Annotated in this window: 843 protein-coding genes, 14 tRNA genes, 8 pseudogenes and 1 riboswitch (2 of these 866 only partly in view); of the genes and pseudogenes, 525 read left to right on the top strand and 340 right to left on the bottom strand. The window is 63.1% G+C overall.

Annotated features, from left to right (window positions below):
• On the top strand, positions 1–623 hold the 3' portion of the coding sequence (locus ACT2BZ_RS15530) for a hypothetical protein (protein ID WP_457936037.1). It extends 235 nt beyond the left edge of the window; 623 of the gene's 858 nt are visible here — the last part of the coding sequence; its start codon lies off the left edge, out of view; the stop codon is at positions 621–623.
• Positions 624–828: 205 nt separating this feature from the next.
• Complete coding sequence (locus ACT2BZ_RS15535; RefSeq protein WP_457936038.1) at positions 829–2,952, top strand: molybdopterin-containing oxidoreductase family protein; 2,124 nt, start codon at positions 829–831, stop codon at positions 2,950–2,952.
• Positions 2,953–2,967: 15 nt separating this feature from the next.
• Here the strand turns inward: ACT2BZ_RS15535 and ACT2BZ_RS15540 are convergent, their stop codons facing one another.
• From ACT2BZ_RS15540 to purM, 3 genes are read right to left on the bottom strand one after another with little or no spacing between them, the layout of a single operon-like run.
• Positions 2,968–3,492 (bottom strand): SixA phosphatase family protein, encoded by a 525-nt coding sequence (locus ACT2BZ_RS15540; protein WP_457936039.1) that lies wholly within the window; start codon positions 3,490–3,492, stop codon positions 2,968–2,970.
• A 22-nt stretch (positions 3,493–3,514) separates the two neighbouring features.
• Complete coding sequence (gene purN / locus ACT2BZ_RS15545; RefSeq protein WP_457936040.1) at positions 3,515–4,228, bottom strand: phosphoribosylglycinamide formyltransferase; 714 nt, start codon at positions 4,226–4,228, stop codon at positions 3,515–3,517.
• Complete coding sequence (purM, locus tag ACT2BZ_RS15550; protein ID WP_457936041.1) at positions 4,225–5,289, bottom strand: phosphoribosylformylglycinamidine cyclo-ligase; 1,065 nt, start codon at positions 5,287–5,289, stop codon at positions 4,225–4,227. Before purM ends, purN begins: the two co-directional genes overlap by 4 nt.
• Positions 5,290–5,478: 189 nt before the next feature.
• On the opposite strand from purM, the gene ACT2BZ_RS15555 reads away from it, so the two are divergent.
• The 8 genes from ACT2BZ_RS15555 (at position 5,479) to ACT2BZ_RS15590 (ending at position 10,643) form a co-directional block, all read left to right on the top strand.
• The gene (locus ACT2BZ_RS15555; protein ID WP_457936042.1) at positions 5,479–6,036 is read left to right on the top strand and encodes a CDP-alcohol phosphatidyltransferase family protein; all 558 of its coding nucleotides are present in this window, start codon (positions 5,479–5,481) and stop codon (positions 6,034–6,036) included.
• Positions 6,008–7,210, top strand: a complete 1,203-nt coding sequence (locus tag ACT2BZ_RS15560; protein ID WP_457936043.1) for an AI-2E family transporter — start codon at positions 6,008–6,010, stop codon at positions 7,208–7,210. Before ACT2BZ_RS15555 ends, ACT2BZ_RS15560 begins: the two co-directional genes overlap by 29 nt.
• An 8-nt stretch (positions 7,211–7,218) precedes the next feature.
• Positions 7,219–7,917 (top strand): DnaA regulatory inactivator HdaA, encoded by a 699-nt coding sequence (hdaA, locus tag ACT2BZ_RS15565; RefSeq protein WP_457941338.1) that lies wholly within the window; start codon positions 7,219–7,221, stop codon positions 7,915–7,917.
• A gap of 122 nt (positions 7,918–8,039) precedes the next feature.
• A tRNA-Pro gene (locus ACT2BZ_RS15570) sits at positions 8,040–8,116 on the top strand.
• A gap of 105 nt (positions 8,117–8,221) precedes the next feature.
• A complete protein-coding gene (locus ACT2BZ_RS15575) occupies positions 8,222–8,527 on the top strand; it encodes an ETC complex I subunit (RefSeq protein WP_457936044.1) in 306 nt (101 codons plus the stop codon).
• A 55-nt stretch (positions 8,528–8,582) separates the two neighbouring features.
• Positions 8,583–8,659: transfer RNA gene (locus tag ACT2BZ_RS15580), tRNA-Arg, on the top strand.
• Between the two features lie 184 nt (positions 8,660–8,843).
• A complete protein-coding gene (locus ACT2BZ_RS15585) occupies positions 8,844–9,317 on the top strand; it encodes a hypothetical protein (RefSeq protein WP_457936045.1) in 474 nt (157 codons plus the stop codon).
• Positions 9,318–9,584: 267 nt separating this feature from the next.
• Complete coding sequence (locus tag ACT2BZ_RS15590) at positions 9,585–10,643, top strand: alpha/beta fold hydrolase (RefSeq protein WP_457936046.1); 1,059 nt, start codon at positions 9,585–9,587, stop codon at positions 10,641–10,643.
• 537 nt (positions 10,644–11,180) lie between these two features.
• Here ACT2BZ_RS15590 and ACT2BZ_RS15595 read toward each other — a convergent pair.
• Entirely contained in the window at positions 11,181–11,987 is an 807-nt protein-coding gene (locus ACT2BZ_RS15595) for a Stf0 family sulfotransferase (RefSeq protein WP_457936047.1), read from the bottom strand.
• A 5-nt stretch (positions 11,988–11,992) separates the two neighbouring features.
• Complete coding sequence (locus ACT2BZ_RS15600; RefSeq protein ID WP_457936048.1) at positions 11,993–13,207, bottom strand: glycosyltransferase; 1,215 nt, start codon at positions 13,205–13,207, stop codon at positions 11,993–11,995.
• 180 nt (positions 13,208–13,387) lie between these two features.
• Here ACT2BZ_RS15600 and ACT2BZ_RS15605 point away from each other — a divergent pair, with 180 nt between their 5' ends.
• From ACT2BZ_RS15605 to ACT2BZ_RS15635, 7 genes are all read left to right on the top strand, one after another.
• Positions 13,388–14,059, top strand: a complete 672-nt coding sequence (locus tag ACT2BZ_RS15605) for a glycosyltransferase family 25 protein (protein ID WP_457941339.1) — start codon at positions 13,388–13,390, stop codon at positions 14,057–14,059.
• Between the two features lie 165 nt (positions 14,060–14,224).
• Positions 14,225–15,076, top strand: coding sequence for a glycosyltransferase family 2 protein (locus tag ACT2BZ_RS15610; protein ID WP_457936049.1), 852 nt, complete (start codon positions 14,225–14,227; stop codon positions 15,074–15,076).
• Positions 15,077–15,083: 7 nt separating this feature from the next.
• Complete coding sequence (locus ACT2BZ_RS15615) at positions 15,084–16,664, top strand: hypothetical protein (RefSeq protein ID WP_457936050.1); 1,581 nt, start codon at positions 15,084–15,086, stop codon at positions 16,662–16,664.
• A gap of 355 nt (positions 16,665–17,019) precedes the next feature.
• A complete protein-coding gene (locus ACT2BZ_RS15620; protein WP_457936051.1) occupies positions 17,020–17,418 on the top strand; it encodes an SxtJ family membrane protein in 399 nt (132 codons plus the stop codon).
• 8 nt (positions 17,419–17,426) lie between these two features.
• Positions 17,427–17,579, top strand: a complete 153-nt coding sequence (locus ACT2BZ_RS15625) for a DUF5989 family protein (protein ID WP_457936052.1) — start codon at positions 17,427–17,429, stop codon at positions 17,577–17,579.
• A gap of 1 nt (position 17,580) precedes the next feature.
• The gene (locus ACT2BZ_RS15630; protein WP_457936053.1) at positions 17,581–19,416 is read left to right on the top strand and encodes a carbamoyltransferase family protein; all 1,836 of its coding nucleotides are present in this window, start codon (positions 17,581–17,583) and stop codon (positions 19,414–19,416) included.
• Positions 19,417–19,521: 105 nt separating this feature from the next.
• Positions 19,522–20,661 (top strand): hypothetical protein, encoded by a 1,140-nt coding sequence (locus ACT2BZ_RS15635; protein WP_457936054.1) that lies wholly within the window; start codon positions 19,522–19,524, stop codon positions 20,659–20,661.
• 275 nt (positions 20,662–20,936) lie between these two features.
• Here the strand turns inward: ACT2BZ_RS15635 and ACT2BZ_RS15640 are convergent, their stop codons facing one another.
• From ACT2BZ_RS15640 to ACT2BZ_RS15650, 3 genes are all read right to left on the bottom strand, one after another.
• Positions 20,937–22,127 (bottom strand): hypothetical protein, encoded by a 1,191-nt coding sequence (locus ACT2BZ_RS15640; RefSeq protein ID WP_457936055.1) that lies wholly within the window; start codon positions 22,125–22,127, stop codon positions 20,937–20,939.
• Between the two features lie 195 nt (positions 22,128–22,322).
• Positions 22,323–23,402: a hypothetical protein gene (locus tag ACT2BZ_RS15645; protein ID WP_457936056.1), complete on the bottom strand. Its 1,080-nt coding sequence runs from the start codon at positions 23,400–23,402 to the stop codon at positions 22,323–22,325.
• Positions 23,392–24,456, bottom strand: coding sequence for a polysaccharide pyruvyl transferase family protein (locus ACT2BZ_RS15650; RefSeq protein ID WP_457936057.1), 1,065 nt, complete (start codon positions 24,454–24,456; stop codon positions 23,392–23,394). The genes ACT2BZ_RS15645 and ACT2BZ_RS15650 overlap by 11 nt, the downstream gene beginning before the upstream one ends.
• A gap of 279 nt (positions 24,457–24,735) precedes the next feature.
• On the opposite strand from ACT2BZ_RS15650, the gene ACT2BZ_RS15655 reads away from it, so the two are divergent.
• Positions 24,736–25,422 (top strand): formyltransferase family protein, encoded by a 687-nt coding sequence (locus ACT2BZ_RS15655; RefSeq protein WP_457936058.1) that lies wholly within the window; start codon positions 24,736–24,738, stop codon positions 25,420–25,422.
• Here ACT2BZ_RS15655 and ACT2BZ_RS15660 read toward each other — a convergent pair.
• Positions 25,381–26,652 (bottom strand): Mur ligase family protein, encoded by a 1,272-nt coding sequence (locus tag ACT2BZ_RS15660; RefSeq protein ID WP_457936059.1) that lies wholly within the window; start codon positions 26,650–26,652, stop codon positions 25,381–25,383. The two genes, ACT2BZ_RS15655 and ACT2BZ_RS15660, sit on opposite strands and share 42 nt — an antisense overlap.
• Positions 26,653–26,959: 307 nt before the next feature.
• On the opposite strand from ACT2BZ_RS15660, the gene ACT2BZ_RS15665 reads away from it, so the two are divergent.
• Positions 26,960–28,117 carry a hypothetical protein gene (locus tag ACT2BZ_RS15665; RefSeq protein WP_457936060.1) on the top strand — a complete coding sequence of 386 codons (1,158 nt, stop codon included), beginning with the start codon at positions 26,960–26,962 and terminating at the stop codon, positions 28,115–28,117.
• On the opposite strand, the gene ACT2BZ_RS15670 is transcribed toward ACT2BZ_RS15665, so the two are convergent.
• Together ACT2BZ_RS15670 and ACT2BZ_RS15675 are read right to left on the bottom strand one after the other, a co-directional pair.
• On the bottom strand, positions 28,107–29,180 hold the full coding sequence (locus ACT2BZ_RS15670) for a GNAT family N-acetyltransferase (RefSeq protein WP_457936061.1): 1,074 nt from the start codon (positions 29,178–29,180) through the stop codon (positions 28,107–28,109). The genes ACT2BZ_RS15665 and ACT2BZ_RS15670 overlap by 11 nt on opposite strands.
• A gap of 81 nt (positions 29,181–29,261) precedes the next feature.
• Positions 29,262–30,407, bottom strand: coding sequence for a hypothetical protein (locus tag ACT2BZ_RS15675; protein WP_457936062.1), 1,146 nt, complete (start codon positions 30,405–30,407; stop codon positions 29,262–29,264).
• Between the two features lie 217 nt (positions 30,408–30,624).
• Here ACT2BZ_RS15675 and ACT2BZ_RS15680 point away from each other — a divergent pair, with 217 nt between their 5' ends.
• The gene (locus tag ACT2BZ_RS15680; protein ID WP_457941454.1) at positions 30,625–30,942 is read left to right on the top strand and encodes a hypothetical protein; all 318 of its coding nucleotides are present in this window, start codon (positions 30,625–30,627) and stop codon (positions 30,940–30,942) included.
• A 30-nt stretch (positions 30,943–30,972) separates the two neighbouring features.
• Here ACT2BZ_RS15680 and ACT2BZ_RS15685 read toward each other — a convergent pair.
• Positions 30,973–31,452 (bottom strand): annotated as a pseudogene (locus ACT2BZ_RS15685) (glycosyltransferase family 25 protein); the annotation flags it as partial.
• A 171-nt stretch (positions 31,453–31,623) separates the two neighbouring features.
• A complete protein-coding gene (locus tag ACT2BZ_RS15690) occupies positions 31,624–32,940 on the bottom strand; it encodes a Mur ligase family protein (RefSeq protein ID WP_457936063.1) in 1,317 nt (438 codons plus the stop codon).
• 468 nt (positions 32,941–33,408) lie between these two features.
• On the opposite strand from ACT2BZ_RS15690, the gene ACT2BZ_RS15695 reads away from it, so the two are divergent.
• Positions 33,409–34,398, top strand: coding sequence for a sugar-transfer associated ATP-grasp domain-containing protein (locus ACT2BZ_RS15695; protein WP_457936064.1), 990 nt, complete (start codon positions 33,409–33,411; stop codon positions 34,396–34,398).
• Positions 34,399–34,945: 547 nt separating this feature from the next.
• On the opposite strand, the gene ACT2BZ_RS15700 is transcribed toward ACT2BZ_RS15695, so the two are convergent.
• On the bottom strand, positions 34,946–36,484 hold the full coding sequence (locus ACT2BZ_RS15700) for a recombinase family protein (RefSeq protein ID WP_457936065.1): 1,539 nt from the start codon (positions 36,482–36,484) through the stop codon (positions 34,946–34,948).
• A gap of 471 nt (positions 36,485–36,955) precedes the next feature.
• Between ACT2BZ_RS15700 and ACT2BZ_RS15705 the strand changes: the two genes are divergently transcribed.
• Both ACT2BZ_RS15705 and ACT2BZ_RS15710 read left to right on the top strand, forming a co-directional pair.
• Positions 36,956–37,300, top strand: a complete 345-nt coding sequence (locus ACT2BZ_RS15705; RefSeq protein WP_457936066.1) for a helix-turn-helix transcriptional regulator — start codon at positions 36,956–36,958, stop codon at positions 37,298–37,300.
• Positions 37,301–37,370: 70 nt separating this feature from the next.
• Entirely contained in the window at positions 37,371–37,754 is a 384-nt protein-coding gene (locus ACT2BZ_RS15710) for a hypothetical protein (RefSeq protein WP_457936067.1), read from the top strand.
• A 50-nt stretch (positions 37,755–37,804) separates the two neighbouring features.
• On the opposite strand, the gene ACT2BZ_RS15715 is transcribed toward ACT2BZ_RS15710, so the two are convergent.
• The 3 genes from ACT2BZ_RS15715 to ACT2BZ_RS15725 are packed head-to-tail and all read right to left on the bottom strand — an operon-like array spanning position 37,805 to position 39,080.
• The gene (locus tag ACT2BZ_RS15715; RefSeq protein WP_457936068.1) at positions 37,805–37,945 is read right to left on the bottom strand and encodes a hypothetical protein; all 141 of its coding nucleotides are present in this window, start codon (positions 37,943–37,945) and stop codon (positions 37,805–37,807) included.
• A gap of 44 nt (positions 37,946–37,989) precedes the next feature.
• Positions 37,990–38,724, bottom strand: coding sequence for a DUF932 domain-containing protein (locus tag ACT2BZ_RS15720; RefSeq protein WP_457936069.1), 735 nt, complete (start codon positions 38,722–38,724; stop codon positions 37,990–37,992).
• A gap of 11 nt (positions 38,725–38,735) precedes the next feature.
• On the bottom strand, positions 38,736–39,080 hold the full coding sequence (locus tag ACT2BZ_RS15725; protein WP_457936070.1) for a DUF3768 domain-containing protein: 345 nt from the start codon (positions 39,078–39,080) through the stop codon (positions 38,736–38,738).
• A 170-nt stretch (positions 39,081–39,250) separates the two neighbouring features.
• Here ACT2BZ_RS15725 and ACT2BZ_RS15730 point away from each other — a divergent pair, with 170 nt between their 5' ends.
• Positions 39,251–40,462 (top strand): type IV secretory system conjugative DNA transfer family protein, encoded by a 1,212-nt coding sequence (locus ACT2BZ_RS15730; protein ID WP_457936071.1) that lies wholly within the window; start codon positions 39,251–39,253, stop codon positions 40,460–40,462.
• A 59-nt stretch (positions 40,463–40,521) separates the two neighbouring features.
• Here ACT2BZ_RS15730 and ACT2BZ_RS15735 read toward each other — a convergent pair whose 3' ends face one another.
• From ACT2BZ_RS15735 to nusG (ACT2BZ_RS15745), 3 genes are all read right to left on the bottom strand, one after another.
• Positions 40,522–41,892, bottom strand: a complete 1,371-nt coding sequence (locus ACT2BZ_RS15735) for a sensor histidine kinase (RefSeq protein WP_457936072.1) — start codon at positions 41,890–41,892, stop codon at positions 40,522–40,524.
• A 165-nt stretch (positions 41,893–42,057) separates the two neighbouring features.
• Entirely contained in the window at positions 42,058–43,170 is a 1,113-nt protein-coding gene (locus ACT2BZ_RS15740; protein WP_457936073.1) for a sensor histidine kinase, read from the bottom strand.
• A gap of 283 nt (positions 43,171–43,453) precedes the next feature.
• Positions 43,454–43,966 carry a transcription termination/antitermination protein NusG gene (gene nusG, locus ACT2BZ_RS15745; protein WP_457936074.1) on the bottom strand — a complete coding sequence of 171 codons (513 nt, stop codon included), beginning with the start codon at positions 43,964–43,966 and terminating at the stop codon, positions 43,454–43,456.
• Positions 43,967–44,559: 593 nt separating this feature from the next.
• On the opposite strand from nusG (ACT2BZ_RS15745), the gene ACT2BZ_RS15750 reads away from it, so the two are divergent.
• Positions 44,560–45,555, top strand: a complete 996-nt coding sequence (locus tag ACT2BZ_RS15750; RefSeq protein ID WP_457936075.1) for a flagellin N-terminal helical domain-containing protein — start codon at positions 44,560–44,562, stop codon at positions 45,553–45,555.
• A 121-nt stretch (positions 45,556–45,676) separates the two neighbouring features.
• On the opposite strand, the gene ACT2BZ_RS15755 is transcribed toward ACT2BZ_RS15750, so the two are convergent.
• Positions 45,677–46,843: a helix-turn-helix transcriptional regulator gene (locus ACT2BZ_RS15755; RefSeq protein ID WP_457936076.1), complete on the bottom strand. Its 1,167-nt coding sequence runs from the start codon at positions 46,841–46,843 to the stop codon at positions 45,677–45,679.
• Positions 46,844–47,189: 346 nt separating this feature from the next.
• Between ACT2BZ_RS15755 and ACT2BZ_RS15760 the strand changes: the two genes are divergently transcribed.
• The 24 genes from ACT2BZ_RS15760 to ACT2BZ_RS15875 all read left to right on the top strand — a co-directional run bounded on the left by ACT2BZ_RS15760 (position 47,190) and on the right by ACT2BZ_RS15875 (position 72,113).
• Positions 47,190–47,915, top strand: coding sequence for a hypothetical protein (locus ACT2BZ_RS15760; RefSeq protein WP_457936077.1), 726 nt, complete (start codon positions 47,190–47,192; stop codon positions 47,913–47,915).
• A 150-nt stretch (positions 47,916–48,065) separates the two neighbouring features.
• Complete coding sequence (locus ACT2BZ_RS15765) at positions 48,066–48,242, top strand: hypothetical protein (RefSeq protein ID WP_457936078.1); 177 nt, start codon at positions 48,066–48,068, stop codon at positions 48,240–48,242.
• An 82-nt stretch (positions 48,243–48,324) separates the two neighbouring features.
• Positions 48,325–49,596, top strand: a complete 1,272-nt coding sequence (locus ACT2BZ_RS15770; RefSeq protein ID WP_457941341.1) for a sugar transferase — start codon at positions 48,325–48,327, stop codon at positions 49,594–49,596.
• A 145-nt stretch (positions 49,597–49,741) separates the two neighbouring features.
• Positions 49,742–50,119: a hypothetical protein gene (locus ACT2BZ_RS15775; RefSeq protein ID WP_457936079.1), complete on the top strand. Its 378-nt coding sequence runs from the start codon at positions 49,742–49,744 to the stop codon at positions 50,117–50,119.
• Positions 50,120–50,374: 255 nt separating this feature from the next.
• Entirely contained in the window at positions 50,375–51,853 is a 1,479-nt protein-coding gene (locus ACT2BZ_RS15780) for a phosphomannomutase (RefSeq protein WP_457936080.1), read from the top strand.
• A gap of 28 nt (positions 51,854–51,881) precedes the next feature.
• A complete protein-coding gene (locus ACT2BZ_RS15785) occupies positions 51,882–53,288 on the top strand; it encodes a mannose-1-phosphate guanylyltransferase/mannose-6-phosphate isomerase (RefSeq protein WP_457941343.1) in 1,407 nt (468 codons plus the stop codon).
• On the top strand, positions 53,285–54,379 hold the full coding sequence (gene gmd / locus ACT2BZ_RS15790) for a GDP-mannose 4,6-dehydratase (protein ID WP_457936081.1): 1,095 nt from the start codon (positions 53,285–53,287) through the stop codon (positions 54,377–54,379). Before ACT2BZ_RS15785 ends, gmd begins: the two co-directional genes overlap by 4 nt.
• 11 nt (positions 54,380–54,390) lie before the next feature.
• Positions 54,391–55,149 (top strand): glycosyltransferase family 2 protein, encoded by a 759-nt coding sequence (locus ACT2BZ_RS15795; RefSeq protein WP_457936082.1) that lies wholly within the window; start codon positions 54,391–54,393, stop codon positions 55,147–55,149.
• A gap of 36 nt (positions 55,150–55,185) precedes the next feature.
• Positions 55,186–56,154, top strand: a complete 969-nt coding sequence (fcl, locus tag ACT2BZ_RS15800; RefSeq protein WP_457941344.1) for a GDP-L-fucose synthase — start codon at positions 55,186–55,188, stop codon at positions 56,152–56,154.
• A 311-nt stretch (positions 56,155–56,465) separates the two neighbouring features.
• Complete coding sequence (locus tag ACT2BZ_RS15805; RefSeq protein ID WP_457936083.1) at positions 56,466–57,260, top strand: FkbM family methyltransferase; 795 nt, start codon at positions 56,466–56,468, stop codon at positions 57,258–57,260.
• A complete protein-coding gene (locus ACT2BZ_RS15810; RefSeq protein WP_457936084.1) occupies positions 57,257–58,366 on the top strand; it encodes a hypothetical protein in 1,110 nt (369 codons plus the stop codon). Before ACT2BZ_RS15805 ends, ACT2BZ_RS15810 begins: the two co-directional genes overlap by 4 nt.
• 7 nt (positions 58,367–58,373) lie before the next feature.
• Complete coding sequence (locus ACT2BZ_RS15815; protein WP_457936085.1) at positions 58,374–59,621, top strand: lipopolysaccharide biosynthesis protein; 1,248 nt, start codon at positions 58,374–58,376, stop codon at positions 59,619–59,621.
• 129 nt (positions 59,622–59,750) lie between these two features.
• Positions 59,751–61,097: a hypothetical protein gene (locus ACT2BZ_RS15820; RefSeq protein ID WP_457936086.1), complete on the top strand. Its 1,347-nt coding sequence runs from the start codon at positions 59,751–59,753 to the stop codon at positions 61,095–61,097.
• Positions 61,094–62,350 (top strand): glycosyltransferase, encoded by a 1,257-nt coding sequence (locus tag ACT2BZ_RS15825; protein ID WP_457936087.1) that lies wholly within the window; start codon positions 61,094–61,096, stop codon positions 62,348–62,350. The genes ACT2BZ_RS15820 and ACT2BZ_RS15825 overlap by 4 nt, the downstream gene beginning before the upstream one ends.
• Positions 62,351–62,358: 8 nt before the next feature.
• Positions 62,359–63,213 (top strand): hypothetical protein, encoded by an 855-nt coding sequence (locus ACT2BZ_RS15830; protein ID WP_457936088.1) that lies wholly within the window; start codon positions 62,359–62,361, stop codon positions 63,211–63,213.
• A 19-nt stretch (positions 63,214–63,232) separates the two neighbouring features.
• Positions 63,233–63,952 (top strand): sulfotransferase domain-containing protein, encoded by a 720-nt coding sequence (locus ACT2BZ_RS15835; protein ID WP_457941346.1) that lies wholly within the window; start codon positions 63,233–63,235, stop codon positions 63,950–63,952.
• Between the two features lie 132 nt (positions 63,953–64,084).
• Complete coding sequence (locus ACT2BZ_RS15840; protein ID WP_457936089.1) at positions 64,085–65,089, top strand: glycosyltransferase; 1,005 nt, start codon at positions 64,085–64,087, stop codon at positions 65,087–65,089.
• Between the two features lie 157 nt (positions 65,090–65,246).
• Positions 65,247–66,086 carry an FkbM family methyltransferase gene (locus ACT2BZ_RS15845; protein ID WP_457936090.1) on the top strand — a complete coding sequence of 280 codons (840 nt, stop codon included), beginning with the start codon at positions 65,247–65,249 and terminating at the stop codon, positions 66,084–66,086.
• 451 nt (positions 66,087–66,537) lie between these two features.
• On the top strand, positions 66,538–66,720 hold the full coding sequence (locus ACT2BZ_RS15850) for an acyltransferase (RefSeq protein ID WP_457936091.1): 183 nt from the start codon (positions 66,538–66,540) through the stop codon (positions 66,718–66,720).
• Between the two features lie 190 nt (positions 66,721–66,910).
• Complete coding sequence (locus ACT2BZ_RS15855) at positions 66,911–67,753, top strand: glycosyltransferase family 2 protein (RefSeq protein WP_457936092.1); 843 nt, start codon at positions 66,911–66,913, stop codon at positions 67,751–67,753.
• Between the two features lie 98 nt (positions 67,754–67,851).
• The gene (gene cysD / locus ACT2BZ_RS15860) at positions 67,852–68,760 is read left to right on the top strand and encodes a sulfate adenylyltransferase subunit CysD (protein ID WP_457936093.1); all 909 of its coding nucleotides are present in this window, start codon (positions 67,852–67,854) and stop codon (positions 68,758–68,760) included.
• A gap of 1 nt (position 68,761) precedes the next feature.
• Positions 68,762–70,699, top strand: coding sequence for a sulfate adenylyltransferase subunit CysN (cysN, locus tag ACT2BZ_RS15865; protein ID WP_457936094.1), 1,938 nt, complete (start codon positions 68,762–68,764; stop codon positions 70,697–70,699).
• Complete coding sequence (locus tag ACT2BZ_RS15870) at positions 70,677–70,802, top strand: hypothetical protein (protein ID WP_457936095.1); 126 nt, start codon at positions 70,677–70,679, stop codon at positions 70,800–70,802. The genes cysN and ACT2BZ_RS15870 overlap by 23 nt, the downstream gene beginning before the upstream one ends.
• A gap of 264 nt (positions 70,803–71,066) precedes the next feature.
• Entirely contained in the window at positions 71,067–72,113 is a 1,047-nt protein-coding gene (locus tag ACT2BZ_RS15875; protein WP_457936096.1) for a UDP-glucuronic acid decarboxylase family protein, read from the top strand.
• 2 nt (positions 72,114–72,115) lie between these two features.
• Here the strand turns inward: ACT2BZ_RS15875 and ACT2BZ_RS15880 are convergent, their stop codons facing one another.
• From ACT2BZ_RS15880 to ACT2BZ_RS15915, 8 genes and pseudogenes are all read right to left on the bottom strand, one after another.
• Positions 72,116–73,066: a site-specific integrase gene (locus ACT2BZ_RS15880; RefSeq protein ID WP_457936097.1), complete on the bottom strand. Its 951-nt coding sequence runs from the start codon at positions 73,064–73,066 to the stop codon at positions 72,116–72,118.
• A 722-nt stretch (positions 73,067–73,788) separates the two neighbouring features.
• Positions 73,789–74,499: pseudogene (locus ACT2BZ_RS15885) on the bottom strand (IS5 family transposase).
• Between the two features lie 194 nt (positions 74,500–74,693).
• Positions 74,694–76,235, bottom strand: a complete 1,542-nt coding sequence (locus ACT2BZ_RS15890; protein ID WP_457936098.1) for a sulfatase family protein — start codon at positions 76,233–76,235, stop codon at positions 74,694–74,696.
• A 35-nt stretch (positions 76,236–76,270) separates the two neighbouring features.
• Positions 76,271–77,359 carry an ABC transporter ATP-binding protein gene (locus ACT2BZ_RS15895; RefSeq protein WP_457941348.1) on the bottom strand — a complete coding sequence of 363 codons (1,089 nt, stop codon included), beginning with the start codon at positions 77,357–77,359 and terminating at the stop codon, positions 76,271–76,273.
• A 5-nt stretch (positions 77,360–77,364) separates the two neighbouring features.
• Positions 77,365–78,276, bottom strand: a complete 912-nt coding sequence (locus tag ACT2BZ_RS15900) for a carbohydrate ABC transporter permease (RefSeq protein ID WP_457936099.1) — start codon at positions 78,274–78,276, stop codon at positions 77,365–77,367.
• A complete protein-coding gene (locus ACT2BZ_RS15905) occupies positions 78,273–79,148 on the bottom strand; it encodes a carbohydrate ABC transporter permease (RefSeq protein ID WP_457936100.1) in 876 nt (291 codons plus the stop codon). Before ACT2BZ_RS15905 ends, ACT2BZ_RS15900 begins: the two co-directional genes overlap by 4 nt.
• Before the next feature lie 48 nt (positions 79,149–79,196).
• Positions 79,197–80,309: an ABC transporter substrate-binding protein gene (locus ACT2BZ_RS15910; protein ID WP_457936101.1), complete on the bottom strand. Its 1,113-nt coding sequence runs from the start codon at positions 80,307–80,309 to the stop codon at positions 79,197–79,199.
• A 280-nt stretch (positions 80,310–80,589) separates the two neighbouring features.
• Positions 80,590–81,633: an AraC family transcriptional regulator gene (locus ACT2BZ_RS15915; RefSeq protein WP_457936102.1), complete on the bottom strand. Its 1,044-nt coding sequence runs from the start codon at positions 81,631–81,633 to the stop codon at positions 80,590–80,592.
• A gap of 140 nt (positions 81,634–81,773) precedes the next feature.
• On the opposite strand from ACT2BZ_RS15915, the gene ACT2BZ_RS15920 reads away from it, so the two are divergent.
• Complete coding sequence (locus ACT2BZ_RS15920) at positions 81,774–84,131, top strand: beta-glucosidase (protein ID WP_457936103.1); 2,358 nt, start codon at positions 81,774–81,776, stop codon at positions 84,129–84,131.
• Positions 84,132–84,140: 9 nt separating this feature from the next.
• Here ACT2BZ_RS15920 and ACT2BZ_RS15925 read toward each other — a convergent pair.
• Positions 84,141–84,227 (bottom strand): annotated as a pseudogene (locus ACT2BZ_RS15925) (IS5/IS1182 family transposase); the annotation flags it as partial.
• 391 nt (positions 84,228–84,618) lie between these two features.
• On the opposite strand from ACT2BZ_RS15925, the gene ACT2BZ_RS15930 reads away from it, so the two are divergent.
• Complete coding sequence (locus ACT2BZ_RS15930; protein ID WP_457936104.1) at positions 84,619–85,350, top strand: hypothetical protein; 732 nt, start codon at positions 84,619–84,621, stop codon at positions 85,348–85,350.
• Positions 85,334–85,744, top strand: coding sequence for a hypothetical protein (locus ACT2BZ_RS15935; protein ID WP_457936105.1), 411 nt, complete (start codon positions 85,334–85,336; stop codon positions 85,742–85,744). Before ACT2BZ_RS15930 ends, ACT2BZ_RS15935 begins: the two co-directional genes overlap by 17 nt.
• A gap of 219 nt (positions 85,745–85,963) precedes the next feature.
• Here ACT2BZ_RS15935 and ACT2BZ_RS15940 read toward each other — a convergent pair.
• Together ACT2BZ_RS15940 and ACT2BZ_RS15945 are read right to left on the bottom strand one after the other, a co-directional pair.
• Positions 85,964–86,082 (bottom strand): annotated as a pseudogene (locus tag ACT2BZ_RS15940) (transposase); the annotation flags it as partial.
• A 237-nt stretch (positions 86,083–86,319) separates the two neighbouring features.
• Positions 86,320–86,544 carry a hypothetical protein gene (locus tag ACT2BZ_RS15945; protein WP_457936106.1) on the bottom strand — a complete coding sequence of 75 codons (225 nt, stop codon included), beginning with the start codon at positions 86,542–86,544 and terminating at the stop codon, positions 86,320–86,322.
• A 304-nt stretch (positions 86,545–86,848) separates the two neighbouring features.
• Between ACT2BZ_RS15945 and ACT2BZ_RS15950 the strand changes: the two genes are divergently transcribed.
• From ACT2BZ_RS15950 to ACT2BZ_RS15990, 9 genes are all read left to right on the top strand, one after another.
• Positions 86,849–87,946, top strand: coding sequence for a glycosyltransferase family 4 protein (locus ACT2BZ_RS15950; RefSeq protein ID WP_457936107.1), 1,098 nt, complete (start codon positions 86,849–86,851; stop codon positions 87,944–87,946).
• Positions 87,943–89,121, top strand: a complete 1,179-nt coding sequence (locus tag ACT2BZ_RS15955; RefSeq protein ID WP_457936108.1) for a nucleotidyltransferase family protein — start codon at positions 87,943–87,945, stop codon at positions 89,119–89,121. Before ACT2BZ_RS15950 ends, ACT2BZ_RS15955 begins: the two co-directional genes overlap by 4 nt.
• A gap of 1 nt (position 89,122) precedes the next feature.
• Positions 89,123–90,259: a glycosyltransferase family 4 protein gene (locus ACT2BZ_RS15960; protein ID WP_457936109.1), complete on the top strand. Its 1,137-nt coding sequence runs from the start codon at positions 89,123–89,125 to the stop codon at positions 90,257–90,259.
• 48 nt (positions 90,260–90,307) lie between these two features.
• Positions 90,308–90,790, top strand: coding sequence for a PqqD family protein (locus tag ACT2BZ_RS15965; RefSeq protein WP_457936110.1), 483 nt, complete (start codon positions 90,308–90,310; stop codon positions 90,788–90,790).
• A 380-nt stretch (positions 90,791–91,170) separates the two neighbouring features.
• Complete coding sequence (locus ACT2BZ_RS15970; protein WP_457936111.1) at positions 91,171–91,905, top strand: hypothetical protein; 735 nt, start codon at positions 91,171–91,173, stop codon at positions 91,903–91,905.
• Positions 91,898–92,596 (top strand): glycosyltransferase family 2 protein, encoded by a 699-nt coding sequence (locus ACT2BZ_RS15975; RefSeq protein WP_457936112.1) that lies wholly within the window; start codon positions 91,898–91,900, stop codon positions 92,594–92,596. Before ACT2BZ_RS15970 ends, ACT2BZ_RS15975 begins: the two co-directional genes overlap by 8 nt.
• Before the next feature lie 97 nt (positions 92,597–92,693).
• A complete protein-coding gene (locus ACT2BZ_RS15980) occupies positions 92,694–93,551 on the top strand; it encodes a hypothetical protein (RefSeq protein WP_457936113.1) in 858 nt (285 codons plus the stop codon).
• The gene (locus tag ACT2BZ_RS15985; protein ID WP_457936114.1) at positions 93,548–95,011 is read left to right on the top strand and encodes a nucleotidyltransferase family protein; all 1,464 of its coding nucleotides are present in this window, start codon (positions 93,548–93,550) and stop codon (positions 95,009–95,011) included. Before ACT2BZ_RS15980 ends, ACT2BZ_RS15985 begins: the two co-directional genes overlap by 4 nt.
• A 34-nt stretch (positions 95,012–95,045) precedes the next feature.
• Positions 95,046–95,900: a hypothetical protein gene (locus ACT2BZ_RS15990; protein WP_457936115.1), complete on the top strand. Its 855-nt coding sequence runs from the start codon at positions 95,046–95,048 to the stop codon at positions 95,898–95,900.
• A 254-nt stretch (positions 95,901–96,154) separates the two neighbouring features.
• Here ACT2BZ_RS15990 and ACT2BZ_RS15995 read toward each other — a convergent pair whose 3' ends face one another.
• Positions 96,155–97,318 (bottom strand): helix-turn-helix transcriptional regulator, encoded by a 1,164-nt coding sequence (locus ACT2BZ_RS15995; protein WP_457936116.1) that lies wholly within the window; start codon positions 97,316–97,318, stop codon positions 96,155–96,157.
• A 674-nt stretch (positions 97,319–97,992) separates the two neighbouring features.
• Here ACT2BZ_RS15995 and ACT2BZ_RS16000 point away from each other — a divergent pair.
• A complete protein-coding gene (locus ACT2BZ_RS16000) occupies positions 97,993–98,946 on the top strand; it encodes a hypothetical protein (protein WP_457936117.1) in 954 nt (317 codons plus the stop codon).
• 34 nt (positions 98,947–98,980) lie between these two features.
• Here ACT2BZ_RS16000 and ACT2BZ_RS16005 read toward each other — a convergent pair.
• Positions 98,981–100,332, bottom strand: a protein-coding gene (locus ACT2BZ_RS16005; RefSeq protein WP_457936118.1) for an IS3 family transposase whose coding sequence is annotated in 2 segments (ribosomal slippage) — positions 98,981–99,996 and positions 99,996–100,332 — 1,353 coding nt in all. Because the reading frame shifts where the segments join, the coding sequence is not laid out codon by codon here.
• Between the two features lie 253 nt (positions 100,333–100,585).
• Between ACT2BZ_RS16005 and ACT2BZ_RS16010 the strand changes: the two genes are divergently transcribed.
• From ACT2BZ_RS16010 to ACT2BZ_RS16025, 4 genes are all read left to right on the top strand, one after another.
• The gene (locus tag ACT2BZ_RS16010) at positions 100,586–101,557 is read left to right on the top strand and encodes an ATP-binding cassette domain-containing protein (protein ID WP_457936119.1); all 972 of its coding nucleotides are present in this window, start codon (positions 100,586–100,588) and stop codon (positions 101,555–101,557) included.
• Positions 101,554–102,933, top strand: a complete 1,380-nt coding sequence (locus ACT2BZ_RS16015) for an HlyD family type I secretion periplasmic adaptor subunit (protein WP_457936120.1) — start codon at positions 101,554–101,556, stop codon at positions 102,931–102,933. Before ACT2BZ_RS16010 ends, ACT2BZ_RS16015 begins: the two co-directional genes overlap by 4 nt.
• Before the next feature lie 847 nt (positions 102,934–103,780).
• Entirely contained in the window at positions 103,781–110,719 is a 6,939-nt protein-coding gene (locus tag ACT2BZ_RS16020) for a hypothetical protein (protein WP_457936121.1), read from the top strand.
• Positions 110,720–110,777: 58 nt separating this feature from the next.
• Complete coding sequence (locus ACT2BZ_RS16025) at positions 110,778–111,293, top strand: invasion associated locus B family protein (protein ID WP_457936122.1); 516 nt, start codon at positions 110,778–110,780, stop codon at positions 111,291–111,293.
• A gap of 223 nt (positions 111,294–111,516) precedes the next feature.
• On the opposite strand, the gene ACT2BZ_RS16030 is transcribed toward ACT2BZ_RS16025, so the two are convergent.
• Entirely contained in the window at positions 111,517–112,197 is a 681-nt protein-coding gene (locus ACT2BZ_RS16030; protein ID WP_457936123.1) for a hypothetical protein, read from the bottom strand.
• A 302-nt stretch (positions 112,198–112,499) separates the two neighbouring features.
• Between ACT2BZ_RS16030 and ACT2BZ_RS16035 the strand changes: the two genes are divergently transcribed.
• The 5 genes from ACT2BZ_RS16035 (at position 112,500) to ACT2BZ_RS16055 (ending at position 119,858) form a co-directional block, all read left to right on the top strand.
• The gene (locus ACT2BZ_RS16035) at positions 112,500–114,080 is read left to right on the top strand and encodes a sensor histidine kinase (protein ID WP_457936124.1); all 1,581 of its coding nucleotides are present in this window, start codon (positions 112,500–112,502) and stop codon (positions 114,078–114,080) included.
• Positions 114,077–114,736, top strand: coding sequence for a LuxR C-terminal-related transcriptional regulator (locus tag ACT2BZ_RS16040; protein WP_457936125.1), 660 nt, complete (start codon positions 114,077–114,079; stop codon positions 114,734–114,736). Before ACT2BZ_RS16035 ends, ACT2BZ_RS16040 begins: the two co-directional genes overlap by 4 nt.
• Positions 114,737–115,180: 444 nt before the next feature.
• Complete coding sequence (locus tag ACT2BZ_RS16045) at positions 115,181–117,073, top strand: YadA-like family protein (protein ID WP_457936126.1); 1,893 nt, start codon at positions 115,181–115,183, stop codon at positions 117,071–117,073.
• A gap of 1 nt (position 117,074) precedes the next feature.
• The gene (locus ACT2BZ_RS16050; RefSeq protein ID WP_457936127.1) at positions 117,075–117,635 is read left to right on the top strand and encodes an invasion associated locus B family protein; all 561 of its coding nucleotides are present in this window, start codon (positions 117,075–117,077) and stop codon (positions 117,633–117,635) included.
• Positions 117,636–119,672: 2,037 nt separating this feature from the next.
• A complete protein-coding gene (locus ACT2BZ_RS16055; RefSeq protein WP_457936128.1) occupies positions 119,673–119,858 on the top strand; it encodes a hypothetical protein in 186 nt (61 codons plus the stop codon).
• Between the two features lie 336 nt (positions 119,859–120,194).
• On the opposite strand, the gene ACT2BZ_RS16060 is transcribed toward ACT2BZ_RS16055, so the two are convergent.
• Positions 120,195–121,661 carry a pilus assembly protein TadG-related protein gene (locus ACT2BZ_RS16060; RefSeq protein ID WP_457936129.1) on the bottom strand — a complete coding sequence of 489 codons (1,467 nt, stop codon included), beginning with the start codon at positions 121,659–121,661 and terminating at the stop codon, positions 120,195–120,197.
• 942 nt (positions 121,662–122,603) lie between these two features.
• A pseudogene (locus tag ACT2BZ_RS16065) lies at positions 122,604–122,721 on the bottom strand (IS5/IS1182 family transposase); the annotation flags it as partial.
• 414 nt (positions 122,722–123,135) lie between these two features.
• Here ACT2BZ_RS16065 and ACT2BZ_RS16070 point away from each other — a divergent pair.
• On the top strand, positions 123,136–124,122 hold the full coding sequence (locus tag ACT2BZ_RS16070) for an Lpg1974 family pore-forming outer membrane protein (RefSeq protein ID WP_457936130.1): 987 nt from the start codon (positions 123,136–123,138) through the stop codon (positions 124,120–124,122).
• A 982-nt stretch (positions 124,123–125,104) separates the two neighbouring features.
• Positions 125,105–126,382 carry an adenylate/guanylate cyclase domain-containing protein gene (locus ACT2BZ_RS16075; RefSeq protein ID WP_457936131.1) on the top strand — a complete coding sequence of 426 codons (1,278 nt, stop codon included), beginning with the start codon at positions 125,105–125,107 and terminating at the stop codon, positions 126,380–126,382.
• A gap of 239 nt (positions 126,383–126,621) precedes the next feature.
• Here ACT2BZ_RS16075 and ACT2BZ_RS16080 read toward each other — a convergent pair whose 3' ends face one another.
• Positions 126,622–127,782: a helix-turn-helix transcriptional regulator gene (locus ACT2BZ_RS16080; RefSeq protein WP_457936132.1), complete on the bottom strand. Its 1,161-nt coding sequence runs from the start codon at positions 127,780–127,782 to the stop codon at positions 126,622–126,624.
• A 200-nt stretch (positions 127,783–127,982) separates the two neighbouring features.
• Between ACT2BZ_RS16080 and ACT2BZ_RS16085 the strand changes: the two genes are divergently transcribed.
• From ACT2BZ_RS16085 to ACT2BZ_RS16115, 7 genes are all read left to right on the top strand, one after another.
• Positions 127,983–128,438 carry a hypothetical protein gene (locus ACT2BZ_RS16085; protein WP_457936133.1) on the top strand — a complete coding sequence of 152 codons (456 nt, stop codon included), beginning with the start codon at positions 127,983–127,985 and terminating at the stop codon, positions 128,436–128,438.
• A 163-nt stretch (positions 128,439–128,601) separates the two neighbouring features.
• Positions 128,602–129,096 (top strand): hypothetical protein, encoded by a 495-nt coding sequence (locus ACT2BZ_RS16090; protein ID WP_457936134.1) that lies wholly within the window; start codon positions 128,602–128,604, stop codon positions 129,094–129,096.
• Between the two features lie 234 nt (positions 129,097–129,330).
• The gene (locus tag ACT2BZ_RS16095) at positions 129,331–130,128 is read left to right on the top strand and encodes a tyrosine-protein phosphatase (RefSeq protein WP_457936135.1); all 798 of its coding nucleotides are present in this window, start codon (positions 129,331–129,333) and stop codon (positions 130,126–130,128) included.
• 4 nt (positions 130,129–130,132) lie between these two features.
• Positions 130,133–130,891: a polysaccharide biosynthesis/export family protein gene (locus ACT2BZ_RS16100; protein WP_457936136.1), complete on the top strand. Its 759-nt coding sequence runs from the start codon at positions 130,133–130,135 to the stop codon at positions 130,889–130,891.
• Positions 130,892–130,922: 31 nt separating this feature from the next.
• Entirely contained in the window at positions 130,923–133,301 is a 2,379-nt protein-coding gene (locus ACT2BZ_RS16105) for a GumC family protein (protein WP_457936137.1), read from the top strand.
• A 55-nt stretch (positions 133,302–133,356) separates the two neighbouring features.
• Positions 133,357–134,436 carry a tetratricopeptide repeat protein gene (locus ACT2BZ_RS16110; protein WP_457936138.1) on the top strand — a complete coding sequence of 360 codons (1,080 nt, stop codon included), beginning with the start codon at positions 133,357–133,359 and terminating at the stop codon, positions 134,434–134,436.
• Positions 134,433–135,755 (top strand): O-antigen ligase family protein, encoded by a 1,323-nt coding sequence (locus ACT2BZ_RS16115; RefSeq protein ID WP_457936139.1) that lies wholly within the window; start codon positions 134,433–134,435, stop codon positions 135,753–135,755. Before ACT2BZ_RS16110 ends, ACT2BZ_RS16115 begins: the two co-directional genes overlap by 4 nt.
• A gap of 107 nt (positions 135,756–135,862) precedes the next feature.
• Here the strand turns inward: ACT2BZ_RS16115 and ACT2BZ_RS16120 are convergent, their stop codons facing one another.
• The 5 genes from ACT2BZ_RS16120 to ACT2BZ_RS16140 form a co-directional block, all read right to left on the bottom strand.
• Positions 135,863–136,777, bottom strand: coding sequence for a replication-relaxation family protein (locus tag ACT2BZ_RS16120; RefSeq protein ID WP_457936140.1), 915 nt, complete (start codon positions 136,775–136,777; stop codon positions 135,863–135,865).
• 96 nt (positions 136,778–136,873) lie between these two features.
• The gene (locus ACT2BZ_RS16125; RefSeq protein ID WP_457936141.1) at positions 136,874–139,003 is read right to left on the bottom strand and encodes a type IV secretory system conjugative DNA transfer family protein; all 2,130 of its coding nucleotides are present in this window, start codon (positions 139,001–139,003) and stop codon (positions 136,874–136,876) included.
• Position 139,004: 1 nt separating this feature from the next.
• Positions 139,005–139,553 (bottom strand): hypothetical protein, encoded by a 549-nt coding sequence (locus ACT2BZ_RS16130; protein WP_457936142.1) that lies wholly within the window; start codon positions 139,551–139,553, stop codon positions 139,005–139,007.
• 232 nt (positions 139,554–139,785) lie between these two features.
• The gene (locus tag ACT2BZ_RS16135) at positions 139,786–139,986 is read right to left on the bottom strand and encodes a helix-turn-helix transcriptional regulator (protein WP_457936143.1); all 201 of its coding nucleotides are present in this window, start codon (positions 139,984–139,986) and stop codon (positions 139,786–139,788) included.
• 66 nt (positions 139,987–140,052) lie between these two features.
• Positions 140,053–141,192, bottom strand: coding sequence for a tyrosine-type recombinase/integrase (locus ACT2BZ_RS16140; RefSeq protein WP_457936144.1), 1,140 nt, complete (start codon positions 141,190–141,192; stop codon positions 140,053–140,055).
• A gap of 402 nt (positions 141,193–141,594) precedes the next feature.
• Between ACT2BZ_RS16140 and ACT2BZ_RS16145 the strand changes: the two genes are divergently transcribed.
• Positions 141,595–141,834 carry a hypothetical protein gene (locus ACT2BZ_RS16145; RefSeq protein WP_457936145.1) on the top strand — a complete coding sequence of 80 codons (240 nt, stop codon included), beginning with the start codon at positions 141,595–141,597 and terminating at the stop codon, positions 141,832–141,834.
• Positions 141,835–141,850: 16 nt separating this feature from the next.
• On the opposite strand, the gene ACT2BZ_RS16150 is transcribed toward ACT2BZ_RS16145, so the two are convergent.
• Positions 141,851–143,023, bottom strand: a complete 1,173-nt coding sequence (locus ACT2BZ_RS16150; protein ID WP_457936146.1) for a cystathionine beta-lyase — start codon at positions 143,021–143,023, stop codon at positions 141,851–141,853.
• Between the two features lie 444 nt (positions 143,024–143,467).
• Between ACT2BZ_RS16150 and ACT2BZ_RS16155 the strand changes: the two genes are divergently transcribed.
• The 5 genes from ACT2BZ_RS16155 (at position 143,468) to ACT2BZ_RS16175 (ending at position 148,538) form a co-directional block, all read left to right on the top strand.
• Positions 143,468–144,496 (top strand): amino acid ABC transporter substrate-binding protein, encoded by a 1,029-nt coding sequence (locus ACT2BZ_RS16155; RefSeq protein WP_457936147.1) that lies wholly within the window; start codon positions 143,468–143,470, stop codon positions 144,494–144,496.
• A 63-nt stretch (positions 144,497–144,559) separates the two neighbouring features.
• On the top strand, positions 144,560–145,780 hold the full coding sequence (locus tag ACT2BZ_RS16160; protein WP_457936148.1) for an amino acid ABC transporter permease: 1,221 nt from the start codon (positions 144,560–144,562) through the stop codon (positions 145,778–145,780).
• 1 nt (position 145,781) lies between these two features.
• Entirely contained in the window at positions 145,782–146,939 is a 1,158-nt protein-coding gene (locus tag ACT2BZ_RS16165; RefSeq protein ID WP_457936149.1) for an amino acid ABC transporter permease, read from the top strand.
• 24 nt (positions 146,940–146,963) lie between these two features.
• Positions 146,964–147,767 (top strand): amino acid ABC transporter ATP-binding protein, encoded by an 804-nt coding sequence (locus ACT2BZ_RS16170; RefSeq protein ID WP_457936150.1) that lies wholly within the window; start codon positions 146,964–146,966, stop codon positions 147,765–147,767.
• A gap of 102 nt (positions 147,768–147,869) precedes the next feature.
• The gene (locus ACT2BZ_RS16175; protein WP_457936151.1) at positions 147,870–148,538 is read left to right on the top strand and encodes a TIGR02117 family protein; all 669 of its coding nucleotides are present in this window, start codon (positions 147,870–147,872) and stop codon (positions 148,536–148,538) included.
• Positions 148,539–148,545: 7 nt separating this feature from the next.
• Here the strand turns inward: ACT2BZ_RS16175 and ACT2BZ_RS16180 are convergent, their stop codons facing one another.
• Positions 148,546–149,769, bottom strand: coding sequence for an FAD-dependent monooxygenase (locus ACT2BZ_RS16180; protein WP_457936152.1), 1,224 nt, complete (start codon positions 149,767–149,769; stop codon positions 148,546–148,548).
• Between the two features lie 21 nt (positions 149,770–149,790).
• Positions 149,791–150,036 (bottom strand): zinc-finger domain-containing protein, encoded by a 246-nt coding sequence (locus ACT2BZ_RS16185; RefSeq protein ID WP_457936153.1) that lies wholly within the window; start codon positions 150,034–150,036, stop codon positions 149,791–149,793.
• Between the two features lie 162 nt (positions 150,037–150,198).
• Between ACT2BZ_RS16185 and ACT2BZ_RS16190 the strand changes: the two genes are divergently transcribed.
• Positions 150,199–152,409 (top strand): RNA degradosome polyphosphate kinase, encoded by a 2,211-nt coding sequence (locus ACT2BZ_RS16190; protein ID WP_457941350.1) that lies wholly within the window; start codon positions 150,199–150,201, stop codon positions 152,407–152,409.
• Complete coding sequence (gene ppx / locus ACT2BZ_RS16195) at positions 152,406–153,923, top strand: exopolyphosphatase (RefSeq protein ID WP_457936154.1); 1,518 nt, start codon at positions 152,406–152,408, stop codon at positions 153,921–153,923. The genes ACT2BZ_RS16190 and ppx overlap by 4 nt, the downstream gene beginning before the upstream one ends.
• Before the next feature lie 62 nt (positions 153,924–153,985).
• Here the strand turns inward: ppx and ACT2BZ_RS16200 are convergent, their stop codons facing one another.
• Positions 153,986–154,405 (bottom strand): DoxX family protein, encoded by a 420-nt coding sequence (locus ACT2BZ_RS16200; protein ID WP_457936155.1) that lies wholly within the window; start codon positions 154,403–154,405, stop codon positions 153,986–153,988.
• 99 nt (positions 154,406–154,504) lie between these two features.
• Positions 154,505–155,908 carry a class II fumarate hydratase gene (fumC, locus tag ACT2BZ_RS16205; protein WP_457936156.1) on the bottom strand — a complete coding sequence of 468 codons (1,404 nt, stop codon included), beginning with the start codon at positions 155,906–155,908 and terminating at the stop codon, positions 154,505–154,507.
• 273 nt (positions 155,909–156,181) lie between these two features.
• Between fumC and ACT2BZ_RS16210 the strand changes: the two genes are divergently transcribed.
• Positions 156,182–157,633 (top strand): patatin-like phospholipase family protein, encoded by a 1,452-nt coding sequence (locus tag ACT2BZ_RS16210; RefSeq protein WP_457936157.1) that lies wholly within the window; start codon positions 156,182–156,184, stop codon positions 157,631–157,633.
• Positions 157,634–157,665: 32 nt separating this feature from the next.
• On the opposite strand, the gene ACT2BZ_RS16215 is transcribed toward ACT2BZ_RS16210, so the two are convergent.
• The 3 genes from ACT2BZ_RS16215 to groES form a co-directional block, all read right to left on the bottom strand.
• Positions 157,666–158,442: a sulfite exporter TauE/SafE family protein gene (locus ACT2BZ_RS16215; protein ID WP_457936158.1), complete on the bottom strand. Its 777-nt coding sequence runs from the start codon at positions 158,440–158,442 to the stop codon at positions 157,666–157,668.
• A 227-nt stretch (positions 158,443–158,669) separates the two neighbouring features.
• Positions 158,670–160,325, bottom strand: a complete 1,656-nt coding sequence (groL, locus tag ACT2BZ_RS16220) for a chaperonin GroEL (protein ID WP_457936159.1) — start codon at positions 160,323–160,325, stop codon at positions 158,670–158,672.
• Positions 160,326–160,399: 74 nt separating this feature from the next.
• Entirely contained in the window at positions 160,400–160,696 is a 297-nt protein-coding gene (gene groES, locus ACT2BZ_RS16225; protein ID WP_457936160.1) for a co-chaperone GroES, read from the bottom strand.
• A 269-nt stretch (positions 160,697–160,965) separates the two neighbouring features.
• Here groES and ACT2BZ_RS16230 point away from each other — a divergent pair, with 269 nt between their 5' ends.
• From ACT2BZ_RS16230 to ACT2BZ_RS16240, 3 genes are read left to right on the top strand one after another with little or no spacing between them, the layout of a single operon-like run.
• On the top strand, positions 160,966–161,445 hold the full coding sequence (locus tag ACT2BZ_RS16230) for a MarR family winged helix-turn-helix transcriptional regulator (RefSeq protein ID WP_457941351.1): 480 nt from the start codon (positions 160,966–160,968) through the stop codon (positions 161,443–161,445).
• Positions 161,442–162,605: an HlyD family efflux transporter periplasmic adaptor subunit gene (locus ACT2BZ_RS16235; RefSeq protein ID WP_457936161.1), complete on the top strand. Its 1,164-nt coding sequence runs from the start codon at positions 161,442–161,444 to the stop codon at positions 162,603–162,605. Before ACT2BZ_RS16230 ends, ACT2BZ_RS16235 begins: the two co-directional genes overlap by 4 nt.
• A gap of 28 nt (positions 162,606–162,633) precedes the next feature.
• Positions 162,634–164,169 carry a DHA2 family efflux MFS transporter permease subunit gene (locus ACT2BZ_RS16240; RefSeq protein WP_457936162.1) on the top strand — a complete coding sequence of 512 codons (1,536 nt, stop codon included), beginning with the start codon at positions 162,634–162,636 and terminating at the stop codon, positions 164,167–164,169.
• Positions 164,170–164,193: 24 nt separating this feature from the next.
• Here ACT2BZ_RS16240 and ACT2BZ_RS16245 read toward each other — a convergent pair whose 3' ends face one another.
• The 4 genes from ACT2BZ_RS16245 to ACT2BZ_RS16260 form a co-directional block, all read right to left on the bottom strand.
• Positions 164,194–165,786, bottom strand: coding sequence for an ABC-F family ATP-binding cassette domain-containing protein (locus ACT2BZ_RS16245; protein ID WP_457936163.1), 1,593 nt, complete (start codon positions 165,784–165,786; stop codon positions 164,194–164,196).
• Between the two features lie 194 nt (positions 165,787–165,980).
• Positions 165,981–167,951 carry a pilus assembly protein TadG-related protein gene (locus tag ACT2BZ_RS16250; protein ID WP_457936164.1) on the bottom strand — a complete coding sequence of 657 codons (1,971 nt, stop codon included), beginning with the start codon at positions 167,949–167,951 and terminating at the stop codon, positions 165,981–165,983.
• Positions 167,952–168,147: 196 nt separating this feature from the next.
• Positions 168,148–170,094, bottom strand: a complete 1,947-nt coding sequence (locus ACT2BZ_RS16255; RefSeq protein WP_457936165.1) for a hypothetical protein — start codon at positions 170,092–170,094, stop codon at positions 168,148–168,150.
• 144 nt (positions 170,095–170,238) lie between these two features.
• Positions 170,239–171,429 carry an EAL domain-containing protein gene (locus ACT2BZ_RS16260; RefSeq protein ID WP_457936166.1) on the bottom strand — a complete coding sequence of 397 codons (1,191 nt, stop codon included), beginning with the start codon at positions 171,427–171,429 and terminating at the stop codon, positions 170,239–170,241.
• Between the two features lie 188 nt (positions 171,430–171,617).
• On the opposite strand from ACT2BZ_RS16260, the gene ACT2BZ_RS16265 reads away from it, so the two are divergent.
• The 5 genes from ACT2BZ_RS16265 (at position 171,618) to ACT2BZ_RS16285 (ending at position 178,482) form a co-directional block, all read left to right on the top strand.
• Entirely contained in the window at positions 171,618–172,478 is an 861-nt protein-coding gene (locus tag ACT2BZ_RS16265; protein WP_457936167.1) for a TIGR01459 family HAD-type hydrolase, read from the top strand.
• Positions 172,479–172,486: 8 nt separating this feature from the next.
• Positions 172,487–173,479 carry a bifunctional riboflavin kinase/FAD synthetase gene (locus ACT2BZ_RS16270; protein ID WP_457936168.1) on the top strand — a complete coding sequence of 331 codons (993 nt, stop codon included), beginning with the start codon at positions 172,487–172,489 and terminating at the stop codon, positions 173,477–173,479.
• An 83-nt stretch (positions 173,480–173,562) separates the two neighbouring features.
• Positions 173,563–174,381 carry a MipA/OmpV family protein gene (locus tag ACT2BZ_RS16275; RefSeq protein ID WP_457941353.1) on the top strand — a complete coding sequence of 273 codons (819 nt, stop codon included), beginning with the start codon at positions 173,563–173,565 and terminating at the stop codon, positions 174,379–174,381.
• A gap of 273 nt (positions 174,382–174,654) precedes the next feature.
• On the top strand, positions 174,655–177,624 hold the full coding sequence (gene ileS, locus ACT2BZ_RS16280) for an isoleucine--tRNA ligase (protein ID WP_457936169.1): 2,970 nt from the start codon (positions 174,655–174,657) through the stop codon (positions 177,622–177,624).
• Between the two features lie 186 nt (positions 177,625–177,810).
• Entirely contained in the window at positions 177,811–178,482 is a 672-nt protein-coding gene (locus ACT2BZ_RS16285; RefSeq protein ID WP_457936170.1) for a hypothetical protein, read from the top strand.
• A 1-nt stretch (position 178,483) separates the two neighbouring features.
• Here the strand turns inward: ACT2BZ_RS16285 and ACT2BZ_RS16290 are convergent, their stop codons facing one another.
• Complete coding sequence (locus ACT2BZ_RS16290) at positions 178,484–178,930, bottom strand: nucleoside deaminase (RefSeq protein ID WP_457936171.1); 447 nt, start codon at positions 178,928–178,930, stop codon at positions 178,484–178,486.
• A gap of 96 nt (positions 178,931–179,026) precedes the next feature.
• Here ACT2BZ_RS16290 and ACT2BZ_RS16295 point away from each other — a divergent pair, with 96 nt between their 5' ends.
• The 11 genes from ACT2BZ_RS16295 (at position 179,027) to lpxK (ending at position 190,872) form a co-directional block, all read left to right on the top strand.
• A complete protein-coding gene (locus ACT2BZ_RS16295) occupies positions 179,027–180,865 on the top strand; it encodes a pseudouridine synthase (RefSeq protein ID WP_457936172.1) in 1,839 nt (612 codons plus the stop codon).
• Positions 180,846–181,400: a 16S rRNA (guanine(966)-N(2))-methyltransferase RsmD gene (gene rsmD / locus ACT2BZ_RS16300; RefSeq protein WP_457936173.1), complete on the top strand. Its 555-nt coding sequence runs from the start codon at positions 180,846–180,848 to the stop codon at positions 181,398–181,400. Before ACT2BZ_RS16295 ends, rsmD begins: the two co-directional genes overlap by 20 nt.
• Positions 181,401–181,500: 100 nt before the next feature.
• On the top strand, positions 181,501–182,874 hold the full coding sequence (locus ACT2BZ_RS16305; protein ID WP_457936174.1) for a M16 family metallopeptidase: 1,374 nt from the start codon (positions 181,501–181,503) through the stop codon (positions 182,872–182,874).
• A 49-nt stretch (positions 182,875–182,923) separates the two neighbouring features.
• Entirely contained in the window at positions 182,924–184,234 is a 1,311-nt protein-coding gene (locus ACT2BZ_RS16310; RefSeq protein WP_457936175.1) for a M16 family metallopeptidase, read from the top strand.
• Positions 184,231–185,079: a patatin-like phospholipase family protein gene (locus tag ACT2BZ_RS16315; RefSeq protein WP_457936176.1), complete on the top strand. Its 849-nt coding sequence runs from the start codon at positions 184,231–184,233 to the stop codon at positions 185,077–185,079. The genes ACT2BZ_RS16310 and ACT2BZ_RS16315 overlap by 4 nt, the downstream gene beginning before the upstream one ends.
• A gap of 202 nt (positions 185,080–185,281) precedes the next feature.
• Entirely contained in the window at positions 185,282–186,625 is a 1,344-nt protein-coding gene (locus ACT2BZ_RS16320) for a TldD/PmbA family protein (protein WP_457936177.1), read from the top strand.
• Complete coding sequence (locus ACT2BZ_RS16325) at positions 186,612–187,418, top strand: 3'(2'),5'-bisphosphate nucleotidase CysQ (RefSeq protein WP_457936178.1); 807 nt, start codon at positions 186,612–186,614, stop codon at positions 187,416–187,418. Before ACT2BZ_RS16320 ends, ACT2BZ_RS16325 begins: the two co-directional genes overlap by 14 nt.
• 76 nt (positions 187,419–187,494) lie before the next feature.
• Positions 187,495–187,746, top strand: a complete 252-nt coding sequence (locus tag ACT2BZ_RS16330) for a DUF4170 domain-containing protein (RefSeq protein ID WP_457936179.1) — start codon at positions 187,495–187,497, stop codon at positions 187,744–187,746.
• Entirely contained in the window at positions 187,746–188,531 is a 786-nt protein-coding gene (locus ACT2BZ_RS16335; RefSeq protein WP_457936180.1) for a lysophospholipid acyltransferase family protein, read from the top strand. Before ACT2BZ_RS16330 ends, ACT2BZ_RS16335 begins: the two co-directional genes overlap by 1 nt.
• Entirely contained in the window at positions 188,528–189,844 is a 1,317-nt protein-coding gene (waaA, locus tag ACT2BZ_RS16340; protein ID WP_457936181.1) for a lipid IV(A) 3-deoxy-D-manno-octulosonic acid transferase, read from the top strand. The genes ACT2BZ_RS16335 and waaA overlap by 4 nt, the downstream gene beginning before the upstream one ends.
• Before the next feature lie 2 nt (positions 189,845–189,846).
• Complete coding sequence (gene lpxK / locus ACT2BZ_RS16345) at positions 189,847–190,872, top strand: tetraacyldisaccharide 4'-kinase (RefSeq protein WP_457936182.1); 1,026 nt, start codon at positions 189,847–189,849, stop codon at positions 190,870–190,872.
• A gap of 48 nt (positions 190,873–190,920) precedes the next feature.
• On the opposite strand, the gene ACT2BZ_RS16350 is transcribed toward lpxK, so the two are convergent.
• From ACT2BZ_RS16350 to ACT2BZ_RS16360, 3 genes are all read right to left on the bottom strand, one after another.
• Complete coding sequence (locus ACT2BZ_RS16350; protein ID WP_457936183.1) at positions 190,921–191,151, bottom strand: DUF2093 domain-containing protein; 231 nt, start codon at positions 191,149–191,151, stop codon at positions 190,921–190,923.
• Positions 191,152–191,235: 84 nt separating this feature from the next.
• On the bottom strand, positions 191,236–193,080 hold the full coding sequence (gene mutL, locus ACT2BZ_RS16355) for a DNA mismatch repair endonuclease MutL (protein WP_457936184.1): 1,845 nt from the start codon (positions 193,078–193,080) through the stop codon (positions 191,236–191,238).
• A gap of 41 nt (positions 193,081–193,121) precedes the next feature.
• Positions 193,122–194,021 carry a LysR substrate-binding domain-containing protein gene (locus ACT2BZ_RS16360; RefSeq protein WP_457936185.1) on the bottom strand — a complete coding sequence of 300 codons (900 nt, stop codon included), beginning with the start codon at positions 194,019–194,021 and terminating at the stop codon, positions 193,122–193,124.
• Positions 194,022–194,113: 92 nt separating this feature from the next.
• Between ACT2BZ_RS16360 and ACT2BZ_RS16365 the strand changes: the two genes are divergently transcribed.
• The 4 genes from ACT2BZ_RS16365 (at position 194,114) to ACT2BZ_RS16380 (ending at position 199,469) form a co-directional block, all read left to right on the top strand.
• The gene (locus ACT2BZ_RS16365; protein WP_457936186.1) at positions 194,114–195,682 is read left to right on the top strand and encodes a trimethylamine methyltransferase family protein; all 1,569 of its coding nucleotides are present in this window, start codon (positions 194,114–194,116) and stop codon (positions 195,680–195,682) included.
• 10 nt (positions 195,683–195,692) lie between these two features.
• On the top strand, positions 195,693–196,877 hold the full coding sequence (locus ACT2BZ_RS16370; protein ID WP_457936187.1) for a mandelate racemase/muconate lactonizing enzyme family protein: 1,185 nt from the start codon (positions 195,693–195,695) through the stop codon (positions 196,875–196,877).
• Positions 196,878–197,019: 142 nt separating this feature from the next.
• Entirely contained in the window at positions 197,020–197,382 is a 363-nt protein-coding gene (locus ACT2BZ_RS16375) for a hypothetical protein (protein ID WP_457936188.1), read from the top strand.
• A 41-nt stretch (positions 197,383–197,423) separates the two neighbouring features.
• A complete protein-coding gene (locus ACT2BZ_RS16380) occupies positions 197,424–199,469 on the top strand; it encodes an oxidoreductase (RefSeq protein WP_457936189.1) in 2,046 nt (681 codons plus the stop codon).
• A 35-nt stretch (positions 199,470–199,504) separates the two neighbouring features.
• Here ACT2BZ_RS16380 and ACT2BZ_RS16385 read toward each other — a convergent pair whose 3' ends face one another.
• The gene (locus tag ACT2BZ_RS16385) at positions 199,505–200,227 is read right to left on the bottom strand and encodes a DUF2270 domain-containing protein (protein ID WP_457936190.1); all 723 of its coding nucleotides are present in this window, start codon (positions 200,225–200,227) and stop codon (positions 199,505–199,507) included.
• Between the two features lie 228 nt (positions 200,228–200,455).
• Between ACT2BZ_RS16385 and ACT2BZ_RS16390 the strand changes: the two genes are divergently transcribed.
• Genes ACT2BZ_RS16390 through ACT2BZ_RS16400 form a run of 3 tightly spaced genes read left to right on the top strand, consistent with a single transcriptional unit; the run spans position 200,456 to position 203,148 of the window.
• Positions 200,456–201,196 (top strand): hypothetical protein, encoded by a 741-nt coding sequence (locus ACT2BZ_RS16390; RefSeq protein WP_457936191.1) that lies wholly within the window; start codon positions 200,456–200,458, stop codon positions 201,194–201,196.
• A 26-nt stretch (positions 201,197–201,222) separates the two neighbouring features.
• Positions 201,223–202,179 carry a glycosyltransferase family 2 protein gene (locus ACT2BZ_RS16395; RefSeq protein ID WP_457936192.1) on the top strand — a complete coding sequence of 319 codons (957 nt, stop codon included), beginning with the start codon at positions 201,223–201,225 and terminating at the stop codon, positions 202,177–202,179.
• Positions 202,180–203,148 (top strand): glycosyltransferase family 2 protein, encoded by a 969-nt coding sequence (locus ACT2BZ_RS16400; protein WP_457936193.1) that lies wholly within the window; start codon positions 202,180–202,182, stop codon positions 203,146–203,148.
• Here ACT2BZ_RS16400 and ACT2BZ_RS16405 read toward each other — a convergent pair.
• Together ACT2BZ_RS16405 and ACT2BZ_RS16410 are read right to left on the bottom strand one after the other, a co-directional pair.
• Positions 203,125–203,631 (bottom strand): GNAT family N-acetyltransferase, encoded by a 507-nt coding sequence (locus ACT2BZ_RS16405; RefSeq protein ID WP_457936194.1) that lies wholly within the window; start codon positions 203,629–203,631, stop codon positions 203,125–203,127. The genes ACT2BZ_RS16400 and ACT2BZ_RS16405 overlap by 24 nt on opposite strands.
• A 113-nt stretch (positions 203,632–203,744) precedes the next feature.
• Positions 203,745–205,829, bottom strand: a complete 2,085-nt coding sequence (locus tag ACT2BZ_RS16410; RefSeq protein ID WP_457936195.1) for a putative bifunctional diguanylate cyclase/phosphodiesterase — start codon at positions 205,827–205,829, stop codon at positions 203,745–203,747.
• A 254-nt stretch (positions 205,830–206,083) separates the two neighbouring features.
• On the opposite strand from ACT2BZ_RS16410, the gene ACT2BZ_RS16415 reads away from it, so the two are divergent.
• The 7 genes from ACT2BZ_RS16415 (at position 206,084) to ACT2BZ_RS16445 (ending at position 212,585) form a co-directional block, all read left to right on the top strand.
• Positions 206,084–207,295, top strand: a complete 1,212-nt coding sequence (locus ACT2BZ_RS16415) for an acyl-CoA dehydrogenase (protein ID WP_457936196.1) — start codon at positions 206,084–206,086, stop codon at positions 207,293–207,295.
• A 207-nt stretch (positions 207,296–207,502) separates the two neighbouring features.
• Positions 207,503–207,985, top strand: coding sequence for a cupin domain-containing protein (locus ACT2BZ_RS16420; RefSeq protein ID WP_457936197.1), 483 nt, complete (start codon positions 207,503–207,505; stop codon positions 207,983–207,985).
• Positions 207,986–208,061: 76 nt separating this feature from the next.
• A complete protein-coding gene (locus ACT2BZ_RS16425) occupies positions 208,062–209,249 on the top strand; it encodes a glycine C-acetyltransferase (RefSeq protein ID WP_457936198.1) in 1,188 nt (395 codons plus the stop codon).
• A 50-nt stretch (positions 209,250–209,299) separates the two neighbouring features.
• Positions 209,300–210,334, top strand: a complete 1,035-nt coding sequence (tdh, locus tag ACT2BZ_RS16430; RefSeq protein WP_457936199.1) for an L-threonine 3-dehydrogenase — start codon at positions 209,300–209,302, stop codon at positions 210,332–210,334.
• A gap of 34 nt (positions 210,335–210,368) precedes the next feature.
• Positions 210,369–211,238: an MBL fold metallo-hydrolase gene (locus tag ACT2BZ_RS16435; protein WP_457936200.1), complete on the top strand. Its 870-nt coding sequence runs from the start codon at positions 210,369–210,371 to the stop codon at positions 211,236–211,238.
• 12 nt (positions 211,239–211,250) lie between these two features.
• Positions 211,251–212,264, top strand: coding sequence for a fumarylacetoacetate hydrolase family protein (locus ACT2BZ_RS16440; protein ID WP_457936201.1), 1,014 nt, complete (start codon positions 211,251–211,253; stop codon positions 212,262–212,264).
• A 9-nt stretch (positions 212,265–212,273) separates the two neighbouring features.
• A complete protein-coding gene (locus ACT2BZ_RS16445; protein WP_457936202.1) occupies positions 212,274–212,585 on the top strand; it encodes a hypothetical protein in 312 nt (103 codons plus the stop codon).
• A gap of 167 nt (positions 212,586–212,752) precedes the next feature.
• Here the strand turns inward: ACT2BZ_RS16445 and ACT2BZ_RS16450 are convergent, their stop codons facing one another.
• A complete protein-coding gene (locus ACT2BZ_RS16450) occupies positions 212,753–214,015 on the bottom strand; it encodes an adenylate/guanylate cyclase domain-containing protein (protein WP_457936203.1) in 1,263 nt (420 codons plus the stop codon).
• Between the two features lie 151 nt (positions 214,016–214,166).
• Between ACT2BZ_RS16450 and ACT2BZ_RS16455 the strand changes: the two genes are divergently transcribed.
• The 9 genes from ACT2BZ_RS16455 (at position 214,167) to ACT2BZ_RS16495 (ending at position 227,044) form a co-directional block, all read left to right on the top strand.
• A complete protein-coding gene (locus ACT2BZ_RS16455; protein WP_457936204.1) occupies positions 214,167–215,345 on the top strand; it encodes a DUF3095 family protein in 1,179 nt (392 codons plus the stop codon).
• Positions 215,346–215,456: 111 nt separating this feature from the next.
• Positions 215,457–217,343, top strand: a complete 1,887-nt coding sequence (locus tag ACT2BZ_RS16460; protein ID WP_457941355.1) for an ABC transporter ATP-binding protein — start codon at positions 215,457–215,459, stop codon at positions 217,341–217,343.
• The gene (locus tag ACT2BZ_RS16465; protein WP_457936205.1) at positions 217,340–219,238 is read left to right on the top strand and encodes an ABC transporter substrate-binding protein; all 1,899 of its coding nucleotides are present in this window, start codon (positions 217,340–217,342) and stop codon (positions 219,236–219,238) included. The genes ACT2BZ_RS16460 and ACT2BZ_RS16465 overlap by 4 nt, the downstream gene beginning before the upstream one ends.
• A gap of 88 nt (positions 219,239–219,326) precedes the next feature.
• On the top strand, positions 219,327–220,325 hold the full coding sequence (locus ACT2BZ_RS16470) for an ABC transporter permease (RefSeq protein WP_457936206.1): 999 nt from the start codon (positions 219,327–219,329) through the stop codon (positions 220,323–220,325).
• Entirely contained in the window at positions 220,322–221,491 is a 1,170-nt protein-coding gene (locus tag ACT2BZ_RS16475) for an ABC transporter permease (protein WP_457936207.1), read from the top strand. Before ACT2BZ_RS16470 ends, ACT2BZ_RS16475 begins: the two co-directional genes overlap by 4 nt.
• A 91-nt stretch (positions 221,492–221,582) precedes the next feature.
• Entirely contained in the window at positions 221,583–224,261 is a 2,679-nt protein-coding gene (locus ACT2BZ_RS16480; RefSeq protein WP_457936208.1) for an ABC transporter transmembrane domain-containing protein, read from the top strand.
• Between the two features lie 94 nt (positions 224,262–224,355).
• On the top strand, positions 224,356–224,808 hold the full coding sequence (locus ACT2BZ_RS16485) for a cyclic nucleotide-binding domain-containing protein (RefSeq protein ID WP_457936209.1): 453 nt from the start codon (positions 224,356–224,358) through the stop codon (positions 224,806–224,808).
• A 5-nt stretch (positions 224,809–224,813) separates the two neighbouring features.
• The gene (locus ACT2BZ_RS16490) at positions 224,814–225,665 is read left to right on the top strand and encodes an MBL fold metallo-hydrolase (RefSeq protein ID WP_457936210.1); all 852 of its coding nucleotides are present in this window, start codon (positions 224,814–224,816) and stop codon (positions 225,663–225,665) included.
• Positions 225,662–227,044, top strand: a complete 1,383-nt coding sequence (locus ACT2BZ_RS16495) for an adenylate/guanylate cyclase domain-containing protein (RefSeq protein WP_457936211.1) — start codon at positions 225,662–225,664, stop codon at positions 227,042–227,044. Before ACT2BZ_RS16490 ends, ACT2BZ_RS16495 begins: the two co-directional genes overlap by 4 nt.
• A 30-nt stretch (positions 227,045–227,074) precedes the next feature.
• Here ACT2BZ_RS16495 and ACT2BZ_RS16500 read toward each other — a convergent pair whose 3' ends face one another.
• From ACT2BZ_RS16500 to ACT2BZ_RS16525, 6 genes are read right to left on the bottom strand one after another with little or no spacing between them, the layout of a single operon-like run.
• Positions 227,075–227,788: a polysaccharide deacetylase family protein gene (locus ACT2BZ_RS16500; RefSeq protein WP_457936212.1), complete on the bottom strand. Its 714-nt coding sequence runs from the start codon at positions 227,786–227,788 to the stop codon at positions 227,075–227,077.
• A 53-nt stretch (positions 227,789–227,841) separates the two neighbouring features.
• Positions 227,842–228,987 (bottom strand): glycosyltransferase family protein, encoded by a 1,146-nt coding sequence (locus ACT2BZ_RS16505; RefSeq protein ID WP_457936213.1) that lies wholly within the window; start codon positions 228,985–228,987, stop codon positions 227,842–227,844.
• Positions 228,984–229,556 carry a histidine phosphatase family protein gene (locus ACT2BZ_RS16510; RefSeq protein WP_457936214.1) on the bottom strand — a complete coding sequence of 191 codons (573 nt, stop codon included), beginning with the start codon at positions 229,554–229,556 and terminating at the stop codon, positions 228,984–228,986. The genes ACT2BZ_RS16505 and ACT2BZ_RS16510 overlap by 4 nt, the downstream gene beginning before the upstream one ends.
• A 20-nt stretch (positions 229,557–229,576) precedes the next feature.
• The gene (locus ACT2BZ_RS16515; RefSeq protein ID WP_457936215.1) at positions 229,577–230,668 is read right to left on the bottom strand and encodes a glycosyltransferase family 4 protein; all 1,092 of its coding nucleotides are present in this window, start codon (positions 230,666–230,668) and stop codon (positions 229,577–229,579) included.
• Between the two features lie 12 nt (positions 230,669–230,680).
• Positions 230,681–231,922, bottom strand: coding sequence for a glycosyltransferase (locus ACT2BZ_RS16520; RefSeq protein ID WP_457936216.1), 1,242 nt, complete (start codon positions 231,920–231,922; stop codon positions 230,681–230,683).
• Positions 231,919–233,124 carry a glycosyltransferase family protein gene (locus ACT2BZ_RS16525; protein ID WP_457936217.1) on the bottom strand — a complete coding sequence of 402 codons (1,206 nt, stop codon included), beginning with the start codon at positions 233,122–233,124 and terminating at the stop codon, positions 231,919–231,921. Before ACT2BZ_RS16525 ends, ACT2BZ_RS16520 begins: the two co-directional genes overlap by 4 nt.
• A gap of 228 nt (positions 233,125–233,352) precedes the next feature.
• On the opposite strand from ACT2BZ_RS16525, the gene ACT2BZ_RS16530 reads away from it, so the two are divergent.
• The 4 genes from ACT2BZ_RS16530 to ACT2BZ_RS16545 all read left to right on the top strand — a co-directional run bounded on the left by ACT2BZ_RS16530 (position 233,353) and on the right by ACT2BZ_RS16545 (position 237,741).
• Positions 233,353–234,168: a polysaccharide lyase gene (locus ACT2BZ_RS16530; RefSeq protein WP_457936218.1), complete on the top strand. Its 816-nt coding sequence runs from the start codon at positions 233,353–233,355 to the stop codon at positions 234,166–234,168.
• A 92-nt stretch (positions 234,169–234,260) separates the two neighbouring features.
• The gene (locus ACT2BZ_RS16535; RefSeq protein ID WP_457936219.1) at positions 234,261–235,439 is read left to right on the top strand and encodes an FkbM family methyltransferase; all 1,179 of its coding nucleotides are present in this window, start codon (positions 234,261–234,263) and stop codon (positions 235,437–235,439) included.
• Entirely contained in the window at positions 235,439–236,467 is a 1,029-nt protein-coding gene (locus ACT2BZ_RS16540) for an NAD-dependent epimerase/dehydratase family protein (RefSeq protein ID WP_457936220.1), read from the top strand. Before ACT2BZ_RS16535 ends, ACT2BZ_RS16540 begins: the two co-directional genes overlap by 1 nt.
• A complete protein-coding gene (locus ACT2BZ_RS16545; protein WP_457936221.1) occupies positions 236,464–237,741 on the top strand; it encodes a nucleotide sugar dehydrogenase in 1,278 nt (425 codons plus the stop codon). Before ACT2BZ_RS16540 ends, ACT2BZ_RS16545 begins: the two co-directional genes overlap by 4 nt.
• A 48-nt stretch (positions 237,742–237,789) precedes the next feature.
• Here ACT2BZ_RS16545 and ACT2BZ_RS16550 read toward each other — a convergent pair whose 3' ends face one another.
• The 8 genes from ACT2BZ_RS16550 to ACT2BZ_RS16585 all read right to left on the bottom strand — a co-directional run bounded on the left by ACT2BZ_RS16550 (position 237,790) and on the right by ACT2BZ_RS16585 (position 246,011).
• Complete coding sequence (locus ACT2BZ_RS16550; protein ID WP_457936222.1) at positions 237,790–239,328, bottom strand: UxaA family hydrolase; 1,539 nt, start codon at positions 239,326–239,328, stop codon at positions 237,790–237,792.
• Between the two features lie 88 nt (positions 239,329–239,416).
• The gene (locus ACT2BZ_RS16555) at positions 239,417–240,439 is read right to left on the bottom strand and encodes an aldo/keto reductase (protein WP_457936223.1); all 1,023 of its coding nucleotides are present in this window, start codon (positions 240,437–240,439) and stop codon (positions 239,417–239,419) included.
• A 119-nt stretch (positions 240,440–240,558) separates the two neighbouring features.
• Entirely contained in the window at positions 240,559–241,179 is a 621-nt protein-coding gene (locus tag ACT2BZ_RS16560) for a GNAT family N-acetyltransferase (protein ID WP_457936224.1), read from the bottom strand.
• Entirely contained in the window at positions 241,179–241,946 is a 768-nt protein-coding gene (locus ACT2BZ_RS16565) for an SDR family oxidoreductase (RefSeq protein WP_457936225.1), read from the bottom strand. The genes ACT2BZ_RS16560 and ACT2BZ_RS16565 overlap by 1 nt, the downstream gene beginning before the upstream one ends.
• Entirely contained in the window at positions 241,943–242,938 is a 996-nt protein-coding gene (locus ACT2BZ_RS16570; protein WP_457936226.1) for an ABC transporter permease, read from the bottom strand. The genes ACT2BZ_RS16565 and ACT2BZ_RS16570 overlap by 4 nt, the downstream gene beginning before the upstream one ends.
• Positions 242,939–243,001: 63 nt before the next feature.
• Entirely contained in the window at positions 243,002–244,042 is a 1,041-nt protein-coding gene (locus ACT2BZ_RS16575) for a sugar ABC transporter substrate-binding protein (RefSeq protein ID WP_457936227.1), read from the bottom strand.
• A 38-nt stretch (positions 244,043–244,080) separates the two neighbouring features.
• Complete coding sequence (locus tag ACT2BZ_RS16580; RefSeq protein WP_457936228.1) at positions 244,081–244,845, bottom strand: ATP-binding cassette domain-containing protein; 765 nt, start codon at positions 244,843–244,845, stop codon at positions 244,081–244,083.
• Positions 244,842–246,011, bottom strand: coding sequence for an ROK family transcriptional regulator (locus tag ACT2BZ_RS16585; protein ID WP_457936229.1), 1,170 nt, complete (start codon positions 246,009–246,011; stop codon positions 244,842–244,844). Before ACT2BZ_RS16585 ends, ACT2BZ_RS16580 begins: the two co-directional genes overlap by 4 nt.
• Positions 246,012–246,156: 145 nt before the next feature.
• On the opposite strand from ACT2BZ_RS16585, the gene ACT2BZ_RS16590 reads away from it, so the two are divergent.
• A complete protein-coding gene (locus ACT2BZ_RS16590; protein ID WP_457936230.1) occupies positions 246,157–246,624 on the top strand; it encodes a RidA family protein in 468 nt (155 codons plus the stop codon).
• Between the two features lie 2 nt (positions 246,625–246,626).
• Positions 246,627–247,721, top strand: a complete 1,095-nt coding sequence (locus tag ACT2BZ_RS16595; protein WP_457941356.1) for a D-TA family PLP-dependent enzyme — start codon at positions 246,627–246,629, stop codon at positions 247,719–247,721.
• Between the two features lie 61 nt (positions 247,722–247,782).
• On the opposite strand, the gene ACT2BZ_RS16600 is transcribed toward ACT2BZ_RS16595, so the two are convergent.
• From ACT2BZ_RS16600 to pcaC, 4 genes are read right to left on the bottom strand one after another with little or no spacing between them, the layout of a single operon-like run.
• Positions 247,783–248,844, bottom strand: a complete 1,062-nt coding sequence (locus tag ACT2BZ_RS16600) for a 3-carboxy-cis,cis-muconate cycloisomerase (RefSeq protein WP_457936231.1) — start codon at positions 248,842–248,844, stop codon at positions 247,783–247,785.
• Complete coding sequence (gene pcaG / locus ACT2BZ_RS16605; protein WP_457936232.1) at positions 248,844–249,458, bottom strand: protocatechuate 3,4-dioxygenase subunit alpha; 615 nt, start codon at positions 249,456–249,458, stop codon at positions 248,844–248,846. Before pcaG ends, ACT2BZ_RS16600 begins: the two co-directional genes overlap by 1 nt.
• Positions 249,458–250,210 (bottom strand): protocatechuate 3,4-dioxygenase subunit beta, encoded by a 753-nt coding sequence (gene pcaH / locus ACT2BZ_RS16610; RefSeq protein ID WP_457936233.1) that lies wholly within the window; start codon positions 250,208–250,210, stop codon positions 249,458–249,460. Before pcaH ends, pcaG begins: the two co-directional genes overlap by 1 nt.
• The gene (pcaC, locus tag ACT2BZ_RS16615; protein WP_457936234.1) at positions 250,210–250,602 is read right to left on the bottom strand and encodes a 4-carboxymuconolactone decarboxylase; all 393 of its coding nucleotides are present in this window, start codon (positions 250,600–250,602) and stop codon (positions 250,210–250,212) included. Before pcaC ends, pcaH begins: the two co-directional genes overlap by 1 nt.
• A 204-nt stretch (positions 250,603–250,806) precedes the next feature.
• Here pcaC and pobA point away from each other — a divergent pair, with 204 nt between their 5' ends.
• The 6 genes from pobA to ACT2BZ_RS16645 all read left to right on the top strand — a co-directional run bounded on the left by pobA (position 250,807) and on the right by ACT2BZ_RS16645 (position 257,428).
• On the top strand, positions 250,807–251,979 hold the full coding sequence (pobA, locus tag ACT2BZ_RS16620) for a 4-hydroxybenzoate 3-monooxygenase (RefSeq protein WP_457936235.1): 1,173 nt from the start codon (positions 250,807–250,809) through the stop codon (positions 251,977–251,979).
• 48 nt (positions 251,980–252,027) lie between these two features.
• Positions 252,028–252,567, top strand: a complete 540-nt coding sequence (locus ACT2BZ_RS16625; protein WP_457936236.1) for a MarR family winged helix-turn-helix transcriptional regulator — start codon at positions 252,028–252,030, stop codon at positions 252,565–252,567.
• Between the two features lie 170 nt (positions 252,568–252,737).
• Positions 252,738–253,781, top strand: a complete 1,044-nt coding sequence (locus ACT2BZ_RS16630) for a TRAP transporter substrate-binding protein (protein WP_457936237.1) — start codon at positions 252,738–252,740, stop codon at positions 253,779–253,781.
• Entirely contained in the window at positions 253,778–254,365 is a 588-nt protein-coding gene (locus ACT2BZ_RS16635) for a TRAP transporter small permease (protein ID WP_457936238.1), read from the top strand. The genes ACT2BZ_RS16630 and ACT2BZ_RS16635 overlap by 4 nt, the downstream gene beginning before the upstream one ends.
• A 4-nt stretch (positions 254,366–254,369) precedes the next feature.
• Positions 254,370–255,695 (top strand): TRAP transporter large permease, encoded by a 1,326-nt coding sequence (locus ACT2BZ_RS16640; RefSeq protein ID WP_457936239.1) that lies wholly within the window; start codon positions 254,370–254,372, stop codon positions 255,693–255,695.
• Positions 255,692–257,428 (top strand): thiamine pyrophosphate-requiring protein, encoded by a 1,737-nt coding sequence (locus tag ACT2BZ_RS16645; protein ID WP_457936240.1) that lies wholly within the window; start codon positions 255,692–255,694, stop codon positions 257,426–257,428. The genes ACT2BZ_RS16640 and ACT2BZ_RS16645 overlap by 4 nt, the downstream gene beginning before the upstream one ends.
• Before the next feature lie 42 nt (positions 257,429–257,470).
• Here the strand turns inward: ACT2BZ_RS16645 and ACT2BZ_RS16650 are convergent, their stop codons facing one another.
• Positions 257,471–258,265 carry an IclR family transcriptional regulator domain-containing protein gene (locus ACT2BZ_RS16650; RefSeq protein ID WP_457936241.1) on the bottom strand — a complete coding sequence of 265 codons (795 nt, stop codon included), beginning with the start codon at positions 258,263–258,265 and terminating at the stop codon, positions 257,471–257,473.
• Between the two features lie 84 nt (positions 258,266–258,349).
• Between ACT2BZ_RS16650 and ACT2BZ_RS16655 the strand changes: the two genes are divergently transcribed.
• Genes ACT2BZ_RS16655 through pcaF form a run of 3 tightly spaced genes read left to right on the top strand, consistent with a single transcriptional unit; the run spans position 258,350 to position 261,220 of the window.
• Positions 258,350–259,207, top strand: coding sequence for a CoA transferase subunit A (locus ACT2BZ_RS16655; protein ID WP_457936242.1), 858 nt, complete (start codon positions 258,350–258,352; stop codon positions 259,205–259,207).
• Positions 259,204–259,995: a CoA-transferase subunit beta gene (locus tag ACT2BZ_RS16660; protein WP_457936243.1), complete on the top strand. Its 792-nt coding sequence runs from the start codon at positions 259,204–259,206 to the stop codon at positions 259,993–259,995. Before ACT2BZ_RS16655 ends, ACT2BZ_RS16660 begins: the two co-directional genes overlap by 4 nt.
• A 19-nt stretch (positions 259,996–260,014) precedes the next feature.
• Positions 260,015–261,220: a 3-oxoadipyl-CoA thiolase gene (gene pcaF / locus ACT2BZ_RS16665; RefSeq protein WP_457936244.1), complete on the top strand. Its 1,206-nt coding sequence runs from the start codon at positions 260,015–260,017 to the stop codon at positions 261,218–261,220.
• 102 nt (positions 261,221–261,322) lie between these two features.
• On the opposite strand, the gene ACT2BZ_RS16670 is transcribed toward pcaF, so the two are convergent.
• From ACT2BZ_RS16670 to ACT2BZ_RS16685, 4 genes are all read right to left on the bottom strand, one after another.
• Positions 261,323–262,471, bottom strand: a complete 1,149-nt coding sequence (locus ACT2BZ_RS16670) for a mandelate racemase/muconate lactonizing enzyme family protein (RefSeq protein ID WP_457936245.1) — start codon at positions 262,469–262,471, stop codon at positions 261,323–261,325.
• A gap of 103 nt (positions 262,472–262,574) precedes the next feature.
• A complete protein-coding gene (locus ACT2BZ_RS16675) occupies positions 262,575–263,087 on the bottom strand; it encodes a superoxide dismutase family protein (RefSeq protein WP_457936246.1) in 513 nt (170 codons plus the stop codon).
• Between the two features lie 110 nt (positions 263,088–263,197).
• Positions 263,198–263,377: a hypothetical protein gene (locus ACT2BZ_RS16680; RefSeq protein WP_457936247.1), complete on the bottom strand. Its 180-nt coding sequence runs from the start codon at positions 263,375–263,377 to the stop codon at positions 263,198–263,200.
• A 97-nt stretch (positions 263,378–263,474) separates the two neighbouring features.
• The gene (locus tag ACT2BZ_RS16685; RefSeq protein ID WP_457936248.1) at positions 263,475–264,203 is read right to left on the bottom strand and encodes a Crp/Fnr family transcriptional regulator; all 729 of its coding nucleotides are present in this window, start codon (positions 264,201–264,203) and stop codon (positions 263,475–263,477) included.
• Between the two features lie 94 nt (positions 264,204–264,297).
• On the opposite strand from ACT2BZ_RS16685, the gene ACT2BZ_RS16690 reads away from it, so the two are divergent.
• The gene (locus ACT2BZ_RS16690) at positions 264,298–264,549 is read left to right on the top strand and encodes a DUF6894 family protein (protein WP_457936249.1); all 252 of its coding nucleotides are present in this window, start codon (positions 264,298–264,300) and stop codon (positions 264,547–264,549) included.
• Here ACT2BZ_RS16690 and ACT2BZ_RS16695 read toward each other — a convergent pair.
• The 5 genes from ACT2BZ_RS16695 to ACT2BZ_RS16715 all read right to left on the bottom strand — a co-directional run bounded on the left by ACT2BZ_RS16695 (position 264,524) and on the right by ACT2BZ_RS16715 (position 267,629).
• Positions 264,524–264,772, bottom strand: coding sequence for a hypothetical protein (locus ACT2BZ_RS16695; RefSeq protein ID WP_457936250.1), 249 nt, complete (start codon positions 264,770–264,772; stop codon positions 264,524–264,526). The two genes, ACT2BZ_RS16690 and ACT2BZ_RS16695, sit on opposite strands and share 26 nt — an antisense overlap.
• A gap of 112 nt (positions 264,773–264,884) precedes the next feature.
• A complete protein-coding gene (locus ACT2BZ_RS16700) occupies positions 264,885–265,058 on the bottom strand; it encodes a hypothetical protein (protein ID WP_457936251.1) in 174 nt (57 codons plus the stop codon).
• A 9-nt stretch (positions 265,059–265,067) separates the two neighbouring features.
• The gene (gene ku / locus ACT2BZ_RS16705; RefSeq protein ID WP_457936252.1) at positions 265,068–265,895 is read right to left on the bottom strand and encodes a non-homologous end joining protein Ku; all 828 of its coding nucleotides are present in this window, start codon (positions 265,893–265,895) and stop codon (positions 265,068–265,070) included.
• 123 nt (positions 265,896–266,018) lie between these two features.
• Complete coding sequence (locus ACT2BZ_RS16710; RefSeq protein ID WP_457936253.1) at positions 266,019–266,819, bottom strand: class I fructose-bisphosphate aldolase; 801 nt, start codon at positions 266,817–266,819, stop codon at positions 266,019–266,021.
• Between the two features lie 27 nt (positions 266,820–266,846).
• Positions 266,847–267,629, bottom strand: a complete 783-nt coding sequence (locus tag ACT2BZ_RS16715) for a DeoR/GlpR family DNA-binding transcription regulator (RefSeq protein WP_457936254.1) — start codon at positions 267,627–267,629, stop codon at positions 266,847–266,849.
• Between the two features lie 364 nt (positions 267,630–267,993).
• On the opposite strand from ACT2BZ_RS16715, the gene ACT2BZ_RS16720 reads away from it, so the two are divergent.
• The 10 genes from ACT2BZ_RS16720 (at position 267,994) to ACT2BZ_RS16765 (ending at position 277,082) form a co-directional block, all read left to right on the top strand.
• On the top strand, positions 267,994–269,403 hold the full coding sequence (locus ACT2BZ_RS16720; RefSeq protein ID WP_457936255.1) for an ABC transporter substrate-binding protein: 1,410 nt from the start codon (positions 267,994–267,996) through the stop codon (positions 269,401–269,403).
• Between the two features lie 91 nt (positions 269,404–269,494).
• A complete protein-coding gene (locus ACT2BZ_RS16725; RefSeq protein ID WP_457936256.1) occupies positions 269,495–270,367 on the top strand; it encodes a carbohydrate ABC transporter permease in 873 nt (290 codons plus the stop codon).
• A gap of 3 nt (positions 270,368–270,370) precedes the next feature.
• A complete protein-coding gene (locus tag ACT2BZ_RS16730) occupies positions 270,371–271,321 on the top strand; it encodes a carbohydrate ABC transporter permease (RefSeq protein WP_457936257.1) in 951 nt (316 codons plus the stop codon).
• Positions 271,321–272,409 carry an ABC transporter ATP-binding protein gene (locus tag ACT2BZ_RS16735; RefSeq protein WP_457936258.1) on the top strand — a complete coding sequence of 363 codons (1,089 nt, stop codon included), beginning with the start codon at positions 271,321–271,323 and terminating at the stop codon, positions 272,407–272,409. The genes ACT2BZ_RS16730 and ACT2BZ_RS16735 overlap by 1 nt, the downstream gene beginning before the upstream one ends.
• The gene (locus tag ACT2BZ_RS16740; RefSeq protein WP_457936259.1) at positions 272,406–273,512 is read left to right on the top strand and encodes an ABC transporter ATP-binding protein; all 1,107 of its coding nucleotides are present in this window, start codon (positions 272,406–272,408) and stop codon (positions 273,510–273,512) included. The genes ACT2BZ_RS16735 and ACT2BZ_RS16740 overlap by 4 nt, the downstream gene beginning before the upstream one ends.
• Positions 273,512–273,715: a hypothetical protein gene (locus ACT2BZ_RS16745; protein WP_457936260.1), complete on the top strand. Its 204-nt coding sequence runs from the start codon at positions 273,512–273,514 to the stop codon at positions 273,713–273,715. The genes ACT2BZ_RS16740 and ACT2BZ_RS16745 overlap by 1 nt, the downstream gene beginning before the upstream one ends.
• Before the next feature lie 43 nt (positions 273,716–273,758).
• Complete coding sequence (locus ACT2BZ_RS16750) at positions 273,759–274,712, top strand: dihydroxyacetone kinase subunit DhaK (protein ID WP_457941358.1); 954 nt, start codon at positions 273,759–273,761, stop codon at positions 274,710–274,712.
• Positions 274,713–274,719: 7 nt separating this feature from the next.
• Positions 274,720–275,355 (top strand): dihydroxyacetone kinase subunit DhaL, encoded by a 636-nt coding sequence (dhaL, locus tag ACT2BZ_RS16755; protein ID WP_457936261.1) that lies wholly within the window; start codon positions 274,720–274,722, stop codon positions 275,353–275,355.
• Between the two features lie 36 nt (positions 275,356–275,391).
• Positions 275,392–276,279, top strand: a complete 888-nt coding sequence (gene lsrF / locus ACT2BZ_RS16760; protein WP_457936262.1) for a 3-hydroxy-5-phosphonooxypentane-2,4-dione thiolase — start codon at positions 275,392–275,394, stop codon at positions 276,277–276,279.
• A gap of 2 nt (positions 276,280–276,281) precedes the next feature.
• Positions 276,282–277,082, top strand: coding sequence for an SDR family oxidoreductase (locus tag ACT2BZ_RS16765; protein WP_457936263.1), 801 nt, complete (start codon positions 276,282–276,284; stop codon positions 277,080–277,082).
• Positions 277,083–277,186: 104 nt separating this feature from the next.
• On the opposite strand, the gene ACT2BZ_RS16770 is transcribed toward ACT2BZ_RS16765, so the two are convergent.
• Positions 277,187–277,846: a hypothetical protein gene (locus ACT2BZ_RS16770; RefSeq protein WP_457936264.1), complete on the bottom strand. Its 660-nt coding sequence runs from the start codon at positions 277,844–277,846 to the stop codon at positions 277,187–277,189.
• A gap of 270 nt (positions 277,847–278,116) precedes the next feature.
• On the opposite strand from ACT2BZ_RS16770, the gene ACT2BZ_RS16775 reads away from it, so the two are divergent.
• Both ACT2BZ_RS16775 and ACT2BZ_RS16780 read left to right on the top strand, forming a co-directional pair.
• The gene (locus tag ACT2BZ_RS16775; protein WP_457941360.1) at positions 278,117–279,619 is read left to right on the top strand and encodes a UxaA family hydrolase; all 1,503 of its coding nucleotides are present in this window, start codon (positions 278,117–278,119) and stop codon (positions 279,617–279,619) included.
• A gap of 73 nt (positions 279,620–279,692) precedes the next feature.
• Entirely contained in the window at positions 279,693–279,893 is a 201-nt protein-coding gene (locus ACT2BZ_RS16780; protein WP_457936265.1) for a 4-oxalocrotonate tautomerase, read from the top strand.
• 59 nt (positions 279,894–279,952) lie between these two features.
• On the opposite strand, the gene ACT2BZ_RS16785 is transcribed toward ACT2BZ_RS16780, so the two are convergent.
• The 3 genes from ACT2BZ_RS16785 to ACT2BZ_RS16795 are packed head-to-tail and all read right to left on the bottom strand — an operon-like array spanning position 279,953 to position 282,695.
• On the bottom strand, positions 279,953–280,858 hold the full coding sequence (locus ACT2BZ_RS16785) for a dihydrodipicolinate synthase family protein (protein WP_457936266.1): 906 nt from the start codon (positions 280,856–280,858) through the stop codon (positions 279,953–279,955).
• Between the two features lie 47 nt (positions 280,859–280,905).
• Positions 280,906–281,667 carry an aldolase gene (locus ACT2BZ_RS16790; RefSeq protein WP_457936267.1) on the bottom strand — a complete coding sequence of 254 codons (762 nt, stop codon included), beginning with the start codon at positions 281,665–281,667 and terminating at the stop codon, positions 280,906–280,908.
• A gap of 35 nt (positions 281,668–281,702) precedes the next feature.
• Positions 281,703–282,695 (bottom strand): dihydrodipicolinate synthase family protein, encoded by a 993-nt coding sequence (locus ACT2BZ_RS16795; RefSeq protein ID WP_457936268.1) that lies wholly within the window; start codon positions 282,693–282,695, stop codon positions 281,703–281,705.
• A 240-nt stretch (positions 282,696–282,935) separates the two neighbouring features.
• Here ACT2BZ_RS16795 and aldA point away from each other — a divergent pair, with 240 nt between their 5' ends.
• Positions 282,936–284,396, top strand: coding sequence for an aldehyde dehydrogenase (aldA, locus tag ACT2BZ_RS16800; RefSeq protein WP_457941362.1), 1,461 nt, complete (start codon positions 282,936–282,938; stop codon positions 284,394–284,396).
• A 42-nt stretch (positions 284,397–284,438) separates the two neighbouring features.
• Here aldA and ACT2BZ_RS16805 read toward each other — a convergent pair whose 3' ends face one another.
• Genes ACT2BZ_RS16805 through ACT2BZ_RS16815 form a run of 3 tightly spaced genes read right to left on the bottom strand, consistent with a single transcriptional unit; the run spans position 284,439 to position 289,079 of the window.
• The gene (locus tag ACT2BZ_RS16805) at positions 284,439–285,224 is read right to left on the bottom strand and encodes an SDR family NAD(P)-dependent oxidoreductase (RefSeq protein ID WP_457936269.1); all 786 of its coding nucleotides are present in this window, start codon (positions 285,222–285,224) and stop codon (positions 284,439–284,441) included.
• Positions 285,225–285,226: 2 nt separating this feature from the next.
• A complete protein-coding gene (locus ACT2BZ_RS16810) occupies positions 285,227–287,005 on the bottom strand; it encodes a hydantoinase B/oxoprolinase family protein (RefSeq protein ID WP_457936270.1) in 1,779 nt (592 codons plus the stop codon).
• Positions 286,998–289,079 carry a hydantoinase/oxoprolinase family protein gene (locus ACT2BZ_RS16815; protein WP_457936271.1) on the bottom strand — a complete coding sequence of 694 codons (2,082 nt, stop codon included), beginning with the start codon at positions 289,077–289,079 and terminating at the stop codon, positions 286,998–287,000. The genes ACT2BZ_RS16810 and ACT2BZ_RS16815 overlap by 8 nt, the downstream gene beginning before the upstream one ends.
• Positions 289,080–289,409: 330 nt before the next feature.
• On the opposite strand from ACT2BZ_RS16815, the gene ACT2BZ_RS16820 reads away from it, so the two are divergent.
• The 4 genes from ACT2BZ_RS16820 (at position 289,410) to ACT2BZ_RS16835 (ending at position 293,000) form a co-directional block, all read left to right on the top strand.
• Positions 289,410–290,111, top strand: coding sequence for a GntR family transcriptional regulator (locus ACT2BZ_RS16820; protein ID WP_457936272.1), 702 nt, complete (start codon positions 289,410–289,412; stop codon positions 290,109–290,111).
• 21 nt (positions 290,112–290,132) lie between these two features.
• Positions 290,133–291,155 (top strand): TRAP transporter substrate-binding protein DctP, encoded by a 1,023-nt coding sequence (gene dctP / locus ACT2BZ_RS16825; RefSeq protein ID WP_457936273.1) that lies wholly within the window; start codon positions 290,133–290,135, stop codon positions 291,153–291,155.
• 74 nt (positions 291,156–291,229) lie between these two features.
• A complete protein-coding gene (locus ACT2BZ_RS16830; RefSeq protein ID WP_457936274.1) occupies positions 291,230–291,712 on the top strand; it encodes a TRAP transporter small permease in 483 nt (160 codons plus the stop codon).
• A 1-nt stretch (position 291,713) separates the two neighbouring features.
• Positions 291,714–293,000 (top strand): TRAP transporter large permease, encoded by a 1,287-nt coding sequence (locus ACT2BZ_RS16835; RefSeq protein ID WP_457936275.1) that lies wholly within the window; start codon positions 291,714–291,716, stop codon positions 292,998–293,000.
• A 16-nt stretch (positions 293,001–293,016) separates the two neighbouring features.
• Here ACT2BZ_RS16835 and recQ read toward each other — a convergent pair whose 3' ends face one another.
• From recQ to ACT2BZ_RS16875, 8 genes are all read right to left on the bottom strand, one after another.
• Entirely contained in the window at positions 293,017–294,816 is a 1,800-nt protein-coding gene (recQ, locus tag ACT2BZ_RS16840) for a DNA helicase RecQ (protein WP_457941363.1), read from the bottom strand.
• 33 nt (positions 294,817–294,849) lie between these two features.
• Positions 294,850–295,056 carry a beta-galactosidase gene (locus ACT2BZ_RS16845; protein WP_457936276.1) on the bottom strand — a complete coding sequence of 69 codons (207 nt, stop codon included), beginning with the start codon at positions 295,054–295,056 and terminating at the stop codon, positions 294,850–294,852.
• The gene (locus ACT2BZ_RS16850; RefSeq protein WP_457936277.1) at positions 294,968–295,273 is read right to left on the bottom strand and encodes a beta-galactosidase; all 306 of its coding nucleotides are present in this window, start codon (positions 295,271–295,273) and stop codon (positions 294,968–294,970) included. The genes ACT2BZ_RS16845 and ACT2BZ_RS16850 overlap by 89 nt, the downstream gene beginning before the upstream one ends.
• Positions 295,274–295,358: 85 nt before the next feature.
• The gene (locus ACT2BZ_RS16855; protein WP_457936278.1) at positions 295,359–296,006 is read right to left on the bottom strand and encodes a 2-dehydro-3-deoxy-6-phosphogalactonate aldolase; all 648 of its coding nucleotides are present in this window, start codon (positions 296,004–296,006) and stop codon (positions 295,359–295,361) included.
• A gap of 30 nt (positions 296,007–296,036) precedes the next feature.
• On the bottom strand, positions 296,037–296,975 hold the full coding sequence (locus ACT2BZ_RS16860) for a 2-dehydro-3-deoxygalactonokinase (RefSeq protein WP_457936279.1): 939 nt from the start codon (positions 296,973–296,975) through the stop codon (positions 296,037–296,039).
• Positions 296,972–297,730, bottom strand: coding sequence for an SDR family NAD(P)-dependent oxidoreductase (locus ACT2BZ_RS16865; protein ID WP_457936280.1), 759 nt, complete (start codon positions 297,728–297,730; stop codon positions 296,972–296,974). The genes ACT2BZ_RS16860 and ACT2BZ_RS16865 overlap by 4 nt, the downstream gene beginning before the upstream one ends.
• Positions 297,731–297,736: 6 nt before the next feature.
• Positions 297,737–297,883 carry a hypothetical protein gene (locus ACT2BZ_RS16870; protein WP_457936281.1) on the bottom strand — a complete coding sequence of 49 codons (147 nt, stop codon included), beginning with the start codon at positions 297,881–297,883 and terminating at the stop codon, positions 297,737–297,739.
• Positions 297,884–298,024: 141 nt separating this feature from the next.
• Positions 298,025–298,909, bottom strand: a complete 885-nt coding sequence (locus ACT2BZ_RS16875) for a hypothetical protein (protein ID WP_457941364.1) — start codon at positions 298,907–298,909, stop codon at positions 298,025–298,027.
• Between the two features lie 17 nt (positions 298,910–298,926).
• On the opposite strand from ACT2BZ_RS16875, the pseudogene ACT2BZ_RS16880 reads away from it, so the two are divergent.
• The 6 genes and pseudogenes from ACT2BZ_RS16880 to ACT2BZ_RS16905 all read left to right on the top strand — a co-directional run.
• Positions 298,927–300,306, top strand: a pseudogene (locus ACT2BZ_RS16880) (sugar ABC transporter ATP-binding protein); the annotation flags it as partial.
• A gap of 56 nt (positions 300,307–300,362) precedes the next feature.
• Positions 300,363–300,773, top strand: a complete 411-nt coding sequence (locus ACT2BZ_RS16885; protein WP_457936282.1) for a carboxymuconolactone decarboxylase family protein — start codon at positions 300,363–300,365, stop codon at positions 300,771–300,773.
• 214 nt (positions 300,774–300,987) lie between these two features.
• On the top strand, positions 300,988–301,848 hold the full coding sequence (locus ACT2BZ_RS16890; protein WP_457936283.1) for an FAD binding domain-containing protein: 861 nt from the start codon (positions 300,988–300,990) through the stop codon (positions 301,846–301,848).
• The gene (locus ACT2BZ_RS16895) at positions 301,848–302,324 is read left to right on the top strand and encodes a (2Fe-2S)-binding protein (RefSeq protein ID WP_457936284.1); all 477 of its coding nucleotides are present in this window, start codon (positions 301,848–301,850) and stop codon (positions 302,322–302,324) included. The genes ACT2BZ_RS16890 and ACT2BZ_RS16895 overlap by 1 nt, the downstream gene beginning before the upstream one ends.
• Before the next feature lie 2 nt (positions 302,325–302,326).
• The gene (locus ACT2BZ_RS16900; protein ID WP_457941365.1) at positions 302,327–304,591 is read left to right on the top strand and encodes a xanthine dehydrogenase family protein molybdopterin-binding subunit; all 2,265 of its coding nucleotides are present in this window, start codon (positions 302,327–302,329) and stop codon (positions 304,589–304,591) included.
• Complete coding sequence (locus ACT2BZ_RS16905; RefSeq protein WP_457936285.1) at positions 304,591–304,836, top strand: MoaD/ThiS family protein; 246 nt, start codon at positions 304,591–304,593, stop codon at positions 304,834–304,836. Before ACT2BZ_RS16900 ends, ACT2BZ_RS16905 begins: the two co-directional genes overlap by 1 nt.
• A 69-nt stretch (positions 304,837–304,905) precedes the next feature.
• On the opposite strand, the gene ACT2BZ_RS16910 is transcribed toward ACT2BZ_RS16905, so the two are convergent.
• On the bottom strand, positions 304,906–305,559 hold the full coding sequence (locus ACT2BZ_RS16910; RefSeq protein ID WP_457936286.1) for a TetR/AcrR family transcriptional regulator: 654 nt from the start codon (positions 305,557–305,559) through the stop codon (positions 304,906–304,908).
• 140 nt (positions 305,560–305,699) lie between these two features.
• A complete protein-coding gene (locus ACT2BZ_RS16915) occupies positions 305,700–306,644 on the bottom strand; it encodes a nucleoside hydrolase (RefSeq protein ID WP_457936287.1) in 945 nt (314 codons plus the stop codon).
• 100 nt (positions 306,645–306,744) lie between these two features.
• On the opposite strand from ACT2BZ_RS16915, the gene ACT2BZ_RS16920 reads away from it, so the two are divergent.
• The 5 genes from ACT2BZ_RS16920 to ACT2BZ_RS16940 all read left to right on the top strand — a co-directional run bounded on the left by ACT2BZ_RS16920 (position 306,745) and on the right by ACT2BZ_RS16940 (position 311,888).
• The gene (locus ACT2BZ_RS16920; RefSeq protein ID WP_457936288.1) at positions 306,745–307,758 is read left to right on the top strand and encodes an isopenicillin N synthase family dioxygenase; all 1,014 of its coding nucleotides are present in this window, start codon (positions 306,745–306,747) and stop codon (positions 307,756–307,758) included.
• A 63-nt stretch (positions 307,759–307,821) separates the two neighbouring features.
• Positions 307,822–309,093 (top strand): NAD(P)/FAD-dependent oxidoreductase, encoded by a 1,272-nt coding sequence (locus tag ACT2BZ_RS16925; protein ID WP_457936289.1) that lies wholly within the window; start codon positions 307,822–307,824, stop codon positions 309,091–309,093.
• Positions 309,094–309,236: 143 nt separating this feature from the next.
• Entirely contained in the window at positions 309,237–310,088 is an 852-nt protein-coding gene (locus tag ACT2BZ_RS16930) for an ABC transporter substrate-binding protein (protein WP_457936290.1), read from the top strand.
• A 61-nt stretch (positions 310,089–310,149) separates the two neighbouring features.
• Positions 310,150–311,085: an amino acid ABC transporter permease gene (locus tag ACT2BZ_RS16935; RefSeq protein WP_457936291.1), complete on the top strand. Its 936-nt coding sequence runs from the start codon at positions 310,150–310,152 to the stop codon at positions 311,083–311,085.
• Positions 311,086–311,135: 50 nt separating this feature from the next.
• Complete coding sequence (locus tag ACT2BZ_RS16940; protein WP_457941366.1) at positions 311,136–311,888, top strand: amino acid ABC transporter ATP-binding protein; 753 nt, start codon at positions 311,136–311,138, stop codon at positions 311,886–311,888.
• Positions 311,889–311,919: 31 nt separating this feature from the next.
• Here the strand turns inward: ACT2BZ_RS16940 and ACT2BZ_RS16945 are convergent.
• Positions 311,920–312,276, bottom strand: a pseudogene (locus ACT2BZ_RS16945) (GMC oxidoreductase); the annotation flags it as partial.
• Positions 312,277–312,591: 315 nt separating this feature from the next.
• On the opposite strand from ACT2BZ_RS16945, the gene ACT2BZ_RS16950 reads away from it, so the two are divergent.
• Both ACT2BZ_RS16950 and ACT2BZ_RS16955 read left to right on the top strand, forming a co-directional pair.
• Positions 312,592–314,211 (top strand): CHAT domain-containing protein, encoded by a 1,620-nt coding sequence (locus ACT2BZ_RS16950; protein ID WP_457936292.1) that lies wholly within the window; start codon positions 312,592–312,594, stop codon positions 314,209–314,211.
• Positions 314,208–315,710: a hypothetical protein gene (locus ACT2BZ_RS16955; protein WP_457936293.1), complete on the top strand. Its 1,503-nt coding sequence runs from the start codon at positions 314,208–314,210 to the stop codon at positions 315,708–315,710. Before ACT2BZ_RS16950 ends, ACT2BZ_RS16955 begins: the two co-directional genes overlap by 4 nt.
• A gap of 87 nt (positions 315,711–315,797) precedes the next feature.
• Here ACT2BZ_RS16955 and ACT2BZ_RS16960 read toward each other — a convergent pair whose 3' ends face one another.
• Genes ACT2BZ_RS16960 through ACT2BZ_RS16975 form a run of 4 tightly spaced genes read right to left on the bottom strand, consistent with a single transcriptional unit; the run spans position 315,798 to position 320,983 of the window.
• Positions 315,798–317,426, bottom strand: coding sequence for an ABC transporter ATP-binding protein (locus ACT2BZ_RS16960; protein ID WP_457936294.1), 1,629 nt, complete (start codon positions 317,424–317,426; stop codon positions 315,798–315,800).
• The gene (gene ggt / locus ACT2BZ_RS16965) at positions 317,426–319,015 is read right to left on the bottom strand and encodes a gamma-glutamyltransferase (RefSeq protein ID WP_457936295.1); all 1,590 of its coding nucleotides are present in this window, start codon (positions 319,013–319,015) and stop codon (positions 317,426–317,428) included. Before ggt ends, ACT2BZ_RS16960 begins: the two co-directional genes overlap by 1 nt.
• The gene (locus ACT2BZ_RS16970; RefSeq protein ID WP_457936296.1) at positions 319,008–319,781 is read right to left on the bottom strand and encodes a glucosamine-6-phosphate deaminase; all 774 of its coding nucleotides are present in this window, start codon (positions 319,779–319,781) and stop codon (positions 319,008–319,010) included. Before ACT2BZ_RS16970 ends, ggt begins: the two co-directional genes overlap by 8 nt.
• Complete coding sequence (locus ACT2BZ_RS16975; protein ID WP_457936297.1) at positions 319,778–320,983, bottom strand: ROK family protein; 1,206 nt, start codon at positions 320,981–320,983, stop codon at positions 319,778–319,780. Before ACT2BZ_RS16975 ends, ACT2BZ_RS16970 begins: the two co-directional genes overlap by 4 nt.
• Before the next feature lie 237 nt (positions 320,984–321,220).
• Here ACT2BZ_RS16975 and ACT2BZ_RS16980 point away from each other — a divergent pair, with 237 nt between their 5' ends.
• The 3 genes from ACT2BZ_RS16980 to ACT2BZ_RS16990 all read left to right on the top strand — a co-directional run bounded on the left by ACT2BZ_RS16980 (position 321,221) and on the right by ACT2BZ_RS16990 (position 324,610).
• On the top strand, positions 321,221–322,726 hold the full coding sequence (locus tag ACT2BZ_RS16980) for an ABC transporter substrate-binding protein (protein ID WP_457936298.1): 1,506 nt from the start codon (positions 321,221–321,223) through the stop codon (positions 322,724–322,726).
• A gap of 67 nt (positions 322,727–322,793) precedes the next feature.
• Positions 322,794–323,735: an ABC transporter permease gene (locus ACT2BZ_RS16985; protein ID WP_457936299.1), complete on the top strand. Its 942-nt coding sequence runs from the start codon at positions 322,794–322,796 to the stop codon at positions 323,733–323,735.
• Positions 323,732–324,610: an ABC transporter permease gene (locus ACT2BZ_RS16990; RefSeq protein ID WP_457936300.1), complete on the top strand. Its 879-nt coding sequence runs from the start codon at positions 323,732–323,734 to the stop codon at positions 324,608–324,610. Before ACT2BZ_RS16985 ends, ACT2BZ_RS16990 begins: the two co-directional genes overlap by 4 nt.
• Before the next feature lie 275 nt (positions 324,611–324,885).
• Here ACT2BZ_RS16990 and ftsH read toward each other — a convergent pair.
• Both ftsH and ACT2BZ_RS17000 read right to left on the bottom strand, forming a co-directional pair.
• Positions 324,886–326,759, bottom strand: a pseudogene (gene ftsH, locus ACT2BZ_RS16995) (ATP-dependent zinc metalloprotease FtsH).
• A gap of 302 nt (positions 326,760–327,061) precedes the next feature.
• Positions 327,062–328,435, bottom strand: coding sequence for a multicopper oxidase family protein (locus ACT2BZ_RS17000; RefSeq protein WP_457936301.1), 1,374 nt, complete (start codon positions 328,433–328,435; stop codon positions 327,062–327,064).
• A gap of 741 nt (positions 328,436–329,176) precedes the next feature.
• Here ACT2BZ_RS17000 and ACT2BZ_RS17005 point away from each other — a divergent pair.
• The 7 genes from ACT2BZ_RS17005 to ACT2BZ_RS17035 all read left to right on the top strand — a co-directional run bounded on the left by ACT2BZ_RS17005 (position 329,177) and on the right by ACT2BZ_RS17035 (position 334,148).
• Entirely contained in the window at positions 329,177–329,542 is a 366-nt protein-coding gene (locus ACT2BZ_RS17005) for a hypothetical protein (protein WP_457936302.1), read from the top strand.
• 83 nt (positions 329,543–329,625) lie between these two features.
• A complete protein-coding gene (locus ACT2BZ_RS17010) occupies positions 329,626–329,862 on the top strand; it encodes a hypothetical protein (protein ID WP_457936303.1) in 237 nt (78 codons plus the stop codon).
• Entirely contained in the window at positions 329,859–331,313 is a 1,455-nt protein-coding gene (locus tag ACT2BZ_RS17015; RefSeq protein ID WP_457936304.1) for a TolC family protein, read from the top strand. Before ACT2BZ_RS17010 ends, ACT2BZ_RS17015 begins: the two co-directional genes overlap by 4 nt.
• A 15-nt stretch (positions 331,314–331,328) precedes the next feature.
• The gene (locus tag ACT2BZ_RS17020) at positions 331,329–332,687 is read left to right on the top strand and encodes a multicopper oxidase family protein (RefSeq protein WP_457936305.1); all 1,359 of its coding nucleotides are present in this window, start codon (positions 331,329–331,331) and stop codon (positions 332,685–332,687) included.
• 32 nt (positions 332,688–332,719) lie between these two features.
• Positions 332,720–333,199, top strand: a complete 480-nt coding sequence (locus ACT2BZ_RS17025; RefSeq protein WP_457936306.1) for a cupredoxin domain-containing protein — start codon at positions 332,720–332,722, stop codon at positions 333,197–333,199.
• 21 nt (positions 333,200–333,220) lie between these two features.
• The gene (locus ACT2BZ_RS17030; RefSeq protein WP_457936307.1) at positions 333,221–333,505 is read left to right on the top strand and encodes a copper-binding protein; all 285 of its coding nucleotides are present in this window, start codon (positions 333,221–333,223) and stop codon (positions 333,503–333,505) included.
• Positions 333,506–333,689: 184 nt separating this feature from the next.
• Positions 333,690–334,148 carry a DUF411 domain-containing protein gene (locus tag ACT2BZ_RS17035; protein ID WP_457936308.1) on the top strand — a complete coding sequence of 153 codons (459 nt, stop codon included), beginning with the start codon at positions 333,690–333,692 and terminating at the stop codon, positions 334,146–334,148.
• Positions 334,149–334,231: 83 nt separating this feature from the next.
• Here the strand turns inward: ACT2BZ_RS17035 and ACT2BZ_RS17040 are convergent, their stop codons facing one another.
• Complete coding sequence (locus ACT2BZ_RS17040; protein WP_457936309.1) at positions 334,232–334,930, bottom strand: cyclic nucleotide-binding domain-containing protein; 699 nt, start codon at positions 334,928–334,930, stop codon at positions 334,232–334,234.
• A gap of 245 nt (positions 334,931–335,175) precedes the next feature.
• Between ACT2BZ_RS17040 and ACT2BZ_RS17045 the strand changes: the two genes are divergently transcribed.
• From ACT2BZ_RS17045 to ACT2BZ_RS17080, 8 genes are all read left to right on the top strand, one after another.
• Positions 335,176–337,860 (top strand): nitrate/nitrite transporter, encoded by a 2,685-nt coding sequence (locus ACT2BZ_RS17045; RefSeq protein ID WP_457936310.1) that lies wholly within the window; start codon positions 335,176–335,178, stop codon positions 337,858–337,860.
• A 26-nt stretch (positions 337,861–337,886) separates the two neighbouring features.
• Complete coding sequence (locus tag ACT2BZ_RS17050) at positions 337,887–341,639, top strand: nitrate reductase subunit alpha (RefSeq protein ID WP_457936311.1); 3,753 nt, start codon at positions 337,887–337,889, stop codon at positions 341,637–341,639.
• Entirely contained in the window at positions 341,636–343,174 is a 1,539-nt protein-coding gene (gene narH, locus ACT2BZ_RS17055) for a nitrate reductase subunit beta (protein WP_457936312.1), read from the top strand. Before ACT2BZ_RS17050 ends, narH begins: the two co-directional genes overlap by 4 nt.
• On the top strand, positions 343,174–343,884 hold the full coding sequence (gene narJ / locus ACT2BZ_RS17060) for a nitrate reductase molybdenum cofactor assembly chaperone (RefSeq protein WP_457936313.1): 711 nt from the start codon (positions 343,174–343,176) through the stop codon (positions 343,882–343,884). The genes narH and narJ overlap by 1 nt, the downstream gene beginning before the upstream one ends.
• A gap of 12 nt (positions 343,885–343,896) precedes the next feature.
• The gene (gene narI / locus ACT2BZ_RS17065) at positions 343,897–344,616 is read left to right on the top strand and encodes a respiratory nitrate reductase subunit gamma (protein WP_457936314.1); all 720 of its coding nucleotides are present in this window, start codon (positions 343,897–343,899) and stop codon (positions 344,614–344,616) included.
• Between the two features lie 5 nt (positions 344,617–344,621).
• Positions 344,622–345,539 carry a peptidylprolyl isomerase gene (locus ACT2BZ_RS17070; RefSeq protein WP_457936315.1) on the top strand — a complete coding sequence of 306 codons (918 nt, stop codon included), beginning with the start codon at positions 344,622–344,624 and terminating at the stop codon, positions 345,537–345,539.
• Between the two features lie 78 nt (positions 345,540–345,617).
• Positions 345,618–346,520, top strand: coding sequence for a molybdopterin molybdotransferase MoeA (locus ACT2BZ_RS17075; protein WP_457936316.1), 903 nt, complete (start codon positions 345,618–345,620; stop codon positions 346,518–346,520).
• Between the two features lie 3 nt (positions 346,521–346,523).
• Positions 346,524–346,895 (top strand): hypothetical protein, encoded by a 372-nt coding sequence (locus tag ACT2BZ_RS17080; protein ID WP_457936317.1) that lies wholly within the window; start codon positions 346,524–346,526, stop codon positions 346,893–346,895.
• Positions 346,896–347,255: 360 nt separating this feature from the next.
• Here ACT2BZ_RS17080 and ACT2BZ_RS17085 read toward each other — a convergent pair whose 3' ends face one another.
• The 3 genes from ACT2BZ_RS17085 to ACT2BZ_RS17095 are packed head-to-tail and all read right to left on the bottom strand — an operon-like array spanning position 347,256 to position 350,373.
• Positions 347,256–347,981: an SDR family oxidoreductase gene (locus tag ACT2BZ_RS17085; protein WP_457936318.1), complete on the bottom strand. Its 726-nt coding sequence runs from the start codon at positions 347,979–347,981 to the stop codon at positions 347,256–347,258.
• 44 nt (positions 347,982–348,025) lie between these two features.
• A complete protein-coding gene (locus ACT2BZ_RS17090) occupies positions 348,026–349,642 on the bottom strand; it encodes a GMC family oxidoreductase (RefSeq protein WP_457936319.1) in 1,617 nt (538 codons plus the stop codon).
• Positions 349,642–350,373 carry an FCD domain-containing protein gene (locus tag ACT2BZ_RS17095; RefSeq protein WP_457936320.1) on the bottom strand — a complete coding sequence of 244 codons (732 nt, stop codon included), beginning with the start codon at positions 350,371–350,373 and terminating at the stop codon, positions 349,642–349,644. The genes ACT2BZ_RS17090 and ACT2BZ_RS17095 overlap by 1 nt, the downstream gene beginning before the upstream one ends.
• Positions 350,374–350,561: 188 nt before the next feature.
• Here ACT2BZ_RS17095 and ACT2BZ_RS17100 point away from each other — a divergent pair, with 188 nt between their 5' ends.
• The 8 genes from ACT2BZ_RS17100 to ACT2BZ_RS17135 all read left to right on the top strand — a co-directional run bounded on the left by ACT2BZ_RS17100 (position 350,562) and on the right by ACT2BZ_RS17135 (position 359,530).
• Entirely contained in the window at positions 350,562–352,031 is a 1,470-nt protein-coding gene (locus ACT2BZ_RS17100) for an aldehyde dehydrogenase family protein (RefSeq protein WP_457936321.1), read from the top strand.
• Positions 352,032–352,084: 53 nt separating this feature from the next.
• Positions 352,085–353,059 carry an ABC transporter substrate-binding protein gene (locus ACT2BZ_RS17105; protein WP_457941367.1) on the top strand — a complete coding sequence of 325 codons (975 nt, stop codon included), beginning with the start codon at positions 352,085–352,087 and terminating at the stop codon, positions 353,057–353,059.
• A gap of 69 nt (positions 353,060–353,128) precedes the next feature.
• Entirely contained in the window at positions 353,129–354,649 is a 1,521-nt protein-coding gene (locus ACT2BZ_RS17110; protein ID WP_457936322.1) for a sugar ABC transporter ATP-binding protein, read from the top strand.
• Positions 354,646–355,623 carry an ABC transporter permease gene (locus ACT2BZ_RS17115; protein WP_457936323.1) on the top strand — a complete coding sequence of 326 codons (978 nt, stop codon included), beginning with the start codon at positions 354,646–354,648 and terminating at the stop codon, positions 355,621–355,623. The genes ACT2BZ_RS17110 and ACT2BZ_RS17115 overlap by 4 nt, the downstream gene beginning before the upstream one ends.
• 2 nt (positions 355,624–355,625) lie before the next feature.
• A complete protein-coding gene (locus ACT2BZ_RS17120) occupies positions 355,626–356,624 on the top strand; it encodes an ABC transporter permease (RefSeq protein WP_457936324.1) in 999 nt (332 codons plus the stop codon).
• Positions 356,621–357,718 carry a mandelate racemase/muconate lactonizing enzyme family protein gene (locus tag ACT2BZ_RS17125; protein ID WP_457936325.1) on the top strand — a complete coding sequence of 366 codons (1,098 nt, stop codon included), beginning with the start codon at positions 356,621–356,623 and terminating at the stop codon, positions 357,716–357,718. The genes ACT2BZ_RS17120 and ACT2BZ_RS17125 overlap by 4 nt, the downstream gene beginning before the upstream one ends.
• Positions 357,719–357,728: 10 nt before the next feature.
• On the top strand, positions 357,729–358,763 hold the full coding sequence (locus ACT2BZ_RS17130) for a zinc-dependent alcohol dehydrogenase (protein WP_457936326.1): 1,035 nt from the start codon (positions 357,729–357,731) through the stop codon (positions 358,761–358,763).
• Positions 358,760–359,530, top strand: a complete 771-nt coding sequence (locus ACT2BZ_RS17135; RefSeq protein WP_457936327.1) for an SDR family NAD(P)-dependent oxidoreductase — start codon at positions 358,760–358,762, stop codon at positions 359,528–359,530. Before ACT2BZ_RS17130 ends, ACT2BZ_RS17135 begins: the two co-directional genes overlap by 4 nt.
• Positions 359,531–360,039: 509 nt before the next feature.
• Here ACT2BZ_RS17135 and ACT2BZ_RS17140 read toward each other — a convergent pair.
• From ACT2BZ_RS17140 to ACT2BZ_RS17150, 3 genes are read right to left on the bottom strand one after another with little or no spacing between them, the layout of a single operon-like run.
• Positions 360,040–360,645, bottom strand: a complete 606-nt coding sequence (locus ACT2BZ_RS17140) for a sulfite oxidase heme-binding subunit YedZ (RefSeq protein ID WP_457936328.1) — start codon at positions 360,643–360,645, stop codon at positions 360,040–360,042.
• Between the two features lie 55 nt (positions 360,646–360,700).
• Complete coding sequence (locus ACT2BZ_RS17145) at positions 360,701–361,252, bottom strand: hypothetical protein (RefSeq protein ID WP_457936329.1); 552 nt, start codon at positions 361,250–361,252, stop codon at positions 360,701–360,703.
• A gap of 28 nt (positions 361,253–361,280) precedes the next feature.
• Complete coding sequence (locus ACT2BZ_RS17150; protein WP_457936330.1) at positions 361,281–361,574, bottom strand: DUF2218 domain-containing protein; 294 nt, start codon at positions 361,572–361,574, stop codon at positions 361,281–361,283.
• A 94-nt stretch (positions 361,575–361,668) separates the two neighbouring features.
• Between ACT2BZ_RS17150 and ACT2BZ_RS17155 the strand changes: the two genes are divergently transcribed.
• A complete protein-coding gene (locus ACT2BZ_RS17155) occupies positions 361,669–362,562 on the top strand; it encodes a LysR family transcriptional regulator (protein ID WP_457936331.1) in 894 nt (297 codons plus the stop codon).
• 301 nt (positions 362,563–362,863) lie between these two features.
• On the opposite strand, the gene ACT2BZ_RS17160 is transcribed toward ACT2BZ_RS17155, so the two are convergent.
• Both ACT2BZ_RS17160 and ACT2BZ_RS17165 read right to left on the bottom strand, forming a co-directional pair.
• Positions 362,864–362,937: transfer RNA gene (locus ACT2BZ_RS17160), tRNA-Gln, on the bottom strand.
• Between the two features lie 143 nt (positions 362,938–363,080).
• The gene (locus ACT2BZ_RS17165) at positions 363,081–364,007 is read right to left on the bottom strand and encodes a lysylphosphatidylglycerol synthase domain-containing protein (RefSeq protein ID WP_457936332.1); all 927 of its coding nucleotides are present in this window, start codon (positions 364,005–364,007) and stop codon (positions 363,081–363,083) included.
• A gap of 229 nt (positions 364,008–364,236) precedes the next feature.
• Between ACT2BZ_RS17165 and ACT2BZ_RS17170 the strand changes: the two genes are divergently transcribed.
• Positions 364,237–365,592: a Ppx/GppA phosphatase family protein gene (locus tag ACT2BZ_RS17170; protein WP_457936333.1), complete on the top strand. Its 1,356-nt coding sequence runs from the start codon at positions 364,237–364,239 to the stop codon at positions 365,590–365,592.
• A complete protein-coding gene (locus tag ACT2BZ_RS17175) occupies positions 365,589–366,302 on the top strand; it encodes an RlmE family RNA methyltransferase (protein WP_457936334.1) in 714 nt (237 codons plus the stop codon). Before ACT2BZ_RS17170 ends, ACT2BZ_RS17175 begins: the two co-directional genes overlap by 4 nt.
• Before the next feature lie 3 nt (positions 366,303–366,305).
• On the opposite strand, the gene ACT2BZ_RS17180 is transcribed toward ACT2BZ_RS17175, so the two are convergent.
• Positions 366,306–367,715, bottom strand: coding sequence for an MFS transporter (locus tag ACT2BZ_RS17180; protein WP_457936335.1), 1,410 nt, complete (start codon positions 367,713–367,715; stop codon positions 366,306–366,308).
• Positions 367,716–367,977: 262 nt separating this feature from the next.
• On the opposite strand from ACT2BZ_RS17180, the gene guaB reads away from it, so the two are divergent.
• From guaB to ACT2BZ_RS17205, 5 genes are all read left to right on the top strand, one after another.
• Positions 367,978–369,480 carry an IMP dehydrogenase gene (guaB, locus tag ACT2BZ_RS17185; RefSeq protein WP_457936336.1) on the top strand — a complete coding sequence of 501 codons (1,503 nt, stop codon included), beginning with the start codon at positions 367,978–367,980 and terminating at the stop codon, positions 369,478–369,480.
• 106 nt (positions 369,481–369,586) lie between these two features.
• On the top strand, positions 369,587–370,738 hold the full coding sequence (locus ACT2BZ_RS17190; protein WP_457936337.1) for an efflux RND transporter periplasmic adaptor subunit: 1,152 nt from the start codon (positions 369,587–369,589) through the stop codon (positions 370,736–370,738).
• Positions 370,735–373,866, top strand: coding sequence for an efflux RND transporter permease subunit (locus tag ACT2BZ_RS17195; RefSeq protein WP_457936338.1), 3,132 nt, complete (start codon positions 370,735–370,737; stop codon positions 373,864–373,866). Before ACT2BZ_RS17190 ends, ACT2BZ_RS17195 begins: the two co-directional genes overlap by 4 nt.
• Positions 373,867–374,026: 160 nt before the next feature.
• Positions 374,027–374,578, top strand: coding sequence for a hypothetical protein (locus ACT2BZ_RS17200; protein WP_457936339.1), 552 nt, complete (start codon positions 374,027–374,029; stop codon positions 374,576–374,578).
• A gap of 145 nt (positions 374,579–374,723) precedes the next feature.
• Positions 374,724–375,143: an MAPEG family protein gene (locus ACT2BZ_RS17205; protein WP_457936340.1), complete on the top strand. Its 420-nt coding sequence runs from the start codon at positions 374,724–374,726 to the stop codon at positions 375,141–375,143.
• 8 nt (positions 375,144–375,151) lie between these two features.
• Here ACT2BZ_RS17205 and rnd read toward each other — a convergent pair whose 3' ends face one another.
• Together rnd and ACT2BZ_RS17215 are read right to left on the bottom strand one after the other, a co-directional pair.
• Positions 375,152–376,309 carry a ribonuclease D gene (rnd, locus tag ACT2BZ_RS17210; RefSeq protein WP_457936341.1) on the bottom strand — a complete coding sequence of 386 codons (1,158 nt, stop codon included), beginning with the start codon at positions 376,307–376,309 and terminating at the stop codon, positions 375,152–375,154.
• 75 nt (positions 376,310–376,384) lie between these two features.
• Complete coding sequence (locus ACT2BZ_RS17215) at positions 376,385–377,632, bottom strand: MFS transporter (RefSeq protein WP_457936342.1); 1,248 nt, start codon at positions 377,630–377,632, stop codon at positions 376,385–376,387.
• Positions 377,633–377,831: 199 nt separating this feature from the next.
• Between ACT2BZ_RS17215 and aspS the strand changes: the two genes are divergently transcribed.
• The gene (gene aspS, locus ACT2BZ_RS17220; protein ID WP_457941368.1) at positions 377,832–379,622 is read left to right on the top strand and encodes an aspartate--tRNA ligase; all 1,791 of its coding nucleotides are present in this window, start codon (positions 377,832–377,834) and stop codon (positions 379,620–379,622) included.
• A 97-nt stretch (positions 379,623–379,719) separates the two neighbouring features.
• Here aspS and ACT2BZ_RS17225 read toward each other — a convergent pair whose 3' ends face one another.
• Positions 379,720–380,934, bottom strand: a complete 1,215-nt coding sequence (locus tag ACT2BZ_RS17225) for a hypothetical protein (RefSeq protein ID WP_457936343.1) — start codon at positions 380,932–380,934, stop codon at positions 379,720–379,722.
• Between the two features lie 270 nt (positions 380,935–381,204).
• Between ACT2BZ_RS17225 and ACT2BZ_RS17230 the strand changes: the two genes are divergently transcribed.
• From ACT2BZ_RS17230 to ACT2BZ_RS17250, 5 genes are all read left to right on the top strand, one after another.
• Entirely contained in the window at positions 381,205–383,523 is a 2,319-nt protein-coding gene (locus ACT2BZ_RS17230; protein ID WP_457936344.1) for a DNA topoisomerase IV subunit A, read from the top strand.
• Positions 383,524–383,810: 287 nt separating this feature from the next.
• Complete coding sequence (locus tag ACT2BZ_RS17235) at positions 383,811–384,482, top strand: TetR/AcrR family transcriptional regulator (RefSeq protein ID WP_457936345.1); 672 nt, start codon at positions 383,811–383,813, stop codon at positions 384,480–384,482.
• A gap of 31 nt (positions 384,483–384,513) precedes the next feature.
• Complete coding sequence (locus ACT2BZ_RS17240) at positions 384,514–385,719, top strand: efflux RND transporter periplasmic adaptor subunit (RefSeq protein WP_457936346.1); 1,206 nt, start codon at positions 384,514–384,516, stop codon at positions 385,717–385,719.
• The gene (locus tag ACT2BZ_RS17245; RefSeq protein ID WP_457936347.1) at positions 385,716–388,856 is read left to right on the top strand and encodes an efflux RND transporter permease subunit; all 3,141 of its coding nucleotides are present in this window, start codon (positions 385,716–385,718) and stop codon (positions 388,854–388,856) included. Before ACT2BZ_RS17240 ends, ACT2BZ_RS17245 begins: the two co-directional genes overlap by 4 nt.
• Before the next feature lie 626 nt (positions 388,857–389,482).
• Positions 389,483–389,971 (top strand): CAP domain-containing protein, encoded by a 489-nt coding sequence (locus tag ACT2BZ_RS17250; RefSeq protein WP_457936348.1) that lies wholly within the window; start codon positions 389,483–389,485, stop codon positions 389,969–389,971.
• 33 nt (positions 389,972–390,004) lie between these two features.
• On the opposite strand, the gene ACT2BZ_RS17255 is transcribed toward ACT2BZ_RS17250, so the two are convergent.
• The 3 genes from ACT2BZ_RS17255 to ACT2BZ_RS17265 all read right to left on the bottom strand — a co-directional run bounded on the left by ACT2BZ_RS17255 (position 390,005) and on the right by ACT2BZ_RS17265 (position 392,302).
• The gene (locus ACT2BZ_RS17255; protein ID WP_457936349.1) at positions 390,005–390,904 is read right to left on the bottom strand and encodes a DMT family transporter; all 900 of its coding nucleotides are present in this window, start codon (positions 390,902–390,904) and stop codon (positions 390,005–390,007) included.
• 47 nt (positions 390,905–390,951) lie between these two features.
• Complete coding sequence (locus ACT2BZ_RS17260; RefSeq protein WP_457936350.1) at positions 390,952–391,707, bottom strand: arginyltransferase; 756 nt, start codon at positions 391,705–391,707, stop codon at positions 390,952–390,954.
• Between the two features lie 124 nt (positions 391,708–391,831).
• Complete coding sequence (locus tag ACT2BZ_RS17265; RefSeq protein ID WP_457936351.1) at positions 391,832–392,302, bottom strand: RDD family protein; 471 nt, start codon at positions 392,300–392,302, stop codon at positions 391,832–391,834.
• A 194-nt stretch (positions 392,303–392,496) separates the two neighbouring features.
• Here ACT2BZ_RS17265 and sthA point away from each other — a divergent pair, with 194 nt between their 5' ends.
• The 3 genes from sthA (at position 392,497) to ACT2BZ_RS17280 (ending at position 394,918) form a co-directional block, all read left to right on the top strand.
• On the top strand, positions 392,497–393,888 hold the full coding sequence (sthA, locus tag ACT2BZ_RS17270) for a Si-specific NAD(P)(+) transhydrogenase (RefSeq protein WP_457936352.1): 1,392 nt from the start codon (positions 392,497–392,499) through the stop codon (positions 393,886–393,888).
• A 98-nt stretch (positions 393,889–393,986) separates the two neighbouring features.
• Positions 393,987–394,409 (top strand): VOC family protein, encoded by a 423-nt coding sequence (locus tag ACT2BZ_RS17275; RefSeq protein ID WP_457936353.1) that lies wholly within the window; start codon positions 393,987–393,989, stop codon positions 394,407–394,409.
• A 23-nt stretch (positions 394,410–394,432) separates the two neighbouring features.
• The gene (locus tag ACT2BZ_RS17280) at positions 394,433–394,918 is read left to right on the top strand and encodes a VOC family protein (protein WP_457936354.1); all 486 of its coding nucleotides are present in this window, start codon (positions 394,433–394,435) and stop codon (positions 394,916–394,918) included.
• On the opposite strand, the gene ACT2BZ_RS17285 is transcribed toward ACT2BZ_RS17280, so the two are convergent.
• Positions 394,915–395,274, bottom strand: coding sequence for a DUF423 domain-containing protein (locus ACT2BZ_RS17285; RefSeq protein WP_457936355.1), 360 nt, complete (start codon positions 395,272–395,274; stop codon positions 394,915–394,917). The genes ACT2BZ_RS17280 and ACT2BZ_RS17285 overlap by 4 nt on opposite strands.
• Before the next feature lie 373 nt (positions 395,275–395,647).
• On the opposite strand from ACT2BZ_RS17285, the gene ACT2BZ_RS17290 reads away from it, so the two are divergent.
• On the top strand, positions 395,648–396,838 hold the full coding sequence (locus ACT2BZ_RS17290; RefSeq protein ID WP_457936356.1) for a cytochrome P450: 1,191 nt from the start codon (positions 395,648–395,650) through the stop codon (positions 396,836–396,838).
• 7 nt (positions 396,839–396,845) lie between these two features.
• On the opposite strand, the gene hemB is transcribed toward ACT2BZ_RS17290, so the two are convergent.
• Positions 396,846–397,880, bottom strand: a complete 1,035-nt coding sequence (gene hemB, locus ACT2BZ_RS17295; protein ID WP_457936357.1) for a porphobilinogen synthase — start codon at positions 397,878–397,880, stop codon at positions 396,846–396,848.
• Between the two features lie 178 nt (positions 397,881–398,058).
• Between hemB and ACT2BZ_RS17300 the strand changes: the two genes are divergently transcribed.
• The 14 genes from ACT2BZ_RS17300 to ACT2BZ_RS17365 all read left to right on the top strand — a co-directional run bounded on the left by ACT2BZ_RS17300 (position 398,059) and on the right by ACT2BZ_RS17365 (position 411,295).
• The gene (locus ACT2BZ_RS17300) at positions 398,059–398,604 is read left to right on the top strand and encodes a dTDP-4-dehydrorhamnose 3,5-epimerase family protein (protein ID WP_457936358.1); all 546 of its coding nucleotides are present in this window, start codon (positions 398,059–398,061) and stop codon (positions 398,602–398,604) included.
• Positions 398,605–398,634: 30 nt separating this feature from the next.
• Positions 398,635–398,997, top strand: a complete 363-nt coding sequence (locus ACT2BZ_RS17305; protein ID WP_457936359.1) for a VOC family protein — start codon at positions 398,635–398,637, stop codon at positions 398,995–398,997.
• 78 nt (positions 398,998–399,075) lie between these two features.
• A complete protein-coding gene (locus ACT2BZ_RS17310; protein ID WP_457936360.1) occupies positions 399,076–400,119 on the top strand; it encodes an enoyl-CoA hydratase/isomerase family protein in 1,044 nt (347 codons plus the stop codon).
• Positions 400,116–400,544 carry a DUF6163 family protein gene (locus ACT2BZ_RS17315; RefSeq protein WP_457936361.1) on the top strand — a complete coding sequence of 143 codons (429 nt, stop codon included), beginning with the start codon at positions 400,116–400,118 and terminating at the stop codon, positions 400,542–400,544. Before ACT2BZ_RS17310 ends, ACT2BZ_RS17315 begins: the two co-directional genes overlap by 4 nt.
• A gap of 165 nt (positions 400,545–400,709) precedes the next feature.
• Positions 400,710–401,228: a transcriptional regulator LdtR gene (ldtR, locus tag ACT2BZ_RS17320; protein WP_457936362.1), complete on the top strand. Its 519-nt coding sequence runs from the start codon at positions 400,710–400,712 to the stop codon at positions 401,226–401,228.
• A 321-nt stretch (positions 401,229–401,549) separates the two neighbouring features.
• Complete coding sequence (locus ACT2BZ_RS17325) at positions 401,550–402,809, top strand: L,D-transpeptidase family protein (RefSeq protein WP_457936363.1); 1,260 nt, start codon at positions 401,550–401,552, stop codon at positions 402,807–402,809.
• Between the two features lie 177 nt (positions 402,810–402,986).
• On the top strand, positions 402,987–404,294 hold the full coding sequence (gene glyA, locus ACT2BZ_RS17330) for a serine hydroxymethyltransferase (RefSeq protein WP_457936364.1): 1,308 nt from the start codon (positions 402,987–402,989) through the stop codon (positions 404,292–404,294).
• Between the two features lie 100 nt (positions 404,295–404,394).
• Positions 404,395–404,859: a transcriptional regulator NrdR gene (gene nrdR, locus ACT2BZ_RS17335; RefSeq protein ID WP_457936365.1), complete on the top strand. Its 465-nt coding sequence runs from the start codon at positions 404,395–404,397 to the stop codon at positions 404,857–404,859.
• Between the two features lie 3 nt (positions 404,860–404,862).
• Positions 404,863–405,990 (top strand): bifunctional diaminohydroxyphosphoribosylaminopyrimidine deaminase/5-amino-6-(5-phosphoribosylamino)uracil reductase RibD, encoded by a 1,128-nt coding sequence (gene ribD / locus ACT2BZ_RS17340; RefSeq protein ID WP_457936366.1) that lies wholly within the window; start codon positions 404,863–404,865, stop codon positions 405,988–405,990.
• The gene (locus tag ACT2BZ_RS17345; protein ID WP_457936367.1) at positions 405,990–406,607 is read left to right on the top strand and encodes a riboflavin synthase; all 618 of its coding nucleotides are present in this window, start codon (positions 405,990–405,992) and stop codon (positions 406,605–406,607) included. The genes ribD and ACT2BZ_RS17345 overlap by 1 nt, the downstream gene beginning before the upstream one ends.
• A 116-nt stretch (positions 406,608–406,723) precedes the next feature.
• Positions 406,724–407,212, top strand: coding sequence for a 6,7-dimethyl-8-ribityllumazine synthase (gene ribH, locus ACT2BZ_RS17350; protein ID WP_457936368.1), 489 nt, complete (start codon positions 406,724–406,726; stop codon positions 407,210–407,212).
• Positions 407,213–407,303: 91 nt separating this feature from the next.
• The gene (gene nusB / locus ACT2BZ_RS17355; protein ID WP_457941369.1) at positions 407,304–407,711 is read left to right on the top strand and encodes a transcription antitermination factor NusB; all 408 of its coding nucleotides are present in this window, start codon (positions 407,304–407,306) and stop codon (positions 407,709–407,711) included.
• A complete protein-coding gene (locus ACT2BZ_RS17360) occupies positions 407,708–408,925 on the top strand; it encodes an MFS transporter (RefSeq protein ID WP_457936369.1) in 1,218 nt (405 codons plus the stop codon). Before nusB ends, ACT2BZ_RS17360 begins: the two co-directional genes overlap by 4 nt.
• Before the next feature lie 228 nt (positions 408,926–409,153).
• Positions 409,154–411,295 (top strand): sodium-translocating pyrophosphatase, encoded by a 2,142-nt coding sequence (locus tag ACT2BZ_RS17365; protein ID WP_457936370.1) that lies wholly within the window; start codon positions 409,154–409,156, stop codon positions 411,293–411,295.
• 169 nt (positions 411,296–411,464) lie between these two features.
• Here ACT2BZ_RS17365 and ACT2BZ_RS17370 read toward each other — a convergent pair whose 3' ends face one another.
• On the bottom strand, positions 411,465–411,989 hold the full coding sequence (locus tag ACT2BZ_RS17370) for an outer membrane protein assembly factor BamE (RefSeq protein WP_457936372.1): 525 nt from the start codon (positions 411,987–411,989) through the stop codon (positions 411,465–411,467).
• A 125-nt stretch (positions 411,990–412,114) separates the two neighbouring features.
• Here ACT2BZ_RS17370 and ACT2BZ_RS17375 point away from each other — a divergent pair, with 125 nt between their 5' ends.
• The 6 genes from ACT2BZ_RS17375 (at position 412,115) to ACT2BZ_RS17400 (ending at position 416,523) form a co-directional block, all read left to right on the top strand.
• A complete protein-coding gene (locus tag ACT2BZ_RS17375; protein ID WP_457936373.1) occupies positions 412,115–412,663 on the top strand; it encodes a ubiquinol-cytochrome C chaperone family protein in 549 nt (182 codons plus the stop codon).
• Positions 412,663–413,220, top strand: coding sequence for a YceD family protein (locus ACT2BZ_RS17380; protein ID WP_457936375.1), 558 nt, complete (start codon positions 412,663–412,665; stop codon positions 413,218–413,220). Before ACT2BZ_RS17375 ends, ACT2BZ_RS17380 begins: the two co-directional genes overlap by 1 nt.
• A 108-nt stretch (positions 413,221–413,328) precedes the next feature.
• Complete coding sequence (gene plsX, locus ACT2BZ_RS17385; RefSeq protein WP_457936377.1) at positions 413,329–414,396, top strand: phosphate acyltransferase PlsX; 1,068 nt, start codon at positions 413,329–413,331, stop codon at positions 414,394–414,396.
• A 4-nt stretch (positions 414,397–414,400) separates the two neighbouring features.
• Complete coding sequence (locus tag ACT2BZ_RS17390; RefSeq protein ID WP_457936379.1) at positions 414,401–415,372, top strand: beta-ketoacyl-ACP synthase III; 972 nt, start codon at positions 414,401–414,403, stop codon at positions 415,370–415,372.
• Positions 415,373–415,530: 158 nt separating this feature from the next.
• Complete coding sequence (locus ACT2BZ_RS17395) at positions 415,531–415,854, top strand: integration host factor subunit alpha (protein WP_457936381.1); 324 nt, start codon at positions 415,531–415,533, stop codon at positions 415,852–415,854.
• A 129-nt stretch (positions 415,855–415,983) separates the two neighbouring features.
• The gene (locus ACT2BZ_RS17400) at positions 415,984–416,523 is read left to right on the top strand and encodes a MerR family transcriptional regulator (RefSeq protein WP_457936383.1); all 540 of its coding nucleotides are present in this window, start codon (positions 415,984–415,986) and stop codon (positions 416,521–416,523) included.
• Between the two features lie 33 nt (positions 416,524–416,556).
• Here the strand turns inward: ACT2BZ_RS17400 and ACT2BZ_RS17405 are convergent, their stop codons facing one another.
• From ACT2BZ_RS17405 to ACT2BZ_RS17425, 5 genes are read right to left on the bottom strand one after another with little or no spacing between them, the layout of a single operon-like run.
• Positions 416,557–417,345, bottom strand: a complete 789-nt coding sequence (locus tag ACT2BZ_RS17405; protein ID WP_457936385.1) for an ATP-binding cassette domain-containing protein — start codon at positions 417,343–417,345, stop codon at positions 416,557–416,559.
• Complete coding sequence (locus ACT2BZ_RS17410) at positions 417,342–418,136, bottom strand: ATP-binding cassette domain-containing protein (protein ID WP_457936387.1); 795 nt, start codon at positions 418,134–418,136, stop codon at positions 417,342–417,344. Before ACT2BZ_RS17410 ends, ACT2BZ_RS17405 begins: the two co-directional genes overlap by 4 nt.
• Positions 418,133–418,963 carry an ABC transporter permease gene (locus tag ACT2BZ_RS17415; RefSeq protein WP_457936389.1) on the bottom strand — a complete coding sequence of 277 codons (831 nt, stop codon included), beginning with the start codon at positions 418,961–418,963 and terminating at the stop codon, positions 418,133–418,135. Before ACT2BZ_RS17415 ends, ACT2BZ_RS17410 begins: the two co-directional genes overlap by 4 nt.
• On the bottom strand, positions 418,960–419,949 hold the full coding sequence (locus ACT2BZ_RS17420; protein WP_457936391.1) for an ABC transporter permease: 990 nt from the start codon (positions 419,947–419,949) through the stop codon (positions 418,960–418,962). Before ACT2BZ_RS17420 ends, ACT2BZ_RS17415 begins: the two co-directional genes overlap by 4 nt.
• A gap of 37 nt (positions 419,950–419,986) precedes the next feature.
• Entirely contained in the window at positions 419,987–421,591 is a 1,605-nt protein-coding gene (locus tag ACT2BZ_RS17425) for an ABC transporter substrate-binding protein (protein ID WP_457936393.1), read from the bottom strand.
• Positions 421,592–421,903: 312 nt separating this feature from the next.
• Here ACT2BZ_RS17425 and ACT2BZ_RS17430 point away from each other — a divergent pair, with 312 nt between their 5' ends.
• Positions 421,904–422,152: a hypothetical protein gene (locus ACT2BZ_RS17430; RefSeq protein ID WP_457936395.1), complete on the top strand. Its 249-nt coding sequence runs from the start codon at positions 421,904–421,906 to the stop codon at positions 422,150–422,152.
• Between the two features lie 52 nt (positions 422,153–422,204).
• Here the strand turns inward: ACT2BZ_RS17430 and ACT2BZ_RS17435 are convergent, their stop codons facing one another.
• The gene (locus tag ACT2BZ_RS17435; RefSeq protein WP_457936397.1) at positions 422,205–423,140 is read right to left on the bottom strand and encodes a glycosyl transferase family 90; all 936 of its coding nucleotides are present in this window, start codon (positions 423,138–423,140) and stop codon (positions 422,205–422,207) included.
• Positions 423,141–423,378: 238 nt separating this feature from the next.
• Here ACT2BZ_RS17435 and ACT2BZ_RS17440 point away from each other — a divergent pair, with 238 nt between their 5' ends.
• Positions 423,379–423,645 (top strand): hypothetical protein, encoded by a 267-nt coding sequence (locus tag ACT2BZ_RS17440; RefSeq protein ID WP_457936398.1) that lies wholly within the window; start codon positions 423,379–423,381, stop codon positions 423,643–423,645.
• Between the two features lie 89 nt (positions 423,646–423,734).
• Positions 423,735–424,679, top strand: coding sequence for a substrate-binding domain-containing protein (locus ACT2BZ_RS17445; protein WP_457936399.1), 945 nt, complete (start codon positions 423,735–423,737; stop codon positions 424,677–424,679).
• A 7-nt stretch (positions 424,680–424,686) separates the two neighbouring features.
• On the opposite strand, the gene ACT2BZ_RS17450 is transcribed toward ACT2BZ_RS17445, so the two are convergent.
• The 3 genes from ACT2BZ_RS17450 to ACT2BZ_RS17460 are packed head-to-tail and all read right to left on the bottom strand — an operon-like array spanning position 424,687 to position 427,038.
• The gene (locus ACT2BZ_RS17450) at positions 424,687–425,526 is read right to left on the bottom strand and encodes a substrate-binding domain-containing protein (protein ID WP_457936400.1); all 840 of its coding nucleotides are present in this window, start codon (positions 425,524–425,526) and stop codon (positions 424,687–424,689) included.
• Between the two features lie 29 nt (positions 425,527–425,555).
• A complete protein-coding gene (locus ACT2BZ_RS17455; RefSeq protein WP_457936401.1) occupies positions 425,556–426,338 on the bottom strand; it encodes an ATP-binding cassette domain-containing protein in 783 nt (260 codons plus the stop codon).
• Complete coding sequence (locus tag ACT2BZ_RS17460; RefSeq protein ID WP_457936402.1) at positions 426,331–427,038, bottom strand: ABC transporter permease; 708 nt, start codon at positions 427,036–427,038, stop codon at positions 426,331–426,333. Before ACT2BZ_RS17460 ends, ACT2BZ_RS17455 begins: the two co-directional genes overlap by 8 nt.
• A 180-nt stretch (positions 427,039–427,218) precedes the next feature.
• Between ACT2BZ_RS17460 and ACT2BZ_RS17465 the strand changes: the two genes are divergently transcribed.
• The 11 genes from ACT2BZ_RS17465 (at position 427,219) to ACT2BZ_RS17515 (ending at position 437,034) form a co-directional block, all read left to right on the top strand.
• Positions 427,219–427,824 carry a TorD/DmsD family molecular chaperone gene (locus ACT2BZ_RS17465; protein WP_457936404.1) on the top strand — a complete coding sequence of 202 codons (606 nt, stop codon included), beginning with the start codon at positions 427,219–427,221 and terminating at the stop codon, positions 427,822–427,824.
• Positions 427,825–427,902: 78 nt separating this feature from the next.
• Complete coding sequence (locus ACT2BZ_RS17470) at positions 427,903–428,100, top strand: twin-arginine translocation signal domain-containing protein (protein ID WP_457936406.1); 198 nt, start codon at positions 427,903–427,905, stop codon at positions 428,098–428,100.
• A 61-nt stretch (positions 428,101–428,161) separates the two neighbouring features.
• Positions 428,162–431,146, top strand: coding sequence for a formate dehydrogenase subunit alpha (locus ACT2BZ_RS17475; RefSeq protein WP_457936408.1), 2,985 nt, complete (start codon positions 428,162–428,164; stop codon positions 431,144–431,146).
• Between the two features lie 15 nt (positions 431,147–431,161).
• Positions 431,162–431,758, top strand: coding sequence for a formate dehydrogenase FDH3 subunit beta (fdh3B, locus tag ACT2BZ_RS17480; RefSeq protein WP_457936409.1), 597 nt, complete (start codon positions 431,162–431,164; stop codon positions 431,756–431,758).
• Positions 431,759–431,906: 148 nt separating this feature from the next.
• On the top strand, positions 431,907–433,097 hold the full coding sequence (locus tag ACT2BZ_RS17485; RefSeq protein ID WP_457936410.1) for a formate dehydrogenase subunit gamma: 1,191 nt from the start codon (positions 431,907–431,909) through the stop codon (positions 433,095–433,097).
• Positions 433,098–433,117: 20 nt separating this feature from the next.
• Positions 433,118–434,497: a c-type cytochrome gene (locus ACT2BZ_RS17490; RefSeq protein ID WP_457936411.1), complete on the top strand. Its 1,380-nt coding sequence runs from the start codon at positions 433,118–433,120 to the stop codon at positions 434,495–434,497.
• Positions 434,498–434,513: 16 nt separating this feature from the next.
• Positions 434,514–434,639, top strand: a complete 126-nt coding sequence (locus ACT2BZ_RS17495) for a hypothetical protein (protein ID WP_457936412.1) — start codon at positions 434,514–434,516, stop codon at positions 434,637–434,639.
• Between the two features lie 94 nt (positions 434,640–434,733).
• Positions 434,734–434,925 carry a DUF6494 family protein gene (locus tag ACT2BZ_RS17500; RefSeq protein WP_457936413.1) on the top strand — a complete coding sequence of 64 codons (192 nt, stop codon included), beginning with the start codon at positions 434,734–434,736 and terminating at the stop codon, positions 434,923–434,925.
• A complete protein-coding gene (locus ACT2BZ_RS17505) occupies positions 434,922–435,671 on the top strand; it encodes a biotin/lipoate--protein ligase family protein (RefSeq protein ID WP_457936415.1) in 750 nt (249 codons plus the stop codon). The genes ACT2BZ_RS17500 and ACT2BZ_RS17505 overlap by 4 nt, the downstream gene beginning before the upstream one ends.
• Positions 435,671–436,717, top strand: coding sequence for a DUF6352 family protein (locus ACT2BZ_RS17510; RefSeq protein ID WP_457936417.1), 1,047 nt, complete (start codon positions 435,671–435,673; stop codon positions 436,715–436,717). The genes ACT2BZ_RS17505 and ACT2BZ_RS17510 overlap by 1 nt, the downstream gene beginning before the upstream one ends.
• An 11-nt stretch (positions 436,718–436,728) precedes the next feature.
• On the top strand, positions 436,729–437,034 hold the full coding sequence (locus ACT2BZ_RS17515) for a hypothetical protein (RefSeq protein WP_457936419.1): 306 nt from the start codon (positions 436,729–436,731) through the stop codon (positions 437,032–437,034).
• On the opposite strand, the gene ACT2BZ_RS17520 is transcribed toward ACT2BZ_RS17515, so the two are convergent.
• On the bottom strand, positions 437,031–439,061 hold the full coding sequence (locus tag ACT2BZ_RS17520) for a 4Fe-4S dicluster domain-containing protein (RefSeq protein ID WP_457936420.1): 2,031 nt from the start codon (positions 439,059–439,061) through the stop codon (positions 437,031–437,033). The genes ACT2BZ_RS17515 and ACT2BZ_RS17520 overlap by 4 nt on opposite strands.
• A 99-nt stretch (positions 439,062–439,160) precedes the next feature.
• On the opposite strand from ACT2BZ_RS17520, the gene ACT2BZ_RS17525 reads away from it, so the two are divergent.
• Positions 439,161–439,706, top strand: a complete 546-nt coding sequence (locus ACT2BZ_RS17525; protein WP_457936422.1) for a DUF3305 domain-containing protein — start codon at positions 439,161–439,163, stop codon at positions 439,704–439,706.
• Positions 439,699–440,403 carry a DUF3306 domain-containing protein gene (locus ACT2BZ_RS17530; RefSeq protein WP_457936424.1) on the top strand — a complete coding sequence of 235 codons (705 nt, stop codon included), beginning with the start codon at positions 439,699–439,701 and terminating at the stop codon, positions 440,401–440,403. The genes ACT2BZ_RS17525 and ACT2BZ_RS17530 overlap by 8 nt, the downstream gene beginning before the upstream one ends.
• 6 nt (positions 440,404–440,409) lie before the next feature.
• Here the strand turns inward: ACT2BZ_RS17530 and ACT2BZ_RS17535 are convergent, their stop codons facing one another.
• On the bottom strand, positions 440,410–440,700 hold the full coding sequence (locus tag ACT2BZ_RS17535; protein WP_457936425.1) for a DUF3144 domain-containing protein: 291 nt from the start codon (positions 440,698–440,700) through the stop codon (positions 440,410–440,412).
• A 112-nt stretch (positions 440,701–440,812) separates the two neighbouring features.
• On the opposite strand from ACT2BZ_RS17535, the gene ACT2BZ_RS17540 reads away from it, so the two are divergent.
• A complete protein-coding gene (locus ACT2BZ_RS17540) occupies positions 440,813–441,982 on the top strand; it encodes an Mrp/NBP35 family ATP-binding protein (protein WP_457936426.1) in 1,170 nt (389 codons plus the stop codon).
• Positions 441,983–442,036: 54 nt separating this feature from the next.
• On the opposite strand, the gene fdhF is transcribed toward ACT2BZ_RS17540, so the two are convergent.
• The 4 genes from fdhF to moeA form a co-directional block, all read right to left on the bottom strand.
• Positions 442,037–444,835, bottom strand: a complete 2,799-nt coding sequence (fdhF, locus tag ACT2BZ_RS17545) for a formate dehydrogenase subunit alpha (protein WP_457936428.1) — start codon at positions 444,833–444,835, stop codon at positions 442,037–442,039.
• A 1-nt stretch (position 444,836) separates the two neighbouring features.
• Positions 444,837–446,510 carry an NAD(P)H-dependent oxidoreductase subunit E gene (locus ACT2BZ_RS17550; protein ID WP_457941370.1) on the bottom strand — a complete coding sequence of 558 codons (1,674 nt, stop codon included), beginning with the start codon at positions 446,508–446,510 and terminating at the stop codon, positions 444,837–444,839.
• A gap of 209 nt (positions 446,511–446,719) precedes the next feature.
• Entirely contained in the window at positions 446,720–446,962 is a 243-nt protein-coding gene (locus ACT2BZ_RS17555) for a sulfurtransferase TusA family protein (protein WP_457936430.1), read from the bottom strand.
• A gap of 81 nt (positions 446,963–447,043) precedes the next feature.
• Complete coding sequence (gene moeA / locus ACT2BZ_RS17560) at positions 447,044–448,303, bottom strand: molybdopterin molybdotransferase MoeA (RefSeq protein WP_457936432.1); 1,260 nt, start codon at positions 448,301–448,303, stop codon at positions 447,044–447,046.
• A 148-nt stretch (positions 448,304–448,451) separates the two neighbouring features.
• Between moeA and ACT2BZ_RS17565 the strand changes: the two genes are divergently transcribed.
• Both ACT2BZ_RS17565 and mobA read left to right on the top strand, forming a co-directional pair.
• Positions 448,452–449,345, top strand: coding sequence for a formate dehydrogenase accessory sulfurtransferase FdhD (locus ACT2BZ_RS17565; RefSeq protein ID WP_457936434.1), 894 nt, complete (start codon positions 448,452–448,454; stop codon positions 449,343–449,345).
• Complete coding sequence (gene mobA / locus ACT2BZ_RS17570; protein WP_457936436.1) at positions 449,338–449,961, top strand: molybdenum cofactor guanylyltransferase MobA; 624 nt, start codon at positions 449,338–449,340, stop codon at positions 449,959–449,961. The genes ACT2BZ_RS17565 and mobA overlap by 8 nt, the downstream gene beginning before the upstream one ends.
• A 7-nt stretch (positions 449,962–449,968) precedes the next feature.
• Here mobA and ACT2BZ_RS17575 read toward each other — a convergent pair whose 3' ends face one another.
• The 8 genes from ACT2BZ_RS17575 to ACT2BZ_RS17610 form a co-directional block, all read right to left on the bottom strand.
• On the bottom strand, positions 449,969–451,936 hold the full coding sequence (locus tag ACT2BZ_RS17575) for a molybdopterin biosynthesis protein (RefSeq protein ID WP_457936438.1): 1,968 nt from the start codon (positions 451,934–451,936) through the stop codon (positions 449,969–449,971).
• On the bottom strand, positions 451,933–453,063 hold the full coding sequence (locus tag ACT2BZ_RS17580) for a molybdopterin-binding protein (protein ID WP_457936440.1): 1,131 nt from the start codon (positions 453,061–453,063) through the stop codon (positions 451,933–451,935). Before ACT2BZ_RS17580 ends, ACT2BZ_RS17575 begins: the two co-directional genes overlap by 4 nt.
• A gap of 107 nt (positions 453,064–453,170) precedes the next feature.
• A tRNA-Pro gene (locus ACT2BZ_RS17585) sits at positions 453,171–453,247 on the bottom strand.
• Between the two features lie 190 nt (positions 453,248–453,437).
• Positions 453,438–454,157: a carbonic anhydrase gene (locus ACT2BZ_RS17590; protein WP_457936442.1), complete on the bottom strand. Its 720-nt coding sequence runs from the start codon at positions 454,155–454,157 to the stop codon at positions 453,438–453,440.
• Positions 454,158–454,248: 91 nt separating this feature from the next.
• The gene (locus ACT2BZ_RS17595; RefSeq protein WP_457936444.1) at positions 454,249–455,493 is read right to left on the bottom strand and encodes an O-antigen ligase family protein; all 1,245 of its coding nucleotides are present in this window, start codon (positions 455,491–455,493) and stop codon (positions 454,249–454,251) included.
• The gene (locus tag ACT2BZ_RS17600) at positions 455,490–457,022 is read right to left on the bottom strand and encodes an undecaprenyl-phosphate glucose phosphotransferase (protein ID WP_457936446.1); all 1,533 of its coding nucleotides are present in this window, start codon (positions 457,020–457,022) and stop codon (positions 455,490–455,492) included. The genes ACT2BZ_RS17595 and ACT2BZ_RS17600 overlap by 4 nt, the downstream gene beginning before the upstream one ends.
• An 81-nt stretch (positions 457,023–457,103) precedes the next feature.
• The gene (locus ACT2BZ_RS17605; protein ID WP_457936448.1) at positions 457,104–458,264 is read right to left on the bottom strand and encodes a glycosyltransferase family 4 protein; all 1,161 of its coding nucleotides are present in this window, start codon (positions 458,262–458,264) and stop codon (positions 457,104–457,106) included.
• 75 nt (positions 458,265–458,339) lie between these two features.
• On the bottom strand, positions 458,340–458,903 hold the full coding sequence (locus ACT2BZ_RS17610; protein ID WP_457936450.1) for a polysaccharide biosynthesis/export family protein: 564 nt from the start codon (positions 458,901–458,903) through the stop codon (positions 458,340–458,342).
• A gap of 247 nt (positions 458,904–459,150) precedes the next feature.
• Between ACT2BZ_RS17610 and ACT2BZ_RS17615 the strand changes: the two genes are divergently transcribed.
• Positions 459,151–461,724, top strand: coding sequence for an exopolysaccharide transport family protein (locus ACT2BZ_RS17615; protein ID WP_457936452.1), 2,574 nt, complete (start codon positions 459,151–459,153; stop codon positions 461,722–461,724).
• Between the two features lie 6 nt (positions 461,725–461,730).
• On the opposite strand, the gene ACT2BZ_RS17620 is transcribed toward ACT2BZ_RS17615, so the two are convergent.
• Positions 461,731–462,936 (bottom strand): GNAT family N-acetyltransferase, encoded by a 1,206-nt coding sequence (locus ACT2BZ_RS17620; RefSeq protein ID WP_457936454.1) that lies wholly within the window; start codon positions 462,934–462,936, stop codon positions 461,731–461,733.
• Between the two features lie 115 nt (positions 462,937–463,051).
• On the opposite strand from ACT2BZ_RS17620, the gene ACT2BZ_RS17625 reads away from it, so the two are divergent.
• On the top strand, positions 463,052–464,074 hold the full coding sequence (locus ACT2BZ_RS17625) for a polysaccharide deacetylase family protein (protein WP_457936456.1): 1,023 nt from the start codon (positions 463,052–463,054) through the stop codon (positions 464,072–464,074).
• Here ACT2BZ_RS17625 and ACT2BZ_RS17630 read toward each other — a convergent pair.
• Positions 464,064–464,300, bottom strand: a complete 237-nt coding sequence (locus ACT2BZ_RS17630) for a DUF2842 domain-containing protein (RefSeq protein ID WP_457936457.1) — start codon at positions 464,298–464,300, stop codon at positions 464,064–464,066. The genes ACT2BZ_RS17625 and ACT2BZ_RS17630 overlap by 11 nt on opposite strands.
• Before the next feature lie 154 nt (positions 464,301–464,454).
• Here ACT2BZ_RS17630 and ACT2BZ_RS17635 point away from each other — a divergent pair, with 154 nt between their 5' ends.
• Positions 464,455–465,552, top strand: coding sequence for a COX15/CtaA family protein (locus ACT2BZ_RS17635; RefSeq protein WP_457936459.1), 1,098 nt, complete (start codon positions 464,455–464,457; stop codon positions 465,550–465,552).
• Between the two features lie 7 nt (positions 465,553–465,559).
• On the opposite strand, the gene ACT2BZ_RS17640 is transcribed toward ACT2BZ_RS17635, so the two are convergent.
• From ACT2BZ_RS17640 to ACT2BZ_RS17665, 6 genes are all read right to left on the bottom strand, one after another.
• Positions 465,560–465,976, bottom strand: a complete 417-nt coding sequence (locus ACT2BZ_RS17640; protein ID WP_457936461.1) for an OsmC family protein — start codon at positions 465,974–465,976, stop codon at positions 465,560–465,562.
• A 98-nt stretch (positions 465,977–466,074) separates the two neighbouring features.
• A complete protein-coding gene (argC, locus tag ACT2BZ_RS17645) occupies positions 466,075–467,001 on the bottom strand; it encodes an N-acetyl-gamma-glutamyl-phosphate reductase (protein WP_457936463.1) in 927 nt (308 codons plus the stop codon).
• Between the two features lie 37 nt (positions 467,002–467,038).
• Positions 467,039–468,037, bottom strand: a complete 999-nt coding sequence (gene speB, locus ACT2BZ_RS17650) for an agmatinase (protein WP_457936465.1) — start codon at positions 468,035–468,037, stop codon at positions 467,039–467,041.
• Between the two features lie 111 nt (positions 468,038–468,148).
• Positions 468,149–468,625 carry a 30S ribosomal protein S9 gene (gene rpsI, locus ACT2BZ_RS17655; protein ID WP_457936467.1) on the bottom strand — a complete coding sequence of 159 codons (477 nt, stop codon included), beginning with the start codon at positions 468,623–468,625 and terminating at the stop codon, positions 468,149–468,151.
• Position 468,626: 1 nt separating this feature from the next.
• Positions 468,627–469,091 (bottom strand): 50S ribosomal protein L13, encoded by a 465-nt coding sequence (gene rplM, locus ACT2BZ_RS17660; RefSeq protein ID WP_457936468.1) that lies wholly within the window; start codon positions 469,089–469,091, stop codon positions 468,627–468,629.
• A gap of 214 nt (positions 469,092–469,305) precedes the next feature.
• Positions 469,306–469,770: a PaaI family thioesterase gene (locus tag ACT2BZ_RS17665; protein WP_457936469.1), complete on the bottom strand. Its 465-nt coding sequence runs from the start codon at positions 469,768–469,770 to the stop codon at positions 469,306–469,308.
• A 188-nt stretch (positions 469,771–469,958) separates the two neighbouring features.
• On the opposite strand from ACT2BZ_RS17665, the gene ACT2BZ_RS17670 reads away from it, so the two are divergent.
• The 5 genes from ACT2BZ_RS17670 (at position 469,959) to ACT2BZ_RS17690 (ending at position 473,467) form a co-directional block, all read left to right on the top strand.
• Positions 469,959–470,780 (top strand): enoyl-CoA hydratase, encoded by an 822-nt coding sequence (locus ACT2BZ_RS17670; protein ID WP_457941371.1) that lies wholly within the window; start codon positions 469,959–469,961, stop codon positions 470,778–470,780.
• A 2-nt stretch (positions 470,781–470,782) separates the two neighbouring features.
• Positions 470,783–471,016 carry a methionyl-tRNA formyltransferase gene (locus ACT2BZ_RS17675; RefSeq protein WP_457936471.1) on the top strand — a complete coding sequence of 78 codons (234 nt, stop codon included), beginning with the start codon at positions 470,783–470,785 and terminating at the stop codon, positions 471,014–471,016.
• A gap of 1 nt (position 471,017) precedes the next feature.
• A complete protein-coding gene (locus ACT2BZ_RS17680; RefSeq protein WP_457936473.1) occupies positions 471,018–471,440 on the top strand; it encodes a VOC family protein in 423 nt (140 codons plus the stop codon).
• A 74-nt stretch (positions 471,441–471,514) separates the two neighbouring features.
• A complete protein-coding gene (locus ACT2BZ_RS17685; protein WP_457941372.1) occupies positions 471,515–472,036 on the top strand; it encodes a CoA-binding protein in 522 nt (173 codons plus the stop codon).
• A 147-nt stretch (positions 472,037–472,183) separates the two neighbouring features.
• Complete coding sequence (locus ACT2BZ_RS17690) at positions 472,184–473,467, top strand: O-acetylhomoserine aminocarboxypropyltransferase (RefSeq protein ID WP_457936474.1); 1,284 nt, start codon at positions 472,184–472,186, stop codon at positions 473,465–473,467.
• A gap of 57 nt (positions 473,468–473,524) precedes the next feature.
• Here the strand turns inward: ACT2BZ_RS17690 and ACT2BZ_RS17695 are convergent, their stop codons facing one another.
• Positions 473,525–473,998, bottom strand: a complete 474-nt coding sequence (locus ACT2BZ_RS17695; RefSeq protein WP_457936475.1) for a DUF6653 family protein — start codon at positions 473,996–473,998, stop codon at positions 473,525–473,527.
• Positions 473,999–474,066: 68 nt separating this feature from the next.
• Between ACT2BZ_RS17695 and ACT2BZ_RS17700 the strand changes: the two genes are divergently transcribed.
• Positions 474,067–474,414: a cupin domain-containing protein gene (locus ACT2BZ_RS17700; RefSeq protein ID WP_457936476.1), complete on the top strand. Its 348-nt coding sequence runs from the start codon at positions 474,067–474,069 to the stop codon at positions 474,412–474,414.
• 65 nt (positions 474,415–474,479) lie between these two features.
• Here the strand turns inward: ACT2BZ_RS17700 and ACT2BZ_RS17705 are convergent, their stop codons facing one another.
• Positions 474,480–474,956, bottom strand: a complete 477-nt coding sequence (locus ACT2BZ_RS17705) for a MarR family winged helix-turn-helix transcriptional regulator (protein WP_457936478.1) — start codon at positions 474,954–474,956, stop codon at positions 474,480–474,482.
• A 140-nt stretch (positions 474,957–475,096) separates the two neighbouring features.
• On the opposite strand from ACT2BZ_RS17705, the gene ACT2BZ_RS17710 reads away from it, so the two are divergent.
• The gene (locus tag ACT2BZ_RS17710; protein ID WP_457936480.1) at positions 475,097–475,900 is read left to right on the top strand and encodes an SDR family NAD(P)-dependent oxidoreductase; all 804 of its coding nucleotides are present in this window, start codon (positions 475,097–475,099) and stop codon (positions 475,898–475,900) included.
• 28 nt (positions 475,901–475,928) lie between these two features.
• Here the strand turns inward: ACT2BZ_RS17710 and ACT2BZ_RS17715 are convergent, their stop codons facing one another.
• The 3 genes from ACT2BZ_RS17715 to ACT2BZ_RS17725 form a co-directional block, all read right to left on the bottom strand.
• Positions 475,929–477,185 (bottom strand): cytochrome P450, encoded by a 1,257-nt coding sequence (locus tag ACT2BZ_RS17715; RefSeq protein ID WP_457936482.1) that lies wholly within the window; start codon positions 477,183–477,185, stop codon positions 475,929–475,931.
• A 152-nt stretch (positions 477,186–477,337) separates the two neighbouring features.
• Entirely contained in the window at positions 477,338–478,741 is a 1,404-nt protein-coding gene (locus tag ACT2BZ_RS17720; protein WP_457936484.1) for a cation:proton antiporter domain-containing protein, read from the bottom strand.
• A gap of 198 nt (positions 478,742–478,939) precedes the next feature.
• Positions 478,940–480,169 (bottom strand): APC family permease, encoded by a 1,230-nt coding sequence (locus ACT2BZ_RS17725; protein ID WP_457936486.1) that lies wholly within the window; start codon positions 480,167–480,169, stop codon positions 478,940–478,942.
• Between the two features lie 241 nt (positions 480,170–480,410).
• On the opposite strand from ACT2BZ_RS17725, the gene ACT2BZ_RS17730 reads away from it, so the two are divergent.
• From ACT2BZ_RS17730 to ACT2BZ_RS17745, 4 genes are all read left to right on the top strand, one after another.
• Positions 480,411–481,415 carry a sodium:calcium antiporter gene (locus ACT2BZ_RS17730; protein ID WP_457936487.1) on the top strand — a complete coding sequence of 335 codons (1,005 nt, stop codon included), beginning with the start codon at positions 480,411–480,413 and terminating at the stop codon, positions 481,413–481,415.
• Between the two features lie 160 nt (positions 481,416–481,575).
• Complete coding sequence (locus tag ACT2BZ_RS17735) at positions 481,576–482,208, top strand: ATP-dependent Clp protease proteolytic subunit (protein WP_457936489.1); 633 nt, start codon at positions 481,576–481,578, stop codon at positions 482,206–482,208.
• A 297-nt stretch (positions 482,209–482,505) separates the two neighbouring features.
• Complete coding sequence (gene clpX / locus ACT2BZ_RS17740) at positions 482,506–483,792, top strand: ATP-dependent Clp protease ATP-binding subunit ClpX (protein WP_457936490.1); 1,287 nt, start codon at positions 482,506–482,508, stop codon at positions 483,790–483,792.
• Positions 483,793–483,845: 53 nt separating this feature from the next.
• Positions 483,846–484,622, top strand: coding sequence for a hypothetical protein (locus tag ACT2BZ_RS17745; protein WP_457936492.1), 777 nt, complete (start codon positions 483,846–483,848; stop codon positions 484,620–484,622).
• A gap of 11 nt (positions 484,623–484,633) precedes the next feature.
• Here the strand turns inward: ACT2BZ_RS17745 and ACT2BZ_RS17750 are convergent, their stop codons facing one another.
• Positions 484,634–485,932, bottom strand: a complete 1,299-nt coding sequence (locus ACT2BZ_RS17750) for a DUF1513 domain-containing protein (protein WP_457936494.1) — start codon at positions 485,930–485,932, stop codon at positions 484,634–484,636.
• A 317-nt stretch (positions 485,933–486,249) separates the two neighbouring features.
• On the opposite strand from ACT2BZ_RS17750, the gene lon reads away from it, so the two are divergent.
• From lon to ACT2BZ_RS17765, 3 genes are all read left to right on the top strand, one after another.
• Positions 486,250–488,664: an endopeptidase La gene (lon, locus tag ACT2BZ_RS17755; protein ID WP_457936496.1), complete on the top strand. Its 2,415-nt coding sequence runs from the start codon at positions 486,250–486,252 to the stop codon at positions 488,662–488,664.
• 199 nt (positions 488,665–488,863) lie between these two features.
• A complete protein-coding gene (locus ACT2BZ_RS17760; protein WP_457936498.1) occupies positions 488,864–489,136 on the top strand; it encodes an HU family DNA-binding protein in 273 nt (90 codons plus the stop codon).
• Positions 489,137–489,326: 190 nt separating this feature from the next.
• Entirely contained in the window at positions 489,327–489,959 is a 633-nt protein-coding gene (locus ACT2BZ_RS17765; RefSeq protein WP_457936499.1) for a sulfotransferase family 2 domain-containing protein, read from the top strand.
• 169 nt (positions 489,960–490,128) lie between these two features.
• Here the strand turns inward: ACT2BZ_RS17765 and ACT2BZ_RS17770 are convergent, their stop codons facing one another.
• Complete coding sequence (locus ACT2BZ_RS17770) at positions 490,129–493,071, bottom strand: Rne/Rng family ribonuclease (RefSeq protein WP_457936501.1); 2,943 nt, start codon at positions 493,069–493,071, stop codon at positions 490,129–490,131.
• A 633-nt stretch (positions 493,072–493,704) separates the two neighbouring features.
• Here ACT2BZ_RS17770 and ACT2BZ_RS17775 point away from each other — a divergent pair.
• From ACT2BZ_RS17775 to prfB, 4 genes are all read left to right on the top strand, one after another.
• Complete coding sequence (locus tag ACT2BZ_RS17775; protein WP_457936503.1) at positions 493,705–494,943, top strand: N-acetylmuramoyl-L-alanine amidase; 1,239 nt, start codon at positions 493,705–493,707, stop codon at positions 494,941–494,943.
• On the top strand, positions 494,930–495,163 hold the full coding sequence (locus ACT2BZ_RS17780; protein ID WP_457936505.1) for a hypothetical protein: 234 nt from the start codon (positions 494,930–494,932) through the stop codon (positions 495,161–495,163). Before ACT2BZ_RS17775 ends, ACT2BZ_RS17780 begins: the two co-directional genes overlap by 14 nt.
• Positions 495,160–497,601 carry a penicillin-binding protein 1A gene (locus ACT2BZ_RS17785; protein WP_457936506.1) on the top strand — a complete coding sequence of 814 codons (2,442 nt, stop codon included), beginning with the start codon at positions 495,160–495,162 and terminating at the stop codon, positions 497,599–497,601. Before ACT2BZ_RS17780 ends, ACT2BZ_RS17785 begins: the two co-directional genes overlap by 4 nt.
• A gap of 133 nt (positions 497,602–497,734) precedes the next feature.
• Positions 497,735–498,866, top strand: a protein-coding gene (gene prfB / locus ACT2BZ_RS17790; protein ID WP_457936507.1) for a peptide chain release factor 2 whose coding sequence is annotated in 2 segments (ribosomal slippage) — positions 497,735–497,800 and positions 497,802–498,866 — 1,131 coding nt in all. Because the reading frame shifts where the segments join, the coding sequence is not laid out codon by codon here.
• 59 nt (positions 498,867–498,925) lie between these two features.
• On the opposite strand, the gene ACT2BZ_RS17795 is transcribed toward prfB, so the two are convergent.
• Positions 498,926–499,393, bottom strand: coding sequence for a hypothetical protein (locus ACT2BZ_RS17795; protein WP_457936509.1), 468 nt, complete (start codon positions 499,391–499,393; stop codon positions 498,926–498,928).
• A 189-nt stretch (positions 499,394–499,582) separates the two neighbouring features.
• Between ACT2BZ_RS17795 and ACT2BZ_RS17800 the strand changes: the two genes are divergently transcribed.
• From ACT2BZ_RS17800 to ACT2BZ_RS17810, 3 genes are all read left to right on the top strand, one after another.
• On the top strand, positions 499,583–499,939 hold the full coding sequence (locus ACT2BZ_RS17800) for a hypothetical protein (RefSeq protein WP_457936510.1): 357 nt from the start codon (positions 499,583–499,585) through the stop codon (positions 499,937–499,939).
• A 299-nt stretch (positions 499,940–500,238) separates the two neighbouring features.
• Positions 500,239–500,577 (top strand): hypothetical protein, encoded by a 339-nt coding sequence (locus ACT2BZ_RS17805; RefSeq protein ID WP_457941373.1) that lies wholly within the window; start codon positions 500,239–500,241, stop codon positions 500,575–500,577.
• Between the two features lie 143 nt (positions 500,578–500,720).
• Positions 500,721–501,380 carry an OmpA family protein gene (locus ACT2BZ_RS17810; RefSeq protein ID WP_457936511.1) on the top strand — a complete coding sequence of 220 codons (660 nt, stop codon included), beginning with the start codon at positions 500,721–500,723 and terminating at the stop codon, positions 501,378–501,380.
• Between the two features lie 80 nt (positions 501,381–501,460).
• Here ACT2BZ_RS17810 and ACT2BZ_RS17815 read toward each other — a convergent pair whose 3' ends face one another.
• Positions 501,461–503,026, bottom strand: a complete 1,566-nt coding sequence (locus ACT2BZ_RS17815; protein ID WP_457936513.1) for a DEAD/DEAH box helicase — start codon at positions 503,024–503,026, stop codon at positions 501,461–501,463.
• A 193-nt stretch (positions 503,027–503,219) separates the two neighbouring features.
• A complete protein-coding gene (locus ACT2BZ_RS17820; RefSeq protein ID WP_457936515.1) occupies positions 503,220–503,993 on the bottom strand; it encodes an NAD kinase in 774 nt (257 codons plus the stop codon).
• A 390-nt stretch (positions 503,994–504,383) separates the two neighbouring features.
• Between ACT2BZ_RS17820 and ACT2BZ_RS17825 the strand changes: the two genes are divergently transcribed.
• Together ACT2BZ_RS17825 and ACT2BZ_RS17830 are read left to right on the top strand one after the other, a co-directional pair.
• Positions 504,384–504,530: a hypothetical protein gene (locus tag ACT2BZ_RS17825; RefSeq protein ID WP_457936516.1), complete on the top strand. Its 147-nt coding sequence runs from the start codon at positions 504,384–504,386 to the stop codon at positions 504,528–504,530.
• Positions 504,527–504,730: a hypothetical protein gene (locus ACT2BZ_RS17830; protein ID WP_457936517.1), complete on the top strand. Its 204-nt coding sequence runs from the start codon at positions 504,527–504,529 to the stop codon at positions 504,728–504,730. The genes ACT2BZ_RS17825 and ACT2BZ_RS17830 overlap by 4 nt, the downstream gene beginning before the upstream one ends.
• A 47-nt stretch (positions 504,731–504,777) precedes the next feature.
• Here ACT2BZ_RS17830 and ACT2BZ_RS17835 read toward each other — a convergent pair whose 3' ends face one another.
• The 3 genes from ACT2BZ_RS17835 to ACT2BZ_RS17845 form a co-directional block, all read right to left on the bottom strand.
• On the bottom strand, positions 504,778–505,038 hold the full coding sequence (locus ACT2BZ_RS17835; RefSeq protein ID WP_457936519.1) for a DUF982 domain-containing protein: 261 nt from the start codon (positions 505,036–505,038) through the stop codon (positions 504,778–504,780).
• Between the two features lie 69 nt (positions 505,039–505,107).
• Entirely contained in the window at positions 505,108–505,476 is a 369-nt protein-coding gene (locus tag ACT2BZ_RS17840; protein ID WP_457936521.1) for a hypothetical protein, read from the bottom strand.
• Positions 505,477–505,587: 111 nt separating this feature from the next.
• Positions 505,588–505,663, bottom strand: a tRNA-Thr gene (locus ACT2BZ_RS17845).
• A gap of 142 nt (positions 505,664–505,805) precedes the next feature.
• On the opposite strand from ACT2BZ_RS17845, the gene ACT2BZ_RS17850 reads away from it, so the two are divergent.
• Together ACT2BZ_RS17850 and ACT2BZ_RS17855 are read left to right on the top strand one after the other, a co-directional pair.
• Complete coding sequence (locus tag ACT2BZ_RS17850) at positions 505,806–505,973, top strand: hypothetical protein (RefSeq protein ID WP_457936523.1); 168 nt, start codon at positions 505,806–505,808, stop codon at positions 505,971–505,973.
• 176 nt (positions 505,974–506,149) lie between these two features.
• Positions 506,150–506,461: a BA14K family protein gene (locus ACT2BZ_RS17855; protein WP_457936524.1), complete on the top strand. Its 312-nt coding sequence runs from the start codon at positions 506,150–506,152 to the stop codon at positions 506,459–506,461.
• 78 nt (positions 506,462–506,539) lie between these two features.
• On the opposite strand, the gene bhcR is transcribed toward ACT2BZ_RS17855, so the two are convergent.
• On the bottom strand, positions 506,540–507,367 hold the full coding sequence (gene bhcR / locus ACT2BZ_RS17860; RefSeq protein WP_457936526.1) for an HTH-type transcriptional regulator BhcR: 828 nt from the start codon (positions 507,365–507,367) through the stop codon (positions 506,540–506,542).
• Between the two features lie 203 nt (positions 507,368–507,570).
• On the opposite strand from bhcR, the gene gcl reads away from it, so the two are divergent.
• Genes gcl through ACT2BZ_RS17875 form a run of 3 tightly spaced genes read left to right on the top strand, consistent with a single transcriptional unit; the run spans position 507,571 to position 511,082 of the window.
• Positions 507,571–509,352, top strand: a complete 1,782-nt coding sequence (gene gcl, locus ACT2BZ_RS17865) for a glyoxylate carboligase (protein WP_457936527.1) — start codon at positions 507,571–507,573, stop codon at positions 509,350–509,352.
• Positions 509,353–509,397: 45 nt separating this feature from the next.
• Positions 509,398–510,195, top strand: coding sequence for a hydroxypyruvate isomerase (gene hyi, locus ACT2BZ_RS17870; RefSeq protein ID WP_457936528.1), 798 nt, complete (start codon positions 509,398–509,400; stop codon positions 510,193–510,195).
• A gap of 2 nt (positions 510,196–510,197) precedes the next feature.
• On the top strand, positions 510,198–511,082 hold the full coding sequence (locus tag ACT2BZ_RS17875) for a 2-hydroxy-3-oxopropionate reductase (RefSeq protein ID WP_457941374.1): 885 nt from the start codon (positions 510,198–510,200) through the stop codon (positions 511,080–511,082).
• 1 nt (position 511,083) lies between these two features.
• Here the strand turns inward: ACT2BZ_RS17875 and ACT2BZ_RS17880 are convergent, their stop codons facing one another.
• Both ACT2BZ_RS17880 and ACT2BZ_RS17885 read right to left on the bottom strand, forming a co-directional pair.
• Positions 511,084–511,560 carry a hypothetical protein gene (locus ACT2BZ_RS17880; RefSeq protein ID WP_457936530.1) on the bottom strand — a complete coding sequence of 159 codons (477 nt, stop codon included), beginning with the start codon at positions 511,558–511,560 and terminating at the stop codon, positions 511,084–511,086.
• A complete protein-coding gene (locus tag ACT2BZ_RS17885) occupies positions 511,536–512,399 on the bottom strand; it encodes a TrmH family RNA methyltransferase (protein WP_457936532.1) in 864 nt (287 codons plus the stop codon). Before ACT2BZ_RS17885 ends, ACT2BZ_RS17880 begins: the two co-directional genes overlap by 25 nt.
• Before the next feature lie 190 nt (positions 512,400–512,589).
• Between ACT2BZ_RS17885 and ACT2BZ_RS17890 the strand changes: the two genes are divergently transcribed.
• The 12 genes from ACT2BZ_RS17890 to rpoC all read left to right on the top strand — a co-directional run bounded on the left by ACT2BZ_RS17890 (position 512,590) and on the right by rpoC (position 526,851).
• Positions 512,590–512,674, top strand: a tRNA-Tyr gene (locus ACT2BZ_RS17890).
• Between the two features lie 66 nt (positions 512,675–512,740).
• Positions 512,741–512,814 (top strand) — tRNA-Gly (locus ACT2BZ_RS17895).
• A gap of 253 nt (positions 512,815–513,067) precedes the next feature.
• Positions 513,068–514,243: an elongation factor Tu gene (gene tuf, locus ACT2BZ_RS17900; protein ID WP_457936534.1), complete on the top strand. Its 1,176-nt coding sequence runs from the start codon at positions 513,068–513,070 to the stop codon at positions 514,241–514,243.
• A 123-nt stretch (positions 514,244–514,366) separates the two neighbouring features.
• Positions 514,367–514,442: transfer RNA gene (locus ACT2BZ_RS17905), tRNA-Trp, on the top strand.
• Between the two features lie 308 nt (positions 514,443–514,750).
• Positions 514,751–514,954 carry a preprotein translocase subunit SecE gene (gene secE / locus ACT2BZ_RS17910; protein WP_457936536.1) on the top strand — a complete coding sequence of 68 codons (204 nt, stop codon included), beginning with the start codon at positions 514,751–514,753 and terminating at the stop codon, positions 514,952–514,954.
• 26 nt (positions 514,955–514,980) lie between these two features.
• On the top strand, positions 514,981–515,508 hold the full coding sequence (nusG, locus tag ACT2BZ_RS17915) for a transcription termination/antitermination protein NusG (protein ID WP_457936538.1): 528 nt from the start codon (positions 514,981–514,983) through the stop codon (positions 515,506–515,508).
• 160 nt (positions 515,509–515,668) lie between these two features.
• Positions 515,669–516,097: a 50S ribosomal protein L11 gene (gene rplK / locus ACT2BZ_RS17920; RefSeq protein WP_457936540.1), complete on the top strand. Its 429-nt coding sequence runs from the start codon at positions 515,669–515,671 to the stop codon at positions 516,095–516,097.
• A gap of 4 nt (positions 516,098–516,101) precedes the next feature.
• The gene (rplA, locus tag ACT2BZ_RS17925) at positions 516,102–516,803 is read left to right on the top strand and encodes a 50S ribosomal protein L1 (RefSeq protein WP_457936542.1); all 702 of its coding nucleotides are present in this window, start codon (positions 516,102–516,104) and stop codon (positions 516,801–516,803) included.
• A 364-nt stretch (positions 516,804–517,167) separates the two neighbouring features.
• Positions 517,168–517,686, top strand: a complete 519-nt coding sequence (rplJ, locus tag ACT2BZ_RS17930; protein ID WP_457936544.1) for a 50S ribosomal protein L10 — start codon at positions 517,168–517,170, stop codon at positions 517,684–517,686.
• A gap of 54 nt (positions 517,687–517,740) precedes the next feature.
• Positions 517,741–518,118, top strand: a complete 378-nt coding sequence (rplL, locus tag ACT2BZ_RS17935; protein ID WP_457936546.1) for a 50S ribosomal protein L7/L12 — start codon at positions 517,741–517,743, stop codon at positions 518,116–518,118.
• A 221-nt stretch (positions 518,119–518,339) separates the two neighbouring features.
• The gene (rpoB, locus tag ACT2BZ_RS17940) at positions 518,340–522,476 is read left to right on the top strand and encodes a DNA-directed RNA polymerase subunit beta (RefSeq protein WP_457936548.1); all 4,137 of its coding nucleotides are present in this window, start codon (positions 518,340–518,342) and stop codon (positions 522,474–522,476) included.
• A 178-nt stretch (positions 522,477–522,654) separates the two neighbouring features.
• Positions 522,655–526,851 carry a DNA-directed RNA polymerase subunit beta' gene (gene rpoC / locus ACT2BZ_RS17945; RefSeq protein WP_457936550.1) on the top strand — a complete coding sequence of 1,399 codons (4,197 nt, stop codon included), beginning with the start codon at positions 522,655–522,657 and terminating at the stop codon, positions 526,849–526,851.
• Positions 526,852–526,947: 96 nt separating this feature from the next.
• Here the strand turns inward: rpoC and ACT2BZ_RS17950 are convergent, their stop codons facing one another.
• The gene (locus tag ACT2BZ_RS17950; RefSeq protein ID WP_457936552.1) at positions 526,948–527,883 is read right to left on the bottom strand and encodes a Gfo/Idh/MocA family protein; all 936 of its coding nucleotides are present in this window, start codon (positions 527,881–527,883) and stop codon (positions 526,948–526,950) included.
• Positions 527,884–528,026: 143 nt separating this feature from the next.
• On the bottom strand, positions 528,027–528,311 hold the full coding sequence (locus ACT2BZ_RS17955) for a transcriptional regulator (RefSeq protein WP_457936553.1): 285 nt from the start codon (positions 528,309–528,311) through the stop codon (positions 528,027–528,029).
• 461 nt (positions 528,312–528,772) lie between these two features.
• Between ACT2BZ_RS17955 and rpsL the strand changes: the two genes are divergently transcribed.
• The 31 genes from rpsL to rplQ all read left to right on the top strand — a co-directional run bounded on the left by rpsL (position 528,773) and on the right by rplQ (position 547,548).
• Complete coding sequence (gene rpsL / locus ACT2BZ_RS17960) at positions 528,773–529,144, top strand: 30S ribosomal protein S12 (RefSeq protein WP_006333356.1); 372 nt, start codon at positions 528,773–528,775, stop codon at positions 529,142–529,144.
• A gap of 62 nt (positions 529,145–529,206) precedes the next feature.
• Entirely contained in the window at positions 529,207–529,677 is a 471-nt protein-coding gene (gene rpsG / locus ACT2BZ_RS17965) for a 30S ribosomal protein S7 (RefSeq protein WP_457936561.1), read from the top strand.
• Positions 529,678–529,706: 29 nt separating this feature from the next.
• Positions 529,707–531,797, top strand: a complete 2,091-nt coding sequence (gene fusA / locus ACT2BZ_RS17970; protein WP_457936563.1) for an elongation factor G — start codon at positions 529,707–529,709, stop codon at positions 531,795–531,797.
• Between the two features lie 61 nt (positions 531,798–531,858).
• Complete coding sequence (gene tuf, locus ACT2BZ_RS17975) at positions 531,859–533,034, top strand: elongation factor Tu (protein ID WP_457936534.1); 1,176 nt, start codon at positions 531,859–531,861, stop codon at positions 533,032–533,034.
• 68 nt (positions 533,035–533,102) lie between these two features.
• Entirely contained in the window at positions 533,103–533,411 is a 309-nt protein-coding gene (gene rpsJ, locus ACT2BZ_RS17980; protein ID WP_006205468.1) for a 30S ribosomal protein S10, read from the top strand.
• A gap of 19 nt (positions 533,412–533,430) precedes the next feature.
• Complete coding sequence (gene rplC, locus ACT2BZ_RS17985) at positions 533,431–534,147, top strand: 50S ribosomal protein L3 (RefSeq protein ID WP_457936568.1); 717 nt, start codon at positions 533,431–533,433, stop codon at positions 534,145–534,147.
• Positions 534,148–534,768 (top strand): 50S ribosomal protein L4, encoded by a 621-nt coding sequence (gene rplD / locus ACT2BZ_RS17990; protein ID WP_457936569.1) that lies wholly within the window; start codon positions 534,148–534,150, stop codon positions 534,766–534,768.
• Positions 534,765–535,058 carry a 50S ribosomal protein L23 gene (locus tag ACT2BZ_RS17995; RefSeq protein ID WP_457936571.1) on the top strand — a complete coding sequence of 98 codons (294 nt, stop codon included), beginning with the start codon at positions 534,765–534,767 and terminating at the stop codon, positions 535,056–535,058. Before rplD ends, ACT2BZ_RS17995 begins: the two co-directional genes overlap by 4 nt.
• Before the next feature lie 22 nt (positions 535,059–535,080).
• On the top strand, positions 535,081–535,914 hold the full coding sequence (gene rplB / locus ACT2BZ_RS18000) for a 50S ribosomal protein L2 (RefSeq protein ID WP_457936573.1): 834 nt from the start codon (positions 535,081–535,083) through the stop codon (positions 535,912–535,914).
• A 17-nt stretch (positions 535,915–535,931) separates the two neighbouring features.
• Complete coding sequence (gene rpsS / locus ACT2BZ_RS18005) at positions 535,932–536,210, top strand: 30S ribosomal protein S19 (RefSeq protein WP_457936574.1); 279 nt, start codon at positions 535,932–535,934, stop codon at positions 536,208–536,210.
• Positions 536,211–536,212: 2 nt separating this feature from the next.
• Positions 536,213–536,602 (top strand): 50S ribosomal protein L22, encoded by a 390-nt coding sequence (rplV, locus tag ACT2BZ_RS18010; RefSeq protein WP_457936576.1) that lies wholly within the window; start codon positions 536,213–536,215, stop codon positions 536,600–536,602.
• Positions 536,602–537,324 (top strand): 30S ribosomal protein S3, encoded by a 723-nt coding sequence (gene rpsC / locus ACT2BZ_RS18015; RefSeq protein WP_457936578.1) that lies wholly within the window; start codon positions 536,602–536,604, stop codon positions 537,322–537,324. The genes rplV and rpsC overlap by 1 nt, the downstream gene beginning before the upstream one ends.
• A 27-nt stretch (positions 537,325–537,351) precedes the next feature.
• A complete protein-coding gene (rplP, locus tag ACT2BZ_RS18020; protein WP_457936579.1) occupies positions 537,352–537,765 on the top strand; it encodes a 50S ribosomal protein L16 in 414 nt (137 codons plus the stop codon).
• A 12-nt stretch (positions 537,766–537,777) separates the two neighbouring features.
• Positions 537,778–537,978 carry a 50S ribosomal protein L29 gene (rpmC, locus tag ACT2BZ_RS18025; RefSeq protein ID WP_457936581.1) on the top strand — a complete coding sequence of 67 codons (201 nt, stop codon included), beginning with the start codon at positions 537,778–537,780 and terminating at the stop codon, positions 537,976–537,978.
• A 10-nt stretch (positions 537,979–537,988) separates the two neighbouring features.
• Positions 537,989–538,231: a 30S ribosomal protein S17 gene (gene rpsQ, locus ACT2BZ_RS18030; RefSeq protein ID WP_457936582.1), complete on the top strand. Its 243-nt coding sequence runs from the start codon at positions 537,989–537,991 to the stop codon at positions 538,229–538,231.
• A 66-nt stretch (positions 538,232–538,297) separates the two neighbouring features.
• A complete protein-coding gene (rplN, locus tag ACT2BZ_RS18035) occupies positions 538,298–538,666 on the top strand; it encodes a 50S ribosomal protein L14 (protein WP_457936584.1) in 369 nt (122 codons plus the stop codon).
• Positions 538,667–538,676: 10 nt separating this feature from the next.
• Positions 538,677–538,991 carry a 50S ribosomal protein L24 gene (rplX, locus tag ACT2BZ_RS18040; RefSeq protein ID WP_457936585.1) on the top strand — a complete coding sequence of 105 codons (315 nt, stop codon included), beginning with the start codon at positions 538,677–538,679 and terminating at the stop codon, positions 538,989–538,991.
• The gene (gene rplE, locus ACT2BZ_RS18045; RefSeq protein ID WP_457936586.1) at positions 538,984–539,541 is read left to right on the top strand and encodes a 50S ribosomal protein L5; all 558 of its coding nucleotides are present in this window, start codon (positions 538,984–538,986) and stop codon (positions 539,539–539,541) included. Before rplX ends, rplE begins: the two co-directional genes overlap by 8 nt.
• A 27-nt stretch (positions 539,542–539,568) precedes the next feature.
• The gene (gene rpsN, locus ACT2BZ_RS18050; RefSeq protein WP_457936587.1) at positions 539,569–539,874 is read left to right on the top strand and encodes a 30S ribosomal protein S14; all 306 of its coding nucleotides are present in this window, start codon (positions 539,569–539,571) and stop codon (positions 539,872–539,874) included.
• Positions 539,875–539,886: 12 nt separating this feature from the next.
• The gene (gene rpsH, locus ACT2BZ_RS18055; protein ID WP_457936588.1) at positions 539,887–540,285 is read left to right on the top strand and encodes a 30S ribosomal protein S8; all 399 of its coding nucleotides are present in this window, start codon (positions 539,887–539,889) and stop codon (positions 540,283–540,285) included.
• Positions 540,286–540,326: 41 nt separating this feature from the next.
• Positions 540,327–540,860: a 50S ribosomal protein L6 gene (gene rplF, locus ACT2BZ_RS18060; protein ID WP_457936589.1), complete on the top strand. Its 534-nt coding sequence runs from the start codon at positions 540,327–540,329 to the stop codon at positions 540,858–540,860.
• 179 nt (positions 540,861–541,039) lie between these two features.
• Positions 541,040–541,399, top strand: coding sequence for a 50S ribosomal protein L18 (rplR, locus tag ACT2BZ_RS18065; protein WP_457936590.1), 360 nt, complete (start codon positions 541,040–541,042; stop codon positions 541,397–541,399).
• 78 nt (positions 541,400–541,477) lie between these two features.
• Positions 541,478–542,041, top strand: a complete 564-nt coding sequence (gene rpsE, locus ACT2BZ_RS18070) for a 30S ribosomal protein S5 (RefSeq protein WP_457936591.1) — start codon at positions 541,478–541,480, stop codon at positions 542,039–542,041.
• Positions 542,042–542,064: 23 nt separating this feature from the next.
• Positions 542,065–542,262, top strand: coding sequence for a 50S ribosomal protein L30 (gene rpmD / locus ACT2BZ_RS18075; protein ID WP_457936592.1), 198 nt, complete (start codon positions 542,065–542,067; stop codon positions 542,260–542,262).
• Between the two features lie 22 nt (positions 542,263–542,284).
• Complete coding sequence (gene rplO, locus ACT2BZ_RS18080) at positions 542,285–542,761, top strand: 50S ribosomal protein L15 (protein ID WP_457936594.1); 477 nt, start codon at positions 542,285–542,287, stop codon at positions 542,759–542,761.
• Positions 542,762–542,893: 132 nt separating this feature from the next.
• Entirely contained in the window at positions 542,894–544,240 is a 1,347-nt protein-coding gene (gene secY, locus ACT2BZ_RS18085; protein ID WP_457936596.1) for a preprotein translocase subunit SecY, read from the top strand.
• A complete protein-coding gene (locus ACT2BZ_RS18090) occupies positions 544,237–544,833 on the top strand; it encodes an adenylate kinase (RefSeq protein WP_457936598.1) in 597 nt (198 codons plus the stop codon). The genes secY and ACT2BZ_RS18090 overlap by 4 nt, the downstream gene beginning before the upstream one ends.
• 179 nt (positions 544,834–545,012) lie before the next feature.
• Positions 545,013–545,381: a 30S ribosomal protein S13 gene (gene rpsM, locus ACT2BZ_RS18095; protein ID WP_457936599.1), complete on the top strand. Its 369-nt coding sequence runs from the start codon at positions 545,013–545,015 to the stop codon at positions 545,379–545,381.
• 123 nt (positions 545,382–545,504) lie between these two features.
• Positions 545,505–545,894 carry a 30S ribosomal protein S11 gene (gene rpsK, locus ACT2BZ_RS18100; protein ID WP_457936600.1) on the top strand — a complete coding sequence of 130 codons (390 nt, stop codon included), beginning with the start codon at positions 545,505–545,507 and terminating at the stop codon, positions 545,892–545,894.
• Positions 545,895–545,998: 104 nt separating this feature from the next.
• Entirely contained in the window at positions 545,999–547,009 is a 1,011-nt protein-coding gene (locus tag ACT2BZ_RS18105; RefSeq protein WP_457936602.1) for a DNA-directed RNA polymerase subunit alpha, read from the top strand.
• A 107-nt stretch (positions 547,010–547,116) separates the two neighbouring features.
• On the top strand, positions 547,117–547,548 hold the full coding sequence (gene rplQ / locus ACT2BZ_RS18110; RefSeq protein WP_457936604.1) for a 50S ribosomal protein L17: 432 nt from the start codon (positions 547,117–547,119) through the stop codon (positions 547,546–547,548).
• A gap of 168 nt (positions 547,549–547,716) precedes the next feature.
• On the opposite strand, the gene ACT2BZ_RS18115 is transcribed toward rplQ, so the two are convergent.
• A complete protein-coding gene (locus tag ACT2BZ_RS18115; RefSeq protein WP_457936606.1) occupies positions 547,717–548,886 on the bottom strand; it encodes an acyltransferase family protein in 1,170 nt (389 codons plus the stop codon).
• A gap of 185 nt (positions 548,887–549,071) precedes the next feature.
• On the opposite strand from ACT2BZ_RS18115, the gene ACT2BZ_RS18120 reads away from it, so the two are divergent.
• The 6 genes from ACT2BZ_RS18120 to ACT2BZ_RS18145 all read left to right on the top strand — a co-directional run bounded on the left by ACT2BZ_RS18120 (position 549,072) and on the right by ACT2BZ_RS18145 (position 555,362).
• The gene (locus tag ACT2BZ_RS18120; protein ID WP_457936608.1) at positions 549,072–550,538 is read left to right on the top strand and encodes a DegQ family serine endoprotease; all 1,467 of its coding nucleotides are present in this window, start codon (positions 549,072–549,074) and stop codon (positions 550,536–550,538) included.
• A gap of 52 nt (positions 550,539–550,590) precedes the next feature.
• Entirely contained in the window at positions 550,591–551,922 is a 1,332-nt protein-coding gene (locus tag ACT2BZ_RS18125) for a replication-associated recombination protein A (RefSeq protein ID WP_457936610.1), read from the top strand.
• 131 nt (positions 551,923–552,053) lie between these two features.
• A complete protein-coding gene (locus tag ACT2BZ_RS18130; RefSeq protein ID WP_457936612.1) occupies positions 552,054–552,506 on the top strand; it encodes a hypothetical protein in 453 nt (150 codons plus the stop codon).
• A 161-nt stretch (positions 552,507–552,667) separates the two neighbouring features.
• Entirely contained in the window at positions 552,668–553,654 is a 987-nt protein-coding gene (locus ACT2BZ_RS18135; RefSeq protein WP_457936614.1) for an RluA family pseudouridine synthase, read from the top strand.
• A complete protein-coding gene (locus ACT2BZ_RS18140) occupies positions 553,651–554,574 on the top strand; it encodes a DMT family transporter (protein ID WP_457936616.1) in 924 nt (307 codons plus the stop codon). Before ACT2BZ_RS18135 ends, ACT2BZ_RS18140 begins: the two co-directional genes overlap by 4 nt.
• On the top strand, positions 554,574–555,362 hold the full coding sequence (locus ACT2BZ_RS18145; protein WP_457936618.1) for an ATP12 family chaperone protein: 789 nt from the start codon (positions 554,574–554,576) through the stop codon (positions 555,360–555,362). The genes ACT2BZ_RS18140 and ACT2BZ_RS18145 overlap by 1 nt, the downstream gene beginning before the upstream one ends.
• A 111-nt stretch (positions 555,363–555,473) precedes the next feature.
• Here ACT2BZ_RS18145 and ACT2BZ_RS18150 read toward each other — a convergent pair whose 3' ends face one another.
• Complete coding sequence (locus ACT2BZ_RS18150) at positions 555,474–555,671, bottom strand: DUF2735 domain-containing protein (RefSeq protein ID WP_457936619.1); 198 nt, start codon at positions 555,669–555,671, stop codon at positions 555,474–555,476.
• Here ACT2BZ_RS18150 and ACT2BZ_RS18155 point away from each other — a divergent pair.
• Positions 555,583–555,867: a hypothetical protein gene (locus ACT2BZ_RS18155; RefSeq protein ID WP_457941455.1), complete on the top strand. Its 285-nt coding sequence runs from the start codon at positions 555,583–555,585 to the stop codon at positions 555,865–555,867. The two genes, ACT2BZ_RS18150 and ACT2BZ_RS18155, sit on opposite strands and share 89 nt — an antisense overlap.
• Positions 555,868–556,077: 210 nt before the next feature.
• Positions 556,078–557,124: a glutamine synthetase beta-grasp domain-containing protein gene (locus ACT2BZ_RS18160; RefSeq protein WP_457936621.1), complete on the top strand. Its 1,047-nt coding sequence runs from the start codon at positions 556,078–556,080 to the stop codon at positions 557,122–557,124.
• Between the two features lie 106 nt (positions 557,125–557,230).
• On the opposite strand, the gene ACT2BZ_RS18165 is transcribed toward ACT2BZ_RS18160, so the two are convergent.
• The 3 genes from ACT2BZ_RS18165 to ACT2BZ_RS18175 all read right to left on the bottom strand — a co-directional run bounded on the left by ACT2BZ_RS18165 (position 557,231) and on the right by ACT2BZ_RS18175 (position 559,735).
• Positions 557,231–557,581 carry a hypothetical protein gene (locus tag ACT2BZ_RS18165; protein WP_457936623.1) on the bottom strand — a complete coding sequence of 117 codons (351 nt, stop codon included), beginning with the start codon at positions 557,579–557,581 and terminating at the stop codon, positions 557,231–557,233.
• 64 nt (positions 557,582–557,645) lie between these two features.
• Complete coding sequence (locus ACT2BZ_RS18170) at positions 557,646–559,463, bottom strand: sodium:solute symporter family protein (RefSeq protein WP_457936625.1); 1,818 nt, start codon at positions 559,461–559,463, stop codon at positions 557,646–557,648.
• 11 nt (positions 559,464–559,474) lie between these two features.
• Positions 559,475–559,735, bottom strand: coding sequence for a DUF4212 domain-containing protein (locus tag ACT2BZ_RS18175; RefSeq protein WP_457936627.1), 261 nt, complete (start codon positions 559,733–559,735; stop codon positions 559,475–559,477).
• A 165-nt stretch (positions 559,736–559,900) separates the two neighbouring features.
• Here ACT2BZ_RS18175 and ACT2BZ_RS18180 point away from each other — a divergent pair, with 165 nt between their 5' ends.
• Positions 559,901–560,572, top strand: coding sequence for a hypothetical protein (locus tag ACT2BZ_RS18180; protein WP_457941375.1), 672 nt, complete (start codon positions 559,901–559,903; stop codon positions 560,570–560,572).
• A 57-nt stretch (positions 560,573–560,629) separates the two neighbouring features.
• Here ACT2BZ_RS18180 and ACT2BZ_RS18185 read toward each other — a convergent pair whose 3' ends face one another.
• Positions 560,630–561,328, bottom strand: a complete 699-nt coding sequence (locus ACT2BZ_RS18185; protein ID WP_457936629.1) for a TetR/AcrR family transcriptional regulator — start codon at positions 561,326–561,328, stop codon at positions 560,630–560,632.
• Positions 561,329–561,403: 75 nt separating this feature from the next.
• On the opposite strand from ACT2BZ_RS18185, the gene ACT2BZ_RS18190 reads away from it, so the two are divergent.
• Positions 561,404–562,135: an SDR family oxidoreductase gene (locus ACT2BZ_RS18190; protein WP_457936631.1), complete on the top strand. Its 732-nt coding sequence runs from the start codon at positions 561,404–561,406 to the stop codon at positions 562,133–562,135.
• 109 nt (positions 562,136–562,244) lie between these two features.
• Here ACT2BZ_RS18190 and glnA read toward each other — a convergent pair whose 3' ends face one another.
• Positions 562,245–563,654, bottom strand: coding sequence for a type I glutamate--ammonia ligase (gene glnA / locus ACT2BZ_RS18195; RefSeq protein ID WP_457936632.1), 1,410 nt, complete (start codon positions 563,652–563,654; stop codon positions 562,245–562,247).
• 52 nt (positions 563,655–563,706) lie between these two features.
• On the bottom strand, positions 563,707–564,045 hold the full coding sequence (locus tag ACT2BZ_RS18200; RefSeq protein ID WP_457936633.1) for a P-II family nitrogen regulator: 339 nt from the start codon (positions 564,043–564,045) through the stop codon (positions 563,707–563,709).
• Positions 564,046–564,364: 319 nt separating this feature from the next.
• Between ACT2BZ_RS18200 and ACT2BZ_RS18205 the strand changes: the two genes are divergently transcribed.
• Together ACT2BZ_RS18205 and ACT2BZ_RS18210 are read left to right on the top strand one after the other, a co-directional pair.
• Positions 564,365–565,891 carry an NAD(P)H-hydrate dehydratase gene (locus ACT2BZ_RS18205; RefSeq protein ID WP_457936634.1) on the top strand — a complete coding sequence of 509 codons (1,527 nt, stop codon included), beginning with the start codon at positions 564,365–564,367 and terminating at the stop codon, positions 565,889–565,891.
• Positions 565,892–565,996: 105 nt separating this feature from the next.
• A complete protein-coding gene (locus tag ACT2BZ_RS18210) occupies positions 565,997–566,185 on the top strand; it encodes a hypothetical protein (RefSeq protein ID WP_457936635.1) in 189 nt (62 codons plus the stop codon).
• An 86-nt stretch (positions 566,186–566,271) separates the two neighbouring features.
• Here ACT2BZ_RS18210 and ACT2BZ_RS18215 read toward each other — a convergent pair whose 3' ends face one another.
• Positions 566,272–566,640, bottom strand: a complete 369-nt coding sequence (locus tag ACT2BZ_RS18215) for a hypothetical protein (RefSeq protein ID WP_457936636.1) — start codon at positions 566,638–566,640, stop codon at positions 566,272–566,274.
• A gap of 233 nt (positions 566,641–566,873) precedes the next feature.
• Here ACT2BZ_RS18215 and ACT2BZ_RS18220 point away from each other — a divergent pair, with 233 nt between their 5' ends.
• Positions 566,874–567,839, top strand: coding sequence for a glycoside hydrolase family 25 protein (locus ACT2BZ_RS18220; protein WP_457936637.1), 966 nt, complete (start codon positions 566,874–566,876; stop codon positions 567,837–567,839).
• Positions 567,840–568,029: 190 nt separating this feature from the next.
• On the top strand, positions 568,030–569,010 hold the full coding sequence (locus ACT2BZ_RS18225; protein WP_457936638.1) for a TerC family protein: 981 nt from the start codon (positions 568,030–568,032) through the stop codon (positions 569,008–569,010).
• A 50-nt stretch (positions 569,011–569,060) separates the two neighbouring features.
• On the opposite strand, the gene ACT2BZ_RS18230 is transcribed toward ACT2BZ_RS18225, so the two are convergent.
• From ACT2BZ_RS18230 to ACT2BZ_RS18250, 5 genes are all read right to left on the bottom strand, one after another.
• Complete coding sequence (locus tag ACT2BZ_RS18230) at positions 569,061–569,243, bottom strand: DUF1508 domain-containing protein (protein WP_457936639.1); 183 nt, start codon at positions 569,241–569,243, stop codon at positions 569,061–569,063.
• A 183-nt stretch (positions 569,244–569,426) separates the two neighbouring features.
• A complete protein-coding gene (locus tag ACT2BZ_RS18235) occupies positions 569,427–569,987 on the bottom strand; it encodes a type 1 glutamine amidotransferase domain-containing protein (RefSeq protein WP_457936640.1) in 561 nt (186 codons plus the stop codon).
• A gap of 113 nt (positions 569,988–570,100) precedes the next feature.
• Positions 570,101–570,340, bottom strand: coding sequence for an acylphosphatase (locus ACT2BZ_RS18240; protein ID WP_457936641.1), 240 nt, complete (start codon positions 570,338–570,340; stop codon positions 570,101–570,103).
• A gap of 54 nt (positions 570,341–570,394) precedes the next feature.
• The gene (locus ACT2BZ_RS18245) at positions 570,395–571,372 is read right to left on the bottom strand and encodes a PGN_0703 family putative restriction endonuclease (RefSeq protein ID WP_457936642.1); all 978 of its coding nucleotides are present in this window, start codon (positions 571,370–571,372) and stop codon (positions 570,395–570,397) included.
• A gap of 306 nt (positions 571,373–571,678) precedes the next feature.
• Positions 571,679–575,485, bottom strand: a complete 3,807-nt coding sequence (locus ACT2BZ_RS18250; protein WP_457936643.1) for a vitamin B12-dependent ribonucleotide reductase — start codon at positions 575,483–575,485, stop codon at positions 571,679–571,681.
• Between the two features lie 698 nt (positions 575,486–576,183).
• Between ACT2BZ_RS18250 and ACT2BZ_RS18255 the strand changes: the two genes are divergently transcribed.
• The 5 genes from ACT2BZ_RS18255 (at position 576,184) to ACT2BZ_RS18275 (ending at position 580,050) form a co-directional block, all read left to right on the top strand.
• Positions 576,184–576,459 (top strand): hypothetical protein, encoded by a 276-nt coding sequence (locus tag ACT2BZ_RS18255; RefSeq protein ID WP_457936645.1) that lies wholly within the window; start codon positions 576,184–576,186, stop codon positions 576,457–576,459.
• Entirely contained in the window at positions 576,453–577,709 is a 1,257-nt protein-coding gene (locus ACT2BZ_RS18260; RefSeq protein ID WP_457936646.1) for a hypothetical protein, read from the top strand. The genes ACT2BZ_RS18255 and ACT2BZ_RS18260 overlap by 7 nt, the downstream gene beginning before the upstream one ends.
• A gap of 150 nt (positions 577,710–577,859) precedes the next feature.
• Positions 577,860–578,468: a sulfite oxidase-like oxidoreductase gene (locus ACT2BZ_RS18265; protein WP_457941376.1), complete on the top strand. Its 609-nt coding sequence runs from the start codon at positions 577,860–577,862 to the stop codon at positions 578,466–578,468.
• Between the two features lie 4 nt (positions 578,469–578,472).
• On the top strand, positions 578,473–579,195 hold the full coding sequence (locus ACT2BZ_RS18270) for a ferredoxin reductase (RefSeq protein WP_457936647.1): 723 nt from the start codon (positions 578,473–578,475) through the stop codon (positions 579,193–579,195).
• 108 nt (positions 579,196–579,303) lie between these two features.
• On the top strand, positions 579,304–580,050 hold the full coding sequence (locus ACT2BZ_RS18275; protein WP_457936649.1) for a GGDEF domain-containing protein: 747 nt from the start codon (positions 579,304–579,306) through the stop codon (positions 580,048–580,050).
• Between the two features lie 61 nt (positions 580,051–580,111).
• On the opposite strand, the gene ACT2BZ_RS18280 is transcribed toward ACT2BZ_RS18275, so the two are convergent.
• From ACT2BZ_RS18280 to ACT2BZ_RS18295, 4 genes are all read right to left on the bottom strand, one after another.
• Positions 580,112–580,597, bottom strand: coding sequence for an NUDIX hydrolase (locus ACT2BZ_RS18280; RefSeq protein ID WP_457936650.1), 486 nt, complete (start codon positions 580,595–580,597; stop codon positions 580,112–580,114).
• 211 nt (positions 580,598–580,808) lie between these two features.
• Positions 580,809–581,309 (bottom strand): xanthine phosphoribosyltransferase, encoded by a 501-nt coding sequence (gpt, locus tag ACT2BZ_RS18285; RefSeq protein WP_457936652.1) that lies wholly within the window; start codon positions 581,307–581,309, stop codon positions 580,809–580,811.
• Between the two features lie 86 nt (positions 581,310–581,395).
• Positions 581,396–582,220 carry a universal stress protein gene (locus tag ACT2BZ_RS18290; RefSeq protein WP_457936654.1) on the bottom strand — a complete coding sequence of 275 codons (825 nt, stop codon included), beginning with the start codon at positions 582,218–582,220 and terminating at the stop codon, positions 581,396–581,398.
• A 75-nt stretch (positions 582,221–582,295) separates the two neighbouring features.
• Positions 582,296–583,054 (bottom strand): competence/damage-inducible protein A, encoded by a 759-nt coding sequence (locus ACT2BZ_RS18295; RefSeq protein WP_457936655.1) that lies wholly within the window; start codon positions 583,052–583,054, stop codon positions 582,296–582,298.
• A gap of 187 nt (positions 583,055–583,241) precedes the next feature.
• Here ACT2BZ_RS18295 and wrbA point away from each other — a divergent pair, with 187 nt between their 5' ends.
• Both wrbA and ACT2BZ_RS18305 read left to right on the top strand, forming a co-directional pair.
• Positions 583,242–583,841, top strand: a complete 600-nt coding sequence (gene wrbA, locus ACT2BZ_RS18300) for an NAD(P)H:quinone oxidoreductase (RefSeq protein WP_457936656.1) — start codon at positions 583,242–583,244, stop codon at positions 583,839–583,841.
• 135 nt (positions 583,842–583,976) lie between these two features.
• The gene (locus ACT2BZ_RS18305; protein WP_457936657.1) at positions 583,977–584,966 is read left to right on the top strand and encodes an alpha/beta fold hydrolase; all 990 of its coding nucleotides are present in this window, start codon (positions 583,977–583,979) and stop codon (positions 584,964–584,966) included.
• A gap of 120 nt (positions 584,967–585,086) precedes the next feature.
• Here the strand turns inward: ACT2BZ_RS18305 and ACT2BZ_RS18310 are convergent.
• Positions 585,087–585,172, bottom strand: a tRNA-Leu gene (locus tag ACT2BZ_RS18310).
• Positions 585,173–585,541: 369 nt separating this feature from the next.
• Between ACT2BZ_RS18310 and ade the strand changes: the two genes are divergently transcribed.
• Both ade and ACT2BZ_RS18320 read left to right on the top strand, forming a co-directional pair.
• Positions 585,542–587,353, top strand: a complete 1,812-nt coding sequence (gene ade / locus ACT2BZ_RS18315) for an adenine deaminase (RefSeq protein WP_457936658.1) — start codon at positions 585,542–585,544, stop codon at positions 587,351–587,353.
• A 113-nt stretch (positions 587,354–587,466) separates the two neighbouring features.
• Positions 587,467–587,883: a L,D-transpeptidase gene (locus ACT2BZ_RS18320; protein WP_457941377.1), complete on the top strand. Its 417-nt coding sequence runs from the start codon at positions 587,467–587,469 to the stop codon at positions 587,881–587,883.
• Positions 587,884–587,915: 32 nt separating this feature from the next.
• Here ACT2BZ_RS18320 and ACT2BZ_RS18325 read toward each other — a convergent pair whose 3' ends face one another.
• From ACT2BZ_RS18325 to ACT2BZ_RS18335, 3 genes are all read right to left on the bottom strand, one after another.
• Positions 587,916–589,073, bottom strand: a complete 1,158-nt coding sequence (locus ACT2BZ_RS18325; protein WP_457936659.1) for an alpha/beta hydrolase — start codon at positions 589,071–589,073, stop codon at positions 587,916–587,918.
• 97 nt (positions 589,074–589,170) lie between these two features.
• Positions 589,171–590,175, bottom strand: coding sequence for an alpha/beta hydrolase (locus ACT2BZ_RS18330; protein ID WP_457941378.1), 1,005 nt, complete (start codon positions 590,173–590,175; stop codon positions 589,171–589,173).
• 174 nt (positions 590,176–590,349) lie between these two features.
• Positions 590,350–591,750, bottom strand: a complete 1,401-nt coding sequence (locus tag ACT2BZ_RS18335; protein ID WP_457936661.1) for an aminopeptidase P family N-terminal domain-containing protein — start codon at positions 591,748–591,750, stop codon at positions 590,350–590,352.
• Between the two features lie 112 nt (positions 591,751–591,862).
• On the opposite strand from ACT2BZ_RS18335, the gene ilvA reads away from it, so the two are divergent.
• Both ilvA and ACT2BZ_RS18345 read left to right on the top strand, forming a co-directional pair.
• Positions 591,863–593,119, top strand: coding sequence for a threonine ammonia-lyase IlvA (gene ilvA, locus ACT2BZ_RS18340; RefSeq protein ID WP_457936662.1), 1,257 nt, complete (start codon positions 591,863–591,865; stop codon positions 593,117–593,119).
• On the top strand, positions 593,116–593,652 hold the full coding sequence (locus ACT2BZ_RS18345) for a DUF1697 domain-containing protein (RefSeq protein WP_457936664.1): 537 nt from the start codon (positions 593,116–593,118) through the stop codon (positions 593,650–593,652). Before ilvA ends, ACT2BZ_RS18345 begins: the two co-directional genes overlap by 4 nt.
• Before the next feature lie 15 nt (positions 593,653–593,667).
• On the opposite strand, the gene ACT2BZ_RS18350 is transcribed toward ACT2BZ_RS18345, so the two are convergent.
• Positions 593,668–594,108, bottom strand: coding sequence for a VOC family protein (locus tag ACT2BZ_RS18350; protein WP_457936666.1), 441 nt, complete (start codon positions 594,106–594,108; stop codon positions 593,668–593,670).
• Positions 594,109–594,329: 221 nt separating this feature from the next.
• Between ACT2BZ_RS18350 and ACT2BZ_RS18355 the strand changes: the two genes are divergently transcribed.
• The 10 genes from ACT2BZ_RS18355 to ACT2BZ_RS18400 all read left to right on the top strand — a co-directional run bounded on the left by ACT2BZ_RS18355 (position 594,330) and on the right by ACT2BZ_RS18400 (position 606,345).
• Complete coding sequence (locus ACT2BZ_RS18355; RefSeq protein ID WP_457936668.1) at positions 594,330–594,926, top strand: cold-shock protein; 597 nt, start codon at positions 594,330–594,332, stop codon at positions 594,924–594,926.
• Between the two features lie 25 nt (positions 594,927–594,951).
• Positions 594,952–595,461 (top strand): DUF192 domain-containing protein, encoded by a 510-nt coding sequence (locus tag ACT2BZ_RS18360; RefSeq protein WP_457936670.1) that lies wholly within the window; start codon positions 594,952–594,954, stop codon positions 595,459–595,461.
• Between the two features lie 35 nt (positions 595,462–595,496).
• Positions 595,497–596,270 carry an alpha/beta fold hydrolase gene (locus ACT2BZ_RS18365; protein WP_457936671.1) on the top strand — a complete coding sequence of 258 codons (774 nt, stop codon included), beginning with the start codon at positions 595,497–595,499 and terminating at the stop codon, positions 596,268–596,270.
• 151 nt (positions 596,271–596,421) lie between these two features.
• Positions 596,422–596,495, top strand: a tRNA-Cys gene (locus ACT2BZ_RS18370).
• A gap of 480 nt (positions 596,496–596,975) precedes the next feature.
• A complete protein-coding gene (locus tag ACT2BZ_RS18375) occupies positions 596,976–597,647 on the top strand; it encodes a protein-L-isoaspartate O-methyltransferase family protein (RefSeq protein ID WP_457941379.1) in 672 nt (223 codons plus the stop codon).
• A gap of 210 nt (positions 597,648–597,857) precedes the next feature.
• Positions 597,858–599,213, top strand: coding sequence for a TolC family outer membrane protein (locus ACT2BZ_RS18380; protein WP_457936672.1), 1,356 nt, complete (start codon positions 597,858–597,860; stop codon positions 599,211–599,213).
• A gap of 198 nt (positions 599,214–599,411) precedes the next feature.
• The gene (locus ACT2BZ_RS18385; RefSeq protein WP_457936673.1) at positions 599,412–600,185 is read left to right on the top strand and encodes a PopZ family protein; all 774 of its coding nucleotides are present in this window, start codon (positions 599,412–599,414) and stop codon (positions 600,183–600,185) included.
• 144 nt (positions 600,186–600,329) lie between these two features.
• Entirely contained in the window at positions 600,330–603,233 is a 2,904-nt protein-coding gene (locus ACT2BZ_RS18390) for a valine--tRNA ligase (protein ID WP_457936674.1), read from the top strand.
• A 360-nt stretch (positions 603,234–603,593) separates the two neighbouring features.
• The gene (locus ACT2BZ_RS18395; protein WP_457936676.1) at positions 603,594–604,856 is read left to right on the top strand and encodes an OmpP1/FadL family transporter; all 1,263 of its coding nucleotides are present in this window, start codon (positions 603,594–603,596) and stop codon (positions 604,854–604,856) included.
• 670 nt (positions 604,857–605,526) lie between these two features.
• Positions 605,527–606,345 (top strand): tetratricopeptide repeat protein, encoded by an 819-nt coding sequence (locus ACT2BZ_RS18400; protein ID WP_457936678.1) that lies wholly within the window; start codon positions 605,527–605,529, stop codon positions 606,343–606,345.
• 62 nt (positions 606,346–606,407) lie between these two features.
• Here ACT2BZ_RS18400 and ACT2BZ_RS18405 read toward each other — a convergent pair whose 3' ends face one another.
• Positions 606,408–607,286 (bottom strand): ATP-binding protein, encoded by an 879-nt coding sequence (locus ACT2BZ_RS18405; protein ID WP_457936680.1) that lies wholly within the window; start codon positions 607,284–607,286, stop codon positions 606,408–606,410.
• Between the two features lie 169 nt (positions 607,287–607,455).
• Here ACT2BZ_RS18405 and yajC point away from each other — a divergent pair, with 169 nt between their 5' ends.
• From yajC to ACT2BZ_RS18425, 4 genes are all read left to right on the top strand, one after another.
• Positions 607,456–607,791 carry a preprotein translocase subunit YajC gene (gene yajC, locus ACT2BZ_RS18410; protein WP_457936682.1) on the top strand — a complete coding sequence of 112 codons (336 nt, stop codon included), beginning with the start codon at positions 607,456–607,458 and terminating at the stop codon, positions 607,789–607,791.
• Positions 607,792–607,866: 75 nt separating this feature from the next.
• The gene (gene secDF, locus ACT2BZ_RS18415) at positions 607,867–610,422 is read left to right on the top strand and encodes a protein translocase subunit SecDF (protein ID WP_457936683.1); all 2,556 of its coding nucleotides are present in this window, start codon (positions 607,867–607,869) and stop codon (positions 610,420–610,422) included.
• A 10-nt stretch (positions 610,423–610,432) separates the two neighbouring features.
• Positions 610,433–610,822 (top strand): Mth938-like domain-containing protein, encoded by a 390-nt coding sequence (locus tag ACT2BZ_RS18420; protein WP_457936685.1) that lies wholly within the window; start codon positions 610,433–610,435, stop codon positions 610,820–610,822.
• A 4-nt stretch (positions 610,823–610,826) separates the two neighbouring features.
• Positions 610,827–611,654: a phytoene/squalene synthase family protein gene (locus ACT2BZ_RS18425; protein ID WP_457936687.1), complete on the top strand. Its 828-nt coding sequence runs from the start codon at positions 610,827–610,829 to the stop codon at positions 611,652–611,654.
• A 6-nt stretch (positions 611,655–611,660) separates the two neighbouring features.
• Here the strand turns inward: ACT2BZ_RS18425 and trmFO are convergent, their stop codons facing one another.
• Positions 611,661–613,070, bottom strand: coding sequence for a methylenetetrahydrofolate--tRNA-(uracil(54)-C(5))-methyltransferase (FADH(2)-oxidizing) TrmFO (trmFO, locus tag ACT2BZ_RS18430; RefSeq protein WP_457936689.1), 1,410 nt, complete (start codon positions 613,068–613,070; stop codon positions 611,661–611,663).
• A 115-nt stretch (positions 613,071–613,185) separates the two neighbouring features.
• Between trmFO and ACT2BZ_RS18435 the strand changes: the two genes are divergently transcribed.
• Entirely contained in the window at positions 613,186–613,803 is a 618-nt protein-coding gene (locus tag ACT2BZ_RS18435; RefSeq protein WP_457936691.1) for a hypothetical protein, read from the top strand.
• 320 nt (positions 613,804–614,123) lie between these two features.
• Here the strand turns inward: ACT2BZ_RS18435 and ACT2BZ_RS18440 are convergent, their stop codons facing one another.
• Positions 614,124–614,264 (bottom strand): DUF1127 domain-containing protein, encoded by a 141-nt coding sequence (locus tag ACT2BZ_RS18440; protein WP_457936693.1) that lies wholly within the window; start codon positions 614,262–614,264, stop codon positions 614,124–614,126.
• A gap of 48 nt (positions 614,265–614,312) precedes the next feature.
• Positions 614,313–614,453: a DUF1127 domain-containing protein gene (locus ACT2BZ_RS18445; RefSeq protein ID WP_457936695.1), complete on the bottom strand. Its 141-nt coding sequence runs from the start codon at positions 614,451–614,453 to the stop codon at positions 614,313–614,315.
• Positions 614,454–614,679: 226 nt separating this feature from the next.
• Here ACT2BZ_RS18445 and ACT2BZ_RS18450 point away from each other — a divergent pair, with 226 nt between their 5' ends.
• Together ACT2BZ_RS18450 and ACT2BZ_RS18455 are read left to right on the top strand one after the other, a co-directional pair.
• The gene (locus ACT2BZ_RS18450; protein ID WP_457936697.1) at positions 614,680–615,801 is read left to right on the top strand and encodes a DUF2157 domain-containing protein; all 1,122 of its coding nucleotides are present in this window, start codon (positions 614,680–614,682) and stop codon (positions 615,799–615,801) included.
• Complete coding sequence (locus ACT2BZ_RS18455; protein ID WP_457936698.1) at positions 615,798–616,379, top strand: GDYXXLXY domain-containing protein; 582 nt, start codon at positions 615,798–615,800, stop codon at positions 616,377–616,379. Before ACT2BZ_RS18450 ends, ACT2BZ_RS18455 begins: the two co-directional genes overlap by 4 nt.
• A 274-nt stretch (positions 616,380–616,653) precedes the next feature.
• Here the strand turns inward: ACT2BZ_RS18455 and ACT2BZ_RS18460 are convergent, their stop codons facing one another.
• Both ACT2BZ_RS18460 and ACT2BZ_RS18465 read right to left on the bottom strand, forming a co-directional pair.
• Positions 616,654–617,379, bottom strand: a complete 726-nt coding sequence (locus ACT2BZ_RS18460) for a glycosyltransferase family 25 protein (protein WP_457936700.1) — start codon at positions 617,377–617,379, stop codon at positions 616,654–616,656.
• Positions 617,380–617,541: 162 nt separating this feature from the next.
• Positions 617,542–617,624, bottom strand: a tRNA-Leu gene (locus tag ACT2BZ_RS18465).
• Between the two features lie 359 nt (positions 617,625–617,983).
• Here ACT2BZ_RS18465 and tig point away from each other — a divergent pair.
• Positions 617,984–619,459 (top strand): trigger factor, encoded by a 1,476-nt coding sequence (gene tig / locus ACT2BZ_RS18470; RefSeq protein ID WP_457936701.1) that lies wholly within the window; start codon positions 617,984–617,986, stop codon positions 619,457–619,459.
• 62 nt (positions 619,460–619,521) lie between these two features.
• On the opposite strand, the gene radC is transcribed toward tig, so the two are convergent.
• The 3 genes from radC to ACT2BZ_RS18485 form a co-directional block, all read right to left on the bottom strand.
• Entirely contained in the window at positions 619,522–620,280 is a 759-nt protein-coding gene (gene radC, locus ACT2BZ_RS18475) for a RadC family protein (RefSeq protein ID WP_457936703.1), read from the bottom strand.
• 56 nt (positions 620,281–620,336) lie between these two features.
• The gene (gene map / locus ACT2BZ_RS18480) at positions 620,337–621,164 is read right to left on the bottom strand and encodes a type I methionyl aminopeptidase (protein WP_457936705.1); all 828 of its coding nucleotides are present in this window, start codon (positions 621,162–621,164) and stop codon (positions 620,337–620,339) included.
• Between the two features lie 154 nt (positions 621,165–621,318).
• Entirely contained in the window at positions 621,319–621,483 is a 165-nt protein-coding gene (locus tag ACT2BZ_RS18485; protein WP_457936707.1) for a hypothetical protein, read from the bottom strand.
• A 130-nt stretch (positions 621,484–621,613) separates the two neighbouring features.
• On the opposite strand from ACT2BZ_RS18485, the gene ACT2BZ_RS18490 reads away from it, so the two are divergent.
• Positions 621,614–623,353, top strand: coding sequence for a cation:proton antiporter domain-containing protein (locus ACT2BZ_RS18490; RefSeq protein ID WP_457936709.1), 1,740 nt, complete (start codon positions 621,614–621,616; stop codon positions 623,351–623,353).
• A gap of 117 nt (positions 623,354–623,470) precedes the next feature.
• Here ACT2BZ_RS18490 and ACT2BZ_RS18495 read toward each other — a convergent pair.
• The 3 genes from ACT2BZ_RS18495 to ACT2BZ_RS18505 form a co-directional block, all read right to left on the bottom strand.
• Positions 623,471–623,545, bottom strand: a tRNA-Glu gene (locus ACT2BZ_RS18495).
• A gap of 133 nt (positions 623,546–623,678) precedes the next feature.
• Positions 623,679–624,704, bottom strand: coding sequence for a D-Ala-D-Ala carboxypeptidase family metallohydrolase (locus ACT2BZ_RS18500; protein WP_457936711.1), 1,026 nt, complete (start codon positions 624,702–624,704; stop codon positions 623,679–623,681).
• A 277-nt stretch (positions 624,705–624,981) separates the two neighbouring features.
• Positions 624,982–626,814 carry a PHA/PHB synthase family protein gene (locus ACT2BZ_RS18505; protein ID WP_457936712.1) on the bottom strand — a complete coding sequence of 611 codons (1,833 nt, stop codon included), beginning with the start codon at positions 626,812–626,814 and terminating at the stop codon, positions 624,982–624,984.
• A 148-nt stretch (positions 626,815–626,962) separates the two neighbouring features.
• Here ACT2BZ_RS18505 and ACT2BZ_RS18510 point away from each other — a divergent pair, with 148 nt between their 5' ends.
• The 5 genes from ACT2BZ_RS18510 (at position 626,963) to recJ (ending at position 631,972) form a co-directional block, all read left to right on the top strand.
• Entirely contained in the window at positions 626,963–627,256 is a 294-nt protein-coding gene (locus tag ACT2BZ_RS18510) for a hypothetical protein (RefSeq protein WP_457936713.1), read from the top strand.
• Between the two features lie 71 nt (positions 627,257–627,327).
• Positions 627,328–628,545: an LL-diaminopimelate aminotransferase gene (locus ACT2BZ_RS18515; RefSeq protein ID WP_457936714.1), complete on the top strand. Its 1,218-nt coding sequence runs from the start codon at positions 627,328–627,330 to the stop codon at positions 628,543–628,545.
• Between the two features lie 45 nt (positions 628,546–628,590).
• Positions 628,591–629,904 (top strand): homoserine dehydrogenase, encoded by a 1,314-nt coding sequence (locus ACT2BZ_RS18520; RefSeq protein ID WP_457936715.1) that lies wholly within the window; start codon positions 628,591–628,593, stop codon positions 629,902–629,904.
• The gene (locus ACT2BZ_RS18525; protein ID WP_457936717.1) at positions 629,904–630,125 is read left to right on the top strand and encodes a DUF6434 domain-containing protein; all 222 of its coding nucleotides are present in this window, start codon (positions 629,904–629,906) and stop codon (positions 630,123–630,125) included. Before ACT2BZ_RS18520 ends, ACT2BZ_RS18525 begins: the two co-directional genes overlap by 1 nt.
• 59 nt (positions 630,126–630,184) lie before the next feature.
• Positions 630,185–631,972 carry a single-stranded-DNA-specific exonuclease RecJ gene (gene recJ / locus ACT2BZ_RS18530; RefSeq protein WP_457936719.1) on the top strand — a complete coding sequence of 596 codons (1,788 nt, stop codon included), beginning with the start codon at positions 630,185–630,187 and terminating at the stop codon, positions 631,970–631,972.
• Between the two features lie 6 nt (positions 631,973–631,978).
• Here the strand turns inward: recJ and ACT2BZ_RS18535 are convergent, their stop codons facing one another.
• The 3 genes from ACT2BZ_RS18535 to folE form a co-directional block, all read right to left on the bottom strand.
• On the bottom strand, positions 631,979–632,950 hold the full coding sequence (locus tag ACT2BZ_RS18535; RefSeq protein WP_457936721.1) for a patatin family protein: 972 nt from the start codon (positions 632,948–632,950) through the stop codon (positions 631,979–631,981).
• A gap of 84 nt (positions 632,951–633,034) precedes the next feature.
• Positions 633,035–633,487, bottom strand: a complete 453-nt coding sequence (gene hisI / locus ACT2BZ_RS18540; RefSeq protein ID WP_457936723.1) for a phosphoribosyl-AMP cyclohydrolase — start codon at positions 633,485–633,487, stop codon at positions 633,035–633,037.
• Positions 633,488–633,538: 51 nt separating this feature from the next.
• The gene (folE, locus tag ACT2BZ_RS18545; protein ID WP_457936724.1) at positions 633,539–634,171 is read right to left on the bottom strand and encodes a GTP cyclohydrolase I FolE; all 633 of its coding nucleotides are present in this window, start codon (positions 634,169–634,171) and stop codon (positions 633,539–633,541) included.
• A gap of 239 nt (positions 634,172–634,410) precedes the next feature.
• Between folE and ACT2BZ_RS18550 the strand changes: the two genes are divergently transcribed.
• The 4 genes from ACT2BZ_RS18550 to ACT2BZ_RS18565 all read left to right on the top strand — a co-directional run bounded on the left by ACT2BZ_RS18550 (position 634,411) and on the right by ACT2BZ_RS18565 (position 638,371).
• Positions 634,411–634,857 carry an iron-sulfur cluster assembly scaffold protein gene (locus ACT2BZ_RS18550; protein WP_457936725.1) on the top strand — a complete coding sequence of 149 codons (447 nt, stop codon included), beginning with the start codon at positions 634,411–634,413 and terminating at the stop codon, positions 634,855–634,857.
• Positions 634,858–635,232 carry a membrane protein insertion efficiency factor YidD gene (yidD, locus tag ACT2BZ_RS18555; RefSeq protein WP_457941380.1) on the top strand — a complete coding sequence of 125 codons (375 nt, stop codon included), beginning with the start codon at positions 634,858–634,860 and terminating at the stop codon, positions 635,230–635,232.
• A 113-nt stretch (positions 635,233–635,345) separates the two neighbouring features.
• The gene (thrS, locus tag ACT2BZ_RS18560; RefSeq protein WP_457936727.1) at positions 635,346–637,322 is read left to right on the top strand and encodes a threonine--tRNA ligase; all 1,977 of its coding nucleotides are present in this window, start codon (positions 635,346–635,348) and stop codon (positions 637,320–637,322) included.
• Between the two features lie 95 nt (positions 637,323–637,417).
• Positions 637,418–638,371, top strand: a complete 954-nt coding sequence (locus tag ACT2BZ_RS18565; RefSeq protein ID WP_457936729.1) for a 1-acyl-sn-glycerol-3-phosphate acyltransferase — start codon at positions 637,418–637,420, stop codon at positions 638,369–638,371.
• 7 nt (positions 638,372–638,378) lie between these two features.
• On the opposite strand, the gene ACT2BZ_RS18570 is transcribed toward ACT2BZ_RS18565, so the two are convergent.
• Positions 638,379–639,344, bottom strand: a complete 966-nt coding sequence (locus ACT2BZ_RS18570) for a hypothetical protein (RefSeq protein ID WP_457936730.1) — start codon at positions 639,342–639,344, stop codon at positions 638,379–638,381.
• Between the two features lie 122 nt (positions 639,345–639,466).
• Between ACT2BZ_RS18570 and ACT2BZ_RS18575 the strand changes: the two genes are divergently transcribed.
• Together ACT2BZ_RS18575 and ACT2BZ_RS18580 are read left to right on the top strand one after the other, a co-directional pair.
• On the top strand, positions 639,467–640,051 hold the full coding sequence (locus ACT2BZ_RS18575; RefSeq protein WP_457936731.1) for a nitroreductase family protein: 585 nt from the start codon (positions 639,467–639,469) through the stop codon (positions 640,049–640,051).
• A gap of 4 nt (positions 640,052–640,055) precedes the next feature.
• Positions 640,056–640,664 (top strand): flavin reductase family protein, encoded by a 609-nt coding sequence (locus ACT2BZ_RS18580; RefSeq protein WP_457936732.1) that lies wholly within the window; start codon positions 640,056–640,058, stop codon positions 640,662–640,664.
• Here ACT2BZ_RS18580 and ACT2BZ_RS18585 read toward each other — a convergent pair.
• Both ACT2BZ_RS18585 and ACT2BZ_RS18590 read right to left on the bottom strand, forming a co-directional pair.
• Positions 640,661–641,539: an HpcH/HpaI aldolase/citrate lyase family protein gene (locus ACT2BZ_RS18585; protein ID WP_457936734.1), complete on the bottom strand. Its 879-nt coding sequence runs from the start codon at positions 641,537–641,539 to the stop codon at positions 640,661–640,663. The genes ACT2BZ_RS18580 and ACT2BZ_RS18585 overlap by 4 nt on opposite strands.
• A complete protein-coding gene (locus tag ACT2BZ_RS18590; protein ID WP_457936735.1) occupies positions 641,539–641,997 on the bottom strand; it encodes a MaoC family dehydratase in 459 nt (152 codons plus the stop codon). The genes ACT2BZ_RS18585 and ACT2BZ_RS18590 overlap by 1 nt, the downstream gene beginning before the upstream one ends.
• A gap of 150 nt (positions 641,998–642,147) precedes the next feature.
• Between ACT2BZ_RS18590 and ACT2BZ_RS18595 the strand changes: the two genes are divergently transcribed.
• Both ACT2BZ_RS18595 and ACT2BZ_RS18600 read left to right on the top strand, forming a co-directional pair.
• Entirely contained in the window at positions 642,148–643,269 is a 1,122-nt protein-coding gene (locus tag ACT2BZ_RS18595) for a DUF2336 domain-containing protein (protein ID WP_457936736.1), read from the top strand.
• A gap of 62 nt (positions 643,270–643,331) precedes the next feature.
• Positions 643,332–644,369, top strand: a complete 1,038-nt coding sequence (locus tag ACT2BZ_RS18600) for a hypothetical protein (RefSeq protein ID WP_457936737.1) — start codon at positions 643,332–643,334, stop codon at positions 644,367–644,369.
• 35 nt (positions 644,370–644,404) lie between these two features.
• Here the strand turns inward: ACT2BZ_RS18600 and parE are convergent, their stop codons facing one another.
• A complete protein-coding gene (gene parE / locus ACT2BZ_RS18605; protein WP_457936738.1) occupies positions 644,405–646,468 on the bottom strand; it encodes a DNA topoisomerase IV subunit B in 2,064 nt (687 codons plus the stop codon).
• Between the two features lie 246 nt (positions 646,469–646,714).
• Between parE and cpaB the strand changes: the two genes are divergently transcribed.
• The 8 genes from cpaB to ACT2BZ_RS18645 all read left to right on the top strand — a co-directional run bounded on the left by cpaB (position 646,715) and on the right by ACT2BZ_RS18645 (position 654,571).
• The gene (gene cpaB, locus ACT2BZ_RS18610; RefSeq protein ID WP_457936739.1) at positions 646,715–647,656 is read left to right on the top strand and encodes a Flp pilus assembly protein CpaB; all 942 of its coding nucleotides are present in this window, start codon (positions 646,715–646,717) and stop codon (positions 647,654–647,656) included.
• A 41-nt stretch (positions 647,657–647,697) separates the two neighbouring features.
• Positions 647,698–649,131: a type II and III secretion system protein family protein gene (locus ACT2BZ_RS18615; RefSeq protein ID WP_457936740.1), complete on the top strand. Its 1,434-nt coding sequence runs from the start codon at positions 647,698–647,700 to the stop codon at positions 649,129–649,131.
• A gap of 11 nt (positions 649,132–649,142) precedes the next feature.
• Complete coding sequence (locus ACT2BZ_RS18620; RefSeq protein ID WP_457936742.1) at positions 649,143–649,400, top strand: hypothetical protein; 258 nt, start codon at positions 649,143–649,145, stop codon at positions 649,398–649,400.
• Positions 649,401–649,424: 24 nt separating this feature from the next.
• The gene (locus tag ACT2BZ_RS18625; protein ID WP_457936744.1) at positions 649,425–650,636 is read left to right on the top strand and encodes an AAA family ATPase; all 1,212 of its coding nucleotides are present in this window, start codon (positions 649,425–649,427) and stop codon (positions 650,634–650,636) included.
• The gene (locus ACT2BZ_RS18630; RefSeq protein WP_457936746.1) at positions 650,633–652,051 is read left to right on the top strand and encodes a CpaF family protein; all 1,419 of its coding nucleotides are present in this window, start codon (positions 650,633–650,635) and stop codon (positions 652,049–652,051) included. The genes ACT2BZ_RS18625 and ACT2BZ_RS18630 overlap by 4 nt, the downstream gene beginning before the upstream one ends.
• Positions 652,052–652,053: 2 nt before the next feature.
• Positions 652,054–653,007 (top strand): type II secretion system F family protein, encoded by a 954-nt coding sequence (locus ACT2BZ_RS18635; protein WP_457936748.1) that lies wholly within the window; start codon positions 652,054–652,056, stop codon positions 653,005–653,007.
• Position 653,008: 1 nt separating this feature from the next.
• Entirely contained in the window at positions 653,009–653,965 is a 957-nt protein-coding gene (locus ACT2BZ_RS18640) for a type II secretion system F family protein (RefSeq protein WP_457936749.1), read from the top strand.
• A gap of 135 nt (positions 653,966–654,100) precedes the next feature.
• Entirely contained in the window at positions 654,101–654,571 is a 471-nt protein-coding gene (locus ACT2BZ_RS18645; protein ID WP_457936751.1) for a tetratricopeptide repeat protein, read from the top strand.
• Positions 654,572–654,629: 58 nt separating this feature from the next.
• Here ACT2BZ_RS18645 and gcvP read toward each other — a convergent pair whose 3' ends face one another.
• From gcvP to gcvT, 3 genes are read right to left on the bottom strand one after another with little or no spacing between them, the layout of a single operon-like run.
• Entirely contained in the window at positions 654,630–657,440 is a 2,811-nt protein-coding gene (gene gcvP, locus ACT2BZ_RS18650; RefSeq protein WP_457936753.1) for an aminomethyl-transferring glycine dehydrogenase, read from the bottom strand.
• Positions 657,441–657,457: 17 nt separating this feature from the next.
• On the bottom strand, positions 657,458–657,826 hold the full coding sequence (gene gcvH / locus ACT2BZ_RS18655; RefSeq protein ID WP_457936754.1) for a glycine cleavage system protein GcvH: 369 nt from the start codon (positions 657,824–657,826) through the stop codon (positions 657,458–657,460).
• 6 nt (positions 657,827–657,832) lie between these two features.
• Positions 657,833–658,933: a glycine cleavage system aminomethyltransferase GcvT gene (gene gcvT / locus ACT2BZ_RS18660; RefSeq protein ID WP_457936756.1), complete on the bottom strand. Its 1,101-nt coding sequence runs from the start codon at positions 658,931–658,933 to the stop codon at positions 657,833–657,835.
• 147 nt (positions 658,934–659,080) lie between these two features.
• Positions 659,081–659,168, bottom strand: a riboswitch (glycine riboswitch).
• Between the two features lie 185 nt (positions 659,169–659,353).
• Between gcvT and ACT2BZ_RS18665 the strand changes: the two genes are divergently transcribed.
• Entirely contained in the window at positions 659,354–660,355 is a 1,002-nt protein-coding gene (locus ACT2BZ_RS18665; protein ID WP_457936757.1) for a hypothetical protein, read from the top strand.
• 12 nt (positions 660,356–660,367) lie between these two features.
• Here ACT2BZ_RS18665 and ACT2BZ_RS18670 read toward each other — a convergent pair whose 3' ends face one another.
• Positions 660,368–661,003 carry a helix-turn-helix domain-containing protein gene (locus ACT2BZ_RS18670; RefSeq protein WP_457936759.1) on the bottom strand — a complete coding sequence of 212 codons (636 nt, stop codon included), beginning with the start codon at positions 661,001–661,003 and terminating at the stop codon, positions 660,368–660,370.
• 68 nt (positions 661,004–661,071) lie between these two features.
• Here ACT2BZ_RS18670 and ACT2BZ_RS18675 point away from each other — a divergent pair, with 68 nt between their 5' ends.
• Positions 661,072–662,265 carry an adenylate/guanylate cyclase domain-containing protein gene (locus tag ACT2BZ_RS18675; RefSeq protein WP_457936760.1) on the top strand — a complete coding sequence of 398 codons (1,194 nt, stop codon included), beginning with the start codon at positions 661,072–661,074 and terminating at the stop codon, positions 662,263–662,265.
• Positions 662,266–662,283: 18 nt separating this feature from the next.
• On the opposite strand, the gene ACT2BZ_RS18680 is transcribed toward ACT2BZ_RS18675, so the two are convergent.
• From ACT2BZ_RS18680 to ACT2BZ_RS18700, 5 genes are read right to left on the bottom strand one after another with little or no spacing between them, the layout of a single operon-like run.
• A complete protein-coding gene (locus ACT2BZ_RS18680; protein WP_457936762.1) occupies positions 662,284–662,943 on the bottom strand; it encodes a DUF1345 domain-containing protein in 660 nt (219 codons plus the stop codon).
• A gap of 56 nt (positions 662,944–662,999) precedes the next feature.
• Positions 663,000–663,470 carry a YaiI/YqxD family protein gene (locus ACT2BZ_RS18685; protein ID WP_457936764.1) on the bottom strand — a complete coding sequence of 157 codons (471 nt, stop codon included), beginning with the start codon at positions 663,468–663,470 and terminating at the stop codon, positions 663,000–663,002.
• Positions 663,471–663,498: 28 nt separating this feature from the next.
• On the bottom strand, positions 663,499–664,521 hold the full coding sequence (locus ACT2BZ_RS18690; protein WP_457936766.1) for a methionine synthase: 1,023 nt from the start codon (positions 664,519–664,521) through the stop codon (positions 663,499–663,501).
• Positions 664,522–664,524: 3 nt separating this feature from the next.
• The gene (locus ACT2BZ_RS18695; protein WP_457936768.1) at positions 664,525–665,007 is read right to left on the bottom strand and encodes a GFA family protein; all 483 of its coding nucleotides are present in this window, start codon (positions 665,005–665,007) and stop codon (positions 664,525–664,527) included.
• A 1-nt stretch (position 665,008) separates the two neighbouring features.
• Positions 665,009–666,136 carry an S-(hydroxymethyl)glutathione dehydrogenase/class III alcohol dehydrogenase gene (locus ACT2BZ_RS18700; protein WP_457936770.1) on the bottom strand — a complete coding sequence of 376 codons (1,128 nt, stop codon included), beginning with the start codon at positions 666,134–666,136 and terminating at the stop codon, positions 665,009–665,011.
• Positions 666,137–666,254: 118 nt separating this feature from the next.
• Between ACT2BZ_RS18700 and ACT2BZ_RS18705 the strand changes: the two genes are divergently transcribed.
• The 4 genes from ACT2BZ_RS18705 to dnaE all read left to right on the top strand — a co-directional run bounded on the left by ACT2BZ_RS18705 (position 666,255) and on the right by dnaE (position 673,091).
• On the top strand, positions 666,255–666,686 hold the full coding sequence (locus ACT2BZ_RS18705; RefSeq protein WP_457936772.1) for a potassium channel family protein: 432 nt from the start codon (positions 666,255–666,257) through the stop codon (positions 666,684–666,686).
• A gap of 74 nt (positions 666,687–666,760) precedes the next feature.
• Complete coding sequence (locus tag ACT2BZ_RS18710; RefSeq protein WP_457936773.1) at positions 666,761–668,773, top strand: acetyl-CoA carboxylase biotin carboxylase subunit; 2,013 nt, start codon at positions 666,761–666,763, stop codon at positions 668,771–668,773.
• On the top strand, positions 668,770–669,450 hold the full coding sequence (locus tag ACT2BZ_RS18715) for an HAD hydrolase-like protein (protein WP_457936774.1): 681 nt from the start codon (positions 668,770–668,772) through the stop codon (positions 669,448–669,450). The genes ACT2BZ_RS18710 and ACT2BZ_RS18715 overlap by 4 nt, the downstream gene beginning before the upstream one ends.
• A gap of 155 nt (positions 669,451–669,605) precedes the next feature.
• A complete protein-coding gene (dnaE, locus tag ACT2BZ_RS18720; protein ID WP_457936775.1) occupies positions 669,606–673,091 on the top strand; it encodes a DNA polymerase III subunit alpha in 3,486 nt (1,161 codons plus the stop codon).
• 24 nt (positions 673,092–673,115) lie between these two features.
• Here dnaE and ACT2BZ_RS18725 read toward each other — a convergent pair whose 3' ends face one another.
• Positions 673,116–673,997 carry a DMT family transporter gene (locus ACT2BZ_RS18725; protein ID WP_457936776.1) on the bottom strand — a complete coding sequence of 294 codons (882 nt, stop codon included), beginning with the start codon at positions 673,995–673,997 and terminating at the stop codon, positions 673,116–673,118.
• A gap of 217 nt (positions 673,998–674,214) precedes the next feature.
• On the opposite strand from ACT2BZ_RS18725, the gene ACT2BZ_RS18730 reads away from it, so the two are divergent.
• Positions 674,215–674,727, top strand: coding sequence for a hypothetical protein (locus ACT2BZ_RS18730; RefSeq protein ID WP_457936777.1), 513 nt, complete (start codon positions 674,215–674,217; stop codon positions 674,725–674,727).
• 31 nt (positions 674,728–674,758) lie between these two features.
• Here ACT2BZ_RS18730 and ACT2BZ_RS18735 read toward each other — a convergent pair whose 3' ends face one another.
• Entirely contained in the window at positions 674,759–676,087 is a 1,329-nt protein-coding gene (locus ACT2BZ_RS18735) for a DNA polymerase IV (protein WP_457936778.1), read from the bottom strand.
• 68 nt (positions 676,088–676,155) lie between these two features.
• On the opposite strand from ACT2BZ_RS18735, the gene ACT2BZ_RS18740 reads away from it, so the two are divergent.
• Positions 676,156–676,731, top strand: a complete 576-nt coding sequence (locus ACT2BZ_RS18740; RefSeq protein ID WP_457936779.1) for an N-acetyltransferase family protein — start codon at positions 676,156–676,158, stop codon at positions 676,729–676,731.
• Here ACT2BZ_RS18740 and ACT2BZ_RS18745 read toward each other — a convergent pair.
• Complete coding sequence (locus ACT2BZ_RS18745) at positions 676,719–677,384, bottom strand: hypothetical protein (protein ID WP_457936780.1); 666 nt, start codon at positions 677,382–677,384, stop codon at positions 676,719–676,721. The genes ACT2BZ_RS18740 and ACT2BZ_RS18745 overlap by 13 nt on opposite strands.
• Positions 677,381–677,680 carry a DUF3572 domain-containing protein gene (locus ACT2BZ_RS18750; RefSeq protein ID WP_457936782.1) on the bottom strand — a complete coding sequence of 100 codons (300 nt, stop codon included), beginning with the start codon at positions 677,678–677,680 and terminating at the stop codon, positions 677,381–677,383. Before ACT2BZ_RS18750 ends, ACT2BZ_RS18745 begins: the two co-directional genes overlap by 4 nt.
• Positions 677,681–677,919: 239 nt before the next feature.
• Between ACT2BZ_RS18750 and ACT2BZ_RS18755 the strand changes: the two genes are divergently transcribed.
• Both ACT2BZ_RS18755 and ACT2BZ_RS18760 read left to right on the top strand, forming a co-directional pair.
• Entirely contained in the window at positions 677,920–678,291 is a 372-nt protein-coding gene (locus ACT2BZ_RS18755; protein ID WP_457936783.1) for a response regulator, read from the top strand.
• Between the two features lie 37 nt (positions 678,292–678,328).
• Positions 678,329–679,696, top strand: coding sequence for a PleD family two-component system response regulator (locus ACT2BZ_RS18760; protein ID WP_457936784.1), 1,368 nt, complete (start codon positions 678,329–678,331; stop codon positions 679,694–679,696).
• 274 nt (positions 679,697–679,970) lie between these two features.
• On the opposite strand, the gene ACT2BZ_RS18765 is transcribed toward ACT2BZ_RS18760, so the two are convergent.
• Positions 679,971–680,210, bottom strand: a complete 240-nt coding sequence (locus ACT2BZ_RS18765) for a hypothetical protein (protein ID WP_457936785.1) — start codon at positions 680,208–680,210, stop codon at positions 679,971–679,973.
• Between the two features lie 18 nt (positions 680,211–680,228).
• Positions 680,229–680,396 (bottom strand): 50S ribosomal protein L33, encoded by a 168-nt coding sequence (gene rpmG, locus ACT2BZ_RS18770; protein WP_457936787.1) that lies wholly within the window; start codon positions 680,394–680,396, stop codon positions 680,229–680,231.
• A gap of 278 nt (positions 680,397–680,674) precedes the next feature.
• On the opposite strand from rpmG, the gene ACT2BZ_RS18775 reads away from it, so the two are divergent.
• A complete protein-coding gene (locus ACT2BZ_RS18775) occupies positions 680,675–681,595 on the top strand; it encodes a class I SAM-dependent methyltransferase (protein ID WP_457936788.1) in 921 nt (306 codons plus the stop codon).
• On the opposite strand, the gene ACT2BZ_RS18780 is transcribed toward ACT2BZ_RS18775, so the two are convergent.
• The 3 genes from ACT2BZ_RS18780 to ACT2BZ_RS18790 all read right to left on the bottom strand — a co-directional run bounded on the left by ACT2BZ_RS18780 (position 681,564) and on the right by ACT2BZ_RS18790 (position 685,910).
• Positions 681,564–683,468 (bottom strand): tripartite tricarboxylate transporter permease, encoded by a 1,905-nt coding sequence (locus ACT2BZ_RS18780; RefSeq protein ID WP_457936789.1) that lies wholly within the window; start codon positions 683,466–683,468, stop codon positions 681,564–681,566. The two genes, ACT2BZ_RS18775 and ACT2BZ_RS18780, sit on opposite strands and share 32 nt — an antisense overlap.
• A gap of 48 nt (positions 683,469–683,516) precedes the next feature.
• Entirely contained in the window at positions 683,517–684,575 is a 1,059-nt protein-coding gene (locus ACT2BZ_RS18785; RefSeq protein WP_457936790.1) for a hypothetical protein, read from the bottom strand.
• Positions 684,576–684,734: 159 nt separating this feature from the next.
• Positions 684,735–685,910: an MFS transporter gene (locus tag ACT2BZ_RS18790; RefSeq protein WP_457936791.1), complete on the bottom strand. Its 1,176-nt coding sequence runs from the start codon at positions 685,908–685,910 to the stop codon at positions 684,735–684,737.
• 250 nt (positions 685,911–686,160) lie between these two features.
• On the opposite strand from ACT2BZ_RS18790, the gene ACT2BZ_RS18795 reads away from it, so the two are divergent.
• The gene (locus tag ACT2BZ_RS18795; RefSeq protein ID WP_457936792.1) at positions 686,161–686,835 is read left to right on the top strand and encodes a hypothetical protein; all 675 of its coding nucleotides are present in this window, start codon (positions 686,161–686,163) and stop codon (positions 686,833–686,835) included.
• Between the two features lie 3 nt (positions 686,836–686,838).
• Here ACT2BZ_RS18795 and ACT2BZ_RS18800 read toward each other — a convergent pair whose 3' ends face one another.
• Positions 686,839–687,573: an NUDIX hydrolase gene (locus tag ACT2BZ_RS18800; protein ID WP_457936793.1), complete on the bottom strand. Its 735-nt coding sequence runs from the start codon at positions 687,571–687,573 to the stop codon at positions 686,839–686,841.
• Between the two features lie 234 nt (positions 687,574–687,807).
• On the opposite strand from ACT2BZ_RS18800, the gene ACT2BZ_RS18805 reads away from it, so the two are divergent.
• A complete protein-coding gene (locus tag ACT2BZ_RS18805; protein ID WP_457936794.1) occupies positions 687,808–688,479 on the top strand; it encodes an SDR family oxidoreductase in 672 nt (223 codons plus the stop codon).
• A 26-nt stretch (positions 688,480–688,505) separates the two neighbouring features.
• Here ACT2BZ_RS18805 and ACT2BZ_RS18810 read toward each other — a convergent pair whose 3' ends face one another.
• The 4 genes from ACT2BZ_RS18810 to ACT2BZ_RS18825 all read right to left on the bottom strand — a co-directional run bounded on the left by ACT2BZ_RS18810 (position 688,506) and on the right by ACT2BZ_RS18825 (position 694,160).
• Positions 688,506–688,943, bottom strand: coding sequence for a DUF983 domain-containing protein (locus ACT2BZ_RS18810; RefSeq protein WP_457936795.1), 438 nt, complete (start codon positions 688,941–688,943; stop codon positions 688,506–688,508).
• 2 nt (positions 688,944–688,945) lie between these two features.
• Positions 688,946–691,249, bottom strand: coding sequence for a ribonuclease R (gene rnr, locus ACT2BZ_RS18815; protein ID WP_457936797.1), 2,304 nt, complete (start codon positions 691,247–691,249; stop codon positions 688,946–688,948).
• 6 nt (positions 691,250–691,255) lie between these two features.
• Positions 691,256–693,883 (bottom strand): type I DNA topoisomerase, encoded by a 2,628-nt coding sequence (gene topA / locus ACT2BZ_RS18820; protein ID WP_457936798.1) that lies wholly within the window; start codon positions 693,881–693,883, stop codon positions 691,256–691,258.
• Positions 693,884–693,950: 67 nt separating this feature from the next.
• Positions 693,951–694,160 carry a hypothetical protein gene (locus tag ACT2BZ_RS18825; RefSeq protein ID WP_457936800.1) on the bottom strand — a complete coding sequence of 70 codons (210 nt, stop codon included), beginning with the start codon at positions 694,158–694,160 and terminating at the stop codon, positions 693,951–693,953.
• Positions 694,161–694,173: 13 nt separating this feature from the next.
• Between ACT2BZ_RS18825 and ACT2BZ_RS18830 the strand changes: the two genes are divergently transcribed.
• Positions 694,174–694,371 (top strand): hypothetical protein, encoded by a 198-nt coding sequence (locus ACT2BZ_RS18830; protein ID WP_457936802.1) that lies wholly within the window; start codon positions 694,174–694,176, stop codon positions 694,369–694,371.
• Positions 694,372–694,390: 19 nt separating this feature from the next.
• Here the strand turns inward: ACT2BZ_RS18830 and dprA are convergent, their stop codons facing one another.
• The 4 genes from dprA to ACT2BZ_RS18850 are packed head-to-tail and all read right to left on the bottom strand — an operon-like array spanning position 694,391 to position 698,388.
• Positions 694,391–695,524, bottom strand: a complete 1,134-nt coding sequence (gene dprA, locus ACT2BZ_RS18835; protein WP_457936804.1) for a DNA-processing protein DprA — start codon at positions 695,522–695,524, stop codon at positions 694,391–694,393.
• Positions 695,521–696,108, bottom strand: coding sequence for a glycerol-3-phosphate 1-O-acyltransferase PlsY (gene plsY / locus ACT2BZ_RS18840; protein WP_457936806.1), 588 nt, complete (start codon positions 696,106–696,108; stop codon positions 695,521–695,523). Before plsY ends, dprA begins: the two co-directional genes overlap by 4 nt.
• 31 nt (positions 696,109–696,139) lie before the next feature.
• Positions 696,140–697,426 (bottom strand): dihydroorotase, encoded by a 1,287-nt coding sequence (locus tag ACT2BZ_RS18845; RefSeq protein ID WP_457936807.1) that lies wholly within the window; start codon positions 697,424–697,426, stop codon positions 696,140–696,142.
• Complete coding sequence (locus tag ACT2BZ_RS18850; RefSeq protein WP_457936809.1) at positions 697,423–698,388, bottom strand: aspartate carbamoyltransferase catalytic subunit; 966 nt, start codon at positions 698,386–698,388, stop codon at positions 697,423–697,425. The genes ACT2BZ_RS18845 and ACT2BZ_RS18850 overlap by 4 nt, the downstream gene beginning before the upstream one ends.
• 142 nt (positions 698,389–698,530) lie before the next feature.
• On the opposite strand from ACT2BZ_RS18850, the gene ACT2BZ_RS18855 reads away from it, so the two are divergent.
• Positions 698,531–700,180: a DNA alkylation response protein gene (locus ACT2BZ_RS18855; RefSeq protein ID WP_457936810.1), complete on the top strand. Its 1,650-nt coding sequence runs from the start codon at positions 698,531–698,533 to the stop codon at positions 700,178–700,180.
• Here ACT2BZ_RS18855 and ACT2BZ_RS18860 read toward each other — a convergent pair.
• Positions 700,162–701,097: an AEC family transporter gene (locus ACT2BZ_RS18860; protein ID WP_457936811.1), complete on the bottom strand. Its 936-nt coding sequence runs from the start codon at positions 701,095–701,097 to the stop codon at positions 700,162–700,164. The two genes, ACT2BZ_RS18855 and ACT2BZ_RS18860, sit on opposite strands and share 19 nt — an antisense overlap.
• Positions 701,098–701,353: 256 nt before the next feature.
• Between ACT2BZ_RS18860 and ACT2BZ_RS18865 the strand changes: the two genes are divergently transcribed.
• Positions 701,354–701,665 (top strand): DUF6105 family protein, encoded by a 312-nt coding sequence (locus ACT2BZ_RS18865; protein WP_457936812.1) that lies wholly within the window; start codon positions 701,354–701,356, stop codon positions 701,663–701,665.
• Here ACT2BZ_RS18865 and ruvX read toward each other — a convergent pair.
• Positions 701,632–702,117, bottom strand: a complete 486-nt coding sequence (gene ruvX, locus ACT2BZ_RS18870; protein ID WP_457936813.1) for a Holliday junction resolvase RuvX — start codon at positions 702,115–702,117, stop codon at positions 701,632–701,634. The genes ACT2BZ_RS18865 and ruvX overlap by 34 nt on opposite strands.
• A 73-nt stretch (positions 702,118–702,190) precedes the next feature.
• On the opposite strand from ruvX, the gene ACT2BZ_RS18875 reads away from it, so the two are divergent.
• The gene (locus ACT2BZ_RS18875) at positions 702,191–702,898 is read left to right on the top strand and encodes a metal-dependent hydrolase (protein ID WP_457936814.1); all 708 of its coding nucleotides are present in this window, start codon (positions 702,191–702,193) and stop codon (positions 702,896–702,898) included.
• 1 nt (position 702,899) lies between these two features.
• Here ACT2BZ_RS18875 and ACT2BZ_RS18880 read toward each other — a convergent pair whose 3' ends face one another.
• Positions 702,900–704,021 carry a GNAT family N-acetyltransferase gene (locus tag ACT2BZ_RS18880; protein ID WP_457936816.1) on the bottom strand — a complete coding sequence of 374 codons (1,122 nt, stop codon included), beginning with the start codon at positions 704,019–704,021 and terminating at the stop codon, positions 702,900–702,902.
• A 31-nt stretch (positions 704,022–704,052) separates the two neighbouring features.
• A complete protein-coding gene (locus ACT2BZ_RS18885; protein WP_457936817.1) occupies positions 704,053–704,988 on the bottom strand; it encodes a hypothetical protein in 936 nt (311 codons plus the stop codon).
• A gap of 388 nt (positions 704,989–705,376) precedes the next feature.
• On the opposite strand from ACT2BZ_RS18885, the gene ACT2BZ_RS18890 reads away from it, so the two are divergent.
• The 4 genes from ACT2BZ_RS18890 to ACT2BZ_RS18905 all read left to right on the top strand — a co-directional run bounded on the left by ACT2BZ_RS18890 (position 705,377) and on the right by ACT2BZ_RS18905 (position 708,950).
• Positions 705,377–706,522: an acyltransferase family protein gene (locus ACT2BZ_RS18890; RefSeq protein ID WP_457936818.1), complete on the top strand. Its 1,146-nt coding sequence runs from the start codon at positions 705,377–705,379 to the stop codon at positions 706,520–706,522.
• Between the two features lie 98 nt (positions 706,523–706,620).
• On the top strand, positions 706,621–706,908 hold the full coding sequence (gene gatC / locus ACT2BZ_RS18895) for an Asp-tRNA(Asn)/Glu-tRNA(Gln) amidotransferase subunit GatC (protein ID WP_457936819.1): 288 nt from the start codon (positions 706,621–706,623) through the stop codon (positions 706,906–706,908).
• 6 nt (positions 706,909–706,914) lie between these two features.
• The gene (locus ACT2BZ_RS18900) at positions 706,915–707,382 is read left to right on the top strand and encodes a GNAT family N-acetyltransferase (protein ID WP_457936820.1); all 468 of its coding nucleotides are present in this window, start codon (positions 706,915–706,917) and stop codon (positions 707,380–707,382) included.
• A complete protein-coding gene (locus ACT2BZ_RS18905; protein WP_457936821.1) occupies positions 707,382–708,950 on the top strand; it encodes an amidase family protein in 1,569 nt (522 codons plus the stop codon). Before ACT2BZ_RS18900 ends, ACT2BZ_RS18905 begins: the two co-directional genes overlap by 1 nt.
• Here the strand turns inward: ACT2BZ_RS18905 and ACT2BZ_RS18910 are convergent, their stop codons facing one another.
• Positions 708,951–709,982, bottom strand: coding sequence for a glycosyl transferase family 90 (locus tag ACT2BZ_RS18910; protein ID WP_457936822.1), 1,032 nt, complete (start codon positions 709,980–709,982; stop codon positions 708,951–708,953).
• Positions 709,983–710,092: 110 nt separating this feature from the next.
• Between ACT2BZ_RS18910 and ACT2BZ_RS18915 the strand changes: the two genes are divergently transcribed.
• Together ACT2BZ_RS18915 and ACT2BZ_RS18920 are read left to right on the top strand one after the other, a co-directional pair.
• On the top strand, positions 710,093–711,067 hold the full coding sequence (locus ACT2BZ_RS18915; RefSeq protein WP_457936823.1) for a UDP-glucuronic acid decarboxylase family protein: 975 nt from the start codon (positions 710,093–710,095) through the stop codon (positions 711,065–711,067).
• A gap of 98 nt (positions 711,068–711,165) precedes the next feature.
• The gene (locus ACT2BZ_RS18920; protein ID WP_457936824.1) at positions 711,166–711,963 is read left to right on the top strand and encodes a YdcF family protein; all 798 of its coding nucleotides are present in this window, start codon (positions 711,166–711,168) and stop codon (positions 711,961–711,963) included.
• Here ACT2BZ_RS18920 and ACT2BZ_RS18925 read toward each other — a convergent pair whose 3' ends face one another.
• Positions 711,964–712,671 carry a DUF599 domain-containing protein gene (locus tag ACT2BZ_RS18925; RefSeq protein ID WP_457936825.1) on the bottom strand — a complete coding sequence of 236 codons (708 nt, stop codon included), beginning with the start codon at positions 712,669–712,671 and terminating at the stop codon, positions 711,964–711,966.
• Positions 712,672–712,883: 212 nt separating this feature from the next.
• On the opposite strand from ACT2BZ_RS18925, the gene ACT2BZ_RS18930 reads away from it, so the two are divergent.
• The gene (locus tag ACT2BZ_RS18930; protein WP_457936826.1) at positions 712,884–714,284 is read left to right on the top strand and encodes an L-serine ammonia-lyase; all 1,401 of its coding nucleotides are present in this window, start codon (positions 712,884–712,886) and stop codon (positions 714,282–714,284) included.
• Between the two features lie 2 nt (positions 714,285–714,286).
• Here ACT2BZ_RS18930 and ACT2BZ_RS18935 read toward each other — a convergent pair whose 3' ends face one another.
• Positions 714,287–716,482, bottom strand: coding sequence for a SulP family inorganic anion transporter (locus tag ACT2BZ_RS18935; RefSeq protein WP_457936828.1), 2,196 nt, complete (start codon positions 716,480–716,482; stop codon positions 714,287–714,289).
• 145 nt (positions 716,483–716,627) lie between these two features.
• Between ACT2BZ_RS18935 and ACT2BZ_RS18940 the strand changes: the two genes are divergently transcribed.
• From ACT2BZ_RS18940 to ACT2BZ_RS18955, 4 genes are all read left to right on the top strand, one after another.
• The gene (locus ACT2BZ_RS18940; RefSeq protein WP_457936830.1) at positions 716,628–717,065 is read left to right on the top strand and encodes a DUF1489 family protein; all 438 of its coding nucleotides are present in this window, start codon (positions 716,628–716,630) and stop codon (positions 717,063–717,065) included.
• A 73-nt stretch (positions 717,066–717,138) separates the two neighbouring features.
• The gene (locus tag ACT2BZ_RS18945) at positions 717,139–717,624 is read left to right on the top strand and encodes a hypothetical protein (RefSeq protein ID WP_457936832.1); all 486 of its coding nucleotides are present in this window, start codon (positions 717,139–717,141) and stop codon (positions 717,622–717,624) included.
• 91 nt (positions 717,625–717,715) lie between these two features.
• The gene (locus ACT2BZ_RS18950; RefSeq protein ID WP_457941381.1) at positions 717,716–718,447 is read left to right on the top strand and encodes a VWA domain-containing protein; all 732 of its coding nucleotides are present in this window, start codon (positions 717,716–717,718) and stop codon (positions 718,445–718,447) included.
• Positions 718,444–719,139: a DnaJ domain-containing protein gene (locus ACT2BZ_RS18955; RefSeq protein WP_457936834.1), complete on the top strand. Its 696-nt coding sequence runs from the start codon at positions 718,444–718,446 to the stop codon at positions 719,137–719,139. Before ACT2BZ_RS18950 ends, ACT2BZ_RS18955 begins: the two co-directional genes overlap by 4 nt.
• A gap of 54 nt (positions 719,140–719,193) precedes the next feature.
• Here the strand turns inward: ACT2BZ_RS18955 and ACT2BZ_RS18960 are convergent, their stop codons facing one another.
• Complete coding sequence (locus ACT2BZ_RS18960; RefSeq protein ID WP_457936835.1) at positions 719,194–720,534, bottom strand: D-alanyl-D-alanine carboxypeptidase; 1,341 nt, start codon at positions 720,532–720,534, stop codon at positions 719,194–719,196.
• 71 nt (positions 720,535–720,605) lie between these two features.
• Between ACT2BZ_RS18960 and ACT2BZ_RS18965 the strand changes: the two genes are divergently transcribed.
• The 6 genes from ACT2BZ_RS18965 to ACT2BZ_RS18990 all read left to right on the top strand — a co-directional run bounded on the left by ACT2BZ_RS18965 (position 720,606) and on the right by ACT2BZ_RS18990 (position 725,430).
• On the top strand, positions 720,606–720,770 hold the full coding sequence (locus tag ACT2BZ_RS18965; RefSeq protein WP_457936836.1) for a hypothetical protein: 165 nt from the start codon (positions 720,606–720,608) through the stop codon (positions 720,768–720,770).
• A gap of 78 nt (positions 720,771–720,848) precedes the next feature.
• Positions 720,849–721,178, top strand: coding sequence for a phasin family protein (locus tag ACT2BZ_RS18970; RefSeq protein WP_457936837.1), 330 nt, complete (start codon positions 720,849–720,851; stop codon positions 721,176–721,178).
• Between the two features lie 263 nt (positions 721,179–721,441).
• Positions 721,442–721,771 (top strand): ATP-dependent Clp protease adapter ClpS, encoded by a 330-nt coding sequence (gene clpS, locus ACT2BZ_RS18975; RefSeq protein ID WP_457941382.1) that lies wholly within the window; start codon positions 721,442–721,444, stop codon positions 721,769–721,771.
• Between the two features lie 8 nt (positions 721,772–721,779).
• Positions 721,780–724,242, top strand: coding sequence for an ATP-dependent Clp protease ATP-binding subunit ClpA (gene clpA / locus ACT2BZ_RS18980; RefSeq protein WP_457936838.1), 2,463 nt, complete (start codon positions 721,780–721,782; stop codon positions 724,240–724,242).
• Between the two features lie 97 nt (positions 724,243–724,339).
• Positions 724,340–725,083, top strand: a complete 744-nt coding sequence (locus ACT2BZ_RS18985) for an AzlC family ABC transporter permease (RefSeq protein ID WP_457936839.1) — start codon at positions 724,340–724,342, stop codon at positions 725,081–725,083.
• Positions 725,080–725,430 (top strand): AzlD domain-containing protein, encoded by a 351-nt coding sequence (locus tag ACT2BZ_RS18990; RefSeq protein WP_457936841.1) that lies wholly within the window; start codon positions 725,080–725,082, stop codon positions 725,428–725,430. The genes ACT2BZ_RS18985 and ACT2BZ_RS18990 overlap by 4 nt, the downstream gene beginning before the upstream one ends.
• A gap of 21 nt (positions 725,431–725,451) precedes the next feature.
• Here ACT2BZ_RS18990 and ACT2BZ_RS18995 read toward each other — a convergent pair whose 3' ends face one another.
• Positions 725,452–726,294 (bottom strand): adenylate/guanylate cyclase domain-containing protein, encoded by an 843-nt coding sequence (locus ACT2BZ_RS18995; RefSeq protein ID WP_457936843.1) that lies wholly within the window; start codon positions 726,292–726,294, stop codon positions 725,452–725,454.
• Positions 726,295–726,437: 143 nt separating this feature from the next.
• On the opposite strand from ACT2BZ_RS18995, the gene kdsA reads away from it, so the two are divergent.
• The 17 genes from kdsA (at position 726,438) to ACT2BZ_RS19080 (ending at position 740,090) form a co-directional block, all read left to right on the top strand.
• Positions 726,438–727,271 carry a 3-deoxy-8-phosphooctulonate synthase gene (gene kdsA / locus ACT2BZ_RS19000; protein ID WP_457936844.1) on the top strand — a complete coding sequence of 278 codons (834 nt, stop codon included), beginning with the start codon at positions 726,438–726,440 and terminating at the stop codon, positions 727,269–727,271.
• A gap of 73 nt (positions 727,272–727,344) precedes the next feature.
• The gene (locus ACT2BZ_RS19005; RefSeq protein ID WP_457936846.1) at positions 727,345–727,707 is read left to right on the top strand and encodes a PRC-barrel domain-containing protein; all 363 of its coding nucleotides are present in this window, start codon (positions 727,345–727,347) and stop codon (positions 727,705–727,707) included.
• A gap of 403 nt (positions 727,708–728,110) precedes the next feature.
• On the top strand, positions 728,111–729,385 hold the full coding sequence (gene eno, locus ACT2BZ_RS19010; RefSeq protein ID WP_457936848.1) for a phosphopyruvate hydratase: 1,275 nt from the start codon (positions 728,111–728,113) through the stop codon (positions 729,383–729,385).
• A gap of 122 nt (positions 729,386–729,507) precedes the next feature.
• Positions 729,508–729,822: an FtsB family cell division protein gene (locus tag ACT2BZ_RS19015; protein WP_457936850.1), complete on the top strand. Its 315-nt coding sequence runs from the start codon at positions 729,508–729,510 to the stop codon at positions 729,820–729,822.
• A gap of 185 nt (positions 729,823–730,007) precedes the next feature.
• Positions 730,008–731,051, top strand: coding sequence for a pyruvate dehydrogenase (acetyl-transferring) E1 component subunit alpha (pdhA, locus tag ACT2BZ_RS19020; RefSeq protein ID WP_457936852.1), 1,044 nt, complete (start codon positions 730,008–730,010; stop codon positions 731,049–731,051).
• Positions 731,052–731,063: 12 nt separating this feature from the next.
• The gene (locus ACT2BZ_RS19025; RefSeq protein ID WP_457936854.1) at positions 731,064–732,449 is read left to right on the top strand and encodes a pyruvate dehydrogenase complex E1 component subunit beta; all 1,386 of its coding nucleotides are present in this window, start codon (positions 731,064–731,066) and stop codon (positions 732,447–732,449) included.
• An 11-nt stretch (positions 732,450–732,460) separates the two neighbouring features.
• Positions 732,461–732,748, top strand: a complete 288-nt coding sequence (locus tag ACT2BZ_RS19030) for a hypothetical protein (RefSeq protein WP_457936856.1) — start codon at positions 732,461–732,463, stop codon at positions 732,746–732,748.
• A gap of 3 nt (positions 732,749–732,751) precedes the next feature.
• Complete coding sequence (locus ACT2BZ_RS19035) at positions 732,752–734,116, top strand: pyruvate dehydrogenase complex dihydrolipoamide acetyltransferase (protein ID WP_457936857.1); 1,365 nt, start codon at positions 732,752–732,754, stop codon at positions 734,114–734,116.
• A 46-nt stretch (positions 734,117–734,162) separates the two neighbouring features.
• On the top strand, positions 734,163–734,594 hold the full coding sequence (locus ACT2BZ_RS19040; protein WP_457936858.1) for a hypothetical protein: 432 nt from the start codon (positions 734,163–734,165) through the stop codon (positions 734,592–734,594).
• 107 nt (positions 734,595–734,701) lie between these two features.
• Positions 734,702–735,064: a hypothetical protein gene (locus ACT2BZ_RS19045; protein WP_457936859.1), complete on the top strand. Its 363-nt coding sequence runs from the start codon at positions 734,702–734,704 to the stop codon at positions 735,062–735,064.
• Between the two features lie 110 nt (positions 735,065–735,174).
• Positions 735,175–735,720: an HdeD family acid-resistance protein gene (locus ACT2BZ_RS19050; protein WP_457941383.1), complete on the top strand. Its 546-nt coding sequence runs from the start codon at positions 735,175–735,177 to the stop codon at positions 735,718–735,720.
• A 12-nt stretch (positions 735,721–735,732) separates the two neighbouring features.
• Positions 735,733–736,371 carry an SGNH/GDSL hydrolase family protein gene (locus tag ACT2BZ_RS19055; protein ID WP_457936861.1) on the top strand — a complete coding sequence of 213 codons (639 nt, stop codon included), beginning with the start codon at positions 735,733–735,735 and terminating at the stop codon, positions 736,369–736,371.
• Between the two features lie 16 nt (positions 736,372–736,387).
• Positions 736,388–737,851 carry a dihydrolipoyl dehydrogenase gene (gene lpdA, locus ACT2BZ_RS19060; RefSeq protein ID WP_457936862.1) on the top strand — a complete coding sequence of 488 codons (1,464 nt, stop codon included), beginning with the start codon at positions 736,388–736,390 and terminating at the stop codon, positions 737,849–737,851.
• 78 nt (positions 737,852–737,929) lie between these two features.
• Positions 737,930–738,214 (top strand): GlsB/YeaQ/YmgE family stress response membrane protein, encoded by a 285-nt coding sequence (locus ACT2BZ_RS19065; RefSeq protein ID WP_457936863.1) that lies wholly within the window; start codon positions 737,930–737,932, stop codon positions 738,212–738,214.
• Between the two features lie 5 nt (positions 738,215–738,219).
• Positions 738,220–739,185 (top strand): lipoyl synthase, encoded by a 966-nt coding sequence (gene lipA / locus ACT2BZ_RS19070; RefSeq protein ID WP_457936864.1) that lies wholly within the window; start codon positions 738,220–738,222, stop codon positions 739,183–739,185.
• Positions 739,186–739,195: 10 nt separating this feature from the next.
• Complete coding sequence (locus ACT2BZ_RS19075) at positions 739,196–739,669, top strand: type II toxin-antitoxin system RatA family toxin (protein ID WP_457936866.1); 474 nt, start codon at positions 739,196–739,198, stop codon at positions 739,667–739,669.
• Positions 739,662–740,090, top strand: coding sequence for a GNAT family N-acetyltransferase (locus ACT2BZ_RS19080; protein ID WP_457936868.1), 429 nt, complete (start codon positions 739,662–739,664; stop codon positions 740,088–740,090). The genes ACT2BZ_RS19075 and ACT2BZ_RS19080 overlap by 8 nt, the downstream gene beginning before the upstream one ends.
• A gap of 10 nt (positions 740,091–740,100) precedes the next feature.
• Here ACT2BZ_RS19080 and ACT2BZ_RS19085 read toward each other — a convergent pair whose 3' ends face one another.
• On the bottom strand, positions 740,101–740,586 hold the full coding sequence (locus ACT2BZ_RS19085) for a CinA family protein (RefSeq protein WP_457936870.1): 486 nt from the start codon (positions 740,584–740,586) through the stop codon (positions 740,101–740,103).
• Complete coding sequence (locus tag ACT2BZ_RS19090; protein WP_457936872.1) at positions 740,583–741,797, bottom strand: bifunctional 2-C-methyl-D-erythritol 4-phosphate cytidylyltransferase/2-C-methyl-D-erythritol 2,4-cyclodiphosphate synthase; 1,215 nt, start codon at positions 741,795–741,797, stop codon at positions 740,583–740,585. Before ACT2BZ_RS19090 ends, ACT2BZ_RS19085 begins: the two co-directional genes overlap by 4 nt.
• Before the next feature lie 140 nt (positions 741,798–741,937).
• Between ACT2BZ_RS19090 and dusB the strand changes: the two genes are divergently transcribed.
• The 8 genes from dusB to hflX all read left to right on the top strand — a co-directional run bounded on the left by dusB (position 741,938) and on the right by hflX (position 752,049).
• Positions 741,938–742,966 (top strand): tRNA dihydrouridine synthase DusB, encoded by a 1,029-nt coding sequence (dusB, locus tag ACT2BZ_RS19095; RefSeq protein WP_457936874.1) that lies wholly within the window; start codon positions 741,938–741,940, stop codon positions 742,964–742,966.
• A complete protein-coding gene (locus ACT2BZ_RS19100) occupies positions 742,963–744,105 on the top strand; it encodes a two-component system sensor histidine kinase NtrB (RefSeq protein ID WP_457936876.1) in 1,143 nt (380 codons plus the stop codon). Before dusB ends, ACT2BZ_RS19100 begins: the two co-directional genes overlap by 4 nt.
• Positions 744,102–745,559, top strand: a complete 1,458-nt coding sequence (gene ntrC, locus ACT2BZ_RS19105) for a nitrogen regulation protein NR(I) (RefSeq protein ID WP_457936877.1) — start codon at positions 744,102–744,104, stop codon at positions 745,557–745,559. Before ACT2BZ_RS19100 ends, ntrC begins: the two co-directional genes overlap by 4 nt.
• Before the next feature lie 152 nt (positions 745,560–745,711).
• Positions 745,712–747,994, top strand: coding sequence for an ATP-binding protein (locus tag ACT2BZ_RS19110; RefSeq protein ID WP_457936878.1), 2,283 nt, complete (start codon positions 745,712–745,714; stop codon positions 747,992–747,994).
• Positions 747,984–749,345 carry a nitrogen assimilation response regulator NtrX gene (gene ntrX / locus ACT2BZ_RS19115; RefSeq protein WP_457936879.1) on the top strand — a complete coding sequence of 454 codons (1,362 nt, stop codon included), beginning with the start codon at positions 747,984–747,986 and terminating at the stop codon, positions 749,343–749,345. The genes ACT2BZ_RS19110 and ntrX overlap by 11 nt, the downstream gene beginning before the upstream one ends.
• Positions 749,346–749,403: 58 nt before the next feature.
• On the top strand, positions 749,404–750,264 hold the full coding sequence (locus ACT2BZ_RS19120; protein ID WP_457936880.1) for a D-amino-acid transaminase: 861 nt from the start codon (positions 749,404–749,406) through the stop codon (positions 750,262–750,264).
• A gap of 138 nt (positions 750,265–750,402) precedes the next feature.
• Positions 750,403–750,651, top strand: coding sequence for an RNA chaperone Hfq (gene hfq / locus ACT2BZ_RS19125; RefSeq protein ID WP_457936881.1), 249 nt, complete (start codon positions 750,403–750,405; stop codon positions 750,649–750,651).
• Between the two features lie 93 nt (positions 750,652–750,744).
• Positions 750,745–752,049, top strand: coding sequence for a GTPase HflX (hflX, locus tag ACT2BZ_RS19130; RefSeq protein WP_457941384.1), 1,305 nt, complete (start codon positions 750,745–750,747; stop codon positions 752,047–752,049).
• 6 nt (positions 752,050–752,055) lie between these two features.
• Here hflX and mazG read toward each other — a convergent pair whose 3' ends face one another.
• Entirely contained in the window at positions 752,056–752,880 is an 825-nt protein-coding gene (gene mazG, locus ACT2BZ_RS19135; protein WP_457936883.1) for a nucleoside triphosphate pyrophosphohydrolase, read from the bottom strand.
• A 135-nt stretch (positions 752,881–753,015) separates the two neighbouring features.
• Here mazG and ACT2BZ_RS19140 point away from each other — a divergent pair, with 135 nt between their 5' ends.
• The 7 genes from ACT2BZ_RS19140 (at position 753,016) to urtE (ending at position 759,465) form a co-directional block, all read left to right on the top strand.
• Positions 753,016–753,342: a hypothetical protein gene (locus tag ACT2BZ_RS19140; RefSeq protein ID WP_457936885.1), complete on the top strand. Its 327-nt coding sequence runs from the start codon at positions 753,016–753,018 to the stop codon at positions 753,340–753,342.
• A gap of 274 nt (positions 753,343–753,616) precedes the next feature.
• Entirely contained in the window at positions 753,617–754,909 is a 1,293-nt protein-coding gene (gene urtA, locus ACT2BZ_RS19145) for an urea ABC transporter substrate-binding protein (RefSeq protein WP_457936887.1), read from the top strand.
• Positions 754,910–754,996: 87 nt separating this feature from the next.
• Entirely contained in the window at positions 754,997–756,613 is a 1,617-nt protein-coding gene (gene urtB, locus ACT2BZ_RS19150) for an urea ABC transporter permease subunit UrtB (protein ID WP_457936889.1), read from the top strand.
• Positions 756,610–757,824 (top strand): urea ABC transporter permease subunit UrtC, encoded by a 1,215-nt coding sequence (gene urtC, locus ACT2BZ_RS19155; protein ID WP_457936890.1) that lies wholly within the window; start codon positions 756,610–756,612, stop codon positions 757,822–757,824. The genes urtB and urtC overlap by 4 nt, the downstream gene beginning before the upstream one ends.
• Positions 757,825–757,827: 3 nt before the next feature.
• Positions 757,828–758,574 carry an urea ABC transporter ATP-binding protein UrtD gene (urtD, locus tag ACT2BZ_RS19160; protein ID WP_457936891.1) on the top strand — a complete coding sequence of 249 codons (747 nt, stop codon included), beginning with the start codon at positions 757,828–757,830 and terminating at the stop codon, positions 758,572–758,574.
• 2 nt (positions 758,575–758,576) lie between these two features.
• Complete coding sequence (locus tag ACT2BZ_RS19165) at positions 758,577–758,777, top strand: hypothetical protein (protein ID WP_457936892.1); 201 nt, start codon at positions 758,577–758,579, stop codon at positions 758,775–758,777.
• Entirely contained in the window at positions 758,770–759,465 is a 696-nt protein-coding gene (gene urtE, locus ACT2BZ_RS19170; RefSeq protein ID WP_457936894.1) for an urea ABC transporter ATP-binding subunit UrtE, read from the top strand. The genes ACT2BZ_RS19165 and urtE overlap by 8 nt, the downstream gene beginning before the upstream one ends.
• Here the strand turns inward: urtE and ACT2BZ_RS19175 are convergent.
• Positions 759,462–760,187 (bottom strand): FecR family protein, encoded by a 726-nt coding sequence (locus tag ACT2BZ_RS19175; RefSeq protein ID WP_457936896.1) that lies wholly within the window; start codon positions 760,185–760,187, stop codon positions 759,462–759,464. The two genes, urtE and ACT2BZ_RS19175, sit on opposite strands and share 4 nt — an antisense overlap.
• A 389-nt stretch (positions 760,188–760,576) precedes the next feature.
• On the opposite strand from ACT2BZ_RS19175, the gene ACT2BZ_RS19180 reads away from it, so the two are divergent.
• The 13 genes from ACT2BZ_RS19180 to ACT2BZ_RS19240 all read left to right on the top strand — a co-directional run bounded on the left by ACT2BZ_RS19180 (position 760,577) and on the right by ACT2BZ_RS19240 (position 774,732).
• Positions 760,577–761,308, top strand: a complete 732-nt coding sequence (locus ACT2BZ_RS19180) for a glycosyltransferase family 25 protein (protein ID WP_457936897.1) — start codon at positions 760,577–760,579, stop codon at positions 761,306–761,308.
• A 234-nt stretch (positions 761,309–761,542) separates the two neighbouring features.
• Positions 761,543–762,448 (top strand): CBS domain-containing protein, encoded by a 906-nt coding sequence (locus ACT2BZ_RS19185; protein WP_457936898.1) that lies wholly within the window; start codon positions 761,543–761,545, stop codon positions 762,446–762,448.
• A gap of 174 nt (positions 762,449–762,622) precedes the next feature.
• Entirely contained in the window at positions 762,623–763,789 is a 1,167-nt protein-coding gene (locus tag ACT2BZ_RS19190; protein WP_457936900.1) for a tyrosine-type recombinase/integrase, read from the top strand.
• A gap of 14 nt (positions 763,790–763,803) precedes the next feature.
• Positions 763,804–764,529 (top strand): hypothetical protein, encoded by a 726-nt coding sequence (locus tag ACT2BZ_RS19195; RefSeq protein ID WP_457936901.1) that lies wholly within the window; start codon positions 763,804–763,806, stop codon positions 764,527–764,529.
• Positions 764,530–764,655: 126 nt separating this feature from the next.
• Positions 764,656–764,856 (top strand): helix-turn-helix transcriptional regulator, encoded by a 201-nt coding sequence (locus ACT2BZ_RS19200; protein ID WP_457936902.1) that lies wholly within the window; start codon positions 764,656–764,658, stop codon positions 764,854–764,856.
• A gap of 234 nt (positions 764,857–765,090) precedes the next feature.
• The gene (locus ACT2BZ_RS19205) at positions 765,091–765,783 is read left to right on the top strand and encodes a helix-turn-helix domain-containing protein (protein ID WP_457936904.1); all 693 of its coding nucleotides are present in this window, start codon (positions 765,091–765,093) and stop codon (positions 765,781–765,783) included.
• A gap of 870 nt (positions 765,784–766,653) precedes the next feature.
• On the top strand, positions 766,654–767,631 hold the full coding sequence (locus tag ACT2BZ_RS19210; RefSeq protein ID WP_457936906.1) for an SMEK domain-containing protein: 978 nt from the start codon (positions 766,654–766,656) through the stop codon (positions 767,629–767,631).
• A gap of 256 nt (positions 767,632–767,887) precedes the next feature.
• Positions 767,888–770,863 carry a TrlF family AAA-like ATPase gene (locus ACT2BZ_RS19215; protein ID WP_457936908.1) on the top strand — a complete coding sequence of 992 codons (2,976 nt, stop codon included), beginning with the start codon at positions 767,888–767,890 and terminating at the stop codon, positions 770,861–770,863.
• 9 nt (positions 770,864–770,872) lie between these two features.
• A complete protein-coding gene (locus ACT2BZ_RS19220; RefSeq protein WP_457936909.1) occupies positions 770,873–771,559 on the top strand; it encodes a TauD/TfdA family dioxygenase in 687 nt (228 codons plus the stop codon).
• The gene (locus tag ACT2BZ_RS19225; protein ID WP_457936911.1) at positions 771,552–772,490 is read left to right on the top strand and encodes a hypothetical protein; all 939 of its coding nucleotides are present in this window, start codon (positions 771,552–771,554) and stop codon (positions 772,488–772,490) included. The genes ACT2BZ_RS19220 and ACT2BZ_RS19225 overlap by 8 nt, the downstream gene beginning before the upstream one ends.
• A 35-nt stretch (positions 772,491–772,525) precedes the next feature.
• Positions 772,526–773,032, top strand: a complete 507-nt coding sequence (locus ACT2BZ_RS19230; protein ID WP_457936913.1) for a GIY-YIG nuclease family protein — start codon at positions 772,526–772,528, stop codon at positions 773,030–773,032.
• 34 nt (positions 773,033–773,066) lie between these two features.
• Positions 773,067–773,567, top strand: coding sequence for a hypothetical protein (locus ACT2BZ_RS19235; RefSeq protein ID WP_457936914.1), 501 nt, complete (start codon positions 773,067–773,069; stop codon positions 773,565–773,567).
• A gap of 406 nt (positions 773,568–773,973) precedes the next feature.
• Complete coding sequence (locus ACT2BZ_RS19240; protein WP_457936915.1) at positions 773,974–774,732, top strand: SDR family NAD(P)-dependent oxidoreductase; 759 nt, start codon at positions 773,974–773,976, stop codon at positions 774,730–774,732.
• Positions 774,733–774,745: 13 nt separating this feature from the next.
• On the opposite strand, the gene ACT2BZ_RS19245 is transcribed toward ACT2BZ_RS19240, so the two are convergent.
• The 3 genes from ACT2BZ_RS19245 to ACT2BZ_RS19255 all read right to left on the bottom strand — a co-directional run bounded on the left by ACT2BZ_RS19245 (position 774,746) and on the right by ACT2BZ_RS19255 (position 777,700).
• Positions 774,746–775,492: an N-acyl homoserine lactonase family protein gene (locus ACT2BZ_RS19245; protein WP_457936916.1), complete on the bottom strand. Its 747-nt coding sequence runs from the start codon at positions 775,490–775,492 to the stop codon at positions 774,746–774,748.
• Positions 775,493–775,747: 255 nt separating this feature from the next.
• A complete protein-coding gene (locus ACT2BZ_RS19250) occupies positions 775,748–776,761 on the bottom strand; it encodes an ornithine cyclodeaminase family protein (RefSeq protein ID WP_457936917.1) in 1,014 nt (337 codons plus the stop codon).
• 54 nt (positions 776,762–776,815) lie between these two features.
• Complete coding sequence (locus ACT2BZ_RS19255) at positions 776,816–777,700, bottom strand: LysR family transcriptional regulator (protein ID WP_457936919.1); 885 nt, start codon at positions 777,698–777,700, stop codon at positions 776,816–776,818.
• A 297-nt stretch (positions 777,701–777,997) separates the two neighbouring features.
• Here ACT2BZ_RS19255 and ACT2BZ_RS19260 point away from each other — a divergent pair, with 297 nt between their 5' ends.
• The 11 genes from ACT2BZ_RS19260 to hydA all read left to right on the top strand — a co-directional run bounded on the left by ACT2BZ_RS19260 (position 777,998) and on the right by hydA (position 791,761).
• Positions 777,998–780,091 (top strand): hydantoinase/oxoprolinase family protein, encoded by a 2,094-nt coding sequence (locus ACT2BZ_RS19260; RefSeq protein WP_457936920.1) that lies wholly within the window; start codon positions 777,998–778,000, stop codon positions 780,089–780,091.
• A 5-nt stretch (positions 780,092–780,096) separates the two neighbouring features.
• Positions 780,097–781,869: a hydantoinase B/oxoprolinase family protein gene (locus ACT2BZ_RS19265; protein WP_457936922.1), complete on the top strand. Its 1,773-nt coding sequence runs from the start codon at positions 780,097–780,099 to the stop codon at positions 781,867–781,869.
• A 198-nt stretch (positions 781,870–782,067) separates the two neighbouring features.
• Entirely contained in the window at positions 782,068–783,354 is a 1,287-nt protein-coding gene (locus tag ACT2BZ_RS19270; protein ID WP_457936924.1) for an ABC transporter substrate-binding protein, read from the top strand.
• 109 nt (positions 783,355–783,463) lie between these two features.
• Positions 783,464–784,312 (top strand): ABC transporter permease, encoded by an 849-nt coding sequence (locus tag ACT2BZ_RS19275; RefSeq protein WP_457936926.1) that lies wholly within the window; start codon positions 783,464–783,466, stop codon positions 784,310–784,312.
• Positions 784,313–784,316: 4 nt separating this feature from the next.
• Positions 784,317–785,153: an ABC transporter permease gene (locus tag ACT2BZ_RS19280; RefSeq protein ID WP_457936927.1), complete on the top strand. Its 837-nt coding sequence runs from the start codon at positions 784,317–784,319 to the stop codon at positions 785,151–785,153.
• A gap of 5 nt (positions 785,154–785,158) precedes the next feature.
• Positions 785,159–786,334: an ABC transporter ATP-binding protein gene (locus ACT2BZ_RS19285; protein ID WP_457936928.1), complete on the top strand. Its 1,176-nt coding sequence runs from the start codon at positions 785,159–785,161 to the stop codon at positions 786,332–786,334.
• Between the two features lie 275 nt (positions 786,335–786,609).
• Positions 786,610–787,989: an amidase family protein gene (locus ACT2BZ_RS19290; protein ID WP_457936930.1), complete on the top strand. Its 1,380-nt coding sequence runs from the start codon at positions 786,610–786,612 to the stop codon at positions 787,987–787,989.
• A gap of 8 nt (positions 787,990–787,997) precedes the next feature.
• Positions 787,998–788,390, top strand: a complete 393-nt coding sequence (locus tag ACT2BZ_RS19295) for a carboxymuconolactone decarboxylase family protein (RefSeq protein ID WP_457936932.1) — start codon at positions 787,998–788,000, stop codon at positions 788,388–788,390.
• A 52-nt stretch (positions 788,391–788,442) separates the two neighbouring features.
• Complete coding sequence (locus ACT2BZ_RS19300; protein ID WP_457941385.1) at positions 788,443–789,306, top strand: NAD(P)-dependent oxidoreductase; 864 nt, start codon at positions 788,443–788,445, stop codon at positions 789,304–789,306.
• On the top strand, positions 789,303–790,244 hold the full coding sequence (locus ACT2BZ_RS19305; RefSeq protein WP_457936934.1) for an N-carbamoyl-D-amino-acid hydrolase: 942 nt from the start codon (positions 789,303–789,305) through the stop codon (positions 790,242–790,244). Before ACT2BZ_RS19300 ends, ACT2BZ_RS19305 begins: the two co-directional genes overlap by 4 nt.
• Before the next feature lie 59 nt (positions 790,245–790,303).
• Positions 790,304–791,761, top strand: coding sequence for a dihydropyrimidinase (gene hydA / locus ACT2BZ_RS19310; RefSeq protein ID WP_457936936.1), 1,458 nt, complete (start codon positions 790,304–790,306; stop codon positions 791,759–791,761).
• 92 nt (positions 791,762–791,853) lie between these two features.
• Here hydA and ACT2BZ_RS19315 read toward each other — a convergent pair whose 3' ends face one another.
• From ACT2BZ_RS19315 to ACT2BZ_RS19335, 5 genes are read right to left on the bottom strand one after another with little or no spacing between them, the layout of a single operon-like run.
• On the bottom strand, positions 791,854–793,245 hold the full coding sequence (locus tag ACT2BZ_RS19315) for an MmgE/PrpD family protein (RefSeq protein ID WP_457936938.1): 1,392 nt from the start codon (positions 793,243–793,245) through the stop codon (positions 791,854–791,856).
• Positions 793,246–793,253: 8 nt separating this feature from the next.
• Positions 793,254–794,414, bottom strand: a complete 1,161-nt coding sequence (locus ACT2BZ_RS19320; RefSeq protein ID WP_457936940.1) for an acyl-CoA dehydrogenase family protein — start codon at positions 794,412–794,414, stop codon at positions 793,254–793,256.
• Complete coding sequence (locus tag ACT2BZ_RS19325) at positions 794,411–795,574, bottom strand: CaiB/BaiF CoA transferase family protein (RefSeq protein ID WP_457936942.1); 1,164 nt, start codon at positions 795,572–795,574, stop codon at positions 794,411–794,413. The genes ACT2BZ_RS19320 and ACT2BZ_RS19325 overlap by 4 nt, the downstream gene beginning before the upstream one ends.
• Complete coding sequence (locus tag ACT2BZ_RS19330) at positions 795,571–796,431, bottom strand: FAS1-like dehydratase domain-containing protein (protein ID WP_457936944.1); 861 nt, start codon at positions 796,429–796,431, stop codon at positions 795,571–795,573. Before ACT2BZ_RS19330 ends, ACT2BZ_RS19325 begins: the two co-directional genes overlap by 4 nt.
• Before the next feature lie 4 nt (positions 796,432–796,435).
• Positions 796,436–796,819, bottom strand: a complete 384-nt coding sequence (locus tag ACT2BZ_RS19335) for a DUF3830 family protein (RefSeq protein WP_457941386.1) — start codon at positions 796,817–796,819, stop codon at positions 796,436–796,438.
• A gap of 240 nt (positions 796,820–797,059) precedes the next feature.
• On the opposite strand from ACT2BZ_RS19335, the gene ACT2BZ_RS19340 reads away from it, so the two are divergent.
• The 4 genes from ACT2BZ_RS19340 to ACT2BZ_RS19355 all read left to right on the top strand — a co-directional run bounded on the left by ACT2BZ_RS19340 (position 797,060) and on the right by ACT2BZ_RS19355 (position 799,991).
• The gene (locus ACT2BZ_RS19340; RefSeq protein WP_457936946.1) at positions 797,060–797,965 is read left to right on the top strand and encodes a polysaccharide deacetylase family protein; all 906 of its coding nucleotides are present in this window, start codon (positions 797,060–797,062) and stop codon (positions 797,963–797,965) included.
• Between the two features lie 70 nt (positions 797,966–798,035).
• Entirely contained in the window at positions 798,036–798,332 is a 297-nt protein-coding gene (locus tag ACT2BZ_RS19345; RefSeq protein ID WP_457936947.1) for a hypothetical protein, read from the top strand.
• 5 nt (positions 798,333–798,337) lie between these two features.
• Positions 798,338–799,354 (top strand): CobW family GTP-binding protein, encoded by a 1,017-nt coding sequence (locus ACT2BZ_RS19350; protein ID WP_457936949.1) that lies wholly within the window; start codon positions 798,338–798,340, stop codon positions 799,352–799,354.
• Entirely contained in the window at positions 799,347–799,991 is a 645-nt protein-coding gene (locus tag ACT2BZ_RS19355) for an isochorismatase family protein (protein ID WP_457936951.1), read from the top strand. The genes ACT2BZ_RS19350 and ACT2BZ_RS19355 overlap by 8 nt, the downstream gene beginning before the upstream one ends.
• Before the next feature lie 141 nt (positions 799,992–800,132).
• Here ACT2BZ_RS19355 and ACT2BZ_RS19360 read toward each other — a convergent pair.
• Positions 800,133–800,222, bottom strand: a tRNA-Ser gene (locus ACT2BZ_RS19360).
• 685 nt (positions 800,223–800,907) lie between these two features.
• Between ACT2BZ_RS19360 and ACT2BZ_RS19365 the strand changes: the two genes are divergently transcribed.
• The 9 genes from ACT2BZ_RS19365 (at position 800,908) to ACT2BZ_RS19405 (ending at position 809,792) form a co-directional block, all read left to right on the top strand.
• Positions 800,908–802,095 carry a septal ring lytic transglycosylase RlpA family protein gene (locus tag ACT2BZ_RS19365; RefSeq protein ID WP_457936952.1) on the top strand — a complete coding sequence of 396 codons (1,188 nt, stop codon included), beginning with the start codon at positions 800,908–800,910 and terminating at the stop codon, positions 802,093–802,095.
• Positions 802,096–802,208: 113 nt separating this feature from the next.
• Entirely contained in the window at positions 802,209–803,375 is a 1,167-nt protein-coding gene (locus ACT2BZ_RS19370) for a D-alanyl-D-alanine carboxypeptidase family protein (RefSeq protein ID WP_457936954.1), read from the top strand.
• A 106-nt stretch (positions 803,376–803,481) separates the two neighbouring features.
• Positions 803,482–804,153 carry a dTMP kinase gene (gene tmk, locus ACT2BZ_RS19375; protein ID WP_457936956.1) on the top strand — a complete coding sequence of 224 codons (672 nt, stop codon included), beginning with the start codon at positions 803,482–803,484 and terminating at the stop codon, positions 804,151–804,153.
• Positions 804,150–805,205, top strand: coding sequence for a DNA polymerase III subunit delta' (locus ACT2BZ_RS19380; RefSeq protein ID WP_457941387.1), 1,056 nt, complete (start codon positions 804,150–804,152; stop codon positions 805,203–805,205). Before tmk ends, ACT2BZ_RS19380 begins: the two co-directional genes overlap by 4 nt.
• An 85-nt stretch (positions 805,206–805,290) precedes the next feature.
• Positions 805,291–806,844, top strand: a complete 1,554-nt coding sequence (metG, locus tag ACT2BZ_RS19385; protein ID WP_457936958.1) for a methionine--tRNA ligase — start codon at positions 805,291–805,293, stop codon at positions 806,842–806,844.
• A gap of 12 nt (positions 806,845–806,856) precedes the next feature.
• Positions 806,857–807,651: a TatD family hydrolase gene (locus ACT2BZ_RS19390; protein ID WP_457936960.1), complete on the top strand. Its 795-nt coding sequence runs from the start codon at positions 806,857–806,859 to the stop codon at positions 807,649–807,651.
• Positions 807,652–807,654: 3 nt separating this feature from the next.
• On the top strand, positions 807,655–808,461 hold the full coding sequence (locus ACT2BZ_RS19395) for an MBL fold metallo-hydrolase (RefSeq protein ID WP_457936961.1): 807 nt from the start codon (positions 807,655–807,657) through the stop codon (positions 808,459–808,461).
• A 25-nt stretch (positions 808,462–808,486) separates the two neighbouring features.
• Positions 808,487–808,957, top strand: coding sequence for a YbaK/EbsC family protein (locus ACT2BZ_RS19400; RefSeq protein WP_457936963.1), 471 nt, complete (start codon positions 808,487–808,489; stop codon positions 808,955–808,957).
• Between the two features lie 172 nt (positions 808,958–809,129).
• Entirely contained in the window at positions 809,130–809,792 is a 663-nt protein-coding gene (locus ACT2BZ_RS19405) for a TerC family protein (RefSeq protein WP_457936964.1), read from the top strand.
• 235 nt (positions 809,793–810,027) lie between these two features.
• On the opposite strand, the gene ACT2BZ_RS19410 is transcribed toward ACT2BZ_RS19405, so the two are convergent.
• The 8 genes from ACT2BZ_RS19410 to ACT2BZ_RS19445 form a co-directional block, all read right to left on the bottom strand.
• Positions 810,028–811,104, bottom strand: coding sequence for a BMP family ABC transporter substrate-binding protein (locus tag ACT2BZ_RS19410; RefSeq protein ID WP_457936965.1), 1,077 nt, complete (start codon positions 811,102–811,104; stop codon positions 810,028–810,030).
• Positions 811,105–811,155: 51 nt separating this feature from the next.
• Positions 811,156–812,070, bottom strand: a complete 915-nt coding sequence (locus ACT2BZ_RS19415; protein WP_457936966.1) for an ABC transporter permease — start codon at positions 812,068–812,070, stop codon at positions 811,156–811,158.
• The gene (locus ACT2BZ_RS19420; protein WP_457936967.1) at positions 812,063–813,178 is read right to left on the bottom strand and encodes an ABC transporter permease; all 1,116 of its coding nucleotides are present in this window, start codon (positions 813,176–813,178) and stop codon (positions 812,063–812,065) included. Before ACT2BZ_RS19420 ends, ACT2BZ_RS19415 begins: the two co-directional genes overlap by 8 nt.
• Positions 813,178–814,788 (bottom strand): ABC transporter ATP-binding protein, encoded by a 1,611-nt coding sequence (locus ACT2BZ_RS19425; RefSeq protein WP_457936969.1) that lies wholly within the window; start codon positions 814,786–814,788, stop codon positions 813,178–813,180. Before ACT2BZ_RS19425 ends, ACT2BZ_RS19420 begins: the two co-directional genes overlap by 1 nt.
• 84 nt (positions 814,789–814,872) lie before the next feature.
• Entirely contained in the window at positions 814,873–815,850 is a 978-nt protein-coding gene (locus ACT2BZ_RS19430; protein WP_457936971.1) for a quinone oxidoreductase family protein, read from the bottom strand.
• Between the two features lie 2 nt (positions 815,851–815,852).
• On the bottom strand, positions 815,853–816,638 hold the full coding sequence (gene pcsA, locus ACT2BZ_RS19435) for a phosphatidylcholine synthase (protein ID WP_457941388.1): 786 nt from the start codon (positions 816,636–816,638) through the stop codon (positions 815,853–815,855).
• Positions 816,611–817,225, bottom strand: coding sequence for a DUF1326 domain-containing protein (locus tag ACT2BZ_RS19440; RefSeq protein WP_457936972.1), 615 nt, complete (start codon positions 817,223–817,225; stop codon positions 816,611–816,613). Before ACT2BZ_RS19440 ends, pcsA begins: the two co-directional genes overlap by 28 nt.
• 17 nt (positions 817,226–817,242) lie before the next feature.
• The gene (locus ACT2BZ_RS19445) at positions 817,243–818,136 is read right to left on the bottom strand and encodes a DUF2182 domain-containing protein (RefSeq protein WP_457936974.1); all 894 of its coding nucleotides are present in this window, start codon (positions 818,134–818,136) and stop codon (positions 817,243–817,245) included.
• 82 nt (positions 818,137–818,218) lie between these two features.
• Between ACT2BZ_RS19445 and ACT2BZ_RS19450 the strand changes: the two genes are divergently transcribed.
• Positions 818,219–819,430, top strand: coding sequence for a UbiH/UbiF family hydroxylase (locus ACT2BZ_RS19450; RefSeq protein ID WP_457941389.1), 1,212 nt, complete (start codon positions 818,219–818,221; stop codon positions 819,428–819,430).
• On the opposite strand, the gene ACT2BZ_RS19455 is transcribed toward ACT2BZ_RS19450, so the two are convergent.
• On the bottom strand, positions 819,407–820,369 hold the full coding sequence (locus ACT2BZ_RS19455; protein WP_457936976.1) for an AEC family transporter: 963 nt from the start codon (positions 820,367–820,369) through the stop codon (positions 819,407–819,409). The two genes, ACT2BZ_RS19450 and ACT2BZ_RS19455, sit on opposite strands and share 24 nt — an antisense overlap.
• 128 nt (positions 820,370–820,497) lie before the next feature.
• Between ACT2BZ_RS19455 and hspQ the strand changes: the two genes are divergently transcribed.
• On the top strand, positions 820,498–820,821 hold the full coding sequence (hspQ, locus tag ACT2BZ_RS19460) for a heat shock protein HspQ (RefSeq protein WP_457936978.1): 324 nt from the start codon (positions 820,498–820,500) through the stop codon (positions 820,819–820,821).
• A gap of 66 nt (positions 820,822–820,887) precedes the next feature.
• On the opposite strand, the gene ACT2BZ_RS19465 is transcribed toward hspQ, so the two are convergent.
• On the bottom strand, positions 820,888–821,517 hold the full coding sequence (locus ACT2BZ_RS19465) for an invasion associated locus B family protein (protein WP_457936979.1): 630 nt from the start codon (positions 821,515–821,517) through the stop codon (positions 820,888–820,890).
• Positions 821,518–821,754: 237 nt separating this feature from the next.
• On the opposite strand from ACT2BZ_RS19465, the gene ACT2BZ_RS19470 reads away from it, so the two are divergent.
• Entirely contained in the window at positions 821,755–823,560 is a 1,806-nt protein-coding gene (locus ACT2BZ_RS19470) for an extracellular solute-binding protein (RefSeq protein WP_457936981.1), read from the top strand.
• A 20-nt stretch (positions 823,561–823,580) separates the two neighbouring features.
• Positions 823,581–824,255: a DsbA family oxidoreductase gene (locus ACT2BZ_RS19475; protein ID WP_457936983.1), complete on the top strand. Its 675-nt coding sequence runs from the start codon at positions 823,581–823,583 to the stop codon at positions 824,253–824,255.
• A 9-nt stretch (positions 824,256–824,264) separates the two neighbouring features.
• Here the strand turns inward: ACT2BZ_RS19475 and ACT2BZ_RS19480 are convergent, their stop codons facing one another.
• The 4 genes from ACT2BZ_RS19480 to tpiA all read right to left on the bottom strand — a co-directional run bounded on the left by ACT2BZ_RS19480 (position 824,265) and on the right by tpiA (position 828,898).
• Positions 824,265–825,893: a CTP synthase gene (locus ACT2BZ_RS19480; RefSeq protein ID WP_457936985.1), complete on the bottom strand. Its 1,629-nt coding sequence runs from the start codon at positions 825,891–825,893 to the stop codon at positions 824,265–824,267.
• Between the two features lie 147 nt (positions 825,894–826,040).
• Entirely contained in the window at positions 826,041–827,321 is a 1,281-nt protein-coding gene (locus tag ACT2BZ_RS19485; RefSeq protein WP_457936986.1) for a L,D-transpeptidase family protein, read from the bottom strand.
• 216 nt (positions 827,322–827,537) lie between these two features.
• Positions 827,538–827,942 (bottom strand): preprotein translocase subunit SecG, encoded by a 405-nt coding sequence (gene secG, locus ACT2BZ_RS19490; protein WP_457936988.1) that lies wholly within the window; start codon positions 827,940–827,942, stop codon positions 827,538–827,540.
• Between the two features lie 191 nt (positions 827,943–828,133).
• Complete coding sequence (gene tpiA / locus ACT2BZ_RS19495; protein ID WP_457936990.1) at positions 828,134–828,898, bottom strand: triose-phosphate isomerase; 765 nt, start codon at positions 828,896–828,898, stop codon at positions 828,134–828,136.
• A gap of 188 nt (positions 828,899–829,086) precedes the next feature.
• Between tpiA and ACT2BZ_RS19500 the strand changes: the two genes are divergently transcribed.
• From ACT2BZ_RS19500 to lexA, 6 genes are all read left to right on the top strand, one after another.
• Positions 829,087–830,976: a peptidyl-prolyl cis-trans isomerase gene (locus ACT2BZ_RS19500; RefSeq protein ID WP_457936992.1), complete on the top strand. Its 1,890-nt coding sequence runs from the start codon at positions 829,087–829,089 to the stop codon at positions 830,974–830,976.
• A 3-nt stretch (positions 830,977–830,979) separates the two neighbouring features.
• Entirely contained in the window at positions 830,980–831,990 is a 1,011-nt protein-coding gene (trpD, locus tag ACT2BZ_RS19505) for an anthranilate phosphoribosyltransferase (protein WP_457936993.1), read from the top strand.
• Positions 831,991–831,994: 4 nt separating this feature from the next.
• A complete protein-coding gene (gene trpC / locus ACT2BZ_RS19510) occupies positions 831,995–832,807 on the top strand; it encodes an indole-3-glycerol phosphate synthase TrpC (RefSeq protein WP_457936995.1) in 813 nt (270 codons plus the stop codon).
• Between the two features lie 4 nt (positions 832,808–832,811).
• On the top strand, positions 832,812–833,294 hold the full coding sequence (gene moaC / locus ACT2BZ_RS19515) for a cyclic pyranopterin monophosphate synthase MoaC (protein ID WP_457936997.1): 483 nt from the start codon (positions 832,812–832,814) through the stop codon (positions 833,292–833,294).
• Between the two features lie 2 nt (positions 833,295–833,296).
• A complete protein-coding gene (locus ACT2BZ_RS19520) occupies positions 833,297–834,502 on the top strand; it encodes a molybdopterin molybdotransferase MoeA (protein WP_457936998.1) in 1,206 nt (401 codons plus the stop codon).
• Positions 834,503–834,610: 108 nt separating this feature from the next.
• Positions 834,611–835,327, top strand: coding sequence for a transcriptional repressor LexA (gene lexA, locus ACT2BZ_RS19525; protein ID WP_457936999.1), 717 nt, complete (start codon positions 834,611–834,613; stop codon positions 835,325–835,327).
• Here lexA and ACT2BZ_RS19530 read toward each other — a convergent pair.
• Entirely contained in the window at positions 835,321–837,612 is a 2,292-nt protein-coding gene (locus ACT2BZ_RS19530) for a ComEC/Rec2 family competence protein (RefSeq protein WP_457937000.1), read from the bottom strand. The genes lexA and ACT2BZ_RS19530 overlap by 7 nt on opposite strands.
• Before the next feature lie 347 nt (positions 837,613–837,959).
• On the opposite strand from ACT2BZ_RS19530, the gene gltX reads away from it, so the two are divergent.
• Complete coding sequence (gene gltX, locus ACT2BZ_RS19535) at positions 837,960–839,384, top strand: glutamate--tRNA ligase (RefSeq protein WP_457937002.1); 1,425 nt, start codon at positions 837,960–837,962, stop codon at positions 839,382–839,384.
• A 156-nt stretch (positions 839,385–839,540) separates the two neighbouring features.
• Positions 839,541–840,824 carry a citrate synthase gene (gene gltA, locus ACT2BZ_RS19540; RefSeq protein ID WP_457937004.1) on the top strand — a complete coding sequence of 428 codons (1,284 nt, stop codon included), beginning with the start codon at positions 839,541–839,543 and terminating at the stop codon, positions 840,822–840,824.
• A 62-nt stretch (positions 840,825–840,886) separates the two neighbouring features.
• Here the strand turns inward: gltA and lpxB are convergent, their stop codons facing one another.
• The 17 genes from lpxB to ACT2BZ_RS19625 form a co-directional block, all read right to left on the bottom strand.
• A complete protein-coding gene (gene lpxB, locus ACT2BZ_RS19545) occupies positions 840,887–842,053 on the bottom strand; it encodes a lipid-A-disaccharide synthase (RefSeq protein ID WP_457937006.1) in 1,167 nt (388 codons plus the stop codon).
• Positions 842,050–842,934 (bottom strand): LpxI family protein, encoded by an 885-nt coding sequence (locus ACT2BZ_RS19550; protein ID WP_457937008.1) that lies wholly within the window; start codon positions 842,932–842,934, stop codon positions 842,050–842,052. Before ACT2BZ_RS19550 ends, lpxB begins: the two co-directional genes overlap by 4 nt.
• The gene (gene lpxA / locus ACT2BZ_RS19555) at positions 842,921–843,751 is read right to left on the bottom strand and encodes an acyl-ACP--UDP-N-acetylglucosamine O-acyltransferase (RefSeq protein WP_457937010.1); all 831 of its coding nucleotides are present in this window, start codon (positions 843,749–843,751) and stop codon (positions 842,921–842,923) included. Before lpxA ends, ACT2BZ_RS19550 begins: the two co-directional genes overlap by 14 nt.
• Before the next feature lie 2 nt (positions 843,752–843,753).
• Entirely contained in the window at positions 843,754–844,227 is a 474-nt protein-coding gene (gene fabZ, locus ACT2BZ_RS19560) for a 3-hydroxyacyl-ACP dehydratase FabZ (RefSeq protein WP_457937011.1), read from the bottom strand.
• Complete coding sequence (gene lpxD, locus ACT2BZ_RS19565) at positions 844,220–845,272, bottom strand: UDP-3-O-(3-hydroxymyristoyl)glucosamine N-acyltransferase (protein WP_457937012.1); 1,053 nt, start codon at positions 845,270–845,272, stop codon at positions 844,220–844,222. The genes fabZ and lpxD overlap by 8 nt, the downstream gene beginning before the upstream one ends.
• A 64-nt stretch (positions 845,273–845,336) precedes the next feature.
• Entirely contained in the window at positions 845,337–847,700 is a 2,364-nt protein-coding gene (gene bamA, locus ACT2BZ_RS19570) for an outer membrane protein assembly factor BamA (protein ID WP_457937013.1), read from the bottom strand.
• 216 nt (positions 847,701–847,916) lie between these two features.
• Entirely contained in the window at positions 847,917–849,035 is a 1,119-nt protein-coding gene (gene rseP / locus ACT2BZ_RS19575; protein ID WP_457941390.1) for an RIP metalloprotease RseP, read from the bottom strand.
• 166 nt (positions 849,036–849,201) lie between these two features.
• Positions 849,202–850,020: a phosphatidate cytidylyltransferase gene (locus ACT2BZ_RS19580; RefSeq protein WP_457937015.1), complete on the bottom strand. Its 819-nt coding sequence runs from the start codon at positions 850,018–850,020 to the stop codon at positions 849,202–849,204.
• A 28-nt stretch (positions 850,021–850,048) separates the two neighbouring features.
• The gene (locus tag ACT2BZ_RS19585) at positions 850,049–850,768 is read right to left on the bottom strand and encodes an isoprenyl transferase (protein WP_457937017.1); all 720 of its coding nucleotides are present in this window, start codon (positions 850,766–850,768) and stop codon (positions 850,049–850,051) included.
• A 37-nt stretch (positions 850,769–850,805) separates the two neighbouring features.
• On the bottom strand, positions 850,806–851,363 hold the full coding sequence (gene frr, locus ACT2BZ_RS19590) for a ribosome recycling factor (protein WP_457937019.1): 558 nt from the start codon (positions 851,361–851,363) through the stop codon (positions 850,806–850,808).
• 36 nt (positions 851,364–851,399) lie between these two features.
• Positions 851,400–852,122 (bottom strand): UMP kinase, encoded by a 723-nt coding sequence (pyrH, locus tag ACT2BZ_RS19595; RefSeq protein WP_457937021.1) that lies wholly within the window; start codon positions 852,120–852,122, stop codon positions 851,400–851,402.
• Positions 852,123–852,271: 149 nt separating this feature from the next.
• Positions 852,272–853,195 carry a translation elongation factor Ts gene (gene tsf, locus ACT2BZ_RS19600; protein ID WP_457937023.1) on the bottom strand — a complete coding sequence of 308 codons (924 nt, stop codon included), beginning with the start codon at positions 853,193–853,195 and terminating at the stop codon, positions 852,272–852,274.
• A gap of 108 nt (positions 853,196–853,303) precedes the next feature.
• Positions 853,304–854,140 carry a 30S ribosomal protein S2 gene (rpsB, locus tag ACT2BZ_RS19605; RefSeq protein WP_457937025.1) on the bottom strand — a complete coding sequence of 279 codons (837 nt, stop codon included), beginning with the start codon at positions 854,138–854,140 and terminating at the stop codon, positions 853,304–853,306.
• A gap of 203 nt (positions 854,141–854,343) precedes the next feature.
• Positions 854,344–855,339, bottom strand: a complete 996-nt coding sequence (locus tag ACT2BZ_RS19610) for a glycosyltransferase family 8 protein (RefSeq protein WP_457937027.1) — start codon at positions 855,337–855,339, stop codon at positions 854,344–854,346.
• Between the two features lie 62 nt (positions 855,340–855,401).
• A complete protein-coding gene (locus tag ACT2BZ_RS19615) occupies positions 855,402–856,418 on the bottom strand; it encodes a hypothetical protein (RefSeq protein WP_457937029.1) in 1,017 nt (338 codons plus the stop codon).
• A 227-nt stretch (positions 856,419–856,645) separates the two neighbouring features.
• Positions 856,646–856,963, bottom strand: a complete 318-nt coding sequence (locus ACT2BZ_RS19620; RefSeq protein WP_457937031.1) for a DUF4031 domain-containing protein — start codon at positions 856,961–856,963, stop codon at positions 856,646–856,648.
• A gap of 8 nt (positions 856,964–856,971) precedes the next feature.
• Positions 856,972–857,799, bottom strand: coding sequence for a cell envelope integrity EipB family protein (locus tag ACT2BZ_RS19625; RefSeq protein ID WP_457937033.1), 828 nt, complete (start codon positions 857,797–857,799; stop codon positions 856,972–856,974).
• A gap of 139 nt (positions 857,800–857,938) precedes the next feature.
• On the opposite strand from ACT2BZ_RS19625, the gene ACT2BZ_RS19630 reads away from it, so the two are divergent.
• From ACT2BZ_RS19630 to ACT2BZ_RS19640, 3 genes are read left to right on the top strand one after another with little or no spacing between them, the layout of a single operon-like run.
• Entirely contained in the window at positions 857,939–858,403 is a 465-nt protein-coding gene (locus ACT2BZ_RS19630; protein WP_457937035.1) for a RidA family protein, read from the top strand.
• A gap of 13 nt (positions 858,404–858,416) precedes the next feature.
• Complete coding sequence (locus ACT2BZ_RS19635) at positions 858,417–859,145, top strand: glycerophosphodiester phosphodiesterase (protein ID WP_457937036.1); 729 nt, start codon at positions 858,417–858,419, stop codon at positions 859,143–859,145.
• A 43-nt stretch (positions 859,146–859,188) separates the two neighbouring features.
• The gene (locus ACT2BZ_RS19640) at positions 859,189–860,433 is read left to right on the top strand and encodes a GNAT family N-acetyltransferase (RefSeq protein ID WP_457937038.1); all 1,245 of its coding nucleotides are present in this window, start codon (positions 859,189–859,191) and stop codon (positions 860,431–860,433) included.
• On the opposite strand, the gene ACT2BZ_RS19645 is transcribed toward ACT2BZ_RS19640, so the two are convergent.
• A complete protein-coding gene (locus tag ACT2BZ_RS19645; RefSeq protein ID WP_457937040.1) occupies positions 860,402–860,737 on the bottom strand; it encodes a DMT family transporter in 336 nt (111 codons plus the stop codon). The two genes, ACT2BZ_RS19640 and ACT2BZ_RS19645, sit on opposite strands and share 32 nt — an antisense overlap.
• A gap of 70 nt (positions 860,738–860,807) precedes the next feature.
• On the opposite strand from ACT2BZ_RS19645, the gene ACT2BZ_RS19650 reads away from it, so the two are divergent.
• Positions 860,808–861,233, top strand: coding sequence for an HIT family protein (locus tag ACT2BZ_RS19650; protein ID WP_457937042.1), 426 nt, complete (start codon positions 860,808–860,810; stop codon positions 861,231–861,233).
• Positions 861,234–861,241: 8 nt separating this feature from the next.
• Here the strand turns inward: ACT2BZ_RS19650 and mfd are convergent, their stop codons facing one another.
• Positions 861,242–864,739 (bottom strand): transcription-repair coupling factor, encoded by a 3,498-nt coding sequence (gene mfd / locus ACT2BZ_RS19655; RefSeq protein ID WP_457937044.1) that lies wholly within the window; start codon positions 864,737–864,739, stop codon positions 861,242–861,244.
• An 11-nt stretch (positions 864,740–864,750) separates the two neighbouring features.
• Positions 864,751–865,104 (bottom strand): FAD assembly factor SdhE, encoded by a 354-nt coding sequence (locus ACT2BZ_RS19660; RefSeq protein ID WP_457937046.1) that lies wholly within the window; start codon positions 865,102–865,104, stop codon positions 864,751–864,753.
• 26 nt (positions 865,105–865,130) lie between these two features.
• On the opposite strand from ACT2BZ_RS19660, the gene recG reads away from it, so the two are divergent.
• Positions 865,131–867,239, top strand: coding sequence for an ATP-dependent DNA helicase RecG (recG, locus tag ACT2BZ_RS19665; protein WP_457937047.1), 2,109 nt, complete (start codon positions 865,131–865,133; stop codon positions 867,237–867,239).
• A 9-nt stretch (positions 867,240–867,248) separates the two neighbouring features.
• Here the strand turns inward: recG and ACT2BZ_RS19670 are convergent, their stop codons facing one another.
• The 3 genes from ACT2BZ_RS19670 to glmU form a co-directional block, all read right to left on the bottom strand.
• A complete protein-coding gene (locus tag ACT2BZ_RS19670) occupies positions 867,249–867,938 on the bottom strand; it encodes a DUF502 domain-containing protein (protein WP_457937049.1) in 690 nt (229 codons plus the stop codon).
• Between the two features lie 108 nt (positions 867,939–868,046).
• Positions 868,047–869,870: a glutamine--fructose-6-phosphate transaminase (isomerizing) gene (glmS, locus tag ACT2BZ_RS19675; protein ID WP_457937050.1), complete on the bottom strand. Its 1,824-nt coding sequence runs from the start codon at positions 869,868–869,870 to the stop codon at positions 868,047–868,049.
• Positions 869,871–870,013: 143 nt separating this feature from the next.
• On the bottom strand, positions 870,014–871,366 hold the full coding sequence (gene glmU / locus ACT2BZ_RS19680; protein ID WP_457937052.1) for a bifunctional UDP-N-acetylglucosamine diphosphorylase/glucosamine-1-phosphate N-acetyltransferase GlmU: 1,353 nt from the start codon (positions 871,364–871,366) through the stop codon (positions 870,014–870,016).
• A 169-nt stretch (positions 871,367–871,535) separates the two neighbouring features.
• Between glmU and ACT2BZ_RS19685 the strand changes: the two genes are divergently transcribed.
• Positions 871,536–871,727: a hypothetical protein gene (locus tag ACT2BZ_RS19685; RefSeq protein WP_457937054.1), complete on the top strand. Its 192-nt coding sequence runs from the start codon at positions 871,536–871,538 to the stop codon at positions 871,725–871,727.
• Between the two features lie 9 nt (positions 871,728–871,736).
• Here the strand turns inward: ACT2BZ_RS19685 and ACT2BZ_RS19690 are convergent, their stop codons facing one another.
• From ACT2BZ_RS19690 to chvE, 5 genes are all read right to left on the bottom strand, one after another.
• Positions 871,737–872,483: a cytochrome c biogenesis CcdA family protein gene (locus ACT2BZ_RS19690; RefSeq protein ID WP_457937056.1), complete on the bottom strand. Its 747-nt coding sequence runs from the start codon at positions 872,481–872,483 to the stop codon at positions 871,737–871,739.
• Between the two features lie 107 nt (positions 872,484–872,590).
• Positions 872,591–873,583, bottom strand: coding sequence for an AraD1 family protein (araD1, locus tag ACT2BZ_RS19695; RefSeq protein WP_457937057.1), 993 nt, complete (start codon positions 873,581–873,583; stop codon positions 872,591–872,593).
• A gap of 98 nt (positions 873,584–873,681) precedes the next feature.
• Complete coding sequence (gene mmsB, locus ACT2BZ_RS19700) at positions 873,682–874,896, bottom strand: multiple monosaccharide ABC transporter permease (protein WP_457937058.1); 1,215 nt, start codon at positions 874,894–874,896, stop codon at positions 873,682–873,684.
• Positions 874,893–876,458, bottom strand: coding sequence for a multiple monosaccharide ABC transporter ATP-binding protein (gene mmsA / locus ACT2BZ_RS19705; protein WP_457937060.1), 1,566 nt, complete (start codon positions 876,456–876,458; stop codon positions 874,893–874,895). The genes mmsB and mmsA overlap by 4 nt, the downstream gene beginning before the upstream one ends.
• Positions 876,459–876,550: 92 nt before the next feature.
• Positions 876,551–877,621, bottom strand: coding sequence for a multiple monosaccharide ABC transporter substrate-binding protein (gene chvE, locus ACT2BZ_RS19710; protein ID WP_457937061.1), 1,071 nt, complete (start codon positions 877,619–877,621; stop codon positions 876,551–876,553).
• 283 nt (positions 877,622–877,904) lie between these two features.
• Here chvE and ACT2BZ_RS19715 point away from each other — a divergent pair, with 283 nt between their 5' ends.
• The gene (locus ACT2BZ_RS19715) at positions 877,905–878,882 is read left to right on the top strand and encodes a LysR family transcriptional regulator (protein WP_457937062.1); all 978 of its coding nucleotides are present in this window, start codon (positions 877,905–877,907) and stop codon (positions 878,880–878,882) included.
• 38 nt (positions 878,883–878,920) lie between these two features.
• Here ACT2BZ_RS19715 and ACT2BZ_RS19720 read toward each other — a convergent pair whose 3' ends face one another.
• Complete coding sequence (locus ACT2BZ_RS19720) at positions 878,921–879,589, bottom strand: PAN domain-containing protein (RefSeq protein WP_457937063.1); 669 nt, start codon at positions 879,587–879,589, stop codon at positions 878,921–878,923.
• Between ACT2BZ_RS19720 and ACT2BZ_RS19725 the strand changes: the two genes are divergently transcribed.
• Both ACT2BZ_RS19725 and ACT2BZ_RS19730 read left to right on the top strand, forming a co-directional pair.
• Complete coding sequence (locus ACT2BZ_RS19725) at positions 879,589–880,176, top strand: hypothetical protein (RefSeq protein WP_457937064.1); 588 nt, start codon at positions 879,589–879,591, stop codon at positions 880,174–880,176. The genes ACT2BZ_RS19720 and ACT2BZ_RS19725 overlap by 1 nt on opposite strands.
• A 70-nt stretch (positions 880,177–880,246) precedes the next feature.
• Entirely contained in the window at positions 880,247–880,804 is a 558-nt protein-coding gene (locus tag ACT2BZ_RS19730) for a DNA-3-methyladenine glycosylase (RefSeq protein WP_457941391.1), read from the top strand.
• Positions 880,805–880,830: 26 nt separating this feature from the next.
• Here the strand turns inward: ACT2BZ_RS19730 and ACT2BZ_RS19735 are convergent, their stop codons facing one another.
• The 8 genes from ACT2BZ_RS19735 to ACT2BZ_RS19770 form a co-directional block, all read right to left on the bottom strand.
• A complete protein-coding gene (locus ACT2BZ_RS19735; protein WP_457937066.1) occupies positions 880,831–881,709 on the bottom strand; it encodes an SMP-30/gluconolactonase/LRE family protein in 879 nt (292 codons plus the stop codon).
• A gap of 23 nt (positions 881,710–881,732) precedes the next feature.
• Positions 881,733–882,605: an SMP-30/gluconolactonase/LRE family protein gene (locus ACT2BZ_RS19740; protein ID WP_457937068.1), complete on the bottom strand. Its 873-nt coding sequence runs from the start codon at positions 882,603–882,605 to the stop codon at positions 881,733–881,735.
• A 19-nt stretch (positions 882,606–882,624) separates the two neighbouring features.
• On the bottom strand, positions 882,625–883,587 hold the full coding sequence (locus ACT2BZ_RS19745; RefSeq protein WP_457937070.1) for a 3-keto-5-aminohexanoate cleavage protein: 963 nt from the start codon (positions 883,585–883,587) through the stop codon (positions 882,625–882,627).
• Complete coding sequence (locus ACT2BZ_RS19750; protein WP_457937072.1) at positions 883,584–884,531, bottom strand: 3-hydroxyacyl-CoA dehydrogenase; 948 nt, start codon at positions 884,529–884,531, stop codon at positions 883,584–883,586. The genes ACT2BZ_RS19745 and ACT2BZ_RS19750 overlap by 4 nt, the downstream gene beginning before the upstream one ends.
• 10 nt (positions 884,532–884,541) lie before the next feature.
• Positions 884,542–885,348 carry an SDR family oxidoreductase gene (locus ACT2BZ_RS19755; RefSeq protein ID WP_457937074.1) on the bottom strand — a complete coding sequence of 269 codons (807 nt, stop codon included), beginning with the start codon at positions 885,346–885,348 and terminating at the stop codon, positions 884,542–884,544.
• A gap of 13 nt (positions 885,349–885,361) precedes the next feature.
• The gene (locus tag ACT2BZ_RS19760) at positions 885,362–887,443 is read right to left on the bottom strand and encodes an ABC transporter permease subunit (protein ID WP_457937075.1); all 2,082 of its coding nucleotides are present in this window, start codon (positions 887,441–887,443) and stop codon (positions 885,362–885,364) included.
• Entirely contained in the window at positions 887,440–888,981 is a 1,542-nt protein-coding gene (locus ACT2BZ_RS19765; RefSeq protein WP_457937076.1) for a sugar ABC transporter ATP-binding protein, read from the bottom strand. Before ACT2BZ_RS19765 ends, ACT2BZ_RS19760 begins: the two co-directional genes overlap by 4 nt.
• Positions 888,982–889,060: 79 nt before the next feature.
• A complete protein-coding gene (locus ACT2BZ_RS19770) occupies positions 889,061–890,191 on the bottom strand; it encodes a sugar ABC transporter substrate-binding protein (RefSeq protein WP_457937078.1) in 1,131 nt (376 codons plus the stop codon).
• Between the two features lie 210 nt (positions 890,192–890,401).
• Here ACT2BZ_RS19770 and ACT2BZ_RS19775 point away from each other — a divergent pair, with 210 nt between their 5' ends.
• Entirely contained in the window at positions 890,402–891,064 is a 663-nt protein-coding gene (locus tag ACT2BZ_RS19775; protein ID WP_457937080.1) for a GntR family transcriptional regulator, read from the top strand.
• Positions 891,065–891,356: 292 nt separating this feature from the next.
• Here the strand turns inward: ACT2BZ_RS19775 and ACT2BZ_RS19780 are convergent.
• Positions 891,357–891,432: transfer RNA gene (locus ACT2BZ_RS19780), tRNA-Lys, on the bottom strand.
• Between the two features lie 254 nt (positions 891,433–891,686).
• On the opposite strand from ACT2BZ_RS19780, the gene ACT2BZ_RS19785 reads away from it, so the two are divergent.
• Complete coding sequence (locus tag ACT2BZ_RS19785; protein ID WP_457937082.1) at positions 891,687–892,130, top strand: BA14K family protein; 444 nt, start codon at positions 891,687–891,689, stop codon at positions 892,128–892,130.
• Between the two features lie 58 nt (positions 892,131–892,188).
• Here the strand turns inward: ACT2BZ_RS19785 and glpK are convergent, their stop codons facing one another.
• From glpK to ACT2BZ_RS19850, 13 genes are all read right to left on the bottom strand, one after another.
• Positions 892,189–893,682 carry a glycerol kinase GlpK gene (gene glpK, locus ACT2BZ_RS19790; protein WP_457937084.1) on the bottom strand — a complete coding sequence of 498 codons (1,494 nt, stop codon included), beginning with the start codon at positions 893,680–893,682 and terminating at the stop codon, positions 892,189–892,191.
• Positions 893,683–893,776: 94 nt separating this feature from the next.
• Positions 893,777–895,498 carry an ABC transporter substrate-binding protein gene (locus ACT2BZ_RS19795; RefSeq protein WP_457937085.1) on the bottom strand — a complete coding sequence of 574 codons (1,722 nt, stop codon included), beginning with the start codon at positions 895,496–895,498 and terminating at the stop codon, positions 893,777–893,779.
• 71 nt (positions 895,499–895,569) lie between these two features.
• The gene (locus ACT2BZ_RS19800; RefSeq protein WP_457937086.1) at positions 895,570–895,851 is read right to left on the bottom strand and encodes a DUF2160 domain-containing protein; all 282 of its coding nucleotides are present in this window, start codon (positions 895,849–895,851) and stop codon (positions 895,570–895,572) included.
• 2 nt (positions 895,852–895,853) lie between these two features.
• The gene (locus tag ACT2BZ_RS19805) at positions 895,854–896,672 is read right to left on the bottom strand and encodes a carbohydrate ABC transporter permease (protein WP_457941392.1); all 819 of its coding nucleotides are present in this window, start codon (positions 896,670–896,672) and stop codon (positions 895,854–895,856) included.
• Between the two features lie 106 nt (positions 896,673–896,778).
• Positions 896,779–897,645: a carbohydrate ABC transporter permease gene (locus ACT2BZ_RS19810; protein WP_457937087.1), complete on the bottom strand. Its 867-nt coding sequence runs from the start codon at positions 897,643–897,645 to the stop codon at positions 896,779–896,781.
• A 3-nt stretch (positions 897,646–897,648) separates the two neighbouring features.
• Complete coding sequence (locus tag ACT2BZ_RS19815) at positions 897,649–898,713, bottom strand: ABC transporter ATP-binding protein (RefSeq protein ID WP_457937089.1); 1,065 nt, start codon at positions 898,711–898,713, stop codon at positions 897,649–897,651.
• Positions 898,714–898,717: 4 nt separating this feature from the next.
• On the bottom strand, positions 898,718–899,800 hold the full coding sequence (locus ACT2BZ_RS19820; RefSeq protein ID WP_457937090.1) for an ABC transporter ATP-binding protein: 1,083 nt from the start codon (positions 899,798–899,800) through the stop codon (positions 898,718–898,720).
• Positions 899,801–899,831: 31 nt separating this feature from the next.
• Entirely contained in the window at positions 899,832–901,361 is a 1,530-nt protein-coding gene (glpD, locus tag ACT2BZ_RS19825; protein WP_457937092.1) for a glycerol-3-phosphate dehydrogenase, read from the bottom strand.
• A 115-nt stretch (positions 901,362–901,476) separates the two neighbouring features.
• Positions 901,477–902,247: a DeoR/GlpR family DNA-binding transcription regulator gene (locus ACT2BZ_RS19830; RefSeq protein ID WP_457937094.1), complete on the bottom strand. Its 771-nt coding sequence runs from the start codon at positions 902,245–902,247 to the stop codon at positions 901,477–901,479.
• A 108-nt stretch (positions 902,248–902,355) separates the two neighbouring features.
• A complete protein-coding gene (locus ACT2BZ_RS19835; protein ID WP_457937096.1) occupies positions 902,356–903,765 on the bottom strand; it encodes a pyridoxal phosphate-dependent decarboxylase family protein in 1,410 nt (469 codons plus the stop codon).
• Between the two features lie 58 nt (positions 903,766–903,823).
• Entirely contained in the window at positions 903,824–904,555 is a 732-nt protein-coding gene (locus tag ACT2BZ_RS19840) for a peptidase (protein WP_457937098.1), read from the bottom strand.
• 30 nt (positions 904,556–904,585) lie between these two features.
• Positions 904,586–905,380: a transglutaminase family protein gene (locus ACT2BZ_RS19845; RefSeq protein WP_457937100.1), complete on the bottom strand. Its 795-nt coding sequence runs from the start codon at positions 905,378–905,380 to the stop codon at positions 904,586–904,588.
• A 24-nt stretch (positions 905,381–905,404) separates the two neighbouring features.
• Positions 905,405–905,540, bottom strand: partial view of an alpha-E domain-containing protein gene (locus tag ACT2BZ_RS19850; RefSeq protein ID WP_457937102.1) — the 3' end only. Its footprint extends 806 nt past the window's final position; 136 of the gene's 942 nt are visible here — the last part of the coding sequence; its start codon lies beyond the right edge, outside the window; it ends in the stop codon at positions 905,405–905,407.

The raw sequence follows: 905,540 nt of genomic DNA on the forward strand, positions 1-905,540 counted from the left end.
TTTCCCCGACGCTGCCGCGCCATCTCCACCGCGCCATCCTGCGCCTGCTGCGCGCGGCCGAATCCGCCGTGCGGCGGCTGGTCATCGTCATGGCGCGCGGCGTGACGCTTCAGCCGCCGCGCCGGCGCGCGGCAAGACCGCGCCCGGCGATGCTGCGCGACCGCTTCGGCACCGGCATTCTTGTGCCGCCCGGCGCGCGGCCCGCCCTGCGGCCGCGACCCGGCACGCTGTCGCTGCCGCTGCTCGATCCGCTCCGGCCCTTCCGCGCCCGCCGGCCGGTCGCGACAGGCATTCCCCGCATCTCGTTTCCGGGCGTCACCGCGCCGTCCCCGATCACGCTGCGGCGTCCGCCAGCCCCCGACGACCCGCTTGACGCAACCCGTCTTGCACTCAGGCTTAGGGCGCTCGGCGCCGCCCTCGACGATCTGCCCGGACAGGCGAGACGTTTTGCGCGCTGGCGGGCCTTGAAGAAGGCGGGGCGCACCCGCCGCGCCTGGCCGCTGCGTCCGGGCCGTGCGCCCGGCCAGCGTCCCGCCGGGCGGCGCAGGCACGCCGTTTTCGACATCCTCAACGATCTCCAGGGCCTTGCGCTCGAAGCGCTGGCGCATCCCGACACGTCGTGACGCGGTCCGCCGCACCATCCGCAATCCCGCCCGTGGCCCTTACGGCCGCGAACCCTTTCGCGCGTCCACGACCCATCGCTTGAGGGTTTGGAGAACAGGCAACTCCGGTGGGCTGCCCCGAAAGCCGAAGTCGAGCCTCGAAGGACCCACCCCGCCGCCATTTCTGGCACTACACGCGGCCGCCGTTTCCGGCTAGAAACGCGGCATGAACCAGCATGCCAGCATTCTCAAAGCCAAGATCAAGGTCGGCCATTCGGCCTGCCCGCACGACTGCCCCTCGACCTGTGCGCTCGACGTCGAGCTGCTGGGCGACAACCGTATCGGCCGCGTGCACGGCGCCAGGGACAACAGCTATACGGCCGGCGTCGTCTGCGCCAAGGTGGCCCGCTATGCCGACCGGGTGCACCATCCCGACCGGCTGCTGAAGCCCCTGGTGCGCGGCGGCGCGAAGGGCGAGGGCATCTGGCGCGAGGCGAGCTGGGAGGCGGCGCTCGACCTGGTGGCCGAAAAATTCATCGCCGCCGAGCAGAAGCTCGGCAGCGAGACGGTCTGGCCCTATTTCTATGCCGGCACGATGGGGCTGGTGCAGCGCGACAGCATCGAGCGGCTGCGCCACGCGAAGAAATATTCCGGCTTCTTCGGCTCGATCTGCACCAACCTTGCCTGGACCGGCTACGTGATGGGCACCGGCGCGCTGCGCGGCCCCGATCCGCGCGAGATGGCGAAGTCGGATTGCGTGGTCATCTGGGGCACCAATGCGGTCGCCACCCAGGTCAACGTGATGACCCACGCCGTGCGCGCCCGCAAGGAGCGCGGCGCCAGGATCGTCGTCATCGACGTCTACGACAATGCGACGATGAAGCAGGCCGACATGGCGCTGCTGCTGAAGCCGGGCACGGACGGCGCGCTCGCCTGCGCGGTGATGCACGTGCTGTTCCGCGACGGCCTGGCCGACCGCGCCTATCTCGAAAAATACAGCGACGACCCGCAGGGCCTCGAGGCGCATCTCGCCGACCGCACGCCGCAATGGGCCTCGGCGATCACCGGCCTGCCGGTCGAGGAGATCGAGGCCTTCGCGCGGCTCGTCGGCACGACGCCGAAAACCTTCTTCCGGCTGGGCTACGGCTTTGCCCGCCAGCGCAACGGCGCCGTCAACATGCATGCGGCACTCTCGGTCGCCACGGTGGCCGGCAGCTGGCAGCACGAGGGCGGCGGCGCCTTCCACTCCAATTCCGGCATCTTCGGGCTCGACAAATCCTTGCTCGAGGGCGCCAGCCTGCGCGATCCGTCGATCCGCTATCTCGACCATTCGCGCATCGGCCCGGTGCTGACCGGGGCGCCCGACGCGCTCTATGGCGGCCCGCCGGTCACCGCCATGCTGATCCAGAACACCAACCCGGTGAATGTCGCGCCGGAGCAGCGCCTGGTGAAACAGGGCTTTCTGCGCGACGACCTGTTCACCTGCGTGCACGAGCAGTTCATGACCGACACGGCGAAGCTCGCCGACGTCGTGCTGCCGGCCACCATGTTCCTCGAGCACGACGACCTCTACCGCGGCGGCGGCAACCAGCACGTCAATCTGGGGCCGAAGCTCATCGACCCTCCGGAGGGCCCGCGCACCAACCTTTTCGTCATCGAGGAACTCGCGAAGCGGCTGGGCGTCTCGCACCATCCGGGCTTCGGCATGAGCGAAGAGGAGCATATCGACGTCATCCTCGGGCGGCGGGGGCTCGGCTCCTTCGCGACGCTGAAGGACCAGAAGTGGATCGACATGCAGCCGGACTTCGAGACGTCGCATTTTCTCGGCGGATTCGGCCATGCGGACGGAAAGTTCCGCTTCAGGCCCGACTGGACGGGCCAGGTGGCGCCCAACCGCCCGCCCGAGAGCATGGGCCTTCTCGGACCTCACCAGTCGCTGCCTGTCTTCCCCGACCATGTCGAGCTCATCGAGGTGGCCGACGCGGAACACCCGTTCCGCCTGGCGACCTCGCCGGCCCGCAACTTTTTGAATTCGAGCTTCGCCGAGACGCCGGTGTCGCGGACGCGCGAGGGCCGGCCGCAGCTGCTGATCCATCCCATGGACGCGGCGCTGGCCGGCCTGTCGGACGGGGATCGCGTCGAGATCGGCAATGGCCGCGGCGAGATCGTGCTGCATGCGAAATTGTTCGACGGGGTCCGGCGCGGCGTCGTCATCGCCGAGGGCATCTGGCCGAACGATGCGCATGAGCGCGGCGAGGGCATCAACGTGCTGACCGGCGCCGACGCGCCGGCGCCCTATGGCGGTGCGGCGTTCCACGACAACAAGGTCTGGCTGCGCGCCGCCGGCTGACACCGGCCGGGACGGCTACTTCTCGTCGCCGAGATCTTTCGGCCGCAGGACATGGGTCAGGCGGGCGGTGCGGGGGCCAAGCGCTTCCCATGCGCCGTCGAAACTCAGGCGCGCGAGCGCTGCGGTCGGAAACTTACTGGAGGCACTGTCGATTGCAGCGGGCGCGGAATCCGCGCCGGCGAGGCTGAGCACCAGGTCGGCCATGCCCGGATTGTGGCCGACGAGGATCAGCGTCCCGATCCTGTCGGGGGTCTGCCGGATTTCCGCCAGCAGCGCTTCGGCAGCGGCTTCGTAGAGGGTCGGGCTGAACGAGGTTTCCGGTTCCGGGCCGAGCTCCGTGCAGGCCAGCTCCCACGTGGCGCTGGTGCGCGCAGAACTCGATACCAGGGCCCTGTCGGGCAGCCAGCCGCGCCGGGCGATCTCACGACCCATGCGGGAGGCAGCGGCGATGCCGCGCGGCGCCAGCGGCCGGTCGATGTCGGCCAGCGACGCATCGTCCCAGCTCGATTTTCCATGCCTCAGAAGCAGCAGCGTCTTCATGCCGTCTCTCGGAGCGTATCGGTCAGGGCGTCGAGCGCGCCAGGGATTCGAGGTCGATGTCCTCGCTCCATGACGACGGCGAGAAGAGCCGCGCCAGCCCGTTCTTCTCGTCCTCGTGCAGGTTCACATAGACCGAACGCCCGTCAGCCATCTGCACCTTGTCCTCGGCGAGCAGCTGCAGCGCCAGCGGGTAGAGCTGGTGCTCGGCCTTGAGCACGCGGGAGGAAAGCGTCTCTTCGGTGTCCGTCACCAGCACCGGGACGGCTGCCTGCGCGATGATCGGGCCGTCGTCCATCTCTGGCGTGACGAAGTGGACCGTGCAGCCATGCACCCTGACGCCGGCTTCCAAGGCGCGGCGATGGGTGTCGAGGCCCTTGAACGACGGCAGGAGGGCAGGGTGGATGTTGATCATCCGGCCGGTCCACTTCTCGACGAAGCGGGCCGTCAGCATGCGCATGTAGCCGGCCAGGCAGACGATATCCGTGTCGAGCGATTCCAGCGCCTCGTGAATGGCGCCGTCATGCGCCTCGCGGCTGGCATAGTCGGCGCGGGGCAGGGCGCGCGCCTCGATGCCGCGGCTGGCGGCAAACAGCAGGCCCGGGGCCTCGGCGGTATCCGAGATGACGCCCGCGATCTCGACCGGGTAGGACGGATCTGCCGCCGCCTCGATGAGCCGGGACATGTTGGTCCCGCGGCCGGAAATAAGGATGGAGACCCGCTTGGTCACGCCGCTCATAGCGCGATCGCTCCTCTGTAGATGACGCCCGCATCGCGGCGCGGCACGATGCGGCCGATCGACGTGACGGTTTCGCCGGCCTCCTGCAGGACTGCCGCGACTTGCGCAGCCTGGCCCGAGGCGACGACGAGCACCATGCCGATGCCGCAATTGAACGTGCGCATCATTTCGGTCTCGGCGACGCCGCCGGTCGCGGCCAACCAGGAGAATACCGGTGGCACGTCGATGGCGCCAAGCTCGAGTTCGGCCGAAAAATCCTTCGGCAGGACCCGCGGAATGTTTTCCGGGAAGCCGCCGCCGGTGATATGGGCGAGCGCCTTGATGCCGTGCGTGCCGCGGATCGCCGCGAGCATCGACTTGACATAGATGCGCGTCGGCTCAAGCAGCGCCTCGGCAAGCGTCGGGCCGTCTGCGAATGGTGCGGTGTCGCTCCAGGCGAGGCCCGATTGCTCGACGATGCGTCGCACCAGCGAAAAGCCGTTGGAATGCAGGCCGGAAGAGGCGAGGCCGAGCAACACGTCGCCCTCGACGATGTCGTCGGTCGGCAGCATCTGGCCGCGTTCGGCAGCGCCCACCGCGAAGCCGGCAAGGTCGAAGTCCTTGCCGTGATACATGCCGGGCATTTCGGCGGTCTCGCCGCCGATCAGCGCGCAGCCGGCCTGACGGCAGCCTTCGGCGATGCCGCCGACGATCGAGGCGCCTTCGTCCGGGTCGAGCTTGCCGGTGGCGAAGTAGTCGAGAAAGAAGAGCGGCTCGGCGCCCTGAACGACGATGTCGTTGACGCACATGGCGACGAGGTCGATGCCGATCGTATCGAGCTTGCCGGCGTCAATGGCGATCTTCAGCTTGGTTCCGACGCCGTCATTGGCTGCGACCAGGACCGGGTCCGAAAAGCCTGCTGCCTTGAGGTCGAACAGCCCGCCGAAACCGCCGATCTCGCCGTCGGCACCGGGCCGCCTTGTCGAGCGCACGAGCGGCTTGATCTTCTCGACCAGCAGATTGCCGGCGTCGATGTCGACGCCCGCCTCGGCATAGGTGAGACCATTGTTGGGCTTGCTCATGCTCGGTCCTGGATTGCCTCGGGTTCAGCGGCTATTCGCATGGAAGGGCACGGCCTGCAAGAACCGGCAGCCGCCGCCGGGCCGATCTTCCCACAAACCGGTGGACGGCGCACACATCTTCGCCTGCCTTGCCTTCGCCGCTTCGCCGTTCCATCTATCAGCCGTGAGTTGCGAGGGAGGACAGGGCACGTGACCGTGGCCAACATGATCACGATCCTGCGTTTTCTGCTGGTGCCGGCGGTGGTCTACTGGCTGCTCGGCGGACAATGGGAACTGGCCTTCGCCGGCTTTGTGGTGGCAGGCATTTCCGACGGCGTCGACGGTTTCGTCGCGCGCCACTTCAACCAGCGCTCGGAGCTTGGCGCCTACCTCGATCCGATGGCCGACAAGCTGCTCCTGGTCAGCGTCTTCGTCGTGCTTGGCCTGATGAGCGAACTGCCGCTCTGGCTGGTCATCGTCGCCGTCAGCCGCGATGCCCTGATCATAGGGGCGGTGCTTCTTTCTACCGTGATGGGCAATCCGGTGGAGATGAAACCGCTGATGGTCTCCAAGGCAAATACCGCGACGCAGATCGTGCTGGCCGGCGTCGTGCTCGCCGAACTGGCCTTCGGCGTTGAGTTCGGGCCTCTGCGGGCGGTCCTCATTGTGGCCTCCGGGCTCTTGACCGTGGCTTCCGCCGCAGCCTATCTCGTAGCCTGGCTGAGGCACATGGGCAAAGATGGCGAAGGTGAAACTCCCGGCGGATGAGGAGGTCAAGGTGGTGGTCACTACCAGCAACTTCCACCGAAACGTCCGCTTCTGGTTGCTCGGCGCCGCGCTGTTCGTGCTGTTCCTCTATGTCTTCAGCAGCATCCTGCTTCCGTTCGTCGCCGGCATGGTGCTGGCCTATTTCCTCGATCCCGTAGCCGACAGGCTCGAGCGGCTTGGCCTTTCGCGCACGGCGGCAACGCTGCTGATCCTGGTCGGATTCGTCATCGTGCTGACCGTGGCGCTGATCATACTGGTGCCGGTGCTGGCCTCCCAGCTTGCGGATTTCCTCGAAAAACTGCCCGAATACCTGACGCGCCTGCAGACGCTGATCACCAATTTCGATCCGCAATGGATGGAGCAGAAATTCGGCATCGACGCCGGCAGCCTGCGCGACGGCCTCAATTCGCTGCTCACCTCCGGGGTCGGCTTCTTCACCACCGTGTTTCAGTCGATCTGGAGCTCCGGCGTTGCGCTGTTCAGCATTGCCGGCCTCTTCGTGGTGACACCCGTGGTGGCTTTCTACATGCTGCTCGACTGGGACCGCATGATTGCCGCGATCGACAACTGGGTGCCGCGCGATCACGTCGACACCGTCCGTTCGCTTGCCACGCAGATCAACGCCGCGACGGCAGGCTTCGTGCGCGGTCAGGGCACGCTGTGCCTGCTTCTCGGCGTCATGTACGCCATTGGCCTGACGGCGACGGGGCTGAATTTCGGCATCCTGATCGGCCTGTTCGCCGGCCTGATAAGCTTTATCCCCTATGTCGGTTCGATGGTCGGCCTTGTGCTGTCGGTCGGCGTCGCCTTCGTTCAGTTCTGGCCGGACTGGATGATGGTCGTGGCAGTCGCTGCCGTGTTCTTCGTCGGCCAGTTCATCGAGGGCAACATCCTGCAGCCCCGCCTCGTGGGCAAGAGCGTCGGCCTGCACCCCGTCTGGCTGATGTTCTCGCTGTTTGCCTTCGGTGCGCTGTTCGGTTTCGTCGGACTGCTGATTGCAGTGCCGGCTGCCGCGGCGGTTGCGGTCCTGGTTCGGTTCGCGATTGCGCGCTACCTGGAATCGCCGCTTTACCGCGGCGAGGCGCATCAAACCGTCGATATGGCGACCGAGGCCGCGCCGAAGGCACGGCCCAAGCCAGCGCGCAGGACGAGGCGCGCCGGGACGCAAGGTTGAGCGGTCCTATGGCGAGCCCACGGAAACCGCAGCAATTGCCGCTCGACCTCGGCCATTCGATCGGTCATTCGCGCGACGAACTGGTTGTGTCCGACGCCAACCGGGAGGCAGTCTCGCTGATCGACCGATGGCCTGACTGGCCGGCCCCGGTGGTCGTGCTCGCCGGACCGGCGGGTTCCGGAAAGTCCCATCTCGCCTCGATCTGGGCCGAGACGACCGGCGCTTCTGTCTTGTCAGCCGGCTCCATCGAGCAATGCATCGAAGGCCTCGACTTGTCCCGCCCCGTGCTGATCGACGAGGCCGACAGGATGCTCGACGAGCAGGGCCTCTTCCATCTGATCAACGCCATGCGCGGCGCCGGGATGCAGATCCTTCTGACCTCCCGCCGCTTTCCCTCCGCATGGGGCGTCACGCTGCCCGACCTTGCGTCGCGGCTGAAGGCTGCGGCGACAGTCGAGATTCTCGAGCCCGACGATCTGCTGCTCGCCGCGGTGATTACAAAGCTTTTCGCCGACCGGCAGGTCGAGGTCGAGCAGCATGTCGTGCAATTCCTCGTCAGGCGGATCGAGCGCTCGCTTTCGACCGCGCTCGACGTCGTCGAGCGACTCGACCGGGCGGCGCTGGAGCAGAATTCCCGGATAACGCGCGCGCTTGCCGCCGAGACCGTTAGCGCGATGGACCAGGGTCAGGTCGAGTTCGACATCTAGGCGAAATGGGCCCGCGGCCGCCGGGATTGTGATGCGGCCGGATCGAATCGGACGCCGGCGTGTTTTCTGGGGTTGCGCTGCGACCGCGAAAACTCTAGGCACAGCGGCGCCGGAAACGGTCACGGAGCGTAGCGCAGTCTGGTAGCGCATCTGGTTTGGGACCAGAGGGTCGCAGGTTCGAATCCTGCCGCTCCGACCACTCACCCTTGCACAGACTGTTGCCGGCCGGACCCATAAATGGGTTGACGAGGCAAACAGGTTGGGAGAAGGCTGCACCCGAAGTTGCAGTCAGGAAGCAGCAGGCATGTCAGCGCGTATTTTCAGCCCCGCAAAAACCGCAATGCAATCAGGCAAAGCCAAGACGGGGCTCTGGGTTCTCGAGTTCGATCCGGAGATGCCGCGCAAGATTGACCCGTTGATGGGCTACACGACCTCCGGCGACATGAAGAGCCAGATCCGCCTCGCCTTCGAGACGAAGGAAGAGGCGATTTCCTATGCCGAGAAGAACGGCCTGGCCTACCGGGTACAGGAGCCCAAGGAGGCCAAGCGCCGCCAGATTTCCTATGCGGAGAACTTCAAATATGACCGCAAGATTCCGTGGACCCATTGAACGGCGGACCGTTTTGCCGCAAGGAGCACCGGCCGGGGCGCGCGCTTCGGCTCGCGGTCCCGTAGCTCAGCCGGATAGAGCACCGGCCTTCTAAGCCGATGGTCGCAGGTTCGAATCCTGCCGGGATCGCCAACTATTTCAATAACTTAGGGAATTCTCCGATCGCTCTAGGCTCTCTATAGGCTCTTCTTCTGTGCCTGCTGAATTGGGTGCTTATCTTGCCTCGACGTCAAATCCGAGAACCATTCCGCCGTTCGGCACGCCTTCGAGCTGAGCGCGTGCCATCAGACGATCATGCTGCTGACCGCCGGTGATCATGATGTGGAGCAGCAACCCGGTTCGCATCGACCAGGGCGTGGATTTTGGTCGTCAGTCCTCCACGCGAACGTCCAAAGCCTCGGCGAGCGTCATTCTGGGTGCAACTCGCGTGCTGATGGGCTCGGATTATCGTGCTATCGATCATCATCACCTCGGCATGGTCCCGATGCGAGACGGCGGTCAGAACACGATGCCCAGCGTGACGCCATCGACCAAACCTTTTGTAGCAGATGGTAATGAGGACCGTAGCTCTCCGGCAGATCACGCCACGGCGCTCCCGACCGCAAAACCCAGAGGGGCCGTTGAGGACACGTCTGTCATCCAGACGCGGGCCACCTCGCGGCTTGAAAGGAAGGATTGGGCAAGTCAGCCGCCATTCGGCGTCGGAGACGGCATGTCTCGTGTTCAAGGCTCCTTTTCGGAGCTTGAATCACACCAGCATGCCAGACTTCAATATCTGGGTTGCCCCTAGACACTGCGGCCCGTTCTGTTAGGTCGACCGGCCGCTTAGAGCCCTTTGAAATGGCTGATCGTACCGGCACTTCCGGTCCAAAGCAGACATCTAAGAGCTATCCATTCAATGGCCGCTTCGCGCCCTCGATCCAGACATTCGGGCCTGTTCCATCATCGCTTGAAAGCCTGCGTCTTCGGTCGGCCGCGGTCGATTTGCTGGGACTCGCGTGCAACGCGGAAACGAAGCTGTTAGATTCCCACAGCCGATTGCCTGAGGATCCACGACATGCCGGGCCAAAAGGTACGCTACTTCGAGAGCTTCGACGGTGCCCAGATTGCCTATGCGGTCTCGGGGAGCGGCCCGCCAGTGGTGCTGATGCCGAGTTGGCTGACACATCTCGAATACCAGGATCGCAGCGTGGCATGGCGGCCTTGGCTCGAAGTGCTTGAATCGCGGTACACGCTCGTCAGATACGACCCAAGAGGGTGCGGCATGTCGGAACGTGATGTGTCGGATCTTTCCTTCGAAACCTGGGTCCGTGACTTCGAGGGACTCGTCGAGAAGCTGGGATTGGAGCAATTCGCTACGATCGGCATCTGCCAGGGTGGCGCCGTCGCAATCAATTACGCCGAAAGGAACCCCGGGCGGATCAGTCATCTCATCCTCTACGGCGCCTACGCAAGGGGCAGAAACAGGCGGTCATCACCTCCCCTTGAACCCGAAAAGGCCAGGGTAATGATTGAGATGATCGAATTGGGATGGAGAGACTCGGACAGCGCCTTCATGCGTTCCTTCGCAACACAGTTCCAGCCCGAAGGCTCGATGGAGCACTTGAGTTCTTGGTGCGAACTGCAACGGCGCGCGACCTGTGCGCGAAACGCCGTGGAATTGACGCGCATCATGTTTGAGATCGACATCAGCCGGGCCGCAGAACGCATAACCTGCCCTACGCTGGTTGCCCATGGCGACCGCGATGCAGTTGCCCCTGTCGAGGAGGGTAGATTCCTTGCGCAGACTATCCCGAACGCGACTTTCCTGGAGCTCGATACTCCAAACCATCTAATGCTTCGCGGCGAGCCAGCATGGCGCGTGTTCACCGAGGCGATGCACGAATTCCTGCCAACCGCGACGGCGGACAAAGCCGAGTTCTCGGCACTTACCGCGCGTGAGAGCGAAGTCCTGCATCTGGTTGCACGCGGCCTCGACAATCATGCAATCGGCGCGCGCTTGTCGATCACTGAAAAAACCGTTCGAAACCACCTCTCGGCCATACTCGACAAGCTTGGATCAGCGACACGCGTGGAGGCGGTTGTCCGAGCTCGCGAAGCAGGCTACGGCATCTAGGGTCGCCCGGGACCCCGGACCCACCTATTCTCTCACCACCGTCACGATTCTTCGCCGCTCCGGGACATCGGCCTCATGCGAGCGACCATAGCGCGGTCTATGATTCCTCGCTCAGGCCGGCACTGCCGCAGGCCTTCTGGAGGAAATGATGTCCGCACATCTCGTGCCACATATCCCCCGCGTCGCCCCGCTCGGCGCGGCGATCATGTTCGTCTTTGGAGTGCATCAATCCGCTGGCGCCGACGACCAATCCTGCATCAGTTCAATGTCAATCGATGAATTGAAAAGCGTTTACCTCGGGTGCGAGCAAGCCGCCACAACCAGCAGGCTGAACGGAGGGGACGCCATGTACTGTTCGATGGTGTACGAGGAGCTTAAGGATAAAGCTTTCGGGGGAGAATTTAGGCGCATCACATCCTGGTTGGACCGGAACTGCCTGCGGTGCAGTCCAGCGTCGGAGAAACGTTGACGCTCACTGGACGAACAGTCCGTCTCGACGTAATCCAAAGGCGGACATCATCGGAAAGAAAGATACGACTAACCCTCCATGAATTCCGGCGGTTGACATTTGGAAACCAATTTTCTCCCTACAATGAAATTTGTAAGATTTCGCATGTTCCTAGCGTACCTGCCACTGATCTCCGGAGTGTGCTTAAACGCAGGGCTTTTAGCTTCGGATTGGAACCTTTCCCGCCACTGTCTCGATATGTCGTCCCGCTGCACCTGAAGGTTCGTGGTAACTACTTGCGGATCAACAATCACTTGCATCTCACTGGCGACGCGACACACATAATCGCGAGGGTCGTGGATAATGTGTTCATAATAAACCGGCATATAAGGAATACATCTGACAGTCAGATAATTTCTCCAGAACGCCATGCTCTTGCCGATGTAACTAATATTTTCCAGAATTGCTTCTCGATCGTATATAGATTTGTCCTCGCCGCCGTACACATTGAACTCTGCGCCTATGGGGTGGGACCATCTGCCGGTACTGAAGGCGCGGGCGGCGGAGATCGCCGCACCTAGGCGGTCAATCCTTTCAAGAAGCACTACAAAAACTGAGTGCTCAGCGATACACCTTTCGATAAAGTCATATCCATACTTTTCGCGATGGCGATAGAGATGATAAGGGAATATTTTTACCGCAAAGACTCCATTGTCTGTGGAGGCTCTTTTTAATATAGATCTATGTTTATTTTTTGCATCAGATATCTGATCCTCATCGATTGCTCCAGGCCTTAACCATTCACCGGCGTTTCCGAGTAGCCGGGTACTATTAGTCAACGAACCAAGCCAGCTTGATCCATTTCTCATCTCTGACAGGATTAACAGCGTTTTCACAACCCTTACGTCCTTCGAACGTTATGCAACTCAACCTGGTGACGCATGTCTGTAAGATGCGCCAAGCGGCTCACAATCTTGTTCGCAAGTTGGTACGTGCCGAACTCTCCCAATACAAATTTCCTTGCCCTATCGGCTAAAGCAACAGCATAGTCCGGATTTTCCCGGCATCTTTGCAACTTAATAATAAAGTCTGCCGACCGTTCAGCTTGCAGGTAGTGGATATCGGGCAAGGCTCCTAGCCCCTCGATTGCCTTCGCGGTCGCGATGACGATGGTGCCAGCCGCCATTGCTTCAAGAACTTTGATTCGAGTGCCGCCACCCTGCCGGATTGGCATAAGTGCAAAGCCACACTGTTGATAGATGGCACTAAGATCGACGGGATCGCCGATGACTTTAACTCCCTCCGCCGTACCCAGATTGAGCACGCCATCTGTTGGCGTACGGCCGCACACGGAAAGAGACGCCTCTGGCTCATGCAGCCGTATTAACGGCCAAATCGTCCTCACCAGTTCCCGTGCAGCCCGGACATTTGGCGGGTAAGCTAAATGTCCAACAAAAACTGCTCGAGTTGAAGCGTAGCGCTTTGGATGGAGCGAAAAATTTGTGAACCCCTGGTCTGGGATTGGATTTGGCACAACAATCGAGCTAGCGCCTCCTATTCGCAAAAGGTTTCGCCGATCATTCTTTGAAGTCACCCAAGTTTCTGTGGCCGTCAAACTCGCATTGCGATCAAACTGACGCGATTCGTTCCACCGTCTCGACCCGAATGCTAGGTCCTTTAGGTATCGACCTAAGGAGCTCGTACGCCTGATTGACCGATACAGATCTGATTCGATGTTGTGCATGTCGAGGATGACCGGGATGCCAAGGGCTTGGAAGAGCGGCAAAGCCGCACCGACCGCTACCCCTTCTAGAATGGCAATTTGCGGTGCAAAGCCTAGAATTTCCTCCTCTAGGAATGCGAGATCCTCTGAGTTGAGCTGAATGACCGTACGTAAGCGTGGATAATGTCTATGCCATGGTACTGAATCGGCAAAACTGGGAATATGGTTGGTTGAGATATCGACTGCTTTACCGACTTGGTTTGAGTGACCAAAGCTGACGACGTGAACAGGCCCGGCAGACCTAGCTGATTGCGCGACAAATGCGTTCCGAATATCTCCGCCGCTAGTGGAGGGCCAAGGACTATCGACTGTGAGCTGAAAGGTACGGATCATGACACTCATCTTACGATCGGTTTGCAGCAGTCAGGAAGGCGAGGCGTGAACCCGTTTCCCAAAAGCTACGTTCTAGTCGCGCCACACGGAGACCCTCTGAGGGTGCGGAGCGCCACGTCGCAGTTGGCTGCGGCCAACGTGGAGCACATCATAGTGCCGGGATTTACTCCAACTGATCCTATGGTGACAACAGAGTATAGCTCACTTCGGAATGCATTGTTCATGAAGCGCTCACTCACACCAGGAGAAATTGCAGTTTATCTCGGACACAGAAAAATTTGGCAAAAAATTGTGGAGAATGGAGATCATTACGCTATTGTTTTTGAGGATGATTTTCTTTTATTAGACACTTTAAATTTCAGACAAACTATATCGAAACTTACAAACGTATGCAATAACTTCGATATGGTAAAATTTTTTGACTTCAATAAAAGAACTCCTGCACATACGATGCATTGCGACGGTTTAAATGTCGCTATATACAGCCGACCGAACTCTGGATTGGTTGGGTATATGTTGAGTAGATATTGCTGTCAGAAGCTACTTAGCCGGCGCTATATTTTTCGCCCTGTTGATGAAGAGCTTCGGTTCTGGTTCGAATTTGGGATTCGAGTAGCGTCGTTAGAGCCGAATATCGTTATTGACAATGGGGTTTCTTTGAGGGGATCTTTGCTTGATGCCGATCGTGAACGCATGCGAGCAAGAAAGAGTCTTCTTCGATCCATTTATGCAAATTGCCTGACAGCGTACGTCAATTTGCGTTCCCATTATTGGGCTAAACGGGTCGTCCAGTCTGTCATCTCGCGAGGGCCTGTCCAGCCTATCGGTAAGTGCCAGTCGAGATTCACCTAAAAATGATTGGTCGCTGCGACATCGAGCGAGTCAAGTGCGAGTGTAGGAGCGACACATCGCGAAAGCTTGGAGTCTGTGAAGCTAGTGCGTTCATCCAATGTAAGTATCTCATTCGTCGTAGCGACGCATAACAGATGCCAGCAATTGGTCCGACTATTGGAGTCAATGGCCCGGATGACGGTGCCCCCCGGTTGCCGCTTCACGGTGATAGTTGTAACCAGCGGTTGTTCCGATCCAAGTGCTGATGGCGCACGTGATTTCAAAGATCGACTGCCAATTACGGTGCTGGAGGAACGCCACCCAGGGTTGTCACGCGCACGCAACCGGGGGCTATCTGAGATCAATTCTGATGCGGTCGTCTTCATAGACGACGACGCGACCGTTCACTGCAACCTCTTATCCGTGTATTGTCTTGCCCTAGAACAGTATCCTGCCTTTGACTTTTTTGCGGGCGCTGTGCTCGCTCGCCTTGAGGGCAAGCCAAGACCAATCATTGAGGACGTCGCGCGCATACTGCCTACTACGTTCTCGCAGTTGTGGTTGGGCCCAGATCCGCGGCCGCTCGATCCATCCGCGTTTGAAACTCCCTTCGGCGCGAACTTTGCCATCCGGCGCAAGGCGATTTGCGGCCAGCGATTTGATGAGAACTTCGGGCGTAGGGGCAATGGGAATCTCGATGGGGGAGAAGAGGTTCGGTTCTTCAGTTTGATGTCCCTAGCTGGGAGCAGGGGATTGTGGCTACCGGACGCACGGGTTGATCATTGGATCGATACGGGTCGCCAGAATATGGACTATGTACGGAAATACTGGATCAGTGCAGGCGCTTTGCAGATGCAGTTGGAGCACTATTCCAAAAAGGACGCTCAATTTCCATTCGCTAAACGTGCGAAAATGCGTCTCCGATACTGGTTCTACCGGGGAATGAGGCGCAGAACAGTTTGGCTCGTGCTATTCCGCGAATTGATGCTGGAACGTGGGCGGCTTTCCGCAACGTCTATCGATCGTTCAAATGATTAGGCCTAGAATGAAAAAAGTGATTGCAATCGGCCTGGACGGTTTTGAACCGAGCATTGCTCAAGACATGATGGGAGAGGGGCTGCTCCCATTCTTTTCCCAAATTTCCGAACAGGCTGCCTGCTTCGATCTTGACCATGGGGATGCGCGCTACACGGGACTTGCCTGGGAACACTTTAGCACCGGACGTGCACCAGATAATTATCAGCGCTGGAGTTCTGTGAGTTTCGACCGCGACACCTATTCCATTGCACAACAAGCGACTCGCCAAGCACCGTTCACTGCAGCGTTAGACACGCGCGTCCTCGCGTTTGACGTGCCGTATCACGAGTTAGCCAGCGATAACGTTGTTGGCATCGCGAACTGGGGAGCACATGACCCGGGCATTTTTGCGCACAGTTGCCCCCATGATCTAGAGGCTGAAATTGCGAGGAAATTCGGACCGTATCCCGCTAAGGATTTTATTTATGGCTTTGTTTGGCCGAGCAAGGAACGTACCGCGGAAATGGCGTCACGTTTGGTTGAGGCTGCACGGTTGCGCGGAAAGATTGCTGAATGGCTGACCACAAAGCGGCTACCGGATTGGGAATTGGCGCTGATCGTCTTTAGCGAGTTCCATTCGGGTCTTGAAGCCTTATGGCACGGCTGGGATAGCAGCCATCCACTTCACAATGCGCCTTCGGCCGAACCAGCGAGGCAAGGCATCAGAGATCTTTACATTGAGGTCGATAGTACGCTTGCGCGCTTGGCAGGAAGGTTTCCAGACGCCATTTTTTCGCTGTTTTCACCGCACGGAATGGGCCCGAATAAAGGCGACCTCGCCTCAATGGCGCTTTTGCCGGAACTATTGTATCGCCACAACTTTTTGAGATCGCATCTTCGTCCCATACCAAAAGCTGGCGGGAACAATAGTCTGAACCTCTTAGCCCCCAACGACTGGTCACAAAGCGTTCTCCCTTTTGTAGGCCCCCCGCCCTCAAAGGGGCTGCGCAGCAAAATTGCAAAGATCAGGCGGATCTGGGAGAGCAGGCCATCCGCAACCAGTATTGCAGATATAGAGATGCCGTTGGACTGGATGCCCGCTACTCGTTATCAGCGGTTCTGGCCGAGGATGGCTGCATTCGCATTACCTTCTTTTTATGACGGTAGGGTCCGAATTAATTTGGCTGGTCGCGAAAGAAACGGGATGGTGACACTCAGTGGCTACGAGCGCGAACTCGATAGAATGGAGATCTTGCTCCGAGAACTAAGAGACTTGGCGACTGGAGACCCTGTGGTTTCTGATATATCGCGTCCTGTCGCTGACGACCCACACAATGCGCACGACAGCCAATGTGACATCAGAATAGAATGGCGCGGAATTTGTACCGGTTTTCGACATCCGGATATCGGCGAGATTGGGCCCATTCCCTATCGTCGAACCGGAGGACATACCGGCGGGTATGGATTTGCTGCTTTCCACCGGTCTTCACTTCCTGCTGGCCATTACGGAGTACGTAGCACCTTTGATTTCGTGCCGACACTGGTAGAAATGTTGGGCTATCAGAACAGTCGCGACCTTGCCTTGTCGGGGTCCAGTCTGCTCTCATGAACGACGCGCGAGGCAGGCGCGCTAATGGGGCCGATTGAGCTCGCAAGTCCCGTGTAGCGAGCGACTCATGTCTGAGGGCTTTGGAAAACGCGATTGCGGGCACAGCAAGCGTCTTGCCAACTAGACTTTGGAGTCCTCGGCGCTTCGCGAGCTCACGGGTTTACGAGCGATTGACAGGCGTCGCTTTCACTGGCTACCTCAGGTCGCTAGCTCGCCGCTTGACAATGCTTCGAGTGTGCTTTGTCAGCGTAGGTTATGAGGTGCATCGGTTTCAGCTTGGCGCATCATTGTCTATTGATTTGCAGGACATTGGTGCAGAATCTGCTGTATCGAAGCTCCGGTTCGGACCGCGAAGTTGAAAACAACGGCTCTGCCATCCAACCGTAAGTTCGGCGCCCTGATTGGTGGCGTCCTGGCCCTAGTCGCATTGCGTGGTCATTTTCTGGAATGGTCTGTGGCGACGATCGCGCCGGTGTCGCTCCTTGCTTTCGTCTTCGTTGGAATTGCGATCATTGCTCCTAACAGCCTGTCACCGCTAACGGCGGCCTGGATGAAGTTCGGGCTGCTGCTCGGCAAGATCGTTGGACCGATTGTGCTAGGCTCTCTGTTCTTTCTGGTAATCACGCCGGTCGCAGTCGTAACCAGGCTCTTTGGTCGGGACGAACTGCGCCTCAGGCGCCCCGGCGCGAACTCCTACTGGATTGTCAGAGAGCCGCCGGGCCCTGCGGGCGATACATTCAAGAACCAGTTCTGAGGATCATTGTGATCGACTTCATCAAAGAAATGGGCCGGTTTCTTTCCCATCGCAAGAAGCTTTGGCTTGTTCCGATCATCACGGTGATGGTGCTGCTTGGATCTCTCCTAATTCTTGCGCAGAACTCCGTCATCGCGCCGTTCATTTATGCGCTCTTCTGAGATGCGTATTCTGGGCATCTCGGCTCTATACCACGACTCGGCCGCTTGCCTGGTGGTTGACGGTGCGGTCATCGCTGCCGCACAGGAAGAGCGGTTTACGCGCATCAAGAACGACGCCACCTTTCCGGCGAATGCGATCCGTTACTGTCTCGCCGAAGGCGGGGTTACTGCCGGTGAGATCGACTATTTCGTTTTCTATGACAAGCCGTTCCAGAAGTTCGAGCGCATTCTCGAAACCTATCTCGCCTTTGCACCCCGGGGCTTCAAGAGTTTCACTGCATCGCTGCCGATATGGGTCAAGGACAAGCTGTTTCAGAAAAAGCTAATTCAGGACCATCTGTCGGAGACATTCGACGGGCTCAATGTGGATCCTGCGAAGTTGCTGTTTTCGGAACATCACGTCAGCCATGCGGCATCCGCCTTTTATCCCTCTCCATTCGACAGTGCGGCCGTCCTGACTATGGATGGGGTTGGCGAGTGGGCCACGACAACACTTGGTTTGGGTGACGGCAACAAGCTGGCTCTTCACAAGGAGATCCATTTTCCCCATTCGCTCGGTCTGCTTTATTCCGCCATGACCTACTACACCGGATTCAAGGTCAATTCTGGCGAGTATAAGGTTATGGGCCTAGCGCCCTATGGCGAGCCGAAATATCTCAAGCTGATCCGTGATGAGCTGATTGACGTCAAAGACGACGGTTCATTCCACCTCAACATGGATTATTTCGACTATTGCACCGGTCTGACCATGACCAACTCCCGCTTCGATACGCTCTTTGGCGGACCGCCCCGCAAGTCCGAGGCGCTGCTGACGCAAAAGGAAATGGACCTTGCCGCATCCGTCCAGGCCGTGTGCGAGGATGTCATACTGAGTCTCGGACGAGCCATTGCCAAGGAGACCGGTGGGAGGCGACTTTGCATGGCTGGGGGCGTGGCCCTCAATTGCGTCGCCAACGGCAAGCTTTTGCGCGATGGGTGCTTCGAGGAAATCTGGATCCAGCCCGCCGCCGGCGACGCTGGCGGGGCGCTTGGCGCGGCGCTCGGTGCTTGGCACATGATGCTCGACGGGCCGAGAAATCCTACCAGCGGCGATGCGATGAATGGTGCGTATCTCGGACCTTCTTTCGCGCAGGCCGATATTGAGGCGAGGCTTTCAGCAACGGGCGCGGTGTTTGAGACGGTTTCCGATGACGAAGTCATCGAGATCACGGCCCGCGCTCTCGAGCAGGGATCTGCAATCGGCTGGTTTCAGGGGCGGATGGAATTCGGGCCGCGCGCGCTGGGCAATCGCTCGATCATCGCCGATCCGCGTTCAGCGACAGTGCAGAAGCAACTTAATCTCAAGGTCAAATACCGGGAATCGTTCCGGCCCTTTGCCCCGAGCGTTCTGCGTGAAGATCTTTCTGATTGGTTCGAAATTGACGTAGATAGCCCCTACATGCTTCTGGTCGCCGACGTCGTTTCCGACAAGCGAATTGCTATGGACGAGAATTATGACGGGCTGTTCGGACTCGATAAGCTCAATGTGCCGCGGTCCGAAATCCCCGCCGTTACTCATGTGGACTTTTCCGCCCGCATACAGACCGTGCACGAAGAAACCAATCCCCGCTATTACGCGCTGATCAATCGGTTCAAAGCACTGACCGGTTGCCCGGTAGTGGTCAATACATCGTTCAATGTCCGCGGCGAACCGATCGTTTGCACGCCGGAGGATGCCTACCGCTGTCTGATGGGAACTGAAATTGAAATGCTCGTCGTCGGTAATTCGATAGTGAGGAAGGATCGGCAGAATGCGGATTTCGCGACAGACTACAAGGCAGCCTATGAGCTGGACTAGGCCGCAGGATCGCCGTACGTCGTCGTTGTTCGGTTCTCATTCGCATCAGGGGGCAAACGGCCGATGAAAATCGGGACGAGGCTCCTCACGAAGGCGAGTTTGAGGGTGGTCTGGATCAATACTGCGATCATTTTCCTGAACACGCTTGTTTTATTAACGATATGCAATACCGTATTTATTCTATATTCAAAAGAAATACTACAGAGCGGGAGTTTTCCACGAAGTTTTGTTCGTCACTTGGATAAATGCTATCAGACATTTTACTCGGATAACTCGGAAAATGATGGCGAGGTTATTTATGTTGCCGGCGATTCATACGGTGCCGGCCTGGGGGACGAATTTCTTGAAGATGACGAAGATTACGGAATCGTAAGAAAGCTGGCCAGGTTGACTGACGCGAGATTCGTCAATTTTGCTCGCGGTGGCTACGGTACAATTAACGGTGTCAACGAGGTTCGTTTCTGCCATCGAATGTTTGCGCAATCGCCTTTGTTCCCATCGATCGATCAGCCTTTGCAAGTGCTATTGTTCTTCTACGAGGGAAACGACATCGACAACAATCTCCGTCACATGGCCAATAGCCAACGTGATGTGACACTCGAACAATTCGTGGCAGCAGAGACATCGGGCATTGACCCATGGCGGGTGTTCAGAGCGCATATCCCGGTCTTTGATCTGCTGAAGGGGGCCTACAAAGAGGCAATTGGGGATTTGTTCCCGTCGCACCGAGTAAATCGGCATGGGTCCGAACATGGCTACAACGTTATAGTTCTTTCCGATGGATCGAGGTTTTCATTTCCTGTAAATCCTCAGGCGGCTGCGGCAGCTCACTCTAGAGAAGCGATTAATCTAGGCTTGAGATTGACCGTTCAAAGTTTGAACGTACTACGTTCGTCATTCCCGCAAGCCAAGCTCACTGTTGTTTATCTTCCTTCCATCGTCACGAGTTATGGCTGGACCGGGCCTATCAGACCGCAGCGCACTGTTTACGGGGAAGGTCCACCCATGGATGAGCACAAGAATACGTCGAACAGTAAATTTATCCGTGAGCGACTAGAATCAATGTTGGATTCGGAAGGATTCGAGTTCGTGGACACGACCGACCCGGTAAGGGAACTCGGTTCAACAAAGATCATCCATGGCCCGCGAGACTGGGTGCATTTCAACAAACTTGGCTACAAACAGGTCGCCAGAACTGTGGCAGCGGCCATTCGAAATCCGGTAACGAGGGCGTTAGGGGATTGAGGAGCGGAACAATTGCTCCGAAAACACTTCTCACCTTTGCGGCACCGGCTTAAATCGGCGCGGCGACCCTTTCGGCTTTATCCTCAGCACGGAGAGTCCCACTGTCAGTGGCCGACATAGTCTCTGCGCGACACGGGTCTACTATCGACTAAACTCTGGATGAGGCGCGTTATCGCATTCATCACCTCGGATCTTGCACCAATAGCAGTCGTCCTCGACTCTGCTGTTGGCAGTTCGGGTGTCTCGTTTCAGCAGCCATCTTGACTAAAGAAGGCCTATCGGCCTGACCGAGAGATGCTGGCACTCGCTCTCCGCCAAAAACGGCGGCTTAGTTTGTTGAGCAGCTTGGGGAGTGGTGCGTTGAGGCGGGCGTCACTCAAACTTGTGAACTCGGCGCCCATGCGACGCAACTTCTTCTCGAGCGTTTCGATCTCCAATCGGTCCCCACCAAGTATCATCACCAGCATACGAGAATCCTCGCCAGAAATGTTTCCGAACTCCGGATCATATGTTGCTACCGGCAAGAGCCAACCCGCTTCGAAGCCTGGGCGACAGAACGAAAGGAATTTGTCGAGCCTCTGCGGCATTGCACAGTTCACAAAGCGTGCGCATCTCATCCCCCTCGAAACCAGTAGGCTTTGGCAGTGAAACAGAAACGGGGTGCTCCACGTAGGCCGAAAATTCGGGTCAACCAAGAAAGCCTCCTCAGCCCGGGTCACCAAAATATCGAACCCGCAGATGCCGCGGTAGCCCGCCTTCGCACCAGCCTCCGCAGCCGCTCTCGCTACTGCTAGAGCGCGTGACGGCACCTTCTTGGCCATATCGAAAAGGTTCCCCGCATAAATACCGCTTCTCGACGTGATCTGCAGTGTGCCGCCTTCGATCTCAACGCTCCCGTCTGGCATGATGGCACATTGAACGGCCCAGTTTTCCTGGGCATCCACATAGTCTTCCAGGACGAGATAAGGAGTTCCGCTGAACCGCGATGCAGCCCGCTTGATATGCCGTTCATTTTCACAGACTAGAACTTGCTGACCAGCGCCATTTGGCTCATCGGTCGCAGCCTTGACGACGATCGGGAAGGGTAAGTTCGCAATTTCATCCTCACTCGGATTTTCAACAATACGGCGCGACGGCATCATTGAGGGATCGATATGTCGTGCGAAAGCTCCCTTGTTGTTGAGCTCCCGCAATATTTTGTCGTCAACCAACGGGCTCAAATCAGAGAGTATGCCTGGTGGATTGGGATAGTAGTGTGCCGGCGTTTCACCTGTTGCAGCACGCCTTCGGACGGCTGCAGCATAGCTGGCCTCGTCGCCGTATTCTTCGACATTTGGGGCGATGACCAATCCAGCATCCTGCATGGCCGCCATCCCGCACGGTGACAAAACAGACTGATGAGCCAGCAAAGGCATTCTGCCCGCACAGGTGAGCAGCGCTCCGGCAGCAAACTCGGAGGCGGCCAAACGCTCCCGAAGTGGATGACCTGTCGGATAATATCTCCTCGAAGTCAGAAACGTACCGGTGCCGTAAATCTCTCCGAGTGTCTTCAATTCGGTCCACCCGCAATTTGTGCATTCTCTTGCTAATGCAGTCATCGCTATGTGATGCCTGCCGGTGCGATCAGACCGAGCCTCTTACGCCAAGGATTGACGACTTGATTACGACGTCAACTCGGCACCAAGACAAGACCTTCGACGATTTGCAACCAAGGTTCTATTCCGCAACCGAAGTGCCACCTCGTGGGCGGGTTGGGAGATAACCTCGGGCGGCAACTCGTTGGGCCATGGAGCTGTGTGGATATTGATGGAGCGCAAGCGATCCATGGCGGACTGCGCTACAATTTCATTGTCGCAGGAAAGCCCAACCCAACACGACACCAGTCCGTCCGTGGTTGGAATTGCTGCTGTTCCCAGTTCCAAGTACCCGCGTACCAGCATTTCAAAATTGCGAAGTTCTTCCGCGATCAAATTGCTGATCCCCGATCGGACAGCATACGCAATACGTTGACGCGCGTAGCGGCTCATGTGGAAGCCTGGGTCCAAGGGCGTCGAGGGGAGCACTGTCCTGATGCGTCTAGGCGTAACCGCCTGCGCCTTAGGCCTTCGTCTCAAAATGTGCCGCTTGAAAAGACGTTCCATTGTTTTCAATTGATTTCGGAGCAGATCATTTTCTGGTGACCCCTTTGATGCGAATTCTTTGGCGATCCGCGTGCCTTCCTGCCCATTACGGCAAATGAGTATCCCTGCTCGTTGGACGTCAAAAAACTTGCGTGGGCTGTAAAGTACAAAGTCGCTCCTTAGCCCGACCTCATGCGCAGGAAAGAATACATGGGTTGCGTCCTCGACGAGCCTGGCTCTGAAACGCTCACAAAAATGCTTCGCCGCTTCGACTTCACCATATTGTCCGAAGAAATGGACAATGACGAAAAAGTCCGGTGGCATCCGCCGGCTCAGACTCTCGCACGAAGCCCAATCAGGATTGAACTGTTGCGTGATGGGATAGAAAACCAGTTCCGCACCAGTATCCCTCAAGGATTGCAGAGCATCATTGCAAAAGTAGTCCGGAAACCAGAATACCGGGCGTCGTCTTTCGTGCTGCGCTGAACTAGCGATAAGGGCAAAAGCATGACTTGCCTGAGACAGGCCGATCAACTCGCCCTGCTCTCGCAGCCACATCAAACGAAACTCTCTATCGATGTCGATCTCTTTGCCTTCTCTCTTGGTGCGGTCAGGTTTCATCTGCCTGTCGGAGGGCGTCATCGAGATTGGAAGCGATTGACACGCCATTGAGCAGATTGTCCCAAGTCCGCTTGTAAGCCAAAACTTTTCCGGTAGCGTTGTCGAGCGCCAAGACTCTCCGACCGATTGACTGTGACAGGATCACGCCGTGGAGGCGGTCCGTAATCAAAGTTCTGTATTTTGACAGCCGCGCCAACGCTGCTGAAACCTTGGCTTCTGCCACATAATCCTGGATAGCTGACCGACCAAATCCGTTTGGAATTGTCACTGGGAGTTTTCCCAACTTGTTCCAGACCCGCAACATCGCGATGTCGTCCCAATCCCAGGATCTGCGCGTCGTTTCAAGCGCAGCGTTGGCAAATATCCTTACCTCGGGATCGCGCCTCAGGAGAAGTCCAGTATCCGTCCCGATCTTGGCTGAGTTGAAGCGAAGCACGTGACACAGATCCGGACACAAAGGGACAGATCGACCGATACGTTCCTCGATCGCTTTTTTGCTAAATGTATCGCGAGCGAATATTACCGTATGGGGACTATGTCGAAGGAAGCCTAACGTGCCCGTTTCATAATCAGAGGGGTGGTCTGCAAGGCTTTGCGGCAGGATGATGGTTCTCTGATCCGCAAGCGAAGCCAAGATTTTTGAGCGCATCACGTCATGTTTGGAATAGATCGCCCCAATGTTCCCGCCGCCCTTGAAGTACACAGTACCGTTCCTGACCTGTTTCAGACACTGATCCCTATTGAAGTTGCGCAAGCTGGATACGTAAGCGGGCGGGGCTCCATGCGCTTCTTCCAGAAACTTTCGGGTCCCGAGCCATATCGCACAGTCGCCAGGATTGAGGTAGTTGGGGTAATCTATGAGCGCATAGGGTTCCGGTCTTAGGTAGGGCCCGATTGCGTAACTGATTATTTGGGAGAATGTGTCCAATAGTCTGATCCGTCTCGGGAGCTGCCCGCGAAACATAGCGGAGTGATTTACACCCATTGTCTCGGTCTGCCGCGCCGCTGACAGCCATCCTACGCAAACAGGTCGATGCTTAACAAATCTCAACATAACGCGCTTGTGCTGACGTCGTCCTCCCTGGTCTCAGACCACGTCGTGGATGCCTGGCTCAGGGCTGGACACCGCATAGTCGCTGTATGGACCCAGGACCCCGACCAACTACGGACACGTACGGAAAGTCTCCTATGCGCCTATGCCGCGGGTGTCCGGCCAATTGGTCTGAATATTCGACGAAACCGGATTCCTGTATCACCCATCAACAGTTTGAGAGCAATGCCGGGCCTCATAGATTGCGTACGGGAGACTGGTGCCGACACGCTGATAACAGCGATGACGGGTCTGATCGTCCCAAAGGATGTTCTGGCTCATTTTGGCGGGCGCGCCATTAATGTCCACCCCACGATGTTGCCTCACTACAAAGGGCCGGTCGCCCGTTCTGCGATGATGCTGGATGGAAAGGCGGAGGAATATGGTGGGGTTACCATTCACGCGCTTTCAGAAGGAATCGACGAGGGACCTATCATCTCTCAAAGACGGCTGTCTTGGTCGGACAGCGGCGGTTACGTCGAATGGGACTATGCGGCGGCTCGCGCGGCAGGTGCTATGATACAGGCTGACGTAATGCGCTATCTCGATGGAGAGCTTGAAGCTGCAGCACAGGATCCGGCCGCAGGCAATTATCGCCGCGCCGCCAGGAACGAATTTTCTTTGAGTGTCGACAAGCCGCTTTCGACCGTGAAGTCGATGTTTGCCCGTGCGCCAGGTTTTGTTTTCCCTTTCCGCCCCGACTATCCGGGACTTAGAGATGTCTACTTCGTTACCCAGCTGGGCGCGGTGCTCGGCAAACCGAGCGGAGAATCACCAATCGTTGGACGATTCAGTATCGAGACGGATATACTGGATGCCCGGATAAGGCTGGTCAGGAAAGGGATTTATCACCGTACCGTTGGACATCCGGCGCTGAAAATCCTCGCCTCAAGACTGACTAATCTCCTTCCGAAGGCCTCGGTCGAATAATGGTATTCGACCGGGGTAGAGCGATCTGCACTTCTCGCAACGTTTCACCTTCGTGCAATCGTCACGTTTACAGATTTCCTGCCGATAGCGACCGAGCAGAACCCGCTCAAGATAGTCGGCGTCCGACGACTTGGCATAGACTAAGTCGCCCTCACGAAGGTTCACACGCAAGAAATGGTCCAATTTCGAGTAATTTGAAAAAAACTGAAGTCGCTCTCCATATTCAGGCTTCAGTTTAGCAGGGCGTTCGCATTGTCGCCCATAGAAAATCACGATGTCAGCAATTGCCAGTGCTCTCCGTGCGGCGTCGCGATATTTCGAACCGGCGGATCCTCGGTAATCCGAGATTGTCCCGAAGATCATGATCTTGCGCGGGTAATTTGCCTTTCGGACAATATCCAGACTGCCCGGAATGGTCCAATATGGGCTCTTGGCAGTGTCGAGAACGATCGTCACTCCGTCCTTCTCGTGGATGGAATCCTTGTAGGTTTCCGGCTTGGCGCCCTTAAGGGCGTCGGCGCATTGCTCCAGCGAGAATCCCATCGCCTTGCCAACAGCTATGGCAGCAAGAAAATTTGGCACCCATCTCGAGCCGATATAGCCGGTCTCGACAACTGACTGCGTATGGCCGTCAGTGACCCGAAATGTAAGTCGCTTGGGCAGTCCATCAGTGTGTTCCAGAACCCTTATGTCGGCGGATTCTGATTTGCCGAAGGTGGTTACTCGACCATGGCATTGCGTCGCCATAGCCATGACGCGTGGATCGTCTGCATTGAGGATTGCAGTGCCACTCTCGGACAGTGCCTCGACCAGCTGGCCCTTGGACTTAGAGGTGACGTCGAGACTTCGGTGTTCCGAAATATGGTCGAACTGTACATTCGTGACGACCGCAATATCTGGACGGATAAAATCTACAGATTTCTTGAGGTCCTTAGCCGAATGCCCACTCACTTCTTGTACCCAATACCGTGCGTGGACCTTCGACTTAGCCAACCCTCGTACCGTAGAGTCGAATGTGTTGAGGCCCCAACGCACATGAACCGTCGCGCGCGTTTGCAGTATTTCTCCGATCAAACGGGTCGTGCATGATTTGCCAGCGCTTCCGGTAACAGCGACGACGTTGTCGAAGCGTGCTATGCGTCGTCGCAGCCGGCCAAGTGGGAGCTGCCAGTTTCGGCGAAGGAAGCGAGCTGTCGTCGAGATCACCTGGAACGGGGGATAATCGACCATCAATTCAAATCCCGTCAAAGTTGGCTTTGCTGACCACCCGGTCTGAACCCGCCGGACTAGCATCTCCACTCCAGCCCGCGCGGATCGCTGACCGCGACCTGATGGCTACTATACGACAATAATGACAGTGGCACGCCCTCGCTCAAGAACCTATAGCTGCATTGTGGCGATGTTGCGCATCGCATGCCGCCAGTTGGCCATTCTTTGCTGCGATACGCGTGTCCCTCGATAGAGAAGCAATGCGTTGCGTAGCATTTAGCTGAAAACCGAAGGGCCGATTTCCGACGCTGCGCGGCGGACGTGAATTGTGATTTGGACACCACTTATTTTCACCGAACGTACTGAAAATCCGATGAGTACAAACCACGCTGTAAAGTACTTTGATATCGACGTGATCGAACGACTTCGGCTCACGGCTCAAGAAGAATTTGTGACCTTTTATCGGCGCACCGAGTTGGTCACTGGGCGTAAGCGCCAGATAACCGAAGGCGATATACGCGAACTAATCGTCCTCGCTGGAGCTTTCGCAACGGTGGCAACCCTGCCCCCCCAAGTTTGGATCCGATACTCCAGACTTGTATCCTCGCTCCGCCAGGGCCACTACGAGAAAAAGAACTTTGGCAGGTTTAGCTCGGGCGCCCGGGCTGTACTTGGGGCGATTTCTCCCAGTGATGTCGAAACAATTTTTCGGACCTATCGCGACCACTCGATACGACGCAGGATCGGCATGGCTCGCGAATTCATCCCATATCGAAAGGCACCAGTTTTCCAGGTCTACGGGGCTGACGCGCTACGCGAGGCCGCGGCAGCCGGTCAGGGTGTAATCGTCTGGTCTAACCCATTTGTCTATCACACGCTCACTGGCCAGGCGCTCGCCGCTGCTGGCTTATCCTCGTGTCGCGTCAGTGCGAGCGTCCACGGCTACTCGGTTTCCGAGTTCGGCAGGACAACCTTCAACAAGTTGGCTGTTTGGGCAGAGAACCGTTACTTGCGCGACAGGCTTGTATTCGAAAGGGATCAGGGCAAGTCGGTAACCCGAAGAATCGCCTCGAAACTCGAGTCCGGTGCGATCATCTCGATGACCAACAACGCCTTTGCCGGATCCGTTTTCATCGAATTGCCTCTTGGGCAGACAGGGGTAGTCAGCATGGCGACGACGCCGCTATCATTCGCGGTAAAACGCCGGGTTCCACTATTCTGCGCATCAGTTATCGAGACTGAGCCCTTTGAGGCATATGAGATGCATTTGGTTGCGATTCCACCAGATGTCATTGCAGGCAACGAGCGCGCAAAAAGTTTGAAGGACTACCGAGCGATGGCCCAGATGGCACTGCATGTGAGGGATTGCTTGGCACAGCACCTTAAGCTATGGCCCGAGCAATATGGCCAATGGAACGGACTAGAGCATTCTGTCGTGACAGCAGCCACCTCAGTGAAGCCGATAGATCGACAAGCTAAATCTTGAGCCCCAGCAAAGGAAGCCGCAATCGATACTTGTGCACTTTAACAAACTCGTCCGCTAGTCGGTCCTTCCATTCTTCGGCTCCGGTCATAAGGTCCAGCTTGTCGGCTCCGAGGGACATGGCCAACCGAGTTGCTTCGATGGTCAGCAGCCAACCTGGCGAGAATTTCTTCCAGTTGGGGTCGTAAGCCATCTTGGATAGATAGACGGTGTTTTTTCCTTTGTATCCAAGCATAGCCGATATGCAGGTGTCGCCGCATGATAGTCGGGCTACAAATGCATTGCCGGTAGACGACAAATCCGCTGCGGTCGCCTGAAAATAGGCCTCGGTTGCCCTAGCGCTTAGCCAGTTTGGCTTCCCGTAGCGTGCCAAGACCCAGGCACGCTTTCTCTCAAAAATCCAACCGATTGCAGACTCCAGCTCCATGGAATCCGTGATGTGTTCAAAGCTTACAGGACCCTGTTCCTCGAGCCGTCTCATCAGACGCCGATACGCCTGTCTTGTGTTGGAAGACCTTTTTGAAAAGTATTCTTGCCAATCGCGGAACCCGGCAAGCGAAGCAATCGCGATTGTCGCATATTGTTGCCGGTCACCTCCGAAGGAGGACAAAAGGCGGTGTGCCGGGGTGTCGTATGGTATCAGGTCGACCTTGAGCTTCCTTACAAGTCGCACACTGTCGAGATAGTTCCTAAATTGCTCTTCGATGATCGCGAAATCAATTCCGGGATCGATTAGAATGCCATCATAGAGCGGTGTTCCGGAATCTAACCACTTCAAAACGGATGTGCCGAACCAATCCCGTTGCCGAATTAGCGGCACTGCCGCTACTAGGGTGTTGCCTTGCCGCATCGTGACAATATTTAGGCGAAGTCCTCGCTCCGTGCGACGGCGGATCCAGGATTGCATAACGAACGGATAGCTACTGAAAAAGGCCGCATCATCACATTTTGCGACGAGGCCGTCCCATTCAAGTCTCAAGGCTTGCAATCTGGCATCGTTGGAGACGACTTCCAGAGTTATGGCGTTGTCATCCTTGCCAGGCCTGTGCGACGCGTCAGGTTGCATGCTCAAGTCTATTGAGTTTCGTAATAGCCTGTCTCTCGGGCCGTACTGAAGATAGAAACAGAGGCTGCTGACGCATAAGGCTCATGATGTCGCTGCCCGTCGGAATCGCCATTGGCGCTTGAGACGTTTGAACTTGCGGTGCCACTCGGACGAGGGAAAGATCCCCTGAATGCTTTGTCGGATGGCGTATGTCCGCAATGCTCTGTCGATCGCAGCGGCTGTCAGCCCATGTGGGTCGCAAATCTGGACTGCACGACGCGCTTCGACAAGGTAGTCGTTGTCATCATCTATCGCGACTAACCTGGAAGCTCCCAGCATTTCCCTAGGAAAGGTGGGGGCGGCGTCGAAAGCATTGAGCGCGTCAAGCCCATGCAGCATGAAGGTGCACTTCTTGCAGATGCCACAGTTCGGGTCTGAGCGGGGGCAAACCCGCAAGTGCTCCATCAGGTGAGGGATACGGGAAATCTTCGACAGTTTCGAGAAACGATCCAGGAGAACATGGTGCTCGACCCTAGCTCCTTGCGTACCATAAAGCGGATCAAGCAACGGTTGCGATCCCCAGGGTATCGTTCGAGCCGTTTCGGAGCCGGACGAGGCAATATACTGCGTGTCTAATCGATCTGCGAGCATGTGACGAACGGCCGCCAGAAAGGCACCGTGATATTGAACCCATCCGACCAACCGGTCTGAAACCCGACGAGTGTCTGTGGTTACGATGATTGCTTCAAGCCCGTAATGTGTCGAGACGGCCTTGGCAGATGCGGTCATGCGAGCAACTCGATCGAACTCAGAGGGGTCGACATCGGCTCCAACCACGGTGACGATTGCATCCAGCTTGGCGCTGAGTTCGTTCAGCGCATAAGACGAATCGACCCCTCCGGAATAGAAAAGCCCTGAGCCCCGATTGTCAGGATATGCTTGTTCAACGGGATCGGCGTAGATGTTAATCTTGCGGTATCCGGGATACCACCTGCATAGGATTGACTGGATCGAATTGGTATTATCGAGCAATTCGCTGCTAACCCCACCCCGAACAACTAGATCGGTTCCCAATTCCATTGCTGGCGCAAGACCAAGACACAGCAATGCATCTCCGGTTTTCCGCAATGCTGGACCGTTGGAATCGAAGTAGACCCGTTCATGCCTTTCGGACCCGAAACCGAAGGTGACTACGGCTCTCGCCGCGTCATCGATGTTCGGATCGAAGGCCATAACGAGCGGTGGCATGCTTCTCGTGGTCTGTATCCAGTTAGATGTGGTCAACGAACAAGGCCTGCCTGGAATGATTTGGGTATTGGTGATGCCATATCTTGGAAAGCGGGTATAGGTCTTGGAACCTTGAGCGACCCTAGTGTCAGGCTTCTCCCAAACGACCAGTGAAGCCGGGGCTCTAAGATTGAGACCGCACGCAGTTGTTGATCAGCAGCGCGGGTGGAATATCGAAATGAGCACGCAGGTGACGTCAGAGGTCAAAATGATGAACCCACGCGTCCTCTACGGATCAATAAAACTGCCGTTTGACTGGCTGATCTCTTCGGTGAATAAACAGGAGTGCATTGTATGCGAGCTGATATCGCAGGTTGAGTATGAACCTCCAAAAACCATTCTGCTGGCGCAGCAATTGGCGATCCTGTTCGATACTGCTCGTAGAGACGGAATCTTGCCTCGGTGCGCAAATCGCAGGCGCGACGACCCGCGTACAGAGACCATTTTTCCACCAAAGCTTGAGATCCATGTCAATTGGCCGACTGATGATCGATGAAGTCGCAAGCAAGTGTCGCGCCGCAGGTTTTGTCAGCGCATAACCGATAGTCATTGCCGGCGGCTTGCTCGGGACTCCGGTTAGGAATCCGCTTGCAATGGGCTCCTTGTGGCGAAGACGTCTGGACCGTCCAGAGTGCAAGCGCAATATATCCCAGTTTGGCTCTTGTTGCGAGATCATGCCCATTAAATGACCGGCCCCAGGAACCAGTTGGACGTCATCCTCGAATACGAAGGCAGCGGCAGCAGCACCCTCGCAGATTTGTTCCCATACCTTCCGATGAGAAAGGTAGCATGCGGTTTCGGAGGGCCCGATCTTTCGCTTGAAGATCGGGCCCTTGGCGTTCGCCTGTTCAGTTGCGAGCTTCCGATCGGACAACGATTGTCCGTCGATTGCACGGACCCGACAGAAAGACATGTTCTCTCTAGCGAATTCTTCCCGTGCGCATCGCAGACGCTCCGGGGAACGGTCGAGGTTGATAAGATATAATGGCCAGTTTAGCTCGTTCAAATGATTTCCAACTTACCAGATGGACCGTTCGTGGATCGCCGGACTGCAATACTCTTGCTTCCAGCCTATCGGAAGGCGGGTGTACCTACCTTCTCCAATCCACCACGGACGACGGAAACTTCTTCAATCGCCACCACCCGGTTCTAAGCGGACCGTGGATTTTTCGTCAACTCACCGCCGCTTATGCGCGGTCCTCTGTCTAGGTCGAATGCCCTCGTGCTCAGAGAATGGTTTTTCAAACAAGCCGCAGGATAGACAGTCCCCGATGTAACCGCAATTATCGGACCAACATCGAACGTCTCTGTCCCACGCGATCGCAATGCGTTCGAGATGAAGTCCAGGCGAGCTCTTGAGGAGAATGATTTCGTTCTCTACGGCGGTCTTGCGGACATAGTTCCATGCATCCACCACCCGCGTTTTTTCGACGAACCGCCCGCTTGCCCTGTCCTCCTTGCTCGCTTTCGACCGGTGTGCATGCTCTCCGACAAAGATGACCTGATCGCACACATCCCGGGCTTTGCGGTAGGCGTCGCGGTACTTGCGGTTTGAGTCCGACATGTCGGAAATATGCCCCAGAACGATGCGCTTTCGTGGCGCTGAAGTTGCCTCCAAGACATTCAGCGCGAGGGATAGGCTGTGCCAAGGTGCCTTTGCGGTGTCGACGATGAATAAAGGCCCCCCGACAGTAGCGACCGGTTCGCAGCGGTATGGCAACGGCCTTTGCTCGGCAATGCGCCGGACGATCGTATCGATGTCGACCTTCAGTTCCACCGCGGTGGCGAACGCGGCCGCCACGGACACCCAGAAATGCTCGCCAATCAACGGTACGGAGACATCTGTCGAATTCCCTTTCCAAACTATCCGCATTCGCAGCGGCTCGGGATATCGCGAGCTGACGCACGTGACCCGATAGTCCGCACCCGGCTTCCGTCCAAACGTAACTACCCGCTCTCCCGTGCGCTTGGCCATTGCCATGACGTGCTCGTCGTCCGCATTGAGGACAGCGAAGCCACCAGGGCGAAGTGCCTGCACCAGCTTTCCTTTTTCATAAGAGACGGCCTGCTTGGTTTTGAAGGCCGAATAATGCTCAAGCGCTATGAGCGTCATTATTGCGACATCAGGCTGGACGATCTTGGCGATCCCATCCATGTCACCCTTTGCGCTGATCCCCGCCTCGACAACGCAAAACTTGGCTAACGGGCTGATATCGCGAATTCTACGGGAGATTGATTTCTCGGTGTTGTTGTAGATCTGCGTCTCGATCGCTCCTTGCGTCTCCAAGATGCGCGACAACAGCGCAGTGGTTGTGGACTTTCCAGAACTTCCGGAAATGCCAATGAAGCGCGCATTGCTTGTCAGCCGGGCTGGGTGCGCTCGCAATCTTTGAATGTAAAGTCCGAGCCATCGTCGCAATGGCCTTGTGCGGGTTCGCAACGACCCGCCCTTGCCGAGCGAGAAGTAGCCACGAAAATTTCGATTGATTATCATCTCTGGACAGGCGTTCTTCGTTTACATGACGAGCAGTCTAGTACTCCGTTTCGGATTGGCCTAGCTCGCCGCTTGACCGATCGAACCATACGAATGCAATCATTGACCGGAGACGTGTGTGTGTCGGCGATTGAGAGAAATAGAGCCAGCCAGCTTGGTTTCGCTTCGGGCTCAAAACTCCTGGATATGCCAAGAAGCGGAAGTCCCTGCCTTATCCGCGACTACAGGGCTCTGGAGCCGGCGCCGATCAATTCGATCATGGGCATGTATGCCGAGCTATACCGTCAGGCCTACGGACTGAACGGCTCGCTCGGGGTCATTTGGTCCATCCTGCGCGGAGCATTGAGCCTTCCCCGGCGCCAGATGCTCGCCATGCGACGTCATGGCGGCGCGGCCCGACGATCCTGCGGACGTCCGCTTCTCGGACAAGTCACCGACATTTGCAGATGCTGGTGGACATGCAGCCTCATGCCTGAAGACTATTATGATGGGCAACTCGCCAGATATGAGGGTGGACCTGGCATCTTTGCCTTCCTGCCGTGGCCGGTCGTCGCCAACACCGTCGTCGAACTCCAGCATGACGCATTCGGCCTCTTGCCGTTTGCCCTCAATGACAAGGCGGCAGTTGCTACCTGGTGCCGCGACAACGGTTTCTTATGTGCGGATTGGGTTGCCAGCGATCGCAGTCAACCGCCGCTGACTTTCGACAGGATCTCGCACCTTGGCGACAAGCTTTTTGTGAAGGCGCGATCGGAAATGGCTGGATTAAGAACCGAACAGTGGGAAAGAGCGCCTTCGGGCGGATGGCTGTGGAGGGATCGACAACTTTCAGAGCAGGAGTTGGTCGAATGGCTCGCGCGACGCGCATCCACCGACACGAACGGCATCATCATCCAGGAAGTCCTGGCCAACCATACCGAGATGGGAAGTTGCGGCTCAGCGCTGTCGACTTGCCGAATTATAACGATCTTGAATGAAGATGACGAGCCAGAGGTCGTGGAGGGCCGCTGGCGAATGGCGCGCGACCCATCAGCTATAGTCGACAATATCTACGCGGGCGGCGTTCTATGGAGTTGCAAGGACTATGAAACCGGTGAGATCGCCCTCGGGATGACAAAAGATTCCGCAACTGAGCAGAAAGTCGCGATCGCCCATCACGACGACGGTAGGCATATTGTTGGAACTCGGATCCCCTTCTGGCCGGAGCTTTCCACGCTCGCGATCGAAGCGCACAAGACGTTGAACGGAATCCTGTATGTCGGTTGGGATGTTGCGATGACCAACAGAGGTCCCGTCATTGTGGAAATGAACTTTCCCTCCGGCATGAACCCGAGAAACCAGATGGTTTGGGGTGGGATTGGGAATTCTCGCCTGGGGGAAATACTTGGTTGGCGGGCCCGTCGCTGGCTTCGACGCAACCGCGTGAAAGATGCAAGTAGGCGACCAGGCGACGGCTAGTGCAGCCTGGCTTCGGGCGCTCGACGCCTCCTGCCATTAGCTCTGGCGTATGAGGACTGTGGGACACAGCGGCACGCAGACGCTGGTCAAAGGGCGCGCGTTTACGCCTTGTGAGACGTCAGCGTTATCGCACATTTTGCAGATACTGCGAGAGTGAGTGCGGCATATGCATACCAACGATGCGTAGGTCATCGACCCTGTGGGATTGCTCAAAACACAAAGCCCGCTATCTGCGACTGCGCGCCATATTTCTCTCCTTGCCGACGCCTTGCGCAATTGCGGCCGAACCGTATGGGGCGGGAGCCTTGCGAGGTGTGCAAGAGCGTCAGAATAGGTCCGCTTTCCGCCCGTTCGACCAAGACCCGCGATTCAGCGAAGGTCTGAAATGGTCCGCATTGCTGACCTGCGCGGTCGATTGATCGGCTTCGGAGTTTCCGCCGAAAGCGGTCATCGGCATTTGTCCATTTATGAGTACACGCCCTAGCAACGATGACCTGACATAGAAATTCGGGCGTCCTTGTGCCGATTGTTGGCGCAGCCAAAATGTTTACGCAGCAGCTCGATCATCCGGTCGCTGATGCTGCAAATTGTATCGCCACTGAGGAATTTCAGGCTTGTTGTCGTTGGCCGGCTGGGCCGAAAGTTCGATAAGTGTGTCGACGTGGGTCACCAGAAGAGACAGGTCGGCAAATTGCCGATCTGCAAGCCAACCATGCGGCTTTAATTCAACGGATTGTCCGGATACGCTGCGGTTCGAAAACACATTTCGGATCAACGAGCGCTTTTCATCGTCGACGAGCAGTTCGTAAAGCTCTGGAAGGCTTTTCATCAGTTCGAGAAATTTTTCGAGCTCGTCAGGCAACAGGTCCTCTTTGTGAGCTGTGTTAATTTCTTCCTGCAGCGCGATACGTTCCAAGGTCAGCCGGCTCTTTTTTTCTTCGAACAGGTGTTTATCGAGGTCACCATCAACCAGGAGATCGGTAAGCCGGTCTAAACGGTCAGCAGCTTTCGCAAGGCGCAACTCGAGAGACGTGATATCCGCCACACGTCCTTGGCCACCAAACCATTCCATGAACCGCGCCCGCAATTGCTGCTCGGCCTCGGGGAGGAACCTAAGCGCTTCAAGTCGGTAGCGAACCGCGTGGTCGAGCAATTCCTGCCGCACAGTCTTTGTGTCGCATTGCCGCGCATGGCACCGGTAATAGATGTGACCTTTCTGGCGTTCTGGCGTCATCGGCCGGTCACACAAGCCGCAACGAAATAGGCCCTGGTAGAGATGATTGTGACGGGTCACCTTCTTGCCGGCGCGACCGCTGCGGACGTCCTGGACGCGCTTGAAGGTTCGAGCATCGACCAGAGGCTCATGGATACCCTGGTAGGTCACGCCGGTCCGGCGGATTGCGATCAGGCCCAGATAAAAGGGATTTCCGAGCATGGTTTCGATGCCGTGCAAACTGAGCGGTTTTCCCGTGTGTCCGGCCAAACCGCGCCTGGCCATTTCCTGTTGCAGGGCGCGCAGGGAGCATTCGCCACTGGCGTAGAGGTCGAAGGCCTGGCGCACCAACGGACCTTTTTCCAGGCAGACGGTTTTTGGTTTTCCGCGGCCGTTGTCGCGATAGCCGATCGGCGCCCTGAAGGGGTAGAGACCCTGCTTCAGTCGACCGGTCAGACCCTTGATCGTTTCCTCCCGGAGATTGCGGATGTAGTCGGCAGCGATCACCGCCTGGATGTCGGCTGTCAGGCGTCCGCCGCGCGAACGGAAGTCGTAGGGTTCGGTAGCAATATGAACGTCGACGCCGATGTCGGGCAGTTCGCTGATGATCGCCCAGTCTCGCAAATTTCGGGCGGAGCGGTCGATCTTGTGCATGATCAGGCCGCGCGCCTTGCCCCGTTTCAGGTCGCGTAGCATGCGATTGAAGATGGGGCGCCCGCTTTTGGCGGCGGTTTCTTTCTCCTCGAACCATTCGGTCACGGCGAAACCATGGGCCTCGGCGAAGACGAGGATGGCGTCCTTCTGAGCGTCGAGCGATACGCCTTCACCCTGTTTTTGAGTGGAGACGCGGATGTAGCCAAAGCATGGTTTCATAAATCTAACGGTTACATTCTGACTCTATCAAAACCTCCGATTCTGTCGAATCGTCTTCCCCCACCCATGGCCAGGAGTTTTCTCGGCGCATGCGCTCGTAGATGCGTTTGCAGAGCTCGACATGCTCGTTGATATGATCGTCACGGATCTTGGTGTCGTCGTTCATCGATTGATCGTACATGCGTAGACCAAGCAACCAAGCCTCCCGGAGTTGCTCGTGGTGCAACCGGGACAGCCTTCGCGAGGGCAGAAGAAGTGATACACTAGAGTTGCCAGACGTAGGTGTATTTCTCTCTTCATGTGGTCGAAGCGGCTGACCTCAAGGTCAGCGACAAGGGCGCAACGAACGCGAAGGCTCATCAGGCGAGGAACGAAGGTTGCGCCGACTTGCTAAAATCGAAAGTGCGGTAGTCTGTTGCGCACGTCTTGGGCGGGTAGGATGGGGACCTTACCAGCTTAATTTCAAGTTCTATGACTTATAATTTCGGGCTCGACCTCCGGGTCGCGCGACGAAAGGCGGCGCTGACCCAGCAGGATTGCGCGCACCTGCTCGGCGTCACCTATACACGCATCTCAAAGCTAGAATCCGGGCAGGTGCTGCCCACGGTCACCGAGTTGTCGATACTCTGCGTCGTGTTCGACACGGAGGTGACACGACTCAATCTGGGCATCGTCGCAGCGGAGGCCAAGGCGCTGGATCAGCGGCTCGCGTCTATGCCCGACTGCCCCAAGAACTGGCCAAGCCGGCGCAACCGACTCAATACGTTGAACGCTCTGGCTGAGAAATTAACAGCGCTAACGCCGCCTTATGACTAGTCCCAGGACTGTGCTTGGAGTGGCGGCGAGTTTTGACGCTCTGTCTTTCGTATATTTCAGGAAAGGTGACTTGGGGGATTGGGGGAATTCGCGCAAGGCTGCCGAGAGCATCGACGCGGCGTTCGCGGCGACGCAACTGTGGCTCAGTCGCTACCGGCCCCAGTTGGTGATCGTGCCTGCCTATGGCGCGCACAGCCGCAAGGGACGCCGTTCTCGCGCCTTGATCGAAGCGGTGGCTGCGACGGCAGCGGAGACCAAGATACCCTGCATCAGGGTCGAACGGCCGCGGACGTTTCCAAGCAAATATAAGGAGGCGGCGGCGCTCGCCAATGTCTTTCCACAAGTTGCGCCATTGCTGCCGCGACCGCGCCGGGCCTGGGAGATCGAGCCGCGCAACATGTTGATGTTCGAGGCGCTCGCTATCACGTACTCCTATTTAAGGAAGGACCATTGATACTTCGGGACCGATAGAGAAAATGCCCCGCAGTCTGCGGGGCATATTTTTCAGTCTGAGGCGTGGGACGCATAGCGGCGCTCCACCTCCTTGCAGATCTGTCTGGCGTCATGAATGCCACCGAAGCGATCGAGGTAGAGGTCCAAGATTGCTGCGCGACGCACCGAACTGCCGACCGGAATACCAGCCATCCTGCCTCCGCTCGACCGTGGAGTCAGCGAGGGCGTAGCGACGGTTAGGCTGCATCTGCCACCATCCCTGGCTCGCATAGACCATCAATGATCTTGTGCAGCCTCGGCGTCAGGTCGGAGTTCTCCACCACCTTACCGGCGAGGGCGCAGGTGGTGGCGTTGAATAGCCTCCAGGCAGTTCGGTCGCCCCATTCGGGATAGGCCGGATGCTCCCAATGCTCGATCACGTCGGCGATCCGCTGAACGTTGATCACGCCTTGCCGGAACATGGTCATGATGGCGTGGTTGGCCAGCGCCTCCGAAAGCAGCGTGTTCTGGTAACGTAGAAAGGCTCGATGCTGCCGCTCGCGCTGAACCGCAAGGGGCTCTACGAGCTCACCGACGAGTCCGGGAAGGTCACGTCTGGCATGCGCCGTGTGTTTGCGGCGGATGATGTGGTCGGCGATGAACGAAAGGTTGTCACAACAGAACACCCGTCCTCCAAAGCCGATGCCGACCGGGAACTTCTTGTCGTGCGAATTGCGCACGGCAACGGTGTCCTCGTAACCGCCATAGGTGGAGCGCAGCGACAGGAGGCCGAAAAAGCGCATCCCATCCTCGGTCACCCCAAAATGCTCGGCGGTCACGTCATGGCCATAGAAGGTCAGCGTGTGCCTGAGCATGTCGACCACGCGAAAATGCGGGATCGGCACATGGGTCGCGGTCGGCATCGGCGTGTCGAGCGCACGTAGCGTGTCGTAGTCGGCGTCTCTGGCGCCGGCGTGAAGCAGAAGCGTCATTTGAACCTCCTTTAGAATTCGTCGGCGAGCATGACGGTGAGCACCCGGCGGGTGACTTTTGTGTCGGCCGGGTTCTCGGAGCCAAAGATCAGGCTCGGATCGAAATAGTCGATCTTCCAGAACAGCTTGCGGCCCTCGATGGTGAGGCTGCCGAAGTCGTGCTCACCATAGGGATCGTTGTCGTTGTCGAAGGTCGAAAATACCCGCACGGCGAGAAGCACCGCCTTGACGAAGTCCTCGCCGAGCGATTGCAACCCCGGCGTCACGTAGATGCTGCCGCCGAGGAAAGTGGTGCGAAACGCGTCGTTGAGTGCGGCGATCCGCTTGGTGGCGTCGGATGATGTGGAAAGAACCATTGTCGGTCTCCGTGGCACATGCCAGCGCTGACCATTCAGCGCCGGCTCGCGCCACCGAGCCGCTGGAGTCGATGATAACGGCTGTCACGGGGGGCGGTAGCGTACCCGACTTTCTGATCTAGCAAGTGGAACAGTCTGGGTGCGGAACAGTCAGGGGCGACAATGTGCGGATGCCCAACACCAGCATTTCGTATTTTGCACGTACCAACGCGCGCAAGCCGCATCGCATCTTCGGCATCAAACAAGCAGACCGGCTTTCCCATATGTACGTCATCGGCAAGACCGGCACCGGCAAGTCGACACTCTTGGAGACGCTGATCCGGCAGGACATTGTAGCGGGGCGCGGCGCTGCTTTCATCGATCCGCACGGCGATCTCGTCGAGCGCATCGCGGGGTCGATCCCCGAGCGGCGAAACTCCGACACGATCTATCTCGACGTTGCGAGCCCGAAGCTGTCATTCGGATACAATCCGTTCGTCCGCGTGAGCCCCGGCCTTCGGCCGCTTGTGGCCTCCGGCCTCATGGATGTGTTCAAGAAGCTGTGGAGCGATTCCTGGGGGCCGCGCATGGAGCACATTTTGCGCAATGCGCTGCTTGCCCTGCTCGATCAGCCGGAAGCAGCGATGCCGGACATCCTTTCGCTGCTTACCGACAAAAGCTTCAGGTACCGAGCTGTCACGAGGATCAACAATGCCCAAGTGCGCGCCTTCTGGCGGGACGAGTTTCCAAAATACTCCTTGCGGATAAAGTCGGACGGAATATCGCCGATCCAGAACAAGGTGGGCGCTTTCCTGGCTGATCCGAAGCTCAGGCGCATCCTGACGCGTGGCGACGGCGCGATCCGGCTTCGGAAAATCATGGATGAGGGCAAGGTTCTTCTTATTAATCTTTCGCACGGCAAGATTGGCGCTGATAGCGCCGGTTTGCTTGGCGGCCTTATGGTCACGTCGTTGGGTTCGGCAGCTTTCAGCAGGGCCTTTATACCCGAGGCAAAGCGCCGACCGTTCTTCCTATATGTCGATGAGTTCCAGAGCTTCACCACGCTTTCCTTCGCCAACATGCTCGCTGAATTGCGCAAATTCGGCGTGGGTGCAGTGCTGTCGCATCAGTATCGACAGCAACTCGAGCCCGATATTCGACACGCCGTGCTTGGCAATGCCGGAACATTGATTTCCTTCCGGCTGGGTTCACATGACGCCTCCCTGATCGCAGATGAGTTCGCGCCGATCTTCAGTCGACGCGATCTTCTGACGCTGCCCAACCACGACATCTATGTTAAGCTGATGATAGATGGAGCGCCGTCGAAACCGTTCAGCGCCACGACGCTGCGTCCCCCTAATATGGTGGTCTCAAAGCGCGTTCCCTTGCACAAGCTCAGCTAGGGAGTTCTTCGTGCCCGAACGGGGTCGAAATGCAGGATCAAGAACAAGCCAGAAAATTCTTAGATCACTATGTTCATCTGACACTCAAGTCCCTCTGACCGTGGAATGAGACAGACTTTTCCAATCTCGACGGGAAGTACCTCAGAAAGCAATTTAAGACCGAATTTCTTTGTCAGCCGGTCGGTCAGTTTCGGCCCACCACTCTCTGCCCAGCGAAGGTGAATTTCAGAGCCTAACACCTCCCACTCTATTCGAACTGTGCCAGTCGATACAGACAAGGAGCCGAACTTTGCAGCATTCGTGCACAGTTCTCCAAAAACTAGAGCGAGAGGCACATTTAGGCGGGCAGGTAAATCTATCTCCTCTCCTGCGACCGAAAAAGTTTCGCAGTTATAATCATACGGCGCCGTGATCTCCTGAATCAACTTTCGTAAACTGAATGATTTCCATTCCCGATCTACGAGAGCATCATTTGCCTTGGCCAGCGCAACAAGGCGGTTGCGAAAATCCTGGACGATGGTCGGATCCACTTTTTCTCGACTGAACGTTTGGCTCGCGATTGATTGAATGACACTGATACTGTTTTTAACCCGATGGTTTAACTCGCGCATCAAAAGTATCTTCTGGTCATCACTTCGCTTCATTCGGTCAATGTCTAACAAGACACCAATCGCGCGCTCCAGATTGCCATCCGATCCCAAAATTAACTCAGCTCTCAGTAGCAGCCAACACGTTGCACCATCTGGCCTTCGGCAACGGAACTCCGCCTCCATTTGGTTTCTTCCTTGAGAAATGGCCTCAGCGGCGATTTCTTGAAGTCTTTCGCGCTCCCCTGGAGCATACATGGCACGCAGGTCATCGATTGAGGGAGTAGCGTCTGGAGGAAGGCCAAACATCCTGTTTAACTCGGGGGACATCGTTACTCGGTCCGTCGACGCCTCATATTCCCAGACAGCCATTCCGGCGGCTTCCAGCGCGAGTCGCTGTCTCAACTCGCTATTCGCGAGTGCGAGTTCTGTTGATTTGCGTGCGGTGATGTCCTCTATCGTACCGATGTAACGGACAGCCTTCGGAACTCCATTGACTTGTGAGAATATGGCCTCGCCGTGCGCAAGCACCCATCGTTCCTCACCATTGTCCGACCGGCGTATCCGAAATTCGTAAGGCTCCTTATGCCGGATTGACGGATCGAGTGCCATTCGGGATGTGGCCGACGTCCTCGGGAGATCATCCGGATGTGTAGCGTCGCGGACTTTGTCCAATGTAACGATTTCATTTCCGGTGAAACCGAAAATTCGCCGGGCCCGAGGTGAGTACTCCATTTGACCAGTATCTATCGCCCAATCCCAGATCCCTATGTGGGCGGCTCGAAGCGCAAGTCGCAACTTGAGTTCGGTATCATCCAGCCTAGCTTCAATTGATCTTTCCATCACATCCGAACCACGCCCGTCCACACTCACCTTTCAACTCAGCAAAACAAATCGACGCAACGACTCCCGCGGCACCTGTTGGCAATCCAGTCGTTGCCTCTTGTCGGTGGAAGTGACCGCTTTATTCGCTCGCTCGGAATAGGCCGCCTCGTCTGAAGATTCCGGTTATTGGTTGGGAACTGAGTGAGCCGGGAACTTCACTACAACGCACGTCCCGCGCCTGCCGGGTATGTTGCCAGCGGTAACGTGGCCACCTAGCTGAAGTGAGAGCGTTCGAACCAGTTTGCTACCGAGGCCTTCATGCTCCTGAGAGTGATGTCCCACCGGGCGTCCGGAGCCTTCATCGCAAACACTGATCTCGTGGGCGCAATCCGAGCTTCGATAAGAGACCTCGATTTTACCTTGTCCGTGCTTCGCCGCATTTGTCACGAGCTCATTCACGATCAGTCCGATGGACTGGATTTGCGACCTTGGCACCTTGTCGCTATCGCCGCTCACGCTGATTTGCTTGCCGAGAATATCTTCGAGGTCAGCGCAGAGTCTCTCCAGGAACTCGGTGCAGGAGGCCGTCTCGCCTGGCTCATCGGTGTAGAAATGCCGGTGCACCCGCGCAACCGCAGAAACCCTGCTTGCGGCCATCTTCAACTCCGAGGCCGGATCAGTCAGGTTAGGAATGCGGCTCTGCATCTTAAGCATGCTTGCTACGAATTGCAGGCTATTCATGACCCGATGATCAATTTCCCGGGCTAGGATCTCGGCTCTGGAAATGGCTTGCCGAGCAGCCAAACGCAACTCAAGCTGATCAACGACCAATGAAGCCAAATCTCTTAGGTCGTCGATTTCTTGCGCATTTACTTCCCGGGGTGCTTTGTCAATCACGCACAATGTGCCGAGTCCGAAGCCGTCACTCGTCTGCAGCGGGATCCCAGCATAGAAACGCAGCCCAAATTCGCCTGCCACCAGCGGATTTGCAAGAGAACGGGGGTCCAATTTGGCGTCTGGCAAGACATGGGGCTCTAGCGAAAGGATCGCCGAAGCGCAGAGCCCAGCCTCACGGTCGATCTGGTTGACCTGTGGCAGACCATGGTGAGATTTGAACCAAATCCGATCTTCATCCACGACACTGATGATCGATATTGGAACGTCGAAGCGGCGAGCCGCCATAGCCGTTATCCGATCGAACGCCCCGTCGGGGGGCGTGTCGAGGATGTCGTACCGCCGGATAGCGGCAAGACGCGCCTCTTCGTCAATCGGGATTATGTTTTGGATCTGGTTCATATCCTGGAAATTGGGTCCTATTTATATCATGAGTTAGGTCACGGTGCGGTCGGAGTCAAAGTGAAGATGAGCTGCCGTTTGCCATAAGCCTAGCGCCATCGGCCGGGTTCAAGCACTCCCGGTATCTGCCAATGCGCTAACGTCCGTAGCAGGTGGGTTTCGGTTGATCATTTCTGGTTCGGCATGGGAGCACTGAACCATCAGCACAGTCAGTGCCAATCGATGTCATCCGGCGGGTCGATCCGCAATGCCGCCTGACGTAGGGTGGAATCTGAGAGCGTTGCTAGGTCATGCAGGTGGTCAGGTTTGCGCTGCTCATCGTAACGGCAGTTTCGTCCGCAAGAACGTTCAGCAGCACGCGTGCCCTGCCGCCGCTGTCCAGCCTTTGCAGCGTTCCGATCAGCTCGGCGAATGGACCTGACATAACCCGGACGTAGTCTCCTTCCTGCAATCGTGTCGTCAGATCGAGAAGACCTTCCGAATCGGTCAGTTCCAGAAGCTGCTCGACCATGCCCCGAGGACAGGACGCCGGCAGCCCACCACGCATGATCAAGGAACGCACGCCAATGGTGCTGTTGATTGCGCGCCAGCGATCCTTGTCCAGATCAAGAGGAATGAAGACATAGCCCGGGAAATAGGCAGAGTGTTTCACGATCAGTTTGCGGGCATGACGGACGCTTTTTTTGCAGCGTGGCGTGAAGGGTTCGAAGCCCTGTCGACGCAAATGCCACTCCGCACGACTCTCCTGACCGGATATGACGCCGGCTACGTACCACTGGCGCTGGCTGACGATCATGGGTCCTGCGTCCAGATCATTCTCGCCTGGAGACTTGGTTGGTCGTCCGGAGGCGGACCGTCGCTCCTGACCGCCCATATCAGATTGCCGCACTTCCATTGTTGCTTCTCCGACCCGAGTTGGCGCTCTCGTCAAGCCAGCGACGATGATAGGATTCATAGATGAACATTACCCGAATGCGGGCCCACAAGGAGCAGGGGATGCGTCCATCACGAGGATGTTTGTCCTCGACAATTGCGGCGCTTCGATGGATCAGTTTGATGCGTGGAAACCGTGAACAGCGCCGCGCAGAGCCTGTTGTGGCTGGTCCCATGGCGCTACGGTAGAACAACAGCGCGGGGTGCTTATCTTAACTAAGGGGCCTACTGCATCTAGTGAGGGTCACTTCTATTCAGAAAGCGCATATTTGCTAATTGACTGAAATGGCGCGAAGTAACGTCAATTTACCATTAGCGAATTGTTAGCAATCTTGGTTAATATTGCTGAACATGGCGGTCTGATCGAGAGCAATTCGTTCACTGGCATGATGCCGTACCGTCATACCGGCCGATCCGGTATGCAAGGAGTTTTGTAGTGTAAGGGGTACGAGTACCATGGCAAGCATCATGACCAACGCTTCGGCGTTGACGGCTCTTCAGAGCCTGAATTCCACCAACAAGAACCTTGAAGTCACCCAGTCGCGCATTTCCACCGGCTACCGCGTCGCCGAAGCAAGCGACAACGCCGCCTACTGGTCGATCGCCACCACCATGCGCTCGGATCAAAAAGCGATGTCGACGGTGCAGGATTCGCTCGGTCTTGGCGCTTCGAAGGTCGACACGGCCTACACCGGCATGAACAAGGCGATCGAGACCGTCAACGAGATCAAGGTCAAGCTGGTTGCCGCCAACGGTGCTTCGGCAGCCGACAAGGAAAAGTACGACATCGAAATCAAGGCGCTGCAGGGCCAGCTGAAGAGCTACGCAGACGCTGCGACCTTCTCGGGCGCCAACTGGCTGTCGACCGACACCACCGGCCACACGACTGCAGGCACGTTCACCGACGTCAAGATCGTTGCTTCGTTCAACCGCAACGCTGCCGGTTCCGTTTCGCTCGGCACCATCGACGTGAAAGTTCAGGACATTAAGCTCTATGACGCTTACGCTTTGGCGACCGGCCTCAATGACGGTATCCTTGACGCCACGCGCATCGGTGCAACGGGCGCCCGTTCGGGTGCTGCTCCACAGGATCCGACCGCCGGTGCCGCGCCTGTAGCGGGTGACACCTATACAGTTGCCACCCTTAGCGTAGCAGCACATAGCGATGCGCAGATTACGCAGCAGCTGACCGTTGTCGAAGCCGCTCTCAAGGAAATGACGACGGCTGCGACCAACCTTGGCGCCGCCAAGAGCCGCATCGACCTGCAGAAGACCTTCACCAGCAGCCTGATGGACTCCGTCGAGCGCGGCGTCGGCCAGCTCGTCGATGCAGACATGAACAAGGAATCGACCCGTCTGCAGGCCCTGCAGGTTCAGCAGCAGCTTGGTATCCAGGCGCTGTCGATCGCCAACGGCAACTCGCAGTCGATCCTGTCGCTGTTCAGGGGCTAGCAGGTTCGCATCCACTGATCGAAGCGGGCCGCGCTTGTTCGCGGCCCGCTTCTCGTTTCATGCGGAAAGGCCCGGTCGAGCATGATCGACTACACCTGGTCTTGCGCGAGCATGCCCGAATTCACTTGAAGCGATGCAGCAAAAGGATCAGTTCACTCTGACGCGACGTGTTGGTCTTGTGCAGGACCATTTTCAGTCGGTTGCGTGCCGTACCCACGGTAACCCCGAGTTCATCTGCGGCCTGGCTGACTGTCTTGCCTGCAAACAGGGCGTCACACAGTGCGACCTCGGAAGAGGTGAGCCCGAACAGGGGCGAGAGAGCGTCAAGGCTGGTCCTTTCGTGGGACGGGCTTGGTGCAATCTGGTTGACAAGCAGCAGGAACAATCGGCGCGGCCGCAACATGTGCAGGAGCTGTGGGCCATTCTCGCGCTCGGTCGGAATTGGGGTCACTGTGACATGCCACAAGGCATCGAAGGTTCTGACCAGCAAGCGACCGTCCTGGGAAGACAACCCTCGATCCAACTGCTCTAGAACGCCATCAAATCGGGTGTCTGCATCACCAGAGCTCAGGTAAAAACGCCCAGATCTGCTGCCAATCGGCTCCCCGATTGCAAACATCATCTGGGCCTGGGCATTGGCATTCAAGATGGTACGGTCGGCAGCCATCACGATCGCTGCTTTCGTGCTCCGCTCGATGAGGCCCGAAACCGATGCCGAGTGCTCGAGGCTGCTGCGCAGCATCTGACCGACTTCAACCGCTCTCGCCAGGCTTCCGGCTGCGCCTTGCAGGACGGCCTCGACTGCACGGCCGTATTTTCCAGCCATTGCCGCGGGGTAGCGGATCGTCAGGTTCAGGCTTTCCCCACGGTCGCCATCGATTTTGACCCCTCCCGAGCCTTCCATGTCGCCCTGGGGCCTCAGCCAATCATTGTAGAACTCGGTGTCCCTCAAAGTACTCCATGGAAGTACGTCATCCGACAAAAACGCAACGCCACTGGGTGCTGTTGCCCAGAAACCGTTCATCGGATTGATGAAGGCGAAGTGCTTCTGATAGCTCTGCAGGTATGCCACATCAAGGTTTGCGGCGGTCGCGAAGTTGAGCTGGTTCTTGCCGTAGGATATCGCTTGAGCGCCCGCCCAGGATCCCGGAAACGCGTCGGACAGCTTTCTGGCAACCGTCTGCCAGTCACCCGTGCCAAGACTTGCAGCATCGATCGCCGTGCGTAGATCGTGCGCGATCTGTTCGACCGCTGCGAGGTCATAGTTTGTGTGGATCAATGGCTTCATTCAAGATCTTGAGCGAGCTCCTCCTGCTTCCGACGCAACGTCCGGTCAATAGACCCGTTCCCGGAGCGAGCGCTGCCCGATCGCTCCACCACGGGTAGAGCGAACGCGCATCGACATCTTGAACGCCACAACAATTTGCTGATCATGAAAGCACAGCATTTCTGGGCGCCTGCAAGAAAACCGATGAGCGTCCGAATCGACCGATACTTCCTCTCTATCCCTGTCATCAATGGATAGCCATCACACGTCCCATTTGGGATGTGCCAAGCGATCCAAGTACAGCTAATATCCACAATGATTTCTGCACGTTGACGAGAATCGTTAAAAAAGATTGGCTTTGAATCGAATGTCTGATGGCGAAGTGGGTGCGAACAGCGCAGGGCAATTGGTCGATGAATGGCGTTTTGCACCTGTGCGTTTCGATGGATCGGATGGGGAAACGTCGAGCTGTTTCGGAAGATTGACTTTCGAGCGCGACAAGCTTGCCGCGGCCTCTCATTATTCTGCAATTGCTTTGCGTCTCCTGGATGGCAATGCGCGCATCGGAGCACGTCGTGCGGCTGGTCGATCGTCAGCTGTCGCCTTGATGTCGCTTGGCTCGGTCGCCGGCATTCTCCTGGCTTCGGCCGTTGCGCTGGGCAGCTTATCGGTCCCGGCAAGGGCCCAGGATGCAAGTTGCGCCTGTGTTGCTCCTGCCGGTTCCAACGCCAGGATCAGCGAGGCAGGTGGCAGGGTGCTGGCAACGCAGACGGCTGGTCTGCTGCCCGCGGGCGCTGGAACGATGCTTGCCCCGGGGTCGCGGGTCATTGTCGGGCAGCAGTCTTTTGCAACCGTAGAGCTTCCACCTGAATGCTCCGTGCGGCTTGGTTCTAACGCTGAAGTTGAGGTCTCGAAGCTGTCGGATGGCCAGGTTTGCCTCTTGGTAACCGCCGAGCCGCAGCCGAAAATCGTCGAGACCGAGCCTGCAGGCAACGGTTCGGGACTTGCAGGAGCTCTGCTGGCAGTGGCCGGCATTGGCGGAATAATTGGCGTCGTCGTGTCGATTGGAGATGACGATCCCGTCAGCGACTAGATGCATTCTGGAATTCCGGCCCCGCCAGATCCTTTCATGGCCAGGCCAACTTTATAGGACCCGTTGGGCGGGGAGCATTTCTTGAACTGATTACTCGCGGGGCGTTCACCCGGGAGTGCGGTAGCCGTGTAACTGAGTACGGAGAGTGTGATGGTTCATCTGAATATCAGACTGCCCGGTGGCACACTGAAGCTGAAGTCCTACGCCTACCTGCGCAGCAAGGAACGCGACCGGCGCGTGCCGGTCATGAAACTCGGTCAAGTTTATCTCTGCTGGTGGAAATCCGGCACCCATAAACGCTCCGAAGCTGCCAACAGCGATCACTGACCGCCAGCCATCAGCATTTCACAAGGGATGCTGATGGCAAGCAGCAAGATTGCGTCATGCACAGGAAGTTTCTGACGTGAACATGTCGGCACAGACCATTGGCGTTCGTCTGCACCCCCTGGTGCGGATACGCTATCAGCTGCTTGGCGGCCTGACGGTCGCGATCTTCCTGCCTGCCATGATCCGCATGTCTGTCGATCCTCGCGTCATCCTGTCATGGAACATGCAGGTCACCATGATGGCAGCCATGATCGCGCACGTCACCGGCTACTTTGTCTATCGTCGCATCGGCAATTTTCCAGGCATAGCCTCAGCTGGGCACATCCTGCCGACCTTTGCCCTTACCTACGGTACGGTGTTCCTGATCATCTTCTTCTTTCGACTGGACTACAGTCGTTTCCAGGCTGCGGGCAGTTTTGCAGCATCGACCATGTGGTACTTTGCTCTCAGCGTCGCCACCCGCCGTCTGCACTCCTACAGCCTTGCTGTCGTTCCAGGCGGCGATGTCGATCGTCTGAGCCAGATCGGCGGCGTCGTCTGGCAGCATCTGGCCAGGCCAGGCTCGGTTGTGAACAGGGTCAATGGCGTCGTTGCCGATCTGAGGTCCGATCTTTCGCAGGAATGGCAGGGCTTTATTGCAGACAGCGCGCTTAACGGGATCCCGGTCTATCACGTCAAGCAGATCACCGAGTCGCTGACCGGTCGTGTCGAGATCGAGCATCTTTCGGAAAACATGCTTGGTTCCCTCAATCCCAACCACGCCTTCCTGAAGATCAAGCAGGTGGTCGACTGGGTCTCGGCACTCCTGGCCCTTGTCCTCCTGTTGCCCGTATGGGCGCTGGTTGCGCTGGCCATAAAGCTCGATACGCCTGGGCCTGTCTTGTTCTGCCAGGAACGCATGGGCTACCGAGGCCGGGTTTTCAGCGTCTGCAAGTTCCGCACCATGTTCTGGCAGGAGGGTTTCTGCAGCTCGCGTGAAGATGCCATGACGAGGCCACATGACAGTCGCATTACTAGGGTCGGGCGCTTCTTGCGTCGCACACGCCTCGACGAACTGCCACAGATCATCAACATCCTGCGTGGCGAGATGAGCTGGATCGGGCCTCGCCCGGAAGCAGCCGTCCTGTCGAGATGGTACGAGGCAGAACTGCCCTTTTATCGCTACCGGCATATCGTCAGGCCGGGCATTTCCGGATGGGCGCAGGTCAACCAGGGACATGTCTTCGAGAAGGATGAGGTGTTGGGCAAGCTGCATTTCGACTTCTACTACATCAAGAATTTCTCGCCCTGGCTCGACGTGGTCATCGTCCTGCGCACGATCCGTACCGTGCTGACCGGATTTGGCGCACGTTGATCCTTCTGCCGATGCACGTGAGGGGCTCTGCTTCGATCGCAGCCGATCCTTCTTGCCTAGCCGTCCCTTGCGGCCGGTTGCGCGGCAGAAGGACAGTTTTTTGATCCTGCGCGCGCGGCCGATGCCTGTGCTACCGGGAGTGTTGTTGAAGATCGCCTTTGCGACGGCAAGTCTTGCAGCACTCTGGTTCGCCCTTGTGGCTGAGGCACAGATCGAACAGTTGATGTTGCTTCACCTGCGCGGTGACCATTTCGCTCACGCCTTGACCTTTGCCTACCTGACGGTGCTGGGGATGCTCTTGTGGACGCCGGCATGGCTGGTGGTCTGCATCATGGTTGTTGCTGGCGGCATGCTTGAACTCTTGCAGGTGCCCGTTGGCCGAGATGGCGAATTCTCCGACTGGATCGCAAGTTCGGCAGGTGTCGGGATTGGTGCTCTGCTCTTCCTCGGCCTCTGGTTCTGTTGCTCTCGCTGGAGCGTAGCGGACGGTGCTGGCCCTAAGGGCAATGGTTGGGGTTCTTGACGTGCGCCACGCCGAGCAGGTCCCTCAGCCTCGATCGAGGGCAGGGCGCAGCTGCGCTGTTTGCCGGCGCCCCGCCCGCGAAACAGGCCTGGGCGCGGAAGAATTTGCCTCGGTGCGTTATCGCACATTTGGCCAAGCTCACACCGCAGAAAACAGATGAATAAACATCGAGCATTCGCCCCGGAGAGCTATGGAATTCAGCTGCCTGCTGCTAACAATGACAATGCTGGTTGTCGGAAATTTCGGAAGCAGCTCATGACGGTTTCAAACTTCCAGGGCAGCAGCCTGAGGTTCGGCACAAGCGGGCTGAGAGGACTGGTCTCGGACCTGACCGACGAAACCGTTCGCCTCTATGCTCGAGCCTTCCTCACATACATCAATGGCAAGAACGAGATCCTCAACGGCAGGGGCGGTATCGGTCAATTCTCAAAAGTGCTGGTCGGTCGCGATCTGAGGTCAAGCAGTCCCAGCATCGTTGAAAGCTGCCTTGCAGGCGTTCAGGACATGGGTCTTGATGCCATATGCTGCGGAGCCCTGCCGACACCAGCACTGGCGCTCCATGCCATGTCCGAAAAATGCCCAGCCATCATGGTGACGGGAAGCCACATTCCAGACGACCGCAATGGCCTAAAATTCTATTCTGCAGATGGCGAGATCGACAAGAATGACGAAAAGGGCATTGCAGCAGCTCTCGTGAGGATCAGGCGTTTTGAGGGCAATCCTCCACTCGCCAATGTGAAGGACTCGCAAGCAGCACTGCGAAACTACGTCAATCGCTATACGGCACTTTCACCATCACTCTCTCTCAACGGCATGAGGATCGGCATCTACCAGCACAGTTCCGTGTCGCGCGACATTCTGGTCGAAATTCTTCAGAAACTCGGCGCAGAAACGGTCACCCGAGGACGCAGTGACGTTTTTGTGCCGGTCGATACCGAGGCTCTCGATGAACGCGACATCAAGCTCGCAAAAGACTGGTCAAAACAGTTCGGTCTCGACGCCATGGTCTCGACAGATGGTGACGGCGACAGGCCTCTCATTGCAGACGAGCACGGAGATTTTCTGCGAGGCGACATCGTCGGTCTCCTGACGGCAAAGTTTTTGGAAGCAGACATCGTGGTCACGCCATTGACGTCGACATCCAGCGTCGAGAAATCGTGCTGGTTCGAAAAGGTCGTAAGGAGCAGGGTCGGTTCTCCATACGTGCTTGAACACATGTACGACTGTTCCGCGGATGCAGGAAAAGTCGTGGTCGGCTTCGAGGCCAATGGCGGCGTCATGCTTGGAACAGATGTCGATCTTGACGGCATCACGATGAAGGCACTGCCTACGCGCGATGCCCTCCTGCCGATCATTGCCGTTTTATCCCTTGCCCACATCCGCAAGAAGAACTCGTTGGCGAGACTGGTAGGCGACCTTCCTTCCCGTTTTACGGCGAGCGGTCGCCTGGAAAATATTCCACCCTCTCCAAGCATGGCCCTTCTCGAACTCATCAAGGATGATGAGCTTGCAAGTCTCTATGTCGCAGAGCTCGGCAGCCTGGAGGAGATCGATGACACGGACGGCGTGCAGCTGAAACTCACGTCGGGAGAGCGCATCCATTACCGCGCATCGGGCAATGCTCCTGAAATGCGTTGCTACGTCGAAGCAGCTTCTCCGGAACGAGCATCGGAGCTTTTGCGCTGGGGTTTGGACAAGGCTCACCAGAAATTCCAGGACGGCGGCTATCTCTGATCGAGAGAAAAATCCCTTGATCATTCCAATGATCCTGAGTGGTGGTTCAGGCACCAGGCTATGGCCGCTCTCTCGCGCTTCCAAGCCAAAACAGTTCCTGTCGTTCGGAAGCAGTCGTTCTCTGTTCCAGAACACGCTTCGTCGCTGCCAGGGCGAGGGTTTTGACCCAAGGCCGATCGTGGTCGGTGCATACAACCATCGCTTTCTGCTGGCAGAAGATCTTCTCCATGCAGGAGTTGCAGCAGACATTTTGCTTGAACCGCTTCCACGAAATTCATGCGCTGCAATTGCAGCTGGATGCCTGCATGCGATCAAGCGTTCGACGGATGCGATGGTTCTGGTCCTTGCTGCAGATCACCACATTCCCGACGCAAGAGCCTTTGGCGAGGCAGTGGCCGATGCTGCAGGAGATGCCAAAAATGGCTACCTGGTGACATTCGGCGTCAGGCCAAGCTTTGCTGCGACCGGATATGGATATGTGCAGCCCGGCGACCCACTCAAATGTGCATTTCGTGTAAAGCGCTTTGTCGAAAAACCGAAGCGCGCAGACGCAGAAAACTATGTTGCTCGTGGCTACCTCTGGAACAGCGGTAACTTTTTGTTCCGAGCAGACGCATTCCTGGCGCAGCTGTCCGAGCTTCAGCCTGACATTCTTGGTGCCGTGAATGCTGCCATGGTTGGTGCGAAATCGGATCTCGATTTCCTGCGCCTCGATGCAACTGCCTTTGCGGAAGCGCCATCAATCTCTGTCGATTACGCCATCATGGAAAAGACCGACAAGGCAGCTGTCCTGCCTGTCGAATACGCATGGTCCGACATTGGCAGCTGGGATGCCGTCGCAGATGTCGTGGATCAGGATGTCATGGGCAACGCCGTCATCGGCGAAGCGGAAATCATCGACAGCCATGACAGTATCGTCCACTCCGAGACAAAACTGACCACCCTGATTGGTGTCGACGGCATGGTTGTGGTCGCTACGCGCGACGCCGTCCTGGTGGCGCCAAAAACCAGGGCAGAGGAGGTCAAGGCTCTTGTCGAGCAAATGCATCGACATGGCCGCAAGGAGGCTACTGAAGCGTTAAAAATGTTCAGGCCCTGGGGCAATTACGAAAGGCTGGATATCGGCGACGGCTACCAGGTGAAGCGCATCGTCGTGAAACCAGGTGGCGTGCTGTCGCTGCAAAAACATCGTCATCGCTCTGAGCACTGGGTGGTCGTGCAGGGCATTGCAGAGGTGACGATCGGCAGTTCGGTCATGCGGCTCGAACCAAACCATTCGGTATATGTGCCTCTCGGTTCCGTCCACAGGCTGGCCAACAGAGGGAACGAACCTGTCGTGCTGATCGAGGTTCAGACGGGCAGCTATCTGGGTGAGGACGACATCATCCGGCTGGAAGACAATTACAACAGAACGAAAAGTGGAGAAACGTCGTGAACCAGAAGCGTGCATTGATCACGGGCATCACGGGCCAGGACGGTTCATACCTTGCAGAGCTGCTGCTGAGCAAAGGATATGACGTGCATGGCATAAAGCGGCGTTCTTCGTCCTTCAATACGGGCCGTATCGACCACCTCTACCAGGACCCGCATGAGAAGGGCGTCAAGCTGACCCTGCACTATGGCGACATGACCGATGCGACGAATCTCATTCGCGTCGTACAGGATGTGCAGCCTGACGAAATCTACAATCTCGCAGCACAGTCGCACGTACAGGTGAGCTTTGAAACGGCCGAATACACTGCGAACGCAGATGCGCTCGGCACGATGCGGCTTCTCGAAGCCATTCGCATCCTGAAGCTGACAGACAAGACGCGCTTCTACCAGGCATCCACATCCGAGCTCTATGGCAAGGTGAGGGAAGTCCCTCAGTCCGAGACGACGCCCTTCTATCCGAGGTCGCCCTATGCTGCAGCGAAGATCTACGGCTACTGGATCACCGTGAACTACCGTGAGGCCTATGGCATCCACGCCTCGAACGGCATCCTGTTCAATCATGAAAGCCCGCTTCGCGGCGAAACGTTTGTCACCAGAAAGATCACGCGAGCGGTGGCGTCGATCAAGCTCGGCCTCCAGGACAGGCTCTATCTCGGGAATTTGAACGCAGAACGCGACTGGGGTCATGCCAAGGATTACGTCGAGGGCATGTGGCGCATTGTCCAGCAGGAACAGCCTGACGATTACGTGCTGGCGACCGGACGGAAAACATCAGTACGTGCCTTTGTCGAAGCAGCCTTCAAGGAGGTTGGCACAACGATCGAATGGCAGGGCGAGGGAACTGAAGAGATCGGTCGCGATGCTTCTTCCGGCAAGACGCTTGTCAGCGTCGATCCGCGGTACTTTCGACCGACGGAAGTCGAACTTCTGCTTGGCGATCCCTCCAAGGCAAAGCGCGTCCTTGGTTGGGAGGCGACGACGTCGCTGTCGGACATGGTCTCTGAAATGGTGCGTTCAGATCTCCAGATCATCAAGCGTGAGAACGAATACCGGCGTCTCGACGAAGAACGAGAGCTTCGGGCGGCGGAATAGTCCGATCTTCCATGAAAATCTCGGCAATTACCGTCTGCTGGAACTCGGAAGCAACGATCAGGCATACGATCGACAGCTTCCTCAGCCAGGATCACTCTGACAAGGAAATGGTCCTGATCGATGGAGCTTCGAAGGATCACACCGTCGAGATTGCCCGATCTTACGATAGCGATCAGATCACGATCATCTCGGAACCGGACAGGGGCATGTATGACGCTCTCAACAAGGGTTTGAAACTCTTTACGGGAGATGCTTTCGGCGTCCTGAATTCCGACGATACCTATCATGATCGATCAGTGCTCGGCCGCGTTGCCGAGGCCCTTGAAAAGGCCGATGTCGTCCATGGCCATCTCGATTTTGTGAACAACCACATTTCCAAGAATGTGGTTCGTCGCTGGCGTTCAGAACCGAGACCAGAAAAGGGTTTCCGAACAGGATGGATGCCCGCTCATCCGACCTTCTATGCAAGACGTGAGGTTGCCGAGAGGGTAGGGGAGTTCGACCTGTCACTGAAAACGGCATCAGATTATGACTGGATGCTGCGTGCAGTTGAACTGTCCGGTTTTCGTATTGCCGAGGTCAACCACGTCATGATCGATATGCAGCGTGGTGGCAAAAGCACGTCTGGCCTGAAATCGCATATTGCCCATAATCTCGAGGCCTTGCGGGCACGACAGAAGTGGCTCAATGCGGGTTGGTTCGATCTGGCCCTGGTCGCCAAACCAGCACGAAAGCTTGGCCAGTTCGTCCGATTTGGTTCGGGCAGCTAGTCGGATGGGAACCCAATTGAAACGAAATCGATGAGCATGCCCGACAATAAGTTTGATCTGACAGGAAAGCGCGTCTTCGTTGCCGGCCATCGCGGCATGGTGGGATCGGCCTTGATGCGCCGTCTGATGCGTGAGGACGTCGATTGCCTGACAGTCGGTCGGTCAGAAGTCGATCTGCGCGATCAGGGACGTGTGAACGAATGGATGGCAGACAACAAGCCCGAGGTGGTGTTCCTGGCTGCAGCGAAGGTTGGCGGCATCCTGGCCAACGACCGGTATCCTGCAGAGTTCCTCTACGACAATTTGATGATCCAGTCGAACGTCATCCACGCTGCCTACGAGGTAGGGGTCCAGAAACTGGTTCTTCTGGGGTCGACCTGCATCTATCCGAAAATGGCGCCGCAACCGATCAAGGAGGAGGCGCTTCTTACCGGTCCGCTGGAACCGACCAATGAATGGTATGCGATCGCCAAGATTGCAGGCATCAAGCTCTGCCAGGCCTATCGAAAACAGTATGGCTGCAATTTCATCGCTGCTCAGCCGACCAATCTGTATGGTCCAGGTGACAATTACGACCTTGAGACCAGCCACGTTCTTCCGGCGTTGATGCGAAAGGCCCATGAGGCAAAGCTGTTGGGCGAGCTTTCCATGACAGTATGGGGATCAGGTAAACCGTTGCGCGAATTCATGCATATCGATGATCTGGCGGATGCGCTTGTGTTCCTGAGCCGACACTACAATGGCGAGGTTCCAATCAACTGCGGAACTGGCGACGAAGTTTCAATTCGCGAGTTGGCGGAGAAAATCAGAACAGTGGTCGGGTACAACGGCGAGCTAGTGTTTGATGCGTCTAAGCCAGATGGAACGCCGCGTAAGCTTTCTGACGTGTCGCGTTTGCAGCAAATTGGATGGCGCCATTCGATTGGCTTAGACGAAGGGCTAGCCAACACATACCACTGGTATCGGGACAATGCGTGCCACGAGTTGCGAGTCGTTAGAAGGTAATAGCCGTGCAACCGTTGAGAGATCAAAATTCAATCTTCTCTCATGAGCCAGAAGTGCGTTCTTCAGTCTACTCCAAACGACAGGTGAGTGATTTCAGTCGTTCTTCTGTCGGATGAGGAGAGATGCCACGGAAACGGTTGAAAGCGGACTCTGATCCCGCTCTGGATGTCGGCACCTTTCCTCACCGGACGGCCGCGCAAGCCGAACTTGAGCGAACTCGTGAGTGCGCCGTTCTCGATGGCCTCATAAGGCGGAATGTGGCGGCTTCGCCGAAAAATTGATCGGTTGGCCACTGATGGACACCAGCAGAGATGAAATCATTGATTAGAAGACCATTGCAGCTTGACGTCATCAAAGATCGGCTTCGCCGTTATAAGAAGACACTTGTACATCTAAGAATGATCGACACATCGCGTTTGCATGAGTTGTCTGAACGCCAAGTAATTAGGCGTATTTTCCAGACACTAGATGTAAATGGAACGCTTGATGTCGGATCCAACGAGGGGATGTTTGCAAAGCATGTCCTGCAAGCTTCAGACAAAGACGCGCTCGTAGTTTGTGTGGAGCCGAATGAGTCTGTGATTGAGCCCTTCCGTTCTGCTCATTTGAAGCAGGAGAATGTAGTTGTGCTTACTTCCGCTGTTTCCGTGAAAGATGGAGCGCAGAATTTCTATGTCACGGCAAACAACGAATTCAGTAGTTTAAAAAAACCAGAGACTATTGTTGATGCTTTAAATAAAAAAATGCGTATCGATCGCACAATCGAAGTGGATACTATAAGTCTTGATACGTTGATAAATCGATATTTTGGCGAAGACGGAGTGCCGAATATTTTAATCAAACTCGATACCCAAGGTATGGATTATGAGATCCTATTTGCTAGCAAGCTCGTCAAGAATCGGGCTTGTTGTGTTATCAGTGAGATCGAGTTCTCTAGCCTTTACAGATCCAAGCAGACTTGGATCGAGCATATCGAGATGATGGGCGAGAAGGGGTTCAAGTTGTCGGCACTCTACATGTCAAACTCGGGTCATTTTCCCGACCTGCACGACATGAATGCCGTTTTTGTCAACCGGGATGCCCCCCATAGAGGGAGGCTTTCGTGACGAAAATTCTGGTGGTCTCGCCAGACCGAGCGACGGTTGCAGGCGGATCTCAACTGCGTTCAGGTCAAATCTTAGAGGCAGCAGAACGAATTGCGGGGGGAGGCGTCAAACGCTTGGCCTTTCCCGGTCTGCGGCATCTCCCTGGGGTGGGTGCTGCAGCGGCAGTGTCCGGCCTTTTCTCTGCACCACGATCAATACTCGGGGCGTGGCAATTTGGCATCACGGCACCGGCGCGGCTTGCAATGCTGGCGACATTTCTTGAGCGTTCAGGCCCTAGCTGCGACCCCGATTTGGTCTTTTGGGAGCCACACACACTGCCTCTTGCCTTCGCAGGCCAGCTGCTTCGCCGGCTCTGGCCGCGAGCACGACTGATTGCTTTCCCTCACAATATCGAATCCGTCGTTCCACGGACGTCGTCGACCGAAAATACGCCGCGACAAAAGTGTGCACGTTTCCAGACCGAGCTCACTACTCTTCGAAAAGCTGATTTAGTGGCGGGCATCTCGCGGCTTGATACTCAGATCATGTCTGTTTTCGGGCTGAATGCGATCTATTTTCCCTACCGTCCCACACTCACGCGAATGGACTGGCTTGAACAGATTCGGATGCGTCGTCGTCCTGGTCCGCGGCGCATTTTCCTCATTCTGGGGTCAGCACAGAACCTGCCAACACGACTCGGAATGGAGGCGCAACTGAGGATGGTGGATCTAGTTCGTCAGATTGCACCAGAACTCGAGATCGTCCTTGCCGGGCGCAAAGTGTCTGCTTTGTACAAAGTATCAGACGAGAAGGTTCGCGTCGTGGAAAGCCCTTCTGACGATGTACTCGCCGATCTCATCGTGGAATCCAGGGCCCTTTGGGTTCAACAAGCACCGACTACTGGCGCGCTGATACGCGTCGCCGAAGCGCTCTGCGCCGGCTTGCCGGTGATCGGCAATTCCTTCGCCATGGGCGAGTATTTATCATCTATCGGTGCTTTTACACATGACGAGACTCCCGCGGGGTTCACCAGCGCACTGTTGTCGCTCCTTGCTGCACCTCAGAGCTTGACTTCTCTTCAGCCCGCGCCTTCCGATCTAGAGACTTTCCTAGGCGCAACCGGATAGCGCGGTAATGAGCTTTCGCCGAATGGGACTTTTGGGTAGCGCGCATATCTTTCAGTTGGTTTGTTCGCTGATAGGAACAATTTTCGTGTTCCGTCGTCTGGAGCCAGCCGACGTTGGCACCGTTGTCTCCATCGTCTCGTTGAACACAGTGCTCGTTCTACCAATCGCCAACGCCTTCGCCAAAGTTTACTCGACAGTGCTTGCGCGTGGCGCTGTTGATCACAACGACCGCGCTCTCGTGGATTTCTCACGACATTTTACCGTGCTAGCGAGCGTAGCGTTCGCGCTTCTCTGCGCGGCCCTGTTTGAAGGCACCCCCTTTGTTGTCTTTGCTCTACTACTAGGCACACTCACTGGATATCAGCTGAACCTCAGACGAGCCGAACATGACGGGGACTTCAAGCGGATAGCGCAGACTCGCGTCTTCGCGGGGATCACGGTCCTCACCGTCAAATTGGCAGCTTCTTTTTTTGTAGAACCGTATCTTTTTGCCCTAGGTTTCTTAGTCGAACTCCTCATATACCGATTGGCCTTGCCCATTCCTGCCTGTGGGAAACGTTCCGATTGGGGTAGCTTCTACAATAGCAATCGTCGCCAACTTCTCACGCCAGTGGTTAGACTTATGCCAACGGAGATGGCTGCCAGTTTGGCATTGCGCTACCCAATGGTGCTGTTTAGCTTTCTCGCACTGCCTGAAGCTGCTGCGCTTTATAACGCAGCAACGAGACTGCCCGAGGCATTCAATGGGTTGACTGCGGCGCTCTTTGTATCCGCGCGACCTGCAGCTTACCGTGAAGCAGCATCGTCTGAGCCGGCACGCTTCCCTGTCACATCCGTAAAGCCATTCTTTAGGCTAATGTTCTGGCTCACTCTGATAGCCGCTTTGACCGTTCCATTCATGCTGCCGCTTCTTTTCGGAGAGGCTTATCGACCCGCACGAACTGGAGCCATGATATATTTCTTAGCTAGCATTGCGATCATGCTCGGTTACATTCAGGAAGTCTGGCTAGTTACTGGCAGGCTGTTCCGGATTTCTGCCTATCGTGTCCTGCTCGGGGGGGCTGTCTCCATGATCACCGTTACTCCTTTGTTTATTTTCTTCGGGATTGAGGGGGCAGTGTCGGGTGTCGTGATCGGTGCATTCACTTCGGTTGTTTTTTCTAATTTGATGTTCGCACAAACACGTCGAGTGCTGCTGCTTCAACTTGACCTCTTTCGCTATGCTATTTGGCCATTTCCACTGCGCCACAGGTGAATTGAACAGCACTAATTGGAATAAAGTCCGCTATGGTGTGTCTTACAATCGCAGGTCGGTTTCGGTAACATATTGGTTCAGTAAATGAGCTAGAAGAATCGTATTTTATGAAAAAAAACAGGGTAAGAAATGATAAACATCGTTTGGATATTGGTGGTGTTTGTCGCGACGGCATTCTTGTATAAATGGAGGTCGCCACTTCTACTATTGGTTCCGAATATGTTTATTGCGGCGATTGTTTCCCCATTTTCCGAAGAAGACGCAGAAGTACTAAATCTGATCATGATAAACTGGTTATTTGTGATCATGTTAGCAGCAATATTCATGAGAAGTCGGAATGTAGGCCTTGATACGATCAATGAAGTCTCTGCGAACTATGCTAGATTGACAGCGCGCGCGTTCTTTCAACTTAGCTTGGCAGCGGGTCTATTGGTCGCCGTCCTTTTAGTGTGGATGGGGCAAGCTGGCATCTCGGACTTCACAAGCGCCAAGCGTGCTCGCGAGGCCGGACCACTTTTCAATATCTTGAATGCGGTACTAAATCTGTACTCTCTTCATGCCATCGTAGTTTTAGCCCTTTTGCGTATAAGGCGAACAAATCCACATGTTTTGATGGCATGTGCTACTATGATAGCTCTGGTCGTCGTTGGTTATCTTTCAAGCCGCAGAGGCGTCTTTGTTGTTCCGATTATGACAATTTTTTTGATCCGTTTCGCCCGCATGCAGTTAGGACGTACTAGGCGCAATGTGATACTTGCTGGCGCGGTTAGTGGATTTGCCGGGATCAGTCTAATGGCAATAATCGCGGCGGAGCGAAGCGGAGCGAGTGGTATAAACGCTGGACTTGCGCTTCTCAACGCCCAAGTTGTCAACTCTGAAACTGGGTACGGTCTCTCGCCCGTCAAGGACAGAACTGTATGGCAGTACAGCGAGTATAGGCAGGTTCCAAGTGTAGGGGTCGTTTTGCTCGGCGGCTTTTACGGAATGGTCCCGAGGATAATTTGGCCGGGGAAGCCTGAGTTCGCCGCCACCGGGCAAATTGCTGGAACTTTTGTGTTCCGGGACGACAGATATATTAGAAACAAAGGGGCCGGAATCCCAATTTCATTTCCGTCGGAACTGGCGCTAGCATTCGGGAGCGCGTGGTTTGTTCCTGGACAACTCGCGGTCGTCGTCGCAATGGGTTTGGCGGCCGAACTAGCGCGCCGCTACCCGCCTTTGATGTTTCCCTTGTTTACTTTCTGCGCCGGCTTGGTCTCGCACGGCCTCCCTAAGAGTCAGTTAGGTTTTGTATTGGGTTCAGTCAGTATGCTCATACTTGGTCTTATCTGCGGGATCAAAATTGTGCGGTGCCGTTCTATCAGTATCAATGGCTCAGGCCGTCACCGAAGCCTAAGATGGCAAATGCCAGGCGACGGCAAACCACCTCGACGACCGGCGGGGTATATGCGCCAAAGACCGGACCGATCGGCGTGAACAACAGCGACTATACGAAGATGCGTATATTGTTTGTCGGTTATGAGCTCACACAAAGTCGGGCGCCCCATCAAGCTATGGCTGCAATATGGTTAGCCGCGAACGGACACCGTGTCACGTACTTCGCGGTTGGATCAGAAGCATGCCAGAACTGGACGGATCGGCTCCAAGGCCTGACCTATCTGGCTTTCCCTGGGCCGCGCCGACTCGCGGGGCTCGCGTTGATTCGTGCACTCTTCTTGCGCCTTTATGAAGGCAACGTTGATTGCCTTTATGTGCAGGGTGCTCAGCAGAGTGTCCTTTGCGCCTGGGTTCCTTTGGTGTTCCCTAACTTAAGGATCATTTATCATACGCAGGATTTTAAGCCGCTTATCACGAGGTCATATTCTCGGGCTGAACGCTTTCTCGCGCGCCGAAGCCACATGGTTATCTGCAACGAAATAAATCGCGCGAAAGTGATGGAGTTGGTGCACGAGTTGCGGTGCACGCCTGAGGTAATTCGTACGGCCCTGCCAGCAAACTGGCCGGTGCCGGGGCGCAGTATCGAGGTTCGCAAGGCTGTGTTGAGCCGTTTGCCCGAGCGCCTCCACAGTGACGAAGCCGTTCTCTTGGCGACGGGCGGACCATATATGCCGCGCCGAAAGTCGTACGAGCTGGTTCAGTCACTCGCTCATCTAGAGCGCTCGTACTGCCTCGTTTTCACCGGGATGTTACCGGGTTCACCGGAAGCTGAGGCCTGCTTGAAGACAGCAGAGTTGGCGGGGGTGCGGAGCCGCATCGTCCTTCTGCCACGCCTCGACTACCAGCAGCTATTGACGGTTTATGCTGCCTGCGAAATCGGGATACTTCTTTACTGCGATACGGATCTAGCAAACTTCTATCAAGCTCCGGGACGATTAACCGAGTATCTTCGGGCCGGCATACCCTACGTCGCATCGAATTTCCCTGGCCTTGAACTTACGGCGTTGAAGTATGGTACCGGTGAAGTGGCCGACCCTAATGATCCTGCGGACATAGCCCGTGCAATTCGGACGCTCAGACCAATTGACAACAAAACCCGGCTTGGCGTCGCCAAGCAGATGCAGCGGATCGCCTGTTCGCCGCTTGCTTATGAACTAGATGCAAACCGCGTTCTCGGGAGACTTTTTGCTTCAGATCCCATGTATTCGCAGCATCCTTGGTGGACCGAATTGGAGCAAGTCTCGCTACAAGATATCGCGGCGCGCACATTCCTTTCAGAGAATGCGGTGTGAAAGACCCAATGATCCCGGAACGAGTCTTCTGCTTTGGAATGCCGAAGTGTGGCACCACGACCTTGGCGAATCTCCTGGGGGCTCATCCAGCGATTTGTTTGCATAGCCAAAAAGAGCCGCGTGATTTCTTACCGGGCGGGCGGGGCAATGAACTCTCAGGATATGCCATCACGTCCGCCACACGCTATTTGCTCGATTTCACGACAACTTATGGAATGGCTGGCAATCGTGACAGCTTTTTCGCTCAGTTGAGAGGCGCTAGCCTGCGACCAGAACAGATGCGATATATTCTCTGTATCCGGGAGCCTTCAGATCTAGCGAGAAGCTACCTCTTGCATATCGCGAGGCGGCGGGGTGTCGATGTACATAGAGAAATTGAACAAGTGCGCGCCGAGATTCTCGATGCATGCGACATGACCGGTGCCGTTACCTATCTAGCGAACGTAGCCGGGTTGCAAAGTGGTTTCCTCGTCCATTTTTCTGATCTTGTGACCAGCGAAGGCCAGCAGCGGTTAGCAGGTAATATATTTCGCTGGTTAGGTCTTCCACCTGCGGACATCGGCAGGCCGGTCTGGTCAAACGCTGCCGCATCCGCCACTCGGTATCCCTCGTATTTCGCCGCATTTGCTGCATTGCTCCGCCGGACGAACATGGTGCGCAACTTGCCACCTGGCTTTCGTGCAACTCTGCGAATACTAGTATCCAGCCCAGTACAGGAAACTCTGATTGACCCGCCATTAATTGAGGAAGTGCTTTCGTGGCTGCAAGCCCAGGACGCTGTCATCGCCTCTAATTTCTTGCTGCACACCACCACCTCAGGGCCTCTCGAGGAGGTTATCAGTGAGAACGACGTAAGGGTCTGAACTTGGTTCTATGGATTTGATGCGTCCCTCTATCAAACGTGCTCGCTCTCGGCTGGCGTCAGTGCTCTTGCGGAGCTATCTTCGAGCCGAAGCCCGACGTGGCACTTGTTTTGTGGTGTGCGGCTATCCTAAGAGCGGAACCACTTGGGTAACTCAACTAATTGGACAGGTTTCGGGACTCACCTATCACCAGAACAATGTTCGCTTCCGTACGTGCGGCGTAGTTCTGCATACGCACAGCACATTGTTTGAAGGCAGAGCCCGCGTTCTCTATGTCGTGCGGGATCCTAGGGAAACAATCTGTTCTGCAGCTCGTGCAATGAGAGCGGCAGGGAGAAGTGACGTCTTCAGCTCCAATGGTCGCATTGACGACGAATTCGTCAGGTTCGCCATTACAAGATTGCCTGGCGCCAGGCATAGCCTACGCAACCATCTACAGCGGTGTATCACCGCGGGTTGGTATTACGTTCGATTTGAGGATCTGAAAGCGGACACGACGGGTTGCGTGTCGCGAATCGTTGATCACTATGGCTTCGGGGCTACCGAAGACAGCATACGCTCTGCGGTGGAGCGCTTTGACTTTAGCTCACTCAAACGGCGGAACATTTCCAGTCCCTTTCTCGCGCAGAGCTCAGTCTCATCTTGGACTGGCCTGTTAACGAAAAATGCCCTCGACATATTGCGGAGTCATTGTGCTGATCAAGCTGAGGCTTTTGGATATACAATTGAGTCTGATTAGATCGGATATTTTCGTTCCAAGAAAGTCCGGGTGACGATGCGCGTTTTGATAATGTGTGGATCATTGTCGCGACGTGCAGGTGGGCTATTCTGGTCGGTTAGACGGTTATCCCAGACGCTATCAGGCCTTGGATTGGATATTCATGTCCTGGGACTCCGCGATCCGGATACTGATCGAGACCTAGCGCTGTGGGAACCGCTTTCACCGGTGGTGGTTAGACCACTCGGCCTTACCAGCGTGGGATATGCCCCGGCGATCCAACGCGAGATCGATCGTATCGGCCCCGATATCGTGCATCAACATGGGATATGGCAGTATTTCTCACGTCAGACGTCGAGTTGGGCTGCGGCGGGCGGTAGGGTAATGATTTCACCCAGGGGAATGCTGGACCCTTGGGCGATCGGCAACAGCCGTCTGAGAAAAAGGCTCGCTTGGGTCTCATATGAACACACCAACCTGCGCCGTGCCGCATGTCTACATGCATTGAATAAATCAGAGGCAGAAGCGATTCGGGCTGTTCTGCCAAAAGCGAATATTGCAATTATACCCAACGGGGTTGATGGATGTCTACTGTCGCGCCTTCCTAAGTTTGCTAGTCAGCAACCGCGACTACTTTTTCTGGGGCGGATACATCCGAAAAAGGGAATTCTTGAATTCCTTGATAACTGGAATGAAATTTGCCGATCACTCACTCGTCCGTGGATACTGCGGATTGCGGGACCAGATGAGTGCGGACACCGAGAGGTTCTCCACCGAAAGGTCGAAAAGTTGGGACTTGGCGACCGGGTAGAATTTGTAGGTCCGGTTTATGGCGCGGAGAAGCAGCGTGAACTGCGCGAGGCCACAGCGTTTGTGTTGCCATCAAAATCTGAAGGATTACCGATGGCGATCTTGGAGGCATGGGCGGCGGGACTGCCTGTCCTTATGACACGGGCGTGCAATCTGCCTGAGGGCTTCGAAGCAGGTGCTGCAGTTGAAATCGACGACAATGCGGCACATCTTCGCGCCACGCTCGAGCGCAGCGATTTGGCGGAGATGGGGATACGCGGGAATAGGCTTGTAGCGAGCCGATTTGGCTGGCCAATCATCGCACGGGATCACATATCGGTCTACGAAAGTATGCTCGCCAACTCCTGAACACACGTACGCCCTGTGACACAATTTATTTGATTCATGGTCTCCACGCGAACGGACTTGTCGTGCTTCGAACTGACGTACGAGTGAGTTGAAACCCAAACTGTCGAGGTCTTGGATGAGACGCGCATTCTATAAAACTGCAGAAGCGATAACTCGAATGCTCGACAAAAGTCCAAGATTTCGCAAGATTTACTTCGATAGTCAAGCGCCCGGATCAATATTGCTTGCGCGAACGAACGAAGGCCTTTTCCTAGTTAACACTTCAGACAAAGCGATTGGGAGAAATAGCTACATCAATCGACGGGCCTTTGATTTCGATAAGTTCGAGAAACTGATGAGTATACTCCCTATGGAAACCCGACGTACGACGCTGGTCGACGTCGGGGCAAACTTAGGTAGCATCTCTATTTCCGCTCTTAATAGAGGTTATTTTCGAAACGCCATAGCGATCGAACCAGAGCCCGAGAACTTCCGATTGTTGTCGTCAAATGTTGCAATTAATGAGCTGAGCGACCGTTTCACGTTATTTAATCTCGCGGCTGGGGAAACTGACGATGAGCACCTTGCCTTCGAAGTGAGCGACAGAAACTTTGGTGATCATAGGGTGAGGACGTCCACTAGTGCCGGGAGGTTCGACGAGGACCAAAGGAAGGTGATAAAGGTCCGGTCGGCTCGTCTTGATAAAATACTTGATGGCGTTGATTCTTCTGAAGTCTTCTTGTGGATTGACACGCAGGGGTTCGAGGGCGCAGTGCTGGCTGGTGCCGAGAGGCTGTTGTTGGCCAAAGTGCCAGTATGTCTCGAGTTTTGGCCTTATGGTTTGCGACGATCCGGAGGGTTGCCTAAGCTTCTGGCGGCGCTGAAGCATGCGCACTATTCAACAATGATAAATTTAGACCAACCAAATATAGAGGAGGAATTTAACGTAGATAAGATAGACGAGCTTTTTATGAAATTGGTCGACGGCACTAAGTTCGTGGATATAGTGCTGGTCTGACCGGGGTACGACATGCAGTTGTTTCAACTGAAGATCACAAGCTACAGCGTCTTCAAAGCCGCGCTTGGACATCTGACTCAATGGCGGCCGAAGAATGATTGATGTCATTACTAACCGGACAAGCCGAAATTGGAGTCGAAGTGAACAGTTTGGCAGAGTCCTTTGGGCAATCGCGCGTCCGCTATTTGCATTGAGCCCGCGCCCGCTATGGGTTTGGCGGCGGTTCCTATTGCGTCTGTTCGGGGCGACCATTGGGCAGGGCGTCCATATTCATCCGACAGCTCGGATTTCCATCCCGTGGAACTTGACCCTCGGGAGCTATTGCGCGGTGGGGGACCGGGTAATTCTTTATGCACTGGGACCAATCAAGATTGGGGTCCGAGCGACGGTCTCGCAAGGAGCGCATTTATGCGCCGGAACGCACAATTGGCGAAACGTTGAGATGCCTCTCATGAAACTGCCGATTGAAATCGGTGATGAAGCTTGGATTTGCGCTGACGCGTTTATCGGTCCGGCAGTAATAGTCGGAAGCGGAGCAATTGTGGGAGCTCGGGCTGTCGTGATGAAGAATGTCCAATCCGGAGTAATCGTTGCAGGGAATCCGGCGAAGCAGATTGGCAAGAGATGGACATGAAGGACCAAGGGTCGCTTACCGGCGGCCTTAGCCGCCGCACAACAGACCTTGGAGAATTGAATGTGAGAGGCATCGATTTCTCATTAAAGAATGTGTCAATGTAATGGGTCCCCATCCTAGCCAGTTGACTGTTTCCCAGGCGCTCACGCTAGTTAAGCGTCCACGTTCCCGGAGATAGTGTTGATAGAAAATGCACAATAAAGAATCTCTCTTGGCGGTAACAGTTGCGATACCGGTGAAGAACGAGGAGGTAAATCTCGATCTTTGTCTGCGACGCTTGTCCCGATTCGCTGAGGTCGTTGTTATTGACAGTGCATCAACGGATAGGACGCGTGAAATTGCCCAAAAGTTCGGTGTGCGTATTGTTGATTTTGTTTGGGACGGGAAGTTCCCAAAAAAGAGAAACTGGTTTCTTCTCAATGAAATGCCAACTCAACCTTGGGTGCTTTTTTTGGATGCTGATGAATTTGTCGACGACAGGTTCTGTGATGCGCTGGCAGATTCTCTGAGCGGTGGGCGAGCTGACGCCTACTGGCTGAACTATTCTAATTGGTTTCTTGGCCGCAAGTTGAACCACGGCGTACCACAGCAAAAGCTGGCGCTGTTTCGCGTGGGTGCCGGCCTGTATGAGCGAATCGATGAGGATCGATGGAGTTGCCTCGATATGGAGGTCCACGAACATCCGATTATCCGCGGTAATACCGGAATCATTGGCGTCCCCATCGAACATCGTGACTACAAAGGGCTCGCACAATTTCTTGATAAGCACCGCAGTTACGCAATGTGGGAAGCCCGTCGCTACGCACTTCTCGCCCGGTCACCAGAAGACTGGAATCATCTCACGCGTCGTCAGAAGTTAAAATACCGTAATATAGATAAGGCCTGGTACCCCTGGTTCTATTTTATTTTTTCCTACTTTTTTAGGGCGGGATTTCTCGACGGATCCGCGGGATTTAACTATGCGATTTATAAGGCGTGGTACTTTCAAACCGTTCGGCTAATAATACAGGAGCGGGAGAAAGTGTCTGAGTAAGGAGAGGATCTTTTCTGTCCGCCAGTTTTCGGCCTGTGACTTGGGTGACCTAGAATTATTGGCCTCTCACGAACGTCTTCTGAGCGAGTAGCTAGACCATGGGCTCGGCAAGACTGACTCATCTCGACCGTCTTGAAGCCGAGGCGATCCATATCTTTCGCGAGGTGGCGGCGACTTTTTCCAAGCCGGTCATGCTCTACTCGGTCGGCAAGGATTCCTCGGTGCTGATGCACCTGGCGATGAAGGCTTTCTATCCCGCGAAGCCGCCGTTTCCCTTCCTGCATGTCGACACGACGTGGAAGTTCCGCGAGATGATCGAGTTTCGCGATGCGATGGCCGAGAAGCTCGGCTTCGACCTCTTGGTCCACATCAACGAGGACGGCGTGCGTGACGGCATTGGCCCGTTCACGCATGGGTCGAACACCCATACTCACGTGATGAAAACGGTCGGCCTGCGCCAGGCTCTCGACAAACACGGCTTCGACGCGGCCTTTGGCGGCGCCCGGCGCGACGAGGAGAAGTCGCGCGCCAAGGAGCGCATCTTCTCGTTCCGCGACGCGCAGCATGTCTGGGACCCGAAGAACCAGCGGCCGGAAATGTGGAAGATCTACAACACCCGGGTCGCCAAGGGTGAATCGATCCGCGTCTTCCCGCTCTCCAACTGGACCGAGCTCGATATCTGGCAGTACATCCTGCAGGAGGACATCCCGATCGTGCCGCTCTACTTCGCCAAGGAGCGGCCGGTGGTAGAGCGCGACGGCATGCTGATCATGCGCGACGACGAGCGCATGGAGCTGAAGCCGGGTGAGACATTGCAGAACCGCATGGTCCGCTTCAGGACGCTCGGCTGCTATCCGCTGACCGGCGCGATAGATTCTGACGCCGATACGCTGGAAGGCATTGTCAGCGAAATGCTGACCGCCCGCACCTCCGAGCGACAGGGACGCATGATCGATCGCGATGAGTCCGGCTCCATGGAAAAGAAGAAGCGCGAAGGGTATTTCTGACATGCGCCACAGCACGGCCAAGAGCATCGAGGCGGTCGAGAGCGTCCGCGAATACCTAGCCGGGCAGGAGCGCAAGTCGCTGCTGCGGTTTCTGACCTGCGGCTCTGTCGACGACGGCAAGTCGACCCTGATCGGCAGGCTGCTTTCGGACACCAAGCAGATATTCGAGGATCAGCTGGCGACGCTGGAGCGCGATTCCAAGAAGCACGGCACGACCGGCGAGGATGTCGATTTCGCATTGCTGGTCGACGGGCTTGAGGCGGAGCGCGAGCAGGGCATCACCATTGACGTGGCCTACCGCTTCTTTGCCACGCCGAAGCGCAAGTTCATCGTCGCCGACACGCCGGGGCACGAGCAGTACACGCGCAACATGGCAACCGGCGCCTCGACGGCCGATCTCGCCATCGTGCTGGTCGACGCCAGGCAGGGCGTGCTGGCGCAGACCAGGCGCCATTCGATCATCGCCTCGCTGCTCGGCATCCGCCATATCGTGCTGGCGATCAACAAGATCGACCTCGTCGATTTCGATCAGGCGGTGTTCGATCGGATCGTCGCCGACTATGCCGGCTTCGCCAAGGATCTCGGCTTCGCGTCCATCGCGCCGATCCCGATGTCGGCGCGCTATGGCGACAATGTCGCGCGCCGCTCGGAGCGGATCGGCTGGTATTCGGGGCCGACACTGGTCGATCATCTAGAGACAGTGGTGGTCGACGACATCGCAGTGGAAGGACCGTTCCGCTTTCCGGTGCAATATGTGAATCGTCCCAATCTCGATTTTCGCGGTTTTGCCGGCACCATCGCCTCGGGCTCGGTCTCCCAAGGCGACGAGGTGGTCGTGGCGAAGTCCGGCAAAGGCTCGCGTATCAAGCGCATCGTCGCGCAGGGCGGCGACCTGGCGAGCGCCGTCGCCGGCCAGGCGGTGACGCTGGTGCTGGCCGACGAGGTCGAGATCTCGCGCGGCAACATGCTAGTGGCGCCGAATGCCCGGCCGCATGTCGCCGACCAGTTCGCGGCCAACCTCGTCTGGTTCAACGAGCACGCGCTGCTGCCCGGCCGCTCCTACATTCTGCGCACCGAGACCGACCAGGCGAGCGCTACGGTGACGGAGCTGAAGTGCCGCATCAACGTCAACAATTTCGCCCGCGAGGCCGCCAAGTCGCTGGAGATGAACGAGGTCGGCATCTGCAACATCTCGGTGCAGTCGCCAATCGCCTTCGACAGCTTTGCCGACAACCGGGCGACCGGCGCCTTCATCCTGATCGACCGGATCAGCAATGCAACGGTTGGCGCCGGCATGATCCTGCATCCGCTGCGGCGCGCCGACAATATCCACTGGCAGTCGCTCGACGTCGACAAGAAGGAGCGCGCGCTGGCCAAGAACCAGCGGCCGGCGGTGTTCTGGTTCACCGGCCTGTCGGGCTCGGGCAAGTCGACCATCGCCAACCTTCTGGAGAAGAAGCTGCACGCGTCTGGCCGCCACACCTACATACTGGACGGCGACAATGTCCGGCACGGTCTGAACCGCGATCTCGGCTTCACCGACGAGGACCGCGTCGAAAACATCCGCCGTGTTGCCGAGGTGGCGAAGTTGATGGCCGATGCCGGCCTGATCGTCATCGTCTCCTTCATCTCGCCCTTCCGGGCAGAGCGGCGAATGGCGCGCGACCTGTTGCCGAAGGCCGAATTCGTCGAGGTATTCGTCGATACGCCCTTCGAGGAATGCGCCAAGCGCGACCCCAAGGGTCTCTATGCGCAGGCACTGGCCGGCAAGCTGAAAAACTTCACGGGTGTGGATTCTCCGTACGAAGCGCCGGAAGCACCGGAAATCCATCTCGAAACGCTCGGCAAGTCGCCCGAAATGATGGTAGAACTCCTCGACGAGTGGCTGATCGAACGCGACCGTATGGAACAGCAGTATGAAGAAGGCGGCGGCATCTGACGACGCGGCGATCCTCGGGGTCTTCGAAGACCTGGCGCTGAACGCCGGCCGAAAGGTCATGGAAGTCTTCCATGCCGGCTGCGCGGTCGATCGAATCGGGTAGAGTTACAATCAACCAGTGAACGTCAGTGTCCTCAACGTAATTTGCAGTAGCGCTTGTCGATCAAATAAACCTCATCATAAGTAGTCGTCAGAATTCGATCCCGCGTGTTTAAGTGCTGCACCTGCAGGCATCGTGAAGGTCTCATATAAAGAATCTGCGATAGTGAATCCTGCGGTTTGCCAGCGATCCACCGTCAATCGTGCGATTCTCAAAATCAGCCGTGCAAGCTATCGGGAACATGTGATCCCGCCGGAGTCTAACACCATGCCGCCTATTTCAGACAGCCGTAAGCGCATTCTCGTGACAGGCGGAGCCGGCTTCCTCGGCTCGCACCTGATCGACCGCCTGCTCGACCAGGGCCACGAGGTGATCTGCGTCGACAACCTGTTTTCCTCGACCAAGCGCAACATCGACCATCTGCACGCCAATCCGCGCTTCGAGTTCATGCGCCATGACGTCTGCTTCCCGCTCTACGTCGAGGTTGACGAGATCTACAATCTCGCCTGTCCGGCCTCGCCCATCCACTACCAGCACGACCCCATCCAGACGCTGAAGACGTCGGTGCACGGCGCCATCAACATGCTCGGTCTCGCCAAGCGGCTGAAGTGCCCGATCCTGCAGGCCTCGACCAGCGAGGTCTATGGCGACCCGGTGATCCACCCGCAGACGGAGGACTATTGGGGCAACGTCAACCCGATCGGCCCGCGCTCCTGCTATGACGAGGGCAAGCGCGCCGCCGAGACGCTGTTCTTCGACTATCACCGCCAGCATGCCCTGCCGGTCAAGGTGGCGCGAATCTTCAACACCTACGGCCCGCGCATGCACCGCCAGGACGGCCGCGTCGTGTCGAACTTCATCGTCCAGGCGCTGCTGGGCCAGCCGATCACCATCTATGGCGACGGCAGCCAGACGCGCTCCTTCTGCTATGTCGACGACCTGCTCGACGGACTGATGCGGCTGATGGTGAGCCCGCCCGACGTGACCGGACCGATCAATATCGGCAACACGCGCGAATACACGATCCTGCAACTGGCCGAGATGATCGTCGAGATCACCGGCTCCAGGTCCGAGATCGTGCGCCTGCCGATCCCGCAGGACGACCCGCGCCAGCGCCAGCCCGACATCACCAAGGCGCGCGAAGTGCTCGGCTGGGAGCCGACCGTGCCGGCGCAACAGGGTCTCGAGCGCACGGTTGCCTACTTCCGCACGTTGTTAGGGGTCGATCTGGGATTTAGGGTGGCATCGCTTCGATATTGCAAAGTACATGCGCTGCGAACACAGTCAGGTACAGATCCTCACGCTAGAGAGTGACGTCAGTCCCAAATGTGTAGATCAGCATTTTCAACGTATCGAGCGACCACGTTGATCGACTTCCAGCCTCCAGCACGCATAATTGTCAGCATCCCGAAGCCATTGGACATGAGATCCTGTGCTGCACCGACGCGCATGGAATGACCCGACAATTGCCGTACCGCGTCGCTGTCCAAGCCTGCCTTCTTAGCCATCGACTTCAGGACACGCGCGACCGTGTATGGATTAAGTGACCTGGGAACTACCGATCCATGATAGATCGGACGGAACAATGGACCTTCGTGGATTTCTGCGGCGTTCAGCCATCGGCGGAGCGCCTGCAGTCCGGCCGTTGATAGAGATGCGGTTCTACCCGATCCGAATGGGTCGTTTTTAGCTCGTCTAACAAGCATGATCGGCTTGCCGCGTGCACTTTCCTGCATGTCTTCAACGCGCAAGGCTACAAGTTCGGAGCGCCGACAAAGCGTGTCATAGGCGACCGCGATCATTGCTCGATTGCGAAGGCCAACAAGATCGGTGTCACTTGCTTGTAGGACAATCTCGCGGAGGTCTTCAGTCAGGCCAAGCGCCTGCTTCGGCCGCGACAGTTTGCTCCTTCGAACGCGTCGTACAGCGATCGAGACATCCTCCGTATCTATCGGATTATCCAGCCTGCACAGGCGGTGGATTTTGCGGATACCGCAAAGCTTTCGTTTGATAGTGGACGTAGCGTAGCCGGGGGCAATCGAAGCGATGTACGCTGCAACTATCTCTGGCGTCGCAGGAAGAAAGCCGTGGCCATTGTTCTCGCACCACCGTTCAAAAGTTTCGAAGTCGGACCGATATGATCGTAGCGTATGAGGCGAGTATGCGCCTTCAAGCCGAGATATTTGGACACGCCAGTCACGCTCGAATGGTTGCGCTTCTTGTCCACCGAGAGCATTATGATCAAGACAGGTACCGAAGGTATCCATAATGGTACAAGTAGTACCGAATCAGTGTGAAGTCAATGATTACTGCACAACAAATACGGGCAGCCCGCGCGGCGCTTAGATGGTCAGCTGCTGAGTTGTCAGAGGCAGCCAATGTAGGCATTCAAACTATCAAGCGGTTCGAAAAGGTCGATGGCATCCCCGCAAGCAGGTCATCGACACTTAACGATGTCCAGCGGGCACTTGAAGCTGCGGGTATCGAATTCGTCGGTACGCCAGACGACGGTCCCGGGATCAGGCTTCGTCGCCCTTAGACGATCGGGTGTTTGATACTGCTTGGTCTCTTTGCGATCGTGACCGGCAGCGGTTTCGGATTGGTACGCGGTCCGGGTCCCCAGTGGTGTCGACGCCGATCCACCATCAAAGCAGAATCAGCCTTCATCCCCCTATTCAGTCCGATCCTAGACGCCTGCTCAGAACCCAAGACTCTCACGCGCGCCAAAGGCGAGAGGGGCAATGGAAGGCAATGTCGGACGACTTTAGCCAGGTTCTCGACCAGTTCACGCCGACAGGCTGTTCAAACCCCTTCAAAGCGGCAGGCATCATCAGACTAGGTAGGAAGCGCACTAGACGGCCGAAAGAATGACGGCCGCGTGGTCAGATGTCGCCTGCCCATCCGTTTGGGGGCCATTGGCCATTATTGAGGTCAACCTCCGCGTAGTCGAAGGATCTGGAACATAAATGCTACAGCTCGGGGTTCGGACTCATAACCAGTAGCTGACGGTTGCGGCGATACAGACTGCTGCGAGGAAGTTCGATGCGAGCCGGTTGTATCGGGTGGCGATGCGTCGGAAGTCCTTGAGCCTGCAGAACATGCGTTTGATGGCGTTTCGATCGCGCTATAGGTAGGGGGAGAAGCCGTTCTTCCACCTCCTGTTTGCCTTCGGCGGAATGTTGGCGAACGCACCGCGCTGCCAGACTTGGCGACGAATGGCATCGCTGTGGTAGCCCTTGTCCGCATTCAGAAGCGATGTTGATGGCCTCCGGTCAATAGGAAGGCGACGGGCCTGCACAGCCCGTCGGTCAGGGCGTGGATCTTGGTGGTGCGTCCACCGCGCGATCTGCCGATGGCCTGGTTGAGTTCCCCCTTTTCCCCCGGCCGCACTGCGATGGGCACGGACTGCCGAGGAGTCGATGAGCAGCTGCGCCGGTGGTCCGCCAGCATTGGCCAAGGCATCGAATATGCCGCTCCAGATGCCTTTGGCGGCCCAGCACTCGAAGCGGTTGTAGAGCGTCTTCCTCGGGCGGTAGAGGGTAGGGTCGTCGACCCAGCGTCCACCGCTCTTGATGACATGGATGATGCCGCTGATCACGCGCCGGTCATCCACGCGCGGCCTACCGCGAGTGTCGGTCGGAAGATGCGGTCTAAGCTTCGCGAACTGCACGTCTGTCAGCCAGAGATGGTCTCGATTCATCACACTCCTCCTTTCGGAGAAGGTGAATCACATCAGGCCAATTCTGGGAATCCCTTTATGGGTCTGGACCCTCACCTTGGCCCCAGGATGGCCAAATCGAAAGCAGCGAGCAGAGGTAGCGTTTCATGCCCCTAGATCGTCAATAGGACGTGCTCTGACCCTCGGAAGCCGTAATCCGATTGCCGATCAAAATGTCACAATAAGGGATTCCAGGCAGTACCTTTGTCAGATTTGTCTCTGAACTGCTCGACAGTAAGCTTTGCGTCCTCAGGGTGGCGCTTCAGCAAAACCTGAGCGTGTTCTTCTCTACCAGTTTCCTTTAGTCTTGCTAGATAGCGCCCCAGCTCCCCGCGACAGTGGAACGGCCCTCCTTCGCGAAGAACGGTCATCAGCGGATCAACATCTGTGTCACTCGTGAGCATCATTTGTAGTTGCCAGTCGCAAAGAAAGCGCGCGGCTTGTGCGACCAGATCTGGCCTTGAGGTAGACAGATCCTGTCTTTCGTAGGGATCTTGCGTGAGGTCAAACAGGAGCCAAGGAGCGAAATCCTTGTATCCATCGTGATAAGTGATCAGACAGAGATATCGCGTACCTTGGGCGTTGAACCTAATACCTCGCTGACAGGCCCATGCACCTTGACTTGTCACAAGGAAGTCTCTTCCCGTCTTACTTCCATTACGCCAGTCTTCCGCGAACGAACGTCCATCCCATCCAACGGGAACCTGACCACCGGATAGCTCGATCAAGGTTGCTGCCAAGTCAATTTGGTAGTGCAATCCGTGATCTACCGCGTTTGGTTTGCTTTGACCGGGCATCCTTACAACCATCGGCACATGGCAGGTAGGGTGATCGGCAGTATGGTGGTCTGCCCAAACACCCAACTCGCCAAGGTTCTCACCATGGTCCGCACCAATCATGACGATTGTTTTATCGTAGAGGTTGCTGCTCTTCAGTTTATCAATCAGCTTCCCAATCCAAAAGTCAGCGAAGAATATTCCAGTATCATATCCGTCGATCCAGGCCTTAGCTTCGACTAGAGACGAGATCGGCACCGGCGCGCGGGGATACTGTCCCTCAAAATTGAAGCCGTCGAAACCGTTGGGTTCTTGAATAGAGTGAGGACCGTAGCCGCGAGAAGCGGCCTCAAACCAGTTCTGGTCGAGCCACTCCGGTCCGGGTTCATTAGCGAAGGGATCGCCAAATTCCTCCGGCACGCGATAGGGAGTGTGCGGATCCCAGAGATTGACGTGAAGAAACCAGCTCTCTCTTGAGCTGCTACGGCGGTCGATCCAGTCAATTGCCGTTCTGACAACCGTGTCAGCGCTTTCCATCCCGCCGAGACCAGGGTTCATCACTTCATTAAATCCGGCATACCAATGCCAGGCCGAATGACGTTCTCCAAACGAGGAAACGGTTGCAGTGTGAAAGCCCAAATCACGGAATGCCCGCATCCAACCTTCATTGAGGAAAGCATCATAGAAACCTCGGTTGGTGCCTTGATTGAAGGGGGCCGCAGCCGTTCCGCCGTGGCCGACGACTCCAGTTCGGAAGCCAAAACGCCCCGACCACAGTGCCGTGCGCGACGGGAGGCAGGGTGCATCCGAGATGTATACGTTGGAGAAGACAGTCCCTTCTTTGGCAAGAGCGTCTATATTAGGCGACGTGTTGCGCGCGTACCCGTAGCAACCAAGATGATCTGCACGCAGGCTGTCTATATCAATATAAATGATATTCATCGGGACCTATTTCCGCGAGTGCGATTTAGAATGCATCAGTTCAATCGGACTCCGGTTTCCTTGTCGAAAAGAGATGCGCGCATTGCGTCGAAACCCATTTCGAAGACGTCAGGCATTCCGGTGGACTTCGACGTCGGAATTCGCATCGACCAGCGCTTCCCATAGACTTCGACCCAAATCAGCGTATCAGGACCCATGGACTCACTCATTATGGTCTTTGCCGGTAAACTGCGGCCTTGCGGATCAATATTGTCGATCGGGTACAGTTCTTCCGGTCGTACGCCCAGTACGACAGAGTCGTTTTCCGTGAAGTCCGCGGAACCGCCGTCTGGGAAAAGTGATATCGGTCTGGAAGCACCAGTGGCCAGAAAGCGACCTTCGATATCCAGTTTTCCTTCGATGAAGTTCATCGAAGGGGATCCCACGAACCCCGCAACGAAGAGCGTAGCAGGGCTGTCATATATGGTCTGTGGCTTGTCGTATTGCTCAATGCGACCGGCGTGCATAACCGCTACTCGGTCAGCCATCGTTAGCGCCTCGATCTGGTCGTGAGTGACATAAATTATGGTCGGGCGCATATCGATGTGCAGTTTCTTCAGCTCCACGCGAGTCTCGGCACGCAGCTTTGCATCAAGGTTCGAAAGCGGCTCGTCGAAGAGCCATACATCCGAGCGGCGCACAAGCGCTCGGCCGATAGCAATACGCTGCCTCTGTCCTCCTGAGAGTTCTGAGGGCTTCCGATCTAGGAGTGCTTCGATCTGGAGGAGTTGAGCCACACTGGCGATCCTCTTTTCTATTTCATCCCTTGGCGTCTTTTGCACCTTGAGACCGAAAGACAAATTGCCTCTCACGGTCATTGTGGGAAATAGGGCATAAGATTGGAAGACCATCGCCAGACCGCGGTCGGCTGGCTCCAGATCGGTTACGTCCTTACCCCCGATAAACACTGCGCCGCTCTCAAGATTTTCGAGCCCAGCGATAATATTTAGCAATGTAGATTTTCCACAACCCGATGGCCCGAGGAGAACGACGAACTCACCTTTCGTCACCTTGAGATATATTTCCTTCAGTACCGTCGCAGTGCCGTACTTCTTTGTGACCCTCTCTACTTCAACGCCCGACATGCGCTTCAACCTTTCACAGCTCCAGCAGCTATTCCCTGAACAAAGTAACGTCCGGACAAGAAGTATACTATCAAGGGTGGCAACGCGGTAATCAGCGTCGCCGCCATGTTCACGTTTAGGGATGATGCGCCGCGCGTATTGTTCACGATATTATTGAGCTGGACGGTCATTGGCGCACTATCCTTACCAGCAAATATGAAGCCGAGAAGGTACTCATTCCAAATCGCCGTAAACTGGAGAAGCCCCACCACGATGAGTATGTTCTTCGATAGCGGCAGCATGATCGACCAGAACGTCCGCAGGAAGCCAGCGCCTTCCATACGTGCGGCATTCGTCAGTTCTTTGGATACTCCGACATAGAAATTTCGGAACAACAGCGATGTAAATGGAAGACCAAAAATTATGTGGACGGCTACAATGCCCCAGTAGTTCCCGAACAGTTGAAAAAAGCTAAGGATCTTGACCGTAGGATAGAGCATCGCTTGATAGGGGATGAAAAGTCCGATCATCACCATGAAAAGAACAATGTTGGCTGTCCTCGACCTCCATTGCGACAGTGCGAATCCGTTGACTGCACCGAGAAGGCAAGAGGAAACCACTGCAGGAACGGTGATCGCGACTGAGTTGACAAAGCCCGGACGCACCCCATCGCAGTCGAGTCCTGTGCATGCCGAGGACCAAGCTTCACGCCATGCATCCAAAGTTGGCTTGCTTGGGAAGCCAAGCAACATACCTTGGCGTATTTCCTCCATAGGCTTCACTGAATTGAGGACGATGAGCATTACGGGAAGAAGGAAGTAGATCGCTACCGCGACCAGAAATATGTATTTGCCCCACAATTCGACAGTTCTCCGCGAATTCGCGCGCGCTGACTTGAAGCGTCGCGCTGGAATTATCAATTCCGGAGTGAATGTCATCGTGACCGCCTTTTGAGTTCAGAATAAAAATAAGGCGAGATCAGAGCTATCACTATGAGAAACATGACAATTGACGCTGCGGAGGCGAGGCCGATATTCGCCCTGCTGAAGAAATGATCGACGGCGAACTTCGCAGGCAAGTCCGACGAAACGCCGGGCCCTCCCCGGGTCAGAGAAACTACAAGGTCGTACGATCGAATGACGTCGGAGGCTAGAAGTATGAAACAGGACCCAATCATTGGACTGAGAGAAGGCAGCACGACCTGGCAGTATCCGCGCCAGTAGGGGATCCCCTCGACGCGAATTGCGCGCCATAACTCGGTTTCAACTCCCCGCAGACCAGCTAACATGATGACCATCACGAACCCGATCGAATGCCAGGTCGCCCCTATGACCAGGGCGTATACGGCCATGTCATGGCTACCTAGCCAATCGAAGGTAAAGGTCTCCCAGCCGAGATCCCGAACGATCTGCTGTATCCCTGCCGTCGGTTCGAGCAGCCATCTCCATGCTAGGCCTGTGACAATTAGCGATACGGCATATGGATAGAGAAACACCGTTCGAAAAAAAGATTCCGCACGGATTTTTCGGTCTAGAAGCACAGCAAGGAAGATACCAAGCAGCAGTGATATCAGAATGTAGAGGCTACCGAATATGATCATGTTCACGACGGCAATCTGCCAACGTGGTGTGTACCAGAGTCGGATGTATTGATCGAAACCAACAAATTCGAAACTGGGAAGCAGCTTTGAACCGGTGAACGAAAGAACCACCGTCCAAACCAAGGACCCGAAAAAGAAAACACCGATGATGACAAAGAAAAACGTGGCGAAAATAGACGGCCGGTAACTACCTTTGCGGAGGAAAGTCACTGCGCCACTATCCTCTTGTCACCTCAAACTTCGAAACAATCATGCGTTTCACATGGACTGATAAATTGTGGTCAGTTCGGCGGTCGCGTCCTCGGCAGTCATGGTTTTATCGCTCCAAAAGCGGCCGAGAAGGTCCATCAGCTGCCCCCTGCTATCTGAGGTGTACGTCACCCACAATGAAGGCAGAGCATTCTCATCGCTGGTCAGCGCCTCACTAGCGATGGCCCCACAATAGTCGAGCTTTTCGCGACTGATGTCAGTAAGTCCAGGCACAGACCCCTTCTTCACTGCCATATTGACCGAGACCTCTGGATTCATGATCAGTTGCGCCAAAATGTTCTGCGCGTCCCGTTCAGAAGCATCATCTGTCGTGGGGAAGGTCATTACGTCAACCACGAAGACGTAGGCTGAGTTCTCCGCAGGCGCCAAAAAGCAGCCGAAATCCTTATTCGGAACGCGGCCCGCCGCGCTGAACTCGCCTTTCGCCCAATCACCCATGAGCTGCATTCCCGCTCTATCCGTCGCAACCATGGAGGTAGTCTCATTCCAGGATCGGCCTGGACTCCCTTTATCCGCGTAACCGGACAACTTCCTCAACATCTCGAATGCCTCAGTCACCTTTGGCGACTTTGTTGCGTCAGCATTGAGATCCACGAACAAATCTCGATACAAATCGGCCCCGCCTAGACCTAGCATTATGTTCACCCATAGGTAGGAGATCTGCCAAGGTTCGCCGCCGATGGCGACGCCCACATATCCCGCTTCCTCGATCTTGTCGGCTGCAGCGAAGAATTCGTCCCAGGTGGCCGGTTCCTGCAAATCCAGTTGATCGAAAATTTTCTTTGAATACCAGATCCAGTTGTCCCCGTGCGTGCCCATCGGAAGCGACACGAGGTGGCCGTCAGTTTCCAAATATTTCCAAATCGGGCCAGGAATCTGAGAGGACCAATTACCGTCTGCCGCTAGATCATCAAGCGATCGAAGCATGCCAGAATTATAAAGCTCGTCGATGGTATCACCCGGCACGAGAAGGACTGCCGAGGGTGCATCACCACCGGCGATGCGACTGACAGTTGCGGCAACAGCCCCATCGTAATTTGCGGCAGCACTGTCGATCCACTTTCCACCTTTCGCTTTGAAGGCATCGGCCAGCACATTCATTGCGGCCGACTCGCTGGGAGTTGTCCAATAGTGGACAACGTCGGCTTCCTGAGCGAAAGCCGTTGCCGAAAAGGCCAGGATCCCGGCCGCCGCAAATTTGATTGATCTACAATATGACACGGTTCAACCCTCCCTCTAGAAGTGCGGCCATATGACCATTTGCACCCCAATGTAACGCTCAGCCACGTTGGTCTGTCAAGAAGTCACTATCCGTTTTTGTCATTTTTTGGAACATCGTCTAGAATTTCGATCAAATTTATATCCTGCCTTGTCATTTGCTCTATAGGCAGGGATCGTGAAGACCCGCGAGCCGGATCGGTCCGCTGGTGCAAGCCACTTGCGGGTCTAGGGAGTTGAATGCGGCTGGAAGCGCAGCGAGTTCAGACTTCAAGAGTATTGCAACTCGTCTTCGCTCGTCCTCGTCTCCAATGTTCGCGGTGGCAATCTCACTCGGCCCTCCATCGCGGTACTTCGCTGGACTGCAGCCGAGCCTTTCCTTGAACTTCGAAAAGAAATGCGTTGGGTTCGCATATCCGACATTCATCATGACGTCGGCTACGTTAGCGTCGGTATTGCGAAGCAGCCAAGCTGCGCGATCGAGCCTTAGGTTCTGGACATAATCTTGAAATCCGATTCCGATGTGCCTTTTGAACTGTCGCGACAGATGGCTCACCGAAAGTTCGTATTCAACGGCAAGCGATGCAAGGTTCGCGCCGGGAACTTCGGCCTCCCGGACCCTTTTCATGATTTCAAGGACGCGTTCCCTGCCCTCTGGGCGGGAGACCCTTCCATCCTCGATTTTGTCTTCGACATCAATGACTTGCATAATGTAGTACGCAAGTATGTGACCGAAGATACTATTGGAGAACGTTTCGTTTTCGGCCTGAGCAGGGGTTAGGATGATCCTCGCGATGAGCGCTCTGATCGGTGCAACAATCCTGTCGAATGCTTGCCCGTGTAGAAAGCTCTTGCACCTGAAGCGGCGCGTCGAAAACCCCGCCAATCCGCTTCGTTCGAAATACTCCGCATCCAGATGTATGCCATAGACGACCGCGTCAGAGCTCCAGGCCCGTGAGTCGTGAATGTCGTTGGCATTTATCAGCATCACGTCACCGGCGCTCATCTCGCAGATCTGACCCGAAACGCTCAGCCTAACTTGACCGCGAAGAATGCAGATAATTTCGACCTCTCTATGCCAGTGAAACGGAATAAATCGCTGGCCATGGAGAAACACACGGAAAGGCACGTTCGGCTCTAGCGCGACTTCCTGTCGTGAGTATTCCATGTTTGCCAGGATGTCCGGCGTAGCTACGAACTGGTTCATAAATTTCGCCTCGTGTTTCGCCTTTTTGAACTCTTCTTCGGTGATTGGAAAAAGTCAACAAATGATATAGTCTTGGTCATCCGCGAACCGTTGCCAAGCGAATGCCTCCGCCACCGCAGTCTGAGAAAGTAGGATGTTCTATGAGTTTTGACCTGACCGACAGGGACGTGTCCACCATGGTCCTTGAAATGTCCGACGAAGAGAAGGTTGACCTTCTGTCCGGGAGCGGCCTTTGGCACACAACGATAAACTACCGTCTCAATATTCCCGAAACAACCATGACCGACGGAACGTACGGCGTCAGGTACTCGGAAGCGCAGATCGACCATCGCGACGAGCAGGGCACCGGCCTGAAACAATTTCTTGAACTCTTGAACCGACGTCCCAACGAAGGTGACACAGAACCGTTCGGCACGACGAAACCGGCGACATGCTTCCCCAACGGTAGCTGCATTGCCTGTTCGTGGGATGGAGAGCTGTTGTACCAGCTTGGTGCCGCACTCGCTCATGAATGTCACTCCCTTGGCGTGAACCTCCTGCTTGGCCCAGGCACCAATATCCGACGGACGCCACTTGCCGGCAGAAGTTATGAATATTTTTCGGAGGACCCCGTCGTCAGCGGGGAACTTTCCGCTCAGGTGATCCTCGGATTGCAAGACAACGGAGTCGGCGCGTCTCTAAAGCACTTCGCCTGCAACAACTCAGAAATTGAGCGCACCACGATGAGTTCGGACGTAGATATGCGGGCGTTGCGAGAAATTTATCTGGCTGGTTTTGAAAGAGCGATCGACAAAGGTCGGCCTTGGACGGTGATGAGCTCATACAATCGCATCAATGGAGTTCAAGCAGCCAACAACCGCTGGTTGTTGACGGAAGTGCTTCGTGAAGAATGGGGGTACAACGGGTTGGTCGTGTCGGATTGGTATGCCATCAAGGATCGGCCTGCGTCTCTACTTGCCGGCAACGATCTCGATATGCCGGAAAGCCCAAAGCGAAAAGGGTCGCTCCTAGCTGCAATTAAGGGGGGCACAGTTCCCGAGGATATCGTGAACGCTTCTTGTCGCCGTATGCTGAAATACATCAGCCTTGCGAAAATGGCCGAGCGTCGCGGCGTGAAGATCGATTTTGATGAGCATCATAAGATAGCTCAACATATGGCTTCAGAGTCGATCGTGCTTCTAAAAAATGATCTCCGCACGCTGCCCCTAGTCGGCGATTGTGCCCGCAAAATACTTGTCGTTGGTAAGGGCGCTGTGAACCCGACAATTCAGGGATCCGGCTCTGCGACGACTAGACCGACGCGTGTCGACATACCGATGGACGAACTTCGATTGGTCTTTCCTGCGGGGACAAGCCTAACCTATTGTCAAGGCATTGGCGAAGGTAGTGGAACGAACGAAGAGCTAATCAGAAGCGCCGCAGATTCGGATTCGGTCATCGTCTTCGCATGCACCGATATCCAGTCAGATGGAGAGGGAGCGGACCGCACCCATCTCAATCTCGCAGATGGTTTCGATACCTTGATTTCAGCTCTTGCGAAGCTTCCTTGCAGAGTCATCGTCGTCGTTACCTCACCCGATGCAGTAGAGATGCCTTGGGCTCAAGATGTCGATGCTATTTTAGCCACCTTCTTCCCAGGTCAAGGTGGCGGACAAGCTATCGCAAGTATTCTCGTCGGGCAAACCAACCCGTCAGGCAAATTGACAGTCTCATTTCCGTTGAGGCTTGAAGACGTTCCGGCATTTCACACTTACCCCGGGGAAAACGGGAGACACTTGTATGCCGAAGGGATCTTCGTAGGTTACCGAAGCTATGATCTCAGGAAAATGCAGGTCAGGTTCCCTTTTGGGCACGGCCTCAGCTACACTTCGTTTAAATACTCAGAGCTCACCGCTGATCGGAAAAAAGTCGTCTGCGGTGAGCCGGTTACTCTTACCTTTTCCGTGACCAACACGGGACAGGTTCCGGGAAAAGAGATCGTCCAGGTCTATATTCGTCCGGTCGGGCCTGGGTTGAAACGGCCTGTCAGGGAACTAAAAGGATTTCGAAAAGTGTCTCTAGAAGTAGGTGAAACCCGATCGCTCTCAGTTCAGCTTGACACTAGGGATTTCCAATATTTCGATACCGCCGTGGATCGTTGGGTATTGCGAAGTGATGCGTTTGTCGTCGAGATCGCGGCATCGTCGCGGGATGTTCGAGGAGAAATTTACCTGGATTGCGAATCTGACAAAGGCTCGTTCCCAATGATTTATGCAGATACGCAGCCAGCTATCATAGCAAGGGATCCGGCTGCCCAAGAGTTCATTCTCAACTTTCTCGAACATCAGCTGAACATCGAGAGGCCCGAAGCGGAGACTATTTTTGGACATTGTACCGACTCTTTTCTTGGGTTGGCAGATACGCTGAATTGGTTTCTAGGCGACGCTGTCGACGAAGACGCCGTCGTTCAAGCGATATCCCAGTTGAATGCGAAACGCGGATTCTCGGGGCTAAATTAGGGCCCGAACTCATAACCAGTAGCTGACGGTTGCGGCGATACAGACTGCTGCGAGGAAGTTCGATGCGAGGCGGTCGTATCGGGTGGCGATGCGTCGGACAGGGATAGAAGCAAGCCCCTCTTGTGGGCGACCAAATTCAGCCGTCCACGTCTTTTTCGGCAATCTGCAAGACGATGTTCAACAGAGGTGATCGCGATATCACGCCGCGAATTCCAGGGACTGCGGGTCGGCGTGCCGCCGACTTTCAAATCATGCGTATCGTGTTTCGATACGGCAGGTTTTCAAGAAATCGCGCCAGCTTGCCAGGATGCCAGGCCGTAGAGGGATCAATCCCTGAGCATCGTTTCCGGATGCTGCAACGAAGACGTCAAGTTGGCCGGCATTCGAAGATTTCGAGCGGAAATTCAAAATAGCCGTGGGGCCCGCCATTCTTTGATGTTGTGATCGATGCTACCGTCGGGCAAGCGCGCTGGAAGGACGGGCATTCATGAACGACACATTGTTGAAGGCCGGACTGAAAGCTGCTGAGGTGCTGGCTGCGAGTCCCCAATCCGATATGGCCGCCAAGAAAACCCCGACAGAATCGGTGCCCAACTCCTCCGAACCGGAATATATCGTTCCCGAGAGGATTTTGGAGCTACTCGGCGCACCGCCTATTCTCGATAGCGAAAACCTGGACCATTATCGGAAGTTCCAGCTCCAGTTTGCGCTAGAATATCAGCCGAAAACCATGACCGAATGGCTGCTCGTCAACGACTTGGTCGACATCAACTGGGAAATCCAGCGCTACCGACGGGTTAAGGCGGTGATCCCCAAGGCTGCTGGGCCGTCGACATTCCAAAAGGTCATTGGAAAGCCAGTTCCTGATGGCCAGAAAGCTATCGCGCTCATCTCTGGTCAAAAAACTTCTGATGCTGGTGCGAACCAGCCCTCGGTAGCTGAAACGGATTTTTACGTTCCTGCCTATATCACTGCTGAACTCATCGACGGCATAGCAATCGTCGACAATCTGCAGTCAGTCGAGCAGCTGGAACGATTGATCGAGCGTGCAGAAATCCGCCGTGAGAAGATCACCCAGGAATTCAGCGCACATCGTGCTCTTTTCGTCTCGGACTTCGGTCGCAAAAGTCAGGCAACGGTCGAACGCGAAGAATTTCTGGCGCGCTACTCCCAAGGCTTTAAGGTAAGGGTCGGGGGCGAGATTGGTCGCCAAGGCTGACACGGCTGACCCGGTTGTCGCGGCGACCGCCGAGGCCTTGCGTGGTGGGAACGAAAGCGATTGTGTGAGCGCTTCCTCACTTCGCCTCGCCGAGGTGCAGGTGCGACTTGCATGGATAAGGCGTGCGAAGGCCGAGGCTTTGAACCGGTGCATCGCAGTTCACAAACAACAATCAAAACCGGGCTCTCCGGTGACAGCCCCGACCGGGCTGCCTGATGAACGATCGGATTCGTCTCCGCGTGCCGAGATGTCCATTGCAGAAGCAGAAGCTTTGGCCGTCTGCGACAGTCTGAAAGAGTTGGCCACGCTCGAGAACTATGAGCGGAAAACGCTGTCTCGGCGGAAAAAGCTCGGTTTTGCGCATCTGTTGGCGATCGAGAGATCGGGCGAGTGATCTGAGCCCGCGCGTACCCTGCAACCTGTCGATCTATCAAACAACCGCATTCCCAGCGCGCCCAGCGGAGGCCTCGTGCGGTCACGCCAACGCTTATGGAGTATACACGCGGGTCGCGAACTACAATGATTGGATCGCAGAAAAAACCGGTATGTAGGTAGCTTTGCAGATGACGATTGTGCAGCCGAGTCTTGGACTTTGCTGAGTGTTTGTGTTGGGCTTCGCTTTCTCATCTTCTAGAGCCTTCAGGCGCTTGGCGTCGGACACGTCCATCCCGGCATACCTCGCCTTCCAGTTTACAGCGTAGCCTCGCTGACACCGTGCTTGCGGGCCAGATCGCCCTCACTCGGAGCTGTTCAGGGTGCAGCCCAAGATGAAGCTGTACAACCATAGATTGCTTTTTGGCGAAACGAGAAAGCTGGCAAATGTGCGATAACGCTGAGCCCTGGCAGGGCAAGCTGCCAAACGTGCGATAACGCCTCGTAGCGATTTTAGCAATTTCAGGAAGTCGTCGTTCGTGAACTCCGCTGGCGATCCGGCAAGTCGCATGGCTTGGAACGAACGGGAACCGCGCCTTAGCGGGATGCATCTTTCGGATGAACCCAGTTGCGAAAGTGGCGCCAGCGCCGCGCTTCCGGCGTCAGCATCTGCTCGGCATGATCAAGTTCAACCGACCCGCCGAAGCGAAGTTCCCTGGCTCCTGATCGACCAGCCAGCATACGGTATCTCATGTGCGCGATATGGCGCACCACTTCTTCAAGGTGGCGCGCTTTCAGACGCTGAACCAGGCGGGCTTTCACGCAGCGCATATCCTGTCGGCGAAGAACCGCGACATTGCTTGGCAGTCATGGACGCGAGCCGAGCTCGCACGCTGCTGGTCAACATCCACCCGTGTCACGGCAGACGGACGCAGCGAAGTCATAGTACACTTGCCGGCAGTAGGCGATTGCATATGAACGCATTAGGCGCTCCAAGCCTTGGTTCTGGTCAGGTGCACCTAATTCTGGAAGTCGAGCAACGCCCGTTGGACAAGAATTTGTTGGACGGATACGGCAGCGCACCACATTGTCGCACTCCGATCTCGTGGGAACCGTTCGCTTCCTGATGCGCATTCTCGTCTTTGCCAGTTCCTACGGTCACATAATCGGCGGCGGACCAGTGTTAGCGCCGTTGCTGATGGCTTCGCTGGCCGAGCGCGGGCATGAGATCATGGTGATTACCGACCGAGCGCCCAAGACGCTGCCCGAGGACGAAATGAACGACGGGGTCCGCGTCCTGCGCATGCCTTTTGTGCAAGCCCTGTCGGGAGACATCGCGCTGATCGCCACACTCAGGCGGCAGGTGGAAGCACTGAAGCACAGTCTCCGCCCGGATCTGGTTTACATCTTCTCCTCGGGCCGCGGCGAGATGTTTCACCATCTGACCAGATCCGCACACGCGGCCCCAATGGTAGTCACCCTGCACGACCTGTTCCCGCCGTCCCGATACGCTCCCGAAGCCATGGTCGGGCGAAACCTCAGGTCGGCCGACTGGATCATTGGCTGTTCGGAAGCGACCACCGCGTGGGCCGTCAAGCAGCTCCCCGAAATCGGCAAACGTGCAACCACGATCCTCAACGCGGTACCAACACCAGCGGCATCGGCAATTCAGGCTGACCGGAAGCGCCTTCTCTTTCCCGGCCGCCTGGTGGCCAAGAAGGGCTGCGATCTTGCGCTGCGGGCATTCGCCGACCTGTCGTCGAGTGATCCGGCGCTGCGTATGGATATTGCTGGCGACGGGCCGGAAGCCGAAGCGCTGCAAACGTTGGCTGGCGACCTGGGCATTGCAGGCAAGGTCATGTTTCACGGCGGCGTTGGCCGAAGCACGCTGCTGGACCTGATGGCCGGATCGCTGGCAGTCACGGTTCCTTCCCGTGACGAGCCTTTTGGCCTGGTGGCGCTGGAAGCCGCCCACATGGGCCGGCCTGTCGTGGCAGCTGCGGTCGGAGGCTTGCCCGAGATTGTTCTGCATGAGCGCACCGGCATGCTTGTTCCGCCCGACGATGTGCCAGCACTTACGGCAGCGCTCAGGTCTCTCATCGATGATCCGGGCCGTGCCGATCGGCTTGGCGCCGAGGCTGCCGAGACCGCCAGGCGCGGCTTCCAATGGAACCGGTTCGTTGAAAGCTACGAGGACCTCTTCTCACGGATAGCCGGCACATGAGTGTGACCGCGCCTCCCGTCGCCGACACTCTCAGAGTGATGCTTCCCAGCTCACATGACGGGCTCTTTCTGCGGATGCTCGCAGGCCCTCAGGAAGATGTCCGCGAAGCTTGGGAGGCCTGGCTGGAACCCGTCAGACATCTCCGTCCGTTCCTGCGGGGCCAGCGGCCAGACCTGAAGCGGCTACTTCCGCTAGCAGCCTATCGGCTCAGGCAGGCCGACGTGACGGTGGACATGCAGCACCTTTTGAATGCTGCAAAGCTCTGGGAAGAACAGCGGACCCGGCGGATCCTCGAGATTTTCTCGGCGGTTTTCGACCGGCTAACCGAGGTCGGGCTTCATCCTACCCTGGTGGGGGGCCTCGCAAACTCGGCCTCTGCATATCCCGAAATTGCCCTGCGGCATTGCCATGACATCGACATCCTGCTCCCACCGGACGAGGTCCAGCGAGCCGCTCGGCTGCTCGTCGAAGCGGGATTCGAACGGCCAGATGCCACGCTGAAGATCGCCGCCTCCGTCAGCTTGCGACACGCGGATGGACTACCAATCAATCTGCACACATCACTACTTGGTTCGACATATTTCAGGCTACCTGACAAACGGATGACCGCTCGCGCGGTCACCCTCTATATCGCCGGCCGGTCGATCGACATCCTTCCTCCAGAGGGGGCCTTGCTGCATCGCCTCGCCCTGGCCACCACCGACAGCGCAGCCGAACCAATCAGCGCCCTTGTCGATGCGGCGCTGATCCTCGGCACTGCTGGCTTCGACGTCAATCAATGGCAGCACTTCATTGACGATGCGCTGTCTGCAAGGCTGGGCCCACAGCTGTTCACGATGCTCGACTATCTGCGTCGCGAAGTCGGAGCTACCGTTTCCGAATCCGTGTTGCGTGAACTTGCGCAATCGTCGAGATGTCAGGATGCGGAGTGGGTGGACCATGCTTTGCACCACGCCCGGTATGGCCACGGAGGCAATTTGGGGGCGATGCTCATCGTCAGCAACTGGCGTTCTCGGATCAAGATCGTGCGTTGGCTGGTTCTGCCATCTCCGGGCTATCTGCGGGGATGGTGTTCACGTCGCGGTTTGGCGTGGACCCCGCTGTGGTATGTCGGTCGACCTTTCCGCCGATCTGTGAACAGATTGGCACGCATCGGCAGGTCCAGAGGAAATTGATTTGGCCAGGATTCTCTTCATCAGCGAGCACTTCTGGCCAGCGACCGGTGGTATCGAGGTTCGCGCAAAAGCCTTCCTTCCCGCGATGGTGCAAAGGGGGCACGAATATTCGGTTCTGACGACCCGGGAGCCGGGTGACGGGCTGGCGGAAATCGACGAACTCGACGGGATCAAGCTTGTTCGCATTCCTTTTCCCGCTGCTCTCAGGACCGGTGACTTCAGGGAGATCGTGCGCTTGCGCCGACGCTATTCGGAGCTTTTGGCGGAGTTTCAACCTGACCTGATCCACATCTTCTACGGCGGAACATTGGCCATGTTGTTGCTCGAGAAGGCGAACGCTGATCTGCCTGTCCTTGCTTCATTCACCACATGGCCGATGCAGAAGGAAAACGTGCTCGAGAGCACGCTCGGTCGTCTGCTGCAGAGGGCAGACTGGGTGACGGCGAATTCTTCGAGACTTCTCGACATGCTCGGGCAGCTGGCGCCACGCGATGATCAGGAGAGGTCGGTCGTTTACAGTGGCAATCCATTGCCCGGCTTTGAGCCGGATCCGCTGCCGGCAAGTCCCGCTGCAATCCTTTGCCTTGGTCGTGTAATCGAACGAAAGGGTTTCGACCTGATGATCCGGGCAATGCCTGAGGTCCTTGCCCGGTTTCCCGAAACGCGGCTGCGCATCGTGGGCGACGGTGATGCCATGGACAGCTTGCGCGGGCTCGTCGCTCAGCTTCGACTTGAGGATCGCGTCAGCTTCGACGGGATGATGTCCCACTCGGGCGTCAGCAAAGCCATAAATCAGAGTTCGTTCGTCGTGATCCCGTCGCGCGGGGCCGAGCCCTTTGCGACCGTTGCGATCGAAACCATGCAGATGGGGCGGCCTTGCATCGCTTCCCGGTGCGGAGGAATGGAAGAGGCGGTCGTCGACGGCGAGACTGGTTTGATGATCCCGGAGGAGGACGTCGGCGCTCTTGCTACAGCAGCGATTGCGTTGTTGGAGGACCCGGAAAGAGCAGCCCGAATGGGGCAGGCCGGTTACCACCGCGCCAGGACCATGCACGGTTGGGACAGGTATCTCGACGAGTTCGGCGGGATATATGAACGCCTCTACAACAGGCGATTCAGCCGGGCTGCTTCGTATTGACAAGGCTTCCGTAATGAAGCCAAAAAGGTTGCAAACGTCAGGACGCGAATGAACCTGGCGGTATTGGGGGCAAAAAAAGATGCTGAAATTCTTATCCGTTGTAGCGGCCTGATGGATATCTCGAGCAAGCGCTTCAGGCTTAACGAACCCACCGTTGCCGCCGATGTGATCGACGGCGAGGCCATCATCATCAATCTCGAAAAGGGCGACTATTTCAGCCTGACGTCGACAGGAGCGGATTACTGGCGGATGCTTTCTGCTGGTGCGACCGTTGACGAGATTGCAGCTGTGGCTGCTGGCCATTTCCGGATCGACGTCACGCAAGTCGAGCCCCACATCAGCGATCTTGCGCGTCGCCTTGTTCAGGAGGGTCTCATCGTACCCAGTGAGAACGCAGGCGCCGGTCCGTCAGAGATCGTCTTCGAATCGTCGTCTTACGAGAGCCCCGAACTTTCGGTCTTCAGCGACGTCAAGGACCTGATCGCGCTCGACCCACCGTTGCCGGATTATGCGCGTCGCGCAAAAGAGTGATCGCGAGCACGGCAATAATCACCGCCGCAAAGGGTGGCAGCCGGCTGCCCACGTCGGTTGGCGCTGCCGGCTTCCTGGCGATGCGCGAGACGTTCTTCGAAGCTGCCGCGCGGCGTAGCGACGTAGCATCGACGTGTCAGCTTCAAATCGCTGGGAAGCACGTACCCGTCTCAATCGTCGGGTCGACGCTGTCCCGGATTGTATGCGACGCTTTTGCTCACCTGATCGAGCCCGGGAACGGTATCGGGGAGAGGCCACAGAGGCAGCCCGGCATCTATCTTTGGGACCGTTCGGAAGCCGATGTCCCGGCGCCGCCGCGCCCGGATGTCGTCGAATGGACATCCGGTGCAGATGGATGGCGTCTCGATGCTTATGATGACTTGCGCTATATCCGCGAAGAGCGCTCCGACAGTCTCATCTGGTTCGACCGCGCCACAGGCGACCTCTTCGCCATGTACCAGGATGCGCGGCGTTTCCTGCTCTACGAGAAGGCACGTCCGCTCAGCCGCCTCATCCCCGAATTCTGCCGTCATCTCGACGCGCACGACGTCCACGCGGCAGCCGTGGCGTCCCACGGAGCGGGAGCGATCATCGTCGGCGGCAGCGGTCGCGGCAAGACGACAACCTCGATCGACTGTCTCGTCCATGGGCTGGACCTGCTCGGCGACGACTCTGTGGCGATTTCCGAGTTCAGGGGAGACTTCGCCGTCAGCAGTCTCTATGCGTCGGCACGGGCGCATCCGGTGCAGATGCGACGCTGGCCCGAACTATCCGGCTATTGGACAATTCCAGGACCGGCCGACGACAAGGCTCTGCTGATGCCGCTGTCAGTGCCTGGCGTCAGCATGGCCCGCACCGCCTCCATCCGCGCGATAATCGTGCCGCGGCTTGATCCTTCAGCAAGACTTGTAGAACCGGTGCCGGGCAACGCGGCATTTCACGCCCTGGTCCGAGATAGTGCGGAAAACCGGAAGTTCAGTCTTCGCCGCGACCAGTTCCAGCGTTTTGCCAGGCTAACACAGTCGATACCGTCCTTTGCAGTCAGGATAAACCAGCCACCCGAGGCTGTTGCAGAAACGATCTCCGGCATTATCGAAGGAAGAGCACATGCATGACAGATTGGTGAGTTGCATCCTTCCGGTCTGGAACGGCGAGAAATACCTGGTCCATGCGCTGGACAGCATCTTTGCCCAGTCGCACAAGGCGGTCGACGTCATTGTCGTCGATGACGGGTCAACCGATGCGACGTGCAGCATCTGCGAGCAGCATGCTGGCACCATACGCGTGGTTTCGCAGGCTAATGCCGGGCCGTCGGTAGCCCGAAACACAGGTATTGAGCACGCCAAGGGGGATTTCGTCGCCTTCCTCGATTACGATGATCTCTGGACGCCCGAGAAACTGGCCAAGCAGTTGGCGGTTTTCGCCTCGCATCCCGAAATCGGCGCATGTGTGGGCTACGTCCAGGAGTTCGAGGACAAAGATGACGGTTCTGTAAAACTCCGAGGCGATCCGATCGTCGGCTACACGACCGGCACCGCGATGCTGTCTCGTGAAGCATTGCAGACGGTCGGTCCGTTCAACACCGCAATCGAGCATGCCGATTCCGCCGACTGGTTCCTGAGGGCGCGAAATGCTGGCATACGCGATATGCTGTTGCCTGATGTGCTACTTAACCGGCGCTGCCATGCAAACAACCGGTCCCAGCTCAGGAACAACAATACCCGTCAGGAATTCCTCAACCTGCTCAGGGCAAATGTCGCACGGCATCGAGCCAGCAAGGCTCCGTCAGGGCAAAGGGACGACTAGGCCGTTGGCCTGCATCGCCATCGGCCCGCAAAGACCAACGCCGTCTTGGGACTGGGTTGGCAGGGCACTCGGCGAAGAGCTTGCTAGGCACCACGTCGTGAGCTTCTTCGACGAATTTTGCTCTGCTCCGGAGGCAGACGTCGTTCTGGTCGTCAAACAAAGGCCTGGCCTCGACTTCGTGTACAAGGCGCATGGTCGGGGAGCCCTCGTCGCTTTCGCTCCGATCGACATCTACCAGGAAGCTGGCGAAATCGATGAAGACCGTGCCATGCTGGCGGCCTGTGATCTGGTCCTGCTTCACGGCGCCGAACTGGCACCTTATTTGTCCGAATGCACTTCCCGTTTGCTCGAGGTCGATCATCATCTCCGTTTTGCGCTGGAACCGATGGCCGAGTTCAGGGAAGAAGGCTTCGTTCTGTGGGTCGGCGCCACCCAGAACCTGATGCCGCTGCTGGTCTGGCTCGAGAAGAACCCGCTGCCATATGAGGTTCGACTGCTGACCAACATCAGCCGTGAACACTGGGTTCTGGCTCAGTTGACGGCTTACAGGCTCGGTCTGAGAATCAGCTTCGACAGTGGCAGGATAAACGGCCTGCCCGCTTACCAGTGGAGCGAAGCCAGGCAGGAAGAGATGATGCGCGCCTGCCGCGCGGCGATCGACATCAAGGGAACCGACTTCGCGCAGGCCACGAAGCCGCCGACGAAGGCGCAGCAATTTATCGGTTCTGGAATTCCCTTCGCGTGCAATGCGGACAGTCCGATGGCTCGGCATTTCGCAAGAAGGGGATTTGAGATCGCTCAACCGCACGACACGGCACGCTTGTTTTCGAAGCGCTACTGGAGCGAAACCCGGGCCCACGCCCGTCAGATGCGAACGGAACTATCGCTTGCTGCAGTTGCCGATCGTTTCTCCCGGGCATTCGAGCAGGCCGGGCCAAAGAAGTCAGCGCCTTGAGCAAGGCTGTTGATGATCTCGTCGCAAGGGCCCGTCCGAACGACCGGGTATGGCTGTTGCTGCATGTGATCCTTGGCGACGACAACGTTGCAGCCGAGGCATGGCATTCGTGGTGGTCGACGGGACCCAGTCCCGAGCCGAGCCTGGCCGAACAGCGCTTGCTGCCTTCGGTATCGCAGCGACTGTCCCTGCTAGAAATAGTGGGTGGACTGCCGCCATTGGTTAGCGTCGCAAGGCGCAACACCTATCTCATCAACCAGGCCCGACTGAAGGCAGTAAGGCCACTCCTGGAGCAGATCCTCCCTGCAATGCCGGTGATGATCCTCAAGGGCGGCGCGCGCATCGCTGTCGATGCCCAGGCAATGCACCTGCGTTCTGTCCGTGACCTCGACCTCCTGCTGCCGCAGGACCACTTGTCCGAGGCCCTCGAGATCGCCATAGCCAATGGCTACCGATCGGTCAGCGGCCTGCTGCCTGGTCCCGTCAAGTCGAGGGCGCTCGCCCCGCTGTTCGAGGCGGGTTCGCGACGACATGACTACATGGAGCTCGACTTCCACGCCGTGCCTTTGCGTTTCGGCCGGCTCGGTAATCACGATGACGGTCTCTGGCGGCGCGCAATCGACGCCAAGCTTGCCGGACTGCCGGTCAAGGTGCCGTCGGTGACGGATCGGCTTCTGCATGCCGTTGCTCACGGGCTCGTTGCCGACAATGACAAGCCCGCAGACTGGCTCGTCGACAGTGTTATCGCACTTCGGGATCCTTCCTTCGACGTTGCTATTGCTACCGAGGAGATCGCGGCTCGCAGGCTTGGCCTGCCGATGAAGATTGCCACATCGTTGCTGGACGAGCTTGGCGTCGCAGTGCCTCGCCCGATCGTCGATGCTTGCGGCCGCGATCTGCGTGGACTGCTCTTCAGGCACGAAATGGCAGCTTCGCTGAAGCCCGGCAACAGGCAGACGCTGATGGATCGCGTGCTGCTGAACGGCGCCGAGTGGCGACGGTCGTTCGGTTCGCGGCAACGGATCGTCAGTTGGAAGACAGCCTGGCTGGCAAAACCATCGGTCAAGCATCCAGGCTCTGGCTGGAACTGCTTCGTCGAAGGTCGTGCCAACCTGTCGATAGAGGCGCCGAAGGACAATTGCCTTGTCCTTCGCTTCGCCTGTCCCGACACAAGTCTGGAAGGCAGTTCGTTCGATGTTCTGCTCGACGGTGTCTGGATTGGTCGGGCGCGTTTTCGACTGACGCACCTGCTTGCGCCTTGGCCCGTGCCGTCCTGGCAGGTTCGCATGTCCTACCGGCTTCCGCAGGGAAGGAAGGTGCAATCTCGAGCCCTGCTTACGATCGTTGCGCTCGATCGCAAGAAGGCGCCGACTGCAAGTGCACCAGGCTCTTTGCGCGTCTCAGTCGAGATGACCCGTCGGTCGCAAACTCCGTTGCGCAGTCGCTACCCAAGGCGATAGATGACGTTTGTGATCGGAGCCAACAATTCGCGCCATGCCACGGATATTCGACTGTTTCACGATCAGCAACGAACTGGAGCTTCTGGAGATCCGTCTCAACGAGATGGCGCCCGTCGTCAGCACATTCGTCATAGCCGAATCTCCGTTCACGTTTCAGGGAGATCCGAAGCCTCTCTTCTACAGGGACAACCAGGATCGGTTCGCTGCCTTTGCTGACCGTATCCGACATGTCATCGTCGAAGACATGCCTGGCGGAACGGGTGAGGCCGCGCATTGGCAGAGGGAGTGCCACCAGCGCAACACCATGATGTCGGCGCTTTCTGACGCCGGGCCACGGGATCTGGTGATGCTGTCCGACGTCGATGAGATCGTGCGCGCAGAGAAGCTTCTTGCAGTTGCCGCGACAAGCAACTCATGGCCGACCGTGCATTGCTTCGAGCTGACCTTCTACCGCTACCTCCTGAACTACCTTTATCGGGAGCCTTGGTCGCGTAGTGGTCCGCGCCTCACTGAGCGCCGCCATCTCAATACGATGCAGGGACTGAGGGATGTCCATCCGCCAGTCGCCAATCCGGTCAGGTCCACGACACGCTGGCTGAAGGCAAGCTTGGCCATGCGCTCGCCAATCAGGCGCATCCTGCACCGCGATGCTGGATGGCATTTTTCCTACATGGGAGGTGTCGATCGGGTTGCTCAGAGGCTACGCTCTGGTTCGCACGTCATCGGCGAGCGAAGCACGGATCCGAAAGCCTCGATGATCGCAGAGGCAGAACGACGGCTTGCCGCCGCGCATAAGGACCCGGATCTCAGGAGGGTGCCGATCGACGAGACGTTTCCGGCCTTTCTGCGGCAGAATCCGAACCGGTTCCGCGATCTCATTGCTGGGTAGGCCACAGAACAGCAAAAGCCGGCATGCCTCACCGTAGCTGGTGAGTGACAGGTCGGGTTACCGCTTCTGGAAACAGTCCGCATCTGACCGATCCACCAGGCCTTGATTCCGACCGGCCTACGAGCCTGCAAGCAGGCACAGCTGATTTGGAACCCTTGCTGCCGACAAGGCCTGATACGCTCGAATGAGAAAACTCGCGGGTTTCCTCGGTCAACTAATGGCGCCCTTGGAAGCAACCTGACTAGCTTTTGCGCCTACCGAAGCTTGGACAGGAGAAGCATCAGCTGGCCTTGCCTCGAAGTACCAGTCTTGTGGAGGACTATCTTGAGGCGGGTCCGAGCACTTTCAAGCGTTATGCCGAGGTTTTCTGCAGCTTCCGATACCGAATCGCCCAGGAAGAGCCGCCGGCACAGGGCAATTTCCGCAGGCGCAAGGCGAAACGCTGGTGCAAGTACTGAAAAATCGCCAGGCTTCTGTTCCTCGAGACAGAGGTCGGTCATCAAGACCAGCATCAGCTGCTGCGGCGGAAGAAGCGATGTAAAGCCGGTCGAGGAGGGGGGAGCCGCAGGAAGTCGGGCCATGGTGATCTGCCAAGCACCCGCGGCTGTCCGCAACAAGATACCATTCCCCTCCGCTTGGGTGCCCCTGGTCAATCGGTCCAAGGTCGCAGCAAAGCGTGCATCCGCGTCGACGTCTGACAGGTAACAACGGCCGTTCCGGACCGTTATGCTACGCCCGAGCGAAAACAAAAGTTCGGCTGCATGATTGGCTGTGCGCAAGACACGTCCGCTATCTACAACGAAGGCTGCGCACCTGCAGCGCTCGATCAATGCCGCTTCGGCAACCAAACATTCAGTGCCCACGCGAATTTGGCGAGCGAGCGCGATGGACAGTTCCAAGCTCCCCCGGATCCGCTGCATAATTTCCGCTGCGGCGCGATCATATGTTCCGGCAAGGGAAAGAGGGTAGTGCAGAAGCACATTGATCGCTTCATCTCGGTCTCCGACCAGCTTCATGCCAACTGCTGCTTCGGCATCTTTCTGGGGGAGGAGCCAATCATTATAGAACTCTGTGTGTGCAAAACTGCGCGCCGGTGAGACGAGCTCTGACACCGCGATGGTTGTGCTTCGGACCGAATTCCAATAGGTCGCCCATGGATTCACGTAGGCGAAATGTTCGGCATAGGATCGAACAAAGGCCGGGTCCATATTCTGGAAGGAAAGGAAATTGAGCCTGCTTTCAGGAAAATTCATGTTGTAGAGGCCACCCCATGAGCCGGGGAAGGCTCTGCTCAGAGCAGCCGGCACGTCATCCCATGAACCGCTGCCGAAGGTCGCGGAATCGATCGCAGCTCCGATTTCGGCGCTAATGGCCGCTACACGTTCCTCACTGTAGTCGTCGACCGACCTCCTACCCATTCTTACGGCGCTCCCCTAGTCGCCTCCTTCATACGCAATCCCCCTCAATTTCACCGCATGGTTGAAACATAACCTATTCTTGCGCGACCGCAAGCAAGTGGATGAAAAGCAGTTCTTGCTCAAGTTCGGTTGAAAACCCTTGTATGGGTCTCGCGCGATCATAGCGGGCAAAGTCATCAGATACTGCGGTGTATTCGCCAGGCCGTTCCTTCTCCAAGATGTAAGCCTCAGGGCAAATCAAGATTGTCGAGAGAGGAAGTCTCAGGGCGGAATTCACCAAGATTGCGTCGTGATAAGCTTGTCTTTCTGGTCATGTGGACGTTCATGGCAAGATTTGCTGAGGACTTCTGTCTTGCGCTTAGACGACGACAGATAAAAGGTTCGCCTACTGCGAAACGCACTTGGTGACGGCTCTGAGGTGCCTGCCGGCCGTGCGTTGTCTCGGTCTTCAATGGAAAGGCCCTTGGGCACGCCAAAATTGAAGCCAGTCCCCATTTGGGGCTTGGGACGCCAAAAACCAGTAGCTAACCCTGCTGAGGCGGACCACGTGAGGGAGCGTGAAGTTCTTGAGTTAACGCGTAATGCGAATGGTTGGGAGTGCCGTATTGGCAGTTGCCGCAACAGCCTCCGAGTCATTGCCTTAGAGACCAGGCTTGCTACCAGGGGAGACTGAGTTGGCTACCATCATTGGCAATTCCGGGGACAACACGCTCAACGGTACTTCCGGCAATGACACCATCATCGGCAAGGACGGCAATGACGTCCTCATCGGCGGTGCCGGCAATGATGACCTGTCCGGTGGCAACGGCGACGATTTCCTCGATGGCGGTTCGGGAAATGACAAGCTCGATGGCGGTTCCGGCAACGACACCCTGCTTGGCGGCGCCGGCAATGACAAGCTGGATGGCGGATCCGGTGACGATTACCTCGACGGCGGCACAGGCAATGATCAGCTCGAAGGCGGGGAAGGCAATGACACCCTTCTGGGAGGCGATGGCAACGACAAGCTTTATGGCGGCTCCGGCAACGACCATCTTGATGGCGGCACGGGCAATGACAAGCTCGAGGGTGGCGAAGGCAACGATACGCTTCTCGGCGACGACGGCAATGACGACCTGGATGGAGGTTCCGGTAACGACACCCTGCTTGGCGGCGCCGGCAATGACAAGCTGGATGGCGGATCCGGGGATGATTACCTCAACGGTGGTGCCGGCAATGACACAATCGAGGCCGGCTCCGGCAACGACATGCTTGTCTACAATCTCTCGGAAAACATAGGCTCGAAGGATGACTATGACGGTCAATCCGGAGTGGACACTCTCAGATTGGAGTTCACCACTGCCCAATGGTCAAGTTCGTCGCTGCGCAACGAGATCAACGCGTTTGCCGCATCCCTGCCGGTCTCCGGCGACTACCGTTTTAGTTCGTTTGGCCTGACCGTCCGATCGATCGAAAAGGTCGAGGTCTATGTCGATGGCGTTCTCCAGGTAAGCAATCAGCAGCCCGTTGCCCATGATGATTTCGCGACTGTTGAGGAGAACGCATCGATTACCGGAGATGTCCTCGGCAATGATACCGATCCCTGTCCGTCGTCAGAACATTTGGCGTGGCACAGACTGCAGCTTTGATTAGAGGAGTTTCGGCCTCGTCTCGGTGTTGATGTTATGCGGCTAGCTTGCGGTGCTGCAAGCGCCGCTGTTCGATGGTCTGACGTTTGATCCTTTCTCGTTGTTGGATGATTGCCTCCGCTCTGCCGAAGTAGGCGTCGGCGGGCGTCACGTTGCCCAGGCTCTCGTGGTAGCGCTGGTGGTTGTAATATTCGACGAACGCCTCGATCTGGCGTTCGAGGTCTCCGGGCAGGAAGTAGTTCTCGAGCAAGATGCGGTTCTTGAGGGTCTGGTGCCAGCGCTCGATCTTGCCCTGCGTCTGGGGATGGAACGGAGCGCCACGCACATGGCTCATGCGCTGCGCCTCGATATAGTCTGCCAGATCACTGGCGATGTAACTCGGGCCATTGTCGCTGAGCAGGCGCGGCTTGTGCCGGACATGAGCCTGGTCGCAACCTGAAGCGGCCAGCGCCATATCCAAGGTGTCGGTGACGTCCTCGGCCCGCATGGTGCTGCACAGCTTCCAACTGATGATGTAGCGGGAGTAGTCGTCGAGCACCGTGGACAGATACATCCAGCCCCAGCCGATGATCTTGAAGTAGGTGAAGTCGGTCTGCCACATCTCGTTCGGGCGAGTGGTCTTGGTGTGGAACGCATCAGCGGCCTTGATCACCACATAGGCCGGGCTGGTGATCAGATCATGGGCCTTGAGCAGGCGGTAAACCGTGGCCTCCGATACGAAGTAGTGCTTCTCGTCGGTGAACCGCACGGCCAGTTCGCGCGGCGAGAGCTCCGACTGATCCAACGCCAGTTCGATGATCTGATCATGAATCTCAGCCGGTATCCGGTTCCACACTCGGCTCGGCGCCGATGAGCGGTCTTCCAGCGCTTCCGGGCCGCCAACAAGGTAACGATCATACCAGCGGCAGAAAGTCCGGCGTGGGATGCCCAGATGCTCAAGTGTGCGACGAGCTGGCAGGTGTGACTGCTCGACAATCCGGATGATCTCGAGCTTCTCGGATGCGGGGTATCTCATTCGTCGTCGCCCCCATCCGCGATCATGCTTTTTTTAAGCAGACGGTTCTCGAGCGTCAGGTCGGCAACGCATTCCTTCAGCGCACCGGCCTCTCGGCGCAGATCCTTCACTTCGTCGGTGGTGGCGGCACGGGCGGTATCGCCCGCCAAGCGCCGCTTGCCAGCCTCCATGAACTCTTTCGACCAAGTGTAATACAGGCTCTGAGCGATGCCCTCCTTGCGGCACAGCTCGGCTATGCTGTCGTCACCGCGTAGGCCATCCAGCACGATCCGGATCTTGTCTTCCGCTGAGAAATGCCGCCGAGTTGCCCGGCGGATATCCTTCACTACCTGCTCTGCAGGTCTCTTCGCATTCGTCGTTTTGGGTGGCATCGTCATTCCTTCGTCAATGCGACGAGACCAAAACTCTCCTTAAGTCACAACCTCAAATCTGGGCCATAGGTGCTGACGGGAAACAGTCTCCAACGTCGTCAATCGCTGGGGCGAATTTCATGCCAGCGCACTTGCCGCCGCCGACAAGGCCGCACGACTGAATGCATGGTTTGCCGGGCTCTCGCGCGTACTGCGGATAGGACTTCAGATAGCCATACTCGGATATGGCGCACTCCTGGTACTGGAGGGTGAGTTGACGGCAGGCATGATCTTCGCTGCTTCGCTGATCTCTGGCCGCGCATTGCAACCCATCGATCAGATCATTGGCTCTTGGCGGCAACTTGCCGCCGGGCGCGAAGCTTGGAAGCGCGTTCAGGCTTTCATGGAGAAGGCAGACTTGCGGGACGAGTACACAAGTCTTCCCGCACCCAACGGTCTCCTCGTTGCCAATGACATCGTGCAGTTCAATCCCTCTGACCCGACGAAGCCACCAATCCTTGCGGGTATCAGTTTCAGCTTGAAACCTGGAGAGTCCGTAGCAGTGCTTGGGCCGTCGGGGTCGGGCAAGTCTACACTGGCGCGAATTCTGGTCGGGGCAGCGACGCCCCGTGCCGGACACGTGCGAATAGATGGCCACGACATCTCCAACTGGAACCCTGAAGACCTCGGCCGTCATATCGGCTACCTCTCGCAGGACGTCGAACTCGTACCGGGCACCATCGCGCAAAACATATCTCGTTTCGACCCGAACCCATCAGACGAGGCGATCGTGGCGGCGGCGCATGCTGCACATGTGGTCGACGTGATCCAGCGCATGCCACGAGGCTATGACACGTCGATAGGCCCTGGCGGCGTCCAGGTTTCGGGAGGCGAGAAGCAACTCATCGGACTTGCACGTGCGCTTTATGGTTCGCCTCGCATCCTGGTGCTTGATGAGCCGGACGCCAGTCTCGACCGGAGCGGCGAACTCGCGCTGATGCGAGCCCTGTCCGACGCGCACAAGCGAGGTGTGACGGTCTTCATCATTACCCAGCGGGAAAGGGTTCTTGCAGGCGTCGACAAGATCATGCGAATGCAGAATGGCAAGCTGCTGGACTATGATACACGCGATAAGGTCTTCGAGCGATTTCGTGACGCTGGTTCCCGCGCGGGAGATCCGGGCAGCGGACCGTCGAGGCCGCTCGAGGGGCAGGCCATAGATGGCAAATCGGTGCCGCAAACATGAACATGCAGACCGGCATTACGCCATCGGCGCCGCACAACCCGCCTTCCGGATCAGTTCTCTCCCACGCGCAGTCCCGTTGGCAGGACAAGGTCCCCACCAGTATCGGCCGCCCGATCCTCTGGGGTGCAGTCGCCGCTGCGGCATTTGTTGCGGGCTTTGGCATGTGGGCAGCGATCGCACCGATAGACGGCGCGGTTGTCGCAATCGGCGTTGTCCAGGCGAGCGGGCAGAACCAGGTGGTCGAGCATCTCGAGGGCGGTATCGTCGCAGTGATAAACGTTATGGAAGGGCAGGGGGTCAAGACGGGAGATCCCCTGCTGACGATCGAAACAGTCCGTCTCGCAGCGGATCGCGACCGGGTTAACGTCGCCCTGATTGCCGCTGAGGCGCGGCTTGCGCGCGCGCAGGCTGAGCGAGACGGCAACACGGAGATCGTCTTTTCAGATGAACTATCCAGCACTGCGCGCTTGACCTCGGTCGAGGGAGATCTCGATCAGCAGCGAGCCGAATTCTTCAATCGGGTGCAGCGGCACAGGGCAGAGCTTGCAGCACTGGAGCAGCGTGTGAGAGCCGTCGAGGAGGAGATTGAAGGGCTTTCTATTCAAAAGACATCCGAGGAACGCAAATTGGCGGTCTTGCGCGACGAACTCGCCGAAAAGGCAGACCTTCTGGCAAAGGGCCTGACACCAAAGAGCCAGTATAATGCTCTCTTGCGTGCTGAAGCGGACTCGCTTGGCGCCAGTGGCGGCATCACGGCAACGATTGGGCAGAGGCGTTCTGCGATTGCTGAACTCGCTGAGCAAAGGGCCGGCATCGAAGCCAGGCGTCGCGAGGCAGCGTCTGCGGAGGTCAACCAGCTGCGCTCCGAAATCGGCGATCTCAGGCAACAGTTGAGGTCGAGAGACGACATGCTCGCACGGTCGGAAATCCGTTCCCCCGCCGACGGGATCGTCATCAAGCTCCTGAAGAACACCGTCGGCAGCGTCATCAAGCCGGGCGAGGCTGTCGTGGAGATACTCCCGACCTCAAGCGAACTCATCATCGATGCCAAAGTCGCGCCACAAGACATAGATGCGGTGAAGGTTGGACAGGAGGCAACGTTGCGCCTCACGGCACTCAACGCTCGAACCACACCGCAGGTCGCTGCAGCTGTGAGCTACATCTCGGCAGACCGTTTTGTCGACCCGAACACGCGCGAGCCATACTACACTGCGCGTCTGCGAATTGCCCAGGATCTACCGGCCGAAATTGCGCCCGGTCAGATTCAGCCTGGCATGCCGGTTGAGGTTTTCATCAAGACCGGCGAGCGTACCTTCCTGGAATATCTGGTACGTCCGGTTCAGGACAGTTTTGCAAAGGCGTTTCGCGAAGAGTGACAAAGCGGGCTGCCGCTGTTGGAACCAGTCAGAACCTGCGACGCGCAAAGCTGTTTTGAGATCTAACAAGCTCTCCCGCAGCGGCGCGCCGCAGTCGCGACGATGCGCGAATTAACTCGCTTCCTCAAGCGAGTTCGTTCTGCTCGATTCCTTCTGTTGCGTGATTGTGGCGTGGGAGGGTTAACGAAGTGGTTGGAATTGTGCGATTTGCCAGGACTACCCAACTTGCTCCGGTGGGAGCCTGAACCTGATCCCAGCTGCGCGGACACCCGCGCGTTGCGCCAGAACTAGGGCGATTGCCTCCTGGCTCAGCAGCTAATGTCCAAAAAAACGGGTACCGTTCGCCATGCGCATTTCACCATTCAGGGTTGCGCGCTTTCTGGTAGCGTCCCCGACTATTCTCCTTCGAGGGTTGATCCTCTGGCAAAATTAACCCATCCTTAATCCTGCGTAGGGGGAGGGTGAGACGGTGCCGGTTGGTCGCGGAGGAGTATTGTACGCCGAGATTCGTATTCGTTATCAGTGGCTTGTGAGTTCGATAGCTCTCGACCCTGACAGCGACCGTTGCGTCAGATGGCAGGGGGAACCGGCTAACATCCCGTGCTTCAAGCGAAAACTACGTTCAGCTGGGGTTCAACCGGTAATAGCTGATCCGGCAGAAGCAGTTTTATCGAGTGCCGGGCCGGCCGGCGGTTCTGCAATACGTCTAAACTGGACCCGTCCGCTCGGCGCCCTGGCGGGCGCCACGCTTCTATCGTTCGCGGGAGTACAGGCGGCCAGTGCCGACAATACCGATTGCAGCGTCAGCGGCAGCGTGGCGAATTGCCCGGAAGTTCCGTCGGACGGCGTGCGCTACACGACCGGCGTCAAGACGATCAACATCACCGGCGATGCCGGCAGCGCGACCACGGTCGAGTCGGGGGTAGAGGGTATCTATCTGACCGAGAGCGGGGGCAGTGGTTCGACGTCTACGACGCCAAACTATGACTTGAGCAAGAAGGTCCAGCTCGACCTTATCCCTGATGAAGACGACACGCCGGACACATGGGTACTGGCGGATAGCGCCAATCAACCGATCCTATCGGGCGGCCACTACATCATTGTCGTGGGCGATGGCACATATTCCATAAACAGCGTCGTCTACGCGTCGGCTGACGCGCTGACGAGGCACCTGACCGCCTCGAACACTTCGGGCGGAACGGTTTCCGGCAGCCTGACGATCAACAACCCCAAGCCCTATCCCGGCCCCGTGGGCGGTATCGTTACCGCCAATGCGGATGGCATCCTCATCAGGTCGACGGGCGGCAATGGCGGCAACGGCGGGTGTTCGACGGTGCTCGTCTACACGTGGTGCAGCGACGGTAAGACGGGTGGCAGCGCAGGCTCGGTCGTCGTCAACAGCAATGGCGCAATCACCGTCAATGGCTCGAGCGAGAACCAGTATGGCATTTCGGCCGTCAGCCAGGGTGGCAATGGCGGTAATGGTGGCGGGTCGTTCGGCCTGTTTGCGTCTGACGCGGGTGCAGGCGGCGTGGGCGGCGCCGGCGGCGCAGTCGAAGTCCGCCTCGGCCAGGATTCCGACATCACGACGAACGGCAAGTACGGCCATGGCGTTTATGCGGTTAGTCGCGGCGGCAAGGGCGGTGGTGGCGGAACGCCGTACGGCGCCTATGCAGGTGGCGACGAAGGCGGAAGGGGTGGCAATGCAGGCAGCGTCGTGGTCGAAAACGACGGAAAAATCCTGACAAAGGGCGAGGCGGCCTATGGCATTAACGCGTCCAGCGTCGGTGGCCTGGCAGGCGACGGAAGTGATGCCTTCGGCATCGGCGCCGACGGCGGCGAAGGCGGCGGGTCATCACAAGGCAAGCCGGTCACCGTGACCAACCGGGGCTCAATCGAGACCCAAAACAGCAATTCCATTGGAATCTTCGTGCAGTCGGTCGGCGGTGGCGGGGGCGACGGCGGAAGCACTGGCGGCGTGTTCTCGGTCGGCGGCAACGGCGCCTCGGGCGGCCCGGGCGGGACGGTCAAGGTCTACAACAGCGGCAGGGTGAAGACAGGCGGTGCGGTAGGTGGCGCGGGGGACGACGCGGTTGGCGTATTCCTGCAGAGCGTCGGTGGCGGAGGCGGCAACGGCGGCGGCGCCGTAGCGGTGGGCGCGGGAGCCTCGTTGGCGATCGGCGGCAACGGCGCAATCGGCGGCGCCGGTGGCACCGTGACCTACAATCCCCTCGACGGCCTGGCCGACGCGAATGGTCTGCAATCGGCAACGATAGAAACGACCGGCGACCGGTCCCACGGCATCCAGGCGCAATCGGTCGGCGGCGGCGGCGGCAATGGCGGTTACGCCTATTCCGGAACGGCGCCGGTCGGCGGCATATCGGCAAGCATATCGCTGGGCGGTAAGGGCGGACCGGGTGGCGCGAGCGACGCGGTCATCGTCAACGAGAAGGGCGTCATTACCACGGCGGGCGACCAGTCGATCGGCCTCTTCGCGCAGAGCGTCGGCGGCGGTGGCGGCAATGGCGGCGGCAGCGTCGCCGTAGCGGCCGGCGGAGGCTACAACCTATCGCTGGCGATCGGCGGCAAGGGCGGCTCGGGCGGCGCCAGCAGCACCGTCAACGTCGACTCCGTGGGCGTCATCGATACCAAGGGCAAACTGTCGCATGGCATCATGGCGCAAAGCGTCGGCGGCGGCGGCGGCAATGGCGGTTTCAGCGTTGCAGCTTCACTCGGCGGATTCTCGGCATCGGTTGCGCTCGGCGGCGCCGCCGGAGTCGGTGGCGTCGGTAGTGACGTAACGGTTGGCACCTCAGCCGGAAACGTGGCTGACGCCCGGATCAGCACCGCGGGCGAAGGCGCCATCGGTATCCTGGCGCAGTCGGTCGGCGGCGGCGGTGGCAATGGGGGCGTGGCTGGAACGGTCTCCGTCGGTTCGGGCGCGGTCGGCGTTTCGCTCGGCGGCGCGGGTGGCGGCGGTGCGGTCGGTGGCACAGTCGCGGTAACCAACAGGAATGTCATCACGACCCGAGGCAATACCGCTTCGGGCATCTTCGCCCAGAGCGTCGGCGGTGGCGGCGGCAATGGTGGCGCAGCACTGTCGGGAACCGGCGGCATCGTCGGCATCTCGGTCGCCGTGGGTGGTTCCGGTGGTGCCGGCAGCGATGGCGGCGTGGTGAACGTCGACAATTTCGGCGCGATCACGACCGGCTACCAGACGGTCACGCTGGTCGACGACGAGCCCGTGGTCGAACTCTTCGGCAGCCGCTCCTACGGCATCTTCGCGCAGAGCGTGGGCGGCGGCGGCGGCAATGGCGGCTTTGCGATCGCAGGCGCGGTCGGCGTGGCTATCCCCGACGTGCCGGCCGGCGCATTCGCCATCTCCGTCGGCGGCGCCGGCGGCTCGGCGAGCGACGGCAAGCAGGTCACGGTCAACAATAGCGGCAGCGTCGAGACCTTCGGCCTCGGCTCGCATGCGATCTTCGCGCAGAGCGTCGGGGGTGGCGGCGGCAATGGCGGCTTCGCCGGGGCCGTGGCGATGACGGTCGGCAATGGCGCCGCAGTCGGCGTCGGCGTCGGCGGATTTGGCAGCGGCGGCGGCAATGCCGGCGTCGTCACCGTCAACACATACGACCCGACGAAGTCGATCACCACGCATGCCGACGGCGCCGACGGCATTCACGCGCAGAGCGTCGGCGGCGGCGGCGGCGACGGTGGCTTCGCGGCGTCGGGAGCTTTCGGCTTCGGTGGCGAGAAATCAGTCAACGTGGCCGTGGCGATTGGCGGCGCGGGCGGTGCCGGCGGCACGGGCGGCAACGTCAATGTTACCAATCGCCAGAAAATCACCACTAAAGGCCAGAATGCGATCGGCGTGATGGCGCAGTCGGTCGGTGGCGGCGGCGGCAATGGCGGCATGGCGGTTACCGGCACGCTGGCATTTTCGGAAACGGCCGGCGCAGTAGGCGTCTCTGTCGGCGGCGCGGGCGGCACGGGCAGCATTTCCGACAAGGTGACGGTCGACAATTACGGTGCGATCACCACCTGGGGCCTGGATTCGATGGGTATCCTCGCACAGAGCATCGGCGGCTCGGGCGGCAATGGCGGGCTCGCGATCGCGGCCCAAATGACGGGTTCGAGCAAGAACGCGGCAACGGTCGGGGTGAGCATCGGCGGCGGCGCGGGGAACGGTAACTACGGTGGTGAGGTTGAAGTCACGAATCGTGCTCTCGGAACCATCCTGACCAACGGCCTGGGCGCACACGGCATCAAGGCGCAGAGCATTGGTGGCGGCGGCGGCAATGGCGGCATGGCCGTCACCGCGCAGCTCGGCGTCTCGAGCGGCAGCGAGGCCCAGGCGTCAAAGACCCTGAATGTCGGCGCCAGCGTTGGTGGCAACGGCGGAACCGGCGGCTACGGCAACCCCGTTCACGTCACCAATGATGGTTCGATTACCGTCAAGGGACCGGCCGCCACAGGCATCTTCGCCCAGAGCGTTGGCGGGGGTGGTGGCGACGGCGGCGGCGCCGTCAGTGCCGTCGGCATGCTGACGGACTCGACCAACGCGTCATCGCGATCCGTTGTGGCCACCGTGGCGATTGGCGGCGAGGGTGGCTCCGGCAACTATGGCGGCGCGGTAACAGTTGACAATAACGGCTCGATCCTGACCGAGGGGGTCAGCGGCCATGGCGTCTACGCGCAGAGCATCGGCGGTGGCGGCGGTGTTGGCGGTCGCGCCAACACGCTGCAACTGGTGGTTACCAAACCGGTGCCCGTGGAAGGCGCCGATGCGATCACCAACAAGAACAACATCCAGCTCGGCGTGACCATCGGTGGTGGCGGCGGAACTGGCGGTTATGGCGGCGATGTCGTAGTCAACAACCACGGCACGATCGAGACCAAGAACGAACTGTCTGATGGCATCTACGCGCAGAGCGTCGGCGCCGGCGGCGGCGATGGCGGCAACGGCGCGCTTGGACCGGAAGGGCTGTTTCCGCTGCCCGGAGGAACGGTCGTCATCGAAAAGGCGCTCGGGGTGTTCGGCCTCCAGGGTTCGGTCAAAAAGTACAAGAACCTCCAGGTCGTAGTCGGCGGCTCCGGCGGTGCGACCGGCGATGGCGGAACCGTCGAGGTCAACAACAACAAGAACATCACGACGCGCGGCTCCAACTCAAACGGCATCTTCGCCCAGAGCGTCGGTGGCGGCGGTGGCGTCGGCGGCAAAGCGGCGATCGGCCTGACCGGCCTGCTCGGCCTTGGCGGCGAAGGCACGGGCGGCGGTGACGCCAAGCTCGTCAAGGTCAATCAGTATGGCGGGGCAACGATCGAAACTTTCGGCGTGTCTTCCTATGGCGTCTTCGCGCAGAGCGTGGGCGGTGGCGGCGGTGTCGCCGGCAATGTGGATCGCATGTTCGCCAACAAGACGGACGTGGGAGCGTTGGATCTGCCGGCGCTCAACGTTGGCGTCGGCCTGGCTTTCGGCCGCGATGCGGGCGGCGGCGGCGATGGCGGAGCGGTCGACGTCGATGTCGACGGCATCATCAGGACGCATGGCAACAGCGCTGCCGGTATCTTCGCGCAAAGTGTCGGCGGGGGCGGCGGCATGATGGGCGAGCTCGGAAACGATGTTCCCGTCCTCAGTCTGCTCAGCTGGCAGCTGGGCAGCAAAGGCGATGTCGGCAATGCCGGACAGGTCGATGTTGACCTGACGGGAACGATCGTCACCGCGGGCAACAGCGCCACCGGCATCTTTTCCCAGAGCGCGGCGGGTGCAACTGGCGGCGGGCACGCGGGCACCGCCGGCAATGTAAACGTCACGGTCAACGGCTCGGTGCTCACTGGACAGGTGCTCGTCGAGGAGGAAGACGGCACCATTGAAGCGCCGCTGCGCGGCCTTGGCTCGACCGCGATCTTCGCGCAGAGCGCTGCAGACAACAACGCCAACAACGGCAACGTGGTCATTGCAATCAACGGTGCAGACGCCATCGTCATGGGTGGCCGCAGCAACCGGATCAGCACCGATGACGGCTATGTCGGCGTCGGCGTCTGGATCATGGACGGCAAGACGAACACGCTGACCAATCAGGGACTGATCACCACGGTCGACGGGGTCGACGGGGGCTATGCGATTCTGGCCTCCGGCAGCGACCTGGACCATACCGGCGGCAACGAGGCGGTCAGCAATTTCGGCACCGTGACCGGCTCCTTCAACCTGGGCGCCGGCAGCAACAGCTTCACCAACGAGATAGACGCCGTGTTCAACTCCGGCCGCTACGCGAGCGTCGGCGCGGGCCAGACACTGACCAATGCTGGCTGGATCTCGCCCGGTGGCGCGCGTCGCGTCATGACCACCGACGTCACCGGCATCTTCTCCCAGTCCGCTTCGGCCACCTATGGCGTCGACATGGACATGGCCCTGACGACCCTGCTTCCCGTCCTGCCGCTGGCCCCTGCCGAGGCGGACGTGCTGATCGGCAGCGAGGCAATGTCGTTCGACGGTCTGGTGGACCTGACGCTGCTCAATGTCGGCAACGTCCTGCCAGGCGATCACAAGGCGCTTCTCGCGCGTTCCGCGACGTCGCTGGACGCCACCGGGCTGCAGCTGTTTGCGCCCGCCAGCGCGGTCGCAACCTACGCTCTCGACAAGAGCGTCGCTGCGGATCTTTCGCTCGATTACGAGATCGACTTCTCGCCGGAAGGAATGAACCAGAACCAGAGCGCGCTTGGCGAATATATCAACCAGGTGCAGCTGGCCGGCGGCTCGGTGCCGCTGGAGCCGGTCATAGAGGCGCTCTTCTACCTGCCGGATCTGGAAGCCTATTCAGGCGCCTTGGACCAGTTGACGCCTGAATCCTATGCCGTGAACCAGATCTCCTCGGTGACCGGTTCGGTGCAGTTCGAAAACACGCTGATGAGCTGCCGGGTCTATGGCGGCACCGAAAGGTTCACCGCCGAGGGCGAGTGCGCCTGGGCGTCGGCCTTCGGCGGCGAAGCCGTTCGCGACACCACGGCCGGCAATTTCGGCTATGAAAGCAGCTGGGGCGGCCTCAGCATGGGGGCGCAGGTGGCCGTCAATGACGTCATCAAGGCAGGCGTCGGCGTTTCTTATGCCCGCTCCAGCTTCGACATTGGCGACAACGCCAGCGGCTCCGGCATTCACTGGCAGGCCGGCGGCGTCGTCAAGGCGGTGATGGGCGCAACCACTCTGGCCGGCTCGCTGACCGGCGGCACCAGCAGCTACGACATGGGCCGGCTCGTCGACCTGCCCAACGGACCGACCTACCAGCTGCGCGGCGATCAGCGGATCGACTACATCGCTGCTCATGCACGGCTTTCGCATGCCATCGCCAATGACAGCGGCTATATCCGCCCCTATCTCGACGTCGGCGTGACGAACGTTCGCGCCCGTGCCTTCAGCGAGACCGGCGGTCCGGTCGCGCTTGACATCGTCGGCGGCAGCGACACCTTCGTGTCCATCGAGGGCGCGATGGAGTTCGGCGCCGAGTTCCGGGCCAGCGAAACTACTGTCGTGCGGCCGTTCGCCTCGATCGGCATGCTGGCGTTTCCCGCAGGCACCTCGCCCGGCGTGTCGGCGACGTTCAGTGAGGCTCCGTCGGCTGCAGCACCGTTCAGGACCGAGGCAGATATGGACAAGGTGTTCGCCGAGGCAAGGCTGGGCTTCGATGTGGTCTCCGAAGGCGGCATGACATTTCGTGCCATGGGCGAAATCCAGGTCGGCGAGACCTCGCACAGCTATGGTGGCAACCTCAAAATCGGGGTACCCTTTTAGGCAACTCAACGGCCGGCGGCCCGCGCCGGTCATTGCCGTTCGCCTCCAGGAGCATTCAATGTCGCCCACCAGACATCTCAGACGGGCGCTTGCGCCGACCCTTCTATTTTGCCTCGCTACGGCCGCGCCGGTGCTCGCCCAGGAAAAGCCGGCGCCCGCCCGCCCGCCTGCCTGGGCCTCGCAATGCGCCAGCGCGTCACGCGCGGCACCCCTCGAATGCTCCATCGAGCAGCGCCTGGTTCTCGAGGGCAGCGGCCAGTTCCTGGCCCGCATGGTCATCAAGCAGCACGCGCCGGGCCAGACGCCGGTGATGATGCTGCATGTGCCGCTCGGCGTCTCGCTGCCGGCCGGGCTGCGGCTCAGCGTCGACAATGCGACGGACACCATCCAGCTCGCCTACCAGACATGCGACGGCGCCGGCTGCTACGCCGCGGAGCAGCTCAGCACGCCGGTGCTCGCCGCCTTGAGGGCGGGCAAGGAACTGGCGCTTCATTTCGAGGATTCCGCCAAGCGGCCGATCGACCTGAAGTTCGCGCTGACGGGCTTCACCGCAGCCTATGACGCGATCAACTGACCTGAGGTGGCTGGTAGGTACCCTCGATGGGGCAAAGGCCAGCAATCTGAATGGAGAGACCTGCACTAGAAAATGTGTCGATTTCTGACTAAGCAGAATCGTGTCATAGTGCCCCAGCACTGTGTGCGAGGGAGGGACATTGGTCGAGCGAGGGTCTTTTAGTAGCTAGTAGAACTGGCTGGGCAGCAGGCCCAGCCAGAAAAAAGTTTGACAAAGGCGCGAACTAACGCTGGCAGTTCGACAACGGCGCATACCCGGCATCATACCAACGTCCGGAAATCCCGCATGACTGGGATTCGACGGGGGCACGAGCCAGGATATCCGGATTTCCCCCTTTCTTGGCGGCCTTCTCCCAAGCCTTTCCGGCCTTCTTGGCGGCCTTCTCCCAAGCCTTTGCCGCCTTAGATGATTTGCTGCCTGGGTTCTGGATGGATAGAGATGTCACTTGCTCAACGGACTTTTCTTCCTTCTTGGCGGCCTTTTCCTCGTCCTTCGCCGCCTTATTCGCGGATTTGCTGTTCGAGTCCTCGATCGATTGGGATGTCACTAGCGAAACAGACCTATGCTCCTCGACAGCCGCGTTTTCCTCAACAGCCTCCGGCGCTTCAGAAGCCTTCTCCTCCTCCTTCGCAGCCTTCTCCTCTTCTTTCGTGGCTGTCTTCTCTTCCTTTTCGGCTGACTTCTCCTGCGTCGACGGCTGTTCGGCACCGCCGCCAGTAGACGAGGACTCCGTCTCTCCACCGGTCTGCGGAGTCTCGGTGGTCGTCGTCTCCGTAGTCGTACCCTTACCCTTGTCCTTGTCTTTTGCCGATGCGAACGCAGGGCTGCTGCCCATTATCAGCGCTGAAAGAAGTGCGGGGGTTGCAACTGCGATCCAAAAGCGCTGCGGCGACAATCTTACCATAACTCTATCTCCTCACGGGATCCCGGTTTACTGGTTGGAACTCACACCGGACGGGATGATCGGGCGCCTGATCGTTCTGCCTGTTAACCCATTGTTAAGGAATATAACTTGCGATAGATCGCCTATATCGATAGTTATATTCCACCTAATTAAACACGCTGGCGAATGAGGGCGATATCGAAAGCAGGCTCCTTGCCTAGGTCCAACTGACGGGATGCATTAGGGAGACCGAGCCGCTGAGGCAGAAGGCAGCGAATGCAGTTCTTGATATACCCCCTCAGCGGATGATCGCTTGGGCGAGGGTGACGCTGGCTGGTTTTGCTCTTCTGGCAATTTACGTGGATCCCAGTCAGCCGGCCTATCGCGCCGAGACCGTGTATTCGATCCTCGTCATTTATTTCATTTATTCGGTCGCGCTACTCGCACTGGTCGCCGATCGCTCTTCGCGCTACCTTCCCATGCTCGTACATGCGGTCGACGTCTGTACGTTTGTCCTCCTGATGCATCTGACCGAGGGGCCGACCAGTCCCTTCTTTCTGTTCTTCGGCTTCGCGCTCCTATCCGGAACGCTGCAATGGAACTCGCAAGGGGCTATCTGGACGACTCTGCTACTAGTCGTTCCGCTCGGCTTGTTGAGCTGGTACGCGATAATTGAGACTGGAGCGAAGGACGAACTAAACCGTGTCATCATGCGCGCTTCGTATCTTGTGGTTGCAGGTGCGCTACTCGCGTATGTCGGCGCATTCCGTGAACGTGACAGGGGGCGGCTGAAAAAGCTCGCCGCATGGCCACAGGAGCGTCCCTCAGCGAGCGACATGATCGTCCTCGACCGCACGCTTGCACATGCCGCCGACATTCTTCAGGCGACGCACATGGCCGTGGTGTGGGAAGATGCGGAGGAGCCGTTCTGGTACACTGCATACTGGGACGGCAAAACGTGCTCTTCCGAGCGGGTGGCTTGGGCGGAATTCGGTCTCCTGACCGATGCCTCGCAAGCTGATAAGACACCTGAGACTATTGGTTCTTCGGCACCTGAGTCTGCGAGTTCAGGTGGGCGGACCGCGCTTTCTGAAATGCTGCTTCGAAAATTTGGGGTTAGCGACTTTGCCGCTGCTCCTTTGAAAAGCCCCAATTACTCCGGGTACGTTGTCGCGCTGGATTACAGCACTCCAAGTACTGGTCTTTCCGCGCTGCTGGCGATCGCATCAGATCGCATCGCGATGCAGTTAGAAGATCAGTCACTCCGGGCTCAAATCGCAAATGCTGCGTTGGTGCGGGAACGACAGGAGATCGCGCGTGACATGCACGATGGGTTGCTTCAGGATCTGACCGCCGCACAGTTGCGGCTTCGCCATGCGGAGGATGTTGGGACGGTAGATGACGATCTGACGGCAATAAGGCAGATACTCTCTCGACAGCAAATGCGCGTCCGTTCTTTTGTCGAAAACGTGCGATCTCAGCAATTGGCCGTTCAACTCGTCAATCTTCAGGACGAGGTTCAAGCCCGCCTGTCGGAACTGCGTAACCAATGGGATCGAAATATCGATCTGGACTCCCAACTTGGTACCTTGGAGGTGGCCCAAAGCTTCGGGAACCAAGTCTGCTTCATCCTGGCAGAGGCGATCGCAAATGCTGTGAAGCATGGTGCTGCGACACAAATCAAGATCACGATTGGCACGGTCGATGGGAGTATTCGTGTACTGATCAGGGACAACGGCGTCGGGATAGCCGAGCTTTCAGGGACATACAGTCATCAAGACATTTCTAACAGCTTTCTCGGCCCCCGGATGGTTTTGACCCGATTGGAGTCTATGGGGGGAGAGCTTTGCCTCACCAGCGGACCGAAGGGCGTTCAACTCGACCTACGGCTGCCGATTCCATGAGTACCGTGAAAAAAACCGTCGTGCTCGCTGACGATCACCCGCTTCTGTTGCGCGGTATTCAAGACATATTCCTCTCCTGCTCGGAATTTACCATCGTTGCGGCCTGCGCTGATGGGGCCAATGTCATGGTGGAACTCAGACAGAAGCTCCCAGACCTTGCCGTTATCGACGTGGACATGCCACTTTTGAATGGCCTAGGTGTTCTTCGGCAGATCAGGGCTCATGCGCTCCGCACCCGGGTCATACTCCTCACGTCTTCCATCACCGACGCGCAGATTTTTGAAGCTATCGGATTGGGTGTTTATGGTTTGATGCTAAAGGACAGTGCTGCAGATCAGCTATTGGAATCGCTAAGGACTGTCGCTGCTGGCCGCCGCTGGTTGCCACGGGAGATGATTGACGCAGCAATGGCTCGCGAGAGCGAACGAAGGTTTGTTGGACGGCGTATTTTGAGTGAACTGTCCCCGCGCGAAGTCGAGATCATGCGGATCGTCGCTGAGGGACAGCCGAATAAATTGATCGCGCGACGCCTCGGGCTGACAGAGGGTACCGTGAAGATACATCTCCACAACATCTATCAGAAGCTCGATGTCGCGAACCGCACTGCACTTGCGTGCCTGGCATCCAACCATAGAGACTTGCTGTTTCCGCACTGACGCCTTTGGCAACAGCCACCAAACCGCGACCGCGCCTTGCCCTGCCGATTGCAGCATCGCCGCTTGCAATCTACGCAAAGCCACCTGAAATGCCCAGATCCCAAGGCCACAGTTCTTTACCGCAGTCGCCACACAGTTGAAAACATATCTGGCGGGCCCCAGAACTACAGTCACCCAGTTGCCTCGGATCGCTAACCGTCATCAGGCTGCCATGAGGGGAGGGCCATCCCACTGCTCGGTTTCCAGGTTCAATGTTTCTGCATCGGTGTGCCAGGTCTTGACGGCATCGGATGTCAACGTGCCGATAGTCACCTAGTCCGCCGGCATCTGCTGCGGCAGGTCGCAAGGGCGACCACAACCCAGTACGACCCACACGCGAAAAGGCCGGACGCAAGTAAGCAAGCATATCGATGGAAGATAGATCATCGATAATGGAGACAGCAAATGGCGCACGGTCTTTATCTCTACGGACGAGTTTCGGCGGCGATCACGACGTGTCTGGTTGTCGGTTTCAACGGTGCGTCGGCCAATGCACAGGAATCGATTGTCAGTGCCTGCTCGGGCGTGAGCCTGCCAAGGTCGGTGGTCACCGATATAATGACACCAGTCCTCGAAGGCGCAATTGTTCCGGTGGAGGCGACCGTAAATCCGCTGTTGGCGACTGTCGAATTGTTGGCGGGCCTGCCTGTCGCGTCGCCTTTGAGCATAGACACGTCCGGCTTGTTGCTCGGGGCTGCGTCTGGCGACCCGATCTCGCTTTCCGTCCTGGATGTCAATGGTGGCGTGGTCGGTCCTTCAAACGAATGCGTTGCCACGTCGGATGCCATATCGCTCGATAATGAAAGGGGCGTCTCAATTGGCGGAAACAGGGTCACGGGCCTCGGCGAAAACGGGATGGAGGCTAATGCAGGCGAGTTCAATTCTATCGCCATCGGCAACAACGCGAGCACTTCCGCAAGCGCTACGGGCGCTATCGCCATTGGCCAAAATTCGGATGTGCAGGCAGATGCAGCGGGTTCAATTGCCTTGGGGCAGGGCGCGACGGCGAGCCAGGCAAACAGCATCGCGCTCGGCGCCAACTCACTGACAAGCGGGGCGTTGGCAGCGCCTGCTTACAATCCAGGTGCAGGGGTTTTGGCGGGGGCGAGGGCTTCTGGCGAGGTGTCCATTGGCAACGGTATCGAATTTAGACGGCTCACAAATCTTGCCGCCGGAGCCGCAGACACGGATGCAGCCAATATTGCGCAATTGAGAGCGGTTGATGAAAAGATTACCGATCTCGGCGACTGGGTCTTGCGATATGACACGACGTCGAAGGAGTTAGTGACGCTAGAAGGCGCGTCTGGCACCACGATCGGTAATCTAGCTGCTGGGGTTGTGTCGGCGGTATCCACCGAAGCCGTCAACGGTTCCCAATTGCATGGCCTCTCACAAAGCGTCGTCAATCATTTTGGCGGTGGTGCCGCAGTAAATGTCGACGGCACTGTCACTGGCCCGACCTATGCAATAAGGGGCGGATCGTACTCGACGATCTACAACGCCTTTGAGGCCGTGGACAACGAGATAACCAACGTCAACACACGGATCGACAACATCGACATCACCTTTGGCGAGGTTAGCGATCGGGCCGTGCGTTACGATGGCGTCGCGGGCGCTCCGAAAGACACAATTACCCTGGAAGGAACAAGCGGCAGCCTGATCACCAATCTGCGCCCAGGTCTGTTAAGCATGGCATCGACTGATGCGGTAAACGGATCTCAATTGCATGCAACGAATGTGTTGCTTGCCGAACTCAGTGACCATGCAGTCCAGTACGACCTCGACATAGACGGCAACAAAAAGAACATCGTGACACTCCTTGGCGGCGACCCGTCAACCCCGGTCGTGGTCAAGAATGTCGAAGCTGGCGTCGATTCAACAGATGCGGTGAATGTCGCTCAACTCGAGGACGGGATGAGCACGACGCTTCTCATGGCCAATACCTATGCGGATAGCCTAGCATTCAATTTCGGTGACGATGTTGTCCAAACCTCGGTCACCATCGCCAATCAGTATACGGATTTCAAGGTAGGCCAGCTCTCGATGGAGATTGATGGCATTAGGAGCGAGGCGAGACAGGCGGCGGCAATCGGCTTGGCAGCATCGTCGATCCGGTACGACAATACGCCAGGCAAGCTTAGCATCGGCATGGGCGGTGGCTTCTGGCGCGGCGAAGGTGCCGCTGCATTCGGGGCGGGGTATACGAGCGAAAGCGGAAGGGTGCGGGCCAATGTTTCGACGACCGTTGCAGGCGGCAATTGGGGAGCAGGAGCGGGCGCCAGCTTGACGCTAAACTGACATGACCGCCACAACCAAGACCCTGTTCGCAGTTTTCTTAACAGCAGCCTTTGCTGGCGCCGCGACATCGACTGGCGCCAGTCCCAACATCTACACTGTCAAAGCACCAGAGATTGCTATCCCGTCGGGCGCTACGCTTGGACACGTCAGACGCGTCATCCAACCCTTTGAGAACTGGACGCTGATTTGCGACGAGAACATCCAAGCTCAAACAAGAGTGTGTAACGTCACGGAAACTCTGGTCGACCGCGACGGCTTTACAATCTTCAGCTGGACGCTCGCCGCGACGGAAGACGGCGCGCCTCTATTTATCCTTCGGGCGCCACACACTGTAGGCTCGGCTGGACTTATCAAGGTGCAGTTTCCCAACGTGAAAGAGAAAGCCGTGTCTATAAGGGCGTGTGACGACAAGGTGTGTGTCGGCACTCTATTACTGGATTCCGGTATGCGTCGGCAGATCGCCACGGGTGAGTTGGTCAAAATTTCATTTGAGGCAGGCCAGTCTATCAAGCTGGATGCGCCACTGGCAGGCCTTACAGCTGCAGTCGAAGCGATAGAATAGGGCTGCCAACGCGACTTGGATCGGGGAGCTTGGGGGGGGGGGGTGCTGCTTCCCTGGCCACGTTCCAAAACCGGTCTTGCTCGGTCCTGCGATTGTGCATTCTCGCCGCCGGTCAGCCGAGAGACACGGATTCCGATCGCTACATCAGTCTCCCCTACGCAACACCCCGCAAGATAGGATGTAATATAGGATGTAGATCCGTTCATTCGGTTTGTGTTCGATGGTACGTGGCAAGTGTCCCAAGGCTGGGAAGCCAATCTCTAGGCGCAACCGAATGCGCGCTGCGGTTGTGACAAAGCCTAACAGTCCGTTCAACGTCCTGCAGCATAGTACTGGTGCGGTTGTTGTGGTTCGTACCCGCATCCTAAAGACCCGTTGCTCAAGAGCACCCCAAACGAGCAACGGGTCATCCCGGGTGAGAGAGTGATGTGTGTCCAACGAAATGCGTTAAGGCAGGAAGTAAATGCGTTGCAATTAGCCCAAACCAAGCTTTCTATTGAGATAGAATGTGCGTGAAATGTAAATTTCCGCATTTGTTCGGTTGACATCATGGCAATCCAAAGGAATTCTCGAGCGGGCTCAAAGCGTGTCTGGATTTGATTGCGCCTACAGACCGGGAGAACGGGTCTCCCATGATGGACCAGTGTTGCCCGGGGCGGGGATCGGCAAGACTTTCGTTGAGAACGGGTTGCGTCGGGGACTGCATTGTACAGTTAGCTACTGAGGCCGGAATCTAGACAACGCGACCGGGCTTACTGAGCCGAAGTACCTGCTAGTTTATGTTGATCTCGCGTATCAGACTCGTTGTGTCACGATGGGATGGCAAAGGGGAGCAATTACATGCCTAGATGGGATCGGCCATCAAAAATGGAAAATATGCAATACATGCAGTCAATGATACGGGAGTTGCGTGACTTGGCTGCAGCAAACAGTACTCCGGTGCTGGCGTATCTGTTGGAGATCGCTTACCTAGAAGCAAGCGATAATGTACGCGGAATGTATTCCATAGCAGCGTCGACCTCGGGTGATCTTAAAAATCGGAGGGCTGCGCCTCGAGGTAGTTCGCGAAAGCCATGCGTGGCGGACGGCGAACCCGGATAATCGCGAGCAGCGAACGGACGGCCGCTGCTTTGGGATTTTTGGCATCAATCAGGTCAAACCACCATTGCGGCGGATCTCGCCTGGCAGCGGCTGCTAGATCCTTCGGAGCCCGACAAATTCTCTGTTTCAAGCAGTCCCTGCAGCCAGTTACGTCTGTCCTTCGGCGCAAACGTCGTCAGGTTTGGCCGAGATCGGTGCTTCGCACAGTGAATCGCGACAGCGGAAGCGTCCATAGCGCTAGTCACGACGACCAGCGCCGCTGCGACGGCACAATCTTCGGCCATCGGCTTGTCGTAGGTTTGTACCAACGTACCCTTGGACATCGCGTCGACCCAAATGTCGGTTTGCTGGACTGGCTCGCGCCAGCCCGTCGATGTGGCTCTTCGGAACGGAAGATCGCCCGGCCACTTGGATCCGGACGGTTGTCAGTGCTTCTTTAGGAGCCTTAGATCTGTCCGTAACCGGGATCTGCGACGGCTGCTCTCTCGAAATGCGGTTCGGACCAATGTCCTGATCCCGCAGGAACGTCCGCCGAGTTCGTTTCTGAGCAAACTTCAACCTAAGCGCTGTAATGACAAGCGGCTTTCCGCTCCACTACCATATGTCGCGTTGCAGTCCCTCTGTTCCAATGGCAGATCAATTGCGCCAAGATTATCTGAAGGCACCGAACTATTACAAATTTAGCGCTATGTCATAACAATCAAAATTGCAGAGCGGTATTATTATCGAATCCATTCTGCGTTAATGTTAATGGGATATTTGATGCGTGCGCGCCAGACGATTTCTGTATCTACAGCCGATATGATCCGTTCGACGGTTGTTTGGACTCTACACCAGGTAGAAAATGGCCAGAACTTGACCTTCGGCCCCATTTGAAATATATTTTTGAACAAGCGCAGGAAGTATGACGGGCCTGAGCAACGACAAGATCAAGACATGAAGAAGACCGACCCTGGCGATGTTTCGCGCGCAGTCGACGCTCTTGTAAGCGCCTATGGTATCGGAAAAGCGCTCGAGAAGGCTCGGCTAGCCGAGACTGATTCCGTGGTCCCCGATTTCGCGAAGGCGGTTCGTGAAGAGCTTGAAAAAGTGTTCGCCGAGAGCCTGCGACGACGAGATTAGTGATCAAGTGTTTCATTTTTTTCCGCACGCGCCTCGTGGCCCCGGCGCTCGATTTCTCCAGTTGTGGTTCTTTTGGATCGCGCGCACCAACGATCCGCATAGGCGTCGCGAAGATGCAGGTGGCATGTTCTCTCGCAAGGGCGGCAGCGCGTTAACTTGGTTGGTGCCCGTTCAAGTTAATAAGGATCGCTCAGTTAGGGGAGCACCAGGTAGAAGGCTCCGCCAGTACAAAAGATGCGGCCTTCTTGCCGCAGCCTGACATAGGTACGATGGAGCATTGCAATCGTATCGCTATTGCTCTCCAACACATCAGCAGCGCGAACAACCGCAGATATGCTACCTTACCAACCTGACCTGAGCTAGCGACTGAGCGATGCCGGAGAACGCAGAAAGAAGTTTGGCTGCATCGGAGGCATCAAAATAGTGCCGGGGAACTGCAGCACAGTCTTCCAGCATAGCCTTGGTTTCCGGATCAGTGACCATGAATGCGACGGTATAAATCTCGATCTGATGCGACTTCATATAGTCACATATTTCCACGGTATCATCGTCGGTCTTTTTGAGTTCTCCCTTGGCTGTGGTCGCGTTTGAACTGGGCATCACGTGGCGGCCGTCGCTGTTGCGGAAACGCAAGGTGTTTTCACCGTCAGTCATTAGGACAGCGACCTTGCGGGGCGACTTATTACTTGGATCATAGGCGGCCCCCTGGGCAAATGGTTGGGTGCGAGACAGGAGGTTCTGTCCCCATATCAAGCCGGCCGGTATGTAAGTATAGGGTTTGTACGACCCAATGTTGATAATCATACCGTTTATCCCCGCAAGAAGCGTTTTTAGGTCATCGGTCAGCGGTACGATTGGATTGAGACATTTCTGACTGGTATCAAGAAAACCTGGATACCTATCTGCAGGCTTCTCATCGTGGAGCCGTGAATCGCTGTTCTGACGCGACCCGACGCACCCAAACCAAGTATACGTCTGCGCACTGCCGCCACCGGAGCAAGCCTGATAGGGAGGGACGTCCTGAGTGACGGACTTCGTGCATGCGCCACCGCAAGTAGACAGCTCTAGTACCCCGTCGACGGATTTCGTGCACGCATATGTCGGCGCCTTTTGTACGCAAACACTCCTAGTCGTGGAAGTCGTACAGGTTTGAGTTGTCGCCGGCTTGGTATAGTCTTCTGGTACGTCTATCCAGCTCGCATTTCGGTAGTTGGTCCCGACGTTGACGAAGTCTGCATACGGAACCAGCCCGATCCGAACGGACGCGTCCTTGTTCTTGAGCAGCTCCGTGACCAGCGACGCGGCCGCTGTTTTCAGGGTCGCTATCTTCGGTGTGCCGGTTGAATCAGGTGTAGACATCGACCATGTATTGTCGAGCACAAGCACGACCTCTACGCTCCCCATAATCGCGCGCTCTGCCATCGCCGACGCCTTGACGTCCAGATGGGTAATTCCGGCCAGGCCCATAAAAGTTGCATGTACCCGCCCTTGTAGCTGGAGATAGACTGAGCTACCGGAAGCTTTTAGGTCAACAATCGATACCGAGTCGATTTTGCTGCGCGCCTGGTTGGCAGGGAGCAGCAGCTTAGCCAGTTCGGCAAGTTTCGTTGGTTCTTCCTGCCCTGAACCCGCCAATGTAAGCGCGGTTGCGTCCGCAAGTTCCTGAAGGTGCGACCTGGCTGAGACACCTCGCGCATAGTCGGTAGCAACCCCAATAGATAAGGCGATCGGGAGCGCGGCAAGCCCCATGAGGACGCCGATATTAGCTTTTACGTCATGTAGAAAACTGCGAACAGACAACATCAGACTAACCTCGTGGCCGAGCCATCATTCATGCAATTGTAAAATCTCGTTCCGAAACTATTATGTAATTAGACGTAGTTACTGCATATTTAAGGATGTATTCACTAAACTTAGAAGTCATAAATAAAGAAGTCGATAAACGATTGAGATTATAAAAAAACTACTGCAAAGAAAGAGAATATATCCGTTCGATCGTCTGGCACACATTTACTCGCCTATCCAAAAGTAGACGCTTTCTTCTCTGTAGCCTTCCACAACTATATCCAAGCGATACGCGCCCGCCTGCCAGCCAGACAACGGTTCATTCAATGACGCGAAGAGATGTTTGTCCGACACGGTGACGTCTATCTCCGGTATCGCAGGTTCGGACGTCTTCAGGTCGGAAGTCCCGTAGGACGTCTCGAGAAGAGACAGCGTGATTTGGAACCTCGCGTCTTCGTCGCCCGCAAAATCGGCCGCTAGGAAAATCCGCGGAGTGTCCGCGGGGAAGTAAGCTTCACTGATGATAGCGTCCTCTTCCGAAGAAATTATAAGCTCGCGAATAATCGAAGTAGGAGACCCCTGCGATGTTGCGGGAGAAGTCAATAAACACAGAACCGAAATAAGAAATCTGATAGACATTTGATATATTGCTCCAAAGCGCGGAAAAAGCTTTATCGGTACTGCGTGGCTAAAGCAATCGAGCGCCGTAAATAGATAGAAAGGCTGTACAGACGGGATATCGCATCGTTCGGATTCAAGACAATCGGCAAGATGCATAATAAGCACTAGCTTCTAATTTTGCGGGAATAGCCAACAAAACGTCAGGTTGTATAAGGTTGCGCTACTGCGTGATGTTGGTGAAGAGGAGTGTGCGGTAGTCAATGTAGGGCAGGTGTTTGGGGCGTAGGTCAGCACTGATTCGCTACGTCATGGAGAAACGCTCCGGCTTATGGTCGGGATTCATAACCAGTAGCTGGACTGTCGCTACGATGCAGACCGCAGGCAGGAAGTTGGTAGCCAGCCGATCGTATCTGGTTGCTATGCGGCGAAAGTCGTTGATCCCGCAGAACATGCGCTCGAAGCCCCCGAACGGGTCGGCCGGGGTCTTCCCGGCCCATTTTGAGTCTGGAGCCTAGTCGGTATGATAGTACAGATGAGCGATCCGTCTTCTCGCACAAGAAAATAGGCGTTCAAACCAAGAACACGCTCGTTGCAGTTCCGTTTAGGGGTGGGTGATAATCTCTGCTGTGCAACCAACACTACGAGCCGGTTGGCGCAACCGGGCGGCGTCTGGACGAATGTAATTGTCGCTCGGCGACTTGCCTATTTGGACCGTGCCTGCAAGGACACCTGCTAGGTAAGAAGCGCAAATCTGGCGTGCTAATTTGGACACAGGGGGACACATTCAAGCTTCTAACCGCTTAGGGGAATTGACAGCCGGCCCTGACCTAGGGGAATTTTCCCTCTGAGGGCTAGGTAGGGGTGTTCTTTGGTGAGATCCAATCTTTACGCGACATGTTCTGTTGTTGCGCTGGCTGCGGCGCTCTGGCTTGGCGGCGTTTCGTATGTCAGCGGGGCTGACGCTGCCGACCCAAACGAACGCATTGCAACAGCGTTTCAGCCGACAAGGTATGTTGGATTTGAAGGGGCATTTCTCCTCAATGACAGCGACAACACCTTGTCGTTCGATCCTGAGGACGAAAAGTTTGGTGACCTTGATCCTTTGAAACCTGGCGATGATGGTTGGCAGGTCGGTGCCGAGTACGGTGCCCGAGTCGATGCACTGTGGGATTACCGGGTCGGAGTAAACCTCATCGATCTGGGTGCAGAAACCGAAGGTGGGGGGGAACTGATTTCAACGGACGAAATTTTCGTTGGATATCCCGGCGCCGAGACGCAAATGCGCATAGCTTTCGCAGATCTCGAGCTGGGGTATAGGCCAGCCATCGGCTCCAACCTAGATCTGCGCATCTTTGGTGGTCTGAGGGGACTTTATGCTCGAGCGTCTTCGACTTACTGGGGGTCGGCGTCGGGTCTGCCGGATCCTTTCCCGATCGATACTGATAAACTGGGGGATTTCCAGGACGAGACATGGGCCATAGGACCGCGACTAGGAATGGCCGTTGCTGTACCCGTGATAGAAGAGCGGGGAATAAGCGCAGTCGGCTCAGTAGCCGGTGCGGCTCTGTTTGGCGAGCGCTCGACCGATTACGCGTTCACCAGTCTCATCGGTCTGGGGACAGATAGGAATGAGCGCTATTCTGATTCCGTCACCATTCTGAACGCTGAGGTAATGGGCGGGCTAAATTTCGCGCTTACTTCGGACGCGGCTCTAACGATCGGCTATAGGGCTCAGAGCTTCCATAACCTGGCGGGCTCCAGAAGCGACGTCGACAAGGCCGGGGATTATGAGGGCAGCGGCAGTGGAGATGTACTCGTTCATGGTCCATTTGCAAGAATGACAATCGCGCTCGATTAGCGAGGGAGAGCCTTCACTTGCTAAAGACGGTCGCTTTTCTCCAGCTACCGTTTCCCCTCTCACGCCTGAAAAAAACCTGTTGATTCGGATGTCTGTCGCGGCATGCTCGTATTAGAGGCCGCAGATACTCATTTGCGGTGACCGAGACGGTTGTCAGGGCGAGTGCATCTGATGCTGGGGTCGGCACTGGCACCAGTGTAGCCTCGTGGGAAAGCCATTTTTCACCCAGTGCCTGCGTGATTGGAAGCCAACCCGCGTAGGCCACCATAATGTCACTATCCAGGAGACAAACGTGGTTGCCGCTGCTGAGCTGGTACTTTACCGCCTTAACTAGCTTTCCGGCGCGATAATCGGAAAAGGGTTTGTCGCGGGTCAAGAAAGCCAGCGTCAGGCCCAGCGCCTCCATCGTAGGCTTGAATTGTCTACGTTCGAACCGGCTCGAGTGCTGCAAGAGTGGCAGGCCTCTTTATCCATTTCTTGAACTAGAAATGTATGCAAGCGATCAAGTCAATCTGATTTCAAAGGGACCACCGCTTTTCGACCGTATGAACGGAGAGTGACGCGCCACGATGCCAACAATGATCTGGGCCGTTCAATGTGCCATCATGCTAGACGTTCGGTTGAGGTTGAAGGAGGGACACAGCAGACCGCGTCGAGAAGCGGTGTAAATGGGGCAACTTTTGCGGCTGCCTTCGGCCAGGATGGCTACCGCACCTGAACGCCCAATGTACGCCATCGCTCGACAGCAATGTTGGGGGCGATCAGTGAGCGCATTTAGTCGGATGCGAGGACAACTCCAACAGTGGATACCGGATCAGCATGGGCAGTCAGACTCGCCTCCGCGGGGTCGTCCTAGCGGTGTCGCAAGCGCAGAGGCTGGATACCTTTTTCCCGCCTTATTCCGCATCACGAAAGTGCGATCGTCGGAGAGCGTGCGCAGTAGCGGAAATGCCTGAATAGTACCGACAATAGGGGCTTGGCTATGCATATCGAAGATTTTTTCAACCGACCAAACATCGTCGATCTCAGCTTCTTCAACTTCGACAACGCGATTACTGCTGCTTACTTCGCCGATGAGGAACTTCGCATTCTCAAAGTGAACGCCAACTTCAAAAAGTTTTTTCCAGTCCTGGGCAACGTCACAAACGCCCCTTTCCCCGACTTGCTGGAACAGCTTGGAATTCCTGGCACCCAGATAACCGATTTCCTCGAACGATTGAAAGGCGAAGGAACGGTCCTCATTCCTCAGATTCGCATCAACGTGGCGGGCGAGGAAAGGATGTTCTCCTTGTTGTCGACACGCACCCGACATGAGGCGTTTTCATATCTAAACGGGGTACAGGGTCAGTTCGTCGACCGGACCGCCGAGTGGACACTGCGGCGGGAGCACGAGGAACTCATGGAGCAAAAGGTCCGCGATCGGGAAGTCATCGAGGAAAAGAGTCTACGGTTGGAGAGCCTCGCTACCAGGCTAGCCAAATACCTGTCGCCGCAAATCTACAAAAGCATCTTTTCGGAGTCCGACGAGGAGCGCCTTGCCCCGGTTCGCAAAAACCTCACGGTGTTCATGTCGGACATTGTTCAGTTTACCAATTTGACCGATGCGCTTGAACCTGAGCGTCTTGCTATCATCATCAACTCGTACCTCTCCGAAATGTCCGCGGTTGCGCTCGATTGCGGAGGAACCATCGACAAGTTCATCGGCGACGCTGTCCTTGTATTTTTTGGTGACCCCGAAAGCGAAGGCGAGACCGAGGATGCGCTCAAGGCAGTCGAGATGGCGCTGCGCATGAAGATGCGTATCGCGGAACTGCAGAAATATTGGCGGAGGCAGGGTGCGTCACAGGGTCTGCATGTGCGGATGGGGATGGCTACCGGCTTCTGCACGGTTGGCAATTTCGGATCGGAACAGTTGCTCGAATATACTGCTCTGGGAGCTCCGGTAAATCTGGCGGCGAGACTTCAATCTCTGGCGGAGCCCGATACCATTGTGATCGACGAGACGACACAAAGTCTTGTCGCTTCAAGCGTTGACACGACCCCTCTGGACCCGATCACTCCGAAGGGGTTTTCGCGCGAGCTCATGGTCTACAGGGTTGAAGATTTCCGGTCCGACGAACATCGTGAACGGCGTAGGCGGCTATCGCATAGCGGGAAGCGCGTCGAGGTCAATGTCATCGACAGTTCCAACATTCGCGCAGCCATTGAAGAGCTGCGTAAGATCCAGCAGGATTTTGAGGACCAATTTTCCGAGAAATAGCGGCCCTGACGGCAGTTGAAGCAATGTATGCCAGTCAGGTTCGCTCGGTTTCCAAACCCTGTCTCTACCGGAATGGTTCTACTTCAGACCGGCTGCAACCAGATTGTTGCGATACAATCTATAGTGGTATTTTGGCGAAACGAAACGGCAGATGTGCGATAACGCTCTTGGTGCCAAACCATCGCTGCGGCCCCAAGTGCCTGAGGCGCGACAACTGCCCTTGGAACCGGCTTCTGGTCTCAGCTCAACTCCGATAGAAGCAGCATCAATTGCGACTGCCTGGCCGTCTCCGTCTTGGAGAGGATAGTCTTCAGTCTCGTGCGGGCGGTTTCGGTGGTGATTGCCATCTGTTCGGCAGCGTCTGCGACTGACTCACCCAGCAAGAGCCTTCTGCACATGGTGATTTCCGCCGATGTCAGACCGAATCCCTCAGCCAGGCATGCCAGGTCCGCGCCGTCCTTCTTAGGCGCGCTGACGTCTGTCACGAGGACCAGAGCCATGCGCGTCGGTGGCAATAGCAAAAGGCTCCCGGAGGAAGCCGGCATGGTCTGCGGGATCGCAAGCATGACGACCCGCCAAACACCCGATGCGTTCCTGAACGCAATCGGCTGGGCCGAGGCAGAGCCAGTTGTCATGGCCTCAAGCGCGCTGCCAAAGCGAGCATCGGCTTCGTGATCGAGAAGAAGAAGCCGACCGTTGCGATCTGCTACTGCCGTCCTGGCTGCGCACAGTTCAACGGCCAGCTGATTGGCCTCGCGCACGGACCTGTCATGGGCAATGACGAAAGCTGCACACTTGCTGCGGTCGACCAGCGCAGCATTGATGGCGACAGCTTCGCAACCTGTTCTCATCAACTGGGCAAAATCTATGGTTCGGGCGAGATTTCCACGCACCCTGGTCAGCACCTCGACCGCGGCCTTGCCGTAAGCTTCGGACAGGCCAAGCGGGAAATGAACGAGAAACTGGATGACTTCTCCTCGATCGCCGGCCAGCTTCAGGGCCGCTGCTGCCTCGACATCCTTCTGCGGAACAAGCCAGTCATTGTAGAATTCGGTGTCAGAGAAGGTCCGTGCTGGCGCCACCTCCTCCGACTGGGCGACCAGACCGTTCTTTGCCACAGTCCAGAAGTCAGCCCAGGGATTGATGTAGGCGAAGTGGTCATTATAAGATTGGACGAAGTCCGGATCGATATTGTGGTTGACGAAGAAATTCAGTCGCTGATCAGTGAAGTTCATGCTCCAGAGACTGCCAAACGAACCGGGGAAAGCCTTGCTTAGCGCCATCGGCACCGCATTCCAGGACCCGGCCCCAAGAGTGGCGGAGTCGATTGCCGAAGCAATCTCCTCACTGATGTTCCCAATACGCTTCTCATCGAACGTGTCCGTGAAGAGGCGCCCCATGTCACCTAAGGTCCCATGCTGCCTGTGAGGTACATTCTGCCACACATCTACAGATTTCGAGAATTAGCACATTCCAATCGTTTTGAAATGCAACAGTATCCATTGCAAATGAAACGCTTTTCGTTGCGCGTCAGCTTGTGCACCGGTTCTGAAGGTCAAGATCATGCAGGTCAAAGCGTAATGAACATGTCGGGGCAGGCATGAAAGTCGCTGCTCTTGCCCTTTTGACCGGACTGCTTTTCATGGCGATCGTCCTGTTGGTACTGCGCAGCCAACAGGCTGAGCGCGAAATTGGCCGCACCCACACTGACGAGACTGCCTTGATGATTGACGGAAAGCTCGATATCCGTGCGCCAGACGACTTTCGTGTGGCGGGCCGCAAGATCATGCTGTGCGGGGTTGGCTTTTCTGCGCCAGTTGCACTGCGCGATTTCGCAAGAGATGCGATGCGCCGTTCATTTCAGGGCGTGCAAGTCACCTGCAGGAATGTCGGGCAAGGGACGCCTTGCGACGGCCGAACAGCAGCCAAATTCGGCGGTTCCCCCGTCGTACAATGCCTTACCGAGCAGGGTGTGGACATTGCACGAGAACTGTCGCTCCGCGGGCTCCTCTGCGATCGGACTAATCAATCGGGCGGTGTCTACAAGGCTTGCTGATCAATCACATGATCCGGTGGCCTGCAGTTCGATCGGGATGCGTTGGGGAATCTGCGCAGCGCGCCCACTACCAGTTCGGGAAGAGTCAATACCCATTTGGGACTTGGGTCGCCAGATTTTCTTGACTAGACGAAGTGTGGCGGACTGTGTAACGGACTGTGTGGTGGAGCGTAAAGTGTTGAATGCATGTGTCGTACGAGCGGTCGGTATTGCCGTTCTGGTAATTGCTGCGGCCCTTACTGGACCATCATATTCGCAAGAGGTCGATTGCTCATGCCGAGGCCCGGCAGGCGCTAAAGTCACGATTTCGAAAGCCGACGGGGAGGTCCTGGTCACGAGGGCTGCGGGTTTCGAGCCGGCGACCGTTGGCAGTACCTTGCCGCTCGGCAGCCGTGTTATTGTCGGTCGCGCTTCATCGGCCACAATCAAGCTCAGCGAATCGTGCAAGCTTGACCTTGCCGAGTATTCCGAGGCCGATGTTACAACTGATAACCAGCAGATATGCCTCGCCAAATCGGCCTCCGAACCGGCCCCGGGATCGGACGTTGCAGGTGGAGCAGGCTTCTCGGTGGGGCCCCCGGAAACCCTGTTTCTGGGGTTGGCCGCCGGCGCGGTGGTCCTTTCGGTGTTCGATGAGAACAAGGCAGTCAGCGACTGACTTGCAGAACCAGTCGCCAAAGATTGCCTGCAAGCCCGAACTGAAGCCACGTTCCTGCTCAGCAGTGACGGTGAACGGTACGGTGGGACCAGGCGCCCCGTCATTGGCCAAGTCGCTGGCGCATATTCACCGCCATTCGTCCCTGGCCTCCATCCTGCAACGGGTGCACTGCAAGAGGATTTCTGAACGACCGCAGGGGAGGGGCGCGCCAGCTCCCGTCCGGGCCATTTGGTAATGATCGATCTGCACTCTCATATTCTGCCGGGTCTCGACGATGGATCCGAAGATCTGGCAACGTCGATTGCCATGGCCCGGATCGCGCTCGATGACGGCATTACGCATATGGCTTGCACGCCGCACATCGTCGCCGGTCTCTATGAAAACAACAGCGAAATCATCGATGCAGCCATCAGCCGTCTGAGACAGGCACTGGACGCGAACTCTCTTCCGCTAAAACTCGTTTCCGGTGCCGATGTCCACATCGCGCCCGACCTGGTCAAGCGGCTCATCGAAGGCGTCGTGCCAACTCTGAATGGATCGCGTTACGTATTGCTGGAACCGCCACATAAAGTACTGCCGCCGCGTCTCGTAGAATTGGCCGAGCAGCTATTGGAAGAGGGGTTCGTCCCGATCGTAACACATCCGGAACGACTTTCGTGGATAAAGTCACACTATGATGTCATAATTGCTCTCAATAGCAGGGGGTGCTTAATGCAAGTCACTGCTGGTTCTCTCACCGGCGAGTTTGGCGAGTCAGCCAGGTCTTACGCTTTGAAGATGTTGGAAGAGGGGCGCGTGGACATCTTGGCTACCGACACTCACGGCGTCAGGCACCGCAGACCGTGTCTGTCCGCGGCCCGAGAACTGGTAGCGAAACGTCTCGGAGAGCACGAGGCGGATTTGATGGTTTCGATCCGTCCCGCCGCCATTCTCGCGAACGAGGAGCTATCGCCGGCGGCGCGCCGGGGTAACCACAGAACTAGTGTAGCGGATGGCTTTCTGAGCCGTTTGTTCAAGGGAAAGATTAAGTAATGTCATGCGCAACCTGACTTGGTGCTCCAAACGTATTCTTGGCGTTCTCAGCCTTGCCGCGCTCGCGTCCTGCACGAGTTCGTCGGGTGGCGGACCAGTTTCCAGCAGCGAAGTCTTGTCCTTGCAGGGCCAGCCGGCCAACGATGGGAACTTGCGCATGGTCAGTTCGCTGCCTGCACCCACGGACACTGCAAATGGCCAGGAGCAGCCGCTTGCTCCCAACGATGTACTGGAAGTCGACGTCTTCCAGGCGGATTCGCTTGACCGCACCGTGCAAATCGATCCCAGCGGACGCATCTCGCTACCTCTGATCGGAGCGATTCAGGCTGGAGGCAAGACGGTGCGTGCGCTCGAGAGCGAAATCGAGGCGGCTTATGGTGCGAAATACCTTCAGGCACCTGACGTAACAGTGTTCCTGAAGGAGTCTTTTGGTCAACGCGTGACCGTTGACGGAGAAGTCGCCAAGGCCGGCATCTATCCGGTCTCGAGTACCTCTACCCTGATCGAAACCATAGCGCTGGCTGGCGGGTTTCGTGACATTGCCGACCAGTCGAAGGTCTATGTCTATCGCAGCGTCGGGGGCCAGAAACTGGTTGCGAATTTCAACGTCGCCGACATCAGAGCTGGAAAGAAGGCAAATCCCCGGATCTACGGTGGTGATGTCGTCATAGTTTTCACGTCGCAATCAAAAGTCGCTATGAACAACCTGAAGGAAGCACTCGGCATCGCATCGAGTGCAGCTCGCATAGCAGTGTTGCCATGAGGTCGCGGGCACAGAAAGCGGAGCATACCTCATGCTAGATCGCAATCGGATGTTGCGACAGGGCGATCCCGAGCGCGACTACCAGGCTTCGCTGGACGTCTATCGCGATGGGCATCACAATTACGCTCATTACGGGCAATACGACCTGCACGATCAGGACGAAGCTTTCAATCCGCTGAAGCTGCTCTTCTACATCATCCAGTATCGCTGGCTGATCATGTTGCTGCTGGCGATAGGGCTGGCTGCCGGCTTCATGTTCACCATGATGCAGACACCCAAGTACGAGGCCACGGCCCAGCTTGAAGTGCTGGTCCCTTCAGCCAAGGTTTTCCAGGACATCGAGGTGATGTCCGAGGTGACGGATGTCCGTTCGTTTCTCACTGCGCGGGAGAAACTGAAAAGCCGCGCCTTGGCGCAGCGCGTTGTCTACGAACTCGGTCTGACCGAGAAGCCGGATTTCCTGTTTCCAAAGCCCGACTTTTCGCTGCTCAACATGTTCTATCGAGCGTTCGGGGTATCGAACACCACCAACCTTGACGACTATCCTCCGGAGGAACGAGAACGCCTCGCCATCTCCCGTGTGATCAATGGCCTTTCGGTCGATCTGGTAACCAATACCAGCCTGCTGTCCGTCAAGTTTCGCGACCAGCAGCCGTCCTATGCGCAGGAAGTGGCTAACCAGATTGCGCAGAGTTTCATCGACCAGCGCGTTGACCAGACGAGCGAAACCTCCGATTTGGCTCGGCAGTTCATCCAGGAACAGGTCGTCCAGGTGAAGGAGAAGCTCCAGGCGTCGGAAAAGGCCCTAGTCGAATATGCCAAGATCGCCGGGATCACCGTGACCGGCGACGAAAAATCCCTGATCTCCTCAAGCCTAGCGTCGATCAATACGGCGTTGGCGGCGGCCGTTCAGGAAAGCCTCGATTACGGGCGCCTCGTTCAGCAGATCGAAGCGGGGCGTGGCGAGAGCCTCGAACAGGTCTTGCAGAGTGAAGGTCTCGACAAGCTGCGCGGAAAGATTGCCGAGCTTAATGCTGACTATCAGCAGAAGCTCTCATTCTTCAAGCCGGACTTTCCCGAAATGCTTCAACTGAAATCCCAGATCAGGGAAATGGATAGCCAGCTCGAGAAAGGCGTGATTGTCATCACGGAATCGATCAAGCTGAAGTACCAAGAAACCCTGGGAAAGGTCTCTGACTTGCGTGCGAAGCTCGCGGAATTGGAGGCTCAGCAGGCCGAGTATCAGGATAAGAACATCCAGTACACGATCTTGAAGCGCGAGGTCGAATCCAATCGGTCGCAATACGATACGTTAATCGGCAAACTCAATGAAGTCGGTGTCAGCGCCGACTTGAAGACCCAAAACGCGGCAATCGTCGATCTCGCGGTAGCCCCTCGTGTACCATACTCACCGAGACTAACGGTGAACCTTGCCATAGCTATGGCGCTCTTCATGGCACTCGGCGCGGCAATCATCTACGTGATCGAACTGCTCAACAACACCTTTACCAATCCTGAGCAAGTCGAGAAGGAACTCGGCCTCGCTGTGCTCGGCATGATACCGTTGATCGAGGCGAAAGATATCGGACAGAGTATGTCGGACTCTCGTTCTGCAGTGTCCGAGGCCTATCGATCGCTTCGTACATCGCTGCAGTTCTCTGGCAGTGAGGGCGCTCCCCGCACGCTGCTGGTTACAAGCTCTGAACCTGCCGAAGGAAAATCCACGACCGTATACAAGCTTGCTCAGGATTTTGCGTCGCTGAATGCCAAAGTCCTGGTGATCGACGCCGACTTGCGCAAGCCGAGCATCCATCGGCTGTTTGGTTTGGACAATACACTCGGCCTCAGCAACCTCCTGACAAATACATTGAATCGAGAAGATTTTTCTCGGCTTATCAGGCCGACAAAGTATGACAATGTATCAGTGGTGACATGCGGGACAATCCCGCCCAATCCCGCCGATCTGCTTTCATCGCCTCGCATGGCTGCTGCGATCAGCAGTTTTGCGAAACGTTTTGATCTGGTCATAGTCGATGCTCCTCCGGTAGTGGGGCTGTCGGATGCGCCGATATTGAGCCGTCTTACCGAAAGCGCATTGTTGGTTGTTTCCACCAACCAGGTAACGAGAAAGTCGGCGAAGAACGCGCTGAAAAGGCTCAGATCTGCAGGTGCGAACGTTGTTGGTGCAGCATTGTCCAAGTTCTCTACCAACCGCTTGGACTACAAATACGCCTATAACTACATGAACTATGAGTACTATGCCTATGGCAGCGAAAACCAACGTCTGCCAGGAAGCGTCGATGGAGGTGGGGCTTTGAGCGATGGGACGGCTACCGAAACTGACAATCTGGTGCGCCGCGTTCGCGGCAGTCTTAGGACTTGGCTTTCTCGCATTAAGCCGGATACTTGATGAATCCGACCCTAGGCTTGCGAGCGCACTCAATCCGCTGAATGTTGATGCTAGGGTGAATTCCGTTGCCCTGAAGCTGAACAGCTCTCAGGCACCCGATTTGTCCGAGTTGGAGCAGGTCGTCTACAAGGCGCTCAGGTTCGATGCCGTGGATGCTCGCTTGGTAAGCTTGCTCGGCGAAATACACTACCGGCAGGGTCGCACCGGACAAGCCCAAGCGAACTTCGAAGCCGCACTGGACATCTCAAAGACCGAACTGCATGCCTTGCAGCGAACAATTGGACTGGCGATCCAGGATCAGGACTATTCCCGTGCGATCGACCGCATGGACATACTTCTTCGCAGATGGCCTGACCGACTCAACGCAATCACTGAACTTTTTGCGGTCGTGCTCGCCAGTGATGTCGGCTACCGCAAGGTACGCGGACTTCTTGCCGAAGCTCCGCCGTGGAGAAATGGGCTCTTTCGAACATTGGCGGCCTACCCGCAGGCACTGCCCGCGGCAGCCAGATTGCTTCAGGATCTTACAGAGTCGCCCCACCCGCCACGCGTGGCTGAGGTGTCGAGCATCACCGGCTCGCTCATTCGTGAAAAGATGGTCCCTCAAGCCTACCGCCTCTTTCTGCTTACACTCAGTGAGCAGGAACGAGCGGTCGGTGGTTACATCCACAATGGCGGCTTTGAAGGTCCACTTACGGGCCGTCCCTTCGACTGGCAGTTGCACGACCAACCTGGTTATCGGTTGGTCGCTCCTGCGCGCGCTGGCGCAGGAAGCGGACTGGAGATCCAATTTGGCGGAACCCCTGTGAAGAGGATTGGACTGCAGCAGTATCTCCAACTCTCAGTTGGAACGTATGTCCTGGAAATGGAGATTACGGGTGCCAATGCAAACATGCCCAAAGGCTTATTCTGGACCGTAAACTGCAGCATGGGTGGAAAGGAGATTGCGAAGCTGGACGTTCCAGAGGGAACGTATGCCGCAAGAAAACTGCAGGCGAAATTTTCAGTCGAAGAAGAGTCCTGCCCATTGCAGGTACTCACGCTAAACACGTCCGCAATAGCCGGAAGCTGGAAGAATCGCTATTCCGGTCGCATCAAGTTCCGCGGTCTCCGAATCGAGAAAGTGCTATCGTGAGAACTCAGGAGTCGCGCTTCATCAAGAACCTTCTGGGCTTCGTTCTGCTGCTCGCCTTGGTAATTGGCGGTGGGACGGGGCAGGGGCTCTACACCGATTTCGTCATTCAAATAGCCGTCGTAATTGCCGCGGCGGTCTCGTTCACGTCAGCGCCAGCGTCGCGAGCGGCTCCGGCCGGCTTGGTCATTGTAGCGATGATTGCTGTCGCGGGTGCCGTTCAGATACTTCCTTTACCGAGCTTTGTGCTGGGCCTTCAAATCCCACTCTCGGCCTCACCCGATGCCAGTCGGGAATTTGTCAGCCAGGGGGTCGGCCAGACGATCGAAAGCCTGATTTTTGCATTATCCGTTGTTCTGTTTGCAATCGCTCTGATGCGTCTCAGCATGGACCAGCTTTGCAATCTTCTTCCTTTCTTTTTTGTAGGATTATACTGTAATTTACTCGCTTCAATCATGCAATTTTCAATTGGTGATGACGTCCGCGTCAATAGTTTACTGCCTTACTCGATTTCTTCAGGCTTTTTCGCTAATGTCAATCATTTCTCAAGCCTTCTCTTCATCAGCATTCCGCTACTTGTTTACTATGGAATTTTGCAAAACAGGGCTTTGATTTCGGTAGTATCAATATCACTTGTATTGCTCACACTTCTCGCCGCCGGTTCCCGAGCGGGAATGGCGCTGGGATTGGCGATCTCGGTGCTCTCCTTTGGTTTTCTGATTTGGCGCAGTCGTCTGGGCTCAGTTTCGGTACTGGTAGTAGCCGCGCTGGTTACCGTTTTCGGTTACACCTCCATCGAGAAGATAAGGGCTGAGGACCTGGATGCAGCGTTCGGTCGGGCGGAATTCGCTCGAACCGCGATCGCCGGGATCCGTGAAAACCTTGTCTTTGGAGTCGGTTACGGAAATTTCGCAAAGGCATATCAGTCATACGAAGACAAGTCGATGATTTATTCACAGTATGTGAATCATGCCCACAATGACTATCTCGAAATTCTATTTGAGGGAGGACTGATTGGAATATCGGTAGTGATCGTCTATGTGATTATGGTGATCGTGAGAACTAGAATTGCGCTCAAATACTCCATATCCAGAGCCGCTTTGTTGTCTATTGTATTCATAATGGTGCATTCGCTGGTCGATTATCCGCTCCGAACAATGTCAATCGCGCTGAGCTTCGCCTTTCTTAACGCCATCTACTTCCATAGATCTCTATCGTCTCAGTCGGCGCAGCAGTCGATTGCTGCCATGCCGGAAGAGATAGATGTCATCGCGACGGCTGCGGAGGCTTCGCAGCGTCCGTCGACTGTCGAGCTTTCGTGATGAGACGACGAGAAGCCTGGCAATCAATGGGTCTTGCGACTGCGCATACTGCTCTTGAGCTTGGAAAAGCAGATCAGCCATAGATGAAGCTAGAGGCGATTGGTCAATTAGCCGGAGGGGTCGCGCATGACTTCAACACCCGCCTCTGCGCCGGCGGCTATTAGGTGCAGCTTGAGATTGGGAATGCCCCACTGAGTGCGGTAGGCGTGAACGGCAATCAGCGCATCATAGGCGGCGCGTTTCCGGGAGGTGCTAGAGGCATCTACCGAGGAACGCCAGGCAGGTGAAGTCCGTTCGCATTCTAGCGCCCAGAAGCGATAGCGCTTCTCGCCGTCGATGAGGTATTCGATGCCATAGAGCGCGTCGGGAATGAGCATCGTCTGCCTGCGCTTGCGAACCGGGCTTTTCTTTGACCCTGACTCCAGTATCACTGGAACTGCCAACGGATTGCGCGCAAGTCGCGTTGATGCCGGTGCCCGCTCTAACACTTCATCAACCGGTACGAAGCGCTGTCCGCGCGTTTTCAGGGTGGTGCGTTCGATCGCCAACAGGGCCTCAATGATCATCATGGTGTGCAGGATCTGCGGCGAGTAGGAGCGTCGCGATCGGTGCGAGAAGGTGACGGCGCGGTGCGGCAAGGAATTTTGCGTGGAAAGCCACTCGATTCCGGAGGCGGTGATCTCATAGAGCGTCGGAGACGCACGCAGATCAAATGAACCCGCCTGGAATGTGGGCCGGTTGATAAGCCCCGTTTCATGGAAGAGATCGCCCAAACGTTCAACTAATCGTTTCGGAGAGACGGGATTGAGCAGTGCTTGCAGGTGTGTTTGGCGCAGATAGCGGTAGCGATAGAGCCAGCGCATGATCTCGACATCACGCTTTCCTAGCATCAGGCGCTTGCCCGCCGGACTGCGGGCGAACCGCGACCGCCGTCCAAGGCTGTCACGCCTGTTATGCTGTTTTGTTGAATCAATCGCCATCCGCGAAGGAAAGCGGGCGTTTTCCCGTTTGTCACCGTTCACTATGGTCGCCGGCGGTGCGGTGTGGTGCCCGATGATGCGCTAGGATCAGCGGATCAAATTTTGTTACTGTCCCTCGCAGGCGGCCCGGTTCGAAGCTCACCACTTCATTGGCTCGCCCGTGTCGTCACTCTCCGAAGGCAGGAGCTCGACGGGATCGTCGGCCTCTGCCTCGGGTTCCGACTTCTCGGCGTCCTCCGGAAACAGCTCAGTGTAGTGGATGGCATACCGCTGGCGCATCTGCGTGAGCACAGCGTCACGTTCATCCGCCGTCATGCCTTGCAGCGCTTCCATGCGTCCCGGTTTGATCGAGAGCGAAACGGCACATTCGTGGTCGCCCTTGATGAAAGCGGCAAAGGAAAGCCGGGGCTGGCTTTCAATGAAGGCCGCTTCGGTGCGTAGATCGCCAGCCAGCGCGCGGGCATCCTTGGCCGAAACGCCGCCGGCGAATTTGATCGATGTGTTGGCGGCGATGGCTTCGTGCAGTTTCGACTCCAACTGGCCGAGATACTGGTGCGCGAGGATCATGCCGACATTGTATTTGCGGGCCTGGCTCAGAATGATTCCAATGTTGCGGTCGAAGTAGTCGTTGGCCTCGTCGACATAGACGAAGGTTGGCAAGCGATCAGAAGGAGCAAGCGTCGCGCGTTCCTGGGCAGCTTGAGTGATCATGGCGATGAAGAACCGGCCGAAGATCTCAGTACCGTTTTCCTTGAGTAGGTCTTTTGCCGTGTTGATCAGGATCACCTTGCCGGCATTCATTTCGGCAAACAGATCGAGCCGACTCTTCGGATGGCTGAACATGCGCTCGAAGGTCTGGTTTTCCAGAATGCCATAGAGGCGGCGCAGCACTTGGCGCTTGGTCGCAGTAAATTCCTTGCCGTTGAACTCCTGCTCGAAAAACGCGCGCGCTGATCCCTGCAACTTGTCAATGTAGCCGCGGTAGCGGTCGTAGCCGCCATCTTCGAGGAGCTCGCGCAGTGTGTGGATCGTCGCCCCGGGAATGTGGAGCAGCAAGCGGGTAATATAGCGGAAAATGACATTCTGCTTCTGCGTCATTCCGGCATCGAGCAGAGAACCGAGCACGAAATCGTAAAGCTCAAGGATGGAGTTGGTGAGCCGTTCGCGGTCGAGCGGAGAATATTGGTTGAGGCGTTCGAGGCCGGCGTCGAACAGGTTGAGCGCCACCGGCCATTCGATGTCGGTCGGATCGATCAGCACCAGACGGCCGTCAAGCGCGCCGCCAGGCGCGAAAACAGCCAGCCCGGCGATCGTGTTGATCAGATCACTCTGACTGTCGATGACGATGATGGAACCCTCGCCGTGGGCGACCATGTCAAGGTCATGCAGGATCAGGTGCTGCAAGGTCTGCGTCTTGCCGTGCCCCGAGCCGGCGACAATATGCATGTGTTCGAAGCGGGTCGCCTGGGGCAGGGCGATATCCAGCCGGTAGGAGAGCAGATCAAGGAGCGGCGTGCCATCGAGATAGTGCGCAGCAATTTCCTTGGCGGGAATGGCAGACTGACGTGTCGGCAGCTTCGGCGAGCGCACGCTGTCGAGATCGCCGGGAACGCCGCCCGACGCCAAATGCAGATTGAATTCGAGGCGCCGCCGCAGGCGCGGCGTCAGCTGCAAGGGTTCGAAATCAGGCGCGAAAGGAATCTGCAGCCAATGCTCGACCAGGGCGGGCGCATCCTGGATCAGATGGCGAAGATCGGCCGGGAAGGCGTGGTCGGCCTCGCGTTGTTCGGAGAGGAGTTGCGGATGCTGCTCGACAAGCGGTGCGATCAGCGCCATCAACATGTCGGCTGCCACGGCAGCTGCCGTATCGAGATTGTCGACGATCGTCTCGACGCGTTTCAGGTGGTCTTCAAGCTCCCACAATTCAGCGCGGGTCAATTCGGGGAGGGGTTCGAGAGAGGGCAGCGCAAACCAGCCTTCGTAGACAATGAGGTCGGCCATGACACTGGCGAGATGCTGGCCGAAGGGGGTTTCGGCATCGGCAACGTCGAAGGCCGCCATGGCAGCGGCGACGATGTGATTGGCGAAAGCCAGCCCACCTTCTGAATCGAGCAGACCGTGCGCATCGAGCTTGTCTTCGATCGACGCCGCCAGCGTTCTAGCGGCGTCGAGATCGCGGTTGAGGCCGATCCCGGCGAAGCTCCTGCGGACCTTGCGCGACAGGCGGCCGCTTAAATCCCAGCCTTCGTAGATCGGCCGGAAGCTCATATCAGGCTGGCGCCTTCAGGACAGCGAAACGGATCTCGTCTTTGGTGAGCGGCAAAATCGAGACCACCTCGCGGTCGTCCCAGTTCTTGGCGCTTTCGAGGACTTGCCTGAGATAGGAGCAGATGTTGCGAAGGTGGGCTTCCTTCTGGATCAACTCGACAACGCTGTCGCAGCGGAACTTGCGGCCGCCTTCCATCAATTCGCTGACGATGATCTGCTCGCGCAGCGTCTTGAAATAGACGCCGGTCATGATGAGGGTAATGAGAATGCCGAGCATCAGTCCCGCTGTGAATGAGCCAATCAGCCAGATAACGAAAAACGCGACCAGGCCGAGCAGCATTGCCGGACGGAAGCTGCGTTTTAGATCCTCGATAGGATCGGAGATAACCAGTGCCGCCTTGGTGAAATTGTATTTCTGGATCAGTGCCCTTTCTTCCTCATCCAGCTCCAAAGTGGCATGAAGGGAAAAGGTTACACCGCTCCCAATCCGGAGCGGTATTAACGAAAAGACCGCAGAACCATTCTGGGCCCGCTTCAGCAGCAAGTTCATATCCCCACCTCCCCACCCCATAGAAGACGTTGCTTCATATGATTCCTACCAGAATTGCCCAGTAGAAATGTACCGGGATGTTCAACGAGGGGCAATATTGAACAGTTCGGGAGGGGGGATGGGGTGGGGGATACCGTATCCCCATGGCTATCCCCCACATATTTATAGATTTGTCGGCTGCTCAATGCGCAAAAAAAAGCCCCCGGTTTTGGATGCCGGGGGCCGCTCCTGATCAATGGTCAGGAGTGTCGGTGAGTGATCGGCTGTCAATGCGTTCCTGAAGCCATGCCTGTACTTCATCGAGTATCCAGCAAACCCGGCACGGACCGAGAGTTACCCGTAAGGGGAACTGGTTGGCCTGTTCAAGGCGGCTGATATGCTGTCTGGAATACGGAACAATGGTTTTCAGTTCTTTCCAGCTTATACACCTCATCGCGGAAGCTCCTGTTTGGGAGCATCGCGATGCCCAATGGACGACAATCCAATTGGCAAGCGCAGGTTACCAATTCTTCAAGAGTTTGGCGAGATGACATTCGTAGATGTCGATCGCCTCACGCATTTCCGACAGATATGAGTGCCGATTATATACTTGGGCAATTGGAGACTGAGTTCCACCCGAAACGTGGTTGAGCAGCTTTTCTACGACGATCTGGGGAATGCCCAGCGAGGCCATTTGGGTACTGAGCGTTCGGCGAAGATCATGTAGCGTGAAGGGCCCGACACCCTCAAGGCGATTGTCGAATGTTCGTTTGGCCTTGCTCCAGCCGTTAAACACGGTTGCTTGCCGGCGCCGTCCCGTGTCGCGCGCGGCGGGGAATAGAAGCTGCCCAGTGTCGATGATCGGGATGGCGGCGATCACTCGTTCTGCCATTTCTCCGTATGGAAATGTGTGTTCCCGCTTGTTCTTGGTGACTGTGGCGGGGAGAGTGATGGTTCTCTTTGTGCGATCGATCCAATCCCATTGCAGCTTGGCGATCTCACCTCGACGCTGTCCGGTAAGAATACACAGGGCGACAATGTGCCCGAAGGGATAGGGTCCGGAGAAGCTGGTCTTAAGCACGGTACGCAGTTCGGGCTCAGTAAGGGCGCGAGTGCGCGAGGGGTTCGCAGCAGGGGCTTGCAAGCCTTCGCAGGGACTGTGCATGAGATAGTCCTGCCTCACGGCCCAGGTGAAGAATGTTTTTATCGCGCGTAAGGCTTGGTCGTATTGGGTCGGCGAGTGCTTTCGCTTTTCGAGGCGCTTCCTGATGTCGTGTTTGGTGATATCGGCCAGATGGGTTTTGCCAAATGCGAAGCTGTCGAGAAATCGTTTGTAGTCTTGGTGTGTACGCGACCGATGCTTCTGCTCTGACATTTCAAGATAGGCGCTCTTGGCCTCATCGTAGGTCATCACCTTAGGGCGGCGTTTTCCAAGTATCCGCTCCGCCAACAAGTGCTTCGCCGCTTGCCGAGCATCTGACAGGCTGATAGTTGGAAAGCGCCCGATCGTGACACGCTCACGTGTCGGACCATGTACGACGACAAACGTCTTGGTTGTCTTCGAAACACGAACGCCAAATCCGGGGAGGCTGTCATCAGTGTATGTTTTTTGCGCCTCGCAATGCGGGAGCGCTCGCACTGAAATGTCTGTCAACCTCATTGGCTGGCTCCATTCTAGGCTCGCTATAGGCTCAGAAATGAGCCTTGTAACGGTGAATATCCATGTTCCACTATTAACACCCTATCACAGGAAAGCCTTGAAATATATATGCTTTTTGGAAGCTATGTCCAGCTATGTGCAGGTCCATGGTCGAACTTCTAAGCCGATGGTCGCAGGTTCGAATCCTGCCGGGATCGCCAGATTTCCACAGGTGGACAGGAAAAATCCTTTGTGCAGTGCGAAAAGCACCTATATAGAGCCGGCGCTCGGTAGATGCACGACAGGCATCAAGAGCGGGAACCACGCTGCCGATAGCGGGACCGCACCGATCGCAACCAGCATCTTTTTCAAGGTTAGAACGTTTATGGCAACGAACAACGACGCCAGTAGCAAGAGGCAACGATGAGCGAAAAAGCGATCGAGTTCTTGCAGGAATGGATCACCGAGAAGGTCCATGTGCGCCCCGCGCCGACCCAGATCGAGCAGGAAGCCGAAATCCTGGCCAAGGAATGTGCCGCCCAGGCTGCTGAAGCCGGTGTCCCAATCGAAGACATCGAGGAAGAGGTCGGCGACCTGGAAGAACTGATGACCACCAAGCTCGAGGACGCGGCGGAAGCCGACCAGAAGAGCAGGGGCGGCTGACGCGTCGGCCGGGCCCTCAGGCCCGGCGTGCCGCTTCGAGAGCGGCGGTCAGGTCCGCCTTCAGGTCTTCGACGTCCTCCAGTCCGATTTGCAGCCGCAGCAAGGGCCCCTCATAGGGGCCCTTTGCGATTGTGCGGTCTCCCAGGAAGACCGATACGGCAAGGCTCTCGTAGCCACCCCAGGAATAGCCGAGGCCGAAGATGCTGAGCGCGTCGAGAAACGCGTGTGCCTGCTTCTGTCCCCCGCCAGCCAGAACAACCGAGAAAATGCCGCTGGCACCGCTGAAGTCGCGCTTCCACAGGGCGTGGCCCGGGTGGCTTTCCAGGCCCGGATGCAGCACCTGCGCAACGCCCTCCTGCTTCTCCAGCCAGCGCGCGAGCTCTAGCGCGCTTTGCTGGTGGCGTTCGAGCCGGATCCCCATCGTACGCAGGCCGCGCAACACCTGGTAGACGTCGTCGGGTGCCGCACAGCAGCCGAGCATGGTGAAGGCTTCCAGAAGCTTCGGCCAGCACGCCTCGTTGGCCGACACCATGCCGAGAAGCACGTCCGAGTGCCCGGCCGGGTACTTGGTGGCCGCGTGGATCGTCATGTCGATGCCGAAGTCGAGCGCGCGGAAGTAGACCGGCGTCGCCCACGTATTGTCCATCATGACGACCGCGCCAGCCGCGTGGGCAGCCTTGGCTATGGCCGGGATGTCCTGGATCTCGAAGGTGTTCGAACCGGGGGACTCCGTCAGCACCACCTTGGTGTTCGGGCGCATCAGTCCTGCGATGCCGGCCCCGACATGGGGATCGTAGTACTCCACCTCTACGCCAAGCCGCTTGAGCATCCCATCGGCGAAGCGGCGTGTCGGATGATAAACTGAATCCACGATCAGGACATGATCGCCCGCCGACAGGAAGGCGAGGAGCGGTGTGGTGACGGCCGCCAGTCCCGAGGGCACCAGGATGGTGCCGGCCGATCCCTCGAGCGCGTTGACGGCTTCGGCCAGCGCATCGCTGGTCGGCGTGCCGTGCGTTCCGTAAGTGTATTTCTGGGCCCGCCCTGCCATGGTGGCGGCATCCGGGAAAAGCACCGTCGAGGCATGCACGACAGGCGGATTGACGAAGCCGTGATAGTCGCGCGGTTCGTATCCGCCGTGTGTCAGCTGCGTGTTGATCCCGCGCTTGCCTGCTGGTTTCTTTGCCATGCGATAAACCCCGATGAGAACAGACAGGCTTTAGAATGCGTTCGCGGTCGCTGCAACCGCGGCCGAATAGGACAGGATGCGGAAGGGCTGGGCCAGGGCAGGTGACGCAAAGTAAGAAGAGCGGCAAGAATATCCCGCCCCTGCCGATTTTGCCGGCGCGCCGCCGAATCGCCCGCTCTGGAGCGTCCACGTTCCAGAGCGAGAGACGCCCCAACCACATGGCCCAGATGTGGGCAAATGCCCATGTGACGGTCGATCGTCCAGCAATTTCGGGTCATTCCGCTTGACCTCACAGGAATAATCGCCTTCGATGCAGTTCGTGAACGGGCGGGCAGCATCCACGTCGGCTATCGACGGGAAAATCCGGAATTGAGCCGGATTGCGATGCGTCAGTCTCAAGAAATACGGTCTAAGACCATCTCAATGGGAAAGGGTTTTTGAGTTATGACAAATAAAGTTGCAGTTATGCTTGGTGCGGCTGCCTTCGGATTGGTAGCGTCCGCCGCGTCGGCGACGACGCTGGACGACGTCAAGGCGAAGGGCTTCCTGCAGTGCGGCGTGAGTTCCGGTCTGGCCGGCTTCTCGGCGCCCAACGACAAGGGTGACTGGCTCGGCCTTGATGCCGACTTCTGCCGCGCAGTGGCCGCTGCCGTGTTCGGCGACGGCTCCAAGGTAAAGTTCACGCCGCTCAGCGCCAAGGAACGCTTCACCGCGTTGCAGTCGGGCGAGATCGATGTCCTGTCGCGCAACACGACCTGGACGATCAACCGCGACACAGCGCTCGGCCTCAACTTCGCGGGCGTCACCTATTTCGACGGCCAGGGCTTCATGATCAATGCCAAGAAGCTGCCGGGCGTCAACTCGGCGCTCCAACTGTCGGGCGCCTCGGTCTGCGTGCAGACGGGCACGACCACCGAGCTCAACCTCGCCGACTACTTCAAGGCCAACAACCTTGAATACAATCCGGTCGTCTTCGAGAAGCTCGAGGAAGTCAACGCCGCCTACGATTCGGGCCGTTGCGACGTCTACACCACCGACCAGTCCGGCCTCTACGGCATCCGCTTGACGCTTACCGCGCCGGACGACCATGTCGTGCTGCCCGAGATCATCTCCAAGGAGCCGCTGGGCCCGGTCGTGCGCCAGGGCGACGACCAGTGGTTCGACATCGTCAAGTGGACCTATTTCGCGCTGCTGACGGCCGAGGAACTGGGCATCACCAAGGCGAATGTCGAGGAGATGAAGTCGTCCACCAACCCCGAGATCAAGCGTATCCTGGGCGTTGAGGCCGACACCAAGATCGGCACCGACCTCGGCGTCACGAACGACTGGGTCGTCAACATCGTGAAGGCTGTCGGCAACTACGGCGAAGTCTTCGAGAACAACGTCGGCGCGGGCAGCCCGCTCAAGATCGCTCGCGGCATCAACGCACTCTGGACCAAGGGCGGTCTGCAGTACGCACCTCCGATCCGCTAATTGCAGATCTGATCCGGAAGGCGGCTCCGCCCGCCTTCCGGCTTCTTGCATCGGGGAGATTGCATGGCACTGCAGGAAACGGTTGGTAGCACCGACGTAAGTCGCGGCTCCTTCATCAACGACCCGAAGATCCGCGGCATCATCTTTCAGACGGTCGTCGTCATCCTTCTCTTCGCGCTCGTCTACTGGATCGTCGGCAATACGATCGAGAACCTCAGGCGCTCCAACATCTCCTCCGGTTTCGGCTTCCTGCGAGGACGCGCCGGCTTCGACGTCAGCAGCAGCCTCATCGAGTTCACCTCGGATTCGACCTACGCCCGCGGCCTTGTCGTCGGCTTCCTCAACACGCTCCTCGTCGCCGTCTGCGGCATCATCACGGCCTCGATCATCGGTTTCACGGTCGGCGTGGGACGCCTTTCCCACAACTGGCTGATCCGCAAGATCTGCACGGTCTATGTCGAGATCTTCCGCAACATCCCGCCGCTGCTGGTCATCTTCTTCTGGTACTTCGGCGTTCTGTCGGTGCTGCCGCAACCGCGCGAGAGCATCGAACTCGGCGTGCCGCTGGGCGGCGAGAACTTCCTCAGCTTCAGCACCTTCCTGAACAACCGCGGCTTCTTCATGCCGAAGCCCGTCTGGGGCGACGGCTCCTGGCTGATCCTCGCCGGACTTGTTGTCGCGATCGTGCTGACCATTTTCGTCGCTCGCCGCGCCAAGATCCGGCAGGCCGCGACCGGAGAGCAGTTTCCGGTCTTCCTGACCGGGCTTGGGCTGATCCTTGGCCTGCCGATACTCGCCTTTTTCCTCTCCGGCATGCCGGTGACGCTGGACCTGCCCGTCGCCTCGACCTTCAACCTGGTCGGCGGCATTCAGGTGAAGCCCGAGTTCCTGTCGCTCTACCTGGCCCTGTCGTTCTATACGGCCGCCTTCATAGCCGAGATCGTGCGTGCGGGCATCCTCGGCGTCAGCAAGGGCCAGTCGGAGGCTTCGGCCGCACTCGGCCTGCGTTCGGGCCAGGCCTTGCGCCTGGTCATCATTCCGCAGGCGATGCGGATCGTCATACCGCCCTTGACCAGCCAGTATCTCAACCTGACCAAGAACTCATCGCTCGCCATTGCGATCGGCTTTCCCGACCTCGTGGCAATCGGCGGCACGATCCTCAACCAGACGGGCCAGGCGATCGAGATCGTCGCCATCTGGATGGCGGTCTATCTCGGGCTGAGCCTCGCCACGTCTGCCTTCATGAACTGGTTCAACGCCAAGATGGCGCTGGTGGAGAGATAGGATGCAAGAGCACGATCTTTCCTACGTACGCACGGAGATGGTGCTGGCACAGGCCGCACCGGCGGGAGAAAAGGGCACCGGCGCGTGGGTGCGCCGGAACCTCTTCGCAACGCCGATGGACTCGGTGCTCACGGTTCTCGGCCTGCTTCTCGTCGCCTTCATCCTGCCGCCCATCCTGAACTGGGCCTTCATCAGCGCACAGTGGAGCGGTACGGACCGTTCGGTCTGCGCCACGGTCGCGCAGGGCGGCCTCCAGCCGGACGGCTGGTCGGGCGCATGCTGGGCCTTCGTCAATGCCAAATTCATGCAGTTCATGCTCGGCCGATATCCGGACGCAGAACGCTGGCGGCCGATCCTGACGGCGTTGATCTTCGTCGCCCTTCTGGTGCCGCTGCTGATGCCGTCCGCGCCGCGCAAGGGCCTGAACGCCGTCCTGTTCTTCTTCGTCTTCCCGATCGTCGCCTTTGTCCTGCTGACCGGCGGCTGGTTCGGCCTTCCCCATGTCGAGACCCCGCTCTGGGGCGGCCTGATGGTGACCCTGGTTCTGTCTTTCGTGGGCATCGCCGTCTCACTGCCGCTCGGCATCGTGCTGGCGCTGGGGCGACGGTCGAAAATGCCGATCGTCAAGATGCTGAGCGTCGTCTTCATCGAGACGGTGCGCGGCGTTCCTCTCGTAACCGTGCTCTTCATGGCGAGCGTGATGCTGCCGCTGTTCCTGCCGGCCGGCGTCAGTTTCGACAAGCTGATGCGTGCGCTCGTGGGTGTCGCGCTGTTTGCGTCGGCCTACATGGCGGAAGTGATCAGGGGTGGGCTGCAGGCGATACCGAAGGGGCAGTACGAGGGCGCTGATTCACTCGGCCTTGGCTACTGGCAGAAGATGACGCTGATCGTCCTGCCGCAGGCGCTCAAGCTGGTCATCCCCGGCATCGTCAACACCTTCATCGGTCTCTTCAAGGACACCAGCCTGGTCTACATCATCGGCATGTTCGACCTGCTTGGCATCGTGCGGCAGAATTTCTCGGACGCCACCTGGGCTTCTGCGCAGACGCCGATCACCGGTCTGATCTTCGCGGCCTTCGTGTTCTGGATCTTCTGCTTCGGCATGTCGCGCTACTCCATCTTCATGGAGCGCCGCCTCGACACGGGTCACAAGAGATAATCAAAAACCAAGGGGAACCGGCCTATGGCCAAGGAAAATGCAGTCAGTGCCGATGCAATCGCAGTCGATCCGAAGAAAATGCACATTTCGGAGACAGACGTTGCGATCGAAATCGTCGGCATGCACAAGTGGTACGGCGACTTTCACGTTCTGAAGGACATCAACCTGAAGGTCATGCAGGGCGAGAGGATCGTCATCTGCGGTCCATCGGGCTCGGGCAAGTCGACCATGATCCGCTGCATCAACCGGCTGGAAGAGCACCAGAAGGGCAAGATCGTGGTCGATGGCAAGGAGCTGACCAACGACCTGAAGAAGATCGACGAGGTGCGCCGCGAGGTCGGCATGGTGTTCCAGCACTTCAACCTGTTCCCGCATCTGACCATCCTTGAGAACTGCACTCTGGCGCCGATCTGGGTACGCAAGACGCCCCGCAAGGAGGCCGAGGAGACGGCGATGCATTTCCTGCGCCGCGTCAAGATTCCCGAGCAGGCCAACAAGTATCCCGGCCAGCTCTCGGGCGGCCAGCAGCAGCGCGTCGCCATCGCCAGGTCGCTGTGCATGAACCCGCGCATCATGCTGTTCGACGAGCCCACGTCGGCGCTCGATCCCGAAATGATCGCCGAAGTGCTGGAGACCATGGTCGGACTCGCCGAGGAAGGCATGACCATGATCTGCGTGACGCATGAAATGGGCTTCGCCAGAAAGGTCGCCAACCGCGTCATCTTCATGGACCAGGGGCAGATCGTCGAGCAGAACACCCCGGCCGAATTCTTCGATAATCCGCAGCACGAGAGGACCAAGCTGTTCCTCTCGCAGATCCTGCATTAGCCACGATCGTATCGAATGCTTGGCGGGCCCGGCTGCGACAAGCCGGGCCCGCTGGCATTTTGGCCGGACGCATGCCGTTCGGTCGGTTCAAAGGCACAGGGCATGAAGCGTGCGCTCCATAGGACCGGTCTGGCGCTTGCGGGCATCGTCGCCCTGCTGGTGCTCGGCACCGTCGTGCCGCGTCCCCTCGTGCCTGCCGCGCTATCCGGCGAGCCTCCTTCGCGGCGCATCGTCGTTCTCAGCAATCCGATCCACACCGACATCGCCATTCCGATCGATGAGGAACTGATTGAACGCTTTTCCTTTCTGCAGCGCGCTGGCATCAGAATGGATCATCCCGGTGCCCGCTATCTCGTCTTCGGGTGGGGAGCCCGCGCCTTCTATGTCGAGACACCGACGTGGTCCGACCTCAAGCCGAGCGCGGTCGCAAAGGCCCTGACGGTCGACAGCTCCGTTATGCATGTCGATCTTGCCGGTGAGATCGACCTGTCGAAGCCGTACGCCAAGAGCTTCGAGATCAGCGATCGCTCCATGGCGCGTCTCCAGGACTTCATCGCCGCCAGCTTTAGGACCGGCGAAGACGGTCCCGTGCGACTGCCCGGCGCTGCCTACGGCGAGTTCGACGCCTTCTTCGAGGCGCATGGCTTGTTCAACGCGCTGGCAGGTTGCAACACCTGGACGTCGAAGGCCCTGCGCGAGGCGGGCCTGCGCACGGGCTGGTGGAACCCGATGCCGCAGACGCTTGCTGTATCGCTCGGCCTCTACAACTGAAGCGACTTCAGACCTTCAGGGAAGGGGGCTCCCAGCCGTAAAGCCAGTCGAAGCGGGCTGCCAGGCGCTCGGGGGAATGCACCCGGAGATAGATGTTTCGCATCCGGGCCATCATCCCGGTTGCGTGCCAGGCGCGGTAGTTGGTGGCGCCGCGGCGCACGACCTTCGCGACACGCGCGCGGCGCTGCTTTTCCCAGGCCGTCAGCGCGGCGCCCAGCGTTCCCTGTCGGCCGACGACCTGCACGGCCAGCGTCTCGCCGTCCTCGATTGCCATGGCGGCGCCCTGCGCCGCATAGGGCGTCATGGCATGTGCCGCGTCTCCGACCAGCGCTATGCCGCCGGTGGCGATCCAGGGCTCGGTTGCGGCTACCGTGTGGATCGGCCAGACGGTCCATGCATCGGCGTCCTCGGCAAGCTGGCGCAGAGCCGGGGCCGTGCGCCGCATCGCGCGCTTCAACTGCGCCGTATCCATCCTGCCGGACCAGCTTTCGGCAATCGACGATCCGCTCGTGAGTGCCACGAGATTGAGCGCCGAACCGCCCCGCACGGGGTAGGTGACGAGGTGGAAGCCGGGATGCATGAAGGCGGTGACGGCACCGGCGATGCCGATCTTGATGAGTTCCTGCGCGGCCGGGCTGTCCGCGCTGACCGTGCGCCGCCAGGCCAGTTCGCCGGCAAAGCTGCTTTTGCCCTTGCTGCCGTTCAGCCCGCGCAGGCCTGACCAGACCCCGTCGGCGCCCACCAGCAGCAGTCCGCCGGCGCGCACCGTTCCGCCTGCCGTTTCAACCGAGGCCGTGACGCCATGGGCGTGCAGGCTGACACTCTTGACGTCGGCGCCGGTGACCAGTTCGATACCCGGTTCCCGCGCGACATGTGCAAGCAGCGCGCTTTGCAGGTCCGAGCGGCGCAGCGTCAGGTAGGGCGCCCGCCAACGCGCCTCGGCTGCCGCGCCGAGCGGCACGCGGCCGAGTTCGGCGAGGCTGGCTGCGTCCCGCAGGATCACCGCTGTCGGCCGGACCGCTGTCAGGCGGAGCGCTGAAAGCACGCCAAGACGATCGAGGATGCGCGTGGCATTGGGAGAAAGCTGGATCCCGGCCCCGCTTTCCTCGAGCTTCTGCGCGCGTTCGAAGATGCGGACGGGATAGCCGCGCACGGCAAAGGACAGCGCCGTTGTCAAACCGGCGATGCCGGCGCCAGCGATGATGACCTGCCGGGAACGGGCCTCACTCATCGACGGTGTCCGCCGTCGGGATCAGGCCGCGCGATGAAGGTAAAGGCAGTTTTCCGGCCGCGTCTCGGCCGGAGCGAGATCGGCGGAATACCGGTAGAGGGTCGAGCAATAGGGGCAGACCTTCTCGCTGTCGGCGCCCATATCCAGAAAGACATGCGGATGGTCGAATGGCGGGTTGGCACCCACGCACATGAATTCCTTGACGCCGATCTCGATCGCGGCGTGCCCCGCGTCATTCTGGAAGTGGGGTATGGAACCGCCCGCCATGCTACGCTCCGATAGTGGATTGAATCTCGCCTGCGGTAGCGTTTGTAACATTAACGGACGCTTTGCAAGTCGGTTGAAATCAAACTGTTGCAATTGCCCGGCACAGGATAAATTCCGTCAAAAGTCGGCTATAGGTGAAAGAGCCGAGGGTCAGTGAGCGATATGAACCAGTTGAAGCCAGTCCAGAAAGAGTTCACCAGCGGTCAGACGACCGACGCCGACGGCGGCGCAGGCAACCCCGACCGCTTCGTCAACCGCGAGTTCTCGTGGCTCCAGTTCAACAGGCGCGTTCTCGAGGAATCGCAGAACGCCAGCCATCCTCTTCTGGAGCGGGTTCGCTTCCTGTCGATCTCGGCCGGTAATCTGGACGAGTTCTTCATGGTGCGTGTCGCCGGCCTGGCCGGCCAGGTTCGCGAGGGCATCCTGCTCAAGAGCCCCGACGGCCGTACGCCCGACCAGCAGCTCGAGCAGCTGCTCGTCGAGGTCGGGCGGCTGCAGGACGACCAGCAGAAGAGCCTGTCGGAGCTGATGGGACTGCTGAAGAAGGAGGGGATCGAAACGATCTCCGCAGACCAGCTCTACAAGGACGAGTTGAGCTGGCTGGAGGAACACTTCCTGGATCAGGTGTTCCCGGTCCTGACGCCCCTGTCGATCGACCCGGCGCATCCCTTCCCCTTCATTCCAAATCTCGGCTTCTCCATCGCCCTGCAGTTGCGCAACCTGAAGGACCGCGAGGAGATGACGGCGCTGCTGCGCCTGCCCATCGCGCTCAGGCGCTTCATCCGGCTGCCGGACCGCAAGAAGAACGTGCGCTTCATCCCGATCGAGGAAACCGTCGGCCTGTTCATCGGCAAGCTGTTTCCCGGCTATGAGGTCAAGGCTTCGGGCACTTTCCGCATCATCAGGGACAGTGACATCGAGGTGGAGGAAGAGGCGGAAGACCTCGTCCAGCTCTTCGAGACCGCCCTGAAACGTCGCCGCCGTGGCTCGGTGATCCGCATCGAGTTCGACAGCCAGATTCCGGAGGAACTGCGCGAGTTCGTCGCCGGGGAACTCGGCATCGCCTCGAACCGCATCAGCGTGCTGACCGGCCCGCTTGCCGTCGACCAGATTTCCGAGATCGTTGCCGTGCCGCGCGACGATCTGAAGTTCACGCCCTACAATCCGCGCTTCCCGGAGCGCATCCGGGAGCATCGCGGTGATTGCTTCGCGGCGATCCGCGAAAAGGACATTCTCGTCCATCACCCCTACGAGTCGTTCGACGTGGTGGTGCAGTTCCTGCGCCAGGCAGCGGCCGACCCGGAGGTGGTGGCGATCAAGCAGACGCTGTACCGCACCTCGAACGACAGCCCGATCGTGCGCGCGCTGGTTGACGCCGCCGAAGCCGGCAAGTCGGTGACGGCGCTGGTCGAGCTCAAGGCGCGCTTCGACGAGGAGGCCAACATCCGCTGGGCCCGCGACCTCGAGCGCGCCGGCGTGCAGGTGGTGTTCGGTTTCATCGAGTTGAAGACCCATGCCAAGATGTCGCTGGTCGTTCGGCGGGAGGACGGCAAGCTCCGCAACTACGTGCATCTGGGCACCGGGAACTACCACCCGATCACCGCGCGCATCTATACCGACCTGTCCTTCTTCACGACCGATCCGCTGATCGCGCGCGACGTGGCGCAGATATTCAACTTCATCACCGGCTACGCCGAGCCAGCCCAGACCATGCGCCTCGCGCTGTCGCCCTACACGCTGCGCAGCCGCATCATCGAGCACATCAACGACGAGATCGAGCACGCCAGGGAGGGCCGGCCGGCTCGCATCTGGATGAAGATGAACTCGCTGGTCGATCCGACCATCATCGATGCGCTCTACGCGGCGAGCCGCGAAGGGGTCGAGATTGACCTGGTTGTGCGCGGCATATGCTGCCTGCGGCCCCAGGTGCCCGGCCTGTCCGAGAACATCCGCGTCAAGTCGATCATCGGCCGCTTTCTCGAACACAGCCGCATCTTCTGCTTCGGCAACGGCCACGGACTGCCGTCCGACGACGCCATCGTCTACATCAGCTCCGCCGACCTGATGCCGCGCAACCTGGACCGGCGCGTCGAGTGCCTCGTGCCGATCACCAACCCGACCGTGCACGAACAGGTGCTTGGCCAGATCATGCTGGGGAACATAATGGACAACCAGCAAAGCTTCGAAGTATTGGCTGACGGAACCTCGCGGCGCATCGCGCTGGACGAGGGCGAGGAACCGTTCAACGCCCAGGAATATTTCATGACCAACCCGAGTTTGTCAGGACGGGGAGGCGCCTTGAAGTCGCATGCTCCAAGGCAGATCGCGCAGTTCAAGCGCCGCAAGAAGTCATCCGCGTCGCAGTCCGGATGATCGCGCTTTCCCAAGGGCGGCTGCAGGATCGCCGGCCACTTTCCATCATCGACATCGGCTCCAACTCGATCCGACTGGTGGTCTATGAAGGCATCGCCCGGTCACCGACTGTCCTGTTCAACGAAAAGATGCTGGCGGGCCTCGGTCGGGGGCTCGTCGCGACCGGCAAGCTGGACCCGGCGGCGGTGGCGCGCGCCGTGGAGGAGTTCAAGCGGTTTCGGGCGCTGTCGGAGCAGGCCGGCGCCGCGACCCTCTATGTGATAGCGACCGCAGCCGCGCGCGAGGCCGAGAACGGCCCCGACTTCATCCACCGCGCCGAAGAGATTCTCGGCACCAAGATCCGCGTGCTCAGCGGTCGCGAGGAAGCCTATTACTCGGCGCTTGGCGTGATATCGGGCTTTCACCCCGCGGACGGCATCGCGGGCGATCTCGGCGGCGGCAGCCTCGAGCTGGTCGATGTGGCCAGAGAGACCATTGGCGACGGCATCACCCTGCCGCTCGGCGGCCTGCGGCTGCAGGATATGTCGGACAACTCGCGGGCTACCGCGGCCAAGATCGCCCGCACGGAACTGGCGCGCGCAAAGCTGCTCAAGGGCGGGGCAGGGCGTACTTTCTATGCCGTGGGCGGCACCTGGCGAAACCTCGCCCGGCTGCACATGAACGCCACGGGCTACGCGCTGAACGTCATGCATCATTACGAGCTCGGCATCGATGAATCGGCGGCTTTTCTTCGCCAGGTGGCGCGCGGCGACATCGAGAAGATGAAGGGCATCGAAGGCGTGTCCAAGGCGCGCCGTGCCCTGTTGCCCTACGGTGCAGCCGTGCTGCAGGAGATCATCGCATCAATGCAGCCGTCACGCATCGTCGTCTCGGCGCTCGGCGTGCGCGAAGGCTTCCTGTTCTCGCTGCTGTCGCAGGAAGATCAGCGCCGCGATCCGCTGATCTCGGCCGCAGGCGAACTGGCGCTGCTGCGGGCGCGTTCGGTGACGCATGCCCAGGAACTGGTGGAATGGACCGCGCAGTCGCTGGCCGCCTTCGACATCGTCGAGACGGAGGAAGAGGCGCGCTACCGGCATGCTGCCTGCCTGCTTGCCGACATTGGCTGGCGCGCGCACCCGGAATACCGCGGAACGCAGTCGCTGAACATCATTGCGCACGCGTCCTTCATTGGCGTCGACCATCCGGGGCGGCTGTTCCTGGCGCTGGTCAACGCGTTCCGCAACGATGGCGTGTTCAACGACGCTGTGGCGCCCGAACTCAAGGCACTGGCGACGCCGCGTTATCTGGAGCGGGCCCGCCTGCTCGGTGCCATGATGCGCGTGGTTTATCTGCTGACAGCATCGATGCCAGGCGTCATGCCGCGGCTGAAGTGGGAGAAGCGCGACAATGGCGGACTGGCGCTGGTGATACCGGCGTCGCGCGCGGCACTGCGCGGAGAGCGCCCGGAGGGCCGAATGGCGCAACTCGCCAGGGTCTCGGGCCGCAAGCTGGAACTGGTCGTCGCCGGCAGCTGAGCCCGGCGCAAAAAAACGCCCCGGGACCGGCCGGGGCGTTCTTCGTCATTGGTTTGGGGAAATCAGCCGCGGCGTGCGTCCAGCGAATAGGCGCCGGCGCCGAAGGCGGCGAGAACCAGCAGACCGCCCGTGACGGCAAGGTTCTTCATGAAGAAGAGCTGCTGTGTCTGGTCGGCGAAATCCATATGGGCGATCAGCGTTGCGCCGACCGTGAAGGCGGCGATGACCAGCGCGGCGATGCGGGTCTGGAAACCGGCAATGATGGCGAGGCCGCCAACGAGTTCGACCAGACCGGCGACGACGGTGACGACGCTCGGCATGGGCAGGCCGAGGCTCTCGAACCAGCCGGCGGTCGCGCCGATGGCGGTGAGCTTGCTGTATCCGGCAAGCACAAACATTACCGCCAGAAAGATGCGTCCGATCAGGACGGCTGCGTTGACGGTGGAGGGCGAGGAACTGGTGGCGGTGGTGGTGATGGACATCTTCGTGAACTCCTGGAGGGATGAACGTTGCGCTAAAGGTAGTTCAGTTCTTGTGTTCACTAAAGCCACGCAATCAACGACACATCGTTCACAATCCAGCTATCCGGGATGGGTCATGTCTTCTGGCCGAACCAGCCGGTCGTAATCCGCCTCGGTGACGAGTCCGGTCGCAAGCGCCTCCTCGCGGAGCGTCGTGCCGTTGCGATGCGCGTTCTTGGCGATCTTGGCCGCATTGTCGTAGCCGATTTTCGGAGCGAGCGCGGTCACCAGCATCAGCGACCGGTCCAGCGCCGCCTTGATGTTGTCCTCGCGGGCCTCGATGCCGACGACGCAATTGTCGGTGAAGGAGATCGCGGAATCGGCCATCAGCTGCACGGACTGCAGGAAGTTGTAGGCCATCAGCGGATTGTAGACATTGAGCTCGAAATGGCCCTGGCTTCCAGCGAAGGCGATTGCCGAGTTGTTGCCGAAGATCTGGATGCAGACCTGCGTCAGCGCCTCGCACTGGGTCGGGTTGACCTTTCCGGGCATGATCGATGAACCCGGCTCGTTTTCCGGCAGGGAAAGCTCGCCGAGGCCAGACCGGGGGCCCGAGCCAAGCAAGCGGATATCGTTGGCGATCTTGAAGATCGCTGCTGCCGCGGCGTTGATCGCGCCGTGCGAAAACACCATTGCATCATGCGCGGCGAGCGCCTCGAACTTGTTGGGAGCCGTGACGAAGGGCAGGCCGGCGATCGACGCGATCTTTTCAGCGACCTTCTCGGCGAAGCCGACAGGCGCGTTGAGGCCTGTTCCGACCGCGGTGCCGCCTTGTGCCAGTTCCATCAGGCCGGGCAGGGTCAGCTCGATGCGCTTGATCGACGAGGCGACCTGCGCCGCATAGCCCGAGAATTCCTGGCCGAGCGTCAAGGGGGTCGCGTCCTGGGTATGGGTGCGGCCGATCTTGACGATGTGATCGAAGGCCTTGACCTTGGCTTCCAGCGCCGCGAGCAGGTGGTTCAGGGCCGGAAGCAGGTCGTGATGGATGCGTTCTGCGCAGGCCACATGCATGGCCGTCGGATAGGTGTCGTTCGACGACTGGCTCATGTTGACGTGGTCGTTGGGATGCACCGGCTTCTTCGAGCCCATGACCCCGCCAAGCATCTCGATGGCGCGGTTCGAGATGACCTCGTTGGCGTTCATGTTGGACTGGGTGCCGGAGCCGGTTTGCCAGACGACCAGCGGAAAGTGATCGTCGAGCTTGCCGTCGATGACTTCCTGGGCCGCCGCGACGATGGCCTTGCCGATCGTCGGGTCGAGGCGGCCGAGATCCATGTTGGCTTCCGCCGCCGCCCGCTTGACGATTCCCAATGCCCGCACGATCGACAGGGGCTGCTTCTCCCAGCCAATCTTGAAGTTGCCGAGCGAGCGCTGGGCCTGGGCGCCCCAGTAGCGGTCGGAGGGCACATCGATCGGGCCGAATGTGTCAGTCTCGGTCCTGAATGTCTGCTTGCTGGCGCTCACCGGTCGTCCTCCGCTTCAAAGGTCGGCCATGGCCTATCGCGTTGCACAATCGGCTTCAAGGGGACAGGCGCCGGCAGGCAGGGCCAAAATCGGTTGAATGAACAATCGTTTGCTCTTTCCGGGCGCCTGTCGCGGGGAGTTGCCTCCGGACGTGCGGTCTGGCGCCTGGAATTGGGGTGGCCCGACGCCGCCGGGAAAGTCACCGAGCGCGGCGCAGGTTGCTCGTGCGGCGTACCTTCGGCTAGGCTTCCGATCCAAGGGATCGAGGCATTCATGGGCAACTGGGGGGATCTGGCGAAAGTCCTGGCGGTGGCAGCACCGCTCGCCGGATGCGTCGGCATGGATGTCGGCCCGATAAACGAACTGACCACGACTGTTGGCCAGCCGTCGCCGCAGTTCATCCCCGTTCCGGGCGACGACGGCTCAACGGTAGTGGGACTGGCCTTTTCGGGCGGCGGCACCCGCGCGACCGCCTTCGCCTATGGCGTGCTGCGCGAACTCGACGACACGGTGATCGACGAAAAGCCGGCGAGGCGCACGCTCGTCGACGATATCCGCATGATTTCCGGCGCCTCCGGCGGTTCGGTCGCGGCAGCCTATTTCGGCTTTCGCGGCAGGGACGGCTATCGAGACCTTCGCGAGCGCTTCCTGATCCAGGATGCCGAAGCCTACATGAAGACCTCGACAACCTCGCCGGTCAATCTGATCCGAGCCTATTACGGCGGCGTCAACGACCGCTCGTCCTTCGCCAGGTGGCTTGACAAGAACCTGTTCGACAGCGCGACATTCAGCAGTTTCAAGTGGAAGAACGCGCCCATCGTCTGGATCAATTCCTCAGACATCAACAACCGGACGCCCTTCCTCTTCACCTATGACACGTTTGCGGCGCTCTGCAGCAACCTGGACCATGTGCGGCTTTCCGATGCGGTTGCCGCTTCGGCTGCGGTGCCTGTCGTCTTCACCCCCGTCGTCGTCGAGGCGACGTCGCCGAACTGCGGCTACCAGCGGCCCGAGTGGCTGCAGCGCGCCCTTGAGGACCGCAACGCCTCGATTCGGCTGCAGGCCTATGCGCGTGCGCTCGATTCCTACCAGAACGCCACGCGGCCGGAGTACGTGAAGCTGCTCGACGGCGGGCTGACGGACAATATCGGCGTAACCGGCTTTACGCTCGAGCGGGCGGCGGCGCAGACGCCATACGGCCCGCTGGCGCCGGATGAGGCCGTCAAGCTCGACACGCTGATGTTCCTCGTCGTTGACGCCGGCCGCGACAGCGGCATCGACTGGAACAAGTCGCTCCACGGCCCGAAGCTACCCGACCTGATCAGCGCCATTTCAAGCACCGGCATCACCGCCTCGGTACGTGACGAGTTCGATGCGCTGCGGCTGGCGGTGACCAACTGGCGCAGCCAACTTGTCGCCTACCGCTGCTCGCTGCCGGCTTCGACCGTGAGGAAGTATCGCGGCACGACCTCGGGCTGGAACTGCCGCGACGTTGCGCTGGTGGTCCAGCACCTGTCCTTCGACGACCTCGAGCCGACGGAACGGGCGAGGGTAAACCGTGTCGCGACACGCCTGTCGCTGCCGGTGAACGACATCGATGCCACCATCGCCGCCGGCCGCCAGGTCGTGCGCAACAATGCCGATTTCCAGGCCGCCGTGGCGCGTATCCGGCGCCTTGCCGGCGTTGGCGCATCCCCGCGGATGGCCGCGGACGCCGGCCAATAGGACGGCATCAAAACAAGGATGGCGATCCGCCCTCAGAGCCAGCCGGAAAGCTGCGCGGTCTGCCATCCGGCGAGCAGCATGATGAGGATGCCGACCAGCCTGAGCAGGAAGGTCTCGCTCATCGTCTTCACGAAGTAGCCGGCGAGCGGCGCGGCAAAGAGGCCGCCGACGACGAGTCCGGCCACAGCCGAGAGATTGCTGATGAGGTCGCCCGCTTCCGACCAGTGTCCCGTGAGCAGGGCGATCAGGAAGGTCAGTGACACGGCCAGCGTGATCAGGAACTCGGAAGCATTTACCGTGCCGATGACATAGCGCGGTGGCGCGCCTGCGCCGAGCAGGCCGGTGGTGACGATTGGTCCCCAGCCGCCGCCGCCGACCGCATCCATGAAGCCGCCAGCCGCGCCAAGCGGTGCGACGATAGCGCCGTGAACCGGATTGCTCGGAATCTTGCGGAAGGAGCGTGCGACCAGCCAGGCCCCGACCAGGGCCAGATAGGTGGTGACGAAGGGCTTCATCACGGAACCGTCCACCGAGGTAAGGATGAAGGCGCCAAGGCAGCCGCCAATGATGCCGAACGGCGCGAGGAGCCGGAAGAGCTTCCAGTCGATGTTGCGGTGATAGAGATGCGCCGAGCCCGAGGCGGCGGTGGTGAACAGCTCGGCCGCGTGGACGGCCGCCGAGGCATGTGCGGGCGGAACGCCAAAGGCCAGCAGCGTCGTCGAGGAGATGACGCCGTAGGCCATGCCAAGCGCGCCATCAACGGCCTGGGCGAGAAAGCCCACAACGACAAACAGCAGGAATTCTTCCATGGGCGGCCTCGGTGACGGACGCGAACCTAGGCGCATGCAGGGCTATAGCCAAGGCAAGGATATTCCAGATTTCAGGTCTTCCGGAGCATGCAGTTGCGTCGTTCGATGCTGTGGCGCGCGAAGGGCGATCGCCGGCTGGGAAGCGTCTGGATAGACCGATCATGCGCAAACAGAAAAGGGCGGCCCGAGGGCCGCCCTTTCCGTAACAGAAGACTGGTCTGGCTGGACTAGAAGTCCATGCCGCCCATGCCGCCCATTCCGCCGCCCATGCCGCCTGGCATGCCGCCGCCGCCGCCATTGTCCTTCTTGGGGGACTCGGCGATCATGGCTTCGGTGGTGACGAGCAGGCCGGCAACCGATGCCGCATCCTGCAGGGCCGTACGAACGACCTTCATCGGGTCGACGATGCCCATGGCGATCATGTCGCCATATTCGCCGGTCTGGGCGTTGTAGCCGAAGGTGACACCCTTGTTCTCAAGGATCTTGCCTGCAACGATCGAAGCTTCCGCACCGGCGTTGGTTGCGATCTGGCGGGCCGGAGCCTGCAGAGCGCGACGAACGATGTTGATGCCAGCCTGCTGGTCGGAGTTGGCGCCGGTCGCCTTGATGGCGAGCGAAGCGCGAAGCAGTGCAACGCCACCGCCTGCAACAATGCCTTCTTCCACGGCCGCACGGGTCGCGTTGAGGGCGTCGTCGACGCGGTCCTTCTTTTCCTTGACTTCGACTTCGGTCGCACCGCCAACGCGGATGACAGCAACACCGCCGGCGAGCTTGGCCAGACGTTCCTGCAGCTTCTCCTTGTCGTAGTCCGACGTGGTCTCTTCGATCTGCTGCTTGATCTGGGCAACGCGGCCCTGGATCTCGGCCTTCTTGCCGGCGCCGTCGACGATGATGGTGTTCTCCTTGGAGATCGACACCTTCTTGGCGCGGCCGAGCATGGCCAGCGTCACGTTCTCGAGCTTGATGCCGATGTCTTCGGAGATGACCTGGCCGCCCGTGAGGATGGCGATGTCTTCCAGCATGGCCTTGCGACGATCACCGAAGCCCGGCGCCTTGACGGCAGCGATCTTCAGGCCGCCACGCAGCTTGTTGACGACGAGCGTGGCCAGAGCCTCGCCTTCGACGTCTTCCGAGATGATGACGAGCGGCTTCGAGGTCTGAACGACAGCCTCAAGGATCGGCAGCATGGCCTGCAGGTTGGAGAGCTTCTTCTCGTGCAGGAGGATGTAGGCATCCTCAAGGTCAGCAACCATCTTGTCCGGGTTGGTGACGAAGTAGGGCGACAGGTAGCCGCGGTCGAACTGCATGCCTTCGACGACTTCCAGTTCGGTCTCGGCGGTCTTGGCTTCCTCGACGGTGATGACACCCTCGTTGCCGACCTTCTGCATCGCCTTGGCGATCATCTCGCCGATTTCGACTTCGCCGTTTGCCGAGATCGTGCCGACCTGGGCAACTTCCTCGGAGGTCTTGATCTTCTTGGTGTTCTTGTTGAGGAACGCCACGACTTCCGAAACCGCGAGGTCGATGCCGCGCTTCAGGTCCATCGGGTTCATGCCGGCAGCAACCGACTTGTGGCCTTCCTGGACGATCGACTGAGCCAGCACCGTTGCGGTCGTGGTGCCGTCGCCGGCGATGTCGTTGGTCTTGGAGGCGACTTCGCGGATCATCTGCGCGCCCATGTTCTCGAACTTGTCTTCAAGCTCGATTTCCTTGGCGACGGTGACGCCGTCCTTGGTGATGCGCGGTGCGCCGAACGACTTGTCGATGACGACGTTGCGGCCCTTGGGGCCGAGCGTGACCTTGACGGCGTCGGCAAGAATGTTGATGCCGCGCAGCATGCGCTCGCGGGCATCGCGGGAGAATTTTACGTCTTTAGCAGCCATTGTGTTGCTCCTGGACCTCTAGGTCCGAATTTCAGATAGGCCTGATTCAGGTGAATAGGCGAGGGTCGGCTGGATCAGCCGATGACGCCCATGATGTCGGATTCCTTCATGATCAGAAGGTCTTCGCCGTTGAGCTTGACTTCGGTGCCTGACCACTTGCCAAACAGGATGCGGTCGCCGGCCTTGACGTCCAGCGGGACCAGCTTGCCGGCCTCGTCGCGTGCGCCCGAACCAACGGCGATGATCTCGCCTTCCTGCGGCTTTTCCTTGGCCGTGTCGGGGATGATGATCCCGCCAGCCGTCTTAGCTTCGGATTCGAGGCGGCGGACGACCACGCGGTCGTGCAGCGGCCGGAATTTCGACTTTGCCATCTTTTTAGTCCTCGTGCGGGTGTTTGAGATGTCCTCCGTCCGGCGGCGCCGGACTGTTAGCACTCACCATGGGTGAGTGCTAATGCAGCGCTCAGATAGTGGCTGGCGCTTTTGCTGTCAAGAAAAAGGGGGGAGCGGCCGACAAGTCGTAGCGGCGCTGGGAAATCGAGGGTGACCTAACATAGCCGATTTTGCATTGCAGCAAAAAAATCCCCGGGCCGGCTGCCAAGGCCCTTGTTCCATAAGCATGCTTATAATATATGCCGCTTATGACCATCGACGGCATCGACAAGCTCGGATTCCTGATCCACGACTCGGCGCGGCTGCTGCGCAAGCGCTTCGAGGCGAAGGGCAGCGGCTATGGCCTGTCCGCCGCGCAGTGGCGGCTGATGGTGCGCCTCGTCAAGGAAGAGGGGGTGGCGCAGGCAAGGCTTGCCGAATTGCTGGAAATCGAGCCGATCAGCGTGTCGAGACTGCTCGACCGCATGGAGGAGGGCGGCTGGATCGAGCGTCGCCAGGACGCCAGCGACCGCCGCGTGCGCATGATCTTTCCGACCGACAAGAGCCGCGAAACCTTTGCCGCCATCAAGAGCGTGGCCGGCGACGTCTACGACGCCGCCCTGGAAGGGCTCTCGGACGAGGAGAAGCGTATCCTCGTCAAAGCGCTTGAGACCATCGTCACCAACCTTTCCGACGGCGATGCGTTGTCGGCCTGCCAGACCACCGTCCAAAAGGGCAATGCAAGATGAACGCCGTCGCAAAAGCGAATGAAGACGCCACCGAGATCGAACTCGACAACCCGGCTTCGCCTGTGGAGCGGACCGGGGCACAGCCCGTCGCGGAGACATCGGCACCGGCAAAAAAGCGCCGTGGCGGCCGCTTCCTGCTGATGATCGCCGTGCCGCTCGCGCTGGTTGCCGGAGGCGGCTATTTCTGGCTGACGGGCGGACGCTACGAGGAAACCGAGAACGCAAACCTTCGCAAGGCCAGGGTGACGATCTCGTCGGAGGCGGCGGGACGCATCGTCGAGGTGAATGTCGGCGACAACCAGCCGGTGCGCGCCAATGACGTGCTGTTCGTTGTCGATCCCGAACCCTATCGCATCGCTCTGGCGCAGGCCGACGCCGCGCTTGCGGCAGCGCGCATGCAGGTCGAGCAGCTTCGCGCCGGCTACAGCCAGGCCGTGGCGCAGGAACAGGTTGCCGCCGGCGAACTCGACTACGCCAAGGCGCAGTTCCAGCGCAGCACGGACCTCGCCAAGAAGGGCATCAGCGCGACCTCCTCGCTCGACGAGGCGCGCCGCGATCTCGAGAAGGCGGAGCAGGAACGGGCCGCCGCCCTGCAGGGCATCGAGAGCGCGAAGGCCGGCTTGCTCGGTAACCCCGACATCGAGACGGACAAGCATCCGACCGTGCTGGCGGCGCTCGCCGCGCGCGACAAGGCGGCCTACAACCTCGCCCAGACCACGGTGCGCGCGCCGGCGGACGGCATCGTCGCACAGGCGGCGTCCTTCAAGGTCGGGCAGGTCGTCGCGGCAGGCACCCCGCTGTTCAGCCTGGTGGAAACCGGCGACACCTGGGTCGAGGCCAACTTCAAGGAAACGCAACTTACCCACCTGCGGCCGGGCCAGCCCGCCGAGGTCACGCTCGACACCTATCCGGACAACGTCCTGCACGGCACCGTGGAGAGCGTCGGGGCCGGCACCGGCGCCGAATTCTCTCTGCTGCCGGCGCAGAATGCCACCGGCAACTGGGTCAAGGTCACGCAGCGCGTGCCCGTGCGGGTGAAGCTCGACGAGCGGGCCGCCAAGGAACCGCTGCACAGCGGATTGAGTGCTACCGTCACCGTCGACACCGGATTCGTGCGAACTGTCGGCGGTCTGTTCGGCAGCGCGGCGGCGGCACAGTAGCGGCCGCCAGTCCCAAGAAGTCCCGGCCATGAACGAGAACGCTCCTTTCAAGGAAGTGCCGCATCGCGGCCTGATCACGCTTTCGGTGATGCTGGCCACGATCATGCAGGTGCTCGACACGACGATCGCCAATGTCGCGCTGCCGTCGATGACGGGCGATCTCGGCGCCTCGCGCGACACGATCAACTGGGTGTTGACCTCCTACATCGTCGCGGCGGCCATCATGACACCCGTCACGGGCTGGCTGTCCGACCGGCTCGGTCGCAAGGAGGTTTTCCTCGGTTCCGTCGTGGGCTTCACCGTCACCTCCATGGCCTGCGGCGTGTCATGGAGCCTCGAAAGCATGGTGGCGTTCCGCTTGATGCAGGGGCTGTTCGGCGCAGCCATCGTGCCGCTGTCGCAAACCTTCCTGCTCGACATCAATCCCAAGGAGCGGCACGGCTCGGCGATGGCCATGTGGGGCGCCGGCATCATGGTCGGGCCGATCATCGGCCCGACGCTCGGCGGCTGGCTGACCGAAAGCTATAACTGGCGTTGGGTCTTCTTTATCAACCTGCCGGTCGGCATCGTCGCCTTTCTCGGCTGCGCCGCCTATCTGCCGTCGGTCGCCAGGCGCCTGCGCGGCTTCGATTTCTTCGGCTTTGCCATGCTGTCACTGGGCGTCGGCGCGTTGCAGCTGATGCTCGACCGCGGCGGCGAGGTCGACTGGTTCTCGTCGATCGAGATCTGGATCGAACTCGGACTGGCAATCACCGGCTTCTGGGTCTTTGCCGTTCACATCATGAAGTCGGCCAATCCCTTCATCGAGCCCAGAATCTTCATGGACCGCAATTTCGCGACCGGGCTGGTGTTCATCTTCGTCGTCGGCATCATCCTTCTGGCAAGCCTGGCGCTGCTGCCGCCGATGCTGTCGCGCATTTTCGAATACCCGGTCATCACGACGGGCCTGGTCATGGCCCCGCGCGGGGTCGGAACGATGATCTCGATGATCATCGTTGGCCGGCTGGTGCGCCTCGTCGATCCCCGCAAGCTGGTTGTCGCAGGCCTGATGCTGACGGCGTTCTCGCTCTACGAAATGACCGGCTTCACGCCGCAGATGGACAGCTGGCCGATCATCTTCACCGGCGTGATCCAGGGACTCGGGCTGGGCCTGGTCTTCGTGCCGCTGTCGACCGTCGCCTTCGCGACGCTCGAGCCGCGCTTCAGGACCGACGCCGCAAGTCTCTTCAGCCTGGTGCGCAACATCGGATCATCGATCGGCATCTCGGTCGTCTCTGTCCTGCTGACGCGCAACATCCAGGTCAATCACGCCGAGCTTTCGGCCGGCATGACACCCTTCAACCCGAACCTGATCGAGGCGTCGCCTCTGGCCGCGGCCGGCGACCCGGCCGCGCTGAGCAAGATCGACGGTCTGGTCAACATCCAGGCGCAGATGATCTCCTATATCGATGACTTCAAGCTGATGATGATCATCACGCTATGTGCGATCCCGCTGGCGCTGCTGCTGCGCAAGCCTGAGGCACCGCCCGGCGCCGGAGCGCCCGCCGCCGCGCACATGGACTAGTGGCCGCAGGCCTTATCCCAGGAATCATCTGCCGGCTGCCGGAAAGACCAGCCGCCGGGTCACGCCGACGGCTTCCAGAAAGGCATCGTCGTGGCTGACGACGAGCAGTGCGCCGTCATAGGAGCGGAGGCCGGCTTCGACGGCTTCGATCGATTCTATGTCGAGGTGGTTCGTCGGTTCGTCGAGGATCAGCAGTTGCGGGGGCTCCGTTCCGCCGAGCACGCAGGCAAGCCCGGCGCGGAGGATCTGGCCGCCGCTCAACAGCGAAACAGTCTGCAACGCCGCCTCGGCGCGGAACATGTAGCGGGCGAGGGCACGGCGGCAGGCATTGTCGTCGGCCTGCGGGTTGATGCGGCGGAAATTTTCCAGGACGGTCTGCGAGGCCTCAAGCAGGCTGACGCGTTGGTCGAGAAGGGCGTGGCGCGCCATCACCCGGACCGTGCCCGCCGAGGGTGCCAGCTTGCCGGTCAACAGGGCGAGGAAGGTCGTCTTTCCCGACCCGTTGGGCCCCGTCACGGCAACGCGTTCCGGTCCGGTGATCGAAAAGGAAAGGTCCCGGATAACCGGCTGGCCCGGAACGTGGCCGCCGGTCAGACCCTCGACCTGCAGGACGCTCTTGCCGGCGGGCAGGCCGGTCGCCGCCAGGGTCATCGTGGCCTGCTGCAGGATCTCGAGCCTGGCGCGCGCCGCGGCGACCTGGTCTTCGGCTTCGGCCCGGCGGTTGTCCGCCAGCCGCTGATTTGCGCCGCTGGTGCCTTCGCTCCGGTTCTTGCGGGCGCCGACCATGATCTTGGGCATGTCGCCTCTTGCCGCCTTCTTGCGCCCGACGCTGTCCTTGCGGGCCTTGCGCTCCGCCACCGCCTGGGCGCTTCGGACGACTGCCGCGGCATGGCGCTCGGCGTCTGCCAGCGCGTCCTGCGCCGCCGAAAGTTCGAGCGACTTGCGGGCGCGGTACCGGCTCCAGTTGCCGCCATATCGCGCCGCGCCGAGCGAGCTCAGCTCGACGATGGCGTCCATCGTCTCCAGCAGGTCCCGGTCATGGCTGACGACGATAGCGCCGCCGCGCCAGCCTGCCAGCAGATCGACAACCGCCTGTCGGCCGTCGCGGTCGAGGTTGTTCGTCGGCTCGTCGAGCAGCAGGAAATCAGGCTCTGCAAAGACCAGCGCTGCCAATGCGGCGCGGGTTTGCTGGCCACCCGAAAGACTGCCGAGGCGCGCATCGGGTTCGATCTCCAGGCCGAGCCTTGCGAGCGCCGACGCCAGCCGGGCTTCTACCGTCCAGTCAGCCTCGGCGAGTTCGTCCACGGACGCTTCACCGGCTTCCGCCCGGCGCAGCAGGTCGAGCGCCCCGGCGGCACCGCACAGGTTGGCGATCGTCAGGCCGGGATCGGTCTGCACGACCTGCCGCAGCCTGCCGAGTGTACCGTTGATGCTGACATTTCCCGCCTGCGGATGCAGTTCACCCGCAATCAGGCGGACTAGCGTGGTCTTCCCGGCGCCGTTGCGCCCGACGAGACCGGTTCGCTCGCTGCTGAATGTCAGATCAATGTCAGAGAGAAGAGGCCGCCCGTCAGGCAGCGACCACGAGAGATTCGAGAGTGTGATGGAAGCGGACATAAAGTTGGATTTCCCGAGAGCAAGAAAGAAGACGCTTTGCTTTCCGGGAGAAATCCATTGCTGCACACACTCTGTCTGTTGACTTGTTGCCACGATCTAGGCGACCGGCGATGTCCCTTCAAGGCGTCGCCGGCAACATTCTGCAAGTATTCGCGAGTAACTGCGGCCGCCGGGGCCACCGCTCTAGTCCTGCGCTAGCCCACGATGCGCAGGTTGGACAACTCGTTGGCGATTTCCTTGAACTTGTCGGCAAGGTTCGAACCCGTGGCGTTCCAGTAGAGCTTGGCCGGTTTCGTAGGGTCGACCGAATCCTTGCGGAAACGCGAATCCGAGGCGCATTTCTTCAGCGCCTGAATTGCCTTGTTCTCACCCGAGTTGCCAGTGTTGAGGTCGAGCGAAACCGTCATGACCAGCACGTTGGCGGCCTTGGCGTTTTCGCACAGCGTGCTCATCTGTTCGTTCAGGGCGTTTGTGTAGTTGCCGTTGGAATAGTCGTACTGGCCGATTGCAGAGCTCGTGCCGGAGAACAACCGTCCGACGCCCGAACCATTGTAGCCAGGCTTGAGGTAGCCGTAAGACGAATAGATTGACTTGGAATCCGCGGGGTCGCTGTAGCCGAGCGAACCTGGCGTGTAATAGGTGTTCTCGCCATCGGTCAGAACGATAATGACCTTGTCGTTGCCCTTCTCGCTGTCGGGCCGACCCTCGGTGAACGGCTCGCCGCCCGAGACGGTGCGCCATCCCCAGGCCATTCCCTCCGGCACATTGGTGCCGCCGTTGGGCGCCATCTGATCGATCGCCGCCTTGATTGTGGCGAGGCCCGTGGCATTGGTTACATCGGTGAGCGTGGTGATCGGTTTGGTGGTGCAGCTGTAGCTCGGACCCGTACCCTGCGGCGACGTTGCCCCGTATGGCCGGACATCGAAATACTTGCCCATGTTCTTCTGCCGCGTGGAGCCGGAACTGCTTTCGGTTCCGTCGTTCCACCAGTTGTTGGCAGCGCTTAAATTGTCCGGGCTCGGATCTGCTTCGGTGGCCCAGCGGTCGCCCGGCTCGTCGGGCGCGAACATCGGCACGAACATTGTCGCCGGGTCGCCGAAGCCGATGCCCGTATTCGCGGTCGCGCCAGCCGGCGGCGCATCGTTCACATTGTAGGGGTAGGGACGTGCTTCCACGCAGCCCTGCCAACTCGCATAGGTCGAGATTGTTTCGTCGTAATAGCCGGTTTCGGTCCAGCGGCCCTCCCGGCAAGAGCCGTTAGACCAATAGCGCGTGCAGACATATTGCTGGCCGGTCACCACCCATTCGCGGTCGCTAACCTGCTTCATGTCCTTGTAGAGCGAGAAGCGGGACAGGATCTCGTTCTCTTCCGCGCCCCAGCCGGTGCCCTTCTTGCGCCAAATTCCGCCGACCTTCTGGGCCTTCTTGTTGGGGTTCGTCAGCGACGCCCAGTCGAAGGTCTCGTGGTGGACCGGCGAAAGGCCCTCGACATCCATCCAGGAAGCGGCGGCGTTGCTCGGTCCGACATTGACGGAGGCGGCGAATGGCACGAGCGCGAACTGCACCGGCTTGGCGACCTGCTTGATCTGCGCAGCCTCGAGCGCCAGCGTGTCGACGAGTTGTTTGGCCGCGACCTTCAGGAGGTCGATGCGCTTTTGGCCGGACCCCGTGCCGGTGTTGTTCATCGAACCGGAGTTGTCGAGCACCAGAGCCACTTCGAGCGTGTTCTTGAGGCGGATCTCGCTAAGCGCCGCAAAGCTGATCTCCGACCCGTCCTGGCCGTCGGCCTTGCCGAGCAGTGCCGCGAACGACGGCAGGAAATAGGGCTGGTAGTTGAGCACTGCCTTGAGCTTCAGCGTACCACCGCCGAACTGGTTGTTCGGCAACTGGACGCTGAGCGTGGTGTCGGCCGGATCAACCGAACCGAGGTTGGCCTCGAAAAAGTTCTTGGCATAGGTGATCAGCGCCTCGTCCGAGGCTCCGGTTGCTACCTGCCTCGCGGTGGCGATGCCAGCGGCGTCAAGGGCGTTTACGGTCGCCTGCTTCTGACGGTTCATTTCGCTGAAATCGACGGCCAGCGCGATACTTCCCATGATGGGCAGCATGGCTGCGCCCATCATCATTGCAAAATTGCCGCGCTTGTCCCTTAGGAACTTCCAAATCATGTGCTGCGGCCCCCGCCGCATCTGAGTTCTGTGCTGCGATCCTTCCACAAAGGGTTGAACGCATGCTTTGCGAATCCGCTCGATTTCCACGCATCCTGTTGAAGCGCCGCTAACCATTCGGCCGGGCGGCGCTGGGCGAAAGAAAAGACGCCCCGCCGGTGTGGCGGGGCGTCCCGATTTCGTCGCTGTCTCGCGCTTATCCGACGATGCGCAGGTTCGACAGTTCGTCGGCAATTTCCTTGAACTTCTCGGCGAGCGTGGCGCCCGTGGCGTTCCAGTAGAGCTTGGCCGGCTGACCGTCCGGGCCCCGGCGGAAGCGCGATTCCGAAGAACAGGCCTTGAGGGCGTCGATCGCCTTCTTCTCGGAGGTGTTCGATTCGCTGAGGTCGAGCGAGACCGTCATCACCAGGACGCCGGCAGTCTTCGCGTTGGCGCACACCTTCTGCATCTGCTCATCCAGAGCGGCGGTGTAGTTGGACGACGAGTAGTTGGTCTTGTTGATGGCGTTGCTCGTGCCCTTGAAGAGGCGGGTCGTCGGCTCGCTGGAGGCAAACTTCTTGCCGACATAGCCATAGGCGGCATAGGTCGACTTGTTGCCTGCGTCGTCCGTCGAGCCGAGATCGCCATAGGTGTTGGCGCCGTCGGTGAGCACGATGATCACCTTGTCATTGCCTTTCTCGGCATCCGGGCGACCTTCGGTGAAGGGTTCGCCACCGGACACGACGCGCCAGCCCCATGCCGTGCCTTCCGGCACGTTGGTATTGCCCGTCGGCTCCATGTCGTCGATCGCGTCAAGGATGACGTCCTTGCCTTCGGCCTTGGTAACGTCCTGCAGCGGCGTGATCGGATTGGTGGTGCACGAATAGTTCGGGCCGGCGCCTGATCCCGCGTTCGGGGCATCGTACGGCTTGACCCGGAAATACTTGCGCATGTCCGTCTGGCGGGAGAGGGCGCCTGAATCGCTCCAGTCCGTCCACCAGCTATTGTAGTAGCCGAAGCTGTCGTTGTTCAGGTCGTTGTAGCCGTCGTCGTTGAGGTCGCGCCAAAGGTGCTTGGCCTCGTCGGGCGCAAACATCGGCACGAACAGCGTCGCCGGATTGCTGCTGGAAGGCGTGGTGTCGTCATTGTTGTACGGCACGGGGCGCGCCTCGACGCAGCCCTGCCAGGATGCGAACTGGCTGGTCGTGTAGGTGTAGTCGGGCTCCGTCCAGTAGCCGTCCCTGCACGTACCGTTCCTGCGGTACCGCGTGCAGACATATTCCTGCGAGTTCGGGATTTCCTCGCGGCCCGACTGCACGATCATGTCCTGGTAGAGGCTGAAGCGCGTCAGGGGCTGGTTCTCGGTATCGCCCCAGCCGATGCCGCGCTTGTACCAGACGTCGCCCACCTTCTGGGCAAACTTCAGCGGGTTGTTGAGAGCGGTCATCGTCGACCAGTCGAAATTCTCGTGGTGGACCGGCGAGATGCCCGTGGTGTCCATCCAGCTTGCGGAATCGAAGCCCGGGCCGACATTGACTGAAGCGGAGAATGGGACAAGGCCGAACTGGACCGGCTTCTGGACCTGCTTCATCTGGGAGGCCTGTGCGGCCAGCGTCTCGACGAGCTGCTTGGCGGCAGCCTTGAGAAGCGTGATGCGGCGGTCGCCGGTACCCGAGCCGTAATTGCTCATGGAGCCCGAATTGTCGAGCACCAGGGCAACTTCAAGCGTGTTCTTCAGGCGCACTTCGGACGTGACCGAAAAATCGACATCGGTTTGCGTGTCGGACTTGCCGATCAGCATCGCGGCCGTCGGCAGGAACATCGGCTTGTATTTCAGCGTCGCCGAGAGCCTGAGCGTTCCGCCGCCCGTATTGTTGCTCGGCAGCAGAACGGTAAGATTGGTATTCTCCGGCTCGACTGTGCCCAGATTGGCTTCGAAGAAGTCCTTGGCGTAGGCAACCAGTTCAGTGTCGGTTGCCCCGTCGACGACGCGTCGTGCCGTCGCGATACCGGCAGCATCGAGTGCGCTCATGGTCGCGGCTCGCTGGCGCGAGAGTTCGGTATAATCAACCGCGATAGCCAGGCCTCCCATGATGGGAACCATTGCCACCGCTGACAGCACGATGAAGTTGCCGCGAATGTCGTTCAGAAACTTGCGCAACATGCTTGTGCACCCCCAAAATCCAAAGAATCGGAGGGTAGTTTCTCACAAAGCTCTAAATTGCAAGTTTTGAACTTGGCTCTAATATTCGGCTCGGCGTTAACCTGCAGCTAACCTTTCAGGGCCCGAATTTTTCGATATTTCATGTCACGCAGACAGCGGCCCACGACCGTCATCCTTTATCCGTCTGGGCGGAGACAGTTGTTCCCCGGTCATGAGGTCAATGCCGATGTCGATCAGGCTGACGGCATCCTCGTCACTTGCGACATCGGTCGCGATGATTTCTATTTCCGCATCGGCGATCATGGCGATCAGATCCGCTCCAGCCGGGGATCCCGAGCGACGGGTACCCCTGTCGAGCAGGCGATCGGCCGACAGCTTGATGAAGGCGCAGTTCGACTTCTTGATCGTTTCGAGACCGTCAGCCGTGCCGGTCCAGTCTTCGGCCGCCAGACCGATGTCCAGTCCTGAAAGAATCTCGAGCGGGGCACGGTGATCGTCAGCCTCGACCAGTTCCGCCGGCAGCGACAGGACGATGGAATGGGCGAGCGCGGGGTGGAGGCGGAAGATGTCGAGCACCGCGGCGAACTCGAGCCCATCATCCAGCAGAGCGCTGGATATGGCCACGTGAAGCGGCATCTTGTCGTTGATGTCGCCCGGCCGCTTGCGCGCGGCTTCTGTCGCCGACACGACGGCCAGCCGTTCGAGCGCGGCCGAACTGAGCCGATCCACCTCGCGCGACAGGCGCCGGATGTCGACGGGCTCTCCCTCTTCGGGCTGGATGTGGAAATGCACCTCGAAGCCGCCGGCGGCGCCGCGGCCGGCGGCGATGATCGGCTGCAGGGCGAGATCGGCCTCGTTTGTCGATGCAACGCGCCGCAAGGCAGCCTCCACGCCTGGCTGGTCCAGATGGTCAGAACCACTCTGATCGGGTTTTCGGGCCGACTTGCTGCGCTTGCCGGTCGCCTCGGACTTGCCAGGCCCGTCGTCGTGCGAGGTGTCCGTCCGCTTGCCCGACAACGCGTCGAGCTTGCGCGAGACGGTGGCGCTGAGGTTGCCGAGCACGGCCGCGTCGCGGTCGCCGCGCGCCGACACGTCCTTGATGGCGGCATCCATCGACCGGGACAAACGCTCCAGTTCGAGCGAAACATCGTTGGAACGGGTAATGGCCCGGTAGGAGAGGAACGTCGCCAGGGCGGCAAGGATCAGCGTTGCGATGGCCGTCAGCAGCACGACCTCGTCGACGGGCAGGCCTTGGGCAATCGCCAGTTGCAGCAGGAGGGTTGCGACCGCACACAGTATCGCCGCGCCGCCGATCGCCAAGAGTATCCGCTGCATAAACTCCAACCGCCCCTGTGAGCCGCGCGAATTTGCGCAACAGACAGGTTAGCGCAGTTCCATCGAATGCGCGCCCATTTTCGCCTCACATGCCGGAGCACAGCCAAATTCGGGTGACAGGGTGAGGAGGTTCGGCTAATCCCGGTGCTTCCTGATCCGAAATCCGCAATGGTCGAGAAAGCCCTTACATGGCGAAAGCGCCCGAAACGATTGACTCTCTCGACCAGATTTCCAGCCGCTACAAGGCGATCATCTGCGACGTCTGGGGTGTGCTTCACAATGGCATCACCCACTCGCCGGATGCAGCGGCAGCCCTCGCCAAGGCGCGTGACGGCGGCATGCCGGTCGTGCTCATTACCAACGCACCGCGGCCTTGCGACAGCGTCATCGCCCAGATCGAGGCGATCGGTGTTCCCGGCAGCGCCTGGGACAGCGTGGTTACCTCGGGCGATGTGACGCGGGATCTCATCAGGCAGGCGCCGCGCAAGATATTTCACCTCGGACCGGACCGGGACACCACCCTCTATGACGGGCTGGACGTCGAACTGGTCGAGGAGTTCGAGGCTTCGGTCGTCGTCTGCACGGGATTCTTCGATGACGATCTCGAGAGCCCTGACGACTATGTGGAGATGCTGAGGCGGCTTCGCGCGCGCGATCTTTCGTTCATCTGCGCCAATCCCGACATCGTGGTCGAGCGCGGGGAAAAGCTGGTCTGGTGTGCCGGTGCACTGGCGCGCGACTATGCGCTGATCGGCGGCCGGACCCAGATTGCAGGCAAACCGCATGCCCCCATCTATGAGGCGGCCCTGATGGCGGTCTCGGAACGGCTCGGCCGCGGGGTCGAACGCGGCGAGGTGCTGGCCATCGGCGACGGCATGCTGACCGACATCAAGGGCGCGGCCGACAACGGCTTCGATGCTCTGTACATATCCGGCGGAATCCACGCCGCCGACTACGGCCATCCCGACCAACCCGATCCAGAGCGGCTCGCGGCCTTCCTCGAGAAGCATGGATTCCGGCCGGTCGCCGTGATGCCGAAGCTTCGTTAGGCTGCCGAATGGGGTCGGCCTTCCAACGCGTCACCGGCGTCGATCCAGTGAATCCGTCACTGCGCGGCGGTGTAGTTGCCATCGGCAATTTCGACGGCGTTCACCGCGGCCACCGTGCCGTACTGGAGCGCGCCCTGGCGGAGGCGCAGCGGCGCGATGCGCCGGCGCTGGTGCTGACCTTTGATCCGCACCCGCGCTCGGTTTTCCGACCGGACGCTCCGATGTTCATTCTGACTCCGCCACCCATGAAGGCGAGGCTGCTTTCGCACCTGGGTTTCCAAGCCGTTGTCGAACAGCCTTTCACGAAAGCCTTCTCGCAACTCTCGGCCGATGCCTTCGTGATTGACGTGCTCGAGGGCCGGCTTGGAATCAGCCACGCGGTAACCGGCTTCGACTTCCATTTCGGCAAGGGCCGGCAGGGTGGTCCGGCATTTCTGATGGAGGCCGGAGAAAAGCACGGTTTCGGCGTGACGCTGGTCGATGCTTTCAGAGACGAGAGCACCGAGATCGTTTCATCGAGCCGGATCCGCGGCCTGCTAGAGGCCGGTGACGTAGCCGAGGCGGCCGGTCAGCTCGGTTACCGCTACACGGTCGAGGCCGAAATCGTGCCGGGGCAGAGGCTGGGCCGGACGCTGGGCTTCCCAACCGCCAACATGGTGCTGCCCGACAATGTCGCGCTGAAACACGGGATCTATGCCGTTCGGTTTCGCAGGGCGGACGGCTCGATCCATGACGGCGTTACAAGTTTCGGTCGCCGGCCGACGGTCACCGAAAGCGGCGCGCCGCTGCTGGAGACATATGTCTTCGACTTCTCCGGCGACCTCTATGGCGAATTCTGCTCGGTGTCGTTCTTCGGCTTCCTGCGCGGCGAGCAGAAGTTCGACGGGCTCGAGCCGCTTGTCGCCCAGATGAAGCGCGACGAAGAGGAAGCGCGGGCGCTGCTGCCGGCAACCATTCCCCTCTCTGCACTTGACCTGGCCGTGGCGTTCGGCGAGGCATAGTCGAAGGGCCGGGCGCTTCGCCCTTAATTCAAACTTTACGCAATCGGCCGACAAAAGGGCGGACCTCCAGCACAATGAGCGACATGATCCGCAAACTCACACTCTCCGCGCTGCTCTGCACGGCAGCAAGCGTCCTTGCCGGACATGCTTCGGCCGAGGAGGGGAGCGGGCTGTTCGACTGGGTGCACGGCGACTGGAAGCTGGTGCTTGGTGCAACCGGCATGGTGGCGCCCGACTTCGAAGGCGCCAGCGACATGATGTTTGCGGTGTCGCCGATCATATCGCTCGGCAAGGCCGGCCCGGAGGCGCGTTTCACTTCGCGTGACGACAACATCTCGATTTCCCTGTTCGACAATGGTGCAGTGCGCGGCGGCCTGAACGGCAAGTTCCTGTTCTCCCGCGACGCCGGCGATTCGGACGATCTGGCAGGCCTCGACCCGGTGCGCTGGGGCGGTGAGGCCGGCGGCTTCGCGGAGTTCTACCCAACCGATTGGCTGCGCGTGCGTGGCGAGGTTCGGCACGGTATCAGGACGCATGATGGCGTGGTCGCTGAACTGCGAGCCGATGCCTTCCATGATGTCACCCCGGCGATCCGCATTTCCGGCGGTCCCCGCCTGATGGTCGCCTCGGCTGACTATTTCGACACCTATTACGGCGTCACGCCTGCGGAATCGATCGCATCCGGTCTGTCGGAATACGATCCGGACGGCGGCATCGGTTCGGTCGGCGTCGGCGGCGCGATCGACTGGAAGACGACCGACCAGTTCACGACCAGCCTTTTCGGCGAGTATCAGCGCCTCGTGGGACCGGCAGCCGATTCCAGCCTCGTGCAGGAACGCGGCTCGGTGAACCAGTTCACCTTCGGCGTTTCCACGAGCTACAGGTTCGACTTCACGATGTAGGCGGCGTCCGCCGCGTTCGGCCTGCGCAAGCCAGAACATGCAGTGCCGGCAGGAAATGCTTTATTCCTGGCCCCGCCTCGTCTAGAAGCGGCAGCCATGACGCAAGCACCCAGAGACTTTGCGATTTCGATACGAATTACCGGCCCGGTCTTCCCCGCAGCCTGAGGCTGCCGGAAGCTCCGGGACATCTTGCGTGGCCACCCTCGCGCATTTCCAGATTCATGATAATCCAACGTCCGGGCCTCGGCCGACGGGCAATTCCTGGCAAGCGACATGACCGACACATCCGACAAGATCGACTATTCCAAGACCCTCTACCTGCCGCAGACGGATTTTCCGATGCGTGCCGGCCTGCCCGACAAGGAGCCGCTGCTGGTCAAGCGCTGGCAGGAAATGGGCATGTACAAGCGGTTGCGCGAAAGTGCCGCCGGCCGCGAGAAATACGTGCTGCATGACGGCCCGCCCTACGCCAACGGCAACATCCATATCGGCCATGCGCTGAACAAGATCTTGAAGGACGTCATCACCCGTTCCTTCCAGATGCGCGGCTACGACTCGAATTACGTGCCCGGCTGGGACTGCCACGGCCTGCCGATCGAGTGGAAGATCGAGGAAAAGTACCGCGCCGCCGGAAAGAACAAGGACGAGGTGCCGGTCAACGAGTTTCGTCAGGAATGCCGTGATTTCGCAGCCGGCTGGATCAAGGTGCAGGGCGAAGAGTTCCAGCGGCTCGGCGTGTTTGGCGATTTCGACAATCCCTACACGACGATGAATTTCCACGCCGAAGCGCGCATCGCCGGAGAGTTGCTGAAATTCGCCATGTCCGACCAGCTCTATCGCGGCTCCAAGCCGGTGATGTGGAGCGTGGTCGAGCGCACAGCGCTGGCCGAGGCCGAGGTCGAGTACCAGGACTACGAGTCCGACACGATCTGGGTGAAGTTTCCGGTGGTTCCTCAGCACATCGTTCGTGATGGATCACAGGTTGAGTTTCACCCACAGCGTACGCCTGAAGACTTGTGGAGCGCACACGTCGTGATCTGGACGACGACTCCATGGACGATCCCCGGGAACCGTGCCGTCAATTACTCACCAAGGATCAACTACGGGCTCTACGAGGTCACCGCGGCCGAGAACGATTTCGGCCCGCAGCCGGGCGAGAAGCTGATCTTTGCGTCGGCGCTCGCCGATGCGTCGGCCGAGAAGGCCAAGGTGACGCTGAATCTTCTTCGCAGCGTTTCCGCCGAAGAGCTTGGAAGTCTCGTGCTTTCCCATCCCTTCAAGGGATTTGGCGGCGGCTACGAGTTTGCCGTGCCGATGCTGGCCGGCGACCACGTCACCGACGACGCCGGCACCGGATTCGTCCATACGGCACCCGGCCATGGCCGCGAGGATTTCGAGGCCTGGTCCGACGCGGCGCGCGATCTCGAAGCACGCGGCATCTCGTCGAAAATCCCGTTTACCGTCGACGACGCAGGCTTCTTCACCAAGGACGCGCCGGGCTTCGGACCGGACCGTGAGGGCGGGGCGGCGCGCGTCATCGACGACAATGGCAAGAAAGGCGACGCCAACAAGGCGGTCATCGGGGAACTGATCGCGCGCAACGCGCTGTTCGCGCGCGGCCGGCTGAAGCACTCCTATCCGCATAGCTGGCGCTCCAAGAAGCCGGTGATCTTCCGCAACACGCCGCAGTGGTTCGTCCACATGGACAAGGACCTGGGCGACGACTCGACGCTGCGCAGCCGGGCGCTCGCGGCAATCGACGCGACGCGCTTCGTGCCGGCCGCCGGCCAGACCCGCCTGCGTGCCATGATCGAGGAGCGGCCCGACTGGGTGCTGTCGCGCCAGCGCGCCTGGGGCGTGCCGATCTGCGTCTTCGCCGATTCCGACGGCAATGTGCTGAAGGACGAGGCGGTCAATGCGCGCATCATGGAAGCCTTCGAGGCCGAGGGCGCCGATGCCTGGTTCGCCGAAGGCGCCAAGGAACGATTCCTCGGCAATCACGACCCGGCAAAGTGGCTGCAGGTCACCGACATTCTCGACGTCTGGTTCGATTCGGGCTCGACGCATGCCTTCACGCTGGAGGACCGTCCGGATCTCAAATGGCCGGCCGACGTCTATCTCGAAGGTTCCGACCAGCATCGCGGCTGGTTCCACTCCTCGTTGCTCGAAAGCTGCGGCACGCGGGGCAGGGCGCCCTACGATACCGTCGTCACGCACGGCTTCACCATGGCCGAGGACGGCAGGAAGATGTCGAAGTCGCTCGGCAACACGGTCGTGCCGCAGGACGTCATCAAGCAGTCCGGCGCCGATATCCTGCGCCTGTGGGTGGTGACGACCGACTATTGGGAAGACCAGCGGCTCGGCAAGAACGTGCTGCAGACCAATGTCGACGCCTATCGCAAACTGCGCAACACCATCCGCTGGATGCTCGGCACGCTCGCTCATGACGACGGTGTTTCGATGCCGGTGTCGGAGATGCCCGCGCTCGAACGGCTTATGCTCAACCGGCTTGCCGAACTCGATCAGGTGGTGCGTGCCGGTTACGACGCCTTCGATTTCAAGCGGGTGATGCGGACGCTGCTGGACTTCATGGTGGTCGAGCTCTCGTCCTTCTATTTCGATATCCGCAAGGACGCGCTCTACTGCGAGGCGCCGTCGAGCCCGAAGCGCAAGGCATCGGTCCAGGTGGTACGCCACCTGTTCGATTGCCTGACGACGTGGCTGGCGCCGATGCTGCCCTTCACGATGGAAGAGGCCTTCCTCGACCGCTATCCGGAAAAGGAATCTATACATCTCGAGCAGTTTCCCGAAATTCCGGGCGACTGGCGCGATGCCGGGCTGGAGAAAAAGTGGCGCAAGGTGCGCGACGTGCGCCGCGTGGTGACGGGTGCGCTGGAAATCGAGCGGGCCAAGAAGACGATCGGCTCGTCGCTCGAGGCGGTTCCGGTGGTCCATCTGTCCAACCCGCAACTGGAGAGCGAGATCGCCGGCGTCGACATGGCCGAGATCTGCATCACAAGCGGCTGGTCGGTCTCCCACGACGCCGCACCAGAGGGCGCCTTCACCCTGCCGGACGTTGCCGGCGTCGGGGTCGTCGTCGACAAGGCGGAGGCGCGCGGCCTCAGGAAATGCGCGCGTTCATGGCGCTATACGGCCGACGTGGGCTCCGATCCGGCCTTTCCGGATGTCTCGGCGCGCGATGCCGAGGTGCTGCACGAACTGCAATCGGCGGGGCGTCTCTGACAGGGGACGCCGCGTCCGGCAGGCCGGGCTTTTCTTCGCGGTCGTTGCCCTTGACGGCTGCTTAAGATAATAGCGGCAGACTCCGATAGACAAATTGTCGCCGGATTTCCGTCGGATATGGTCGGAGCGCACGATCCGGAGCGATCCGGGCCGACGAATGGGCGGGCTGCAGTGGGACTGGCTTATATGACTGGAAAATTTCGCGCCTGCGCGGCGATAACGGCACCTTTGGCCGCTTGCGGCCTGCTGGTGTCGGGCTGCGTCAGTTCGCCGACCTACGGTACCGACAAGACCTCGACCGAACAGCTCACGACCGACTTGACCGGCATGTTCTCGCTGAAGCCGAAGGGTGGGCGTTTCTCCGAGTACAAGCCGCGCCCCGAACTGGTGAAGCCGACCACGCCGACGACGGACCTTCCGCCGCCGCAGGAGAACATCGTCACCGCTTCCGCCGAAGTGTGGCCGGAATCGCCTGAGGAAAAGCGCGCGCGCATCCGCGCCAATGCAACCGAAAACCGCGACAATCCCGGATTCGAGCCCGAGGTCATCAACGACATCAGCGGCGCGGCCAGTTCGTCCACGAAAGCCAATGACCGCGCGGCTGACTCCGGCGTCGGGCGCGGCAACGGCCCGAAGGCGGATACGAAGAAGGCGAAGCAGCAGCTTGCTGCGTCCACGCAGGGCAACCCGACGGTGCGCCGGACGCTGACCGAACCGCCGCTTGAATATCGCCTGCCGGCCGAAACTGCGCCTGTCGATGAACTCGGCGAAGACGAGTACACCAAGGAACGGCGCCTCAAGGCGGCCGCCAAGCGCAAGGGCGACAAGAGCTGGCGCGACCTCGTGCCGTGGCTCTGACCTAGCGTCTTTCGCGAAAAAACCGCTTCAGAAGCTCAGACGAACCGATCTCGCCGATGCCGGGATAGACCTCCGGCGCATGATGGCAGGTCGGGGACGAGAAGAAGCTTACGCCGCTGATGACCGCACCGCCCTTGGGGTCCGCAGCGCCGAAATAGAGGCGCCGGATTCGGGCGAATGAGATGGCGGCGGCACACATGGTGCAGGGCTCGAGCGTCACGTAGAGGTCGCACTCCCCGAGGCGTTCGGCAGACAGGCGTTGCGACGCCTCGCGAATGACCAGCATCTCGGCATGTGCGGTCGAATCGGGAAGTTCGCGGGTCCGGTTGCCGGCGCGGGCGATGATCTCGCCGCCCTGCACGATGATTGCGCCGATGGGCACCTCGCCGCGAGCGCCGGCCGCTTCGGCCTCGGAAAGGGCCTCGGTCATAAAGTCCGGGCGATTCAAGCCGGATATCCGCGACGACCGGTCAGGTTCAAACTCAATTTCCTCGCAAGCCAGAAACGATCCTGTTATCTAGCCGCCCAAAGGGGCAAAAGCCACATGAACGACGACCGAAAAAAGCCGACCCGCAATCCCGGCGGCAAACCAGCCGGACGCCCGGCGCGCAGCGGCGACGCGCCAAGAAGCGGTACCGGCAAGCCCTACCGGGCCGACGGCCCGAAGAAGCCATTCGCAAAGCGCGCGGAGGGAGCCTCGGCTTCCGGTCCCAAGCGCGACTTCAAGCGTGACGACGGGCCGCGCGATGGCGGCGAGGGGCGCTCCGAGCGGCCCGACTTCAAGGCTGGTCCCCGGCCGGAACGCAAGCCGTATGAGAAGCGCGAACGCAGCGGCCCGGACCGAGCGCCCGGTGCTGACCGTGCCGATGGCGGCAACCGATTCCAGAAGCGGGACAGTGCCCCGCGCTCTGCCGGCATGAAGAGCCATGAGGGCCAGCGCCGCTCCTATGGCACCAAGAGCCATGACGAGGTGGCAAAGAGGCCGTTCCGCAAGCCGGCGGAAGCCGGGGAGGAAGTGCCGGGCGAGCGGATCGCCAAGCGCCTCGCACGCGCGGGAATTGCTTCCCGGCGCGACGCCGAGGATCTGATTGCGGCCGGCCGCGTGCGGGTCAACGGGCAGAAGCTCGCCTCGCCGGCCTTCAATGTCCTTCCCGAGGATGAGATCGAGGTCGATGGCACCGCGATCCCGGCGATCGAGCGGACCAGGCTGTTCCTGTTCCACAAGCCTGCCGGTGTCGTGACCACCAACCGCGACCCCGAGGGCCGCAAGACAGTCTTCGACGTGCTGCCGGCCGAGTTGCCGCGCCTGATGACGGTCGGCCGGCTCGACATCAACACAGAGGGACTGTTGCTGCTGACCAATGACGGCGGCCTGTCGCGCGTGCTGGAACTGCCAGCGACCGGCTGGCTGCGGCGCTACCGCGTGCGCGTGCACGGCAAGGTCGACGAGAAGATGCTGCCCGGCCTGAAGGACGGCATGGCCGTCGACGGCGTATTCTACGGCTCGATCGAGGCGACGCTCGACCGCGAGCAGGGGACCAATGCCTGGATGACGATCGGCCTGCGCGAGGGCAAGAACCGCGAGGTGAAGAACATCCTCGGCGCGCTGGGGCTCGAAGTGACGCGGCTGATCCGCATGTCTTACGGCCCGTTCCAGCTCGGCGATCTTCCCGAAGGCCACGTGCAGGAGGTCAAGGGAAAGCTCCTGCGCGAGCAGCTTGGTGAGCGGTTGATCGAGGAATCCGGCGCCAATTTCGAGGCGCCGATCGTCAACACCTTCTCCAACGAGCCCGTCAAGCGCACGCCGGCTCCCAGGGAGGAAATGCCCGAGCGCCCGAAGCCGGCACGCGATGGCATCGGCAGCCGCATGTCCGAGGGCGGTCTGATCAAGAACCGCAAGCGCCGCGAAAACAGCCGCGACGAGGCGCTGGGCAAGCTCTCCACGCGTCCCGACAAGCCCAAGTTTGAACGCGGCGAGCGCCCGGAGCGTCCGAAACTGGAGCGTGGCGAACGGCCCGACGGTCCCCGCAAGTTTGGCGACCGGCCTGACCGCAACGCGACTTTCGCCGCCAAGCCGGGAGCCAAGCCCCGCGCCGGCGGCAGGCCCGAGCGCGAACAGAAGCCGATCGACCCGCCGAGCCAGCGCAAGGCCAATGTCTGGATGGCGCCCGGCGCGCGCCCGATCGGCACCGGGCGTGCAGCGGCCGAAAAGGCCGAGGTGGAAGCAAAGCGGGCCGCCAAGAAGACGTACGGCAAGCCTGGCGGCAAGCCGGCCTTCGGCAAGACACGCAACGACAAGCCCGGGGGCGATCGCCCAAGAGGCGGCGACGGACCGTCGAAGGGACCTCGCAGCGGGGGCAGGAATGCGGATCGTCGGCGGTGAGTTTCGCGGCCGGACTCTGGCCACGCCGCGCACTCAGTCCATCCGCCCCACCACGGATCGCACCCGCGAGGCCCTCTTCAACGTCCTTGCGCACCGGTTTCCGGAGAAGCTCGCCGGCGCACAGGTTCTCGACCTTTTCGCCGGCACTGGAGCGCTGGGCCTCGAGGCCCTGTCGCGCGGGGCGGCCAACTGTCTCTTCATCGAGGAATCTGCCGAGGGTCGCGGCCTGATCCGCACCAATGTCGAGGCTTTCGGCCTGCAGGGCCGCACCAAGGTGTTTCGCCGCGACGCGACTCGGCTGGGCGATGCCGGAACGGTGCCGCGGTGCGGCCTCGTCTTTGCCGATCCTCCCTATGGAAAGGGATTGGGCGAGGCGGCCTTGGTATCGGCACTGAATGGCGTCTGGCTGCTGCCCGGCGCGCTGTGCGTGGTCGAGGAAGCTGCGTCTGCACCATTTGCGCCGGTGGAAGGTTTCACCGTCCTCGACGAGCGCGCCTACGGCGACACGCTGATCAGGTTTCTCGGCGTCGCCTAGCCGGCAACGCCCGGAAGATGACAAACAATTCACTTACGCCGGGCCGCGTTCGGGGTGCATAAGGCAGAACCCGTCCTGTACGGGCCGCCTGGAGTCTTTGATGAGCCGTCACGTTCTTTCCATCCGCAATGTCTGGCTGGCTCTGTGCCTGCTTGTCCTAACAGTCGCACCTGCCGCTGCCGCTTCCGATTCGGCCGCGCCCGATCCGATCACCAGCTTCACGCTCGACAACGGCATGCAGGTGGTGGTCATTCCCGACCATCGCGCCCCGATCGTCACGCACATGGTCTGGTACAGGATCGGCAGCGCCGACGAGCCGCCGGGCAAGTCGGGCATCGCCCATTTCTTCGAGCACCTGATGTTCAAGGGCACCACCAACCACAAGGCAGGCGAATTCGGCGCGAAGATCGCGGAAATCGGCGGCAGCGAGAATGCCTTCACGACCGACGACTATACGGCCTACTACCAGACGGTCCCTCCCGAGGCGCTCGGCACCATGATGGAATTCGAGGCCGACCGGATGCGCAACCTGATCCTGACGGACGCAGTCATCGGGCCGGAGCGTGACGTCATCCTGGAAGAGCGGCGCTCGCGCATCGAGAACAGCCCGCAGTCACTGCTTGGCGAGGAGGTGGACGCCACGCTCTACCAGAACCATCCCTACCGCATCCCGGTGATCGGCTGGATGCACGAGATCGAGAAGCTCAACCGGGTCGACGCGGTGGCCTTCTACGACCGCTACTACGCGCCAAATAATGCCATCCTCGTCGTCGCCGGCGACGTCCAGGCGGACGAGGTGCGCAAGCTCGCCGAGGCAACCTATGGAAAGGTGGCGCGCGGTCCGGAACTGCCGCCGCGCGTGAGGCCCGACGAACCCGAGCAGAACACCAGCCGCACCGTTACCCTGTCGGACCCCCGCGTGTCGGTGCCCAGCTTCTCGCGCTCCTGGCTGGTGCCGTCCTATCACACGGCCGAACCCGGCGAGGCGGAGGCGCTCGATCTCTTGTCGGAGGTGCTGGGCGGGGGTACGCGCAGCCGGATCTACCAGGCGCTGGTGGTCAAGACTGGTGTCGCGTCCTCGGCCGGCGCCTATTACGCCGGCTCCAAGCTCGACATGTCGAACTTCACCGTCTACGGCGCGCCGCGCGGCACATCCAAGCTCGATGCGGTCGAGAAGGAAATCGACGCCGAGATCGACAGCATCGTCAGGAACGGCATCTCCGACAAGGAGCTCGAAAGCGCCAAGAACCGCTTCATCCGCTCGATGATCTTCGCCCGCGACGACCAGGACTCGATGGCCAACATCTACGGGTCGACGCTCGCCACCGGAGGAACTGTCGAGGATGTCGAGAAATGGCCCGACCGGATCCGTGCCGTTACCGCAGACCAGGTTCAGCGCGTTGCCGCAAAATACCTTCGCACCAACCATTCCGTGACGGGCTACCTGCTGCCCTCCGAGCCGGTACAGAACTAGGAATCGCATGAACACGATGATGCAAGCGTTTGCGAAGACTCGGCTTTTGATGGCCATACTTTTCTCGGTCATGCTGTTGGCCGCAGCCGCCGTGCCAGCCAGCGGCGAGGTCAAAATCCAGAAGGTGACGAGCGATTCGGGCGTCACCGCCTGGCTGGTCGAGAACTATTCGGTTCCGATCGTTGCGATCAATTTCGCCTTCGAGGGGGGCAGCGCGCAGGACCCGGCCGGCAAGGAAGGTCTTGCCGAACTGATGACCGGCCTGTTCGACGAAGGTGCCGGCGACCTCGACAGCGAGGCTTTCCAGGTGAGGCTGGACGATGCCGGGGCGGAGATGCGCTTCAACGCAGGACGCGATGCCGTTTCTGGCTCGATGCGCATGCTGGCGGAGAACAAGGAGGAGGCATTTGACCTGCTCCGGCTGGCGGTGGAGCAGCCCCGCTTCGATGCGGCGCCGATCGCCCGCATCCGCGCACAGATGATTTCGGGCATTGTCGCCGGCCAGCGTGATCCCGAGACGGCCGCCCGCACCAAGTGGAGCGAGGCGCTCTACGGCGACCACCCTTACGCCCGCCCGGACGAGGGCACGGAGAAATCGCTGTCGGCGATTTCGGCGGACGATCTGCACGCCTATCACAAGGCGGTTTTCGCGCGCGAGAAGCTGCATGTCGCCATCGTCGGCGCCATCGACGCTGCGACCGTCAAGTCGCAGCTCGACAAGGTGTTCGGCAACCTGCCCGAGAAGCCCTCCCTGAAGCCTGTCGCCGACGTTGACTGGAAGCTGGGGCAGGATGTGTCCGTCGACTATGACCTGCCGCAGACCTCGCTGCAGCTTGCCTTTCCGGGTGTCGCCCGCGATGCGCCCGATTTCTTCGCCGCCTATCTGATGAACCACATTCTCGGTGGCGGGACGTTCAGCTCGCGCCTGTTCGAAGAGGTGCGCGAGAAGCGCGGGCTGGCCTATGGTGCGACTTCCTCGCTTGTTACGCACGATCATGCGTCGGGACTGGTCATCCAGACCGCAACGCGCTCGGATCGCGCGGCCGAAACGCTGGAGGTCATGCGCGACGTCATTCAGCGCATGGCGCAGGAGGGACCGACCGCCGAGGAACTTGCGGCTGCCAAGAAGTTCATCATCGGATCCTATGCGCTCAACGCTCTGAATTCGTCCGGCGCCATCGCCAGCACGCTGCTTGCGCTGCAGATGGACGGCCTTGGCATCGACTACATCCAGGAGCGCGTGGCGCTGATCAACGATGTGACGCTCGACGAGGTCAAGGCGGCGGCGCGCAAGCTGCTCACCGCGCAGCCCTCGGTCCTCGTCGTCGGTCCTCCGCTCGCAGACGGGAGCAAGGGGTGAAACCCGGCGGGCCGAGCTTTGCCGTAGCATTCGGGGGAGGCGGCGCACGCGGCCTCGCCCATATCCATGTCATAGAGGCGCTGGATGATCTCGGCATCCGGCCGGTGGCGCTGGCAGGCTCGTCCATCGGCGCCATCATGGGTGCCGGCGTGGCGTCGGGCATGACCGGCAGGGAAATTCACGATTTCTGCCGATCCGTCCTGTCGCGTCGCACCGAGGTGGCAGGCCGGATGTGGCGCGCGCGGCCAGGCAGCATGGCAGAGGCCTTGGCGGGCGGGTTGCGCTTCAGCCAGTTCAGCATCGAGCGCATCCTCGACGCCTTTCTTCCTCCCGATATCCCTAAGGACTTCGAGGATCTCGGCATTCCGCTGCAGGTGACCGCGACAGACTATTACGGCCATCACCTTGCCGTTCTCGACACGGGCGACCTGCGCTCGGCGATTGCCGCGTCAGCGGCGATCCCCGCCGTTTTCCGCCCGGTCGTCCGCGACGGTCGGCTGCTGATCGACGGCGGCATATACAATCCGGTCCCCTTCGACCTGCTGCACGCGAAGGCGGATATCGTCATCGGCATAGATGTCGTGGGCGCGCCCCAGGATGATGGTCGCAACCGGCCGAACTCGATCGAACTGATGTTCGGTGCAACCCAGTTGATGATGCAGTCGATCACCGCGGCCAAGTTGAAGATGACGCGCCCGGATATCCTGCTGCGTCCACCGGTTTCAAATTTCCGGGCACTGGATTTCCTCAAGATCGACGCCGTGCTGGCACAGACCGCCTCGATCAAGGAAGAAACCAAGCGGGCTGTCGATGCTGCCTGGCGCAGCAAGGAAAAGGCTCTCTGAATCCTGGCCCCGCGCCAGCGGCGGAGGGTCGGTCTTGGAGCAGTCTTGGCCATCGAGAACGTGTCCGCGAATACGTTGCCTCTCCTGCAGGCAGGCGAAAAGCGGCCGCATCTACGGCCGGCGGCCATTGCACAAGGCGGACCGGGACAATAGATGGTGCAGAAGACATGCCCATCCTTGCACGCCAGATCAGGAAGATTACATGAAGGCCGCACCCGACGCCGCACAGCTTACCGATCGCGTCGCAGCCCTCGTGGAAGCGGCGCGCAAAGCCGGTGCCGATGCTGCCGATGCCGTTGCCGTACGCGGGCGTTCGACGAGTGTCTCGGTCAGGCTCGGCAAGGTTGAAAGCACCGAAGCGTCGGAGGGCGACGACGTCTCGCTGCGCGTTTTCGTCGGTCGCCGGGTCGCCAGCGTCTCCGCGACGGCTTCGTCCGATCCTGCCGCACTGGCCGAACGCGCGGTCGCCATGGCGAAAGTGTCGCCCGAGGATCCCTTCCAGGCACTGGCGGACGCGGCGCTGCTTGCCGGCGACGTGCGCGACCTCGACCTGTTCGATCCGACCGAGGTCACGGCGGACCAGCTGCGCGAGACTGCGCTGGCTGCCGAGGAGGCAGCCCTTGCGGTCGAGGGTGTCAGCAATTCGAGCGGAAGCGGCGCGAGCGCCGGCATGGGCGGCATGGTTCTTGCCACGTCGAACGGTTTCCTCGGTCACTATTTCGGCACGCGTTTCGGCCGCTCGGCAAGCGTGATTGCCGGCGAGGGGACAGCGATGGAGCGCGACTACGATTATTCGTCGCGCCTGCATTTCGCCGACCTCGAGGCGCCCGAGACGATCGGCCGAAAGGCCGGCGAACGGGCGGTAAAGCGCCTCAATGCCCGCAAGGCCCGGACCGGACCGGTCGATGTTGTCTTCGATCCGCGCGTGGCGCGCGGTATCGCGGGGCACCTTTCGGGTGCGATCAACGGCGCCTCCGTGGCGCGCAAGACCAGTTTCCTGCGCGACAAGATGGGCAAGCAGATCGCTTCCGCCGGCATCACCGTGACCGACGAGCCGATGCGCATGCGCGGCCAGGCGTCGCGGCCTTTCGACGGCGAGGGCGTGCCGGGCGAGAAGCTTCTGATGGTCGACCAGGGCGTGCTGAACCATTGGTTGCTGTCGACCTCTGTCGCGCGCGAACTTGGACTTCAGACGAATGGCCGAGGCGCTCGCGCCGGCACCTCCGTTTCGCCGACGTCGACCAATTTCGCCATCGAGGCCGGCGAGCGTACGCCGGAGGACCTGATTGCCTCACTGAAGTCCGGCTTCTACGTGACGGAGGTCTTCGGCCAGGGCGTGGACATGGTGACTGGCGAATACAGTCGCGGCGCCTCGGGCTTCTGGATCGAAAACGGCGAAATCGCCTATCCGGTTTCGGAGGTCACGATTGCGTCCAATCTCAAGGACATGTTCCTGAGAATGATTCCTGCAAACGATCTCGACCGCAATTTCGGTACTGCCAGCCCGACCCTGCTGATCGAGGGGATGACCCTTGCCGGCAGTTGACGACCTGCGGGCGACCGACCATGTCGCCGATCTGAAGCTGCTCGTCGATGCCGCGCAGCAGGCGGGCCGTATCGCCCTGCGCTACTTTAACAGCGACAACGAAGTCTGGATGAAGAGCGGAGCCTCGCCGGTCAGCGAAGCCGACTACGCTGTCGATGCCTTCCTGCGCGAGACCCTTCTTGCTGCCCGGCCCGATTACGGCTGGCTTTCGGAAGAGACCGTGGACGGCACGGCCCGGTTGTCGGCGCGCCGCACTTTCGTCGTCGATCCGATCGACGGAACCCGTGGTTTCCTGGCCGGAAGTTCCGCATGGTGCGTGTCGCTGGCGGTCGTCGAACAGGGCATTTCACTTGCAGGCGTGCTTGAATGCCCGGCCCGCGAGGAGACATTCGAGGCGATGCAGGGTGGAGGTTCGTTCAAGAACGGCATGCGCCTGGCGGCTGGCGGCGAGCCGCGATCGCTCAACATAGGCGGTCCGCGCGATTTCTTCGACGCCCTGCCTGTCGAGTGGCATGGCCGCGCCAGCCGGGCGGCCCATGTTCCATCGCTCGCCTACCGGCTGGCGATGGTTGCAGACGGCAGTCTCGACGCCACATTCGTCAAGCCGAACTCGCATGACTGGGACCTGGCCGCTGCCGACTTGATCCTTAGCGAAGCCGGCGGTCGGCTGGTGGATGCACGCGGCCGCGGTCCGACATATGCCGGCGCGGAGATCCGCCATGGCGCACTCGTGGCGGGCAGGGGCGAACTGCTTGCAGCCATGGTAGAAGTCATAGATCGCCAGCACGGCTGAGCCTGTTCTCGAAATGAGTTGAAACGGCGGCGATTTCGACTAGACAGTCGGCAACACGAAATAGTCAGGAAGCACCATGTCCGAGGAAGACGGAAGCCCGCAACTCCTGCATCTTGTCTTCGGCGGAGAGCTGAAGGACCTTTCCGGAACCGAGTTCCGCGATCTCGATGCGCTGGATATCGTCGGTATCTACCCGAACTACCGCACCGCGCAGGCAGCCTGGAAAGCCAAGGCCCAGTCCAGCGTCGACAACGCTCATATGCGTTACTTCGTAGTCCATCTGCACAGGCTACTGGAGCCAGGCCAGAAGGACACCGGTCCGGCCTGATGGATGAACGTTTGGCGGCACAACTGGCCCAGCGCATGGCGGCCAGGCGAAAGCCCCAGCGCGGGGCAAAGGCGCTATGGGTGCGCATTCGCGGGCCGCTCGCTCAGTCACGCCTGGCCAAGGGAATTCTGACGTCGCTCTTCGCCCAGGCGATGCGCGTGATCCGGATCACCAATCCGCCGGTCAAGGAATCTGCCGAGTTGACGAGCGCCGACGGGGACTACGAACCCTGCATCATCGCTCTCTGGCACGGTCAGCATCTGCTTGCGCCGGCCATCTATCCGAGCAAGCGCAAGCTCGTGGCCATGGTGTCGCGCAGCGCCGATGCCGAGATGAACGCCAAGGTGATCGAGAAGTTCGGTATCAGGGCGGTGCGAGGGTCTGGCGGACGCAATGGCGGTCGGCACCAGGATAAAGGTGGCGCACAGGCGCTGATTGCCCTGAAAAAGGCGTTAGAGGATGGCAGCAACGTTGCCATGATCGCCGACATCCCTAATGGCAAGCCGCGTGACGCCGGAATGGGCATCATTCTGCTCGCCAAGCTTTCGGGACGTCCCATCATCGCTGGCGCCATCGCTACGAGCCGCCGAAAGGTTCTCGACAGGACCTGGGACAAGACGACGATCAGCCTACCGTTCGGCCGCAGGGCCGTGGCGGTCAGCCCGATCATTCATGTCGACAAGGATGCCAGCGAAACCGAGATGGAAAGCAAGCGCCAGGAACTGACCGCGGCTCTCAACCTCGCCACGGACCGTGCCTACGCTCTCGTTGACGGTGTGCGATGAGCGAAAGATGGGCGCGCATGCTGCTGTCGGCGTACCGGCTTGCAGGCTCGGCAGCCTTTCCGCTCGTCGGCCCCTACGTCGTCTGGCGCGCCACCAAGGGCAAGGAAGACCGTAACCGGCGCCGCGAGCGCTCCGGCCTTGCCGGTAGGCCGCGCCCCGAGGGACCGGTCATCTGGGCGCATGCCGCCAGCGTTGGCGAAACGGTCGCCATCATCCCTCTCATCGACAGCATCCTAGACTATGGCGTCAACGTTGTCCTGACCACGGGCACGGTGACTTCCGCCCAGGTCGCAGACGACCGGCTTGGCGACCGCGTCATCCACCAATTCGTGCCGCTGGACCTGAAGCCGGCGATCTCGCGCTTCCTCAACCACTGGCAACCCGACCTCGCCATCATGGCGGAGTCCGAAATCTGGCCAATGACGATACTGGAGCTCGGCCTGCGCCGCGTGCCTCAGGTGCTCGTTAACGGCCGCCTTTCGGACAGGTCGTTCTCGATGTGGCGCCGATGGCCCGACCTGTCTGAGGCCCTGTTCGAGAACATGGCTCATGTCGTCGCCCAGTCGGAGGTCGACGCGGAGCGCTTCCAGGCGCTTGGCGCGCGCCCGGTCACAGTGTCGGGCAATCTCAAGGTCGATACCAACCCGCCGCCGGTCAACGAACACGAGCTGCATGCGTTGCGCCGGCAAATCGGGCTTCGGCCGAGCTGGGCGGCCGTCTCAACCCATGACGGCGAGGAAACGATGGCCGCCGAGGTGCACGCCATGCTGCGGCCGCATCATCTGGGCCTGCTCAGCATCATCGTGCCGCGCCATCCCGACCGGGCGCTTGCACTCGCGGTGGAATTCGCGGCCATGGGGTTGAAGGTGGTGCTGCGCAGCTCCGGCGAAAGGGTGCGCTCCGACACCGACATTCTGCTCGGCGATACCATCGGCGAGATGGGGCTTTATCTGCGCCTGGCCGACATTGCCTTTGTCGGGCGCTCGCTGACCATGGAAGGCGGCCAGAATCCGCTTGAGCCGGCCATGCTGGAGACGGCGGTCCTGTCCGGTCCCAACGTTCAGAACTTCAGGGACGCTTATGAACGGCTGGTGGAAGCCGGCGCTGCCCGGATCGTCGAAGACCGCGACGGGCTGGCCGGCGAAGTGAACTTCCTGCTCGGCGACGGCCGGGCGCGTCGCGAAATGATCGCGGCAGGCGTGGCCACGGTCGAAGACATGCGCGGAGCTCTCGACAAGACATTGCGCGCTCTTGAGCCCTATGTCCGTCCCCTGATCGTCAAGTCGCGCCTGAGGCACACGGGAACGCACTGAAGATGGCCAGCGAAGCGCCCCCCTTCTGGTGGGAGAAGGCCGACTGGCGGGCCTACGGGCTCTATCCCCTGTCGCGCATCTACGGCTTCTTCGCGGGCCGCCGCATGGTCAATGCGAAGCGTCAAAGAGTTGACGTTCCGGTGCTTTGCGTCGGCAACTTCACGGTTGGCGGCACCGGCAAGACACCGCTTGCCATCGCGCTGGCCCGGCAGGCCGCGTCCATGCAACTCCGCCCCGGCTTCCTGTCGCGTGGGCATGGCGGAAGCATCACCGAACCCCATCTGGTGGACCGGGAGCATGACAGCGCCAGGCAGGTCGGCGACGAACCACTCCTGCTTGCGGCTCACGCACCGACCGCGGTCACCCCGCATCGCGCCGCGGGAGCGGCCCTGCTCATCGAGAAGGGCTGCGACTTCCTGATCATGGATGACGGGTTTCAGAGCGCGCAACTGCACATGGACTATGCCCTGATTGTCGTGGACGGCCGCTATGGAGTGGGCAACGGCCATGTCTTGCCGGCGGGGCCGCTGCGCGCCGATCTCGCCCAGCAGGTGCGCTTCGCGACCGGCATCGTCAGGATGGGAGAGGACAAGGGCTCCGAAGCGGTGGTCAGGCAGGCAGCTCGCGCCGGGCTACCGATCTTCGAGGCCGCTATCCGGCCAAGCAAACCCAAGACCTACAAGGACCGCCGCTTTCTTGCCTTCGCAGGCATCGGCCATCCTGAAAAGTTCTTCGGAACGGTTACGGATGTCGGCGGCGAGGTGGTGATGTCGCGAACCTTCCCTGACCATCACTTCTACTCCAACGAGGAATTGCGTGAACTGTCGTCGACCGCGCGGGCGGCAGGGCTGGAATTGATCACCACCGCCAAGGACGCAATCCGCCTGCATAACGGCATTGCGCCGCAGGAATTCGTCGAAAGCCTGGTGGTGCTTGAGATCAATTGCGTCTTCGAAACGAAGCAGACTGCCGAACGCATCGTCAGCGAGACTGTGGCGGCATGGCGCGAGCGTCGGCTCCAAGCCTGACACGCAGGGCCGCGCTGTGAAATAGGGCAGTCGCCGGGGAAGCCGACCCTAGCGCTGCTTCAGCAGCGGGTTCGATTCCGTTTCCCGCTTCAGCGAAACAATGGCATTGAGATACGGCTCCTGGCGCGCGACGCTCCAGTACTTGAGCTCGTCAAGCGGAATGGACTCGCCGGTAACCGCGCAGCGCACGAAGACGCCGGGGCTGGTGACCTGGAAGTCGCCATCGAGATAGCGGATGCGGGCTTCGCGTGCGCCCGGGCCTTCAAATCTGTTCATCATGGGCGCTGCTCGACTGGCTCCAACTGCTTTACCTTCCGCCACAAATCGCCGCGACCGTCAAGTATTCCGGTCTGTGGCCACGCGTCACCGGCGGCCGAACAAACGTTCGATATCGGCGAGCTTGAGCTCAATATAGGTCGGGCGGCCGTGATTGCACGTGCCCGATCCGGGTGTCGCCTCCATCTGGCGCAACAGCGCATTCATCTCCTCGGGCTTCATCAGTCTTCCCGATCTGACGGAGCCGTGGCACGCCATGGTGGAGGCGATGCGGTCGAGCCGTTCCTTGAGCAGTTCGGTGGTGTCATTGTCGGCGATCTCGTCCGCCAGATCGCGGATCAACTGGCCGACATTCGTTTCGCCGAGCATCGACGGCGTCTCGCGCACCGCGACCGCCCCCGGACCGAAGCGTTCAAGGCCAAGGCCAAAGCGTGCCAGCGTATCGGCATGCGAGGCCAGCCGGTCGGCATCTTCTTCCGGCAGGTCGATGATCTCCGGGATCAACAGCATCTGCGCCGGCACCGGCCGCGAGTGGATGGCCTGCTTCAGCGCCTCGTAGACAAGCCGCTCATGTGCCGCGTGCTGATCGACGATGACGAGCGAGTCCTGCGTCTGCGCGACGATGTAATTGCCGTGCACCTGCGCGCGGGCCGCTCCCAGTTCCAGGTCGAGCAATGCCGCTTCGGCTTCCGTGCTTGCCGCCCTCGCGTCCGCGCTTGCCAGAGGACCTGCGTCGAAGACCGCTTGTGCCGTTTCGCCGAACCCCGCATCGAGCGGACGGAAGGGCGATCGGGCAGGGCTGTAGCTGCCCGACGCGGAGGCCCGGAAGTCGGGATCATAGGCGCGGTGGCTGTTGGCAGGTCCCGGATGGGCATAGGCTGCTGCACCGGGCCGAAACGCCCCCATCATGCCGGCAGCACCGGTCGTGGCCGTGCGGATGCCGGCCGCAGCCAGCGCCTGGCGCGTCGCGCCGACGATTAGGCCGCGCACGAGACCGGGATCGCGGAAGCGGACATCCGCCTTGGCCGGGTGCACGTTTACGTCCACCAGTGCGGGGTCGAGCGTCAGAAACAGCACAGTCACGGCATGCCGGTCGCGCGGCAGGACATCCATGAAGGCGCCGCGGATGGCGCCGGCAATCAGCTTGTCGCGCACCGGGCGGCCGTTGACATAGGCATATTGCTGCAGCGCGTTGGCGCGCGTGTAGGAAGGAATGGAGACGTGGCCGGACAGCGCTATGCCCTCGCGCTCGGCCTCAATGGATATCGAGTTTTCGGGAAACTCCTTGCCCATCACCTGGGCGATGCGCCGCAGCCGGCCGTCTGGCGTAGCGTCGGTCGCCGGCAGGTCTAGCGTCGTGCGGTCGCTGCCCGAGAGCGTGAAGCGAACGCCGGGGAAGGCAATGGCGATGCGTTTGACGACGTCGCCGATGGCGGTGGTCTCGGCCCGCTCGCCCTTCATGAACTTCAGCCGGGCAGGGGTTGCGTAGAACAGGTCTCTCACCTCGACAGACGTGCCGCGGTTGGCCGCCGCGGGGCGGGCCGGCGAGACGTCGCCCCCCTCGATCGAAATCTCGGACGCGGAATCGGCCTCTTTCGTGCGTGATCGGATGGTCAGCCGCGACACCGAGCCGATCGACGGCAGCGCCTCACCACGAAAGCCAAGCGAGCGGATATCGTGGATGTCGGATGACAGCTTGGAGGTGCAATGGCGCGAGACCGCGAGTTCCAGCTCGTCCTCGGAAATGCCGCCGCCGTCGTCGATCACGCGGATCATGCCGAGCCCGCCGCCGGACGTTGCGATCTCGACGCGCGAAGCACCGGCATCGAGCGCGTTCTCGACCAGTTCCTTCACCACGCTCGCCGGCCGCTCGATTACCTCGCCGGCGGCGATCTGGTTGATCATCGTTTCTGTGAGTTGGCGTATGGGCATGGCGGCATTCTACATGGATTCGCCAGACGGCGACCAGCGTCTCACTGGGAAGTCAGCCAGTCCCGAACCGTCCTGGCGCTCTGGCTGAGTTCCCGGTTCTTCGGCCAGGCGACGTGGAAGGCGAATCCGGTTCGCATGACGTGGTCGGTGATCTGGACGAGCAGGCCGCTGGCGACAAGGCGGTCGGTCAGATGACGCCAGCCAAGCCCGATACCCTGGCCCTCCATCACGGCCTGGATGACGAGCACGTAGTCGTTGATGAGCAGGCCCCGATTGGCTGCGGATCCGCTGATGCCAGCGGAGCGGAACCAGTCCCTCCAGCTCGCAGCCGCCCTGATCGGCTCCTCCAGATGGATCAGCTGATGCGATGCGATATCGGCCGGCGTCAATGGCTGTCCGGCACGCGCGACATAGCTCGGTCCGGCGACGGCGCAGATCTCTTCGTCGGCAATCCGCAGCAGGTTGTAGTCGGGCCAGTCCGATGGCGCGCCGCCGCGAATCCCGAGCGGTATGTCCTCGGCGAGCAGGTTGACGTCGCGGTCCGCGGTCTGGATGCGCAGGTCGATGTCGGGCAGGTCGTCGCGGAACTTCTGCAGGCGCGGCATCATCCAGAAGGAGGCGAAGGCGGTGGAGGCCGAGAGTGTTACGTGCGCTCCGCTTGCCCGCCCGCGGATATCTTCGGCCGACTTGCGGATATGGGAGAGCCCGAGCGTCACATCGGTGAGAAATCGCCCGCCGGTCTCGGTGAGCGAGACCTGACGGTGGCGGCGCTGGAACAGCTTGACGCCGAGTTGCTCCTCAAGCCCCCGGATCGAATAGGACACGGCTGCCTGGCTCATGCCCAGTTCCTTGCCCGCGGCGGTGAAACTGGAAAGCCGTCCGGCTGCCTCGAACACGATGAGGTTTCCGGCCGACGGCAACAGGTGGCGAAGGCTTTGCATAAGTGCAGCTTATATGAAGCATCAGGATTTTCCAGCGTCACAGCGTCACCCGCAGGCACTAGCTTCGTAGCTGGCTCAAGAGGGAGGGTCCGATGCACACCGCCACTGCCGAAATCGCAGGCGAGCCTGCAAAGCGGCGCGAACGCTCAGGCGGTCGAATCGCCCGGCGCGAGTTGCGCTCGCACGGCTCGGAGGGGCTCGGCCGTCCCTACATCGTCCGCAACATTCCGACCTACGACATCCTGTCGGAAGAAAATCTCCTTCGGATCGAGGCCACGGCCGACCGGATTCTGGCCGAGATCGGCATCGAATTCCGCGACGATCCGGTGGTTCTCGATCATTGGAAGCGGGCGGGAGGCAGGATTGACGGCAACCTCGTCAAGTTCGAGCCGGGCATGCTGCGCGAAATCCTGACGACCGCGCCGGCGAGCTTCACCCAGCACGCGCGCAATCCTGCTGCCTCGGTCGAGATCGGCGGCAAGAGCGTCGTCTTCTCGCCGGCCTACGGATCGCCCTTCGTCATGGATATCGACAAGGGCCGCCGCTACGGCACGATCGAGGACTTCCGCAACTTCGTGAAGCTGGCGCAGTCGTCGCCCTGGCTGCACCATTCAGGCGGGACCATCTGTGAGCCGGTCGACGTGCCCGTCAACAAGCGCCACCTCGACATGGTCTACAGCCACATCAAGTACTCCGATCGAGGATTCATGGGCTCGGTGACGGCCGAGGACCGGGCCGACGATTCTATCGACATGGCCCGCATCGTCTTCGGCGAAAGCTTCGTGGACGAGAACTGCGTGATCCTCGGCAATGTCAACGTGAACTCGCCGCTGGTCTGGGATGCGACCATGACCAGCGCCCTGCGAGCCTATGCCCGCGCCAACCAGGCGGCGGTCGTGGTGCCGTTCATCCTCGGCGGCGCGATGGGCCCGGTTACCAATGCCGGAGCGATAGCGCAGTCGCTCGCCGAGACCATGGCCGGCTGCGCGCTGACCCAACTCGAACGGCCGGGCGCACCGGTAATCTTCGGCAATTTCCTGTCGTCGATGTCGCTGAGGTCCGGATCGCCGACCTTCGGCACGCCCGAGCCCGCAATCGGCTCGATGGTGATCGGGCAACTGGCGCGGCGGCTGAACCTGCCGCTCAGGTGTTCCGGCAACTTCACCACCTCGAAGCTGCCGGACGCCCACGCGATGAACGAAGGCACGATGTCGATGCTGGCAGCCGTCCATTGCGGCGCCAACTTCATCCTGCATTCTGCGGGCTTCCTCGATGGGCTGCTGTCGATGTCCTACGAGAAGTTCGTGATGGACGCCGATTTCTGCGGTGCGCTGCACACCTATCTCGACGGCATCAAGCTCGACGACAACCAGTTGGCGCTCGAAGCCTTCCGGGAGGTTGGACCGGGCAGCCATTTCTTCGGCTGCGCGCATACGATGGAGAACTACGAGACGGCTTTCTGGGACTCCGAGATCGCCGACAACGAGCCTTTCGAGAAGTGGCAGGCGGCCGGCTCGGAAGATGCCGCGATCCGCGCCAACCGGCGCTGGAAGAAGGCGCTCGCCGAGTATGTCGCGCCACCGCTCGACGAGGCCACAGACGAGGCATTGCAGGACTTCATGGCGCGCAGGAAAGCGTCGATGGAAGATTCCTGGTACTGAGGACGGCGCGATGAAGATCACCGCAATTCGCGTAACCCATGTCAACGTGCCCTTCGATGCACCGTTCTGGTGGACCGGCGGCCACTACCCGGGTGCGTCGAAGTCGATCATCGAGGTCGAGACGGACGCCGGCATCGTCGGGCTCGGCGAAGCGCCCTGGTGGCATTTCGGCGAGGTCGTCAAGGCGGAGATCGCGCCGGCCCTGCTGGGTGCCGATCCGCTCGACATCGCCGACTGCGAAAGCCGCTGCGTGCCGCCCTGGCAGATTACCGCCAACACCGGCGAGAATGCTGCCTCGGTGGCGTTCGGTGCCGTGGAGATGGCGTTATGGGATATCCGGGGCAAGGCCTTCGGCATGCCGCTCTACAAGTTGCTGGGCGGCGCAGTGCGAAAAAGCATCCCGTTCTCGGAGTATTTCGCCTTTCGTCCTGCCCGTGGCGGCGCCGGCGGCGAGATGTCGCCGGAGGCGATCGTCGACTACTGCCTGAAGATGCGTGAGGAGCATGGGTCGAGCATCTTCGAGGGCAAGCTCATCCTCGGCGATCCGCAACTCGAAATCCGGACCGTTCGCATGCTGCGTGAGGCGCTTGGCGACACAGCGCAGATCAAGCTCGATTCCAACATGCAGTGGTCGCTGACGACGGCACGCTGGGTGCTGCGGGAAATCGAGCCATTCAACATCCGCAACTATGAGGATCCGGTGGCCTCCTTCGAGGAAATGGCGGCCCTCAGGCAGCATTCGCGCATTCCGTTCTCGACCCATGTGCCGGATCTGCGGCGCGCCGTCGCGCTGGGGACTCCCGACACATTCGTCTGCAATTTCGCTGCCCTTGGCGGCATCGGCAGGACGTTGAAGTTCATCGCCGCCTGTGAGGCGATGGGCAAGGGATTCTGGTGCTATTCCAACGATCTGGGCATCATGACCGCGGCCTATCTGCACGTGGTTGCGGCGACGCCGTGGATCACCGAAGCCTCGCAGTCGCTGTTTCGTTGGCAGGTTGGCGACGTCATCAAGGACGGACCCTTCCGACAGACGAACGACACGGTGCCAGTACCGGAGGGAGACGGGCTTGGCGTCGAACTCGATCCGGCGGCGATGAAGCGCTGGGCCGCCCACTTTACGGAGCACGGACCGATGGGGCACTTTATGGATCCCGGCAATCCGGGCCGCTACCGCCGTCTGCCATTGCATTGAGAGGGAAGGCGGGCCGATGGTCGGCGGAGCACGTCACTCGAACATCTGGTGGACCATGCGATCGCATTATGCACTCGGTCTCGGCTTGTTGGGATCACTTCTGGCGCCGCTGGCGGCGACGGCCGGGGAGCCTAGCGAAGTCGTGAGGCAGTTCTACCTGCAGCCCGGCCTCGAACTGGAAATGTCGGCCCGCGACAGCTTCATCGATCCGGCGCGCCGAATTCTGAACCTGAACGACGAAATCCGTCACGGAGGCGACGAGGGATGCCTCGATCCGGCGCTGCCTTTCAACGATTCCTACTTCGATCCGGCCGTTGTCGCCCGGGCGCTGACGCTCAAGGAAGTCGCCACCGGCGGGGAAGCCACGGTGCTTGCGACCTTCATGGCCTCGGACGAGGCACAGACCGTGCAATGGCGCCTGAAAAACGTCGACGGCACCTGGAAGGTATTCGACCTCGTGTCGATGACGAAGGACTGGGCGCTGAGCCGCTTCCAGTGCGAATAGCCGGTTCGCGACACCCTTGAACGAAGCAGCGGCGTGAAGACGTGACCAGCAACGATCCCCTTTTGCAGCCCTACCATCTGAAGCACCTGACGCTGAAGAACCGCGTCATGTCGACCAGCCATGAGCCGGCCTATTCCGAGGACGGACTGCCGAAGGAGCGCTACCGGCTATACCATGCCGAGAAGGCCAAGGGCGGTCTGGCGCTGACGATGACCGCCGGTTCAGCGCTCGTCTCGCGCGACAGTCCGGCCGCTTTCGGCAATCTTCACGCCTACCGCGACGAGATCGTGCCCTGGCTGAAGGAACTCGCCGACTCCTGCCACGAGCATGACTGCGCCGTGATGATCCAGCTGACGCATCTCGGCCGGCGCACGGGCTGGAACAAGGCCGACTGGCTGCCGGTGCTCAGCGCATCGCCGGTGCGCGAGCCCGCACACCGGTCGTTTCCGAAAACCGCCGAAGACTGGGACATCGATCGCATCGTCGCCGATTATGCGAGCGCCGCCCAGCGCATGCAGGCGGCCGGGCTCGACGGCATCGAATTCGAAGCCTACGGCCACCTGATGGACGGCTTCTGGTCGCCGGCGACCAATTCCCGCGATGACGAGTATGGCGGCTCGCTGGACAACCGCCTGCGCTTTACCTGGCGGGTGATCGATGCGGTCCGGGCGGCGGTCGGCAAGGAGTTCATCGTCGGCATCCGCATGGTGGCCGACGAGGATCTCGAGCAGGGTCTGTCGAAGGCCGAAGGCATCGAGATCGCCAACCGGTTGGCGGCCTCGGGAAAATTCGACTTCCTGAACATCATTCGCGGTTCGATCGAGACCGATGCTGCCCTGACCAGGGTCATTCCGATCGCCGGCATGGCTTCCTCGCCGCATCTCGACTTTGCTGGTGAAGTGCGGGCGGCCACCAAGTTCCCGGTGTTCCATGCCGCGCGCATCGCGGACGTGGCGACCGCCCGCCACGCCATTGCATCCGGCAAGCTCGACATGGTCGGCATGACACGGGCGCATCTCGCCGATCCCCACATCGTGAAGAAGGTCATCGAGGGTCGCGAGGCGGAGATCCGTCCCTGCGTCGGTGCAACCTACTGCCTGGACCGCATCTACGAGGGCGGGGAGGCGCTCTGCATCCACAATGCGGCGACCGGCCGCGAGGCGAGCATTCCGCACGAGATCGCGCGCGGCGCTGGCCCCCGCAAGCATGTCGTGGTGGTCGGCGCCGGCGCCGGCGGGCTGGAGGCGGCGCGCGTCGCCGCCGAACGCGGGCACAGGGTGACCGTGCTCGAAGCCTCCGGGCAGGCCGGCGGACAGGTCAGGCTCGCCGCCCAGAACCCGCGCCGCCGCGACCTCGTCGGCATCGTCGACTGGCGGCTTTCCGAACTGGCGCGCTTGGGCGCCGACATGCGTTTCGACATCTGGGCTGAAAGCAGCGACGTCCTTGCGCTTGAGCCCGACGTCGTGATCGTCGCCACCGGTGGGCTGCCGCAGAACCCGCCGCTTTCGGCCGGCGACGATCTCGTCACCTCGAGCTGGGACATCATCGCCGGGGCAGTCAAGCCGGCCGAGAATGTGCTCGTCTATGACGACAATGGCGGTCATCAGGGTATGACGGCGGCTGAACTCATCGCTAGCGCAGGCGCGAAGCTCGAACTGGTTTCCCCCGAACGCTTCTTCGCTCCCGAGATGGGCGGCATGAACCATGTGCCCTACATGCGCGCCTTTCACGAGCAGGGTGTAAGAATCACCATCAATACGCGGCTGCGGGCGGTCCGGCGCGAAGGCAATCAGCTTGTCGCGACCCTCTGCTCAGACTTTGCCCAAAACTGGTTCGAGGAGAGGCGCGTCGACCAGATCGTGGTCGAGCATGGCACGCTTCCGCTCGACGACCTGTATTTCGCGCTGAAGCCGCTGTCGCGCAACGCCGGCGCGGTCGACTATCAGAAGCTGGTAGAGGGCGGCGACATCTTTCCCGTCGAGCGTTCCGACGGGGCCTTCACGCTGCTGCGCATCGGTGACGCGGTGGCGGCCCGCAACATCCACGCCGCAATCTATGACGGCATCAGGTTCGCGCTCAGAATCTAAACGGCGCCCGATGGGTTGGCGCGAGGTGTTACCGCTCAGACATGCACCCGGCCATGGTTCAGCTCGTCCGACCCGCCGCTCGACAGAAATGTGGCGTAGGCGATCCATGCGTAGAGGGTGGCAACGAGAAGCAGCACGAACCAGCCCGGCAGAGGTCCCAGAGCAGCGTTGCCGACGATCTCCTGCAACGAGGCGACCACGTCGCGCCGGGTCTCGATATCCTGCAGCTTTGGCGACGAGATCTTCAGCACCCAGGCCATCAGCAGGATCAGGAACATCCATGCATAGTTGCGCCGCAGGCGGCGCGACATCGCCGTCTTGAGCGACATCAGGAATTCGGGTTCGCGCAGGTCCTTGCCGAGCACCTTGGCCCAGTCCTCCTTCACTTGGCTGTCAGGCGCGAACATCTGGGCGAAGTAGTTACGTTCGATGATGCGGACACGGCCGCGGTAGACGTCGAAGAAGCGGTAGCGGCGGGCCTCGATCAGCAACAGGAGCAGGATCATGATCATGGCGAACAGCAGCACGCCATGTGACGAGGATGGGCTGGACAGTGACAGCGACAGCATCGCGGCGACACCGGTGATGGCCCAGTTGCTGGTACGGTCTATGCGGTCGCGCCAGCCGGCCATGCGGGCGATCTCGGCCCGGTGAAAATGCGCCAGCGCGGTGATGAATTCGGACGCGGTGGAGGGAAGGGGCGGCGTGGCGAAGCCCGTCGATATGTTGTCGTCAAGCTGCTGCTGTGCCTGTTCCATGACTGCCTCCCGTGCATGAATTCGGGTCATGCTAATGCAAATAGAACAGCCGCGGCGAAAATCAGGAGAGATGCATTGACTGGGAAACGCTCTCTAGGGCACGTGCACCCTTGGCCTGTGGACGATGTCTGCCTGCAACCGCCGCGCGAATCAGGCGCTTGCGTTACGTCTGGTCCTGTCTATTCATACCGATACGGATTGGGCGGTTGTGGGACGCGGGGAAGAAAATTGAACAAGAGTGGCCTATTTTCGCCGAGCCAGACTAACACCGGACTCTACATCCAGCTCCACGCGAACGGGTTCAGCACGGCCGACATCGTGCGGGTACAGGACGCGTATCTTCTCTGTTGCCTGATGTTCAATGGCCGCTACCGAAAGACCGGTCGGCCATTCATCTGCCACGCAGTAGGCGCCGCCTCGTCAGTCGTCCATTTCGATCGCGACGTTACCAATGTGCTCGCCGGCATGTTTCATGCAGCTTATGACTCCGGTGAATTCCCGGACGGAAAGTCGAGCAAGCGGACGGCAGCACACAAGGCATGGCTGGTGCAGCATCTTGGCGCCGAGGTCGAGGAACTTGTGGCCAGCGTTTCGGCGATGGTGCTCGATACCGGCGACCCCGAACGCCTCGCGGCTGGTGACATCTTGAAGAAAGACGAGGTTCCGCTGTTCGTGGCGCTTGCCCACGAGATAGACGATCTTGCCGACGGTGGCTTGGCCTTTGCGCCCAAATACGGAAAATCGGTCGCGACCAGAGTCACGGCTTGCGCCGAACTGGCCCGGCGTCTCGGACGCGAGGAACTCGCCTCGGTTTTTGAGTCCTACGGCGAGGCGTATAAAGAGCTGGATTGGACTGAGCAGCTGAGAAAACCGAGCGAACAAGGCTTTCGGATTGCGCCCAACCTGCGCACCTACATCAAGCTGCGGCGTGCCGAGCTTCGCGGCCAACGGGTCATGATCAACCGATGACACCTAGCCTTTCCCTGATCGTCGAAATGGACAATGCCGAGGTGTCCGGCTCCGAGACCGTGCTTGCAGCCATCAACCTGCTGGCTGCACAGCTCGGCGCACTGGAAGACAAGGGCAGCAAGGGCGCAAGGCCTGAAATGATCTTCGTCCTTCCGGGTAGTTCCTCGGACGCCGAGGCATTGCGGCGTGCCGTGTCCGAGGCCGCTCCCGGTCTGGCAGACCACGCCGATCTGTCATTCGAAGGGGTGCCGGATGGCCGCTACTATGAACTGAAGAACCGCGGTGTTGAATTGGCCCGTGGCGACATTGTTGCCTTCATGGATTCTGACATGCTGCCCGAAGCCGATTGGCTGCCAAAGCTTCTGGCGCCCTTCTCGGACCCCGAAGTTGTTGGAAGCAACGGCCATACCTCGCTTCTGTTCGACAGTTTTCCATCGCGTGTCTACGCGCTGTTCTGGGTATTCCCGTTGAGAACACACGATGAAAGGGCGGCAGCAAAGAGGCCGCTGAATGCCAACAACTGTGCCTTCCGGCGCCCATGGATTGCCGCGAACCCGTTTCCGGACAATCCCGGCTTCAAGGTTGCCTGTTCGCTTCTTTCCGAGACGCTCCGCCAGCAGGGATTGCGAGTCGCGGCGGTCGAAGCCTTTTCCGGCCACCGTCCGCCGCGCGGCTGGCGCTTCTTCGCCTGGCGAGCGCTCGTTGCGGGGCGGGACGCCGACCGACGGTTCACGGTCCTCAAGTCGCAGCGGCGGCTTCACCGGCTTGCAAACGCCTTCGGGCGGTTTTTCACGGCGCAATGGCGCCTGCTGCGCCGGCTGCCGCTGGCTCGGCACGTCGGCCTGGCCCCCCTGCAACTGCCGCTGGCGGTGGGCATGTATTCCATTTTCAACGGCATTGCCTTTGTCGGGCAGGCGCTGTTGGCTACCGGTCTCCAGAGCGATCGGGTCGAGCGCGTGCCAGACTATGTGGAGCACAGCTAGGTGGCGACGATACCAGCCATCTCGATCATCACGCCGACCTTCAACCGCCGGGAGGCGTTGTTGCGGGCTGTGGCGAGCGTGCGGGCTCAGGGTTTTCAGCACTATGAGCACATCATCGTCGATGATGGCTCTACGGATGGCACGGCCGACGAATTGTCGATGCTGCAGGATTCTCGCCTGCGCTACGTTGCCCTCGAAAAGCACGTCGGCGCCAATGCGGCGCGCAATCATGGGCTACATCTGGCGAGTTCCAATCTGTTGACGTTCTTGGACTCCGACGATGAGTTCCTGCCTGGTCGCCTGGAACGGTCGGTCTCGTTCTTCGGGGAGCGCCCCGAAATCGACCTGTCCATCAGTTCGTTCCACATCTGCAAGGATGGGCGCACCATGACGCCGACGGTGAACCAGAACGCGCTGTTCGACGCGCGTACCCTGGAGCGGAGCGTGTTTGCCCAGGTGACGTCGATAGCCGGCACGGCGATCACCGTTCGCAGAAGAGCGATCGAGGCTGTCGGCCTGTTCGACGAAGGCCTGTGGCGACTGCAGGACCGCGACTTGCTGCTTCGCCTCGCGGTAGCCGGCTACGGCGCCGCCATCCTCGACGAGATCGACTGGATCAAGCACTACAGCGCGGATTCCATCTCGCGCCAGCGGAATGGGTACATTGCGGCCTATGGGGAGCTGATGCGCCGGCATCCGGACCTCCGGCAGCGCTATCCGGAAATGGTCTCCTACATGGTGGCGCGGCGACTGCTGAACAGCCTGCTTCAAGGCCGCATCGGCGACCTGGTGTCAGACTATCGCGACAACCTCCGGCATGATCAGCTGAGATTCTCGGGCCGGGCGCTCGTCTGCGGATACCACAGGGGTCGACAGCAGCGCGGGCGGATCCAGAGCGAGATCGGGGATATTGCCCGAAACGGTTTGACAGCCGACCGATCGCGGTCACCCGCCCTGTTGCGTTCCTGACATCGGCTGGCCGACTGAACGGACAAAATACCGTACCGACTTCCGGCCACCGTGGATCGTGGCTTGACCGACTTCGACGAAGCCAAGCGCTGCGTGGAAGGCGTCTGATGCCGGGTTCGGCGGATCGGAATTGACTTCGCACCCGATCATCTCGTGACCGGCGGCAGATGCTCGGTCGAACAGGTCCCGGTAAAGCCGGCGAGCGTGCCCCTTTCCGCGTGCCGAGGCTGCGACGGCGATCCGGTCGACGTAGACGAAGCGGGGGTAGCGCTCGCGGAACCAGTGAAAATTCGGACTGTCGTACTCCCCATCCTGGTCGAAGGCGATGAGGAAGGCTTCGAGATTGCCGATGCAGGCTGCGTAGAAGGCGGAATTGAGGAGGGCCGAGAGCCCGTCAGGCTCCAGCCAAGAAAGCTCGGCCGCATGTTCGTTGTTCAGTTTGAGGACGCTGGCTTCCAGGGAGCGCGAGATGGGTGAGATCATGCTTGGCCGGTCATTGGAACGGGGAATCCGCCGGGCAGATACGGACCCGGGCGGTGCCAGGCAATCTGGCATGTATCGGGCCAGTTGCCACGCAGAACTTCGAGAGGTCGCGACTAGGCGCGGCTGCCCTGCAGCACCTTCAGCGCCGGACGTGTGCGCGGCGTGCGCATGGCGAGCCATTCGCGGGCCTTGTCCTGCGGCATCGGGAAAGCGATCGAATAACCCTGCACCTGGTCGCAGCCAATCGACATCAGCGATGTCAGCTCTTCTTCGGTCTCCGCGCCCTCGGCGATGATCGAAATTCCGAGCCCGCGCGCAAGTTCGGTGATTGCGCGGACGATCTTGGTGTTGTCGCTGTTCGAATTGATGTTCTGCACGAAGCGGCGATCGATCTTCAGCCGGTCGATCTCGTTGGGATTGACGTGGCTGAGCGAGGCGTAGCCTGTGCCGAAGTCGTCGAGTTCCAGGTGCACGCCGGCGGCACGGATCTGGCGCAGCTTCGAGGCGATGCCGGTCTTCTCATCATCCAGGATCACCGATTCCACGATTTCCAGCGAGAGCTTTTCGGCAGGCAGACCGGCGGCCTCCAGTTCCCCGAACAGGAATACGTCGAAGTCGGGCTCGCGCAACTCGGTCCCGGACACGTTCACCGCAAGCCGGCCGAAATAGAGCCCTGCACGGTGCCACTCGGCGGCCTGCTGGATCGCCTTGGAAATGACGATTCTGCCGATCTGCGCCATCAGGCCCGACTTTTCCGCCACCGGAATGAATTCTCCGGGCGGGATCATGCCGCGCGTTGCGTGATTCCACCGCACCAGCGCCTCGGTTCCGGCGATCGTTCCGTCGGACAGCGAGACCTGCGGCTGGAAGTAGACCTGGAACGACTTTTCCGCGATGGCGGTGCGCATGTCGTTCTCGAGCTGCTTGCGGTGTTCGAGTTCCAGTCGCAACTCTTCCGAAAAGAAGGAGAAGGCGCCGCCGCCGAGCTTCTTGGCGGAGTAAAGCGCCAGGTCGGCATGGACGATCAGGTCCTTGGCATTTTCCGCGTCGACCGGATAGACGGCGATGCCGGCACTGGCGCCGGGCAGGATCGTCGCGCCATGGAAGCTGATCGGCTCGTTGATCCGTTCCATGATGCGCCGCGCCACCATGTTGATGTCTTCGGTCGTGCCGGCACCCTGAAGGATCATCACGAATTCGTCGCCGCCGAGCCGCACGCAGAGGTCGGAAGCCCGGCAGGTCTCGCGCATGCGCTGCGCCGTTGCAACGAGGACATAGTCGCCGGCCGAATGGCCCAGCGTATCGTTGATCTGCTTGAAGCGGTCGAGGTCGATCTGGATTACCGCCATGCGCTCGTGGCGGCGCCGCGCCCCCTTGATCAACGTATCGAAGTGATCGGTCAGGAAGGTTCGGTTGTGCAGCCCTGTCAGCCCGTCATGCACGGCGATGAACGCCATCGAGTTGCGGGCATCGACGAGCTCGTGCGTCTTGCGCCGGATGACTTCCGACATTGGCCTGAAGATGAACAAAGCGACCAGAATGATGACGGTGATGGTGGCGAAAAACAGGTTGCCGTGCATGTCGAGCGTGCTGGCAAGGCGGCTGTTTGCGGACGCGTCGATGCGCTTTCCGAGCGCCGTGAAGCCCTCGAGCGTCGCCTTGGCGACGGTCTCGTCGATCTGCGCGCGTTCCTTGCCGGCCAGGTAGTTGGCGCTGGACCCGTTGATGTTCAGTTCGGACTCGATGGCCGCTATCAGGCGCCAGCCATTGGCGGCAAGCCCGGTGCAGAAGTAATCGAGATGGTAGGGTTTCGCGAAGAATACGCTTTCGAGCGAATCCGGATCGAAGCGCGCATCGGACAGAGGATTGACGCCGGTGCGCTCGAGAAGCAGGTCATAGTTCTTTTCGAATTCGGTATTGGCTTGCCTCAGCGAGGCAACCAGACCGGCCTGATCCTTGCGCTCGGCGGCACTTGCCGCATTGGCCAGGAACACGACGCGCTGCGACAGCGCCTTCTGGGTGCTGGCAAGGGTAAGCAGGTCCTTGTCGCGCTGCTGGGCGGCCATCATTTGCTGCAGAAGCACGAATGAAGCCATCGCCATGGCGGCGATGATAAGCAGCGCGATCCAGTAGGCACTCTTGATCAGGAAGATCAGTTTTGCCGAGCTGGAATTTACCGGCTGCTGCTGTTGTTGCATTTCCTGCGGCCTTCTGGCGCGATTCACTGTTTTGGAATATGCACCATGCCCACAAGGCGTTAACGGCTTGCCAGCGGGCCCCGGATTCGGTCGGTCGCCGTCACAATTCGGGGCCGATGGTTATTGAAGCGTTGTCGGAACCGGCTGCATTCGAATGACGGGAAGTGCTGCTGGTGCAACGGAAACGATTTCCCGTCATCGCTGTTTGGCCGTAAGCTCGAACACCAAAACGTAATCGGAATCCGGAAACTGCCATGAATATCGAATCGAAGGGCGCGAAGACGACGTCCGGCTCCTTTGTCTGGAACGATCCATTCCTGATCGAGGACCAGCTGAGTGAGGACGAGCGCATGATCCGCGACGCGGCTGCGAGCTTTGCCGCAGACAAGCTCGCTCCGCGCATCGAGGACGCCTACCTCAACGAAACCACCGATCCGGCGATCTTCCGCGAGATGGGCGAGGCGGGTCTGCTCGGCATCACCGTGCCGGAAGAATATGGCGGCCTCGGCGCGGGCTATGTGACCTATGGACTTGTGGCGCGCGAGGTCGAGCGCGTTGATTCCGGCTATCGCTCGATGATGAGCGTGCAGTCGTCGCTCGTCATGTACCCAATCTACGCCTACGGCTCGGAGGAGCAGCGCAAGAAGTTCCTGCCGAAGCTGGCTTCGGGTGAGTGGATCGGCTGCTTTGGCCTTACCGAACCCGATGCCGGCTCGGATCCGGGCGGCATGAAGACGCGTGCCGAGAAGACTGCCGACGGCTACCGGCTGACGGGATCCAAGATGTGGATCTCGAACTCGCCTATCGCCGACGTTTTCGTCGTCTGGGCCAAGTCCGCGGCGCATGACAACCAGATCCGCGGCTTCGTGCTCGAAAAGGGCATGAAAGGCCTGTCCGCCCCGAAGATCGACGGAAAGCTGTCCCTGCGGGCGTCGATTACCGGCGAGGTCGTGATGGAAGGCGTCGAGGTCGGCGAGGATGCGCTGTTGCCAAACGTGTCGGGCCTGAAGGGGCCGTTCGGCTGCCTTAACCGCGCCCGCTACGGCATCTCCTGGGGCGCCATGGGTGCGGCCGAGGATTGCTGGCACCGCGCGCGCCAGTATGGGCTCGACCGCAAGCAGTTCGGCCGGCCGCTGGCCGCCACGCAGCTCTTCCAGAAGAAGCTCGCCGACATGCAGACGGAAATCGCGCTCGGCCTGCAGGGGTCGCTTCGCGTCGGCCGGTTGATGGACGAGCATAGATTCGCACCCGAGATGATCTCGCTGGTCAAGCGCAACAATTGCGGCAAGGCGCTCGACATCGCCCGCCAGGCCCGCGACATGCATGGCGGCAACGGCATCCAGGTCGGCTATCACGTGATGCGCCATGCGCAGAACCTTGAGACGGTGAACACCTACGAGGGTACGCACGATGTCCATGCCCTCATCCTTGGCCGCGCACAGACGGGCCTGCAGGCATTCTTCTGAGGATTGGCGCAGGCGGATCCGATTCCGCCGCCGCATCCGCATGAATTGACGCCGGCGCGGCAGCGCCGGCGTGGTGGCCTGGTCGGATGCTCGCGCATCTGTTTCCGACACCGATACACAACCGATCTCCAACGCCTCCGAACGGAAACCGCCTCCGGCTAGTCCTGAGCGTGCGGGGCTAGCTGCGCATTGAGCGCACGGAGATCGATGATGACCATCCATCGCATGCTGGAGAGTGGCGGAGAGCTCTTCTGGTTCAAGGGTGCACTGATCAACATACGCGTTTCCTGGATCGCGGGAGAGGATCGCGTCAGCGTGGTGGAGCACTTCATGCCCTACGGCATGTCACCGCCACTGCACGTGCACCGCAACGAGGACGAGGTCTTCCACATCCTCGAAGGATCCATGCGTATCCAGGTCGACGGCGTCGAGTCCATTGCCCATGCCGGGCAGACGGTCATGGCCCCAAAGGGCGTTCCGCACAGCTTTCGCGTCGAATCGGCTGAAGGCGCACGTTGCCTGACGATCACGACAGGCGGCGACCTGGAGCGGATGATCCGCGAGATCGGCGAACCGGCAGACAGCACGCGGCTGGCGCAGCGATACGAGCCCGGCGAGGCGGTGTCGCCAGCCCTTGCCCAGTGCTGCGCCCGGAACGGCATCGACCTCGTCGGCGCGCCCCTGTCCTGACAGGGTCGCATTTGTCATGGATTTTTGCCCCGTGCCGCGCGACAGTCGCGGCATTTGCAACCGGGGTTTGTATCCGATGTCGAACGCGTTCCTTTCCCACCTGACCTCAGAGCTCGAAGGCCTGAAGGCGGCCGGTCTCTACAAGTCGGAACGCGTGATCACCTCGCCGCAATCGGCCGAGATCGAGGTATCGAATCGCAAGCTGTTGAACTTCTGCGCCAACAACTACCTTGGCCTCGCCGACAATGACGAGTTGCGTGAGGCGGCGAAGTCTGCACTCGATCGCTACGGCTACGGCATGGCCTCGGTGCGCTTCATCTGCGGCACGCAGGAGGAGCACAAGCAGCTCGAGGCGAAGATCTCCGGCTTCCTCGGCATGGAGGACACGATCCTCTACGGCTCCTGTTTCGACGCCAATGGCGGCCTGTTCGAGACGCTTCTGGGCGAAGAAGACGCCGTCATCTCGGATGCTCTCAATCATGCCTCGATCATCGACGGCGTCAGGCTCTCCAAGGCAAAGCGCTTTCGCTACGCCAACAACGACATGGCGGCCCTCGAAGAAGAACTGAAGAAGGCCGAGGGCAGCCGTTTCAAGCTGATCGCCACGGACGGTGTCTTCTCGATGGATGGCATCATCGCCAACCTGCGGGGCGTTTGCGACCTGGCCGAGAAATACGGCGCCATGGTCATGGTCGACGACAGTCACGCGGTTGGGTTCGTCGGCGAGCACGGGCGCGGTTCCGCCGAGCATTGCGGCGTCGAGGGCAGGGTCGACATCATCACGGGCACGCTCGGCAAGGCGCTTGGCGGTGCATCCGGCGGCTACACCAGCGGCAAGCGCGAGGTGGTCGACTGGCTGCGCCAGCGCTCGCGGCCATACCTCTTTTCCAACACGCTGATGCCGGCAATTGCCGGCGCGTCGCTGACCGTGTTCGACATGATCGAGCATGGTGGCGCGCTTCGAAAGCAGCTTTATGCGAATGCTGCGCGTTTTCGCAGTGAAATGACCAAGCTCGGTTTCACGCTTGCGGGCGCGGACCATCCCATCATCCCGGTCATGCTCGGTGACGCGTCGTTGGCGCAGGAGATGGCTCAAAAGATGCTCGAGCGCGGCATATATGTGATCGGCTTCTCCTTTCCGGTGGTGCCGAAGGGCCAGGCGCGGATCAGGACGCAGATGTCGGCGGCACATTCGACTGAGGACATCGACCGTGCGGTGCAGGCATTTGCCGAAACCGGCCGCGAACTGGGTGTAATTTCCTGACGGGCGCTTGAAGAAGCGATTCGGGATCAAGCGATTCAAAGGACGAGATAATGTCGAACATGATGCGTGCGCTGGTGAAGGCGAAGGCCGAGCCGGGCATCTGGATGGAGCAGGTTCCGGTGCCGGAGATCGGGCCGAACGACGTGCTCATCAAGGTCAAGAAGACCGCGATCTGCGGCACCGACGTTCACATCTACAACTGGGACCAGTGGGCCCGGAAGACGGTTCCGGTGCCGATGGTGACCGGTCACGAATTCGTCGGCACCGTTGCCGATTTCGGCGCGGCCGTCACCGAATACACGGTCGGCCAGCGCGTGTCGGGCGAAGGTCATATCGTCTGCGGCCATTGCCGCAACTGCCGCGCGGGCAGGGGGCACCTCTGCCGCAACACGCTTGGCGTCGGCGTCAACAGGCCGGGCGCCTTTGGCGAGTATCTGGTCCTGCCGCAGCACAATGTCGTGCCGATTCCCGACGACATTCCCGACGAGATCGCCGCGATCTTCGACCCGCTGGGCAATGCGGTCCACACCGCCCTTTCCTTCGACCTGGTCGGCGAGGATGTGCTGGTGACCGGCGCCGGTCCGATCGGCATCATGGGCGCGCTGGTCGCGCAATGCGTCGGCGCACGCAAGGTGGTCATCACCGACATCAATCCGGTGCGCCTCGCGCTGGCCAAGAAGCTCGGCGTGCAGCATGTCGTCGATGCCTCGAAGGAAAAGCTCTCCGACGTCATGCAGGAGGAGGGCATGCGGGAGGGCTTCGACGTGGGGCTAGAAATGTCGGGTTCGGCGGCGGCCTTCCGCGACATGATCGACACCATGAACAACGGCGGCAAGATCGCCATTCTTGGCATCGCGCCGACCGGTTTCGAGATCGACTGGAACAAGGTCATCTTCAAGATGCTGCATCTCAAGGGCATCTACGGCCGCGAAATGTTCGAGACCTGGTACAAGATGATCGCGCTGGTGCAGGGACCGCTCGATGTGTCGGGCCTGATCACCCATCGGATCGGCGTCGATGACTACATCGAGGGCTTCGAGGCGATGAAGAGCGGTAATTCCGGCAAGGTGGTCATGGACTGGTAGGTCGCGGCAGGCTGGCGATGCGCGGGAGAGCTCCTTGACCGACAGGCTCGTGATTCTTGGCTCCAAGGGCGGACCGGCGCTGCGTCCCGGGGGGCCTTGGCCCACCTCGACGCTGCTCGAACTTGGCGGTCGCCGCATGGTGGTCGATTGCGGTCTTGGGGTGACGCGCGGCCTGACCGATGCCGGGACAGACCTCAAGGCCCTCGACCTGGTCTTCATCACCCATCTCCATTCCGACCACGTCATCGAACTGGGCCCTTTGCTGCACACGGCCTGGACGGCGGGGCTGAAGACGCCCGTCCGGGTTTACGGCCCGCGCGGCCTGAATCGATACTGGCGGAAATTCGCGCAATCGCTGGAATTCGATATCGAAATCCGGATCGCCGACGAAGGGCGCCCTGACCTTCGCGACCTCGTCACGGTTCAGGAATTCGCGGAAGGAGACGTGCTCGATGAGGACGGGCTCTCCGTCTCCGCCCTGTGCGTCGACCATCCGCCGCTCATCGAATGCTATGCGCTGCGCTTTGCACAGGGCGACCGAAGCATCGTGCTGTCGTCCGACACGGCCTACTTTCCGCCGCTCGCCGGGTTTGCGCGCGGCGCCGATATCCTCGTGCACGAGGCGATGCTCGAAGAGGGTGTCGAACGGCTGGTCGCACGCACCGGCAACGGCGCACGACTGCGCGAGCATCTGCTGGCCAGCCACACCTTCGCGACAGATGCCGGAAGGATAGCGGCGGAGGCCGGCGTCGGGCGGCTGGTGCTCAATCACCTGATCCCGGCCGACGATCCGACGATCGGCGAGGAGGATTGGGTGAGGGCAGTGCGGAAAAGCTGGTCTGGTGCCTTGACGATCGGCCGCGATGGCCTTGTTGTGCTCCTAGCCGACAGCAAGCCGGCGTAATGGGAGGACTGCATGAAGCTGGCGACATTGAAGAACGGTACGCGCGACGGAAAACTGGTCGTCGTGTCCCGCGACCTGACGCGGTTTACCGATGCTTCGTTCCTGGCGCCGACGCTTCAGGCAGCGCTCGACGACTGGCGGCGAATTGCGCCTCATCTCGCCTCGATGGCTGAGTCGCTGGAGACGGGGGCAGTCCCATCGGACCGCTTTCATGAACACGACGCCCATTCCCCGCTACCGCGCGCCTATCAATGGGCCGACTGCTCCGCCTACCTCAATCACGTGGCGCTGGTGCGCAAGTCGCGTGGTCACGAAATGCCACTGAGCTTCGAGACCGACCCGCTCATCTACCAGGGAGGGTCGGATGCGTTCCTGGGACCGCGCGATCCTATCCTGGCCGAAAGCGAGGATTTCGGCATCGACCTTGAAGGCGAGATCGCGGTGATCGTCGACGACGTGCCGATGGGCGCCTCCGCTGCCGAGTCACTTGATGCGATCAGGCTCGTGATGCTGGTCAACGATGTTTCCCTGCGGGCGCTGGCTCCGGCCGAACTCGCCAAGGGCTTCGGCTTCTTCCAGTCTAAGCCTTCATCGGCCTGTTCGCCGGTCGCCGTGACCCCAGATGAACTCGGCGACGCCTGGCAGGACGGAAAGCTGCATCTGCCGCTCAGCGTCGATCTCAATGGCAAGCCGCTTGGCCGGGCCAATGCCGGGGTCGACATGACGTTCGATTTCGGCCAGCTGGTCGCCCATGCTGCTAGGACGCGCCGGCTCGGCGCCGGCACGATCGTCGGATCGGGGACCGTGTCGAACAGCCTCGATGGTGGACCGGGCAAGTCGGTCGCGGCCGGGGGCGTTGGCTATTCCTGCCTTGCGGAGTTGCGAACAGTGGAAAGCCTCGCGGACGGAAGCGCAAGGACGCCGTTCATGCATTTCGGCGACACGGTGCGCATCGAAATGAAGGACAAGGCGGGTCATTCGATCTTCGGCGCGATCGAACAGACCGTCGAACGCTATCAGCGCTGAGGGCCGGGCATGGGGGCGGGCTTCTTCATCTTCAGCGGGGTCTGGGCGCTCGCCATGTTGGCGTTATTCATCAAGGCCATCCGGCTCTCCTACCGCATCGAAGCGCGCTCGGAGGACCTGCGCAACACCCTCGGTGTGCCCCAGAAAGCGATGATGATCCATACCGCCTTCAACTGGAAAGTGGCCCGCGATCCCGAGACGCAGGCGCTGAGACGGCGCATGCTTTTCCTGCTGGCGCTGAACCTCGCCGGCTTCGTCCTTCTGTGGGGCGCATTATGGATGACTGGCAGCGTCGCGGACCTGCCGAATGGAGCTGCGTGATCGGAGCCATCGGTTGACGCGCATCCAATGCTGGACGGGCGCTGGCGCCAGTCCTGGCGCTTGCCGCCTGTCTCACGCGGAAACGGTGGCCGTGTGGTCCCCGGGAGTGGAAGCAACCCGACGCAGCCTTGCGCGCTCTGTTGCGCCCCGATTCCCGTCTGCGCCGGTCAGTTCTTGATTGTCGGCTTTATCTCGATGCGGTCCATGCCAGCCGCTATCGCGGCAGGCTCCTTGGCGAATGTGAAGAGCTCTATTTCCTCGGAGACGCCCGGCAGCCTCTGATTGCCGATGCTGACCCATTTGCCGGGGTCGAGCGCAACGATATCCCTGGTGACAAGGGCATCGATCCCGGTCGCCTTGGTCATGGCCTCGATCCTCGACACTTCGTTCACGGTCGGACCGATCACCGAGAACGTCAGGCGCTGTGAGACACCGATATTGCCGAACATCACCGTGCCGGTGTTCAGGCCGATGCCGAAGCGGATCGGAAACAGGCCCTGCTCGGCGCGCTCGGCGTTAAGCGCGTCGCGCGCCTTGATCACGTTCTGCAGCGCGGTCGTTGCCGCCTTCACCGCAGCCTTTTGCTCGGTGGCGTCCTGGTAGGGGAAGATCGCAAGAACCGCGTCGCCGATGAAGTCGAGGACCTCGCCGCCCGCATCTATGATCGGTGTCGCCGTGCAATCGAAGTAGGTGTTCAGCAGCTGAATATAGTCTGCGCCCGGCATCGTGTCGGCCAGGGCGGTCGAGTCGCGCATGTCGTTGTACCAGACGACCGCCTTCGTCTCGCGCCCGTCGCCGCGCCGGATCGAACCCGCAAGGACACGGCTGCCGGCTTCACGCCCGAGATAGGTTTCCGAAATGTTGCGGGCGATGCGCGACTGTATGACGGTCTTGCAGGCGACGGCAAAGCGGCGCTGGATCTTCTGCAGCGCTTCCAGTTCTTCATTGTTGAAGCCGCCCGCTCGATCGGCCGAGAATGTCGAGATGATGCCCATCTGACCCTTGATGCCGGTCTCGTTCCTGACCGACAACGGCGTGATGACGACGAAGTAGTCGGTCATCCCCTGCGCGGCGACCTCTTCCAGCACGGGAAAGTCGAGCAGCTTGCTCGGCCCATCGAGATTTCGCCGCAACACCAGGACGTCGTTCTCGAACATGTAGCGCATCGGGCTGAGCAGCCATGCATCCGACTGGCTCTCCTGGTGCATGAACTGTTCGAACTCGGTGTCGCTGCCACGCCGCCACAGGATGGTCTCGGCCTGAAACAGCGGATGCAAAGTCGGCCAGGTCAGGCGCGCCCTGCCGAGTGGAATGCCTATCGCGTGGATGCGGTTGCACAGGCCTTCGAACATCTTGACGATGTCGGGCTCCGAGAGCGCCTGGTCGACCAGCCATTCGTTGATTCCGGTAACCAGTGTCCTGTCTGTCATAGGGAAACTTTCGTCGCGTTGCGGCCTGGATGCCAGTCGGCATCATTTGGAGTGGCGTGATCGCTTTTTTAAGTGCAGATTTGAAGTTTGCGTCAACATTTCTCCTTTCTTGGCGGAGACGCTACCCGGCAACCTACTGCGGGAGGCGGGCTTGCCGCAAACGCCGACCGGAAAGGGACCAAGCCAAGTGCAAGCCGAAACGGCGCTATTCACCCGGGACCTGCCGGTGCAGAGCGAGTTCCGCACCGTGCTTGACGAGGCCGCCTATCAGCCTGCGCCCGCGGATTGGCTGATCGGCGTCACCGATGTCGTCGGCTCGCGCAAGGCGATCGCCGACGGACGGTACAAGGCCGTGAACATGGCGGGTGTGGCCATGATCAGCGGGCTGATGAACGCGCTCGGCACGCAGGACATTCCCTTCATCTTCGGCGGTGACGGTGCCGCCATCATCTGCGCCCCGGCGGACCGCGAAGTCGTTGCGCGGACCATGGCTGACACGGCCGCCTGGGTCGGCGACGAGCTCGGGCTGACTTTGAGGGCCGCCCTGGTGCCGGTTTCCGCCGTCCGCGCCGAAGGCTTTGACGTGCTGGTGCAAGCCACCCGGGTATCCGAGGCAGTGAACAACTACGCCTTCAGGGGCGGCGGCGTGTCACGCGCCGAGGCGCTGATGAAGGAGGGCAAGTTCGCCGTCGAACCGTCAGCCGCCGGTAGCAAGCCAGACCTGACCGGCCTGTCCTGCCGTTGGTCGCCGATAAAGCCGGAGGGTGAAAGCATCGTCTCGATCATCATCGAGGCAGGTGAGAGGGCGGGCACGCAGTTTCCGACAATTGCGGCGCGGCTGCTCGAACTTGCAGGCATGGCGTTGCACGATACCGGTTCGCCGATGCCGCGTGAGGGCCCGCCCGTGAGCTGGCCGCCAGAGGGGCTCGAACTTGAAGCCCGGGCCATGCCCGACGACCGGTCGCTGGCATGTCGCAAGATGTCACTTTACCTGGGGACACTTTTTGCTTGGTTCGTATTTCGCACAGGCCTGTCAGTTGCCGGGTTCAATCCGAAACGATACAAGGAATTTACATCGCTCAACACGGACTATAGAAAATTTCAGGACGGTTTGCGCATCACAGTGTCGTTGGGGGACGCTAGGCTGAAGGAGCTGACCAAATTTCTCGAGGCCGAGCGCGCGGCGAAGAATCTTCGCTACGGAATCTGCGTTCAAGATAGTGCCATCCTCACCTGCTATGTGCCTTCGGTGACCTCGGATTCGCACTTTCATTTCCTCGACGGGGCAGGGGGTGGCTATGCCCAGGCGGCGGAGAACATGAAGGCCTGATCGGGTGCCCTGCATTCGAGACGACGGAGACGAAGGGGGGCCGCCGGCTTGGCGGCTAACGAGAACAGGTCAGCTTTAGTTGACTGGCGTTGGGGATTGGGGAACGGCGAGTTGCAAGAGGGTGAGGTTCTTCGCGTAAGCGATCTCAAGGTAGCGTTTGACGTAAACGGCTCGCCTGTGGAGGTGGTGAAGGGCATCAGCTTCCGGGTGTGTTCCGGAGCCGTAACCGCCGTCGTCGGTGAATCCGGATCGGGGAAGTCCGTCACCGCCCAGGCCATCATGCGCATCCTTCCCCGCAATGGCAGCATTACCAGCGGATCCATCGAGTTCCGCCCGGCCTCCGGCGAGATCGTCGACGTCGTCAGCCATCTGCCCAACAGTCCGGCCATGCGCGCATTGCGCGGTTCAGCCGTTTCGATGATCTTCCAGGAGCCGATGTCCTCGCTCTCGCCGGTCCATTCGGTTGGCAACCAGGTCGAGGAAAGCCTGCGCATCCATGAGCGCGGCGCCGGCATGTCACGCAAGCAATTGCGCGAGGCAACCGAGGAGACGCTCGGGCTGGTCGGCTTCCCTGATCCGCACCGTGCCTATGACATGTATCCTTTCGAAATGTCGGGCGGGCTGCGCCAGCGCGCCATGATCGCCATGGCACTGATCTGCCGCCCTGCGCTGCTCATCGCCGATGAGCCGACAACCGCGCTCGACGTCACGGTCCAGGCACAAATCATCAAGCTTCTCAAGGAGTTGCAGGACAAGCTTGGCATGGCGGTCCTGCTGATCACCCATGATCTCGGCGTCGTGGCCAACATGGCCGACGAGGTGGTGGTCGTGTACGACGGCAGGGTTGTCGAGGCCGGTCCGGTCGACGACATCTTTCGCGATCCCCAGCACGACTACTTGAAGGCCCTGCTCAATGCAGCGCCGCATTTCGATATGGCGCCTGACCACCGGCTCACCGCACTGCGCGGCGGCAAGCGGACCGTGGTGGAAATGACCAAGGGCGAGGCCAAGCGCAGCCAGCCCGACGACCGGCCGCTCCTGACGGTCTCCGGGCTGAGCAAGGTCTACCACCTTCGCCGCGCTTCGATCTTCGGTGGCGAATCCAAGGTCATCCGCGCCGTCGACAACGTGCACTTCACGATCCGTCGCGGCGAATGCCTCGGGCTTGTCGGAGAAAGCGGTAGCGGCAAGACGACAGTCAGCAAGATCCTGACCAGGGCGATCACGCCCAACTCCGGCACGATCATTTTCGACGACGGCGTGGAGCAGATCGACGTGCTGGGGCTCAACGAGCGCGAACTGAAGGCGTTCCGACCGCGCCTGCAGATGGTCTTCCAGGACCCGGTCAGTTCGCTCTCGCCGCGCATGACGATCGGCGACATCCTGCGCGAACCCATGCAGATACACGGGCAGGGCGGCCGCGCCGAGCAGATTGCACGGGCCAAGGACCTGCTGAGTTCGGTGGAACTCGGGGTCAACGCCCTGAACCGCTACCCGCACAGTTTCTCCGGCGGCCAGCGCCAGCGCGTCGGCATCGCTCGCGCCCTTGCAATGCATCCGGACCTGCTGATCCTCGATGAGCCGGTCTCGGCCCTCGATGTCTCGGTCCAGGCGCAGGTGCTGAACCTGCTCAAGGACCTGCAAGCCGAAATGGGTCTCACCTATCTGTTCATCGCGCACAACCTGGCTGTTGTGAAATACATGGCCGAACGCGTCGCCGTCATGGCGGCGGGCCGCATCGTCGAGATCGGGCCTTGCCAGTCGATCTTCGATGCCCCGGCGCATCCGTACACGAGGGCCTTGCTGAAGGCCGTGCCATTTGCCGATATTGACCGTCCGCTAGTGCTCGACGAACTGGTCCTCAAGGGATCCTCCGATCCCCGCAACTGGCCCGAAGCATTCCGCGGCGACATGAGCGATCTCGCTGCCATCGAACTCGGTGATGGCCATCAGGTTCTGGCACGCCAGACTGCAGACGTTAGGGAGTTCCACGCATGAGATACTTTGCTGCTCTCACCATCCTCTTTATGTCATTCGCGACCATGGCCTCTGCGAGTGAGGCGCCGCTGCTCGCCGACCTCGTTTCCTCCGGGAAACTGCCGCCCGTTGCGGAAAGGCTGCCGGAAGTGCCGCGGGTCATGCAGATCGATGAATCGACCCAGCGAACGCCCGGAAAGCAGGGCGGCACCATCCGAATGTTGATGGCGGATCCGAAGGACATCCGCATGGTCACGGTGTACGGCTATGCGCGTCTCGTGGGCTACAACAGCTCGCTGGAACTGCAGCCTGACATTCTCCAGAGCTATGAAAACGACCGCTATCGGGTGTTCACACTGCATTTGCGGCCGGGCCACAAATGGTCGGATGGTTCGCCCTTCACCGCAGAGGATTTCCGCTTCCAGTGGGAAGACATTCTTACCGACCCCGACATGGACCGCGGTGGGCTCGACGCCGTGTTCCTGGCCGGTGGCAAGCCACCGAAGTTCGAGGTCATCGACCCGCTGACAGTGCGGTACACCTGGGAGACCCCGAACCCGCTGTTTCTGCCGGCACTTGCCGGGACGCGGCCACTCGATATCTATTCCGCCTCCGCCTACCTGAAGCAGTTCCACGCCAAATATGCCGATCCCGACAAGCTGGCAGCCGAAGTTGCCAAGGAGAAGGTCAAGGACTGGCAGTCTTTACAGATTCGCATGGCGCGCAGCTACCGTCCCGAAAACCCGGACCTGCCTACATTGCAGCCCTGGGTCAACCTCACGGCTCCCCCATCCAACCGCTTCGTCTTCCAGAGAAACCCGTATTACCATCGGGTCGATCAGAACGGCGTTCAGTTGCCTTACGTGGATGAGTTGGTGATGAACATCGCCGAGAGCTCGATCATCCCGGCAAAGACTGGCTCGGGCGAGTCAGACCTGCAGGAGCGCTATCTCAGTTTCACCGATTACACCTTCCTGAAGGAGGGCGAGGACCGCAACAACTACAAGGTCCGGCTGTGGACGGTCGGCCGCGGCTCGGCTGTGGCGCTGTTTCCCAATCTGAACACCACCGACGCAACCTGGAAGGAAGTGTTCAGGGATCCAAGGTTCAGGCGCGCCATTTCTCTTGGCATCGACCGCAGCCAGATCAACCAGGTCCTGTTTTCCGGCCTGGCCAAGGAAAGCGCGAGCACCGTTCTTCCGGGTAGCCCGCTCTATCGCGACGAACTGGGCGCGGCCTATTCGCAATACGACCCGGACGCCGCCAACGCGCTACTCGACGAAATCGGCCTGAAGCGGTCATCGAACGGCACCCGCCTGCTGCCGGATGGCCGGCCAATGGACCTGATCGTCGAGAGCACCGGTGAAAGCTCGATGGAAGCCGACGTTCTCGAGCTCGTGACGTCCGACTGGAAGGATCTTGGGATCAAGGTGTTCACCCGCACCAGCCAGCGCGACATCTTCCGCAGCCGCGTAGCAGCGGGATCGACCCTGATGTCCGTTTGGGCAGGTGTCGACAACGGCGCTCCGACGGCGGATTTCAGCCCGCAGGAATTCGTGCCCACCGATCCCTACCAGCTGCAGTGGCCGATGTGGGGAACCTATGTCAGCACTCATGGAACTGCTGGCGAAAAGATCGACTATCCGCCCGCCGAGAAGCTGGTTGACCTCTATCAAGACTGGCTGCTCGCGGAAACAGACGCGGAAAAGCGCAAGATCTGGGGCGAGATCCTCGACATCAATGCGCAGGAGGTCTTCTCGATCGGCATTGTGACGGCAACGCTGGTTCCGGTTGTCATATCCAACAACCTGATGAACGTGCCTGTCGAAGGCATTTCGAGCTTCGACCCCTACGGCTATTTCGGCGTGTACGAGATGGATTCGTTCTGGATGAAAAATGCGGCCGGGGGCAACTAGATCATGATCGCCTCGCAGACCGCGTCTTCACCCGTTCCCGTGGCCATGCCCCCGGCGGCATGCCCCCGCGAAGCCGCGGTCTAGCATCATGATCTACTACATCCTGCGCCGCGTCTTCTTGATGATCCCGACGCTGATCATCACCAGCGCCCTGGTCTTCGCGATCATCGAGGCGCCTCCCGGAGACTATCTGGAGAGCTACATCGCCGAGTTGCAGGCACAAGGCGAAGCCGTTGACACGGCCAGGATCGAGTATCTGCGTCACGAATACGGCTTCGACAAATCGCCGGTCGAGCGCTATTTCACCTGGGTTTCCGGCATGCTGGTCGGCGACTTCGGTTATTCTTTCGCCTATGAGTTGCCCGTTACCGCGGTCGTCGGGGATCGATTGTTCCTGACGATCCTGGTGTCGATGGCGACAATCATCTTCACATGGCTGATCGCCTTCCCGATCGGCATCTACTCGGCGACGCGACAATACAGTTGGGGCGATTACGGGTTCACCTTCCTTGGTCTGCTCGGCCTTGCGACGCCGAACTTTCTTCTCGCGCTGGTGTTGATGTACCTCGCCAACGTCTGGTTCGGCACGTCGATCGGCGGGCTCATGGACCCCCGTTTTGTCGGCCAGCCGATGAGCTGGGACAAGTTCGTGTCGGTCCTCGACCATCTCTGGGTGCCCGTCGTCGTCATCGGCACCTCGGGGACGGCCGGCATGATACGGCGCATCCGCGCCAATCTTCTTGATGAGCTCCAGAAGCAATATGTGACGACCGCGCGGGCCAAGGGACTTCATCCTTTCCGGGCACTCGTCAAATACCCGCTCCGCATGTCGCTGAACTTCTTCATATCCGACATCGGTTCGGTGCTGCCCGCTGTCATCTCGGGCGCAGAGGTCGTGGCAATCGTGCTGTCTCTGGAGACCACGGGACCGCTGCTGATATCCGCGCTGCAAAGTCAGGACATGTATCTTGCCGGTTCCTTCCTGATGTTCCTGTCGCTGCTCACCGTCGTGGGCGTGCTGATTTCCGATATCGCGCTTGCCTACCTTGATCCGCGCATCCGGCTGGGCGGAGGGGTGCGCAAATGACTTTGCCGCAGAATGCCACCAGCCTGCCGCACATGGTGACCGACGCTCCCTTCGATCCGGAAGCGATCTACCACTACACCGACGCTCAGAAGGCGTTGTTCGAGGCATCGCAGTTGAGGCTGATGTGGTGGAAGTTCCGCCGGCACAAGCCGGCGCTTATATCCGCCATCTTCCTTGGCCTGCTCTACATGTCGATCCTGGTTTCGGAGGTGCTGGCGCCCTACAATCTGCACAGCAGGCATTCCGACAGCATCTACGCGCCGCCGCAGTCGCTTCACCTGTTCCACAATGGTGAGCTTCGCGCGCCGTTCGTCTATGGCTACGACTTCAAGCTGAACATGGAGAACCTGAAGCGGGAATACGTCCCGAATACAGAAAAAATCCAGACGATCCGCTGGTTCTGCAGCGGTGACGACTATGATTTCTGGGGCGTCATCCCGGCGACTTTCCACATCGCGTGTCCGGCCGAAGGGGGCTCTCTCTTCCTGCTGGGCACCGACCGGCTTGGCCGTGACGTATTGAGCCGCATCATCTATGGCGCGCGCATATCGCTGACCATCGGCCTGCTGGGCGTCGGCGTCAGCCTCGTGCTCGGCATCGTGATCGGCGGCATGGCGGGCTATTACGGAGGCCTTTTCGACGTCATCAGCCAGCGCCTGATCGAGGTGATCCAGTCGATACCCTCGATCCCGCTTTGGCTGGCACTGGCGGCGATCCTGCCCATCACCTGGTCTCCGATCTTTGTCTATTTCGGCATCACCGTCATCCTGGGGCTGCTCGACTGGACAGGACTGGCCCGGACCGTCCGGTCCAAGCTTCTGGCTCTGCGCGAGGAAGATTATGTGTCCGCGGCTCAGGTCATGGGCGCGAGCAGCTTTCGGATCGTCTCGCGCCACCTGATCCCCGGCTTCGCCTCGCATCTGATCGCAACCGCGACCATCGCCATTCCGACGATGATCCTTGGCGAGACGACGCTGAGCTTCCTTGGCCTCGGCCTGCGCGCGCCAATCACCAGCTGGGGCGTCCTGCTGACGGAGGCGCAGAACATCAACGCCGTAGCTCTCTATCCGTGGCTGCTGTGGCCGGTCCTTCCCGTCATCCTCGTGGTGCTGGCGTACAACTTCCTTGGCGACGGGCTGAGGGACGCCGCGGACCCCTACAAGTAGAAATGAGGGGGAAGCCGCATACGGCCTTTAGGGCGCGCCAGGTTCGATGGGGCGGCAGCAAGAATCCGAACTCTGACCTGGATGGACTCTTATGAGCGACAGAATGGAGCGGAACCTCTTCAAGTACATCTGGAGCCACTCCAAGCGCCAGCAGGTCTGGATTCTGTGCATCGTTGCCCTGTCAATGCCGACCTACTTCCTGGCATTCGACATTCCCAAGCTGATCGTCAACGGCCCGATACAGGGCAAGGGATTCGAGACACCGGACGCCACCCAGAGCGTGCTTCCCATCTCCATCGGAAATCCCTTCGGCGACGGTTCGCTGACCCTCTTCGAAGGATTTGAGCTTGATCGCATGAATGCGCTGATCGCGCTCAGCATGGCCTTTCTCGGCTATGTCGTCGTCAACGGCATGTTCAAGCTCTACATCAATACCTACAAGGGCCGGCTCGGGGAGCGGATGCTGCGGCGCCTGCGATACCAGCTGGTCGACCGCGTGCTGAGGTTCCCGTTCCCGCAGTACCGCAGGGTCCGTAGCTCCGAGATCGCAACGATGATCAAGGACGAGGTCGATCCGCTTGGCGGCTTCATCGGCGAGGCCTTCGCCACGCCGGCATTCCTGGTCGGCCAGGCGCTGTCCGCCCTGATCTTCATCATGCTGCAGAGCTGGGTGCTCGGCATGGTCACGCTGGGCATCCTTGTGCTGCAGACGGGACTGATCCCCAAGCTGCGAGTCCGGCTGCGCCAGCTTGCCCTGCAGCGGCAACTGACCGCCCGCGACCTGTCCGGCCGGGTCAGCGAGATCGTCGACGGCGCAACCGACATCAGGCTCAACGACGGCACCAATTTCGAGCGCTCCGACATTGCCGACAGGTTGGCCCGTATCTTCTTCATCCGCTTCGACTTCTACCAGTGGAAGTTCATGGTGAAGTTCATCAACAATTTCCTGGCCCAGTTCACGCCCTTCGTCTTCTATCTCGGCGGCGGCATCCTTGCGATCCGGGGCAGCCTGGACATTGGCCAGCTGGTCGCGGTCATCGCCGCCTACAAGGACCTGCCGGGGCCGGTCAAGGAACTGATCGATTGGGACTACCAGCGCCTCGACGTCCAGGTGAAATACCTGCAGGTCGTCAACGCCTTCGACGTGACCCCGCTGGCACCGGCAATCTCGCAGGAAGTGAAGTCCGAGAATGTGAAGAGCCTCGTCGGGCCGATCGCTTTCCATCAGGTTTCGGCCACCGACGAATCCGGCAAGTCGCTCATCACCGGGCTCGATCTCAGCATCGGACTCCACGAGGAGGTGGCTGCCCTGGGCGCGACGGGCGACGGCGCAGAGGTCGTGGGCGAGCTGATCGCGCGCCTCATCAGTCCCTCCGCAGGCACCATAAACATCGGCGCGACAGCACTCGCTGCCATCCCCGAATGGCATACCGGCCGTCGCATCGGCTATGTCGGCGCAGAGCCGTTCTTCGCTCACGGAACGGCGCGCGATGCGCTGCTGAGCGGACTTCGGCATGCTCCATTCCGGCCCGCGCCCGACGGCAAGGGAATGACACCGCTTATCGTGCGGGAGGCCAAGGCCTCGGGCAATCCCGTGCTGGATCGGCATGCCAGCTGGATAGACTACGCCGCCGCCGGGGCCACAAATGATCAGGACCTTGCCGATCGCATCACATGGGTGCTGCGGATCGTCAGCCTCGAAGAGGATTTTTACGCCTTCGGCCTGCGCACAAAGCTGGCCGACGATACAGAAGGCGAGAGCGAGGAGATGTTCCTCAATGCGCGCAGGATTTTCCTTGAGCGCCTGACCAAGGATGACAACGCGGCCGACGTCGAGCCGTTCGACGTCACGCGCTTCAACTCGCAGATGACGATCTTCCAGAACCTTGTATTCGGCGCCGTCGCTTCGACGGAACTTCTGCCGAACGAGATCCCCTCGGACTCGCCACTCTGGAAGACGCTTGAAGCCGGCGGTCTCGACAGCAAGCTTTATGCGCTCGGGCGGGAAGCCTCGGCGGTTATCGTCGATCTGTTCGGCGAGGTCTCCGACAACATGAAGATCCTCGAACGACTCGACCTGATCGACCCGACAAAACTGACGGAATACAGCGCGGCACTGGGCAAGACCGATGGCATCGACTTCGCTGCAGTCGCCAACGCAGACAGGCAGAGGTTCATCCGTGTGGCCCTAAGCTACAGCGAGCCCCGCCACCGCCTCGACCTTCTCGACGACGACCTTCGCCAGGCAGTGGTCGACTCGCGCATAACATTCCGCGAGAATCTGCCCCCGGAGCTGGCCTCGGAGTTCTCCTTTCACGACGCCGACCAGATCAATCCATTTGCCTCTCTCCAGGACAACATCCTGTTTGGCCGGATCGTCGATGGCCGTGCCGGGGCTGTCGACCGGATCAGCGCGCTGCTGCGTGAAATCCTGGAGGAACTCGACCTCTCCTATGCCGTTCTGGAGCGTGGTTTGAAGTATGAGATCGGCTCGGGCGGGCGGCGCCTTTCCCTGTCGCAGCGTCAACAGCTCGGCCTCGCTCGCGTATTGCTAAGAAGGCCGGAATTCCTCATCGTAAACCGTGGCTTGAACGCGCTGGACAACCGAACGGTGGAAAAGGTGGTCCAAAGCATCCTGGAAATCGCCCATTCAGAGTCGGAAAGATTTGGCGTACTTTGGATAACATCGACGGAAACTCAGGCATCCATGTTCGACAGGGTGCTGAAATTCTCGCGCGGCGAGTTGGTTTCTGATGAGGCCGTGAAATGAACGGTTTGGATAGTCTTGTCGTGTCAGTCTGCGATCGTATGGCTGCAGCCTGTGGCAGCCCGGGGCCTGTCTGTGGCTTTTGCGGGAGATTTCCATGAGCCTTGAAGAAGACGCATTGCTCCTGGCGAAGGTTGAACTCTTCGCCAATGTCGCACCGCGGCGCCTCAAGCTTCTGGCGCTCGCCTCGAGCCGCGTGCTCTTCGCGCCAGGGCAGGACCTCTGCGTCGAGGGCGACGAGGGCTACGAGGCCTTCATCCTCATCTCTGGCGAAGCGGACGTGAAGATCAAGACGCCGTCCGGCGTGGCGACCGTTGCCCGCCTGAAGCGCAACGACATCGTCGGAGAAATGGCAATCCTGCGAGACATGCCACGCAACGCCACGGTTACCGCGGCGTCGGACGTGACGACCTTGCGTATCGGCAAGCAGGACTTCCTCAATCTGATGAAGGAATTCCCCGAGGTAACGGTTGAAGTGATGCGTTCGTTGGCAGAGAGACTGGCCCGCACGACCAGCGAACTGGCAAATGCCCGCGCCGCGAAAGCGTAAACTGAATGTCCAAACCTGCAGCGATCGACGTCCAGGTATGGGGCGCTCGCGGAACCTTCCCGATGGTTGGCGAGGAAGCCCTGGAATATGGCGGACACACCTCCTGCGTCGAGGTCCGGGTAGCCGGCCGGGTCATGATCTTCGACGCCGGGAGCGGCATCATACCGCTCGGCAAGTCGCTGCTGGAGGAAGGCGTTTCGGACATCGATCTGTTCTTCACCCACGTCCACTACGATCACATCATCGGCCTGCCATATTTTCTGCCGGCATTCTGGAACAAGGCCAGGCTGCGCATCTGGGCCGGCCACATGCAGGACGGTTCGACGCCGGAGCAACTGGTCGACGGCATCTTCAGGCCGCCCTATTTCCCGATTACCAAGGATTACATGCGTGCCGAGGTGGAATATTGCCAGTTCAAGCCCGGCGACGTCCTTGAGCCGTTCGACGGGGTGCGGATCGTTACTGGCAAGCTGAACCACCCCAATGGCGCGGTCGGCTACCGTGTCGAAGCCGACGGTGCCGTCTTCGCCTATCTGACCGACTTCGAACACGACGGTGCGGACGGCGATGCAGAGGTACTGCGCTTGGCGCGCGATGCGGACCTGGCGCTGCTCGACGCCACCTACACGCCGGAAGAATACCCACGCTATGTCAATTTCGGCCATTCGACCTGGGACCACTGCGGCGCCCTGTGCGCTGAGGCCGGCGTCAAGAAGTGGGGCTTGTTCCATCACATGCACATGCGCAACGACATAGATCAGGCCGAGATCGAGAAGGCGGCGCGTACCGCCTATCCCAATTCCTTCGTGGCGCGACAGGATCAGCGTTTTGAACTGCAGGGCCGGAGTGGAAAGTGACGGGCCTTCCCGTTCGCTACCGCCGGCTGCTGATCCCGATCCTGGGACCTCGGGTAACCGGGAAACTGCCCCAGCAGATTACCGCGGCAATTGAGGAACAGGAGAACCGAGGCGAAATACTCGTCAAGCTGTTCCAGATCCTGATCGTCTCGATCTGGGGCGTTCTCTACGCTGTTTCGCCAAAGAACGAGACAAGCGGCATGGCGATCGCGCCTTATGCGATCGGCACATACCTATTCGCCAACGGACTTGGGCTTGTCTGGTGCCTGCGCCGCCGTATCCCTGACTGGGCCGTCTATGTCTCGATCTTCTTCGACATGCTGCTCCTCTACGCCGTGATCTGGAGCTTCCACATCCAGTACATGCAGCCGCCCGCGTTCTACCTCAAGGCGCCGACGATCATGTATGTCTTCGTCTTCATCGCGCTGCGTTCGCTGCGCTTCCAGCCGCGCTTCGTGGTTGCCGCAGGCGCAGCCGCGGCGATCGGCTGGCTCGCCATGATTGGTCTCGTGTTCAAGGCGGAAGGGGGCATGGCGGCCGTGACGCGCGACTACGTCGCCTACATGACCGGGAACCTGCTGCTGATCGGCGCCGAGATCGACAAGATCATCGCGATCCTGATGGTCACCGGCATCCTGGCTCTGTCCGTCTCGCGCGGGCGCGACCTGGTCGTGCGCGCAACTTCCGAGACGGCCGCGGCCAAGAGCCTCTCGCGCTTCTTCGACAACAGCATTGTCGAGGAGATCCGGGCCGGCGAGCAGGTCATCGCGGCGGGCGAGGGGCTAGTGCGTGATGCGGCCATCCTAAACGTCGACATCCGCGGGTTTTCAAAGCTCGTCGCCGACATGCAGCCGTCCGAGGCGGTCCGCATCCTGGCCGCCTACCAGCATCGGGTTGTGCCCATCATTCAGCAGCAAGGCGGCGTGATCGACAAGTTCATGGGCGACGGCATCATGGCGACATTCGGCGCAGTGCGTCCTTCGGAGAGCTATGCTGCCGATGCTTTGCGCGCCCTGGACGCGGTAATCGCAGACATAGCGACATGGGACGACGATCCGGAACTGGCCATACTGACGCATAACGGCCTTGGTCTCGCGGTTTCGGCAGGGCCGATCGTCTTCGGGGCGGTAGGCGACCGCGACAGGTTGGAGGTCACGGTCATCGGCGCCACCGTCAACCTGGCGGCCAAGCTCGAGAAAGCGAACAAGACTCTGGCCACTCAGGCGATTGCAACGCGCACGGCCTTCGATCTCGCGGTCAAGCAGGGGCACACGCCCAGGCGAGCCCCACGCTTCGTCGATGCGCGGATCGACGGCGCCGAATCCGAGACGCCGGTCGCCATCTGGAGCCGCAACAGGCTGGTGCGGGGCGACGACTGAACATGGAGACGGGTGGTTGGCCGGCTCGCGTCAGCCTATGCGCGCGGGCAATTCGATCGGCGATACCCAAGCTGCGGCATCGCTTGCCGAAAACAATTCCAGGACACGCGCCGTGAAATCCCAGGTGGCCTCGTCCTGCACGAGATGGTGCGTGAGCAGGCCATAGGGCTCGGAATTGTCGGACTGTCCGCTTCGGCGTTGCAGCAGGTCGCTCGCCATCTGCGCGTCGAGCCGCGTCGTATCGACGAGCCCGCCACCCTCATGCCAGGCGATCGGATCGACATGCGTGTTGACCTGCAACACGCCTGCCGCCGAAAATTGACCCTTACGCGGCCCGAAGGTGGATACGGCGCGGAGCCCTACGCCGGGCAGTGAAGCGATCACCTCGGCTGAAATGCGGTTCCACGGCGGTGTGAAGAGGGGTACGGCGCGTTCGCCGAACATGTCGCGGATGCGCTGCCAACCGGCGGCGATCTCGTCCAGCATGTCCGTCAGGGGCCGGTGCGCGCCGAACTCGGCTTTCTTCTGGTCCGCCGGCGCGTGGTTTCGATGCTGCCAGCCATGTGGCAGAACACGGGAGAGAGGAGCCGACTGAAGTGCGTCCGCCAACCTCTCCGTCGCGGGTTTGGGGATGACCGCAAGGTGCAGCGGCGCACCGTGACCGGCTGAAAGCGCCATCAGGCGCTCGAGCGCCGGGGTCGGCTCGACCGCGTCGTCGTCGCGCCACCAGACCGGCAGCCGCAATCCTTCGTCGCGCCACACTCTCAGTTCAGCGTCGAGAGCCGGAAATTCCCGGCTCAACGCCTGTTCTCCATGAAATCGGCCAGTATCCGGCTCGAGCGCACCGCGCCGTCGAGTTGCAGGCCGTTCACCGAAATGCGGCCGCGCTCGACTGCGCCCTGGGCAGCGACGGCCAGCTTTTCTGGCGTCAGTTCGTCCTCGGCGATCTGACCGAAACCATAGCGCGCGCTGAGCGAGGTGGCTCGAATGGTCTGCTCGACTTCGCCTTCTTCGGCGAACGGGACGAAAACGCCCGGAACGCCGGCCTGGAGCCAGTCGATCGCGGTGTTATAGCCGCACTGGCCGACCGCGGCGGCGCAACGGCCGAGCATCTCGCGGTAGTCGGGACGTGCGGGCTCGGCCAGTACGGGTGCACCGTTGGCCATCTGGTTGAGCCTCTCGCTGAAGGCGGCGGCGTCTGATCCGCCAACCAGCAACCGCCAGCGCGGTCCGCCCGGGCGGGCAGCGCGGACCGCCGTTTCGAACAGCTTGCGCCCCACGGGGCCGCCGCCTGCCGTAACCAGGATTTCACCATCGCCTTCATGCCCGGACGGTTTCGAGGACGGCTGAGGTGCTGCGATGAAGCCGGTATAGTGGAGCAGCTGCGCTGTCGTTTCGGTCACCGGCCAGCTCGCCTCGAGCGGCAGAACGGCGGCGTCGGAATGCACGAGCACGCCATCATAATACTGCTCCAGCCAGGCTTCGGTTTGCTCGGCCTTGGCTTGGGTGGATGGCGGCGCGAGAATGTCACGTATCGAAGCGAAGATCAGCGGCGGGCGGTCGAGTTGCTGCGCTGCTGTCAGCGTTGCAAGGAATTCCCCGCGCAGCATCCGGCGACCGAAGGGAAAGAGTTCCGTGATAAGGAGGTCAGGCGGAGTCCGGCGCACGACCATTGCCATCGTGTCGGAACGCTCCTGCATGAGCTCCGGCGAGGCAGGCTCTCCCTTGCTGTCGAGGAGCTTTGTGAACCCGGCTCCGTCGGAGCGGACAGGGGGCAACTGCACGAAGTCTATGCCGGAAGTGTCGAGGTGAGGGGCGGGCATGCCGCCGGAGATGAGCTGGACCTCGACGCCCGCATCGCGCAGCGCGCGGGCGAGGATGAGAGAGCGGCTGAGGTGCCCGCTGCCCAGCAGATGAGTGACGATGATGGTGATGCGCTTCATTGGCCAGCCTCGGCGGTCAGACGCAGGGGCTGGTTGTCGAATTCCATCGCCCTGTCTTCGCGAATGGCGATCCTGTAGAGACGGTCGCGCTTGACCTGAAAGGGCGGCATGCCCTCGAAATTCCAGCCTGTCGCGCGAGCCAGCAGCACCCTCATGACACCAATGTGCGATACGATCACGGCCGGACCTCGCAGGTTTGCAACCCACGGGCCAATCCGATCCCAGACCTGACGCGGCGTTTCGCCCCCCGGCGGCTCATAGTCCCATCCCCACGTCTCCAGATGGCGATAGCCCGAATCCGGGTCCGCCAGCAAGTCCAGTCCTCGCTGGCCTTCCCATCGGCCCCAGTCCATCTCGACGAGTTCAGGAGCCACCAGCGGGTCTCGCCGTGCCACAATCCTGGCGGTCTCGACTGCCCGGGAAAGTGGGCTGGAGATCAGCGAAGCGCCGGCGAATTCCTCAGGCAGCCTGAGCCGTGCCAGATGGTTCCGCGCCTCCTCGTCCAGCGGCTGGTCGACGCGTCCCTGAATTCGCCCGGCGCGGTTCCACGCGGTATGACCGTGGCGCAACAGCGCGATGCTGGCGGAGATCAGGAGCGTCGATCCTGCAGGAGGGTTTGCAGGGCGCCCGCGAGCGTCGCGCGGGCCGAACCCAGCAGGTGATGCGCCGCGATCCAGTCGCGTGCCTTGCGCCCGGCGGTCATTCTTGCATGTGGATCGGCCACGATGGCGTCGATGGCCCTGGCGAAGGCGGAAACATCCCCGGCCGGCGTCAGCCAGCCGGCGTCGGCAACCACGTCACGGACACCGGGCCTGTCTTCGGCAAGGGCAGGGCAGCCCTCGGCCTGCGCTTCGAGATAGACCATGCCGAATGCCTCGCCGATACCCGGCCAGACAAGTGCGTCGGCTGCGCGGAACGCCTCCTGCACTCCATCCCGGTCCAGGGCACCGCAAAACGTCACCCGGTCGCCGAATTGCGAATACAATGCCTCGATCTCCCCGCGCATTGGACCATCTCCGACAATGGCCAGCGTCCAATCCTGCGATTTCGTCCGTGCAAGCGCTTCTGCGAGCGTCGCGTAGCTCGCCAGCTTGTCGCCCGACCGGAACATGGCACAGGCAAGTAACCGTGTCGTGTCGTGCGCCGCTCTTTGCGGAGCCTCCGCGAGGTACTCCCTCTCGAGGAACGGAAGCAGCCGCACCAGTGCCTGACCGGGCGTGCGGTCCCGCTCCAGCGCCTCGCGATCATACTCCGTCAGGTAGAAGATCAGGTCGGCCGCGTCGCAGGCCTCTTCGGCTGCCTTGGCGAAGCGCGCATAGGGACCGCTGAGCCGGCTCGAGGCGCGTGTCGCCTCGATCAGCACGTAGGGAATGCTCCAGTACCGCGAAAGCGCCGGTCCGAGCAGGTCGGGCGTCTTGTAGTAGGAGTGATAGGTCAGCCAGAGTGCGGGCCTGGGACCCGCAGACAATCGCTCGATCTCCCCTCGTGCGGCCAGAAAGAGCTCGTCCTGGACCGACGCATCGCCCTTCGGGTCGCGGCTGCGCAGCCGGCTTGCCAGTTCCACCTCGCCAAGTCCGGAAGAAGCCAGTGCCGCAACCAGCGCCCGCGCCATGGTCCTGTCGCCCGACGGCACCGGGTCGTCCGGCGGCTTCATGGGCGCATAGAAGGCTATGTCGGCCATTTTCTCACGCGTTCAGGCGATTGCCGCGACCAGCCGGCCTGCAAGCCTGTCGATGCCGGCATCCATGCCGAATTCCGTGACGAGGCGCTCGCGGGCGGCCTTGGCATAGTCGAATCGGGACGCGGGATCGCGTATCATTGCCAAGAGCGCATCGGCGATGTCGGTCGAGGCAGGCTCGACCAGCACGCCTTGGCGGCCATTCTCGATGAACTCGGGTATGGAGGACACCTTGGTCGACAGGATGGGTAGTTCCTGGCTGGCTGCCTCCATCAGCACATTGGGCAGGCCGTCGCGGTCGCCATCGTCGGCGATGCGGCTTGGCAGCACGAAAACATCGGCGCTGCGCAGCGCCTCGATGACTTCCGCCTGATTGCAGGCGCCGCGCCATTCAAGGCGGTCGGCAAGCCCGAGCTTAACCGCCTTAGCCTGCAACTGCTCCGACAACTCACCGCCGCCGATATGCACGAAACGCCAGTTGAGATTCTCCGGCAGCCTTGCGAGCGCGTCGAGCAGGAGGTCGTAGCCCTTCTTCTCGACGAGCCGGCCGACGGAGAGCAGCGTGACGGGTTCAGCCGACCCGTCGCGTGCCGGGCGGGGGGGCGGAGGCGCAGGAAAGCGCGACAGGTCGAGCCCGTGGTAGACGAGTTCGAGATCTTCCGGGTGGCTGGATAGAGAACGAAGATGCTGCGCGCCGAGCGCTGTGCAAGTCGCTCCGAACATTGCCCGCGCAAGCTTGTCGCGCTTTTCCCAGTCGGGTGACTTCCAGATGTCCTTGGCGTGGGCCGAGAAACCCCAGTCGACGCCGCGCATCAGGCTGGCGTAGAGCGCCACCGACGACGGTGTATGCAGGAAATGGGCATAGACGAACCGGAGGTCGCCGGAAGCCTCCCTGGCCAGCACCATGGCCTGGCCGAAACGCCGGCCGCGGTTCGGGGTCGGATCGCGCATCAGATGTCTCAGCCACAAACCCAGTGCCTTGCCGAAACCCGGCAGGCGCACGGCATGCAGCGCGCCCCGCAGTACGCGTAGCGGCTCTTCGTAGAGGTATTCGGGCAGGTAGCGGACTCTTGCCCGCAATGCGTCGTGCAGGGCGTGACGCTTCTTGTCGGTCGGGTGGCGCATCGACCAGACCTCGAAGCACAGGCCACGGCTTTCAAGCGCCACGAGTTCCTGCGCGATGAAGGTTTCCGACAATCGGGGCCAGCCTTTGAGAACGATAGCGAGGCTGCCTGCGGACCGGGCAGCTTCGTTCATACGGCCACGGTCGTGCTGATCAGGGATTTTGTCAACGCGATGATTCTGTCGAGCCCGTCCATGAAACCGGGCGGGGCGTGTCCGGATGGCGGGCTCTGACTGGCGAGGTCGCGGATCGCCTTGGCCATCACTTCCGGGCCACCGCCGTCGCGGTCGCGGTCGAGCATACGGATCAGGCCGAGTTTCTCGGCCACGGAAGCGCGAATGTGCTGTTCCATGCGGGGGATGGTACGCGGCGCGATGACGGCGCGGCAGTCGAACGACAGGATTTCGCAGAACGTGTTGTAGCCGCCCATCGCCACGACGCCCATCGCGTCGCGCATCAGTCCCTCGATGCGGGATTCGAAGCCGATGGCCGTCACCCGCGATCCAAGCGCCTCCACGCGCTGGTCGAAGGCCAGGCGCCTCTCGCCGTTGAGAAACGGTCCGTAGACGATGAGTGCCGCCGGTTCGAGGTCCGGGTCGTTCTCGTAGGCGCGCAGGGTCCAGTCGACCAGAGCCTCGCCATCGCCGCCGCCGCCAGGCGTGACAAGCACGAAGGGATGGTCGAGTTGCGTCGCCGGCAGTTCCATCGGCGCGGCACGACGCAGATAGCCGGTATAGTGAACGCGCCGCTTGAAATCGTCAGAGATATCAAGGCTCTGCAACGGGTTATAGACGCTCTGGTCGCCGTAGACCCAGAACTGGTCGTAGTAGCGCTCTGCGACTTCGAGGGCGCCCTTCCGTTCCCATTCGACGGATAGTGCCTCAGGAGAATCGAGGATGTCGCGGATGCCGAGCACGATCTTGGCCCGTCCCATGCGCTTCAGGATTTCCAGCGTCGTTGTCAGTTCGCCGCGAAACCCGGTCGGTTCCTTGTCCACGATCACGAGATCAGGATTGAAGTTCTCCGCCGCGGCCATGATGACGCTGGTGCGCAGCGCCGTCGTCTGCTCGATGTCCATGTTGAGCGACTCCGAGACATATTCTGCCTCGGTCGTCTTGACGACGCCCGGCATGCGGATGTGGTCGACGCCAGGGGGGAAGGTGAACCGTCCCGCGACAGGTGAGCCCGTCAGGATGAGGGCCGATGACCCATCGAATGCCGAAACCAGTGCTTCAGCGATGGCGCGCGAACGCCTGAGATGTCCCAAGCCGAACGTATCGTGACTGTAAAACAGGAATCGCGGCGGGCGGTCGACGTGCTGGACCCTTGTATGCATAGATAATCCCGCTTCTCATCGACGGCCCGAACAATCGGCGTGCTCAATCTTTGAACGGTCGTACCATTAGACGGCGGGCGGCGATTTGTGAATAGCACGGCATAGGATGACCGCTTGCGGGATTCTGGCCGGCGGGGCTTTCGCGCGGCCCCCGGAGCGCCTAAGTGACCGGAGGTGAGGGCCGCGTGCGTCAACCCATTCTGGACTGTGTTGCGGCAAAGGAGTTTCATGAAGACGCTGGACGATGATGACGGACGCATTGCCCGGTCGGGGCGCACACTTGCTCAGCATCTCGAAATCGTGAGTTCTTTGGAAACCGATCCGAGGGGAGACGGTACGGTTACCCTCGACTTCGAAAGCGGCGACTTTTCCGGCTGGAGCGTCAGGCGCCTGGCAAGACCTTACTCCGCCGTCATCCAGAACGAAGTGGTCCGCGTCGGCACCAAAGCGTGCCGCTTTGAAATCCGGAAGGGAGACGAGGTTTCGCAGGGCCTGCGGGCGGAACTGCGCGACTGGTTCAACGCGCCGTTCGATACGGATATCTGGTATGGTTTTTCGACTTTCATTCCCGCCGGCTTCAAGCCGCCCGGAGGTGTCGGCGTCGTCCTGGCGCAGTGGCACGATCAGGCGGAGATTGGCGACCCGTCCGGCAAACCGCCGCTTGCCATTCGCTATCTCGACGGTCGCCTGCGTTTCACCGGCGCCTTTGCCGAAGTTGCCTCGCACGACCCGGAAATGCGCTACGAATTCCACACGATCGACGCCATTCCTCACGATCAATGGCTGGATTTTGCGTTCAGGATTCGATGGGGGAGAGAGGGCGAGTCCGAAATCGAGGCCTTTCTCGATGGTCGCGACCTTTTCCGGTTCAGCGGGCCGCTTGGCTACCGCAACCAGCAGCGCGGCCCGTACTTCAAGTTCGGGGTCTATGCGAGCGGGGAAATCGTCGATCCATTGATCGCCTACCACGACAACTACAGCCGTGCCGGCAGTCTTGAAGCCGTCGATCCGTCCGTCCAGCATACGTTTCCGGCAGCACGGTGAGTTCCGCAAGCACAGGCGGGCCGACGCTCGCGATCATTGCACTTTCCGGCGAGGCACCCTCGGTGCCGAGACGGCAGGGATCATTTGGAACTGTGACGGTTCATGCCCTGCCGAAGGGTGCGGCGCCGGATCGTGAGACGGCCCTTTCAGCGAGCATCGAAACGGCGCGGTCCGCCGGGGCCGACTGGATGATTGCCCTTGCGCCGGGCGAGTCGTTGACCGACGACGCGCTCGAACTGGTTTCGCCGGCGCTCGATCTGTGCGACGCCATATTCGGCGCTGCCCACCTGACGGGCAGTGGCGATCCGGTTGCCAGGCTTACCCGGCTTGCCTTCGACACGGCCGACCGGTTGCCACATGCCTTGCTCAACTGGTGGATGCCAAATGCGCATTTCATCAGGGTCGAAACCGCAACCGGGGCGCTAGCCGCCTTGCGTTCGCCGGATACCGGACACTGGCGGCTGGACTACCTGTTTTCCCTCTGGGCCACCGCCAGATGCCTCAAATCGGCGCAGCCTCTGCTCGAACTGGATGAAGAGCCGCAACCGCTTGGCGCCCCGCCCAGGGAGCACGTCCTGCGCCACCTATCGGCGGTCCCCGTCTTCCTGCCGGTTGTTCACGGAGACACCGAGTACTTCCTGCCCTACACGGGACAGAACGCCGGCATAGAGCGTGAACAGTCGCGCGGCCTGTTCTTCGAGGCAATGGAACTCGAGGAACTGCGCAAGGCCGTCAAACCTCGCGCCCATATCGTCGATGTCGGCGCGAACACCGGCAACCACACAATCTTCTTCGCCGGCCCTATGCGCGCCGCTTCGGTAATGCCATTTGAGCCTCTCCCGGCGGCCGCGAGGGCCCTCGAGTCGGCAGTCCGCCGCAACGAGCTCTCCAATGTCGACCTGTCGAACCTCGGGATCGGCGTCGGCGACCGGGCGGGCAGGGCAAAGCTCACCTTCTCCGACAGGGGAGGACTGGGCGCGACCAGCCTCGTGCCCGATCCGGAGGGCGAAATCAGTGTCGCGACACTCGATTCGATGGTATCGGGACCGGTCGATTTCCTGAAGATTGACGTTGAGGGGATGGAAATGAGCGTTCTGGCGGGAGCCGAGCAACTGATCCGGCGGACCCGGCCGCTTATCTATATCGAGATCGCCAACGCCAACACCTCAGCCTTCGTCGAATGGCTGGACGCCGCCCGCTACCAGGTCGAGCGGATATTCACCGACAAGGGGCACGCCAACTACCTGATTGCGCCGAAAGTTGTCGCCTGATGCATTTCCTGGTCACCGGAACTGCCGGCTTCATCGGCTTTCACGTCGCGCGTCGCCTGCTTCGCAACGGCCACACCGTGGTCGGCTTCGACGGCGTCACACCCTACTACGATGTCAAGCTGAAGCGCCGGCGGCACGCTTCGCTCAACCAGATGCCCGGGTTTTCGGCGGTCGAGGCGATGCTGGAGGATTCCGACGCGCTGCTCGGCGCGGCAGAAAAGGAAAAGCCCGACGTCGTGATACATCTCGCCGCGCAGGCCGGCGTTCGTCACAGCATCGAGGATCCCGAATCCTACGTCAGCGCCAATCTGTTCGGCATGTTGAAGGTGCTCGAACTCTGCCGCGCCATCCAGCCCAAGCACCTGGTGTTTTCCTCGACAAGCTCGGTCTACGGCATGTCGCACAAGCCGGAATTCGTCGAGGGCGACACCACCGACCGGCCTGTCTCCTTCTACGCCGCAACGAAGAAGTCGGGCGAGGTCATGGCCCACTCCTATGCGCATCTCTTCGGCATTCCGACCACGGTTTGCCGCTTCTTCACGGTTTATGGCCCGAGCGGCCGGCCCGACATGTCGCTCTACAAGTTCGTGCGGTCGATCCTGAATGACGAGCCGATCGACGTGTTCGGCGAGGGCAAGCATGAGCGTGATTTTACCTACATCGACGACCTCGTGGAGGCCATTGTGCGCCTTGTCGACTGCGTGCCCGAAATCGGCAATCCGGTGGCACAGGACGGCGTGACCGACTCCCTGTCGCTCGTTGCGCCTTATCGCGAGGTCAACATTGCCGGCGGCAAGACGGTTGGCCTGATGCGCTACATCGAACTGATCGAGGAGATTCTGGGCAAGCGCGCCAAGCTGAACATGCTGCCGATGCAGCCCGGAGACGTCATGCGCACCACCGCATCGCCCGCGCTTCTCAAGGCGCTGACCGGCTACCAGCCCGAAACCGACATCAGGAAGGGACTGGAGAAGTTCATCGCCTGGTATCTCGACGAAATACACGACGCCGGACGGGCATCCCGATGAATCTCGACGACAGCACGATCGCGGTTATCGGCCTGGGCTATGTCGGCCTGCCGCTCGCCATGGAGTTTGCGCGCACGCGCAAGGTTATCGGCTTCGACACTAGGCGCGCGCGTATCGACGAACTGCGCGCTGGCCATGATGCAACGCTGGAGGTGGATGCCGATGACCTGGCGTCGGCCCAATCGATCGAATTCACCGACGATGCCGAACGGTTGAAGGAATGCGGCGTGTTCATCGTCACCGTGCCGACGCCGGTGGACAGCGCCAACCGGCCGGACCTTGCACCGCTGAAGCGGGCCACCGAGACCGTCGGCAAGGCCATCAGCAGCGGAGCCGTGGTGATCTATGAATCCACGGTCTATCCGGGCTGCACGCGCGATGTCTGCGTGCCCGTTCTGGAGCGGGAATCCGGGCTGGCGCTGAACGAGGGTTTCGTCGTCGGCTACAGTCCCGAGCGGGCCAATCCCGGCGACCGCGCGCATCGGCTGGCCAACATAGTCAAGGTGACGAGTGGATCGACGCCCGAGGCCGCCGAAGCGATCGACCGGCTCTACGGCTCCATCGTCACCGCCGGCACCCACAAGGCGAGTTCAATCGAAGTGGCGGAAGCTGCCAAGGTCATCGAGAACACGCAGCGCGACCTCAACATCGCGCTGATGAACGAACTCGCCATCATCTTCAACCGGCTGGGCATAGACACGCTCGAGGTACTCGCCGCGGCGCAGACGAAATGGAATTTCCTTCCGTTCCGGCCGGGCCTTGTCGGCGGTCATTGCATCGGCGTCGATCCCTACTACCTGACGCATCGCGCCCAGGAGGCGGGATATCACCCCGAAGTAATCCTCGCCGGGCGGCGCATCAACGACGGCATGGGGCGCTACGTCGCCGACCGGGTCGCGCGGCTGATGATGAAAAGGGGATTTCCGGTCGTCGGCAGCCGGGTGCTGGTCATGGGGCTGGCATTCAAGGAAAACTGCCCCGATATCCGCAATTCCAAGGCCGTAGACATCGTGCGCGAGCTTGGGCAGTTCAATGCCGAGGTTGACGTCTGGGACCCCTGGATATCGGACGAGACAAGGAATTCCGAGGCCGGCATCAACTTCCTGCCGCAACCGCCAATGGCTGCGGCCTATGACGCGGTCATCGTCGCGGTCGGCCACCGCCAGTTCGTCGAGGCGGGAATATCAGGCGTCCGCGCGCTCGGAAAGGAGGGCGCCGTGCTCTTCGACGTGAAGGGCATCTTTGCCAAGGACGAAAGCGACGGCCGCCTCTAGGCCGCATGTAGCCAACTGCCCGGCGACAGAAATCGCCGGGGCCGTCACCTACATCGTCGCGCCGATCTGCCAGGGCACGAACTCGTTGTCGCCGTAGCCGAGTTCTTCCGACTTTGTCTTCTTGCCGGACGCCACGGCCAGGATCTCGCGGAAGATCTCCTCGCCCTTTTCCTGCAATGTCACGCCATCGAGGATGTCGCCGCAGTTGATATCCATGTCGTCGGCCATGCGCTCGTACATCGGCGTGTTGGTCGCCAGCTTGATCGATGGCGTCGGCTTGCAGCCATAGGCCGAACCACGGCCGGTCGTGAAAGCCAACATGTTGGCACCACCCGCGACCTGGCCGGTCGCCGCGACCGGGTCGTAGCCTGGCGTGTCCATGAACACGAAACCCTTTTCCGTCACCGGATCGGCGTAGTGGTAGACGGCGTTCATGGTGGTCGATCCGCCCTTCGCCGCCGCGCCGAGCGACTTTTCCAGGATGGTCGTCAGCCCGCCGAGCTTGTTGCCGGGCGAGGGGTTGTTGTTCATCTCCATGTTGTTGCGGGCGGTATAGTCTTCCCACCAATGGATGATCTCGATCAGCTTCTCGCCGACTTCCTTGTTCTTTGCACGACGCGTGAGCAGGTGTTCGGCGCCATAGATTTCCGGAGTCTCCGACAGGATCGCGGTGCCGCCGTTCCTGACCAGCATGTCGGCCGCCACTCCAAGAGCCGGGTTTGCGGTGATGCCGGAATAGCCGTCCGATCCGCCGCACTGCAGGGCCAGCATGAGTTCCGAGGCAGGTAGCGTTTCGCGCCGCGCCGCATTGACGGTCGGCAGCATCGCCATCACGGCCTCCACGCCAGCTGCTACCGTCTTTTTCGTGCCGCCGACTTCCTGGATCGTCATGGTCCGGAAGGTCTCGCTCTCCTGCACGCCGTAGGCTTCCTTGAAGCGTGGGATCTGGAACCCTTCGCAGCCGAGGCCGACCATGATGACGCCGCCCATGTTGGGGTTGGTCGCATAGCCCCAGGTGGTCTTCTTCAGCGTGTCGAAGATCACGCCGCGATAGTCGATGACGCAGCCATTGGCCTGCTTGAGCGCCACGATGCCGTCGATGTTGGGATAGTCGTCGAGGATGCCCGAGCGCTCGATTTCCTTGGCGATGAAGCCGGCAACCGTCGTCGAGCAATTCACGCTGGTCAGGATGCCGACATAATTGCGCGTACCCGCCTTGCCGTTGGCGCGGCGGAAGCCCTCGAAGGTGGCCTGTTCGGCGACGGGCAGCACGTTCTCCGGCCGCGCGCCCTGCGCGATCTGGTAGTCGCGCTCGAAGGCGCCGTGCTCCGGGCCCATGTCGCAATTGTGCTCGTGCACCCAGTCGCCTGGCACGATGGCCTGATTTGCGAAGCCGATGATCTGGCCGAATTTCCTGACGGGTTCGCCCTGCGCGATCGGCACGACGGCAACCTTGTGGCCGAACGGGATGCGCTGCCGGGCGGCTACGCCCTCGGCAACGATTGCGCCGGCCTCGGTTCTCTCGGTCGCGACGACGACATTGTCCTCGTCGCTCAGGCGAAGGGTCTTGGCTACTATTTCCAACATTTCAGATCGTTCCAGATTGAGCTTGACCATCTACAGCAGCATGCATGGGGACGCTACCAGTGGTTTGCCGCGGTTGCCGGGCGAGGGTTCAGCCGGTAGGCGCATCGTTCCGCATGAGCCCCTCGGCCTTCAGGTCGCGCCACAGGTCCTGGGGAATCTTCTTGTCCAGGATATTGCGGTTGCTGATGACCTCCTGCGGCCGCTGGCCGCCTGGTATCAGGGACACGACCGACGGGTGCATCAACGGGAACTGCAGCGCCGCCTCGATCAGGGCCACGCCATGGCGCTTGCAGACGGCCTCGATCAGGGCAACGCGCTCGAGTATTTCCTTCGGCGCCTCGTCGTAATTGTAGAAGGAGCCCGGTTTCGGTCCCGTCGCCAGGATGCCGGAATTGTAGGGGCCGCCCAGAACGATGCCGATATCGCGCTTTTCGCAGAGCGGCAGGAAGGTCTCCAGCGCTTCCTGCTCCAGCAGCGTATATCGGCCGGCAAGCAGGAACAGGTCGAAGTCACCGCGCTCGGCCAGCGTCTGGCAGACCTGCCATTCGTTGATGCCGCCGCCGAAAGCCTTGATCACGCCCTGATCGCGCAGTGCCAGCATGGCGTAGTAGCCGCCGCGCATGAATTCGTCGATACGCGCGTCCGAAGCGGCCTTGGAGCCATGGGTGAAGATATCGACGTCGTGCACGAAGAGGATGTCGATGCGGTCGACGCCTATCCGCTCGAAGGAGGCCTCGAAGGAGCGCATGACCCCGTCATAGCTGTAATCGTAGATCTCGCGCCGGGACGGTGTGTCGAAGAACTTTCCGATCCCGGTCCGCTGGTCGGGCGGGCAGACTTCGAGCAGACGTCCCGCCTTGGTCGAAAGCAGGTAGTCATCGCGCTTCTTGCCGCGCAGGAACTGGTTGAGACGGGTCTCGGAAAGGCCAAGGCCATAGAGCGGCGCCGTGTCGAAATAGCGGACGCCCGAATCCCAGGCTGCCTCGAGGGTGGCCTGTGCATCCTCTTCCGAAACGGTGCGGTAGAGATTGCCGAGCGGGGCCGTGCCGAATCCAAGTTCCGTAAAGTGCAGCCCGTTGCCGGCGCCACGCTGCCAATGCCTGGTCTTCATGAGATTCCGTCCTCCAATCATATTCTAGCATATCCGGCGTGGGTCAAAAGGCCCGCTGGCATGGAAGTGGTCCGTGCGCGATTCAATTGCCTGCGTGCAGATCGGATGCCGCCAGCAGCCTAGAGCGGCAGCCTTCGAACCATCACATCGGTCGAGGGCAGGGGCGCGAAGCCAAGCTTCGCGTAGAACGCCCTTGCGCCGAGGTTTTGTGGATGGACATCGAGGAACATCCCCTTCGACCCGGCCTTGGAAAGGCGCTGCATGAGGAGCGTCATGGCCTTGCGGCCGATGCCGCGTCCGCGCGCCTGTTCCAGCAGGTCGATATGGCCGTGCGAGGGGTAGTCGGCCACGACGTCCGCAGCGATGGGCTCGGGGTGATGGATCATGCGGCGCGCCCAGTCGCTTCCCCGCCATGTCGAGGGATCTGGGTCCGGATCGTTGAGCGCCCCGCGCAGTTTCGGGTACCACTCCCGCTCTGCCCGGTCGTTGAACCACGCTGTATCTGCCGCTCCGAACAGATAACCGCAGACGCCGTCCGGCGAATCCACTACGAAGGCGAGGTCCGGTTCCAGGACCCGGTAGGGCAGGCAGTAGATTTGGCCAAGTAGGTTTGGGTCGTCTTCGCGCGCGCTGGCATCTTGTCCGGCATCGCCGGTGAGCAGGCAGACGCGGCAGATCGCGGCGTCGTCTGCGGTGGTCGCCTGCCGCAGGAAGAAACCGTCGCCGAAGTCGATCTCCATCAGGGGTTGATGCGGAAGTTGGCGCCTTCCGGCAGCAACTGCCCGCCATCGACGACAAGAGTGGTGCCAGTGATGTAGCTCGCCTCGTCGGATGCCAGGAACAGGAAGGCGTTGGCGATGTCTCGCACGTGACCAAGCCGGCCGAGCGGGATCGCGTCGCGCATGGACTGGATGAAGTCCGCCGAGCGATGCTCGCCGACGCCCTCGGTCTCGATGTTGCCGGGTTCGACGCCATTGACGCAGATGCCGTAGCCGGAGAATTCGAGCGCCGCCGCCCGGATGAAGCCGTTGATACCGGCTTTGCTGGCAGAGTAATGCGCCTGGCCAGGCATGGTGACATGAGGTCCGGTGATCGACGAGGTGAAGAGCAGCCGGCCGGAACCCTGCGCCTTCATGGCAGGCAGCGCCGCGCGAGCCGCGAGGAAGCAACCCTTGAGGTTCACGCCGAGCACCCGGTCCCAGTCTTCCGGTTCGGTGTCCTCGATCAGTTGCCACGGATAGATGCCCGCGTTCTGTACCAGGATATCGAGGCTGCCACATGTATCGAGCGCCAGCGCGACGGCCGCCTTGGCGTCGTCGAAACGCGAGATATCGGTGGCGATGAATGCCGCGCCGAGCTCGCGTGCGGTCGCCGCTCCGGTCTCAGCCTCGCTGTCGGCGATGACGAGGCGCGCCCCTTCCTCGGCGAAACGCGTCGCGACAGCCTTGCCGATGCCGCGGGCGGCACCGATCACGAGGGCGACTTTTCCGTCGAGACGTCCGGTCATGCGAGCCTCTGCCTTATCGAGTGCTTGGCGGTGTCGAGCAGCACGGCGGCCAGCACGAGCAAGCCATGGATCACCTGAGTATAGTGGGCTGGAAGCCCCATCAGGTTGATGGCCGTGTTGATCGAGGACAGCAGAAGCACGCCGGCATAGACGCCGGGCAGCGCGCCGACGCCGCCCTTCAGGCTGACGCCGCCGATGACGACCGCCGCAAATGCATTGAACAGCATGCCGGTGCCGAGATTGGCCGTGGCGCCCGACGTGCGGATGGCTAGCAGCCAGCCGGCCAATGCCGCCGTGGCGCCGGCAAGCACGAAAGCGAGCATCAGGATGCGGTCGACCTTGATGCCGGCGCGAAAGGCCGCGGCTTCGTTGCCGCCGATCATGATCAGGTGCCTGCCGAAACGGGTCTTCGCCATGACGAAGGAGAAGCCGACGAAGCAGAGGATGGCGACCCATGCCGTCAGGGGCACGCCGGCCAGGCGCTGGATGCCGAGCCAACGGATCGCCGGCGCGAGGTCCTGGGCCGAGCGTCCGCCTGACACCGCCACAACAAGTCCGCGCACCCAGATGAAGGCGGCGAGCGTGACGATGAAGGCGCTCATCTTGACCTTGACGACCAGATAGCCGTTGAGAGCGCCGATCAGCCCTCCAACCAGGATGCCGCCCAGCAGCGAGACGGGGACGGCCATCCATGCCGGTGTGAACTGGATGCCGAGCCCGATGCCGGCCGAACAGAACAGGATGCCCGTCACCATTGCCGAAAGCGCCGCCACGGATTCGACCGAAAGGTCCATGTGGCCGGAGATGATGACCAGCGCCAGGCCGATGGCCATGACGCCGAGCACGCTCGATTGCTCGACGATGTTGGCGAAGATTCCGATCTGGAAATAGTGCGGGATCGTCGCCGAGAAGATGACGAGCACCGCCAGCAACATGAACCAGACGAGATTGTCGAGAATGAACTCGAGGATGCGGCGGTAGCGTGGGTTCATCGGTGACAAGGACTCCGGGGGTTTCCGGACCGCCGGAGTGGCGGTCCGGTTCGTGACATGTCGCTATTCGACCGAAGTCACCGTGTCGGTGGGCGGCTGCATGTTGCCCCAGAAGGCGGGGTTGTCGATGTTGTCCTTGGTGATGGCAGCGCCCGGGATCTTGATGTTGGGGCCCCATTCTTCCATCGTGACCGTCGACTTCAGGCCAAGCACGTCATACTCGCCGGGCTTGATCTCTTCCTTGGCGACAATCTTGTCCATGAACATCGCGATCGCCGCAGCCTGGGCATAGAGCGGCTGTTCGACCTCGACCTGCATCCAGCCCTTGCGGATCAGGTCGAGACCGACCGGAGCGCCGTTGGAGCTCAGCATGTAGACATCGCCCGGCTTCTTGCCTGCCGATTCCAGAGACGCGACCGCGGCCACCGAAAGATGGGCGGCATGGTTGAAGATCAGGTCGATGTCGGGGTTGGCCAGCATCTGGTCGGCGACGATGGTGCCGGCATTGCTTGCCTCCCATTGCATGGCGGGCTTCGTGATGATGGTGACGTCCGGAAATGCCGCCATCTTCTCCTCGAAGCCCTTCTGGATGTCGAGCGTGTAGGGGTCGCCCGGATCGCCCAGTACCTGCAGCACCTTGCCCTTCACGGCGCCGTTCTTTTCCTTCAGCAGGCGTTCAACCTCGCCGGCCGCGACGTAGCCGATCTCGATGGTTCCGGCGACGGAGGTAAAGGCCGATGGCGTGGACGTGATTTGGCGATCGAACTCGATCACGGGAATTCCCGCGGCCATCGCCTTCTCGATTGAGGGCTTCAGGGCATTGAAGTCGACCGCCGCAAGGACGATTGCCGCCGGCTTCAGGGCGATCACGTCGTTCATCTGCGACTGCTGGAGGTCGGTCTTGTTGTCCGCATTCAGCGTCGTCATTTCGTAGCCGACCTGCTTGAGGAACATCTCCAGCGCGCTCACCGAGCCGGTCTGGAATTCGTCGAGCAGGGTCGGGACCATGTAGTAGACTTTGCCCTTCGCCTGGGCGAAGGCCGGCGTCAGCAGGGCGAGGGCCACTGCCAAGGCGCCGAAGATGGCGAGAAGTTTGCGCTTCATATCGTTCGCTCCTGTCGTGCCGGACCTTCTTGTTCCCGTCAGCCTGCCGATCCGGCACCGGTCAGGCTTTCCCCGGTGATCATGGCGATCACCGCATCGGGGCTTGTATCCTTGCGGGCAACATCGCCCGCCACGACGCCCTGCCGGATCACTACGATCCGGTCGGCGACCTGGAAGGCCTGCTGCATGATGTGGGTGATGATGACGACGCCGATGCCCTGGCTGGCCACGTGCCGGATCATCTCGAGGCCGCGCCGCGTCTGCTCTACGCCGAGCGCCGCGAAGGGCTCGTCGAGCAGCACAAGCTTGCCGCCCCAATGAACGAAGCGGTTGAGTTCGATGGCCTGACGCTGGCCGCCCGACAGATGCTCGACTTTCGTCCTGAGCGAAGGGATGCGCGTGCCGGCCGATGCCAATGACTCGGCGACCTGGGCCTCCATCCTGCGCTCGTCGAGCACCGGAATGCCGAGCACGCTATGCGTCAGCTCTCGGCCCATGAAGAAATTGGCGACGACATCCACATTGGTGCACAATGAGAGGTCCTGGTAGACGGTCTCGATGCCCGCCTCCTTGGCCTCGGAAGGCGATTTCGCCTGGAAGGGTTTCCCCTCGAACACCATCTTGCCGGAACTGGGCGCGAGGCCGCCGGCGATGATCTTGACCAGCGTCGACTTGCCGGCGCCATTGTCGCCGAGCAGCGCCACCACTTCGCCCTTGCCGATCGAAAAGGAGATGCCCTTCAGCGCTTCGATGGCGCCATAGCTCTTCTTGATGTTGTCGAGGACGAGGAGGGGTTCCGTCATGCCGCCATTCCTTTCTGGCCGACGCCAATCACGCGCCCGGTATCGGGTGCGAAGAGTTGCCCCGACTGCGGCGACAGGACGCCTGCGATGGCAAGCGCTGCCGCGCCGCGCAGCACCGCATGCTGGCCACCATTCGAAACGACCACTCTTGGCGCGGTGCGGTCGCGTCTTGCCGCCACCGAATTCGGAAGCTCGGCGCAGGCATCGTGGAGCGCTGCTATGAGCGCCGGCGATCCCAGTCCGCCGAGAATGATCGTCTGCGGGTCGAAGAGGTTCTCAATGGTGGTGACCGCGCCGCGCAGGATGGGAGCGACCGAGTTCACCCAGTCCCGCTCGCTGGTGCCCTCGTCGCAGCGGCCGAACGCCTCCAGGGAGAGGTAACGTTCGAGGCAGCCCCGGTTGCCACAGGGACAGGGCTCGCCGTCCGGCACGACGGGAATATGGCCGATTTCGCCGGCATTGCCCCAGGCGCCGCGCAGCGTGACGCCGCCATGGACCATCGCTCCGCCGAGGCCGACGCCGAAATAGAGGTAATAGAAGTCCGTGAATGCGGCACCCAGACCGTAGAGCCTCTCGCCAAGCGCTGCGGCAGCCATGTCGGCCTCGAAGAAGGCCGGTAATCCCGTCGCTTCCGCAAGCCGCTCGCCGAGCGGGACATTGCCCCATCCGGCCAGTGTCGTCGGGCCGATGAAGCTCATCGAATCCACGTCGAACGGGCCGGGAAGAGCGAGCCCCACCCCGAGCATGCGGCCCTGCGGGCGCAACTCCCTGAGGTCGCTCACCATTTCGGCGATCAAGGCGAAGGCGTCATCGGGCGTGGGCGTTGGCACCTCGCGGCGCAGGCTGCCGACGACGTCGCCGCCGAGGCTGATCAGCGCAGCGTCTATGCCGAGTGGCGTGACATGCAGCCCGACGGCATAGCCGCCCTCCGGATTGATGCGCAGTCTCGCCGGCGGAATGCCGCGACCCTTCGGCTCCTCCCGGACGGAGAGGACGAAACCCTGGTCTTCAAGTTCGCGTATGATGGTCGAGACGGTCTGGACGGTGAGATGGACCTGCTCGGCAATGCTGCCGCGCGTAATGGGGCCGTTCAGCCTGATGGCTTCGAGCACGATCCGGCGATTGAAATGTCTGCCGGACTCCTGGTTTGTGCCTTTCAGCGTCATGAAATTGTCCCCAACGACCAAAGACTAGGCGTGCAAAAACGATTTAGTCAAATGAAATTCGAAAAAGAAGCGCAGCCTGTCTTGCGGGATCGCGCATCGGGCGGCTAGGTTCGATCCAGATTGGTTGCGGACGGGAAACAGCATCATGTCGACACCTGAAGAACGCCTCGGCGCCCTCGGTCTGGCCATCCCGCCAGTTCCGGAACCACTTGCCACCTACGTTCCGTTCCGCATTGCCGGAGACATGCTCTACGTTTCCGGGCAGGGACCCAGAATGGCCGACGGCAGCTACCAGGTCGGCCGTCTCGGCTTCGACACAACGGTCGAGGAGGGCTATGAGGCGGCCAGGCTTACCGGCCTGCATCTTCTGGCCGTCGCACGGCTGGCCGTCGGAGATCTGTCGCGCATCGAGGCCGTGGTCAAGCTGTTCGGCATGGTCAACGCGGAAGCGAATTTCGCCGACCAGCCGAAGGTCATCAACGGCTGTTCCGACCTGCTGGTCGAGGTGCTTGGCGATGCCGGACGACATGCCCGCTCGGCCATCGGCATGGGTTCGCTGCCCAACCGGATGATTGTCGAGATCGAGGCCATCTTCCAGATACGCAAGCCATGACGATGAAGTTCGCCTCGATGGATGAGCTGAAGGAGGCGGTCGCCCGCCACTACGGCACCCCCTGCCTGATGATCGATCTTGACGTCGTCGAGAAAAACATTGAACGGGCGCAGAAGCTCTGTGACGCCGCCGGCGTCGCTGCTCGACCGCACATCAAGACGCACAAGAACCCGCAGATCGCAGCCATGCAGCAACGCGCCGGCGCACGCGGCATCACCTGCCAGAAGCTCGGCGAGGCCGAGGTTATGGCGGATGGCGGGCTGGACGACATCCTGATCACCTACAACATCCTTGGCGACGAGAAGCTTGCGCGCCTCGGCGCCCTGGCCGCGACCCGAACCATCGCCGTCGCCGCCGACAACCCGGTGACCATCGAGGGACTGCCCAAGGCAGCAGCTATCGCCGGTCGCCCCCTCAACGTGCTGGTTGAATGCGACAGCGGCCGCAAGCGCGCGGGCGTCGAAACGCCCGGAGAAGCAATCGAGCTCGCAAGGATGATCGCGGCGGCCCCGGGTCTCGCATTCGCGGGTTTCGTCTTCTATCCGGTCGAGAACGCCATCGGCGCGGCGCAAACCTTCCGCGACGAAGCCGTATCCGGGGTCAGGGAGGCAGGACTCGAGCCGCGCATCCTGTCGTCGGGCGGCACACCGAACCTCGCGACGCTCTCGCAGTTCAGCGGCATCACCGAGCATCGTGCGGGCACCTACATCTTCAACGACCGCATGATGATGGCCGCAGGCATGGCGAGCCTCGACGATTGTGCCCTGCATGTGCTCGCGACCGTGGTCAGCCGGGCCGGGCCCGAGCGCGGCATCCTGGATAGCGGCTCCAAGACGCTGACCTCCGATCCGGGCGGCGGGCTCGACGGCTTCGGCCTGATCCGCGAATACCCGGAAGCAAGGATCGCTGCCTTTGCCGAGGAGCACGGCATGCTCGATCTGTCGCGCTGCAACGACCGGCCGCCGGTCGGCACGCTGGTGCGCATCGTTCCGAACCATGTCTGCGTCACGGTCAACATGTTCGACCGCTACGTCGCAGTCAGGGGAACGGAGTTGATCGGCCAGATGGACGTCGCCGCGCGCGGCAGGCTGGGCTGAGCCTCGGTCGAGCCACTCGAAGCGTGGCGGGGCCGCATCGATGCCCTGAGTAGCGGCTTCGCTATGTGTTTGCGGTGCCGAGGGTCGTGATGCAGGACAGAAGCCCCGTCGCATGCCGGGTGGCCGCGCCGGTCGCCGCCAGCATCTGGGGCAGCAGCAGCCATTCCAGCGTCCACGCCGCGCCGGATCGCTCCTGCTCGTGCACCATCGCCTGGTGCATTCCGCCGATCTGCACAGCATTGAACCGGGCGAGCGTGACCAGCATTTCGGCAGCCACGGGATTTTGCTTGCCCGGCATGGCCGAGGAGCCGCCACCGCCCTCAAGCCGGATTTCGGTTCCATCCTGCGCCATCAGCGCAATGTCCTGGCCGAACTTGCCGAGGCTTCCCGTGACGAGGGCGAGCAGGCCGGCCAGTTCCACGACGCGGTCGCGCTGGTTGTGCCATTGCGGCGCGTCGGCAAGGCCCAGCCGGCTTGCCAGTGAGCGCCGGACCTCCGCTGCCTTGCCGCCAAATTTGTCCAGGGTGCCTGCGGCGCCGCCGAACTGGATGGCGCAGGAGCTTTTCAGCCACTCTTTCAGTCGCTCGCGTTCGCGAATGACCGGTCCGCGCCAACTGCCGATCCTGTCCGCGACGGTGATTGGCAATGCCGGCTGCATGCGCGTATGGCCCTGCATGGTATTGCCGCCAAGCTGTTCGGCGAGGGCATCGAATGCACCGACGACCGTATCCAGCCTGCGGTCCAGCAGGTCGAGGCTGGATCGCAGGCGCAGCATCAGCGCCGTGTCGATGACGTCCTGGCTGGTCGCGCCGAAATGGATGTGCTGACCGTGCGGTTCGCCGACGGAGAGCCGCAACTGCCGCACGAGTTCGGGAACGACGACCCCGTCGCGGCCTGTCGCCTGCCGGAACTGCTCCATCGCCGGCTTGAATGTTGGCGCCGCCGCAGCGATAGCGTCTGCCGCTGCCGTCGGGATGACGCCGTGTTCGGCTTCAGCCTCGGCCAGCGCGACCTCAAATCGGATCATCGTCCGCAATTCCGCGTCGGCCGACAGCAGAATGGAAAGCTCGTCGTCGCCGAGCAGGCCGGACAGGAAGGGATGATCGAAGCCGACGATCGCCATCAGATGTCGAAGAAGACGGTTTCCTGCTCGCCCTGCAGGTGAATGTCGAAGGTGTAGGTGCCGCCTTTGCGCTCGGCCATAAGGGTCGGGATGCGCACCTTGTGCTCGATGCGGGCAAGCACCGGGTCCTGGGCATTAGCAGTCTCCTCGTCGGAGAAATAGAGACGGGTGTTGAGCCCGAGATTGATGCCCCGCGCCACGATCCAGATGTTGATGTGTGGCGCCATCAGCCGGCCGTCCTTGAAAGGCACGCGGCCGGGCTTGATGGTTTCGAAGGTGCAGAGGCCCGTATCCATGTCGGTCGCCTGGCGGCCCCAGCCCTGGAAATTGGGATCTGCCGCGCCGCGCCGTTCCGATGGCGAAGGGTAAAGTCCGTGTGCGTCTGCCTGCCAGATCTCGATCAGCGCGTCGCGCAGCGGCGTTCCCGTGCCGTCGAGCGCACGCATTGCCACCGTGATGCGTTCGCCGGCCGTCTTGTCGTTGACCATCACCCTGCCGAGGTCGTCGTCATAGACGCCGGTGATGTCGCAGAAGTTCGGCGTCAGCCCGATATGAACGTAGGGACCGGCCGTCTGCGACGGGCTCTCCTTCAGGCGGTTGAGTGCCTGTGCCATCAGTTACCCTCCAGCCGGTTTTCGAACATGGTCGAGCGGCGTCCCCTTAACACGATATCGAACTTATAGGCGCGTGCGTCCATTGGAATGGTCGCCTCCATGTCGAGCGCGGCGATCAGCTGCTCGATAGCTGCCCGGTCCGGGATGGTTCGCACGATCGGGCATTTCCAGATCATCGGGTCGCCTTCGAAGTACATCTGGGTGATCAGCCGCTGGGCGAAGCCATGGCCGAAAACCGAGAAATGGATATGCGCCGGTCGCCAATCGTTTGGCCCGTTCGGCCAGGGGTAGGGGCCAGGCTGAACGGTGCGAAAGGCGTAGGACCCGTCCTCGCCGGTGATTGTGCGCCCGCAGCCGCCGAAATTGGGGTCGAGCGCGGCGATGTATCCTTCCTTCTTGTGGCGATATCGACCGCCGGCATTGGCCTGCCAGAACTCAATGAGGGCACCGGGCACGCCGGCGCCGCGCTCGTCGAGTAGGCGGCCGTAGACCACGATGCGCGGACCGATCGCGCTCTCTCCGGGCTTGGCGAAGTTGTGGATGAGGTCATCGTCCAGCTCGCCGAGAATGTTGTGGCCGAATACCGGGCCGGTAATCTCTGACAGCGTTCCGTCGAGCGATAGAAGCGCCTTTTGCGGCGAGCGCAGCACCGAGGTCTTGTAGCCCGGGGTGAAAGCGGGCGGATGCCAGCTCCGGTCGCGGGCGAAGAATCCGCCGGTTTCCGGCGGGCGATTGGACAGGCGTTCGGACATTATTCTGCTTCTTGATCCATCTGGTCGAAGACCTGCTTCACTGTGGCGATGGCGCTGTTGGCGGCCGGAACCCCGGCATAGATGGCAACATGCAGCAGTGCCTCGCATATGTCTTCACGCGTCGCGCCAGTCCGCGCGGTGGCGCGAACATGCATGGCGACCTCGGCATGGTGGCCGAGTGCGGCAAGCAGGGCGATCGTCACGATCGAACGCTCTCGCTTGGTCCATTGCGGCCTGGACCACACATGCCCCCAGGCAGCCTCGGTGATAAGCTCCTGAAACGGGGCATCAAACGGGGTCTTGGCCGCCTCGGCGCGGTCGACATGGGCATCGCCCAGCACCGCCCGCCGGGTCGCCATGCCCTGCCTGTAGCGCTCGCTGTCATTCGCCATGATGGGTCACCCTGGCCTTTCCTTCCCTGACATCGAAGCCGCTTCCTGTCCGCGCACCGATGATCTGTTTCCCGGCTGCGTACGCACCTCAGGTACGTGCTCATGATAGCGCGGATTGATTTCTTTGGCCCCGCTTCAGCAAAGGCATGTTATCCGACCATAAACGCCCTATAGTTTGAAGCAATACTATTCAGGAGGATGCCCATGCGAACCCAGGTGGTCATTGTCGGTTCCGGCCCGGCAGGGCTCTTGCTCGGCCAACTCCTTGGCAACGCAGGGATCCAGTCCGTCATCGTTGAGCGAGCAAGCCGCGACTATGTGCTCAACCGCGTTAGAGCCGGCGTGCTCGAGGAAGGCACGATGGCACTGATGCGCCAGAGCGGGGCAGGTGGCCGGATGGACGCGGAAGGGCTCCTGCACAACGGATTCTCGCTCGCCTTCAACGGTCGCAGCCAGAGGATTGACCTCGCTGGACTGACCGGCGGCAAGCACGTGATGGTTTACGGGCAAACCGAGTTGACCAAGGACCTGATGGAGAAACGCGAAGCGGACGGGCTGCAGAGCATCTTCAACGCCGAGGCGGTCGAGCTCCACGATTTCGATTCGGATCACCCCCACGTGACCTACCTGAAGGACGGCGCGGGCCATCGGATCGATTGCGATTTCATCGTCGGTTGCGACGGCGGGCACGGGGTCTCGCGAGCATCGGTTCCGGAAAATGCCATAACCACCTACGAGCGGATCTACCCGTTTGGCTGGCTTGGCATCCTGGCTGACGTTCCGCCGGCGTCGGACGAGCTCATCTACGCCAACCATACGCGCGGCTTCGCCCTCTGCTCAATGCGCTCGCACACGCGCAGCCGCTACTATGTTCAGTGCGGGCTCGACGAGAAAGCAGAGGCATGGACGGACGACCGCTTCTGGGACGAATTGCGAAGACGGCTGCCGCACCAGGTTGCCGATGCCGTGGTGACGGGACCCTCCTTCGAGAAGTCCATCGCGCCGTTGCGCTCCTTCGTCGCCGAGCCATTGCGGTTCGGTCGCCTGTTTCTCGCCGGCGATTCCGGCCATATCGTTCCGCCGACGGGAGCCAAGGGGCTCAACCTTGCCGCGAGTGACGTGCACTACATGTTTGCCGGCCTGTCCGAACACTACCTCGAGAAATCCTCGGCAGGCCTCGATGCCTACTCGACCCGCGCTTTGACACGGGTGTGGAAGGCTGTCCGCTTCTCGTGGTCGATGACGATGCTGCTGCATCGGTTTCCTGAGCATGGCGACTTCGACCGGAAGATCCAGGAAGCTGAACTCGACTACCTGTCCCACTCGGTCGCTGCATCGACCGTGATGGCCGAGAATTATGTCGGCCTGCCACTGTGACGACAGGCACCCTTTGCCGGTTGCAACCCGGATTTGCCGGGTGAATGGGTGTCCTTGGCTGACAAACACTCAAAAACCACGCATGTTGGCTGCATGAACAAGACATCAGTCCAGCCTAATGATTCGAGCGCGAAAAGCGCCGATGCCGAACCACGCGAACCGGCAACGCTTGGCGCGCTGGATCACTATATCGGTTTCAACCTCCTGCTGGCGCAGAACGCTTCGTTCAAGGCATTCAAGCGCCGTTCGGGCGAAGACGCGCTAAAGCCGGGCTGGTTCGGCGTACTCAGCCTGATCAACGACAACCCCGGTATCACGCCGATGTCGCTCAGCCGTCTGAGCGGGCGCGACAAGTCGACGATGACGCCCGTGCTGCGCGACCTGCGGCACGCGGGACTGATTGCCCGCGGCGAAACCGTGGGGGACAAGCGCAGCTACAGGCTGACCCTGACACCAAGCGGCGTGGAGGAACTGAAAATGCTGGCCGAACATGCCCGCCGGCATGACGAGGACCTTGATGCGGTCGTCGGCGACCGCAAGGAGGAGTTCCTTGCCATGCTCCGGAGCGTCGCCGCCTACTTCGACTGAAGCCTGTCTGGCGGTGATGGATGCCGATCAAACACGCTGATGATGCGGAATCCGACTTGTCACTGTTCCAGAAAGATGTTTGATTTCAAACTAGTTTGCGGTTCTCGGAAGAAAAGCGGCAGTCAGACCGCCCGGGCAATGAAAAACCAACAACGAGTGGAGGAGATACCATGTTGAAACGCAGGCAATTCCTGGCCACGGCGGCCGCTGCGCTTGCCTCGCCTATGGTTCTAAAGCGCGCCAACGCGCAGGAGCCGGAAGTCACACTGAAGCTGCACCACTTTCTCGGCCCCAAGGCGCCGGCACACAGCAAGATGCTGCAGCCATGGGCCGAAGCCATCGAGAACGACTCCGGCGGTCGCATCAAGATCGAGCTCTACCCCTCGATGTCGCTTGGAGGCGCGCCGCCCCAGCTGTTTCGCCAGGTTGCCGATGGCGTCGTTGACATCGTCTGGACGGTGAATGGCTACACGGCCGGCTTGTTTCCGCGTTCCGAGATTTTCGAGCTGCCGACCGTCTATACCAACGACATTGCGGCGACGAACCTCGCCATGCGCGATCTTTTCGACAGTCATCTCGCCGAAGAGTACAAGGATGTGCACGTCCTGTTCCTGCATGTTCATGCCGGTCAGGCAATCCAGATGGCGAACGAACTGGTGCGCTCGCCGGACGACACCAAGGGCAAGAAGCTGCGTGTGCCTGGGCCGACCGGCAATGCCGTCGTCGAGGCCATGGGTGCGACGCCGGTCACCATGCCGGTTCCCGACCTGCCGCAGGCTCTGAGCACCAATGCCGTCGATGGCGCGCTCATTCCTTGGGAGATCATTCCGGCGCTTCAGCTCCAGGAAACGACCAAGTACCAGATCGAGGGGCCGAATATGAACCGCTTCGGCACCACGACCTTTCAGGTGTCGATGAACAAGGCTCGTTGGGAATCGCTTCCGGACGATCTGAAGGCGATCTTCGACAAGCACAGCGGCGAGGACTGGCTGAAGGAAATTGCTGGAATATGGCGCGCGGCCGACGATCACGGCATCAAGGTTGCCGTCGAGGGCGGCAATGAACACGTCGTCCTGACTCAGCCTGAGATGGACGCCTTCAACACTGCGCTAGCGCCCGTCGTCGACCAATGGGTGAGCGAGCACGCCGGAGCCTTCGATTCGCAAGCGCTGGCCGATGCCGCACGCAAGGCGATCGCGGCTCGCCAGAGTTGAGCGACCATGACCGATCCGGGGAAGGGGGCCGCGGGCTCCCTTCCTCACCGCCACGGCCGGCATGGCTTGCCGCAATCGCGGCAATCATCCGCTACTGGGCGCTGCTTGGCGGCCTGCTGACACTGGCGCTGTCCGTGATGACGGCGCTCAGCGCCTTGTCCAATCTGTTTCTCGGCCGGCCTTTTTCCGCGGACCACGAACTGGTGAAGCACTTCATAGCGGTCGCCATCTTCACCTTCCTTCCCTATTGCCAACTGACCGGGTCGAACGTCACCGTCGACATCTTCACCGAAGGCATGAGCGAAACGCGCAAGCTGGCCATGGCCGCATTCTCGTCGCTGTTTGCCATTGCCTTTTCGATCGTGCTGTTCATCCAGATGTATGCCGGCCTGTTCAGCTATATTCGCTACCGCGAAGTTACGCCGGTGCTGAAGCTGCCGCTGTGGACGGCGTTTCCGCCAATACTCGTATCGCTGCTGCTGTTGTTTGCGGCAGCATGCATAACCTTCGCGGACAGCTGGCGCGGCATGCCGCCAGCGCTGCGCGGCGCCCGGTCGGCGCCCTCCGATTCCAAGGCGGGATAGCGGCATGCTGGACAGTTTCCTGATCGGCATCCTCGGGCTGCTTGGGCTGCTGGCGTTGATCGCGGTCCGGGTGCCGATCGCCTACACCATGATCCTGATCGGCATTGTCGGGATCAGCCTGCAGTCCGGCCCCTTCATCGTCCTGAACCAGCTGAAGGATCTGGCTTACGCCCAGTTCTCCAACTACGACCTGTCTGTCCTGCCGATGTTCATCCTAATGGGGGGGCTGGCATCGCGCTGCGGCCTGTCCGCCGATCTGTTCCGCGGAGCCAACGCATGGCTTGGCCGGTTCCGTGGCGGCGTGGCGATGGCAGCGGTGGCTGCATGCGCCGGTTTCGGTGCAGTATCCGGGTCTTCGACGGCCACCGCATCCACCATGGGGCAGGTAGCCCTGCCTGAACTGCGCAAGTACAAGTACTCGCCTGCGCTGTCGACCGGAACGATCGCGGCTGGCGGCACCCTTGGCATCCTCATCCCGCCCTCGGTGGTGCTGATCGTCTATGCCATCATCGTCGAGGCCAATGTCGTCACCATGTTCGCCGCGGCACTTCTGCCCGGCATCCTGGCAATGCTTCTGTTCATCCTAGCCGTCGCGCTCTATGTGCGCCTGGTGCCGGGCTCCGGGCCGCAGGGTGCGGCTGTTTCCGCGAGCGAGCTTGGTGCGGCAACGGTCGCCGTGATCCCCGTCTTCATCATCTTCGGGGTGGTCATCGGCGGCATCTACGCCGGCATCTACAGCCCGACGGCCGCAGCCGCGATCGGCGTCTTTCTCGTCGTCCTCTATGGCTTTGGAAGGCGGCGACTGTCGTTGGCGGGCCTTGTCGATGCGTTGCTCGAGACCGCGCGCACCAGCGGCATGATCTTTCTGATCCTGCTCGGCGCGGAGCTCCTCAAGATTTTCATGTCGCGCGCCGGTGTCCCGCAGGCGGCGGCCGAGATGCTGCAGGGCAGCGGGTTGGCCCCGATGGTCATCATGGTCCTGATTATCGTCATCTTCCTGGTTCTGGGCTGCCTGATGGACAGCCTTTCCATGGTCATTTTGGCAATCCCGTTTTTCTGGCCGGTCGTGGCCGGGCTCGATTTCGGCCTCTCTCCTGCCGAGCTCAAAATCTGGTTCGGCATCATCATCCTTGTGGTTGTGGAGGTGGGGCTGATAACGCCGCCTGTTGGGCTCAACGTGTTCATCATCAATCAGCAGGCGAGCGACATCCCGATGCGAGAGACTTTCAAGGGGGTCATGCCCTTCCTTGGCATGGAATTGTTCCGCGTCACGCTGCTCGTCGCCTTTCCCGTCATCACGCTGTTCCTGCCGAGGCTCTTGCAGGGATGACGGCGCGAGCGGACAAGATGATTGGCATGGCCAAGTCGGGCACTTTAACGGCCGGCGGCGCGCTGCTGGCGCGCCTGAAGGCGTTGGGTGTCGACTACATATTCGCCAATTCCGGTACGGATTTTCCGCCGATCATCGAGGGGCTTGCGGAGGCGGCGGCAAAGGACATTGCGCTGCCCGAGGCGCTCGTCATGCCACATGAGGGCGCCGCCATGGGGATGGCGCATGGCTACTATCTCGCGACCGGCAAGTCGCAGGTCGTCATGGCGCATACCAATGTCGGTCTCGCCAACTGCGCCATCGGCGCCATCAACGCGGCCGTCGAGCATATTCCCATCATGCTGTTTTCCGGCCGCACGCCAGTCACCGAAAAGGATCGCTTCGGCGCCCGCACCGTGCCGATCGGCTGGGGGCAGGAGATGCGCGACCAGGCCGCGCTGGTGCGAGAGGCCTGCAAGTGGGATTACGAGATGCGCTTTCCCGAGCAGGCACTCGACATCGCCGACCGTGCCTACGCCATCGCCAATTCGACGCCGCGCGGGCCGGTCTATGTCAGCCTGCCGCGCGAGGTGCTGTGCGAGCCGGCGCCGTCGGCGGGGCTTTCCGCGCCGCTGTCCATGCAGCCTGCCGTCGCGGCTCCGGGCGAGGCGCAGATCCGCGAGGCCGCCGCAATCCTGGCCAGGGCCAGGAATCCCGTGATCTTCGCGCAGCATGGCGCGGGCAGTCCGGAAGCGTTTCCGGCGCTGGGAGAATTGGCCGAGGATTGGGGTATTCCGGTCTGCCAGTATTGGGCCCTTCAACTGGCACTTCCGACCGATCATCCGATGGCTGCGGAGAACAACCCTGCTCCTCTCATCGAGGCGGCTGACGCGATCCTGGTCATCGACGCGCTGGCACCGTGGGCGCCCGATACGCACCGGCCATCGGACGGTTGCACGATCATCCAGATGAGCCAGGACCCGCTGGCGGCGCGTACGCCGGTCCGCAATTTCCGCTCCGACCTCTCGATCGTCTGCGAACCGGCGCAGGGCATTCCGGCGCTCGCCCGGGCAATGCAGGAACTGGCCGTCGGACGCGAGCAGGAACTGACGGAGCGTCGTGGTTCTGTAGCCGCACGAAACGCGGAGTCGCGGCGGAAGATCCGCGCTGCGGCGGAGGCCGGTCGCGATGGCGTGATGACGAAGGACTGGGTCAGCCTCTGCGTCTCCAGGGCGATCGAAGGGCGGGGCGCCGCAGTGCTGTCGGAACTCGGCTGCCCGATGGCTCCCATGTCGCTGTCCGAGCACGGTTCCTGGTTCCAGGAGCCGCATGCCGGCGGTCTCGGGTGGTCCTTTCCGGCAGCGCTCGGCATGCAACTTGCCGACCGGAAGCGGCTGGTCGTGGCGACGATGGGCGACGGGTCCTACATGTTCTCCAACCCTGTAGCCTGCCACCAGATTGCCGAGGCGCTCGGATTGCCCGTGCTGGTCGTCATTCTCAACAATTCGGAATGGGGTGCGGTGCGCCAGTCGGTGCTCGGCATCTATCCCGACGGCTATGCCGCGCGCACGAATGTCATGCCGCTGACCGCATTGTCGCCGACGCCCGATTTCACCAAGGTTGCCGAGGCAAGTCGCGCCTGGGCCCGCAAGGTCACGCTCGGCGCCGATCTGCCTGCCGTGCTCGAGGCAGCGCTGGAGCACATCCGGACCAAGGGCACGCTGGCACTGCTCGACGTCACGGTCCGTCCCTGAACTGCCGATTGTCGGTCGTCGCCCGGCCCGCCTTGCCGCGGATCAAGGTGAGACGAACGCCTCGATCTTCCGCGCCGCCTCTGTCAGCTTCGGCAGGATCTCGCGCCTCATGTCGTCAGACGAAAAACGCGCCGATTGGGTGGAAACATTGATCGCGGCGATGATCCTTCCCATCCGGTCGCGCACCGGCACTGCGATCGACCGGAGGCCGATTTCCAGTTCCTCATCAACGATGGCAAAACCGTCGCGCGAAGCTTCCCCGATCCGTCCCGCAAGTTCCTGTCGGTTGATGATGCTTTTCGGAGTGCGGCGCTCGATGGTCGCGGAATCGAGAAAGCGCTTCAACTCGGCGGGCGACAGGTCGGACAGCAGGACCCGCCCCATCGAGGTGCACCATGCCGGCAACCTCGTGCCAACCGTCAGCGCAACGCTGAGGATGCGACGTCCGGGCACGCGCGCGACATAAACCACGTCCGCGCCCGACAGCACCGCCGCCGAGCAGGACTCGTTGAGTTCCGAGGCCACCGCGCGCATGAAGGGATCGGCGTGCGTCCACAGCGGTGCCCCCTGCAGCCACGTCCGGGCAACTCCCAGCAGCTTGGGCGACAGCGAGAAGAGCCGTCCGCTCTGCGTCGCGTAGCCGCTGGCGCAGAGCGTAAGCAGGAAGCGACGCGCGCCGGCACGGGTCAGGCCCGCTTCCTCGGCCATGGCGGTCAGCGTCATCCCGGCCGGATGAAGTGCCAGGATCTCCATCACCGCTAGGCCCTTGTCGAGGGACCCGACACGGTCGCGCATTGCGCCCTGTCCGCCGGTATCGACTTCCCGCCCTGTCGTCATCTTGACTCCGAAGCTGTCCGCAACCTACAAAGTTTCGCATGTAGAACATAAGTTCGCAATGCGAACATATTGCGGAGCGATGCGATGGCCATGTTCATGCCGCTTGCCCAGGCGGTGTCGGAAAATCTCAAGGACGGCGACAGCGTGGCCTTCGAGGGGTTCACCCACCTGATCCCCACCGCTGCCGCGCATGAAGCGATCCGCCAGGGCTTCCGCGATCTCACGCTGATCCGCATGACGCCCGATCTGATCTACGACCAGATGATCGGCATGGGGATGGCCAGGAAGATGGTCTTCTCCTACGTCGGCAATCCCGGTGTCGGGTTGCTGCGCCGCGCGCGCGACGCCATAGAGAACGGCTATCCGCGCGACCTGGAAATTGAGGAGCACAGCCACGCCGGCATGGCCAATGCCTATGAGGCGGGGGCGGCGGGGCTGCCGTTCGCGGCCTTCCGCGGCTATCTCGGCGCCGAATTGGCGCGCGTCACGCCGACGATCAGGAGTGTGACATGTCCGTTCACCGGCGAGGTCCTCGCCGCTGTTCCGGCACTACGCCCCGACGTGTCCTTCATCCATGCGCAAAAGGCCGACCGGAAGGGTAATGTGCTGGTCGAAGGCATCGTTGGCGTACAGAAGGAAGCGGTTCTGGCCGCAAAGCGCGCCGTAGTGACGGTCGAGGAGGTTGTCGACGATTTCGACGACCTGCACCCCAATCTCTGCGTGCTTCCGTCCTGGACGATCACGGCGATCGCCGTGGTGCCTGGCGGCGCGCATCCGTCCTATGCGCATGGCCACTATGTGCGCGACAATGCGGCCTACGTCGCCTGGGACGAGATCGCCGCGGACCGCGAGCGCTTCGCAGCCTGGATGCAGGAAAATGTGATCGAAGCCACGCCGGAAGACTTCGCCGGGCGGGTCAAGCATCTGAGGAAGGCGGCATGAGCGGAACCGGAAATACTCAGGCCTTCACGCCAGGCGAAATGATGACGATTGCAGCCAGCCGTGCGCTGAAGGGCGAGGATGTCTGCTTCGTCGGCATCGGTGCGCCATCGGCCGCCTGCAACGTGGCGCGCCTGACGCATGCGCCCGACATAACGCTGATCTACGAGAGCGGAACGATCGGCACGGCTCCCGACGTCCTGCCGCTGTCGATCGGCGACGGCGAGCTCTGCGACACGGCCGTCACCACTGTCCCGGTGCCCGAGATGTTCCGCTACTGGCTGCAGGGCGGCCGCGTCTCGATCGGATTCCTGGGGGCGGCCCAGCTCGACAGGTTCGGCAACATCAACACGACCGTGATCGGCGATTACGCACATCCCAAGACGCGTCTGCCCGGTGGCGGCGGCGCGCCCGAAATCGCCTCCAGCGCGGGCGAGATCTACATCACCATGGCGCAGTCGAAGCGTGGCATGGTCGACAAGATCGACTTCTACACCTCCTTCGGTCACGGCGAGGGTGGCGACCACCGCCAGCGCCTCGGCATCACCACCGCCGGCCCGACCCTCCTGATCACCGATCTGGCGATCTGGAAGCCCGATCCTGTCACAAAGGAATTCACCGTCGTGTCGCTGCATCCCGGCGTGACGCGCCAGCAGGTGGCTGATACCTGTGGCTGGACCGTGCGTTTTGCCGAGGAACTCGCCGAGACGCCCGCGCCGACCGAGCTCGAACTCAAAACCCTTCGAGACCTGCAGGCGCGCACCAAGGCCGCGCATGCGGTCGCGAACTGACCGGACCGGACAGCAACACATGACCGAAGCCTATATCTGCGACTACATCCGTACACCGATCGGGCGTTTCGGCGGCGCCTTGGCCTCGGTGCGACCGGACGATCTCGCCGCCATCCCCCTGAAGGTGCTCATGGAGCGCAATCCGGATGTCGATTGGGCGGCCGTCGACGACGTGGTGATGGGCTGCGCCAACCAGGCCGGCGAGGACAATCGCAACGTTGCGCGTATGGCGCTGCTTCTGGCCGGCCTGCCGCAGGAGGTGCCGGGCTCCACGGTTAACCGCCTGTGCGGCTCGGGCATGGATGCGCTGACCATCGCGGCGCGCGCCATCAAGGCGGGCGAGGCAGAGCTGATGATTGCCGGCGGCGTCGAGTCGATGAGCCGTGCGCCCTTCGTCATGCCCAAGGCCGAGACGGCTTTCTCGCGCAATGCCGAGATCTTCGACACCACGATCGGATGGCGGTTCGTTAACCCGCTGATGAAGGCGCAGTACGGCGTCGATTCCATGCCCGAGACGGGCGAAAATGTCGCCGAGGAATTTTCCGTCTCACGTGTCGACCAGGATGCCTTTGCCGTCCGCAGCCAGCAGAAGGCCGTCGCCGCGCAGGGCAATGGACGCCTGGCGCGCGAGATCACGCCGGTGGCGATCCCGCAGCGCAAGGGCGAACCCGTCGCCGTCACTAAGGACGAACATCCTCGCGCCGGTACCACAATCGAGGCGTTGGCAAAGCTGCCGACGCCGTTTCGCAAGGGTGGGACCGTGACGGCCGGCAATGCCTCCGGCGTCAACGACGGCGCAGCGGCGTTGATCGTCGCCTCGGAGGCGGCCGTGAGGAAATACGGCCTGACGCCGATCGCCCGAGTTCTTGGCGGCGCTGCCGCCGGCGTCGCGCCGCGCATCATGGGCATCGGTCCGGCGCCGGCGACCGAAAGACTTTGCGCCCGGCTCGGCCTCAAGCCGCAGGATTTCGGCGTCATCGAGCTCAATGAAGCCTTCGCTTTGCAAGGGATTGCGGTCCTGCGCCGCCTCGGCATTGCCGAGGACGCCGAGCACGTCAATCCGAACGGCGGCGCCATTGCGCTCGGCCATCCTCTCGGTATGTCGGGCGCCCGCATCGCCGGCACGGCAGCGCTCGAACTGCATCACCGTGACGCGAAACTGGCGCTGGCGACCATGTGCATCGGCGTTGGTCAGGGCATATCGATCGCGCTCGAACGGGTGTGAACCATGCCGGCTGTGCTCACGGCAGCGGCAGTCCGAGCCAGGCAGTCGGGAGTTTCGCGCAGCAGGTCTGCCGGATGTCGGGCATGAGACCGGTCAGGAGACTCATCGCTTGTGATAAAGCGAAGCATAGGCGCTAGGCTGTTGGGCTTCCGCGGCGCTGTCGCGGTAGGCAGCCCCGTCTAGCCACGCCGGGTTGATTTCGACACCCCAGCCCGGCTCCTCGGGGACACGCACGCATCCGTCCTCGACGGCAAAGGGCGAACCCAGGAACAGGTCGCGCTGCCAGGGATAGTAGTCGTCTCCTTCGATGGAGAGCTCGAGATACTTGCCGGCGTTCGGAATCGCCGCGAGCATATGCATTGAGCACATTGTCACCAGCGATAGGTTGGCACTGTGTGGCGTGCAGGGCAGACCGGCCGCAGCCGCCATGCCGGCGACTTCCAGGGTCCGGGACAGGCCGCCCATATACATCACGTCAGGCTGGACGATATCGACCGCGCGCATGGCGATCATGCGGGCCCAGGTGGCCATCTCCCAATCCTGTTCGCCGCCGGTGACGTCGATCTGCAGCGCCTCGGTCACGGCGCGGGTTGCGTCGAGATCCCAATAGGGAACAGGCTCCTCGTAGTGGACGACGCCGTTTGCCTGCAGCATCTGCCCCACGTCGATGGCACGGGAAACGGAAAAGGCGGAGTTCGCATCCACCAGCTTCTCGATGCCGTCGCCAAGTGCGCTCGCGACCGTCGGGATGATCTCTTCGGTCCGCCCGGGCCATTCGTCGACATCCTGCCCGCATTCCGCGCCGATCCGCCATTTGGCGGCGGTAAAGCCGCGCTCGCCGCACAGACGCTTCAGGCGCTCTGCCTCGTCGCTCGGGCTGATGTCGCGCTTCATGGAACTGGCGTAGGCGCGCACCGGGCCGGGTCCGCCGCCGATCAGGCTTGCTACCGGCTTGCCGGCCCTGCGCCCTGCGAGGTCCCAAAGCGCGGTGTCGAGCCCGGCCAGAGCCCGTGCACGATAGCTGCCGGGATATTTGTGCTCGCGCCTTTCAATCAGTCCGATCAGCCCCGAAATGTCGGAGCAACTGGCGCCCAGCGCCCAGGGTGCCACCTGCCGGTGAAAAACCTGTGCCGTGATGTCGGCGTTGTAGGTCGAGGTTTGTCCCCAGCCGAAAGCACCGTCCTCCGCCGTAACGCGTACGAAACAGACGAATTCGTCGTGGAAAGTTTCAAGGCGGGCGATGCGGATCATGTTGTCTCGGGATTCATCGCTTATGTCGGGCGTTGACAGCGTCGCCCCGCTTGGCCCGTCTTGGCAAGCTGGAAAAACTGTAGGTCACAGGGTTGCAGGGCCGCTACTCGATGACCCCGCAGGCCAGCCGGTCACCAGCGTCGCCCGAAGGCTGGCTCTCATAGTCGTCTGGTCCTGCGTGGATCATCAATGCCCGGCCGACGATCCCTGCTTCGCCCTTGTCCAGCGTCACCATTGGATTGAATACCTCCGCTTGCAACGAGCCGTCGGCAGCAACCTGCTGGTTGGGCATGTCGCCGGCATGCGAGCCACCTGCTGCATTGTAGCCGTGCTCGTTGGATCCGGGATTGAAATGCCCACCGGCGGACTTGTGGCCGGTTGCGGGGTCGCACGCGCCGGTCTCGTGCACATGGAAGGCGACCCATTGGCCGGCCGGCAGTCCAACGAGGTCGAGCCGCATCAACACCCCGCCTGCAGGCATGGCGGTAAGCTGGGCACTCCCGGCTGCATGACCCTTGGAGTCAACGAAGCTGGCGGTTCGCGCTTCAGGTTCGGCGGCCATGGCGTTCCCGGCAAGCATGGTTGCTGCGACGATGGCGAGTTTCCTGGTGGCCATTTCAGTCCTCCTGTTACGTTGTGCTGTACACCCGTCCGCGATCCTGAAGCTCAGCGTGGCCGCAGCCGGAATGTCCTCCCTGGGGAGGCGCCAGCCGGCGCGCGGCTGTCTCAGCGCGGCTTCTCCCTGGCGTGCTCCGGTTCATCATAGACCCGATCGACGGCCCGGCGCTGCTCCTGTTTTTCACGGGGCGAAAGACGCCGCTCCTTCGAGACTGCATAGGCGATCACGCCGATTAAAACGAGCGGGCCAATGACGGTTGCCCACCACCAGTTCATGAACCATTCCATAGTCACGTCTCCTCAAGCCCGTTGAGTTGCGCGCGCCGCGTCGCGCTTGCAGGCAACAAACGAGGAGGCGCTCGTGACGTTCCGACAGGGAGGTGGACTACCGGGGCTCCGAGACCAGGCTGAGATAGGTCGGGTCGAAGCCCGCAAGATCGGCAAGGCGCTCGAAATCCTTGATCTCGATATCGATGTTCCTCCAGCTGACGAAGCCGGTTGCTCTCAGAGCCCGGATTGTCCGATTGGTGTGCACCACGGACAAACCGAGCACGTCTGCGACGTCTGACTGTGTCAGCGCGAGCTGGAACCGGCCGCTTTCTGCAAGGCCCACTACCTCGAACCTCAGATAGAGTTCGCAAATGAGGTGGCAGAGATGCTTCAGCGGCGTGCGCCGCCCGATCGAAGCGATCATCTCGCGCTGGATCGCCGCGTCTACCGTTGTCGACAGCCACAGCAACCGGGTCAGATGGGGTGCCTTTTCCGTGAGCGCCGTCAGGTCCGTATGCGGGATGAAGACCGCGCTGCAGTTCGTCATCGCCACCACGCTGTGATCCATGACTTTCAGCAGCAGGGCATGCAGGTCGACGAAGTCCCCCGGTACGTGCAGGGCGGTCAGTTGCCGCCTGCCGTCCTCCAGCATCACCGCCCGTGCGGTCAGGCCGGACGTGACGAGGCAGCTGGAATAGGCGCGGGAATGAGCGGAAATCAGCTCCGTGCCCTTTGCGAATGTCGCCTTTTTCTGGGTCAGAGAGGCGAGAAGTTCGATCTCCTCAGGACTAAGGCCATCCCGCCTGGAAAGCGCTCTGCACAGCAGTTCAATAGCGGGAGTCATGATTGCCCTTCATGGCTTGGCGTACGGAGCCGGCGATGGTCCAAGTTGCTCAAAATATTGCGGAACCTTGACTTCACCTAGCGCATTGTCTGGCATGCAACAGTCCGCCCCCATGGTTCGTTACTATTTCGACATCAAGGACGGCGACGACCTTTCGGTCGACGATACGGGAATCGAATGCTCGGGTCCCGAGGAGGCCCGTTTCCAGGCCATCGATGCCTTGCCTGAGATCGCCAGGGACGAACTGCCTGACGGGGACAACAGGTTCTTCGAGGTGAATGTACGCGACGATCAGGGCAGGGCGGTGTTCAGGTGCCGGCTTACTCTTGAAACGGAATGGCTTTGACCTGAATGCTGCCATGCCTGCTGGATTGCGGCCTGTCCTGTTCCTCGAGCATGTTCAGCAAGTCTTCCTCGCGATGATATCCGCACTGGTAGAATTCGATTACCGAAACTGCCACGGAATCGCGCGCCTCCTCCAGCAGGATTCCATGTTTCCCGCAGTGGCTTTCGAGCACTCGGGCTAGCATCGATAGCGACGACGGTTCGATAATGCTCTCGATACCCATGGCATCCTCCGCGGCAGGTCCAACTGCGGTGAAGGATGGCGGGCTCGGTCGGTACCAGTCAATTAATTTTGACATACAGGCGATAGGGTCGCCGGCCCGAGGCCGAGGGCAGTTAGCTTTCGGCCTTCATGTTGCGGGCAATCCGGAGCAACTCCTCGCGGTCATTGCCATGTTTGGCGATCAATTCACGTGCCTGCCGTGGCGACAGGTCCGTGTTTTCGGTGAGATAGCGGACGTTGGGATTGTCCCCACCGGGCGTCGGAAGATGCTCGTGGTTCTCTGCCATGATGTGCTCCTAAGCAGCCTTGCTCTTCTTCGCCTTCCCCTTCGACTTGATGCCTTCCTTTTCCAGGCTCTTGCGCAGCACCTCTGCAAGGTTGACGACATTTTCCTTGGGCGCCTGCGGCGCCTTGCGCTGGATCTTCTTTCCCTTGCGTTTGGCGTCGATCATTTCGATCAGCGCCTCTTCGTATCGATCTTCGAAATTCGACGTGTCGAACGTGGTCAGCTTCTTGTCGATCAACAGCCCGGCGATCTCCATCAACTCCTTGTCCTGCTTGCCGGTCGGCAGATCGTCGAACACGGAACTTTCGGAAACCGTCTGGTTATGCGGCCGCAGCCACGACATCAGCATTCCCTTGCCATAAGGCTGGATCACGACCTCATGGCCGTGCTGGTACATCACCACGCAGGATCGCGCCGCCATCTTCTTGTTCGCCATCGCATCGCGCAAAACCGCGAACGCCTCCATGGACGGCTTGTCTGCTGGGATCAGGTAGTAAGGCTTCTCCAGATAGCGCGTGTCGATATCAGCGATCGGCACGAAGTCGTCCACGTCCAGCGTGTGCTCGGACGTCAGCTTGAGCGCCTTGATCTCATCGGATTCGACCTCGATGTAGTCGCCCTTGTCGGCCTCCCAGCCCTTGATCTGCTCTTCGGCCGAGACCTCCTCGTCGGTCTCTTCGTCGACGTAGATGCTGCGAACCCGGTTACCGGTCTTCCGGTTCAGCACGTTGAAATGAATTTTCTCGGCCTCGGTGACGACGCCGACGATCTTCACGCCACAGGAAACCGCCCCGACCCGGAGAAATCCCTTCCACGCTGCACGCGGTGCAGAAGCCATGCGCCATACTCCCTGACTGGAGTGGCTTGAACGATGGATCGTTTGGATGGTTCCCTCCGGTCGGAATGCATGCGTGAATGCGACGTGACGGGTCGAGCCGGGCCTGGACCTGCAACACGACCGCTAGCCGGGCACGTCCGCATGCACGACCTTCGCCAACTGCTTGAGTGCGGCGCCGGGGTCCTGCTGTTCGAAGACGTTGCGGCCGAACATCAGGCCTGTGGCGCCGGCGGCAATGGCCGTCTGGGCATTGTTGAGAGTGTCCTCGAAACGCGCCCGCGCGGGACCGCCCGCGACAACGACAGGCGCCAGTGATTGGGTCGCAATCTCGTGGAACCGGGCGGTGTCGCTGCACCAGTCCGTCTTGATGATGTCGGCGCCGATTTCTCCAGCGATCCGGCAGTTCATCGCAATGACGTCCGGGTCGTCATGGCGGGCGAACCCGCCCTTGGCAGCCATCGCCTCGATAACATGCACGAGGCCCCACTTCCGGCATTCGCTGGCCACTCTGCCGGAGATCTCGAAGGAGCGGGTTTCTTCTTCCGGCCTGTTGTTGCAGGTTAACAGGTAGGTGATCACCGCCTCGGCTCCCATCTGCACCGCTTCCTCGACGTTCGCCACCTGGCGGTTGTGGGTGTCGGCGTATCCGGTCCCGGTGCCGTGGCGCCACATCGTCGTCTGGTCGACGCGCAAGATGACGGCCGGACCGCCGGCAAAGCGGTGGCCGTGACGCACCAGCATGCCCGGGTTGACGATGACGGCATTGACCCCGGCTTTCATGGCGGCGTCGAGCAGGCGCGCCGGATCCTCGATGCCGGCAATCGTGCCGACCTGCATGCCGTGATCGAGCGCCAGGCACAGCATCCTTCCCGATCGCGCATCGAACATGCGCGCGAGCCTGCGGGTCTTGCCAATATCGGCCATGGGTAGTGTCTCCAGATGTTGCGAGGGTCAGACCAGTTGCAGCTTGACGCCGCCATCGCTCATGCGCTCGACGATCTCGCGATCGACCGAGCCCGAGACCAGGACGACGTCGAAAGCCCTGAGGTCGGCGACGAAGTTGAGCGCGGAAAAGTGGAACTTGCTTTCGTCCACGAGAAGGACCTTCTTGCGCGCGATCTCCATCATTGCCTGCTTGGAGCGCAGCACGTGCTCGTCTTGCGTGAACAGGGCGAGGTTCTGGATCGTCGTCGTCGACAGCAGCGCGACGTCTACGTGGTAGGAGCGGATGGCATTCTCGCAGGCCATCCCGAAGAACCCGTTGTAGCCGCGGTGATAGCGCCCGCCGAGCGCGATGAGATCCACGCCCTGTACGTCCTTGAGCTTTTCGAGCACCGGCAGCGCATTGGTGATGACCGTGACCGGCGTGACCGACTCGATGAACTCTGTGACCTGGAAGGTCGTCGAACTGTCGTCCCAGACGACCGCGTTGCCGGGCTCGATGTGGGCGACCGCCGCACGTGCCAGGCGTCGCTTCTCCTCGATGTGCTGGCGGGCGCGAAAGAGATAGCTGCTCTCGAACAGCATCGACTTCTCGGCGGAGACCGCGCCGCGGATCCGCCGGACCAGTCCCTGATTCTGCAGGTCGTTCAGATCGCGGTGAATGGTCATGAGAGACACCTCGAGCGAGGTGGCCAGATCCTTGATCTGCGCGGTACCGCTTTCCATCAGGATGCGAATGATCTCTGCGCGCCGCTGGTCGGCCTTGGAGAGTTGAGCGTCTTCTTCCTGCACGTCTGGAACCTCCCCATAACCGTCCGACACTTGTAACATCACCGTCGGGCTTGGCTATAGAAAAATGTTAAATTATCAACAATTGTATGCTGCGGTGCAATGAGAAGGCGCTCGACGAATGCACCCAATACCACCAGAAAGCGGGAGAAATGCTTAAAAACCAAGGATGCTGCAGTGCGACGGTCGGGGCGAACCGGCCGTGTTAAGTGAACATTCCTGTCAGCCATATTCTCATGATATCACGAAATTTTGGGTAATTATAACTTTTGAGTTGATAAATTTAACGTCGATGCCTAGGCTCCTTGAGGGGTTGGAGGCGGGTCCAGCGTGACCCGGCGCCCCGCGAACCCAGTGGAGGATCTACATGAACAAGGCAATGCGCACGCGCCTCTTGGCGTCCGCGGCAGGACTTGCAGCAGCTCTCGCTGCAGGAACCGGCAGCGCCCGCGCCACCGATCTCACCTTTGTCTGGCACGCTGGCACATGCGCCGACGCGCTGGTTGAAATCGCCAAGGACTATCCGGACAAGTCGGTCAACATCGTTCCCGCGCTCGTCCCCTACGGACCGCAATGGCACGACAAGATCGCATCGGAGTTCGCCATTCAGGGCGACGCATTCGATTTCGCCATGTGGGACAGCCAGTCGACTGCCGAGTTCGCTCAGCACGCCGTGAAGCTCAACGAGATCTTCGACAAGTCCGATTACCTCAAGGCCGACATATTCCCGCCGGCATCGCTGTCGCGCTATGGCGAGTATCCGGACGGGTCGGGTGAGTTCTTCGGCCTGCCAGCCAACCAGGACGCATACGGCCTGACCTACCGCAAGGACCTGTTCGAGGACCCGAAGGAAATGGAAGCGTTCAAGGCCAAGTATGGCCGCGAACTTGCCGTTCCGCAGACCTATCAGGAAGCCCGCGACGTCGCTGAATTCTTCACGCGTCCGGACGAGGGCCTTTACGGCTGGGCTCAGATGGGGGGCCGCGACTATGACTTCGCGACCACGGCGTCGAATTCCTACCTGTGGTCCTTCGGCGGCGAGCTCTACAATCCCGAGACGATGGAAGTTAAGGGTTACCTCGACTCGCCGGCATCGGTCGACGGCGTCCAGGCCTATGTCGACATGTTCAAGTTCGGTCCTCCCGGATCGACCAACTGGGGCTTTGACGAGGTCAACACCTCGATCCAGCAGGGCCAGGTCGCGATGGCGATGCAGTGGTTCTACTTCAACGGCTCCAACGCAGATCCCAAGGTCAGCAAGTTCGCCGACAAGGTCGGCTTTGCCGTGCTGCCAGGCGCTGTCGGCCGAGATGGCAAGTTCCGCCGCCAGTTCTCCGTCGGCGGCCAGGGCATGGGCATCAACAAATACTCCAAGAAGCTCCCGGAACTGACCAAGTTCATGGAGTGGTATTTCCAGCCTGAACAGCAGAAGCGCTATGCTGCCGTGTGCCAGACCGGCTTGAAGACCGTCCTGGAAAGCCCGGATTGGCAGAAGCTGAACTCCTATAACCGCCAGTTCTCGACCGCTCTCGAGTATCTCAACGACTACTGGCACCTCCCGGAATATCCGGTCCTGCTCGACGAGTTGCAGCAGGAGATCTCCAGCGCTGCCGCCGGCACCAAGACCGTGCAGCAGGCTCTCTCGGACGCGGCAGCGAAGAACGAGCGCACGCTCGAGCGCGCCGGTTACGAGATCAAGCGTGGCGATGCCGCGCCTGAAGTTCCCGACCAGGTGATTTCGCCGGTCGGTGTCGACGCCGTCGTTCCTGTCGAATAGCGGCATCCTCCCAGGGCGCGCGGGCTTTGCCTGCGCGCCCGCTCCATCCTAACCTCAGACGTCGCCAGCCGGACCGAAAGGCAAAGTCGTCATGACGCACGCCAAGACATCGACGATCGATCTTGCCGCCAGATGGCTCGTTCTCGGGTTGCTGCTGGTCTACACGATCTACAATGTCGGCCCGATCTTCTGGCTGCTCCTGTCGTCGTTCAAGAGCCGCATGGATCTCTTCACCATGCCGCCGAAACTGTTCTTCACGCCCGACCTCAGCGGTTATCAGAGCGTATTCGGCGTCGGCGCCGCCAAGGATAGCGCCTCAGCCGTCGGCGTGTTCGACTCGCTTATCAACAGCATCATCGTCTCGGTTGCCGGCACCTCGCTCGCCGTGTTCTTCGGTACGCTTTCGGGCTACGTCTGCTCGCGCTTCAACTTCATCGGCAAGGGCGACTTCATGTTCTTCGTCCTGTCGACTCGCATGCTGCCGCCGGTCGCCGTCCTGGTCTTCTACCACCTGATGTTCGCCCGCCTCGGCCTCGCAGACACCCGCTTCGGCCTGGTCCTCGTGGCGATCTTTGCCAATGTCGGGCTGGCCACCTGGATCATGAAGGGCTTCTTCGACGGCGTGCCGAAGGAGGTCGAGCAAATTGCCATCGTCAATGGCTACACGCGCATGTACGCCTTTACCCGGCTGGTGTTGCCTATGGTCAAGGGCGGCATCGCCGCGACCGCCGGCTTCTGTTTCATCTTCGCCTGGAACGAATTCGCCTTCGCATCGATCCTGACCACCACCCAGGCCAAGACGCTGCCGGTCAAGATTTCCGCGGCCTCCGGCGCCACCGGCATCGAATGGACGCAAATCTGCGCCGCCGGCGTCGTCCTCATCATTCCCGTGCTGATCTTCTTCTACCTGATCCGAAAGCATCTCCTGATGGGCATGACCTTCGGCGTTCTGGGGCGGAGCTAGACCATGTCGGACACCAACGCTTCTTCTGGCCCCGGCGCACGGGCTGCCGCGCACGCAACGCGCCAGAACGAGTTGCGCAAGCGCTCGTCGGGCCGGCTGATGATCTTCGGCTTCCTGTCGCCGACGCTCGCCATCCTGCTGTTCATGGTCGCCTATCCGATTTTCTCGCTGATCTACTATTCCTTCTACAATTTCTCGGCCCTGCGCCAGGCCGGGATGAAGCCCGTCGGCCTCGGCAACTACACCTTCCTTCTTTCCGACCCGGAACTCTGGGAGCGCTTCATCTTCACCGGGAAGTTCGTGTTCATCTGCGTCAGCCTGCAGATGCTGATCGGCATCTTTGTCGGCTATCAGATGCAGAAAAATTTTCGCGGCCGCGACGTCATCTTCACCATCCTGATGATGCCGATGATGCTGTCGCCGGTCGTCGTCGGCTTCCTGTGGCGCTACATGCTCAATTCGGAATGGGGCATCATCAACTTCCTGCTTTCTTCCGTCGGCATCGCCAAGATCGACTGGCTCGGCCAGACCAATGCGGCGCTCTGGGCTGCGGCCGCCGCCGACACCTGGATGTGGACGCCGTTCATCGTGCTGCTCGCCACCGCCGCCTTCCGTGGCATTCCCGAGACAATCTACGAAGCGGCGGAAGTCGATGGAGCGAGCCCGGCCTACCGCTTCTTCAGGATCACCCTGCCAATGTCGGCCCCGGTGCTTTTCATCGCGCTGATCCTGCGCCTGATCGACAGTTTCAAGCAGTATGATCTCTTCGTCGCGCTGACCGGCGGCGGGCCGGGCTCCAGCACCGAGACCGTGTCGTTTGCGGTCGCCAAGACGGCGTTCAGCTATTTCTACACCGGGGAAGCGTCGGCGCTCGCCGTCATCCTGCTGGTCATCATCATCGGCCTGTCGATGATCCTCGTCCGGCACCTGACCAAGATGGGCGAGAAGTACTGATGGCCGAGATTACGCTGAAAAGCCTGAGCATCGAGTTCGGTAGCTTCAAGGCGGTGGACGATGTCAGCCTGACGGTCAAGGATGGCGAGTTCGTCGTCTATCTCGGGCCCTCGGGCTGCGGCAAGACAACGACGCTGCGCTGCATCGCCGGGCTGGTAAAGGCGACGCACGGCGAGGTGCTGTTCGATGGCGAGCGGGTCAACGACCTGACGGCAAGCGAGCGCAACATCGCCATGGTGTTCCAGTTCGTTTCGCTCTACCCGCATCTCACCATCAAGGAGAACATCGTCTTCCCGTTGAAGGCACGCGGCATCGCCAAGTCTGAGATTGCGCGCAAGCTCGACTGGGTAACCGACGTCTTCAAGCTCGGTGACGAACTCCGCCGCTATCCCGGCGCGTTGCCTCCCGGTGCACGCCAGAAGGTTGCGCTGGCCCGCGCGGTAATCCGCGACCCTGCCGTGCTGCTGCTCGACGAGCCGCTGTCGGCGATCGACGAACAGTTCCGCGAAGAGATGCGCTGGGAACTCGGCCATCTGCAGCGCCAGCTTGGCGTTACGACGATCTATGTCACGCACGACCAGCGCGAAGCCATGTCGTTGGCCGACCGAATAGTCCTGATGAATGACAGCCGCATCGTCCAGGTTTCGCAGCCCGACCGCATGTTCTTCGATCCGGTCAACGTCTTCGCCGGCCAGTTCATCGGCTCGCCGTCGATGAACCTGATCAACCTCGTGCCGGTCGAGGGCGGGCTCAGGCTGGGCGAAAGCGAGGTCACCCTGACGCCCGAACGCGACCGGCTGCCGGAGTGGGCCATGGCATCGAAGCGGCCGCTCAAGCTTGGCGTCCGTCCGCTGAACGTGCACCTCACTGACGATCAGGCAACGGGTGTCCCGCTTCCGGTCGACGACGTCTTCTCGGTCGGGCGCGAACGGTTCTTCTCGTTCCGCATCGGCGACGGCATCTACCAGGGCGTGGACAAACGGCAGTCTCCGGCCGGATCGGCCGGACGCGTGCATTTCGAGCCGGAAGGTCTGCTCTTCTTCGACGCTGCTACCGGACGGCGCGCCGATGCGGAGGTGGCGGCATGAGTGCGATGCCGATGCTGACGCTGGAGGGACTGCGCAAGGCCTATCGTGGCAAACCCGCGCTTCGCGGACTGGACCTCACCGTCAACGACAACGAAATCTTTGCCCTTCTCGGGCCGACCGGCGCCGGCAAGAGCTCCACCCTGCTGTCGGCTGCCGGGCTTATCGAGCTCGATGCCGGGCGCGTCAGCCTGGCAGGTCGCGACGTCACCGAGGCGGACCCGGCCAGCCGAGACGTTGCTATCGTCTTCGAGGGCTTCAACCTGCTGCCGGTGCTCGACGTCAAGGACAACATAGCCTTTGCACTTCGCTCTCCGGCGTTTCGCGAGGACGAGAAGGAGGTCGCCCTGCGCGTCGGCCGCACGGCGGAGCTGTTGCGCATTTCGCATCTGATGGATCGCGATGTCGGCACCCTTTCCGGCGGTGAAAAGCAGCGCGTCGCCATTGCCCGGGCATTGGTGCGCCGGCCGGTCATGTTCCTGCTCGACGAGCCGCTTTCGGCGCTCGACCTGAAACTGCGCGAAGGCTTGCGTGCGGAGCTGCGACAGATCCATCGCCAGCATCAGTCGACCATGCTCTACGCCACGCACGACTATCACGGCGCCATCGCGATTGCCGACCGCATCGGCATCATCGACGGGGGCATCATCCAGCAGTCGGGCACCATCGAGGAGATCTACGCGCTGCCGGCGAATGTCATGGTCGGCAAGTTGATCGGCAGCCCGTCCATGGCCTTCTTCGATGCGGCGGTCGACGATGGACATGTGGTGGTGAAGGGCGCGGAGCAGCGCCTGCCGATCGGCGAGTTCGGAACGGTCGGGACCGCCAGCGGCAAGGTGCTGCTCGGCGTGTGGCCCGAAGACATCGAGATCGGCGTCGCCGATGCCGCCGGCGCCAGCACGGGCACGATCTATGCCGTCGACAATCGCGGCTTCGAGCGGGCGATCCAGGTCGACACGCCGGGCGGCTCGTTCCGCAAGGTGGTGCCGCTGTCCATGCCGTTCACGCAGGGCGACGCCTGTTCCTTCCGCATCCCGCAGGGTGGCGGGTTCCTCTTCGATGCTGCCAGCGGCAGGCGCATCTCGCAGATGGAGGCAAGAGGCTGATGGGACGCTTCTTCACCAAGGCATGGTTCTATCGCCTGGCCACCGCGCTCATTCTCGGCGGCTTCGCAATGCTGTGTCAGCCCTTTACCCATTCCCTGTTTGTATTCGGCTTTCCCGTGCTCTTGGCCGGCGTTGTCCTATTCATCATCATGGACCACGTGCCCGATGCGCGGCTGAGCGAGGAGGAAGAGAACCGTGGCTAATCCGAAGAAGATTCTGAACGATCCCAAGAAGGTCGTGCCCGAAATGATCGAGGGCCTGGTGGCTGCCAATGACGGCCGGCTCTACAAGCTCGACAATCTGCCGGCGCTGATCCGCACCGACATTCCCGACGGTAAGGTGGCCTTGCTGATTGGCGGAGGCAGCGGCCACGAACCGCTGTTCCATGGCTTTGTCGGCAAGAACATGGGAGATGGAGCCGCCTGCGGCCAGGTGTTTGCAGCACCTTCGCCCGACGTGATCTACGAGGCCGCCAAGGCCGTCCATCGCGGGAAGGGCGTATTGTTTCTCTATGGCAACTACGCCGGCGACAACATGAATTTCGACATGGCCGCTGAGATGCTCGAGGATGACGGCATCGACGTGCGCACGGTCCGCGTTACCGACGACGTCGCCGCGGCACCGCCGGAGCGCACGCATGACCGTCGCGGCATCGCCGGCGACATCTACATGATCAAGATCGCCGGCGGCGCATCTGCTGAACTCGACAGCCTTGACGAGGTCGAGCGCGTCGCGCGCAAGGCCGTCGCCAACGTCCGTTCGATGGGCGTGGCGGTGGCGGCCGGGTCGATCCCCGAGACCGGAAAGCTCACCTTCGAACTCGCCGAAGACGAGATCGAGATCGGCATGGGGGCTCACGGCGAGGCGGGCATCGCACGCCAGAAGATGAAGCCGGCCGACGCTGTCGCAGACGAGCTGATGGAAAAGATCCTGGCCGACCTGCCTTTCCGCAAGGGTGACGAGGTCGCGCTCCTCATCAACAATCTTGGCGCCACGACGATGATGGAGATGCTGATCGTCAACCGCCGCATCCGACAGATTCTCGAACGCGAGGGCATCAAGGTGCATCGCACCGATATCGGCACCTGGCTGACCGTGCAGGAGATGGCCGGTTTTTCGGTGACGCTGATGAAGCTAGACGACGAGTTGAAACACTATCTCGACATGCCGGCGGAATCGCTCGGCTATTCGAGGATGTGAGGCAAGCATGACAGAAACCCTTAATGCCGGCTCCAGCCGGGCGATGCTAGAAGCGGTCTCCCGCTTCGTCATAGAGCGTACCGATTTCCTGACCGACGCCGACCTGGCGATCGGTGATGGCGATCATGGCATCGGCATGCGGCGGGGCTTCGAGGCGGCGCTGTCGGCACTCGAGACGCAATCCGTCGATACACCCGAGTCGGCTTTCAAGGTGGTCGGGACCGCGATCCTGTCCAACACAGGCGGCGCTGCGGGTGCCGTGTTCGGCACGCTGTTTCGCGCCGGGTCCAAGGCCTTCGCCGGCAAGGATGCGATCGACGGCGATGGCTTTGCAGCTTTTCTTGAAAGCGGTCTCGAAGCCATCATCAAGCGCGGCGGGGTCACCGAGGGCCAGAAGACCATGATCGATGCCATCGGACCGGCAGCCCGCGCCGCGCGCGGCAACGTCGGCAAGGGGTTGTCCGCGGTCGTGGCGGCGGCTGCCGAAGCGTCGCTGTCCGGCGTCGAGGCGACCAAGGACATGATCGCCACCACCGGCAAGGCGCGATCTCTCGGCGAGCGCAGCCTCGGTCACCCCGATCCGGGTGCGATCTCGATCTCGCTCATCCTCAAGGCAATGCAGGAATTCACCGCGACGGCGTGATGACGCCGGCGATCCACGGACAGGAAAGGTTTTCACATGGCTGATCTCGACGACATCAAGGACGGCAAGGACTGGGGCCAGGATACCCCCGCCGATACCAGCCGTTTCTTCCTGAAGGGTTCGGCGCATCATGACTGGGGCATGAAGGCAAGGCTGTCGCGCATCTTCAATCCGGACAGCGGAAAGACCGTGATGCTGGCCTTCGACCACGGCTATTTCCAGGGGCCGACAACCGGCCTGGAGCGGATGGATCTGTCGATCGCACCGCTGGCCGAACATGCCGACGTGCTGATGTGCACGCGCGGCGGCTTGCGCGCGACGATCCCGCCGGAGGTCAACAAGCCGGTCGTTCTGCGTTGCAGCGGCGGCAATTCCATCCTTACCGAACTGTCGAACGAACTGGTGGCCGTCGACATCGACGATGCGATCCGCCTCGGTGCCGTCGCCATGGCGGCGCAGGTCTATATCGGCGCCGAATACGAGCACAAGTCGATCGCCAACGTGGTCAAGCTGATCGATACGGGCACGCGTTATGGCATCCCCACCATGGCAGTCACCGGCGTCGGCAAGGACATGGTGCGCGACGCCCGCTATTTCGGGCTGGCCACGCGCATCGCCGCCGAGCTCGGCGCGCAGTTCGTGAAGTCCTACTATGTCGAGGAGGGTTTTGAACGCATCGCACTGGGCTGCCCGGTGCCGATCGTCATTGCCGGTGGCAAGAAGCTACCGGAACGCGAGGCGCTCGAGATGGCGTGGCTGGCCATCGACCAGGGGGCTGCCGGCGTCGATATGGGCCGTAACGTCTTCCAGTCCAGCGACCCTGTTGCGATGCTGAAGGCATTGGCTGCAGTCGTCCACCACGGTGAGAAGGCGGACAAGGCCTATGCCATGTTCCGCGACCTGGAGCAGGCGAAGGCTGCCTGACCATGACTGTGATCGAGCCTCAATCCCCTGCCGTCGCGATATCTGGCCCGCTCACCGGCAAGGTCGTCGCGGTGACCGGCGCTGCCAGCGGCATTGGCCGGGAAATCGCCCGCGTGTTCTCGCAGGCGGGCGCGAAGGTCGCCACGCTCGACATCAATCACCGGGCTCTTGAGTCGCTCGCGGCCGAGCATGGCTGTACTCCATATGGCTGCGACGTGACCGATACGCAGTCGGTCGCAGCAGCATTCGATGCCATCGCTTCGGATCTGGGCGGGCTCGACATTCTGGTGTCGAATGCCGGATCGGCGCAGCAGGGTGCCATCGGCGACCTGCCGATGGGCGAGCTGCGGCGCAGTTTCGACCTCAATTTCTTCGGCCATCAGAATGCCTGCCAGGCGGCGATCCGAATTTTTCGCCGGCAGGGCAGGGGCGGCACCATCCTGTTCAACATCTCCAACCAGTCGGTCAATCCCGGCAAGGATTTCGGGCCTTATGGCATTCCGAAGGCCGCCACCCTGGCGCTGATGAAGCAATATGCCGTCGACCATGGCCATGAGGGGATCAGAAGCTGCGGCGTCAATGCCGGGCGCATCCGCAGCGGCCTCATGACCGACGAAATGATCCTGGAACGGGCTCAGGCGCGCGGCATCTCGCCACGCGAATACATGGCCGGAAACCTGCTCGGCCTCGAAGTGACGGCCAGCGACATTGCCGATGCCTTCCTGCACCTGGCGCTGATGGACAAGGTCAACGCCGCCGTGCTGACCGTCGATGGCGGGGTCATGGCAACCTCGCTGCGGTAGACGGTCCAAAGCTGCAGGCGACCCGTTGGATGCCATGAGCGTTGGCATCCGCCAGACGCCGAATCTGGTGCAGATGGCGGCCAGGAAATCTCTACCGCGATGCGCTAGCGCAGATCCTTCCGAGCATTGAGCGCGTCGCGCAAATTGTCGCTCAGGATGTCGGTGTCGCCCCTGTGGCCGGCAAGCGCGCAGCCGATCAGCCCAAGGTCGACATCGGCGCTGTGCTGTCGGGCGTAGCCCTCCGGCTCGTCGGGCGCCCCCGGATACTTGCCCTTCGGATGACGGTAGAGATCGATGCCGGCAATGACGATCCGGCGTGGTCGCAGCGCTGCCGCAAGCGCCACCATCAGCGCTCCGTTGGTCGGGATCATCGCGCCGCCAAGCTCTGCAGGCGAGGGGTCGAAGCGGTCGAAAAAAACGAAACCGGACGAAGGGGAATGGCCGCTGGCCAGATGGTCCCGGAGAATGGGCTCGCCGATCGCGGCGGTCGGGAAGGCGAGAACCGGTTGCCGCGGCAGACGCACGAGGTCGGGGTCGCTGGTAAAGACCATGTCCGGCGCGTCGAACCAGTTGCGCTCGGTCCAGATCCAGTTCACCCGGAAGACCGTAGCATCCCTGTAACCGGCGAGCCGCGAGTCTTCGGAAGAAGGGCCATTGCCGAGGCAGATGATGGTGCCTCTCGGCTCAAGGCGAGCGTTGAGTTCTGCCAGGCTGCCGATCCTGAGATCTTCGGCATAGTCGTTGGGCTGTCGAGTCTCTTGCATGGGTTTTCGTATTCGGAACCGGAGGATGGTTCAACATCGGCAGTTGGTCCCCCGGCGATCAATCCGTCAACCACCAGTCATGCCACCTGGCAGAGGCAGGTGGTATGCTCCGATCACTATATCTCTTTTGATTGCTGACAATCATTCATATTGACGGTACGGTTTCCGAGGCGCGTCGCGGGTAGTATTTTCGCGGTTCACAGGCCGTTGCCATCCAAGACGGGAACGACCCGCCGCATCCGGAGAACGTGTTTGACCAGAATTCTACACATGCAGAAGGACGACCAGGTGGCGGTCGCAGTCGACGGCATCGGCGCGGGCGAACCGCTGCCCGGTTTTGGGTTTCCAGCCATCGAGCGCGTCCCCCCCGGCCACAAGGTCGCCGTCACGAAGATCGTCAAAGGTGACGAAGTTCGCCGACTCGGGCTGGTGATCGGCCGGGCGCAGGGCAACATCTTGCCCGGTCAGTGGGTACACGAGCACAATCTCGGTTATGAGCCATCGCATGCGGCGCGCGAAATCGGCACCCGCCTGCACAATACCCGCTTCGTCGAAGCAGCGGAGGTGCCGGTCTTCCAGGGCTATCGCCGCGCCGACGGAAAGGTCGGGACGCGCAATTTCATCGGCGTCATCGCTTCGGTGAACTGCTCCAGCCTGGTCGCCCGAAAGATCGCGGACCATTTCGGCGCGACGGGCGCGCTGGACGGCTTTGCAGGCGTCGACGGTGTCGTGGCACTGACCCATAAATCCGGCTGCAGCGTTTCGGATGGATCGATCAGCATGGACATGCTGCGCCGTACGCTTGGTGGCTATGTCCGACACCCGAATTTCGCCGGCGTCCTCATCGTCGGGCTGGGGTGCGAGGACAACCAGATCGAGACCATGCTCGATGACCAGCAGCTTGTTCATGGCCCGATGCTGCGGACCCTTTCCATCCAGGAGACGGGCGGCACGAGCGCCTCCATTTCTGCCGGAATCAATGAAGTCGCGGAAATGATCGCGATCGCTGCGAAGGCCGAGCGGGGCCCCGTGCCCGCCTCCGAACTGGTGGTCGGCCTGCAATGCGGCGGATCGGATGGGCTTTCCGGCCTGACCGCCAATCCTGCGCTGGGTGCTGCCGTCGACCGTCTCGTCGCCTGCGGCGGCACGGCGATCCTCTCCGAGACGCCGGAAATCCACGGCGCCGAGAACCTGTTGCTGGAGCGCGCCGTCAGCCGGGCGGTCGGTGAGCGGCTCATCGCCTTGCTCGACTGGTGGCAGGACTACACGCGCCGCGAACCGCACGGCTTTGACGGCAATGCCTCGCCGGGCAATCGCGAGGGCGGGCTGACAACCATCCTGGAAAAGTCGCTGGGGGCCGTCGCCAAGGGCGGCAGCACCAATCTGGTCGATGTCATCAACTATGCTGAACCGGTTTCGAGCAAGGGGCTCGTCTTCATGGATTCGCCCGGCTTCGATCCCGTCTCGGCGACGGGGCAGGTGGCTTCGGGTGCCAACCTGATCGCCTTCACCACTGGGCGCGGCTCCTGCTTCGGTTGTCGCCCTAGCCCGTCGATCAAGCTCGCCTCCAACACGCCGATCTACGAGCGCATGCGCGAGGACATGGATTTCAATTGCGGAACAGTGCTCGATGGCGAAGAGAGTCTGGAAGCGATGGGCGAGCGGATCTTCCAGCTCATGCTGGAGTCGGCTTCCGGAAAGGCGACCAAGAGCGAGTTGCTCGGCTACGGCGAGGATGAGTTCGCGCCGTGGCACATCAACGCCTGGCTGTAGTCTTTGAGTGGGTGGGCAAAAGCCGGACAGTCCACCTACCGGCATCGTCAAGGGAACGTCTGAAAGGAAAGTCATGCCAATCATTCGCGTGGAACTCTTGGCAGGCAGGTCGGTCGAGCAGAAGCGCGAATTCGCGCGGTCCGTCACCGAACTGGCTTCGGACATCCTGGGGTGCAGCCAGGCATCGGTGGCCGTCATCTTCGACGACGTGGCGCGGCACGACTGGGCCAATGGCGGTCATCTGGAATCCGACAAGGCTGCCGGCAAGACCTGACACCTTCGGCAGGAACCGGATGGCGATTGCCGGAATCGACCGGCAATCGCCAGGTCTGGTCAGCCGGTGGCGTTTCTAAACCGGGCGAGGTCCTTGACGGTCTTTTCGATCACCGCGCTGACGCGCGCCAGTTCCTCGCCTTCAAGTTCCAGCCTCGGCGCACGCACGCCGGCGGGAGCGCCGTAGACGATGTTCTCGGCAAGCTTGATGTATTGGACCAGCTTCACGTCCGTATCGAGGTGAAAGGCCGGCGTCATCAGCCGGTAGAGCGGGCGGGCCGCATCGAATTTTCCGGCACGGCCGGCATTGAAGATCTCGACGCACTCCTTCGGCCAGGCGTTGGTCATGCCGGAGACCCAGCCGGTGACGCCGAGTGCCAGGCTTTCGAGGATCAGGTCGTCTACGCCGCAGAACACGGCAAAGCGATCGTCGAAAGCGTTGTAGAGATCGGTGACGCGCCGGATGTCGCCGGTCTCCTCCTTGATGCAGGTGATCGTGTCGACGTCGCGCAGGCCCTCGAGCGTTGGCACGTCGACGTCGACCTTGTAGGCGATCGGGTTGTTGTAGATCATGATCGGCAGGTCGCTAGCGGCGCCGAGCGCCTTGTACCATGCGATGGTTTCGCGCCGGTCGGTCTTGTAGGCGAGGCTCGGGAACGCCATCAGGCCCTTGATGCCGCGCTGCTGGCAGTTCTTGGCCATGAAGGCCGCATCGGCGGTGGAGATCGCCGCCAGTCCTGAAAGCAGCGGCACGCGCCCGGCGACCGTGGCGACCGAAAGGTCCAGCACTTCGTCGCGCTCCTTCTGGCTCAGCGAGGCGTTCTCGCCGAGCATGGGAAGGACGATGAGACCCGAGACGCCGTTCTCGATCAACCGTTCGAGGCTATACGCCATGGCATCCGGATCGAAGCTGCCGTCCGCCTTGAGTTTCGTGGTGACCGCTGGGAAGACGCCGCTCCAGGCCATGATCGTATCCTCTCTTCGAATGCACGCCGCTCGCGGCGCATGGTCATTTAGTTGCTGTAGTCCGGTTCGTCGCGATCCAGCTGGCGCTGGATGCTGGCGAGGTGGAGCCTGGCCGCCGCGGCAGCTTCGCCCATGATCTGCTCGCCCGTTTTGCGGGCCAGTTCCCGGTCGATCGGCAGCAGAGGCTTGCCGGTCGACATGGCCAGAACCTGCACCTCGCAGGCACGCTCCAGATAATAGAGATCGTCCCATGCCTCGGCGATGCTGCCGGCCAGGACCATGACGCCGTGGTTGCGCATGAAGACGATGTCGGCGTCACCGATGGCGCGGGCGATCCGCGCGCCTTCGCCGTCGTCGAGCGCCAGGCCGTTGTAGTCCTTGTCCAAGGCCACTCGGCCAAAGAAGCGCGCCGCTGTCTGACCCGCATAGCTGAGCGGCTCCGCGTCGATCATGGCCAGCGCTGTCGCGTAAGGCATGTGCGTGTGGAAGGCGACGCGCGCATGAGGCTTCAACCTGTGAAGCTGGGCATGGATGTGGAAGGCCGTGGATTCCGGCGCCCCGTCGCCCGCGACGACGTTGCCCTCGAAGTCACAGATGAGGAGGCTGGACGCGGTGACTTCGGAGAAGGCGTAGCCGAACGGATTGACGAGGAAGAGTTCCGCATAGCCCGGCACAACCGCGGAAAAATGGTTGCAGATGCCTTCGTGCATGCCAAGTCGCGCCGCCATCCGGAAGCAGGCTGCGAGTTCACGGCGCGCCGCCCGAATTTTGGCCGTGTCGAGCTTCGGCGCATTGTCCGGCATCGTCATTGTCTCGTCTCCAGAATGGTGCGCGGGCGCCGCCGTCAGGCGATCCTGATCGGGGTGACGTTGCTGGTGGAGGCAGCATCGTCAGATGCATGCAGCAGGTCGGCCACGGACGTCTCCCATTTGCGGAAGGCGGCTACTACCTGTGCCCGCTGTACCGCAGGAAGCTGGGCCATCGGTGGCATCAGGCGCAGCCAGTCGGGATCGCTCATCGTTTGCGCAACGATCGCTTTGGCTGAGGGGATAAAGGGGTAGCGCGACAGCACCGCATCGACGCCGCGCAGGGATTCGACAAGCGGTCGGCCTTCGTAGCTGTTGGGGATGTCGACAAGCGTGCGCATGAAAGCCGGCATGATGTTGGCAAGTCCGCAGATCGTTCCGGCCAGCCCAAGCGGGTTCAGTTCGGGCAGGTCGACTTCGTTTCCGGTGTAGATCGACAGGTCGGCGAAGGAGAGAATGTACTGTCTGGTCAGGCCGGGATCGCCGCCGCTGTCCTTCAGGCCGGTGATGATGCCGGGATACTTCTCGACCAGCCGGCGCAGCACGCGCAGCGATATCGTGACGCCGGAAATATCGGGGAAATTGTAGACGAAGAGGCGCAGATCGTTGCGCCCGGTTCGTTCGATGACCTGCCGGTAGTACTCGAAGACGCCGTCATCGGTTATGCCGCTGCGGTACATGCAGGGCGTCATCAGAAGGCACCCGTGGACGCCGTGACCGGTCGCGTGGCGCGCCAGCGTCACCACATCCTCGAACGCAAGCGCGCCGACCGAAACCGTGATGCGTTGCGGCTCGATTCCCGCCGAAACCAGCGCATCGAGCATCGCCATCCGGTCGCGTACGCAGAACTCTGGGCCTTCGCCGGTCGTGCCGAAGATCGTGATTCCGTCGATGCCCTGGTCGAACAAGTGGCGCGCAAACGCGATCAGACGTTCCGAATCCGGGCGCAGATTGGCTGTGACGGGCGTTGCGATGGCCGTCGAAAGGTATCCAGATCGTGGCGGAAGTGACATCGCGCGGACAGGGCTCATGAATTTGCTGTGATGGGGGGACGTCACAGGATTAATCAATGATTGTCAACATTCTTCTTGACGGTACCAGGCCTGCGGTCAATTGTACCCCTGCACGAGTCACGGCACGGGGCGGCAGATGCCTGCGCCGGAAAGTTGACGTGCCGGTGCATCACGATGGCGCGAAGCCGCGCTTCCATCATACGGGGTCGCCCGCCCGCCCATGCCGCCCGGGTTACAGGAGTTTTTGCTTTGCAGGCCATGAAGGAACTCGTCAAAGGTTCTGACCGCTACCGTCATTTCATCGACGGTGAATGGGTCGACTCCACCGTCAAGGAATGGATCGAGGTCGAGAATCCGGCAACGGAGGAGATCATCGCTTCGGTGCCGCGCGGCAGCGATGCCGATGCCGATCGAGCGCTGTCCGCGGCTTGGCGGGCACAGCCGGCATGGGAAGCGCTGCCTCCGATCGAGCGCGCCGAACTGCTCAAGCGCCTGGCCCGGCTGATCCTTCAGAATCGCGAGCGGCTGGCCCAGGTCGTCATTTCGGAGCAGGGCAAACCGCTTGCCGAAGCGCGCGGCGAGATCGAGGGCGCTGCCCTCTACCTCACCTTCGCCGCCGAGGAGGCGCGCCGCGTCACCGGCGATATCATTCCCTCGGACAATCCAAACGAGCAGATCTGGATCCAGAAAGTCGCGCACGGCGTCGTCGTCGCGCTGACGGCCTGGAACTATCCGGCCGCCCTGATGTGCCGCAAGATCGGCCCCGCGCTGCTGGCCGGCAACACGGTGGTGGTCAAGCCGCATGAAGGCACGCCGCTTTCGAGCTTCGAGATCGCGCAGCTTGCCCTGGAAGCGGGTTTCCCTGCCGGCGTAATCAACGTCGTCTCGGGCACGGGCGAAGGCCTCGGCCAGGCGCTGGTGACGCACCCCTATACGCGCCTCGTGACGCTGACCGGCAGCGTGCGGGCCGGCAAGGCGATCTTCCGCGCCGCGGCGGACGATCTCAAGGTGCTGCGGCTCGAACTGGGCGGCAAGGCCCCGTTCGTCGTCGCCGAAGATGCCGATATCGCCTCGGCGGTCCACGCAGCGGTGCTGTCGCGCTTCGAGAATTGCGGGCAGATCTGCATCTGCAACGAGCGCATGTATGTGCATGAAAAGATCGCCGACGAGTTCACCGAGCGGTTCGTCACGGCGGTGAAGGCGCTCAAGGTCGGGGATCCGCGGCAACTGGTGGATGTCGGCCCGAAGTTCAGTGGCGACGAACTGAACAAGGTCGAGGCCATGGTCACCACCGCCGTCGGCGCCGGCGCCGAGATCCTCACCGGTGGCAAGCGGATGACCGGCGGCGAATTCGCGAAAGGTCACTGGTTCCAGCCGACGGTCATGAGCGTCAACGACAATGCCATGGAGATCATGCAGAACGAGGTCTTCGGCCCGGTCGTGCCGATCATGCGCGTCGGCGATTTCGACGAGGCGATGCGCCTGGCCAATGAAAGCCGCTACGGCCTGTCGGCCTATGTCTTCACCAAGGACATGCGGCGCATCATGCGCCTGACGCGCGAGCTGAAATTCGGCGAGATCTACGTGAACAAGCCGGGCGGCGACGTGGTTCAGGCCCATCATGCCGGCATGCGCGACAGCGGCATCGGCGGGGAAGACGGCAAGTACGGGCTTGAGGGCTACTTCCAGAAGAAGACGATGTATCTCAACTTCAACTAGGCGAAGAAGCCTGGTGCAGGCGTCGACGGGCTGGCGACGGCGTCAATCCGGCTGCGATGCATAGGATGTGTAGGCAGAGCGGGCGAGCCAGCCGCAATCCACCGGCAGCACCACGCCGGTAATCGCCGACGCGGCGTCCGAGCACAGGAAGAAGATCGCCTCGGCCACATCGGCCGGCTGAACCAGCCGCTTGATCGCCGACTTGTCGAGAATAGCCTGGGGATCGCGCTGACCGGCGTCGATCCGCGCCTGCATGGCCGGCGTCAGCGTATAGCCTGGCGCGACGGCGTTGACCCGGACGCCGGAGGCGCCGAACTCGGCTGCCATGGTCTCCGTCATCGACTTCAGCGCCACCTTTGCCGGCGCGTATGCCGGCTGGGGCGAGGCGCGATAGGTGGTCAGCGAGCACATGTTGATGATGCTGCCCGTACCGGCTTTCGTCATTCGGCGGCCGAAGGCCTGGTTGATCAGCAGCGTACCGCGGACATTGACCGTCCACACCGCATCGAATTCCTCGACCGGCATGTCGTTGAAGCGGATGCCGTTCTGCAGGATGCCGCCCGAATTCACCACGACGTCGACCCGGCCGTGCCTGTCATAGGTGCCGGCTGCGAAGTCGGTGACGCTTGCAGCATCGACGAGGTCGAGCGGCAGCACGGTGACCGAGGTTGCACCGGCTGCTCGCGCAGCCTCGGCCACGGTTTTGGCGCGATCGGCGTTGATGTCGCCGATGACGATATTCCAGCCGGCAGCGGCGAAGCGCATGACGGTTGCCTCGCCGATGCCGCTGGCGCCGCCGGTGACCACTGCTGTCTTGCCGCCGCTCATGTCTAGATCTCCCTGCCTGCCTCGCGCCCGGCGCCAAGCCGTTCGCGTTCCGCTTCGGTCGCCGCATGGTCGATGGAACCGTCGGCCGCAAAGCAGACCGCGTGATATCGGGCCGCGTATTGCGGCGTGATCTTTTCCTCGGCGAGGTCGCTGGCGATTGCGGCGAGCGCCCGCTCGAGCGGATTTCCATTGCCGCCGCCGCCTGCCTGTTCGTGACGGATCACCGTGTCCCTGTCGACGACGCGTGTCAGCTTGCCGGGAAGCGGGGTGTTCTCGCCGTCGGGGTTCAGGATGTTGCGCGACAGGCTGCTGGGCAGGCCGCCTGCCAGCCCATAGGGGGGCGTTGCGGTACGGTCGGCGCGGACCTGCAGCATCGTGTCGTCGACCAGCACGCGGTAGGTCCTCGTCAGTCCGAGACCGCCGCGGAAACGACCGGCGCCGCAGGAGTCAGGACGCAGCGAATATTCTTCCATGCGCAGCGGATAGCGCCGCTCCAGCGTCTCGACCGGCAGGTTCGACATGTTCTGCGCCGGATTGGTGATCGCTTCGATGCCGTCCTTGTCTGCGCGGCCACCCCAGGCGCCGTTGATCATGTCGACCAGCACGAAAGGCTCGCCGGTCTGCTTGTCGTAGCCGCCCATGGCCACCACCGTGTTGCCGCCTTCGCCCGCCGCCATCAGGCGGGTAGGGGCGATCTTCGACAGCGCCCCGAGCACGGTGTCGACGACCCGGTAGCCGGTCAGGGCGCGCGCCGCGACGGGGGCCGGCATGTCGGGCTTGAGGATCGAATGGTCGGGCGCTTTCACCGTGATGGCGCGGTAGACGCCGGCATTGTTCGGCACGTCGCGCTCCAGCGCGCAGCGCACCGCCAGGTAGGCCGAGGACTTGGTGAAGGAGAATGTCGCGTTGATGGCGCCGCGAACCTGGGGCGAGGAACCCGCGAAGTCGATCTCCAGCGCATCACCCTTCACCGTGACGGCGCAGCGGATCGGGATCGGGTCCGGCGTGAAGCCGTCGCCGTCGATTGTGTCCTCGAATGTGTAGGTGCCGTCCGGCCAGGAGGCGATGGACTTGCGGGTCAGCACCTCGCCGTAGTCGAGTAGCGCATCGAAATAGTCGCGAAGCTCGGCCTCGCCATAGCGTTCGATCAGCCGGATCAGCTCCCGCTCGCCGGTGCGGCAAGTGGCATACTGGGCATCCAGGTCGCCGAGCACCAGCGCGGGCAGGCGGACATTTGCGCGCAGAATGGCAAGCAGCGTCTCGTTTGGCGCGCCGGCATCAAACAGCCGCATCGGCGGGATACGCAGGCCTTCCTGGAAAATCTCCGTGGAATCGGCGGCGTTGGAGCCCGGCACGCGGCCGCCCATGTCGCAATGATGGGCAACGACAACCGCGTAGCCCTGCAGCCGCGCCTCAAAGAAGACCGGCTTGACCATGAAGATGTCGGGCAGGTGCATGCCGCCGGCATAGGGGTCGTTGAGAACGTAGACGTCGCCCTCGCGCGCGCTTTCCGCGAAGCGCTCGACGATGACCTCCATGGCATCCGGCACGGCGCCGAGATGCAGCGCCACCGTCTTGGCTTGGCTGAGGATTTGCCCCTTGCTGTCGCAAAGCGTGGCCGAATAGTCGAGCACGTCGCGCACGATGGGTGAGCGGGCGGTGCGCATCACCGTGCCGGCCATCTCGTCGACGATGGCGTCGAGCGCCGACTTGATGACGGCAAAGCTCACCGGGTCGGGCGTGAAGGCCTTGGTAGCCGACGGGCGCGGGGCATCAGTCACGGAAGCTCACCACGAGGTTGCCATGGACATCCGGTTCCGCCGTCGCACCGGGCGGAATGGTGAAGGTGGTATCGGGACTCTCGAAGATTGCGGGACCCTCGACCGGGCCTGCAACGCCATGCCGTTCATAGACCGGCGTCAGCACCGGCCCGGCGTCAGCCTCGAAATGCACGGCCCGTTGCGAAACGGGGGTCGCGCTGCCCATGGCGTGCCGTCGCAGCGCGGCTTCGCGATGGCCTGCAATCGGCCAGTGGGCGCGCATGCGCAGGTTGACACTCTCGATGCCGTCCGACGACACATAGCCGAACATGTCCTCGTAGGCGGCGAGGAAGCTAGCGTTCAGATCGTCGACCGAGAGGCCGTCGGCAAAGGGATCGAGGCTGATCTGCAGTTCCGAATCCTGGCCGGCAAAGCGCATGTCGAGTTCGAAGCCAAAGTGAATGGCGTCGGTGTCGAAGCCTTCCTCGCGCAGTTCGCGGACCGCCTGATCACGCAACGATACGGCCGTTAGGCGCAGCGCCGCTGGGTCGATCCGTCCCGGCTCGTGCGCGAAGGAGCGGATGAAGAAATACTCGACCGCGGCGTTCAGCATGCCCGAAGCGGTGAACACGCCGGGTTCGGGCGGCAGCACGACCGTGCGGATGCCGACGCTGCGGGCCAGGTCGCAGGCATGATTGGGACCGGCGCCACCGAAGGCGAAGAGTACGAAGTCGCGGGGATCCTGTCCCCGCTCCACGGTGACGGCGCGAATGGCTCGCGACATGTTGGAATTGGCGATCGCCCGCATCCCGAGCGCGGCCTCGATCAGTGTCAGACCCGCCGGTCCTGCGACATGCCTTTCGATCGCGGCGGCGGCGAGGTCCACCGACAGTGCCATGCTGCCGCCGGCCAGCTGGTCGGGCAGGTAGCCGAGCACCAGATTGGCGTCGGTCAGCGTCGGTCGGTCGCCGCCGGCACCATAACAGGCCGGTCCGGGGCTGGCGCCGGCGGAGAGGGGGCCGACCGAGATCAGGCCGCCCTCGTCGACCTGGGCGATGGAGCCGGCGCCATTGCCGATCTCGGCTACGTCCACGGTCGGCACCCGCATCAGGTAGCCGCCGGCCTTGATGAAGCGGCTGGGGGTGGAGATGCCGTCGCGGAATTCATACTCCGTGGTGCGCGCCAGTTCGCCATCCTTGATCAGCGACGCTGACGCAGTGGTGCCGCCCATGTCGAATGCGACGAGATTGGAGATGCCGGAGTGCCTGCCCATGTGGCCGGCTCCCGCGACGCCCGCTGCGCGCCCGGAGGAGATGAACATCACGGGCTTGGCTTGCGCGACATGCACGGGTGCGAGGCCGCCATTGGAGTTGCTGATGAACAGGGGCGCGGTCACGCCCGCCCGGCGAAGCCCGTCCTGCAATGCGATCAGATAGCTCGCCATGACCGGCAAAACATAGGCATTGACCACGGTCGTCGAGGTGCGCTCGTATTCGCGCTGTTCGGGCAGGATGGAAACCGAGGTCGTGACGGGCAGGTCAGGCAGCGCAGCGCGGATGATTTCGGCTGCGCGCAGTTCATGGTCGGGATTGCAGTAGGAATTGAGGAAGCAAATCGCCAGCGTCTCGATTTCTGCGTCGGCGAAGCGTCGGCAGAGCATCGCCAGTTCGTCCTCCGCCAGCGGAGCCACAATGCTTCCGTCGGCAGCGATCCGCTCGTGCACCTCGAAGCGAAGGTTGCGCGGTACCAGCGGTTTCGGCTTGTCCCAGGTCAGGTCGAACATGCCGGGCGTTCGCAGGCGGCCGATCTCCAGCACGTCGCGGAAGCCCCTTGTGGTCAGCAGTCCGACACGACCGCCGCGCTTCTGAAGGATGGCGTTGGAGCCGACCGTCGTCCCGTGCAGAACCGCGGTAATGTCGCCTGGCGCCATGCCGGCCTCGTCGAGAAGCGCCGCCACGCCCGCGAGGACCGCTTGCTCGGGATGGTCTGGGGTGGACGAGACCTTTTTTGCGAAGCGTCGGCCATCGTCCGCAGCCAGAACGAGATCGGTGAACGTTCCGCCGATATCGACACCTATGCGCGCGCTGAATCCCATTTTGCTCGCTTCATTGGAGGGTCATAGTTTATTGTCAGCAATCTTCTATAGTGTCAATTGGCGGATTCCGGAGGAGCTCTGGCAGTCTATAATCAATTGTTGACAATCGACCCGATGTGGATTTTCATGACCTCGCTTGGGCCATTTCGCTGTTCAAGCCGGGAGAGGGGTGGCTCGATGACGAACTGCTGCACAGCCGAAGATGTCGGTGGAGCACGTCGTCGATGAGCCGGCCCCTTCCCGTTTGGGGAAGGAAACTCCTTTTGGTAATGCCGGCGGCCGTCGTATGAACGGTGCGTCCTGCAATCGCCCAAAGGGAGAGGTACAAGAATGGTAGCACTCGAAAGTCTGAAATCGCAGGACAGGTTGCTGGACCGCCAGGCGGCCAACAGCATCCGGCGTCAGATCGTCAACGGCATCATGCCCCCGCGACACCGGCTGCTCGAGACCGAGCTTGCCGGCAATCTGGAAGTCAGCCGCGGCACGATCCGCTCCGCGCTCATGCAGCTCGCCGCCGAAGGCCTTGTCTGCCAGGTCGCGTTCACAAAATGGGAGGTCGCGCCGGCCTCCGTTCACGAGGCATGGGAGCTCTACACGCTGCGCGCCGCACTGGAGGCTCTTGCCGCGCGGCTGGCCGCCGAGCGGGCGACGCCGGCCGACCGCGCTGAGCTCGAAAAGGCATTTGCCGAACTCGAGAAGGCTGCCGGCGGCGGCGACCGGGAAGCCATCATCGACGCAGACTTCAACCTGCACCGGGTCGTGGTCGGCATGTCCGGCCATGGCCGCCTGATCCAGCAGCACGAGAAGCTGATCCAGCAGGTGCGGTTCCAGATGACCCACATCGGCCTCACCGCGCGTGACTACCATCATCTTCTGGAGGACCACCGCGCCCTCAAGGATGCCGTTGCGAATGGCGATGCGGACGAGGCGGCGCGATTGGCGCAGACCCACAACAGCGCAGAAGTGGAGCGCCTCCTGGCCGAGTCGGTCGAGGAGAAATCCGCTGCAGCAGGCCACAAGGGTCCAGGCTAATTTCAACTGAGGGAGAACACCGTGAAAAACAGCAATGACGGCAAACACAGCATCTCACGCAGAACGCTTCTGACGGTTTCCGGTGCGGTGCTGGCAGCGCCAGCGCTATCGCGTCTGGCCTATGCCCAGGACAAGAAGGTCATCCGCATCTCGACCCCCGCCGCCAACGAGGAATGGCAGGCCAAGGGCCTGATGAAGTTCAAGGAGCAGGTCGAGGCAAACGCTCCCTCGCTCGAGGTTCAGGTCCATCTCAACGCGACTCTCTTCGACCAGGGCACCGAGATCGCGGCCATGCAGCGCGGCAATCTCGAAGTCGGGATGATCTCGCCGCAGGATGTTGCCAGCTACATTCCCGAATACTCGGTTTTCACGGCAGGCTACCTGCTTCGCGATGCGGATCACCTGCACAAGGTCTATGACGACAGCGATGTCGCCACCGAATACCGCGGGCGCGTGTCGAAGGAGATGGATGTAACCATCCTCGGCTCGCAATATCTGGGAACGCGTCACGTCATCCTGCGCGAGGCCAAGGAGATCAAGACGCCGGCGGATCTTGGCGGTCTCAAGCTGCGGGTCCCCGGTTCCGACACCTGGCAGTTCCTCGGCCGCGCGCTCGGCGCCAACCCGACGCCGATTGCCTTCGACGAGGTCTACCTTGCCCTCTCGACCGGCACCGTCGACGGCCTCGAGAACCCCATCGCCGACATGATCGCGGCCAAGTTCTACGAGGTAAGCGAGCAGCTCGTCCTCACCGGCCACATGGTCGCGCCGCTCTTCTTCGCCATGTCCAACTCGTTCTGGAACGGGCTGACCGATGACGAGAAGAAAGTCGTCGGCGACGCTGTGGCGGCACAGGCCAAGTATGTCGATGACGAAACACTGGGCACCGAGGCCGACGGCCGGAACCTGCTCGAATCGAAGGGCCTGAAGGTGACCACGCCGGATCTCGATGCGTTCCGTACGCATGTGCAGGGCGTCTATCTGGAAAGCGACTACGCCAAGGACTGGCCCAAGGGTCTGCTTGAACGGATCAACGCGCTCTAGGCGCTGCGGTTCGCGACAATTCCCGATGCACGCCACGGCCTTGATGGCCGTGGCGCAGGTTCCGGAGTGGCTGGGTGATCAAAACGTTCTGGGCGCTGGTAGCCAAGTTGGCCGAGATTTTCTGCGTCCTTGGCTTCGCGGCCCTGGTCGTCGCCTTCACCGTGCAGATTTTCTTCCGCTACGTGTTGAACGACCCGCTGTCGTGGACCCAGGAGGTTTCCGGCATCCTCTATGTCTGGGTCGTTTGCGTCGGCTCGGCCACGATCGTCAAGGAACGCGAGCACGTCTCGTTCAATCTCATCTACGAGAGCGTCCGGCCGCAGGCGCGCAGGGCGCTTGCCTTGATCGGCACCGGGCTGATCCTGGTCGTCCTGATTGTGTCGCTCTACGGCAATTATGACTACATCGCCTTCACGGCGCGGCAGAAGTCTCCCACGCTCAGGCTTCCCATGACCGTGGTATTCAGTGCCTTCGGCGTCTTCATGGTGCTGCTGATCGTCAATTCGGCGGTTCGCATCTACCGCCTGATGCGGCCTGGCTGGGAACGGGAACCGTAGCATGAGTATTGCCGTCGCCCTCATGCTGGTCCTGTTCATGGTGACCGGCGCCATCGGCATGCCGATCGGCTTTGCCATGATCGTCAGCGGATTTGCCTATCTCCTGATCACCGGCAAGGACCTCGGCCTTGTCGCCGCACAGGGCATCAACGGGCTGTTCTCGTCCTTCATCCTGCTCGCCGTGCCCCTCTTCATCTTCGCCGCCGAGGTCATGACCTCGTCGAGCATCTCGACCAGGCTGCTCAATTTCGTGGTGCTGATAGTCGGTCGCGTGCGTGGCGGGCTCGCCTATGTGAACATCATCGTCAGCATCATCTTTGCCGGCATGAGTGGCAGCGCGCTCGCCGACGCCGCCGGCCCGGGCAAGCTGATGATCGACATGATGACGCGCAACAACCGCTATCCGCGCTCCTTTGCGGGCGCCCTGACGGCAGCGTCGGCTACGATCGGACCGATCATCCCGCCCTCGATACCGATGGTCATCTACGGCGCCATTTCAGGAACATCGATTGGTGCGTTGTTCCTCGCCGGCATCATCCCGGGCCTCCTGATGGGCCTGGCGCTCGCCATCCAGACGTTCATCGTCGCACGCCGCCGCGATTTTCCCGTCGAGGACACGTTCACGATGCCCGAGGCCCGCCGCGCCACGCTGCGGGCCGGACCGGCGCTTCTGCTGCCTGTGATCCTGCTCGGCGGCATCTATTCGGGTGCCGTCACGCCGACGGAAGCCGCTGCGGTGGCGGCGCTCTACGCCATCATCCTGGCGATCGTCTTCCGCGACCTGACATGGCGGTCGATGTGGCAGACGCTGCTTGCCTCGGCGCGTGGGACCGCGATCGTTGCGATCACTGTGGTTGGCGCGCTGTTCTTCAACTATGTCGTCGCCGGCGAACAGATTCCAAACATGGTGGCGGACTGGATCTCTTCCATGTCGCTGTCGCCGCTGGCCTTCCTGCTCGTCACGGCGTTGCTGTTCCTGCTGCTGGGCGCCGTGTTCGACACGCTGCTGATGCTGCTTGTCATGGTGCCGATCCTCATGCCTTCCGTGCACGCGCTCGGCATCGACCCGGTGCATTTCGGGGTGGTCGTCATCGTGAACATGATGATCGGCCTGATCACTCCGCCCTACGGAGAACTGCTGTTCCTGGTCGGTGGTATATCGAAGATACCGCTGGCGGAACTGATCCGGGAAATCTGGGGCTTTATCCTGACGCTTCTGATTGCGCTGCTGCTGATCATCCTGTTCCCGGAGCTCGTGCTGCTCATACCGCAGGCGGCGGGCTACTAGAGGCGCCGTCGCACGGTCACGCGTGCTCGGCGATCACCGACAGGAAAGCCGGCCCATAGCGGTCGAGCTTGGCTTCGCCGACACCAGGCACATCCGCCATTTCGTCGCGCGAGGCCGGCCGGGCCGCCGCCAGTTCGATCAACGTCTTGTCGTGAAAGATGACGTAGGGCGGCACGCTCTGCAGGCGGGCTATTTCCGTGCGCTTCTGCCGGAGCGCCTGGAACAGGTCGCGGTCCCTTTCGGGCAGCGCGGATTGCGCTGCGCTCTGCGTGGCCTTGTTGCGACGTGCGCGCGGGGCCGTCGGCACGCGCAGCATCAGGGTCGGCTTTTCGCGCAGGAAGTCGAGGCCGGCGGGAGCGATCGACAGGCCGCCATGGCCGGCAAGGTCGACCTCGATCAGGCGCAGCGCGATCAGTTGGCGCAGGATCGCGCGCCAGGTGCGGTTGTCGTACTCGGTGCCGATGCCGAAGGTCGAAACGCGGTCGTGGCCGAACTGGACGATGCGGTCGTTCTGGACCCCCAGCAGGACATCGACGACATAGGCCTGCCCGAAGCGTTCGCCGGTACGGTAAATGCATGACAGCGCCTTCTGCGCCGCCGTCGTGCCATCGAACACCTTGGGCGGCTGGGCGCAGGTGTCGCAATTGCCGCAAGGGTCGCAATGGTCGCCGAAATAGGACAGCAGCAACTGCCGCCGGCAGCCTGCCGTCTCGGCCAGCCCCAGCAGCGCGTCGAGCTTGCGCCGCTCCGTGCGCTTGCGCTCGTCGGGTGCGTCGGACTCCTCGATGAAGCGGCTGCGTAGCGCGACGTCCTCGGAGCCGTAGAGCATAAGGGTGTCGGACGGCAGGCCGTCGCGACCGGCGCGGCCCGTCTCCTGATAATAGGCCTCGATGCTCGCAGGCAGGTCCAGATGCGCGACGAAACGCACATCCGGCTTGTCGATGCCCATGCCGAAAGCGATGGTGGCCACCATGATGATCGCCTCGCCATGCTGGAAGCGCTGCTGGTTGGCCTCGCGCGCCGCCTTTTCCATGCCGGCGTGATAGGCCAGCGCGTCATAGCCCTGGTCGCGCATCCAGGCGGCGGTTTCCTCCGTCTTGCGCTTCGACAGGCAGTAGACGATGCCGCTCTCTCCCTCGTAGCGCTTGAGAAAATCCTTCAGCTGCGCGCGCGGATTGTCCTTCTCCTCGATGGCGTAGCGGATGTTGGGGCGGTCGAAACCGGCGCTGAAGGCATCGGCCGGCGCGATCTCGAGATGCGCCAGGATCTCTTCGCTGGTCGGCTCGTCGGCGGTTGCCGTCAGTGCCACGCGCGGCGTGCCGGGAAACTGCCGGACCAGCATGTCGAGCTGGCGATAGGAAGGCCGGAAGTCGTGCCCCCACTGCGACAGGCAATGCGCCTCGTCGATGGCGATCAGCGACAGCTTCACCGCCTCGAGCCGCCGCAGGACGTCCGGGCGCAGCAAAGTCTCCGGTGCGACATAGAGCAGGTCGAGCGCTCCGGTTTCCACCGCGTTCCACAGAGCGCGCCGCTCGTCCGGGCCAAGGTCGGAGTTGAGGGCGGCCGCCTTTACGCCCGCCTGCCTAAGCGCCGCGACCTGATCGGCCATCAGCGCCAGCAGCGGCGACACGATGAGGCCCATGCCAGGCCTGACGATGGCAGGAATCTGGTAGCAGAGCGACTTGCCGCCGCCCGTCGGCATCAGCACGAAGGCGTTGTTGCCGGCAATGATATGGTCGACGATCCGCGCCTGCGGTCCCCGGAACGCATCGTAGCCGTAGACGGTCTTGAGGATTTCGAGCGGGTTGGCGGTCATCGGCTGCTGCATGGAGAATCAGGGAAGGGTCTCTCATAGCAGCTTCGCCACGACAGCGGCCAAGACAAGGACTACGTCTGATCGCGCCGGCGCCGCCGCAGCTCCGATGGAACGCAGTTCGCCCGAGACCTGCTTGCAGACATGATAGGCCTCATTGGGCTCGGCGTTCGGCAACAGCAGAGCCTCGTGCATCTGCTCCTGCGCAAAGGAAGGCTGACGCCAGCGGAAATAGCTGACCACTTCCGCGCCCGCAGCGAAGGCCTTCCAGACCCACAGTCGCACGGCGCCGGGTAAGGGCGCCGGATTCCATTCCCAGCACAATGCGCAATCCGTGCTTGTGCAGCATCTCGAAGGCGCGTTCCAGCCAGCCGAAATCCGTCTTGCCCGGTTCCGGCTCGATGCGGCTCCAGCCGAATTCGCCGATCCGGACATGGCTGATACCGGCCTCGACCATCATTCGCGCGTCGCTCTCCCAACGATCCTCTGGCCAGGCTCAGGATAGTAGCAGAACCCGAGCGTCTGCTTTGCTGGGCACTCGTCGGTCAGACCTCAATCGAGCGGGTGTAAACGGCATCCCACGCGGAGACTGTTTTCTTGGCACGGCGGGCGATATCCGAGATGTCCATGTCCGGGCGGAATAGCGACGATCCAAGGCCGAAGACGCGGATGCCGTACTTGGCATAGGCCGCGAAATCCAGATCGGAAACTCCGCCCACCGCACCGATCACCGTGCCCTTGGGCAGGACCGGCGAGATCGCCGCAATGCCGGCAGGACCGAGCACGCTGGCCGGGAAGAACTTCAGGCCGGATGCACCCGCGGCAAGAGCAGCCAGCGCTTCGGTCGGTGTCAGAACGCCGGGCATCGTCACCATGGCGTGGGTGCAGGCGCGCGCCATGACCTCGGTGTCGATATTGGGCGATACGAGCAGACGACCACCTGCATCGTGCAGGCGGTCGACATCGCCTGCAGTCAAGACCGTTCCGGCGCCGAAGAGGATGGTGTCGCCAAACTTTTTGGCGACCATCTCGATCGACTTGAAAGGGTCGGGCGAGTTGAGGGGGATTTCGATGGCCTCGAAGCCAGCCTCGACGAGCACGTCAGCCACTGCCAGCGCGTTCTCGGGCCGAAGTCCACGAAGGATGGCGACAAGGTCTCGTTTCATCGACGGCCAGGGCGCTGATTTCTTCATGCTGTCCACTCCACTAGTCGTTTCCTGGCGCTAGACGCTTTGCGTCTTCCAGATAGCCGAAGCCGCTTCGGTCAATCCGGCCCGAACAAGCTGATCGCCGTCATGTACCCGGCAGTCGATGGACGCGACAGAAAGCGCTGCCAGATACAATCTGCCCAAATCTCCACCGCCCACCAGTTCGATCGTACCGGGCACTGGAAACCGCGATATCGCGCCGGCTATCTCCTCGCCGATGAGATAGCCCGACAGCTTCGCGCGCGCATTGTCCGGCGCAAGGTCCTGCAGCAGTCCTGCCGGACGGATCGAGAACAGGCGGGCGGAAATATCGGAAGGGGAATCGATGCTTGACCGAACGGCCTCCAGAAACGCCGTCGACTTCGGATCGACGCGACCCGTCGAGAGTGAGTGGCGTAGGACCGAATGACCCGACAGGGCCGAGAACATCTCGCCTGTCATGAAGCTCGCGAAATCCTCAACCCTCTGTCCAGTCAGGTGCACCCATTTGGAATGGGTGCCGGGCATGCACACGACCCGCGTATCGCCGCCGGCTGCCGGGACCAGCCGCGACAGCCCGACCAGTTGCGTCTCCTCGCCGCGCATGACGTCCGGATGCTCGGGGGAGTTCTTGCTGAGACCAGGCAGGATCCTGATGTCGCGTGTGCCGCCGGAAATGCGGACGGCATTTTCGGATATCTCGCGCAGTTCGGCGGGGACGCCAAGATAGCCGGCCTCGGCCCAGCCCTGGCGCGAACCGACCATGCCGCACATGACGACCGGAATGTCGCTTGCCACGGACAGGGCTTGCAGATGGCTCTTGAGGACCGCGGCGAACTGGTCGCGCGGTGTCGATGCCATGCCCTCGTCGGATTTGCGTTCCCCGATGACTTCACCCCTGGAACCGAGCGCCCAGACGCGAAGATGCGACGTGCCCCAGTCGACTGCGACTAAGGCGCATGGCGCATCGTTCACAACATGCCTCCATCAGCGATCAGTACTTGTGCGGTGACCATGCGGGCCGCGGCGGAGGCGAGGAAAAGGCATGGGCCAACCATGTCCACGGGCTGGATCGGCTCATGGATTGACTGCCGGTCAAGCATCGTCGCCAACCCTTCCTCGGTCACCCAGAGGTCCTTCTGGCGCTTGGTCATGACCCACCCCGGCGCAATTGCGTTGACGCGGATATTGTCGGCGCCGAGCTTTCCCGCCATGCCCTTGGTCAGTCCGACGATGCCGGCCTTTGCTGCCGTGTAGGCGGGCATGTCTCCGATGTTCAGCATGTAGGATGTCGATGTGAAGTTAACGATGGCGCCGCCGCCGGCTGCCTTCATACCCGGCGCAACCGCCTGAATGGTGAAAAATTGCGGTCTGAGGTTGATGGCAAGATTGTTCTCCCAATAGGCCTCGTCGACATTGGCCACTTCATGCCGGTCGTCCCAGGCGGCATTATTGACCAGAACTGTCACGGGTCCATGCGCATCGGCCGCAGCGGCGACGGCGCCGCGAAGCGCGTCGAGGTCGCGCAGATCAGCGCGCAGAAACAGGGGTGCGTGTTCTGCATCGCGCGACAGCCGCGCGACCAGTGCATCGCCTTCGGCCTGCGCGATGTCGATGAAGGCAACCTTTGCACCCTGCGCTACGAACCCCTCGGTCAGCGCAGCGCCGATTCCGGAGGCCCCGCCGGTTACGAGGACGGAAGCATCTTTGAACTCTTCGTATGTGGGCACTGATTCCTAATCCCTTGTTTTCACACCCTCGACAACAACCGTCGTCGCCGGGAAGGCAATTGGTAATGGAAGACCGGCCTGCATCAAAGCGCGGCCCGACATCCGTTGCGTCTTTCCGGTCATGAAGTCCGTGTCGGCGTTCTTGTTCAGCACAGGCGTCACGTCCTCGGGATTGACGGGTCTTACCGCGTATACTGACCTCGGATCGACCGGCAAGCGCAAAAGGTCTTGCCGCGATCGGCCGCGACGCGCGGTGGCAGAGCGGGGCGGCCCTCTTACCTCCTCAGGGTCGCTTCAGTAGACAGATTCATAGGCCGCGCAGCGCGCGGTCTTGTCCATTCCCTCCAGATGGGCCAGTTCGCCGCGCTTGTGATCGGCGTATACGGATACAAGGTCGCCGGAAAACCAGCCACGCACCGTAGCGTTGGCTTCCATCCGCGCAAGCGCCTCCTCGAGGGATTCCGGCAGCCGCACGGAGCCACGGGCCTGCAGTATGTCAGCCGGAAGCAGGGACAGATCCTCTTCGGTCGGCGCCGGTGCCGGCAGCCTTTCCTCGATGCCCTGCACCCTGGCATGCACGATTGCCGCGAGCGCCAGATGCGGCGAGGCGGCGGCATCGGCGGCACGGAACTCGAAATTGTACTGGCGCGCGATGTCCTGCGGGTCCTTCGCGCTGACCGGACAGATGCGCACCGCCGCCTCGCGGTCATGGAAGCCGAGATTGTTATAGGCCGCGCTCCATCGGTGCGGGGTCAGTCGCAGGTATGAAATCGCCGAAGGCGCCGTCAGCGCCACGATGCTGTCGAGGTATTTCAGCACGCCGGCGACGAACGACCCGGTCAGCGCCGACATGCCCGACGGATGGTCGCCCGAATGGGTCGCAGGCGCTCCCGCACCGTCGAGGAAGCTCATATGGATGTGCACGCCATTGCCGACGCCCGCCGCATCGCGGATCGGCGTGAAGGTGACCTCCTCGCCGAAGCGTCCCGCCGTTATGCGCGTCAGTTCGCGCAGGATCACCGCAGCGTCGGCGGCGCGCAGGCCACGGTCGGGGCCGTTGGTGACCTCGTACTGGTTGACGCCGTACTCCTTCATGAAGGTGTCGGGCACCAGCCCGCCCATCTCCAGCGCCGATACCAGCGCTTCGCCGAATTGCCGGCGCTCGACGAATCCCGCCAGCGAATAGGCGTTGCTGCGGCGCCGGCAAGTCGACGCTGACCAAGGTCATGGCAGGCGTTGTCGAGCCGACAGGCGGCAGCATGAGCTATCGCGGCAAGGTGGTGAAATTCGCCAGCCCGCACGAGGCGCTGCAGGCGGGCATAGCCATGGTCTTCCAGGAAACCAGCCTGGTGCCGTCGATGAGCGTGGCTCAGAATCTCTATCTCGGCGCCGAAAGCTTCCTCAACCGGCTGCGCGGCACCAACATCGCGGCGCAGCAGTTCCTGCAGTCCCTCAACTTCCCGGTCGATCCGACCGCCATGGTCGAGACTCTCGGCGCGGCGAAGCGCCAGATGGTCGAGATCGCCCGCGCCGTCCACCACGAGGCCCGCGTCATCATCTTCGATGAGCCGACGGCGGCGCTGACGCCCGAGGAAAAGCGCCACTTCTTCGCGCTGCTGCGCCGACTCAAGACGCGCGACGTGTCCATTGTCTTCATCAGCCACGCTCTGGAAGAGGCGCTGCTGCTCGCCGACCGCATCACCATCCTGCGCGACGGTGAACTGGTGGCCACCGGCCCGACCGCCGACTTCGACCGCGACAAGATCATCGCCGCGATGGTCGGCCGCACGCTGTCGGGCTCGCTCTATCGCAAGCGCGATACTGCCAGCCTGCGCAAGCCCGGCCGCAAGGTGCTCTCGGTACAGGACATCTCGATGGGCAAGATGGTGCGCAACACCTCGTTCTCCATCTTCGAGGGCCAGGTCACCGGCGTGTTCGGCCTCATCGGTTCGGGCCGCACCGAGACCTTCAAGATCGTCGCCGGCATCTACAAGCGCGACTTCAACCGCGGCGGCACCATCACGCTCGACGACAAGCCGGTGCGCTACTACACGCCGGCCGAGGCGGTGCGCGGCGGCATCGCCTACGTCACCGAGGACCGCAAGTCCGAAGGCATCTTCGAGACAATGTCGATCGGCGAGAACATGTTCGGCGGGCTGCTTGCGGCGGGCGGCGAACAGGGCCTGGTCATCCGTAGCCGCAGCGTCAGGGAACTGGCCGAGGAATGGACCGGGCGGCTCAACATCAAGACGATCAACGCCGATGCGCGCGTCGTCGAACTGTCGGGCGGCAACCAGCAGAAAGTGGTGATCGGCAAGGGTCTGGTGCAGAAGCCGCGCATCGTGATCTTCGACGAACCGACGCGCGGCGTCGACGTCGCGGCCATCGCGGAGATACACCAGATCATCAACGATCTTGCCGACCAGGGGCTCGCCGTGGTGATGATTTCCTCCTATCTGCCGGAGATCAGCAACCTCTCCGACCGCATCCTCGTCTGCCGCCAGGGCCGCATCGTCGAGGAACTGTCCCCGGCCGAAGCGACAGAAGAGAAGATCATGTACGCCGCCGTCCACTGAGGCGCGGCAGACCGGCCGGGACAAAACCCGGTCTTTGCAGGAAACGGGAGGACGCCATGGCGACCGTAAGACTTCTGAGCGACAGCGAGGCCGAGGCCATTCCCCCGGTGAAGGCGGTGTTCGACGACATAAGGGCGACGCGCAAGAGCGATTTCGTCAACAATTTCTGGCGCGGGCTGGCCAATGACCCGGTGACGCTGAAACGGACCTGGGAAAGCCTCAAGCAGGTGATGACTGGCGAGACCGCCCTGCCGCCCGTGGTGCAGGAGATGATCTATATCGCCGTTTCCACCGCCAATGGCTGCAGCTACTGCATCCATTCGCACACCGCCGCGGCGAAGGCCAAGGGCATGACCGAGGCTGAGCACGCCGAGCTTCTGGCGGTGATCGGGCTCGCCGCGCAGACAAACCATCTGGTCACTGCGATGCAGCTTCCCGTCGATCCGGCTTTCCTCGTCGAGAGCTGAAGCCAGCGCATCCACGGCGCCGCAGGGCCGACCCTGAGGCTGCATTCATGTGTAGTGGAGTCGCAAGAGCGGACATCCGATTCGGTGGCTATGGCCCTGAGCTTTGATTGGTCGGGCTGGACCGGCTGGAACAAATTCTCGAAACCGGGATGGCGGTCCTGCAGGGACGATCTATAACGGGCTTATGGAATTTTGTGATTATCGAGGGGACAAGATGCGCTACGAGCGTCCGCATTCAATGGAAGAGGCCGTGGGTCTGTTGACCGGTTCGACCGGCACGACCGCCATTCTCGCTGGAGGCAGCGACCTCCTTGTGAGAATGAAGGGCGGCTTCACCGAGCCCGACCTGATCGTCGACATCAAGTCGATCGACGGGCTGGGCGAGATCAGGCAGACCGCAGAAGGCTTCAGCATCGGCGCGGCAGTGCCCTGCGCCCTGCTGGGGGAGAATGAGGCCCTGAAGCGGGAATGGCCGGGCGTGGTCGAAGCCGCCAATCTGATCGGCTCGAAGCAGGTGCAGGGGCGCTGCACCATCGTCGGCAATCTGTGCAACGCATCACCGGCGGCCGACAGCGTGCCGGCTCTCGTGGCCGCGGGCGCCAGGGCGTCGATTGTCGGACCGGCCGGCAGGCGCACCATTGCGGTGGAGGCCGTGCCGACGGCACCAGGCAAGACGTCGCTCGCCAAGGGCGAGATCATCGATGCGATCCTGCTCGACAAGCGCCCGGCGCGTTCGGCCGACGCCTATCTTCGCTTCATTCCCCGCACGGAAATGGATATTGCCGTGGTCAGCGCCGGCGTGAGCCTGACGATAGACGAGGCAGGCACAGTCACATCCGCCCGCGTGGCGCTTGGCGCGGTGGCGCCGACGGTGCTTCTGGTTGAAGAAGCCGCGCGGATCCTTGTCGGCACGAAGGCAGATCCAGCCACGCTGCAGAAGCTGGAAGAGGCCTGTTCCGCAGCCAGCCGTCCGATCGACGACAAGCGCGGTACAGTTGCATTCAGAAAACAGGTTGCCGGCGTGATGGCCAGGCGAGCCGCCACCATCGCCTATGCGCGTGCAGGAGATAGATAATGGCTGGAGTTGCAGTCTCAACCACGATCAACGGCGATGACGTCGAGTTCCTTTGCCAGCCTGACGAGACGCTGCTCGATGTGCTGCGCGACCGCCTGGGGCTCACGGGAGCCAAGGAAGGCTGCGGCACTGGCGACTGCGGCGCCTGTAGCATCATCCTCGACGACAGGCTGGTCTGCTCCTGCCTCGTGCTTGGGGCCGAGGCGCAGGGCCGGCGGGTCGAAACCATCGAGGGCATGGCGCAGGGTGACAAGCTGCATCCGTTGCAGCAGAAGTTCCTCGAACACGCGGCTCTGCAATGCGGAATCTGCACACCTGGGTTCCTGATCGCGGCAAAGGACCTGCTGGCCAAGAACCCTGATCCCACCGAGGAAGAAATACGCTTCGGCCTCGCCGGGAATCTCTGCCGCTGTACCGGCTATGACAAGATCGTGCGTGCCGTCCAGGACGCTGCAAGCGTGATGAAGGGAGCATGACCATGGGTTTCGATCCGCGTTACCTGGAACGCAATTTCACATCGGTGGGCACGCGTCCCATTCGTCCCGACGGACTCGACAAGGTAACGGGCCGCGCACGCTACGGCGCCGACTTCAACATGGCCGGCCAGCTGGTCGGAGCCATTCTCAGAAGTCCTCACGCCCACGCGAAGATCCGCAACATCGATACGTCGAAGGCCGAGAAGCTGGCCGGCGTAAAGGCGGTCATAACCTCGGCCGACCTGCCGGACCTGACTGATGGCAATTCAGAGATGTATGCCGTTCTGGACAACTGCATGGCGCGCGAAAAGGCGCTCTATGACGGCCATGCGGTGGCCGCGGTCGCCGCGGTCGATGCCCGCACCGCCAGGAAGGCGCTGAAGCTCATCGAGATCGACTATGAGGTGCTGCCGCATGTGACCGATGTCGACGAGGCCATGAAGCCCACGGCGCCGGTGCTGCACGAGACAGTCTTCACCGAGGGCGTCGAACCCAAGCCCGGCAAGCCATCCAACGTGGCCAAGCGCACGCAGTACGGCCATGGCGACATCGAGGCCGGCTTCGGGCAGGCCGACTTCATTGTCGAACGCTCGTTCAAGACAGAACAGACACACCAGGGATATATCGAGCCGCATGCCTGCGTGGCGAACGCCAATTCCGACGGAACCGCGGAACTCTGGGTCTGCACGCAAGGCCATTTCGTCTACCGCCAGCATTGCGCCGAGCTTCTCGGGATGGAGGTTTCAAAGCTTCGCGTCACCTCGTCGGAGATCGGCGGCGGTTTCGGCGGCAAGACCCATGTCTGGGCCGAGCCGGTCGCATTGGCTCTGTCGCGCAAGGCCGGCAGGCCGGTAAAGCTCGTCATGACGCGAGACGAGGTGTTCCGCGCCTCGGGGCCGACCAGTGCGACGTCGATCGACGTCAAAATTGGCGCCCGCAAGGACGGCACGATCACGGCCGCATCGGCCACGCTGCGCTATTCCTGCGGCCCCTACTACGGCATGTGGGCAGAGCTCGGCGCCATGACTGCTTTCGCCTGCTACAACCTCGGAAACGTCGAGACGGTCGGCTACGAAGTGCTGGTCAACCGGCCGAAAGTCGCGGCCTATCGCGCGCCGTCCGCGCCAATGGCGGCCTTCGCCGTGGAAAGCGCTGTCGACGAACTGGCCAAATCGATCGGCATGGACCCCGTCGATTTGCGCATCAAGAACGCCGCCCGCGAGGGCACCCGATCCTCCTACGGTCCGGTGTACGGCCCGATCGGCATCGGGCCGACGCTCGAGGCGGCGAAGAACCACCCGCACATGCAGGCACCGCTCGGCAAGAACCAGGGACGCGGCATGGCCTGCGGCTTCTGGTTCAACTTCGGCGGCCAGACCTGCACCGATCTCAATGTCGGGACGGACGGCTCGGTGTCGCTTGCCGTCGGCACCATGGACGTGGGCGGCTCGCGTGCCTCGCTGTCGATGGTGGCGGCTGAGGAACTCGGCATCGCCTACGAGCACGTCAAGGCGGTCGTCGCCGACACGTCGAGCCTCGGCTACAACGACATGACGGACGGCAGCCGCGGCACCTTTTCCACCTCGCTGGCGACAATCTCGGCCGCACGCAACGCCATCAAGGTCCTGCGCGAACGCGCTGCCCAGACATGGGACATTCCGGTCGACGACGTTGCCTGGGAGAAGGGTCATGCCGTTGCCAAGGGCGAGAAGTACGGCAACCTTCCGGCGCTCTCGCTCAAGGAGATCGCGGCGGGGGCGGGCAATACGGGCGGACCGATCGCCGGCCACAGCGAACTCGTCGCCGACGGCGCGGGCGTGTCCTTCGCCACCCATATCTGCGACATCGAAGTCGATCCGGAGACCGGCGCGACAAAGGTGCTGCGCTATACCGTCCTTCAGGACGCCGGAAAGGCGGTTCACCCGACCTATGTGGAGGGGCAGTATCAGGGCGGCGCCGCACAAGGCATCGGCTGGGCGCTCAACGAGGAGTATATCTACGGCAAGGACGGTCGGCTTCAGAACGCCGGCTTCCTCGACTATCGGATTCCGGTCTGCTCGGACCTGCCGATGATCGACACGCAGATACTCGAGATCCCCAATCCCAACCATCCTTATGGAGTGCGCGGGGTCGGAGAGACGTCGATCGTGCCGCCGCTTGCGGCGATCGCCAATGCCGTGTCAAACGCCGCGGGCGTGCGGATGACGCACATCCCGATGTCGCCGCCGCGCATCCTGGCGACGATCAAGGCCGAACAGGCGGGCTGATGGTCGAGGTGACGCTCTGGGGGTCGCTTGCCGCGGCAGCCGGAGCCAAGGACAAGCTCGAGATCGAGGCAAAGGACATACGGGAGCTGTTCCGCAAGCTGGCCGAACAGTATCCCGGTCTCGAGCCCTTCATCGACCGCGGCATCGCCGTCGCCATCGACGGGGTCATCTATCGCGACACCTGGTCGAAGGAACTGCCGCAAGGCGCCGAAATCTTCCTGCTGCCGCGTCTTGCCGGAGGATAGCCAGGCATCGTTCTCACCGGCTTCGATGACGGAGGAACAAGCCGGAAAACCCATCCGGCTGGGGCAACGTCAGACCGGGTCCTCCTTGTCTGCCAGTCCGGGGTCCCTGACGAGCGGTCCGAGTAGCACACTACCGAACAGGGGCTGGTAGCGGCGGCGTTCTTCCGGGTCTTCCTTGAACGACAGGGCGTAGTAGCCGATCTGGTGAAAATAGGTGATTCGCGCCCGCACCAGACTTTCGTCGTCGGCATAGCCCATGGCTCGAAAAGCCCTGATCAAGAGCGCAATGCGCAGGTCATCGATCTCCCGAACCTCCTTTGCCAGCGATTTCGAGGTCCGCGACCAGTCCCGGATTGCCAGGTCGAGCTGGGGGCTGAACGGGTCCTCGTCCACCCAGACATGGACGATCTCGGTAAAGAACGTCAGGCCGTCAATATCGTCGGCGTCTCGCATCGCACGGAACGGCGCGCAGTTGGTGCGGCGCCATTCGTCCAGCAATCCGTTACGCAGGTCATTCAGGCTGGTGAAGTGAAAATAGAAGCTGCCCCGCGTTACCTTGAACTGACGGGCCAGGCGGTCGATCTTCACCTCGGCTATGCCGCTCTTTTCGAGCACCTTGCGCGCCGCGGCGATCCAGGCTTCGCGGGTGAGCGTCTGGCGCGGCGGGGTCGCGGCGAGTTTCGCTCCGGCAAACTGCCCCGTGGTTTCCCTAAGTCTCGCCACTCTGCTTTCCGATTTCAGACAGATGCTGCCCAGCGTTCCCTACAAAGGGACATCTGTCGATAAGCCTCCAGTATAACATACCCGAAAGCAGCCCGCCGGGTGCCTCCTGCCTTGCCGCAGTTTACCCATGGTGAGTTCGATCAGGGAAGCGAGCCGATCCGCTCCAGCATCAGCGCAAAGAACGGGTCCGGGTCTATGCTTCGAAGCACGTTGCAGTTGCGGGGCTTTCCCTTCACGTGCCACCAGTCCACCACGGTCATGCCTATCGTTTCGGGCGAGACAATATCCACCGTTACGTTGCACTGGCGCTGCTCGTAAAGCGTCGGCGCCAGCAGGTAGCCCGTCACGCAGGCGTCGTGGATCGGGCGGGCAGGGGTCGGAAACTTGTGGTCGCCGTACTGGCGGTAGAAGTCGGCCAGGTTGGCAGCCTCTATCGCGGCGCGGCGACCGGTCGCCCTCAGCGCATCGAGCCACTGCGGCGTCATCAGTGCAGTATAGGTGCAGTCGATGCCCGCCATCGTCACCGGAACGCCGGATTCGAAAACCTTGTGCGCCGCATGGGGGTCGACAAACATGTTGAATTCGGCAGTCGGCGTGGCATTGCCGCCCTGGAAGAAGCCGCCGCCCATCAGGACGACCTCGCGTAGCCGGGCAACGATGCGCGGCTCCATAGTCATCGCCATGGCCAGGTTTGTCATCGGCCCCAGCGTACAGACGGTAAGCTCGCCTTCGGGAGCGTCCATGATCGTGCGCACCAGGAAGTTGACGGCGTGTTCCGATTGCAGCGGGGTCACGGGCTCCGGCAGATCGGCGCCGTCGAGGCCGGTCTCGCCATGCACATACTCGGCGGTGATCAGTTTGCGCACCATGGGTGCGGGACATCCGGCATAGACGGGAACGTCGGGCCGGCCGGCAAGCTCGACCACCTTGAGAGCGTTGGTGGCGGTGAGGGCGAGCGGTACGTTTCCGCCAACGGTTGTGATGCCGACGACCTCGAGCTCGGCCGGCGATCCCAGCGCAAAGAGGATGGCAAAGGCGTCGTCCTGTCCGGGATCCGTATCGATTAGAATTTTGCGCGGTGCCATGTGGCTGGAGACCCCCCGGTTGTGCAAATGGCTATTGCCGACGATAATCCGATGTGTAGAGATACAGTACTGTATCTTATGTTCAAGGATGGTGTGAGAGATGACTTCGGACGAGGCAGGCGATTTTTCCCGGATACCGATCCTCGACGTGTCGGCGCTCTATGGAAACGACTGGGCCGCCGTGGAACGGACGGCCGCGACCTTGCGTGGCTACCTGGAGACCATCGGGTTCCTGTATGTTGTCGGACACACGGTACCGCGCGCCGACGTCGAGGCCGTGCGCGAACAGAGCAAGCGGTTCTTCGCGCTGCCCGAGGAGCAGAAGCTCGCGCTGAAGATCGACAGGAATTTTCGCGGCTACCTGCCGTTTGCCGGTTCGACGATCGTGACGTCGTCGGTCGCCACGGTGAGCAAGCCCAACCAGAGTGAATCGATCTTCTTCATGCACGAGGTGGACGCCAACTCCCCGAAGGCGCTGGAAGGACGACCGCTGCAGGGCCCCAATCAGTGGCCCGACGACACCAGGCTCCCCGAGTTCAGGCCGACGATCGAGCGATACGTCGCCGGGATGAGCACATTGGCTCGCAAGATGGTCGGCGCGATTGCGCTGTCGCTCGGCCTGCCGGAAGACAGCCTCGACAGGTATTTCGAGGATCCGACGACGTTCCTGCGCCTGCTGCATTATCCGACGCAAGCCGCCGAGGAAGGCTTGTTCGGCTCGGCGCCGCACACCGACTACGGCTTCATCACGCTGCTTGCGCAGGACGACGTCGGTGGGCTCGAGGTCAAGAACAAGGCAGGCGAGTGGGTTCCCGCGCCGCCCATCCCGGATGCCTTCGTGATGAATGTCGGCGACATCCTTGCGCGCTGGTCGAATGACCAGTTCGTCTCCACGCCACACCGCGTCATCAACCGCTCCGGACGCGAACGCTATTCGCAGCCCTTCTTCTTCGATCCCTCGATGGAAGAAACGATCGAGGCGTTGCCGGTCTGCGTGCCGGAGGGGACATCGCCCAATTACGCGCCCGTGCTCTACGGCGACTATCTGATGGAGCGCATCGACAAGAACTACCACTACCGCAAGAAGCAGGCCGCCGAGACGGCCCGCGCCTGAACGGGTCCGCACCGGAGTAACAATTTGGGACCGCCAGTCGATCCGGTCATTGCAGCAGGAAGCATGCCCACCACGGCAGACGTCGTGGTCGTGGGCGGGGGAATTATCGGCGTCAGCACGGCGATGTTCCTGGCGCAGCAGGGCGTATCGACTGTCGTCTGCGAAAAGGGACAGTTTGCCGGCGAGCAGTCGAGCCGCAACTGGGGCTGGGTGCGGCGCATGGGTCGTGACCCGCGCGAGCTTCCCCTTATCGTCGCGGCGCTCCGGCTGTGGGAGGACATGGACCGGCTGGTCGGGTCCGACGTCGGCTTCCGCAGGACCGGAATTCTCTACCTTTGCGAAGACGACGCCGATATTGCCCATCATGAGAACTGGCTGGCGCGTGCCGGTGCGTTCGCCCTCGACTCCCGCATAATTCGGGGAGACGAACTGGCGGGCAAGCTGCCCGGGGCGGCGCGGAATTTCCATGCCGCGCTCCATACGCCCAGCGACGGCCGGGCGGAGCCTCAGAAGGCCGCGCCTGCCATCGCCAGGGCCGCTTCCTTAGCGGGCGCCACCCTGGTCGGGAACTGTGCGGTGCGAGACATCGAGACCGCGGACGGAAAGGTGACCGGCGTGGTGACCGAACGCGGCCGCATCTCCTGCAGCCAGGTCGTGGTCGCGGGCGGAGTCTGGTCGACGAAGCTTCTGCGCCGGCTCGGGTTGCGCTTGCCCCAGCTGGGCGTACGGGCCTCGGTATTGAGGACGGCTCCGGTCGAAGGCGGTCCGGAGGGCGCAGCCTGGGCGCGCAAGTTCGCCTATCGAAAGCGGCTGGATGGGGGCTACACCATCGCCAACGGCACCTACAACTGCCACGACCTGGTTGCCGACAGCTTCCGCTACTTCTTCGATTTCCTCCCGGTCATGCGGCTCGAGTGGCGGGATCTGCGCCTCGGCTTTGCCGGGTCGGCGCAGAATGCCCCGCTGCGCGGCGCGCAGACGCAGTTCGAGGCCACGCGCACGCTCGACCCCACGCCCTCGCTGCGCCCGCTGGACGCGGCCTATTCGGCCCTGCAGGCGACGTTTCCGGTTTTCAGGGGTGTCCCGATTGTCCAGCGCTGGGCTGGCATGATCGACGCGACCCCCGATGCCATCCCGGTAATATCGACGGTCGAGAAGCATCCGGGACTGGTGATCGCTACCGGCTTCTCCGGGCACGGATTCGGGATTGGCCCGGCGGCAGGCCGACTGACAGCCGATCTGGTCACCGGAGCTAAGCCTTTGGTTGACCCGCACCCATTCAGGTACGAGCGCTTCGTCGATGGTACCCGGCCGCGCCCGACAACCGGGGTCTGACGATGTGCGAGCAGGCAAACCTCATTCGTCCTGGCAGCCGGTCGTGGTTGCTGGATCCGAAGCCGTCATTGCCCGGGATGAAGGTCCCGGGGCTCTGGCGGGGTAAACTACGTTCAACGAGTGTCTGGAGAGGAGTGACTTCAATGAGAACACGTTTGGGAATGGCAGGTCTGGCGACGCTGGCCGCGCTTTGGAGCGGCGTTGCAGTATCGGCGGAAATACCGAAATCGGCCGAGGTGCAGGAGTCGGGAAAGCTCGCGATCGCCAATACGCTCGACTACGCGCCGTTTGAATATCTCGATGCGGAAGGCAAGCAGGCCGGCATCATCGTCGAAATGGCCGGCGAAGTCGCCAAGCTGGTCGGTGCTGAACTCGACATTCAGCGGACGCCGTTTCCGTCGATGATCCCGGGTCTCGCCGCCGGGCGCTTCAAGATCGCGTGGGAGACTTTTTCCGCCACGCCAGAACGCCTGGAACAGGTCGATTTCGTCATGTTCCTGAAGGCAGGCGTCGCGGCATCGACATCGCCGGAGAAGCGGGACAGCTTCAGCGGCGAGTTGCCCCTTTGCGGCAAGCGCGTTGGCGTTTCGGCCGGCAGCGCGTCGGACTTCCTGGTCGACAAGCTGAGCAAGGAATGCACCAATGCCGGTCAGGCCGCGATCGAGAAGTCGGTCTTCAATTCGTCGACGGACATCGTTCAGGCCGTGCTGTCTGACCGCGTCGACGCGCGCATGGACGATGCAACCGCCTCGAGCTATTTCGAGGTGACAAGCAACGGCCAGCTCGTCGTGCTGCCGACCCTCTACGACGTCGCGCCGCTCGGCATGGCCATCGCCAAGGACGACAAGGGAACGGCCGACATGATGGTGGCAGCCCTGGCTGAGCTCTTCAGCAACGGCACCTACCAGGCCGTCCTCGACAAATACGGCATGGGTGCTTACGCGATCAAGGAACCGTATTTCGTCGGCAGCATGAATATGCTGCGCGCCGATTGAACGAGGAGGTGCCCGGCGTCCCGCCGGGCACCATCCACCGATGTGTCCGGAGTAAGCAGTGATGAGCGTTGCCGCGCGAACAGAACCCGATCCGCAGGCTGACGCAGCGCGGCTGACCGTCGTGCCGCAGAAGCGCTATGGCATCTGGGTGGGAACGATCTTCGCCCTGCTGCTGGCAGCGGTGATCTTCCGGGCCTTTGCAAGCAATCCGGCCTTCGCCTGGGGCACAGCGGTAGACTACCTGCTTCACCCGTCGATCATGCGGGGTCTCGGCAACACCCTGGTCCTGACTGTCCTCATCATGGTGGCGGCGATCATCATCGGCACGATCGTGGCGGTCATGCGCGTCTCGCCAAGCCCGGTGCTTCGCGCTTTCGCCAGCGCCTATGTCTGGTTCTTCCGCGGCGTTCCGGCCCTCATCCAGCTGATCTTCTGGTTCAACCTTTCCCTGCTCGTGCGCGAGGTTTCGCTCACGCTGCCCTTCGTCGGAACCCTTGCTTCGGTGAAGACGAACGACTTCATGACGCCGTTCTTCTCGGCGGTCGTGGCGCTGTCGCTCTGCGAGGCGGGATACATGGCCGAGATCATCCGGGCCGGCATCAAGTCGGTGCCGAGCGGACAGGCCGAGGCGGCAAGCGCCCTCGGCATGCCCTACAGGATGATCCTCAAGCGCATCACGCTGCCCCAGGCCATGCGCTTCGTCGTGCCCCCGACCGGCAACGAGGCGATCAACCTTCTCAAGATGACGTCGCTTGTCACGTTCATCGCCGTCGACGACCTCTTCTACTCCGCGCAGAGCATCTACGCGCGCACGTTCGAAACCATACCGCTGCTGATCGTGGTCGCGTTCTGGTACCTCGCCGTGGTCAGCATCATGTCCGTCGGCCAGCATTTCCTCGAGCGCTATTTCGGACGCAGCGACAAGCGTACCGAATCCATCACGATGCAGGTTCTACGCAATGCTTTCGGCATGCGGCGTGGCGGAGCGGCGGCATGAACCAGGCAAGACATGACAACCGCGCGCGCTTCGGCGTACCGGACGATTCGATGGTTTTCGCGCGCGGGGTGCGCAAGTCCTATGGACATCTCGAGGTGCTCAAGGGTGTCGATCTCGACGTGCCGGTCGGGTCGGTCGCCTGCATCATCGGCCCGTCGGGGTCAGGCAAGAGCACCTTCCTGCGCTGCATCAACCACCTTGAGAAACTCAGCGGCGGCATTCTACTCGTCGATGGCGAATTCATCGGCTACGACCTGCGCGGCGACAGGCTCTATGAGGTCAAGGACGATCTCCTGTGCAGCCGTCGCGCCGAGATCGGCATGCTGTTCCAGTCGTTCAATTTGTTCTCCAACATGACCGTCCTGGAGAACCTGATCGAGGCGCCGACGCAGGTGAGACGGGTTCCGGTCCAGCAGGCGAAAGCAGAAGCCGAGGTGCTGCTGGCACGCGTCGGACTCCTCGACAAGATCGACCGCTACCCGCGCGAGCTTTCCGGCGGTCAGCAGCAGCGCGTGGCCATCGCGCGGGCCATGGCGATGAAACCGAAGGTCCTTTTGTTTGACGAGCCGACCTCGGCACTTGATCCCGAACTGGTGGGCGAAGTGCTGCACGTAATGCGTGACCTTGCCGAAAGCGGAATGACGATGGTGGTGGTAACCCACGAAGTCGCCTTCGCCCGCGAGATCGGCGATCAGCTGATCTTCATGGATGAGGGGCTGATCGTCGAACGCGGCGTGCCGCGCGAAATGATCGCAGATCCCCAGTCGCCCAGGACGCGGGAATTCCTGTCCCGGGTCCTCTAGGCCACGCCGCTTGGCTGCTAGGGGACCGGCCTCAGCGGGACATCACCAGATCCGCGGCGCGCTCGGCAATCATCACGACAGGCGCGTGCGTGTTTCCAGACACAATGCGCGGCATGACCGATGCGTCGGCGATGAGCAGATTGTCGATACCCTGGACGCGCAGCGAAGGATCGACCACCGCCCGCGGGTCATCGGGTCGGCCCATTCTGGCGGTGCCGACGGGATGAAATATTGTTGTCGCGATACGGCCTGCCGCCGCCACGAGTTCATCGTCGCTTGCAATCTCGGTGCCCGGCGAGACTTCGTGCGGCTTGAAGGCGCGCAGCCTTTCGGTTGCCATCAGGCGGCGCGCCAGCCGGATCGATTCCACGGCAACATTGCGGTCTTCGGCGGCATTGCGCCCGCGTTGTCAAGTTGTTTTCAGGCCGAGCGATTTGCCGAGGATGGTGAAAGCGCCAGTGCTATCGATATTGCCGCCCTTGTGACGAAGCAGCGAACAGAGTTCGTCTGTGCTTTTGTCATTGGCGCCTGAGGGAGCGCGGGAGTTCCGCTGCTGTTGGCGACATAGCCACGACGCGTGTCGTCGATTCGAAGTCTTGCCGTCCCGATTCTCGCCGGAATTGGCAGCAAGGCTCCCCTGGGGTATGGGCAGGGCATGGGGACTATGGTGCGGGGCAGGCAGGTTTCATCTTTTCGCACTGTAGTGGCGCTGGTTGGCGCGCTGCTGCTCTCCCTTGTTCCACCCGCGGGGGGAGCCGATTACGACCCGCTCGATCAGGCCTTCGTCGCCGCGCAATGGGCCATGCAGTCCTCGGCCGGGCGCGCCCTTCAGCAGACCGGCCTGCGCGCCGTGGTCCGCGATCCGTTACTCGCAGGGAAAGTGCGCGATCGGCAGGACCTCGCCGACCGCGCACGCGATCTGGAGGATCGACTGGCCGACGAGACCGTGCCGGAGGGGCGTATCGCGTTGCGTGGCGAAGTCGATTCGCTGGAGGATGAGATGGCCTCCATCGATCTGGTCCTTGCCCGGGATTTTCCACGTTTCGCCGACTTCTCTGCACCCGAGCCGCTTTCCATCGCACAGGTGCAGGGAGTGCTGGGCAAGGACGAGGCGCTGCTGCTTTTCCTGTCGGGTCGCGATGCCATCTTCATATTCGCCATCGGCAAGCAGCAGGTTGCCTGGCACCGGGCGCCGTATGGGGCCGAACGGCTGGCCGGCGATATCGCCAAGCTGCGGCGCCAGCTCGACCCGCACGCAACCAACCGCGGCGTCGTCTCGCTGGTCAAGGGCAAGGACGGGCCGCGCGTCCCCCGCTTCGACCGCGGGCTGGCGCATCAGTTGTATCTGGAATTGCTGGCTCCCCTGGAGGTGGTGATCGCAAGCGCCTCGCATCTGCACGTCGTCGCCGATGGCCCGATCAGCAGCCTGCCGCTGTCGCTGCTGGTGACCGAGAGGCCAAGGGGAGACGACACGGATCCCCAGGCCCTGCGAGACACTGCCTGGCTCGTCAGGCGCCATGCCACCACGACGCTGCCCGATGTCGGCAGCCTGCGTGTCATCCGGGGCCTGCCCTCGGTGGCGCAGGGCTCAAAGCAAGTGGCATTCGCGGGTTTCGGCGCGCCAGTGCTCGGTGGACGACTAGTCGAGACCAGGTCCGGCAATCCCGCCGTGGGGCAGTCCTTCTTCCGCGGCGTCTTCGCCGATGTGAGCGCTGTGCGCAACCTGCCGGCTCTGCCCCAGACAGGGCCGGAGATCGAACGGTTGGCATCGTCTCTGGGCGGGCGATCGAGCCTCTTTCTCGGTGCGGACGCGAGCGAAACTGTGGTCAAGTCCGTCGACCTTTCCGGTTACAACATCATCGCCTTCGCCACGCATGGTCTGCTCTCGGGCGACCTGGAGGGGCTGGCGGAGCCGGCCTTGGTCCTGACCCCGCCCGAGGCTGCGTCCAGAGAGGATGACGGGTTGCTGACGTCGTCCGAGATCGCCGCGCTGAAACTGACGGCTGACTGGGTGCTCCTTTCGGCATGCAACACTGCCGGCAGCAACGGTGAACCCGACGCCGAAGGGCTGTCCGGGCTGGCCCGGGCCTTTCTCTACGCTGGGGCCCGTTCCATTCTGGTGTCGCATTGGCCGGTGCGCGACGACGCTGCGGCCATGCTGACCACTGGTGCGATCGAAAGGCTGTCGACCGGTGCGGCCGCCGGTCGCTCGGAAGCCCTGAGACAATCGATGCTCGAGGTCATGAACAGTCCGAAGGATTTCTCCCTGGCACACCCTTCTGCATGGGCGCCATTCGTGATCGTGGGCGATGGCGGATCATGACACGGTTTCGCTCGGCGCTGCTCTCGGCGGCCGTTGTCATGGCTGCCATCTTTCCCGCAGCGGCAGAACCGCTCGACCCATTCGCCATTGTCGATGACGCCATGGCGGCCTACCAACTGCGCCAAGACTATGCTGACACCCGCGCCGTGCTCAGCAAGGGGCTGCGCGATGCCGGCGAGCAGGGGGCACTTTCGCCGGGCTTTGCCGTCGTCTATGCCATCTACTCCGATACAGCCCGTTTCGAGGGCAATGCTTCCTTTGCCTTGCATCTTGCGGATGAAGGGCTGCGGCTTGCGCGCACGCAGGAAGAGGTTGATCGCGAGTTCGAGAACATGCTGCTGGTCTCACGCGCTTACGCGCTGGCCGAGCTCGGCCGCTACCAGGAGGCAGTCGACAGCGCGCGCATTCCGGCCGTCTGGATGGGCGAGCGGTTCGGCGCCGACTCTCGCAGCGATCTGGAATCGGAGATCTCCAACTGGGCGGCGCGCGGCTCGTCGAGTGGTGCGAGCGAACTGCCGGATGCCGTGCAACTGGCGCTGGACCTGCTCCAGGAGGCAGAAAGGCGGGCCAATGAAGGCGACACGACCGCCGCGCACGGGCTCGCATCTCGCGCCATGCTGCCGGGCGGCACGGCGATAGACGAGATGTCGCTCGGCTTCGTCAACGGCTGGAGCCACGCCGTTTCCGGCTACGCCTTCCGCCTTGAGGGTCGTCCCGACGCGGCCCTGCGCGCCTTCAAGCGTGCGGCGACCGAAATCGCCGGGGGCGATTGGATTGATTCAGCTGGGGAAGGGCTTCCGGAAGATTTCGTGGCAGAGCCCGGCGGGCGCAGTCTTGCCTGGGACATCTTCAGCAATATCGGCGCCATGGCCGTCATGCTGAACGACGTCGAACTGGCATCCGCCGCATTGGGACTGGCCGAGCGCTTCGCTTCGACACCCGAACGGCGCTTCACGATCCTGGTTCAGCGCAGCGCGGTGCTTCTGGCGCAGAATGACTTCGTCGCGGCCGAAGCCGAGATGCGCCGCAGCGCAGACGACGCGGCCCGAAATGGAGATGCAGCCAACGCAGCGCTGGCAGAGCTGTATATCGTGATCATACGTCTCCATCAGGGAGAGGAGCCGGACGAGACGATCCTGGCCGAACTGATGGCGCGGGCGCAAAAGGCGGCCGACCTCGCCTCGGACAACTGGCAGCAGCGCGAATTCATCCTGACGATGGCCGTCCACCAGGCGGCCCTTCAAGGGGCGGCGCCGGAAACTCTGCTGCCGCTGGCGCGCGACGCGTTCACGCAGTTCACGCAGCGCCAGAAGCTGATGCGCGACCAGTCTTCGGGCCAGGACGCGGCGCGGCGTGAACGACGGCGGTTTCTGGAGACCTTCATCGACACCAATCTGGCCATGACCGAAGGCTCAGCAGCGTCGCCGCGCCCGGCGACAACAGGCTCGCCAGGTGAGGGGGACGCAAAAACACAGTCAACCGAGCCGCATCCTGATTGATTGCGACGGCATATTTGCTGGAAACAAGCGCCACCGATGGCCAGCGGCAGATCGTCGAGCAGCCGGGAGGCCGGCTTGATGTCGACGCTAATGCTGGCGCGCCGCCCCGGGAATCGCAGCCAGCAGTTGCTTGGTGTAGTCGTGCTGCGGGTTGAGGAAAATCTCGCGCGTCGGCCCCATCTCGACGATCTCGCCGTAGCGCATCACCGCCATGTCGTCGCAGACCTGGGCGGCGACATGCAGGTCGTGGGTGATGAACAGCATCGCCAGGTTGAGCCGCTGCTTCAGTTCGTCGAGTAGCTTCAGGACCTGCGCCTGCACCGTCACGTCGAGGGCCGAGACGGCCTCGTCGGCGACCAGCACGTCCGGTTCGAGCGCAAGCGCCCGGGCGATGCCGATGCGCTGACGCTGGCCGCCGGAAAACTCGTGCGGCAGCCGGTCGGCCGAGCGCGGGTCGAGCCCGACGAGCTCGAGCAGCGAACGCGCCCTGGCCAGCGCCTCGCTGCGCGCCACGCCGCGTGCGATCGGGCCGTCGGCGATGCTGAGGCCAACCTTGCGGCGCGGGTTAAGCGATGAGAAGGGGTCCTGGAACACCATCTGGATACGGCTGCGCTGGCGCCGCAGCTCCTCGCCGCGCAGGGCGCAATAGTCCTGGCCGCCGAGCTCGATCGTGCCGGAATCGGGGTCGCTGATGCGGGTCACCAGCCGCGCCACGGTGGATTTTCCCGAGCCCGATTCGCCGACCAGCCCGAGCGTGCGGCCGCGCCTGATCTGGAAGCTGACATCCTTCACCGCATGCACGGTGCGCACCGCGCCGAACATGCCGGCCTTGGAACGGTATGACTTGTTGAGGTTGGCGACCGACAGCGCCACCGGCTGTTCGGCCTCGGCCGGCCGGATCGCCGGCGTGCCGGACGGCACCGCCGCGAGCAGCGCTTTTGTATAGGGATGCTGCGGGTTGCTCAGCACGTCATGCGCCGTGCCTTGTTCGACAACGATGCCCTTTTCCAGCACCAGCACCCGGTCGGCGATGTCGGACACCACGCCGAAATCATGCGTGATGAAGATCACCGCCATGTTGCGGCGCTTCTGGATCTCGCGCATCAGCCTGAGAATCTGCGCCTGGGTGGTGACGTCGAGCGCGGTCGTCGGCTCGTCGGCGATCAGCAGCGCCGGTTCGAGCGCCAACGCCATGGCGATCATCGCGCGCTGCCGCTGCCCGCCCGACAGCTGGTGCGGATAGACCTTGATCGCCCGTTCAGGATCGGGAAGCTGCACTTCGCGCGCCAGGTCGAGAGCGCGGGCGCGCCGTTCGGGCGGCGTCAGCAGGTCGTGCGCCTCGAAGACCTCCATGATCTGGTCCTCGATGCGCATCGACGGATTGAGCGCGGTCATCGGCTCCTGGAAGATCATGCCGACGCGGCGGCCGCGCAGCGTGCGCAGCGTCGCCGCGTCCACGTGGATCAGGTCGATGCCGTCGAACAGCGCAGCGCCGCGCTCGACGCTGATGGCGCGCGGCAGCAGGCCCATCAGGGTCTGCGCGCAGAGCGACTTGCCCGAACCCGATTCGCCGACGATGCACAGGATCTCGCCGGCCGGCAGGTCGAAGCTGAGGTCGGCAAGCGCATAGTCGCGGTCGGCACCGCGCGGCAGCCTGAGCGCCAGGTGCTGTACCGATACGGTGGGTGCGATGTCGGGGAGAGCGGTGTCCATCATCAATATCCCAGCGCGATGCCGTCCTTGCGGTGATCCGAGGCGCCCCACAAAACGCCGCGCTCATGGTCGATCCAAACCGCCTGGCAGCCGCCGAGCGGTTCGTCGGCCCGGCGCGTCTGGTGGCCGCGCGCCTCCAGCCCGGCGCGCGTGTCCTCCGAGATGGTCGTCTCAAGGCTGATCATGCCGTCGGTAAAGAAGCTGCGCGGCTGGTCGGATGCCGCCTGGATGTCGAACCCGCGGTCGAGCACCTGCGACAGGATGTGGGCGTGGCCGGTCGCCTGGTACTGGCCGCCCATGACGCCGAACGAGCCGACCGTGCGACCGTCCTTGCACACCAGCGCCGGGATGATGGTGTGGAACGGTCGCTTGGACGGCCCAATGGCGTTGGGATGCCCGGGCGCCAGAGAGAAGCCGGTGCCGCGGTTCTGCAACAGCACTCCTCCTTTCTTGGCGTAGATGCCGCTGCCGAAGGCAAAGAACAGCGAGTTGATCAGCGACATCGCATTGCCATCGCGATCGACGACGCTGACATAGACGGTGTCGCGGTGGACCGGCATGTCGGCAACCGCGATCTGCGAGGCCCGGTCGAGCGAGATGCGGGCGCGCATCTTTGTAATGCTGGCGTCGGACAGCATCTCCTCGACGCTGACCGTCATGGCGGCCGGATCGGCGACCAACGCGTCGCGCTGCCGGTAGGCCTCCTTGGTGGCCTCGGCCAGCAGGTGGATGCGGTCGATCTCGCTCAGCGACGCGTCGGAGAGGTCGAAGCCGTCGAGCAGCCGGGCCATGATCAGCGCCGCCAGGCCCTGGCCGTTGGGCGGACACTCGACGAGCTGGTGGTCGCGATAGCCGGCCGAAATCGGCTGCGTCTCTTCGCAGGCAAAGGACGCGAAATCGCCCGCGTCGTGCAGGCCGCCCAGCGCCCGCAGCGTGGCGACCATGTCGTCTGCCACTTCGCCCTCATAGAAGGCGCTGCGTCCTTCGCGCGCGATCCTGCGGAGCGTCGCGCCGAGCGCCGGGTTGCTCAGCCTGTCGCCGGTCACCGGCGAGCGCCCGCCGGGCAGGAACTGCGCAGCCGCGTCGGCATGCGCTGCGACGCGGCTGGCATAGAGCTGCCAGTCATGCGCGACGCGCGGCGGAATCGTGAAGCCGTTTTCGGCGGCCTCGATGGCCGGCGCCAGGACGCGGTCGAGGCCGAGCTTGCCGTGTTCCCGGTTCAGTCTGCACCAGGTATCGACGGCGCCGGGCACGGTCACTGTGTGCACGGAATCGTCGGGGATCGTCGTCCAGCCTTTCGCCAGGTAGGTGTCCAGCGTCGCGGCCCGCGGCGACCGCCCGGAGCCGTTGTAGGAGACCATCGGGCCGCTGGCCGGCGAGTAGAGCGCGAAACAGTCGCCGCCAATGCCGGTCATGTGCGGGTCGATGACGCCTTGCAGGGCAACCGCGGCAATTGCCGCGTCGACCGCCGTGCCGCCGGCTTTCAGGATTTCGATTGCCGCGAGTGTCGCTTGCGGGTGCGAGGTTGCTGCCATGCCGTTCTCGGCGAGGGCCACCGATTTGCCGGGCACCATGAAGTCGCGGTCATGCATGTGAGTTCTCGATTTTCGGGATGTTGCGCAGTTCGGCCGCCGCCGCTAGGTCGCAGACTACCGTTACGTCGGGGTGTTGCTGCAGGAAGGAGGCAGGGTTGTGTGGGCCGACCTCGCCTTCGAGCGCACCGGCAAGGGCCTTCGCCTTCGCCGCGCCGGTCGCCAGCAGCACGATGCGCCGTGCCGACAGGATGGTCTCGATGCCCATGGTGATTGCCTTGCGGGGCATTGCCACGCCGGTTGGAAAGTCATTGGCGTTGGCCGCAAGTGTCGGCGGGGCAAGCTCGACGACGCGCGTCCGCGACGTGCCCTGCGAACCCGGTTCGTTGAAGCCGATATGCCCGTTGCGGCCGATGCCCAGCAGTTGCAGGTCGATGCCGTCGGCCGCCGCGATCGCCGCCTCGTAGCGGGCAGGTCCGGCGTCATCGCCCTCGGGCAGATGCAGCCGGCGCCTGTCGGCATCGACATGGTCGAAAAGGTTCCTGTCCATGTAGGCAGCAAAGCCCGACGGATCGCCGGCGGCAAGGCCGCAATACTCGTCGAGATTGAACGTCGTTACCCTGGCAAAGCTGAGGCCGCCCGCAGGGTGCATTCTGGCAAGCTCGCGATAGACACCGATCATCGAGGCGCCCGTTGCGAGCCCGAGAACGCTCGCCGGGTTGCTGCGGATGCGCGCGGCGAGAATGCCGGCCACCAGTTGCTCGGCCTCCCGGGAGGTTGCGAACAGGCGAACCGGCTGCTCGACTTGTGCGCGCAGGGCGCTCATTCGACCGCCTCGGCAACGTCAGCTTCCGACAGCAGGTCGTAGCCCTCGGTCTGGAACAGGCTCTCGTAGAGCCGGTCGAGGCTGCTTGCGATGGTGCCGAACAGCGCGGCCCGGCTGCCCAGCCTGCTGATGGTGCATTCGGGCGGCGAGGGCATGCAGAGCGGCAGGAAGTGGCGCACGCGCTCGAGCAGTTCGCTGCGCGCGCCGATGCTGCCGCCAAGTACCACGCGTTCAGGGTCGACGATTGCCGACACCGCCAGGATCGCCTCGGCCAGCGTGCGCGCCACCTCATCTAGCGTGGCGGCAGCGATGCGGTCTCCGCCCTTTATGCGGTCGATGATCTCGCGCACAGTCAGGCCGGTCTGGCCGCCCGCGCCTTCGTAGCGGTCGCGGATCGCCGCGCTGCCGATCGCCGTTTCAAGCCCGCCGGAGTGGAAGGTGCGGGAGTCGTAGGCGCTTGCGCCGACCGGCAGGGTTGCCACTTCGCCCGCTGCGCCGCGCGCGCCGCGCAGGATGCGGCGCTCGTTGATGATCCCCATGCCGACCCCGGTGCCGAGCGCTATGAAGACGAAATTGTCGATGCCCTTGCCTTCGCCCATCCACAACTCGCCCTTGGCGGCCATGTTGACGTCGTTGCCCACCTCGACATCGAAGGTCACGAGGTTTTCCAGTTCCTCGGCGAAGGACGAACCTTCGAGGCCGGCGATGTTCGGAACCATGAACAGCCGCTTGGAGCGATGATCGAAAGCGCCGGGAATACCGACGGAACCGACCAGCACACGGTGGGCCGGCAGGCCGGCGCGGGTGGTCAGTGTTTCGCTGGTGCGCGCCAGTTGCGCGATGACGTGCTGCCCGCCGCGCGCGTCGGTGGGTTCGACCAGTTCGGCGACGATGTTCCCGTGCATGTCGGCCAGCGCTGCCTGTATCTTGGTGCCGCCGACGTCGGCGCCAAACACCAGCGCGCGGTCGGCGCGTATTTCATAGGTGGCGGCGCTGCGTCCGACGGCGCCCTGCGTGCGGCCGGCCATCTGCACCCAGCCACCATTCTCGAGATCGCGGAACACCTCCGACATCGTCTGCTTGGACAGCCCGGTCAGCCTGGCGAGTTCGGCGCGCGACACGGGTCCCCTGTCGAGCAGGATGCGGACCACCGTGCGGAGCGTGATCTGTCGCGGCGTGGCGAGCGAGGAAAGATCGGTCATGAAAAGTCAAACTTCAATTAGTCAATGTAACGGACAAATTCACTGACAAATCTACTTTCGTCAACCCGGATACCATCAAATAGGGGTTATAATCCGGGTTCTTGGGCCGGTCCTGATCCGCAACATGGATAATTGGTTCGCCTGCTTTACAAAAGAAACCGAGTGTGTTTCGCTGCCATCCAAGGTGGAGACGGCTGCGTGGCGCAGGCGTAAAAAAAGTAAGAGGGAATTCCGAGTATGAAGCTAATGAAAAAGCTGACGGTCCTGTCGGGTCTGATGGCGATCTCCATGGCATCTGCAAGTGCAGAAACCCTGCGTGTCGGCCTGCAGGACGACCCGGATACGATGGATCCGGCGACCGGCGGCACCTATTCCGGCCGCATCGTATTCGACGCGCTGTGCGACAAGCTGCTCGACATCAATGCGAAGCTCGAGATCGTGCCGCAGCTGGCGACCGAGTGGTCGTGGAACGACAGCAACACCGAGCTGATGCTGAAGCTGCGCGAAGGCGTGACCTTCCATGATGGCAAGCCCTTCGACGCCGAAGCGGTCAAAGCCAATGTCGAGCGCATGCAGACGTTGAAGGAATCAAAGCGCCGTTCCGAGCTGTCGCCGATCAAGGAGGTCGAGGTCGTTGACTCGTCTACCGTGGTGCTGAAGCTAGAGACCCCGTTCGCACCGCTCCTGTCGGTGCTTACCGATCGCGCCGGCATGATGGTTTCGCCCTCGGCCGGCACCTCGACCGACGAGTTCGCCGCCAACCCGGTGTGCTCGGGTCCCTACCAGTTCGAAAGCCGCAGCGCGCGCGACAAGATCAGCCTGAAGAAGTATCCCGGCTACTGGAACGCGGACAAGATCGGCTACGACGCGATCGAGTACCAGATCATCCCCGACTCGACCGTGCGCCTGTCGCGCATCCAGGCCGGCGACCTCGATGTCGCCGAACGCATCGCACCGACGGACCTGGAGGCAATCCGGTCCAACTCGGACCTCGCGCTCTACACCTCGGCGGGGCTCGCCGTTTCGCATCTCTTCATCAACGTGCGTCCGGACTCCGGCGGCGTTCTCGCCGACAAGCCCGACCTGCGCAAGGCACTCGAACTCTCGCTCGACCGCAACGTGATCAACCAGGTCGCCTTCAACGGCGAGTTCACCGCCGACAACCAGATGATCCCGCCCTCCAGCGCCTTCTACAGCGCCAAGCACCCGATGCCGGCCCGCGACGTCGCCGCGGCCAAGAAGCTGATCGAGGACTCGGGCGTCGCGAACCCGGCCATCGAGATTACCTACGAGAACTCGCTGACCGACGGCCGCGTGGCGCAGATCATCCAGCAGATGGCGCAGGAGGCTGGCTTCACGGTCAACCTGCTGCCGCTTGAGACCTCGTCGGCCATCGAGCGCTATCTCGCCGGCAATTTCGAGCTCTACATCGGCAACTGGAGCGGCCGCGCCGATCCCGATCCGACGCTGTACACCTTCTTCGGCACCGGCGGCAGCCAGAACCTCAACGGCTACAAGTCGCAGGAACTCGACGATGTGCTGATCGCCGCGCGCAAGGAACTCGACACGGATGCCCGCAAGGCTCTCTACGAGCAGGCAGCGGAGATCTACCTCAACGACCGTCCGACCATTCCGCTTTACCACTCGACGTGGTTCTATGGTGCGCGTGCCTCGGTCGATGGGATTTCGATCTATCCGGACGGCATCCTGCGCGTCACGGGCGTGAAGCCGAAGTCCAACTGATCCGACGGCCGCGCCCGGTCACACGACCGGGCGCGGCCCCGACACCTCCGGGATCCGCCAGAACGACATGCTCAATTTCATCCTGCGGCGCATCCTGATCTCGATACCGACGCTGCTGCTCGTCTCGGTGCTCGTCTTCGGCCTGCTGAAACTGCTCCCCGGCGATCCCGCACTGGCGCTTGCCGGCCAGGAGCCGGACCCCGCGGTAATCGAATTCCTGCGCACCAAGTACGGCCTCGATCAGCCGCTGCCGGTGCAGTACTTCAAGTGGCTCGGCAGCATCCTGCAGGGCGATTTCGGCCTCTCCATCCGCACCCGCCTGCCGATCGGCGAGATGATCGTCCAGAAGCTGCCGGTCACGCTGCAGCTTTCGCTCCAGGCCATGCTCATCGCGCTTCTGATCGGCATTCCGGCCGGCGTATTCGCGGCCATCCGCCGCGGCACTCCGGTCGACTACATCGTCAGCCTGATCGGGCTCGGCGGCCTGTCGATCCCGAGCTTCTGGCTCGGCATCATGCTGATCCTGCTGTTTGCCGTCTCGCTCGGCTGGCTTCCGAGCGGCGGCTATGTCGGCTTCTTCGAATCTCCGCTCGACAATCTCCGCTACACGCTGCTGCCGAGCATCGTTCTGGGCACGGCCGCTGCTGCCATCGTCATGCGTCATACCCGCAGCTCGATGATCGCCGTCCTCAAGCAGGACTATGTCCGTACCGCGCGGGCCAAGGGCCTGCGCGAACGCATCGTGGTCACCCGCCACGCGCTGCGCAACGGCCTGATTCCTGTCGTCACCACCAGCACCCTGCATCTCGGCGAGCTTCTGTCGGGCGCCGTGCTGACCGAGCAGGTCTTCGGCATTCCCGGCTTCGGCAAGATGATCGTCGACGGCGTGTTCAGCCGCGACTACGCCGTCGTCCAGGCCGTCGTCATGTGTTCGGCGGTCATCTTTTTGCTGCTCAGCCTGATTGCCGACCTTGCCTACGTTGTCCTTAGCTCGAGGCTTCGCTCATGAGCGGCGAGGCCGCCCCGATGGCTGCTGCGCGCGGCGGTGCACGCCGCTCTGCCCTGCGACGCGCCCTGTTGCATCCGAGCACCATGATCGGCGGCACGCTGGTGCTGTTCTTCGTTCTGGTTGCCGTCTTCGCGCCGTTGATTGCGCCCTTCGATCCCAACGCCTCGGACTGGCTCGCCGTGCGGCAGGCGCCATCGGCCCTGCACTGGTTCGGAACTGACGATCTGGGCCGCGACGTGCTGTCCCGGGTCATCTTCGGGTCGCGCGCCTCGCTCGCGGCGGGCGTCATCGCCGTTGTCATCGCCATTTCCATCGGGGTGCCGCTTGGCCTGGTGGCGGGTTATTTTGGCGGCATCGTCGACGCCATCATCGCGCGCTTCACCGATGCCCTGCTGGCGGTGCCCTTCCTGGTCCTCGCCATCGCGCTGGCGGCCTTTCTCGGACCGAGCCTGCAGAATGCGATGATCGCCATCGGCGTTTCGGCCATGCCGGTTTTTGTCCGACTGACGCGCGGCCAGGTCCTCTCTATCAAGAACGAGGACTACATCACCGCGGTGCGCGCGCTCGGCGTGCGCGATCGCAACATCATCCTCGCCCATGTCCTGCCCAATGTGATGGCGCCGATCGTCGTCCAGGTCACCATCACCATGGCGGTCGCCGTGCTCGCCGAGGCCAGCCTTGCCTTCCTTGGGCTCGGCCAGCGCCCGCCAGCCCCGTCATGGGGCAGCATGCTCGACATCGCCCGCCAGTTCCTCACCGAGGCTCCTTGGATGGCGGTCTGGCCTGGCCTTGCGATCATCGCCATCGTGCTCGGCTTCAACCTGCTGGGCGATGGTCTTAACGATACGCTGACGCCGCAGTCCGAGGACAGCTGACGGTCGAAGGCAGGCTCGGTCACACGCGACGGATTTCGGCCGGGCACCGCAGTCTAACGATCGGCTCGGATTTGCCGGACACTGGCCGGCAGGTTCTGGTCAATCCACGCCTCGACGAAGGCATGCGGCATACCCCCAGCCAACCCGCCGCAGCAGGAGCTGCCCTTTCGGGATCCTGATGTTGATGTTCGAGCCGCAGTCTGCGCAATTCTGAGGATGGATCGGCTGGAGAGACAGCCGGCCAAGGCCCCGACGGGATACTTGCGGGGATCGCGTCATTTTCGACTCTTCACGAACGGGGTTATCTTGGTGTCGTCCGCAAGGCAGTCCCGGATGGCGTCGAGATCCAGGGTTTCCTCTGCTTCGAGCCTCGCGACGAGCCGGGAAATCTGGTCTCGATGGCTCTCGATCAGGGAGATGGCCTGTTCTTCGGCCTCGTGCAGCAGGTTCATCACTGCCTGGTCTACCCGGGCCGCGGTCTCATCCGCAAAGCTACGCGGCTGGGCGATCTGCTGTCCAAGGAATGGATGGTCTTCGCTTTGCCGCAGGTCTATCGGGCCGATCTCGGGATCCATTCCCCAGCGGGCGACCATCGAGCGGGCCATAATGGTGGCACGCCGGATGTCGTCATCGGCACCGGAACTGACCGAGCCCAATAAGGTCTTTTCCGCTGCCCGGCCAGGAGGGTGGTCAGTTGCACCCGCAGATAGGCTTCGGAGAGGGTATGGCGTTCGTTCTCGGGCAACATGTGAGTGCCGCCGAGGCTGCGTCCGCGCGGGATGATCGTGACCTTGTAGAGCGGGTCGGCGCCAGGATTGTAGTAGGCCGCGGCGGTATGTCCGGCCTCGTGCACGGCCAAACGGTGCTTTTCGTCCGGCTGGATTGCCAGGGTTCGCACCGTGCCCATCATCACCTTGTCGCGTGCCTCGTCCAGATCGGCAGGCGTGATGTCCGACCCTGACCGGCGCGCGGCAGTAATTGCAGCCTCGTTGAGCAGGTTCTTCAGGTCCGCCCCGGAAAACCCCGGTGTTCCCGCTGCGACCAGATCGAGCGCGACATCGGAGCGCAGAGGCAGGTTCTTCGCATGAACATCCAGGATCGCGCGGCGCGCACCCTTGTCCGGGAGAGACAGGGTCACGTGACGATCGAACCTGCCGGGGCGCAGCAGGGCCGGGTCCAGCACATCGGGGCGGTTCGTGGCGGCTAGGACGACAACCGCCTCACGGGCGGTGAAGCCGTCCAGCTCGGCCAGGATCTGGTTCAGGGTCTGCTCGCGTTCATCGTGCCCCCCGCCCACGCCGGTCCCCCGGGTGCGTCCGATGCTGTCCAGTTCGTCGATGAAAATTATGGCGGGCGCTTGTTTGCGCGCGGCCTCGAACATCTTGCGCACGCGGCCCGCGCCCACGCCGACAAACACCTCGATGAACTCCGAGCCTGAGGTCGAAAAGAACGGCACCTCCGCTTCGCCTGCCAATGCCCGCGCAAGCAACGTCTTGCCGGTGCCGGGTGGCCCCATCAGCAGCACACCATGCGGGACGGATGCCCCGACTTTCTCGAACCGCTTCGGATCCCGCAGGAATTCGACCAGTTCCGAAACCTCCCGCTTCGCCTCGTCCTGGCCCGCCACGTCAGCAAAGGTGATCTTGCTGGTGGGTTTGGTGGGCTTTGCCGATCTGCCGAGCAGGTCGCCCAGGCCGCCGGGAAGTCCACCACTGAATCCGCCTCCCGTCATTCTGCGGCTGAGCCAGAAATAGAATGCGATAATCAGCAGCCATGGCAGGAACGAAATCAGCACCGATGGAGCGCGAGGCTCCTCGGCCACGACGAGAACCCTGTTTTCCTCAAGCATCGGCAGAAGTGCCGGGTCGGGCTGCTGGGGTGTAATCGCACGGACCGTTTTGATCCCATCAGCGGTCGGCTCGCGCAACACTGCGACTATGGCGGTGGCTTCCAAGGTCACTGCGGAAACCTCACCCGTTCCAATGAGCTGTTTGATCTCGCTGTACGGTATCGATTTGCTGGTCGGTGACCCATCGGGCATCTGGGTGGCCAAGTAGCCCAAAAATGCCAGTCCGGTGACAAACGCCCAAAACAGGCGACCAAATGGACTCGGTTCGGGCGCGGAAGGCGGTTTCGCGTGATTTCCCATTCGGTTGTCCCAAGAAATTGCTGCAAGGCAGCCTTTAAAACCTCCTCATCGCACAGGAGAATATCACCTACACTAGCTGATGAACTGGCGTTGACGTTGACTCAGGTCAACTGGAGTTGTGGCTAATCAACTCGGGCTTGGCGCGCGTACTCTGGATCTGTGCTTCTTTGGGCGGAAGCCGAAGGTCGGCTTCCGGCTGTTATGACGCGACATCGGACCCTCATGGGCCGCGTGCACGTCTATGATCGATCCAGAATGGACTATGCCGAAACGCGATACACACGACAGGCAACAGTCGACGATTAGCTCGTGGCCACCCGAATGACGCCCATCATGCCGGCCGCCTGATGTTCGAGGATGTGACAGTGGAACATCCAGTCGCCAGGATTGTCCGCAACCAACGCGATCTCGACGATTTCTCGTGGCGCCATCAACACCGTGTCCTGCCATTCGCGGTGCCGGGTCGGTGCGCCGTTGCGCGAGATCACCCGGAATGAATGGCCATGGAGATGGATAGGGTGGTGCCAGGCCGTCATGTTCGTCATCCGGATTACGTGGCTCTCACCCTGAGCGAGCGTAAGAATCGGTTCCATCATATGACCCTGCGCCGCCACGCCGTTGATGAACCAGATGCCGCCGCCGTGCATCATGTCCATCATCGAGCCCATGGGATCGGAGGTCCCGCCGCCCATTTCCTGCATGACCATACCGCCCATCATCCCGCCGTTGAACGCCACCTCATGCCTCGTCGCGGCGGCGACGTCGGGCTCGGCGAGCCGGTTGGCAGGAAGATCGAGCGGCCAATCGGGAACGGTCTCGCGTAACGGTTCTGGTGCATAGACCATGTCGATCAAGCGGTAGTCTTGGCCTCGATAGAAGCGGTCGGCTACCGTATTCCGGCTCCCTGCCGCGCCCGTCATGTCGATGATCAGATCAGCCCGCATGGCCGGCCCCAATACGACCGCACCATCCTCGGGCGCATGCGGTGTCACAGGCTGACCATCCAGCGCGACGACCTGTACTTGAAGGTCCAAGAAGTCCAGTCCGAAGATGCGTGCGTTCGCCGCATTGATCAGGCGAAGACGTATGCGCTCACCCTTGCGCACGACAAACTGGTCGGGAATGCTCCCATTGATTGTTACGGTATTGCCGATGCGCCCGGCGTGGGCCATGTCGTGCCGGTTGCCGAAATCGTCGCTGATGGCGCCCGAGCTGGTGAGGCGCCAATCGTCTAGAACCCAGGTCACATCACGATCAACTCGCACCGGATCGGGCTCTTCGATGATGAGGGGTCCGTATAGTCCACGTCCCACCTGCTCAAAACTGCGCTGATGCGGATGATACCAGAAGGTACCGGCATCGACCGCGTCGAACTCGTAGACAAAGGTCTCACCGGGCGCGATCGGCGTCTGCGTCAGGTCAGGCACGCCATCCATTGCATGGGGCGTGCGCACACCGTGCCAATGGACAGTCGTCTCTTCCGCCAATTCGTTCTTGACGGAGATTCTCAGCCTGTCGCCCTGTCGGATACGAATTTCCGGTCCCGGCACCGAACCGTTGAAAGTCCAGGCAGGGGTTTCCAACGGAGGCTTGGTGACGAGCCTTGCCGTTCCTGGCCCGGGTCGGAGGTCAAACAGCTGGACCTGATGCGCAGAAGCAAACAGCTCCTTGTTCATGAGCGGCGTTCCTGCTGCAGCCGCTGCGGCCGCAGCGAGAAATGAGCGGCGCGTTATGTGCCATTTGCGCATATGGGACATGCTTGGACATCCTCCCTTCCGTGCTCCTGCAACTGCCAGCAGCTCCAGCCACCACGGGTAGGCCCTATTTGCCGACAAATGTGAAGAGAAGACAACTTCTCCTCAAGGGCGTTGCCGGCATCCGACACTGGCCCTGAGCAATCGATGTCTCAGGCAGGCTTGGGCGGGTGGCCTGCAGCCTCCATGTCACCTGATCCTTTCCGCCCCGGCCGCAGTCCTTTCGGCGGAACGCTCCTGGCACCGATACTCGCGGCCGGCGCCATGGCGCTTCCTCGGGCCGAAATGCAGATCGAAATCCCCGCCGACCAACCGTACTTTCAGCTGCCTCCGCCGCCGCAATACCGTTTCCGCACGCACGGCTCTCGGTCCGCTGCGGCGCTTGCAGTTCCAGGCTCGTGGGGGGAGGGGTAGGTCTCGACGGGAACTCACGCCGTGCAGGAGGATCGTGGCCGGGCCGCCGCGCGCCGCGGAACGGCGACCAGGGCTCACGACAGCCGGATTGGTTTGAAGCGCTCCTGTCCATCGCCTTCCGACATCACATTTTGGTGCGATTCCTCCCTCAGGGTGCCGGTTCGATTGACAAATTCCGCGAACAGTTGTCGAAGGCGATTGATGTTGAACGCTGGAAACATGCGACTTTCAGAATCCGCGCAATGGCGCGTGGCGCTTGCGGTCGTCTTTTTTCTGGTCAGTTCGCTGCAGGGCACACTCTTTGCATCAGCAGGCTCTTTCGGCCAGATGAACGCAAAGACCGCCGCCCATCACGAGATGGTCGTGGATGCGGCAAGCGATCATCACCATGGCCAGGCGGCTGATTCTGCAGCGCCGGCCGAAAAAAAGCACCATGGCGGCAAGTCCGTGGCCGACAAGGGCTGCGAGGTGCATTGCGCACCCGCCAGCGCCGTTCCGGTCGATTCGGTCGAAATCATGCACGCCGTTGCGCGGTGTTTTGCTCAATCGGTTGCCGCCGTCCTGATCGACGGCAACTATGCCGAATTCATCCGGCCTCCCCGACACCTGATCTGACACGCCCCAGCCGGGGTTAGCGCGCCGCGTCCGGAATCCGTTCCGGCGCGGCATCGAACGCACGTCAGCCTTCAGGGTCTTTCATGAATCTTGCACATCGAGCGATACTCGTGTCGCTGCTGTCCGTATCCGGATGCGCAGCGACGCCGCCACCCGACATCCTGCCAGCGGTCAGTCCCGTCGATCCCACACTCGGGATCAGGCCGACCCACCATCACCCGGTGATCGTCGACTATCACCCGCGCCAGCCGGTCGATCCGCAGAACTGGCGCAAGCTCAATGACGACCTGTCTCCGGCAAAAACGGGGGCGGGAACATGAAGCATCCGATCTCGAAAATCATTGTGGTTGTCGGTCTGCCGCTGCTGCTGGGAGCGTGCTCGACCACTTCCTCAAGCGACATGATGTCGGACACAGCCGCCTCGTTCGCCCCGGTGTCTGCACGGACTTCGGCAGTAACGGCTAGCCGCGCGGTATGGGTCCAGTCGGCCACCGAGGCCAGTGCCGTCTCGGCGCAGGTCAGCGGCCTTGTCCGCAACAAGCTGATCGGTCCGGACGTCGCGGTGCAGGTCGCCCTGCTCAACAACAAGGGCCTGCAGGCCGCCTATGCGGATGTCGGAATGAGCGCCGCCGATGTCTGGCAGGCATCCCTGCTGGTGAACCCGACCGTGTCCGTTGGCATGATCGGCATCGATCCGGTCCGCACGGTCGAAGCTGCGGTGGTCAGCAACATCCTTGCCATGATCACGCGGCCGCGCCGCGTGGCCATCGCCGAGGTGCGCTTCCGGCAGGCGCAGCTGCTGGCGGCTGAGGAGACGCTGCGGCTCGCCGCCGATACGCGGCGCGCCTGGATCAATGCCGTCTCTGCCTGGGAAACGGTTTCCTACTACAACAAGGCGCAGCAGGCAGCCGACGCCGCATCCGCGCTCGCCGCGAAACTCGGCGAGACCGGCGCCTTCACCAAGACGGGGCAGGCGCGCGAGCATGTCTTCTACGCCGAGCTCACCGGCCAGGCCGCCGAAGCCCGGCTCGCGGCACGCACCGCCAAGGAGGAGCTCACCCGCCTGATGGGGCTGTGGGGAAGCGACGTCGACTACAGGGTGCCCAATGCGCTGCCCGCCATCCCGGGTTCGGTCGCCGCCAAACGCGCAATCGAGGCCGAGGCGTTGCAGAACCGGGTCGACCTGGAGATCGCCAGGCTGGCTCTCGAGGCCGAAGCTCGCTCCCTCGGGCTCACAGAGGCGACCCGCTACCTGACCGATCTGGAGCTGCTTGCCGGCGTCGAGGTCGAGCGCGAGAGCGACGCGGAGGGCACCACCACGACGGCGGTACCGATAGCCGAAGTCGAATTCGTCATACCAATCTTCGACACCGGCAAGGCGCGGATGCGCAAGGCCGAGCTCGCCTACATGCGCGCCGCCAACCTCTTGGCGGAGAAGGCGGTGAACATCCGCTCGCAGGCGCGCGCCGCCTACGATGCCTACCGCTCGACCCATGAGATCGCGCGCCACTACCGCAACAATGTCGTGCCACTGCGGGTCAAGATCGAGGAGGAATCGGTCCTCACCTACAACGGCATGATCACCAACACCTTCGAGCTGCTCGCCGACACCAGGGCGAAGATAAACTCGATCATGCTGTCCCTCAACGCCAAGCGCGCCTTCTGGCTCGCCGATGTCGACCTCGGCACGGCCATTCACGGCGGCGGCGGTTCGACGCCGGCTGGCGGCGGGATGGTCGCCGCGGTCGCCGATGCCGGCGGCGGACACTAGGAGCGGGAGAAGAACATGGTCACAAGACGTCAGCTAATCGGCGGCGGTGCATTTCTCGCCGGCGCGGCCGCTTGGTCGAAAACCTCGGCGATGGGCCTGCCCGATGCGCCGGTCATGGAATCGCCGGACATGCAGCCGCCCATCTTTCCAACCAGCGGGCCGGACTACCAGCCCGTGGTCACGCTCAACGGCTGGACCCTGCCGCACCGCATGAACAACGGGGTCAAGGAGTTCCATCTCGTCGCCGAACCGGTCGAGCGCGAACTCGGGCCCGGCATGACCGCCTATCTGTGGGGCTATAACGGCCAGTCGCCCGGTCCGACCATCGAGGCCGTCGAGGGCGACCGCGTGCGCATCTTCGTCACCAACCGGCTGCCCGAGCACACCACGGTGCACTGGCACGGGCTGATCCTGCCCAACGGCATGGACGGCGTCACCGGCCTGACCCAGCCCGGCATCCCGCCCGGCAAGACCTTCGTCTATGAGTTCGACCTCGTGAAGAGCGGCACCTTCATGTACCACCCGCACGCCGACGAGATGGTGCAGATGGCGATGGGCATGATGGGCTCCTTCGTCATCCACCCGAAGGACCCGGGCTTCATGCGCGTCGACCGGGACTTCGTCTTCCTGCTCAACGCCTTCGACATCGAGCCGGGCGCCTACGTGCCGCGCGTCATGGAGATGACCGACTTCAACCTGTGGACCTGGAACAGCCGGGTGTTTCCGGGGATCAGCCATCTCGTGGTGGCGAAGGACGACAGGGTGAGGGTCAGGGTCGGCAACCTGACCATGACTAACCACCCGATCCACATGCATGGCTACGACTTCGAGGTCACCTGCACAGACGGCGGCTGGACGCGGCCCGAAGCGCGCTGGCCTGAAGTCTCCATCGACATCCCGGTCGGCGCCATGCGCGCCTACGAGTTCGACGCCGTGCATCTCGGCGACTGGGCGATCCACTGCCACAAGTCGCACCACACGATGAACGCCATGGGGCACGACGTGCCGACTTTCATCGGTGCGAACAAGACCGAGGTGAGCAAGAAGATCCGCACGGTGCAGCCGGACTACATGGCGATGGGCAACCGCGGCATGGCCGACATGGGCGAGATGGAGATGCCGCTGCCCGACAACACCATCCCGATGATGACCGGCTGGGGCCAGTTCGGCGCGATCGAGATGGGCGGCATGTTCTCGGTCGTCAAGGTTCGCGAGGGGCTTGCCGCCGACGATTACAGCGACCCCGGCTGGTACGAGCATCCCGAAGGAACCGTCGCCTACGAGTGGACTGGCGACATACCCGACCCCGTCAAGTCCGACGACGCAAGAACGATGGCCCCGGCAAGTCCGCACGGCGGTCACAAACAGGGATAATTCCCGCAACCAAAGACAAGGAAGCATGATTCATGAATCGACTGACAGTTTTACTCCCGGCGCTGCTGCTGTTCGCATCGCCGACCCTCGCATCGGGCACCCACGACGGTGGCCACCACGACATGATGGCGATTGGCAAGGCCGGCGAGGCCGCCAAGGCGAAACGGACGGTGATGATCACGATGCTGGAAAACGACGACGGGCAGATGCTCTTCGAACCGGCCCTGCTGAAGGTCAAGGCAGGCGAAACCGTTCGCATGAAGTTCGTCAACAAGGGCGAGACCGACCACGAATTCGTCATGGACGGCCATGCCGAGATCATGAAGCACAAGGAACTGATGGCGAAATTCCCCGAGATGGAACACGACGACCCCAACGCCATCCGGCTGGCACCCGGCGAGACGGGCGAGATCGTCTGGACCTTCGCCAAGGCCGGCGGGTTCCATTTTGGCTGCCTCATTCCGGGCCACTACGAGTCCGGAATGAAGGGCGAAATCACCGTCAGCCACTGATCGAAACACAGGAACGAGACAATGAAAATGATCATCAAGGCGATCGCGATCGCTGCCATGTCGCTTACCCTTGGCGGAACCGCGGCCGCGGTCGAATACACCAAGGGCGAAGTCACCAAGATCGACGCCAAGCAGAAGAAGCTGACCATCAGGCACGAGGAACTGAAGAACCTCGACATGCCGCCCATGAAGATGGTGTTCGTCGTGGCCGACGAGGCCATGCTGGAACAGCTTGAGGAAGGCCAGCAGATCGAGTTCGTCGCCGAGAAGGTCAATGGCCGTCTGACCGTCACCGAGATCAAGTAGCTAAAACCGGGGCGGCAGGCTTTGGTCCTGCCGCTCCCTCAACCGTGGAGAAGGAAGATGGGTGAAATGATGTCGGACGGAATGATGTGGGGCATGGGATTCTGGGGCGTTGTCGGACTGGTCGTGATCGCGCTCGTCGTCGCCGCACTGGTCAAGTATGTTTTCTTTCGATAGGAGGCCGAGAATGTCTACAACCCTAGTTGCTGTGCGGACAGCGCTCGTCGCTGCCGCCCTGCTCGTTCCGGGAATAGCTACCGCCGGAGAGGCGCTGGAAGTGCTGAAGTCGGCATCTTGCGGCTGCTGTATCGCATGGAGCGATCACATGCGCGAGAATGGGTTTGCCGTAACCGAGCGCGACCTGGCACCGGCCGATCTGATGTCCGCCAAGGCCGAAGCCGGCCTGAAGGAAGGCCAGACCTCCTGCCACACCGCCCATGTTGCGGGCTACGTTGTCGAAGGTCACGTGCCGGCCCGCGAAGTCAGAAGGATGCTCTCGGAGAGCCCCGACGCAATCGGACTCAGCGTACCGGATATGCCTTACGGTTCACCGGGCATGGGCGAGCCAGGGCCGGACGCTGACCCCTATGATGTTCTTCTCCTGATGCGGGACGGCTCGACTGAAATCTACGCCAGTTACCCCTAGACCCGCTTCGACGGAACATGGTGGCCCTCAATGGACAAAATTGCGGGCCCCAAGCCCGCGAACATCCGCGACGTCATGGATCATCACGTCGCGCGATCATCGATCAGATGGTTTGGTTTCGCGAGACCATTCAATGCCTTCATGTCGTTCAGGCGGATTGTCGTTCCGTCAACGTCGACGCCATAGGGCTTCAGCGTGTTGAACGCGCGGGACAGGTTCTCAGGCGTCATCCCGAGCAGCGATGCCATTGTTCGCTTGTCGTAGGGCAGTTCCACCCTGCCGGTCTCCCCCTGATCCCTGTGGTAGCGGATAAGACGATTGGCCAGACGCTCGATGGCGGTTCGCAGCTTGATGTCCTTGTGCTCCTTGACCACGGCACGATAGCAGCCCGCCAGTTCGAGAACGATCGCGCGTGCGAACGCTTCGTCCGCCCGGAATGCCCGACGAACATCTTCGACGGGAATGAGTAGGACTTTCGATTTTTGGCAGGTGCGTGCCGACATCAGATAGACGGCATCCTTGAGCACCGCGGCAAGAATGAACGTACCGACCGGCCGGACCATACCCATGGTCGACTCCCGACCGTTCGCCCGTGCGTAGAGTTCGACGCACCCCTCGATCACGACGTGGAGGAAGTCTGCTGGATCGCCTTCTGCGATGAGATCGAGTTGTGCCGGAAAGGTCTGCAGGTAGGCAGCTTGCACGAGCGCATCGAAATTTGATTCGTCCATGCTCTCGAACAATCCGAGGGACCGGACTTCCGGCAGGTCAGCTGTTCGCATGATGGCTATCCTTGATATTTATCAAGCGTCGGATTGACCGTCTACTCACCCTACAAAATAGAACCAACGAGCACTCTTGATGCAGACGCCCCTCGGTCTTGCCGTGGTCGTCCCTGAGGCTTGTTCCTTCAATTCGCTGCGCGATCCTTGATCTCGATCAAATGCGATGAAGCGACAGCGATGGTTATTGCCCCTGATTGTTTGCTGCGGCGGTGCAACCCGCCCGAGATTTGGGGGACTAGCAGATGCATTCGCTTGAGGGCGTCACACGCACAGACCAGAACCGCGCATTGGGGCTCAGCACCATCGCATTCACAGTCTGTTTTGCAGTTTGGACGATCTTTGCGATCATCGGCGTGCAGATCAAAGCCCAGCTCGGGCTCAATGAGACGCAGTTCGGCATCCTGGTTGCAACGCCGATCCTGACCGGTTCGCTGACCCGGCTGATGCTGGGCATCTGGACCGAACAGTATGGCGGCCGGCTCGTTTTCCCGATCCAGATGCTGCTGACGGCCGTGGCTACCTGGCTGCTGACCCAGGCGGAAACATTTCCGATGTTCCTGGTCGCGGCACTCGGCGTTGGCCTGGCGGGTGGCTCGTTTGCAATCGGCGTCGCCTATGTCTCGCATTGGTATCCGCGCGAGAAGCAGGGTACGGCACTGGGCATATTCGGCGCCGGCAATGTCGGCGCGGCCGTCACCAAGTTCGGCGCTCCTTTCGTCATGGTCGCCTTTGGCTGGCAGGCCGTTGCCAACATATGGGCGCTCGCGCTGGCGGCGATTGCCGTGATTTTCTTCGTTTTCTCCAAGAACGATCCCGTATTCGAGGCACGGCGCAAGTCGGGCGGCAAGGCTGCGAGCATTGCGTCACAATTGGCGCCGCTCAAGAACCTGCAGGTCTGGCGCTTCTCGCTCTACTACTTTTTCGTGTTCGGCGGCTTCGTGGCTCTTGCCCTGTGGCTGCCGCATTACCTGGTCGACGTCTACAGCGTCGATATCCGCACCGCAGGCATGGCCGCGGCGGCGTTTTCGCTCTCGGCCAGCATCTTTCGTGCCTATGGCGGACATCTGGCTGACCGGTTCGGCGCCCGCGCGGTGATGTACTGGACCTTCGGGTTCGCCCTCGTGTTGCTGTTCATGCTGTCCTACCCGGCAACGACCTACATCATCCACGCCAGGGGCGGCGACATCACCTTCTCGACGCAGATGGGCTTCGGCGCCTTTGTGATGATGATCTTCGGCCTCGGCTTCTTCATGAGCCTCGGCAAGGCAGCGGTCTTCAAGCACATTCCGGTCTACTATCCGGACAATGTCGGCTCGGTCGGCGGTCTGGTCGGGATGATCGGCGGGCTCGGCGGTTTCGTGCTACCCATCGTCTTTGGTGCCCTGCTCGACCTGACAGGCATCTACACGACCTGCTTCGCTTTCCTCTTCCTCCTTGTCGCAATAGCCCTGATCTGGATGCATCTGGCCGTGCGCAACATGGAGCGCACGAATCCGGGCGTGGCACGCGATGCGCTGCCCGAACTCCCGGAGTTCGAGGGCATGCCGATCCCGGCCGCGCCTTCGAGTGCCACAGTGACAGAATGGGATCCGGAGGACGCCGGTTTCTGGGCTTCCAAGGGGCGCAGCATCGCCCGGCGCAACCTGTGGATTTCGATCCCGGCGCTGCTGCTGGCCTTCTCGGTCTGGATGGTCTGGTCGGTGGTGGTTGCGCGCCTGCCGGCCATCGGCTTCAACTTCACTCAGGGACAGTTGTTCTGGCTGGCGGCGCTCCCCGGCCTGTCGGGCGCCACGCTGCGCATCTTCTACAGCTTCATGGTGCCGATCTTCGGCGGTCGCTTGTGGACGACGCTTTCGACCGCTTCGCTTCTGCTGCCGGCAATGGGCATCGGCTATGCGGTCCAGAACCCCGAAACGCCCTACCTGATCTTCCTGGTGCTGGCGCTTCTGTGCGGCCTTGGCGGTGGCAACTTCGCCTCGTCGATGTCCAACATCAGCTTCTTCTACCCGAAAGCGGAGAAGGGAAACGCACTGGCGTTGAATGCCGGCCTTGGCAATCTCGGCGTGTCGGTCATGCAGTTCCTCGTGCCGCTGGTCATCACCATGGGCGTTTTCGGCGCCCTTGGCGGCAATCCGCAGCCACTGTCGGATGGCGGGCAGCTGTGGTTGCAGAATGCCGGTTTCGTCTGGGTGCCGTTCATCATCGTGGCCACGATCGCCGCCTATCTGGGCATGAACGACATCGCATCGGCCAAGTCGTCCTTCGCGGATCAGTCCGTGATCTTCTCGCGGTTCCACAACTGGGTCATGTGCATCCTCTATACCGGCACCTTCGGCAGCTTCATCGGCTACTCCGCGGGCTTTCCGCTGCTGATGAAGACCCAGTTCCCGGAGGTCAACGCGCTGTCCTATGCCTTCCTCGGGCCGCTGGTCGGCGCCTTGAGCCGCGCAGGAACAGGCTGGATCTCCGACCGCTTCGGCGGCGGACGGGTCACATTGTGGGTGTTCGTCGGCATGATGCTGGCTGTCTTCGGTGTCCTCCAGTTCCTGCCGTCCGATGGTGCCGGTGGCAACTTCTGGCTCTTCTTCGCCTGCTTCATGGCTCTGTTCTTCCTGACCGGCGTCGGCAATGCCTCCACCTTCCAGATGATCCCCGCGATCATGCGTCGGGAAATTCCCCGCCTGATGCCAAAACTGGATGCGGCAAGCATGCAGAAGCAGATCGAACGCGAGAGCGCAGCGATCATCGCCTTCACCTCCGCAATCGCCGCCTACGGCGCGTTCTTCATTCCGAAATCCTACGGCACGTCAATGGCGATGACAGGCGGGCCAAACGCAGCGCTCTGGGGCTTTGGCGTCTTCTACGCCGTCTGCACCGTGCTGACGTGGCTCTACTACACCCGCCGCAACGCCCCGGTTCCCTGCTGAGCGGATGAAACGAAAGGACACTTTGGATGTCACACCTTCTGGACCGTCTCAATTTCCTGGCTCGCAAGAACACCGGAACCTTTTCCGAGGGCCACGGGGTCACGACCAATGAAAACCGGGACTGGGAAGACGCCTATCGCAAGCGCTGGCAGCACGACAAGATCGTCCGCTCCACCCATGGCGTGAACTGCACGGGTTCCTGCTCCTGGAAGATCTACGTCAAGGGCGGCATCGTCACCTGGGAAACCCAGCAGACGGACTATCCGCGCACCCGGCCGGACCTGCCCAACCACGAGCCGCGCGGCTGTTCCCGTGGGGCGAGCTACAGCTGGTACATGTATTCGGCCAACCGGGTGAAATATCCCCTGGTGCGCGCGCGGCTGGTCAGGCAGTGGCGCAAGGAAAGGGTGATGAAAACGCCCATCGGCGCCTGGACTGCAATCCAGGAGGATCCTGCAAAGCGCAGCGACTACATCAAGGTGCGTGGCCATGGCGGATTCGTCCGCTCGACATGGGACGAGGTCAACGAGATCATCGCTGCGGCAAATGCCTACACGGCCCGCAAGTGGGGACCGGACCGGGTCATCGGCTTCTCGCCGATCCCGGCCATGTCGATGGTCTCCTACGCCGCGGGTTCGCGCTACCTGTCGCTGCTCGGCGGCGTCTGCATGTCGTTCTACGACTGGTACTGTGACCTGCCGCCGGCCTCGCCGATGACGTGGGGCGAGCAGACGGACGTTCCGGAATCGGCTGACTGGTACAATTCCGGCTTCCTGATGCTCTGGGGTTCCAACGTGCCGCAAACGCGGACGCCGGACGCCCATTTCTATACGGAAGTCCGCTACAAGGGCGCCAAGTCGGTGGTCGTATCGCCGGACTATTCGGAGGCCGCGAAGTTCTCCGACATGTGGCTGCATCCGAAGCAGGGTACCGACGCCGCCCTCGCAATGGCACTGGGGCATGTCGTGCTGCGCGAGTTTCATCTCGACCGGCAGGCGGAGTATTTCGAGGATTATTGCCGCCGCTACACCGACATGCCGATGCTGGTCCGCCTGGTGAAGAAGGACGGCCATTACATCCCGGAAAAGCTGCTGCGCGCGTCCGACTTCAAGGGCGGGCTGGGCGAGACCAACAATTGCGACTGGAAGACTGTCGCGGTTGACCGCAAGACCAAGAAGATCGTCGTGCCCAATGGCTCCATCGGATTTCGCTGGGATCAGCAGGGCAAGTGGAATCTCGAGGACAAGGACGGCAAGGGCAAGGATGTCGAACTCGACATGACCTTCATCATGGATGGGGACCATGACGAGATCGCATCCGTCGGCTTCCCATATTTCGGCAATCGCGAGCACGACCACTTCCAGGGAACCGACCACGACAGTGTCCTGCTGCGCTCTGTCCCTGCCAGGAAAGTGAAACTTGTCGAAGGTGACGCGCTCGTCGCGACCGTGTTTGACTTGTTCGTCGCCAATTACGGACTCGACCGTGGCCTGAAGGACGGCAGCTGCGCGACGTCCTATGACGACAACCAGCCCTACACGCCGGCCTGGGCCGAAAAGATCACGGGCGTCCCGCGCGACCAGATCATCACGGTTGCGCGCGAGTTTGCGCTCAATGCCGAAAAGACCAATGGCCGTTCCATGGTCATCCTCGGCGCCGGTCTGAACCACTGGTACCACATGGACATGAACTACCGGGGGATCATCAACCTCCTGGTCATGTGCGGCTGCGTCGGCCAGTCCGGCGGCGGCTGGAGTCACTATGTCGGGCAGGAAAAGCTGCGTCCGCAGACCGGCTGGCTGCCGCTGGCCTTCGGCCTCGACTGGAGCCGCCCGCCGCGGCAGATGAACTCGACATCCTTCTTCTACGCGCATACCGATCAGTGGCGCTACGAAACGCTGAAGGTCGACGAAATCCTGTCGCCAACCGCGCCGGAAGGGCCATGGGACGGGACGCTGATCGACTACAATATCCGTGCAGAGCGGATGGGGTGGTTGCCTTCGGCACCGCAACTCAAGTCCAATCCGCTCGACATTGCGAAAGCAGCGGCGAAAGCCAGGAAGGAACCGAAGGATTATGTCGCCGCACAGCTGAAATCCGGCAAGCTGGAGATGTCATGCGTCGATCCGGACGATGAGGCCAACTGGCCGCGCAACCTGTTCGTGTGGCGCTCGAACCTGCTTGGATCATCGGGCAAGGGACACGAATATTTCCTCAAGCATCTTCTGGGAACGTCGCACGGCCTGCTCGGCAAGGATCTCGGCGAGGAAGGCCGGCTGGAATCGAAGGAGGCCGTCTGGCACGACGAGGCGCCGGAAGGAAAGCTCGACCTTCTGGTCACGCTCGACTTCCGCATGTCCACCACCTGCGTCTATTCCGACATCGTTCTGCCGACCGCGACCTGGTACGAGAAGAACGATCTCAACACGTCCGACATGCACCCCTTCATCCATCCGCTGACAAGTGCTGCGGATCCGGCCTGGGAGGCGCGGAGCGACTGGGACATCTTCAAGGGCATTGCCAGGAAGTTCTCGGAGGTCGCCCCCGAAATCCTCGGCGTTGAAAAGGACGTGGTGCTGGTGCCGATCCTGCATGACACGCCGGGCGAACTCGCCCAGCCGTTCGATGTGAAGGACTGGAAGAAGGGCGAGACTGATCTCATCCCCGGCAAGACAATGCCCGCGGTGGCGGTCGTCGAGCGCGACTATCCCAATCTCTACAAGCGCTTCACGTCGCTTGGCCCCTTGCTGGAAAAGCTTGGCAATGGCGGCAAGGGCATTTCGTGGCACACCGACCATGAGGTCGAACTGATCGGCCGGCTGAACGGCATCGTGACGGAGGAGGGCGCCTCGAAAGGTCGTCCTAAGATCGAGACCGATATCGATGCATCGGAAGTCATTTTGTCGCTCGCGCCGGAAACCAATGGCGAAGTGGCGGTCAAGGCCTGGGAGGCTCTGTCAAAGTTCACCGGCCGCGAACATGCTCATCTGGCGCTGCCCAAGGAAGACGAGAAGATCCGCTTTCGGGACGTCGTCGCGCAGCCGCGCAAGATCATCTCGTCGCCGACTTGGTCAGGCATCGAGTCCGAGAAGGTCTGCTACAATGCCGGCTACACCAACGTCCACGAACTGATCCCATGGCGGACCCTTTCCGGTCGCCAGCAGCTCTATCAGGATCATCTGTGGATGCGTGCCTTCGGCGAAAGCTTCTGCGTCTATCGCCCACCCATCGACACCAAGTCAATCAACCCGATCATCGAGGCGAAATCGAACGGCAAGCCGCAGATCGTGCTGAACTTCATTACTCCGCATCAGAAGTGGGGCATCCACTCCACTTACTCCGACAATCTGATGATGCTGACCCTGAACCGCGGCGGCCCGGTCGTCTGGATTTCGGAAACCGACGCGGCCAAGGGCGAACTCGTCGACAATGACTGGGTCGAGGTCTTCAACACCAACGGTGCCATCGTGGCCCGCGTGGTCGTTTCCCAGCGCATGAAGGAAGGCACGATCTTCATGTACCACGCGCAGGAGAAGATCGTGAACACGCCGGGATCGCAGATCACCGGCCAGCGCGGCGGCATCCACAACTCCGTCACCCGGGCGATCATCAAGCCGACCCACATGATCGGCGGCTACGCCCAGCTTTCCTACGGCTTCAACTACTACGGAACGGTCGGTTCGAACCGCGACGAGTTCGTCGTCATCCACAAGATGGAGAAGGTCGACTGGATGGAAGGCCCCTACCGCGAACCCGCACACAAGGAGGCAGCAGAATGAAAATCCGCGCCCAAATCGGAATGGTGCTGAACCTCGACAAGTGCATCGGCTGTCACACCTGCTCGGTCACCTGCAAGAACGTCTGGACGAACCGCGAAGGCGTGGAATACGCCTGGTTCAACAATGTCGAGACCAAGCCCGGCATCGGTTATCCCAAGGAGTGGGAAAACCAGAAGAAGTGGAACGGCGGCTGGATTCGCAAGGCCAATGGCAAGATCGAGCCCAAGATGGGCGCCAAGTGGCGAATCCTCGCGAAAATCTTCGCCAATCCCGACCTGCCGGAAATCGATGATTATTACGAGCCGTTCGACTTCGACTACGGGCATCTGCAGACGGCGGGCGAAGTCCAGACGGCGCCGACGGCACGCCCGCGCTCGCAGATCACCGGCGAGCGCATGGAGAAGATCGAGTGGGGCCCGAACTGGGAGGAAATCCTCGGCGGCGAGTTCTCCAAGCGTTCGGTCGACTACAATTTCGAAGGCATCCAGAAGGAAATCTACGGCGAGTACGAAAACACTTTCATGATGTACCTGCCGAGGCTGTGCGAGCACTGCCTCAACCCGACCTGCGTGGCGGCATGCCCGTCGGGCGCGATCTACAAGCGCGAGGATGACGGCATCGTCCTGATCGACCAGGAGAAATGCCGCGGCTGGCGCATGTGCGTCTCGGGCTGCCCCTACAAGAAGATCTATTACAACTGGTCGTCGGGCAAATCCGAGAAATGCACCTTCTGCTATCCGCGCATCGAGTCCGGCCAGCCGACAGTCTGTTCGGAAACCTGCGTCGGCCGCATCCGCTATCTCGGCGTCATTCTCTACGACGCCGACCGCATCTCTGAAGCGGCTTCCACCGCTGACGAAAAGGACCTCTATGAGGAGCAGTTGAAGGTCTTCCTCAATCCGAACGATCCGCTGGTGATCGAACAGGCCCGCAAGGACGGCGTTCCGGATGCCTGGCTGGAGGCGGCCAGGAAGTCGCCGGTCTACAAGATGGCGATGGACTGGAAGATCGCCTTTCCGCTCCATCCTGAATACCGGACCCTCCCGATGGTCTGGTACATTCCGCCATTGTCGCCGCTGCAGAACGCGGCCCAGTCCGGCAAGATCGGGATGGACGGCAGCATACCGGACGTCCGCTCGCTCCGGATCCCCGTCCGCTATCTCGCCAACCTCCTCACCGCGGGCAAGGAAGAGCCGGTCGTTTCCGCGCTCGAACGCATGCTGGCCATGCGCGCCTACATGCGAGCCAAGACGATCGATGGCGTCATCGACAATGCCATTGCCGAGAAGGTGGGAATGACCGCGCAGATGATCGAGGACATGTACCACATCATGGCGATCGCCAATTACGAGGATCGCTTTGTCATCCCGACCTCGCACCGCGAAATCTCCGAGGACGCCTATGACGTTCGCGGCTCGTGCGGGTTCTCGTTCGGCAACGGCTGCTCCGGCGGCGAGTCGGACAGCGATCTGTTCGGCTCAAAGCGTACCCGCACGGTCCAGACGCCAACCGACCTCTTCAAGGAGAAGGTCTGATGAACGCTGCTCTCAAGGTCATATCGCTGCTCTTGTCCTATCCTTCCGAGGAAATTCGGCAGGCAATTCCGGAAATGAAGGCGGCGCTCCAGGCTGCGGGTATCGGAGACACGCATACGGCGCTGCTTGTCCGGCTGGCCGACGACATCGCGGCACACGACCTCTACGATGCGCAGGAACGCTACGTGTTCCTGTTCGACCGTACACGCGTCCTGTCGCTGCATCTCTTCGAGCACGTGCACGGGGAAAGCCGCGACCGCGGCCAGGCAATGGTCGACCTGATGGCGATGTATGATGCCGACGGTTTCGAGATCGACACCAAGGAACTGCCGGACTACCTGCCGATGTTCCTGGAATATTTGTCGATGAAGCCGGCACCGCAGATCAGCGAATTGCTCGGCCAGACTGTGCATATTCTGGCAGCAATTAGAGAGCGGCTGAAGAAGCGCAAATCGGTCTACAGCAATGCTTTCGCGGTGCTCGAGGCGATGGCGTCGGCAAAGCCGGACCCGAAACTTCTGCATGACCTGCTGGAAACGCCCGCCGATGATCCGGCCGACCTCGAGGCGCTGGATCGCATCTGGGAGGAGGAAGCGGTCACGTTCGGCGGCAATGCGGGCGAAAACGCCTGCGGTCCCGATCGCCTGCAGCGCCAGATCCGGGCATCAAACCGCAGGCCTGCCGATATCCCACAAGGCAAGACCGTCTAGGAGGACGAGACCATGTCTGATTTCCTGAACACCCTTCTTTTCGGGATCTATCCCTATATCGCGCTGTCGGTCCTGATACTCGGCACCATCATCCGCTACGACCGGGAACCATACGGCTGGCGGTCCGGATCCTCGCAGCTGCTGCGACGCAAGCAGCTGGTCTGGGGATCGGTGCTGTTTCATGTCGGGGTGATCGTAATCTTCGTCGGGCACCTGATCGGCCTGCTGACGCCGATAGCTCTGTTCGACGCGCTTGGCGTCAGCCACGGCGCCAAGCAGATCCTGGCCATCGTCGCCGGTGGCATCGCCGGGGTCATGGCGATCGTCGGTGGGTCGCTGCTGGTGCATCGTCGCCTGTTTGATGCCCGTGTCAGGGCGACGTCCAGCAAGTCCGACACGGCGATCATCATCCTGCTCTGGATCCAGCTTGCGCTCGGCCTGATGACGATCCCCGTGTCGCTGCAGCATCTGGACGGTCATGAGATGGTGAAATTCATGACTTGGGCACAGGGCATCTTCACATTCAACACCGCTGCCTCAGCCTACGTCGCCGATGCGTCGATCATCTTCAAGCTGCACCTCTTCCTCGGCCTGACGATCCTGCTGCTGTTCCCGTTCACACGGCTGGTCCACATGCTGAGCGTGCCGCTGCGCTACATGTGGCGGCCGGGGTATCAGGTCGTGCGAGAGCGCAATCACCGGGCCGCACAGACCCGGCTTCCGGCGGAGTAGAAACCATGGCGACCATTTACAAGAACCCTTCACTCGCGGTTCCCGACGGCATCCCGCCAGCCAGGGGCGAGAGCTACTCGTCCTACCAGGAGCCGGATACGCGCGTGCCGCCAAAGGCCGGCCCCGTCATCCCCAAGATATCGGTGAATGGCACACCGGTTGCCGAAAGGGACATCCTCGCGGAAGCGCAAAACCATCCGGCCAAGAATCCCGGCGCCGCTCTCCGCGCAGCGGCAGAGGCGCTGGTGATCCAGGAACTGCTTTGGCAGGAAGCTAGCCGCCTCGGCATCGCCGGAAAGCCGGGGGCAGGGCAGGATGGAAAGATCGAGACGGAGCGGGACGCCGCAATCAGGGCGCTTGTCGAGGACCAGGTCGCCGCGCCATCTGCCAGCGAGGAGGAAAGCCGGCGCTATTATGACCGGCATCCCGACAAGTTCCGCAGCGAACCGCTCTTTGAGGCTCGCCACATCCTGATTGCGGCACCTGAGTCGGATGCGGCAGCGCGTGTGGCGGCGCGCGAACTGGCAACCAGCCTATGCGCCAGATTGTCGGAAGCCCCCGAAGCGTTCGCATCTGCCGCCATGGAGTACTCGGACTGCTCGTCGCGCGAACATGGCGGCAATCTCGGACAACTGTCGCGAGGCAGCACGGTTGCCGAGTTCGAGAAGGCGATGTTGACCATGGAAGCGGGAAAGATCTCGGCGACGCCGGTCGAAAGCCGGTTCGGGTTCCATGTCATCGCGCTCGATCGAAAGATCCCGGGCGAGCGTCTCCCGTTCGAGTTCGTCGGCGCGCGGATTGCGGCATGGCTTGAAGCCTCGTCGTGGTCGAAGGCGGTGTCGCAATACATTGGAGTGCTGGCAGGCCAGGCCAAGCTTGAGGGTATCTTGCTGGGCCAAGCAAACGGGCCTCTCGTTCAGTAGAGCGCTGCAGATGGCAAGCTGAAGAATGATCCCGCCGCTTCCCCGGCGGAGTGCACCGCGACAAGGATGAGAAGCGTCATGCTGCCCAAAACCGTCCACAGTCCGTCGCCGGAGCGGCCATGTCTTGCCGGCAAGGCAGGCGAGGTCCTTCCCGTCGACATCGCCGGCACCAAGGCAATCAAGGCTGCCGTCCCGGTGAGCTCCATCGAGACGCTACCGCTGATCGAGGCAGCCGGTCGGATATGTGCGTCGCCGGTCGTCTCGACCATCGACCTGCCGCCCTTCGACAATTCGGCGATGGACGGCTATGCGGTACGGCTCCGGGACTTTTCAGGACCCGGCCCCTGGACCCTGCCTGTCGTGGCCAGGATCCCTGCCGGCCAACCCGCCACTTCGTCCTATCCAGCAGGATGCACGGTCCGGATCTTCACTGGCGCTCCGGTGCCGCAGGGTTTTGACGCTGTGGTCATGCAGGAGCATTGCGAGCGTTCGGGCGACATGGCCACCTTTTCGCTGAAGCCGCCTGCCGGGCAGAACATAAGGCGTGCCGGCGAGGATGTCTCCAAGGGCGCGGCGGTTGTCGCGGCTGGCGAGCCTCTGACACCAGCCAGGATCGCGCTTCTTGCAGCCATCGGCATGGTTACAGTGGAAGTGCGGCGCAAGATCCGCATCGGCCTGGTCTCGACAGGCAGCGAACTCGTCGAACCGGGCGAGCCGCTCGGTCCCGGCCAGATCTACAATTCCAACCGCTTCTTCCTGCGCGCAGCACTCGACCGTCCGTGGATCGAACCCGTCGATTTCGGCATCGTCGCCGACGATCCGGAAGCGATCCGTGCGATGGTCAGCGACGCGGCCCGCAGCTGCGACGTGGTGATCACCACCGGCGGCGTGTCGGCCGGCGAGGAAGATTACATGATGGATGTGCTGAAGCGCGAGAATGCCGAACTCGAAGTCCTCAAGGTTGCGATGCGGCCCGGCTAGCCGGTGACGGTCGGCAGGATCGGCAGCGCGCTGTTCTTCGGTCTGCCCGGCAACCCCTACGCCACGGCGGCAACCTTCGCGCGGATCGCCTTGCCGGCGATCAAGAGGACTGCGGGGTTCCAGAAGCTCTCGGCTTCGTGGATGCCCGCCGTTTCCGGATTCACCTACCGTCGTAAGCAGGGACGCACCGAGTATGTTCCGGTGACATGGAGCCGGCGCAACGCCGATGGCCTCCCGATTGTCGAGATGCTCGGACGCGGCTCCTCCGCCAGTCTCAGTCCGCTGGCGATGGCGCGCGCGACGGCAGTCTTGCCTCCTGACCTCGCAGACATCGAGCCGGGCATGACGCTACGCCTCGAACCCGTTTGCGAGTGACCAGAACTGGCCAACCGGATTTGCCGGCGCTGCCAGGCGCCGGGTAACCCGAAAAATCACAGCAGAACGCAGCAGGCAGCCATGGCAGGCCTTGGCTTGGGAACCCGGGTCATGGCGTGCATCAAGACAGACTTCGGGTGGCCACTCCCTACGGGATATAGTTTGGCTTTACCAAGCTTAGGGGGCGACTGGGACGCTCTGTCGCAAGGCTGGGCAATCCTTACTTCAGCTTGGAAGTGAGCCGTCTGCATCTGCTGTCTATGTCGCGTCTTTCGTTTTCCTGTTGGCGAACACCGTCCGACCACCGATGATTCGAGGCAGGGTGGACGCGCACCCAATACTGCCAACCGGCCCTTGCCTTCAGTTGATCTTGAACCCGCCATCCACCGGCATCGAGATGCCGTTGATTATCGAAGCTCGGTCGCCTAGCAAATAGACGATAGCCTCGGCGACCTCTTCAGGTTCGATAAACCGGCCGAGCGGCATTCTGGCCAGCATCGGCGCGGCCTTCTCCGGATCGCTCCAGGCCTTCTTCGCCATTGCAGTCAATGTAATTGCCGGATTGACACAGTTCACACGGATCCCGTGACGACCGAGTTCGTTGGCCATGACGCGGCTCATCGCGTCGAGCGCGCCTTTCGAAGCACAGTAGGCAGTGTGATCGGCGAAGCCGGTAAATGCCGAGTTGCTGGAAACATTGACGATGGCCCCGGGAAGACTTCTGGCGATGCGGTCCTTCGCATACTCTTGGGATACGATCAGCGGTGCCCGGGCGTTTACGGCCATCAATCGGTCGAAGGCCTCGAGGGAAACGTCGACGAAAGCCTCCAGCGTGGTAGTCCCGGCGCAGTTGACCAGATAGTCTACCGGCATGGCAGCTTTGGCCGCGGCCCGCGTAGCCTCGGGATCGGCGAGGTCTACTGCGAGAAATCGCCCGCCGATTTCCTTCCTCAGTTGCTCCAGATCGTCGACCGAGCGGCTCAACCCAACCACCTGGGCTCCCCGAGTCGCCAGCAACCTCGCGACTGCCAGCCCGATTCCCTTCCCGGCGCCTGTTACAAGTACGGACTTGCCTTCAAACTCCATCACAGGGCTCCTGGTGTCGAGTTGCTGACCCATGTGTCATTCGTTCAGAGGCGCCCCATGACCAGATCAGCACAGCGGTCGCCGAGCATCATCGCCGGGGCGTTGGTATTGCCTGCATTGATGTCAGGCACCGAGGACATATCGCAAACGCGCAGTCCCTCCACGCCTCGCACACGAAGCCGCGCGTCGAGGACAGCCATCGGATCACCGTCTGGACCCATCTTGGCTGTTCCAGCCGGATGGTAATTGGTTTTCACAAACCGCTTGCAGTGTGCACGAAGCGCTGCGTCGGATTGATCCGAAGGCGACGGGATAACTATATGCTCGATCCTGTCCGCAAGCGGCTTTGCCTGCATGGCTCGCAGGAAGAATCGTTGCCCATCTATCATCTCCTGCATGTCGTCCGGGTCACCCAGCAGGTTGGGCGAGACCGCAGGCATTTCAGAAGGGTCGGAAGAAAAAAGCCGAACTTCGCCGCGCGATTTTGGCTTAACGACTACCGTGGTGATGGTGATACCGTAACCGTCTTCCACCTCGGACAATGCGTCACGATCCAGATACACGATTGGGACGCAGAAAGCTTGTATCGTTGGCGTACCTTCTGGATCCGAGGGATTCACGAACGCTCCTGCCTCGACACCCGCCGATGTTACGGGGCCCGAACCGAAGAGTTTGAATTGGAGGCCATTGCGAAGCATCCGCCAACCGTCGCCCTGCTTGAAATAGCCGAACGGGCCGTTTGCAATAGCGGTTATGGGAACTTCTGGATGGTCGATCAGATTCTGGCCAACCCCGGGTAGGTCGATTACACATTGCACCCCGTACTCGGACAGATGATCGGCCGAGCCGATTCCCGAAAGCATCAGTAGTTTTGGGGTGACGAGCGCACCTGCAGCGAGGATGACCTCGCCGGTAGCACTCGCTTCATGAAGTCCTGCCTTGTCGCGGTAGGTGACGCCCGTTACCCGGCTCCCTGCAAGGTTGATCCGTTGAACTTCGGCATGGAGCCGCACGGTCAGGTTCGGATTGTTGCGCTGCGGCGACAGAAATGCGTAGGCCGAGGAACTGCGTTTGCCTCGGCGATTGGTGAACTGGTAGAATCCGACGCCGCGCTGACTTTGGCCGTTGAAGTCGTGATTGAACGGCTCCCCAAGAGTTTGAACCGCCTGAACGAACCAGCGCGAGAAATCATCCACATGGCCGGGATCCGATACGAGCAGGGGGCCGTCGACACCGTGCAGGTCATTGGACAGCCGACCGTTGCCCTCCATCTTTTTGAAGTGCGGTAGAACGTCAGACCAGCCCCAGCCGATCCTGTCATTGTTTCCGCGCAACAATCTGTCCCATTCATCGTAATCGTCCGGGCGGCCGCGCATGTAGACCTGCGCGTTCACCGACGACCCACCGCCCAGAACGTTGCCCTGTGGGATGTCGTGCACGCGCCCGTCTAGATGCGGTTGCGGTACCGTCCTGTGATACTTCATGAACTTGGAGCCGTTGATCATCTTGAAGATTCCGGGCGGCATGTCGAGCAACGGGTGGCGGTTCGAATGGCCCGCTTCCAGGAGCAACACGCGCGCGTTGCCTTCTGACGCCAGACGCGCCGCAACCACACAGCCCGCCGAACCGCCGCCGACGACAATGTGATCGAAAGTCTCCATCAATCCTCGCCCAGGTCGAATGTGACGCGCACATGTTCCCATGCGGCATTCAAGTGATCGAGCAGGGCCTGCTCCGCTGCCGCAGGGTCTCGCTCGAGAATGGCATTCAGGATCGCCTCATGAGCTGCATAATTGGACAGGTTGCGTTCTGGAGAGCGAAGCATCCTGGCCCACTGGGGCGCGAGCCAGGAGGTGTATCCCTCGTGCATCGCCGGAAAGATTGGGTTGCGCGGTATCCGGTACAGCACACCGTGGAAGGCAACGTCCGTCTGGTAGAACGCCAGGGAATCTGGAATTGCGGCCTTGTTGTCCGCGAGCGCCGCCTTCAGGTCGGCGATGTCTTCTTTGCGGGCCGATGTGGCAGCCTCGCGAACCAACGCGCGTTCGATGAAGACGCGGCTGTTATACAGGTTGCGCACACCGCCTGCATCGTTCAGCAAATGTCGAACGACGGTGCCGGCTGCATGCAGCACCGTTTCGTAATCCGGCTTGCGAACAATGGGTCGAAACCTCGGCTTGCTTTCGATCAAGCCGCGATTTGACAAGGCCAAGATTGCCTCCCGGATAACCGTTCGACTCGCGCCAAACTGCTCCATCAGATCGCGCTCCGCCGGCAGAGGCGTGTTGGCCGGTAGCTTGCCCGAAACAATGCGGGACTCGATCTCGGAGATGACGAAATCGGCTGCGCGCCCAGCCTTCAAGTCTGTTCCGGGCAGGTTGGATTCTGTCATTTTCGGGAGCCTTTCTGCAAGTTTAATACGACCAAAGTCGTTGAGCTTGCAAGAGTGCGCGCGCTACTTCTGCGAGTTTCTACCGGCATTTCCGCGCTTTTCGACAAAAAAGGTTCTGTCGGCGGGTTGACATGCATCCGGTATGATACTCTAACGAATGAAGTTTGGTCATACCAAAGTGCGTGTTCATGATCGATTTCAGTCTCCTCGGCGAGAAGGTTCTGCCCGTCACGATGTATGTGGACGGCAAGTGGGTCTCGGGCCAGGCAGCGCCAAGAATCGAGGTCGAAAACCCCGCTAGCGAGCAAGTGATAGCGACAATTCCTGAGGGGACCCGCGAAGATGGGCATGCAGCTCTGGAGGCTGCACGGAAAGCCCATCCGGGATGGGCAGCGCTTCCGGCCATCGACCGCGCCCGGCTCGTCTCATCTCTGGCTGACTCCGTGGCGGCTAATGCGGAAATTCTATCTCGCGTAGTCACGCTGGAGCAGGGCAAGCCTCTGAGTGAAGCTCGCGGCGAGATCAATGCAGTCATTACCTTCCTGCGCTATGCAGCCGAGAATGGACGCCGCATTGAAGGCGACATTGTCGTCTCCGATAATCGCAGTGAGGAAATCCATATTCGCCGCCATTCCTATGGGGTGGTCGTTGGTTTGACTGCGTGGAACTATCCGGCCGCCCTGGCTGCGCGAAAATTAGGTCCGGCCCTTGTTGCGGGTAACACATTCGTCCTTCTGGCACACGAAATCACTCCGCTTTCCGGCCTTGCCTTGGCGCAACTGGCCCACGATGTCGGCTTTCCTGCCGGTGTGTTCAACGTGGTAACGGGCAGGGGAAGAACAGTTGGCCAGGCCATGGTGGAAAGCCCGCTGACCGGCCTCGTGACCATGACCGGCAGCACGCGCGCTGGTCGTGAAATCTACCGTGCCGGTGCAGAAAGCCTCAAGGTGATCAGGCTCGAGCTGGGCGGCAAGGCGCCTTTCATTGTCATGGACGACGCGGATATCGACGTCGCGGTGGCCGCGGCCGTGGCCGCTCGCTACACCAATTGCGGTCAGATTTGCACCTGCAACGAACGAATGTATGTGCACCGTGCAATTGCAGACGAATTCCTTGACAAGTTCGTGAAGGCATCGGCGGCGCTCACAATCGGCGACCCGCTCGGAATGGTCGACATGGGGCCGAAAGTCTCGGCGCCTGAGGTGACCAAGATTAAGGCAGTTGTCGACCGTGGTATCGAGGCCGGGGCGGAGGTCCTGCTTTCCGGCGGTCCCATGATGGATGGTGTCTACTCCAAGGGACACTGGTACGCGCCAACGGTACTGGAGGTCCGGGATAATGCGTCCCCGCTCCTTCAAGAAGAGGTGTTTGGCCCAGTTGTGGCCGCCATGCGCGTAGACAGTTTTGAAGAGGCCGTTTCGCATGCAAATGACACGGAATATGGGCTGTCCGCGTATCTCTTCACACGCAATTTCAAGACCATCGCGCGTGCGCCTTATGAACTTAGGTTCGGCGAGATTTACCTGAACCGCAGCAACGGCGAAGCGGTTCAGGGCTTCCATTCCGGCTGGGGCGCATCTGGCCTCGGCGGGGAAGATGGCAGGTACGGATTTGACGGGTACCTGCGCAAGCAGACGAGTTACGTCAATTGGGGATAGACCCCGGCAACCGCGGTTGGGAGGACCCGTACCGCACACAGTGGAGGACTGAAATGAACCGCAGAACACTATTCACCTCGGTAGCCGCATTCGCGGTAGCTGTTGCGTCCGTGGCGATGGCTGAAGGCCTTCCGCCGCTTGCCAAGAAGGACAAATACAAGGTCGGCTTCAGCCAGATGGAGTCCAACAATCCATGGCGAATAGCTGAAACGAAATCGTTCCATGACACGGCTGAAAGCTGCGGATGGGACCTGATCGCCACCGACGCGGCAGGTTCGGCCGCCAAGCAGGTCGCCGATGTCGACAGCATGATTGCGCAAGGCATCGACGTTCTGTTCCTTCCGCCGCGCGAGGAGAAGCCGTTGATCCCGGCTGTCAAGAAGGCGAAGGCGGCAGGCATCCCAACGTTCCTCGTCGACCGTTCGGTCGACCCGGCGGCTGCGGTGGCAGGCACTGACTTCGTTGCCTTTCTGGGATCGGATTTCATCGATCAGGGCAGGCGTGTCGCAGAATGGACCTCCGAGAATTTCAAGGGCGAGAAGGGTGTGATCGTCGAACTTGAGGGGACGACCGGCTCGTCGCCTGCCAACGACCGCAAGAAGGGTTTTGACGACGCGATTGCCAAAGACTCGCGCATGACGATCGTCGCCTCGCAAACCGGAGATTTTGCACGCGATCTGGGTCGCCAGGTGATGGAAACGCTGCTGCAGGCACATCCAGACGTCAACATTGTCTACGCCCACAACGACGAAATGGCGATCGGCGCGATCCAGGCACTTGAACTGGCAGGCCGCAAGCCGGGCGAAGACGTTCTGGTGGTATCGATCGACGGTACGCGCGATGCCCTTCAGGCGATCATCGACGGCAAGATGGGTGTGACGGTGGAGAGCTCACCCTTCTTCGGTCCGCTCGCCTGCGAAGTGATGAAGCGCTACGCAAATGGCGAAACGATTGAACCTTGGGTTCAGGTCAAGGATCGCATCTTCACCAAAGACAACGCCGCCGAAAACCTCGCTGGCGCGTACTAGTTCCTCCCGCTGGTTGGGGGCCGCAGTAGAGCGGTCCCCCGCCGGTGAGTTCTAGAAAGCGGGGACCAAATGCAACCACTCGTGTCTATGTCCGGAATCGACAAGGCCTTCGGCGGCGTGTCAGCCTTGCGCAACGCCGCGCTTGAGGTTGCACCAGGCGAAGTCCATGCGTTGATCGGGCAGAACGGGGCCGGCAAGTCGACGCTGATCAAGATCCTGACCGGCGTATACCGGCGCGACAGCGGCACGGTGCGTTTCGATGGACGGGACAGCACTGTTTCCAGCCCCCGGGAATCCCAAGACTCAGGTATCGCAACCATCTATCAGGAATTGAACCTGGTTCCGCTCCGGTCGGTGACGGAAAACGTGATGATGGGCTACGAACCAAAGCTGGCCGGATTGTTCGTCGACTGGCGCAAGGCACACGGCCGGACCAGGGAAATCCTCTCACGCTTCGGCATTTCGATAGATGTGACCGCGCAATTGGGCAGTTACTCAACTGCCATACAGCAGCTCGTGGCAATCGCAAGAGCAGTGTCGCTCGACGCAAAACTGGTCATCATGGATGAGCCGACCTCGTCGCTTGATGCCTCCGAAGTTGAGGTTCTCTTTCGAGTCGTCCGTAGTCTGAAGGCGTCGGGAGTGTCTGTCCTCTACGTCTCTCATTTCCTGGACGAACTGTTCGAGATCTGCGACCGCGTCACGATCATGCGCGACGGCTCATCCGTCGGCACAAAGGCGATCGGGGATACTCGCAAGCTTGATCTTATTGCGGCGATGCTCGGCCGCGATGCAAGCGACATTGAATCGGCAGGTATGACCGAGTTCGGCTCAGGTGAAGCCCAGAAGGGCGAGGTCCTGATGTCGGTAACGGGCGTTTCGACAGGGCCGCGTCTGAGGCGTTTCGATATGGAACTGCGCCGTGGCGAGATTGTCGGGCTGGGCGGGCTGCTCGGGTCGGGTCGCACCGAAGCCGCCCGGGCGCTGTTTGGGGTCGACCCTCTGACCAAAGGCGAAGTTAGGCTCCGCGGCAGGGTTTCGGCACCCACAAGTCCTGCCGCAGCGATTGCGTCGGGCATGGGATTTCTTACTGAGGACCGCAAAGCCGAGGGGATTATCCCCGATATGTCAGTTCGTGAAAACATGACTCTTGCGTTGCTGCCAAAGCTGACGAGGAACGGACAGATCGACCGCGCCCGCGAGCGCAAGCTAGTGTATGAGTTTATCGCCGCGTTGGGCATCAAGGCTGCGCACATGGACCAGCCCATCAGACAATTGTCGGGCGGCAATCAGCAGAAGGTCTTGCTTGCTCGTTGGCTGGCAACCGAACCTGACCTGCTGATCCTTGATGAACCGACCAGAGGCGTTGACGTCGGCGCCAAACGCGAAATTCAGGCGATCATCCGTGACTACGTCGGACGCGGATTCGGCGTCGTGCTGATCAGCTCCGAGTTCGAAGAGCTGGTTGAGGGTGCCGATCGCATCATCATTCTGAACGAAGGACGCTCCGTGAGCGAACTGACAAATCCAGGAATTACCGAAAACGTGCTGGTCAAGGCGCTTGCGCATCACGAAAGCGGCGCAGCATGACCGGCGGCATGGCAGTCTCGACACGTGCGCTACGCGCGGGCGCAAGCAGGCATGGAGGCATCATCGCTCTGGTGGTGATCCTGCTCTTCAACGCGGCATTCACCCCGAACTTCCTCCAGGTTCAGACACTTTTCGTGAACATCAGTCAGGTCGCAACTATTGCTATCGTGGCAATGGGTATGACGCTGGTGATCGCGACAGGCGGCATTGATCTTTCAGTGGGAGCGGTAATGGCCCTCGCGGGGGCGCTCGCGCCGCTTGTATTCCAGTCGGCCTTTGGCGTTACCTATCCTGGCCTGGGCCTTGCAGCGGCCATCGTCCTGCCTCTACTTGCAGCGCTCGCATGCGGGGCTTTCAATGGCCTGCTGATCGCCAGGCTGGGCGTTCAGCCTATAATTGCGACGCTGATCCTGTTCATCTCGGGGCGCGGGATCGCACAGGTGCTGACCAACGGCAACTTGCAGACCTTTTCGAACCGCGAATTCAGCTACCTCGGGACCGGAAAGATCTTGGGCCTGCCGTTTCAGGGCTGGCTGGCGCTCGCAATTGCAGCTCTTCTGTTCGCGATCATCACGCGCACGACATTTGGCCGATACCTACTTGCCATTGGCGGAAATGAACGCGCCGCGTTCTTGGCCGGCGGCCCGGTACGCTGGGTCAAGGTCCTTGCGTATATGGGCTGTGCCTTCTTGGCCGGTATCGCCGGTCTGATCGTCGTCGCGATCAATTCCGCCTCCGATGCGGCTCGCAACGGCAACCTGATGGAATTGGACGCAATTGCAGCGGCAGTCGTAGGCGGGGCGCTTCTCCAAGGCGGCAGAGCGCCGATTTTCGGCGCGATCCTGGGTGCCGTGATCATCCAGCTCGTCAAATACACATTGCTTGCCAACGGGGTGGAAGACGAGGTCGCCCTCATCGCCAAGGCCATGATCATTGTGGCTGCCGTTTACGTGCAACAGTCGCGGGTGGAATGAACATGCTCGACACCGACGCTTTCGACCTGCGCAGATACCTTTCAGGTAACCCCCAGTCCGTCGCCGTTTGGCTGGCGCTGGTCGGTTTGGTCATCTTCGGAGCCTTGCGCTATGACAACTTTGTTGGCGCTTACAACATCACCTCGTTCCTGAACTACAATGCGATGTTCATCGTCATCTCGGTGGGCATGTGCTTCGTCATCATGACCGGCGGGATCGACCTATCGGTCGGGTCGGTGGCTGCCTTCACATCGGTCATCGCCGCGTACCTGTCTCCAAATGGCATCGAGATCGCGCTGCCGCTGGCTGTCATGGCCGGGATCGGATTCGGCGCACTGAATGCCTTCTTCATCGTAGCGATGCGTATCCCTCCCTTTATAGCCACGCTGGCGACGATGCTCGGGGCCAAGGGCGGAGCTCTGGTGATCTCTGGCGCGCAGACGATTTCCGTCGATTGGGGCTCCAACTTCACGACTCTAGGAATGGAGAAGGCATTCGGGATCTTGCCATGGACAATCGTGATCGTGGCGCTCGTGGCTTTGGTCCTGTGGATAGTGCTTGAGATGACGACCCTCGGGCGCACCGTCCTAGCCATTGGCGGCGGCGAGGACGCCTCAAGGCTGATGGGTCTGAATGTCAACGGTGCGAAGGCATTCGTCTACATGCTTTCCGGGGGCTGCGCCGGGCTTGCAGGGGTGTTCCTCGCCTCCGGTTTCGGCGCGGGACAGCCGCTGGAAGGGATAGGCTGGGAGCTGTCGGCAATCGCTTCGGTGGTTGTCGGTGGCACGTTGCTTACCGGCGGACTGGGATCGATACCGGCGACCGTCGCGGGCGCGCTGCTACTTGGCCTTGTCTTCAACATCCTGAATTTCGAGAACGGCAAGGGGACCATCAGCTTCAGCGCGTACTGGCAGATGGTCATACGCGGCGGTTTCCTGTTGGCCGTCATCCTCTTTCAGGCTCGGGTAACGAGAAGCCGCGCCGTGGCTCGTGAACAATGACCAAAATACAGTCTACCGAAACGCGCCTGTTCCGAGTTCCTCTCGCCGAGGTGCTGGTGGACGCCATGCACGGAGATCATCATTTCTTCGAGCTGGTGACTGTCACGATCCGCCTAACCGATGGAGGTGAGGGGACGGGCTACACCTACACCGGCGGTCGCGGCGGGCACGCGATAACCGCCATGGTCGAGCATGATCTGAAGCCGTTCCTGGCCAACCGCGATGCCGAAAACGTGGAGGAACTGCACGACCTGATGCAGTGGCATATGCATTATGTCGCGCGGGGTGGTATCGCATCCTTTGCCATATCTGCAGTCGACATTGCCCTGTGGGACCTGCGCGGAAAGCGCCTCGGAAAGCCATTGTGGAAGATGGCGGGAGGCTCCTCTGACCGTTGCCGCGCCTATTGTGGCGGGATCGACCTCAACTTTCCCCTGCCAAAGCTGCTGGACAGCATTCGCGGTTACCTGGATCGAGGTGCCAACGCCATCAAGATCAAGATCGGACAACCGCGGCTGGATGACGATGTCGAGCGCGTTGCGGCGGTCCGTCAGCTCATCGGCCAGAATACCACGCTCATGGTCGATGCGAACTATTCGATGAGCGTCGATCAGGCGATCGCTGCAGCGAACGCGCTCCGTCCGTTCAACCTCACATGGTTCGAGGAACCCACGATACCAGATGACTACAAGGGCTATGCGCGCATTGCCGAGGCAACCGGGATGCCGCTTGCCATGGGTGAGAACCTCCATACCATCCACGAGTTCGAATATGCGTTCGACCAGTCGAAGCTATCTTACATCCAACCCGACGCATCCAATTGTGGCGGCATCACCGGCTGGTTGCGCGTCGCAGAACTGGCGCGCGGTCGCGACATGCCTGTCTGTAGCCACGGCATGCAGGAATTGCATGTCAGCCTGGTGTCGGCACAGTCCAACGCCGGCCTAATCGAGATCCATTCGTTTCCCATCGACGCATACACGACCCGTCCGTTGACGCTCGTCGATCATCTTGCCGTTGCGCCAGAAACACCGGGCATCGGCGTGACCTTCGACTGGGACAAGCTCGACGATGCGAATATTTCCACAAGCTGAGAGATCGACTATGAGCAGCAGGGCGGCCATCTATCGCGGCAACAAGACCTTCACGATCGAGCAACGCACGATTCCCGCGCCCGGTCCGGGAGAGGTACAGATCGAAGTTGCTTATTGCGGCATATGCGGCACGGATCTGCATATATATCTGGGACACATGGACAAGCGCGTTGGATTCGAACGCGCGGTCGGGCATGAAATGTCTGGGACGATCGCCGCCGTTGGATCAGATGTCGCCGAACTGAAGGCCGGCCAGCGCGTCGTGGTCCGTCCACTCGACCATTGCGGCATATGCCCGGCCTGCACGGCGGGTCATGACCACGTCTGCCACAGGCTGAAGTTCATCGGCATTGATACCGAAGGTGCTTTCCAGCAAAGGTGGAACGTTCCCGCCCACACAATTCACGTTCTGCCGGACGAACTCCCATTGCGCCACGCCGCGTTGATCGAGCCGCTGGCCGTGGCATGCCACGACGTCAAGCGCGGCCGCGTCACGATGGGCGACGATGTACTGGTGGTCGGAGGCGGGCCGATCGGGCTGCTGGTCGCGATGGTCTCACGCCATGCTGGTGGCAATGTTTCGATTTGCGAGATCAATCAGAACCGCCTCGACTATGCCGAGCGACTGGGCTTTGCCACAATGAACCCAAGTTCTGTCGACGTCGCGAAGGCAATGCATGAGGCGACCGGCGGCAAGGGGGCCGATGTTGTATTCGAGGTCTCGGGTAGCCAGTCCGGCGTCGATCTGATGACGGCTGCAGCAGGGACGCGGGGGCGTATCGTGATGGTTGCCATTCACGCCACAAAACCGCAGATCGATCTCTTCCAATTCTTCTGGCGTGAACTCGAGATGCTCGGGGCAAGAGTGTATCAACGCGAGGATTACGATCAGGCCATGCACCTCCTTGGTGAAGGCATTGTCGACTGCGAGAGCTTCATCACGGATGTATGGCCGCTCGAAGCCATCCAGTCGGCCTTCGAGGCGCTGACGCAGAACCCGAATGCCATGAAATCGATGATCCAGGTTTCCGAGGTCCCGGCATGAGTGTGTTGCAGAGCTTCGACCTTACTGGCCGCACCGCCCTGGTCACCGGAGCCAAGCGCGGCATTGGTCGCGGCATGGCGGCGGCTCTTGCCGAGGCCGGCGCCGACATCATCGGCGTCAGTGCCAGCCTTGAGGTGTCCGGCAGCGCCATCGAAAGGGACGTGCAGGGCGCCGGCAGAAGCTTTCGTGCCTATCGCTGCGACTTCGCCGACCGTGCGGCGGTCGTCTCTTTTGCGGCCCAGGTGCTGGCAGACAATCCGCGCATCGATATCTTGGTCAACAATGCTGGAACCATCAAACGGGCCCCCGCGGCCGAACACGGCGATGACATTTGGGATGAGGTCATAGAGGTCAACCTGACTTCGCAATTCGTCCTTACGCGCGAGATAGGGAGACAAATGGTCGCCCGTGGTTCGGGCAAGGTCATCTTCACGGCATCGCTGCTGACTTTCCAAGGTGGCATAACCGTTCCTGGATACGCGGCATCGAAGGGCGGTATCGGCCAGTTGACCAAAGCCTTTGCCAATGAATGGGCAGGCAAGGGTGTCAACGTCAATGCCATAGCGCCGGGTTACATCGATACCGACAACACCGAGGCACTCCGGGCAGATCCGGTGCGCTCCAAATCCATCTTGGAGCGAATTCCCGCCGGCCGCTGGGGGCGTCCGGGGGATTTTGGCGGACCGGTCGTGTTCCTGGCCTCCGCCGCATCCGACTACATGCATGGAACGGTCATGACGGTAGATGGCGGCTGGATGGGTCGCTAGCGCATCGAGCCTGTGGCCCAGCCTACGGTCACCGTTGGACGCAATCCTAAGCAGGCCAAATGCACATAGGCAAACTTTGCCTCGTGCTCTGCCCAAATTAGGTCGAATCCGTGCTGCAACGCTTGTTTTGCAAACCCCGTTTCCCAAGTCATGGGGAGAACATACGCAAGTTTCTTGAAAACATGTCTTGAGCCGCTTCCGGAAACGAGAGCCCGCATCGACGTCAGGGCAGTCGGCTACACAAGGGAATCCTTCCGGTGGAGTGCTTCGACTTGCGCGGCTGAGCACCGCTGCCTGAGCAGGCTCCAGCCGTGAGCGTACCTATCTAGGAGATCGAACCAAACCTGCTCTGTCACTCTACGCGGGAATCCCACCTGTTGGAGGCGGCTCGCAACCTGCTCAACTATCCGCATAAGGTCCTCATGCCGCCCCTGATCGAGGTAGCCCTCGGGAACTGGCGATCACGTTCACCAGCACGCAAAGCTATTTCGCAGATCGCCGCCAGCCGATCACGCGGTTCTTAAGCGGCTTCGTTGCAGGTTTGACCATATGCGATATGCCTGCAACGCAGCCAGTGGTCCAAAATGCACCATCGCAGGGCCCACTCCACCCCAATCGTGCAGTGCGGCCCAATGCACGAGCGTCAGGATCGCAGCACCGTAAACGAACCGCTGAAGGGTCTTCCATCGCCGACCGAGTGTCCGGACCCATCCATCTGTCGAGGTCACCGCCAGAGGCACGAAAATGAAGAACGCAAGCCACCCGGTCCAGATGTACAGCTGCGAGATCTCGGTTCCCGAGAATGCCACGGCTCCTTCATCGACCAGGTAGAGCCCGGTGTGGAGCGCCGCATAGCCGAACGCCGCGACCCCGAGATAGCGGCGACGCCTCATAAGCCAGCGGACGACGGTCGAGCCCCTGAAGAGCATCGAAAGAGGCGTGATCATCATTGCGATGATCATGAAACGAGCCGCGAACTCGCCTGTCGGATGCAAAAGCCCGTGCACGGTTTCGGCGCTGCCAGAAGCGAGTCCTGCGATCATCGGAATGGCTGGCAGGCCAAGGAGGACCCAGGATGTGTAAGGGTGATTGAGAACTGACTTCGCCGTGGGCATTCAGGGCTCCAACTCTAGTTTGAAACAGGGCTGCGTCGCAGCGCTTGCGGTGCATTCATGTCGCGTGCGACTGGAAATAGTCATCCCAGCCTTGGTGCGGTCGGCTGGTCACGGCCTCGAAGTCGCCTGGCGTGCTGTAGGCGCCAAGACGGATCCCATCGTAGATTCCGGCAATGATGCCGCCCATGAATGGACCGAGTTCGGCTGTCCGGTCCCTGGCATATTCGGCCGAGGACATTGCGCGATAGTTGAGCCGCGTCGAATAGGTACGATTCAGATATTCGACAAGCTGCGTCTGGGTGATCGGTTCGCCATTGAGGTTGACGGTCCCGCCGTCATGATCGGACCGGGTTAGCAGGCTTGCATATGCGGCGCCAAGTTCCGAGCGGGTCGTATAGCCGCATTTCCCGTCGCCCGCGCTGTTCGCAATTTCGCCGCGCGCACGGTAGCTCTCGATGTACTCAAGGTCGGGCTCGATATAGATGCCGTTTCGGCCGATGGCCCAGACCAGTCCGCTGGCGCGAATGTCGCCGCTCGGCATTTGCAGCAGTTTGCGGACGATCTCCCTGCCGAGTTGTCCCGACACGGCGGTGACTGCAATGGTCATCCTCTGACTCCTCTTTCGACGTCCGGTGCTACACGGGCTCGGGAAGTCGATGCCAGGTCAGCGTGATGTTCTCCCGGAAGGCGAACCGCACGAGGTGATCGCCAATCACCTTTTCCAGCTTTTCGAGGTTTTCAGCCTCACCCACAACATCAAGGGTCAGAACCTCGCTCTCAACCCGCAATGCGCAGGTGCCAGAAGGCAGCGTGACCTCTCCAGCCTCTGGCGTGAAGTCGACAGGAACCTTGTGCCCGAAGTGCTTGCAAAGCTGCTGCAGATATCCACTGGCGCGCGGCGTGGAAAGGTGGGCGGTACTTCTGGGCATTGGTATCTCCTGTCTACACCACCCACAGATAGACAGGGCAAGGCCTTTCGATTATCCACATATATGCGGAAGGATACTTCGAGGAATTAGAAAGATGATCGAGGATTACCGTGGCCTCGGGGTTTTCGTCGCCGTTGCCGACGCCGGCAGCCTGAGCGCCGCCGGGCGGCGGTTGAAGCTGTCCACCTCTGTCGTCAGCCATCATCTGTCCCGGCTAGAGGCAAAGCTCGGGGTAGCGCTCTTCTTCCGTTCCACCAGACACATGTCTCTAACCCCAGAAGGCCTTGCGGCACTCGCGCCGGCACGCCGCATGGTCGCGGCTGGCGAAGAGGCCCTTGGTGCCGTGGGGGCGGACGGCGACGTGCCGGTCGGCGCCTTGCGCATCACCATTCCCGCCTGGGGGGAGCGAATGGCATTCCGTCAGTCACTCTGGGAGTTCTCAAGGCGGCATCCGATGGTCGCCATTTCGCTCCACAGCAGCGACGCGCCCGTCGATCTGGTCAAGGAAGGTTTCGATCTCGCGATCCGGTTGGGAAGGCTGGCCGACAGCAGCCTGAAGAGTCGGCGAATTGGCGATTTTGGCCGCGTCCTTGTAGCTTCGCCCGACTATCTGGCTTCGCGACAGACTGTCCGGACGATTGAGGACCTTGCAGCCTGTGATTTCATCGCGATCTCAATCCTGCCCGATGCGATGACGCTTGAGTGCGAAGGTCGGTCCATCGTCTTCCTCCCGCAAAATGTGAGGCTAGAGGTAAACACAATCGCCTCGGCGAAATCCGCGCTTCTCGCCGGCCTCGGTGTGCAGCACATGCCACTCGGCGAGGTTTCGGAAGAGATCGCCTCCGGTACGCTGGTCCGCCTGCTGCCGCAATGGCGATTGCCTGATCTGGGAGTCTACGCCGTCTGGCCGGACGTTGGCCCCCAGAAGGCATTGACCCGGCGCGTGATCGACTTTTTCGTCGACAACAACGCGGGGCTCTTCCCCTGATTCAATATGCACCACAACGACGATCAATAGAACATCACGTCAGGTGGGCATCTTCGCTCTTGAACCATTTTCTTTGGAACTCAAGAGCGCCGCCCCTCGGAAACGGTGACGCACGATGCAATGGCCGACTCGAAGCGCAAAGCGGAATGGCCAGTTCGGGGCCGGTAGAGGAATGACCGATATTTGGTGCTGCGAGCCAGGAAGCGGACATTGACGACCGCCAGTACCCGCGGGAGTCTTGCCATGTTGCAGCTCATAAGGCCAAGGCCGCAGATGCATCCAAGGGTTTCAGGAAGCGAAGTGGCTGGGGAACCTGGATTCGAACCAGGACTAACGGAGTCAGAGTCCGTGGGTCTACCGTTAACCTATTCCCCAGCAGGCCGGTCGGTGCGAGCACTGCCGGCAAACCGTGTCAATTCCGGCTGCGTTGTAGCCATGAGTGGCAAATAGTCAAGCCCGCGGGGAGATACAATCTCGACTCCGAAGACTTTCGCGCGCTCCCTCTGACTGCCGCCGCCTCAGCGGCCGAGGAACTGGTCGCGTTCAAACAGCAGCACGACGAACAGCGCCAGGATCAGCGGCACGATCAGATAGAAGAGGCGGAAGACCAGCAGCGCGGCGAGCACGGCGCTCGGGTCCATTTCCGACATGCCGGTAAGGAAAACCACTTCCAGCACGCCGAGGCCGCCGGGCGCATGCGAGATCTGCGCCACCGAAAATGACACCAGGAAAATGCCGAGCACCGTCAGGTAGCCCGGATTGCCGGCGGCCGGCAGCGCGAAGTAGATCACGGCCCCGGCGGCCAGCAGTTCCATCGGGCCGATCAGCAACTGGCGACCGACGATCGGCAGGGTAGGGTAGTGCAACTGGAAGCCGCCTATCCTGAGCGGCTTCAGGCCGAGCATGCTGCCGGTCACGTAGGCCGCGACGAAGGCCAGCCCGCCAAACGCGGCGACCTGGGCGGTTTTCGGGCCGGCCATGTCGGCGAAGCGGTCGAGCAGGTCCGGCACACCGAGCAGCACCACGCTGATTACCAGGACCGTAGACAGGACGAAGGTGAACCAGCAGAACGCCACGAGCACGCCCACGTCCTGTGCCGTCAGCCCCTTGGTCGCATAGGCCCGGTAGCGGATGACCGCGCCGGAAAAGACCGAGCCGCCAAGATTGTGCGACAGCGCATAGGTCGTGAAGGAACAGAGCGCGACGAATGTCACCGGCACGCGCTTGCCGAGATGGGCGAGCGCCATCCGGTCATAATCGGCGAGCGCCAGATAGGCGATCAACGAACACAGCGCAGAGGCCGCCCAGGCGGTCGGCGGTATCGCGACGATGCCGTCACGCACATCGTCGAACGACGTCCCGCGCAATTCCCCGACCAGCAACCATACCGACACCGCGACAGCGGTCAGCCCCACCACGGGCCAGAAGATTTTCTTCAAAGTCATATTCAGAATGTCATCGGCCGCCGAAATGGTTGCTAGGAGGGTCTGTGGCGCGCTGCCCGTGCATCGGCAAGCATTGCCCCATCCAAGCCGGCTATTCAACCGCGGCGCGGTTTACGCGGGGTTTGCTGCTCTCCTCACTCTGCGCTTGGTGATCCTCCCGGGCGCTGCTATCCTGCCAGCAACTGAAGATCGAGTAGCGCAGGCTGCGTCCCCAGGGTTCGCGCCGCGCATGAAGGGCATCAACGTGGAAGACCGCGAGACCGGCGCCGGAGCGCCGGAAGCGGGTGGGTCAGGGAGTTTCCTGGCGCCGGAAATCGGCGCCGCAATTCCGGCGACCGGCAAGACGGCTGACGTTCCGTCTGCGCAGAAGCCGGACAGCGGGCTGCACCCGAAGCAGAAACCCAAGAGACGGCGCAAGCGTAAGCGCGGCCGCAAGGTGTTCGCGCGCGATGGCGTGCAGGCGGTTCCCGTCGGATCTCCGGCGCAGGGCAGTTTGCCGCCCGCAGCATCTCCCGACTTACCGCCGCAACCGGCAACGGCCGCGATCCTGCGCGAGCCGCGACTGCCGCAGCGCCAGGACCTGCCGGTATTTGCAGCGCTCGACCTCGGCACCAACAACTGCCGGCTGCTGGTTGCGGTGCCCGGACGCCCCGGCCAGTTCCGCGTCATCGACGCCTTCTCGCGCATCGTGCGGCTGGGCGAGGGGCTGTCGGCCAGCGGCCGCCTCTCGGAGGCGGCGATGGACAGGGCGATCGAGGCGCTCAAGGTCTGCAGCGACAAGCTCAACAATCGTACCGTCGAGAAGTTCAGGCTGATCGCGACTGAAGCATGCCGCTCGGCCGAGAACGGTGCCGAGTTCCTCGACCGTGTAAGGGTCGAGGCCGGGCTGACGCTGGAGATCATCGACCGCCAGACCGAGGCCCGTCTGGCCGTTTCCGGTTGCGGGTCGCTGGTCGAGCGCGACACGGACGGCGTCGTGCTGTTCGACATCGGCGGCGGCTCTTCCGAGATCGCGCTGATAGACGTGCGTGGCCACCGCTCGCCGCGGCTTGCCAGCCACATCGTCGCCTGGACCTCGCTGCCGGTTGGCGTTGTTTCGCTGGCCGAGCGCTTCGGCGGCCGCGACGTGACGCCCGAGATCTTCGGCGCCATGGTCGACAGCGTGAAGCAGATGCTGGCCAGTTTCGACGGCCGCGACCGGCTAGACCATCTCGTGCGGGACGGCAAGTTCCATTTGCTCGGCACCTCGGGCACGGTGACGACGCTGGCCGGCGTGCATCTCGGGCTCGAGCGCTACGACCGCCGCCGTGTCGACGGGCTGTGGATGGACCGCGACAGCGTCGACCGCATGGTCGAGAAGCTGCTCGGCTGGGATTTCGAGGCGAGGGTCGGCAATGCCTGTATCGGCGCCGACAGGGCCGACCTTGTGCTTGCCGGCTGCGCCATTCTCGAGGCCATCCGCGATACCTGGCCGGCCGACCGCGTGCGCGTCGCCGACCGGGGCCTGCGCGAGGGCATCCTCTCCGAACTGATGGGCGACGCCGGGGTATGGCGGCGCAACTGGCGAAACAGGCAGCGTCCATGACCACCAAGAAACCAGTCAAGCCGGGCGCGACCCGCGTCCTCAGAACCCGCATCAAGAAGAAGCGCGGACTGAAGGAATCCTCGCGGCGCTGGCTCGAGCGCCACATGAACGATCCCTATGTGCAGCGCTCCAAGGCCGACGGCTACCGCTCGCGTGCCGCCTACAAGCTGATCGAGATCGACGACCGCTACAAGATCCTCAAGCCCGGCATGAAGGTCATCGATCTCGGTGCCGCGCCGGGAGGCTGGTGCCAGGTCGCCGCCGCCCGCACCAAGTCGCCGCCCGAGAAGCCGCACGTGGTTGGCATCGACTATCTCGGCATGGATCATGTTCCCGGCAGCGAGGTGCTGGAGATGGATTTCCTGGACGACGCGGCGCCCGCACGGCTTGTCGAGGTGTTGGGCGGTAACCCGGACATCGTCCTGTCGGACATGGCCGCGCCGACCACGGGCCATCGGCGCACCGACCATATTCGCACCGAACATCTTTGTGAGGTCGCCGCCGATTTCGCCATTTCCGTGCTCAAGCCGGGCGGCCATTTCCTGTCCAAGACCTTCCAGGGCGGAACCGAGCACGCGCTGCTCGACCTTCTGAAACGCAATTTCCGTTCCGTGCATCACGTCAAGCCGCCGGCATCGCGCGGCGAATCGGTGGAACTCTATCTGCTCGCCAAGGACTTCAAAGGTCGGGCAGAAGGCCAGGACAGCTGAACTTCAGGCCGCCGGCGGCTCCTCGCCGACCGGTCTCCGCAGCCGGTGTCCGGAAACCGAACTGCCTGCATCCTTGGGCAGCCGCGCGAACGGGATAAGGGAAAGAGCGGTGATCAGCCCGACGGTGAGGAACGCGACCGTGAAGGAGCCTGGGCCGATCGGCTCACCTGTCAGGTAGCTCGTACCCTCGAGCAGGCCGCCGCCGACCGCCACGCCGACGGCAATGCTGATCTGCTGCGATGCCGCCGAGATCGCCGTGGCCTGGCTGGCCTCGCCGGCGTCGATGTCGGCGAAGACGAGCGCACCCGCCGAGGTGAAGAAGAGCGAGCGCAGGAAGCCTGATCCGATCAGCACGGCGATGATGACGGCGTGCGAGGTCGAGGGCGTGAACAGCGCGCTTGCGGCGATGAAGCCGCCACCGAGGAACGCCGTCGCGGCCAGGACCGTGCGAAAACCGCCGGCGCGCAACGTAAAGGATGCCATGAACTTCATGGCGATCGCGCCAAAGGCAGACGCGAATGTCAGCATGCCGGACTGGAACGGCGTCATGCCGAAGCCGAGCTGGAAGAGCAGCGGCAGGAGAAAGGGCGTTGCGCCGCTGCCGACGCGAAACAGCGCGCCGCCGCCGACGGCCGCGCGAAAGGCCGGATTGCGGAACAGGCGCAGGTCGAGGATGGGATCTGGCGTCACGCGGGCATGGCGGAAATAGAGCGCGCCGGCACCCAGCCCGACCAGCAGCACGATGACCCCGACAATCGGCGGCAGCGCAGGCAGGCTGATCACCGAGAGGCCGAACACCACGCCGGATGCGGCGATCCCGGACAGCAGAAAGCCGGGCATGTCGAGCCGTCTTACGTGTGCCGGTTCGATGTCCGGCAGGTAGCGCCTGGCCAGCCAGATGCCCGCAAGTCCGATCGGCACGTTGATCAGGAAGATCCAGTGCCAGGTGATGAAGGTGGTGATGAAGCCGCCCACCGGTGGGCCGACGAGAGGGCCGATCAGCCCGGGAATGGTCAGCCAGGCCATGGCCGACACGAGGTCGCTCTTTTCGGTCGCTCGCACCAGCACCAGCCGCGCCACCGGCGTCATCATGGCGCCACCCATCCCCTGCAGGAAGCGCGCCAGCACGAATTCGAGCAGCGACCCGGAGGAGGCGCAAGCGACGGAGCCGATGACGAAGACGCCGATCGCCGCGCGAAATACCAGCTTTGCGCCCAACCTTTCCGCCACCCAGGCGCTGACCGGGATGAAGATCGCCAGGGCGACGAGATAGGCCGTCAGCGCCAGCTTGAGCGCGATGGGAGAGGTCCCGATGTCGACCGCGATCGCCGGCAGCGAGGTGGCGATCACCGTCGAGTCCATGTTCTCCATGAACAGGGCGACCGCAAGAATGAGCGGGACGGTTCTTCTCACGTGTTTTCCCGGACGAACTGCGATTTGCGGGCAGCCGGTCGTGCCGGCGCCGCCCGGCGGGTAGCACGGCCTGCCGGATCTGTCCCCGGCCTTTTCGCGAAATCGCACAAACCCGTTTCAGGAAGGGTTGGCTTGCCGCGTCCGAACCGGGCTTTTCAACCTGCATGTCTCGTGGTACCAGCCCGTGCCAATCCTGAAAGGGAAGATTCGAGTCGGCGCGGTCCTCTGGGCTGGCGCCCGTTTCGCATTACAAGGATCGGCAATGGCAAAAATCATCGATACGGCTACCGGCGCATTGGCGCTGACCTTTGACGACGTACTGCTGCAGCCGGGCCATTCAGAGGTCATGCCGGGCGAGACGGATGTAAGGACGCGCATCGCCGGCGACATCGAGCTCAACATTCCGATCCTGTCGGCCGCCATGGACACGGTGACCGAGTCCCGGCTGGCCATTGCCATGGCGCAGGCCGGCGGCATCGGCGTCATCCACCGGAACTTTACGCCCATCGAACAGGCCGAGCAGGTTCGCCAGGTCAAGAAGTTCGAGTCCGGCATGGTCGTCAATCCGGTGACGATCGGCCCCGACGGAACGCTGGCCGATGCCCGTGCGCTGATGGACACCTACCGCATTTCCGGCATCCCGGTGGTCGAGAACGGCGGAAGCGGTGGCCAGATCACCGGTCGCCTCGTCGGCATCCTGACCAACCGTGACGTCCGCTTCGCTTCCGACCCCTCGCAGAAGGTGTCGGAACTGATGACACACGACAACCTCGTCACGGTCAGCGAGAGCGTCGATCCTGACGAAGCCAAGCGCCTGCTGCACCAGCGCCGCATCGAGAAGCTGCTGGTGGTGGACGCCGACTACAATTGCGTCGGCCTCATCACCGTCAAGGACATCGAGAAGTCGCAGCTCAACCCGCACGCCTCCAAGGACGTGCAGGGACGGCTCCGCGTTGCGGCCGCCACCAGCGTCGGCAATGACGGTTTCGAGCGCGCCGAGCGGCTGATCGACGCCGGCGTGGACCTGCTCGTCATCGACACGGCGCACGGCCACTCGCAGCGCGTTCTCGATGCCGTGGCGCGTGCCAAGAAGCTTTCCAATTCCGTGCGCATCATGGCCGGCAACGTGGCGACCGCCGACGGCACGCAGGCGCTGATCGACGCCGGCGCCGACGCCGTCAAGGTCGGCATCGGTCCCGGCTCCATCTGCACCACCCGCATCGTCGCCGGCGTCGGCGTGCCGCAGCTCTCGGCCATCATGTCGGCCGTCGAGACAGCCCACCGCGCCGACGTCTCGGTCATCGCCGACGGCGGAATCAAATACTCAGGTGATCTGGCTAAGGCATTGGCCGCAGGCGCTAATGCGGCGATGATCGGCTCGCTGCTCGCAGGCACGGACGAGAGCCCGGGCGAGGTCTATCTGCACCAGGGCCGCTCGTTCAAGGCATACCGCGGCATGGGTTCCGTGGGCGCCATGGCGCGCGGTTCGGCCGACCGCTACTTCCAGGCCGAAGTGCGCGACACGCTGAAGCTGGTGCCCGAGGGCATCGAGGGTCAGGTGCCTTACAAGGGGCCGGTCGCCGGCGTGCTGCATCAGCTCGCGGGCGGTCTCAAGGCCGCCATGGGCTATGTCGGTGCCCGCGATCTCGAGCAGTTTCGCGACCGTGCAACCTTCGTGCGCATCTCCAATGCCGGCCTGCGCGAAAGCCATCCGCACGATGTGACGATCACCCGCGAAAGCCCCAACTACTCCGGCGGCATGTAAGCGGTAGCACAACCGTGACAGGCACCGGTTTTCCGGTGCCATGACAAACTTTGATTTTGCAGGTACCCTTGCGTCAACTAGTGGCGGATGGGGGACTCGTAGTCGAATGTTTCTGTTGCGCGGAGGACCACCGCAAGGAACCATCCTAATTGCCGCCCTGGTTCTGCTGGCCGCCTGCAACGACAAGAATGCCTATGTCGCGCCGCCGCCGCCCAAGACGCAGGTGGCGGTACCCCTGAAGCAGACCGTCACCCCCTATCTGACGGCGACGGGCAGCGCCGACGCCGTCAACTCGACCAGCCTGGTAGCCCGCGTCGCAGGCTTCATCCGCGAGATCGACTATCAGGACGGCGATCAGGTCGCCGCCGGCAAGCGCCTGTTTCTGATCGAACCCGATCCCTACAAGCTTGCACTCGACCAGGCACAGGCCGAGAAGGGTTCTGCCGACGCTTCCGCAAGGCAGACCGACGCCGAACTCAAGCGGCAGCAGGAATTGCTCGCCCAGAAGGTGGTCTCTCAATCGACCGTCGACCAGGCCGCCGCCGCCGCCGCCGTCAATGTCGCCTTGCAGAAGCAGAGCGAAGTCGCCGTCAAGCAGGCCGAGCTCAACCTGAGCTACACCGAGGTCAAGGCGCCGTTCGCCGGCATCGTCTCGGCTCGCCAGGTGTCGATCGGCCAACTGGTCGGGCAGGGCAGTCCGACCACGCTCGCCACCATCGTTCAGCTCGACCCGATTTACGTCAATTTCAACATCAGCGAGCGTGAGGTCCTGCGTATCCGGGCCGAGATGGCATCGCGCGGCATCACGGCGGACGACCTGAAGAAGGTCCCAGTCGAGGTCGGCCTGCAGAACGAGGACGGCTATCCTCACGCCGGCACGCTCGACTATATAGCGCCGGGCCTCACGGCGTCGACGGGCACCCTTGCCGTTCGCGCCGTGCTGCCCAACGAAAAGCGCGGGCTTCTGCCCGGCAACTTCGTGCGGGTGCGCGTGCCGCTTGCCAAGGAACCCGACCGGCTGCTCGTGCCGGATCGGGCGATCGGCACAGACCAGCGGGGCCGCTATCTCCTCGTTGCCGGCAAGGACGATGTGGTCGAGCAGCGCCCCGTCGAGATCGGACAGCTCGTCGGCGAGTTGCGCGTCATCGAAAAGGGCATCGCGCCCGATGACCGCGTGCTCATCTCGGGCCTGCAGTCCGTCGTCGCCGGCGGCAAGATCGATCCGGAGGTCAAGGATCTCGCGGCGGCGGCGAAATGATCTCCAAGTTCTTCATCGAGCGGCCGGTTCTGGCCAATGTGATCGCCATCCTGATGGTGGTCATCGGCATCGCCTCGCTGCTGTCGCTGCCGGTGTCGCAATACCCCGACGTCGTGCCGCCCACCGTGTCGGTGACGACCCGCTACCCGGGCGCCAGCGCGACGGCTGTCATCGATACCGTCGCGCTGCCCATCGAGCAGCAGGTAAACGGTGTCGAGGGGATGCTTTACATGCAGTCCTTCGCCGCCTCCGACGGCAGCTACAATCTGACGGTTACCTTCGCCATCGGCACGAATCTCGACCAGGCGCAGGTGCGCGTGCAGAACCGCGTCTCGTCCGCGCTGGCATCCTTGCCGCAGTCGGTTCAGGTGCAGGGTGTCAATGTCCAGAAGAAGTCCGCCTCGATCCTCGAGATCGTGACGCTCACCTCGCCGAACGGCGAGTATGACAGCCTCTACCTCGCCAACTACGCGACGATCAGCCTGAAGGACGAACTGTCCCGCATCCCGGGCGTCGGCGACGTCAACGTCTTCGGCGCCGGGCAATACTCCATGCGCGTCTGGCTGGATCCGGAAAAGATGCGGGCGCGCAGCCTGACTACCCAGGATGTCGTCCAGGCGCTCCAGCAGCAGAGCGAACAGGTCACGGCGGGCCAGATCGGCGCTCCGCCGGCACCCGACGGCCTCGCCTTCCAGTACACGGTCGAGGTCGCGAGCCGCCTCAACGACCCGGACCAGTTTGGCGCTGTCATCGTCAAGACCGGCGAAAGCGGCGACATGACGCGCGTGCGCGACATCGGTCGCGTGGAACTCGGCGCCCAGGGATACGGGCAGTCGTTCAGCCTCGACGGCAAGCAGGCGGCAGGACTCGCCATCTTCCTGTCGCCCGGCGCCAACGCGCTCGACGTCGCCGGCAAGGTCGAGGTCCGCATGAAGGAACTGGCGGCCGATTTTCCGCAGGACTTTGCCTATTCGATCCCCTTCGACACCACTGTCTTCGTCAGCCAGGCCATCGACGAGGTCTACAAGACGCTGCTCGAGGCGGCCCTGCTGGTCCTGGTCGTCATCCTCGTCTTTCTGCAGGACTGGCGCGCCATGCTCGTGCCTGCCACCACGGTTCCGGTCACCATCATCGGCGCCTTTGCCGCCATGGCCGCGCTCGGCTTCACGGTCAACCTGTCGACGCTTTTCGCCATCGTGCTCGCCATCGGCATTGTCGTTGACGATGCCATTGTCGTCGTCGAGAGCGCCTCCCACAACATGGAGCGTGGGCTTTCCGGCCACGACGCCGCCATTGCTGCGATGGACTCGCTGTTCGGGCCGATCGTCGGCATCACCCTGGTGTTGATGGCGGTGTTCCTGCCGGCAGCGTTCCTGCCCGGCCTGACGGGCCAGATGTATGCGCAGTTCGCGCTCGTCATCGCGGCGACAGCCCTGATCAGTGCCGTCAACGCAGCGACGCTGAAGCCCACCCAGTGCGCGAGCTGGCTGCGGCGGCCCGTGCCCCCGGAGAAGCGGAACGCATTTTTCCGCGGTTTCAATTCGGTCTATCAACGGCTCGAAAACGGCTATGCCCGGCTGATCGGTTCGATGGTGCATCGAAGCGGCGTCATGGCGCTGATTGCGCTGCTCATCGTCGGCGGTGCCGGCTATGGCATGTCGCGCCTCGCGACGGGCTTCATCCCGATCGAGGACCAGGGCTATCTGCTCGCCTCGGTCGAACTTCCCGATGGCGCTGCCCTGGGTCGCACGGAAGCGACGATGCAGCAGATCTCGAAAATTGCAAAGGAGACGCCGGGCGTCGACCAGGTCGTGACGATTTCCGGCCTCTCGGCGCTCGACAACAATTCGCCCCTGGCCAACGCAGGTGTCGCCTACATCATCCTCAAGGACTGGAGCCTGCGCGGCAAGGGAGAGGATCTTGCGTCGCTCTACGCGACGCTGAACGAGAGCCTCTCCAACATGGAAGATGGCCAGGTGCTGGTCCTGCCGCCACCGCCAATCCAGGGTATCGGCAACGCAGCCGGTTTCACCCTGCAGGTCGAGGTTCGGGACGGCAGCTTCGACCTCGGCAAGCTGCAGAGCTCCGTCCAGGCCGTCGTCAGGGCTGCCGAGACGCAATCGAGCATCGAACGGATCTGGGCACCGTTCCGCGCCACCGTCCCGCAATATTCCGGCCAGATAGACCGCGACAAGCTGCAGTCGCTCGGGCTCAACACCGACCAGGTATTTCAGACCATCGCCGGCTATCTTGGCTCCACCTATGTCAGCCAGTTCAACAAGTTCGGCCGTGTCTTTCAGGTCTATGTGCAGGGCGATTCCCAGTTCCGGGTCACGCCCGAGGACATCGCCCGGCTCAATGTGCGCAACAAGAACGGCGACATGATCCCCATCGGCACAGTGCTCGAGATCGAGCCAAGCGTCGGGCCTTCGCTGATCAGCCTCTACAATCTCTATCCCTCCGCCTCCGTCATCGGCGTGCAGGCGCAGGGCTTCTCCACGGGTGATGCGATGAACCTGCTCGAGCAGGTCGCGCACGATCAGCTGCCGCCCGGCACGGGCTTCGAGTGGACCGCACTATCCTACCAGGAAAAGCTCGTCGGCAATCAGATCTATATCGTCTTCGGCATGGCGCTGCTTCTCGTCTACCTGGTTCTTGCCGGTCAGTACGGCAGTTGGCTGGCGCCGGTATCGATCCTTCTGGCGGCTCCCATGTCGCTCGTCGGACCGGTGCTGGTTCTGTCCGCGCTCGAGGTGGCCAACAATCTCTACGTTCAGATCGGCCTGATCCTGCTGATCGCCCTGTCGGCGAAGAACGCGATCCTGATTGTCGAGGTTGCCCGCGAATTGCGCGCGACCGGCAAGCCCATTCTCGATTCTGCGGTCGAGGCGGCGCGCGCAAGGTTCCGGCCGATCCTTATGACATCCTTCGCCTTCATCCTTGGCGTGGCCCCGCTTGTCCTGGCCACCGGTGCCGGCGCCAGCGCGCGCAAGTCCATCGGCATCACAGTCTTCACCGGCATGATCGCCTCGACGCTACTCGCCGTCGTTTTCGTGCCGTCGTTCTACGTCGTCGTGCAGCGCTTCGAGGAGTGGCTGACGTCGCGCAAGAAGACGGTCCCTGCCTGAAACCCGGGGCTACTGCGGGTCCGTGTGTGTGGCGGCGCGGCTTTCACAAAGCGGCCGGTTTCCCGCCAGAAAAATTCCCCAAAACGACCCGGAATGTGGCCGGAACGCTCTGATTGTTAACGAGTTCTGTAGGCGAAGGGGCCAACAGAAAGGTACTACGATGAAACGCACAAGCCTGATTACCACCACTGCACTCCTCGCTTCGCTGGCCGCCGCGCCGGCTTTGGCTCTCGACGCCAATGTGGGCGCCAATGCCAGCTCGGACGTCGGAGCACAGGTCGACAGCGGCGGCGTCAACGCCGGAGCGGGTATGAACACGGATGCGCAGATCGGTGCCGGCACGAGCGCCAGCGACGGTTCGGCTGCCGCTACGACCGATGCCGGCATCACTGCCAGCACCTCGTCCGACCCGAACTTCGGCATGCTGATCTCCTCGCTCAACGCCAGCGCCAACACGGCGGCCGAGGTCCAGGCGATGACCGATGTTTCGAGCGTCAGCGTCGTGAAGATCGACGACCTCCAAAAGGGCAACAACCAGGCAGCCGTCAGCAACGCCATCTCGAAGAACGCGGAAGCGACCGCTGAATTGCAGGCGGCCATCGAGGCCAACAGTGCGCTGAAGGCCGAACTCGAAGAGCAGTCGGTCGAGGTCTCTTCGGTCGTCGCCGCCCATGTCGGTGCCGGCGGACAGCTTACCGTCTTCGTGCAGTAAGCAGTCGGGATTATCCAACTGCCACGGAAGGGCCGGCGAGAGCCGGCCCTTTTCCTGTCCTGTGCATTGGCGATGCACCGGACATGGCAGCTGGCGTTGGCGCCGCCGGCGGACTACGTGTGTGGACAGCGACGGAGAACGATGAATGAATCAGACCGCGATTTTCTGGCCCATGCTGGCGCAGGTCTTGCTGGCCTACATCGTCTATGCGGTTCTGGGCCGTCGCCGCTTCGGCCCGCTGATCGCAGGCACTGTGCGGCCGCGTGTCTTCGCCGATCGGGGCGGGGAGCCCGAGGGCAGCGCCACCGCCTCCAACAATCTGATGAACCAGTTCGAGCTGCCCGTACTGTTCTACGCGCTCTGCCTGTCGCTCTACGTCACGGCGGGAGTCTGGTACCTGACTGTCGCTGTCGCCTGGCTTTTCGTCGTGCTGCGCTATGCTCACGCGCTGGTGCACCTGACCAGCAACCGGCTTGGTCTTCGCAGCGCGCTGTTCGCCGCCGGCTATGGCGTGCTCGGTCTCGGCTGGATCCTGTTCGCCCTGCGCATTGCCGGCGGGCCGTAACAGCGCGGCTATTCGGTGATGTCGAACACGGCGATCTTGCGCTGGTCGAACTTGATGCCGATCTCGCCGCGAACCAGCCGGATCGCGTGATTGCCGAACACCTCGCGCCGCCAGCCATGCAGCGCCTGCACGTCTGCGCTCTCGCCCTCGGAGGCAATGCGATCGATATCGTCGCTGGTCGCCAGCACCTTGGCCGCAACGCCTTCCTTCTCCGCCACCAGGCGCAGCAGCACCTTCAGCAGTTCGGCGGCGGCGTTTGACCCCTCGGCCTGCTGCTGAGGCCGCGGCGCCTTCGGCATTTCATCCTTGGGTAGCGACAGCGCCTTGTTGATGACTTCCAGCAGCGCCGTGGCCGTCGACGAGCGTTCCCAGCCCTTCGGCGTCGTGCGCAACCGGCCGAGCGCCGTCGTGTCGCGCGGCTGCTGCTGCGCGATCTCGTAGATGGCGTCGTCCTTCAGCACCCGCCCGCGCGGCACGTTGCGCTCGCGCGCTTCGAGTTCCCGCCACGTCGAGACCGCGCGCACCACGGCCAGTTCCTGCGGCTTGCGCAGCCGCATCTTCAGCCGCTTCCAGGCGTCCTCGGGCTTCGGGTCGTAGGTCTCGCGCGACGTCAGGACGTCCATTTCCTCGTTCAGCCAGTGGGCGCGGTTCTCGCGCTCGAGCTCGACCTTCAGGTGCTGGTAGACGTCGATCAGATGCGTCACGTCGGCAAGCGCGTAAGTCAGCTGCTTTTCGGATAGCGGGCGGTGACGCCAGTCGGTGAACCGCGACGACTTGTCGAGATGCTGGCCGGTGATGCGCTGCACGAGCTGATCGTAGGACACGCTGTCGCCGAAGCCGCAGACCATCGCCGCGACCTGCGTGTCGAACACCGGGTGGGGGATCAGGCCGCCGCGATGGAACACGATCTCGATGTCCTGGCGCGCGGCGTGAAAAACCTTCGTCACCGCTTCGTTGGCCATCAGCCGGAAGAAGGGATCGAGGTCGATGTTGGACGACAGCGGGTCGATCAGCGCGGTAACGCCCGGCGATGCGATCTGTATCAGGCAGAGTTCAGGCCAGAAGGTAGTTTCGCGAATGAACTCCGTATCGACGGTGACGAATTCGGACTTCTCGAATTCTGCGATGACGGCATCGAGTTCTGCCTGGAGGGTAATTACATGCATGAAAACTCAGGGTCTCATAGGAGAAAGGGTTCCATTCCATTTCAGCCAGCGGGGCTTTCGTCAAGTTACCGCAGGTCAGTCGGCGGACGGCGGCTTTTCCGCGTTGCCGGGGCGGCGCGCCAGCCGTGCGAAGATCGTCGAGGTTCGAAGCATGGCGATGAAGCGCCCGCGTTTGCTGGCCGGAACGCTTTCGCGCGCCCGCATCCGGTAAAGGATGATCAGGATGAGGATCACGTAGACCGCGGCGCAGAAGGCAAACAGCGACTGCGGGCCGAGCCGCTGCATGAAGGTTGCCGCCACAAGCGGTCCGCCGATGGCGCCGAACGAGTAGAACAGCATCAGCGCGGCGTTGACGAGCACGAACTCGCCCTTGTCGGCGCGGTCGTTGGCATGCGCGGCCGACAGCGAGAACATCGGCATGGCGAAGGAGCCGAAGACGAACACCAGGCCAAAGTTGACGAGCGTGCTGGTGCCGGCCAGGAAAACCAGGGCGAGCGCCGCGACCATCGAGCCGGTCGCCGTCAGCAGCAGCACCTTGCGCCTGTCCCAGATGTCGGAGATGTGGCCGAGCGGATACTGGATCAGCGCGCCGCCGATGATGCCGACACTGATGAAGGTCACCACGTCCGTCACCGACATGCCGATCTGCTCGGCGTAGACCGGTGACAAGGTCCGGAACGAACTGTTGGTGACGCCCACCGCGATGCAGCCGATGCAGGCGAGGGGAGAGATCCGCCAGACGCGCGCCAGGTCGAGCTTGACCTCCTCCGGCGCCGTCGGGTTCGAGCGGTCGCCGAGCGAGACCGGCACCAGCGACAGCGTGATCATGATCGACATGATGGCGAAGATGGTGAAGCCGTCGGCGCCGAAGACGGGGATGAGAAATTGCGCCCCGGTCACCGAGCCGATGTCGATGATGCGGTAGAGCGCCAGCACGCGCGCCCGGTTGTGATTCTGCACGCCCGAATTCAGCCAGCTCTCCATGATGGTGAACAGGCCGGCGAAGCAGAAGCCGGTGGCGAAGCGGATGGCCGACCACACCAGCGGGTCGATGATCAGCACCAGCATCAGCGTGCCCGATGCGGCAATCGCGGCGAGCGCCGAGAAGGAGCGGACGTGACCGACGGCCTTCATGATGCGGGTCACGAAGATGCAGCCGAGAAGGAAGCCGCCGAAATAGGCCGTGCCCATGAAGCCGATGGTCGAGGGCTCGAAGCCCTCCTGCGCGCCGCGCAGCGCGATCAGCGTGCCTTGCAGCCCGTTTCCGCCAAGCAGGATGCCTGCGGCGATGAGAAGCGGAATCAGCGGACGGATGGAGGACATGGGGGCAGGTGATCCGCTAGCGGGTGCCCCTTCTTGGGCCATCGAGCCGGCGATTGCCAGCAGCAATGGCCGCGCTGGTTGGGCCACACCGCCCTTTACCTTGACAAATCAGGGCCTCCATGCGCTTTTCGCGCGAATTTTCAGGCCCGGCTTCGAAGCGTCGGCGCCGTTCCCCAACGTCCCGGATCGAACAATGACCATGCACCGTTACCGCAGCCACACCTGCGCCGCCCTCAGGAAGTCCGATGTCGGAGCCGATGTCCGCCTGTCCGGCTGGGTCCACCGCGTCCGCGACCATGGCGGTCTTCTCTTCATCGACCTGCGCGACCATTACGGCATGACGCAGATCGTCGCCGATCCGGATTCCCCGGCCTTCAGGACCGCCGAGACACTGCGCGGCGAGTGGGTCGTGCGCGTCGATGGTTCGGTCAAGGCGCGAACCGCCGAGACGGTGAACGCCAACCTGCCGACCGGCGAGGTCGAGGTTTTCGCCAGCGAGATCGAGGTCCTGTCGGTGGCCAAGGAACTGCCGCTACCGGTCTTCGGCGAGCCCGAATATCCCGAGGACATCCGCCTGAAGTACCGCTTCCTCGACCTTAGGCGCGAAACGCTGCACCGGAACATCATCCAGCGCACCCGCATCATCTCCGAGATGCGCAACCGCATGAGCCAGAGCGGCTTCTTCGAATTCTCGACGCCGATCCTGACCGCATCGTCGCCCGAAGGCGCGCGCGACTTCCTGGTGCCGAGCCGCCTCCATGCGGGCAAGTTCTACGCCCTGCCGCAGGCGCCGCAGCAGTACAAGCAGCTGATCATGGTGTCGGGCTTCGACCGCTATTTCCAGATCGCGCCATGTTTCCGCGACGAAGACCCGCGCGCCGACCGGCTGCCCGGCGAATTCTACCAGCTCGACCTCGAGATGAGCTTCGTCGAGCAGGATGATGTCCTGTCGTCCGTCGAGCCCGTCGTGCGCGGCGTCTTCGAGACCTTCGCCAACGGCAAGCCGGTGACGAAGGAATTTCCGCGTATCCCCTATGACGTCGCGATGCGCAAATACGGTTCCGACAAGCCCGACCTGCGCAACCCGATCGAGATGCAGGAGGTCTCCGACCATTTCCGCGACTCCGGCTTCAAGGTGTTCGCCAACATCCTCGCCAACGATGCCAAGGCAGAGGTCTGGGGCATCCCGGCCAAGACCGGCGGCAGCCGTGCCTTCTGCGACCGGATGAATTCCTGGGCGCAGGGCGAAGGCCAGCCGGGCCTCGGCTACATCTTCTGGCGCAAGGAAGGCGACAACATCGAAGGCGCTGGTCCCGTCGCCAAGAACATCGGCCCCGAGCGCACCGAGGCCATCCGCGTCCAGCTCGGGCTCGACGACGGCGACGCCTGCTTCTTTGCCGCTGGCGACCCGGCCAAGTTCGCGTCCTTCGCGGGGGCCGCGCGCACCCGCGCCGGCGAGGAGCTCAACCTTGTCGACCGCGACCGTTTCGAGCTCTGCTGGATCGTCGACTTTCCCTTCTTCGAGTGGAACGAGGACGAGAAGAAGATCGACTTCGCGCATAACCCATTCTCGATGCCGCAGGGCGGCATCGAGGCGCTCAACGGCCAGGACCCGCTGACCATCAAGGCCTACCAGTACGACATGGTCTGCAACGGCTTCGAGATCGCCTCGGGCGGCATCCGCAACCATCTGCCCGAAACCATGGTCAAGGCCTTCGAGATGGTCGGGCTCAGCCGCGACACCGTCGAGGAGCGCTTCGGCGGTCTCTACCGCGCCTTCCAGTATGGCGCGCCGCCGCATGGCGGCATGGCTGCCGGCGTCGACCGCATCGTCATGCTGCTCGTCGGCGCCAAGAACCTGCGCGAGGTGACGATGTTCCCGATGAACCAGCAGGCGCAGGACCTGCTGATGAACGCGCCGTCCGAGGCTTCGCCGCAGCAGTTGCGCGAGCTCAGCCTGCGCGTCGCGGCGCCGAAGAAGGAAGATTAGGAAACCCGGCCAAGCGATTCATAAGAATCGAAAAAGTCACGAGAATCGAAAGGGCCCGGCAGCGATGCCGGGCCCCTTTGTTTGATCCGATGGGCGCTTACTGGTTGGCGCGGACCTTCAGCCCCAGCATTTTCCACAATGCATTGGCGGTCACCGACACGTCGTTCGGGTTCGACATTGCTGTCGCCATGATCATCGCGAAGGGCACAGGCGCGTCCGGCTCGGCCGCGATCTCGATGCTCTTGGGATCGTCCAGGTAGGTGTTGACCGCACTCGACACTTCCGCCGTCAGGTCCGGGCTGTTCAGCGTCATCATCGCGAAAGGCACGCTCGCCTTGGCCATGTTGACGATATCCGCGGGCTTCTGGCCCTGCATCTGCGCCACAAGGCCGATTGCCTTGTTGGTGAGCGAGGCGTCGTCGAAGCGCAGCGACACGCTGTTGAAGGTCACCTGCTGCAGGAGGCCGAGCATGGCCATCTGGCTCGCCGTGCTGTCCGCGCCGTCGCCGGCCTCGGCCATCTTTGCCGAAAGGTCCCGGATCGACTTCACGACATCGGGCGTGAAGCCGCCGAAATCCAGCGTTGTCCCGAACGTCCCGACATTCTCGAACGATACGTCGTATTGCGACAGCGACCACCGTCCGTCCTCGGGCTGCCATGAACCGGCCATCTCCAGGTAGCCGTTGACGGTGTCATAGCCGAGGGCCTGGACTATGCCCTTGTATTGCGGGTCGTCGATCAAGGTCAGGTCGACGCTGAATTTTTCGGCGGCGCCGCTGAATTCCATCGGCCGCCCGCCTTCAGGCGGCTTCATCTCGAAGCCCAGTCCTTCCAGCGCGAAGGCCCTTTTGCCGCCGACGTCGACGCTCATGCTCGCCAGTTCCATGCGATCATAGGCGACCACCATCGAGGCCATCGGATCGGTGGCGTCGGGCGCAGGCAGCCGGAGTCCGCTCATCACGAGGGCACTGACGTCGACCGCGACGCCGTCGCCGGACTTTGAGAAGGGGCTGGTCGTCAGCGTTTCGATCGAATAGCCGCTGCCGTCCTCGCTGACGCCGGTCAGCGTGATCCTGCCGATGGGCAGGGCATCCTTTTCGTCGACGGGCTTCACCGTCACGCCTTCAAGGGTCATCTCCGAGGAATCGCCGGAGACATTGTTCCAGGCGAGGTCCATGCCCTGCTGCAAGGCAAGCACCTTCAGCCTTTCGGCAACTTCCGAGGCATCCTGGCCGAAGGCCGGGCCGAATGGAAGTCCGAGCAGGACCGAGGAGAAGGCAAGGGTCCGCACCAGAGCCAATTGTTTTGTCATCGAACGTTCTCCACGGTTTATCCGCTGCGTTTCTCACGAATCCGCACGAACTGGACCGGAAGAAGGCGAGCGGCGGCACATTGCGCGAAAAACGCTGCCGAAGGCAATCGCTCCGGCCAAACATTGGCGGCGATAGTGAAGGGCTTCTTTCCCGCGCTGCAACCCTGCGCAGGCGACTTCTGCGAGCAGAAACCCGGATGCCGCGAACGGGGCTGCAGCGGCGCTGCGCGCGCACTTGCCGCGAATCAGCGTCTCGGCTAACCCGGCACCATGGGAAAAAGCCTTTTGCCGCCGGGATCGGGCGGCGGTGATCACATCGAACCGGTCGACCTGAAGAAGGCGCTCGAAGAGCGCTATCTCGCTTATGCGCTGTCGACCATCATGCACCGTGCGCTGCCGGACGTCCGCGACGGCCTGAAGCCGGTGCACCGCCGCATCATGCACTCGATGCGCCTGCTGCGCCTCAATCCCGATCAGGGCTTCGCCAAGTGCGCCCGCATCGTCGGCGAGGTGATGGGCAAGTTCCATCCGCACGGCGACCAGTCGATCTACGACGCGCTGGTCCGCCTCGCGCAGGATTTCGCAGTCCGCTACCCGCTTGTCGACGGCCAGGGCAACTTCGGCAATATCGACGGCGATAACGCTGCCGCCATGCGCTACACCGAGGCGCGCATGACCGATGTGGCGGTCGATCTGCTGTCGGGCATCACCGAGGATGCGGTCGACTTCCGTCCTACCTACAACGAGGAAGACGAAGAGCCGGTCGTGCTGCCCGGTGCCTTCCCCAACATCCTGGCCAACGGCTCGTCGGGCATCGCCGTCGGCATGGCGACCTCCATCCCGCCGCACAATGCCGCCGAGGTCTGCGCCGCCGCGCTGCACCTGATCGACAACCGCGAGGCCTCGATCGCAGACCTGATGACCTCGCCGGAGCAGTGGGCCGAGATCCAGGAGCGCGCCAAGACGGACCCGATGGCCCTGCTCGAATGCAAGGTTCGCGGCCCGGACTTCCCGACCGGCGGCATGGTGGTCGACGATTGGGCCTCCATGCAGGAAGCCTATGCCACCGGACGCGGCGGTTTCCGCCTGCGCGCGCAATGGCACCAGGAAGATCAGGGCAGGGGCACATGGAATATCGTGCTCACCCAGATCCCCTATCTTGTGCAGAAGTCCAAGCTGATCGAGAAGATCGCGGAACTGCTGATCGCCAGAAGACTGCCGCTGCTTGAGGATATCCGCGACGAGAGCGCCGAGGATATCCGCGTCGTCCTGGTGCCCAAGAGCCGTACCGTCGATCCCGGGCTGCTGATGGAATCGATGTTCAAGCTGACCGAACTCGAGACCCGCTTCCCGCTCAACATGAACGTGCTGTCTCGCGGCAAGGTGCCGAACGTTCTGTCGCTCAAGAGCGTGCTTTCGGAATGGCTCGAGCACCGCAAGGAAGTGCTGGTCCGCCGTTCCAGTCATCGCCTCGCCGAAATCGAGAAGCGTCTTGAAATCCTCGGCGGCTACCTGATCGCCTACCTCAATATCGACGAGGTGATCCGCATCATTCGCGAGGAGGACGAGCCCAAGCAGGTCATGATGGCCCGCTGGGAGCTGACCGACAATCAGGCCGAGGCCATCCTCAACATGCGCCTGCGCGCCCTGCGCAAGCTCGAGGAGTTCGAGATCCGCAAGGAGTTCGACGCGCTCTCGGTCGAGAAGAAGGAAATTGAGCTGCTTCTGGGCTCGCCCGCCCGCCAGTGGAAGACCATCCGCTGGGAAGTCGGCGAGACGCTGAAGAAATTCGGTCCGCAGACCGAGCTTGGCCGGCGCCGCACCGAATTCGCCGACGCGCCCGAGCATGACCTGACCGACATCGCGCATGCGATGATCGAAAAGGAGCCGGTCACAGTCGTGATTTCCGAGAAGGGCTGGCTGCGCGCGATGAAGGGCCACCTGAGCGACCTGTCGCAGCTGACCTTCAAGGAAGGCGACAGCCTCAAGCTGGCCTTCCCTGCGCAGACGACCGACAAGATCCTGGTCTTCACCACGGGCGGCAAGTTCTATACCATCGGCGCCGACCGGCTGCCCGGAGGTCGTGGTCACGGCGAACCGATCCGCATCATCGTCGACATGGACAACGATCAGGACATCGTCACAGCCTTCGTGCATGACCCGGCGCGCAAGCGCCTGCTTGTCAGCCATGCCGGCAATGGCTTCGTCGTGTCGGAGGATGAGGTCGTCGCCAATACCCGCAAGGGCAAGCAGGTGATGAACGTGAAATCCCCCGACGAGGCGTCGCATTGCGTCACACTCGAAGGCGACCATCTCGCGATCGTCGGCGAGAACCGGAAGATGCTGGTCTTCCCGCTGGCGGAAATTCCCGAAATGGCGCGCGGCAAGGGCGTCAGGCTGCAGAAGTACAAGGATGGCGGCGTCCTCGATCTCAAGACGTTCAGTGTCGAGACCGGCCTTTCCTGGCAGGATTCCGCCGACCGGACCTTCTCGCGCAGCCGCGAGGAACTGACCGAGTGGTTCGGCGCCCGTGCCTCGGCCGGACGCCTGGCGCCAAAGGGCTTTCCGCGTACCGGCAAGTTCGGCTAGCCCGCACCGACAGGCCGCGGCATGTGTCGCGGCCATCATCGCGAACTCACCCGTGACCGCATCAGGCTGGTGTCCGCAGCCTGGCACTTTCTCGCGTCGATAGCATCGACCTGCAGCCGCCTCGGGCACCGGCGCGCCGGAGCCGGACAGGTAACGCGCAACTCCCATGACATCACGTTGTCAGGAGCGAAACGGATTTCCGCTTGACCGCGAATGATCGTTCGCATAATTGGCGAACGATCATTCGCAAACTTTGAGAACGAATGTTCGCTTTCAAGGACCCAACCATGGACGACACCCTGTTTTTCGAGGCAACGCAGGCGGAGCCGCTCGACGGCCATGTGCACAGCCGAGCCGAACGGCGTGACCTGCAGGCACAGCGCATTCTGGACGCCGCCAAGACCTGTTTTGTCCGTTCGGGCTTCCAGGGAACCTCGATGCAGCAGATCTGTTCCGAGGCCTCGATGAGCCCGGGCGCGCTCTACCGCTATTTCCCGTCGAAAGAATCGCTGATCGAGGCGATCTGCGAGGTCAACCGCCGGCAGGATGCCGAGACGTTCGCAGCGATGGAGAATTGCTCGAACGTCGTCGACGGGGTCGTCAACTGCGCGATCGACCATCTGCGCTTCACGCACGAGAACGGCAACGCGCCGATCTTCGCCGAGATCGCGACCGAATCCCTGCGCAACGAGAGCATTCGGGCGATCGGCGACAACTGCATGGTCGACGTTCGCCACAAGTTTCACGACTACCTTCGCGGCGCGCTGGAGCGCGGAGAGATCTACCCCGTGGTCGAGCTTGAGGCGCTCCTGCCGATGATCCTGGCCATCGGGCAGGGACTGGCGATTGCCGACCTGCCCAATCAGGGCGTGTCGTTCGACAAGGTCGAGACGATGCTGCGCGCGGCGACGGTCGCGATGCTGCGGCCGGTCGACGCCAGGAATACTGCAGGCAACTGACCGGTTCGCCGGCCATAACCATGAGATGATGATGAGCGATTGCAAATCACGAGCGCTGCTGTTTGCGGCTGTGACACTGGCAGGCGGACTTCTTGTCGCGCTGCCCCCCATGGCGCTCGCCGCCGATGCCGAGACGGTCAAGGAGCAGACGCCACCGGCGATCCGTGTCGTCGCCGCTGAAAAGCGCGAACTCGTCGAGCGCCTTTCGGTCAACGGCACGATCGTGGCCCGCGAGGAGGCGGCCGTCGGCACCGATCTCAACGGGCTGACGGTGCTGGCGCTCAATGCTGACATCGGCGACACGGTCAAGAAGGGCGACATCCTGGCAGTCCTCGACCGATCCATGCTCGACACGCAGCTTGCCCAGATGGAAGCGACCCGCGCCCAGGCCGAAGCCAACATTGCGCAGATGCAGGCCCAGATCGGCGATGCCGAGGTGGCCGTCCGGCAGGCCGAGGAGGCGCTGGAGCGCGCCAAGGCCCTGCAACTCAAGGGCGTTGCCACCGACGCGCAGCGCGACAATGCTGTGAATGCGCTGGATAGCGCGCGGGCCAGGCTCGATTCAGCCAAGAAGGCCGCGACCGCCAGCGAAGCCCAGCTTGGCGTGGTCGACGCGCAGAAGCGCAACGTCATGGTCCAGATCGAAAAGACCGACCTGCGCGCCCCGGCCGACGGCCTCATCCTGGCGCGCGATGCCACGCTTGGCGGCGTCGTCATGCCGGGCAGCGGCCCGCTCTTCCGCATCGCCATCGATGCCGATTTCGAACTGGCGGCCAATGTCGCCGAGACTGACCTGCCAAGCCTCTCCAAGGGACTGAAGGCCGAGGTGGCGATCGCCGGCGCCGACGACGGCGTGGCGGGCGAGATCCGCAGGATTTCACCCGAGGTCGACAGGGCCTCGCGGCTCGGCTCCATCCGCATCTCGCTGGCGCCCGGTTCCGAGGCCCGTCCGGGCACCTTCGCGCGCGGCGAGATAGAGCTGTTTCGCCGCGAAGGCATCGCGGTTCCGACATCTGCGGTGATGTATGTCGGCGAGGATGCCTTCCTGCAGCTTGTCGAGGACGGCCGGATCACGACCGTACCGGTCACGCTCGGCCCCCGCGCCAGCGGCTTCGTCGAGATCGTGGCGGGCCTGTCGTCCGGCCAGGAAGTCGTCTCGCGCGCCGGCACCTTCGTTGCCGACGGCGACATGGTGACGCCAGTGCGTGACGAAAACACGGGAGCCATCAAGCCGTGAACTGGAATTTCTCCGCCTGGTCGATCCGCAACCCGGTTCCGCCGATCCTGCTGTTCATCGTGTTGATGGCGCTCGGCCTGATGAGCTTTTCGAAGCTGCCGATCACGCGCTTTCCCAATATCGACATCCCGCTCGTCTCGGTCACGGTGATCGATCCGGGCGTGGCGCCCAGCGAGCTTGAGACGCAAGTCACCAAGCGCGTCGAGGACGCCGTCGCCAACATCAGCGGCGTCAAGAACGTCATCTCGACGCTGACCGAGGGCAACTCGCAGACCGTGGTGGAATTCCGTCTCGAGGTCGAGACGCAGACCGCCGTCAACGACGTCAAGGATGCCATCGAACGCATCCGTTCCGACCTGCCGGCGACCGCCGACGAGCCGATCGTCAGCAGGATCGACGTCGAAGGCCAGGCGATCGTTACCTACGCCGTCTCCGCGCCCGCCATGACGCTCGAGGAACTGTCCTGGTTCGTCGACGACACGGTCATCCGCAAGTTGCAGGGACTGAAGGGCGTCGCCCGTGTCGACCGCAATGGCGGCGTGACCCGCGAGATCAAGGTCGAGATCGATCCCGACCGGCTGATCGCGCTTGGCGTGACGGCCAGCGACGTCAACCGCGCGCTGCGTTCGGTCAATGCCGACATGACCGGCGGCAGCGCCGATTTCGGCGGCCGCGACCAGTCGATCCGCACGCTCGGCGGCGCCGAAAAGGTCTCCGACCTCGAGGCGCTGGAAATCCCGCTCTCGGGCGGCCGCAAGGTGCGCCTGTCCGACATCGCTACGGTGACCGATTCCTGGGAGAAGCCGAAATCCTTCGCCAGGGTCAACAACCAGACCGTGGTGTCCTTCGGCGTCTTCCGCGGCAAGGGCGAAAGCGATGTCGAGGTGGCCAGCCGGGTCGAGGAAGCCGTCGCAGAACTGCAGCAGGAATATGCCGACGTCTCGATCGGCAAGGTCGACGATTCGGTGAGCTACACCGAGGGCAACTACGACTCCGCGATGGAAACGCTGATCGAGGGCGCCGTGCTGTCGGTGATCGTGGTGCTGATCTTCCTGCGTGACATCAGGGCGACGCTGGTCTCGGCAGTCGCACTGCCGCTGTCGATCATCCCGACCTTCTGGGCCCTCAACATGATGGGCTTTTCGCTGAATCTCGTCAGCCTGCTCGGCATCACGCTGGTGGTCGGCATCCTGGTCGATGATGCCATCGTCGAGATCGAGAACATCGTCCGGCACATCAAGATGGGCAAGACGCCTTACCGCGCCGCCCTCGAGGCGGCCGACGAGATCGGCCTCGCGGTCATCGCGATCTCTGCCACCATCATGGCCGTCTTCGCGCCCGTGTCCTTCATGAGCGGCGTAGCCGGCCAATATTTCAAGCAGTTCGGCCTGACCGTCGCGGTCGCCGTGTTCTTCTCGCTGCTGGTCGCCCGCCTCATCACGCCGATGATGGCGGCCTACTTCCTGCGCAGCCACGGCCATAGCGAGCCGAAGCCCGGCATGGCGATGCGCGGCTACGAATGGCTGCTGCGCGGCAGCCTGCGCTTTCGCTGGGTGACCCTCGCAGCCGGCATCCTCTTCTTCGCCGGGTCGATCTACGCGATGGGCTTCCTGCCGTCGGGCTTCATCCCGCGCGAGGACGCCAGCCGCATCATCTTCTCGCTCGAACTGCCGCCCGGCAGCCGGCTCGAGGACACGCGCGAGACGACTGACGAGGTGACGGCGCTGATGCGCGAAGTGCCCGAGGTCGAAAACGTCTACGTCATCGGCGGCTCCAGCCCGACGGGCACGCTCGAGCCACGGCGCGCCACCATCGTCGCCGACCTCAAGCACAAGTCCGAGCGCGACCTGCCGCAGCACGAGATCGAGGAGATCCTGCTCGCCAGGATGGAGACCGTACCGGACCTGCGCGCGTATTTCGTCAACGACCGCGGCGAGCGGGCGCTGGCCTTCGGCGTCATGGGCACCGACGGCAAGCTGCTCGACGAACAGGCGCGCAAGATCCAGAGCGAGATGACGGCGACCGGCCAGTTCCGCGCCGTCAGCTCCAATGCCGCGCTCGACCGTCCGGAAGTCGTCATCGAGCCCGACCTGGCACGGCTTGCCGAGCTCGGCATCTCGACGGCGACGATCTCGGAGACGCTGCGCGTCGCCACCATCGGCGACATCGACGCCAACCTGGCGAAGTTCACCGAGGGCGACCGCCAGATCCCGATCCGCGTGCAGCTCAACGAGGCGGCGCGCGACGACATCGACGTGGTCAGCCAGCTTCCGGTGACCTCGCCGTCCGGCGTCACCGTGCCGCTTTCATCGGTCGCCACGATCCGCTTCGGGCAGGGCCCGTCGTCGATTGCCCGCTTCAACCGCGAGCGCCGAGTCGTCATCAGCGCCGACATGGCGCCCGGCGCCGAGCTCAGCGAGGGCCTGGCGACTGTCTGGCAGCTGCCGGCGGTCAAGGACATGCCGGCCGGTACGCGCATCCAGGAGACCGGCGACGCCGAGGTCATGGGCGAGGTCTTCGCGGGCTTCGCGACCGCCATGTCGACCGGCCTGATGCTGGTGCTGGTTGTGCTGATCCTGCTCTTCGGCTCGGTGTTCCACTCCTTCACCATCCTGGGCTCGCTGCCGCTTGCCGTCGGCGGCGTGGTGGCGGCGCTGTGGCTGACCAATTCGGCGGTCTCCATGCCGGTGGTGATCGGCATCCTGATGCTGATGGGCATCGTCACCAAGAACGCCATCATGCTGGTCGATTTCGCCATCGAGGAGATCAAGATGGGCGTGCCGCGCAAGGACGCCATCATCGATGCCGGCCGCAAGCGCGCGCGGCCGATCGTGATGACCACGATCGCCATGTCGGCCGGCATGGTGCCGGCGGCGATGGCGCTCGGCGACGGCGGCGAGTTCCGCGCGCCGATGGCGACCGCGGTGATCGGCGGCCTGCTGGTCTCGACCTTCCTGTCGCTGATCTTCGTGCCGTCCTTCTTCACGATCATGGACGATGCCGCCATCGGCACGTCGAGGCTGTGGCGCTGGCTGGTGCGGCCGAACGCGGTGGACGAGCCGGGCGCGGAAGAGCACGCGGCCGAAGTACACCATTTGCCGAAGCCGAAGGAAGAATACCCGATCGCGGCCGAATAGGCCGCGTCCCTTCCACTGCAGGGGCGGGCGCCGGAGAGACCCGGTCGCCGCCTGTTTCGGGCCAAGGCCCTCCGTTGCCACGCCTGCCTTCGCATCTGGCCATTGCCTTTCGAAAGTCAGCCTTCGCATCCGCAAGCGGAGGCCGGGAAGACGGGACGCGGGGGCCGTGCCTTCCTAGAATGGATATGTGGCGCGGCATCCGCGCCCCGTCCGGCGTTTTTTGGCCTTCCCATCCCCCACGGAAAACGGACCTTCCGGCATGCGCCGGTGGTTTCTACGTCGCGGCGCCAACGACATACGGGCGCCTGGTCTCCGTCGCATCTGCGCGGAGAATCTCGGGGACTCCGGGTCAGCCCTCCGGCTCGGCGGCCACGTTAGCCGCATCCCCGAAGCGCCGGCTCCTCCCCGCAAATCACCGTCATGACCGGCGTTCCCGCAGGAGGAACTGCCGACATGGTAGTCGGGTCGGAAGGGGTGTGGACGAAACGGCCTGTCGGCCATTCTCTGCAGCTTGCGCCGCAAGGCACTGCGCGCAAGAGCGGGCGGGATTTGTCCACGTCTCAGGCGCTGCCGCCCGGCAAATGCCACAATCTGGCTGAAAGTCGCGGTCCGAACGGGGAAAGCCAATGAACGGAATCACGATACGGGGCACGGGGCGGCTTTCGGGCATGGCGGCCATGCTTTGCCTGCTTGTGGTCGCCGGCTGCCAGAGCGTGCTGCCGAGCGGCGGCAACGGCGTTGGCGCCTCGGGTTCGGGCGCGGCCTACCTGGCGGCGATCCGCTCGGAGAACGGCCTGCCGCCGCTGAAGTCGGACAGCAAGCTGGAGCGCGCCGCAGCGCAGCAGGCAGGCTTCATGGCGAGCGCCGGCGACATGGATCACAGCACCGGCTGGGGCAAGGGTTTTTCCCGCCGCATGAAGCAGAACGGCATCGCCGGACCTGCCGCCGAGAACGTCGCCTATGGCGCGATGACACCGCAAAAGCTGTTTTCGATGTGGATGGATTCGTCCGGCCACCGCCGCAACATGCTCGACCCGCGCTTCGGCCATTATGGTCTCGGCTCGGCGACGGACGGGCAGGGCCGCCGCTACTGGGCGCTGGTGCTTGCCAAGTAGAGCGCCGACGACCTGAGCGGTCGCCGCGCGAGGTCAGACCGGGTGGCGGACCATGGCCGCGGCGCGGCGCTTGCGGCCCTCGTGCAACTGCCAGAGCGAGTGGGCAACCAGCGCCACGACAAGGATTGTGCCGCCGATCAGGCTGTTGCGCGTCGGTACTTCGTAGAAAATCATCCACATCCAGACCGGCGCGAGCACGGTCTCGAGCAGGTAGAACATCGCAACTTCCGGGCCGGAAATATAGCGTGGGCCGGCGGCCAGGCAGAAGAAGGCCAGCGGCGTCACCACGGCGCCGTTGAGGATGATCCACCAGGGCGCTTCGACGTTGTAGCCGGTCTGCGAAACCATGAAGGCGGCGATGGCGAACGGGAAGATGACCCCGATCAGGGCTGTGAAACCCATGTCGCGCCCGCTGGCGCGCGACACGGTGATGGCGCAGGCGATCAGGAAAGCGGAGCTGGCCGCCATGACGTCGCCGAACAGATTGCCGGTGCCGACGGAATCCCCGACGATGATGAGGATGCCTAAAACCATGACGGCCATGGCCAGCAGCGTGGCCGGCCGCAGCTTTTCCTTCAGGAACAGCCAGGACAGCAGCGCCGCGAACATGGTGTTGAACGCCAGGATGAAAACGAGATTGGCGGTCGTGGTGTTGTAGACGGCGGTGATGAAGGTGATCGAGCCGAGGCCGTAGAGACAGGCGACGACCAAGCCCAGCCGGCCGGGAATTAGTTTCGGTGCGTTCGGCGTGATGGCGCGCCAGATTGCCCAGGTCACCAGCGCCGCCAGGAATGTGACGCCGCCGCGCAGCATCAGGATCGACCAGGCGTCGCCGCCCGACAGGCGGATCAGCGGAATGTCGATGGTCAGCGCCAGGCCGCCGATACCGGTAATGAGCAGACCCTTGGCGTGGTCGCTATGGTGATCCGACAAGGTTGGGCGTGCTCCGTTGCGATTCAACGGCAGCTAGACGGCCGGTGTCAGGGTTTCTCGGTGTAGCGTTCCCAGCCCTTGGGGCCGAGGTGCTCCTGCGGAAGGAAGCGCACCTTATATTCCATCTTGCGCGAGCCGTTGACCCAGTAGCCGAGATAGACATGGGGCAGCCCGGCGGCGCGGGCGCGCGCGATGTGATCGAGGATCATGAAGGTGCCGAGAGAGCGGTCGTCGAATTCCGGGTTGAAGTAGGAATAGACCATCGACAGGCCGTCGGCCATCTTGTCGGTCAGCGCCACGGCGATGAGTTCGCCGGTGCCCCTGCCGGTAATGAAGCTGTCGGGGCCGCGCTTGCGGTATTCGATAACCTTGGTGTCGACATGCGTGTCCTCGACCATCATGGCGTAGTCGAGCACGGTCATGTCGGACATGCCGCCTTTGCGGTGGCGGGCGTCGAGATAGGTGCGAAACAACGAATATTGCTCGGTCGAGGGCTCGGCGTCATGCATCTCGCCGATCAGGTCGGAGTTGCGCTGGATGACGCGGCGCATGTTCTTCGTCGTCTGGAATTCATCGGCGATGATGCGCACCGAGATGCAGGCTCGGCAATGTTCGCAGGCCGGCCGGTAGGCGATGTTCTGCGATCGACGGAAGCCACCCTGGGTCAGCAGGTCGTTCATCTCCGGCGCCTTGTCGCCGACGAGATGGGTGAAGACCTTGCGTTCGAACTGGCCCTCGACATAGGGGCAGGGCGAAGGCGCGGTCAGGAAGAACTGCGGCGACTGGGTCGGGTGGTGCGTCATCGAGTTCCGGATTCAACTCCTAACGAATCGCTCTACCTTGAAGCGTGACACGAAAATTTCAACAGGATTATGGTCGCAAACGCTTGCCAGCGTTGCAAGTCTGCCTTTCGGGAAGGCCCGGCCTCTAGCGGTCGGCGCGGATGACGACGGTGCCCAGAAGCAGGTCGTGCAGGGTGCGCTTGCGCGCGTTGAACAGCGTGACCAGCAGGATCAGCGGCGTCAGCACCGCGTTGCCGGCCCAAAACAGCACGGAATGGACGATGGCGAGCATGCCGTCGACCGGCTGCCCGTCGAGGCGTTCCAGCCGGATGCCCATCATGCGCATGCCCGTGGTAGCCTGGTTCGGCCCGCCAAGCGTGTTCCAGACATAGATCAGCGCGACGACCGGCGCGAGGATGCCGAACAGCGCCCAGCCGAGGCCGAGCGTCAGGAGGCCGAGCAGCGCCACAAGGATGCCGAAGGGGATGAGCAGCAGGGCGACGATCAGGTAGTCGATCAGGAAAGCGAAGACGCGGCGCGAGCGCACGCCGTCATAGGCGCGGATGTCGTCCACTGCCTGGCCGAGGATTTCACCGTCTATCGTGCGTTCGTTCATGGTCTTTCCCAGTTCCGGCCGGTCGATCTGGAGGGTCCGGCTTCAGCCTGAGAGATGGGGAAAGCGGGTAAAATTTCAAGGTTGAGCCCCCTGGAAGGGCCAAGCCCGGCGGCGCGATCGGCGATTGAGTTTGTCAACTTTCTGACGTTACTCTGTTGCGGTGCAGCAAAGCCGGTTCGGGGCGCGGGGGACTGATGGAACATTACGAGATGCTGGTCATTGGCAGCGGGCCTTCCGGCCGGCGTGCCGCGGTGCAGTCGGCCAAGCTCGGGCACTCCGTGCTTGTCGTCGACAAGGGCATGCGGCTTGGCGGCGTCTCGGTGCATACCGGCACGATCCCGTCCAAGACGCTGCGCGAGACGGTGCTCAACCTGTCGGGCTGGCGCGAGCGCGGCTTTTACGGCCGCGGCTACCGGGTCAAGCAGGACATCTCGGTCGGCGACCTCGTGCGGCGTCTGCACAAGACGCTCGACCACGAGGTCGAGGTGCTGCAGCACCAGTTCATGCGCAACATGGTGCGCAGCATGCAGGCGGCCGCCACCTTCAAGGACGCCAACACGGTGAGCCTGATGACCGAGGCCGGCGAGCACAGCGAGGCGAGTTTCGACCACGCGCTGATCTCGGTGGGCACCAGGCCGCACCGGCCCGCCGAGGTGCCCTTCGACAGGAAGCGCGTCTTCGACAGCGACGAGATGCTGGAGCTCGACCAGCTGCCGCGCACGCTGACGGTGATCGGCGGCGGCGTCATCGGCGTCGAATATGCGACCATCTTCTCGGCGCTCGACGTGCCGGTGACGTTGATCGAGCCGCGCAATTCGATCCTCGATTTCGTCGACCGCGAGATCGTCGACGACTTCATCCACCAGATGCGCGACCGCGGCATGACGATCCGGCTGGGCAGCGCCGTGAAGGAGATACTGTCCAAGCCCGACTGCGCCGAGGTCACGCTGGCCGACGGCCGCTGCATCCGTTCCGAAATGGTGCTCTATGCCGCCGGCCGCTCGGGCGCCGTCGCCAATCTCGGCCTCGAGGCGGTCGGCATCGAGGCGGATTCGCGCGGCCGCATCAAGGCCGACCCGCAGACCTTCCAGACGACGGTGCCGCATATCTACGCCGCCGGCGACGTGATCGGCTTTCCGAGCCTTGCCTCGACATCGATGGAGCAGGGCCGGGTCGCCGCCTGCCACGCCTTCGGCGTGCCGCTGCCGCCGCCGCCCGAAACCTTTCCCTATGGCATCTACGCGGTGCCCGAGATCTCGACCGTCGGCCAGTCGGAGGAACAGGTGCGCGAGAGCGCCGTCCCCTACGAGGTCGGCGTGGCGCGCTTCCGCGAGACCTCGCGCGGCCACATCATGGGCGTCGATACCGGCTTCCTGAAGCTGATCTTCGCGCTCGACACGCGCCGCCTGCTCGGCGCCCACATCGTCGGCGAGGGCGCCACCGAGCTCATCCATATCGGCCAGGCGGTGATCAATCTCGGCGGCACGGTGGACTTCTTCGTCAACAACACCTTCAACTATCCGACGCTGGCAGAGGCCTACAAGATCGCCGGGCTCGACGCCTGGAACCGCATGGGGCGGGGCTAGGCCGCGCCGGCTGCGGCATCGTCGTTCAAAAAAATGCCGGCCTCGTGTCGGCTTCTCCGGACCCGGTTCGTCCTATAGACGCATCAGAGGAGAAGCCCATGCCCAGAATGATCTTCGTCAACCTGCCGGTCGCCGACCTGAAGCGCGCGACGGCGTTCTACGAAACCATCGGCGCAACCAAGAACCCGCAGTTCAGCGACGACACCGCATCCTGCATGGTGTTTTCCGACACCATCTACGCGATGCTGCTGACGCACGACAAATACCGCCAGTTCACGTCGAAGACGATCGTCGACGCCCGCAAGAGCAGCGAGGTGCTGATCGCGCTGTCGGCCGACAGCCGCGCCGATGTCGACGCCCTGGTCGAGAAGGCCAAGACGGGCGGCGGCGTCATCGACCCGACGCCGACGCAGGAGCACGGGTTCATGTACGGGCGCAGCTTCGAGGACCCGGACGGCCACATCTGGGAAGTGTTCTGGATGGATGCGGCTGCCGCGACCGGCGCGCAGTCCGCGGCCTGACCCGGCAGAGAGAGGAGGAAAGCATGGCAACGACGGTCTCCAAAGTCGCTCCCTTTCTCTGGTTCGCCAGGGAGGTGGAGGAGGCGGCGCGCTTCTATGTCTCGCTGATCCCCAACTCCAGCATCGACGGCAGCTGGACGCTGGAGGCGGAGTCGCCGAGCGGGCCGCCCGGATCGGTCAAGGTCGTGGAGTTCACGCTGGGCGGGGTGCAGTTCCAGGCCATGCAGGCCGGCCAGATGGACGACTTCAACCACGCCGTCTCCTTCGTCATCAACTGCGACGACCAGGCAGAGGTCGACCGGCTGTGGGCAGGACTCGGCGAGGGCGGCACCTACGAGGCCTGCGGCTGGCTGAAGGACCGCTACGGTGTGTCCTGGCAGATCACGCCCAAGGTGCTGATCGAGATGATGAAGGACAAGGACCGCGCGCGCGCCGGGCGCGTGGCCGAGGCGATGCTCGACATGGTCAAGATCGAGATCGCGCCGCTCGAGAAGGCCTATGAGGGTTAGCCGCCCTGCGGTCGCCTCGGCAGAAGCGCCGAGGCGGCAATGCCGAGCCAGCCCAGGATCATGATGGTGCCGCCGGCCGGTGCGGCCATCGGGAAGAGGCGCGTGCCGGCATAGTCGCGCATGACGAGATCGCCGCAGAACAGCAGCACGCCCAGCAGCAGCGCGGCCGTGCCGGAGCGCATCACGCGGTTGCCGCCGAGCATGCCGACGGCGAGAAAGACCGGCGCGTGGGCGAGCAGGAAGGAGGCGGCGATGCCGAGATTGGGGCCGGCCGAATGCGCCGCGGCCGCCGACAGCGCGACGCCGGCCGCGCCCGAGAGACCCGCGATGGCGATCAGGATGGGGTGGGCGGACATTGAATCGCTCCTGCTTTGCTCCAGCCTAGGCGATCGCGGCGGCCGCCGCGAGAGGCCCGGTGAAATCCGTTCGGGCGCCTGGGGCTGTCCTCGTTTTGGCCGGCTGGCCGGCGTGATCCGGCCCGGTCGGGTCCGCAAGTCCTGCCCCCAGTTCCGCGCAACCTGTTGGCCGGCAGCGATGATTGTCCTAGGCTCGTCCAGGCAGATCGGGGGTGGCTTGGCATTGGCATTGGTCGGACGTGCGAGATTGTTTTCTCGAACATGGCTGGACCGGCCCCGTGCCTTGCTTGGCGCAACCAGGGCGAATCTCAGGGCCCTGGCCAGGGGACGTCGGCTCGCACCCGGCTCCCTGCGCCCGCCGACCGCTGCGGAATTGGGCGATGAACGCCACCTGCTGAAGCGCTTCGAGCGCCACGGCCCGGTCTTCAAGGCCTGGCTCGGCGGCAAGGTAACGACCTGCCTCATCGGCATTCCTCTGGGCCACCGTTTCCTTGCCGAATGCGAAGACTGCATAGAAGCCGCAACGCCGGATCTGAAACCCGTCTTCCCGCAGGGATTCCTGCGCCAGATGCAGGGCGAGACCCATGCGCATTATCGCAAGCTATTCGCGGAGGCACTGCGCGCCGCCGACTACCGCGCCCATCAGGAGGCCAACCGGCAATCGATAGACCGCGCGCTCTCGGCAATCGCCGCCGAGCCGCAGCCTGCCGAACTAGGGGTCGCTCGGGACCTGGTCAGGCAGGCGGCGAAGGAGACGCTCTTCCGGATGGTGCTGGGCGTCGAGCCTGGCTGGCACGGCCATGACAGGCTTGCCGAAGAGTTCCGCGCCTACGCTCCCGACGGCACCTTCGTGTCGCCGGCGCCGCAGCAGATCGCTGCCTATGGCGAGATGAGCGAACTGCTTATGCTGCGCGCCGGCGAGATCGAGCGCGAGCAGGCGCTTCCCAGCATGCTGGCAAGCGTCGTTTCGTCCGGCGGCCTCGACGAGACTGCCGTCGGCAACCTTCTCCACATGACCGAGACAGGCCAGTTCGACCTGACCGGCCTATGGTGCTGGATCCTGTCCATACTCGGTCGCAACCCGGCATTTGTGGATCGGATCGCAGCGGAAGGGGACGAGAGGCGGCGGGACGCACTGTGCACCGCCGTCGCGCAGGAAACGCTTCGGCTCGCGCAGAGCGAATATGTGACGAGGCGTGCCACGCAAGACATAGTCTTCGAGGGTTTCCTCATCCCGAAGCGCACCATGGTCCGGATCGCCGTCTGGGAAGCGCACAAGGACCCCGGCATTTTCGATGACCCGTTTCGCTTTGACCCGATGCGGTTCGTCGATCAAGAGGTTCCCGCGGACCGATATGCGCCGCTCGGGATCGGCAAGAGACGCTGCCTGGGAGCAGGCTGGGTCGTCGGGCTGAGTTCCCTGTTCGTGCAGCAGATCGTTTCCGGCTTCCGGATAGAGACGGTCGGTCAGGGAGGCGCCTTGCGCGGGCGCTTCCATTTCGAGCCGAGCGACAGGCTGGTGGTCCGTCGCAGAGAACGCGACGGGCTTGCCGCCCGGAACTGAACGGCGGTCAGCCCTTCAGCATCTCCGCCACCCTGGGCGCGAAGTAGGTCAGGATGCCGTCGCAGCCAGCGCGCTTGAAGCAGAGCAGCGATTCCAGCATCGCCCGCTCGCCGTCGATCCAGCCATTGGCGGATGCCGCCATGATCATCGAGTACTCGCCCGACACCTGGTAGGCAAAGGTCGGCATCGAGAAGGCGTCCTTGAGCTGGCGGATGATGTCGAGATAGGGCAGGCCAGGCTTGACCATGAGCATGTCGGCGCCCTCCAGAACGTCCTGCTCGGCCTCGCGCAGCGCCTCGTCGCCATTGGCATGGTCGAGATAGTAGGTCTTCTTGTCGCCCTGCAGCAGGCCCGCCGTGCCGACAGCCTCGCGGTAGGGGCCGTAGAAGGCCGAGGCGAACTTCGTCGCATAGGACATGATGGCGACGTCCTGGAAACCATTGGCGTCGAGCCCGTCGCGGATCGCGCCGACGCGTCCGTCCATCATGTCGGAGGGCGCGATGATGTCGGCGCCGCACTGCGCCTGGATGACAGCCGCCGCGACGACCTGGTCGACCGTCTCGTCGTTGACGATGACGCCGTCGCGCAGGATGCCATCATGGCCGTGGCTGGTGAAGGGATCGAGCGCGGCGTCGGTGATGATGCCGATTTCGGGCACCGCCGCCTTGATGGCGCGGGTGGCCCGGTTGATGACGTTCTCGGGGTCGAGGATGTGCGAGCCGGTCTGGTCACGCAGCGACAGATCGACATTGGGGAAGGTGGCGAGCGAAGGGATGCCAAGCTTCGCGGCGCGCTCGGCTTCCCTGACCGCGAGATCGACGCTCATGCGGTAGACGCCGGGCATGGCGGCGATTTCCTCGCGGCGGTTTTCGCCGTCGATGACGAAGATCGGCCAGATCAGGTCGTCGACGGTCAGCCGGTTTTCCTGCACGAGGCGGCGCGACCAGTCGGCCTTGCGCATGCGGCGCAGGCGGCGGGACGCGGTGATCTCGTCGACGCTGCGGCTGGTGGTTACTGCCCTTGCAGGGGTGAACTTGTTCATGGTGTCTACTCCGGATCGAGCGGCTTTTAGCACGAGGGCCGGGCGTTCACCAATGCCTCGGGACTGGTCCAGAGCGAGGCCGGATTGCGGCTGGCGACCAGGCGCGAGGTCTTGCTACAATATCGGCAATGGGCAATTGCCGGCTGCGCGCGGCCGGATTCGAAAGCGGAGTGCAGTCATGCAGAAGACCATCCCCGACGTGACGGGCGGAGCAGAACTCCTGGCCAAGCAATCCGCCGTCGATCACCAGGGCAGCCTGCGCCGCGTGCCGATAGAGGGCGTCGTGTTCAGGCCGGTGCGGCCGGTGCCGCACGAAGACGGCCACGTTGCCGAGGTTGCCCGCCAGGACTGGGAAGAGATCACCGCGCCGATCGTGCAGGTCCACACGACGACGACCTATGCCGGCCGCATCAGGGCCTGGGGCCTGCACCAGGTCAGCACCGACCGGCTCTTCGTCGTGTCGGGACTGGTCAAGATCGTCGTCTTCGACGGCCGCAACGGTTCGCCGACCCAGGGGCGCATCAACGAATTCACCGTCAGCGAGAAGAATCCGGGACTGCTGACGATCGCCCCCAACCTCTACCATGGCTGGAAGAACATCGGCGTCACCGAGGCGATCATCATCAACATGCCGGACCGCATGTACAACTACGAGTCGCCCGACGCACTCGATCTGCCCTGGGATTCGGAAGCGGCGCGCTGCATCGTCCCCTACAGCTTCTAGCTGGCGCGCTTCGACAGAACGGAGGACGCCATGACCGTCAGACGTATCGTCGCCAATGTCGCCACCGCCAATCCGCGCGCAGCGCAGGCATTCTACGGCGACCTGCTCGGACTGGAGATCGTCATGGACCACGGCTGGATCGTGACGTTCGCGGGTGACGAAGCCGCCGTGCGGCCTCAGCTCAGCTTCGCCAGCGAAGGCGGCTCGGGCGCGCCGGTGCCGGACCTCTCCATCGAGGTCGATGATGTCGACGCCGTGCATGCGCGGGCGCAGGCGGCCGGCCTCGAGATCGCCTATGCAATCACCGACGAACCATGGGGCGTGCGGCGCTTCTTCCTGCGCGATCCGTTCGGCCGGCTGGTCAACATACTGGCGCATGGCGGCCAAGCCTGAAGCGCCGGCATTGACGCGCCTATCCGCCACCCTTTAGCAGTTCTGTTCCGGCCGGGAGCGGAAAGGGATTCTGTCACGATGGATTTTGGCGGTGGCGACCAGATCCGCTTCGAGCGGCTCGGCATGGCGGGCGTCGTCACGCTGACGCGGCCGAAGGCGCTGAATGCCGTCACCCATCAGATGGTGAAGGCCCTGTCGCGGGCGCTCGATGCCTGGGAGGACGACCCGGGTGTCGCGGTGATCGTCGTCAAGGCCGAGGGCAAGGCGTTTTCGGCCGGCGGCGACATTCTCGACGTCTACGAGGCGGGCAAGGCGGGTGACCCGCCGGTCGCGTTCTTTGCCGACGAGTACCGCCTCAACGCCAGGATAGCGCGCTACGGGAAGCCCTATGTCGCGCTGGTCGACGGCATCGTCATGGGCGGCGGCGTCGGCATCTCCTTCCACGGTTCGCATCGCGTGATGACCGAACGGGCGCAGTTCGCCATGCCGGAAGTCGGCATCGGCTTTTTCCCGGACGTCGGCGGCAGCACCTTGCTTGCCGATCTGGGCGGCTCGTTCGGCATGTATCTCGGGCTGACCGGCAAGCGCATCGGTTATGGCGACGCGCTGTGGTCCGGGCTGGCGACCCACACGGTCGAATCGAAATACCTCGACGGCCTGCTCGACAACATCGCCGAGACCGGTGACCCCGGCACCGAGCTGCGCGAGGCGTTCAGGCCCGTGCCGCGCCAGACCGACGACTCCGCGCTGCACGCCATCGCCCGTCATTTCTCCCAGGGGACGCTCGACGATGTCGTGGCGAGCCTCGAGCAGGCAGCCGCGACAGACGAGTTCGCCGCCGAGACGCTCGCCACCCTGCGCCAGAAATCGCCGACCAGCCTGAACGTCGCCTTCAAGGCGATCAGCACCGGCCTGACGCTCGACATGGAGGAATGCATGCGGATGGAGTTCCGCATATTGAACCGCATGCTCAAGGGCCACGATTTCTTCGAGGGCATCCGCGCAGCCCTCATCGACAAGGGGTCGAAGCCCGAGTGGCGGCCCGCGCGGCTGGAAGAGATCGACCAGGCCGTCATCGACGGCTACTTCGCGCCGTTGCCGGGCGGAGACCTCGTGCTGTGAGCGACGTCGTCGAAAGATCCGCCGTGATGCGGCCGACCGTCGTCGAGGTCATCTTCGTCTGGTTCCAGCGGGTCATCGCCGGCTACTGCCTGCTGTTCGGCGTCCTCTACTGGATCCGGCTGATCGGCTTCTACGAGGGGCCGCTATGGCGCTTCGACCTGATGCCGCTGCACTGGCAGGTCGCCGCGGTGACGCTGGCCGTGTTCTTTCCCTTCGCCGCGATCGGCCTGTGGATGCTGGCCTCCTGGGGCCCGGTCATCTGGGGCATCTGCGCGGCGACGGAAATCCTGATGTACGTGTTCTTTCCCGACCTCTACGGCAACCGGCTGCTGATCGTCGTCAGCCACATTGTCGTGGCGCTGTTCTATGGCGGGTTGCGCGGCCTGATTTACTGGCAGAAGCGCAAGGCGGACCAGTACGGTTAATTTTATGGTCTTGGGTGACCGCTCGTTAAGCCTCTTTCGAAACCACCTCAACTTAACCCCTTGTTAGTCTTGGCGTTTAAGTCGAATTTTATGTGTATTCGATAGTGTCGCGATCAAGGTGAGAAATAAAAACAATCACCGGGCGACAAACGAGAGGCAAGACAAATGAACACCAATTCGCGTCCGGCGGCGAAGCCCGCTACCGTATCGGACGATCGCCGCGAAGCGATCCGTTCGCTCTACATGGAATCGCTGCAGCTGGTCGAGCGCCTGCACCGCCGTCTGCTCGACGTCATCAAGGATGAGTTCGACCGCAACGGCCGCAGCGACATCAACGCCATCCAGGCGCTGCTGCTGTTCAACATCGGCAACTCGGAGCTGACCGCCGGCGAGCTGCGCTCGCGTGGCTACTATCTCGGCTCCAACGTTTCCTACAACCTGAAGAAGCTGGTCGATCTCGGCTTCATCAACCACCAGCGCTCGCGCATCGACCGTCGTTCGGTCCGCGTCAGCCTGACGCCCAAGGGCACGGCGGTCGCCGAGGTCGTCGGCGGGCTCTACGAACGCCACATCGGCTCGATCGAGCAGGTGGGCGGCATCAACACCGAGGAATTCATGCAGATGAACCGTGCCCTGCAGCGGCTCGACCGCTTCTGGAACGACACGATCGCCTACCGCATGTGATCTGCCGGCCAGGCGGCCGCGTTGTCGCCAGCTGCTTGGCAGGTAAATTCCAGTGGCCGCGCCCGGGGGGACGCGGCCACTTTTCGTTTGCCTCACGGCATCGTTAATGGCCACGGGCCATGCTGCTGCCATATTCGAGTGGAAACGGGAGAACCGACCGTTCCGCCATGCGCGCATTGCGACCTGGACGCCTGAGGCGGGCGCGCCATCTACCGAGACGGACAGGGTTCCGCATGGTTGGCCAATTGTTAAGAATGGCAACCATAAAGTGCGGAGCCCGATAGCCCGAACAGCCGCCGCGATGCGAGAAGAGTAGACTTGATGACGACCAACAGCAGCCGCCGTTTCTTCCTCACCGCCGCAGGCGCCATGGCCGCCACGGCCCTGACGGGCGTCGCGAGCGCCCAGGACGTGATCGGCGATATTCTCAATTCATCGCGCCGCGGCAACTGGGACGACACGTTCGATGCACGCGCCACGCAGAACGACAAGGTCGCGTCCAACCTGCCTATCTTTTCGCCGCAGACCGTCAGCTACATCGAGCAGGCCGTCTCGCAATATTCCAGCATCGTCGCGCAGGGCGGCTGGCCGATGGTGCCGGCCACCAAGAAGCTGCAGCTCGGCGTCGTCGATCCCGACGTCGTGGTGCTGCGCAAGCGGCTGATGATCTCTGGCGACCTGTCGACCAGCGCCGGCATTTCCGAATCCTTCGATACCTATGTCGACGCTGCGGTGAAGCGCTTCCAGGCGCGCCACGGGCTTCCGGCCGACGGCGTGCTCGGCACCTACACCTATGCGGCCATGAACGTCTCGGCGCCGGTGCGCCTCGGCCAGCTCGAGACCAACCTCGTGCGCCTGCGCTCGATGTCGGGCTTCCTCGGCAACCGCTATGTCATGGTCAACGTGCCCGCAGCCCAGATCGAGGCGGTCGAGAACGACCGCGTGGCGCTGCGCCACACGGCAATCGTCGGCAAGATCGACCGCCAGACGCCGATCCTGAACTCGGCGATCAACGAGGTCATCGTCAATCCGTACTGGAATGCGCCCGTGTCGATCGTCCGCAAGGACATCATCCCGCTGATGCGCAAGGATCCGCAGTACCTGGCCAACAACAACATCCGCATCCTCGGGCCCGACGGCATCGAGCTCGACCCGTCGACCATCGACTGGTCGACCGAGGACGCCACGAAGTTCCGTTTCCGCCAGGACCCCGGTTCGGGCAATGCCATGGCCTCGGTGAAGATCAACTTCCCGAGCCCGGAAAACGTCTACATGCACGACACGCCGCAGCAGAGCCTGTTCTCCAAGCTGATGCGTTTCGATTCCTCGGGCTGCGTGCGCGTGCAGAATGTGCGCGACCTCGTGACCTGGCTGCTGCGCGACACGCCGGGCTGGGACCGCCGCCGCTTCGAGGAGACCATCAAGAGCGGTGAGAGCACGCCGGTGCAGCTCGCCGAGCCGGTGCCGGTCTATTTCACCTACATTTCGGCCTGGTCGACGGGCGATGGCGTGGCGCATTTCCGCGACGACATCTACGGCCGCGACGGCGTCGACGAACTGCGCATGTCGCAGGCGCTCTGAACGCCGCAGCCCAACGCTTTCGAAAAGGCCGCCTCCGGGCGGCTTTTTCTTTGCATGGCGGACGCATGGCGCATTCCGACGCGCAGATTTCGCGCCGCGAACATGGCGAGGGCAAAACAACTGTGTTAATGGCGCCCGACACCGCCGCCCGACTTTTCATGCAAGGATTGACCCGTCATGGCATCAGCCGCCTCGAAGCAGCACGAATCCTTTTTCGGCACGACGCTTGCCGACGCCGACCCGGAGATTTTCGGCGCCATCCGCTCCGAACTCGGCCGCCAGCGCCATGAGATCGAGCTGATCGCCTCGGAGAACATCGTCTCGCGCGCCGTGCTCGAGGCGCAGGGCTCGATCATGACCAACAAGTATGCCGAGGGCTATCCGGGCAAGCGCTACTATGGCGGCTGCGAATTCGTCGACATCGCCGAGGAACTGGCGATCGAGCGCGCCAAGAAGCTGTTTTCGTGCAATTTCGCCAATGTGCAGCCCAATTCCGGCAGCCAGATGAACCAGGCGGTGTTCCTGGCGCTGCTGCAGCCGGGCGATACCTTCATGGGCCTCGACCTCAATTCGGGCGGCCACCTGACGCACGGCTCGCCGGTCAACATGAGCGGCAAGTGGTTCAACGTCGTCTCCTACGGCGTGCGCAAGGACGACCACCTGCTCGACATGGACGCCATCGAGAAGCAGGCGCACGAGACCAAGCCGAAGCTGATCCTGGCCGGCGGCACCGCCTATTCGCGCGTCTGGGACTGGAAGCGCTTCCGCGAGATCGCCGATGCGGTCGGCGCCTGGCTGATGGTCGACATGGCCCATATCGCCGGCCTGGTGGCGGGCGGGCAGCACCCGTCGCCGCTGCCGCACGCCCACGTGGTGACCACCACGACGCACAAGTCGCTGCGCGGCCCGCGCGGCGGCATGATCCTGTGCAATGACGAGGCGATCGCCAAGAAGATGAACTCGGCCGTTTTTCCCGGCCTGCAGGGCGGTCCGCTGATGCATGTGATTGCCGCCAAGGCGGTGGCCTTCGGCGAGGCGCTGAAGCCGGAATTCAAGGATTACGCCAAGGCCGTCGTCGACAATGCGCGCACGCTGGCCGACAGCCTCAAGGCGACCGGCCTCGACATCGTTTCGGGCGGCACCGACAACCACCTGATGCTGGTCGACCTCAGGCCGAAGAACGCCACCGGCAAGCGCGCCGAGGCAGCGCTCGGCCGCGCCAACATCACCTGCAACAAGAACGGCATTCCCTTCGACCCCGAAAAGCCCTTCGTCACCTCGGGCGTCAGGCTGGGCACGCCGGCCGGCACGACGCGCGGCTTCGGCGAGGCGGAGTTCCGCGAGATCGGCCAGCTGATCTCGGAAGTGCTGGACGGGCTGAAGGTCGCCAATTCCGACGAGGGCAATGCCGCCGTGGAAGAGGCGGTGAAGAAGAAGGTGCTGGCGCTGACGGAGCGCTTCCCGATGTATCCCTATCTGGGGTGAGCGGGGAACCGGTCTTGCGCTGACGCGTCCGGCGCTTTCACGCGGCGCCGAAAAGCTCTAAGGCTTTCGCGACGAGAGAATCGCAAGATATAGGGTTTCCATGCGCTGTCCCTACTGCCAGTCGGAAGACACACAGGTGAAAGACTCCCGTCCTGCCGAGGATGGCGGGGCGATCAGGCGCCGGCGCGTCTGCCCGGTCTGCGCCGGACGCTTCACGACGTTCGAGCGGGTGCAGCTGCGCGATCTCGTGGTGCTGAAGAAGTCGGGCCGCAAGGTGCCGTTCGACCGCGACAAGCTGCTGCGTTCGGTGGAGATCGCCGTGCGCAAGCGCAATGTCGATCCCGACCGCATCGACCGCGCAGTGACGGGTATCGTGCGCCAGCTTGAAAGCTCGGGCGAGGCGGAAGTGCCTTCCGACGAGATCGGCCGCCTGGTCATGGAGGCGCTGAAGTCGCTCGATGACGTCGCCTATGTGCGCTTCGCCTCGGTCTACCGCAATTTCCGCGAGGCCAAGGATTTTCACGAGGTTCTGGGCGAGCTGAAGGGCGACGAGGACGCAGCCTGATCCATGGCCGCGACCACGGCTCACGACGCCGAACAGGCCAATGACCGCCGCTACATGGCCGCGGCGATACGGCTGGCGCGCAAGCACGCCGGCCTGACCTCCACCAACCCCTCGGTCGGCACGCTGATCGTGCGCGACGACGGCGACGGTCCGGTGATCGTCGGGCGCGGCGTTACAGACATCGGGGGCAGGCCGCATGCCGAGACCGAGGCGCTGGCGCAGGCGGGCGCGAGGGCGCGCGGCGCGACCGCCTATGTGACGCTCGAGCCCTGCGCCCACCACGGCCGCACGCCGCCCTGCGCCAGCGCGCTGGTCAGCGCGGGCGTGGCGCGTGTCGTCGGCGCGGCGAGCGACCCGGACAGCCGGGTTTCGGGCAAGGGCTACGCCATCCTGCGCGACGCCGGCATCGAGGTCGTCGAGGGCGTGCTTGCCGCAGAGGCCGCCGACGCCATGGCCGGCTACCTGATTCGATCTCTCAGAAAGCGCCCGGAAGTGATTCTGAAGCTTGCGCTTTCCGTCGACGGCATGATCGGCAAGCCGGGCGAGGGGCAGATCGCCATCACCGGCGCCGTAGCGCGCCGGCAGGTGCACCTGATGCGGGCCGGCGTCGATGCGGTGATCATCGGCATCGGCACCGCGCTCGAGGACGACCCCGAGCTGACGGTCAGGCTGCCGGGGCTTTCGGCCCGGTCGCCTGCGCGCATCGTGCTCGACCGCCAGGCCAGGCTGCCCGCCGATTCCAAGCTCGCGCGTTCGGCAAGAGCGGTGCCGCTGCTGATCGCGGCCTGCGCGGAGGCCGATCCCTCGCGCAAGGCCGAACTGGAGCGCACGGGCGCCAGGATGCTCGCGACCGAGACCTATGACGACCGTGTCGCGCTGCCGGAACTGCTCGAGGATCTCGCCGCGCAGGGCATGTCGAGCGTGCTGGTCGAAGGCGGCGCGGCGACAGCGCGCCATTTTCTCGAGGAAGGGCTGGTCGACCGCATCGCGCTGTTTTCCGGCGCCGTGGTGATCGGCGAGGGCGGCCTTGCAGCGCCGATCGATGCGTCACGCATGCCGCCCGGTTTCGAGCTGGTGCGCGAGGCGAGTTTCGGCGACGACCGCTACCAGGAATGGACGAGGGCGATCTGATGTTTACCGGCATTGTTACCGATATCGGAAAGGTTGCCTCGACCACGCCGCTGCCCGAGGGCGTGCGGCTGCGCATCGAGACCGCCTACGATCCGCAGACCGTGGACATCGGCGCCTCGATCGCCTGCGCCGGCGTCTGCCTGACGGTGACCGGCCTGCCCGAGAAGGGTTCCAATGCGCGCTGGTTCGAGGTTGAGGCCTGGGAAGAGGCGCTGCGCCTGACGACAGCGTCGCGCTGGGGGCAGGGCACCCGGATCAACCTCGAGCGCGCGCTGAAGATCGGCGACGAGCTTGGCGGCCACATCGTGTCGGGCCATGTCGATGGCATGGCCGAAATCGTGGCGCGCGAGGACGAGGGCGACGCCGTGCGCTTCACGCTGGAGGCGCCGGCCCATCTGGCGAAGTTCATCGCGCCCAAGGGCTCGGTCGCGCTCGACGGCACCTCGCTCACCGTCAACAAGGTCGACAGGACTCGCTTCGACGTGCTGCTGATCCATCATTCGCTGACCGTGACGACCTGGGGCGAGCGGCAGGCGGGCGACGCCGTCAACCTCGAGATCGACACCATGGCGCGCTACGCGGCGCGGCTTGCGGAGGCCGCCGAGCAGGGCCTGTAGCGGCGCTCCGGCCAGCCGCGGCCTGCCTGGCACACACTGTATCCGCCGCGGAGACGATGAAGCGCTTGCGATACGACCCGGTTCGGCCTAAGTGACCGGCTTCTCCGGAGACTTTTATGGCCGTCACGTCAGACCACAAGAAAGCTTTCAGCCTGCCCAAGGCGAAGGCGCACATCCTGATCATCGAGGCGCGGTTTTACGATGACCTCGCCGATGCGCTGCTGGAAGGCGCCAAGGCGGCACTCGACGAGGCGAAGGCAACCTACGACGTGGTGACGGTGCCCGGTGCGCTGGAAATCCCGGCGGTGATCTCCTTTGCGCTCGATGGTGCGGCCAATGGCGGCAAGACCTATGACGGCTATGTCGCTCTCGGCACGGTCGTGCGCGGCGACACCTATCATTTCGAGATCGTCGCCAATGAATCCTCGCGCGCGCTGATGGACCTAGCGGTCAATGAAGCGCTGGCCATCGGCAACGGCATCCTGACCACCGAGAACGACGAGCAGGCCTGGGTTCGCGCCCGGCGCAGCGACGGCGACAAGGGCGGCTTTGCCGCGCGCGCCGCGCTCACCATGATCGCGATGCGCGAAAAGCTCGGGGCCTGAGACCGTGAAACAGCCAGAAGGCGAACACGTCCCCCGCCAGGCCAACAAGCGCGGCGCAGCCAGGCTGGCGGCCGTGCAGGCGCTCTACCAGATGGACGTGGTCGGCACCGGCGTGCTCGAAATCGCCGCCGAATACGAGGCCTTCAGGCTCGGCAAGGAAGTCGACGGCGCGCAGTACCGCGAGGCCGACGCGCAATGGTTCCGCGCCATCCTGTCGGGTGTGGTCGAGAACCAGAAGACGCTCGACCCCGTCATTCGCGAGTCGCTTGCCGAGGACTGGCCTCTGTCGCGCCTCGATTCGACGTTGCGCGCCATCCTGCGCGCCGGGGTCTACGAACTCACGAAGCGCGCCGATGTGCCGGTGGCCGTGATCGTTTCCGAATATGTCGACATCGCCAAGGCCTTCTATACCGAGGACGAGCCCAAGATCGTCAACGCCGTGCTTGACCGCGTGGCGAGGCGCGTACGGGGCGAAGGGCGCGGCAAGGACGTTCAGTGACCCTCCGCACGCCGGCCGAGAGGGACGCCAGGCGGACCGCGCTGATCCTTGCGTCGGCCCAGGCCATCATCGGCTCGGCAGCACCCATCTCCATCTCGCTCGGCGCGCTTGCCGGGGTCTATCTTCTCGGCACGGACAAGTCGCTGGCGACCGCGCCCGTCACCGGCTTCAACGTCGGCGTTGCCCTGGGCGCGATCCCGGCGGCCGCGCTCATCCGCAGGATCGGCCAGCGCCACGGCTTCCTGTCCGGCGCTCTCGTCACCGCGCTCGGCGGGCTGCTGGCGACGATTGCCCTGTTCCAGGCAAGCTTCTGGCTGTTCGCCGCGGGCCTGCTGGTTATCGGTCTCGGCGGCGCCTTCGTGCAGCAGTTTCGCTTCGCCGCCGCCGACAATGCGCCGTCTGCCTTCAAGGCCAAGGCAATCTCCTTCGTGCTGGCCGGTGGCGTGTTCACCGCCATCATCGGGCCGCAAACGGTCATCTTCACGCGCGAATTGCTGGCCCCGGTGATGTTTGCCGGTTCCTTCGCCGCCATCCTGGTGCTGGCTGCGATCGGCGCCGTGTTCCTGTCGTTGCTGCGGGTGCCCGAAAAGGCGGCAGGCCCCGTCGATCACAGCGAGGCACCGGCACGGCCGCTGATGGAAATCGTCTCGCAACCTCAATTCGCCGTCGGGCTGTTGTGCGCGGTCGGCTCCTACGCGCTGATGAGTTTCGTCATGACCGGCGCGCCGCTTGCCATGGTCGGCTGCGGCTTCTCGCCCGACGAGGCGACCCTCGGCATTTCCTGGCACGTCATGGCGATGTTTGCGCCGAGCTTCTTTACCGGCGCGCTGATCAGCCGCTTCGGCAAGGAGACAATCGTCGCCGCCGGCCTGCTGCTCCTGATCGGCTGTGCCTTCGTCGCGCTGTCGGGCATCGAACTCTGGCAGTTCTGGACGGCCCTGATCCTGCTCGGGCTCGGCTGGAATTTCGGCTTCATCGGGGCCACCTCGATGGTCGCCGGCACCTACCGCGAGTCCGAGAAGGGCAAGGTGCAGGGCCTGCACGATTTCATCCTGTTCGGCTCCGTCGCGGTCGGGTCGCTGGCCTCGGGCATGGTCTACAACAGCGCGGGCTGGGACATGCTGAACTGGGTGATCTTCCCGGTGACCGGCATCTGCCTTGCCGCGCTTGGCCTGCTGGCATTGTGGCGCGCGCGCGGCACCGCCCGGGCCTGAGGGCAATCTTCGGGCGCTGCGCCCACCCGACGAAGCGCCGATCCGGGCCGGGATCATTCAATCGATTTGGCCGAAAACCGGGCAGAACCCTAACAATATCTTGACGTTCGCGAGACTGTTTCGCATAAGCCGCTCCGACAGATCGGAATCCGGCCGCGAGGTCACCGGTCTCCATCCAACGGTCCGGGGAGGGGTTCTTTCGGGCCAAAATTCAGGGAAAATACTGGCATGACCATGCTCTACGTCGTCATCGCCTGCGGCTTGCTTTCAATTGTCTACGCCCTTTGGGCGACGTCGTCGGTACTTGCTGCCGACCAGGGCAATGCGCGCATGCAGGAAATTTCAGCCGCCATCCGCGAAGGGGCGCAGGCCTATCTGTCGCGGCAATACACCACGATCGCAATTGTCGGCGTGGTCGTTCTGCTTCTGGCCTGGTGGCTCCTGTCGATCTCTGCGGCTATCGGCTTCCTGATCGGCGCAGTGCTGTCAGGCGTTGCCGGCTTCATCGGCATGCATGTCTCGGTCCGCGCCAACGTGCGTACCGCGCAGGCGGCTTCCAACAGCCTCGCTGCCGGCCTCGACATCGCTTTCAAATCGGGCGCCATCACGGGCATGCTGGTTGCTGGCCTCGCCCTGCTTGGCGTCGCCGTCTACTACATGATCCTGATCGGTCCGATGGGCCTGGCACCCGATGACCGCACCGTCATCGACGCACTCGTTTCGCTGGGCTTCGGCGCTTCGCTGATCTCGATCTTCGCGCGTCTCGGCGGCGGCATCTTCACCAAGGGCGCAGACGTCGGCGGCGATCTGGTCGGCAAGGTCGAGGCCGGGATCCCGGAAGATGACCCACGCAACCCTGCGACGATCGCCGACAATGTCGGCGACAATGTCGGCGACTGCGCCGGCATGGCAGCCGATCTGTTCGAGACCTACGCGGTGACGGTCGTCGCCACCATGGTTCTCGCGGCCATCTTCTTTGGCGGCACCGCCGTTCTCGACTCCGTCATGCTCTACCCGCTGGCCATCTGCGGCGCCTGCATCCTCACCTCGATCATCGGCACCTTCTTCGTCAAGCTCGGCTCCAACGGCTCGATCATGGGCGCCCTCTACAAGGGCCTGATCGTGACAGGCCTGCTGTCGGTCGTCGGCCTTGGTGGCGCAACCTCGCTGACCATCGGCTGGGGCGAGATCGGCACCGGTGGCGGCGTCGCCGTCACCGGAACGAACCTCTTCATCTGCGGCCTCATCGGCCTGCTCGTGACCGGCCTGATCGTCGTCATCACCGAGTACTACACCGGCACCAACAAGCGTCCGGTCAACTCGATCGCCCAGGCGTCGGTGACCGGCCACGGCACCAACGTCATCCAGGGCCTTGCCGTCTCGCTCGAGTCGACGGCCATGCCCGCCATCGTCATCTGCGGCGGCATCATCTCGACCTACCAGCTCGCTGGCCTGTTCGGCACGGCCATCGCCGTGACGACCATGCTCGGCCTTGCCGGCATGATCGTGGCGCTCGACGCCTTCGGTCCGGTCACCGACAATGCCGGTGGCATTGCCGAAATGGCCGGCCTGCCGAAGGAAGTGCGCCAGTCCACCGACGCGCTCGACGCGGTCGGCAACACCACCAAGGCCGTCACCAAGGGCTACGCCATCGGTTCGGCCGGCCTCGGCGCCCTGGTGCTGTTTGCGGCCTACTCGAACGACCTGAAGTTCTTTGCCGCGAACGGGGACAAATATCCCTACTTCCAGGGCATGGGCGAGGTCTCGTTCGACCTGTCGAACCCGTATGTCGTCGCCGGCCTGATCTTCGGCGGCCTCATTCCCTATCTGTTCGGCGGCATCGCAATGACGGCCGTTGGTCGCGCCGCCGGCTCGATCGTCGAGGAAGTGCGCAAGCAGTTCCGCGAGGACCCGGGCATCATGGCAGGCACGTCCAAGCCCAACTATGCACGGGCCGTCGACATCCTGACCAAGGCGGCGATCAAGGAAATGATCATCCCGTCGCTGCTGCCGGTGCTGGCGCCGCTGTTCGTCTACTTCGGCGTGCTGCTGATCTCCGGCTCCAAGGCTTCGGCCTTCGCGGCGCTCGGCGCCTCGCTGCTTGGCGTCATCGTCAATGGCCTGTTCGTGGCCATCTCGATGACCTCCGGCGGCGGTGCCTGGGACAACGCCAAGAAGTCGTTCGAGGACGGCTTCACCGACAAGGACGGCGTCAAGCACCTGAAGGGCTCCGAGGCGCACAAGGCTTCGGTGACCGGCGACACGGTCGGCGATCCCTACAAGGATACTGCCGGCCCGGCCGTCAACCCGGCCATCAAGATCACCAACATCGTGGCGCTCCTGCTGCTGGCCGTGCTCGCGCACGGTTGAGCCGGGGTTTCATACGACGCAAAGAACCCGCGGGAGCGATCCCGCGGGTTTTTCTTTTCCTGCCCGCCGCCCGTCATCGTCGTGCAGGCGGCCAACGAAAAACCCCGCGCCGTGGCGCGGGGTTTTGCCGTTTCGGATCCCTGATTGGGGCGGCGAACCGCCGGGGCGGCTAGTTGCCGCCGCCGAACACGTTCTTGGCGGTGTTCTGGCCGATATTGCCGATGCCCGAGATCATCTGGCCGAGGAAGTTCTGGTCCTTGCCGCCGGTCGGCGTGGTGCGCGAGATGAAGTCGAACACCTTGCCGTCCTTCAGGCCGTAATTGGCGATGTTCTCGACGCGGCCTTCGCTGTTGAAGTAGACGGCCAGGATGCGCTGGTCGATGACCTTGGCGTTCATGAAGGCGACCGGCCGCCGGCGCGTCTGCGACACGTAATAGAAGACCTCGTTGTCGAAGGTCGCGGTGGTCGACGGGGTGCCGAGCGCCAGCAGAACCTGCTCGCGGCTGGAGCCGATCGGCACGAGGTCGATGGATTCCTGGTCGACCACATAGCCCTGGGTCAGGGTCTCGCCCGGCGTGAGGCCGGAAAAAGTCTTCGAGGTGTTGCAGCCCGACAGCGCAATGGCGGCGACCAGCAGCGACACGGCGCCGGTCGACTGCGGCAAAGACGGGGTCTTGAATTTCAACGCGGCCAACAACAACTCCATCAATTCTGCAGGCGGCTCAAAAACTTGCGCCGGGCGGCAGAACGGGTAAACCAGCTTGCACACCGATGCAACAAGGCCGCAGGGCGAAACTGATCGCCGGGAGACCACGCTACATGTTCCAGCGCCTATTCGGCCGCGACGCAAACCGCGACATAACGGACGCGCTCTACGCGTCAATCGTGGCAGCCGCGCGGCAAGAGCCGCTTTATTCGGCGTGGAACGTGCCCGACACGCCGCTCGGCCGATTCGAGATGCTGTCGCTGCACATGTTCCTGTTCCAGCACCGCATGCGTGGCGAGGAGGGGGCTGCCCGCGAGGTGGCGCAGATGCTGATCGACACGTTCTTTACCGACGTCGACCACTCGCTGCGCGAGCTGGGCATCGGCGATTCCGGCATCCCCAAGCGGATGAAGAAGCTCGCCCGCATGTTCTACGGCCGCACCACCGCCTATGACGACGCCCTGGCGCGCGCCGACCGGGAGGCCATGGCGGCCGCGCTGTCGCGCAACGTGCGCCCTGATGCCGCCGAATGGCCCGAGGCCGGCGAGCTCGCCGCCTATGTCTTCGAGGTGCAGAATTGCCTGCAGGCGGAGCCGACCGGGGAGATCTGTGCCGGAAAGCTCAGCTTTCCAGCCCCCATCCTCAAGCAGGGAGCCGCGTGATGGAGCTGGAAGAGGCGACCAGTCCCGTAGCCTTCAAGGTCAATGTCGCGCGGCTGCCGCAAAAGGGCATGCCGGTGGTGATCGAGGCCGACGCGGCGCAGCGCGAGGCGCTGGCGTTGGAGCATGACCTGCTCGAGGTCGGACGCTACCGGGCCGAACTTCTGGTGACGCCCTGGCGGCGCAATGGCGTCAAGGTCACGGGCAGGGTCAGCGCAGACGTCGTGCAGCAGTGCGTCGTCACGCTGGAGCCGATGAATGCCAAAGTCTCTGCCGAAGTGGAGGGGCTCTACCTGCCGGAGGATTCGAAGCTCGGCAGGCAGGGTTTCGAGGGCGGCGGCGAGATCCTGCTCGACACCGACGGTCCCGACGGCCCGGAGCTCTTTTCCGGCGACACGATCGATCCCGGTGCGCTTGCCGAGGAGTTTTTCGGCCTCGCGCTCGACCCCTATCCGCGCAAGCCCGGTGCTGCTGTCGGCAAGCCCGCCGGCGATTCCGGCAAATCCGAGCCGAACGGGCCATTGCAGGAAAAACTGCGCAAGCTTACGCAGAAAAGCTGAATTCTCTTCCGCCAGTCCGAAATCGCGGTTGTGCGGCGGGCCAAAACCGCTATTTTCCCCCACCAACCTGCCTAGCCGCTTCGCGGCCGACATCGAGACGTTAGCCGAGTGATCAGAATCTCCATTGATGCCATGGGCGGTGACCGCGGACCCTCCGTGATCATACCCGGGCTAATGAAAGTCGTGACGCGCCGCAGCGACGTCCGCTTTCTCATCTATGGCCGCGTCGACGAGGTTCGGCCGATCCTCGAGAACTACCCGAAGGTCGCTGCCGTCAGCGAGCTGATCCATTGCGAGATCTCCGTGCGCATGGACGACAAGCCGAGTCAGGCGCTGCGCCACGGCCGCTGGAAGTCGTCGATGTGGAAGGCCATCGAGGCGGTCAAGGCCGGCCAGGCCGACGCCTGCGTCTCCGCCGGCAATACCGGCGCGCTGATGGCGATGTCGCGCTTCTGCCTGCGCACCATGGCGACCATCGACCGTCCCGCCATCGCCGCGATCTGGCCGACCATGCGCGGCGAAAGCGTCGTGCTCGATGTCGGGGCCACGATCGGTGCGGACGCGCACCAGCTGATCGACTTCGCGATTCTTGGCGCCGCCATGTCGCGCGCGCTGTTCGACATCGACCGGCCGACCGTCGGCCTGCTCAATGTCGGCGTCGAGGAGATCAAGGGCCAGGAAGAGGTCAAGGAAGCCGGGCAGCTGCTGCGCGAGGCCGGGCTGATGTCGATGAGCTATCACGGCTTCGTCGAGGGTGACGATCTCGGCAAGGGCACCGTCGACGTGGTCGTCACCGAAGGATTTTCCGGCAACATCGCGCTGAAGACCGCGGAGGGCACGGCGCGCCAGATCTCGTCCTATCTGCGCGCCGCCATGGGCCGCACGCTGATGGCGCGCATCGGCTATGTCTTCGCCAAGGGCGCCTTCGACCGGCTGCGCGAGAAGATGGACGTGCGCAAGGCCAATGGCGGTGTCTTCCTCGGCCTCAACGGCATCGTCGTGAAGAGCCATGGCGGCACCGACGACGAGGGCTTCGCGGCGGCGGTGGAACTCGCCTACGACATGATCCGGAACAGCCTGCTGGACCGCATCGAGGCAGACCTCGATCTTTTCCACGCGCGCCACCCGCGCAAACTGGTGGCTGGCGCCGCGGCAGAAGACGACGACAAGGAATAGCGTTTTGATCAGATCAGTCGTCCGCGGCATCGGCTCTGCATTGCCCCGCCGCATCATGAAGAATACCGACTTCGAGGGCATGGTGGAGACCTCGGACGAGTGGATCGTCCAGCGCACCGGCATCAGGCAGCGCCATATCGCGGCCGACGACGAGACGACCGCCTCGCTGGGAGAGGCCGCGGCGCGCGCCGCGCTCGACGCCGCCGGACTGACGCCCGACGACATCGACCTGATCGTGCTGGCCACCTCGACGCCCGACAACACCTTTCCGGCCACCGCCGTCAACATCCAGAACCGGCTTGGCATGCGGCACGGCTTCGCCTTCGACCTGCAGGCAGTCTGCTCGGGCTTCGTCTACGCGCTGACCACCGCCGATCTCTACATCAAGGGCGGGCGGGCCAAGCGCGTGCTGGTGATCGGCGCCGAGACCTTCTCGCGCATTCTCGACTGGAGCGACCGCGGTACCTGCGTGCTGTTCGGCGACGGCGCCGGTGCGCTGGTGCTGGAAGCCGAGGAAAATGCCGGCACGCTCGCCGACCGCGGCATCATCGCGGCCAGCCTGCGCTCGGACGGCGTGCACAAGGAGAAGCTCTTTGTCGACGGCGGCCCTTCGACCACCGGCACGGTCGGTCATCTCAGGATGGAAGGCCGCGAAGTGTTCAAGCATGCCGTCGGCATGATCACCGACGTCATCGAGGAGACCTTCGCGCAGGCCGGCATCACCGCCGACGACATCGACTGGTTCGTCCCGCACCAGGCCAACAAGCGCATCATCGACGCCTCGGCGAAAAAGCTCGGCATCGCCGAGGAGAAAGTGGTGACCACGGTGCAGCTGCACGGCAACACCTCGGCGGCCTCCGTGCCGCTGGCGCTGTCGGTCGCGGTTGCCGACGGTCGCATCGCCAAGGGCGACCTCGTGCTGCTCGAGGCGATGGGCGGCGGCTTCACCTGGGGCGCGGTGCTGCTGCGCTGGTAAAGCGTCACGTGACGGCAGCTATGGCGTCCTGAAAAAGCCTTTTGACATCAAACAGAAGCGCTCCCCGTTCGGTCCTTGACCTGTTGCAGGCAATTCCCTAACTTCGGGGTACTTCTAGTATCGTTTAATTGTATATTTGAGGGTGGTTGGACGATCGTATGGGGGGAAAGACACTTACTCGCGCCGACCTCGCCGAAGCAGTCTACCGCAAGGTAGGCCTGTCACGCACCGAGTCCGCCGCCCTGGTGGAGTCCGTGCTCGACGAGATTTGCGAGGCCATCGTGCGCGGCGAGACAGTGAAGCTCTCGTCCTTCGCGACCTTCCATGTCCGCTCCAAGAACGAGCGCATCGGCCGCAATCCCAAGACCGGGGAAGAAGTGCCGATCCTGCCCCGCCGGGTGATGACCTTCAAGGCGTCGAACGTGCTGAAGAACCGCATCCTGCGCACGCACCAGAACAGCAAGGCCAAGGCCGCGAAGTAGCCCGGTTTGCCGGCAAGCGCGGCACCGATCCGGTGCATAACCTGCCGGGCTTTGCAGCGTATCTTGAATATTGGTCGGCAAACCGCTGGAATATGGAGCGATTCGTTCTTCGTTGCTGAGAGCTGAGCCATGGACAAGAGCCCTGACGCCTTCCGGACGATAAGCGAAGTGGCCGAGGATCTCGACCTGCCGCAGCACGTGCTGCGGTTCTGGGAGACCCGCTTTACCCAGATCAAGCCGATGAAACGCGGCGGCGGACGCCGCTACTACCGGCCGCAGGACGTCGAGCTGATCAAGGGCATCCGCCACATGCTCTACGACCAGGGCTACACCATAAAGGGCGTGCAGAAGCTGCTGCGCGAGAACGGCAACCAGTTCCTGATTGCCATCGGCAGCGGCGACCGGCAGGCCGTCGAGGCGATCGCCCAGCGCAAGCAATCCGAGGCAGCGCAACTGGCCGCCGCCACCCAGCCGCGGCCGGACGACGAGATGCTGGTAGGCGAGGCCAAGGCCAAGCCGTCGCGCCGCTTCTTCGGGCTCGGCAAGGGCGAGGAGGACGGGCCCGTGCAGCCCGGCGACGGCAAGCTAACCCGCGACAACCGTGCGCTACTGCAGGAGGCGCTGTTCGATCTCCTCGAGTGCAAGCGCCTGCTCGACCAGGTCCGCTGACCAAGGCGCTCCACCGGGACCTGCCCGGCAGAGCTAGCCGCCGCTTCCCTGAATTGCCAGTCTGGGCACCGCCGCGACCAGCGCACGGCCCGTCTCCGATTGCGGATTGCTGACGACATCGGGCGTCGCACCGGCCTCGACGATCCTGCCCGCGTCCATGATGGCGATCGTGTGGGCGATCGCTCGCACCACGGCGAGGTCGTGCGAGACGAAGACATAGGCAATGCCTTCCTCGCGCTGCAGCGAGACGAGAAGTTCCAGAATCCTGCCACGCACCGAAACGTCGAGCGCCGACACGGCCTCGTCGAGCACGATCAGTTCGGGCCTCGTGGCAAGCGCGCGCGCAATGGCCACGCGCTGCCGCTGGCCGCCCGAGATCTCGTGGATGGCGCGGGCCGCGAGGGCAGGGTCGAGACCGACCCGTTCCAGCAGGCCGGCAATGACCGCGGGGCGCTCCCGCCGGCCGGCAAGCGCGTGGATGCGCAGCGGGTCGGAGAGGGCGCTCGCCACCGTGGCCCGCGGGTTGAAGGCGCCGAGCGGATCCTGGAACACCATCTGGATGCGCCGCCGCATGGTTCGCAAGGCCTCGCCTTTGAGCGCCAAGAGGTCTTCGCCGCCGAATTCGATGCTGCCGGAATCGGGTTCGATGAGCCGGAGCAGGACGCGCGCCAGCGTGGACTTGCCGCTGCCGGACGGTCCGACGAGGCCGATCGTCTCGCCGCGTGCGACGCTGATCGAGGCGCCGTCGAGCGCGGCGACGCGCCGGCCCCTGGTCGAATAGACCTTGCTGACGCCCGACACGGAAAGCAGCGGCGCGTTCATGGCGCCGTACCGGCGATCAGCGGCGGCGTGGTGAGGTCGATATGGCTGGCGATCAGGCGGCGCGTGTAGTCCTCGACGGGCTGTGCCAGCACCCCGGCAGTGGGCCCGCTCTCGACCAGCCGCGCCTCGCTGAAGACGGCGAGCCGGTCGGCAAAGCCCGAGGCGAGCGCAATGTCGTGGGTGATGAAGATCAGCGTCATGCCGTCCTCGCGGACCAGCCCGTCGAGCAGCGCGACGATCTCGGCCTGCACCACCATGTCGAGCGCGCTGGTCGGCTCGTCGGCGATCAGGAGGCGCGGCCCGGCCGCGATTGCCGAGGCGATGACGACGCGCTGGCGCTGCCCGCCCGAAAGCTGGTGCGGGTAGGCGGCCAATGCGGCGTGCGGCTGCGGAATGCGCACGCGTACGAGGAGGTCGTGCGCCTTCTGCCATGCGTCGCGCCAGCCGAGGCCGAGATGCCGCCGCGCCACCTCGGCGATCTGTTCGCCGATGCTGAGTACCGGGTTGAGGCTGGCGCCCGGATCCTGGAACACGAAGCCGATATCGCGCCCGGCGCGGGGCGGAGCGGAAAAACCCGGCCATGCGATCTCGCCGGTCTGCCGCGCCGTGTCGGGCAGCAGGCCGGCAAGCGCCAACGCCAGCGTGCTCTTGCCCGAGCCGCTCTCGCCGATGATGGCCAATCGCTCGCCCGAGAGGATGTCGAGGTCGACGGCTTCAAGGGCCGCCCGCGCTGCGCCGTCGGCGCGGTAGCTGACGGACAGCTGTTTCAGGCTGGCGAGCGGGGTGCTCATGCGCGGCTCCGCCGGCGGGCGAGCGCCTCGGCGAGCCCCTCCGAGAACAGGTAGACTCCAAGCACGGTGAGCATCAGCGCGATGCCGGGCACGATCGACAGGAAGGGTGCGGAGCGCAGCACATTGCGCCCCTCGGCGATCATCGAGCCCCAGGTCACGACATTCGGGTCGCCAAGCCCGAGAAAGGACAGCGCCGCCTCGGTGAGCACGGCCTGTGCGACGATCACCGAGCTCAGCGCCAGCACCGGGGGCAGGGCGTTGGGCAGCACTTCGCGGATGGCGATCTCGAGCGGCCGCATGCCGAGCACGCGGGCGGCGGCGACATAGTCGTGTTCGCGGATCGACAGCACCTCGGCGCGCGCCAGCCGCGCCGGCCCGGTCCAGGCGCCGAGCGCGATGGCGACGATGACCACCGTCAGCGACCCCCCAGTGACGCTGACGAAGGCGAGCGCCAGCAGGAAGCTCGGCACGATCTGGAAGGCGTCGACGACCCGCATCAGCGCCTCGTCGACGATGCCGCCGGCGAAACCGGCGAGCGTGCCGACCAGCGAGCCGGCGATCATCGCCATGGCGGCCGCCGCGATGCCGACCGCCAGCGACGTGCCGGCGCCATGCATCAGCGCAGCCAGCACGTCGCGCCCGAGCCGGTCCGTGCCGAGCGGCAGGCCGGGATCGGTGAAGGGCGGCACCAGGGCCGGGCCGACGATGGAAAGCGGGTCGCCGGGGAAAGCTAGCGGCGCCAGCAGCGCCGTCAGGACCAGCAGGATGAGGATGGCGACGCCCGCAACACCTTCCGGCGAACGCAACAACCGTTTGAAGACGCTCATGAAGATGCCTCTGCGGCGCCGACGCGCGGATCGAGCAGGGCGTAGGCGATGTCGACCAGCAGATTGACCAGGATGACCAGCACCGCGCTGACGACGATGATGCCGATCAGCAAGGGCGCGTCGCGCCCGGCCACCGCCTCCTGCGCCAGCCGCCCGAAGCCCGGAATGGCAAACACGCTCTCGATGACGACGCTGCCGCCGAGCATCGAGGCGGCCTGCAGGCCGAGCATGGTGACGAGCGGCAAGAGCGCATTGCGCGCGACGTGCCGCACGACGATGCGTGGTCGCGACAGTCCCTTGGCGCGCGCGGCGAGCGCGAAATCCTGCCGCCATGCCTCGGCCATGCCCGAGCGCATCATGCGCAGGAAGAGCGCGAGATAAATGAAGCCGAGCGCCGAGACCGGCAGCACCAGGTGGCGCGCTATGTCGAGCGCCCGCTCGAGCCCCTCCTTGCCCGACGCGATGGTCTCGATGCCGGCGGTCGGAAACCAGCGCAGCTGAACGGAGAACACGACGCTGAGCACCAGGCCGAGCCAGAAGCTCGGCACCGCGTAAAGCGCCAGCGAGCCGATCGACAGCACGCGGTCGGTGGCGCTGCCCGGCCGCGCGCCGGCAACCGTTCCGAGGATCGAGCCGAAGCTGAACGACAGCGCGAGCGCGCTGCCCATCAGCCACAGCGTGTTGGGCAGCCGCTCGAGGATGATGTCGGCGATCGGCCGGCCGAAGGTGACGGACCAGCCGAGGTCGAGCCTCGCCAGCGCCGTCACGTAGAGCCAGAGGCGGGCGAGTGCGGACTGGTCGAGCCCGTAGCTTGCCCGCAGCGACTCCATGAGCGCAGCGTCGCCGCCGCCGATCGACAGCAGATAGGCATCGACGGCGTCGCCGGGCGCCAGCTCGAGCAGGAAAAATGTGCCGACGACGACGATCAGCAGCACGGGGATGCTGCTGATCGCCCTGCGGCGAAGCAGAAGGAAGGCACGTTTCACGCCGGTAGCAGCCTCGCTATGGGTCCAGCCCGGCCTATCACGATTCCAGTTCTGTATCGGCCCAGTTCGAGACCGCCCAGCGCGGATTGTTGGAGACGTTCTTCACGCTGGTCCTGGCAACGGTGATGAATCCCCATTCGGCGACGTTGATGAGCGGCAGTTTCCCGGCCACCTGCTTCTGGAAATCCTTGTAGAGCTCGGTGCGGGCCGCGACGTCGACGGTCTCGTTGGCCTTGTCGATCAGCGCGTCGAGCGCGGCGTCGGCAAAGCCGCCCTGGTTGGAGAAGAAGACGCCGTCCGGCGTGCCGCTCCTGACCAGAATGGTGGTCGAGATCGCCGGGTCGCCACGAAACACCGGCGAGCCGACCGAGATGTCGAAATCGTGGTCGGTGTAGACGGCCTTGAGGTGGGCGCCGGCATCGTTGTTGGCGATTTCGGCATTGATGCCGATGGCCGCCAGGGCCTGGCGCAGATAGTCGCCGAACTGCCGCGTTTCGCTGAAGAAGGGTGCGGGCAGCAGCTTCAGCGTGAAGCGAACCCCGTTGGCATCCCTGGCGTAGCCGGCCTCGTCGAGCAGGGCGTTGGCCTTGTCGACATCGAACGGGTATTGCTCGGTATCGGCCGTGTAGAACTCCTTGGCGTCCTGCGGCACGATGCCGGTCGCAGCCTTGGCGTAGCCGAGGAAGATTGTCTTGACGACAAAATCCTTGTCGATGGCATGGGCCATGGCCTGGCGGACCTTGAGGTCGGCGAGTTCCTTGCGGCGATGGTTGATCTCGACCACCAGCTGGTAGGTCAGCGCCTCGTAGCCTTCCGAATAGACCTTGATGCCGTCGACCTTGGAGATGCGTTCGAGGTCGGTGAGCGGCACCTGGCTGAAAGCGGCGAGCTGGATCTCGTCGGCCTCGAGCGCGCCGGCCGCGGCGGCGCGGTCGGGCAGGATGCGGAACACGATCTCGGCGAGTTTCGGTTCGCCTTCACCCCAGTATGCGTCGTTGCGCTTCAGCAGGTAGTATTCGCCGGGCTTGTATTCGGCGAACTTGAAGGGGCCGGTGCCGATCGGCTGGCTGTTGGCCGGGTCGGCGGCAATGTCGGCGCTGCCCTCGTAGATGTGCTTGGCGACGACGCTGGTGACCACCGGCAGGGCATTGCGGATCAGCTGGAACGGCGTCGGCTTGGAGAACTTGAAGACGGCGGTGTGGTCGTCCGGCGTCTCGACGCTTTCGAGGTTTGCGAAGACGAGGCGGCCGAGATTCTGCAGCGGCTTCCAGACATTCATGGCCGAGAAGGCGACGTCGGCCGAGGTGAAGGGCTTGCCGTCGTGCCAGGTCACGCCCTCGCGCAGCTTGAAGGTGACGGAAAGCCCGTCGTCGGAGCCTTCCCACGCGGTTGCCAGGCGCGGCGACAGGCCGTCGGCACCGTCGAAGGAGGCTTCCGCCAGCGGCTCGATGACCTTGCTGGTGATGAAGAACACGCCGTTGGAGGCAGCTATTGCAGGGTTGAGCTGCTTTGGCTCGGAATCGGCGGCGACGACAAGGCGTCCGCCCTCCTGCGCGACGGCGCCGGACGGCATGGCCGTCGAGGCCAGCAGCAGGGCGGAAGTCTGGAGCAGCGTGCGGCGGGACAACAGGATGTTGGGCATGGGTTACTCCAAGTTACGGCGCTCGGGAACAGCGCGTTGACGACCAGGATTCAGTGTATGACGCTGGGGCAGATTAGCCACAGAAATTCTGCAATGCACCACGGCGCGGCACAGAAAGATGACTTTTATGCAACGCCCCCTCCGGGCCGCCTTTTCGGCTGCCGAGAGCCGCCCGATCCGGTCGTTCGCACCACCATGGCTGCTGGCCATGTCGAAAAATGCCTTTCGGCACGGGAAAAATCGCGCCATTCTGCGCGGCATTCGCCCCGGCCCGTGCGAGCGGTCCCCGTAAATGGTGCATGGAGACTTGGGATGACCGCCAAAGCCACGATATTCGTTCAGGACTGGGTGCAGGAAAACCTTGGCCAGAGACCATCGAGCGAGGAGTTCGAGAGCATTCCCGCGCTCGTCAGGCGCTGCCTGCACGAAGCCGCGTCCGAAGGCATCTCCGAGGACGAGATCGAGGACGAGATCGGCGACCTGACCGCCTTCATGAAGGAGGCGATCGCCAGCGCCACGCAGGGCGAGACGAGCGACACCGAAGACGACAACGTGGAATAGCGCGGCGCGGCGCGCGCGGACGGCAAATGCCCGGCGGGCGCGCCTGCGCGCCTCAGGCAAGCTCCCGGTCGATCACCTCGCGCAGATAGGCGATCGCCGCCTCGCGCGTCAGATGCCGCTGCGCGAAGGCCTGCGCATTGGCGGCGATCTCGCGACATTCCTCGGGATGGCCCTCAGCCCATTCGAGCTGTGCCGACAGGTCCGACAGGTCGCGCCTGACCGGGATGAAGTGCACGAAGGGCTCGAGCCAGTCGTGGAAGAACTCGCGCCAGGGCCGCTCCTGGATGAACACGGGCCGGCCCGAGAACAGCAGGATCTTCAGCCGCGCCGAATAGCCGTAGCCCTCGACGTCGATGAGATACTTGTGGCGGCAATGGTCGGGCAGGCTGACATAGTTGGCGCCCCTGGTGCCCATCAGCGTGCCCGCAGTATGGTTTTCCGGCCGGTCTGCCTTGACCCAGGTGATGCCGGTCGCCAGCATGCGCGGATCGTCGGCGGCGATGTCGACCAGTTGCTGGCGGTTCTCATGCATCTTCGGATTGCCGATCCAGAACAGCCTGTCGTCCTGCGGCGGCGCCTTGCCCGCCTCGACCATCGCCGCGGTCAGCGAAGGGTAGTCGTCTATCCCGACATCGGGCCAGTCCCAGAAGGTGAAGTCGGGTATGGCGATGCGGTTGCGCATGTCCGGGCTCGGCGCGTAGCACATCATCGGCTCGCTATCCTCGGGCGGCCGGTCGTCGGTGCAGATGATCAGGCGCTTGTCCTGCCGCAGCTTGTACTTGGTCGTCTTCACCGCCTCGAGCAGCATGTGCGCCGTCGCCTCGTTGCGGTTCTGGTGCACGTCGGAGAGGTAGAGGTTCACCGCGCTTCCACGGCTGATGAAGAACTCGATGTAGGCGTGCTTGCGGCGCTGAGGCAGGCCGACGAGGCGACGGATGCGGTTCTCCAGGCGGCGCCGCGGCACCGCGACGAGGCGTGAAAGGCTCAAGGAATGGCTCCCCCGTGAAACAACCGGCCCGTTCCCGGAAGCGACAGGCGGCCGGCGGCAAGAACGAGACGGCCTTATGACACAGCTTTGCCGGGAACCGGAAATCAGCCCGTCTGCCGGATGGCGACGGACGTGGAATCCTCCGCGCAATCCGCTATCATTCCGGCGGGGGGAAGTGATAGATTGCGGCCGACTGGACCACTTCGCCGGTTGCGCGATCAGATCTCGAGGAGACACCATGCGTACCTTCATCGCCGTTGCAACAGCCGCCGCCTGCCTGACGGCCGTGCCCGCCCTGGCTGACAACGTCACCGGCGAGATCCTCGCCTACGACCGTCTGGCCAATGTCATCGTGCTGACCGACAATTCGGTCTGGGAGATCGTGCCCAAGGACCTTCCGCTGCCGGCCGACCTGAAGCAGGGCGACAGGGTGACCATCGACTTCGTGACCAATGGCGACAGCGGCGTCGGCAAGATCAACTCGATCAGCCGCGTCGGCGGCTGACGCGGGGGCGGGGCTCCGACGCACCCAGGACCGACTAGCGGCGCCAGGGGCCTGGTGCGCGTACGCCGCCGGCAACGGCGGCGGCGGGATTGGCGCGCCAGGGACTGTCCTATGCCGTCGCCAGCGTGCACAATGAAGCCATGACCGATACGCAGCAGCCCGCCTACCTGACCACCAAGGAACTTGCAGAACTGCTGCGCATCAAGGAGCGCAAGGTCTATGACCTCGCGGCGGCGGGCGAGGTGCCCTGCGTGCGCGTGGTCGGCAAGCTGCTGTTTCCGCGCAGCGACGTCGAGGCGTGGATCGCCGCCTCGCGCTCGGGCCCGAGCGTCGGTGCCGCGCCGCTGCCGCTGCTTCTGGCCGGCAGCCACGACCCGCTGCTCGAATGGGCGCTGCGTGAATCGGGCAGCGGCATTCCCGCCTTCTTCGACGGCAGCCTAGACGGGTTGGCGCGGCTCCAGCGCCGCGATGCGATGGCCTGCGGCATGCATGTGCGCGAAGCGGACGGCGGCTGGAACGTCGAGACGGTGCGCCAGGCGATGCCCGACCGGCCGGTCGTCGTCATGGAGTTCGCGCAGCGCCAGCGCGGGCTGATCGTGGCGGCCGGCAATCCGCACGGCGTCGCAGGCATCGGCGACGTCGCGCCGCTGCGCTGTGCCCGCCGCCAGAGTGGGGCCGGCAGCCAGAGGCTGTTCGAGGAACTGGTGCGCGAGGAGGGCCTCGACCCGGCAGCGCTTGCCGGGCCGGTCGTGCCGGCGCGCACGGAGAACGACGTGGCACTGATCGTGCTCGACGGCTCGGCCGACGTTGCCTTCGGGCTCGCCGCCGTCGCCGCCCAGATGCGCCTCGGCTTCGTGCCGCTGGTCGAGGAGCGTTTCGACCTTGTGCTATGGCGCCAGGCCTATTTCGAAAAGCCGTTCCAGGCCTTCTTGCGCTTTGCCGCCTCCGACGCCTTCAGGCAGCGGGCGGCTGCGATGCCGGGCTACGCCGTTGGCGGGTTCGGAACCATCCACCACAACGGACCCGGCATCTGACGCAGCCTCAGCTCTGCGGCCGCGTCGAGTTGGAAAAGAACAGCTGCTGGCCGTCGATCTTGTAGGCGGCGATTGCGTCCTGCCCCTCCTTGCCGGTCAGCCAGTCGATGAAGGCCTGGCCGTCCTCGGCCTTCACGTTGGGGTGCTTCTCGGGGTTCACCAGCATCACGCCGTACTGGTTGAACAGCTGCTTGTCGCCCTCGACCGCGATCGTGTAATCGCCCTTGTTGCCGAACGAGATCCAGGTCGCGCGATCGGTCAGGACATAGGCGCCCATGCCGGTTCCGGTGTTGAGGGTCGCGCCCATGCCCGAGCCGGTTTCGCGGTACCAGTCGCCGGAGGCGGCGGCCACGTCAACGCCGGCCGCCTTCCAGAGCTTCAGCTCGGCCTTGTGGGTCCCGGAATCGTCGCCGCGCGACGCGAAGGGGGCCTTGCTCTCGGCGATCCTGGCGAGCGATGCCACGACGTCGTTCGAGCCCGCAACGCCCGCCGGATCGGCTGGCGGCCCGACGACGACGAAGTCGTTGTACATCACGTCGAAGCGCTCGACGCCGCCGCCCTCGGCGATGAACTTTTCCTCGGCAGCCTTGGCGTGCACCAGCAGAACGTCGCCGTCGCCGTTCTCGGCATTCTTGATCGCCTGCCCGGTGCCGACCGCGACGACCCGGACCTCGATGCCGGTCTTCCTGGTGAACTCGGGCAGCAGCACGTCGAAAAGGCCGGAATTCTGCGTCGAGGTCGTCGACTGCACGACGATGAACCTGTCTGCCGCGACAGCAGCCGGCAGGCCGATGCCGAGGCCGACCAGCAGGCCGGCCGCGCGAAGCAGGAATGTGCGTTTGTTCATGGTGTCCTCACCCTTGTCGGTTGCGTCAGCTAAAGAAGGAGCCGGCCGGCCAGGAAGGACCGCGCCGCCTCGGAGACCGGTGCGTCGAAGAAGGCGGGGCAGGGCGTCTGTTCGACCACCTGTCCGCGATGCATGAACAGAATTTCGCCGCCGAGACGCCGCGCCTGGCCGACATCGTGGGTGATCATGACGATCTTGGTGCCGGCGGCGATGGCGCGCTGGACCAGCGCCTCGATCATCTGCGTTGCCGCCGGATCAAGGCTCGATGTCGGTTCGTCGAGAAACAGGAGGTCGGGTGCGGCAGCGATTGCCCGCACCAGCGCCAGGCGCTGCTGTTCGCCGGATGACATGGTGCGTGCCGGCTGGCCTGCCTTGTCGGCAAGTTCGCCCATGCGCAGCAGTTCGTCGACCCTGCCGGCGCGCTCGCGGCGTCCGATGCCATGCGCGGCGAGCGCATAGTCGATGTTGGCCCTGACCGATCGCCTCAGCACAACCGGCCTCTGGAACACCATCGCCTGGCGCTGCCGTATCGCCCGGCTCATCGGGCTGCCGCCGAACAACACGGTGCCGCCGCTCGGTTCGATCAACCCGTGCAGCAGGCGCAGCAGCAGGCTCTTTCCCGCGCCATTCGGGCCCATCACGAGGGTGGGTTGCCCGGCCACGAGGTCGAGCGCCGGGATGTCGACCAGGCGCTTGCCGGAGACCGAGTAGTCGAGGTCGCGGGCGCTGAGCGGCAGGATCGACGGCTCCCCGGCCGCCGCTGTCCCGTAGCCGCGTCCCAGCATTCCACTGTCCATCACCTCGTCATGCATGGGCGGTGCGCCCCGTGGCGGTGCCGATCAGCCCGACCGCGCCGTTGACCGCGATGGCGATGAGAATGAGGATCGCGCCAAGGGCCAGCGCCAGCGCGAGATTGCCCTTGGAGGTCTCGAGCGCGATCGTGGTCGTCATCACGCGGGTGACGTGATTGATGTTGCCGCCGACGATGATGACGGCGCCGACCTCGGCGATCGCCCGGCCGAAACCGGCGAGCAGGGCGGTGAGCAGGCTGGTGCGCCCGTCCCACAGGAGCGTGGGGACCGATGCGAGGCGCGACACGCCGAAGGACCGCAACTGTTCGGAGTATTCCGCGTCGAGGTCCTCGATCACCTGCCGTGTCAGCGCCGCGATGATCGGCGTGACCAGCACGACCTGGGCGATGATCATGGCTGTCGGAGTATAGAGAAGCTGCAGCACGCCGAGCGGGCCGCTGTTGGACAGCAGCAGGTAGACGGTCAGCCCGACCACCACCGGCGGCAGCCCCATCAGGGCGTTGATGAGCACGACCAGGGCGCGCTTTCCAGGGAACCGGCCGACCGCCAGCGCGGCGCCCGCAGGCATGCCGATCAGGGCGGCGAAGGTCACGGCAGTCAGCGAAACCTGGAGCGACAGGAGCACGATTGTCCACAATTCGGGGTTACCCGAAAGGATAAGACCGGCCGCCAGAACAAATGACTCTGCAAAACCATGCATAATTTACGGAATCAGTCCGAATTGAAGAGAGGTTCGCTTCAATATGACAAAGAACGCCGGTGGCGTCTACGGCGACAGCGTCTTCTGGCGGGCAGGTCTGCCCAATTCATGCGCAGAACGCGCGCAAGTGCATTGTACGATTGTCGTTTTGCTGCATAATCCGCGCTTGGAGGAGTCCAATTGCAACCTGAGCGCCTGAACGTCGCAGACAAAGTTCCGGAGCACGATCACCTGAGAGCAAACGTCTACCGTTTGCTTGCCCGCCTTTTGGCGGCCCCCGCCGACACGCAGCTGATGGCGGCCCTGCAGGCGCTGACCGGCGACGATACCGATCTCGGCACGGCATTCGGCGAGCTGTCGGCAACGGCCGGCGCGATCACCGTCGCGGATGCCCGCCAGGAATATCAGGACCTGTTCATCGGCGTCGGGCGAGGCGAGCTCGTCCCTTACGGGTCCTACTACCTCACCGGGTTTCTCAACGAAAAGCCGCTGGCGCGCCTGCGCAACGACATGGCGCCGCTCGGCATTGCCCGTTCCGCTGACACCAAGGAGCCGGAGGATCATGCCGGCGCGCTGATGGACATGATGGCCGGCCTGATCGACGGCAGCTTCGGTTCACCGCAGCCGCTTGCCGTGCAGAAGGACTTCTTCGCCAAGCATGTCGGCTCCTGGACGCCGCATTTCTTCGCCGATCTCGAGAAGACGAAGTCGGCGCGCCTGTTCCGGCCGGTCGGCCGAATCGGAGTACTGTTCATGGAAATCGAGGAGGCTGCCTTCGCCATGTAGGCAAGCCGCCCACTATCCGCCGAACCGGTAATCGGGGAGGCGGGGTCAACACACCGAAGATCCTGGAAGGAGATAGGCATGACGACCAAGGCTGATGACCGCAAGACGGATCGCCGCAATTTTCTCAAGCTGGCCGGGCTGGGCAGCGTCGCCGGCGGCGCCGCCCTGGTGAGCGGCAAGGAGGCCGAGGCCGCTGTCGCGGATACCTCCGCCACGGGCGCCGGCTACTCGGAAACCGACCACGTCAAGGCATTCTACAAGACCGCGCGTTTCTGACGCCAATAAGAGACGACAACCCATACTGCGGGCGACCGCTGTAAAGGCAACGGAGGAAATCATGCTCAGGAAGAAGGCACACGGGGTCGCAAGGGCCTCCCGAATGGCGTCTGCTTTATCCGAGTTCGGTAACGCGGCAGTCGATCGCCGCACGTTCTTGAAGCGCTCTGGTCTGGCGATCGGCGGCGCTGCGGCAATTTCCTCCCTGTCTGGCGGCATGGTCCGCAAGGCCGAGGCGGCAGGGACGGACGCCGGCACTATCGAGATCAAGAAGTCGGTCTGCACCCATTGTTCGGTCGGCTGCACGGTGATCGCGGAAGTCTCCAACGGCGTCTGGGTCGGCCAGGAGCCGGGTTTCGATTCGCCGTTCAACCTCGGCGCCCATTGCGCCAAGGGCGCATCGGTGCGCGAGCACGCCCATGGCGAGCGCCGGCTGAAGTACCCGATGAAGCTGGTCGGCGGCAAATGGCAGCGCATCACCTGGGACGAGGCCATCAACGAGGTCGGCGACAAGATGCTCGAGGTCCGCGAATCCGCCGGACCGGATTCGGTCTACTGGCTGGGCTCCGCCAAGCATAACAACGAGCAGGCCTACCTGATCCGCAAGCTGGCCGCCTACTGGGGCACCAACAACGTCGATCACCAGGCGCGCATCTGCCATTCGACGACGGTCGCGGGCGTCGCCAACACATGGGGCTACGGCGCCATGACCAATTCCTACAACGATATCCACAATTCCAAGGCGATCTTCCTGATCGGCGGCAACCCGGCCGAGGCCCATCCGGTCTCGCTGCTGCACCTGCTGAAGGCCAAGGAAGAAAACAATGCGCCGCTGATCGTCTGCGACCCGCGCTTCACGCGCACCGCGGCGCATGCCGATGAATATGTCCGTTTCCGGCCCGGCACCGACGTCGCTCTGATCTGGGGCGTGCTCTACCACATCTTCGACAATGGCTGGGAGGACAAGCAGTTCATCCAGAGCCGTGTCTGGGGCATGGACCAGATTCGTGCCGAGGTGTCGAAGTGGACGCCCGAGGAAACAGAGCGCGTCACCGGCGTGCCCGGCTCCCAGCTGAAGCGCGTTGCGCGCATGATGGCGGAAAACCGTCCCGGCACGCTGATCTGGTGCATGGGCGGCACCCAGCACACCAACGGTAACAACAACACGCGCGCCTACTGCATCCTGCAGCTGGCGCTCGGCAACATGGGCACGGCCGGCGGCGGCACCAACATCTTCCGCGGCCACGACAACGTCCAGGGCGCGACCGATCTCGGCGTGCTGGCCGACACGCTGCCGGGCTACTACGGCCTGGCCGACGGTTCGTGGGCCCATTGGGCGCGCGTCTGGGAAGAGGACCTGGGCTGGCTCAGGGGCCGCTTCGCCACGATGAAGGGCGCAGACGGCAAGGACAAGCCGATGATCAACGAGACCGGCATTCCGGTTTCGCGCTGGATCGACGGCGTGCTCGAGGACAAGGCAAACCTGGAGCAGCCCGACAACACCAAGGTCATGGTGTTCTGGGGCCATGCGCCGAACTCGCAGACCCGTCTGCCCGAGATGCAGAAGGCGATGAGCAAGCTCGACATGCTGGTCGTCATCGATCCCTATCCGACGATGACGGCGGTGCTGCAGGACCGCCAGGACGGCGTCTACCTGCTGCCGGCCTCGACGCAGTTCGAGACCTACGGCTCGGTCACCGCGTCGAACCGGTCGCTGCAGTGGCGCGAGAAGGTGGTGGAGCCGCTCTTCGAGTCGCTGCCCGACCACACCATCATGTACAAGTTCGCGGAGAAGTTCGGCTTCGCCGACCGGATGTTCAAGAACATCAAGGTGGAGAACGGCGAACCCTCGATCGAGGACCTGACCCGCGAGTTCAACCGCGGCATGTGGACCATCGGCTATACCGGCCAGTCGCCGGAGCGCCTGAAGTCGCATATGCAGCACCAGCAGACCTTCGACAAGACGACGCTTCGCGGCGTCGGCGGTCCGCATGACGGCGAGTTCTACGGCCTGCCATGGCCGTGCTGGGGAACCCCCGAGATGAAGCATCCGGGTTCGGCCAACCTCTACGACGTGTCGATACCGGTCGCCGAGGGCGGCATGGGCTTCCGTGCCCGCTTCGGCGTCGAGCGCAACGGCGACAACCTGCTCGCCGAAGGCTCCTGGCCGGTCGGATCGGAGATCGAGGATGGTTATCCCGAGTTCACGGTCGCGATGCTCAAGGGCCTCGGCTGGGACAAGGACCTGACGCCCTACGAGCGCAAGTTCATCGACTATGTGGCGGGCTTCGCCGACCAGCGGCCGACTGCCGGCGGCGAGGAAGTCGGCGAAACGTCGCAAACCGGCGAACTGCCGTCCGACTACGACAAGAAGGTCGGCGGCGTGAACTGGAAGACCGACCTTTCGGGCGGCATCCAGCGCGTTGCGATCGCTCATGGCTGCGCCCCATACGGCAACGCCAAGGCGCGCGCCGTGGTGTGGACCTTCCCCGATCCGGTCCCGACCCACAGGGAGCCGCTCTATACGCCGCGCCGCGATCTCGTGGCCGACTATCCGACCTATGAGGACAAGACGTTCTGGCGGGTTCCGACGGCCTATGCGTCGATCCAGAAGAACGACTTCTCCAAGGACTTCCCGATGATCATGACCTCGGGGCGCCTGGTCGAATATGAAGGCGGCGGCGACGAGTCACGCTCAAACCCGTGGCTGGCCGAGTTGCAGCAGGACATGTTCGTCGAGATCAACCCGGCGGACGCGAATGACCTTGGCGTCCGTGACCGGGACTCGGTCTGGCTGCACAGCCCGTCGGGTGCCAAGATCCGCATCATGGCAATGGTGACCGAACGCGTTGGCAGGGGCGTGGTGTTCACGCCGTTCCACTTCGGCGGCTATTTCCAGGGCACTGATCTGCGCTCGAAATATCCTGACGGCGCCGATCCATACGTGCTTGGCGAAGCCTGCAACACCGCGCAGACCTACGGGTATGACTCGGTGACGCAGATGCAGGAAACCAAGGCCACGCTGTGCCGGATCGAACTGGCGTAAGGGGAGGAATAGACCATGGCTAGAATGAAATTCCTCTGTGACGCCGAGCGTTGCATCGAATGCAACGCCTGCGTCACGGCTTGCAAGAACGAGAACGAAGTGCCGTGGGGCGTCAACCGCCGGCGCGTCGTCACCATCAACGACGGCAAGCCGGGCGAACGCTCGATCTCCGTCGCCTGCATGCACTGCTCGGACGCGCCCTGCATGGCCGTCTGCCCGGTCGACTGCTTCTACCAGACCAGCGATGGCGTGGTGCTGCATTCCAAGGACCTGTGCATCGGCTGCGGCTATTGCTTCTACGCATGTCCGTTCGGCGCGCCGCAATACCCGCAGGCGTCGAATTTCGGCTCGCGCGGCAAGATGGACAAGTGCACCTTCTGCGCTGGCGGACCGGAGGAAGACAATTCCGCCGCCGAGTTCCAGAAATACGGCCGCAACCGCCTCGCCGAAGGCAAGCTGCCGCTTTGCGCCGAGATGTGCTCGACCAAGGCGCTGCTGGCCGGTGACGGCGACACGGTGTCGGCGATCTACCGCGAACGCGTCGTGTCGCGCGGTTTCGGCGCCGGCGCCTGGGGCTGGGGTACGGCCTACGACCAGAAGACGGGCGGCTGACGAGGCCGCCCAAGGGCGTGACCCGGCTTCTGCCGGGTTGCGCACGACCCGCCGGCCGCATCGAGGTCACGATGGACGTTGACCGCTTCCTCCGACCGGCGGCATCCACAACCGGTTCCGGGCCTTGGCCATAGCGGGAGAACGACACATGTCCACGACACGGGCGCTCGACGCATCCATTGAACGACCGGGCCTTCGCCGGATGCAGGCGCTCCTGGCGTCCCTGCTGGGCCTCTGCCTGATGCTCGTGCTGCTCAACGGTGCGGCCAATGCGCAGAGTTCCGTCCGTCCGCCCGACAGCGCGGTATCGGTCGGTGGCGGCTCGCCCATCGACGGCAACGTGCCGGGCGACGTGCTGGGCAACAGTTCCGACGCCGAACTCTGGCGCTCGGTGCGCCAGGGCATCGAGGGCAATGTTTCCATTCCCGACAAGAAGGCCGGCGTGCTGGTGCAGTCCGAGGGCGAGTCCTGGCGGCTGCTGCGCAACGGTCCCTTCTTCGATTATCTCGGTCTGGCGATGATCGGCACGCTGGTCCTGCTCGCCGTCTTCTTCGCCATTCGCGGCCGCATCCGCGTCGAGCACGGCCTGGCCGGCGTCACCATCAAGCGTTTCTCCCTCATCGAGCGCACCGGCCACTGGCTGATGGCGCTGTCCTTCATCATCCTCGCGATCAGCGGGCTGAACGTTTCCTACGGGCGCAGCCTCGTGCTGCCGCTGATCGGCAAGGACGCCTTCGGCCCGATGGCCGGCTTCCTCAAGATGTCGCACAACTACGTCGCCTTCGCCTTCATGCTGGGGCTGGCGATCGCCTTCGTCATGTGGATCGTCCACAACATCCCGAACCGCTACGACGTGGTCTGGCTGCTCAAGGGCGGCGGCCTCCTGACCAAGGGTGTCCACCCGCCGGCCAAGAAGTTCAACGCCGGCCAGAAGATCGTCTTCTGGCTCGTGATGATCGGCGGCCTCTCCCTGTCTATCTCGGGCTGGGCGCTGCTCTTCCCCTTCGAGCACGGCTTCTTCGGCGATACCTTTGCCCTGCTGGCGAAAGTCGGCCTCGACGTGCCGGCGCTGCTCGGCCTGCCCGAGCCGCCCTATTCGGTGATCCAGGAACAGCAGTTCAACACCATCTGGCATGCCGGCATGGCTGTCTTCATGGTCTGCGTCATCTTCGGCCATATCTATATCGGCACGGTCGGCATGGAGGGCGCCTATGACGCCATGGGCAGCGGCGATGTCGATCTGAACTGGGCCAAGGAGCACCATTCGCTGTGGGTCGAGGAAGTCCAGGAAGGTGGATCGCGCGAGCGACCGAGCGCCAGTCCGCAGCCGGCAGAGTAGGGCGGGGACGCCCTTCTGCGATGCTGCGTTCGGTGCGCCTGGCCGCCATGATTGCGCTGATCGACCTTGCCGCGCCGACAGCCGGCGTTTCCGCCGACGATGTGCTGCCCGAACGGCTGGTCGGCCATGGCGGGCCGGTCAAGGCGGTGACGCTGTCGGACGACGGCAAGCGGGCGCTGACCGCATCCTTCGACTATTCGGTCATCCTGTGGGACATGAGCGGTGAGGAGGGACGCGTCGTGGCGCGGCTCGACGGTCACGAGGCCGCTGTCAATGACGTGGCCTTCGTGCCCGGCACCGACAAGGCGGTCTCGGTCTCAGATGACGGCGCCTTTGCGATCTGGGACCTCAAGGGCGGCAGGCTCGAAAAGCGCGTCCGGGATACCGGCGACAAGGTGCTGGACGTGGCGGTCAGTCTCGACGGGCGCTTCGCGGCGGCGGCGCGCTGGGACGGCACGGCGCGGGTATTCGACATTGCGGCCGGGCGCGAGACTGCGCGCGCCGACGACCACCGCGGCAATGTCAACGCGGTCGGTTTCTCGCTCGACGGGCGCGAGCTGTTCACCGCCTCCTATGACGGCATGATAAGGCAGTGGCCGCTCGAGGGCGGGGCGATATCCGGCCCGCCGCAGGTGCTTTACGCGCATGGCTGGGGCGTAAACGTCATCGCACCGCTGCCCGGCGGCTCGCTGCTCGCCTTCGGCACGCTCGACGGGGTGACCGGAGTGGTAGACCTGCAGACGCAGGAGACGGTGCGCCTTTTCGAGAGCGACAAGCCGGTGCTTTCCATCGCCGTCTCGCCGCGTGCCGGCTGGTTCGCCGCCGGCAGCGCCGACGGCCACATCCGCGTCTTCGACATCGACAGCGGCGCGCTGGTCGAGGACCACAGCGATTTTTACGGCCCGGTCTGGAGCCTCTCCTTCACGCCGGACGGCCGCCGCCTCTACCGCGCCGGCCTCGACGATTTCGCCATCGGCTGGCAGGTCGAGCCGCGCCGCCAGGTCGAACCGGTGCAGTCGGTCTACCCGCGCCGCTTCCAGGCGCGCGACATCGAGGATGCGGGCGAGAGCGAGTTCTTGCGCAAATGCTCGGTCTGCCACACGCTGACGCCGGCCGGCGGGCATCGTGCGGGACCGACGCTATATGGCTTGTTCGGCAGGGTTGCAGGCACGGTCGAAGGCTATAGCTATTCCAAGGCGCTGGAGGATTCGGCTATCGTGTGGACGCCGCAGACGGTATCCCAGCTGTTCGACGAGGGCCCCGACATCGTCACGCCCGGGACCAAGATGCCGGTGCAGCGGCTGAAGAGCGTGGAGCGGCGCGACGCGCTGATCGACTATCTGGTGAGGGCGACCGAGCCCGACGCAAGCGCGCCGCCGCCCGGCACGCGCAGCAATTGAAGGAGATACTGGAACCATGAAAGCATTCCTCCTCAGCATCGTGTTGCTGCTCGTCGTCTCGCTGGGCGCCGGATTCCTGCTGAATTCGCAGCTCGAAATGCCGGCCGGAACCACCTACAAGAGCGACAACGTCCGGCTCTGACCGGACCGCTGCCGATCGTATCAACGCCCGGATGCCGGATCTTCGCCGATTTCGCGTCGACCCCGGCGTCGGCAACAGAAAGCAAGAGGTCACCATGAGCGAAGAAGCCTTCAACATGTCGCTGCGCAAGTTCCTGAAGCAGGTCGGCGTCACCTCGCAGCGCGAGATCGAGGAACTGGTGCGCTCGGGCAAGGCCGGTCCCGGCAAGCTCAAGGTGAAGATGGTGCTGACCGCAGAAGGCACCGGGCTGAACCACGTCGTCGCCGGAGACATTGACCTTCCGTGACGGTTGCCGAGCTGACCGCACCCGTATTTCCGCCGGCCTTCGACGGCCATGCCGTCGACCCGGAGCATGACCTTCTGGCCGAGGCCCTGTCCGGCGCGGCGGCCGGTACCTATGGCGCCGGCGACCTGATTTGGTCGCGTTCGACCGACCGCGCCGCCGCGATGATCGTGCTGGAACCGGACGTCCCGCTGTCGCGGGCGGTGCAGATGGGACCGACGCTGATGGTCGCCATCGGCGATGCGCTCGGCGCGATCGGCCCGCCCAACCTGGCGCTGACCTTCCGCTGGCCCTTCACCGTGCTGGCCAATGGCGGCCGGATCGGGCGCGTCGTTCTTGCCGCGCCGGAGAATGCCGCGCTGGAGGTCGTGCCGAGTTTCCTGATCGTCGGCTTCGAACTGGCGCTGAAAAACGCGGACAATGGGGCAGACGAGCCCGGCCGGCACCCCGACATGACGGCGCTGCACGAGGAGGGCGGGGGCGAGATCGAACGTACGGAACTGGTAGAGGCGGTTGCGCGGCACTTCCTGTCATGGATCGACGGCTGGCAGCAGGAGGGTTTTCGCGGCGTCCACCAGTCCTGGCTGGCGCGTGCGCATGACATGAACGGGCCGGTCGAGGGGCGCCTTGCGAGCTTTTTCTGGTCCGGTCAGATGCTCGGGCTCGACGAGGAGGGCGGGCTGCTGGTCAGCGAGAATGGCGTGACCAGCGCCATCCCGGTCGCGGCAGCCCTGGAGGGCTTGCGTTGATGGACGTGAAGACCCCTGAGGGCGAACGGTTGCGGCCGATCTGGAAATCCGCCGGACTGCACCTGACCCACAGGCTCGACAATGGCTGGCTGGCGGTGTCGCCGGATTTCCTGCGCGCCTACTACACGCGACCGGAGATCCACCCGATCGACGAGAGCTGCGAGAACGAGCACAAGCTGTTCGAGAAGCTGATGGAAACGCCGGATGCGCCCGTGTCCGATGCCGAGCTTGCCGCAATTGCCGATACCGATGCGGCCGACAATTATCGCCTGCTGCTCGGCTACCGCGACCACCTGCTGAAGCACGGTTCGCTCGAGGCCGGTTATCTGGCGTTGTTCTCGCCGGGGGCGCCCCGGGTGCCGCCTGTCTTCATCGAGCAGCTCGTCCACCTGATCTGCTCCAACATGCTGGCCGGAGAACAGGATGCCTTCGTGGCACGCGCCGCCGAGCTCTTCTTTCGCGAGCAGAAGGCCACCACCAGCGACGGGCAGCTGATGCTCGCCGATGTGGAAGTCGTCGAGATGTATTCCGAATCCGGCGGCATGGGCGGGCTCGGCGCCTTGCTTGCGGAGGCCGGGACGCCGATGCGCGAGGTGACGCTCGACGTGATGACCGAGGAAAACGCCGAGACCTACTGGGCACGCGCCGACCAGTTCAACGTGGCGCTCGATTTCCGCTTCACCCAGCCGGCACAGGATGCGCTGGCCCGCGTCATCGAGCGCTGGATCCGCCACTTCTTCCAGATGCGGGTGCGCGTGCAGGCCATGCAGTCGATCGCCGACGAGCGCTGGACCTGGCATATCGGCCTCGACGCCGAGGCGACGCAGATCCTCAACGGACTCTACGAGGGCGTTGCCGTCGAGGAGCAGCGGCTGGCGCGGATGGCGGCACTTTTCCGGCTGGAGTTTCTCGACCAGGAGGCGCTTATTCCCGCCATGCGCGGCAAGCACGCCTATCTCGGCCTGGCGACCACTGCCGACAGCCTGATCCGGCTGAAGCCGCAGAACCTGCTGACCAATCTTCCGCTCGAACAAACCCGGCAATAAGGAATGACGCCATGACCGCTTCGTCTCAGACAATTGCCAACGCGCCCTGGATGCGCCTGGTGGCGCTGGTTCTAGCCATCCTGCTGGCCATCGGGGCCTGGTTTGTGTGGCAGGAGGCGGAGCGGCGCAGCAGCCGCGTGACGGCCTTGCCGAGCGCGTCGCAACTGCCGGCGCTCGGTACGCCGGCAAGCGTCGACGAGTGCGTCGCAAAGCGGTCGGATGAAATCAATGCGCTGCTCAACCAGGGCCTGATGGACGAGGACGCCGCCCGGCTGTCGCTGCAGCGGGCACGCTCGCTCTGCACCCAGCAAGGCTAGTCGTCGCTGAGAAAGTCCTCGACCGACAGGCCCTTGCGGCCGGCTTCCAGATAGTCGTCGGTGGTGCGCACGCGCGGCCGCTGCGCGATGGCGAAGGGGTCGGCGCCGTCGCCTGACAGGACTTCGAGGCGGCAGCTTTCGCACATGTCGATGAGCGCGGTCCTCTCGTCGGTTTCGAACATCCAGTGCTTGCCGCCTAGCGTTTTCTTGACGCGCTCCAGCACGCCGCGCGAGGCAAATGCCTTGCCGCAGCGCGTGCATTCGGCCGGCTCGTCCTCGTTGAGCGTCACCGGCTGCATCACGGTCGGCGAGAGATTGTAGCGCGGCGCCAGCGAGATGGCGTCCTCGGGGCAGGTCGCGGCGCAGATTCCGCATTGCACGCAGGCCGATTCGACGAAACGCAGTTCCGGCTTTTCGGGATTGTCGCGCGTGGCGTCGGCCGGACAGGCCGAGACGCAGGCCATGCACAGCGTGCATCTTTCGCGGTCGACCAGGATCGTCCCGTAGGGGGCGGAGGCGGGCAGTTCGATGATCTCGCTGCCCGGCTTGCCGGCGCCGGCGAGAATGGCGATGGCCGAGCGCGCGACGTCGCGCTTGCCGCCGACCGGCGCGAAGGACTGGTGCGCGATCTCGGCCGGAAGAGGCGAGCCGTAAAGGGCCTGCTCGACGACGTCAGGATCGGCTTCCGCAAGCACCGCGACCCGGTCCGGCGAATGCCCGAAACCGCCGAGAAGCGAGGCCACAAGGGCGATTTCCTCGTTCAGAGCATGAAGTTCGACCGCCTTGCGCGGATCGACCAGCACCGCGACCGAACGAAAGCCGGCGGCGAGTGCGGCCGCCATCAGGTCGTGACCGACGCCCGTTGCCGAATGCAGCTCCATGGGGATGACATTGGCCGGCAGGCCACGCCCGTCGCGGGCCATGGCGTTGATCAGCGGAGCGCCGTGCGCCGCATCGTGCAGCAGCAGGACGGGTGCCTTGCCGCCGGTCTCGAAATAGGTCCGTGCCAGCACCTGAACCCGCTCGATGGATTGCGCGCGCGCCGGATAGTCGTAGGAGACCGCACCGGTCGGGCAGTGGGCGGCGCAGTTGCCGCAGCCGCCGCAGATCGCCGTATCGATCAGGATGTTGTCGCCGGCCGGCGAGATCGCGCCGGGCGGGCAATTGTCGAGGCACTTGGTACAGCCGGTCTTCTGCGACCGCTCATGCACGCAGATCGAGGCGTCGTAGGTGACGTAAATGGGCTTCTCGAACTCGCCGTCATAGCCGCTCGCCTCGAACACCGCCTGCATGACGCCGACGGGATCGGCCGGATCGGCGCGGAAATAGCCGTCGCGGCCAAGCGGGCGCGAGAAGAGGGGAGCAGCGCCGCTCATGTCGAACAGCACGCTGCAGCTCGATTTGGCGCCGTTGCGGGCAAGCGCGAATTGCGGCCTGCCGCGCGAGGAAGGCAGCATCGGCGCGTAGCCGTCGACCACGACCTCGAAGGCGCCGAGCGTGCCCGAGGCGCTCGCGACGCGGCCGGAAAAGACGGGGAAGTCGAGGACGAGCGGCAACAGCACGTCTTCCGCGCCGTCGAGCAGCAGGGTGACCGAAAGCGTCCTGTTGAGCAGCGCCGCGGCCTCGAAGGCCGCCTGGCCGTGTCCTGCCACCAGGCACAGGCCGTCATTTTGCACGCTGCGCAGCCTTGCCGGCTTCGACCGCAGCGCCGAGGCTGCGAGGAGGGCGGCCATCTTCGGCGCCGTCGGCTGCTTGTCCGTGGTCCAGCCGGCGAATTCGCGGATATTGGCGAAAAGCGGCACTTCGCGGCCCGCCTCGTCGGCGATCTCCTCGAAGAGCGGGCTTTCCTGCGTGCAGGCCACGCAGAGCCGGCCCTCTTGGGTAAGCGCCTGCTCGTAGATGCCGATCTCGCTGCGGCAAAGCTGTGTGTGGACGGGGAGTTCCGAAACGCCCAGCCCGTGTGCAATCGCCTTGCCGTCCACGCTCATGGACTTTTCGCAATTGCAGACCAGCAGGCGCTGTTTCATCGGACCCATTGCTTTACCCTTGTTGCCACGTGGGAACACCTTATGCTCTGGGACGGCATTGGCAAACGCGATTGCGTGATTTGGAGCGAGTTGAAGGCATTGGCACGTGAACTTTCGATCATGGTCGGCGTTCTGGTCGAGCGGCGCAAGTCGGTGTCGCGATGGGCGACCGATTACTGGATTCCGGTTGGCGTGACGCCGGCCTTCGCGGGCCTATCGGCCGGCGACGTGCTGCTCAGCGACGAGAATGTCACTCGCTATTTCATGGGCGTTTCCGAGATCAGCTGCCACGCCGGCGAAACCGAAGCCTATGTGCACAATTTCAACAGCCAGGCGCCGGCGATCTTCGTCGTTCTGAGGCGTACCGTGGATGACCTCCATCCGCTGCCCTGGTTTGTCCATGCCGTGACGGCCTCGCCCTACGAGGCGCAGGACTATGAGGACAGCGGCGAGGACATAATCGAGCGGATAGCGATGCCGGCCGACATCGAGGCGACCATCAAGGATTTCGTCGACCACTATCATCGCGAGGAAGAGTTCAGAAAGCGCCGGCGCGACCGCGTCGACATCGAGGACCAGAAGTTCGGCAAGGAGCCAATCTTCATCGACCGCCAGAAGCCCGGCGGAGGCAAGCTCGATGGCTGAGGAGGACGACCGGGGCGAGGGCTTCCTGTCGCGCTGGTCGCGGCGCAAGCGGCTGGTCGAGGTCGACCCGCCCCAGCCTGAAGCACCGGCGGAGGCCGGCGCCCTCGAACCGGCCGTCGAGCCGGAGCCCGAGGTTGTCGATGAAGAGCTCGAGGCGAACCGGCTTGCCGCCGAGGCGATCGATATCGATTCGCTCGGCAAGGACGACGATTTTACCGTCTTCCTGAAGCGCGGCGTGCCCGAATTGCTGCGCCGCACGGCGCTGCGCAAGATGTGGCGCACCGATCCGGTCTTTGCCAATGTCGACGGCCTCAACGACTACGACCAGGATTTCCGCAACCCGGCGCACAGCGTCTACAAGTCGCTGTGGCAGGTCGGTCGCGGCTTCCTGTCCAAGGAAGAACAGCAGACGCAATTTGCAACGGGCAGGCTTTCAGTGCCGGATGACGAAGCGGCGCTGGAACCGGAAGAGATTGCCGAGAGCGCGAACGCCGGTGATCCCGATGCCGAGCCTGAGACGGAGGCCGAGGCCGAGGTATCCGCATTGCCGCAAGACGAAGGCATGCCTGTTGCGGCCATCGAGGACGATCAGGGGCCCCTGGCAGAAGCGCAGTCACTGCTCGCCGATTCCGATGATGCGGATGAGACGGATGAACCGCGCCGCAGGGTTTCGATCCGCCGGCGGCTCGAGGGCTAAAATTACCTACAGTGCCGGGTCCGCAAGATGGTTGCGCAGCATCTCCTTGTAGACGCCGGCCATTTCCTCGACGAAGGCCTCGTGGTCGGCGACCGAGCGGACGTTCTTGCCGACATGGGCATTGTAGCGCGCCGCACCGTAGAGGAACGCCATGTGCACGTCGGTCGCCAGCACCGTGCGGTTGGCGCGGTTGGCGACGTCGACGAAGCGGTCGGCCAGTTCGACGAAGTTCTTGGTGTCCAGTTTTTCGGGTTCGGCCGAGGCGCGTCTCTGCTTGCGGTTGCCCTTGCTTTCCATGTCGCGCTTCCCCTTCATGCTGGCGCCAGCCAAACTTCACCGTGATGCATTGGCCCGTCGTGCCAATTGCAATATGTCACAGCAGGAAACGACGTGACAGCAGGGTGTTTGAATGACGATCAGCAAGGAAAAGATCATTGAGCAGCTCAGGCGGGTCAAAGGACCGGACCTGACCGGCAACATCGTCGATCTCGGCCTGCTGTCCGACATCGTCATCTCGGGCTCGACGGTATTCTTCTCGCTCACCGTGCCGTCCGAGCGCGCTGAGGAACTGGAACCGCTGCGCGCTGCCGCCGAGCGCGCCGCCGCCGGCGCCGAAGGCGTCGAGAAGGCGACGGTGGTGCTGACCGCGACGAAGAAGGCAGGAACGCCCAACCCGCCGGTGCGCCCGGCGCCGAGTGCCGGCCAGGCGGCTGCCGTGCCGCCGCCGATGCAGGCGCGCGCCGCTGCCGCCCACTCGCACGCGCCGGCGCAGAAGGCCGGCGTGCCGGGCATCGGCGCGATCATCGCCGTCGCTTCCGGAAAGGGCGGTGTCGGCAAGTCGACGACGGCCGCCAACCTGGCGCTCGGCTTCCAGGCCAACGGGCTGAAGGTCGGCATTCTGGACGCCGACATCTACGGCCCGTCCATGCCGCGCCTGCTGCGCATCTCCGGCCGCCCGCAGAACGTGTCCGGGCGCATCCTGAAGCCGATGGAGGGCTATGGGCTGAAGGTCATGTCGATGGGTTTTCTCGTCGACGAGGAGACGCCGATGATCTGGCGCGGGCCGATGGTGATCTCGGCGCTGACCCAGATGCTGCGCGAGGTGGAGTGGGGCGAGCTCGACGTGCTGGTGGTCGACATGCCGCCCGGCACGGGCGACGCGCAGCTGACCATGGCGCAAAACGTGCCCCTGGCCGGCGCCGTCATCGTCTCGACGCCGCAGGACCTGGCGCTGATCGACGCGCGCAAGGGGCTGAGCATGTTCCGCAAGGTCGACGTGCCGATCCTCGGGATCGTCGAGAACATGAGCTATTTCATCTGCCCGGACTGCGGCGGCCGGCACGACATTTTCGGCCATGGCGGGGCGCGCAAGGAGGCAGAGCGCATCGGCGTGCCGTTCCTCGGCGAGGTGCCGCTCGACATGGCGATCCGCGAAACCTCGGACGGCGGAACGCCGGTGGTGGTGTCCGCGCCCGACAGCCCGCATGCCAAGGTCTACCGCGAGATCGCGCGGCAGGCCTGGGAGCGGGTCGAGGCGGAGCGACAGACCGACAAGTCGCCGGCGATCGTCTTCGAGTAGCGGAAACTCGCCATCCCGGCCTTGCCGGGATGGGCATCCGTCGTCGGGATCAGCCTATTCGGCCGCTTCGGTCACCGTCTCGGCAAGTGCGCTGACGCGGGCAGCGCAATACTTGAACTCCGGAATCTTGCCGTAGGGGTCGAGCATCGGGTTGGTCAGCCGGTTGGCCGGGCTTTCCACGAAGCAGAACGGCATGAACACCATGCCGTCGGCGACCTCGCGGTCGGCGCGCAGGATGGCCTCGACCGTGCCGCGCCGTGTCTCGACCGCGATCATGTCGCCCTGCCGGAAGCCGTGCCTGGCGATTTCGCGCGGGTTCATCGTGGCGATGCCCCTCGGCTCGATGGCGTCGAGCACGCCGGCCCGACGCGTCATCGCGCCGGTATGCCAATGTTCGAGCAGGCGGCCGGTGGTCAGCACCAGCGGGAACTCCGCGTCCGGCACTTCGCTCGGCGGCACAAGGTCGGCCGGCACGATGCGGCCGCGGCCGTCGGCGGTCGGGAAGCCGGACGAGAAGATGATCTCGCTGCCCGGCTGGTCGAGCGAGCTCGCCGGATAGATGACCGAATCCTCGCGGTCGACGCGCTCCCAGGGGATGTTCTTCAGCGACGGCATGACCTGCGTCATCTCGGTATAGACATCCGAGACGTCGCCATAGTTCCAGTCGAGGCCGACGCGGCGGGCGAGCTCGACGATGAGCTCCCAGTCCTGCCGTGCCTCGCCGGGCATGTCGAGCGCGGGACGGCCCATCTGCACCTGGCGGTTGGTGTTGGTGAAGGTGCCGCGCTTCTCGGCGTGTGCCGAGGCCGGCAGCACGACATCGGCATGCCAGGCCGTCTCGGTCAGGAAAATGTCCTGCACGACGAGATGGTCGAGCTTGGCGAGTGCGGAGCGGGCGTGGATCTGGTCGGGGTCCGACATCGCCGGGTTTTCGCCCATGATGTACATGCCCTTGATCTCGCCGTCATGGATGGCGTCGATGATCTCGACCACGGTCAGCCCGCGCTTGGGATCGAGCGTCTGGCCCCAGAAGTTCTCGTACTGGCCCCGGATATCCGGGTTCTCGACCGACTTGTAGTCGGGGAAGTACATCGGGATCAGGCCGGCGTCGGACGCGCCCTGGACGTTGTTCTGGCCGCGCAGCGGATGCAGGCCGGTGCCGGGCCGGCCGACATGGCCGGTGATCAGCGCCAGCGCGATCAGGCAGCGCGCATTGTCGGTGCCGTGCGTGTGCTGCGAGATGCCCATGCCCCAGAAGATGATCGAGCGCTCGGCCCGCGCATAGGTGCGCGCGACATCGCGCAGCACGGACGCCTCCACACCGCACACCTCGGCCATGGCCTCGGGCGAAAAGTCCTTGACCTTGTCCTTCAGCGCCTCGAAGCCGGACACGTTGGCCTGGATGTACTGCTCGTCATAGAGGTTTTCCTCGATGATGACGTGGATCAGCGCATTCAGCATGGCGACGTCGCTGCCCGCCTTGAAGCGCAGCGAATGCGTCGCGTGGCGCATCATGTCCTGGCCGCGCGGGTCCATGATGATGAGCTTCGCGCCGCGCTTTGCGGCCTGCTTGAAATAGGTCGCGGCGACGGGGTGGTTGGTCGTCGGGCGGGCGCCGATGACGATGATGCACTCGGCCTTCATCGCGTCGGTGAAGGGTGCCGAGACCGCGCCCGAGCCGACGCCTTCCATCAGGGCTGCGACCGACGAGGCGTGGCAGAGCCGGGTGCAATGGTCGACATTGTTGGTGCCAAAACCCTGGCGGACGAACTTCTGGAAGAGATAGGCCTCCTCGTTCGAGCCCTTGGCCGAGCCGAAGCCGGCGAGCGCCTGCCCGCCATGCTCGGCATGGATGCGCTTCAGGCCGCCGGCCGCGCGCTCCATCGCCTCTTCCCAGCTCGCTTCGCGGAAGACGGTGAGCGGGTCGACGCCGCGCATGTCGATGTCGCCGGCCTTGGGCGCATCGTCGCGGCGGATCAGCGGCCTGGTCAGGCGGTCCGGCGACATCGCGTAGTCGAAGCCGAAGCGGCCCTTGACGCAGAGCCGGTTCTCGTTGGCGTAGCCGTCGCGACCGTCGACCTGGACGATCCTGTTGTCCTTGACCGCGACGCTCGTCTGGCAGCCGACGCCGCAGAACGGGCAGAGCGTGTCGACGACCTTGTCGAATTCCTGGACGACGCGGGTCTTGCCGGCCTTGTCCATCAGCGACTTCTCGAACAGTGCGCCGGTCGGGCAGGCCTGCACGCACTCGCCGCAGGTGACGCAGGTCGACAGGCCCATCGGGTCGTGCATGTCGAAGACGGGCACCACGTGGCTGCCGCGCTCGGCCATGCCGATCACGTCGTTGACCTGCACTTCGCGGCAGGCGCGCACGCAGGCGCCGCAGGCGATGCAGGCATCGAGGTTGACGGCGATGGCCGGGTTGGTGATGTCGAACTCGGCGTGCGCGTCCTCGCCGGCGAATTTCGAGCCGAAACGGCAGTCGCTGGAGATTCCCATCGATCCGGCCCAGTCCCAGAACAGAGACTGGTTGTCAGGCCCGGCCTCGGGCGGCCGCATGTTGCTGGCCAGCAGTTCGAACACCATCTGGCGCGACTTTTCGGCGCGCTCGGTGTCGGTCTTGACCACCATGCCCGCCGCCGGCTTGCGGATGCAGGAGGCCGACAGCACGCGCTCGCCCTCGATATCCACCATGCAGGCGCGGCAATTGCCGTCAGCGCGGTAGCCGGGCAAGTCGACATGGCACAGATGCGGGATCTTCGTGCCCTCGCGCTTGGCGACTTCCCAGATGGTCTCGCCGGGCTCGGCAGAGACCGGTTTTCCGTCGAGCGTGAATTCGATTTTGCCGGTCATTTCAAAGGTCTTCCCGAAAATGTGTCAGCAGATGATTGACGGGGTTCGGCGCGGCCTGGCCGAGCCCGCAGATCGAGGAATCGCGCATCACCGTTTCCAGGTCGCGCAGCCCGGTCTCGTCCAGTTGCTCCCTGGCGTCGAGCAAGGTGACCATCTTCTGGGTCCCTTCACGGCAGGGGGTGCACTGGCCGCAGCTCTCATGCTTGAAGAATTTCAGCAGGTTCACGGTCACGTCCTTGATGCTGTCCTCCTGGGAAAACACCACGATCGCATGCGAGCCGACGAAGGCGCCGAGCTTGGCCAGTTCGCCGCCGAAATCCAGCGGAACGTCGCCCATCGAGGCCGGCAGGATACCGCCCGAGGCGCCGCCCGGCAAATAGGCCTTGAACTCGTGGCCTTCCGCCATGCCGCCGCAATAGTCGTCGATCAGTTCGCGCACGGTGACGCCCGCCGGCGCCAGCTTGACGCCCGGGTTCCTGACGCGGCCCGACACCGACCATGAGCGGACGCCGGGATGGCCGGGCTTGCCGCGGTCGGCGAACCATTGCGGCCCCTTCTCGACGATGTCGCGTATCCACCACAGCGTCTCGACATTGTGATTGAGGGTAGGGCGGCCGAACAGGCCGACTTCCGCGACATAGGGCGGACGGTTGCGCGGCAGGCCGCGCTTTCCCTCGATGCTCTCGATCATCGCGCTCTCTTCGCCGCAGATATAGGCGCCGGCACCGCGCCTGAGCTCGATGAAGCCGGGCGCGACGATGCCGGCGGCTTCGAGCGCCGCGATTTCCTTGCGCAGGATGACCAGCACCGCCGGATATTCGTCGCGCATGTAGTAGTAGATGCGTTCCGCCTCGACCGCGTGAGCGGCGATCAACGCGCCTTCGAAGGCGCGGTGCGGGTCTCTTTCGAGGTAGATGCGGTCCTTGAACGTGCCGGGCTCGCCCTCGTCGCCATTGACCGACATCAGCCGCGGGCCGGGATAGGAGCGCACGAAGCCCCACTTCCTGCCGGTCGGGAAGCCTGCGCCGCCGAGCCCGCGCAGTCCCGCGCCCTGCATCTTCTCCATGATGGCGTCGAGGCCGATCTCGCCGCTGCGCACCTTGCGCAGGGTCTCGTAGCCGCCATCGGCAAGATAGGCGGCGAGTTCGACATGCTCGGGAACGACCACGTCCGTCTGTCCGTCGCGCGCCATCTCCTGTAGCTTCTCGGCAGTCGCGTGGTCGACTTCGCGGTTGCCGATGCGCGCCGCCGGCGCCCCGGCGCAGCGGCCGATGCACGGCGCCCGCACCACCCGCACGGCCTTCGGGTCGACGGCCGAGCCGAGCTCGCCGATCAGCTTCTCGGCCCCGGCGAGCATGCAGGAAACCGAATCGCAAACCCGGATGGTCAGCGCCGGCGGCGGCGTCTCGCCTTCCTTGACGATGTCGAAATGGTCGTAGAACGAGGCCACCTCGTAGACCTCGGCCTGCGACAGCCGCATCTCCTCGGCAAGCGCGCGAAGGTGGGCGGCCGACAGATGGCCGTAGCGGTCCTGGATCAGGTGAAGATGTTCGATCAGCAGGTCGCGCCGGCGCGGGCGTTCGCCCAGCAGCGCGCGAACGTCTTCGAGCGCGGCATCGTCCAGCCCCCGGCCTTTCGGCCCGCGGTCGCGACCGCGGCGGTCCTGCATCGTCATGGTCTGCCCTTCCGTCATGCCCGTGGAGGCCACGTCGCCTCCCGATAGATTTTCACCTTTAGGCAAAATTTCTTCCTCACGCTACAAAAGTTGCGACCTTCATGCCGCAAATCCGCATTTTCGAAGGAAGCCCCGTCAGCGATGCCGCTTCTATCGCATGTGCCCGACACCGGCGCTGTTCATGATCCGACCTTCGCCGACGCTTTGTCTCAGCCCGTAGAAGCCGCGCTGGCCTTTTCGATGACGAAGACGATGGTGGCGCCATCCCTGTCGGTCTTTTCGAGACGATCGCCCGTTTCAGTGAGCAGGTGCGGAATGTCGATGGCCGCCATCGGGTCGGTGCAGGTAACCTCCAGCCGGCCGCCCGGCATGATGCCCTTGAGCGCCTTGCGCGTTTTCAGCGCCGGCAGTGGGCATTTCAATCCCGACAGGTCTAGCTTGGCTGTTGTCATGGCGCGAAGATGGCGAAGGGTCGGTTGTTCGTCAATCGGCCAGCGCGGTCCGGCAGGTGCGGCAGCACGACGGCCATTCCCTCACATCAGGCTCGAATAGGGCAGGAAAGCCACGATCTGGCCTGGTTCCACGGTGAGCGTTGCCTCGTCGAGCTCGATCAGACCGTCCGTATCGACCAGCGAGGACAGGAGGCCGGCGCCTTCGCGTGGGAATTTCCGCGCCTCCAGCGTGCCGTCGGCGCCCGCGGCGACGGTTGCCCGCACATATTCCCGCCGGCCTTCCTTCTTGCGGTAGGAGAAGGCGGCGCGCACCGGCGTCGCGATCGTTCGGGCCGGCGTCGTGCCCGCCATCGCCAGGATGGCCGGGCGCGCGAGATTGGCGAAGGTGACGAAGCTCGCCACCGGGTTGCCGGGCAGCCCGATGAAGGCCGCTCCCCTGATGACGCCCATCGCGACCGGCCGGCCGGGCTTGATGGCGACGCGCCAGAAGATCAGCGAGCCGACGCTCTCGACCGCGGACTTCACATGGTCGGCCTCGCCGGTCGAAACCCCGCCAGACGTCAGGATGAGGTCGTTGGCCGCCGCGGCGGCCTCAAGCGCGCCGGCGATCTGCCGATGATCGTCGGCGAGGATTCCGAGATCGGTCACCTGGCAGCCAAGCCGCGCCAGCATGGCCATCAGCATGAAGCGGTTGGAATCGAAGAGCTGTTCGGTCTTGCGCGGCTCACCGGGCGCGACGATCTCGTTGCCGGTCGAGAACACGGCGACGCGCACGCGCCGGCGCACATCAAGCTGCGTCATGCCGAGTGCTGCGGCGAGCCCGATGTCCTGCGGCCGCATGCGGTGGCCGGCCTTCAGCACCGTGGCGCCGTCCGGAATGTCTTCGCCGGCCGGGCGCACATTGGCGCCCTTCTTCAGCCCTGCCGGCAGCGTGACGGTGGCGGCGGTCTCGTTCAGGCGGACGTCCTCCTGCATGAAGACGGTGTCGGCGGTCGACGGCATCGGCGCGCCGGTGAAGATGCGGACCGCGTGTCCGGGCGGGACGGGCTCGGCCGCGCTGCCGCCCGCCTGGATGCGGCCCCTGACGGCAAGCGTGACCTCGCCGGCCGGTGGCAGGTCCGACGCCCGCACGCCGTAGCCATCGACCGCGGAATTGGTGAAGGGTGGCAAGGGCAGGGCGGCAACGAGGTCGGCAGCGAGCACGCGCCCGTCGGCTTCGGCGAGCCCGACCGTCTCGGTTTCGGCGACCGGACCGAGCCGCGCGGCGATCAGCGCCGCGGCGTCGTCGACCGACATCATCGGTCCACCGAATGCGAAACAGTCGTCGGAAAGCTGCGCCACGTCTCAGAAGTCTCCTCGCCCTGTCGTCCGTAGCGGACGAACGCGTCGCATTGCCCCTATATTATGGAGACCGGACGCGATAGTTTTTCGCTCCGCCGGACGGCCCGGATTGCGCCATCCGCCATCAAACGGTTTTTGCGAGAATGGAATGCAGCAGGCAAAAAAGCTAGTCGAGGCCGAGCGCGTGATGCCCGATCCCCATGCGCCGCTGCTGACGGAGCGGGTGCAGGGAATCGACCAGACCGGAGCCGCCGTCGAGGTCAACGTGCCGGCCGAGCGGGCGCTGACGCTCTATCTCAACGCCCAGGAGATCGTCACCATGATGACGATCAACGACTACCCGGAATATCTGGCGATCGGATACCTGCTCAACCAGAACATGCTGAAATTCGACGATGTCGTCACCGGCGTCGACTATGACGACGATCTGCAGGTCGTCGTGGTGCGCACCGAGCGCGGCACCAACTACGAAGAGAAGCTGAAGAAGCGGACGCTGACCTCGGGCTGCGCGCAGGGAACCGCCTTCGGCGACCTGCTCGAGGCGCTGGAAGACGTCGCGTTGCCGGCGGCCGAGTTCCGCACCTCCTGGCTCTACCGGATGACGAAGACCATCAATACCGCGCCTTCGCTCTACCTCGAGGCCGGCGCCATCCATGGCTGCGTGCTGTGCCGAGAGGGCGAGGTGCTCTGCTACATGGAGGATGTCGGGCGCCACAACGCGGTCGACAAGATCGCCGGCTGGATGTTCCGCCATGGCGTCGAGGCGGGCGACAAGATTCTCTACACGACGGGGCGACTGACCTCCGAGATGACCATCAAGACGGTGCGCATGGGCATCCCGGTGCTGGTGTCGCGCTCAGGCTTCACGTCCTGGGGCGTGTCGTTGGCCAGGCAGGCCGGACTGACCCTGATCGGCCGCGCGCGCGGCAAGCGCTTCTCGGCGCTTTCGGGCATCGACCGCATCGTCTTCGACGAGGACCCCGGTACGGTCGAGGACGAATCGAGCAGGAGCGCGCGCAAGGGCGGCGGCGGCGATGACTGAGGCCGCGCCGATGATCGGCGTTGTGCTTGCCGGCGGACTGGCGCGGCGCATGGGCGGCGGCGACAAGCCGCTGCGCCAGGTGGCGGGCCAGGCGATCCTCGACCACGTGGTGGCGCGCATAGCGCCGCAATGCGACGCCCTGATTCTCAACGCCAATGGCGATCCGGCGCGCTTTGCCGGTTACGGCCTGCCGGTGGTGCCCGACACGCTGGAGGACTATCCCGGCCCGCTTGCCGGCGTGCTAGCCGCGCTCGACTGGACCGCCGAAAACCGGCCCGATGCGAATCATGTCGTCAGCGTTGCCGGCGATTGCCCGTTCCTGCCGCGCGACCTGGTCTCGCGTCTCGAGGCCGAGCGGGTTGCCGCCAAGGCTGAACTGGCGGTAGCAGCGTCCGATGGGCGCTCGCATCCGGTGATCGGGCTGTGGGCGGTCGCTTTGCGCGGCGATCTGCGCAAGGCGCTGGTCGAGGAGGGGCTGCGCAAGATCGACCTCTGGACGGCGCGCTACGCGCTTGCCACCGTGGCCTGGCCGGTCGATCCGGTCGATCCCTTCTTCAACGCCAACACGGCCGACGACCTTGACGAAGCCGAGAGAATGGCGGCCGCGGCGCTTTAGTGCCGGCTTACGGCTCGGCCGGGTGGAATCCTGCGAGCAGAAGCGCCTCGCGCGTTTCCTGCGACTGCAGTTTCTCAAGGAACGCCCTGACCGCCGGTCGCTCGCGGCGCGCCGAGACCATCGCAAAATCGTAATGCTCTTCCGTCAGCGGGATGAAGCCGAGCCCGGCGGCGCGCGCCACCGGCTCGATCGTCACGCCCCAGTCGGCGCGCCCCTGCGCGACGGCGGCGGCGACCGCATTGTGGGAGCGCGGCTGGTTGCGATAACCCTCCGGCCGCGCCGCGCCGAGCAGCCTGTCGATGAGGATGCGCGTGCCGGCGCCGTGGTTGCGGTTGACCATCAAGCAATCGGGGTCGCCAAGCGCGTTGCGCAGCGCTTCGTCAGCACCGATCGCCTCGAAACGCGTGTCGCCGAGGCGATGGACGATGCCCTGCATGCGCCGCCAGCCGGGGACCAGTTCGAGGCCATCGACGAGGAACGGCGCGTTGTAGGCGCCGCTCTTTTCGTCGAGGAGGTGGATCGGCGCGAGATCGCATTCGCCACGACGGGCCGCCGCCAGTCCGGCCATGCTGCCCACCGTCAGCGAGCGCACGGCAAAGCCGTCGCGCACCAGCGGGGTCAGCGCGCGGTCGAGGCCGGTGCAATGGCTGCCGATGATGACGAGGTCGGGAACGCGCACCTGCGGCGTGAGCAGCGTCACCGACACCTCGCTCTGTGCCGGCAGGTGGTCGGCCAGCGCTTCGATGCGCAGGAAGCCGTCGGCCTGCGCGAAAGAGGTGATGGCGCCCGAGCCCTTGCCGGTCGGGTAGGCGACGAGGCCGTCCGCCCCTTCGACCAGCGACACCATGACGAATTCGGTGCGGCCGGCCTCCGAGGCGATGCGCACCGGGGTCCTGGCCGCCACGATGCCGTCGGCGCGCGGACCGAGCCCCGCCATGCGGCGCAGCACCGGCACGATCATGTCGTGGAAGGTGAACATTGCCGATGTCGGGAAGCCAGGCAGGATCACCACCGGCTTGCCGTCGCAGACCGCCAGGCAGAGCGGCTTGCCGGGCTTCAGCGCCACGCCATGCGCGACGATGCCGGGCTTGCCGAGCCGTTCGACGATGCGGTGGCTGACGTCGCCGGCTCCCTTGGAGGTGCCGCCCGACAGGATCAGGAAGTCGAATTCGGCCAGCGCCTTGCGCATCGCCGCCTCGAGTGTCGCCTCGTCGTCGGCAAAGGCGCCGAGGAAGGTCGGCTCGCCGCCATTCTCGGCCACCGACGCGGCGATGATGGCGCCGTTCGAATCGTAAATGCCGGCCGGCACGAGCGGCTGGCCCGGCTGCACCAGTTCGTCGCCGGTCGACAGGATGCCGACGCGCGGCTTGGGCACCACCGGCACCGAGGCGATGCCGCAGGCCGCCAGCATGCCGATTTCGCGCGAGCCGACGGTCACGCCGGCACGCAGCAAAAGCTCGCCGCTGGCGATGTCGGAACCGGCATGGGAGACGAACTGGCCGGGGGTGGCGGCGCGCCGCACCTCGATGGCGTCGTCGCCGGCGGGCTGCGTATGCTCGACCATGACGATGGCGTCGGCACCGCGCGGTACAGGGCCGCCGGTGGCGATGGTCGTCGCCGTGCCGGTCCGCACGGGCTCGCGCGGTTCGACGCCGCAGGCGATCACCTCGCCATTGAGGGCAAGCTCGACAGGGTGGCCTTCGCCGGCGGCCGCGAGATCGGCCGAACGGACGGCAAAGCCGTCGACATTCGAGCGGTCGAAGGGCGGCACGTCGACGGCCGCGGTGACGTCGGCGGCGAGCGCCAGTCCGAGTGCCTCGCCGATCGGCACCTCGACGATGGCATTGGATCGCGGGAACAGGGCGGCCTCGAAACGCGTCACGGCGTCTTCGCGCGACAGGATGGTGAGAAACTGCTGCTGGTCGGCTGCCTTGCCGGACGGGACGGCGGCGGGATGGGTTTTCGTATCGGTCACGGTGTATCGCGCAGCGGCCAGGCGTTGACTGTAGCGCCGGCGGCATAGCCTTCGCTGTCGGCCGGCACCGCCAGCCAGGCATCGGCGGAAGAGACTTGCGCGAGCGAGAAGGTGCCGGTTGCCAGCGGCGAAAGATCCTCGCCGTCGCGGGCAAGCAGCACGATCTCGCAAAATCCGATCGCCGACGAGATCTTGCGCGCCAGACGGCCCGTTGCGGGGCGGCGCGCCTCGATGCCGGCAAGGTGGTGGATCAACGGTTCGGCCATCAGCAGCCAACCGCCCAACGCCTGGTCCGGCATGCCGGGCAGCGAGATGACGGGCGTCTGGCCGATCCTGCCGATGGCCATGCGCTGGCCCGGCCGGATGGCGAGCCCATGGGCAAGGAGCGTGCCGCAGGTGGCGATCGCCTCGGCCGCCGCGTCGGTGCGACCGTCGCCGGTGCCGCCGACGGTAATGATGAGGTCGCAGGATGCGGTGCCAAGCGCGGCGGCAATCGCAGGCGAATCGCGCTCGACCGTCAGCCGCTGCGCAACCGCTGCGCCGGCCTGCGCGGCGAGGTCGGCGGCCAGCGCCGAACTGCAGCCCCCGCCATCGGCCGAAGCGATGTCGATGACGGCAAGCGAGGGCCTGCGCACCGCAAGGCGCTCCAGGCCGCTGCGTCGCGCGGCGAGGAGGTCGAGCGCCGTAACGCGGCGTCCGGGCTTCAGCAAGACGCGGCCGGCCGCAATATCCTCGCCGGCGCGCCGCACGCCCTGGCCGGGCACCGCTTCGCAGAGCACCTCGACGAGCGGGCCATCGGCATCGACGCAGGGCGCTTCGAGCACGCAGTCACAGCCCCCGGGCAGGGGATCGCCGACGTCGACCCATTGCGGCCTGGTGGAAGCGATCGCCGGCGCATAGGCGGAGGCACCGGCGAGGTCGGCCGAGGCGAAGGCAAAGCCGTCGATCGCTGCAATGTTCGATGCCGGCCAGCCGGTCGCGGAGGCGTGTGCCTCGGCGCACACGGCGCCAAGCGCCTCGTCGAGCGGCATCGCGGCGGGTGCCACCATGCTCAGCCCGTCGAGAAGTACGGCGCGGGCGGCCTCGAAGTCGGTCAGGGCAGGGGCGGTCGATCGAACCAGGTTCATCCCGGTCTTATGGTCCAACTTCCGTGCCCCGTGCAACTGCCGTACAGGAGGCGGCAGGCCGCACTAGGCTGGACGAAGGCGATTTGGGGACAAGGTGGATCGACAAATGGTCGGAGTGGCGGGATTCGAACCCACGACCCCTTGACCCCCAGTCAAGTGCGCTACCGGGCTGCGCTACACTCCGGACCGCGGAGAGCCTTAGAAGACCGGTGCATTGAGCGCAAGGTGCAAATTGAGCGGTTTGCCCTGAATCGGGACGATTTGGCTGCGCCGCATGTCTGCGGGCCGGCTGGCAGGCCAGCGATTGCGTCAGTCTGCTGAAGCTGGTCGCCTCGGCGATCTGATCCTGATCGCGCCAGTCGGCCCCGCGCTGCTCAGAGCCAGGAAACGACGCCGGTTTCAAGGTCGTAGATCGCCGCCACGACCTTCAGCTTTCCCGCCGCAGCAAGGTCGCCGATCACATGGCTTGCCGTTGTCAGCTGTTCGGCGGTGCGCATGGCGCTGGCCTTGGCGGCATTGTCGACATAGTCGCCCGGCTCACCCCTTGCGGAAATCGCCGCGGGCAGGATCGGGTTGATCATCGGCCCGATGGAGCCGGGGAAGGTGGCGTTGTCCTCGACCACCTTGCAGGCGGCCGAAACCGCGCCGCAGCTCGTATGCGCGAGCACCACGATCAGCGGCGAACCGAGCATGGCGGCACCGTATTCCACCGTTCCCATCGTCGCCGTGTCGACCAGGTTGCCGGCATTGCGCGCGACGAACAGTTCGCCGAGCCCGTGCCCGCCGAACACCAGTTCGGGCGGTACGCGGCTGTCGGCGCAGCCGATAACCGTCGCCCAGGGCGCCTGGTGACCGGACACGCCCTTGCGCTGCTCGGCAAGCTTCAGCGTGCAGAGTTCGGGATCGTCGACGAAGCGCTGGTTGCCCGACTTCAGCGCTGCGATCGCCTCGTCAGGCGTCAGGGCGGTGGCGTCTGCCGAGGCGGCAACTGCCGGTCCGGCAAGGCCTGCCGCACCGCCGGCGGCCAACCCGGCTGCCAGCAATTTCAGCATGTCGCGCCGTACGAGCGGCGTGGCTTGGCATGTTGTGCACATGGTTCTTCCCTCCTGGATGATGCGCTGCCGGTGGCGGCCTCATGCCGCCCTCGGGTCGTCGTCGTGCGGTGGCGGCAAGTCCCGCCGGCTGTCAGGCCGGTACCGCAGTCAGGCCGGCGTTTCGCTGGTGCCGGTATTCGAGTGCGATGCCGCCCCAGATCAGCCCGAGCAGCAGGTAGAAATGGCGCCAGTGGTCGGTGTCGATGACGCTGCCGAGCGCCACATGGCCGAGGAACACGACGTAGGCGCACAGCACGAAGGGCTGCCAGGGCCGATTGCGCAACAGCAGCCGGAAGCCGGCTGCGATTGTCCAGAAGACCATGATCGCCCATGAGGCGAAACCCAGCCAGCCGTAGTCCATCAGGGCCTTGAGCCAGATATTGTGCGTGTCCTCGCCGTAGATCTGGCCGAACACCAGCGGGCCGATGCCGAGCGGCTGCTCCATGGCGAGCTGGAAGCCGATGACGTAGCGGGCGAAGCGTCCGAGTCGTGCTGCGTCATAGTCCTGCACGAGCTGCGCGCGCGTGGTCAGCATCTCCGCCACGCCCGGAATCTGGAGCATGACCAGCAGAGCGACCAGCAGCAGCGATACCGCCGCGATGCTCATGAGGATGATACGCAGGCGGAAGCGGCCGCTCGCGCTCTGCAAGAACAGCGCGATCAGAAGCAGCAAGGCCGAGGCGCCGAACAGGCCCCAGGCGCCGCGCGAGAAGGAAAAGAAGATGCCGGCGACAACGATCAGCAGCGGCACGGCATAGAGAAACATCCTGGCAGGGCTGCCGGTCAGCAGGCGGTAGAGCAGGTAGATGCCGGGCAGCGCCAGATAGGGTCCGAAGACGTTGGGATCCTGGAAGGCGCCTGCGGCGCGGTCGAACTTGGTGAAGATCTCGGCGCCGGGGAACACGCCGAAATAGCCGGCAATGCCGAGCGTCGCGGTGACCACGGCCGAGCACACCCAGGCATTGAAGATCAGCCGGTAGAGCCCGGGCTGCGCCTCGGTGACGGCGGCGAAGAACACGGCCGTCAGCGCCAGGAACAGCGACACCGCCAAATAGAGCGGCGTGTCCATCAGATCCGCCATCTGCGTCATGGCGATCATGCCGCCGATGTTGAACAGAACGAGAAGCGTGACCAGCGGCATGATGGCGCGCGAGATCCTGAGCCCGAAGACGGCCCAGACGGCGATGAGCCCGGCCATGTAGATTTCGTAGGGTGCCGGCTCGCGGATGACGAAGCCGGACAGGAGCACGCCGAGCACGATGGCCGCCGACGAGATCAGTGCGATCAGCTTGGCGTTGACCGCGCCTGTCGGCAGTTCGTGCGCAGCAACGCTCAATACGCGTTCTCCGTATTGAGCAGGCGCACCGGCGTCAGGAACAGGATCTTGAGATCGAGCCAGAGCGACCAGTTCTCGATGTAGTAGAGGTCGTACTCGGTGCGCATCCGGATCTTCTCGTCCGTATCCATCTCGCCGCGCCAGCCGTTGATCTGCGCCCAGCCGGTAACGCCGGGCTTGACGCGATGGCGTGCGAAATAGCCGTCGACCACCTCGTTGTAGAGCAGGTTGTGCGACTGCGCGGCAATGGCGTGCGGCCGCGGACCGACGAGCGACAGGCTGCCGAAGAGCGCGTTGAAGAACTGCGGCAGCTCGTCGATCGAGGTCTTGCGGATGAAGCGCCCGACGCGCGTGACGCGCGGGTCGTTCCTGGTCACCGTCTGCTTGGCCGTCGGGTCCGACATCTCGGTGTACATCGAGCGGAACTTGTAGACGTCGATGACCTCGTTGTTGAAGCCGTGGCGCTGCTGCTTGAAGAGCACCGGTCCCTTGCTGTCGAGCTTGATGGCGATGGCCGTGGCCAGCATCACCGGCGAGAATGCGACGATGCCGATCAGGCTGAAGACGATATCGAAGGCCCGCTTGGCGACCGAATCCCAGTCGTTGATCGGCTTGTCAAAGATGTCGAGCAGCGGCACGGCGCCGATGTAGGAATAGGCGCGCGGCCGGAATTGCAGCTGGTTGGAATGCGCCGAGAGCCGGATATCGACCGGCAGCACCCAGAGCTTGCGCAGGAGCGACAGCACGCGCGTCTCGGCGGTCAGCGGCAGCGAGACGATCAGCATGTCGATGCGGGCGATGCGCGCGAACTCGATCAGTTCGGGCACGGTGCCGAGCTTCGGATAGCCGGCGACCAGCGGTGGCGAACGCTTGTCGTCGCGGTCGTCGAAGATGCCGCAGATGCGGATGTCGTTATAGGGCTGCTGCTCGATCGAGCGGATCAGCGTTTCGGCGCCCTTGCCGCCGCCGACGATGACGGCGCGGCGTTCCATGGTTCCGTTGCGCGCCCAGCGCTTGATCAGGTCGGCCAGAAGCAAGCGCGGCCCGATCAGCAGGAAAAGGCCGGACAGAAACCAGCCGCCGAACCAGACGCGCGAGAACTCGCCTGAAATCTTGACGAAGAAGCCGATGACGGCAAACAGCGCCAGCGTGCCCGCCCAGACCGCGGCGATACGGCCGATCTGGGAAACCGGGCGCATCAGCGCCGAGAGCTGGTAGCAGTCGACGATGTCGAGCAGGATGACGGCAATCAGCGATCCGCAGGCGATGACGATCGGATACTGCCAGGTCAGGCTGGTGCCGAGGCCGACATAATGGACAAAGAGCAGCGTGCCGGCGAGCGCCAGAAGCGCCAGTTCGACGAGGCGCAGCACACCGCTCACCATGATCGGCGACATCGTGTCCCGGCGAAACTGGGAGGCGATGTTGCGCGCCGTCGCGTTGAGGTGCTTTGCCGCTCCGTCCTTGTCGTCGGGGTGCTTGCGTACCGCATCGGTGGAAAAGCGGTGCGGCTGCTCGATCTTGTTCATGCTGCTGCCGATCCGTGGGTATCGGCAACCCATAGCAAGAGAGAGCTAAGAAACCCTTGAACGCGGCGCTGCGGCGGACGACTAGCCCAGGGCCGAGAAATAAGCGCGTTCGATCTCGCTCGCCATGACGTCGGCCCCGAAGCGCGCCCTGAGGTCTTCCTTCTTCGGCATCAGCGCCGCGAAGGCGTCCGGATCTGCGATGGCCTCGGCCATCTTGGCGGCCAGTGCGCCGACCTCGGGCTGCACCAGGGCTGGCGAACGGTCGCCAAAGATTTCAGGGATGCCGCCGACAGCCGTGGCGATCATGGATTTTCCGGCGGCCAGTGCCTCGAGCACGATATAGGGCATCGCCTCGGCGCGCGAAGGGACGACGATGATGCCGGCGAGCGCGAATGCCTGCGGCGCGGGCATCGGACTCAGGAACCTCACACGCTCTCCGATGCCGAGCCGGCTGACCTGCGCCCGGTAGCGCGGCAGGTCTTCTCCGTCCCCCACCATGACCGCGCTCAATTTGCGCTCGAGCTGCTTTTCGACCCGCGCCAGGGCGTCGATGAAGAGATCGGGCCCCTTCAGGTCGCGCATCATGCCGATATAGAGGAAGTCGGCTGCGTCAGGCGCCAGCGTGACCGGTTCGAACTCGCTGTCGCGCAGGCCGTTATAGACCAGGCTGCTCGGCGGCCTGGGCTCTCCGACCTTGTGGCGGAAGGCCCGGCGTTCGAACTCGGAGACGAACAGCAGATGGTCGGTGAAGCGCTCCATCAGGCGCTCCAGCCCGAAGAACATGCGTCCCATCGTGCTGGTCTCGTCGTAATGCAGGCTTCCGCCATGCGCGGTGTAGAGGCGGGCAACGCGATACCTGTAAACCCGCAACAGTGAGCCGAACATGCGGGCATAGACGCCACCCTTGGCGCCATGTCCGTGCAGGACGTCCGGCTGCAATTCCCTGATGATCTTGTAGCCGCGCCAGGCGGAGGCGAGGTCGCCCGGCCCGACATGGCGCTGCATGGGCGTGCGCGACACGCCGAGCGCGAGCAGCGGCTTGAGCGAATCGAACAGTTTCTCCTCGAGGTCGCCCCCGGTCGTCGAATCGCAGACGATGCCGACCTTGTGGCCGGCTGCGACCTGCGCCTCGGTGAGATCGCGAACGTGGCGGAATATGCCGCCGACCGGCGAACGGAAGCAGTGCACGATGCGCAGGCTGCGGCGTGACGCCTTGCCCGACGCGGCCTGGGTGCCTGCCATCGGCGCAGTGCTTGCAGCTTGCGGTCCAGGCATCATCATATCCGAAAACTGATCCGCGCTTGTCAGCCTCATATCCTAGAAGAGGCGCTCGCGGACATAGACCGTGTCGCCGGGCAGCAGGGGATCGGACGTGCGAACCCGTCCGGTGATGACCTCGCCATTGATGTCGCGCGTGATGTCCACGCTGCCCTGGTTGGCGCGCGGCGAGAAACCGCCGGCGATCGCCACCGCCTTCTGGACGGTCAGCCCGGGCACATAGGAATACTGTCCGGCGGAGCCGACTTCGCCCATCACGAAGATCGGCCGGTAGCGGTCGATCTCGACGGAAACATCGGGGTTGCGGAGGTAGCCTTCTCGCAGCTTCGCGGCGAGCGTCGCCTCGATCTGCTGCACGGTATGGCCGCGGGCGGGAACCGCGCCGACAAGCGGAAAGGCGAAGTATCCCGACTGGTCGACGGCATAGGTGTTGGTCAGGCCATCCTGCTCGAAGACGGTGACGCGGATGCGGTCGCCTGCACCCAGGCGATAGGGTTCATCGAGCATCGCATGGAACGCCGCGGGCGCTGGGCGATAGCTGGAACAGCCCGCCAGGATGACGGTGACGAGCAGTGCCGGAGCGATAATCGAATGCCACTTCATAGGTGAACGCGAACCTCTAACTGGCTGCCGAGCGTCGGGATGGCAGGTTTGAAACCCTGAGCCTCGTTATCGTCCTGTTAGGGTTAATGCGCGGTAAAGGCGGGGCCGTCCGGCTACCGTTTTAGAGGGTTGCCCGGTCTCGTTAACGCCCTGTAAACGAAGGAAAATGAAAAGCTAACCGCCTCTTAACGGCTGGGTTACCATAGTTGTTTACGGTGCATTTTCCAAAGGTTCGGAGTGGAAGTGCATGTCAGGCGTGCCCTCAACGGCTAGCGATGTCGACGTCGATCTCGGGAGGCTTTTTGCGGGCCTCGCGGCGCGCTGGAAGCGTGTTGTTCTCGTGGCCCTGGCGGTCACCGCGCTGGCGCTCGGCTTCGCGGCCATCGCCACGCCGCTCTACAAGGCCGAGACCCGCGTCCTGATCGAGACGCGGGAATCCGTTTTCACGCGGCCCGATTCGAACGGCGAGAACGAACGCCCGCTGCTCGACGAGGAGGGGATCGCCAGCCAGGTCGAGGTGATGCTGTCGACCGACATCCTGAAGACCGTCGCCGCCAAGCTCGAACTCGCCAGGCTGCCGGAATTCGACGATGCCGCCGACATGTCGACGCTGTCGCGCCTGCTCGTCATCGCCGGGCTGAAGGCCGATCCCAACGAGGTGCCGCCCGAAGAGCGCGTACTGAAGAATTTCCGCGAGAAGCTGAGCATCTACCGGGTCGAGAAATCGCGCGTCATCGTCATCGAGATGTCGTCGGAGGATCCAAAGCTTGCTGCAGAGATCCCCAATGCGCTTGCCGACGCCTATATCTCCGTGCAGGGCGAGGCCAAGCTGCTGTCGAACTCCGAGGCGACCGACTGGCTGGCGCCCGAGATCGACAGCCTGTCGAAGCGCGTCAAGGAGGCCGAGCAGAAGGTCGCCAACTTCCGCGCCCAGTCGGACCTCCTGATCGGCCAGAACAATTCCGTGCTCGCCACGCAGCAGCTTTCCGAGCTCTCGACCGAACTGTCGCGCGTGCGCGCCAGCCGCGGCGCGGCGGAGGCCAATGCGGAAAGCGTGCGGGCCGTGCTGAAGAGCGGCGGTTCGCTTGACGCGCTGCCCGACGTCATGTCGTCGACGCTGATCCAGCGCCTGCGCGAGCGCCAGGTCCAGCTCAAGGCCGATATCGCGGACATGTCGACGACGCTGCTCGAGAATCATCCGCGCATCCGTGCGCTGCGCTCGCAGCTTGCCGATCTCGACCGGCAGATCCGCACCGAGGCGGAGAATGTGCTGAAGGGACTCGGCGCCGAGGCGCGCACGGCCCAGATGCGCGAGCGGCAGCTTGTTGCCGACCTCAATGCGCTGAAGGCCGAGTCCGCCCGTGCGGGCGAAGAGGAAGTTGAACTGCGCGCGCTCGAGCGCGAGGCCAATGCGCAGCGCCAGCTGCTTGAATCGTACATGGCCCGTTACCGCGAGGCGTCCTCGCGCGGCGAAGGCAAGTACCTGCCTGCCGATGCGCGCATCTTCTCGCGCGCCGTGACGCCGTCGGAACCCTATTTCCCGAAGGCGCTGCCGATTGCCGGCGCGGCCTTTGTCGGCTCGCTTCTGGTGATGATCATCCTGACGCTGATGCAGGAATTGTTCTCGGGCCGTGCCATGCGGCCGGCGCAGGGCGCGCGGCCGGAGGCCGTCGAGCAGGTCATCATGCCGGCCGATCATGTTGACGTGCCCGAACGCCGGACAGTCGCCGCACCTGCCGTGGAGATGCCGGAGGAGGCAGGGGAAACCGTCGCTGCCGAGCCGGTTGTCGTCGAAACGAAGCGCCCGGCCGTCGAGCGTGCCAGGCTGGAAGAGGCACCGCCCTTCGATGCGCAGCCGCCCGAAGGCGCTCTGGCCGAGGCCGAAGCGACCGCCCATGCCGAACCGGCAGAGGCAATGGCCGCCGTCGCTGTCGCGGCCGAGCCGTCTGCACATCCGAAACAGGTCGCCGTGGAGCCGGTGCCCGAGCCAATCCGCCGCGAACCGCTGCCGGCCATGCAGCTCGGCAAGGAGACATTTCGGGATGCCTGGGAGAAGCACAAGCGCCTTCAGGCCGACCTCTCGTGGCTGGAGAACCCGGCCGAACGTGCGCCGGCAGACCAGCAGCCAAGTCAGGACGACGAAGACATGAAGCTACGCAATCCTTTCGCCAGAAAGCCGGCCAGGGCATCCGAACCCGCCCCGGTCGCGCAGTCGCGCTCCCGCTTCGGCGAAGTCGGCATCGAGGGCGCGGCAGAACGGCTGATCGCGGGTGGCGCGACACGCGCCATATTCGTCTCACCCGAGGGCGACGAGGCCGCCGCCTCCGCGGTTCTGGTGGCGCGCGAGGTCTCAGATGCGGGCCTGCGCGTCCTGCTGCTCGACCTCACCGCGTCGGGCGCCGCCACGCTGCCGATGCTCGACAGCGTCGCCTATCCCGGCATCACCAACCTCCTGGCGTCGGAAGCGCAGTTCACCGAGGCGATCCACACCGACCACTATTCGCATTGCCACGTCATGCCGGTCGGAACAGCCGATCCGGCGCGGGCGATGCGGGCGGCCGACCGCCTGCCGATCATCATGCAGTCGCTGACCAGTGCCTACGACGTCGTCGTGGTCGAATGCGGCCCGGCCGACGCCGAGGGCATCCGCCGTCTGGTCGCCGACGGCACCGAAATCATGGTGAGCGTGCTAGAACCCGACGAGCAGATCGCCGCGGCGGCAGAGGAACTGAAGGCCGGGGGCTACGATCACGTGATGCTGGTCACGCCGGCCGATCATCATTCGCCGAACCCGCCGGTGCCCGGGCGCTCGGCCGCCTGATCGGGCTCAGTCGCCGGCTGGCTGCGCCACGCCGGCGGTGCGCCTGCGCAAGACCTTGGTCAGCTTCCATACCAGCGGGCTGTTCTTGACGAAGGCCTTCAGCCGGGCCGTCTGGCGCATCTGAAGCGCCAGCAGCCGTCCTTTCGGGGTCAGCGGGATCGTGACGTCGAAATGGCGCGTCTCGATATCGCACCACAGCCGCTTGTAGGGCTCATCGCCGACACTGAAATCATAAACATCGAGCCCTTCGCGGCAGGCTTCGTCGATGTTTTCGAAGAACAGGAAGTCGCCCGGGCTGGCATGCGCCAGGTCGTCTTCTTCGATGGCGCCGAACTCGCAGATGAGCCGCTTGCCGTCGCGGCTCGATCCGGTGATGGCCCTGGGCAGACCCGCAACCTCCAGCGCATGCAGCACGAAGCGCGGCGGGGTTTCGTCCAGTGCCTTTGCAAACAGCGTATGAAAGAAGGCCTGCACGGCGGGTTCGGCGAAAACGTTGCCGACACCCATCTGCTCGAAGCGCTGCTTCTTCATGGTGAAGAAGGCGTCGAGCAGCCGGGCCGTCTCGGCAGGGGTCGTCGCTTCGATGCGGCGAAATCCGCCCGCGGCCTCGAACTTGCGGGTCTGCGAGCGGTGCTTCTTTCGCTTGCGCTTGCCGCTCGAGCGCGACAGCAGCGCATCGAAACCGCCTTCAAGGCTGACGGCGAGCGACAGGTTGGGGCTCGGGAAGCGGGGCAGGGCGGCCAGGGGGTTGGCGATGCCGTCGTGCTCGGGCAGCAGCCTCTCGAGCGCCAGAGCGTCGATGTCGGGCCGTGCGGCGCGGATCGATGCGACCACCGGCGCCATGTCGAAGGCGCCGGACGCGAGGAAAGCCGGGTCGGCGGCCGGGAAATTGCCGTTGGCGTGGCGTCCGCTCATCAGGCGTGCGACGCGGAAGGGACCGTGCTTCTCGACATCGAGCGGCAGGGCGTAGACGGGTCTGCCGGCGCAACTGACGGTCGCGAGCAGCCCGTCTGGCGATGCGTGCTGCGCCCATGCCGCTACCCAGGCATGGCTTTGCGCTGGCGCGTGGCTCGCTTGATTGCAAAGCTCGGCATAGGCCGACAGGTCGTCGCCTGCGACGGCAACCGACACGACGGTATCGCCGCCGGCGCCGTCCGTTGCCGGAGCGGCGTTCGCCTGATGGCTGCGAAATGTCATGGTCGCGTCAACCATCCTTCAATCCTTGGGGCGTAATCAGTGCTGGTGGCTTCGCGTCGGCGCGTTCCATACGCTAGGCGCAAAAGGTGAATGAATGTTCGACGGCGGCGAAGCGATCCGGAAACTTGCTTTGAACGTCGCCCGGTATTCCGGCCTGGCTCCGCTCGCCAGGCCGTTCGTCGGCGGCATCGGCGCGATCCTCATGCTGCATCGCGTTACCGCGACGCCCGAGAAACCGCTCGGGGTCAATCGCCATCTCAACATCGCGCCGGATTTCCTCGATGCCGTGATCGCCGACATGAAGGCGGGCGGCTATGCCTTCGTCTCGCTCGACGAGGCGATCGAGCGCATCCGCGCCGGCGGCGCGGGCGGACAGTTCGCCACCATTACCGCTGACGATGCCTATCGCGACAATCTGCATGAAGCGCTGCCTGTGCTCGAAAAACACGGCGCGCCGCTGACCATCTATGTCGCGCCGGCGATGATCGACGGCACGACCGACCTGTGGTGGGATGTCATCGACGACGTCGTCAATGCCGGCGACAGCCTTACGCTCGACATGCCGGGCGGCGAGGTCGTCCTCGATTGTTCGACGCCCGCCCGCAGATACGAGGCGCACCGGCTATTGCACGATCACCTGACCGTCGATGTCGCGGAAGAGGACCAGCGTGCGGTGCTGCACCGGCTTGCCGCCTCATGCGGCGTCGACCCCGGCGCGCCGGCCCGCAACACGCTGATGGACTGGAACGAGATCGGCCAGGTTGCCGCCCACCCGCTGGTGACGATCGGCGCCCATACCGTCAACCACTACAATCTGAAGCGGCTGAGCGAAGACCGCGCGCGCCTCGAGTTGACCGGGGCCATCGACCTCATCGAGGACCGGCTGGGCAAGCGGCCGATCCATCTGGCCTATCCCTATGGCTACGCCACCGCGGTTGGCTGCCGCGAGGTACGGCTCGCCTGCGAGGCGGGCTATGTCTCGGCGGTGACGACGCGCCACGGCGTGCTGCGCCCCGAACATGCCGGACACCTGCACGCGCTGCCGCGCATTTCGGTCAACGGCCGCTACCAGAGCGTCGCGCATATCCGCACGATGCTGTCGGGCATAACCACGCCGCTCGCCAACCGCGGCAAGATGCTGGTTACGGTCTAGGCGCGGATTCAGGCTTCTTCGGCCGCGGTGGCAGGATCAGCCACTTGATGATGCCCATGGCCGGCAAAATCCAGAGAATGCCGGTGAAGAAGAAGAAGGCGAGGTGGACCAGCGGGCCGGATTCCGACAACCTCGCGACGGCCACGGTGGTGGCAATCAGCGCGTAGAGGATGACCAGCACGATCAGCAGGATGGTGCCGATGAGCTTCTTCAGGCGAATGGGCATGGTCCGGTCCTTTTCATGCCTTCGCTTAGAGCCTTGTTCCGATGGGCGCAATCGCGCGCGCACGTGACGCCGTGTCGCGCGACAGTGGCATCCGGCGCTGCTACTTGAATGGCACCGCGCGATGGTTCACCAATCGTGCGAGCGGAGCGATACCATGAGTTCGATCGAGATGGATGCCAACAAGGTACGCAGCGAGCGCGACCGACAGCTGGCCAACCGCGCGCTGTTGCGCGGCTGGCTTTATGTCATCCTGGTCATGCTGGTGGCGCTGGTGCTGGTCGGCGGCGCGACGCGCCTGACCGATTCCGGCTTGTCGATCACAGAGTGGAAGCCGATCCACGGCGTCATACCGCCGCTGAACGACGCCGAATGGCAGGAGGAGTTCGCAAAGTACAAGCAGATCCCGGAATATGCGCAGATCAACCAGGGCATGGAGCTTGGCGCCTTCAAGCGCATCTTCTGGTGGGAATGGGCGCACCGCATGCTGGCGCGGGGCGTCGGCTTCGTCTTTGCCCTGCCGCTGCTCTTCTTCTGGGCGACCGGGCGCGTCGAGCGCGGCCTGATGCCCAAGCTGGTCGGCCTTCTGGCGCTCGGCGGGCTGCAGGGGGCGGTCGGCTGGTGGATGGTGGCGTCGGGCCTCGTCGACCGTGTCGACGTCAGCCAGTACCGGCTCGCCGTCCATCTGACGCTCGCCTGCACGATCTTTGCCGCCATCATGGTGGTGGCGCGCGGACTTGCGCCGCATACGGAGACGCCAGCCGACAGCAAGACGCAGGCCTTTGCCGGGTTTCTCGTGCTGGCAGTGCTTTGCCAGGTCTTTCTCGGCGGGCTGGTGGCAGGCCTCGATGCCGGCCTGAGCTACAACACCTGGCCGCTGATGGACGGCAAGGCAGTGCCCGGCGACCTCCTCGTCATCGAACCCGCATGGCGCAACTTCTTCGAGAATCCGAAGACGGTGCAGTTCGTCCACCGTCTCGGGGCCTACGCGTTGCTGGCTCTGGCGCTCTGGCACATGATCGCCACGCGCCGCCGGCTGCCCGGCACCACCCATGCGCGCCGTGCGCTGGTGTTCTTCCACCTCGTGCTGGTGCAGGCCGCCATCGGCATCGCCACGCTGGTGATGCACATGCCGTTGCACTGGGCTCTGCTGCACCAGGGCTTTGCGCTTGTCGTGCTGGGCTTTGCCGCCGCGCATTGGCGCGGCACCAAGGGCGCCTATCCGCCGCCGATCCAGATCGCCATCGCGCGCTGAAGAGGCGTCAGTCCGGCACCGCGGGAATGGTCACGACCGAAAAGCCGCGCTTCATGGAATTCGCCACCGTCGAGTCCTGCTCTGCCCGGCGGATCACCGCGGCGATGTCGGCCGAGGGGTCGGCCGCGGTCGCCCTGACGCGCATCGTCGCGCCGGAGGCCACCAGCGGTTCACCGCGCAGGGAAAGCTCGACGTCGACCTCGATCGTCGCGATCGCGATGCCCATTTCGTGGGCGACATAGCGGATATCGTTGCAGAAGCACCCGCCGATCGCCAGCGCCAGCAATTGCCCGCCGTTGAAGCCGAGCCCCATGCCGCCCGCCTTGCCCTCCGCCCGGTCGACGACAATCGTGTGTCCGCCGGCCCAGCCGGCCGCAGCTTCGGTGTCGGGGATATTGCGAAGCTGGACGGTCAGTGTCGGCATCGGAGCACCTGCTCGCTGGGGCTGGCCGATCTATCCCCAACGCGCGGCGCGTTTCAAGCACCGCGTTCCGACGCAGCAGCCGGGGCCGAAAGCCGGGATCACACTCCCAGCATCAGGTCCATGTTCTGCACCGCTGCACCCGACGCGCCCTTGCCGAGATTGTCGTAGACGGCAATCAGCACCGCCTGCGCGCGGCTGTCATTGGCAAAGACATGCAGCCGCATGCGGTTGGTGTCGTTGTAGAGTTCCGGGTTGACTTCGCTTGAGCGCTCCAGCGGTGCGTAGGGCGCCACCTCGACGACCGAATGCGCGAGCCCGGCATAGTGATCGGCGATCGCGGCATGGATTTCCGCGCCTGTCGGCACGCGGTCGAGCGTACCCAGATGCAGCGGCACGGCGGTCACCATGCCCTGCGCGAAATTGCCGACCACCGGCTGCATCAGCGGGTCGTGCGAGAGGCCGGCATAATGCTTAAGCTCGGGCACATGCTTGTGCTGGAAGGTGAGCCCATAGGGCAGATACTCCGGCGCGTCCTCGCCCTTGGCGACATAGTCCTCGACCATCTGGCGGCCGCCGCCCGAGTAGCCCGAGATGCCGTGCATGCTGACGGGCAGGGTGGTGGGCAGGATGCCGGCCCGGATCAGCGGACGGAGCATGGCGATCGGCCCCTGCGGCCAGCAGCCCGGGTTGGCGACGTACTTCGCTTCCGAGATCGCCTTGGCCTGGGCCTTGTCCATCTCGGGAAAGCCATAGGCCCAGCCATCGGCGACGCGATGCGCGGTGGAGGCGTCGATCACCCGGGTCGGCGCATCGCCGATCAGGGCCACGCTCTCGCGCGCCGCGTCGTCCGGCAGGCAGAGGATGGCGATGTCTGCGGCACGCAGGAAATCGGCGCGCGCGGCCGGGTCCTTGCGCCGGTCGACCGGGATGGACAGGATTTCGAGGTCGTCGCGGCCGGCAAGACGCGTGCTGATCTGCAGGCCGGTCGTGCCGTGTTCGCCGTCGATGAAGATCTTTGGTCTCATGTCTGCCTGCCCGTCGAAATGTCGAGGAATTCCAAGTCTATATGCCGCTTGCCTGATTCACCGTCGCAGGGTGATCGGCGGTTGCGCCGTCGCGCGCCTTTCGCTCGGCCAGCAGGCCGAGATACTGCATGGCGACCGTGGCCCCGGCGATCGCGGTGATATCGGCATGGTCGTAGGCCGGTGCAACCTCGACGATGTCGGCGCCGACGATGTCGATCTGTCCGAGCTGGCGCAGTACCGACAGGATCTTCGCCGTGGAGGGACCGCCGGCCACCGGCGTGCCGGTGCCGGGTGCGAAGGCCGGGTCGAGACAGTCGATGTCGAAGGTGATGTAGGTCTTCCTGCCGCCGGTGCGCTCGATGATCGAGTAGGCGATGTCGGAGGCACGCATGTCCTCGACGTCGTAGCCGTGCAGGATCTTGATGCCGAAATCGTCCGGCGCATGGGTGCGGATGCCGACCTGGATGGAGCGGTCGGGGTCGATGACGCCCTCGCGCACGGCGCGCGCCACGAAGGAACCGTGGTCGATGCGCTTGCCGTCGTCGTCCCAGGTGTCCTGATGGGCGTCGAACTGCACCAGCGCCAGCGGTCCGTGCACGGCGGCATGCGCCTTCAGCAGCGGCCAGGTGACGAAATGGTCGCCGCCGAGCGACAGCAGGAAAGCGCCCGACCGCAAGAGCTTTGCCGCCTCGCGCTCGATGATGCCCGGCGTCTTCTGGTGGTTGCCGGTGTCGAGCAGGCAATCGCCGTAATCGACGACGGCCATTTTCTCGAACAGGTCGCGGTGGAACGGGTATTGCGGGTCATTGTCGAAGATCGCGGCGGCGCGGCGTATGGCCTGCGGGCCGAAACGCGCGCCGGGCCGGTTGGTGACGGCGGCGTCGAAGGGAATGCCCCAGACCACGGCGTCCGCGCCCTTCACGTTCTTGGTGTATTTCCTGCGCATGAAGGACAGTGCCCCGGCATAGGTCGGGTCGCTCGCGCGGCCGGTCAGGCTGCGGGCGGTAAAGGCATGGTCGATGGAGCTTGCCGGCATCGGTAATCTTTCCCTCGGTTTTGCGGACGGAAGGTATTGGACGGATAAGACGGCAGCGCAACAAAAAAGCGGACCCGAAGGCCCGCTTTGCTGTCGTCCAGATGGAAGCTTTTAGCGCTTCGAGAACTGGAAGGAACGACGGGCCTTGGCCTTGCCGTACTTCTTGCGTTCCACGACGCGGCTGTCGCGCGTCAGGAAGCCGCCCTTCTTGAGCACGCCGCGCAGCGCCGGCTCGTAATAGGTCAGCGCCTTGGAAATACCGTGGCGCACCGCACCAGCCTGGCCCGACAGGCCGCCGCCGACGACGGTGGCGACGATGTCGAACTGGCCGTCGCGGTTGGACGCGATGATCGGCTGCTTGAGGATCATCTGCAGAACGGGACGCGCAAAGTACTTGGCGAATTCCCGCTTGTTGACGACGATCTTGCCGGTGCCGGGGCGAACCCAGACGCGGGCGATGGCATTCTTGCGCTTGCCGGTGGCATAGGCGCGGCCGAGATTGTCCAGCTTCTGGACATGCACGGGCGCGGCAGGCTCGGCGGCGACGGTCGCAGTGCCGAGTTCGGCGAGCGAGTTGAGGTCGGCCATTCTAATCCCTCTTCTTGTTCTTGGGGTTCAGCGCCGCGACGTCGAGCGCCTCAGGCTGCTGGGCTGTGTGCGGATGTTCGGTGCCGGCATAGACGCGCAGGTTCTTCATCTGGCGGCGGCCGAGCGGGCCGCGCGGGATCATGCGCTCGACGGCCTTCTCAACGACGCGCTCCGGGAAACGACCCTCGAGCAACTGGCGCGCGGTGCGCTCCTTGATGCCGCCGGGATGGCCGGTGTGCCAGTAATAGACCTTGTCGGTGAACTTCTTGCCGGTGAAGGCGACCTTGTCGGCATTGATGACGATGACGTTGTCGCCGTCGTCGACATGCGGGGTGAAGGTCGGCTTGTGCTTGCCGCGAAGACGGTTGGCGACGATGGAGGCGAGACGGCCGACGACGAGGTCCTCGGCGTCGATGATCACCCACTTCTTCACCACGTCCGCAGGCTTCTGCGAAAAGGTTTTCATGGTTCTGCTTTCGGTTCGGACCTTCAAAAGGCGAAGGCGTTTCTTGTTGCTTGGTTTTGGCCTGAGGCGTGAGCTTCCGCCAAAATAAAACGGCGGCCGTTGCGGGCCGCTGCTTCGGGACGGTGTATAGGCGAGGGGTGGGGATGCGTCAAGCGCATGAACCCGGACTGTCTATCGGAAAAGCGAGAAAAATCAGACTGTTGCAAGTGGGGTATTATTTTACCGCAATTGGAGCGGCCCGCGGCGGGATGGAATAGGTGCCCGTCGCATGCGCCACGCTCTGCTGGCCCTCGCCCGCGACGATGTCGATGTCGAACACCATAAGGCTGCGGCCGAGCTTGAGGATGCGGCAATGGCCGAGGATCGGACCGGCCGGTGCCTTGCGCATGAAGTTGATGTTGATGCTGGTGGTCACCGACAGCGCGTCGGGCCCGGCATGCGACAGCACGCAGACATAGCCGCCGATGTCGGCAAGCGTGAACAACGACGGCCCCGACACCGTGCCGCCTGGCCTCAGATGCCGGTCGTCGGCGTTGAGCCGCACCGTGCACCCGCCGGGAAAAACGTCGAGCGCCTCGTAGAAATTGTAGTGTTCGTTGAGTTGGGGATAGACCTCGGCCAGCAGTTCGTTGACTTCGCCGACCGTCAGCACCGGCTTGAGATTGGCCTGTTCGGGCATGCTCTTCCTCCATTGCCGGCTTCGAGTGAAAGGTGCCGGTCTTGTGGCCCAGGCGGCAGGTCTCTGCACTGGCCCGACCAGAAAACATGGACTGAGGCTGTTCTTCAATGCCCGGCATGCTAGTTCTTTTGGCCGATGACAGCGCGACCGGCGGCCATGCGTGCCGCGACAATCTCCTGGAGGACCCGATGGCCGAGATCCTGGCAATGAAGCGCGAGACGGCGGACGAACTGGTGTCGGCCGTCCTGACCGATGGCATATTGCGGCTGACCTTCGCCAGCCCGCCGGCCAACGCGCTGTCGCTGGCGCTGATGGCGGCCCTGCAGGACGCCTTCGACCGGGCCCGTGACGACGGGGCGGTGCGCGTCATCGTGCTGGCGGCCGGCGGAAAGCTCTTCTCGGCCGGCCACGATCTCAAGGAGATGACGGCGCGCCGCACGGATGCCGACCGGGGCAGGGCCTTCTTTGCGCAGACGATGACGGCGTGCTCGACGCTGATGCAGACCATCGTCAACCACCCGCGGCCGGTGATTGCCGAGGTCGACGGTGCCGCCTTCGCGGCCGGCTGCCAGCTTGTGGCGAGCTGCGACCTGGCGATTGCCTCGCACCAGGCTACCTTCTGCACGCCGGGCGTCAACATCGGCCTGTTCTGCTCGACGCCGATGGTGGCGCTGTCGCGCAACGTGTCGCGCAAGCAGGCGATGGAAATGCTGCTGACCGGCGAAAAGATCGACGCTGCGACGGCCCGGGAATTCGGTCTCGTCAACCGCGTCGTGCCGCGCGAATACCTGAATCAGATCGTCACGAAATACGCCCAAACCATTGCTTCCAAATCGCCTTTGACGCTGAAGATCGGCAAGGAGGCGTTCTACAGGCAGGCCGAGATGCCGCTGGCGGACGCCTATGACTATGCCTCGCAGGTGATGGTCGAGAACATGATGGCGCGCGACGCCGAGGAGGGCATCGGCGCCTTCATCGACAAGCGCAAACCGGAGTGGAAGGGGGAGTAAATATGGCGCTCATTAAGACTCTCAACGCAGGCAAAATGGATCGCATGAGTCTGCACGACGGCATCGAGGCCACATATTTCACACATGAGTTCGACGGTCGAAAACTGCTTCAGATAAACACGTCGGGCCGCAGTTCTAGAGAAATGCCAGACAAGGTCAGCCAGTCAATTCAGTTTGACGAAGAATCTGGCAGGCAATTGTTTGACCTCCTCAAAGGACACTTCGGGTTCCGATGAAATGGAACCCCGCATCTCCATCGTCACGATTGCCGTGGACGATCTCGACCGCGCCGTCGGCTTCTACGAGAAGATGGGACTGAAGCGCCATGCCGGCATCACCGAGGGCGTCGCCTTCTTCCAGATGGGCGGCTCGATCCTCGGGCTTTTTCCCCGGCCCGACGCGGAAAAGGATTCGGGCGTAACGTTTGGCGCAGCGCCCTCGGCGGTCTATCTCGCTTACAACACGCGATCCGAAGCGGAGGTCGATGCCGTGCTCGCTGAGGCCGAGCGCGCCGGCGGCCGCATCGTCAAGCCGGCGCAAAAGGCTTTCTGGGGCGGATGGTACGGCTATTTCGCCGACACCGAGGGCCATGTCTGGGAAGTCGCGCACAACCCGGCCTTTCCGATCGATGCCGAAGGCCGCATCTCGCTGCCCGATTGACCTGCGCGTACCGTAAGGGCGACTTTGCAGCCCAGCCGCTTGATTGATCGCGCGCCATGCGCCACATCCATCCGATGAACCACGATTCCTACGACGACTCATACATTTCCGGCATTCTCGACGGCGTGAAGACCATCGCCATGGCCGGCGCCTCGGCCAATGACGTGCGGCCGAGCTACTTCGTCATGAAATACCTGCTCAACAAGGGGTTCTCGGTCATTCCGGTCAATCCCGGCCAGGCCGGCGGCCAGATCCTCGGCCAGGACGTCTACGCGAAGCTCTCCGACATCCCGGTGGCCATCGACATGGTCGACGTGTTCCGCAACTCCAGCGCCATTCCCGGCATCGTCGACGAGGTGCTGGCGCTCGACCCGCTGCCGAAAGTCGTCTGGATGCAGCTCGGCGTCCGTCACGACGAGGCGGCAGTCCGGCTGGAGGAAAAGGGTATCCAGGTCGTCATGAACCGCTGCCCCAAGATAGAGTATGGCCGCCTGTCGGGCGAAATCGGCTGGACCGGGGTCAATTCCGGCGTGCTGTCGTCCAAGCGGCCGGTCATGCGGCAGGGGTTCCAGAGCTTCGGCATCCGCCAGAAGTAGCCTCGCGCAAAATTGTTCCCCGCAAGGGGCGGGTTGCGGTGCTCGCATTCCGCTAGTGCCCGTATTCGGGCAAATTCTTCTTTGCAATCGGCGCCGCGCTTCGCCAATGATAGCGCCGATTTTTCAAGTATGGGTTGGAGGAAAGACATGTCTCAGAAAATTCCGGGTTTCAGCACCCTGGCAATTCACGCCGGCGCCAAGCCCGATCCGGCGACGGGCGCGCGCATCACGCCGATCTACCAGACGACGGGATATGTCTTCGATGACGCCGATCACGCCGCCTCGCTGTTCGGGCTGAAGGCCTTCGGCAACATCTACACCCGCATCATGAACCCGACCCAGGCAGTGCTTGAGGAGCGCATCGCCGCACTCGAGGGCGGCACGGCGGCTCTCGCAACGGCATCAGGCCATTCCGCGCAGCACCTTATCTTCCACACCATCATGCGTCCGGGCGAGAACTTCGTCGCCGCACGCAAGCTCTACGGCGGCTCGATCAACCAGTTCGGCCACGCCTTCCAGAACTACGGCTGGGAAGTGCGCTGGGGCGACGTCAACGACGTCTCGACCTTCGAAAGCCAGATTGACGACAAGACGCGCGCCATCTTCATCGAGAGCCTGGCCAATCCGGGCGGCGAGTTCGTCGACATCGAGGCGATCGGCAACATCGCGCGCAAGCATGGCCTGCCGCTGATCGTCGACAACACGCTGGCAACGCCCTATCTCGTCCGGCCGCTCGAACATGGCGCCGACATCATCGTGCATTCGCTGACCAAGTTCATCGGCGGTCACGGCAATTCCATGGGCGGCATGATCGTCGACGGCGGCACCTTCGACTGGTCGAAGTCGGGCAATTACCCGATGCTGTCGGAGCCGCGCCCCGAATATGGCGGTGTCGTGCTGCACGAGACGTTTGGCAATTTCGCCTTCGCCATCGCCTGCCGCGTGCTCGGCCTGCGCGACATCGGGCCGGCCATCTCGCCCTTCAACGCGTTCCAGATCCTGACCGGCTGCGAGACCCTGCCGCTAAGGATGCAGCGGCATTGCGACAACGCCATCACCGTGGCCGGCTGGCTGTCCAACCATCCGAAGGTCGCCTGGGTGTCCTATCCGGGCCTCGCCGGCGACAAGAACCATGCCCTGCAGAAGCGCTATTCGCCGCGCGGCGCCGGTGCGGTGTTCACCTTCGGCCTCAAGGGCGGCTACGAGGCCGGCGTCAAGCTGGTCGAGGGGCTGGAACTCTTCTCGCACCTCGCCAATCTCGGCGACACGCGCTCGCTGGTCATCCACCCGGCCTCGACCACGCATCGCCAGTTGACGGACGAGCAGAAGATCGCCGCCGGCGCCGGTCCCGACACGGTGCGCCTGTCGATCGGCATCGAGGATTCCAACGACATCGTCGCCGACCTGGAACAGGCACTGGCGAAGGTCTGATCCTCGGCCGGAATTTTCCGAAGAGGGCGCGTCTGCGATGGCAGGCGCGCCCTTTCTTCATCTGAGCCAGCCGGCATATTCCGGCGTCGCGTCCTGCATGTCCTGGTAGAGCCAGACCATCCGGTCGATGAACCAGAGCTTCGCCATCGAGGCGCCGATGGCTCCAAGGGCGGTCGCCCACGGGTCGAGCGCATAAAGCCCCCAGATCAGTGGGATCAGAAAGAGCCCCGTTGCGAGCGAAAGGCCGAGCGCCCAGCGCGCGTGGTGCGGCGGGATCGGCACCGCCTTGCGGGCCAGCCAGACCCGCTCGCCGAGCACGCCGCGCGACGCCCAGCTGTCGGTCGAGGCTGGCGGCGGGAAGGCTTTCGGGTTGATGAGCGTCCAGCCGACAAGCGCGGCCAGCAGCAGCCATGTCCAGCCGCCGAGCGGCGCGCGCAGGAAGACGACGAGCGCAAACAGCGGCAGCAGCGGAACCCGCGTCCACACTGACCACGGATTGACATGGCGTTCCCAGGTGCTCTTCTTCAGCATGCATTGCCTCGCGCGCGACTCGTCGGGCCGATGCGCATGTAGGGATTTTCGATGAAGGAATTGAGGTGATGGCGTCAAACTTCCTAGCGATCGACATCGATGCCATCGAGCCGGAAGAGGGCGCGCCAGCGCCCGACAGGCTGCTGACCGGCAATCCGAAATTTCGCACCTGGAACGTCGAGGAGGCCGATGGCGGCGTCTATGCCGGCGTCTGGGAAGCGACGCCCGGCATGTGGCGCATCGAGTACGACGAATGGGAGTTCTGCCACATCCTTTCAGGCGTGTCGGTGATCGTCGAGGACGGCGGCAATGCCTGGACGCTGCGCACCGGCGACAGTTTCGTGCTCAGGCCGGGCTTCAAGGGAAGCTGGGAAGTGCTTGAAACGACTCGCAAGGAATATGTCATCAGGCTCTAGCTGGCGCGCCTCCTCCGCCAACCCCGCGAGCTTCCACGCCGCCGCCGGTGTGCTGGCGGCCGAATTTATTTGCCTTTGCCGGCGGCGGCGAAGGCCGCGGCGAATTCGGGCGAGCCGATCTGTGCGAGGGTGCGGCGCAGTTCTTCTGACTTCTCCCTGCCGAGCAGGCTGTCGAAACGGTCCTGCGCGTCGCGCCACGCGGCCATCAGTTCGCCACGGCGGGCCTCGCCCTCAGCGGTCAGCCGGACCCGCTTGACCCGCTTGTCATGCGGGTCCGGCAGCATCTCCACCATGCCGTCCCGCAGCAGCGGCTTCAGCGTGTGGCCGAGCGCGGACAGGTCCATCACCATGGCGCCGGCGAGCGACTTCAGCGTCGGCTCGCCGCTCGAAGCGATCTGCGACAGGAGCGAAAACTGCGTCGAGCGCAGGTCGCTGGCGCCGAGCACGCCGCCATAAAGCTGCCCGAGCTGGCGCGCCGCGCGGCGCACCGCGCTGTTTGAACAGTGCATCCAGACGTCCATCTCCTTGCGCGTCGTGCTCATCAGATTTCTCCCGGACTTCCCGCTTGGCCCGTCGCCGTCGTTGCTTCAAGAAAAAAATCGGAGCCGGCGTCTTGTCAGGCCGGACCGCCTTCTCCTATTTAGTGGCATATACCACTAAATGCAAACGAAGGAGCACTTGCATGTCTGACAAATCGCATCCTGGAACTGCACTCGTCACCGGCGCGTCGGCCGGCATCGGCGCCACCTATGCCGACCGTCTCGCCCGCCGCGGCTACGATCTACTGCTCGTCGCCCGCGACGCCGCGCGGCTTCAGGAACGTGCCGCCCTCCTGAGCAAGCAATACGCCATCAGGGCGGAGGTTCTGGCGGCCGATCTTTCCGACACGGCGGAGCTTCGCAAGGTAGAGAAGCGGCTGCGCGAGGACGCCAGCTTCACGCTCCTCGTCAACAATGCCGGCATCGGACCGAAGGGCAAGGCGCTGGCCGATGACGCCGACTATCTCGACGCCATGATCGCCATCAACGTGGTTGCCGCCAATCGGCTGGCCATAGCTGCCGCGCAGGCTTTCGCGGCGCGCCAGGCAGGCGCCATCGTCAACATCGCCTCGGCCGTGGCGATCGTACCGGAAGCCTTCAACGGGACCTACAGCGCCTCGAAAGCCTTCGTTCTCGCTCTGACGCAGTCGTTGGCTGCCGAACTCTCCGACAAGGGCGTACGGATCCAGGCGGTGCTGCCGGGCTTCACGCGCACCGAGATCTTCGACCGGGTCGGTGGCTCCTTCGACAATCTCGACCCGGAGCGCGTCATGGAGGTGACCGACCTCGTCGATGCGGCACTCGTCGGGCTCGACCGCGGTGAACTGGTCACCATTCCCTCGCTCTCTGACACCGGGCTTTTCGACGCGTTGAATGCGGCGCGCGGCGCGCTTGGCGGGCAACTTTCGCTGAAGAAGCCGGCCGAACGCTTCGGCCTCGCGGCCTGACAAATCGGAAGAATTCGAGCGGCGTGGGCTAGCGCAGCACCTTGAGGCTCTCCAGCCCATGAAAGTGCCAGGAATCGCGGAAGCGCGGTTCCTCGGCCAGCTGGAGGTTCGGCAACCGCTCGAACAGCACCTTGAGCGCCACATGGAGCTCAAGCCTGGCGAGCGGTGCGCCGATGCAGAAGTGGATGCCGGCGCCGAAGGAAACGTTCTTCTGGTCAGGCCTTTCCGGCCGGAATCCTGAGGGCTCCTCGAAGGCGGCGGGATCGCGGTTGGCCATGCCGAGCAGCAGCCCGATCTGGTCGCCGGGCGCCACCGAAGCGCCGCCCGGAAGCTCTAGCTTTTCGTAAGCGTAACGCGTGAACATGTGCAGCGGCGCGTCGTAGCGCAGGCATTCCTCGACTGTCGCAGTGCCAGCCTCGGCTGACGCGAAGAAGCGGCGCGGATCGCCGCCCTCGGCAAGGATCGTGCGAACCGCGTTGCCGGCCTGGTGCACCGTCGCCTCGTGGCCGGCATTGAGCAGCAGGATCACCGAGGAAACAAGTTCGTCCTCGGACAGCTTCTTGCCGTCCTCCTTTGCCGAAATCAGCAGTGAAAGCAGGTCCTCGCCGGGATCGTGCCGGCGTGTCGCCACCAACTCGCGCAGATAGCCGGAAAATTCCGCTGCTGCGCAATCGGCCTTGTCCTCCGTGTCCCGGCTTCTGCCCGGCACGTACATCGCCACCATGTCATGCGACCAGTCGAGCAGTTGCAGGCCCATCTCGACCGGCACGCCGAGCATCTCGGCAATGATGGTGATGGGCAGCGGCGCGGCGAAGGCCGGCAGCAGGTCGACCGGCCCGTCTGCGGGAAAGCGGTCGATCAGTTCGTTTGCCAGTGCCTCGACGCGCGGCCTCAGCCGCTCGACCTGGCGCGACACGAAGGCGCGGTTGACCAGCGTGCGCAGCCGGGTGTGCACCGGCGGCTCGAGCTCCAGCATCGAGTTCGCCTCGACGGCATCGAACCGGCGAAGATGCGAACGGTCGGCATTGCCGCCGCGCCCGTCCGGAATGCCCTTGGGATTCTGGCGACCGAAGCGCCGGTCGCGCAGCAGCCGGTTGACGTCGTCGAAGCCGCCAAAACACCAGACGCCGAGCTCCTCCCAGAAAAAGGGGCCGCCCTCGGCATGGAGGTAGGCGTAGGACGCGTAGGGGTCCTGGATGAAGGCGTCATCGTGCGGGTCGAGGCACAGGTGCCGGGTCGATGGATCGAGGCTCAGCGGAAGCGGATTCGGTTTCGGTGCAGGCATGGAAACCTTATATGCCGAACCGAACTGCAGCCGCCAGCATCGCCTCGAGTAGCCGGGTTGCATGAACGTACTGGTTAGTAGATTCTGCTGCCGCAACGGAAGAACGCCGCCTGGCGAGGTCGGCTTCGGGCCCTGGCCGTGCGGGATCGAGGCTATTTGGCGGGCTTGTCCGCCCCTGTCGTCGCCTTTTCCGCCTTGCCGGCCTCGATTTCAGCGCTTGCCGTTGCCGCCGCCGGCTTCCTGGCAGCGAGCTTGGCCAGGCGCCGCTTGCGGCGGGCGATGCGGCCGGCCCGGTAGCGCACCTTCAGCCACCACAGGCCCTCCTCGACATTGTCGAGCTCGCCGCCGTAGGCCTCGGCCAGCGCCTCGCGATAGGAGGCGTAGTTCTCCACCGCCGCTTCCTCGATGCGGTGCATCAGGGCCATCCAGGCCGGGGAGAAGAGAAGGGTAATCGCGGTGACGGCGATCGACAGGCGGTAGATGTCGCTGCCGAGCGCGCCGGCGGTGAAGCCCGCAGCTGCCAGCACGAAGGAGAATTCGCCGATCTGGGCCATGGACAGGCCGCCGACCAGCGCCGTCTGCCGGTCGAACCCGGCAAAGCGCAGCAGAAGCACGTTCAGGAACGTCTTGACCGTGATGACGAACAGCGCGGCGGCAAGGACGAGCAGCAGGTGTTCGCGGATATACTCGAGATCGATCAGCAGGCCGATCGACAGGAAGAACACGACGAGCAGGATGCTCTGGATCGGCTCGATCACCGGAATGACCCGGTTGCGCAGCGTCGAGTTGCCGATCACCAGCCCGGCGACGAAGGCGCCGTAGGCCGGCGACAGGCCGACCAGTCCGGATATCGCGGCGGCGGCGAAACAGATGGCCAGCGAGCCAAGCGCCAGCAATTCGACATTGTCGCCCACTTCCTCGTCGAACGGCACCTTGATCTTCGGCGCGCGTCCGAGCCACCACAGGAGCGCTCCGAGCAGCCCGACGGCGAGAACGATCTTGACGATCAGCCCGACGGCGCTGACTTCGGCGCCGCCGAGCGAGGAAACCAGGATCAGCATCGGCACCACGGCGATGTCCTGCGCGATCAGCACGGCGACGGCTATCCGGCCGGGCAGCTTGCGCAGCGCCTCCATGTCGTCGAGCATCTTCATCGCCACGACCGTGCTAGACAGCGCGATGATGAAGCCGAGGATGATGCCTTCGGCCACCGTCGATCCGGTCAGCCAGGCAATGCCGGCGCCGATCACCATGGCCGCCGAAAGCTGGCCGACGGCGACGATCACGGCCGGCTTGAGATTGGCGACGAAGGCTTTCAGCGAAAGCTCGGTGCCGATGAAGAACAGCAGCACCAGAACGCCCATCTCGGCAAGCGCGGTGACGTTGTCGTTGTTGTCGATCAGCCCGAAGCCGGTCGGCCCCATGACGACGCCGGCGAGAATGAAGCCGACGAGCGGCGGCTGGCGCAGGCGCATCAGCCCCAGCCCGGCGACCACCGCGATGACGATGACGATGGCGATCTCGACGAGGGGAAATCCGTGATGGGCTTCGTTCAATGCGGTCTCCACGTTCGGTGCCGACTTCCCGTTGCAGGCTGATGAGCCTCAATTTCCGTTTGCGCCTCGTGACGCAACCTGGACCAATTCGCGAGACATCCGTCCAACCCCCCGGATGTGTAGCATTGGCTCCTCCCGAAATCGAAATTCGCTGCCGTCCCGCTTCGACAGGTCACGGTCGGGTGGCGGCGGAGGCATTCAGTTCATCACTCCGAGCGCCAGCAGAGCGAGGCACGCCAAGGCACCGCCATAGGGCACCCAGCGGGAAACGATGAAGGTTCCCGCCGGGGCCGGATCGTTGCGGTGCTTGATGCGGGCAAGGGCGATGCAAACGAGCAGGAAGATGGCCAGCGTGATGATCGACGTCCATTGCGCGAGCGCCGTGATCGTGAAGGCCAGCGTCAGCACCAGGAGAATAAGCGTCGCGATGACGGTGGCAATGACGGGCGTATGCGTCGTGGCGTTGACGCGTGCCAGAACCTTCGGCAATGCGCCCTCGTTGGCCAGGCCGTAGATGACGCGGCCGGCCATGACGATCTGCACGATGATGCCATTTACCGTGGCGAGCACGGCGATCACCGTGATGGCGACGGGCGACAGGCCGGTTGTCCGGTCGAAGACGATCGCCAGCGGTGCGCGCGAACCGGACAGGTCGCCGATCGACACGGTCGCCAGCGCCGCGAGGACCACCAGAATGTAAAGCACGAGCGTGATGGCGAGCGTCAGGAAGATGCCGCGCGGCAGCGTCTTTTGCGGGTTGATCGTTTCCTCGGCGATGGAATCGATGTCTTCGAAGCCGATGAAGGCAAAGAAGGCGAGCAGGCTGGAGCCGAAGATGCCCGCCCACAGTGCCGGGGAAAGGGAGAGCGGCACGGCTTTTGCGGCCTGGCCGGCGAAGTCGGCACCCGACCACAGCGCGCCGCCGACCAGGAGCAGCAGACCGCCGACCTCGATCAGCGTGAGCAGGCCAGCCACCAGGATGGACTGGCGCACGCCGAGCGAGGCGACGATGCCGGAAAGCACGACGAAGAAGACGAGCAGGACCTCGTAGGGCAGCGCGACGAGCTCCGCCGCGTAACCGGCCGAGCCGTGCGCGATGGCCGCCGAGGAGACGATGCCGACCGCGGCGACGCCGAGCCCGACAAGCAGGAACAGCAGCGAGGAATTGAAGCCGGCACGCACGAAATGCGCCTCCGCCGCGGCAAAGGGCAGCCGGCCGGTGAATTCGGCGAAGCAGGCGGCGGGCAGCAGCATGACGAGGCCGGCAATAAGGAAGGCGACCGGCGCATGGTCGCCGGAAAGCGATATCACCTCGCCGACGAGGACGTAGATGCCGGCGCCGACTGTGACGCCGAGCCCGTAGAGCACGACATGTGAAAGGCTGAGCGTGCGGATAAGCCTTGGCCTTTCGGCGGGAGCGGCCGTCATCGGCATCCGGCCGTGGCCCTGAAACCGCGATGCCGCCGGTCCTGTTTTCGCTCCATCCGTCCATCCTCCCGGTGTCCGAGGGCCTGCCGCCCGTCGAGATATCGATTCACTATCGCCCGGATCGGCGATTTCCGCTTTGATCCGTCACAAGGCGCGGGCCGCTGCCGGCTGCAAGTCTTGGTCCCGGCGCAAGGCTCCGACCGGGCAGGGGTGGGGCGCAGCCCGAAAACCGGACATCGCGATGCTTCTCGTCTGGACGAAATTCCTGGTCTGCGCCTGCCTGATCGGCCTAGCCGGTCCGGTGCTGACACGCAATGCCGACATCATAGCGCGCAGGACAGGCGTCTCGCGCAGCTGGATCGGGCTGTTCCTGCTGGCGACGGCAACCTCGCTGCCGGAACTGCTGACCGGCGTCAGCGCCGTGGCGGCCGCCGATGCGCCGAACATCGCGGTCGGCGACGCACTCGGCAGCTGTGTCTTCAACCTAGTCCTGCTGGTATTCCTGGATGCGATGCACCGCGAGGCGCCCATGTACAGCCGCATGGACCCCTCGCACATATTGACGGCCGGTTTCGGCATCATCCTGATCGGCTTCGTCGGCGCGTCGGTGCTGCTCGGCAATGCCGACGTGGCGCCAAGCCTGTTTCACGTCGGCATCTCGTCCCTCGTCGTGCTCGTTGTCTACTTCATCGCGATGCGATCGGTGTTCGTCTATGAGGGCCGCCGCCCGCCACTGGCGCTCACCCCGGACGAGAACCCGCACGTCACGCTACGCATGGCTGTCACCCGCTATCTCGCCGCAGCCGTGCTGGTGGTGGGGGCCGGCGCCTGGCTGCCCTTTGTCGGCCTCGAGATCGCCGAGGTCATGGGCTGGGGCACGACTTTCGTCGGAACGCTGCTCATCGCCGGGGCGACATCGCTGCCTGAACTCGTTGTCACGATCAGCGCGCTCCGCCTCGGCTCGCTCGACATGGCGATCGCCAATCTGCTCGGCAGCAACCTTTTCGACGCGCTGGTCATCGCCATCGACGACCTCGCCTATGTAAAGGGACCGCTGCTTTCGCAGGTATCGCCCGTCCACGCCGTCACCGCCTTCGCCGCGGTCATCATGTCCGGCATCGTCATCGTGTCGCTGCTCTACCGGCCGGCCAGCCGGTTTCGCGGCACCATCGGCTGGACCAGCCTGTCGCTGCTGGTCATGTATTTCGCCAGCACCTACGCGGTGTACCTCTACGGCGGCCTTTGACCGGGGCGGCCGGCTGCCGGACCGCAGCCGGTAAGGTTATCGGCAGAACCCCCATGGTCGGCCTTGCACAAGGGTGAGGGGGCATCCTATTTACCGAAGACAGTTGCGAACCCGATTCTGCTCCGTCCGGCGCCGGAATCTCATCCGAAAGGGACAGTCGATGAAAGACCCCATCGAAACATACATGAACCTCGTGCCGATGGTGGTTGAGCAGACCAATCGCGGCGAACGTGCCTACGACATCTTCTCGCGCCTTCTCAAGGAGCGCATCATCTTCATCACGGGTCCGGTCGAGGACGGCATGGCGACGCTTGTCTGCGCGCAGCTGCTGTTCCTCGAGGCCGAGAACCCGAAGAAGGAAATCAACCTCTACATCAACTCGCCGGGCGGCGTCGTGACCTCGGGTCTCGCCATCTACGACACGATGCAGTTCATCCGCCCGGCGGTTTCGACGCTGTGCACCGGCCAAGCCGCCTCGATGGGCTCGCTGCTGCTCTGCGCCGGCCAGAAGGACATGCGCTTCGCGACGCCGAACGCCCGCATCATGGTGCACCAGCCCTCGGGCGGCTTCCAGGGTCAGGCCTCCGACATCGAGCGCCACGCCCAGGACATCATCAAGCTGAAGCGCCGGCTGAACGAGATCTACGTGAAGCACACCGGCCGTGACCTCGAGACGATCGAGAAGACGCTCGACCGCGACCATTTCATGACCTCGGAAGAGGCGCTCGAGTTCGGCCTGATCGACAAGGTGATCTCGTCGCGCGAGACGATGGAAAGCGCCGAGGCCAAGTAGTAATGGGCGACGCGGCCCGCAGCAGGCGGATGACACATTTTTGAGGAACGTTGCGGCAATTAGGCCACAATTGCCTGTTCCCTCGACGGGTGTCACCGCCTACGTTAAGCCTATGTTGATTTTCGACGGCTTAGCTTTCGGGTGGTTGTCGCGAATCATTGCCACGTTTTCTGATCTGTGTTTCGTACGGAATGCGTTGCAAGTCAGTTCGCTGGCGGCGGCGGTTTTCCGTCACAGAGTATAAGGGCGGGCGCCCGGCCAGATCATCGGCGGCGCCACGGAAAGGACCAGGACAAGATGAGCAAGGTCAGCAGCGGCAGCGCCGGCGGCGGCGGAGACTCCAAGAATACGCTCTATTGCTCGTTCTGCGGCAAGAGCCAGCATGAAGTGCGCAAGCTGATCGCCGGCCCGACGGTGTTCATCTGCGATGAATGCGTCGAACTGTGCATGGACATCATCCGCGAGGAGAACAAGACCTCCACGCTGAAGTCGCGCGAAGGCGTGCCGACTCCGCAGGAGATTCTCGCGGTGCTCGACGACTACGTCATCGGCCAGCCCTACGCCAAGCGCGTGCTGTCGGTGGCCGTCCACAATCACTACAAGCGCCTGGCGCATGCCTCGAAGAGTCAGGACGTCGAGCTGGCAAAGTCGAACATCCTGCTGATCGGCCCGACCGGCTGCGGCAAGACGCTGCTGGCGCAGACGCTGGCGCGCATCATCGACGTGCCCTTCACCATGGCCGACGCCACGACTCTGACCGAAGCCGGTTATGTCGGCGAGGACGTCGAGAACATCATCCTCAAGCTGCTGCAGTCGGCCGACTACAATGTCGAGCGGGCGCAGCGCGGCATCGTCTACATCGACGAGATCGACAAGATCAGCCGCAAGTCGGACAATCCCTCGATCACCCGCGACGTGTCGGGCGAGGGCGTCCAGCAGGCGCTCTTGAAGATCATGGAAGGCACCGTCGCCTCCGTGCCGCCGCAGGGCGGCCGCAAGCACCCGCAGCAGGAATTCCTGCAGGTCGACACGGCCAACATCCTGTTCATCTGCGGCGGAGCCTTCGCGGGCCTCGACAAGATCATCTCGGATCGCGGTCGCAAGACTTCGATCGGTTTTGCCGCGACCGTCGCTTCGCCGGAAGATCGCCGCAGCGGCGAGGTGTTCCGCCTGGTCGAGCCCGAGGATCTGCTGAAGTTCGGCCTGATTCCGGAATTCGTCGGCCGTCTGCCCGTTCTGGCGACGCTGGAAGACCTGGACGAGCCGGCGCTCGTGCAGATCCTGACCGAGCCGAAGAACGCGCTGGTCAAGCAGTACCAGCGGCTGTTCGACATGGAGAGCGTCGAGCTGACCTTCCACGAGAACGCGCTGTCGGCAATCGCCAAGCGCGCCATCGAGCGCAAGACCGGCGCACGCGGCCTGCGCTCGATCATGGAAGCCATCCTGCTCGACACGATGTTCGAGCTGCCGGCGCTGGAAGGCGTGCAGGAAGTGGTCATCTCGGAAGAGGTGGTGTCGGGCAACGCGCGCCCGCTCTACATCTACGCCGAAGCCAAGGACAAGAAGGGCAACGCGAGCGCCTGATCCTCTCGCAAATGGACGTGATTCCGTCCGAAGAATTTGAAAGGCGGCCGTAAATGCGGCCGCTTTTTCTTTTTCTGGCGGCAGTTCTCGTTCCGGTGGTGCTGGTCCTTGTCGTTCGTCTCGTCTTGTATCCACCAATACAAGGGCAGCCGGAGATCGCGTTTGTTGGCGATCCAAGCATGCCAGGTCATCGTGGAACCGACTCAGTAGCAGATATAATGGCGCGGTCGTCGGCCCGGTTTCCCGTCGTTGCGATGGGTTTCGTGCGTACGAGCGATGGCCGTTTCGTTTGTGGTCGGGACTGGTCAGCGTTTGGCGGCAGCATCCCTAGTCTGGATACAGTACTCGCCAACCGGAACGCACGTTACGCACCATGTGTCCTAGAGGAAGTGACTGTCTTTTTCCAGATTCACCCTAGAGCGAATTTCTACATCGCGACGAAGGACGATCCTGTCGCCGCAGCGAAACAGGTACTAGCCCAGCTTGGCGACAGGCTGATCGTTGAAGTTCGGGATACCCACACAGCCTGCTTGCTGCATGAGGCAGGTGCGCGCAGAATTGTGTACTCGGTAGACGCTGCGTCCGGCTTTTGGTTTTTCAATGAGCTGCGAGACCCGTGTGTCGCTGAAATCGAGGCGGTGTCCGTGTCCCGCGACCTTGTGCTGACAGGGCATGCACTGATGGCACGTGCTGTCACTGGAAAACCGATTTGGGTTGAGTCGGCTGACAGCTGTCTGGGCAATTGGCTGCTGAGTTGGTTAGGTGCGGACGGATACTTCACTGACCGCGACAAGCCCGGTCGGTGTCGAAAACTACTCGGAGTCCTGTAAGTCCCCGCCGCTCACACTGCCGTGATGTGGCTGTGGCCGAAGAACAGCGGGTAGAGGCAGAGCTCGCGCACCAGCCGGTGCGTGCCGCGTTCGAAGACGAACATGTTTTCCCAGAAGCCGGTCACCGCATAGTGCTTGCCGTCCGGCAGGAAGGTGACGCCGCAGGGATAGTGCATGCCCACGGTCCGCAGGTCGAAGCGCTTCGACAGCTGGCCGCTGGCCCCGTCGAAGACCATCAGCTGGTGGGTGCTGGGATAGGAGGCGATCGCCTCGTCGTGCACCTCGTCGTAGCGGATCGACAGGCCGTGGCGCATGTAGCGGGTCGATTCCGCGTCTCCCAGGCGGGTCAGGCGCTTTTTCGCGGCGTCGTATTTCAGCGTCGCGGCGGCCATGTAGTTGTAGCCGGGATCTGTGGTGATATCGCTCTCGTAGGCGATGCTGTCTCCTGAGCGCTGTCGGGCGTCGGCGCGGTCGTCGCCGTAAAGCGCCTGAATGGCGAAGATCCGGTCGAGGCCGCCGGCCGCCAGGTGCCTGAGCTCGATCTTGCCCTTGCCGGTGACACGCTTGTCGACGAGCTTGCCGCTCGACAGCTCGATGACGGTAATCGAGGCCTGCACGACGCTGCGCGGGATGGTGAACTTGCCGGTCTTGCCCGAGATCGTCGAGCCGTAATTGGCCGCCACGATGTATTTGCCGTCGTCGGTGAGGCGGATGTCGTGCGGGTCGATGCCGTGCGTGGAATAGGTTTCGGCGATCTTCAGCGTCTTCGGGTCGCGCACGGTGAGCCGGCCGTAGTGGTTTTCCAGCTTGCCCTGGAAAGGGGTCGAGGGGGCGCGCTCGGACAGGATGACGGTGCTGCCGCCGTCGAGATAGACCGCATGTCCGCCGCCGTGCCAGCCGTCGCCGAGCGAAGGGCCGATGGCCGCGAGTTCCAGCGTTTCGGGATCGAAGGCTGTGTGCTGTTCGCCGTCCATCGAGCAGAGCACGCCGATCGAGCCGTCCGGGGCGACCTCGACGTCGTGTGCTGCGACCGGCAGCAGCGTCTGGCGGATCGAGCCGTCGAAGCCGACGCGGGTCAGCATCTGCTGCAGCGGCTGGTTGCGCACCGCGCGGTTGAAACGGCGGTTCTCGGCGAGCGGGCGACCGTTGGCGTAGGCGTGTTCGGGATGGTAGCCGGGCACGAAGACAGCGGCCTTCTTCAACGGCTTGGGCAGGCTTGCGGCGCGCGCAGGGTCCGGTTTCGCGATGGTTGCCGCCGCAAGCGCGGCGAGCGCGCCGCCCTTGATGATGTCGCGCCGATCAACCCGCATGGCAAACGTCCCGATACACGCCAGAAACTCCCGCTACAGCACCCGATGGCCGTTTGAGCACGGCCTTCCCTAAGGTGCGGTTACTCTAGAGCCTCGGGACCGGTCAGAAAACCCCGGGAAAAGGGCAGGTGCCGCTTGCCGCGCGGAGGGCGACCCTTGATCTTTGGCGTCCGGTTAACCACCTAGAAGCGGAAGGCTTTGAACTGGATTTCGTGCTGAAAACCATATCCCCATTAGATGGTAGGCGAGACGGTTCCCGGTCGTTAATATAGGATTCGCGGCTGGCCAATGGCGGCTGCGACATGAAAGGTTGGACAATGGCCAAAGTATCCCGGACCTCCGGCGACGGCGTTTTCGCAGTTCTTCCGCTGCGCGACATCGTGGTTTTCCCGCACATGATCGTGCCGCTCTTCGTGGGCCGTGAAAAGTCCATCAAGGCGCTGGAAGAGGTGATGGGCGCCGAGAAGCAGATCATGCTTGCGACGCAGATGAATGCAGCCGACGACGATCCGGCCGCCGACGCGATCTTCGACGTCGGCACGCTGGCGAACGTTCTGCAGTTGCTGAAGCTGCCCGACGGCACCGTGAAGGTGCTGGTCGAGGGCACCGCGCGCGCCAGGATCACCGAGTTCACCGCCCGCGAGGATTTCCACGAGGCGCATGCCAGCGTGCTGGCCGAGCCCGAGGAAGAAGAGATCGAGATCGAGGCGCTCGCGCGCTCGGTGGTCTCGGACTTCGAGAACTACGTCAAGCTGAACAAGAAGATCTCGCCCGAAGTGGTCGGCGCGGCCAGCCAGATCGACGACTATTCCAAGCTCGCCGATACGGTTGCCTCGCACCTCGCGATCAAAATTCCCGAAAAGCAGGAAATGCTGGCCACGCTGTCCGTCAAGGAACGGCTGGAAAAGGCCATGGGCTTCATGGAAGCCGAGATTTCCGTGCTGCAGGTGGAAAAGCGCATCCGCTCGCGCGTCAAGCGCCAGATGGAGAAGACGCAGCGCGAGTACTACCTCAACGAGCAGATGAAGGCGATCCAGAAGGAGCTCGGCGAAGGCGAGGACGGCCGCGACGAAGCCGCCGAGATCGAGGCGCGCATCAAGAAGACCAAGCTCTCCAAGGAGGCCCGCGAGAAGGCGGAAGCCGAGCTGAAGAAGCTGCGTTCGATGTCGCCGATGTCGGCTGAATCGACGGTCGTGCGCAACTATCTCGACTGGATCCTGTCGATACCGTGGGGCAAGAACTCCAAGGTCAAGCAGGACCTCAACTTCGCGCAGGAAGTGCTCGATACCGATCACTACGGGCTCGACAAGGTCAAGGACCGCATCGTCGAGTACCTGGCCGTGCAGAGCCGCCAGAAGAAGCTGAAGGGCCCCATCCTGTGCCTCGTCGGACCTCCCGGTGTCGGCAAGACCTCGCTCGGCAAGTCGATCGCCAAGGCGACCGGCCGCGAGTTCATCCGCATGGCGCTGGGCGGCGTGCGCGACGAGGCCGAGATCCGCGGACACCGCCGCACCTATATCGGCTCGATGCCCGGCAAGGTCATCCAGTCGATGAAGAAGGCCAAGAAGTCCAACCCGCTCTTCCTGCTCGACGAGATCGACAAGATGGGCCAGGACTTCCGTGGCGATCCGTCGTCGGCGCTGCTCGAGGTGCTCGATCCCGAGCAGAACTCGACCTTCATGGACCATTACCTCGAGGTCGAATACGACCTGTCGAGCGTGATGTTCGTGACGACCGCCAATACGCTGAACATCCCTGCGCCCCTGATGGACCGCATGGAGATCATCCGTATCGCCGGCTACACCGAGGACGAGAAGGTCGAAATCGCGAAGCGGCACCTGCTGCCCAAGGCGATCCGCGACCACGCGCTGCAGCCGGAGGAGTTTTCGGTAAGCGACGACGCGCTTCGCGCCATCGTGCAGACCTACACGCGTGAGGCCGGCGTCCGCAGCCTCGAGCGCGAGCTGATGAAGCTCGGGCGCAAGGCGGTGACCGCGATCCTGAAGGACAAGGTCGAGGCGGTGCATGTCACGGCCGAGAACATCGCCGACTACCTGGGCGTGCCGCGCTATCGCTACGGCCAGGTCGAGGCGGATGATCAGGTCGGCGTCGTCACCGGACTTGCCTGGACCGAGGTCGGCGGCGAGTTGCTGACGATCGAGGGCGTCATGATGCCCGGCAAGGGCCGCATGACGGTGACCGGCAACCTGAAGGACGTGATGAAGGAATCGATCTCGGCGGCGGCATCCTATGTCCGCTCGCGGGCCATCGATTTCGGCATCGAGCCGCCGCTCTTCGACAAGCGCGACATCCACGTCCACGTTCCGGAGGGCGCAACCCCGAAGGACGGCCCCTCGGCCGGCGTGGCGATGGTGACGGCGATCGTCTCGGTTCTGACCGGCATTCCGGTCAAGGCCGACGTCGCGATGACCGGCGAGATCACGCTGCGCGGCAGGGTCCTGCCGATCGGTGGGTTGAAGGAAAAGCTGCTCGCGGCCCTTCGCGGCGGCATCAAGAAGGTGCTTATCCCGGAAGAGAACGCCAAGGACCTGGCCGACATTCCGGACAATGTGAAGAGCGGGATGGAGATCATCCCGGTCGCGCGGGTCGGCGAGGTGCTCCAGCACGCGCTGGTCCGAATGCCCGAAGCGATCGAGTGGGTGGAGCCGGTTTCACCCCCGGCAACGGCAGTCGACTCGACCGACGACCCGGGCAAGACCTTCGCTCACTAGGCACCAAGGACGGGTGCTGCACTGCAACACCGAAAAGCCGGGCCTCGCGCCCGGCTTTTCTGTGTAGAAACCCACCTTTTTCGGGCATTTTCTTACTCCGGCGCCCATTTCTGACTTGGTTGCCGGAACACTTCTTTCTAAAGTCCGTTTCCTGCCGGTCGAGTCGATAGTTCCGGTTTTCTCATGGAAGGGAAATTTTATGAATAAGAACGAACTAGTGTCAGCCGTCGCCGATGCGGCCAGCATTTCGAAGGGCGACGCTCAGTCGGCCGTCGATGCTGTGTTCTCCGTGATCACGGGCGAGCTGAAGAAGGGCGGGGACGTACGCCTGGTGGGCTTCGGCAACTTTACGGTTTCCAAGCGCGCCGCATCCACGGGTCGCAACCCGCAGACCGGCGCCGCCGTGAACATTCCGGCCCGCACGGTCCCGAAGTTTTCGGCCGGTAAGGGCCTCAAGGACGCGGTCAACTAATAGGCCGAAGCCTGACAGGAAAGGCCGGGCCACCGCGCCCGGCCTTTTCGCGTTTGGGGCCGGCTTCCGGCAACGCCGGCAAAGAGGGATTGAAACGCCCTTGTGTTCCGGCAGGTTTTGCGGAAATTGTGACCGGCGCGGCGCCGGAAAGGCTCGGTCCGGCCGGCCGACTGCAGGATTTCCGACCAGAATGCTGATTTCCACCGAGAAGAATTTCATTTTCATCCACGTCGCCAAGACGGGCGGGCAGAGCCTGCGCGCCGTGCTGAAACCCTATTGCTCGAGGCCACGGGGAGGCCAGTGGCGGCGGCTGATCGGCCACCTGCCGATCCGCGAGGACAACCATGCGAGGATAGGCATGCATTCGACGGCGCGCTGGATCAGGCTGAAGATACCGCGCGACCTGTTCGACGGCGCCTTCAAGTTCGCCTTCGTGCGAAATCCTTACGACCTCGCGGTCTCGCGCTACGCATTCCTGCGCAAGAAGGAGACGCATGGCCGCCACCGCATGACGCAGCGCCAGAGTTTCGGCGACTTCCTGCGCTCCGAAAAATGGCGTTCGCTGCTGCGCGCCGGCGACCAGACCGCAATGCTGTTCGATTCGCGCGGCGAACTCCTGGTCGACAAGGTCTACCGCTTCGAGAACTTCGCCGAGGCCTATGATGAGCTGATGCTGCGGCTGGAGATCGACAATGCGCCCCCGCTGCCGCACCGCAACGCTTCCGCGCGGAAGGATTACCGCTCCTATTACGGGCCTGCGGAGCGCAAGCTGGTCGAGGAGATCTGGGCGCGCGACATCGAGCGCTTCGGTTACAGCTTCTAGACCAGGCGGGAGCCCGCGGGCGCAACGCCCGGCCGTCGAGCCGAGGCACACACCGCGCATGCCGCGAGGCGACGGCAAGATGAGCGCTTGGCGCAGCCGACCGTCCCCGAGCACAAATGAAAAGGGCCGCACCAGAGTGCGGCCCTTTTCCATTCCGGGTTGTTGGCGATCAGAAGAAGCTACGCCTCTGCCACCAGCCAGCCTTCTTGGGCTGCGCATCGGCGGCCTCAGGGGCCTCCTCAGGCTTCGAGGACGACACCACGACCTCGGCGGGCGCCTCGGCCTTGGCAGCGGCCTTGCGGCGCGTAGGACGGGGCTTCACTGCCTTTGGAGCGGCTTCCTCGACCGGTTCGGCTGCCGTCTCGGCCACCGCTTCGGCTGCGGCGGGCTCCGCGGCCTTCTCGGCCTCGGCCTTTTCGGCTGCCTTTTCCGCCGCCGTCTTGCGCGGCCGCGCGGCGCGGCGCGGCTTCTTCGGCTTTTCCTCTTCCGCCCCGGCTTCCGGCTCAGCGCTCACTTCCGGCTCGGAAGCGGCTTCGGCCGCGCGGTCGGGATGAATGCCCGTCTCGTCGGCTGGCGCTGCGTCACCGGCAGGTTCCGCCTTAGCGTCTGACGGTTCAGCATCAGCTGAATCAGCCTGCACGTCGCCCTCGGTGCCGTCCCTGCGGTTGCGCTTGCCGCCGCGCTTGCCGCGCCGGCGCTTCCTGGCCTGTGCTTCCTCGGTCGATTCAGAGGCGACACCGTCGGCAGCCGTCTCGTCTGAGGTAGCTGCGTCAGCGGCGTTCCCGTCCGAAGCTCCGCCCTCAGCGGCGCCATTCTCTGCGTGGATCGGCTGGCCGTCGGCATCGAGCTCGCGCGGTGCGCCATTGTCGCGATCGCGTCCACCGCGCCTGCGGCGACGGCGTCGTCGCTTGCGGTCTCGGTTGCCGTCCTCGCCGTTTTCCTGGCCATGGCGCGGCTGCTGCGCGGGGCGTGCCTCCTCGACGGCTTCCTCGGCCTCGATTTCGACGATGTCGTCGTCGATATCGTCTTCCTCGACCGGCATCGGCGCCGACACCGCCTCGACGAAATCGGCGGGCTTCTCGGCGACTGCACCGCGGTCGATGGCGTAATGCTGGCCGCCGACCGAGTCGTCCATTTCCACGGTGATGATGACGCCGAACTTGGCCTCGAGGTCTGCCAGGCTGCTGCGCTTGTGGTTGAGCACGTAGAGCGCCGTGGAGGTCGGGGTGCGCACGGTGATGTGGCAGCGCGAGTCCTTCAGCAGATATTCCTCTATGGCCCGCACGACGAGCAGGCCGACGGAGGATTCGGAGCGGACGTGGCCGGTGCCGCCGCAGGTCGGGCAGGGCTTCATCGTCGATTCCAGCACGCTGGCGCGGATGCGCTGACGCGACATCTCCATCAGGCCGAAATGCGAGATGCGGCCGAGCTGGATGCGGGCGCGGTCGTTCTTGAGATGATCCTTGAGCCGCTTCTCGACCGCCCGGTTGTTGCGGTTCTCCTCCATGTCGATGAAGTCGATGACGATCAGGCCGGCAAGGTCGCGCAGGCGCAACTGGCGGGCAACCTCCTCGGCGGCCTCCAGGTTGGTGTGCAGCGCCGTCTCCTCGATGGAGTGCTCCTTGGTGGAGCGCCCCGAGTTGACGTCGATGGCGACCAGCGCCTCGGTCTGGTTGATGATGATGTAGCCGCCCGACTTGAGCGTTACCTGCGGCTGCAGCATCCGGTCGAGCTGCGCCTCGATGCCCGAACGCACGAAGATCGGCGTGTTGTCGCGGTAGGGCTGCACGACCTTGGCATGGCTGGGCATCAGCATGCGCATGAAGTCCTTGGCCTCGCGGTAGCCCTCGTCGCCAGCGACCAGGATCTCGTCGATGTCCTTGTTGTAGAGGTCGCGCACCGAGCGCTTGATCAGGCTGCCTTCCTCGTAGACGAGGGCAGGGGCGCTCGACTCCAGCGTCAGGCTGCGGACGTTCTCCCACAGGCGCATCAGATATTCGTAGTCACGCTTGATCTCGGCCTTGGTGCGGCTCTCGCCTGCGGTGCGCAGGATGACGCCCATGCCCTGCGGCACGTCGAGGTCGGAAACCACCTCCTTGAGGCGCTTGCGGTCCTGTGCGTTGGTGATCTTGCGCGAAATGCCGCCGCCGCGCGCGGTGTTTGGCATCAGAACGGAATAGCGGCCGGCGAGCGACAGGTAGGTGGTCAGGGCCGCGCCCTTGTTGCCGCGTTCTTCCTTGACGACCTGCACCAGCAGGATCTGGCGGCGCTTGATGACTTCCTGGATCTTGTAGTGGCGGCGCGCCGGCTTGCGGCGGTTGCGCACTTCCTCGAGCGCATCTTCTGCGCCGACGGATTCGACCTCGTCGTTCTCTTCCTCGAGGCGCGAGGAATGCACCTCGTCGGCGTGGTCCGAGTGGTTATCGTCCGGGTCGGCGACCTTTTCGGAAACGACGTCGGACTCGGTCGCCGCGGCGATCGACTTGGGCGGCGTGCCGTCGTCGTCGGATGCGGCTTCCTCGCTCTCGGCGGTCTCGGTCGGAGCCTCGGCCGTCTCGTCTGCCGCAGCGGCGACGTCTGCCGGGGTTTCCGCTTGAGAAGCTGACGCCTCGGCGGAGACGAACTCTTCTGCCGGGGACAGGTCGTCGCCGGCAGCATCGCCGTTGCCGGCGTCGTCCGCAGCCGATGCGTCGTCGTCGGACGCGCCGTTGCGCGAGGAGGCTTCGCGGTCGCGGCTCTTGCCGCCGCGCCGGCGCTTGCGTCCGCCCCGGCTGCTGCGTTCGCGGTCGCGCTCGCCGCCGTCCTCGTCATCCTCTTCCGCGGCCTCGTCGGCCTCGGCGCGCAGCAGCGCCTGACGGTCGGCGACCGGGATCTGGTAATAGTCGGGGTGAATTTCGCTGAAGGCGAGGAAACCGTGGCGGTTGCCGCCATACTCGACGAACGCCGCCTGGAGCGACGGTTCTACGCGGGTGACCCGCGCGAGGTAGATGTTTCCTTTTAGCTGCTTCTTGTCCTGAGACTCGAAATCGAATTCTTCAATGCGGTTACCGCGTACGACGACAACCCTTGTTTCCTCCGGGTGGGAGGCATCGATAAGCATCTTGTTGGGCATTAGTTGTTTTCCCTCCGGCTGCCCGAGCCAGCTGCAGCGCGAGGGAATTCCCTCGCCGCCGTGAGCCTGGTGGAGTGCCGGATCCTATTGTGTCCGCTCGCCGACGCTCAAGCGTCATGGCGGTGCCGCCCGCAGCCAAATCGGCGCGGTATCGTGCGGACCTTTCCATGTTTTCGCCTGAAATCATCGCGTAACCTTCGCGGAACCATTTTAAATTGAAGCCCGGCATAACCGGACCAGCTGATTTGCTCGTTACGAGCCGGCGCGGATCCATCGTTTTCCGGCCGTTTTCTTCACGGCAGGGGTTCAGCGCCACCAGAACGCCCTGACGAAATCCGTCGGCATCATGCCTGCCACTATCGCGGGAGTCGATTGGAGCCGTCTGGTCGTCGCCTTACTATACTTGGAAGCAGCGGCGGAGACGGGTTCCTGGCATTGCAGTGATCCACCGTCGCTTTTATGATTTGCCGACGTTTTAGGCAACCCCGATTTCAAAGGGCACCAAGGCGGTCTTCCCCGGCGGTATTAAGCTACGAAAAGGCTTGGTTAACCTTATCCGAATACCACTCGTTAACGGTCGATATTGCCAGTGCGCTGTGGGAGGTGCGCTGCAAACAGGGTAAGAACGGTGGCATGGCAACCACGGCGAATCGTCAGCTGACGTTGCACGGGACAGAAGGTCGGGCGCTCGCCCGGATCTGCTGCCTGCTGCTGCTGTTGCTCGGACTCGTCGCGCCGGCATTCGCGGCACCCCTGCAGGCGCGCGATTACAAGATGGCCGGCGACGCACTGCATACACGCGTGGTGCTGCACTTCGACAGCGAGCCCGATCCGCGATTTTTCCTGCTGCGCGCGCCGCACCGGCTGGTCATCGACCTGCCGGATACGCGTTTCGTCATCGATCCGAAGGAGTTGGCCGAGAGGGGGCTGGTCGACGGCGTGCGCTACGGCCAGCTGAACGCCGAGACCTCGCGCCTGGTGCTGAGCGCCAAGGGGCCGTTTGCCGTCGAGCGCTTCGAGGTGGTGAAGAACGAGGAGACGCCGGGCTACCGCATGATCGTCGACCTGGCAGCGGCCTCCGACAAGGAATTCAACGCTGCGCTCTCCATCCAGGCCGAGACGACAGGATCGACGCAGGCGACGCCAAAGGGCGACCGGCTGGGCAAGCCGGTGCCGGACGACCTCTTCACCATCGTCATCGATCCCGGCCACGGCGGCATCGACGGCGGCGCCGCGGGCCCGAACGGCACGGTGGAGAAGGACATCACGCTGTCCTTTGCCAATGAATTGCGCGACCTTCTCGGCAAGGATGGCCGCTACCAGGTCTTCATGACGCGCGAGACGGATGATTTCCTGCGTCTCGACGAGCGCGTCAGGATCGCCCGGCAGCACGATGCCGACCTCTTCCTGTCGATCCATGCCGACACAATCCGCTTGAAGGGCATTCGCGGCGCCACGGTCTATACGGTCTCCGATACCGCCTCCGACGAGGAAGCCAAGGCGCTGGCCGATCGCGAAAACCTCTCCGACCAGCTTGCCGGCTTCGTCATCGAGGAGGAAGACCACGAGGTCTCCGACATCCTGGTCGACCTGATCCGCCGCGAGACGCACAGTTTCTCGATGCGTTTCGCCCGCTCGCTGGTCGACGAACTGTCTTCCTCGGTCAAGATGATCAACAACCCGCACCGCTTCGCCGGGTTCAGGGTTCTCAAGGCGCCCGACGTGCCCTCGGTGCTGGTCGAGCTCGGCTACCTCTCCAACAAGGAGGACGAGGAGCAATTGCGCAGTCCCGAGTGGCGCCGCAAGGTGGCCTCCAGCATCTCGACCGCCATTGCCGGATTCGCCGCGAGGAAGATCGATGCCGGCGGGTGAGCTCCAGAATTCCGCAGGGGCAAGCGCCGCCGGGCGTTGCGTGGCGGACACCGGCGGCGAAATAATCGGCCACAATCGGATGCTGACGCAGCGTCTGCCCCATTTTGCCCACATCGCCATACCAATTGTTTTTGTGTACTGGAGCGGATCGCTCGGGCGACTCGCCGCCAAGGCTGGAGTTGACCCGGACATCCTGGACCTCGCAGTGGAGCGGGCATGATTCGACTAATCGGCTATTTCTTCGGTATCGGCACGATGCTGGCGCTGCTCGCAGCTGCCGGAGTCGCTGTGTTCATCGGCAATCTCGCCAAGGACCTGCCGGATTACGAGGTGCTCGCGAAGTACGAGCCGCCGGTGACGACGCGCGTGCATGCCTCGGACGGCGCGCTGATGGCGGAGTTCGCGCGCGAGCGGCGCCTCTATATTCCGATCCAGGCCGTGCCCGACCGCGTCAAGGCGGCCTTCCTGTCGGCAGAGGACAAGAATTTCTACAACCACCCCGGCATCGACATCACCGGGCTTGGTCGCGCCATCATGGTCAACGTCCAGAATCTCGGCTCGGGACGCCGTCCCGTTGGTGCCTCGACGATCACCCAGCAGGTGGCGAAGAACTTCCTGCTGTCGTCCGACCAGACCATGGAACGCAAGATCAAGGAGATGATCCTCGCCTTCCGCATCGAGCAGGCCTATTCGAAGGACCGGATTCTCGAGCTATACGTCAACGAGATCTTCTTCGGTCTGGGCGCCTATGGCGTCGCGGGCGCCGCGCTGACCTATTTCGACAAGTCGGTGAACGAGCTGACGGTGGCAGAGGCCGCCTATCTTGCCGCGCTGCCCAAGGGGCCGTCCAACTATCATCCGTTCCGCTATACGGAAAAGGCCATCGAGCGCCGCAACCTGATCATCGGCCTGATGGTCGAGAACGGCTACGTGACGCCGGAAGAGGGCGAGAAGGCCAGGGCGCAGCCGCTCGGCGTGACGCCGCGCCGCAACGGCACCTATCTCTTCGCCGGCGAGTACTTCACCGAGGAAGTGCGCCGCGAGATCATCTCGCGCTATGGCGAGGACGCGCTTTACGAGGGCGGCCTGTCCGTGCGCACCACGCTCGACCCGAAGCTGCAGCTGATGGCGCGCCGGGCCATGCAGAACGGCCTGATGAAGTACGACACGCTGCGCGGCTACCGGGGCCCGGTCAAGCGGATCGAGCTCGGCGCCGACTGGGGCGTGCCGCTGTCCGAGGTCAAGGCGCTGAGCGACGTGCCCGAATGGCGGCTGGCCGTGGTTCTGGAGAGCAACAAGGATGGCCTGACGATCGGGCTGCAGCCGCCGCGCGAGATTTCCGGCGCGCTGTCGGGCCTGCGCGAGACCGCGAACGTCTCGGCCGAGGACATGAGCTTCGCCATGCGCCATGTCGTCGACGGCAAGCGCCTGAAGGCGGATTCGCCGGCGGACGTGCTGAAGACGGGCGACGTGGTGTTCGTCGAACAGAAGGAGGGCAGCGCCTACCAGCTGCGCCAGGTGCCTTCGGTCTCCGGCGGCATGGTCGCCATGGACCCGCATACCGGCCGCGTGCTGGCGATGGTCGGCGGCTTTTCCTATTCGCAGTCCGAGTTCAACCGCGCCACCCAGGCCTACCGGCAGCCCGGTTCGTCCTTCAAGCCGGTGGTCTATGCCGCCGCGCTCGACAATGGCTACACGCCGGCCTCGGTGATCATGGACGGCCCGATCACGGTCAAGTCGGGCAACACGGTATGGTCGCCGAAGAACTATGACGGCAAGGCCGGCGGTCCCTCGACGCTGCGCACCGGCATCGAGCGCTCGCGCAACCTGATGACGGTCCGGCTCGCCAATGACATGGGCATGAAGATCGTCGCCGAATATGCCGAGCGCTTCGGCGTCTACGACCACCTGGCACCCTACCTGCCCATGGCGCTGGGCGCCGGCGAGACGACCGTCATGCGCATGGTCTCGGCCTTCTCGGTGATGGCCAATGGCGGCCGGCAGATCAAGCCGTCGCTCATCGACCGCATCCAGGACCGCTACGGCAAGACCGTGTTCAAGCACGACGAGCGCGGCTGCGAAGGCTGCGTGGCTGCCGAGTGGGCGAACCAGCCGGAGCCGGAACTGATCGACACGGCCGACCAGGTCCTCGACCCGATGACGGCCTACCAGATCACCTCGATGATGGAAGGCGTGGTCCAGCGCGGCACCGCGACCACGCTGCGCGAGCTGAACCGCCCGATCGCCGGCAAGACCGGCACCACCAACGACGAGAAGGACGCCTGGTTCATCGGCTTCACGCCGAACCTCGTGGTCGGCCTCTACATCGGCTTCGACCAGCCGAGGACACTCGGCAAGGGCTCGACCGGCGGCGGCCTCTCCGCGCCGGTGTTCAAGGAATTCATGACCGAGGCGCTGAAGGACACGCCGCCGGTCGACTTCCAGGTGCCCGAGGGCATGCAGCTCATCGCCATCAACCGCAAGACCGGCATGCGTGCGGGCGAGGGCGAGGCCGGCACCATCATGGAAGCTTTCAAGCCCGGCACCGGGCCTGCCGACAGCTACTGGGTGATCGGCATGGAAGACAGCCAGGTGGGCGAGGAAATCTCGCCCTCGGCAAGCCGCGCCATCCAGACCGGCAGCGGCGGACTTTATTGACCTCAGGCAGCAGGGTGGGTGGGCTGGAAACAGCCCGCCCATTTCTGTCTCTGCGCTTTACAGCCCCATGGCGCGACCCTATGGTCCGCGCCGATTCACACCCTCAACCGTAGAAACGGATAGCCATCCAGCCATGCGCGCGGAAACCGAAAAACTCGTCGACGAAATCAGGCAGGCCATAACCCTGCTGAGGAGGCATCTTTGACTGGGATCAGGCGCTAAAACGTCTTGATTACCTGAATATGCGGGCCGAGGACGCGTCGCTCTGGAATGACGCGCAGGAGGCCCAGAAGCTGATGCGCGAGCGCCAGAGCCTCGAGGAAGGCATCGGCGCGGTGAAGCATCTCAGCCAGTCGCTCGAGGACAATATCGGCCTGATCGAGCTCGGCGAGGAAGAAGGCGACGACGATGTCGTGGCCGAGGCCGAGGCGGCGATCCGCTCGCTGTCGGGCGAAATCCGCGCGCGCCAGATCGAGACCATGCTGTCGGGCGAAGCCGACAGCAACGACACCTATCTCGAAGTGCATGCCGGCGCCGGCGGAACGGAGAGTCAGGACTGGGCCAACATGCTGCTGCGCATGTACACGCGCTGGGCCGAGCGCCGGAAGTTCAAGGTCGAGGTGCTGGAAATGCATGACGGCGAAGAGGCCGGCATCAAGTCCGCGACGCTTCTCATCAAGGGCCACAACGCCTTTGGCTGGCTGAAGACCGAGTCGGGCGTGCACCGCCTGGTGCGCATCTCGCCCTATGATTCCAACGCCCGCCGCCACACCTCCTTCGCCAGCGTCTGGGTCTACCCGGTGGTCGACGATTCCATCGAGATCGACGTCAGCGAATCCGATGTGCGCATCGACACCTACCGCTCGTCGGGCTCGGGCGGCCAGCACGTCAACACGACGGATTCGGCGGTGCGCATCACGCATCTGGCGACCGGCATCGCGGTCGCCTGCCAGGCCGAGCGCTCGCAGCACAAGAACCGCGCCAAGGCGTGGGAAATGCTGCGCTCGAGGCTTTACGAGGAAGAGCTGAAGAAGCGCGAGGCCGAAGCCAACGCCACCGAAGACTCCAAGTCGGACATCGGCTGGGGCCACCAGATCCGCTCCTACGTGCTGCAGCCCTACCAGATGGTCAAGGACCTGCGCACCGGCGTGGAGAGCTCCAGCCCGTCGGACGTGCTGGACGGCGACCTCGACCCGTTCATGGAGGCCTCGCTGTCGCAGCGCATCGATGGCAATGCGGGCGAGGCGGTCGCCGACATCGACTGAGCCTGCGGCCGCGCTGTCGCCCGGCCGGCTGCCACTTTCACAAGATCAGCTGTGCCGGGTCAGACGCCGGGCAGGAGGCTCGCCATGCGGTCGAGCGCCGGGCTGACGCTTCCGGCCGCGCTGCGCGCGGTCTGGAAGACGAATTCGGCGGCCCGTCCGACACCCGACGTGACCATCCGGTAGCTGGAGGCGGTCTTTTCGAAGACCAGGCTGCTGCTGCCCTGGGCAGGGACGGAGGCTGGACCTTCGACCGCCGCGACGCGCGTGTGCGACGCGTCGACTGATGCGGCCAGCATATCCGGCGCTGTCGCCTCGGCAAGCCGGATACCGGGGTCGCCGAGGACGCGGCACTGGCCGGTGATCAACGGATAGTCGAGGTCGGAACTGCGCAGCACGTGGCTCTGCATAGCTTCCTCGCAGGCGGAAATGGAGGCGAATTGCTGCGGCGTCTCGGAGACGAACTGGCAGACCTTTGCATCGCAGTCGCAGCCGAGAAGGGTCATCGCAACGAGGGCTGTCTTCACCATGGCGTCGGTATCCTTCCTGATCCGGCCTGAAGATCGCCTGCCATAGCGGCACCATGTGGCCGAGAAGATGGAAAGATTGCGGCGGCGCGGGCCTGTGGGGAAGGCTGTCTGCATTGGATCAGCGTTAAGTCTTCGTTAACCAAGCCGGCGCACATTTTTCGCATGGGAGGTCAACCGGGAGAACACGCCATGTTCTCGGGACTGAAGCCTTCGGCCGCTGCCTGCGGCGCCAACCTTGCCAGTTTCCTGCTCTTCGCCGTCAGCGTCTCACCCGCGCTCGCGCATGACGCGATCCCGACCTCGGCCAAGCCGCAGGGGTGGTCCTATCCCTATGCGTGCTGTTCGGGCATCGACTGCCGCGAAGTGTCGGCACAGTCGATTAGCGAGCGCCCGCAGGGCTATCTCATCAAGGGCACGGGGGAACTGGTTTCCTACGCCGACGCCCGGCTGAAGAATTCGCCGGACGGCGAGTATCACTGGTGCTCGGTTGCCGGCGCCGATGATTCCAGGACCATCTGCCTTTTCGTGCCGCCGGCCGCGTTCTGACCGGCATGAAAGGGGCGACAGACCGCCACCGCTGCCCGCGCAGCCGCTCGGGCATGGTGGCAATTGGAAAGGCCTATACCTGCGCATGATTGCCGGTTTCGGCGAATCGGGCGATCCTCGGCGCAGGAGGGGACGAAAAGCATTCTCCCGGGCTGCCGGACACCGGCAGAGCATCGGGTCATCTTGGGACGAGGCGTTCACGAACGGGCAAGCCAGAAGCTTGAACAACTCGGAACCTTGCCATGTCCCACACCACAGCATCCACCACATCCGTGCAGACGACTTCCGCCTTTGCCCGCATGACCGGGGCGAGGGTGCACCTGGCGTTCCTGCTCCTCCTGTACTGCCTTGTCGTCGCCCCGCATGCCCGGGCGCACGACGCCATACCAACGGCGGCCAAGCCGCAGGGCTGGTCCTATCCCTATGCCTGCTGCTCCGGCATCGATTGCCGCGAGGTCTCCGCCAAGGCAATCAGCGAGCGGCCGGAGGGCTATGTCATCAAGGGAACGGGCGAGGTCGTGGCCTACAGCGATACCCGGATCAAGGATTCGCCGGACGGCGAGTACCACTGGTGTTCGGTAGCCGGCGCCAATGATTCGCGCACCATCTGCCTGTTCGTGCCGCCGAACTCCTTCTGACGTCGGTACCGCTCGCGGAACTGTCGGGGAAACCGCTGGACTGTTGGAGGCCGTCGGTTTTTTGCCGCAATTCATGCTACAACGGCCGGGAAGGGTGACGCTTCGCGCCTTCGCGTGCGCATGAATTCCGGAGGGGACTTTTTATGAAGAGAGAACTGATCGCCGTGCTGGCCGCAACGGCGTTTCTCGGCGCCTGCACAACCGATCCCTATACCGGTGAGCAGAAGATTTCGAACACCGCCGGCGGCGCGGCCCTGGGTGCCGGTCTCGGTGCCCTGGCCGGCATGGCGGTCGGCGGCAGCAGCGTCGCACAGCGCAACGCCGTGCTGATCGGTGCCGGCGTCGGCGCCCTTGCGGGCGGCGCGATCGGCGCCACCATGGACAAGAACGAGGCCGAACTGCGCGCCCAGCTGCAGGGCACCGGCGTCAGCGTCACGCGCGTCGGCGACCGCGTGGTGCTCAACATGCCCTCCGACGTCACCTTCGGCGTTGACCAGGACACCGTGCGCTCGAGCTTCTTCTCGGTGCTCAACTCGGTCGCCATCGTGCTCAACCGCTACCAGCAGACGGTGGTGGACGTGTACGGCTACACGGACAGCACCGGCGACGACAATTACAATCTCCAGCTCTCGGAGCGCCGCGCGCTGTCGGTTGCCAACTACCTAAACGCGCAGGGTGTCGATTCGCGCCGCTTCGCCGTCACCGGCTTCGGCGAGACGCGACCCATCGCCTCCAACGCCACCGAGGCCGGCCGCGCGCAGAACCGCCGCGTCGAGATCCAGCTGTCGCCGCTGACCCGCTAACGTCAGACACGCCCGAGCATAAAAAAAACGGCCCCGCGAGGGGCCGTTTTTTTGATTCTGGCGTTGCGCTAAAGGTCTGATCAGACCTTGCCGGCGACCTGCATGAAGGCCGGGACATCGTCGCCGAAGCCGACCGTGCCGTCATTGTCGTCCTGCCGGTTGCGGTGCTGCCGCTCCTGGCGCTCCGGCTTGTCGTCGCGGCGCGGTCGCGGCGCACGCTCGTTGCGGCCCGACCGGCTGGAATTGTCCGACTTGATGGCCTCGCGGCGTGCCGGGCGTTCCTGGCGCTCCTCGGCGACCGGTGCCGGGGCTGCTGCCTCGACGACGGCCTCTGGCTGCTCCTGCGGCTCGGCGGCCGGCTTTCCTGCCCGATGGCGGATGCGCGGCTTGCGCTCGGCCTCGTCCTTGCGGCCGGCGCGGCGCGGCGCGCCGCGGCCACGGCGGGGCGCCTCGTCGTCACCTTCGGATTCGACCACCGTCGAAAGGTCGCCGTCCTGCCAGGGAATTGTCTGGCCGATCAGCTTCTCAATGGCGTCGATGTATTTTGCGTCGTTGCGCGTGGCGATCGAGAAGGCCTTGCCGGAGCGGCCGGCGCGTCCGGTACGCCCGATGCGGTGGACATAGTCCTCGGCATGGATCGGCACGTCGTAGTTGAAGACGTGGCTGACGTCCGGAATGTCGAGCCCGCGTGCCGCGACGTCGGAGGCGACGAGATATTTCAGCTTGCCGTCGCGAAAGCCTGCGAGCATAGCCATGCGTGCCCGCTGGTCCATGTCGCCATGCAGGGCGCCAGCGTCGAACTCATACTTGACGAGCGACTTGTAGAGCTCCGACACCTCGACCTTGCGGTTGCAGAAGATGATCGCGTTCTTCAGGCCTTCGTCTTCGGCGCGCATGAGGTTGCGAAGCACCTCGCGCTTGTCCCACGGCTTGGGGCCGGACTTGACCAGCTGCTGGGTGATCGTGCTGGAGGTGGACGCGGCGCGCGATACCTCGACGCGGATCGGCGCGTGCAGGAACTTTTCCGTCAGCTTGGTGATCTCGGGCGGCATGGTTGCCGAGAAGAACAGCGTCTGGCGCGTCATCGACGGCATCATTTCGCAGATGCGCTCGATGTCGGGGATGAAGCCCATGTCGAGCATGCGGTCGGCCTCGTCGATGACGAGGATCTCGACGCCGTTGAGCAGCAGCTTGCCGCGTTCGCGGTGGTCGAGCAGTCGGCCCGGCGTCGCGATCAGCACGTCGGCGCCGCGCTCCAGCTTGCGCTCCTGCTCGTCGAACGACACGCCGCCGATGAGCAGCGCGATGTTGAGCTTGTGGTTCTTGCCGTACTTGATGAAGTTCTCTTCGACCTGCGCGGCAAGTTCGCGCGTCGGCTCGAGGATCAGCGTGCGCGGCATGCGGGCACGGGCGCGGCCCTTCTCGAGCCGGGTGATCATCGGCAGCACGAAGGCGGCAGTCTTGCCGGTGCCGGTCTGGGCGATGCCGAGCACATCCTTGCCCTGCAGGGCGTGCGGGATGGCGCCCGCCTGAATCGGCGTCGGCACGGTGTAGCCGGCGTCGGTAACGGCGGAAAGGACCTTGGGGGACAGCCCCAAGTCTGCGAATGTCAACGCTTCTTCAGCGGTCGTGGTGTCTGAGGACAAATTATCTGGCTGCTTTTTGGCTGGTTCCGTGGCGCGGCCGGTCCGCCGCGGCAGGCGCCACGCGCCTGCAAGATTGTGCAATGCGATAAGCTCCGGCCCCGCTTTTGTCAACTTAAATGCCGGTAATGTCCGGCTTTGCGCCACGCTAACCTTGACTGCTAACGTTAATCGTTCGCCCGGACCCGGGGAAGGGTCAGTAGAGGAACTGCTCGGCCAGGATGCGCTCGTTCCAGGAATGGCTGGGATCAAAGAGCAGCGTCGCCGTCGCCGTCGGGGATTCGCGGACCGTCACGCAGGATATCGCCTTGACCTCGGTGTGGTCGGCGGCCGCGTTGACCGGGCGCTTTTCGGGCTCGAGAATGTCGAAGCGCACGGTCGCGCGGTTGGACAGCAGCGCGCCGCGCCAGCGCCTCGGCCGGAACGGGCTGACCGGCGTCAGTGCCAGCAGGGGCGCGTCGAGCGGCAGGATAGGCCCTTGTGCAGAAAGGTTGTAGGCAGTCGAGCCGGCCGGCGTCGCCACCATCACGCCGTCGCAATAAAGCTCTTCGAGACGCACCTGGCCGTCGATGGTGATCATGATCTTGGCGGTCTGGTAGGATTGCCGCCACAGCGCCACCTCGTTGATGGCGAGCGCCGTCTGCACCTCGCCCCTGGCGGTCGTCGCCTCCATCTCCAGCGGCCGGATCGTCTCGGGCTGCGCCGCCTCGATGCGCTCGTGCAGATCACCCTCACGGAATTCGTTCATGAGGAAACCAATTGTGCCTCGGTTCATGCCGTAGATCGGCTTTCCGGTGTCCATGGTTTCGCGCAGCGTGTGCAGCATGAAGCCGTCGCCGCCCAGCGCCACGACGATGTCGGCCTCCTCGACGCTGCACTGGCCATAGCGCTTCGCGAGCGAAGCGGCCGCAGTGCGGGCATCTTCGGCGTCGGACGAGACGAAGGCGAGTTTTTCGCGGGACTGGGACATGAGGCTTTCTTGCTGGAAACCGAACGGACGTGCGCCATGGCCGGGTTAGCACGCGGCGTCATCGGTGCAAAGGGACGCACGCCGCGCCGCGGGGCACCGGCAACGACGCGAATTGCCGGGCGGCGGGGTAGAAGTCGGGGCGCATGATTGTTACATGATGGGGTAAGGCTGCACCGCCTTCCGGCAGAGATGCGCGGCGACGGAGCAGCCCGGCGACCATGGGCCGGCCAAGCGGCCAGGCCCCGGTCCCGGACAGTTTTCGCGCCTGCGCCGGGACCTCCTGGCGCGATCCAGCCGCGAAGCGCCGACCGGGACTGGCGCGCAAAGACAGGCCGATGGCGCGCAAGCGCCTGCGACTCGGCCTGGAAAAGAGAAGCAAAAGGAGACGCCATGCCACGCCCGCCGAATTACAATCACGAACGCAAGGAACGGGAACGGCAGAAGGCCGCCAAGAAGGCCGAGAAGGCGCTCGCCAAGGCGGCCGCCAAGGACGAGAAGGCGAAGGACGAAACCGTCCAGCCGGCCGAACAGGAATGAACGCTGGCGAGGAGAAGGCGGCCCGCACGCACAAGGCGTCGCGTCAGATCATGGACGCCGAGACCGTGTCGCGCGAGAAGAAGACCGCGCGGCTGCGTGCTCTGAGGCTCGAGAAGGAAGAGGCCGAGCAGGCGGCGATCGCCGCGGCTCCGCCCGTTGCCAAGAAGCCTGCGCGCAAGAAGAAAGTCGCCGCCACCTGAAAGGTGGCAGCGCGCGGCAGCTCTGTGTCTGCCGGAAGTGAAGGGCGCTAGGCGTTCGTCATGTCGCTGACGACGATATCGACTTCGCGCGCCGCCGCCAGAAAGGCGCGGCGCGCGGTCATCGCCGGCTTTCCCGCATCGATCACGGCATGGCAGGCCTGCAGCGCGGCGCGGTGCTTGGGGCTGCGCTTTCCCGGCCAGTTGTTGAGGAGAAAATCGGAGGCGTCCTGCGCGCTGCGCAGGACCTTTTGCTGTTCCGGCGAACCGAATTTTACGGCGAGCGGAACATCGAAGCGCTGTTGTTGCATTGCCGCTCTTACGCCATCGGCTGCGTCAAAGCGAGAGCCTGCCGGCGTAAATCGCGCCGGCCCTGCGGACTATTTGCAGATCACCCGGACCCGGCCGTTGGAAGCCGTCTGGTTGTGGCAGGCGAGCTTGCCCGCCGAATCGCGCCGGACCATGACTGGCTTGATGCGGCGTGGCGGCGTGCTGGCCGGCGGTGCTTCGGGGAAGTCGGTCTCGGCGACCGCCACGGCATAGGGCTCGGGCTGCCGACGCGAGCGCGCCCAGGCCGGCACGAAACTCTGCACGGGCACAAGCGACGAGATCGCCGGCGGCTTCGGCATGATGACCGTTCCGTCGGACGTCTTGGAGCAGGCGGCGATCGGCAGCAGGCATGCGCCAGCGAGTGCAGCGGCGGCGAACCGGTTTATGCCGGTGAGCGGATGTTTACGTAGGGTCCCCATGGGGTCTGCAGACATGATGAACGTGGAGAATTTGCGGCAGAACCGCGAAAGATTTGTGATCCGGGCTTTCGAGGGAAGCGATGCACGGAATCGCCTGTCATATCGGTAGCTTGGTGCCCCCGGACGGAATCGAACCGCCGACCTTCGGTTTACAAAACCGCTGCTCTACCAGCTGAGCTACAAGGGCATCGGCGCTCCGGTATCACATCTGCCGCGCCAGTAAAGTCAAAAGTCGGGGAGGGCGGCCGCCCGGCTGCCCCGCCGCCTCAAAATCTCCCAACGCATGACCTATCTCTTCTGCAGGCATTCGGGTTGCGGGAGCTTTTGACATGCTGAGACTTGTTGTCATCGCGCTCATGGTGGTTGTCGCCTGGGCGATCATGGTCAGGCTCTATCGCAGCCTGAAGGACGCCAGCATCGACTGGACGGGCTGGGCGTTCGCCGCCGGCTTCGTGACGCTTGCCTTCTACCTGCGCCACGTGACGGGGCTGGGCTAGGCCGGCTCTTTCGCGAACCGACGGCCCGCGGGGGGCGTCACTGACACGCCCGCGGCCGGAGCGATTTCGCCCTCCGAGAAAAAATCCCGAAAATCTTCGAACCTTTCTCCTGGTCCGAGCGACTGATGGTCATGAGGCGGATGGACGCCTCGTCACAAGGATCACAGGAGACCACCATGTCGCTCAAGACCAAGATCACCTCCACCCTGCTTTCGCTGACCGTCGCGACGATCGCCATCGCCGGCTCGGTCGACACCGCCGCCGCCAAGAAGCTGACCAATGCAGAGGCAGCCGCAATCGCCGGCATCGGCGGTTTCGTGCTCGGCGCGGCCATCGCCAATGCCAACCGCGGCCCGAACTTTTACGGCGACCACCGCAGTTCCTGGGAGCGCCATGTTGATCGCTGCTACAATCGCTACCGGTCTTACGATCATCGCACTGATACCTTCATTGGCTATGACGGCCAGTATCACTACTGCCGGCTCTGAGGGGAGGTGATCGCGAAACGGTCAGGAGGCGCCTTCGGGCGCCTTTTGGCCGATGTTGCCAGGCGGGACAGGTCGGCGTCAGGCCTGGCCTTCTTCCGTGCCGCCGATCATGCGCGTGATGCGGGCAGCCGCCTTCTGTACCAGCGGCCCGATATCGGCGGCGCGCTCGGGCGTTACGCGCACGGTCGGGCCGGAGACGGAAACGCCGCCGACCGGTTCGCCGAACTCATTGAAGATGGCCGCAGCCACGCAGCGCATGCCGGGATAGCGTTCCTCGTCATCGACCGACCAGCCGCGCTTTCGGATCTCACCGAGGTTCTTTGTCAGGGCCTGAGGATCGGCGAGCGTCTTCAGCGTAAAGGCCTCGAGCCCCGCCTTGCGAAGAATTACGCCAACGCGCTCGGAGGGCAGGTGCGCGAGGATCGCCTTGCCGATGCCCGAGGCATGGAAGCTGCTGCGCGTGCCAGGCCGGAAGAAGGCGCGGATCGCCTGGTGCGTCTCGACCTGGCTGACGAAGACCACGCAATCATCCTCGGCGACCCCGAGATTCGCGGTCTCGCCGGTTGTTTCCATCAGCTCCTGCATGACGCTGCGCGCCCGCTCGACGAGGTTGCGGCGGCGCAGGAAGGCCGATCCCATGCGATATGTCTCGACGCCGATCAGCCAGAGCTGGTCCGACTGCTCGAACTCGACCATGCCGTGCTGGGCGAGGGTGGTCAGCATGCGGTAGGCGGTCGAGGCGGCAATGCCGCTCTGCGCCGCGATCTCGCTGAGCGACAGGCCGTTGCCCTGCGCCACGATGGCAAGGATTTTAAGCGCCCGGTCGAGCGATTGCACCGAGGCGGTGTCGGCCGGGGCATTGAAGGAACGCGGGCGGCCGCGCTGGCGCTTTTCGGATGTGTTCATCACCTCTGATAGGGCGGATCGATGCTCAAGGAAATGAAAAAATATTTTGTAGGGTCTTGGCAGCCGGATTCTGGAAAAGGAGAAGCGCTGAAATTACAATAGCATACGGCAAAAGATAAAGAATGAAAAAATATTCTGGAAAAATTGAAAAATAGCCGGCCCGCTGGCATGCTTCGACGACAAAAGCACAGTGGAGCAAGCTAATGGCCAGGATGCGCGCAATCGACGCCGCCGTTCTCGTTCTCGAAAAGGAAGGCGTTTCCTGCGCCTTCGGCGTGCCGGGAGCGGCGATCAACCCGTTCTACTCGGCGCTCAAGGCGCGCGGCACGGTGCGCCACGTGCTGGCGCGCCACGTCGAGGCCGCGTCCCACATGGCCGAGGGCTACACGCGGGCGAAGGCCGGCAATATCGGCCTGTGCATCGGCACGTCGGGGCCGGCCGGCACCGACATGATCACCGGGCTCTATTCGGCCTCGGCCGATTCGATCCCGATCCTCTGCATCACCGGGCAGGCGCCGCGCGCCCGACTGAACAAGGAGGATTTCCAGGCGGTCGACATCGCGGCGATCGCCGCACCCGTCACCAAATGGGCGGTCACCGTCATGGAACCCTATCTGGTGCCGATGGCGCTGCAGAAGGCGTTTCACCTGATGCGCTCGTCGCGTCCGGGGCCGGTGCTGATCGACCTGCCGGTCGATGTGCAGCTTGCCGAGATCGAGTTCGACATCGATGCTTACGAACCGATGACGCCCTTCAAGCCGGCGATGACGCGCGGCCAGGCGGAGAAGGCACTGGCCATGCTGAACGAGGCCGAGAAGCCGCTGATCGTTTCCGGCGGCGGCATCATCAATGCCGATGCCTCCGACCTCCTGATCGAGTTCGCCGAGATCACCGGCGTTCCCGTGATCCCGACGCTGATGGGCTGGGGGGCGATCCCCGACGACCACCGGCTGATGGCCGGCATGTGCGGGCTGCAGACCTCGCACCGCTATGGCAACGCCACGATGCTCGCGGCTGACTTCGTGTTCGGCATCGGCAACCGCTGGGCCAACCGCCACACCGGCTCGATCGACGTCTACACGAAGGGCAGAAAATTCGTGCATGTCGACATCGAGCCGACGCAGATCGGCCGCGTCTTCGCGCCGGATCTCGGCGTCGTCTCGGATGCGGGCTCGGCCCTGAAGATTCTGCTCGACGTCGCCACCGAGTGGAAGACGGCGGGCAGGCTGCGCGACTGGTCGGGCTGGGCCAAGGAGTGCCAGGCGCGCAAGAAGACGATGAAGCGCAAGACGCATTTCGATCAGGTGCCGCTGAAGCCTCAGCGCATCTACGAGGAGATGAACAAGGCCTTCGGCCGGGACACGACCTATGTCACGACGATCGGCCTGTCGCAGATCGCCGGCGCGCAGTTCCTGCATGTCTATAAGCCGCGCAACTGGATCAATTGCGGCCAGGCGGGGCCGCTCGGCTGGACGCTGCCGGCAGCGCTTGGCGTGCGCGCGGCGGACCCGGACCGCGACATCGTCGCGCTGTCGGGCGACTACGACTTCCAGTTCATGATCGAGGAACTCGCGGTCGGCGCGCAGCACAGGCTGCCCTACATCCATGTCGTCGTGAACAATGCCTATCTCGGCCTGATCCGCCAGGCGCAGCGCGGTTTTGGCATGGATTTCGAGGTCGATCTCGCCTTCGACAACATCAACACGGTCGGCCATGCCGAGGTCGGCTACGGCGTCGACCATGTCGCGGTCGCCGAGGCGATGGGCTGCAAGGCGATCCGCGTCCGGCGGCCGGAGGAGTTTGCCGGCGCCTTCGAGGAGGCGCGGCGGCTGATGCAGGAGCACCAGGTTCCGGTCGTCGTCGAGTTCATCCTCGAGCGCGTCACCAACATTTCGATGGGCACCGAGATCGACAACATCACCGAGTTCGAGGAACTGGCCGAGAAGCACGAGGACGCGCCGACCGCGATCGTCATGCTCGACTGAATCGGTTTCTAAAGTTTCTGACTCATTTTGTGAAGGAAGGGCGCCATGCCACGGTTTTCAGCCAATCTTTCGATGCTCTTTGGCGAGCACGATTTTCTCGACCGCTTCGACGCGGCGGCCCGCGCCGGCTTCAAGGCGGTCGAATATGTCGGCCCCTACGACCATGCGCCGGAGGTGGTGGCTGCGCGCCTGAAGAAGAACGGGCTGGAGCAGGCGCTGTTCAACCTGCCGGCCGGCAACTGGGCGGCGGGCGAGCGCGGCATCGCGGTTCTGCCCGACCGGATCGCGGAGTTTCGTAAAAGCGTCGAGACGGCGATCACCTATGCGAAGGCGCTGGGCTGCGCCCAGGTCAATTGCCTGGCCGGCATCGCGCCGGCGGGGGTGGCCTCAGCGGAGCTGGAGAACATCTTTGTCGAGAACCTGAAGTTCGCCGCCGACAGGCTGGAAAAGGCCGGGATCAAGCTGCTGATCGAAGCGATCAACACGCGCGACATACCGGGCTTCTTCCTCCACACGTCGAAGCAGGCGCTTCGGATCATTGAACGCGTGGGCTCGAAAAACCTCTATTTTCAGTACGATATCTACCACATGCAGGTCATGGAGGGGGATCTCGCCCGCACCATCGAGACGAATCTCGGCCGCATCGCGCATATCCAGCTTGCGGACAATCCCGGCCGTCACGAGCCGGGGACGGGCGAGATCAACTATCCGTTCCTCTACGACCATCTCGACCGCATCGGCTACGCGGGCTGGGTCGGCGCGGAATACAAGCCGAAGGCCGGCACGGAGGCCGGGCTGGGGTGGTTCAAGGCATTGACGGGCAAGGGGAGCGTGGCGGCATGAGCATGGAAACCATTGGGTTTATTGGACTTGGCATCATGGGCGCGCCGATGGCGGGACATCTGCTGGACGCCGGCTACGCGGTGGTGACATCCGACCACCGCAAGCCGCCGCCGCAGGAACTGGCGGCGAAGGGCCTGAAGGCGGTGACAGGGCACGAGGCGGTCGCGAAGGCCGCCGACATCGTCATCATGATGGTGCCCGACACGCCGCAGGTCGCTGAGGTTCTGTTCGGCGAAAGGGGCGTCGCTGGCGGACTGTCGAAGGGCAAGCTGGCCATCGACATGAGCTCGATATCGCCCATCGAGACCAAGGAATTCGCTAAAAAAATCAATGCGTTGGGTTGCGACTATCTCGACGCGCCGGTGTCGGGCGGCGAGGTCGGCGCCAAGGCGGCGTCGCTGACCATCATGGTCGGCGGCGAGGAGAAGGCGTTCGAACGGGCGCAGCCGGTCTTCGAGAGGATGGGCAAGAACATCACGCTGGTCGGCCCCAACGGGGTCGGCCAGACGGCCAAGGTCGCCAACCAGATCGTCGTCGCGCTGACCATCGAGGCTGTCGCGGAAGCGCTTGTTTTTGCTTCGAAAGCCGGTGCGGACCCGGCCAAGGTGCGGCAGGCGCTGATGGGCGGGCTCGCCAATTCACGCATCCTCGAAGTGCATGGCGAGCGCATGATCAAGCGCAGCTTCGCGCCGGGCTTCCGCATCGAGTTGCACCAGAAGGATCTCAACCTGGCGCTGGAAGGCGCCAAGGCGCTTGGCGTGTCGTTGCCGAACACCTCGACCACCCAGCAGCTCTTCAACGCATGCGCGGCCAATGGCGGCGCGAAGGACGATCATTCGGGGCTGGTGAAGGCGCTGGAGCGGATGGCCGGCCACGCGGTGGGTTAGGTCAAGCCTGCGCGGCTAGTAGCTTCATCAGTGCGTTTTGCGGGATTGCTTCAAATCGCCATTGCTCTGCGAAACATTCGAACAGGTTGTCGCGAAGATAGAAGAGAAAATGCCTGTCACCTGACGAACCTTCAATACCTATCCAGCCCTCGATTTTGGCGAGCGACGGATCAGGCCCCGAGATTTCATAGAATTCACCCCAAGCCGGAGCCAGCCGACTGTAACGGCAGGTGCCGCTAAACCAGGTGTCGTCATTGGTTCCGTCTGTCCTGAAACTTGAGCAGTTGACGAACCGAAGGATACCGAAGTCGCCACGACCGAAGATTTTAAAGACGAAGTGATTCAACGGGAAGGCCAGCAACAGGTCGCCACCGTCCACCGTCAGTTGCGGCGTGGCAATGTTGGGTTCTGCGTTCCAGCCAAGATTTTGCTGCGTGAATTGAAGACCGGCAGTCATGTAAGCGAGCGCAACAGCCATTTGTGAGCCGCGTAGAGCGCCACGGCGGCGGCGTTCGAGACGTTGAGCGAGCGGATCGCGCCGGGCATGTCGAGGCGGGCGAGCGCGGTCACCGTCTCGCGGGTCTTCTGGCGCAGGCCCTTTCCCTCGGCGCCGAGCACGAGGGCGATCTTGTCGCCGGCGAAGGATTTCTCCATTTCCGCAGGCCCGTCCGAATCGAGACCGATCGTGGCGAAGCCTGCCTCGTGCAACTTGCCGAGCGCGTCGGCGAGGTTCCTGACCTCGATCAGGTCGATATGCTCCAGCGCTCCGGAGGCGGACTTCGCCAGCACGCCGGACTCGGTCGGGCTGTGGCGCGAGGTGACGATCAGCGCGCCGGCACCGAAGGCGACGGCCGAGCGCATCACCGCACCGACATTGTGCGGGTCGGTGACCTGGTCGAGCACGACGACGAGTCTTGTGTCGCCGAGTGCCTCGAGCGGCTTGGGGCTCAGCGGCCTGGCCTCGATGACGACGCCCTGGTGCACGGCGTCCGAGCCGGTGATCCTGTCGATGTCGCGCGGCTCGACGATCTCGGCCGCGAAGGGCAGGGCGGCGACGTCGCCGAGCTCCAGCCGCTCGGCGGCGTTGCGCGTCACCAGCATGCGGGTGATCTTGCGCCGCGGGTTGTCGAGCGCGGCGCGCACGGTGTGGATACCGTAGAGGCGCACGAGGCCATCGGGTGCCGGGTCGCCAGGCGCCACCGGCTGGCGCGGCTTGAAGGCGGGCGCGGGCGCGCCGCTCTTCTGGTCGCGGTAGGCGCGCCTCAGGTTGGCGTAGTGGCTGTCCTTGGGGGTCTTGCTGTTCTTGCTGTCGGTCATGGTCGCGTTCTATAGCTGCAACGCGCGGCCAAGGATATGGCGCGTTATCCACCCCGTTGCCGATTTTGCCGCAGCGGGGCGATGTGGCGGTTGACACGTTTCGAGCGTGCCGCCATAAGGCGCTTCGCGGATCGGCAGCCACTGCCGGCTTCGCGAAACAGTGCCTCGTCGCATGGTTCCGTCGGCAGATGGAGGAGTGCCCGAGTGGTTAAAGGGGACGGACTGTAAATCCGTTGGCTCAGCCTACGTTGGTTCAAATCCAACCTCCTCCACCACTGCCGGACCGGACCGCGCGACAGCGGCCTCGCTTTTCAGCGGAGGCCATGGCAATAAGGAACGGCGCGGGTATAGCTCAGTGGTAGAGCAGCAGCCTTCCAAGCTGAATATGCGGGTTCGATTCCCGCTACCCGCTCCAGCAGATTTCGCACAACGCCCCGGTCGGACATAGCGCAATTGTGGATGAGGGCTTCGGCTTAGCCCGGCCGGTTGGCTCTTTCAATTTCGCCGCTGCACCTCTATATCAGCGCTCCCCCTCGAAAACGGGCATGCGACGTCTGGCAGTGTCGATACAAGGCGCGGCCAGAATGCACTTGTGTTTTCCGACCTTTGTCGCTAATCGCCCCGCATTCGAACCCAGTCTCAGTGTTGATGCCGTTAGGAAAGAAAACATGGCAAAAGGTAAATTCGAGCGCAACAAGCCTCATGTGAACGTTGGCACGATCGGTCACGTCGACCATGGCAAGACGTCGCTGACGGCAGCGATCACCAAGTATTTCGGCGAGTTCAAGGCCTACGACATGATCGACGCGGCTCCCGAGGAGCGCGCGCGCGGCATCACCATCTCGACGGCCCACGTCGAATACGAGACGGAAGCCCGCCATTACGCCCACGTCGACTGCCCCGGCCACGCCGACTATGTGAAGAACATGATCACCGGTGCTGCGCAGATGGACGGCGCGATCCTGGTCGTTTCGGCTGCTGACGGCCCGATGCCGCAGACCCGCGAGCACATCCTTCTGGCGCGCCAGGTCGGCGTTCCGGCGCTGGTCGTGTTCCTCAACAAGGTCGACCTTGTCGACGACGAGGAGCTGCTTGAGCTGGTCGAGCTAGAGGTTCGCGAGCTGCTGTCGAAGTACGACTTCCCGGGCGACGACATTCCGATGATCAAGGGTTCGGCCGTTGCCGCTCTGAACGATGGCGACAAGAAGATCGGCGAGGACGCCATCCGCGAGCTGATGGCCGCCGTCGACAGCTACATCCCGACGCCCGAGCGTCCGGTCGACAAGCCGTTCCTGCTGCCGATCGAGGACGTGTTCTCGATCTCGGGCCGCGGCACGGTCGTGACGGGTCGCGTCGAGCGCGGCATCATCAAGGTCGGCGAGGAAGTCGAGATCGTCGGCATCCGCGACACCACCAAGACGACGGTTACCGGCGTCGAGATGTTCCGCAAGCTGCTCGACCAGGGCCAGGCCGGCGACAACATCGGCGCGCTGATCCGCGGCGTTGACCGTGAAGGCGTCGAGCGCGGCCAGGTTCTGGCCAAGCCCGGTTCGGTGAAGCCGCACAAGAAGTTCGTGGCCGAAGCCTACATCCTGACCAAGGAAGAGGGTGGCCGTCACACGCCGTTCTTCACCAACTACCGTCCGCAGTTCTATTTCCGCACGACGGACGTGACCGGCATCGTGTCGCTTCCGGAAGGCACCGAGATGGTGATGCCGGGCGACAACATCACGGTCGATGTCGAGCTGATCGTGCCGATCGCCATGGAAGAGAAGCTGCGCTTCGCCATCCGCGAAGGCGGCCGCACGGTTGGCGCCGGCATCGTCGCCAGCATTACCGAGTAGTTGAACTTCGGGTTCCGCCGGGATTTCCGGCGGAACCTCGTTTTCGCCGGCGGCTAGAGCACTTTTGGGCTTGATGCCGTCGGGAAGACGAACTAGAGCGACAGCGTCGGTTCGCTGACGCATACGGGCATAGCTCAGTTGGTAGAGCGGCGGTCTCCAAAACCGCAGGTCGTAGGTTCGAGCCCTGCTGCCCGTGCCAGTCCGATCACCAGTCTCGCATGGTGCATGCTGCGAGGGCGCCATAGCCGGGAAGGGACGATTGGATGGTTCCTATGCGGCGTTTGGAACATGAAGCGGAATCTTCGCACTTGCGTGCGGGGAGAATCGACTTTATGTAGGCGTAACAGACACGCGGCGCGTGGAGCTGGGCAACCGGCTTTGCGCGTCAATCTTGCATGGCTGGACGGCAGCGCGAATCGCGGCTCCCGGCAAGCATGCAGGAAGTATCTCCCGGCGCACGGGATCATCCAGAAGCCCGGTCAACGGGTCTCGAAAGCAGAGCGGCACATGGCATCAAAGACGACCAACCCCTTTACCTTCCTGCAGCAGGTGAGGGTGGAAGCGGCGAAGGTAACCTGGCCTTCGCGGCGCGAGACGATGATCTCGACGATCATGGTCCTCATATTCGCGGTTATCGCGATGGTGTTTTTCTTTGCCGCTGATCAGATCATGGCCTACGGCGTCGAGATCATTCTCGGCATCGGGCGCTGACGCCGGACGATATTGGAGATTTTGGCATGACTGCGCGGTGGTACATCGTCCACGCCTATTCGAACTTCGAAAAGAAGGTCGCCGAGGACATTGAGAACAAGGCGAAGCAGAAGGGTTTGGGCGACCTGATCGAGCAGATCATCGTGCCGACCGAGAAGGTCGTCGAGGTTCGCCGCGGCCGCAAGGTCGACGCGGAGCGCAAGTTCTTCCCAGGCTACGTCCTGGTTCGCGCCACGCTGACGGACGCCGTCTTCTCGCTGATCAAGAACACCCCGAAGGTGACCGGCTTCCTCGGCGATTCCAAGCCGGTGGCGATCACCGACAAGGAAGCCGAGCGCATCCTGCACCAGGTGCAGGAGGGCGTCGAGCGGCCGAAGCCGTCGGTGACCTTCGAGATCGGCGAATCGATCCGCGTCTCGGACGGCCCGTTCGCCTCGTTCAACGGCTTTGTCCAGGAAGTCGACGAGGACCGCGCGCGGCTCAAGGTGGAAGTTTCGATCTTCGGGCGCGCCGTGCCTGTCGATCTCGAATTCGGTCAGGTCGAAAAGGGCTGACCGGATATCCGCGGCCGGTTCGTTCCGGCAGCGGGTGAGGTGCGCATCGAGATGCGCCCCTTGAACAGGTGGGAGGCGATGGCGGCTTAGCCGGCTGTCGGAGCCGAACCACCGAACTGCAACCGCCGGCACTGTCCGGCACGAAGTAAAGGCAGAGAGAATGGCTAAAAAGATTGCAGGCCAGCTCAAGCTCCAGGTTCCGGCAGGATCGGCGACGCCGTCCCCGCCGATCGGCCCGGCGCTCGGTCAGCGCGGCATCAACATCATGGAATTCTGCAAGGCGTTCAATGCGCAGACGCAGGAAGCCGAGAAGGGTTCGCCCATTCCGGTCGTGATCACCTATTACGTCGACAAGTCCTTCACCTTCGCGATGAAGACCCCGCCGGTGAGCTACTTCCTGAAGAAGGCCGCCAAGCTGAAGTCGGGTTCCAAGGAGCCGGGCAAGGTCAAGGCCGGCACGATCGCGCGCGACAAGGTGCGCGAAATCGCCGAGGCCAAGATGAAGGATCTGAACGCAACGGACATCGAAGGGGCCATGCGCATGGTCGAGGGCTCCGCCCGCTCGATGGGCCTGGAAGTGGTGGGCTGAGACGATGGCAAAGATTTCAAAGCGTTTGGCCAAGACCCGCGACGGCATCGATCCGGAAAAGGCCTATAGCCTCGGAGAGGCCCTGAAGCTGCTCAAGGACCGTTCGGCCGTCAAGTTTGACGAGACGATCGAAGTCGCCATGAACCTCGGCGTCGACCCGCGCCATGCAGACCAGATGGTCCGCGGCGTGGTCAACCTGCCGAACGGCACGGGCCGTACGGTTCGCGTCGCCGTGTTCGCCCGTGGCGACAAGGCCGACGAAGCAACGGCTGCCGGCGCCGACATCGTCGGTGCGGAAGAGCTGGTGGACATCGTGCAGAAGGGTCAGATCGACTTCGACCGCTGCATCGCCACGCCCGACATGATGCCGCTCGTCGGCCGTCTCGGCAAGGTGCTCGGCCCGCGCGGCATGATGCCGAACCCGAAGGTCGGCACGGTGACGATGGACGTCGCGGCTGCCGTCAAGGCTTCGAAGGGCGGCGCCGTCGAGTTCCGCGTCGAGAAGGCGGGCATCGTGCACGCCGGCGTCGGCAAGGTCTCGTTCGACGTCAAGGCTCTGGAAGAGAACGTCCAGGCTTTTGCGGACGCCGTGAACAAGGCCAAGCCGGCCGGTTCCAAGGGCGTCTACGTCAAGAAGGTCTCGGTCACCTCGACCATGGGCCCCGGCCTGAAGATCGACGTCGCCAGCCTCTCGGCTGTGTCCTGACGTCAAGCATCGGGATCGGCGCCTAGGCAGCTGATCCCGCAACAAGAATTCCGGGCCTCGCAAGCGGCCCGGGATGCGGAAGCAGAAATGGTTCCGCATATCCTGTCCGAGATTGTTGGCGGCCCCAGGGCCTTAATGAATGCCGGCATGAGACGGGTGACGACCGGACAACGGGGCGATTGCCCCAATGAAAGGTTCGAACCGTGTTTGCCTTTTGTCTGCGCACCGGCCTGCCGGTGTGGCGAAAGGGGGCAGGATCCTCGAGCGCTGTTCGGGAGATCCGGAATATTCGGATAGCCCGCGCGGCAAAGGCAACCCGACCGCTGTTCCCTAAAACGGGGCAGGGGTCAACTGGAGATAGGCAGTGGACAGAGCGGAAAAACGCGAACTCGTCACGGGCCTGAACGACGCCTTCAAGGGCGCCGGATCAGTAGTCGTGGCCCACTACGCCGGTATCACCGTGGCGCAAATGAACGACCTTCGGTCGAAAATGCGCACTGCGGGCGGCACCGTCAAAGTCGCGAAGAACCGTCTCGCCAAAATCGCTCTTCAGGGCACGGAATCCGAAAGCATCATCGACCTGTTCAAGGGACAGACGCTGATTGCCTATTCGGAAGATCCGATTACGGCACCGAAGGTCGCGTCCGACTTCGCCAAGGGAAATGACAAGCTCGTCATCCTCGGCGGATCCATGGGCACGACCGCGCTCGACGCCGACGGAGTGAAGGCTTTGGCCCAGCTCCCGTCGCTCGACGAGCTTCGCGCCAAGCTGGTTGGCATGATCGCCACGCCGGCAACCCGGATCGCCCAGATCGTCAATGCGCCCGCAGGTTCGCTTGCGCGCGTCATCGGCGCTTACGCCCGGAAGGACGAGGCGGCATGAGGCCGTTCCTCGCTATCACAAACACACGTTCGAACCTTATGAAGGAATATTCAAATGGCTGATCTCTCTAAGATCGTTGACGATCTTTCGAACCTGACCGTCCTCGAGGCGGCCGAGCTTTCGAAGCTTCTGGAAGAAAAGTGGGGCGTTTCTGCTGCCGCTCCCGTGGCCGTTGCCGCTGCCGGCGGCGCCGGTGCTGCTGCTGCTCCGGCCGAGGAAAAGACGGAATTCGACGTCGTCCTCACCGACGCAGGCGCACAGAAGATCAACGTCATCAAGGAAGTCCGCGCGATCACCGGTCTTGGCCTCAAGGAAGCCAAGGACCTGGTCGAGGCGGCTCCGAAGCCGGTCAAGGAAGCTGTTTCCAAGGCCGACGCCGACAAGTTCAAGGCCCAGCTGGAAGCAGCCGGCGCCAAGGTCGAACTGAAGTAAGCGTTACAGCTATCAGGCGGGCGGCTCCGGTCGCCCGCCGAATTCCCTGCCAGCCAGGGTGCCCGCGTGAAGGGGTAAGTATTGGGGAACCTCTTTCCTGAGGGCCGGACGGCTTTCAGGAAACGGGTTTTTCACCGTTTTCAAGGACCGCGGCGGTGGTCCCAGAATTTGCAAGGCGCGCCGGCGGGCAGCGCCCCAAGAGAGCTAGCCAAGGAGCGACGATGGCCCAGACCCAGAAATTCAATGGCCGCAGACGCGTACGGAAATTCTTCGGGCACATCCCCGAAGTCGCGGAGATGCCGAACCTCATCGAGGTCCAGAAGGCTTCCTACGACCAGTTCCTGATGGTCGACGAGCCCGAAGGCGGCCGTCCCGACGAGGGCCTGCAGGCCGTTTTCCGGTCTGTCTTCCCGATCTCGGACTTTTCCGGTTCGTCGATGCTCGAATTCGTCAAGTACGAGTTCGAAGCGCCGAAATTCGACGTCGACGAGTGCCGTCAGCGCGACCTGACCTATGCTGCGCCGCTGAAGGTGACGCTGCGCCTCATCGTGTTCGATATCGACGAGGATACCGGCGCCAAGTCCGTCAAGGACATCAAGGAGCAGGACGTCTACATGGGCGACATGCCGCTCATGACGCTGAACGGCACCTTCATCATCAACGGCACCGAGCGCGTCATCGTCTCGCAGATGCACCGCTCGCCGGGCGTCTTCTTCGACCATGACAAGGGCAAGTCGCATTCGTCGGGCAAGCTGCTGTTTGCCGCGCGCGTCATCCCCTATCGCGGTTCGTGGCTCGACATCGAGTTCGATTCCAAGGACGTCGTGCACGCCCGCATCGACCGCCGCCGCAAGATTCCGGCGACGTCGCTGCTGATGGCGCTCGGCATGGACCCGGAAGAGATCCTGTCGACCTTCTACAACAAGCTGACCTACAAGCGGGCCGGCGATCACTGGCGCATCCCGTTCAGCCAGGACCGCTTCCGCGGCCTCAAGGCCGTCGCCGACCTGGTTGACGCCGATACCGGCGAAGTCGTTGTCGAGGCCGGCAAGAAGATCACGGCGCGCCAGGCCAAGCAGCTCGCCGAGAAGGGCCTGAAGGCCATCAAGGCGACCGACGAGGACCTGATCGGCAGCTACCTCGCCGAGGACATCGTCAACTACGGCACTGGCGAGATCTTCCTCGAGGCAGGCGACGAGATCGACGAGAAGACGCTGAAGGTCCTGCTCGCCGCCGGCGACAAGGAAATCCAGATACTCGACATCGATCACATCAACATCGGCGGCTACATCCGCAACACGCTGGCGATCGACAAGAATGAGAGCCGCCAGGACGCGCTGTTCGACATCTACCGCGTGATGCGCCCGGGCGAGCCGCCGACCCTCGAGACGGCCGAAGCGATGTTCAACTCGCTGTTCTTCGACGCCGACCGCTACGACCTGTCGGCCGTCGGCCGCGTCAAGATGAACATGCGTCTCGAGCTGAAGGCCGAGGATACCGTGCGCGTGCTGCGCAAGGAGGACATCCTGGCCGTCGTCAAGACGCTGGTCGAACTGCGCGACGGCAAGGGCGAGATCGACGACATCGACAATCTCGGCAACCGCCGCGTGCGCTCGGTCGGCGAGCTGATGGAAAACCAGTACCGCGTCGGCCTGCTTCGCATGGAGCGCGCGATCAAGGAGCGCATGTCCTCGATCGAGATCGACACGGTCATGCCGCAGGACCTGATCAACGCCAAGCCGGCGGCTGCCGCCGTGCGCGAGTTCTTCGGTTCCTCGCAGCTGTCGCAGTTCATGGATCAGACCAACCCGCTGTCGGAGATCACCCACAAGCGTCGCCTGTCGGCGCTTGGACCCGGCGGTCTGACGCGTGAGCGCGCCGGCTTCGAGGTGCGCGACGTGCATCCGACGCATTACGGCCGCATCTGCCCGATCGAGACGCCGGAAGGCCCGAACATCGGCCTGATCAACTCGCTCGCCACCTTCGCACGCGTCAACAAGTACGGCTTCATCGAGACGCCGTACCGCAAGATCGTCGACGGCAAGGTGACGATGGACGTCAGCTACCTGTCGGCCATGGAAGAGTCCAAGCACTACGTCGCGCAGGCCAACGCCGTGCTCGACAAGAAGGGCCAGTTCGTCGACGAGTTCGTCATCTGCCGGCATGCCGGCGAGGTGATGATGGCGCCGCGCGAAAACGTCGACCTCATGGACGTGTCGCCCAAGCAGCTCGTCTCGGTCGCCGCGGCGCTCATTCCGTTCCTCGAGAACGATGACGCCAACCGCGCACTGATGGGCTCGAACATGCAGCGCCAGGCGGTGCCGCTGGTTCGCGCCGAAGCGCCCTTCGTCGGCACCGGCATGGAGCCGATCGTCGCCCGTGACTCCGGCGCCGCCATCGGCGCCCGCCGCGGCGGCATCGTCGACCAGGTCGATGCGACGCGTATCGTCGTGCGTGCCACGGAAGATCTCGATCCCGGCAAGTCGGGCGTCGACATCTACCGCCTGATGAAGTTCCAGCGTTCCAACCAGAACACCTGCATCAACCAGCGTCCGCTGGTGCGCATGGGCGACCTGGTGAACAAGGGCGACATCATCGCCGACGGTCCCTCGACCGATCTCGGCGATCTGGCGCTCGGCCGCAACGTGCTCGTCGCGTTCATGCCGTGGAACGGCTACAACTACGAGGACTCGATCCTTCTCTCCGAGAAGATCGTCTCCGACGACGTCTTCACCTCGATCCACATCGAGGAGTTCGAGGTCATGGCCCGCGACACCAAGCTCGGGCCTGAGGAGATCACGCGCGACATTCCCAACGTTTCGGAAGAAGCGCTGAAGAACCTCGACGAGGCAGGCATCGTCTATATCGGTGCGGAAGTGGCGCCCGGCGACATCCTGGTCGGCAAGATCACGCCGAAGGGCGAGAGCCCGATGACGCCGGAGGAGAAGCTCCTGCGCGCCATCTTCGGCGAGAAGGCATCGGATGTTCGCGACACCTCCATGCGCATGCCGCCTGGGACCTTCGGCACCGTCGTCGAAGTGCGCGTCTTCAATCGCCACGGCGTGGAGAAGGACGAGCGCGCCATGGCCATCGAGCGCGAGGAAATCGAGCGTCTCGCCAAGGACCGTGACGACGAGCAGGCCATTCTCGACCGCAACGTCTACTCGCGCCTCAGCGACACGCTGAAGGGCAAGGAAGCGATTGCCGGCCCGAAGGGCTTCAAGAAGGGCACCAAGCTGACGCAGGAGATCCTCGAGGACTTCCCGCGCTCGCAGTGGTGGCAGTTCGCCGTCGAGAACGAGAAGTTGCAGAGCGAGCTCGAGGCCCTTCGCGGCCAGTACGACGACTCCAAGAAGGCGCTCGAGCAGCGCTTCATGGACAAGGTCGAGAAGGTGCAGCGCGGCGACGAGATGCCCCCCGGCGTCATGAAGATGGTCAAGGTCTTCGTTGCCGTGAAGCGCAAGATGCAGCCGGGCGACAAGATGGCCGGCCGTCATGGCAACAAGGGCGTCGTTTCGAAGATCGTTCCTGTCGAGGACATGCCGTTCCTCGAGGACGGCACCCATGCCGATATCGTGCTCAACCCGTTGGGCGTGCCGTCGCGCATGAATGTCGGACAGATCCTCGAGACCCACCTGGGCTGGGCCTGTGCCGGAATGGGCAGGAAGATCGGCGAACTGATCGACGCCTACAAGGCGGCTGGAGACATCAAGCCGCTGCGTGCGACGATCGAGAACCTGATCCCGGAGAACGACCGCAACGAGCCGGTCAGGCAGTACGACGACGAGTCGATCGTGCGGCTCGGCGAACAGATGCGGCGCGGCGTTTCGATCGCCACGCCGGTGTTCGACGGTGCGCATGAAGCCGACATCGACGCCATGCTGACCGATGCCGGCCTGCACACCAGCGGCCAGTCGCAGCTCTATGACGGGCGTACCGGCGAGCCGTTCGATCGCAAGGTGACGATGGGCTACATATATATGCTCAAGCTTCACCACCTGGTGGACGACAAGATCCACGCGCGTTCGATCGGACCCTACTCGCTCGTTACCCAGCAGCCGCTGGGCGGCAAGGCGCAGTTCGGCGGCCAGCGCTTCGGCGAGATGGAGGTGTGGGCACTCGAAGCATATGGCGCCGCCTACACGCTGCAGGAAATGCTGACTGTGAAGTCGGACGACGTGGCCGGACGCACCAAGGTCTACGAGGCGATCGTCAGAGGCGACGACACTTTCGAGGCCGGCATCCCCGAGAGCTTCAACGTTCTCGTCAAGGAAATGCGCTCGCTGGGTCTCAACGTCGAGCTGGAAAACACCAAGCTCGACGACGAACCGGTCCGGCTGCCCGACGCGGCCGAATAGAACAAGGGCGCACCGCGTTATTCGCGGTGCGCCCAAACTGCCGGGTCGCCGAGGCGGCTTTACGAAATTTACTGTGATCCCGGGCCCGAGCGGCGGCGCTGGACCCGATCACGAATGGGCGACATCGCCCGCTATTGTTCGAAGAAGGGGTTTTTTAAACCCCGAAAAGGAGAACGGCATGAACCAAGAGGTCATGAATCTCTTCAACCCGCAGGCTCCTGCGCAGGTGTTCGATTCGATCCGGATCTCGCTTGCCAGCCCGGAGAAGATTCTGTCCTGGTCGTTCGGCGAGATCAAGAAGCCGGAGACCATCAACTACCGCACGTTCAAGCCTGAGCGCGACGGCCTGTTCTGCGCGCGCATTTTTGGTCCCATCAAGGACTACGAGTGCCTGTGCGGCAAGTACAAGCGCATGAAGTACAAGGGCGTCATCTGCGAGAAGTGCGGCGTCGAGGTCACGCTGTCGCGCGTCCGTCGCGAGCGCATGGGCCACATTGAGCTCGCCGCACCGGTCGCCCACATCTGGTTCCTGAAGTCGCTGCCCTCGCGCATCGGCACGCTGCTCGACATGACCCTGAAGGACATCGAGCGGGTCCTGTATTTCGAGAACTACATCGTCACCGAGCCGGGCCTGACCGCGCTGAAGGAGCACCAGCTCCTGAGCGAGGAAGAGTACTCGATCGCCGTTGACGAGTATGGCGAGGACTCGTTCACCGCCATGATCGGCGCCGAGGCCATCCACGACCTGCTGTCGGGCATGGATCTCGAGAAGATCGCCGGCGACCTGCGTTCGGAGCTCGCCACCACGACCTCCGAGCTGAAGCAGAAGAAGTTCCTCAAGCGCCTCAAGGTGGTCGAGAACTTCATGGAATCCGGCAACCGTCCGGAATGGATGATCATGAAGGTCGTTCCGGTGATCCCGCCGGACCTGCGTCCGCTGGTGCCGCTCGATGGCGGCCGCTTCGCGACGTCGGACCTCAACGACCTCTATCGCCGCGTCATCAACCGCAACAACCGCCTGAAGCGGCTGATCGAGCTGCGCGCGCCCGGCATCATCATCCGCAACGAGAAGCGGATGCTGCAGGAAGCCGTCGATGCGCTGTTCGACAATGGCCGCCGCGGCCGCGTCATCACCGGCGCCAACAAGCGTCCGCTGAAGTCGCTTTCCGACATGCTCAAGGGCAAGCAGGGCCGGTTCCGCCAGAACCTGCTCGGCAAGCGCGTCGACTATTCCGGCCGTTCGGTCATCGTGACCGGTCCGGAACTCAAGCTGCACCAGTGCGGCCTGCCGAAGAAGATGGCGCTCGAGCTGTTCAAGCCGTTCATCTACGCCCGCCTCGACGCCAAGGGTTACTCCTCGACCGTCAAGCAGGCCAAGAAGCTGGTCGAGAAGGAAAAGCCGGAAGTCTGGGATATCCTCGACGAGGTCATCCGCGAGCATCCGGTGCTGCTCAACCGCGCGCCGACGCTTCACCGCCTCGGCATCCAGGCGTTCGAGCCCATCCTGATCGAGGGCAAGGCAATCCAGCTTCACCCGCTGGTCTGCACGGCCTTCAACGCCGACTTCGACGGCGACCAGATGGCCGTCCACGTCCCGCTGTCGCTCGAAGCGCAGCTTGAAGCCCGCGTGCTGATGATGTCGACCAACAACATCCTGCACCCGGCTTCCGGCGCGCCGATCATCGTGCCGTCGCAGGACATGGTTCTCGGTCTCTACTACCTGTCGATCGTCAACCAGAACGAGCCGGGCGAGGGCATGGTGTTTGCCGACATGGGCGAACTCCAGCATGCGCTCGAAAACAAGGTCGTCACGCTGCACGCCAAGATCAAGGGCCGCTTCAAGACGATGAATGCCGAGGGCAAGCTCGAGTCGAAGATCTACGAAACGACGCCCGGCCGCATGATCATCGGCGAGCTGCTGCCCAAGAACGTCAACGTGCCGTTCGAGACAGCCAACCAGGAGATGACCAAGAAGAACATCTCCAAGATGATCGATACGGTCTACCGTCACTGCGGCCAGAAGGAGACTGTGATCTTCTGCGACCGCATCATGGCGCTCGGCTTCGGCCATGCCTGCCGCGCCGGCATTTCGTTCGGCAAGGACGACATGCTGATCCCGGAAGCCAAGCTGAAGCTGGTGTCGGACACCGAGGCGCTCGCCAAGGAATACGAGCAGCAGTACAATGACGGCCTGATCACCCAGGGCGAGAAGTACAACAAGGTGGTCGACGCCTGGGCCAAGTGCTCGGAGAAGGTCGCCGACGAGATGATGGCCCGCATCAAGGCCGTCGAGTTCGAGGACAACGGCCGTCAGAAGCCGATGAACTCGATCTACATGATGTCGCACTCCGGCGCCCGCGGGTCTCCGACCCAGATGCGCCAGCTTGCCGGCATGCGCGGCCTGATGGCCAAGCCTTCGGGCGAGATCATCGAGACGCCGATCATCTCGAACTTCAAGGAAGGCCTGACCGTTCTCGAGTACTTCAACTCGACCCACGGCGCCCGCAAGGGTCTCGCCGATACCGCGCTGAAGACGGCCAACTCCGGCTACCTGACGCGCCGTCTCGTCGACGTGGCGCAGGACTGCATCGTCAACTCGCTCGACTGCGGCACCGAAAAGGGCCTCACCATGCAGCCGATCGTCGATGCCGGCCAGGTCGTTGCCTCGCTCGGTGCCCGCATCCTCGGACGCACCGCGCTCGATGACGTCAATCACCCGGTAACGGGCGACCTGATCGTCAAGGCGGGCACGCTGATGGACGAGCGCGACATCGAACTGATCGAGAAGGCCGGCGTCCAGTCGCTGCGCATCCGCTCGGCACTGACCTGTGAGGTCAGGACCGGCGTCTGTGCGGTCTGCTACGGACGCGACCTCGCACGCGGCACCCCGGTCAACCAGGGTGAAGCGGTCGGCGTCATCGCGGCGCAGTCGATCGGCGAGCCGGGCACCCAGCTCACCATGCGTACCTTCCACATGGGCGGTACCGCGCAGGTGGTCGACAGCTCGTTCCTCGAGGCTTCCTACGAGGGCACGGTCTCGATCCGCAACCGCAACGTGGTGCGCAACTCGGACGGCCAGAACATGGTCATGGGCCGCAACATGGCGGTTCTGATCCTGGACGAGGCCGGCAAGGAGCGTGCGACGCATCGCCTGACCTATGGTTCGCGCATCTTCGTGGACGATGGCGACAAGGTGAAGCGCGGCCAGCGTATCGCCGAATGGGATCCCTATACCCGTCCGGTGCTGACCGAGATCGAGGGCAAGGTGGTGTTCGAGGATCTGGTCGACGGTATTTCCGTGCAGGAAACCGCCGACGAGTCGACCGGCATCACAAAGCGCGAGGTCATCGACTGGCGTTCGACGCCGCGCGGCACGGACCTCAAGCCTGCGATCGTCATCTATGACGCCAAGGGCAAGGTCGGCAAGCTGGCCAAGGGCGGCGACGCCCGCTTCCAGCTCTCCGTCGAGGCCATCCTCTCGGTCGAGCCGGACGCCATGGTGCGCCCGGGCGATGTGATTGCGCGTATCCCGATGGAAAGCGCGAAGACCAAGGACATCACCGGCGGTCTGCCGCGTGTGGCCGAGCTCTTCGAGGCACGCCGTCCGAAGGACCACGCCATCATCGCCGAGATCGACGGCACGATCCGCTTCGGCCGCGACTACAAGAACAAGCGTCGCGTCATCATCGAGCCGCACGATTCGACCTTCGAGCCGGTCGAGTACCTGATCCCGAAGGGCAAGCCGTTCCATCTGCAGGACGGCGACGCCATCGAGAAGGGCGACTACATCCTCGACGGCAACCCAGCGCCGCACGACATCCTGGCGATCAAGGGCGTGGAGGCTCTGGCTTCCTACCTCGTCAACGAGATCCAGGAGGTCTACCGGCTGCAGGGCGTGTTGATCAACGACAAGCACATCGAGGTGATCGTTCGCCAGATGCTGCAGAAGGTCGAGATCACCACGCAGGGCGACTCGACCTACATCCCGGGCGACCACGTCGACGTGATCGAACTGGATGAGATCAACGAGCGCCTGGTCGAGGAGGGCAAGAAGCCGGCCGAAGGCCAGCCTGTGCTGCTCGGCATCACCAAGGCCTCGCTGCAGACGCCAAGCTTCATCTCGGCCGCTTCCTTCCAGGAAACGACCAGGGTGCTGACCGAGGCTGCTGTTGCCGGCAAGACCGACATGCTGCAGGGCCTCAAGGAGAACGTCATCGTCGGCCGGCTTATCCCGGCGGGCACCGGCGGCCAGATGAGCCAGATCCGGCGCATCGCGACGTCGCGCGACGAGCTCATCCTCGACGAGCGCCGCAAGGCGTCCGGTGTGGAGATGGCCGATCCGATGCTGGAAGACATGACCAACGCCGCCGAATAGGCGAAACGGTCCTTTCAAGAAAAAGCCGCCGGGGCAAAACCCCGGCGGCTTTTTTCGTCTCGGGTGGCAGCCGGGGCAGGGCGCCCCGAATGGGGATCAGTCGAAGAAGGCCTCGACCACGTTGCGCTTGCCGAGCATGAAGGCGTCGGCGACATGCTGCAGCGGCGCGAGGTCGGCATCGGACGTGCGGGCGGCGACGATCTCGGCAAACCGCCGGTAGAGCATGGGGTACTCGGCTTCCGGCTCCTCGTGCACGGTGCGGCCGTCGATGGCGAGCTTTGCACCGCCGCTCGACAGCACCATGGTGCCGGCGTCGGTTTCGGCCGAAATGTCCCAGGTCTGCGGCCCGGTCTGCAGCCAGTCGAGGTCCATCGGCACCGTGACGCCGCCCGAGGTGCGGAAGCTGACCTGCGCGGCGACCGGTGCGTCGCGGTTTGCGGGGAAGTCGAGCCTCGCCCCCGTGATGTGCATCGCAGGCAGGATGTGGGTGGCGATGGACAGCGCGTTGATGCCGGGATCGAACACGCCGAAACCGCCGGCCTGCCAGATCCAGTCCTGGTTCGGGTGCCAGCGGCGGACGTCTTCCTTCCAGTCGATGCGCGCCGCGCGGATCACCGTGCCGGCAAGGAAGGCACGCGCGGCCTCTACGGCGGGAGCATAGCGCGAGTGCCAGCTGGCAAACAGCGACACGCCCCTTTCGTCCGCCAGCCGCTTGAGGTCCTCGACCTCGCTGACGGTGGCGCCGGGCGGCTTCTCCAGGAAGACGTGCTTGCCGGCCTCAATGGCGGCCCTTGCCGCCTGGTACCGGTATTGGGGCGGCTGGCAGAGCGATACGGCGTCGATGGCGACGTCGGATGCGAGCAGCTGCTCGATCGTGGCGAAGTTGGCGACGCCCTCGACGGTCGCGTTGCGGCTTGCCGCGGCGACGAGTTCGAAATCCGGGTTTCCGGCGACGGCCGGAAGATGCTGGTCGCGCACGATCTTGCCGATGCCGACGAGGGCGAGCCTGATGGGTGTGGTGCTGGAAGGCATGCTGTCTAGACGCTCCTGTTGAAGCTGCGCTCTCATAGAGCGTTTCGGACTGCGATTGAAGCGTCCGGCGGAATGAGAATCGGGGGACCCTTGAGAATCGCCCGGCAGGGAAGCCGCGACGGCGCGAGGGAATCGGCGGCGGGTCAGAAATCCTGGTCGATAAGCACGATCGACACCTCGCCCTCGAGCGCCCCCTGATAGGCCGACATATGCGGCTCGTCGTCGGGAGGACCTTCCATGTCGCCGATCTGGTCGAGTTCTGCCTCGGCATAGCCCTCGCGCGTCAGCGCCTCGAGCGCCGTGCGCACGGCTGTATCGTCGTCGGGCGCGACCAGCAGGATATGCACGCCTTCGGCCGTGCCGCCCTTCTGCTTGAAGACCCGGCCGATGATGATGGTGACGGCGCGCTCGTCATTGTCGTTCGTCATGTGATTCCTCCACGCCGCGCACGGGTCTTGAGATTCGCCATGCTTTTCCTTCTACATGATCGAGACGCTGCGAACACCCCGACACAATCTGTTTGCAACCGGGCAGCCGGCGCAAGAAAATGTCGCCGCATCCCTGCATTGCCGCGGTAGGGCCCGAGCCAGTGAGATTTATGGGCGTAAGGGTTGACGATATGCGGAGTTGCGGGTAGAAGCCGCGTCATCTGAGCCGATGTGAGGTTTTGATTTCCCGGGCGTCTCGCCCTGGAGTTTGCCTCAAACAGGGCTCGTCTTACGAGCGAATGAACATTTCCGGCTTGCATGAAGCGGTGACCGCTTCCTCTGCTTTTTGTTCGGGCAGGACCGCGATTAGCGGTTTGTGGCCCGGATTTGCGTATGGAAATTCGACCAAGACGAGCCTGAACACGGGCTTGAGACACGGAATTGAGAGACAAGAGGGTTTAATGCCTACCGTCAACCAGCTGATCCGCAAGCCGCGCATTGCGCCGGTAAAGCGCAACAAGGTCCCGGCCATGCAGCAGAACCCGCAGAAGCGGGGCGTCTGCACGCGCGTCTATACGACGACGCCGAAGAAGCCGAACTCCGCGCTGCGCAAGGTGGCGAAGATTCGCCTGACCAACGGTTTTGAAGTGATCGGCTACATCCCCGGCGAGGGGCACAACCTGCAGGAGCACTCCGTGGTGATGATCCGCGGCGGCCGCGTCAAGGATCTTCCGGGCGTGCGCTACCATATCATCCGCGGCGTGCTCGACACCCAGGGTGTCAAGAACCGCAAGCAGCGCCGTTCGAAGTACGGTGCCAAGCGTCCGAAGTAAGGGTTTCCCGGTCCGGCGCTTTTTCATCTGCGCCGTTGCCACGAGATTGAGAGACAAGAACCATGTCCCGTCGTCACAGTGCAGAAAAGCGTGAGATCAACCCGGACCCGAAGTTCGGCGATCTTATCGTCACCAAGTTCATGAATGCCGTCATGTACCACGGCAAGAAGTCGGTCGCCGAGACCATCGTCTACGGCGCGCTCGACCAGGTGCAGGAAAAGACCAAGCAGGAGCCGGTCACGGTCTTCCATCAGGCGCTCGAGAACGTTGCGCCGCATGTTGAGGTCCGTTCGCGCCGCGTCGGTGGTGCGACCTACCAGGTTCCGGTCGACGTCCGCCCTGAGCGCCGCCAGGCGCTGGCCATTCGCTGGCTGATCACGGCAGCGCGCAACCGCAACGAGACGACCATGGTCGACCGCCTCTCCGGCGAGCTGATGGACGCGGCGAACAACCGCGGAACGGCCGTCAAGAAGCGTGAAGACACCCACAAGATGGCTGAAGCCAACCGCGCCTTCGCGCACTACCGCTGGTAAGCGCAGAAGACAGACTGAGAGACAGCATCATGGCTCGCGAATACAAGATCGAAGACTACCGCAATTTCGGTATTATGGCGCATATCGATGCCGGCAAGACCACGACCACCGAGCGCGTGCTCTATTACACGGGCAAGTCGCACAAGATCGGCGAAGTCCATGACGGCGCTGCCACCATGGATTGGATGGAGCAGGAGCAGGAGCGCGGCATCACGATCACGTCGGCCGCCACGACGACCTTCTGGAAGGGTCGCGACGGCAAGATGCGCCGCTTCAACATCATCGACACGCCGGGCCACGTCGACTTCACCATCGAGGTCGAGCGTTCGCTGCGCGTGCTTGATGGCGCGATCGCGCTTCTCGATGCCAATGCCGGCGTCGAGCCGCAGACCGAGACCGTGTGGCGCCAGGCCGACAAGTACCACGTGCCGCGCATGATCTTCTGCAACAAGATGGACAAGGTCGGTGCCGACTTCTACCGCTCGGCCGAGATGATCGGTTCGCGCCTCGGTGCGCAGGCCGTCGTCATGCAGCTGCCGATCGGCGCCGAGACCGAGTTCAAGGGTGTCGTCGACCTGATCGAGATGAAGGCGCTTGTCTGGCGCAACGAGGAACTGGGCGCTGCCTGGGACATCGTCGAGATTCCGGACGACCTCAAGGATCGCGCTGACGAGTATCGCGAGAAGATGATCGAAGCCGCCGTCGAAATGGACGAGACCGCGCTCGAGAACTACCTCGAAGGCAACATGCCGTCGAACGACGAGATCCGCGCGCTGATCCGCAAGGGCACGATCGCCGTCAAGTTCTTCCCGATGTTCTGTGGCTCGGCCTTCAAGAACAAGGGCGTGCAGCCGCTGCTCGACGCCGTTGTCGACTTTCTGCCGAGCCCGATCGAAGTTCCCGCCATCAAGGGCATCGACCCGAAGACGGAAGCCGAGATCGTCCGCAAGCCGTCCGATGACGAGCCGCTGTCGATGCTGGCCTTCAAGATCATGAACGACCCGTTCGTCGGTTCGCTGACCTTTGCCCGTATCTACTCGGGCAAGCTCTCCAAGGGCGTCTCGCTGGACAACACGGTGAAGGGCAAGAAGGAGCGCATCGGCCGCATGCTGCAGATGCACTCCAACTCGCGTGAAGACATCGAAGAGGCCTATGCCGGCGACATCGTCGCGCTGGCCGGCCTCAAGGACACGACCACGGGCGACACGCTTTGCGACCCGAACAAGCCGGTCATCCTTGAGCGCATGGAATTCCCCGAGCCGGTCATCCAGATCGCGATCGAGCCGAAGACCAAGAACGACCAGGAGAAGATGGGCCTCGCGCTGCATCGCCTGGCCGCCGAGGATCCTTCGTTCCGCGTCAAGACCGACGAAGAGTCGGGCCAGACCATCATTGCCGGCATGGGCGAGCTTCACCTCGACATTCTCGTCGATCGCATGAAGCGCGAGTTCAAGGTCGAGGCCAATGTCGGCGCGCCGCAGGTGGCGTACCGCGAGACGATCACCCGTCTGGCCGAGATCGACTACACCCACAAGAAGCAGTCCGGCGGTTCGGGCCAGTTCGCCCGCATCAAGATCATTTTCGAGCCGAACTCCGAGAGCGACGATTTCGTCTTTGAATCGAAGATCGTCGGTGGTTCGGTGCCGAAGGAATACATCCCCGGCGTCCAGAAGGGCATCGAGAGCGTTCTCGGTTCCGGTCCTCTGGCAGGCTTCCCGATGCTGGGCGTCAAGGCGACGCTCATCGACGGTGCCTACCATGACGTCGACTCCTCGGTTCTCGCCTTCGAAATCGCCGCCCGCGCGGCATTCCGCGAAGGCGCTCAGAAGGCCGGCGCACAGCTGCTTGAGCCGATCATGAAGGTCGAGGTCGTGACGCCTGAGGATTACGTCGGTGACGTCATCGGCGACCTGAACTCGCGTCGTGGCCAGATCCAGGGCACGGAAGCGCGCGGCGTTCTTACCGTCGTCAACGCGATGGTGCCGCTGGCCAACATGTTCAAGTACGTCGACAACCTGCGCTCGATGTCGCAGGGCCGCGCCCAGTACACGATGCAGTTCGATCACTACGAGCCGGTGCCGACCGCGGTGGCGCAGGAAATTCAGAAGAAATACGCGTAACCCACTGCGGTTGCTAACTTAATTTAATGCCCTAACCGGCTCACAGGAATGGAGACCTCACATGGCAAAAGGTAAATTCGAGCGCAACAAGCCTCATGTGAACGTTGGCACGATCGGTCACGTCGACCATGGCAAGACGTCGCTGACGGCAGCGATCACCAAGTATTTCGGCGAGTTCAAGGCCTACGACATGATCGACGCGGCTCCCGAGGAGCGCGCGCGCGGCATCACCATCTCGACGGCCCACGTCGAATACGAGACGGAAGCCCGCCACTATGCCCACGTCGACTGCCCCGGCCACGCCGACTATGTGAAGAACATGATCACCGGTGCTGCCCAGATGGACGGCGCGATCCTGGTCGTTTCGGCTGCTGACGGCCCGATGCCGCAGACGCGCGAGCACATCCTTCTGGCCCGCCAGGTCGGCGTTCCGGCGCTGGTCGTGTTCCTCAACAAGGTCGACCTGGTCGACGACGAGGAACTGCTTGAGCTGGTCGAGCTCGAGGTTCGCGAGCTGCTGTCGAAGTACGACTTCCCGGGCGACGACATTCCGATGATCAAGGGTTCGGCCGTTGCCGCTCTGAACGATGGCGACAAGAAGATCGGCGAGGACGCCATCCGCGAGCTGATGGCCGCCGTCGACAGCTACATCCCGACGCCCGAGCGTCCGGTCGACAAGCCGTTCCTGCTGCCGATCGAGGACGTGTTCTCGATCTCGGGCCGCGGCACGGTCGTGACGGGTCGCGTCGAGCGCGGCATCATCAAGGTTGGCGAGGAAGTCGAGATCGTCGGCATCCGCGACACCACCAAGACGACTGTTACCGGCGTCGAGATGTTCCGCAAGCTGCTCGACCAGGGCCAGGCCGGCGACAACATCGGCGCGCTGATCCGCGGCGTTGACCGTGAAGGCGTCGAGCGCGGCCAGGTTCTGGCCAAGCCCGGTTCGGTGAAGCCGCACAAGAAGTTCGTGGCCGAAGCCTACATCCTGACCAAGGAAGAGGGTGGCCGTCACACGCCGTTCTTCACCAACTACCGTCCGCAGTTCTATTTCCGCACGACGGACGTGACCGGCATCGTGTCGCTTCCGGAAGGCACCGAGATGGTGATGCCGGGCGACAACATCACGGTCGATGTCGAGCTGATCGTGCCGATCGCCATGGAAGAGAAGCTGCGCTTCGCCATCCGCGAAGGCGGCCGCACGGTTGGCGCCGGCATCGTCGCCAGCATTACCGAGTAACTGGACTTAAACCGATCTGTCGCAGGCGCGAGACGAACTCGCGCCGCGCCGGAACAAGGAATTGACGCATGAACGGACAGAATATCCGCATCCGCCTGAAGGCGTTTGATCACCGGGTGCTCGATGCCTCGACGCGAGAGATCGTTTCGACGGCAAAGCGCACCGGTGCCAACGTCCGCGGCCCCATTCCGCTGCCGACGCGGATCGAGAAATTCACGGTCAACCGGTCGCCTCACGTCGACAAGAAGAGCCGTGAACAGTTCGAAATGCGCACGCACAAGCGGCTGCTCGATATCGTGGACCCGACCCCGCAGACCGTCGATGCTTTGATGAAGCTCGACCTGGCTGCCGGCGTCGACGTCGAGATCAAGCTTTAGGCTTGGGAGGAACGGACTGATGCGTTCAGGTGTAATTGCAAAGAAGCTGGGCATGACCCGCGTCTATAACGACGCAGGCGAGCATGTTCCGGTTACCGTTCTCCAGATGGAGAACTGCCAGGTCGTTGCCCAGCGCACCGACGAGAAGAACGGCTATACGGCCGTCCAGCTCGGCGTTGGGATGGCCAAGGTGAAGAACACGACGAAGTCGCTGCGCGGTCATTTTGCCGCCGCGTCTGTCGAGCCGAAGTCGAAGGTCGCGGAATTCCGCGTTTCCGCCGACAACATGCTCGACGTCGGTGCCGAGATCACTGTCGAGCATTTCGTCCCCGGCCAGAAGGTCGACGTGACGGGCACGACGATCGGCAAGGGCTTCCAGGGCGTTATCAAGCGCCACAATTTCGGCGGTGGCCGTGCAACGCACGGTAACTCGGTTTCGCACCGTTCGCACGGTTCGACCGGCCAGCGTCAGGACCCGGGCAAGGTGTTCAAGGGCAAGAAGATGGCCGGCCACATGGGTAATACCCGCGTGACCACGCAGAACGTCGAGGTCGTTTCGACCGACACGGATCGCGGCCTGATCCTGATCCGCGGCGCGGTTCCCGGTTCGAAGGGCGCGTGGATCCTGGTCCGCGACGCCGCCAAGGTTGCGCTTCCGGATGCTGCTCCCAAGCCGGGCGGTATTCGCGCTGCAGCCGCCAAGACTGAAGCAGCCGCCACAGAGGGGGCAGAATAAATGGATCTCAAGATCACCACCCTCGCGGGCAAGGACGCCGGCAAGTTGAAGCTCTCCGAGGAGATCTTCGGGCTGGATCCGCGCGACGACATCCTGCAGCGCGTCGTGCGCTGGCAGCTTGCCAAGCGCCGCGCCGGCACGCACAAGACCAAGGGCCGCGCGGAAATCGCCCGCACCGGCGCCAAGATGTACAAGCAGAAGGGTACGGGCCGCGCCCGTCACCACTCGGCTCGCGCACCGCAGTTCCGCGGCGGCGGCAAGGCCCACGGCCCGGTTGTCCGCAGCCATGAGCACGACCTTCCCAAGAAGGTCCGCGCTCTCGGCCTGAAGCACGCGCTGTCGGCCAAGGCCAAGTCGTCCAGCCTCATCATCATCGATGATCTGGCCGTGTCGGACCCCAAGACCAAGGCACTGATCGCCAATTTCGCGGCGCTCGGCCTGACCAATGCACTGATGATCGGTGGCACCGAGCTCGACGTGAACTTCAAGCGCGCTGCGACCAACATCCCGAACATCGACGTCCTGCCGATCCAGGGCATCAATGTTTACGACATTCTTCGCCGCGGCACGCTGGTCCTCTCGAAGGCCGCCGTCGAGGCACTCGAGGAGCGCTTCAAATGACGGACCTTCGGCACTACGACGTGATCGTCAGCCCGGCCATCACTGAAAAGTCGACCATGGCTTCCGAACAGAACCAGGTCGTTTTCAACGTCGCGAAGAAGGCGACGAAGCCGGAAATCAAGGCTGCTGTCGAGGCGCTTTTCGGCGTCAAGGTGACGGCCGTCAACACGCTGGTCCGCAAGGGCAAGGTGAAGCGGTTCCGCGGCACCATTGGCCGGCAGAGCGACTTCAAGCGCGCGATCGTGACTCTGGTCGACGGCCAGTCGATCGACGTCGCGACGGGCCTCTGAGACAGGGCGCGAGGAAAGCATAATGGCACTCAAGAAATTCAACCCTGTAACGCCGAGCACGCGCCAGCTGGTGCTGGTCGACCGTTCGGCGCTCTACAAGGGCAAGCCGGTCAAGGGCCTGACGGAAGGCCTGACCAAGTCGGGCGGACGCAACAATGCCGGCCGCATCACGGCGCGCTTTATCGGCGGCGGTCACAAGCGTTCGTACCGCCTCATCGACTTCAAGCGTCGCAAGTGGGACGTGTCGGCAACGGTCGAGCGGATCGAGTACGATCCGAACCGCACCGCCTTCATCGCGCTGGTCAAGTACGACGACGGCGAGCTGAACTATATCCTGGCGCCGCAGCGTCTGGCTCCGGGCGACAAGATCGTCGCCGGCAAGTCGGTCGACGTGAAGCCGGGCAACGCGATGCCGCTGTCGTCCATTCCGGTCGGCACGATCATCCACAATGTCGAGCTGAAGCCGGAAAAGGGCGGTCAGATCGCCCGTTCGGCCGGTTCCTACGCCCAGCTGGTCGGTCGCGACCAGGGCATGGCCATCCTGCGCCTCAACTCGGGTGAGCAGCGCGTCGTCAGCGGCCTGTGCATGGCCACGATCGGCGCGGTGTCCAACCCGGACCATGGCAACATCAATCTCGGCAAGGCCGGTCGTACGGTTTGGAAGGGCAAGCGTCCTCACAACCGCGGCGTCACCATGAACCCGGTCGACCATCCGCACGGCGGTGGTGAAGGCCGCACCTCGGGCGGCCGTCATCCGGTCAGCCCCTGGGGCAAGCCGACCAAGGGCAAGAAGACGCGGTCCAACAAAGAGACCGACAAGTTTATTCTGCGCTCGCGCCATCAGCGCAAGAAATAAGAAGAGGTAGTCAAGAAGTGACACGTTCAGTCTGGAAAGGCCCGTTCATCGACGGCTATCTTCTGAAGAAGGCCGACAAGGTGCGCGAAGGCGGCCGCAACGAGGTGATCAAGATGTGGAGCCGTCGCTCCACCATTCTGCCGCAGTTCGTCGGCCTCACCTTCGGCGTCTACAACGGTCAGAAGCATGTCCCGGTCTCGGTGAACGAGGACATGGTCGGCCACAAGTTCGGTGAGTTCGCTCCGACCCGGACCTATTTCGGTCACGGCGCGGATAAGAAGGCGAAGAGGAAATAACCATGGGCAAGGCCAAAGCTCCGCGCAGGCTTGCTGACAACGAAGCGCGCGCTGTACTGCGCACGATCCGTATCAGCCCGCAGAAGCTGAACCTCGTTGCCGCGCTGATCCGCGGCAAGAAGGTCGCCAGCGCGCTCTCCGATCTGGAGTTCTCGCAGAAGCGCATCTCCGGCACCGTCAAGAAGACGCTCGAGTCGGCGATCGCCAACGCGGAAAACAATCACGACCTGGACGTCGACGCACTGATCGTCGCCGAGGCCTATGTCGGCAAGTCGATCGTCATGAAGCGTTTCCACGCCCGTGGCCGCGGCCGTGCAAGCCGCGTTGAAAAGCCGTTCTCGCACCTCACGATCGTCGTTCGTGAAGTCGAAGAAAAAGGGGAGGCCGCATAATGGGTCAGAAAATCAATCCGATCGGCTTTCGTCTCGGCATCAACCGCACCTGGGACTCCCGCTGGTACGCAAACACCGGCGAGTACGCGAAGCTGCTGCACGAGGACATCAAGATCCGCGAGTATCTTGAGAAGGAACTCAAGCAGGCCGCGATCTCCAAGGTCGTCATCGAGCGTCCGCACAAGAAGTGCCGCGTCACCATCCACGCTGCCCGCCCTGGCCTGATCATCGGCAAGAAGGGTGCGGACATCGAGAAGCTTCGTCGCAAGCTGATGGAGATGACCAAGTCCGAGACGCACCTCAACATCGTCGAGGTTCGCAAGCCGGAGATCGACGCGACGCTGGTCGCCCAGTCGATCGCCCAGCAGCTCGAGCGCCGTATCGCGTTCCGCCGCGCCATGAAGCGTGCCGTTCAGTCGGCCATGCGCCTCGGCGCGGAAGGCATCCGCATCAACTGCTCGGGCCGTCTCGGCGGCGCTGAAATCGCGCGCATGGAATGGTACCGCGAAGGTCGCGTGCCGCTGCATACGCTGCGCGCCGACGTCGACTACGGCACGGCCGAAGCCAAGACTGCCTACGGCATTTGCGGCGTGAAGGTCTGGGTGTTCAAGGGCGAGATCCTCGAGCACGACCCGATGGCTTCCGAGCGCAAGGCGACCGAAGGCGATCATTCGCATGGTGGTGGCGATCGCGAACGCGGCCGTCGCCGCGAAAACGCCTGAGCCTAAAGGGAATTTGGAGTAAGAACGATGCTGCAGCCAAAGCGCACAAAGTTCCGCAAGCAGTTCAAGGGCCGCATCCATGGTCTCGCCAAGGGCGGCACCAACCTGGATTTCGGCGGCTACGGGCTGAAGGCATTGGAGCCTAACCGCGTTACCGCGCGTGAGATCGAGGCGGCCCGCCGCGCGATCACCCGCGAGATGAAGCGCGCCGGTCGCGTGTGGATCCGGATTTTCCCGGATGTGCCGGTGACCTCGAAGCCGACCGAAGTCCGCATGGGCAAGGGCAAGGGTGCCGTCGACTATTGGGCGGCGCGCATCAAGCCGGGCCGCATCATGTTCGAGATCGATGGTGTCAGCGAGGAAATCGCACGCGAGGCACTGCGCCTCGGTGCAGCCAAGCTGTCTGTCAGGACGCGCTTCGTTCAGCGCATCGCAGAATAGGAAGGGACGGCAATGAAAGCCTCCGACGTCAGGGCGAAGACCGCCGACCAGCTAAACGACGAACTGGCGAGCCTCAAGAAGGAGCAGTTCAACCTGCGCTTCCAGAAGGCGACCGGCCAGCTAGAGAAGACAGCGCGCGTGAAGATCGTCCGCAGGGACATCGCGCGCATCAAGACCATCGCCGCCGAAAAATCTTCGGCCAAGAAGGTATAAGGACAAGATCATGCCAAAGCGCATTCTGCAGGGCACTGTCGTCAGCGACAAGAACGAGATGACGGTTGTCGTCAAGGTCGAACGGCGCTTCACGCATCCCGTGATGAAGAAGGTCGTTCGCTCGACCAAGAAGTACAAGGCGCATGACGCCAACAATGCCTGCAAGGTGGGCGACCAGGTTTTCATCCAGGAGTCGGCTCCGATCTCCAAGGACAAGCGCTGGGTCGTCATTACCGAAGCGCAGGCGCAGTAAAGAAATTTTGGACAGAACCGGGAGAGGGCGACAGCCGCTCCCGTTGAATGAAGAAGGCGGTCTGTCATGATTCAGATGCAAACAAACCTCGACGTCGCGGACAACTCCGGCGCCCGTCGTGTCATGTGCATCAAGGTGCTGGGCGGCTCGAAGCGGAAATACGCTTCTGTTGGCGACATCATCGTGGTGTCGATCAAGGAAGCCATCCCGCGCGGCCGCGTCAAGAAGGGCGATGTGATGAAGGCGGTCGTGGTTCGCACGGCCAAGGACATCCGCCGCCCCGACGGCAGCGTGATCCGGTTCGACAAGAACGCGGCCGTGCTCGTCGACAACAAGAAAGATCCGGTCGGCACGCGTATCTTCGGCCCGGTTCCGCGCGAACTGCGCGCCAAGAACCACATGAAGATCATCTCGCTCGCGCCTGAAGTTTTGTAAGGACGGAACAATGCAGAAGATCAAAAAAGGCGACAACGTTGTTGTTCTGGCCGGCAAGGACAAGGGCCGCACCGGTGAAGTGCTGCGCGTCATGCCTAAGGACGACAAGGCTGTCGTCAGCGGCATAAACCAGGTTCGCCGCCACCAGAAGCAGTCCCAGTCCCAAGAGGGCGGGATCATCACCAAGGAAGCGCCGATTCACCTGTCGAACCTCGCGCTCGCCGATCCCAAGGATGGCAAGCCGACCCGCGTCGGTTTCCAGACCCAGAAGGACGGCACCAAGGTGCGCGTCGCCAAGCGCTCGGGAGAAGTCATCAATGGCTAAGGCAACTTATCAGCCGCGCCTCAAGCAGGTCTATAACGAGACCATTCGCAAGGCGCTGCTTGAACAGTTCAAATACGATAACGAGATGCAGGTTCCGCGTCTCGACAAGGTCGTGCTGAACATGGGCGTTGGCGAAGCAACCGCCGATTCCAAGAAGCCGTCGATTGCGGCCGAGGATCTGGCGCTCATCGCCGGCCAGAAGGCCGTGGTGACCCATGCGCGCAATTCGATCGCCGGCTTCAAGGTCCGCGAGAAGATGCCGATCGGCGCCAAGGTTACGCTTCGCAAGGAGCGCATGTACGAGTTCCTGGATCGCCTGGTGACGATCGCGCTGCCGCGCGTTCGCGACTTTCGCGGCCTGAACCCGAAGAGCTTCGATGGTCGTGGCAACTACGCCATGGGCATCAAGGAACACATCGTGTTTCCGGAGATCAACTACGACAAGGTTGATCAGATCTGGGGCATGGACATCATCGTTTGTACGACTGCGGAAACGGACGACGAGGCCCGGGCACTGCTCAAGGCTTTCAACTTCCCCTTCCGCCAGTAACGGCAGCGAGAAAAGGAAAAATCTGAAATGGCAAAGACCAGCTCAGTCGAGAAGAACAAGAAGCGCCGGCAGCTCGTCGCGCAGCATGCCGACAAGCGCAAGGCGCTGAAGGATTTGATCATGGATCAGTCGCAGCCGCTGGAAGAGCGCTTCCGCGCCCAGCTCAAGCTGGCCGCGATGCCGCGCAACGGCGCCAAGGTTCGCATCCGCAACCGCTGCCTGATCACCGGCCGTCCGCGCGCCGTCTATCGCAAGCTCGGCATGTCGCGCATCGCGCTGCGTGACCTCGGCAATTCCGGGGCCATTCCCGGTCTCGTCAAGTCCAGCTGGTAAGGAGGACATACGATGTCATTGAGTGATCCTCTCGGCGATATGCTGACCCGCATCCGCAACGCCTACGGCCGCAAGAAGACCACCGTGTCGACTCCGGCTTCCAGGCTGCGCGCCCGCGTCCTCGACGTGCTGAAGGCTGAAGGCTATATCCGCGACTACAGCCAGACCGATTTCGATAACGGCAAGTCCGAGATCAACATCGAGCTGAAGTATTTCGACGGCACCCCGGTGATCCGTGAAATCGCCCGCGTCTCGAAGCCCGGCCGCCGCGTTTACGTCTCGGCAAAGTCGATCCCGCATGTCGCCAACGGCCTCGGTATCGCCATCCTTTCGACGCCGAAGGGCGTCATGGCCGACCATGATGCTCGCGAGCAGAATGTCGGCGGCGAAATCCTCTGCCAGATTTTCTGATCCGGCAGGCCTGAAACAAGAAGAGTAACGAGGACAACAAAATGTCTCGTATTGGCAAGAAACCAGTTGCCCTGCCGCAGGGTGTGACCGCGACCGTCGACGGCCAGACCGTCACGGCCAAGGGCCCGAAGGGCGAACTGAAGTTCGTGGTCAACGAAGAAGTGCTGGTCAAGCTCGAGAACGGCGAGATCGCCGTTCAGCCGCGCGACCAGTCTAAGGTTGCCCGCTCCAAGTGGGGCATGTCGCGGACCCAGATCGAAAACATCATCCAGGGTGTGAAGGACGGCTTCGAAAAGAAGCTCGAGATCAACGGCGTCGGCTATCGCGCCGCCCTGCAGGGCAAGAACCTCCAGCTTTCTCTCGGCTTCAGCCACGAAGTCGTCTATGAGACGCCGCAGGGAATCACGATCACTGTTCCGAAGCCGACCGAAATCTCGGTGACCGGCATCGACAAGCAGCAGGTTGGCCAGGTGGCCGCCGAGATCCGCGAATACCGGCCGCCGGAGCCCTACAAGGGCAAGGGCGTGAAGTACGCAGGCGAGAAGATCGTCCGCAAGGAAGGCAAGAAGAAGTAGTTCTGGTGGTTGGTGGATGGTGAATGGCAAGAGGGCAGGGCAGGTTGCCGGTTCAGACCTCTTTCCATTCACCATTCGCCATCTACCGTATCGAAACGCCGCGGAATGTTGCCGCGGGAGGCCTTCAGGGCCTACCGCACAGGGCAGCGTCCGTCAGATGAAGGCAAGGAACGAATAAAATGGCTGCCAAGGAATCCACCCAGCGCCGCGCCCAGCGCGTCCGCCGCCAGATCAAGAAGGTTTCGGGCGATCGCCTGCGCCTGTCGGTCTTCCGCTCGTCGAAGAACATTCACGCGCAGATCATCGACGACTCCAAGGGTCACACCGTCGCTTCGGCCTCGACCCTGGAGAAGGACGTCAAGGGTTCGGTCAAGACCGGTGCCGACGTTGCGGCTGCTGCCGCTGTCGGCAAGCTGATCGCCGAGCGCGCCGTCAAGGCAGGCGTGAAGGATGTCGTGTTCGATCGCGGACCCTACATCTATCACGGCCGCGTCAAGGCGCTTGCCGAAGCTGCACGTGAGGCAGGCCTCACCTTCTAGTTTTTCGCTCCCGGTGACCCACAGAGGTGCCGGATATCATCAACAACCGTGCTTCCGGAAAAAAATAAGGAACAGGATATGGCACAAGAACGCAGGGACGGCGGCCGTGGCCGCGACCGCGAAGAGCGCGACAGCGAATTCGTCGACAAGCTCGTTCACATCAACCGCGTTGCAAAGGTCGTCAAGGGCGGCCGTCGCTTCGGCTTTGCAGCACTCGTCGTCGTCGGCGACCAGAAGGGCCGCGTCGGCTTTGGTCACGGCAAGGCGCGCGAAGTGCCTGAGGCGATCCGCAAGGCGACCGAATCCGCCAAGCGCGACCTGATCTTCGTGCCGCTGCGTTCGGGCCGCACGCTGCATCACGACGTCGAGGGACGCCACGGTGCCGGCAAGGTTCTGCTGCGCGCCGCCAAGGCCGGTACCGGCATCATCGCCGGTGGCCCGATGCGCGCCGTCTTCGAGACGCTCGGCATGCATGACGTCGTCGCCAAGTCGATGGGTTCCTCGAACCCGTACAACATGGTGCGTGCGACATTCGATGCGCTGAAGAGCCAGATGCATCCCAAGGATGTTGCGGCACAGCGCGGCATCAAGTACTCGACCCTTCAGGCACGCCGCGGTACCGCGGTTGCGGCCGAAGAATAGTCGACGCCAGAGGGATCAGTACCATGGCAAAGAAAGTTACCAAGACCGTGACCGTCGAGCAGATCGGCAGCCCGATCCGCCGTCCCAAGGAACAGCGCGCGACGCTGGTTGGTCTCGGCCTGAACAAGATGCACCGCCGCCGCACCCTGGAGGATACGCCTTCGGTTCGCGGCATGATCGCTGCCGTGCAGCACCTCGTCCGCGTCGTGGACGAGGCGTAAGCCGGAACGCGGGAGAAATATCATGAAACTCAACGACCTGCGTGACAACGAAGGCGCAACGCACTCCAAGAAGCGCGTCGGCCGTGGCATCGGTTCGGGCACCGGCAAGACCGGCGGCCGTGGCGTCAAGGGACAGAAGTCTCGTTCGGGCGTCGCCGTGAACGGCTTCGAGGGCGGCCAGATGCCGCTTTATCGTCGTCTGCCCAAGCGCGGCTTCAACAACATCTTCGCCAAGAGCTACAACACCGTTTCGATCGGTCGTGTTCAGACCGCGATCGACGCCAAGAAGCTCGACGCCAAGGAGACGGTGAACGCCGAGGCGCTGATCAAGGCCGGCGTCATCCGCCGCGCCAAGGACGGCGTGCGCCTGCTCGCCGACGGCGACTTGAAGGCGAAAGTGACATTCGACATTGCCGGCGCTTCCAAGTCGGCAATTGAAAAGGTCGAGAAGGCCGGGGGATCGGTTAAGCTGCCTGCCAAGGCAGAAGCAACCGAATAACGGGCTTCGTTCAAGCGGCGGTCGGGGATGGCCGCCGCTTGCAACTTTGCGGCCCGAAGCTTATCTCGTGGCTTCGGCGACACGCGCCGCCCCTCCGGGCCCATTCCAGCGTGACGAAGCGGAGAATTTTGCATGGCATCGGCTGCTGAACAACTTGCATCCAATCTGAATTTCGCAGCCTTCGCCAAGGCCGAGGATCTGAAGAAGCGTATCTGGTTCACACTGGGGGCGCTGCTCGTCTACCGGCTCGGCACCTACATCCCGCTTCCCGGTATCAATCCAGACGCTTTCGCCCAGGCCTTCCAGCAGCAGTCCGGCGGCGTGCTCGGCATGTTCAACATGTTTGCCGGCGGCGCCGTCGAGCGCATGGCGATCTTCGCGCTGGGCATCATGCCCTACATTTCCGCCTCCATCATCATGCAGCTCATGACGTCGGTCATTCCGTCGCTCGAGCAGCTGAAGAAGGAAGGCGAGCAGGGCCGCAAGGTCATCAACCAGTACACCCGCTACGGCACGGTGCTGCTTGGCGTCGTGCAGGCCTACGGCATCTCCGTCGGTCTCGAATCGGGCACCGGCATCGTCGCCGATCCCGGCATGTTCTTCCGGATCTCCTGCGTCATCACGCTGGTCGGCGGCACCATGTTCCTGATGTGGCTCGGCGAGCAGATCACCGCGCGCGGCATCGGCAACGGCATCTCGCTGATCATCTTCTCCGGCATCGTCGCCGGCCTGCCCAGCGCCATCGGTGGTACGCTGGAGCTCGGCCGCACCGGCGCGTTGTCGACCGGCCTGATCCTCGCGATCATGGTCCTGGCGGTGGTCGTCATCGGCCTGATCGTCTTCTTCGAGCGCGCCCAGCGCCGCCTGCTGATCCAGTATCCGAAGCGCCAGGTCGGCAACCGCATGTTCCAGGGCGACACCTCGCATCTGCCGCTGAAGCTCAACACGGCCGGCGTCATCCCTCCGATCTTCGCATCGTCGCTGCTGCTCCTGCCGGCCACCATCGCCGGCTTCTCGACCACCGGCTCGACGACGCTGCCGAACTGGGCCAACGCCATACTGGCCGCCCTCGGCCACGGCCAGCCGCTCTACATGGCCTTCTATGCCGCCATGATCGCCTTCTTCGCCTTCTTCTACACGGCGATCGTGTTCAATCCGACGGACACGGCTGACCAGCTGAAGAAGCATTCCGGCTTTATTCCGGGCTACCGTCCGGGCGAGCGCACTGCCGAATACATCGACTACGTGCTCACCCGCATCACCGTCATCGGCGCCGTCTACCTGGTGCTGGTCTGCCTGCTGCCCGAGTTCCTGATCTCGGCGACTGGCGTACCCTTCTACCTCGGTGGTACTTCGCTTCTGATCGTGGTCAGTGTTACGCTTGATACCGTTGCGCAGATTCAGGGGCACCTGATTGCTCACCAGTATGAAGGACTGATCAAGAAGTCGAAGCTACGCGGGGGCAAGAGGGGAAAATGAGATTGATTTTGCTTGGGCCGCCAGGGGCGGGCAAGGGGACGCAAGCACAGAGACTGGTAGAAACCCACGGCATTCCGCAGCTCTCCACCGGAGACATGCTGCGCGCCGCGGTCAAGGCGGAGACGGAAGTCGGCAAGCGCGCCAAGGCGGTGATGGATGCGGGCGAGCTCGTCTCTGACGCGATCGTCAACGCCATCGTTGCCGAGCGCATCGATCAGGCCGACTGCGCCAACGGGTTCATCCTCGACGGCTATCCGCGCACGCTGCAGCAGGCCGACTCGGTCGGCGAGATGCTGGCCGACCGTGGCATAGAGCTTGACGTCGTCATCGAACTGGTCGTCGACGACAAGGCGCTGGTCGGTCGCATCCTGAAGCGCGCCGAGGAGGCCAAGGCCGCCGGCGAGCCGGTGCGCAAGGACGACAATGCCGAGGTCTTCGACGAGCGGCTGCGCGAATACTACAAGAAGACGGCACCGCTGATCGGCTACTACTATGCCAAGGGACTGCTTCAGGGCGTCGACGGCATGGCCAGCATGGACGAGGTGACGAAGCAGATCGCAGCGGTGCTGGAGAAGACCGCCAAGAAAAGCTGAGACCCAGTGTTGACGGACATGCGGCGCTGGACTATAGCGGCGCATCTCCAGATCACGTGAGGCTGCCAGGTCCTAGAGGACGGGCGGCCTAATTGACTTGGAATACCCGCAAGGGCCGGCCTCCACCGGACGCGGGTCAATAACAACTGCCGGCAAGACCGGCCTACATGGAGAATGAAATGGCCCGCATAGCAGGCGTCAATATTCCGACCAACAAGCGCGTCGTCATCGCGCTCCAGTACATTCACGGCATCGGCAAGCGCTTCGCCCAGGAAATCGTCGACAAGGTCGGCATCCCGGCGGACCGTCGCGTCAACCAGCTGACCGACGCCGAAGTCCTGCAGATCCGCGAAGCGATCGACCGCGACTACCAGGTCGAGGGCGACCTGCGCCGTGAGACCTCGATGAACATCAAGCGCCTGATGGACCTTGGCTGCTACCGTGGCCTGCGCCATCGTCGCTCGCTGCCGGTTCGCGGCCAGCGCACGCACACCAACGCCCGCACCCGTAAGGGTCCGGCGAAGGCGATCGCAGGCAAGAAGAAGTAATTTGGCGAATGGTCGGCGGTGAATGGTGAATGGCAATCTGCCCATTCGCCATTTTACCGTTTCCCGTTCTCCGGTGGAGCCGCTGGCATTACGGCGGTGTAGAGATCAACTGAAAGGACTATCATGGCCAAGGAAGCCACACGCGTTCGTCGCCGCGAGCGCAAGAACATTTCGTCGGGCGTCGCTCATGTCAGCTCGACCTTCAACAACACGATGATCACCATCACCGACGCGCAGGGCAACACCATTGCCTGGTCGTCGGCCGGTTCGCAGGGCTTCAAGGGCTCGCGCAAGTCGACCCCCTTCGCCGCCCAGATGGCTGCCGAGGATGTCTGCAAGAAGGCCCAGGAGCACGGCATGCGCATGCTCGAGGTCGAGGTTTGCGGACCCGGCTCCGGCCGCGAGTCGGCGCTGCGCGCCCTGCAGGCCGGCGGCTTCACGATCACCTCGATCCGTGACGTCACGCCGATCCCGCACAATGGTTGCCGCCCGCGCAAGAAGCGCCGCGTCTAACCAATACGTTTCGAACAGCCGCGCGAGCGCATCTGCGCTCCTCCACGGCTTTCCATGTCGCCCGCCACGATTGGATGGTGGTGGGCCAACGGAAGGAAGTCCAAATGATCCAGAAAAACTGGCAGGAACTGATCAAGCCGAACAAGATCGAGTTCTCCTCCAAAAACAAGACCCTGACGACGCTCGTCGCCGAGCCGCTCGAGCGCGGCTTCGGCCTCACTCTCGGCAACGCGCTGCGCCGCGTGCTTCTGTCCTCGCTGCGCGGCGCTGCCGTGACGGCGGTGCAGATCGACGGCGTGCTGCATGAGTTCTCCTCGATCGCCGGTGTGCGCGAGGACGTCACCGACATCGTGCTCAACGTCAAGGAAATCGCCATCCGCATGGAAGGCGACGGACCCAAGCGCATGGTCGTGCGCAAGCAGGGCCCGGGCGCCGTGCTGGCCGGCGACATCCAGACCGTGGGCGACGTCGAGATCCTCAACCCCGACCACGTGATCTGCACGCTGGACGAGGGCGCCGAGATCCGCATGGAATTCACCGTCGACAGCGGCAAGGGCTACGTACCGGCCGACCGCAACCGCGCCGAAGACGCGCCGATCGGGCTCATCCCGGTCGACAGCCTCTACTCGCCGGTCAAGAAGGTCTCCTACAAGGTCGAGAACACCCGCGAGGGCCAGGTTCTCGACTATGACAAGCTGACCATGACCATCGAGACCAACGGCTCGGTCACCGGCGAAGACGCCGTGGCATTTGCCGCGCGCATCCTGCAGGACCAGCTCGGCCTGTTCGTCAACTTCGACGAGCCGCAGAAGGAAGTCGCCACCGAGGCGGTTACCGAATTGGCATTCAACCCGGCGCTGCTCAAGAAGGTCGACGAACTCGAGCTTTCGGTGCGTTCGGCCAACTGCCTGAAGAACGACAACATCGTCTACATCGGCGACCTGATCCAGAAGACGGAAGCAGAGATGCTGCGCACCCCGAACTTCGGACGCAAGTCGCTGAACGAGATCAAGGAAGTGCTCGCGGCAATGGGCCTGCACCTCGGCATGGAAGTTGCCGACTGGCCGCCGGAGAACATCGAAGATCTCGCCAAGCGTTACGAAGACCAGTACTAAAGCCTGACTAGAGCATGGTGCCAAGGACCGGGGTACCCGGTCCGACGGCCATGCGGAAAACCATCAGAGGCCGTGGCCTCTTGAACAACTGAAGAAGGATAAGAGCCATGCGCCACGGTTTCAAAGGCCGCCGTTTTGCCCGCAGTGTAAGTCACCGCAAGTCGATGTTTGCCAACCTCGCGGTTTCGCTGATCGAGCATGAACAGATCGTCACCACGCTGCCCAAGGCGAAGGACCTGCGTCCGATCGTCGAGAAGCTCGTCACGCTGGGCAAGCGCGGCGACCTGCACGCCCGCCGCCAGGTGATCGCGCAGATCGGCAACGAGGGCGTCGTCAAGCGCCTGTTCGAAACGATCGCACCGCGCTACGCCACCCGCAACGGTGGCTACCTGCGCATCATGAAGGCGGGTTTCCGCCCCGGTGACAATGCGGCGATGGCCGTGATCGAGTTCGTCGACCGCGACACCGCGGCCAAGGGCGCAGGCGACCGCGCCCGCCTCGAAGCCGAGGATGCCAACGGCGAGACCGAGGCTGCATAAGCTTTCGGCATCATCCATTTTTCCAAGGGGGCTTCGGCCCCCTTTTTATTTGCGTGGTTTTTGGTGGAATGGGCCGCGTCAGCGGTCGCGCCGAAGCCGAGCGTTGCCGCAGGCCATGAAGTCCAGGCGATACGATGCTGCCGGCTGCCGGGCAGAACCTGTGTGGCCTCAGCAGCCGATGATGTAGCGGCTGTATCGGCCGGTCGCCTGTTTCACCAGCACCACTATGGCCAGGCTGACGGCTATGACGACGGCGCTGTAGAGAGCGAGGTCGGCCATCGGCACGCCGATATGCGGCGACAGGGGTTCGGGCAGCCGCATCAGCACGGCGAGAACGATGCCATGCGTGAAGAACAGGCCGAAGCTGTGGTCGGCGATGAAGCTCAGCGGTCGCTGCAGCCAGCCGGCTGTGTGGGCAAGCACGCCGCACAAGAGCGCGATGCCGACATATTTCTGGAACAGCATGACGTCGAACCCGACCGGTCCCCAGCCCTGGCCGGGGAAGCGCTCGAGGTTGCCAGGGTCCTGGAGAACAAGCGCCTGCGATAGGCCGATGGCGAGGAGCAGCACGCCGAGTGCGGCAATGACGGCGGGGCGGGTGAGCACGGCCATTGCCGGCTTGCGGTACTCGCAGAACAGGATGCCGAAGAGGTAGAAATTGGCGAAATAGAAGAAGCACTGGACCGGGTTGAGGTTGTCGGCCGGGCGCACGACCCAGAGCGCCACGCCGACCGAGAGCGCCAGCACGGCAGCACGGCGGCCGCGGCTCAGTTCGATGAATCGGTCGAACAGCGGTGTGGCGAGGAACACCAGGAAGATGAAGGGGATGTACCAGTAGGCGGTGACCATGCGCCCGGTCGAGAACAGCACGATGAAATCGACGAAATAGCTAGCGCTGTAGGCGACGCCGTCCTTCACCGCCGTCACCGAAAAGTGGCCGAGCGACATCTCGGCGATGGCAAGCGGCGTGGCGAGGATCAGGTAGGGCAGCCCGACATAGAGCGCCTTCTTCTGCATGAACGCGCCATAGGAGGTTCGGCCATAGAAAACCTGGCGATAGAGATAGCCCGAGATGAAGACGAAATAGGCCGTGCCGCCGGTGATCAGCGCCGGAATGACATTCAGCCAGGTGACGCGGGCCTGCGGATCCTCGTCGACGAAATGCGTCCACGACACCGCGTAGCTGTGGCCGCAGACGATCAGCAGGATCGCCACGGCGCGGAAATACTCGATATAAGCGATGCGCTCGCGCGCCGGCTTTGCCAGCCCGGCTTCCGGGCGAGCGGCGTCACGCAGAGCAACCGGGCCGTCTTCCTGAACCGACGCGAACTCGCTCATGGCCTTGTCCGATGCGAATGGCTGTATAAGCAGGATATCTACCACCACTCCCTTGCCGGAGAAGTTAATTCCTACCAAAAGGTTAATGCTGCAGGCCGCCCCGCGTGGCAGGCGGCGGCGGGCCATTGATTTTGCACATTCATCGTGAAAATGGCATCGGTTCACCCACATTGAAGGGATTCGCAATGCGCGCGACACGCTTGGCTCTTGTTATCCTGGGACTATGGCTCGTTGGCGCACCCGCAACCGGCTTCGCCCAGGAAGGCGAGGGGCTGACGGACGTGCTGTCCGATCTGCTGCGGGGCACAGAGGACCCGGCAAGCGGCCCGGAGCGACGCGTGCCCTTCGGCCGCGAGGACATGCAGCTTTCCTTCGCGCCGCTGGTGCAGCAGACGGCGCCCGCCGTCGTCAACGTCTACGCCACCAAGAAGGCGCAGCAGGCACGCTCGCCCTTCGAGGGCGATCCCTTCTTCGAGCAGTTCTTCGGCCGTCAGATGAAGCGCCGGGCGCAGAATTCGCTGGGGTCGGGCGTGCTGGTCGATCCGAGCGGCGTCGTCGTCACCAACTTCCACGTCGTGCGCGGTGCCGACGAAGTGAAGGTGGCGCTTGCCGACGGCCGCGAGTTTGCCAGCAAGGTCCTCCTGAAGGACGAATCGCTCGACCTCGCCATTCTGAAGATCGATTCGCCGGAGCCGTTTCCGGTCGTGCCGTTCGGCGATTCCGATGCGCTGATGACCGGTGACCTTGTCCTGGCGATCGGCAATCCGTTCGGCGTCGGCCAGACGACCACCAGCGGCATCGTCTCGGCGCTGGCGCGCAGCCATGTCGGCGTGTCCGATTTCGGCTTCTTCATCCAGACCGACGCTGCCATCAACCCGGGCAATTCGGGCGGTGCGCTGATCAACATGGCCGGCCAGCTGGTCGGCATCAACACGGCCATCTTCAGCCGCAGCGGCGGCTCGATAGGCATCGGCTTCGCCATTCCCTCCAACATGGTGCGCGCTGTCGCCAAGGCAGCGGAAGGCGGCAGCGACTTCTTCGAGCGCCCCTATGTCGGCGCCGAGTTTGAGCCGGTGACCGCGCAGATCGCCGAGTCGCTCGGCATGTCGCGCCCGTCCGGCGCGCTCGTCTCCTCGGTGACGCCCGACGGCCCTTCCGACAAGGCCGGCCTGAAGCCCGGCGACGTTGTGCTGGCGCTGAACGGCGCGGCCATCGAACACGTCGACGCGCTCGGCTATCGGCTGGCCACCCAGGACATCGGCTCGGCTGCCGAGTTCGAGATCCTGAGCAATGGCGACGAACGCAAGGTCGAGGTCGAACTGATCCGCGCGCCGGAAGGCGAGAGCGGCGTGGAACTGACGATCGCCGGCCGCAGCCCCTTCGCCGGCGCCAAGGTGGCCGTGCTGTCGCCACGCCTGGCCCAGCGGCTCGGCCTGCGCTCCGACACTTCCGGCGTGAGCATCGTCGAGGTAGCCAAGGGTTCGCCGGCCGCCGGTGTCGGCCTGCGGCCCTCCGACATCGTGCGCGAGATCAACGGCGAGGAGATCGATACGCCCGACAAGCTGCGCCAGATGGCCGAGGCGCCGTCGCGCTGGTGGCGCTTCACCGTCGAGCGCGACGGCAAGCTGCTGCGCCAGATGCTGCGCTATTGAGCGGCGACTTGCATAGGCCGCAAGGCCGCGCAGGCGACAGCGGGGCGCGCTGATGACCGACCTCTTCGGTTCCGACGCACCACCAGACAAGCCTTCCGGCCAGCCCTCTGCCGGCGCGCCTCTTGCCGAACGGCTGCGGCCCAAGACGCTCGGCGAAGTGGTCGGGCAGGAGCACCTGACCGGCGAGGACGGCGCGCTGACGCGGCTGATCCGCTCGGGCTCGTTGGGCTCGATGATCTTCTGGGGACCGCCGGGAACGGGCAAGACGACGGTCGCGCGGCTGCTGGCTGGCGAGACCAGCCTTGCCTTCGAGCAGATATCTGCGGTGTTTTCGGGTGTCGCGGACCTGAAGAAGGTGTTCGAGAGCGCCAAACTGCGCCGCGCCAATGGCCGCCAGACGCTTTTGTTCGTTGACGAGATCCACCGCTTCAACCGCACCCAGCAGGACAGTTTCCTGCCGGTGATGGAAGACGGCACGGTGGTGCTGGTCGGCGCCACGACCGAAAACCCGTCCTTCGAGCTGAACGCCGCCCTTCTGTCGCGCGCCCGCGTGATGACGTTCCGCTCGCTCGGCCAGGAAAGCCTGGAGCGGCTGCTTGGCCGGGCCGAGGAGGTCGAGGGCAAGAGCCTGCCGCTCGACGAGCAGGCGAGGGCGATGCTGCTCGGCATGGCCGATGGCGACGGCCGCGCGACGCTGACGCTGGCCGAGGAGGTATGGCGGGCGGCACGGCCGGGCGAAACATTCGACGCCAAGGCCCTGCAGGAGATCGTGCAGCGCCGCGCGCCGATCTACGACAAGGGCCAGGACGGCCACTACAACCTGATTTCGGCCCTCCACAAGGCGGTGCGCGGCTCGGACCCGGACGCCGCGCTCTATTATCTCGCCCGTATGCTCGACGCCGGGGAAAACCCGCTCTATCTCGGTCGCCGGCTGGTGCGCATGGCGATGGAGGATATCGGCCTGGCCGATCCGCAGGCGCTGGTGATCGCCAATGCCGCCAAGGACGCTTACGACTATCTCGGCTCGCCGGAGGGCGAACTGGCCTTTGCCGAGGCGACCGTCTATCTGGCGACCGCGCCGAAATCGAATGCCGTCTACACCGCCTACAAGAGCGCCATGCGCGCCGCCAAGGAAAACGGCTCGCTGCTGCCGCCAAAGCACATCCTCAACGCGCCGACCAAGCTGATGAAGGATGAGAGCTACGGCGAGGGCTATCTCTACGACCACGACCAGCCGGATGCCTTTTCCGGCCAGGACTATTTTCCAGAGAAGATGGGCCGCCAGACCTTCTATGACCCGCCCGAGCGCGGCTTCGAGCGCGATATCCGCAAGCGGCTCGATTTCTGGGCGAAGATCAGGCGCGAGCGGAGCGGCAGGGGCTGATGTCGGACCGGCGCGGCGCTGTCGGCACAGATGCCGGTCGCTGCAAAAGCTGACAATTCTCGCGGCACGATTAGGCGAATTCGAAGAATTTTCTGCAACTCTCGGTCGCCATCACAAGGGGGTGCACGAGAGTGGCCGCTGAACCGATTGCGCTTTTGAAACAACGGACTGGAGACTGGTGGCAGGACGAGCGTCGCCACTGGTGCGCCTATTGCGGGATCAAGATGCGCCAATCGTCTGGCCATGCGACAGCGCCAACCGGCGCTACGGAAGATCATGTGATCCCGTTGGCTCACAATGGCGGATCGGTCACCATCCCAAGCTGCAGGGCATGCAATCACGCCAAGGCCAGCATGAGTTTGCCGCAGTTCCTGGTGTCGGACTATTTCCAGAAGGTGCGTGGCAACAGACACCGCAACCAGTGGTCGCTCAAGGACTTGTGGCTGGTCATGGCTCTCGCCGCTGTCGAGCGAGCGAAAAAGCTTGCTGACACGTGGCCTGACCTTAGCGAAGATTCGTCGATCCCGAAGAAGCGTGCAGTGGAAAAGACCAAGAGGGTGCCGCAGCCCGACACCTCAGGTTGACCGGCCCTGCTCAACTTTCCACGCCGCAGGCGCCGGCGCGCGTCTCCAGATGTGAGCCTGCGCCAGCGTCCTTTTGTCTATCCTTGCCCTGATTCCTGCATTGTGGCTCGCAAGAAGCCTTGGCGGATGCTATTGCGCCGGATTGAACGGACGGTAGAGCGATGGCAGGCGTAGAACAGATCAAGGTCGAGGACGGCGAAGCGGGCATGCGGCTCGACCGCTGGTTCAAGACGCGTTTCCCCGGACTGGGCTTCGGCCACCTGCAGAAGCTGCTGCGCTCGGGTCAGGTGCGCGTCGATGGCGGCCGAGTGAAGGCAGACTCGCGCGTTGAGCCCGGCATGATGGTGCGCATCCCGCCGATGGACGTCGACATGAAGGGCGCCGGCGGCCCGCTGACGGCCAAGTCGATCCGCGGTCAGGAAGATGGCGACGTGCTGCGCCAGATGTTGCTCTACGAGGACGACAAGGTGTTCGTCTTCAACAAGCCGGCAGGGCTGGCCGTGCAGGGCGGTTCTGGCGTCGTGCGCCACCTTGATGACATGCTGGAGGCCTGGCGCAACAAGAAGGGCGAGAAGCCGCGCCTTGTGCACCGGCTCGACCGCGACACCTCGGGCGTGCTGGTGGTTGCCCGCAGCCGCCTGGCGGCGATGAAGCTTGCCGAGGCGTTCCGGGCGCGCGAGACGGTCAAGACCTACTGGGCGCTGGTCAAGGGCGTGCCGCCGAAGCGCGAGGACAAGATCTCGACCTGGCTGATCAAGGAGCAGACGCCCGACGGCGACCGCATGCGGATTGCCAAGCACGGCGAAAAGGGCGCCGACCACGCGGTTTCCTACTACCGGATCATCGAGCAGGCTGCGCAGACCATGAGCTGGCTGGAAATGCAGCCCTATACCGGGCGCACCCACCAGCTGCGCGTCCATGCCGCCTATCTCGGCTGCCCGATCCTCGGCGACCCGAAATATTTCGAGGCCGACACCAACTGGGATTTCCCGGGCGGCATGCAGAACAAGCTGCATCTGCTGGCCCGGCGCATTGTCATTCCCCACCCGGACAAGGGGGTGATCGACGTGACGGCGCCGATGCCGGCCCATATGCGCCAGAGCTGGAACCTGATCGGCTTCGACGAGGCGAGCGGAGACGATCGGTGACCACAGCGTCCGCTGTCCAGCGGCGCGACGCGGTCGACACGCTGGCCGTGGCCGTCATGATCGGCCTGACGCTCTCTTGGGGCCTCAACGGCGTTGCCGCCAAGCTCTCCAATACCGGCTACAGCCCGGTCTTCCTGACGCTCGCCCGTTCCGTGGTGGGTGGCGGCATGGTGTTTCTGTGGTGCCGCTGGCGCAGCATACGGCTGTTCGAGCATGACGGCACGCTCTGGGTCGGCCTGCTTGCCGGCCTGCTGTTCACCCTGGAATTCCTGCTGATCTTTGTCGGGCTCGACTATACCTCGGCGGCACGCAGCACCCTTTTGGTCAATTCCATGCCGTTCTGGGTTCTGGTCGGCGGCCATTTCTTTCTCGGCGAGACCATCTCGCTGCGCAAATTCATCGGCCTTGCGCTGGCCTTCGCGGGATTGGTGCTGGTCTTTTCCGACAGGCTGAGCCGGCCGGGGCCCGAGGCGCTGATCGGCGACATGATGAGCCTGGCGGCCGGTCTTGCCTGGGCGGCGACGATCATGGTGATCAAGGGGACCAGGCTTGCCCATGCCGGCGCCGAGAAGCTGCTGCTTTACCAGCTTGGCGTCGCTGCTGCGGTGGCGGCACTGCTGTTGCCGGTCTCCGGGCCGGCCATCCGCGACGCCAACAGCGTTGCCACCTTGGCGCTGATCTTCCAGTCGGTCTACATCGTGGCGATCACCTATGTGCTCTGGTTCTGGCTGATGCGGCACTATCCGGCATCCGGGCTTGCCAGCTTCACCTTCCTGACGCCGGCCTTCGGCGTGCTGTTTGCCGGCCTGATCCTTGGCGAACCGCTGGGGCTGCTTATATTGATGTCGCTGGTGCTGATTGCCGCCGGGCTTGTCCTGGTCAACCGATCGCCCCGTCGACCAACCCCGATAGGCTTGTGATGCGCGATATTTTGAACGACCTCGAAGACGGCAAGCTGCTGTCGGATCCCGACCCGGTGCGCCGGGCGCAGATCCAGATGCGTACGCCGCTGCCGAAGCGCTTCTACAAGGAGGTGGCTGTGGCGCCTGATGGCGAGGCCTTTGCCGTGCATCTCGACGGCCGGCCGGTGCGTACGCCGGGCAAGGCGCTGCTGGCGCTGCCGACCGACAAGGCCGCTGGCCTCGTTGCCAATGAGTTCGCCGCACAGGGCGAGGTGATCGATCCGCCTTCCATGCCGGTCTATCGTCTCGTCAACACGGCCATAGACGGGGTCGCCACTGACCCGCAGGCGGTGCTTGAAGATATCTTGCGCTTTTCGGCCTCCGACCTGCTGTGCTATCGCGCGGGCCACCCGGACAGCCTGGTGCAGCGTCAGGCGGATGCCTGGGACCCGGTGATCGACTGGGCGGGCATGAAGCTCGGTGCGCGCTTCGTGCTGGCCGAAGGGGTGATCCATGTCGAGCAGCCGCGCGAGACGATCGGCGCCATCGGCGCGCATCTCAGCCAGCGTGCCGAGCCGCTGCGCCTGTCCGCGCTGCACCTGATGACCAATCTGACCGGATCGGCGCTTTTGGCGCTGGCCGTCGATTTCGGCCAACTCGACGCCGAAGCTGCCTGGAACGCCGCCCATGTGGACGAAGACTGGCAGGCCGAGCACTGGGGCCACGACGCGGAGGAGGTGGCGCGCCGCGCCGCCCGCAAGCGCGACATGCTGGGCGCGGTGGCGCTGCTCAACGCCATCCGCTAGCGGGTTTTGAGAGCTGCTTGAAGGCGCAAGGCGAGGGCGCAGATGCCCCGTTCGAGGCGACGCTTTGCGTGACGGTCGCGCGAAATTCCGCGCGCCGGGTGAACAGACGCCTCAGTGACCCTTCGAGGTCTCGGCTTCGCGTACTGCAGCCTCGTGGTACCAGCTGTCGACGATAACCCGGTTTTCCTCGGGGCGTACAGAAATGTTGGCTGCCGAGTGAATGTCAGTCCTGCTCCTGGCGAAACCTGATCGGCCACCAGCAGGGAAAGCCAAAATCTTTGCCGTCGGACGGCTGGAGTTCGTCTCCATTTCTTCTTCCTCCTTCTATGCTGCAGAGCAGCATCGGGAATCTAAGATCAATATAGGTTCTGCCCGCAATTTGCGCAATCTGCATTCGGAAAAAACAAGAAGTGACTTTTTTTTAGGCGATTTTGACTTGTGCCTGTTTGACGTCATTGCAGCTGTTGCAGGCACCCTTGCAGCCTTGTCGCGGCAAGGGGATTGAGAGGTGCAACGCGGGTGCCCGGGATTGGTTTCGCACCCGGGAAACTGCCGTGTCGAAGCGGGAAGGCGACAAAAAGCGCGCGATTGCGGACCGTGACGGCGATCGGTGCGCGAACTGGCATGCTTGTTGCGTTGCAATATGCACGACGGACAGCCGGTCTGCGTGCCGGCCTCCGTTCATCCAGGGACGCAAGCTCACAAGAGGAACGCGATGACTAAGTACAAGCTTGAGTACATTTGGCTCGATGGCTACACGCCGGTGCCGAACCTGCGTGGCAAGACGCAGATCAAGGAATTCGATCAGTTCCCGACTCTCGAGCAGCTCCCGCTGTGGGGTTTCGACGGCAGCTCGACGCTGCAGGCTGAAGGCAGCAATTCCGACTGCGTGCTGAAGCCGGTCCGCATCGTGCCCGACACGACGCGCAAGAACGGCGCGATCGTGCTCTGCGAGGTCATGATGCCCGATGGCGTGACGCCGCATCCTTCCAACAAGCGCGCCACCATCCTCGACGACGAAGGTGCATGGTTCGGCTTCGAGCAGGAGTACTTCTTCTACCAGGACGGCCGCCCGCTGGGCTTCCCTGCCGCCGGCTTCCCGGCGCCGCAGGGCCCGTACTACACCGGCGTCGGCTACGCCAAGGTCGGCGACGTCGCCCGCAAGATCGTCGAGGAGCATCTCGACCTCTGCCTCGACGCCGGCATCAACCACGAAGGCATCAACGCCGAGGTGGCCAAGGGCCAGTGGGAATTCCAGATCTTCGGCAAGGGCTCCAAGAAGGCCGCCGACGAGATGTGGATCGCCCGCTACCTGCTTGAGCGCCTGACCGAAAAATACGGCATCGACATCGAGTATCACTGCAAGCCGCTCGGCGACACCGACTGGAACGGCTCGGGCATGCACGCCAACTTCTCGACGACCTATATGCGCGAAGTCGGCGGCAAGGCCTATTTCGAGGCGCTGATGGCAGCCTTCGACAAGAACCTGCACGACCACATCGCCGTCTATGGTCCGGACAACGACAAGCGCCTGACCGGCAAGCACGAGACCGCGCCCTGGAACAGGTTCAGCTACGGCGTGGCCGATCGCGGCGCCTCGATCCGCGTGCCGCACAGTTTCGCCAGGAACGACTACAAGGGCTATCTCGAGGATCGTCGTCCGAACTCGCAGGGCGACCCCTACCAGATTGCCTCGCAGATCCTGAAGACCATTTCGGAGGTGCCTACCGGCGCCGCATCGAAGGTTTCGGCAGCAGCCTGACGCTTCGGCCGACCGGCCAGTCAAAAGCCCGGTGCTCGATCAGAGCGCCGGGCCTTCTTTTGTATCGGGACGAGGCTGGTCTTGCCGCCTGCGGGGCCGCAGCCGGTCAGAAGACCTGGTAGAGGAACTGTGCGATGTCGCTTTCGAGCGGAAATGACAGCATGCCCATGACGCTGTAGCCCAGCAGCCAGGGCATCGCGTAAAAGCGGAACATGTAGAAGAACCAGGCGACGAAGAGTGGCCGGAGCGGTTCGATCAGGAAGCTCGGGGTGATCGGCCCGAAGAGCCGCATCAGCGGGTTCGTCGCGAAGACGAAGAACCGCATGAAGAAGAACTCGGAATCCTCGGGCAGGAAGATCGACATCGCGGCGCGACCGATGAGCGTCCACATGATGACGCCGAGCACGTAGTCCAGCACGATTACCCACAAGGGGTGGATGAAGATCAGGTCTTCCAACGGATGCAGTCTCCAAAAAAGGAGGGCGGGACCAGGTCCCGCCCTCTCATTGCTTTAAAGGCTGTCAGTGGCCGGTGGCAAGGATGGTCGCACCCGTGGGGATACGAACCTCGTCCACCATGTCCTGCACTTCCTTGCTCGGGGCAGGGGTGAGCAGGCTGACGACGACCATGCAGACCAGGCTGACCGGCATGCCAATGATGCCGAAGCGGATGTGGTCGATGCCGAACCATGGGTCCATCAGGCCGTTGTAGACCATGTAGAGGTACCACGAACCGACGACGAAACCGCCGACCATGCCGGCAACGGCGCCGGCCGAGTTGGCTCGTTTCCACCACACGCCGAGTACCAGCGGGAAGAACAGGCCGGAACAGGCGAAGTCGAACGCCCATGCCACGGCACCTAGAATTCCCGTCAGTTTCAGCGATGCGACCAGTGCGCCTGCTGCACCGATGAAGAGCAGAAGCACGCGAGCCACGATGAGACGGCGGCGCGTGTCTGCCTTCGGGTCGATGATCTTGTAGTAGAGATCATGCGACAGCGCATTGGCGATGGCGAGCAGCAGTCCGTCTGCGGTCGACATGGCGGCAGCAAGGCCACCGGCAGCCACGAGGCCGGAAATCACGTAGGGCAAGCCTGCGATTTCTGGTGTGGCGAGCACGACGATGTCGGGCCGCATGAAGAACTCGTTCAGCTGAACGATGCCGTCGCCGTTCTGGTCGGCCACGGCGAGCATGCCCACCGAAGACCAGTGCTTCACCCATTCGAGGTTTGAAACGTCCTCGAAAGCCTTGCCGATGACCGAAGTCGCCAGCGTCGGATCCAGAAGCTGCAGCTTCGTCAGCGTTGCCAGGGCCGGCGCCGAGAAGTAGAGCAGGAAGATGAAGGTAAGCGACCAGCCGACCGAACGGCGAGCCGAGCGGACGGAAGGCGTGGTGAAGTACCGCATCAGGATATGCGGCAGCGAGGCGGTGCCTGCCATCATGCAGATGGCGAGCGAGACCATTGCCCAGCCCTGACCCGCAGGCGCGTTGGCCGGCGTGGTGAGGACGGATACGCCCGGAATTGCCTCAAGTGCCGGCTTCAGCCCGTACTGCGCCTCCAGCTCTGCAATGCGCTGCACTGCGTCGCCGTAGGAGAAGTGCGGAATGATGCCGAAACCCTGCTTGTTGGACATCCAGATGATCGGCACCAGGTAGGCGATGATCAGCACGATGTACTGCGCCACCTGAGTCCAGGTCACGCCGCGCATGCCGCCGAGCATCGAGCAGATGAAGATGCCGAGCAGGCCGAGCCAGACGCCGAGTTCGAACGGAATGCCGAGCGTCTGCGCGGCGATCGTTCCGGTGGCGTTGATCTGGGCCGTCACATAGGTGAACGACGCAACCACAAGAATGATAACGGCGCAAAGGCGGGCCGTGTTGCCGCCATAGCGCGTACCGATGAAGTCCGGCACCGTGTAGCAGCCGAACTTGCGCAGATAGGGCGCAAGCAGCGAATTGACCAGCACGTAGCCGCCCGTCCAGCCGACGATGAATCCGAGATACGGATAACCGCCGAAATAGACGCCGCCGGCCAGCGCGACGAAGGATGCGCCGGACATCCAGTCCGCCGCCGTCGCCATGCCGTTATAGAGTGCCGGAACCTCGCGGCCCGCCACGTAGTAGGCGTCGACTTCCGCTGTGCGCGAGAGCCAGCCGATGATCGCATAGATGGCAATGGTGAAGAGCAGGAAGCCGACGCCGATCGCCTGCGCCCCCATGCCCATTTTTTCGAGCACCGCCATGAATGCGAAGAATGCGAGAAAGCCCAGCGTATAAAGTGCATAGACCTTTCCGAGATTGTCGATGAAGCGGGCTTTGCCCGCGGTTTCGGTAGCCATTGTCGCCCCCCTCAGTCGCCAACGCCGAATTCGTCGTCAATTGCGTCCTGGCGCCAGTTCTGGACCCAGATCATTGCGACGAATGCGATAAGCGATCCCTGGACGCACATGTAGTAGCCCAAGGGAAAGCCAAGAAAAGAGATGGAATTAAGAGAGCTGGCCATAAAGGGAATGATGATGGCGAAGACCACCCACAGGATCATGATGACCGTGTTGAGGTTTCTTGTCTTCTCCCAATGACGTTCCCTGGAGCCAGCGTCGTTGCTGGACATGTCGATTTCCCTCCCCAATAGTATGCCAGCGGAATGCCGACATCATTGACACGGGGACTCCCGCGAGAGAATCACCGCAGCTTTGATGATTACAGAGAGAAGTCAGGCACCGAAATGATTCTATCGTAGCATTCCAACCGGCGGGGAAATTGGCGATTGACGAGCATGAAACACTTTCTGACGCAGTTTTCCGAAGCCGCCGGCTGGATCGCCGACGTAGCCTCGCGCTTCTCGGCTCGGGCCGACACCGGGCCTATAGACTCCGCCGACAGGCTGTTCGAGTTCGCCCGCACGCGCGCATCGCTGATCGCCCAGAAGAAGCTCTATGGCTACCTGAAGGAGCGCATGGGCATCAGCTATCCCAAAATGTTCGAGGACGAGGTCTTCGCCAATGCGATCCACATCGCGACCATGCACATTTTTGCCGCTTCGCTGTCCGACCTGACCGTTCACGTGGTGGGCAATGCCACCGCCGGTTCGACGCTGCCAGCGCCCGAGCGCTGCAGGATGGCGGTCGAGTCCTACAAGGCCGGCATCGAGGCCAATGCCGCGATGGTGACCGAGTCTGAGGCGCCGGACAAATGGCTGGCCGACTTCGAGGCGCGGATCGACGAGATCCTGTGGGATAATGTGGCGGCCGGCGGCAACGCCTTTACCGAGAGCCCGAAGGCATTGATCAAATGGGCGCCGATCTCCGACGAATACAAGAAGTACGACCGCGAGATCGTCGAGAACTCCATCCGCTACGCGTGGAACGAGATCCGCGAGGATTTTCGCAAGCGCCTCGATGCGCCGGCGGTGGTGGCCGACTGGCAAGCCCCGGCCAGGGCCGGATAGGGTCAAGCGCGTCGCTGCCGGTCCTGATCAGGCGCTGAAGCTGCTTGCGCCGGCCGGTCAGCCGGTTGCGTTGCTGACTGGCACATGGATGCCCGGTGTCACGCGGCGGATGCGGCCGTCAGGCGAAGGCGCCTTCACCGCTTCGAGATACGCAACGCACATGATGATCAACTGGCCCAGCACGGCGCGGCCTTCGCCGGCGGGCAGGGTGCGTTCGAACACGCTGCGGACCGCGCCGAAAATGGTTGTCAGCAGTGTCAGGGTAACGGCGGCAAGGTCCGTGAAGTCGGCATCGCAGGCGCTATCGAACATGGCAGCCGTGGCCTGATCCACCCGACGGGCAAAGTCCTCGATCAACGGCTCGTTGTCGAGTTCGGCGACCGACCGGTAGAGGGCCCGCGTCACCTCGGGACGCTCCATCTTGGCGTCCCAGTAGGTAGTCACCAGCGTGCGGACCATGTGCGCGATCGGGCCTCCATGGCAGGCCAGACAGGCGCTCTCCACCTTGCCGGCCAGCCTATCGAGGTAGCGCTCGTTCAGGGCATAGAATAGCGCCTTCTTGTGAGGGAAATACTGGTACATGGTGCCGACCGAGGCGCCCGCGCGCTGGGCAACCCGCGTGGTCGTCAGACGATGCGGTCCCTCAATCGTCAAAACCTGAATGGTCGCTTCGAAAATGGCATCTACGGTCGCGATTGCCCGCGCCTGCCGCGGGGTTTTGCGCGGCTTCAGATCAGGGGGCGGTCGCGATGCCATATGCGAATCCTCAAACTGAATGATCCTTCATATATTGCGTCGTCTCAACAAAGTCAGCTTTCAAAGGACCTCGCCATGGCCGACGCCAACCGCATTGCTCTCGTAACAGGCGCAAACAAGGGAATTGGGCTGGAAATAGCCCGCCAGCTCGCCCAGGCGGGCGTCTTCGTAATTATCGGCGCGCGCAACGCCGAGCGGGCAATGGCCGCTGTCCAGGATCTCGCTTCGATGGGGCTCGAGGCGCAGGCGCTCGCGATCGATCTCAACGACCATGAGAGCATCGCCGTGGCAGCAGACACGATCGGGGGGACGCACGGCAGGCTCGACATTCTGGTCAACAATGCGGGGATCGTCGATCCGCAGGACGGTCCGCCGACCGCGTCCGCGCCGCAGGCTGCCCGCAGGATCATGGATACGAACTTCGTCGGCACATTGGCCGTGACGCAGGCGATGCTGCCGCTGCTTCGCAGGTCCTCCGCGGGGCGCATTGTCAACCTGTCGAGCTCGCTCGGATCGCTGGCGCTGAACGGCGACCGGACGTCGCCCTACTACTCGGCGCGGCTGATCGGCTACAACGCCTCGAAGGCGGCGCTCAACATGCTGACCGTTCAGCTTAGCGAGGAACTGCGCGAGACGCCGATCGTGGTGAACTCCGTAAGCCCCGGATTCGTCAGGACCGACCTGACGGGACATACCGGCTTTATGACGCCTGAAGAGGGCGCGAAGCTCCCGGTCGAGTACGCGCTACTCGGAGATGATGCGGTCTCGGGCCGCTTCGTGGAAGCGAGCGGCCAGACGCCCTGGTAGTTGCCTGCCGGCCTTCCGTAGGGACCGTGGACGGCGCGGGAGGATCGGCCCGAACGAAAAAAGCCCCGGCGGTTCCACCGGGGCTTCTTGTTGTCCGTAACGGCTCGGATCAGACCGAATAGTACATGTCGAACTCGACCGGATGCGGCGTCATCTCGAAGCGCATGACCTCGGCCATCTTGAGCTCGATATAGGCGTCGATCTGGTCGTCGTCGAAGACGCCGCCGGCCTTGAGGAAGCCGCGGTCCTTGTCGAGCGACTGCAGCGCTTCGCGCAAGGAGCCGCAGACCGTCGGGATCTTCTTCAGTTCCTTCGGCGGCAGGTCGTAGAGATCCTTGTCCATCGGCTGGCCGGGGTGGATCTTGTTCTTGATGCCGTCGAGGCCTGCCATCAGCATGGCTGCGAAGGCGAGGTAGGGGTTGGCGCCCGGATCGGGGAAGCGGATCTCGACGCGCTTCGACTTCGGCGACGAGCCGAAGGGGATGCGACAGGAGGCCGAGCGGTTGCGCGCCGAATAGGCGAGCAGCACCGGCGCCTCGTAACCCGGGACCAGACGCTTGTAGGAGTTGGTCAGCGGGTTGGAGAAGGCGTTGATGGCCTTGGCGTGCTTGATGATGCCGCCGATGTAATAGAGGCAGCTTTCCGACAGGCCGGCATATTCATTGCCCGCGAAGGTCGGCTTGCCGTCCTTCCAGATCGACATGTGGACGTGCATGCCCGAGCCGTTGTCGCCGAACACCGGCTTCGGCATGAAGGTGGCCGTCTTGCCGTAGGCATTGGCGACCTGGTGCACGACATACTTGTAGATCAGCATCTTGTCAGCATTGCGCGTCAGCGCGTCGAACTTGACGCCGAGCTCGTGCTGGGCGGCAGCCACCTCGTGGTGATGCTTCTCGACGCGCACGCCCATCTCGGTCAGCACGGTGAGCATCTCGGAGCGCATGTCCTGGCAGGAATCGACCGGCGGCACGGGGAAGTAGCCGCCCTTGACGCGCGGACGGTGGCCGAGGTTGCCCGTCTCGTAGTCGGTGTCGTCGTTGGACGGCAGTTCGGTCGAGTCGAGCTTGAATCCGGTGTTGTAGGGGTCGGCCTTGTACTTCACGTCGTCGAAGACGAAGAATTCGGCTTCCGGTCCGACGAAAATGGTGTCGCCGACGCCTTCCGCCTTCATGTAGGCCTCGGCCTTCTTGGCCGTGCCGCGCGGGTCGCGGTTGTAGGCCTCGCCCGAGACCGGGTCGAGGATGTCGCACAGGACGACCATGGTGGACTGCGCGAAGAACGGGTCCATGTGGACCGTCTCGGTGTCGGGCATCAGCACCATGTCCGACTCGTTGATGGCCTTCCAGCCGGCGATCGACGAACCATCGAACATGACGCCGTCGGCGAACATGTCCTCATCGACTTCGGCGATGTCCATCGTGACGTGCTGGAGCTTGCCCTTCGGGTCGGTGAACCGCAGATCGACGAATTTCACGTCATTGTCCTTGATCTGCTTCATGATGTCTTTTGCAGTCGTCATTCCATGTCTCCCTGAAAAATTCCTTGTTGAACTGTTGAACGGACGGACCGGATCAGACGGCGTCCATACCAGTTTCTCCCGTGCGGATGCGCACGACTTCTTCGATGTTCGAAACAAAAATCTTGCCGTCGCCGATGCGCCCGGTCTGCGCAGCCTTGCGGATCGCCTCGATGGCGCCTTCGACGGCATCGTCGCCGAGCACGACCTCGATCTTCACCTTGGGCAGGAAGTCGACGACATATTCGGCGCCGCGGTAGAGTTCGGTGTGACCCTTCTGGCGGCCAAAACCCTTCGCCTCGGTGACGGTGATGCCCTGAAGGCCCGCGTCCTGGAGGGCTTCCTTCACCTCGTCGAGCTTGAACGGCTTGATGATCGCTTCGATCTTTTTCACTTTTGCTGGCCTCCAGTGCCGGTATGACGAGATTTCTACCCGCTTGCGCATGTTTCTAGCACGAACCGTGCCAGTCTGGGCGCTACGCGATGAATTTGCGTGGGAAACAGCCGCAGCGCAAAACTTTGATTTTCCGCTACCCCTTCCAACGCTGCTTGCGCCGAATCCTTGCCCCGGGACAAAACGGAGAGAGGGTGTCGCTGCCCGAATGTTGTGCAATTTGATGAAAGTAAAGGCAAGGGGCGGTTTTTTCGCGGTCGCGCGCAGCGGCGGCCGCGTCGCTGTTCCGCAGCGCCGCCGGATCGTGTAGCTCTGGTCCATGCACGCAAGAAAACAGGCCGCACCGGCGATCCGGCACCTGCTCACACCCGCCGAGATGGCCGAGGCCGACCGGCTGTCGATCGCTGCCGGGCCGCATGACGGCATGGCCCTGATGCGCCAGGCGGGCGCCGCCGTCGCAGCGCTTGCGCTCGAGCGCTGGCCGGGCGCGCGCCAGACGATGGTGCTTTGCGGTCCGGGCAACAATGGCGGCGACGGCTATGTGGCGGCAAGGCTGCTCGCCGAGGCCGGTGCTGCCGTGTCGCTCTATCGGGCCGGTCCGCCGCGACAGGGCACGGACGCCGCCCGCGCCGCCGCCGAATGCCCGGTGGAGGTGCTCGACCTCGAAAGCTTCCGGCCGGACGCCACCTGCCTGGTCATCGACGCGCTGTTCGGGGCCGGTCTGTCGAAGGAACTCGACGGCGTCAACGCCGACGCGATTGCGCGGATCAAGGCGTCCGGCGCGGCGGTCCTCGCCGTCGACCTGCCGAGCGGCATCTCGGGCGACAGCGGCGCGGTACTCGGATCAGCGCCCCGGGCCGACGTGACGGTGACCTTCTTCCGCGGCAAACACGGCCATCTGCTCTATCCTGGCCGCGACTACTGCGGCGAGACGATCGTCGCCGATATCGGCATCCCGGCCAGCGTGCTGGACGACATCGCACCGCGCTGCGTCGAGAACGGTCCGGCGCTCTGGCAAGCGGTGTTTCCGAGGCCCCACGCCGCAACCTACAAATATGCGCGCGGTCATGTCGGCGTGTTTTCGGGCGGCGCTTCGGCGACCGGTGCCGCGCGGCTTTCGGCAATGGGCGCGGCGCGGGCGGGTGCCGGCGCCGTGACGATGCTGTCGCCGGCGAGCGCGCTGCAGGTCAACGCCATGCACCTGACCGGCACGATACTGCGCCGGGTCGACACGCTGGAAGAGGCCGAGGAATTCCTGCGCGACAGGAAACCGGCCTCTCTGGTGATGGGGCCGGGCCTCGGCACGGGATCGCAGGCTGCCGGCTTCGCCGTCGAGCTGATCGGCAGGAGCGGGGGGCTGGTGCGCCATATCGTCTTCGACGCCGATGCGTTGACCGTCTTTGCGCGTGACCCGGGGCCATTCTACGCCGCGGCGAGTCTGCCGGAGGCGCCGCAACTGCTGCTGACGCCGCACGAGGGCGAGTTCAGACGGCTTTTTCCCGACCTTGCCGATGACCCGGCCCTGTCGAAGATGGACCGGGCACGCGCGGCGGCGGCGCGGGCCATTGCGACGATCATCCTCAAGGGACCCGATACTGTGATCGCCGCGCCGGACGGCCGTACCGCCATAAACGCCAATGGCACGCCGCTGCTGGCGACGGCTGGCTCGGGCGACGTGCTCGCGGGCATCGCCGCCGGTCTGCTGGCGCAGGGCATGCCGGCTTTCGAGGCGGCGGCCGCTGCCGTCTGGCTGCACGCGGAGGCCGCCGCGCGCTTCGGGCCCGGCCTGATCGCCGAGGATTTGCCGGCCGCGCTGTTGCCGGTTTTGCGCAAACTTGCGCTTTAATGAGCATGGTTTTTCGCCGCGACACCTAAAAATCATCGAACTGACATTTGCATGCCATGATGGCGGGCTTATCTTAGGGACGCGGGTGGCCTTGAGGAGGCGACGATGAACAAGGGCAAAGAGACGCTGGAAGAGCTGCTGAGCGATCCGATCATCCGGCTCTTGATGGAGCGCGATCGCGTTCGCCCGGAGGAGGTGCGCATGCTGCTGAGGAAAGCGGCGCGCAATGCACAGCCGAGCCTCGCTCCGCATGTCATCGACCAGACCAGCAGGCAGTCGAGGGTAAGCGCCTAGCCTGACGTCAGGACGGACTGTACCCGGCCCGCATATATGGGCCAGCCGCCCGGGATGACGCGAGCCGTCACCCCGGGTTTTTGTTGTCAGAAACAGCCGTAGACCGTGCCCGGACCGTAGCAGAGGCCGCGCGACACCTCTTCCTCGACATCGTCGGCCACGAGATTGACCGACTGGCGGTCGCCCGACATCTCGCGCGCCTTGGCGATAAGTTCCTCGGCACTGATCGGTTCCTGCGACGCGGCGGCGGCCGGGTCGATCGTCGAGAGAAGGCGTGCCGCCGCCAGCAGCAGGAACGGATCCTCCCGCTCCAGCCCGTAATTGGTGAGCTTGGAGGCGAGGTTGAGCTGTTCGACGATACCGGGCGTCAGCGGCTGCTTTTCCTGCGCGAGTGCCGGCGCGAGCGGCAGGGTTGCCGCGAGCATGCCCGCGGCGACAAGTGATTTCATTTTCATGTGGTTCGACCCCGTTGCCTTTGCACACCCGCACCCATCGCCCGGGCGTCGATGCAGCGAAGGACGACATTCGGGCTAAATTGCGGGCGGCCGCAAACGCCGCCTCAGGGCCTTCGCCGCAAGGTTAAGATTAGGATTCAATCTTTCTTGGTACTTCTCCGTTAGCAATCTTGCTTCGGCGGATTTTCGGGGGGGCGTCCGCATCTTTAGATCTGTCCTGGGTGCGAGTATTCATGCGTTTTTACACCATTGCCACGGTCTTCCTCGCCTGCATCGGCGCCACGGGCTGCACCTCGAGTTCCGGCATCGACGGGCTGGGCCTTTCCAACGAGACGACGAGCTCGATCCAGCGCCCGGCCGCGCCGGTGGCCGAGGTCGCGACGCCGCCCGAGCCCGTGCCGACCGCCACAGTCGCACCTGAGCCGGAAGGCGATAGCGCACCGGTGGAGAATGCCCTGGTGGCGACGGAGCGCCCGGTCGCCGCCGAGGCCGCATATGCCAACATCGTCATCAACGAGCGCCGCTTCCGTGACGCCAAGCCGATCAATTTCGGCAAGGCCTCGCCCAAGCAGCTGGCCGTGCACGGCGTCGACATCTCGCGCTGGCAGGGCGACATCGACTGGCAGAAGCTGCGTGGGCAGGGCGCCAACTTCGTCTACATCAAGGCGACCGACGGCGGCGACCATCTCGACCCGATGTTCCGCCAGAACTGGAAGAACGCCGAGAAGGCCGGGCTGAAGCGCGGCGCCTACCACTTCTTCTACTGGTGCCGCACGGCAAGCGAGCAGGCCGACTGGTTCATCCGCAACGTGCCCAAGGTGAAGGGCGCGCTGCCGCCGGTCATCGACGTTGAGTGGAACCACACCTCGCGGTGCAAGAAGCGGCCCTCGCGCGAGAACGTGCTGGAGAAGATGCAGGTTTTCATGGACAAGCTGGAGGCCCATTACGGCCAGCGCCCGATCATCTACACCGCTCCTGATTTCTATGCCGATAACCTGAAGGGCGCGTTCAAGAACCACCCGTTCTGGCTGCGCTCGGTGGCGGCGCACCCGTCAAAGGTCTATCCGGGCCGCGACTGGGTGTTCTGGCAATATTCGGGTTCGGGCCTGTCGCATGGCGTGGAAGGCCGTATCGACCTCAACGTCTTCCACGGCGACGAGAACGCCTGGCGCAAGTGGCTGGCGCGTCACACAGGCTGACCAGCCGAAATTCTGAACGACGGGCCCCTTGACCGAGGTGCATTCGCGCCCCATTTCCCGCGCGCGGGCCGGGCCCCTCTGACGATCACCGATCGTGATGTCGGACCGCATCGGGTGAACTCGATGCCGGGTCCGGACATTTGCCATCATGCGGCCGGCCTCGGGTTCCCTCCAACAGGGAGAGGACCCAATGGACGTCATTTCACTAGCATTTCTCGGCCAGCCGCTCTGGATGTGGCTGTGCTTCTTCGGTCTCGTCGTCGCGCTGCTGGCGCTCGACCTCGGCGTGCTGCACCGCGGCTCCACGGAGATTGGCGTCAGGGAAAGCCTGGCGCTGTCGGCATTCTACATCACGCTAGGCCTCGCTTTCGGCGGCTTCGTCTGGTGGCAGCTCGGCGCCGAGTCAGGTGTCGAATACGTCACCGGCTTCATTCTCGAAAAGAGCCTGGCGATGGACAACATCTTCGTCATCGCCATGATCTTCGGCTTCTTCGCCATCCCGCGCAAATACCAGCACCGGGTGCTGTTCTGGGGCATATTGGGGGTCATCCTGCTGCGCGGCGTGATGATCGGCTTCGGCGCCAAGCTCGTCGCCGACTATGCTTGGGTGCTCTACGTCTTCGCAGGCTTCCTCGTGCTGACCGGGCTGAAGATGCTGTGGTGGAGCGAGGTCGAGCCGGATCTCGCCAGGAACCCGCTCCTGAAGTTCATCAAGCAACGCTTCAACGTCACCGACCGGCTGCACGGCGAGCGCTTCCTCGTCAGGCTAGACGACGGCAAGGGCGGAACTGCGCTGTTTCTGACTCCGCTCTTCCTGGCGCTGGTGCTGATCGAGATAGCCGACGTGATCTTCGCGGTGGATTCGGTGCCGGCGATCTTTGCCATCACCACCGACCCCTACATCGTCTACACCTCGAACATCTTCGCGATCCTCGGCCTGCGCGCGCTCTATTTCGCGCTGGCCGCCGTGCTGCACCGCTTCGCCTATCTGAAGCAGGCACTGGCCATTCTGCTGATCTTCATCGGCGCCAAGGTATTCGTCGCCGATCTATTCGGCTGGACCAAGTTTCCTGCCCATTGGTCGCTCGGCGTCACCTTCGCCATCCTCGCGGCCGGCATCGGCTATTCGCTGTGGCGGACGCGGGACGGCATGACGGCCGGGCAGGGCTGAAGCGGGCAGGGCCGACGGGCCGGGCATCAAGGCCCGGCTCCGTCGCAAGCCTATCGCGGCGTGCAGGTCATGCCGTTGCGCTGGGCGTTGGCGATGCAGTCGGACTTGTTGACGTAGGCTTCGGTAGAGGCGCCGACGATCTTGCCATTCGACGCTTTGCGTTGCCAGCGCCAACCGTCACTCGCCTTGTAGATCGTCCAGGTGTCGCCGTTCCTGTCAGTGCAGCTTTCCATGAGACCTCTCCCTCAATAGCAGGGCGGAAGCTAGGTGATTCGCGGTTGCATCACTACGAACCGCCGCAACCCTAGGATGCTGGATTCGGGTATGGTCGGTTGTGCTGCTCGTGGGCCGGCATGGCAGCGGCCCCGCGAGGGCGGGGCCGCTGATAGGGATGGTGGTCGGTGGGGGCGGACGCCTCAGGCGGCGCGACGCTCGTGGCGTTCCTCGCCGATCTCCTCGACCAGCTTGGCGCAGAAGGCGGGAAGGTCGTCGGGATTGCGGCTGGTGACGAGTCCCTGGTCGGTGACGACTTCCTCGTCAACCCAGTCGCCGCCGGCATTCAGCACGTCAGTCTTGATCGACTTGTAGGAGGTGAGGCGACGGCCCTCCAGCACGTCGAGCTCGACCAGCAGCCACGGCGCATGGCAGATCGCGCCGACAACCTTGCTGTCGTTCCAGAAGCTCCTGACGAAATCCAAGGCCTTCTGCTCGACACGCAGCAGGTCGGGGTTCATCTGGCCGCCGGGCAGCACCAGCGCGTCGTAGTCGCCGGGGTTCGCCTCGTCGAGCGTCTTGTCGACCGGTACGGCGCGGCCCCAGTCCTTCTTGTCCCAGCCGGTGATCTCGCCCGACTGCAGCGACACGACATCGACGGTCGCGCCGGCCGCGCGCAGCTTCTCCAGCGGCACCTCGAGTTCCGACTGCTCGAAACCGTGGGTGGCGAGAATGGCGACGCGTTTCCCTGAAATGTTCTGCATGATTGTCTCCTTGCGTTGGGGATGCTGCACAACGGGCGGGAGTCGAGAGAGTTCCGGGCTGGGCCTGCGGGAACCCGGCAGTTCTCCTCCGGGCGACGGGGGCCGCTGGCGCGTCAGCGCAACTGCCTGAAGCCGGCCGGCACGTCGGACTCGTCGGCGGGTCCGGTGGTGACCTTGGTGACCGAGGCGTAGTTCGGTCCGGTCCGGAACAGCTCGAGCATCCTTGCGACTGCCGCCTCGGGCCCGGAGACAAGTGCCGTCACGGAGCCGTCCGGCTCGTTTTTTACCCAGCCGCGCAGGCCCAGCGCCTGCGCCTGCCGCTCGGTCCAGGCGCGGTAGCCGACACCCTGCACGCGGCCGTGGATATGGACAAGGGTGGAGGCATGAGAGCTCGCGGCGTTCCCGTCTCAACTGTCCATTCCGGCTGCGACGAATGTATAGCGCTCGCGCAGGTAGGCGGCCCAGGGGTCATCGCCTGGCGCATCGTCGATCAGCGGGGCAAACAGCGATTCCGTCGAGCGGCTGACAAATGAGTCCGGTTCGACCAGCAACTGGCGAAACACATCAAAAGCGTTGTCGCCAAGTTTTCGCAGGGTCGGCGAGGTCACCCGCTTGAGCCTCTGGTTGGCGGCAGGCGCGATGTGCAGCACGCGCACGCGCCCGTACTCGGCCTCGTGCGCGGCCTGCATGCGCGCGGCCAGCATCTGCTGGCGAAACAGCTGGTAGAAGGGCTCCCAGAACAGCTCGGTGGGCTTCAGGCCGGCATCGCTGCGGATCGGCCCGAACGGCGCGAAGGCGATGGCCTGGTAGCGCCTCAGCCGCTCCGGCTCGCTCTTGGCCTGCGGCGGCGAACCATAGGTCTCGGTGTATTTCCACTCGACAAGCAGGGTTTCCACCTTGCCGGCCTGACGAAAGCGCAGGACCGCATCGGCGCTCGTCACGTTGGCGCCGCGCTTCGGCTTGCCGGTTGGGGGCCACTCATTGAGGTAGTTTTCGCTGCCCACCCACTCGAAGCCGACGAACCATGCCTCGCCGTCCGGGCCCTTTTCGACCTCCAGCATTTCCGGCAGGTCGCCGCCGAGCGCGGACTGGACGAGGCGCGCGAGCATGTCCGGGCGGGTCGCCAGAGGCATCAGGAAGTTGAGGCAGCAGACCTGCGACGACAGCCCGTGCGCCGCGTGCTGGTGCCAGGCGATGGCGTTGTCGTCGAAATAGCGGGCGGCAAGGTCGCGGATTGCCGGGTTGAGGTTGGACAGCCGGTTTTCAGGCGGCAGGCGATAGGCGCTGCCCTCGAAACCTGCTTCACCCGGCTGCCTGGCGGCGAAGAACGCCGCCTGGCGCTCGCGCTCCTGGGCGACGAAGTCCGGCGCGGGTTGGTCGGTCATGATGGGCTCGCTCGGTTGGTTCGGCCCTGCTTAGCCGACCTTGGCGGGCAGGGCTATCATTTCGCAGGACGGGCGGGCCGCATTGTGGACCGAGCAGCGCTCTTGGCGGCGCGCGACTCCAGCGCCGCCGTGCCTTGGTGGCCGGCGCTGCCGCCACGCCTTCGTCATTTTCGGGTCTACGCCTTCGCTGCGCTTCGGCTGAGCCCTGGCATGACGAACAGCGGAGGGGCGTTTTCAGCCAAACTCTAGCAACAAAAAAGGCCGGGCACTGCTGCCCGGCCTTTGATCAATCATTAGGAAGAACCCTCAGCTGCAGCCGCTCGTCGCTCCGCAAGTATCGCACTTCTCGCAGGTGCCGTTCCGCACCATGGTGAAGTTCTGGCACTCCGAGCAGGAATTGCCCGTATAGCCCTGCATCAGCGACTTGGCGCGGCGGTCGGAGGCGACCTTCTTGGCCTGGGCGGCTTCCTCGGCGGCGGCGTCGGTGAACATCGCCGATGCCGGCGATTCCTCCGCCTCGTCATTGGCGACGTCCTCGGCCAGCTCCTTCGCCCGCTCCTCATAGTCGCGCTTGAAGGCAACCGCACCCTCGGGCGCTTCCGCATAGGCGGGCTTCAGCGCCAGGCCGGCCGTGGCCGAAGCCGTGGAGAGCGCCCTGACATTGGAGCCGGAGAAGGCAACGGGCGCCGACGTCTTGGCGGGTGCCGTGCCGGCCGCGCCCTTGGGATCGGCGCCGGTGTTCGATACCATCTTGAGGGCAGCACCCCGCGTCAGGCCCTTGGACACGGCCTCGGCCTTGCCTTCCGAAATGCCGCGGCCGAGTGCGGTGTTGCCGAAGTTCGACGTGTCGACATGGGCAAGGTCGCCGCGGTCGAGATAGGAGACCGCCAGCTCGCGGAAGATGTAGTCGAGGATCGAGGTGGCGTTCTTGATGGCGTCGTTGCCGACGACCATCCCGGCCGGCTCGAACTTGGTGAAGGTGAAGGCCTCGACATATTCCTCGAGCGGCACGCCGTACTGCAGGCCGAGCGAGATGGCGATGGCGAAATTGTTCATCATCGCGCGGAAGGCGGCGCCTTCCTTGTGCATGTCGATGAAGATCTCGCCGATGCGCCCGTCGTCGAACTCGCCGGTCCTGAGATAGACCTTGTGGCCGCCGACGACTGCCTTCTGGGTGTAGCCCTTGCGGCGGTTCGGCAGCTTTTCGCGGTCGCGGTAGAGACGTTCGACGACGCGCTCGACGATCTTCTCGGTGACGGCGGCGGCGCGCGCAGCAGCAGGTGCGGCGGCGATCGTCTCGACGGCATCGTCGTCCTCGTCTTCTTCGTCGGCCAGCAGCGAAGCGTTGAGCGGCTGCGACAGCTTCGAGCCGTCGCGGTAGAGCGCATTGGCCTTCAGCGCGAGCTTCCAGGACAGCATGTAGGCGTTCTTGCAGTCCTCGACGGTGGCGTCGTTGGGCATGTTGATGGTCTTGGAGATGGCACCCGAGATGAAGGGCTGTGCCGCCGCCATCATGCGGATGTGGCTCTCGACCGAGAGGTAGCGCTTGCCTATCTTGCCGCACGGGTTGGCGCAGTCGAAGACGGGCAGGTGCTCGTCCTTGAGGAACGGCGCTCCCTCAAGCGTCATGGCGCCGCAGATGTGGACGTTGGCCGCCTCGATGTCCTTCTTCGAGAAGCCGAGTGCCGGCAGGATCTCGAAGGAGAAGTCGTTGAGCTGCTCGTCGGTGAAGCCGAAGGTCTCCTTCACCCAGTCGGCACCCAGCGTCCACTGGTTGAAGACGAACTTGATGTCGAAGGCCTGGCCGAGGGCGGCGTTGACCGCCGCGATCTTCTCGTCGGTAAAGCCCTTGGCCTTGAGCGAGCCGGGGTTGATGCCCGGCGCCTGGTTCAGGTTGCCGTGGCCGACCGCATAGGCCTCGATCTCGGCGATCTGCGCCTCGGTGTAGCCGAGCGTGCGCAGCGCCTCGGGCACGGCGCGGTTGATGATCTTGAAGTAGCCGCCGCCCGCCAGCTTCTTGAACTTGACCAGCGCGAAGTCGGGCTCGATCCCGGTTGTGTCGCAGTCCATGACGAGGCCGATCGTGCCGGTCGGCGCGATCACGGTTGCCTGCGCATTGCGGTAGCCGTGCTTCTCGCCGAGCTCGATGGCGAGGTCCCAGGCGGCGCGGGCATGCGTCACCAGGTCCTGCTGCTTCACGTCGGAAGCAACCAGCGGCACCGGCGAGACGGCGAGCTTCTCGTAGCCGTCGCTCTCGCCATAGGCGGCGCGGCGGTGGTTGCGCATGACGCGCAGCATGTTGTCGGCGTTGGCGTCGTAGTTGGCGAAGGCGCCGAGTTCGCCGGCCATCTCGGCCGAGGTGGCGTAGGCGACGCCGGTCATGATCGCGGTGAGCGCGCCGCAGATCGCGCGGCCCTCCTCGGAATCATAGGGGATGCCGGAGGTCATCAGCAGGCCGCCGATGTTGGCGTAGCCGAGGCCGAGCGTGCGGTACTCGTAGGAGAGGCGGGCGATTTCCTTCGACGGGAACTGCGCCATCATCACCGAGATCTCGAGCACCATGGTCCACAGGCGCACCGTGTGCTCATAGGCCTCGATGTCGATCGTGCCGTCCTTGCGCCGGTAGGGCAGGAGGTTGATCGAGGCGAGGTTGCAGGCCGTGTCGTCGAGGAACATGTATTCCGAGCACGGGTTGGAGCCGCGGATCGGGCCGCCGGCCGGCGAGGTGTGCCAGTCGTTCATCGTGGTGTTGAAGTGCAGGCCGGGATCGGCCGACGCCCATGCGGCGTAACCGATCTTCTCCCACAGGTCGCGGGCCTTGAGTTCCTTCATCACCTTGCCGTCCTTGCGGGCGGTGAGGTTCCAGTTGCCGTCCTGTTCGACGGCGCGCAGGAAGTCGTCCTTCAGCGAGACGGAATTGTTGGAGTTCTGGCCCGATACGGTGAGATAGGCTTCCGAATCCCAGTCGGTATCGTAGGTCTTGAACTCGATCGCCGTGTAGCCCTGGCGTGCGAACTGGATGACCCGGCTGATGTAGTTCTCCGGCACGCCGTCGCGCTTGGCGTCCTTGATGGCGCGCTTGAGCGCCGGGTTCTTCAGCGGGTCGTAGCAGTCGCCGTCCGGGCCGTCGCAATTGACGCAGGCCTTCATGACCGCGCCCATGTGCTTCGTGACGATCTTCGAGCCGGTGACCAGCGAGGCGACCTTCTGCTCTTCGCGCACCTTCCAGTCGATGAACTCCTCGATGTCGGGATGGTCGGCGTCGACGATCACCATCTTGGCGGCGCGGCGCGTGGTGCCGCCCGACTTGATGGCGCCGGCAGCGCGGTCACCGATCTTGAGGAACGACATCAGACCCGACGAGCGGCCGCCGCCCGACAGCTTTTCGCCTTCGCCGCGCAGGTGGGAGAAGTTCGAGCCGGTGCCAGAGCCGTACTTGAACAGGCGCGCCTCACGCACCCAGAGGTCCATGATGCCGCCCTCGTTGACGAGATCGTCGCCGACGCCCTGGATGAAGCAGGCATGCGGCTGCGGATGCTCGTAGGACGACTTGGACTTGGTCATCTTGCCGGTGAAGGGGTCGACGTAGAAGTGGCCCTGGCCGGGACCGTCGATGCCATAGGCCCAGTGCAGGCCGGTGTTGAACCACTGCGGCGAGTTCGGCGCGACGTGCTGGGTGGCCAGCATGTAGGCGAGCTCGTCGCGGAAGGCGAGGGCGTCATCCTCGGAGGCGAAATAGCCGCCCTTCCAGCCCCAGTAGGTCCAGGTGCCGGCAAGGCGGTCGAAGACCTGGCGGGCGTCGATCTCCGAGCCGTAGCGCTCGTCCTCGGGCAGCTTCTCGAGTTCGGCCTCGTCGGCGACGGAGCGCCACAGGAAGGACGGGACGTCGTTCTCCTCGACCTTCTTCAGGCGCGCGGGCACGCCGGCCTTGCGGAAATACTTCTGCGCGAGAATGTCGGCCGCGACCTGGCTGAACTGCGCCGGCACGTCGATGTTCTCGAGCCGGAAGACGACCGAGCCGTCCGGATTCTTGATCTCAGAAAGCGCCTTGCGGAACTCGATCGCCGCGTAAGCCGACTGGCCCGACTTTGTGAAGCGCCTCTGGATATGCATCGTCCTGATCCCTTTTATCTATATATAGCGTCTTTCGAAGGAACTTTCCCGTTCCAATCCACCAAGACGCAAGTCCGCCGCGCCCGACATCCCGAAGGCTGCCGGCTCTCCTGTCGCAGGTTTCCGTCGCAAAGCGCGTCAGCCTCCTTTCGGAACCTCTGGCGAGCATCTCGACGAACCCCCGCGGGTCCCTCAAAACTGAAATTTTCTCGATTCCCTCAACCGAGGGAAGTCCACACTATCTAGCCCCAACCCTAGTCGCAAACACTAAATATAGTGTTAACAGACAATTTATTCCACCCCCGCAGTTCTAACTTTGCCGCGTTTAAAGGCAAAGATTTCCCCACGCGTTCGCCGGCCTCGTAAACGGGCGGTTCGCGGGAAATACGCACAAATTCCGGGGAAAAAGACCGGGCTCAGAACTTTCCGGCCGCGCCCTCAACACAAGCGCATGATCCATATGAGGCGACTCGTTTTGTCACGTCAAGGATTCGTTTCTGTAAGTTTTGTGACCCCAACATGTTGTGTGTCACTCATGTGGATAACGGGGAGAATTCACCCCCTCCCGCTGCGTTAGCCGGCACAGCGTTCCAGCCTTCCTGAAGGGCAGCTTCCGGGCCGCCCGGCTTGCCAGCCTCCGGCGGGCCCGACATAGTGGGTGGCAGCATCGGGACTGAACACGGCCGAGGTGAGCCAACATGCAGAACCGCTACGTGGGCCTGCCGAAAACGGCGGCCGGCAAGACCATCAAGACCTATCTCTTCAAGGCCAACCGCTCCACCAAGCTGCGCGAGGTGCTGTGGGGCGACTTCCTCAAGGTGACAGGGGAGAGCGCCGACGGCTGGCTCGAGATCGAATGGGCGGCGGGGCGCGACTCAGTCGAAAAATCATTCATCCCAAGGCGCACACCTCCGAGACGCGGCCGCTGGAGATCATTTTCCTCGATGTCGGCCAGGGCGACGGCGCGGTGCTGATTGCGCCGGAAGCCGACCAGAGCGAGCGGGTCGTTGTGCTCGATGCCGGCATATCCAGCAACATGCACGCCTTTCTCGACAAGCGGTTCCGCTATCTCGGCGAGCCGATGAAACTGCATGCCGCCATCATGACGCATCCCGACAAGGATCATTATTTCGGCTTCGACACGATCTTCGCGGCGAGCCAGAAGTTCGGCTTCGACGTCGTCTACCATAACGGGCTGGCCGAACGCCCGGTGAGCGGACAGTTCGAGAAGCTGGGCGGCGTGGCGACGGACGCTGCGACGGGCAAGAAATATGTCGCAGACCTGGCCGAGACACGCGCTGACATCGAGGCCCTGTTCGGGCCGGGCGTCGACCTCGGCGATTTCGACTTTCCGCGTGTCATGCGCAGTGCGCTGGACAACCCCAACATCGCCGACATCCGCATGCTGTCCACCGCGCATGGCGTTGAAGCGGACGACCGGGTCTGGATGCCGGGCTTCGAGCCCTCCGGCCAGCGGCCCTATGCGGTGGAGATACTCGGCCCCGTCGTCGAGCCAGACGCCGGCGGCGCGCCGCGGCTGCGCAAGCTCGGCAGCTACGGCGAGACCAAGAACGGCCATTCGGTGCTGCTGAGGCTCCACTACGGCAAGTTCAAGGTGCTGTTCGGCGGCGACCTGAACGACAAGGCGGAGAAATTCCTGCTCGCCCACTATGCCGGGCTCGCGCGCTTTCCCCGTGCCGGCACCGCGGCCCATGACGCGATGGTCGAGACGACGGCCAACTGGTTCCGCGCCGAGGTGATGAAGACCTGCCATCACGGCTCGGAAAAGGTCACCGACGCCTTTCTCGACACGGTGCTGCCGGCCGCCTTCGTGATCTCGTCGGGCGACGAGGAAGGGCACGTTCATCCGCGGCCCGACCTGCTCGGAAGGCTGGGCAAGCGGGGAAGGGGCGCCACGCCGGTGATCCTGTCGACCGAGCTGCAGCGCTCGACGCGTGAGATGGAGGACGCCAAGGCGGTCGAGAGCCTCATTCGCCGCGTCCTCGACCTCTCCGATTCGACGTCGGACAAGGCGCGCGAGAAGATCATCGACGACATCTGGACGCTTGGCCGCTCGAACGTCACCGTCTATGGCGCGATCTATCTGAAGACCGATGGCGAGCGCCTGCTGACGGCGTTCCGCATCGAGACCGGCAGCGAGACGAAGAAGTGGTTCACCTTCGAGTATGAGTATGTCGACGGAGAATTGCGGCTGGTCGCCTGACGGCGCAATGCGATTCGGCAAATGCTGGGCGACGTTTCGATCGATGATGACGCAGCGACGCGTGGCGCCGGTCGGCATGGCTGGGCGATTGCCAGCGTCGAAAATCCCGGCAAACATGTGGGTGCGCGCATTCAGGCGCAGGAGCCTCAGATGGTGACACGCGGGTTCAGCGGACGCGGCAACAGACCTCCGGAAGTCAGGGACAGGCTGCCGCCCGGCCAGTTCCTGGAAAGCGGCTTTCCGGTCCTGTCGGCCGGGCCGACGCCGCGCATCCGTACCGAGGACTGGACGTTTGCGCTGAAGGACGGCGTGCGGCCGGTGAAAAGCTGGAACTGGGTGGAGTTCCATGCCTTGCCGCAGACCAAGATGACCCGCGACATCCATTGCGTGACCACCTGGTCCAAATTCGACACCTTCTGGGAAGGTGTGCTGATCGACGACATGCTGGCCGATGCCGGGATCGAGCCGCCGACGGCCTATACGCTGGCGCATTCCTACGATGGCTATACCACTAACGTGCCAACGGAGGACCTTGTGGCCGGCAAGGCGATGATCGCCACACGCTATGCCGGCGAGGCGATCAGCGCTGATCATGGCGGCCCGGCGCGGCTGCTGGTGCCGCATCTCTATTTCTGGAAGTCGGCCAAGTGGGTCAACGGGCTGCAGTTCACGCAAAGGGACGAGCTCGGATTCTGGGAACTGCGCGGCTACCACCGCTACGGCGACCCCTGGCGCGAGCAACGCTACACGGACGATTGAGGCGATGCGCTGGCGCACCGCGACCATTACCGGGATCGTGCGGCGCTCGCCGACGGTCTCGAGCTTCTTCTTCGCCACGCCGCACCACTTGCCCTTTGTCGCCGGCCAGCATGTGGCGGTCCGCCTGACAGCGCCGGACGGCTACCGCGCCCAGCGCAGCTATTCGATCGCCTCCGCGCCGGAGGAGACAGGTCATCTGGAACTCGCCATCGAGCGGCTCGACGACGGCGAGGTGTCGCCCTTCTTCCACGATGTCGCCAGGGTCGGCGACGAGATCGAACTCAGCGCGCCGCTCGGCGGCTATTTCATCTGGCAGTCGGCCGATGGCGGGCCGATCCTGTTGGTCGGCGGCGGCGCAGGCATCGTGCCCTTCATGTCGATGGCGCGGCACCGGGCCAACAGCGGGTCGAAGGCGCCGATGGTGCTTCTGTTCTCCGCCCGCACGAAGGCCGACCTGATCTTTGGCGACGAACTCGCGGCGCTGGCCGGCCGGGCGGAGGGCTTTCACCTCATCGCGACGCTGACACGGGAGACCGCGCCACCGGTCGGCGTGCTGAGCGGCAGGATCGACGCTTCGATGATCGAACGCGCCCTGTCGCAGCTCGGCGGGTTGCCGGCGCGCACCTTCATCTGCGGCTCCAACCCTTTCGTCGAGAACGCGGCGACCCGTTCAATCGACGCGGGCATCGCAGCCGGCCGTATCAGCACCGAGCGCTACGGCATCTGAACCGGTGCCTTGCGACGGCGCCAGAGGGCGAAAATTCCTTACGTTAGGGCACCAAACGTTAACGCCGTTCCGCTACCAGTGCAGCGAATGGATAATGCGAAGAGCGACATGTCCTCTCTATTCTGGCGCTGCAGCACCCTGACGAGGATCGTCGTGATCTTTTCGGTGGTGATGTGCAGCGCCGAACTGCTCGTTCTGGCCTATTACCGCAATCACGGCGCCGAGAGGATCCAGAGCGAGCTGATCCTGTCGGGCTGCATCACCGCCATCGTCTCGCTGCCGGTTATCATCTACGTGATGTTGCAGACCGACACGCTGCGCTCGCTGACGGAGCGGCTCGCGCATCTGAGCGAGACGGACCAGATGACCGGACTGCTCAACCGGCAGACCTTTCTCGACAGGCTTGAACTAGGCCTTTCCGACCCGGTCCTCGGCCGGCAGGGCGGCGTCTTCGCCTATGTGGATGCCGACCATTTCAAGCGGCTCAACGACCGTTTCGGCCATGTTCTCGGCGACAAGGTCATCCAGCTTCTTGCCGAGCATATCCGTGCCGCCACCCGCGAGGGCGACCTCTGCGCACGCCTCGGTGGCGAGGAGTTCGGCATATTTCTCGCCGGCGCCAGCCTCGATGAGGCTGCGGAGATTGCCGAAAGGCTGCGCCGCGACGTCAGCGAATCGGAGCGTGCCCTCGGCATTCCCGGGATCACGCTTTCGGTTTCGATAGGGCTTGCGGCGCATCGGCCGGGCGAGGCGGCCATGGCGACGATGCAGGCTGCCGACCTCTGCCTCTATGCGGCCAAGCGTGAGGGCAGAAACACGGTGGTGATCGAGCGGCAGCGCTATCGCGCCGCCTAGCGGCGACGGCTGTCGGGGCAGCATGGGGTTGATGAGATGGCGCGGCGCCCGGCCAGTCCCGTCAGGCTGCGGACCTGCGCGGATTAACGGCGAAACCTGAGATCAGGCGGCAGAGATCCGGCTCGTTCAGCATGCGAGCGGCCTGCTGCGGTGTCACCCACTTGCGCTTGCGCTGGCGCTTTTCCTTCCATTTCTCGGCAATCGCATCCACCTCGAGTGCGAAAACGACCACTTCGCAGGGCACTTCCTCGCCCGAGCCACGCATCTTGGCGTAATAGTATCGCCCGGCCTCCTGGCGCGAGACTGCACCCGAAACGCCAGCCTCCTCAGCGGCTTCCCGCGCAGCTGCATCGCAAAGTTCCTCGCCGGGGTCCGGCCAGCCCTTGGGAAGTATCCAGCGGCCGGTGTCGCGGCTGGTGATGAGGAGGAGCTCGACGCCGTCGTCGAGGCGACGCCACGGCAGCGCCGCGACCTGCAGCCGGCACGGCACGCTGCCGAAGAGCCGTCTGACCCTCTCGAACAGATACTGTGCCGATAATGCGTTCATCAACGTCAAAGGGGGAAAAACCCCCCGCCCCGATTCGTTTGCCGCCTTACGAATATTACGGTTAATGGTAAGAAAAAGAACTATAAAATCCGTAAACAACGGTGCGCGGCGCGAGCCGCGGCAGCTGCCTGACCTGTGCAGTCAAACATGATTCGTCCCCGCCAATGTGACAGGGACGCCCAATGCGAGGGGAAAGTGCCGGGGCCGGCGATCAGCCTACGTGATCCTCGGCGATCGGCTTCTGGTAGGTGAAACCCATGTCCCAGGGGAAGTAGATCCAGGTGTCCTGGCTGACCTCGGTGACGAAGGTGTCGACCAGCGGACGGCCTTTCGGCTTGGCATAGACGGTGGCGAAGTGTGCCTTCGGCATCATCGCGCGCACGATGGCCGCGGTCTTGCCGGTGTCGGTCAGGTCGTCGATGATGAGGACCTTCTCGCCCTCGTCCTCGAGCAGTGCCGGGGAGACCTCCTTGAGCACCTGGAGCTGACCCTGCGACGTGTAGTCGTGGTAGGAGGCGACGCAAACGGTCTCGATGACGCGGATGCCGAGTTCGCGCGAAATGATCGCCGCCGGCACCAGTCCACCACGCGTGATGCAGACGATCGCCTTCCACTGCGATTTGCCGCCGCCGGCGAGCCGCCAGGCGAGCGCTCGCGCATCGCGGTGGAACTGGTCCCAGGAAACCGGGAAGGCTTTTTCGGGAAGCGACATGGGTTCTGCACTCCGGAGGCGCCCACTGGCGCGGAATGCGCGGGCAATTAGCTGGAAACGCGGGGTGTTGGCAACCCCGCCGCGCCCTAGCGGGACAGGAAGGTCGTCACCGGCATCGACTGCACCGCGGTGCGGGTGACGCCGCCGAAGATGAGTTCGCGCAACCAGGAATGGCTGTAGGCACCGAGCACGACGAGATCGGCGCCGGTTGCGGCGAGCCTGTCGACGATCACCTTGTCGGCGCTCCGTCCGGCCGACTCCTCGGTATGCACGGTGACATCCGCGCCGTGGCGGGCGAGGGCGGCGGCGATGTCGGCGCCCGGTGCCGCAGCTCCGTCGGCGTCCGCCGGATCGATGCACAGGATTTCGGTCCGCTCCGCCTCGATGATGAAGGGCAGCGCGTCGAAGGCCGCGCGCGCCGCCTCTCGGCTGCCGTTCCAGGCGACGATGACGCGTCGGAAGGAACTCAGGCAGGGTGCATCGTGAGGCAGCACCAGAACCGGCCTGCCGGCGTCGAACAGCAGGGCTCCTATGTCGGGCGCCGGGCCCTCGGGCGCCGCCTGCGAGGCGATGACGAGGTCGCTGCAGCGTGCGACCGCGATGCCGGCATGGGTAGGGTCGCTGGAAAAACTCTCGAGGCTCTGCCATTCGGCGTCGACCCCGGCGTCTGACGTCGCCTTCGTGAAGATCGCCGCGATTTCCTGGGTTCGTTCGCGGTTGGCTTCGGCCGTTGCCTCGATCAGTTCCGTGTCGGGAAAGCCGATTGCCGAAACGTAGGGAACCGGCAGCGTCTCGGCATGGAGGCCGATCAGATGGGCGCCGAAGCGCTCGGCGATGGCGCAGGCGCAGCCGCAGACCCGCTCCGCGCCCTCATTGTCCTGGATGATGGTGAGGATGGTCTTGAAGGACATGGCAAGCTCCTGGCGCGTAAGGCATGGCAGCGCCTAGCTGCGCACGCCGCTTCCTGACGGTCAACAGGCCAGGCCCTAGGCCAGGTTGGACGCCTTCTGCTGCCGATCGAGATCGGCGAGCATGGCCTCGATGTCGGTGCGCGCCGCATCGACCGCTTCCTGCGTGCGGGCCCGCACCACGAGTTCGGTCCAGAACTTTCCGTCGAGATACTTCGGGTAGGAGCCGATGATCGTGTCGGGATGCGCCTTCTGGATCGCGCCCAGCGGGCCGCCGACCATGCCTTCGCCGTAGCCGCAGGGCACCGTGGCCGAGATCAGCTTGGCACCGGTCTTCAGCGTCGGCACGACATTGTCGAGCATGGCCTGGAAGATCGACGGCACGCCGGCCATCACGTGGACGTTGCCGATGCGAAAGCCCGGCGCGATCGACACCGGGTTGTCGATGTGGGTTGCGCCCTTGGGCATGCGTGCCATGCGCTTGCGCGCCTCGTTGAATTCGATGCCGCGCGCCGCGTAGCTGGCGCCGAGCAGCGCGATGGCCTTGTCGTCGTAGTCGCAGGGCACGCCGAACGCCTTGGCAACGGAATCGGCGGTGATGTCGTCATGCGTCGGGCCGATGCCGCCGGTGGTGAAGACGTAGGTGTAGCGCTCCCTGACCGCATTCAGCGCAGCGACGATGTCGCCCTCGTCGTCGGAGACGATCCGCACTTCCTTCAGGTCGATGCCGATGGCGGTCATGATGTCGGCCAGGTGCCCGATATTGCGGTCCTTGGTGCGGCCGGAGAGGATTTCGTCGCCGATCACGATCATGGCGGCCGTTACGATATCGGGCATATCTGCAAGATCCCATCTGATGTTTCCGTCCAGATAGACCGCTGCAGGCCGTCCGGCAATGTTCGTCGTTTTGTGAACGAACTGTCGGCAACCGGTGGCCTTCCACCGAACGATGCGGCCCCTAGATTGCCCTCCAGGCATTCCGCCTCAACACATCCTCCCCATTCACAAACCGACGGAGAAGACGATGGCTAAGATTCTGGTGCTCTACTATTCGAGCTGGGGCCACATGGAAAAGATGGCGAAGGCCGCCGCCGAAGGAGCCCGCGAAGCCGGCGCCGACGTGACAATCAAGCGGGTCAGGGAACTGGTGCCCGAGGACGTCGCCAAGGCCGCCTATTACAAGCTGGACCAGGACGCACCGATCGCCGAGCCGCTGGAACTAGATCAGTATGACGGCATCATTCTCGGCGTCTCGACGCGCTTTGGTGGCATGGCCGCTCAGATCAAGAACTTCTGGGACCAGACCGGTCCGCTCTGGGCGAAGGGTGCGCTGGTCAACAAGGTTGCGACCGTCATGTCGTCGACCGCGACCCAGCACGGCGGCGCCGAGATGGCGATCATCAACGCGCAGGTCCTGCTGCAGCATCACGGCATGGTCATCGTGCCGCTGTCCTATGCCTACCAGGGCCAGTCGGGCAACGACGTGGTGCGCGGTGGTTCGCCCTACGGCATGACCACGACCTCGGAGACCGACGGATCGCGCCAGCCTTCCGAGCAGGAACTCGAGGGCGCAAAATTCCAGGGCAAGCGCATGGCCGAGATCACCGCCAAGCTGCACGGCTGATACGGGTGCCGACAGGGTGTGAAGCGGGCGGTCCGGTTGGGGCCGCCCGTTTTTGTTGCCGAGGGCGCGGCCAAGTGGACCTTGCCGAAGCGCGTCGCGACGTTAGTCTGCACGCGAATCCTTCGCGGAGAGACGATGACCTATTTGAGCGCCATGGGCTGGGTTGCCAGCGCGGCCTTCCTCATTGTTGCGGCCGTGGTCGGCTATTTCGTGGTTGCGACCCGTCGTATTGCCGCCGATGCCGAGCGAATGGTGCCGGCCTCCGGAAAATTCGTCACCGTCGGCGGCGATCGCATCCACTATGTCGAGGCGGGCGAGGGCCCGCCGATCCTGTTCATCCACGGGCTGGGCGGGCAGCTCCATCATTTCCGCCACCCGCTCTTCGGCGAACTCGACGGCTACCGGCTTGTCGCGCTCGACCGGCCGGGCTCGGGCTACTCGACGCGTTCGCACTCCACGTCCGGACGGTTGCCCGAGCAGGCCGAGACGATCGTTGGCTTCATTCGCGAACTGGGTCTCGAAAAGCCGCTGCTCGTCGGTCATTCGCTCGGCGGCGCGGTTGCGCTGACGGTCGCCGTCAATCATCCGGAAACGATCTCGGGCATCGCGCTGCTGGCGCCGCTGACCCACATGGAGGCGACGGTGCCTCCGGAGTTCAAGGGGCTCTATATCCGCTCGCCGCTGCGCCGCTGGCTGATGGCGCATACGCTGGCCGTGCCGGCCTCGCTGAAATATGCGCCGCAGACGCTCGATTTTGTCTTCGGACCGCAGAAATGGCCGGCCGACTACATCGTCGAGGGCGGTGGCATGTCGGGACTTCGGCCGAGCCACTTCTTCGCCACTGCGAGCGACACGGTGGCAATCGAGCACGACCTGGCGCACATCGAGGCGCGCTACGGCGAGATTTCCCTGCCCGCCGGCATCCTGTTCGGCTCTGCCGACCGCGTGCTCGACCACGAGAAGCACGGCGTGCCGATGCAGGCTGCCATTCCCGGGCTCGACCTTGAGATACTGGAGGGCATCGGTCACATGCCGCAATTCGTCGCCCGCGATCGCGTCGCCGCCTTCATCAGGCGCATCGCCGAGCGTGCGTTCGGCGAACGCAAAGCGTCCGGACAGGGATAGGTAGCTGCGCGCCGGGCGCCCGGCGGAAGGGCGGGGCCGCCGAATTCCGGTGGCACCCCGGGATTGTCGAGGAAATCGGCGAGCGGCGGGCGCTCGGCTTGCACGGACAGCAACCTGGGCTGGTGCGGACGGCGGGGATCGAACCCGCAAGGCCATAGGCCGAGGGATTTTAAGTCCCTTGCGTCTACCAGTTTCGCCACGTCCGCGTGGCCAACCTTTTCAAGCCTGGGAAAGGGATCGTCAAGGAGCCTTGGTGCGCGGGGCAACAATCCTTGCGGAGGGACGCGAAACGGCCGACGGGCATACCCCTGAACCCAACGCCGCACGCCGGCTTTTGATGTCCCGCGTCCCCGACCATCATGTGCATCAGGCACGTTGGAATTGCCATCTAAACACAAAATTAACCTTACACGACAAGGTTAATTGCCGTTTACACTTTCATTTATCTGGCGGTAGCGAGCAACAGGCTTCGAAAGATCTGCCGTTGGGGAAGTCTTCGCGAAGTGCCGGAGGCCGCCAGGCGCTGGCCAAACAGCCTTCGGCTTGGCAATGTCGCGCCAACAGGAGTCGGGGCGATGTCGCAGAACAGGAAATTCAACAAGCCGCAGCCTTGGGCGGACATGGCAACCACGCTGGTCGACGTCGCGACCGGGCGCAAGCCGGCCGATCTCGTGGTACGCGACGGGCGCTGGGTCAACGTCCATTCGGGCGAGATCATCGCCGGCACCGACCTCGCGATCGTCGGCGGGCGCTTCGCCTATTGCGGCCCTGACGCCAGCCACGCCATCGGCGAGGGGACGACGGTCGTGGATGCCGGCGGGCGCTATCTGGTGCCCGGCCTCTGCGACGCGCACATGCATGTCGAGAGCGGCATGGTGACGGTGACGGAGTTCTGCCGCGCCGTCATCCCGCATGGCACCACCTCGATGTTCATCGATCCGCACGAGATCGCCAACGTGCTGGGGTTGGCCGGCGTCAGGCTGATGCATGACGAGGCGCTGGCCATGCCGGTCAACGTGCATGTGCAGATGCCGTCCTGCGTGCCTTCCGCGCCGGGACTTGAGAATGCCGGCGCCTCGCTCGGCGTCGCCGATGTCGCCGAGGCGATGACATGGGAAAACATCATCGGGCTCGGCGAGGTGATGAACTTTCCGGGCGTCATTGCCAATGACCAGGTGATGGCAGGCGAGATCGCCGAGACGATCAGGGCCGGCAAGACGGTCGGCGGGCACTACGCCTCGCCCGATCTCGGCCTGCCGTTCCACGGCTATGCCGCAGGCGGACCGGCCGACGATCATGAGGGCACGCGCGCCGACGACGCCATCGCGCGGGTGCGCCAGGGCATGAAGGCGATGCTGAGGCTGGGCTCCGCATGGTACGACGTCGCCGAGCAGGTCAAGGCAGTGACCGAGGGCGGCATCGACCCGCGCAATTTCATCCTCTGCACCGACGACAGCCATTCCGGTACGCTGGTCAGGGAAGGCCACATGGACCGCGTCGTGCGCCACGCCATCCAGCAGGGGCTGAAGCCGGTGACGGCGATCCAGATGGCGACGCTCAACACCGCCGAGCATTTCGGGCTGGCGCGCGAGACGGGGTCGATCGCGCCGGGACGGCAGGGCGACTTCCTGATCGTTTCCGACCTTGCCGCCATGACGATCGACGAGGTCTATGCGCGCGGCGTGCTGGTGGCGAAGGATGGCGCACTGACCATCGACATCCCGGCCTATGACTACCCCGAGAGCGCCCGCAACACGGTGCATCTCGGCCGCAAGGTGGCAGCGGAGGACTTCGACATCGCCGCACCGGCCGGCGCCAACGAGGTGCGGGCGCGCGTCATCGGCGTCATCGAGAACCAGGCGCCGACAAAGGCGCTCGAGGCCGACCTGCTGGTCGAGGACGGGCTGGTCGCCATGGACCGAAAGAACGATGTCTGCCAGATCGCCGTGGTCGAGCGGCATCGCGGCACCGGCAAGGTGAGCAACGCCTTCGTCTCGGGCTTCGGCTACAAGAAGGACTGCGCGATGGCATCGACCGTGGCGCATGACAGCCACCACATCATCGTCGTCGGCACCAACAAGCGCGACATGGCGCTCGCGGCCAACCGTCTCGCCGAGGTCGGCGGCGGCTTCGTGCTGTTTTCGGAGGGCAGGGAACTGGCGCTGGTCGAAATGCCGATCGCCGGCCTGATGTCGGACGAGCGGGCCGAGATCGTCGCGGCCAAGGCCGAGAAGCTGACCGAGGCGATGCGCGCGGTCGGCTGCGACCTGAACAACGCCAACATGCAGCACTCGCTACTGGCGCTTGTGGTGATCCCGGAACTGCGGATTTCCGACGTCGGGCTGATCGACGTCAGGACCTTCGAGAAGGTCGATCTGTTCGTCTAGTGGGCAGCAACCCGGCGGGACTTGACGCAGGGTCACCGCTTTCAACAAAATGCTAAGGAATTTTCGCGCCTAATGCCGCCGACACAAAACAGGCAGCAGATGACATGACACGCATAGCTACGTTTCTCGCGATATTCGCCCTTTTCACGCAGGTCTCCACGGCCGCGGCGGCCACGTTGACGGCGACGGTATCGCTGTCGTCCCAGACGATGACGGTCACCCACCGCGGACGGGTAATCGGGCGCTGGCCCGTTTCCACCGCGCGGCGCGGCAAGGTCACGCCGACCGGCGCCTGGACGGCGAAATGGCTGTCGCGCCACCACAAGTCGAGCCGCTACAACAATGCGCCGATGCCTTATTCGATCTTCTACAACGGCAACTATGCCGTGCACGGCACCTACCAGACCAAGCGTCTCGGACGTCCGGCCTCGGCCGGCTGCGTGCGCCTCTCGCCGGCCCATGCCGCGAAGCTGTTTTCGCTGGCGCGTTCCGAGGGTCTGAAGAACACGCGCATCGTCGTCCGCCACTAGGCGGACGCTCCCGGCGAACCGGCGGCGCCACCCTACTGGTTGGTGCCGATCGTCAGCACCTTGAACGGCGTCGTGATGATGATCTCGGCGACTGAGCCGACGGCCTTGCCGACATCCTTGCCGAGCGTGTCGATCGGCTGCTCGCCCTGCGTTTCGGCCGAGGCAAGGCTCGCCGGCACCTTCAACTGGTCGCCGAGCAGTTGCACCAGGATCGGGTTGTCGGCGAACTTGGCGTGGTTCAGCCGGTCGCTCGACTTGATGCTGGTGAGGTCGACCACGGTCACGCCGAGGCTGGCGAGGTCCTCGGCATCCGAATAGTCGCCGACACGCGCCTTGTCGCCCGCGATGAGCCGCGAGATCTTCAGCGCCCGGTCGTCGTCCGACAGCAGCACCGCGAAAGGCCGGTCCGGCTTGCCGTAGCGCTTCATCTGCTTCTTGAAGACGTCGACGTCGATGTCGGGCGAGGCCAGAACGACATAGCCGAGCTTGCCGCCCAGGTCGCGGTCGCCGGCAATGGCGAGCTGGCGCAGCGTCTCCATGGTCAGCCAGTTGCCCATCGAGTGGGCGATGATGTCGATGCTCTTGGCCGGCGACTTCGCCAGCATGCGCAGCGTCGCTTCGAGATCGTCGCGCGCGGCCGTGGTGCTGTTGTTGTCGTAGACGTAATTGGTGGTCTTGGCCGCCGAGGCCCAGGAGAACAGCACTGGCGTGCCCGGATACTGTGTGTCGTTGACGATCTGCGTGATGCGGTAGACGCCGTCGTCGAAGCCGGTGTTGTAGCCGTGCACGAAGACCAGGACGCGATCGTCGCGCTGGGCGATATCGACGCCGACCGCCTGCCCGAAATCCTGTTCGGACGGATAGTGGACGACGTCCCGAGCGGCAAAATCGGTCGCCGGGTTGCCCGGCTTTCCGTCCTTGGCGCGCTCGATGTTTCCGGTCTGGTGGCCCTCCGGCACCGTCACGTCGACCTTGGCGAAGTTCAGCGTCGGCGACCGTCCGCTGTCGAAGACGACGCTGGCATTCTCCGCCTGGGTGCGCGTCGTCGCCACGAAGATGGCGTGGCGCGAGCCAACCGCCGTCTCGGGCGCCGGCGCTGCCTGCACGGCGATGAGCTCGTGATGACGGCTGTTGCCGCAGCCGGCGAGCGCGACGGCGCAGGCAACGACGATGATCGATTTCAGACGCACGGACATACCCTCAAGCGCCCCCCGGCACCTTCGCTGATCGCCCGCATAGCCTTGGCCCGACCCGGGGTCCACCCCCGAATGCGCCGGGCCTCGATGCTCAGGAGCCCTTGAGCAGCATGTTGATGCGGTCGGTGACGACACGGTCGCTGGCAAAACCGTCGTCCTCGCGCAGGCGCTGCCCAAGCAGCTTCACCATCTCCGGATTGTCCGCGAACTTGGTGTGGTTGAAACTGTCGGCGCCCTTTGCCTTCGACAGGTCGACGACGACGACGCCATAGTCGGCAAGGTCGGCAGCGTTCTTGTAGTCGCCGAGGCGCGGCTTGTTGCCGGCAAGGATGCCCGACAGCCGGAGCGCGCGGTCGTCGTTCGACAGCAGCAGGAAGAACGGCTTCTTCGGCTTGCCGTACTGGCGCATCTGGCTCTTGAAGACATCGACGTCGATGTCTGGCGAGGCGAGCACAACATCGCCGAGCTTGCCGCCGAGGTCGCGGTCGCCGCGGATGGCCAGCTGGCGCAGCGCCTCCATGGTCACCCAGGTGCCCATCGAATGCGCGACGATGTCGATGCGCCGCGCGCCCGACTGGGCGAGCACGCGCAGCGTGACCTCAAGCTGGTCGCGCGCCACGCTGGCGCTTTCGCGGTCGTAGACATAGTCGGTCGAGCTGCCGCCCGAGGCCCAGGAGAACAGCACGGGCGTGCCGCCGTAATTCGAATCATGCGCGATCTGCGTCGCCCGGTAGACGGCGTCGTCGAAGGCGGTGTTGTAGCCATGGATGAAGATCATGGCGCGACCGCCGCGTGCCGCGATGTCGGCGCTGAGCGCGTTCGAGAAATCGGGCTGTGTCTCGTAGGCGACGACATCGGTGGCGGTGAAGAACTGCAGCGGGTCGTCGGGCTTGCCGGGCTTGTGGCGCTCGATCTGGCCGGTCTTGTGGACCTTCGGCACGGTGACGTTGACGCGGGCGAAGTTGAGCACCGACGAGCGCGAGTTGTCGAACACCTTGCCGGTGTTCTTGGCGAAGTCGCGGGTGGTGGCGACGAAGATGCTGTGATTGCCGGAGATCTCGGTCGGCGAGACCTGCACCGACGAGGTTCCCAGCATGTCGGCTTCGGGCTGCGTGATGCACCCCGTGACCAGAAGTCCCAGCAACACGACGACGAACCTGTTCTTCAACACTCTTGACTGCTCTCCGGCCACGCGCGGCCCAAAAATTTGGCGGAGCCTTCCCGGACAGCCCGAACAAGGCATTTGCATGGCGAGAGGCCGGAAAATCCGCTAGCGGGCGACGACGGCCATGGCACTGTTGCGAGAAAGCCAAAACGGCGGCAGGAAGGCGGGAATGTTGGAGAAGGGCAGGACCTCCGGCTTCAGCCTGATTCCCAACTCGCCCGCCATGAAATCGCGGCGCTGCTGGATGCGGCTCCAGGCTTCGGGATAGCGCGCCGAAAGCTCCTCGCGCAGCGCTTCGTCGGCAAGCGCGATACCGTCCTCGATGTTGGTGGTGAAGAAGGGCGTGCCGGTTGCCGGGATGACGTCGACCTGCAGCGCCATGCCCGAGCGCAGCGGAATGTCCGAGCCCTCGTAGACCGGCGAATGCATCCATTCATCGAGATGGATGAGGTGGCCCGGATTGAGCGAAACGCCGAAGAAGGGGTCGCCGATGCGGTCATGCACCGCCTTCCAGAGCGCGCCGCCCGCAACGCCGATGCCGATCGTCTCGTACCAGTCGACGACGGCGGCGAAATAGGGGGCGACAAGGCGCTCGACATAGTCGGCAATGTCTTTCGGCAGCTCTGAAGCGTCTTCGACGAGAAAGCCGGCGCGCGCGTTGAGCGCGCCCTGCACGCCATAGGCGACCGTCACCGGGTCGCCGCGTTCGATGATCTCGAAGGACGGGCTGGGCAGGCCGTAGAAAGCGCGGCTGCCCGAACTCAGCATCGGATGGCAGCTCTGCGGCAGGCCGTTCATGCCGATCAGCCTCGCGGCGGCGAACCCGCTCATGCCCGGGCGGATGCCCTCGATCACGTTGCGCACGCCCTGCGAGGTGAAGGTGGCGGCAAACTCGAAGGCGGCCAGCTGGTCGGCCTCGTTGATCGAACGAAGACCGTCGGCAGGGTCCATCAGCAGTCCGGCGGCGTTGACCACCGCGCCCCCGGTGCCGGCCACGGCGCGCAGCGCATCGGCGACGAAGGAGGGCAGGTCGAGCGCGGTTTCGCCGAGCCCCGCATCCTCGGGCGTGAACGGCTTCCAGCCTATGGCGCCTATGCGCTGCCCGTCGCGCAGGCCGCAATCGGCAAGGATGTCGCCCAGCGCACGGATGCGGTCACGCGGCTGGCCCGGCAGCGAGAAGGTCTGGTAGAGCACGCGCTCATAGGGTCCGGCACACAGTTCGGCATAGCCCCAGCCCTCGTTGCCAACGAGCAATTGCGGCGTGCGGCCGGGCACGATGACCAGCAGCGTTTCCTCGAAGCGCGGGTCGTAGCCGCTGAGATAGGCGACATTCGCCGAATGCTCGCGGTCGCCATAGACGGCGAAGGCGTCGAAGCCGGATGCCGTTCCGCGTTCCAGCAACGCCTCGATGCGCTCGGCGTGGAGCCCGGGAGCGAGTGCGGGCTGGACCGAGGGTTCACCAAATTCGGGGAGCGCGACCTTCTTCAGTCCGACTGCCAGTGCCATGATCCGACTCCGCTGCGCCTGCTGCCGTCACGGTGGCTTCGTCGCGGTCGATATGCAATAGCGAAGGCGCGGCCCCGAGAGGGCCAGACTGCAACGCTCCGGGGATTTATCGATGGCCGGATTTTCAGCCAGGGTTGCGACGGCGGCCGAGGCAGTGCGGGCGCTGTTTCCCGAGACGCCGTTGCAGGAAAACGACTATCTATCCAAGCAGACCGGCGCACGAATACTTCTGAAGCGCGAAGATCTGACCCCGGTGCGCTCGTACAAGATCCGCGGCGCCTTCAATTTCTTCCGCAAGGCGCTGGCTGCCGGCAACAAGGCCGAACTCTTCGTCTGCGCCTCGGCCGGCAACCACGCGCAGGGCTTTGCCTTCGTCTGCCGCCATTTCGGCAAGAAGGGCGTGGTGTTCATGCCCGTGACGACGCCGCAGCAGAAGATCGACAAGACGCGGCTGTTCGGCGGGGAGTTCGTCGAGATCAGGCTCCATGGCGACTATTTCGACGCCTGCCTGCGCGCCGCCCAGCAGTTCTCCGAGGAGAGCGGCGCGCACATGGTGCCGCCCTTCGACCATTCGGACATCATCGAGGGGCAGGCGACCGTCGCTCACGAGATCGCCGCGCAGATGCCGGGCGGCGAGGATCCCGACATCCTGGTGCTGCCGGTCGGCGGTGGCGGGCTGGCGGCCGGCGCGACGCGCTATTTCGGCGAGAGGCAGGCTGCGACGCGCTTCGTCTTCTGCGAGCCTGACGGGGCGCCGAGCCTGCATGAGAGCCTTCTCGCCGGCAAACGGGTGAAGCTGCCCGCAGTGGACAATTTCGTCGACGGCGCGGCGGTCGCCGAGATCGGCCGCGAGCCGTTCCGCTACCTGAAGGATTTTCCCGCCGACAGCACGCGGCTGATTCCCGAGAACCGGCTCTGCGCGACGATGATCGAGATGCTGAACATCGAGGGCGTTGTGCTGGAACCGGCAGGCGCGCTGGCGATCGACGCGCTGAAGGACTTCTCGCGCAAGGAACTGAAGGGCAAGACGGTGGTCTGCGTGGTCTCGGGCGGCAATTTCGATTTCGAGCGGCTTCCCGACGTCAAGGAGCGCGCGCTGCGCTTCGAGGGCCTGAAGAAATACTTCGTCTTCCGGTTTCCCCAGCGCCCCGGCGCCCTGCGCGACTTCCTCGACCTCCTTGGTCCCGATGACGACATTGCCCGCTTCGAATACCTGAAGAAGTCGGCGCGCAATTTCGGCTCGGTGCTGATCGGGATAGAGACCAAGGACCGCAGGAATTTCGACGCGCTGGCGCGTCGCTTCGACGAGGCCGGCTGGGGCTACCAGGACATTACGGACAACGAGGAGATCGCGGGGCTGGTGATTTGAGCGGGACGGTTTTCGTCGTGCTGTTTCGCGGCGTCGGCGGAGCCACGCGACTACCGGTGGCGCTGCTGCGCGCGGCGCTGACCGAGGAAGGGTTCGGCAGCGTGGAAACCTACATCAACTCGGGCAATGCCGTGCTGGCGTCCGGATCCAGCGCCATCGAGACCCGCAGGAGGATCGCCGCCATCGTCAAGGAGCGGTTCGGTTTCGAGAAGGACATCATGCTGGTCAGCCGCGCAGACTGGACCAGGCTGGTCGCCCGCAACCCGTTTCCCGAAGCGGTCGCCGAGCCGACGACGCTGCATGCCTTCGTGCTGGCGGGTGCGCCGGAAGCCGCCGCTGTCGCGGCGCTCGAGGCGCGCGCGACGGAGCGGGAGAGGGTGGTCGTTGAGGGACGCACGCTGTACTTCCACGTCCCGGACGGCTTTGGCAGGTCGAAGCTGCCGCCGGTCATCGACCGCGTCCTCGGGGTCGCCTCGACCGCGCGCAACTGGCGCACGGTCATGGCGCTTGATCGGATGGCGCAGGCGACCTGAGCGACGACCGGTCGGCTACCAGCTGCCGGTGTTGGGCATCGAGGCCCAGGGTTCGGCCTTCTCCAGCGCCGGGCCCTTCTGCAGCAGTTCGATCGAGATGTTGTCGGGAGACTTGACGAAGGCCATGTTGCCGTCGCGCGGCGGCCGGTTGATCGTGACGCCCTTGTCCATCAGGCGCTGGCAGGTCTCGTAGATGTTGTCGACCTCATAGGCGAGGTGGCCGAAGTTCCGGCCCCCGGTATATTCCTCCGGGTCCCAGTTGTAGGTCAGCTCGACGAGCGGCGCCTTGCTGTCGGTTGCTGCCGCGATATCGTCCGTGGCGGCGAGGAAGATCAGCGTGAAGCGGCCCTGCTCGCTCTCGTGCCGGCGAACTTCCTTCATGCCCATTTTGCCGACGTAGAAGTCCAGCGAGGCGTCGATATCGGTGACGCGGACCATTGTGTGAAGATAGCGCATGGCGACTCCTGTCGTTTGAAGAGGCCGGAACATATGGCGCGGGCGGCTTGCTCGGCAACCGGGAAATCTCTCCGGTTGCACGCAGCCACAAAGAACACATCCAGTATTTGTCTGGGCAAATGTGAAAAAACCGAAGCCCCGGCCCTTGCGCATCTGACGGCGCGCAGTGTTAATCTTACAGACAGAATCAGCGGTGGTAATTGACGACAGGGGGCGTTCTTATGGGGGAAAAGGCCTCTTTCAGGAGGCAGGACGAAGCCACGAACGAAGAACGGAAGGGCGCCGAGAACGACGCTTCTACCGGGGTGGTCGAGGTTTCGGGGGCAATCAAGTGGTTTGACGTAGCCAAAGGCTACGGGTTCATTCTCCCCGACGACGGCGATATGGGGGACATCCTCATACACGTAACCTGTCTCAGGCGCGACGGATTTCATACAGCCTTGGAAGGCGCTCGCATCGTCTGCCTGGTCAAGCAGGGCGACCGCGGACTGCAGGCTTTCAGCGTCATTTCGATGGACAATTCGACCGCCGTACACCCTGCCGAAATGCAGGAACAGCGCACGCATGTGGTGGTGACACCCGAGAGCGGTCTGGAGCGCGCGCTGGTCAAGTGGTTCAACCGCACCAAGGGGTTCGGATTCCTGACGCGCGGCGAAGGCACGGAAGACATCTTCGTGCACATGGAAACGCTGCGGCGCTACGGACTGACCGAGCTCAGGCCGGGACAGGTGGTGCTTGTCAGGTTCGGCCGCGGCGACAAGGGCCTTATGGCTGCCGAAATTCATCCCGATATCGGTACCTTGCCGGTCTCGCACTAGGCGCGAGCCGGCCAGGGGTGCCTCAATGCTGCGAAATACCTTGCTGGCCGTGGCGGCCATCGCCGTCATCGTTGCCGCACTCGGCTTCTACCTCAATCTCCCGCAACCCGTTTCAGCCGGCCAGGCGATGCGGCTGCCGGTCGACCCGGCCCCGCTGGTTGCCAGCACGTCCTCCGGCACGCATTCCTTCACCGTCGAGATTGCCGACGACCCGAGCGAGCGCTCGGCCGGCCTGATGTTCCGCCAATCCATGGACGACGACCGCGGCATGCTGTTCGTCTTCGAGCAGACTCGGCCCGTCCAGTTCTGGATGAAGAACACGCCCATGCCGCTCGACCTCGTCTTCATTGGCGCCGACCGCAAGGTGCGCGACATCCTGCCCGGCGAACCTTTCTCGGAGGCGTCCATCGGGCCTGATGAGCCGGTGCGTTTCGTGCTCGAACTGAAGCGCGGCACCGCCGAACGGGCCGGCATCCGCAGCGGCGACACGCTCGACCACCCAGTGATGGACGTCGCTGGCGCGTCCGGGGGGTAGAGCTGGTTTCGATACTGAAAGGACTGGCTGGCGCCATGCAGTTTTTCGAGCACGACGGGTTCAGGCTGGCCTATATCGACCAGCAGGCGGAGGCGGGCGGTGAGCCCGTGCTGCTGATCCACGGCTTCGCCTCGTCGCATGTCGTGAACTGGGTCTCGACGGGCTGGGTGAAGACACTGAACGACGCAGGCTACCGGACCATCGCCTTCGACAACCGGGGCCACGGCCAGTCGACCAAGAGCCACGAACCGGCCGACTACGAGCCCACCAAGATGGCAAGCGATGGCGCGGCGCTGCTGCGCCATCTCGGGGTCGATCGGGCGCATGTGATGGGTTATTCGATGGGCGCGCGTATTGCAGCGTTCCTGGCAATGGCCGAGCCCCGGATGGTGGCAACGCTGGTGTTCGGCGGGCTGGGCAGCGGCATGGTCGACGGCGTTGGCGAATGGGACCCGATCGCCGAGGCTCTGCTTGCCGAAGATCCCGCGGCGATCACCCATGCGCGCGGAAAAACCTTCCGCGCCTTTGCCGACCAGACCAGGAGCGACCGCCACGCTCTGGCAGCGTGCATCACCACGTCGCGTGAGCTGCTCAGCGAAAACGACGTGGCCGGCATCGCCCAGCCGACGCTCGTCGCGGTCGGCACCAGGGACGACATCGGCGGTTCGCCCGAGGGCTTGGCAAGGCTGATGCCGAACGCGGAGAGCTTTGCGATAGAGGGCCGCGACCACATGCTGGCGACGGGCGACAGGAGTTTCAAGGAACGTGTCGTGCGCTTCCTGGCGCAGCACCCGATCGCGCCGCGCTGAGCGTTCGGGAGCGCCGGCGCTGACCGCGCCGACCCATTGCGATCACGAGTTCTTCACGCAAATGTGAGGAAACGCGGGCTATCGTCAGTCGACGGCTTGACGGCCATTTCACCGCAACCTATTGAAGCCGCTGTGACGTCCGAAGCGGCGAGGCCTCGTGGCGGAGTGGTTACGCAGAGGACTGCAAATCCTTGCACCCCGGTTCGATTCCGGGCGAGGCCTCCACGCTGCCACAGCCCATGTGGCGCGACGTTCAGATCAGCCATCCATATCCTGCGCAATTTCGATCCGGGACGCCCGACCTGCTTCTCAAGGGATTCGTTTCGTCCGCTAGATCGGCTGCTTCGTGATCTGGCAGACGTCTGAGGTACAGCCGGCAGAACCGGGCCGCGAAAGCGCTTCCGGCGCCGTGCCGCGCGATGGTGGACAGCTTTTGTTGCCGGGGACGACCTGAACAACCGCGCTATGTGCCTGGGCTAGGGTGCGGTCTCGCTGGCAGCCGATGAAGAGTGTTTGGGGGTCGCGCAAGTCATTGATTGACCGTGACGGCATTTTTTGTCAAACCCTGCGCCAACACGCGGAATCTGCGGAATTCACGGCCTTCCAGGGAGGTCGGGAGATGGCACAGGGTGCCAGCGCACCTACGTCGTGGTAGACTGATCTGATCGGGCATTTGCCCGTGTCCATAGAGATGGCCAGGCAATGATGGACACCGATTTCTCCGAGCAACGCATCAAGATGGTCGACGGCCAGATTCGCACCACGGATGTGACAAGCGCGCCGGTGCTGTCGGCGATGCTGAAGGTGCCGCGTGAGCGCTTCGTGCCGCAGTCGCGCATCGGCCTTGCCTATATCGACGAGAACATCCTGATTTCGGCTTCGCGCGGCCCGGATGCGCGCTACATGATGCGCCCGTCACCCTTCGCCAAGCTGGTGCAGCTTGCCGACATCGCTCCTTCCGACAAGGTGCTCGACGTTGGCGCCGGCACCGGCTACGCAGCCGCCGTGCTATCGCATTTGGCCAAGTCGGTCGTTGCGCTCGAGAGCGATCCGGCGCTGGCCGAAAGGGCCGAATCGATCCTTTCCGAAATGGGCGCTGCCAATGTTACTGTGGTGCGCGGTGCGCTCGCCGCCGGCCATACTGGCAAGGCGCCCTATGACGTCATAGTCGTCGGCGGCAGCGTTGCCGACCTGCCCGAATCGCTGGCTGCGCAACTCGGCGAGGGTGGTCGCCTGGTCGTCGTGGAGGGGAGCGGAAACGCAGGCGTTGCGCGCATCTACGTCAAGTCGAACGGCGCCGTCACCGGTCGAAACGCTTTCAATGCGGCAGTAATGCCACTGCCCGGCTTCGAACGAGCCGCCAGCTTCCAGTTCTGACCGGATAATACTTGCGCATGCGTTCTTCTCATGTTGCTCTGGACTTTGTCGGCATTATTGGGGAATAGCTGGGCCAAGGACTCGCCAGACTGGCCGGAAACTGGAATGCCTTTGAGGGGTGTGCGCCGGAATGGCCTTCGGGTCCGGCGCTGAAATGAATGAGGGACGCTGGTGCCGTTGGCAGTCAATAGGATCTTCGCCGCAGTACTCATGTCGGCGACGGCACTCACGTCCGCGGCAGCATCCGCCGAAACCATCTTTGGCGCGCTCTCAAAGGCCTACGAATACAACTCGACCCTCAATTCTGCTCGCGCCGGCGTTCGTGTAACCGATGAGAGCGTGCCGATCGCCAAGTCGGGCCATCGTCCGTTCATCGCCGGCAGCGGCAGTATCAATTACAGCACCAGCAATTCGACGAGCAGCTCGGGGACGACCAAGCTGACGACCGGTTCGTTTGGGGTCAGCATCCAGCAGAACCTTTTCGACGGCTTCCAGACGCGCAACAACGTCCGCGCCGCCGAGGCGCAGGTCAGGGCGTCGAACGAGAGCCTGCGCAACCAGGAACAGAACACGCTGTTCGATGCGGCAGCGGCATACATGGACGTGATCCGCGACCGTCAGATTGCCGTTCTGACGGAGCGCAACCTGCAGTTTCTGACCGAACAGTCGCGCGCCGCGCGTTCGCGCTTCGAGGTCGGCGAGGGAACCCGCACCGACGTCGCACAGGCTGATGCCAGCCGCGCGACGGCAGTCGCCCAGTTGGCGGCCGCCAGGGCACAGGCCGAATCGAGTGCGGCGACCTACCGACGGGTGATCGGCGAGCAGCCTGGCAACCTCAAGGGTGCCGCGCCGCTTTCGAAGCTCCTGCCCAACAACCTGTCCAGCGCGATTGCGCTGAGCGAGACGCAGCATCCCGCCATTCTCGCGACACAGCAGCTGGTCGACGCGGCGGCTTACTCGGTCAAGTCGGCTGAAGGCTCGCTCCTGCCGCAGATTTCGGCTTCGGCCGGTGTCACCAGTTCCTATAGCAACAGCCTTCCGGGCGTCGGCTCGTCCGGCGCGAGAGATGGCACCACGAATTCCGCCAGCATCGGCGCCACCTTGACCGTGCCGATCTACCAGGGCGGCCGGGCGTCCGCCCAGATCCGCCAGTCGAAGGAATCGCTCGGCCAGGCGCGCATCGAGGTCGATGTCAGCCGCGACCAGGTTCGCAACGCCGTGGTCTCGGCCTGGACCCAGTATGTTGCCGCGCGCGAGAGCGTCTCGGCGAACCGCGAGGTGGTTTCCGCCGCGCGGCTCGCGCTCGATGGCGTTATCGAGGAACGCAATGTCGGCCAGCGCACCACGCTCGACGTGCTCAATGCACAGGCCGACGTGATCTCGGCGCAGATCAATCTCGCCAGTTCAGAGCGCGACGTCGTGGTGGCAAGCTATGCCATCCTGTCTGCCGCGGGCCGGCTGTCGGCCCAGACCCTCGGCCTGCATGTGGCGGTCTACCAGCCGCAGGAGCACTACGACGCCGTCAAGGACAAGTGGTACGGCCTTCGCACGCCGGACGGGCGCTGATCCGCTTCGGCGCAGTTTCTCCGCAATCTGTTGAAATCCCGGGACTTCCGACTTTGGGGATTCACCCGCGCCCCCGCGTCGGCTACGCTTGCACCATGATTCGAGGCCCTGCCGGGTTGGCCGGGCAGATCGGATCGGGTCACAAAGGCGGCGGATGTGACGATGGTGCCTTCTAGCAGCGCTCAGCGCGAACCTTCGATGGAAGAAATACTGGCCTCGATCCGGCGGATCATCGAGGACAATGATTCCGGGCAAAAGCCATCGTCGGCAGCCCGGGCGATGCCGGCGGCCGACCCGGCCGACGACGAAGAGACCGAAGAGAACGTCATCGCGGTCGATGCCTTCCGCAACGAGCTGCGCGTGCCGGCCGAGGAAAAGCGTCCCGAAGCGAAGATGGAACAGGCCGCCGCGCAGGACAATGTCCGCAAGGACGAGGCTGCCGGGGACGCGGACGAGGCAGACCTGTCGCCGCCACCGGCACGCTGGGATACCGATCGGGCGCCTGCGTCCGAGCGCCTCGCCGCCGAGGAAAGGATCAGAATGGCCATCGACAACGCGCGGGCACGAACCGCCGAAATGAAGCGCCAGGAAGAGGCCGGTCAGGTCTCGATCGACGAAGACGCCGCCGACGGCGCCGAAGACGAAGCACACGCGCAACCACAGGCCGCCGCGCCTGAACCCTTCCCAGCCACAATTGCCCCCTCCGTTCCTGCGGTCTCGAAATCCGCTGACGGCGAAAGCAGTTCGCTGGCTCGCACGGCGATTCTGTCCGAGCAGGCCGAGCGCAAGATCGCGGCCTCCTTCGGCGAACTGTCCGAGGCATTTGCTGCGCGCAGCCAGAAGACCTTCGACGACATGGCGCAGGAGATGCTGCAGCCGATGCTGCGCGACTGGCTGGACAACAACCTGCCGGTGCTGGTCGAGCGGCTGGTGCGCGAGGAAATCGAACGCGTGGCGCGCGGCTCGCAATAACGCGGCACGCCCGGCACGAACGCGCCGCCTCCGGGCGGCGTTTTCATTTGCACCTGCCGCCGGGCGAGGGTGCGGTTGACTTGGCCCGGCCCTTCGGATTTACACCGGTCCGACCACAATCCGGACAGTGCGGACCGCATCCCCATGCTTGACAAGACCTACGACGCCAAGGCCGTCGACCCGAAGATCGCCAAGACCTGGGAGAGCGTCGACGCTTTCGCCGCCGGTGCTGGCGCGCAGCCGGAAGCCGAGAGCTTCACCATCGTGATTCCGCCGCCGAACGTAACCGGCTCGCTGCACATGGGGCACGCGCTCAACAACACGCTGCAGGACATCCTCGTCCGCTTCGAGCGCATGCGCGGCAAGAACGTGCTGTGGCAGCCGGGCATGGACCATGCCGGCATCGCCACGCAGATGGTCGTCGAGCGCCAGCTGGCCGAACGCCAGATCAACCGCCGCGACATGACGCGCGAGGAGTTTGTCGACAAGGTCTGGGAGTGGAAGGCCGAATCCGGCGGGATCATCTTCAACCAGCTGAAGCGCCTCGGTGCCTCGTGCGACTGGTCGCGCGAACGCTTCACCATGGACGAGGGCCTGTCCAAGGCCGTCCTCGAGGTCTTCGTCACGCTTTACAAGCAGGGCCTGATTTTCCGCGGCAAGCGGCTCGTCAACTGGGATCCCAAGTTCGAGACCGCGATCTCCGACCTCGAGGTGGAGAACCGCGAGGTTGACGGCCACATGTGGCACTTCAAGTACCCGCTGGCCGGCGGCGAGACCTATCTTTATGTCGAGAAGGACGCCGACGGAAACGTCGTGTTCCAGGAAGAGCGCGACTACATAGCTATCGCCACGACGCGGCCCGAGACCATGCTGGGCGACGGCGCGGTCGCGGTCCATCCATCTGACGAGCGCTACGCGCCCATCGTCGGCAAGCTCTGCGAGATTCCGGTCGGACCCAAGGAGCACCGCCGCCTGATCCCGATCATCACCGACGAGTATCCCGACCCGGAATTCGGTTCGGGCGCCGTCAAGATCACCGGGGCGCACGATTTCAACGACTATCAGGTCGCCCGCCGCAACGGCATTCCTGCCTACCGCCTGATGGACACCAGGGCGGCGATGCGCACCGACGGTGAGCCTTATGCCGTCTGCGCCGCACAGGCGCTTGCCATCGCGAAGGGCGGCGATGTGCCAGGCGAGGCAGAGATCGACGACATCAACCTGGTGCCCGACGAATATCGCGGCCTCGACCGCTACGACGCCCGCAAACGGATCGTCGATGCGATCAACGCCGAGGGCCTAGCCGTTACCGTGACGGACGAGGAAGGCAACGCGCAGCCGCTCGTCGAGAACAAGAAGATCATGCAGCCCTTCGGCGACCGCTCGGGCGTCGTCATCGAGCCGATGCTGACGGACCAGTGGTTTGCCGACGCGGCGACGCTGGCCAAGCCGGCGATTGCCTCGGTGCGCGAGGGCCGCACCAACTTCGTGCCCAAGAACTGGGAGAAGACCTATTTCGACTGGATGGAGAACATCGAGCCGTGGTGCGTTTCGCGCCAGCTCTGGTGGGGCCACCAGATCCCCGCCTGGTACGGACCGGACGGCCATGTCTTCGTCGAGAAGACGGAGAAGGAAGCGCTGGACGCCGCAGTCGAGTATTACCTGGCGCTCGAGGGGCCATGGAAGGCCTGGGTCGAGGAGAAGCTTGAGAACTTCGCGCCCGGCGAGATCCTGACCCGCGACGAGGACGTTCTCGACACGTGGTTTTCCTCGGCGCTATGGCCCTTCTCGACGCTCGGCTGGCCGGACAAGACGCCGGAACTGCAGCGCTACTACCCGACTTCGGTGCTCGTCACCGGCTTCGACATCATTTTCTTCTGGGTTGCCCGCATGATGATGATGGGGCTCCATTTCATGGAGGAGGAGCCGTTCCACACCGTCTATGTGCACGCGCTGGTGCGCGACAAGAACGGCGCCAAGATGTCGAAGTCGAAGGGCAACGTCATCGACCCGCTGGAGCTGATCGACGAGTACGGCGCCGACGCCCTGCGCTTCACGCTGACCATCATGGCCGCGCAGGGGCGCGACGTTAAGCTCGATCCGCAGCGCATCGCCGGTTACCGCAACTTCGGCACCAAGCTTTGGAACGCCACACGCTTCGCCGAGATGCACGGGGTCGCGCGCAATGACGAGTTCTGGCTGAACGATGCCAAGCTGACGGTGAACCGCTGGATCCTCACCGAGCTGACGCGGGCCACGCACGAGATCACCGAGGCGATCGCCGGCTATCGCTTCAACGAGGCGGCCGGAGCGGCCTATCGCTTCGTCTGGAACCTTGTCTGCGACTGGTATGTCGAACTGCTGAAGCCGATATTCATGGGCGACAACGAGGCCGAGAAGGCCGAAAGCCGCGCGGTCATGGCCTTCGTGCTCGACGAGATCTACAAGCTGCTGCATCCGGTTATGCCGTTCATGACCGAGGAGCTGTGGGCACAGACCGCCGGCGAGAACGGCCGTTCGACGCTGCTTTGCCATGCACCATGGCCGAACCCGGAATTTTCCGATGCTCATGCCGCAGCCGAGATCAACTGGCTGGTCGAACTCGTTTCCGGCATCCGCTCTGTGCGGGCGGAGATGAACGTTCCTGCCAAGGCAGTCGCTCCGCTGGTTCTCGTCGGTGCCAACGAGGAAACGCGCCAGCGGCTTGTCCGCCACGCCGCGGCGATCGAGACACTCGCCCGCGTTGGCTCGATCGACCATGCCGACGCGGCGCCTGCCTCTGCGGCGCAGTTCGTCGTCGGCGAGGCGACCGCCTGCCTGCCGCTCGGCGCCCTCATCGACCTCGACGCCGAGGCGGCGCGGCTGCGCAAGGAGCTGAAGAAGGTGGGCGAAGAGTTTGTCAGGCTGGAGAAAAAGCTGTCGAACGAGCGTTTCGTCGCCAATGCGCCTCAGGACGTTGTTGCCGCCGAACGCGAGAAGCTGGCCGAATTCCGCGAAGCGCAGGAAAAGCTGACAACTGCCCTTTCGAGGGTTGTCGGCGGGAACTGATCCGGCCGGGCGGCAGCGATTCGTCACGCCTGGCCGGGGAAGCGCGGCGGACCGGGCTCTTGTCACCTAAGGTAACATTGTCGCACCAGCACAATTCGCTCTTTTTTGTGGCAATTTTGTAACAGGCCCGGGGCAGGCGGCCCCGGTCCCGCCACGCATTTGATCTCATTAGGTTTTTGTTCAGCATGGTTGGCGGATTATCGCTCCAGCGAGAGACAGGGCCATGCCGTTTCAGGCCGGACCTGTCTCCAGCGGTCAGTTTGGTGGCTCCGTTCTCCGAATCGTCCGAAATTCCAGTTGCTAGCGTTCATTGATTCAATTTTAGATTTGGTACGTTCTTATCAGGAGGAGACCATAGCCATGCACAGCCTGCGCACAGTTGCGCTTCTGGCCGGATCGTTGGCCGCTATCGGAAGCGCGAACGCGGGCGGCTTTTCGAGGGGTACCGCCGACACCGACCTCATCTTCGAAGAGGGCAATTTCAACATGCGCGCCGGCTTGACGATCGTCATGCCGCAGCGCCGCTACGAGACTTTGACGCCCCCCACGCTGTTGCAGGGTGGGCTCGGCAGCGATCCCGTAGGGGCAACTGATGGCAAGTACAGCCAGACCTATGCCATCCCGTCGGCGGCGGTGAAGTTCAACCTTTCCGACGACCTCCGCTGCGCCGGCACCTATACGCAACCTTTTGGTGCAGACTCGGAGTATGGCCCGCAGGCAATCATGTTTGGAGCGGCAGCCGACGGTACAGGGACAGTGAGGGAAGGGTTCACGACCGACGAGTTCGGCGTGACCTGCGGCTACAAGTTCGATCTCGCAAAGGGCCGCGCATGGCTGATCGGCGGCGGGTTCCTGGAGAATTTCGATTATTCGCAGACGGTTCAGTTCGCACCGTGGGTCCCGTACCTGACGGACTCGCGTGCGACGTTGCAGTTCGACGGCGACTATGAGCCCGGATACCGTATCGGCGCTGCCTATGAGATACCTGAGATCGCGCTGAGAGCCCAGATTCTTTACCGCTCGGAGGTGAACCATACGCCGAACGGTACTTTTTCCACTACGCTTGACGGCGTCGATCTCGATGGGGGGGGGCCCTTGCCGCCATTTTCCCAAGGAACTGCGGTTGGCAACGGAACACTTCCACAATCGGTCGAATTAAAGCTTCAGTCGGGCATTGCCCCGGGCTGGCTCGCATTCGGTACCATAAAATGGACCGATTGGAGCGCACTGGACACGCTTGACTACACAGTATCTGGCGGCCCACTGCCGGGCGTCCGCGAGCTCGAATACTACTACCGAGACGGCTGGACCGTCACCGGTGGCGTCGGCCACGCCTTTACCGAAAACATCTCGGGTGTCGTCGGCCTGACTTGGGATCGCGGCGTGTCGACCACCGAGGACGCACTGAGCGACACCTACACGCTTGCTGCCGGTGTGGCGCTCAAGGACAAGCTCGGCGGTGAGGTCCGTTTCGGCGGCGCTGTCTCCTACCTGACCGCGGCGAGCGTATCGGCCCAGACCTCCGAGTTTGTCGGCGTCTACGATCCCGGTGCGAGCTTCGCCTATTCGGTTGGCGCCGACTGGGCCTACGCCCTGTCGGCCGGCTACAAGATCAGCTGGTAGGCGACGAGGCGGGACACGATCCTGCGCAACGGTTCCGAGGAACCGGCGAGCGATGTGAGTGAATGCAACTGCGCGGCCTTGCCGCGCAGTTTTGCGTTTGGGACAGCCGTAGCCTCGACAAAACCGGCTTTGTCTTGATTCAGCCGCAACATTTGTGACGATTCGGCAACACTATCTCAAGAACCTCTGCGCTATAAGCCGGGATGGGAAATCTGCCCATTTCCCGCCACGATCGCGGCGCACCCGATGGTCCTCCCGAGCGGATGCGGTGCAAGCGCAGTTGTCGGGAGGGCCGCACAAGGAGCGGCAAGATAGATCATGGTAGCCAACGCCACGCCCAGTCACAGCCTGCCCGGCCGACATGCTTCGGCGCTCTGGCATATTGCCGTGGGCGAGGCATGCGGCACCCCCAACAAGGGTGGCCCCACTTTGGCCGAAAAAGGCCTGCAGTCTGAGTCTCGCGGTCGACGATCTTCCGGCCGGCATGTTCTCAGGCATGCCGCACCCGGCGTCCCCGCCCGCATCGGCGACGTCGCCTGCGGTTCGACGACGACGATGGCCAGGGTCCGGCCATCCGTCTCAGGCATCATGGGCAGGGGTTGGTTGACGATTGTGTCCGCGGGCACTGGCGCGAATGCGCGCCGCCGTGGTGTGAAAGAAACAAGTTGCGATGCTCATGTCTGAGTTTGTCAGGGTTGCATTTTTCGGTGGTCTCGTAGCCGCCACCGTCGCCGTTGCTTCCAGCGAGGCGCTCGCCTTCGACGAGAAGATGTTCGACGAGAGCGGCGAGGTCCGGGCCGAATCCAATCCCTGGGCGGTGTTCCAGTTCGGCTACTCCGCCTACAAGAGCGGCCACAAGGACCAGGCCGCCGAAGCCTACCGTTACGCCGCCGAGAATGGCCAGATCGGCGCTACCTGGAAGCTCGCGCGCATGTATGCCGCCGGCGACGGCGTGGCGCGCAACGACTTCGAGGCCTTCAAGTTCTTCTCAGAGATCGCCGAGCAGGACGTCGAGCCAGGCAGCCCCGAGGAAAGCTATGTCTCCGACGCGCTGGTGGCGCTCGGCGGCTACCTCAAGGCAGGCATACCAGGAAGCCCGGTCAAGGCGAACGCGATCGCCGCGCAGGAATATTACATGCGCGCTGCCGCCAACTACCGCAATCCGAATGCCCAGTACGAGATGGGCAACATGTTTCTGAAGGGCGAGGGCGGCGTGAAGGCCAGCGTTCGCCAGGCCGGGCGCTGGTTCCAGCTGGCGGCCGAAAAGGGCCATGCCGGCGCGCAGGCAACGCTCGGCAACCTGCTGTTCCAGAGCGGCAAGGTCGTTCGCGGGCTCGCCATGATGACGGCAGCCCTCGAACACGCGGCACCTGCCGACCGTCAGTGGATCCGCAACATGCAGGAAGAGGCCTTTTCGCTGGCCCCGGAAGCCGACCGCCGAACCGCCATCGCGCTGGCGCAGGATTTTCTCGTCAAGGGCAGCCAGTAGCGCGCCCGCGCAGACGCCGCCACAATCTCCAACCGACAGTCATCAGCCGTTCGGCCTTGTCGTCAGGGCCGCAGCGATTTGCCAAGCCGGCCGGCAAGATCCTGCGTGAACTGCCAGGCGACGCGGCCCGACCGGCTGCCGCGCGTTGTCGCCCATTCGAGCGCTTCGGCGCGCAGCAGCTCGGGGTCGATCTCCAGCCGGTGATAGGCGACATAGCCGTCGATCATGGCGAGGTAGTCGTCCTGCGAGCACTTGTGGAAGCCGAGCCACAGGCCGAAGCGGTCTGACAGCGACACTTTTTCCTCGACGGCCTCGGACGGATTGATGGCCGTCGAGCGCTCATTGTCGATCATGTCGCGCGGCAGCAGATGGCGCCGGTTCGAGGTCGCGTAGAAGATCACGTTGTCCGGCCGTCCCTCGACGCCACCCTCGAGCGCGGCTTTGAGCGACTTGTAGGATGTGTCGTCATTGTCGAAGGAGAGGTCGTCGCAAAACAGGATGAAGCGATAGGGCGCGATCTTCAGCACCGTCATCAGCTTCGGCAGCGAATCGATGTCCTCGCGGTGTATCTCGACCAGCTTGAGCGGCTGTGTGCCGGCAGCCTTCGCCGCATTGATGCTGGCGTGGACCGCCTTGACCAGCGACGACTTGCCCATGCCGCGCGCGCCCCACAGGAGCACGTTGTTGGCAGGCAGCCCGGCCGCGAAGCGCTCCGTATTGTCGACCAGGATGTCACGCACCCGGTCGACGCCCTTGATCAGGCCGATATCGACCCGGTTGACACGGTGTACCGGCTCCAGCGCTCCGGCCTCCGCCGACCAGACGAAACAGTCGGCGCCGCCAAGGTCGGCGGGCGCGCCTTTTGCCGGCGCAAGGCGGTTCATCGCCTCGATCAGCAGGTCGAGCTTCCCGGCGATTGTTTCGATCGTCTTGTCGGTCATTGCGGTGGTTCACCCTGAAAAGCACGGAGCGTGACGCTGTAACACGGGCAAACTGGCCCGAAAAGCGGCGGAATGCCCAGCAATCGCGGTTGCAAAGAATGCTTTAGCGACTATATTCCGGCAACTTTCAAGGGCCGCAAACGGCCCCCCCGATTATCAGGAGTTTTTGATGTTTGTGACACCCGCTTACGCGCAGGGCACGGGTGCGAGCCCGGACATGCTGATCAGTATCTTGCCGTTTGTCCTGATTTTCGTGATCATGTATTTCCTCATCATCCGGCCGCAGCGCACGCAGTTGAAGAAGCGCGGCGAAATGCTGGCGGCGATCCGGCGCGGCGACACGGTGGTTACCGGCGGCGGTCTCGTCGGCAAGGTGACCAAGGCCAACGATGGGGAGCTCGAGATCGATCTCGGCGGCGGCATGAAGGTTACGGCGCTGCGCTCGACGATCGCGGACGTCAGGGTCAAGGGCGAGCCCGTCGCGAACCAGAACGCCAAGAAATAGCCGCAGCCGACACGACCCTCGTGTGACAATAGAGGCGGAGCGGCGACAGCCCTTCGCCTGAACGGAAGACCGACGATGCTGTATTTCTCGCGCTGGAAGACGATCTCGATCTGGGCGGTCGTTCTGCTCGGGCTGCTGTTTGCGGCACCCAACCTGTTCCCGCAGTCCGTTCTGTCCAGTCTTCCTGACTGGTTGCCCAAGCGGCAGATGACTCTCGGTCTCGACCTACAGGGCGGTTCGCACATCCTGCTGCAGATTGAGCGCCAGGACCTTGTCGACGAACGCCTGGAGACCACACGCGACGATATCCGCACCCAGCTGCGCGACGCCAAGATCGGCTATACGGGCCTGACGGGCAGCGGCAACACGGTGCAGGTGCGCATCCGCGACGCTGCCCAGCTTGCCGCCGCCAAGGAAGCGCTGTCCTCGCTGCTTGATCCGATCGCCTCGAGCGTGTTCGGGGGCGGCAACATTGTCGAACTGACGCTGACCGAGCCGGAGCCCAACGTTCTGCGCTACACGTTGACGCCTGAAGGCATCGATTACCGTTTGCAGGCCGCGCTGACACAGTCCATCGAGGTGGTGGGCCGCCGCGTCAACGAACTCGGAACAACCGAGCCGATCATCCAGCGCCAGGGCAACGACCGCATCCTCGTGCAGGTGCCGGGCCTGCAGGACCCGCAGCGCCTGAAGGACATTCTTGGCCAGACGGCGAAGCTGACATTCCAGATGGTCGACCAGACGGTGCCTGTGCAGGAGGCCATCGAGGGCCGACCGCCAGCCGGCTCGACGATCATGTACTCGACCGACGATCCGCCGGTCCCCTACCTGATCGAGAATCGCGTCATCGTGTCCGGCGAAAACCTCGTCGACGCGCAGGCCTCGTTCGACCAGCGCACCAGCGAGCCGGTCGTCACCTTCCGCTTCGATTCCAAGGGTGCGCAGCGCTTCGGCCAGGCGACCCAGCAGAATGTCGGCAAGCTGTTTGCCATCATCCTCGACGACCAGGTCATTTCGGCACCGCAGATCCGCGAGCCCATCCTCGGCGGCACCGGCCAGATTTCCGGCAGCTTCACGGTTGAAGGCGCCAACGACCTTGCCGTGCTGCTGCGCGCCGGTGCGCTGCCCGCCAACCTGACCATCGTCGAAGAGCGCACCGTCGGCCCGAGCCTCGGCGCCGACTCGATTTCCGCCGGCAAGGTCGCCGGCGTGATCGGCGCCATCCTGACCCTGGTCTTCATGGTGCTTGCCTATGGCTGGCTTGGCATCATCGCCAATGTCGCCCTGGTCGCCAACGTCGCCATGATCGTCGCGCTGCTGTCGATACTGGGCGCCACGCTGACGCTGCCGGGCATCGCCGGCATCGTGCTGACCATCGGCATGGCCGTCGACTCCAACGTGCTGATCTACGAGCGCATACGCGAGGAGCGGCGCAACGGCCGCTCCGTCATCCAGGCCATCGACACCGGCTTCGCGAAGGCGCTGGCGACAATCCTTGACGCCAACCTGACGACGCTGATTGCCGCCGCGGTGCTGTTCTATCTCGGCACCGGCCCGGTCAAGGGCTTTGCCGTGACGCTCGCCATCGGCATCATCACGACGGTCTTCACCGCCTTCACCTTTACGCGCTGGCTGATTGCCGAATGGGTCCGCCGCAGCAAGCCCAAGGAACTGCCCTGGGCACCGGTGCGGCTCATTCCGACGGACACGAAGATCCCCTTCATGGGCATCCGGCGCTACACTTTTGCGCTGTCCGGCGCGCTGTCCATCCTGTCTGTCGTCCTGTTCATGACCGTCAACATGAACTATGGCGTCGACTTCAAGGGTGGCTCGCTGATCGAGGTGCAGGCCAAGACCGGCACGGCCGATCTCGCCGACATCAGGGCGCGGCTCTCCGACCTCAACATCGGCGACGTGCAGGTGCAGCAGTTCGGCCAGACCAGCGACGTGCTGATCCGCGTCGGCAGCCAGGACAGCGGCGACAATGCCGAGCAGACTGTCGTGACCAAGGTGCGCGGAGAACTCGAGAGCGACTACGAGTTCCGCCGTGTCGAGACCGTCGGCCCGACCGTGTCGAGCGAACTGGCCCGGCAGGGCACGATCGGCGTCATCGTCGCGCTCGGCCTCGTGCTGATCTATGTCTGGTTCCGCTTCGAATGGCAGTTCGCGCTCGGTGCGATCATCGCCACGATCCACGATATCGTGATGACGGTCGGGTTCTTCGTCATCAGCGGCATCGAGTTCAACCAATCGTCCATCGCCGCCATCCTGACGATCGTCGGCTACTCGCTGAACGATACGGTGGTCGTCTATGACCGAATCCGCGAGGATCTCCGACGATTCAAGAAGATGCCGCTGCCCGAACTGTTGAACAACGCCATCAACACGACTCTGTCGCGCACGACCATGACGTCGATGACGACGATCCTGGCCCTGCTGGCGCTGTTCATCTTCGGTGGCGAGGTCATCCGTTCCTTCACGGCCGCCATGCTGTTCGGCGTGGTGTTCGGCACCTACTCGTCGATCTTCATCGCCGCGCCACTGCTGATCCTGTTCAAGCTGCGCCCCGGTTCCGCAGCCTCTTCGGGTGACGAGCAGCAGCCGTCGGTGGAGAAGGCGGTCACCACCTGACGGCCTGAAGATGGCGGGTGGAATCATCGTCCGGGATGCGCATTTTCCCGGACGCGCGCCGGTCGATGCCTATGGCAATGGCGGCTTCCGCTTCGCCGACATGTCGCATCGCGGCTCGATCCTCTGCCTGCCGTCCGGCGTGCATGGCTGGCAGCCGGCAGATCCTTCGCGGCTAACGCCCGAAGATTTCGTCCAAGCGCTCGCCGAAGCCAACGACATACAGATCATGCTGGTCGGGCTCGGACGCGAGCCGGGCCTGCTGCCGGCGCCGCTGCGCGAGGCCTTCCGGCAGGCCGGAATCTCGATCGACGCCATGTCGACCGGAGCCGCGGTCCGGACCTACAACGTGCTTCTGGCCGAAGATCGTGCCGTCGCAGCCGCGCTGGTCGCCGTTGACTGACGCCATGGACGCCTCCGCCGTCGCGACCTTGCGCAACACCGACCCCGACCGCTACCTGACGACGCTCTACGCGCCGCAGGACAAGCGCGGCGCGCTGCAGGCGCTGTACGCTTTCAACGCCGAGATTGCCGGCATCCGCGACCGGATTTCGCAGCCGCTGCCCGGCGAGATCCGCCTGCAATGGTGGCGCGACCTGATCGATGCCGAAAATCCCGAGGCGGCGGCCGGCCATCCCGTCGCCGAGGTGCTTCTTGCTGTCATCCGCGATCACGGCCTGCCGCGTCAGGCCTTCGCCAACTATCTCGAGGCGCGGATCGTCGATCTCTACGACGACCCGATGCCGACGCGGCAGGACCTCGAGGGCTATTGCGGCGAAACCGCCGCGGTGCTGATCCAGCTTGCGGCGATGGTTCTCGATGCCGACGCGGCGCCCGCCCATGCCGAACTGGCGGGCAGGGCCGGTTGCGCTCAGGCGATCGCCGGGCTGATCCGCCTCATGCCCCTGCACCGGGCGCGCAACCAGTGCTACGTGCCGCGCGATATTCTTTCGGCGGTCGGCTCGTCGCCCGAGGCTTTCGTCAAAGACAGCGGAGACGCCGAAGTGCGCGCCGTCCAGGCGATGGGCGCGCTGGCGCGCGAGCACCTGTCGGCCTTCGAGGCTGGCGCCGCAGCCTTGCCCGAGACGCTTCGCCCGGCCTTCCTGCCGGTCTCGCTGACCGGCGCCTATCTCGACAGGCTGTCAGGACGGGAGGCCGAAGTCCTGACGCAAGGTCTCGACATTGCGGCCGTCCGGAAACACTGGCTGATCTTCAGGCGCGCGACGCGCGGCTGACGCTGACTATTCGGCGGCTTCGGTCGCCGCCTCGATGCCCAGCCACTGGCGGCAGTCGGCGATGGCGCGCGCCGTAATGGCGTGGCGGCGGGCGACCGTCTTGTCCTTGCCGCGCAGGCGCTTGCCCTCGGGCTTGACCACCTCGACCGGCGGGAACAGCCCGAAATTGACGTTCATCGGCTGGAAGGACCGCTTGCCCGGCTCGTCGTCCGAGACGATGTGGCCGCCGGTGATGTGGTTGAGCAGCGCGCCGAAGGCCGTGGTGAGGGGCGGCAGCGCAGGTGCCAGGCCGAGGCGCTCGGCCGCGGCGAAACGCCCGGCGAGCAGGCCGATGGCGGCGCTCTCGACATAGCCTTCGCAGCCCGTGATCTGGCCGGCAAAGCGCAGGCCGGGGCGGGTCTTCAGCTGCAGCGACGGATCGAGCAGGGTCGGCGAGTTGATGTAGGTGTTGCGATGCAGGCCGCCGAGGCGGGCGAACTCGGCGTTTTCGAGCCCGGGGATCGTGCGGAAGATGCGGACCTGCTCGCCATGCTTCAGCTTGGTCTGGAAGCCGACCATGTTGTAGAGCGTGCCGAGCGCATTGTCCTGCCGGAGCTGCACGACGGCATGCGCCTTGACGGTAGGGTTGTGCGCGTTGGTCAGGCCCATTGGCTTCATCGGGCCCCAGCGCGCCGTCTCCGGTCCGCGCTCGGCCATCACCTCGATCGGCAGGCAGCCGTCGAAATAGGGCGTGCCTTCCCACTGCTTGAACTCGGTCTTCTGGCCCTCGACCAGCGCGGCGATGAAGGCCTCGTACTGCTCCTTGTCCATCGGGCAGTTGATGTAGTCCTTGCCGGTGCCGCCCGGACCGACCTTGTCGTAGCGCGACTGGAACCAGCACGTGTCCATGTCGATGGACTCGAAATGGATGATCGGGGCGATGGCATCGAAGAAGGCGAGCGCGTCGGCGCCCGTCGCCTCGGCGATTGCCTCGGCGAGCGATGGCGCCGTCAGCGGACCGGTGGCGACGATGGCCTGGTCCCAGTCCTCGGGCGGCAGGCCGGTCACTTCCTCGCGCGCTATCTCGATCAGAGGGTGCGCCTCGAGCCGGGCTGTCACCGCGGCGGAGAATCCGTCGCGGTCTACGGCGAGTGCGCCGCCCGCCGGCACCTGGTTGGCGTCGCCCGACGCCATGATGAGGGAGCCGGCAAGGCGCATCTCGGCATGCAGCAGGCCGACCGCGTTGCTCTGGGCGTCGTCGGAACGGAAGGAGTTGGAACAGACCAGTTCGGCCAGTCCGTCCGTCTTGTGCGCGTCGGTACCGCGCACGGGGCGCATTTCGTGCAGAACGACCGGCACGCCTGCCTCGGCCGCCTGCCAGGCGGCTTCGGAACCGGCAAGGCCGCCGCCGACGATATGAATGGGTTTGAGGGTCATGGCTGCCGCAATAAGGCCTCCATGGCGCGAATGCAACGAGGCTTTCGGTGTATGGCGGCCTGTGGCGGACCCCGCTCGGGTTGCGGTGCACAAAGGGCAGGAGTTAGACTTGCACATGAGCCTTATCCGTCAGGCCGGCGCAGCGCTGGCACTCCTCATCCTTGCCGGATGCACCTCCACGAGCCCGGAGACCCCGGTTGAAACGCTCGGCTATGCCGCGCCGGCGCGTCTGTCCGTCTGCCACGGCTACGGCTGCACCTTCAAGACCAGGCTCGAACTCGGCGCGCGGGATGGCGCCAGATTCAAGGCAATCATGGCCCGCGGCAAGGCGAGCCCGGCGGCCGAGCGAAAGGCGATTTCGCGCGCGGTGCGCTACTTCGAGGACCGTTCCTTCCAGGTGACCGGCGTGCGCGACGAGCCCAGCGCCAAGCTCGGTGCCTCGCGCATCCGGGGACAGATGGACTGCATCGACGAGGCGACCAACACGCGGGCGTTGCTCAGCTACCTTGCCAAGCGCGGCATGCTGAAGCACCACAAGGTGGAGCGGAATGCTTCGCGCGGGCATTTCATCGACGGCCGCTATCCGCACTGGACGGCGGTCATCCGCGATCCCAAGGGCGTGACCTGGGCGGTCGATTCCTATTACGCGCCGATGGGCGGAGCCCCGGACGTCATTCCGATGAGCGAGTGGAAGCCACGCGGCTATCTTTCGAGCGGCGCCCTCGATTCCTGATTTCACGGATTGGTGCGATGGCCTGGGCCTGAAATGACAACACCCGCCGGGGGAGGAGATCCGGCGGGTGTCGTTTTTGTGGCCAGCTTCCGGGAGGAGGTGAAAGCCGACCGTATTCGCCATTTCCCGGGAGGAGGTGGGTCCTGACGAAATCTCTCTTGCCGGTTTGAAAAGGGGCAAGGCCTCTTGGGGTAACAACGCCCGCCGCGGGAGGAGGTGCGGCGGGCGCCGTTTTGGTGGCCAGCTTTCGGGAGGAGGTGAAAGCCGACCGTATCCGGCAGGGTCTGGGAGGAGGTAGACCCGGCCGAAATCTCTGCTCGTCAGAGCGACTTGCGCGCCACCTTGCGGATTTCGCTGCGGTCGATGCCGAGGTCTTCAAGGCTACGGTTCGACAAGCGACCGAGTGCATCGACCGTGTCGCGATAAGCGCGCCAGTTGCGGTAGTTGCGGATCAGGTTCATTGTCGTTCTCTCTCAAATTCTGGTTCGGACCGCTGACGGTCCGAAGGGTCAGGCCGACTTGCGGGCGACGAAAGGTATTTCGCCGCGGCTGATGCCGAGGTCGGTCAGTTCGCGGTTTGACAGGCGGTTGAGCTCGGTGACCGTGTCACGGTAGCGGCGCCAGTTGCGATAGTTGCGGATCATGTTCATCGAATTTCTCGTTCGTCTTTCTTTCGGATCATTCCGACTTTTCGTATGAAGCGAAGATAGGTGAACGCGTTGCACATTTAAATCGCCAATGCTGCATGGCAGCAATGCAAATTGTGCATCGCACAATCCGGCCGCTTTCACGCTTCTGTCACAGTAGGGCCGAATCTGATAAAGTACCGTGGGGTCAATGGCTTGGCTTCGCAGCCGGCCGCAATGGAGAATATCCATGGCTGGTTATGCGTCGCGTGTGCGCAAGGATATCGAGCGGTGGCTGGACGCAGGCCTGATCGACGCGATCGTCGCCGAGGCACTGCGGCGCGACATCGATGCGCATGACCGCCGCTCGCTGAGCTTCGGTTCGATCCTGGCAATAACGGCCGCTCTGCTGCTCGGCGCGGCGATCCTGGTTTTTGTGGCCTCCAACTGGGAGGCGATCCCCAGGCTCGGTCGGATCGCCGGCCTTTTTGCCATCATTCTCGCCGGCTATGTCGGTGGTGCGGTCTTGAAGACGAACGACCATTCCGCGATCGCCGAAGCAGCCTGGCTGGTCGCCGCGGCGGCTTTTGGAGGATCGATCGCGCTGATCGGGCAGATGTACCATCTGTCCGGCGACGAAACCGAAGCGATTCTGGTTTGGTGCATCGGTACGGCGGTCGCTGCCGCCGCACTTCGCTCCGGCCCGCTCACCATGGCAGCCGTTGGCCTCGCCGCGGCCTGGCTGTTCTTTTGTGGCTCGGATTTCTGGCGGGCGAGCGACTTCCCGCACGCCTTCCTCGCCATCGCCCCCGTATTGTGGCTCTTGTCCTACTGGACGAAAAGCGCCGCTGCCCGGCATCTGCTGCTGTTGTCGATCGTGCTCTACGCCGTGATGTTGGCCATCGATCACGATGTCATGCTGACCGCGCTCGCGCTGGCGGCGGTCTGTGTCGCCATTTTCGGTCTTGCCGTGGCCGAACCCGAACCCGTCGACAGGGTCATGCAGATCGACAGGCGGCTGCCCGTCCATGCGCTTATCGGCTTCCTGGCGGGCATCTTCCTGATCCAGTTCCAGCTCGCCGGCGGCGTCGGGGCAAGCGGTGGATTTGCGCTGGCGGCCACAGTCGGCCTCGCGGGCATTGTCGCCGCCGTCGTGCTGGCCGGGCGTGAAAGCCGCGGGCTGCGCTGGCTCGCCTATGCCGGCTTCGGCGCCGAACTGTGCATGGTCTATGCCGTGCTGATCGAGGACATGCTGGGTACCGCCGGCTTCTTCCTGGCGGCGGGCGTCCTCCTGGCACTTCTGGCCTTTGTGATCATCCGGGTCGAAAGACGAATGAAGATGCCCGATGCGACGGAAGGAGTGACAGCATGAACGGCAAGCGGCTGGTCATCGCGGCGCTGCTCCTGGCTTTGGCGCAAATCGGCTTCCTGTCCTGGAATATCGCGGGGCGCGCCGCGATCCTGCGCAACGGCAAGGAAGTTCTCCTCAAGGTGGAGCCAGTCGATCCGCGCGACCTGCTGCGCGGCGACTATGTCCGGCTGGGCTACGAGATCCGCAGTGTTCCGGTGAAACTGCTCGACAATGCGCCCTCGGGCGCGTTCGTGACGGAGGAGGGGCCCGTGTTTGTCCGCCTGGGCAAGGACGATGACGGCTTCTGGCGTGCGCGGTCGGCAACGCTTGGCCACCTTTCAGCCGAAGCTGCGCCGCCAGGACAGGTCGACATCAGGGGAGAGATCGACGGCGGTTGGTCCCTTGGGCCGGACGCCTCGCTCAGCGTCCGCTACGATATTGACCGGTTCTACGTGCCGGAAGGCGAGGGCCGCGACATCGAAACGGACATGCGCGAGCGCTCCTTCGGCATCCTGGCCGCGGTCGCCAGCGACGGCACGCCGCAGATCAAGGCGCTGATGGACGGCGACAGGAAGCTCTACGAGGAGCCGCTGTACTAGGAAGCGGTGGATGGCGCGGGTATAGCGTGCACCAGTGTCGGGTCATCCCCCGCGCTTTCCAGGACGCCCAACCTCCTGTCGGGTGCCCTCCTGATGTTTCCCGTACGGTCGCCGTGGTCACGACATGCCTCGGGCGGAAAGGGCTGCAGCGACAGATTGTGACCTGCATCGGCAGGACATATCGTGTTGTCTTCCGGTTCTTTCGTGCGGCTTGCGGCCTTACGCCTGAGGAGTTTCAAGAGACGCGCGTGGTGCGACGGGAAGCTGAGAGTGGCTAGGCCCCGGTATATCCCTTGCCCCGCAGCTGCATCACGGCCTTCTTCCACTTCCTGATCAGTCTGCGGAACCTGCCGGGGCGACTGCTGGCGCGGAGCGAACTCGCAAACGCGCCGTTTTCAGAACACTGCTCGACAATCGTTGGCTCGAACCAGAGCACTTCGATGCCCAGTTCCTCGTCCATCACGTTGACCTGATGATCGATGGGGAGCGTCAGTGGATTGCGCTCGAGCCAATCGAGCCGGGCTTCCGCTACCGGCCGCGTGATCAGGTAGGAATCCGTGCACCGGCTCGTGTTCGATCTATAGAGATGTTGCCCGGGAACGATGTCGCTCGCCGGGATGTGGAAGTTGCAGCCGTTGCCGAGATACACGGCGGCCCTCCGGGCAGGGTCGCCGAATTCATACAGGCAAAGGCCGAGCTTATGGACGAAATCGGGGGCGAGAAAGACGTCATCCTCGAAGACCAGGCAGTATGGCTTGCCGGTATCGACGAAGGCCCGCCAGATGCCGACGTGCTTCAGGGCCACTGAAAACTCTCCTGGCCTTATCGGAACGGCGGCCAACTCGGCACGGTCAATGTCCGGGACGTCGTGGTCGAGGAAGAATTCGACCGGGACGCCACGCTTTGAAAACTCGCGTTCGATATGGGTGCGGCGGCCCTCAAGGCCCTGCTTCACGTGGCAGACTCGCGTGTAGACCTGGTCGAAGACCTTCCGATTCATGGCGCCCATGTCGGCGCTATACTACAAACCAACGATGTCGTCAGAACCGACTATCCCACAAACCCGCCTTGGGTCAGCACTATTGGCGGTAGACGAACAGAATACCAGGAGCGTTTGGGCGCATGCTGCGGTAGAAGACGACGGTGGTGTCGGCCCACAATATGGTGCGGGTAGAGGGACTCGAACCCCCACGTTTTCACGCCAGAACCTAAATCTGGTGCGTCTACCAATTCCGCCATACCCGCTGGAGCCCGCCCAATCCCACGTCGCCATCATTCTGTCAATCTCGCGGCCTCTATGCTGCGCAAGGCTTTGCCGTGCAAAGATAGTTGAAAATTCGGCGCGGCTATGACAAAAGGCGTGACAAATGTGACGGGACAGAACGATACGCTTCCCGTGAATGTGGTAAGAAGCAGGAAAAACAAAGACTTACGCACATTTTCGGGGTGCTTTTGGGCCCATGGTGCCGCTTCGGCTGACGCCGTAGGCTCTGGAAGCTCCACCCGCACCTCTAAAGCCACTCCGGCAACGAATATTCCGGCAGGCTGAACGGCAAGGAGCCGTTGCAGGTTGCCGGATTCTTGGAAACAAAGGTTTTTTTGACATGCAGGTTACCGAGACTCTGAATTCCGGCCTGAAGCGCGAGATCAAGGTCACGGTTCCGGCCGGCGACATGGAAGCCAAGCTCATGGAGCGGCTGAACGACGCCAAGACCAAGGTCCGCATCAACGGCTTCCGTCCCGGCAAGGTGCCGATCCCGCACCTGCGCAAGGTCTACGGCAAGTCCTTCATGGCCGAAGTGGTCAACGAGATCCTGTCCAACTCGACGCGCCACATCATCGCCGACCGCGGCGAGAAGGCCGCCATGCAGCCCGAAGTCACCATGACCGAGGACGAGAAGGAAGCCGAGAAGATCCTCGCCGGCGGCGCCGACTTCGAGTTCCAGCTTTCCTACGAAGTCATCCCGGCGATAGAGATCAAGGATTTTGCCGGCATCTCGGTGACCCGCCAGGTCTTCGACGTTCCGGATTCCGAAATCGACGAGCAGGTGGCACGCGTCGCCGAATCGTCGCGCAGCTACGAGACCAAGGATGGCAAGGCCGCCGACGGCGACCGCGTCACCATCGACTATGTTGGCAAGATCGACGGCGTGGCCTTCGAAGGCGGCGCAGGCGTCGACCAGCCGCTGGTCATCGGCTCGAAGGAATTCATCCCCGGTTTCGAGGAGCAACTGGTCGGCATCAAGGCGGGTGACGAGAAGCAGATCACCGTGAGCTTCCCGGAAAACTACTCCGCGCCCCATCTTGCCGGCCGCGAGGCAACCTTCGACGTCACGGTCAAGGAAGTCGCCAAGCCGGGCAAGCTCGAGATCAACGACGAGATGGCCAAGTCGCTCGGCCTGGAGAGCCTCGACAAGCTGCGCGAGATCGTGCGCGGCCAGATCGAGAACCAGTTCGGCCAGATGACGCGCCAGAAGCTCAAGCGCCAGCTGCTCGACCAGCTCGACCAGACCTACCAGTTCGAAGCGCCGTCCAAGCTCGTCGAAGCCGAGTTCGACAACATCTGGAATCAGGTCAACCGCGACCTCGAGGCCGCCGGCCGCACCTTTGCCGACGAAGAGACCACCGAGGAAGAGGCCCGTGCCGAGTACACCAAGCTCGCAGAGCGCCGCGTCCGTCTCGGTCTGGTTCTCGCCGAGATCGGCGACAAGGCCGGTGTGACGGTTGCCGACGACGAGGTGCAGCGCGCCCTGTTCGAGACGGTTCGCCGCTTCCCGGCCAATCAGCAGCAGGAAGCCTTCGAGTTCTACCGCTCCAACCCGAACGCCATCTCCTCGATCCGTGCACCGCTGTTCGAGGAAAAGGTCATCGACCACCTGCTCGCGGAGATCACGGTCACCGAACAGAAGGTCTCCAAGGAAGAGCTGATGGCCGACGACGAGGAGGCCGAAACGACCAAGCCGGCCAAGAAGGCCGCGCCGAAGAAGGCCGCTGCCAAGAAGGCCGATGCCGACAGCGCCGATGAGCCGAAGAAGAAGGCCGCGCCGAAGAAAAAGGCTGCCGCCAAGGACGCCGAATAGGCTTCCGGCTCTGCCCGTTCCTGAAAAGGCCGCTCTCTGGAGCGGCCTTTTTGCTATCGGGATCAGATGAGCTGCAGGCCCTTCATGCTGGCAAAGCCGTTCTTGCCGATGATGATGTGGTCATGCACCGAAATGCCGAGTTGCCGGCCTGTCTCGATGATGGTCTTGGTCATGTCGATGTCGGCGCGCGACGGGGTCGGGTCGCCCGACGGGTGGTTGTGGACGAGGATGATGGCCGTGGACGACAGTTCCAGCGCCCGCTTGACCACCTCGCGCGGATAGACAGGCGTGTGGTCGACAGTCCCGGTCTGCTGCACCTCGTCGGCGATCAGGCCGTTCTTCTTGTCGAGGAAGAGGATGCGGAACTGTTCGCGCTCTTCGAAGGCCATCGAGGCGCGGCAATAGTCGAGTACCTTGTTCCACGACGACAGGAGTTCGCGGGTGCTGATCTCGCCACGCGCCATGCGCCGGCCGGCAGCTGCCACGACTTTGAGGTCGAGCGCCACGGAAGGCCCGACGCCCTTGACCTCGCAAAGCAGGGGGACCGGAGCGCCGAGAACCTGCGACAGCGAGCCGAAGCGCGCGAGCAGTGCCTTGGCGACCGGCTTGGTGTCCGCCCGCGGTATCAGCCGGAACAGGATGAGTTCAAGCAACTCGTAGTCGGCGAAGCCGTCGCCGGAGTGCGACGCAAGAAAGCGTTCGCGCAGCCGCTCCCGATGTCCCAGATAGTGCGGCTTTTCTTGTCCGGTATGAACTTTGCCGACTGCAACAGCCGGCTGCTCGCCGAAAAAGCCCCGCTCGTCTTCGACTTCGTCCGCCATGCAAAGACACGCCGTGAACAGAGTGCGGCACAAGACTGCCGCTCAACGGCGAAATACTAGGAGGGCAGGCCCGGCCGGTCGAGCCCTTTCGGCGAAAGCGTGAAGATTTCGCAGCCGTCGGCGGTGACGCCGATCGTGTGCTCGTACTGCGCGGAGAGCGAGCGGTCGCGCGTGACGGCGGTCCAGCCGTCCGACAGCACCTTCACATGCGGGCGGCCGAGATTGATCATCGGCTCGACGGTGAAGATCATGCCCTCGCGCATCTCGACGCCGTCGGTCGCGCTGCCGTAATGCAGGATGTTTGGCGCGTCATGGAACAGCTGCCCGACGCCGTGGCCGCAGAAATCGCGCACCACCGAGCAGCGTTCAGCTTCCGCGTAGGACTGGATCGCCGCGCCGATAGCGCCGGTGCGCGCACCGGGCCTGATCGCCGCGATGCCGCGCATCAGGCATTCATGCGTCACCTCGAGCAGCCGTTCGGCCGCACGCTTGATCGGGCCGACCGGGTACATGCGGCTGGAATCGCCGTGCCAGCCGTCGAGGATGAAGGTCACGTCGATGTTGACGATGTCACCTTCCTTGAGCGGCTTGTTGTCGGGAATGCCGTGGCAGACCACGTGGTTGATCGAGGTGCAGGACGACTTGGTGTAGCCACGGTAGTTGAGCGTCGCGGGGATTGCGCCGTGGTCCATGCCGTATTCGTAGACGAAACGGTCGATTGCCTCGGTCGTCACGCCGGGGGCCACCCTGTCGACCAGCTCGTCGAGGCAAGCCGCGGTGATGGCGCTCGCCTTGCGCATGCCTTCAAAGCCTTCCTCGCCGTAGAGGCGGATCTGGCCGGTGTTGCGCAGCGGAGCCGTTGTGGCGTCGAGATAGGTGGTCATCGGAAAATCCGGTTCGTCTGTTGGGCTCGTTCTGGGTAAGCCCGGTTGGGCCAGATTTGGCACTTGCGAGCCGCGCGTTCAAGTCCAAACTGGATCCGGGCGCCCGGCAGATCCTTCTCCGCCGGGCCAGGTCGCAAGTGAGGTTCGGACGGCCCTAGTTGACGTTGGCGAGTTCGGGAAACGACGACAGCGACTCACTGCGGTTGCACGAACCCGCATCGCTCTCGCGCTGCGTGCAGGCGCGGTTGCCGTTCTGCTGCGGCGCGGTACTCTGGCAGGCGGCAAGCAACATCAGGGGCAACAAGGTGAAGTAGGCCATGCGTCGCATCGTCAAGTCTCCATTGCAATGGCTTCTGCAATAGCACAGCCTCAGGCTGCAAAGGAGTCCCCCGCCGCCGCAAAGCCGCGCATCGGATGAGACGGGACCAGTCAGGCCAGGAAGGGCGGGCGTGGAGACCACGACACACGACATATGGCTGAACGACGCGATCGTCTTCCTGGTGGCGGCTGGCATCGTCATACCCGTGCTTCGGCTTGCCCGCGTGCCGGCCGTGCTCGGCTTCCTGCTTGCCGGCGTGGCCCTCGGACCCTTCGGAATCGGCACGTTGGCCAAGGCCTTTCCGCTGTTGTCCTACGTTTCGATCGCCGATCCCGCCGCCGCCGAACCCTTCGCAGAGCTGGGCGTACTGTTCCTGTTGTTCCTCCTCGGCCTCGAACTCTCCTTCGAGAGACTGTGGGCATTGCGCCGGGCGGTGCTGGGTGCCGGTGGCCTGCAGGCCGGAATCAGCGCCGTGCTGATCGGCGGTGCCGCGGTGGTGACCGGCGCGACCGTTCCCGCGGCGATTGCGGTCGGCCTGGCGCTCGCGCTCTCTTCCACGGCAATCGTCATGCAGGTGCTGACCGACGAGAAGCGGGCGACCCAGCCGGTCGGCCGCACAGCACTTGCCGTGCTGCTATTCCAGGACCTGATGGTCGCGCCCATCCTCATCCTGGTGGGTTTCCTCGGCCGCGACAGCGATGCCGGCCTTGTGACCGTGTTGGCCGAGGCTCTGGTCAAGGGCGTGCTGGCGGTGGCGGCGATTTTCCTGGTCGGCCGCTTCGTCCTCAAGGATGCATTTCGCCTGGCCGCGCGGGCCGGCGGGCGCGACTTCCTGATGGGCATCACGCTTCTCACCGTCATCGGCGGCGCCGTCATCACCGCGGGCGCCGGCCTGTCGCTGCCGCTCGGCGCCTTCCTGGCCGGCCTGTTGCTCGGCGAGACCGAGTTCAAGCACCAGACAGAAGTCGACATCGAGCCGTTCAAGGGACTGCTGCTCGGCCTGTTCTTCATGACGGTCGGCATGGGACTCGATCTCGCCGGCGCCTGGCAGCACCTGCCGGCGGTTCTTGGCGGGCTGGTCGGTCTGCTGCTGATCAAAGGCGTCGTCGCCTTCGCCGCCTGCCGGCTTTTTGCAGGCGGCGCGCCGATGTCGCTGGAAGCGGCCTTCCTGCTGGCGCCGGCGGGCGAGTTCGCCTTCGTCGTTGTCCAGACCGCAGGCGCCGCCGGCGCGCTCGACGGTCAGACGGTCACCATCGTCAGCGTCATTGCCGGCCTGTCGATGATGCTGGCGCCGATTCTTGCCCGGCTTGGCCGCGCTCTGGCGGTGAGGCGTGAGCCGGAACCCGGCCCGGCCGCCGGCCTCGAGGATTTCGCCGGCCTGTCGGACCATGTCGTGATTGCCGGCTATGGCCGCGTCGGGCACACGATTGCCCGGATACTCGAGGTCGAGGAAACCGAGATTGTCGCGCTGGAGCGCAATGCCGGCGTGGTGGCGCGCGAGCGCGAACTTGGGGTGCGCATCTATCTCGGCGATGCCTCGCGGCCGGAAATCCTGCTGAAGGCAGGGGCAGCCGAGGCGCGGCTCTTCGTCGTCACGGTGGACGATCCCGCCGATGCCGAGCGGATCGTGACTGGCGTCCGGCAGTTGCGGGCAGACGCGCCGATCCTTGCGCGGGCGAGCGATTCCGAACATGCCCGCAGGCTGGCCAAGGCTGGCGCCAGCTTCGTCATTCCCGACGCCATCGAGGCCGGCTTGCAACTCGCTGGCCGGGCTCTCGGTGAATACGGCTATACAAGCGAGCTGATCCGCACGCGCATCGCCGGCGAGCGCGAGGCGGAATACCAGCGCGCCAACGAGGACGGGGACTGAAGCCGAGGGCTACTTCGCCAGCCAGCCGCGCGGCGGGCCAGGTGACCGATCGGCAGACGGAAATGCGCGCCGCTGCGCGCGCCCTGGTCAGCATCGAGAATGGACTGGAAAAATGTCTGGTACGCCCAAGGGGAATCGAACCCCTGTTACCGCCGTGAAAGGGCGGTGTCCTAACCGCTAGACGATGGGCGCGCTCAGACGAGGCGGGTTATAATTGCGTTGCGGCGATGCGGCAACCCGTGAAACGCAGGCAAACACAAACTTTTTCGATGTGTCCCTGCGACGGATTTGCATCGGGCGGGCAGCGACCGTGCCCAGAGTGGCGCTAGCTGCGGCGACGGCACTTCCAGTTCCAGTCGCGCTCCGGTCCGATGTCGATGTGTACCGATTCGGTATGACAGTAGGTGCCGACGCCGCCGCGGCCAGGCATGGCGCGTACGAACTTGGCGAGTTCCCACTTGCTGACACCCGGGACCTGAACGTCAGCCGCCGCGCAATACATGTGCTGCGACTTCTTCGCGCCGTTGACCTTGCGGTTGTAGGAGGGGCTGCGGTAGCCGGATGTGACGACCATCTTCTTGCCGTAGTGGCGCTCGACCTTCTTCAGCACGCGGACCAGGGCAGGTTTCAGGCAGGCGACGTCGACCGTCTCGCGCTGCTTCAGCAGGCCGTTGGGCGCAAGCCGTGCCAGACCGGCGGCCGAAGCCAGCACGACCGGCGAGCCGTCCTCGTCCTCGTGGACATCGATGTCGCTGACATCGTCGAGGCCGGACTTGCGCTTGATTTCGAAGAGGTTGGTCGTGCGCACGCCGGGCAGGGCGAAGTCGCCGCCCGTATCGCCGTCGCTGTCGAGCGAGGCGGTACGCACCGGCTTTTCGGGCTTGGGCTCGGCCTGCTTGGCAATCGCCACCAGCGGCTTTTGCTGTGCGGGCTTTTCGGGTTCAGCTTGTGCCGGGGTGGCGCCGAAGAAGGACGACAGGAAGCTCTTCTTCTTCGGTGCGATAGGCGCGTCCGGCATTTCGCCGGCTGTCAGGACGGGGCCGCCATTGTCGAGAAAGTCGCCGCCTCCGGGGACCGGTACCGAGGCCGCGCCCTTCGGTTCAGCCTTTTCCGCGCCGATGCCGGCGATCAGGGGCTTGGCAGGAGCGGGTACCTCGGCCGTGGTTGCCGACGGCTCATCGTCGGGTTTTGCGGCAGGCGCAGCTGCGACTTCCTGCGGCAGCGAGACGTCGCCTTCGCCAGCCTCTCCATCGACGGCCGCGACCGCCAGGTTGGGCGCGCCAGCGTCACTATAGGAGGGTGCGGTGAGTTCGAGTGTCGGGTCGGCGGTCGAGGAACAGGATGCGAGCAAGGCAGAAAGCAGACCAGCCAGAATAAGGTGGCGTGTCCCGATCGCCTGACGCGCTCCTGGTTTCAACCTGTTTCCCCTACTCGTTCTTGCCGGCCCTGCGACGTGCGCCAGACGGGCGGCCGGTCGCGCCGGCAACGGCGGCATGCCACCGAAAGGCGGCGTGCGAATCCTCAATGTCACCCCAGTATGGGGCTAGGCACGAAATAAGACCATATCATGGTGGCGCTGGCCACCCTTCGCGCAGTTTGGCGGCCCGGTCAATTGTGCCCGCTAACGGCTAGACACGCACCCGGACGTAGCTTCCCGGTGCCTCGCCGAGCACCTTAACACCCTTGCCCGGCTTGCGTGCCTTGACCCGGCGATCGTCCATGGCCTCGATCCATTTCTGCCAATGCGGCCACCAGGAACCGGCGGTTTCCGTCGCCCCGGCTACCCATTCGTCGAAATCTCCGACCGGCTTTCCATCGGTCCAGTACTGGTATTTCTTCAGCGCAGGCGGGTTGACCACCCCGGCGATATGGCCGGAGCCCGCCATCACGAATTCGACCGGACCGCCGAAATACTGGCAGCCGACGAAGACCGAGCGCGCCGGCGCGATGTGGTCTTCCTTGGTGGAGAGATTGTAGACGGGGATCTTGATGTCGGCGAGCGAGAGCCTGTGCCCGGCGATTTCCATCTTGCCGTGGGACAGTGTGTTGTCGAGGTAGCAATTGCGCAGATAGAAGGAATGGTTGGCTGCGGCCATGCGGGTGGAATCGGCGTTCCAATAGAGCAGGTCGAAGGGTAGGGGATCCTTGCCGCGCATGTAGTTGTTGACGACATAGGGCCAGATCAGGTCGCCCGAGCGAAGCATGTTGAAGGCCGTCGCCATCTTGGTGCCGTCGAGATAGCCCTTTTCGGTCATCGAGCGCTCGACGGCCGCCACCTGGTCCTCGTCGACGAAAACCTTGAGGTCGCCGGCATAGGTGAAGTCGACCTGGGTGGTGAACAGCGTTGCCGAGCGGATGCGGTCGTCGCCCTCCTGCGCCATCAGCGAAAGGCCCGCGGCAAGCAGCGTCCCGCCGACGCAATAGCCGATCACGTTGACCTCGCGCTCGCCGGTCGAGGCCTCGATCGTATCGAGTGCGTATTGCAGCCCCTCGCGGATATAGGCTTCCCAGTCCTTGGTGCCGTGGCGCTTGTCCGGGTTGACCCACGAGACGACGAAAACGGTATGACCCTGCTCCACCGCCCATCGGATGAAGGATTTGTCCGGATTTAGGTCGAGGATGTAGAACTTGTTGATCCAGGGCGGGCAGATGAGCAGAGGCCGCTTGAATACGGTGTCGGTGGCCGCGTCGTACTGGATGATTTCGGCGACGTCGCTGCGTCCGACCACCTTGCCAGGGCTGACGGCGATGTTCTTGCCGACTTCGAAGCGCGAATCGTCTGCCTGCCTGAGCTTGAGGTCGCCTTTGCCGGCTGTGATGTCCTCGGCCAGCATCTTCATGCCGCGCACGAGATTCTCGCCGTTGCTGGCGATGGTTTCGCGGAACAGCTCCGGGTTGGTCAGGATGAAGTTCGACGGCGAGATCGCGTTGGAAACCTGCTTGACGTAGAAGTTGGCCTTCTGGCGGGTGTGCTCGTCGAGCCCTTCGGCGTTCTCCACGAGGTCGCCGGCCCAGCGCGAGGTTACCAGATAGACCTGCTTGAGAAAGTCGAAGAACGCGTTGCGGCCCCATTCGGGGTCGTTGAAGCGCTTGTCTCGAGGGTCGGGTTTCACCGAGCCGGGCTGTTCCTCGCCGGAGCTCACGCGGTTGATGGCATTGCCCCAGACTTCCAGATAGCCCGAAAACAGCCGCGTCTGCGCCTCGAGTGCTCGCGAAGGATCGGACAGCCAGTACTCGGTCACCTTGGAGAAGGTCTTGACCATGTCGGCCATCGGCTCGGCGGCGGTGTCGCGCACCTCGCCCTTCTCGCGCGGGCCCGCCCATGCCGAAGCCGCCTTGCCGGCCTGCTCGACCATGCGGGCGAGATTGAGCGCAAATTGTTCCGGATCCTTGACCATGTACTGGTCGACATCCGACGCGGGTTCGGAATCCTTTTTCCCCGGTTCGGCTGTTTTAGTCATGGTAAGGTCTGGTCCTCCTTGGGGCCTTGTCTTGACATATTATCATGGCACGTCCAATGCGGTCTAATCCGGGCGGGCAGGTAAAGTCATGGCACATAGACATTGCAGGTTCTTATCGGCGCCGCTGGGCGCATCGGCATTGGCCCTGGTGGCAGCACTTGCCCTCGGCGGCTGTGGAACCCCGCCCGAGGACGATGCCTCGATGAGCCTCGCCAGCGGCGCGGCGAACACCGGCACGTTTCCGAACCTCAACATCCCCCCGCAGGCCGCGGCACCGCAGCTGACCGAGGAAGAGACGCAGGCCAAGCTCTCGTCGCTGCGGCGCGCCCAGCAGGCGCAGTCCGGCAAGGTGACACCCGAGACGCCTGAAGAACGCCGCAGGCGTCTGAAGCTTCTCGAGGATGAGCAGGCCGAAACGCTCAGGCTTATCGAACAGAACTGACGCCTCGACCCTACCGGCAAACCGGTATATATCGCGGCGCAGCAGCATTCCTCCAAGCGCCTGGATTTGCCATGGAAGAGTTTCACAAGGTCCGTCGCCTGCCGCCCTACGTGTTCGAGCAGGTCAACCGGCTGAAGGCCAGCGCCCGTTCCAAGGGCGCCGACATCATTGATCTTGGCATGGGCAATCCGGACCTGCCGACGCCCAAGGCGATCGTCGACAAGCTGTGCGAGGTCGTACGCGACCCGCGCACCCACCGCTATTCCTCCTCGCGCGGCATTCCGGGCCTGCGACGGGCCCAGGCGGCCTATTACGCCCGCCGTTTTGGCGTGAAGCTCAATGCCGACACGCAGATCGTCGCCACACTCGGTTCCAAGGAAGGCTTCGCCAACATGGCGCAGGCGATCACCGCGCCTGGCGACGTGATCCTGTGCCCGAACCCGACCTATCCGATCCACGCCTTCGGCTTCATCATGTCGGGCGGCGTCATCCGCTCGCTCCAGGCCGAGCCGGACGATAGCTTCATCCCGGCGCTGGAACGCGGCGTCAAGCATTCGATCCCGAAGCCGCTCGCGTTGATCCTCAACTATCCGTCGAACCCGACGGCGCATGTCGCGTCGCTCGATTTCTACAAGGACGTGGTCGCCTTCGCCAAGAAGAACGACATCATCCTGCTGTCGGACCTCGCCTATTCGGAGATCTATTTCGACGGCTCGCCGCCGCCATCGGTGCTGCAGGTGCCGGGCGCCATCGACATCGCGGTCGAGTTCACCTCCATGTCGAAGACCTTTTCGATGCCTGGCTGGCGCATGGGCTTCGCGGTCGGCAACGAAAGGCTGATCTCGGCGCTGACGCGGGTGAAGTCCTATCTAGACTACGGCGCCTTCACGCCGATCCAGGTGGCGGCCGCCGCTGCGCTGAACGGCGACGGCGCCGACATCGCGGAGGTGCGCGAGATCTATCGCAAGCGGCGCGACGTCATGGTCGACGCCTTCGGCCGCGCCGGCTGGACGATTCCCGCGCCGGCAGCCTCGATGTTTGCCTGGGCACCGATACCGGAGGCGTTCCGCCATCTCGGCTCGCTCGAGTTCTCGAAACTGCTGATCGAGCATGCCGACGTTGCGGTGGCGCCGGGCGTCGGCTTTGGCGAGCACGGCGACGATCACGTGCGCATCGCGCTGGTCGAGAACGAGCACCGCATCCGGCAGGCGGCGCGCAACATCAAGCGTTTCCTCGCCACTTCGGCCAAGCAGCCCAACAACGTTGTGCCGCTGGTCGCCAGGTCCTGACTGGGACACTTTTCGCACAGCAGAGAATGAGGGACGTCGCCGCATATGGCTGAAGCATTGCGTATCGGATTGGCAGGACTGGGCACCGTCGGGGCGTCGGTGGTGCGAGTACTTTCTGAAAAGGCTGCCGAACTGACGCGCCAGTGCGGCCGCGAGATCGTTGTTGCGGCCGTCTCGGCGCGCGACCGGACGCGCGACCGCGGCATCGATCTCGGCGCCGCAAAATGGTTCGACGATCCGGTCGAGCTTGCCCGCTCCGCCGATATCGACGTTTTCGTCGAGCTGATCGGTGGCGATGAGGGCGTTGCCCGGGCCAGCGTGAAGGCCGCGCTGGAAGGGGGACGCCACGTCGTGACGGCCAACAAGGCGCTGCTGTCGCGGCACGGCGTGGCGCTGGCCGAGATCGCCGAGAAGAAGGGCGTCCTGCTCAACTACGAGGCGGCGGTCGCCGGCGGCATTCCGGTCATCAAGACGATGCGCGAGGCAATGGCCGGCAACACCGTGTCGCGCGTCTTCGGCATCCTCAACGGCACCGCCAACTACATCCTGACCCGCATGGAGGCAGAGGGTATCTCCTTCGAGGCCTGCCTGGAGGACGCCCAGCGGCTGGGCTATGCCGAGGCCGACCCCACCTTCGACATCGAGGGCCACGACACCGCGCACAAGCTGTCGATCCTTACCGCTCTCGCCTTCGGCACGAAAATCTCTGCCGACGACATCTACATGGAGGGCATCTCCAACATCAGCCAGGCCGACATCCAGGCGGCGGGTGAACTCGGCTATCGCATCAAGCTGCTTGGCGTGGCGCAGCGCACCGAGACCGGCATCGAGCAGCGCGTCCATCCGACGATGGTGCCGACAGCATCGGTGATCGCGCAGGTTCACGGCGTGACCAACGCGGTGGCGATCGAGACCGACATTCTGGGCGAACTGCTGCTTTCCGGACCCGGTGCCGGCGGCAACGCCACCGCCTCCGCAGTCATCGGCGACATTGCAGACATCGCCAAGAGCCGTCCCGGCTTCCAGCACGGACCCGTTTTCGGCCGCCCGGCGAAGGAACTGAAACCCTACAAGCGGGCGCGCATGCGCACCCATGCAGGCGGCTATTTCATCCGGTTGACCGTGCACGACCGGCTGGGTGTCTTCGCGGCCATCGCCAAGCGAATGGCCGACAGCGACATTTCGCTGGAATCGATCGTCCAGCATGCGGCCGAGGGCGAGGTCGCCGACCAGAAGACGGTCATCCTCGTCACGCACGAGACGACGGAGGCGGCGGTGCGCAAGGCGACCGACGGCATCACCAAGGACGGCCACCTGACCGCCAAGCCGCAGGTGATCCGCATCGAGCGGGCAGGCTGATGGGCTTCGACTGGCATTCTGACACGATTTCGCGCCAGACGCCGGTCACCAGGACCTACCGCAATACCCAGAATGTCCGCCGCTTCCTCAAGGCCGAATGCGGCGACGCGTTCAAGTTCGACCGGGCCTTCATGGCCTGGGTGAAGGACAGCAGCGACAAGACAATGGGCGATGTGGCGGATGAATGGCTTCGGCGCCGGGGTGCCGGGCCGCAGGCATGAGTTCTTGGCACAGCCGGTCGTTGCCTTATCTTGGTGCCATGACTGACATGGCTTCATAGATGCCGGCCGAAAAACGCCTCTTTCTGGACGTCAAGCGCTCGGCGACGGGCCATTCCTGGGCGCACCGCCTGAACGAGCGCCAGGAGATGCTGGCTCTGGCCATCGCGCAGGGTCATGGCGTTCCCGACATCGTCGCCCGCGTGCTTGCCGGCCGGGGCGTGACGGCCGACGACGCGGATCGCTTCCTCGACCCCACGATCAAGGACCTGCTGCCGGACCCGGTTTCGCTGACCGACATGGACAAGGCGGCCGACCGGCTTGCCGAGGCGGTGCGGCGCGAGGAGAAAGTGGCGATCTTCGGCGACTACGACGTCGACGGCGCCGCATCCTCGGCGCTGATGAAGCGCTTTCTCGCCCATTACGGTGTCGAGGCCGAGATCTATATTCCAGACCGGATTTTCGAGGGTTACGGGCCCAATCCCGAGGCGATGCGGGAGCTCGTCGGGCGCGGAGCGTCTCTGATCGTGACGGTGGATTGCGGCACCAACAGCGCCGTTTCGATAGACGCCGCACGCGAAGCCGGAGCCGATGTCGTCGTGCTCGACCACCACCAGGTAGGCGGGGCGTTGCCGTCGGCCGTTGCCGTCGTCAACCCGAACCGCGACGATGACCTGTCGGGGCAGGGGCATCTCTGCGCCGCGGGCGTGGTTTTCCTGGCACTGGTGCAGACCGCACGCGTGCTGCGCATCGAGCGGCCGGATGCCGAGCAGCCAGACCTCCTGTCGATGCTCGACCTCGTGGCGCTGGCAACCGTGTGCGACGTCGTTTCGCTGACCGGCGTCAATCGCGCCTTCGTGGTCAAGGGGCTGTTGGCGGCGCGCCAGCAGAACAACGCCGGGTTGAACGCGCTGGCACGCGTGGCGCGTATCGGCGAGCCCGTCGGCACCTTCCATCTTTCCTTCCTGATCGGGCCGCGCATCAATGCCGGCGGCCGCATTGGCGACGCCGCGCTGGGGAGCCGGCTGCTGGCGACGGACGATCCCGTCGAGGCCACGACCATTGCCGAAACGCTCGACCGGCTGAACCAGGAACGCCAGGCGATGGAGCAGGGCATGCTGGCCGAGGCCCGCGCGGAGGCCGATGCGGAACTCGTCGGCGGGCCGGGGCCGGCCATCATCCTGACCGCCAGCCCGAACTGGCATCCGGGCATTGTCGGCCTGCTCGCCTCACGGCTGAAGGATCATGCGCACCGGCCGGCCTTTGCCATCGCCTTCAACGCAAACGGTGTCGGCACCGGCTCGGGCCGCTCGGTGCCGGGTTTCGACCTCGGCAAGCTGGTGCGCGAGGCGGCCGACAAGGGCCTCATCGTCAAGGGCGGCGGCCACGCCATGGCGGCCGGCATCACGGTCGAGCGCGAAAAACTCGGCGCCCTGCGTTCCTTCTTCGAGGAGCGGGCGGCTGCCGACGTGTTCCGGCTGCAGGACGAGGCGACACTGCAGATCGACGCGGCACTCGCTGCCGAAGGCGCCACGCTTGCACTCCTCGACACGCTTGAAAAGGCCGGTCCCTTCGGCGCAGGCCATGTCGCGCCTGTCTTCGTGCTGCCGCGCCATGCGCTCGTCGATGCACGCCCGGTCGGCGTCAACCACATCCGGGTCGACCTGCGATCGGAGAGCGGCGGCCGCATCCAGGCAATGGCCTTCCGGGCAGTCGACACCCCGCTCGGCGAGTTCCTGTTCAAGAATCGCGGCGCCACGGTGCACGTGGCGGGAACGCTTTCTGGGAACTACTGGAACGGCTCGCGCCGGGTTCAATTCCGCCTGACGGATGTCGCGCTGGCGCCCTGACGACGGCTAGGCGAGAACGGTCTGCAGCCGCTCGAGATCGCGCATCTGCGCCATCGTGGCTTCGTAGCCGAGGCGGATGGCCTCGTCGGCACGGTAGAATTCGGTCAGGCCGATATGGCCGAGCTTCGGCTGCAGCGACATGTCCGGCGGATCGCCGGCGAGACGCGCGCGCGAAATGCGATCCTGGATGATGTTGAAGGCCTCGAGCATGACGCCGGTGACGCCGATCCGCGATTCTTTCGACCGCGTGTCGGCATTGAAGCGCTCGGCGGGCGACGCGTCGGGCTCGGCGACCAGCTCGCCGGCGCTGTGCTTGATGACGGCGGCGCGACCGAAGAGGTCGTAGTGCAGGTTGACGGCGACGACCAGAGGCTGCTCATGCGCGCGGCAGACCGACACGGGAACCGGGTTGACCAGCGCTCCGTCTACCAGAACGCGGCCATTGGCGGTAACGGGTTCGAAGACGCCCGGCAGCGCGTAAGAGGCCCTCATGGCGGTGATCAGCGATCCGCTCGACAGCCAGATTTCATGGCCGGTGCGGATTTCCGACGCCACGCAGACGAAGGGTTTTGGCAGGTCCTCGAACTTGATGCCGTTCATGTGCTCGCGCAGCCGTGCGTCGAGCTTCATGCCGCCGAACAGGCCACTGCCGCCGATCTTGATGTCGAGCAGGCCGAAAATCCGGCGCTTGGTCAGGCTGCGGGCAAATTCCTCGAGCTCGTCCAGCTTGCCGGCAAGATAGCAGCCGCCGACCAGTGCGCCAATGGAAGTTCCGGCGATCATGGAGACGTGGATGCCGGCCTCGTCGAGTGCCCGCAACACGCCGATATGCGCCCAGCCACGGGCACAACCACCACCAAGAGCCAGCGAAATGCCCGTTTTCTTTGCCGGTACGGGCTCGGAGACGCCGCCCGATGACGAAAGCCCGTTGGCTTCGCGTACATCCGGTCTGTTGCGCAACGACGCCCACTCGAGCATCACGATCTCCTTGAACTGAAGCCGAATTTACAGGTTCGGCGTATCGAAATCATGAATCTGTGTCGTGGCAAGTTGGAAATTGGTTCAAGGCCGGCCGGAATATACCGTTCTCGGGTCGAAAAGCGGCTTGCTACCGTCGTCTTCAAGAACCGCTCTCCCGTCCACCAGCGCAACCGTCCTGTAGAAGCAGGAACGCCGACCGGTGTGACAGGTTGCATCGACGCCAGCGACTTTCACGCTGAGCTGGATGGCGTCCTGGTCGCAATCGGTGCGGATTTCCACGACCTGCTGCAGGTTGCCGGACGTTTCGCCCTTCTTCCAGAGCGCCTTGCGCGAGCGTGACCAGTAGTGCGCGATGCCCGTTTCGAGCGTTTTCGACAGTGCATCCGCGTTCATGTGCGCGAGCATGAGGAGGGTGCCGTCGCCGGCGTCGGTCACAACGGCTGTGACGAGGCCGTCCGCATCGAAGCGTGGCGCGAAGGCCGACCCTTCCTCGGTCTCGTGCTTGTCGCCGGACGGGCGGGCAAACGCGGTCATGACCGGTCCCGAACCGTGTTCAGTTGACAGACGGTAAGGCCGGCAAGTGGGTCAAAGGCCATTGCGCACCATGGTAACGAAACGGATCTGTTCCTCCGGGTTGTCCCTGAAGGTGCCGGTGAAAGTCGAGGTCAGGGTCGTCGAGCCCTGCTTGCGGATGCCGCGCATGGCCATGCACATGTGCTCGGCTTCGAGCATCACCGCGACGCCGCGCGGGTTGAGTACGTCCTGGATGACGCCCGCGATCTGCGCGGTCATCGCCTCCTGCGTCTGCAGGCGGTGCGCGAAGATGTCGACAACGCGGGCAATCTTGGAGAGTCCCACAACCTTGCCGTCCGGCAGGTAGCCGACATGCGCCTTGCCGATGATCGGCACCATGTGGTGCTCGCAATGAGAGTGGAAGGTGATGTCGCGGACGATCACGAGGTCATCATAGCCGGCGACTTCCTCGAAGGTCCGGCCAAGCTCCTCGGCCGGGCACATGTCGTAGCCACCGAACATCTCCCGATAGGCCTTGGCGACGCGCTTCGGCGTGTCGACGAGACCCTCCCGGTCGGGATTGTCGCCGGTCCAGCGCAACATCACGCGCACGGCGGCCTCGACCTCGGCCTGGCTCGGACGGTCGGTGACGGGCTTGTCCATGTAGGCAGCCTGCGGCATGAGCTTCTTGATCACGGCATCCATCGAGGTCTCTCCCGTAGTTCCCCTCTATACGGAGGAACGAGTTGAACGGTTCACAACCTGCCGGGAAAATCCGGCTCGCGCCGTGCCGTCCCGAAGCTGCGAAATCTTGTCCCTGATGCGTCGGCGTCGCCGCCACCTTGTCGATCAAAGAGCACAAGCATTATATATGACCGGATAGCCCGAAAGAAAGATGCGCCCGCGGCACGGATTGTCGTCATCAGGTGGCGGATTGGAAAATCATGATCGACGACATCTACAATGCGAAAATTCTCGGCTTTGCCGGGAATATCGCGCGGATCGGCCGGCTTGAGCACCCTGACGCGACAGCGACCGCCCATTCCAAGCTCTGCGGCTCGACCGTGACGGTCGACCTCAAGATGCAGGATGGCGTGGTGACCGATTTCGCCCACGACGTGAAGGCCTGCGCGCTCGGACAGGCGTCGTCCTCGATCATGGCCGAACATGTCGTTGGCGCGACCTCGGAAGAACTTCGCGCGGTGCGCGAGACGATGCGCAGGATGCTGAAGGAAAGCGGCACGCCGCCGGAAGGCCGCTTCGCAGACCTGAAGTATCTCGAACCCGTGCGCGACTACAAGGCGCGTCACGCCTCGACCATGCTGACCTTCGACGCTGTCGTCGACGCGATCGACCAGATCGAGAAGAAGCGCGCGGAGGAGGCAGCCTAGCTGCCCGGACGATTGGCCGTTCAGAAACTGGAACAAAGACCGCGATATTCCCGCAACTGGTCCGGTCCATGGCGCAAGACGCCGGGCCGAATCCTTGGCACCTCGTTAGTGCGCCTCTATCAGCTGACGCTGTCAGGCTTCATCGGGAATTCCTGCCGCCACCTGCCGACCTGCTCGGAATATGCCTATGAGGCGATTGCCAGGCACGGATTCTGGGCCGGCGGCTGGATGGGTCTGTTCCGGGTGGCGCGCTGCGGCCCCTGGGGCACGCACGGCATCGACCGGGTGCCCGAGACGCTCGCCGAAAGCTACCGCTGGTTTGCACCTTGGCGTTACTGGCGCATCGCCAAGGGCAGCACCCACGCGCATCACTGAACCCGCGCGTCTTTACGGCTCGCCAATGAGACCCTAAAAGACCGCTCGCCGCCGGACGCATCCGGCAATAAACCACCCGCGCTCGTTTGCGGGACTGGATAGGAGAAAAGAAAGTGCCAAATACCGTTTCCCTGACGTTTCCCGATGGTTCCGTGCGCGACTACGACGCCGCGATGACCGGCGCGGAACTCGCCGAATCGATCTCCAAGTCGCTTGCCAAGAAGTCCGTTGCCCTGGCGTTCGACGGCGTCTTGCAGGACCTGTCCGATCCGCTCGCCCGCTCGGGCCGGATCGAGATCGTGACGCGCGACGATCCGCGCGCGCTTGAACTCATCCGCCACGATACCGCTCATGTGCTGGCCGAGGCCGTGCAGGAATTGTGGCCCGGCACGCAGGTGACCATCGGACCGGTTATCGAGAACGGGTTCTACTACGATTTCGCCCGCAACGAGCCCTTCACGCCCGAGGACTTTCCCGCCATCGAGAAAAAGATGCGCGAGATCATCGGCCGCAACAAGCCGTTCACCAAGGAAGTCTGGTCGCGCGACAAGGCGAAACAGGTGTTTGCCGACAAGGGCGAGGCCTACAAGCTCGAACTGATCGACGCGATCCCGGAAGACCAGGACCTCAAGATCTACGCGCAGGGCGACTGGTTCGATCTCTGCCGCGGCCCGCACATGGCTTCCACCGGCCAGATCGGCAGCGCCTTCAAGCTGATGAAGGTGGCCGGCGCCTATTGGCGCGGCGACAGCAACAACCCGATGCTGACGCGCATCTACGGCACCGCCTGGGCCAACCAGGAGCAGCTTGACGGTTACATCCACATGCTGGCCGAGGCCGAGAAGCGCGACCACCGCAAGCTCGGCCGCGAGATGGACCTGTTCCACTTCCAGGAGGAGGGACCGGGCGTCGTGTTCTGGCACGCCAAGGGCTGGAAGCTGTTCCAGAGCCTGGTGAACTACATGCGCCGCCGCCTCGACGAGCAGGGCTACGAGGAGGTCAACGCGCCGCAGGTGCTGGACAAGTCACTGTGGGAGACCTCGGGTCACTGGGGCTGGTACCGCGATGCAATGTTCAAGGTGACCGTCGCCGGCGACGACACCGACGACGACCGCGTCTTCGCGCTGAAGCCGATGAACTGCCCGGGCCACGTGCAGATTTTCAAGCATGGCCTCAAGTCCTACCGAGAGCTGCCTGTAAAGCTTGCGGAATTCGGCAACGTTCACCGCTACGAACCGTCCGGCGCACTGCACGGTCTGATGCGCGTGCGCGGCTTCACGCAGGACGACGCCCACATTTTCTGCACCGAGGAGCAGCTTGCCGCCGAGTGCCTGCGCATCAACGACCTGATCCTTTCGACCTATGCCGATTTCGGCTTCGAGGAGGTCAGCGTCAAGCTCTCGACCAGACCCGAGAAGCGCGTCGGCTCGGACGAGGCATGGGATCATGCCGAGGAGATCATGGGCAATGTGCTCGCGATCATCGAGGAGCAGTCCGGCGGCAGGATCAAGACCTCGGTCAATCCGGGCGAGGGCGCCTTCTACGGGCCGAAGTTCGAGTATGTGCTGAAGGACGCCATCGGCCGCGAGTGGCAGTGCGGCACCACGCAGGTCGACTTCAACCTGCCGGAGCGTTTCGGCGCTTTCTACATCGGCAGCGATTCGGAAAAGAAGCAGCCGGTCATGGTGCACCGCGCGATCTGCGGCTCGATGGAGCGCTTCATCGGCATCCTGATCGAAAACCATGCCGGCCACTTCCCGCTCTGGCTGTCGCCGCAGCAGGTGGTGGTGGCGACGATCACCTCGGACGCCGACGACTATGCGATGGACGTGGTCAAGAAGCTGAAGGCTGCCGGCCTGTCGGCCGAACCGGATCTTCGCAACGAGAAGATCAACTACAAGGTGCGCGAGCATTCGATGGTCAAGGTGCCGGTGATCATTGTCTGCGGCAAGCGCGAGGCCGAGGAGGGGACGGTCAACATTCGCCGCCTCGGGTCACGTGACCAGCAGTCGATGACGCTCGACGAGGCCGTCGCCTCGCTGAGCCAGGAGGCGGTGACGCCCGACCGCCGGCGTGCCATGGCGCAGTAAACCGCGGAAGGGCGCAAGCCGTTGGTTTGCGCCCTTCCGCGGCATCGGATTGCCGCCTTCATCCACCTGTCATGTGACGCCCGTAAGCAGCGTTCATGGTGGCCAAGCGACTCTCCGACCTCGCCTTCACGGAACTCTCCTACGCCAATGCCGCGGACCCGCGGCTGAAGCGCTGGTTCATCCGTTCGGTCGAAGGCCTGTCGGGCAGGGACAGCTATGCCGCGCTCTACGACCTGTGGCGCAGGAACATCGCGCCGACCGGCGAGCGGGTCTTCGGTCGCATGCTGGAACTGGTCGATATCGGTGTTCGCCGCGAAGGGCAGTGGCCGCCGACCGACCTGCAGGACGGACCGCTGGTCATCGTCGCCAACCATCCCTTCGGGATCGGCGACGGCATCGCCATCCTGTCGCTGGCAGAGCAGCTTGGCCGGCCCTTCCGCGTCATGATCGCTTCGGAGCTCCTGAAGATCCCGGAAATGGCAGCCTATTCGCTGCCGGTCGATTTTTCCGAGACGAAAGAGGCGTTGAAAAACAACATCGCCGTGCGCCACGAGGCCGTGCGCCTGCTTAAGGACGGCGTCGTCATCGACATCTTCCCGGCCGGCGGCGTGGCAACGGCGCCGAAGGGGTTCGGGGCGGCGCGCGACCTGCCCTGGAAAATGTTTCCCGCGCGCCTCGTGCAGGACGCCCGAGCGTCTGTCGTGCCGATGTATTTCTCAGGCCAGAACGGTCGCCTCTTCCACCTGGTCAGCAGGCCGATGGCTCTCGCCGCGCACGAACACCGGCTGGCGCGCATGGTCGGCAAGGCCGCGCTGGCGCTGCGCCTGTCGCTCCTGGTGCGTGAATTCGCAAGGCTGTCGGGCCGCTCGATCGGCGTGCGCATCGGCGAGACGCTACACTGGCATCAGCTTGAACCGCTGCGCGACCGCAAGACGCTGCTCGAGACGCTCCATGACGCCGTGTTCAGGCTCGCCCCGCCGGCGGCCACGCGCCGACGCCGCGCGATAGCGCGCTTCAGGCGCAGCAATTCCGGAATGAAAGCCGCGTAGGAGGCGGTTAATCGGCGCCTTCGCTGACATCGACGGAATTGGCTTCCGTCGCCAGGACCTCGACGTCCTGGTTGCGGCCGCCGACGACGGTGAAGTCGCGCTGGTAGATGCGGTCGCGGTTCTTGGCGATGATCGTGTAGTCGCCCTCGGCGAGCACCATCGAGGCGAAAGCGCCGACCATCTCGCGAATCGGGTCGCCCGAACCGGAAAGGATCGACCATGACGTGTCGGCGATCGCCTCGCCGCCGGCCTCGCGCACCAGCTTCATGGTCAGTTCGGCGGCGTGGTGCTCGACAGTCGCTTCGGTCAGCTTGCCGGCCTCGATCCGGATGTCGGAGCGGATGACGGCGTTGACTGCGCCATAGGTCGAGACGACGTGGTAGGTGCCCGAGTTCAGCCGCACCACCGAATTGGGGCTGACGTCCGGGATGATGAGGGCGCGCTCGCCGTCGGCCCCGGCATCGGCCTCGTAGATCGAGAATCGCAGCTTGGCCGGCGGTATGCGCACGCCGCCGGCGAGCACCGCGTCGAGTTTCAGGCCGCCGGCATCGAGCACCAGATCCTCGCGCTTCCCGTCGCGGCCGACCGTGATGCGCTTGGTGGCGCCGGCCCGGCCGTAAGAGGCGTGCACGAGGTAGCCGCCGGGCGCGAGCTGGAAGGAGCTGGTGCCGCCCTGGGCGGATGCGATCAGCGGCAGCTTGCCGTCGGGCCCGGGTTCCGGGCCGAAGACCCGCCAGACGAGACCTCGACTGATGTCCGTGCCATCGTCGGTGAGCTTGGCCGAGAGGGTGATTTCTCCGCCTGCGGCAAGTCCGGCGAGCGCTTCGCTGGCGGGCGCAAAACTGGTGATGGAGGGGAGCTTGAGATCGGGCGGGATGATGTCGGTTTCCTGCGCCATCACCGGCGCAGGCAGCGCCGCGATGACGGCCGCGCAGGCGAGCAATCCAAAAAGTCGCGATATCCCACCGGTCATACTTGCGTTGAACCCTAAGGCAGTGGCAATTTCAAGGCCTATTCGCCGGCTGCCTTCCGGCAGCCAGAGAGTCGCCGCACGCATCGTCGCCGCGCTTTTGCCCATCAGACCGGAGACATGCCATGAACACGGCCATCATCGATTTTCTGTCCACCCGAAGTTCCGTTCCCATTCAGGATCTGAGGGAACCCGGCCCGGACGATTCGCAGATCAGGACCATGCTGGCGATCGCCAGCCGCGTGCCCGACCACGGCAGGCTGGCGCCGTGGCGCTTCATCCTCTACCGCGGCCCTGCGCGCGAGGAGGTCGGCCGCAAGATCGTGGAACTCGCCGAAGTCCGTGAGGGGCCGTTGCCGGAGGGCCGCCGCAACCAGGAGATGACGCGCTTTTCCCGCGCGCCGCTGGTGATAGGTGTCGTGTCGAGCCCGAAGGATCATCCGAAGATCCCCGAATGGGAGATGTTCCTGTCGGCCGGGGCGGCCGCCATGAACCTGGTGCTGGCCGCCAATGCGCTTGGATTCGGCACCAACTGGATCACCAACTGGTACTCCGACCTGCCGGAGGGCCGCGCCCTGCTCGGGCTTTCGCCGAAGGAGCGCGTCGCCGGCTTCGTGCACATCGGCTCCCACGAAGGACAGGCGCCGGAGCGGCCGCGCCCCGAGGTCGATTCGCTTTACGGGGACTATTCCGGTCCGTGGGAGGGTTAGGATTTTGTTTTATGAGCCCAAGAACGGCCACGGCCTGCCGCACGATCCCTTCAAGTCGATCGTGTCACCGCGGCCGATCGGTTGGATCTCGACGATCAGCCGCACGGGCGAGGCGAACCTCGCGCCCTATTCCTTCTTCAACGCATTCTCGACCAATCCCTTTCTCGTCTGGTTTTCGTCGGAGGGGCAGAAGGACAGTTCCAGCCTGGCGGCCGAGACGGGAGAGTTCGTCGCCAATCTGGTCGGCCGCGATCTTGCCGAGAAGATGAACCGCACGGCGGTCGACTCGCCGCGTGGCGTCAGCGAATTCACCTATGCGGGACTGACCGAGGCGCCGTCGCGGCTGGTGGCGCCGCCGCGTGTCGCCGAGGCGCCGGCGGCGCTCGAATGCAAGGTGACCGAGGTGTTCATGCCCAAGGCCCTCGATGGCAGCCGGTCGGGCGCCTTCGTCGTCATAGGCGAGGTGGTCGGCGTGCATATCGACGACGCATTCCTGACCGACGGGCTGTTCGACACGGTCAAGGCGGGCAATGTAGCGCGGCTCGGCTACATGGACTATTCGAGCGTGGAGGCGCTGTTCCAGATGCGCCGGCCGCGCTGGAAGGACGATTAGGCGACGCCCGCAGCCCGCGCCCGCGCCATCAGGGCTTCGGCGCGGCGCAGGTGCGGAATGTCGTACATCTGGCCGTCGATGGCGACGACGCCGGCATTGCCGGATTGCGCAAAGGCCGCAATGACCTCCTTGGCCTGCCCGACCGCTTCTGCCGACGGGGTGAACGCCTCGTTGATGACCGCCACCTGGTCCGGGTGGATCGCCATCTTGCCGGTGAAGCCGTCGCGCTCGGCCTCCAGGCACTCGCGCCGCATGCCCTCGGTGTCGCGAAAATTGACGAAGACCGTGTCGATGGCCGGAACGCCGGCCGCCGATGCCGCCAGAATCGTCACGCTCCGCGCAAAACGAAAGACGTCGGTATAGCGACCGGCTTCATCGCGCGTGCTGCGCGCGCCTATTGCGGCCGACAAATCTTCCGCGCCCCAGGTCAGTCCGGCGAGGCGAGCGCTTGCACCGCGATAGCTGGCGCCCGACAGGACGCCGATGGCTGTCTCTGTGATCAACGGGACGATCCGGATAGAGCCGTCCGGCAGGCCGTTTTCAGCCTCCAGGACGCGCAGCCTGGTCGACAGCTGCTGTATGTCGGCGCCGCAATTGCACTTCGGCAGCATGATGCCGTCTGGCCTTGATGCCACCACGGCCTTGAGATCGTCGTCGGTCAGACCGGTCGCGAGATCATTGACCCGCACATAGAGCAGTGCTTGCGTCTCGCCGCGCCGGTCGGCAACGAAGCCGGCGGCCATGTCGCGCGCCTGCGGCTTGTTCTGCGGTGCCACCGAATCCTCGAGGTCGAGGATTAGCACGTCGGCCTGTGAGGCGAGGCTCTTGTCGAGCTTGCGCTCGGAATCGCCGGGGACGAACAGCCAGGAGCGCATCAGGCGGTGGGCTCCATCTTCATGATCATCGCCTGGCGCACGCAGCGGGCAACGAGCTCTCCCGTCTGGTTGAAGGCGCGGTGCTCGAACTCGACGATGCCGCGGTCGGGCTTGGACTTCGATTCCCTGACCGAGATGACCTCGGTCTCGACGCGGATCGTGTCGCCGTGAAAGACCGGGTGGGGAAACGTCGTTTCCTTCATGCCGAGGTTGGCGACCGTCGTACCGATGGTTGTGTCATGCACCGAAATGCCGATCATCAGTCCGAGCGTGAACAGCGAGTTGACCAGGGGGCGGCCCCATTCGCTGCGCGCGGCGAAATCGAAGTCGATATGCAGCGGCTGCGGATTGAGCGTCATAGTCGAGAACAGCATGTTGTCGCTCTCGGTCACGGTCTTTGTCAGGCCGTGGCGGAACACCTGGCCCGGCTGGAACTCCTCGAGATATAGCCCGGCCATGTTCTGTCCTCCGTGTGCTTGGCGGATTGATAGGCACTACGACCGGGACCGGCAAGCCGGTTAAGAAATATGGTGAACCAATCGTAAACTATTTCGGCCTAGCGTCGATTCTGACGGCACGTGGATGTCAGAGGGGGCAAGCGGGCATTGATGGTAGTCTCACATTTCCTGAAGTGGATTTACACTGCAAAGGCCGGCGAACGGGCCGCTGCGGCAGCCGCTCTTGCTCGCGCCTATGTGGATCGTGACCTGCCGTTCGAGGACCGCTGCGCCGCCGAGGCCGCGCTGACCCTGCTGCTCGACGACCCATCGGCCAAGGTCCGCCATGCGATGGCCGAAGTTCTCGCCATGAGCCGCCATGCGCCGCTGCAGGTGATCGGGGCGCTGGCGTCCGACCAGCCCGAGGTTGCCGCGCTGGTGCTGGCTCGCTCGCCACTCCTGACCGATGCCGATCTGATCGACCGTGTCGCCTCGGGGAGCGTCGCGACCCAGAAACTCATTGCCGACCGGCCGGCCGTATCGATGGCGCTTGCTGCAGCCATCGCCGAGGTTGCGGAAGCGGAAGCCTGCGCCACGCTGCTTGCCAATACCGGCGCCTCGATTGCCGCTCTGTCGTTCCGCCGCATGGCCGAGCGGCATGGTCATGTCGGAACGTTGCGCGAGGCGCTGATTGCCGATTCGCGGTTGCCGGCTGACTGCCGCCACATGCTGCTGGTCAAGCTCGGCGACGCGCTCAAAGGGTCGCCGCTCGTGGTGGCGCTGATGGGCAGCGCGCGCGCCGACCGGGTCATGAAGGATGCCTGCGTCAGGGCCTCGCTGACGCTGATCGAGGGTACGCGGCCCGAAGAACACAGCGCACTGATCGCCCACCTTCAGGTGCGTGGCGATCTTACCGCGAGTTTCATCGTGCGCACCGTTGCGCATGGCAAGGTCGACTTCTTCGGCTCTACCCTCGTCGTACTGACCGGACAGTCTGAAGACCGGGTGAGGGCACTGCTCGCCAACGGAAACGACGTCGCGCTGTCGGCATTGTTTCGCAGCGCCGGACTGGCGCCGTCCGTGCATAGCGTGCTGCTCCGCGCGCTGAAGGTGTGGCGCCAGGTAGCCAACGGCAAGCGGGTGGCCGGCGCTCAGGAAGTATCCTGGCTGATGCTGGAGGAACTCGGCGGCTCAGAGGCGACGGGCGACCTTGCAGGGCTGCTGAAGACGATCCATCTCGATGCCCTGCGCGAAAACGCGCGCGGCCACGCACTGGCCATCGCGGCGGCCTGAATGCCAGCGGGCTTCTTGCTGGCAGGTTGCCGAGAGTCCGCCGTGCGTCCATAGATCGGATCATGGTTCCGGAAGCCGCCCTGAAGCCGCATAGGCTTGCAATCAACGCCAGCCCCCCGGTCCGGGCCGCACTCGCAGCGATCGGACGTACCGAGGACATCCGTTTCTCGCCGGACAATGGCCTGTTGTGCATCGCCGGTTTCGGACGCCAGCGCCTGCTTCTCCTGCGAATCCGTGTCGCGGGTGACGGACCGATCCGGATCGACGATTTCCTGGAATTGACCTCGGACGGTATCGGTGCGGTGCACGGCATCGACTTCATCGACGACTTGACGCTGGTCGTGGCCAACCGCGACGGCCGGGTTTCCATTCTCGGCCTGCCACGGCAGTGGCCTGACGATCGGATTTGCCATGTCGAGCCGCTCCGTGTCCTCAGGCACCCAATGACCTTCAGGATCAGGTCGCCCGGCTCCGTCGCAGTATGCCGCCATTCCTCCGGACTCGTATCCGTCTATGTCTGCCAGAATTACGCGCACAGGGTGTCTAGTCACCTGATTGCACCGCGATTTGGCTACGCGCCGCTCTGGAACAGACTAGCGATGCGGCGCGGCCTCGACATTCCCGACGGGATAGCCATCAGCGCCGACCAGCGCTGGATCGCCGTCAGCAGTCACGGTACGAGCGACGTGAAGATCTTCGATGCCGGCCGGTCGCTCGGCGGCACGGCCGAACCGGCGGGCGTGCTGTCCGGTGCCGGCTATCCGCATGGCGTGCGCTTTTCTCCCGACGGCCTGCACGTCGTCGTCGCCGATGCCGGTAGGCCGGTGCTGCAGATCTATCGCAGTGACGGCGACTGGCGGGGCGAGCGACCCGCGGTGCGAACAGCCGAGGTGCTTGATGCCAAGAGCTTCGGGCGCGGCCATGCTTCCGACGAGGAGGGCGGTCCGAAGGGTCTCGACATCGACAGGTCAGGCACGGTCGTGGCGATCACCTGCGAGGAAGAGCCGCTCGCCTTCTTCGCGCTGGCGTGCCTGGTTGGCGAGGAATCTGGCCGCCAGGGAGATGGGTTGCGCGCAGCGAAAGCACCCGCAACGGACTAGCCATGCCTGTCCGGCGCCAGCCGGGAGGCGCATGATCAGATGTCGAGCGCCTCGGTTGCCGCGAACTCGGCGCGGTCCTGGATGAAACGGAAGCGCAGTTCGGGCTTGGTGCCCATCAGCGCGTCGACCGAGGCCTTGGTGCCCTCGGTATCCTCCATGTCCACGTCGACGCGCAGGAGCGTGCGCTTCCTGGGGTCCATCGTTGTTTCCTTGAGCTGCGCGGCCATCATCTCGCCGAGGCCCTTGAAACGGCCGATCTCGACCTTGCCGCGCCCGGTGAATTCGCTCTTCAGCAACTCGTCCTTGTGCTCGTCGGTACGCGCATAGCGCACCTTGCCGCCCTGGCTGATGCGGTAGAGCGGCGGCACGGCCAGGTAGAGATGGCCGCCGCGCACCAGTTCCGGCATTTCCTGGTAGAAGAAAGTGATCAGCAGCGAGGCGATGTGCGCGCCGTCGACGTCGGCGTCGGTCATGATGATGACCCGGTCGTAGCGAAGGTCCTCCTCGCGGTAGCGCGATCGCGTGCCGCAGCCGAGCGCCTGGATCAGGTCGGAAATCTGCTGGTTTGCGGTCAGCTTGTCCTGCCCGGCGCTGGCGACGTTGAGGATCTTGCCGCGCAACGGCAAGACCGCCTGGCTGGCGCGGTCGCGCGCCTGCTTGGCAGAGCCGCCGGCCGAATCGCCCTCGACGATGAAGATTTCGGCGCCGGCCGCAGCGTTCTGCGTGCAGTCTGCAAGCTTGCCGGGCAGCCGCAGCTTGCGCACGGCGGTCTTGCGCGACACTTCGCGTTCCTGGCGGCGGCGGACTCGCTCGTCGGCGCGGGCGATGACCCAGTCGAGGAGCTTCGAGGCTTCCTGCGGATTATCGGCCAGCCAGTGGTCGAAGGGGTCGCGGATCGCCTGCTCGACGATGCGCATCGCCTCGATGGTCGCCAGCCGGTCCTTGGTCTGGCCGACGAATTCCGGCTCGCGGATGAACACCGACAGCATGCCGGCGGCCGAGATCATCACGTCGTCGCTGGTAATGATCGACGCGCGCTTGTTGCCGACGAGATCGGCATAGGCGCGCAGGCCGCGCGTCAGCACGTTGCGGAAGCCGCCCTCGTGCGTGCCGCCTTCGCCGGTCGGGATGGTGTTGCAGTAGGAGCGGATGAAGCCGTCGCCGCCATACCAGGTGACCGCCCATTCGAGCGACCCGTGGCCGCCCTGCTTCTCGCTCTTGCCGGCAAACACCTCGCGCGTCACCTGGAAGTCGCCGCCGAGCGAGGCCGAGAGGTAGTCCTTCAGGCCGCCGGGGAAATGGAACACCGCCTTTTCGGGCGTCTCGTCCTTTTCATTGATGAGTTCGGGCGCACAGTTCCAGCGGATCTCGACGCCGCCGAACAGATAGGCCTTGGAACGCGCCATGCGGCACAGCCGCGCCGCTTCGAAGGCAGCGCCCTTGCCGAAAATCTCGGCGTCGGGATGGAAGCGGATACGCGTGCCGCGGCGGTTGTGAACCTCGCCGAGCGATTCCAGCGTGCCCTGCGGGACGCCGCGCGAAAAGCGCTGGCGATAGAGCTGGCGGCCGCGTGCGACCTCGACCTCGAGTTCGTCCGACAGTGCGTTGACCACCGAGACGCCGACGCCGTGCAGGCCGCCCGATGTCTCGTAGACCTTTGAATCGAACTTGCCGCCGGCATGCAGCGTGCACATGATGACTTCGAGCGCCGACTTGCCGGGAAACTTCGGATGCGGATCGACGGGAATGCCGCGCCCGTTGTCGGTCACCGTGAGAAAGCCGTCCGCCGACAGCTCGACGTCGATGAAGGTGGCGTGGCCGGCGACGGCCTCGTCCATCGAGTTGTCGATCACCTCGGCGAAGAGATGGTGCAGCGCCTTCTCGTCGGTGCCGCCGATATACATGCCGGGCCGACGGCGCACCGGTTCCAGGCCCTCGAGCACCTCGATATGGCTGGCGTCGTAGCCCTCGCTGCCGTCCTTCTGCTGCGCGCTGCGCTTGGCCATCGACTGGACGATCGGGTCGAGCGGCCGGGGCGCCGCACGCGGCGCGGCGGCGGCTTTGTCGATATTGGCGAAGAGGTCGTTACCGTCGTCCATGGGGCGCGAATTATCCAAGGCTGCGAATCACCGGGCATACTGCCACGAGCGACCCCGACAATGACAGAGGTTCCCGTTCCGTTCGAGAACGGCCCACAGGCGGGGTGCCGGGCGCCAGCAAGGGTTCGATAACCAAAATCCAAAGATAGATTCAATACGAAGCTTCTAAAATGCCGAATGTTTAGGTTTGCCCGGTAGCGTCAGGCTCAAGAAGAGCAAGAACCAGATTTGCGGGGGAGTTCGAACGTGAAGGGTAAAGTCATCACCATGATCGGAATTGCCGCCGTCATCGGCGCGATCTCGGTCTTTGCCGCAGACCTCTGGGTCAAGAGCGCGGCGAACGCGAAGTCGGAAGTAATCGTCGAGGTACCGGCGCCCGAGCAGCCGCGCGTCGAATTCAACAAGATCGTCGTCGCGGCGGCGCCGCTTCGCTTCGGCATGGAACTCGACCGCACCCAGCTGACCGAAATTCCCTGGCCGCAGGATTCGCTGCCGCAGGGCGCCTTCTCGTCGGTCGATGCGCTGATGGGCGAGGGGTCGCGCGTCGTGCTTTCGCCGATCGAGGCGAACGAACCGGTGCTGCTTGCCAAGCTGTCGGGCGCCAATGGCCGCGCCACCCTGTCGAACCTGCTGTCGTCGGGCATGCGCGCCGTGACCATCAAGACTGACGAGATCGCCGGCGTCGGCGGTTTCGTAACGCCGGGCGACCGGGTCGACATCGTGCTGACGCGTGACGCCGGCGCCATCCAGGAAGTTTCGGGCAATGCCTCCGGCGCCGCCGGTTCGACCATCACTACGGAAGTCGTCGTCGAAAACGCCAAGGTGCTGACTGTCGGTCAGGGCGCCGACGAGCGCCAGACCAGCCCGCAGGTCGTCGGATCGGTGACCATAGAAGTCACGGTCGATGGCGCACAGAAGATCGCGCTTGCGCGCAACATCGGCTCGCTGTCGCTTTCGTTGCGCTCATCGAACGACGTCAGTGTCGGCAAGGACGGCATCACCACGATCTCGTCCTTTGGCGGCTCGGTCGCGGCGGGCATCACCGAGACCGCCGGGTCGCTGCTCGGCAAGGTCGCTGAAGAGCCCGAAGGGCCGAAGTTCAGGACGATCATCGTGACGCGGGGCCTGCAGACGCAGCCCTACCAGGTGGTGTCGCAGGACGGCACGGAAGAAAAGATTCAGAATTGAACTGAACCCGGCGGGACACCGGGTATTTGGGGGCTGGGACAATGGTTGAGTTGACGGGAAATAGAGGCCGCGGGAGCATTTTTGCCGCGTCATGGCTCGCGGCAGCGCTGGCTGCAACGAGCATGGTCGCCGGGACGACGCCCGTGGGGGCTGCCAACGAGGTGATCCACATCTCGTCGACGCAGAATGCGTCGATCAAGATCGCCAAGGGCAAGCCGCGCACCATCAAGACGAACGTGCCGTTCTACGAGATCGTCATTGGCGATCCGGAAGTCGCCAACGTCAATCCGCTGACCGACGACTCCTTCTACGTCCTGGGCAACAGCCTCGGCACGACCGGCATCGCGCTGTTCGACGAGAACAAGCAGCTGGTCGGCTCCGTCGACATCGAGGTCACGCTGGACACCGACAGGCTGGCGACCACCATCCGCAACAACGTTCCGGGCGGCGAAGACATCAAGGTGACTTCCGCCAATGGCCGCGTCGTGCTGTCCGGTTCCGCCAATGACCAGGTGGCGGCGGACAAGGCGTCGAAAATCGCAAGCAACTTCTCCGGCCAGGAGGAGGTGATCAACTCGGTCAACATCTCGACCTCGCAGCAGGTCCAGCTCAACGTCCGCTTCGTCGAGATCAACCGCCAGATCGGCCAGGAACTCGGCACGAAGCTCGGCGTGAAATATTCGGGCCCCTCCGGCTCGATCAAGTTCAATTCGAACCCGTCTGCCTCGTCCAACCAGCCGGCAGCCGAGGTCATCGGCAACCTGATGACCAACGGCTGGTCCGTCGATGCGACCATCAAGGCGCTCGAGGATCGCGGCGTCGCCCGCCGGCTCGCCGAGCCGAACCTGATCGCGCGTTCTGGCCAGAAGGCAAGCTTTCTCGCCGGCGGCGAGTTCCCGATCCCGGTCTCGCAGGGCGAGAACGGTCAGATCACCGTCGAGTACAAGAAGTTCGGCGTCGGTCTCGACTTCACGCCGACCGTGCTCGCCGACGGTTTGATCTCGCTCGACATCGAGCCGGAAGTGTCCTCCATCGACAAGTCCTCGTCCTACGACATCGGCGATATTTCGATCCCGGGTTTCGTTGTGCGCCGCGCGCGCACCTCGATCGACCTGAAGAACGGCCAGAGCTTCATGATGGCCGGCCTGCTTCAGTCCGAGAACGACATGGTGCAGCAGGGCGTGCCTGGACTGTCCAAGCTGCCCGTGCTCGGCGCGCTGTTTTCCTCCAAGGCCTACCAGCGCCGCGAGACAGATCTCGTCATCATCGTGACGCCGTACCTGGTCAAGCCGATCGATCCGTCCAAGAAGGTCGCGACGCCGACCGACGGCACGGTGTCGGCCAGCAACGTCGACTACTTCCTCGGCAATGTCGCGGAAGTGAAGGTCTCCGATGCCGGCCGTGCCACCGCGGCCTCCAGCGGAACCTTCGAGGCGGTCGGCGTCGGCCACTTCCTCGACCTGCCGAAGGACTGAACCGAATGCGAATGATCCTGACAACCATCACTCTCCTCTGCGTCGCCGCCGCCGGCTCCAGCTGCACGAGCGACCAGCACCGCCGCGCCGACACCATTACCGACGGGGTCGGCAATGCGCAGGCTGCCAATACGGTCATGCAGATGGTCGATCCCTGGCAGGACGGCGTCCAGAACACGCACCTGCTGGTGCCGGCGGCACGCGCCGCAAAGACCGGCCCGGCCGAGAGCGCGGCATCCGCCAAAGATGCGCAGTCGCTCAGCAACTGAGATCAGAACAGTACAGGCAACAGAATGGCTAATCCCGGAAAAACCAAGCGCATCGTCCTGATCTCGACGGACAAGGCCTTCGTCCAGGAAACCAAGGCGGCGTTCTCGTCCTCGGACCTGATCGAACTGATTACGGTCGACAAGAATGTCGTAGAGCTGCGCGGCGAGATCCAGGAGTCCAACTGCGACGCCGCGATCATCGACATGGATGCGGCCAAGCTCGAGGAAATCGAGGCGCTGCAGCGCATCACGCGTCGCCTCGAGGGCAAGGCGCCGATCCTCGTCGTGACGCAGGAGTTCAACGCTGCTGCCGTGCGGATCCTCGTCCAGCTCCAGGTCGCCGACTTCCTCGTCCGTCCGGTCAAGACCGCCGATCTCGTGCGCTCCTGCATTCGCGTGTTGCAGGGTCCGGGACGCGAGGAGAACTCGGAATCGCAGATCTACACGTTCATGCCGGCCGCCGGCGGCGTCGGCACCACCACGCTGACGCTGCAGACTGCCTTCCAGTTGCACAACTCGGCGACGCGCGGCGTTTCGACCTGCGTCGTCGACCTCAACTTCCAGCAGGGCGCCTGCGCGGAATATCTCGACCTCGAGCCACGCTTCGACATTACCGAGATCGAGAACCAGCCGGAGCGACTCGACCGCCAGCTGCTCGACGTCATGCTCTCCAAGCATTCGAGCGGCCTTTGCGTGCTCGCAGCACCGACGCACCCGTCGGAGATGCGCTCGTTCAACGCCGACGTCGTGGTGCGCATGCTCGACCTGGTCTCGGCCTATTTCGACAATGTCGTCATCGACATGCCGCGCACCTGGTTCCCGTGGACCGAGACGGTGCTGCTCGGTTCCAACAAGCTCTACATCGTCTCCGAGATGACGGTGCCCTGTCTGCGTCACACGCAGCGCCTGATCCAGGCCGTCTACGAGACGGTCGGCAAGGAAGTGAAGCCCAACGTCATCGTCAACCGCTACGAGCAGAAGATGTTCGAAAGCGGCATCAAGCAGGCCGATGTGCAGGAGATTCTGGGCGATCACTTCGTCGGCGGCATTTCCAACAATTACCGCCTCGTGCGCGAGGCCGTCGATCGCGGCGTGCCGCTGCACGAGATCGATGCCAATGCCAATGTGGTCAACGATCTGAAGCGCATCATCCTGCCCGAAGAGGTGGTGGTCGAGGGCAAGAAGCCGACGTCGCTCTACGCCATGGGCAAGCGCCTGCTGAGGAAGTCGGCATGACCAGCCGCTTCTCCACCCTGCAGAACCGCGATGTCAGGCCGGAGTCCACGCCGGAGCCGGCAGCTCGCCCCGACCAGATGGTCGTCATCCCGTCGACGCGCAAGGCGCAGCCGAAGGCCGACGCCGGCCCTGCCAAGTCGACCAACAAGGTCATCGACGCGCGCGCCCGCCTGCACCGCATGCTTATCGAGGAGATCAACCTCGTCGCGCTCGAGCGTCTGCCGAAGGACGAGATGCGCCGCCAGGTGCATGATTTCGTTCTCGAAAAGACCCGCCAGGAGCGGCTTGCCGTCAATGGCGCGGAACTCGAGGCGCTGGTCGACGACATCGTCGACGAGATGGTCGGGCTTGGCCCGCTCGAGCCGCTGCTCAAGGACCCCTCGATCAACGACATCCTGATCAACGGTCACCAGAACTGCTTCGTCGAGCGGCACGGCAAGCTGCAGCAGGTGCACATCCCGTTCAAGGACGAGGCTCACCTGCTGCGCATCGTGCAGAAGATCGTCGGCGCGGTTGGCCGGCGTGTCGACGAGAGCCAGCCGATGGTCGACGCGCGCATGCTGGACGGCTCGCGCTTCAACGCTGCCATCCGCCCGGTCGGTGTCGACGGTCCACTGGTCTCGATCCGAAAATTTTCCAAGAACAAGCTCGGTCTGCACAAGCTCGTCGAATTCGGCGCGATCACCCAGAACATGGCCGAGGTGCTGGCCGCCGCCGTCCACGCCCGCAAGACGACGATCATCTCGGGCGGTACCGGCACCGGCAAGACCACCATGCTGAATGCCCTGTCGGCCTTCATCCCGGAGGACGAGCGCCTCATTACCATCGAGGACGCAGCCGAACTGCAGCTGCAGCAGCCGCATGTCGCCCGCATGGAAACGCGGCCGGCCAATATCGAGGGCCATGGCGAACTGAAGCAGCGCGATCTCGTCAAGAACGCGCTGCGCATGCGTCCCGACCGCGTCATCCTCGGTGAGTGCCGCGGCGAAGAGGCCTTCGACATGCTGCAGGCCATGAACACCGGCCACGAAGGCTCGATGGCCACGATCCACGCCAACACGCCGCGCGACGCCATCAGCCGTCTCGAGCAGATGCTCGGCATGACCGGCATGCCGATGACCGTGCAGTCGATCCGCAGCCAGATATCGAGCGCACTCGACATCATCGTCCAGCTGACCCGTCTGTCTGATGGCAAGCGCAAGGTGACGAGCGTCGCCGAGGTGACGGGCATGGAAGGCGACGTCATCCAGATGCAGGAGATCTTCAAGTACGTGCGCACCGGCATGGACGCCGACGGCAAGATCCAGGGCCATTTCGAGGCGACCGGCCTGCGCCCGCGCTTCCTCGAGGACATGCGCGCCATGGGCATCGAGTTCCCGGGTAAGTATTTCGAGCCGGGAAGGCCGCTGGAATAGTCATGTCAGGGGCGCTCTACGTCATATACGCCGGCGCTGCGCTAACCGGCATCATGATCGCGGAGGCGTTCTACCTGCTCTATGCGGGGAGGGCCGACCGACGCACGGCGATCAACCGCCGCATGAAGCTGCAGGATGGCAAGATCAGCCAGGAACAGGTGCTGATCCAGCTCCGCAAGGAGCGTGGTCTCGACGGACGCTCCTTCTTCTCGCTCGACTGGTTCCGCACGCTGCGTTCGCAGTCGGGCATGATCATGTCGACGTCGAAGTTTCTCGGGATAACCTCGGCAATCGCGTTCGCCATATCCTTGGGTGGCTACCTCAATGGCCTGCCGCTGGTCGGCGCGCTGGCGTTGTTCCCGGTGCTCGCCGCGATCCTGCCGGTCCAGGTGCTGAAATTCCGCCGCAACCGTCGCCACAAGCAGTTCGGGGTACAACTGCCGGAGGCGCTCGAGTTGATCACGCGAAGCCTCAAGGCCGGTCATCCGGTGCCGGTCGCCATCTCCATGGTGGCGCGCGAGATGCCCGACCCGATCGGCACGGAATTCGGCGTCGTTGCCGACGAGGTGACCTACGGCTCGGATCTCGTCTCGGCGCTGCACAACCTCTACCAGCGCGTCGGTCATGAAGACCTGCCGCTCTTCGTCACCGCCGTGTCGATCCAGACCTCGTCGGGCGGCAATCTTCGCGAGATCCTCGACGGCCTGTCGCTGACGATCCGCGACCGCGGCAAGCTGAAGCGCAAGGTCAGGGCCATTTCAACCGAAGGCCGCATGTCTGCCTATATTCTGACGGCGGTTCCCTGCCTGCTGGCCGCCGCCATCATGGTGATGATGCCGCATTTCTACACCAGCGTGTGGGACAAGCCGATGACCTGGTACCTGCTCGGCGGCTCGGTGGTGTGGCTGGTCCTTGGAAACCTGATGATGTTCAAAATGTCGAATTTCAAGTTCTGATATGGAACAGCTTGTCCTCTTCCTCGCCTCGCTTCGTCCGACATCGCTCGGGCCGGTGGCGCTCATCATGCTGCTTGGCGGCCTCTGCGCCGTCGGCTGGCCGATCCTGGCCGCGCGTGGCAGCCACAGCGACCTGAAGCGCCGTCTCAAGGTCCAGCCGAAAAAAGCCGAGTCGCAGGAACAGCCGGCGCCAAGCCGCAATGTCGTGCGCGAGAAGGTCGCCAAGTCGGCGCACGAGTTCTACGCCAAGAGCGATCCGGAAAACGTCGCCCGCCTGCGCATGCGGCTGATCCAGGCCGGATATCTCGATCCGCGCGCCGTCGGCACCTTCTTCCTGATCCGCTTCGGCGCATTCATTGTCGGCGCGCTCGGCGCCTTCGTGTTCAACGAGTGGCTGGCCAGCGCGGACGCGACGGCCACGAGCCGCTGGACCCTTGTCGGCATATCGGCTTGCGCGGGCTACTTCATGCCCGGCCTGATCCTCGGCCGCCTGATCTCGGCCAAGATGCGCGAGTACCGCAACGGCTTCCCCGACTTCATGGACCTGATGATTGTCTGCTCGGACGCCGGCATGGCCATGGAGGCCGGTATCGAGCGGGTGTCCAAGGAGCTTTCCGGCACCTATCCGTCGCTCAGCGAGAACCTGCAGCTCGTGTCGCTGGAGCTCAGGGCGGGGCGAAGCCTCGACGACGCGCTGAAGTCGCTTGCCGATCGGCTGAACCTCGACGAGGTGCGCTCCTTCGCGACGCTGCTGCAGCAGTCTAAGGAGCTCGGCACCAGCCTGTCGGGCGCACTGCGGGTGTTCTCGGACGAAATGCGCCACAAGCGCATGTCCATGGCCGAGGAGAAGGCGCATGCCCTCCCTGCCAAGATGTCGGTACCTGTTACGGTCTGCATCCTGCCGGTCGTCCTGATGATCGCCATCATCCCGATCATCGTGAAGATGACGGCAGACTGAGCTGCGGAAACCTAAACGAACCGTTGCGCCGACCGCTTGGATTCGCTGCAACTCCGCACCGAAGTTTAAATGCCTTTGATCTAATGTGATCCCGTTAGAAGGACCCGGAAAACGGGCGCGTTTGGGACAGGGGCAATGGTCAAATCCAAATCGACTGCGATCGCCGCGATCTTGGCAAGCATGGTGTTGGGCGGCTGCACGACGGGCCGCATCGACACAACCGAAACGACATCGATATCGCCGGTCACGGCAGACATCAGCGAGGCCGATCTCGTCGCCGGCAAGAACCAGTTCCGGCAGGCCAACTACGGTCTGGCCGAAAAGCACTTCCGCAAGGCGGTGGAACTGCGCGCCGACAACTCGGAAGCCTGGATGGGGCTCGCCGCGTCGTACGACCAGCTCGGCCGTTTCGACTTCGCCGACCGCGCCTACGACCAGCTTTTGAAGGTTGCCGGCCGCAAGCCGGAGATCGTCAACAACATGGGCTATTCGCAGCTCTTGCGCGGCAACAAGAAGAAGGCCCGCCAGCTGCTCGACGAGGCCAGGAGCGCCATGCCGGGCTCCGTCGTCGTCGAGGCCAACCTCGCGCTGCTCAAGAAGGCCTGAGCCGTCCGAAGAATCCGGTTCGGCACGCTTTCGCGCCGAACCGGCTCATCGTTTCCGCCTATTCGGCGGCGCCGAGATACTCCGACACCGGCGGGCATGAGCAGACCAGATTGCGGTCGCCCGCGACATTGTCGATGCGCGACACCGGCGGCCAGTATTTCGCCGTGCTCTCCGGGTCGCCGGCAGGGCTTGCAGCCTCCAGCCTCGAATAGGGATGCTTCCACTCGCCGGCCAGCGTCTCGCTCGCCGTGTGAGGCGCATTAACCAGCGGGTTGTCATCCCGCGGCCATTCTCCCGCTTCGACGCGCTTTGCTTCCCGGGCAATCGAGATCATTGCCTCGCAGAAGCGGTCGAGCTCATGCTTCGGTTCGGATTCCGTCGGCTCGACCATCAGCGTGCCGGCAACCGGCCAGGACATGGTCGGGGCGTGAAAACCGTAGTCGATCAGGCGCTTGGCGACGTCCTCGACGCCGATGCCGGCGCTTTCCTTGAGGATTCGCGTGTCGAGGATGCACTCATGCGCGACACGCCCGTTGCGGCCCTTGAACAGCACCGGATAGTGGCCGGCGAGCCGGGCGGCCATGTAGTTGGCGTTGAGGATCGCCATCTCGGTCGCCTGCTTCAGCCCCGACGCACCCATCATGCGGATATACATCCAGGTAATCGGCAGGATCGAGGCGCTGCCGTAGGGGGCGGCCGCGACCGCGGGCGCACCGCCAGTGGTGACATGGCCGGGCAGGAACGGCGCCAGATGCGCCTTGACGCCGATCGGTCCGATGCCGGGTCCGCCGCCGCCATGCGGGATGCAGAACGTCTTGTGCAGGTTCATGTGGCAGACGTCGGCACCGATGTCGCCCGGGCGGGCAAGCCCGACCAGGGCATTGAGGTTGGCGCCGTCGAGATAGACCTGGCCGCCATGCTCGTGAACCAAGGCGCAGATGTCGCGCACGCCCTCCTCGAACACGCCATGCGTCGACGGATAGGTGATCATCAGCGCGGCAAGGTTTGCCGCGTGCTCGGCGGCCTTGGCGCGCAGGTCCTCGAGGTCGATGTCGCCTTCGTCCGTGCAGCGCACCACCACGACGTCCATGCCGGCCATGCTGGCGCTTGCCGGGTTGGTGCCGTGCGCGGAGGAGGGGATCAGGCAGACGGTACGGTTTTCGTCGCCGCGCTGCCGGTGCCAAGCGCGGATGGCCAGGAGGCCGGCATACTCGCCCTGGCTGCCGGCATTGGGCTGCAGCGACACGGCGTCGAAACCGGTGATCTCGGCGAGCCAGGCTTCGAGATCGTCGAACATCTTCCGGTAGCCGGCCGAATGGGCCTTCGGCGCGAAGGGATGCATGCCGGCGACCGTCGCCCAGCTGACCGGCAACATCTCAGCCGCCGCGTTCAGCTTCATTGTGCAGGAACCGAGCGGGATCATAGTGCGATCGAGTGCCAGGTCCTTGTCGGCGAGGCGGCGCAACAGGCGCATCATCTCCGTCTCGGACCGGTTCTCGTGGAACACCGGCTGCGTCAGGAAGGCCTTGCCACGCGGCTTGCCAGGCATCGCGCTGTCGGCCGCCGCAGGCACGCTCGCGCCGAACAGCCCGGCGATCGCCGTCAGGTCGGCCTCGCTTGACGTCTCGTCGAAGCTGATCGCGACGCGGTCGTCGTCGAGCGCGCGCAGCAGGCGGCCTCCCGCCTCGGCAGCCGCGGCAATCGAGCGGGCCTTGCCGGGAATGCTGGCGGTCACCGTGTCGAAGCGCCGGTCGCCGACAATTTCGATGCCGGCCTCGCGCAGGCCAGCGGCGAGACGTGCAGCGAGCGCGTGCACGCGGACTGCAATCTCCTGCAGACCCTCGGGGCCGTGCCAGATGGCGTAGGACGCTGCCATGTTGGCGAGTAGCGCCTGTGCGGTGCAGATGTTGGAGGTCGCCTTGTCGCGCCGGATATGCTGCTCGCGCGTCTGCAGTGCCAGGCGGTAGCCGGGACGGCCATGTGCGTCGGTCGACTGGCCGACCAGTCGCCCGGGCATCAGGCGGGTCAGCTTGTCGGAGACCGCGCAATAGGCGGCATGCGGGCCGCCATAACCCATTGGCACGCCGAAGCGCTGCATGGAGCCGACCGCGATGTCGGCACCGAGGCTGGCCGGTGGTTCTGCGAGCGTCAGCGCCAGCGGGTCGGCGACGAAGACGACCAGCGCGCCAGCTGCCTTGGCCTTTGCAATTGTGTCGCCGTGATCGGCGTAGACGCCAAACGTGTCGGGCCAGGGCACCAGCAGGGCTGCAGTTTCTTCATCGATCGTATCGCCGTCGATGACGATGCCGAGCGGTTCGGCGCGGGTGCGCACCACGTCGAGCACCTGCGGATGCAGCGCGCCGGCGAGCGCCACGCGGTGGCGCTTCTCGCGGTGGTGGCGCCATGCGATGCCGACGGCTTCGGCTGCGGCCGTCGCCTCGTCGAGCAACGAGGCGGACGCGACCGGCAGGCCGGTCAGTTCGGCAACCAGCGTCTGGAAGTTGAACAGCATTTCCAGCCGGCCCTGGCTGATCTCGGCCTGGTAGGGCGTGTAGGCGGTGTACCAGGCAGGGTTCTCGAACAGGTTGCGCTGGATGACGGGCGGCACCAGACAGCCGTGGTAGCCCGCGCCAATGAAGCTCTTCAGCACGACGTTCTCGTCCATCTTCGTGGCCAGCTCGGCGAGGGCTGCGGACTCGCTCGCCGGCTCGGGCAGCGCCAGCGGCCTGTCGAGACGGATCGACTTCGGCACGGCCTGCGAGATCAACGTCTCGATGGAGGGCACACCGACGGTGGCCAGCATGGCGCGCGTGTCGGTGAGGCTTGGGCCGATATGGCGGTTTGCGAAACTGTAGGTGGACGTCGTCATCTGTCTTCTCCCGACCCTTAGCCGATATGCGCCTTGTAGCCGGCCTCATCCATCAGGCCTGTAAGCTGGCCCTCGTCGGCGAGTTTCATTTTCCAGAGCCAGCCGTCACCGGTGGCTGCCGAATTGACCAGCGCAGGATCGCCCGAAAGGGCTGCGTTCGCCTCGGTGATCTCTCCGTCGGCCGGCGCATAGACATCGGAGGCGGCCTTGACGGATTCGACGACGACAGCGACGTCGCCCTTCTTCACCGCTCGGCCTGCTTCCGGCAGTTCGACGAAGACGAGGTCGCCCAGTTGCTCCTGCGCGTAGTCCGTGATGCCGACGGTCGCGACGCCGCCCTCGACGCGGATCCATTCGTGGTCTTCGGTGAAATAGGTTGTTGCCATGAGAGCTTATCCTTTGCGGTAGCGGTGAGGCGTGAAGGGCAGGGGGTGAATCCCGACCGGGATCTTGGTGCCGCGGACGTCGGCAAAGAGCTTTGCGCCAGAGGCGGCAAGGGCGGCGGTCACATAGCCCATGGCGACCGGATGCGCGGCCGAGGGGCCGAAGCCACCCGAGGTTACCCGGCCTGCCGGCTTTCCGGCCTCGTCTGTCAATTCGGTGCCGGCGCGAACCGGCTGGCGGCCTTCCGGCTTCAGGCCGACGCGCTTCTCATCGGCGCCTTTTGAGATGGCATTGCGCAGCGCCTTGGCACCGACGAAGCCGCCAGCGGCGCGCAGATCCTTCGGGATGGCCCACATCAGGCCGGCCGCGACGGGGTCGATCTCGGGCGTGATGTCTTGGCCGTGCAGGCACAGGCCCGCCTCGAGTCGCAGGCTGTCGCGCGCGGCAAGACCGATCCACATGGCGCGTTCGTCCGACAACAGCTTTGCCAGGAGGTCGCGCGCATCCCCTTCGGGCAGCGCGATCTCGAAACCGTCCTCGCCGGTATAGCCCGAGCGGCTCATGAACCAGCCGGGCCTCCGCTCGACGCCATGCATGAAGGTCAGCGCACCGGTATTGACGCCGGCCTTTGAAAGCACGTCTTCTGCCTCGGGGCCCTGGATGGCGAGGAAAACCCGGTCGAGCGGCTCGATAACGGCGTCGAAATCCTTGCCGAGAGTGCGCAGATTGGCTTCGTCGGCCTCGGCGTTGCCGGCATTGGCGACGACCATGAAGCGCTCGGGGCCGAGCCGCGTGACGATAAGGTCGTCGATGATGCCCGCCGCCTCGTTGAGGAAGAAGGTGTATTTCGACTGCGACGGCTTAAGCGCGGCGGCGTCAAGCGGGCAGGTGCGAGCAAGCAGCGCCGCAGCCTGCGGGCCGGAGACCGCAAACAGCTTCATGTGCGAGATATCGAACAGCCCGGCATGCTCGCGCGTGTGCAGGTGTTCCTTCATGACGCCGGCGGGGTAGGTCAGCGGCATCGACCATCCGGCAAAGCCGCCGAATCGGGCTCCCGTCTGCTTGTGCAAATCGTCGAGTGGGAGTGTCTTGGTTGCTTCGCCCGTCATGTCTTCTCCAGAGTCGCACGCAATCGGCCGCTGTAGCGACCAGTCCGTGCCCCTCTGTCGGAAGCCTGAGAGACTCGCGCGACCGGAACTCTGTCGGTAGCGCTTACACCTTCGGCGCGGGGACCAGCCCCGACTTTCCAGAGTGTCTTCCTGTCTACGGTTCTTTTGCCTGAGAGATTTCGGGCGATTTCCCCTTCGGCGGCAGCACCGTGCTGCTCTCTCCCGCAAACAGTTAGGGCCCCCGAAAGAGCCCTCGACGACTCAACGCTAGCCCAAGCTTCAGGCTTTGTCACCTGCCATGGTTGTGAACCATTCGCTAACCAAGCACCTTTGCGGTTTCTCAAAACAGTCCTGTTAGCCTCGCGGAACGGTATTTGAACGTCGGCAGTTGTCCGGCGGCACAAAAACAGGGGACTGGCTATGACTGCATTGACCTCGTCGGGGCTGCTTGCCGGCATCGAATCACGCAACCGGATCGACGCGCAGGACGTGCAGCTCATGCGCCGTGAAGCCTATGGCGACGGCACGATTTCCCGCGCCGAGGCCGACGCATTGCTGCAGCTTAATGCGGCTTGCCCCGACCAGTGCCCCGAATGGCACGCCTTCTTCGTCGAGGCGTTGACCGATTACATCGTGCATCAGGAGAAGCCGGCCGGCTACATCTCCGTCCAGAACGCGGAATGGCTGATCGAGGGGATATCGCGCGACGGGCTCGTGCGGTCTCTGAACGAACTCGAACTCCTGGTCCGTGTACTGGAAGTCGCGAAATTCTCGCCGGAGCGGCTGGTCAGATTTGCGCTGGAGCAGGTCAAGCAGGCGGTCGTCGAGGCCAAGGGACCGCTGATGATCGGTGGCGAGCTCGTGCCGGGCCTGGTCGGCGCGACGGAAGTCGAACTGCTGCGCCGGATCCTCTATGCATTCGGCGGCGACGGCAACATCGCTATCACGCGCTCCGAGGCGGAAGTTCTGTTTGAAATCAACGACGCCACGGCCGATTCCCGCAACGATCCCGCCTGGAACGACCTCTTCGTCAAGGCTATCGCCAACTTCGTGATGTGCACGTCCGGCTACGAGGCGCCGACCCGCGAGGTGGCGTTGCGCCAGGAGAATTTCTTCGACCGTGCCGATGCCGACATCTCAGGTTTTTTTGCCCGGATGGCGTCGGGCGGAGCGCGCGGCATGCTCGCCGCTTACCGCCTGCCGACTGATATCGACTCCGACTGGGAAGCGCGCAACCAGTGCAACGACGCAAACAAGCGCCGCGCCGAACGCATCGACAATACGGAAGCCAAGTGGCTGGCCGAGCGCATCGGCCGCAATGGTCGACTGCACGACAACGAGCGTGCCCTCGTCAAGTTCATCGAGCAATCCTCGCCGTCGATCCACCCGGATCTGAGGACGTTGCTCGAGAAGGTTGCCTGACGCCCGCCGGGCTCAGGCGGCGCTCAGCCGATCTATGTCGGTCTGAAGCCGGTCGATGATCTGGCCGGTCTCGGCATGCAGGTGCCTGAGGCGATCGATCTGCGAGTTCATGGCGGCAGAATCGTCGCTCGTCTCGGTGTCCGAGGGCGCCGTGCCCACGCCATGCAGAATCCATGACAGGCTGACCTGCAGGATGCCCGCCAAAATGGTCAGTCGGTGCGACCCGGGCTGGCTGCGATCGCTTTCCCAGGCGTTTATGGTCGCCATCTTGACGCCGAGACGCCAAGCCAGTTCCTTGACCGTCAGGCCGCTGGCATCCCGTGCGCGGGACAGTCTTCCGCCGATCGTGTCGAGATCTGGCTTTTCCTCATAGATATTCGTGGCGTCGGACACCCGATCTGCCTCCATTGTTTGTCGTGTTGCTGGCCCCGATGCTGAATCGCTCAGGGGAAGGCAGAACATAGGCGCTGCCCGGCGCAATGGCAAGGAAGGGCAAATAATGACGAAAAAACAGGTGATTGCGGAGAAATGTGAATGAAAATCGCAAAAGCCGTGGCCGGTTCCCGGACGTGCCAGAAATCGACGCTTGTTGGAGGCCGCCTGTCGCCGGCTCCAGGCTGCCAATCGCCGGTTTGACTGCTGCTTCATGGCCTGTCTGCACTTGCCCAAACGCTTGCTTGCTTGCATGCCGGGCGAACTGGTAGGCCAGCAGGAGAATGGGGCTCAGAGACTTTTCCTTTGCCGGCGCGGCCGGCGACCCGGCCGAGCTGAAGGCCGAGAAGTTCGCGATCTTCCTGGTCGCGATATGCTGCTGCATAGCCGGCTGTATCTGGGCGGCGATGTACTATGCCTTGTTCGGCCCCGGACTGACGCCGCTGCTTCCCCTGGTCTTCGTCCTTGCCGTCGGCGTCTCGCTGGTCGTCGCCCATGTCACCGGCAATCACCGCATCGCGGCCTATTCGCAGATCGTCGGCATCATTGCCCTGACGGCGGTCGTGCAATGGCATGTCGGCGGCATCTTCGATTCCGGCTTCGTGATGGCCTGGGCCTTTTGCGGCCCAATCGTCGCACTGATGTATTTCTCGGTCAGGGAATCGGCCTTCTGGCTGGTCCTTTACCTGGTCTGCATCGCCATCACCGGCGCTTTCGACGATCAGTTCGCCGTCGACCGACTGGTGATCGCCGACGAGACGAGGACGCTGTTCTTCCTGATGAATGTCGGCTTCTCGTCGGTTGTCGTGTTCGTCTTCGCCAGCTTCTTTGTCCAGGGCATGCGCCGCGAAAGGGAGGAATCCAATCGCTTGCTGCTCAACATCCTGCCCGAAAAGACAGCCCGGCAGCTCAAGTCGAAGGGCGGCACGATCGCGGAGCGGTATGACCATGTCAGCATCCTGTTCGCCGACATCGTGAATTTCACCGCCTATGCGCGTGAAAGGCAGCCGGAGGAGATCGTGCAGACCCTGAACAGGATTTTCACGATGTTCGACCGGCTCGTCGACGAGGAGGGTCTCGAAAAGATCAAGACGATCGGCGATGCCTACATGGTCGCCGGCGGGCTCTCCGAGCGCTGCGAAGACCACCCGCGCAGGATGGCCAGCCTGGCGCTGGACATGATGGCAAGCATGGAAGGCCTGCAGCGCGATGGCGCGCCCTTCATGCTGCGCATCGGGCTGCATATCGGCCCGGCCATCGCCGGCGTGATCGGCAAGACAAAATTCGCCTACGACCTGTGGGGCGACGCTGTGAACGCCGCAAGCCGCATGGAATCAACCGGCGTGGACGGCAGGATCCAGGTCAGCGAGGCTTTTCGGCAGTCGGTTGGCGACGGCTTTGCCTTCGAGGAGCGGGGTGGTGTCGAGATCAAGGGCAGGGGCCGGATGCACACCTATTTCCTCACCGGCAGGGCCTGAGCCTCGCTCGGGAGTTCCTCAGCTCCCCAGGCTGACGGCAACGTTGACGGCAGCCGCGACCAGCACCGTGTCGAAGAAGAACGAAACGACGGCATGCAGCATGTTGAGCTTGCGGATCTGCGTCTTGGTCACCGCGACGTCTGACGTCTGGGCCGTCATCCCGATGACCAGCGAGAAATACAGGAAATCATAGCCGCCGGGTTCGTCGTCGCCCGGAAAATCCAGTCCGCGCCGCGGCTCCGCCTTCTTGGCCCCGGCGCCGGTGTCCGGCCCCGGACGCCAGTAGAGATAGGCGTAGTGATGCGCTGCCATTGTGTGGATGGTGAGCCAGCCGAGCGCCACGGAAGCGAGGGACAGGGTGAGTTCCCACCAGGCTGGCTCTCGACCCCTGTTGAGGATCAGGAAGAGCGAGCCGACCGACACCATGACCGCGGCGAATGTCACGGCGACGATCAGCCAGGTCGGTTCGTCCTCGTTGGCGGCGTTATGCTTGAGGAACGCCGCAGTCAGTCGCGGCAGCTTCAGCAGTTCAAGCAGCAGATAGACGCAGAAAAGGACATTGGCGCATAGTTGCACCGTGGCCTGCGGGGCAAGCCAAAGGCCGACCGGCAGAATGGCCAGCGCGCCGGCCGCCGCTGCGTAGAAGGTCATGTAGCGTCGATGGAGCACGGACCGCATGCGCGCAGGATTACCATGCCGAGGCGGCAACCCGCGAACGATAGTTGATGCCTGTGTCAGCCTTCGGCGGTCCTCAGCGCCCGGCGCACCGCCTGGTCGAGCGCCGACAGGAAGGCCGAGCGGTCGCGCGGCGTGAAGCCGGCATTGTAGCCCTTGCTTTCGCCGGTCTCGCGCAAATGCTGCTTGAGGTCGCGCATCGCCACCGCCATGCCGATGCTTTCGGTCGTGAAGGGCTTGCCGGTCATGCCGATGACATGCGCGCCACGCGCCACGGTCCGGGCCGCAAGCGGGATGTCGGCGGTGATGACGATGTCGTTCTCGCGGGCATTCTCGACGATCCAGTCGTCGGCTGCGTCCGCACTTTTGGATACCACGACGTTGCGGATCATCGGGTCGCGCGAGGGGCGCAGGCCGCCATTCGACACGAAGGTGACGACGAGGCCATGCCGCTCGGCGACCTTGATCGCCTCGTCCTTTACCGGGCAGGCGTCGGCATCGACATAGATCTTCGGCGGTTGCTGCGGCATCAGGCGGGCCGGCGCTCCAGGCCAGCCATCAGGAGAACCGCTCCCGGGCCAGCGCGGCCCCGGCGCCGAGCGCCGTCAGCTTGGCCTCGGCAACCGCGCGCGAGAGCGGCGCCATCCCGCAATTGGTGCAGGGATAGATGCGCTCGGCATCGGCGTGCTTCAGCGCTTCTGCGATCGTCCCGACCACCTGTTCGGGCGTCTCGATATTGTTGGTGGCGACGTCGATGACCCCGACCAGCAGGTCCTTGTCCGGCAGCAGCGAGATCAGCGAAATCGGCACGTGCGAGCCGGCGCATTCGAGCGACACCTGCTTTATCGACGACGCGTTGAGCGGGGGAAAGATTTCCTCGTATTGCCGCCACTCGGCGCCGAGCGTCTCCTTCCACTTCATGTTGGCGTCGATGCCGTAGCCGTAGCAAATGTGCACGGCGGTGGTGCAGGTCAGCCCGCGCGCGGCGCGCTCCAGCGCGGCGATGCCCCATTCCTTGACGTCGTCGGTGAAGACATTGAACGCCGGCTCGTCGAACTGGATCGTGTCGACGCCCGCCGCCTGCAACTCGTGCGCCTCCTCGTTGAGGATTTCGGCGAACGCCATCGCCATGTCGGCGCGCTTGCCGAAATGGCCATCGGCCAGCGTGTCACAGATCGTCATCGGGCCGGGCAGGGTGAACTTCAGGCCCTTCTTCGTGTGGGCCCGGCAAAACGCCGCCTCGTCGCGGTGCACCGGGCGAGAGCGCTTCGGCACGCCGGTCACGGTCGGCACGTCGACGACATAGCGGTTGTTGCGGATGCCCATCTTGGTCTTGAGGTCCCAGTCGATACCCCCGACGGTTTCGAGGAAGCCGTGCACGAAATGCGTACGGAACTGCTCGCCGTCGGTAAGAATCTCGACGCCCGCATCCTCCTGCAGCTTCATCCAGATGAGCGCCGCATCGCGCTTTGCCTGGTCAAGCTCGGCGCCGGACTGCGTCCATTTCGGCCACAGCTTGCCGGTCTCGGCAAGCCACGAGGGCTTGGAGAGGCTGCCTGCCAGAGTCGGTCTGAAGAGCATTGTCTATCCTCCCTGGCGCGCCAGCATTGCCTGCCGTCGCTCGAGGCTCTCCGGTGGCCAGTACTTGCTGCGCTGATAATATTCCTCGACCGACGGCGTGTCCGGCGGAAGTTGGACCCACGGCAGTTTGGTCGATGTGAAGATGTGAATGTCGGGCGGCAGCCGCGCCGGTTCGTCGAGCGTGCCGACCCGGACGAAGCTGACCGCTTCGCCGGCTCCGGCATAGTGGCTCCACAGCGCGATGCGGCAATGGGGGCAGCGCAGGATCGCCTGGCCCTTGCCGCTGGCGCTCGGCGTCATGACGCGCTCCGCCTCGCCGGAGATGCATTCCAGTCGGTCGCTCTCGATCATCGCGTTGACGGCGAAGGCCGAGCCCGTTTCGCGCTGGCAGCGGGTGCAGTGGCAGCAATGGACGAAGAGCGGCCGGCTGGTCATCCGGTAACGGAGGAGCCCGCAGCCGCAGCCGCCTTCGTACGTCTCGGACATCTCAGTAGACCACCACCGAGCGGATGCTTTCGCCGGCATGCATCAGGTCGAAGCCCTTGTTGATGTCCTCGAGCGGCATGGTGTGGGTGATCATCGGGTCGATCTGGATCTTGCCCTCCATGTACCAGTCGACAATCTTCGGCACGTCGGTGCGACCGCGCGCGCCGCCGAATGCGGTGCCCATCCAGGTCCGGCCCGTCACCAGCTGGAACGGACGCGTCGAAATCTCCTGGCCGGCGCCGGCAACGCCGATGATGACCGACTTGCCCCATCCGCGATGTGAAGATTCAAGGGCTTGGCGCATGACCTTCGTGTTTCCGGTGCAGTCGAACGTGTAGTCCGCCCCGCCGATCTGGTCGGCGCCCCGCTTCGTCATGTTGACGAGATGGGCGACGATGTCGCCGTCGATCTCCTTCGGGTTGACGAAATGCGTCATGCCGAAACGCTCGCCCCATTCCTTCTTGGAGTTGTTGAGGTCGACGCCGATGATCATGTCGGCGCCGGCGAGCCTCAGCCCCTGGATCACGTTGAGGCCGATGCCGCCGAGGCCGAAGACGACAGCAGTCGCGCCGATCTCGACCTTGGCCGTGTTGATGACCGCGCCGATGCCGGTGGTGACGCCGCAGCCGATGTAGCAGATCTTGTCGAAGGGCGCGTCGGGGTTGACCTTGGCCACCGCGATCTCGGGCAGCACGGTGAAGTTCGAGAAGGTCGAGCAGCCCATGTAGTGGAAGATCTTGTCCTTGCCGATGGAGAAGCGGCTGGTGCTGTCCGGCATCAGGCCCTGGCCCTGGGTGGCGCGGATGGCGGTGCAGAGGTTCGTCTTGCGCGACAGGCAGGACGGGCACTGGCGGCATTCGGGCGTGTAGAGCGGGATCACGTGGTCGCCCTTCTTCACGCTGGTGACGCCGGGCCCGACATCGACGACCACGCCGGCACCCTCATGGCCGAGAATGGCCGGAAAGATGCCTTCCGGGTCGGCGCCGGACAGGGTGAATTCGTCGGTGTGGCAGATGCCCGTCGCCATGATCTCGACCAGCACTTCGCCGGCCTTGGGACCTTCGAGGTTGACCTCCATGATCTCGAGGGGCTTTCCAGCGGCGACGGCAACGGCGGCACGGGTCTTCATGCGTATTTCTCCTGAACGGTTTGCGGCGGAAGGTTTCAGGATTTGCATCCGGTATCAACCCTGTGAGGATTGCGTCTGGTCAATTTATGCCGGTGCCCTCCTGTGCGACAGTGCGCTGATGTTGATCAATCTCGCTTTGGGCACGCTGGTGATATCGGCCACCATCGTGGTGCACACTTTTGGACTTATCGCAGTCACCCGCTTCATGGGCTACGCGACGGCGCGTTTCCCCATGCACCGGCATCGCAGTCGCGTGGTGGCGATGGTGGCGACCGTCCTCGGGCTGTTTGCCGTCATGACGACGGAGGTCTGGCTCTGGGCGCTCTGCCATTACGCGTTGCGCGTGGTGCCGGACTTCGAGACGGCGCTCTATTTCTCGCTGGTGACCTTCTCGACGCTCGGCTACGGCGATGCGGTTCCGGCGCCGGAATGGCGCATTTTCGCCGGGCTGGAAGGAGCCAACGGCTTCCTGCTGATCGGCTGGTCGACCGCTTACCTGGTAGCGGCTGGCGTCCGGATCGGTCCGTTCCGCGCTGGCGAGCACTTCTGATGCCCTCCGACCTTCGGCAGGCTTGAGTGGCCCGTGCTAAGCCCCTAACCTAGAGCTTCAAGGGACCTTCACGCATGTTCAAGAAAATCCTGATCGCAAACCGCGGCGAGATCGCCTGTCGCGTCATCAAGACCGCAAGGAAGATGGGGATTGCCACCGTCGCCGTCTATTCCGACGCCGACCGTGACGCCGTGCACGTCGAGATGGCCGACGAGGCGGTGCATATCGGACCGGCTCCTGCCGCGGAGAGCTATCTCGTGGCGGAGAAAATCATTCAGGCCTGCCGCGACAGCGGCGCCGAGGCCGTGCATCCGGGCTACGGCTTCCTGTCGGAACGCGCTTCCTTCTGCGAGGCGCTGGAGGCCGAGGGCATCGTCTTCATCGGGCCCAAGCCGAAGGCAATTCGTGCGATGGGCGACAAGATCGAATCGAAGAAGTTCGCCAATGCCGCGAAGGTCAGCACCGTGCCGGGCTGGCTCGGCATCATCGAGGACCCAGCGCACGCCGAAAAGATCGCCGGCGAGATCGGCTATCCGGTGATGATCAAGGCCTCGGCAGGCGGCGGCGGCAAGGGCATGAGGATTGCCTGGAATGCCGGCGAGGTCCGCGACGGCTTCGACCGCGCCCGGTCCGAGGCGAAGAGCTCGTTCGGCGACGATCGCCTGTTCATCGAGAAATTTGTCGTCGATCCGCGCCACATCGAAATCCAGGTGCTCGGCGACGCGCACGCCAACTGCATCTATCTGGGCGAGCGCGAATGCTCGATCCAGCGCCGCAACCAGAAAGTCGTCGAGGAGGCGCCCTCGTCCTTTCTGGACGAGGCGACACGCCGGGCGATGGGCGAGCAGTCGGTCGCGCTGGCCAAGGCCGTTGACTACCAGAGCGCCGGCACGGTCGAGTTCATCGTCGACTCTCAGAAGAACTTCTATTTCCTTGAAATGAATACGCGATTGCAGGTCGAGCATCCTGTCACCGAACTGATCACCGGTGTCGACCTGGTCGAACAGATGATCCGCGTTGCCGCCGGCGAGACACTGTCGATCGCGCAGGCCGACGTCGGCCTGAACGGCTGGGCGATCGAGAGCCGGCTCTATGCCGAGGACCCCTACCGCAACTTCCTGCCATCGATCGGCCGGCTGACGCGCTACCGGCCGCCGGAGGAGGGTCGCTCGGGCGACACCGTCGTCCGCAACGACACCGGCGTCACCGAGGGCTCGGAGATATCGATCTTCTATGATCCGATGATCGCCAAGCTCTGCACCTGGGCGCCGACGCGCGCTGAGGCCATCGACGCCATGTCCGATGCGCTCGACAGTTTCGTCGTCGATGGCATCCAGCACAACATGCCGTTCCTGGCGGCGTTGATGCGCCATCCTCGCTGGCGCTCTGGCGACATCTCGACGAGCTTCATCGCCGAGGAGTATCCCGACGGTTTCGAGCCGATTGTCCCCGCCGACGCCGACAAGGCGGTGCTGACGGCTGTTGCCACGGCGGTGGAACTGGTTCGCCGTGACCGGCTGGACCGGCTGAGCGGCCGCCTCGCGCCGCATTCGGGCGCCATGAAAACCGACTGGGTTGTCCGGCTGGGCGATGACTATCTGCCCGTAGCGCTCGAGGGGAAACCGTCGCTTTCGCCGTTCAAAGCCGGCCTGAAGCTCAATGGCGGCGAAGCGGTGCGGGTCCAGTCGGACTGGCGCTCCGGCGAAGCGGTATGGCACGGCGAGATCGGCGGCCGAAGGATTTCGGCCCAGATCCGTACCCGGCTTAACGGCATCAGCATCGCCTGGCAGGGCATGTCGGTCGAGGCGCGCGTCATGCTGCCGAAGATCGCCGCGCTCGAGCAGCTGATGCCGAAGAAGCTCCCGCCTGACACATCGAAGCTGCTGCTCTGTCCCATGCCCGGGCTGGTGGTGTCGATATCCGTGGTCGAGGGCCAGGAGGTCAAGGCCGGCGAGACCCTGGCCGTCGTCGAGGCGATGAAGATGGAAAACGTGCTGCGCGCCGACCGCGACGTTGTCGTTGAATCGGTCAACGCCAGGCCGGGCGACAGCCTCGCGGTCGATGCCGTCATCATGGAGTTCGCGTGAGCCAGTTGACTGCCGCCCGCCCGGCGGTGCTGTTCGACCTCGACGGGACGCTGACCAATCCCTTCGTCGGCATCACCCGCTCGCTGCAGCACGTGCTGGAGAAACTCGGCCGCATCGCGCCGCCGGCCGAAGAACTGGCCTGGTGCATCGGCCCGCCAATCCAGTCGAACATCGGCGTCCTGCTCGACACCGATGACGGGGCGCTGATCTGGCAGGGTGTCGAGTTCTATCGCGAGCGCTACGCCACGCACGGCAAGTTCGAGAACGAGCTGATCGACGGCATACCCGAGGCGCTTTCGACCCTTGCCGAGAGCGGCGTCTTCATGACCGTCGCCACCTCGAAGCTGAAGAGCTTCGCCGGCGAGATCGTCGACCATTTCGGGCTCGCCGGCTACTTCGATGCCGTGCATGGCTCCGAGCTCGACGGCAGCAATGCCGTGAAGGCCGATCTCGTCGCGCACATACTGGCGACCGAAAAACTCGATGCCGGGCGCGCCGTGATGATCGGCGACCGCTCGCACGACGTGGTCGGCGCGAATGCCAACGGCGTCGCCTCGATCGGCGTTCTGTGGGGCTTCGGCGACCGCAGGGAACTGCTGGATGCAGGCGCGGATCATATCGCCGAGAAGCCGGCGGACCTGTCTGCCCTGATAGGCGCTGCGCTCGCCCGCGGTTGACGGCGAGGCATCGGCTTTTCCTGCGGACGGCTCATATTGGCGCTTAGAGGAACGGGCGGAATCGGGTAGCTTGGCCCGGTCGTCGAAAATCCGAAAGACCAGCTTGAACCATGGCAAGTGACAGGCCCACGCGCGATCCACTCCTGCGGGAGGCAATGATCAAGGCTGCCATGCCTGTGGTGCCGGCGCGGCCCTTCGTGCATCTGCGCGTCCATTCGGCCTATTCGCTGCTCGAGGGCGCGCTGCCGCTGGCCAAGATCATCGCTCACGCGGTGAAGGATTGCGCACCGGCCATCGCGGTCACCGACACCAACAACCTGTTCGGTGCGCTCGAATTCGCCCAGAAGGCCACCAAGGACGGCATCCAGCCGATCATCGGCTGCCAGCTCGATGTCGCCTTCGGCGACGACGACGGCGAGTCCAACCGCAGCTACCAGAAGCGGCAGGAGGTGGAACGCTTCCCGCTGGTGCTGATCGCGGCCAATGAGACCGGCTACGGTAATCTCGTCCGGCTGGTCAGCCGGGCCTATCTGGAGAACACGCCGGGTGAGGACATCCATGTGACGCTGGCGTGGCTGTCCGAACTGCAGGACGGCCTGATCTGCCTGACCGGCGGCCCGCGCGGGCCGATCGGTTCGGCCATCAAGGCCGGTCATTTGGAACTCGCCGAAACGCGCCTGCTGACGCTCAAGCAGATGTTCGGCGACCGCCTCTATGTCGAGATCGAGCGCGTCGCCGGCTACGACAGGTTGATCGAGGCCAAGACCGTCGACCTAGCCTACCAGCACGAACTGCCGCTCGTCGCGACCAATGAGGGGTTCTTTCCGGCGCGCGACGATTACGAGGCGCATGACGCGCTGATCGCCATTGCCGAGAGTTCGGTGGTGGCGGCAGACGACCGCCGGCGCCTGTCGCCCGACAATTTCCTCAAGGGCCAGGCCGAGATGGCAAAGCTCTTCGCCGACCTGCCGGAGGCGATCGACAACACGGTCGAGATCGCCCGGCGCTGCAGCTATTACCCGAAGAACCGCAACCCGATCCTGCCGCGCTTCGCCGGCGGCGATGTCGACAACGAGGACGACGCCGTTCGCGCCGAGGCGCAGGAACTCGCGCGTCAGGCCCATGCCGGTCTGGAATACCGCCTCTCGACCTTCGGCACCGCCCCGGGCTTCACCCCCGAGCAGTATCGCGAGCGCCTCGATTTCGAACTCGGCATCATCGAGCGGATGAAGTATCCGGGCTACTTCCTGATCGTTGCCGACTTCATCAAATGGGCGAAGTCGAAGGGCATTCCCGTCGGCCCGGGCCGCGGTTCGGGCGCCGGCTCGCTCGTCGCATATGCGACCACCATCACCGACATCGACCCGCTGCGCTTCTCGCTGCTGTTCGAGCGCTTCCTCAACCCCGACCGCGTCTCGATGCCCGACTTCGACATCGACTTCTGCCAGGACCGCCGCGAGGAGGTGATCCGCTACGTGCAGGAGAAATACGGCCGCGACCAGGTCGGCCAGATCATCACCTTCGGAACCTTGCAGGCGCGCGCCGTGCTGCGCGACGTCGGCCGCGTGCTGCAAATGCCCTATGGCCAGGTCGACCGGCTCTGCAAGATGGTGCCGGCGAACCCTGCCAATCCGGTCACGCTCGGCCAGGCCATCGAGACGGAGCCGCGCTTTGCCGAGGAGGCCGAGCGCGAGCCGATCGTCCAGACGCTGCTCGACATGGCGCAGAAGCTCGAGGGCCTCTACCGCCACGCTTCGACGCACGCCGCCGGCATCGTCATCGGCGACCGGCCGCTGTCCGAACTCGTGCCGATGTACCGCGATCCGCGCTCCGACATGCCGGTCACCCAGTTCAATATGAAATATGTCGAGCAGGCCGGGCTGGTGAAGTTCGACTTCCTCGGCCTGAAGACGCTGACCGTGCTGGAGCGCGCGGTGCGCCTGATCGGCCGGCGCGGCGTCGACATCGATCTCGCCAAGATTCCGCTCGACGATGCCGATACCTACGGCATGCTGTCGCGCGGCGAGGTGGTCGGCATATTCCAGGTGGAAAGTGCCGGCATGCGCAAGGCGCTGGTCGGCATGCGGCCCGACTGCATCGAGGACATCATCGCGCTGGTCGCGCTCTATCGGCCGGGCCCGATGGAAAACATCCCGACCTACAATGCGCGAAAGCACGGCGAGGAGGAGATCGCCTCCATCCACCCGAAGATCGATCACCTGCTGGCCGAGACGCAGGGCGTCATCGTCTACCAGGAACAGGTGATGCAGATCGCGCAGGAGCTTGCCGGCTATACGCTCGGCCAGGCCGACCTGCTGCGCCGCGCCATGGGCAAGAAGATCCGCGCCGAGATGGAGCAGCAGCGCGGCATTTTCGTCGCCGGCGCCGTCGAGCGCGGCGTGTCGAAGCCGCAGGCCGACTTCATCTTCGACCTTTTGGCCAAGTTCGCCGACTACGGCTTCAACAAGTCCCACGCCGCCGCCTATGCCGTGGTCTCCTACCAGACCGCCTACCTGAAGGCGCATTATCCGGTCGAGTTCCTCGCCGCGTCGATGACGCTCGACATGGGCAATACCGACAAGCTCGCCGATTTCCGCCAGGACGCGATGCGGCTTGGCATCGAGGTGGTGGCGCCATCGGTGCAAAGCAGCTTCCGCGATTTCGAGGTCGGCGAAGGCCGCATATTCTACTCGCTGGCAGCCCTCAAGGGTGTCGGCGACGCTGCCGTCGAGCACATCGTCGAGAAGCGCAAGGACGGCACCTTCAAGAGCCTCGCCGACTTCTGCGAGCGCATCGACCCGCGCATTGTCGGCAAGCGCGTCTTCGAAAGCCTGATCATGGCCGGCGCGCTCGACTGTTTCGGCCACGACCGCGCCTCGATGATGGCGGGCGTCGAGCGCATGATGGGGCTGGCAGCCCTTGCCCAGCAGAACGCGAGTTCCGGCCAGACCGACATTTTCGGCGCCTCGCTCGGCAGCCAGTCGGAGGCGCTCAACCTGCCGGCGGTCGAGGCGTGGCTGCCGGCCGAAAAGCTGCACCGCGAGTTCCAGGTCGTCGGCTTCTACCTCTCGGCGCATCCGCTCGACGAGTACAAGTCGGCGCTCAGGAAGATGCGCGTGCAGAGCTGGACGGAGTTTTCGGCGGCGGTGAAGCGCGGCGCGACGGCAGGCCGGCTGGCCGGCACGGTGACGTCCAAGCAGGAGCGCAAGACGCGCACCGGCAACAAGATGGGCGTGGTGATGTTCTCCGACGAGACCGGCCAGTTCGAAGCCGTGCTGTTCTCCGAAGGCCTCGCGCAGTACCGCGACCTTCTCGAGCCGGGCAAGTCGCTGGTCATCACCGTGCAGGCGGAAGACCGGCCGGAAGGCATCAACATGCGCATTCAGACCGTGCAGTCGCTGGAAGAGGTGGCCTGCCAGGTGCAGAAGGCGCTGCGCATTTATGTCCGTGACTCCGCCCCGGTCGGCACGCTTGCCGGACAGTTGACGGTAAAGGGCGAGGGGCAGGTCAGCTTCGTCGTCATCAAGGGCGATGCGCAGGGCGAAGTGGAGATCGGGCTGCCCGACCGCTACCGCATCTCGCCCCAGATCGCCTCGGCCATGCGCGCGGTGCCGGGCGTCGTCGAGGTCGAGCTGGTCTGACGCCTGCCGGTCATCGGGTTCGCGTCACGACGTCGCGACCTCGGCCGGCTTCGGCGCCCGCCGCCTGAGGTTGAGCAGGTTGCCGGCCAGGATCAGCGCCGCTCCGACCGCCGTGAATGTGTCGATCCGCTCGCTGTAGAGCAGCCAGCCGATGAGCGCCGACAGCGGCACCCGCAGGAAATCCAGCGGCATAATGGCCGTTGCGTCGGCATAGCTCAGCGCCCGCGCCATGCAGAAGTGCGACGACATGCCGGTGAACGAGATCAGCACGATCCACGGCCAGAGGTCGAGGGTCGGGGTTTGCCAGGTCTGGATGGCGGGGACGAGCCCGATGACTGACTGAATGATGAGCATCCAGAAGATGATGCGCACGACGCTGTCGGTGCGCGTCAGCGATTTCACCATCACGACCGATATGCCGAAGGCGATGGCGCCGGCGAGCATGATGAGATGTCCGGGGTCGATATGCTCCGTACCCGGCCGCACGATCACCGCGACACCGACGATGCCGAGCGCGATGGCTGCGATCTTCGGCCAGCTCAGTCGCTCGCCGAGAAAGATGACTGCCAGGATCGCCGTCCAGATCGGCGTCGTGAACTCGATCGAGATCAACTGGGCGAGCGGGATCAGGGTGAGGGCATAGAGCCAGGCGAACTGGCCGGCATAGTGGACGACGTTGCGGCCGACATGCTGCAGCGGCCGCTGGCTGCGCATGGCGCGCAAACCGCCCTCCATGTGTACCAGCGGCAACAGAATGAAGAAGCCGATGATCGAGCGCATCTCCATGACCTGGAAGACGTCGAGCGTGGCGGTCGTGGCCCGGCCCGCCACTGCCATGACCAGGAAGGAGGTGATCGAGCCGAGCATCCAGAGCACGGCCTTGATGTTCGCTTGTAGGGGAGCCATCGCCTTCACTCGCAATCACAGGCTGCAAAGGCAACGCCTAGTGCGGCCAATCCGATGGGCCAGATTGCGCGCTGGCAGGGAATGAATGAGCGGCTCCTCGTCGGCTTCGCGGGTGTGGCGGAATGTCGCGGCGGGGCAACTCGCAGCCTATCGGCAGCGTACCTCCTGCAATGCAGGCGCAGCCGCGCCGTTCCTCAACAGGTGGAAAGACACAGACATGATTATCCGTTCGATGAAGCCGGTTCTGCTGGCAGGCGCCCTCGCACTCTCGGTCTCCGGCGTACATGCCGGCGAGGGCGAGTTCCTCAAATCCCTCGAAGGCCAGTGGAGCGGCGCCGGCACGGTCAAGGTGCGCACGAATGCCAATCCCATCAAGGTCAATTGCAAGTTCAGCTCCGACACGACGGACACGTCCCTGTCGCTCGACGGCAATTGCAGCGGTCTGGTCATCTTCTCGCGGGCCATCAAGGCTGACCTCAAGTCCAAGGGCGCGCGTTACGCGGGCTCCTATGTCGGCGCCGGCACCGGCAAGGCCGGCCTTGCGGGCAGCCGCAAGGGCAATGCCATCAACCTTGGCATCCGCTGGGCCAAGGAGGTCAATGGCGACCGCGAGGCCGTCATGACGGTCAAGAAGGTCGGTGAGAACGGCATGCGGCTGACCACCGTCGATGTCGACCCGAAGTCCGGCAAGTCCGTGGTCACCAGCGAGATAAACCTGCGCCGAATCTAGGCATCTGCCTGGCCCGCCTCTCTTTGGCAGGTCAGGCGTCGACATCGTCGGGCGGATGCGCGTTGCGTCCCTTGCCGAAAGTGTAGCCCGTCTCAACGGCGTTCTTGCCGAACTTTTCACGCAGCCTGTCGATGGCGCCTTCGGCAAGCGCCCGCTTGCGCGACGGAAGGTCGACGAGGTCGGGCGGATCGGCCTTGTCCGGGTCCGTCAGGTCGCTGACGCCGATGCCGATCAGCCGGTACCTGGTGCCGTCCGTCTCCTTCTCGAGCAGGTGCAGGCCGGTCTGGAAGATTCGGTCGGCAAGCCTTGTCGGGTCGCTGAGGCGGCGGTTGCGCGTGCGGATGCGAAAGTCCTGCGTCTTCAGCTTCAGCACTACGGTCCGGCCGGCGATCTCTGCCTTCTTCAGCCGGGCCGAAACTTTCTCCGAGAGCGCGCGCAGCACCGGCACAAGATCGGTCGGCGAAGCGAGGTCAACGTCGAATGTCGTTTCGGCCGACACGCTCTTGGCATCGTGGTCGGGCTGCACGCGCCTTTCATCCTGGCCGCGCGACAGGTGGAAGAGCCGGTCGCCCATGCTGCCGTAGCGACGCATCAGCTCCGCGCGCTCCATGCGCTGCAACTGCGCGATTGTACGAATGCCGTCGCGCTCGAGAGTCGCGGCAAAGGCCTTTCCGACACCCCAGATCATCGTCACCGGCTGTTCGGCTAGAAACGCCGGTGCCTCCGCCTCGCCGATCACCGACAGGCCGCGTGGCTTGCGGAAGTCCGACGCCACCTTGGCGAGGAACTTGCAGTATGACAGGCCGCCGGAGACGGTGATGCCGATGTTCTTCTCCACATCGAGCGCGAATTTCGCGAGCACCATGGCCGGCGGCATGGCGTGCAGCCGTTCGGTGCCGGAGAGGTCGAGAAACGCCTCATCGATGGAGATCGGTTCGACGAGTGGCGTCAGCGCCTGCATCATGGCGCGCACCTCGCGCCCGACGCGGGCGTATTTCTCCATGTCCGGCTTGACGACCACGGCCTCGGGGCAGGCTTCGAGCGCCTTGAACATCGGCATGGCCGAGCGCACGCCCTTGATGCGTGCGATGTAGCAGGCGGTTGAAACCACGCCGCGCTTGCCGCCGCCGATGATCACCGGCCGGTCCTTCAGCGCCGGATTGTCGCGCTTCTCGACAGCCGCATAGAAAGCATCGCAGTCGATATGCGCGAGATGCAGGCCGTAGAGTTCGGCGTGACGGGCCAGTCGCGGGCTGCCGCACCGTTCGCATCGGGTCACGAGCCGCGTCTGCATGGCCAGGCAGTCGCGGCAGAAACCGTGCTCGGGATTGTTGACAGGCGCGCCCATCACTGCGAACATAAAGAGAACATAGCAAATCTTAGTCCAGCACGCTTCCGCCGACAAGGCGGCGTGGCGGGAGGCTGTCCATGCATGTTGCTATCTCTCCGCTGACGCCGGACCTGTGGCCGGACTTCGAGGATCTCTTCGGCAAGCAGGGCGCCTGCTATGGCTGCTGGTGCACGCATTTCAGGCTGCCGCCTGCGGCCCGCCGCGACAATGACCGCGAACGCAACAAGGAGCACATCAGGGCGCGCATCGCCGCTGGCCCGCCGCCCGGCCTGCTGGCGTTTGCAGACGACGAGGCGGTCGGCTGGATGCAGATCGGCCCCCGCCACGACGTGCCGGAGTTCAACAATGCGGGCAGGGGGTCGGCGCCGCTCGACCCCGCCGACGCGAGCGATCCGGGTGTGTGGGCGATTTCCTGCTTTTTCCTGCGTTCCAGGGTGCGCGGCACGGGACTGACGCACCGGCTGGTCGAAGAGGGCATTGCCTTCGCCAGGCAGGGGGGCGCCCGTTTTGTCGAGGCCTGCCCGATGACGCAGTCCAGGAGCACCCGCTCGATCGGGCTCTTCGTCGGCTCGACGCGGGTATTCGAGAAGGCAGGGTTCTTGCCGATGGTCGAGCGAAAGGCCGGGCGTCCGCTGATGCGCTACGTGCTTTGAGAAACGCCGAGCTCCTTGGCGATCCGGGCGCCTGCTTCGGACCAGTCGCGCAGCACGACCGCACCTGAAGGCAGCGGCGGCAGCAATGCGCGAAATCCCTGGTGGCTCATCAGGTGGAACAGCGCGGCGTCGGGCACCGATCGGGCGACCGATTCGAGGTTTCCGGGGATGTCGTCGATGAAGCCGACCGGCCGTGCGCGCCCGCCGCGGATCATGCTGACGGCCGGACCCTTTGCGGCTTCGGTCGAGACAAGCGGGTAGGGCAGAGACAGCCGGTCCAGCAATGCGCGGCGGACAGGCCTGTGGCGGTGCGGCATGGCGCTCAGCAGAACGATTTCGAGGCGTGGCGCCAGCGAGCCCAACGTGTCCACCGCACCCGCCGCCGCCGTCTGCCAGGTCTCCTGTGCATCGAAGAACGCGGTCATCAGAGCCGCGACGGCTTCGGCATCGATTGCCTTGCCGTCCTCCAGGGCGACGACATTGCCGTGGATGCGAAAGCTGTCGGTGAGAAGATCGAAGCCCTGACTGTTCAGGAAGCGACTGAAAGGGTCGACGAAATCGAGCACCACCTCGTCGACATCGACGACCAGAAGCGGCCGCGAATCGCGTGACAGTTCGGCAATCTGCCTCGCTGTCTCCGGGTCGTCGCTCATGCCGACGTCTGGTAGCCGTCGTCACCGAGCGGCAGCCGGCGGATTGCGCCCGCCACACGCGCCGGTTCGATGCCGGTGTCCTCACAGAAACGCATCAGGGTCGGCTCGTGTGCGAGTATGAAATTCAACACTCCGGCCAGGAAGCCGGGCTCGCTTGCAGCCTGTCGGATCGACTGCGCCTCGATCCCTGTAATCGCCAGGAACCGCGGCAGGAGTTCCGGGTCGGCGGCAACGAAGCCGAGGCCCGCGATGGCGACCGATTCGGCGTCGGCGGCCTTCTGCCTGTCGTCTGCCATGGCTGCTTCCCTGTCTTTAGAACTTGTCACCTGCCGGACTATCTCTATCCTTCCTGCCGGGCAAGGCAGCCGGCATGTGCTGTCCTGTGACATCGACAGCGCGGATGTCGCCGGCAAGTCGGCCCGGGTTTGCGTTTCGTCAATCATCTTGCCGTACTCTCGAGGACGGGTTTGGTGCCGCTTCGGTGGCACGTGCGGCTATGCCTGCCGAACGGATCGGCGGCTGGAGCGGGAAATCGATGCCGAAAAAGGTAATGATCGTCGAGGACAACGAGCTGAACATGAAGCTCTTCCGCGACCTGATCGAGGCAAGCGGCTACGAGACTGTGCGCACCCGCAACGGGCTGGAAGCGCTCGATCTCGCCCGGCTGCATCGCCCCGACCTCATCCTCATGGATATCCAGCTGCCGGAGGTTTCCGGACTGGAAGTGACGAAGTGGCTCAAGGAAGACGACGATCTTCACTCGATCCCGGTGATCGCGGTGACGGCCTTCGCCATGAAGGGCGACGAGGAACGCATCCGCCAGGGCGGTTGCGAGGCCTACATCTCGAAGCCGATCTCGGTGCCGCGCTTCATCGAGACGATCAAATCATACCTGGGCGATGCATGATGCGCGCCGCTGCCATGGCTTTCGGAGCAAACCTGACATGACCGCGCGCATTCTTGTCGTCGACGACATCCCCGCCAACGTCAAGCTGCTCGAAGTGCGGTTGCTTGCCGAGTATTTCGACGTCGTCACCGCCACCAACGGCGCCGATGCGCTGGAAATCTGCGAGAACGGTAAGGTCGACGTCGTCCTGCTCGATGTGATGATGCCGGAACTCGACGGCTTCGAGGTATGCCGTCGCATTAAGGCGGACCCGCTGACCTCGCATATTCCGGTGGTGATGATCACCGCGCTCGACCAGGTGTCGGACCGTATCCGCGGCCTTGAGGCCGGCGCCGACGATTTCCTCACCAAGCCGGTAAACGACCTGCAGCTGATGACGCGCGTGCGCAGCCTCGTGCGGCTGAAGATGCTGACCGACGAGCTGCGCCTGCGCGCCTCGACGACGCGCAATATCGGCATCGAGGAACTGCTGTCGAGAACGGCTCCGGAAAGCGATTCCATTGCCAAGGTCCTCCTGATCGACGAGCAGCAGGCCTCCGGCGCGCGCGTCAAGAAACTGCTGCGCGGAACGGCCGACCTCGATGTCGTCAAGGACCCGCAGGAAGGCTTCTTCCAGGCTGCCGAGGAGCCCTATGAATGCGTCATCGTGTCGACCAATTTCGTCGATTTCGACCCGCTCAGGCTGTGCTCGCAGATCAGGTCGCTCGACCGCACGCGTTTTCTGCCGATCATGCTCATCGCCAACGAGGGTGAGGACGACCGCATCATCCGCGGGCTGGAACTCGGCATCAACGACTACCTGACCCGCCCGATCGACCAGCAGGAACTGACGGCGCGGCTGCGCACGCAGGTCCGGCGCAAGCGCTACAACGACCACCTTCGGGCGAGTGTTACCCAGACCATCGAAATGGCCGTCACGGATGCGCTCACGGGGCTGCACAACCGACGCTACCTCGACAGCCACCTGCAGACGCTTTTCGATCGCGCCATGGCGCGGCGCCGCCCGCTGTCGCTGATGATCACGGACCTCGACCGCTTCAAGGCGGTCAACGACACGTTCGGCCATGACGTGGGTGACGAGGTGCTGCGCGAATTCGCCCGCCGCCTGCGCAAGAACGTCAGGGGCATCGACCTTGCCTGCAGGTTCGGCGGCGAGGAATTCGTCGTCGTCATGCCCGATACGGATGCGGAAATTGCCGAAAAAGTGGCCGAAAGGGTGCGTGCCGAGATCGCCGACATGCCCTTCGTGGTCGGCGGAAAGAAGATTCCGATCACCGTCAGCGTCGGGGTTTCGTCGCTGAAGCGGGGGACGGATTCTGTCGCCGACCTGATGAAGCGGGCCGATCTTGCGCTCTACGAGGCCAAGACCGGCGGCCGCAACCGGGTGGTCGCCAAGGCCGCCTGAAGACGTCAGTCGCAACAATTCTGGAATTTACCTTAACCCAAGTGATTCGCGAGGGTTGGTTAAGAAACTATTGATCTTCAAGAGGTCTTGAGCAAATGTGAAGTCGAGGCGGCGGCAAGAGGACAAGCCGTTGCCTGCCGACAAATACCCCATGATGCTCAGGTCCGCCGCATCTCCTGGGTCCGTGGGGTGGCCGGTCGGCACTGGCACATAGTGGCCTCCTCGTACCGCTGCCAGACCGTCGACCGGCCCCTTTTTTTCCAGGTGTCAGAAATCAACCGCTAAGCGCTGAATCGGCACGATATTTTGCCTGTCGGGTCAGAAGTCGTGCGGGGATGGATTCGGCCTGATGCGCGAATTGTTCCCGAGAAAACGTGTTCGACATCAGCGACTTGCGCACGATTCGGCAAAACGGACCGGAAAATCCATACACAAGCGAAGGGGCGGCGCGAAAACGCCCGGCGGCCGGATGCCGGACAAACGAAAAACGCCGCCCGGAGGCGGCGTTGGTCACGCAAACGGAAACCCGATCCTACTTGATCTTGGTTTCCTTGAATTCGACGTGCTTCTTGACGACCGGGTCGTACTTGCGGAACGACATCTTCTCCGTCTTCGTGCGGCTGTTCTTGCTCGTCACGTAGAAGAAGCCGGTATCGGCCGTCGACAGAAGCTTGATCTTGAGTTTTGCAGCCTTGGCCATCTTTTTCGTCCGTTGAATTGTCTGGAGTTCACACCGCCTGAACGCGGGAAGACCCCGGACGCGGAAAACTTGGCGCGACACATAAAGAAGACAGCCTGAAAGTCAAGCTCTGTCGGAAACCGTCGGCAGGGCGCGCCGCGGGAAGCTGCTCGGATAGCGGTCCTCGGCGGGTTCGTTGCAGCAAATCCTGGCACCGACAAGCGCTTGACGCACGGGCCCAAACCCGCTGTCGATGTCCCCTGACATATGAATCCAGCCAGAATCGACGGGGACAACGCGTGACCGCCAGGCTTTTCGCAGACGACCCACGGGAAAATGCCAGGCTCTGCCTGACGATCGCGCCCGCTCACTGTTCGTCGTGCGGCGATCTTCATCTCGCCTCCATCATGCGGCGCGCAAGCCTGCTGCCCGAAGAGCGCATCTTCGACGATGCGGAATTCGGGGCTGCGATGGCCGAGGTGCTCGGCCGGCTGGGAAAGGAGAAGGGCGTAATCCGCGTGCTGATCGCCGGCTCGACCGATACGGGGCTCTACACGAGCCTGCTCAACGCGGCAGCGGCCGCGGGCGGCGAAACCTTTGCGCGCAGCCTTTCGGTGACCCTTGTCGACCAGTGCGGGACGCCCCTCGAGATCTGCAGGCGCTACGCAAGGGCGAACGGGCTGCAGCTTGAGACCGTGCTGTCGGATCTCGCCGGCCACGAGCCCGAAAAGCCATTCGACATGATCGTCATGCACGGCGTCCTGACATTTTTTCCCGAGGTCGAACGGATTGCCTACATGCGCCGTGTCGCCGCCTGGCTGGCGCCCCAAGGCGCGTTGATCTCTTCCGTCCAGTTCGGCGAAAAGGTTGGCGCGGATGAACCGTCCAAGCGCATTGCCCAGGCGCTGGAAAACCTGCAGGTGTTGCTGGACGAGGCCGGCGGCTACCCGCAGGAGTTTGCGCGTGACATGCGCCAACGTGTCGAACGCGGCCTGCGCGACCGCCACGGTCACCGCAATCCATTCCCCGACCGGGAAGCCGTCCGCTCGTTCTACGGTTCTACCGGTCTTGAAGTGCAATCGCTGGACATCGTCGGCGAGCGGAACGATGGCGGGCCGAAGCGTCGTTACAGCGGGCGCAGCATCGCCGTCTGCCGTCCCGGGGGCAGGGAGGATGAATCGCGGTCGGTCAGAAAAGCAGCGACAGCAACCAACCCTTGACGATGGGCTCACCCCTGATGTCCACGGCGATGGACAGCAGCCATATCTGCAGAAGACCCAGCCCCAGCATAGAGAGCGCCACCTGCAGGTATCCGGCGCGCGCCCGAACCATCAGTACACCGGCATAGGCGGCCGAGGCGACCGGCAAGCCGAGAAGAGGGACCATCAGGAGATATGCCCCCGTCTCCCACAGGCCATCTAATTTCTGCAGCCTGTCCGGGCTCTTCGGTTGGCCCCGCCTGAGACCGATCGTCAGCACGAGCCCGGCAAGGACCAGCCCCCCGAGACTGACCAGCTGTGGTACCGGCGACGCATTGATCGGGAAGCCGAGGGCGAAGCCGAGCGCCACCGCAAAAACGAGGAGCAGGGGCAGTGACACCAGTGCGTCCGTCCTGTCGAGCGGCTCCGTTCGGGCGTCGGATCTCGATCGCCGCGCGCGAAACGCGATGACCATGAACACCGCGATCATGGCGATCGTGGCCGGGCGCGCAAACATCGTCCAGCCCCAGATCTGCGAAGTCTGGATGTAGGAGATCTCGGCCAGCGGTCCCATGACGAAGCCGAGGATGAACGGTACGCGCGGCCAACCCGCCCATCTGAGGGCGCATCCGACCAGGCCTGCCGCCGCGAAGGTCATCAGCGCGACCCAGTTCAGGCTCTGGTAGAGAGCGGCAAGCAGCGACAGCGCAATGGCAAAGGGCACCATGTGCTCGCGCCGCAGTGCCGCCAGACGGACGATGCCCGGCACGACCGCCAGAAACATCGGCACCGCGATCAAATTGGCCAGACACACCGTCGCGGCCAGCGCAATGGGCACCTGAAGATCGCGCGACAGCAGGCTCGGCCCGATCGGCTGGCCGATCACGACCAGGGCGCTGAGCATTATCGCCATGCTGGAGCTGCCGGGAATGCCGAAGAAGAGCGTCGGCACCATGGCGCCGCCTTCCTTCGAGTTGTTGGCGGCTTCCGGCGCAATGACGCCTGCTATGGCCCCCTGTCCGAACGGGATTTCCGATTTCACGGTGCGGGCTGCGAAGGCGTAGGACATCCAGACACTAACGCTGGAGCCAACGCCCGGCATGATGCCGACGACGATGCCGTAGAAGGATGATCGCAGCACAAGGCCGAGATGGCTGAAGGTGGTGCGCATGCCGTGCAGGACATCGTCGAGGCTGGTCGAGACGGCTCGCTGGTGCCCGGCGTCATCGAAGGACCAGCGCGCCAGCATCTCCGGCACAACCAGTATTCCACCGAGCACGGCGGCAAGGTTCAGTCCCGACATCAGTTCCGGCCGTCCGAAAGTGAAGCGGCTTGACGACGTCATGACGTCGAGGCCAACGCTGGCGGCCAGGAGACCGAGCAGCCCCACAAGAAGGCCCGCCAGGATGCTCTTGCCCGACAGGAAGACCACCATCGTCAGGCCGGCGATCGCAAGAAGCAGGAACTCCGGCGGTCCGAACCAGACGATGAGCAGGCGCGCAATGGGAATGCAGGCAAGGAAGGCGACGGCGCCAAGAACGCCGCCGAGCGCAGAGGCGGAAAGGCTGGCCCCCAATGCTTCGCCGGCGCGTCCCATTTTCGCGAGCGGATAGCCGTCGACGATGGTTGCGGCATCGGCGCCCGACGACGGCAAGGCAAAGGCGATGGCCGGTATCGACGCAGACGTATGCACCACGGCATGCATGGCAAACAGGAACACCGCGCCGCCGAGCGAATCCCAGAAGGTGGCAAGCGGGATGCACAGGATGATGCCGACACGGCCGCCGAGCCCCGGCACAAGGCCGACGATGAAGCCGAGCAGGGTACCGAGCAGCAGCGCGGTGGTCAGGCCGGTCCAGCCAGCCGTCAGAAGCGCGAGGATTTCGATAGCCATCGTCAGGGAGCCCCGCCCGGCGACGGGTTCTGCGCTGCCGCCAACGGCTCAGAAGTCACAGCGATCGCTGCGGCCTTCCGACATCGCCAAGCCACAGGCATAGGCATGTTCGATCTGCTCAAGTCTGGCGCTGTCGGTCGGGAGGATTTCCAGGGTCTGGCGTTCGACGACTTGCCAATCGACGGCGGCGACCGGCACGGCCATGCTGGCTGCCTCCGCCACGAAATCAGGGTCGACCAGAACCGCGTGAAACACCTCGCGCAACGCCGCGACGTCTTCGGCGTTCACGCCCGGTGGCGCGAAGAAGGCGCGGCCCATGCCTCTTGCCGACTTGATGTAGTCGACCACGGCCTGCGGTGCGCCCGGCACGAGAAAGGACTCGAGCGTCCTCGACCGATCGACCTGGGGCGGGAACTGTTCGCCGACGATGGTGTAGAGCGCCTGCACGTCGCCCGATTCGAAGAGCGGCTGCAATTCCTGGTCCGCCGCCGCGGTATAGAAGTCGGCATCGCCGGCCAGGATGGACTTGAGGCGGGCCGAATTGCCGAATCCGACGACGACCTTTGCCCCGATGCCGGTGACTGCATTGAGCAGCACGCCGACAGTCGCGTGCGTTGCCAGAATGTCGCTTACCGGCATGATCAGGCTGTTGCCCGTCGCGCGCAGTGCCTGCGGTTCGACCGGCAGGCCGCGCCGCGCCACCATGACGAAGCTTTCTTCCTCGACCCCGGCGATCCATTTCGCCTGATGCAGATCGTAATCGACGCTTTCCAGCTTGCGTGCCTGGGCAAAAGCAACATCGGGCGGCCGTACGAAGCCGACGGCCAGGGAACCCTCAGGCAGGCTGAACAGGTCGCTGGTCCCCTTGGCTCCACGCGCCGTGTCGTCGAAGCGCGCCCGGATGACCGTCTTCGGCAAATGACGACGCAAGGCGCCGGAGAACAGGTTCCAGAAGCGCGCGCCGTCGCCCGTGTTGGAGAAGCCGACAAGCACGTCGAGCGTGCGGCCCTCAAGCCGGGATTGAGCCTCCGTCGCCCATCCGGGCGCCGGCAGCAGGAAGGCCAGGACGAGAACGGCAAGTGCCCGTCCGATGGAAAATCCGTTCATGTGCATTGATGTCGCCCACTTTTTCGGTGCCGTCCGCTCGACCGATGTCATTCGATCGCGACGACACGCAGCGCCAGGGCACGTGCGGAATTGTGCAAGCCACGACACCGGCTGTCAAAAGAATCCGGCGGGAATGCCGGTCTTTCCAAAGGATTTGCGTCAGCCGCGGCGTTCCACCAGCCGCGACAGGGCGACCAGGATGTAGAGGCCGAAGAACAGTGCCAACGCCCAGCTGAAGCCGTTGGTGCCGAACAGGTCCATCGCGATGCCGATGGCCTGCGGCCCGAGCACCATGCCCAGGCCGTAGCAGAGCACGAAGGCGGCATTGGCGGAGGCGAGTTCGTGACCCGAAAGGCGCGAGCCGAGATGCGCCAGGCCGATCGTATAGAGGGCCGCGACCACGCCGCCCCAGATGAAGAGCAACCCCGCCATCAGGTGCCAGTCGAAGGCCAGCCAAGGCATCAGTACCGTGCCGACGAGGCCGACGATGGCGCAGGCGAGCAGGAGATGGCGGCGGTCGCTGATGCGGTCGCTGAGCATGCCGAGCGGGATCTGCAGCAGCACATTGCCGAGGCCGATCATGCTGAGCAGCAGCGCTGCATCCGCTTCCGAATAGTGGATGCGCGCGCCATAGACGGGAAAGAGGGCGAAGCCGCCGGTCTCCACGGCGCCGAAGACCAGGACGGCGGCGGTCGCGGTCGGCACCAGCCAGATATAGCGGAGAAAGCTCACCGAGCCTTCGCGGCGCGGCGTGATGGTCGGACTTTCCCGCCACGCGGCCAGCACCGGTATGGCGGCGACGATCACCAGGGCGAATGTGACGCCGAAGGGCAGGAAGCCCTGGCTGCCGATCTGGGCGAAGAGCCAGGGACCGCCGGCAAAGCCGAGTGACAGGACGGTGGCATAGATGCCGAGCACGAAACCGCGCTTGCTGGGCGGCGCCGACGTGCTGATCCAGAATTCCGACAGGATGAACAGCACGGTGAGCGCGACATGCAGGATGGCACGCAGCGGGAACCACATCCAGAAGGCCGGGGCGAAATAGAAGCCGATGATGGACAGCGCGCCGATGACAATCATCGCCAGCATCGTCCAGACGACGCCGAAGCGCGTGGCGAGCGGCGTCGAAAGCGGCGCAGCCGCGATCGTCGCGAAGCCGGCGATCGCCGTATTGAGGCCGATCATCGAGGCGGAGTAGCCACGCGTCTCCAGGATGATGCTGAGCAGCGGCGTGCCGAGCCCGATGGCGATGCCAACCACGCTGATTGACGAAACCGCGGCCGTGATGGGCAGCCAGCGCAGCGTTTCGGTGGTGGACGCAGAATCACTTTGCATGGTTCTTCACGACTGGCAGTCAGTCCGATCCCGCCTGGCGGGAATTGAACGATGCGACGCGGTCGCCCAAATCGGCCCTGCTGTCAATTGTGCAGCGTCAATAATGATGCGACCAGACAAGAGCGCGACATAGCGTATTGCCTTGTCGGCCCGAGATTGGCAGGTTCGGCTTGGTCCGGGCGCGACGTCATGCCACCGTTCGGGTGCGTGCAATTGAAGATGCGGCATGGCCGTGCAGAAGGGAAGAAGCATGTTGAGAGCATTTCTGAGGACCATGGCGGTGACGGTCGCCCTCGTCGCGATACCGGCGGTCGGCCAGGCCTGCGAGGGTGGCAGGGTGCTGATGGACGACAGCTTCACCAAGCTCAATCCGGCCTGGGGCGTCTCGCTGGACGCCAAGTCCGAGAAGATCGACTCCAACGGGCTTTCGGTTTCCTACGCGCCGGGCGGCGTCAAGCGCGCGCTCAGCCAGTGGGGCTTTTTCGACAACGCGGTGGCCTGCGCCTCCTATACGGTCGATTACCAGTGCACCGACGCGGAGAAATGCGAGACCCAGCCCTATGTGGGCCTCGTCGTCTGGGGCAGGGATCTCGCGAACTACTACACGTTCGAGGTCGCGCCGCTGGTCGGCATCTATTCCGTGCAGCGGCTTCAGGACAATCGCTGGCTTACCCCGGTTGCCTGGTCGAAGCTGCCCGGCGGCAAGAAGATCGCCAGCGGCCAGAAATTCGAGCTCTCGGCGGTGGTGAAGGGCAACACGGTAACCTTCAAGCTCGACGACCAGACCGTCGCCGAGTTCGAGGCCCTCGCGCCCGAAGGCGGTTCGCTCGTCGGCTTCGAGTTGGCGGCCGCCCAGGACGGCAGCGCCAAGAGCGAGATCAGCCTGTCGCGCTTCGAGGTGCGGGAGGTCGGCGCCGGCGGCTAGGGTTCAGAGCAGCTCGCGGATGAAGCGCTTGCCGATCATGCGGTAGAAGGGCGTTGGCAGGCCGGGCGGCAGCGTCGGGTCGGCGGCAAGCTGCATTTCCAGTTCGCCCAGGATGGTTTTCGTGATCGCCGGCACGTCGGCCTCCTTGGCCTCGGCGACCGGCAACCAGACGAGCTCTTCGAGTTCGTTGGTCGGTCCGCCCTGCGGCAGTTCGACGGCGACGTCGTCGCGCCAGGCGCTGAGGAAGCGAGTGTCGAAGCGGCGCACGCGGCCGGGCGGCGTGATCGCGCGGGCGATCATCCGCAACCCTGCGAGCGAGGGCCTGACGCCGTGCTGGCAAAAGCCCTGCCAGTCGCTCTTGCGCGTTTCGAAGCCGCCCTTTTCTCCGATCAGCAGGCCGGCCTCCTCATAGGTCTCGCGCACGGCCGAAAGCGCGATGGCGCGGGCCCGCGCATGGCTCGTGCGCCCGGCGCCGGCCATCAGCTTGGCTTCCTCCTGCGGGTCGAGTGGCGAGGCGACCGGTACGCGGCTGTCGGCAGGGTCGGTGCGGCCGCCCGGGAACACGAATTTCCCCGGCATGAAGGCGTGCGCGGCGTGACGCCGGCCGATCAGCACGTGGACGCCGCTGGCGCGCCGGTCGAGCAGGATCAGCGTCGCCGCGTCGCGCGGCCGCGCCGGGCCCTTGCCGAGCGCGTAGCCTTCGAGCCGGTCGACCTCCGATTTCTTCATGCCATCCATCGGGGCACACTAGGCAGGCGCTGCCGGAAGTAAAAGCGTCAATGCGCTCGCTGCACCGGGGATTGCTGCGCGGGACCGTCTCTGCCCGGGCCCGAGGGGTGGCGCAAAATGCGCCGGAAAGGAATGGCGAGCGGTCGAACGCCGGGGTTGCAGCAGCCGCAGAGGCGCGCGGCATCTCTTGCCATCCATGCCTGAGGGACTACGTGTCGGGCTGACACAAGGATAGGAAGCAACATGGCCAAGACACTCTTCATTACCGGCGCATCGTCGGGCATCGGCGCGGCGACCGCCCACGCAGCCTTTGCAGCCGGCTGGAACATCGGCCTGATGGCGCGCAGCAGCGACAAGCTCGAGGCGCTGGTCGAGGAGATGGGCGACCGGGCGCTGGCGCTGCCGGGCGATGCGACCGATCTCGCCGCCCAGGAGAAGGCGGTGGCCCAGACGGTGGAAAAGTTCGGCGGTCTCGACGCCGCCTTCGCCAATGCCGGCATGGGCGTGAAGGCGCCCGGCACCGAAAAGGGCGACCCGGACGAATGGCGCCGCGTCGTCGACCTCAACATCATGGGCCTGCTCTACACGACGCGGGTCAGCCTGCCGCATCTGCGCAAGACCAAGGGGCACCTGCTGCTGACCGGCTCGGCGGCGGGCAGGCGGCATATTGCCGGATCGATCTACGGCGCGACGAAGTGGTTCGTGCACGGCTATGCGGGAAACATGGCCGAGGAAATGCGCGAATGGGGCGGCCGCTGCACGGTGATCGCGCCGGGCATGGTCGACACGCCCTTCTTCGACGAGGCCAAGCCCGACAAGCTGCAGGCCGAGGATGTCGCCAACGCGGTGATGTTTGCGCTCGAGCAGGAGCCGCGCGCGACGGTGCGCGAAGTCTATCTCATGCCGACGAACTGAGGCCCAGGGCAGGCCGGAGGCCTGCCTCAGCCCTCTTCGGGCAGCGGCTCGGGATGGTCGTCGACGCCGCTGAAGCCGTGCATGTAGTAGGCCCATTGCAGGCCGACGATGGCGCCCTTGATCGGCCGCAGCAGGGCGAACGACATCAGGACCGTGATCGGCGCCCAGATGGCAAGGTGTTGCCACATGGAGAGCGTGCTGTTGGCCTCGAAGGCCATGAAGCCGCCGAGCACGACGTGACCGACGATGACGATCACCAGATAGGCGGGCAGGTCGTCGGCGCGGTGATGGTGCATTTCCTCGCCGCAATGGGCGCAGGCCGGGACAACGCGGAGGAACGAGGAAAACAGCTTTCCCTCGCCGCATTTAGGGCATTTGCAGCGAAAGCCGTTCCACATCGCGTTCCAGACGGCGCGGGCAGGGCGGCCGGTATGATTCTCGCCGCCAAAAACCTGGGTATCCATGTCTATCTCCTGCTGCGACCGCGCGGCTGGGAGGCCCGCGAGCGCGATGTCCTGCCCTTCGACTTGTGGAACGATTTCTTCGATCCGGGCATCGGCTTTGGTTCAGTCAACATTTCAAAACGCATCGCGCCGGCAAGCGGCGCAACTTCGACCAGTTTCACCTCGACATGGTCGGCAAGCTGAAAGCCCTTGCCGGATCGTTCGCCGAACAGCGCGCGCGCTGCCTCGTCGAAGTGGTAATAGTCGTCGCCCAGCGTAGATATAGGTATGAAACCATCCGCACCGTACTGCGGCAATTGGACAAATAGTCCGGATTTTGTGACGCCGGAGATGCGCGCCGCGAAAGTCGAGTCGACCTGCTCGGCCAGAAAGGCTGCAATCAGCCGGTCAACCGTGTCGCGCTCGGCTGCCATGGCGCGCCGCTCGGTCATCGAGATCAGCTCGCCGATTTCCTCCAGCCGCTCTTCCTCGGCACGCGTGATGCCGTCCTTGCCAAGGCCAAGCGCGGAGATCAGCGCGCGGTGCACGATGAGGTCGGCGTAGCGCCGGATCGGCGAGGTGAAGTGGGCATAACGCCTGAGGTTGAGGCCGAAATGCCCGAGGTTTTCCGGCGAATAGATGGCCTGGCTCTGCGAGCGCAGCACCACCTCGTTGACAAGGCCCTCATTATCCTGGCCGCGAACTTGCGCCAGTATGCCATTGAATTGACTAGGCTTCATTGCGGCGCCGCGTGCCAGCGACATGCCGAGCGTGGCGAGAAACTCGCGCAGCGATTCCTGCTTGGCCATCGATGGCGTGTCGTGCACCCGGTAGACCAGCGCCTGCTTCTTGGCTTCCAGAGTCTCGGCGGCAGCGACATTGGCCTGGATCATGAACTCCTCGATCAGCTTGTGCGCGTCGAGGCGTTCGGGAACGATGACCTGCTCGACCGTGCCGTCGGGCTTGAGCAGGATCTTGCGCTCGGGCAGGTCGAGCTCGAGCGGCTGGCGCGCATCGCGGCCGCGCTTCAGCACCTCATACGCATCCCAGAGCGGCTTCAACACCGTGTCGAGGATCGGCGCGGTGGCATCGTCGGGCTTGCCGTCTATCGCGGCCTGGGCCTGCACATAGGCGAGCTTGGCCCATGAGCGCATCATGATGCGGTGGAAGCTGTGGCGGATCTTGCGGCCATCGGCGGCAAAGGTCATGCGCACGGCAAACGCCGGGCGGTCGACCTTCTCCTTCAGCGAGCACAGATCGTTGGAAATGCGCTCGGGCAGCATCGGCACGACGCGGTCCGGGAAATAGACCGAGTTGCCGCGCTTCAGCGCCTCGCGGTCGAGCGCAGTGCCGGTCCGCACATAGGCCGAGACATCGGCGATCGCCACGGTTGCGATGACGCCGCCGGGGTTCTTCTCGTCCGGGTCGGGCTCGGCGTGGACGGCGTCGTCATGGTCCTTGGCGTCGGCCGGATCGATGGTGATGAGCGGCAGGTCGCGGAAATCCTCGCGGCCGTCGAGCGTCGCATGCTTTATCGCGTCGGCCTCGGCGAGCACTTCCGGCGGGAAGATGTGCGGAATGTCGTGCGCGTGGATGGCGATCATCGAGACCGCCTTTTCCGACGACAGCGAGCCGAGCACCTGCAGGACCTTGCCGCGCGGCAGGCCGTAGCTGCCGGCCGAAACCTGCTCGACCTCGACGAGATCGCCGGGCTTTGCGTTGTTCAGCGCATCGCTGTCGACGGTGAGTTCGGGCTGGCGGCGCTCGACGGGCTCGATGCGGAAGGAGCCGTCATCGAGCTTGCGCAGCACGCCGAGCGTCGCGTCGACGCGTCGGGCAAGCAGCTTGATGATGCGTCCAGTGTAGGAGATCGCCCCTTCGCCGTCGGTTGCGAAGGTCTTGGCCAGCACCCGGTCGCCGACGCCGGCCGTCGGACCCTTGCCGCCGCGCGGCGCGGTCAGCGAAACCACCGGTGCATCGCCGAACTTGTCGTTCCATTCGCTGGGGCGAGCCAGGAGCCCGCCGTCAGAATCGCGCGAATAGATGTCCAGCACGCTGACATGCGGCAGGGCGCCGGCGCGCGAAAGCCGCTTGCGCTCCTTGGTCAGCAGGCCTTCGTCCTGCAGGTCGCGCAGCAGGTCCTTCAGCCAGACGCGATCGTCGCCCTTCAGGTTGAAGGCCTTGGCGATCTCGCGCTTGCCCGACAGGTCGGGGTTCTCCGTAATGAACTTGAGGATGTCCTCGCGGGTCGGCTTGAAATCGCCCCGGGCGGCAATCGCCTTGCGGGCGCCTGCAGCCTTGTTCTTGCCGGAGATGCGTCGGGCCAAAGTGGGTTACGCCTTTTCCTTGGCCGCGCTCTTCTTGGCAGCCGGCTTCTTCTTCGCGGCTGTCTTCTTGGCGGCGGGCTTCTTGGCCGCGGCCTTGCGGGCGGGCTTCTTGCCGCCGCCGCCCTTGGCAGCCTTCTCGGCGATGAAGCCGACGGCCTCGTCGAGCGTCACCGACATCGGGTCCTTGCCCTTGGGCAGCGTCGCGTTGATCTTGCCCCAGTTCACATAGGGCCCGTACTTGCCATCGCGGACGGTGACCTTGCCTTCGCCGTCCGGATGGTCGCCGAGCTCCTTCAGCGCCGCCGGCGTGCCGCCACGCCCGCCGCGGCCCTTGGCGATCTTTTCGGCGATCACGGTGACGGCGCGGTTCAGGCCGATGGAAAACACTTCCTCGATGCCGTCGAGATTGGCGTAGGTGCCGTCATGCAGCACGAAGGGCCCGTAGCGGCCAAGGCCGGCCGAGATCATCTTGCCGCTCTCCGGGTGCTGCCCGACATCGCGCGGCAGGGCCAGGAGCGCCAGCGCCTTCTCGTGATCGATGCTGTCGGGCGTCCAGCCCTTCGGCAGGCTGGAACGCTTGGCTTCCTTGCCCTCGCCACGCTGCAGATAGGGGCCGAAGCGGCCGGTGCGCAGGACGATCTCTTCGGATGTGTAGGGATCCTTGCCGATGATGCGGTCGCCATTTTCGCCGCCGCCGGCTTCGCCATTGCCTTCCTCGCCAAGCTGACGGGTGAAGCTGCATTCGGGATAGTTCGAGCAGCCGACGAAGGCGCCGTACTTTCCGAGCTTGAGCGAGAGCTGGCCTTCGCCGCATTTCGGGCAGACCCGCGGGTTCGATCCGTCTTCGCGCGGCGGGAAGGCGAGCGGCGCCAGCACCACGTTCAGCGCGTCGAGAACGTCGGTGACGCGCAACTCCTTGATGTCGCCGACGGCGCCGGAGAAATCCTTCCAGAAGTCGCGCAGCACGTCCTTCCAGGCGAGCTTGCCGTCGGAGATCTCGTCGAGCTGCTCCTCGAGCGCGGCGGTGAAGTCGTACTGGACGTATTTCTGGAAGAAGCTCTCCAGAAACGCGGTGACCAGCCGGCCCTTGGAATGCGGTATCAGACGGCGCTTGTCAACGGTGATGTATTCGCGGTCTTCCAGCGTCTTCAGCGTCGAGGCATAGGTAGAAGGCCGGCCGATGCCGAGGTCTTCCATCTTCTTGATCAGCGAGGCTTCCGAATAGCGCGGCGGCGGTTCGGTCGTGTGCTGGGTGGCGTTGATGGTGTCGCGGGCCAGCGTCTCTCCGCTGCGGATCTCGGGCAGACGGCGGCTTTCCTCGTCTTCGGAGTCCTCGTCCTTTTGTTCGGTATAGGCCGACAGGAAGCCGTCGAAGCGGATGACCGAGCCAACCGCGCGCAGCGTTGCGCGGCGGGCGCCGTTCTCAGCCTCGATCTCGACGGTCGTGCGCTCGATCTCGGCCGGCTGCATCTGGCTGGCGATGGCGCGCTTCCAGATCACGTCGTAGAGGCGGAACTGGTCGGAATCGAGATACTGCTTCACCGAGGCCGGCGTCCGCGAGAAATCGGTGGGGCGGATCGCCTCGTGGGCCTCCTGCGCGTTCTTGGCCTTGGCCGAATAGAGGCGCGGCTTTTCAGGCAGGTAGTCCTGGCCGAACTCGCTGACGATCGCAGAGCGGGCAGCCTCGACGGCCTCGGGTGCCATCTGCACGCCGTCGGTACGCATGTAGGTGATCAGGCCGGCGGTCTCGCCGCCGACGTCCATACCCTCGTAGAGGCGCTGCGCCACCTGCATGGTGCGCACGGCCGAGAAGCCGAGCTGCGAGGAGGCCGCCTGCTGCAGCGTCGAGGTGGTGAAGGGCGGGCCGGGATTGCGCTTGGTCGGCTTGGCCTCGACCGACAGCGCCTTGAAGGCCGCCCCGTCGAGCATCGACTTGATGTCGTCGGCCTGTTCCTTGTTGGAAATGTCGAGCTTCTGCAGGCGCTTGCCCTCGAAGCCCGTGAGCTTGGCCTCGAAATTCTCGTTGCGCGGCGTGCCGAGGATGGCGGCGATCTGCCAGTATTGCTCGCGGATGAAGCGCTCGATCTCGAGTTCGCGGTCGCAGACGAGGCGCAGCGCGACCGACTGCACGCGGCCGGCCGAGCGGGCGCCGGGAAGCTTGCGCCACAGGACTGGCGACAGGGTGAAGCCGACCAGGTAGTCGAGAGCGCGGCGCGCCAGGTAGGCATCGACCAGCGGCCCGTCGATCTGGCGCGGGTTGGCCATAGCGTCGAGCACCGACTGTTTGGTGATGGCGTTGAAGACGACGCGGCTGACCGGCTTGTCCTTCAGGACGCGCTTGTTCTTCAGGACCTCGAGCACGTGCCAGGAAATGGCTTCGCCTTCGCGATCCGGATCGGTTGCGAGGATCAGACCGTCGGCGTCCTTGACCGCGTTGGCGATCTCGGTGAGCCGCTTCGAGGACGGTCCGTCGACCGACCACGACATTGCGAAGTCTTCGTCCGGCTTGACCGAACCGTCCTTAGCCGGCAGGTCGCGGACATGGCCGTAGGAGGCCAGGACCTTGTAGTTGCGGCCGAGATATTTGTTGATCGTTTTCGCCTTGGCGGGCGATTCGACGACGACGACGTCCATGAGCGATTGTGTTTCCCGTGCGGTGCCGGTCCGAAATGGCGGCGCCTAGAAGATTTGGAATCGTCCGTCACATGGCTGCGGTTTTCCGCGCGGTCAAGTGCGAACCCTCAAATTGACGGACATCGGCGGCCTGCAACTTATGCGATAGCGATGGAATCTTTGCAACTTTGAATATTTGTGATAGTTCTCTCCGCAACCCAAGATCGCTGCAAGTTCGATGGAAATAAAGCACCGGCAATTGGTTCATCGCGGACAGTTTGAATGGTCTTTCGGCCATGGAGCGTCACCTGATGTTGCATCAGCATGACAGAAATCGCGCAGATACGATCGACTACCTGCAGTCCATGCTGGGCCAGCTCAAGATGATGGCCGACTCGGAGGGCTTCGACATGCTCGCATATCTGATCGACATGGCCCACCTGGAGGCGCGCGATCTCGACCGGCTCAACCAGCCGGCGGGCCAGGGCGGACCCGGCAGGAAGCGCTAGGCGCGGCGGCGCCCGACGATCAGCCCTCTCCAGGCAGCAGCGACACGTGGTTGCCGGGATGACGCTCCAGCCGGCCGGCGAGGTCGAGTTCGAGCAGGATCATGAAGACCTGCGCCGGGTGCAGGCGCGTGTGGTGGATCAGGTCGTCGATGCCGACAGGCGTCGGGCCGAGCGCCTCGATGACGCGGCGGCGGTCCGAATCGTCGGCCGGTGCCGCCGAGGCGAAGTCCGGCGGCTCGTCGAGCGAATCCGTCTGCGGCTCGCTTCGCCCGATCAGCGGTGCGATTGCCGTGGTGACGTCGCCGACCTCGGTGACCAGCGTGGCGCCGTCCTTCAGCAGGCCGTTGGCGCCCGCGGCGCGCGGGTCGAGCGGCGAGCCCGGCACGGCGAAGACGAGGCGCCCCATTTCGCCGGCAAGCCGCGCGCTGATCAGCGAGCCGGAGCGTCTTGCCGCCTCGACGACGACGAGCCCGAGCGATAGCCCTGCGATGATACGGTTGCGGCGCGGAAAATCCTGCGCCCGCGGCTCCCAGCCGAACGGCATTTCCGAGACCACGGCGCCGCGCTCGGCGATGCCATTGCAAAGGTCGGCGTTTTCGGCCGGGTAGGGCTGGTCGAGCCCGCCCGCCAGCACGGCGACGGTCCCGGTGGCGAGGCTGCCCTCATGCGCGGCCGTGTCGATGCCGCGCGCCAGCCCAGAGATCACCCCATAGCCTTCCCTGCCGAGGTCGGAGGCCAGCATGCGCGCCATCTTGATGCCGGCAAGCGAGGCATTGCGCGCACCCACGATCGCCACGGGCGGCAGCGCGAACACCGCGGCGTTGCCACGCACGGCAAGCAGCGGCGGTGGGTAGTCCATGTTGCGCAGGACCGGAGGATAGTCCGGTTCGCCGACCGCCACGAATCGTGCGCCTGCTGCCGCCGCAGCCTCGAGCTCGGCCTCCGCCTCGGCGACCGGCGGAATGCGCACGCTGCGCGTCAGGCCGCCCGACAGGGCAAGCTCGGGCAGGGCCTCTATCGCCGCCTCGGCCGAGCCGAACCGGTTGATGAGGTCGCGAAAGGTAGACGGGCCGACATTCGGGGTCCGGATGAGCCGGAGCCAGCTCAGCCGCTGCCTGTCCGATAGGCGCGGACCGACCGGCCCCGCTGTCACCCCTTGGCTCCGATACGGGTCTCCGTTCCGGCCATCAGGCGCGAGATGTTGGTGCGATGCCGGACGAACAGCAGCGCGCTCATCAGCGCGAAGACGAGCGCCAGGAGGTCGTGGCCGAGGAAGTAGAGCGTCACCGGCACGACGACGGCGGCAGCGAGCGCGGCGGCGGACGAGTAGCGCAAGAGGAAGGCGACCGCGAGCCAGACGGCGGCGAAGAGCAGCGCCATCTGCCAGGCCAGCCCGATCAGCACGCCGAGATAGGTCGCGACGCCCTTGCCGCCCTTGAAGCCCAGCCAGACCGGAAAGAGGTGGCCGAGAAAGGCGCCGGCACCGGCGGCCATTGCGGCGTCCGGGCCGTAGATGCCAGCGACCGCAACCGCGGCAGTGCCCTTGAGGATGTCGAGGAGCAGCGTGACGGCGGCCAGCTTCTTGTTGCCGGTCCGCAGCACGTTGGTCGCGCCGATATTGCCCGAACCGATGCTGCGCACGTCGCCCAGCCCGGCGGCGCGCGTGAACAGCAGGCCGAAGGGTATGGATCCCAGCAGATAGCCGAAGGCCAGGGCGACAATCAGGATGTAAGACATGAATCCTCCCAATGCGCCGGCGCAAAGCCGCCTAGGCGGTAAAGACTGTGCGGCCGGCGACCATTGTTTGCAAGACCTTGCCCTGCAGCCGCGCGCCCTCGAAGCAGGTATTCTTGGAGCGCGACCGGATGCCCGATTCCTGCACCACCCAGGGCTCGTCGAGATCGACCAGCACGAGGTCGGCCGACGCTCCGGGCTTCAGCGTGCCGCCGGGCAGGCCGAACAATCGCGCCGGCGCTGTCGACAGGACCTCGACCAGCCGCAGCAGCGAGACGTCTTCATTGTGGTAGAGGCGCAGTGCAGCGCCGAGCAGCGTTTCCAGCCCGATCGCGCCGACGGCAGCGTCCGCGAAGGGCAGGCGCTTGGTATCGACGTCCTGCGGGTCGTGCGACGAGACAATGACGTCGATGGTGCCGTCCCGCAGCGCCTCGATCATGGCCAGCCGGTCCTCCTCGGCGCGCAGCGGCGGCGACAGCCGGAAGAAGGTGCGGTACTCGCCGACGTCGTTCTCGTTGAGCGACAGATGGTTTATCGAGACCCCGGCGGTCACGCTGGCGCCGTCCGCCTTGGCGCGGGCGACGGCCGCCGCCGACATGGCGGCTGAGATCTTGGCGGCGTGGTAGGCGCCGCCCGTCAGCCGCGCCAGCATCAGGTCGCGCTCGAGCGGGATCGTCTCGGCTTCGCGCGGGATGCCGGGCAGGCCGAGCCAGCTGGCATAGAGGCCCTCGTTCATCACGCCGGAATTGCCGAGATCGGCGTCCTGCGTCTCGTGCGCGATGACGGCGCCGAAATCGCGCGCGTAGGTGAGGGCGCGGCGCATCACGGCGGCGCTCTCGATGGTGTGGCGGCCGTCGGTGAAGGCGACCGCGCCGGCTTCGCGCAACAGGCCGAACTCGGTCATCTCGCGGCCCTCGAGCCGCTTGGTGATGGCTGCCGCGGGAAAGACGTTGACCAAGGCCGTGTCGCGGGCGGCGCGCAGCACGTGCTCGACCAGCGCTATGTCGTCGATAACCGGATCGGTGTCGGGCATCATGACGATCGAGGTGACACCGCCTGCGGCGGCCGCAAGGCTCGCCGAGGCAATCGTTTCGCGGTGCTCGGCCCCCGGCTCGCCGATGAAGACGCGGCCGTCGACGAGGCCGGGAAGGATCGCCTTGCCGCGACAGTCGATCATGGTGGCGCCCTGCGGCGCGCCCTGGTTGCGGGCATCGGCACCGGCCGCGACAATCTTCCGGCCATCGACGATGACGGTTCCCGTCTCGTCCAGCCCGCGCGAAGGATCGACGATGCGCGCATTCTCGAAGACGGTGACGCTCATGCGGCCGCCCCGCCAGGATTGCGGCGCGGATCGAGCAGCGCTTCCATGACTGCCATGCGCACGGCGACGCCCATCTCGACCTGTTCCTGGATGACGCTCTGCGGCCCGTCGGCGATCTCGGAGGCGATTTCGACGCCGCGATTCATCGGCCCGGGATGCATGACCAGCGCATCGCCCTTGGCGGCCTTCAGCTTCTCGGCATCGAGGCCGAAATAGCGGAAATACTCTCGCACCGACGGCACGAAGGAGCCGGCCATGCGCTCGCGCTGCAGCCTGAGCATCATCACCACGTCGGCGTCTTTCAGCCCCTCCGCCATCGACCGGGCGACGATGACGCCCATCTTCTCGATTCCGGACGGCAGCAGGGTCGACGGCGCGACGACGCGGACCTGTGCGCCGAGTGCGTTGAGCAGGATGATGTTGGAGCGCGCGACGCGCGAATGCAGGATGTCGCCGCAGATCGCGACGATCAGCTTCGACAGCGGTCCCTTGGCGCGGCGGATCGTCAGGGCGTCGAGCAGGGCCTGCGTGGGGTGTTCGTGCGCGCCGTCGCCGGCGTTGACGACCGAACAGGAGACCTTCTGGGCAAGCAGCGCGGCGGCACCCGCCGACTGGTGGCGGATGATCAGGATGTCGGGGCGCATGGCGTTGAGCGTCATCGCCGTGTCGATCAACGTTTCGCCCTTTTTGACCGACGAACTGGCGACCGACATGTTCATGACGTCGGCGCCGAGTCGCTTGCCGGCGAGTTCGAAGGAGGACTGTGTCCGCGTCGAGGCCTCGTAGAACAGGTTGATCTGCGTGCGTCCGCGCAGCGCGGTCGTCTTCTTCTCGGACTGGCGGGAGATCGAGACGGCGGCGTCGGCGCGGTCGAGCAACAGTTCGATGTCGGCGGGAGACAGGTCGCCGATGCCAAGCAAATGGCGGTGCGGGTAGAGCGGCAGGGCGGGCGCTTGGATCATCTCAAGGGGGTGCTATAGGCAAGTGGCGAAGGCCTAGCAAGACAAAGGCTTTGGATTGGCGGCCTTCTCCCCGGTATTTTCGTCGCGCCTGTGGCAGCTTGGGCTATAAAGCCGGTCGGGCGATCCGGATTCGCCGTGCGGAATGAATCAAGAAGGACAAAGCGTGACGCACGAGGTAACGAACCAGCCGCCGCCATTGACAGGAAGCAATGCCTGGCGCGGCGATCCGCTGCTCATCCAGATAGCCGAGGAGTTCACCGCGCCGGTACGCAAGGACCTCGACGGTCTCGGCCGCTTCGTCCTGACCCCCGAGGCGCAGGAACTGGCCAGGCTCGCCAATACCGAGACGCCGATACTGCGGACTCATGACCGTCAGGGCAACCGCATCGACGTCGTCGAGTTTCATCCCGCCTATCACGCGCTGATGCGCCGTTCGATGGCCAGCGGCCTGCATTCCTCGGTCTGGGAGAATGGCGCCGACGAGACCGGCCGCCGGCACCAGGTAAGGGCCGCGCGCTTCTACCTCACCGCGCAACTGGAAACCGGGCACCTTTGCCCGATCACCATGACCAACGCCTCGCTCGCGGCGCTGATGGCCAGCCCGAAGCTGTTTCGCGAATGGGCGCCGCGCATCACGCGGCGCAAGTACGACCAGAGCCAGAAGCCGCCCGTCGAGAAGACCGGCCTGACGCTCGGCATGGGCATGACCGAGAAGCAGGGCGGCACCGACGTGCGCGCCAACACGACCCGCGCCGAGCGAACCGGCAACGGTTTCTATCGCCTGACCGGACACAAATGGTTCATGTCGGCACCGATGTCGGATGCCTTTCTGGTGCTGGCGCAGGCTGGCGAGGGGCTGTCGGCCTTTCTGGTCCCGCGCCTGCTGGGCGACGGCTCCGGCAACGGTTTTCGCTTCCAGCGCCTGAAGGACAAGCTGGGCAACCGCTCGAACGCTTCTTCGGAGGTCGAGTTCGTCGGCGCCATCGGCGAGATGGTCGGCGAGCCGGGCGCCGGCATCAAGACGATCATGGACATGGTGACGCTGACCCGGCTCGACTGCGCGATCGCCTCGTCCGGGCTGATGCGCGCGGGCCTCGCCGAGGCGGTGCAGCACACCAGGCATCGTACCGTCTTCGGCAAGAAGCTCGCCGACCAGACGCTGATGCAGCGTGTGCTGGCCGACATGGCCCTCGACGTGGCCGGCGCGACGGCTCTTTCGTTCCGTCTGGCGCGTTCCTTCGACGAGGCGGCGAGCAACCGCGCAGAGGCTTCCTTCGCCCGCGCCATGACGCCGGTGGTCAAGTACTGGGTCTGCAAGATCGCGCCGGCGCTGCTCTACGAGGCGATGGAGTGCCTTGGCGGCAATGGCTATGTCGAGGAGGCGCCGTTGGCGCGCTATTACCGCGAGGCGCCCGTCAATGCGATCTGGGAGGGCTCGGGCAACGTTATGGCGCTCGATGTGTTGCGCGTATTGGAACGCGCGCCGGCCCTTTTCGAAGAAGTGCTGGCCGGCATCGAGAAAGATCTGGGGCAGGGCGGTCCGGGTACCGTCGCGGTATTGCGCGCGGCCATGCAGGTGGCCGCTTCGGACGAGGGATCGGCGCGCATCCTGACCGAGCAGCTGGCGCTGTCGGCAGCCGCGGCCGAACTGAAGCGAATGGGGGCGGGACGCATTGCCGACGCCTTCATCGAGACGCGGCTCGCCGGCCAGTGGCGCACGACTTACGGCATGATCGACGCGCGCCATGACGCGCGGCTGATCATCGACACGCTCTATCCGCCGACCAACTGAGCCAGAGCCAGCATGGCGGGCATGGTGAAGAAGGAGAGGGCGGTCTGCAGCGTCGTGACCGCCGCGTAGAGGGGTGCGTCGCCGCCGAGCTGGCGCGCCAGCAGGTAGCCGTTCATTGCCGTTGGCACGGCAGCGCAGAGCGTGATGTAGCCGAGGTCGCTTCCCGTCACGCCGAAGCCTATCGCCACGCCGATGGCGACCAGCGGAAAGAGCAGGAGCTTGATGACGGATGGGATATAGAGCTCGAAGCCCGGCCGGATCAGGTCTTCCGGCCTCAGCCCCGAGCCGATGGCGACAAGGCCCATGCCGAGCGCGGCGCGGCCCGCAAGGTCCAGCGTCTCTTCGATCGGCTCGTAAAGCCCGAACGGCATGAAGCGCATGGCGATGCCCGCCAGGCAGGCCAGGATCAGCGGATTGATGAGGATGTTGCGGCCGATGCTGCGCCAGTCCGCCTGCCGCTCGGCAAAGCGCATCACGACGTAGACCGACGCCAGGTTGATCGGCACGATGATGACGGCCATGGCAAGCGCAACCACGGCCATGCCTTCAGGCGGAAAGATCTTCTGTGCCACGGCCAGTGCGATGAAGCCGTTCCAGCGGATGCTGGTCTGGAATACCGAGGAATATTCGCTCGACCTGACCATGCCCGAGCGGATCAGCAGCGGGAAAAGCGCGAAGGTGAAGGCTCCCATCACAACGACGGTGCACAGCAGGGCCGCCATCATCGAATCGATCGCGAGTGCCGAGAAATCGGCCTTGTAGATCGTCGAGAACAGCAGCGTGGGGTAGAGGAACCAGTAGCCGAGCTGTTCGAGACCCGGCCATGCCTCCTTGTTGATGATCGAGGTACGGCGCAGCAGGTTGCCGGCCACGATCAGCAGGAAGACGGGAAGGATGCTTTCGAAGATGGCGAGCATGAACCACTCGGGCTGGCGCGGGAGGTTCGTGGCATAGGGACACGCGGTGCCCCTGTAAACCCGGTCAGCCGGCCAGAGTTTGGTCCACAGGAAACCGCGCCGTTAACCTTAACAAATGGTTTACGTTGCATCGAGATTCCTACGGGATCACTGTTCCGCTTGAACGAGACAGGATTCCCATGCGGTTTCTTCCGACCATCCATGCGGCCCTTCGGGCAGCCGCCAGAGGCGCCGGAGCGCCAGCCGGGAGCAGCCGATGCGCTGGGTGATCATGCTATGGGCCCTGCCGATGGGCCTGTTCTGGGGCTGGTTCTATCTCTCCTTCAACGACGTGAATTTCGGCTACGTCCTGATGACGCGGCAGTTCCACGACCTTTTCTTCGAGCTCTATGGCGACATGCTGGGCGTGGACCCGGCGACGATACCGCCGCTCGTCGCAAAGGCCTGCGTGCTGGATACGGGATTGCTGATGGCCATCTGGGCCTTCCGCCGGCGCCACAATCTGCTGGCCTGGGGCCGCACGATGCGCGAGCGCTATTTCGGCGTTGAATCCTCGCCGAGCGCGTAGAGCCGGTCGAGCACACCCTGCAGGATGAAGGCGGCCGCCGCCGAATCGATTTTGCCGGCCCGCTTCTTGCGCGAGAAATCCATCTCGATCAGCGTGCGCTCGGCGGCCACCGTGGACAGGCGTTCGTCCCAGAAGACGAAGGGCAGGTCGGTGAGCCTGGCCATGTTGCGCACGAAGGCGCGCGAAGCCTGTGCCCGCGGCCCCTCGGAGCCGTCCATGTTGACCGGCAGGCCGATCACCACCGCGCCGACATTCTCGCGCTTCAGCAGTTCCAGCAGCGCTGCGGCGTCGATGGAGAATTTTTTCCTGACGATCACCGGGCGCGGATGCGCAAACGACAGTCCGCGGTCGGACACGGCGATGCCGATCGTCTTGTCGCCGAGGTCAAGCCCGGCGAGCGTCCTGCCGCCGGCGAGGATGTCGGGGAGATCTGTGGCTTCAATGACGGGCAAGGCGATAGCGTCCTTTACATGGGCGGACCTGCTTCTATCTTCTGACGCAACAGAAATCGAGGAATAGTCCGGCATGAAACTGACCTGGTACGGCCATTCGGCCTTTCGCATCGACGCGGGCGACGCAAGCATCCTGATCGATCCGTTCCTGACCGGCAACCCGGCCTGGCAGGGTGGCTGGGAGGGCCCCGCCGAGGGGGTGACACACGTTCTTCTGACGCATGGCCATAACGACCATATCGGCGACGCGGCCGCCATCCTGAAGAAAACCGGCGCGATGCTGGTCGCGAACTTCGAGATCTGCATGTTTCTCGTCGGCCAGGGCGTTTCGGGCGACCGGATCAATCCAGGCAACACCGGCGGCACCGTCGATTGCGGCGGCTTCACCACGACCTTCGTGCAGGCCCACCACTCGTCCTCATTCAGCGGCGAGGGCGGCCAGAATACCTATCTCGGCAACCCGCTCGGGCTCGTTCTGCATTTCCCGGAGGACGAGACGCTCTACCACATGGGCGATACCGACATCTTTTCCGACATGGCGCTGATCAACGAACTGCATGAGCCGAAGATCGGCCTGGTGCCTATCGGCGACCGTTTCACCATGGGCGGGGCCGTGGCCGCGCTGGCGTGCCGGCGCTTCTTCAAGTTCGACACGATCGTGCCCTGCCACTACGCATCCTTCCCGATGGTCGACCCGGATGCCGACAAGTTCACGGCAGGCATGGAAGGGTCGGGCGCAAAGGTGCTGGTGCCAGAAAAGGGCAGACCGGTCGAACTCTAGCCTAGCGGATCGAGGCGAACCGGCGTCGCAGCATGGTCTTCATCGGCTTCGCCCGGTTATAGATCAGCGAAACAAGGCTTCCCTTGATGCTGGTGGCCGCCGTGAGGTTGTAGAGCGGGTGCTCCGTCGCCGCGAAATCCGACTTCTGGCGGCTGCTGCCGATGCCGAAATCGAAGCGGGCCTCGCCAGTCGCATGGCGGCTGCGCAGCAACTCCATCAGCCCGAGCATTCCAGGCGCATACTGGCCGTAAGTGTCGAGCCGTGCCGCACAGAGGATCGAGTGATAGGCACCGTTGCCGACGATGCCGAAATCGGCGGAAACCAGCGTCCCGTCGACGACGAGGCCTGAGGTGACGGCATCGCCTCGTGGCGCACCGGCCAGCGCATGGTGAAGATAGAAGTCGAAATAGGCTTCCTGGCGCAGGATGTCGTCCTTGAAGCGTGCCGACCGGTGTTTGGCGATGAAGCGGATGGCCGCCTCGATCTCGCCAGGGTCGCTGAAGGTGACGAAATCGACGCAACGATGATCCGCGCGTATTTTTCGCAACCTGCGACTCGCGCCGTTGCGGAACCGCTTCTTCAAATGCGCCCTTTGCCATTCGCCGAAATCCGTGCCGCCGAGTTCGACGTCGAAGGCGCTGTTCTCGTTGGATGTCAGGGCGTCGAGCCCGAGGATCGCCGCCGTTTCGGCCCGGTGCTCCTTGAGCTTGCGGAAGATCAGCACGTCGCCGACCTTGAGCAGTGTCCGGATCTGCCGCAACAGGCTGGCGTCGGCCGCGACGGACCGCATCGTTTCGGGCGAGGCGACGATCGAATTGTAGTCGCAGACGCCGAGGTCGGCAGGCTGCAGCACGGTGACGCCGCAGCTGCGCTGCCGGACCAGGGGCACCACCATCTGCAGGTCTCCGGTCGCGGCACCGCGCAGCGTGATGACGTGGGCGCGGGCGCCCAGACCCGGCGCCAGCACGTCATAGATCGACTGCAGCCAGAGTGGCCGCTGGAAGGCCGAGGCGCATGAGCGCCGGTAAAGCTCCGCATATTCCGCGGACAGGAAATCGAAACCGCTTTCGACGCGGGCGATTGCCCGGGGGCGAAGACCTGATTCCTCCACATGAATGTTCACGGCAACTCCCCCCGGGTTGACGAAGTGCCCGTCACCCTATGTCGACGCGACCGATCTCCGCGCTTGCATCGATGCGGAAGTCGCGTGTCTTCACGACGTCTCCGGATATCTGGCGGCCCAGCTTCTTCCAGGCGAAGGCCGCGCCGGCCTTCGGGTAAACGTGCAGGCCGTGATCGCGCACCGACGTGTTCTTGAGGCCGAGCGTGCGGCGCAGCACGCCGTTGCCGTAGTGCACGGCGTAGGAGTTCCAGATCTGCTTCGTCCAGTGCTCCATCGTCACCGAGATGTTCAGGCAGTCGTGGTTCTGGACGCGGTGCGGCGCGTATAGCGGCCAGGTCACCATCTCGCCGGGCTTGAGGTCGATCGGCGTCGCATAGTCGTCGAACCAGTTCTCGTAGGGCATGTCCTCGTCGGTTTCCCTGAGCAGGATCTTCTCGACGATCTCGGGCGTGATGAAGATCCTGGAGCGCGGGTAGAGATAGACGCGCTTGATGCCCTCGATCTGCCACAGCGACTGCCCCTGGATATCGGCGTGGTAGAAGACCTTGGCGTTGGGCGAGGAGATCAGCACGCCGATGTTGCGCTTGAAGGTGGTGAAGCCCGGCATGCGTGCTTCGAACTCGTCGAACACACGGTCGAGCAACGCCCTGTATTCGGGGTCCCAGTCCATGATGCGGCGGATGTTCATCCACATGCGGCCCTTCTCGATGGCGGCAATCGCCTCCATGCCGCTGGCGCCGCCGAGTTCGCCATAGATGCGGTCCGGCCTGTCGGTCTCCACGCACATCGATTCGAGGCCGAGCTCTTGCGGCGGGCAGCGCTCGATCAGCCTGCCCAGTGCCTCGCGGGTGAACATGCCGGTCTCCGCCAGGCGGTGCCTGAGCTTCACTATCTCCGTGCCGAAGAGACGCTGATGGCGGTCTTCCCAGTCGGCGATGATGTCCTGGCTCATTGCCATCGAGTTCATTGTCGCTGCTCCGTCCTGTTGACTGAATTGCGATGAGGCGACGGAAAAGGAGCTCCCGTTGCGCCCTGCGGCGGACTGGCCGTTAACCACTCCGCATCTCATGAAGCTGACGATGGGGTAGCCGATTTCCGGCTCGCATGGGTAAACGGACCCGGGAAATTCCGGCGAAAAGTTAAGAGAAGGTTAGTAAAAACCGTCGGAATTAAAACAAATATGCCGTAACACCGCCCTTCCGTCGGATGGTATTGTTTAAGGAAGTAGATCAAATTTTATCGATTAATGAAGAAGTCAGTTAAGAAGTTCAAGCACCCGCCAAAATGCTAATAATCGCACGAATGTGGTCGCTCGCACTCTTGTGAGAAGCCACTCCCCGGGACGGAGATCTGCAATGGCTGGATCACCCGTGCAGGCTACTGGCGGGGCAGGCGGGATACGGTTTCCGCTCGCGCTTTACGCCGACAAGGACGACAACAGCTATGGCGTGGTCCGCCTCCTGGCAGCGCTCTGCGTGGTCTACACGCATTCCTTCGGCGTCGTCGGCGGCTGGTCCACGCCCGAGCCCCTCGTTGCGTCGACCGGCATGTCGCTCGGCGCCCACTCGGTACACGTGTTCTTCGCGCTCTCCGGCTTCATGGTGGCGGCAAGTTTCGAGCGCTCGTCCGGCGTGACCGACTTCGTGCTGGCAAGGACGCTGCGTGTGATGCCGGCCCTGATCGTCGTGAACCTGCTGATCGTCGTGGCCGGCGGCCTGATCCTGACGAATGCGGCGGCCGCAGACTACTGGACGATCGACAATGCGGGCAGGTTCTTCGCCCGAACCGTGCTGTCCTTCTCGGTCGGCGTGCCACTGCTCGGCGTCTTCGCCGACAACCCGGTGCCCGGCGCCATCAACATACCGATCTGGACGATCCGCTTCGAGGTCCTGGCCTATGCCTCGCTGCTGTTGCTCCTGACCGCAATGGCCCTCACGCGGCTGCGCGGGATGGCGCGGCTCTGGCCGGTGATTGCCGTCCTCGCCGTCTCGGCCGCCTGGCTCGGCGGCGCGCCCGACGCCGAATCCTTTTCCTTCGCCGACCAGCTGGCGCGCTTCTTCCTTGCCTTCTACCTCGGTGTCGCGGCCTGGATCGCCAGGGACCGCGTGCCGGTCGGCCTGCCGATCCTGCTCGCCACTGCAGCCGCCGCCACGCTGGCGCTCGCAACGGCGTCGGCGCTGAGCTATCCGCTGATGATCCTGGCCGTCGCCTATGGCAGCTTCTGGCTCGGCAGCTTCAGGATGGGAGCCTTGCAACGCTGGACTGCCAGGACGGATCTTTCCTACGGCATCTACATCATCGGCTTCTTCGTCCAGCAATGGCTGGCCTGGGCGCTGCCGGGGCTGAACTCCTACGGCAATGCGGGCCTGGCGATGCTGATTGCTGCCGGGGCGGCCTGGCTTTCCTGGACGTTCGTCGAGCGGCCGGCGCTAAACCTGCGCAGGCGGCTGATGGCAGCCGGGCAGGTGGCCAGCACTCCGACGGCGCTGCCGGCGGAGTAACCGGGCAGCGCGTGTCGTCGCGAGACGGCACCTGTTGCGCACGGCGCCGTGCGCCGCTATAGCGCGGGCGGTAATTCCGCGCTCCGCAAGAGGCCCGCATGTCCGTCGATATTCCAACCGTAAAGCGCGTCGCGCGCCTCGCCCGCATTGCCGTGACGGATGAGGATGCCGAACGCATGACCGGCGAACTCAACGTCATCCTGGGCTTCGTCGAGCAACTGAACGAAGTCGACGTGACCGGTGTCGAGCCGATGACTTCGGTGATCCCGATGGAAATGAAGAAGCGCGATGACGTCGTCACCGACGGCAACAAGGCCGACGACATCGTGGCCAACGCGCCTGCGACCGACGAGAACTTCTTCCTCGTGCCGAAGGTGGTGGAGTAGCGGCCAATGACGGTCGAGATCTCTGCGGAAACGCCGCTGCAGGACGAGGTGCGCGCGATGGTGGCGGAACTCAACGCCTACATGATCCCATTGACGCCGCGCGAATTCCAGTTCCAGCTGACGGTCGAGCAGATGGCCGATCCGACCGTCACCATGCTGATGGCGCGTGACGAGAACGGCAATGCCGTCGGCATGGCCTCGCTCAAGGACCACGGCGGAGGGCTTGGCGAGGTGAAGCGGATGTTCACGCGGCCGGTGGTGCGCGGCAAGCGGATCGGTTCGCAGCTGTTGCAGCGCATCGAGCAACTGGCACGCGAGAAGCACATTGCGCGGCTGGTCCTCGAGACCGGCGAGGCGCCGGGTTTCGAGCCTGCCTGGCGCGTCTATGAGCGCGGCGGTTTCACGGTGTGCGGCGCGGTGCTCGACTATCCCAATTCCGGGTTTTCCCGGTTCTATGAAAAGAAGATTGCCTGATGACCGATGTGACGAGACTGACGATTGCCGAGGCCCGCGCCAAGCTGCGCGCCAAGGAGATTTCCGCCCTGGAGATCACCGACGCCTACTTGGCGGCTATCGACCAGGCGAACCCGCAGCTCAACGCCTATGTGGCGGTGACGCACGACAAGGCGCGCGACATGGCGGCCGCGTCGGACGCGAAGCTCGCCAAAGGCGAGGGCGGCGCGCTCGAGGGCATTCCGCTCGGCATCAAGGACCTGTTCGGCACCGAGGGCGTGCATACCCAGGCCGCGAGCCACGTGCTCGACGGCTTCAAGCCGCGCTACGAATCGACTGTCACGGCCAATCTCTGGGCCGACGGTGCGGTGATGCTCGGCAAGCTCAACATGGACGAATTCGCCATGGGCTCGTCCAACGAGACATCCTACTACGGCCCGGTCATCAATCCGTGGCGGCGTTCGCGCGCCGAGACCGCTGTCATGCCGACCGCACACCAAGGCGATGCCGCCTTTGTCACGTCAGGCAGCGGCGTCAGGCAGACTCGAACCCTCGACAATGCGCAGCTGGTGCCGGGCGGCTCCTCGGGCGGTTCGGCTGCCGCCGTCTCGGCCTTCCTGTGTGCCGGCGCGACGGCCACCGACACCGGCGGCTCGATCCGCCAGCCGGCGGCCTTCACCGGCACGGTCGGCATCAAGCCGACCTACGGCCGCTGCTCGCGCTGGGGCATCGTTGCCTTTGCCTCGTCGCTCGACCAGGCAGGTCCGATCGCCCGCGATGTGCGCGACGCCGCCATCATGCTGAAATCCATGGCCTCGGTGGACCCGAAGGACACGACGTCGGTCGATCGCCCCGTGCCGGACTACGAGGCCGCACTCGGCAGGTCGATCAAGGGCATGAAGGTCGGCATTCCCAAGGAATACCGCATGGACGGCATGCCGGGCGAGATCGAGGAACTCTGGCAGAAGGGCATCGCCTGGCTGCGCGACGCCGGCGCCGAGATCGTCGACATCTCCCTGCCGCACACCAAGTATGCGCTGCCGGCCTACTACATCGTGGCGCCGGCCGAAGCCTCGTCGAACCTCGCCCGCTACGATGGCGTCCGCTACGGCCTGCGCGTGCCGGGCAAGGACATAACCGACATGTACGAGCAGACGCGCGCCGCCGGTTTCGGCCGCGAGGTCCAGCGCCGTATCATGATCGGCACCTATGTGCTGTCGGCCGGCTACTACGACGCCTATTACCTGAAGGCCCAGAAGGTGCGCACGCTCATCAAGCGCGACTTCGAGACGGTCTTCGATGCCGGCGTCGACGTCATCCTGACGCCGGCGACCCCGTCCGCGGCCTTCGGCGTCGCCGACCAAGACATGGCGGCCGACCCGGTGAAGATGTACCTCAACGACATTTTCACCGTCACCGTGAACATGGCCGGCCTGCCGGGCATTTCGGTGCCGGCCGGGCTCGACGCCAACGGCCTGCCGCTCGGGCTGCAGCTGATCGGCAAGCCCTTCGAGGAAGAGACGCTGTTCCAGACCGGCCATGTCATCGAGCAGGCGGCGGGGCGATTCGCGGCCGAGAAGTGGTGGTAATCAGCCCGCGAAGGCGGCGTTGATCCGCGCCACGGTCGCACGCTTTTCGCTATCGCGCGTCATTCCATGCGCCAGCCGCTGGCCGGCTGCAGCGATCGCCTGGCAGACATCGTCATTGTCGCGGCACCATCGCACCCTTTCGGCGAGGTCGGACAGGTCCGCCGCGACCGGGACGTAATGCGTCCAGGGCTTCAGTTCATCGTAGTACCATTGCCTGAAGCCGAAGGGCGAAGCGACCTTCAGGACGCAACAGCCGTAGAGAAGCCGGGTGTAAAGGTTGGAGAAGGCATTGGAATTGCCGTCGATGTCGACGGCGAACTTGCGATGCGTCCATTGCGATTGCGGCACGTAGCCGCCGGCGATTCGCAGCGATCGGTAGAGTTCGCCCAGACCGGCATCGAAGTGCTTGCCGACGGGAATCTTGATGTCGGTTCCGCGGATGTCCCTGGCGGCGAGGCAGAGACGGACGCGCTGCAGCAGCCGATCATTGTCCGGCGTCATGGTTTCGGCCGAGACCGATCCAGATCCGTTCAGGCCGCCGCGCCACAGAACCGTATCGTCCCGCTCGTTCCATGACGGAGCGGCGGCGGCGAGCCTGCGGTCGGCCGCATATCCGTTCTTGAGATAGAATGTGCGGTCGGGCACGAGAATGTTTTCGGCATTGTTCGAGCAGAAGGCCAGTACCGGGCCGGGCTGCGAGCAGATGTCACCAAGATCGCAGACATAGGAGCCGGAAGCGGTGTCCGGATCGGCAATCAGGTCGACGAAAACGCCGCCGCGCTTCCAGAGGGTGGAGAACAGGGTTCTGTCGTCGCGCAGTCTTGCCGTGTCCAGCTTGACGGTTAGCCGGCCGCCTGTGTCCTTTTCCACCACCATGCCGAGACGGAACGGATCGTCGCGGTTCCGGATGGCGAGCGGCAGGCCGCGCAGGGCGCCGCTGCGGTAGGAGCCGAGGCGCCACGCGGCTACGAGCGGCTTCAACGCTGACGAGCGGGCGTGGATATGGGCGGAGAGTGCGGGCGGAATTCTCATCGGGTCCGGTTCCGCCGGCGGGCGGCACGGCCCTTCTCGCAGTTTCGTGTCGTTTGTCAAACCGCCCGGCAAAGGCTAAGGAAGCCCGCATATTGCCGGAGACGATTTTCTTGCCGCCTATTTCAGACAGCCGTAAGCGCATTCTCGTGACAGGCGGAGCCGGCTTCCTCGGCTCGCACCTGATCGACCGCCTGCTCGACCTGGGCCACGAGGTGATCTGCGTCGACAACCTGTTTTCCTCGACCAAGCGCAACATCGACCATCTGCACGCCAATCCGCGCTTCGAGTTCATGCGCCATGACGTCTGCTTCCCGCTCTATGTCGAGGTAGACGAGATCTACAATCTCGCCTGTCCGGCCTCGCCCATCCACTACCAGCACGACCCCATCCAGACGCTGAAGACGTCGGTGCACGGCGCCATCAACATGCTCGGTCTCGCCAAGCGGCTGAAGTGCCCGATCCTGCAGGCCTCGACCAGCGAGGTCTATGGCGACCCGGTGATCCACCCTCAGACGGAGGACTATTGGGGCAACGTCAACCCGATCGGCCCGCGCTCCTGCTATGACGAGGGCAAGCGCGCCGCCGAGACGCTGTTCTTCGACTATCACCGCCAGCATGCCCTGCCGGTCAAGGTGGCGCGAATCTTCAACACCTACGGCCCGCGCATGCACCGCCAGGACGGCCGCGTCGTTTCCAACTTCATCGTCCAGGCGCTGCTGGGACAGCCGATCACCATCTATGGCGACGGCAGCCAGACTCGCTCCTTCTGCTATGTCGACGACCTGCTCGACGGGCTGATGCGGCTGATGGTGAGCCCGCCCGACGTGACCGGACCGATCAATATCGGCAACACGCGCGAATACACGATCCTGCAACTGGCCGAGATGATCGTCGAGATCACCGGTTCCAGGTCCGAGATCGTGCGCCTGCCGATCCCGCAGGACGACCCGCGCCAGCGCCAGCCCGACATCACCAAGGCGCGCGAAGTGCTCGGCTGGGAGCCGACCGTGCCGGCGCAACAGGGTCTCGAGCGCACGGTTGCCTATTTCAGGGAGTTTCTGGGCGCCGAGATCGCGGCTGACTGAGCCTCGCTTGCTGGCATCCTTGTCAACAGCATAAGGATCAGGCCGCGTTGCGGGGCCGGGCAGTCGTTTGTTAGCGTGTCGTAAGGGGAGCGCGTGCCTTGTTCTTTTCCACTTCCAAGATCGTCTGGTTCTTCCTGCAGCCGCTGAACATGGCGATCGTCCTGTTGGCGCTGGCAGTCTTCGTCGGCTACCTCGGATGGCGCCGGCTGGCCGGGTCGATCACGCTTTTTCCCTTTCTCATTTTGATCGTGTCGGCCTGGACGTCTTTCGGGGCGCTGTTGATCGGGCCGCTTGAGGAGCGGTTTCCCCGCCCGGCGCCGCCGGCCCAAGTTGCCGGCATCATCGTGCTCGGCGGCGGCTTTGAAGGCGCGATCAATCAGGCGCGCGGCGGCTACGACGTCAACAGCGGCGGCGACCGCTTCGTCGAGGCTGCCGTCCTTGCCCGCCGCTATCCGACGGCGCGGATCGTCATTTCCGGCGGCAACGGCTCTCTGTTGCTGGAGGGCGAGGGTGATGCCGTGACGGCCGTGCGGCTGTTTGCAGCCCTGGGCATACCGGAGTCTCGGCTGGTGCTCGAAAAGGAGTCCCGCAACACCTCCGAGAACGTCGCCAACATCCGCGACCTCGTGCAGCCGGCGCGCGACGACACCTGGCTTCTTGTCACCTCGGCATTCCACATGCCTCGCTCCATGGGCCTGTTCCGCAAGGCGGGCTTTCCCGTCGTGCCCTGGCCGGTCGACTACCGAACCTCGGGCCAGGAGGGCATCGGGGTCTTCCGCGACAACGCAATGGACGCGCTGCAGACAACGTCGACGGCTTTCCGCGAATGGTGCGGGCTGGTGGCCTACAAGTTCACCGGGCGCATCGATTCGGTCTTCCCGGGCCCGCAGAACTGATCAGCCGCCACCGTCGGACAGGACAGCCCGGCGCGCGGCGGAGAAGAACTGCCGGCGTATCAGGACCGCGAAGAGAACGAGCGTCGACAGCGCAAATGCCGGCGGCCCGACGAACCAGCCGAGATAGCCGATCGAGAAGAAGATGGCGCGCAGGCCTGCGTTGAAATGCTTGCCGGCGAGGATGTTCATCTCGGCGGCGCGCCGCACTGCGCGCTCGGTCTCCACCGACTGTTCGGCCTCGTCGCGCATCGTCGGCACGGCGCCGATCAGGATCGAGCAGTAGTTGAACAGCCGGTAGGACCAGCCGAACTTGAAGAAGGCGTGCGCCAGGAGCAGGATCAGGCCGATCACCTTGACCTCGAAGAGCTCGCGCGAGGGAGTCGCGCCCAGCGTCAGGTCGCTCAGCACGCCGATCACCTGGTCGCTTGCGCCAAACAGCGCAAAGCAGCCGCCGAGCGCCAGAAGCGCGCTCGAGGCGAAGAATGCCGTGCCCTGCTGCAGGCCGAGCATGATGCCGGTGTCGATCATGCGCAGTTCGCGGCGCGCCATGACCTGCATCCATGCCGCGCGCTGGGCGTTCATGGCGCTGGTCAGCGAAACGCGCCCGAACAACGTGCCCCTGAGCGCCAGCGCATAGGCGGCCCATACCGCGAGGAAGAACCCGAGAGCGGCGAGATCCGCGGACGACAGAAGCATGGATTGGGCCATCACTGTTCCTAGCACTGCGCGCAGGGGCGTTTCGGAGCCGGAAGCGTCGGCTCGGTTCGCCATCAAGTCTTTGCTATTTTCCCGCCGAATGCGCAATGTCGCTTGCGGAGCAGGGCAGGTCGGCGGCCGTGAAGCCCGCCTCTGCAAATAGGCACAAACATCCATCTCTTGCGGCGATGTGCCGAAAGCCGCGCCAGAGGAGCAAGCAATCAGTGTTTTTGTCGGTATTCGACCTGTTCAAGATCGGCATCGGCCCGTCGAGTTCCCACACCATGGGGCCGATGACGGCCGCTGCCCGCTTCCTCGACGAAATCCTGAACGGCGACTGGCCGCGTCCGGCGGGAGCCAGTGTCGACCGCATCGCCGTCAGCCTGCACGGTTCGCTCGCCTATACGGGCGTCGGCCACGGCACCGACCGCGCCGTCATCCTTGGCCTGACCGGCGAGACGCCCGACACGGTCGATCCCGACAAGTCCGATGCAATCGTCGAGGCGATTGGCGCTTCCCGAACCGTACAGCCGGCCGGTCACCCATCCTATCGGTTCGACCCGGCCGTCGACCTGGTGATGGACAGGAAGACGCCGCTGCTCGGCCACGCGAACGGCATGACATTCAGCGCCTTCGGTTCCGGCGACCGGCTGCTCCTCAAGCGCATTTACTATTCGATCGGCGGCGGCTTCGTCGTCTCGGAGGAGGAGTTGCAGCGGCTGAAGGTGCGTGGCCCGGAAAAACCCACGACGCCCGTGCCCTATCCCTTCGCCAATGCCGTCGAGATGCTGGCCATGGCTGAGCGCAGCGGCCTGTCGATCGCCGAGATGAAGCGGGCGAACGAGGAAGTTCACATGCCGCGCGAAAAGCTCGACCGGGCCCTCGATGCCATCTGGGACGCCATGCTCGGCTGCATCAACCGCGGCCTGTCGCAGGACGGCATCATGCCCGGCGGGCTGAAGGTGCGGCGGCGCGCGCGGCAACTGCACGACAAGCTGCAGGAACAGTGGAGCCAGAACCGGCCGAACCCGCTGCTCGCCAACGACTGGCTGTCGATCTACGCCATGGCGGTCAACGAGGAGAACGCCGCAGGCGGTCGCGTCGTCACCGCGCCGACCAACGGTGCTGCCGGCACGCTGCCGGCGGTGCTGCGCTACTGGCTGCATTTCCATCCGGAGGCCGACCAGGCCGGCATCCGCGACTTCCTGCTGACCTCGGCGGCGGTCGGCGGCATCATCAAGACCAATGCCTCGATCTCGGGTGCGGAAGTCGGCTGCCAGGGCGAGGTCGGTTCGGCCTCGGCAATGGCGGCTGCCGGGCTTTGCGCGGTGATGGGTGGCACCCCCGAACAGGTGGAAAACGCAGCCGAAATCGCGCTGGAACACCATCTCGGCATGACCTGCGATCCGGTTGGCGGCCTCGTGCAGGTTCCCTGCATCGAACGCAATGCGCTCGGCGCCGTGAAGGCGGTGACCGCCGCTTCGCTGGCGATCAAGGGCGACGGCAAGCATTTCGTGCCGCTCGACGCGGCCATCGAGACGATGCGCCAGACCGGCATGGACATGAGCGAGAAGTACAAGGAAACCAGCCTTGGCGGCCTTGCCGTCAACGTGGTGGAGTGCTGAGCTCAGTGCTCGGTGCGCTGGATCATCTGGTTGGCGATGCTGAGTTTTTCCGCAAGATTGCTTGCCAGAAGACGGTGCGCCATCACCGCAAGTTCGGGGTCCTCCCGTTCGAGGCGTGACAGTTCCGCCGCGCTGAGGCGAAAGATGTCCGATGGCGCCTCCACGATGACGTCGGCAGTGCGCTTGCGTTTCAGGTAGAGCGCGATCTCGCCGACGACGGCGCCGCTGGTCATGGTGCGCAGCCTGAGTTCCCGCCCGCTCGGCAGCGTGATCTGCACGCGGACCCTGCCGCGGGCGACGAAGAAGACGTCATCGGCCTCCTCTCCGGCACGAATGACGACATCGCCCGGCTGCATGGTGATCTCGTCCATGGCTGCCACGAGGTCCGCCATCCTCGGATGCGGCCCGACGGCGGCGACGAGCTGGCTGACCAGTCCGGCCTGTGCGTCGCTTTCGGGCTGTTCGCTCAAAAGGTCCTCTTCGGCATGCTCGAGCGCATGGTCGATGTCGGCTTCAAGCGCCATCGTTCCTCCGGGCACGAAATCGATGCCGGCCAGCCGCAGCGTCGTTTCGACCTCCGGCGACACATGGGTGAAGAACACCTGGACCGAATTGTCCTCGACCATGCGGCGGATCTTGATGAAACCGCTGGTGGCCGCGGAATCGGTGCCGCTGACGTGCCTGAAGTCCAGCACCAGGAAACGCAGCGCGGCCTTGCCGGGCGAGAAGAGCCGCTGGCGTACCTGCTTGACCATGCGGTCGGCCGATCCGAAGAACAGGTAGCCCTGCAACTGGATGATCTCGATGCAGTCGCCGTGCTTGCTCAGGAAGCGCGATGCGGCAGGCGAGCGGTCGACGGAGCTGCGGTGCTCGATGCCGCTCGTATTCAGGCGAACCACCGGCAGTCGCGAATAGTTGAAGACGAAGAGCGCGACCGACACGATCAGGCCGACCGCCAGGCCCTCGATGAAGCCGACGAGAGCGATGGCGAGCAGGATGAGGACGACGATCAGCCATTCCATCGCTGGCAGTTCGCGCCGCGTGGCGACCAGCCACTCGTTCAGGAGTTCGATGCCGAGAAACAGCACGAAGCCGGCCGTCAGGAAGACCGGCACCTGGAAGATCAGGGAACCGGCGGCCGCCAGCCCGACGATCATCGCCACCGCCGTCGCGATGCCCGCGCCGCGGCCGCGCGCGCCCGTCTTCTGTGCCAGGATGGTCATACCGAGCCCGACATAGCCGGAAGGGCCGCCGATCAGGCTGGACAGGAAGTTGCCGGCACCGCTCGAACGCAGCTCCGCATTGACGTCGATGTCGCGGCCGATCGCCAGTTCCAGCCCGCTGACGTTGAGAAGCAAGCCGATCATGCTGAGCGCTGCCACCGACATTATGGTCGGCAGGGCATAGGCGACGGCGGGCCAGTTCACGCTGGACAAAAGCTCTGGCGTCGGCAGTTCGACGCCGCCGGCTGCCGTCAGCTGCGGCAGGTAACCGGTCGCGCGGGCCTCCTCGACCGAAATTCCGGCGCCCGCCAGCACCAGGAAGAAGATGGTCCCGGACAAAAGCATCACCAGCGGCACCGTGGCCGGATGGGTAAATCGCCGCAACGCGACGAACAGAAGGATTGCAAAGAGGATCGCCGGCAGGATGAGCGGAACGGCATTCGGCGCGGCAAGGTCTTCGATGAAGGCGACGCCGATGCCTTGGCCGGTCAGCATGACCATCGAGCCGTCGACGAGCAGCCAGCCGGATCCGGCCAGGAAGCCGGCCACGACCGGGTAGGGCAGGAAGCGCGCAAGACCGCCGAGCCCGAGGCGGCCGGTCAGCCAGAACAGGGCGCCGGTGACGAGGCTCGAAACCCCCAGGATCGCCAGGGCGGTGGCGACCTTGGCTTCTGGCGGACCGGCAAGGTCGGCGGTGGCGGTGACGATCGCCGCGGCAAGAACGGCGACCGAGGTTTCCTGGACGAGGGCGATCGAATTGGGCTGCGTGCTCCTGAGCGCGACGACCAGCGCCAGGACCGCGCCCCCGAGCAGCACGACGCCGACACCGAGCCCTAGGCCGGACGACAGCGGGCCCGCAAAGAGCAGTGATGCGATGGCGAGCGCGGCGGCGATGTTGTCGACGCCCGCAATGACGCCGATCATTGCTGCCGGCAGCCACGCGCGACCGACCCCCGGCACTGTTTCAGTTGCCATGAACGCAATTCCCCCCTGATCGATGCATACCGTCAGGGAAGGCGATGGGCAATCGGTGCAGAGCGCGTGGCCGTGCCGCGCCGGCGCCTGTGTATAACGGCTGCGGCCATTGACCGGGCGGCCGCTGGCGGTAGATCATGCCGGCATGGCATTGAACCTGGTAAAACTCTGCGTCGGCTGCGACAGCGTCGAGGATCTCGAGGAATGGATCGCCTCCCGGCTCGACCACCGGCGGCGGGCCGGAGAACCGGTCGAGAGTTTCCACACGACGCGGATGGTGCCGACGCGGGCGCCCGAGCTGGTCGATGGCGGCTCGCTCTACTGGGTCATCAAGGGCAATGTGCAATGCCGCCAGCGGCTGCTCGAAGTCAGGCCCTTCGTGGACGGGCAGGGCATCTCGCGCTGCCACCTGATCCTCGACCCCACGCTCGTCCGGACGAGCTGGCAGCCGCGCCGGGCCTTCCAGGGCTGGCGCTATCTGAAGCCCGCCGAGGCGCCGGCCGATATCGGCACGGCAGGCAGCGATCTGGCCGAAATGCCGCCGAAGCTCCGGCGCGAACTGGCCGAACTCGGTCTGCTGTGAGGCGGTTCGGTTCTACCGGCGGCGCGACCCGACTCTGCGGGCCCGAGTGGATGAAGACCAGGACGAGCGCTCGATGACTGCCGTCGCCCGAACCTTCCCGGACTACCGCGCGGCGCTCCTGATGTCGCTTGAGGAGGAGATTTCCGGCGAGGCCTTCTTCGCACGGCTGTCGAGCTTTCACGGGGGCCGCGCCAGCCGGGCGCTCCTGATGCTGGCCGAGGTGGAGGCGGCGACAGCATCCGCCATCCGCCCGCTGGCGGAGCGGCACGGGCTGTCCGTCGGCGATGACGCCAAGCTGCGCGCGAGCGGACAGGCGGAAGCCGATGGCCGCCGGGAAATGTCATGGCGCGAACTGGTCGAGGAAATGGCGACGACCTATCCGGTGTTCGTGCAGGAATTCGACGCCATCATGCAGCTGGCGCCGGAAGAGGACCGAGCGACGCTCGAAATCCTCGTCGCGCACGAAGTGGCAGCGGTACGCTTCGCCGAAATGGAGTCGCGGTCCGATCCGGCAAGCATGGCCCCGCTGGAGGAATTCCTCGCCGCGGCGAGGGCCTGACGGCACCGATCGCCTTGCGCATCGGCCTGTTCCTGCCGTGCGTCGAACGGCGGACTTGCATGCCGGCGGCTGACGCCACATGTTCTGAATGATGAGCAAAGACAAACTCGTAACGGCCGACACGAAACTTCCGCAGCCCAAGCAATCCGGGGCTGGCGAGATCGACGCCTTCCTGCGTCAGGTCAAGGCCGTCGCCGCCACCCGGGCATCGGGTACCGGCCGGCTCATCCTGGCACTCGACGCGACCATGAGCCGGCAACCGACATGGGACCTGGCCTGCTCGCTGCAGGCGGAGATGTTCGATGCCGTGGACCGAGCGGGAAAGCTCGGCGTGCAACTCGTCTATTTCCGCGGCTTCGGCGAATGCCGGTCCTCGAAATTCGTCTCGGACACGGCCGCGCTCAAGAAGCTGATGACGGGCATTGGCTGCCGCGGCGGCGCAACCCAGATCGGCAAGGTGCTGACCCATGCGCTGAAGAGCAACGCCACCCAGAAGGTCGATGCGCTGGTCTTCATCGGCGACGCAATGGAGGAGAAGATCGACGATCTTGCGGAAAAGGCCGGTCGCCTCGGCCTTCACGGCGTACCCGTCTTCGTCTTCCAGGAGGGGCGCGACAGGGTGGCCGAGACGGCTTTCAAGGAGATTGCGCGGCTTTCCAAGGGAGCGTGGTTCCGCTTCGATCACAATTCTGCCTCTACGCTGGCAAAACTGCTGTCGTCGGTCGCCGTATTCGCCAGCGGCGGCGTGAAGGCGCTGGAGGCGCGCGGCAGACCGGAGGATCGCCTGATGATCGAGAACTTGCGGGGCGGCAGCAAGGAATGAGTGCCGCACTGGGCGTCCTGGCTGCACTGCTTGTCCTGACGGCGCTGGCTGCCGCCTTCCTGCGCGTCGACGCCTCGAAGCTCGCGGGCGGCTTGCGCATTGCCGGCCCGACGATTTTGGGTGTCGTGGGGATCGGGCTGCTGCTGTTCGGACGCGCCGCTGTTGGCGGCATGCTCCTGTCACTGGCTGCCGCTTGGTATGGCGCCGGTCGCCGGCGCCGCTCGCAGAACAAGGCGAGGAACCAGCGCTCGACGGTGAGGACAGCGGCGCTGGAAATGGAACTCGATCACGATACGGGTTCCCTGGAAGGCATCGTTCTTGCCGGCTCGCATGAATCGCGAACGCTCGGCACGATGAGTCTCGACGAACTGAAGCAGCTCTATGGCGAACTCTCCGGCGATTCGGAGAGCCGCCAGCTTCTAGAGACGTATCTTGACGGCCGCTTTCCCGCTTGGCGCGAACACGCTGAGACGGACGGTGGCGACCGGCAGGGTGTTGCGCCAGGTTCGGGCGCCATGACTAAGGAGGAGGCTTACAAGATCCTTGGTCTTGAAGCGGGGGCCGCCACGGCGGATATCCGCAAGGCGCACCGCCGCCTGATTCAGCGCCTGCACCCCGACATCGGCGGGACGTCCTTCCTTGCGGCGAGGATCAACGAGGCTAAGGACGTTCTGCTCTCCAATCACGGGTAGTTCTCCTTCAACTCGATACATTCGGGAGTTTCCAATAAGGCGGGTGGCAGCCGGCTACTGCTGGACGGCGTAGCAATCCACCTTCTTCTTCTTGAGTGCGCTGCATGCGTTCCAGGCTTCCGACTTGGAGCCGAAGCCGCCGTAGCGGGCGCGGTAGTAGGTGACGCCGTCCTTCTCGAAAGTGACGGTGAAGCCCGAGGCCTCGGCAAGGATGCCCGGTGCGACCTTGTTCGTGCGGGCGAGGAAGGCGCGGGCCTCGACCTCGCTCGGCGAGGAAGCCACCTGCACGACCCAGCCCGAGGGCGGGTTCACGGAGGCGGTGTTGACGGGGTCGATGTCGGCCATGCGCGCGGCGATCGGGGCGGCGTAGCCCTGCTCGACGACGGCCGGTTCGGGCGCATCGAGGGTCTCTTCCATCGCCACTTCGATTTCCTCGTCTGGCCGCTCCTGCGGCGTCGGTGCGTTCTTCTTGGGCAGGATGGCCTGGACCAGCGAGCGCACGGAGGATGCTCCGGCCTTGGCGACGAGATCGCCGCCGCCGCGGCGCGACGAGGCCTTGGGCAGGTAGCTCTTGATGAGTTCGGCCATATGGGCGTCGCGCGAAGCGCCGGTCCTGCCGCCCATCACCACGGCGACGATGCGGCGGTTGCCGTCGGCAACCGACGAAACCAGGTTGAAGCCCGAGGCGCGGGTATAGCCGGTCTTGATGCCGTCGACGCCCTTGACCTTGCCGAGCAGCCGGTTGTGGTTGCCCATGCGGCGCTTGTTGTAGGTGAAGGAGCGGGTGGAGAAATAGTCGTAATACTGCGGGAAATGTTCCCTCAGCGCGATGCCGAGCGTCGCCATGTCGCGGGCAGTGGTGTGCTGCGCGCCGTTGGGCAGGCCGTTGGCGTTGCGGAAGATGGTTCCTGTCATGCCGAGCTTGCGCGCCTTGGACGTCATCATGCGGGCGAACTCCGCTTCCGAACCGCCAAGCAGTTCGGCAACCGCCGTCGAGGCATCGTTTGCCGACTTGGTGACAAGCGACAGGATGACGGTCTCGACAGTCACCGACCCGCCGGCGCGCACGCCAAGCTTGGTCGGCGGCTCGGCTGCAGCGTTCTTGGAAAACGGCACCTTGGTTGATTTCGATATCCGGCCGCTCTCGAGCGCCTCGAAGACGAGATAGAGCGTCATCATCTTGGTGAGCGATGCCGGGTAGCGCGGCTCGTCGGCATGGGACGAGAACAGCGTCTTGCCCGTATTGGCGTCGACGACGATCGCCGCATATTTCGAATTCGCCGCGGCTGGCGTTGCGGCCACCGCGGTAGCAACCGCGAAAGCTGCGACAAGCAAGGCTGCAGGCTTGAGTGTGGAAATGGCTTTACGAGCTGCTACTGCCAACGCTTGACGCACTGTTACATCCTTTGAATTTGAATCTTCACCCGAGGCGGCAAAGGTCCTGCCTCTCCTTCGGCAGACAGTAGGTGGGCAGCGTTACCAATCCGTTTATGGTAACCAGCGCGTTCATACTTTTCTGCGGCTTTGAATCTGATTTTCATGTTCTGCCGCCGCTTTTCCACGCGTTCGAACGGTTTGCCGCGAGCAATCCGGCCTTGATCCGCGTGCCGCCGAATGGGCTTTGCGATTGACACATGCTGCGCTGCACCATAATTTTGAGTGCAATGCATAGCTAAGCGGCCCGCGCCGCTCTTCGAGAGGACCCTGAAATGACCAACAGTTTCGAGGACGTAGCCAAGGTGAGTAATCAGTATTTCGATTCCAGCATGGCGAGCTTCAGCGCCGTGACCAAGGGGGCGCAGGCCATTTCGACCGAGGCGACGTCCTATGCCAAGAAGGCCTTGGAGAACGGCAGCGCGACGATGGAGAAGCTGCTCTCCGCCGACAGCATCGAGACGGCAGTGGCGGTGCAGACAGACTACGCCAAGGCCGCCTATGAAGGTTTCGTTTCGGAGGCCACGAGGATGGCCGAGCTCTATGCGGATCTCGCCAAGGATGCCTACAAGCCGTTCGAATCAATCACTGCCCGGTCGTACTGATCCGACCCGCAGTCCTGTCCTGCCGGCCCGGCCCGCGCTTGCGCGGCCGGGCTTTTTGTTGCGCAGTGGCACGATGGCCGGCGTTTCGGTTCACGATAGCGCGAAAATTGCCCGGTTTGGGCCGCGGGTCATATTGTCAGCCGAAATGAAGGGCTTAAAATCATTCGACGGAACACTACATAGCGCTGGTTGGACGTCGAATCGAAAATGAGGAATTCCTGGTGAAGACTGGCGGGGCAGCCATCAACAGAAGCATGGTCACCATGCAGGATGGCGACGAGGGCGATCGCGGCACGGGCCGCGGCACCGCTGTCATCACGCGCACCAAACCCAAGACCAAGAAGCCCAGCCTCTATCGGGTGCTGATCCTCAATGACGACTACACGCCGATGGAGTTTGTGATTCACATTCTCGAGCGGTTTTTCCAGAAGGACCGCGAAGCTGCGACCCGCATCATGCTCCATGTTCACAATCATGGGGTCGGAGAGTGCGGGGTCTATACATTTGAAGTCGCCGAGACCAAGGTTACCCAGGTCATGGACTTCGCCCGCCAGAATCAGCATCCGCTGCAATGCGTGATGGAGAAGAAGTGAGGTATTGAATGCCGGCTTTCTCGCAAGGCCTCGAAAAGGCGCTTCACCAGGCGCTGACGCTCGCCAATGAGCGCCACCATGAATATGCAACGCTCGAGCACCTGCTGCTCGCGCTGATCGACGACGCCGAGGCAGCCGCCGTGATGCGCGCCTGCAATGTCGATCTCGACGATCTCAAGCACACTGTCTTGACCTACATCGACACCGAACTCGACAACCTTGTCACCGGTTACGACGAGGACTCGAAGCCGACGGCAGGATTCCAGCGTGTCATCCAGCGCGCGGTCATTCATGTGCAGTCGTCGGGGCGCGACGAGGTTTCCGGCGCCAACGTGCTTGTCGCCATCTTCGCCGAGCGCGAGAGCCACGCCGCCTACTTCCTGCAGGAACAGCAGATGACCCGCTACGACGCGGTCAACTACATCTCGCACGGCATCGCCAAGCGTCTCGGCTCGTCAGAGAGCCGCACCCCGCGTGGCGCCGAGGACGAGCAGCGCGCGGCCGGCGAGGGCGCGGAGGAGGGCGGCAAGAAGAAGCAGCAGGACGCGCTGACGGCCTATTGCGTCGACCTCAACAAGAAGGCGCATTCCGGCAAGATCGACCCGCTGATCGGCCGTGAAAGCGAGATCAACCGCACCATCCAGGTGCTCTGCCGCCGCTCCAAGAACAACCCGCTCTATGTCGGCGATCCCGGCGTGGGCAAGACGGCGATTGCCGAAGGCCTGGCCAAGCGGATCGTCGAGGGCGACGTGCCGGAAGTGCTGCTCGACGCGACGATCTTCGCGCTCGACATGGGCACGCTGCTCGCAGGCACCCGTTACCGTGGCGATTTCGAGGAGCGCCTGAAGCAGGTCGTCAAGGAACTCGAGGAGTTTCCGGGCGCCATCCTGTTCATCGACGAGATTCACACCGTGATCGGCGCCGGCGCCACTTCGGGCGGCGCCATGGACGCGTCCAACCTGCTGAAGCCTGCGCTGTCGTCCGGTGCGATCCGCTGCATCGGCTCGACCACCTACAAGGAGTTCCGGCAGTTCTTCGAGAAGGACCGCGCCCTGGTGCGGCGGTTCCAGAAGATCGACGTCAAGGAGCCGACCGTCGACGATGCCATCGAGATCATGAAGGGGCTGAAGCCCTATTATGAGGAGTTCCACAAGGTGAAGTTCACCAACGACGCCATCAAGGCGGCGGTGGAACTGTCGGCGCGCTACATCAACGACCGCAAGCTGCCGGACAAGGCAATCGACGTGATCGACGAGTCCGGCGCGTCGCAGATGCTTCTGCCTGAAGGCAAGCGAAAGAAGACGATCGGCATCAAGGAGATCGAGGCGACCGTCGCCACCATGGCGCGCATCCCGCCGAAGACCGTGTCTGCCGACGACGAGAAGGTGCTGTCGGGCCTTGAGGTCGAACTGCAGCGCGTGGTCTACGGCCAGGACACCGCCATCACCGCGCTCACTTCGGCGATCAAGCTGGCGCGCGCCGGCCTGCGCGAACCGGAAAAGCCGATCGGCTCCTACCTGTTCTCCGGCCCGACCGGCGTCGGCAAGACCGAGGTGGCAAAGCAGCTCGCCGCCTCGCTGGGCGTCGAACTGATCCGTTTCGACATGTCGGAATACATGGAGCGCCACACGGTCAGCCGCCTGATCGGCGCGCCTCCCGGCTATGTCGGCTTCGACCAGGGCGGTCTGCTGACCGACGGCGTCGACCAGCACCCGCATTGCGTGCTGCTGCTTGACGAGGTCGAGAAAGCGCATCCGGACCTGTTCAACATCCTGTTGCAGGTCATGGATCACGGCAAGCTGACCGACCACAACGGCAAGCAGATCGACTTCCGCAATGTCATCCTGATCATGACGACGAATGCCGGCGCTTCGGAAGCGCAGCGCGCGGCAATCGGCTTCGGTTCGAGCAAGCGCGAAGGCGACGACGTGGAGGCGATCAACCGCCTGTTCACGCCGGAGTTCCGCAACCGTCTCGATGCGATCATCCCGTTCGGCTCGCTGCCGGTGCCGGTGATCCACCAGGTCGTGCAGAAGTTCGTCATGCAGCTCGAGGCGCAGCTCTCCGACCGCGGCGTCACCTTCGACCTGTCGTCCGACGCCATCGCTTGGCTGGCGGACAAGGGCTACGACGAGCGCATGGGCGCACGGCCGCTCGGCCGCGTGATCCAGGAGCACATCAAGAAGCCGCTGGCTGAGGAAGTGCTGTTCGGCAAGTTGCGCAAGGGCGGCACCGTTCGCGTCACCGTCGAAAAGAAGGATGACGGCACGTCCGGTCTGAAGCTTGAAACCGTCGCCGAAGAGTCGCCGGTCAAGCCCAAGAAGGAAGACCCGGTCGAGGAGACGCCGAAGAAGGCGGTAGCCAGGAAGTCGACCGCAAAGAAAGCCGCGGCCGCCAAGGCGAAGCCTGCACCCAAAGGGCCCGACGGCACGAAGCGCAGCCTCGTGCCCCAGCTGCCGCGCAAGGGCTGATGCTTACACAGCACGTGAGAAAGCCTCCGCAAGGAGGCTTTCTTTTTGACTCCGCCCCGGCGCGGCGCGGCGCGCCTTCGATCGGACGCGGCCTGTGATGTCGAAACCGCGCGCCACCGCGCCGTCCTTCGCGGAGCGGCGCACCTGGTACCTGCGTGGCTGCATCGCCGCCGCGTCGATCCCGGGGCTGATTCTCGCCTCCGCCTTCATCGGCTTCGCGAGCCTTGCCAAGGGCGCGGGGCTGACGATGGCGCAATCCGTCTTCATGACCGGCGTGGTCTGGGCGTTGCCGGCCCATGTCGTGCTCGTCGGCGCGATCCTCGCCGGCGCGTCGCTTCCTGCAGCGATGTTTGCCGTGACGCTGTCCTCCGTCCGGCTGATGCCCATGGTCGTGGCGATCGTGCCGGAACTGCGTGGCTCGCGCACGCCGCGCTGGGTGCTGTACCTGCTGTCGCACTTCGTCGCGGTGACTTCCTGGGTCGTTGCGATGGAACGGTTGAAGAACGTGCCGCCGGATCTGCGCACCAGCTACTATTTCGGCCTCGGCTCGACGCTGGTGCTTGCCAACATGCTGATCGTGGCCTGCTTCTATCTCGTCGCCGACAAGCTGCCGGTCGTCGTTTCGGCGGCTCTCCTGTTGCTGACGCCGATGTACTTCCTGTCCTCGCTCTGGGGCTCCGCACGCGAATGGGCGACCCACGCGGCCATGGTCATCGGGCTGGTGCTCGGACCGGCCTTCCACTTGCTTGTGCCGCAGTTCGACCTTGTTGCGGCCGGCATCCTCGGCGGGGCACTGGCCTACGGGCTGCACCGCCTGCTCGGCGGAAAGTCCTACTCATGACCTTCGACGCGATCGACGCCTGGTGGTGGCCGTTTCTCTTCATCCTGGTCGCGGGCTGGGTGGCGACCGACGCCTGGCGCTTTCTCGGCGTTCATCTCGGCAGCCGGCTGGCCGAGGATTCAGAGGCGCTTGTCCTGGTTCGCGCAGTCGCGACAGCGCTCGTGGCCGCGGTCATCGGCAATCTGGTCATCTTCCCGGCCGAGCCGCTTGCCTCGACCTCTGTGGCACTGCGCTTCGGTGCCGTGGCGCTCGGCTTCGTTGCCTATCTCACGCTCGGCAGGCGCGTCATCGTGGCGATCATCGTGATGGAGCTGGTGTTTGGGCTTGGCCTTTGGGCAAACCTTTGATCCGGCCCGGTGCGGGCGCCCTCAGGCGCGCTTACTCGGCGCCGTCAGGTGCTGGAACAGCAGGTAGGCCGCCAGCGGGATCGACGGATAGACGAACCAGATGTCGGACAGGCCCGTGGTCAGCAAATTGATCCCGGCCATGATGCCGATCGCCGCCACCGGCACGCGGGTCTTGCGCGGCTGCTGCGTGTACCACGCCCGGAAACGGCTTATGCGGTCGCCCCATCGATCGAGGAAACCGAACTCGTCCCTGTCCGCCTCGCGCGGCGGCGCTTCGGGAGAGGGTCGGTTGCTGCCGGATGGCGCTTCCGCGGTGTCCGTCGCTTCGGCGTTGCGGCCCGGCATGCGTACACGGTAGCCCGCGATCGGTGCATCGAGACCCTTGACCGCCTGCTCGCCGGCGAATTCATAGCCCAGGGCCAGGTGCTTGTTGGTCAGGTTGTAGACGGTTTCCGACACCATGATGCCGCCGGCATCCGCGAGCGATTCAAGCCGCGCGGCGACGTTGACGCCGTCGCCATAGAGATCCGAACCGTCTTCCATGACGTCGCCGAGGTTGATACCGATGCGGAACCACATCTGCTTCGCCTGCGACAGGTCGCGGTTTTCGGCGCCGATGGCGTCCTGGATCTCGACGCCGCAGCGCACCGCCTCGACCACCGAGGGAAATTCCGCGATGACGGCGTCACCCCAGGTGTTGACCTTTCGCCCCTCGTGGCGCTCGAAAAGATCGTTCATGATGCCGCGATAGCGCCGCAGCCGCTCCAGCGTGTCGGCCTCGTCCCGCGCCATCAAAGCGGAGTAGCTCTGCACGTCGGCACAGAAGATCGTCGTCAACTTGCGCTTGATTTTCTTGGCGGTCATGGAACCCCGGCATGGACGTGGCAAGTGCGCAGACATATAGGCGCGCAGGCCCATTGATGCAAAGCATGAGTGCCCGCGGCGGCCCTTGAACGGCCGGCCCAATTCGGGCACATGGCAGCAAGCCGCTTGCCGAGGAGTCCCGCATGACCGCGCCCAATGCCATCGTTTCCGTCGGCAACACGCAATTTTCGAACGCCGGTCCGCTGACCCTGATCGCCGGCCCCTGCCAGCTCGAGTCGCGCGATCACGCTTTCGAGATGGCCGGCGCGCTGAAGGAAATATGCGGCAAGCTGGGGCTCGGTCTGGTCTACAAGACCAGCTACGACAAGGCCAACCGCACCTCGCTCTCCGGCGCGCGCGGCGCAGGCCTCGACGCCGCATTGCCGGTCTTCGACGACCTGCGCAAGCAGTTTGGCCTGCCGGTCCTGACCGACGTGCATACTGCCGAGCAATGCGCCATCGTCGCGCCGCATGTCGACATCCTGCAGATCCCGGCCTTTCTCAGCCGCCAGACCGACCTTCTTGTTGCTGCGGCCGCGACGGGCAAGGTGGTCAACGTCAAGAAGGGCCAGTTCCTGGCGCCCTGGGACATGAAGAATGTCGTGGCCAAGATCACCGCGTCGGGCAACCCCAACGTTCTGGTGACAGAGCGCGGCGTCTCCTTCGGCTACAATACGCTGGTGTCCGACATGCGCGCGCTGCCGATCATGGCCGAGATGGGTGCACCGGTGATCTTCGACGCGACGCATTCGGTGCAGCAGCCGGGCGGGCAGGGCGGTTCGACCGGCGGCGACCGCCGCTTTGTCGAGACTCTGGCACGGGCGGCCGTCGCGGTCGGCGTCGCCGGGGTCTTCATCGAGACCCACGAGGACCCCGACAACGCGCCATCGGATGGCCCCAACATGGTGCCGCTGAAAGACCTCCCGGCGCTGCTGGAACGGCTGATGGCCTTCGACCGGATCGCCAAGGCGGGCTGACGCACCAATCCCGGAACCTTCGCGCCGGCCGGTCATTTTCACTGCATCCTTTCAATCAACGAGGAGCATGAAAATGACAACCCACACGGGACACACTGAGGCCATTCAGGCCTCGCGCGTTATCGGCACCGATGTGTACAACACCGAGGGCGAAAGCATTGGCTCGATCGAGGACGTGATGCTCGACAAGACCTCGAACGGCATCATGTTCGCGGTCATCGGCTTCGGCGGCTTTCTGGGCATCGGCGAGAAGTACCATGCCGTGCCCTGGTCCGTTCTGGACTACAGCACCGACAAGGGCGGCTATGTCGTACCGTTCAGCAGGGAACAGCTAGAGGCGGCACCCGCCTATTCGATCGAGGACCTGACCAGCGGCGACGGCAATGCGGCGCGCGACGCCTCCTTCGAATACTACAAGGTCGATCCCTACTGGTGATCCTTGATCCTTGAGTTGCAGCACGCTTGGCCCCGCCCGCGATGGCGGGGCCTTTTTCGTTTTATTGGCTGATGAGAGAAGCCGGGCTGGGCACGTCGCCCTGCACTGGTTGATCGCTGCATGACGTCATGAAGGCAGCGACGATAAGGACGAGACTCAGGATACCGGCAGACAACTCGGACATGGCGAAACTCCCTATGTTTCGCCCCGCGCGGTACCAGAGGTAACCCAGCGCCCGCGATCTGTCGCCGCGCCTGTCATGACATTGCGTTACAGTCTGTATACGAGCGTGAATCGGCGGTGAGCGGCGCAAGAAAAAACGGCCCGCCAATTGCGTTTTGGCGCACTTTGTCTAAGACGGGCGCGGCATTTCAATCGATCTCATGCAGGGGTTTTCCGCACCATGACCGCCATCATCGATATTATCGGCCGCGAAATTCTGGACAGCCGCGGCAATCCGACCGTCGAGGTCGACGTCGTGCTCGAAGACGGCTCGATGGGCCGGGCAGCAGTGCCGTCGGGCGCTTCCACCGGCGCCCACGAGGCCATGGAACTGCGCGACGGCGGCAAGCGCTATCTCGGCAAGGGCGTCGAGCGCGCCGTCGAGGCGGTGAACGGCGAACTGTTCGAGGCCATCGGCGGCCTGGAAGCCGAGGACCAGATCCACATCGACCGCACCATGATCGAGCTCGACGGCACGCCGAACAAGTCGCGCCTCGGCGCCAACGCCATCCTGGGCGTATCGCTGGCTGTCGCCAAGGCGGCCGCCGAAGCGTCGGGCCTGCCGCTCTACCGCTACCTCGGTGGACCGAACGCCCATGTCCTGCCGGTGCCGATGATGAACATCATCAATGGCGGCGCGCATGCCGACAACCCGATCGACTTCCAGGAGTTCATGATCATGCCCGTCGGTGCGCCGACGCTGCGCGAGGCGGTGCGCTGGGGTTCGGAGATTTTCCACACGCTGAAGAAGCGTCTCAAGGATGCCGGCCACAACACCAATGTCGGCGACGAGGGCGGTTTTGCCCCCAACATCAAGAACGCCCAGGCCGCGCTCGACTTCGTCATGGAATCGATCGAGCAGGCAGGCTTCAAGCCCGGCGAGGAAGTGGCGCTCGCGCTCGATTGCGCGGCGACCGAGTTCTTCAAGGACGGCGCCTATGTCTACGAGGGCGAGAGGAAGACGCGCGACCCGAAGGCGCAGGCCAAGTACCTCGCAAAGCTTGCTGCCGACTATCCGATCATCTCGATCGAGGACGGCATGTCCGAGGATGACTGGGAAGGCTGGAAGATGGTCACCGACTTCTGCGGCAAGAATGTCCAGCTTGTCGGCGACGATCTGTTCGTCACCAATACCTCGCGGCTGCGCGACGGTATCAAGATGGGTGTCGCCAACTCCATCCTCGTCAAGGTCAATCAGATCGGTTCGCTGACCGAGACCCTCGACGCTGTCGATACGGCGCACCGCGCAGGCTACACGGCGGTCATGTCGCATCGTTCCGGCGAGACCGAAGATTCCACGATCGCCGACCTCGCGGTCGCGACCAACTGCGGCCAGATCAAGACCGGCTCGCTGGCGCGTTCGGATCGAACGGCCAAGTACAACCAGCTTATTCGCATCGAGGAAGAGCTGGGCCAGCAGGCCCGCTTTGCCGGCACGTCGATCCTGCGCGCCTGACAGAAGCGCAGCGACTAGAACAGGAGGGCGGCTCAGGCCGCCCTTTTTCGTGTCCAGGGCGTCTGCGCTAACCCTCCATTAAGCACAATCGGGTGAGATGCGGCGACGAAGGATACCGCCCCATGTGGACACGCCAGCACAAGCAGAGGAATACCGGCCGCCTGATCGTGCCCGGCATTTCGGCGCTGTTCCTCGCCTATTTCGGCTTTCATGCCTACCATGGCGAATTCGGCATCTACTCCAAGTACCAGCTTGAGGAGCGCGCGGCAGAGCTGCAGGCCAGGCTCGACGTCGTGCATGCCCAGCGCATCGGCCTGGAGCATCGCGTGCAGCTGCTGCATGACGGCACGCTCGAGAAGGATATGCTTGACGAACAGGCCCGCAAGGCGTTGAATCTCTCGCAGCCGGACGAGATCACCATCATGCGGTGGCCCTGAGGGCTGGATTAACCAAAGTCCGGTTAATCGGTAATATTTCCAACGTTTCTATGTGCTTACCTGCATGACAGCCATGCGCTTTTCCGCATGGCCGAATGCCATTTTGCGTGCTAGCGTCTGTGCAGATTGGGAGGTCGCATGATGCTCCCGAATGTCCGAAAAGAGACAGCCACAGGGAGTGACGCATGGCAGCCGCCGCCAAAAAAGCGCCCACGAAATCGAAAGCGGGCGCCAAGCCGCCGTCCGCGCCGACGACGCCGAAGCCTGCCGACTTCAACAAGGAGCAGGAACTCGAGGCCTATCGCGGCATGCTTCTGATCCGCCGCTTCGAGGAAAAGGCCGGCCAGCTCTACGGCATGGGCTTCATCGGCGGCTTCTGCCACCTCTACATCGGCCAGGAAGCTGTCGTCACCGGCATGAAGATGGGCCTGATCGATGGCGACCAGATGATCACCGCCTACCGCGATCACGGCCACATGCTGGCGATGGACCTCTCGCCGCGCGGCGTCATGGCCGAGCTGACCGGGCGCGAGGCCGGCCTGTCGAAAGGCAAGGGCGGCTCGATGCACATGTTCTCCAAGGAGAAGCATTTCTACGGCGGCCACGGTATCGTCGGCGCCCAGGTGTCGCTCGGCACCGGCCTTGCCTTCGCCAACCGCTACCGCGGCAACAAGAATGTCTCGCTGACCTATTTCGGCGACGGCGCAGCCAACCAGGGCCAGGTCTACGAGAGCTTCAACATGGCCTCGCTGTGGAAGCTGCCGGTCATCTACATCATCGAGAACAACCGCTACGCCATGGGCACCTCGGTCACCCGCTCCTCGGCCGAGACTGACTTCTCGCATCGCGGTGCCTCCTTCAAGATTCCCGGCATGAAGGTCGACGGAATGGACGTTCGCGCCGTCAAGGCCGCTGCCGACGTCGCCACCGAATGGTGCCGCTCGGGCGAGGGCCCGATCATCCTCGAGATGCAGACCTACCGCTATCGCGGCCATTCCATGTCGGACCCCGCCAAGTACCGCTCGAAGGACGAGGTGCAGAAGATGCGCTCCGAGCATGATCCGATCGAGCAGGTCAAGGCGCGCCTGATCGAGAAGAAATGGGCCGACGAGAACGAGTTGAAGGCCATCGACAAGGAAGTCCGCGACATCGTCGCCGACTCCGCCGAATTCGCGCAAACCGCTTCAGAGCCGGATGCATCCGAACTCTGGACCGACATCACGCATTAACGGAGCGCGACCATGCCAATCGAAATCCTGATGCCCGCGCTGTCGCCGACGATGGAAGAGGGCAATGTCTCCAAGTGGCTGAAGAACGAGGGCGACAAGGTCGCCGCGGGTGACGTCATCGCCGAGATCGAGACCGACAAGGCCACGATGGAAGTCGAGGCCGTCGACGAAGGCGTTCTGGGCAAGATCCTGATCGCTGCCGGCACCGAGGGCGTCAAGGTCAACACGCCGATCGCCGTCCTGCTCGAGGAAGGCGAAAGCGCCAGCGACATCGGCGGCGCGCCCGCCGCCAAGAAGGCCGATGCACCCGCTGCCGCCGAACAGCCGGCGCCGGCGGCAGAGCCTGCTGCCCCGACAGTTGCCGCCGCGCCGAAGACGGAAGTCGCCGCCGACCCGGATATTCCGGCCGGCACCGAAATGGTGGCGACCACGGTGCGCGAGGCCTTGCGCGACGCGATGGCCGAGGAAATGCGCCGCGACGATGCGGTCTTCGTCATGGGCGAGGAGGTTGCCGAGTACCAGGGCGCTTACAAGATCACGCAAGGGTTGCTGCAGGAATTCGGCGCCCGACGCGTGGTCGACACGCCGATCACCGAGCACGGCTTCGCCGGCGTCGGCGTCGGTGCGGCGATGACCGGCCTCAAGCCGATCGTCGAGTTCATGACGTTCAACTTCGCCATGCAGGCGATCGACCAGATCGTCAATTCGGCAGCCAAGACGCTATACATGTCGGGCGGCCAGATGGGCGCGCCGATCGTGTTTCGCGGGCCGAACGGCGCCGCCGCCCGCGTCGCCGCGCAGCACTCGCAGTGCTACGCCGCCTGGTACGGCCATATTCCCGGCCTGAAGGTGGTGATGCCCTATACGGCAGCCGACGCGAAGGGACTTCTCAAGGCCGCCATCCGCGACCCCAACCCGGTGATCTTCCTCGAGAACGAGATCCTCTACGGCCAGGCCTTCGACGTGCCCAAGTTGGACGACTTCGTGCTGCCGATCGGCAAGGCACGCATCCACAAGACGGGCTCCGACGTCACCATCGTGTCCTTCGGCATCGGGATGACCTACGCCGTGAAGGCGGAGGCCGAACTGCGCGGCATGGGCATCGACGCCGAGATCATCGACCTCAGGACCATCCGTCCGCTCGATCTCGACACCATCATCGCCTCGGTCAAGAAGACCAACCGGCTGGTGGTGGTGGAGGAAGGCTTCCCGCAGTCCTCTGTCGGCGACTTCATCGCCAACCAGGTATCGCAGCGCGCCTTCGACCATCTCGACGCGCCGGTGATCACCATTGCCGGCAAGGACGTTCCGATGCCTTACGCGGCCAACCTGGAAAAGCTGGCACTGCCGAATGTCGGCGAGGTCGTCGAGGCGGTCAAAGCGGTCACGTATCGGTAGGGACGATGGTCATGCCGTCAGCCTGGATACTGGCAGCGACTGTCCTTCCGACCGTTCTGGTCGCCCTGTTCGTACGCTTCCTGACCAGTCGCTTCGATGGAACGCTGCTTATCCTCAGCGGCCTGGCCTCGCTGGTCCTTGCGGTTTTCGCTGCCGGCGCCATGCAGGCCGACAGCGAGGACGGGACGATGGTGCTCGCAATGAGCGAAAAGACTTTCAATGCCGGCGTTCTCTCGCCGGTGTTTGTCGTTGCCACGCTGACGGTGATGCGCGGTATTTTCAAATTCTTCGGGGAGTGAACCATGCCCATCAACATCACCATGCCCGCCCTGTCGCCCACCATGGAAGAGGGCAATCTCGCCAAGTGGCTGGTCAAGGAAGGCGACAAGGTTTCCTCGGGCGACGTGATCGCCGAGATCGAAACCGACAAGGCGACGATGGAGGTCGAGGCCGTCGATGAGGGCACGGTCGCAAAGCTCGTCGTGCCGGCCGGCACAGAGGGCGTCAAGGTCAACGCGCTGATCGCCATTCTGGCGGGAGAGGGCGAGGACGTTGGAGCGGCCGCCAAGAGCGGCGGCGGCGATGCGCCTGCCAAGGCAGAGGCGTCCAAGGCGGAGGCCCCGAAGGCTGAACCCGCAAAGTCAGAGGCATCCGAACCGGCGGCCAAGGCTGCACCGGCATCCAAGGCTGACGCCGCGCCGACGGAAAGAGAAGCTTCCTCCGGCGAGCGCACCTTCGCGTCGCCGCTGGCGCGCCGCATTGCCAAGGATGCAGGCGTCGACGTGTCGGCGGTTGCGGGCACCGGGCCGCACGGCCGCGTGGTCAAGGCCGATGTCGAGGCCGCCATTGCCGGCGGCGGCGCCAAGGCTGCACCTGCCGCGAAACCTGCGGCCGCAGCCGCGCCCGCGCCGAAGTCGATGTCCGACGAGCAGGTTCTGAAGCTTTTCGAGGAGGGCTCCTACGACCTCGTTCCGCACGACAACATGCGCAAGACCATCGCCAGGCGCCTGGTCGAGGCCAAGTCCACGATCCCGCATTTCTACCTGACCATCGATTGCGACCTCGATGCTCTGCTGGCACTGCGTGCCGAGCTTAACGCCGCGTCGCCGATGAAGAAGACGGAGAAGGGCGAAGTTCCGGCCTACAAGCTGTCGGTCAACGACATGGTCATCAAGGCGATGGCGCTGGCATTGCGCGACGTGCCGACGGCGAACGTATCCTGGACCGATACGGCGATGGTGCAGCACAAGACGGTCGATGTCGGCGTCGCGGTCTCGATCCCGGGCGGCCTGATCACGCCGATCATCCGCCACGCCGACACCAAGACGCTGTCGACCATCGCCAACGAGATGAAGGATCTCGCGGCACGGGCCCGCAACAAGAAGCTGAAGCCCGAGGAATACCAGGGCGGCACGACGGCGGTGTCCAATCTCGGCATGTTCGGGGTCAAGGACTTCGCCGCCGTGATCAACCCCCCGCACGCCACCATCCTGGCGGTCGGCGCCGGCGAACAGCGCGCCGTGGTGAAGAAGGGCGAGATCAAGATCGCCACCATCATGTCGGTGACGCTGTCGACCGACCATCGCGCGGTGGACGGAGCGCTCGGCGCCGAACTGATGGTCGCCTTCAAGCGCTATATCGAGAATCCCATGGGGATGCTGGTCTGATATATAAGAGGCCGAGTTCAACACAATTCTAGGGCATGGACTAGAGATGCCGAATTTATCGACTAAAGAAATTATATGGTGCTTTGGGATACTCGTCGGATTTGGAGGGATTCCGCTAGGGTTGTTCTTCGCAAATCAAGACCTTTCCGCATCCAGCTCATACACCCGTGTTATACCATCAATAACATATGTCGCCGTTTCCATCATGACTGTCGCGTTGATCGAGATTTTTGATCTAAGTATTATTGCGAATAAGAAAAAAATAGATGAAGAACTAAAGAAAACTTTAATAATTCAAATATCTACGATAGTTATTTGTGCATTTATATATTTTACAACTTTTGTCAAAAATATATCAAAGGCGAACACACCAGATTATCAGGTTGGATGGTTTGAAATTTCTATTAACGTTGCAATGATTGTACTTGCAGCTACTCTCGTTATACGAATGAAACGGCTCTTGGAGAGTTTGTCATGACTTTGCATTTCGCGCCGTTTTTTTGGGAGACGATAAGTATATTTTCTGGGCTAGTGACTCTTTTTTGGAGTTTCAGGACAACTCGTGCAGTTAAACGGTATCGCTTCTTGACTGAAAATCTTTCCAGTCTTGATGAAATGAGAAGTGTCGATGCATTGGTAAAATCGATAAGAGATGAGCTCGAAGAAGGCAGAGTTAAAAAGGCCCTAGATATATTTGAAGAAAATTCTGAAAAAATCAGTTCGGTTATTAGTGCGGAGAAGAAAAACGCGAAATTGAAAAGAGAGGCAGCTCTGGATATGCTGCGGTATTTGCGAAAAGGAATAAAAGAAAAAACTGCGGAGGAGATAATGGAGATAAGCGAAAAAGCGCTTAGAGATATTAAAGTCCGGGAGTTCCACATAGACAATATCAATGAGAATATGGATTTCATACTTGATGTTGTTCAAAATTACGAGAAAAACTCCTAACCGGAATTTGATATTTCGGCAGCAACAGAGTGTTGCCATCAAATATTATATCGAAGATCTGATGAGCCTGCTGGTATAGTGCCTCGCGAAACGACGGGGGGAAAGTGGCCATGGCGATGACTGCACATCACGGTGAGAAATTGCGGACCTCGTGGGTCTGGATGGCGTTGTTTGGTGTTATTTCATTGATCGGTGGCGTGCTGGCGCTGGCAAACCCGCTTGCTGCGACACTGGCCGCCACCGTGCTGGCCGGTTGGGTGTTCACGCTGCTTGGCGTGCTGCAGGTCATCCAGGCTTTCCGCGTTACCGGCTGGCCGGGCTTCATCTGGTCGCTGCTGTTTGGCATCCTGGTGCTGGCCGTTGGCTTGTCGCTGGTGTTCAACCCGCTCGCCGGCATGGTTTCCCTGACGCTCCTGGTCGCGGTGCTGTTCATCGTGACCGGCGCGGTGAAGGCGATGTATGCCTTGTCGCTGCGTCCGATCTCCGGCTGGGGATGGGTGCTGACATCGGGCATCGTTTCGGTCGCGCTTGGCGTCATGATCCTCGCCAACTTCCCGTGGTCCGCCGTTGCGGTGCTTGGCATTCTCCTGGCTATCGAGCTGATTTCGAACGGCGTGCTGTTCCTGCTGCTGGCCCTGGGCCTGCGCAGGGTTTAGGGGACGGCGTCGATGAAAACGGTTCTCTGCTACGGTGACTCGCTGACCTGGGGCTACAGCGCCGAAGGTCCGTCGCGCCATGCCCTGGCCGATCGCTGGCCAAGCGTGCTGCAGGCCGAGCTCGGCGATGGCGTGCATGTCGTCGCCGAAGGGCTGAATGGCCGCACCACGGCGTTTGACGACCATGTCGCCGGCGCCGACCGCAATGGCGCACGCCTGTTGCCGACGATCCTGACCAGCCACGCGCCGCTCGACCTGGTGATCTTCATGCTCGGTTCGAATGACATGAAGCCCTGGGTGCACGGCAATGCGCTGGCCGCCAAGCAGGGCATGCAGCGGCTGATCGATATCGTGCGCGGAAACGATTATCCGCTCGACTGTCCGGCGCCGCAGATTCTCGTAGTCGCGCCGCCTGCCGTCAGCGCGACCGACAATGCCGAGTTCAGCGAGATGTTCGCCGGCGGCGACACCGTCTCGAAGCGGCTGGCCCCATTCTACGCCGCGCTTGCCGACGAAAATGGCTGCGCCTTCTTCGATGCCGGAACGGTGGCCGCAACCACGCCGCTCGACGGCGTGCATCTCGATGCGGAAAACACCCGCAATCTTGGCAGGGCTCTGGCGCCGGTGGCGCGCCAGCTGCTCGGCCTGTAGTTCAAGGAGAATGTCAGTGGCCAATTCCTACGATGTCATCGTGATCGGTTCCGGCCCCGGCGGCTACATCGCGGCGATCCGCGCCGCACAGCTCGGCCTCAAGACGGCGATCGTCGAACGCGAGCATCTGGCCGGCATCTGCTCCAACTGGGGCTGCATCCCGACCAAGGCGCTGCTGCGCTCGGCCGAGGTGATGCACCTGGCCTCGCACGCCAAGAATTACGGCCTCGCCATCGAGGGCAAGATCAGCGCCGACGTCAAGGCAGTGGTCGACCGTTCGCGCGGCATCGCGCAGCGCATGAATGCCGGCGTCGGCTTCCTGATGAAGAAGAACAAGGTCGACGTCATCTGGGGCGAGGCCAAGCTCAGCAAGGCTTCGACCGGGGCTCAGCCGGGCGAGATCGTCGTCGGCAAGTCCTCGAAGAAGCCGATGGAGCCGCAGGCGCCGCTGCCCAAGAACACGCTGGGCGAGGGCACCTACACGGCCAAGCACATCATCGTCGCGACCGGCGCGCGGCCGCGCGCATTGCCCGGCATCGAGCCGGACGGCAAGCTGATCTGGACCTATTTCGAGGCGATGGTGCCGCCGCAGATGCCGAAGTCGCTGCTCGTCATGGGTTCGGGCGCAATCGGCATCGAGTTCGCTTCCTTCTACCGCACCATGGGCGTTGATGTGACCGTGGTCGAGGTGATGCCGGCGGTCATGCCGGTCGAGGACGCCGAGATTTCCGCCTTCGCCAAGAAGCAGTTCGAGCGGCAGGGCATGAAGATCCTGCTCGAGGCCAAGGTGACGAAGGTCGAGAAGGGCAAGGATTCCATCACCGCCCATGTCGAACTGAAGGACGGCAACGTCGAGAAGATCACCGCTGACCGGATGATTTCGGCCGTCGGCGTGCAGGGTAATATCGAGAATATCGGCCTCGAGGCGCTCGGCGTGAAGACCGACCGCGGCTGCATCGTCATCGACGGCTACGGCAAGACCAACGTGCCGGGCATCTACGCCATCGGCGACGTCGCCGGCCCGCCCATGCTGGCGCACAAGGCCGAGCACGAGGCAGTGGTTTGTGTCGAAAAGCTCGCCGGCCTGCCGAACGTCCATCCGATGGACAGGCTGATGATCCCCGGCTGCACCTACTGCAACCCGCAGGTCGCCTCCGTCGGGCTGACCGAGGCAAAGGCAAAGGAAGCGGGCAAGGACATCCGTGTCGGCCACTTCCCTTTCGTTGCCAATGGCAAGGCCATCGCGCTCGGCGAGGACCAGGGCATGGTCAAGACCATCTTCGACAAGAAGACGGGCCAGCTTCTTGGCGCCCACATGGTCGGTGCCGAAGTGACCGAACTGATCCAGGGTTTTGTCGTCGCCATGAACCTCGAGACCACCGAGGAAGAGCTGATGCACTCGATCTTCCCGCATCCGACGCTGTCGGAGACGATGAAGGAAAGCGTGCTCGACGCCTATGGCCGCGCGCTGAACGCATAGCAGCAAGGCGCTCGCGCGCCTGTTGGCGGCAGGGCTTTTGACCTATATGCGGGTGACACGGACCGAAGGAGCCAGTTGATGGAACCAAGCGTCGGAATCATGAGCATGCCGGGCGTCGGCTTTTTCGGCATGCTGCTGATCGGCTTCATCGCCGGCTATGTCGCCGAACGGACGATGAACCGCGAGCATGGGTTCCTGACCAACATCCTGGTCGGCATTGCAGGCTCCTTTGTGGGTGGTGCCTTGGCCAGCGTGCTCGATATCCACTACCAGGGCTTCTTCGGAAACCTTATCGTCGCGATTGCCGGCGCGGTGCTGATCCTGTGGCTCTTCGGCCGCGCCAAGGCAAAGGGAGTGAACTGACAGGCATGGTAACGGTTCTCGATACGATCGCCACGGCACCACGGCTGCGCCACCCGGAAAAGGCTCACCGGCCCGACCAGGACGTGTTGCGCAAGCCGGACTGGATTCGCGTCAAGGCGCCGACCTCGAAGGGCTACGCCGAGACCCGCGCCATCGTGAAGTCGCACAACCTTGTCACCGTCTGCGAGGAGGCCGGCTGCCCCAACATCGGCGAGTGCTGGGACAAGAAGCACGCCACCTTCATGATCATGGGCGAGATCTGCACGCGCGCCTGCGCCTTCTGCAACGTCTCGACCGGCATCCCGACGCCGCTGGACCCGGACGAACCCGCCCGCGTCGCCGATGCCGTCAAGCAGATGGGTCTGCACCATGTCGTCATCACCTCGGTCGACCGCGACGATCTCGCCGATGGCGGCGCGGAGCATTTCGCCCAGGTGATCCGCGCGATCCGCGCCGCGACGCCTGCGACCACCATCGAGATCCTGACGCCCGACTTCCTGCGCAAGGATGGCGCGCTGGAGGTTGTCGTCGCCGCCAGGCCCGACGTCTTCAACCACAATCTCGAGACCGTGCCGTCCAACTACCTGACGGTGCGCCCGGGTGCCCGATACTTCCACTCCATCCGGCTGCTGCAGCGGGTGAAGGAGCTCGATCCGACGATCTTCACGAAGTCCGGCATCATGGTCGGGCTCGGCGAGGAGCGAAACGAGATCCTGCAGCTGATGGATGACCTGCGTTCGGCCAATGTCGACTTCATGACCATCGGCCAGTATCTGCAGCCGACCAAGAAGCATCATCCGGTCAAGAAGTTCGTCACGCCGGACGAGTTCAAGTCCTACGAGACCGTCGGCCGGACCAAGGGCTTCCTGCTCGTCGCCTCGAGCCCGCTGACGCGGTCCTCGCACCATGCCGGCGACGATTTCGCCCGGCTGCGCGCGGCGCGTGAGGCGCAGCTCGCCAGGACGGCGTAACCGCCCGCCGATGCCCAAATACGAGACAACGCGATCGGTCGCACACGGGCCGATGAAGATGTTCGATCTCGTCGCCGACGTCGAGAAGTACCCGCAGTTCCTGCCGCTCTGCAAGGCGCTGACAGTGCGCTCGCGCAAGGAACGCGACGGCGACACGATCCTCGTGGCCGACATGACCGTCGGCTACAAGGCGATCCTCGAAACCTTTACCAGCCAGGTCTATCTCAAGCCGGACGAGCAGGTGATCGAGGTGAAGTATCTCGACGGGCCGTTCCGCTACCTCAACAATGTGTGGCGCTTCGAGCCGGACGGAGACGGCGGAACGCTGGTAAGGTTTTTCATCGACTACGAATTCAAGAGCCGCATACTCGGCGCCCTAATGGGGTCGATGTTCGACCGCGCCTTTCGCATGTTCGCCGAGGCTTTCGAGAAGAGGGCGGACGAAATCTACGGCAAGCCAGAATCGGTCAAGTCAGTTGGATAACCGCGCTGCCGAACCCGACGGCTACCGGTTGGCCGTCGGCACACCGGATATCGAGACCTATAGGCGGTTGCGCAGCATTTCGGGTTTGAGCGAGAAGACGCTCGAGGCTGCCGCCAGCGGCCTGCCCAACACGCTTTATGCGGTGACAGTCGTCTGGAGGGATGGCGCCGTAGGCATGGGGCGGATTGTCGGCGACGGTGGGTGTTTCTACCAGATCACAGACATCGCGGTCGACCCGGTCCATCAGGGCAGGGGATTGGGCAAGCAGATCATGGAGGCACTCGTCGCTCACCTGCGCGCCACCGCGCCCAAGACTGCCTATGTCAGCCTGATCGCCGACGGCCCGGCGCGACACCTCTATGAGAAATTTGGTTTCGAGCCAACGGCGCCCGCCTCGATCGGCATGGCCCTGCAGCTTTAGACTTCGGGCCTCATTCGAGCTCCCGCAGCCCCATCTCCAACGCGTGCTTCGCCGTCTCGCGGCGGATGTGGTCGCGGCCGAGATTCTGGAAGACGCGCTTTTCCGTGGCCGTGGGCCTGCCTGTCATTGCCAGGCCGAACCACACCAGCCCGACCGGCTTTTCCTCCGACCCGCCATCCGGACCGGCAATGCCGGTAACCGCGATCGTGATTCCGGCGCGCGAGTGCTCGAGCGCGCCGTCGGCCATCTCTGCCGCGGTTTCCTGCGAGACCGCGCCATGCGCTTCCAGCGTGTCGGCCGATACGCCGAGCATCTCCATCTTGGCCTCGTTCGAATAGGTGACGAAGCCGCGGTCGACCATCGACGAGGAGCCGGGAATGTCGGTAAGCCATGAGATGATCATGCCGCCGGTGCAGGACTCGGCCGTCGCGACGAGGATCTTGCGCCGCGCGCAGGCCTGCAGGAAGCGGTCGGACAGTTCGGCCATGCCGGTCATTCGGGTACCTCGCCAGGGAAAACGACGCTCGCGGTGGCAATCGCCGCGATGCCTTCCTCTCGTCCTATGAAACCCAGACGCTCGTTTGTGGTTGCCTTGATCGAGATGCGATCGGGCGAAATTTTCAGCATGGCGGCCATGGCCGCGGCCATCGCCTCGCGATGCGGGCCGATTTTCGGCGCCTCGCAGATCAGCGTTATGTCGGCATTGGCGATGCGGCCGCCATGCCGGCGAACGATCGCCGCGGCATGTTCGACAAAGATGCGGGAGGCCGCGCCCTTCCATTGCGGGTCCGACGGCGGAAAATGCGTGCCGATGTCGCCCGCGCCGCAGGTGGCAAGCAGCGCATCGGTCAGCGCATGCAGGCCGACGTCGGCGTCGGAATGGCCGTCGAGGCCGCTCGAATGCGCGATCTCGATGCCGCAGAGCGTGACATGGTCGCCGGGGCCGCTCGCGTGAACGTCGTAGCCGTTGCCGGTCCGCACGTCCGGGAATGTCGCGCGCTGGCTTGTCAGCCGCTGGTTGGCCATGGCGATATCCTGTGCCCAGGTGAGCTTGACATTGTGTGGCGAGCCGGTGACCAGCATCACCGGGATGCGCGCCCATTCTGCGATCGCGGCATCGTCGGTGAAATCGAGCCGGCCGGCCGTATAGGCCTTTTCGTGTGCGGCCAGGATCGGCCAGTAGGGAAAGCCCTGCGGGGTCTGCGCCGCGTGCAGGCCGGCGCGCGGGATGGTTTCGGCAACCGTGCCTTCCGTGCTTTCCCGCTTCAGCGTCTCGGCCAGCGGCATTGCCGGCAGCGCACCCTGCCTCTCGCCGACCGCCGCGATGGTGCGGTCGATCAGATCGTCGTCGACGAAGGGCCTGACGGCATCATGGATCAGCACGACCTCGGGCGGCGCCTCACGCAGCGAACGCAGTGCAAGCAGCGTCGATTCCTGACGGGTGGCGCCGCCATGCACGAAACTGACCCGCTCGCTCTCGCCGGCTGCCTGCTTGAAAAGCGCCTCGTCGTCGCGGTGAATGGCCACCGCGATCCGGTCGACGAGAGGATGGGCGAGGAAGGCTTCGATCGTGTGGGCGATGACGGGCTTGCCGGCAAGCAGGCGGTATTGTTTCGGCCCGTCGGCGATGCCTGCGCGCTCGCCTCGGCCGGCGGCAACGAGAACCACGACGGCTTTCGGCGAGGTGTTTTCAGGCGCGTCTGTCATGTGCTGACGAATAGTCGCGGCGCCGTCCGAAAACCAGCACATTCCCGAAAGCGTCACAATTTCACGGCAGAGGGACGTTGCGCGCCCATACGAAACTGTCTAAGGAATAGGCACCAAAATAAGGTGCATCGTTTTTGTGCATGATTGATCGTGTAAACCTCGCCGACGCGCTCGACCTGGGCGGCATCGTGATCCGCAACCGGGTCTTTCTCGCGCCCATGTCTGGTGTGACCGATGAGCCGTTTCGCCTGCGCGCCCATGCGCATGGTGCCGGCCTCGTCGTGTCCGAAATGGTCGCCAGCGGCGAACTGGCCAAGGGGCGTGCGAGTTCGAGCAGACGTGTACGCCATTCCGGTCTGCCGGTCCACATGGTGCAGCTGGCCGGTCGTGAGGCCGCGCACATGGCCGAGGCGGCGCGCGTGGCGGCGGGCGAAGGTGCCGACATCATCGACATCAACATGGGCTGCCCTGCCAAGAAGGTGACGGGCGGCTATTCAGGCTCCGCGCTGATGCGCGACCTCGACCACGCGCTGACGTTGATCGACGCCGTCGTCGGCGCCGTCGAGGTCCCGGTAACGGTCAAGATGCGGCTCGGCTGGGACGAAAGCGCCCTCAACGCACCGACGCTGGCGCGCCGTGCCGAGCAGGCCGGCGTGAGGATGGTGACGATCCACGGACGCACGCGCTGCCAGTTCTACAAGGGCCGGGCGGACTGGCGCGCCATCGCCCGGGTCAAGGCGGCGGTCTCCATTCCCGTCGTCGCCAATGGCGACGTCGCCACTGCGGCGGATGCGGCGGAGATCCTCGCCCAGTCGGGCGCCGACGCCGTGATGGTCGGCCGCGCCAGCTATGGCGCACCCTGGGCGCCTGGCGCGATCGTTGCCGGGCTGAGCGGCGGTTCCGCGCCCGGCGCGCCGACGGATGCCGCAGCGATGGCCGACTATGTCGTGGCTCATTACCAGGACATGCTGTCGCTCTACGGCGTCGAGTCCGGGCTGCGCCAGGCGCGCAAGCACCTTGGCTGGTACATCGACGGCCATGCGCCGTCCGCAACGCAGCAGATGCGCGCCGGCGTCATGACCGCGACGGACCCGGCGCAGACGATCCGCGCCTTGCGCGACTGTTTCGATGCATCGGCGGCAAATACTGCGACGAGGGCAGCAGCATGAGTGTCACCGCCTCCGCCGACATCGACGATGCCGACGCCGCCCAGATCGTGCTCAACACGATCCGCCGGCCGGTCATCATGGTCGGGCCCGACGGGCGCATCACCTTCGCCAATGCTGACGCCGAGGATTTTTTCCGCTCCAGCGCCTCCGTGCTGGCGCGCAAGACCCTGGCGCATTTCGTGCCGTTCGGCAGCCCGATCCTGATCCTCGTCGACCAGGTTCGCGAGCGCCTGTCGCCGGTCAACGAATACCGCGTCGACATTTCCTCGCCGCGCATCGGCATCGAGAAGGTCGTAGACCTCTACGCCGCGCCGGTGCCGGAGCTGCCGGGCTCGGTGGTCATCATGTTCCAGGAACGCTCGATGGCCGACAAGATCGACCGCCAGATGACGCATCGCAGTGCCGCGCGTTCGGTGACGGGCCTCGCGGCCATGTTGGCGCACGAGATCAAGAACCCGCTGTCGGGAATCCGCGGCGCGGCGCAGTTGCTGGAGACGGCGGTGTCCGACGAGGACCGCGCGCTGACCCGGCTGATCACCGAGGAAACCGACCGTATCGTCTCGCTGGTCGATCGCATGGAGATCTTCTCCGACGAGCGACCGATCGACCGCTACCCGGTCAACATCCATGTCGTGCTCGACCACGTGAAGGCCATCGCAAGGAACGGTTTTGCAAGCCGGATCAAGATCTTGGAGGATTATGATCCATCATTGCCTTCGGTCTATGCCAACCGCGACCAGCTGATCCAGGTGTTCCTGAACCTGGTCAAGAACGCCGCCGAGTCGACCGGCAACAATTCGAGCGCCGAGATCACCCTGTCGACAGCCTTCCGGCCGGGCATCCGCGTGTCCGTGCCCGGAACGCAGGATCGCGTCTCGCTGCCGCTGGAATTCTGCGTTCGCGACAATGGTCCGGGCGTGTCCGAGGATATCCTGCCGATCCTGTTCGATCCCTTCGTGACCACCAAGCCCAACGGCTCCGGGCTCGGCCTGGCGCTCGTCGCCAAGATCGTCGGTGAGCATGGCGGCATCATCGAGTGCGATTCCACGCCGCGCGGCACCACCTTCCGGGTGCTGATGCCGGCCTGGAAGGGAATGTCGGCAGCGCCTGCCGAAGACGTTGAAGGAAATCCAGCATGACGGTTCAGGGCAGCATTCTTGTAGCCGATGACGATGCCGCGATCAGGACCGTGCTCAACCAGGCTCTGTCGCGGGTCGGCCACGAGGTGCGCGTCACCTCGAATGCCGCGACGCTGTGGCGCTGGGTCGTCGCCGGCGAGGGCGATCTTGTCATCACCGACGTCGTGATGCCCGACGAGAACGCCTTCGACATGCTGCCGCGCATCAAGAAGGCGAGGCCCGACTTGCCGGTTATCGTCATGAGCGCCCAGAATACCTTCATGACCGCCATCCGCGCCTCCGAAACCGGCGCCTACGAGTATCTGCCCAAGCCCTTTGACCTCAACGAACTGCTGGCCATCGTCAACCGCGCCCTGTCGGAGCCGCGCCGGTCCAAGCAGGAAGCGCGAGCCGAGGACCAGACCGAGGCAATGCCGCTCGTCGGCCGCTCGGCGGCGATGCAGGACATCTACCGCATGCTCGCTCGCATGATGCAGACCGACCTGACGGTGATGATCAGCGGCGAGTCCGGCACCGGCAAGGAGCTCGTCGCCCGGGCCCTGCACGAATACGGCCGCCGCCGCAGCGGTCCCTTCGTGGCCATCAACATGGCCGCCATCCCGCGCGACCTGATCGAATCCGAACTTTTCGGCCACGAGAAGGGCGCCTTCACCGGCGCCCAGAACCGCTCCACCGGCCGCTTCGAACAGGCCGAGGGCGGAACGCTGTTCCTCGACGAGATCGGCGACATGCCGATGGAGGCGCAGACGCGCCTGCTGCGCGTGCTGCAGCAGGGCGAATACACCACCGTCGGCGGCCGCACGCCGATCAAGACCGACGTCCGGATCGTCGCCGCGACCAACAAGGACCTGCGCACGCTGATCAACCAGGGATTGTTCCGCGAGGACCTTTTCTACCGGCTGAACGTGGTGCCGCTCAGGCTGCCGGGTCTGCGCGAACGCGCCGAGGACGTGCCCGATCTGGTGCGCCACTTCTTCAAGCTCGGCGAGGAGGAGGGGCTGCAGACCAAGCGCATCTCCAGCGGCGGGATCGAGCTGATGAAGCGCTATCCCTGGCCGGGCAACGTCCGCGAACTGGAAAACCTGGTGCGCCGGCTGGCTGCGCTCTACCCGCAGGACGAGATCTCGGCCGAGATCATCGAGGCCGAGCTGAAGACCGGAGAACAGGAAGAGGCGCCCGGCGGCGCCATGGTCCCGGACAACCTGACCATCGGTCAGGCTACGGAACACTTCCTGCAGCGCTACTTTTCGAGCTTTGGCGGCGAGATGCCGCCGCCCGGCCTCTACCAGCGAATCATCGCCGAGGTGGAATACCCGCTGGTTCTCGCCTCCATGACGGCCACGCGCGGCAACCAGATCAAGGCGGCGGAACTTCTCGGCCTGAACCGCAACACGCTGCGCAAGAAAATCCGCGACCTCGGTGTCAACGTCTACCGAGCCTCGAAGCCCGTCTGACCGCTGGTCCGGCGGCTCCGGGCCGGTGTTGCTTCACGCTTTCGTGTGCCGAAAATCCTCCAGCAAATCGCACTGGTAGGACCAGCCTTGTTGCATAATCGCCACAATGCGTTGCATAGGTTGAGTGCAAAGGACAGGCACACCAGCACACCATGGCAGTTCAGTCACCCGTAGCATCAGACCCGCATTTCGAAAGTGCGGCCGCCGCCGACGGCCGCCGGTTGCTGGCCATGCCGGGCGTCGTCGCCGTGGTCGGAGCTCTGCTAACCGCCGCTGTTTCCTTCGCCATCCTCGTCGGCGTCACGCCGATCACGCCGGACGAGGCGACGACCCTGTCGCTCATCGCCATCAACGCCGCCTTCGTGCTGTTCCTGTCCTGGCTGATCGGCAGGGAAGTCTACCGCATCGCCAAGGCGCGGCGTCGCGGCAAGGCCGCGTCGCGACTGCATGTGCGCATCGTCGCCATGTTCTCGCTGGTTGCCGTGCTGCCGGCCATCCTAGTCGCCGTGATCGCCTCGATCACGCTCGACATCGGCCTCGACCGCTGGTTCGAGATCCGCACCAAGACGATCATCAATTCCTCGCTGTCGATCGCCGAGGCCTATGTGCGCGAGAACGCCCGCAACCTGCAGGGCACGACCCTCTCGATGGCCAACGACCTCGACAACGCCCGCACCCTCTACGGCCTCGACAGGACCGGCTTTCGCGAGTTCATGAGCAAGCAGGCCGTCGGCCGTGCGCTGGCGCATGCCGCACTGATCCGCAATGACGGCTCCTTCGTCATGGCCGCGCACACGCGCTCCGATTTCGAGATGCCGCCGCCGCCGCCCGAATCGGTCAAGCAGGCGACGACCGGCCAGCCCGTGCTGATCGAACCGCGCACCAGCAACGTCGTCGGTGCGATCATCAAGCTGCGCCAGTACGACGACACCTATCTCTACACCATCCGCCTGGTCGATCCCGAGGTCATCCGGGCCCGCCAGATCGTCACCCTCAATACCGCCGAGTACCGCGGCCTGGAGGCGAACCGGCGCACCACGCAGATCGCCTTCGGCCTGCTCTATCTCGGATTGACCCTGATCATCGTGCTCGCCGCCATCTGGACGGGCATCACGGTGGCCGATCGCCTGGTCCGGCCGATCCGCCAGCTCATCGGCGCGGCCGACGAGGTGGCGACCGGCAATCTCGACGTCTCGGTTCCCGTCCGCGCCACCGACGGCGACGTCGCTTCGCTTGGCGACACCTTCAACAAGATGCTGCTGGAGCTGAAGGCGCAGCGCAACGAAATCCTGCACGCCAAGGACCTCGTGGACGAACGGCGCCGCTTCTCCGAGGCCGTGCTTGCCGGCGTCACGGCCGGCGTCATCGGCGTCGATTCCTACGGCATCATCTCGATCGTCAACCGCTCCGCCGAGACCATGCTTGCGATTTCGGCGCAAGCCTCGCTGGGCGAGAACATCTCCGCCATCCTGCCGCATGTCGGGCGTGTCTTCGAGATCGGTCGACAGTCGGGCAGGGCAGTCTATCGAGAACAGGTCACCTTCTACCGGGCAGGCGCCGAGCGCACATTCAACGTGCAGGTGACCGTCGAGGGCGGCGACAGCCAGACCGACGAAAAATCCTACGTCGTCACGATCGACGACATTACCGACCTGGTACAGGCGCAGCGCTCCACCGCCTGGGCAGATGTCGCGCGGCGCATCGCACACGAGATCAAGAACCCGCTGACGCCGATCCAGCTTTCGGCAGAACGCATCCGCCGCCGCTACGGCAAGGTCATCACCGAGGATCGCGAGGTGTTCGACCAGTGCACCGACACGATCATCCGGCAGGTCGAGGACATCGGTCGCATGGTCGACGAGTTTTCCGCCTTCGCGCGCATGCCGAAACCCGAGATGAAGATGGTCGACATCCGCGAGGCGATGCGCGAGGCCTCATTCCTGGTCGAGGTCGGACATTCCGACATCGCCTTCGAGCGGGACTTTGCCGACAAGCCGTTGACGGGCACGTTCGACAGCCGGCTGATGTCCCAGGCCTTCGGCAACATCATCAAGAACGCGGCCGAGGCGATCGAGACCGTCGGCAAGGATGTCGGCGACGCGGGCGTGATCCGCATCCGCGCGACGCAGGAAGACGGCATGATCCGCGTCGACGTGATCGACAATGGCAAGGGCCTGCCGCGCGAGAACAGGCAGCGGCTGCTCGAGCCCTATATGACGACCCGCGAGAAGGGCACCGGCCTCGGCCTCGCAATCGTCAAGAAGATCGCCGAGGACCATGGCGGTCGTTTGGAACTTCACGACGCCCCCGAGGATTTCCATGGCGGTCGGGGCGCCATGATCAGCATATTCCTTCCAGCATCCGACGGCAGCGGCACGGCCGACGGCGGGAAGGCGGAATCAGTTGAAAGCGAGAAGGTAACCGATGGCGTCTGACATTCTGATCGTCGACGACGAGGAAGATATCCGTGAACTGGTGGCAGGGCTCCTGAGCGACGAGGGGCACGAAACCCGCACTGCCCATGACAGCGACAGCGCACTGGCGGCGATCGCCGACCGGGTGCCCCGCCTGGTGTTTCTCGACATCTGGCTTCAGGGTTCGCGGCTCGACGGCCTGGCACTCCTTGACCAGATCAAGACGCTGCACCCGGGCCTGCCGGTGGTGATGATTTCCGGTCATGGCAACATCGAGACAGCTGTCTCGGCGATCCGCCGCGGCGCCTACGACTTCATCGAAAAGCCATTCAAGGCCGACCGCCTGATTCTGATCGCGGAACGGGCACTCGAGACGTCGAAGCTGAAGAAGGAGGTTTCGGACCTCAAGCTGCGCAGCGGCGAGACATTCGACCTGATCGGCATGTCGTCGGCCATGAGCCAGCTGCGCCAGACCATCGAGCGCGTTGCGCCGACCAACAGCCGCATCATGATCCTGGGACCGTCCGGTTCCGGCAAGGAACTGGCCGCACGCGCCATCCATGCCCTGTCGTCACGCAAGAGCAGTCCCTTCATCACCGTCAATTCGGCGACGATCACGCCAGAGCGCATGGAGATCGAGCTGTTCGGCACCGAATCGAATGGCGGCGAACGCAAGGTCGGAGCGCTCGAGGAGGCGCATCGTGGCATTCTCTACCTCGACGAGGTGGCCGACATGCCGCGCGAGACGCAGGCCAAGATCCTGCGCGTTCTCGTCGACCAGCAGTTCGAGCGCGTCGGTGGCACCAAGCGCGTCAAGGTCGACGTGCGCATCATCGCCTCGACGGCGCACAATCTCGAGGCGATGATCGCCGACGGACGCTTCCGCGAGGACCTCTATCACCGTCTGGCGGTCGTGCCGGTCGTGGTCCCGGGGCTCGCCGAACGCCGCGAGGACATCCCCTATCTCGTCGATCACTTCATGAAGCAGGTGGCCCGCCAGGCCGGCATCAAGCCGCGCCGCATTGGCGACGACGCGCTTGCCGTCCTGCAGGCGCACAACTGGCCGGGCAATGTGCGCCAGCTGCGCAACAACATCGAGCGGCTGATGATCCTGGTGCGCGGAGACGACGTCGAGGCGCCGATCACCGCCGACCTGCTGCCGGCCGAGATCGGCGACATGATGCCGCGCGCGCCCAGCCAGTCCGACCAGCACATCATGGCGCTGCCGCTGCGCGAGGCACGCGAGATGTTCGAGAAGGAGTATCTGATCGCCCAGATCAACCGGTTCGGCGGCAACATCTCTCGCACCGCCGAGTTCATCGGCATGGAGCGGTCCGCCTTGCACCGCAAGCTCAAATCGCTCGGCGTGTGATGGCGGGCGTGGGCGGAATCGCCTAAGAACGCACGAGCTCCGAACAGTCGAGAACGCCATGCCGCGCATTGCCTATGTCAACGGACGTTATGTCGCCCACGCCGATGCCTGCGTCCACATCGAGGACAGGGGTTACCAGTTCGCTGACGGCGTCTACGAGGTCTGCGAGGTAGCCAGGGGCTACATCGTCGACATGAAGCGCCACCTCGACCGGCTCGACCGTTCGCTCGGGGAACTGCAGATCGCCTGGCCGATGGCGCGCGCGGCATTCCAGATCGTCATTCGCGAGGTCGTCCGGCGCAACCGTGTCGTCAACGGCCTGGTCTACATGCAGGTCACGCGCGGCGTTGCGGGCCGCGACTTCCTGTTTCCGGCAAACACCAGGCCGGCAGTGGTCGTGACGGCCAAGAAGGTCGATCCGACGCAGGGCTTAAAGCGCGCCGAGGAGGGCATCCGGGTCGTCACCGTGCCGGAAAACCGCTGGGATCGCGTGGACATCAAGTCGGTCGGCCTGCTGCCGAACGTGCTCGCCAAGGAGAAGGCCAAGGCCGCCGGGGCCCAGGAAGCCTGGTTCGTGGACACCGACGGCAACGTCAAGGAAGGCGGATCGTCGAATGCCTGGATCGTCACCAAGGACGGCGCGCTGGTCACGCGTCCTGCGGAGCACGGCATCCTGCGTGGCATCACGCGCACCACGCTGTTCGATGTCGCGGCCAAGCTCGGGCTGAAAATAGAGGAGCGCTACTTCTCGGTGTCGGAGGCCAGGGAAGCCCGCGAAGCTTTCATCAGCTCGGCAACCACCATCGCCATGCCGGTGGTCGCCATCGATGGCACGCCGATCGCCAATGGTCACCCTGGATCTGTCACCTTATCCCTTCGGCAGGCGTTTTTTGACATTGCGGAAAAAAGCCCTGCCTGATACCGCAGGTTATCAATAACGCGCTTTCCGCCGGGCCTGGGGTTTGGCTCGGCTGAAAAATGTCGATGTGCTTGACATATGCGTACAAATTTGGCGCACTACACGTAGGCCAACGGGGCCGGACGAAAGATAAAAACAATGGCGGAACGTTCGCAAAATCTGCAAGACCTGTTTCTCAATTCAGTCCGCAAGACCAAGAATCCGCTGACGATCTTCCTGATCAATGGCGTGAAACTGACTGGGGTGGTGACATCCTTCGACAATTTCTGCGTCTTGCTGCGGCGGGACGGACACTCCCAGCTTGTTTACAAGCATGCCATCTCCACCATCATGCCGAGCCAGCCGGTTCAGATGTTTGATGGCGAGGAAGCTGGCGCGGGCTCCTGATTGGCGCGTCAATCGGGTGCCGGTCGGGGGACCGGCAAGTCGGATAAATCAACGGCAACAGACCGGCGCGAGGCCGCCACTCGGGCGGTCGTCATCGTGCCGGTGCTGCCGCGTTCCTATCGCACTGACGAGGATTCCGGTCAGAACCGCCCGAGGCTGACCCGGTCGGCCGATGCACGGCGTGATGAGGCCGTCGGCCTGGCGCGTGCCATCGATCTCGATCTGGTGCACACGGCTATCGTCAACGTCAGCGAGCCTCGCCCGTCGACCCTGCTCGGCGCGGGCAAGGTCGAAGAGATTGCGGAGATCGTCAAGGAAGGCCATGCGGAGGTCGTCATCGTCGATCATCCACTGACGCCCGTGCAGCAGCGAAATCTCGAAAAGGCGCTCGAGGCCAAGGTGCTCGACCGCACCGCGCTGATCCTGGAGATATTCGGCCGCCGCGCACGCACCAAGGAAGGCACGCTGCAGGTCGACCTTGCGCATCTCAACTACCAGAAAGGGCGCCTTGTGCGCAGCTGGACCCACCTTGAGCGGCAGCGTGGCGGCGCCGGCTTCCTCGGTGGCCCCGGCGAAACCCAGATCGAGGCCGACCGGCGCGCGCTTCAGGACAAGATCACCAAGCTCAAGCGTGAGCTGGAGACGGTGCGACGCACCCGTGACCTGCACCGCGCCAAGCGCAAGAAGGTGCCGTTTCCGGTCGTTGCCATCGTCGGATACACCAATGCCGGCAAGTCCACGCTTTTCAACCACCTGACCGGTGCCGGCGTGCTGGCCGAGGACATGCTGTTTGCGACCCTCGACCCGACCCTAAGGCGGGTGCGTCTTCCACACGGCACGCCGATCATCCTGTCCGACACGGTCGGTTTCATCTCCGACCTCCCGACCCACCTTGTCGCTGCCTTCCGGGCGACGCTTGAGGAGGTTGTCGAGGCCGACCTCGTCATCCATCTGCGTGACATTTCGGATCCGGACACGACAGCGCAGGCCGAGGATGTCGAACGCATCCTGCACGATCTCGGCGTCGACGCCGCCGACACCAGCCACGTCATCGAGGTCTGGAACAAGATCGACCTGCTGGATGCAGGCAATCGCGAACGCCTGCTGGAGGAGGGAACAGCCCGCAAGGGCGAACACCCGATTGCCATCTCCGCGGTAACGGGCGAGGGCATCGAAGCGCTCGCCTCGGTGATTGAGGCGCGCCTGTCGGGCTCGCTGGACAAGGTGGACGTCGTGCTGGCGCCCGACCAGATGGGGCTGATGGACTGGCTCTATCGCAATGGAGACGTGCTTTCGCGCACCGACAATGAAGACGGCAGCGTGTCGATCGAGATCCAGGCGACGGCGAGCGCGCGCGAGGAAATCCTCAGTCGGCTGCGCCGCAAGAGCGGCAGCTAGCCATCCCTATTCCTTGCGCTTTGCCTGCTGCCACAGCACTTCCATTTCCTCCAGCGTTGCCGCTTGCAGCGTCTCGTTGCGCGCCGTCAGCGCGCGCTCGACCTCGTGGAAGCGGTTGCGGAACTTCTCGTTGGTGCCGCCGAGCGCTGCTTCGGCCTCGATGCCGAGATGGCGGCCGAAATTGACCAGCGCAAACAGCACGTCGCCAAATTCGTCCTTCATGGCAGCCGCATCCTTGTCGGCCATGGCGCTCCGCAACTCGCCGATCTCTTCCTCGATCTTGGCGAGGATCGGCTCGGCCTCGCTCCAGTCGAACCCGACCTGCGCCGCCTTCTGCTGCAGCTTCAGCGCGCGCGTCAGCGCGGGCAGGGCGACGGGCACCCCGTCGAGGAAGCCGTGACCATTGTCTTCCGGGTCGAGGCCGCGCGCCACCCGGGCGGCGCGCTTGGCGGCCTTCTCCTCGCCCTTGATCCTCTCCCACATGCCCTTGGCCATGCCGGCGCCGCGCGCCTCCTCGTCGCCGAAGACATGCGGGTGGCGGCGGATCATCTTTTCAGTAATCGCCCGCACCACGTCGCCAAAAGCAAAGTCGCCCTGCTCCTCTGCCATCCTGGCGTGGTAGACGACCTGAAGCAGCAGGTCGCCGAGCTCGTCGCGCAGATCGTCGAGATCGCCTCGCGCAATTGCGTCGGCCACCTCGTAGGCCTCTTCGACCGTATAGGGAGCGATGGAGGCGAAATCCTGCTCGACGTCCCAGGGACAGCCGGTCTCGGGATCGCGCAGTGCCGCCATGATCTCGATCAGGCGGGAAATGTCGCGGGATGATTGCATCGCGGGATGCTAGCCCTGCTTGTGCGGCTGCGATATGACTTGAGACAGGTCGAGCATTGCTTGTCCACAGATGCAGCCGGGGGACGCGTTGCCCGCCCGGCTGTCTGAACCAGACCGCCATCCGGAAACCGTTCCATGCAGACTGAGAGTGTCACGGGTCGTGGTCCCCGGGCCTTCCTGTCCAGGCGCTGGAACCGGCGCGTGCCGCTGGCGACGATTTTCTGGCGCGACATGATCGTCGTCGCGTCGATCGTCAACGTCGTGGCGGGCGCCCTGGGCCTCATGCTTCTGGGACTCAAGGTCGGCACCGTGCCATCCCTTGCAGTTCTCTTTGCGCCGCTTCCCTACAACGCCTTTCTTCTGGCCTCGGTCTGGCGGACTGCCGACCTTGCCCGCCCCGCGATTGCCGATGTCTACCGCCTGGGCGCGACGCTATGGTTCCTGGCTGCGACGATCATCTGATCTTGCGCGCGCAATTCGCACAGAGAATAGGCAATCTCGCCAACTGGTTAAAAATCAGGCAACAGATGCTGCATTGCGCAAAATTGTCACAATGGCCGGAGGACCTTCCGCAACGGCGTCTTGGGAGGAGTCCAATCCGGAGGCGTCAAGCCATTGAGAATGAACAGTAAAATCCCCGTCGTATCGGGCTCCTTCGAAACTGGCATGGCTGTTGCATCGATTATTGCGGTGCAACAACCAATTCGGAGGTGTCCACATGAGGGGAAGTTTCTCAATGATAAGCAAAACACTGTCAGCGTCGGCAATAGCCGCCGGCCTGTTGTTTTCCGCGCCCGCACAGGCGCAGGACGACACGATCAAGGTCGGTATTCTCCACTCGCTGTCGGGAACGATGGCAATCTCGGAGACCACGCTGAAGGACACGATGCTGTTCCTGATCGACGAGCAGAACAAGAAGGGCGGCCTTCTCGGCAAGCAGCTTGAGGCAGTCGTCGTGGACCCGGCGTCTGACTGGCCGCTCTTCGCCGAAAAGGCGCGCGAACTGATCGCGGTCGACAAGGTCTCGGCCGTGTTCGGCTGCTGGACCTCCGTGTCGCGCAAGTCGGTTCTGCCGGTGTTCGAGGAACTGAACTCGCTACTCTTCTACCCCGTCCAGTACGAGGGCGAGGAAAGCCAGCGCAACGTGTTCTACACGGGCGCAGCGCCCAACCAGCAGGCCATTCCGGCCGTCGACTACCTAATGAGCGAAGAGGGCGGCTCGGTCGAGCGCTGGGTTCTGGCCGGCACCGACTACGTCTATCCGCAGACCACCAACAAGATCCTCCAGGCCTACCTCAAGTCGAAGGGCGTGGCGGACGAAGACATCATGATCAACTACACGCCGTTCGGTCATTCCGACTGGCAGACGATCGTGACCGACATCAAGAACTTCGGTTCGGCCGGCAAGAAGACCGCCGTCGTCTCGACCATCAACGGTGACGCCAACGTTCCCTTCTACAAGGAGCTCGGCAACCAGGGCATCAAGGCCGAAGACATTCCGGTCGTCGCCTTCTCGGTCGGCGAGGAAGAACTGGCCGGCCTCGATACAACCCCGCTCGTCGGACACCTCACCGCCTGGAACTACTTCCAGTCGGTCGATACTCCCGAGAACGAGGAGTTCATCGCCAAGTGGAAGGAATACACCAAGAACCCGAAGCGCGTGACCAACGACCCGATGGAAGCCCACGTCATCGGCTTCAACATGTGGGTCAAGGCGGTTGAAAAGGCCGGCACGACCGATCCGGATGCCGTCATCGACGCCATCGTGGGCGTCTCGGTGCCCAACCTCACCGGCGGTTACTCGTCGATGATGCCGAACCATCACATCACCAAGCCGGTGCTGATCGGCGAGATCCAGGCCGATGGCCAGATGGAAACCGTCTGGGAGACCACTGGCCTCGTCGTGGGTGACGAATGGTCCGACTACCTGCCGGATTCCAAGGACCTGATCGCCGATTGGCGCAAGCCCATGTCCTGCGGCAACTTCAACACCGCCACCGGCAAGTGCGGCGGCAAGGCGACCAACTAGGTCGACGATCGAGACGAACTGCCGGGCGGAGGCACGATTGCCTCCGCCCGGCGCTCCCCCAGGCATGAACAATCGGCATTATCCGCAATGACCATCCTGAGATTACTCGCCCTTCTGCTCCCGCTGCTGACGGCCTTCGTCGTGCCTGCCGCGGCAGACGAGGCCGAACTGCGAGAGATCATCGCCAAGTTTGCCACCGCCAAGGGTTTTGCGGCAACGAAGTCCATCGTGGAGGAACTTGCGGCGGTGGGTGATCCGGCCGCGGAAAGGCCGCTCGTTGCCTTGTCCGACGGCGACCTCGTCTTCCGCGAGTCCGACCGCGAAGTCTTCATCGGCAAGGAGAGCGGGCGTACCGTCCGGCTTCTCGACCCCCTGACCGGCGAGGTTTTGGGGGAAGCCAAGAAGTCCGAGGTCAGCAAGATCAAGGTCAACAACACGCTACGCCGCGTCATCCGCGACGCCGTAGGCGCACTGACGCTGAGTTCCCCCGATCCCGTCGTGCGGATCGCGGCGGCCGACACGATGTTCAAGACGCCGAGCGCCGACGCCATCGATGCTCTCGATGCGGCAATCGCCAGGGAAACCGTGTCGAGCGTCAGAAGGAAACTCGAACAGGCGCGCGCCTCCTCGGTGCTGGTTTCGGACCTGCCCGAGGCCGACAAGCTCGCTGCCATCGAGATGATCGCGGAGATGGGCAGCCGTGACGCGGCATCCCTGCTGATCGCCTACGAGGCGCAGTCCGATGGGGCGCTCAAGGTTGCGGCCACCGCCGCGATCGCCAAGATCAACGAGACGCTGGCTTTCTGGGCTGTCGCCCAGAACGTCTGGTACGGCATGTCGCTCGGTTCGGTCCTGCTGCTCGCGGCGATCGGGCTCGCCATCACCTTCGGCGTCATGGGCGTCATCAACATGGCGCATGGCGAGATGGTGATGCTTGGCGCCTACACGACCTTCGTCGTTCAGGAACTGATCCGTTCGACCGCGCCCGGTCTCTTCGACTGGTCCCTGGCCATTGCCCTGCCGCTCGCCTTCCTCGTCTCCGGCGCCGTCGGCCTTGCCATCGAGCGCGGCATCATCCGCTTCCTCTATGGCCGGCCGCTTGAAACCCTGCTTGCGACGTGGGGCGTCTCGCTCATCCTGCAGCAGGCGGTGCGCACCATCTTCGGCCCGACCAACCGCGAGGTCGGCAACCCGGCCTGGATGTCGGGCGCCGTCGACATCGGCCAGATGTCGGTCACCTTCAACCGGCTCTGGATTCTCGTCTTCGCCCTCGGTGTCTTCGCCGTCCTGCTTTACGTCATGAAGAGGACGCCGTGGGGCCTGCAGATGCGCGCCGTCACCGCCAACCGCCGCATGGCCTCCTCAATGGGCATCAAGACGCCCTGGGTCGACGCGCTCACCTTCGCGCTCGGCTCCGGCATTGCCGGCATCGCCGGCGTGGCGCTCAGCCAGATCGACAATGTCTCGCCCAACCTCGGCCAGGGCTACATCATCGACAGCTTCATGGTTGTGGTGTTCGGCGGCGTCGGCAATCTCTGGGGCACGCTGGTCGGCGCCTTCTCTCTCGGCATCCTCAACAAGTTCCTCGAGCCCTATGCCGGCGCCGTGCTCGGCAAGATCATCGTGCTGGTGGTGATCATCCTGTTCATCCAGAAGCGCCCGCGCGGCCTGTTCGCGCTCAAGGGCAGGGCGGTGGAAGCATGATCACAGGGAAACTCTTCGCCGCCGGCGCCGACCGCCGCATCGCCATCACGATCACAATCCTCCTGGCCATGGCCATCATCGTGCCGGTGCTCAACCTGGCGGTGCCGCAGGACAGCGCCCTGCATATTCCGCCCTATGCGGTCGCCCTGTTCGGCAAGTACCTCTGCTACGCCATGCTGGCGCTCGCGCTCGATCTGGTCTGGGGCTATTGCGGCATCCTATCGCTCGGCCACGCCGCCTTCTTTGCGCTCGGCGGCTACGCCATGGGCATGTATCTGATGCGCCAGATCGGCGACCGCGGCGTCTATGCCAATCCGGTCCTGCCGGACTTCATGGTCTTCCTGAACTGGAAGGAGTTGCCCTGGTTCTGGTACGGCTTCGACCAGTTCTGGTTTGCCGCGCTGATGGTGATGGTGGTGCCCGGCCTGCTGGCCTTCGGCTTCGGCTGGCTGGCCTTCCGCTCGCGCGTCACCGGGGTCTATCTCTCGATCATCACCCAGGCGCTGACCTATGCGCTGCTGCTCGCCTTCTTTCGCAACGACATGGGGTTTGGCGGCAATAACGGCCTGACCGACTTCAAGGACATCCTGGGCTTCAACGTGCAGGCAGACGCCACGCGCTCGGCGCTGTTCTCCGCGTCCGCAATCGCGCTGGCGCTCGCGGTCTACGTGACCTGGCGAATCATCGGCTCGAAATACGGCAAGCTGCTGATGGCGGTGCGCGACGCCGAGAGCCGCACGCGGTTCCTCGGCTGGCGTGCCGAGAACGTAAAACTGTTCGCCTTCACCGTCTCGGCGGTGATGGCGGGCATTGCCGGCGCGCTCTACGTGCCGCAGGTCGGCATCATCAACCCGGGCGAGTTCGAGCCCGCCAATTCCATCGAGGTCGTCGTCTGGGCGGCGGTCGGGGGTCGAGCCACGATCGTCGGCCCGATCATCGGCGCGATCCTCGTCAACACCGGAAAATCCTACTTCACCGGTGCGCTGCCCGATTACTGGCTGTTTGCGCTGGGCGGGTTGTTCATCGCCGTCACGCTGTTCCTGCCACAGGGCATTGTCGGCATGTGGGACGCCTGGCGGACACGCCGCCGCGAACGGCTTGCGGCGGGCGAGATCGTCGCACCCCAGGATGTCGTCGTCCGCCCCGAACCGGCGGCTGCCGGCAAATGGTCCGAGCCGGATTCCGGCGCCGAACCGCAACCGGCCGAGTAAGCCATGTCAAAGAGCCACACGATCCTCTACCTCGACGGCGTCTCGGTCTCCTTCGACGGGTTCCGCGCCATCAACAACCTGTCGCTGGTGCTCGACAAGGGCGAGATGCGCGCCATCATCGGCCCGAACGGCGCCGGCAAGACCACCATGATGGACATCGTCACCGGCAAGACGCGGCCGGACGACGGCGAGGTCTTCTTCAACGGCAGCGTCGACCTGACGAAGCACGACGAGGCCGAGATCGCCATGATGGGCATCGGCCGCAAGTTCCAGAAGCCGACTGTCTTCGAAAGCCATTCGGTCGAGGACAACATCATGCTGTCGCTGAATGGTCCCCGCTCGATATTCCCGGCGCTGTTTCACCGCAGCTCGACAGAGGAGCGGCAGCGCATCGACGAGATTCTGGCCACGATCCGCCTCGACGAGAAGCGCAACGACCTCGCCGCAAATCTCTCGCACGGGCAGAAGCAATGGCTGGAGATCGGCATGCTGCTGGCGCAGGACCCGAAGCTGCTTCTCGTTGACGAGCCGGTCGCCGGCATGACCGATGCCGAGACCGAGGAAACCGCGCGCCTGCTCAAGGAAATCGCCAAGACCCATTCCGTCATCGTGGTCGAGCACGACATGCATTTCGTCCGCGAGCTCGACGTCAAGGTTACCTGCCTGCACGAAGGTTCGGTGCTGTCGGAAGGCACGCTGGATTTCGTCTCGGCCGACGAGCGCGTCGTCGAAGTCTATCTGGGCCGCTGACCATGTACTGGCGCTTCGACCTCGACGCACTTCTTTCGCTGGCAACCGCCGCCGAGCGGTCGTCGCTCTCCTTCCGGTCCGGTTTCGACCGGCTGGAAAACTCTGGAAATTTCACCGACCCCCTCCGGCAGGCCGGCGCGCCCGCCACCCCCTTCGCGGGGGAGGAGGGGGACCAAGAGACGAGGATCGCCGGTCATGCTTGAGGTCAAGGACGCCACCTTGCACTACGGCGCCGCCCAGGCGCTGCGCGGCGTATCGCTGACTGCCGGCGCCGGCAAGATCACCTGCGTGCTCGGCCGCAACGGCGTCGGCAAGACCAGTCTCATGAGATCCATCGTCGGCCATCACCGGCTGACGAGCGGAAGCGTTGCCTTCGAGGGGAAGGCGCTCGACCGGAGCGCGGCGTATGACCGCGCCCGGTCGGGCATCGCATTCGTGCCGCAGGGCAGGGAGGTCTTTCCGCTCCTGACGGTGCGCGAAAACCTGGAATCCGGCTTCGCGCCATTGAAGCGCGCCGATCGCAACATTCCGGGCCATGTGTTCGAACTGTTTCCGGTGCTGAAGCAGATGCTCGGCCGGCGCGGCGGCGACCTTTCGGGCGGGCAGCAGCAGCAGCTGGCGATCGGCCGGGCGCTGGTGATGCGACCGAAACTGCTGGTGCTGGATGAGCCGACCGAGGGCATCCAGCCCTCGATCATCAAGGATATCGGCCGCGCTATCCGCTACCTGCGCGACCAGGCCGGCATCGCCATCCTGCTTGTCGAGCAGTATCTCGATTTCTGCCGGGAACTGGCCGACGAGGTCAACATCATGGATCGCGGACTGATCGTGCATACCGGCCCGGCCGAGGATCTCGACCGGGCCGAGGTGAGGAAATTCCTCACCGTTTAGGGGTTGAAGGTGTTGCCACCGTCATCGTCGTCCGGGGGCTGACGATCCCTCGGGTCGGGTCTCGAAGCGCCGCCGGGCTCGGTTCTCTTCTGCAGCGCGCTCGACATGCCGCAGCCTCTGGTGACCCGCCGGAATTTTCGCGACAGTGTCTGGTCGCCCGACAGGAAGGGCAGCGCCCGCGGTGTGCCGAGCACGTTGAAGATGTTGCGGTTCACCGTTTCGGGCGACTGCACGCCGCCGGACGGCGTCGCGACGACCACGTCGCATTGCCGCGTGAGGTCCTGGCAGCCATTGCTGCCGCAGAACTGGGCCGCGCCCTCCAGGAGCACGATGGCGGTCAGGCCGCCGGCACCGACATAGATGTCGAGCGCGGTGCCGCGCACGCCGAGCGTTCCGGCCGGCGTGTTGATCTGGTAGGCCGACGATTTCGACTGGCCGCTGATCCAGCGGAACGTGCCCCTGGCCGCGTTGAGCGACAGCTTCTGAACGGTCTTGGAATCGTTGAACACGAACTCGTCGATGACGACGGACGAATTCCAGCCGACCGCGAATTTCGTGCCGTCGCGGAACAGGAACTCGCCAAGCCCGGTCTTCGATGTCTGGATGCGCTCGTTGCGGTGCACCGGCGCCATGTAGTCGATGACGGCGCCATTGCCGGTCACTCTGGTCTTGACCAGGGTCGCTTCGCCGACCTTTTCCTGCGCCAGTGCAGGGACCGCCATCAGCATCATGCTTGCTGCCGCGGTTGCGATTCTTCTTGATGGTTGCATCTTGCCTTCTCTCGGGGCGGGGGATTTGGACGGGCGCTCAATACGACCGTCCCTGTAACGGTTTGATGCCGTTACAGGGGGCACCTGTGACCGGCAGGCAACAGGCCGGCCCAGCCTGTCGGCAGGGCCGGGCGGCCAGGCGCCCTCAGGAACATCCGCTTGCGGACTTCTGTCCGTGGCTCGTGACGGCAGGAGTTGACGGACCCTGTTGCGCTTGGCTACGAGGCACTGGTTGTCCCTGCGGCATGATTGCTGGTAAGGGTTCGCGACCAACCGACCGGCGCGTACGCGAGGCATGTGCGCGGGGCCGGTCGATGCAATGCAGAGCGTGAATCCGACCCGTGAGAGCCTACGTCCTGACGATCGAACCACCCGGTGGACCACGCCGCAAGTCGATCGCCCAACAACTGGAACCCGCCGCCTTCTCCTGGGAGTTCTTCGAGGGCGTGCGCCGTGACGCTGCCGCCCTGCAGGAACTCTATTCGCCATTGCGCAACCTGCTGCTGGCCAAGCGCTCGGTCACGCCATCTGAGCTGGCCTGCTATGCCAGCCACAGGGCCATCTGGCGCCGCATCGTCACCAGCGGCGAGCGCTATGCGCTGGTCCTTGAGGATGACGCCAGGGTCGTCGACCATGCGGCGCTTTCCTCCGCGCTTGCCGAGGTCGAGCGCGGCGATTTTGACCTGGTCAAGCTGAGCGACCTCAGGCCCAAGCACATCGTCAAGCGGGTGGTGGCGGGACAAATCGAGCTGGTCAGCCACAAGATGCTGGCATCCGGTACGGTCGGCTACATCCTGTCGGCGGATGCTGCGGCAAGGCTCCTGCAGCGACGGCGGGTGTATCGCGCCGTGGACGAGGACATCGGCCACGCCTGGGAGTTTGGCATCGACGTCTGGTCGGTCGCACCCAATCCCGTGGATGAAGCCCCGCTCGCTGAAGCGACGTCGGCGATCCAGGTCGAACGCCTGCAAGGCGGCGGCAATCCGCTTCGTTCGCTCTACGGCGAGTTGCTGCAGGCGAGAAAGCGTATCCTCACCGCTCGCTATCACTCCCGCCTCCAGGTGCGCTGCTGACAACGGGTGCTTCGGCCGGCCCAACAGACAGCTGCCGGCGCTTCCACCATCCTGCTTGTAGTGGACCGGGGAACCACTGTGACCGATCGCGTCTTGCTACACTTGTGGTTGTTCCAGTGATGGCAGAAGGAGTGCCAACGGGTTCACCAATACGACTTGCAGGTTTTTAGCAGATATTTACTCGTCTGCTCCATGCTCGAATGATTCAGTTTCTTTATTTGGGCAGGTGCATTCATGCGAATTCACAAACTTCTGGAAAACAAGAACACGTCCGATGTGACTACCGTGAAGCCGGACTGCAGCCTGGTCGAAACCGCGACCTTGTTGAGCGAAGGGAAAATCGGCGCCGTGCCAGTCGTCGACAGCAAGCAAGTGATGGTCGGCATCATCTCCGAGAGGGATCTCGTCCGCAGCCTGGCGGAATTCCAGACCGGTCTTTTTTCCAAGAAGGTCGAAGACGTCATGACCTCCTCCGTGATCACCTGCTGCGGCGACGACGATGTTGAGGATATCTATGCGCAGATGACAGAAAGGCGCATCCGCCACATGCCGGTCATGCAGGACGGCGCGCTCGTTGGCATGTTGAGCTTGCGCGACTTCGAGGCGGCCTACAAATATCTCCAGCAGAATTCGGTCACCGACGACCTGACCGGCATGGTCAACGCGCGTGCCTTTGCCGAACATCTCAAGGTCGAATTCAACCGGTACCGGCGTTTCCAGTTCCCGTTGTCGGTCGTCGTATTGAAGATCGGCGGCTACAGCCAGACGCTTCAACGACAGGGCCAGGCGGTCTGCGAAACGCTGCTGAAGGGACTGGCGGAATCCTTCAAGGAACAGATACGCCAGTTCGACATCGTCGGTCACATTTCCGACGACACCTTCAGCGTCATCCTCCCCAATACGGGTTCGGCCGCGGCACATCGCGCCTGCGCGCGGTTGCTGAAGGGCGCCAGGGGCTTTCTGGCGTCAGACATCAGGGCGGCGGACCTGGAGATCGGACTCGGACTGGCCTTCGCGGAAGTCGACACCCGCGATCACACGTCGATATCCGAGCATGCGAACGCCTCGGCGATCAGGGCTCTGGAGCATGGCAACGAGGACTACAATGTCGCGGCCCAGGAAAAGCCGGTAGCCGCCTGAACGCGAACAGGGGGCCGGAACAATTCCGACAAGTGATTGATGTCGGTTACGTTCTGGCGGAGGGAGTGACCGCCTGTCCGCCATTCTTGCTGACATTAGTGCCAACTAACCCTTTGCTGTTGCTAGTAAAGTCGCTATGGACGACATGACGGTTATGGCAAACGGCGGTGAAAATTGGCGCGACACAAGCTCTCCGAAAGCAACATCAAACGGCTGGACAGTCCTGGCATCTACGGCGACGGCGACGGCCTCTATATTCGCGTACGCAAGGGAGGCTCCAAGCAGTGGGTCTTCATCTTTCGGCGCGGTGCTGATCGCACCGAGATCGGGCTCGGAGGATATGGACAGGGAACCGCGCCAGTATCCCTCTCGCTGGCGAGGGAAAAGGCTGAAGCTATCCGGGACAGCCTTGCGAGAGGCATTGATCCGCGGTCTCCGAGAAAGCCTGCTCGCGTAATCACCTTCGCACACTGCATGGAGGAACTGCTCAAGGCCAAGGCGAGTGAGTGGACGAACCCGAAGCACGGTGCGCAATGGGAGATGACGCTTCGCGAATATGCCAAGCCGCTGCACGATATCCCTGTCGCCGACATCGTCATGGGGGACGTCAAGGACTGCCTTGCGCCACATTGGCAGGAACGGCCCGAGACAGCTGACCGGCTGCGGTCGCGTATCCAGGCCGTTATCGACTACGCCATAGCTCACGAATGGAGGTCCGCCGGCAACCCAGCCAGATGGAAGGGTCTGCTCGACAAGGTAATGCCAAAGCGCCAGAAGCTTACACGGGGTCACCATGCTGCATTGGCTTATGCCGAGGCGCCGACGATGATGGCCAAGCTTCGGCAGTCTAGCGGAACAGCGGCTCGGGCGGTCGAGTTCATCACCCTGACGGCCGCCAGGAGTGGCGAGGCCAGGGGTGCGACGTTTGACGAGATCGATGGCCAGGCCCGAACCTGGACGGTTCCTGCCGAGCGGATGAAGGGGGGCAGGGCGCACATCGTGCCGCTGTCTGACCGCTGCATGCAGATCGTCGATATCATGCGACAGCGGGCCACGAGCGACCTCATCTTTGGCGGTGGCGTTGAAGGGAGGCCGATATCCGACACGGCCATGACAAAAGCGCTGCGTCTTGCCTCGCCGGACAAGACAGCTACCTTGCACGGGCTGCGAAGCATGTTCCGTGATTGGGCCGGTGAAGAAACTGACACTGCGCGCGAGATCGCGGAGTGGAGCCTAGCGCACCACGTTGGCAATGCGGTCGAGAGGGCCTATCGCCGCGGCGACGCGCTGGAGAAGCGACGGTCGTTGCTGCGGCAGTGGGCACAATACTGCCAAGCGTAAGGAATTCCCTCGATATGAGTGCAAGCCCCTATCCGAGCACCTACTCGTATGCACCTGACGACCTATTTCGCATCAAAGAAAAATTCAAGAAATTGGGGAAAGAAGGTCATTTTAATTACTGTTTGGAAAGTATCGAGTGGTTCGCATCTTCCTATATTGACTTGAGTGAGTGGGGCTCGTTGCTACCAGATAGGCAAATCCTGCAAGAGAAACACGAGCAACAACTGCGCATAATGGAGCAGTGTCGGCAGCTGATAATATGGCAGTGCCAAATTCCTGTAGCGGATCGCGCGATACCAGAACTGCTGTCTGAGGATCCCGATAATTTAGTGGAAAATCGCCGTGCAATCAAAGAGATAGTCGAGCTGTTCGAGGCATTTGACAGCAATAGAATTGCAGGTGTTGAATTTCTCAATCAAATGGCGGTCAGAGCGCTGGACTACATGATTAATGATGGTCGGGACAGCGGTCCTGCTTGGGGTACGATCAAGGATGGACGCGAAAGGCGTCACAGACGCGCCTTCATCGAAAATGTGAGCCGTGTTTGGGCTGAGCTGAACGACTGCGATCTGCGAGAGTGTACTATTTCAGCAGTAGATGGCAGCCCGATGCTCGAATTCATCAAGGCTTGTCTGGACCCGCTGACTGCAATCACTGGCGAGGCTGCCGGAAACGAGACCATTAAAAATATCGTCAATCAGTTGAAGCGGGAGCTGCTGACTCGGGAGCGCTTCGACTAGGTAATCAAGCTCCCCATTATTCTGATTTCGCTTTCTAGTCAGCTTGGGGACGATGGTTTCAATACAGAGCCGTTACCAACTAGGGCGGCATTGAAGGTTTTGCCGTCCCCCTGACTGGAGACGGCAATGAAGACCGAAAGCCCCACGCTCATAAGCATCAACGATGTGTGCCGGCTGACATCGCTTAGCAGGACCTACATCAACAGGCTGCGTTGTGACGGCCGCTTCCCTCAGACGGTGTCGATCGGGGACCGGCGGGTCGCCTTCGTGCGATCAGAAGTACTGGATTGGATCGAAGCCCGCATCGCGGAAAGGTCCACCGCGTGACCGACGATGATTCGGCCAAGATCGCGAGTGGTCTTGAGGTGCGATCCATGTCGGCCGTCGAACGCGCTTCCGTCTGGTTTGCCGAGAACCGCACACAATTGGTTGGCTCCGCGATCGTCCCAGAACTCAGGAGGCGGTTCGGTCTGACGCCATTGGAGGCAATCGAGGCACTGCGGAACTCGGTACGATGAGGCGGGGATATCAACCAGCCGCTCAGGGCGTGGCGAGGCTCGGATGATAGAGCTCGCGAAGAACGACATCTTGTTCGCCCACATGGCGCTCGGACTTGCGCCCGGCCTATCCAGTGCAGCAAAGCGTGTCGGCGCCGCACTCCTTGAGCACTTCAACCGCAAGACTGGTCGCTGCGACCCGAGCGTCGAGCGACTTGCGCGCCTGCTAGGCGTCGACGAAAAAACGATCCGTCGCGCCACCAAGGACCTCGTCGCCAAGGGGATGTTCAAGAAAAGCAGTCATGGCGGCCGTCACAACACAGCGGCCTATTCGCCAAATTGGCCATGCTTTCGATTGATCATTGCAGATTGGAACGCGCTCATGAAGTCTGGAAAGGGAGTGGGAAAGGCATCAATAAACCGGACAGAAATGTCCGGTGATATCGGGCAGAAATGTCCGTTGGATGCGGACAAAAATGCCCTACAAACCGATAGAACCAACCGGAAGAAAGAACCTGGCGCGGTTTCACTGTCGACGGATGGTGCGGTCGCAGGCGGCAAGGGGCTTGGGAAAGAGGGTGCCAAGCAGCCACAGCGAAACACCGTGCATGGGTTCTCTGGCGGGAAATCCGTAAGCCGTTCTGACGCTGCAGAAGCAGCCGAGGCGCGCAAGCAGAGCCAGTCAATCCAATCCCTACCGAGCGTCGAAGAGCGCGAGGCAGCGTGGATGCAGGCGATGTCGGGGGACACCGCATGATCCGGTCGCAACTGAACGAGTGCAGGGGCGCTGCCGAGCTGCGCCGGCGCCGCCGCGATCGTCAACAGCGGCGACCGCAGTGGCCTGCTGCTGCTCCTCGTGCGGGCTGCCTTGATTGCAAGGGAGGCCAAACGAACTCCTGTGGAGGACACGCCGCCTGGCCCGGCGACTTCCGCGAAACGGTGCTGGCGCGCTGCTCGGAGGGGCAGGGGGGGTCGAAAGTCAGGGACCTCTCGGCGGGCTTACCCGCGTCTCCCTCACTCGCGGATTTTTTTCTTGCGCGACGGAATTCTGGACGGGAAGCGGGGGCTATTTCTGCCGGTGAGGCCGGAAATCGTTGATTCTTAGCGCGCATCTGCCGAGATACTGATGATTATTTTTCGTCGAAGCGGTCCGGCCGAAACACGATGATTCGGATCTTGGGAACGTACCACGACGAACTGAGAGCCGACTTGTTTGGCGCACCCTGCCAAGTGTCTGCTGCAGCCGAGAAGGCGCCGTTTCGACCGATTCTGAATGACCGGAGGTGGCCGTTTCCGGACAGTCCGCTTCTTGGCGTCGAGGATCGAATAGCTGCAGTTGGCCTCATGCTGATCTCAGTCGATCATCGATCGCCAGGTTCATGAGTTGTCGAGCCAGCGTCTCTTCTTTCGAGATTCGGCTGGACGGATAGCTCCCGTCCAGCGACAAGTCGCTATTCGCTATTCGCTATTCGCTGTTCGCAGTCGCTGCAACGCTGAAACCGGACGCCGAATCGATATCGGACGTTAAAATGCATCACGGTGCACGCCGTGAGAGGGCCGACGGAGGAAATGAGCGATACTTACGAGAGGCTATTTCATCGGAGAGATTGTCGATGCGCTCAGCGATGTGGCCGGTCAGGTTTCGACGCGGGGACGTCTCGGTCTGACCGACCTCAACAAGCACGCCGAGGATTTCTTCAAGACGATCCTCAATCACCTTCTTTCGCTCTCGCTGGTAAATCTCAATGCGGATCGCAGCAACGAGCCGGGCCTCGACCTTGGCGACAAGACCAACAAGGTCGCCTTCCAGATCACTGCAACGCGCACGTCGGCGAAGGTTAACGACATGCTGGCGAAGTTGAGCCACGAGCAGATCAAGACGTACACGAAAATTCGCGTCTTGATGATCGCCGGCAAGCAATCGTCCTATACCCTAGATGACACGTTAAGCGCCCGCGCATCGTTCGACGTGGATGACATTTGGGACATCGACGATCTCGGCAAGCTCTGCATGGACCTGCCGGTCGACGTGCTGCAGCTCGTTTACAACCACGTCCGCAGCGAACTCGCCCGCATCAAGATCGAGCTGGAGATTCCCGACGCGGATGGCAAATATCCGACGACGCTGGCTGACTTCGTCGAAGCCATCCCCAAGCCGCAGATGTCGGACCTCACCAAGTTCAACAAGTTGCTCGAAGACCAGGGCCTCGGCGAGGATCTGGACAAGACCCAGGAATCCTTTGCGACGCTCTCGGCGGCGCTGGCCAAGCTGCCGCGCATCACGCGGGAATTTCTGGTCATGCTCATCGAGCGTCGCGAGACTGAACGGCGCCGTCCGCTCGGCGGCAACGACTACGTCGAGATCAATGCCGATAAGCTGGTCCGAATTTCGCGCTATCCGGACAATGACGGCGAGCTGCGCGTGCTCGACAGCTATGGCTTCGTCCGGTTCGACGAGCCCGACGAGCATGGAGAAAGTGCCTATTGGCGCGTGTTCCTCCCCGGTCTCGCGCTGGAAGAGTTCCTCGTGCTGATCGAACACGTCGAGACGATCGGGATTCCGCTAAGTCGGCCCTTGGTCGCGCTCGATTTCAGCGACTTCTAGCGGGCGGGTCCCCAAGGCATCGACGCCCCGAAGGCGAGAAATTTTCACTAGCGGCGCATTTCAAGCCGCTCGTTTATACTTCCATCTGCCGCGATGTTGTTTTCCGCGAACAAGACAGTGGACGACGCAACATCATATTGCCCGGCGCTGGTTTCAGGAAATATTCCTACGTTAGAATGCGCGATGATGCGATACTTTGCAGTTGCATCACCGGCTACGGAGCAGGACAACACAAGGAAGGGCACTAGGGGGGCGTATGATCAGTCGCGGTTCGGAATGGCACCGTTGGGAGCCGCATATTCATGCCCCTGGCACTATCCTCAACAACCAATTCGGTGCTGCCGATCCCTGGGGCGCATACCTCACGTCGCTCGAGGGGCTGACGCCGAAGGTCGAGTCGATCGCCGTCACCGACTACTACGTCACCGACACCTACGAGGAATTCCGCAAGCATATGGACGCCGGCCGCTTGCCAGAAGTGAAGCTTGTCTTTCCGAACATCGAGCTGCGCCTGGACGTAGCGGCGAAATCGGGCTTCGTAAACGTCCATCTTCTCGTCAGCCCGGAAGATACTGATCACCTCTCGGAGGTGAAGCGTATCCTCAAGCGCCTCCAGTTCCACGCGTTCAACGACCGCTTCGATTGCACGCGCGAGGAGCTGATCAAACTTGGAAAGCGCGCCGATCAGTCGATCACCGACGACGGCGCGGCGCTCCGGCACGGCGCGACGCAGTTCAAGGTAAACTTCGATCAACTGCGCAAGGTCATCGGCGAAAGCGAATGGGCGACCAAGAACATCCTCATCGCGGTCGCCGGTGCGGCCGGAGACGGCACGTCCGGCGTCCGGCAGGCCGCCGATGCCACGGTGCGGCAGGAGATCGAGAAGTTCGCGCACATAATCTTTTCGAGCAGCGCGCCGCAGCGCGAGTTCTGGATCGGCCAACGTGGCGTGACGATCGAGGAGCTGCGCACACGATATGACGGCTGCAAACCCTGCCTTCACGGCAGCGATTCCCACGACCAGAAATCCGTGGGTCAACCCACCGACAACCGCTTTTCGTGGATCAAGGGCGCCCTTGAGTTCGATACCCTGCGCCAAGCGTGCATCGACCCCGAGGGGCGCGCCTATGTCGGCGAACACCCGCCGCGGTCGGCGATGCCATCCCAGGTGATCTCGCACGTCAGGATCGACGATGCGGATTGGGCGACCACGCCGGACATCCCGCTCAACCCCGGCCTTGTCGCCATCATCGGCGCTCGGGGTTCGGGCAAGACCGCCCTGGCCGACGTGATCGCGGCCGGCTGCGATGCGATCACCCCATCCGGATGGAACGCGGACGAAAACATTAGCCCATCCTTCCTGGCGCGTGCGCGCCGGTTGATCGGCGATGCGACGACGAAGCTGACCTGGGGCGGCGGCGCGACGGTCACCCGCGCTCTCGATGGCAGCGACGCCAACGGCCATATGTCGTTTCCGCGAGCCCGCTATCTGTCCCAGCAGTTTGTCGAGGAGCTTTGCTCGGCCAAAGGTGTGTCCGACGGCTTGGTCGACGAGATCGAGCGTGTGATCTTCAAATCGCATTCGCAGGACGATCGCGAATGGGCACTCGACTTCGCCGAGCTGCGCGAGCAGCAGACCTCGCGGTTCCAGCAGGCGCGCGAACGCGAGGTCCAGGCGATAGCGGACATCTCGGACCGAATCGCCACTGAGTTCGAGAAGGAGAGCCTCGTCGCCTCGCTGACTAAGCAGGTCGGCGAGAAGAAGAAGCTGATAGCCGACTATACCGCCGATCGTGCCAGACTCGTTGTGAAAAGGACTGAATCCCAGGTCGCCCGCCATACGCAGCTTAGCGAAGCCGCGCAGAAGCTCCGCAGTACAATCCAGAATTTCGGGAACCAGCGCCGTACCTTCGTAGCCATGCAAGACGAGGTGCGTTCCACGCGGGCAACCGGCTCGCCGGAGATGCTGCGGCAGGCCCAGGCGCGTCACACCAATAGCGGGCTCAATGCCACGCAGTGGGACGAGTTCCTGCTGATCTACAAGGGCGACGTCGACAAGAGCCTTACGGCATACGTGACTTGGGCGGATGGCGAGATCCGGAAGCTCCAGGGCGTCCCGCCGCCGCCCGGCGATCCCAACGTTGCGCTGATTGCCGATACAGCCGATGTCTCGAAATTGCCGCTGGCGCCGATCGCCGCCGAGATGACTCGGTTGGAGGCACTATTCAGCGCCGACAAGCTGGTGCGCGATCAATACTCGGCGCTCACCAACCGCATCGCGCAGGAGAATTCGGCGCTTCAGACCCTCGAAACCCGCCTTGCGGATTCGCAGGGTGCCGTCGCGAGGCGTAAGGATCTCCAAACGGAGCGCGATGATACCTACGGCCGGGTTTTTGAGGCGATCATCAACGAGCAGGACGCGCTCGCGGGACTTTACGCGCCCCTGATGGCGCGGCTTGCCGCTTCGTCGGGGACCCTGAAGAAGCTCAGCTTCTCCGTTCGCCGGATCGCCGACGTTCAGACCTGGGGCAACTTCGCGGAGGAAGAGCTTCTCGACCGTCGCAAAACCGGACCCTTTTATGGGCGCGGTTCGCTTATCGGCGCAGCCACAGAAGCACTCAAGCCGGCGTGGGAAACCGGATCGGCAGCGGAGGTTCAGGCCGCCATGACGGCGTTCATGGCAAAATACCTGCGAGACCTGCTGTCCCATGCGCCTTTCGCTCCGACGGAGCAGGCCGACTTCCGTGCCTGGTCAAAGCAGTTCGCGCACTGGCTTTTCGGCACCGATCACATCACCGTCAGGTATGAGATCTCTTATGACGGCGTCGACATTCGCAAGCTATCGCCCGGCACGCGCGGCATCGTGCTGCTGTTGCTCTATCTGGCGCTCGACGACTCCGATGATCGGCCGCTGATCATCGACCAACCCGAGGAGAACCTCGATCCGAAATCCGTCTTCGACGAGTTGGTCGCGCTCTTCATTGCGGCGAAGGCCAAGCGTCAGGTGATCATGGTCACGCACAACGCCAACCTCGTGATTAATACCGACGCGGATCAGATCATCGTCGCCGAAGCAGGACCGCATCCTTCAGGTGGCCTGCCACCGATCAGCTACGTGGCGGGCGGACTCGAAAATGCTGAAATCCGCAAGGCCGTCTGCGACATCCTCGAAGGCGGCGAAGCCGCCTTCCGCGAGCGCGCCCGGCGCCTTCGCGTCCGCCTCGAGCGATAGGACGGCGAGATGGCTGCGCACGACATCGCCGTCTCCGATACGCGACCGCCTCTTGACCCGCTGTCGGAGCGCGGCTGGTCTCTTCATCGCAGCGAAAGCGCGAACGCCGACGCGACAGTGAGCGAGCTGGGCAAGCTCGGCGATCGCATAGGCACTCGTGTTGGCGGCCGCGCCGGCGCGCTCGAAGAGGTCATCGAGCCTCACAGCGCCGACGCTGCGCATCCGCGATCCTTGAGCGCCCGCTACGGCCTGGGCGCCTTGCCGTTCCATACCGAACTCAGTCATCGCACCAGACCATGCCGCTACCTCCTCCTCGGGTGTATCGACCCAGGATCGCCCGCAGCGGCGACGATGCTCCTCGACTGGCAAACGCTCGGCTTTTCGCCGGAGGAGCTTAACCTTCTCGAAGCAACTCCGGTGCTCGTTCGTAGCGGCCGGCGTTCCTTCTACACGACGATCCTCGCGCCGGGTGGAGCCTTCCTGCGATACGATCCCGGCTGTCTTGAAGCCGTTGACCAGCGCGGCCGCATAGCCCTGGCGCTCATCGACAACCGAATTGCCGCGGCTTCGCCCCAAGCCCATCAATGGCGCCAGGGCGACATCCTCATCATCGACAACTGGCGCGTCCTTCACGGGCGCAGTCCGTCGGACCCAGGGTCCGGCCGACGCCTCGCAAGGGTTCTCATCGATGCCTGAAGACGTCTTCATCGCCATAAACGGCGACGCGCTCCATGCAAAATCGAAGGTCTATATCGGCCGTGCGTTGGCCCGCAAAGGCGCCAGCGATCTCGACGAGTATCAGCTCTGGGCATCTCTCGCGCTTGAGCTGCTTGGCAAGGCCGCACTCGCCCGTAAGCACCCGAGCCTCGTGGTCGATCCGACGCACTGGCAGTCTATGTTCGTCGCCGCCGGCATCAACGTCACCACGGACGTGAAGACGATCGCAGCCAAGACCTTGTTCGAGCGCCTGGCCCACCTCGTTCCTCGCTTCGACAAGACGGTCCAGAAATTCTGCCAGGACATCGCCGAACGTCGAAACGCCGAGCTGCATTCGGCCGATCTTCCCTTCCGGACGATGCGTCTCGACGCTTGGGAGGCACGCTATTGGCATGCGTGCGACACGATCCTGCACCAGATGGGTTCATCCCTGGAGCAATGGCTCGGCGCGGCCGATGCAAAAGCGCCCCGCCAGCTTCTCGATGAAGCCGCCAAGGCTCTCGCGGCCGCCGTCAAGCTGCGCGTCGAAGCCGCCCGCGAGCAATTCGAGGCGTTGAAGAAGGCAGAGCGGGAGCGCCTGACTGGCGAAGCGGAATTGCGCGAACCGCAGCACCAGGTCGGAATCTTTAAGAGCCGCTGCGACGAGATCTGGGCGGAGAGCTGCCCGGCGTGCAAATGCCGAGCCTTCATGACCGGCGAGCAAACCGGCGAAGACATCAGCGAGGAGCGCGATGAGCATGCGATCTGGGAAGTCGTCGACCGCGAGTTCGTTGGTGAAGAGTTTCGCTGCCCAACATGCGACTTGACGCTGATGGGAAGCGACGAAATCGACGCCTCTGGACTGAACTACATCCACGAGGACCAGCAAGAACGTGAAATGGAATACGAGCCGGACTACGGGAATGACTGATCGCAAATGCAGACAGACGCAACGGGGCATTGCCTATGCCGGTTTACTTCATAGGCGAGGATGAAAACGGGTGCTCGCCGATCAAGGTCGGCGTTGCCAAGGATATTGGCCGGCGAAAGAGCGATCTGCAGACCGGCAATCCGCTCGAACTCAAACTCCTCGGCTGGATCACGTCGGCCGATGATTTCGAGACCGAGCGCGATCTGCATCGTCGCCTCGCATCCCGGCGCGGCCGCGGCGAGTGGTTCTACGTCGAGCCGGCCGATGTCTTGCCTTTCCTGATGGAAGTCGGACAGCGCGGGTTCGTCGCGATGAACGCCGATGCCTTCGAGATCACCGGCTACGACCGCGACGCCATCCCCGAATATCTCGGTGTGTGGGAGTGGGCCGACCTCGACATCGACGAATGCTGTCCCTTCTGCGGATGCCTATGCGGCATGCATTTTCAGGAGGCCTCTCAGATGTATTACTGCATCCAGTGCGACACGCTCACCGACTTCTTGCAACTGTCCCCGGATGGCTGCGACGGGCCGGTAGACTGACTGGCCTCGAGACCAACAACGAATGGGGCATAACATGAGCATGCAATGGCTGTTGGCGCGCGCACCGGGATTCCAGGCGCTGCCCGAAGAGGACCGCGCAGCGATCTTCAACTTCACCTTCCTCTGGAGTCTGTTCGAGGCGCAGGTCATGGGCAATTTCGCGCGCGCCGATCTCATTTGCGCGAAAGCCGACGAGTGGCGCGATGCAGGCACGCTCGACGCCGACCAGTATGATGGAGAGCTGGCCAATTTTCGGCAGCGCTACTTTGCGAACGGCGTGTTTACGCACCACTTCGCGCACCTCCACCTGCGTCCCGCCGATCAGCCTGACCTCGTTCGAGCGGTCCTCGACGGGACCAACAACGACCCGCGCGATCGGCTGCTGACCGTGATGACGATCGTCTGGCGCTTTCGCAACAATCTGTTCCACGGCGAGAAGTGGGCGTACCATCTCCAGGGCCAGCTTGCGAATTTCACCCACGCCAATGCCGTGTTGATGCGGCTCCTCGAAAGGCATGGGCAGTTAGCGTCCTGACGGCTCTAGGTAGTCCGCGGCTTTCTCCAGATTGGTTCACCCGCATAGATGCTGACGCTCGTCTGTCCCCATTTTGCTAGACAATGAGTAATGTCGGATTTCGGGAAGTCATAAGTGTCGATCGAACGGCCGGAATGAGGGCGCTGAGCTGACAGAAAAATCCTGGACATGACCGGCAGCTTTCCGAATGTTATGGATTGAAGCGCTCAGTCGTGAGCGTTCTAGGGCACAGCAACCAATTGAAGCGATCGGCTAAAGGTGAGCGCAACTGCGGTGTCGCCCCCACATCGTCAACAAGTCGAGTTTACTGGCGAGGGCGAAAAGTACGACCTCCTTGCGTGGTCAAGTCGCAGGGAGCCAGGGACAATAGCATCGAATGCCAAGGCAAAGTTTTGGGGCAACGCGCATGATTAAACAGACCCGTCAGGCACCTATAGCAATCGTTACGGGTGCGGCCGGTGGCATGGGTAAGGCGATTGTAAATCGGCTGTCAGATAGTGGCTACGTAATTGCGGGCCTCGACGTCAACCGACCAGGGCTCAATGAGCTAGAACAGGCGATCAAGACTGGCGGCGGGAGCTTCCTGTCTGTCGAGTGCGATCTCACGGACCCAGTCGCAATCGCCCGTGCCTTTGAGGCGATCGACGCCGAGATTGGGGGGCTCGACGCCTTGGTCAACAATGCCGGAACCTGCTTCATGGGGGAGTTCCCCGACATAGCGGCGGATGAACTCAATCGGCAGATGGCAGTCAACTTTACGGGTGCATTCCACTGTTGTCAGGAAGCCGTGCGCCGGATGAGGCTGAGGCCAGGCGTCAAGAAGATCGTCAACATTTCATCGAACGGCGCCTACAATTTCGATGTCTTCGACCCGCCGCATTACCGCGCCAGCAAGGCAGCACTCGACACGCTGACGAAGGATCTTGCACGGCGCTACGCGCGGGACCGGATCAGCGTCAACTCAATCGCCCCTGCAATGACCGAGACCCCACTATTTAACGTCCTGACTCCTGAGGTTCTAGAAAGTGCACTTGCGGCGATGCCACATGGTCGCGCGATGCGGCCGCAAGAAGTCGCTGAATGGGTGAGCTTCCTGATTTCGCCAGCAGGCGATGTTGCGAGTGGCAATGTAATCATCCTCAACCAAGGACGTGATGTACGGTAACTTGAACTCGCATTCAGTCGTAGAACTGGGGAGCTTTCCGCAACTGCGGCCACTGTTCGGGCGAATGACCGTAGATCACGAAGGCCCCGAGTTCCGTTGCAATTCTTAGGATACGGTCCGCACTCTTGATTGCGAGTTCCGGATCCCATGAACCTGCAAAACGCTCGTCAACTTCAGAGGGACGCGAGATTGCATCCGCAGTCAGCAAGACTGGTCCGGTTTTCGGCAGCGTCACCAAAACAGACAAATGCCCTGGACTGTGACCTGGAGTGGATAAGATCCTGAAGCCATTGCAAAGTTCCAGGTCGCCGGAAACCGTAGTCGTTTCGACATCCGGCCAATCCATAGGCTGTACCGCTCCCCAGTAGAGTGGCTTGGGTAGTGCTCGTTCTGCCGCACCGATCAGCAACATTGCGTCCGGGAAATCGGCAATGCCCCCGACATGATCAATGTGCGTATGAGTGATAATCAAGCAATCGACATTGTCCGGACGCAGACCGATCTTGCCCAGCTGAGCAGAGGGCAAGTGCTCGGTTGAAAGTTCACGAACCTCGCCGAATCCAGACAGTCGATCTTCATCTGAAGCCTTTGCTGCATCGATAGCGTATTTCGCTGGAAATCCTGTGTCGACGAGTATCCGGCGCCCCAGTCTTGTTTCGATCAGGTAGCCGCAGATCGCGATGATCCGATTTCCGCCGTGTACCTTGAACAGTCCGAAATCCAGAACATAGAGCCGAAGAGGCGAGTCTTCGGGATCCAATTTCCTCGGCACAATCGAAACTCGCTGCATTCCCTCAGTGGGTAAGGCCATGCTTACCGTCGGCCTGGGTGGAACTTACCTCTTCGCGCCTTCGGGCTCAAGATGGCATGGCCGAATGAACCCCGGCGATGTCGTAACCCCGACCTTGCGACGATGGTCTGAGAGCGCCGGTTGATTGCAGGGATCAGGGCAGAATCTCAAATGCAGCACCTAACCGGTCACATTCAGGGGCCCTCACGATTTGCGGCTTAAGGATCAAGTAGAAATCATCTTTTTTTCTATTCCTACGCCGGCTGCCATTGCTCTTTCGTACTCGAGGGGCACCGTGGCTGAGTCTTGCAGCGCGATGCCCGTGGAATCGAAGATGGTGATCTCCTCGTCCGAAGTCCGCCCGGGCTTGCGGCCGGTGACGACTTCGCCGATCTCGCCGGCGAGATCGGCTTCAGTGATGAGGCCTTCCGAGAGCGGAACGTTGATCTCGCCATCGGTACGGCACTGCCGGATGTCATCCACGAAAATGCGGGCGCCCTTCAGAAGCCTGCCTTCGAGTTCCTGGTCGCCCTTCTTGTCTGCGCCGACGGCTGCAATGTGTGTGCCCGGCGAAATCCAGTCCGCCATGACGATCGGCCCCCGTGCAGGTGTCAAAGTCACCACCACGTCGGCGCCGCGCACCGTCTGTTCGAGATTGGTCGACGCCTTGATCTCGAAGCCCTCGTATTTGGGCTGCTGTTCCTTCACGAAATGATCGAGCGTGTCCTGGCTGCGGCTCCAGATGCGCACCTCGGACCAGGGGAATACGGCGTTGCAGGTGGCGAGCGCTCCCTCCGCCATGTGGCCCGCTCCGACGATGGCGAGCTTCTTGGAATCCTTGCGCGCCATCCACTTGGCCGAGACGGCCGCCGCCGACCCCGTCCGCATCACGGTGTGATAGCTGCCGTCGACGATAGCGAGGGGAAACCCCGTCTCGGGATGGGTATAAATGAGGATCGAGAACACGGTCGGCAGGTTGTAGTTCTCGCGGTTGTTCTCGCGGATCGAGACCCACTTGCAGGCAGCTGCATGGGGTTCCTCGATGTAGGATGGCATCGCTTCCCATTCGCCAGGAAAACGATCGAGCACGATGTGGCCCTTGGGGTCCATGTAGAAGCGGCCCTCGCCATGCATGCGGTAGGCCTGCTCGACGCAATCATTGTATTCGTGAGGCTCCAGCAGCCCCACCATCTCGTTCCGGCCGAGGATAAGCGTTTTCCTGTTTGCCCAGTTCTCCATTGCTTCTCTCTCCCGAATTTCCCTTGGTGATTGGTTGAATGGATCAGCGCAAGACTAGGGTGTCATGTATGAGGCGCCGACTTTCTGGCTGACCTCGATGAATCGGCGCTTGGCCATGTTGATGCTGGTACGGCGCCAAGCGAGATGGGTTTCGACCAGGACTGGCGGGTTGGTCACGATGGGCCGCGCGGCAATAGCATTCTCGCCGCAAAACCGGGGCATGCCGCAGAAAATCGTTATCCCGACGCCGGCCGTGACGAGGCCGAGCAGCCCGGTCAGGCTCGATGCCTCCTGGCCGACCTTCATCACTTGGCCGGCGCTCTGGAAGGCGTCAACGATGATGCGGCGCAACGTTGGCCACTCAACGCGCGTGCCCATGACGAGCTGCTCTCGGGCAAGGTCATCGATCGTCAGCGCCTTCTTTGCGGTGAGCGGGTGGTCGAGTGGGAGCAGGGCGGTCAGACGATGGTGCGCTACCGGCCGAGATTCAATTTCCGAGTTCTGGAACGACCCCTCAATGAAGCCCAGATCGATTTCGTCCTGCAGGATTTTGTCACGCTGCACTGGGGACGTCATGTAGGTGAGCTCGAGTCGGACGTCGGGATTGCTGAGCCGGAAATCGCGGGTGATGTCTGGCACCAGGGAATGGCCGGTGATGGTGGTGTAACCGATGCGCAATATTGCCTTGGTGCCGGATGCAAGCAGTCGGGTCGTATGCTCGGCGACGTGAATGCGGCCGAGAATTTCCTGCGCTTCCACCAGCAGGTACCGCCCGGATTCGGTCAGTCTCACCTTGCGGGTCGTCCGCTCCAAGAGCTTGACGCCAAGCCTGTCTTCAAGTTCGAGCACGATCCGGCTAACCGCCGGTTGCGCCATGTTCTGTCGCTCGGCCGCCCGGTGGAAGTTCAGTTCCTCGGCTACCGCGACGAACGTCGCCAAGTGCTTGAGATCGTATCTGATCATTGATACCGATTTCGTCTTAATGCCCGCAAAATAATTATTTCACATACGAACGATCCATGTCTACTACTTATCTGAATTAGAAAAAGCGTCCGTAAGTGGCGTAGCGGGGATTATATCAATGGGCGAGTTTGCGTTGCCTTTGTGTCTCACGATCGCCACTGCGTTCGAATCATCCGGTCGCCATCCGGTACCGGGCGACGCATCGGTCAAACGCTCTAGTCCAGATGCAGGCAGGTTTGCAGCCTCCCAATCAGGCCCGTTGAGGCGTTGGTCATGATCCGCGTCGGCGTCGACGTCGGGGGAACCTTCACCGACATCGTGCTCGAGCGGTCCGAGCCTAGCGCTGACGCCCACGTCGTTGTCACGAAGGTATCGAGCACGCCCAACGACCAATCCGAAGGTGTCGTCCAGGGAATCCTGAAAGTCTGTGGCCTGGCAGGCGTCAAGCCCGGCGAGATCGATGCGGTTTTTCACGGTACCACGGTCGCTACCAACATGGTGATCGAACGCCAGGGTGCAAAGGTCGGCATGATCACAACGCGGGGCTTTCGCGATATCATGCACATGGCCCGACACAAGCGGCCTCACAATTTCTCTCTGCAGTTCGATCTGCCCTGGCAGTCAAAACCGCTGGTCCGGCGGCGCGACCGACTGGTGGTGAGCGAACGCATCATGCCGCCCACGGGCGACATCGAGGTTCCCCTCGCTGAAGACGAGGTGAAGCACGCAGCGGAACTTTTCGCCAAGCGCGGCATGGATGCGGTGATCGTCGCATTCCTCTTCTCGTTTCTCAACAACGAGCACGAGCAGCGTGCCAAGGAAATCGTGAAGTCGATCCTTCCCGACGCCTTCGTATCCGCCTCGTCCGACGTGGTGAACACGATCCGCGAGTATGAGCGTTTCTCCAGCGCTGCGATGAATGCCTATATCGGCCCCAGAACGTCAGCCTATCTCAGAAATCTGGAGGGCCGGCTGCGTGCCAACGGTATCGATGCGATGGTTCGCATCATGCAGTCCAACGGCGGCATATCGACGATCGAGAATTCGAGCGAACTGCCGATCGGACTGCTTCTTTCGGGCCCCGCCGGCGGGGTTATCGGTGGCCGCTGGACCGGCGAACACAGCGACAAGAACAACATCATCACCATCGATATCGGCGGCACGTCGGCCGACATATCGGTGATCGAAAACGGCGAGCTGCGGATTAAGAATCCGCGCGACACGGAAGTCGCCGGACTGCCGGTGCTGGTGCCCATGATCGACATTGATGCGATCGGTGCCGGGGGCGGCTCGATCGCCTACATCGATTCCGGGGGAGCGTTCCGTGTCGGTCCGCGCTCGGCGGGCGCGGTGCCGGGGCCGGCATGTTATGCCAAGGGCGGCGACGAGCCGACTGTGACTGACGCCCAGGTGGTGCTGGGTCGTATGGATCCGGAGCACTTCCTTGGCGGCGACCTGACCATCGATGCATCGCTGTCGGAAAAGGCGATCCGCAAACACATTGCCGAGCCGCTCAAGCTGTCCCTCGAAGACGCGGCGCTAGGCATCCTCAAGATCATCAACAACAACATGGCGTTGGCGATCAACGCCAACTCGGTCGCGAAGGGTGTCGACCCGCGGAATTTCTCGCTTATGGGTTTCGGTGGCGCTGGCCCGCTGCACTCGGTTTCACTCGCCGAAGCCATCCACGCCAAAGACGTGATCTCGCCGGTGCATCCGGGCATTACGGCCGCAACCGGCCTGCTGGTAACCGACCTGCAGTACGAATACACGCAATCGACGCTGATGGTGCTCGACAATGCCAGCGATGCCGAGTTCGGGCGCGTCAACGCTGTTCTCGATGATCTTGTCGCCCGGGCAAACCGGCAGCTCGACGCCGATGGAATTCCGGCTGGACAGCGCCAGTTCCGTCAGGTTGCCGAATGCCGTTATGTTGGCCAGGGTTTTGAACTGCGCGCCGACGTTCCGGATGGCGCCCTTGGCAAGCAGACGGCCGGAGTCATCATCGACAATTTCTACAACGCCCATAAGCAAGTCTACGGCCACGCGTTTCGCGATCAGCAGACCGAGATGGTCACGTTGCGCGTGATCGCGACGGTAAAGGTGGAAACGCTCAGGCTGCCGAGGCTTGGCAAGGGCGGCCGAACAAACCCGCCAGAGGCCGAGATCTACCGGCGGCGTACCGTATTCGACAATGGAGAGGCGGCCGACACGCCTCGCTACCAGCGCGGCAAGCTGCTTGCCGGCGACAGGATCGACGGTCCAGCTCTAGTGATACAGCACAATTCGACAACGATCGTGCCGCCCGGCTATCTCGCCACGGTGCTCGACTTCGGCGACATGCGCATCGAGCGCAATCAGGGATGACCGGTATGGAGAAGACAGTCGATCCCATCACGCTACAGGTTATCGGAGGAGCGCTGCATTCCATCGCTGAGCAGATGGGCAACGTCCTCTACCGAATGAGTTACTCGTCGATCATTCGCGAGAGCCAGGACTTGGGCGCCGGCCTTTTCGACCGTGATTACAACACTTTGTGCGAATCCGACTCCACGCCCATGCATATCGGCTCGCTGCCGGGTTACCTGCGCGGCATCGAGAAGACGGTGCCCCTCGACGCCTGGAAGCCAGGTGACTGCGTCGTCCACAACCACCCCTATTACGGCGCCAGTCACTCGCCGGACATCGGCATTGTCATGCCGGTTTTCTTCGAGGGCGACCTTGTCGGCTTTTCGGCCAATACCGCGCATCATGTCGACATAGGCGCGGCGACGCCCGGACTGGTCATAGACATTCCCGACGTCTTCGCTGAAGGCATGCTGCTAAACGGGCTGCTGCTCTACAAGGAGGGTGTGCGAAACGAGTCGCTTTGGAAGTTCATAAGCGACAACACCCGCGTTCCCAGCCTCGTCATGGGCGACCTAGAGGCGCAGATTGCCTCGGCCGAACTCGGCGTGCAGCGCTTTCAGCAACTCATGGCGACCTACGGCAAGGAGACTGTCCTGCAGGCTTCGCGGCAGCTGATGGACTACACTGAGAACATGCTGCGTCGTGAGATCGAGAATATCCCTGACGGCGACTATGTCGCCGAAGGGTTCCTCGACGACGATGGTCGCAATCGTGGCGTGACGCTGCCCCTCAAGGTGACAGTGCGCGTACGGGGCGATGGCGTCGAAGTAGACACGACCGGCTCCTCCGATCAGGTTCCGACAGCGTTCAACGTGCCCTTCGACGGTTCGACAAAAGTCGCCTGCTATTTTGCCTTCCGGGCGCTGCTTCTCGATACCTACACGCACGAGGAGTACATCCCGCAGAACGAAGGTTCGTTCCGGCCCGTCAAGGTCACGTCGCCCCTCGGCTCGATCTTCAATCCGATTTCGCCGGTCGCTGCAGAGGCCCGCTTCAGCCAGATCCAGCGGCTCTGCGACCTGATCATCAAGGCGTTGGCGCCGGTGCTGCCCGACAAGTGTACGGCGGGCAACGCGGCCGTGCTTTCCTTCGCAGCCTATTCCGGCGTGCGGCCGAGCGGCGACTACTGGGTATTTCTCGAGGTGAACGAGGCGGCGATGGGCGGCCGCCCGTTGTCGGACGGACCCGACACGGTCGAAGAACTGATGCGCAACACGCGCAACAATCCGCTCGAAGACCTCGGCATGCATCTGCCGCTCATCTGCGATCGATACGAGGTTCGCGACGATGCACCTCCAGGAGCCGGCAAGTTCCGCGGCGGGGCAGGGGTCGTGAAGTCACAACGATATCTCACGCCAGGTTTCATGACGCATGAATCCGACCGCAACGAGGATGCGCCATGGGGGATATTCGGCGGCAAGCCGGGACACTGCAGCAAGGTGGAGCTCAAGAACACCCAGACCGGCAAGCATAGCTATCAGCCGGCGAAATTCTCGGGGTTGCGCACCGAGATTGGCGATGTCGTCACCTACTATTCGCCGACAGGTGGTGGATACGGCGATCCAATGGAGCGCGAACCGGCCAAAGTTCTCGACGACGTGCTCGACGGCTTCATCACGGTTGACCACGCGCGCGACGACTACGGTGTGGTGCTGTCGGAGGTCGACGACGGCTATGGATGGGCACTCGATGAAGGGGCAACGAAAGCGCGTCGCGCGGAGCGAATGCGCGGTTAGTCGCCTGGAGTTCTGCGGCCAAGCTGCGGGATTTCATTTGCCGATGCTGTCTCCGCAAGGGATAGTGACGGTGTACGGGCAGCAGATATCGGACGACGCGCGTCATTCGATTTGGCTAACAAGACCGGGACAACTCGGCATGCAGATCAAGGCGTTATCCGGTTCACGTGAAAACGCATATGCAATGGGAGAACTGAAATGAAGAAAACAGGTGGACTACTCAACGGAAGGGTTTCGCGACGTTCGGTGCTCAAGGGCGGTGCGGCAGTCGCAGGCGCAACAGCCGTCACTGGCTTCCCTATGGTCTGGGCCCAGAACCTCAAGGACGTGACCCTCATGCACACCGGGATGTCGTATTCTACGCTTCCCGATATTGCCCGACAGGCTACGCAGGATCTCGGATTCAAGGTAGAAATGTCGGTTGTCGATCATCCGGGCCTACTCAATCGCCTCGTTCAGGATCCGAAGTCGCTTGATATCGCCGACCTCGAGATATGGCAAAGCAAGGTCGCGGTCCCGCAGGGCGCATTGCAGGGGATCGAGATTGCAAAGATCAAGAACTGGGGCGAGTTGACGCCGCTCTATACGGAAGGGAAGTTCGGCGGCAAGGAAGCGTCGCGACAGGGCGACTCGCCGTTCGAATACATCTACCGCGAAGGCATGGACACCAACGGCTTTGCCGGCGGTGTGACGGAATGGGCCAACTTCTGCCCAGGTGTCTACAACGCCGATACGCTGGGCATCCGGCCAGACCTGGTGGGACGCGAAATATCGAGCTGGGCCGACCTGATCTCGGCGGACTTCAAGGGCAAGACCGCCATTCAGAACATTCCGACCAACGGCATCATGGACGCCATGATGGCCTGCGAGTCAGCCGGCCTGCTCACCTATGGGGACAAGGGCAATCCTACCCAGGACGAATTGACCGCGACGATCGCCAAGCTGATCGAACTAAAGAAGGACGGGCATTTCCGCGCTCTCTGGAGCACATTCGACGAAAGCGTCAACCTCATGGCGTCGGGCGAGGTGGTCATCCAGTCCATGTGGTCGCCAGCCGTTACGGCGGTCAAGGCCCAGGGCGTCAAGTGCGTGTATCAGCCTCTCAAGGAAGGCTATCGTGGCTGGGGCAACGGACTGGGCATGCTTGCCCACCTTGAAGGCCTGAAGCGCGACGCCGCCTACGAGTATCTCAACTGGTACAATTCCGGCTGGGTCGGCGGCTTCATTGCAAAGCAGGGCTATTATAGCTCCAACCCGGCCACGGCGATGGCGGCACTGTCGGAGAACGAGCGCGGCTTCTTCTACGAAGGCAAGGCCGCAACCGCCGACATCACGAGCCCGACTGGAGAGAAGACCAACTCGGCAGGCGAAGTTCGCGACGGCGGATCCTACGAGGAACGCTTCTCCAAGGTGGCTGTCTGGAACAACCTGCCGGACGAAGCAGAGTTCCTCTACGCCAAGTGGAACGAATTCAACGCGGCCTAATAACGCAAACTGAAACAACCGGGCGGCGCCACCACGCCGTCCGGACTTTCGCCCGGCAACGGCTCCAGATTTAAGGTAGGATATGACACCCGCGCCATCTTCACGATCGATGCTGCCAACCTACCTGCAGGTCGCGCCGCTGACCGTCGTGCTCACATTATTCTTCGTCATCCCGGTGGGGCTTGTGGTGCTGGTGAGCTTCTTCCGATACCAGATGCTGGTCGGCATCGTCCCCGACTTCACACTCAAGAACTATGTCGATCTCCTAACCAACCCGACGACCTGGACGCTCTACCAATCGACGCTGAAGTTCACCCTGATCGTGCTGGCGATCACCTTCGCACTCGGCTTCTGGATTGCCTATTTCCTTGTGTTCCACGTCCGCAACCTGTTGACGGCAATCGGGCTGTTCCTGGTCTGCACCGTCCCGTTCTGGACCTCCAACATCATCCGAATGATCTCCTGGCGACCCGTGCTGGGCAAGGAAGGGCTGATCAACAGCGCTCTTCTAAATACCGGCGTTATAGACCAGCCGATCGAATGGCTGCTCTATTCCGACTTCTCGGTCGTCGTCGCCTATGTGCACCTCTTCACCCTTTTCATGATCGTTCCAATCTTCAATTCGATGGCGCGCATCGACAAGTCGCTTCTTGAGGCTGCGGTCGATGCCGGAGCCAGCCGCTGGGGCGTGATTTGGAACGTGGTCCTCCCGTTGTCGAAAACAGGCATCGCGCTCGGCGCACTGTTCGTAGTGACGCTTGTGATGGGCGACTTCTTCGTCGTCACTGTCATGAGCGGCGGCCTTTCGGGATCCGCCACATCCGGCATATTCAATGATCTGCAGTTCCTGAACTATCCGCGCGCGGCCGCCAACGCCGTGATCCTTCTCATCATCGTGCTCCTGATCGCCGCTTCGATTTTCCGGCTGGTGGATGTGCGCAAGGAACTGGTGAGGTAAGACCATGTCATCCGCTTCGCCCTCATACGGATCTCGGCCCTGGACATTCTACGTCCTGGCCCTGTTGTTCACGCTGTTCGTGATCTTTCTTTACGGGCCCATGCTGGCAGTGCTTGTGCTTTCGTTCCAGGGTCCTTCTGCGTCCTTGGTCTTCCCGCTGCGCGACCCCTCGCTGATGTGGTTTGACGAGCTGTTCAACCCGCGCCGCACAGGCGACGTGGTAGGAGCATTTAACCGCTCGCTGCCTCTTGCACTGGTGGTGATGGTGCTCACCGTCTTGATCTCCGTGACGGCAGGTTTCGCGTTCCGTCGCCGATTCAAAGGCGCGACGTTGATCTTCTACACGGCGATCGCCAGCCTGATCGTGCCCGGGCTCGTTCTGTCGATCGGAACGATTGTGACCTTCCGGTATCTCGGTCTTTCGGCGTCGTGGAACACCTCGGGCCTCGGCGCGCATCTTTCCTGGGCCTTGCCTTTCGGGCTGCTCATCATGTTTGCCGTCCTCGGACGCCTGAATCCGTCTTATGAGGAGGCGGCCTACGACCTTGGTGCCAGCAAGTGGCAGACGGTCAAGGAAGTCGTTGTTCCGATTGTTTTCCCGGGCATGATCGCCGTCGCGCTATTCGGCTTCACGCTTTCCTACGACGAATTCCCCAGAAGCTGGCTCACGGTCGGGTCGAAAAACACGCTCCCGCTCGAGATATGGACGATGACGACCAATGTGACATCGCCGGCTCTGTATGCGCTCGGCACCGTCACAACCATCATCTCGTTTCTGGTCATTGCCATCGCGCTCTCTTCCATCCTCTTCATCCAACGCAAGCGGTCCCGCGGAAAATGAACACAATGACAGCAAAAGCCACACCCGACACCGCCGCCGGAACGCGGGAAAGCGGCGAAATCCGACTTGTCGGCGTGACCAAGAAATTTGGAAATGCCTATGCCGTCGAGAGCATCGACCTGACAATTCCGCATGGCTCCTACTGCTGCTTGCTGGGACCTTCGGGCTGCGGCAAGACCACCATCCTGCGCATGATTGCCGGTCACGAGACACCAACCTCGGGCGAAATCTTCATTGGGGAAGACATGGTGGTCGGAAAGCCGCCCGTCGAGCGCGGAACGGCCATGATGTTCCAGAGCTACGCGCTGTTCCCGCATCTTTCGATCCTCGACAACGTCGCCTTCTACCTAAAGATGAGAAATGTCGGGAAGGAGGAGCGCCGGGGCAAGGCACTCGAGATGCTGGAGCGGGTGCAACTCGACCACCTGAAGGATCGCATGCCGGCGCAACTGTCCGGCGGCCAACAGCAGCGCGTGGCATTGGCGCGCTCGCTGATTACCAACCCGAAAGTGCTGCTCCTCGACGAGCCGCTGTCGGCGCTGGACGAGTTCCTGCGCCTCAAGATGCGTGGCGAATTGAAAAGTCTTCAGGACGAACTGGGCATCACATTCGTCCATGTGACCCACACCCAGCCGGAAGCGATTGCACTGGCCGATATGGTGGTGGTCATGGATACCGGTCGCATCGACCAGGCCGACAACGCCAACACCATCTACAACCGACCCAAGACGCCCTATGTGGCGCGGTTCATGGGAGGACAGAATGTCCTGACCGGCACAGTCGAGAGCAATGCTGGCGGAGCAGGGACGCTGAAGTCGGAAGCCGGATCGACGTTTGAGGTCAAGTTGAATGACAGTGCCGCAACAGTCGGTTCGAAGCTCTCGATTGCGGTGCGACGTGATCAGGTCACCATCCGGCGTGGCGACGAGGCGTCATCCGTCGGCGCGAATTCAATCGCCGGAATCGTCGAGGCGACCGAGTATCAGGGCAGCTACGTCAAGGTCACGCTCAGGGCCGAGGGCGACGAGTTCGTTGCGAACGTGTCCGACCGGGCCTTTTTCGCCGAACCCGTCGAAACGGGCGACCCGGTCGTGGCGACCTGGAACCCTGAAGACATTCATGTGCTGAGCAAGGTCGACACCGGCGGTGCTGGCGATTCCTATCTCGATGGAGGCCACTAGCAAGCGAAGCATGACCGCGCGCCTTCGATGATCTGCTGACGGCGCAGAAGAACAGGGACGATCGAAAACAGGTGTGACGCTATGAACGCGCCCGGCCGAGCGGCTGAGTGTGAGGGAGATTTATTGTGCCTGGAGGAGCCTCGGCTGCGACACCTTGGTCAACCGACGCGTTCAGTAGCCCGACTTCCACGGCCAGCAAGGCTGGGCTGCAGGCCGTGCCAGCAGTGGTGGAAATAGTGCGATCGAGAGCACGCCAATAAAAGCAGGAGCTAGACGTGAGCAACATCGATGACATCGCCAACCGTACAGCGGCGGGCATTGCTCTCGCCTACCGTTCGGGAGAGGCGAGCCCGGTAGAATTGGTCGAATGTGTGTTGGAGCGAATAGCCGACGCCAAGGGCGACAACATCTTCATCAGTGTAAACGCGACCCGCGCGCGGCAGGAGGCGAAGAAGGCTCAAGGGCGCTACGAAGTGGGCGCTCCGCTGTCGCCGCTCGACGGCGTTCCCATCGCCTGGAAGGATTTGTTCGACGTGGCGGGTTCGCCGACGACCGCCGGATCAACGCTCTTTGGTGAGAGTTCCGCCAAGACGGACCAAGCCTGCGTGGCCATGGCCACTGCCGCCGGTATGGTTTCGGTGGGCAAACTCAACATGACGGAACTTGCCTATTCCGGGCTCGGACTCAATCCCCATTTCGGAACGCCCCTGAATCCCAACAACCGCAAGACACCGCATTCGCCGGGTGGCTCCTCCTCGGGTTCGGGCGTGGCCGTGGCGGGGCGCCTGGTGCCTTGCGCGGTCGGCTCCGATACAGGCGGCTCGGTACGCATTCCCGCCGCCTTCAACGGTGTCGTCGGGTACAAGACAAGCACCGGTCGTCTCGACTCCAGCGATCTTATCCCGCTGGCGCGCAGCTACGACACAATCGGTCCCCTAGCCCGATCCGTCGAGGACTGCATATTGCTCGACATGGCAATGCGGGGAGCGGTAGCGACGCCTGTGCGCCGCAGCCCTGTCTCGTCCCTGACCCTGATCGTACCGCGCAATGTGGTGCTGGACGACGCCGACGATGCCGTGGTCGAAAATTTCGAACGATCCCTTGAAGCGCTGTCGAAAGCGGGCGCTAAGGTTCGCCGCGAACGCATCGAGACGCTGGACGACATCATCGAGATGAACGCCAGATACGGCACTCTAACCGCCGCCGAGGCCTATAACGAATACAGCCACATCATCGACAGTGACAAGGTTGCCGCTGTCGACCGTCGCGTTGTGAAGCGGATCGTTGACGGCAAGCGAATGACGGCCAACGACCTGCTATCCATCCAGCGCGGGCGTCGGAAACTGATCGAGAAATTCGGTGCGCAGGTTGGCTCAGCGCTTCTCGTCATGCCGACGACACCCATAACGGCACCCGAAGTCGCGCCGCTGGAAGCCAGTGACGAGACGTTCCATGCCACCAACGTGAAGACGCTGCGCAATACCATGCTCGGCAACATCCTCGACCTGTGTGGTGTGGCGATGCCGAACGGGCGCGACGCCGGCAACATGCCGACGAGCATCTTGATTTCCGCTGGCCACGGCGAAGACGAACGCCTCCTCAGCCACGCTCTGGAGATCGAAAAAGTTGTCCGCGATGCATGCGGCTGGAAATAGAGGAAAGAATGACCGCGAAACCAAGATCCGAGAAGTTTGAACGCGGGCTGAAAACGCGCCGCGCTGTCCTCGGCGCCGAGTACGTCGATCGCTCGCTGGAGCAGGCCGATGACTTCAACTGGTCAATGCAGGAACTGACCACTGAATGGTGCTGGGACGAGATCTGGAACCGCCCAGGCCTGGACCGGCGCTCGCGCTCGATCCTCAACCTTGGCATGATCGCAGCACTCAACCGACCGCATGAGTTCAAGCTGCATGTGCGCGGTGCCATCAACAACGGGCTGACGAAGGACGAACTCAAGGAGGTTTTCCTCCAGATTGGGGTCTATTGCGGCGTGCCGGCCGCACTCGATTGCTTCCGCATTGCCAAGGAAGTCTTCAAGGAAATGGGGCTTGACTGAAACCGGGGCAAAATCCACCACGGGGCCGATCGCCTTCATCGGGCTCGGCATGATGGGCCTGCCAATGGCTTCGCGACTGGTCCGTGCGGGATTCGACGTGCGTGGCAGCGATCTGTCGGAGCAGGCGCGTTCTGCCTTCTCCGCCAACGGCGGCACGGCAGTTGGCGACGCGCGCGTGGCGGCAGATGGTGCATCGATCGTCATAACCATGCTGCCCGACGACCGCGTGGTTCGCGAAGCGCTGCTGGGGCCGGCCGGCGCGGTGGCGGCCCTGTCTGCGGGCGCGCTTGTCATAGACATGAGTTCGTCCGCGCCGGTGGAGACTCAGCAACTCGCCGCAGATCTAACACCGAGGGGCATTTCGCTGGTCGACGCGCCCGTGTCCGGCGGAGTAAGGCGCGCTCTCGATGGCTCGCTTGCCATCATGGCCGGCGGCGATCCAGCCGCCATCAAACGCGCTCAGCCGCTTTTCGAGGCGATGGGGAAGTCGATCTTCCCTACCGGTCCGGTTGGTTCGGGTCACGCCGTGAAGGCACTCAACAATTACGTGTCCGCGGCGGGCCTGGCAGCTGCCTGTGAAGCTTCAATAATCGCCGAGAAATTTGGCATCGATCCGAACATTCTGGTCGATGTCCTCAACGCCTCGACTGGACGCAACAATTCGACCGAAGTGAAGATGAAGCCGTTTATCCTGTCGGGCAGTTTCGCCTCGGCATTCTCAATGCAACTGATGGCCAAGGACTTGCGTACTGCAGCAGACCTCGCCGGCCAACTCGGCATCGACGCTGACGGCGCGCGCAACGCAGCGGAACTGTGGGCCCGGGCCTCGCAGACGCTCGGCAAGAGTGCCGATCACACAGAGATCTATCGTTACCTGGCCGCCAGGGGCGGCCCTGCGCAGGAGGATAGCCGATGACACGGATCATCAACGCCGCGGCCGCCCAGATGGGACCCATCGCGAAGTCGGAAACCCGCAAGGACACAGTCAAGCGGCTCCTCGCCATGATGCGCGATGCGAAAGCGCGCAATGCCGACCTTGTCGTCTTTACCGAGATGGCCCTGACGACCTTCTTTCCGCGCTGGTTGATCGAGGACGAGGCAGAACTCGACAGCTACTACGAGAAGGAAATGCCGGGACCAGACACCCAGCCGCTGTTCGATGAGGCAAAGAAGCTTGGGATCGGGTTCTACCTCGGCTATGCGGAACTGGTCATGGAGGACAACCGCAAGCGGCGCTTTAACACGTCCATTCTCGTCGATCGATCCGGCAACATCGTGGGGAAGTACCGCAAGGTACACCTACCCGGCCATGCCGAGCCTCAGCCCGGTAGGACCCACCAACACCTGGAGAAACGCTACTTCGAGCCGGGCAACTACGGCTTCAAAGTGTGGCAGGCATTCGACGGCGTTATGGGCATGTGCATATGCAACGACAGGCGGTGGCCCGAGACCTACCGCGTCATGGGACTGCAGGGTGTCGAGATGGTCATGCTCGGCTACAACACGCCCTACGACCACACCGGGCACAAGGACATCGACAGCCTCACGCAGTTCCACAATCACTTGTCGATGCAGGCCGGGGCCTACCAGAATTCGACCTGGGTCATCGGCGCCGCGAAGTGTGGGGTCGAGGAAGGCTCCAACATGGTCGGCCAGAGCGCCATTATCGCGCCGTCCGGCGAGATCGTAGCGCAGGCGGTATCGCTGGAAGATGAGGTCATCACGGCACGCTGCGACCTTGACCTCGGAACCCGATACCGCGAGACCATCTTCAACTTCGGCAAGCATCGCGAACCCGACGCTTACAGGCTCATTGTGGAAACAAAGGGCGTAATCCCGTTACCCGACCGATGAAGCGGCAGACAACCCGGTCACAGCCGGGCAGAATGATTGCAATCAAGGGAGAGTGAACAATGTCTACAGTCATCAAGGGCGGAACGATTGTTGCCGCCGACAGGACGTACAAGGCGGACATCCTGATCGAAGGCGAAACCATCGCCACGATCGGCCCCGACCTCAAGGGCGACACGGTCGTGGACGCCGATGGCGCCTACATCATGCCGGGCGGCATCGATCCGCACACGCACCTCGAGATGCCGTTTATGGGTACCACGGCTGCGGAGACCTGGGAAAGTGGCACTTTCGCGGCGATCTCCGGCGGTACGACGCTGGTCGTCGACTTCGTCATTCCGGGACCGGACGGCATGCTGGCCGCGCTCGATGACTGGGAGAAGAGGGCCAAGCGCCAAGCCTCCTCCGACTATTCGCTGCACATGTGCGTGAATGGCTGGTCGGAGAAGCACTTCGACGAGATGCCGAAAGTGATCGATCGGGGCGTCAACACGTTCAAGCATTTCATGGCCTACAAGGGCGCCTTGATGGTGAATGACGACGAGATGTTCGCCTCGTTCCAGCGCTGCGCGGCACTCGGCGCCTTGCCTCTGGTTCATGCCGAGAATGGCGACATCATCGCCGCCCTGCAGGAAAAGTACATGAATTCAGGGATTTCGGGACCGGAGGCCCATGCCTATTCGCGGCCACCTGAAGTCGAGGGCGAAGCGACGAACCGCGCCATCATGATCGCCGATGCCGCTGGCGTGCCTGTCTACATCGTGCATACGTCGAGCGAACAGGCGCATGAGGCTATCAGGCGCGCGCGTCAAAAGGGGATGCGCGTCTTCGGTGAACCGCTGATCCAGCACCTTACCCTCGATGAGAGCGAGTACCAGAACAAGGACTGGGACTACGCCGCAAGGCGCGTGATGAGCCCGCCGTTCCGCGACAAGAAGCATCAGGATTCGCTCTGGGCTGGCCTGTCGTCGGGCTCGCTCCAGGTCGTCGCGACCGATCACTGCGCCTTCACCACCGAGCAGAAGCGCACCGGCATCGGCAACTTCACCAAGATCCCGAACGGCACGGGCGGGCTCGAGGACCGGCTCGCCGTTCTTTGGACAAGAGGCGTCGAGACCGGTCGCATCACGCCCAACGAGTTCGTCGCGGTCACCTCCACGAACATTGCCCAGATTCTCAACATCTACCCGCAGAAGGGTGCCATCCTGCCGGGATCGGACGCCGATCTCGTCGTCTGGGACCCGAAACTGTCGAAGACGATTTCGGCTGCTAATCAGAAGTCGATCATCGACTACAACGTGTTTGAGGGCATCAAGGTCAACGGACAGGCGCGCTACACGCTGTCGCGCGGCGAGGTGGTGTGGTCCTATGGCCAGAACTCCCAGCCAAAGCCGGGTCGTGGAAAGCTCGTCAAGCGCAAGCCGTTCCCTGCCGTCAACAAGGCCTTGTCGGTCTGGAAGGAACTTACCGCGCCGCGCGCCGTCACCCGCTCGGCCGAGCATATGCCGATCGGCGTCTAGGCTGCGCGACGGCACTTGCCAGAAGGCCCGGCGCCAGGCGCCGGGCCTTCTTTTCCTGCCCGGCGCGCCTCAACAAACGAGCGTCGCGGCTACTAGATCAGGCGGCCGATCTCGTTTCGCTCGGCGATAGACCAGAGACGCGGCATGAGGTCGTCGATGCCGGCCGCGTCGAGTCCTTTTCCGTAAGCTGCAAGTCTGCGCGCCTTGGCGTCAATCTCCGGCCTGGAAAGCGTGTTTCCGGGGTCGCCCTTCGGCTCGTCAATGCGGCCCTCCAGCGTCTTCCCGGAAGTGGTGATGACTGACACCTTGCCGATCCAGCGGTTGGGGTAGGCGGCATCGACTTCCGCATCGAGTTTCATCTCCACGCGGTCGAGGAAGGATGTTGCGGCCTGGTCGCTGAGGTATGCGTCGAATTCGGCCATGCCGGCGCGCCGATGTGTGGAGATGAGGCCGAGCGTGGCTGGCATCGAGAATTTCGCCTGATGCACTGTGATCGGATCAGTCACCGGCCCGAGGACGTCGATCGCACCCTGATGGACGTGCGCGATAATGCGGGAGATATTCTCCCCAGCCAGTTCATTTGCTTCCAGCACCTGCAGAAGCGCGTCGGCGGCCGGATGCGTGTGGCGGCATGACGCGTGATATTTGAACGAGGTCTCAAGCACCGCCCAGCGTTCGCCAAGCCGATCAGTCAGCTTCGCCGGATCGGCGTCACTGGACATGCCGGCGGCCATGCCCTGCCGGCCTTCAAGTATCTGCCTTGCGCCGGTGAAGCCGCCCTTCGCAAGGAATGCCGCGGTTAGTCCATCGGATGCGGCCTTGGCAGTATGCAACTGCTTGGAGTCGGCAGCATCGCGCAGAAACTCCCAAAGGCCCGCTGCCTGCGTTCCGGCCGAGCCGATGGCATGAAGCATCTCGGCTGGATAAAGTCCGAGCAGTCTGCCGACTGCCACGGCCGAGGCGACCGTTCCCGCCGTGCCTGTCGTGTGGAAGACACGGTAGTGCGATCGGCCGAGAAACTCGCCGACGCGAATGCCTACCTCGTAGCCGGCGACTGACGCGGCGATGAAATCGCGACCAGAGGCGCCGATGTGCTGGGCGGTGGCGAGTGCGGCGGGAAAGACCACCGCTGCCGGGTGGAATACCGAGCCGTTGTGAACGTCGTCCTGCTCGGAAATATGCGACGCCGCTGCATTGACCAGGGCGGCAAAAAGCGGCGACGTCATCGTGCGTGTTGTAAGGATTTCGGATCGGCCGTCCGTCGGCCCCATGGTCGCTGCGAAGGACTCGAGCGCCGAGATGGCGCGCTGGCCGCGTCCGGAGAGCGCCGACCCTGCCCAATCGACGAAGAAGTCGGTCGTCCGGTCAACAACGGGCTTTGGAATGTCCTCGTATTGCAGTCCCGACGCGAAACCGGCAAGCGCTGCACTTTCTAACCCGGTTGCGCGGGCCAATGCCGGATTGGTTTTGGCTGCAACAGACATGTTTACCCTCAGAACGAACGCGGCAGGCCGAGTATATGTTCGGCCACGTAGGACAGGATGAGATTGGTCGAGATCGGCGCCACCTGGTAGAGTCGGGTCTCCCGGAACTTCCGCTCGACATCGTATTCTGCCGCAAAGCCGAAACCGCCGTGGAACTGGATGCAGGCATTGGCCGCTTCCCAGGACGCGTCGGCGGCAAGCAGCTTGGCCATGTTTGCCTCGGCGCCGCAATCCTCGCCGGCATCGAACTTTCGTGCCGCCTCGAAGCGCATGAGGTTGGCTGCCTCGACGTTCACATAGGCGCGCGCGATTGGGAACTGCACGCCCTGGTTCTGGCCGATCGGGCGATCGAAAACGATCCGTTCGCGCGTGTAGGACGAGACCTTATCGATGAACCAATATCCGTCGCCGATGCATTCGGCCGCAATCAGCGTCCGTTCGGCGTTGAGCCCGTCGAGGATGTATCTGAAGCCCTTTCCCTCTTCGCCGACAAGATTTTCGGCAGGGATCTCCAGATTGTCGAAGAACAGCTCGTTGGTCTCGTGATTGACCATATTGCGGATCGGCGTGACGGTCATGCCGTTGCCGATCGCATCGCGCAGATTGACGAAAAAGACCGAAAGGCCTTCCGATTTCCGTTTCACCTCGGCAAGCGGTGTCGTGCGCGCCAGCAGGATCATCAGGTCCGAGTGCTGGACCCGGCTGATCCAGACCTTCTGGCCGTTGACCACGTAGCGGTCGCCCTTCCTGACCGCCGTCGTCTTGAGCTTCGTCGTGTCGGTGCCGCTCGTCGGCTCGGTGACGGCCATCGACTGCAGGCGCAGGTCCCCGGAGGCGATCCTAGGCAGGTAGAGATCCTTCTGCGCCTTCGAGCCGTGTTTCAGCAGCGTGCTCATGTTGTACATCTGGCCGTGGCAGTGACCGGCATTGCCGCCCGAGCGATTGATCTCCTCCATCACCACGCTCGCTTCTGTCAGGCCCAGACCCGAACCGCCATAGTCTTCCGGGATCATCGCAGCCAGCCAGCCAGCCTTGGTCAGCGCGTCGATGAACTCGACCGGATAACTCGCTGCAGCATCGTGCTTGCGGTGGTACTCGGCCGGAAATTCAGCGCACAGCGCCCGCAGCGCCTCGCGCATCTCTTGATGACTGTCCGGTTTGGGAATCATGCGCTGTCCTTCGTACTGAAAAGACTATCGAGACCGAATTCCGCAAGGATCGTCTCGGTGTGCTCACCAAGCGCCGGTACCGGATCGAGACGCGGCTCCCAACCGTCGCCGCTCACCGGTTTCAGTGCGGGGAGGGGGCCTGCGGGCGAACCAATTTCGCCCCAACGCTGGCGCGCGGCGAGCTGCGGATGCGCCCAAAGTGCCGCCATGTCACTGATGCGCGCCGTGGCGATGCCTCCCCTTTCGAGCCGCGCGATCGCTTCTTCCGTGGTCAGCGTGGAGAAGGTCGCCAGGATCACGGGCTCAAGAACGTCGCGGTGGTTTGCGCGACCGGAATTACCCTTGAAGCGGTCGTCGCCGGCGAGATCAGAGCGCTGCAGCACGTCGGTCGCAAACGCAGTCCACTCGCGATCGTTCTGGAGGCCGAGCATCACCCCGCCGTCCGCGGTCTTGTAGGGGCCGTAGGGATAGATCGTGGCGTGACCGGCACCGTTGCGCTGCGGCGGCGCTGCGCCATCCATCGCGAAATACATCGGGAAGCCCATCCATTCGGCCATCGCCTCCAGCATGGAGACCTCGATGTTGTCGCCCACGCCTGACCGCCCGCGATGGATGAGTGCCGAGAGAATCGAATGATAGGCCGTGACCCCCGCCGAAATGTCGGCGATTGAGATGCCGGATTTCGCCATCTCGTCGCGCGTCCCGGTCACCGACAGGAAGCCGGCCTCGGCCTGGATGAGCAGGTCGTAGGCCTTGCGCTTCTCGTCCGGACCGCCGCCGCCGTAGCCGGAAATGGAGCAGGTGATGAGCCGCGGGTTGTCGGCGCGAAGCTGCTCCGGGCCAAGGCCGAGCCGTGCCGCGGCTCCCGGCGCAAGATTCTGGACGAACACGTCTGCCGACGCCAGGATCTTCTTCAATCCCTCGACGGCGCGCTCCTCCTTGAGATCGAGCGCCAGGCTCTCCTTGGAGCGGTTGGTCCAGACGAAGTGGCTGGCCAGTCCGCGCGCCCTCGTGTCGTAGGCGCGCGCGAAATCGCCGCCATCCGGCCGCTCCACCTTGATGACGCGGGCGCCCTGGTCGGCGAGAAGGCGCGTGCAATAGGGGGCGGCAATGGCCTGCTCCAGCGAGACCACAAGCAGTCCGTCGAGCGGCCGGCTCATGCGAGCCTCGCTTCGGCGGTCATGGCCAGGTGTCCCTCCGCATTGGCGGCCCATAGCCGGACCAGCCCGTCGGCGCCGGGAGGCGTCGCGTTGACGCTCATCATGTCGCCGTCGAACAGCGGCGACAGGGCGCGGAATGAGAACTGCCTGACGCGCGCCTCGGGTGCGTTGCGGCGCACGAGATCGAGCAACAGCGTGGCGATCAGTGGGCCGTGCACGACGAGCCCCGGATAGCCCTCTTCACGCGTTACGTAGTCCCGGTCGTAGTGAATTCTGTGGCCGTTGAAGGTCAGCGCGGAATACCGGAACAGTTGGACAGCGTCCGGCACGAGCTCGCGCCGCCACTCGCCGATCTCGGCCGTTCGCGGCGAAGGCTTCACTGCCGGGGCCTGCAGCCCGCGATAGGCGATGTCGTGTTCGTCCACGATGGCAGCGGGTTGGCCTTCCTGGCCGATTTCATGACGGACTGTGACAAACACCAGCGGTCCGCTGGCGCCGTCCTTGTGCTTGATGGACTGGATCACCGAGCGGCGTTTCGCTGTCTCGCCGACACGGATGTCGTCATTGAAGGCGATGCGGCTGCCAGCCCACATGCGGCGCGGCAGTTCGTTGACGGGCGGCAGGAAGCCGCCTCGTCGGGGATGCCCGTCGGCGCCGATCTCCGATTGGCGGGCGTTCGGAAGGAAGAATAGCCAGTGGGCGAGGAGCGGAACGGCATCGCCGAGCCGGGCGCCTGCGGCGTCGCTGTCCAGCGTCGCGGAAAGCCTGTCCAGCGGTCCGGCCGTGATCATGTCTTCGGCCACCTCGGACCGCCCGATCCACGCGGAATAGTCGCCGGAAGTTTGAGTGCCACTCATCGCGTCACGCACTCCGGAAACGGATGTCCTGCGCTCCGCTCCAGAGGGCTCGCCTGCCGACTTCCGGCAACATGTCCAGCCCCGAGCTCAAGGTGATGAAGTGATTGCCCGCGAGTTGTCCCATCTTGCTCGCGAAGTTGACGCCGCCGTAGGCGAGCAAGATCTCGGTTTCGGAAATCCCGCCCGGATAGAGCAGGATCTGGCCCGGTGCAGGGTAGGTGGTATGGTTCTCATAGCCAACGCCGAAGTCGAGATCGCCGAGTGGGATCCAAACCGCCTCTCCGCTCCACCGCACATGCACGACCTGGCCGTCGAAGGGCAGTCGTTTGGCAAATGCGGCGCAGGTAGACGGCGCCTTTTCGGTCTCAAGACGCGCATCGAATACCATGTCGGAAATCGTAATCGTCAAACCTGTCACGCGTAATCCCCCGTCGGCGAAGTGCGGCTGTGACAACAATCTCGAATCGAATATCAATTGATATTGAATTCAGATTAATGTGGAACCACAACGACTTAAGTCTTTCTACAAGATAAAGAAAAATCTGGATTTTTCAATGAGCCCATGTTCCAATCTAGTGGATCAAGAATTCAACATGCCGCTGTAGTGGCCAGAAGGGGAGATCTGAAATTGGCTAAGAAAGAAATCATCTGCGCATTCGGCACGGACATCGATTCCGTCGCCGGCTGGATCGGATCATATGGCGGCGGCGACTCGCCGTCGGACATCCAGCGCGGCATTTTCGCCAGCGAAGTTGGCGTTCCTCGGCTTCTCAATCTTTTCAAGAAATACGATCTGAAGACCAGCTTCTTCATCCCGGGCCATTCGCTCGAGACGTTTCCTGACCAGTGCAAAATGATCGTCGACCAGGGGCACGAGATCGGCGCGCACGGTTATCTGCATGAAAACCCCGTGGCGATGACGCCGACCCAGGAAGAGGCGGTGCTGGTCAAGAGCATCGAGCTGATCGAGAAGCTTTCGGGCCGCAAGCCCCGTGGCTATGTCGCTCCTTGGTGGGAGATGTCCGCGGCTACTGCAGCCCTGCTGCAGAAATACGGCTTCGAATACGACCATAGCCAGGGCTACCGCGACTTCCAGCCATTCTACGCCCGGGTTGGGGACTCCTGGAACGTCATCGACTACTCCAAGAAGGCAGAGGAGTGGATGCATCCGCTCAAGCATGGCAAGGAAATCGATCTCGTCGAGATCGGCGCCAACTGGTATGTCGACGACCTGCCGCCGATGATGTTCATGAAGAAAGCGCCGAACAGCCATGGCTTCGTCAATCCTCGCGACATCGAGGAAATGTGGCGCGACCAGTTCGACTGGATTTATCGCGAAATGGACTACGCGGTGTTCCCGTTCACCATCCACCCCGACGTCAGCGGCCGTCCGCAGGTACTGCTCATGCTCGAGCGTCTGATCGAGCACATCAACAAGCATGACGGCGTGAAGTGGATGACGTTCGAGGAGATTGCCTCCGATTTCCGCAAGCGCTTCCCGTTCTCTGCCGGCGCACGTCCGGAAGTCGTCTGAACGCCTTCTGAGTATGCAACGAAACGCCGGCCGCGACGCTTATGCGGCCGGCAAACGAGGGACGGACATAATGTGCTCAAGCTGTGGTTTCCCGGCAGCGCCGGGGCACTGGACCGAGGCGGGGACTGACACATCGCATGATCGCCTGCGCGCCCGGTTCCGTCGCGCCCAGGTACTGCAGTCGATCCTGCCGGCTTACGGGTTGACCGCGCATGACGGCGCGCAGGTTCCGGGCATTCAGCTCGGCACCCTGTCGGGCAACAACACCATCGTGCGCGACCTTGAGGAAGTCTGGGCGGAGGCCGAACGGCTGTCCGGCGCGGCTATCGACCCGCTCGATCCCCGCATCGTCGGTGACGACGTCTGAGCGCCATGGCCGCCGGCAGCGAGGCGAGCGACCCGTCCGACAAGCGGATGCGGCTGATCGTGCTCGGCGGTTTTCTCGGCTCCGGCAAGACGACCTGGCTCCGCCACCAGTTGCATGACGGAGCGCTCGCAGACGCATTTGTCATCGTCAACGAGGCGGCCGAGACTGCGGTCGACGATGCACTTCTGGGGCAGTCGGCGGAACTCGCCGTGCTTGCCGGCGGCTGCGCCTGTTGCGAAGCCAAGGACGGGCTGATCGCACTGTTGCGCTCGGTATGCGACCGACGCGTAAGCCGTGCGGTGGGAGAACCTTCGCTCGACCGGATTGTTCTGGAAACCAGTGGGTTGGCGGATCCTGCACCGATCGTCGAGGCCATCCGCGCCGATCCCATGCTGGTCCACCATATCGTCATTGCCGAGATCGTCGTTGCCGTCGATGGCGTCTACGGACTGCGCCACATCCGCGAGGAGGCGCTGGGCCGACGGCAGATGGAACTTGCCGACCGTCTGGTGGTGACCAAGGTCGATCAGGCCGACCCCGGCGAACTCGCGAGGCTGCTCGCCACGCTGCGGCAGATCAATCCGGGCGCGACGGTCTCCGGCGCCGTGAAGGGGACCGACGCCGCATTGCCCGAACACGCCGGCGCGGTCCCGGAGACGCTGGCCGATCCCGGCGACGCTGCCGGCAGCGCGCCGATCAGGGCACTGAAGATCGATATCGGCGACGAGATAGACTGGACGGCTTTCAGCGTCTGGCTGAGTGCTCTTATTCATGCCCGCGGAGACGACATCTTGCGGGTCAAAGGCGTGATGCGCACGCCGGCCGGCAGGCTTCTGTTGCAGAGCGTAAGGCGCATTGTTCAGTCCCCGGAGATGTTGCCGAACAATGATGAGGACGCAGACAACCCCAAGAGCAGTCTGGTCTTCATCGGGCGCGGCTTCACGGAAACTGCACTCATCCGGTCGCTCCGCCATTTTTCCGGACTGAGAGCTGACAGCGCAGGAGGGTTAGACAATGAATGATGTCGTGTATCAGAAGCAGCAGTTCGGCCAGAAGGTCGGGCTGGGCCGTTCGCCGGCGCTCCTGGTCGTCGATTTCGTCAACGGCTTCACCGATCCCGAGATTCTCGGAGGCGGCAACATTCCGGATGCAGTTGCCGCCACGAAACCCTTGCTCACTTTCTTCCGCGAAGCGAACCTGCCGGTCGTCTTCACCCGCATTGTCTACGCAGATGACGGCGCAGACACCGGCATCTGGTGCATGAAGGTGCCGCGGCTGCGCGATCTGACCGAGAAGGCACATGCCAGTCAGGTCGTCGATGCGCTGGCGCCGCAGGCGGGTGAACTGGTGATCCGCAAGACCCAGGCATCGGCCTTCTTCGGAACGCATCTGGCAGCGCATTTCATCGGTCAGGGTATCGATTCCATCGTCCTTGCCGGCTGCACCACTTCGGGCTGCATCCGCGCCAGCGCCATCGACGCGATGAGCATGAACTACCGCGTCACGGTAGCCAGTGACTGTGTCGGCGATCGCGCCATCGGCCCGCATGAGGCCAATCTGTTCGACATGGGGCAAAAATATGCCGACCTTCTTGGTGGAGCGGACATCGTTTCCGCACTGAGCCGCGCACGATCAGGAAGCTCGGACGCTGCAAGTTAAACTACGTAGGTAGGTCTTGGAGCCCTAGCAAACCGTTCATCTGCGGAGCCGACAACCGCAAGGGGCTTTGGATCGTTGGTTATGGCATCCGTTGGGCGGAGTCGCAAATATGCCGATAAGTGATTGATGGCATTTATATTCTGGCGGAGGGAGTGGGATTCGAACCCACGGTGAGCTTGCACCCACGCCGGTTTTCAAGACCGGTGCCTTAAACCGCTCGGCCATCCCTCCAGGTCAACGCCATGATGGCCATCGGCGGTTATGGGCCGCGGCGAGACGTTGGCTTTCCTCCTCTAGGGTGCTCCGTGGCTGCAAGTCAACCGGCCCGCAGCACCGTCCGCATAGCCGCGCGGGCGGCGGATGGCCGCAAGGCATGCCGCCGCGAGGCGCCTCAATTCTGGTCGGCCGGCACCGGCTTGCAATCCTGCCCGCGCATTCCTCGACCGGCGCCGTCTGGCCGGGCAGGACGCAATCCTGCCCCTTGCATTCGACCACTGCCTCGTCCTGCGCGGTTTCGCAGTCTTCGCCCATGCATTCGGACTGGGCATGTGCCATCCCGGCTGGCCCGCCGAGAGCGAAAACGATCAGCACTGAAAATCCCCGGATCAAGTCGCGCACTTCGCGCCTCCGCATGTTCCAGCCATGGGCCGTACCGCGGGTCGCATTGATTCTGCAGCCAAAACCTTGCGGCATACTTTCGGAGCGAGAATTGCGGGTTTCCGCTGCCTGACGCATTCTTCTCGAACGAGTTGCGCCCCGGTATTCCGGGGGTTCCGTCGCCGGGTCTGAAGTTGCCACATTCCTGCCCGGTTCCGAACATAGTCGGTTAATAGCCTGATAATGAATTCTCGGGCATAAGGGCAGGGGGCTCTAAGGCCATCTAGACGGTGCGGTTCGCGCCGGGGGACAATTGAACATGCTGAATTCGGCGCGCACGCGTCTTCGCGGCGCCACGACCGTTTCTGTTATCGTACTGGCAGCCGGCATGCTTGCCGCATGCGCGTCGACGCAGCCCAAGTCGATGATCGTCCCCAAGAAAAAGTCCAAGGAATATTTTTCCGAGACCGAGTATGGCGTGAAGGCCAGCCCGCGCGTCACGACCAAGCAGTCCAAGCTGGCGCGCGGCGGCGGCCGCGACCAGATCGGCAAGCCCTACAAGGTGCGCGGCAAGGTCTACTATCCCAAGGAAGAGAAGAATTACGCCAAGACCGGGCTGGCCTCCTGGTATGGCGATGCCTTCCACGGCCGGCTTACCGCCAATGGCGAAGTCTACGACATGACGCACCTGACGGCTGCGCATCCGACGATGCCTTTGCCGAGCTATGCCCGCGTCACCAATACCGAGAACGGCTCCTCCGTCGTGGTCCGCGTCAACGACCGCGGCCCCTACGCGCATGGCCGGCTGATCGACCTGTCGAAGCGCGCCGCGGAAATGCTCGACTACACGCATTCCGGCGTTGCCACGGTGAAGGTCGAGTATATGGGCCGGGCGCCGCTCGACGGCCAGGACGACGAATATCTGATGGCTTCGTACCGGCCGGGCAACATTGCGCCTGATCCTTCGGACGGCCTGCCGACGGGCGTCATGATCGCCATGAATGGCCCGACCCCGACAGCATCGGTCGGTTCGGCAGTGTCTTTCCCGGGCGAACTGGCCGACGCCGGCAGCCTTGCTCTTCCGGCCTTCGGTCCCATCGCGCCTGAGCGTCCGGCAGCCGATGCCGTCGGCGCGCCTTTCGCCATGGCCTCGCTGTCCTATGCGCAGTCGACCCCATCGCGTGCCTCGACGGCATTGGCGGCACTGGAATCGCAAGGTCTCACACCCGACGCCGTCGTCCGGTCCTGGAAGCGGATGAACGACGGCGCGCCCGGTACCCCGGCCGAACCCTATATCGCAGCCGGCTCCTTCACCCTCGAGGCGGAAGCCGAGCAACTGGCCAGGACCCTGGCGGCATTCGGGCGCACCGAGATCGAGACCTCGGAAATCGACGGCACGCTGTGGTACGGCGTCAACCTGCGCCCAGACGGCCGCGGCTCGCTCGACGACTTGCTGCAGTCGGCCTGGCAGAGCGGCGCATCCGACGCCATCACCGTCCGCGACTGAACCTTCCGGTATTCAGCCAATTCTCACGCCAAATTGAGACGCGCCGGTTGATCCCGCAGCGTCATGCCTGATAGTTTCCACGCTTCCTCAGCAATTTGCAGGACGGCGTGCCCATGATTCTACGCGGCTCTACCCTGGTCTTCGCAACGCTCGCCTGGCTGGCTCTCGCCATGGCACCGGCGAGCGCCCAGTCGCAGCTCTACGATACCCGCGCCAAGCAGGCGGTGATGATCGACGCCGAGACCGGCACGATCCTGTTCTCCAAGGACGCCGACAAGCTCATTCCGCCGGCCTCGCTCGCCAAGCTGATGACCATGGAAGTCGTGTTTCACGCCCTCAAGGTCGGCCGCCTGACGCTCGACGACGAGTTCACGGTCAGCGAGAACGCCTGGCGCACGGGCGGCGCCAAGGCTGGTGGTTCGACGATGTTTGCCAAGGTCAAGTCGTCGATCCGCGTCGAGGACCTGATCAAGGGCGTCATCGTCCACTCTGCCAATGACGGCTGCATCGTGCTGGCCGAAGGCATGGCCGGCTCGGAGGAAAATTTCGCCAAGCTGATGACAGAGCGGGCGCGCGAGATCGGGCTGACCCAGTCCGTCTTCAAGAACTCCAACGGCCTGCCGGCCGAAGGCCAGGTCGTGACCATGCGCGAGCTCGCCATGCTCGGGCGCCATATCTGGAAGGAATACCCGGAATACTACAAGTACTACTCGATCCGCGAGTTCGAGTGGAACAAGATCAAGCAGCCGAACCGCAACCCGCTGCTCGCCATGGACATCGGCGCCGATGGCATGAAGACCGGATACACCGAGGCGTCCGGCTACGCCATCGTCGGCTCGATCAACCGCGGCGGCAACCGGCTGTTCCTCGCCATGAGCGGCATGTCCGGCGAGCAGGAGCGTGCCGACGAGGCGCGCAAGATGCTGGAATGGGGCCTGCGCGCCTTCGAGCGGACGAAGCTGTTCGGCGAGGACGAGATCATCGGCGAGGCCCAGGTCTTCGGCGGCGAGAAGTCGGGCGTTGCCCTCAAGGCCGCCGGTCCGATCAGCATCTTCATCCCGCTGACCAACACCAACCGGCTGGTGGCGCGGATCATCTACCGCGGGCCGCTGACGGCGCCGGTGGAGGAGGGCACTCCGGTCGGCGTGCTGCGGGTCTGGATCGGCGACGCGATGAGCCAGGAGACGCCGCTCTACGCGGCCGAGACCGTCAAGCTCGGGACGCTGCAGCAACGCGCTCTCGACGCGATGGGCGAACTTCTCGTCGGCTGGCTGCGATGAGGACGGCATTTCAGACGCCGCTTCCGGAATCGATTTCATCGCGGCGTGCATTGCGCTAAGGCATGAGCGGCAGCCCTGTCGGCTGCCCTGACACGGACTGGCGGATTTGGCGCGCGGCTTTTTCATCACTTTCGAAGGCGGAGAGGGCGCCGGTAAGTCGACGCAGATTCGACTGCTCGCCGAGAAACTGCGTGCCAAGGGCTACAAGCTGCTCGTCACCCGCGAACCCGGTGGTTCGCCGGGGGCGGAGGCCATTCGCCACGTGATCCTGTCTGGCGCCGCCGAACCCTTCGGCCCCGAGATGGAGGCGCTGCTCTTCGCTGCCGCCCGCTCCGACCATGTCGAGCAGGTCATCCGGCCGGCCGTCCAGTCGGGCAAGATCGTGCTGTGCGACCGCTTCCTCGATTCGTCGCGCGTTTACCAGGGTGGTGCGGGAAATCTTGATCCGGCCTACATGCAGGAGATGGAGCGGGTCGCCATAAACGGTATGATGCCGGACATGACTCTCATCTTCGACATCGACCCGGTCGAGGGCCTCAAGCGCGCCAGCAGCCGCCGCGGCGCAGGCCAGGCCGACCGCTTCGAGAAGGAGGATATCGACATCCACCAGCGCCGCCGACGCGCCTTCCTCGACATTGCCGAGAAGGAGCCCGACCGCTGCATCGTCATCGACGCCTCGGGCAATGTCGATTCGGTTGAAAACCTGGTCACCGCCGCGGTCTTTGCCGGACTCGAGGCGCGGACCAAGGCGACGGCGGGCAGGGCGAAAGGCGCCTGATGTTCGAGCGTATCGCACCGGAACAGCACGACACGCTGGAAGAGGTTCCCGAACCGTCCGAGAACCCGCACCTGTTCGGCCACGCGCAGGCCACGGCGATGCTCGCCGGCGCCTACCGCGCCAACAAGCTGCCGCATGCCTTGCTGCTCGCGGGTCCCGAGGGCGTCGGCAAGGCGACGCTGGCCTTCCATCTCGCCCATCACCTGCTGAAGTTTCCGAAAGCTGCCGACGCACCCGCGCAGCTGGTCGAGCCGGATCCGGCCTCGTCGCTGTTTCGCCAGGTGGCGATTGGCGCGCATCCCTCGGTCCTGCACCTGAAGCGACCCGCCAACGACAAGACCAAGGGCTTCAAGACTGCCGTCACGGTCGAGGAGATTCGCCGGGTCAACCGTTTCCTGTCGATGACCTCTCACGACGGCGGCTACCGTGTCGTCATCGTCGACCCGGCCGACGACATGAACACCAATGCGGCCAACGCTCTCCTGAAGAACCTCGAGGAACCGCCGACGCGCACCGTCTTCGTCCTGATCGCCCATTCCGTCGGGGCGTTGCTGCCGACCATCCGCTCGCGCTGCCAGGTCGTGCGGCTGCAGCCGCTGTCGACCGACGAGCTGATTTCTGCACTCGGCGCCTTCGATCCGCCACCGCCCGAAGACGCAGCTTCGCGTCAGGCGCTGCGCGATCGGGCAGGCGGCAGCGTGCGCGCGGCTGTCATCCTGACGCGCTATGGCGGCATCGAGATCGCCGAGACCATCGACCGCACGGTGCGCGCGCGCAACCTCGACGTCGCGCTCGCCCATCGTCTCGCCGACGCGGTCAGCGGCCGCGACAAGTCCATGCAGTTCGACATCTTCAACCACCAGGCGCTCGACATGCTGGCCGAGGCGGCGAGGGCCGCCGCCCTCAGCGGCGACACCGAGGCCGCCAGCCGTCTTTCGGAAGGCTGGCAGGAGACGCGCGTTGCGATCGATGAGGCCGAGACCTACAATCTCGACCGCAAGCAGCATGCATTGAACACGATCGCCAGGCTGCAAGAGACGTTTCGAATGTGACGCTTCTCTGCTTCGGGATGGCCTTGGCCATCCTGATGCGCTATCTCCCGCCAACGATTGTCTGTATTTCAGAACGGCCTTCTCCATGTCCCGCGAAAAATTCTATCTCACCACGCCGATCTTCTATCCGAACGGCAAGCCGCATATCGGCCACGCCTACAACGTCATCGCCTGCGACGCGCTGGCGCGCTTCCACCGGCTCGACGGCAAGGACGTTTTCTTCGTGTCCGGCACTGACGAACACGGCCTGAAGATGCAGCAGACCGCCGAGGCCGAGGGGGTAACGCCGCTCGAACTCGCCGACCGCAACTCGGCGATCTTCCGCTCCATGCTCGAAGCTGTCGGCGCCTCGAACGACGTCTTCATCCGCACCACCGAGAAGCGCCACCACGCGGCCTGCCAGGCGCTGTGGGAGCGCATGGCCGCCAGCGGCGACATCTATCTCGACCGCTACAGCGGCTGGTATTCGGTGCGCCAGGAGGCCTATTTCGATGAGGGCGAAACGACGCTCGGCGAAGACGGCGTGCGGCGCGAGCCGCTCGGCTCGCCGGTCGAATGGAACGAGGAAGAGAGCTACTTCTTCCGTCTCTCGGCCTATCAGGACCGCCTGCTGGAACTCTACGAGAAGCAGCCCGATTTCATTGGCCCGCAGGAGCGGCGCAACGAGATCCTGAGCTTCGTGAAGTCCGGGCTGAAGGACCTGTCCATCTCGCGCACCACATTCAAATGGGGTGTACCGGTGCCGGGCAACGAAAAGCACGTCATGTATGTGTGGGTCGACGCCCTTACGAACTACATCACCGCCGCCGGCTATCCCGATGAAAATGCTGAGAAATGGGGATTCTGGCCTGCCAATGTCCATGTCATCGGCAAGGACATCATCCGCTTCCATGCCGTCTACTGGCCGGCCTTCCTGCTGTCGGCCGGTGTCGAGCTGCCGAAGCGCGTCTTCGCGCACGGCTTCCTGTTCAACCGCGGCGAGAAGATGTCTAAGTCGGTCGGCAATGTCGTCGATCCCTTCACGATGATTGACCATTACGGCCTCGACCAGGTGCGCTACTTCTTCCTGCGCGAGGTCTCCTTCGGCCAGGACGGCAGCTACAATCACGAGGCAATCGTCAACCGGACAAACGCCGATCTCGCCAACGACCTCGGCAATCTGGCGCAGCGCTCGCTGTCGATGATCGCCAAGAACTGCGGCGGCGTCGTGCCGGGCAGGGGCGAGCCGTCGGCTGCAGACACCGCGATCCTCGACCAGGCGCTCGCCGCGCTCGAGACGGCACGCGCGGCCATGGCCGAGCAGGCGATCCACCAGGGGCTCTCGGCCATCTTCGCGGTCGTCGCCGACGCCAACCGATACTTCGCCGGCCAGGAGCCCTGGGCGCTGAAGAAGAGCGACCCGGCGCGCATGGAAACCGTGCTCTGGACCACGGCCGAGATCCTGCGGCGCGTCGGCATCCTGTGCCAGCCCTACATGCCGCAATCCTCGGCCAGGCTGCTCGACCTGCTGGCGATACCGGCCGACCGGCGCGACTTCGCCCATGTCGATGCCGCGAACGCACTGGTCTCCGGCACGCCGCTTCCGGCCCCGGCGGGCATCTTCCCGCGCTACGTCGAACCCGAAGCGCAAGACGCATAGGCCGGCCGAAACATGCTTGTCGACAGCCACTGCCATCTCGACTTTCCGGACTTCGACGCCGACCGCGACGTGCTCGTCGAGCGCGCGCGAGCGGCAGGCGTCGGGCGCATGGTCACCATCTCGACGCGTGTAAAAAAGTTTCCACAAGTGCTTGCGATTGCAGAGCAATATGACTGCGTCTACTGCTCGGTCGGAACCCACCCGCACAACGCCTCCGAAGAGACGGATGTGACCGCCGACGAGCTGGTGCGGCTGTCCGCACACCCGAAGGTGGTGGCGATCGGCGAGGCCGGGCTCGACTATCACTACGACAAGAGCCCGCGCGACCTGCAGATGCAGGGTTTCGTCACGCACATCGAGGCGGCGCGTCGCACCGGCCTGCCGCTTGTCATCCATGCGCGCAGCGCCGACGAGGACGTGGCGGCGACCCTGAAGGCCGAAACAGGGAAGGGCGCCTTCCCCTTCATTCTGCATTGCTTTTCTTCGGGCGCCGAGCTCGCTCGGGTCGGCGTCGAACTCGGCGGCTACGTGTCCTTCTCGGGCATACTGACGTTCAGGAATTCCGAGGATATCCGCTCGATCGCCGCCGATGTCCCGCACGACCGCCTGCTCGTGGAGACCGATGCGCCTTACCTCGCGCCCGTGCCCATGCGCGGCAAGCGCAACGAACCGGCCTACGTCGCGCACACCGCGTCGGTGCTCGCCGGAACGATCGGCACGAGCGTCGAAGAGGTCGCCGAGCAGACCACCCAAAACTTCTTCAGGCTGTTCTCGAAAATGCCGCGCCCCGCGGGCATGGCAGCCTGAACCGTGGCCGACACGCTGCGCTTCACGATGCTTGGCTGCGGCTCTTCGCCCGGCGTGCCGCGCATCAATGGCGACTGGGGCAATTGCGATCCGGCCAACCCACTGAACCGCCGCCTGCGCACGGCGGCCATGCTCGAGCGGATTTCAGCCAGCGGCGTCACCCGCGTCATCATCGACACCGGCCCCGATTTCCGCGAACAGATGCTCGCCGCAAGGGTCAACCGCATCGATGCGGTCGTCTATACCCACCCGCACGCCGACCACATCCACGGCATCGACGACCTCCGCGGCTACTGGCTCGAGCAGCGCAGGCTGATCGATGTTTTCGCCGACCGGCCGACGCTGGCGCGGCTGCGTCAGGCATTCGGATATTGCTTCGAGACGCCGGCCGGCGGGTCCTATCCGCCAATCCTCGACGCGCACGAAATCGACCACGACGAGCCATTCACGATAACGGGAGAGGGGGGTCCCCTCACCTTTGTGCCGCTGCCGCAGGTGCATGGTGACATCATTTCGCTCGGCTTCCGCGTCGGATCGATCGCCTATTGCCCTGACGTCGGCCAGTTCCCGGATCCCACGGCTACACGCCTGTCGGGGCTTGAGCTGCTCGTCATCGATGCGCTGCAGTACAAGTCGCATCCGAGCCATTTTTCACTCGACGAGGCATTGCACTGGATTCGCAAACTGGGACCGCGTCAGGCCGTGCTGACCCACATGCACGTTCCACTTGACCATGCGACGGTGCTGGCGGAGACGCCGGACAATGTCGAACCCGGCCATGATGGCCTGGTGAAAGAATTTCCGATTTGAATCAGCAGCATGGAGTGAGATTCTGATGGCTGGCAGTATTGAGCGTGTGACCGAGGCAGCGCGTGAAGCCGGCCTCGATATCGAAGTCCGCCGCATGGGTGCCTCGACGCGGACGGCAGAGGAAGCCGCGGCGCAATGCGGCTGTACGGTTGACCAGATCGTCAAGTCACTGATCTTCCAGGGCAAAGCCAGCGGCGATCTCTATCTTTTCCTGCTCGCCGGTTCGAGCCGGCTCGATCTCGCCAAGGCAGCAGCACTTGCCGGCGAAGACCTCGAGAGAGCCGATCCGCGGCTCATCCGCGACAGGACAGGCTTTGCCATCGGCGGCGTGTCGCCGATCGGCCATCTGGTGCAGATCGCGGCGTTCGCCGACGAAGGGCTGCTCTCACATGACCAGGTCTGGGCTGCCGCCGGTGCGCATGACGCCGTGTTCGCATCTGCGCCGAGGGCGCTGGTAGAAGCCGCAAGAGCCCGCCTTTGCGACGTTGCTGCTTAGTAAAAAAGTTCCATAATATATCTTATGCGACTAACGCATATGGCTCCCGACGCCGCAAACCGCTGCGTTTCAGCGCAGGCAGCGGTCCTGCCCCTCGCTGGCCTTGACGTCGCCCGAGCGCTGGCGTTAGTCCAGTCAACGGGATGCGCGCAGGCGAAAGGTTGCCGACAAGATGGAAATTTTCACGGCAGCCGGCTTCACGGCCCTGCTCCAGGTCATCGCCATTGACCTGGTGCTGGCTGGCGACAACGCCATCGTCATCGGACTGGCAGCCGCGGGCCTGCCGCCGGACCAGCGCAAGAAGGCCATCCTCATCGGCGTCATTGCCGCCACCGTCCTGCGCATCGGCTTCGCCGCCGTCACCGTGCAACTCCTCGCCATCGTCGGGCTGCTGCTCGCCGGCGGCATCCTGCTGCTGTGGGTGTGCTGGAAAATGTGGCGCGAACTGCGCGTCTCGGCACAGGAAGCCCACAACGCGACCGAGGCCCTGGCCGACACGGACTTCAACGAGGACGGCACCATCGCCGGCAACGGCAAGGGACCGCGCAAGACTCTCGGTCAGGCGGCGCTGCAGATCGTCATCGCCGACGTTTCGATGTCGCTCGACAACGTGCTGGCCGTCGCCGGTGCGGCGCGCGACCATTTCACCGTGCTGATCATCGGCCTGATCCTGTCGATCGCGCTGATGGGCCTTGCCGCCACCTTCATCGCCAGGCTGCTGCACAAGCACCGCTGGATTGCCTATGTCGGCCTGCTGATCATCCTCTATGTGGCTGTCGACATGATCTACCGCGGCACCATGGAGGTCTGGCCCCTGGTCGACGCCGCCGTCTGATCGCGTTCGTCTCGCGCAGCCGACAGGCCGCCGGGCCTCGTCCTGAACGGGCTTCACCCGAACTGGCGAACCTGTCCGGGTCCACGCTGGCGATCCGCAGCGACGCGCGGGCGCTTCGCCTTGCATCCCGGGTCAGAGCCTCCGGCGCGCCTCAAGCTGTTGACGCGGCCGCATCCGCCGCAAACAAAAAGGGCGCCATAAGGCGCCCTTCCCGCTTCTCCGCTGGCGCGGAAGTTTACTGCGGCAGCTTGTCGTCGACGCCGGCGACGTAGAAGTTGAGGCCGAGCAGCACGCCGTCCTCGGCGACTTCGCCGTCCTTCAGCCACTCGGAGCCGTCCTGCTTGGTGATCGGGCCGGTGAACGGGTTGAGCTCGCCGGAGGTGATCTTGGCCTGCGCCTCTTCGGCGGCAGCCTTCACGTCGTCGGGCATGTTGGTGTAGGGCGCCATCACGACGTGGCCGTCAGCCATTCCGCCCCAGACGTCCACCTGCTCCCAGTTGCCGTCGATCACGGCCTTGATCCGCTTGGTGTAGTACGAACCCCAGTCGTCGACGATCGAGGTCAGCTGCGTCTCGGGACCGAACTTGATCATGTCCGAGGCCTGGCCAAACGCCTTGATGCCGCGCTCGGCCGCAACCTGCATCGGAGCGGTGGAATCGGTGTGCTGCGTGATGATGTCGACGCCCTGGTCGATCAGCGCCTTTGCGGCATCGGCTTCCTTGCCCGGGTCGAACCAGGTGTTGGCCCACACCACCTTGACCTTGAAGTCCGGGTTCACGGACTGCGCACCGAGCAGGAAGGAGTTGATGCCCATCACCACTTCCGGGATCGGGAAGGAAGCGATGTAACCGGCAACGCCGGCCTTCGACATCTTGGCAGCGATGATGCCCTGCACGTAGCGGCCTTCATGGAACTTGGAGTTGTAGGTCGAGACGTTCGGCGACTCGCGCTTGAAGCCGGTCGCATGCTCGAATTTTACGTCCGGAAACTTCTTGGCAACCGCATTGGTGGCGTCCATGTAGCCGAACGAGGTCGTGAAGATGATGTTGCAGCCCGAGCGGGCGAAGCGCTCGATGGCACGCTCGGCGTCGGCGCCCTCCGGCACGCTTTCGAGGTAGGCCAGTTCGACCTGCTCCTCGCCGCCGAGTTCCTTCTGCGCCTCGAGGGCACCCTGGTGATGCTGATACGACCAGCCGAAGTCGCCGATCGGGCCGACATAGATGAAGCAGGCTTTGGTTTTGGCTTCGGCGGCCATCGTCCCGAAGGCGATCGCCGCGGCCGCGGCCGCCATTGTGAGCAATTTTGTTTTCATTTGATCCTATCCTCTTGAGGGTCTTGTTGGGGTCTCATCCCGTTGTTTCTTCTAGCGATCTGGCACGAACGGCCGCCCCAGTGATGCCGGTGTGTTTATCAGCGTCAATCGCCTGTTCCTGGAGATTAGAACAAGGACGACGATGGTTGCCAGATAGGGAAGCGAAGAAAGCAGCTGCGAGGGTATGCCTATCCCCAACGCTTGTGCGTGAAGCTGGCCGATCGACACTGCGCCGAACAGATAGGCGCCGGCAAGTACCCGCCACGGACGCCAGGACGCGAAGACAACCAGCGCCAGCGCGATCCACCCTCGCCCGGCAGACATGTTCTCGATCCACTGCGGTGTGTAGACCAGCGACAGGAAGCCGCCGGCGAGACCCGCGCAGGCACCACCGAACATCACGGCCAGATAGCGTATGCCGATGACGTTGATGCCGAGCGCGTGCGCCGAGGTGTGGTTGTCGCCGACCGAGCGCAGCGTCAGGCCGGCGCGCGTCTTGAACAGGAACCATGCCACGCCGAATGTCAGCAGGATCGACAGGTAGAAGATCGGGTCCTGTCCGAAGAACAGCCTGCCGACGAGCGGAATGTCGGTCAGGTAGGGAATGTAGATCGCGCCGAGCTTGACGCCGGGCTGCCCGACGAAGCTCTCGCCGATCATGCCCGACAGGCCGATGCCGAGCAGCGTCAGGGCGAGACCGGTCGCCACCTGGTTGGTTACCAGCGTCAGCGTCAGGAAGCCGAAGAGCAGCGAGAACAGCGCGCCGACGACGATCGCCGCCAGAACCCCGAGCCAGGGCGACCCGGTGGTGAGCGCCACGGCAAAGCCGCTGACGGCGCCCATCACCATCATGCCCTCGACGCCGAGATTGAGAACGCCGGAGCGTTCCACGACCAGTTCGCCGAGCGCTGCGATGAGCAGCGGCGTCGCCGCGGTCGCAATCGTGATGATGATCTGTTCAAACATTCTGCGTGGCTCCCTCTGCCTTTGCAGTCGCGCCGACGATCCGCACGCGATAGTGGATCAGCGTGTCACAGGCGAGCACGAAGAACAGCAGCATGCCCTGGAAGGCGCGCACCGCCTTGTCGGATACGCCGATGGCGATCTGGGCCGACTCCCCGCCGAGATAGGTCAGCGCCAGGATCAGGCCTGCCGCGACGATGCCGAGCGGATTAAGCCGGCCGAGGAATGCGACGATGATGGCCGTGAAGCCGTAGCCGATCGAGATCTTCTCATTCAGGTGCTCGATCGGACCGGCCACTTCGGAGATGCCGGCAAGCCCGGCCAGCGCACCCGACAGCATGAAGACGAAGAACACCATGCGGCCCGAGGAGAAGCCGGCAAAGCGCCCTGCCCGCGGGCTCTGGCCGAGCACCTTGACCTCGAAACCCTTCAGCATCTTCGACAGCATGAACCAGACGAGCACGGCCGCGACCAGGGCGAAGACGAAGCCGTAATGGGCGCGCCCGGCCTCGGGCCAGATCTGCGGCAGGATGGCGTATTCGGAGAACCGGATGGTGCCCGGAAAGCTCATGCCCTCGGGATTGCGCCAGATGCCGCGCACCAGCCAGTCGTTGAAGAGCTGTGCGACATAGACCAACATCAGGCTGGTCAGGATTTCGTTGGTATTGAAGCGCACCTTGAAGAAGGCAGGGACGGCCGCATATGCGGCGCCGCCGGCCATGCCGAGGATCAGCATCAGGGGCAGCACGATCCAGGACTGGAAACCCGGAAACATCACCGGGATGATGGAGCCGGCCATCGCCCCGGCAATGAATTGGCCTTCGGCACCGATGTTCCAGTTGTTCGACAGGTAGCAGACCGAGAGGCCGACGGCGATCAGGATGAGCGGCGCCGCCTTGATGGCGAGCTCGTGCAGCTGCCAGCGGTTGCCGGGGTCCCAGATGCCGGTCAGCGGATCGATGAAGTAGTAGTAGAGCGCATCGAACGGGTTCTTGCCGAGCAGTGAGAACATGATGGCGCCGGCGACCAGCGTCAGCCCGAGGGCGATGAAGGGCGACAACGCGGAAAACAGCGCAGAGTGCTGTGGGCGCTTGACGAGTTCGACGCGCATCAGACGGCCTCCATCGAGTGGTCGGCGTGGCCGGGTTCGGCACCGCCCATCAGAAGTCCGATCTGCTCCAGCGTCGCTTCGGCGATCGGCAGCGGCTTCGACAGGTGTCCGTTGTGCATCACCGCGATGGCATCGGAAATCTCGAACAGCTCATCGAGGTCCTGGCTGATGATCAGCACCGCCGAGCCGCTGCGCGCCAGTCCGATCAGCGACTGGCGGATCTTTGCCGCGGCGCCGGCGTCGACGCCCCATGTCGGCTGGTTGACCACCATAACCGTCGGGCTGCGGTCGAGCTCGCGCCCGACGATGAATTTCTGCAGATTGCCGCCCGAGAGTGCGGCCGCCTCGGGGTCGCGGCCGCTCTTGCGCACGTCCATCTCCTCGATGATGCGCTGCGTGGCGGCGTCGATGGCGCCTTCCTTGACCAGCCCGCCGGTGCCGAGAAACGCCTTGGCGTCGGTGGCATAGCGCGACAGGAAGAGGTTTTCCGACAGCTTCATGCGCGGCGCGGCGCCGTGGCCGAGCCTTTCCTCCGGCACGAAGGCGGCACCCAGCATGCGCCGGCCGGTGATTGACAGCTTGCCGGCATCGTTGCCGCGAATGCGGATCGTGCCCGCGTCGTCCTGAATGGCCTCGCCCGAAACGGCCTCGAAGAACTCGCCCTGCCCGTTTCCGGCGACGCCGGCGATGCCGATGACCTCCCCTGCCCGCACATTGAGTGAAATGTCGCGCAGCGGGGTCGAGAAGGGTGTCGCCGGCTTGCGGTTAAGTCCGCGGATCTCGAGCAGGGGTTCTGCCTTGTCCATGCCCTCGATCGGATCACGCACGACGGCCTGCACCTCGTTGCCGACCATCATGCGGGCGAGCGATGCCGCCGTCTCCTGGCGCGGATCGCAATGGCCGACCACCTTGCCGTGGCGCATGACGGTCGCCCCGTCGCACATCCGCTTCACCTCTTCGAGGCGGTGCGAGATGTAGAGGATCGACTTGCCTTCGGAGCGCAGCCGTTCGAGCGTCTCGAAAAGCTTGTCTGCCTCCTGCGGCGTCAGCACCGAAGTCGGTTCGTCGAGGATGATGAGGTCGGGCGTCTGCAGCAGGCAGCGGATGATCTCGATGCGCTGGCGTTCGCCCACGGACAGGTCGCCGACCATCGAAAAGGGATCAAGCGGCAGGCCGTAGCTGTAGGAAAGGGCCTGCGCCTTTGCAGCAATGGTGCCGATTGGCGTGTTGTCGTCGAGCGACAGGGCGATATTCTCGGCTGCCGAGAGCGCCTCGAAAAGCGAAAAATGCTGGAAAACCATGCCGATACCGAGCTTTTTTGCAATGCTCGGACTGGCAATCCTGACGGCTTCGCCGTTCCAGCGTATTTCGCCGGAATAGGGTTCCAGCGACCCGAACAGCATCTTCACGAGGGTCGATTTCCCCGCGCCGTTCTCGCCGAGAAGCGCGTGGATCTCGCCCTTTCCGATTGTCAGGTCGACGCTGTCGCAAGCCTTCAGCGTGCCGAAGATCTTCGTCAGGCCGCGCACCTCAAGCAGGGTTGGGCCGCTCGTCGCAAGGCTTGTCTGCACAACGCCCCCCGTTATGTTTTTTCTGTTCCCGGCAGGCATGGTAGGCGTGACTCTGCCGTAACGCAAAGCGTCGGGAGCCTTGAAAGATTTTCAATATATTCAGCGATAAACCGGCTCGACTCCTCAGGGAATCAAAACAGTCGTGCCGGTTGTCTTGCGGCTCTCGAGGTCCGCATGGGCCTGGCCCGCGTCTTTCAGCGCATAGCGCTGGTTGACCATGACGCGCACCTTGCCGGAACCGACGACGTCGAACAGCGCGCGTGCACCCGCCTCGAGGTCCTCGCGCTTGGCGATGTAGGTGAAGAGCGTCGGCCGGGTCGCGAAGAGCGAGCCCTTCTGCGCCAGCAGCGAGATGTTGAACGGCGGGATCGAGCCCGACGACTGGCCGAAGCTGACGAACATGCCGAGCGGCTTGAGGCAGTCGAGCGACCCGGGGAAAGTATCGTTGCCGACGGAATCGTAGACGACGTCGCACATCTTGCCGCCGGTGATCGCCTTCACCTCCTCGACGAAATTCTGGTCGCGGTAGTTGATGACATGATCGAAGCCATGGCTTGCGGCCAGCGCCACCTTTTCGGGCGAGCCTGCGGTGCCGATGACCGTCGCGCCAAGATGCTTTGCCCATTGCCCGGCGAGCAGCCCCACCCCGCCGGCGGCCGCGTGAAACAGGATCGTGTCGCCTGCCTTGACCTTGAAGGTGCGGCGAAGCAGGTATTCCGCCGTCAGCCCCTTCAGCATCATGCCGGCCGCCTGTTCGTCCGAGATTGTGTCCGGCAGCTTGACCAGCCGGTCGGCGGCAATCACGCGCTCCTCGCAATAGGCGCCGAGCGGCGTCGTATAAGCGATGCGGTCGCCGGGCTTCAGCCAGTCGACGCCCTCTCCGGTCTCCAGCACCACGCCGGCCGCCTCGCCGCCGGGAACGAGCGGCAGGCCGTTGGGCGGCGGGTAAAGTCCGCTTCGGAAATAGACGTCGAGAAAATTGAGCCCGATCGCCGTGTGGCGCACCAGCGCCTCGCCGGCGCCGGGCTTGCCTGGGTCCATTTCCTCGTAGGTCAGCGCTTCTGGACCGCCCTGGGCGTAGACCTTGATTGCCTTCGACATGCTCAGTTCTTCTTCAATCCGAGGGTTGGAAACATCTGCATGATCCCGCCGATGCAGAAAAGGTAGATACCGGTGATGGCGATGCCGAATTTCGTGAACTCGTTGACGTTGGCGGCGAGCACGCCGATCTGGCTGTAGAATTCGGCAAGTGCGGCCTCGGCCAGCGCCAGCATGCCGAAGGCGCACCAGAGCAGCGTCATGCCAAGGTTGAGAGTTCTCAGTCGCTTGACGCGGACAGGGTGCAGGAAATTCACCGGCAGGAATGTCATGATGCCGGCGATCACCACCACCGCGAACGAGATCCACTCGCCCGGCCCGACCACGAACAGCGTGAAGACGATCATGTTCCAGACGACCGGGAAGCCCTTGAAGAAGTTCTCCTTCGTCTTCATGCCGGTGTCGGCGTAGTAAATGGCGCTCGACACCACGATGATCGCCGCCGACAGGAACGACAACCCTTCGCCCATCAGGCCGCGCTGATAGAGCGCAAAGGCCGGGATGAGCACGTAAGTCACGTAGTCGATGATGTTGTCGAGAAGCTCCCCCGACCAGGTCGGCAGGATTTCCTTGACGTCGAGCTTGCGCGCGATCGGCCCGTCTATGCCGTCGACGAAGAGGGCCAGCCCCAGCCACCAGAACATGGCCGTCCAGCGTTGCTCGCTTGCCGCAACGAGCGACAGGAACGCAAGGAAGGAACCGGATGCTGTGAGCAGGTGGACCGAGAAGGCCCTCGCCTGCGGCCAGGTGACTTTTCTTGGTTTCACGGGCCCCGCCAGTCGAGTTTGCAGATCTCGGCCGAACGGCCTGCAAAATTCCAGTTACGTCCGAATGCGCGAAGCTTGCTCTTGTCGGCCTTGGCGACGGTGATTTCCGGTGCGATCCAGTATTCCGAATTGGTGATGACGGTGTCCTTCTCGCGGTCACCGCCGCGGATCGGCGTCACCGCACCGTCGATGATGTTCGGGATCTGGAACAGCCGCGTCTTGTCCTTCGTCTCGTAGGAGATCGGCACCTGCTCGACGCCGAGGAACTTGCCGACCAGGATCGACAGCAGGCCCGTCGTGCCGCCGGCCTTGCCGGTAAAGATCTTGGTCAGCGCCTTGAGCGCGTAGATCGAGGCTCGCTTGTCGACGAACAGGCCGGCGGTCCAGTTGCCGCGACTCATCTGGCCCGGAATCTCGATGATCAGACCGAGATTGAGGCCGGACAGGTCGGTCTCGCCGAAATGACCGGAATCGATTCGGAACCCCGCCCAGGTCTGGCAGTAACCTTCGGTCGGCGGATGCGTGCCCAGCGACAGGACACAGGGGCAGAACACCGTACAGTTGCAGGAGAGGACCAGTTCTCCCTTCATTGCCCAGCTCTGGTCGCCCATGAATCCTCCCTGCACGCTTATAGCGAGACTAATAGCAGCGCCGTTCCCCAGACAAGCAGTATCGCACCCGCCAGCCGCGTGGCCAGTGTCCCCTTGGTCTGTTTCTCGACCAGGGTAAACAGCGCAAGCAGTGCCATCCAGAAGATGTTCATGACGCCGACCGCAAACATCACCAGCATCAGCGCCCAGCAGCAGCCGAGACACCAGACGCCCTGTTCCACGCCGAGCCGCAGAACCCCGGCGGGACGCACCGTCCAGCGCGCGAACAGCACCGCGAAGGGGTTCCGGCATTTCTTGAGGCAGGCCTCCTTAAGGCCGCTGAACTGGTAGAGCCCCGCGAGGCCGAGCGCCGCGGCGCCGGCAATCCCTATGGCGGGATCGAATGCAGCTCCGCCGCGATAGGATTGCAGCGCGATCGTCAGTCCAGCGAAGCCAATCGCAGCCAGCAGCCACACGCCCAGGTAGCCGGCCACCAGTACCAAGGGATGCACCACGGCCTCGCCCTTGCGGCTCGCCGTGTCGGCGATTTCGCAATAGGTTCTGATCATCGGCGCGGCCGACGGCAGCATCATCGCCAGCGCCATCAGGAACCACATCGCCGTCAGCGCGAGAAAGGCGCCCACTCCGGCCTCGCCGAGCGGCACCGGCGCGAGGCAAAGGGCAAAGAACCGCTCCAGGAAAGCCGGCAGGGGCAGGTGGAACATGCCCGAGACCAGACTGTCGCCGGGCGCGCCAGCCGGACCGATCCTGCTCTCGGCGCCACGCACCGCCATCGCGGCGATGACCAGCCACGACAGCGCCACGGCCGAGCCGACGGCGGCATAGACCAGCGCCCGCGGCCGTTCCGCCATGCTTGCGGTCGCGCGTCCGGCACGGCCGAGATGCCCGAACCCCTGATGCTCAACTGTCATTCCATCGGAATGGGCCAAATCGCCGCGTTGTTCAATCCGTCGCCGCTGAACTATATGAACGGTAAGCAATCGAAGGGACCGCATCGAAGTGGACACGAGCAAGCGGGTCATCGTCGCCGGGACCGGGCCGGTCGGACTGATCGCGGCGCTGTCGCTGGCGCGCCAGGGCATCGAAGTCGTTCTCGCCGGCCCTGAAACCGGCCCCGAAGACGGCCGCACGACGGCGCTGATGCGTCCCGCGCTTTCCCTTCTCGACCGCATCGGCGTGCTGGCCGCCCTCGAGGAGAAAGCCGCGCCGCTGAAGGTCATGCGCATCGTCGACGCGACGGCACGCCTCGTCCGCAGCCCCGTGGTGACGTTTCGCGCCAGCGAGATCGACGAGGATTATTTCGGGTTGAACATTCCCAATTCCGCGCTCAATGCCGCACTGGCCTCGGCCGTGGCGAGCCAGCCCGCGATCGATCGACGCCCTGAACTCGTGGACGGATGGACGCTCGGGCCGGACGGTGTCACCGCTTCGTTCAAGGGCGGATCGTCGGTCGAGGCCGCGCTGGCCGTCGCTGCGGACGGGCGCATGTCGAAGGCGCGCGAGGCGGCAGGCATCACGGTATCGGCGCGCAGCTACCCGCAATCGGCGCTGGTCCTGAATTTCGCGCATACCCGCGACCATGCCTTCACCTCGACCGAGTTCCACACGGAGACCGGGCCCTTCACGCAGGTTCCCCTGCCCGGCAATCGTTCGAGCCTGGTCTGGGTGCTGAAACCCGAAACCGCCGCCGAACTGGCCGATCTCGACGACCAGACGCTGTCGCGTCGCGTCGAGGACCGCATGCAGTCCATGCTCGGTCGGGTCACGGTCGAAGGTAGGCGGCAGATCTATCCGCTGGGCGCGACCCTGCCCCGCCGCTTTGCGCAAAACCGCGTTGCGCTGGTGGGCGAAGCGGCCCATGTCTTCCCGCCGATCGGCGCCCAGGGGCTCAATCTCGGCATCAGGGATGTTGTCGATCTTACGGATATCGTTGGGAAAACCAGCGTGGACATCGGGGGCCGGGCTGTGCTCGAAGCCTATGACCGCAAGCGCCGGCCCGATATTCTGGCGCGTACCGGGGCGGTCAAGCTGCTCAACATGTCGCTGCTGTCCGACATGCTGCCGGCGCAACTCGCCCGCAGCGCCGGCCTGGGCATGATCGGCGCCTTCGCGCCGCTGCGTGCGCTGTTCATGCGCGAGGGCCTGCATCCGGGTAGCGGCCTCGCCGCGATCTTCTCCGATCTACGGGAACAGGTCCGGCGGTAGAGTCCCGCTCTTGATCAGCCAGAGCAGCCCGGTCACCGTCGCGATCGACATGCAGGTGGTCAGCAGCACGCTGGCCGACGCCCGCTCGACCCAGACATGGTATTGCTGGGCGATGACGAACACGTTGGTCGCAGTCGGCAGCGCCGCCAGCAGCACCGCCGAGAAGATCCAGGTTTCGGAAAAATTGCCGACCCAGCTCAACGCCACGTAGCAGATCAGCGGGTGCAGCACGAGCTTCAGCATGGCGATGGGCACGAGTTCGCTCGGTATCCGCTTCAGCGGCCTCAGCGCCAGCGTCACGCCCATGGCAAACAGCGCGCAGGGCGCGGCCGCGCTCGACAAATAGGCAAGCAGCCGCTCGACCGGAACCGGCGGCTGGAACTGCATGTAGGCCGCGAAGACGCCGACGGCCGTGGCGATGATGAAGGGATGCAGCAGGATCTTGCGCGCCACTTGGGAAAACAGTTGTAAGGGCGAGCTCTTTTCGTCGCCCGAAAGCGCCATCATCATCGGCGCGATGGCAAAATGCAGGATGTTCTCGAAGCAGAAGATCAGGGCGACGGGAACCGCAGCCTCCTGGCCGAAGGCCAGCAGCGCCAGGCCGGCGCCCATGTAGCCGATATTGCCGTAGGCTGCGGCCAGGCCCTTGATGGTCGAGGACGCGATTTCCCCGCGCGACATGATCACCGAGCCGACGAACATCAGCGAAAAGATGATGTAGGTCGAGAACACCGAGCCGAAGATGAACTTCCATTCGGTGAGCCGCTCGAACGGCGTCTTGGCCAGCAACTGGAAGAACAGCGCCGGCAGCGCGACGTAGATGATGAAGGTGTTCATCCAGCCGAGCGCCTCGACCGGCTGCCGCGTGATCCGCGCGACCACATAGCCCAGGATAATCAGGCCGAAGAAGGGCAGGACGAGACCGACGACGTCTGACATTTTCGAACCCGTTCCCCGAGACTGCGTGCCGTGGCCAACGCGCCGCATCGCGGAACGTCATGTGCGGCGGGATTGAAATACCGACCGTGCTGCGCCAAATAACATCAGAGGCTTGGATGGCAAATGAAATGAAGACGGCAAAATTCGCGATCGGCCAGGTGGTGCGTCACCGCCTGTTCCCTTTCCGCGGCGTCATCTTCGACGTGGACCCGCAGTTCAACAATACCGATGAGTGGTACGAGTCCATCCCGAAGGATGTCCGTCCGCGCAAAGATCAGCCGTTCTACCATCTGCTGGCGGAGAACGCCGAGTCCGAATACATCGCCTATGTTTCGGAGCAGAACCTGCTCGAGGACGAGTCCGGCGAGCCTGTGCGCCACCCGCAGCTGCGCCAGATGTTCGACCGCACGCCGGACGGTCACTACGCGCCAAAGGACCGGCTGCAGCACTAGGATTTTGCCGACGCAACAAAAAAGGCGGAGCCGAAGCTCCGCCTTTTGCTTGTTCCGGTGCGGCGATCAATTGCCGGCTTTTGCCTTTTCCTGCTCTTCCTTGAGCTTCTTGGCAAAGTCCTCGTTGTTCTTGGCAACGAACTCCTGCAGCTTCTTCTGGCGGTCCTCGATGTCGGACTGCTGCATGGGCGGGCCGTCGAAGGCGCCCGTGAAGCCGGACAGCGATACCTTGACCGGGTTGCCCTGGTTCTGCGAGTTCACCGACGTCAGCGTCAGTTCCGAACCCTTCTTGAACGAGGCGACCAGCTGGTCGGAAAGCGGTGCTTCGGCAATGCAGCGGTCCGGGAAGCAGAGCACGTAGTCGAGCTTCTGCGCCTTGCCGCCGTCGACCTGGAGGCCGATGCCGGGAGGTACGAGGCGACCGGTCGGGACCGTCACCTGGAAGACCTTCTTGTTCACCTTGCCCTTGATCTCGAGCAGGCTGATGCCGGTGACGACCTGGCCGGTGCTGGCGCTGACGATGTTCTGCACGTTGCAGATGTCGACATCTTCCTGCTTGGCGCACGCCTTGAACCAGCCTTTCGGAAGCTGTTGCTGCTGCTGTGCGCTCGACGGCACCGTGGCCGTCGCCAGCACACCCAACGCACCGGCAGCCAACACCGAGGCGCGGTAAAGATCGGTTCTCAGGCTCTTCATATTGTCGGTTTCCTCTCGCATCGTGCGGAAGCGGCGCTGCCCACCGCGTTTCCCTGCTACCTGTTGCGCAATTGAGGCAACAGAATGACTTCGCGACGCGTGTTACACTGCGGCGCGCCGCGAATCCATAGCGACGCAAGCGATTCATTCGCTGCGCTCCCCGATAAGGGCATGTTTGCACGACATGCTATTTTGCACCACGAATCAAACACGCCCACGCTGATGCGGGAGATACGCATGCATCGACGATTCCTCAGCCTCGCCCTGGCACTGGCCATCCTGCCCGTCGCCCCGTGGTCGGCGCTGGCAGAGCCCTCCCATGCCCTGTCGATGCATGGCGACCCGGCATTGCCTGCCGATTTCGCGCATTTTCCCTACGTGAATCCCCAGGCGCCGAAGGGTGGCCGCATCGACTATGCCGTGCAGGGCACGTTCAACAGCCTCAACCCGTTCATCGTGCAGGGCGACGGCGCGCGCGGCCTTTTCGACGCGGCCTTCGGCGTCACCACCTTCGACACGCTGATGATGCGCTCGCGCGACGAGCCCTTCACGCTCTATCCGCTGTTGGCCGAAACGGTCGAGACCGACGCCGAGCGGAGCTTCGTCGAATTCACGCTCGATGCCCGTGCAAAATTCTCGGATGGAAAGCCGGTCACGCCGGAAGACGTCATCTTCACGATGGAGCTGTTCCGGGACAAGGCGCGGCCGCTCTACCAGAACTGGATCAAGACGGTCGACCGCATGGAAAAGGTCGGCGAGCGCGGCGTGCGCTTCACCTTCAACGAGAGAGCCGACCGTGAGTCGCCACTGCTCCTTGGCCTGCTGCCCGTGCTGCCGAAGCACGCCACCGATGCCGAGAACTTCGACAAGTCCACGCTCGAGCCATTGCCCGGTTCCGGCCCCTATGTGGTCGATGCGGTCAAGCCGGGCGAGTATGTCAGCCTCAAGCGCCGGCCGGACTACTGGGCGAAGGATATTCCCTCGAAGATCGGCTTCGACAATTACGACGAGATCCGCGTCAACTACATCCGCGACGAGAACACCATGTTCGAGTCGTTCAAGAAGGGAAACACCGACATCCACGTCGAGAGCGACACCGGGCGATGGGAAAGCGGCTACGACTTCCCGGCCGCGACGGATGGCCGGGTCGTCAAGGAAACCTTCGTCAGCCGCCTGCCTTCCGGCATGTACGGCTTCGTGCTCAACACGCGCCGCGACGTCTTCAAGGACCGCGCAGTTCGCGCCGCGCTGGCCAACCTGTTCGATTTCGAATGGGCCAACCAGAACCTCTATTCCGGCGCCTATACGCGGACCCGCAGCTATTTCGACGGCTCCGACCTCGCCTCCACCGGCGTCCCCGCCAGCGCCGAGGAAAAGGCACTGCTCGCCCCCTTCCCCGACGCGGTGGCACCGGAATTCATGTCGGGTGAATGGACCCCGACGAAATCGGACGGCAGTGGCCGCGACCGCGCCTTCCTCAAGCAGGGGCTCGATGCGCTGAAGGCTGCCGGCTACAGGCTCCAGGACGGCAAGATGCTCGACCCCGCGGGCAAGCAGCTCGGTTTCGAGATCCTGCTCAACGGCCCGTCCGGCCAGGCCATCGCCACCGCCTGGCAACGGACGCTGTCGAGGCTCGGCATCGCGGTGGATATCCGCTCGGTCGACAGTGCGCAGTATCTCAAGCGGCAGCAGACCTACGACTACGACACCATGCTGCAGCGCTACACCTCCTCGCTGTCGCCAGGCGGGGAGCAGGTCGGGCGCTGGGGCTCGTCCTCGCGCGACCTGCCGGGCACCTATAACTTCGCCGGCGTCGCCGAGCCGGCCGTCGATGCGGTCATCGACGCCATGGTGCAGGCGCGCGGCAAGGCCGAATTCGAATCCGCCGTACGCGCCTTGGACCGCGTCCTGCTCAGCGGCTACTACGTCGTGCCGCTCTACCACCAGCCCGACCAGTGGCTGGCGCGCTGGAAGCACATCGAACATCCGGACAAGACGCCTATATACGGCTACCAGCTGCCGACCTGGTGGCGCGCGGACTGACAAGCCAAGGGAGACGGACCATGCAGAGTGCGATCAGCGTCGATGTCGTGTCCGACGTCGTGTGTCCATGGTGCTTCATCGGCCAGAAGCGGCTCGACAGCGCCGTCGCGGCGCTGCCCGAAATCGAGGTCGACATCCGCTGGCGGCCGTTCCAGCTCGATCCGACCATTCCGGCCGAGGGCATGGACCGCATGGAATACATGGTGCGGAAATTCGGCAGCGAGGAGCGCCTGCGCGAGATGAACGCGCGCATCGTGCCGCTCGGCGAGGCCGAGGGCATAAATTTCGATTTCGCGGCCATCAAGGTGTCGCCCAACACGCTGGATGCACACCGACTGATCCGCTGGGCGGGAACCGAAGGCAACGGCACGCAGAACATCCTGGTGCGCAATCTCTTCCAGCTCTATTTCGAGAAGGGCGCCAATGTCGGAGACCATGGCGTGCTGCTTGCAGCCGCGACCAGCGCCGGCATGGATGCGCCGGTCGTCGAGACGCTGCTGGCGGGTGATGCCGACCGCGATGCGGTATCGCAGGAAGCAGCGACCGCCTCGCAGATGGGCATCACCGGGGTGCCGTGCTTTCTCCTGGAAAACAAATACGCGGTGATGGGCGCTCAGGATTCGGCGACGCTTGCCGACGCCATCAGGCAGGTGGCCGCCGCCAAGGCGCGCGGCGAACTCGACGCCGCCGGCTGATTCAACCGCTCAGACCAGCCGGGACTGTTCGACCGCGGCGCCGATGAAGCTTGCAAACAGCGGGTGCGGCTCGAGCGGACGGCTCTTCAGTTCCGGATGGTACTGCACGCCGATGAACCAGGGATGGTCCGCATACTCGATGGTTTCGGGCAGCACGCCGTCCGGCGACATGCCCGAGAACACCAGGCCGCAATCTTCGAGCCGTTCCTTGTAGTCGATGTTCACCTCGTAGCGGTGGCGGTGGCGCTCCGAGATCGCCTCGCCGCCGTAAATATCAGCGATCTTGGTATCCTTGACCAGCCGCGCATCATAGGCGCCGAGCCGCATCGTGCCGCCGAGATCGCCGGTCTCGCGGCGCTTCTCCAGCATGTTCCCCTTCAGCCATTCCGTCATCAGACCGACCACCGGCTGGTCAGTCGGACCGAACTCGGTCGACGAGGCGTGGTCGATGCCGGCCAGCGACCGTGCCGCCTCGATGCAGGCCATCTGCATGCCGAAGCAGATGCCGAAATAGGGCACCTTGCGCTCGCGCGCGAACTTCGCCGCCAGTATCTTGCCTTCCGCGCCGCGCTCGCCGAAACCGCCGGGAACCAGAATCCCGTGCACCTTCTCCAGCCAGGGCGTCGGGTCCTCCTTCTCGAAGATCTCGCTTTCGATCCATTCGAGCTTGACCTTGACCCGGTTGGCCATGCCGCCATGCGACAGCGCCTCGATCAGCGACTTGTAGGCGTCCTTGAGACCGGTGTACTTGCCGACAACGGCAATCGTCACCTCGCCCTCGGGGTTGTGGATCAGCGATGAGACGTCTTTCCAGCGCTCCATGCGCGGCTTTGGCGCCGGCTCGATGCCGAATGCCGCGAGCACTTCCGAATCGAGTCCCTCGTGATGATAGGCGAGCGGCACGTCGTAGATATGCGGCACGTCGAGCGCCTGGATGACGGCGCTCTCGCGCACGTTGCAGAACAGCGACAGCTTGCGGCGCTCTTCCTTCGGGATGGCGCGGTCGGCACGCACCAGAAGGATGTCGGGCGCAATGCCGATCGAGCGTAATTCCTTGACAGAATGCTGCGTCGGCTTGGTTTTCAGCTCGCCGGCCGTCGGGATGTAGGGCATCAGCGTCAGGTGCACGTAGACGGCGTTGTTGCGCGGCAGGTCGTTGCCGAGCTGGCGGATCGCCTCGAGAAAGGGCATCGCCTCGATGTCGCCGACCGTGCCGCCGATCTCGCACAGCACGAAGTCGAAGTCCTCGTTGCCGTCGAGCACGAAGTTCTTGATCTCGTCGGTGACGTGCGGAATGACCTGCACCGTCGCGCCGAGATAGTCGCCGCGCCGTTCGCGCTCGATGATGTTCTTGTAGATGCGGCCGGTGGTGATGTTGTCGGCCTGGTTGGCCGAGCGGCCGGTGAAGCGCTCGTAATGCCCGAGGTCGAGGTCGGTCTCGGCACCGTCGTCGGTCACGAAGACCTCGCCGTGCTGGTAGGGCGACATCGTGCCGGGGTCGACGTTGAGATAGGGGTCGAGCTTCTTGATCCGCGCGCGGTAGCCGCGTGCCTGCAACAGGGCCCCGAGTGCCGCTGCTGCTATGCCTTTTCCAAGCGAGGAGACCACGCCGCCGGTGATGAATACATATCGCGCCATGGGATTCATCGCTTAACGCTGCCAACTTGATTCCACCAGCAAAAAATCCGCTGCCGGCCGTTTTTCCCGTGACCGCTGTCGCGGCGGAGTTCGAAAAGAAAAAGGCCGGCTTCACGCCGGCCTTTTACATGGGCGTTGTCGCTGTCGTCAGAGCACGACCACCTGGGTGCCCATCGGCACGCGGCGGTAGAGATCCATCACGTGCTCGTTGATCATGCGGAAGCAGCCGTTCGACGAATCGGTGCCGATCGTCTCCGGCGCGATCGTGCCGTGGATCCTGAGATGTGTGTCGCGGCCATTCTCGTAGAGGTAAATGGCGCGCGCGCCGAGCGGGTTCTGTCCACCGCCCGGCATGCCGTCGGCGTACTTGCCGTACTTCGCCGGTTCGCGCTGCTGCATTTCCTTGGTCGGAATCCAGCGCGGCCATTCCTGCTTGTCGCCGACCTTGACCGCGCCCTTGTACTGCAGGCCGTCCCTACCGACCGCGATCGCGTAGCGGCGCGCCCGGTTGGAGCCCTCGACCAGGTAGAGGTAGCGGGCAGCGGTGTCGATGACGATCGTCCCCTTGGAATAACCCGAAAACTGAACGGTCTGCGGCTCGAATTCCGGCCGAACCTTGAACTTCTTCTTGGCTTCCTTGAGCTCGAGCGCCGCATCGAGTGCGCGTGTCTCCGGGAGCATCGACTGCTTCTGGACCGGCGCGTTGCCGCCGAACAGGCCCGAAAACAGGGTCTTGGGCTTCGGCGGCGCGACCGCGGCTTCGCTGCGCAGTTCACCATTGTTGCCGGTCTGGACGACCTCCGATGCCGCCAGCCGTGCAACTTCGGCTTTGCGCGCCTCGTCGGCGGCCTTTGCCGCGGCGAGGCGGCGCTCTTCTTCGGCACGCTGCTTGGCCAGCCGCTGTTCTTCCTTGGCCTTGGCCTTGGCTTCTAGCAGCAGCCGGCGTTCTTCCGCAGCCTTGGCGCGCGCAACCTTGCGTTCCTCGGCAGCCTGTTCGCGCGCGATCTTGCGCTCTTCGGCGGCCTTCTGGCGGGCAATCTTCTTCTTTTCAGCGTCCGCTTTCCTGGCGGCGACCTTGGCGTCGCGTTCCGCCTTGGCCTTGGCGGCGAGCTTCTTCTTCTCCTCCGCCTTTGCCTTGGCGGCGGCTTCCTGCTTCTTCTTTTCCTCGGCCGCCTTCTTGGCGGCGAGCTTCTTTTCTTTCTCCGCCTTGGCCGCTTCGGCCTTCTTGGCCTTCGCCTCGACAGCGAGCTTCTTCTTCTTTTTGAGCGCGGCGGCGTCTTCCTTGGCGGTGGCGACCGTCACGACGTCCGTGGTCTGCTCGGCGGCTGGCAGGCTGGGCTGAGTGACCGGCGGCGTTCCGGCGATCGCCGACAAATGCATGGCGAAACCGGCCGTCAGGGCCAGAGGTATGAGAAGGCGAAGCTTCATTGTGACGATCCCGAAGGCGTTGATTGATGCCGAGCGCGGCACTGTTCGACTGAGGCACGAACCAGACTGGCGCAGCGCGCTTTATACGGCATTAGTGCGACAGGGCTCAAGCGGCGCTCTGCCCCGTAGGCCTTCGATTCGGCGAGATGCAGCGCCATTTGCCCGCACTGTGTCCAAACGAACACAGAACGGGCCGGAAGGACGCCAAAAAGCGTCTTACTGGTTGGGAACCTGCGGCTCGGCAGGAGCTGCCGGAGCGGCGTCCGTGGCCGGAGCAGCATCGCCGCCGGTCGAGGGAGCCGCAGCCGGAATATCGTTGCCACCAAGCTGGTCGAGGACGCCGCCGCCACCCTGCTCGCCCTGCGTCGCCGGAACGCGATCGAGAATGTCGAGCGGCTGCGCGCCATAGCGGGCGATGATCGAGAGGGTCAGCGAGGTCGCGAAGAAGGCGACCGCCAGGATAGCCGTGGCACGCGTCAGTGCGTTGGCCGCGCCACGCGCCGTCATGAAGCCGGAACCGCCGCCGATTCCGAGGCCGCCGCCTTCCGAGCGCTGCAGCAGGACCACGCCCACCAGCGCAAGCACGACCATCAGATGTATGACGATGACAACGGTTTCCATGAATTCACCTGGCGAAGCATTTCGGGCGCGAAGACCGCGGGCCCTCTTTGGAGGAGGCTCGATACAATGCTTTCACGGCATTTCCAAGCCCAAGCCGGGAATATGGGCAATCCCGGCCGTATTGCAACGCACCGGGCGCTTTCAGGAGCGCTGTCGCGCCCCCCGTGGTTCCCGCCCGGACCGGCTGCCGCCTACATGGTCCGGTAGGCGTCCGCAATGCCGAGAAAGTCGGATGCCTTCAGGCTGGCGCCGCCGACAAGCGCGCCGTCGACATTCTTCACATGCAGCAGTTCGACGGCGTTGGAGGGTTTCACAGACCCGCCGTAGAGAATCCGCATCTTGGCCGATTCTGCGCTCAACAGCTGCTTGAGTTCCGCCCGGATGTGCGCATGCGCCTCCGCCACGTCGGCGGCGGACGGCGTCAGCCCTGTGCCGATGGCCCACACCGGCTCGTAGGCAATCACCGTGTTGGCCGCGGTCGCCGTAGGCGGCACCGATCCGGCGATCTGCCTCGACAGCGTATCGAGCGTCGCGCCAAGCTCGCGCTCGGCCCGCGTTTCACCGATGCAAATGATGGCGACGATACCGGCGCGCCAGGCAGCCTCTGCCTTGGCACGCACCTGCGCGTCGCTTTCATGGTGGTCCGTGCGCCGCTCCGAATGGCCGACGATCACGTAGGACGCACCGGCATCCTTCAGCATCTCGGCCGAGATGTCGCCGGTATGAGCGCCGTTTTCCTCCGCGTGGCAGTCCTGGCCGCCCGACACCACCGGCGTCTTGGAGAGAATTTCCGACACCCGCGCCAGAAGCGTTGCGGGCGGGCAGATCAGGGCAGCCGTATCGGCGTCCAGTCCGCTCATGAAACCGCGCGCAATCGCGTGCAGTTCGGCAATCGACGCGCTGGTGCCATTCATTTTCCAGTTGCCGGCGATGAGCGGATGGATTCCGGGGGTCATGATCGCGTTCCTGTGATTTTCTTGCATTCCCTACCAAATACACGCCACAAAGCAATCGCGTCGGGGAGCAGGACCGGTCCAAAGGGCAGGTCCCAAAACGTCAAATGATTGCCCTTCGCGCTGAAGGGCGCTATTGCGCTCAATATCGAACTGCGCGCCGGACAAGGCGCGGCCAACCGGAATCTCACATGCTTGCTTCGCTGCGATCTGCTGCCGGAACCTGGGTAGCCAAACTCCTCCTTCTCCTGCTCGTGCTGAGTTTTGCCGTCTGGGGCATCTCCGGCCAGGTAGCCAACGGCTTCGGGGGCAACGCCGTCGTGACGGCGGGATCGACCAAGGTGGCGCCGATCGAGTACCGCCTGGCCTATGACCGCCAGCTCGCTGTCATGTCGCAGCAGTTCGGCACCCGACTCACCCGCGAACAGGCCCGGGCGCTCGGCATCGAGGACCAGGTGCTCGCACAGCTGGTCGCCGGAGCCGTGCTCGACGAGCAGGCGAGCGAACTGGGTCTCGGCCTGTCACAGGACAAGCTGGCCGCGCTGACCATGGATGATCCGGCCTTCCAGGGCCCGGACGGCCGCTTCAACCGCCAGCAGTTCGAATACGCGCTGCGCCAGATCGGCATGCGCCCGGACGACTATCTGAAGAACCGCGCGGATGTCGCCATCCGCCAGCAGATCGTCGAGGCCGTCTCGGACGGCATCGAGGCGCCCGATACCTTCCTGAAGGCCGTCGCGCTCTATCGCGGCGAGGACCGCACCGCCGAATTCATCGCCATTCCGAAGTCGCTGGTCGAGCCCGTCGAGACTCCCGGCGACGCCGTGCTCTCGACCTGGTTCGAGGAGCGCAAGGCCAACTACGCCGCGCCGGAATACCGCAAGATTTCCTACGTCACCCTGCTGCCGGAAAACATCGCCGACGAGGCGGCGATTTCGGACGAACAGGTCAAGGACGACTACGACTCCAACATCGCCCGCTTCACCACGCCCGAGACGCGCACCATCGAGCAGATCGTCTTTACCGATCAGGACACCGCACAGGCCGCACTCGATTCCATCAAGGCGGGTGCGACCTTCGATTCCATCGTGACGGCGCAGGGCAAGACGGCTTCCGACACGCTGCTTGGCACCTTCTCCAAGGACAAGGTTGCCGATCCGGCCGTGGCCGAGGCGGCCTTTGCGCTGCAGGCCAATGAAGTGAGCCCGATCGTCGACGGCGCATTCGGCCCGGTCCTGCTGCGCGTCACCGAGATCAATCCCGAGGTCGTACAGCCGTTTTCCGAAGCGGCCGCTGGCATCCGCAAGGACCTGGCGCTTGCCGAGGCAAACCGCGTCCTGCTGGACGTTCACGACCGCTACGAGGACAGCCGCGCCGCCGGCGAGACCCTGCGCGAGGCTGCCGGCAAGCTCGGTCTCGACGTGGTGACGATCGATGCGATCGACCGCGCTGCCCAGCGCCCCGACGGCACGGTGGTAAAGGACATTCCGCAGTCGAAGGATCTGCTCAGCGACGCCTTCGAGAGCGAGGTCGGCATCGAGAACAATGCGATCAACATCGGCAGCAACGGCTTCGTCTTCTACGAGGTCGACGAGATCACGCCGCGCCGCGAGCGTCCGCTTGACGAGGTCCGTGAAAAGGCCGTTGCCGACTGGCAGGCCGAGCAGGTCCAGGAGCGTCTTCAGGCAAAGGCCGCCGAGCTTGAAAAGCGGCTGAAGGACGGCGCCACGCTCGATTCGCTGGCGACGGAGCTGGCGCTCGAGAAGCAGACCAAGCGCGGCCTGAAGCGCGAATCCGACGACACCGATTTCGGCAAGGCCGGCGTTGCCGTCATCTTCGGCGTCGCCGAAGGCGGCGTCGGCGTGGTGCCCTCCCCGACCGGCGACGCTCAGCTCGTCTTCAAGGTCACCGAGGTCTTCGAGCCGGCCGGCGCGGACGCCAATGCGGTTCCCGAGGACGCGCGCAAATCCTTCGCCTCCGGCTTTGCCGACGACCTGCTCGACGAACTGGTCGCCAAGCTGCAGGCGCAGTACAGCGTCACGGTCAACCGCAGCGCCATCGAACAGGCGTTGGCGTTCTAGGCTATGGCCACGCTCAAGACACACATCGCGAAAGTCGCCGGCGGCGAGCCGCTCTCCTTCGAGGAATCGCGCGACGCCTTCGATATCATCATGTCCGGCGAGGCCACACCCGGCCAGATCGGCGGTTTCCTGATGGCGCTGCGCGTGCGCGGCGAGACGGTGGAGGAGATTTCCGGCGCGGTGGCGACGATGCGCGCCAAGATGCTGCCTGTTGCAGCACCCGCTGGCGCGATCGACATCGTCGGTACGGGCGGCGACGGCTCGCACAGCCTCAACATCTCGACTGCTGCGGCCTTCGTCATTGCCGGCGCCGGCGTGCCGGTCGCCAAGCATGGCAATCGCGGCCTGTCCTCGCAAACCGGTGCTGCCGACGTGCTGACCGGGCTCGGCGTCAAGCTCGAGCTCGAACCGAAGGCGATCGCACGCTGCATCGCAGAGGCAGGCATCGGCTTCATGTTCGCGCCCTCGCACCACCCGGCCATGCGCCATGTCGGCCCGACGCGCGTCGAACTCGGCACCCGCACCATTTTCAACCTGCTCGGTCCGCTTTCCAATCCCGCCGGCGTCACGCGCCAGATGGTCGGCGTCTTCTCGCCCGAATGGATCGAACCGGTGGCCGGCGCGCTGAAGGCGCTCGGCGCCGAGCGGGCCTGGGTGGCGCATGGCGACGGCTATGACGAGATCACCGCAACCGGCGAGACGCATGTCGCGGAACTGCGCGACGGCGAGATCAGCACTTTCACGCTGACGCCCGAGCAGTTCGGCCTGAAGCGGCACAGCAAGGACGATCTGCGCGGCGGCGACGCTGCCTACAATGCAGCCGCCCTGCGCGCCCTGCTCGACGGCGCCCCGGGCGCCTATCGCGACACCGTGCTGATGAATGCCGGCGCGGGCCTCGTCGTTGCCGGCAAGGCCGACGACCTCGCCCAGGGCATCGCGCTTGCCGCCGAGGCCATCGACAGCGGTGCGGCCCGGCAGGTTCTCGACCGTCTGGTCGCCGTATCGAACGGGTAGCCGCGTGGCCGATATCCTGAACAAGATCGAGGCCTACAAGCGCGACGAGATCGCCGCCGCCAAGCTGGCCGTGCCGCAGGCGGAAATCGCGGCGCGGGCGCGCGACGCCGAGCCGCCACGCGGATTTCTGGCAGCCCTCGAGGCGAAGCGCGCAGCCGGCGGTTTCGGCCTCATCGCAGAAATCAAGAAGGCGAGCCCGTCGAAAGGCCTGATCCGTGCCGATTTCGATCCGCCGGCGCTGGCCAGGGCCTATGCCAAAGGAGGCGCGGCCTGCCTTTCCGTGTTGACCGACCGCCCGTCCTTCCAGGGCGCGCCGGAATTCCTCACCGCCGCGCGCGACGCCACGACGCTGCCGGCGCTGCGCAAGGATTTTCTCTACGATACCTACCAGGTCCACGAGGCGCGCGCCTGGGGCGCCGACGCCATCCTGATCATCATGGCGAGCGTCGACGACGACACGGCGCGCCGTCTCGAAGACGCTGCTGAAGAGCTCGGTATGGATGCGCTGATCGAGGTGCACGACGAGGCCGAGACCGAGCGCGCGCTGGCGCTGCGCTCACGGCTCCTCGGCATCAACAACCGCAATCTGCGCACCTTCGGGACCTCGCTCGAAACCTGCGAGCGCCTTGCGAGGCTGGTACCCGCCGACCGGCACCTCGTCGGCGAGAGCGGCATCTTCAGCCACGACGACTGCCTGCGCCTCGAACGCTCCGGCATCGGCACCTTTCTCGTCGGCGAAAGCCTGATGCGGCAGGCCGACGTCACTGCCGCCACGCGCGCGCTGCTCGAGGGCGCGTCCGTCCCGGCCGGAACCTGACGCCATGGCCGGTGGGCTCACCCATATCGGCGCCGACGGCCAGGCCAACATGGTCGATGTCGGCGACAAGGCCGAGACGACCCGCACTGCCGTCGCCACCGGAACGGTAACCATGCAGCCGGCGACGCTGGCGATGATCCTCAAGGGCGACGCCAAGAAGGGCGACGTGCTCGGCGCGGCGCGCATTGCCGGCATCATGGCGGCCAAGCGCACGCATGAACTGATCCCGCTCTGCCATCCGCTGTTGCTGACCAAGGTCACCGTCGACATCGAGCCCGACGAGACGCTGCCCGGCCTGCGCGTGACGGCACTTGCCCGCGTGACCGGCAAGACCGGCGTCGAGATGGAGGCGCTGACCGCCGCCTCGATCGCCTGCCTTACGATTTACGACATGGCCAAGGCCGTCGACCGTGGCATGGTGATCTCCGGCATCCATCTCCTCGAAAAGACCGGCGGCAAGTCAGGCGACTACCGGGCCGGATCCTGACCATGGCTCTGGTTCCCGTCGCCGAGGCTCTGGAGCACATGCTCGCAGGCGTTGAGGCCGGGGCCACCGAAACCGTGGCGATTGGCGATGCGGCCGGTCGCGTGCTTGCCGCTCCCCTCTGTGCGCTGCGGACGCAACCGCCCTTCTCGGCCTCGGCGATGGACGGTTATGCCGTGCGCGCCGCCGATGTCGCTACCGTGCCGTCCCGCCTCCGGATAACCGGCACGGCGGCGGCCGGCCGGCTGTTTTCAGGTTCGGTCGGTGCCGGCGAGGCCGTTCGCATCTTCACCGGCGCGCCGGTGCCCGCCGGCGCCGACACCATCGCCATCCAGGAAAATGTCCGCACATCGGGCGACGACACCGTTGAGGTGCTCGAGAGCGTGGCGCGTGGCCGGCACATACGCCCCGTCGGCATGGATTTCTCCGAGGACGCGCCCCTTCTCGCGCAAGGGCGTCTTCTCGATCCCGCGGCATTATCGCTCGCGGCTTCCGCCAATCATGCCGCCGTTCCGGTTGTCCGGCGCCCGCTCGTCGCGCTGATTGCAACCGGCGACGAACTCCTGCCGCCTGGCAGCACGACCGGGCCGGACCAGATCATCGCCTCCAATTCCTTTGGCGTCGGCGCCATTGCCCGCCAGGCCGGCGCCGACGTTCTCGACCTCGGCATCGTGCCCGACCGCCTCGACCTGATCGAGGCGACGGTCGCCAGGGCGATTGCCGCCGGCGCCGATGTCGTCGTGACGCTCGGCGGCGCGTCCGTCGGCGACCATGATCTCGTGCATCGCGTACTGGTTGGCCTCGGCATGGAACTCGGCTTCTGGAAGATCGCCATGCGGCCGGGCAAGCCGCTCATGTACGGGCTGCTGGGCAGCACGCGCTGCCTTGGCCTGCCCGGCAATCCGGTCGCAAGTCTCGTCTGCTCGCACCTGTTCCTCAAGCCCCTGCTTTTGCGCCTCGGCGGCCGGCCGGTGCTCGACGACACGGTGGCAGCAACGTTGGCCGTCGACATGCCGGCCAACGACCTGCGCCAGGATTATGTGCGAGCAAGCATGGAGCGGAGCGCCACGGCAATCGCCGTCACGCCTTTCGCAGCCCAGGATTCTGCGATGCTGAAGGTTCTCGCCGACGCCGATTGCCTGTTGATCCGCGCGCCCTTCGCCCCGCCAGCCCGAGCCGGCGACCCCTGCCGCATCATCCCGTTACGCTGAACAAACCATCAACAGATTCATTAAAATTTAAACGGTTGCGGAACACAACTGGAACAGATAGTGTTTGTTCTGGTTTTGTTTGGGTTTTGATTCCCGGGGGACATGCGAATGCTGACGCGCAAGCAACACGATCTTCTTCTCTTCATCCATGAGCGGTTGAAGGAAGCCGGCATCCCTCCCTCCTTCGACGAGATGAAGGATGCTCTTGATCTGGCGTCGAAGTCGGGGATCCATCGCCTCATCACCGCTCTCGAAGAGCGCGGCTTCATCCGCCGCCTGCCCAACCGCGCCCGCGCGCTTGAAGTGCTTCGCCTGCCCGATTCCATCGCGCCTGGCCTGAATGCGGCGCGCAAGTTCTCGCCAAGCGTCATCCAGGGCAGCCTCGGCAAGCCGAAGCCCGACGCGCGCGATCGTTCGGCCAGCAACGACGACGATTCCTCCGCTGGCGTTTCCGTCCCAGTGATGGGCCGCATCGCGGCCGGCGTGCCGATCGACGCCATCCAGCACCAGACTCACGCGATCATGGTCCCGCCGGAGATGATTTCGGGCGGCAGTCACTACGCACTCGAGGTGCGCGGCGATTCGATGATCGAGGCCGGCATCTTCGACGGCGACACGGTCATCATCCGCAACGCCGACACCGCCAATCCGGGTGAGATCATCGTGGCGCTGGTCGACGACGAGGAAGCGACGCTCAAGCGGTTCCGCCGCAAGGGCGCCTCGATTGCGCTGGAGGCCGCCAACCCGGCCTACGAGACGCGCATCTTCGGTCCGGACCGGGTCCGCGTGCAGGGCAAGCTTGTCGGCCTGATCCGACGCTACTGATCCGGATCGTTCCGGCTGTCGGCTGACGCGCCTTCTGCCGCCGCCGGCCTGGTCCGGCTGTAAGGCGCCAGTCCCCTCGCCTCGCGCGAATAGCGTCGTTGCACATGCCAGGGGCGGTAAGGTCGCTTGATCGCGAATTCAATCTCCACGGTCGGCGCAAAATTCTCCCCGGTTGCGGCTTCGCTGTTCGACGCTTCGTTGCCGTCTGCCCTGGACCCGAACGTCACCGCCGCGCTGCCCAACTGCGCCAGATCGCGCTTGCCGACAACAAGGACATCGCTGCTGCGGCAGGGATCCCGCACCGTCGCGTCGTCGATCACCACGACACGCGCCAACCCGCAGGCTTCCGAGGCGCCGGACGGGTCCTTCGCATGCACGATTATGGCGCCAGACGCGTGTCGTGCCGCGCATGCCCTTTCGCTGCACACGAAACCCTGCGTCCCATTCGGCTGTCCGGCAAGCTGTTCGACCAGCCCGGCAACGCTTGCCGGCGCATCCTTCGCAACAACCGGTCCGACGATGGCGCCCGCCAGCATGGCGCGCTGCCAGTTTTCCGTTGTGAACGCGTTCGGTCGCGTCCGGTTGACCGCCATTCCGGCGTTGCCAGCGTCCAGTCCGACCAGGCGCCCATCTTCCGAGACAAGCAGGTCCGGCGCCTGTCCGGGCAGCGTCAGCAGGCCGGCGAGCAGCAGCGGGACCGCGGCCGCCCGCAGCCAGGTCGTGCAAACCGTCGCGATGACCAGAGCGGCCGTCAGCAGCGTCACGGACAGCCCCGACACCGGGCCGACGACGTCTATCGGCGAGCGCTCTGAAAACCAGCGGGCGATGGCGACCGTTGCGGACAGGCCCAAGCCCATCACGTCGAAGAAGGGACCATCGAGCCCGAACGGCATGGCCAGCGTGCCAAGCACGGCAAACGGCATCACCAGTGTCGAGACGATGGGCATGGCCGCAAGGTTGGTGAACAGCCCGAGCGATGGCATCTGCTGGAAATGATAGGCCGCATAGATGGCCGTTGCCCCGCCGGCGACCAGCGAGGTCATCGCAAGTCCGGCTGTCGCTGCGGTCGCCATGCCGAACCCCCGCAGGATCAGCGGCCTGTCTGTTTGCGTCCTTGCGGGCCGGCGCAGCCGGTACTCCGCCCATGCCGCGTAGGCTCCGACCAGCGCAGCGGTGGCGGCAAACGACATCTGGAAGCTTGGCCCCGCCACCTCGTGCGGCGAGACGGCGATGACCACGATGGCCGAGATGGCGAGGTTGCGCATCGTCAGCGCGGCACGGTCGAACAGCACTGCCGTCAGCATCACCGCCAGCATGATGAAACTGCGCTGCGCGGCGACCTCTGCGCCCGAAATGAACAGGTAGGCAGCGATCCCCGCGATGGCGACGGCGGCGGCATATTTCTTCACCGGCCGGCGCGACGAGAAACCCGGAAACAGCGCAAAGGCGCCCCGCAACAGGCCCATGATGGTGCCGGCCACCAGCGCCATATGCAGGCCGGAGATCGAGATGATGTGGTAGATGCCGGCCCGCCGCAGCGCCTCGTTGACGTCGTCGGGAATACCGGCGCGCACGCCGACCACAAGGGCAGCGGCGATCTCTCCCTCCGCGCCCCCGATCCGCTCGGCAATATGCGCCGCGGCCGCCGCACGCCAGCCCTCGACCATGGCCCGCATCCGCGCGGCAAGCCCAGCTGCTGCAGGGTTCGCGGTCAGAACCGGTCCGCGCAGGAAGAAGCCGCTCGCGCCATTGCCGTCGAAATAGCTCCGGAACGAGAAGTCGTAGCTGCCCGGCCGGACAGGCCCCGTCGGCGGCATCAGGCGTACCAGTCCGGTGATCTCGGTGCCGGGAACGATGTCGTCGCCGACAGTGCGGGCCGACACGCGCACCTGGTCGGGCGCGTAACGGAGTACCGGGCGCTCCGTGCGGGTCACCGAGACCGTCAGCCTGTCCCGCCCCGTGGCCATGTGCTCGATGGCCACGAGCCTGCCCGTCAGCTGCGTCGTCACCTCGGCGCCAAGCATCCTGGTGTCGGCGCGCCAGGTCTCCGCCTTGCCGGCAAGCGCGCCGACGACTGCCAGCAGCAGCGCTGCCAGCGCCAGATTGACCGGCGGATGTGACCGGCTGGCCATGACCAGCAAGGCCAGGCATGCGGCCGAGATGGCAAGCGGCGCTGCGGATGGCTCGTGACCGGCTGCGAAATAGACCAGCGCACCGGCCGCCATGAATACCGGCGCGAGAACGAAGGCGATGCCGCGGTCGAGTTCCGTAGCAGCCGCCTGCATGATTCCCCGAAACTGCGGCGATCGTGGCAGCAGACGCGTGCGCGGCGCTGCATCGGCAACGGTCTTTCCGAAAATCGCCGGAACATTAATGCCCGAAGCCGGGTGCGCGGAAGGCAGGTTCGCCGCCGGCAAGCCGACGGCAGGCATGCCGGATACCCCGCCTGCCGCGGCAAACATCCTCCGTTCACTGACGTTCTCAGGCGAAACTTCATCCGCCATAACGCGCCCTGCCCGTCTGCCCGCCTCTTGCACCAGAGGCGACCTATGCTACATGAACGCCAGCCTTGCGCACCAGTGGTGCGAAACTCCAGCATGTCCGCGCCCGCGGACGCCTCCCCGGGAGAAATATGTCAGACGCCGTCGTCACCCGTTTTGCCCCCTCGCCCACCGGTTTCCTGCATATCGGCGGCGCGCGCACGGCGCTGTTCAACTGGCTCTATTCGCGCCACACCAAGGGCAAGATGCTGCTGCGCATCGAGGACACCGATCGGCAGCGCTCGACCGATGCGGCCACCGCCGCCATTCTCGACGGTATGACCTGGCTCGGCCTCGATTGGGAAGGGGAACACGTTTCGCAGTTCGCACGCGCCGACCGCCACCGCGAAGTCGCGGAGGAACTGGTGCGGCTGGGCAAGGCCTATCCCTGCTATGCGTCGTCGGAAGAACTCACCGAAATGCGCGAGAAGGCCCGCGCCGAGGGTCGGCCGCCGCGCTATGATGGCCGCTGGCGCGACCGCGACCCGTCGGAGGCCCCGGCAGGCGTCAGCCCGGCAATCCGCATCAAGGCGCCCACCGACGGCGAGACAACGGTGCGCGACAGGGTCCAAGGCGACGTGAGGTTTCCCAACAAGGACCTCGACGATTTCATCATCCTGCGGTCGGACGGTGTCCCAACCTACATGCATGCCGTCGTGGTCGACGACCACGACATGGGTGTCACCCACATCATCCGCGGCGACGACCACCTCACCAACGCGGCGCGCCAGCAGATCATCTACGATGCCATGGGCTGGGACATCCCGGTCATGGCGCATATCCCGCTGATCCATGGTGCCGACGGCGCGAAGCTGTCCAAGCGCCACGGCGCGCTCGGCGTCGATGCCTACCGCGCCATGGGCTACCTGCCCGTGGCCCTGCTCAACTATCTGGCGCGGCTCGGCTGGAGCCATGGCGACGACGAGGTGATGAGCCTCGAAGACATGATCCGCTGGTTCGAGATCGAGGACGTCAACAAGGGTGCCGCGCGCTTCGACTTCGCCAAGCTCGAGGCGCTGAACGGGCTGCACATGCGCCGCATGGACAACGCCGAACTGCTCGACATCTTCGAACGCACCCTTCCCCATCTGGAAAACGGCGCGCTGATCGCCGACAACATGAGCGAAACCCGCCGTGCGCAGCTGCTGGCCGCCATGCCCGGTCTGAAGGAGCGCGCCAAGACGCTGGTCGAACTCGCCGACGGCGCCGCCTTTCTCTTCGCGCAGCGTCCGCTGGCGCTCGACGAGAAGGCCGCCACTTTGCTCGGCGAGCCCTCGCGCCCTATCCTGGCTGGTGCGCTCAAGGCGCTCGAAGCCGTCACGGACGACTGGTCGCCGGCGGCAACGGAAGCGGCGATCCGCGCCTTTGCCGAACAGGGCGGCCACAAGCTCGGAGCCGTCGCACAGCCTTTGCGTGCTGCCCTTACGGGCAGGGCCACCTCGCCCGGCGTATTCGACGTGCTCGGTGTGCTCGGTCGGGAAGAAAGTCTGGCGCGGATTTCGGATCAAATCGATTAGGACAATCTTGCTGCCCTAACCCATCTTGAAACCTGCCTTTCGCGGTGCAACATAGTGTGATTGAAGACAATTCGCCGCTCGCGCGGCAACGCCGACAAGGGTTTGGATGACGAGTTTAGACCGGACGATGATTGCTTTTGGCCAAGGGAGTTTGCGATGACGACTGCGAAACTGGAATATGCGGGCAAGTCCCACGAACTGAAGGTTCGCAGCGGATCGGTCGGGCCAGAGGTCATCGACATCGGCGCGCTTTATGCGACAACCGGCGCCTTCACCTACGACCCCGGCTTCACCTCCACGGCGAGCTGCGAATCGGCCATCACCTTCATCGACGGTGACGCCGGCATCCTGCTGCATCGCGGCTATCCCATCGACCAGCTGGCCGAGCACGGCGACTTCCTCGAGGTCTGCTACCTGCTGCTCTACGGCGAACTGCCGACCAAGGCCCAGAAGGACGATTTCGACTACCGTGTGACGCGCCACACAATGGTTCACGAGCAGATGTCGCGCTTCTTCACCGGCTTCCGCCGCGACGCCCACCCGATGGCCGTCATGTGCGGCGTGGTCGGCGCCCTGTCGGCCTTCTACCACGACTCGACCGACATCTCGGATCCATACCAGCGCATGGTCGCCTCGATGCGCCTGATCGCCAAGATGCCGACGATAGCGGCCATGGCCTACAAGTATCACATCGGCCAGCCCTTCATTTACCCGAAGAACGAACTCGGCTTCGCCGCCAACTTCCTGCACATGTGCTTCGCCGTGCCGTGCGAGGAGTACAAGGTCAATCCGGTGCTGGCGCGCGCCATGGAGCGCATCTTCATCCTGCACGCCGACCATGAGCAGAACGCTTCGACCTCGACGGTCCGGCTCGCCGGCTCCTCGGGCGCGAACCCGTTTGCCTGCATTGCGGCCGGCATTGCCTGCCTGTGGGGCCCGGCGCATGGCGGCGCCAACGAGGCTGCGCTCAACATGCTGAGCGAGATCGGCCATGTCGATCACATCCCGGAGTTCATCGCCCGTGCCAAGGACAAGAACGATCCGTTCCGCCTGATGGGTTTCGGCCACCGCGTCTACAAGAACTACGACCCGCGCGCCAAGATCATGCAGAAGACGGCGCACGAGGTTCTGGGCGAGCTCGGCATCAAGGACGATCCGATGCTCGACATCGCCATGGAGCTCGAAAAGATCGCCCTGACGGACGAGTACTTCATCCAGAAGAAGCTCTACCCCAACGTCGATTTTTATTCCGGCATCACGCTGAAGGCGCTGGGCTTCCCGACCACCATGTTCACCGTGCTGTTTGCCGTCGCGCGCACCGTCGGCTGGATCGCGCAGTGGAAGGAAATGATCGAGGACCCGCACCAGAAGATCGGCCGCCCGCGCCAGCTCTACACGGGCTCCCCCGAGCGCGACTACGTTCCGATCGCCAAGCGCTAGGACCGACTGCGGCCGGGCGACGACGCGTCGCTCGGCCGCAAGCCTGCTCTCGGACCAGAGGACTAGAGCTTGCGCCTGATCTGCCCGAGCACGGCCTCGGCGGCGATTTCGCCGGCCGGCCGCTCGGTCGCCATGCGGCGCACCACTTCCGCGAAACCCTGCTTCTGCCAGGCGCGCGCCGGCGTATCGTCGAGCAGCGCCTCGAGCCAGCGTGCGAGCATGCGTGGCCGCACGTAACCGTTGAAGAATTCCGGCGCCACCGGCCGGTCGGCGATCAGGTTGGGCAGCAGCGCCGACCATGTCGTGATCAGCCCGCTCGCCAGTCGCGCGATCCGGTCGAGCTTGTAGCACGAGACCAGCGGCACGCCCGCCAGCGCCAGTTCCAAAGATACCGTGCCCGATGCGATCAGCGCCGCATCGGCTTCGCCAAAAGCCCGCCACTTCTCCTCGGTGCCGGTCACCAGAGTCGGCTTCTCTTCCCAGCCCGCAACGGCGCTTTCCACCATGTCGACCACATGCGGCACCGTCGGTAGCACGAGACGCAGATCGCGACCGCGCTGCCTGAGGATCGAAACCGTTTCGCCGAACGGCTCGATCAGCCGCTTGACCTCGCCGCGGCGCGAGCCGGGCAGGACGAGCAGCGTCTTCTGCCGGGTCTCAGAAGGCTCGCGGGAAGCTGCCTGTGCCGCGGCCGCCCCGCGCAAGCCAGGATCGCTGGTCAACCGGTGCCCGACATAGGTGCCCGGCGGTCCGCCGAGGCGCTCGAGTTCGGCGACCTCGAAGGGCAGGATGCACAGGATGCGGTCGACATAAGGCTTCATGGCCGGCGCGCGGCCAGGCCGCCAGGCCCATACGCTCGGACAGATGTAGTGCACGATCGGGATGTAGGGATTGGCCGCCCTCACCTTCCTCGCCACACGCAGCGTGAAGTCGGGACTGTCGATGGTGATCAGGCAGTCGGGAGCCTCGCTCGCAATGCTGCTCGCGGTCTGGCCGATGCGGCGTATCAGCCGCGGCAGGTCGCGCAGCACCGCCGAAACGCCCATCAGTGCGATATCGCCGGCATCGAACAGCGGCTTCAGGCCCAGTTCCTGCAGGTGCCGGCCGCCGACGCCGACGAGCTTGATCTCGCGGCCCGTCGCGACGCGCAACGCCGTGACGATGTCGGCGCCAAGCAGGTCGCCGGATTCCTCGCCGGCCACGATCGCGATCTTCAGCGCGCCGCTCATCGGCCGTCTTCCCGAGCCAGGCCGATGACAAACATGCCGCACCGGTCAGCCTCCTCGACGACCTTGCCGAAGTCGACTACCAGCGAGTGTCCCGCCTCGACCGCGATCCCGGCAAGACCGGCCTCGTGGGCCGCTCTGACCGTCTGCGGCCCGATCGTGGGCAGGTCGAGCCTCTCTTCCTGGTCCGGCTTGGCGCACTTCGCCAGCACGCCGCGCTTGCGGCCGGCGATGCGTCCATGCGACCGCAGACCCTTGACCCGCTCCAGCAGCCCCTCGGTCCCCTCGATGCCCTCGAGCGCGATGGCGCGGCCACCGACGGCTACGGCAGCCTGGCCGATGTCGAGCAGGCCGATGGCGAGCGCGGCTTCTTCGGCTGCCCGTATGTCAGCGAAATCGGCCTTGGTCGGCGCGACCCTCGTCATGCTGCCCGCCTTTGCCAGCAGGTCTGGCATGATCTGGTGCGCCCCAAGCACCTTGATCCCCTGCCCCTCCACCACGCCTGCGATCGTGCGAAGCAGACCGTCGTCGCCGCGTTTCAGCGCCATCAGGGCGCGTGGAATGAAGGTCAGGAAGGCGAATGTCAGCTTCAGGTCGCGCAGCCTCGGCCGTCGGCCGATGCCGCCCGCAAATACCGCATGGGTGACCTTGCGCCGCCGCAACAGCGGCAGGAAGCCGGGAAATTCTTCGAGCGCTATCGTCTCGTGATCGAATTCGGAAAGCTCCGGCGCCGCCTCACCCTCCACCATCACGACCAACGGAGGGATGCCTTGATCACGCAGGTGCTTTGCGAGGTCGATCGGCAACTGGCCGCTCCCGGCGACGATCGCGATTGTGTCGCCGGGCTGCAGGAGTGGGTGGCTCGCCTGCTCAGTCCTCGCCATCGGCGTCGTCGTCGCTGGGTCGGCCGATGCGTGGCACCGAATAATGCCGCTTCTCGCGATTGCTGAGGAAATCGATGATCTCGCGCGCCGCAGGCGACTCGCCGAAGGCTGTCCTTGCCCGTTCCAGGTTTTCGCTCACCGGGTGATCGCGATCGAAGATCATCTTGTAGGCGGCGCGTGCCGCCTGGATCTCGGCGCGCGGCATGCCGGAGCGCCGCATGCCGATGATGTTCAGGCCGCGCAGCGAACCGTTGTTTCCCTGCAGCATGCCATAGGGAATGACATCGCCGAAGACCTTTGCGGCACCGCCGATAAAGGCGTGGTGGCCGATCCGGCAGAACTGGTGAACCGCGCTCAGCCCGCCGAAGATGACGGAATCGCCGATCGTCACATGGCCGCCCAGGGTCGCGAGGTTTGCCATCGTGATGTTGTTGCCGAGCTTGCAGTCATGCGCGACGTGCACATAGGCAAGGAAGTTGCCGTTGTCGCCGATGGTGGTCGCGCCGCGGCTGGTGTCGGTGCCGCGATGCATCGTCACGCCTTCGCGAATCGTCGTGTTGCGGCCGATCTCCAGCGTCGTGCGGCCGCCCGTGTGCTTGGTGTTCTGGGGGGCAGCCCCCAGCACGGCCGTCGGATAGACGACACTGTCCTGGCCAAGCGACGTCGCTCCCAGGATCGACACGTGGCTGATCAGCTCGACGCCGTCGCCGATGACAGCCTCGGACGAGACACTGCAGAACGGGCCGATCTTGACCCCGGTGCCGAGTTCGGCGCCCGGCTCCACCACGGCCATGGGATGAATTGACGTTGCCGGCATGGCTACTGCGCTTCTTCGGCCGGCACCAGCATGGCTGAGATCTGCGCCTCGGCGACCTTGCCGCCATCGACGATCGCCTCGCAGGCGAAGCGCCAGATATTGCCGCGGTTCTTGACCTTCTTGACGTGGATTTCGAGGCGGTCGCCGGGAACCACCGGCTTGCGGAACTTGGCATCGTCGATGGTCATGAAATAGACCAGCGACGGCTTGTCGTTCGACTTGTTGAAGATGCAGATGGCGCCGGCCGTCTGCGCCATGGCCTCGACGATCAGCACGCCGGGCATCACCGGCTGTTCGGGGAAGTGCCCCTGGAAGTGCGGCTCGTTGACGGTGACGTTCTTGATGCCGATCGCCGAATTGTCGCCGTCGATCTCGATGATCTTGTCGACCAGCAGAAACGGATAGCGGTGAGGCAGCAGCTTCATCAGCGTCATGATGTCCATCGACTGCAGGGTCGATGCGGCTGTTTCAGCCATGAGGGTCTCCCTTTCGCGCTTTGGCCAATGTCTTTATCGCAGCCACCTGGCGAAAGAAATCGCGCATTGGCATGGCTGGGGCGCCGGCCCAGCGCTCGCCGTCCGGAATGTCGTTCATGACGCCCGATGCCGCCGCTATCTGGACACGGGAACCGATGGTCACGTGGTCGGCCAGCCCGACACGGCCACCCAGCATCACCCCGTCGCCCAGCGTCACCGATCCCGACAGGCCGCAATGCCCGGCAATGATGCAGCCGCGGCCGATGCGGACATTGTGGGCGACCTGCACGAGGTTGTCGATCTTGGTCCCCTCACCGATCACCGTATCGGCCATTGCGCCGCGGTCGACCGTCGTGTTGGTGCCGATCTCGACATTGTCCTGGATCACCACGCGGCCGATCTGCGGCATGCGCTCGGGCCCGGCGGCGCCGCCGACGAAGCCGAACCCGTCCTGGCCGATCATCGCACCGCCATGCACGATGACCCTGTCGCCGATCAGCGCGTACTGGATGCAGGCCGAGGGGCCGACGTAGCAGTTGCGGCCAACCTGGCAGTTTCGACCGATGATGGCGTTGGGCGCGATGATGGTGCCGGAACCGATCGAAGCACCCGCCGCGATCACGGCGCCGGCTTCGACGACGGCACCCTCTTCGATATGCGCCGAGGGGTCGATATGGGCACGCGGCGAAACACCGGTCTCGCCGGTCAGCGCATGCGGTGAAGCGGCCGCCGGAAACAACAGCCGCCCGATGGCAGCGAAAGCTGCCTGCGGCCGCGCAGCGACCAGCACGGCGACGCTCGCGGGCACGCTATCGGCAATGTCGCTGGTGCACAGCACGGCTGCGGCGCGGATCGAGGCTGCGAGGCCGGCATTACGCCGCCCCTCGAGATAGACCAGGTGGCCCTCCCGGCCATCCGTGGCGGAGGCGATGCCCGAAATCTCGACCTCGCCCCTGGCGGGATCGATGAGCGACGCGCCGGTCAGATTCGCGACCTCAATCGCCGAATACCGGCGTGTCGGCACGAAAAACACCGGGTCAGTCATACGGGGTCAATATCCAGTAGGTGGCCGCTCCGGACCATGGGCCCGAAGCGATCGACCTGCCTCGTCAGAAGCGGGTCGATACGCCGAAGTTGAATTCCTCCACCTCGTCGGTGTCTTCCTTGAGGAACGGGACGGCATAGTCGACGCGCAGCGGGCCGAAGGGCGATGCCCAGATCAGGCCGATACCGGCCGAGGCCCGCCATTCCATTCCGGTTCCGACGATGTTCGTGCCGGTGACCGAGATGTCGCTGCCATAAAGCGTGGCCGCATCGGCGAACACTGCACCCTTCAGCCCAAAGCTCTCCGGAATGACCGGCAGCGGAAACTGCGCTTCGACCGAGGCGTTGAAGTAGGTGGTGCCGCCCACGTGATCGTCGCCACTGTTCAAATCGTAAGGTCCGATGCCGCCATAGGCAAAGCCGCGGATCATCCGGTCGTTGCTCTGGAACTGGTCGAACACGCGAAGTCCGTCCGAACCGAAGGCCGAGACATGACCCGCGCCACCGCTCAGCAGCGCGACGACGTCGAGTTCCTCGGAGAGCGTGTGATAGTAGGTTGCACGCGCCGTCGCCTTGAAGAACTTTGCGTCGCCGCCCAGGCCCGCGACTTCGCCCGAGACATTGGCGAAGATACCGGCATGCGGGTTCTTCATGTCGTCAATCGTGTTGTAGATGAACCCGCCCGACACCGAGGACTTGATCCACGGGCTGTTTTTGGCGGCATCGTAGATGGCCGCCGAAAGGTAGCAAGGATCAGTGTTATACGTATCGCCGCAGTTGGCGTCGATCGTGTACTCTTCCTTCGACAAATTATACGCCAGCTGCGTCGAGATCGTCTCGGTGATCGGCAGGCCGAAGCGGATCGTGCCGCCCGTCGTCTCGCTGTCGTAATGGTCGTAGTTGCGCGTGCGACGGTAGATATCGAAGCCCGCCGAGATGCGGCGTCCGAGGAAATAGGGCTCGGTGAACGACAGCTGGTAGTCGCGCGAATTCTGCCCGCCACCGGCCGAGAAACGGATGTACTGGCCACGGCCGAGGAAATTGCGCTCGGTGACGGCACCTTCGATCGACGGTCCTGCACTGTCGCCACCGGTCGAATAGCCGGCGCCGATCGAGAATTCGCCGGTCGACTTGTCGACGACGTCGACCACCAGGATGACCTGATCCGCCTCGGAGCCCGGCGCCGTCGAAATGTCGACGGTCTCGAAGAAGCCGAGCGCTTCCAGGCGGCGCTTGGCGCGCTGGATCAGCACCTGGTTGAAGGCGTCGCCCTCGCTGACGTCGAACTCGCGGCGGATGACATAGTCGCGTGTACGCACATTGCCGCGGATCTCGATGCGTTCGACATAGGCCTTGGCGCCCTGGTCGATCGCGTAAACGACCGAAATGGTGCGGTCTTCGAAGTTGCGGTCGCCGCGCGGCGTAACCTGCGCGAACGGATAGCCGAGGCCCGCCAGGTGCTCGGTCAGCGCGATGATCGTGTCCTCGACGTCCTTGGCGTTGTAGACGTCGCCCGACCGCGTCTCGACCAGCGGCATCAGCGAATCGCCGCTCACCTCGGACAACGCGCTGTCGACGCTGATGTCGGCGAAGCGGTAGCGTTCGCCTTCCTCGACGGTGATCGTGACCGTGTATTCGTTGGTGTTCTCGTCCAGCTCGCCGAAGGCCGAGATGACCTGGAAGTCGGCATAGCCGCGATTGAAATAGTAGCGGCGCAGCGCCTCTTCGTCGGCGCGCAGGCGATTCTCGTCAAAGATATCGTCGCGCAGCACGAAGGACAGGACCGTCGAGCGCTTCGTTGCGATGACGTCCGCCAGGCGGCGGTTGCTGAAGGCGTTGTTGCCGACGAAATTGATTTTCGAAATCTTGGTGCGGCCGCCTTCGTTGATCTTGAAGACCACGTTCACGCGGTTGTCGCCGAGGTCCATGATCTCTGACGTGACGGTGGCGTCGTCGCGGCCGATGCGGGCATAGGCGTCGCGAATGGCCTGCGCGTCGGCATCGAGCGAATCCGGAGAATAGGTGCCGCGCGGCTTCAGCTGCACGGTTGCCGAAAGCTGGACGTCCTTGATCTTCTTGTTGCCCTGGAACAGGACCTGGTTGACGATCTGGTACTCGACCACCTGCACGACGAGCGTGCCGCCGGACTGGTTGATGCCGACATCGGCAAACAGGCCGGTTCCGAACAGGCGCTTCACCGACTCGTCAATGTCGGCGTTCGAGAAGTTCACGCCGGGCTTGATCGTCAGATAATCGCGGATGGTGGACGCGTCGACGCGCTGGTTGCCCCTGACGTCAATCGACGAGATGACAGCTGCCTGGGCCGCGGTCATGGACACAAATTGCAACGCAACTGCACTCGGAACGACAAGGGCAGCAGACAACGCCACCGCCGAAGCGGCGCTCAAAAAACCAGATGCTGCCTTCATAAAGCTATTCAACCCCTTCTCGAAGTCCCCGCGGCGAGACCGGCTCGCCGCAGCAAATTCCCTTGACGGTATTAACCGGATTTTCCCTACACGCAAGGCTCCCGGTTAATTTGTGTTTACTTAACCATGTCCCGTGACATTCCCGTCACGCATATCCCGGCACATGGTAAACGCGATCTCAATGGCGACACCTATCCGGCCAGATTCATTCATGTTTTAGCATCCGAACAGATCATTCCAGAAGACGAATGCCATGAAAGCCAGCACCATGAAAAGCCCTACCCTGTAGACCGCTTCCATGGCCCGTTCTGACACAGGCCGGCCCTTGACGGCCTCGATTGCATAGAATGCCAGATGTCCTCCGTCGAGGGGTGGAATCGGCAGCAGGTTGAGAATTCCGATGCCGACCGACAGCAGCGCGACAAGCTGGACGAGCCATTCGAAACCCAGTTGCGCGGCCTTGCCGGCCATGTCGGCGATCTTGACGGGGCCGCCGAGCTGGCATTTGTCCTCGCGGCCGACGACGAAACGCTTCAGAAACTGCCCCGTGCGCACGATGATGTGCCCGGTCTCGCGCACGCCTTCGGCCACGGCGCCTGCCGGTCCGTATTCGATCAGTTGCGGCTTGCCGAATTCCTGGTTGTTGACGACGCCGATGAGGCCGATCTTGACGACGTTGCCCAGCGCATCCTTCTGCTCGGAGATCTCGGGCGTCGCGGTAACGGTGATTTCCTTGCCGTCGCGCAGCATCACGAAAACGATCGGATCGCCAGCGCGGCCTGAAACCAGGCGCTGCACGTCGGCGAACGAATCGACATCCTGCCCGTCGACGCGGACGAATCGGTCGCCCGTCTGTATCCCGGCGATGGCGGCCGGGCTATCGGGACGCACCTCGGCGACGGTCGGCTCCGACACGTAGCGGCCGTAAATGCCGAACATCACGGCGAAAACGGCGATGGTGAGCAGGAAATTGGCCAGCGGGCCCGCGACAACGGTCGCCGCGCGCTTCCAGATCGGCTGCGTGTGAAATGCCACCGCGCGCTCGGCCGCGGACAGCGTCTCGATTTCCCCGGCATCCGGGGTACTGGTCGCGTTCATGTCGCCGACGAACTTGACGTAGCCGCCGAGCGGAATCGCGGAAAGCTTCCAGCGCGTGCCGTGCCGGTCGTTGAAGCCCAGGAGTTCCGGGCCGAAACCGATCGAGAATGCCTTGACGCCGATGCCGCACCAGCGGCCGACGAGGTAGTGCCCCATTTCGTGCACGAACACGACGACGGTCAGGACGAACAGGAACGGAATCAGCGTGCCGACCAGCAGGCTGTTGGTGCCGAACATCGTGGTCAGTGCTTCGCTCAAACCTAATCCCTCTGAGTCGCTCAACGCCCTGATCCGGGCTTCGCCGGCACGCAAGGCGTTGGAAAATCAGGCATCCCGCCGACATGACGCGCGCCGCATGTGTCATGCCAATCCCGGCGAATCCGTGGCAGTCTGGCCTATCCGGTCAATGGATCGCAAACAGAGCTTGCGCGGGGTTGTCGGCGCCGCCGGACAGCGCACCGATCAGGTACAGGGCAAGGGCCGCTGCCACAAGCCCGTCGACGCGATCCATGACGCCGCCATGGCCGGGAATGATGCTGCCGGAATCCTTGACGCCGTGGCGCCGCTTCACCCAGGATTCAAAGAGGTCGCCGGCCTGCGAGACGACCGAGAGCAGGAGTGCGATCACGGCAAGCGCCGCCAGGTTGGCTGCGCCCGAGAAATAGGCCACCAGCATGGCCGCCAGCACGCCGCCGACGGCGCCGCCAAGCGCTCCGCTGCGGGTCTTGCCCGGCGAGATGCTCGGTGCAAGCTTCGGGCCGCCGACGGCGCGGCCTACGAAATAGGCACAGACATCGGTTGCCCAGACGGCAGCGAACAGGAACAGGATGGCCACCAGCCCGGCGCTCGACTCTTCCCGCAGCAGGCCGAGCGAGACGCCGGAAAGCCCGGCATAGGCCAGCCCGCCGGCCGTCCAGCGGTCCGCCTGGCCAAACCGGCCGAGCAGCCAGGCGATGATGACCGCGATGGCAAACAGCCCGAAGATCGCGGCAGCCGGAACCCGGACGACAAGCGCGACAAGCACGATGGCGAGCAGCAGCGCCGAGACCCATTGCTGCCGGCGCAGCGCAGCCGTGCCCGACATGGCGCACCATTCGTAGAAGACACCGCCGGCAATTGCCGCGGCCAGCAGCCGGAACGCCATGCCGCCGGCCATCGTCAGCGCCACCACGACGGCCACCAGAACCACCGACGAGATGATGCGCAGTTGCAGATTGCTCATCGGGCAGCCCCGCAGCCCAGCTGCGCGCTCACAAGGCGATGCCGCGCTCGAGGACGCCGCCGAAGCGCCGTTCGCGCACCGCGTATTGGCCTAGCGCATCGGCAAGGTGGTCGGAGGTGAAGTCAGGCCAGTAGCAGGGCATGAACACCAGTTCGCTGTAGGCCGCCTGCCAGGGCAGGAAATTCGACATCCTGACTTCGCCGCTGGTGCGGATCACCAGGTCCGGGTCCGGAATGCCGGCGGTATCGAGATAGTCGGCGAAGACTTCCGGTGACACCGCTTCGCTCTTGAGGTCGCCGCGGACGACCGCATCGGCGATTCGGCGCGCCGCGCGCACGATCTCGTCGCGCCCGCCGTAGTTGAAGGCGATCACCAGGTTCATGTTCTTGTTGCCGGCGGTCAGCGACTCGGCCTCGTCGAGCAGTCCGCGAATGTCGGGCGCCAGCCCCTCGCGCTCTCCGATCACCCTCACCCTGACGCCGTTCTCGTGCAACTCGGCCAGGTCGCGTCGGATGAACAGCTTGAGCAGGCCCATGAGATCGTTGACTTCGGACTTCGGCCGCGACCAGTTCTCGGACGAAAAGGCGTAGACCGTCAGCCAGGGAATGCCCATCTCGCCGGCGGCACTCACCGTCTTGCGCAGGGCCTCGACGCCAGCACGGTGGCCGGCCAGCCGCGGCAGGCCGCGCGCCTTGGCCCAGCGGCCATTGCCGTCCATGATGATCGCGACATGCTCCGGCGTCGTCATTTGCTTGCTCTGGTCCCCTCGGACGCGAGAATTCGCCTTAGACCTGCATGATCTCGGCTTCCTTGGCCGCCAGCAGGCTGTCGACCGAGGCAATCGTATCGTCGGTCAGCTTCTGGACCGAATCGGCCTCTCTGCGATGATCGTCTTCGCTGATATCGCCATCCTTTTCGGACTTTTTCAGGAAGTCCATGCCGTCCCGGCGTACGTGGCGGATGGCCACGCGTGCATTCTCGGCGTAGCCGTGCGCGATCTTGACCAGTTCCTTGCGGCGCTGTTCGTTGAGTTCGGGCAGCGGAATGCGCAGGTTGGTGCCGTCGACGATCGGGTTGAAGCCGAGATTGGCCTCGCGGATCGCCCGGTCGACCGAGCTCACCATGGCCTTGTCCCACACCGACACCGAGATCATGCGCGGCTCCGGCACGGTTACGTTGGCCACCTGGTTGAGCGGCATGTCGGTGCCGTAGGCCTTGACCTGGATGGCATCCAGAAGGTTGCTCGACGCGCGCCCGGTGCGCAGCGACGCCAGGTCATGCTTGAACGCGTTGATCGCGCCCTCCATGCGGCGCTGAATGTCCGCGAAATCCCCGCTCTTCATGCTGTCAGTCTCCTCGAAACGCTCATTCGGGCAAGTTCAATGGTCGGCCACGACCGTACAGCGGCCGCCGCCCCTCAGGATTTCCCCGAAACCGCCCTGCTCATGTATCGAGTAGACGATTATCGGTATGTTGTTTTCGCGCGCAAGCGCAATCGCCGCCGTATCCATGATCGACAGCCCCTTGGTGATCACGTCGGCATGGCTGATGCGCTCGTAACGCGTTGCGTTCGGGTCGGTTTTCGGATCGGCCGAATAGACCCCGTCGACCTGCGTTCCCTTGAAAAGGGCATCCGCGCCGATCTCGGCGGCGCGCAGTGCGGCGGCCGAATCGGTGGTGAAGAACGGATTGCCGGTCCCGCCCGCGAAAATCACGACCTTGCCGGCGTTCATGTAGGCCGTCGCCTGGCGCTGCGAGAAGCTTTCGCACAGCTCCGGCATCGCGATGGCCGACAGCACCACGGCCTCGACGCCGAGCTTGACCAGCGAGGTGCGCAGCGCGAGCGAATTGATGACGGTCGCCAGCATGCCCATGTGGTCGCCGGTCACGCGATCGCCGCCCTTGGACGCCACGGCAACGCCCCTGAAGATGTTGCCGCCGCCGATCACCACGGCAACCTCGACGCCCATCGCACGGGCCTCGGCTATGTCTGCTGCGATGCGGTCCACCACCGACACGTCGATGCCGAAATGCTGCTCGCCCATCAACGCCTCGCCTGACGCTTTGAGCAAGACTCGGCGGTATGTTGGCCTGGCCGTCATGGAATCCTCGTGAGTGTGTGGTTGCCGGTTTGGCTGGCGTGCCGTCCGCCCTGGCGCCGCGTCGGCAATGCGGGGTCTGCGATACACGAAGGGCGCCGCGATGTCACGCGGCGCCCTTGCGCTAAGCCAAAGAAGCGGTTGATGCCGCGTTACTTTTTCACCGTTGCCGCAACCTCGGCGGCAAAGTCGCTGGCTTCCTTCTCGATGCCCTCGCCGAGAGCGAAGCGGATGTAGCCGGTGATCTTGGCCGGCGCGCCGATCTGCTTCTCGGCATCTTTCAGCGCCTGCTCGACGGTGACGTCCGGGTTGATCACGAAGGCCTGCTTCAGGAGCACGACTTCCTCGTAGAACTTGCGCATCCGGCCTTCGACCATCTTCTCGATGATGTTTTCCGGCTTACCCGACTGGCGCGCCTGGTCGGAGAAGATCGCCTTCTCGCGCTCGACGGCGGAGGCATCTACGTCCTCGGCCTTCAGGGCGAGCGGGTTGGTCGCGGCGACATGCATCGCCACCTGGCGAGCAAAGGCGTTCGCGGCATGCTCGTCACCGGCAGTCTCGATGGCCACCAGCACGCCGAGCTTGCCCAGTCCGTCGGCAACCGCGTTGTGCACGTAGGTTGCGACAGCGCCCTGCCCGACCGACAGCTTCGCCGAACGGCGGAAGCTCATGTTCTCGCCGATCGTGCCGACCGCGTCCTTGATGACCTCGGTCACCGACTTGTCGGAACCCGGATACTTGGAACCGGCGACGGTCTCGGTCTCGCCGCCGAAGGCGAGCGCTACCTTGGCGACATTGCTCACGATCTGCTGGAAGGCATCGTTGCGGGCGACGAAGTCGGTCTCGGAATTGACCTCCACGACCACAGCCTCGCGCACGCCGGCATCGACGCCGATCAGGCCCTCGGCCGCGGTGCGGTCGGACTTCTTGTCTGCCTTGGAGATGCCCTTCTTGCGCAGCCAGTCCACGGCCTCTTCCATATTGCCGTTGGTCTCGCTCAGCGCGGTCTTGCAATCCATCATGCCTGCGCCGGTCAGTTCGCGCAGTTCCTTCACTTGTGCAGCGGTAATGCTCATCGTTGCCTCTTTGTCTCGAAATGCGTCGGCGCACCACCTGTCGATGATGCGCCAGCGTCAGAAATCGTGGTCAGTAAGGTTGGGAAGGGCCGTTGCCGGCCCTCCGGTTCAAGCTTCGGGCGTCTTGGCCGATGCTTCGGCTTCAGGCGCGGCCGCTTCTGCGGCGGGAGCTTCGACCTCGGCAGCCGGCGCTTCGGCGACGGCAGGCTCTGCCGGAGCCTCGACCGAGGCGCCGATATCGACGCCGAGCGCGCCCTGCTGGCGGGCGATGCCGTCGAGAGCAGCCTTGGCGATCAGGTCGCAATAGAGCGCGATGGCGCGGGCCGCATCGTCATTGCCGGGGATCGGGTAGTCGATCTTGTCCGGATCGCAGTTCGAATCGATGATGGCGACAACCGGAATGCCGAGGCGCTTGGCCTCGAGGATGGCGATCGCTTCCTTGTTGGTGTCGACCACGAACATCAGGTCCGGCGTCGAGCCCATGTCCTTGATGCCGCCGAGTGCCTTGTCGAGCTTCTCGCGCTCGCGGTCGAGGTTGAGGCGCTCCTTCTTGGTGAAGCCCTGTGCCTCGCCTGACAGCAGCTCGTCGAGCTTGCGCAGACGTGCGATCGAGTTCGAGATCGTCTTCCAGTTGGTCAGCATGCCGCCGAGCCAACGCGAATTGACGTAATACTGGGCCGAACGCTGAGCCGCATCGGCAACGATGTCGGAAGCCTGGCGCTTGGTGCCGACGAACAGCACGCGGCCACCCTTGGCGACGGTGTCGGAGACAACCTTCAGCGCCTCGTGCAGCAGCGGCACGGTCTGGCTGAGGTCGATGACATGGATGTTGTTGCGGGCGCCATAGATGTAGGGCGCCATCTTCGGGTTCCAGCGGTGGGTCTGGTGGCCGAAGTGAATGCCAGCTTCGAGAAGCTGGCGCATGCTGAAATCAGGCAGTGCCATTCAAGTAGTTCCTTTCCGGTTGGCCTCCACGGACAAACGACGTTCTCGGGAAATCCCTCGACGCCACCGGCGGTCGCCTCCGGATTTCTCCCGGTCGGAAACCAAAGTCCGTGTGTGGAATGAGCGCGCGTATAGACGCTGCAGCGCAGCAATGCAAGCGCCCTGCCGCGGTGCCTTCCAGAACGCCGCTTACGTCCGGCCCATCACCCGGCCAGCAGTATCTCCTCGGGAAAGCGCTGCGCCAGAGTGCCGGCAGCCGCGGCCCTTGCGATCCTGTCGAGCACCATGGGATAATTTTGGACCATTCTGGCCCTGTTGCCCTTGCGGCCGGCCGACCGCAGATACAGCCGCTGCTTGAGTTTGTCCTCTATCGCCTGACCGTACTGTCTGAACCATCCGGCGACCGAACGGCCGCGCGATTGTTCCTGGAATCGCCCGGGCCACGGCGTCTCTCCGAGATGGGCTCGCCATTCGTTCACAAACCGCTCTTCGACGCCGGTCTTCAACGCGCCCCATGGCTTGTTGCCGGCAAAATGCCGGATGAATACATCGGACGGCGCGCGGTGCGCTTGGTAGTTCATTGCGTTCCACCGCCAATCGAGCGTCTGCCACCTTCCGTCGAGGACCGCATTGAGCGCATCCTGGTCGACCAGATTGCACCGATCCGGGTACTCGACGGCGTATTGGCGTGCTGCGGCGAAGATGCCCTCGGAGCGGATGGCCTGCAGGTCCAGCACCATGATTCCCGCGTTCAGGTACGGTGCGCCTTCAGACATATTCAGCCTGCTACGAAAGCTGCCCTCAACGAGGATGAAGAGGTCGTGAGCCGCCACGACGGGCGAGGCCCTGGGCACGATTGCGAGCAGCGGGGCAATGTCGGTGACCAACGAGATGTCGCAGTCCAGGTAGACCACCCGATCCTCATCGCCCAGGATCTCGTCGAGGAAGAGCGACAGGTAGGCTGCCCGGCTGTGCTGTCGGCTGACACCGAAATTGTGTCCGTCGAGGAGCGGTGCGGCCTCGACAATCGCCACCTGCGGGCAGAAGGCGAGAGCCAGAGCCTTGTTCTCATCGCTTACGCCATCGGACACGATGATGATGCGCGGCGTTTCCCCGCAATGGCTCACGACCTGCCGGGCAACGACACATGCGAAGGGAATGAACCTGTCATCGCAGGCAAGAACGACAGTCGCTTTCAATTGGTCGCTCGAGCCCGCATGGGTCCGCTCCTTCCGTTTTGTCTCCGGGCCATGGGTTGAACTTAGCGGCCCGCGAATGGATTGCGATAGCGATGCAAGGCACCGCTATCGCCAATCCCGTCCAGCGCCTCCTGCATTCCTTGGTGCAGCAGCGCAACCGCCTGTTCTGTAGTCCCCTCGAATTCGTGCATCGCAATCGCCTCCGGAACGCGAATGATCGCCGTGCGCGGGCCTGCAGGTCGCGGCACGTAGCGGTTCAGCGTGTCGCGAAAGCTGCCCTTGCAGTGGTCGTTGCGAATCCGCTTGATGTGTTCTGCCAGTTCTTCCTGCGTGACCGTCTCGTTCCTGAAGGCGTAGGCGCCGAGCCTCAGATTAAGCGCCAGCCGCTCGATCTCCGCCTTGATTTGCGGCCCGCGCGAATCCATTTTTGCCTCGCGCAGCATGCGGCGCGCCACCCGCAGCAGGCCGGCAGGTTCGGCAGGTGGCGTATCGAGCCCAAGCAGTGCGGACAGCTTCGCGCAGATGGCGGTCACCAGCGCGGCATGCCGACCGGCAAACGCTCTGCCTGCCTTCACGTCGATGCCGAGTTGGGCTTCGTCGCGGTCAAGCAGCGTTTCGTAGAGGCGGTACACGCGCTCGGCCAGTGAAAGCCCCTCGCCCGACGCCATCGCAAGCCGCCCTTCGACGTAGCCGCATTCCTTGTGGAGTTCCGGCTCGACGTCGCGCTGGAAAACGAGCTTCCACACGACAGGCGCAACGAACGCCTGGAATCCGGAATTCTCGGCTCGCCCCCGCCGCAGCGCCTCCGAAGCCATCTCGACAGCCCCAGGCATCAGCGGCGCGACGTGGTTGCCATGCCAGCCGACGGCGCCCTCCGGGTGCAGGAGAACGACATTGCCCTTGAGTGCCCAGGCAACGGAATGCTCGCGCGCCGGCTCGCTATTCCCGGGGATCTGGGCAATCAGATTGTTGGCCAGCCAGAACTTTTGCGCCAATGCGCCGAGCCCGTTGACCACGCCATTGGTCGCCCAGAACGCGGCTCTCGGGCAGACGCGCGCGGAAATCTCCTTGTCGAGCATCCAGTCGGTGAAAAATTCCGGGTGGTTGGGCGTGATGAAGGTTGCCTTGCCCGGCCCGCAGGCCGCGGCGAGGCGGGCCTCGTCGTCTGACGGGAAGTCGATGGTGGGTATGTCGGACACGCCGCGCAGCCCGGCAGAGCCCCTGAGCATGACGGCGCGGTTGATTGGTGTCATGGCCCGGATGAGCCATCCGCGAGGCCGTGGAGGGACGAAGACGCCGAGCCGGCTCAAGCGGACTCCCGTATCCTGGCGACTGCCATCGGTCTCGGCTTGTGCACCTTGCCGTTCTTCACCTTGACCCGCCTGAACACGGCGACGATCTCCTCGCGGCCGCAGGCGATAGCCCCCAGCCGGACGGCCCGGTCGCGCTCGAAGCCGGTAATGTCGTAATGCGGTGCCGAGGTCTTGGGCGGCCCCTGGTAGAGCAGCCGGTGCACCCCGATCCGGGCCGCGAAGCGATGCAGTTCCTCGGTGTCGTCGGCGAGCAGGTGGCACCAGTTGCGCCCCGCCCAGCGCCATATGGCCTCGTCTACATAGACCGCCATCCGGTCGCTCAGCGTGTGCAGGAAGCCGAATCGGGCTCGAAAACCGCAAGGTCCACCAGCTTGCCCGAGATAACGAATTCGCCGTAGTCCATCTCCAGGTCGCGCGTCAGTCCGTTCTCGTAGAGCTTGAAGCTGATGCGGTATTCCGGCGTATCCTCGCCGCCCTCTGCATTCTCGTCGAAATAGGCAATGTCGACCGGCCAGAATTTCTCGCCGGCGAGCTTGTCCAGTGCCTTGACCTCCGGGTCGCCCTTGGACGCTCCCTCCTGCTTGCCGACGATGACGGTCGTGGTCATCGCCTTGTCGGCGTCCTCGGAACCGTCGAAAATCGACGTCTCGTAGAAATTCTCGCCGTCATTGGCTTTCCGGATCAGTTCGAGAAGGTGCTGTGTCGGGAACTGCGTCGCCTCGAGCTCGACGCTCTTCGGTTCCGGCTTTTCGATCTCGACCTTGACGTTGGTGCCGTTGCGCACCGCGTTGCCGCGCAACTCATGGTCGAGATTCTGGTCGATGTAGGATTTCGTGACGAAACTGAAGTTCTTGCCCTCGGCATCCTCGAAGGTGGTGGTCTGCTGGTCCGTGATCTGCGAGGTTTCCTGCGTGTCCGACTGCGTCACATAGCGGAAGCGAACCGTGTAGCCGTCACAGGCCGACCCCCGGATCTCGTAGACCATGCGGCCCGAAATGCCGGTTATCCCCGAGCGGTCCGAGGCGTTGTCGAGCTTCAGGTCGTAGACGGCGCGATGCTGGATCAGCGGGACGGCGGCAAGCCCCGTTCCTGAGGCCATTACGGGCGATGAGACAAGGGCGATCAGGGCGAGGCGCAATGCGCGCATACAGGTCTCCGGCTTCCCGGCGCGTCGGCGCGCCGCAACAATTGTTTGGACCAGCTTAGAAAAAGTCGTGGCGGAAGCGAGGCAAAAATAGCAGCTTCAGCCAAGGCTATGGCCCCCGAACCAGACATAAGGAAAGACGATGGGTGAAACAATCGAAAATCGGCTAACGGAGATGGGCGTGGTGCTGCCGCAGGCCGCGGCGCCGGCGGCCAACTACCTGCCCTACGTACGGTCGGGCAACCTCGTGTTCACCGCCGGTCAGCTGCCGCTCAAGGACGGCAAGCTCGAATATGCCGGGCTGCTTGGCCTTGAGGTCGACACTGCGGGCGGCCGGGAGGCCGCGAAACTCTGCGCCATCAACATCCTGGCGCAGGCAAAGGCAGCGCTCGGCGACCTCGAGGAGATCGGCCGCATCGTCAAGATCACTGTCTTTGTCGCCTCGGCCCCGGGCTTTACCGAGCAGCACCTTGTCGCCAACGGCGCCTCCGACTTCCTCGCCGAGGCGCTCGGCGAGCGCGGCAAGCATGCCCGTTCAGCGGTCGGCACCGCTTCGCTGCCGCTCGACGCGGCGGTCGAGATCGAAGCGGTCATCGAAGTCGCCTGACGCAGGAGCAATCATGAACGGACCTTCCTGGCTGGCCGCGCGGCCGATCGCCCATCGCGGCCTGCACGACATGAACCGCAGCGTGTGGGAAAACACGCTGACGGCCTTCGAGCGCGCCATCGAGCGCAACTATGCCATCGAGTGCGACGTCAACCTGTCGGCCGATGGCGTGCCCATCGTCATCCATGACAGCGACCTGCAACGACTGACCGGCGTCGACGGCTTCGTCTGGCAGCGCACCGCGGCCGAACTTGGCGCGCTGAGCATCGGCGGCACCACCGACCATCCGCCGACATTGCAGGAAATGCTCGATTTCGTTGCCGGCCGAGTCCCGCTCGTCATCGAACTCAAGGGCGCGCCCGGCCACGACACCGGGCTGGTCGAGCAGGTCGGCACGCTGCTCAAGACCTATGCCGGCGAGGCCGCCATCATGTCTTTTGACCACTGGCTGGTGCGCGATTTCTCCCGCCACGCGCCCGGAATTCCGGCCGGCCTGACCGCGCTCGGCTCCAACCAGGCCGAGATCGAGGCGCATTTCTCGATGCTGGCGCACGACATCTCCTTCGTCTCCTACTGCCTCGCCGACATGCCGAACCGTTTCGTCGACTTCGTCCGCGGCAGGCTGGCCATGCCGGTCATCACCTGGACCGTCCGCGACAAGGCGGCGGTCGACAAGACCTACGCGCTGGCCGAGCAGATGACCTTCGAGGGCTTTTTGCCGGAAGAACTGACCATTGCCTGACATCGCGCTTGTGCCGCGCCAACTGCGACATAGATAAAGACCGATGGCGAGCGAAACCGAAGGCGAGGCGAACGGGGCGGATGGCGGGCTTGCCATTCGCGTGGTGCCCGGCATCGGCGGCTTTGCCCGCGACGAGTGGGAGGCCCTGTCCGGCGCTTCGCGGGGTATCTCCGAAACTCCCTACAACCCTTTCATTTCGTTCGACTTCCTGCAAATCCTCGAAGAGTCCGGCTGTGCCGTACGCGACACCGGCTGGCAGGGCCACCACCTGCGTCTGGAAAAGGCCGACGGCAGCCTGCTCGGCGCCGTGCCCTGCTTTGTGAAGTCGCACAGCCAGGGTGAATACGTCTTCGACCATGGCTGGGCCGACGCCTTCGAGCGCGCCGGCGGCAACTACTATCCGAAGCTGCAGGCGGCCGTCCCCTTCACGCCGGCGACCGGCCCCCGCCTTCTTGTCTCGCACGGCCAGGACCCGGCCACGATGCGCTCGGGGCTCGCTCTCGGCCTGCGCGCCGTCACCGAAAAGCTCGGTGTCTCGTCAGCCCATGTCACCTTCGCGCAGGAAAACGACATGGATGCCCTCGAGGGCGCCGGCTTCCTGCGCCGCACCGACCAGCAGTTCCATTTCTTCAACGAGGGCTATTCAAGCTACGACGATTTCCTGGCCACCCTCGCCTCCCGCAAGCGCAAGGCACTGAAGAAGGAGCGCCGCGAAGCGCTTTCCGAGGGCATCTCGATCGAGTGGCTGACCGGCAAGGACCTGACCGAGGCCGTCTGGGACGATTTCTACGCCTTCTACCTGGACACGGGCGGACGCAAATGGGGCCGGCCCTACCTCACCCGCACCTTCTTCTCGCTGATCGGCGAGCGCATGCCAGGCGACGTTCTGCTGGTCATGGCCAAGCGCGCCGGGCGCTACATTGCCGGCGCCATCAACTTCATCGGTTCCGACACGCTTTTCGGCCGCAACTGGGGTTGCATCGAGGACCACCGCTTCCTGCATTTCGAGGTCTGCTACCACCAGGCGATCGACTTCGCGATCGCAAACGGGCTGAAGGTGGTCGAGGCGGGCGCGCAGGGCGAGCACAAGCTGGCGCGCGGCTACCGGCCGGTCACCACGCAGTCAGCGCATTTCATCGCCCATGCGGGCCTGCGCAACGCCGTCGCCGACTACCTCGAGCGAGAACGCCGCGAGGTGTCGCGCATGGGTGAATATCTCGACGAGCACGGTCCCTTCCGGCGGGGCGAGCCGGAGATCAGTGAACGATCGTCTTCGAAAACAGATTGATCACGATCACGCCGGCCATGATCAGCCCCATGCCCGCGAGCGCCGGCAGGTCGAGCGCCTGGCGGAACCAGACCCAGCCGATGGCCGTGATGAAGATGATGCCGGCGCCGCACCACAGCGCATAGACGACGCCGACCGGCATGGTGCGCAGCGGCAGCGACAGGAAGTAGAACGCTAGCGCGTAGCCGCCGATAGACACCAGCGACGGCATCAGGCGGGTGAACCCGTCGGTCTGTTTCAGCGCCGTCGTGGCCACCACCTCGAACAGGATGGCGACGATCAGGTAGACGTAGTTGAGAACCATGGGACCCTGCCATTGAACGAGGCGATTCGCCGGACCATTATGGCACTGGGCAATTTTTGGGATAGCGCGCATGACCTACCAGGACGACAACATCTTCGCAAAAATCCTTCGCGGCGAGATTCCCTCGCACAAGCTCTACGAGGACGCCGACACCTTCGCCTTCATGGACATCATGCCGCGCGGCGATGGCCATTGCCTGGTCATCCCGAAAAAGCCCTCGCGCAACATCCTCGACGTCGAGGAAGACAGCCTGGCGGCCGTCGCGCGCACCACGCAGAAGCTCGCGCGCGCCGTGCTCGGCGCCTTCTCGGCCGATGGCGTGACGGTGCAGCAGTTCAACGAGCCGGCCGGCGGTCAGGTGGTCTTCCACCTGCACTTCCACATCATCCCGCGCTTCGAGGGCGTGCCGTTGCGGCCGCACACCGGCGAGATGGAGAAGCCCGAGATCCTTGCGGCCAACGCCGAGAAGATCAAGGCGGCGTTGGCAGCTTCCTAGCCGGCCTTTCAGGTGGCCTTTGCCGCCATCCGCGCCAGCTGCGTCATGATGACGGCGGAACCGGCGAGCCGCTTATCGGCATTCGGCCAGTCGCGCATGAACACCACGCTCTGGTCCGGCCTGATCTTGGCGAGCGAGCCCTGCTCGCCGATGAAGCGGACGAGGCCGACCGGATCTGAAAACTCCTTGCCGCGGAAATGGATGACGACGCCCTTCGGCCCGGCATCCAGCTTCTCGACATTGGCCTGCCGGCACAGCGCCTTGATGAAGACGATCTTCAGCAGGTGCTGGACCTCGTCGGGCAACGGCCCGAACCGGTCGATCAGTTCGGCACCAAAACCGTCGATCTCCTCGGTCGACTGCAGGTCGCCAAGCCGGCGGTAGAGCGCCAGCCTGAGTTGCAGGTCCGGCACGTAGCTCTCCGGGATCATCACGGCGGCCCCGACGGTGATCTGCGGCGACCAGCCGCCATCCATCGGCTCGCCGGTGTCCTTGATCTCGGCAACCGCCTCCTCGAGCATCTGCTGGTAGAGCTCGAAGCCGACTTCCTTGATGTGACCGGACTGCTCCTCGCCGAGCAGGTTGCCGGCGCCGCGGATGTCGAGATCGTGGCTGGCCAGCTGGAAGCCGGCGCCCAGGCTGTCGAGCGACTGCAGCACCTTCAGGCGGCGGTCGGCGGTATCGGTCAGCTTGCGGTTGGCCGGCAGCATGAACAGCGCATAGGCGCGCAGCTTCGAGCGTCCTACCCGGCCGCGCAGCTGGTAGAGCTGCGCCAGGCCGAACATGTCGGCGCGGTGCACGATCAGCGTATTGGCGGTCGGAATGTCGAGGCCCGACTCGACGATCGTCGTCGACAGAAGCACGTCGTACTGGCCGTCGTAGAAGGCGTTCATGATGTCGTCGAGCTCGCCGGGCGGCATCTGGCCGTGCGCAGTGCCTACCTTCAGCTCCGGCACCGACGAGGTCAGGAACTGCTGCACCTCGGCGAGGTCCTTGATGCGCGGCACGACATAGAAGCTCTGGCCGCCGCGATAGCGTTCGCGCAGCAGCGTCTCGCGGATCACCAGCGGGTCGAAGGGCGAGATGAAGGTTCTCACCGCCATGCGGTCGACCGGCGGCGTGGCGATCAGCGACAGTTCGCGCACCCCGGTCAGCGCCAGCTGCAATGTGCGCGGGATCGGCGTCGCCGACAGCGTCAGCACGTGCACGTCGCTCTTCAGGTCCTTCAGGCGTTCCTTGTGCTTGACGCCGAAATGCTGCTCCTCGTCGATGATCAGCAGGCCGAGATTCTTGAACTGGATGGCACTGCCGAGCAGCGCATGCGTGCCGACGACGATGTCGATCGAGCCGTCCGCGAGCCCCTTCTTGGTTTCAGCGAGCTCCTTCGGCGTCACCAGCCGCGACGCCTGACGGACATTGACGGGCAGGCCCGAGAAGCGCTGCGAGAAGGTCTTGAAATGCTGCCGCGCCAGCAGCGTGGTCGGCACCACGACGGCCACCTGGAAACCTTCCATCGCCGCCACGAAGGCGGCGCGCAGCGCCACTTCGGTCTTGCCGAAGCCGACGTCGCCGCAGATCAGCCGGTCCATCGGGCGCCCGGCCGACAGGTCGTCGAGCACCGAATCGATTGCCGTCTGCTGGTCCTCGGTCTCCTCGTAGGGAAAGCGCGCCGAGAACTCGCCGTAGAGCCCATCCTGCGGCGTTATCGCGACGGCGGTGCGCATCTTGCGCTCGGCGGCGATGCGGATCAGTTGACCCGCCATTTCGAGCAGGCGCTTCTTGAGCTTGGCCTTGCGCGATTGCCAGGCGCCGCCACCCAGGCGGTCGAGCTGCGCCTCGGCCGAATCCGAGCCGTAGCGCGACAACAGCTCGATGTTCTCGACCGGCAGATAGAGCCTGCCGTCGGCGGCGTAGTGGATCTCCAGGCAGTCATGCGGCGCGCCGAGCGCCTCGATGGTCTTCAGCCCCACGAAGCGGCCGATGCCGTGATCGGCATGAACGACGATGTCGCCCGCCGAAAGGGCCGCCGCCTCGGCAATGAAATCGGAGGCGCGCTTGCGCTTCTTGGAGCGCCGCACGAGGCGGTCGCCCAGAATGTCCTGCTCGGCGACGACCGTGAAGCGGTCGGTCTCGAAGCCGGTTTCGAGCGGCAGCACGGCGGCGCCCGCCTGCCCCGGCCCAAGTTTTTCGACTTCGGCCAGCGTTGCCACGCGCTTGACGTTGCCGAGCCCATGCTCGTCGAGGATCTGCGCCAGCCGGTCGAGCGAGCCCTCGGTCCAGCCGGCAATGACGACCTTCCGCTTGGCGGCGCGCACCGCAGAAACATGCGCAACCGCTGCCTCGAAGACATTGGCGTTGGGGTCGGCGCGCTCCTCGGCAAAACTATGGCCGCTGCGCGCCCCTGCATGCAGCACCTTGCGGGCACCCGCCTCGGGCGCATCGAAGGGCGAAAACTCGATCGACGCGCGCTCGGGCAGCGCCGCCGAAATGTCGTCCGGCGACAGGTAGATCAGGTTGGGCGGCGTCGGCTTGTAGGGCACGGCGTCCTTCATCGCGCCGCCGGCCTGTTCCTTTCGCGCCTCGTAATAATCGAGGATCAGCGTGTGGCGCTCGTCGATCGCCTCATGCGCCAGGTGGTCGAACACCACCGGTGCGCCGGGCAGGTAGTCGAACAGCGTGTCGAGCCGCTCGTAGTAGAACGGCAGCCAGTGCTCCATGCCGGCGAAGCGCTTGCCCTCGGTGATCGAGGCATAGAGCCCGTCGTCGCGCGACGGTGCGCCGAAAGCCTCGATGTAGTTGCGGCGGAACCGGCTGATTGTTTCGGGCGTCAGCGTCACTTCGCTCATCGCCTGCAGCGACACTTCCTTGCGGTTGCCGGAACTGCGCTGCGTCGCCACGTCGAAGGCACGGATCGTCTCCAGCGTGTCGCCGAAGAAGTCGAGCCGCACGGCCTCGGGCGATCCCGGCGCGTAGAGGTCGAGAATGCCGCCACGCACGGCGAATTCGCCGACGTCGCGCACCGTCGGCACACGCTCGAAGCCCGACATTTCCAGCCGCGAGATGAGGTCGTTCATGTTGACGATGCTGCCGGGCTTGGCGCGAAAGCCCTGCGCCTCGATGGTCTCGGCCGGCGGGATGCGCTGCAGCAGCGCGTTGGCCGTGGTCAGGATCACCGCCCGGTGCGGCTTCTCCTTCAGCGCGATCATCGCCGACAGCGCGTCGAGCCGCCGAGCCGCCGAATCCGAGCCCGGCGACACGCGGTCGTAGGGCAGGCAGTCCCAGGCCGGAAACTCCAGTACAGGCAGGTCAGGCGCGGCGAATGCCAGCGCCTCGATGATCGCCGGCAGCCGCTGTCCGTCGCGCGCGACGAACAGGACCGGGCGATCGCCCGCAGCCTCTGCCGCCACGGCGGCCAGCGCAAACGCCTCGTAGCCGTCGGCAACGCCGTCGACGATGAACTGGCCGGGCCGGTCTTGCGGCAGGCCGATTTTATCGATGAGACTCATGATTTCACGTTTCAGGTCGCGACATGGGCGCGGCTCGCCACGATCCTTTTCAGCAGGGCCGTCTGGTGGATTTCTGGAACAGCTTGTTCGCCCGTCACCCAGGACAGCAGGTCGGCGTCCTGAACCTCGAGGAGCCTCTCATATTGGTCGAGTTCGTCCAAGGTCAAGCCGGCCATCTCGGCATCGGCAAAGCCGCCGAGGATCAGGTCCATCTCGCGGATGCCGCGATGCCAGGAGCGGAACAGCAGCTTGCGCCGGCGCGGGTCCAGCCCCTCACTTGATCGCGTCGTCCCGCTCATGCCGTACCTGCCCTGCGTTGATGGGCGCATATAGCGTGGATAGCCGGCCCTGTCAGCCTTGCGCATGCCATGCCGCAGCCTAAGCTGACACCATGCGACCATCCCTGCTCGATCCGCTGTTTGCCCCCATCACTTCGCTCGAAGGCGTCGGGCCGAAGGTCGCCGGGCTGATCGAGAAGATCGTGCCGGCCGACCTCGGCGACCGCCCTGCCCGCGTCGGCGACCTGCTCTTCGTCCTGCCCCACACCGTCATCGACCGGCGCAGCCGACCGGGCATTGCCGGCTCGGCCGAGGGCGCCATCGTCACGCTCGACCTGCGCGTCGATCGCCACCAGCCGCCCCCACGCGGCAACCGGTCGGTGCCCTACCGGGTCTTTGCCTTCGACGAGACCGGCGAGATCGCGCTGACCTTCTTCCACGCCCACGCCGCCTATCTCGAAAAGGCGCTGCCGGTCGGCGAGGATGTCGTCGTCTCGGGCCGCATGGAATGGTTCAACGGCCGACCCTCCATGGTACACCCGGACCATATCGCGCTCGCGGCCGATGCCGCCTCCCTGCCGCTCGTGGAGCCGGTCTATCCGATGACGGCCGGCCTTTCCGGCAAGGTGCTGCGACGCGCCATCGCGCAGGCTCTGGCGCGCCTGCCGATCCTGCCCGACTGGCTCGACACCGACGTCGCGCGCCGCCACAGCTTTCCGCCGCTGGCCGCAGCCCTTGCCCGCCTGCATGATCCGAAGGACCCGCTCGACGTATCGCCCGAGGGCGCTGCCTGGCGCCGCCTCGCCTATGACGAGTTCCTTGCCGGCCAGGTCTCCCTGGCGCTGATCCGCGCCCGGCGCCGGAAGTATTCGGGCAGGCCATTGATCGGCGATGGCAAGATCGAGTCCGCACTCCGAACCGCCCTGCCCTATAGCCTCACCGGTTCACAGGAATTTGCCCTGTCCGAGATCATCGCCGATCTCGCCAGGCCAGAAAGGATGTTACGTCTGCTGCAGGGCGATGTCGGCTCCGGCAAGACAGTGGTCGCATTGCTCGCCATGGCGCGTGCCGTCGAGGCTGGCGGCCAGGCCGCTATCATGGCGCCGACCGAGATCCTGGCGCGCCAGCACCTCGCCACCATCGCGCCGCTCGCCGAAAAGGCCGGGCTCACCGTCGCCGTTCTGACCGGCCGGGAAAAGGGCCGTGACCGCGCCGACACGCTCGCCCGCCTTGCCGACGGCTCGATCGACATTGTCGTCGGCACCCATGCGCTGTTCCAGGAGCCGGTAAAATTCCGCGACCTGGTCTTCGTCGTCGTCGACGAGCAGCACCGCTTCGGCGTCCACCAGCGCCTGGCCATCACCGCCAAGGGCGAGGCGCCCGACATGCTGGTGATGACAGCGACGCCGATTCCGCGCACGCTGGTCCTCACTGCCTTCGGCGACATGGAGGTATCGCGGCTCACCGAAAAGCCGGCCGGCCGTCAAACGATCCGCACCGTCACGCTGCCGCTCGGCCGCGTCGACGAACTGGTCGGCCGCATCCGTGATGCCGTCGCCGACGGCCAGAAAGTGTACTGGATCTGCCCGCTGGTCGAGGAATCGGAAGAGATCAAGCTGATGTCGGCCGAGGACCGCTTTGCGGTTCTGGCAGAGGACTTCGGCAGCGCGGTCGGCCTCGTGCACGGCCGCATGAAGGGCGCGGAGAAGGACGAGGCGATGCGCGCCTTCAAGGAAGGCGAAACACGCATCCTCGTCGCCACCACCGTCATCGAGGTCGGCGTCGACGTCCCGGACGCCACCATCATGGTCATCGAGCATGCCGAGCGCTTCGGCCTTGCCCAGCTGCACCAGCTTCGCGGGCGCGTCGGGCGCGGCTCGAAACCGTCATCCTGCGTGCTGCTCTACAAGGACCCGCTCGGCGAAACGGCGAAGCGCCGCCTGACGGTCATGCGCGAGACCGAGGACGGGTTTCTGATCTCGGAGGAAGATCTCAAGCTGCGCGGCGAAGGCGAGTTGCTCGGCACCCGCCAGTCGGGCACGCCGGGCTTTCAGGTGGCGCGCATCGAGTTCCACGCCGACCTGCTCGAGACCGCGCGCGACGATGCCAGGCTGATCCTGAACCGCGACCCGGAACTGACTTCGGCCCGCGGCGAGGCGCTGCGCATCCTGCTTTATCTGTTCGGGCGCGACGACGCCGTCCGGCTGCTCAGGGCCGGCTGACAGGCACCGCTAGCTTGCCGCCCGGCCGCCCTCTTCCCTGGGCGGCTCGACGAGCTCGGCAACCTTCTTGCCGTTCTTCTTGAGCGGCAGGCGCTCGGGTGCGACGAGGCCGGCCGAAATCACCAGCTTGGCCGCCTCCTCCACCGTCATCGACAGCTCGATCACTTCCGAGCGCGGTACGTAGAGCAGGTAGCCGGTCGTCGGATTGGGCGTCGATGGCATGAAGACGGCGACCGTCTTGCTGACTTCGGGTTCGAGTTTCTCCGTCACCTCGTTCGACTTTTCGCTCGAGATGAAGACGATCGACCAGGTGCCGCGGCGCGGATACTCGATGATCGCGACCTTCTGGAACATGTCCGCCTTGTTGGACAGCACCGTCTCGAAGATCTGCTTCAGGCCGCGATAGATGCTGCGCACCAGCGGCATGCGGTCGAGGATGTCCTCGCCGAGGCCGACAATCGTGCGGCCGACGAAATTGGCGGTCAGGAAGCCGATCATGGTGATCAGGAAGATCGCCACGATCAGGCCGAAACCGGGCACCGCGAATGGCAGGTAGGTGTCGGGGCTGTAACGGGCCGGGATATAGGGTTTGACCCAGGAATCCACCCAGCCGATGAACGACCATGCGAGATAGGCCGTGATCGCCAGCGGCGCAGTGACGATAAATCCCGTCAGGAAATAATTCCTCAAACGCGTCATGGCTGAGCTCTTATGGTGGTCCGACATTGCATGATTGCTCTTGGTTGCGCTGCAACACTAGAGAACACGCAAGCCCATTGAAACAGCGATTTTGAGGCAAAGCTGCGTCTATTCGACCGTCACCGACTTGGCGAGGTTGCGCGGCTGGTCGACATCGGTACCCATGAACACGGCCGTGTAGTAGGCCAGCAGCTGGATCGGCAGCGCATAGACGATCGGCGCGATGATCTCGGGCATGTCCGGGAGCACGATGGTCTCCATCGTCTCGACGGTCGCCCGCGCCGCGCCCTTCTTGTCGGTGATCAGGATGATCTTGCCGCCGCGCGCCGCCACTTCCTGCATGTTGGAGACGGTCTTTTCGAAGATCCGGTCATGCGGCGCGATCACGATCACCGGCATCTGCTCGTCGATCAGCGCGATCGGCCCGTGCTTGAGTTCGCCGGCCGCATAGCCCTCGGCATGGATGTAGGAAATTTCCTTGAGCTTGAGCGCGCCTTCCATGGCCAGCGGGTAGTTGGTGTCGCGGCCGAGATAGAGCACGTGCTTGTAGTGGGCGAGTTCGCGCGCCACCTTCTCGATCTGCCCGTCGAGCTTCAGCACCTGTGCGGCGTAGCGCGGCGCCTCCGAGAGGCTGCGCACCATCGCCCGCTCCTCCTCGCTGCTGATTGCGCCGCGCGCCGCGGCGGCCCTGACGGCGAGCGAGGCAAGCACCGAGAGCTGGCAGGTGAAGGCCTTGGTCGAGGCGACGCCGATTTCCGGTCCGGCGAGTGTCGGCAATGTCACGTCGGATTCGCGCGCAATCGTCGATTCGCGCACGTTGACGATCGAGCCGATCGGGACGCCTGCGGCCTTGCAGTAGCGCAGCGACGCGAGCGTATCGGCGGTCTCGCCCGACTGCGACACGAAGAAGGCGGCGCTCTTCGTCGACAGCGGCACTTCGCGGTAGCGGAACTCGGACGCGATATCGACGTCGACGGGCAGCTTCGCCAGCCGCTCGAACCAGTACTTGCTGACCAGGCCGGCGAGATAGGCGGTGCCGCAGGCCGAGATGGTCAGCCGGTCGAGCTTGGCGAAGTCGAACGGCAGGTCGAGCGGCCTCGACGTGCCGTTCGCGAAGTCGAGATAGTGGGCAAGCGTATGGGCGATCACTTCAGGCTGCTCATGGATTTCCTTCTCCATGAAGTGCCGATGGTTGCCCTTGTCGACCATGAAGCTGGTGCCCAGCGACTGCTGCCGCTTGCGCTTGACCGGATTGCCTTCCATGTCGAAGATGGCGAACTCGTTGCGGCGCACGACAACCCAGTCGCCGTCTTCCAGATAGGTGATCGAATTGGTGAAGGGGGCGAGCGCAATCGCATCCGAGCCGAGGAACATCTCGCCCTTGCCGTGACCGACAGCCAATGGCGGACCGTTGCGCGCGCCGACGATGAGGTCCTCGTCGCCGCGGAACATGATCGCCAGCGCAAAGGCGCCCTCGAGCCGCTTCAGTGCCCTGTGCGCCGCCTCGATCGGCGTCGCGCCGGCAGCAAGTTCGCGCCCCACAAGGTGCGCGACGACTTCCGTGTCTGTCTGCGAGGTGAAGCTGTAGCCGTCCTTCTTCAGTTCCTCGCGCAGCTCTGCAAAATTCTCGATGATGCCGTTGTGGACGATGGCGACGCCGTCCGAGAAATGCGGATGCGCGTTGGTTTCGTTGGGCACGCCATGTGTCGCCCAGCGCGTGTGGCCGATGCCGATCAGCCCGCCGAGCGGCTCGCCGTCCAGCTTGCGCTGGAGGTTGACGAGCTTGCCCTCGGCGCGGCGGCGCGCCAGTTCGCCATGCTCGACGGTCGCGATGCCGGCCGAGTCATAGCCCCGGTACTCGAGCCGCTTCAGCGCCTCGACGAGCAGCGGCGCGACCGGAGAGTGGCCGACGATCCCGACTATTCCACACATGATATCTGTCCCGATTCCCGCCGGCCTGAGTGGTCACCGCCTGTTTACGGACGGTTGCAGTACGGCGAAAGTCAATTTGCGTTTCGTTGCGTATCAGCCGCAACCATCGCATTTCGCGATTGAAATCAGGTTACCGCGACCGTTCACTTTTTCGCGGCTGCGGAGGCCCTGAGTTCACGCAGGGACTTGCCCTTGCCGGGCAGCGTCTTCTGGCGCGCCCGGCCGAAGGCCAGCGCATCCTCGGGTACGCTTTCGGTAATGACGCTGCCGGACGCGACATAGGCACCGTTGCCGATCGAGACCGGCGCCACCAGCGAAGAGTTGGAGCCCACGAAGGCGCCCTCGCCGATATCGGTGAAGAACTTCGAGTAGCCGTCGTAATTGCAGGTCACCGTTCCGGCGCCGATGTTGGCGCCTGCCCCCACCCGCGCGTCGCCGATATAGGTCAGGTGGTTGACCTTCGCGCCCTTCTCGACGGTCGCCTTCTTCACCTCGCAGAAGTTGCCGACCTTCGCCTTCTCGTGCAGGTCCGCGCCCGGCCGCAGCCGCGCGAAGGGCCCGACATCGCAGCCCGTGGCGATCGTCGCACCCTCGATATGGCAGAAGGCATGGATTCTTGCGCCTGCGGCCACCTTCACGCCCGGCCCGAACCAGACATTCGGCTCGACCAGCGTATCCTGCCCGATCTCGGTATCGTGCGAGAAATAGACCGTCTCGGGCGCAACCAGCGTCACGCCCGACAGCATCGCTTCGCGCCGCCGCCGCTGCTGCCATATCCCCTCAGCCTCCGCCAGTTCGGCGCGGTTGTTGATGCCGAGCACGCTCGCGGCACTCGCCTCCGTCGCCACGACGTCGAGCCCGGCCTCGGCCGCGATCCCGACGATGTCGGTCAGGTAGTACTCGCCCTTGACGTTGGCGTTGCCGACCTTGTCGAGCAGCGAGAGCGCATGCTTGCCCGAAATCGCCATCAGCCCGCCATTGCAGAAGCCGATCTGCTTCTCGGCATCGGAAGCATCCTTGTCCTCGCGGATCGCGACGAGTTTTCCGTCGACGACGATCAGCCTTCCATAGCCTGCGGGGCTGGCCGGCCGGAACCCGACGACCACGACCGCCGCCCCCTTCGCCAGTTGCGCGCGCGCCTCCGAAAGCACGTCGGCCTCGATCAGCGGCGTGTCGCCGAACATCACCAGCACGTCGTCATGACCGCGTTCGATGGCCGCGCGCGCGGCAAGCACGGCGTGCCCGGTCCCGAGCCGCTCGGCCTGCACGAAGGTTTCAGGCGCCGGAGACAGCCGCGTCAGGGCGTTACGCACGGCATCGGCGCCGTGTCCGACCACCACCGCGACATCGCCGCCGCCGGCGGAGCGAGCGGCGGCCACGACATGCGCGACCATAGGCAGGCCGGCAATTTCGTGCAGCACCTTGGGCTTGCTGCTCTTCATGCGCGTGCCCTCGCCGGCGGCGAGGATGATCGACAGGCAGGATCGTTTCGACATGCTGGGGTTTCCGTCTCGGCGGGCTGGATTCGCGGCATGTTCTAGCACCGGCTTTGCCATGCTCCAATCCTGCCACACTGCCATGCGATACAGACTACGAATCAGCAGGCGACAGCTGGCCTGTATGCCAACACGCGATTTGGCCCCTTGACCGCGCTGAGGAGCGCCCATGACCACGACACGGCTTGCCATCTACGGACCGCCAGACCGGGGCCTGCCGCTTCTTGCAGTCGTCATCGACGATGGCGAGGTCCTCGCCTGCGAAGCGGTCAAGTCGACAGCCGAAGCCGAAACGCTGCTCGAAAAGGTAAGGGAAAACCTGCCGGAATTCGTCGCGGAAGCCAGGCGCCCCTCTGCCTGAGCCGTACGCTCAGCCCAGCCGGCCGAGAAGGGGAAAGGTCTCCAGCAGCCAGTAGGAAGCCGTCTGGATGCCGCCGGTCAGGAACAGGATTCCGGCAATCACCAGTAGCCCGCCGATCACCTTCTCCACGCGCCCCAGATGCATCTTGAACCTCTGCAGGAAGCGCATGAAGGCGCCCGAAAACAGTGCCGCGATCAGGAACGGGATACCGAGGCCGAGCGAATAGGCGGCAAGCAGCAGCGCGCCCTCGCCCACCGTCTCGCGCCCGCCGGCCAGCGTCAGGATCGGCCCGAGTACGGGTCCGATGCAGGGCGTCCAGCCGAATGCGAAGGCCAGCCCCATGACATAGGCGGCCACCGCGCTCGCCGGCTTGCCCTGGCTCTGGAAGCGCGCCTCGCGCGACAGGAAAGGGATCTTGATCAGGCCGAGAAAGTTCAGTCCCATCAAGATGATGATGACGCCCGCCGCCATCGCCAGCGGCTCCTGCCAGACCCGCAGGAAATGCCCGATCGTCGAGGCCCCCGCGCCAAGCAGCACGAAGACGGTACTGAAACCGAGCACGAAGGAAAGCGAAGAGGCGAGCAGCGCCGTGCGCGCGCCGGCCCGTGCCGCGACATCGCCGTCGGCGCGAAAATCCTCGACCGTCACGCCGGCCATGTAGCAGAGATAGGGCGGCACCAGCGGCAGCACGCAGGGCGACAGGAATGAAACGGCGCCCGCGCCGACCGCGCTCACATATCCGATATCGATAGCCATACCCTGGATTCGCCTGCCGTTGCCCGAATGCGTCCGCCTATAGCCGCCGCCGCGCTCGCACTCCAGTCACGACTGCGTGGCAAAGCGACGCCGCAGGGGCGGTAGGCTCAGAGCGCGCGGACAGTGACCGGCTTTGCCGGCTCGGCATGCAGCGGGTTCCTCAAGGGCAGGCCGAACTGATCCGCGGCGATCTCGAACACGTCGCCTTCCTCGGCCTTGACCCCGTCTGCAAAGGACAGCGTCGCGGTCCCGAACATGTGGATGTGCACGTCGCCCGGCTGGCGGAACACCGGGTACTTGAAGTGGTGATGCTCGAGATTGGCGATCGTATGCGACATGTTGGCTTCGCCCGACAGGAACGGCTTCTCCCACATCGTCTCGCCGCCCCGCGTGATGCGCGACGTGCCGCGAATGTCTTCCGGCAGCGCCCCGACCAGGATTTCGGGCCCGAACGAGGCGTTGCGCAGCTTGGAATGCGCCAGATAGAGGTAGTTGACGCGCTCGGTCACGTGGTCGGAAAACTCGTTCGACAGCGCGAAGCCGACGCGGAAGGGCGTTCCGTCGTCGCCGATCACGTAGATGCCGGCGATTTCCGGCTCCTCTCCGGCGTCCATCGCAAAATCGGGCGACATCAGCGGTGCGCCGGGCGCAACCGCCATGAAGCCGTTGCCCTTGTAGAACCATTCGGGCTGCACGCCGGGCTTGCCGTTCGCAGGCTTGCCGCCCTCCAGCCCCATCTGGAACATCTTCATGGAATCGGTCAGCGCCTCGTCACCGTCGGCACTGAGCTTCTTGTGCATCGAGTCGCGCGTCGCGGCCGAACCGAGGTGCGTCAGGCCGGTGCCGGTCAGGTGCAGATGCGCCGCGTCCGGATGGTTGATCGGCGAGATCAGGCGGCCCTGCCTGTATGCGGCCTCGAGATCGACGGTCTTGCCGAAGCCCTTGCGCTCGATCAGTTCAACCAGCCCGACACCGGCGCGCGCCGCCTCCAGCGCAAGCGAGTAGACGCTCTTTGCGCCGTTCACGACCCGCGTGCCGCTGTCGGTCCGCGCGACCACCTGGATCATGTCGGAACCATCGACAATCTGCGAAATCAGCATCCTGTTCTCCTCGCATCCTCGCCCGCGCGCCGGTGGCGATCCCGCCCCGGATTCGCCCGGCAGCCGGCCCTATGGCCGCGCCGGGAGCACCTGCCGCGCTAAGCCTTGTTCTTGTTGTAGACGTCGAACACCACGGCACCGAGCAGCACCAGGCCCTTGATCACCTGCTGCCAGTCGATGTTGACGCCCATGATCGACATGCCGTTGTTCATGACGCCCATGATGAAGGCGCCGATCACCGCGCCCGCCACCTGGCCGACACCGCCCGCCATCGAGGCGCCGCCGATGAAGACTGCCGCGATCACGTCGAGCTCGAAACCAAGGCCGGCCTTTGGCGTCGCCGTGTTGAGGCGCGCGGCAAAGATCAGTCCGGCAAGGGCGGCCAGCATGCCCATGTTGATGAACACCAGGAAGGTCAGCCGCTCGGTCTTGATGCCCGAAAGGGCCGCCGCCTTGACGTTGCCGCCCATCGCATAGATGCGCCGTCCGATCGTCATGCGCTTGGTGACGAAGACGAACAGCACGATCAGCACGCCCATCACGATCAGCACGTTGGGCAGCCCCTTGTAGGAGGCCATCATGTAGATGAGGAAGAGCACCATCGCGGCAATGATCGCGTTCTTCGCCACGAAAAGCCCGAACCGCTCGGCGGTATAGCCATGGCTTTCGCGTGCGCGCCTGCTGCGCAGCGCGAGATAGAACATCGCGGCCACGATCAGCACGCCGATCAGCAGCGTCGTGGAGTGCAGCGTCACCCCTCCGATCGTCATCGGTCCGATGACATCGGGGATGAATCCGGCGCTGAGCAGCTGGAACTCGGGCGGGAACGGTCCCACCGAACGGCCGCCGAGCAACCACAGCGCCAGTCCCTTGAAGACAAGCATGCCGGCAAGCGTGACGATGAAGGACGGGATCTTCATGTAGGCTATCCAGTAGCCCTGGCTCGCCCCGATGAGGCCGCCGACCACGATGCAGATGAGCGTCGTCAGCACCGGGTCGAGCTTGTACTGGACCATCAGCACGGCGGCCACCGCGCCGACGAAGCCCGAAACCGAGCCGACCGACAGGTCGATATGGCCGCCGACAATGACCAGAAGCATGCCGAGCGCCATGATGATGATGTAGGAATTCTGCAGCACCAGGTTGGTCAGGTTGACCGGCTTGAACAGCACGCCGCCCGTCTGCCACTGGAAGAACAGCATGATGGCGACCAGGGCGAGGACGAGCCCGTATTCGCGCAAATTCTGCTTGATCGCCGCCTGCGCGGTCTCCCGCTCCGGATTGAGCGCGCTCCTCGCGGTCTCGGTGCTCATGATGCCGTTCTCACCTTATGCTCTTCCTCTTCGTCCGGCTTGTCGTCGCCGCGCACGATCATACGCATGATCTTCTCCTGGCTGGCCTCGGCTGCCGGGAGTTCGCCGACGATGCGGCCTTCGTTCATCACGTAGATTCGGTCGCAGACGCCGAGCAGCTCGGGCATCTCCGACGAGATCATCAGGATGGACTTGCCCTGCTCGGCCAGCCTGTTGATGATCGTGTAGATCTCGTATTTGGCGCCGACGTCGATGCCGCGCGTCGGCTCGTCGAGGATCAGCACCTCGGGGTTGGCGAACAGCCACTTCGACAGCACCACCTTCTGCTGGTTGCCGCCCGACAGGTTTCCCGTCACCTGGTAGACGCTCGACGATCGGATGTTGGTCTGCTTACGGTAGTCGTTGGCGACGTTCAGCTCGCGCATGTCGTCGATGATGCCGGCCCACGATACCCCCTTCAGGTTCGCGGCCGTCACATTGTGCTTGATGTGGTCGATCAGGTTGAGCCCGTAGGTCTTGCGGTCCTCGGTCGCATAGGCGATGCCGTGCTTGACCGCGCGCCCGACCGTCGAGACGTCAATCGGCTTGCCGTGCAGCGAAACCTTGCCAGTGATGCCGGTGCCCCAGGCGCGACCGAAGACGCTCATGGCGAATTCCGTGCGGCCAGAGCCCATCAAGCCGGCGATGCCGACGACCTCGCCGCGGCGCACATTGACGTTGACGTTCCTGATCGCCACGCGATCGGGGTGGACGGGGTGATGCACGACCCAGTCGTTCACCTCGAAGACAACCTCGCCGATCTTGGGATGGCGCGGAGGAAACCGGTCGTCGAGCGAGCGGCCGACCATCGAGCTGATGATGCGGGCCTCGCTGATGTCTGCCTTTTCAAGCGTCTCGATCGTGCGGCCGTCGCGCAGCACCGTGATGCGGTCGGCAACCTTTCCGACCTCGTTCAGCTTGTGCGAGATGAGGATCGAGGCGATGCCCTGCTCGCGGAACTCCACCAGAAGGCTGAGCAGCGCGTCACTGTCCCTCTCCGACAGCGAGGCGGTCGGTTCGTCGAGGATCAGCAGCTTCACCTTCTTGGCGAGCGCCTTGGCGATCTCGACAAGCTGCTGCTTGCCGACGCCGATATTGGTGATGAGCGTGTCGGGGTCCTCTTTGAGCCCGACCTTGCGCAACAGCTCGCCGGCGCGGCGGCGCGCGAGATTCCAGTCGATCACCCCGTAATGCGACTGCTCGTTGCCGAGAAAGATGTTTTCGGCAATCGACAAGAGCGGCACGAGCGCCAGTTCCTGATGGATGATGACGATGCCGACGCGCTCGGAATCGTGGATTCCGGAGAAGCGGCATTCCTTGCCGAGGAAGCGGATCGCCCCCTCGTAGCTGCCATGCGGATAGACGCCCGAGAGCACCTTCATGAGCGTCGATTTGCCGGCGCCGTTCTCGCCGACGACGGCGTGAATCTCGCCGGCGCGCACATCCAGGTTGACGTCCTGCAGCGCTTTCACGCCCGGAAACGTCTTGGTGATGTTGCGCATTTCCAGAATGATGTTGTCCATCGCCGAACTTTCGGTTGACGGGACCGACGTCAGCGGCCGGCATACCCGGGACGTGGCCCCGCGGCAAGCCGCGGAGCCACGCGAAGCACCGGTTACTGGAGTTCTTCGGCCTTGATGTAGCCCGATCCCACAACCAGTTCCTCGTAATTGGTCTTGTCGACGTCATACGGGGTCAGCAGGTAGGACGGAACGACCTTCACGCCGTTGTCGTAGGTCTTGGTGTCGTTGATCTCCGGCGTGCCGCCTGAAAGCGCCGCGTCGACGAGGTTGGCGGTGACCTTGGCCAGTTCGCGCGTGTCCTTGAACACGGTCGAGTACTGCTCGCCGGCAATGATCGCCTTGACCGAGGGGGTCTCGGCGTCCTGGCCGGTCACGATCGGCCACGGCTGGTCGGCCGAGCCGTAGCCGACGCCGCGCAGCGACGAGATGATGCCGCGCGACAGGCCGTCATAGGGAGCCAGCACGCCGTGCACGACACTGCCGTCGGAGTAGTTGGCCGACAGGACGTTGTCCATGCGTGCCTGCGCCACGGCGCCGTCCCAGCGCAGCGTGCCGACCTTTTCCATGCCCATCTGGCCGGACTTGATGACGATCTCACCGGAGTCGATCATCGGCTGCAGCACCGACATGGCACCGTCGTAGAAGAAGAACGCGTTGTTGTCGTCCGGCGAGCCGCCGAACAGCTCGACGTTCCACGGCTTGGCGTCGGGGAAGCGCTCCTTGAGGCCCTTGACCAGCGAGTTGGCCTGCAGGACGCCGACCTGGAAGTTGTCGAAGGTGGTATAGTAGTCGACGTTGCCGCTGTCGCGGATCAGGCGGTCATAGGCGATGACCTTGATGCCCTGGTCGGCGGCCTGCTGCAGCACTGCCGACAGCGTGGTGCCGTCGATCGAGGCGATGATCAGGGCCTTGGAGCCCTTGGTGATCATGTTTTCCACCTGCGCGAGCTGGTTGGGAATGTCGTCCTCGGCGAACTGCAGGTCCGTCTCGTAGCCCTTTTCCTTCAGCGCGGCGACAAGCGCGTCGCCGTCGCTGATCCAGCGCAGCGACGACTTGGTCGGCATGGCGATGCCGATCGTGCCCTTGTCCTGCGCGTGCGCACTGTAGCTTACTGCGGCCAGGCCGAGCGCCAGTGCGCCGACCATTGCTTTGACTATTTTCACGTTTCTCTCCCTTGGTGATGACGGTCTAGTGGTGAATGACAGGCGTCGAGCGCAGCGCGACCCTGTCGCGAAGGCGAACGAACACCGAAGATTTCTGCTGAACCTCCCAGAAAAAGTCGTGGGCCTTGGCTCCCTCCATCTGCCGCACAAAATGCACGCGACAGAGCCCGAACGACTGGCAGCTATGACCCAATCGATATAACTGTCAAATGCAATTCACGACGGTTGATATGCGTTATGGTTATATCGACTGCAGCCAGCCTTGCCGAAAGGGGAATCGAGCATGAATGAAGGATCGACGGGTTCGATGACGGAATCGCTGGCACAGTCGGGCGAAAGCCTGCTGCGCAGCGGCCTCAAGCTCAGCCACATGCGCATGATCGTCGCACTGCAGGACACCAGCCAGATCAGCGCCGCAGCGCACATCCTCAACATCTCGCAGCCGGCCGCCTCGCGCATGATCGGCGAGATGGAGGACATTCTTTCGGCGCCGATCTGCAACCGCCTGCCGCGCGGCGTCGAACTGACGCCCTATGGCACCACGCTGGCCCGCCGCGCCCGCGCCATGCTGCTCGAGCTGCGCGAGGTCGACCGCGAGATTTCCGACCTCAAGTCCGGCCGCGGCGGCGCCGTCTTCCTCGGTTCCGTCACCGCGCCGGCGATCGGCCTTGCCGTCCCGGCGATCAAGCGGATCCGCAAGAGCTTTCCGAGCATCGAGATCAGCATGCAGGTCGACACCAGCGCCGTCTTGGCGCGCGAACTCCTGGCATCGCGACACGATTTCATCATCGCGCGCATTCCCGACGACCTCAATCCGCGGCTTTTCGAGGCGCGCGTCATCGGCATCGAGAAGGCCTGCCTGATCGTGCGCCGCGGCCACCCGCTGGCCGACGGCCGGACGGTGGGGCTCGAGGAACTGACCGGATACGACTGGATCTTCCAGCCGGGCGGCTCGCTGCTGCGGCGGACCATGGAGACGCATTTCATGAGCCACCACGTGCCCCTGCCCGACCGCATCCTCAACACCACCTCGCTGTTGCTGACCCTGGTCATGGTGGCGCAGTCCGACACCATCGCGCCGGTCGCCCTCGACGTCGCAAAGTTCATCAATGCCGACGACGGGCTCGCCGGCGCCATCGAGGTCCTGCCCATCGCCTTCGACATCGACGTGCAGCCATACAGCCTGATCCGCGCACGCAACCGCGCGCTCTCGCCCGCAGCGAGCCTGCTCTACGACCAGATATTGCAGGAGATCCGCTAGGCGACGGAAACGGCCCTGCCCGCCCCGGCAAGCTGCGGTCAGTTGGCGTCCTGCTCCTTGGCGCCGCTGTAGACGCCCGACTGCTTGCCGTATTCCTGCGGATTGTCGAACAGGTCGCAGCGCCGTTCAGCCTTGTGGAAGGAAAAGCCGATGCAGGAGGCAATGCCCCAGCACGCCCTTTCGCAGCCGTCGCGGTCCTTCGCGGCCTGGGACTGGTCCGCCTGGCCGGGAAAGGCCCGGTTATTGTAGTATTTCATCACCACCGGCGCGCCCGACTTGACCGGCTGCGGCTCCGAAGACAGGACGCCGCTGGTGGCACGCGGGTTGAGCCTGATCCCACCGAGGTCTCGCTTGAGAAAGCAGCGCCTGTTCCAGCCGTCATAGGTGAAGCCGGCGCAGGCGGAATTTTCCTTGCACTTGTTCTCGCAACCGGGCGCGTCCCAGGCATCGCTTTGCCATTCGTCGCCCGCGGCCAGATCGTAGTGGCTGTAGCGCTGGAAGGACCTTTCCTGCGATGGCGGAGCCGGCGTCGACGGCGTTGACGGCATGTTGCTGATGCCGGGCGCCTTGGGCGGGCTTCCCGGTATCGTCGGCGGCATCGGCTTTTCCGTGGCCACGGCGGCAGACGCCGCAAAGACCAGGGCGAGGAGCATGGCGAACTGCCGCCCCCGCCGCCACTGGCCGGCGTGATCGAATGCGAAACCCATTGCTGCTGGCCCACCCTTCCCCAAGCAAGGACGCGACTGGAAGTGCCTTCGTCCGCACCACGTTCTATGGCCCCCGCTCCCCCCGGAGCGCAACGGCCGGTTGCCACGAAAACCTAGCGGCAACCGCGGGCCAAGAAAACCCCGATCGCGGTTTCCTGATCGATTTCAACGGGAAGCCGCGAATTCCTGTGTTCCTCCTGCAGAACGCCAGGGCCACCGCCGCCCGATTCCGCCGCCGCCCGGGAACCGCCGCCCGCGCCGGGAATTATCGCGATGAAGAAACCGGAGCCGCAACCATGAACGACAATCACCGCGAAACGGGTGCACGCAAGCTCGAAGCCGACTACCGGCCGAAGGAGACCGACCAGGATGCCGCCTTGACCGAAAAGCCGCAGCCCTACGGCCTCACCGAGCCCTCCTCGGACGTGCATGAGAAGACCCGCCATTCGGACGGCCAGAATCCTCCCGGCACGTCGCCGGCGGGCGATTCCATGAAAACCGCTGGTGCAGGTCCGGCAATCGCCGAGCACTCCAGGGACGCCGCAACTCCGCATGGCGCTCGCAAGGCAGATCGCGATGTGAAATAAGGCGGGCTTGGACACGACGCCCGCACTCACTGCCTTCTTCGCCCGCCCGGCGGCGGATGTCGCCCCAGACATGGTCGGCGCCGTGCTTTTCGTGCACGGCGCCGGCGGCATCGTGGTCGAGACGGAAGCCTATGCGCCGGACGATCCGGCCTCGCACAGCTTTCGCGGGCCAACACCGCGCAACGCCTCGATGTTCGCAGCACCCGGCACCGCCTATGTCTACCGCTCCTACGGAATCCATTGGTGCCTGAACGCGGTCTGCCTTCCCGGCAGCGCCGTCCTGATCCGTGCCATAGAGCCGACCGCAGGCCTCGACCGGATGGCCGCTCGCCGCGGCACCGAGGCGCGAAAACTGCTCTGTTCGGGCCCGGGCCGCCTCTGCCAGGCGCTCGGCGTCGATGCTTCCTTCGACGGCCTCGCGCTGACCGGCTCCCCCTTCGACTTCAGCCCCGGCAAGGAGCGGCCGGCTGACCTGCTCGTAGGGCCGCGCATCGGCCTGACCCGCGCCACCGAGACGCTCTGGCAATTCGGCCTGCCCGCAAGCCCCTATCTCAGCCGACCGTTCCGGAAAGCCGGCGTGAGACCGGCCCACCCGGTCATGCCGATCACAAAGCCGCGCCGGCCCTGAATTCCGGGCTGGCGCCGCATGCGCATCTACGCGCCAAAGCGCTGCTCCGGTACACCGCCAATGCCCAGGCCAGTGATCGTGAAGACACTGCCGCGCAATACGCCGTCGCCCGGAAAGCGCGGCAGCGGCGGCTTTGCCATCGAGGTGACGTAGATGATGTCGAGATTTGGCCCTCCGAACATCACGCTCGTGATCTTCTTGACGGGCATCTCGATGACGCGGTCGATGACGCCGTCCGGCCGATACCGGATCAGCTTGCCGTCATAGACCTGCGCGTTCCACAGGCAGCCCTCGGCATCGACCGTCGAGCCGTCCGCTGCGCCCCCCGTCGAAGTGTCGATCTTGGTGAAGGTGCGCCTGTTCGAGACACTGCCGGTTGTCTGGTCGTAGTCGTAGGCCCAGATCTCCCCCGACCACGAGTCGGCAAAATAGAAGGTGTCGCCGTCCGGGCTCCAGCAGGGACCGTTCGAAACGATGATGCCGTCATCGAGCTTGTGGACGGAGAAGTCGGGATCTAGCCGGTACAGGGCACCGTTCGGTCCGCTTTCCATCGTGTCCATGGAACCGGCGATGAAGCGGCCCTGCTTGTCGACCTTGCCGTCGTTGAGCCGGTTGGCGTCCTTGCCGGGCTCGGGGTCATGGATCAGTTCAACATCGCCGGTCTTGAAATCGAGCGTGTGGAAGCCACGGGCGAGCGAGACGATGGCGCCCTCGCCGTCCTTGCGCAGCGCCATCGAGCCGATCTTCATCGGGACATCCCAAGACCGGATTTCGCGGCCGTCATGGGTAGCCCGGAAGACGCGCCCGTCGAAGGAATCGATCCAGTAGAGCCGCTGCTGCTCGACGTCCCAAAGAGGCCCCTCGCCCAGCGTCGTCTTCACATCCACCACCACGTCGATCTTCATCGCCTGTTCTCCCGTTTCCCGATCTAACCCTTGAAGCGCGGCTCTTCGATGCCGCGCACGCCGAGGCCGTGGACGGCAAAGACGAAGCCTGCCTCGCGCTCCCGATGATACTGATACTGGTATGGCCTCGCCATCGAGGTGACATAGGCGATGTCGAGATCCGGCCCGCCGAAGATCAGGCTCGTGGTCGACTGGACCGGCAGCCCGACGATCCTGTCGACGACACCGTTCGGATCGAACCGGATGAGCCGGCCCGAATAGACTTCGGCGCTCCAGACATAGCCTTCGGAATCGACCGTGGCGCCGTCCGGAAGACCGCGCATGTTCTCGAAGCTCGTGAAGACGCGCCGCGACAGCACGTTTCCCGTATCCGTATCGTAGCCATAGGCCCAGATCACGCGCCGGCCCGTGTCGGCGAAGTAGAAGGTCGCTCCGTCGGGGCTCCAGCAGGGACCGTTCGAGCAGATGATGCCGCTGTCGAGCGTATGCACCGAAAGGTCCGGATCGAGCCGGAACAGCTTGCCGACCGGCTCGCTCTCCTCGAAATCCATCGAGCCGGCGACGAATCGGCCCTGGCGGTCGACCTTGCCGTCGTTCATGCGCGGCCGCATTTCGCCCGGTTGCGTCTCCACAAGGCGTTCGGACACGCACGTCTGGAAGTCGAAACTGTAGAAACCGTCGCGCAGCGACAGGATCGCGCCGCCCTTCTCGCGCAGCGCCATGGATCCGATCGGTTCGGGCAGGTTCCAGCTCTTTCTGTCGACGCCCGCAGCATCGCAGCAATGGATGCTGGGTCCGTAGGAATCGATCCAGTAGAAGCGCTGCTCGCGCACGTCCCAGAGCGGCCCTTCGCCGAGTTGGTCGGGCCTGTCGCTCAGAACCTCGATACGCAGCATTGTCTCCTCCCCGGGCCGCTCAGAAGGCGACCTTGTCGCCACCCTTCAGTTCCAGGATGGCGCGCGCCTCGTCAGGCGTCGCCACCTCCAGACCGAGCCCTTCGATGATCTTGCGCGCCAGCACCACCTGCTCGGCATTCGACTTTGCCAGCCGCCCGCGACCGGCCCACAGGCTGTCCTCCAGGCCGACACGGATGTTTCCGCCGAGCGACACCGACTGCGCAGCGATGCGCAACTGGCTAGCGCCGGCACCGAGGACGGACCAGCGGAACTGGTCGCCGAACAGCCGGTCGGCCGTGCGTTTCATGTGGGCGACGTCTTCCGGGTGCGTGCCGATGCCGCCGAGCAGGCCGAAAACCGACTGGACGAAGAATGGGGGCTTCACCAGGCCGCGTTCGGCGAAATGCGCGAGGTTATAAAGATGCGCGATGTCGTAGCACTCGAACTCGAAGCGCGTTCCGTTGTCGTAGCAGGTCGCAAGGATGTATTCGATGTCCTTGAAAGAGTTGCGGAAAACAAGGTCACGCGTCGCTTCCAGATGCGGCTTTTCCCAGTCGAACTTGAAGGTCTCGTACTTGTCGGCGAGGTGATAGAGGCCGAAATTGATCGAGCCCATGTTGAGCGAGGCGACCTCGGGCTTGAACTGGGCAGCCGGGCGTACCCGCTCCTCCACCTTCATGTAGGGGCTACCGCCTGAGGTAATGTTGATCGCCGCGTTCGTGCCCTGCTTGATGCGCGGCAGGAAGCGGGCGAAGGCTTCCGGCGTCTGGTCCGGCTTGCCGGTCTCAGGATCGCGCGCATGCAGGTGCAGGATGGCAGCGCCCGCCTCCGCCGCCGCGATCGCTTCGGAGGCGATCTGGTCGGGCGTGATCGGCAGGTAGGGCGACATGGTCGGCGTATGGATGGCGCCGGTAATGGCGCAGGTGATGATCACCTTGCCCTTGGCTGTGGTGCCGGATGTCTTGCGCGTGGTCTCGTTCATTTACCAAACTCCTCGTCGGATTTTCTCTTGTGCGCAGCCAGGGCCATCAGGCGCCGGTCGCGCCAGACCTGGCGCACTGCAAGATTTTCGCGCGGCAGCCGCGCGCTGCGGTCGGCCTCCACTGTTTTCATCACATCGCCCGCCCAGTCGACTCGGCGCTGCATCTGCGGAAAGATGTTCGAATAGATCGACTGGTAGCGATCGACATAGTCGCGCACGCCGCCGGGAGCGTTGAGATCGATGGTTTCGAACGGACCCATGAAGGACCAGCGCAGCGCCAACCCGTCGCGAATGCCGATGTCGACGTCCTCGACGCTGGCATAGCCGTCAGAGACGAGCCGGAAAGCCTCCTCGAGGAGCGCGCCCTGCAGCCGGTTCATGATGAAGCCGTCGAGTTCCCGCTTCATCACGAGCGGCGCATGACCCGCCGAGACCAGGAACGCGGACGTTCTCTCGACTGTCTCTTGGCTCGTCCACGGCGCGGGCACCACTTCGGCCGCCGGGATGAGATAGGGCGGGTTTATCGGGTGGACGACCAGGCAGCGGTGGCGCCCGGCAACATGCTCGGTAAAGGTCGACGGAAGGAGCGCAGAGGTCGAGCTGGCGATCACCGCCTCCGGCGTCGCAACGGCGTCGATCCGCGAGAAGACCTCGCGCTTGATATCGCGATTTTCGGGTGTGTTCTCCTGGATGTGCACGGCGCCTTCCAGTGCAGCCTCGAAGTCCGCCACGACTTCGATGCGGTCGAGCACACTCTCCGGCGTCTGCCCGCGCAGCAGGTTATTGGCCGCCAGATCGCCGAGCACGCCAGCAATGAAGTCGCGCGCGCCGCCTGTCGCTTCGGGCGACTGGTCCCACATGCTGACATCATGGCCGGCGGCGGCGAAACTGATCGCCCAGGCCCGCCCGATGAAGCCGCTTCCGACAATCGCGGTTTTCGACATGTCGCTGCCCTCAGAGTGTTTCGACGTTGCCGTCGACGCCGAGCGACTGGCCGGAGATGTTGTATCCGGCGTCGGACAGCAAGAAGGCGACCATGGAGGCCACGTCGTAGGGACTGGTCATGCGCCGCAGCGAGATGTTCTGAAGATAACGGTTCTTCATCTCGTCCCCGGTCACCCCAACCTGCTTTGCCCGGTCGGCAATGACCTTCTCGATGCGCGGCCCCTCGATGATTCCCGGCAGGATGGCGTTGACGCGGATGCCGTGCGGCCCGAGTTCCTTGGCGAGGCTCTGGGTAAAACCAATGACGCCGAATTTCGCCGCCGAGTAGGGCGTACGAAATGCATATCCATGTCGGCCGGCCGCCGAGGACATCGAGACGATGGAGCCGCCGCCCGCCGCCTTGAGCATCGGCACCGCGCTACGCGCGCACAGGAACTGCCCGGTCAGGCAGATATCGATGCAGCGCCGCCACTCATCCGGGTCGATTTCATCGACGCCGCCGGTTGGCCCGGCAATCCCGGCATTGTTGATCAGGGCATCGAGCCCGCCGAGAGTCTCCTGCGCCGTCTGGAACAGCCGTTCCACATCGCCTTGCTGCGCCACGTCCGCCTTGACCGCGGCCTCGACGCGGACCGTCTTTCCCGCCGTCGCCAGCGCCTCGTCCGAGACGTCGCAGATCACCACGCGTGCGCCGAGGCGCACTAGCGTATCGGTGATCGCCAGCCCGATGCCGCCCGCACCGGCGGTGACAACGACCCGCTGGCCTTTCAGGCCGGCCAGGAACTCTTCTGCGGAAGCCGGTGCGCGCGTGCTCATCGTCCAGTCCTCTTCATCGGGTGTTTCGTTCGCGTAGAGCCATCACGGCACCCAGCACGACCAGGCCGTAGAGGATGGCCCGCGTCGCATAGGGCAGCGTGGTCCCGGCAAGCAGCATCTGCAGCGATGTCAGCAGCAGGACGCCGCCCAGCATGCCGATATAGTGCCCTCGCCCGCCAGTGATAAGCGCGCCGCCGACCACCACGACCGCGATGGAGGGAAGCAGATAATCGTCGCCCATGCCAAGGCTCGCTTGGCCGGAAAAGCCGGTCAGCATGATGCCCACCACGGCGGCGCAAATTGCGGACAGGATATAGACGAGGATCAGGGTCTTCTCGACCGCGATGCCGGAGAGTTGCGCCGCGCGCAGCCCGTTGCCGATGCCATAGACCCGCCTACCGAAGGCGGTCCGTCCGAGCAGCAACACCGCGAATATGACGAAGCCGATAATGAACAGGACGACCGGCGTCATCCCCGCGATCCTGCCGGTCATGAACCAGCGCAGCATGGGCGACGAGAAGCCGGCCGGCGTGCCTTGTGAATAAAGCAGCGCGAAGCCCTGCAGGATGCCGTTCATGGCAAGGGTCATCACGATCGGGGATATGCCGAGATAGACGATGCCGACGCCGTTGGCGAAACCGACGACGCATGCCATCGCGAGAACGGTCGGCAAGGCATAGACCAGGGCGGCATCCGATCCGTTGACCATGCCGGCGAGCACGATGCCTGAAATGCCGATGATCCACGGGACCGAGAGGTCGAGGCCGCCCGTCAGGATGACCGTGCCCTGCCCGAGCGCGAGAACCGCCAGGAAGGACGACAGGACCAGGAGCGAGTTCCAGTATCCCGGGTTGAGAACCGCGCGCCCGAGCCACAGCTGGGTGACCGCGATGACCAGGATCAGGCACACGAATGCCGGCAGCGCAAAGCGCAGCGTCTCGGCGTGGCGAATGTGAAAGGCCGGACGTGTCGCGTTCGAAGGTTCGCTCCGTCGTGCTCCAGATGTCGTCGCCAGCCGCCGATCCACCCTGTCGATCTGCGATGGCAGCGTGCCGGCGCGATATGCCGCGAAGCGCGCCCGGGCCGCCCGCAGCTGGATCGCCAGGACGGAGCCGTGCGACATGGAGCCGGCTAGCACTGCCAGGAACAGGATCGTGCCCTCGGCGATGGTCGAGTAGTAGGCCGATACGTTCAGGACGAGCAGGATGTTGACGACGATCATCAGGATGAACGCACCGAACACCGTGCCCACCGGACCGCCCTGCCCGCCGCCTAGCCGCGTGCCGCCGACAACGACGGCTGCAAACATCGAAAGCAGGAGCGGATTGCCGACGAGCGGATCGCCGCTGCCGGTCTGTGCGCTGATGAACACGCCGGCAAGCCCGTAGCAGCCACCGGCGATGACGTAGACCATGAAGCGCACGAGCACTACGTTGACGCCGACGGCTGCCGCCGAATCCGTGTCGCTGCCGACCGCATAGAGCGCCGTTCCGAAGCGCGTCCCCTTCAGCCACATCCAGAGCAGCAGAACCGCGCAAATGACGACGACCGGCATCGGCAGCCAGCCGGGTATCGCATCGCCCAGATAGAAGGCGCCGAGATCCGGCGACACGAAGCCGCCCGGCTTGTCCATGACCAGAAGCGTCACGCCCTGCAAAATGAACATGGTGGACAGCGTCACGACGATCGGCTGCATGCGCAGGAAGGCGATGAAGAAGCCGTTGAAGGCGCCGACGGCCATGCCGACGCCGATCCCGACCGCAGTCCACAGCGCCGTGCTAGCCTGCGTCGACATCGGATCCATGTTCGACGCGAGCACGACGTTGACCAGCGAAATCACCGCGCCGGCGGAGAGATCGAAGCCGCCGGAAATGATGACGATGGTCTGCCCGATCGCGGCGATCGCCGAGGTCGCCCCGCCGCTCGATAGGAAAGAAATGTCGAAGTAGGTCAGCGGTCCGGCGCCCACCCAGTCCACCACCATCAGCAGGACCGCGAAGACGACAGCAGCTATGATCGTGCCGCTGTTGGCGCCGAGCGCCCGGCGAAGGCCCGACGTCCTTTGCATCCCGGTAGAAGCCTGCGCGCTGCTCATGCCGGCACCTCTCCGGCGAAATGGCCGTGCCCGAGGGCCGGGCGCATGATCGCTGGCTCTGTTATTGCATCGCCCTCAAGCTCGACCGCCACCTGGCCGTCGTAAAGCACGAGCACCCGGTCGCACTGGTGCACGAGTTCGGGAATCTCGGTGGAGTGGAAGAGAATCGAACCGCCCGCCTCGACGTATTTGCGCATCATTACGTAGATTTCGTGCTTGGTTCCGACATCGATGCCGCGCGTCGGATCGAACAGCAGCAGGATTCGGCTTTGCGCGACAAGCCATTTGGCGATGGCGATCTTCTGCTGGTTGCCTCCGGAAAATGCGCCCGCCCGCGTCCACATGGCGCGCCGGTCGACCTCGACCGTGGCAAAGGCTTCCTCCACGGCTTCGCATTCCGCCTTTTCATCGATCAGCCCCATGCGGGTGAAGCGCGAGACGACGGGCAGCGTCGCATTCTGCCGCCCGGAAAGCTTCAGGAACAGGCCCTCGGACTTGCGGTCCTCCGGCACGAGGCCGATTGCCATGTTCGGCCGAATCGCGTCGGCGGGCGAACTCAACCAGACCTTGCGGTTGTCGACCAGGACGTCGCCGCGCAGCACCTCGCCCATGCCGAAGCAGGCGAGAAAGAGATCCTGCTGGCCCATGCCCTGCAGTCCGGCGACGCCGAGTATCTCGCCCTTGCGAAGGTCGAAGCTGACACCGTCGAGCTTGCGGCCGATCTTGAGATCGCGCACGCCGAGAACCGGCGCACCGAAGGCCCGCGCGCTGTCGGGCTTCGGCGGAAATGTCTGTTCGATGGAGCGTCCGATGATCTTCTCGATCACCTCGGAATCGGTAATGTCGGCCACCGGCGTGGTGACGATATGGCAGCCGTTGCGCAGGATGGTCAGCGTATCGCAGAAGGCGCGTACCTCGCGCATGCGATGCGTGATGAAGACGATCGTCGTACCCTCGGCCTTGAGCCGGGCGATGATCTCGCCCAGCCAGTCGACGTCCCGGCCGGCGAGCGTCGAGGTCGGCTCGTCGAGCAGGAGAATGCGCGGCTTGCGGTAGACAGCTCGCGCGATCTCGATCTTCTGGCGCACGGAGAGCTCGAGCGACGAAACTTCGGCATCGAGATCGACCGAGAAGCCGAGTTCGGCGATATGGCGTCGCACGTCCTCGCGCGCCGCGCGGCGGCGGATCAGTCCCGACATGCCCATCGGGGCATAGGGCAGCAGCATGTTGTCGAGCACGGACAGATCGCCAACCAGCGTCATCTCCTGGAACGCAGTCTGGATGCCCAGCTTGTGGGCCGAACGCGGCGTGTCGAGCGTGGCGTGCTCGCCGAAGATCTTCACGCTTCCTTCCGTCGGCCGGATCAGCCCGGAAAGCAGCTTGACCATCGTCGACTTGCCGGCACCGTTCTCGCCCAGCAGCGCATGCACGCTCCCAGGCGCGATCGAGAAGGAAACGCCGTCGAGCGCAACCGTCGCGCCGAACGACTTCAGCATTCCGTCGACCTGGACGGCCGGGTTGTTCATCTGGTTTGTCATGCTCTTGGACCGCCGCGGGCGTTAGAATGCGGGCGACGCACGGACTGGCGTCCGCGCGTCGCCCAAAGCCCTGGGAGGCTTAGTCTTCCGGCTGGCCGACGAGGGCGGCGTTCAGGCCGACCTCAGGCGTCTGGTCCGAAAAGATCGATGCGAACCATCCGGGATTGCTGACGAGCGCGGGCTTGAAGGCGTTGCAACCGGCCTTCATCTCGTCCCACGTGCCCTCTTCGCAGAGCTTCACCGTCTCGCTGGTCACGACAGGGAGCGGCAGGATGGTGAGCTTGGGAACGTCCTTGCCTTCCAGTGCCTCGACCGCGAGCTTCAGGGCCAGCGCACCCGAATAAGGCGGCGAAGCGTACGAGATGCGCGGCGCGCCAAGCGGGGCATAGGGCGACGAAGCGCCTTCCACTTCCGTGCCTTCCGGCAGCATCTGGATGCGGCCGCCATTGGCGCCCTCACCCGCACAGGGCAGAAGGTCTGCCGGCGTCTTGCCGGCTTCGAGCTGCATGGCGTTTGCGGCAAAGCAGCCAACCTGCATCCACAGGCCGTCTATGTCGTCCCACGTGCGGGTAGCGAGAATCTTGGAGAGTTCGGTGCGCGCTACCGCCTGGCTCCACATGCCGACGGCCTCGCCGACGATCTTGATGTCGGGGTGCTTGGCGAAGACTTCCTTGGCGGCCTTGGTGCGCTGGTCGTCGACCGACGTTCCCGGAACACCGGTGATTGCGATGATCTCACCCTTGCCGCCCAGCTTGTCGACGAGCCACTCGGCGGTGACGCGTCCGGCCTCTTCCTGGTCGATATGGATGTTGTAGGCACAGGGTTCGGTGATCTCGGCGTCGTAGGCGAACACCTTGACGCCCTTGTCGCAGGCGTTTTTGACGACCTGGTTGAGGGCGGTCGGCGAGATCGGGAAGATCACGATCGCCTGCGCGCCGGCCTGCACCATCGCGTTGATCTGCTGTATCTGGCGCTGGGCGTTCGGACCGGCGACCTGCACCTGCAGATCAACCTTGTCGGCCATGCTCTTGTGCGCGGCCATGGCCTTGACCATGTTGGCCGCCTCGGCCTGCCAGTCATTGCCGATGAAGCTCATGCTCAGATAGATCTTGTACTTCTCCGCCGCCTGCGCAGCCGTGCTTGCGCACAGTGATCCCGCGGCCATTCCGGCCAGCAGCGCTAGCCGCAATGCTTTCGAACCAAATGCCATTTTAGACTCCTCCCTGGAACTGGTTGTCGGGCAAGCAGGCCTGCTTCCAAACGCGACCTTGCCATCCGATGCGAAGGACCGTAGCATCATTTGATCTAAGATCAATGATAAATTGGGAAGTCGATTTTCGATGGTCCTTGACGCTTGCCGACGAAGGCTGCATGCAATTCTCCCGGTCCCCCGAGAGGTCCAGTTTTGATATCGGCTGCATTGAAGAATAAGGCGAGCATCGTCCCGCTGACGCGAGAGACACTTCAGGATCAGGTGTTCCGGCGCGTCACCGAACTGATCCTCGACGGCAGCATCGTGCCAGGACAGATGGTAACTGTTCAGAGCCTTGCCGATGCATTCGGGGTCAGCCCGATGCCGGTCCGCGAGGCGCTGCGACGGCTGTCGGCGGCCGACGCACTGACCGTCGTGTCCGGACGCTCGATCGGCATTCCGGCGCTCAGCCGGGCAAGGCTGTCCGACCTCAGGAACGTCAGGTTCGAGGTCGAGGCAATCGCCGGTGGCTGGGCGGCTGAACGATGCACCGATGCGCTGCGTGCGAGCCTGCGCCAGTTGCTGGAGGCGCTCGACGGTGCCAACGCGGCAGGCGACGTGAAGGCTTACCTGCGCGCCAACTACGCATTTCACTTCACGATCTATCGCGCTTCCGAGTCGGAGAACCTGCTCAGGATCATCGAGAACCTGTGGCTGCAGATCAGCCCCTATTTCAACATGCTGCACGACTCGGGGAACTATTCGACCTCGAACAGGCACCACCGCGAGATGTTCACCGCAATCTGCGAGCGCGACGTGGACAGGGTTCAGAAGGCCATACGCGCCGATATCGACGGCGCCTATCATGTCCTGATGGGCGTGCTCGACTAGTCTCGGCTAGCCTGGAGCGGATCGGACCGCTCTGCGCCGGCTACCGGTTTTTCGCCCGGAAATTGCCCGGTCGAGGCTTCGCGCCCAAGCCATGTTCCACTTCTCAGAGTATCCGCGGCGGCGAAGCCGGGCTCTGCCGCGGCGGTTCCCAGGTCGGCTTCTGACGGTCTTCCCACACGCGGCATCCACCGCACGCAGCCGGCGTCCCGTCGAAGGCCATCCCGGAGCAGCCGCCGCGCAAGGATGCAGCGGCAAACATCGGGAAACATTGCTGGTGTGGCGACAGTTGTTTTGGTGAGCGCGCAGGGGCTCGAACCCTGGACCTACTGATTAAAAGTCAGTTGCTCTACCAGCTGAGCTACGCGCTCCCGCGGGTACGCGAAGCGCCCCGGAAATTGCGGCGGAACATAGGGAGAGTACCCCAGCCGGTCAACCTGAAAAACCGCGCTTCCGCGTTGTCCGCCAGGCCCTCCTTTCGCGGCCCCGATGCGCATCTGAAATCGCGCCCGAAGCATCTGCGGCAGTCGTTCGATCGCGGAACCGCGGACCGGAACATTATCCTAGGTTGTACATTATCCCACGATAGGGACAGTTGACTCCTACCCAGACAGAGGAATTCGCAATGAAGAAGATCTTGTCAGGCCTGATGGCCACGGCGATCTCGGCCACCTTCGCCTTCTCGGGCATCGCCCCGTCGGCGGCCGCGCCGGTTTATATCCCCACCGCCAAGGTCGCCCAGACGACGGACGTCGTAGATGTGCGTCACCGCAAATGGCACCGCAACGGCTTCCGACGCGATCGCGGCAATGTCTATTACAACGGTCATCGCGGCTACCGCGAGCGTCGTCGCGGCTATCGCCAGTATAACGGCTTCTGGTTCCCGCTTGGCGCGTTCGCTGCCGGTGCCATCATCGGCGGCGCCCTGAACAGCAACAACAATGTCTACCGCGGCGGCAATGCGCATGTTCAGTGGTGCTACGACCGCTACCGCTCGTATCGCGCGTCGGACAACACGTTCCAGCCCTATCACGGGCCGCGCCAGCAGTGCTATTCGCCTTACGATTGATCGGCACGCAACCAGCCGATCGAAAGAGATCCCCGTGCCGCAAGGCGCGGGGATTTTTTTATGGTCGGCTCAACGTGCGCGACACCGCGTCCCGCCAGCCCTTCAGCTTGGCGGCGCGCGTCCTGTCGTCCATGGCGGGCTTGAAGCGCCGTTCGAGTTGCCAGCTCCTGGCGAATTCCTGTGCCTTCGGCCACACACCCGCCCGCGAACCAGCGAGCCACGCAGCCCCGAGCGCGGTCGTTTCCAGGATTTCGGGCCGGTCGACCTGCGCGTCCAGGATGTCGGCCAGCCGCTGCATCGTCCAGTCAGACGCCACCATGCCGCCATCGACCCTGAGCACCGTCGCGGCGGAGGAATGCTTCCAGTCCTTCTTCATGGCGTCAAGCAGGTCGCGCGTCTGGTAGGCAACGGCCTCGAGAGCCGCGCGGGCGAACTCCGCGGGCCCGGAATTGCGGGTCAGGCCGAAGATCGCGCCGCGCGCATCTGCGTCCCAGTGCGGCGCGCCAAGTCCGACGAAAGCCGGCACGAGGTACACGTCCTGCGTATCGTCGGCCTGCGCGGCCAGTTCGCCGCTGTCGGCCGCCTTGGCGATCATTTTCGCGCCATCGCGCAGCCATTGCACGGCGGCGCCGGCGATGAAGATCGAGCCCTCAAGCGCATAGGTGGTCTTGCCGTTCAGGCGATAGGCGATGGTGGTAAGCAGCCGGTTCTTCGAGCGCACGATGTCGGCGCCCGTGTTGAGTAGCGCAAAGCAGCCCGTGCCGTAGGTCGATTTCATCATGCCGGGCTTGAAGCAGGCCTGGCCGATCGTTGCGGCATGCTGGTCGCCGGCAACGCCGAGGATCGGGATTTCCGCCCCCAGTATCGGCTTTTCCGTGACCCCGAAGTCGGCGGCGCAATCCTTCACCTCGGGTAGCAGCCCGGCCGGGATCCTGAGGATATTCAGGAGCTCCGCATCCCACTCGTTCTTCTCGATATTGTAGACCAGCGTGCGCGAGGCATTGGTCGCGTCGGTGGCATGAACCTTGCCGCCGGTCAGCCGCCAGATCAGGAAGCTGTCGATCGTTCCTGCCAGCAGTTCACCCTTCTCGGCCCGCTTGCGCGCGCCTTTCACATTGTCGAGCAGCCAGGCGATCTTGGTGCCGGAAAAATAGGGGTCGAGCAGCAGGCCTGTCTTGCGGGAAAACGTCTTCTCCAGCCCCTGCTTCTTCAGTTTCTGGCAGTGCTTCGCGGTCCGCCGGTCCTGCCACACGATCGCGTTGTGGATCGGTTTTCCGGTCGCCTTGTCCCAGATGACCACGGTCTCGCGCTGGTTGGTGATGCCGATGGCCGCGATGTCGCCGGCCTTGCACTTGGCGGCCTTGATCGCCGCCTTGCAGGTCGCCACCACGCTGTCCCAGATCTCCTCCGGATCGTGCTCGACCCAGCCGGATGCCGGATAATGCTGCGCAAATTCCTTCTGGCCGACGCCGGCGACCTTCATCTTCCCGTCGAAGACGATCGCCCGCGACGACGTCGTACCCTGGTCGATGGCGAGAACGAAACCCGTCATGATCCCTCCCGAAATGCTGACGCGAACAAGGGAGGCGGCGCTAGGCCGCCTCCCCTGGTTGTTGACGTCCGGGCGCTGTGGCCCGGAGCGGCGTTTACTGCCAGCTCTTGACCAGTTCGTCGTAATTGACGGTCATCGGCTGGTCCTTCTCGTTCTCGATCTTGAGCTGCGGAGCAATGTTGCCCTTCGAGACGGCATCCTTGTTCCAGTACTCGAGATCGTGCTCCTCGGCCAGCTTCGGGCCGATGTCGCCCTGGATGCCGGCGCGCTCGAGGCGCTCCATCACCTTCTCCTGCTCGGCGCACAGCGAGTCCATCGCGGCCTGGGCCGTCTTGGCACCCGACGACGCGTCGCCGATCGCCTGCCACCAGAGCTGTGCCAGCTTCGGATAGTCAGGCACGTTGGTGCCGGTCGGCGACCACTGCAGGCGGGCCGGCGAGCGGTAGAACTCGACAAGGCCGCCGAGCTTCGGCGCACGTTCGGTGAAGGACTGGTGATCGAGCGTCGACTGGCGGATGAAGGTCAGGCCGACATGGCTCTTCTTCACGTCCACCGTCTTCGACGTCACGAACTGCGCATAGAGCCAGGCTGCCTTGGCGCGGTCGTCGGGTGTCGACTTCATCAGCGTCCACGAACCGGCGTCCTGGTAGCCGAGCTTCATGCCGTCCTTCCAGTAGACGCCATGCGGGCTTGGCGCGAATCGCCACTTCGGCGTGCCGTCCTCGTTCACGACCGGTAGGCCTTCCTTGACGAAGTCGGCGGTGAAGGCCGTGTAGGTGAACATCTGCTGCGCGATCTCGCCCTGCGACGGGACCGGTCCGGACTCGCCGAAGGTCATGCCCTGGGCGGAAGCCGGTGCATAGGCCTTCATCCAGTCGAGATACTTCTGGATGGCGTAGACCGAGGCCGGGCCGTTGGTGTCGCCGCCGCGTGCAACGCAGGAGCCGACCGGACGCGAGTTCTCGTCGACCTTGATGCCCCATTCATCGACCGGCAGGCCGTTCGGGATGCCCTTGTCGCCGTTGCCGGCCATCGACAGCCAGGCATCGGTGAAGCGCCAGCCGAGCGACGGGTCCTTCTTGCCGTAGTCCATGTGGCCATAGACCTTCTTGCCGTCCACTTCGCGGCCGGTGAAGAATTCGGCGATGTCCTCGTAGGCCGACCAGTTGACCGGCACGCCGAGATCGTAGCCGTACTTCGCCTTGAAGTCGGCCATGTTCTTCTCGTCGTTGAACCAGTCGTACCGGAACCAGTAGAGGTTCGCGAACTGCTGGTCGGGCAGCTGATAGAGGTTGCCGTCCGGCGCCGTGGTGAACGACTTGCCGATGAAGTCGTCGATGTCGAGGTTCGGGTTGGTGACGTCCTTGCCGGTATTGGCCATCCAGTCGGTCAGGCTGCGTGCCTGCTGGTAGCGCCAGTGGGTGCCGATCAGGTCGGAGTCGTTGATGTAGGCGTCATAGATGTTTTCGCCCGACTGCATCTGCGTCTGCAGCTTTTCGACGACGTCGCCTTCGCCGATCAGGTCGTGCGTGATCTTGATGCCGGTGATGTCGGCGAACGCCTTGGCAAGCGTCTTCGATTCATATTCGTGCGTGGTGATGGTTTCGGACACGACCTTGATGTCCATGCCGGCGAAAGGCTTCGCCGCATCGACGAACCACTGCATCTCGGCCTCCTGGTCGGCGCGCGAAAGCGTCGACAGATCGCCGATTTCAGCATCGAGGAAGGCCTTGGCCTCGTCCATGCCCGCGAAGGCCTGGCCGGCGCCCAGAAGCAGGACGAGTGCCGTCGTTGATGTCAAGAATTGCCGTTTCATGGGTTTCCTCCCGTTACAGTTCCAAGTTCCATCAGGTGCGCCGCCCTAGGCGCCCCCGATCAGTTCACGCCCTAGACGAGGCGGAATACGCCGATCGCGTAGACCACTGACAGGGCGAGAGCCCACCACAGGTTGGGCCCGATCAGGCCCAGCCAAGCGAGATTGATAAAGCCGCTTCCGAGCAGCGAGATGAACAGGCGGTCGCCCCGCGTCGTCTCGAAGCGCAGCACGCCGACGCGCGGATTGCCGCCCGGCGAGACATATTCCCACACGGCCATGCCGATCAGCAGCGAAAGGATCGTGCCGAAGAAGATCGCGGTCGGCAGCGTCCATGCCATCCATTGCAGGTCCATGATCACACCCTCCCCAGGGCAAAGCCCTTGGCGATGTAGTTGCGGACGAACCAGATCACGAGCGCGCCCGGCAGGATGGTCAGCACGCCGGCCGCGGCCAACACGCCCCAGTCGAGGCCGGAGGCCGACACGGTTCTGGTCATGATCGCGGCGATCGGCTTGGCGTCGGTGGTGGTCAGCGTCCTGGCGATCAGCAGTTCGACCCACGAGAACATGAAGCAGAAGAACGCCGCCACGCCGATGCCGCTCGCGATCAGCGGCATGAAGATCTTCACGAAGAAGCGCGGGAACGAATAGCCGTCGATATAGGCGGTCTCGTCGATCTCCTTGGGCACGCCCGACATGAAGCCCTCGAGAATCCAGATCGCCAGCGGCACGTTGAACAGGCAGTGCGCCAGCGCCACGGCAATATGCGTGTCGATCAGGCCGAAGGCCGAATAGAGCTGGAAGAAGGGCAGCGCGAAGACTGCCGGCGGTGCCATGCGGTTGGTCAGCAGCCAGAAGAACAGGTGCTTGTCGCCGAGGAAGCGGTAGCGCGAGAAGGCATAGGCCGCCGGCAGCGCCACGCCGACCGAGATCACCATGTTCATGACGACGTAGATGATCGAGTTGATGTAGCCCTTGTACCAGGACGGATCGGTGAAGATCACCATGTAGTTGGCGATCGTCGGGTCCTTCGGGTAGAGCGAGAAGGCACCGAGGATCTCCTGGTTGGTCTTGAAGCTCATGTTGACCAGCCAGTAGATCGGCAGCATCAGCACGATGATGTAGATCGTCGGCACCAGCCACCAGAAGCGCGATTCCTCGCCGCGCCGGCGCATCTTGCGCGCCAGCGCCTCGCTGGCCGCAGCGTCCTGCGGCGCTGTCGCCGACTGGCGCATCAGCCCGTCGCGTCCGTTTGCGGTCGTGTCCTTGCCCTGCGCCATCCTATTTCCCCGCGTCGACGTTGGTCATCACGGTGTAGAAAACCCATGACAGCAGAAGGATGATCAGGAAGTAGATGATCGACATCGCCGCCGCCGGCCCGAGGTCGAACTGCCCGATGGCGATCTTGACCAGGTCGATCGACAGGAAGGTCGTCGAGTTGCCGGGGCCGCCGCCGGTCACCACGAAGGGCTCGGTGTAGATCATGAAGCTGTCCATGAAGCGCAGCAGCACGGCGATCAGCAGCACGCGGTTCATCTTCGGCAGCTGGATGTAGCGGAAGATCGCCCAGCGCGACGCGCCGTCGATCTTGGCCGCCTGGTAGTAGGCGTCGGGGATCGACACCAGCCCCGCATAGCAGAGCAGCACGACCAGGCTCGTCCAGTGCCAGACATCCATCAGGATGACCGTCACCCAGGCGTCGAACGGGTTCTGCACGTAGTTGTAGTCGATGCCGAGCTGGTGCAGCGCATAGCCGAGCAGGCCGATGTCGATGCGGCCGAACACCTGCCAGATCGTTCCGACCACGTTCCACGGGATCAGCAGCGGCAGCGCCATGGTCACCAGGCAGACCGGCACGCCCCAGCCCTTCTTGGGCATGTTGAGAGCGATGAAGATGCCGAGCGGCACCTCGATCGCCAGGATGATGCCGGAGAAGACGAGGTTGCGGCCCATCGCCTGCCAGAAGCGGTCCGAATGCAGGATCTCCTCGAACCAGGCCGTGCCGGCCCAGAAGAAGACATTGTTGCCGAACGTGTCCTGCACCGAATAGTTGACCACGGTCATCAGCGGGATGACGGCCGAGAAGGCGACCAGCACCAGCATCGGCAGCACCATGAACCAGGCCTTGTTGTTCCAGGTCTTTTCCATGGTCTAGCCTCCCATCTCGACGCGCCAGGAATTGGCGTAGAGATTGATACCTGCCGGGTCGAAGCTCACCCTCGCGTCGGCCGGCACGCTGTCGTCCTCCTTGAGGATCAGCGCTATGTCCTCGCCCTGCAGCTTGGCGCGCACCACCTTGTGGCGGCCGATGTCCTCGACCTTGGTGACCGAGACTGGCATGCCGTCCTTGGAGAAGTGCACATATTCCGGCCGCACGCCGAGCTCGATCGAGCCTTCGATCAGGTCGGGCCGCCCGGGCAGCCTGATGACCTGGCCGCCGAGCCGCGCTTCCGCGCCGTCGAGCTTGACCGGCAGCACGTTCATGCCGGGCGAGCCGATGAAATAGCCGACGAAGGTATGCCGCGGCCGCTCGAACAGGTCGGCCGGCGTGCCGATCTGCACGATCGCGCCGTCATACATCACCACCACCTGGTCGGCGAAGCTCAATGCCTCGGTCTGGTCGTGCGTGACATAGACCATGGTGAAGGCGAAGCGGCGGTGCAGCTGCTTCAGCTGCGATCGCAGCACCCACTTCATGTGCGGGTCGATGACGGTCAGCGGCTCGTCGAACAGGATGGCGTTGACGTCGGAACGAACCAGGCCACGGCCGAGCGAAATCTTCTGCTTCTGGTCGGCGGTCAGGCCGCGGCACTTGCGGTCACCGAGTTCGGCAAGCCCGGTCATCTCCAGAATCTCGCGCACCCGGCGGTCCACGTCGGCCTCTGGAACGGCGCGATTGCGCAGTGGAAACGCCAGGTTGTCGTAGACGGACATCGTGTCGTAGACCACCGGGAACTGGAACACCTGTGCGATGTTGCGTTCCTGCGTCGACAGGTTGGTCACGTCCTTGCCGTCGAACAGCAGCTTGCCCTCCGAGGGATGCAGCAGGCCCGAGATGATGTTGAGCAGCGTGGTCTTGCCGCAGCCGGACGGGCCGAGCAGCGCGTAGGCGCCGCCGTCGTCGAAGGTGTGATGCACTTCCTTCAGCGCGTAGTCCGCGTCGGACTCCGGCGTCCCGTAGGCGTGGCGGATATGGTCTAGATCGATGCGAGCCATGCGCTTATGCCGCCATTTTCGGCGCGCGCCCGGCCGAATGGCCGTCAGCGTCGAACACCATGATGTGTCTCGGGTCGATGAACACCTCGATCGTCTGGTCGGGCTCCAGCATGCGAATGCCGTGCGCCAGCATGACCCACCGCACATCGGCGAAATCGAGGTGCACGAAGGTCTCCGAACCGGTGATCTCGGTCATCGAGACCTTTGCGCGCACCGGCACCGCCGCTTCGTTGGCCCGTTCAAGAGAAAGATGGTGGGGCTGAAAGCCGATCGTGTAGCTCGTATCGGCAATACCGGCGAGGTCGCCTGGTACCGGGAGGTTGACCCCACCATCAAGCTGGAAGCTCGAACCGCTCTTCCTCAGCACGATGGTGTTGAGCGGCGGATCGGCGAATGTCTTGGCCGTTATCAGGTCGTTGGGATTGCGGAAGACGTCGATCGTCTCGCCGAACTGCGTCACCCGGCCCTCCGACAGGGTTGCCGTGTTGCCGCCGAGCAGCAGCGCTTCCTGCGGCTCGGTCGTAGCATAGACGAAGATGGTGCCGGCCTCGGCGAAGAGCCGCGGCAGCTCGGCGCGCAACTCCTCGCGCAGCTTGTAGTCCAGGTTGGCGAGCGGCTCGTCGAGCAGCACCAGGCCGGCATTCTTGACAATGGCCCGCGCCAGCGCGGTACGCTGCTGCTGCCCGCCCGAAAGGCTCAGCGGCGTGCGGTCGAGATAGGGCGTCAGCTTCAGCAGCGCGGCAGCCTTCTCGACCTCGGCCTCGATTGTCGCCTTGTCGGCGCCGGCGACGCGCAGCGGCGAAGCGATGTTCTCGTAGACCGTCATCGCCGGGTAGTTGATGAACTGCTGGTAGACCATCGCGATGTTGCGCTTCTGGACCGGCACGCCGGTCACGTCCGCGCCGTCGAACCACACCGAGCCGGATGTCGGCGCATCGAGGCCGGCCATCAGGCGCATGAGGCTGGTCTTGCCCGACAGCGTCGGTCCAAGCAGCACGTTGAGCGAGCCGTGCTGGAGCGTCAGCGACACGTCGCGGATATGATCCACGCCTGTCACCCGCTTCGTCACGTTTCTCAGTTCAAGCATATGTGCCCTCCCAGGCGCTTCCGACGCGCGGCTATTCGGCCGCCGCGTTCCGCATCCCGTGGTTCAGTCCGTTCATGAATGTCTCGAGCTTGGCCGTTTCCTCGCCGCTCAGCACCAGCCCGCGCTTGGTGCGGCGCCAAAGTATGTCTTCCGCCGTAACAGCCCACTCGTGCTCGACAAGATAGCGTATTTCGGCCTCGTAGAGATCGGGTCCGAACTTCTGGCCGAGGTCGGCGAGGGACTTCGCCAGCCCGAGCAGCGTCGCCGCTCGCGTCCCGTATAGCCGCGTCAGCCGGCGCGCATGAGAAAGCTCCAGGAAGCCATAGCTCGCCTTGAGCTTCTTCACCTGCGCCTCGAAGCCGGTGTCGAAGAAGTCGCCGCCCGGCAGCACCGATTTTGCCGTCCAGGGCTTGCCCTTGGCGCCGAGAAAACCCTCGATCTTTTCCAGCATGTGCTCGGCCAGCCGGCGATAGGTGGTGATCTTGCCGCCGAAAATGTTGACGATCGGCGCCTTGCCGTCGCCCCCGTCCGACTTCAGCACGTAATCGCGCGTGGCTTCCTGCGCCTTGGTGGCGCCATCGTCGTAAAGCGGCCGCACGCCCGAATAGGTCCAGACGATGTCCGAGGGCCTGACCGGCTTGGCGAAATACTCGCTCGCCGCATCGCACAGGTAGTTGGTCTCCGCATCGCTGATCTTGGCGTCATGCGGGTCGCCGGAAAAATCCTCATCCGTCGTGCCGATCAGCGTGAAGTCGTCCTCGTAGGGGATCGCGAAGATGATCCGCCCGTCCTTGTTCTGGAAGAAATAGGCCCGCGGATCGTCGAACTTCTTCGGCACCACGATGTGGCTGCCCTTGACCAGGCGGACGTTGTGCACGTCGTTCTGGCCGACCGTGCCCGACAGCACATGGTCGATCCAGGGTCCGGCGGCGTTGACGATCATCCGGGCCCGCACGTCCTCGGTCTTGCCGCTGCGCAGGTCCTCGACCGTGACCGTCCATATCCCCGCCTCGCGGCGTGCGCTGACAACCTTGGTGCGCGTGCGGATCGTCGCGCCGCGGTCGGCCGCGTCGCGGGCGTTCAGCACCACCAGCCTGGCATCGTTCACCCAGCCGTCCGAATATTCGAAGGCGCGCGTGAACAGCGGCTTCAGCGGCTTGCCGGCCGGGTCCTGTCGCATGTCCAGCGTGCGCGTCGGCGGCAGCAGCTTGCGGCCGCCTATGTGGTCGTAGAGGAACAGGCCGAGCCGGATCAGCCAGGCGGGCCGCAGCCCCTTGGCATAGGGCAGCACGAAGCGCATCGGCCAGATGATGTGTGGAGCGCTCTTCCAGAGCACTTCGCGCTCCATCAGCGATTCACGCACCAGCCGGAACTCGTAATATTCGAGGTAGCGCAGTCCGCCGTGGATCAGCTTGGTTGAGAAGGAGGATGTGCCGCTGGCAAGATCGCGCATTTCGGCGAGGAAGACCGAATATCCCCTGCCCGCAGCATCGCGCGCCGTGCCGCAGCCATTGATGCCGCCGCCAATGACAAAGATGTCATGGATCGGTATTGCGTCCACGAAAGTCCTCCCACGCTTTCGCACTGCACCATTTTCGGCGATCTCGAAAGCGTTTCGGGATTATTTCGAAATAAGAACGAATGTCAAACGAAATGTCGGATTCGCGCCTCGCGCGCTATTCCGCAACCGCGGTCTCGACCAGCACGACTTCTGCTTCGCCGCATATGCTGCGGATGGCCGGCAGATCGCAGCGGTCGGTGATAAAGGTGTCGACCTGGCTCAGATGGCCAATGCGCACAGGTGCGGTCCGCTCGAACTTGGTCGAATCCGAAACCAGGATGACGTGCCGTGCATTGGCGATGATGGCCTGCGCGACCTTCACCTCCCGAAAGTCGAAATCAAGCAACGCACCGTCATGGTCGATGGCCGAGGCGCCGATCACCGCATAGTCCACCTTGAACTGCTTGATGAAATCCACGGCCGCCTCGCCGACGATGCCGCCGTCCGAGCCGCGCACCACGCCGCCCGCGATCACGACCTCGATCGAGGGATAGACCCGCATCATATTGGCAACATTGATGTTATTGGTGATGACCATGAGCCCGGTATGGTCGAGAAGCGCCTTGCCGACGGCCTCCGTCGTGGTGCCGATGTTGACGAACAGCGAAGCGTGATCCGGGATCAGCCGCGCTGCGGCCTTGCCGATCGCCTCCTTCTCGACGAGCGCGATCTTTCGGCGCGCCTCGTACTCCATGTTTTCGATCCCCGACGGAAACAATGCCCCGCCATGGATGCGGGTCAGCAGCCGCTGTTCGCACAAATCATTGAGATCCTTGCGGATCGTCTGCGGCGTCACACCGAAATGCGCAGCCAGGTCGTCGACCAGCACCCTGCCCTCATCCTTCGCAAGCTGGATGATTTCGGTATGTCGTTGCGTAAGGTACATTGATCCCTCCCCTTTCGTTTTTAGCAAATAGCACGAAAAACGAAAATAGGGAATTAAGACTAGCCGGCTAAACGAATGTAGCGGTTTTGGTCGCCCGTTTCCGACCCGCTAGAGGCCGGCGGCGATCTCGGTGATCGCCTCGAAGGCGGCATCGACGTCGGCCTCGGTGGTTTCGAACTGGCCCGCCTGGAAGCGGATCGCCACCTTGCCGTCGACGCGTGTCTGCGTCAGGTAGATGCGCCCGTCATTGTTGATGGCTTCGACAAGGCGCAGATTGTGCTCGTCCGTCTCGCGCTCGTCGCGCGCCTGGTGGCGGAACGAGAACAGCGACAGCATCGGCTCGGTAACGATCTCGAAGCCGGGCTGTGCGGCGAGCCGCGCGGCGAGCTTCTCGCTCCAGGCGACATGGTTGCGGATCATCCCGCGCAGCCCCTCGAGACCGTGCGCCCGGAGCAGGAACCAGATCTTCAACGCCCTGAACCGCCGTCCGAGCGGCACCGTCCACTCGGAATAGTTCACGATGCCGTCATGGCCGTGGGTCTTGAGGAATTCGGGGCGGATCGCCAGCGTCTTCACCAGGCTTTCTGGGTCGCGCACGAAATGCACCGAGCAGTCGAACTGCGCGCCCAGCCATTTATGCGGGTTGAAGACGACCGAATCCGCCTCCTCCACGCCCGTCCAGAAGTGCCGGAACTCCGGGCAGATCATCGCCGACCCCGCCCAGGCCGCGTCGACATGCAGGTATAGCCCGTGCCGGCGTGCAATGGCGCCGAGTGCTGCCACATCGTCGCTGCCGCCGACACTGGTGCCGCCGACGCAGGCGATCACGCCCGCCGGACAATATCCTGCCGCCAGATCCTCGGCGATTGCCGCCTCGAGCGCCTCGGGCTGCATGGAGCGCCAGCGCCCGCCTGAGGGAACGCGCACCAGGTTTTCCTCGCCGATGCCCGACACCCAGATTGCCCGATCGATGGAGGTATGCACCTGGTCGGTCGAATAGACGCGCAGCCGCGGCTGCCCGGACAGTCCCTGCCGGTTGCCCTGCCATTCGAGCGCCCGCTCGCGCATGGTCAGCACGGCCGACAGCGTTGCCGACGAGGCGGAATCCTGGATGACGCCGGCAAACCCCTCGGGCAGGCCGAGCGCCTGGCGCAGCCAGTCGATGACCTTGGTCTCGAGTTCCGTTGCCGCCGGCGAGGTCTGCCACAGCATGCATTGCGCGGCCATGGCGCTGACCAGGTACTCCGCCACCACCGACACCGGTGCCGCGTTGGCCGGGAAATAGGCGAAGAATCGTGGGTGCTGCCAATGCGTCATGCCGGGCACGATGACGTCCTCGAAGTCGGCGAAGATCGCCTCCATCTCCTCGCCCTCCTCGGGTGCGGATGCGGCGATGCGTGCCGCCACCGCGCCGGGCCGGGTTTGCGCGCGCACCGGCCGCTCGCGCAGGTCGGCGCGGTAGTCCGCGCCCCAGTCGGCAGCCTTATGCGACCATTTTCGGAAATCTTCGCCGTCCATGCTTCCCCCTCAGGCCCGAGGCCTGCCCGTCAGGGACGCAAGCCCGCAGCCATAGCGCCTACTCGACAAAATCCGGCAGGCTCTTGAACGCCATCTTCAGCGCGTCGGACCAGCCCTCGGAGATCTGCCGGTAATAGGGATCGTCCTGGTTGATGCGTCGCTGCAGCCCCACCTTGAACGTATCCTTCTCGTAGAAGGTCAGGTCGAGCGGCAGGCCGACCGAGAGGTTCGACTTCAGCGTTGAATCGAACGACACCATCAGCAGCTTCACCGTCTCGGCGAAGCTCATCGTCTTGTCGTAGGCCCGCACCAGGATCGGCTTGCCGTATTTCGTCTCGCCGACCTGGAAGAACGGCGTGTCTTCGGTGCTCTCGATGAAATTTCCTTCCGGATAGATCATGAAGAGGCGCGGCTCGGTGCCGCGGATCTGGCCGCCGAGAACGAAGGAGGCGTTGAAATAGGAATCCGCGCTCTGCCCGGTCGGCGACGCATTGGCGATCACTTCCTTGACCACGCTGCCGACCAGTGCCGCCGTCTGGTACATGGAGGGCGTTTCCAGCAGCGTGTGCGAACGGTCGCTCACTGCCTTCGAGCGCTCGTCGAGCAGGCTGACGACCGCTTGGGTCGTCGCCAGGTTGCCGGCCGACATCAGCACCAGCACCCGCTCGCCCGGCTCCTCCCAGACGTGCATCTTGCGAAAGGTCGAGATCGAATCGATGCCCGCATTGGTGCGCGTGTCCGACATGAACACGAGCCCGCGATCGATCTTCAGTCCTACACAATACGTCATGGAATCGGTTCCGGCAGCAATTATGCCGGATTACTGCTCCACCGTGAGGCTAACCGCAAGCCGTTCCTCGGCCTTGCCGAGACGAATTCCCGAAACGGGCGTGGCATCGCGGAAATCCCGGCCGGTCGCAATGCGGACGTAGCGCTCGTCGGGCGAGATGCCGTTCGAAGCGTCGAAGGCCACCCAGCCGAGGCCTGCCACATGGGCTTCGGCCCAGGCATGGCTGGCCGCCTGGTCGACCGTGTCGTTCATCATCAGGTAGCCGCTGACATAGCGGGCCGGAAAGCCCATCTTGCGCGCTGCCGAGGCAAAGATATGCGCGTGGTCCTGGCAGACGCCGGATTTCTGGATCAGCGCTTCCTCTGCCGTGGTTCCGGCATGGGTGGCGCCGGGCAGATAGGCGACGCGCTCCTCGATCGTGTCCATCAGCCGGTGCAGCCGGTCGAGGTCCGAGCCCTCGTCGATCGACCGGGCTAGGTCGCGCACCGCCTCGCCCGCCGCCGTCAGCGGCGTTTCGCGCTCGAACAGCCAGAGCGGCGCAAAACCGTGATGCGCGCCGGAAACGCCGGCCGTGTTGTGCGTCTCGATCTCGCCGGAGGCCTCCACGCTGACCGCGTCCATCTCGCCGTCCACGCTGATCAGCCGGGTCTCGTTCTCGAAATGGTCGATGAAGCGCACCTCTTCATGCGCGCCCGTCACCTCGATCGCCCACGACAGCACCGTCTGCGTCGAGCCGCCCCGCGGCGTGAGGCGCAGGCGCTGCAACGCGTAATGAACCGGCACGTCGTAGTGATATTCGGTGCGGTGTGAGATTTTCAGCCGCATGGCATGTCTGGCCTTCTGCCCGTGTCAGAGAAAGCGATAGTCGTTCGCAACTTCAGCACCGAGGCGGTTGTTGTCGTGGATGAAACCGGTCAGGAATTCGTGCAGCCCGGTGTCGAATATCTGCTTGATCGAACTGCCGCGCAGCTTGGCAAGAGTCTTC

Source organism: Mesorhizobium sp. 10J20-29, assembly GCF_054130485.1.

What these genes read in the sequence shown, in the direction of transcription:
- ACT2BZ_RS15535 (WP_457936038.1), top strand. Translation starts at nt 829, where the DNA reads ATGAACCAGCATGCCAGCATTCTCAAAGCCAAGATCAAGGTCGGCCAT.
- ACT2BZ_RS15540 (WP_457936039.1), bottom strand. Translation starts at nt 3,492, where the DNA reads ATGAAGACGCTGCTGCTTCTGAGGCATGGAAAATCGAGCTGGGACGAT.
- purN (WP_457936040.1), bottom strand. Translation starts at nt 4,228, where the DNA reads ATGAGCGGCGTGACCAAGCGGGTCTCCATCCTTATTTCCGGCCGCGGG.
- purM (WP_457936041.1), bottom strand. Translation starts at nt 5,289, where the DNA reads ATGAGCAAGCCCAACAATGGTCTCACCTATGCCGAGGCGGGCGTCGAC.
- ACT2BZ_RS15560 (WP_457936043.1), top strand. Translation starts at nt 6,008, where the DNA reads ATGGCGAAGGTGAAACTCCCGGCGGATGAGGAGGTCAAGGTGGTGGTC.
- hdaA (WP_457941338.1), top strand. Translation starts at nt 7,219, where the DNA reads ATGGCGAGCCCACGGAAACCGCAGCAATTGCCGCTCGACCTCGGCCAT.
- ACT2BZ_RS15575 (WP_457936044.1), top strand. Translation starts at nt 8,222, where the DNA reads ATGTCAGCGCGTATTTTCAGCCCCGCAAAAACCGCAATGCAATCAGGC.
- ACT2BZ_RS15585 (WP_457936045.1), top strand. Translation starts at nt 8,844, where the DNA reads ATGATGTGGAGCAGCAACCCGGTTCGCATCGACCAGGGCGTGGATTTT.
- ACT2BZ_RS15590 (WP_457936046.1), top strand. Translation starts at nt 9,585, where the DNA reads ATGCCGGGCCAAAAGGTACGCTACTTCGAGAGCTTCGACGGTGCCCAG.
- ACT2BZ_RS15600 (WP_457936048.1), bottom strand. Translation starts at nt 13,207, where the DNA reads ATGATCCGTACCTTTCAGCTCACAGTCGATAGTCCTTGGCCCTCCACT.
- ACT2BZ_RS15605 (WP_457941339.1), top strand. Translation starts at nt 13,388, where the DNA reads ATGGTGACAACAGAGTATAGCTCACTTCGGAATGCATTGTTCATGAAG.
- ACT2BZ_RS15610 (WP_457936049.1), top strand. Translation starts at nt 14,225, where the DNA reads ATGGCCCGGATGACGGTGCCCCCCGGTTGCCGCTTCACGGTGATAGTT.
- ACT2BZ_RS15615 (WP_457936050.1), top strand. Translation starts at nt 15,084, where the DNA reads ATGAAAAAAGTGATTGCAATCGGCCTGGACGGTTTTGAACCGAGCATT.
- ACT2BZ_RS15630 (WP_457936053.1), top strand. Translation starts at nt 17,581, where the DNA reads ATGCGTATTCTGGGCATCTCGGCTCTATACCACGACTCGGCCGCTTGC.
- ACT2BZ_RS15645 (WP_457936056.1), bottom strand. Translation starts at nt 23,402, where the DNA reads ATGAAACCTGACCGCACCAAGAGAGAAGGCAAAGAGATCGACATCGAT.
- ACT2BZ_RS15650 (WP_457936057.1), bottom strand. Translation starts at nt 24,456, where the DNA reads ATGTTGAGATTTGTTAAGCATCGACCTGTTTGCGTAGGATGGCTGTCA.
- ACT2BZ_RS15655 (WP_457936058.1), top strand. Translation starts at nt 24,736, where the DNA reads ATGACGGGTCTGATCGTCCCAAAGGATGTTCTGGCTCATTTTGGCGGG.
- ACT2BZ_RS15660 (WP_457936059.1), bottom strand. Translation starts at nt 26,652, where the DNA reads ATGGTCGATTATCCCCCGTTCCAGGTGATCTCGACGACAGCTCGCTTC.
- ACT2BZ_RS15670 (WP_457936061.1), bottom strand. Translation starts at nt 29,180, where the DNA reads ATGCAACCTGACGCGTCGCACAGGCCTGGCAAGGATGACAACGCCATA.
- ACT2BZ_RS15675 (WP_457936062.1), bottom strand. Translation starts at nt 30,407, where the DNA reads ATGCCACCGCTCGTTATGGCCTTCGATCCGAACATCGATGACGCGGCG.
- ACT2BZ_RS15680 (WP_457941454.1), top strand. Translation starts at nt 30,625, where the DNA reads ATGAGCACGCAGGTGACGTCAGAGGTCAAAATGATGAACCCACGCGTC.
- ACT2BZ_RS15690 (WP_457936063.1), bottom strand. Translation starts at nt 32,940, where the DNA reads ATGATAATCAATCGAAATTTTCGTGGCTACTTCTCGCTCGGCAAGGGC.
- ACT2BZ_RS15695 (WP_457936064.1), top strand. Translation starts at nt 33,409, where the DNA reads ATGCCTGAAGACTATTATGATGGGCAACTCGCCAGATATGAGGGTGGA.
- ACT2BZ_RS15700 (WP_457936065.1), bottom strand. Translation starts at nt 36,484, where the DNA reads ATGAAACCATGCTTTGGCTACATCCGCGTCTCCACTCAAAAACAGGGT.
- ACT2BZ_RS15705 (WP_457936066.1), top strand. Translation starts at nt 36,956, where the DNA reads ATGACTTATAATTTCGGGCTCGACCTCCGGGTCGCGCGACGAAAGGCG.
- ACT2BZ_RS15715 (WP_457936068.1), bottom strand. Translation starts at nt 37,945, where the DNA reads ATGGCTGGTATTCCGGTCGGCAGTTCGGTGCGTCGCGCAGCAATCTTG.
- ACT2BZ_RS15720 (WP_457936069.1), bottom strand. Translation starts at nt 38,724, where the DNA reads ATGACGCTTCTGCTTCACGCCGGCGCCAGAGACGCCGACTACGACACG.
- ACT2BZ_RS15725 (WP_457936070.1), bottom strand. Translation starts at nt 39,080, where the DNA reads ATGGTTCTTTCCACATCATCCGACGCCACCAAGCGGATCGCCGCACTC.
- ACT2BZ_RS15730 (WP_457936071.1), top strand. Translation starts at nt 39,251, where the DNA reads ATGCCCAACACCAGCATTTCGTATTTTGCACGTACCAACGCGCGCAAG.
- ACT2BZ_RS15735 (WP_457936072.1), bottom strand. Translation starts at nt 41,892, where the DNA reads ATGGAAAGATCAATTGAAGCTAGGCTGGATGATACCGAACTCAAGTTG.
- ACT2BZ_RS15740 (WP_457936073.1), bottom strand. Translation starts at nt 43,170, where the DNA reads ATGAACCAGATCCAAAACATAATCCCGATTGACGAAGAGGCGCGTCTT.
- nusG (WP_457936074.1), bottom strand. Translation starts at nt 43,966, where the DNA reads ATGATCGTCAGCCAGCGCCAGTGGTACGTAGCCGGCGTCATATCCGGT.
- ACT2BZ_RS15750 (WP_457936075.1), top strand. Translation starts at nt 44,560, where the DNA reads ATGGCAAGCATCATGACCAACGCTTCGGCGTTGACGGCTCTTCAGAGC.
- ACT2BZ_RS15755 (WP_457936076.1), bottom strand. Translation starts at nt 46,843, where the DNA reads ATGAAGCCATTGATCCACACAAACTATGACCTCGCAGCGGTCGAACAG.
- ACT2BZ_RS15760 (WP_457936077.1), top strand. Translation starts at nt 47,190, where the DNA reads ATGTCTGATGGCGAAGTGGGTGCGAACAGCGCAGGGCAATTGGTCGAT.
- ACT2BZ_RS15765 (WP_457936078.1), top strand. Translation starts at nt 48,066, where the DNA reads ATGGTTCATCTGAATATCAGACTGCCCGGTGGCACACTGAAGCTGAAG.
- ACT2BZ_RS15770 (WP_457941341.1), top strand. Translation starts at nt 48,325, where the DNA reads ATGTCGGCACAGACCATTGGCGTTCGTCTGCACCCCCTGGTGCGGATA.
- ACT2BZ_RS15780 (WP_457936080.1), top strand. Translation starts at nt 50,375, where the DNA reads ATGACGGTTTCAAACTTCCAGGGCAGCAGCCTGAGGTTCGGCACAAGC.
- ACT2BZ_RS15785 (WP_457941343.1), top strand. Translation starts at nt 51,882, where the DNA reads ATGATCCTGAGTGGTGGTTCAGGCACCAGGCTATGGCCGCTCTCTCGC.
- ACT2BZ_RS15795 (WP_457936082.1), top strand. Translation starts at nt 54,391, where the DNA reads ATGAAAATCTCGGCAATTACCGTCTGCTGGAACTCGGAAGCAACGATC.
- fcl (WP_457941344.1), top strand. Translation starts at nt 55,186, where the DNA reads ATGCCCGACAATAAGTTTGATCTGACAGGAAAGCGCGTCTTCGTTGCC.
- ACT2BZ_RS15805 (WP_457936083.1), top strand. Translation starts at nt 56,466, where the DNA reads ATGAAATCATTGATTAGAAGACCATTGCAGCTTGACGTCATCAAAGAT.
- ACT2BZ_RS15815 (WP_457936085.1), top strand. Translation starts at nt 58,374, where the DNA reads ATGAGCTTTCGCCGAATGGGACTTTTGGGTAGCGCGCATATCTTTCAG.
- ACT2BZ_RS15820 (WP_457936086.1), top strand. Translation starts at nt 59,751, where the DNA reads ATGATAAACATCGTTTGGATATTGGTGGTGTTTGTCGCGACGGCATTC.
- ACT2BZ_RS15830 (WP_457936088.1), top strand. Translation starts at nt 62,359, where the DNA reads ATGATCCCGGAACGAGTCTTCTGCTTTGGAATGCCGAAGTGTGGCACC.
- ACT2BZ_RS15835 (WP_457941346.1), top strand. Translation starts at nt 63,233, where the DNA reads ATGCGTCCCTCTATCAAACGTGCTCGCTCTCGGCTGGCGTCAGTGCTC.
- ACT2BZ_RS15845 (WP_457936090.1), top strand. Translation starts at nt 65,247, where the DNA reads ATGCTCGACAAAAGTCCAAGATTTCGCAAGATTTACTTCGATAGTCAA.
- ACT2BZ_RS15850 (WP_457936091.1), top strand. Translation starts at nt 66,538, where the DNA reads ATGAAACTGCCGATTGAAATCGGTGATGAAGCTTGGATTTGCGCTGAC.
- ACT2BZ_RS15855 (WP_457936092.1), top strand. Translation starts at nt 66,911, where the DNA reads ATGCACAATAAAGAATCTCTCTTGGCGGTAACAGTTGCGATACCGGTG.
- cysD (WP_457936093.1), top strand. Translation starts at nt 67,852, where the DNA reads ATGGGCTCGGCAAGACTGACTCATCTCGACCGTCTTGAAGCCGAGGCG.
- cysN (WP_457936094.1), top strand. Translation starts at nt 68,762, where the DNA reads ATGCGCCACAGCACGGCCAAGAGCATCGAGGCGGTCGAGAGCGTCCGC.
- ACT2BZ_RS15870 (WP_457936095.1), top strand. Translation starts at nt 70,677, where the DNA reads ATGAAGAAGGCGGCGGCATCTGACGACGCGGCGATCCTCGGGGTCTTC.
- ACT2BZ_RS15875 (WP_457936096.1), top strand. Translation starts at nt 71,067, where the DNA reads ATGCCGCCTATTTCAGACAGCCGTAAGCGCATTCTCGTGACAGGCGGA.
- ACT2BZ_RS15880 (WP_457936097.1), bottom strand. Translation starts at nt 73,066, where the DNA reads ATGGATACCTTCGGTACCTGTCTTGATCATAATGCTCTCGGTGGACAA.
- ACT2BZ_RS15890 (WP_457936098.1), bottom strand. Translation starts at nt 76,235, where the DNA reads ATGAATATCATTTATATTGATATAGACAGCCTGCGTGCAGATCATCTT.
- ACT2BZ_RS15895 (WP_457941348.1), bottom strand. Translation starts at nt 77,359, where the DNA reads ATGTCGGGCGTTGAAGTAGAGAGGGTCACAAAGAAGTACGGCACTGCG.
- ACT2BZ_RS15900 (WP_457936099.1), bottom strand. Translation starts at nt 78,276, where the DNA reads ATGACATTCACTCCGGAATTGATAATTCCAGCGCGACGCTTCAAGTCA.
- ACT2BZ_RS15910 (WP_457936101.1), bottom strand. Translation starts at nt 80,309, where the DNA reads ATGAATGTGCTGGCCGATGCCTTCAAAGCGAAAGGTGGAAAGTGGATC.
- ACT2BZ_RS15915 (WP_457936102.1), bottom strand. Translation starts at nt 81,633, where the DNA reads ATGAACCAGTTCGTAGCTACGCCGGACATCCTGGCAAACATGGAATAC.
- ACT2BZ_RS15920 (WP_457936103.1), top strand. Translation starts at nt 81,774, where the DNA reads ATGAGTTTTGACCTGACCGACAGGGACGTGTCCACCATGGTCCTTGAA.
- ACT2BZ_RS15930 (WP_457936104.1), top strand. Translation starts at nt 84,619, where the DNA reads ATGAACGACACATTGTTGAAGGCCGGACTGAAAGCTGCTGAGGTGCTG.
- ACT2BZ_RS15950 (WP_457936107.1), top strand. Translation starts at nt 86,849, where the DNA reads ATGCGCATTCTCGTCTTTGCCAGTTCCTACGGTCACATAATCGGCGGC.
- ACT2BZ_RS15955 (WP_457936108.1), top strand. Translation starts at nt 87,943, where the DNA reads ATGAGTGTGACCGCGCCTCCCGTCGCCGACACTCTCAGAGTGATGCTT.
- ACT2BZ_RS15965 (WP_457936110.1), top strand. Translation starts at nt 90,308, where the DNA reads ATGAACCTGGCGGTATTGGGGGCAAAAAAAGATGCTGAAATTCTTATC.
- ACT2BZ_RS15975 (WP_457936112.1), top strand. Translation starts at nt 91,898, where the DNA reads ATGCATGACAGATTGGTGAGTTGCATCCTTCCGGTCTGGAACGGCGAG.
- ACT2BZ_RS15990 (WP_457936115.1), top strand. Translation starts at nt 95,046, where the DNA reads ATGCCACGGATATTCGACTGTTTCACGATCAGCAACGAACTGGAGCTT.
- ACT2BZ_RS15995 (WP_457936116.1), bottom strand. Translation starts at nt 97,318, where the DNA reads ATGGGTAGGAGGTCGGTCGACGACTACAGTGAGGAACGTGTAGCGGCC.
- ACT2BZ_RS16015 (WP_457936120.1), top strand. Translation starts at nt 101,554, where the DNA reads ATGAACATGCAGACCGGCATTACGCCATCGGCGCCGCACAACCCGCCT.
- ACT2BZ_RS16025 (WP_457936122.1), top strand. Translation starts at nt 110,778, where the DNA reads ATGTCGCCCACCAGACATCTCAGACGGGCGCTTGCGCCGACCCTTCTA.
- ACT2BZ_RS16030 (WP_457936123.1), bottom strand. Translation starts at nt 112,197, where the DNA reads ATGGTAAGATTGTCGCCGCAGCGCTTTTGGATCGCAGTTGCAACCCCC.
- ACT2BZ_RS16040 (WP_457936125.1), top strand. Translation starts at nt 114,077, where the DNA reads ATGAGTACCGTGAAAAAAACCGTCGTGCTCGCTGACGATCACCCGCTT.
- ACT2BZ_RS16045 (WP_457936126.1), top strand. Translation starts at nt 115,181, where the DNA reads ATGGCGCACGGTCTTTATCTCTACGGACGAGTTTCGGCGGCGATCACG.
- ACT2BZ_RS16050 (WP_457936127.1), top strand. Translation starts at nt 117,075, where the DNA reads ATGACCGCCACAACCAAGACCCTGTTCGCAGTTTTCTTAACAGCAGCC.
- ACT2BZ_RS16055 (WP_457936128.1), top strand. Translation starts at nt 119,673, where the DNA reads ATGAAGAAGACCGACCCTGGCGATGTTTCGCGCGCAGTCGACGCTCTT.
- ACT2BZ_RS16060 (WP_457936129.1), bottom strand. Translation starts at nt 121,661, where the DNA reads ATGTTGTCTGTTCGCAGTTTTCTACATGACGTAAAAGCTAATATCGGC.
- ACT2BZ_RS16075 (WP_457936131.1), top strand. Translation starts at nt 125,105, where the DNA reads ATGCATATCGAAGATTTTTTCAACCGACCAAACATCGTCGATCTCAGC.
- ACT2BZ_RS16080 (WP_457936132.1), bottom strand. Translation starts at nt 127,782, where the DNA reads ATGGGGCGCCTCTTCACGGACACGTTCGATGAGAAGCGTATTGGGAAC.
- ACT2BZ_RS16085 (WP_457936133.1), top strand. Translation starts at nt 127,983, where the DNA reads ATGAAAGTCGCTGCTCTTGCCCTTTTGACCGGACTGCTTTTCATGGCG.
- ACT2BZ_RS16095 (WP_457936135.1), top strand. Translation starts at nt 129,331, where the DNA reads ATGATCGATCTGCACTCTCATATTCTGCCGGGTCTCGACGATGGATCC.
- ACT2BZ_RS16100 (WP_457936136.1), top strand. Translation starts at nt 130,133, where the DNA reads ATGCGCAACCTGACTTGGTGCTCCAAACGTATTCTTGGCGTTCTCAGC.
- ACT2BZ_RS16105 (WP_457936137.1), top strand. Translation starts at nt 130,923, where the DNA reads ATGCTAGATCGCAATCGGATGTTGCGACAGGGCGATCCCGAGCGCGAC.
- ACT2BZ_RS16125 (WP_457936141.1), bottom strand. Translation starts at nt 139,003, where the DNA reads ATGAGCTTCCGGCCGATCTACGAAGGCTGGGATTTAAGCGGCCGCCTG.
- ACT2BZ_RS16130 (WP_457936142.1), bottom strand. Translation starts at nt 139,553, where the DNA reads ATGAACTTGCTGCTGAAGCGGGCCCAGAATGGTTCTGCGGTCTTTTCG.
- ACT2BZ_RS16135 (WP_457936143.1), bottom strand. Translation starts at nt 139,986, where the DNA reads ATGAGGTGTATAAGCTGGAAAGAACTGAAAACCATTGTTCCGTATTCC.
- ACT2BZ_RS16140 (WP_457936144.1), bottom strand. Translation starts at nt 141,192, where the DNA reads ATGAGGTTGACAGACATTTCAGTGCGAGCGCTCCCGCATTGCGAGGCG.
- ACT2BZ_RS16145 (WP_457936145.1), top strand. Translation starts at nt 141,595, where the DNA reads ATGAGCGAAAAAGCGATCGAGTTCTTGCAGGAATGGATCACCGAGAAG.
- ACT2BZ_RS16150 (WP_457936146.1), bottom strand. Translation starts at nt 143,023, where the DNA reads ATGGCAAAGAAACCAGCAGGCAAGCGCGGGATCAACACGCAGCTGACA.
- ACT2BZ_RS16155 (WP_457936147.1), top strand. Translation starts at nt 143,468, where the DNA reads ATGACAAATAAAGTTGCAGTTATGCTTGGTGCGGCTGCCTTCGGATTG.
- ACT2BZ_RS16160 (WP_457936148.1), top strand. Translation starts at nt 144,560, where the DNA reads ATGGCACTGCAGGAAACGGTTGGTAGCACCGACGTAAGTCGCGGCTCC.
- ACT2BZ_RS16165 (WP_457936149.1), top strand. Translation starts at nt 145,782, where the DNA reads ATGCAAGAGCACGATCTTTCCTACGTACGCACGGAGATGGTGCTGGCA.
- ACT2BZ_RS16170 (WP_457936150.1), top strand. Translation starts at nt 146,964, where the DNA reads ATGGCCAAGGAAAATGCAGTCAGTGCCGATGCAATCGCAGTCGATCCG.
- ACT2BZ_RS16175 (WP_457936151.1), top strand. Translation starts at nt 147,870, where the DNA reads ATGAAGCGTGCGCTCCATAGGACCGGTCTGGCGCTTGCGGGCATCGTC.
- ACT2BZ_RS16180 (WP_457936152.1), bottom strand. Translation starts at nt 149,769, where the DNA reads ATGAGTGAGGCCCGTTCCCGGCAGGTCATCATCGCTGGCGCCGGCATC.
- ACT2BZ_RS16185 (WP_457936153.1), bottom strand. Translation starts at nt 150,036, where the DNA reads ATGGCGGGCGGTTCCATACCCCACTTCCAGAATGACGCGGGGCACGCC.
- ACT2BZ_RS16190 (WP_457941350.1), top strand. Translation starts at nt 150,199, where the DNA reads ATGAACCAGTTGAAGCCAGTCCAGAAAGAGTTCACCAGCGGTCAGACG.
- ppx (WP_457936154.1), top strand. Translation starts at nt 152,406, where the DNA reads ATGATCGCGCTTTCCCAAGGGCGGCTGCAGGATCGCCGGCCACTTTCC.
- ACT2BZ_RS16200 (WP_457936155.1), bottom strand. Translation starts at nt 154,405, where the DNA reads ATGTCCATCACCACCACCGCCACCAGTTCCTCGCCCTCCACCGTCAAC.
- ACT2BZ_RS16210 (WP_457936157.1), top strand. Translation starts at nt 156,182, where the DNA reads ATGGGCAACTGGGGGGATCTGGCGAAAGTCCTGGCGGTGGCAGCACCG.
- ACT2BZ_RS16215 (WP_457936158.1), bottom strand. Translation starts at nt 158,442, where the DNA reads ATGGAAGAATTCCTGCTGTTTGTCGTTGTGGGCTTTCTCGCCCAGGCC.
- groL (WP_457936159.1), bottom strand. Translation starts at nt 160,325, where the DNA reads ATGGCTGCTAAAGACGTAAAATTCTCCCGCGATGCCCGCGAGCGCATG.
- groES (WP_457936160.1), bottom strand. Translation starts at nt 160,696, where the DNA reads ATGGCAAAGTCGAAATTCCGGCCGCTGCACGACCGCGTGGTCGTCCGC.
- ACT2BZ_RS16230 (WP_457941351.1), top strand. Translation starts at nt 160,966, where the DNA reads ATGACCATCGACGGCATCGACAAGCTCGGATTCCTGATCCACGACTCG.
- ACT2BZ_RS16235 (WP_457936161.1), top strand. Translation starts at nt 161,442, where the DNA reads ATGAACGCCGTCGCAAAAGCGAATGAAGACGCCACCGAGATCGAACTC.
- ACT2BZ_RS16240 (WP_457936162.1), top strand. Translation starts at nt 162,634, where the DNA reads ATGAACGAGAACGCTCCTTTCAAGGAAGTGCCGCATCGCGGCCTGATC.
- ACT2BZ_RS16245 (WP_457936163.1), bottom strand. Translation starts at nt 165,786, where the DNA reads ATGTCCGCTTCCATCACACTCTCGAATCTCTCGTGGTCGCTGCCTGAC.
- ACT2BZ_RS16250 (WP_457936164.1), bottom strand. Translation starts at nt 167,951, where the DNA reads ATGATTTGGAAGTTCCTAAGGGACAAGCGCGGCAATTTTGCAATGATG.
- ACT2BZ_RS16255 (WP_457936165.1), bottom strand. Translation starts at nt 170,094, where the DNA reads ATGTTGCGCAAGTTTCTGAACGACATTCGCGGCAACTTCATCGTGCTG.
- ACT2BZ_RS16260 (WP_457936166.1), bottom strand. Translation starts at nt 171,429, where the DNA reads ATGCAGCGGATACTCTTGGCGATCGGCGGCGCGGCGATACTGTGTGCG.
- ACT2BZ_RS16265 (WP_457936167.1), top strand. Translation starts at nt 171,618, where the DNA reads ATGGCGAAAGCGCCCGAAACGATTGACTCTCTCGACCAGATTTCCAGC.
- ACT2BZ_RS16270 (WP_457936168.1), top strand. Translation starts at nt 172,487, where the DNA reads ATGGGGTCGGCCTTCCAACGCGTCACCGGCGTCGATCCAGTGAATCCG.
- ACT2BZ_RS16275 (WP_457941353.1), top strand. Translation starts at nt 173,563, where the DNA reads ATGATCCGCAAACTCACACTCTCCGCGCTGCTCTGCACGGCAGCAAGC.
- ileS (WP_457936169.1), top strand. Translation starts at nt 174,655, where the DNA reads ATGACCGACACATCCGACAAGATCGACTATTCCAAGACCCTCTACCTG.
- ACT2BZ_RS16285 (WP_457936170.1), top strand. Translation starts at nt 177,811, where the DNA reads ATGACTGGAAAATTTCGCGCCTGCGCGGCGATAACGGCACCTTTGGCC.
- ACT2BZ_RS16295 (WP_457936172.1), top strand. Translation starts at nt 179,027, where the DNA reads ATGAACGACGACCGAAAAAAGCCGACCCGCAATCCCGGCGGCAAACCA.
- rsmD (WP_457936173.1), top strand. Translation starts at nt 180,846, where the DNA reads ATGCGGATCGTCGGCGGTGAGTTTCGCGGCCGGACTCTGGCCACGCCG.
- ACT2BZ_RS16305 (WP_457936174.1), top strand. Translation starts at nt 181,501, where the DNA reads ATGAGCCGTCACGTTCTTTCCATCCGCAATGTCTGGCTGGCTCTGTGC.
- ACT2BZ_RS16310 (WP_457936175.1), top strand. Translation starts at nt 182,924, where the DNA reads ATGGCCATACTTTTCTCGGTCATGCTGTTGGCCGCAGCCGCCGTGCCA.
- ACT2BZ_RS16320 (WP_457936177.1), top strand. Translation starts at nt 185,282, where the DNA reads ATGAAGGCCGCACCCGACGCCGCACAGCTTACCGATCGCGTCGCAGCC.
- ACT2BZ_RS16330 (WP_457936179.1), top strand. Translation starts at nt 187,495, where the DNA reads ATGTCCGAGGAAGACGGAAGCCCGCAACTCCTGCATCTTGTCTTCGGC.
- ACT2BZ_RS16335 (WP_457936180.1), top strand. Translation starts at nt 187,746, where the DNA reads ATGGATGAACGTTTGGCGGCACAACTGGCCCAGCGCATGGCGGCCAGG.
- waaA (WP_457936181.1), top strand. Translation starts at nt 188,528, where the DNA reads ATGAGCGAAAGATGGGCGCGCATGCTGCTGTCGGCGTACCGGCTTGCA.
- lpxK (WP_457936182.1), top strand. Translation starts at nt 189,847, where the DNA reads ATGGCCAGCGAAGCGCCCCCCTTCTGGTGGGAGAAGGCCGACTGGCGG.
- ACT2BZ_RS16350 (WP_457936183.1), bottom strand. Translation starts at nt 191,151, where the DNA reads ATGATGAACAGATTTGAAGGCCCGGGCGCACGCGAAGCCCGCATCCGC.
- mutL (WP_457936184.1), bottom strand. Translation starts at nt 193,080, where the DNA reads ATGCCCATACGCCAACTCACAGAAACGATGATCAACCAGATCGCCGCC.
- ACT2BZ_RS16360 (WP_457936185.1), bottom strand. Translation starts at nt 194,021, where the DNA reads ATGCAAAGCCTTCGCCACCTGTTGCCGTCGGCCGGAAACCTCATCGTG.
- ACT2BZ_RS16365 (WP_457936186.1), top strand. Translation starts at nt 194,114, where the DNA reads ATGCACACCGCCACTGCCGAAATCGCAGGCGAGCCTGCAAAGCGGCGC.
- ACT2BZ_RS16370 (WP_457936187.1), top strand. Translation starts at nt 195,693, where the DNA reads ATGAAGATCACCGCAATTCGCGTAACCCATGTCAACGTGCCCTTCGAT.
- ACT2BZ_RS16385 (WP_457936190.1), bottom strand. Translation starts at nt 200,227, where the DNA reads ATGGAACAGGCACAGCAGCAGCTTGACGACAACATATCGACGGGCTTC.
- ACT2BZ_RS16395 (WP_457936192.1), top strand. Translation starts at nt 201,223, where the DNA reads ATGGACAATGCCGAGGTGTCCGGCTCCGAGACCGTGCTTGCAGCCATC.
- ACT2BZ_RS16405 (WP_457936194.1), bottom strand. Translation starts at nt 203,631, where the DNA reads ATGATCTCACCCATCTCGCGCTCCCTGGAAGCCAGCGTCCTCAAACTG.
- ACT2BZ_RS16410 (WP_457936195.1), bottom strand. Translation starts at nt 205,829, where the DNA reads ATGCAACAACAGCAGCAGCCGGTAAATTCCAGCTCGGCAAAACTGATC.
- ACT2BZ_RS16415 (WP_457936196.1), top strand. Translation starts at nt 206,084, where the DNA reads ATGAATATCGAATCGAAGGGCGCGAAGACGACGTCCGGCTCCTTTGTC.
- ACT2BZ_RS16420 (WP_457936197.1), top strand. Translation starts at nt 207,503, where the DNA reads ATGATGACCATCCATCGCATGCTGGAGAGTGGCGGAGAGCTCTTCTGG.
- ACT2BZ_RS16425 (WP_457936198.1), top strand. Translation starts at nt 208,062, where the DNA reads ATGTCGAACGCGTTCCTTTCCCACCTGACCTCAGAGCTCGAAGGCCTG.
- tdh (WP_457936199.1), top strand. Translation starts at nt 209,300, where the DNA reads ATGTCGAACATGATGCGTGCGCTGGTGAAGGCGAAGGCCGAGCCGGGC.
- ACT2BZ_RS16440 (WP_457936201.1), top strand. Translation starts at nt 211,251, where the DNA reads ATGAAGCTGGCGACATTGAAGAACGGTACGCGCGACGGAAAACTGGTC.
- ACT2BZ_RS16445 (WP_457936202.1), top strand. Translation starts at nt 212,274, where the DNA reads ATGGGGGCGGGCTTCTTCATCTTCAGCGGGGTCTGGGCGCTCGCCATG.
- ACT2BZ_RS16450 (WP_457936203.1), bottom strand. Translation starts at nt 214,015, where the DNA reads ATGACAGACAGGACACTGGTTACCGGAATCAACGAATGGCTGGTCGAC.
- ACT2BZ_RS16465 (WP_457936205.1), top strand. Translation starts at nt 217,340, where the DNA reads ATGAGATACTTTGCTGCTCTCACCATCCTCTTTATGTCATTCGCGACC.
- ACT2BZ_RS16470 (WP_457936206.1), top strand. Translation starts at nt 219,327, where the DNA reads ATGATCTACTACATCCTGCGCCGCGTCTTCTTGATGATCCCGACGCTG.
- ACT2BZ_RS16475 (WP_457936207.1), top strand. Translation starts at nt 220,322, where the DNA reads ATGACTTTGCCGCAGAATGCCACCAGCCTGCCGCACATGGTGACCGAC.
- ACT2BZ_RS16480 (WP_457936208.1), top strand. Translation starts at nt 221,583, where the DNA reads ATGAGCGACAGAATGGAGCGGAACCTCTTCAAGTACATCTGGAGCCAC.
- ACT2BZ_RS16485 (WP_457936209.1), top strand. Translation starts at nt 224,356, where the DNA reads ATGAGCCTTGAAGAAGACGCATTGCTCCTGGCGAAGGTTGAACTCTTC.
- ACT2BZ_RS16490 (WP_457936210.1), top strand. Translation starts at nt 224,814, where the DNA reads ATGTCCAAACCTGCAGCGATCGACGTCCAGGTATGGGGCGCTCGCGGA.
- ACT2BZ_RS16505 (WP_457936213.1), bottom strand. Translation starts at nt 228,987, where the DNA reads ATGAAGCGCATCACCATCATCGTCACTCATCTGCTGGGCAGCGGGCAC.
- ACT2BZ_RS16515 (WP_457936215.1), bottom strand. Translation starts at nt 230,668, where the DNA reads ATGGCCGACATAGCCTTCTATGCGCCCATGAAGCCGCCGGACGACCCG.
- ACT2BZ_RS16520 (WP_457936216.1), bottom strand. Translation starts at nt 231,922, where the DNA reads ATGAACGAAGCTGCCCGGTCCGCAGGCAGCCTCGCTATCGTTCTCAAA.
- ACT2BZ_RS16525 (WP_457936217.1), bottom strand. Translation starts at nt 233,124, where the DNA reads ATGCATACAAGGGTCCAGCACGTCGACCGCCCGCCGCGATTCCTGTTT.
- ACT2BZ_RS16530 (WP_457936218.1), top strand. Translation starts at nt 233,353, where the DNA reads ATGAAGACGCTGGACGATGATGACGGACGCATTGCCCGGTCGGGGCGC.
- ACT2BZ_RS16540 (WP_457936220.1), top strand. Translation starts at nt 235,439, where the DNA reads ATGCATTTCCTGGTCACCGGAACTGCCGGCTTCATCGGCTTTCACGTC.
- ACT2BZ_RS16545 (WP_457936221.1), top strand. Translation starts at nt 236,464, where the DNA reads ATGAATCTCGACGACAGCACGATCGCGGTTATCGGCCTGGGCTATGTC.
- ACT2BZ_RS16550 (WP_457936222.1), bottom strand. Translation starts at nt 239,328, where the DNA reads ATGTTGGAAATAGTAGCCAAGACCCTTCGCCTGAGCGACGAGGACAAT.
- ACT2BZ_RS16555 (WP_457936223.1), bottom strand. Translation starts at nt 240,439, where the DNA reads ATGAAGACCAGGCATTGGCAGCGTGGCGCCGGCAACGGGCTGCACTTT.
- ACT2BZ_RS16560 (WP_457936224.1), bottom strand. Translation starts at nt 241,179, where the DNA reads ATGGAGATCGACTTCGGCGACGGTTTCTTCCTGCGGCAGGCGACCACC.
- ACT2BZ_RS16565 (WP_457936225.1), bottom strand. Translation starts at nt 241,946, where the DNA reads ATGACCGGACGTCTCGACGGAAAAGTCGCCCTCGTGATCGGTGCCGCC.
- ACT2BZ_RS16570 (WP_457936226.1), bottom strand. Translation starts at nt 242,938, where the DNA reads ATGAACCCACGCTACCGCCGCATCCTCGAGTTCATTCTCGACAATCTC.
- ACT2BZ_RS16575 (WP_457936227.1), bottom strand. Translation starts at nt 244,042, where the DNA reads ATGAAGCGCAAACTTCTCGCCATCTTCGGCGCCTTGGCAGTGGCCCTC.
- ACT2BZ_RS16580 (WP_457936228.1), bottom strand. Translation starts at nt 244,845, where the DNA reads ATGACGGAACCCCTCCTCGTCCTCGACAACATCAAGAAGAGCTATGGC.
- ACT2BZ_RS16585 (WP_457936229.1), bottom strand. Translation starts at nt 246,011, where the DNA reads ATGACGCTGAAAGGCACAAACCAGGAGTCCGGCAGACATTTCAATCGC.
- ACT2BZ_RS16590 (WP_457936230.1), top strand. Translation starts at nt 246,157, where the DNA reads ATGTCGACACCTGAAGAACGCCTCGGCGCCCTCGGTCTGGCCATCCCG.
- ACT2BZ_RS16595 (WP_457941356.1), top strand. Translation starts at nt 246,627, where the DNA reads ATGAAGTTCGCCTCGATGGATGAGCTGAAGGAGGCGGTCGCCCGCCAC.
- ACT2BZ_RS16600 (WP_457936231.1), bottom strand. Translation starts at nt 248,844, where the DNA reads ATGGCGATCGTCGGCTTCGATCATCCCTTCCTGTCCGGCCTGCTCGGC.
- pcaG (WP_457936232.1), bottom strand. Translation starts at nt 249,458, where the DNA reads ATGGCACAGGCACTCAACCGCCTGAAGGAGAGCCCGTCGCAGACGGCC.
- pcaH (WP_457936233.1), bottom strand. Translation starts at nt 250,210, where the DNA reads ATGTCCGAACGCCTGTCCAATCGCCCGCCGGAAACCGGCGGATTCTTC.
- pcaC (WP_457936234.1), bottom strand. Translation starts at nt 250,602, where the DNA reads ATGGCGAATGACAGCGAGCGCTACAGGCAGGGCATGGCGACCCGGCGG.
- pobA (WP_457936235.1), top strand. Translation starts at nt 250,807, where the DNA reads ATGCGAACCCAGGTGGTCATTGTCGGTTCCGGCCCGGCAGGGCTCTTG.
- ACT2BZ_RS16630 (WP_457936237.1), top strand. Translation starts at nt 252,738, where the DNA reads ATGTTGAAACGCAGGCAATTCCTGGCCACGGCGGCCGCTGCGCTTGCC.
- ACT2BZ_RS16640 (WP_457936239.1), top strand. Translation starts at nt 254,370, where the DNA reads ATGCTGGACAGTTTCCTGATCGGCATCCTCGGGCTGCTTGGGCTGCTG.
- ACT2BZ_RS16645 (WP_457936240.1), top strand. Translation starts at nt 255,692, where the DNA reads ATGACGGCGCGAGCGGACAAGATGATTGGCATGGCCAAGTCGGGCACT.
- ACT2BZ_RS16650 (WP_457936241.1), bottom strand. Translation starts at nt 258,265, where the DNA reads ATGACGACAGGGCGGGAAGTCGATACCGGCGGACAGGGCGCAATGCGC.
- ACT2BZ_RS16655 (WP_457936242.1), top strand. Translation starts at nt 258,350, where the DNA reads ATGGCCATGTTCATGCCGCTTGCCCAGGCGGTGTCGGAAAATCTCAAG.
- ACT2BZ_RS16660 (WP_457936243.1), top strand. Translation starts at nt 259,204, where the DNA reads ATGAGCGGAACCGGAAATACTCAGGCCTTCACGCCAGGCGAAATGATG.
- pcaF (WP_457936244.1), top strand. Translation starts at nt 260,015, where the DNA reads ATGACCGAAGCCTATATCTGCGACTACATCCGTACACCGATCGGGCGT.
- ACT2BZ_RS16670 (WP_457936245.1), bottom strand. Translation starts at nt 262,471, where the DNA reads ATGATCCGCATCGCCCGCCTTGAAACTTTCCACGACGAATTCGTCTGT.
- ACT2BZ_RS16675 (WP_457936246.1), bottom strand. Translation starts at nt 263,087, where the DNA reads ATGGCCACCAGGAAACTCGCCATCGTCGCAGCAACCATGCTTGCCGGG.
- ACT2BZ_RS16680 (WP_457936247.1), bottom strand. Translation starts at nt 263,377, where the DNA reads ATGGAATGGTTCATGAACTGGTGGTGGGCAACCGTCATTGGCCCGCTC.
- ACT2BZ_RS16685 (WP_457936248.1), bottom strand. Translation starts at nt 264,203, where the DNA reads ATGACTCCCGCTATTGAACTGCTGTGCAGAGCGCTTTCCAGGCGGGAT.
- ACT2BZ_RS16690 (WP_457936249.1), top strand. Translation starts at nt 264,298, where the DNA reads ATGCAACAGTCCGCCCCCATGGTTCGTTACTATTTCGACATCAAGGAC.
- ACT2BZ_RS16695 (WP_457936250.1), bottom strand. Translation starts at nt 264,772, where the DNA reads ATGGGTATCGAGAGCATTATCGAACCGTCGTCGCTATCGATGCTAGCC.
- ACT2BZ_RS16700 (WP_457936251.1), bottom strand. Translation starts at nt 265,058, where the DNA reads ATGGCAGAGAACCACGAGCATCTTCCGACGCCCGGTGGGGACAATCCC.
- ku (WP_457936252.1), bottom strand. Translation starts at nt 265,895, where the DNA reads ATGGCTTCTGCACCGCGTGCAGCGTGGAAGGGATTTCTCCGGGTCGGG.
- ACT2BZ_RS16710 (WP_457936253.1), bottom strand. Translation starts at nt 266,819, where the DNA reads ATGGCCGATATTGGCAAGACCCGCAGGCTCGCGCGCATGTTCGATGCG.
- ACT2BZ_RS16720 (WP_457936255.1), top strand. Translation starts at nt 267,994, where the DNA reads ATGAACAAGGCAATGCGCACGCGCCTCTTGGCGTCCGCGGCAGGACTT.
- ACT2BZ_RS16725 (WP_457936256.1), top strand. Translation starts at nt 269,495, where the DNA reads ATGACGCACGCCAAGACATCGACGATCGATCTTGCCGCCAGATGGCTC.
- ACT2BZ_RS16730 (WP_457936257.1), top strand. Translation starts at nt 270,371, where the DNA reads ATGTCGGACACCAACGCTTCTTCTGGCCCCGGCGCACGGGCTGCCGCG.
- ACT2BZ_RS16735 (WP_457936258.1), top strand. Translation starts at nt 271,321, where the DNA reads ATGGCCGAGATTACGCTGAAAAGCCTGAGCATCGAGTTCGGTAGCTTC.
- ACT2BZ_RS16740 (WP_457936259.1), top strand. Translation starts at nt 272,406, where the DNA reads ATGAGTGCGATGCCGATGCTGACGCTGGAGGGACTGCGCAAGGCCTAT.
- ACT2BZ_RS16745 (WP_457936260.1), top strand. Translation starts at nt 273,512, where the DNA reads ATGGGACGCTTCTTCACCAAGGCATGGTTCTATCGCCTGGCCACCGCG.
- ACT2BZ_RS16750 (WP_457941358.1), top strand. Translation starts at nt 273,759, where the DNA reads ATGATCGAGGGCCTGGTGGCTGCCAATGACGGCCGGCTCTACAAGCTC.
- dhaL (WP_457936261.1), top strand. Translation starts at nt 274,720, where the DNA reads ATGACAGAAACCCTTAATGCCGGCTCCAGCCGGGCGATGCTAGAAGCG.
- lsrF (WP_457936262.1), top strand. Translation starts at nt 275,392, where the DNA reads ATGGCTGATCTCGACGACATCAAGGACGGCAAGGACTGGGGCCAGGAT.
- ACT2BZ_RS16765 (WP_457936263.1), top strand. Translation starts at nt 276,282, where the DNA reads ATGACTGTGATCGAGCCTCAATCCCCTGCCGTCGCGATATCTGGCCCG.
- ACT2BZ_RS16770 (WP_457936264.1), bottom strand. Translation starts at nt 277,846, where the DNA reads ATGCAAGAGACTCGACAGCCCAACGACTATGCCGAAGATCTCAGGATC.
- ACT2BZ_RS16775 (WP_457941360.1), top strand. Translation starts at nt 278,117, where the DNA reads ATGCAGAAGGACGACCAGGTGGCGGTCGCAGTCGACGGCATCGGCGCG.
- ACT2BZ_RS16780 (WP_457936265.1), top strand. Translation starts at nt 279,693, where the DNA reads ATGCCAATCATTCGCGTGGAACTCTTGGCAGGCAGGTCGGTCGAGCAG.
- ACT2BZ_RS16785 (WP_457936266.1), bottom strand. Translation starts at nt 280,858, where the DNA reads ATGGCCTGGAGCGGCGTCTTCCCAGCGGTCACCACGAAACTCAAGGCG.
- ACT2BZ_RS16790 (WP_457936267.1), bottom strand. Translation starts at nt 281,667, where the DNA reads ATGACGATGCCGGACAATGCGCCGAAGCTCGACACGGCCAAAATTCGG.
- ACT2BZ_RS16795 (WP_457936268.1), bottom strand. Translation starts at nt 282,695, where the DNA reads ATGAGCCCTGTCCGCGCGATGTCACTTCCGCCACGATCTGGATACCTT.
- aldA (WP_457941362.1), top strand. Translation starts at nt 282,936, where the DNA reads ATGAAGGAACTCGTCAAAGGTTCTGACCGCTACCGTCATTTCATCGAC.
- ACT2BZ_RS16805 (WP_457936269.1), bottom strand. Translation starts at nt 285,224, where the DNA reads ATGAGCGGCGGCAAGACAGCAGTGGTCACCGGCGGCGCCAGCGGCATC.
- ACT2BZ_RS16815 (WP_457936271.1), bottom strand. Translation starts at nt 289,079, where the DNA reads ATGGGATTCAGCGCGCGCATAGGTGTCGATATCGGCGGAACGTTCACC.
- ACT2BZ_RS16820 (WP_457936272.1), top strand. Translation starts at nt 289,410, where the DNA reads ATGGTAGCACTCGAAAGTCTGAAATCGCAGGACAGGTTGCTGGACCGC.
- ACT2BZ_RS16835 (WP_457936275.1), top strand. Translation starts at nt 291,714, where the DNA reads ATGAGTATTGCCGTCGCCCTCATGCTGGTCCTGTTCATGGTGACCGGC.
- recQ (WP_457941363.1), bottom strand. Translation starts at nt 294,816, where the DNA reads ATGACCGCCAACCCGCTCGAAATCCTCAAGACCGTCTACGGCTACGAT.
- ACT2BZ_RS16850 (WP_457936277.1), bottom strand. Translation starts at nt 295,273, where the DNA reads ATGATGGTCGAGGCCGGTATCAGCCATGTCCGGATCGGCGAATTCGGC.
- ACT2BZ_RS16855 (WP_457936278.1), bottom strand. Translation starts at nt 296,006, where the DNA reads ATGAAGAAATCAGCGCCCTGGCCGTCGATGAAACGAGACCTTGTCGCC.
- ACT2BZ_RS16885 (WP_457936282.1), top strand. Translation starts at nt 300,363, where the DNA reads ATGGCGACCGTAAGACTTCTGAGCGACAGCGAGGCCGAGGCCATTCCC.
- ACT2BZ_RS16890 (WP_457936283.1), top strand. Translation starts at nt 300,988, where the DNA reads ATGCGCTACGAGCGTCCGCATTCAATGGAAGAGGCCGTGGGTCTGTTG.
- ACT2BZ_RS16895 (WP_457936284.1), top strand. Translation starts at nt 301,848, where the DNA reads ATGGCTGGAGTTGCAGTCTCAACCACGATCAACGGCGATGACGTCGAG.
- ACT2BZ_RS16900 (WP_457941365.1), top strand. Translation starts at nt 302,327, where the DNA reads ATGGGTTTCGATCCGCGTTACCTGGAACGCAATTTCACATCGGTGGGC.
- ACT2BZ_RS16905 (WP_457936285.1), top strand. Translation starts at nt 304,591, where the DNA reads ATGGTCGAGGTGACGCTCTGGGGGTCGCTTGCCGCGGCAGCCGGAGCC.
- ACT2BZ_RS16915 (WP_457936287.1), bottom strand. Translation starts at nt 306,644, where the DNA reads ATGGCACCGCGCAAAATTCTAATCGATACGGATCCCGGACAGGACGAC.
- ACT2BZ_RS16920 (WP_457936288.1), top strand. Translation starts at nt 306,745, where the DNA reads ATGACTTCGGACGAGGCAGGCGATTTTTCCCGGATACCGATCCTCGAC.
- ACT2BZ_RS16925 (WP_457936289.1), top strand. Translation starts at nt 307,822, where the DNA reads ATGCCCACCACGGCAGACGTCGTGGTCGTGGGCGGGGGAATTATCGGC.
- ACT2BZ_RS16930 (WP_457936290.1), top strand. Translation starts at nt 309,237, where the DNA reads ATGAGAACACGTTTGGGAATGGCAGGTCTGGCGACGCTGGCCGCGCTT.
- ACT2BZ_RS16935 (WP_457936291.1), top strand. Translation starts at nt 310,150, where the DNA reads ATGAGCGTTGCCGCGCGAACAGAACCCGATCCGCAGGCTGACGCAGCG.
- ACT2BZ_RS16940 (WP_457941366.1), top strand. Translation starts at nt 311,136, where the DNA reads ATGGTTTTCGCGCGCGGGGTGCGCAAGTCCTATGGACATCTCGAGGTG.
- ACT2BZ_RS16955 (WP_457936293.1), top strand. Translation starts at nt 314,208, where the DNA reads ATGACACGGTTTCGCTCGGCGCTGCTCTCGGCGGCCGTTGTCATGGCT.
- ACT2BZ_RS16960 (WP_457936294.1), bottom strand. Translation starts at nt 317,426, where the DNA reads ATGATGGACACCGCTCTCCCCGACATCGCACCCACCGTATCGGTACAG.
- ggt (WP_457936295.1), bottom strand. Translation starts at nt 319,015, where the DNA reads ATGCATGACCGCGACTTCATGGTGCCCGGCAAATCGGTGGCCCTCGCC.
- ACT2BZ_RS16970 (WP_457936296.1), bottom strand. Translation starts at nt 319,781, where the DNA reads ATGAGCGCCCTGCGCGCACAAGTCGAGCAGCCGGTTCGCCTGTTCGCA.
- ACT2BZ_RS16975 (WP_457936297.1), bottom strand. Translation starts at nt 320,983, where the DNA reads ATGACCGATCTTTCCTCGCTCGCCACGCCGCGACAGATCACGCTCCGC.
- ACT2BZ_RS16980 (WP_457936298.1), top strand. Translation starts at nt 321,221, where the DNA reads ATGAAGCTAATGAAAAAGCTGACGGTCCTGTCGGGTCTGATGGCGATC.
- ACT2BZ_RS16985 (WP_457936299.1), top strand. Translation starts at nt 322,794, where the DNA reads ATGCTCAATTTCATCCTGCGGCGCATCCTGATCTCGATACCGACGCTG.
- ACT2BZ_RS16990 (WP_457936300.1), top strand. Translation starts at nt 323,732, where the DNA reads ATGAGCGGCGAGGCCGCCCCGATGGCTGCTGCGCGCGGCGGTGCACGC.
- ACT2BZ_RS17000 (WP_457936301.1), bottom strand. Translation starts at nt 328,435, where the DNA reads ATGAACAAGGAGCTGTTTGCTTCTGCGCATCAGGTCCAGCTGTTTGAC.
- ACT2BZ_RS17010 (WP_457936303.1), top strand. Translation starts at nt 329,626, where the DNA reads ATGAATCTTGCACATCGAGCGATACTCGTGTCGCTGCTGTCCGTATCC.
- ACT2BZ_RS17015 (WP_457936304.1), top strand. Translation starts at nt 329,859, where the DNA reads ATGAAGCATCCGATCTCGAAAATCATTGTGGTTGTCGGTCTGCCGCTG.
- ACT2BZ_RS17020 (WP_457936305.1), top strand. Translation starts at nt 331,329, where the DNA reads ATGGTCACAAGACGTCAGCTAATCGGCGGCGGTGCATTTCTCGCCGGC.
- ACT2BZ_RS17025 (WP_457936306.1), top strand. Translation starts at nt 332,720, where the DNA reads ATGAATCGACTGACAGTTTTACTCCCGGCGCTGCTGCTGTTCGCATCG.
- ACT2BZ_RS17030 (WP_457936307.1), top strand. Translation starts at nt 333,221, where the DNA reads ATGAAAATGATCATCAAGGCGATCGCGATCGCTGCCATGTCGCTTACC.
- ACT2BZ_RS17035 (WP_457936308.1), top strand. Translation starts at nt 333,690, where the DNA reads ATGTCTACAACCCTAGTTGCTGTGCGGACAGCGCTCGTCGCTGCCGCC.
- ACT2BZ_RS17040 (WP_457936309.1), bottom strand. Translation starts at nt 334,930, where the DNA reads ATGCGAACAGCTGACCTGCCGGAAGTCCGGTCCCTCGGATTGTTCGAG.
- ACT2BZ_RS17045 (WP_457936310.1), top strand. Translation starts at nt 335,176, where the DNA reads ATGCATTCGCTTGAGGGCGTCACACGCACAGACCAGAACCGCGCATTG.
- ACT2BZ_RS17050 (WP_457936311.1), top strand. Translation starts at nt 337,887, where the DNA reads ATGTCACACCTTCTGGACCGTCTCAATTTCCTGGCTCGCAAGAACACC.
- narH (WP_457936312.1), top strand. Translation starts at nt 341,636, where the DNA reads ATGAAAATCCGCGCCCAAATCGGAATGGTGCTGAACCTCGACAAGTGC.
- narJ (WP_457936313.1), top strand. Translation starts at nt 343,174, where the DNA reads ATGAACGCTGCTCTCAAGGTCATATCGCTGCTCTTGTCCTATCCTTCC.
- narI (WP_457936314.1), top strand. Translation starts at nt 343,897, where the DNA reads ATGTCTGATTTCCTGAACACCCTTCTTTTCGGGATCTATCCCTATATC.
- ACT2BZ_RS17070 (WP_457936315.1), top strand. Translation starts at nt 344,622, where the DNA reads ATGGCGACCATTTACAAGAACCCTTCACTCGCGGTTCCCGACGGCATC.
- ACT2BZ_RS17075 (WP_457936316.1), top strand. Translation starts at nt 345,618, where the DNA reads ATGCTGCCCAAAACCGTCCACAGTCCGTCGCCGGAGCGGCCATGTCTT.
- ACT2BZ_RS17085 (WP_457936318.1), bottom strand. Translation starts at nt 347,981, where the DNA reads ATGGAGTTTGAAGGCAAGTCCGTACTTGTAACAGGCGCCGGGAAGGGA.
- ACT2BZ_RS17090 (WP_457936319.1), bottom strand. Translation starts at nt 349,642, where the DNA reads ATGGAGACTTTCGATCACATTGTCGTCGGCGGCGGTTCGGCGGGCTGT.
- ACT2BZ_RS17095 (WP_457936320.1), bottom strand. Translation starts at nt 350,373, where the DNA reads ATGACAGAATCCAACCTGCCCGGAACAGACTTGAAGGCTGGGCGCGCA.
- ACT2BZ_RS17100 (WP_457936321.1), top strand. Translation starts at nt 350,562, where the DNA reads ATGATCGATTTCAGTCTCCTCGGCGAGAAGGTTCTGCCCGTCACGATG.
- ACT2BZ_RS17105 (WP_457941367.1), top strand. Translation starts at nt 352,085, where the DNA reads ATGAACCGCAGAACACTATTCACCTCGGTAGCCGCATTCGCGGTAGCT.
- ACT2BZ_RS17110 (WP_457936322.1), top strand. Translation starts at nt 353,129, where the DNA reads ATGCAACCACTCGTGTCTATGTCCGGAATCGACAAGGCCTTCGGCGGC.
- ACT2BZ_RS17115 (WP_457936323.1), top strand. Translation starts at nt 354,646, where the DNA reads ATGACCGGCGGCATGGCAGTCTCGACACGTGCGCTACGCGCGGGCGCA.
- ACT2BZ_RS17120 (WP_457936324.1), top strand. Translation starts at nt 355,626, where the DNA reads ATGCTCGACACCGACGCTTTCGACCTGCGCAGATACCTTTCAGGTAAC.
- ACT2BZ_RS17125 (WP_457936325.1), top strand. Translation starts at nt 356,621, where the DNA reads ATGACCAAAATACAGTCTACCGAAACGCGCCTGTTCCGAGTTCCTCTC.
- ACT2BZ_RS17130 (WP_457936326.1), top strand. Translation starts at nt 357,729, where the DNA reads ATGAGCAGCAGGGCGGCCATCTATCGCGGCAACAAGACCTTCACGATC.
- ACT2BZ_RS17135 (WP_457936327.1), top strand. Translation starts at nt 358,760, where the DNA reads ATGAGTGTGTTGCAGAGCTTCGACCTTACTGGCCGCACCGCCCTGGTC.
- ACT2BZ_RS17140 (WP_457936328.1), bottom strand. Translation starts at nt 360,645, where the DNA reads ATGCCCACGGCGAAGTCAGTTCTCAATCACCCTTACACATCCTGGGTC.
- ACT2BZ_RS17145 (WP_457936329.1), bottom strand. Translation starts at nt 361,252, where the DNA reads ATGACCATTGCAGTCACCGCCGTGTCGGGACAACTCGGCAGGGAGATC.
- ACT2BZ_RS17150 (WP_457936330.1), bottom strand. Translation starts at nt 361,574, where the DNA reads ATGCCCAGAAGTACCGCCCACCTTTCCACGCCGCGCGCCAGTGGATAT.
- ACT2BZ_RS17155 (WP_457936331.1), top strand. Translation starts at nt 361,669, where the DNA reads ATGATCGAGGATTACCGTGGCCTCGGGGTTTTCGTCGCCGTTGCCGAC.
- ACT2BZ_RS17165 (WP_457936332.1), bottom strand. Translation starts at nt 364,007, where the DNA reads ATGACTTTGAAGAAAATCTTCTGGCCCGTGGTGGGGCTGACCGCTGTC.
- ACT2BZ_RS17170 (WP_457936333.1), top strand. Translation starts at nt 364,237, where the DNA reads ATGAAGGGCATCAACGTGGAAGACCGCGAGACCGGCGCCGGAGCGCCG.
- ACT2BZ_RS17175 (WP_457936334.1), top strand. Translation starts at nt 365,589, where the DNA reads ATGACCACCAAGAAACCAGTCAAGCCGGGCGCGACCCGCGTCCTCAGA.
- guaB (WP_457936336.1), top strand. Translation starts at nt 367,978, where the DNA reads ATGGCAAAAATCATCGATACGGCTACCGGCGCATTGGCGCTGACCTTT.
- ACT2BZ_RS17190 (WP_457936337.1), top strand. Translation starts at nt 369,587, where the DNA reads ATGTTTCTGTTGCGCGGAGGACCACCGCAAGGAACCATCCTAATTGCC.
- ACT2BZ_RS17195 (WP_457936338.1), top strand. Translation starts at nt 370,735, where the DNA reads ATGATCTCCAAGTTCTTCATCGAGCGGCCGGTTCTGGCCAATGTGATC.
- ACT2BZ_RS17200 (WP_457936339.1), top strand. Translation starts at nt 374,027, where the DNA reads ATGAAACGCACAAGCCTGATTACCACCACTGCACTCCTCGCTTCGCTG.
- ACT2BZ_RS17205 (WP_457936340.1), top strand. Translation starts at nt 374,724, where the DNA reads ATGAATCAGACCGCGATTTTCTGGCCCATGCTGGCGCAGGTCTTGCTG.
- rnd (WP_457936341.1), bottom strand. Translation starts at nt 376,309, where the DNA reads ATGCATGTAATTACCCTCCAGGCAGAACTCGATGCCGTCATCGCAGAA.
- ACT2BZ_RS17215 (WP_457936342.1), bottom strand. Translation starts at nt 377,632, where the DNA reads ATGTCCTCCATCCGTCCGCTGATTCCGCTTCTCATCGCCGCAGGCATC.
- aspS (WP_457941368.1), top strand. Translation starts at nt 377,832, where the DNA reads ATGCACCGTTACCGCAGCCACACCTGCGCCGCCCTCAGGAAGTCCGAT.
- ACT2BZ_RS17225 (WP_457936343.1), bottom strand. Translation starts at nt 380,934, where the DNA reads ATGACAAAACAATTGGCTCTGGTGCGGACCCTTGCCTTCTCCTCGGTC.
- ACT2BZ_RS17230 (WP_457936344.1), top strand. Translation starts at nt 381,205, where the DNA reads ATGGGAAAAAGCCTTTTGCCGCCGGGATCGGGCGGCGGTGATCACATC.
- ACT2BZ_RS17235 (WP_457936345.1), top strand. Translation starts at nt 383,811, where the DNA reads ATGGACGACACCCTGTTTTTCGAGGCAACGCAGGCGGAGCCGCTCGAC.
- ACT2BZ_RS17240 (WP_457936346.1), top strand. Translation starts at nt 384,514, where the DNA reads ATGAGCGATTGCAAATCACGAGCGCTGCTGTTTGCGGCTGTGACACTG.
- ACT2BZ_RS17250 (WP_457936348.1), top strand. Translation starts at nt 389,483, where the DNA reads ATGAACGGAATCACGATACGGGGCACGGGGCGGCTTTCGGGCATGGCG.
- ACT2BZ_RS17260 (WP_457936350.1), bottom strand. Translation starts at nt 391,707, where the DNA reads ATGACGCACCACCCGACCCAGTCGCCGCAGTTCTTCCTGACCGCGCCT.
- ACT2BZ_RS17265 (WP_457936351.1), bottom strand. Translation starts at nt 392,302, where the DNA reads ATGAACGAACGCACGATAGACGGTGAAATCCTCGGCCAGGCAGTGGAC.
- sthA (WP_457936352.1), top strand. Translation starts at nt 392,497, where the DNA reads ATGGAACATTACGAGATGCTGGTCATTGGCAGCGGGCCTTCCGGCCGG.
- ACT2BZ_RS17275 (WP_457936353.1), top strand. Translation starts at nt 393,987, where the DNA reads ATGCCCAGAATGATCTTCGTCAACCTGCCGGTCGCCGACCTGAAGCGC.
- ACT2BZ_RS17280 (WP_457936354.1), top strand. Translation starts at nt 394,433, where the DNA reads ATGGCAACGACGGTCTCCAAAGTCGCTCCCTTTCTCTGGTTCGCCAGG.
- ACT2BZ_RS17285 (WP_457936355.1), bottom strand. Translation starts at nt 395,274, where the DNA reads ATGTCCGCCCACCCCATCCTGATCGCCATCGCGGGTCTCTCGGGCGCG.
- hemB (WP_457936357.1), bottom strand. Translation starts at nt 397,880, where the DNA reads ATGAACAAGTTCACCCCTGCAAGGGCAGTAACCACCAGCCGCAGCGTC.
- ACT2BZ_RS17300 (WP_457936358.1), top strand. Translation starts at nt 398,059, where the DNA reads ATGCAGAAGACCATCCCCGACGTGACGGGCGGAGCAGAACTCCTGGCC.
- ACT2BZ_RS17305 (WP_457936359.1), top strand. Translation starts at nt 398,635, where the DNA reads ATGACCGTCAGACGTATCGTCGCCAATGTCGCCACCGCCAATCCGCGC.
- ACT2BZ_RS17310 (WP_457936360.1), top strand. Translation starts at nt 399,076, where the DNA reads ATGGATTTTGGCGGTGGCGACCAGATCCGCTTCGAGCGGCTCGGCATG.
- ldtR (WP_457936362.1), top strand. Translation starts at nt 400,710, where the DNA reads ATGAACACCAATTCGCGTCCGGCGGCGAAGCCCGCTACCGTATCGGAC.
- ACT2BZ_RS17325 (WP_457936363.1), top strand. Translation starts at nt 401,550, where the DNA reads ATGACGACCAACAGCAGCCGCCGTTTCTTCCTCACCGCCGCAGGCGCC.
- glyA (WP_457936364.1), top strand. Translation starts at nt 402,987, where the DNA reads ATGGCATCAGCCGCCTCGAAGCAGCACGAATCCTTTTTCGGCACGACG.
- nrdR (WP_457936365.1), top strand. Translation starts at nt 404,395, where the DNA reads ATGCGCTGTCCCTACTGCCAGTCGGAAGACACACAGGTGAAAGACTCC.
- ribD (WP_457936366.1), top strand. Translation starts at nt 404,863, where the DNA reads ATGGCCGCGACCACGGCTCACGACGCCGAACAGGCCAATGACCGCCGC.
- ACT2BZ_RS17345 (WP_457936367.1), top strand. Translation starts at nt 405,990, where the DNA reads ATGTTTACCGGCATTGTTACCGATATCGGAAAGGTTGCCTCGACCACG.
- ribH (WP_457936368.1), top strand. Translation starts at nt 406,724, where the DNA reads ATGGCCGTCACGTCAGACCACAAGAAAGCTTTCAGCCTGCCCAAGGCG.
- nusB (WP_457941369.1), top strand. Translation starts at nt 407,304, where the DNA reads ATGGACGTGGTCGGCACCGGCGTGCTCGAAATCGCCGCCGAATACGAG.
- ACT2BZ_RS17365 (WP_457936370.1), top strand. Translation starts at nt 409,154, where the DNA reads ATGACCATGCTCTACGTCGTCATCGCCTGCGGCTTGCTTTCAATTGTC.
- ACT2BZ_RS17375 (WP_457936373.1), top strand. Translation starts at nt 412,115, where the DNA reads ATGTTCCAGCGCCTATTCGGCCGCGACGCAAACCGCGACATAACGGAC.
- ACT2BZ_RS17380 (WP_457936375.1), top strand. Translation starts at nt 412,663, where the DNA reads ATGGAGCTGGAAGAGGCGACCAGTCCCGTAGCCTTCAAGGTCAATGTC.
- ACT2BZ_RS17395 (WP_457936381.1), top strand. Translation starts at nt 415,531, where the DNA reads ATGGGGGGAAAGACACTTACTCGCGCCGACCTCGCCGAAGCAGTCTAC.
- ACT2BZ_RS17400 (WP_457936383.1), top strand. Translation starts at nt 415,984, where the DNA reads ATGGACAAGAGCCCTGACGCCTTCCGGACGATAAGCGAAGTGGCCGAG.
- ACT2BZ_RS17405 (WP_457936385.1), bottom strand. Translation starts at nt 417,345, where the DNA reads ATGAACGCGCCGCTGCTTTCCGTGTCGGGCGTCAGCAAGGTCTATTCG.
- ACT2BZ_RS17410 (WP_457936387.1), bottom strand. Translation starts at nt 418,136, where the DNA reads ATGAGCACCCCGCTCGCCAGCCTGAAACAGCTGTCCGTCAGCTACCGC.
- ACT2BZ_RS17415 (WP_457936389.1), bottom strand. Translation starts at nt 418,963, where the DNA reads ATGAGCGTCTTCAAACGGTTGTTGCGTTCGCCGGAAGGTGTTGCGGGC.
- ACT2BZ_RS17425 (WP_457936393.1), bottom strand. Translation starts at nt 421,591, where the DNA reads ATGCCCAACATCCTGTTGTCCCGCCGCACGCTGCTCCAGACTTCCGCC.
- ACT2BZ_RS17430 (WP_457936395.1), top strand. Translation starts at nt 421,904, where the DNA reads ATGACCGCCAAAGCCACGATATTCGTTCAGGACTGGGTGCAGGAAAAC.
- ACT2BZ_RS17440 (WP_457936398.1), top strand. Translation starts at nt 423,379, where the DNA reads ATGCGTACCTTCATCGCCGTTGCAACAGCCGCCGCCTGCCTGACGGCC.
- ACT2BZ_RS17450 (WP_457936400.1), bottom strand. Translation starts at nt 425,526, where the DNA reads ATGAACAAACGCACATTCCTGCTTCGCGCGGCCGGCCTGCTGGTCGGC.
- ACT2BZ_RS17455 (WP_457936401.1), bottom strand. Translation starts at nt 426,338, where the DNA reads ATGCATGACGAGGTGATGGACAGTGGAATGCTGGGACGCGGCTACGGG.
- ACT2BZ_RS17460 (WP_457936402.1), bottom strand. Translation starts at nt 427,038, where the DNA reads ATGCATGGTTTTGCAGAGTCATTTGTTCTGGCGGCCGGTCTTATCCTT.
- ACT2BZ_RS17470 (WP_457936406.1), top strand. Translation starts at nt 427,903, where the DNA reads ATGACGACCAAGGCTGATGACCGCAAGACGGATCGCCGCAATTTTCTC.
- ACT2BZ_RS17475 (WP_457936408.1), top strand. Translation starts at nt 428,162, where the DNA reads ATGCTCAGGAAGAAGGCACACGGGGTCGCAAGGGCCTCCCGAATGGCG.
- fdh3B (WP_457936409.1), top strand. Translation starts at nt 431,162, where the DNA reads ATGGCTAGAATGAAATTCCTCTGTGACGCCGAGCGTTGCATCGAATGC.
- ACT2BZ_RS17485 (WP_457936410.1), top strand. Translation starts at nt 431,907, where the DNA reads ATGTCCACGACACGGGCGCTCGACGCATCCATTGAACGACCGGGCCTT.
- ACT2BZ_RS17490 (WP_457936411.1), top strand. Translation starts at nt 433,118, where the DNA reads ATGCTGCGTTCGGTGCGCCTGGCCGCCATGATTGCGCTGATCGACCTT.
- ACT2BZ_RS17495 (WP_457936412.1), top strand. Translation starts at nt 434,514, where the DNA reads ATGAAAGCATTCCTCCTCAGCATCGTGTTGCTGCTCGTCGTCTCGCTG.
- ACT2BZ_RS17500 (WP_457936413.1), top strand. Translation starts at nt 434,734, where the DNA reads ATGAGCGAAGAAGCCTTCAACATGTCGCTGCGCAAGTTCCTGAAGCAG.
- ACT2BZ_RS17510 (WP_457936417.1), top strand. Translation starts at nt 435,671, where the DNA reads ATGGACGTGAAGACCCCTGAGGGCGAACGGTTGCGGCCGATCTGGAAA.
- ACT2BZ_RS17515 (WP_457936419.1), top strand. Translation starts at nt 436,729, where the DNA reads ATGACCGCTTCGTCTCAGACAATTGCCAACGCGCCCTGGATGCGCCTG.
- ACT2BZ_RS17520 (WP_457936420.1), bottom strand. Translation starts at nt 439,061, where the DNA reads ATGAAACAGCGCCTGCTGGTCTGCAATTGCGAAAAGTCCATGAGCGTG.
- ACT2BZ_RS17530 (WP_457936424.1), top strand. Translation starts at nt 439,699, where the DNA reads ATGGCTGAGGAGGACGACCGGGGCGAGGGCTTCCTGTCGCGCTGGTCG.
- ACT2BZ_RS17535 (WP_457936425.1), bottom strand. Translation starts at nt 440,700, where the DNA reads ATGGAAAGCAAGGGCAACCGCAAGCAGAGACGCGCCTCGGCCGAACCC.
- ACT2BZ_RS17540 (WP_457936426.1), top strand. Translation starts at nt 440,813, where the DNA reads ATGACGATCAGCAAGGAAAAGATCATTGAGCAGCTCAGGCGGGTCAAA.
- fdhF (WP_457936428.1), bottom strand. Translation starts at nt 444,835, where the DNA reads ATGACCGGCAAAATCGAATTCACGCTCGACGGAAAACCGGTCTCTGCC.
- ACT2BZ_RS17550 (WP_457941370.1), bottom strand. Translation starts at nt 446,510, where the DNA reads ATGACGATGCAGGACCGCCGCGGTCGCGACCGCGGGCCGAAAGGCCGG.
- ACT2BZ_RS17555 (WP_457936430.1), bottom strand. Translation starts at nt 446,962, where the DNA reads ATGACAACAGCCAAGCTAGACCTGTCGGGATTGAAATGCCCACTGCCG.
- ACT2BZ_RS17565 (WP_457936434.1), top strand. Translation starts at nt 448,452, where the DNA reads ATGCAGCAGGCAAAAAAGCTAGTCGAGGCCGAGCGCGTGATGCCCGAT.
- mobA (WP_457936436.1), top strand. Translation starts at nt 449,338, where the DNA reads ATGACTGAGGCCGCGCCGATGATCGGCGTTGTGCTTGCCGGCGGACTG.
- ACT2BZ_RS17580 (WP_457936440.1), bottom strand. Translation starts at nt 453,063, where the DNA reads ATGAACCTGGTTCGATCGACCGCCCCTGCCCTGACCGACTTCGAGGCC.
- ACT2BZ_RS17590 (WP_457936442.1), bottom strand. Translation starts at nt 454,157, where the DNA reads ATGTGCACAACATGCCAAGCCACGCCGCTCGTACGGCGCGACATGCTG.
- ACT2BZ_RS17600 (WP_457936446.1), bottom strand. Translation starts at nt 457,022, where the DNA reads ATGAACAAGATCGAGCAGCCGCACCGCTTTTCCACCGATGCGGTACGC.
- ACT2BZ_RS17605 (WP_457936448.1), bottom strand. Translation starts at nt 458,264, where the DNA reads ATGGCAGGCACCCAGGCCGCGTCGGGCAAGGCGTCACGCCGCAGCCTG.
- ACT2BZ_RS17610 (WP_457936450.1), bottom strand. Translation starts at nt 458,903, where the DNA reads ATGAAGTGGCATTCGATTATCGCTCCGGCACTGCTCGTCACCGTCATC.
- ACT2BZ_RS17615 (WP_457936452.1), top strand. Translation starts at nt 459,151, where the DNA reads ATGTCAGGCGTGCCCTCAACGGCTAGCGATGTCGACGTCGATCTCGGG.
- ACT2BZ_RS17620 (WP_457936454.1), bottom strand. Translation starts at nt 462,936, where the DNA reads ATGGTTGACGCGACCATGACATTTCGCAGCCATCAGGCGAACGCCGCT.
- ACT2BZ_RS17630 (WP_457936457.1), bottom strand. Translation starts at nt 464,300, where the DNA reads ATGCCCATTCGCCTGAAGAAGCTCATCGGCACCATCCTGCTGATCGTG.
- ACT2BZ_RS17635 (WP_457936459.1), top strand. Translation starts at nt 464,455, where the DNA reads ATGAGTTCGATCGAGATGGATGCCAACAAGGTACGCAGCGAGCGCGAC.
- ACT2BZ_RS17640 (WP_457936461.1), bottom strand. Translation starts at nt 465,976, where the DNA reads ATGCCGACACTGACCGTCCAGCTTCGCAATATCCCCGACACCGAAGCT.
- argC (WP_457936463.1), bottom strand. Translation starts at nt 467,001, where the DNA reads ATGAGACCAAAGATCTTCATCGACGGCGAACACGGCACGACCGGCCTG.
- speB (WP_457936465.1), bottom strand. Translation starts at nt 468,037, where the DNA reads ATGCCGGCAAGCTCCATCGACCATGCCTTTACCGCCCGCAGCCTGACC.
- rpsI (WP_457936467.1), bottom strand. Translation starts at nt 468,625, where the DNA reads ATGGCCGACCTCAACTCGCTCGCCGAACTCGGCACTGCGACCGTCGCC.
- rplM (WP_457936468.1), bottom strand. Translation starts at nt 469,091, where the DNA reads ATGAAAACCTTTTCGCAGAAGCCTGCGGACGTGGTGAAGAAGTGGGTG.
- ACT2BZ_RS17665 (WP_457936469.1), bottom strand. Translation starts at nt 469,770, where the DNA reads ATGCCCGAACAGGCCAATCTCAAGCCGGTGCTGACGGTCGGCGAAGTC.
- ACT2BZ_RS17670 (WP_457941371.1), top strand. Translation starts at nt 469,959, where the DNA reads ATGGCCGAGATCCTGGCAATGAAGCGCGAGACGGCGGACGAACTGGTG.
- ACT2BZ_RS17675 (WP_457936471.1), top strand. Translation starts at nt 470,783, where the DNA reads ATGGCGCTCATTAAGACTCTCAACGCAGGCAAAATGGATCGCATGAGT.
- ACT2BZ_RS17680 (WP_457936473.1), top strand. Translation starts at nt 471,018, where the DNA reads ATGGAACCCCGCATCTCCATCGTCACGATTGCCGTGGACGATCTCGAC.
- ACT2BZ_RS17685 (WP_457941372.1), top strand. Translation starts at nt 471,515, where the DNA reads ATGAACCACGATTCCTACGACGACTCATACATTTCCGGCATTCTCGAC.
- ACT2BZ_RS17690 (WP_457936474.1), top strand. Translation starts at nt 472,184, where the DNA reads ATGTCTCAGAAAATTCCGGGTTTCAGCACCCTGGCAATTCACGCCGGC.
- ACT2BZ_RS17695 (WP_457936475.1), bottom strand. Translation starts at nt 473,998, where the DNA reads ATGCTGAAGAAGAGCACCTGGGAACGCCATGTCAATCCGTGGTCAGTG.
- ACT2BZ_RS17700 (WP_457936476.1), top strand. Translation starts at nt 474,067, where the DNA reads ATGGCGTCAAACTTCCTAGCGATCGACATCGATGCCATCGAGCCGGAA.
- ACT2BZ_RS17705 (WP_457936478.1), bottom strand. Translation starts at nt 474,956, where the DNA reads ATGAGCACGACGCGCAAGGAGATGGACGTCTGGATGCACTGTTCAAAC.
- ACT2BZ_RS17710 (WP_457936480.1), top strand. Translation starts at nt 475,097, where the DNA reads ATGTCTGACAAATCGCATCCTGGAACTGCACTCGTCACCGGCGCGTCG.
- ACT2BZ_RS17715 (WP_457936482.1), bottom strand. Translation starts at nt 477,185, where the DNA reads ATGCCTGCACCGAAACCGAATCCGCTTCCGCTGAGCCTCGATCCATCG.
- ACT2BZ_RS17725 (WP_457936486.1), bottom strand. Translation starts at nt 480,169, where the DNA reads ATGACGGCCGCTCCCGCCGAAAGGCCAAGGCTTATCCGCACGCTCAGC.
- ACT2BZ_RS17730 (WP_457936487.1), top strand. Translation starts at nt 480,411, where the DNA reads ATGCTTCTCGTCTGGACGAAATTCCTGGTCTGCGCCTGCCTGATCGGC.
- ACT2BZ_RS17735 (WP_457936489.1), top strand. Translation starts at nt 481,576, where the DNA reads ATGAAAGACCCCATCGAAACATACATGAACCTCGTGCCGATGGTGGTT.
- clpX (WP_457936490.1), top strand. Translation starts at nt 482,506, where the DNA reads ATGAGCAAGGTCAGCAGCGGCAGCGCCGGCGGCGGCGGAGACTCCAAG.
- ACT2BZ_RS17745 (WP_457936492.1), top strand. Translation starts at nt 483,846, where the DNA reads ATGCGGCCGCTTTTTCTTTTTCTGGCGGCAGTTCTCGTTCCGGTGGTG.
- ACT2BZ_RS17750 (WP_457936494.1), bottom strand. Translation starts at nt 485,932, where the DNA reads ATGCGGGTTGATCGGCGCGACATCATCAAGGGCGGCGCGCTCGCCGCG.
- lon (WP_457936496.1), top strand. Translation starts at nt 486,250, where the DNA reads ATGGCCAAAGTATCCCGGACCTCCGGCGACGGCGTTTTCGCAGTTCTT.
- ACT2BZ_RS17760 (WP_457936498.1), top strand. Translation starts at nt 488,864, where the DNA reads ATGAATAAGAACGAACTAGTGTCAGCCGTCGCCGATGCGGCCAGCATT.
- ACT2BZ_RS17765 (WP_457936499.1), top strand. Translation starts at nt 489,327, where the DNA reads ATGCTGATTTCCACCGAGAAGAATTTCATTTTCATCCACGTCGCCAAG.
- ACT2BZ_RS17770 (WP_457936501.1), bottom strand. Translation starts at nt 493,071, where the DNA reads ATGCCCAACAAGATGCTTATCGATGCCTCCCACCCGGAGGAAACAAGG.
- ACT2BZ_RS17775 (WP_457936503.1), top strand. Translation starts at nt 493,705, where the DNA reads ATGGCAACCACGGCGAATCGTCAGCTGACGTTGCACGGGACAGAAGGT.
- ACT2BZ_RS17780 (WP_457936505.1), top strand. Translation starts at nt 494,930, where the DNA reads ATGCCGGCGGGTGAGCTCCAGAATTCCGCAGGGGCAAGCGCCGCCGGG.
- ACT2BZ_RS17785 (WP_457936506.1), top strand. Translation starts at nt 495,160, where the DNA reads ATGATTCGACTAATCGGCTATTTCTTCGGTATCGGCACGATGCTGGCG.
- ACT2BZ_RS17795 (WP_457936509.1), bottom strand. Translation starts at nt 499,393, where the DNA reads ATGGTGAAGACAGCCCTCGTTGCGATGACCCTTCTCGGCTGCGACTGC.
- ACT2BZ_RS17800 (WP_457936510.1), top strand. Translation starts at nt 499,583, where the DNA reads ATGTTCTCGGGACTGAAGCCTTCGGCCGCTGCCTGCGGCGCCAACCTT.
- ACT2BZ_RS17805 (WP_457941373.1), top strand. Translation starts at nt 500,239, where the DNA reads ATGACCGGGGCGAGGGTGCACCTGGCGTTCCTGCTCCTCCTGTACTGC.
- ACT2BZ_RS17810 (WP_457936511.1), top strand. Translation starts at nt 500,721, where the DNA reads ATGAAGAGAGAACTGATCGCCGTGCTGGCCGCAACGGCGTTTCTCGGC.
- ACT2BZ_RS17820 (WP_457936515.1), bottom strand. Translation starts at nt 503,993, where the DNA reads ATGTCCCAGTCCCGCGAAAAACTCGCCTTCGTCTCGTCCGACGCCGAA.
- ACT2BZ_RS17825 (WP_457936516.1), top strand. Translation starts at nt 504,384, where the DNA reads ATGCCACGCCCGCCGAATTACAATCACGAACGCAAGGAACGGGAACGG.
- ACT2BZ_RS17830 (WP_457936517.1), top strand. Translation starts at nt 504,527, where the DNA reads ATGAACGCTGGCGAGGAGAAGGCGGCCCGCACGCACAAGGCGTCGCGT.
- ACT2BZ_RS17835 (WP_457936519.1), bottom strand. Translation starts at nt 505,038, where the DNA reads ATGCAACAACAGCGCTTCGATGTTCCGCTCGCCGTAAAATTCGGTTCG.
- ACT2BZ_RS17840 (WP_457936521.1), bottom strand. Translation starts at nt 505,476, where the DNA reads ATGGGGACCCTACGTAAACATCCGCTCACCGGCATAAACCGGTTCGCC.
- ACT2BZ_RS17850 (WP_457936523.1), top strand. Translation starts at nt 505,806, where the DNA reads ATGCTGAGACTTGTTGTCATCGCGCTCATGGTGGTTGTCGCCTGGGCG.
- ACT2BZ_RS17855 (WP_457936524.1), top strand. Translation starts at nt 506,150, where the DNA reads ATGTCGCTCAAGACCAAGATCACCTCCACCCTGCTTTCGCTGACCGTC.
- bhcR (WP_457936526.1), bottom strand. Translation starts at nt 507,367, where the DNA reads ATGAACACATCCGAAAAGCGCCAGCGCGGCCGCCCGCGTTCCTTCAAT.
- gcl (WP_457936527.1), top strand. Translation starts at nt 507,571, where the DNA reads ATGGCCAGGATGCGCGCAATCGACGCCGCCGTTCTCGTTCTCGAAAAG.
- hyi (WP_457936528.1), top strand. Translation starts at nt 509,398, where the DNA reads ATGCCACGGTTTTCAGCCAATCTTTCGATGCTCTTTGGCGAGCACGAT.
- ACT2BZ_RS17875 (WP_457941374.1), top strand. Translation starts at nt 510,198, where the DNA reads ATGGAAACCATTGGGTTTATTGGACTTGGCATCATGGGCGCGCCGATG.
- ACT2BZ_RS17880 (WP_457936530.1), bottom strand. Translation starts at nt 511,560, where the DNA reads ATGGCTGTTGCGCTCGCTTACATGACTGCCGGTCTTCAATTCACGCAG.
- ACT2BZ_RS17885 (WP_457936532.1), bottom strand. Translation starts at nt 512,399, where the DNA reads ATGACCGACAGCAAGAACAGCAAGACCCCCAAGGACAGCCACTACGCC.
- tuf (WP_457936534.1), top strand. Translation starts at nt 513,068, where the DNA reads ATGGCAAAAGGTAAATTCGAGCGCAACAAGCCTCATGTGAACGTTGGC.
- secE (WP_457936536.1), top strand. Translation starts at nt 514,751, where the DNA reads ATGGCATCAAAGACGACCAACCCCTTTACCTTCCTGCAGCAGGTGAGG.
- nusG (WP_457936538.1), top strand. Translation starts at nt 514,981, where the DNA reads ATGACTGCGCGGTGGTACATCGTCCACGCCTATTCGAACTTCGAAAAG.
- rplK (WP_457936540.1), top strand. Translation starts at nt 515,669, where the DNA reads ATGGCTAAAAAGATTGCAGGCCAGCTCAAGCTCCAGGTTCCGGCAGGA.
- rplA (WP_457936542.1), top strand. Translation starts at nt 516,102, where the DNA reads ATGGCAAAGATTTCAAAGCGTTTGGCCAAGACCCGCGACGGCATCGAT.
- rplL (WP_457936546.1), top strand. Translation starts at nt 517,741, where the DNA reads ATGGCTGATCTCTCTAAGATCGTTGACGATCTTTCGAACCTGACCGTC.
- rpoB (WP_457936548.1), top strand. Translation starts at nt 518,340, where the DNA reads ATGGCCCAGACCCAGAAATTCAATGGCCGCAGACGCGTACGGAAATTC.
- rpoC (WP_457936550.1), top strand. Translation starts at nt 522,655, where the DNA reads ATGAACCAAGAGGTCATGAATCTCTTCAACCCGCAGGCTCCTGCGCAG.
- ACT2BZ_RS17950 (WP_457936552.1), bottom strand. Translation starts at nt 527,883, where the DNA reads ATGCCTTCCAGCACCACACCCATCAGGCTCGCCCTCGTCGGCATCGGC.
- ACT2BZ_RS17955 (WP_457936553.1), bottom strand. Translation starts at nt 528,311, where the DNA reads ATGACGAACGACAATGACGAGCGCGCCGTCACCATCATCATCGGCCGG.
- rpsL (WP_006333356.1), top strand. Translation starts at nt 528,773, where the DNA reads ATGCCTACCGTCAACCAGCTGATCCGCAAGCCGCGCATTGCGCCGGTA.
- rpsG (WP_457936561.1), top strand. Translation starts at nt 529,207, where the DNA reads ATGTCCCGTCGTCACAGTGCAGAAAAGCGTGAGATCAACCCGGACCCG.
- fusA (WP_457936563.1), top strand. Translation starts at nt 529,707, where the DNA reads ATGGCTCGCGAATACAAGATCGAAGACTACCGCAATTTCGGTATTATG.
- tuf (WP_457936534.1), top strand. Translation starts at nt 531,859, where the DNA reads ATGGCAAAAGGTAAATTCGAGCGCAACAAGCCTCATGTGAACGTTGGC.
- rpsJ (WP_006205468.1), top strand. Translation starts at nt 533,103, where the DNA reads ATGAACGGACAGAATATCCGCATCCGCCTGAAGGCGTTTGATCACCGG.
- rplC (WP_457936568.1), top strand. Translation starts at nt 533,431, where the DNA reads ATGCGTTCAGGTGTAATTGCAAAGAAGCTGGGCATGACCCGCGTCTAT.
- rplD (WP_457936569.1), top strand. Translation starts at nt 534,148, where the DNA reads ATGGATCTCAAGATCACCACCCTCGCGGGCAAGGACGCCGGCAAGTTG.
- ACT2BZ_RS17995 (WP_457936571.1), top strand. Translation starts at nt 534,765, where the DNA reads ATGACGGACCTTCGGCACTACGACGTGATCGTCAGCCCGGCCATCACT.
- rplB (WP_457936573.1), top strand. Translation starts at nt 535,081, where the DNA reads ATGGCACTCAAGAAATTCAACCCTGTAACGCCGAGCACGCGCCAGCTG.
- rplV (WP_457936576.1), top strand. Translation starts at nt 536,213, where the DNA reads ATGGGCAAGGCCAAAGCTCCGCGCAGGCTTGCTGACAACGAAGCGCGC.
- rpsC (WP_457936578.1), top strand. Translation starts at nt 536,602, where the DNA reads ATGGGTCAGAAAATCAATCCGATCGGCTTTCGTCTCGGCATCAACCGC.
- rplP (WP_457936579.1), top strand. Translation starts at nt 537,352, where the DNA reads ATGCTGCAGCCAAAGCGCACAAAGTTCCGCAAGCAGTTCAAGGGCCGC.
- rpmC (WP_457936581.1), top strand. Translation starts at nt 537,778, where the DNA reads ATGAAAGCCTCCGACGTCAGGGCGAAGACCGCCGACCAGCTAAACGAC.
- rpsQ (WP_457936582.1), top strand. Translation starts at nt 537,989, where the DNA reads ATGCCAAAGCGCATTCTGCAGGGCACTGTCGTCAGCGACAAGAACGAG.
- rplN (WP_457936584.1), top strand. Translation starts at nt 538,298, where the DNA reads ATGATTCAGATGCAAACAAACCTCGACGTCGCGGACAACTCCGGCGCC.
- rplX (WP_457936585.1), top strand. Translation starts at nt 538,677, where the DNA reads ATGCAGAAGATCAAAAAAGGCGACAACGTTGTTGTTCTGGCCGGCAAG.
- rplE (WP_457936586.1), top strand. Translation starts at nt 538,984, where the DNA reads ATGGCTAAGGCAACTTATCAGCCGCGCCTCAAGCAGGTCTATAACGAG.
- rpsN (WP_457936587.1), top strand. Translation starts at nt 539,569, where the DNA reads ATGGCAAAGACCAGCTCAGTCGAGAAGAACAAGAAGCGCCGGCAGCTC.
- rpsH (WP_457936588.1), top strand. Translation starts at nt 539,887, where the DNA reads ATGTCATTGAGTGATCCTCTCGGCGATATGCTGACCCGCATCCGCAAC.
- rplF (WP_457936589.1), top strand. Translation starts at nt 540,327, where the DNA reads ATGTCTCGTATTGGCAAGAAACCAGTTGCCCTGCCGCAGGGTGTGACC.
- rplR (WP_457936590.1), top strand. Translation starts at nt 541,040, where the DNA reads ATGGCTGCCAAGGAATCCACCCAGCGCCGCGCCCAGCGCGTCCGCCGC.
- rpsE (WP_457936591.1), top strand. Translation starts at nt 541,478, where the DNA reads ATGGCACAAGAACGCAGGGACGGCGGCCGTGGCCGCGACCGCGAAGAG.
- rpmD (WP_457936592.1), top strand. Translation starts at nt 542,065, where the DNA reads ATGGCAAAGAAAGTTACCAAGACCGTGACCGTCGAGCAGATCGGCAGC.
- rplO (WP_457936594.1), top strand. Translation starts at nt 542,285, where the DNA reads ATGAAACTCAACGACCTGCGTGACAACGAAGGCGCAACGCACTCCAAG.
- secY (WP_457936596.1), top strand. Translation starts at nt 542,894, where the DNA reads ATGGCATCGGCTGCTGAACAACTTGCATCCAATCTGAATTTCGCAGCC.
- ACT2BZ_RS18090 (WP_457936598.1), top strand. Translation starts at nt 544,237, where the DNA reads ATGAGATTGATTTTGCTTGGGCCGCCAGGGGCGGGCAAGGGGACGCAA.
- rpsM (WP_457936599.1), top strand. Translation starts at nt 545,013, where the DNA reads ATGGCCCGCATAGCAGGCGTCAATATTCCGACCAACAAGCGCGTCGTC.
- rpsK (WP_457936600.1), top strand. Translation starts at nt 545,505, where the DNA reads ATGGCCAAGGAAGCCACACGCGTTCGTCGCCGCGAGCGCAAGAACATT.
- ACT2BZ_RS18105 (WP_457936602.1), top strand. Translation starts at nt 545,999, where the DNA reads ATGATCCAGAAAAACTGGCAGGAACTGATCAAGCCGAACAAGATCGAG.
- rplQ (WP_457936604.1), top strand. Translation starts at nt 547,117, where the DNA reads ATGCGCCACGGTTTCAAAGGCCGCCGTTTTGCCCGCAGTGTAAGTCAC.
- ACT2BZ_RS18115 (WP_457936606.1), bottom strand. Translation starts at nt 548,886, where the DNA reads ATGAGCGAGTTCGCGTCGGTTCAGGAAGACGGCCCGGTTGCTCTGCGT.
- ACT2BZ_RS18120 (WP_457936608.1), top strand. Translation starts at nt 549,072, where the DNA reads ATGCGCGCGACACGCTTGGCTCTTGTTATCCTGGGACTATGGCTCGTT.
- ACT2BZ_RS18125 (WP_457936610.1), top strand. Translation starts at nt 550,591, where the DNA reads ATGACCGACCTCTTCGGTTCCGACGCACCACCAGACAAGCCTTCCGGC.
- ACT2BZ_RS18135 (WP_457936614.1), top strand. Translation starts at nt 552,668, where the DNA reads ATGGCAGGCGTAGAACAGATCAAGGTCGAGGACGGCGAAGCGGGCATG.
- ACT2BZ_RS18145 (WP_457936618.1), top strand. Translation starts at nt 554,574, where the DNA reads ATGCGCGATATTTTGAACGACCTCGAAGACGGCAAGCTGCTGTCGGAT.
- ACT2BZ_RS18155 (WP_457941455.1), top strand. Translation starts at nt 555,583, where the DNA reads ATGTCAGTCCTGCTCCTGGCGAAACCTGATCGGCCACCAGCAGGGAAA.
- ACT2BZ_RS18150 (WP_457936619.1), bottom strand. Translation starts at nt 555,671, where the DNA reads ATGGAGACGAACTCCAGCCGTCCGACGGCAAAGATTTTGGCTTTCCCT.
- ACT2BZ_RS18160 (WP_457936621.1), top strand. Translation starts at nt 556,078, where the DNA reads ATGACTAAGTACAAGCTTGAGTACATTTGGCTCGATGGCTACACGCCG.
- ACT2BZ_RS18170 (WP_457936625.1), bottom strand. Translation starts at nt 559,463, where the DNA reads ATGGCTACCGAAACCGCGGGCAAAGCCCGCTTCATCGACAATCTCGGA.
- ACT2BZ_RS18175 (WP_457936627.1), bottom strand. Translation starts at nt 559,735, where the DNA reads ATGTCCAGCAACGACGCTGGCTCCAGGGAACGTCATTGGGAGAAGACA.
- ACT2BZ_RS18180 (WP_457941375.1), top strand. Translation starts at nt 559,901, where the DNA reads ATGAAACACTTTCTGACGCAGTTTTCCGAAGCCGCCGGCTGGATCGCC.
- ACT2BZ_RS18185 (WP_457936629.1), bottom strand. Translation starts at nt 561,328, where the DNA reads ATGGCATCGCGACCGCCCCCTGATCTGAAGCCGCGCAAAACCCCGCGG.
- ACT2BZ_RS18190 (WP_457936631.1), top strand. Translation starts at nt 561,404, where the DNA reads ATGGCCGACGCCAACCGCATTGCTCTCGTAACAGGCGCAAACAAGGGA.
- glnA (WP_457936632.1), bottom strand. Translation starts at nt 563,654, where the DNA reads ATGACGACTGCAAAAGACATCATGAAGCAGATCAAGGACAATGACGTG.
- ACT2BZ_RS18205 (WP_457936634.1), top strand. Translation starts at nt 564,365, where the DNA reads ATGCACGCAAGAAAACAGGCCGCACCGGCGATCCGGCACCTGCTCACA.
- ACT2BZ_RS18210 (WP_457936635.1), top strand. Translation starts at nt 565,997, where the DNA reads ATGAACAAGGGCAAAGAGACGCTGGAAGAGCTGCTGAGCGATCCGATC.
- ACT2BZ_RS18215 (WP_457936636.1), bottom strand. Translation starts at nt 566,640, where the DNA reads ATGAAAATGAAATCACTTGTCGCCGCGGGCATGCTCGCGGCAACCCTG.
- ACT2BZ_RS18220 (WP_457936637.1), top strand. Translation starts at nt 566,874, where the DNA reads ATGCGTTTTTACACCATTGCCACGGTCTTCCTCGCCTGCATCGGCGCC.
- ACT2BZ_RS18225 (WP_457936638.1), top strand. Translation starts at nt 568,030, where the DNA reads ATGGACGTCATTTCACTAGCATTTCTCGGCCAGCCGCTCTGGATGTGG.
- ACT2BZ_RS18230 (WP_457936639.1), bottom strand. Translation starts at nt 569,243, where the DNA reads ATGGAAAGCTGCACTGACAGGAACGGCGACACCTGGACGATCTACAAG.
- ACT2BZ_RS18235 (WP_457936640.1), bottom strand. Translation starts at nt 569,987, where the DNA reads ATGCAGAACATTTCAGGGAAACGCGTCGCCATTCTCGCCACCCACGGT.
- ACT2BZ_RS18245 (WP_457936642.1), bottom strand. Translation starts at nt 571,372, where the DNA reads ATGACCGACCAACCCGCGCCGGACTTCGTCGCCCAGGAGCGCGAGCGC.
- ACT2BZ_RS18250 (WP_457936643.1), bottom strand. Translation starts at nt 575,485, where the DNA reads ATGCATATCCAGAGGCGCTTCACAAAGTCGGGCCAGTCGGCTTACGCG.
- ACT2BZ_RS18255 (WP_457936645.1), top strand. Translation starts at nt 576,184, where the DNA reads ATGCAGAACCGCTACGTGGGCCTGCCGAAAACGGCGGCCGGCAAGACC.
- ACT2BZ_RS18265 (WP_457941376.1), top strand. Translation starts at nt 577,860, where the DNA reads ATGGTGACACGCGGGTTCAGCGGACGCGGCAACAGACCTCCGGAAGTC.
- ACT2BZ_RS18270 (WP_457936647.1), top strand. Translation starts at nt 578,473, where the DNA reads ATGCGCTGGCGCACCGCGACCATTACCGGGATCGTGCGGCGCTCGCCG.
- ACT2BZ_RS18275 (WP_457936649.1), top strand. Translation starts at nt 579,304, where the DNA reads ATGTCCTCTCTATTCTGGCGCTGCAGCACCCTGACGAGGATCGTCGTG.
- ACT2BZ_RS18280 (WP_457936650.1), bottom strand. Translation starts at nt 580,597, where the DNA reads ATGAACGCATTATCGGCACAGTATCTGTTCGAGAGGGTCAGACGGCTC.
- gpt (WP_457936652.1), bottom strand. Translation starts at nt 581,309, where the DNA reads ATGTCGCTTCCCGAAAAAGCCTTCCCGGTTTCCTGGGACCAGTTCCAC.
- ACT2BZ_RS18290 (WP_457936654.1), bottom strand. Translation starts at nt 582,220, where the DNA reads ATGTCCTTCAAGACCATCCTCACCATCATCCAGGACAATGAGGGCGCG.
- ACT2BZ_RS18295 (WP_457936655.1), bottom strand. Translation starts at nt 583,054, where the DNA reads ATGCCCGATATCGTAACGGCCGCCATGATCGTGATCGGCGACGAAATC.
- wrbA (WP_457936656.1), top strand. Translation starts at nt 583,242, where the DNA reads ATGGCTAAGATTCTGGTGCTCTACTATTCGAGCTGGGGCCACATGGAA.
- ACT2BZ_RS18305 (WP_457936657.1), top strand. Translation starts at nt 583,977, where the DNA reads ATGACCTATTTGAGCGCCATGGGCTGGGTTGCCAGCGCGGCCTTCCTC.
- ade (WP_457936658.1), top strand. Translation starts at nt 585,542, where the DNA reads ATGTCGCAGAACAGGAAATTCAACAAGCCGCAGCCTTGGGCGGACATG.
- ACT2BZ_RS18330 (WP_457941378.1), bottom strand. Translation starts at nt 590,175, where the DNA reads ATGCTGGGAACCTCGTCGGTGCAGGTCTCGCCGACCGAGATCTCCGGC.
- ACT2BZ_RS18335 (WP_457936661.1), bottom strand. Translation starts at nt 591,750, where the DNA reads ATGGCACTGGCAGTCGGACTGAAGAAGGTCGCGCTCCCCGAATTTGGT.
- ilvA (WP_457936662.1), top strand. Translation starts at nt 591,863, where the DNA reads ATGGCCGGATTTTCAGCCAGGGTTGCGACGGCGGCCGAGGCAGTGCGG.
- ACT2BZ_RS18350 (WP_457936666.1), bottom strand. Translation starts at nt 594,108, where the DNA reads ATGCGCTATCTTCACACAATGGTCCGCGTCACCGATATCGACGCCTCG.
- ACT2BZ_RS18355 (WP_457936668.1), top strand. Translation starts at nt 594,330, where the DNA reads ATGGGGGAAAAGGCCTCTTTCAGGAGGCAGGACGAAGCCACGAACGAA.
- ACT2BZ_RS18360 (WP_457936670.1), top strand. Translation starts at nt 594,952, where the DNA reads ATGCTGCGAAATACCTTGCTGGCCGTGGCGGCCATCGCCGTCATCGTT.
- ACT2BZ_RS18365 (WP_457936671.1), top strand. Translation starts at nt 595,497, where the DNA reads ATGCAGTTTTTCGAGCACGACGGGTTCAGGCTGGCCTATATCGACCAG.
- ACT2BZ_RS18375 (WP_457941379.1), top strand. Translation starts at nt 596,976, where the DNA reads ATGGACACCGATTTCTCCGAGCAACGCATCAAGATGGTCGACGGCCAG.
- ACT2BZ_RS18380 (WP_457936672.1), top strand. Translation starts at nt 597,858, where the DNA reads ATGTCGGCGACGGCACTCACGTCCGCGGCAGCATCCGCCGAAACCATC.
- ACT2BZ_RS18385 (WP_457936673.1), top strand. Translation starts at nt 599,412, where the DNA reads ATGGAAGAAATACTGGCCTCGATCCGGCGGATCATCGAGGACAATGAT.
- ACT2BZ_RS18390 (WP_457936674.1), top strand. Translation starts at nt 600,330, where the DNA reads ATGCTTGACAAGACCTACGACGCCAAGGCCGTCGACCCGAAGATCGCC.
- ACT2BZ_RS18395 (WP_457936676.1), top strand. Translation starts at nt 603,594, where the DNA reads ATGCACAGCCTGCGCACAGTTGCGCTTCTGGCCGGATCGTTGGCCGCT.
- ACT2BZ_RS18400 (WP_457936678.1), top strand. Translation starts at nt 605,527, where the DNA reads ATGCTCATGTCTGAGTTTGTCAGGGTTGCATTTTTCGGTGGTCTCGTA.
- ACT2BZ_RS18405 (WP_457936680.1), bottom strand. Translation starts at nt 607,286, where the DNA reads ATGACCGACAAGACGATCGAAACAATCGCCGGGAAGCTCGACCTGCTG.
- yajC (WP_457936682.1), top strand. Translation starts at nt 607,456, where the DNA reads ATGTTTGTGACACCCGCTTACGCGCAGGGCACGGGTGCGAGCCCGGAC.
- secDF (WP_457936683.1), top strand. Translation starts at nt 607,867, where the DNA reads ATGCTGTATTTCTCGCGCTGGAAGACGATCTCGATCTGGGCGGTCGTT.
- ACT2BZ_RS18420 (WP_457936685.1), top strand. Translation starts at nt 610,433, where the DNA reads ATGGCGGGTGGAATCATCGTCCGGGATGCGCATTTTCCCGGACGCGCG.
- ACT2BZ_RS18425 (WP_457936687.1), top strand. Translation starts at nt 610,827, where the DNA reads ATGGACGCCTCCGCCGTCGCGACCTTGCGCAACACCGACCCCGACCGC.
- trmFO (WP_457936689.1), bottom strand. Translation starts at nt 613,070, where the DNA reads ATGACCCTCAAACCCATTCATATCGTCGGCGGCGGCCTTGCCGGTTCC.
- ACT2BZ_RS18435 (WP_457936691.1), top strand. Translation starts at nt 613,186, where the DNA reads ATGAGCCTTATCCGTCAGGCCGGCGCAGCGCTGGCACTCCTCATCCTT.
- ACT2BZ_RS18440 (WP_457936693.1), bottom strand. Translation starts at nt 614,264, where the DNA reads ATGAACCTGATCCGCAACTACCGCAACTGGCGCGCTTATCGCGACACG.
- ACT2BZ_RS18445 (WP_457936695.1), bottom strand. Translation starts at nt 614,453, where the DNA reads ATGAACATGATCCGCAACTATCGCAACTGGCGCCGCTACCGTGACACG.
- ACT2BZ_RS18450 (WP_457936697.1), top strand. Translation starts at nt 614,680, where the DNA reads ATGGCTGGTTATGCGTCGCGTGTGCGCAAGGATATCGAGCGGTGGCTG.
- ACT2BZ_RS18455 (WP_457936698.1), top strand. Translation starts at nt 615,798, where the DNA reads ATGAACGGCAAGCGGCTGGTCATCGCGGCGCTGCTCCTGGCTTTGGCG.
- ACT2BZ_RS18460 (WP_457936700.1), bottom strand. Translation starts at nt 617,379, where the DNA reads ATGAATCGGAAGGTCTTCGACCAGGTCTACACGCGAGTCTGCCACGTG.
- tig (WP_457936701.1), top strand. Translation starts at nt 617,984, where the DNA reads ATGCAGGTTACCGAGACTCTGAATTCCGGCCTGAAGCGCGAGATCAAG.
- radC (WP_457936703.1), bottom strand. Translation starts at nt 620,280, where the DNA reads ATGGCGGACGAAGTCGAAGACGAGCGGGGCTTTTTCGGCGAGCAGCCG.
- map (WP_457936705.1), bottom strand. Translation starts at nt 621,164, where the DNA reads ATGACCACCTATCTCGACGCCACAACGGCTCCGCTGCGCAACACCGGC.
- ACT2BZ_RS18485 (WP_457936707.1), bottom strand. Translation starts at nt 621,483, where the DNA reads ATGGCCTACTTCACCTTGTTGCCCCTGATGTTGCTTGCCGCCTGCCAG.
- ACT2BZ_RS18505 (WP_457936712.1), bottom strand. Translation starts at nt 626,814, where the DNA reads ATGACTAAAACAGCCGAACCGGGGAAAAAGGATTCCGAACCCGCGTCG.
- ACT2BZ_RS18515 (WP_457936714.1), top strand. Translation starts at nt 627,328, where the DNA reads ATGGAAGAGTTTCACAAGGTCCGTCGCCTGCCGCCCTACGTGTTCGAG.
- ACT2BZ_RS18520 (WP_457936715.1), top strand. Translation starts at nt 628,591, where the DNA reads ATGGCTGAAGCATTGCGTATCGGATTGGCAGGACTGGGCACCGTCGGG.
- ACT2BZ_RS18525 (WP_457936717.1), top strand. Translation starts at nt 629,904, where the DNA reads ATGGGCTTCGACTGGCATTCTGACACGATTTCGCGCCAGACGCCGGTC.
- recJ (WP_457936719.1), top strand. Translation starts at nt 630,185, where the DNA reads ATGCCGGCCGAAAAACGCCTCTTTCTGGACGTCAAGCGCTCGGCGACG.
- ACT2BZ_RS18535 (WP_457936721.1), bottom strand. Translation starts at nt 632,950, where the DNA reads ATGCTCGAGTGGGCGTCGTTGCGCAACAGACCGGATGTACGCGAAGCC.
- hisI (WP_457936723.1), bottom strand. Translation starts at nt 633,487, where the DNA reads ATGACCGCGTTTGCCCGCCCGTCCGGCGACAAGCACGAGACCGAGGAA.
- folE (WP_457936724.1), bottom strand. Translation starts at nt 634,171, where the DNA reads ATGGATGCCGTGATCAAGAAGCTCATGCCGCAGGCTGCCTACATGGAC.
- ACT2BZ_RS18550 (WP_457936725.1), top strand. Translation starts at nt 634,411, where the DNA reads ATGATCGACGACATCTACAATGCGAAAATTCTCGGCTTTGCCGGGAAT.
- ACT2BZ_RS18565 (WP_457936729.1), top strand. Translation starts at nt 637,418, where the DNA reads ATGGTGGCCAAGCGACTCTCCGACCTCGCCTTCACGGAACTCTCCTAC.
- ACT2BZ_RS18570 (WP_457936730.1), bottom strand. Translation starts at nt 639,344, where the DNA reads ATGACCGGTGGGATATCGCGACTTTTTGGATTGCTCGCCTGCGCGGCC.
- ACT2BZ_RS18575 (WP_457936731.1), top strand. Translation starts at nt 639,467, where the DNA reads ATGAACACGGCCATCATCGATTTTCTGTCCACCCGAAGTTCCGTTCCC.
- ACT2BZ_RS18585 (WP_457936734.1), bottom strand. Translation starts at nt 641,539, where the DNA reads ATGCGCTCCTGGCTGTTCGTCCCCGGCGATTCCGAGCGCAAGCTCGAC.
- ACT2BZ_RS18590 (WP_457936735.1), bottom strand. Translation starts at nt 641,997, where the DNA reads ATGGCCGGGCTATATCTCGAGGAGTTCCAGCCGGGCCAGGTGTTCCGC.
- ACT2BZ_RS18595 (WP_457936736.1), top strand. Translation starts at nt 642,148, where the DNA reads ATGGTAGTCTCACATTTCCTGAAGTGGATTTACACTGCAAAGGCCGGC.
- ACT2BZ_RS18600 (WP_457936737.1), top strand. Translation starts at nt 643,332, where the DNA reads ATGGTTCCGGAAGCCGCCCTGAAGCCGCATAGGCTTGCAATCAACGCC.
- parE (WP_457936738.1), bottom strand. Translation starts at nt 646,468, where the DNA reads ATGGACGACGGTAACGACCTCTTCGCCAATATCGACAAAGCCGCCGCC.
- ACT2BZ_RS18615 (WP_457936740.1), top strand. Translation starts at nt 647,698, where the DNA reads ATGGTTGAGTTGACGGGAAATAGAGGCCGCGGGAGCATTTTTGCCGCG.
- ACT2BZ_RS18620 (WP_457936742.1), top strand. Translation starts at nt 649,143, where the DNA reads ATGATCCTGACAACCATCACTCTCCTCTGCGTCGCCGCCGCCGGCTCC.
- ACT2BZ_RS18625 (WP_457936744.1), top strand. Translation starts at nt 649,425, where the DNA reads ATGGCTAATCCCGGAAAAACCAAGCGCATCGTCCTGATCTCGACGGAC.
- ACT2BZ_RS18630 (WP_457936746.1), top strand. Translation starts at nt 650,633, where the DNA reads ATGACCAGCCGCTTCTCCACCCTGCAGAACCGCGATGTCAGGCCGGAG.
- ACT2BZ_RS18635 (WP_457936748.1), top strand. Translation starts at nt 652,054, where the DNA reads ATGTCAGGGGCGCTCTACGTCATATACGCCGGCGCTGCGCTAACCGGC.
- ACT2BZ_RS18640 (WP_457936749.1), top strand. Translation starts at nt 653,009, where the DNA reads ATGGAACAGCTTGTCCTCTTCCTCGCCTCGCTTCGTCCGACATCGCTC.
- ACT2BZ_RS18645 (WP_457936751.1), top strand. Translation starts at nt 654,101, where the DNA reads ATGGTCAAATCCAAATCGACTGCGATCGCCGCGATCTTGGCAAGCATG.
- gcvP (WP_457936753.1), bottom strand. Translation starts at nt 657,440, where the DNA reads ATGACGACGTCCACCTACAGTTTCGCAAACCGCCATATCGGCCCAAGC.
- gcvH (WP_457936754.1), bottom strand. Translation starts at nt 657,826, where the DNA reads ATGGCAACAACCTATTTCACCGAAGACCACGAATGGATCCGCGTCGAG.
- gcvT (WP_457936756.1), bottom strand. Translation starts at nt 658,933, where the DNA reads ATGACGGGCGAAGCAACCAAGACACTCCCACTCGACGATTTGCACAAG.
- ACT2BZ_RS18665 (WP_457936757.1), top strand. Translation starts at nt 659,354, where the DNA reads ATGACTGCATTGACCTCGTCGGGGCTGCTTGCCGGCATCGAATCACGC.
- ACT2BZ_RS18670 (WP_457936759.1), bottom strand. Translation starts at nt 661,003, where the DNA reads ATGAAGCAGCAGTCAAACCGGCGATTGGCAGCCTGGAGCCGGCGACAG.
- ACT2BZ_RS18675 (WP_457936760.1), top strand. Translation starts at nt 661,072, where the DNA reads ATGGGGCTCAGAGACTTTTCCTTTGCCGGCGCGGCCGGCGACCCGGCC.
- ACT2BZ_RS18680 (WP_457936762.1), bottom strand. Translation starts at nt 662,943, where the DNA reads ATGCGGTCCGTGCTCCATCGACGCTACATGACCTTCTACGCAGCGGCG.
- ACT2BZ_RS18685 (WP_457936764.1), bottom strand. Translation starts at nt 663,470, where the DNA reads ATGCCGCAGCAACCGCCGAAGATCTATGTCGATGCCGACGCCTGCCCG.
- ACT2BZ_RS18690 (WP_457936766.1), bottom strand. Translation starts at nt 664,521, where the DNA reads ATGCTCTTCAGACCGACTCTGGCAGGCAGCCTCTCCAAGCCCTCGTGG.
- ACT2BZ_RS18695 (WP_457936768.1), bottom strand. Translation starts at nt 665,007, where the DNA reads ATGTCCGAGACGTACGAAGGCGGCTGCGGCTGCGGGCTCCTCCGTTAC.
- ACT2BZ_RS18700 (WP_457936770.1), bottom strand. Translation starts at nt 666,136, where the DNA reads ATGAAGACCCGTGCCGCCGTTGCCGTCGCCGCTGGAAAGCCCCTCGAG.
- ACT2BZ_RS18705 (WP_457936772.1), top strand. Translation starts at nt 666,255, where the DNA reads ATGTTGATCAATCTCGCTTTGGGCACGCTGGTGATATCGGCCACCATC.
- ACT2BZ_RS18710 (WP_457936773.1), top strand. Translation starts at nt 666,761, where the DNA reads ATGTTCAAGAAAATCCTGATCGCAAACCGCGGCGAGATCGCCTGTCGC.
- dnaE (WP_457936775.1), top strand. Translation starts at nt 669,606, where the DNA reads ATGATCAAGGCTGCCATGCCTGTGGTGCCGGCGCGGCCCTTCGTGCAT.
- ACT2BZ_RS18725 (WP_457936776.1), bottom strand. Translation starts at nt 673,997, where the DNA reads ATGGCTCCCCTACAAGCGAACATCAAGGCCGTGCTCTGGATGCTCGGC.
- ACT2BZ_RS18730 (WP_457936777.1), top strand. Translation starts at nt 674,215, where the DNA reads ATGATTATCCGTTCGATGAAGCCGGTTCTGCTGGCAGGCGCCCTCGCA.
- ACT2BZ_RS18735 (WP_457936778.1), bottom strand. Translation starts at nt 676,087, where the DNA reads ATGTTCGCAGTGATGGGCGCGCCTGTCAACAATCCCGAGCACGGTTTC.
- ACT2BZ_RS18740 (WP_457936779.1), top strand. Translation starts at nt 676,156, where the DNA reads ATGCATGTTGCTATCTCTCCGCTGACGCCGGACCTGTGGCCGGACTTC.
- ACT2BZ_RS18745 (WP_457936780.1), bottom strand. Translation starts at nt 677,384, where the DNA reads ATGAGCGACGACCCGGAGACAGCGAGGCAGATTGCCGAACTGTCACGC.
- ACT2BZ_RS18750 (WP_457936782.1), bottom strand. Translation starts at nt 677,680, where the DNA reads ATGGCAGACGACAGGCAGAAGGCCGCCGACGCCGAATCGGTCGCCATC.
- ACT2BZ_RS18755 (WP_457936783.1), top strand. Translation starts at nt 677,920, where the DNA reads ATGCCGAAAAAGGTAATGATCGTCGAGGACAACGAGCTGAACATGAAG.
- ACT2BZ_RS18760 (WP_457936784.1), top strand. Translation starts at nt 678,329, where the DNA reads ATGACCGCGCGCATTCTTGTCGTCGACGACATCCCCGCCAACGTCAAG.
- rpmG (WP_457936787.1), bottom strand. Translation starts at nt 680,396, where the DNA reads ATGGCCAAGGCTGCAAAACTCAAGATCAAGCTTCTGTCGACGGCCGAT.
- ACT2BZ_RS18780 (WP_457936789.1), bottom strand. Translation starts at nt 683,468, where the DNA reads ATGGCTATCGAAATCCTCGCGCTTCTGACGGCTGGCTGGACCGGCCTG.
- ACT2BZ_RS18785 (WP_457936790.1), bottom strand. Translation starts at nt 684,575, where the DNA reads ATGAACGGATTTTCCATCGGACGGGCACTTGCCGTTCTCGTCCTGGCC.
- ACT2BZ_RS18790 (WP_457936791.1), bottom strand. Translation starts at nt 685,910, where the DNA reads ATGCAAAGTGATTCTGCGTCCACCACCGAAACGCTGCGCTGGCTGCCC.
- ACT2BZ_RS18795 (WP_457936792.1), top strand. Translation starts at nt 686,161, where the DNA reads ATGTTGAGAGCATTTCTGAGGACCATGGCGGTGACGGTCGCCCTCGTC.
- ACT2BZ_RS18800 (WP_457936793.1), bottom strand. Translation starts at nt 687,573, where the DNA reads ATGGATGGCATGAAGAAATCGGAGGTCGACCGGCTCGAAGGCTACGCG.
- ACT2BZ_RS18805 (WP_457936794.1), top strand. Translation starts at nt 687,808, where the DNA reads ATGGCCAAGACACTCTTCATTACCGGCGCATCGTCGGGCATCGGCGCG.
- ACT2BZ_RS18810 (WP_457936795.1), bottom strand. Translation starts at nt 688,943, where the DNA reads ATGGATACCCAGGTTTTTGGCGGCGAGAATCATACCGGCCGCCCTGCC.
- topA (WP_457936798.1), bottom strand. Translation starts at nt 693,883, where the DNA reads ATGGACGTCGTCGTCGTCGAATCGCCCGCCAAGGCGAAAACGATCAAC.
- ACT2BZ_RS18825 (WP_457936800.1), bottom strand. Translation starts at nt 694,160, where the DNA reads ATGGCCGAAAGACCATTCAAACTGTCCGCGATGAACCAATTGCCGGTG.
- ACT2BZ_RS18830 (WP_457936802.1), top strand. Translation starts at nt 694,174, where the DNA reads ATGTTGCATCAGCATGACAGAAATCGCGCAGATACGATCGACTACCTG.
- plsY (WP_457936806.1), bottom strand. Translation starts at nt 696,108, where the DNA reads ATGTCTTACATCCTGATTGTCGCCCTGGCCTTCGGCTATCTGCTGGGA.
- ACT2BZ_RS18845 (WP_457936807.1), bottom strand. Translation starts at nt 697,426, where the DNA reads ATGAGCGTCACCGTCTTCGAGAATGCGCGCATCGTCGATCCTTCGCGC.
- ACT2BZ_RS18850 (WP_457936809.1), bottom strand. Translation starts at nt 698,388, where the DNA reads ATGATCCAAGCGCCCGCCCTGCCGCTCTACCCGCACCGCCATTTGCTT.
- ACT2BZ_RS18855 (WP_457936810.1), top strand. Translation starts at nt 698,531, where the DNA reads ATGAATCAAGAAGGACAAAGCGTGACGCACGAGGTAACGAACCAGCCG.
- ACT2BZ_RS18860 (WP_457936811.1), bottom strand. Translation starts at nt 701,097, where the DNA reads ATGCTCGCCATCTTCGAAAGCATCCTTCCCGTCTTCCTGCTGATCGTG.
- ACT2BZ_RS18865 (WP_457936812.1), top strand. Translation starts at nt 701,354, where the DNA reads ATGCGCTGGGTGATCATGCTATGGGCCCTGCCGATGGGCCTGTTCTGG.
- ACT2BZ_RS18875 (WP_457936814.1), top strand. Translation starts at nt 702,191, where the DNA reads ATGAAACTGACCTGGTACGGCCATTCGGCCTTTCGCATCGACGCGGGC.
- ACT2BZ_RS18885 (WP_457936817.1), bottom strand. Translation starts at nt 704,988, where the DNA reads ATGAACTCGATGGCAATGAGCCAGGACATCATCGCCGACTGGGAAGAC.
- ACT2BZ_RS18890 (WP_457936818.1), top strand. Translation starts at nt 705,377, where the DNA reads ATGGCTGGATCACCCGTGCAGGCTACTGGCGGGGCAGGCGGGATACGG.
- gatC (WP_457936819.1), top strand. Translation starts at nt 706,621, where the DNA reads ATGTCCGTCGATATTCCAACCGTAAAGCGCGTCGCGCGCCTCGCCCGC.
- ACT2BZ_RS18900 (WP_457936820.1), top strand. Translation starts at nt 706,915, where the DNA reads ATGACGGTCGAGATCTCTGCGGAAACGCCGCTGCAGGACGAGGTGCGC.
- ACT2BZ_RS18905 (WP_457936821.1), top strand. Translation starts at nt 707,382, where the DNA reads ATGACCGATGTGACGAGACTGACGATTGCCGAGGCCCGCGCCAAGCTG.
- ACT2BZ_RS18910 (WP_457936822.1), bottom strand. Translation starts at nt 709,982, where the DNA reads ATGAGAATTCCGCCCGCACTCTCCGCCCATATCCACGCCCGCTCGTCA.
- ACT2BZ_RS18925 (WP_457936825.1), bottom strand. Translation starts at nt 712,671, where the DNA reads ATGGCCCAATCCATGCTTCTGTCGTCCGCGGATCTCGCCGCTCTCGGG.
- ACT2BZ_RS18935 (WP_457936828.1), bottom strand. Translation starts at nt 716,482, where the DNA reads ATGGCAACTGAAACAGTGCCGGGGGTCGGTCGCGCGTGGCTGCCGGCA.
- ACT2BZ_RS18940 (WP_457936830.1), top strand. Translation starts at nt 716,628, where the DNA reads ATGGCATTGAACCTGGTAAAACTCTGCGTCGGCTGCGACAGCGTCGAG.
- ACT2BZ_RS18945 (WP_457936832.1), top strand. Translation starts at nt 717,139, where the DNA reads ATGACTGCCGTCGCCCGAACCTTCCCGGACTACCGCGCGGCGCTCCTG.
- ACT2BZ_RS18950 (WP_457941381.1), top strand. Translation starts at nt 717,716, where the DNA reads ATGAGCAAAGACAAACTCGTAACGGCCGACACGAAACTTCCGCAGCCC.
- ACT2BZ_RS18955 (WP_457936834.1), top strand. Translation starts at nt 718,444, where the DNA reads ATGAGTGCCGCACTGGGCGTCCTGGCTGCACTGCTTGTCCTGACGGCG.
- ACT2BZ_RS18970 (WP_457936837.1), top strand. Translation starts at nt 720,849, where the DNA reads ATGACCAACAGTTTCGAGGACGTAGCCAAGGTGAGTAATCAGTATTTC.
- clpS (WP_457941382.1), top strand. Translation starts at nt 721,442, where the DNA reads ATGCAGGATGGCGACGAGGGCGATCGCGGCACGGGCCGCGGCACCGCT.
- clpA (WP_457936838.1), top strand. Translation starts at nt 721,780, where the DNA reads ATGCCGGCTTTCTCGCAAGGCCTCGAAAAGGCGCTTCACCAGGCGCTG.
- ACT2BZ_RS18985 (WP_457936839.1), top strand. Translation starts at nt 724,340, where the DNA reads ATGTCGAAACCGCGCGCCACCGCGCCGTCCTTCGCGGAGCGGCGCACC.
- ACT2BZ_RS18990 (WP_457936841.1), top strand. Translation starts at nt 725,080, where the DNA reads ATGACCTTCGACGCGATCGACGCCTGGTGGTGGCCGTTTCTCTTCATC.
- ACT2BZ_RS18995 (WP_457936843.1), bottom strand. Translation starts at nt 726,294, where the DNA reads ATGACCGCCAAGAAAATCAAGCGCAAGTTGACGACGATCTTCTGTGCC.
- kdsA (WP_457936844.1), top strand. Translation starts at nt 726,438, where the DNA reads ATGACCGCGCCCAATGCCATCGTTTCCGTCGGCAACACGCAATTTTCG.
- ACT2BZ_RS19005 (WP_457936846.1), top strand. Translation starts at nt 727,345, where the DNA reads ATGACAACCCACACGGGACACACTGAGGCCATTCAGGCCTCGCGCGTT.
- eno (WP_457936848.1), top strand. Translation starts at nt 728,111, where the DNA reads ATGACCGCCATCATCGATATTATCGGCCGCGAAATTCTGGACAGCCGC.
- ACT2BZ_RS19015 (WP_457936850.1), top strand. Translation starts at nt 729,508, where the DNA reads ATGTGGACACGCCAGCACAAGCAGAGGAATACCGGCCGCCTGATCGTG.
- pdhA (WP_457936852.1), top strand. Translation starts at nt 730,008, where the DNA reads ATGGCAGCCGCCGCCAAAAAAGCGCCCACGAAATCGAAAGCGGGCGCC.
- ACT2BZ_RS19025 (WP_457936854.1), top strand. Translation starts at nt 731,064, where the DNA reads ATGCCAATCGAAATCCTGATGCCCGCGCTGTCGCCGACGATGGAAGAG.
- ACT2BZ_RS19030 (WP_457936856.1), top strand. Translation starts at nt 732,461, where the DNA reads ATGCCGTCAGCCTGGATACTGGCAGCGACTGTCCTTCCGACCGTTCTG.
- ACT2BZ_RS19035 (WP_457936857.1), top strand. Translation starts at nt 732,752, where the DNA reads ATGCCCATCAACATCACCATGCCCGCCCTGTCGCCCACCATGGAAGAG.
- ACT2BZ_RS19040 (WP_457936858.1), top strand. Translation starts at nt 734,163, where the DNA reads ATGCCGAATTTATCGACTAAAGAAATTATATGGTGCTTTGGGATACTC.
- ACT2BZ_RS19050 (WP_457941383.1), top strand. Translation starts at nt 735,175, where the DNA reads ATGGCGATGACTGCACATCACGGTGAGAAATTGCGGACCTCGTGGGTC.
- ACT2BZ_RS19055 (WP_457936861.1), top strand. Translation starts at nt 735,733, where the DNA reads ATGAAAACGGTTCTCTGCTACGGTGACTCGCTGACCTGGGGCTACAGC.
- ACT2BZ_RS19065 (WP_457936863.1), top strand. Translation starts at nt 737,930, where the DNA reads ATGGAACCAAGCGTCGGAATCATGAGCATGCCGGGCGTCGGCTTTTTC.
- lipA (WP_457936864.1), top strand. Translation starts at nt 738,220, where the DNA reads ATGGTAACGGTTCTCGATACGATCGCCACGGCACCACGGCTGCGCCAC.
- ACT2BZ_RS19075 (WP_457936866.1), top strand. Translation starts at nt 739,196, where the DNA reads ATGCCCAAATACGAGACAACGCGATCGGTCGCACACGGGCCGATGAAG.
- ACT2BZ_RS19085 (WP_457936870.1), bottom strand. Translation starts at nt 740,586, where the DNA reads ATGACCGGCATGGCCGAACTGTCCGACCGCTTCCTGCAGGCCTGCGCG.
- ACT2BZ_RS19090 (WP_457936872.1), bottom strand. Translation starts at nt 741,797, where the DNA reads ATGACAGACGCGCCTGAAAACACCTCGCCGAAAGCCGTCGTGGTTCTC.
- dusB (WP_457936874.1), top strand. Translation starts at nt 741,938, where the DNA reads ATGATTGATCGTGTAAACCTCGCCGACGCGCTCGACCTGGGCGGCATC.
- ACT2BZ_RS19100 (WP_457936876.1), top strand. Translation starts at nt 742,963, where the DNA reads ATGAGTGTCACCGCCTCCGCCGACATCGACGATGCCGACGCCGCCCAG.
- ntrC (WP_457936877.1), top strand. Translation starts at nt 744,102, where the DNA reads ATGACGGTTCAGGGCAGCATTCTTGTAGCCGATGACGATGCCGCGATC.
- ACT2BZ_RS19110 (WP_457936878.1), top strand. Translation starts at nt 745,712, where the DNA reads ATGGCAGTTCAGTCACCCGTAGCATCAGACCCGCATTTCGAAAGTGCG.
- ntrX (WP_457936879.1), top strand. Translation starts at nt 747,984, where the DNA reads ATGGCGTCTGACATTCTGATCGTCGACGACGAGGAAGATATCCGTGAA.
- ACT2BZ_RS19120 (WP_457936880.1), top strand. Translation starts at nt 749,404, where the DNA reads ATGCCGCGCATTGCCTATGTCAACGGACGTTATGTCGCCCACGCCGAT.
- hfq (WP_457936881.1), top strand. Translation starts at nt 750,403, where the DNA reads ATGGCGGAACGTTCGCAAAATCTGCAAGACCTGTTTCTCAATTCAGTC.
- mazG (WP_457936883.1), bottom strand. Translation starts at nt 752,880, where the DNA reads ATGCAATCATCCCGCGACATTTCCCGCCTGATCGAGATCATGGCGGCA.
- ACT2BZ_RS19140 (WP_457936885.1), top strand. Translation starts at nt 753,016, where the DNA reads ATGCAGACTGAGAGTGTCACGGGTCGTGGTCCCCGGGCCTTCCTGTCC.
- urtA (WP_457936887.1), top strand. Translation starts at nt 753,617, where the DNA reads ATGATAAGCAAAACACTGTCAGCGTCGGCAATAGCCGCCGGCCTGTTG.
- urtB (WP_457936889.1), top strand. Translation starts at nt 754,997, where the DNA reads ATGACCATCCTGAGATTACTCGCCCTTCTGCTCCCGCTGCTGACGGCC.
- urtC (WP_457936890.1), top strand. Translation starts at nt 756,610, where the DNA reads ATGATCACAGGGAAACTCTTCGCCGCCGGCGCCGACCGCCGCATCGCC.
- urtD (WP_457936891.1), top strand. Translation starts at nt 757,828, where the DNA reads ATGTCAAAGAGCCACACGATCCTCTACCTCGACGGCGTCTCGGTCTCC.
- ACT2BZ_RS19165 (WP_457936892.1), top strand. Translation starts at nt 758,577, where the DNA reads ATGTACTGGCGCTTCGACCTCGACGCACTTCTTTCGCTGGCAACCGCC.
- urtE (WP_457936894.1), top strand. Translation starts at nt 758,770, where the DNA reads ATGCTTGAGGTCAAGGACGCCACCTTGCACTACGGCGCCGCCCAGGCG.
- ACT2BZ_RS19175 (WP_457936896.1), bottom strand. Translation starts at nt 760,187, where the DNA reads ATGGCGGTCCCTGCACTGGCGCAGGAAAAGGTCGGCGAAGCGACCCTG.
- ACT2BZ_RS19185 (WP_457936898.1), top strand. Translation starts at nt 761,543, where the DNA reads ATGCGAATTCACAAACTTCTGGAAAACAAGAACACGTCCGATGTGACT.
- ACT2BZ_RS19195 (WP_457936901.1), top strand. Translation starts at nt 763,804, where the DNA reads ATGAGTGCAAGCCCCTATCCGAGCACCTACTCGTATGCACCTGACGAC.
- ACT2BZ_RS19200 (WP_457936902.1), top strand. Translation starts at nt 764,656, where the DNA reads ATGAAGACCGAAAGCCCCACGCTCATAAGCATCAACGATGTGTGCCGG.
- ACT2BZ_RS19205 (WP_457936904.1), top strand. Translation starts at nt 765,091, where the DNA reads ATGATAGAGCTCGCGAAGAACGACATCTTGTTCGCCCACATGGCGCTC.
- ACT2BZ_RS19215 (WP_457936908.1), top strand. Translation starts at nt 767,888, where the DNA reads ATGATCAGTCGCGGTTCGGAATGGCACCGTTGGGAGCCGCATATTCAT.
- ACT2BZ_RS19220 (WP_457936909.1), top strand. Translation starts at nt 770,873, where the DNA reads ATGGCTGCGCACGACATCGCCGTCTCCGATACGCGACCGCCTCTTGAC.
- ACT2BZ_RS19225 (WP_457936911.1), top strand. Translation starts at nt 771,552, where the DNA reads ATGCCTGAAGACGTCTTCATCGCCATAAACGGCGACGCGCTCCATGCA.
- ACT2BZ_RS19230 (WP_457936913.1), top strand. Translation starts at nt 772,526, where the DNA reads ATGCCGGTTTACTTCATAGGCGAGGATGAAAACGGGTGCTCGCCGATC.
- ACT2BZ_RS19235 (WP_457936914.1), top strand. Translation starts at nt 773,067, where the DNA reads ATGAGCATGCAATGGCTGTTGGCGCGCGCACCGGGATTCCAGGCGCTG.
- ACT2BZ_RS19240 (WP_457936915.1), top strand. Translation starts at nt 773,974, where the DNA reads ATGATTAAACAGACCCGTCAGGCACCTATAGCAATCGTTACGGGTGCG.
- ACT2BZ_RS19250 (WP_457936917.1), bottom strand. Translation starts at nt 776,761, where the DNA reads ATGGAGAACTGGGCAAACAGGAAAACGCTTATCCTCGGCCGGAACGAG.
- ACT2BZ_RS19260 (WP_457936920.1), top strand. Translation starts at nt 777,998, where the DNA reads ATGATCCGCGTCGGCGTCGACGTCGGGGGAACCTTCACCGACATCGTG.
- ACT2BZ_RS19265 (WP_457936922.1), top strand. Translation starts at nt 780,097, where the DNA reads ATGGAGAAGACAGTCGATCCCATCACGCTACAGGTTATCGGAGGAGCG.
- ACT2BZ_RS19270 (WP_457936924.1), top strand. Translation starts at nt 782,068, where the DNA reads ATGAAGAAAACAGGTGGACTACTCAACGGAAGGGTTTCGCGACGTTCG.
- ACT2BZ_RS19275 (WP_457936926.1), top strand. Translation starts at nt 783,464, where the DNA reads ATGCTGCCAACCTACCTGCAGGTCGCGCCGCTGACCGTCGTGCTCACA.
- ACT2BZ_RS19280 (WP_457936927.1), top strand. Translation starts at nt 784,317, where the DNA reads ATGTCATCCGCTTCGCCCTCATACGGATCTCGGCCCTGGACATTCTAC.
- ACT2BZ_RS19285 (WP_457936928.1), top strand. Translation starts at nt 785,159, where the DNA reads ATGACAGCAAAAGCCACACCCGACACCGCCGCCGGAACGCGGGAAAGC.
- ACT2BZ_RS19295 (WP_457936932.1), top strand. Translation starts at nt 787,998, where the DNA reads ATGACCGCGAAACCAAGATCCGAGAAGTTTGAACGCGGGCTGAAAACG.
- ACT2BZ_RS19300 (WP_457941385.1), top strand. Translation starts at nt 788,443, where the DNA reads ATGGGCCTGCCAATGGCTTCGCGACTGGTCCGTGCGGGATTCGACGTG.
- ACT2BZ_RS19305 (WP_457936934.1), top strand. Translation starts at nt 789,303, where the DNA reads ATGACACGGATCATCAACGCCGCGGCCGCCCAGATGGGACCCATCGCG.
- hydA (WP_457936936.1), top strand. Translation starts at nt 790,304, where the DNA reads ATGTCTACAGTCATCAAGGGCGGAACGATTGTTGCCGCCGACAGGACG.
- ACT2BZ_RS19315 (WP_457936938.1), bottom strand. Translation starts at nt 793,245, where the DNA reads ATGTCTGTTGCAGCCAAAACCAATCCGGCATTGGCCCGCGCAACCGGG.
- ACT2BZ_RS19320 (WP_457936940.1), bottom strand. Translation starts at nt 794,414, where the DNA reads ATGATTCCCAAACCGGACAGTCATCAAGAGATGCGCGAGGCGCTGCGG.
- ACT2BZ_RS19325 (WP_457936942.1), bottom strand. Translation starts at nt 795,574, where the DNA reads ATGAGCCGGCCGCTCGACGGACTGCTTGTGGTCTCGCTGGAGCAGGCC.
- ACT2BZ_RS19330 (WP_457936944.1), bottom strand. Translation starts at nt 796,431, where the DNA reads ATGAGTGGCACTCAAACTTCCGGCGACTATTCCGCGTGGATCGGGCGG.
- ACT2BZ_RS19335 (WP_457941386.1), bottom strand. Translation starts at nt 796,819, where the DNA reads ATGGTATTCGATGCGCGTCTTGAGACCGAAAAGGCGCCGTCTACCTGC.
- ACT2BZ_RS19345 (WP_457936947.1), top strand. Translation starts at nt 798,036, where the DNA reads ATGTGCTCAAGCTGTGGTTTCCCGGCAGCGCCGGGGCACTGGACCGAG.
- ACT2BZ_RS19350 (WP_457936949.1), top strand. Translation starts at nt 798,338, where the DNA reads ATGGCCGCCGGCAGCGAGGCGAGCGACCCGTCCGACAAGCGGATGCGG.
- ACT2BZ_RS19355 (WP_457936951.1), top strand. Translation starts at nt 799,347, where the DNA reads ATGAATGATGTCGTGTATCAGAAGCAGCAGTTCGGCCAGAAGGTCGGG.
- ACT2BZ_RS19365 (WP_457936952.1), top strand. Translation starts at nt 800,908, where the DNA reads ATGCTGAATTCGGCGCGCACGCGTCTTCGCGGCGCCACGACCGTTTCT.
- ACT2BZ_RS19370 (WP_457936954.1), top strand. Translation starts at nt 802,209, where the DNA reads ATGATTCTACGCGGCTCTACCCTGGTCTTCGCAACGCTCGCCTGGCTG.
- metG (WP_457936958.1), top strand. Translation starts at nt 805,291, where the DNA reads ATGTCCCGCGAAAAATTCTATCTCACCACGCCGATCTTCTATCCGAAC.
- ACT2BZ_RS19390 (WP_457936960.1), top strand. Translation starts at nt 806,857, where the DNA reads ATGCTTGTCGACAGCCACTGCCATCTCGACTTTCCGGACTTCGACGCC.
- ACT2BZ_RS19400 (WP_457936963.1), top strand. Translation starts at nt 808,487, where the DNA reads ATGGCTGGCAGTATTGAGCGTGTGACCGAGGCAGCGCGTGAAGCCGGC.
- ACT2BZ_RS19405 (WP_457936964.1), top strand. Translation starts at nt 809,130, where the DNA reads ATGGAAATTTTCACGGCAGCCGGCTTCACGGCCCTGCTCCAGGTCATC.
- ACT2BZ_RS19410 (WP_457936965.1), bottom strand. Translation starts at nt 811,104, where the DNA reads ATGAAAACAAAATTGCTCACAATGGCGGCCGCGGCCGCGGCGATCGCC.
- ACT2BZ_RS19415 (WP_457936966.1), bottom strand. Translation starts at nt 812,070, where the DNA reads ATGTTTGAACAGATCATCATCACGATTGCGACCGCGGCGACGCCGCTG.
- ACT2BZ_RS19420 (WP_457936967.1), bottom strand. Translation starts at nt 813,178, where the DNA reads ATGCGCGTCGAACTCGTCAAGCGCCCACAGCACTCTGCGCTGTTTTCC.
- ACT2BZ_RS19425 (WP_457936969.1), bottom strand. Translation starts at nt 814,788, where the DNA reads ATGCCTGCCGGGAACAGAAAAAACATAACGGGGGGCGTTGTGCAGACA.
- ACT2BZ_RS19430 (WP_457936971.1), bottom strand. Translation starts at nt 815,850, where the DNA reads ATGTCGAAGGCAATCAAGGTCTACGCCCAGGGCGGTCCAGAAGCGCTG.
- ACT2BZ_RS19440 (WP_457936972.1), bottom strand. Translation starts at nt 817,225, where the DNA reads ATGGGCGACCAGAGCTGGGCAATGAAGGGAGAACTGGTCCTCTCCTGC.
- ACT2BZ_RS19445 (WP_457936974.1), bottom strand. Translation starts at nt 818,136, where the DNA reads ATGACAGTTGAGCATCAGGGGTTCGGGCATCTCGGCCGTGCCGGACGC.
- ACT2BZ_RS19455 (WP_457936976.1), bottom strand. Translation starts at nt 820,369, where the DNA reads ATGTCAGACGTCGTCGGTCTCGTCCTGCCCTTCTTCGGCCTGATTATC.
- hspQ (WP_457936978.1), top strand. Translation starts at nt 820,498, where the DNA reads ATGAAGACGGCAAAATTCGCGATCGGCCAGGTGGTGCGTCACCGCCTG.
- ACT2BZ_RS19465 (WP_457936979.1), bottom strand. Translation starts at nt 821,517, where the DNA reads ATGAAGAGCCTGAGAACCGATCTTTACCGCGCCTCGGTGTTGGCTGCC.
- ACT2BZ_RS19470 (WP_457936981.1), top strand. Translation starts at nt 821,755, where the DNA reads ATGCATCGACGATTCCTCAGCCTCGCCCTGGCACTGGCCATCCTGCCC.
- ACT2BZ_RS19475 (WP_457936983.1), top strand. Translation starts at nt 823,581, where the DNA reads ATGCAGAGTGCGATCAGCGTCGATGTCGTGTCCGACGTCGTGTGTCCA.
- ACT2BZ_RS19480 (WP_457936985.1), bottom strand. Translation starts at nt 825,893, where the DNA reads ATGGCGCGATATGTATTCATCACCGGCGGCGTGGTCTCCTCGCTTGGA.
- ACT2BZ_RS19485 (WP_457936986.1), bottom strand. Translation starts at nt 827,321, where the DNA reads ATGAAGCTTCGCCTTCTCATACCTCTGGCCCTGACGGCCGGTTTCGCC.
- secG (WP_457936988.1), bottom strand. Translation starts at nt 827,942, where the DNA reads ATGGAAACCGTTGTCATCGTCATACATCTGATGGTCGTGCTTGCGCTG.
- tpiA (WP_457936990.1), bottom strand. Translation starts at nt 828,898, where the DNA reads ATGACCCCCGGAATCCATCCGCTCATCGCCGGCAACTGGAAAATGAAT.
- ACT2BZ_RS19500 (WP_457936992.1), top strand. Translation starts at nt 829,087, where the DNA reads ATGCTTGCTTCGCTGCGATCTGCTGCCGGAACCTGGGTAGCCAAACTC.
- trpD (WP_457936993.1), top strand. Translation starts at nt 830,980, where the DNA reads ATGGCCACGCTCAAGACACACATCGCGAAAGTCGCCGGCGGCGAGCCG.
- moaC (WP_457936997.1), top strand. Translation starts at nt 832,812, where the DNA reads ATGGCCGGTGGGCTCACCCATATCGGCGCCGACGGCCAGGCCAACATG.
- ACT2BZ_RS19520 (WP_457936998.1), top strand. Translation starts at nt 833,297, where the DNA reads ATGGCTCTGGTTCCCGTCGCCGAGGCTCTGGAGCACATGCTCGCAGGC.
- lexA (WP_457936999.1), top strand. Translation starts at nt 834,611, where the DNA reads ATGCTGACGCGCAAGCAACACGATCTTCTTCTCTTCATCCATGAGCGG.
- ACT2BZ_RS19530 (WP_457937000.1), bottom strand. Translation starts at nt 837,612, where the DNA reads ATGCAGGCGGCTGCTACGGAACTCGACCGCGGCATCGCCTTCGTTCTC.
- gltX (WP_457937002.1), top strand. Translation starts at nt 837,960, where the DNA reads ATGTCAGACGCCGTCGTCACCCGTTTTGCCCCCTCGCCCACCGGTTTC.
- gltA (WP_457937004.1), top strand. Translation starts at nt 839,541, where the DNA reads ATGACGACTGCGAAACTGGAATATGCGGGCAAGTCCCACGAACTGAAG.
- lpxB (WP_457937006.1), bottom strand. Translation starts at nt 842,053, where the DNA reads ATGAGCGGCGCGCTGAAGATCGCGATCGTGGCCGGCGAGGAATCCGGC.
- ACT2BZ_RS19550 (WP_457937008.1), bottom strand. Translation starts at nt 842,934, where the DNA reads ATGGCGAGGACTGAGCAGGCGAGCCACCCACTCCTGCAGCCCGGCGAC.
- lpxA (WP_457937010.1), bottom strand. Translation starts at nt 843,751, where the DNA reads ATGCCGGCAACGTCAATTCATCCCATGGCCGTGGTGGAGCCGGGCGCC.
- fabZ (WP_457937011.1), bottom strand. Translation starts at nt 844,227, where the DNA reads ATGGCTGAAACAGCCGCATCGACCCTGCAGTCGATGGACATCATGACG.
- lpxD (WP_457937012.1), bottom strand. Translation starts at nt 845,272, where the DNA reads ATGACTGACCCGGTGTTTTTCGTGCCGACACGCCGGTATTCGGCGATT.
- bamA (WP_457937013.1), bottom strand. Translation starts at nt 847,700, where the DNA reads ATGAAGGCAGCATCTGGTTTTTTGAGCGCCGCTTCGGCGGTGGCGTTG.
- rseP (WP_457941390.1), bottom strand. Translation starts at nt 849,035, where the DNA reads ATGTTCGGCACCAACAGCCTGCTGGTCGGCACGCTGATTCCGTTCCTG.
- ACT2BZ_RS19580 (WP_457937015.1), bottom strand. Translation starts at nt 850,020, where the DNA reads ATGAGCAATCTGCAACTGCGCATCATCTCGTCGGTGGTTCTGGTGGCC.
- ACT2BZ_RS19585 (WP_457937017.1), bottom strand. Translation starts at nt 850,768, where the DNA reads ATGACGACGCCGGAGCATGTCGCGATCATCATGGACGGCAATGGCCGC.
- frr (WP_457937019.1), bottom strand. Translation starts at nt 851,363, where the DNA reads ATGAAGAGCGGGGATTTCGCGGACATTCAGCGCCGCATGGAGGGCGCG.
- pyrH (WP_457937021.1), bottom strand. Translation starts at nt 852,122, where the DNA reads ATGACGGCCAGGCCAACATACCGCCGAGTCTTGCTCAAAGCGTCAGGC.
- tsf (WP_457937023.1), bottom strand. Translation starts at nt 853,195, where the DNA reads ATGAGCATTACCGCTGCACAAGTGAAGGAACTGCGCGAACTGACCGGC.
- rpsB (WP_457937025.1), bottom strand. Translation starts at nt 854,140, where the DNA reads ATGGCACTGCCTGATTTCAGCATGCGCCAGCTTCTCGAAGCTGGCATT.
- ACT2BZ_RS19615 (WP_457937029.1), bottom strand. Translation starts at nt 856,418, where the DNA reads ATGCTCGACAAGGAGATTTCCGCGCGCGTCTGCCCGAGAGCCGCGTTC.
- ACT2BZ_RS19620 (WP_457937031.1), bottom strand. Translation starts at nt 856,963, where the DNA reads ATGGCGGTCTATGTAGACGAGGCCATATGGCGCTGGGCGGGGCGCAAC.
- ACT2BZ_RS19625 (WP_457937033.1), bottom strand. Translation starts at nt 857,799, where the DNA reads ATGCGCGCATTGCGCCTCGCCCTGATCGCCCTTGTCTCATCGCCCGTA.
- ACT2BZ_RS19630 (WP_457937035.1), top strand. Translation starts at nt 857,939, where the DNA reads ATGGGTGAAACAATCGAAAATCGGCTAACGGAGATGGGCGTGGTGCTG.
- ACT2BZ_RS19635 (WP_457937036.1), top strand. Translation starts at nt 858,417, where the DNA reads ATGAACGGACCTTCCTGGCTGGCCGCGCGGCCGATCGCCCATCGCGGC.
- ACT2BZ_RS19640 (WP_457937038.1), top strand. Translation starts at nt 859,189, where the DNA reads ATGGCGAGCGAAACCGAAGGCGAGGCGAACGGGGCGGATGGCGGGCTT.
- ACT2BZ_RS19645 (WP_457937040.1), bottom strand. Translation starts at nt 860,737, where the DNA reads ATGGTTCTCAACTACGTCTACCTGATCGTCGCCATCCTGTTCGAGGTG.
- ACT2BZ_RS19650 (WP_457937042.1), top strand. Translation starts at nt 860,808, where the DNA reads ATGACCTACCAGGACGACAACATCTTCGCAAAAATCCTTCGCGGCGAG.
- mfd (WP_457937044.1), bottom strand. Translation starts at nt 864,739, where the DNA reads ATGAGTCTCATCGATAAAATCGGCCTGCCGCAAGACCGGCCCGGCCAG.
- ACT2BZ_RS19660 (WP_457937046.1), bottom strand. Translation starts at nt 865,104, where the DNA reads ATGCGCAAGGCTGACAGGGCCGGCTATCCACGCTATATGCGCCCATCA.
- recG (WP_457937047.1), top strand. Translation starts at nt 865,131, where the DNA reads ATGCGACCATCCCTGCTCGATCCGCTGTTTGCCCCCATCACTTCGCTC.
- ACT2BZ_RS19670 (WP_457937049.1), bottom strand. Translation starts at nt 867,938, where the DNA reads ATGACGCGTTTGAGGAATTATTTCCTGACGGGATTTATCGTCACTGCG.
- glmS (WP_457937050.1), bottom strand. Translation starts at nt 869,870, where the DNA reads ATGTGTGGAATAGTCGGGATCGTCGGCCACTCTCCGGTCGCGCCGCTG.
- glmU (WP_457937052.1), bottom strand. Translation starts at nt 871,366, where the DNA reads ATGTCGAAACGATCCTGCCTGTCGATCATCCTCGCCGCCGGCGAGGGC.
- ACT2BZ_RS19685 (WP_457937054.1), top strand. Translation starts at nt 871,536, where the DNA reads ATGACCACGACACGGCTTGCCATCTACGGACCGCCAGACCGGGGCCTG.
- ACT2BZ_RS19690 (WP_457937056.1), bottom strand. Translation starts at nt 872,483, where the DNA reads ATGGCTATCGATATCGGATATGTGAGCGCGGTCGGCGCGGGCGCCGTT.
- araD1 (WP_457937057.1), bottom strand. Translation starts at nt 873,583, where the DNA reads ATGCTGATTTCGCAGATTGTCGATGGTTCCGACATGATCCAGGTGGTC.
- mmsB (WP_457937058.1), bottom strand. Translation starts at nt 874,896, where the DNA reads ATGAGCACCGAGACCGCGAGGAGCGCGCTCAATCCGGAGCGGGAGACC.
- mmsA (WP_457937060.1), bottom strand. Translation starts at nt 876,458, where the DNA reads ATGGACAACATCATTCTGGAAATGCGCAACATCACCAAGACGTTTCCG.
- ACT2BZ_RS19715 (WP_457937062.1), top strand. Translation starts at nt 877,905, where the DNA reads ATGAATGAAGGATCGACGGGTTCGATGACGGAATCGCTGGCACAGTCG.
- ACT2BZ_RS19720 (WP_457937063.1), bottom strand. Translation starts at nt 879,589, where the DNA reads ATGGGTTTCGCATTCGATCACGCCGGCCAGTGGCGGCGGGGGCGGCAG.
- ACT2BZ_RS19730 (WP_457941391.1), top strand. Translation starts at nt 880,247, where the DNA reads ATGGTCGGCGCCGTGCTTTTCGTGCACGGCGCCGGCGGCATCGTGGTC.
- ACT2BZ_RS19735 (WP_457937066.1), bottom strand. Translation starts at nt 881,709, where the DNA reads ATGAAGATCGACGTGGTGGTGGATGTGAAGACGACGCTGGGCGAGGGG.
- ACT2BZ_RS19740 (WP_457937068.1), bottom strand. Translation starts at nt 882,605, where the DNA reads ATGCTGCGTATCGAGGTTCTGAGCGACAGGCCCGACCAACTCGGCGAA.
- ACT2BZ_RS19745 (WP_457937070.1), bottom strand. Translation starts at nt 883,587, where the DNA reads ATGAACGAGACCACGCGCAAGACATCCGGCACCACAGCCAAGGGCAAG.
- ACT2BZ_RS19750 (WP_457937072.1), bottom strand. Translation starts at nt 884,531, where the DNA reads ATGTCGAAAACCGCGATTGTCGGAAGCGGCTTCATCGGGCGGGCCTGG.
- ACT2BZ_RS19755 (WP_457937074.1), bottom strand. Translation starts at nt 885,348, where the DNA reads ATGAGCACGCGCGCACCGGCTTCCGCAGAAGAGTTCCTGGCCGGCCTG.
- ACT2BZ_RS19760 (WP_457937075.1), bottom strand. Translation starts at nt 887,443, where the DNA reads ATGAGCAGCGCGCAGGCTTCTACCGGGATGCAAAGGACGTCGGGCCTT.
- ACT2BZ_RS19765 (WP_457937076.1), bottom strand. Translation starts at nt 888,981, where the DNA reads ATGACAAACCAGATGAACAACCCGGCCGTCCAGGTCGACGGAATGCTG.
- ACT2BZ_RS19770 (WP_457937078.1), bottom strand. Translation starts at nt 890,191, where the DNA reads ATGGCATTTGGTTCGAAAGCATTGCGGCTAGCGCTGCTGGCCGGAATG.
- ACT2BZ_RS19785 (WP_457937082.1), top strand. Translation starts at nt 891,687, where the DNA reads ATGAAGAAGATCTTGTCAGGCCTGATGGCCACGGCGATCTCGGCCACC.
- glpK (WP_457937084.1), bottom strand. Translation starts at nt 893,682, where the DNA reads ATGACGGGTTTCGTTCTCGCCATCGACCAGGGTACGACGTCGTCGCGG.
- ACT2BZ_RS19795 (WP_457937085.1), bottom strand. Translation starts at nt 895,498, where the DNA reads ATGAAACGGCAATTCTTGACATCAACGACGGCACTCGTCCTGCTTCTG.
- ACT2BZ_RS19800 (WP_457937086.1), bottom strand. Translation starts at nt 895,851, where the DNA reads ATGGACCTGCAATGGATGGCATGGACGCTGCCGACCGCGATCTTCTTC.
- ACT2BZ_RS19805 (WP_457941392.1), bottom strand. Translation starts at nt 896,672, where the DNA reads ATGCGCCGGCGCGGCGAGGAATCGCGCTTCTGGTGGCTGGTGCCGACG.
- ACT2BZ_RS19810 (WP_457937087.1), bottom strand. Translation starts at nt 897,645, where the DNA reads ATGGAAAAGACCTGGAACAACAAGGCCTGGTTCATGGTGCTGCCGATG.
- ACT2BZ_RS19815 (WP_457937089.1), bottom strand. Translation starts at nt 898,713, where the DNA reads ATGGCTCGCATCGATCTAGACCATATCCGCCACGCCTACGGGACGCCG.
- ACT2BZ_RS19820 (WP_457937090.1), bottom strand. Translation starts at nt 899,800, where the DNA reads ATGCTTGAACTGAGAAACGTGACGAAGCGGGTGACAGGCGTGGATCAT.
- ACT2BZ_RS19830 (WP_457937094.1), bottom strand. Translation starts at nt 902,247, where the DNA reads ATGTACCTTACGCAACGACATACCGAAATCATCCAGCTTGCGAAGGAT.
- ACT2BZ_RS19835 (WP_457937096.1), bottom strand. Translation starts at nt 903,765, where the DNA reads ATGGACGGCGAAGATTTCCGAAAATGGTCGCATAAGGCTGCCGACTGG.
- ACT2BZ_RS19840 (WP_457937098.1), bottom strand. Translation starts at nt 904,555, where the DNA reads ATGACGTATTGTGTAGGACTGAAGATCGATCGCGGGCTCGTGTTCATG.
- ACT2BZ_RS19845 (WP_457937100.1), bottom strand. Translation starts at nt 905,380, where the DNA reads ATGCGGCTGAAAATCTCACACCGCACCGAATATCACTACGACGTGCCG.